Source organism: Sphingopyxis sp. QXT-31, assembly GCF_001984035.1.
Taxonomy (GTDB): Bacteria; Pseudomonadota; Alphaproteobacteria; order Sphingomonadales; family Sphingomonadaceae; genus Sphingopyxis.
Genome location: NZ_CP019449.1, coordinates 1116706 through 2028770 on the forward strand (window position 1 = coordinate 1116706; position 912065 = coordinate 2028770).

Annotated in this window: 849 protein-coding genes, 8 tRNA genes and 4 pseudogenes (2 of these 861 only partly in view); 401 read left to right on the plus strand and 460 right to left on the minus strand. The window is 66.4% G+C overall.

Annotated features, from left to right (window positions below):
- The 5 genes from rfbG to gmd all read right to left on the minus strand — a co-directional run.
- Positions 1-974, minus strand: partial view of a CDP-glucose 4,6-dehydratase gene (gene rfbG, locus BWQ93_RS05480; RefSeq protein ID WP_077029631.1) — the 5' portion only. The gene continues 139 nt to the left of window position 1, outside the view; the window shows 974 of its 1113 coding nt (coding positions 1-974); it begins with the start codon at positions 972-974; the stop codon falls past the left edge of the window.
- A gap of 8 nt (positions 975-982) precedes the next feature.
- Positions 983-1768 (minus strand): glucose-1-phosphate cytidylyltransferase, encoded by a 786-nt coding sequence (gene rfbF, locus BWQ93_RS05485; protein WP_077029632.1) that lies wholly within the window; start codon positions 1766-1768, stop codon positions 983-985.
- A gap of 120 nt (positions 1769-1888) precedes the next feature.
- Positions 1889-3352 (minus strand): protein adenylyltransferase SelO, encoded by a 1464-nt coding sequence (locus BWQ93_RS05490; protein WP_077029633.1) that lies wholly within the window; start codon positions 3350-3352, stop codon positions 1889-1891.
- Between the two features lie 43 nt (positions 3353-3395).
- A complete protein-coding gene (gene fcl / locus BWQ93_RS05495; RefSeq protein ID WP_077029634.1) occupies positions 3396-4337 on the minus strand; it encodes a GDP-L-fucose synthase in 942 nt (313 codons plus the stop codon).
- Positions 4330-5382 carry a GDP-mannose 4,6-dehydratase gene (gmd, locus tag BWQ93_RS05500; RefSeq protein WP_077029635.1) on the minus strand — a complete coding sequence of 351 codons (1053 nt, stop codon included), beginning with the start codon at positions 5380-5382 and terminating at the stop codon, positions 4330-4332. The genes fcl and gmd overlap by 8 nt, the downstream gene beginning before the upstream one ends.
- A gap of 198 nt (positions 5383-5580) precedes the next feature.
- On the opposite strand from gmd, the gene BWQ93_RS05505 reads away from it, so the two are divergent.
- The 29 genes from BWQ93_RS05505 (at position 5581) to BWQ93_RS05645 (ending at position 36658) form a co-directional block, all read left to right on the plus strand.
- On the plus strand, positions 5581-6576 hold the full coding sequence (locus tag BWQ93_RS05505; protein WP_077032226.1) for an SDR family NAD(P)-dependent oxidoreductase: 996 nt from the start codon (positions 5581-5583) through the stop codon (positions 6574-6576).
- Between the two features lie 33 nt (positions 6577-6609).
- Entirely contained in the window at positions 6610-7878 is a 1269-nt protein-coding gene (locus BWQ93_RS05510; protein ID WP_077029636.1) for a nucleotide sugar dehydrogenase, read from the plus strand.
- 70 nt (positions 7879-7948) lie between these two features.
- On the plus strand, positions 7949-9358 hold the full coding sequence (locus BWQ93_RS05515) for an O-antigen ligase family protein (RefSeq protein ID WP_083720633.1): 1410 nt from the start codon (positions 7949-7951) through the stop codon (positions 9356-9358).
- Positions 9359-9462: 104 nt separating this feature from the next.
- Positions 9463-10176: a polysaccharide biosynthesis/export family protein gene (locus tag BWQ93_RS05520; RefSeq protein WP_077029638.1), complete on the plus strand. Its 714-nt coding sequence runs from the start codon at positions 9463-9465 to the stop codon at positions 10174-10176.
- 53 nt (positions 10177-10229) lie between these two features.
- Positions 10230-12428 (plus strand): GumC family protein, encoded by a 2199-nt coding sequence (locus tag BWQ93_RS05525; protein ID WP_198040472.1) that lies wholly within the window; start codon positions 10230-10232, stop codon positions 12426-12428.
- 73 nt (positions 12429-12501) lie between these two features.
- Positions 12502-13674 (plus strand): hypothetical protein, encoded by a 1173-nt coding sequence (locus tag BWQ93_RS05530; protein WP_077029640.1) that lies wholly within the window; start codon positions 12502-12504, stop codon positions 13672-13674.
- The gene (locus tag BWQ93_RS05535) at positions 13674-14534 is read left to right on the plus strand and encodes an FkbM family methyltransferase (protein ID WP_077029641.1); all 861 of its coding nucleotides are present in this window, start codon (positions 13674-13676) and stop codon (positions 14532-14534) included. Before BWQ93_RS05530 ends, BWQ93_RS05535 begins: the two co-directional genes overlap by 1 nt.
- Positions 14535-14538: 4 nt before the next feature.
- Positions 14539-15660 (plus strand): glycosyltransferase, encoded by a 1122-nt coding sequence (locus BWQ93_RS05540; protein WP_077029642.1) that lies wholly within the window; start codon positions 14539-14541, stop codon positions 15658-15660.
- The gene (locus tag BWQ93_RS05545) at positions 15657-16673 is read left to right on the plus strand and encodes a CgeB family protein (protein WP_077029643.1); all 1017 of its coding nucleotides are present in this window, start codon (positions 15657-15659) and stop codon (positions 16671-16673) included. Before BWQ93_RS05540 ends, BWQ93_RS05545 begins: the two co-directional genes overlap by 4 nt.
- Entirely contained in the window at positions 16670-17719 is a 1050-nt protein-coding gene (locus tag BWQ93_RS05550) for a glycosyltransferase family 4 protein (protein WP_077029644.1), read from the plus strand. Before BWQ93_RS05545 ends, BWQ93_RS05550 begins: the two co-directional genes overlap by 4 nt.
- Positions 17716-18690, plus strand: coding sequence for an acyltransferase family protein (locus BWQ93_RS05555; protein WP_077029645.1), 975 nt, complete (start codon positions 17716-17718; stop codon positions 18688-18690). The genes BWQ93_RS05550 and BWQ93_RS05555 overlap by 4 nt, the downstream gene beginning before the upstream one ends.
- A 94-nt stretch (positions 18691-18784) precedes the next feature.
- Positions 18785-20188, plus strand: a complete 1404-nt coding sequence (locus BWQ93_RS05560; protein ID WP_077029646.1) for a hypothetical protein — start codon at positions 18785-18787, stop codon at positions 20186-20188.
- Positions 20185-21279, plus strand: a complete 1095-nt coding sequence (locus tag BWQ93_RS05565; protein ID WP_077029647.1) for a glycosyltransferase — start codon at positions 20185-20187, stop codon at positions 21277-21279. Before BWQ93_RS05560 ends, BWQ93_RS05565 begins: the two co-directional genes overlap by 4 nt.
- A 14-nt stretch (positions 21280-21293) precedes the next feature.
- Entirely contained in the window at positions 21294-22067 is a 774-nt protein-coding gene (locus BWQ93_RS05570) for a glycosyltransferase family 2 protein (protein WP_077029648.1), read from the plus strand.
- On the plus strand, positions 22067-23002 hold the full coding sequence (locus BWQ93_RS05575; protein ID WP_077029649.1) for a UDP-glucose 4-epimerase family protein: 936 nt from the start codon (positions 22067-22069) through the stop codon (positions 23000-23002). Before BWQ93_RS05570 ends, BWQ93_RS05575 begins: the two co-directional genes overlap by 1 nt.
- The gene (locus tag BWQ93_RS05580; RefSeq protein WP_077029650.1) at positions 22999-23985 is read left to right on the plus strand and encodes a hypothetical protein; all 987 of its coding nucleotides are present in this window, start codon (positions 22999-23001) and stop codon (positions 23983-23985) included. The genes BWQ93_RS05575 and BWQ93_RS05580 overlap by 4 nt, the downstream gene beginning before the upstream one ends.
- Positions 23986-24057: 72 nt before the next feature.
- A complete protein-coding gene (locus tag BWQ93_RS05585; protein ID WP_077029651.1) occupies positions 24058-25119 on the plus strand; it encodes a Gfo/Idh/MocA family protein in 1062 nt (353 codons plus the stop codon).
- Positions 25119-25682: an acyltransferase gene (locus tag BWQ93_RS05590; RefSeq protein ID WP_077029652.1), complete on the plus strand. Its 564-nt coding sequence runs from the start codon at positions 25119-25121 to the stop codon at positions 25680-25682. The genes BWQ93_RS05585 and BWQ93_RS05590 overlap by 1 nt, the downstream gene beginning before the upstream one ends.
- Entirely contained in the window at positions 25679-26794 is a 1116-nt protein-coding gene (locus tag BWQ93_RS05595) for a DegT/DnrJ/EryC1/StrS family aminotransferase (protein ID WP_077029653.1), read from the plus strand. Before BWQ93_RS05590 ends, BWQ93_RS05595 begins: the two co-directional genes overlap by 4 nt.
- An 11-nt stretch (positions 26795-26805) precedes the next feature.
- Positions 26806-27498: an acyltransferase gene (locus BWQ93_RS05600; RefSeq protein ID WP_083720637.1), complete on the plus strand. Its 693-nt coding sequence runs from the start codon at positions 26806-26808 to the stop codon at positions 27496-27498.
- Positions 27495-28085 (plus strand): acyltransferase, encoded by a 591-nt coding sequence (locus tag BWQ93_RS05605; RefSeq protein ID WP_077029655.1) that lies wholly within the window; start codon positions 27495-27497, stop codon positions 28083-28085. Before BWQ93_RS05600 ends, BWQ93_RS05605 begins: the two co-directional genes overlap by 4 nt.
- Positions 28086-28090: 5 nt before the next feature.
- Positions 28091-29917 carry an asparagine synthase (glutamine-hydrolyzing) gene (gene asnB, locus BWQ93_RS05610; protein ID WP_077029656.1) on the plus strand — a complete coding sequence of 609 codons (1827 nt, stop codon included), beginning with the start codon at positions 28091-28093 and terminating at the stop codon, positions 29915-29917.
- A gap of 71 nt (positions 29918-29988) precedes the next feature.
- The gene (locus BWQ93_RS05615; RefSeq protein ID WP_077029657.1) at positions 29989-31281 is read left to right on the plus strand and encodes an oligosaccharide flippase family protein; all 1293 of its coding nucleotides are present in this window, start codon (positions 29989-29991) and stop codon (positions 31279-31281) included.
- Positions 31278-31886: an imidazole glycerol phosphate synthase subunit HisH gene (hisH, locus tag BWQ93_RS05620; protein WP_077029658.1), complete on the plus strand. Its 609-nt coding sequence runs from the start codon at positions 31278-31280 to the stop codon at positions 31884-31886. The genes BWQ93_RS05615 and hisH overlap by 4 nt, the downstream gene beginning before the upstream one ends.
- A 2-nt stretch (positions 31887-31888) precedes the next feature.
- Positions 31889-32719 carry a sulfotransferase family protein gene (locus tag BWQ93_RS05625; protein ID WP_077029659.1) on the plus strand — a complete coding sequence of 277 codons (831 nt, stop codon included), beginning with the start codon at positions 31889-31891 and terminating at the stop codon, positions 32717-32719.
- Complete coding sequence (locus BWQ93_RS05630; RefSeq protein WP_198040473.1) at positions 32707-33498, plus strand: HisA/HisF-related TIM barrel protein; 792 nt, start codon at positions 32707-32709, stop codon at positions 33496-33498. Before BWQ93_RS05625 ends, BWQ93_RS05630 begins: the two co-directional genes overlap by 13 nt.
- A 10-nt stretch (positions 33499-33508) precedes the next feature.
- Positions 33509-34666: an N-acetyl sugar amidotransferase gene (locus tag BWQ93_RS05635; RefSeq protein ID WP_198040474.1), complete on the plus strand. Its 1158-nt coding sequence runs from the start codon at positions 33509-33511 to the stop codon at positions 34664-34666.
- Positions 34667-34670: 4 nt separating this feature from the next.
- Positions 34671-35795, plus strand: coding sequence for a glycosyltransferase (locus BWQ93_RS05640; protein WP_077029661.1), 1125 nt, complete (start codon positions 34671-34673; stop codon positions 35793-35795).
- Positions 35792-36658: an FkbM family methyltransferase gene (locus tag BWQ93_RS05645; protein WP_083720640.1), complete on the plus strand. Its 867-nt coding sequence runs from the start codon at positions 35792-35794 to the stop codon at positions 36656-36658. The genes BWQ93_RS05640 and BWQ93_RS05645 overlap by 4 nt, the downstream gene beginning before the upstream one ends.
- Before the next feature lie 2 nt (positions 36659-36660).
- Here BWQ93_RS05645 and BWQ93_RS05650 read toward each other — a convergent pair whose 3' ends face one another.
- From BWQ93_RS05650 to BWQ93_RS05660, 3 genes are all read right to left on the minus strand, one after another.
- Positions 36661-37446 (minus strand): class I SAM-dependent methyltransferase, encoded by a 786-nt coding sequence (locus BWQ93_RS05650; RefSeq protein ID WP_198040475.1) that lies wholly within the window; start codon positions 37444-37446, stop codon positions 36661-36663.
- 77 nt (positions 37447-37523) lie between these two features.
- The gene (locus BWQ93_RS05655) at positions 37524-39488 is read right to left on the minus strand and encodes a polysaccharide biosynthesis protein (protein WP_077029664.1); all 1965 of its coding nucleotides are present in this window, start codon (positions 39486-39488) and stop codon (positions 37524-37526) included.
- Positions 39485-40291 carry a metallophosphoesterase family protein gene (locus tag BWQ93_RS05660; RefSeq protein ID WP_232314750.1) on the minus strand — a complete coding sequence of 269 codons (807 nt, stop codon included), beginning with the start codon at positions 40289-40291 and terminating at the stop codon, positions 39485-39487. The genes BWQ93_RS05655 and BWQ93_RS05660 overlap by 4 nt, the downstream gene beginning before the upstream one ends.
- Positions 40292-40489: 198 nt before the next feature.
- Between BWQ93_RS05660 and wecB the strand changes: the two genes are divergently transcribed.
- From wecB to BWQ93_RS05710, 10 genes are all read left to right on the plus strand, one after another.
- Positions 40490-41605, plus strand: a complete 1116-nt coding sequence (gene wecB, locus BWQ93_RS05665) for a non-hydrolyzing UDP-N-acetylglucosamine 2-epimerase (RefSeq protein WP_077029665.1) — start codon at positions 40490-40492, stop codon at positions 41603-41605.
- Positions 41595-42890 (plus strand): UDP-N-acetyl-D-mannosamine dehydrogenase, encoded by a 1296-nt coding sequence (gene wecC, locus BWQ93_RS05670; protein WP_077032229.1) that lies wholly within the window; start codon positions 41595-41597, stop codon positions 42888-42890. Before wecB ends, wecC begins: the two co-directional genes overlap by 11 nt.
- 231 nt (positions 42891-43121) lie before the next feature.
- Positions 43122-43688, plus strand: a complete 567-nt coding sequence (gene hslV / locus BWQ93_RS05675) for an ATP-dependent protease subunit HslV (protein ID WP_077029666.1) — start codon at positions 43122-43124, stop codon at positions 43686-43688.
- A 5-nt stretch (positions 43689-43693) separates the two neighbouring features.
- A complete protein-coding gene (gene hslU / locus BWQ93_RS05680) occupies positions 43694-44995 on the plus strand; it encodes an ATP-dependent protease ATPase subunit HslU (RefSeq protein ID WP_077029667.1) in 1302 nt (433 codons plus the stop codon).
- 142 nt (positions 44996-45137) lie between these two features.
- A complete protein-coding gene (locus tag BWQ93_RS05685; protein WP_077029668.1) occupies positions 45138-45983 on the plus strand; it encodes a helix-turn-helix domain-containing protein in 846 nt (281 codons plus the stop codon).
- Between the two features lie 109 nt (positions 45984-46092).
- On the plus strand, positions 46093-47070 hold the full coding sequence (locus BWQ93_RS05690) for a tetratricopeptide repeat protein (RefSeq protein ID WP_156878152.1): 978 nt from the start codon (positions 46093-46095) through the stop codon (positions 47068-47070).
- Positions 47024-48022: a tRNA lysidine(34) synthetase TilS gene (gene tilS, locus BWQ93_RS05695; RefSeq protein ID WP_083720644.1), complete on the plus strand. Its 999-nt coding sequence runs from the start codon at positions 47024-47026 to the stop codon at positions 48020-48022. The genes BWQ93_RS05690 and tilS overlap by 47 nt, the downstream gene beginning before the upstream one ends.
- A gap of 94 nt (positions 48023-48116) precedes the next feature.
- Complete coding sequence (ftsH, locus tag BWQ93_RS05700; protein ID WP_077029669.1) at positions 48117-50060, plus strand: ATP-dependent zinc metalloprotease FtsH; 1944 nt, start codon at positions 48117-48119, stop codon at positions 50058-50060.
- 23 nt (positions 50061-50083) lie between these two features.
- A complete protein-coding gene (locus BWQ93_RS05705; RefSeq protein WP_077029670.1) occupies positions 50084-50575 on the plus strand; it encodes a hypothetical protein in 492 nt (163 codons plus the stop codon).
- A 10-nt stretch (positions 50576-50585) separates the two neighbouring features.
- Positions 50586-51191 (plus strand): DUF3800 domain-containing protein, encoded by a 606-nt coding sequence (locus BWQ93_RS05710; protein ID WP_077029671.1) that lies wholly within the window; start codon positions 50586-50588, stop codon positions 51189-51191.
- A 69-nt stretch (positions 51192-51260) separates the two neighbouring features.
- On the opposite strand, the gene rpoZ is transcribed toward BWQ93_RS05710, so the two are convergent.
- On the minus strand, positions 51261-51605 hold the full coding sequence (rpoZ, locus tag BWQ93_RS05715; protein ID WP_058808280.1) for a DNA-directed RNA polymerase subunit omega: 345 nt from the start codon (positions 51603-51605) through the stop codon (positions 51261-51263).
- 97 nt (positions 51606-51702) lie between these two features.
- Between rpoZ and BWQ93_RS05720 the strand changes: the two genes are divergently transcribed.
- Positions 51703-52953: a phospholipase D-like domain-containing protein gene (locus BWQ93_RS05720; protein ID WP_232314751.1), complete on the plus strand. Its 1251-nt coding sequence runs from the start codon at positions 51703-51705 to the stop codon at positions 52951-52953.
- Positions 52954-52956: 3 nt separating this feature from the next.
- Here the strand turns inward: BWQ93_RS05720 and BWQ93_RS05725 are convergent, their stop codons facing one another.
- Entirely contained in the window at positions 52957-53595 is a 639-nt protein-coding gene (locus tag BWQ93_RS05725) for a class I SAM-dependent methyltransferase (protein ID WP_156878153.1), read from the minus strand.
- A 189-nt stretch (positions 53596-53784) separates the two neighbouring features.
- Here BWQ93_RS05725 and BWQ93_RS05730 point away from each other — a divergent pair, with 189 nt between their 5' ends.
- Positions 53785-55095 (plus strand): MFS transporter, encoded by a 1311-nt coding sequence (locus BWQ93_RS05730; protein ID WP_077029672.1) that lies wholly within the window; start codon positions 53785-53787, stop codon positions 55093-55095.
- Positions 55096-55131: 36 nt separating this feature from the next.
- On the opposite strand, the gene BWQ93_RS05735 is transcribed toward BWQ93_RS05730, so the two are convergent.
- Positions 55132-57453: a CDC48 family AAA ATPase gene (locus BWQ93_RS05735; RefSeq protein WP_156878154.1), complete on the minus strand. Its 2322-nt coding sequence runs from the start codon at positions 57451-57453 to the stop codon at positions 55132-55134.
- Positions 57454-57591: 138 nt separating this feature from the next.
- Between BWQ93_RS05735 and BWQ93_RS05740 the strand changes: the two genes are divergently transcribed.
- Entirely contained in the window at positions 57592-58470 is an 879-nt protein-coding gene (locus tag BWQ93_RS05740; protein WP_077029674.1) for a LysR substrate-binding domain-containing protein, read from the plus strand.
- A 7-nt stretch (positions 58471-58477) separates the two neighbouring features.
- Here the strand turns inward: BWQ93_RS05740 and BWQ93_RS05745 are convergent.
- Positions 58478-58552 (minus strand) — tRNA-Thr (locus BWQ93_RS05745).
- Positions 58553-58668: 116 nt separating this feature from the next.
- Here BWQ93_RS05745 and BWQ93_RS21360 point away from each other — a divergent pair.
- On the plus strand, positions 58669-58797 hold the full coding sequence (locus tag BWQ93_RS21360; protein WP_257787759.1) for a hypothetical protein: 129 nt from the start codon (positions 58669-58671) through the stop codon (positions 58795-58797).
- Here the strand turns inward: BWQ93_RS21360 and BWQ93_RS05750 are convergent.
- Positions 58787-59101 carry a DUF1905 domain-containing protein gene (locus BWQ93_RS05750; RefSeq protein WP_058808285.1) on the minus strand — a complete coding sequence of 105 codons (315 nt, stop codon included), beginning with the start codon at positions 59099-59101 and terminating at the stop codon, positions 58787-58789. The genes BWQ93_RS21360 and BWQ93_RS05750 overlap by 11 nt on opposite strands.
- Before the next feature lie 104 nt (positions 59102-59205).
- A complete protein-coding gene (locus BWQ93_RS05755; RefSeq protein ID WP_077029675.1) occupies positions 59206-60222 on the minus strand; it encodes a peptidylprolyl isomerase in 1017 nt (338 codons plus the stop codon).
- A 75-nt stretch (positions 60223-60297) separates the two neighbouring features.
- Between BWQ93_RS05755 and BWQ93_RS05760 the strand changes: the two genes are divergently transcribed.
- Positions 60298-60388: transfer RNA gene (locus BWQ93_RS05760), tRNA-Ser, on the plus strand.
- Positions 60389-60553: 165 nt separating this feature from the next.
- The gene (locus tag BWQ93_RS05765) at positions 60554-61996 is read left to right on the plus strand and encodes a tyrosine-type recombinase/integrase (RefSeq protein WP_077029676.1); all 1443 of its coding nucleotides are present in this window, start codon (positions 60554-60556) and stop codon (positions 61994-61996) included.
- Here BWQ93_RS05765 and BWQ93_RS05770 read toward each other — a convergent pair.
- The 11 genes from BWQ93_RS05770 to BWQ93_RS05820 form a co-directional block, all read right to left on the minus strand.
- Positions 61993-62472 (minus strand): hypothetical protein, encoded by a 480-nt coding sequence (locus BWQ93_RS05770; protein WP_156878155.1) that lies wholly within the window; start codon positions 62470-62472, stop codon positions 61993-61995. The two genes, BWQ93_RS05765 and BWQ93_RS05770, sit on opposite strands and share 4 nt — an antisense overlap.
- A gap of 37 nt (positions 62473-62509) precedes the next feature.
- The gene (locus tag BWQ93_RS05775) at positions 62510-62758 is read right to left on the minus strand and encodes a helix-turn-helix transcriptional regulator (protein ID WP_083720648.1); all 249 of its coding nucleotides are present in this window, start codon (positions 62756-62758) and stop codon (positions 62510-62512) included.
- Between the two features lie 73 nt (positions 62759-62831).
- The gene (locus BWQ93_RS05780; RefSeq protein WP_077029678.1) at positions 62832-63107 is read right to left on the minus strand and encodes a hypothetical protein; all 276 of its coding nucleotides are present in this window, start codon (positions 63105-63107) and stop codon (positions 62832-62834) included.
- Positions 63104-63316, minus strand: a complete 213-nt coding sequence (locus tag BWQ93_RS05785; protein WP_156878156.1) for a hypothetical protein — start codon at positions 63314-63316, stop codon at positions 63104-63106. Before BWQ93_RS05785 ends, BWQ93_RS05780 begins: the two co-directional genes overlap by 4 nt.
- A gap of 201 nt (positions 63317-63517) precedes the next feature.
- Positions 63518-63772 carry a hypothetical protein gene (locus tag BWQ93_RS05795; RefSeq protein ID WP_077029681.1) on the minus strand — a complete coding sequence of 85 codons (255 nt, stop codon included), beginning with the start codon at positions 63770-63772 and terminating at the stop codon, positions 63518-63520.
- Complete coding sequence (locus tag BWQ93_RS05800; protein WP_077029682.1) at positions 63769-64092, minus strand: hypothetical protein; 324 nt, start codon at positions 64090-64092, stop codon at positions 63769-63771. Before BWQ93_RS05800 ends, BWQ93_RS05795 begins: the two co-directional genes overlap by 4 nt.
- A complete protein-coding gene (locus BWQ93_RS21365) occupies positions 64089-64211 on the minus strand; it encodes a hypothetical protein (protein ID WP_257787760.1) in 123 nt (40 codons plus the stop codon). Before BWQ93_RS21365 ends, BWQ93_RS05800 begins: the two co-directional genes overlap by 4 nt.
- Entirely contained in the window at positions 64208-64432 is a 225-nt protein-coding gene (locus BWQ93_RS05805; protein ID WP_077029683.1) for a hypothetical protein, read from the minus strand. The genes BWQ93_RS21365 and BWQ93_RS05805 overlap by 4 nt, the downstream gene beginning before the upstream one ends.
- The gene (locus BWQ93_RS05810; RefSeq protein ID WP_077029684.1) at positions 64429-64905 is read right to left on the minus strand and encodes a hypothetical protein; all 477 of its coding nucleotides are present in this window, start codon (positions 64903-64905) and stop codon (positions 64429-64431) included. Before BWQ93_RS05810 ends, BWQ93_RS05805 begins: the two co-directional genes overlap by 4 nt.
- The gene (locus BWQ93_RS05815) at positions 64905-66149 is read right to left on the minus strand and encodes a helicase HerA domain-containing protein (protein WP_077029685.1); all 1245 of its coding nucleotides are present in this window, start codon (positions 66147-66149) and stop codon (positions 64905-64907) included. The genes BWQ93_RS05810 and BWQ93_RS05815 overlap by 1 nt, the downstream gene beginning before the upstream one ends.
- Positions 66146-67297 carry a DUF6551 family protein gene (locus tag BWQ93_RS05820; RefSeq protein ID WP_083720650.1) on the minus strand — a complete coding sequence of 384 codons (1152 nt, stop codon included), beginning with the start codon at positions 67295-67297 and terminating at the stop codon, positions 66146-66148. Before BWQ93_RS05820 ends, BWQ93_RS05815 begins: the two co-directional genes overlap by 4 nt.
- 192 nt (positions 67298-67489) lie before the next feature.
- Here BWQ93_RS05820 and BWQ93_RS05825 point away from each other — a divergent pair, with 192 nt between their 5' ends.
- Entirely contained in the window at positions 67490-68245 is a 756-nt protein-coding gene (locus BWQ93_RS05825; protein ID WP_077029687.1) for a MerR family transcriptional regulator, read from the plus strand.
- Positions 68246-68331: 86 nt separating this feature from the next.
- On the opposite strand, the gene BWQ93_RS05830 is transcribed toward BWQ93_RS05825, so the two are convergent.
- Complete coding sequence (locus BWQ93_RS05830; protein ID WP_156878157.1) at positions 68332-68784, minus strand: hypothetical protein; 453 nt, start codon at positions 68782-68784, stop codon at positions 68332-68334.
- A gap of 110 nt (positions 68785-68894) precedes the next feature.
- On the opposite strand from BWQ93_RS05830, the gene BWQ93_RS05835 reads away from it, so the two are divergent.
- The 36 genes from BWQ93_RS05835 to BWQ93_RS06010 all read left to right on the plus strand — a co-directional run bounded on the left by BWQ93_RS05835 (position 68895) and on the right by BWQ93_RS06010 (position 100075).
- A complete protein-coding gene (locus tag BWQ93_RS05835; protein ID WP_077029689.1) occupies positions 68895-69107 on the plus strand; it encodes a hypothetical protein in 213 nt (70 codons plus the stop codon).
- Between the two features lie 5 nt (positions 69108-69112).
- Entirely contained in the window at positions 69113-70111 is a 999-nt protein-coding gene (locus BWQ93_RS05840) for a CHC2 zinc finger domain-containing protein (protein ID WP_077029690.1), read from the plus strand.
- Positions 70108-71637 carry a YfjI family protein gene (locus BWQ93_RS05845; RefSeq protein WP_083720652.1) on the plus strand — a complete coding sequence of 510 codons (1530 nt, stop codon included), beginning with the start codon at positions 70108-70110 and terminating at the stop codon, positions 71635-71637. The genes BWQ93_RS05840 and BWQ93_RS05845 overlap by 4 nt, the downstream gene beginning before the upstream one ends.
- Positions 71630-72211 (plus strand): hypothetical protein, encoded by a 582-nt coding sequence (locus BWQ93_RS20745; RefSeq protein ID WP_156878158.1) that lies wholly within the window; start codon positions 71630-71632, stop codon positions 72209-72211. The genes BWQ93_RS05845 and BWQ93_RS20745 overlap by 8 nt, the downstream gene beginning before the upstream one ends.
- Before the next feature lie 355 nt (positions 72212-72566).
- Positions 72567-73052, plus strand: a complete 486-nt coding sequence (locus tag BWQ93_RS05855; protein WP_156878159.1) for a hypothetical protein — start codon at positions 72567-72569, stop codon at positions 73050-73052.
- 212 nt (positions 73053-73264) lie between these two features.
- A complete protein-coding gene (locus BWQ93_RS20750) occupies positions 73265-73435 on the plus strand; it encodes a hypothetical protein (RefSeq protein WP_156878160.1) in 171 nt (56 codons plus the stop codon).
- Positions 73428-73733 carry an HNH endonuclease signature motif containing protein gene (locus BWQ93_RS05860; protein WP_077029693.1) on the plus strand — a complete coding sequence of 102 codons (306 nt, stop codon included), beginning with the start codon at positions 73428-73430 and terminating at the stop codon, positions 73731-73733. Before BWQ93_RS20750 ends, BWQ93_RS05860 begins: the two co-directional genes overlap by 8 nt.
- Positions 73730-73909, plus strand: a complete 180-nt coding sequence (locus BWQ93_RS05865; protein WP_077029694.1) for a hypothetical protein — start codon at positions 73730-73732, stop codon at positions 73907-73909. Before BWQ93_RS05860 ends, BWQ93_RS05865 begins: the two co-directional genes overlap by 4 nt.
- Positions 73906-74193: a hypothetical protein gene (locus BWQ93_RS05870; RefSeq protein ID WP_077029695.1), complete on the plus strand. Its 288-nt coding sequence runs from the start codon at positions 73906-73908 to the stop codon at positions 74191-74193. The genes BWQ93_RS05865 and BWQ93_RS05870 overlap by 4 nt, the downstream gene beginning before the upstream one ends.
- A 152-nt stretch (positions 74194-74345) precedes the next feature.
- Positions 74346-74792, plus strand: a complete 447-nt coding sequence (locus BWQ93_RS05875; RefSeq protein ID WP_077029696.1) for a P27 family phage terminase small subunit — start codon at positions 74346-74348, stop codon at positions 74790-74792.
- Positions 74785-76596 (plus strand): terminase large subunit, encoded by a 1812-nt coding sequence (locus tag BWQ93_RS05880; protein WP_077029697.1) that lies wholly within the window; start codon positions 74785-74787, stop codon positions 76594-76596. Before BWQ93_RS05875 ends, BWQ93_RS05880 begins: the two co-directional genes overlap by 8 nt.
- A gap of 12 nt (positions 76597-76608) precedes the next feature.
- A complete protein-coding gene (locus tag BWQ93_RS05885) occupies positions 76609-77898 on the plus strand; it encodes a phage portal protein (RefSeq protein WP_083720654.1) in 1290 nt (429 codons plus the stop codon).
- Complete coding sequence (locus BWQ93_RS05890; protein ID WP_198040476.1) at positions 77888-78769, plus strand: head maturation protease, ClpP-related; 882 nt, start codon at positions 77888-77890, stop codon at positions 78767-78769. Before BWQ93_RS05885 ends, BWQ93_RS05890 begins: the two co-directional genes overlap by 11 nt.
- A 14-nt stretch (positions 78770-78783) precedes the next feature.
- Positions 78784-80055 carry a phage major capsid protein gene (locus BWQ93_RS05895; RefSeq protein WP_077029698.1) on the plus strand — a complete coding sequence of 424 codons (1272 nt, stop codon included), beginning with the start codon at positions 78784-78786 and terminating at the stop codon, positions 80053-80055.
- Between the two features lie 56 nt (positions 80056-80111).
- Positions 80112-80354: a hypothetical protein gene (locus BWQ93_RS05900; protein ID WP_077029699.1), complete on the plus strand. Its 243-nt coding sequence runs from the start codon at positions 80112-80114 to the stop codon at positions 80352-80354.
- Positions 80355-80413: 59 nt separating this feature from the next.
- Positions 80414-80944 (plus strand): head-tail connector protein, encoded by a 531-nt coding sequence (locus tag BWQ93_RS05905; protein ID WP_077029700.1) that lies wholly within the window; start codon positions 80414-80416, stop codon positions 80942-80944.
- A complete protein-coding gene (locus BWQ93_RS05910; protein ID WP_077029701.1) occupies positions 80941-81312 on the plus strand; it encodes a phage head completion protein in 372 nt (123 codons plus the stop codon). Before BWQ93_RS05905 ends, BWQ93_RS05910 begins: the two co-directional genes overlap by 4 nt.
- A 26-nt stretch (positions 81313-81338) precedes the next feature.
- On the plus strand, positions 81339-81848 hold the full coding sequence (locus BWQ93_RS05915) for an HK97 gp10 family phage protein (RefSeq protein ID WP_232314752.1): 510 nt from the start codon (positions 81339-81341) through the stop codon (positions 81846-81848).
- Positions 81845-82246 carry a hypothetical protein gene (locus BWQ93_RS05920; RefSeq protein ID WP_077029703.1) on the plus strand — a complete coding sequence of 134 codons (402 nt, stop codon included), beginning with the start codon at positions 81845-81847 and terminating at the stop codon, positions 82244-82246. Before BWQ93_RS05915 ends, BWQ93_RS05920 begins: the two co-directional genes overlap by 4 nt.
- A 134-nt stretch (positions 82247-82380) precedes the next feature.
- Complete coding sequence (locus BWQ93_RS05925) at positions 82381-82701, plus strand: hypothetical protein (protein WP_077029704.1); 321 nt, start codon at positions 82381-82383, stop codon at positions 82699-82701.
- Positions 82702-82768: 67 nt separating this feature from the next.
- Positions 82769-83218, plus strand: a complete 450-nt coding sequence (locus tag BWQ93_RS05930) for a hypothetical protein (protein WP_077029705.1) — start codon at positions 82769-82771, stop codon at positions 83216-83218.
- A gap of 110 nt (positions 83219-83328) precedes the next feature.
- On the plus strand, positions 83329-83769 hold the full coding sequence (locus BWQ93_RS05935) for a hypothetical protein (protein WP_077029706.1): 441 nt from the start codon (positions 83329-83331) through the stop codon (positions 83767-83769).
- A 14-nt stretch (positions 83770-83783) separates the two neighbouring features.
- The gene (locus BWQ93_RS05940) at positions 83784-84197 is read left to right on the plus strand and encodes a hypothetical protein (RefSeq protein ID WP_232314753.1); all 414 of its coding nucleotides are present in this window, start codon (positions 83784-83786) and stop codon (positions 84195-84197) included.
- Positions 84198-84245: 48 nt separating this feature from the next.
- Complete coding sequence (locus BWQ93_RS05945) at positions 84246-84878, plus strand: hypothetical protein (protein WP_077029708.1); 633 nt, start codon at positions 84246-84248, stop codon at positions 84876-84878.
- Positions 84879-84963: 85 nt separating this feature from the next.
- Positions 84964-90381: a hypothetical protein gene (locus tag BWQ93_RS05950; protein WP_077029709.1), complete on the plus strand. Its 5418-nt coding sequence runs from the start codon at positions 84964-84966 to the stop codon at positions 90379-90381.
- Entirely contained in the window at positions 90378-92903 is a 2526-nt protein-coding gene (locus BWQ93_RS05955) for a hypothetical protein (protein WP_077029710.1), read from the plus strand. Before BWQ93_RS05950 ends, BWQ93_RS05955 begins: the two co-directional genes overlap by 4 nt.
- The gene (locus BWQ93_RS05960) at positions 92900-93445 is read left to right on the plus strand and encodes a hypothetical protein (RefSeq protein WP_077029711.1); all 546 of its coding nucleotides are present in this window, start codon (positions 92900-92902) and stop codon (positions 93443-93445) included. The genes BWQ93_RS05955 and BWQ93_RS05960 overlap by 4 nt, the downstream gene beginning before the upstream one ends.
- The gene (locus BWQ93_RS05965; RefSeq protein WP_156878162.1) at positions 93436-95289 is read left to right on the plus strand and encodes a hypothetical protein; all 1854 of its coding nucleotides are present in this window, start codon (positions 93436-93438) and stop codon (positions 95287-95289) included. Before BWQ93_RS05960 ends, BWQ93_RS05965 begins: the two co-directional genes overlap by 10 nt.
- A gap of 17 nt (positions 95290-95306) precedes the next feature.
- Entirely contained in the window at positions 95307-96341 is a 1035-nt protein-coding gene (locus BWQ93_RS05970) for a hypothetical protein (protein ID WP_077029713.1), read from the plus strand.
- A complete protein-coding gene (locus BWQ93_RS05975) occupies positions 96338-96790 on the plus strand; it encodes a hypothetical protein (protein ID WP_077029714.1) in 453 nt (150 codons plus the stop codon). Before BWQ93_RS05970 ends, BWQ93_RS05975 begins: the two co-directional genes overlap by 4 nt.
- On the plus strand, positions 96787-97338 hold the full coding sequence (locus BWQ93_RS05980) for a glycoside hydrolase family 108 protein (protein WP_077029715.1): 552 nt from the start codon (positions 96787-96789) through the stop codon (positions 97336-97338). The genes BWQ93_RS05975 and BWQ93_RS05980 overlap by 4 nt, the downstream gene beginning before the upstream one ends.
- On the plus strand, positions 97335-97739 hold the full coding sequence (locus BWQ93_RS05985; RefSeq protein WP_077029716.1) for a hypothetical protein: 405 nt from the start codon (positions 97335-97337) through the stop codon (positions 97737-97739). The genes BWQ93_RS05980 and BWQ93_RS05985 overlap by 4 nt, the downstream gene beginning before the upstream one ends.
- Entirely contained in the window at positions 97736-97936 is a 201-nt protein-coding gene (locus BWQ93_RS05990; protein WP_198040477.1) for a hypothetical protein, read from the plus strand. The genes BWQ93_RS05985 and BWQ93_RS05990 overlap by 4 nt, the downstream gene beginning before the upstream one ends.
- A gap of 1 nt (position 97937) precedes the next feature.
- Positions 97938-98378 (plus strand): hypothetical protein, encoded by a 441-nt coding sequence (locus tag BWQ93_RS20755; protein WP_156878163.1) that lies wholly within the window; start codon positions 97938-97940, stop codon positions 98376-98378.
- Between the two features lie 279 nt (positions 98379-98657).
- Positions 98658-99446 (plus strand): hypothetical protein, encoded by a 789-nt coding sequence (locus BWQ93_RS06005; protein WP_077029720.1) that lies wholly within the window; start codon positions 98658-98660, stop codon positions 99444-99446.
- Positions 99446-100075: a hypothetical protein gene (locus tag BWQ93_RS06010; RefSeq protein ID WP_077029721.1), complete on the plus strand. Its 630-nt coding sequence runs from the start codon at positions 99446-99448 to the stop codon at positions 100073-100075. Before BWQ93_RS06005 ends, BWQ93_RS06010 begins: the two co-directional genes overlap by 1 nt.
- Positions 100076-100832: 757 nt before the next feature.
- Here BWQ93_RS06010 and BWQ93_RS21090 read toward each other — a convergent pair.
- On the minus strand, positions 100833-101003 hold the full coding sequence (locus BWQ93_RS21090; protein WP_198040478.1) for a hypothetical protein: 171 nt from the start codon (positions 101001-101003) through the stop codon (positions 100833-100835).
- A gap of 340 nt (positions 101004-101343) precedes the next feature.
- Between BWQ93_RS21090 and BWQ93_RS06020 the strand changes: the two genes are divergently transcribed.
- On the plus strand, positions 101344-101595 hold the full coding sequence (locus tag BWQ93_RS06020) for a Mom family adenine methylcarbamoylation protein (RefSeq protein ID WP_198040479.1): 252 nt from the start codon (positions 101344-101346) through the stop codon (positions 101593-101595).
- Here the strand turns inward: BWQ93_RS06020 and BWQ93_RS06025 are convergent.
- The 6 genes from BWQ93_RS06025 to BWQ93_RS06055 all read right to left on the minus strand — a co-directional run bounded on the left by BWQ93_RS06025 (position 101576) and on the right by BWQ93_RS06055 (position 109747).
- The gene (locus tag BWQ93_RS06025) at positions 101576-101794 is read right to left on the minus strand and encodes a hypothetical protein (protein ID WP_077029723.1); all 219 of its coding nucleotides are present in this window, start codon (positions 101792-101794) and stop codon (positions 101576-101578) included. The two genes, BWQ93_RS06020 and BWQ93_RS06025, sit on opposite strands and share 20 nt — an antisense overlap.
- 186 nt (positions 101795-101980) lie before the next feature.
- On the minus strand, positions 101981-102592 hold the full coding sequence (locus BWQ93_RS06030) for a helix-turn-helix transcriptional regulator (RefSeq protein ID WP_077029724.1): 612 nt from the start codon (positions 102590-102592) through the stop codon (positions 101981-101983).
- A gap of 840 nt (positions 102593-103432) precedes the next feature.
- A complete protein-coding gene (locus tag BWQ93_RS06040) occupies positions 103433-103816 on the minus strand; it encodes an HIRAN domain-containing protein (RefSeq protein WP_232314754.1) in 384 nt (127 codons plus the stop codon).
- A 166-nt stretch (positions 103817-103982) separates the two neighbouring features.
- Positions 103983-105398, minus strand: coding sequence for an efflux transporter outer membrane subunit (locus BWQ93_RS06045; RefSeq protein WP_077029726.1), 1416 nt, complete (start codon positions 105396-105398; stop codon positions 103983-103985).
- A complete protein-coding gene (locus tag BWQ93_RS06050; RefSeq protein WP_077029727.1) occupies positions 105395-108589 on the minus strand; it encodes an efflux RND transporter permease subunit in 3195 nt (1064 codons plus the stop codon). The genes BWQ93_RS06045 and BWQ93_RS06050 overlap by 4 nt, the downstream gene beginning before the upstream one ends.
- A 6-nt stretch (positions 108590-108595) precedes the next feature.
- Positions 108596-109747: an efflux RND transporter periplasmic adaptor subunit gene (locus BWQ93_RS06055; protein WP_232314755.1), complete on the minus strand. Its 1152-nt coding sequence runs from the start codon at positions 109745-109747 to the stop codon at positions 108596-108598.
- 253 nt (positions 109748-110000) lie between these two features.
- On the opposite strand from BWQ93_RS06055, the gene BWQ93_RS06060 reads away from it, so the two are divergent.
- The 4 genes from BWQ93_RS06060 to BWQ93_RS06075 all read left to right on the plus strand — a co-directional run bounded on the left by BWQ93_RS06060 (position 110001) and on the right by BWQ93_RS06075 (position 117384).
- Complete coding sequence (locus BWQ93_RS06060) at positions 110001-113213, plus strand: autotransporter outer membrane beta-barrel domain-containing protein (protein WP_077029728.1); 3213 nt, start codon at positions 110001-110003, stop codon at positions 113211-113213.
- Between the two features lie 157 nt (positions 113214-113370).
- Positions 113371-114009 (plus strand): sigma-70 family RNA polymerase sigma factor, encoded by a 639-nt coding sequence (locus BWQ93_RS06065; protein ID WP_335694639.1) that lies wholly within the window; start codon positions 113371-113373, stop codon positions 114007-114009.
- Position 114010: 1 nt separating this feature from the next.
- Positions 114011-114934, plus strand: a complete 924-nt coding sequence (locus BWQ93_RS06070; protein WP_077029730.1) for a FecR family protein — start codon at positions 114011-114013, stop codon at positions 114932-114934.
- A gap of 2 nt (positions 114935-114936) precedes the next feature.
- Positions 114937-117384, plus strand: coding sequence for a TonB-dependent receptor domain-containing protein (locus tag BWQ93_RS06075; RefSeq protein WP_077029731.1), 2448 nt, complete (start codon positions 114937-114939; stop codon positions 117382-117384).
- A gap of 227 nt (positions 117385-117611) precedes the next feature.
- Here BWQ93_RS06075 and BWQ93_RS06080 read toward each other — a convergent pair whose 3' ends face one another.
- The 19 genes from BWQ93_RS06080 to BWQ93_RS06170 all read right to left on the minus strand — a co-directional run bounded on the left by BWQ93_RS06080 (position 117612) and on the right by BWQ93_RS06170 (position 133891).
- Positions 117612-118751 (minus strand): acyl-CoA dehydrogenase family protein, encoded by a 1140-nt coding sequence (locus tag BWQ93_RS06080; RefSeq protein ID WP_077029732.1) that lies wholly within the window; start codon positions 118749-118751, stop codon positions 117612-117614.
- A 111-nt stretch (positions 118752-118862) separates the two neighbouring features.
- Positions 118863-120056, minus strand: a complete 1194-nt coding sequence (locus BWQ93_RS06085; RefSeq protein WP_077029733.1) for an acyl-CoA dehydrogenase family protein — start codon at positions 120054-120056, stop codon at positions 118863-118865.
- Positions 120057-120247: 191 nt separating this feature from the next.
- Positions 120248-120865, minus strand: a complete 618-nt coding sequence (locus BWQ93_RS06090; protein ID WP_083720664.1) for a phage tail protein — start codon at positions 120863-120865, stop codon at positions 120248-120250.
- A gap of 27 nt (positions 120866-120892) precedes the next feature.
- The gene (locus BWQ93_RS06095; protein WP_083720666.1) at positions 120893-121525 is read right to left on the minus strand and encodes a phage tail protein; all 633 of its coding nucleotides are present in this window, start codon (positions 121523-121525) and stop codon (positions 120893-120895) included.
- 34 nt (positions 121526-121559) lie between these two features.
- Complete coding sequence (locus tag BWQ93_RS06100) at positions 121560-122159, minus strand: phage tail protein (protein WP_083720668.1); 600 nt, start codon at positions 122157-122159, stop codon at positions 121560-121562.
- A gap of 85 nt (positions 122160-122244) precedes the next feature.
- Positions 122245-123144 carry a PAS domain-containing protein gene (locus BWQ93_RS06105; RefSeq protein WP_077029736.1) on the minus strand — a complete coding sequence of 300 codons (900 nt, stop codon included), beginning with the start codon at positions 123142-123144 and terminating at the stop codon, positions 122245-122247.
- A gap of 69 nt (positions 123145-123213) precedes the next feature.
- Complete coding sequence (locus tag BWQ93_RS06110) at positions 123214-124839, minus strand: TadG family pilus assembly protein (protein ID WP_077029737.1); 1626 nt, start codon at positions 124837-124839, stop codon at positions 123214-123216.
- Positions 124839-125294, minus strand: coding sequence for a TadE/TadG family type IV pilus assembly protein (locus BWQ93_RS06115; protein ID WP_083720670.1), 456 nt, complete (start codon positions 125292-125294; stop codon positions 124839-124841). Before BWQ93_RS06115 ends, BWQ93_RS06110 begins: the two co-directional genes overlap by 1 nt.
- Positions 125295-125576: 282 nt before the next feature.
- Entirely contained in the window at positions 125577-126200 is a 624-nt protein-coding gene (locus tag BWQ93_RS06120) for a phage tail protein (RefSeq protein WP_198040481.1), read from the minus strand.
- A 47-nt stretch (positions 126201-126247) separates the two neighbouring features.
- Positions 126248-126850, minus strand: a complete 603-nt coding sequence (locus tag BWQ93_RS06125; RefSeq protein WP_232314756.1) for a phage tail protein — start codon at positions 126848-126850, stop codon at positions 126248-126250.
- A gap of 48 nt (positions 126851-126898) precedes the next feature.
- Positions 126899-127516 carry a phage tail protein gene (locus BWQ93_RS06130; RefSeq protein WP_232314757.1) on the minus strand — a complete coding sequence of 206 codons (618 nt, stop codon included), beginning with the start codon at positions 127514-127516 and terminating at the stop codon, positions 126899-126901.
- A 139-nt stretch (positions 127517-127655) separates the two neighbouring features.
- Positions 127656-128282 carry a phage tail protein gene (locus BWQ93_RS06135; RefSeq protein ID WP_077029738.1) on the minus strand — a complete coding sequence of 209 codons (627 nt, stop codon included), beginning with the start codon at positions 128280-128282 and terminating at the stop codon, positions 127656-127658.
- A 44-nt stretch (positions 128283-128326) separates the two neighbouring features.
- The gene (locus BWQ93_RS06140; RefSeq protein WP_198040482.1) at positions 128327-128932 is read right to left on the minus strand and encodes a phage tail protein; all 606 of its coding nucleotides are present in this window, start codon (positions 128930-128932) and stop codon (positions 128327-128329) included.
- 52 nt (positions 128933-128984) lie between these two features.
- Positions 128985-129590, minus strand: coding sequence for a phage tail protein (locus tag BWQ93_RS06145; protein ID WP_198040483.1), 606 nt, complete (start codon positions 129588-129590; stop codon positions 128985-128987).
- Positions 129591-129698: 108 nt separating this feature from the next.
- Positions 129699-130322, minus strand: a complete 624-nt coding sequence (locus tag BWQ93_RS06150) for a phage tail protein (protein WP_232314758.1) — start codon at positions 130320-130322, stop codon at positions 129699-129701.
- 47 nt (positions 130323-130369) lie between these two features.
- Complete coding sequence (locus BWQ93_RS06155; protein WP_198040484.1) at positions 130370-130990, minus strand: phage tail protein; 621 nt, start codon at positions 130988-130990, stop codon at positions 130370-130372.
- Positions 130991-131043: 53 nt separating this feature from the next.
- Positions 131044-131658 carry a phage tail protein gene (locus BWQ93_RS06160; protein WP_198040485.1) on the minus strand — a complete coding sequence of 205 codons (615 nt, stop codon included), beginning with the start codon at positions 131656-131658 and terminating at the stop codon, positions 131044-131046.
- Positions 131659-131756: 98 nt separating this feature from the next.
- Positions 131757-132638, minus strand: a complete 882-nt coding sequence (gene yghU / locus BWQ93_RS06165; RefSeq protein ID WP_077029741.1) for a glutathione-dependent disulfide-bond oxidoreductase — start codon at positions 132636-132638, stop codon at positions 131757-131759.
- Positions 132639-132712: 74 nt separating this feature from the next.
- Positions 132713-133891 carry a CaiB/BaiF CoA transferase family protein gene (locus tag BWQ93_RS06170; RefSeq protein ID WP_077029742.1) on the minus strand — a complete coding sequence of 393 codons (1179 nt, stop codon included), beginning with the start codon at positions 133889-133891 and terminating at the stop codon, positions 132713-132715.
- Positions 133892-134029: 138 nt separating this feature from the next.
- Between BWQ93_RS06170 and BWQ93_RS06175 the strand changes: the two genes are divergently transcribed.
- The 9 genes from BWQ93_RS06175 to virB11 all read left to right on the plus strand — a co-directional run bounded on the left by BWQ93_RS06175 (position 134030) and on the right by virB11 (position 145262).
- Positions 134030-137287, plus strand: a complete 3258-nt coding sequence (locus BWQ93_RS06175) for an amidohydrolase family protein (RefSeq protein WP_077029743.1) — start codon at positions 134030-134032, stop codon at positions 137285-137287.
- A 158-nt stretch (positions 137288-137445) separates the two neighbouring features.
- Entirely contained in the window at positions 137446-137775 is a 330-nt protein-coding gene (locus BWQ93_RS06180; RefSeq protein WP_443029373.1) for a TrbC/VirB2 family protein, read from the plus strand.
- Between the two features lie 10 nt (positions 137776-137785).
- On the plus strand, positions 137786-138070 hold the full coding sequence (locus tag BWQ93_RS06185; RefSeq protein ID WP_077029745.1) for a type IV secretion system protein VirB3: 285 nt from the start codon (positions 137786-137788) through the stop codon (positions 138068-138070).
- The gene (locus BWQ93_RS06190; protein WP_083721134.1) at positions 138043-140421 is read left to right on the plus strand and encodes a VirB4 family type IV secretion/conjugal transfer ATPase; all 2379 of its coding nucleotides are present in this window, start codon (positions 138043-138045) and stop codon (positions 140419-140421) included. The genes BWQ93_RS06185 and BWQ93_RS06190 overlap by 28 nt, the downstream gene beginning before the upstream one ends.
- On the plus strand, positions 140418-141653 hold the full coding sequence (locus BWQ93_RS06195) for a type IV secretion system protein (RefSeq protein WP_077029747.1): 1236 nt from the start codon (positions 140418-140420) through the stop codon (positions 141651-141653). The genes BWQ93_RS06190 and BWQ93_RS06195 overlap by 4 nt, the downstream gene beginning before the upstream one ends.
- A 12-nt stretch (positions 141654-141665) precedes the next feature.
- Positions 141666-142499 carry a virB8 family protein gene (locus BWQ93_RS06200; RefSeq protein ID WP_232314760.1) on the plus strand — a complete coding sequence of 278 codons (834 nt, stop codon included), beginning with the start codon at positions 141666-141668 and terminating at the stop codon, positions 142497-142499.
- Entirely contained in the window at positions 142496-143194 is a 699-nt protein-coding gene (locus BWQ93_RS06205) for a TrbG/VirB9 family P-type conjugative transfer protein (protein ID WP_077029749.1), read from the plus strand. The genes BWQ93_RS06200 and BWQ93_RS06205 overlap by 4 nt, the downstream gene beginning before the upstream one ends.
- Complete coding sequence (locus BWQ93_RS06210) at positions 143191-144261, plus strand: TrbI/VirB10 family protein (protein WP_232314761.1); 1071 nt, start codon at positions 143191-143193, stop codon at positions 144259-144261. The genes BWQ93_RS06205 and BWQ93_RS06210 overlap by 4 nt, the downstream gene beginning before the upstream one ends.
- Positions 144261-145262, plus strand: a complete 1002-nt coding sequence (gene virB11 / locus BWQ93_RS06215; RefSeq protein WP_077029751.1) for a P-type DNA transfer ATPase VirB11 — start codon at positions 144261-144263, stop codon at positions 145260-145262. Before BWQ93_RS06210 ends, virB11 begins: the two co-directional genes overlap by 1 nt.
- A 77-nt stretch (positions 145263-145339) precedes the next feature.
- Here the strand turns inward: virB11 and BWQ93_RS06220 are convergent, their stop codons facing one another.
- Positions 145340-146311, minus strand: coding sequence for a right-handed parallel beta-helix repeat-containing protein (locus BWQ93_RS06220; RefSeq protein ID WP_077029752.1), 972 nt, complete (start codon positions 146309-146311; stop codon positions 145340-145342).
- 345 nt (positions 146312-146656) lie between these two features.
- Here BWQ93_RS06220 and BWQ93_RS06225 point away from each other — a divergent pair.
- Both BWQ93_RS06225 and hspQ read left to right on the plus strand, forming a co-directional pair.
- Positions 146657-146746: transfer RNA gene (locus BWQ93_RS06225), tRNA-Ser, on the plus strand.
- A 109-nt stretch (positions 146747-146855) separates the two neighbouring features.
- Entirely contained in the window at positions 146856-147239 is a 384-nt protein-coding gene (gene hspQ, locus BWQ93_RS06230; protein WP_077029753.1) for a heat shock protein HspQ, read from the plus strand.
- Positions 147240-147249: 10 nt separating this feature from the next.
- Here the strand turns inward: hspQ and BWQ93_RS06235 are convergent, their stop codons facing one another.
- Positions 147250-148134, minus strand: a complete 885-nt coding sequence (locus tag BWQ93_RS06235; protein WP_077029754.1) for an ABC transporter permease — start codon at positions 148132-148134, stop codon at positions 147250-147252.
- Positions 148135-148243: 109 nt separating this feature from the next.
- Between BWQ93_RS06235 and BWQ93_RS06240 the strand changes: the two genes are divergently transcribed.
- Positions 148244-148948: a GcrA family cell cycle regulator gene (locus tag BWQ93_RS06240; protein WP_077029755.1), complete on the plus strand. Its 705-nt coding sequence runs from the start codon at positions 148244-148246 to the stop codon at positions 148946-148948.
- Between the two features lie 9 nt (positions 148949-148957).
- Positions 148958-149356, plus strand: a complete 399-nt coding sequence (locus BWQ93_RS06245; protein ID WP_077029756.1) for a PaaI family thioesterase — start codon at positions 148958-148960, stop codon at positions 149354-149356.
- A 65-nt stretch (positions 149357-149421) separates the two neighbouring features.
- Here BWQ93_RS06245 and BWQ93_RS06250 read toward each other — a convergent pair whose 3' ends face one another.
- Entirely contained in the window at positions 149422-150258 is an 837-nt protein-coding gene (locus tag BWQ93_RS06250; protein ID WP_077029757.1) for an outer membrane protein, read from the minus strand.
- A 167-nt stretch (positions 150259-150425) separates the two neighbouring features.
- On the opposite strand from BWQ93_RS06250, the gene parE reads away from it, so the two are divergent.
- Genes parE through BWQ93_RS06270 form a run of 4 tightly spaced genes read left to right on the plus strand, consistent with a single transcriptional unit; the run spans position 150426 to position 154910 of the window.
- Positions 150426-152405 carry a DNA topoisomerase IV subunit B gene (gene parE, locus BWQ93_RS06255; RefSeq protein WP_077029758.1) on the plus strand — a complete coding sequence of 660 codons (1980 nt, stop codon included), beginning with the start codon at positions 150426-150428 and terminating at the stop codon, positions 152403-152405.
- Between the two features lie 56 nt (positions 152406-152461).
- Entirely contained in the window at positions 152462-153013 is a 552-nt protein-coding gene (locus tag BWQ93_RS06260; protein WP_077029759.1) for an RNA polymerase sigma factor, read from the plus strand.
- Positions 153010-153600 carry a hypothetical protein gene (locus BWQ93_RS06265; RefSeq protein WP_077029760.1) on the plus strand — a complete coding sequence of 197 codons (591 nt, stop codon included), beginning with the start codon at positions 153010-153012 and terminating at the stop codon, positions 153598-153600. The genes BWQ93_RS06260 and BWQ93_RS06265 overlap by 4 nt, the downstream gene beginning before the upstream one ends.
- Complete coding sequence (locus BWQ93_RS06270) at positions 153597-154910, plus strand: serine hydrolase (RefSeq protein WP_077029761.1); 1314 nt, start codon at positions 153597-153599, stop codon at positions 154908-154910. The genes BWQ93_RS06265 and BWQ93_RS06270 overlap by 4 nt, the downstream gene beginning before the upstream one ends.
- A gap of 3 nt (positions 154911-154913) precedes the next feature.
- Here the strand turns inward: BWQ93_RS06270 and BWQ93_RS06275 are convergent, their stop codons facing one another.
- From BWQ93_RS06275 to uvrC, 7 genes are read right to left on the minus strand one after another with little or no spacing between them, the layout of a single operon-like run.
- Positions 154914-155705 (minus strand): LysR substrate-binding domain-containing protein, encoded by a 792-nt coding sequence (locus BWQ93_RS06275; protein ID WP_077029762.1) that lies wholly within the window; start codon positions 155703-155705, stop codon positions 154914-154916.
- Positions 155702-156103, minus strand: coding sequence for a Co2+/Mg2+ efflux protein ApaG (gene apaG / locus BWQ93_RS06280; RefSeq protein ID WP_077029763.1), 402 nt, complete (start codon positions 156101-156103; stop codon positions 155702-155704). The genes BWQ93_RS06275 and apaG overlap by 4 nt, the downstream gene beginning before the upstream one ends.
- Positions 156104-156120: 17 nt before the next feature.
- The gene (locus BWQ93_RS06285) at positions 156121-157326 is read right to left on the minus strand and encodes a trans-sulfuration enzyme family protein (protein WP_077029764.1); all 1206 of its coding nucleotides are present in this window, start codon (positions 157324-157326) and stop codon (positions 156121-156123) included.
- 16 nt (positions 157327-157342) lie between these two features.
- Positions 157343-158389, minus strand: coding sequence for a 3-isopropylmalate dehydrogenase (gene leuB / locus BWQ93_RS06290; RefSeq protein WP_077029765.1), 1047 nt, complete (start codon positions 158387-158389; stop codon positions 157343-157345).
- A 48-nt stretch (positions 158390-158437) separates the two neighbouring features.
- On the minus strand, positions 158438-159175 hold the full coding sequence (gene recO / locus BWQ93_RS06295) for a DNA repair protein RecO (protein ID WP_077029766.1): 738 nt from the start codon (positions 159173-159175) through the stop codon (positions 158438-158440).
- Positions 159163-159555, minus strand: a complete 393-nt coding sequence (locus BWQ93_RS06300; RefSeq protein ID WP_077029767.1) for a PaaI family thioesterase — start codon at positions 159553-159555, stop codon at positions 159163-159165. The genes recO and BWQ93_RS06300 overlap by 13 nt, the downstream gene beginning before the upstream one ends.
- Positions 159556-159568: 13 nt before the next feature.
- Positions 159569-161503 (minus strand): excinuclease ABC subunit UvrC, encoded by a 1935-nt coding sequence (uvrC, locus tag BWQ93_RS06305; RefSeq protein WP_077029768.1) that lies wholly within the window; start codon positions 161501-161503, stop codon positions 159569-159571.
- Positions 161504-161575: 72 nt separating this feature from the next.
- Here uvrC and BWQ93_RS06310 point away from each other — a divergent pair, with 72 nt between their 5' ends.
- Together BWQ93_RS06310 and BWQ93_RS06315 are read left to right on the plus strand one after the other, a co-directional pair.
- The gene (locus tag BWQ93_RS06310; protein ID WP_077029769.1) at positions 161576-162295 is read left to right on the plus strand and encodes an SDR family oxidoreductase; all 720 of its coding nucleotides are present in this window, start codon (positions 161576-161578) and stop codon (positions 162293-162295) included.
- A gap of 13 nt (positions 162296-162308) precedes the next feature.
- Positions 162309-162950: a glutathione S-transferase family protein gene (locus BWQ93_RS06315; protein ID WP_077029770.1), complete on the plus strand. Its 642-nt coding sequence runs from the start codon at positions 162309-162311 to the stop codon at positions 162948-162950.
- Here the strand turns inward: BWQ93_RS06315 and BWQ93_RS06320 are convergent.
- The 9 genes from BWQ93_RS06320 to BWQ93_RS06360 all read right to left on the minus strand — a co-directional run bounded on the left by BWQ93_RS06320 (position 162947) and on the right by BWQ93_RS06360 (position 171164).
- The gene (locus BWQ93_RS06320; RefSeq protein ID WP_198040486.1) at positions 162947-163489 is read right to left on the minus strand and encodes a F0F1 ATP synthase subunit B family protein; all 543 of its coding nucleotides are present in this window, start codon (positions 163487-163489) and stop codon (positions 162947-162949) included. The genes BWQ93_RS06315 and BWQ93_RS06320 overlap by 4 nt on opposite strands.
- Positions 163482-163982, minus strand: coding sequence for a F0F1 ATP synthase subunit B family protein (locus BWQ93_RS06325; protein ID WP_077029771.1), 501 nt, complete (start codon positions 163980-163982; stop codon positions 163482-163484). Before BWQ93_RS06325 ends, BWQ93_RS06320 begins: the two co-directional genes overlap by 8 nt.
- A gap of 80 nt (positions 163983-164062) precedes the next feature.
- Positions 164063-164290, minus strand: a complete 228-nt coding sequence (locus BWQ93_RS06330; RefSeq protein WP_058810054.1) for a F0F1 ATP synthase subunit C — start codon at positions 164288-164290, stop codon at positions 164063-164065.
- Between the two features lie 42 nt (positions 164291-164332).
- Positions 164333-165118 carry a F0F1 ATP synthase subunit A gene (locus tag BWQ93_RS06335; RefSeq protein WP_077029772.1) on the minus strand — a complete coding sequence of 262 codons (786 nt, stop codon included), beginning with the start codon at positions 165116-165118 and terminating at the stop codon, positions 164333-164335.
- 68 nt (positions 165119-165186) lie between these two features.
- A complete protein-coding gene (locus BWQ93_RS06340) occupies positions 165187-165507 on the minus strand; it encodes an AtpZ/AtpI family protein (protein ID WP_077029773.1) in 321 nt (106 codons plus the stop codon).
- A 392-nt stretch (positions 165508-165899) separates the two neighbouring features.
- Positions 165900-166853, minus strand: coding sequence for a hypothetical protein (locus BWQ93_RS06345; protein ID WP_077029774.1), 954 nt, complete (start codon positions 166851-166853; stop codon positions 165900-165902).
- A gap of 517 nt (positions 166854-167370) precedes the next feature.
- Positions 167371-167769, minus strand: coding sequence for a YdbL family protein (locus BWQ93_RS06350; protein WP_077032249.1), 399 nt, complete (start codon positions 167767-167769; stop codon positions 167371-167373).
- 15 nt (positions 167770-167784) lie between these two features.
- On the minus strand, positions 167785-167952 hold the full coding sequence (locus BWQ93_RS06355) for a YnbE family lipoprotein (protein ID WP_231736400.1): 168 nt from the start codon (positions 167950-167952) through the stop codon (positions 167785-167787).
- Positions 167953-167996: 44 nt separating this feature from the next.
- Positions 167997-171164, minus strand: coding sequence for a YdbH domain-containing protein (locus BWQ93_RS06360; RefSeq protein ID WP_077029775.1), 3168 nt, complete (start codon positions 171162-171164; stop codon positions 167997-167999).
- 156 nt (positions 171165-171320) lie between these two features.
- Here BWQ93_RS06360 and radC point away from each other — a divergent pair, with 156 nt between their 5' ends.
- A complete protein-coding gene (gene radC, locus BWQ93_RS06365; RefSeq protein WP_077029776.1) occupies positions 171321-172001 on the plus strand; it encodes a RadC family protein in 681 nt (226 codons plus the stop codon).
- Between the two features lie 280 nt (positions 172002-172281).
- Here the strand turns inward: radC and BWQ93_RS06370 are convergent, their stop codons facing one another.
- Positions 172282-172839 carry a hypothetical protein gene (locus tag BWQ93_RS06370; protein ID WP_077029777.1) on the minus strand — a complete coding sequence of 186 codons (558 nt, stop codon included), beginning with the start codon at positions 172837-172839 and terminating at the stop codon, positions 172282-172284.
- Between the two features lie 195 nt (positions 172840-173034).
- On the opposite strand from BWQ93_RS06370, the gene purB reads away from it, so the two are divergent.
- The 8 genes from purB (at position 173035) to BWQ93_RS06410 (ending at position 181002) form a co-directional block, all read left to right on the plus strand.
- Positions 173035-174348 (plus strand): adenylosuccinate lyase, encoded by a 1314-nt coding sequence (gene purB, locus BWQ93_RS06375; protein ID WP_077029778.1) that lies wholly within the window; start codon positions 173035-173037, stop codon positions 174346-174348.
- 232 nt (positions 174349-174580) lie between these two features.
- A complete protein-coding gene (locus tag BWQ93_RS06380; protein ID WP_077029779.1) occupies positions 174581-174943 on the plus strand; it encodes a LapA family protein in 363 nt (120 codons plus the stop codon).
- Positions 174940-175614, plus strand: coding sequence for an orotidine-5'-phosphate decarboxylase (gene pyrF / locus BWQ93_RS06385; RefSeq protein WP_077029780.1), 675 nt, complete (start codon positions 174940-174942; stop codon positions 175612-175614). The genes BWQ93_RS06380 and pyrF overlap by 4 nt, the downstream gene beginning before the upstream one ends.
- A gap of 115 nt (positions 175615-175729) precedes the next feature.
- Entirely contained in the window at positions 175730-176362 is a 633-nt protein-coding gene (locus tag BWQ93_RS06390) for a phosphoribosylanthranilate isomerase (RefSeq protein ID WP_077029781.1), read from the plus strand.
- 101 nt (positions 176363-176463) lie between these two features.
- The gene (gene trpB / locus BWQ93_RS06395) at positions 176464-177705 is read left to right on the plus strand and encodes a tryptophan synthase subunit beta (RefSeq protein WP_077032251.1); all 1242 of its coding nucleotides are present in this window, start codon (positions 176464-176466) and stop codon (positions 177703-177705) included.
- A 181-nt stretch (positions 177706-177886) separates the two neighbouring features.
- Positions 177887-178678, plus strand: coding sequence for a tryptophan synthase subunit alpha (trpA, locus tag BWQ93_RS06400; RefSeq protein WP_077029782.1), 792 nt, complete (start codon positions 177887-177889; stop codon positions 178676-178678).
- Positions 178675-179526, plus strand: a complete 852-nt coding sequence (gene accD, locus BWQ93_RS06405) for an acetyl-CoA carboxylase, carboxyltransferase subunit beta (RefSeq protein WP_077029783.1) — start codon at positions 178675-178677, stop codon at positions 179524-179526. Before trpA ends, accD begins: the two co-directional genes overlap by 4 nt.
- A 135-nt stretch (positions 179527-179661) precedes the next feature.
- A complete protein-coding gene (locus BWQ93_RS06410; RefSeq protein ID WP_077029784.1) occupies positions 179662-181002 on the plus strand; it encodes a bifunctional folylpolyglutamate synthase/dihydrofolate synthase in 1341 nt (446 codons plus the stop codon).
- 232 nt (positions 181003-181234) lie between these two features.
- Here the strand turns inward: BWQ93_RS06410 and BWQ93_RS06415 are convergent, their stop codons facing one another.
- The gene (locus tag BWQ93_RS06415) at positions 181235-182791 is read right to left on the minus strand and encodes an AmpG family muropeptide MFS transporter (RefSeq protein WP_077029785.1); all 1557 of its coding nucleotides are present in this window, start codon (positions 182789-182791) and stop codon (positions 181235-181237) included.
- Between the two features lie 358 nt (positions 182792-183149).
- Positions 183150-183587, minus strand: a complete 438-nt coding sequence (locus BWQ93_RS06420; protein ID WP_077029786.1) for a response regulator — start codon at positions 183585-183587, stop codon at positions 183150-183152.
- Positions 183588-183742: 155 nt separating this feature from the next.
- Between BWQ93_RS06420 and BWQ93_RS06425 the strand changes: the two genes are divergently transcribed.
- Both BWQ93_RS06425 and rsmD read left to right on the plus strand, forming a co-directional pair.
- The gene (locus tag BWQ93_RS06425; protein WP_077029787.1) at positions 183743-184600 is read left to right on the plus strand and encodes a pseudouridine synthase; all 858 of its coding nucleotides are present in this window, start codon (positions 183743-183745) and stop codon (positions 184598-184600) included.
- On the plus strand, positions 184600-185142 hold the full coding sequence (gene rsmD, locus BWQ93_RS06430) for a 16S rRNA (guanine(966)-N(2))-methyltransferase RsmD (protein ID WP_077029788.1): 543 nt from the start codon (positions 184600-184602) through the stop codon (positions 185140-185142). Before BWQ93_RS06425 ends, rsmD begins: the two co-directional genes overlap by 1 nt.
- Positions 185143-185276: 134 nt before the next feature.
- Here the strand turns inward: rsmD and BWQ93_RS06435 are convergent, their stop codons facing one another.
- On the minus strand, positions 185277-186539 hold the full coding sequence (locus BWQ93_RS06435) for an MFS transporter (RefSeq protein ID WP_077029789.1): 1263 nt from the start codon (positions 186537-186539) through the stop codon (positions 185277-185279).
- 466 nt (positions 186540-187005) lie between these two features.
- Between BWQ93_RS06435 and BWQ93_RS06440 the strand changes: the two genes are divergently transcribed.
- The 7 genes from BWQ93_RS06440 (at position 187006) to BWQ93_RS06465 (ending at position 192758) form a co-directional block, all read left to right on the plus strand.
- Positions 187006-187212, plus strand: a complete 207-nt coding sequence (locus tag BWQ93_RS06440; RefSeq protein WP_077029790.1) for a cold-shock protein — start codon at positions 187006-187008, stop codon at positions 187210-187212.
- 3 nt (positions 187213-187215) lie between these two features.
- The gene (infA, locus tag BWQ93_RS06445) at positions 187216-187470 is read left to right on the plus strand and encodes a translation initiation factor IF-1 (RefSeq protein WP_077029791.1); all 255 of its coding nucleotides are present in this window, start codon (positions 187216-187218) and stop codon (positions 187468-187470) included.
- A 35-nt stretch (positions 187471-187505) separates the two neighbouring features.
- Entirely contained in the window at positions 187506-187649 is a 144-nt protein-coding gene (locus BWQ93_RS20760; protein ID WP_156878164.1) for a hypothetical protein, read from the plus strand.
- 53 nt (positions 187650-187702) lie between these two features.
- Positions 187703-187906, plus strand: coding sequence for a hypothetical protein (locus tag BWQ93_RS06450; protein ID WP_077029792.1), 204 nt, complete (start codon positions 187703-187705; stop codon positions 187904-187906).
- Between the two features lie 65 nt (positions 187907-187971).
- Positions 187972-190281, plus strand: a complete 2310-nt coding sequence (locus BWQ93_RS06455; protein ID WP_077029793.1) for an ATP-dependent helicase — start codon at positions 187972-187974, stop codon at positions 190279-190281.
- A 320-nt stretch (positions 190282-190601) separates the two neighbouring features.
- Positions 190602-191516: a DUF4349 domain-containing protein gene (locus BWQ93_RS06460; RefSeq protein ID WP_077029794.1), complete on the plus strand. Its 915-nt coding sequence runs from the start codon at positions 190602-190604 to the stop codon at positions 191514-191516.
- Between the two features lie 78 nt (positions 191517-191594).
- Positions 191595-192758: an acyl-CoA dehydrogenase family protein gene (locus BWQ93_RS06465; protein WP_077029795.1), complete on the plus strand. Its 1164-nt coding sequence runs from the start codon at positions 191595-191597 to the stop codon at positions 192756-192758.
- A gap of 46 nt (positions 192759-192804) precedes the next feature.
- Here the strand turns inward: BWQ93_RS06465 and BWQ93_RS20765 are convergent, their stop codons facing one another.
- Both BWQ93_RS20765 and BWQ93_RS06470 read right to left on the minus strand, forming a co-directional pair.
- Positions 192805-193098, minus strand: coding sequence for a hypothetical protein (locus tag BWQ93_RS20765; protein ID WP_156878165.1), 294 nt, complete (start codon positions 193096-193098; stop codon positions 192805-192807).
- A 212-nt stretch (positions 193099-193310) separates the two neighbouring features.
- Positions 193311-193386 (minus strand) — tRNA-Ala (locus BWQ93_RS06470).
- Between the two features lie 87 nt (positions 193387-193473).
- On the opposite strand from BWQ93_RS06470, the gene BWQ93_RS06475 reads away from it, so the two are divergent.
- Complete coding sequence (locus BWQ93_RS06475) at positions 193474-194490, plus strand: NADP-dependent oxidoreductase (RefSeq protein WP_077029796.1); 1017 nt, start codon at positions 193474-193476, stop codon at positions 194488-194490.
- Between the two features lie 161 nt (positions 194491-194651).
- Here the strand turns inward: BWQ93_RS06475 and BWQ93_RS06480 are convergent, their stop codons facing one another.
- On the minus strand, positions 194652-196052 hold the full coding sequence (locus BWQ93_RS06480; protein WP_077029797.1) for a DEAD/DEAH box helicase: 1401 nt from the start codon (positions 196050-196052) through the stop codon (positions 194652-194654).
- Positions 196053-196165: 113 nt separating this feature from the next.
- A complete protein-coding gene (locus BWQ93_RS06485) occupies positions 196166-196687 on the minus strand; it encodes a hypothetical protein (protein WP_156878166.1) in 522 nt (173 codons plus the stop codon).
- Between the two features lie 194 nt (positions 196688-196881).
- Between BWQ93_RS06485 and BWQ93_RS06490 the strand changes: the two genes are divergently transcribed.
- Complete coding sequence (locus BWQ93_RS06490; protein ID WP_077029798.1) at positions 196882-198306, plus strand: FAD-binding oxidoreductase; 1425 nt, start codon at positions 196882-196884, stop codon at positions 198304-198306.
- A gap of 173 nt (positions 198307-198479) precedes the next feature.
- On the opposite strand, the gene BWQ93_RS06495 is transcribed toward BWQ93_RS06490, so the two are convergent.
- The 4 genes from BWQ93_RS06495 to hisI form a co-directional block, all read right to left on the minus strand.
- A complete protein-coding gene (locus BWQ93_RS06495; RefSeq protein ID WP_077029799.1) occupies positions 198480-200282 on the minus strand; it encodes an acyl-CoA dehydrogenase C-terminal domain-containing protein in 1803 nt (600 codons plus the stop codon).
- Positions 200283-200350: 68 nt separating this feature from the next.
- Positions 200351-200782, minus strand: coding sequence for a MerR family transcriptional regulator (locus tag BWQ93_RS06500; protein WP_077029800.1), 432 nt, complete (start codon positions 200780-200782; stop codon positions 200351-200353).
- 65 nt (positions 200783-200847) lie between these two features.
- Positions 200848-201372 carry a hypothetical protein gene (locus BWQ93_RS06505; RefSeq protein ID WP_077029801.1) on the minus strand — a complete coding sequence of 175 codons (525 nt, stop codon included), beginning with the start codon at positions 201370-201372 and terminating at the stop codon, positions 200848-200850.
- Positions 201359-201739, minus strand: coding sequence for a phosphoribosyl-AMP cyclohydrolase (gene hisI, locus BWQ93_RS06510; protein ID WP_077029802.1), 381 nt, complete (start codon positions 201737-201739; stop codon positions 201359-201361). Before hisI ends, BWQ93_RS06505 begins: the two co-directional genes overlap by 14 nt.
- 121 nt (positions 201740-201860) lie before the next feature.
- On the opposite strand from hisI, the gene purF reads away from it, so the two are divergent.
- From purF to BWQ93_RS06525, 3 genes are all read left to right on the plus strand, one after another.
- Entirely contained in the window at positions 201861-203318 is a 1458-nt protein-coding gene (gene purF / locus BWQ93_RS06515) for an amidophosphoribosyltransferase (RefSeq protein WP_077029803.1), read from the plus strand.
- Between the two features lie 4 nt (positions 203319-203322).
- On the plus strand, positions 203323-204057 hold the full coding sequence (locus BWQ93_RS06520; protein ID WP_077029804.1) for an SDR family NAD(P)-dependent oxidoreductase: 735 nt from the start codon (positions 203323-203325) through the stop codon (positions 204055-204057).
- A 62-nt stretch (positions 204058-204119) separates the two neighbouring features.
- Positions 204120-204515 (plus strand): hypothetical protein, encoded by a 396-nt coding sequence (locus BWQ93_RS06525; RefSeq protein ID WP_077029805.1) that lies wholly within the window; start codon positions 204120-204122, stop codon positions 204513-204515.
- 164 nt (positions 204516-204679) lie between these two features.
- On the opposite strand, the gene BWQ93_RS06530 is transcribed toward BWQ93_RS06525, so the two are convergent.
- From BWQ93_RS06530 to BWQ93_RS06555, 6 genes are all read right to left on the minus strand, one after another.
- Positions 204680-205849, minus strand: coding sequence for a serine hydrolase domain-containing protein (locus BWQ93_RS06530; RefSeq protein WP_077029806.1), 1170 nt, complete (start codon positions 205847-205849; stop codon positions 204680-204682).
- 23 nt (positions 205850-205872) lie between these two features.
- Positions 205873-207153, minus strand: a complete 1281-nt coding sequence (locus BWQ93_RS06535; protein WP_077032253.1) for an SAM-dependent methyltransferase — start codon at positions 207151-207153, stop codon at positions 205873-205875.
- Between the two features lie 66 nt (positions 207154-207219).
- A complete protein-coding gene (locus BWQ93_RS06540) occupies positions 207220-208596 on the minus strand; it encodes a cryptochrome/photolyase family protein (protein WP_077029807.1) in 1377 nt (458 codons plus the stop codon).
- Positions 208593-209543 (minus strand): metal-dependent hydrolase, encoded by a 951-nt coding sequence (locus tag BWQ93_RS06545; RefSeq protein ID WP_077029808.1) that lies wholly within the window; start codon positions 209541-209543, stop codon positions 208593-208595. The genes BWQ93_RS06540 and BWQ93_RS06545 overlap by 4 nt, the downstream gene beginning before the upstream one ends.
- Positions 209544-209851: 308 nt before the next feature.
- A complete protein-coding gene (locus BWQ93_RS06550) occupies positions 209852-210889 on the minus strand; it encodes a 2-oxoacid:ferredoxin oxidoreductase subunit beta (protein WP_077029809.1) in 1038 nt (345 codons plus the stop codon).
- Positions 210890-210922: 33 nt separating this feature from the next.
- Positions 210923-212785 carry a 2-oxoacid:acceptor oxidoreductase subunit alpha gene (locus tag BWQ93_RS06555; RefSeq protein ID WP_077029810.1) on the minus strand — a complete coding sequence of 621 codons (1863 nt, stop codon included), beginning with the start codon at positions 212783-212785 and terminating at the stop codon, positions 210923-210925.
- A 186-nt stretch (positions 212786-212971) separates the two neighbouring features.
- Here BWQ93_RS06555 and BWQ93_RS06560 point away from each other — a divergent pair, with 186 nt between their 5' ends.
- Positions 212972-213919, plus strand: coding sequence for an alpha/beta hydrolase (locus BWQ93_RS06560; RefSeq protein ID WP_077029811.1), 948 nt, complete (start codon positions 212972-212974; stop codon positions 213917-213919).
- A complete protein-coding gene (locus BWQ93_RS06565; protein ID WP_077029812.1) occupies positions 213916-214392 on the plus strand; it encodes an RNA pyrophosphohydrolase in 477 nt (158 codons plus the stop codon). The genes BWQ93_RS06560 and BWQ93_RS06565 overlap by 4 nt, the downstream gene beginning before the upstream one ends.
- On the opposite strand, the gene BWQ93_RS06570 is transcribed toward BWQ93_RS06565, so the two are convergent.
- Positions 214353-215042, minus strand: a complete 690-nt coding sequence (locus BWQ93_RS06570) for a uracil-DNA glycosylase (protein WP_077029813.1) — start codon at positions 215040-215042, stop codon at positions 214353-214355. The two genes, BWQ93_RS06565 and BWQ93_RS06570, sit on opposite strands and share 40 nt — an antisense overlap.
- Before the next feature lie 23 nt (positions 215043-215065).
- Here BWQ93_RS06570 and folK point away from each other — a divergent pair, with 23 nt between their 5' ends.
- The 4 genes from folK (at position 215066) to BWQ93_RS06590 (ending at position 219070) form a co-directional block, all read left to right on the plus strand.
- Positions 215066-215587, plus strand: a complete 522-nt coding sequence (folK, locus tag BWQ93_RS06575; RefSeq protein WP_077029814.1) for a 2-amino-4-hydroxy-6-hydroxymethyldihydropteridine diphosphokinase — start codon at positions 215066-215068, stop codon at positions 215585-215587.
- A 42-nt stretch (positions 215588-215629) separates the two neighbouring features.
- A tRNA-Lys gene (locus BWQ93_RS06580) sits at positions 215630-215705 on the plus strand.
- Between the two features lie 283 nt (positions 215706-215988).
- Positions 215989-217710, plus strand: coding sequence for a type I secretion system permease/ATPase (locus BWQ93_RS06585; protein ID WP_198040487.1), 1722 nt, complete (start codon positions 215989-215991; stop codon positions 217708-217710).
- Between the two features lie 7 nt (positions 217711-217717).
- Positions 217718-219070 (plus strand): HlyD family type I secretion periplasmic adaptor subunit, encoded by a 1353-nt coding sequence (locus tag BWQ93_RS06590; RefSeq protein ID WP_083720685.1) that lies wholly within the window; start codon positions 217718-217720, stop codon positions 219068-219070.
- Between the two features lie 10 nt (positions 219071-219080).
- Here the strand turns inward: BWQ93_RS06590 and kdsB are convergent, their stop codons facing one another.
- The 10 genes from kdsB to BWQ93_RS06640 form a co-directional block, all read right to left on the minus strand.
- On the minus strand, positions 219081-219872 hold the full coding sequence (gene kdsB, locus BWQ93_RS06595; RefSeq protein ID WP_083720687.1) for a 3-deoxy-manno-octulosonate cytidylyltransferase: 792 nt from the start codon (positions 219870-219872) through the stop codon (positions 219081-219083).
- Entirely contained in the window at positions 219869-220867 is a 999-nt protein-coding gene (locus BWQ93_RS06600; RefSeq protein ID WP_077029816.1) for a KpsF/GutQ family sugar-phosphate isomerase, read from the minus strand. The genes kdsB and BWQ93_RS06600 overlap by 4 nt, the downstream gene beginning before the upstream one ends.
- A gap of 13 nt (positions 220868-220880) precedes the next feature.
- The gene (locus tag BWQ93_RS06605) at positions 220881-223826 is read right to left on the minus strand and encodes a M10 family metallopeptidase C-terminal domain-containing protein (RefSeq protein ID WP_077029817.1); all 2946 of its coding nucleotides are present in this window, start codon (positions 223824-223826) and stop codon (positions 220881-220883) included.
- 55 nt (positions 223827-223881) lie between these two features.
- Entirely contained in the window at positions 223882-227988 is a 4107-nt protein-coding gene (locus BWQ93_RS06610) for a hypothetical protein (protein ID WP_198040488.1), read from the minus strand.
- 65 nt (positions 227989-228053) lie between these two features.
- Complete coding sequence (locus BWQ93_RS06615) at positions 228054-230996, minus strand: calcium-binding protein (RefSeq protein ID WP_077029819.1); 2943 nt, start codon at positions 230994-230996, stop codon at positions 228054-228056.
- A 32-nt stretch (positions 230997-231028) separates the two neighbouring features.
- The gene (locus BWQ93_RS06620) at positions 231029-231877 is read right to left on the minus strand and encodes an FkbM family methyltransferase (protein ID WP_077029820.1); all 849 of its coding nucleotides are present in this window, start codon (positions 231875-231877) and stop codon (positions 231029-231031) included.
- Positions 231878-231921: 44 nt separating this feature from the next.
- Positions 231922-233538, minus strand: coding sequence for a capsular polysaccharide export protein, LipB/KpsS family (locus tag BWQ93_RS06625; protein WP_083720691.1), 1617 nt, complete (start codon positions 233536-233538; stop codon positions 231922-231924).
- 10 nt (positions 233539-233548) lie between these two features.
- The gene (locus BWQ93_RS06630) at positions 233549-234667 is read right to left on the minus strand and encodes a polysaccharide biosynthesis/export family protein (RefSeq protein WP_077029821.1); all 1119 of its coding nucleotides are present in this window, start codon (positions 234665-234667) and stop codon (positions 233549-233551) included.
- Between the two features lie 5 nt (positions 234668-234672).
- Positions 234673-235992 (minus strand): glycosyltransferase family 4 protein, encoded by a 1320-nt coding sequence (locus tag BWQ93_RS06635; protein ID WP_077029822.1) that lies wholly within the window; start codon positions 235990-235992, stop codon positions 234673-234675.
- Positions 235993-236043: 51 nt separating this feature from the next.
- A complete protein-coding gene (locus tag BWQ93_RS06640) occupies positions 236044-237129 on the minus strand; it encodes a glycosyltransferase family 4 protein (RefSeq protein WP_077029823.1) in 1086 nt (361 codons plus the stop codon).
- 46 nt (positions 237130-237175) lie between these two features.
- On the opposite strand from BWQ93_RS06640, the gene BWQ93_RS06645 reads away from it, so the two are divergent.
- On the plus strand, positions 237176-237826 hold the full coding sequence (locus BWQ93_RS06645) for an ABC transporter ATP-binding protein (protein WP_077029824.1): 651 nt from the start codon (positions 237176-237178) through the stop codon (positions 237824-237826).
- Between the two features lie 11 nt (positions 237827-237837).
- Here the strand turns inward: BWQ93_RS06645 and BWQ93_RS06650 are convergent, their stop codons facing one another.
- The 7 genes from BWQ93_RS06650 to BWQ93_RS06680 form a co-directional block, all read right to left on the minus strand.
- Positions 237838-239010, minus strand: coding sequence for a hypothetical protein (locus tag BWQ93_RS06650; protein WP_077029825.1), 1173 nt, complete (start codon positions 239008-239010; stop codon positions 237838-237840).
- Entirely contained in the window at positions 239007-239807 is an 801-nt protein-coding gene (locus BWQ93_RS06655) for an ABC transporter permease (RefSeq protein ID WP_077029826.1), read from the minus strand. The genes BWQ93_RS06650 and BWQ93_RS06655 overlap by 4 nt, the downstream gene beginning before the upstream one ends.
- On the minus strand, positions 239804-240967 hold the full coding sequence (locus tag BWQ93_RS06660) for a glycosyltransferase family 4 protein (RefSeq protein ID WP_077029827.1): 1164 nt from the start codon (positions 240965-240967) through the stop codon (positions 239804-239806). Before BWQ93_RS06660 ends, BWQ93_RS06655 begins: the two co-directional genes overlap by 4 nt.
- Positions 240968-240974: 7 nt before the next feature.
- Positions 240975-242237: a capsule biosynthesis protein gene (locus BWQ93_RS06665; protein ID WP_083720695.1), complete on the minus strand. Its 1263-nt coding sequence runs from the start codon at positions 242235-242237 to the stop codon at positions 240975-240977.
- Between the two features lie 72 nt (positions 242238-242309).
- Positions 242310-243167 carry a 3-deoxy-8-phosphooctulonate synthase gene (kdsA, locus tag BWQ93_RS06670; protein WP_077029828.1) on the minus strand — a complete coding sequence of 286 codons (858 nt, stop codon included), beginning with the start codon at positions 243165-243167 and terminating at the stop codon, positions 242310-242312.
- A gap of 1 nt (position 243168) precedes the next feature.
- Positions 243169-243573, minus strand: coding sequence for a hypothetical protein (locus BWQ93_RS06675; RefSeq protein WP_077029829.1), 405 nt, complete (start codon positions 243571-243573; stop codon positions 243169-243171).
- 74 nt (positions 243574-243647) lie between these two features.
- Entirely contained in the window at positions 243648-244547 is a 900-nt protein-coding gene (locus BWQ93_RS06680) for a hydroxymethylglutaryl-CoA lyase (RefSeq protein WP_443029362.1), read from the minus strand.
- A gap of 136 nt (positions 244548-244683) precedes the next feature.
- Between BWQ93_RS06680 and BWQ93_RS06685 the strand changes: the two genes are divergently transcribed.
- Positions 244684-245847 (plus strand): CaiB/BaiF CoA transferase family protein, encoded by a 1164-nt coding sequence (locus tag BWQ93_RS06685; protein WP_077029830.1) that lies wholly within the window; start codon positions 244684-244686, stop codon positions 245845-245847.
- A 167-nt stretch (positions 245848-246014) separates the two neighbouring features.
- On the opposite strand, the gene BWQ93_RS06690 is transcribed toward BWQ93_RS06685, so the two are convergent.
- From BWQ93_RS06690 to BWQ93_RS06700, 3 genes are read right to left on the minus strand one after another with little or no spacing between them, the layout of a single operon-like run.
- Complete coding sequence (locus BWQ93_RS06690; protein ID WP_198040489.1) at positions 246015-246746, minus strand: hypothetical protein; 732 nt, start codon at positions 246744-246746, stop codon at positions 246015-246017.
- 58 nt (positions 246747-246804) lie between these two features.
- Entirely contained in the window at positions 246805-247530 is a 726-nt protein-coding gene (locus tag BWQ93_RS06695) for a glutathione binding-like protein (protein ID WP_077029831.1), read from the minus strand.
- Positions 247530-248036, minus strand: coding sequence for a DUF3237 domain-containing protein (locus BWQ93_RS06700; protein ID WP_198040490.1), 507 nt, complete (start codon positions 248034-248036; stop codon positions 247530-247532). Before BWQ93_RS06700 ends, BWQ93_RS06695 begins: the two co-directional genes overlap by 1 nt.
- Before the next feature lie 123 nt (positions 248037-248159).
- Here BWQ93_RS06700 and BWQ93_RS06705 point away from each other — a divergent pair, with 123 nt between their 5' ends.
- The 6 genes from BWQ93_RS06705 to BWQ93_RS06730 all read left to right on the plus strand — a co-directional run bounded on the left by BWQ93_RS06705 (position 248160) and on the right by BWQ93_RS06730 (position 254497).
- The gene (locus BWQ93_RS06705; protein WP_077029833.1) at positions 248160-250532 is read left to right on the plus strand and encodes a TonB-dependent receptor; all 2373 of its coding nucleotides are present in this window, start codon (positions 248160-248162) and stop codon (positions 250530-250532) included.
- A 309-nt stretch (positions 250533-250841) separates the two neighbouring features.
- Entirely contained in the window at positions 250842-252131 is a 1290-nt protein-coding gene (locus BWQ93_RS06710; protein WP_077029834.1) for a spinster family MFS transporter, read from the plus strand.
- 14 nt (positions 252132-252145) lie between these two features.
- The gene (locus BWQ93_RS06715; RefSeq protein ID WP_077029835.1) at positions 252146-252541 is read left to right on the plus strand and encodes a nuclear transport factor 2 family protein; all 396 of its coding nucleotides are present in this window, start codon (positions 252146-252148) and stop codon (positions 252539-252541) included.
- A 9-nt stretch (positions 252542-252550) separates the two neighbouring features.
- Positions 252551-253198, plus strand: a complete 648-nt coding sequence (locus tag BWQ93_RS06720; RefSeq protein WP_077029836.1) for a carboxymuconolactone decarboxylase family protein — start codon at positions 252551-252553, stop codon at positions 253196-253198.
- Positions 253199-253270: 72 nt separating this feature from the next.
- Positions 253271-253879 (plus strand): glutathione S-transferase family protein, encoded by a 609-nt coding sequence (locus BWQ93_RS06725; protein ID WP_077029837.1) that lies wholly within the window; start codon positions 253271-253273, stop codon positions 253877-253879.
- Positions 253880-253903: 24 nt separating this feature from the next.
- Positions 253904-254497 carry a VOC family protein gene (locus BWQ93_RS06730; RefSeq protein WP_077029838.1) on the plus strand — a complete coding sequence of 198 codons (594 nt, stop codon included), beginning with the start codon at positions 253904-253906 and terminating at the stop codon, positions 254495-254497.
- A 58-nt stretch (positions 254498-254555) separates the two neighbouring features.
- Here BWQ93_RS06730 and BWQ93_RS06735 read toward each other — a convergent pair whose 3' ends face one another.
- On the minus strand, positions 254556-254945 hold the full coding sequence (locus tag BWQ93_RS06735) for a hypothetical protein (protein ID WP_156878170.1): 390 nt from the start codon (positions 254943-254945) through the stop codon (positions 254556-254558).
- Positions 254946-254956: 11 nt separating this feature from the next.
- Entirely contained in the window at positions 254957-256519 is a 1563-nt protein-coding gene (locus BWQ93_RS06740; protein WP_077029840.1) for a long-chain-fatty-acid--CoA ligase, read from the minus strand.
- Between BWQ93_RS06740 and BWQ93_RS06745 the strand changes: the two genes are divergently transcribed.
- The gene (locus BWQ93_RS06745) at positions 256484-257656 is read left to right on the plus strand and encodes a 5-methyltetrahydropteroyltriglutamate--homocysteine methyltransferase (protein ID WP_443029363.1); all 1173 of its coding nucleotides are present in this window, start codon (positions 256484-256486) and stop codon (positions 257654-257656) included. The genes BWQ93_RS06740 and BWQ93_RS06745 overlap by 36 nt on opposite strands.
- A gap of 81 nt (positions 257657-257737) precedes the next feature.
- Here BWQ93_RS06745 and BWQ93_RS06750 read toward each other — a convergent pair whose 3' ends face one another.
- From BWQ93_RS06750 to BWQ93_RS06775, 6 genes are read right to left on the minus strand one after another with little or no spacing between them, the layout of a single operon-like run.
- A complete protein-coding gene (locus BWQ93_RS06750; protein ID WP_077029842.1) occupies positions 257738-258430 on the minus strand; it encodes an alpha/beta fold hydrolase in 693 nt (230 codons plus the stop codon).
- Positions 258430-259350, minus strand: coding sequence for an NAD(P)-dependent oxidoreductase (locus tag BWQ93_RS06755; protein WP_077029843.1), 921 nt, complete (start codon positions 259348-259350; stop codon positions 258430-258432). Before BWQ93_RS06755 ends, BWQ93_RS06750 begins: the two co-directional genes overlap by 1 nt.
- On the minus strand, positions 259347-260645 hold the full coding sequence (gene eno / locus BWQ93_RS06760; protein ID WP_077029844.1) for a phosphopyruvate hydratase: 1299 nt from the start codon (positions 260643-260645) through the stop codon (positions 259347-259349). Before eno ends, BWQ93_RS06755 begins: the two co-directional genes overlap by 4 nt.
- Before the next feature lies 1 nt (position 260646).
- Positions 260647-261618, minus strand: coding sequence for a phosphotransferase family protein (locus BWQ93_RS06765; RefSeq protein ID WP_077029845.1), 972 nt, complete (start codon positions 261616-261618; stop codon positions 260647-260649).
- A 1-nt stretch (position 261619) separates the two neighbouring features.
- Positions 261620-262747 (minus strand): alpha/beta hydrolase, encoded by a 1128-nt coding sequence (locus tag BWQ93_RS06770; protein ID WP_077029846.1) that lies wholly within the window; start codon positions 262745-262747, stop codon positions 261620-261622.
- 25 nt (positions 262748-262772) lie between these two features.
- Positions 262773-264407 (minus strand): long-chain-fatty-acid--CoA ligase, encoded by a 1635-nt coding sequence (locus BWQ93_RS06775; RefSeq protein WP_077029847.1) that lies wholly within the window; start codon positions 264405-264407, stop codon positions 262773-262775.
- Positions 264408-264549: 142 nt separating this feature from the next.
- Between BWQ93_RS06775 and BWQ93_RS06780 the strand changes: the two genes are divergently transcribed.
- Positions 264550-265008, plus strand: a complete 459-nt coding sequence (locus BWQ93_RS06780; protein WP_077029848.1) for a MarR family winged helix-turn-helix transcriptional regulator — start codon at positions 264550-264552, stop codon at positions 265006-265008.
- Here the strand turns inward: BWQ93_RS06780 and BWQ93_RS06785 are convergent.
- The gene (locus BWQ93_RS06785; RefSeq protein WP_077029849.1) at positions 265005-265580 is read right to left on the minus strand and encodes an NADPH-dependent FMN reductase; all 576 of its coding nucleotides are present in this window, start codon (positions 265578-265580) and stop codon (positions 265005-265007) included. The two genes, BWQ93_RS06780 and BWQ93_RS06785, sit on opposite strands and share 4 nt — an antisense overlap.
- A 50-nt stretch (positions 265581-265630) precedes the next feature.
- Positions 265631-266137 carry a MarR family winged helix-turn-helix transcriptional regulator gene (locus tag BWQ93_RS06790; RefSeq protein ID WP_077029850.1) on the minus strand — a complete coding sequence of 169 codons (507 nt, stop codon included), beginning with the start codon at positions 266135-266137 and terminating at the stop codon, positions 265631-265633.
- Positions 266138-266308: 171 nt separating this feature from the next.
- Between BWQ93_RS06790 and leuD the strand changes: the two genes are divergently transcribed.
- The gene (gene leuD / locus BWQ93_RS06795) at positions 266309-266893 is read left to right on the plus strand and encodes a 3-isopropylmalate dehydratase small subunit (RefSeq protein ID WP_077029851.1); all 585 of its coding nucleotides are present in this window, start codon (positions 266309-266311) and stop codon (positions 266891-266893) included.
- On the opposite strand, the gene leuC is transcribed toward leuD, so the two are convergent.
- Positions 266890-268320, minus strand: coding sequence for a 3-isopropylmalate dehydratase large subunit (leuC, locus tag BWQ93_RS06800; protein WP_077032260.1), 1431 nt, complete (start codon positions 268318-268320; stop codon positions 266890-266892). The two genes, leuD and leuC, sit on opposite strands and share 4 nt — an antisense overlap.
- Positions 268321-268398: 78 nt before the next feature.
- The gene (locus tag BWQ93_RS06805) at positions 268399-269016 is read right to left on the minus strand and encodes a cation transporter (RefSeq protein WP_077029852.1); all 618 of its coding nucleotides are present in this window, start codon (positions 269014-269016) and stop codon (positions 268399-268401) included.
- A gap of 69 nt (positions 269017-269085) precedes the next feature.
- On the opposite strand from BWQ93_RS06805, the gene BWQ93_RS06810 reads away from it, so the two are divergent.
- Together BWQ93_RS06810 and BWQ93_RS06815 are read left to right on the plus strand one after the other, a co-directional pair.
- Positions 269086-269499, plus strand: a complete 414-nt coding sequence (locus BWQ93_RS06810) for a MerR family transcriptional regulator (protein WP_077029853.1) — start codon at positions 269086-269088, stop codon at positions 269497-269499.
- Positions 269496-269834 (plus strand): YnfA family protein, encoded by a 339-nt coding sequence (locus BWQ93_RS06815; RefSeq protein WP_077029854.1) that lies wholly within the window; start codon positions 269496-269498, stop codon positions 269832-269834. Before BWQ93_RS06810 ends, BWQ93_RS06815 begins: the two co-directional genes overlap by 4 nt.
- Here BWQ93_RS06815 and BWQ93_RS06820 read toward each other — a convergent pair.
- The gene (locus tag BWQ93_RS06820; protein WP_077029855.1) at positions 269831-271360 is read right to left on the minus strand and encodes an acyl-CoA synthetase; all 1530 of its coding nucleotides are present in this window, start codon (positions 271358-271360) and stop codon (positions 269831-269833) included. The genes BWQ93_RS06815 and BWQ93_RS06820 overlap by 4 nt on opposite strands.
- Before the next feature lie 111 nt (positions 271361-271471).
- On the opposite strand from BWQ93_RS06820, the gene BWQ93_RS06825 reads away from it, so the two are divergent.
- From BWQ93_RS06825 to BWQ93_RS06845, 5 genes are read left to right on the plus strand one after another with little or no spacing between them, the layout of a single operon-like run.
- Positions 271472-271780 carry a hypothetical protein gene (locus BWQ93_RS06825; RefSeq protein ID WP_077029856.1) on the plus strand — a complete coding sequence of 103 codons (309 nt, stop codon included), beginning with the start codon at positions 271472-271474 and terminating at the stop codon, positions 271778-271780.
- Between the two features lie 5 nt (positions 271781-271785).
- Positions 271786-273291, plus strand: coding sequence for a class I adenylate-forming enzyme family protein (locus tag BWQ93_RS06830; RefSeq protein WP_077029857.1), 1506 nt, complete (start codon positions 271786-271788; stop codon positions 273289-273291).
- Between the two features lie 9 nt (positions 273292-273300).
- Complete coding sequence (locus BWQ93_RS06835; protein WP_077029858.1) at positions 273301-274284, plus strand: enoyl-CoA hydratase/isomerase family protein; 984 nt, start codon at positions 273301-273303, stop codon at positions 274282-274284.
- Entirely contained in the window at positions 274281-275246 is a 966-nt protein-coding gene (locus BWQ93_RS06840; RefSeq protein ID WP_077029859.1) for a CoA transferase, read from the plus strand. Before BWQ93_RS06835 ends, BWQ93_RS06840 begins: the two co-directional genes overlap by 4 nt.
- The gene (locus tag BWQ93_RS06845) at positions 275243-276562 is read left to right on the plus strand and encodes an amidohydrolase family protein (RefSeq protein ID WP_083720708.1); all 1320 of its coding nucleotides are present in this window, start codon (positions 275243-275245) and stop codon (positions 276560-276562) included. Before BWQ93_RS06840 ends, BWQ93_RS06845 begins: the two co-directional genes overlap by 4 nt.
- Before the next feature lie 248 nt (positions 276563-276810).
- Here the strand turns inward: BWQ93_RS06845 and BWQ93_RS06850 are convergent, their stop codons facing one another.
- Both BWQ93_RS06850 and BWQ93_RS06855 read right to left on the minus strand, forming a co-directional pair.
- Positions 276811-277995 (minus strand): thiolase family protein, encoded by a 1185-nt coding sequence (locus tag BWQ93_RS06850; RefSeq protein ID WP_077029860.1) that lies wholly within the window; start codon positions 277993-277995, stop codon positions 276811-276813.
- Positions 277992-278396, minus strand: a complete 405-nt coding sequence (locus tag BWQ93_RS06855; RefSeq protein ID WP_077029861.1) for a Zn-ribbon domain-containing OB-fold protein — start codon at positions 278394-278396, stop codon at positions 277992-277994. The genes BWQ93_RS06850 and BWQ93_RS06855 overlap by 4 nt, the downstream gene beginning before the upstream one ends.
- A gap of 104 nt (positions 278397-278500) precedes the next feature.
- Here BWQ93_RS06855 and BWQ93_RS06860 point away from each other — a divergent pair, with 104 nt between their 5' ends.
- Genes BWQ93_RS06860 through BWQ93_RS06880 form a run of 5 tightly spaced genes read left to right on the plus strand, consistent with a single transcriptional unit; the run spans position 278501 to position 284988 of the window.
- A complete protein-coding gene (locus BWQ93_RS06860; RefSeq protein WP_077029862.1) occupies positions 278501-279814 on the plus strand; it encodes an amidohydrolase family protein in 1314 nt (437 codons plus the stop codon).
- Positions 279815-279825: 11 nt separating this feature from the next.
- Positions 279826-281106, plus strand: a complete 1281-nt coding sequence (locus BWQ93_RS06865; RefSeq protein ID WP_077029863.1) for a cytochrome P450 — start codon at positions 279826-279828, stop codon at positions 281104-281106.
- Positions 281107-281116: 10 nt separating this feature from the next.
- Positions 281117-282592, plus strand: a complete 1476-nt coding sequence (locus BWQ93_RS06870) for an aldehyde dehydrogenase family protein (RefSeq protein WP_077029864.1) — start codon at positions 281117-281119, stop codon at positions 282590-282592.
- 12 nt (positions 282593-282604) lie between these two features.
- Complete coding sequence (locus BWQ93_RS06875; RefSeq protein ID WP_198040491.1) at positions 282605-283837, plus strand: CaiB/BaiF CoA transferase family protein; 1233 nt, start codon at positions 282605-282607, stop codon at positions 283835-283837.
- A gap of 11 nt (positions 283838-283848) precedes the next feature.
- Positions 283849-284988 (plus strand): Gfo/Idh/MocA family protein, encoded by a 1140-nt coding sequence (locus BWQ93_RS06880; RefSeq protein WP_077029865.1) that lies wholly within the window; start codon positions 283849-283851, stop codon positions 284986-284988.
- 99 nt (positions 284989-285087) lie between these two features.
- On the opposite strand, the gene BWQ93_RS06885 is transcribed toward BWQ93_RS06880, so the two are convergent.
- Genes BWQ93_RS06885 through BWQ93_RS06905 form a run of 5 tightly spaced genes read right to left on the minus strand, consistent with a single transcriptional unit; the run spans position 285088 to position 289595 of the window.
- Positions 285088-286257: a thiolase family protein gene (locus tag BWQ93_RS06885; protein ID WP_077029866.1), complete on the minus strand. Its 1170-nt coding sequence runs from the start codon at positions 286255-286257 to the stop codon at positions 285088-285090.
- Entirely contained in the window at positions 286254-286649 is a 396-nt protein-coding gene (locus BWQ93_RS06890) for a Zn-ribbon domain-containing OB-fold protein (RefSeq protein ID WP_077029867.1), read from the minus strand. The genes BWQ93_RS06885 and BWQ93_RS06890 overlap by 4 nt, the downstream gene beginning before the upstream one ends.
- A gap of 10 nt (positions 286650-286659) precedes the next feature.
- On the minus strand, positions 286660-287409 hold the full coding sequence (locus BWQ93_RS06895) for an SDR family NAD(P)-dependent oxidoreductase (RefSeq protein ID WP_077029868.1): 750 nt from the start codon (positions 287407-287409) through the stop codon (positions 286660-286662).
- Positions 287396-288811 (minus strand): MFS transporter, encoded by a 1416-nt coding sequence (locus tag BWQ93_RS06900; RefSeq protein WP_077029869.1) that lies wholly within the window; start codon positions 288809-288811, stop codon positions 287396-287398. The genes BWQ93_RS06895 and BWQ93_RS06900 overlap by 14 nt, the downstream gene beginning before the upstream one ends.
- Position 288812: 1 nt before the next feature.
- Positions 288813-289595 (minus strand): SDR family oxidoreductase, encoded by a 783-nt coding sequence (locus BWQ93_RS06905; RefSeq protein WP_077029870.1) that lies wholly within the window; start codon positions 289593-289595, stop codon positions 288813-288815.
- Positions 289596-289711: 116 nt separating this feature from the next.
- Between BWQ93_RS06905 and BWQ93_RS06910 the strand changes: the two genes are divergently transcribed.
- Complete coding sequence (locus BWQ93_RS06910) at positions 289712-290365, plus strand: TetR family transcriptional regulator (protein ID WP_077029871.1); 654 nt, start codon at positions 289712-289714, stop codon at positions 290363-290365.
- 187 nt (positions 290366-290552) lie between these two features.
- On the opposite strand, the gene BWQ93_RS06915 is transcribed toward BWQ93_RS06910, so the two are convergent.
- The 7 genes from BWQ93_RS06915 to BWQ93_RS06945 form a co-directional block, all read right to left on the minus strand.
- A complete protein-coding gene (locus BWQ93_RS06915) occupies positions 290553-291380 on the minus strand; it encodes a coniferyl-alcohol dehydrogenase (RefSeq protein WP_077029872.1) in 828 nt (275 codons plus the stop codon).
- Positions 291381-291401: 21 nt separating this feature from the next.
- Positions 291402-292775 (minus strand): phosphotransferase family protein, encoded by a 1374-nt coding sequence (locus BWQ93_RS06920; protein WP_077029873.1) that lies wholly within the window; start codon positions 292773-292775, stop codon positions 291402-291404.
- Positions 292772-294973 carry a CaiB/BaiF CoA-transferase family protein gene (locus tag BWQ93_RS06925; protein ID WP_077029874.1) on the minus strand — a complete coding sequence of 734 codons (2202 nt, stop codon included), beginning with the start codon at positions 294971-294973 and terminating at the stop codon, positions 292772-292774. The genes BWQ93_RS06920 and BWQ93_RS06925 overlap by 4 nt, the downstream gene beginning before the upstream one ends.
- A 4-nt stretch (positions 294974-294977) precedes the next feature.
- On the minus strand, positions 294978-295403 hold the full coding sequence (locus tag BWQ93_RS06930; protein ID WP_077029875.1) for a Zn-ribbon domain-containing OB-fold protein: 426 nt from the start codon (positions 295401-295403) through the stop codon (positions 294978-294980).
- A 5-nt stretch (positions 295404-295408) separates the two neighbouring features.
- The gene (locus BWQ93_RS06935) at positions 295409-296626 is read right to left on the minus strand and encodes a thiolase C-terminal domain-containing protein (protein WP_077029876.1); all 1218 of its coding nucleotides are present in this window, start codon (positions 296624-296626) and stop codon (positions 295409-295411) included.
- A gap of 67 nt (positions 296627-296693) precedes the next feature.
- Positions 296694-297920: an alpha/beta fold hydrolase gene (locus tag BWQ93_RS06940; RefSeq protein ID WP_077029877.1), complete on the minus strand. Its 1227-nt coding sequence runs from the start codon at positions 297918-297920 to the stop codon at positions 296694-296696.
- Positions 297917-298621: a FadR/GntR family transcriptional regulator gene (locus BWQ93_RS06945; protein ID WP_077029878.1), complete on the minus strand. Its 705-nt coding sequence runs from the start codon at positions 298619-298621 to the stop codon at positions 297917-297919. Before BWQ93_RS06945 ends, BWQ93_RS06940 begins: the two co-directional genes overlap by 4 nt.
- Before the next feature lie 119 nt (positions 298622-298740).
- Between BWQ93_RS06945 and BWQ93_RS06950 the strand changes: the two genes are divergently transcribed.
- Entirely contained in the window at positions 298741-299856 is a 1116-nt protein-coding gene (locus BWQ93_RS06950) for an amidohydrolase family protein (protein WP_077029879.1), read from the plus strand.
- Positions 299857-300004: 148 nt separating this feature from the next.
- Here the strand turns inward: BWQ93_RS06950 and BWQ93_RS06955 are convergent, their stop codons facing one another.
- The 10 genes from BWQ93_RS06955 to BWQ93_RS07000 all read right to left on the minus strand — a co-directional run bounded on the left by BWQ93_RS06955 (position 300005) and on the right by BWQ93_RS07000 (position 311463).
- Positions 300005-301255: an MFS transporter gene (locus tag BWQ93_RS06955; RefSeq protein WP_077029880.1), complete on the minus strand. Its 1251-nt coding sequence runs from the start codon at positions 301253-301255 to the stop codon at positions 300005-300007.
- Positions 301256-301367: 112 nt separating this feature from the next.
- A complete protein-coding gene (locus BWQ93_RS06960) occupies positions 301368-303782 on the minus strand; it encodes a TonB-dependent receptor (RefSeq protein WP_077029881.1) in 2415 nt (804 codons plus the stop codon).
- Positions 303783-303901: 119 nt separating this feature from the next.
- Positions 303902-304921 (minus strand): DUF2889 domain-containing protein, encoded by a 1020-nt coding sequence (locus BWQ93_RS06965; protein ID WP_077029882.1) that lies wholly within the window; start codon positions 304919-304921, stop codon positions 303902-303904.
- A gap of 10 nt (positions 304922-304931) precedes the next feature.
- Positions 304932-305726, minus strand: coding sequence for an SDR family oxidoreductase (locus BWQ93_RS06970; protein WP_077029883.1), 795 nt, complete (start codon positions 305724-305726; stop codon positions 304932-304934).
- 24 nt (positions 305727-305750) lie between these two features.
- Positions 305751-306545, minus strand: coding sequence for an SDR family oxidoreductase (locus BWQ93_RS06975; protein ID WP_077029884.1), 795 nt, complete (start codon positions 306543-306545; stop codon positions 305751-305753).
- Between the two features lies 1 nt (position 306546).
- Positions 306547-307368 (minus strand): SDR family NAD(P)-dependent oxidoreductase, encoded by an 822-nt coding sequence (locus BWQ93_RS06980; RefSeq protein WP_077029885.1) that lies wholly within the window; start codon positions 307366-307368, stop codon positions 306547-306549.
- Positions 307365-308438, minus strand: a complete 1074-nt coding sequence (locus BWQ93_RS06985) for a hypothetical protein (protein WP_077029886.1) — start codon at positions 308436-308438, stop codon at positions 307365-307367. The genes BWQ93_RS06980 and BWQ93_RS06985 overlap by 4 nt, the downstream gene beginning before the upstream one ends.
- Positions 308439-308441: 3 nt before the next feature.
- The gene (locus tag BWQ93_RS06990; RefSeq protein WP_077029887.1) at positions 308442-309938 is read right to left on the minus strand and encodes a class I adenylate-forming enzyme family protein; all 1497 of its coding nucleotides are present in this window, start codon (positions 309936-309938) and stop codon (positions 308442-308444) included.
- Positions 309938-310702 carry an SDR family NAD(P)-dependent oxidoreductase gene (locus BWQ93_RS06995; RefSeq protein ID WP_077029888.1) on the minus strand — a complete coding sequence of 255 codons (765 nt, stop codon included), beginning with the start codon at positions 310700-310702 and terminating at the stop codon, positions 309938-309940. The genes BWQ93_RS06990 and BWQ93_RS06995 overlap by 1 nt, the downstream gene beginning before the upstream one ends.
- Positions 310699-311463: an SDR family NAD(P)-dependent oxidoreductase gene (locus tag BWQ93_RS07000; protein ID WP_077029889.1), complete on the minus strand. Its 765-nt coding sequence runs from the start codon at positions 311461-311463 to the stop codon at positions 310699-310701. Before BWQ93_RS07000 ends, BWQ93_RS06995 begins: the two co-directional genes overlap by 4 nt.
- A gap of 84 nt (positions 311464-311547) precedes the next feature.
- Between BWQ93_RS07000 and BWQ93_RS07005 the strand changes: the two genes are divergently transcribed.
- From BWQ93_RS07005 to BWQ93_RS07025, 5 genes are read left to right on the plus strand one after another with little or no spacing between them, the layout of a single operon-like run.
- Complete coding sequence (locus tag BWQ93_RS07005; RefSeq protein ID WP_077029890.1) at positions 311548-312327, plus strand: enoyl-CoA hydratase/isomerase family protein; 780 nt, start codon at positions 311548-311550, stop codon at positions 312325-312327.
- A 1-nt stretch (position 312328) separates the two neighbouring features.
- Positions 312329-313240: an SDR family oxidoreductase gene (locus BWQ93_RS07010; RefSeq protein ID WP_077029891.1), complete on the plus strand. Its 912-nt coding sequence runs from the start codon at positions 312329-312331 to the stop codon at positions 313238-313240.
- On the plus strand, positions 313237-313992 hold the full coding sequence (locus tag BWQ93_RS07015) for an enoyl-CoA hydratase/isomerase family protein (RefSeq protein ID WP_077029892.1): 756 nt from the start codon (positions 313237-313239) through the stop codon (positions 313990-313992). Before BWQ93_RS07010 ends, BWQ93_RS07015 begins: the two co-directional genes overlap by 4 nt.
- Positions 313992-315143 carry an acyl-CoA dehydrogenase family protein gene (locus BWQ93_RS07020; protein ID WP_077029893.1) on the plus strand — a complete coding sequence of 384 codons (1152 nt, stop codon included), beginning with the start codon at positions 313992-313994 and terminating at the stop codon, positions 315141-315143. Before BWQ93_RS07015 ends, BWQ93_RS07020 begins: the two co-directional genes overlap by 1 nt.
- Before the next feature lie 4 nt (positions 315144-315147).
- Positions 315148-316074 (plus strand): acyl-CoA dehydrogenase family protein, encoded by a 927-nt coding sequence (locus BWQ93_RS07025; RefSeq protein WP_077029894.1) that lies wholly within the window; start codon positions 315148-315150, stop codon positions 316072-316074.
- A gap of 7 nt (positions 316075-316081) precedes the next feature.
- On the opposite strand, the gene BWQ93_RS07030 is transcribed toward BWQ93_RS07025, so the two are convergent.
- Positions 316082-316642 carry a TetR/AcrR family transcriptional regulator gene (locus tag BWQ93_RS07030; RefSeq protein WP_077029895.1) on the minus strand — a complete coding sequence of 187 codons (561 nt, stop codon included), beginning with the start codon at positions 316640-316642 and terminating at the stop codon, positions 316082-316084.
- 62 nt (positions 316643-316704) lie between these two features.
- Here BWQ93_RS07030 and BWQ93_RS07035 point away from each other — a divergent pair, with 62 nt between their 5' ends.
- Genes BWQ93_RS07035 through BWQ93_RS07045 form a run of 3 tightly spaced genes read left to right on the plus strand, consistent with a single transcriptional unit; the run spans position 316705 to position 320195 of the window.
- Complete coding sequence (locus BWQ93_RS07035) at positions 316705-317895, plus strand: cytochrome P450 (RefSeq protein WP_077029896.1); 1191 nt, start codon at positions 316705-316707, stop codon at positions 317893-317895.
- A 24-nt stretch (positions 317896-317919) separates the two neighbouring features.
- The gene (locus BWQ93_RS07040; RefSeq protein ID WP_077029897.1) at positions 317920-319404 is read left to right on the plus strand and encodes an aldehyde dehydrogenase family protein; all 1485 of its coding nucleotides are present in this window, start codon (positions 317920-317922) and stop codon (positions 319402-319404) included.
- Between the two features lie 2 nt (positions 319405-319406).
- On the plus strand, positions 319407-320195 hold the full coding sequence (locus BWQ93_RS07045) for an SDR family oxidoreductase (RefSeq protein WP_077029898.1): 789 nt from the start codon (positions 319407-319409) through the stop codon (positions 320193-320195).
- Between the two features lie 123 nt (positions 320196-320318).
- Here BWQ93_RS07045 and BWQ93_RS07050 read toward each other — a convergent pair whose 3' ends face one another.
- The 5 genes from BWQ93_RS07050 to BWQ93_RS07070 all read right to left on the minus strand — a co-directional run bounded on the left by BWQ93_RS07050 (position 320319) and on the right by BWQ93_RS07070 (position 324931).
- Positions 320319-321824 (minus strand): AMP-binding protein, encoded by a 1506-nt coding sequence (locus tag BWQ93_RS07050; protein ID WP_083720725.1) that lies wholly within the window; start codon positions 321822-321824, stop codon positions 320319-320321.
- Positions 321821-322591, minus strand: a complete 771-nt coding sequence (locus tag BWQ93_RS07055; protein ID WP_077029899.1) for a FadR/GntR family transcriptional regulator — start codon at positions 322589-322591, stop codon at positions 321821-321823. Before BWQ93_RS07055 ends, BWQ93_RS07050 begins: the two co-directional genes overlap by 4 nt.
- 108 nt (positions 322592-322699) lie before the next feature.
- The gene (locus BWQ93_RS07060; protein ID WP_077029900.1) at positions 322700-323560 is read right to left on the minus strand and encodes an SDR family NAD(P)-dependent oxidoreductase; all 861 of its coding nucleotides are present in this window, start codon (positions 323558-323560) and stop codon (positions 322700-322702) included.
- On the minus strand, positions 323553-324053 hold the full coding sequence (locus BWQ93_RS07065) for an SDR family oxidoreductase (RefSeq protein WP_198040492.1): 501 nt from the start codon (positions 324051-324053) through the stop codon (positions 323553-323555). Before BWQ93_RS07065 ends, BWQ93_RS07060 begins: the two co-directional genes overlap by 8 nt.
- Positions 324050-324931 carry an SDR family oxidoreductase gene (locus tag BWQ93_RS07070; RefSeq protein WP_077029902.1) on the minus strand — a complete coding sequence of 294 codons (882 nt, stop codon included), beginning with the start codon at positions 324929-324931 and terminating at the stop codon, positions 324050-324052. The genes BWQ93_RS07065 and BWQ93_RS07070 overlap by 4 nt, the downstream gene beginning before the upstream one ends.
- Before the next feature lie 81 nt (positions 324932-325012).
- Here BWQ93_RS07070 and BWQ93_RS07075 point away from each other — a divergent pair, with 81 nt between their 5' ends.
- The 6 genes from BWQ93_RS07075 to BWQ93_RS07100 all read left to right on the plus strand — a co-directional run bounded on the left by BWQ93_RS07075 (position 325013) and on the right by BWQ93_RS07100 (position 329976).
- A complete protein-coding gene (locus tag BWQ93_RS07075; protein ID WP_077029903.1) occupies positions 325013-325873 on the plus strand; it encodes an SMP-30/gluconolactonase/LRE family protein in 861 nt (286 codons plus the stop codon).
- Positions 325866-326288, plus strand: a complete 423-nt coding sequence (locus tag BWQ93_RS07080) for a nuclear transport factor 2 family protein (RefSeq protein ID WP_077029904.1) — start codon at positions 325866-325868, stop codon at positions 326286-326288. Before BWQ93_RS07075 ends, BWQ93_RS07080 begins: the two co-directional genes overlap by 8 nt.
- Positions 326289-326329: 41 nt before the next feature.
- The gene (locus tag BWQ93_RS07085; protein ID WP_077029905.1) at positions 326330-326788 is read left to right on the plus strand and encodes a MarR family winged helix-turn-helix transcriptional regulator; all 459 of its coding nucleotides are present in this window, start codon (positions 326330-326332) and stop codon (positions 326786-326788) included.
- Positions 326785-327852: a phosphotransferase family protein gene (locus BWQ93_RS07090; RefSeq protein ID WP_077029906.1), complete on the plus strand. Its 1068-nt coding sequence runs from the start codon at positions 326785-326787 to the stop codon at positions 327850-327852. The genes BWQ93_RS07085 and BWQ93_RS07090 overlap by 4 nt, the downstream gene beginning before the upstream one ends.
- Positions 327853-327952: 100 nt before the next feature.
- Positions 327953-329233 carry an acyl-CoA dehydrogenase family protein gene (locus BWQ93_RS07095; RefSeq protein WP_077029907.1) on the plus strand — a complete coding sequence of 427 codons (1281 nt, stop codon included), beginning with the start codon at positions 327953-327955 and terminating at the stop codon, positions 329231-329233.
- The gene (locus BWQ93_RS07100; protein WP_077029908.1) at positions 329230-329976 is read left to right on the plus strand and encodes an SDR family NAD(P)-dependent oxidoreductase; all 747 of its coding nucleotides are present in this window, start codon (positions 329230-329232) and stop codon (positions 329974-329976) included. The genes BWQ93_RS07095 and BWQ93_RS07100 overlap by 4 nt, the downstream gene beginning before the upstream one ends.
- A gap of 1 nt (position 329977) precedes the next feature.
- On the opposite strand, the gene BWQ93_RS07105 is transcribed toward BWQ93_RS07100, so the two are convergent.
- The gene (locus BWQ93_RS07105) at positions 329978-330958 is read right to left on the minus strand and encodes an NAD(P)H-dependent flavin oxidoreductase (RefSeq protein ID WP_077029909.1); all 981 of its coding nucleotides are present in this window, start codon (positions 330956-330958) and stop codon (positions 329978-329980) included.
- A 67-nt stretch (positions 330959-331025) separates the two neighbouring features.
- Here BWQ93_RS07105 and BWQ93_RS07110 point away from each other — a divergent pair, with 67 nt between their 5' ends.
- Entirely contained in the window at positions 331026-332015 is a 990-nt protein-coding gene (locus BWQ93_RS07110) for an NADPH:quinone oxidoreductase family protein (protein WP_077029910.1), read from the plus strand.
- On the opposite strand, the gene BWQ93_RS07115 is transcribed toward BWQ93_RS07110, so the two are convergent.
- Genes BWQ93_RS07115 through BWQ93_RS07135 form a run of 5 tightly spaced genes read right to left on the minus strand, consistent with a single transcriptional unit; the run spans position 332012 to position 337572 of the window.
- Positions 332012-333001 carry an NAD(P)H-dependent flavin oxidoreductase gene (locus tag BWQ93_RS07115; RefSeq protein WP_232314762.1) on the minus strand — a complete coding sequence of 330 codons (990 nt, stop codon included), beginning with the start codon at positions 332999-333001 and terminating at the stop codon, positions 332012-332014. The two genes, BWQ93_RS07110 and BWQ93_RS07115, sit on opposite strands and share 4 nt — an antisense overlap.
- Entirely contained in the window at positions 332947-334005 is a 1059-nt protein-coding gene (locus tag BWQ93_RS07120; protein WP_077029912.1) for a DUF7065 domain-containing protein, read from the minus strand. Before BWQ93_RS07120 ends, BWQ93_RS07115 begins: the two co-directional genes overlap by 55 nt.
- Positions 334002-335372: a wax ester/triacylglycerol synthase domain-containing protein gene (locus BWQ93_RS07125; protein WP_077029913.1), complete on the minus strand. Its 1371-nt coding sequence runs from the start codon at positions 335370-335372 to the stop codon at positions 334002-334004. Before BWQ93_RS07125 ends, BWQ93_RS07120 begins: the two co-directional genes overlap by 4 nt.
- Before the next feature lie 3 nt (positions 335373-335375).
- Positions 335376-336359: an acyl-CoA dehydrogenase gene (locus tag BWQ93_RS07130; RefSeq protein WP_077029914.1), complete on the minus strand. Its 984-nt coding sequence runs from the start codon at positions 336357-336359 to the stop codon at positions 335376-335378.
- Between the two features lies 1 nt (position 336360).
- Positions 336361-337572: an acyl-CoA dehydrogenase family protein gene (locus BWQ93_RS07135; RefSeq protein WP_077029915.1), complete on the minus strand. Its 1212-nt coding sequence runs from the start codon at positions 337570-337572 to the stop codon at positions 336361-336363.
- A gap of 95 nt (positions 337573-337667) precedes the next feature.
- On the opposite strand from BWQ93_RS07135, the gene BWQ93_RS07140 reads away from it, so the two are divergent.
- Positions 337668-338456: an acyl-CoA thioesterase domain-containing protein gene (locus BWQ93_RS07140; RefSeq protein ID WP_077029916.1), complete on the plus strand. Its 789-nt coding sequence runs from the start codon at positions 337668-337670 to the stop codon at positions 338454-338456.
- A 133-nt stretch (positions 338457-338589) separates the two neighbouring features.
- Here BWQ93_RS07140 and BWQ93_RS07145 read toward each other — a convergent pair whose 3' ends face one another.
- The 3 genes from BWQ93_RS07145 to BWQ93_RS07155 all read right to left on the minus strand — a co-directional run bounded on the left by BWQ93_RS07145 (position 338590) and on the right by BWQ93_RS07155 (position 341619).
- Positions 338590-339387 (minus strand): enoyl-CoA hydratase/isomerase family protein, encoded by a 798-nt coding sequence (locus BWQ93_RS07145; protein WP_077029917.1) that lies wholly within the window; start codon positions 339385-339387, stop codon positions 338590-338592.
- Positions 339380-340177, minus strand: a complete 798-nt coding sequence (locus tag BWQ93_RS07150) for an enoyl-CoA hydratase-related protein (RefSeq protein WP_077029918.1) — start codon at positions 340175-340177, stop codon at positions 339380-339382. The genes BWQ93_RS07145 and BWQ93_RS07150 overlap by 8 nt, the downstream gene beginning before the upstream one ends.
- A gap of 155 nt (positions 340178-340332) precedes the next feature.
- Positions 340333-341619: an FAS1-like dehydratase domain-containing protein gene (locus BWQ93_RS07155; RefSeq protein ID WP_077029919.1), complete on the minus strand. Its 1287-nt coding sequence runs from the start codon at positions 341617-341619 to the stop codon at positions 340333-340335.
- 74 nt (positions 341620-341693) lie between these two features.
- Here BWQ93_RS07155 and BWQ93_RS07160 point away from each other — a divergent pair, with 74 nt between their 5' ends.
- Complete coding sequence (locus BWQ93_RS07160; RefSeq protein ID WP_077029920.1) at positions 341694-343181, plus strand: class I adenylate-forming enzyme family protein; 1488 nt, start codon at positions 341694-341696, stop codon at positions 343179-343181.
- A gap of 120 nt (positions 343182-343301) precedes the next feature.
- On the opposite strand, the gene BWQ93_RS07165 is transcribed toward BWQ93_RS07160, so the two are convergent.
- Entirely contained in the window at positions 343302-344525 is a 1224-nt protein-coding gene (locus tag BWQ93_RS07165; RefSeq protein ID WP_077029921.1) for an acyl-CoA dehydrogenase family protein, read from the minus strand.
- Position 344526: 1 nt separating this feature from the next.
- Positions 344527-345618, minus strand: a complete 1092-nt coding sequence (locus BWQ93_RS07170) for an acyl-CoA dehydrogenase family protein (RefSeq protein WP_077029922.1) — start codon at positions 345616-345618, stop codon at positions 344527-344529.
- Between the two features lie 91 nt (positions 345619-345709).
- Between BWQ93_RS07170 and BWQ93_RS07175 the strand changes: the two genes are divergently transcribed.
- From BWQ93_RS07175 to BWQ93_RS07195, 5 genes are all read left to right on the plus strand, one after another.
- Positions 345710-346510, plus strand: a complete 801-nt coding sequence (locus BWQ93_RS07175) for an enoyl-CoA hydratase/isomerase family protein (RefSeq protein WP_077029923.1) — start codon at positions 345710-345712, stop codon at positions 346508-346510.
- Positions 346511-346594: 84 nt separating this feature from the next.
- Positions 346595-347689, plus strand: a complete 1095-nt coding sequence (locus BWQ93_RS07180; protein WP_077029924.1) for an acyl-CoA dehydrogenase family protein — start codon at positions 346595-346597, stop codon at positions 347687-347689.
- Positions 347686-348891, plus strand: a complete 1206-nt coding sequence (locus BWQ93_RS07185) for an acyl-CoA dehydrogenase family protein (RefSeq protein WP_077029925.1) — start codon at positions 347686-347688, stop codon at positions 348889-348891. Before BWQ93_RS07180 ends, BWQ93_RS07185 begins: the two co-directional genes overlap by 4 nt.
- 12 nt (positions 348892-348903) lie before the next feature.
- Positions 348904-349686, plus strand: coding sequence for an SDR family oxidoreductase (locus BWQ93_RS07190; protein WP_077029926.1), 783 nt, complete (start codon positions 348904-348906; stop codon positions 349684-349686).
- 24 nt (positions 349687-349710) lie between these two features.
- Positions 349711-350961: an acetyl-CoA C-acetyltransferase gene (locus BWQ93_RS07195; protein ID WP_077029927.1), complete on the plus strand. Its 1251-nt coding sequence runs from the start codon at positions 349711-349713 to the stop codon at positions 350959-350961.
- A gap of 38 nt (positions 350962-350999) precedes the next feature.
- Here the strand turns inward: BWQ93_RS07195 and BWQ93_RS07200 are convergent, their stop codons facing one another.
- Positions 351000-352370: an alkaline phosphatase PhoX gene (locus BWQ93_RS07200; protein WP_077029928.1), complete on the minus strand. Its 1371-nt coding sequence runs from the start codon at positions 352368-352370 to the stop codon at positions 351000-351002.
- A gap of 231 nt (positions 352371-352601) precedes the next feature.
- Here BWQ93_RS07200 and BWQ93_RS07205 point away from each other — a divergent pair, with 231 nt between their 5' ends.
- The 3 genes from BWQ93_RS07205 to BWQ93_RS07215 are packed head-to-tail and all read left to right on the plus strand — an operon-like array spanning position 352602 to position 355373.
- Positions 352602-353732 (plus strand): CaiB/BaiF CoA transferase family protein, encoded by a 1131-nt coding sequence (locus BWQ93_RS07205; protein ID WP_077032264.1) that lies wholly within the window; start codon positions 352602-352604, stop codon positions 353730-353732.
- 55 nt (positions 353733-353787) lie between these two features.
- A complete protein-coding gene (locus BWQ93_RS07210) occupies positions 353788-354591 on the plus strand; it encodes a crotonase/enoyl-CoA hydratase family protein (protein ID WP_077029929.1) in 804 nt (267 codons plus the stop codon).
- 2 nt (positions 354592-354593) lie between these two features.
- Positions 354594-355373 carry a tyrosine-protein phosphatase gene (locus tag BWQ93_RS07215; RefSeq protein WP_077029930.1) on the plus strand — a complete coding sequence of 260 codons (780 nt, stop codon included), beginning with the start codon at positions 354594-354596 and terminating at the stop codon, positions 355371-355373.
- A 132-nt stretch (positions 355374-355505) separates the two neighbouring features.
- On the opposite strand, the gene BWQ93_RS07220 is transcribed toward BWQ93_RS07215, so the two are convergent.
- The 8 genes from BWQ93_RS07220 to BWQ93_RS07255 form a co-directional block, all read right to left on the minus strand.
- Positions 355506-356828 carry a Xaa-Pro dipeptidase gene (locus tag BWQ93_RS07220; protein ID WP_077029931.1) on the minus strand — a complete coding sequence of 441 codons (1323 nt, stop codon included), beginning with the start codon at positions 356826-356828 and terminating at the stop codon, positions 355506-355508.
- Between the two features lie 54 nt (positions 356829-356882).
- On the minus strand, positions 356883-357620 hold the full coding sequence (locus BWQ93_RS07225) for a sulfotransferase family protein (RefSeq protein ID WP_077029932.1): 738 nt from the start codon (positions 357618-357620) through the stop codon (positions 356883-356885).
- Positions 357621-357623: 3 nt separating this feature from the next.
- Positions 357624-358538 carry an aminotransferase class IV gene (locus BWQ93_RS07230; RefSeq protein ID WP_077029933.1) on the minus strand — a complete coding sequence of 305 codons (915 nt, stop codon included), beginning with the start codon at positions 358536-358538 and terminating at the stop codon, positions 357624-357626.
- Between the two features lie 38 nt (positions 358539-358576).
- A complete protein-coding gene (locus BWQ93_RS07235; RefSeq protein WP_077029934.1) occupies positions 358577-358957 on the minus strand; it encodes a hypothetical protein in 381 nt (126 codons plus the stop codon).
- 56 nt (positions 358958-359013) lie between these two features.
- Positions 359014-359643 carry a phosphatase PAP2 family protein gene (locus BWQ93_RS07240; RefSeq protein WP_077029935.1) on the minus strand — a complete coding sequence of 210 codons (630 nt, stop codon included), beginning with the start codon at positions 359641-359643 and terminating at the stop codon, positions 359014-359016.
- Positions 359644-359768: 125 nt separating this feature from the next.
- Positions 359769-361166, minus strand: a complete 1398-nt coding sequence (lpdA, locus tag BWQ93_RS07245; protein ID WP_077029936.1) for a dihydrolipoyl dehydrogenase — start codon at positions 361164-361166, stop codon at positions 359769-359771.
- Between the two features lie 51 nt (positions 361167-361217).
- A complete protein-coding gene (locus tag BWQ93_RS07250) occupies positions 361218-361517 on the minus strand; it encodes a hypothetical protein (protein ID WP_156878171.1) in 300 nt (99 codons plus the stop codon).
- Positions 361518-361523: 6 nt separating this feature from the next.
- The gene (locus BWQ93_RS07255; RefSeq protein WP_077029938.1) at positions 361524-362843 is read right to left on the minus strand and encodes a pyruvate dehydrogenase complex dihydrolipoamide acetyltransferase; all 1320 of its coding nucleotides are present in this window, start codon (positions 362841-362843) and stop codon (positions 361524-361526) included.
- A gap of 184 nt (positions 362844-363027) precedes the next feature.
- On the opposite strand from BWQ93_RS07255, the gene BWQ93_RS07260 reads away from it, so the two are divergent.
- On the plus strand, positions 363028-363483 hold the full coding sequence (locus tag BWQ93_RS07260; protein ID WP_077029939.1) for a universal stress protein: 456 nt from the start codon (positions 363028-363030) through the stop codon (positions 363481-363483).
- A 1-nt stretch (position 363484) separates the two neighbouring features.
- Here BWQ93_RS07260 and BWQ93_RS07265 read toward each other — a convergent pair whose 3' ends face one another.
- On the minus strand, positions 363485-363877 hold the full coding sequence (locus BWQ93_RS07265) for a hypothetical protein (RefSeq protein WP_077029940.1): 393 nt from the start codon (positions 363875-363877) through the stop codon (positions 363485-363487).
- A gap of 120 nt (positions 363878-363997) precedes the next feature.
- On the opposite strand from BWQ93_RS07265, the gene BWQ93_RS07270 reads away from it, so the two are divergent.
- Positions 363998-364780, plus strand: a complete 783-nt coding sequence (locus BWQ93_RS07270; RefSeq protein WP_077029941.1) for a helix-turn-helix domain-containing protein — start codon at positions 363998-364000, stop codon at positions 364778-364780.
- Positions 364781-364904: 124 nt separating this feature from the next.
- Here BWQ93_RS07270 and BWQ93_RS07275 read toward each other — a convergent pair whose 3' ends face one another.
- From BWQ93_RS07275 to phaR, 5 genes are all read right to left on the minus strand, one after another.
- Positions 364905-367208, minus strand: coding sequence for a ribonuclease R family protein (locus BWQ93_RS07275; protein WP_077029942.1), 2304 nt, complete (start codon positions 367206-367208; stop codon positions 364905-364907).
- A 48-nt stretch (positions 367209-367256) separates the two neighbouring features.
- On the minus strand, positions 367257-367982 hold the full coding sequence (locus BWQ93_RS07280) for a hypothetical protein (RefSeq protein ID WP_156878172.1): 726 nt from the start codon (positions 367980-367982) through the stop codon (positions 367257-367259).
- Between the two features lie 200 nt (positions 367983-368182).
- The gene (locus BWQ93_RS07285) at positions 368183-368791 is read right to left on the minus strand and encodes a DUF805 domain-containing protein (RefSeq protein ID WP_077029943.1); all 609 of its coding nucleotides are present in this window, start codon (positions 368789-368791) and stop codon (positions 368183-368185) included.
- Positions 368791-370317 carry a proline--tRNA ligase gene (proS, locus tag BWQ93_RS07290; protein ID WP_077029944.1) on the minus strand — a complete coding sequence of 509 codons (1527 nt, stop codon included), beginning with the start codon at positions 370315-370317 and terminating at the stop codon, positions 368791-368793. Before proS ends, BWQ93_RS07285 begins: the two co-directional genes overlap by 1 nt.
- A 42-nt stretch (positions 370318-370359) precedes the next feature.
- Positions 370360-370899 (minus strand): polyhydroxyalkanoate synthesis repressor PhaR, encoded by a 540-nt coding sequence (gene phaR / locus BWQ93_RS07295; protein ID WP_077029945.1) that lies wholly within the window; start codon positions 370897-370899, stop codon positions 370360-370362.
- Positions 370900-371396: 497 nt separating this feature from the next.
- Between phaR and BWQ93_RS07300 the strand changes: the two genes are divergently transcribed.
- Positions 371397-374432 (plus strand): TonB-dependent receptor domain-containing protein, encoded by a 3036-nt coding sequence (locus tag BWQ93_RS07300; protein ID WP_077029946.1) that lies wholly within the window; start codon positions 371397-371399, stop codon positions 374430-374432.
- Positions 374433-374531: 99 nt separating this feature from the next.
- Here the strand turns inward: BWQ93_RS07300 and alr are convergent, their stop codons facing one another.
- Both alr and BWQ93_RS07310 read right to left on the minus strand, forming a co-directional pair.
- A complete protein-coding gene (gene alr, locus BWQ93_RS07305; protein WP_077029947.1) occupies positions 374532-375578 on the minus strand; it encodes an alanine racemase in 1047 nt (348 codons plus the stop codon).
- A 43-nt stretch (positions 375579-375621) separates the two neighbouring features.
- Positions 375622-377259 (minus strand): MFS transporter, encoded by a 1638-nt coding sequence (locus BWQ93_RS07310; protein WP_077029948.1) that lies wholly within the window; start codon positions 377257-377259, stop codon positions 375622-375624.
- A gap of 195 nt (positions 377260-377454) precedes the next feature.
- Between BWQ93_RS07310 and BWQ93_RS07315 the strand changes: the two genes are divergently transcribed.
- Complete coding sequence (locus tag BWQ93_RS07315) at positions 377455-378222, plus strand: cyclase family protein (protein ID WP_077029949.1); 768 nt, start codon at positions 377455-377457, stop codon at positions 378220-378222.
- A gap of 201 nt (positions 378223-378423) precedes the next feature.
- Here the strand turns inward: BWQ93_RS07315 and BWQ93_RS07320 are convergent, their stop codons facing one another.
- Positions 378424-378831 (minus strand): MAPEG family protein, encoded by a 408-nt coding sequence (locus BWQ93_RS07320; protein WP_077029950.1) that lies wholly within the window; start codon positions 378829-378831, stop codon positions 378424-378426.
- A gap of 117 nt (positions 378832-378948) precedes the next feature.
- On the opposite strand from BWQ93_RS07320, the pseudogene BWQ93_RS07325 reads away from it, so the two are divergent.
- Positions 378949-380321 (plus strand): annotated as a pseudogene (locus tag BWQ93_RS07325) (peptide MFS transporter).
- On the opposite strand, the gene BWQ93_RS07330 reads toward BWQ93_RS07325, so the two are convergent.
- From BWQ93_RS07330 to BWQ93_RS07380, 11 genes are all read right to left on the minus strand, one after another.
- The gene (locus BWQ93_RS07330; protein WP_077029951.1) at positions 380318-380689 is read right to left on the minus strand and encodes a tRNA-binding protein; all 372 of its coding nucleotides are present in this window, start codon (positions 380687-380689) and stop codon (positions 380318-380320) included. The pseudogene BWQ93_RS07325 and the gene BWQ93_RS07330 overlap by 4 nt on opposite strands.
- 156 nt (positions 380690-380845) lie before the next feature.
- Positions 380846-382852 (minus strand): acetyl-CoA carboxylase biotin carboxylase subunit, encoded by a 2007-nt coding sequence (locus BWQ93_RS07335; protein ID WP_077029952.1) that lies wholly within the window; start codon positions 382850-382852, stop codon positions 380846-380848.
- 114 nt (positions 382853-382966) lie between these two features.
- Positions 382967-383359 (minus strand): lysozyme inhibitor LprI family protein, encoded by a 393-nt coding sequence (locus tag BWQ93_RS07340; protein ID WP_077029953.1) that lies wholly within the window; start codon positions 383357-383359, stop codon positions 382967-382969.
- Positions 383356-383598 carry a hypothetical protein gene (locus tag BWQ93_RS07345; protein ID WP_077029954.1) on the minus strand — a complete coding sequence of 81 codons (243 nt, stop codon included), beginning with the start codon at positions 383596-383598 and terminating at the stop codon, positions 383356-383358. Before BWQ93_RS07345 ends, BWQ93_RS07340 begins: the two co-directional genes overlap by 4 nt.
- Positions 383598-384590 (minus strand): biotin synthase BioB, encoded by a 993-nt coding sequence (gene bioB / locus BWQ93_RS07350; protein WP_077029955.1) that lies wholly within the window; start codon positions 384588-384590, stop codon positions 383598-383600. Before bioB ends, BWQ93_RS07345 begins: the two co-directional genes overlap by 1 nt.
- Positions 384591-384675: 85 nt before the next feature.
- Positions 384676-385179: a hypothetical protein gene (locus BWQ93_RS07355; RefSeq protein ID WP_156878173.1), complete on the minus strand. Its 504-nt coding sequence runs from the start codon at positions 385177-385179 to the stop codon at positions 384676-384678.
- Positions 385180-385292: 113 nt separating this feature from the next.
- Positions 385293-387440 carry a methylmalonyl-CoA mutase gene (gene scpA, locus BWQ93_RS07360; RefSeq protein ID WP_077029957.1) on the minus strand — a complete coding sequence of 716 codons (2148 nt, stop codon included), beginning with the start codon at positions 387438-387440 and terminating at the stop codon, positions 385293-385295.
- Positions 387441-387451: 11 nt separating this feature from the next.
- The gene (locus BWQ93_RS07365; protein ID WP_077029958.1) at positions 387452-388066 is read right to left on the minus strand and encodes a glutathione S-transferase family protein; all 615 of its coding nucleotides are present in this window, start codon (positions 388064-388066) and stop codon (positions 387452-387454) included.
- The gene (gene mce / locus BWQ93_RS07370; RefSeq protein ID WP_077029959.1) at positions 388066-388506 is read right to left on the minus strand and encodes a methylmalonyl-CoA epimerase; all 441 of its coding nucleotides are present in this window, start codon (positions 388504-388506) and stop codon (positions 388066-388068) included. Before mce ends, BWQ93_RS07365 begins: the two co-directional genes overlap by 1 nt.
- Entirely contained in the window at positions 388503-388763 is a 261-nt protein-coding gene (locus tag BWQ93_RS07375; RefSeq protein WP_077029960.1) for a hypothetical protein, read from the minus strand. The genes mce and BWQ93_RS07375 overlap by 4 nt, the downstream gene beginning before the upstream one ends.
- Before the next feature lie 30 nt (positions 388764-388793).
- Positions 388794-390326 (minus strand): acyl-CoA carboxylase subunit beta, encoded by a 1533-nt coding sequence (locus tag BWQ93_RS07380; RefSeq protein ID WP_077029961.1) that lies wholly within the window; start codon positions 390324-390326, stop codon positions 388794-388796.
- Between the two features lie 261 nt (positions 390327-390587).
- Here BWQ93_RS07380 and BWQ93_RS07385 point away from each other — a divergent pair, with 261 nt between their 5' ends.
- The gene (locus tag BWQ93_RS07385; protein ID WP_077029962.1) at positions 390588-391997 is read left to right on the plus strand and encodes a helix-turn-helix domain-containing protein; all 1410 of its coding nucleotides are present in this window, start codon (positions 390588-390590) and stop codon (positions 391995-391997) included.
- Positions 391998-392110: 113 nt separating this feature from the next.
- Here BWQ93_RS07385 and BWQ93_RS07390 read toward each other — a convergent pair whose 3' ends face one another.
- Positions 392111-393004: a LysR family transcriptional regulator gene (locus BWQ93_RS07390; RefSeq protein WP_077029963.1), complete on the minus strand. Its 894-nt coding sequence runs from the start codon at positions 393002-393004 to the stop codon at positions 392111-392113.
- A 114-nt stretch (positions 393005-393118) separates the two neighbouring features.
- Between BWQ93_RS07390 and BWQ93_RS07395 the strand changes: the two genes are divergently transcribed.
- Positions 393119-393904 carry an SDR family NAD(P)-dependent oxidoreductase gene (locus BWQ93_RS07395; RefSeq protein ID WP_077029964.1) on the plus strand — a complete coding sequence of 262 codons (786 nt, stop codon included), beginning with the start codon at positions 393119-393121 and terminating at the stop codon, positions 393902-393904.
- Between the two features lie 129 nt (positions 393905-394033).
- Here the strand turns inward: BWQ93_RS07395 and BWQ93_RS07400 are convergent, their stop codons facing one another.
- The 3 genes from BWQ93_RS07400 to pgi form a co-directional block, all read right to left on the minus strand.
- The gene (locus BWQ93_RS07400; protein WP_077029965.1) at positions 394034-395050 is read right to left on the minus strand and encodes an NAD-dependent epimerase/dehydratase family protein; all 1017 of its coding nucleotides are present in this window, start codon (positions 395048-395050) and stop codon (positions 394034-394036) included.
- 62 nt (positions 395051-395112) lie between these two features.
- Entirely contained in the window at positions 395113-396459 is a 1347-nt protein-coding gene (gene gor / locus BWQ93_RS07405; protein ID WP_077029966.1) for a glutathione-disulfide reductase, read from the minus strand.
- A 105-nt stretch (positions 396460-396564) separates the two neighbouring features.
- Positions 396565-398070: a glucose-6-phosphate isomerase gene (gene pgi / locus BWQ93_RS07410; RefSeq protein WP_077029967.1), complete on the minus strand. Its 1506-nt coding sequence runs from the start codon at positions 398068-398070 to the stop codon at positions 396565-396567.
- 194 nt (positions 398071-398264) lie between these two features.
- On the opposite strand from pgi, the gene lepB (BWQ93_RS07415) reads away from it, so the two are divergent.
- The 4 genes from lepB (BWQ93_RS07415) to BWQ93_RS07430 are packed head-to-tail and all read left to right on the plus strand — an operon-like array spanning position 398265 to position 401130.
- The gene (lepB, locus tag BWQ93_RS07415) at positions 398265-399119 is read left to right on the plus strand and encodes a signal peptidase I (protein ID WP_077032266.1); all 855 of its coding nucleotides are present in this window, start codon (positions 398265-398267) and stop codon (positions 399117-399119) included.
- Positions 399116-399799 carry a ribonuclease III gene (rnc, locus tag BWQ93_RS07420; RefSeq protein ID WP_077029968.1) on the plus strand — a complete coding sequence of 228 codons (684 nt, stop codon included), beginning with the start codon at positions 399116-399118 and terminating at the stop codon, positions 399797-399799. Before lepB (BWQ93_RS07415) ends, rnc begins: the two co-directional genes overlap by 4 nt.
- Positions 399796-400689 (plus strand): GTPase Era, encoded by an 894-nt coding sequence (era, locus tag BWQ93_RS07425; protein WP_077029969.1) that lies wholly within the window; start codon positions 399796-399798, stop codon positions 400687-400689. The genes rnc and era overlap by 4 nt, the downstream gene beginning before the upstream one ends.
- A 12-nt stretch (positions 400690-400701) precedes the next feature.
- Positions 400702-401130, plus strand: coding sequence for a hypothetical protein (locus BWQ93_RS07430; RefSeq protein ID WP_077029970.1), 429 nt, complete (start codon positions 400702-400704; stop codon positions 401128-401130).
- 4 nt (positions 401131-401134) lie between these two features.
- Here the strand turns inward: BWQ93_RS07430 and BWQ93_RS07435 are convergent, their stop codons facing one another.
- Positions 401135-402253 (minus strand): lipase family protein, encoded by a 1119-nt coding sequence (locus BWQ93_RS07435; protein WP_077029971.1) that lies wholly within the window; start codon positions 402251-402253, stop codon positions 401135-401137.
- Between the two features lie 224 nt (positions 402254-402477).
- Between BWQ93_RS07435 and BWQ93_RS07440 the strand changes: the two genes are divergently transcribed.
- Positions 402478-403509, plus strand: a complete 1032-nt coding sequence (locus BWQ93_RS07440) for a lipocalin-like domain-containing protein (RefSeq protein ID WP_077029972.1) — start codon at positions 402478-402480, stop codon at positions 403507-403509.
- Positions 403510-403640: 131 nt separating this feature from the next.
- On the opposite strand, the gene topA is transcribed toward BWQ93_RS07440, so the two are convergent.
- From topA to plsY, 6 genes are all read right to left on the minus strand, one after another.
- Positions 403641-406193 (minus strand): type I DNA topoisomerase, encoded by a 2553-nt coding sequence (topA, locus tag BWQ93_RS07445; RefSeq protein WP_077029973.1) that lies wholly within the window; start codon positions 406191-406193, stop codon positions 403641-403643.
- 65 nt (positions 406194-406258) lie between these two features.
- The gene (locus tag BWQ93_RS07450; RefSeq protein ID WP_156878174.1) at positions 406259-406930 is read right to left on the minus strand and encodes a hypothetical protein; all 672 of its coding nucleotides are present in this window, start codon (positions 406928-406930) and stop codon (positions 406259-406261) included.
- A gap of 86 nt (positions 406931-407016) precedes the next feature.
- A complete protein-coding gene (locus tag BWQ93_RS07455; protein ID WP_077029975.1) occupies positions 407017-408009 on the minus strand; it encodes a hypothetical protein in 993 nt (330 codons plus the stop codon).
- A gap of 120 nt (positions 408010-408129) precedes the next feature.
- A complete protein-coding gene (locus BWQ93_RS07460) occupies positions 408130-409746 on the minus strand; it encodes a vWA domain-containing protein (RefSeq protein WP_232314764.1) in 1617 nt (538 codons plus the stop codon).
- 112 nt (positions 409747-409858) lie between these two features.
- Entirely contained in the window at positions 409859-410941 is a 1083-nt protein-coding gene (gene dprA, locus BWQ93_RS07465; RefSeq protein WP_077029976.1) for a DNA-processing protein DprA, read from the minus strand.
- On the minus strand, positions 410938-411540 hold the full coding sequence (gene plsY, locus BWQ93_RS07470; protein ID WP_077029977.1) for a glycerol-3-phosphate 1-O-acyltransferase PlsY: 603 nt from the start codon (positions 411538-411540) through the stop codon (positions 410938-410940). Before plsY ends, dprA begins: the two co-directional genes overlap by 4 nt.
- Before the next feature lie 116 nt (positions 411541-411656).
- On the opposite strand from plsY, the gene murI reads away from it, so the two are divergent.
- The 5 genes from murI (at position 411657) to BWQ93_RS07490 (ending at position 416041) form a co-directional block, all read left to right on the plus strand.
- Complete coding sequence (gene murI / locus BWQ93_RS07475) at positions 411657-412463, plus strand: glutamate racemase (RefSeq protein WP_077029978.1); 807 nt, start codon at positions 411657-411659, stop codon at positions 412461-412463.
- A 241-nt stretch (positions 412464-412704) separates the two neighbouring features.
- A complete protein-coding gene (hemA, locus tag BWQ93_RS07480) occupies positions 412705-413919 on the plus strand; it encodes a 5-aminolevulinate synthase (protein WP_077029979.1) in 1215 nt (404 codons plus the stop codon).
- Complete coding sequence (locus tag BWQ93_RS07485) at positions 413916-414605, plus strand: nitroreductase (protein WP_077029980.1); 690 nt, start codon at positions 413916-413918, stop codon at positions 414603-414605. The genes hemA and BWQ93_RS07485 overlap by 4 nt, the downstream gene beginning before the upstream one ends.
- 7 nt (positions 414606-414612) lie before the next feature.
- A complete protein-coding gene (locus tag BWQ93_RS20775) occupies positions 414613-414762 on the plus strand; it encodes a hypothetical protein (RefSeq protein ID WP_156878175.1) in 150 nt (49 codons plus the stop codon).
- Positions 414763-414802: 40 nt separating this feature from the next.
- Positions 414803-416041 (plus strand): YceI family protein, encoded by a 1239-nt coding sequence (locus BWQ93_RS07490; protein WP_077029981.1) that lies wholly within the window; start codon positions 414803-414805, stop codon positions 416039-416041.
- Between the two features lie 18 nt (positions 416042-416059).
- Here the strand turns inward: BWQ93_RS07490 and BWQ93_RS07495 are convergent, their stop codons facing one another.
- The 4 genes from BWQ93_RS07495 to BWQ93_RS07510 all read right to left on the minus strand — a co-directional run bounded on the left by BWQ93_RS07495 (position 416060) and on the right by BWQ93_RS07510 (position 419610).
- A complete protein-coding gene (locus tag BWQ93_RS07495) occupies positions 416060-416719 on the minus strand; it encodes a class I SAM-dependent methyltransferase (RefSeq protein ID WP_077029982.1) in 660 nt (219 codons plus the stop codon).
- A gap of 3 nt (positions 416720-416722) precedes the next feature.
- Positions 416723-417940, minus strand: a complete 1218-nt coding sequence (locus tag BWQ93_RS07500; protein WP_083720731.1) for a DUF3419 family protein — start codon at positions 417938-417940, stop codon at positions 416723-416725.
- A gap of 192 nt (positions 417941-418132) precedes the next feature.
- The gene (locus tag BWQ93_RS07505) at positions 418133-418579 is read right to left on the minus strand and encodes a hypothetical protein (RefSeq protein ID WP_077029983.1); all 447 of its coding nucleotides are present in this window, start codon (positions 418577-418579) and stop codon (positions 418133-418135) included.
- A gap of 38 nt (positions 418580-418617) precedes the next feature.
- Positions 418618-419610 (minus strand): threonine ammonia-lyase, encoded by a 993-nt coding sequence (locus BWQ93_RS07510; protein WP_077029984.1) that lies wholly within the window; start codon positions 419608-419610, stop codon positions 418618-418620.
- A 67-nt stretch (positions 419611-419677) separates the two neighbouring features.
- Between BWQ93_RS07510 and BWQ93_RS07515 the strand changes: the two genes are divergently transcribed.
- The 5 genes from BWQ93_RS07515 to BWQ93_RS07535 all read left to right on the plus strand — a co-directional run bounded on the left by BWQ93_RS07515 (position 419678) and on the right by BWQ93_RS07535 (position 424524).
- Entirely contained in the window at positions 419678-420886 is a 1209-nt protein-coding gene (locus BWQ93_RS07515; RefSeq protein ID WP_077029985.1) for a saccharopine dehydrogenase family protein, read from the plus strand.
- A 97-nt stretch (positions 420887-420983) separates the two neighbouring features.
- Entirely contained in the window at positions 420984-422069 is a 1086-nt protein-coding gene (locus BWQ93_RS07520) for an alpha/beta fold hydrolase (protein WP_077029986.1), read from the plus strand.
- Positions 422070-422071: 2 nt separating this feature from the next.
- Positions 422072-422422, plus strand: a complete 351-nt coding sequence (locus tag BWQ93_RS07525; RefSeq protein WP_198040493.1) for a DMT family protein — start codon at positions 422072-422074, stop codon at positions 422420-422422.
- 43 nt (positions 422423-422465) lie between these two features.
- Positions 422466-423638 (plus strand): carboxynorspermidine decarboxylase, encoded by a 1173-nt coding sequence (locus BWQ93_RS07530; protein ID WP_077029988.1) that lies wholly within the window; start codon positions 422466-422468, stop codon positions 423636-423638.
- A gap of 55 nt (positions 423639-423693) precedes the next feature.
- Positions 423694-424524, plus strand: coding sequence for a hypothetical protein (locus BWQ93_RS07535; protein WP_077029989.1), 831 nt, complete (start codon positions 423694-423696; stop codon positions 424522-424524).
- On the opposite strand, the gene BWQ93_RS07540 is transcribed toward BWQ93_RS07535, so the two are convergent.
- Positions 424521-426173 carry an FAD-dependent oxidoreductase gene (locus BWQ93_RS07540; protein ID WP_077029990.1) on the minus strand — a complete coding sequence of 551 codons (1653 nt, stop codon included), beginning with the start codon at positions 426171-426173 and terminating at the stop codon, positions 424521-424523. The two genes, BWQ93_RS07535 and BWQ93_RS07540, sit on opposite strands and share 4 nt — an antisense overlap.
- A 243-nt stretch (positions 426174-426416) precedes the next feature.
- Between BWQ93_RS07540 and BWQ93_RS07545 the strand changes: the two genes are divergently transcribed.
- Positions 426417-427610, plus strand: coding sequence for a type III PLP-dependent enzyme (locus BWQ93_RS07545; protein ID WP_077029991.1), 1194 nt, complete (start codon positions 426417-426419; stop codon positions 427608-427610).
- A 78-nt stretch (positions 427611-427688) separates the two neighbouring features.
- On the opposite strand, the gene BWQ93_RS07550 is transcribed toward BWQ93_RS07545, so the two are convergent.
- Complete coding sequence (locus BWQ93_RS07550) at positions 427689-429992, minus strand: calcium-binding protein (protein WP_077029992.1); 2304 nt, start codon at positions 429990-429992, stop codon at positions 427689-427691.
- Positions 429993-430154: 162 nt separating this feature from the next.
- Here BWQ93_RS07550 and BWQ93_RS07555 point away from each other — a divergent pair, with 162 nt between their 5' ends.
- Positions 430155-431486 (plus strand): MFS transporter, encoded by a 1332-nt coding sequence (locus BWQ93_RS07555; protein WP_077029993.1) that lies wholly within the window; start codon positions 430155-430157, stop codon positions 431484-431486.
- Here the strand turns inward: BWQ93_RS07555 and BWQ93_RS07560 are convergent.
- Entirely contained in the window at positions 431483-433660 is a 2178-nt protein-coding gene (locus BWQ93_RS07560) for a calcium-binding protein (RefSeq protein WP_077029994.1), read from the minus strand. The two genes, BWQ93_RS07555 and BWQ93_RS07560, sit on opposite strands and share 4 nt — an antisense overlap.
- 219 nt (positions 433661-433879) lie before the next feature.
- Positions 433880-434776 (minus strand): hypothetical protein, encoded by an 897-nt coding sequence (locus tag BWQ93_RS07565; protein ID WP_077029995.1) that lies wholly within the window; start codon positions 434774-434776, stop codon positions 433880-433882.
- A gap of 217 nt (positions 434777-434993) precedes the next feature.
- On the opposite strand from BWQ93_RS07565, the gene BWQ93_RS07570 reads away from it, so the two are divergent.
- The 3 genes from BWQ93_RS07570 (at position 434994) to BWQ93_RS07580 (ending at position 437095) form a co-directional block, all read left to right on the plus strand.
- On the plus strand, positions 434994-436148 hold the full coding sequence (locus tag BWQ93_RS07570) for a CaiB/BaiF CoA transferase family protein (protein ID WP_077029996.1): 1155 nt from the start codon (positions 434994-434996) through the stop codon (positions 436146-436148).
- A gap of 64 nt (positions 436149-436212) precedes the next feature.
- Positions 436213-436644 carry an MAPEG family protein gene (locus BWQ93_RS07575; protein ID WP_077029997.1) on the plus strand — a complete coding sequence of 144 codons (432 nt, stop codon included), beginning with the start codon at positions 436213-436215 and terminating at the stop codon, positions 436642-436644.
- Positions 436645-436660: 16 nt separating this feature from the next.
- Entirely contained in the window at positions 436661-437095 is a 435-nt protein-coding gene (locus BWQ93_RS07580; RefSeq protein ID WP_077029998.1) for an MAPEG family protein, read from the plus strand.
- A 135-nt stretch (positions 437096-437230) separates the two neighbouring features.
- Here BWQ93_RS07580 and BWQ93_RS07585 read toward each other — a convergent pair whose 3' ends face one another.
- The 8 genes from BWQ93_RS07585 to BWQ93_RS07620 all read right to left on the minus strand — a co-directional run bounded on the left by BWQ93_RS07585 (position 437231) and on the right by BWQ93_RS07620 (position 447115).
- Positions 437231-438430 (minus strand): class I SAM-dependent RNA methyltransferase, encoded by a 1200-nt coding sequence (locus tag BWQ93_RS07585; RefSeq protein ID WP_077029999.1) that lies wholly within the window; start codon positions 438428-438430, stop codon positions 437231-437233.
- Position 438431: 1 nt separating this feature from the next.
- Positions 438432-439805 (minus strand): NAD(P)H-hydrate epimerase, encoded by a 1374-nt coding sequence (locus BWQ93_RS07590; protein ID WP_077030000.1) that lies wholly within the window; start codon positions 439803-439805, stop codon positions 438432-438434.
- Between the two features lie 137 nt (positions 439806-439942).
- Complete coding sequence (locus BWQ93_RS07595; RefSeq protein ID WP_198040494.1) at positions 439943-440332, minus strand: hypothetical protein; 390 nt, start codon at positions 440330-440332, stop codon at positions 439943-439945.
- Entirely contained in the window at positions 440329-442182 is a 1854-nt protein-coding gene (gene ilvD / locus BWQ93_RS07600; protein ID WP_077030001.1) for a dihydroxy-acid dehydratase, read from the minus strand. The genes BWQ93_RS07595 and ilvD overlap by 4 nt, the downstream gene beginning before the upstream one ends.
- A 59-nt stretch (positions 442183-442241) precedes the next feature.
- Positions 442242-442973, minus strand: coding sequence for an N-formylglutamate amidohydrolase (locus tag BWQ93_RS07605; RefSeq protein ID WP_077030002.1), 732 nt, complete (start codon positions 442971-442973; stop codon positions 442242-442244).
- Entirely contained in the window at positions 442970-443818 is an 849-nt protein-coding gene (locus BWQ93_RS07610) for a 4-(cytidine 5'-diphospho)-2-C-methyl-D-erythritol kinase (protein WP_077030003.1), read from the minus strand. The genes BWQ93_RS07605 and BWQ93_RS07610 overlap by 4 nt, the downstream gene beginning before the upstream one ends.
- Positions 443815-445431: a tetratricopeptide repeat protein gene (locus BWQ93_RS07615; protein ID WP_232314765.1), complete on the minus strand. Its 1617-nt coding sequence runs from the start codon at positions 445429-445431 to the stop codon at positions 443815-443817. Before BWQ93_RS07615 ends, BWQ93_RS07610 begins: the two co-directional genes overlap by 4 nt.
- Before the next feature lie 28 nt (positions 445432-445459).
- Positions 445460-447115: an electron transfer flavoprotein-ubiquinone oxidoreductase gene (locus tag BWQ93_RS07620; RefSeq protein ID WP_077030004.1), complete on the minus strand. Its 1656-nt coding sequence runs from the start codon at positions 447113-447115 to the stop codon at positions 445460-445462.
- A 139-nt stretch (positions 447116-447254) separates the two neighbouring features.
- On the opposite strand from BWQ93_RS07620, the gene BWQ93_RS07625 reads away from it, so the two are divergent.
- The 4 genes from BWQ93_RS07625 (at position 447255) to BWQ93_RS07640 (ending at position 451583) form a co-directional block, all read left to right on the plus strand.
- Positions 447255-448022, plus strand: coding sequence for a uracil-DNA glycosylase family protein (locus tag BWQ93_RS07625; RefSeq protein WP_232314766.1), 768 nt, complete (start codon positions 447255-447257; stop codon positions 448020-448022).
- Positions 448023-448025: 3 nt separating this feature from the next.
- Positions 448026-449771, plus strand: coding sequence for a lytic transglycosylase domain-containing protein (locus tag BWQ93_RS07630; RefSeq protein WP_077030006.1), 1746 nt, complete (start codon positions 448026-448028; stop codon positions 449769-449771).
- Between the two features lie 4 nt (positions 449772-449775).
- On the plus strand, positions 449776-450300 hold the full coding sequence (moaB, locus tag BWQ93_RS07635) for a molybdenum cofactor biosynthesis protein B (RefSeq protein WP_077030007.1): 525 nt from the start codon (positions 449776-449778) through the stop codon (positions 450298-450300).
- A gap of 194 nt (positions 450301-450494) precedes the next feature.
- Entirely contained in the window at positions 450495-451583 is a 1089-nt protein-coding gene (locus BWQ93_RS07640) for a PA0069 family radical SAM protein (RefSeq protein WP_198040495.1), read from the plus strand.
- 112 nt (positions 451584-451695) lie between these two features.
- On the opposite strand, the gene BWQ93_RS07645 is transcribed toward BWQ93_RS07640, so the two are convergent.
- Both BWQ93_RS07645 and dnaE read right to left on the minus strand, forming a co-directional pair.
- On the minus strand, positions 451696-453300 hold the full coding sequence (locus BWQ93_RS07645; RefSeq protein WP_077030008.1) for a long-chain fatty acid--CoA ligase: 1605 nt from the start codon (positions 453298-453300) through the stop codon (positions 451696-451698).
- A 60-nt stretch (positions 453301-453360) separates the two neighbouring features.
- Positions 453361-456852: a DNA polymerase III subunit alpha gene (gene dnaE / locus BWQ93_RS07650; RefSeq protein ID WP_077030009.1), complete on the minus strand. Its 3492-nt coding sequence runs from the start codon at positions 456850-456852 to the stop codon at positions 453361-453363.
- 139 nt (positions 456853-456991) lie between these two features.
- Between dnaE and BWQ93_RS07655 the strand changes: the two genes are divergently transcribed.
- Positions 456992-457606, plus strand: coding sequence for a Yip1 family protein (locus tag BWQ93_RS07655; protein WP_077032272.1), 615 nt, complete (start codon positions 456992-456994; stop codon positions 457604-457606).
- 189 nt (positions 457607-457795) lie between these two features.
- Here the strand turns inward: BWQ93_RS07655 and BWQ93_RS07660 are convergent, their stop codons facing one another.
- The 7 genes from BWQ93_RS07660 to tpiA all read right to left on the minus strand — a co-directional run bounded on the left by BWQ93_RS07660 (position 457796) and on the right by tpiA (position 464465).
- Positions 457796-458272 (minus strand): glutathione peroxidase, encoded by a 477-nt coding sequence (locus tag BWQ93_RS07660; protein ID WP_077030010.1) that lies wholly within the window; start codon positions 458270-458272, stop codon positions 457796-457798.
- 31 nt (positions 458273-458303) lie between these two features.
- Entirely contained in the window at positions 458304-458978 is a 675-nt protein-coding gene (locus BWQ93_RS07665) for an ABC transporter ATP-binding protein (RefSeq protein ID WP_077030011.1), read from the minus strand.
- Positions 458971-460221, minus strand: a complete 1251-nt coding sequence (locus BWQ93_RS07670; RefSeq protein ID WP_077030012.1) for a lipoprotein-releasing ABC transporter permease subunit — start codon at positions 460219-460221, stop codon at positions 458971-458973. Before BWQ93_RS07670 ends, BWQ93_RS07665 begins: the two co-directional genes overlap by 8 nt.
- A gap of 339 nt (positions 460222-460560) precedes the next feature.
- Positions 460561-461247, minus strand: coding sequence for a Crp/Fnr family transcriptional regulator (locus BWQ93_RS07675; protein WP_077030013.1), 687 nt, complete (start codon positions 461245-461247; stop codon positions 460561-460563).
- A gap of 32 nt (positions 461248-461279) precedes the next feature.
- Positions 461280-462911, minus strand: a complete 1632-nt coding sequence (locus tag BWQ93_RS07680) for a CTP synthase (RefSeq protein ID WP_077030014.1) — start codon at positions 462909-462911, stop codon at positions 461280-461282.
- A gap of 120 nt (positions 462912-463031) precedes the next feature.
- A complete protein-coding gene (gene secG / locus BWQ93_RS07685; protein ID WP_077030015.1) occupies positions 463032-463481 on the minus strand; it encodes a preprotein translocase subunit SecG in 450 nt (149 codons plus the stop codon).
- Between the two features lie 237 nt (positions 463482-463718).
- A complete protein-coding gene (gene tpiA / locus BWQ93_RS07690; RefSeq protein ID WP_077030016.1) occupies positions 463719-464465 on the minus strand; it encodes a triose-phosphate isomerase in 747 nt (248 codons plus the stop codon).
- Positions 464466-464620: 155 nt separating this feature from the next.
- On the opposite strand from tpiA, the gene BWQ93_RS07695 reads away from it, so the two are divergent.
- The 7 genes from BWQ93_RS07695 (at position 464621) to trpC (ending at position 472530) form a co-directional block, all read left to right on the plus strand.
- Positions 464621-466561 (plus strand): peptidylprolyl isomerase, encoded by a 1941-nt coding sequence (locus tag BWQ93_RS07695; RefSeq protein ID WP_077030017.1) that lies wholly within the window; start codon positions 464621-464623, stop codon positions 466559-466561.
- A 1-nt stretch (position 466562) separates the two neighbouring features.
- Complete coding sequence (locus BWQ93_RS07700; protein WP_077030018.1) at positions 466563-468080, plus strand: anthranilate synthase component I family protein; 1518 nt, start codon at positions 466563-466565, stop codon at positions 468078-468080.
- A complete protein-coding gene (locus tag BWQ93_RS07705; RefSeq protein WP_077030019.1) occupies positions 468077-468865 on the plus strand; it encodes a phosphodiester glycosidase family protein in 789 nt (262 codons plus the stop codon). Before BWQ93_RS07700 ends, BWQ93_RS07705 begins: the two co-directional genes overlap by 4 nt.
- A 9-nt stretch (positions 468866-468874) precedes the next feature.
- Complete coding sequence (locus BWQ93_RS07710) at positions 468875-469936, plus strand: alpha/beta fold hydrolase (RefSeq protein ID WP_077030020.1); 1062 nt, start codon at positions 468875-468877, stop codon at positions 469934-469936.
- Between the two features lie 220 nt (positions 469937-470156).
- Positions 470157-470747: an anthranilate synthase component II gene (locus BWQ93_RS07715; protein ID WP_077030021.1), complete on the plus strand. Its 591-nt coding sequence runs from the start codon at positions 470157-470159 to the stop codon at positions 470745-470747.
- A complete protein-coding gene (gene trpD / locus BWQ93_RS07720) occupies positions 470744-471742 on the plus strand; it encodes an anthranilate phosphoribosyltransferase (RefSeq protein WP_077030022.1) in 999 nt (332 codons plus the stop codon). The genes BWQ93_RS07715 and trpD overlap by 4 nt, the downstream gene beginning before the upstream one ends.
- Complete coding sequence (gene trpC, locus BWQ93_RS07725; protein ID WP_077030023.1) at positions 471739-472530, plus strand: indole-3-glycerol phosphate synthase TrpC; 792 nt, start codon at positions 471739-471741, stop codon at positions 472528-472530. The genes trpD and trpC overlap by 4 nt, the downstream gene beginning before the upstream one ends.
- Positions 472531-472574: 44 nt before the next feature.
- Here trpC and BWQ93_RS07730 read toward each other — a convergent pair whose 3' ends face one another.
- On the minus strand, positions 472575-473591 hold the full coding sequence (locus BWQ93_RS07730; protein WP_077030024.1) for an alpha/beta hydrolase: 1017 nt from the start codon (positions 473589-473591) through the stop codon (positions 472575-472577).
- A 197-nt stretch (positions 473592-473788) separates the two neighbouring features.
- Here BWQ93_RS07730 and moaC point away from each other — a divergent pair, with 197 nt between their 5' ends.
- From moaC to lexA, 3 genes are all read left to right on the plus strand, one after another.
- The gene (gene moaC, locus BWQ93_RS07735; RefSeq protein WP_077030025.1) at positions 473789-474262 is read left to right on the plus strand and encodes a cyclic pyranopterin monophosphate synthase MoaC; all 474 of its coding nucleotides are present in this window, start codon (positions 473789-473791) and stop codon (positions 474260-474262) included.
- Positions 474259-475449: a molybdopterin molybdotransferase MoeA gene (locus BWQ93_RS07740; protein ID WP_077030026.1), complete on the plus strand. Its 1191-nt coding sequence runs from the start codon at positions 474259-474261 to the stop codon at positions 475447-475449. Before moaC ends, BWQ93_RS07740 begins: the two co-directional genes overlap by 4 nt.
- Before the next feature lie 65 nt (positions 475450-475514).
- Complete coding sequence (gene lexA, locus BWQ93_RS07745; RefSeq protein ID WP_077030027.1) at positions 475515-476198, plus strand: transcriptional repressor LexA; 684 nt, start codon at positions 475515-475517, stop codon at positions 476196-476198.
- Here the strand turns inward: lexA and BWQ93_RS07750 are convergent.
- The gene (locus tag BWQ93_RS07750; RefSeq protein ID WP_077030028.1) at positions 476152-478299 is read right to left on the minus strand and encodes a ComEC/Rec2 family competence protein; all 2148 of its coding nucleotides are present in this window, start codon (positions 478297-478299) and stop codon (positions 476152-476154) included. The genes lexA and BWQ93_RS07750 overlap by 47 nt on opposite strands.
- 70 nt (positions 478300-478369) lie before the next feature.
- On the opposite strand from BWQ93_RS07750, the gene gltX reads away from it, so the two are divergent.
- Both gltX and BWQ93_RS07760 read left to right on the plus strand, forming a co-directional pair.
- Complete coding sequence (gene gltX, locus BWQ93_RS07755) at positions 478370-479824, plus strand: glutamate--tRNA ligase (protein WP_077030029.1); 1455 nt, start codon at positions 478370-478372, stop codon at positions 479822-479824.
- A gap of 38 nt (positions 479825-479862) precedes the next feature.
- The gene (locus BWQ93_RS07760) at positions 479863-481146 is read left to right on the plus strand and encodes a citrate synthase (RefSeq protein ID WP_077030030.1); all 1284 of its coding nucleotides are present in this window, start codon (positions 479863-479865) and stop codon (positions 481144-481146) included.
- A gap of 58 nt (positions 481147-481204) precedes the next feature.
- Here the strand turns inward: BWQ93_RS07760 and BWQ93_RS07765 are convergent, their stop codons facing one another.
- Genes BWQ93_RS07765 through BWQ93_RS07775 form a run of 3 tightly spaced genes read right to left on the minus strand, consistent with a single transcriptional unit; the run spans position 481205 to position 484824 of the window.
- The gene (locus BWQ93_RS07765) at positions 481205-482587 is read right to left on the minus strand and encodes a sensor histidine kinase (RefSeq protein WP_077030031.1); all 1383 of its coding nucleotides are present in this window, start codon (positions 482585-482587) and stop codon (positions 481205-481207) included.
- On the minus strand, positions 482584-483552 hold the full coding sequence (locus BWQ93_RS07770) for a hypothetical protein (protein ID WP_077030032.1): 969 nt from the start codon (positions 483550-483552) through the stop codon (positions 482584-482586). The genes BWQ93_RS07765 and BWQ93_RS07770 overlap by 4 nt, the downstream gene beginning before the upstream one ends.
- Before the next feature lie 60 nt (positions 483553-483612).
- Positions 483613-484824, minus strand: a complete 1212-nt coding sequence (locus tag BWQ93_RS07775; protein WP_077030033.1) for a hypothetical protein — start codon at positions 484822-484824, stop codon at positions 483613-483615.
- A gap of 110 nt (positions 484825-484934) precedes the next feature.
- On the opposite strand from BWQ93_RS07775, the gene BWQ93_RS07780 reads away from it, so the two are divergent.
- From BWQ93_RS07780 to BWQ93_RS07795, 4 genes are all read left to right on the plus strand, one after another.
- Positions 484935-485642, plus strand: coding sequence for an SDR family NAD(P)-dependent oxidoreductase (locus tag BWQ93_RS07780; RefSeq protein ID WP_077030034.1), 708 nt, complete (start codon positions 484935-484937; stop codon positions 485640-485642).
- 82 nt (positions 485643-485724) lie between these two features.
- Positions 485725-488451 carry a DNA gyrase subunit A gene (gyrA, locus tag BWQ93_RS07785; protein WP_077030035.1) on the plus strand — a complete coding sequence of 909 codons (2727 nt, stop codon included), beginning with the start codon at positions 485725-485727 and terminating at the stop codon, positions 488449-488451.
- The gene (locus BWQ93_RS07790) at positions 488448-488756 is read left to right on the plus strand and encodes a DUF952 domain-containing protein (RefSeq protein WP_077030036.1); all 309 of its coding nucleotides are present in this window, start codon (positions 488448-488450) and stop codon (positions 488754-488756) included. The genes gyrA and BWQ93_RS07790 overlap by 4 nt, the downstream gene beginning before the upstream one ends.
- A 98-nt stretch (positions 488757-488854) precedes the next feature.
- On the plus strand, positions 488855-490930 hold the full coding sequence (locus BWQ93_RS07795; RefSeq protein WP_077030037.1) for an amidohydrolase family protein: 2076 nt from the start codon (positions 488855-488857) through the stop codon (positions 490928-490930).
- Between the two features lie 25 nt (positions 490931-490955).
- Here BWQ93_RS07795 and BWQ93_RS07800 read toward each other — a convergent pair whose 3' ends face one another.
- On the minus strand, positions 490956-491366 hold the full coding sequence (locus BWQ93_RS07800; RefSeq protein ID WP_077030038.1) for a PRC-barrel domain-containing protein: 411 nt from the start codon (positions 491364-491366) through the stop codon (positions 490956-490958).
- Positions 491367-491500: 134 nt separating this feature from the next.
- Between BWQ93_RS07800 and BWQ93_RS07805 the strand changes: the two genes are divergently transcribed.
- Entirely contained in the window at positions 491501-492064 is a 564-nt protein-coding gene (locus tag BWQ93_RS07805) for a type 1 glutamine amidotransferase domain-containing protein (protein WP_077030039.1), read from the plus strand.
- A gap of 41 nt (positions 492065-492105) precedes the next feature.
- On the opposite strand, the gene BWQ93_RS07810 is transcribed toward BWQ93_RS07805, so the two are convergent.
- Both BWQ93_RS07810 and BWQ93_RS07815 read right to left on the minus strand, forming a co-directional pair.
- Positions 492106-492666 (minus strand): peroxiredoxin, encoded by a 561-nt coding sequence (locus BWQ93_RS07810; RefSeq protein ID WP_077030040.1) that lies wholly within the window; start codon positions 492664-492666, stop codon positions 492106-492108.
- A gap of 129 nt (positions 492667-492795) precedes the next feature.
- Entirely contained in the window at positions 492796-493167 is a 372-nt protein-coding gene (locus BWQ93_RS07815; protein ID WP_077030041.1) for a glycine zipper 2TM domain-containing protein, read from the minus strand.
- A gap of 166 nt (positions 493168-493333) precedes the next feature.
- Between BWQ93_RS07815 and BWQ93_RS07820 the strand changes: the two genes are divergently transcribed.
- Both BWQ93_RS07820 and BWQ93_RS07825 read left to right on the plus strand, forming a co-directional pair.
- On the plus strand, positions 493334-494179 hold the full coding sequence (locus BWQ93_RS07820) for a TauD/TfdA dioxygenase family protein (RefSeq protein WP_077030042.1): 846 nt from the start codon (positions 493334-493336) through the stop codon (positions 494177-494179).
- A 249-nt stretch (positions 494180-494428) separates the two neighbouring features.
- Positions 494429-494878 (plus strand): host attachment family protein, encoded by a 450-nt coding sequence (locus tag BWQ93_RS07825; protein WP_077030043.1) that lies wholly within the window; start codon positions 494429-494431, stop codon positions 494876-494878.
- Here BWQ93_RS07825 and BWQ93_RS07830 read toward each other — a convergent pair.
- Positions 494875-495555 (minus strand): lysoplasmalogenase, encoded by a 681-nt coding sequence (locus BWQ93_RS07830; protein ID WP_077030044.1) that lies wholly within the window; start codon positions 495553-495555, stop codon positions 494875-494877. The two genes, BWQ93_RS07825 and BWQ93_RS07830, sit on opposite strands and share 4 nt — an antisense overlap.
- Positions 495556-495617: 62 nt before the next feature.
- Here BWQ93_RS07830 and trmFO point away from each other — a divergent pair, with 62 nt between their 5' ends.
- Positions 495618-496979 carry a methylenetetrahydrofolate--tRNA-(uracil(54)-C(5))-methyltransferase (FADH(2)-oxidizing) TrmFO gene (trmFO, locus tag BWQ93_RS07835; RefSeq protein WP_077030045.1) on the plus strand — a complete coding sequence of 454 codons (1362 nt, stop codon included), beginning with the start codon at positions 495618-495620 and terminating at the stop codon, positions 496977-496979.
- Here the strand turns inward: trmFO and BWQ93_RS07840 are convergent.
- Entirely contained in the window at positions 496976-497443 is a 468-nt protein-coding gene (locus BWQ93_RS07840; protein WP_077030046.1) for an EF-hand domain-containing protein, read from the minus strand. The two genes, trmFO and BWQ93_RS07840, sit on opposite strands and share 4 nt — an antisense overlap.
- Positions 497444-497580: 137 nt before the next feature.
- Between BWQ93_RS07840 and BWQ93_RS07845 the strand changes: the two genes are divergently transcribed.
- Positions 497581-498486, plus strand: a complete 906-nt coding sequence (locus BWQ93_RS07845; RefSeq protein WP_077030047.1) for a hydrogen peroxide-inducible genes activator — start codon at positions 497581-497583, stop codon at positions 498484-498486.
- Positions 498487-498671: 185 nt separating this feature from the next.
- Here BWQ93_RS07845 and BWQ93_RS07850 read toward each other — a convergent pair whose 3' ends face one another.
- From BWQ93_RS07850 to pgsA, 3 genes are read right to left on the minus strand one after another with little or no spacing between them, the layout of a single operon-like run.
- Positions 498672-499112: a molybdenum cofactor biosynthesis protein MoaE gene (locus BWQ93_RS07850; protein WP_077030048.1), complete on the minus strand. Its 441-nt coding sequence runs from the start codon at positions 499110-499112 to the stop codon at positions 498672-498674.
- The gene (locus BWQ93_RS07855; protein WP_198040496.1) at positions 499109-499363 is read right to left on the minus strand and encodes a MoaD/ThiS family protein; all 255 of its coding nucleotides are present in this window, start codon (positions 499361-499363) and stop codon (positions 499109-499111) included. Before BWQ93_RS07855 ends, BWQ93_RS07850 begins: the two co-directional genes overlap by 4 nt.
- 7 nt (positions 499364-499370) lie before the next feature.
- The gene (gene pgsA / locus BWQ93_RS07860; RefSeq protein ID WP_077030049.1) at positions 499371-499943 is read right to left on the minus strand and encodes a CDP-diacylglycerol--glycerol-3-phosphate 3-phosphatidyltransferase; all 573 of its coding nucleotides are present in this window, start codon (positions 499941-499943) and stop codon (positions 499371-499373) included.
- A gap of 133 nt (positions 499944-500076) precedes the next feature.
- Here pgsA and BWQ93_RS07865 point away from each other — a divergent pair, with 133 nt between their 5' ends.
- Positions 500077-501417 (plus strand): MFS transporter, encoded by a 1341-nt coding sequence (locus BWQ93_RS07865; RefSeq protein WP_077030050.1) that lies wholly within the window; start codon positions 500077-500079, stop codon positions 501415-501417.
- A 181-nt stretch (positions 501418-501598) separates the two neighbouring features.
- On the opposite strand, the gene BWQ93_RS07870 is transcribed toward BWQ93_RS07865, so the two are convergent.
- The 3 genes from BWQ93_RS07870 to nadC all read right to left on the minus strand — a co-directional run bounded on the left by BWQ93_RS07870 (position 501599) and on the right by nadC (position 503489).
- On the minus strand, positions 501599-501832 hold the full coding sequence (locus tag BWQ93_RS07870; protein WP_077030051.1) for a hypothetical protein: 234 nt from the start codon (positions 501830-501832) through the stop codon (positions 501599-501601).
- Between the two features lie 105 nt (positions 501833-501937).
- Positions 501938-502657 (minus strand): ribonuclease T2 family protein, encoded by a 720-nt coding sequence (locus BWQ93_RS07875; protein ID WP_077030052.1) that lies wholly within the window; start codon positions 502655-502657, stop codon positions 501938-501940.
- A complete protein-coding gene (gene nadC / locus BWQ93_RS07880) occupies positions 502644-503489 on the minus strand; it encodes a carboxylating nicotinate-nucleotide diphosphorylase (protein WP_077030053.1) in 846 nt (281 codons plus the stop codon). Before nadC ends, BWQ93_RS07875 begins: the two co-directional genes overlap by 14 nt.
- A 104-nt stretch (positions 503490-503593) precedes the next feature.
- Here nadC and BWQ93_RS07885 point away from each other — a divergent pair, with 104 nt between their 5' ends.
- Complete coding sequence (locus BWQ93_RS07885) at positions 503594-504718, plus strand: NAD(P)H-dependent flavin oxidoreductase (RefSeq protein WP_077030054.1); 1125 nt, start codon at positions 503594-503596, stop codon at positions 504716-504718.
- A 194-nt stretch (positions 504719-504912) separates the two neighbouring features.
- Here BWQ93_RS07885 and BWQ93_RS07890 read toward each other — a convergent pair whose 3' ends face one another.
- Positions 504913-505362 (minus strand): peptidylprolyl isomerase, encoded by a 450-nt coding sequence (locus BWQ93_RS07890; protein WP_077030055.1) that lies wholly within the window; start codon positions 505360-505362, stop codon positions 504913-504915.
- 154 nt (positions 505363-505516) lie between these two features.
- On the opposite strand from BWQ93_RS07890, the gene mgtE reads away from it, so the two are divergent.
- Together mgtE and BWQ93_RS07900 are read left to right on the plus strand one after the other, a co-directional pair.
- Positions 505517-506941, plus strand: a complete 1425-nt coding sequence (mgtE, locus tag BWQ93_RS07895; RefSeq protein WP_077030056.1) for a magnesium transporter — start codon at positions 505517-505519, stop codon at positions 506939-506941.
- Positions 506942-507197: 256 nt separating this feature from the next.
- Complete coding sequence (locus BWQ93_RS07900) at positions 507198-507293, plus strand: entericidin A/B family lipoprotein (protein WP_443029374.1); 96 nt, start codon at positions 507198-507200, stop codon at positions 507291-507293.
- Positions 507294-507305: 12 nt separating this feature from the next.
- On the opposite strand, the gene tatC is transcribed toward BWQ93_RS07900, so the two are convergent.
- From tatC to BWQ93_RS07945, 9 genes are all read right to left on the minus strand, one after another.
- Positions 507306-508112 carry a twin-arginine translocase subunit TatC gene (tatC, locus tag BWQ93_RS07905; protein ID WP_077030058.1) on the minus strand — a complete coding sequence of 269 codons (807 nt, stop codon included), beginning with the start codon at positions 508110-508112 and terminating at the stop codon, positions 507306-507308.
- Positions 508109-508486, minus strand: a complete 378-nt coding sequence (gene tatB / locus BWQ93_RS07910) for a Sec-independent protein translocase protein TatB (protein ID WP_077030059.1) — start codon at positions 508484-508486, stop codon at positions 508109-508111. Before tatB ends, tatC begins: the two co-directional genes overlap by 4 nt.
- A 31-nt stretch (positions 508487-508517) precedes the next feature.
- Positions 508518-508748 (minus strand): twin-arginine translocase TatA/TatE family subunit, encoded by a 231-nt coding sequence (locus BWQ93_RS07915; RefSeq protein WP_083720740.1) that lies wholly within the window; start codon positions 508746-508748, stop codon positions 508518-508520.
- Positions 508749-508817: 69 nt separating this feature from the next.
- Entirely contained in the window at positions 508818-509411 is a 594-nt protein-coding gene (gene scpB, locus BWQ93_RS07920) for an SMC-Scp complex subunit ScpB (protein ID WP_077030060.1), read from the minus strand.
- Positions 509408-510193 (minus strand): segregation and condensation protein A, encoded by a 786-nt coding sequence (locus BWQ93_RS07925; RefSeq protein WP_077030061.1) that lies wholly within the window; start codon positions 510191-510193, stop codon positions 509408-509410. The genes scpB and BWQ93_RS07925 overlap by 4 nt, the downstream gene beginning before the upstream one ends.
- A 16-nt stretch (positions 510194-510209) precedes the next feature.
- Positions 510210-511217, minus strand: coding sequence for a beta-N-acetylhexosaminidase (gene nagZ / locus BWQ93_RS07930; RefSeq protein ID WP_077030062.1), 1008 nt, complete (start codon positions 511215-511217; stop codon positions 510210-510212).
- A 105-nt stretch (positions 511218-511322) separates the two neighbouring features.
- On the minus strand, positions 511323-512102 hold the full coding sequence (locus BWQ93_RS07935; protein WP_077030063.1) for an SPOR domain-containing protein: 780 nt from the start codon (positions 512100-512102) through the stop codon (positions 511323-511325).
- On the minus strand, positions 512102-513829 hold the full coding sequence (argS, locus tag BWQ93_RS07940) for an arginine--tRNA ligase (protein ID WP_077030064.1): 1728 nt from the start codon (positions 513827-513829) through the stop codon (positions 512102-512104). Before argS ends, BWQ93_RS07935 begins: the two co-directional genes overlap by 1 nt.
- 138 nt (positions 513830-513967) lie before the next feature.
- Positions 513968-514579: a hypothetical protein gene (locus BWQ93_RS07945; RefSeq protein WP_443029367.1), complete on the minus strand. Its 612-nt coding sequence runs from the start codon at positions 514577-514579 to the stop codon at positions 513968-513970.
- A gap of 207 nt (positions 514580-514786) precedes the next feature.
- Between BWQ93_RS07945 and ispH the strand changes: the two genes are divergently transcribed.
- The 3 genes from ispH to rnhA are packed head-to-tail and all read left to right on the plus strand — an operon-like array spanning position 514787 to position 517193.
- The gene (gene ispH, locus BWQ93_RS07950) at positions 514787-515773 is read left to right on the plus strand and encodes a 4-hydroxy-3-methylbut-2-enyl diphosphate reductase (protein WP_077030066.1); all 987 of its coding nucleotides are present in this window, start codon (positions 514787-514789) and stop codon (positions 515771-515773) included.
- Complete coding sequence (gene thrB, locus BWQ93_RS07955; protein ID WP_077030067.1) at positions 515773-516735, plus strand: homoserine kinase; 963 nt, start codon at positions 515773-515775, stop codon at positions 516733-516735. Before ispH ends, thrB begins: the two co-directional genes overlap by 1 nt.
- On the plus strand, positions 516732-517193 hold the full coding sequence (gene rnhA / locus BWQ93_RS07960) for a ribonuclease HI (RefSeq protein ID WP_077030068.1): 462 nt from the start codon (positions 516732-516734) through the stop codon (positions 517191-517193). The genes thrB and rnhA overlap by 4 nt, the downstream gene beginning before the upstream one ends.
- 18 nt (positions 517194-517211) lie before the next feature.
- Here the strand turns inward: rnhA and BWQ93_RS07965 are convergent, their stop codons facing one another.
- Positions 517212-517388, minus strand: coding sequence for a YegP family protein (locus tag BWQ93_RS07965; RefSeq protein WP_077030069.1), 177 nt, complete (start codon positions 517386-517388; stop codon positions 517212-517214).
- 88 nt (positions 517389-517476) lie between these two features.
- Entirely contained in the window at positions 517477-518607 is a 1131-nt protein-coding gene (locus BWQ93_RS07970) for an NAD(P)/FAD-dependent oxidoreductase (protein WP_077030070.1), read from the minus strand.
- Positions 518608-518701: 94 nt separating this feature from the next.
- Between BWQ93_RS07970 and BWQ93_RS07975 the strand changes: the two genes are divergently transcribed.
- The 7 genes from BWQ93_RS07975 to BWQ93_RS08005 all read left to right on the plus strand — a co-directional run bounded on the left by BWQ93_RS07975 (position 518702) and on the right by BWQ93_RS08005 (position 525775).
- On the plus strand, positions 518702-519190 hold the full coding sequence (locus BWQ93_RS07975) for an A24 family peptidase (protein ID WP_077030071.1): 489 nt from the start codon (positions 518702-518704) through the stop codon (positions 519188-519190).
- A 47-nt stretch (positions 519191-519237) separates the two neighbouring features.
- Positions 519238-520272 carry a Flp pilus assembly protein CpaB gene (cpaB, locus tag BWQ93_RS07980; protein ID WP_077030072.1) on the plus strand — a complete coding sequence of 345 codons (1035 nt, stop codon included), beginning with the start codon at positions 519238-519240 and terminating at the stop codon, positions 520270-520272.
- A 1-nt stretch (position 520273) separates the two neighbouring features.
- Positions 520274-521749 carry a type II and III secretion system protein family protein gene (locus BWQ93_RS07985; protein WP_077030073.1) on the plus strand — a complete coding sequence of 492 codons (1476 nt, stop codon included), beginning with the start codon at positions 520274-520276 and terminating at the stop codon, positions 521747-521749.
- A gap of 25 nt (positions 521750-521774) precedes the next feature.
- Positions 521775-522419 (plus strand): CpaD family pilus assembly protein, encoded by a 645-nt coding sequence (locus BWQ93_RS07990; protein WP_077030074.1) that lies wholly within the window; start codon positions 521775-521777, stop codon positions 522417-522419.
- Entirely contained in the window at positions 522416-523684 is a 1269-nt protein-coding gene (locus BWQ93_RS07995) for a pilus assembly protein CpaE (RefSeq protein ID WP_077030075.1), read from the plus strand. The genes BWQ93_RS07990 and BWQ93_RS07995 overlap by 4 nt, the downstream gene beginning before the upstream one ends.
- Positions 523685-523749: 65 nt before the next feature.
- Positions 523750-524721: a type II secretion system F family protein gene (locus BWQ93_RS08000; protein ID WP_077030076.1), complete on the plus strand. Its 972-nt coding sequence runs from the start codon at positions 523750-523752 to the stop codon at positions 524719-524721.
- A gap of 13 nt (positions 524722-524734) precedes the next feature.
- Positions 524735-525775 (plus strand): type II secretion system F family protein, encoded by a 1041-nt coding sequence (locus BWQ93_RS08005; protein WP_083720742.1) that lies wholly within the window; start codon positions 524735-524737, stop codon positions 525773-525775.
- A gap of 69 nt (positions 525776-525844) precedes the next feature.
- Here BWQ93_RS08005 and BWQ93_RS08010 read toward each other — a convergent pair whose 3' ends face one another.
- Positions 525845-526846 (minus strand): fumarylacetoacetate hydrolase family protein, encoded by a 1002-nt coding sequence (locus BWQ93_RS08010; protein WP_077032275.1) that lies wholly within the window; start codon positions 526844-526846, stop codon positions 525845-525847.
- A gap of 52 nt (positions 526847-526898) precedes the next feature.
- Positions 526899-527324, minus strand: a complete 426-nt coding sequence (locus BWQ93_RS08015; protein WP_077032276.1) for a hypothetical protein — start codon at positions 527322-527324, stop codon at positions 526899-526901.
- Positions 527325-527472: 148 nt separating this feature from the next.
- Between BWQ93_RS08015 and BWQ93_RS08020 the strand changes: the two genes are divergently transcribed.
- The 5 genes from BWQ93_RS08020 (at position 527473) to BWQ93_RS08040 (ending at position 533361) form a co-directional block, all read left to right on the plus strand.
- Positions 527473-528708, plus strand: coding sequence for an ATP-binding protein (locus BWQ93_RS08020; RefSeq protein ID WP_077030077.1), 1236 nt, complete (start codon positions 527473-527475; stop codon positions 528706-528708).
- A 122-nt stretch (positions 528709-528830) separates the two neighbouring features.
- Positions 528831-529463 carry a 50S ribosomal protein L25/general stress protein Ctc gene (locus tag BWQ93_RS08025; protein ID WP_077030078.1) on the plus strand — a complete coding sequence of 211 codons (633 nt, stop codon included), beginning with the start codon at positions 528831-528833 and terminating at the stop codon, positions 529461-529463.
- A 70-nt stretch (positions 529464-529533) separates the two neighbouring features.
- Positions 529534-530103 carry an aminoacyl-tRNA hydrolase gene (pth, locus tag BWQ93_RS08030; protein ID WP_077030079.1) on the plus strand — a complete coding sequence of 190 codons (570 nt, stop codon included), beginning with the start codon at positions 529534-529536 and terminating at the stop codon, positions 530101-530103.
- A 217-nt stretch (positions 530104-530320) separates the two neighbouring features.
- Positions 530321-531313 carry an SDR family oxidoreductase gene (locus tag BWQ93_RS08035; protein WP_077030080.1) on the plus strand — a complete coding sequence of 331 codons (993 nt, stop codon included), beginning with the start codon at positions 530321-530323 and terminating at the stop codon, positions 531311-531313.
- 182 nt (positions 531314-531495) lie between these two features.
- The gene (locus BWQ93_RS08040) at positions 531496-533361 is read left to right on the plus strand and encodes a PhoX family protein (protein WP_077030081.1); all 1866 of its coding nucleotides are present in this window, start codon (positions 531496-531498) and stop codon (positions 533359-533361) included.
- A 44-nt stretch (positions 533362-533405) separates the two neighbouring features.
- On the opposite strand, the gene BWQ93_RS08045 is transcribed toward BWQ93_RS08040, so the two are convergent.
- Positions 533406-534557 (minus strand): serine hydrolase domain-containing protein, encoded by a 1152-nt coding sequence (locus tag BWQ93_RS08045; protein WP_077030082.1) that lies wholly within the window; start codon positions 534555-534557, stop codon positions 533406-533408.
- Positions 534558-534632: 75 nt separating this feature from the next.
- Entirely contained in the window at positions 534633-535235 is a 603-nt protein-coding gene (locus tag BWQ93_RS08050; protein WP_083720744.1) for a CAP domain-containing protein, read from the minus strand.
- A gap of 182 nt (positions 535236-535417) precedes the next feature.
- Here BWQ93_RS08050 and ychF point away from each other — a divergent pair, with 182 nt between their 5' ends.
- Both ychF and BWQ93_RS20780 read left to right on the plus strand, forming a co-directional pair.
- The gene (ychF, locus tag BWQ93_RS08055; RefSeq protein ID WP_077030084.1) at positions 535418-536515 is read left to right on the plus strand and encodes a redox-regulated ATPase YchF; all 1098 of its coding nucleotides are present in this window, start codon (positions 535418-535420) and stop codon (positions 536513-536515) included.
- 448 nt (positions 536516-536963) lie between these two features.
- Positions 536964-537041, plus strand: a pseudogene (locus tag BWQ93_RS20780).
- Positions 537042-537086: 45 nt separating this feature from the next.
- On the opposite strand, the gene BWQ93_RS08060 reads toward BWQ93_RS20780, so the two are convergent.
- The 3 genes from BWQ93_RS08060 to BWQ93_RS08065 form a co-directional block, all read right to left on the minus strand.
- Positions 537087-537521: a DUF4304 domain-containing protein gene (locus tag BWQ93_RS08060; protein WP_077030085.1), complete on the minus strand. Its 435-nt coding sequence runs from the start codon at positions 537519-537521 to the stop codon at positions 537087-537089.
- A 158-nt stretch (positions 537522-537679) separates the two neighbouring features.
- Positions 537680-538003 (minus strand): hypothetical protein, encoded by a 324-nt coding sequence (locus tag BWQ93_RS20785; protein ID WP_156878177.1) that lies wholly within the window; start codon positions 538001-538003, stop codon positions 537680-537682.
- A 306-nt stretch (positions 538004-538309) separates the two neighbouring features.
- Positions 538310-538711, minus strand: coding sequence for a MerR family transcriptional regulator (locus BWQ93_RS08065; RefSeq protein ID WP_077030086.1), 402 nt, complete (start codon positions 538709-538711; stop codon positions 538310-538312).
- Positions 538712-538743: 32 nt separating this feature from the next.
- On the opposite strand from BWQ93_RS08065, the pseudogene BWQ93_RS08070 reads away from it, so the two are divergent.
- From BWQ93_RS08070 to BWQ93_RS08080, 3 genes and pseudogenes are all read left to right on the plus strand, one after another.
- Positions 538744-539490: pseudogene (locus BWQ93_RS08070) on the plus strand (MauE/DoxX family redox-associated membrane protein).
- A 111-nt stretch (positions 539491-539601) separates the two neighbouring features.
- Positions 539602-541167, plus strand: coding sequence for an alkaline phosphatase D family protein (locus BWQ93_RS08075; protein WP_077030087.1), 1566 nt, complete (start codon positions 539602-539604; stop codon positions 541165-541167).
- A gap of 2 nt (positions 541168-541169) precedes the next feature.
- Entirely contained in the window at positions 541170-541862 is a 693-nt protein-coding gene (locus tag BWQ93_RS08080; protein ID WP_077030088.1) for an aspartate/glutamate racemase family protein, read from the plus strand.
- Between the two features lie 46 nt (positions 541863-541908).
- Here BWQ93_RS08080 and BWQ93_RS08085 read toward each other — a convergent pair whose 3' ends face one another.
- Complete coding sequence (locus BWQ93_RS08085) at positions 541909-542643, minus strand: DUF3800 domain-containing protein (RefSeq protein ID WP_077030089.1); 735 nt, start codon at positions 542641-542643, stop codon at positions 541909-541911.
- Positions 542644-542667: 24 nt separating this feature from the next.
- Positions 542668-544485, minus strand: coding sequence for a DNA mismatch repair endonuclease MutL (mutL, locus tag BWQ93_RS08090; protein ID WP_077030090.1), 1818 nt, complete (start codon positions 544483-544485; stop codon positions 542668-542670).
- Positions 544486-544670: 185 nt separating this feature from the next.
- Between mutL and BWQ93_RS08095 the strand changes: the two genes are divergently transcribed.
- The 7 genes from BWQ93_RS08095 (at position 544671) to BWQ93_RS08130 (ending at position 552287) form a co-directional block, all read left to right on the plus strand.
- Positions 544671-545717, plus strand: coding sequence for a rod shape-determining protein (locus tag BWQ93_RS08095; protein WP_077030091.1), 1047 nt, complete (start codon positions 544671-544673; stop codon positions 545715-545717).
- Positions 545718-545736: 19 nt separating this feature from the next.
- A complete protein-coding gene (mreC, locus tag BWQ93_RS08100) occupies positions 545737-546648 on the plus strand; it encodes a rod shape-determining protein MreC (protein ID WP_077030092.1) in 912 nt (303 codons plus the stop codon).
- Positions 546645-547169 (plus strand): rod shape-determining protein MreD, encoded by a 525-nt coding sequence (locus BWQ93_RS08105; protein WP_077030093.1) that lies wholly within the window; start codon positions 546645-546647, stop codon positions 547167-547169. Before mreC ends, BWQ93_RS08105 begins: the two co-directional genes overlap by 4 nt.
- A 55-nt stretch (positions 547170-547224) precedes the next feature.
- Positions 547225-549093, plus strand: a complete 1869-nt coding sequence (gene mrdA / locus BWQ93_RS08110) for a penicillin-binding protein 2 (protein ID WP_232314767.1) — start codon at positions 547225-547227, stop codon at positions 549091-549093.
- Complete coding sequence (gene rodA, locus BWQ93_RS08115; RefSeq protein ID WP_077030095.1) at positions 549090-550196, plus strand: rod shape-determining protein RodA; 1107 nt, start codon at positions 549090-549092, stop codon at positions 550194-550196. The genes mrdA and rodA overlap by 4 nt, the downstream gene beginning before the upstream one ends.
- Positions 550197-550318: 122 nt before the next feature.
- A tRNA-Lys gene (locus tag BWQ93_RS08120) sits at positions 550319-550394 on the plus strand.
- Positions 550395-551459: 1065 nt separating this feature from the next.
- Complete coding sequence (locus BWQ93_RS08130; RefSeq protein ID WP_156878178.1) at positions 551460-552287, plus strand: hypothetical protein; 828 nt, start codon at positions 551460-551462, stop codon at positions 552285-552287.
- A gap of 174 nt (positions 552288-552461) precedes the next feature.
- On the opposite strand, the gene BWQ93_RS08135 is transcribed toward BWQ93_RS08130, so the two are convergent.
- Positions 552462-552773: a hypothetical protein gene (locus tag BWQ93_RS08135; protein ID WP_077030098.1), complete on the minus strand. Its 312-nt coding sequence runs from the start codon at positions 552771-552773 to the stop codon at positions 552462-552464.
- A gap of 518 nt (positions 552774-553291) precedes the next feature.
- On the opposite strand from BWQ93_RS08135, the gene BWQ93_RS08140 reads away from it, so the two are divergent.
- Together BWQ93_RS08140 and BWQ93_RS08145 are read left to right on the plus strand one after the other, a co-directional pair.
- Entirely contained in the window at positions 553292-553570 is a 279-nt protein-coding gene (locus BWQ93_RS08140) for a UvrB/UvrC motif-containing protein (RefSeq protein WP_077030099.1), read from the plus strand.
- Entirely contained in the window at positions 553570-553815 is a 246-nt protein-coding gene (locus tag BWQ93_RS08145) for a DUF3253 domain-containing protein (protein WP_077030100.1), read from the plus strand. The genes BWQ93_RS08140 and BWQ93_RS08145 overlap by 1 nt, the downstream gene beginning before the upstream one ends.
- Before the next feature lie 271 nt (positions 553816-554086).
- Here BWQ93_RS08145 and BWQ93_RS08150 read toward each other — a convergent pair whose 3' ends face one another.
- From BWQ93_RS08150 to BWQ93_RS08160, 3 genes are all read right to left on the minus strand, one after another.
- Positions 554087-554887, minus strand: coding sequence for a DUF1206 domain-containing protein (locus BWQ93_RS08150; protein ID WP_077030101.1), 801 nt, complete (start codon positions 554885-554887; stop codon positions 554087-554089).
- Between the two features lie 535 nt (positions 554888-555422).
- Positions 555423-559412: a beta strand repeat-containing protein gene (locus BWQ93_RS08155; protein ID WP_156878179.1), complete on the minus strand. Its 3990-nt coding sequence runs from the start codon at positions 559410-559412 to the stop codon at positions 555423-555425.
- 428 nt (positions 559413-559840) lie between these two features.
- Positions 559841-560224 (minus strand): baeRF12 domain-containing protein, encoded by a 384-nt coding sequence (locus tag BWQ93_RS08160; RefSeq protein WP_077030103.1) that lies wholly within the window; start codon positions 560222-560224, stop codon positions 559841-559843.
- A gap of 120 nt (positions 560225-560344) precedes the next feature.
- Here BWQ93_RS08160 and BWQ93_RS21495 point away from each other — a divergent pair.
- Together BWQ93_RS21495 and BWQ93_RS21500 are read left to right on the plus strand one after the other, a co-directional pair.
- A pseudogene (locus BWQ93_RS21495) lies at positions 560345-561100 on the plus strand (efflux RND transporter permease subunit); the annotation flags it as partial.
- Between the two features lie 239 nt (positions 561101-561339).
- Positions 561340-561603 carry an efflux RND transporter permease subunit gene (locus BWQ93_RS21500; protein ID WP_443029375.1) on the plus strand — a complete coding sequence of 88 codons (264 nt, stop codon included), beginning with the start codon at positions 561340-561342 and terminating at the stop codon, positions 561601-561603.
- Between the two features lie 158 nt (positions 561604-561761).
- Here BWQ93_RS21500 and BWQ93_RS08170 read toward each other — a convergent pair whose 3' ends face one another.
- The 3 genes from BWQ93_RS08170 to rtcR form a co-directional block, all read right to left on the minus strand.
- A complete protein-coding gene (locus tag BWQ93_RS08170) occupies positions 561762-562436 on the minus strand; it encodes a thioredoxin family protein (protein WP_156878180.1) in 675 nt (224 codons plus the stop codon).
- 19 nt (positions 562437-562455) lie between these two features.
- Positions 562456-564552: a protein-disulfide reductase DsbD family protein gene (locus BWQ93_RS08175; protein ID WP_232314768.1), complete on the minus strand. Its 2097-nt coding sequence runs from the start codon at positions 564550-564552 to the stop codon at positions 562456-562458.
- 486 nt (positions 564553-565038) lie between these two features.
- Positions 565039-566628: an RNA repair transcriptional activator RtcR gene (gene rtcR, locus BWQ93_RS08185; protein ID WP_077030106.1), complete on the minus strand. Its 1590-nt coding sequence runs from the start codon at positions 566626-566628 to the stop codon at positions 565039-565041.
- Between the two features lie 305 nt (positions 566629-566933).
- On the opposite strand from rtcR, the gene BWQ93_RS08190 reads away from it, so the two are divergent.
- From BWQ93_RS08190 to rtcA, 4 genes are read left to right on the plus strand one after another with little or no spacing between them, the layout of a single operon-like run.
- Positions 566934-568160: an RtcB family protein gene (locus tag BWQ93_RS08190; protein WP_077030107.1), complete on the plus strand. Its 1227-nt coding sequence runs from the start codon at positions 566934-566936 to the stop codon at positions 568158-568160.
- 31 nt (positions 568161-568191) lie between these two features.
- Positions 568192-568608, plus strand: coding sequence for a hypothetical protein (locus BWQ93_RS21095; RefSeq protein ID WP_077030108.1), 417 nt, complete (start codon positions 568192-568194; stop codon positions 568606-568608).
- Positions 568605-569387 carry a nucleotidyltransferase domain-containing protein gene (locus tag BWQ93_RS08200; protein WP_077030109.1) on the plus strand — a complete coding sequence of 261 codons (783 nt, stop codon included), beginning with the start codon at positions 568605-568607 and terminating at the stop codon, positions 569385-569387. Before BWQ93_RS21095 ends, BWQ93_RS08200 begins: the two co-directional genes overlap by 4 nt.
- The gene (gene rtcA, locus BWQ93_RS08205) at positions 569384-570400 is read left to right on the plus strand and encodes an RNA 3'-terminal phosphate cyclase (RefSeq protein WP_077030110.1); all 1017 of its coding nucleotides are present in this window, start codon (positions 569384-569386) and stop codon (positions 570398-570400) included. The genes BWQ93_RS08200 and rtcA overlap by 4 nt, the downstream gene beginning before the upstream one ends.
- A gap of 12 nt (positions 570401-570412) precedes the next feature.
- On the opposite strand, the gene BWQ93_RS08210 is transcribed toward rtcA, so the two are convergent.
- The 4 genes from BWQ93_RS08210 to BWQ93_RS08225 form a co-directional block, all read right to left on the minus strand.
- Positions 570413-572047 carry an arylsulfatase gene (locus BWQ93_RS08210; RefSeq protein WP_077030111.1) on the minus strand — a complete coding sequence of 545 codons (1635 nt, stop codon included), beginning with the start codon at positions 572045-572047 and terminating at the stop codon, positions 570413-570415.
- Between the two features lie 120 nt (positions 572048-572167).
- On the minus strand, positions 572168-573121 hold the full coding sequence (locus tag BWQ93_RS08215) for a TauD/TfdA dioxygenase family protein (protein ID WP_077030112.1): 954 nt from the start codon (positions 573119-573121) through the stop codon (positions 572168-572170).
- A gap of 36 nt (positions 573122-573157) precedes the next feature.
- Complete coding sequence (locus BWQ93_RS08220; RefSeq protein ID WP_077030113.1) at positions 573158-574507, minus strand: MFS transporter; 1350 nt, start codon at positions 574505-574507, stop codon at positions 573158-573160.
- Positions 574504-576933, minus strand: coding sequence for a TonB-dependent receptor (locus BWQ93_RS08225; RefSeq protein ID WP_077030114.1), 2430 nt, complete (start codon positions 576931-576933; stop codon positions 574504-574506). Before BWQ93_RS08225 ends, BWQ93_RS08220 begins: the two co-directional genes overlap by 4 nt.
- Before the next feature lie 1021 nt (positions 576934-577954).
- On the opposite strand from BWQ93_RS08225, the gene BWQ93_RS08235 reads away from it, so the two are divergent.
- On the plus strand, positions 577955-580216 hold the full coding sequence (locus BWQ93_RS08235; protein WP_077030116.1) for a sensor histidine kinase: 2262 nt from the start codon (positions 577955-577957) through the stop codon (positions 580214-580216).
- Here the strand turns inward: BWQ93_RS08235 and BWQ93_RS08240 are convergent.
- On the minus strand, positions 580202-580819 hold the full coding sequence (locus tag BWQ93_RS08240) for a response regulator (protein WP_077030117.1): 618 nt from the start codon (positions 580817-580819) through the stop codon (positions 580202-580204). The two genes, BWQ93_RS08235 and BWQ93_RS08240, sit on opposite strands and share 15 nt — an antisense overlap.
- Positions 580820-581038: 219 nt before the next feature.
- On the opposite strand from BWQ93_RS08240, the gene BWQ93_RS08245 reads away from it, so the two are divergent.
- A complete protein-coding gene (locus tag BWQ93_RS08245) occupies positions 581039-582388 on the plus strand; it encodes an alpha/beta hydrolase family protein (protein WP_198040497.1) in 1350 nt (449 codons plus the stop codon).
- Here the strand turns inward: BWQ93_RS08245 and BWQ93_RS08250 are convergent.
- The gene (locus BWQ93_RS08250; RefSeq protein WP_083720749.1) at positions 582346-583365 is read right to left on the minus strand and encodes an XdhC family protein; all 1020 of its coding nucleotides are present in this window, start codon (positions 583363-583365) and stop codon (positions 582346-582348) included. The two genes, BWQ93_RS08245 and BWQ93_RS08250, sit on opposite strands and share 43 nt — an antisense overlap.
- Positions 583366-583425: 60 nt before the next feature.
- On the opposite strand from BWQ93_RS08250, the gene BWQ93_RS21100 reads away from it, so the two are divergent.
- On the plus strand, positions 583426-584001 hold the full coding sequence (locus BWQ93_RS21100; RefSeq protein ID WP_077030119.1) for a nucleotidyltransferase family protein: 576 nt from the start codon (positions 583426-583428) through the stop codon (positions 583999-584001).
- A 25-nt stretch (positions 584002-584026) separates the two neighbouring features.
- Here the strand turns inward: BWQ93_RS21100 and paoC are convergent, their stop codons facing one another.
- The 10 genes from paoC to BWQ93_RS08305 all read right to left on the minus strand — a co-directional run bounded on the left by paoC (position 584027) and on the right by BWQ93_RS08305 (position 592045).
- Positions 584027-586234: an aldehyde oxidoreductase molybdenum-binding subunit PaoC gene (gene paoC / locus BWQ93_RS08260; protein ID WP_077030120.1), complete on the minus strand. Its 2208-nt coding sequence runs from the start codon at positions 586232-586234 to the stop codon at positions 584027-584029.
- A gap of 3 nt (positions 586235-586237) precedes the next feature.
- Positions 586238-587188 (minus strand): FAD binding domain-containing protein, encoded by a 951-nt coding sequence (locus BWQ93_RS08265; protein WP_077030121.1) that lies wholly within the window; start codon positions 587186-587188, stop codon positions 586238-586240.
- Positions 587185-587829 (minus strand): aldehyde dehydrogenase iron-sulfur subunit PaoA, encoded by a 645-nt coding sequence (paoA, locus tag BWQ93_RS08270; protein ID WP_077030122.1) that lies wholly within the window; start codon positions 587827-587829, stop codon positions 587185-587187. The genes BWQ93_RS08265 and paoA overlap by 4 nt, the downstream gene beginning before the upstream one ends.
- A 176-nt stretch (positions 587830-588005) precedes the next feature.
- Positions 588006-588653 (minus strand): DUF1109 domain-containing protein, encoded by a 648-nt coding sequence (locus BWQ93_RS08275; protein WP_077030123.1) that lies wholly within the window; start codon positions 588651-588653, stop codon positions 588006-588008.
- Between the two features lies 1 nt (position 588654).
- The gene (locus tag BWQ93_RS08280) at positions 588655-589176 is read right to left on the minus strand and encodes a sigma-70 family RNA polymerase sigma factor (RefSeq protein ID WP_077030124.1); all 522 of its coding nucleotides are present in this window, start codon (positions 589174-589176) and stop codon (positions 588655-588657) included.
- Positions 589173-589631: a DoxX family protein gene (locus BWQ93_RS08285; protein WP_077030125.1), complete on the minus strand. Its 459-nt coding sequence runs from the start codon at positions 589629-589631 to the stop codon at positions 589173-589175. The genes BWQ93_RS08280 and BWQ93_RS08285 overlap by 4 nt, the downstream gene beginning before the upstream one ends.
- Before the next feature lie 3 nt (positions 589632-589634).
- Positions 589635-590333, minus strand: coding sequence for an HvfC/BufC N-terminal domain-containing protein (locus BWQ93_RS08290; protein ID WP_077030126.1), 699 nt, complete (start codon positions 590331-590333; stop codon positions 589635-589637).
- Positions 590326-591192 (minus strand): MNIO family bufferin maturase, encoded by an 867-nt coding sequence (gene bufB, locus BWQ93_RS08295; RefSeq protein WP_077030127.1) that lies wholly within the window; start codon positions 591190-591192, stop codon positions 590326-590328. Before bufB (BWQ93_RS08295) ends, BWQ93_RS08290 begins: the two co-directional genes overlap by 8 nt.
- A 12-nt stretch (positions 591193-591204) precedes the next feature.
- Complete coding sequence (locus BWQ93_RS08300) at positions 591205-591501, minus strand: BufA1 family periplasmic bufferin-type metallophore (RefSeq protein WP_077030128.1); 297 nt, start codon at positions 591499-591501, stop codon at positions 591205-591207.
- 82 nt (positions 591502-591583) lie between these two features.
- On the minus strand, positions 591584-592045 hold the full coding sequence (locus tag BWQ93_RS08305; protein ID WP_198040498.1) for an Lrp/AsnC family transcriptional regulator: 462 nt from the start codon (positions 592043-592045) through the stop codon (positions 591584-591586).
- Between the two features lie 130 nt (positions 592046-592175).
- On the opposite strand from BWQ93_RS08305, the gene BWQ93_RS08310 reads away from it, so the two are divergent.
- Both BWQ93_RS08310 and BWQ93_RS08315 read left to right on the plus strand, forming a co-directional pair.
- On the plus strand, positions 592176-593234 hold the full coding sequence (locus BWQ93_RS08310; RefSeq protein ID WP_077030129.1) for a Leu/Phe/Val dehydrogenase: 1059 nt from the start codon (positions 592176-592178) through the stop codon (positions 593232-593234).
- Positions 593231-593461, plus strand: a complete 231-nt coding sequence (locus tag BWQ93_RS08315; protein ID WP_077030130.1) for a hypothetical protein — start codon at positions 593231-593233, stop codon at positions 593459-593461. The genes BWQ93_RS08310 and BWQ93_RS08315 overlap by 4 nt, the downstream gene beginning before the upstream one ends.
- A gap of 3 nt (positions 593462-593464) precedes the next feature.
- Here the strand turns inward: BWQ93_RS08315 and BWQ93_RS08320 are convergent, their stop codons facing one another.
- Genes BWQ93_RS08320 through BWQ93_RS08330 form a run of 3 tightly spaced genes read right to left on the minus strand, consistent with a single transcriptional unit; the run spans position 593465 to position 596077 of the window.
- On the minus strand, positions 593465-593881 hold the full coding sequence (locus tag BWQ93_RS08320) for an acyl-CoA thioesterase (RefSeq protein WP_077030131.1): 417 nt from the start codon (positions 593879-593881) through the stop codon (positions 593465-593467).
- Positions 593878-594555, minus strand: a complete 678-nt coding sequence (locus BWQ93_RS08325; protein WP_077030132.1) for an alpha/beta fold hydrolase — start codon at positions 594553-594555, stop codon at positions 593878-593880. The genes BWQ93_RS08320 and BWQ93_RS08325 overlap by 4 nt, the downstream gene beginning before the upstream one ends.
- 25 nt (positions 594556-594580) lie before the next feature.
- A complete protein-coding gene (locus BWQ93_RS08330; protein ID WP_077030133.1) occupies positions 594581-596077 on the minus strand; it encodes a 4-hydroxyphenylacetate 3-hydroxylase family protein in 1497 nt (498 codons plus the stop codon).
- A gap of 101 nt (positions 596078-596178) precedes the next feature.
- Between BWQ93_RS08330 and BWQ93_RS08335 the strand changes: the two genes are divergently transcribed.
- Positions 596179-597168 carry an AraC family transcriptional regulator gene (locus tag BWQ93_RS08335; RefSeq protein ID WP_077030134.1) on the plus strand — a complete coding sequence of 330 codons (990 nt, stop codon included), beginning with the start codon at positions 596179-596181 and terminating at the stop codon, positions 597166-597168.
- Positions 597169-597335: 167 nt separating this feature from the next.
- Here the strand turns inward: BWQ93_RS08335 and BWQ93_RS08340 are convergent, their stop codons facing one another.
- Together BWQ93_RS08340 and BWQ93_RS08345 are read right to left on the minus strand one after the other, a co-directional pair.
- On the minus strand, positions 597336-598343 hold the full coding sequence (locus BWQ93_RS08340) for a cupin-like domain-containing protein (protein ID WP_077030135.1): 1008 nt from the start codon (positions 598341-598343) through the stop codon (positions 597336-597338).
- A gap of 168 nt (positions 598344-598511) precedes the next feature.
- Positions 598512-601055: a family 20 glycosylhydrolase gene (locus BWQ93_RS08345; protein WP_083720751.1), complete on the minus strand. Its 2544-nt coding sequence runs from the start codon at positions 601053-601055 to the stop codon at positions 598512-598514.
- Between the two features lie 146 nt (positions 601056-601201).
- Here BWQ93_RS08345 and BWQ93_RS08350 point away from each other — a divergent pair, with 146 nt between their 5' ends.
- On the plus strand, positions 601202-602221 hold the full coding sequence (locus BWQ93_RS08350) for a glycosyl hydrolase family 18 protein (RefSeq protein ID WP_198040499.1): 1020 nt from the start codon (positions 601202-601204) through the stop codon (positions 602219-602221).
- 100 nt (positions 602222-602321) lie between these two features.
- A complete protein-coding gene (locus BWQ93_RS08355; protein WP_077030138.1) occupies positions 602322-603059 on the plus strand; it encodes a GntR family transcriptional regulator in 738 nt (245 codons plus the stop codon).
- Here the strand turns inward: BWQ93_RS08355 and BWQ93_RS08360 are convergent.
- The 4 genes from BWQ93_RS08360 to BWQ93_RS08375 form a co-directional block, all read right to left on the minus strand.
- Positions 603056-604531: a tryptophan halogenase family protein gene (locus BWQ93_RS08360; RefSeq protein ID WP_077030139.1), complete on the minus strand. Its 1476-nt coding sequence runs from the start codon at positions 604529-604531 to the stop codon at positions 603056-603058. The two genes, BWQ93_RS08355 and BWQ93_RS08360, sit on opposite strands and share 4 nt — an antisense overlap.
- Complete coding sequence (locus BWQ93_RS08365; RefSeq protein WP_077030140.1) at positions 604528-605985, minus strand: tryptophan 7-halogenase; 1458 nt, start codon at positions 605983-605985, stop codon at positions 604528-604530. Before BWQ93_RS08365 ends, BWQ93_RS08360 begins: the two co-directional genes overlap by 4 nt.
- Entirely contained in the window at positions 605982-607490 is a 1509-nt protein-coding gene (locus BWQ93_RS08370; RefSeq protein ID WP_077030141.1) for a tryptophan halogenase family protein, read from the minus strand. Before BWQ93_RS08370 ends, BWQ93_RS08365 begins: the two co-directional genes overlap by 4 nt.
- Positions 607491-607555: 65 nt before the next feature.
- Positions 607556-610723 carry a TonB-dependent receptor gene (locus BWQ93_RS08375; protein ID WP_198040501.1) on the minus strand — a complete coding sequence of 1056 codons (3168 nt, stop codon included), beginning with the start codon at positions 610721-610723 and terminating at the stop codon, positions 607556-607558.
- 216 nt (positions 610724-610939) lie between these two features.
- On the opposite strand from BWQ93_RS08375, the gene BWQ93_RS08380 reads away from it, so the two are divergent.
- From BWQ93_RS08380 to nagE, 5 genes are all read left to right on the plus strand, one after another.
- Positions 610940-612016 (plus strand): acyltransferase family protein, encoded by a 1077-nt coding sequence (locus BWQ93_RS08380; protein WP_077030143.1) that lies wholly within the window; start codon positions 610940-610942, stop codon positions 612014-612016.
- A 101-nt stretch (positions 612017-612117) separates the two neighbouring features.
- The gene (locus tag BWQ93_RS08385; protein WP_077030144.1) at positions 612118-613155 is read left to right on the plus strand and encodes an SIS domain-containing protein; all 1038 of its coding nucleotides are present in this window, start codon (positions 612118-612120) and stop codon (positions 613153-613155) included.
- Positions 613152-614318: an N-acetylglucosamine-6-phosphate deacetylase gene (nagA, locus tag BWQ93_RS08390; RefSeq protein WP_077030145.1), complete on the plus strand. Its 1167-nt coding sequence runs from the start codon at positions 613152-613154 to the stop codon at positions 614316-614318. Before BWQ93_RS08385 ends, nagA begins: the two co-directional genes overlap by 4 nt.
- A 17-nt stretch (positions 614319-614335) precedes the next feature.
- Entirely contained in the window at positions 614336-616825 is a 2490-nt protein-coding gene (gene ptsP / locus BWQ93_RS08395; RefSeq protein ID WP_077030146.1) for a phosphoenolpyruvate--protein phosphotransferase, read from the plus strand.
- Entirely contained in the window at positions 616822-618495 is a 1674-nt protein-coding gene (nagE, locus tag BWQ93_RS08400; RefSeq protein WP_077030147.1) for an N-acetylglucosamine-specific PTS transporter subunit IIBC, read from the plus strand. Before ptsP (BWQ93_RS08395) ends, nagE begins: the two co-directional genes overlap by 4 nt.
- Before the next feature lie 74 nt (positions 618496-618569).
- On the opposite strand, the gene BWQ93_RS08405 is transcribed toward nagE, so the two are convergent.
- Positions 618570-619427: a glycoside hydrolase family 16 protein gene (locus BWQ93_RS08405; RefSeq protein WP_077030148.1), complete on the minus strand. Its 858-nt coding sequence runs from the start codon at positions 619425-619427 to the stop codon at positions 618570-618572.
- A gap of 83 nt (positions 619428-619510) precedes the next feature.
- Between BWQ93_RS08405 and BWQ93_RS08410 the strand changes: the two genes are divergently transcribed.
- Positions 619511-620017 (plus strand): hypothetical protein, encoded by a 507-nt coding sequence (locus BWQ93_RS08410; protein ID WP_198040502.1) that lies wholly within the window; start codon positions 619511-619513, stop codon positions 620015-620017.
- Positions 620018-620239: 222 nt separating this feature from the next.
- Entirely contained in the window at positions 620240-622897 is a 2658-nt protein-coding gene (locus BWQ93_RS08415) for a TonB-dependent receptor (RefSeq protein ID WP_077030150.1), read from the plus strand.
- A gap of 404 nt (positions 622898-623301) precedes the next feature.
- Here BWQ93_RS08415 and BWQ93_RS08420 read toward each other — a convergent pair whose 3' ends face one another.
- Positions 623302-624408 (minus strand): hypothetical protein, encoded by a 1107-nt coding sequence (locus tag BWQ93_RS08420; RefSeq protein ID WP_156878183.1) that lies wholly within the window; start codon positions 624406-624408, stop codon positions 623302-623304.
- Positions 624409-624422: 14 nt separating this feature from the next.
- On the opposite strand from BWQ93_RS08420, the gene BWQ93_RS08425 reads away from it, so the two are divergent.
- The gene (locus BWQ93_RS08425) at positions 624423-624809 is read left to right on the plus strand and encodes a hypothetical protein (protein ID WP_077030152.1); all 387 of its coding nucleotides are present in this window, start codon (positions 624423-624425) and stop codon (positions 624807-624809) included.
- 100 nt (positions 624810-624909) lie between these two features.
- Here the strand turns inward: BWQ93_RS08425 and BWQ93_RS08430 are convergent, their stop codons facing one another.
- Entirely contained in the window at positions 624910-625668 is a 759-nt protein-coding gene (locus BWQ93_RS08430) for an AraC family transcriptional regulator (RefSeq protein ID WP_077030153.1), read from the minus strand.
- Positions 625669-625840: 172 nt separating this feature from the next.
- On the opposite strand from BWQ93_RS08430, the gene BWQ93_RS08435 reads away from it, so the two are divergent.
- From BWQ93_RS08435 to BWQ93_RS08445, 3 genes are read left to right on the plus strand one after another with little or no spacing between them, the layout of a single operon-like run.
- Positions 625841-626803 (plus strand): alpha/beta hydrolase, encoded by a 963-nt coding sequence (locus BWQ93_RS08435; RefSeq protein ID WP_077030154.1) that lies wholly within the window; start codon positions 625841-625843, stop codon positions 626801-626803.
- On the plus strand, positions 626787-627359 hold the full coding sequence (locus BWQ93_RS08440) for an FMN-binding negative transcriptional regulator (protein ID WP_077030155.1): 573 nt from the start codon (positions 626787-626789) through the stop codon (positions 627357-627359). Before BWQ93_RS08435 ends, BWQ93_RS08440 begins: the two co-directional genes overlap by 17 nt.
- A complete protein-coding gene (locus BWQ93_RS08445) occupies positions 627356-628360 on the plus strand; it encodes a histone deacetylase family protein (protein ID WP_077030156.1) in 1005 nt (334 codons plus the stop codon). Before BWQ93_RS08440 ends, BWQ93_RS08445 begins: the two co-directional genes overlap by 4 nt.
- Before the next feature lie 162 nt (positions 628361-628522).
- On the opposite strand, the gene BWQ93_RS08450 is transcribed toward BWQ93_RS08445, so the two are convergent.
- Complete coding sequence (locus BWQ93_RS08450; RefSeq protein ID WP_077030157.1) at positions 628523-630730, minus strand: TonB-dependent receptor; 2208 nt, start codon at positions 630728-630730, stop codon at positions 628523-628525.
- Positions 630731-630968: 238 nt separating this feature from the next.
- On the opposite strand from BWQ93_RS08450, the gene BWQ93_RS08455 reads away from it, so the two are divergent.
- A complete protein-coding gene (locus BWQ93_RS08455) occupies positions 630969-633128 on the plus strand; it encodes a S9 family peptidase (protein ID WP_077030158.1) in 2160 nt (719 codons plus the stop codon).
- A gap of 61 nt (positions 633129-633189) precedes the next feature.
- Positions 633190-635001, plus strand: a complete 1812-nt coding sequence (locus BWQ93_RS08460) for an arylsulfatase (RefSeq protein ID WP_077030159.1) — start codon at positions 633190-633192, stop codon at positions 634999-635001.
- Here BWQ93_RS08460 and BWQ93_RS08465 read toward each other — a convergent pair.
- Positions 634987-635598 carry a TetR/AcrR family transcriptional regulator gene (locus tag BWQ93_RS08465; protein ID WP_232314769.1) on the minus strand — a complete coding sequence of 204 codons (612 nt, stop codon included), beginning with the start codon at positions 635596-635598 and terminating at the stop codon, positions 634987-634989. The two genes, BWQ93_RS08460 and BWQ93_RS08465, sit on opposite strands and share 15 nt — an antisense overlap.
- Positions 635599-635732: 134 nt before the next feature.
- On the opposite strand from BWQ93_RS08465, the gene BWQ93_RS08470 reads away from it, so the two are divergent.
- The gene (locus BWQ93_RS08470) at positions 635733-637367 is read left to right on the plus strand and encodes a sulfatase-like hydrolase/transferase (protein ID WP_077030161.1); all 1635 of its coding nucleotides are present in this window, start codon (positions 635733-635735) and stop codon (positions 637365-637367) included.
- Positions 637368-637461: 94 nt separating this feature from the next.
- On the opposite strand, the gene BWQ93_RS08475 is transcribed toward BWQ93_RS08470, so the two are convergent.
- Both BWQ93_RS08475 and BWQ93_RS08480 read right to left on the minus strand, forming a co-directional pair.
- Positions 637462-638397 (minus strand): winged helix-turn-helix transcriptional regulator, encoded by a 936-nt coding sequence (locus BWQ93_RS08475; RefSeq protein ID WP_077030162.1) that lies wholly within the window; start codon positions 638395-638397, stop codon positions 637462-637464.
- Positions 638398-638513: 116 nt separating this feature from the next.
- The gene (locus BWQ93_RS08480) at positions 638514-640814 is read right to left on the minus strand and encodes a TonB-dependent receptor (RefSeq protein ID WP_077030163.1); all 2301 of its coding nucleotides are present in this window, start codon (positions 640812-640814) and stop codon (positions 638514-638516) included.
- 115 nt (positions 640815-640929) lie between these two features.
- Here BWQ93_RS08480 and BWQ93_RS08485 point away from each other — a divergent pair, with 115 nt between their 5' ends.
- From BWQ93_RS08485 to BWQ93_RS08510, 6 genes are read left to right on the plus strand one after another with little or no spacing between them, the layout of a single operon-like run.
- Positions 640930-641898, plus strand: a complete 969-nt coding sequence (locus BWQ93_RS08485; RefSeq protein WP_083720757.1) for an NAD(P)H-dependent flavin oxidoreductase — start codon at positions 640930-640932, stop codon at positions 641896-641898.
- The gene (locus BWQ93_RS08490) at positions 641895-643391 is read left to right on the plus strand and encodes a carotenoid oxygenase family protein (RefSeq protein ID WP_077030164.1); all 1497 of its coding nucleotides are present in this window, start codon (positions 641895-641897) and stop codon (positions 643389-643391) included. The genes BWQ93_RS08485 and BWQ93_RS08490 overlap by 4 nt, the downstream gene beginning before the upstream one ends.
- 1 nt (position 643392) lies before the next feature.
- Positions 643393-645084 carry a class I adenylate-forming enzyme family protein gene (locus BWQ93_RS08495; RefSeq protein ID WP_077030165.1) on the plus strand — a complete coding sequence of 564 codons (1692 nt, stop codon included), beginning with the start codon at positions 643393-643395 and terminating at the stop codon, positions 645082-645084.
- A gap of 1 nt (position 645085) precedes the next feature.
- Entirely contained in the window at positions 645086-646315 is a 1230-nt protein-coding gene (locus BWQ93_RS08500; protein ID WP_077030166.1) for an acetyl-CoA acetyltransferase, read from the plus strand.
- A 1-nt stretch (position 646316) separates the two neighbouring features.
- On the plus strand, positions 646317-647471 hold the full coding sequence (locus BWQ93_RS08505) for an acetyl-CoA C-acyltransferase (protein WP_077030167.1): 1155 nt from the start codon (positions 646317-646319) through the stop codon (positions 647469-647471).
- Positions 647377-648111, plus strand: coding sequence for a DUF7010 family protein (locus BWQ93_RS08510; protein WP_077030168.1), 735 nt, complete (start codon positions 647377-647379; stop codon positions 648109-648111). The genes BWQ93_RS08505 and BWQ93_RS08510 overlap by 95 nt, the downstream gene beginning before the upstream one ends.
- Positions 648112-648114: 3 nt before the next feature.
- Here BWQ93_RS08510 and BWQ93_RS08515 read toward each other — a convergent pair whose 3' ends face one another.
- The 21 genes from BWQ93_RS08515 to coxB all read right to left on the minus strand — a co-directional run bounded on the left by BWQ93_RS08515 (position 648115) and on the right by coxB (position 672570).
- Complete coding sequence (locus BWQ93_RS08515; RefSeq protein ID WP_077030169.1) at positions 648115-649413, minus strand: sugar MFS transporter; 1299 nt, start codon at positions 649411-649413, stop codon at positions 648115-648117.
- 40 nt (positions 649414-649453) lie between these two features.
- Positions 649454-651919, minus strand: coding sequence for a glycoside hydrolase family 3 protein (locus BWQ93_RS08520; protein ID WP_232314770.1), 2466 nt, complete (start codon positions 651917-651919; stop codon positions 649454-649456).
- Between the two features lie 110 nt (positions 651920-652029).
- Positions 652030-653220 (minus strand): MFS transporter, encoded by a 1191-nt coding sequence (locus BWQ93_RS08525; RefSeq protein ID WP_077030171.1) that lies wholly within the window; start codon positions 653218-653220, stop codon positions 652030-652032.
- Positions 653213-654283 (minus strand): LacI family DNA-binding transcriptional regulator, encoded by a 1071-nt coding sequence (locus BWQ93_RS08530; RefSeq protein ID WP_077030172.1) that lies wholly within the window; start codon positions 654281-654283, stop codon positions 653213-653215. Before BWQ93_RS08530 ends, BWQ93_RS08525 begins: the two co-directional genes overlap by 8 nt.
- Positions 654283-655218 carry a glycoside hydrolase family 16 protein gene (locus BWQ93_RS08535; RefSeq protein ID WP_077030173.1) on the minus strand — a complete coding sequence of 312 codons (936 nt, stop codon included), beginning with the start codon at positions 655216-655218 and terminating at the stop codon, positions 654283-654285. The genes BWQ93_RS08530 and BWQ93_RS08535 overlap by 1 nt, the downstream gene beginning before the upstream one ends.
- Positions 655215-656711 (minus strand): tryptophan halogenase family protein, encoded by a 1497-nt coding sequence (locus BWQ93_RS08540; RefSeq protein WP_077030174.1) that lies wholly within the window; start codon positions 656709-656711, stop codon positions 655215-655217. The genes BWQ93_RS08535 and BWQ93_RS08540 overlap by 4 nt, the downstream gene beginning before the upstream one ends.
- Complete coding sequence (locus BWQ93_RS08545) at positions 656708-657739, minus strand: cupin-like domain-containing protein (protein WP_077030175.1); 1032 nt, start codon at positions 657737-657739, stop codon at positions 656708-656710. Before BWQ93_RS08545 ends, BWQ93_RS08540 begins: the two co-directional genes overlap by 4 nt.
- Positions 657732-658451 carry a SapC family protein gene (locus BWQ93_RS08550; RefSeq protein ID WP_077030176.1) on the minus strand — a complete coding sequence of 240 codons (720 nt, stop codon included), beginning with the start codon at positions 658449-658451 and terminating at the stop codon, positions 657732-657734. Before BWQ93_RS08550 ends, BWQ93_RS08545 begins: the two co-directional genes overlap by 8 nt.
- A 10-nt stretch (positions 658452-658461) precedes the next feature.
- Positions 658462-659982 (minus strand): tryptophan halogenase family protein, encoded by a 1521-nt coding sequence (locus BWQ93_RS08555; protein ID WP_077030177.1) that lies wholly within the window; start codon positions 659980-659982, stop codon positions 658462-658464.
- Between the two features lie 104 nt (positions 659983-660086).
- Positions 660087-663101 carry a TonB-dependent receptor gene (locus BWQ93_RS08560; protein ID WP_077030178.1) on the minus strand — a complete coding sequence of 1005 codons (3015 nt, stop codon included), beginning with the start codon at positions 663099-663101 and terminating at the stop codon, positions 660087-660089.
- Positions 663102-663284: 183 nt separating this feature from the next.
- Positions 663285-663656 carry a PRC-barrel domain-containing protein gene (locus tag BWQ93_RS08565; protein WP_077030179.1) on the minus strand — a complete coding sequence of 124 codons (372 nt, stop codon included), beginning with the start codon at positions 663654-663656 and terminating at the stop codon, positions 663285-663287.
- A gap of 131 nt (positions 663657-663787) precedes the next feature.
- Positions 663788-664666: a class I SAM-dependent methyltransferase gene (locus BWQ93_RS08570; RefSeq protein WP_077032280.1), complete on the minus strand. Its 879-nt coding sequence runs from the start codon at positions 664664-664666 to the stop codon at positions 663788-663790.
- A gap of 4 nt (positions 664667-664670) precedes the next feature.
- The gene (thrC, locus tag BWQ93_RS08575; protein WP_077030180.1) at positions 664671-666068 is read right to left on the minus strand and encodes a threonine synthase; all 1398 of its coding nucleotides are present in this window, start codon (positions 666066-666068) and stop codon (positions 664671-664673) included.
- A 26-nt stretch (positions 666069-666094) separates the two neighbouring features.
- Positions 666095-666751: an SURF1 family protein gene (locus BWQ93_RS08580; protein WP_077030181.1), complete on the minus strand. Its 657-nt coding sequence runs from the start codon at positions 666749-666751 to the stop codon at positions 666095-666097.
- Positions 666744-667130 carry a DUF983 domain-containing protein gene (locus tag BWQ93_RS08585; protein ID WP_077030182.1) on the minus strand — a complete coding sequence of 129 codons (387 nt, stop codon included), beginning with the start codon at positions 667128-667130 and terminating at the stop codon, positions 666744-666746. The genes BWQ93_RS08580 and BWQ93_RS08585 overlap by 8 nt, the downstream gene beginning before the upstream one ends.
- Positions 667131-668006 (minus strand): cytochrome c oxidase subunit 3, encoded by an 876-nt coding sequence (locus BWQ93_RS08590; RefSeq protein ID WP_077030183.1) that lies wholly within the window; start codon positions 668004-668006, stop codon positions 667131-667133.
- A gap of 83 nt (positions 668007-668089) precedes the next feature.
- The gene (locus tag BWQ93_RS08595; RefSeq protein WP_077030184.1) at positions 668090-668650 is read right to left on the minus strand and encodes a cytochrome c oxidase assembly protein; all 561 of its coding nucleotides are present in this window, start codon (positions 668648-668650) and stop codon (positions 668090-668092) included.
- Complete coding sequence (locus BWQ93_RS21105; RefSeq protein ID WP_198040503.1) at positions 668647-668805, minus strand: hypothetical protein; 159 nt, start codon at positions 668803-668805, stop codon at positions 668647-668649. Before BWQ93_RS21105 ends, BWQ93_RS08595 begins: the two co-directional genes overlap by 4 nt.
- Entirely contained in the window at positions 668802-669713 is a 912-nt protein-coding gene (locus BWQ93_RS08600; protein WP_077030185.1) for a heme o synthase, read from the minus strand. Before BWQ93_RS08600 ends, BWQ93_RS21105 begins: the two co-directional genes overlap by 4 nt.
- A gap of 59 nt (positions 669714-669772) precedes the next feature.
- Positions 669773-671443, minus strand: a complete 1671-nt coding sequence (gene ctaD / locus BWQ93_RS08605) for a cytochrome c oxidase subunit I (RefSeq protein ID WP_058806818.1) — start codon at positions 671441-671443, stop codon at positions 669773-669775.
- A gap of 17 nt (positions 671444-671460) precedes the next feature.
- The gene (gene coxB, locus BWQ93_RS08610; protein ID WP_077030186.1) at positions 671461-672570 is read right to left on the minus strand and encodes a cytochrome c oxidase subunit II; all 1110 of its coding nucleotides are present in this window, start codon (positions 672568-672570) and stop codon (positions 671461-671463) included.
- Between the two features lie 230 nt (positions 672571-672800).
- Between coxB and pyrE the strand changes: the two genes are divergently transcribed.
- From pyrE to BWQ93_RS08640, 6 genes are read left to right on the plus strand one after another with little or no spacing between them, the layout of a single operon-like run.
- Entirely contained in the window at positions 672801-673382 is a 582-nt protein-coding gene (gene pyrE / locus BWQ93_RS08615; RefSeq protein WP_077030187.1) for an orotate phosphoribosyltransferase, read from the plus strand.
- Entirely contained in the window at positions 673379-674125 is a 747-nt protein-coding gene (locus tag BWQ93_RS08620; protein ID WP_077030188.1) for a pyridoxine 5'-phosphate synthase, read from the plus strand. The genes pyrE and BWQ93_RS08620 overlap by 4 nt, the downstream gene beginning before the upstream one ends.
- A 23-nt stretch (positions 674126-674148) precedes the next feature.
- A complete protein-coding gene (locus BWQ93_RS08625) occupies positions 674149-674355 on the plus strand; it encodes a hypothetical protein (protein ID WP_077030189.1) in 207 nt (68 codons plus the stop codon).
- Complete coding sequence (acpS, locus tag BWQ93_RS08630; RefSeq protein WP_077030190.1) at positions 674352-674753, plus strand: holo-ACP synthase; 402 nt, start codon at positions 674352-674354, stop codon at positions 674751-674753. The genes BWQ93_RS08625 and acpS overlap by 4 nt, the downstream gene beginning before the upstream one ends.
- A 1-nt stretch (position 674754) precedes the next feature.
- Entirely contained in the window at positions 674755-675588 is an 834-nt protein-coding gene (gene lepB / locus BWQ93_RS08635) for a signal peptidase I (protein ID WP_077030191.1), read from the plus strand.
- A gap of 18 nt (positions 675589-675606) precedes the next feature.
- On the plus strand, positions 675607-676698 hold the full coding sequence (locus tag BWQ93_RS08640; protein ID WP_077030192.1) for an AI-2E family transporter: 1092 nt from the start codon (positions 675607-675609) through the stop codon (positions 676696-676698).
- Between the two features lie 321 nt (positions 676699-677019).
- Here the strand turns inward: BWQ93_RS08640 and BWQ93_RS08645 are convergent, their stop codons facing one another.
- The 4 genes from BWQ93_RS08645 to BWQ93_RS08660 all read right to left on the minus strand — a co-directional run bounded on the left by BWQ93_RS08645 (position 677020) and on the right by BWQ93_RS08660 (position 680974).
- Positions 677020-677562 carry an FKBP-type peptidyl-prolyl cis-trans isomerase gene (locus BWQ93_RS08645; RefSeq protein ID WP_077030193.1) on the minus strand — a complete coding sequence of 181 codons (543 nt, stop codon included), beginning with the start codon at positions 677560-677562 and terminating at the stop codon, positions 677020-677022.
- Positions 677563-677946: 384 nt separating this feature from the next.
- A complete protein-coding gene (gene rpsU, locus BWQ93_RS08650) occupies positions 677947-678153 on the minus strand; it encodes a 30S ribosomal protein S21 (RefSeq protein ID WP_037510267.1) in 207 nt (68 codons plus the stop codon).
- Positions 678154-678336: 183 nt separating this feature from the next.
- A complete protein-coding gene (locus BWQ93_RS08655) occupies positions 678337-678909 on the minus strand; it encodes a hypothetical protein (protein WP_232314772.1) in 573 nt (190 codons plus the stop codon).
- 52 nt (positions 678910-678961) lie between these two features.
- Positions 678962-680974: a YadA family autotransporter adhesin gene (locus BWQ93_RS08660; protein WP_198040504.1), complete on the minus strand. Its 2013-nt coding sequence runs from the start codon at positions 680972-680974 to the stop codon at positions 678962-678964.
- Between the two features lie 319 nt (positions 680975-681293).
- Here BWQ93_RS08660 and BWQ93_RS08665 point away from each other — a divergent pair, with 319 nt between their 5' ends.
- From BWQ93_RS08665 to BWQ93_RS08680, 4 genes are all read left to right on the plus strand, one after another.
- Positions 681294-682058 carry a class II aldolase/adducin family protein gene (locus BWQ93_RS08665; RefSeq protein WP_054729410.1) on the plus strand — a complete coding sequence of 255 codons (765 nt, stop codon included), beginning with the start codon at positions 681294-681296 and terminating at the stop codon, positions 682056-682058.
- A gap of 129 nt (positions 682059-682187) precedes the next feature.
- Positions 682188-682733 (plus strand): (2Fe-2S)-binding protein, encoded by a 546-nt coding sequence (locus BWQ93_RS08670; RefSeq protein ID WP_077030196.1) that lies wholly within the window; start codon positions 682188-682190, stop codon positions 682731-682733.
- 136 nt (positions 682734-682869) lie between these two features.
- On the plus strand, positions 682870-683853 hold the full coding sequence (locus tag BWQ93_RS08675; RefSeq protein ID WP_077030197.1) for an RcnB family protein: 984 nt from the start codon (positions 682870-682872) through the stop codon (positions 683851-683853).
- Between the two features lie 120 nt (positions 683854-683973).
- The gene (locus BWQ93_RS08680; RefSeq protein WP_077030198.1) at positions 683974-685245 is read left to right on the plus strand and encodes a metal-dependent hydrolase family protein; all 1272 of its coding nucleotides are present in this window, start codon (positions 683974-683976) and stop codon (positions 685243-685245) included.
- Between the two features lie 245 nt (positions 685246-685490).
- Here the strand turns inward: BWQ93_RS08680 and BWQ93_RS08685 are convergent, their stop codons facing one another.
- On the minus strand, positions 685491-688100 hold the full coding sequence (locus tag BWQ93_RS08685; RefSeq protein WP_232314773.1) for an EAL domain-containing protein: 2610 nt from the start codon (positions 688098-688100) through the stop codon (positions 685491-685493).
- 180 nt (positions 688101-688280) lie between these two features.
- Here BWQ93_RS08685 and BWQ93_RS08690 point away from each other — a divergent pair, with 180 nt between their 5' ends.
- Positions 688281-689321 (plus strand): fatty acid desaturase family protein, encoded by a 1041-nt coding sequence (locus BWQ93_RS08690; RefSeq protein WP_077030200.1) that lies wholly within the window; start codon positions 688281-688283, stop codon positions 689319-689321.
- Here the strand turns inward: BWQ93_RS08690 and BWQ93_RS08695 are convergent.
- The 9 genes from BWQ93_RS08695 to BWQ93_RS08735 all read right to left on the minus strand — a co-directional run bounded on the left by BWQ93_RS08695 (position 689318) and on the right by BWQ93_RS08735 (position 695647).
- Complete coding sequence (locus tag BWQ93_RS08695; RefSeq protein ID WP_077030201.1) at positions 689318-690088, minus strand: HvfC/BufC family peptide modification chaperone; 771 nt, start codon at positions 690086-690088, stop codon at positions 689318-689320. The two genes, BWQ93_RS08690 and BWQ93_RS08695, sit on opposite strands and share 4 nt — an antisense overlap.
- On the minus strand, positions 690081-690926 hold the full coding sequence (gene bufB, locus BWQ93_RS08700) for an MNIO family bufferin maturase (RefSeq protein WP_198040505.1): 846 nt from the start codon (positions 690924-690926) through the stop codon (positions 690081-690083). Before bufB (BWQ93_RS08700) ends, BWQ93_RS08695 begins: the two co-directional genes overlap by 8 nt.
- A 56-nt stretch (positions 690927-690982) precedes the next feature.
- Positions 690983-691288 carry a hypothetical protein gene (locus tag BWQ93_RS08705; protein WP_077030202.1) on the minus strand — a complete coding sequence of 102 codons (306 nt, stop codon included), beginning with the start codon at positions 691286-691288 and terminating at the stop codon, positions 690983-690985.
- Between the two features lie 190 nt (positions 691289-691478).
- A complete protein-coding gene (gene bufA2 / locus BWQ93_RS08710; protein WP_077032282.1) occupies positions 691479-691763 on the minus strand; it encodes a BufA2 family periplasmic bufferin-type metallophore in 285 nt (94 codons plus the stop codon).
- A gap of 73 nt (positions 691764-691836) precedes the next feature.
- Positions 691837-692322 carry an asparaginase domain-containing protein gene (locus tag BWQ93_RS08715; protein WP_077032283.1) on the minus strand — a complete coding sequence of 162 codons (486 nt, stop codon included), beginning with the start codon at positions 692320-692322 and terminating at the stop codon, positions 691837-691839.
- A complete protein-coding gene (locus BWQ93_RS08720) occupies positions 692319-692813 on the minus strand; it encodes a DUF3291 domain-containing protein (RefSeq protein WP_077030203.1) in 495 nt (164 codons plus the stop codon). Before BWQ93_RS08720 ends, BWQ93_RS08715 begins: the two co-directional genes overlap by 4 nt.
- 112 nt (positions 692814-692925) lie before the next feature.
- On the minus strand, positions 692926-694527 hold the full coding sequence (locus BWQ93_RS08725) for a lysine--tRNA ligase (protein WP_077032284.1): 1602 nt from the start codon (positions 694525-694527) through the stop codon (positions 692926-692928).
- A gap of 73 nt (positions 694528-694600) precedes the next feature.
- The gene (locus BWQ93_RS08730) at positions 694601-695137 is read right to left on the minus strand and encodes a DUF4199 domain-containing protein (RefSeq protein ID WP_077030204.1); all 537 of its coding nucleotides are present in this window, start codon (positions 695135-695137) and stop codon (positions 694601-694603) included.
- Between the two features lie 99 nt (positions 695138-695236).
- A complete protein-coding gene (locus BWQ93_RS08735) occupies positions 695237-695647 on the minus strand; it encodes a response regulator transcription factor (protein WP_077030205.1) in 411 nt (136 codons plus the stop codon).
- A 97-nt stretch (positions 695648-695744) separates the two neighbouring features.
- Here BWQ93_RS08735 and BWQ93_RS08740 point away from each other — a divergent pair, with 97 nt between their 5' ends.
- The 3 genes from BWQ93_RS08740 (at position 695745) to BWQ93_RS08750 (ending at position 699857) form a co-directional block, all read left to right on the plus strand.
- Complete coding sequence (locus tag BWQ93_RS08740) at positions 695745-696116, plus strand: PilZ domain-containing protein (protein ID WP_077030206.1); 372 nt, start codon at positions 695745-695747, stop codon at positions 696114-696116.
- A 420-nt stretch (positions 696117-696536) separates the two neighbouring features.
- Positions 696537-699254, plus strand: a complete 2718-nt coding sequence (locus BWQ93_RS08745; protein WP_077030207.1) for an ATP-dependent DNA helicase — start codon at positions 696537-696539, stop codon at positions 699252-699254.
- A gap of 57 nt (positions 699255-699311) precedes the next feature.
- A complete protein-coding gene (locus BWQ93_RS08750; RefSeq protein ID WP_077032285.1) occupies positions 699312-699857 on the plus strand; it encodes a SixA phosphatase family protein in 546 nt (181 codons plus the stop codon).
- Between the two features lie 139 nt (positions 699858-699996).
- On the opposite strand, the gene BWQ93_RS08755 is transcribed toward BWQ93_RS08750, so the two are convergent.
- The 5 genes from BWQ93_RS08755 to rpmF form a co-directional block, all read right to left on the minus strand.
- Complete coding sequence (locus tag BWQ93_RS08755) at positions 699997-700389, minus strand: MerR family transcriptional regulator (RefSeq protein ID WP_077030208.1); 393 nt, start codon at positions 700387-700389, stop codon at positions 699997-699999.
- 3 nt (positions 700390-700392) lie between these two features.
- Entirely contained in the window at positions 700393-700686 is a 294-nt protein-coding gene (locus BWQ93_RS08760; protein WP_077030209.1) for an integration host factor subunit alpha, read from the minus strand.
- A gap of 148 nt (positions 700687-700834) precedes the next feature.
- On the minus strand, positions 700835-701800 hold the full coding sequence (locus BWQ93_RS08765) for a beta-ketoacyl-ACP synthase III (protein ID WP_077030210.1): 966 nt from the start codon (positions 701798-701800) through the stop codon (positions 700835-700837).
- The gene (gene plsX, locus BWQ93_RS08770) at positions 701797-702831 is read right to left on the minus strand and encodes a phosphate acyltransferase PlsX (RefSeq protein ID WP_077030211.1); all 1035 of its coding nucleotides are present in this window, start codon (positions 702829-702831) and stop codon (positions 701797-701799) included. The genes BWQ93_RS08765 and plsX overlap by 4 nt, the downstream gene beginning before the upstream one ends.
- 22 nt (positions 702832-702853) lie before the next feature.
- Positions 702854-703033 carry a 50S ribosomal protein L32 gene (gene rpmF / locus BWQ93_RS08775; protein WP_056348227.1) on the minus strand — a complete coding sequence of 60 codons (180 nt, stop codon included), beginning with the start codon at positions 703031-703033 and terminating at the stop codon, positions 702854-702856.
- A gap of 299 nt (positions 703034-703332) precedes the next feature.
- Between rpmF and BWQ93_RS08780 the strand changes: the two genes are divergently transcribed.
- A complete protein-coding gene (locus tag BWQ93_RS08780) occupies positions 703333-703767 on the plus strand; it encodes an MAPEG family protein (protein WP_077030212.1) in 435 nt (144 codons plus the stop codon).
- 6 nt (positions 703768-703773) lie between these two features.
- Here the strand turns inward: BWQ93_RS08780 and BWQ93_RS08785 are convergent, their stop codons facing one another.
- The 4 genes from BWQ93_RS08785 to ygfZ form a co-directional block, all read right to left on the minus strand.
- The gene (locus tag BWQ93_RS08785; protein ID WP_077030213.1) at positions 703774-704439 is read right to left on the minus strand and encodes an MBL fold metallo-hydrolase; all 666 of its coding nucleotides are present in this window, start codon (positions 704437-704439) and stop codon (positions 703774-703776) included.
- Positions 704440-704631: 192 nt separating this feature from the next.
- Entirely contained in the window at positions 704632-705183 is a 552-nt protein-coding gene (locus BWQ93_RS08790) for a retropepsin-like aspartic protease family protein (RefSeq protein WP_077030214.1), read from the minus strand.
- Positions 705184-705228: 45 nt separating this feature from the next.
- On the minus strand, positions 705229-705819 hold the full coding sequence (locus BWQ93_RS08795; protein WP_077030215.1) for a hypothetical protein: 591 nt from the start codon (positions 705817-705819) through the stop codon (positions 705229-705231).
- Positions 705820-705851: 32 nt separating this feature from the next.
- Positions 705852-706577, minus strand: coding sequence for a CAF17-like 4Fe-4S cluster assembly/insertion protein YgfZ (ygfZ, locus tag BWQ93_RS08800; RefSeq protein ID WP_077030216.1), 726 nt, complete (start codon positions 706575-706577; stop codon positions 705852-705854).
- Between the two features lie 67 nt (positions 706578-706644).
- Between ygfZ and pyrC the strand changes: the two genes are divergently transcribed.
- Positions 706645-707664: a dihydroorotase gene (gene pyrC, locus BWQ93_RS08805; RefSeq protein ID WP_077030217.1), complete on the plus strand. Its 1020-nt coding sequence runs from the start codon at positions 706645-706647 to the stop codon at positions 707662-707664.
- On the opposite strand, the gene rarD is transcribed toward pyrC, so the two are convergent.
- Positions 707661-708578 (minus strand): EamA family transporter RarD, encoded by a 918-nt coding sequence (gene rarD, locus BWQ93_RS08810; protein ID WP_077030218.1) that lies wholly within the window; start codon positions 708576-708578, stop codon positions 707661-707663. The two genes, pyrC and rarD, sit on opposite strands and share 4 nt — an antisense overlap.
- Positions 708579-708598: 20 nt before the next feature.
- Positions 708599-708820 (minus strand): hypothetical protein, encoded by a 222-nt coding sequence (locus BWQ93_RS08815; RefSeq protein ID WP_077030219.1) that lies wholly within the window; start codon positions 708818-708820, stop codon positions 708599-708601.
- Between the two features lie 194 nt (positions 708821-709014).
- On the opposite strand from BWQ93_RS08815, the gene BWQ93_RS08820 reads away from it, so the two are divergent.
- The gene (locus tag BWQ93_RS08820; RefSeq protein WP_077030220.1) at positions 709015-709413 is read left to right on the plus strand and encodes a glycine zipper 2TM domain-containing protein; all 399 of its coding nucleotides are present in this window, start codon (positions 709015-709017) and stop codon (positions 709411-709413) included.
- A 254-nt stretch (positions 709414-709667) separates the two neighbouring features.
- Here the strand turns inward: BWQ93_RS08820 and BWQ93_RS08825 are convergent, their stop codons facing one another.
- On the minus strand, positions 709668-710012 hold the full coding sequence (locus BWQ93_RS08825; protein ID WP_077030221.1) for an arsenate reductase family protein: 345 nt from the start codon (positions 710010-710012) through the stop codon (positions 709668-709670).
- A 167-nt stretch (positions 710013-710179) separates the two neighbouring features.
- Between BWQ93_RS08825 and BWQ93_RS08830 the strand changes: the two genes are divergently transcribed.
- The gene (locus BWQ93_RS08830) at positions 710180-710929 is read left to right on the plus strand and encodes a murein L,D-transpeptidase catalytic domain family protein (RefSeq protein ID WP_232314774.1); all 750 of its coding nucleotides are present in this window, start codon (positions 710180-710182) and stop codon (positions 710927-710929) included.
- A 187-nt stretch (positions 710930-711116) separates the two neighbouring features.
- Here BWQ93_RS08830 and BWQ93_RS08835 read toward each other — a convergent pair whose 3' ends face one another.
- From BWQ93_RS08835 to BWQ93_RS08850, 4 genes are all read right to left on the minus strand, one after another.
- Positions 711117-712448: a L,D-transpeptidase family protein gene (locus tag BWQ93_RS08835; protein ID WP_077030223.1), complete on the minus strand. Its 1332-nt coding sequence runs from the start codon at positions 712446-712448 to the stop codon at positions 711117-711119.
- Between the two features lie 96 nt (positions 712449-712544).
- Entirely contained in the window at positions 712545-713906 is a 1362-nt protein-coding gene (accC, locus tag BWQ93_RS08840) for an acetyl-CoA carboxylase biotin carboxylase subunit (protein ID WP_077030224.1), read from the minus strand.
- A 7-nt stretch (positions 713907-713913) separates the two neighbouring features.
- Entirely contained in the window at positions 713914-714402 is a 489-nt protein-coding gene (gene accB, locus BWQ93_RS08845; protein WP_077030225.1) for an acetyl-CoA carboxylase biotin carboxyl carrier protein, read from the minus strand.
- 69 nt (positions 714403-714471) lie between these two features.
- Positions 714472-714912, minus strand: coding sequence for a type II 3-dehydroquinate dehydratase (locus tag BWQ93_RS08850; RefSeq protein WP_077030226.1), 441 nt, complete (start codon positions 714910-714912; stop codon positions 714472-714474).
- An 80-nt stretch (positions 714913-714992) separates the two neighbouring features.
- Between BWQ93_RS08850 and thiS the strand changes: the two genes are divergently transcribed.
- The 5 genes from thiS (at position 714993) to BWQ93_RS08875 (ending at position 717756) form a co-directional block, all read left to right on the plus strand.
- On the plus strand, positions 714993-715196 hold the full coding sequence (gene thiS / locus BWQ93_RS21460; protein WP_077030227.1) for a sulfur carrier protein ThiS: 204 nt from the start codon (positions 714993-714995) through the stop codon (positions 715194-715196).
- Entirely contained in the window at positions 715193-715963 is a 771-nt protein-coding gene (locus BWQ93_RS08860) for a bifunctional sulfur carrier protein/thiazole synthase protein (protein ID WP_077030228.1), read from the plus strand. Before thiS ends, BWQ93_RS08860 begins: the two co-directional genes overlap by 4 nt.
- Positions 715964-715995: 32 nt before the next feature.
- Positions 715996-716562, plus strand: coding sequence for a nucleotidyltransferase family protein (locus BWQ93_RS08865; protein WP_232314775.1), 567 nt, complete (start codon positions 715996-715998; stop codon positions 716560-716562).
- 29 nt (positions 716563-716591) lie between these two features.
- On the plus strand, positions 716592-717437 hold the full coding sequence (locus BWQ93_RS08870; RefSeq protein WP_077030230.1) for an amidohydrolase family protein: 846 nt from the start codon (positions 716592-716594) through the stop codon (positions 717435-717437).
- 136 nt (positions 717438-717573) lie between these two features.
- Complete coding sequence (locus BWQ93_RS08875) at positions 717574-717756, plus strand: CsbD family protein (RefSeq protein WP_077030231.1); 183 nt, start codon at positions 717574-717576, stop codon at positions 717754-717756.
- A 94-nt stretch (positions 717757-717850) separates the two neighbouring features.
- On the opposite strand, the gene BWQ93_RS08880 is transcribed toward BWQ93_RS08875, so the two are convergent.
- The 4 genes from BWQ93_RS08880 to recF form a co-directional block, all read right to left on the minus strand.
- A complete protein-coding gene (locus BWQ93_RS08880) occupies positions 717851-718597 on the minus strand; it encodes a hypothetical protein (RefSeq protein WP_083720763.1) in 747 nt (248 codons plus the stop codon).
- 86 nt (positions 718598-718683) lie between these two features.
- Entirely contained in the window at positions 718684-719127 is a 444-nt protein-coding gene (locus BWQ93_RS08885) for a DUF1330 domain-containing protein (protein WP_077030232.1), read from the minus strand.
- A complete protein-coding gene (locus BWQ93_RS08890; RefSeq protein ID WP_077030233.1) occupies positions 719124-719675 on the minus strand; it encodes a GNAT family N-acetyltransferase in 552 nt (183 codons plus the stop codon). Before BWQ93_RS08890 ends, BWQ93_RS08885 begins: the two co-directional genes overlap by 4 nt.
- Before the next feature lie 70 nt (positions 719676-719745).
- Positions 719746-720855, minus strand: coding sequence for a DNA replication/repair protein RecF (recF, locus tag BWQ93_RS08895; RefSeq protein WP_077030234.1), 1110 nt, complete (start codon positions 720853-720855; stop codon positions 719746-719748).
- 305 nt (positions 720856-721160) lie between these two features.
- Between recF and BWQ93_RS21370 the strand changes: the two genes are divergently transcribed.
- On the plus strand, positions 721161-721289 hold the full coding sequence (locus BWQ93_RS21370; protein WP_257787762.1) for a hypothetical protein: 129 nt from the start codon (positions 721161-721163) through the stop codon (positions 721287-721289).
- Between the two features lie 61 nt (positions 721290-721350).
- Positions 721351-721530: a PspC domain-containing protein gene (locus tag BWQ93_RS08900; protein ID WP_077030235.1), complete on the plus strand. Its 180-nt coding sequence runs from the start codon at positions 721351-721353 to the stop codon at positions 721528-721530.
- Positions 721531-721628: 98 nt separating this feature from the next.
- On the opposite strand, the gene BWQ93_RS08905 is transcribed toward BWQ93_RS08900, so the two are convergent.
- The 5 genes from BWQ93_RS08905 to BWQ93_RS08925 form a co-directional block, all read right to left on the minus strand.
- Positions 721629-722354, minus strand: coding sequence for a hypothetical protein (locus BWQ93_RS08905; RefSeq protein ID WP_077030236.1), 726 nt, complete (start codon positions 722352-722354; stop codon positions 721629-721631).
- Positions 722355-722875: 521 nt separating this feature from the next.
- Positions 722876-727156, minus strand: coding sequence for a DNA-directed RNA polymerase subunit beta' (gene rpoC / locus BWQ93_RS08910; protein ID WP_077030237.1), 4281 nt, complete (start codon positions 727154-727156; stop codon positions 722876-722878).
- Positions 727157-727209: 53 nt separating this feature from the next.
- A complete protein-coding gene (rpoB, locus tag BWQ93_RS08915) occupies positions 727210-731388 on the minus strand; it encodes a DNA-directed RNA polymerase subunit beta (RefSeq protein WP_077030238.1) in 4179 nt (1392 codons plus the stop codon).
- A 445-nt stretch (positions 731389-731833) separates the two neighbouring features.
- Positions 731834-733042, minus strand: a complete 1209-nt coding sequence (locus tag BWQ93_RS08920) for an acyl-CoA dehydrogenase family protein (protein ID WP_077030239.1) — start codon at positions 733040-733042, stop codon at positions 731834-731836.
- Positions 733043-733219: 177 nt separating this feature from the next.
- A complete protein-coding gene (locus tag BWQ93_RS08925) occupies positions 733220-734032 on the minus strand; it encodes a flagellin N-terminal helical domain-containing protein (protein ID WP_077030240.1) in 813 nt (270 codons plus the stop codon).
- 240 nt (positions 734033-734272) lie between these two features.
- Here BWQ93_RS08925 and fliE point away from each other — a divergent pair, with 240 nt between their 5' ends.
- The 17 genes from fliE to BWQ93_RS09010 all read left to right on the plus strand — a co-directional run bounded on the left by fliE (position 734273) and on the right by BWQ93_RS09010 (position 748271).
- Positions 734273-734614 carry a flagellar hook-basal body complex protein FliE gene (fliE, locus tag BWQ93_RS08930; protein ID WP_077032287.1) on the plus strand — a complete coding sequence of 114 codons (342 nt, stop codon included), beginning with the start codon at positions 734273-734275 and terminating at the stop codon, positions 734612-734614.
- 4 nt (positions 734615-734618) lie between these two features.
- Positions 734619-736274 (plus strand): flagellar basal-body MS-ring/collar protein FliF, encoded by a 1656-nt coding sequence (gene fliF / locus BWQ93_RS08935; protein ID WP_077030241.1) that lies wholly within the window; start codon positions 734619-734621, stop codon positions 736272-736274.
- Positions 736267-737301 carry a flagellar motor switch protein FliG gene (locus BWQ93_RS08940; protein ID WP_077030242.1) on the plus strand — a complete coding sequence of 345 codons (1035 nt, stop codon included), beginning with the start codon at positions 736267-736269 and terminating at the stop codon, positions 737299-737301. Before fliF ends, BWQ93_RS08940 begins: the two co-directional genes overlap by 8 nt.
- A complete protein-coding gene (locus BWQ93_RS08945; RefSeq protein WP_077030243.1) occupies positions 737294-737893 on the plus strand; it encodes a FliH/SctL family protein in 600 nt (199 codons plus the stop codon). Before BWQ93_RS08940 ends, BWQ93_RS08945 begins: the two co-directional genes overlap by 8 nt.
- Entirely contained in the window at positions 737890-739221 is a 1332-nt protein-coding gene (locus BWQ93_RS08950; RefSeq protein WP_077030244.1) for a FliI/YscN family ATPase, read from the plus strand. Before BWQ93_RS08945 ends, BWQ93_RS08950 begins: the two co-directional genes overlap by 4 nt.
- Complete coding sequence (locus tag BWQ93_RS08955) at positions 739218-739658, plus strand: hypothetical protein (RefSeq protein ID WP_077030245.1); 441 nt, start codon at positions 739218-739220, stop codon at positions 739656-739658. Before BWQ93_RS08950 ends, BWQ93_RS08955 begins: the two co-directional genes overlap by 4 nt.
- Positions 739655-741133, plus strand: a complete 1479-nt coding sequence (locus BWQ93_RS21375) for a flagellar hook-length control protein FliK (protein ID WP_077030246.1) — start codon at positions 739655-739657, stop codon at positions 741131-741133. Before BWQ93_RS08955 ends, BWQ93_RS21375 begins: the two co-directional genes overlap by 4 nt.
- Before the next feature lie 13 nt (positions 741134-741146).
- Positions 741147-741758, plus strand: coding sequence for a flagellar basal body-associated FliL family protein (locus tag BWQ93_RS08965; protein WP_077030247.1), 612 nt, complete (start codon positions 741147-741149; stop codon positions 741756-741758).
- A complete protein-coding gene (locus BWQ93_RS08970; RefSeq protein ID WP_077030248.1) occupies positions 741755-742684 on the plus strand; it encodes a FliM/FliN family flagellar motor switch protein in 930 nt (309 codons plus the stop codon). Before BWQ93_RS08965 ends, BWQ93_RS08970 begins: the two co-directional genes overlap by 4 nt.
- Positions 742677-743009 carry a flagellar motor switch protein FliN gene (gene fliN, locus BWQ93_RS08975; protein WP_058808055.1) on the plus strand — a complete coding sequence of 111 codons (333 nt, stop codon included), beginning with the start codon at positions 742677-742679 and terminating at the stop codon, positions 743007-743009. Before BWQ93_RS08970 ends, fliN begins: the two co-directional genes overlap by 8 nt.
- A complete protein-coding gene (locus BWQ93_RS08980) occupies positions 743009-743293 on the plus strand; it encodes a flagellar biosynthetic protein FliO (protein WP_056349463.1) in 285 nt (94 codons plus the stop codon). Before fliN ends, BWQ93_RS08980 begins: the two co-directional genes overlap by 1 nt.
- The gene (gene fliP / locus BWQ93_RS08985) at positions 743283-744050 is read left to right on the plus strand and encodes a flagellar type III secretion system pore protein FliP (protein WP_077030249.1); all 768 of its coding nucleotides are present in this window, start codon (positions 743283-743285) and stop codon (positions 744048-744050) included. Before BWQ93_RS08980 ends, fliP begins: the two co-directional genes overlap by 11 nt.
- Before the next feature lie 4 nt (positions 744051-744054).
- Positions 744055-744324: a flagellar biosynthetic protein FliQ gene (locus BWQ93_RS08990; protein ID WP_058808057.1), complete on the plus strand. Its 270-nt coding sequence runs from the start codon at positions 744055-744057 to the stop codon at positions 744322-744324.
- Between the two features lie 213 nt (positions 744325-744537).
- Positions 744538-745317, plus strand: a complete 780-nt coding sequence (gene fliR, locus BWQ93_RS08995) for a flagellar biosynthetic protein FliR (protein ID WP_077030250.1) — start codon at positions 744538-744540, stop codon at positions 745315-745317.
- A gap of 3 nt (positions 745318-745320) precedes the next feature.
- The gene (gene flhB, locus BWQ93_RS09000) at positions 745321-746460 is read left to right on the plus strand and encodes a flagellar type III secretion system protein FlhB (RefSeq protein ID WP_077030251.1); all 1140 of its coding nucleotides are present in this window, start codon (positions 745321-745323) and stop codon (positions 746458-746460) included.
- A 44-nt stretch (positions 746461-746504) separates the two neighbouring features.
- The gene (fliD, locus tag BWQ93_RS09005; protein ID WP_083720765.1) at positions 746505-747869 is read left to right on the plus strand and encodes a flagellar filament capping protein FliD; all 1365 of its coding nucleotides are present in this window, start codon (positions 746505-746507) and stop codon (positions 747867-747869) included.
- Positions 747870-747881: 12 nt separating this feature from the next.
- Positions 747882-748271: a flagellar export chaperone FliS gene (locus tag BWQ93_RS09010; protein ID WP_083720767.1), complete on the plus strand. Its 390-nt coding sequence runs from the start codon at positions 747882-747884 to the stop codon at positions 748269-748271.
- A gap of 260 nt (positions 748272-748531) precedes the next feature.
- Here BWQ93_RS09010 and BWQ93_RS09015 read toward each other — a convergent pair whose 3' ends face one another.
- The 14 genes from BWQ93_RS09015 to BWQ93_RS09080 form a co-directional block, all read right to left on the minus strand.
- On the minus strand, positions 748532-749596 hold the full coding sequence (locus tag BWQ93_RS09015) for a sigma-54 interaction domain-containing protein (protein ID WP_077030253.1): 1065 nt from the start codon (positions 749594-749596) through the stop codon (positions 748532-748534).
- A gap of 194 nt (positions 749597-749790) precedes the next feature.
- On the minus strand, positions 749791-750648 hold the full coding sequence (locus tag BWQ93_RS09020) for a flagellar motor protein MotB (protein WP_077030254.1): 858 nt from the start codon (positions 750646-750648) through the stop codon (positions 749791-749793).
- Complete coding sequence (gene motA / locus BWQ93_RS09025; RefSeq protein WP_077032289.1) at positions 750649-751512, minus strand: flagellar motor stator protein MotA; 864 nt, start codon at positions 751510-751512, stop codon at positions 750649-750651.
- A 275-nt stretch (positions 751513-751787) separates the two neighbouring features.
- Complete coding sequence (locus BWQ93_RS09030; RefSeq protein ID WP_077030255.1) at positions 751788-752615, minus strand: flagellin; 828 nt, start codon at positions 752613-752615, stop codon at positions 751788-751790.
- Positions 752616-752630: 15 nt separating this feature from the next.
- Positions 752631-753956 carry a flagellar hook-associated protein FlgK gene (flgK, locus tag BWQ93_RS09035; protein ID WP_077030256.1) on the minus strand — a complete coding sequence of 442 codons (1326 nt, stop codon included), beginning with the start codon at positions 753954-753956 and terminating at the stop codon, positions 752631-752633.
- Positions 753953-754270, minus strand: a complete 318-nt coding sequence (locus BWQ93_RS09040) for a rod-binding protein (RefSeq protein ID WP_083720769.1) — start codon at positions 754268-754270, stop codon at positions 753953-753955. Before BWQ93_RS09040 ends, flgK begins: the two co-directional genes overlap by 4 nt.
- Entirely contained in the window at positions 754267-755376 is a 1110-nt protein-coding gene (locus tag BWQ93_RS09045) for a flagellar basal body P-ring protein FlgI (RefSeq protein ID WP_077030257.1), read from the minus strand. The genes BWQ93_RS09040 and BWQ93_RS09045 overlap by 4 nt, the downstream gene beginning before the upstream one ends.
- A 21-nt stretch (positions 755377-755397) precedes the next feature.
- Positions 755398-756075 carry a flagellar basal body L-ring protein FlgH gene (locus BWQ93_RS09050; RefSeq protein WP_077030258.1) on the minus strand — a complete coding sequence of 226 codons (678 nt, stop codon included), beginning with the start codon at positions 756073-756075 and terminating at the stop codon, positions 755398-755400.
- Positions 756056-756844 carry a flagellar basal-body rod protein FlgG gene (gene flgG / locus BWQ93_RS09055; protein WP_077030259.1) on the minus strand — a complete coding sequence of 263 codons (789 nt, stop codon included), beginning with the start codon at positions 756842-756844 and terminating at the stop codon, positions 756056-756058. The genes BWQ93_RS09050 and flgG overlap by 20 nt, the downstream gene beginning before the upstream one ends.
- 12 nt (positions 756845-756856) lie before the next feature.
- Positions 756857-757600 (minus strand): flagellar basal body rod protein FlgF, encoded by a 744-nt coding sequence (locus tag BWQ93_RS09060; protein ID WP_077030260.1) that lies wholly within the window; start codon positions 757598-757600, stop codon positions 756857-756859.
- Positions 757601-757635: 35 nt separating this feature from the next.
- Positions 757636-758463 (minus strand): flagellar hook-basal body complex protein, encoded by an 828-nt coding sequence (locus BWQ93_RS09065; RefSeq protein WP_077030261.1) that lies wholly within the window; start codon positions 758461-758463, stop codon positions 757636-757638.
- Positions 758464-758473: 10 nt separating this feature from the next.
- Positions 758474-758779 (minus strand): flagellar hook assembly protein FlgD, encoded by a 306-nt coding sequence (locus BWQ93_RS09070; protein WP_077030262.1) that lies wholly within the window; start codon positions 758777-758779, stop codon positions 758474-758476.
- 1 nt (position 758780) lies between these two features.
- Positions 758781-759185: a flagellar basal body rod protein FlgC gene (flgC, locus tag BWQ93_RS09075; RefSeq protein ID WP_077030263.1), complete on the minus strand. Its 405-nt coding sequence runs from the start codon at positions 759183-759185 to the stop codon at positions 758781-758783.
- A gap of 2 nt (positions 759186-759187) precedes the next feature.
- Positions 759188-759526, minus strand: coding sequence for a flagellar basal body rod protein FlgB (locus BWQ93_RS09080; protein ID WP_077030264.1), 339 nt, complete (start codon positions 759524-759526; stop codon positions 759188-759190).
- A gap of 274 nt (positions 759527-759800) precedes the next feature.
- Here BWQ93_RS09080 and BWQ93_RS09085 point away from each other — a divergent pair, with 274 nt between their 5' ends.
- From BWQ93_RS09085 to BWQ93_RS09110, 6 genes are all read left to right on the plus strand, one after another.
- Positions 759801-760307 (plus strand): flagella basal body P-ring formation protein FlgA, encoded by a 507-nt coding sequence (locus BWQ93_RS09085; protein WP_077030265.1) that lies wholly within the window; start codon positions 759801-759803, stop codon positions 760305-760307.
- A 201-nt stretch (positions 760308-760508) separates the two neighbouring features.
- Positions 760509-760814, plus strand: a complete 306-nt coding sequence (gene flgM, locus BWQ93_RS09090) for a flagellar biosynthesis anti-sigma factor FlgM (RefSeq protein WP_077030266.1) — start codon at positions 760509-760511, stop codon at positions 760812-760814.
- Positions 760811-761116 (plus strand): hypothetical protein, encoded by a 306-nt coding sequence (locus BWQ93_RS09095; RefSeq protein WP_077030267.1) that lies wholly within the window; start codon positions 760811-760813, stop codon positions 761114-761116. The genes flgM and BWQ93_RS09095 overlap by 4 nt, the downstream gene beginning before the upstream one ends.
- Positions 761117-761197: 81 nt before the next feature.
- Positions 761198-762022 carry a transglycosylase SLT domain-containing protein gene (locus BWQ93_RS09100; RefSeq protein WP_077030268.1) on the plus strand — a complete coding sequence of 275 codons (825 nt, stop codon included), beginning with the start codon at positions 761198-761200 and terminating at the stop codon, positions 762020-762022.
- On the plus strand, positions 762019-764139 hold the full coding sequence (gene flhA / locus BWQ93_RS09105; RefSeq protein ID WP_077030269.1) for a flagellar biosynthesis protein FlhA: 2121 nt from the start codon (positions 762019-762021) through the stop codon (positions 764137-764139). Before BWQ93_RS09100 ends, flhA begins: the two co-directional genes overlap by 4 nt.
- On the plus strand, positions 764129-764863 hold the full coding sequence (locus BWQ93_RS09110; protein ID WP_077030270.1) for a sigma-70 family RNA polymerase sigma factor: 735 nt from the start codon (positions 764129-764131) through the stop codon (positions 764861-764863). Before flhA ends, BWQ93_RS09110 begins: the two co-directional genes overlap by 11 nt.
- Positions 764864-765019: 156 nt before the next feature.
- On the opposite strand, the gene BWQ93_RS09115 is transcribed toward BWQ93_RS09110, so the two are convergent.
- The 24 genes from BWQ93_RS09115 to BWQ93_RS09230 form a co-directional block, all read right to left on the minus strand.
- On the minus strand, positions 765020-765511 hold the full coding sequence (locus BWQ93_RS09115) for a winged helix DNA-binding protein (protein WP_077030271.1): 492 nt from the start codon (positions 765509-765511) through the stop codon (positions 765020-765022).
- Between the two features lie 24 nt (positions 765512-765535).
- Positions 765536-765955, minus strand: a complete 420-nt coding sequence (locus BWQ93_RS09120) for a hypothetical protein (RefSeq protein WP_077030272.1) — start codon at positions 765953-765955, stop codon at positions 765536-765538.
- 27 nt (positions 765956-765982) lie between these two features.
- A complete protein-coding gene (locus tag BWQ93_RS09125; RefSeq protein ID WP_077030273.1) occupies positions 765983-766348 on the minus strand; it encodes a hypothetical protein in 366 nt (121 codons plus the stop codon).
- Positions 766349-766407: 59 nt separating this feature from the next.
- Positions 766408-766902, minus strand: coding sequence for a response regulator transcription factor (locus tag BWQ93_RS09130; RefSeq protein ID WP_077030274.1), 495 nt, complete (start codon positions 766900-766902; stop codon positions 766408-766410).
- Between the two features lie 168 nt (positions 766903-767070).
- Positions 767071-768033, minus strand: coding sequence for an ROK family protein (locus BWQ93_RS09135; protein ID WP_077030275.1), 963 nt, complete (start codon positions 768031-768033; stop codon positions 767071-767073).
- Entirely contained in the window at positions 768033-768740 is a 708-nt protein-coding gene (locus BWQ93_RS09140; RefSeq protein ID WP_077030276.1) for a FadR/GntR family transcriptional regulator, read from the minus strand. Before BWQ93_RS09140 ends, BWQ93_RS09135 begins: the two co-directional genes overlap by 1 nt.
- Positions 768737-769492, minus strand: a complete 756-nt coding sequence (locus BWQ93_RS09145) for a helix-turn-helix transcriptional regulator (RefSeq protein WP_156878188.1) — start codon at positions 769490-769492, stop codon at positions 768737-768739. The genes BWQ93_RS09140 and BWQ93_RS09145 overlap by 4 nt, the downstream gene beginning before the upstream one ends.
- Before the next feature lie 51 nt (positions 769493-769543).
- A complete protein-coding gene (locus BWQ93_RS09150) occupies positions 769544-770842 on the minus strand; it encodes an MFS transporter (protein WP_077030277.1) in 1299 nt (432 codons plus the stop codon).
- Complete coding sequence (locus BWQ93_RS09155) at positions 770842-772245, minus strand: FAD-binding oxidoreductase (RefSeq protein ID WP_077030278.1); 1404 nt, start codon at positions 772243-772245, stop codon at positions 770842-770844. Before BWQ93_RS09155 ends, BWQ93_RS09150 begins: the two co-directional genes overlap by 1 nt.
- 2 nt (positions 772246-772247) lie before the next feature.
- Complete coding sequence (locus tag BWQ93_RS09160; protein WP_156878189.1) at positions 772248-774380, minus strand: TonB-dependent receptor; 2133 nt, start codon at positions 774378-774380, stop codon at positions 772248-772250.
- Between the two features lie 122 nt (positions 774381-774502).
- Complete coding sequence (locus tag BWQ93_RS09165) at positions 774503-775276, minus strand: SDR family NAD(P)-dependent oxidoreductase (protein WP_077030279.1); 774 nt, start codon at positions 775274-775276, stop codon at positions 774503-774505.
- A 4-nt stretch (positions 775277-775280) separates the two neighbouring features.
- Positions 775281-776768 carry a carboxylesterase/lipase family protein gene (locus BWQ93_RS09170; RefSeq protein ID WP_077030280.1) on the minus strand — a complete coding sequence of 496 codons (1488 nt, stop codon included), beginning with the start codon at positions 776766-776768 and terminating at the stop codon, positions 775281-775283.
- 67 nt (positions 776769-776835) lie between these two features.
- Entirely contained in the window at positions 776836-777744 is a 909-nt protein-coding gene (locus BWQ93_RS09175; protein ID WP_077030281.1) for an SDR family NAD(P)-dependent oxidoreductase, read from the minus strand.
- Positions 777745-777834: 90 nt separating this feature from the next.
- Positions 777835-778509 (minus strand): TetR/AcrR family transcriptional regulator, encoded by a 675-nt coding sequence (locus BWQ93_RS09180; protein WP_232314776.1) that lies wholly within the window; start codon positions 778507-778509, stop codon positions 777835-777837.
- Positions 778510-778561: 52 nt separating this feature from the next.
- Positions 778562-780142 (minus strand): AMP-binding protein, encoded by a 1581-nt coding sequence (locus tag BWQ93_RS09185; protein ID WP_077030283.1) that lies wholly within the window; start codon positions 780140-780142, stop codon positions 778562-778564.
- Positions 780139-781764 (minus strand): carboxylesterase/lipase family protein, encoded by a 1626-nt coding sequence (locus BWQ93_RS09190; RefSeq protein WP_077030284.1) that lies wholly within the window; start codon positions 781762-781764, stop codon positions 780139-780141. The genes BWQ93_RS09185 and BWQ93_RS09190 overlap by 4 nt, the downstream gene beginning before the upstream one ends.
- Complete coding sequence (locus BWQ93_RS09195; protein WP_077030285.1) at positions 781761-783059, minus strand: spinster family MFS transporter; 1299 nt, start codon at positions 783057-783059, stop codon at positions 781761-781763. Before BWQ93_RS09195 ends, BWQ93_RS09190 begins: the two co-directional genes overlap by 4 nt.
- 3 nt (positions 783060-783062) lie before the next feature.
- Positions 783063-785354: a TonB-dependent receptor gene (locus BWQ93_RS09200; RefSeq protein ID WP_232314777.1), complete on the minus strand. Its 2292-nt coding sequence runs from the start codon at positions 785352-785354 to the stop codon at positions 783063-783065.
- 238 nt (positions 785355-785592) lie between these two features.
- The gene (locus BWQ93_RS09205; RefSeq protein WP_077030287.1) at positions 785593-787305 is read right to left on the minus strand and encodes a cation acetate symporter; all 1713 of its coding nucleotides are present in this window, start codon (positions 787303-787305) and stop codon (positions 785593-785595) included.
- The gene (locus BWQ93_RS09210) at positions 787302-787637 is read right to left on the minus strand and encodes a DUF485 domain-containing protein (RefSeq protein ID WP_232314778.1); all 336 of its coding nucleotides are present in this window, start codon (positions 787635-787637) and stop codon (positions 787302-787304) included. Before BWQ93_RS09210 ends, BWQ93_RS09205 begins: the two co-directional genes overlap by 4 nt.
- A 59-nt stretch (positions 787638-787696) precedes the next feature.
- Complete coding sequence (locus BWQ93_RS09215) at positions 787697-789019, minus strand: mannitol dehydrogenase family protein (RefSeq protein WP_077030288.1); 1323 nt, start codon at positions 789017-789019, stop codon at positions 787697-787699.
- The gene (gene uxaC, locus BWQ93_RS09220) at positions 789016-790428 is read right to left on the minus strand and encodes a glucuronate isomerase (RefSeq protein WP_077030289.1); all 1413 of its coding nucleotides are present in this window, start codon (positions 790426-790428) and stop codon (positions 789016-789018) included. The genes BWQ93_RS09215 and uxaC overlap by 4 nt, the downstream gene beginning before the upstream one ends.
- Entirely contained in the window at positions 790425-791741 is a 1317-nt protein-coding gene (locus BWQ93_RS09225) for an MFS transporter (RefSeq protein ID WP_077030290.1), read from the minus strand. The genes uxaC and BWQ93_RS09225 overlap by 4 nt, the downstream gene beginning before the upstream one ends.
- A gap of 23 nt (positions 791742-791764) precedes the next feature.
- Positions 791765-792559, minus strand: coding sequence for a 2-keto-4-pentenoate hydratase (locus tag BWQ93_RS09230; RefSeq protein WP_335694881.1), 795 nt, complete (start codon positions 792557-792559; stop codon positions 791765-791767).
- A 147-nt stretch (positions 792560-792706) separates the two neighbouring features.
- Between BWQ93_RS09230 and BWQ93_RS09235 the strand changes: the two genes are divergently transcribed.
- Both BWQ93_RS09235 and BWQ93_RS09240 read left to right on the plus strand, forming a co-directional pair.
- Positions 792707-793759 carry a LacI family DNA-binding transcriptional regulator gene (locus BWQ93_RS09235; protein WP_077030291.1) on the plus strand — a complete coding sequence of 351 codons (1053 nt, stop codon included), beginning with the start codon at positions 792707-792709 and terminating at the stop codon, positions 793757-793759.
- Entirely contained in the window at positions 793756-795276 is a 1521-nt protein-coding gene (locus BWQ93_RS09240; RefSeq protein ID WP_083720775.1) for a UxaA family hydrolase, read from the plus strand. Before BWQ93_RS09235 ends, BWQ93_RS09240 begins: the two co-directional genes overlap by 4 nt.
- Here BWQ93_RS09240 and BWQ93_RS09245 read toward each other — a convergent pair.
- Entirely contained in the window at positions 795273-796883 is a 1611-nt protein-coding gene (locus tag BWQ93_RS09245; protein WP_077030292.1) for a family 43 glycosylhydrolase, read from the minus strand. The genes BWQ93_RS09240 and BWQ93_RS09245 overlap by 4 nt on opposite strands.
- 73 nt (positions 796884-796956) lie before the next feature.
- The gene (locus BWQ93_RS09250) at positions 796957-799791 is read right to left on the minus strand and encodes a TonB-dependent receptor (protein ID WP_077030293.1); all 2835 of its coding nucleotides are present in this window, start codon (positions 799789-799791) and stop codon (positions 796957-796959) included.
- 311 nt (positions 799792-800102) lie between these two features.
- Here BWQ93_RS09250 and BWQ93_RS09255 point away from each other — a divergent pair, with 311 nt between their 5' ends.
- From BWQ93_RS09255 to BWQ93_RS09265, 3 genes are read left to right on the plus strand one after another with little or no spacing between them, the layout of a single operon-like run.
- On the plus strand, positions 800103-801428 hold the full coding sequence (locus tag BWQ93_RS09255; protein ID WP_077032296.1) for a pectate lyase family protein: 1326 nt from the start codon (positions 800103-800105) through the stop codon (positions 801426-801428).
- Positions 801425-801820, plus strand: coding sequence for a cupin domain-containing protein (locus BWQ93_RS09260; RefSeq protein WP_077030294.1), 396 nt, complete (start codon positions 801425-801427; stop codon positions 801818-801820). Before BWQ93_RS09255 ends, BWQ93_RS09260 begins: the two co-directional genes overlap by 4 nt.
- A gap of 4 nt (positions 801821-801824) precedes the next feature.
- On the plus strand, positions 801825-802805 hold the full coding sequence (locus BWQ93_RS09265) for an alpha/beta hydrolase (RefSeq protein WP_077030295.1): 981 nt from the start codon (positions 801825-801827) through the stop codon (positions 802803-802805).
- A 108-nt stretch (positions 802806-802913) separates the two neighbouring features.
- On the opposite strand, the gene BWQ93_RS09270 is transcribed toward BWQ93_RS09265, so the two are convergent.
- The 4 genes from BWQ93_RS09270 to kduI all read right to left on the minus strand — a co-directional run bounded on the left by BWQ93_RS09270 (position 802914) and on the right by kduI (position 807131).
- A complete protein-coding gene (locus BWQ93_RS09270) occupies positions 802914-804422 on the minus strand; it encodes a carboxylesterase/lipase family protein (protein ID WP_077032297.1) in 1509 nt (502 codons plus the stop codon).
- A complete protein-coding gene (locus tag BWQ93_RS09275; protein WP_077030296.1) occupies positions 804409-805422 on the minus strand; it encodes a sugar kinase in 1014 nt (337 codons plus the stop codon). The genes BWQ93_RS09270 and BWQ93_RS09275 overlap by 14 nt, the downstream gene beginning before the upstream one ends.
- A gap of 111 nt (positions 805423-805533) precedes the next feature.
- Positions 805534-806289, minus strand: coding sequence for a 2-dehydro-3-deoxy-D-gluconate 5-dehydrogenase KduD (kduD, locus tag BWQ93_RS09280; protein WP_077030297.1), 756 nt, complete (start codon positions 806287-806289; stop codon positions 805534-805536).
- The gene (kduI, locus tag BWQ93_RS09285; RefSeq protein ID WP_077030298.1) at positions 806289-807131 is read right to left on the minus strand and encodes a 5-dehydro-4-deoxy-D-glucuronate isomerase; all 843 of its coding nucleotides are present in this window, start codon (positions 807129-807131) and stop codon (positions 806289-806291) included. Before kduI ends, kduD begins: the two co-directional genes overlap by 1 nt.
- A gap of 157 nt (positions 807132-807288) precedes the next feature.
- Between kduI and BWQ93_RS09290 the strand changes: the two genes are divergently transcribed.
- On the plus strand, positions 807289-808455 hold the full coding sequence (locus tag BWQ93_RS09290) for an iron-containing alcohol dehydrogenase (RefSeq protein WP_083720779.1): 1167 nt from the start codon (positions 807289-807291) through the stop codon (positions 808453-808455).
- Here the strand turns inward: BWQ93_RS09290 and BWQ93_RS09295 are convergent.
- The 9 genes from BWQ93_RS09295 to BWQ93_RS09335 all read right to left on the minus strand — a co-directional run bounded on the left by BWQ93_RS09295 (position 808452) and on the right by BWQ93_RS09335 (position 824009).
- A complete protein-coding gene (locus BWQ93_RS09295) occupies positions 808452-809363 on the minus strand; it encodes an aldo/keto reductase (protein WP_077030299.1) in 912 nt (303 codons plus the stop codon). The two genes, BWQ93_RS09290 and BWQ93_RS09295, sit on opposite strands and share 4 nt — an antisense overlap.
- A gap of 68 nt (positions 809364-809431) precedes the next feature.
- Positions 809432-810217, minus strand: coding sequence for a 2-keto-4-pentenoate hydratase (locus BWQ93_RS09300; protein ID WP_335694887.1), 786 nt, complete (start codon positions 810215-810217; stop codon positions 809432-809434).
- On the minus strand, positions 810214-811884 hold the full coding sequence (locus tag BWQ93_RS09305) for a hypothetical protein (protein ID WP_156878190.1): 1671 nt from the start codon (positions 811882-811884) through the stop codon (positions 810214-810216). The genes BWQ93_RS09300 and BWQ93_RS09305 overlap by 4 nt, the downstream gene beginning before the upstream one ends.
- Positions 811885-811960: 76 nt before the next feature.
- Positions 811961-814567: a TonB-dependent receptor gene (locus tag BWQ93_RS09310; protein WP_083720782.1), complete on the minus strand. Its 2607-nt coding sequence runs from the start codon at positions 814565-814567 to the stop codon at positions 811961-811963.
- A gap of 167 nt (positions 814568-814734) precedes the next feature.
- The gene (locus BWQ93_RS09315; RefSeq protein ID WP_077030301.1) at positions 814735-815934 is read right to left on the minus strand and encodes an alginate lyase family protein; all 1200 of its coding nucleotides are present in this window, start codon (positions 815932-815934) and stop codon (positions 814735-814737) included.
- Between the two features lie 8 nt (positions 815935-815942).
- Complete coding sequence (locus tag BWQ93_RS09320) at positions 815943-817202, minus strand: alginate lyase family protein (RefSeq protein ID WP_156878191.1); 1260 nt, start codon at positions 817200-817202, stop codon at positions 815943-815945.
- On the minus strand, positions 817199-820096 hold the full coding sequence (locus tag BWQ93_RS09325; protein ID WP_083720784.1) for a TonB-dependent receptor: 2898 nt from the start codon (positions 820094-820096) through the stop codon (positions 817199-817201). Before BWQ93_RS09325 ends, BWQ93_RS09320 begins: the two co-directional genes overlap by 4 nt.
- A 323-nt stretch (positions 820097-820419) precedes the next feature.
- Complete coding sequence (locus BWQ93_RS09330; RefSeq protein ID WP_077030303.1) at positions 820420-821574, minus strand: glycoside hydrolase family 88/105 protein; 1155 nt, start codon at positions 821572-821574, stop codon at positions 820420-820422.
- Positions 821565-824009 carry a glycoside hydrolase family 3 protein gene (locus BWQ93_RS09335; protein WP_083721159.1) on the minus strand — a complete coding sequence of 815 codons (2445 nt, stop codon included), beginning with the start codon at positions 824007-824009 and terminating at the stop codon, positions 821565-821567. The genes BWQ93_RS09330 and BWQ93_RS09335 overlap by 10 nt, the downstream gene beginning before the upstream one ends.
- A 143-nt stretch (positions 824010-824152) precedes the next feature.
- On the opposite strand from BWQ93_RS09335, the gene manD reads away from it, so the two are divergent.
- From manD to BWQ93_RS09360, 5 genes are read left to right on the plus strand one after another with little or no spacing between them, the layout of a single operon-like run.
- Complete coding sequence (manD, locus tag BWQ93_RS09340) at positions 824153-825364, plus strand: D-mannonate dehydratase ManD (protein WP_077030305.1); 1212 nt, start codon at positions 824153-824155, stop codon at positions 825362-825364.
- Positions 825352-826257, plus strand: coding sequence for a DUF4861 family protein (locus BWQ93_RS09345; protein WP_232314779.1), 906 nt, complete (start codon positions 825352-825354; stop codon positions 826255-826257). The genes manD and BWQ93_RS09345 overlap by 13 nt, the downstream gene beginning before the upstream one ends.
- 34 nt (positions 826258-826291) lie before the next feature.
- Entirely contained in the window at positions 826292-827020 is a 729-nt protein-coding gene (locus BWQ93_RS09350) for a FadR/GntR family transcriptional regulator (protein WP_077032303.1), read from the plus strand.
- Between the two features lie 44 nt (positions 827021-827064).
- Complete coding sequence (fdhD, locus tag BWQ93_RS09355; protein WP_077030306.1) at positions 827065-827871, plus strand: formate dehydrogenase accessory sulfurtransferase FdhD; 807 nt, start codon at positions 827065-827067, stop codon at positions 827869-827871.
- Positions 827868-828392 carry a molybdenum cofactor guanylyltransferase gene (locus BWQ93_RS09360; RefSeq protein ID WP_077030307.1) on the plus strand — a complete coding sequence of 175 codons (525 nt, stop codon included), beginning with the start codon at positions 827868-827870 and terminating at the stop codon, positions 828390-828392. The genes fdhD and BWQ93_RS09360 overlap by 4 nt, the downstream gene beginning before the upstream one ends.
- Here the strand turns inward: BWQ93_RS09360 and BWQ93_RS09365 are convergent.
- The 13 genes from BWQ93_RS09365 to BWQ93_RS09425 are packed head-to-tail and all read right to left on the minus strand — an operon-like array spanning position 828387 to position 844005.
- The gene (locus BWQ93_RS09365; RefSeq protein WP_077030308.1) at positions 828387-829037 is read right to left on the minus strand and encodes a DUF1345 domain-containing protein; all 651 of its coding nucleotides are present in this window, start codon (positions 829035-829037) and stop codon (positions 828387-828389) included. The two genes, BWQ93_RS09360 and BWQ93_RS09365, sit on opposite strands and share 6 nt — an antisense overlap.
- The gene (locus BWQ93_RS09370; protein WP_077030309.1) at positions 829024-831303 is read right to left on the minus strand and encodes an FdhF/YdeP family oxidoreductase; all 2280 of its coding nucleotides are present in this window, start codon (positions 831301-831303) and stop codon (positions 829024-829026) included. Before BWQ93_RS09370 ends, BWQ93_RS09365 begins: the two co-directional genes overlap by 14 nt.
- A 35-nt stretch (positions 831304-831338) precedes the next feature.
- Positions 831339-832970 carry an ArnT family glycosyltransferase gene (locus tag BWQ93_RS09375; RefSeq protein WP_077030310.1) on the minus strand — a complete coding sequence of 544 codons (1632 nt, stop codon included), beginning with the start codon at positions 832968-832970 and terminating at the stop codon, positions 831339-831341.
- A 1-nt stretch (position 832971) separates the two neighbouring features.
- The gene (locus tag BWQ93_RS09380; protein ID WP_077030311.1) at positions 832972-833886 is read right to left on the minus strand and encodes a class I SAM-dependent methyltransferase; all 915 of its coding nucleotides are present in this window, start codon (positions 833884-833886) and stop codon (positions 832972-832974) included.
- Complete coding sequence (locus BWQ93_RS09385; RefSeq protein WP_232314780.1) at positions 833883-834305, minus strand: GtrA family protein; 423 nt, start codon at positions 834303-834305, stop codon at positions 833883-833885. Before BWQ93_RS09385 ends, BWQ93_RS09380 begins: the two co-directional genes overlap by 4 nt.
- Complete coding sequence (locus tag BWQ93_RS09390; RefSeq protein ID WP_077030312.1) at positions 834302-836134, minus strand: thiamine pyrophosphate-binding protein; 1833 nt, start codon at positions 836132-836134, stop codon at positions 834302-834304. The genes BWQ93_RS09385 and BWQ93_RS09390 overlap by 4 nt, the downstream gene beginning before the upstream one ends.
- Entirely contained in the window at positions 836122-837150 is a 1029-nt protein-coding gene (locus BWQ93_RS09395; protein WP_077030313.1) for an NAD-dependent epimerase/dehydratase family protein, read from the minus strand. The genes BWQ93_RS09390 and BWQ93_RS09395 overlap by 13 nt, the downstream gene beginning before the upstream one ends.
- Positions 837147-838451 carry a hypothetical protein gene (locus BWQ93_RS09400; protein WP_077030314.1) on the minus strand — a complete coding sequence of 435 codons (1305 nt, stop codon included), beginning with the start codon at positions 838449-838451 and terminating at the stop codon, positions 837147-837149. Before BWQ93_RS09400 ends, BWQ93_RS09395 begins: the two co-directional genes overlap by 4 nt.
- Positions 838448-839431 carry a glycosyltransferase family 2 protein gene (locus BWQ93_RS09405; RefSeq protein ID WP_077030315.1) on the minus strand — a complete coding sequence of 328 codons (984 nt, stop codon included), beginning with the start codon at positions 839429-839431 and terminating at the stop codon, positions 838448-838450. Before BWQ93_RS09405 ends, BWQ93_RS09400 begins: the two co-directional genes overlap by 4 nt.
- Positions 839428-840522 (minus strand): capsule biosynthesis protein, encoded by a 1095-nt coding sequence (locus BWQ93_RS09410; protein WP_077030316.1) that lies wholly within the window; start codon positions 840520-840522, stop codon positions 839428-839430. The genes BWQ93_RS09405 and BWQ93_RS09410 overlap by 4 nt, the downstream gene beginning before the upstream one ends.
- Positions 840519-842369: an SLBB domain-containing protein gene (locus BWQ93_RS09415; protein ID WP_083720785.1), complete on the minus strand. Its 1851-nt coding sequence runs from the start codon at positions 842367-842369 to the stop codon at positions 840519-840521. The genes BWQ93_RS09410 and BWQ93_RS09415 overlap by 4 nt, the downstream gene beginning before the upstream one ends.
- Positions 842366-843193, minus strand: coding sequence for an inositol monophosphatase family protein (locus tag BWQ93_RS09420; protein WP_083720787.1), 828 nt, complete (start codon positions 843191-843193; stop codon positions 842366-842368). Before BWQ93_RS09420 ends, BWQ93_RS09415 begins: the two co-directional genes overlap by 4 nt.
- A 5-nt stretch (positions 843194-843198) precedes the next feature.
- Positions 843199-844005: an aldolase/citrate lyase family protein gene (locus BWQ93_RS09425; RefSeq protein WP_232314781.1), complete on the minus strand. Its 807-nt coding sequence runs from the start codon at positions 844003-844005 to the stop codon at positions 843199-843201.
- Positions 844006-844152: 147 nt separating this feature from the next.
- Here BWQ93_RS09425 and BWQ93_RS09430 point away from each other — a divergent pair, with 147 nt between their 5' ends.
- From BWQ93_RS09430 to BWQ93_RS09445, 4 genes are read left to right on the plus strand one after another with little or no spacing between them, the layout of a single operon-like run.
- Positions 844153-844848, plus strand: coding sequence for a M23 family metallopeptidase (locus tag BWQ93_RS09430; RefSeq protein ID WP_232314782.1), 696 nt, complete (start codon positions 844153-844155; stop codon positions 844846-844848).
- Between the two features lie 3 nt (positions 844849-844851).
- Positions 844852-845364 carry an RNA polymerase sigma factor gene (locus BWQ93_RS09435; RefSeq protein WP_077030320.1) on the plus strand — a complete coding sequence of 171 codons (513 nt, stop codon included), beginning with the start codon at positions 844852-844854 and terminating at the stop codon, positions 845362-845364.
- 51 nt (positions 845365-845415) lie between these two features.
- Positions 845416-845607 carry a DUF4880 domain-containing protein gene (locus BWQ93_RS09440; RefSeq protein ID WP_077030321.1) on the plus strand — a complete coding sequence of 64 codons (192 nt, stop codon included), beginning with the start codon at positions 845416-845418 and terminating at the stop codon, positions 845605-845607.
- Positions 845604-846707 carry a DNA alkylation repair protein gene (locus BWQ93_RS09445; RefSeq protein WP_077030322.1) on the plus strand — a complete coding sequence of 368 codons (1104 nt, stop codon included), beginning with the start codon at positions 845604-845606 and terminating at the stop codon, positions 846705-846707. The genes BWQ93_RS09440 and BWQ93_RS09445 overlap by 4 nt, the downstream gene beginning before the upstream one ends.
- A gap of 27 nt (positions 846708-846734) precedes the next feature.
- Here the strand turns inward: BWQ93_RS09445 and BWQ93_RS09450 are convergent, their stop codons facing one another.
- Positions 846735-848012: an SPOR domain-containing protein gene (locus BWQ93_RS09450; RefSeq protein WP_156878192.1), complete on the minus strand. Its 1278-nt coding sequence runs from the start codon at positions 848010-848012 to the stop codon at positions 846735-846737.
- Between the two features lie 269 nt (positions 848013-848281).
- On the opposite strand from BWQ93_RS09450, the gene BWQ93_RS09455 reads away from it, so the two are divergent.
- Genes BWQ93_RS09455 through BWQ93_RS09465 form a run of 3 tightly spaced genes read left to right on the plus strand, consistent with a single transcriptional unit; the run spans position 848282 to position 851063 of the window.
- Positions 848282-849004 carry a ParA family protein gene (locus tag BWQ93_RS09455; RefSeq protein WP_077030324.1) on the plus strand — a complete coding sequence of 241 codons (723 nt, stop codon included), beginning with the start codon at positions 848282-848284 and terminating at the stop codon, positions 849002-849004.
- Positions 849005-849018: 14 nt separating this feature from the next.
- Complete coding sequence (locus tag BWQ93_RS09460) at positions 849019-849678, plus strand: hypothetical protein (protein ID WP_077032306.1); 660 nt, start codon at positions 849019-849021, stop codon at positions 849676-849678.
- Between the two features lie 20 nt (positions 849679-849698).
- Positions 849699-851063, plus strand: a complete 1365-nt coding sequence (locus BWQ93_RS09465) for an SPOR domain-containing protein (protein ID WP_077030325.1) — start codon at positions 849699-849701, stop codon at positions 851061-851063.
- A gap of 88 nt (positions 851064-851151) precedes the next feature.
- On the opposite strand, the gene BWQ93_RS09470 is transcribed toward BWQ93_RS09465, so the two are convergent.
- Genes BWQ93_RS09470 through BWQ93_RS09490 form a run of 5 tightly spaced genes read right to left on the minus strand, consistent with a single transcriptional unit; the run spans position 851152 to position 855225 of the window.
- Complete coding sequence (locus tag BWQ93_RS09470; protein WP_077030326.1) at positions 851152-852129, minus strand: copper resistance protein B; 978 nt, start codon at positions 852127-852129, stop codon at positions 851152-851154.
- Positions 852126-853910, minus strand: a complete 1785-nt coding sequence (locus tag BWQ93_RS09475) for a copper resistance system multicopper oxidase (RefSeq protein ID WP_077030327.1) — start codon at positions 853908-853910, stop codon at positions 852126-852128. The genes BWQ93_RS09470 and BWQ93_RS09475 overlap by 4 nt, the downstream gene beginning before the upstream one ends.
- Before the next feature lie 57 nt (positions 853911-853967).
- Positions 853968-854531 carry an RNA polymerase sigma factor gene (locus BWQ93_RS09480; protein WP_077030328.1) on the minus strand — a complete coding sequence of 188 codons (564 nt, stop codon included), beginning with the start codon at positions 854529-854531 and terminating at the stop codon, positions 853968-853970.
- Positions 854528-854959 carry a periplasmic heavy metal sensor gene (locus BWQ93_RS09485; protein ID WP_077030329.1) on the minus strand — a complete coding sequence of 144 codons (432 nt, stop codon included), beginning with the start codon at positions 854957-854959 and terminating at the stop codon, positions 854528-854530. The genes BWQ93_RS09480 and BWQ93_RS09485 overlap by 4 nt, the downstream gene beginning before the upstream one ends.
- Positions 854959-855225, minus strand: coding sequence for a hypothetical protein (locus BWQ93_RS09490; RefSeq protein WP_077030330.1), 267 nt, complete (start codon positions 855223-855225; stop codon positions 854959-854961). The genes BWQ93_RS09485 and BWQ93_RS09490 overlap by 1 nt, the downstream gene beginning before the upstream one ends.
- 248 nt (positions 855226-855473) lie before the next feature.
- On the opposite strand from BWQ93_RS09490, the gene BWQ93_RS09495 reads away from it, so the two are divergent.
- The 4 genes from BWQ93_RS09495 to BWQ93_RS09510 all read left to right on the plus strand — a co-directional run bounded on the left by BWQ93_RS09495 (position 855474) and on the right by BWQ93_RS09510 (position 858292).
- Positions 855474-855743 (plus strand): copper resistance protein CopC, encoded by a 270-nt coding sequence (locus tag BWQ93_RS09495; protein WP_232314783.1) that lies wholly within the window; start codon positions 855474-855476, stop codon positions 855741-855743.
- A gap of 56 nt (positions 855744-855799) precedes the next feature.
- Positions 855800-856657 carry a copper homeostasis membrane protein CopD gene (gene copD / locus BWQ93_RS09500; RefSeq protein WP_232314784.1) on the plus strand — a complete coding sequence of 286 codons (858 nt, stop codon included), beginning with the start codon at positions 855800-855802 and terminating at the stop codon, positions 856655-856657.
- A 118-nt stretch (positions 856658-856775) separates the two neighbouring features.
- Positions 856776-856851 (plus strand) — tRNA-Thr (locus BWQ93_RS09505).
- 196 nt (positions 856852-857047) lie between these two features.
- Positions 857048-858292, plus strand: a complete 1245-nt coding sequence (locus BWQ93_RS09510; protein WP_077030331.1) for a tyrosine-type recombinase/integrase — start codon at positions 857048-857050, stop codon at positions 858290-858292.
- Between the two features lie 72 nt (positions 858293-858364).
- On the opposite strand, the gene BWQ93_RS09515 is transcribed toward BWQ93_RS09510, so the two are convergent.
- Both BWQ93_RS09515 and BWQ93_RS09520 read right to left on the minus strand, forming a co-directional pair.
- A complete protein-coding gene (locus tag BWQ93_RS09515; protein WP_077030332.1) occupies positions 858365-859465 on the minus strand; it encodes a hypothetical protein in 1101 nt (366 codons plus the stop codon).
- A gap of 78 nt (positions 859466-859543) precedes the next feature.
- On the minus strand, positions 859544-860125 hold the full coding sequence (locus BWQ93_RS09520) for a TetR/AcrR family transcriptional regulator (protein ID WP_077030333.1): 582 nt from the start codon (positions 860123-860125) through the stop codon (positions 859544-859546).
- A 330-nt stretch (positions 860126-860455) separates the two neighbouring features.
- Between BWQ93_RS09520 and BWQ93_RS09525 the strand changes: the two genes are divergently transcribed.
- The 6 genes from BWQ93_RS09525 (at position 860456) to BWQ93_RS09550 (ending at position 867538) form a co-directional block, all read left to right on the plus strand.
- The gene (locus BWQ93_RS09525; protein WP_198040508.1) at positions 860456-861187 is read left to right on the plus strand and encodes a hypothetical protein; all 732 of its coding nucleotides are present in this window, start codon (positions 860456-860458) and stop codon (positions 861185-861187) included.
- A 97-nt stretch (positions 861188-861284) separates the two neighbouring features.
- Positions 861285-861452, plus strand: a complete 168-nt coding sequence (locus BWQ93_RS09530) for a helix-turn-helix domain-containing protein (RefSeq protein ID WP_077030335.1) — start codon at positions 861285-861287, stop codon at positions 861450-861452.
- 7 nt (positions 861453-861459) lie between these two features.
- Positions 861460-861945 (plus strand): helix-turn-helix domain-containing protein, encoded by a 486-nt coding sequence (locus tag BWQ93_RS20790; RefSeq protein WP_156878194.1) that lies wholly within the window; start codon positions 861460-861462, stop codon positions 861943-861945.
- Positions 861942-863069 (plus strand): tyrosine-type recombinase/integrase, encoded by a 1128-nt coding sequence (locus BWQ93_RS09540; RefSeq protein WP_077030337.1) that lies wholly within the window; start codon positions 861942-861944, stop codon positions 863067-863069. Before BWQ93_RS20790 ends, BWQ93_RS09540 begins: the two co-directional genes overlap by 4 nt.
- 25 nt (positions 863070-863094) lie before the next feature.
- Entirely contained in the window at positions 863095-864915 is a 1821-nt protein-coding gene (locus tag BWQ93_RS09545) for a site-specific DNA-methyltransferase (protein WP_077030338.1), read from the plus strand.
- A gap of 1 nt (position 864916) precedes the next feature.
- On the plus strand, positions 864917-867538 hold the full coding sequence (locus BWQ93_RS09550; protein WP_077030339.1) for a DEAD/DEAH box helicase: 2622 nt from the start codon (positions 864917-864919) through the stop codon (positions 867536-867538).
- A 261-nt stretch (positions 867539-867799) separates the two neighbouring features.
- Here BWQ93_RS09550 and BWQ93_RS09555 read toward each other — a convergent pair whose 3' ends face one another.
- The 4 genes from BWQ93_RS09555 to BWQ93_RS09570 form a co-directional block, all read right to left on the minus strand.
- Positions 867800-868093, minus strand: a complete 294-nt coding sequence (locus BWQ93_RS09555; protein ID WP_077030340.1) for a M48 metallopeptidase family protein — start codon at positions 868091-868093, stop codon at positions 867800-867802.
- Positions 868093-868530 carry a hypothetical protein gene (locus BWQ93_RS09560; protein ID WP_077030341.1) on the minus strand — a complete coding sequence of 146 codons (438 nt, stop codon included), beginning with the start codon at positions 868528-868530 and terminating at the stop codon, positions 868093-868095. The genes BWQ93_RS09555 and BWQ93_RS09560 overlap by 1 nt, the downstream gene beginning before the upstream one ends.
- A 59-nt stretch (positions 868531-868589) precedes the next feature.
- Positions 868590-869822, minus strand: coding sequence for a tyrosine-type recombinase/integrase (locus tag BWQ93_RS09565; protein ID WP_077030342.1), 1233 nt, complete (start codon positions 869820-869822; stop codon positions 868590-868592).
- Positions 869823-869999: 177 nt separating this feature from the next.
- Positions 870000-870086, minus strand: a tRNA-Leu gene (locus BWQ93_RS09570).
- Between the two features lie 197 nt (positions 870087-870283).
- On the opposite strand from BWQ93_RS09570, the gene BWQ93_RS09575 reads away from it, so the two are divergent.
- From BWQ93_RS09575 to BWQ93_RS09615, 9 genes are all read left to right on the plus strand, one after another.
- Positions 870284-871222, plus strand: coding sequence for a complex I NDUFA9 subunit family protein (locus tag BWQ93_RS09575; RefSeq protein WP_077032307.1), 939 nt, complete (start codon positions 870284-870286; stop codon positions 871220-871222).
- Positions 871223-871298: 76 nt separating this feature from the next.
- The gene (locus BWQ93_RS09580) at positions 871299-872186 is read left to right on the plus strand and encodes a hypothetical protein (protein WP_077030343.1); all 888 of its coding nucleotides are present in this window, start codon (positions 871299-871301) and stop codon (positions 872184-872186) included.
- Positions 872187-872293: 107 nt separating this feature from the next.
- On the plus strand, positions 872294-873100 hold the full coding sequence (locus tag BWQ93_RS09585; RefSeq protein WP_077030344.1) for an undecaprenyl-diphosphate phosphatase: 807 nt from the start codon (positions 872294-872296) through the stop codon (positions 873098-873100).
- A gap of 159 nt (positions 873101-873259) precedes the next feature.
- Positions 873260-874702, plus strand: a complete 1443-nt coding sequence (locus tag BWQ93_RS09590; protein ID WP_077030345.1) for an NAD(P)-dependent oxidoreductase — start codon at positions 873260-873262, stop codon at positions 874700-874702.
- A gap of 106 nt (positions 874703-874808) precedes the next feature.
- Positions 874809-875573 (plus strand): hypothetical protein, encoded by a 765-nt coding sequence (locus tag BWQ93_RS09595; protein ID WP_156878195.1) that lies wholly within the window; start codon positions 874809-874811, stop codon positions 875571-875573.
- Between the two features lie 2 nt (positions 875574-875575).
- Complete coding sequence (locus BWQ93_RS09600; protein WP_232314785.1) at positions 875576-876712, plus strand: DUF2059 domain-containing protein; 1137 nt, start codon at positions 875576-875578, stop codon at positions 876710-876712.
- Between the two features lie 32 nt (positions 876713-876744).
- The gene (gene gltB / locus BWQ93_RS09605; RefSeq protein WP_077030348.1) at positions 876745-881274 is read left to right on the plus strand and encodes a glutamate synthase large subunit; all 4530 of its coding nucleotides are present in this window, start codon (positions 876745-876747) and stop codon (positions 881272-881274) included.
- 270 nt (positions 881275-881544) lie between these two features.
- Positions 881545-881970: a hypothetical protein gene (locus BWQ93_RS09610; RefSeq protein WP_077030349.1), complete on the plus strand. Its 426-nt coding sequence runs from the start codon at positions 881545-881547 to the stop codon at positions 881968-881970.
- Positions 881971-882040: 70 nt separating this feature from the next.
- A complete protein-coding gene (locus BWQ93_RS09615) occupies positions 882041-882712 on the plus strand; it encodes a glutathione S-transferase family protein (protein ID WP_058807465.1) in 672 nt (223 codons plus the stop codon).
- 117 nt (positions 882713-882829) lie between these two features.
- On the opposite strand, the gene BWQ93_RS09620 is transcribed toward BWQ93_RS09615, so the two are convergent.
- Both BWQ93_RS09620 and ubiG read right to left on the minus strand, forming a co-directional pair.
- Positions 882830-883423, minus strand: a complete 594-nt coding sequence (locus BWQ93_RS09620) for a YdeI/OmpD-associated family protein (RefSeq protein WP_077030350.1) — start codon at positions 883421-883423, stop codon at positions 882830-882832.
- Entirely contained in the window at positions 883420-884235 is an 816-nt protein-coding gene (gene ubiG / locus BWQ93_RS09625) for a bifunctional 2-polyprenyl-6-hydroxyphenol methylase/3-demethylubiquinol 3-O-methyltransferase UbiG (RefSeq protein ID WP_077030351.1), read from the minus strand. Before ubiG ends, BWQ93_RS09620 begins: the two co-directional genes overlap by 4 nt.
- Before the next feature lie 158 nt (positions 884236-884393).
- Here ubiG and BWQ93_RS09630 point away from each other — a divergent pair, with 158 nt between their 5' ends.
- Complete coding sequence (locus tag BWQ93_RS09630; protein WP_077030352.1) at positions 884394-885641, plus strand: aspartate kinase; 1248 nt, start codon at positions 884394-884396, stop codon at positions 885639-885641.
- Between the two features lie 20 nt (positions 885642-885661).
- Here BWQ93_RS09630 and BWQ93_RS09635 read toward each other — a convergent pair whose 3' ends face one another.
- From BWQ93_RS09635 to BWQ93_RS09660, 6 genes are all read right to left on the minus strand, one after another.
- Positions 885662-886156: a YdeI/OmpD-associated family protein gene (locus BWQ93_RS09635; protein WP_077030353.1), complete on the minus strand. Its 495-nt coding sequence runs from the start codon at positions 886154-886156 to the stop codon at positions 885662-885664.
- A gap of 19 nt (positions 886157-886175) precedes the next feature.
- Entirely contained in the window at positions 886176-886430 is a 255-nt protein-coding gene (locus tag BWQ93_RS21110) for a hypothetical protein (protein ID WP_077030354.1), read from the minus strand.
- 15 nt (positions 886431-886445) lie between these two features.
- The gene (locus BWQ93_RS21115; RefSeq protein ID WP_077030355.1) at positions 886446-886766 is read right to left on the minus strand and encodes a septation protein IspZ; all 321 of its coding nucleotides are present in this window, start codon (positions 886764-886766) and stop codon (positions 886446-886448) included.
- A 129-nt stretch (positions 886767-886895) separates the two neighbouring features.
- Positions 886896-888017, minus strand: coding sequence for an HlyD family secretion protein (locus BWQ93_RS09650; RefSeq protein WP_077030356.1), 1122 nt, complete (start codon positions 888015-888017; stop codon positions 886896-886898).
- The gene (locus BWQ93_RS09655) at positions 888014-888430 is read right to left on the minus strand and encodes a PaaI family thioesterase (RefSeq protein WP_077030357.1); all 417 of its coding nucleotides are present in this window, start codon (positions 888428-888430) and stop codon (positions 888014-888016) included. Before BWQ93_RS09655 ends, BWQ93_RS09650 begins: the two co-directional genes overlap by 4 nt.
- Positions 888427-889020, minus strand: coding sequence for a TetR/AcrR family transcriptional regulator (locus BWQ93_RS09660; protein WP_077030358.1), 594 nt, complete (start codon positions 889018-889020; stop codon positions 888427-888429). The genes BWQ93_RS09655 and BWQ93_RS09660 overlap by 4 nt, the downstream gene beginning before the upstream one ends.
- 55 nt (positions 889021-889075) lie before the next feature.
- Between BWQ93_RS09660 and BWQ93_RS09665 the strand changes: the two genes are divergently transcribed.
- Both BWQ93_RS09665 and BWQ93_RS09670 read left to right on the plus strand, forming a co-directional pair.
- Positions 889076-890689: a DHA2 family efflux MFS transporter permease subunit gene (locus tag BWQ93_RS09665; RefSeq protein WP_232314786.1), complete on the plus strand. Its 1614-nt coding sequence runs from the start codon at positions 889076-889078 to the stop codon at positions 890687-890689.
- 227 nt (positions 890690-890916) lie between these two features.
- A complete protein-coding gene (locus BWQ93_RS09670; protein WP_077030360.1) occupies positions 890917-891342 on the plus strand; it encodes a hypothetical protein in 426 nt (141 codons plus the stop codon).
- 104 nt (positions 891343-891446) lie between these two features.
- Here the strand turns inward: BWQ93_RS09670 and katG are convergent, their stop codons facing one another.
- Positions 891447-893639, minus strand: a complete 2193-nt coding sequence (gene katG, locus BWQ93_RS09675) for a catalase/peroxidase HPI (protein ID WP_077030361.1) — start codon at positions 893637-893639, stop codon at positions 891447-891449.
- Positions 893640-894001: 362 nt separating this feature from the next.
- Between katG and BWQ93_RS20800 the strand changes: the two genes are divergently transcribed.
- Positions 894002-894151 carry a hypothetical protein gene (locus BWQ93_RS20800; RefSeq protein ID WP_156878196.1) on the plus strand — a complete coding sequence of 50 codons (150 nt, stop codon included), beginning with the start codon at positions 894002-894004 and terminating at the stop codon, positions 894149-894151.
- A 72-nt stretch (positions 894152-894223) separates the two neighbouring features.
- On the opposite strand, the gene BWQ93_RS09680 is transcribed toward BWQ93_RS20800, so the two are convergent.
- Both BWQ93_RS09680 and BWQ93_RS09685 read right to left on the minus strand, forming a co-directional pair.
- Positions 894224-896776, minus strand: coding sequence for a TonB-dependent receptor (locus tag BWQ93_RS09680; protein WP_077030362.1), 2553 nt, complete (start codon positions 896774-896776; stop codon positions 894224-894226).
- Between the two features lie 103 nt (positions 896777-896879).
- Positions 896880-897050, minus strand: a complete 171-nt coding sequence (locus BWQ93_RS09685; protein WP_077030363.1) for a YezD family protein — start codon at positions 897048-897050, stop codon at positions 896880-896882.
- Between the two features lie 192 nt (positions 897051-897242).
- Here BWQ93_RS09685 and BWQ93_RS09690 point away from each other — a divergent pair, with 192 nt between their 5' ends.
- The 6 genes from BWQ93_RS09690 (at position 897243) to BWQ93_RS09715 (ending at position 905253) form a co-directional block, all read left to right on the plus strand.
- Positions 897243-898247 carry an NAD(P)H-dependent flavin oxidoreductase gene (locus BWQ93_RS09690; protein ID WP_077030364.1) on the plus strand — a complete coding sequence of 335 codons (1005 nt, stop codon included), beginning with the start codon at positions 897243-897245 and terminating at the stop codon, positions 898245-898247.
- Positions 898248-898280: 33 nt separating this feature from the next.
- Complete coding sequence (locus tag BWQ93_RS09695) at positions 898281-899069, plus strand: hypothetical protein (protein ID WP_232314787.1); 789 nt, start codon at positions 898281-898283, stop codon at positions 899067-899069.
- A 66-nt stretch (positions 899070-899135) separates the two neighbouring features.
- The gene (ptsP, locus tag BWQ93_RS09700; RefSeq protein WP_077030365.1) at positions 899136-901430 is read left to right on the plus strand and encodes a phosphoenolpyruvate--protein phosphotransferase; all 2295 of its coding nucleotides are present in this window, start codon (positions 899136-899138) and stop codon (positions 901428-901430) included.
- A 70-nt stretch (positions 901431-901500) separates the two neighbouring features.
- Positions 901501-903156 carry a hypothetical protein gene (locus BWQ93_RS09705; RefSeq protein ID WP_077030366.1) on the plus strand — a complete coding sequence of 552 codons (1656 nt, stop codon included), beginning with the start codon at positions 901501-901503 and terminating at the stop codon, positions 903154-903156.
- A complete protein-coding gene (locus tag BWQ93_RS09710) occupies positions 903153-904292 on the plus strand; it encodes a glycosyltransferase family 4 protein (protein ID WP_077030367.1) in 1140 nt (379 codons plus the stop codon). Before BWQ93_RS09705 ends, BWQ93_RS09710 begins: the two co-directional genes overlap by 4 nt.
- 70 nt (positions 904293-904362) lie before the next feature.
- Positions 904363-905253 (plus strand): class I SAM-dependent methyltransferase, encoded by an 891-nt coding sequence (locus BWQ93_RS09715; RefSeq protein WP_077030368.1) that lies wholly within the window; start codon positions 904363-904365, stop codon positions 905251-905253.
- A 68-nt stretch (positions 905254-905321) separates the two neighbouring features.
- On the opposite strand, the gene BWQ93_RS09720 is transcribed toward BWQ93_RS09715, so the two are convergent.
- From BWQ93_RS09720 to BWQ93_RS09730, 3 genes are read right to left on the minus strand one after another with little or no spacing between them, the layout of a single operon-like run.
- Positions 905322-906176 (minus strand): class I SAM-dependent methyltransferase, encoded by an 855-nt coding sequence (locus tag BWQ93_RS09720; protein WP_077030369.1) that lies wholly within the window; start codon positions 906174-906176, stop codon positions 905322-905324.
- A gap of 10 nt (positions 906177-906186) precedes the next feature.
- Positions 906187-906588, minus strand: coding sequence for a GtrA family protein (locus BWQ93_RS09725; protein ID WP_077030370.1), 402 nt, complete (start codon positions 906586-906588; stop codon positions 906187-906189).
- Positions 906585-907808, minus strand: a complete 1224-nt coding sequence (locus BWQ93_RS09730; RefSeq protein ID WP_077030371.1) for a glycosyltransferase family 2 protein — start codon at positions 907806-907808, stop codon at positions 906585-906587. Before BWQ93_RS09730 ends, BWQ93_RS09725 begins: the two co-directional genes overlap by 4 nt.
- 135 nt (positions 907809-907943) lie before the next feature.
- Here BWQ93_RS09730 and BWQ93_RS09735 point away from each other — a divergent pair, with 135 nt between their 5' ends.
- A complete protein-coding gene (locus tag BWQ93_RS09735; protein WP_077032308.1) occupies positions 907944-908354 on the plus strand; it encodes a GFA family protein in 411 nt (136 codons plus the stop codon).
- Positions 908355-908538: 184 nt separating this feature from the next.
- Here the strand turns inward: BWQ93_RS09735 and BWQ93_RS09740 are convergent, their stop codons facing one another.
- The 3 genes from BWQ93_RS09740 to BWQ93_RS09750 all read right to left on the minus strand — a co-directional run.
- A complete protein-coding gene (locus BWQ93_RS09740; protein ID WP_077030372.1) occupies positions 908539-909933 on the minus strand; it encodes a serine hydrolase domain-containing protein in 1395 nt (464 codons plus the stop codon).
- 38 nt (positions 909934-909971) lie between these two features.
- On the minus strand, positions 909972-910715 hold the full coding sequence (locus BWQ93_RS09745) for a hypothetical protein (RefSeq protein ID WP_077030373.1): 744 nt from the start codon (positions 910713-910715) through the stop codon (positions 909972-909974).
- 489 nt (positions 910716-911204) lie between these two features.
- Positions 911205-912065 carry the 3' portion of a replication-associated recombination protein A gene (locus tag BWQ93_RS09750; RefSeq protein WP_083720791.1) on the minus strand. The gene runs 459 nt beyond the window's last position, so the window shows 861 of its 1320 coding nt (coding positions 460-1320); the start codon falls outside the window, past its right edge; it ends in the stop codon at positions 911205-911207.

A 912065-nucleotide genomic window follows, 5' to 3' on the forward strand; every position in this document is an offset into this window, starting at 1 on the left:
AAGTCGAGCGTCGGTGCCCATTCGAGCTTGTGATAGGCCTTGTCGATCGACAGGCCGAGCAGGCCGGCCTCATGCACCGCGCCTGCCTCGGCGGCATTCACCCATTCGCCGGGCCAGTGCTTCAAAAATTCGGTGACCAGCCGTTCGACCGAGCCATTGGCCTCGACCCACGGGCCGAAGTTGAAGGCTTCGGTGACGTCGGTGGGCGATTTGACCCGCGCGGTCGTGACTGCGCCGCCGAGCAGCGCGCCGAGCCAGAGATAGCCGCTCAGCGATTCGAGCACATGCTGCCACGGCCGCGTCGCGCGCGGGTTGCGGATGCGGATCGCCTCGCCCTGCGACAGGCTGCGCACGCAGTCGGGGACAATGCGGTCGACCGACCAGTCGCCGCCGCCGATGACGTTGCCCGCGCGCACCGTCGCCATCTTTACCGGGCTGTCCGGCGCCGAGAAGAAGCTGCGGCGATAGCTGTGGGCCGCGATCTCGGCGGCGCCCTTCGACGCGCTGTACGTGTCGTGCCCGCCCATCGGGTCGTCTTCGCGGTAACCCGATAGGATTTCGCGATTCTCGTAGCATTTGTCCGAAGTGACGCACACGGCGACTGCGGGCCGCCCGGCGCGGCGCAGCGCATCGAGGACATGCACCGTGCCCATGACGTTGGTCGCCATCGTCTCGACCGGATTGTCGTAGCTGTAGCGAACCAGCGCCTGCGCCGCGAGGTGCAGGACATAGTCGGGCTTGTGCGCCGCAACGACGTCATTCACCGCATCGGCGTCGCGCACGTCGCCGACGATATGCGTCAGTCGGTCGGCGAGGCCGATGCTGTCGAAATGCGTCGGGCCGTCATCGACCTTGTGCGAGAAACCGACGACATTGGCACCGAGCGTGAGCAGCCATTCGGCCAGCCACGATCCCTTGAAGCCGGTGTGGCCGGTAAGCAGCACGGTCTTGCCGCGGTAGGCGTCGCCGAACATCGCGCTGCTTACCACTTTTTCCAGGGCGCCTGCCCTTCGGCCCACAGCTCGTTGAGCAGCGAATATTCGCGCGGCGTGTCCATCGGCTGCCAGAAACCGTTATGTTCGAACATCATCAGCTCGCGGTCGGCGGCGAGGCGTTCCATGGGCTCGCGCTCGAGGATCAGCTCCTCGCGGTCGTCGAGATAATCGTCGACGAAATTGCGGTTGAAGACGAAGAAACCACCGTTGATATGGCCGCCCGACACCTGCGGTTTCTCGTTGAAGCTCGCGACGACGCCGCCTTCGGTGCCGAGCTCGCCGAAGCGGCCCGGAGGATAGACGCCGGTCAGCGTCGCGGTCTTGCCATGGCCCTTGTGGAAATCGACCAGCGCGGTGATGTCGATGTCGCCGACGCCGTCGCCATAGGTCGCGCAGAAATGCTCGACCCCGTCGAGGTACCGCGCGCCGCGGCGGATGCGCGCGCCGGTCATCGCGTCCTCACCGGTTTCGGCGAGCGTGACCTTCCAGTCCTCGGTCTGGTGCTTGTGGAATTGCAGCCGGTCCTCGCCGCGCTTCGACAGGTCGACGGTGACGTCGGACGACTGGTTCGCATAGTTGAGAAAGAAGTCGCGGATGATGTCGCCCTTATAGCCTAAGAGCAGGACGAAGTCGGTGATGCCGTGCGCGGCATAGATTTTCATGATGTGCCAAACGATGGGCTTGTCGCCGATCGGCACCATCGGCTTGGGCAAGGTTTCGGAGACTTCGCGGAGGCGGGTCCCGCGACCGCCGCAGAGAATCAAGGCTTTCATAAGGGTGAGCTCATTCCGTTCTGTTGGGTCAGGATGCGGCGGAATCGATTGGGCTTTTCAGTGCCCGCTCGGTAGCCGCAAAGCCAAGACGCTGCAACGCGCTTGAGCCCGTAAAGCGCCTCAAGTGCCGCAATAAGTGACATAGGGCGCGGCGGCGTCGGGGCCGGGGCCCGCATAATCCGCCCATTCGGGGCGCTCGGCATAAGGGTTGCGGACGACGTCGAGCAGCGCCTCGAACGGCGCGAGATCGCTCGCCTCGGCCGCCGCCAATGCTGCCTCGACGTGATGGTTACGCGGGATGTAGCGCGGGTTCACGCGGTCCATCGTCGCGGCGCGCTCTACCGGATGGATATCCTCGCGTTCCAGCTGCGCCCACCAGTCGGCGATCCACGGCGCCATCGCCTCGGGCTCGGGAAGCAGCGCCTGCAACGCGTTCGCCTCGCCGCGCAGCAGCTGCGCCAGCGCACGGAAGAATCCGGTGAAATCGACATTGTGGGTTTCGAGTTCGCGGAACAGCGCGTCGATCAGCGCCGCGTCGTTCTCGTGCGCGCTCGCGAGGCCGAGCTTGGCGCGCATCCTTGCGAACCAGTGGCTACGGAAGCGGTCGGGGATCGCGTCGACGAGCGCCTTGGCGGCCTCGACATCGGCTGGATCGACGGCATGGATCGCCGGGAGCAAGGCCTCGGCGAAGCGCGCCATGTTCCAGTGCAGGATCTGCGGCTGGCGGCCATAGGCATAGCGGCCGTTGGCGTCGATCGAGCTGAACACCGTCGAGGCCGAGAAACGGTCCATGAAGGCGCAGGGGCCGTAATCGATCGTCTCGCCGCTGATCGCGACATTGTCGGTGTTCATCACCCCGTGAATGAACCCCACGCCGAGCCAGTGCGCGACGAGGTCGCACTGCAACCCGATCACACGGTCGAGCAGCGCAAGATGCGGGTTCGGCGCCGCGGCGAGGTCGGGCAAATGGCGGCGGACGCTATAGTCTGACAGCTGGATCACATGCTCGGCGCCGAAATGCGCGGCGAAGAACTGAAAGGTGCCGACGCGGATATGGCTCGCTGCGATGCGCGTGAGCACCGCGCCGGGGTGCGCGCGCTCGCGCTGGACGCGGTCGCCGGTCGCGACGGCCGCCAGCGAGCGCGTCGTCGGCACGCCCATCGCCGCCATCGCTTCGGACACCAGATATTCGCGCAGCACCGGGCCGATCGCCGCCTTGCCGTCGCCGTTGCGCGAGAAGGGCGTCGGACCCGACCCCTTGAGCTGGACGTCGAAGCGCGCGCCGCCGGGCGTTACGATTTCGCCGAGCAACAGCGCGCGACCGTCGCCGAGCTGCGACGAGAAATGGCCGAACTGATGGCCGGCATAGGCGAAGGCGAGCGGGTCGGCGCCGGTCGGCAGCGCTTCGCCGGAGAAGAGCCGCGCGAGCGTCGCGTCGTCGGCGCCTTTGGTTTCGAGACCGAGCTTTTCGGCGAGCTTGTGGTTGAAAGCGAGCAGCTTGGGCGCCGAGGGCGTCGCGGCTTCGGCGGGCGCATAAAAACCCTCCATGTCGCGGTGGAAGCTGTTGTCGAAGGCGATATCCATAAGCGCCTTTGTCGATCCTGCGTCCGGCGATTGCAAGCGCGCGTCAGGCGTGATGCGCGAGGAACCAGTCGTAAGTCGCGGCGATCCCATCGCGCAGCTCGATCTTCGGCGACCAGCCCATAGCGGCGAGCTTGGCGTTCGACATCAGCTTGCGCGGGGTGCCGTCGGGCTTTGACGTATCCAGTTCGATATCCACATCGGCACCGACGACCTCGATCACGAGCCGTGCGAGATCGGCGATCGCGATATCGCTGCCCGACCCGACGTTGACATGACTCGCGTCCGAATAGGCCTTCATCAGGAAGACGCAGGCGTCGGCGCAGTCGTCGACGTGGAGGAATTCGCGCATCGGGGTGCCGCTGCCCCAGAGCGTCATCGTGGTCGCGCCCGAGACCTTGGCTTGATGCGCCTTGCGGATCAGCGCGGGCAGGACGTGGCTGGAGTTCAGGTCGAAATTGTCGCCGGGTCCATAGAGGTTGGTCGGCATCGCCGAGATATAGTCGGCGCCATATTGGCGGCGATAGCTTTGCGCGAGCTTGATCCCCGCGATCTTGGCAATCGCATACCATTCGTTGGTCTGCTCGAGCGGGCCGGTGAGCAGGGCCTCTTCGACGATCGGTTGCTCGGCGAATTTCGGATAGATGCACGACGAGCCGAGGAAACAGAGTTTCGCGACATCGGCGCGGTGCGCGGCGTCGATGACATTCGTTTCGATCACGAGGTTCTGGTAAAGAAAATCGGCCGGGAAACCGTCGTTGGCGAGGATGCCGCCGACCTTCGCCGCGGCGAGGAACACCGCATCGGGCTTTTCGCGCGCGGTCCATTCGCGCACCGCCGCCTGGTCGAGCAGGTCGAGCGTGTCGCGCCCCGCGGTCAGGACTTCGCAATTCTCGTCAGCGAGCCGGCGCACGAGCGCGCTGCCCACCATGCCGCGGTGCCCCGCGACCCAGACGCGCTTGCCCGCGAGCGAAAAAGCCTCAGCCATGCGCGGGGGTCGTGCCGGCCTTGTACGCCGCGAGGTCGGCGGCGACCATTTCGCGGCAGAGTTCGCGTACCGACGTCTCGTGGCGCCAGCCGAGCTTCTGATGCGCCTTCGATGGGTCGCCGATCAGCAGGTCGACCTCGGTCGGGCGGAAATAGCGCGGGTCGACCTCGACGAGGCATTTGCCGCTGGTCTTGCACCAGCCCTTCTCGTCGACGCCCTCGCCCTTCCATTCGAGCGCGACGCCGACATCCTCGAACGCCCATTCGACGAAATCGCGCACCGGCGTGGTCTCGCCGGTCGCGAGGACATAATCGTCGGGCTCGTCCTGCTGCATCATCATCCACATGCCGCGGACATATTCGGCGGCGTGGCCCCAGTCGCGCTTCGCGTCGAGATTGCCTAGATAGAGCCGGTCCTGCTGCCCGAGGCTGATCGCCGCGGCGGCGCGGGTGATCTTGCGCGTGACGAAAGTTTCGCCGCGCAGCGGGCTTTCATGGTTGAAGAGGATGCCGTTCGACGCGTGCATGCCATAGGCTTCGCGGTAATTGACAACGATCCAATAGGCGTAGAGTTTTGCCGCCGCATAGGGACTGCGCGGATAGAAGGGCGTGGTCTCGCGCTGCGGCACTTCCTGGACGAGGCCGTAGAGCTCCGAGGTCGAGGCCTGATAGAAACGGCACGTCTTTTCCATGCCGAGGATGCGGATGGCTTCCAACAGGCGCAGCGTGCCGATCGCGTCGCTGTTCGCGGTATATTCGGGGGTTTCGAAGCTCACCTGCACATGGCTCTGCGCAGCGAGATTGTAGATTTCGGTCGGCCGTGTTTCCTGCACGATCCGGATCAGGTTGGTGCTGTCGGTCAGGTCGCCATAATGAAGGTGCAGCCGGGCATTTTCGACATGCGGGTCCTGATAGATATCCTCAATCCGTCCGGTGTTGAAGGACGAAGAGCGGCGCTTCAGCCCGTGGACGACATAGCCCTTTTCGAGCAGCAAGCGCGCGAGATAGGCGCCGTCCTGCCCGGTGATCCCGGTGATGAGGACCAACTCCTTGTCCGGACAAGGAGTTGGTCCTCATTCTTTGGGGGAGATGCCGATATCGGCTTATTGTCGTTTTGCAGCGGCCTCCCCTTCCCGCGGCGCGCGCGCGAAGTCAACCGGCTGTTCACCGGGACCCATGAAACTTCGCCCTTGTTGCAATGCACCAGCATGGCTATCGCGGCGCTCGGCAACAGGAGACAGGGTTTGACCGTGCTCATCACCGGCGCCGCCGGCTTCATCGGTTTCCACCTCGCCCGGCGCCTGATGGGCGAAGGCCTGCCGGTGGTCGGCATCGATATCGTAAACGATTATTACGACCCGGCGCTGAAACGCGCGCGGTTGGCCAAGCTTTCCGAAGAATATGGCGATCTCTTCACCTTCCGCCAGGTCGATTTCGCCGATGCGCATGCGCTCGACGAGGCGCTGATCGACCTGAAATTTACCGATATCGCGCATCTCGGCGCGCAGGCCGGCGTACGTTATTCGATCGACAACCCGCGTGCTTATGTGCATTCGAACCTCGTCGGCCATCTCAACCTGCTCGAAGTCGCGCGCGAGCGCGGCGTGCCGATGGTCTATGCCTCCTCCTCGTCGGTCTACGGCGGCAACAAGACTTTGCCCTTCCGCGTCGAGGACCGCGTCGACCACCCGATGTCGCTCTATGCCGCGACCAAGAAGTCCGACGAACTGATGAGCGAGACTTACGCCCATCTCTACCGCATCCCGCTCACGGGCCTGCGCTTCTTCACCGTCTATGGCCCGTGGGGCCGCCCCGACATGGCCATGTGGATTTTTACCAAGGCCATCTTCGAGGGCACGCCGATCCAGGTGTTCAACGCCGGGGCGATGCGCCGCGACTTCACCTATATCGACGATATCGTCGCGGGCGTCGCGGCGTGCATCGCCAATCCGCCGCCCGACGATGGCGAAATCAAGGCGGGCGGCAGCGTCGCGCCGCACCGGCTCTACAATATCGGCAACAATCGCTCCGAGGAACTGACGCGGATGATCGCGCTGATCGAGGAGGCCTGCGGGCGCGAAGCGGTCAAGGAAATCGCGCCGCTGCAGCCCGGCGACGTGCCCGAAACCTATGCCGACATCAGCGCGATTTCGGGCGACCTGGGTTATGAGCCGACGACGCCGATCGACGTCGGCATCCCCAATTTCGTCGCTTGGTACCGCGACTATCACGGGCTCTGAGCCCTGCCCTCTCCCCCAAGGAAATCTCATAATATGAAGATCGTCGTCGTCGGGCTGGGTTATGTCGGATTGCCGCTCGCAGTCCAGCTCGCGAAACATTTCGAGACGATCGGGCTCGACAGCAACGCCGCGCGCATCGCCGAGCTGAAGGACGGGCACGACCGCACCGGCGAGGTCGATGGTCCTGCGCTGGTCGCCTCGACGCTGGCGCTGACCAGCGACGCCGACGATTGCGGCGGCGCGGACCTCTATATCGTCACCGTGCCGACCCCGATCGACGCCGACAACCGTCCCGACCTGACACCCGTGCGCAGCGCGACGCGCACCGTCGCGGCGCTGCTCGACCCAGCGACGACGCCGACGATCGTCTATGAAAGCACTGTCTACCCCGGCGTGACCGAGGATATCTGCGGGCCGATGATCGAGGAATTGTCGGGCCTCACGCGCGGCCGCGACTTCTTCCTCGGCTATTCGCCCGAGCGCATCAACCCAGGCGACCGTCAGCACACGGTCGACAAGATCATGAAGGTGCTGGCGGGCGAGAATGAGCAGATCACCGAATTGCTCGCGACCGTCTATGGCAAGGTCACGAGCGGCGGGGTGTTCCGCGCCCGCTCGATCCGCGCCGCCGAGGCCGCGAAGGTGATCGAGAACGCGCAGCGCGACATCAACATCGCCTTCATGAACGAGGTCACCAAGATATTCTCGGCGCTCGACATCTCGGTGTGGGACGTGCTCGACGCCGCGCGCACCAAGTGGAATTTCCTGCCCTTCGAGCCCGGGCTCGTCGGCGGCCACTGCATCGGGGTCGATCCCTATTATCTCAGCCACCGCGCGCAGGAGCTCGGCATCGACCCGCAGGTCGTGCTGGCAGGGCGTGCGATCAACGACGGCATGGCCGAATGGATGGCGAGCGAGGTCGACCGCGCGCTCGGCAAGGCCGAAGCCGATATCCTGATCCTGGGACTGACCTTCAAGGAAAATGTCCCCGACCTGCGCAACAGCAAGGTCATCGACCTAGTCGAGGCGCTGCGTGGCCGCGGTCACCGTGTGGCGGTGCACGATCCGCACGCCGATCCGGCCGAGGCGAAGCACGAATATGGGCTCGACCTGGCGCCGATGCCCGATGCGCCCGCCTATGACTGCATCGTCGGCGCGGTCCGCCACGAAAGCTTCCGCGCGCTCGAATTCACCGAGCTTGCGGCGATGCTGCGCCCGGGCGGGCTGGTCGCCGACCTCAAGCGCATGTGGAACAGCGAGCGCGACGTAGCCGTTACAGCGCCGCGTTACTGGTCGATTTGACCCCTGAGGGGGTGGCGCTCGCCGCATTTCCTGCCTAAAGCCGCGAGCAACGATAATAATGGAAGTCTGAATGTCTCGTTCCCGGGAGTCCCTGTTCGATCGCTGGTCCCTGGCGGTTTTCCTGATTGCAATCCTCTTGTTCGGCGGCTCGGCGCGGGTCGATGGCGTCGGGCTGGTGATCGTGCGCACGCTCGCGATCATCGCCATCGCGATCACCCTCCCCGGCTGGTGGGACGAAAGCCGGCGCGAACGCCTGTATAACCGCTATCGCCCGCTGCTGCTCCTGCTCGGCGCGACCGCGGCGTGGATGCTCGTCCAGCTCATCCCACTGCCCGCCGGGCTGTGGTCGGCGCTGCCGGGGCATGGCGAACTCGCGACGCGGATGACCGCCGCGGGGGTCGAGATCGGCTGGCGCCCGCTGGCGTTGTCGCCGGGCCGTGCAATCCATAGCTTGCTTGACATGCTGGTACCGCTGGCGGTCGTTTTGCTCGTCGGCCGCACCTCGGATTCGAGCCTGCGCGAGCTGCCGCTGCGACTGCTGGCTTTCCTTGCGGTTGCGGCTGTCTTCGGCGTGCTGCAGCTGCTCGGCGGCGAAGGCGCACCCTATTTCCACCGCATTACCAATATTGGCGCTGCGGTCGGCTTCTTTGCCAACCGCAACCACCATGCGGTGTTCCTCGCGCTCTATTGGCCGCTGCTTCTGTGGTTCCTCCACGGTCGCAACGACCGGGCGGGCAGTCATGCGGCGACGCTGCTCGGGGTGCTTGGCGGGGTCGCGGTGATGCTGGCGATCATGGCGACCGGATCGCGCGCCGGCCTTGCCATCGGCGGCGCGAGCTTCCTCGCGACCAGCCTGCTGCTCTACCGCTCGCGCGGTGCAGCGGTCGGCACCGCATCGGCGGGCAATATCGTGCGGCTGACCCTGCTCGCGTCGATCGTCGGCACGCTCGCCGGGGCGATCGCGATGCTGATCTTCGGCGCCGGGTTCATGGACCGGCTCGACCAGGGCGATGTGATGGCCGACCTGCGCCTCGCGGTGCTGCCGACGCTCAACGCGATGATCTGGCACTATGCGCCCCTTGGCGGCGGTTTCGGCAGCTTCGAGGCCGCGTACAAGATCGCCGAGCCCGTGAACCTGTTGTCGCTGCAATATCTGAACCATGCGCATAACGACTATCTGGAGCTGCTGATCGACGGCGGCCTGCCCGCGCTCGGGCTGCTGGTCGGCTGGGGCTTCGTCGTATGGAAGGCCGCGCGGCGCGGGTGGTCCGACGAGCAGGCGGCGGCGACCGATCGCGTCGGAATCATCGCTTCGCTGATGATGCTTGCGATCTTCGCCGCGGCCAGCCTCGTCGACTATCCGCTGCGCACGCCCGCCCTGGCCGCGATGGCGACGCTGGCGACGGTGCTGCTCTATCGCCGCCCCGACATTGCCACGACTCGCCGCAAGGGGCAGCGCAGCGTGGCGGGGTTTCACTAAGGCTGCGCCACGAGGGCGACGGTATTGATTTTGCGGTTTCCTTTGCCGGGCGGGCGGGCTAGTCCCTCGCAGGCAGCGGGCATTAAAAAAGGGAAGATGTTTCGGTGAACTTTCGTTTGGCTATCGCCAGCCTGACCGCTGCCTGCCTGCTGGCCGGCTGTGGCGGCCGCGCCCCGCAACTCACGAGCACGCCGACGCTCCAGGTCACCGAAGGCAATGCGCTTCCCGCCCCCTCGGGCGCCGATCTGGTCGGGGAGACGCGTCCCTATTTGATCGGCCCGTTCGACCGGCTGAGCGTCGATGTCTATGGCGTGCCGGACCTCAGCAAGCAGGTGCAGGCCGATGCCTCGGGCAAGATCCAGCTGCCGCTGGTCGGCGAGATCCAGGCATCGAACCAGACCACCGCGCAGCTCGCCGAAGCGATCGAAGCCCGTCTCACGCGTTTCGTCCGCCGTCCCGACGTCAGCGTCAATGTGACCGAATCGGTCAGCCAGGTGCTGACCGTCGACGGCCAGGTGATGCAGCCGGGCCTCTATCCCGTGGTCGGCAAGATGTCGCTGATGCGCGCGGTCGCGCTCGCCAAGGGCACGACCGAATTTGCGAAGCTCGACGACGTCGTGATCTTCCGCACGGTGGGCGGCCAGCGGATGGCCGCGCTTTATAATCTGAAACAGATCCGTACGGGCGTGTACGACGATCCCGAGGTCTTCGCCAACGACGTCGTCGTGGTCGGCGATTCGCCCGCCCGCCGCCTGTTCAAGGACATTTTGGCGACGACCCCGCTGCTGGTGTCGCCCCTCGTCGCTCTCATCCGATAGATTTTCAGGAAGTTCGAACGCGCCCCATGACCGACGCAACTCAACAGTCCCCGATGTTGGCCGTTCCAGCGAGCCAGACCGTCGACGCCGATTCCGGTCGGCAGTCCGGCGGCTTCGCGACGGCGATGCCGTGGATCCTGCAATATTGGCGCGTCGCGCTGCGCTGGAAATGGGTGATCATCGGCACGATCATCGCCTGCCTGGTTGCGGGCGCCGTCTATACGATGCTCGCCGAGCGCATTTATACAGCGACCGCCCGGATCGAGATTTCGCGCACCGAGTCCAAGGTTCTCGGCAACATGACCGGTGTCGAGGCCGAGCGCGGCGGCCGCGTCGAACAGGAATTCTACCAGACGCAATATAACCTGCTGCGCGCACGCTCGCAGGCCGAGCGCGTCGCGAAGAGCCTGAACCTCGCGCGCGATCCCGCCTATCTGGCTGCGTTCGGCGGCAAGGCGCCGCCGTCGTCGCTGCGCGTGATGTCGAAAGCCGAACTCGACGCCGCGACCCGCAGCGTCGCGGGCCGCCTGAGCAGCGCGGTCCAGATCAAGCCGGTCGTCGGATCGGCCCTCGTCGACATCTCGGTATCGACCCCCGACCCCGAGCTTTCGGCGAAAGTCGCCAACAGCTGGGCAGAGAATTTCATCTCGGCCAACCTCGAGCGCCGCTATGATTCGGCCTCCTATGCCCGCCGCTTCCTCGAGGAGCAGCTCGCGCTGACCAAGGCCAAGATGGAAGAGGCCGAGCGCGACATGATGAGCTATGCCGAACGGCAGGGCATCCTCACCATCGCGCAGTCGGACAGCAGCGATCCCAAGGCGCCAAGCGTCGAGCGCTCGATCACCGCGACCGACCTCGTCGCGCTCAACGACGCGCTCAACAAGGCGACCATCGAGCGCATCGCAGCCGAGAGCGCGCTTGGCGCGGCCACCGGCCAGGCATCGGCCACCGCCGGCGGCAGCCCCAGCGTGTCGAACCTGCGCCAGCGGAAGTCGGACCTGCAGGCCGAATATGCCAAGCTGATGGTCATCTTCCAGCCCGACTATCCCCCTGCGCAGGCGCTCGATCGCCAGATCAAGGAAATCGACCGCGCGATCGCCAACGAGCAGAGCCAGGTCGGCGGGTCGAGCGTCGCGGCGGCGCGCGCCGCCTATAACGCCGCGCTGTCGCGCGAGCAGGAACTGCGCTCGCGCGTCGGTGGCACGCGGACCGACCTGGTCGACGAACGCCGCCGCAGCGTCCAGTACGGCATCCTGCAGCGCGAGGTCGATACCAACCGCGAACTCTATGACGGCCTGCTCCAGCGCTACAAGGAGGTCGGCATCGCCGGCGGCGTCGGCACCAACAATGTCGCGATCGTCGATCGTGCGCTGCGCCCCGGCGGTCCGTCGAGCCCCAAGCTGATGAACAATATGTTCACTTCGCTCCTGATTGGCCTCGCGCTCGCCGCGCTGCTGACCGTCATCCTGGCGCAGATCGACACCACGGTCCGCGACCCAGCGGAGGCGCAGGAAGTCACCGACCTGCCGCTGCTCGGGGTCATTCCCGACACCGACAATGAACTGGCGATCGAGGAGGTGCGCGACCGCAAGTCGTCGCAGTCCGAAGCCTATCTGTCGGTGCAGACCGCGCTGCGCTTCTCGACCACGCAAGGCGTCCCGCGCTCGCTCATGTGCACTTCGACGCGCAAGGGCGAGGGCAAGTCGACCTCCTCCTATGCGCTGGCGCTGTCGCTCCACCGCATCGGGCGCACAGCGATCGTCGTCGACTGCGACCTCCGCTCGCCGTCGGTGCACCGCCTGGCGGGCGTGGCCAACGGCGCGGGGACCAGCAACTTCCTCTCGGGCAACAACGACATCATGTCGATGGTCCGCCACGACGAGTCCGACGCCCTGCCCTTCATCACCGCAGGCCCTATGCCGCCCAACGCCGCCGAACTGCTGTCGAGCGACCGCATCGCCGACCTGATCGCCGCACTGTCGCAGCATTATCAGCACGTCGTGCTGGACGCCCCGCCGGTCCTGGGCCTCGCCGATTCGCCGCTGCTCGCAAGCAAGGTCGACGGAGTCGTCTATTGCGTCGAGGCCGAAGGCGCGCGCACCAACGCGATCCGCTACTCGCTCGCGCGTCTGCGTGCCGCCGGGGCGACCCTGCTGGGCGTCGTGCTGACCAAGTTCGACGAGAAGCGCGCCTATTATGGCTATGGATATGAATATGGCTATGGCTATGCCGACGCGCAGCCGGGCGAGTAAGGCCGCAGTCGGAGGCAGGACGATCGGCAGGGCGGGGGCACGGCAGGGACCGCGGCTTCCGGCTCGCGGGCTCATGATCTACGGCGCCGCGATGTTCCTGTTGTGGCTGCTCGTCACGCTCTTTTCGGCGTCGTCGATCATGGCGGTGTACAATCCTGCCCGCGCGGTGTCGCTGAACCCTTTCAACGCCAGCGCCAAGGCGCAGCTGGCGAATGACCTGGTCTATGTCACCGGCGACAAGCGCCAGATCGGCGCGGCGGCGGTGCTGGCGCGCGAGGCGCTGGATGGCAATGCGACCATCGCCTCGGCCTATCGCATGATCGGGCTCGACAATGCCAGCCGCGGCAAGCCGGTGAAGCCCGCAATCATGGCCGCGACCTATCTGACGCGCCGCGACCATGTCGCCAATCTCTGGCTGATCGAGGATGCGGTAAAGCGCGGGCGGATCGACCTGGCGATGACCGACGTTGACGCCTCGCTGCGCAGCTCGCGGCGGAGCCAGGCGTTGCTGTTCCCGATCCTCGGCAAGGCGATGCTGGAGCCCGACATGCGGCCCCAATTCGTCCGCCTGTTTCGCGCCAACCCTGACTGGCTGCCCAATTTCCTGGGCTATTATATCGGCTCGAAGCAGAAGGCCGCGCCATTGGCGCAGGTGATCCTGCCGATCCGCAAGGATCTGCCGCCCAGTTATGCCGAGCTCGACCAGACGCTGATCGGGATGATGGTGAACCAGCAGGATTTCGACGCCGCGCGTAATTACGCCCGTGCGATCGACAGCAAGGCCGACGGCGACCGCCAGCTGATGCACAATGCCCGCTTCGAGGAGGAAGGCCCCTTCCCGCCCATCGACTGGCACCTTATCCGCGAATCGGCTTATGGCTCCGACATCGAAAAGGGCGCGAAGGGCAATCGCCTGATCGTCGTTTCGGACGAAGAGCGGCCGAACGTCGTTGCGCGCCAGCTGATCCAGCTGACGCCCGGCACTTATCGACTGAGCGCGCAGGGGCGGCTCGTCACCAGCAACGACGACGCGTCGGCGGTGTGGACGATCGCCTGCGCCGAAAAGGGCGGCACCGGCGTGCTCGCCAGCGTCAAGTTCGAACGTGGCGCGGCGCCCTCGGCCGCCGATTTCACGATCACCGGCCCGTGCCGCAACTATTGGGTCAGCCTGACCGCCGCCGCCGGCTTCGGCTCGACGTCGTTCCAGGCCGAGTTCCGGCAAGTCCTGCTGCAGCCGGTCGCCTGATGGGCGGCTTCTCGCCCGCGCGGCTCGTCCGCTATGCGATGGCGCATCCGATCGGCGAGCGGCAGCGGCTGCGCACCTTGGCGCGTATTGCGCGCTGGCAGCTCAGCGCGCGGCTGGTCGGCGGACCGCGCGTCCACGACTGGGTCGGCGGTAGTCGGCTGGTGGTCGAGCGCGGCATGACCGGCGCGACGGGCAATGTCTATTTCGGGCTGCACGAATTTGCCGATATGGGCTTCGTATTGCACATGCTGCGCGCGGGCGACCTGTTCGTCGATATCGGCGCCAATATCGGCAGCTTCACCATCCTCGCGGCGAAAGTCGCGGGGGCCGAAGTGATCGCCTTCGAGCCCGACACGAACACGGTGGCGACGCTCGAGCGCAATATCGCGGCGAACGACGTCGCGCCGCGCGTCGCGGTGAACACGAGCGCGCTCGGCGACCGCGAGCAGGAATTATGGTTCACCAGCGGCATGGACACGATCAACCATGTCGCCGACGCCGACACGCCGGGCGCGGTACGCGTCCATGGCACGACGCTCGACACGGTGCTGGCGGGGCGCGTGCCGCTACTGATCAAGATCGACGTCGAGGGGCACGAGCCCGCGGTCGTCGCCGGCGCGCAGAAGACGCTCGCCTCTCCCGAGCTTAAGGCGGTCGAGGTCGAGACGGTGACGCAGGATATCGCCGACATGCTTGCGGGCCATGGTTTCGTGCAGCGGCACTACGATCCCTTCACGCGGCGGCTGGCGCAGGCACCGGTGCATTCGGCGAACAACAGCCTCTATATCCGCGACGAGGCCTTTGTCGCGGAACGGTTGCAGGGCGCCGCACCGGTCGATGTCTACGGGATCGCCGTCTAGGATCATGAAGATCCTCTATATTCAATATGCCAATCCGGGGGGCTTTCCCGCCGCGATGCGCGCGGGGCGGCTGTGGCGCGCCGCGGGGCACGAAGTGCGCTATCTGGGGGTGGCGTTCGGGGCCGGCGATCCGCTGGCGGTCGCGGGCGATCTGGCCGACAGCTGCGACTGGGTCCCGTTCGGCAGGCTGACGCCGGTGCGCTTCGCGGCGCGCGCGATCGGGCTGGTCCGCCAATGGAAGCCCGACTGGCTTTATATCGCCGACGCGACGGCGGCGCTCACCTGCGTCCCCCTGCGCGCGCTGCATCGCGGCGGCATCGTCTATCACGAGCATGATTCGCCCGATCGCGGCACATCGCTGCGCACGCAAATGGAATGGAAGGCGCGCAACGCGATGGCACGCCGCGCCGCGGCGACGGTGCTGCCGAACGGTGACCGCGCCGCGCTGCTCGCCGCCGAGGCCGGGCTGGCCGAGGCGCCGATCACCGCATGGAACACGCCGTGCCGCGACGAAGTCGGTCCGCCGCGTGCCGCCGCCGGGAACGGTCCCGTGCGTGTGGTCTATGCCGGATCGATCAATATCCAGCGCGTCCCGCTGGCGCTGATCGACGCGCTTGCCGCCGTGCCCAATATCGAGTTGACGCTGATCGGGTACGAGACCGTGTCGTCACGCGGCCACAACGACCGGCTGCTCGCTCACGCCGCCGAGCGGAGCTGCGCCGAGCGGCTGAAAATCTGCGATGCGATGGCCTATCACGACCTGTTGCTGGCGCTGCGCGACTATGACGCGACCTTTGCGGCGCTGCCGCAGGACGCGAGCGACGTGAATTTGCGCCACATGGCGGGGGCGTCGAACAAGACTTTCGACGCGATCGGCCAGGGGCAGGCGCTGATCGTCGGTCCGGGCCCCGACTGGCGCCAGATGTTCGTCGAGCCCGGCTTCGCGGTCGCCTGCGACCCCACCGACGCCGCGTCGATCGCCGAGGCTTTCCGCCGTTTGGGCGCCGACCGCGACGCGGTGCGCGCGATGGGCGAAAGCGCGCGCCAGCGCATGCTCGCGGACTGGGCCTATGAGGAACAGTTCCGCCCGGTCATGCAGCTTATGGGCGCCGAGGGCGAGCGATGAAGATATTGACCCCCGTCAGCGGCAATTACTGGGCCGTGCCCGATTGTTATTATCGCGGGATGGTCAAGGCCGGTGCCGACGTCGTCACCTATGATGTCGGCGAGGCTCCGGTGTCGCTGGTCGGCCGCATCGCGCGCCGAATCCGACGCGCGCTGGGTTCGGAGGCGGCGCAGCAGTTGCTGTCGGCGGTCGACGCGGCCAAGCCCGACGTGCTGATCGTCTTCAAGGGGGTCGATTACTCCCCTGCCCTGCTGCGCCAGATCGCGGCGCGCGGGGTAAAGCTGGTCAATTATTGCTCGGATCACCCGTTCCGCTTTTTCCTCGCGGGCGCGGGCAATGCCAATGTGCGCGACAGCATTTCGGCCTATGACCTTTATGCGACCTACAGCGGCCCGATCGCGCGCGAATTAGCGGAGGGCTATCCGGGGCTGGGTGTCGCGGTGATCCCCTTCGGCCATGCGGTCGACGACGACCTCTACGCCGAGCTGGCGACCGAGGCCGAGGTGCTACGCGGCTGCTTCAACGCCAATCCCGACGAAGAGCGCGCAGCGGCGATCCGCCTGCTGACCGAGAATGGCGTCGCGATGGACGTCTATGGCTGGGGCTGGGAGAAATTCGTGAAGCCGGGCCCGATGCTTGGCATCTATCCTGTCGAGCGCGACATCGCCATGCTGCGCATCCTGCGGCGCTATCGTTTCCAGCTCAACATGTTCCGCCCGCACAACGACGGGTCGCACAATCTGCGGACCTTCGAGGTGCCCGCGGTCGGCGGCATATCGCTCGCGCCCGACAGCCCTGAGCACCGCAAATTCTTCGTCGACGGGCGCGAAGCCTTCTATTTCGCCGATCCCGACGAGATGCTGGCGAAAGCCAAGGCGCTGCTTGCGATGCCGACGGCCGAGGCCGATGGCATCCGCACCGCAGCGCGGCAGCGTGTCCTGGATATCAGGTCGCATTTCGACGATCGCGCGGTCAGCCTGCTCGCCGAGATCGGGAAGCTGGCCGGGCGATGAAAATCCTCCTGCTTCTCAACGAGGATTATCAGGCAGCGAGCGGGATCGCGCAGTATAATCGCAACGTCGCCGATGCCCTGCGCGGGATCGGGGCCGACATGCGGATCGTCTGCCGCGGACAGGTCGGCGTCGCGGCGATCGACAAGGCGGCGTTCGGGACGAAGGCGCTGTTCCATTGCTTGGTCTGGCGCCCCGACCTGATCTTCGTCGGGCATATCAATCTCGTGCCGCTGGTCATCGGCGTCGCCCAGCGGTTGTCGATCCCCGTGGTCCTGCCCGCGCACGGCATCGAGGTGTGGGACAAGCCCGGCCTGTCGCGCTTCCGCGCGACCGAGCAAGTGACGGAGATTTGGCCGGTGAGCCGCACGACGCAGGAGCGGATGCGCAGCTGGCTGCCTGACGTCCCGATGCACATCATCCACAATTGCGTCGAGCTGGCGGATTTTACCCCCGGGCCCAAGCCCGACTATCTGGTCGAGCGCTATGGGCTGGCGGGCAAGCGGGTGGTGATGACGCTCGCGCGCCTGCCGGGCTGGGATCGCCACAAGGGGGTCGACGAGATGATCCAGGCGATGGCGGATTTGCGTGAAAGCCAGCCCGACCTGCGCTATCTGGTCGCCGGCGAAGGCCCCGACAAGCCGCGGCTGATCGATCTGGCCGAACAACTGGGTGTCGCAGATACGGTCATTTTCGCAGGCTTCATCGACCGCGCCGAAAAGCTCGACCATTATCGCCTCGCCGACGCCTTCGCGATGCCCAGTCGCGGCGAGGGTTTCGGCATCGTGTTCCTCGAATCGCTGGCGTGCGGGGTTCCCGTGATGGGGAGCACCCTCGACGGCGGGCGCGACGCGCTGCTCGACGGGAAGCTCGGCCTGCTCGTCGATCCCGGCGACCGCGCCGCCGTCGCCGCGGGGGTCGAGGCGACGCTGACCGCCAAGGCGCCGCCGCGCGCTTCGCTCGATATCTATGAATATGGTTTTTTTGCTAAGGAGATCGAGCGGGCGATGCGGGCGGTCATCGCGGGCGCGGGTTTGGGGCGACGATGACGGACGGCGCGGCGACAGGGGAAAGCAGGCCATCGCCGCCGCGCGCGGCGTGGGTCGATCGCGCCAAGGGCTATGGCATCATTCTGGTCGTCATCGGCCATGTCAGCATCGTCGACCGGCTCGTCCTCGACATATTGATCTTTCACATGCCGCTCTTCTTCTTCCTGTCGGGGGTCACCTTCAAACCCTTCGCGGGCCGCGAGCGCGCGCTGGCCAAGGCTCGGTCGATGCTGCTGCCCTATGTCGCCTTCGGCCTGTTCGTGACGGCGTGCCTCCTCGCGGCCAATCTGGCTTTCGGCATGGGACTCGTCATTCCGGGGCCGCTGCATTTCCTGCTCGGCGGCAATCTGCTCGTCGGGGCCTTCGGGACCTTTTGGTTCCCCACTGCCCTGCTTGCCACCTTACTGCTGCTCAATCTGCTGGTCCGGACGCCGGTCCGGTGGCAGGCGGTCGCGCTGGCCGCCATGGTCGGCGGCGCGTTCCTGTTCGGCGATGCGGTTGCCTATAATCCTTATGGCTTGCTGACCGTCGCCATGGCCCTGCCTTTCGCGGCGGCGGGCTATCACGTCGGCCTCCACCGCTCGCTGGGCGCGAACTGGAAGACGGCGCTGCTGCTGATGCTGGCGCTCGCCGCCTTTTTCCTGTTGGCGCCGGATATCGGGCGGGTCGAGTATAAATATATGCGTTACGGGCCGTTTCCGGCATCGATCGCCGCCGCCGCCGCCGCGATCTTCGTCACCTGCTGCGTCTCGGCGCTGCGGGTACCCGGTGTCGCTGCGATCGGGCGCGCTTCGCTGACGATCATGTACACCCATCTCCTTCTTTTCACCCTGCTTCAGTCGGTGACGAGCTGGCCGGTGATCGTGGTGATCGCGGTCTTGGCTGGCTTCGCACTGCACCGGCTCTTCGAACGGTTCGCACCGACGCGGCGCATCTTCCTCGGCGCGCGCAGCGAAGGCGCGGCACGATGAACGGCGCGCCAGTTCCGGTCAGCGCCGTGCCGTGGCCCGCTATACCGGATGTGGCGCTCGACAGCCCGCGCTCGGCAGGGCAATAGGGCGGCGCATGCTTTTCGAAACCGCAGAATCCACGATCTTGTTCTGGCTGGTGGTCGGCGCCATCGCCATGGTCGCCGTGCTGGTGCACACGATCCGCTCGCCGAAAGGCACGCTCGGTTTCCCGATGGCGATGATGTTCGCGCTCGCGGTCATGCACATCGCCGCGGGGGTCCACCTGATCCCCGGCTATTTCCACCAGTACGACCCCTATCTCAACGCGATCGGCTATACGCGCGATTCGGTGGCGAAGGGGCTGCAGGCATCGACCATCGGCTTCGTCATGATGGCGCTCGGCATCTGGCTGACCAGCTATTTGAGCGACTATCGCAAGGTCGAGTTCGACATGCAGCGGGTGCCGGTCGAATTTCTCCGGCTTGCGCAGAAGATCGTGCTGCTGATCGGCCTCGTCTTCTTTTTCGGCATCACCTTCGTCCCGTCGATCGCACAGATCCCGACGATCGGCGCGGTGATCGTCAGCGGCAAGAATCTGCTCGTCATCGGGCTCTGCCTGTCGATCCTGCGGCGCGTGTGGCTGAAGGAAGGCATGCGAATGTGGCAGATCGCCGCGATCGCGATCACCATCCCCATCGCCAACCTGCTCGGCAACGCGATCCTCGCCGACGCGCTGTCGGCGATCATCATCATCGCCTGTTTCTGGCTGGCGATCGTCGGACAGCGCTTTGGTGTCGGGCGGATCGTCGGGGCTATCGTGCTCTCGGGCTATGTCTTCCTCTTCCTGTCGACCAACTACCTCCTCGTCCGCGGCCAGTTCCGCGACGTGGTATGGGAACCGACCTCGACGCTGTCGGAGCGCGTCGACGGACTCGTCGATGCGATCAGCCAGTTCGGGCCGCTGTCGAGCGACGATCAGAAGCAGCTTTATGTGCTCGATTCGCGCCTCAACCAGAGTATCTTCACCGGCATGGCGATCGAGAAGTTCGAAGCGCAGCCCGACACTTATGAAGATGGCGGCACGCTGCTCGCGGGGCTTTTCGCATTCGTGCCGCGCGCGATCTGGACGAACAAGCCGGTGCGCGGCGGCTCGGCCTTCGTGCGCGAACATACGGGCTATCAGGCGAGCGAGGAAACGACCTTCGGCATCGGGCCCTTCTTCGAATATTACGCCAATTTCGGGATGTTCGGCGTGATCTTCTTCTCGTTCCTGATGGGCATGTTCATCCGCTATCTCGACCTGCGCGCCTTTCGTGCGCTCGCCGACGGGCGGATGAGCGAGGCGATCCCGCTGATGTCGGGGCTCGTCGCGCTGATCCAGCCACTGGCCAATGCGAGCAGCCTTTTTTCGACCTTCTACGCGTCGCTGATCGTTGGCTTCATCATGGTGAAGTTCATGGAGCGCTACCTGGACATCCAGCTCTTTACCGAGGACAAGCGCCGGTCGCAGAAAGCATGACCCGGCTGCTCCTGACGAACCCCAGTTTCCAGCTCGAACATGGCGGCCCCGCCTATTCGGTTGGGCGGCTGGCGGGCGCACTCGGGGCGCTCGGGCACGACGTTACCGTCTGGGCGGCCGACGGCAGCGCCGAGCGCGTGCGCGCGATGGACCCGAGCGGATCGGTCAAGGTCGCGACTGGCACGATCGGCGAAGTGCTGACAGGCGCGCGCTGGGACGTCGTCCATGACAACGGTCTGTGGCTGCCCTATGGCGCCGCGCTCGCGCGCCATTGCCGGGCCGAGGGCATCCCGCGGCTGCTGAGCGTCAGGGGCATGATGCAGCCCTGGGCGTGGAACCACCGCCGCTGGAAAAAGCGTATCGCCTGGGCGCTCTACCAAAAGCGCGGGGTCGAGAGCGCGGCACGGCTGCACGCGACCGCCGACGACGAGGTCGGCAAGATCCGCGAGCGCTATCCCGCGCGGCGCCCGCTGCTGGTCGCCAACGGCATCGATATTCCGGACATGGCGGCGCGGACGCCCAAGCCGGATGGTGAGATGCGCACTGCGTTATTTCTCGGCCGTATCCACCCGGTGAAGGGACTGGCGATGCTGGTCGACGCCTGGGCGCAGCTGCGCCCCGCGGGCTGGCGGCTGCAACTCGTCGGCCCTGACGAGGACGGCTTCCGCGCCCAGCTCGAGGCGCAGATCGCGGCAGCCGGGCTCGAAGACAGCATAGCCATTGCCGGACCTGCGAGCGGCGACGCCAAGCGCGCCTTCTACGATGCGTCGTCGCTGTTTCTGTTGCCGAGCTATACCGAGAATTTCGGCATTTCGGCCGCCGAGGCGCTGGCGCACGGCCTGCCGGTGATTACGACAACGGGCACGCCCTGGCAGGTGCTCGAGACCGATGGCTGCGGCTGGTGGGTCGCGCCCGAAACGGCAGCGATCGCGGGCGCGCTGGCGGCGGCGACCGCCCTGCCCGACGCGCGGCTGGTCGCCATGGGTGCGACGGGGCGAGCATGGGTTGCCGACAATCTGCACTGGCCCGCCATTGCCAAGCAGTTTGCCGATGCCTATGCGGACGCGATAGCCAGCCCGTCGCCGGCTTAATCGGGGGATTCTCGGTGGTTGATCCGAGCGTAAGTTTTTCGATCGTCACCGTCTGCTTCAATCCCGGCGAAACGATCGAGGCGTGCCTGCGCTCGGTCGCCGATCAGGGCTATCCGAACATCGAGCATATCGTGATCGACGGCGCCTCGCCCGACGGCACCGCCGAGCGCATCGGCAAGCTCGAATGGTTCGAGGGCATCCTCGTCTCCGAGCCCGACAAAGGCATTTACGACGCGATGAACAAGGGTGCCCTCCGCGCCACCGGCGACTATGTCGGTTTCCTCAATGCCGACGACTGGCTGGCCGACCCCGACGCGATCGCGCGCCTCGCCGAAGCCGCGGCCGAGCACCCCGGCGCCGACGCGGTGCAGGGCGACGTCGTGATCGTCGATCCCGCCAAGCCCAAGCGCCGGCGCCATTATTCGGGCGCCGGAAACTGGCGCCGGCGGCTCAGCTGGGGCCAGATGCCGCCGCACCCCGGCTTCTACATGCGCACCGAATTGTTCCGCGAGATGGGCGGTTTCGCGACCGATTACCGTATCGCCGCCGATTACGACCTGATGCTGCGCTTCTTCTGCACCGGCGAACGAAGCGCCGTGCATGTACCCGCACCCGTCGTCACCATGGCAACCGGTGGCGTGTCGAACCAGGGGCTACAAAGCCGCAAGATCATCAACCGCGAGATCGGAGTCGCGTGCAAGCGCAACGGCGTGAAGACCAATCCGCTGATGATCTGGTCGAAATATCTGACCAAGGTCTTCCAATATATGCCGCGCCGGACGGCCTGATGGCCGGGATCACCCTCGTCACCGGGGCGAACGGCTTCGTGGGAGCCGAGATCGTCGGCCAACTGCGCGCGCAGGGCGCTGCGGTGCGGCTTGCCGTGCGGTCGTCCACGGGCGCGGCCGACGAGGTGGTAGTGGGCGGCATCGGTGCCGAAACCGACTGGTCGGCCGCCTTGGTTGGCATCGATCGCGTGATGCACTGCGCGGCACGCGTGCACCAGATGGACGACCGCGCCGCGGACCCGCTCGCCGCCTTCCGCGCCGTCAACCGCGACGGTACGGCAACGCTTGCGCAGCAGGCGGCGGAAGCGGGCGTCAAACGCCTCATCTTTCTGAGTTCGATCAAGGTCAATGGCGAGACCACCAAGGACCGCGCGCCCTTCACCGCCGAAGATGCGCCCGACCCGCGGGACCCCTATGGCATATCCAAGTGGGAAGCCGAGCAGGCGCTGCATGCCATCGCCGCCAAGACAGGTCTCGAAGTCGCGATCATCCGCCCGCCCTTGGTCTACGGTCCCGGCGTGCGCGCCAATTTTGCCCGCATGGTATCGTGGGTGGCGCGCGGGCACCCCCTGCCCTTCGGGCTCTGCGGCAACCAGCGCAGCCTGGTTTCGGTCACGAACCTCGCGTCGTTGGCAATCGAAGCGAGCAAGCATCCCGAAGCCGCGGGAGCGACCTTGCTCGCCAGCGACGGCGAGACGGTGAGCGTGCGCGACCTGCTTTCGCGCATCGGCGTCGCCTTCGGCCGCCCCGCGCGGCTCCTCCCCGTTCCGCCTGCCCTGCTCCGGCTCACGGGCAGCCTGACCGGCCAGCGCGCCGCGATCGACCGCCTCTGCGACCCGCTGGTTATTGACGGCGAGCCCGCGCGCCGCCTGCTCGGTTGGCATCCGCCGGTCACGATGGCCGAGACGCTTGCTGCCATGGCGGCTGCGCGATGATCGACACCGGCCTCGCGCTCATTGCGATCTGCCTGATCGCGACGATCATGCTGCTCAGCCTCTATATCGTCTGGGCGAGGAAGGGGATGGTCGATACCCCGAACGAGCGCAGCGCGCATGTCGAGGCGACGCCGACGGGCGGCGGAATCGTCTTCCTGTCGGTCTGGGCAGCAACCCTCGCGGCGGCGGCGCTGCTTATCCCCGGGCAGGCGAGCGGCGCGCTCGCGCTTGGCCCCGCGGTGATCTGCCTGATGTGGCTCGGCTGGCTCGACGACCGCACCCCGCTGCCGACGGGCATCCGCTTCGCAGTGCAGTTCGGCTGCGCGGGACTGTTCCTGCTGCTCTGGCCCTGGCCGGCACTGCCCGAAGGCTGGACGGTGCCGCTGGTCATCGTCGCTTTTCTCTATCTCGTCTATTCGGCGAATATCACCAATTTCATGGACGGGATCGACGGGATCGTCGCGCTCCAGATACTCGGCTTCGTCGCGGGGGCGCTGCTGATCCTGCCGGCGAATGCGCTGACCTTGCCGGTCATGCTGATCGGCGCTGCCGTGCTGGCCTTCCTGCTGTTCAACCGCCCGCCTGCCAAGCTGTTCATGGGCGATAGCGGCAGCGCGCCGCTAGGGCTGTTCGTCGCAGCGGTAACGCTGGCGGTAGCGGCGGTGAACTGGCGCTACGGGCTGGCGCTGTTGCTGTTGCAGGGCGTTTTCCTCTCGGACAGCGCGGTGACGCTGCTGCGCCGGGCGCTGCGCTGGCAGAATGTTACGCAGGCGCATAGCGAGCATGCCTATCAGCACGCCAAGCGCCGCTGGGGGCATGCGCGGGTCACCTATGCGCTATTCGCCGTCACCGCGCTGGTGCAGATGCCGGTTGCCTACGCCGTCGCGCACGGCCACCTGCCCTTCTGGCCTGCCGCGGTCGACTTCGCGCTGCTCGGCCTCGCTGCCCTCCTCTTCCGCGCCGGGACCGCGCGCACCGATTGATCTTTGCCGGAAGCTTGTCCATAGACGCAGCCTTCGCCCGGGGGGCGTCCGCAACAGGATGATGAAGACCTTATGAGCGTTGTTATTCAGCCGATTACGGGCCGCCGCCAGCGGTACGCGCTGGTCGGGTGCGGCCGCATCTCGGCCAATCATTTCGCGGCGCTCGATGCGCATGGCAACCAAGTCGAGATCGTCGACGTCTGCGACATCGACCCCGCCGCGCTGGCGAAGGCGGCTGAGCGTACGGGTGCCCGCGGTCACGCCTCGCTGACGGAGATGCTGAAGACCACCGACGCCGACGCCGTGATCGTCACGACGCCGAGCGGGCTCCACCCTGCGCAGGTGATCGAAATCGCCGAATCGGGCCGCCACGTCATTTCGGAAAAGCCGATGGCGACGCGCTGGCGCGACGGGCTGCGCATGGTCGAGGCGTGTGACAAGGCCGGCGTCCAGCTGTTCATCGTCAAGCAGAACCGCCGCAACGCGACGCTACAACTGCTCAAGAACGCGGTCAGCAGCGGGCGTTTCGGGCGCATCTATATGGTCGCGGTCAATGTCTTCTGGACGCGGCCGCAGGATTATTACGACAGCGCCGCGTGGCGCGGGACGTGGGAGTTCGACGGCGGCGCGCTGATGAATCAGGCGAGCCATTATGTCGACCTGCTCGACTGGCTCGGCGGCCCGATCGAAAGCCTGCACGCCTATACCGCGACGCTCGCGCGCAATATCGAGGTCGAGGATACCGCGGTGATCAACGTGCGCTGGCGTTCGGGCGCGCTCGGCTCGATGAACGTCACGATGCTCACCTATCCCAAGAATCTCGAAGGCTCGATCACCATCCTCGGCGAAAAGGGCAGCGTGAAGGTCGGCGGCGTCGCGCTCAACAAGATCGAGAATTGGGAGTTCGAGACGCCGCACGCCGACGACGAACTGGTCGCCTCGGCGTCCTACGACACCGGCTCGGTCTATGGCTTCGGGCACCAGCTCTATTACGATAATGTCATTGGCACGCTGGCGGGCGACTGCGCGGCCGCGACCGACGGGCGCGAGGGGCTGCGCAGCCTCGAGGTGCTGATCGCTTCCTATCTCTCGGCGCGCGACGGAAAGCGCGTGTCGCTGCCGCTGGACTATTGATGGCTGCCAAGGTTCATGAGACCGCGATCGTCGATGCCGGCGCCGAGATAGGCGACGGCACCGCGATCTGGCACTGGGTGCATGTCTGCGGCACCGCGCGCATCGGTGAGCGCTGCTCGCTCGGCCAGAATGTCTATGTCGGCAATGACGTCACCATCGGCAACAATGTCCGCATCCAGAATGGCGTGTCGGTCTATGACGCGGTGACGCTCGAGGACGATGTCTTCTGCGGTCCGGCGATGGTGTTCACCAATGTCTACAACCCGCGCTCGGCGGTGCCGCGCAAGGACGAATATCGCGAGACAATCGTACGCAAGGGCGCGACTTTGGGTGCAAACTGCACCATCGTGTGCGGCGTGACGATCGGTGAATATGGCTTCGTCGGCGCGGGATCGGTGATCAACCGCGACATGAAGCCTTATGCGCTGATGGTCGGTGTGCCCGCGCGGCAGATCGGCTGGATGTGCGAATGCGGCGTTCGGCTCGAAGGCACGGGCGCCGTCACCTGCACCGCGTGCAGCAAAGAATATCAGATAACAGACGAGGAATGTTCTCCCCGATGAGCGACGTGATCGAATTCAACGACCTCAAGGCGCAATATCGCGCGGTGAAGACCTCGGTCGACGCGCGTATCCAGGCGGTGCTCGACCATGGCCAATACATCATGGGGCCCGAGGTTGCCGAGCTCGAAGAAAAGCTCGTCGCCTACACCGGCGCGAAGCATTGCATCGGCGTCGCGTCGGGGACCGAGGCGCTGCTGATCGCGCTGATGGCGCTCGATATCGGCCCGGGCGACGAGGTGATCACGACCTCGGCCACTTTCGTGGCGACAGTCGAGGTGATCGCGCTGGTCGGCGCGACCCCGGTATTCGTCGACATCGATCCCGCGACCTCGACCATCGATCCGCAGGCGGTCAAAACCGCCATCAGCGACAAGACGCGCGCGATTATCCCCGTCTCGCTCTATGGTCAGTGCGCCGACATGGACGCGATCAACGCCATCGCGGCGCCGCAGAATATCGCCGTGATCGAGGATGGCGCGCAGAGCTTCGGCTCGACCTACAAGGGCCGCCGTAGCGGCAGCACCAGCGCGATCGGCTGCACCAGCTTCTTCCCTGCCAAGCCGCTCGGCTGCTACGGCGACGGCGGCGCGATCTTCACCGACGACGCCGCCCTCGCGCAGGCGTGCCGCGAAATCCGCATCCATGGCCAGTCGCGCCGATTCCACCACACGCGCGTCGGGGTCGGCGGACGGCTCGACACGATCCAGGCGGCGGTGCTGCTGGCAAAGCTCGAGATTTTCGACGAAGAGATCGCGCGGCGCCAAGCGCTCGGCGCGCGCTATCTGGAGGCGTTTGCGGGGCACAATGCGCTCGAACTGCCGATGATCGCTGACGACCGGACGAGCGTATGGGGCTATTTTGCGCTGAAATCTTGCAACCGCGCCGCGATCCTCGACGCGCTGAAGGCCGCGGGCGTACCGAGCGGTGTGCATTACCCCGAACCGATGCACGTTCAGCCCGCTTATAAGGACAATTGCCGCGTCGCGGGCAGCATGGCCGAGACCGATCGCTGGTCGGAGCAGGTGTTCAGCCTGCCGATGCATGCCTATCTCACCGACGAAGCGCAGGACCGCATCATCGCCGCGGTGCTGGCGGGGGCCGGCGCGGCCTGAGGCACGCTGGCATGAGCCGCCTCCTCAACATGCAGATGAGCTGGCCCGCTACGGCGGTCGACCGGCTGCGTCGGCTGTTCGAGGCGCGCTTCCACCGGCTGACCGGGAAACGCTTCTTCGTCGATACCGCGCAGACGCAGGTCGATATCCATTTCCGCATGTGGTTCTGGCAACGCATCATGCGCCGCAATGCCGACGCCTATTGGCCGGCGCATCCGTCGACGCGCGTGCGCGGCGGGCACTTCGTGGTGATCGGGCCCGAGACCTCGCCGGGCTGGAGCGTCGGCTGCGACATCGACGGCCGCGGCGGCATCTATATCGGCGATTACACCCAGATCGCTCCGACCGTACGGATGCATTCGGTGCCCGAGGGGCAGGACGCGCCCAAAGCGCCCGAGGATTTCTCGATTTTCATCGGAAAATACAGCCTGCTGACGATGAACGTGACCGTCGAAGCGGGCGTGACGCTCGGCGATTTCACCATTGTCGGCGCGAACAGCGTCGTCACCGACAGCTTCCCCGAGGGTCATTGCGTCATCGCGGGCAATCCGGCGCGGCTGATCAAGCGGCTCGATCCCGCGGCCTGCGAGCATTGGCAGCGCGAGACCCCCTATGTCGGCTATACGCCGCTGTCCGAGATCGCGAAGCTGCGCGGCACCGCGATCGATCCGGTGCTTTTCGACCGCATCTGGGGCGCCGTATGAGTCGCGCGGTCCCGTGGCGAATCCGCTTCGCGCAGCATGTGGTCGGCATCAACGGCGCGGCCTATTGGCCGATGCATCCCGACAGTCAGCTCGCCTATCCCAACCGCGTGCTGCTCGGCCGCGATAGCTGGCCGGGGATCGAGCCGCGCTGCTATGTGAGTGCGAATATGGGGATCGTCATCGGCGACGGGGTGCGGATCGGGCGCGAGGTCGGGCTGATCTCGGGCGATCATGATCCCACGAAGCTCACTCGCTATCTGCAGGTCGATCCGCAAGTCATTGGCGATCATTGCATCATCGAGGATGGCTGTACGATCCTGCCCGGGGTCGAACTCGCCGATTTCTGCATCGTCACGCGCGGTAGCGTGGTGACGCGATCTTGCCTTCAGCCGCGCTCGATCCTGTCGGGCAATCCGGCGAAGGTCGTCGGCACGCACGACCGCCCTGCCCCTCCGATCCCCACGGATGCGAAGCACGGCTATATCCCCGCGGCCGATTTCGACGCCTTCGCGCGCCGCAACCTGCGCCACCAATATCTCGGCCGCTTCGGCGCCGCCTTTACGTCATCCTCGCCGACGGGTAGCTGATCGCCATGTGCGGGTGGGGAATCCTGGTCAATCGCGACGGGCGACCGGTGGAGCGCGCCACGCTGCAGGCGATGGCGAACGCGGTTGCGCATCGCGGCCCCGACGCCGAGGGGATCGTCGAGCTCGGCGCGGTCGGGCTGGCACACCGGCGCCTTGCGGTGATCGACGTCAACGACCGCTCGAACCAGCCGATGCGCAGCGGCGACAATTGGCTGCAGTTCAACGGCGCCATCTATAATTTCCGCGAGTTGCGCACCGAACTGGAGGCGCTGGGGCACGTATTCCACACCAGGTCCGATACCGAGGTGCTGCTCCACGCGCTCGACCAATGGTGGGTTGAAGCGCTACCGCGGCTGCAGGGAATGTTCTCCTTCTGCTTCTACGACGGTCGGCGCAAAAAACTGCTTCTCGCGCGCGACCGTTTCGGGATCAAGCCGCTCTGCTATCATTTGTCGGACCGCGTCTTCATTGCGGGGTCGGAGGCGAAACAGTTGCTCGCGACCGGTCTCGTCGGTTCGGCGCCCGATCATTCGGTGCTTCGCACCTTCCTCGAGTATGGCCGGCTCAACCTCGACGAGCGCAGCTTCTTCGCCGACATCAAGGCGCTCGCGCCGGGCGAATTCGCGATCCACGACCTCGCGGGTGGCCAGTTCCTCAAGATGCGCTGGTACGACCTCGCGATCCATGTCGAGCCGCAGGACATCGGCTATGGCGAGGCGTGCGAGCGGCTGCGCGCGCTGTTCGACGACGCCGTCCGCTCGCACCATGTCGCCAACGTCCCCGTGGGCGCCAGCCTGTCGGGCGGGATCGACAGCTCGTCGATCGTCGCGGCGAGCGCGCCGGTCGTCGGCGATCCGGGCGATTTCCCGCTCTTCACCATCTATCACGCCGACGAGCGCCACGACGAGCGCGGCTATGCGACGCAGGTCGCGAAGCGCTTTGGCTTCCGCCATGTCGAGGTGCCCGTTTCGCTGCTCGACTATTACACCCCCGAATGGCTCGAAAGCTTCGCCTGGTCGCAGGACCAGCCGCTTCCCGGCGGCAGCCACTTCAACGAACATGCGCTGTTCAAGGCGGCGCATGAAGCGGGCGTGACCGTGATGCTCGACGGCCAGGGCGCCGACGAATATTTCGGCGGCTATGGCGAATTCTGGCTCGCGGCGCAGCGCGCGGCGCTCAAGTGCGGCGATATCGCCGAGGTCGGCCGCAACCTGCGCGGCCGCGGGCTGACCAACGCCGAATCGCTGACGCTGACGACGCGCAAGATGGTTGCGGCGCTGTTGCGGCGCGAGAGCGACATCTCGCCGCTGATGGCGGGGCTGTGGCGCGGCAGAGGCGCCGCGCGCCACGCCTATGCTTTGCCCAAGGATTTCCAAGCCCTGTCGTTCGACGAACTGGCGCGGTCGAGCATCCCCTATCAGCTCCATTCGCAAGATCGCAACGCGATGCAGTTCGGCATCGAATCGCGCGTGCCTTTCCTCGATCACCGGCTGGTCGAGTTCGTCTGTGGCTTGCCGACCGACTATCTGGTCGGGCGGGGGTGGCAGAAGCGCATCTTCCGCGACGCGATGGGCGAATTGCCCGACGCGATCCGCTGGCGCCGCGGCAAGATCGGCTTTTCGTCGCCCGACGCCGAGTTCGGCGTGCAATATCCCGAGCGCCTCGCGGCGATGCTGGAAGACGCCACCGCGACGCTCGCGCCGCTGCTCGACACCGCCGAACTCGGCGCGCGGCTCGGCCGTTACCGGCTCGAGCCGACGCGTTACGACCCGGCGATATTTCGCTTGATCAGCCTTGCGGCGTGGGTCAGGCGGTTCGCAGTTTCGCTGTAACCCCCGGGCGGCCGCCGCGGCCGCCGCCGAAGAAGATGATTGGCGCGAATTTGCTGGCCCGACTGTTCCACTTGCGACGTTCGTCCTTCCTGCGCAGCGCGGCGACGCTGTCGAGCGGGCAGTTCGTCGCGACCGCGATCAGCTTCGGCTTCGCGCCAATCCTCAGCCGCCTTTATGCGCCGCAGGATTATGGCGTGCTCGCAACCTATATGTCGATCGCGGTCATCCTGTCGGCGCTCGCCAACCTCCAGATGGCGCGCGCCTTGGTCGCCGAGGCCGACGAGGAACAGGCGTATGCGCTGCTCGGTCTCAGCCTGCTTCTCGCCTTCGCCTTTTCCGCACTGACGCTTGCGGGGGTGCTGCTCTTGCGCGCCGGCGGCGTCCAGGGGCTCGACGATCTGGGCATCTGGCTCCTCCTCCTCCCCGCCACCGTGCTCGCCTCGGGCACCGGGGCGGCGCTGCTGGGCTGGGCAAACCGCCACCACCGCTACCTTCTGATGAGCGGTTATCAGATCCTCAACGTGCTCGTCTCGTCGGGCGGCGCGCTCCTGCTCGCCTGGGGCGGCTATGGCGCGCGCGGGCTGATGCTCGGCTATTTCCTCGGCCAGCTCGCCGCCTTCCTGTGGGTGTGGATCGGCAATCGCGACGCGGTCGCGGGGCTGCGCGGGATAAGCTGGGCGCGGATGCGCGCGGCGGGCCTCGCGCATCGCAATTATGCGCTGTGGACCACGCCGACGTCGATGATCGAGCAGGTTTCGTCGGCCTCGCCGGTGCTCGTGCTGTCGCTGTGGGGCAATATGCTGGCGATCGTGGGCCATTATAACCGCGCGCGCGGCCTGCTCATGCTGCCCGTCGGCATCCTGGGCGGCGCGATCGGCCAGGTCTTCTTCCGCCGCGGCGCGCAGGACATGGCGCGCGACGGTCATTGCCGCCCCATATTCTGGAAGCTCGTCGTTGGGATGACCGCGATCAGCGTGCCGACCTTTGTCCTGCTCGCATTGATCGCGCCGCAATTGTTCGTCTTCGTGCTCGGGCCACAGTGGAGCGAGGCCGGGCGTATCGCAGGCATCCTGGCGCCGGTGATGGCGCTCCAGCTGATCGTCATGCCCGCGTCGAAAGTGCTCTGGCTCTATCACCGCCAGCGGCTCGATTTCTTCCTGTCGATCCTGTTCGCTGTAGTGACGACCGTAGCGGTCGCATCGGTCGCCTTTATGGGCTCCGCGCCCGAGATCGCGATCGACGTATTTGCGGGCGCGCAGATATTGTTATACCTCGCCTATCTTGGCAGCAGCATCCTGATCGTCGAGCGCGATCACCGAAGCAGACGGGGGCAGTCCGCGGAAGCGGCAGCGGTGAAACCATGATCACCATCGTCGATTATGATGCGGGCAACCCGCGCTCGATCATCAACATGCTCCAATATCTGGGGCATCGCGCCGAGCTGACCGGCGATCCCGACAAGGTTGCCAAGGCCGAGCGGCTGATCCTGCCCGGGGTCGGCAAGTTCGACTGGGGCATGCAGCGGCTGCACGACAATGGGCTGTCGGCGCCGCTCGACGAAGCGGTCAAGCGGGGAGTACCGGTGCTCGGCATCTGCCTCGGCGCGCAATTGCTGACGCGCGGCAGCGAAGAGGGCGCGCTCCCCGGCTTCGGTTGGGTCCCCGCGACGACAGTAGCCTTCGACCGCAGCCGTCTCGACGCGCGGCTCAAAGTGCCGCATATCGGCTGGGCCGACACCGGCTGGAATGCCGGTCACCGCATGGCGGTTGAGACGACCGAGGCGCGCTACTATTACGTCCACAGCTTTCATATCGCATGCGACGATCCCAAGACCGAGTTGTGCAGCACAGTCCACGGCTATCGCTTCACCGCGGGGGTCGAGCAGGACAATGTCTTCGGGGTACAGTTCCACCCCGAAAAAAGCCTTTCCTTCGGTATGGCGGTGCTCAGCCGCTATGCGGCGCTCTGACCATGACTCCGGCGCTCCCCAACCTGGTCGTTATCGGCGCCATGAAATGCGGCACGACCAGCCTCAACGACTATCTCGACCTGCACCCCGACGTGCATATGGCGGTCGACAAGGAGATCAATTTCTTCTCGGGGGAGAATGCCCACCGCTCGCTCGACTGGTATACGGCGCAGTTCGACGGGACGAAGGCGGTGCGCGGCGAGGCGTCGCAGAATTACACCAAGAGCCACCATCCCTTCTACAAGGGCGCGGCCGAGCGGATGGCGGCAATCATCCCCGAGGCGAAGCTGATCTACCTCGTGCGCGATCCGATCGAACGCTATCGCTCGCACATAGTGGAAAATTACGTCGGCGAGACGGTGCAGGAGGATATCGCCTGGAACCTCGCCAATGATCACCAGTTCCAGACCGGCAAATATGCCTGGCAGCTACGTTTCTTCCTCGACCATTTCCCGATCGAACAGGTTCTGGTGGTCGATAGCGACGAGCTCAACCGCGCGCGGCACGACACGATGAACGCCATCTTCGCCTTCCTCGGGCTCGATGCGGTCGCCGACGAAAAGGCCTTTGCCTTCAAGTCGAACACCAATGCGACGAACGGCGTCCCCAATCGCTGGCGGATGGCGCTGCCTTACCGCGCGGCGCGCAAGCTCGCGCCCTTCGATCTCGACGCACAGCTCAGCCGGCCGGCGGTCGCCAAGGTGCTGTTCCCCGGCCTCGAAAAGCCCGAGCTGAGCGACGAGCAGATCGACGACCTGCGCAACCGCTACGCCCCCGACGTCGCGCAGCTGCGCGCGCTGACGGGCCAAGCCTTCGCGAAATGGCAGGTTTGAGCCGCATGCGCCGTATCCGCGTGATCCCCGTGCTGACCATCGACCGCGAGCGCCGGTTGGTCAAGACCGTCGCCTTCGGCAAACGCACTTATATCGGCGACCCGATCAACGCGGTGCGCATCTTCAACACCAAGATGGTCGACGAGATATTGCTGCTCGACATCGACGCCAGCGTCGACGGCCGCGGGCCGAGCTTCGAGGCGATCGGCGATATCGTCGAGGAGGCCTTCCTGCCGATGGGTTATGGCGGGGGGATTCGCAGCGTCGATGACGCCGCACAGTTGTTCCGGCTCGGTCTCGAAAAGGTCGTGCTGTCGAGCGAGGCGCTCGCCAATCCGGGGCTGGTGACCGCCATCGCCGAGCGGTTCGGCGCGCAGGCGGTCGCGGTGTCGCTGCCTTATGCGAAGAAATTGCTTGGCGGGCAGCAGGTGCTGACGAAGAGCGGCAAGAGCAAGACCGGTCACGCCCCGGTCGAGGCGGCGAAGGCGATGGTCGCCGCGGGCGCGGGCGAGATCATCCTCTATAGCATCGATCGCGACGGCAAATGGTCGGGCTACGATCTCGCCACGGTGACCGCAGTGGCCGAGGCGATCGACGTGCCCGTGGTCGCGTGCGGCGGCGCGGCGGGGCTCGGCGATTTCCTGCCCGCGGTCCAAAGCGGCGCCTCGGCGGTGGCGGCATCGAGCCTGTTCGTCTATCGCGCACAGAATCAGGGCGTTCTCATCTCCTACCCCGACGAGGCCGACCTCAAAGAACAGCTCTTCCAGAAGCTCAACTGAACGGGACATCGTGACCGAAGCCACCTCTCCCCTGCCCACCTCCTCGACGCGCGTCTGCACGCGCACCGTCATGGACGGCAGCGATCCCGACATTGTCTTCGACGAAGAAGGCGTCTCGAACCATTGGCACGAATATCAGGCGCTGATGGCGACGCAGCCGGACGCCGGGCAGAAGAAGGCGCGGCTCGAGAAGTTGCTCGCCGACATCAAGGCCGACGGCGCGGGCAAGGACTATGACTGCGTCATCGGCCTCTCGGGCGGAGTCGACAGCAGTTATGTCACCTGGCTCGCGAAGCAATGGGACCTCCGCCCGCTGATCGTCCATTTCGACAATGGCTGGAACAACGAGCTCGCGGTCCGCAACATCGAGAATATCTGCAAGAAGCTGGGCTTCGAGCTCCACACCTTCGTGATGGACTGGGAGGAGTTCCGCGACCTCCAGCGGTCCTATTTCAAGGCCTCGGTGGTCGATCTCGAGGTTCCCACCGACCATATGATCTCGGGCGCGCTCTATCGCCTCGCGGCGCAACACAAGCTGAAATATATGCTCTCGGGTCTCAATTTCGCGACCGAATCGGTGATGCCGCCGTCGTGGAACTATGCGAAGTTCGATCTCGAAAATATTCGCAATATTCATAAAAAATTCGGCACCAAGCCGCTGAAGAAGCTCCCTGCGCTCGGCGTCTGGCAAAAGGCCTGGTACCAGTTGATTCGCGGCATACATTCGGAGGCGGTGCTCGACCTGATCGATTACAACAAGGCCGAGGCGAAGGCGCTGCTGATCCGCGAGCTCGACTGGGTCGATTATGGCGGCAAACATTATGAATCGCTCTTCACCCGCTTCTATCAGGGCTACATCCTCCCGCGGAAATTCGGGGTCGACAAGCGCAAGGCGCATCTGTCGAACCTGATCCTGTCGGGCCAGATGACGCGCGACGAGGCGCTGCGCGAACTGCAGCAGCCGACCTATGACGAGGTGCTGCAGGAGCGCGACAAGGCCTATGTGCGCAAGAAGCTCGGTTTCACCGAGAGCGAGTTCGAGGCGGTGTTGAACCTGCCCAACCAACGGCACGAGGTCTACGGCACCGACAAGACGCAGCGCGAACGCTATTTCCGGATCGTCGGTGCGCTGGGCAAGGCGATGCGCGCCGTCGGCCTGAAACGCTAGGCCGATGCCCGCCCCCGACCTGCTCGGCGCCCCGCTGCGGATCCTGCTGCTCTCGCCGCAACCCTGGACCGGGCTGCAGGTGTCGAAGCATCATTATGCCCGCGAACTCGCGGCGCTCGGCCATGACGTCATGTTCGCCAACCCGCCAACCGGCGATGGCGCGATCCGCCTGACGCCGAGTGACACCGCGAACATCACCCTGCTCGACCATCCGCGCATGCCGCTGGCGCGCGCCAAATATCGCGCCAAGCCGCTGTTCATCGCCGCCGCGCGTTTCCGTGCCCGCGCGATCCGGAAGCTCGCGGGCGCGATCGACCTGCTCTGGGATTTCGACAATGCGCGGCAGTTCGCCGACCATCGGCCGTTCGGCGCGTCGGCGTCGATCCTGCACGTCGTCGATCGCCTCGATCCCGGCGACGATATGCACCGCCATGCCAACCTGATCCTGGGCATCGACGCCTCGATTGTCGGCGACATCGCGCCGGAGGGGCGGCCGAGCCATGTCGTCGGTCATGGCCTGTCGCCGCTATTCGCCGAAGCCGCGCGTGCGCGCCTGGCGACGCCGCGCATTCGCGCCGCCGAGGAAAAGGTCCGGATCGGCTTCATCGGCAACCTTGCCCAGCCCGCGATGGACCGCGCCCGCGTCGCCGCGCTCGTCGCCGCGCATCCCGACTGCATCTTCCGTTTCATCGGCCCGGTGCAGGGCGAGACGTCCGAAATCCGCGCCTGGGTCGATGGGCTCACGGCGCAGCCCAATGTCGAAATGGCGGGCCTGCTCACCGGCGACGCGCTGATCGCCGAGACCGCCGACGTCGATATCTGGCTATTACCCTATGACCTCGCGCGCGATCGCAATCGCGGGGTCAATTCACACAAATTGCTCGAATATTTCGCGCTCGGCGGTGAAGTCGTGAGCAGCGCGATCGCCGCGCAGGCCGGTGCCCCGGGCATCTTCATGGCCGCACCGGGCGCGCCCGACGAACTGGCCGCAAAGCTCGACGCGGCGATTGCCGTGGTGCGTGAAGGGCGCGATACCGGCTGGCGTGCGCGCGCCGAACTCGCGCTCGGCAACAGCTATCGCGCCAATCTCGACCGCATCGCCGCGCATCTGAAGGACAGCAGGACATGAGCATGGAAATCAGCGCGAACAGCCGGCTCGCCAACCGCATCCTGCGCAGGCTGGGCCAGTTTGCGCGGATCAACCGTAACGTCGCCGCCGACGTCGGCGGCACGCGCGTCGCGGTGCCGGTGTCGGCGGGGCTGATGGCCGAACTCACCGAGCCCTGGATGCTCGCGCTGCTGCGCCAGCTGATGGCCCTCAGCCCCGGGACCTTCGTCGACGTCGGCGTCAATCTGGGCCAGACCCTGATCAAGACGAAGGCGATCGATCCCGCGCGCCGCTATGTCGGGTTCGAGCCTAATCCCGTGTGCGTCCATTATGTCGAGGAGCTGCTGGCCGCCAATGGCTGGCCGAACTGCCAGATCGTGCCCGCGGGGCTGGGTGCCAGCAGCGGTATCGTGACGCTCGAACTCTATAACGGGCGCAGCGGCGACAGCTCGGCGTCGATCGTCGAGGGTTTCCGCCCCGGCGAGGCGGTAAGCTTTCGCAAGACTGTCGCGATCCTGGGCGCCGCCGACCTGCCCGACGACCTGCTCGCGCCGCCAGTCGGCGTGATCAAGATCGACGTCGAGGGCGCCGAGGCCGACGTCATCGACGCGCTGGCGCCGGTGATCGTGCGGGACCGTCCGCTGATCACGATGGAAATCCTGCCCTGCTACGACGACAGCCGCAACGACCGCATCGCGCGGCAGGCGCGGATCGAGGCCCGGCTCGCCGCGGCCGATTATCGCATATTGCGCGTGCTCCACGCCGGACAGGGTGGCGGCTTCGCCTTCGAGCCGCTCGAGACGATCGGCATCCACGGCGATCTCGCGCTCTGCGAATATGTCATGTGCCCCGCCGAGCGCGTCGCCGAACTGACGGCGGGCTAGGCTCAAAGCCGCTTCGGCAGCAGCCCCAGCTTGCGCCGCAGGCTCCGCTTAAGCACCTCGCGGCGGCCCAGCGTCATCACCGTGATCGGCGCATCGAACATCGTGCGTTCGGCGAGCGCCGCCTTGCCGAGCCGCGGATTGCCCGGCAGCATCGCGCGATAGCGTGCGGCGGCGGCGGGCCGCGCGACGAACAGCTTGTACGGGGTGATCAGGAAGGGTTGCAGCCGCTCGCGCGCCTCGGTCAGGACATGGATGGCGGCAACCGACACATCGGGCCAGCCGATGCCGAAAAAATCGTGGATCACCGTCACGCCGTCGTCGGCGAGCACTGCATCGGCGAGCCTCAGGTCGCTGGATACGGTGCGATAATCGTGCCCGCCATCGACGCTGATCATCCGCAACATCCCGATCCGTTCGCGCATCGCTTCGGGGGTGATTGTCGTCGAATCGACCTTCCACACCTCGCTCTCGTCGAGCGCAATGCCCAGCTTGGTCCGATTGTCGAAAAAGGCCCGGTCGCGCCCAGCATGGATCCCGGTGTTGAGCCCGTCGTCCTCGAACAGGTCGATCGCGAGCGCACGCTCGCCCGCCTGTCGCAGCAGCGCGAGGATGAAGAAGAGCTTGCCGTGGTGCACGCCGATCTCGGCGAGATTGCCCTTGATCCCCTGTTCGACCTGCCAGCGGCCGACCGCGTCGATCGCTATCGCCTCGACCTGCCCGAAATAGCCGGGCACGGCCTCGATCTGACGGTCGAGGTAGAGATCGAGGGCTTCGAATACGGCGGCCAAGGCGCGCTCCATGCTGGGGTGATCGGTGGGGCGGCGCTATCGCAGCTATCGCGGCCGCACAACCGCGGCGCGGGCGATCAGCCAGCGAGCGGCGCCTGCGCGGGAACGCTTTCCTGATTCACCTCTTCGGGCGGACGGAATTCGGGGACCAGTTCGTGCAGGATCGTCAGGCATTCGTCGGCAAGGCCGTGATCCATCGCGCCCCGCAGCGCGTCGAGCTTCGCCGTCAGGTCCTGCCATTCGAGCATCGCCTCGCGCGCCTGCATGATGCGGCTGTGCCCCGTCGGCTTGGGATCGTCGCCGATCAGCAGCTCTTCGTAGAGCTTCTCGCCCTGGCGCAGACCGACCTCGGCGATCTCGATATCGCCGTCGGGATGGTCCTCGTCGCGCACGGTGAGCCCCGACAGATTGATCATCGTGCGCGCGAGCTCGATGATCCGCACCGGCTTGCCCATGTCGAGTACGAACACCTCGCCGCCTTTTGCCATTGCACCTGCCTGAATGACGAGCTGCGCGGCTTCGGGGATGGTCATGAAGAAGCGCGTGACGTCGCGGTGGGTGACCGTCACCGGACCACCATTCTTGATCTGCTCGCGGAACAGCGGGACCACCGAACCGCTCGATCCCAGCACATTGCCGAAGCGCACCATTGCGAAGATCGTCTTGCTGCCACGCCCCGCAAGGCCCTGCAGCACCAGTTCGCACACGCGCTTCGACGCGCCCATGACGTTGGTGGGGCGCACCGCCTTGTCGGTGCTGATCAGCACGAAGTTGGTGACCCCGACGCGGTCGGCCTCGCTCGCCATGAACAGGGTGCCGCAGACATTGTTGCCGATGCCAGCGATCGGATTGGCCTCGACCAACGGCACATGCTTGTAGGCGGCGGCGTGGAAAATCGTGTCGGGCTGCCAGCGCGCGAGCAGGCGGCGCACGGTCGGCTGGTCGGTGACATTGGCCAGTTCCTCGATCAGCTCGGGCTGCTGCCCCTCGGGCAGCGCGGCGATCGCCGCCTGCAGCTCCTGCCCGATCGCATAGAGGCCAAATTCGGACGATTCGACGAGAATCAGCTTGTGCGGCCGCATCGTGACGATCTGGCGCGTGAGCTCGCTGCCGATCGAGCCGCCGGCGCCGCTGACCATCACCGTTTTGCCGACGATCGTCCGGCCCAGCAGCAGTTGGTTCGGCGGCACCGGATCGCGGCCGAGCAGATCCTCGATCTGCACGTCGCGCAGGTCGCTGACCGACACCTGTTCGTCGATGATCTGGCGCATGTCGGGCAGCATGCGCACGCGGATCGGCCAGTCTTCGAGCGATTTCATCACCCGCCGGCGTTTCGAGCGCGTGACGTGCGGCAGCGCGAGCAGCACGTCGGTGACGCCATATGTGTCGACAAGCCAAGGCAGTTTGGGGCGCGAATAGATCGGCACGCCGTCGATGAGCTCGCCCTCGATCTTGCGATCGTCGTCGATGAAGCCGACGAGGCGTATCGACGGATCGTTGCGCAGCGCCATCGCCAGCCGCTGCCCCGCCTCGCCCGCACCGTAAATCAGCGCGATCGACGCCTGCTGGATGTCGCGCCGCTTGAGCAAGTCGACGACGGCGTAACGCGCGACGATACGGACCATCGCCAGGAACAGCAGGAAGACGATCGGCTGGATCACCGAAAGCGTACGCGGCACACCCTCCATACCGATCAGCCCGATGATCACGATGATCGGGATCGCGTATAGCGCGACCGAGTAACCAAGCCCGACCATGGTGCGGCCGCCCGAAAAACGCAGGATCGAGCTGTAGGTACCGCGGATCAGGAAGATCGGCAGCCAGCTCGACAGCGCGATCACCGCGGCCAGCCCGACCTCGGGCTCGAAGATCACCCAGCGCCCGACCCGCAGCGAGAAGGCGACGAGCACCGCCGCGACGCAGAGCATCGCGTCGGCGACGATCAGGATCGCGCGCTTTTCGCTGCGCCCCAGCGCGACGAGCGACGCCAATGTCGCAAGAATGCGCTCTTCGATCGCCCCCCAGGCCTGCGCCAGGATCATGCAGCGATGCCCTGCCCGGTCTTGAGGAAGCGCCGCGAACTGCCCTCGATCACCACTGCGGTCAGCATGCCGCTGCGATAGGCGCCGGTGTCGATGCCGATGCGGTTGACCCGGCAGTCGACGTCGGGGGTAATGGTGTGGCCGTGTACGACCATCACGCCATGGTCCCGATTGTCGTCGAGAAATTCGTCGCGGATCCAGCGCAGGTCGTGCGCCGCCTGCTGCTCCAGCGGGCGCCCGGGAAAAATGCCCGCATGGACAAAAAGATAGTCGCCGATCTGCACATAATCCACCATCGAGCGGAACAAACGAACATGCGAAGCCGGTATGCCGGCGTGTATTTTGGCGACCAAGGCCTCTCTATCGCCGAAAATCGACGTGTCTTCAAGCCCATAGCTTTGCAGGGCCTGTTCCCCGCCATAGCGTATCCACCCCGGCAGCTGCGAATGCGCGCCGTCGAGGATTTCGAGCAGCGCCTCTTCGTGATTGCCCATCAAGAGGTGCATCTCGTCGACGCCCTTCGGCACGGTCAAGAGCCGCTCGACGACCTGTGCCGATTGCGGGCCGCGATCGATAAGGTCGCCGAGCATGACGAGGTGCACGCACTCGGCGCGATCGCGCGCGCTTTCGTCGGCGATGCGTTCGAGTAGCGCGTCGAGCAGGTCGAGCCGCCCATGGACGTCGCCGATCGCATAAACGCGTGTGCCCAAGGGCACCTGCGGCCAGTTATCGGCCACGGGCTCGGCATCCGCCTTGCGGCTGAAAAGTCTTTTTAACATCATCTTACCGAATGAAACTGACACCCCACCCCAATGCCGGTCTGTCGCCGCAGCCCCGCTACAACGCACAAACCGCCCCCGGGATGCATATCCCGTGCATTTACCGGCATCCCCCGCAATGACAAGGATCACAGCTGCGGCAGTTTCGCCACGAAGTTAAGCGGATAACAACCAAAATCGACTAGGAGACACGCCCATGACCCGCCGAGACAAGAGCTCCCGATGAAAGTGATGACGGTGTTCGGGACGCGTCCCGAAGCGATCAAGATGTTCCCCGTCGTGCACGCGCTGCAACACCAGCCGGGCCTCGATGTGCGTGTCTGCGTAACCGCGCAGCACCGCGAGATGCTCGACCAGGTGCTCGAAATCGCGCGGATTACGCCCGATATCGACCTTGACGTCATGCAGGCGAACCAGACGCTCGACGCGCTGCTAGCGCGGCTGGTGGAGGGGCTTGGCGAGACCTTCGACGCCGAGAAGCCCGACCGCATCCTCGTCCATGGCGATACGCTGACGACGATGGCGGCCACGCTCTCGGCCTATTTCCGCAAGATCCCGGTCGGCCATGTCGAGGCGGGGCTGCGCAGCGGCAATATCTATCATCCCTGGCCCGAGGAGGTGAACCGCAGGGTCACCGGCGCGGTCGCCGACCAGCATTTCGCGCCGACCGAGACCGCGGCGAAGGCGTTGCGGGCGGAAAATGTACCGGCGGCGAACATCCACATCACCGGCAACACGGTGATCGACGCGTTGCTCGCCACCAAGGCGCGGATCGATGAGGAACCCGCGCTCGCCTCCGGGCTCGATCCTTTGCTCGCGCGCTTCGCCGGCCAGCGCATCGTCGCCGTCACCTCGCACCGCCGCGAGAATTTCGGCGACGGCATGAAGGCCATCGCCGACGCCATCGCCGCGATCGCCGCGCGGTCGGATGTCGCGGTGATCTTCCCGGTTCATCCCAACCCGCACGTTCGCGCCGCGATGGAGCCGATCCTTGGATCTCTCTCGAATGTCGCGTTGATCGATCCGCTCGACTATCCGCATTTCGTCCGACTGCTCGCGTCGAGCGAGTTGGTGCTCACCGACAGTGGTGGGGTTCAGGAAGAAGCGCCCTCGCTCGGCAAGCCGGTGCTGGTGATGCGCGAGACGACCGAGCGGCCCGAGGGCATCGAGGCGGGCACCGCGCGGCTCGTGGGTACGAACAGGGACCGCATCGTTTCCGAAATTTTCAGCCTTTTGGACGATGAAGGCGCCTATGCCGCCATGGCGCGCGCCCACAATCCCTTCGGCGACGGCACGGCTGGCACCCAGATTGCGGAGATTGTCGCGCGTGCCCGTTGATATCGAACAGAAAGTCACCGTCGTCGGCCTGGGCTATATCGGCCTACCGACCGCCGCGCTGATCGCCCGCTCGGGCTGCAAGGTCACCGGCATCGACGTCAGCGCGCATGTCGTCGAGACCGTCAACAACGGCAAGGTGCATATTGAGGAAGTCGACCTCGACGGCTTGGTCCAGGGCGTCGTGTCGCGCGGGGCGCTCGTCGCCTCGACGGTGATGGTCGCCGCCGACACCTTCGTCATCGCGGTGCCGACCCCGCACGACGAGGAGCATCGCCCCGACATTTCCTATGTCCTCGACGCCGCACGCGCGATCGCCAAGGTGCTCGAACCGGGCAATCTGGTGATCCTCGAATCGACCTCGCCGGTCGGCACGACCGAGAAGGTCGCCGAACTGCTCGCCGCCGAGCGCCCCGACCTCAAGGTCCCGGGCCGCTGCGCGGGCACCCCCGACATCTTCCTCGCTTATTGTCCCGAGCGCGTCTTGCCGGGCCGCATCCTCGTCGAGCTGGTCGACAACGACCGCTGCATCGGCGGCATCACCCCGCGCTGCGCGCGCCGGGCGATGACCTTCTACCGCCAGTTCGTGCGCGGCGCCTGCGTCACCACGACCGCGCGCGCCGCCGAAATGGTCAAGCTGGTCGAGAACAGCTACCGCGACGTCAACATCGCCTTCGCCAACGAGCTGTCCATGATCGCCGACAAGATGGGGGTCGATGTGTGGGACGTGATCCGCCTCGCCAACCTCCACCCGCGCGTCAACATCCTGCAGCCGGGCCCCGGCGTCGGTGGCCATTGCATCGCGGTCGATCCCTGGTTCCTCGTCCATGGCGCGCCCGACGAGAGCCGGTTGATACGCACCGCGCGTGAGGTCAATCTGTCGAAGACCGCGCATGTCATCGCCGCGACCGCCGCGCTCGTCGCAGGCCATCCGCAGGCGAAGGTCGGCGTGCTGGGCCTCGCCTTCAAACCCAATATCGACGATTTCCGCGAAAGCCCCGCGGTCGAGGTCGCCGCGGCGCTCGCGCGCCAGTTCGGCAAGCGCATCCGCATCGTCGAGCCCTTCGCGCGGGGCCTGCCGATGGAATTCGCGGGCAGCGGGGCGGAACTGGTCGAGCTCGACGATGCGCTGGCCGAATGCGACGTGATGGTGGTGCTCGTCGATCACGATGTGTTCAAGTCGGTCCCGCTCGAGGAGCGCAGCGGCAAGATCGTCTACGACACGCGCGGCCTGTGGCCGGACCAGGGCTGGCCGGCGGCGCCGAGCGCACCGCGGGCAGTGGCTTAAGTAGCTTCCTTCTCCCTTGATGGGAGAAGGATACGAAGCCTTGCCGCGGAGCGGCTTGGCGAAGTTGGATGAGGGTGATGGTGGGTCCATGCACCGCGCGCTTCAGGCAGAGCCCGCACCCCCACCGCTGCGACTTACGAACAAGTTCGTAAGTCTCGCTGCCTCCCCCATCGAGGGGGAGGGAATGCCCTCCCCTTGCGCGCCTCGCCTGACTCTCCCATATCGCGCCGCATGACCGATCCTCATGCGCATAGTGCCTCGCCTTGGCACGGAACCACCATCCTCTCCGCCCGCAGCGCCGACAAGGTCGTCATCATCGGCGACGGCCAGGTGTCGATGGGGCAGACGGTGATGAAGCCCAACGCTCGCAAGGTGCGCCGCCTGCACGACGGCAGCGTCATCGGCGGCTTCGCCGGCGCGACCGCCGACGCCTTCACCCTGTTCGAGCGGCTCGAGGGCAAGCTCGAGCGACATAACGGCCAGTTGCTGCGCGCCGCGGTCGAGCTCGCCAAGGATTGGCGCACCGACAAATATCTGCGCAACCTGGAAGCGATGATGATCGTCGCCGACAAGGAGGTGACGCTTGTCATCACCGGCAACGGCGACGTGCTCGAGCCCAAGGGCGGCATCGCCGCGATCGGGTCGGGCGGCAATTTTGCGCTGTCGGCGGCACGCGCGCTGGTCGATTACGAAAAGGATCCCGAAATCCTCGCGCGCAAGGCGATGGAGGTCGCGGCGGATATCTGCGTCTACACCAACGACCAGTTCACCTCCGAAATCATTGAAACCCAGGTCTGATCCCCATGAACGATACACTGACTCCGAAGGCGATCGTCGCCGCGCTCGACACGCATATCATCGGACAGGATGCGGCCAAGCGCGCGGTCGCGGTGGCACTGCGCAATCGCTGGCGCCGCCAGCAACTGCCCGCGGAACTCCGCGACGAGGTCAGCCCCAAGAATATCCTGATGATCGGCCCCACCGGCTGCGGCAAGACCGAGATTTCGCGCCGCCTGGCCAAGCTCGCCGATGCGCCCTTCATCAAGGTCGAGGCGACCAAATTTACCGAGGTCGGCTATGTCGGCCGCGACGTCGAACAGATTGCACGCGACCTGGTCGAGGAAGCCGTGCGCCTGGAGAAAGAACGCCGCCGCGATGCGGTGCGCGTTGCAGCGGAAGATGCGGCGATGGAACGGCTGCTCGACGCACTGACCGGCAAGGGCGCGAGCGAGGCGACGCGCCAGAGCTTTCGCCAGCGCATCCGCGAGGGCCATCTCGACGACAGCGAGGTCGAGGTCGAGGTCTCCGACGCGCCGTCGATGCCGTTCGACCTGCCCGGCCAGCCCGGGCAGATGAACATGATCAACCTCTCCGACATGCTCGGGAAGGCGATGGGCGGGCTGCCCAAGAAGCGCCGCAAGATGAAGGTCATCGACGCCGCGACGCGTCTGATCGAGGAGGAGCAGGACAAGCGGCTCGACCAGGACGATGTCGCGCGCGTCGCGCTCGCCGATGCCGAGGCGAACGGCATCGTCTTTCTCGACGAGATCGACAAGATCGCGGTCAGCGACGTGCGCGGCGGTTCGGTGAGCCGCGAGGGCGTCCAGCGCGACCTGCTGCCGCTGATCGAGGGCACGACCGTCGCGACCAAATATGGCCCGATGAAGACCGACCATATCCTGTTCATCGCGTCGGGCGCCTTCCATGTAGCGAAACCCAGCGACCTGCTCCCCGAACTGCAGGGGCGCCTGCCGATCCGCGTCGAGCTGGGCGCTTTGACCGAAGCGGATTTCGTGCGCATCCTGAGCGAGACCAAGGCCGGCCTGCCCGAACAATATGCCGCTTTGCTCGGCACCGAGGGGGTCACGCTGACCTTTAAGCCCGATGCGATCGCGCGCGTCGCCAAGCTCGCCGCCGAGGTCAACGAGAAGGTCGAGAATATCGGCGCGCGGCGGCTCCAGACGATCATGGAGCGGCTGGTCGAGGAGGTCAGCTTCACCGCCGAGGATATCGGCGGCACATCGCTCGACATCGACGCTGCTTACGTCGATCGCCAGTTGGCGGACATCGTCGGCGACACCGACCTCAGCAAATATGTGCTCTGACCCCGCGGCGCTCCGGCTGGCCTAATTGCCGTCCTTTTCAGCCGTTCGTTTACCGAACTTCATTTGACTTTGGCGCGTCGTCGGTGCGATGAACGGCGCGCACGGTCGAACCGGGTTGCACACGGCCGGCACGGAGACACTAATGGCAGACGAGGAGGCCCCGGAGCAGGGCGAACTGGCGATCACGCGCACGGGCGACCGGCTGCGACTGGCGCGCGAGGCCGCCGGGCTGTCGCTTGCCGACGTCGCCACGCGCACGCGGATCACCCAGCGCCACCTCGAAGCGATCGAGAAGTCCGATTTCTCCGGCCTGCCGGGCCGCACCTATGTCACCGGTTTTGCGCGCGCCTATGCCCGCGCGGTCGACCTGCCAGAGGCCGAGATCGGCACCTCCGTGCGCCGCGAACTCGAAGAAGAAGAATATGGCCGGCCGTCGTATGAGGCCTATGAGCCCACCGATCCCGCACGGCTGCCGACCGCGCGGCTGACCTGGACGCTCGTCATCGTCGCACTCGTGCTGGTGTCGGCCTATGGCGTGTGGCGCTTCCTGTCGGTCGAGCCCGACGAGGCGCTGATCGCGGCGCAGAACCGCGCTGCCGAGGAATCCGAAGCTCCCTCCGCAGCCGCCGCGCCTGCCGCCAAGGCCACAACCAAGGCCGGCGCGGTTCCCGCGGATGCGCCGGTGGTGCTCACGGGCCTGTCCGAAGTTTGGATCGGGTTCGACGACGCGACGGGCAAGACCGAGAATTGGCGGACGCTCGACGCCGGCGAGACCTATGAGGTGCCCGCCGGATATGTCCAGCAGTTCACGCTGCGGACCAGCATCCCGCAGGCGCTGAAGGTCACCGTCGGCGGCCGCGACATCGGCGCGATCGGTCCCGCCGATACGCTCGTCAAGAATATCTCGCTGAAGCCCGCCGACTTGGTCGCGCGCGCCGACGGCGCGGGCGCTGCGCAGACGCTGCCCTCGATACCGGCCAAGCGCTGACCTCGACAGACCGAAAGGTCGCCGCGCCGATTGGATTTGCGCAAATGCCCCCGTGCGCGTTATGGATCGCGCGATGGTTAACTGGGTGGGGGCCGAAAGGCAGATGAACATGCGTCACTTTACACTCCTGGGCACCGCGGCGATGGCGCTCGCGGTTTCGATCCCGGGCGCGGCGACGGCGCAGGACGACACGATCGGCAAGCGCGTCGACCGGCTCGAAAAGGAAATGCGCGCGGTACAGCGCTCCGTCTTCCCGGGCGGCAGCCCGACCTTCTTCGAAGGCGAGATCGCGCCCGACAACACGCCGGGCGAACGCTCGCGCGCCGGCGCCAATGCCCCGGTGATCGATCTGACCGCGCGCGTCGATGCACTCGAAAGCCAACTCCAGACGTTGACCGGCCAGACCGAGCAGAATGCCTTTCAGCTGCGCGAACTCGAAAAGCAATTCACCGCCTATAAGGCCGAGATGGAAAAGCGTCTCGCCGCCCCGCCCGCGGTGACCGAAACGGTGACCCCGGCAAGCCTGCCGGTGACGCCCGTCGCCAAGCCGCCCGCCACCCCGACCGCATCGACGACCAAGTCCGCGACGACGACTCCCGCCGCCGCGCCGACGAAAAAGCCGGCGGCTACGCCCGCTGCGTCGGCATCCAGCGCGGCGCGGCTCGCGCTGGTCAAGAAGGTCGAAATCCCTGCAACGGGAAACGAGGTCGATGACGGCTACAACTATGGCTACCGCCTGTGGGAGGCGAAGCTCTATCCCGAAGCGCAGACGCAACTGAAGGACGTAGTTGCCAAATGGCCGAACCATCGGCTTGCGAGCTTTGCGCAGAACCTGCTCGGCCGCGCCTATCTCGACGAGGGGAAGCCCAGCCTTGCTGCGGTGGCTTTCTATAATAATTACAAGCAGAACCCCGGCGGCGCTCGCGCACCGCATAGCCTAATGTACATGGGCGTCGCGCTCGACAAGCTCGGCCGCAAGGATGCCGCGTGCAAGGCCTTCGCCGAACTCGAAGAAACCTATGGCGACAAGGCGCCGCAGGATGTCCGTACCGATGCAACCGCCGCAAAAGCAAAAGCAGGCTGCTGAGGCCGACGCGCCGCACCGGCTCGCACGCCAGTTGGAGGCGCTGGTCGGGCCGGGCTGGCAGCAGCGCAATTACGGCGTCGCGGTCTCGGGCGGCCCCGACTCCATGGCGCTGCTCTGGCTGACGGCCAGCCTGCTCCCCGGACAGGTCAAGGCCGCAACGGTCGATCACAGCCTGCGCCAAGGTTCGGCCGAGGAAGCGCGCATGGTCGCGGGTTTCTGCGCCCGCGAGCGCATTCCGCACGTCACGCTGACCCCGCCGACGCCGATCAAGGGTTCGCTGCAGGCGGCGGCGCGCGCCGAGCGCTATCGCCTGCTCGAAGAGTGGCGCGCCGACGAGGGGCTGGCGCATATCCTGACCGCGCACCACGCCGACGACCAGCTCGAGACGATCGTCATGCGCCTCAACCGCAGTAGCGGCGTCGGCGGGCTCGCCGCGATCCGGGCGAAGAACGGCTTCATCCTGCGCCCGTTGCTCCACTGGCGCCGCGACGAGCTGGTGCGGCTCGCGCTCGACGAGGATCTACCCTTCGTCGACGATCCGTCGAACGCCGACGGCCGTTTCGACCGGGCGCGGCTGCGCCATGCGCTGACCTCGCAGACCCTGCTAGACGTCGAGGCCGCGGCGCGTTCGGCCGACTGGCTCGCCGAGGCCGACGAGGCGATCGACTGGGCGGTCGAACGGCTGATCGCCGGCTGGCCCGACGCATCGGACATCGCGGTGATCCGCGACGAAGGCTATCCCCCCGAGATTTTCCGCCGCGTCGTGACCCAGCGCCTCCGCGCCAACGCCGCGGGGCTGCCGCTGCGCGGCGCCTCGCTCGACGGGGTGGTCAAGGCGATGAAGGATGGGCGCCGCGCGATGGTCGGCGCGCTGCTGATTGACGCCGTTCCGGGCCTCGAAGGCACGATCTGGCGCATTTCCGCGGCGCCGCGCCGGAAAGCCGGCAAATAAGGCCGAAAGGCTCAAAGGCTCATTGTCATTTAACGCGATTATCCTATCTTGGCGGGGTACAAGCGCGACGCGCGCTACTTTTGGAAAGATTCCGATGCAGGACGACAAGGAACCGCAGGGCAACCCCTGGATGAAGAGCGTGATGATCTGGAGCGGCATCCTGCTCGCCATGCTCCTCGTCGCGTCGATGTTCGGCGGGGCGTCGCAGCCCGCGGGCAACACGCTCACCTATTCGGAATTCCGCCAGAAGATCGCGGACGGCAGCGTCAAGGAGGTCGTGCTGACCGAGGAACGCGCGACCGGCACGCTGTCGAACGGCGACCGCTTTACCGCCAATTTGGTCCGCGATCCCGAGATGCTCAAGCTGCTCAACGAAAAGGGCGTCAAATATGACGGCAAGCCGGCCGATACCGGCAATATCTGGGTCTATCTGCTGATCCAGTCGCTCCCCTTCCTGCTGATCCTCGGCATCGCCTTTTTCGTCTTTCGCCAGGTGCAGAAGAACAATGGTTCGGGCGCGATGGGCTTCGGCAAGTCGCGCGCCAAGATGCTCACCGAAAAGCAGGGCCGCGTGACCTTCGACGACGTCGCCGGCATCGACGAAGCGCGCGAGGAGCTCGAGGAGATCGTCGAGTTCCTGAAGGACCCGACCAAATTCTCGAAGCTCGGCGGCCAGATCCCGAAGGGCGCGTTGCTCGTCGGCTCGCCTGGCACTGGCAAGACGCTGCTCGCCCGCGCGATCGCGGGTGAGGCGGGCGTGCCCTTCTTCACCATCTCGGGCTCGGACTTCGTCGAGATGTTCGTCGGCGTGGGTGCATCGCGCGTCCGCGACATGTTCGAACAGGCCAAGCGCAACGCCCCGTGCATCGTCTTCATCGACGAAATCGACGCCGTGGGCCGCCACCGCGGCGCCGGGCTCGGCAACGGCAATGACGAGCGCGAACAGACGCTCAACCAGCTGCTCGTCGAGATGGACGGCTTCGAGGCCAATGAAGGCATCATCATCGTGGCGGCGACCAACCGCCCCGACGTGCTCGACCCCGCGCTGCTGCGTCCGGGCCGCTTCGACCGCCAGGTCGTCGTGCCGCGCCCCGACATCGAGGGTCGCCAGAAGATCCTCGAGGTGCACACGCGCAAGAAGCCGCTCGCGCCCGACGTCGATCTCCGCCGGATCGCGCGCGGCACGCCGGGCTTCTCGGGCGCCGATCTTGCGAACCTCGCCAATGAAGCTGCCTTGCTGGCTGCACGCAAGGGCAAGCGCCTGATCGCGTCGGGCGAGTTCGAGGAAGCCAAGGACAAGGTCATGATGGGCGCCGAGCGCCGATCGATGGTGATGACCGAGGACGAAAAGAAGGCGACCGCCTATCACGAGGCGGGCCACGCGCTCGTGTCGCTCCACGTCGAGCACAACGACCCGTTGCACAAGGTGACGATCATCCCGCGCGGCCGCGCGCTGGGCGTGACATGGAACCTGCCCGAGCGCGACCGCTATTCGCACAATATGAAGCAGATGAAGGCGCGCCTTGCGCTCTGCTTCGGCGGGCGCATTGCCGAGCAGCTGATCTATGGCAAGGACGAGCTCAACACCGGCGCGTCGAACGACATCCAGCAGGCGACCGACATGGCGCGTTCGATGGTCATGGAATATGGCATGTCGGAGAAGCTCGGCTGGCTGCGCTACCGCGACAATCAGGACGAGGTATTCCTCGGCCACAGCGTGTCGCGCGCGCAGAATATGTCCGAAGAGACCGCCAAGCTGATCGACGCCGAAGTCCGCCGCCTCGTTGAAGAAGGCGAGAAGGTCGCACGCAAGGTGCTCACTGACAATATCGACGAGCTCCACCTGCTCGCCGCGGCGCTGCTCGAATACGAAACGCTGTCGGGCGAGGAAGCGAAGCGCGCGATCAAGGGCGAGGATATCGGCCGCGAGGACGATGCCGGCAAGCGCGGCACCCCCGTCTCGGGCCACGCCGGCGGCCTGCCGCAGATCAAGCGCAAACCGCGCCCCTTCGGCGATCCCAACCCGCAAGGCGCCTGATCCGGCGCCTTGGGGGAGGAGCGATGAAGCGCCTGAAATTCAGCCTGCCCCGCTTCGGGCTCGGCGTCGCGGCAATGTTTGCGCTCGCCAGCCCGGCGCAGGCGTTACAGCGCATGGAATTCTCGCAGAAGGTCGATCTGGAAAAGGTCGAGATCGGCCCCGGCGGAAAGCGCGACATCAGCTTTGCCGAGCCCGAGGTGGTGATCCCCGGCGACCGACTGCGCTATCGCCTCCAGATGGAGAACCGCACCGCCGAGCCCGCAGCCAGCCTTAGCTTCGTCAACCCGATCCCGCGCGAGATCCGCTTTGTCGGCACCGAGGATCTCGACGGCTTTGCCGTGTCGGTCGATGGCGGCGTGAGCTTCGGCGCGCTCGACGAGCTTCGCGTTACCTTTCCGGATGCCGCACCGCGTGCGGCGACGCGCGAGGATGTCACCCACGTCCAATGGACGCTCGCCGAGCCGCTTGCCCCCGGCGCGGCCAAGACCGTGACCTTCTTCGGCGCCATCCGCTGAGCATCCGGCGATGACTATCTATTGCGACGAATCGGGCGGGCTCAATGCCGGCGCGATGACCTTCGCCGCGGTGATGCTCACGCCCCAGGCCGCGACCGATATCCACGCCCGCTTCCGTTCGGTGACAGGCCTGCGCGGCGAGCTCAAGGGCAGCCGCATCAGCATAGTCGAGCGCGCCTATCTGCTCGAACTGGTCGATCGCGCCGGCGGCCGCGCCTGGGTCGCGGTGGCGCATCGCGATCGACTGGCGCAGGGCCCCGGCGGCACGCTGCCGAGCGACCTCGCGCTTTATGGCGCGCTGCTCAATTCGGCCGTCGGGCATTGGCTGCCCGAAACCGGCGGCGAGTGCACCGACGTCGTCATCGACGACGGCCGCTACGATCCCAAGATCTTGAGCCACGTCCGCGAGGAAATCCAGGCCGGCCTTGGCAATTGGGGCCGCGCCTCGCTCGCCGACAGCAAGCGCAGCGACGGGGTGCAGATCGCCGACGTGATCGCGAACAGCCTGTTCAACATCGCGGTGGAATCACCCCGCGCGCATCGCATCGGGCGGATCATCGAGCCGATGCTGGCGTCGAAGGCGATAAGGGTGGCGGAGTTGACGAGCGTTCCCTGAAAGCCGATCGTCCAACAAAAAAGGGCCGCGGTTTCCCGCAGCCCTCTCTGGTGATTTCGCTGAAGCGACTTATTCGAAGTCGCTGCCGCCGCCCGCAGGGCTGCGCGGCGGCGCGGCGGCGGTGAGGCGGAGCGCCTCCGCCGAGCGCGCGATCGAGCTGATTTCGTCGGGCGTATCGTCGTCGTCGACGACGACCTTCTGCAGCGAGCCGACGAGCGTTTCGGACAGGTCCTTCGGACGCACCGTCTGCTCGGCAATCTCGCGCAGCGCGACGACGGGGTTCTTGTCGCGGTCGCGGTCGATGGTCAGCTCCGAACCGCCCGAGATTTCGCGGGCGCGGTGCGCCGAGAGCAGAACCAGGTCGAAACGGTTGGGGACTTTGTCGACGCAATCTTCGACGGTAACGCGGGCCATAGATATTCCTTGATCGAGGAGAGGCCGGCCCAAGGGGGCTGGCGGCAAGCGCTGCGCGCTAGCAGGCGGGCCCACGAATGTCAACGAAACCGGACGCATGGCCCTGCCCTCGCCCTTGCCCGCCGCGTCGGCCCGCGCCTATGGTGAGCGCATGACCGCCGAACCCGCGTCCGCCTGCGAAGCCCATACGATCGAGGCGGATGTCGCGGGCCACCGGCTCGAGGTGATCGTCGACGGCGACGAGAGGCTCACGCGCCTGCTCGCGCTGCTGAACGGCGCGATCCGTAGCATCGACATGATCATGTACATCTTCGAGCACGACGCGGCGGGTTCGCGCGTGCTCGATGCGATGACCGCCGCAGCGAAGCGCGGCGTGCGCGTGCGCGCGGTGATCGACAGTTTCGGATCGGGCGATGTCTCGGACAGCGTTTTCACGCCGCTGCGCGAAGCCGGGGGCAGTGTCACCTTCTTCTCGCGCCACTGGCGGTCGAGCTACCTCATCCGCAACCATCAGAAATTGCTGCTGATCGACGAACATGTTGCGATCACCGGCGGCTTCAACATCGCCGAGCCCTATCTCAGCACCCAGCTGTCGAAATGCTGGTTCGACCTCGGCGTATTCGTCCGCGGGCCGTCGGTTGCACGCATGGTGCAATGGTTCGAGGAGATCCACGACTATACGGTGAACAACGACGGCAAGCTGCTCATGCTCCGCCGCCTGATCCGCGAATGGCCAGTCGATATCGGGCCGATCAGCTGGCTCGTCGGCGGGCCGACGCAGCGATTGTCGCCTTGGGCGCGCGCGGTGCGCGCCGATCTCGACAAGGCGCGCCAGCTCGACATGGCGATGGCCTACTTCTCGCCCGGTCAAGGCATGCTCCGCCGCCTCGGCCGCGTGGCGAAGCGCTGCCGCGCGCGCTTCGTGATGGCGGCGAAGTCGGACAATCCCGCGACGATCGGCGCCTCGCGGCTGCTCTACGGCTATCTGCTGCGCAAAAAATCGACGATCTGGGAATATCGGCCGTGCCGGTTGCACATGAAGCTGATCGTCGTCGACGATGTCGTTTACGTCGGCACCGCCAACTTCGACATGCGCAGCCTGTTCATGAACGTCGAGGTTATGCTGCGCGTCGCCGACCCGGGTTTTGCGCAGCAAATGCGCGAATTCATCGCCGGTCTGCAGCCCGACTGCGACGTCATCACCGCCGAAGAACATAAGAAGCGCGGCACCTGGCTGACGCGGTTGCGCTGGACGCTGGCGTGGTTCGTCGTCGGTGTTGCCGATTACACGGTATCGCGGCGGCTCAATTTCGGATTGGGCGAGATCGACCCGGAGACCGAAGTCTAGACCTCAGTCCTTCCAGCCCCAGAAGAGGAAGCAGGGCGGGACGTTCACCCACTCGAACGCATTGTCGATGCGGTTGAAATGCGCCGCGAGGAAGTCGCGCGCGCGGGCGCGGAACTGATAGACGAGGAAGGCGCCGCCGGGACGCAGCACGCGGTGCGTTGCCGCGGCGATCGCGGGGCCGACGCCCGCGGGCAGCGTCGAGAATGGCAGGCCCGACAGCACATAATCGGCATGATCGAAACCGTGCGCGTGGACGATGGCCTCGACGTCGGCGGCCGAGCCGTGTACCGCGATGAAGCGGCTGTCGCGGATGTCTTTCCGCAGATAGTCGATGAAATCCTCGTTGGTGTCGATCGCGATCAAGGTCGCATCGCCCGCCATCCGTTCGAGCACCGGGCGGCAGAAGGTGCCGACGCCAGGGCCATATTCGACGAACAGCTTGGTGTTCTTCCAGTCGACGGGTTTCAGCATGTGGCGGATCAGCGTCGGCGACGACGGCACGATCGACCCCACCATCACCGGATGCTTGATGAAGCCCTTCACGAACATGCCCCACGGCCCGAAAAAGCGCTTTGCACGGTCGCGGATCCGCTTGGTCAGCGCGGCCTTCTGTTCTTGGGCGTGCGCCCGGGGATTGGACATGATGGCTTTCGCGTTGTTGCGTGTGACAAAGGCGTGGCAAAAAGCCGCGCGCGACGCAAGGAAAGACTATGCTTGACAATGGGCCGCGGCGTTCCGCGTCTGGACAGGCGGGCCAGCGCGTGTAGGGGATTGGGCACGATCGATCCGCACACGCGGAAGCCAGCCAAAGTCAAATGGGGGGAGAGCGACATGTCGACGATCAGCCGCTCGATCCCCGCCGACCGCATGGCGGTGCTCTTCGCGGTGATGCTCGTCGCCGCCGCTGGCAATACCGCGATGCAGTCGATCCTGCCCGCGATTGGCGCCAAGCTGCACATCCCCGACGTCTGGGTCAGCCTAGCCTTCAGCTGGTCGGCGCTGCTCTGGGTGCTCACCGCGCCGCACTGGGCGCGCCAGTCGGACAAGCGCGGGCGCAAGGCGCTGATGGCGCTCGGCGTAATCGGTTTCATGTCGTCGATGGCGCTCTGCGGTCTTGTGCTTTGGGCGGGCCTGACCGGCTGGCTCGCGGCGGGCGTGACCTTCATCCTCTTCGCGTTGTTCCGCAGCCTCTACGGCGGACTCGGCTCGGCTGCGCCGCCCGCGGTGCAGGCCTATGTCGCCTCGCGCACCGATCCCGAGGAGCGGACGCAGGCGCTGTCGCTAGTCTCCTCGTCCTTCGGGCTCGGCACGGTGATCGGCCCCGCGATCGCGCCCTTCTTCATTCTCCCCATCGTCGGTCTTGCCGGGCCGTTGCTCGTTTTTGCGCTGATTGGTCTGACGGTCCTGATCGCCCTGCGTTGGCGGCTGCCCGACGACGTCCCGCGGTTCGCGGCGCGGGGCAATATCGCCTCCTATCCGACCACGGGCGGCTCCCCCGAGACGGCGACCGACGAGACTGAAGACGAGATCGTCGATCCCGCATCCGCCGCGTCGCCGCCGCTTCGCTGGACTGACCCGCGCGTGCGCCCTTGGCTGCTCGCGGGGCTGTTCGGCGGGCAGGCGCAGGCCATGATGCTGGGCGTCATCGGTTTCCTGATCCTCGACCGGCTGCAGCTACGCCTGCGTCCCGACGAGGGCGCGGCGATGACCGGCATCGTGCTGATGGCGGGCGCCTTCGCGACCCTGCTCTCGCAATGGGGGCTGATCCCGCTGCTCAAGATGTCGCCGCGCACCGCGGTGCTCGTCGGCGCCGCGCTCGGCGGGATCGGCACGATCACGACGGGCCTGTCGTTCGACCTCCACGGTATCATCATAGGATTCGCCCTCGCCTCCTTGGGCTTCGGCCTTTTCCGCCCAGGCTTTACCGCCGGGTCGTCGCTCGCCGTTCCGCGCCGCGACCAGGGCGCGGTCGCGGGCATGACCGCGTCGATCAACGGCGCGGCCTATATCGTCTCGCCCGCCGCCGGCGTGCTGCTCTACAACTGGCACCCGAGCGTTGCCTATGGCCTGATGGCGGGCTTTTGCGGCTGGCTGGTCCTGTGGGGCTGGAAGGCGCTCCGGCTGGAAGCCGGTATCAACTGATCGTCATCCCGGCGAAGGCCGGGATGACGTGACAGATTAGTCTTTCGGATCCTCGTGCTTCCGCTCACGCACGGGCTTGAGCATGCCCGGCGCGAAGAAGCCGATCGGGTCGACGCTCATCGCCGCCTGCTTGATCTCGCCCTGGATCTTTTCATAATCCTTCTCCATCGCCTCGGTGACCGAGGCGCGGGTGTCCTTCAGCGCGGTGTCGAAGTCCGCCATCGTCACCGTCTCGGCGCCCATCGAGCGCTTGAGCGCGGCAAGCCCGGCGCGGCGCGTCAGATCCTCCAGATCGGCCCCGGTGAAGCGATCCGACTTCTCGGCGAGAACGCCCAAGTTCACATCCTCGTCGAGCGGCATCTTTCCGGTCTGAATCTCCAGGATACGCTTGCGTCCCTCGGCATTGGGCACCGACACATAGATCAGCTCGTCGAGCCGCCCCGGGCGCAGCAGTGCGGGATCGATCAGATTGGGCCGGTTGGTAGCGCCGATCACGACGACCGATTGCATCTCCTCGATCCCGTCCATCTCGGCGAGGATCGTGTTGACGACGCGCTCGGTCACCTGCGGCTCGCCCGACGTCCCGCTGCCGCGCGCGGGGACCAGGCTGTCGAGCTCGTCGATGAAGATGATCGTCGGTGCCACCGCGCGCGCGCGCTGGAACAGCCGCGCGATCTGCTGCTCGCTCTCGCCATACCATTTCGACAGCAGGTCCGACGACTTGATCGAGATGAAATTCGCGTCGGATTCGCGAGCCGCCGCCTTGGCGAGCAGGGTCTTGCCCGTGCCCGGCGGGCCATAGAGCAGGAAGCCTTTCGCGGCCCGGATGCCGAGCCGCCGGAACGCCTCGGGGTATTTGAGCGGCAGCTCGATTCCCTCGATTAGCTTCTCGCGCGCGGCGTCGAGCCCGCCGATGTCGCTCCAGCGCGTCTTCGGCGCCTGCACCATCACCTCGCGCATCGCCGAGGGCTGCACGCGCTTCAGCGCATTGTTGAAATCCTCGCGCGTGACGCGCAGTTCCTCGAGCACCTCGGGCGGAATCGTCCCTTCCTCGAGGTTCAACTTGGGCATGATCCGCCGCACCGCCTCGATTGCGGCCTCGCGCGTCAGTGCCGCCATGTCGGCACCGACGAAGCCAAAGGTCGTGCGCGACAGCTCGTCCAGATCGACATTCTCGCCCAGCGGCATGCCTCGCGTGTGGATGCCCAATATCTCGCGACGTCCCTTTTCGTCGGGGACGCCGATCACGATCTCGCGGTCGAAGCGGCCCGGACGCCGCAGTGCCTCGTCGATCGCATCGGGACGGTTGGTCGCGGCAATGACCACCAGATTGGTGCGCGGCTCCAGCCCGTCCATCAGCGTCAGCAATTGCGCGACGAGACGTTTTTCGGCCTCGCCGGTCACCTGCCCGCGCTTGGGCGCGATCGAATCGATCTCGTCGATGAACAGGATCGACGGCGCGGCCTTGGTGGCCTGCTCGAACACCTCGCGCAGTCGTTTTTCGGACTCGCCATAGGCGCTGCCCATGATCTCGGGCCCGTTGATCAGGAAGAATTGCGCGTCGCTCTCATTGGCGACCGCGCGCGCCAGCCGCGTCTTGCCGGTGCCCGGCGGGCCGTGCAGCAGCACCCCGCGCGGCGGATCGACACCCAGGCGGCGGAACAGCTCGGGATAGCGCAAGGGCAATTCGACCATCTCGCGCAGCTGGTCGATCGTCTCGCCCAGCCCGCCTAGGTCGTCGTAGGTAACGTCGGTGCGCCGCGCGTCCTGCGGCTCCTGAAATTCGGGGAGCAGCTCGATCTCGGTATTCTCGTCGATGAAGACGACGCCCTTGGGGCTCGCGGACACGACGAGCAGGCGTACTTCGGCGAGCGCATAGGCCGGGGCGTTGAGCATCTGGCGCAGCTGCGGCGGCATGTCGCCCGCCGAGACGCGCTGCTGCCCCGCGGTCGCGACGGTGTCGCCCGCGACCAGAGGTCGCCCGAAAAAGCTGCGCTTGAGCGCATTGGCCGAGCCCTGCAGCCGCAGATTTTCTTGCGCGGGCGCGAACACCACGCGCGTTGCGGGGCGCGTCTCGACGCGGCTCAGAGCGACCATATCGCCCGCGCCCGCCCCTGCATTCGCGCGCTGCAGGCCGTCGAGGCGGATGACGTCGAGGCCTTCATCTTCGGCATAGGGCAGCACGACGCGCGACGCGGTGTCGCGCTTGCCGCTGATCTGGACGATATCCCCTTCGGTCACGCCGAGTTCGGCCATCGCTGCGCGCGGGATACGCGCGATGCCGCCGCCGCTTTCCTCCGCGCGGGCGTTCGCCACCTGCAGTTTGACCTGTTTTTCTTTTGCCGCTGCGTCGGCCAAGGCGTGTCTCCCGCAAAATTGGACAGAACAGGGAAGATAGGGCGCCGGTTCCGCCATTGCGACCCCCAGCTTATGACGCAGTGCACAAAAGCCTTGGCAGGGTGCGCGCTGTCATGTCATCATCGCGGTCGAACGATCATGCCACGCCTTCCTCCCCTCAGCAGCATGGAGGCCTTTCTCGAGGTCGCCCGTCACGGTACGGTCAAGGCCGCGGCGATCGAGCTGGGCCTGTCGATGCCCGCGCTGTCGCGGCGCATCCAGACGCTCGAACATGCTGTCGGCCGCCCGCTCTTCGACCGCCATCATCACGGGTTGCGGCTGACCGAGGCGGGGCGCGCGCTGCAGGAGCAGCTGTCGCCGATCCTCGATGATCTGCGCGGCGTCATCGCGCAGGCAGGCAGCCCCGACGCGTCGCTGCGCCTCCACCTCAACGTGCTGCCGCTCTTCGCGCAGCAGCGGCTCTTCCCGCGCTTGCCCGAACTTCGTCAGAAACATCCCGAACTGCATATCGATATCGAGACCATGTCGCACGCCGAGGCGCGGCTGGGCGAAGGGATCGACGCGGCGATCGCGCTCGCGCGCTCGATCGACCCCGCGCTTTATGCGGCGCGCCTCGACCAGGACAAGGTCTTCCCTATCGCCGCCCGCACACTCACCGACGGCGACCGTCCATTGCGCGTCCCCGAACAGCTCCAGCGCGCGACGATCCTGCTCCACCGCGAAATGCCCGAAACCTTCGGCGAATGGCGCAAAGCGATCGGCATGCCCTATCTCGAGCCCGCGGGAATCGACTATTTCGATTCGGGTCCGCTGATGCTCGAGGCCGCGGCGCAGGGGATCGGGGTCGCCTTCATGCACGGCCATCATTTCGACGACGCGCACGACCCGCGGCTCGTCCGCCTGTTCGATTTCGACGTCGACAGCCCGTACAGCTACTGGTTCGTCTGCCGCCCCCGCGCGCTGCGCCAGCCGGCGGTCAAGCTGTTCCACGACTGGCTGCTGGGCGCCAAGATCTGAAGAATGATGGTGCTGCTGGACAGGATTGAACTGTCGACCTCGTCATTACCAATGACGCGCTCTACCACTGAGCTACAGCAGCAACCAGGCGCCCGCGAACGCATGTCTGCGGGGCAGGCGCGGCCTATGGCGGGACGCCTTGCGCCTGTCAAGCGGCCAGGCTTGACGCCGGACAGATTTCGCAGGCAAGGATCGGGCGTGAACAAGAGCCCCTCTCCCACCGAACTGGAGCGCCAGCAGCGGCTGGCCGAAGCGCTGCGGGAAAATCTGCGCAAGAGAAAGGCACAGGCGCGCGAGGCGCGGGCCGAAACCCCGCCTAAAGACTGACGGTCACCGTCACGTCATCGCCCTCGGCGATCCCCTCGGCCTTGCGCACCGCGGCCTTGACCGGCAGCAACCAGCCGCCGCTTTCCTTGTGCGGAAAGACCGACGTCTGCCAGACGGTATCCCCGATCGTCACCGTCACCCGCGCCGACCCGAATCCCCCGCGCTTGTCGAGCCACTGCCCCGACATCGCGGCAAAGCGGATCCCGTCGGCCGCTTCGCCCGCGATGGTCAGGAAGAACCACGCCGCGGGCGCCGTCGCCGACTGCCAGCGCCACAGCACCGTGGTGGTGGTGAAGGATTCCATTGGACGACCCTACGCCGTTCGCATCGAGCGAAGTCGAGATGCCCATCGGCTAGGCGCTACGTCTCGGTGTCTTGACTGCGCTCGACACGAACGGGAACGACACGTCATTTTGACACCGCCCGCACCGGTACGGGGATATTGCAGACATCTGCCCCACCTGCGGGCGTTATGAAGAAGGGATCGCGCCGGTTCGCGCGGGCGTCTGCGTATTTTGTGAAGCTTTCGCTTTCGGTCGACAGATATTCAAACTTCGGCTGGCTCGGCGCGGGCAGGTCGGTCGCGAGGCGGATCGATTTGATCGGTACGCGCTCCTCGGCCTTTTCATAGAAGCCCAGCGCCCCGGTCCCGCGCGGCAGGCTCGACAGATGCTCGATCCCGGCGATCACGCGGCCCACGACCGCGATATTGCGGTCGAGGTGGCGCGGCGCGTGGCCGATGACGGTATAGAGCTCAGCGCCGTTGCCGGTATCGGGTGACAGGTTTCGACCTACCCCGAGCATGCCGTAACAATGGACGGGCCACCAGACTTGATCCAAGCCATATCCCGAGGTGGCAACCGGCCAGCCGGAATAGAAATCGACCCACTGCGTATATGCGTCGCGACTATGCCAGTCGGGATAGGGGTCGGGTTCGACCCGCTGCAACGGAATCTCCGAAGTCTGCCGCGACTGACGTTTTGCATCGCGCTCCGCGTTGCGGGCCTGCCATTCGGAAAGGCCGGACGTATAATCAGCCTCCGGCACCACCGCCACCCCCCCGGGCAGCGGCTTTTTCTCGGTCGCATCGCCCCATTGCACGACATAATTGTCCTGCACGCGGTTGATGCTTGCCCCGTCCCACCAATGCGCCGCGGCGAGCTTGCGGATATTGCCGATCCAGCCCTGGCTGAACGGCGCAGGCATCAGCTGGATCACGACGCGGCGCGGTGGCGCCTTCTTCTTCGCCTTGCCGGCGGGCGCAAGGTCCATAACGAGCAAGTCCGAAGCCGGAATCTCCACCCAGTCGCTCGCGGGCGCCGCAGCGGCGATCTCGCCCGGCGAGAGCGGCGGCGACGCCTCCTGCGCGGCGACGGGAAGGGAAAAAGCGAAGGCCGCGGCTGCGGCGAGGAGGCGATGCTTCATGGCGCAATGTCTGCCACGCCCATGCCGCTTGCGAAAGCCCCGCCAAGCGATTAGGGCGCCCCTTCCAGTGCATGCGGAGCGGTGGCCGAGTGGTCGAAGGCGCTCGCCTGGAAAGTGAGTATACGTCAAAAGCGTATCGAGGGTTCGAATCCCTCCCGCTCCGCCAACATACCATGCGCCAGCGTTCTTATTCGTTCACTACCCCTTGCATTTCCGCCATTTCTGCTTATCAGTGTGGCGGACGATGTTCACGTCTGTTCGCAGTCGTTCACCGTCTCACATGGTATATCGCATGGTATGGCCTTGCGATTTTATGGTATGGAGAACGAGGGTGCTCACCGACGCCAAAATCAAAGCCGCGAAGCCCGCCGACCGGGATTACAAGCTCGCCGATTCCGGCCAGCTTTTTTTGCACGTCACGACGGCCGGCGGTCGCCACTGGCGCATGAATTATTCGTTCGGGAAGAACGCCGCGGGCAAGCCCGCGCAGAAGACGTTGACCTTCGGCTCCTACCCTGCCCTCACGCTGGTTGATGCCCGCGCGCGCCGGGACGAGGCGAAGGCGCTGCTGCGCGAGGGCCGCGACCCTGCTGTCGAGCGGCGCGTCGCGACGGCCGCGAAGGCGACGGCCGGAAAGAACACGTTCGAGATCGTCGCCGAGCAATGGTTCGAGTTGAAGTCGGGCTGGTCGGTGAAGAAGTTCCGGGCATGGCGCGCCGCGCATGGCGGCAAGTGGCACGAGCGCGACGCCGCGAACTGGATCGAGCGCCCCCAGGCGGGCTGGTCTGTCGTCCACTCGGGCGACGTGCTTAAGTCGCTCGACAACGACGTCTTCCCCTCGATCGGCGACCTCCCCATCGGCGAGATCGAAAGCCCGAAGGTGCTGGAGGTGCTCAACGCGATCGTGCAGCGCGGCGCGATCGAGACCGCGCACCGCGTCTGTCAGCGCATCGGTGACGTGTATGTCTATGCCATCCCTGCCGGGCTCGCGAAGGCGAACCCGGCCGCGAGCATGGGCAAGGCGCTGCCGAAGGTGCCGCGCTCGAAGAAGCAACCCTCGATCATCGACCGCATCCGCGAGCATGAGGACCAGATCAAGGTCGTCCGCCAGATGCTCCGCGATTGCGACGACGAGCGCTGCCGCGCCTCGACGAAATTCGCCCTGCGCCTGCTGGCGCTGACGGCCGTGCGCCCGAACGAAATTCAGAACGCCGAATGGTCGGAGTTCGAGGATCTGGACGGCCCGGCGCCGCTGTGGCGCATCCCCGCCTCGCGTATGAAGGGCGACCTCGACCGCAAGGCCGATGAGGACGGCGACCATCTGGTGCCGCTGTCGACGCAGGCGGTCGAGCTGGTGCAGACGTTGCGGATGTTGACCGGGAATTATCGGCTCATGTTCCCCAGCGAGCGCCACCCTCACCGCCCTATCTCCGAGAACACCCTGCGCGCGCTGCTGATCCGCGCTGGCTACTATCAACGCCACGTCCCGCACGGTTTCCGCGCGGCGTTCAGCACCATCATGAACGAGCGGCCGGACAAGCAGGAAGGCGACCGCGCCGTCATCGACCTGATGCTGGCGCACGTCCCGAAAGACAAGGTCGAGGGCGCATACAACCGCGCTTCCTATATGCCGCGGCGCCGCGAGATCGCGCAGGCATGGGCCGACATCATCACCGAGGGGCTGGAAGCGCCGGCCGAGCATATCGGCAAGCCTATTCGCTGGGCGGACACCTCGCCGAAAGCACCGCGGAAGACGCTGGAGCGCGTAGGCTAGGTCGCCTTGCCGGCCTTTTCGTCGCGACGCTCTCGCATTTCGGCGAGATAGTCCTCATACCGGCGCCAGCTTTGGTTGGCTGGCTCGATGACCATCCCATTCGAGTGTAGAACCGTCTTGCTGCTGGTCGAATCGTCGTTGACGCCGTCGACGGTGACCGGGACAACGAACCCCTCCGCAGTCAGCGCCCAGGCGATAACCGGTGTCTGCCAAGGACTGTCGTCTTCGTCGCCCGCGTCGCCGATCATGCCGACCAAGAAGGTGTTCGGCTCGGCCGCCACCATATGAACGGGGGTTTCCATTATCTTGTCGCGCACATAGCTGCGGATTTCACATGAGGTATCGTCGGCCAGTTCGACCGAATGGACAAAGCCCTTATGTCCGGTCGGCTGGAACGTCACCTCGCGGGGCGGGCCGATTCTTGTAATGGCCGAAACAGGCCGCGCATTGCCCTGAATGTCGTCAAAAAATCGCATTGGTTCCTCCTCGCGTAGAATGCACAGTTGACGCTCATCAGACGCGTTCGGCCAGCACTTTTTCGCGCCACGTTTTGACTTCGCGCTCGCTCCAGCGCGTCGCGGCGCCGCCCGGCTTGCACGACTGCGGGAACTTGCCCTCGCGCATAAGGCGGTAAATCATCGTCTTCTTGATGCCCGCCAGTTCGATCACGGCCGCGAGCGGCAACAGCCGATCATCAAAGCCGTAGTCGACGGCAAAGGGCTCCTGCGGCGGCCGGGCGGCGCCTTTGGGGTTGGTCTTCATATCTTCTCCAGTTTGGCGAGGGTTTCGCGGATCGAGCCGCTCCCGCCGCAAAGTCCGCAAATCCGCAAAGCGCTCAACATTCATCGGCGCCGACAGCCGAGCGCCAGGCCCCAGCACCGCCGGCTTTTGCGTCGTCGACACAGCCGGTAGCCTCGTCAGGATCGGGCAACGCCGCGACCGCCTGTTCGGCCGCCCAACAAAGCACCCGGTCGAGGTCGTGCAGCTCGAGCACGGCGCCACCGAGCGCCAATTTCATCTCTCCCGGCGGCGCGCCGCGGCATTCGAGCGCGACGTTGAACTGCCACTCGTGCAGCAGCTCGGCGATCGGTCGCAAGGGTTTCGCGCTCATCGCACGCGTCTCCGGCCGACGCCGATCGCGTGCCGTAGCTTCTTGCTGTCGGCGAACATCGCTTCGAGTTCCTGAAATGCCCGGTCTGTGGGGCCGGATGCGATTGCATGGGCGAGATCGGAAACGGAGATGACGTCCACGCCGGGGCTGTCTTCGATTCCGCGCGAACGGCATTCTTCGCGAAGGTCGTCGCTGTCGATGTCGCTCAAGTCTACCTCGACCTCTATTCGCTTTCTCATTTCGGCGCTCTCCCGTCGCGACAATACCCGCAGCGCCCGTTGACGAGGCGCGGCATGTCCTCGCCGCATTGTTGGCACTCGCCAGACACGCCAGCGGGCACCGTCGCGCGCGCAGCGCGTAGGCTATGTGCGAGGTGCTGATCGGCGAGCGTCGTCGCCATGTCGACGTCATCAGCCATGCGACACGACCCGCGCGACTTCCTGCGCGATCAAATAGGAACTGTCGGGATAGAGCGCGACGAGCCGCCGCGCTTCACTTTCAGCCTCGTCGAACGTCGCGTGCGGCCGGGTAAGGTTGGCGCCGTCGATCTTGTGCAGACGGTACGGGCCGGGCGCGCGGATGGTGTCGCTCACGTTGTTCTCCTGTTGAGCGGTGGGGATGTCGGACTTGCTTTCGAGGAGATCGTCTTTTTCGTCCTCGGTCATGGTCGTTGCCCTTTCAGGCGCGCCGGAAAGACCGGCGCCCAGACAATCGCCTTGCGGCCGCTCGCGTTTGGCCGGCGCTGTCCGCTGTCGCGAACCTTGCCGAGCCTCGACAGCTCGGTGAGCCGCGGCCGGATCGACAGGATCGACAAGCCGAGCTTCCCGGCGACCTCGTCCGCCGTCAGCCCGTTCGAGCACTCGACTACCGCCAGCGCACGAGCGCGCAGCAGCGGCGCGGTCGATGCGACGTGCTCCGCCGCAGCTCGGGAAGTGTCCCGATCGCGAGCGCCTGGCTGGTGCGGATAATTGAACAGGTCGGTCATAGCCCGCCCCGGACGAGCGCCGGCTCCGGCGCCGCGCACCCGTCGACCAGCGCTGCCTCCGCACCGACGAAGATCAGCGTCGTGACGAAGATGAAGTGCGATCGACGGCGCGCGCTCATGCCGCGGGCCTCGGCCCGGTGTCGTCGCCGACCAGCAGCGCACGAAACTCATTCCAGAGGCGCACGACCTCCAGCGATAGGGAAAGGCGCGCGGCGCGCTCCTCGGGCGTGTCCCAGTCGGGCGCGCATTCGGCGTACATTCGATTGAGCCGGATGGCGGCGGCGTCAAATGCCGCCCACGCGACCTCGGCGGGCGAATTGCTGGCAGCGACATGGATCATGCGAAGGCCTCCTCGGGCTTAGATGCTGTCATGGCGCGCTCACGCGCTTCCAGCTGCTCGGGGCTGAGAAACCGCAGGTAGTTCCTCGCCCCTCCCCGCTTCATGCCGAGCGCTTCGTCGATGACGGAGTAGCGGTCGCCAGCGACCAGCATGTCGATGCCGAGGCGGCGGCGGTGCAGGAGCCGCTCCGACTCCTCGGGCGAAACCCCCGCGATACGATCGCCGAGCCGCTTCTTCGCCTGCGTGAAGGTGCATCCGTAGGGGTGGAACTTGTCGCGGCCGCAGGGACATTTTGGAAGTGTGCCCTGCAACTTCATGATCGCGATGAAGGGCTCGGTCTGACGGCGCACGGTTTCGGTGCTCAGTCCGGTGACGGCGCAGAGATCGCGGAGGCTTTCGATCGACGGGAGAAGTTCGACCATCAAAGCGAGCGTCTCGGGAGGAACTGCCGAAGAGATGCGTTCCATCTTCATCACCCTACCCTCTGGAATGGGATGACGACCTCGTCGGCGTCCTCGCCCTCGCCGTCATCGGCCAGCAAGAGCGCCTGCATGTCCTCGGGCCGCAAGGTAGGCAGCGGCGTGATGCCCTTCTCAGGCCCAGCCTTGCCCTGCGTCATGCAGGGGCCGACCGTCACCATCACCGGCCGGCGCGCGACGGCGGGGCCGAGGCCGAGGAAGGTGCCGCGCTCGAGGTTGCGGACCCGCTCGCCGTCGGGGCGCTGCAACCCGAGCAGATCGCAAGCACGGTTGATGTCGATGTCGAGGAAGGTCCGGCCTAGGAGGAAGTTGCTCGCCTCAGCCGCGACATTCTTGTGAAGCTTCGACAGGCGCTGCGTCGCGATGATGCCTGCGAGGCCACGTTTACGGCCGCGACACATGAGGTTCTGCATCGCCTGCAAGCTGGCTTTCCGGATGTCACGGTCCTCGCCGTTGTCGCCGGTCGGCGCAAATAGATGCGCCTCGTCGACGGCCACGATGGCCGGGTGCCAATGCTCGGCCGGCGCGTCGAACAACCCGCCGAGGAAGGCCGCGACCGCATCCATCTGCCCGTCGATGTCGAGCCCGTCGAGATTGACGACGACCGAGCCGCGCAGTTGGCGAACCTTGCCCGCGATATTCGACAGCCGAGACGGTTTATGCACAGCCGCGTCGATGACGGTATGGCCGAACGCCCCGCCGAAGCCGACGAAGTCGCCCTCCGGGTCGATGATGACCTGCTGCACGATGCCGGCGCATTCTTCGAGGATGCGGCGCAGAAGGTGCGTCTTGCCGCTCCCGCTGTTGCCCTGAATGAGCAAACGGGTTGTCAGCAGTTCTTCCAGATCGACGAACGCCTTGCCGTCAATCCGCTCGCCAATTTCGAGCGCGTTGTCACCGACCGGCTCGACCGGCGCGGTAAAAGCGGCCTGAGCCTGCTCGGGTGAAGTCAGCCGCGGCCCCGCTGGGGGGGATGAGGGGGGCGAGAGCCGCGGCTGACCCGGCGCGGGGGCGACGCGCCGAACGGGTTCGATATAGCGCGCCTCGGCGGCACGCTCGGCGGCGTCAGGCGAAAGGTGCTCGGGCAACCCTTCCTCTTTCCGCCACCAGATGATGTTGTTGACCGAGGTGTCGCATCCGTCTGCGATTTCGCGGTCGGTTTGCCCAGCTTCGTGCAAGGCGCGGGCGAGCGCCTTTTGCACGTCGCCGAACGGAGAGCCGGAGCGGTTCAGCATCATTCAGCCTCCGCCTCGGCGTAGGCCTCTTCCATCGCCTTGAGCATGGAGTCGATGCGGTCCTGCCCGCTTTCGACGCCCTCGGTCGCTTCCTTCCAGCCGGGAATGCCGACCTCGGAAAGAACACTGGTCATCAGATCGGCATCGATCGGCCGCTCGTCCTTTTCCCGGCTCTGGATGAAGATGCAGAGGCCTGTGAAGATGGCACCGCCGCCGACCAGAACCATGCCGTCGAATGCCTGCGCGATCATGGTCAACGCCCGCGTGGCAATTTCCTTGCCCTGCGAGACCAGCGCCTTCTTGATCGCCTGGGTGAAGATGACCTCGCCCGGCTGCCAATACTGCCACGCCTGATTGCGGCCGACGACCAACCCCGCCTCCGTAACCACGCTGTTGATCGCGATGGCCTTCGCGTCGCCAGCGGCGACGGCAGCGTGGAAGTCGTCCAGCGTGGACATCGCGCGGCGGCTGCGATTGGCCTGAACAAACAGCTCGGCTTCCTGCTGCGGGTCGTCGAAGTCGAAAACAACCACGGGCAGGTCGCGGATGTCGCCGCGAAGGGCGGCGCCCTCTTTGCGGTGCTGGCCGTCGATGACATATAGCTCGCCGTTGCGGCGCGAGACGATCAGGGGCAAGCAAAGGCGCCAGTCCCAATTTTCGGCGATCGTGCGAATCAGTTTCTTGGATGCTCCGCCCTCGATCGAGCGCTGGTAGCTGTCGTCGACTTTCAATTGGTCAATCTGCGCGAACTGCGGAGCGGGCGGCGAGCCGATCATCGGCTTGATGCGCAGCGGCTTGTCTGTTTCGCGCTTCGCTGCGCGGGACACTTGAAACTCTTCGGCCTTGCGCTCCCGGCGCGCCTCGATCGACTTGGTGAGGTCGTCAACGACCGCGTTGTCAGGGCCGGCCGCGGCAGCAAGCTTCGCGGGCATTCCCTTAGGATGGCAGGCGTAGACTTGGCCGTTCAGATCAAATACGGCGAAGCCGAGCTCGACGATTGTGGCGCCATCGGCGGCGTCGATGGTGAAGCTGCCGTTCTCAGCGACATCCGGCGAGAACATGCTCTCGACAACCCAGCCAGGAAGCTCCTTCCCAACGGCGTTGATCCAAATTTTTGATGGGGCATTAATTGATTTAACGTCGGCAGCCATGAGCCTACCTCCTGCTAGAGTGACACCAGCGTCTTCGGCCCGGAAGCGATCTGCTGATTTCGTCTAGCTATTGGAAATTTATCATGTCGTCAACGAGTTCTTGATAAATTTCCAATATCCGCCGAAAGGGGCTGCACCCTTTACAAAGGGGTTAAACCCCTTTAAAGAGAGTGGCACCCCTTTGGAGGCCTTATGTCACGATACAAAATCTCTGGTGCCACCGTGCCAACTGGCCCGTTCACTCGCGGCAAGGTGGCTCGCTTTACCGGCTTGCAGGACGAGGTTTTGTCGCACTGGACAAAGGAAGGGCTTCTGGTCCCGATTAATGATGCCAGTGGACCCGGCAGGCCCAAAGAGTTTGACCAGCTCGAAGTCCAAAAAGCGGCCGTGCTTAAGCAGATGCGAGAATTTGGGTGCGGAATAGACGCACTAAAATGGTTTGCCTCTATCGTTGACAGGGCGCGAGTGATTGCAGCGGAATCGCCCCTGTTCCCCCTTCACCGAATATGGGAGCTGGCGCACGTCCGAAGATCTACCGATCAGTTTTTGGAGGGAAAGCGTGTTCGCGTGTGGGACAGGGTCGACGGAGATCTTGTCGATGTGCCGGCCCAGTCTCTAGAAGAAATTGCCCTCCACCACTTAAACCCAGGCGGCGGTGTAGAGGCAGAGGCGGCAGAAGTAGCGGCGGCCGTCGACATAGTTAAAAAATATCCGACATCTCTAGACTTTCAAGCGATGCTAGTCGGCCCGGCCTTTACTGAAAATTACATCCTCGATCGGAGGACAAACGGGATTTTCCTGATGTGGCCGACGCCAAAAGGGTGGGAGCTCTACGAAGATTCGGACACGAACATGAGCGGTCTTATGAAGCCGCCGCTTGCAGGGATCATGATTTACGTCACTCGTGTCATGCGTGATCTGTGGATGATCGACGATGTGCTTCTCTGAGATTGTTGGTCATGCCGACTTGCCAGTCGAGGGCGCCAGTGGCTGCGGCTGCCGCCGGCGTCACTGCGCCGTCACGATGTCGAAACTCATTTGGTGGCAGCGCGAACTGCAGTCTCTTCTTCGCGATCCGCCTCGGCTTTCGGATGCGCGCTGGAAAGCGTGGAATGAAGATCGTCAGGAAGCTGAAGAATCTGTGATACGACTTCGGCGAGGTATCGCGCCCTCTTGTCGTACCGCTTCGGAGCATCGGGCAGCGCCTCAAGGATTGCCCGTTCTAATCGTTCCACCGACGCCGTTGGGCTCAAACGTCCATGAGCTTCGCCCAAGAAAAACTCAGGCAGGGTAATCCCCTGAACCTCGATCACGCTTCTGAGGTTGCCAACACTAGGCTCGCTGCCGTTCTTCAAGTTAGTGAAGAACGACGTGTTGACCCCCGCGTCACTGGCCCACTGATTGTTCGAGTAGCCGTCGGGACGAGGCAGACTCATCAAGCGATCATAGATTTCGCGCGCGCGCCTGGCTGATTCTTCACGTTTCAAATTCGATCTCCATCCGTTGGAAATATCCCATAGACTTCGAAATGTTACCATTTGATAAATTTCCAACGATTTTGATTGCGATCATTGGATATTAATCATAGGTCGGAGGGATGCAGACACCCCTCGAAAAGAGCCTCCTGGCTGAAGTCGAAGCCTTTCTTGAGCGGACGGAGGTTGCCCCATCGAGGCTTGGTCTCGACGCGCTGAACGACGGCGCGGTCGTAAGCCAGCTTCGCGCCGGAACGCGTTCGCTCTCTTTGAAAAATGCTGACCGTCTCCTCGCTTATATGCGGGACTATCGCGCGCCCTCCGAGAAGGGCTGACTGCGATGCATCGCACCGAGCGTCGATCAATCTCTGCTGCCGACTTAAACTACGCCGCCGAGTTTCGGCGGCGCGTCGACGAGCTCAAAGCCAGTGTGCTCATGTCGGGCGTCGTCGGTCGCGCGACCGCGCTCAAGCGCTCGGGCCGCGAGTATAAGGGCCTCTGCCCGTTCCACGGTGAGAACTCGCCCAGCTTCTTCGTGAACGACGCGAAGGGATTCGGGCACTGCTTCGGCTGCGGGTGGCACGGCGACCAGATCAAGTTCGTCATGGAGCGCGAAGGCTGCGGCTTTCGTGAGGCGTATCAGCGGCTCGCCAATGATGATCTGCCGACATGGTCGCCGGCCGAGCGCCAGAAAGCAGCAGCCGAAGACCGGCTCGATGACCTCGAAAAGGAGGAGTGGGCGCGCAAGTTCTTCAAGGCCTCGGCGCCGGTCGCCGAGACGCCGGGCAGGATATATCTGCGGGCGCGCGGCGTCACGATTGAGCCCCCGCCGTTCGTCCGCTTCGGCATGGTGCCGTCGTGGCGCGATAAGGAAACCGGTGAATGGGGCCGCAACCGCCCTGCCCTTGTTTGCGGGGCGCAGGACGGCACCGGCGCCGTGGTCGGCATCCAGCGGATATTCTTCAAGAACGACGACCCTGCGCTCGGCAAGAAGGATTGCAAGCTGAGCCTCGGCTCGATCCGCGGCTCGGCTCTCCGCCTGGGCGAGGCCGAGCCCGTCATCATCATGGCCGAGGGGCCGGAAGATGGCTTGTCGATCATGCAGGAGGGGCCGGGACACCCGGTCTGGGTGCCGTTCGGCACGAGTATGATGCCCTCGGTTCAACTGCCGCCGATCGTTCGCAAGGTCATCATCGCCGAACAGAACAACACGGCCGGTCGCATCGCCGCCGCCAAGGCGGCTATCGCGCTTTCGGATCTCGGGCTTGAGGTTGCCAGTGCTCGACCGGGCGACCAGTTCGACGACTGGAACGACCAGCTGCGCGCGGTGACGGCATGAGCGGGCGCTTCAACGACCAGTTCGCAGATGCGGCGCCCACCGTCGTGCAACCGCTCGACATCATGGGCGACAAGGGCAACCAGGCCGAATATCCGGTTGAGGCGCTTGGGCCGGTGCTGGCGGCGGCGGTCGCCGCAGGAGTAGATGCTACATTCGTGCCGGTGTCGATCGCTGCGCAGTGCTGCCTCGCAGCGATCTCGCTCGCCGGGCAGGGTCACTTCGACGTCGAGCTGCCAACCGGACAGAGGCGGCCGACGTCGCTCAGCCTCGTTACCATCGCCGAGAGCGGCGACCGCAAATCGGCCTGCGACGACTACATGATGGCTCCGGTCTGGGCTTTTCAGGAAAAGCTCGAGGATGATTTTCAGGCCCGGAAGGCGAACACGCTGATCGAGCAGTCGGCGTGGGACGAAGCGAAGAAACAAGCGACGCAAACTCACAAGAAGGGTGGCCAAGCCGCCCTTGCGCAGGCCTACCGCGATCTCGGCCCGCGTCCAGAGGGTCCGCCCGACCCGACTATCGTGATGCGCAGCGGAACAACGCAGGCGCTGGTCAAGCGGTATATCAGCGGTCGCCCGTCGATGGGCCTCATGTCCGACGAGGGCGGGTCGTGGCTCGGCGGCTACGGCATGACTCCCGATAATCAGCTTCTGACCATATCGCTGCTGAGCGACTTCTGGGACGGTAGGGCGGTGCAGATCAACACGGTCGGCGAGGGCTTCACAGCGCTCAAGGGGCGCCGGCTCGCCTTCCACCTCATGATTCAGCCGTTCCTCGCCGGTCGCCTCCTCGGCAACGCCGAGGCGCAGGGGCAAGGGTTCTTGAGCCGCCTCCTCGTCGCGGCTCCCGAGAGCAAAGCCGGATCGAGGTTCGTCGATCCTGACCGTCGCCAAAGCCCGGAGCATCGCGCGGCGATCGGGACTTTCCGCGAACGGCTCAGCACGATCATTTCTGCGCCATTGCCCATGGTCGACGACACGCCGGTCTTGAAGCCCGAGCCCGTCATCTTTTCCGATCAGGCGAAAGCTATGTGGTGGGCGTTCTACAATGCGCTTGAAGCGCGCCTCGGCCCCGAGGGCGACCTCAAGGAGGTGAAAGGCTTCGTCGGCAAGCTGCCGGAGCAAGCTGCGCGGCTTGCAGTCAATCTCGCAGCCTTCGAGCAAGGCGCTCGCCTGCGCGAGCTGGACGCGCCGACGCTGGCGCGCGGTATCCAGCTCGCCGAGTTTTATCTGTCCGAAGCCGTGAGGCTATTCGGGAAGCCCAGCACCGACCCGCTCATGGCAGACGCTCAACTCCTCTCAGACTGGCTGCGCGAAAAATGGACCGAGAACCTGATCTCCGCGAAGGCAATCGCGCAGTTCGGCCCGAGCCGACTTCGCCGCGGGGGAGACCATATCGCCGCCCTGATCGATGTCCTCGTACGTCACGAACATCTCTCGGACCAGCTGCCCGGCGGCGGCATGGTAAGCGGCGCCAAGGTCCGTAAGGCTTGGCGCCTGCAGATGCGCGAGGCCCGCAATGGCTAGCGCATTCGATCCCTCGGCGTTCATCGCCGCCGAAGCGTCGCGGCCGGTAGCGATCGGTAGCGATGATTTCTCGATGTTGCGCGCAGCGTCGAAACCCGCAGAAATCCGCGCCATTCCGGCCGTCCCGTGCAAGACGGTAGCGAAAGTAGCAACTGTAGCAGGCCCCAGCGCCGAAAATGAACTTTCCGATGCTGTCGTAAAGTTGCCGTGGGATGGCTATCTTCTGCCCTGGTCGGGATCGCCCTGCCCGTCATTCATCCGCCCAGAGATATTCGACGAGATCACGAACGAGGCCGTCGCCGTCTCGCGCCGCTGGGGCGCTCAGGCGATTGAGGCCGGCTGGTCGACGATTGATCTATTCGGCTGCTGGCGTCATCCGCAGTACCGCCGCGTCGACTGCAACGGTCTCGTGGCGTCGATTGTCGGGCTGCTCACGCCAGTGCGGGTGACGGCGCTGTCGCCGACACGCGCCGATCTCACCGATCATCTCGGCAATGTCATGCGGTTTTATCGTCGGCCGATGCCGTTCGCTGTCCATCTCTGGGAGGCATATGCCATGCCAGCAGGCCCGTAAGAGTAGCAATGAGGTTGCTACTCTTCGCTACACCGGCGCGCTTTGATGCCCTTCCATCTACTCCCGCAACTGAGGAGTGGAATGAATATCCTATTGTTTTCTCTATATTTTCAGAGGTTTTAACATGACGATGAGGGGCGATCTTCGAAGTGTAGCGCAGGGGGCCGCTACAGTTGCTACACTTGCTACTCTCCCGCACTCGCGCTGGTGCATCCTCTCGACCAGCGGCGGCCGCACCCTGCCCCTCGCCCGGTCACTCGACGCCGCCGGGCTCGATGCCTGGGCGCCGGTGCGCACCCTCCGCCGTCCGATGCCGGGGCAGCGCCGCGCGCGCTACCTCGGCCTGCGGCCCCGCATGAGGGAGATCGACTATGCCATCTTGCCGGGCTTCGTCTTCGTCGGCGCCGAGCACCTCGACGACCTCGCGCGTATCGCCCTCGACGACGCGCTGCTGCATCCGCCCTTCTCGGTCTTCCAGATGGCGGGGCGGGTGCCGTTGATCGGCAGCGCAAGCCTAGACGGGCTGCGCGAGGAGGAGGCCGACGCCGCGGTCGCCATTCAAGCCCAGCGGGACGCCGAGACGCGAGCGCAGGCCCAGCGCGCGCGGGCCGAGCAGATGCGCACCGATCGGGCACGGCGCACGGCACTGCGCCGCGAGCGCCGCGACTTCGAGCAAGGTGCGAGGGTGGCGGTGCTCGACATGCCGTCGATGGCGGGGATGATCGGCAGCGTGGAGAGTTCGTCCGGCACGAAGGCGACGATCCATTTCGGCGGTTCGCTGACGATGGAAATAGAGGCTTGGCAGGTGATTCCCGCTCCGCTATTGGACGGGCACGCCTGACGGCGTCGCTGCTCAAGCAGCAGGCGGGGATAGACGATCTTGGTCACCATGCCATTGCGCTCCCCGACCAAACGCAGGAAGCCTGTGCTTCCGGCGCTGTGCAACGCAATTCAGGAATGCGAAGACCCAGGACCAATCAGGTCACGGCACGTCTAGCCCGGCCCGAGGGAGCCGTGAACGGAATCCCTCGCCCCTTCTCGACGGGAGCAGCCATGCCCCAGCCCGACATCGTCGCCCTGCTGCAGGACATCGCGCGCGACGTTCACGACGCGGCGTTCGACTTCATGGAGCCAGCACGCGACCGGCGCGACGCCGAGGGCCGCATCGCCCGCATCGAGGATCTGGCAGCACGCCTGCGATCGACAGTGCGCGGGCATGGGTGAACGCCTCCGAGGTCGGGCCGGGCAGAAGGCTCGAGCCCGCCGCCTCGCCCGCACCGATGGCTTATGCGAACGCTGCCTCGACCGCGGCATCGTGCGCCTGGCTGACGAGGTCAACCACAAGGTGCCGCTCGATCATGGCGGCGAGGACGTCGACGAGAACACCGAGAACCTGTGCAAGCCGTGTCACCTTGGGGTCACCGCAGAGCAGTTCGGACATGCCGCCCCGATCAAGGGGCGAGGCATAGGACGCGACGGCCGGCCGACCAGCCCCGACCATCCTTGGAACAGGAGCGGATGATGAACATCGAAGCCACCCTATCGGCCCGCCAGCGCTTCTGGACGAAGCCCGCGCTCATGGTCGCAGCCGTCACCTGCGCGCTGGTCGAGTACGTCTCGCCCGGTGCCGCTGCCGTGCTCGGTGACTACGCTGCCAAGATTATAGGTCGGTACGGCTTCAAGTTCGAGGTGCAATGATGCTGACTGTCCTGCAGGTCCACGAGGCCGCCACCCTGATCCACGACCGCGAGCGCCTGACGATCGCCCTCGCCCAGCCGGGCGCCGGCCTGCGGGGCGTAGGACCGTTCAGCGACGCGTGGCTCGTCGAGGCCATCGCACCCGTCTATCGCGCCACGCTCGTTGCCCGCCTTGGGGAGATCGACACGAAGCTGCGCGCCCTCGGCGTCGACCCTGCCAGTGCGCCCGACGTCGACCAGTCGCCTTGGGATGCAATGACGCGACCGCACGTCGACGCCAGCTGACACGAGGGGCGGCGATCCCAATGGATCGACCGCCACCCCCCGGTCAAAAGGGTGGGAGGGCGCCAAAGGGGACACCCGGCGGCCCATGCACACGCAGCGAGACCAATTTTCAGGTAAAAAGTTCGGGGCATCCCCGAAGGGGATGACGTGTCATGAGCCTCACCGCGATCGAGGGAACTGGCGCAATCGTGCCGGAACCCGACTGGACCCTGCTACTAACTGACGATCTGGAGCGCGCCGCCGCTTCCGAGCATTGGCGGCGCATCACGACCGAGCTTAAGGACCGCGAGTTGCTCGCCCCGGCGAACGCTCACGCCATCCAGCGCCTCGTCATCGCCTATCTCGTCTTCGATCGCGCCGCGCGCGAGGTCGCCGAGAACGGCGCGGTCATGAAGCCGAAGCGCGGCAACCCGAAAGCCATCGCCCGCCTGTCCCCGTACTTCACCGCCATGCGCGAGGCCGGGTCTGACGCTGATCGGCAAGAGCAGGAGCTTGGCATTGCTCCGCGTCGTCGCTCTGGCGCGGGCAAGGTCGCGAAGCGGACTGTCCGCCGCACCGGTGCCGACGCCTATCTGAAGAACCGCGGCGGCGGTGCCTAACCGCTTCCTCGCCGATCCCGACCCGACGACCGCCTGGGCGAAAGCTGCCGTCGACGGGAAGCTGTTCGTTGTCGGCGATCTGGTTCGGTACGCTGCCGAGCGTCATCTGCGCGACATCCGCGACGGCGAGGCTCGCGGCATCTATTGGCGGCCGGAGGAAGCCGCCCACTTTCTGAACTTCCTCCCCTCGGTGTTTCAGGTCACCGACGGCCCCGCGGCCGGAGAACCGTTCCACCCGTTGGAGTGGCATACATTCGCCGGCGGTAGCCTGTTCGGCTGGCGCACCGCGACCAATCGCTGGCGATTTCGCACCGGCTGGCTCGAAACCGGCAAGGGACAGGCAAAATCGCCGTTCATGGGCGCGATCGGCGTCTACATCATGGGCTGGTGCGACATCGCCCGCGCGCAGTGCTACGCCATCGGCGAGGACAAGGCGACCGCGAACGTCCTCTTTCGCGACGCGGTCGCAATGTGCCGGGCGGACATCCCCGGCGGTGACGAGGGGGAAAGCCTCGAAGGTCTCGGCGAGGTCGTCATCCGCGGCGAGCTGGAGAACGCGTGGAAGATCGAGCACCCGGATAGCGGGTCATTCTTCCAGCCTATCGCCAGCGGCGAATCTCAGTCGGGGCCTCGCCCCTCCTATGTTGCCGGCGACGAGATCCACGAGCTTAAATCGGAATCGGCTCTGCTGACGTGGAAAGCGGCGATCGACAAGGTGGCGGGCAATGCACTGATGCTGCTCGGGACCAACACGCCCGGCACGACGCAGCACGTCGGCACCAGCTACTCGAATATGTACCAGTCGATCGTGAAGGGCGAGGCGCGCGATGATACGGCGTTCGCGTTCATCGCTCGCATCGACAAGGCCGACCGCGAGACCGTCTTCGAGAATGAAAAGTGCTGGCCGAAGTCGCTTCCGGCGCTCGGCGAGACCTTTCCGATCGAGAACATCCGCGAGACCGTCAATTCAGCGCGGTTGCGCCCGTCGACGAAGTCGAGCGTCAAGCGCCTGTATTTCGGCATCGACACCGCCGCGGCGGACTTCTGGATAAGCGAGGAAAAATGGTCTGCGGTGCAGGGCGCGGTCGACAGCCGCGCGATGATCGGCCGCAAATGCTGGCTGTCCCTCGACCTCGCGCAGAAGAACGATCTTACCGCCCTCTCGGCAGCGTGGGAGTTGCCCGAGTTGCTCGCGGTCAAGACGTGGTACTGGACCGCGAAAGAGGGGCTTGAGGAGCGCGCCGACGCCGACAAGGCGCCGTACCTTGACTGGGTCGAAGACAAATATCTCACCGCGACGCCCGGCGCGACGATCGATTACACCTTCGTCGCGCAGCAGGTCGCCGAGATGGACGCCGAGCACGATATTCAGGCGCTTTTCGTCGACTCCGCGTTTCTGTCGGCCTTCACCGACGCCTGCGACGAAGTTGGGCTCGAGTACTGGATTTACGAGGGGCCGGGCAAGCCTGAGGGGCGCGGCCTCAAGATCATCCGCCACGCGCAGGGCCAGAAGATCAATTTCGAGGAGCGGCAAATCTGTATGCCGCACTCGATCACCCGCACCGAGGACCGCATTCTAGAGGGTCGCGTGCTGATTGACGCCTCGCCGGTCACCTACAGTTGCGCGGCGAACGCGGTTGTCGAGGCCGACGGCCTCGGAAACCGCATGTTCAACAAGAAGCGCTCCCGCGGCCGGATCGACGGCATGGTGACGGTCGCGATGGTCATTGGCGGCGCGACCGCCAACGAGAAGCCGAAGAAGAAGTCGGTCTACGCCACCCGCGGCGTCATCCGCATCAAGTGACGAGGAGGCGGAATGGGCATTTTCACACGCTTCCTCGACTCAGTCGGCATCATGTCGGGCGAGCCCGCCGCTGCTGCCGTTCGCCAGCCCCCGGTGTCAGGCCCGATCTTGGCCTATGAAACCTACGATCTGAACGACCCCAGGCTGCTCGAACTGATGCGCGAGGGCCGTACCGGCGTGTCCGGCATCGCCGTCAACGACCGAAAGGCCCTGCGCAACAGCACCTTCTTCCGCGCCGTCTGGCTCCAGTCGGCCTCAATGGGAATGTTGCCGGTCCACCTGCGCCGCCGCACCGGTGACAAGGTCGAAAAAGCGACCGATCACCCGCTTTTCAACGTCCTGCACAAGAAGCCGAACGACTTTCAGACGGCCAGCCGCTTCAAGGCCTATATGCAGATGTGCGCCCTGCTCGACGGCGGCGCCTATGCCCTGAAAATCCGCTCGCGCGGCCATGTACGCCAGCTGATCCCGCTTGAACGCGGGTCGTGTAAGCCACGCCTAACCGATACGTGGGGTCTCGTTTTCGACTATCAGCCGAAAAAGGGCGGGTCGCGCGTCCTCATGGCCGATGACGTGTTTCATTTCGGCTCCCCGCTCACGCTCGACGGCCTGAACGGCCTCGGCCTTCTCGACGTTGCTGCCGACACCCTCGGCCTCGCCATTCGGGCGCAGCAGGCGGCGTCGCGGCTGCTCGTCAACGGCACGATCGCGCGCGGCGCGCTCGAAACCGATGAGACGCTCGGCGCCGAGGCAATCGAGAACCTGAAAGCGAGCCTCCGCGAGGATTATGCCGGCGTCGGCGCGACCGACGACTGGCTCATTCTTGAGGAGGGGCTGAAAGCGAAGCTGTTCGCAGGATCTGCGCGCGATTCCCAGCTCGTCGAACTGATGAAGCGCGAGGCCGAGGAAGTCGCCCGGTTTACCGGCGTGCCCCGCCCCCTGCTGATGTTCGACGAGACCAGCTGGGGCAGCGGCATCGAGCAGCTCGGCCTATTCTTCGTGACCTACTGCCTGATGCCGTGGTTCGTCATCTGGGAAGAGGCAATCTGGACGTGGCTCCTGACGCCGCAAGAGCAGCTGACGATGTACGCCAAATACAACGAGGGCGCGCTGCTTCGCGGCTCGCTGAAAGACCAGGCGGAGTTTCTGAAAGCCGCGCTCGGGCCGAACGTCGGTTATCTCACCCAGAATGAGGCCCGCGACATGCAGGACCGCAACCCGATCGACGGCGGCGACGAACTGCCGCGCCCCGGCACGACCGCACACAGCATCATGCAAGAGGAACAGGCCGATGCAGCATAATGGCTTGCTCGCGGTGCGCGCTACGGCGCGCCCGCCCGAGATCAAGGGCGTCGGCGACGGCGCCGGCTGGAAGTTCGAGACGACCGCACTGGCGGACGACTTCAAGCATTTTGAGGTCCGCGCCGAGGCATCCGATCATCCGACCATCTCGATCTTCGACTATATCGGCGACGACGGCGAAGGCGGCGGCGTGACCGCCAAGCGGATTGCCGCAGCCCTCCGCGCCTGCGCTGGCAAGCCGATCACCGTCGAGATCAATTCGCCGGGCGGCAACTATTTCGAGGGCGTTGCCATCTACAATCTGTTGCGCCGCCACGACGCGGCGGTCGACGTCGAAATTCTCGGAATTGCCGCCTCGGCGGCGTCGGTCATCGCCATGGCCGGCGACACGATCGCGGTCGCGCACAATTCCGAGATCATGATTCACGAGGCCCGCGGCCTGTTCTTCGGCACGAAGTCCGAGATGGCCGATGCAATGGAGACGCTCGGCCATATCGACCGATCGATGGTGGAGACCTATGCCCACCGATCGGGCCGCCCCGTCGACGACTTCGAGACGATGATCGCGGGTAAGGACGTCTATTTTCGCGGGCAGGAGGCCATCGACGCTGGTCTGGCCGACTTGCTCATGGACCGCGAGGCCGAAATGCCCGTCTATGTCGTGGCAGAGACCAATCTGCCCACCGACAAGGCCTCGCTCGACCGCTTTCTCGCGAAGCACGACATGCCGCGCTCGGCGCGCCGTGAACTGTTCCGCGCGATTGGCACGCACAACGCTGCCGACCCTGCCACGCCGCGCGCTGGCGAAGCCGAGCCCGCTTTCGAGGTCACCGACGACCACGAACGCCGGCTCCAAGCCCTGTTGTCCTAAAAGGAACATCCATCATGAACGCTATGACCACCCTGCGCGGCACCGCCGCGACGGGCCGGGGCCTCCTCGCCGTGCGCGCCGAAGCCCAGCCCAAAAAGCCCGCCACCCTCGATGACGTGCTCGTCACCTTCGAGGCCTTCAAGAAGCAGAACGACGCCGCGATCGACGAGATCAAGGCCGGCAAGACCGACGTCCTGACGACCGAGGCCCTCGACAAGATCAACGCTGCGATCGACGAGGTCACCGCGGCGGTCGACGAGCAGGCGAAGATCATCGCCGCGGCCAAACTCGGCAACGGCGCTGTCATCGGCGACATCGAGGCGGACGCCGAATATACCGCCGGCTTCAAGGCCTTCATGCGCCGCGGCGAGAAGGGCATTGCCGACTTCGAGGCGGCAATGTCGAAGGGCACCGACGCCGACGGCGGTCTGCTCGCGCCGATCGAGTGGGACCGCACCATTGGCGACAAGCTCAAGAAGATCAGTCCGATGCGCCGCGAAAGCCGCGTCATCACGATCTCGGTCGCGGGCTTCAAGAAGCTGTTCAACGACCGCGCTGTCGGTTCGGGCTGGGTCGGTGAAACCGCCTCGCGCCCGGCGACCAGCACGCCGCAGATCGGCTCCGTCGATTTTACCCCCGGCGAGCTCTATGCCAACCCTGCGATCTCGCAGGGTCTGCTCGACGATGCCGCGGTCGATCTCGAACAGTGGCTCGGCGGCGAGGTCGACACCGAGTTTGCGCGTCAGGAGGGCATCGCTTTCCTGTCGGGTGACGGGACGAACAAGCCGCATGGCATCCTCACCTATGTGACCGGCGCGGCGAACGCGGCGCGTCACCCGTGGGGCGCCATCCCGGTCGTCAATAGCGGGCACGCTACGACCATCCCGAGCGGCGACGCGCTGATCGACTTCATGATGGACCTGCCGTCCGAGTTTGAAGCGAATGCGAAGCTGTTCCTCAAGCGGGACTCGCTTCGTGCGCTTCGCAAGCTCAAGGACGGCCAGGGCAACTATCTGTGGCAGCCGTCGTATGTCGCCGGCACGCCGTCGACGCTCAACGCCGCGCCCGTCGTCGAAATGCCCGATATGCCGAGCATCGCCGCGGGTAACATCGCTGCGCTCTATGGCGACATGGAGGCGACCTATCTGGTCGTCGATCGCGTCGGCATCCGCGTCCTGCGCGACCCGTTCACCAACAAGCCCTTCGTGCATTTCTACACGACCAAGCGCGTTGGCGGCGGCGTCCACAACCCCGAACCGATGCGCGCGCTCAAGATCAGCGCGTAACCCGTGCGGCCGGGCTTCGTGCCCGGCCCACTCCCCCCGCCATCAGGAGAAAAACGATGGACAAGCAGACCCCCAGCAAAGGCAACGGCGTCCCCGCCGCCACGAAGATCGATCCCTCGGGCGCGCCCGTGCAGATCGTCCCCGACGTCGATCTCGACCATCCGGCAGTCGACGCCGACCCGCGCGCCAACACGACCGCGGATCAGAACCGCATCGACTTCAACGACCCGACGCTGACGGGCTCGGAAGCGGTCGAGAAGAACCTCGCCGCGCAGAAGGGCGAGAAGAAGGCCGACTGACGCGGCCGGCGCTGGCGCGATGACCGCCAGCGCCACCCCGCTAACCGATGAGGTGACCTATGGCGGAACCCATTTCGACGGCCGAGGGCAAAAAGCACCTCCGCGTCGAATCCACCGCCGATGACACGCTCATCGCGGACAAAATCATTGCCGCGCGCGAATGGGTCGAGGATTATACGGGCCTCGTGCTGACGCGCCGAGAGGTGACCGAGGCGATCGACAGCTTCTCGGCTCAAACTCGCCTCCGCGCTTGGCCGGTTGCCGATGAGCCGATCAGCATAGTCTATCGCGACTTCGTCGGAGCCGAGCAGACCATCGCCGACGCCGTGCTGCGGCCGCAGACGCGTCCCGCCCGTATCTATCCCGCACTTGGCGCCGTGTGGCCGAACTGTCGCACGATTAGCGGCCCCGCCGCAGTGACCTTCACGGCGGGCTATGCGACCGCAGCCGACGTGCCGCAGGCGCTCAAGCAGGCGATGCTCGTCATGCTCACGGCGTTTTATGACGACCGCCCAGGCGGGGAGATGTTCGCCGCCGCCGAGCGCAGCGCGAAGGCGCTGTGCCGTCGCTACAAGCGGCGCGTGCTGTGAAAGACACCCGCTCGCTCGCGAGCCGCCTCAAAGATCGCATCCGCATCGAGCGCCCCGTCACCGCGTCCGGCTTCAAGGGCGCAGGCTCGGGCTCGTGGGAGACCGTGCAGGACGACGTGTCCGCCGAGATCGAGGACGTATTGCCGAGCCGCGACGAGCGGCTCAGCAGCGGCCTGAACATTGCCACCCGCAGGGCGCGCGTGCGCCTGCGTTATCGCACCGACATCAAGGCCGACATGCGCTTTGTCGACATCACCGACGGCACCGACGGCCGCATCATGCAGATCATCGGCGGCCCGGCGAAGCTCGGCCGCGAGGCCGTAGAGTTTATGGTCGAGGATTACAGCACCGCTGGCAGCGGGGCCTAATGGTCACCGTCCGGGGTGGGGGAGCGGTGCGCCGCTTCCTGACCAACATTCCCGAGCAAATGGACGGCGTCCTGCGCGGCGCCGCGCGCGCAGGCGGCAAGGTCGTCGCTGATGAGATCAAGGACACGACGCCCTCCGAGGAGGTTCGAGACAATATCCGCATTCGGACAAAGGCCGAGAGCGATCATATTCGAGTGAGGATCGACGTGAAGGACCGCTGGGCGCGGTCGCTCGGCATCTGGCTCGAATATGGCACCGACCCGCACTTTATCAGCGTCGACGAAAGCCAGCGCGGCGGACGCAGCGTGGGCCGCATAAACACCCTCGCCAAGGATAGCGACAAGGGGCACTCGCTGCTGATCGGCGGCAATTTCGTGGGCTCGACGGTCTTTCACCCGGGCGCGCGCCCGCACCCCGCCTTTCGCCCCGCGCTCGATCGGAAAGAGGCCGAGGCCGTCGCCGCGGCGCAGGCCTACATCAACACCCGCGTCTCGCGCGCGGGCATCAAGCGCGAGCCCGCCGGAGGTGACGAATGACGACTGGTGTCGACATCGTCGGTGCGCTGCTGCTCGCCGATACGGGGCTGCTCGCCCGCGTCCCTGTCGATAGCATCAAAGCGGCGAAGCTGCCCGACGGTATCACCCTCCCCGCGCTTCTCGTGCGCCTCGTCAGCCAAGTCTCGCGCCAGACGCTCACGCGGCAGGCGAAGACGCGGAGGATCGACCGGGTGTCGGTGACGGTGCGCGCCGCGAGCTACGAGGAGCAGACCGAGATCATCGCCCTTGTCCAGAATTGCTGCGCGGGCGTGACCGCCGCCGGGATCGCAGGCGGCGAGCGCGTCGCAGTCCTCGACGCCGGCCAAGGCCCCGATCTGCTCGGCCCCGGCGACAGCTTCGAGCAGGCTCAAGATTTCCGCGTCAGTTACGACGCTTAGACCTTCCGCAAGGGCTGCAGCCCCCATGGACCCCCGATAGCTCAGGACAGAGCGCTTTGAGGCGAGAGCCAACAGAAGACGGCCACCGGGTGAAAGTCCCGGCTCGGGGAGCGCAACTACCACAGGAGACCATCATGACCGACAGCCCCAAGAAACGCGCCTTCATTATCGCCTCGTTCAACGACAATGGCACCGGCGAGAGCTTCACCGCAGGCGAGACGCCCCTGATCGATGCAGGCGCCTACGGCAATTATGAGGCGGCCGGCCTCGTTGGCACGCCGCCCGTCGCCAGCAAGCCCGCGAAGGCGAAGGCGGCACCCAAGAAGGCCGCGAAGCCGAAGGCCAAGCCCGCCGCCCGGACCCCTTCCCCCGCGCCTGCGCCGACCCCGGCGCCTGCGCCCGTCACCGCTCCCGAGCCCGTCGCCGACGCGGCCGACGGCGGCGCTGACGCCTGACATTCTGTCCGATCCCCGGACTGAATAACCGCCGGCCCGCCCGGCTTTGCCATCATGGAGATATGACATGGCTTCTTCGACTGCTGCGGGCACGACGCTCGCTATCTCTGCCGGCGTTCCGGCCACCCAGGACGGCACCGGCTACGCCGCGCTGACCTACACCGTCATCGGCGGCATCGACAAAATCGGTGCGATCGGCGCGACGACCAACAAGGTCGAGTTCCAGCCGCTCAACGGCCCGAAAGAAAAGCACAAGGGCTCGACCGATTACGGCTCGCTCGGCCCGACGATGGCGCACGACAAGGCCGACGCCGGCCAAATCCTGCTGCGCACCGCGTCGGCGCCGACCAACCATGCCCTCTATGCCTTCTGCGCGACCTATCCCAATGGCGACAAGCGCTACTGGCAGGCGCGCGTGTTCGGCTATCCCGAGAGCATCGACGGCGCCGACAGCGTCATCATGGCAGCGCCGACCGTCGAGATCGTTTCGGCGATCATCAAGGTCGACGCGGCCTAACCGCTTCCACCCCCATTCCGGCTCTGAGCCGGATAACAGGCATCGGCCTCCGCTCGCCGACCTCGCGGTCGAGCGGGGGTCGGTGCGCCCACAACCGCGAGGATAATCTCATGACCAATGCAGTTTTTGACATCAGCACCGAGGCGGTCGTCGATACCGCCACCCTCCACGTCAAGAATGCGGCCGGCGAACATCTCTATGCCGACACCGATCGCAAACTTCCTGTCCAGATCGAAGTCTGGGGACCGGGCAGCGACGCCTACGGCGTCGTCGAGGCCCGCCAGACCGCCCGCGCTGTGAAGCGCATTCAGGAAAACGAGGGCAAGCTGCCGACGCCGAACTATGAGGACACGCTGCGCGAGTCCGCAGAGGATCTGGCGACGCTGACGCGCCGCTTCGTCAACTTCGCCTATCCCGCAGCCGGCGACGCCACCGGACCCGAGCTGTTCGCCGCGGTCTATCGTGATCCGAAACTCGGCTTCATCGCGAAGCAGGTGCAGGCCGCGGTGAAAGACTGGGGAAAGTTCAAGGCCGCATCCGCGACGGGCTGACGCTCTACGTTCGGATGATGGGATGGCTTCACGCCGTCCCAAAGCCCCCTGAGGGGTCCAAGCGAGCGACGGCGACCGAGCAGAACCGGCTCAGCCGTTACGAACAGCAGAAGAAAGACGGCCTCGAACCCCGGATGCCGCCGAACCCAATGCCGCACTTCATCGCCTGGCTGGTTGAGATCGGCATGGTCGAGGGGGGCGGCATGGGGCCGGCGCCTCTCAGTTGGCGCGAAATTGCCGAGTGGCAGCGCAGCGTCAATGTCCGGCTATCCCCGTGGGAGGCGCGGCTTATGCGCCATCTGTCTGCCGCCTACGTCGGCGAGAAGGCCAAGGCCGAGAGCGAAAACTACCCGGCGCCGTGGCGCTCCGAGGTGACGCAGCGCGAGCGTGACATCGAGGAAGCGAGGCTGCGGTCGGTGTTGGGTTGATCTGGAGCGCGGTGCGCGCGTATCTACCTCCGCTCAAGGGGATTCGATATGCGCGCACTCGCTCTCGCTCTGGCTCTCGTTTCAACGCCCGCGCTGGCGGATGAGCGCCGGGTCGTCCCGATTGGCGACGTCCTCGATTCGCTCTCTCTTGACCAGCGCGACAACGTCCGGCTCGCAAAGCTATCTGCGCCGATCAATCGCAAGATTTATTTGGTCGAGCGCCTGAGCCTGCCCTCTGGCACCGAATTGGAATGGCAAAGTTCCCGAGGGGCATTTTGCTCCGAAAGCCGAGGGCACTTCGACAGCGACGGCATAGAATCGGGCCTCTGCCTCGCCGATCGCGACGGCGACGGCCGGATGGAAACAGCCTCGGGCTATGGAATTGTTCGCCCAGTCCAGCTGAAAGAGCCCGCGCCTTTTACCACGCGCGTCGGCACGGTTTTTTCGCCGAGCGACGTCATCAAGCGCATCGTGTATCTGGGCGGGACATCAACCGAGGCCCGGTTTAGTTACCGCGAGTTCACCCGAGAGGGGCTTGCAAGGCCGGCGTTCACCGAAGACCTCACGGTGCCGCTGCAGAGCTTCCCGGTGCAGATGACCCTTAAGGGGGTTGCCTTCACAATCCACGGGCAGAGCAGCGCCGGGCTCGACGTCACCGTGCCGGATCGACTGCCGAGCTAGCCGCGAGCGCTTTCGGACGCGCTCACCCTTCCCTGAAACATCTATGCCCCGCTTCTGCGGGGCTTTTACCGTGAGGAGGCCACGCATGGACGACGGCACGCCTTCTCTTGAGGTCGGCTTCGAGATCGACACCAGCAACTCCTATCAGGCGCTTCTGGAGTTGCAGCGCGTTATGGATTCGACCGAGGTTAAGGTCGTCAACGACGCGGCCTCGATCGAGCGCGCAACCCGCGGCATGATCGACCTCACCGGCGCGACCGCCTCGATCACCAGTTTCGGCAACGCCGCGACCAAGGAACTGCAAGCTATCCGCCGAGAGCGTGACGCTGCCGAGCGCGGCGGTGAGGGTGTGTCTCGCCAGCTTGAGAAAGACATCGCCAATTTCGGCAAGACCCGAGCGGAGATCCGTGCGACCAAGATCGAAACGGCCGCGCTGCGCGCCGAGCAGGCCGGGCTCACAGAGCTTGCGGGGCGTCTGCGTGCGCAGCAGGAAGCGCTCGCTGCCGCCCATGCCGGCGCAGCGGCAATGGCCGCCAGCGAGGCGCAGGCGCTCCGCGATGCCGCTTTTGCTCATCAGATGTTCGAGGCGCGAGCCCGCGAGGGCGCCGCGGCTCTCCGCGAGATGGAGGCGGCCGCCGAGGCCGAGCGCCGCGCCCTCGACGCGACTGCAATCCGCGAGGCGGCTTGGGCGCACCAGATGTTTGAAGCCCATGCCCGCGCGGGCGCGCAAGCCATGCGCGAAGCTGAAGCCGCGGCGATGGCACAGCAACGCGCGCTCGTGGAAGCCAATCGCGAGACTGAACAGTCCGCCCGACGGGCCGCCGCTGCCGAGGCAGCACAGGCCGCTTCGGTCAATTCGCTTCGCGCTGCGGTCGATCCTCTTGCCGGTGCCCAGCAGCGGCTCAGCCGTGAACTGGAAAACGCTGTTCGCCTCTACCGTGCCGGTGCGATCGGGATGGATGAGTACGAGGCGAGCACGCAGACCCTCGGCGCTCGAATCGAAATGGTGCGGCAGGCGCAGGCCCGCCAAGCGGCGGGTATGGACGACGCCACCGACGGCGCGCGGCTGCGAGCGAACGACCTCACGAACATCATGTTCCAGCTGCAAGACATCTTCGTCAGTCTCGCATCGGGGCAGAACCCCTTCGTTGTACTCATTCAGCAGGGCGCACAGCTTGGCGGCATCATGGCGCAGACGGGGATGTCGGCGGCCGCAATGGCGCAGGCCATTTTCGGCCTGTTCGTAGTCACGACACCGACCGCTGCCGCCGTTGCGGCGCTGGCCGCCGCCGACGCGCAGCTTGCCGCCGCGCAGGCCGCGGCGACCGCGAGTGGAACGACCGCGGCGATCAGCGCCGCCGAGCTTGCCGTCGCCACTGAGGTTGCTGCGGCCGCCGCCACCGCCGACGCAAATGCGCAGCGCGCGCTCGCCGTCGCGCAAGCCGCCGTGGCCGGGTCCGCCGCTGCCGACGCGGCTGCAATTGCCGCACTCGCCGCTGCGCAGGCGGCCGCAACTATCACTGCCGCCGAGATGACCGCGGCCGAGGCCGCAGTCGCGACCGCGACGACTGCCGCCGCTGGCGCGTCCGAACTGGCGACCGCCGCCGCCTCCCAGCTCGCCGCGGCGCAGGCCGCTGCTGCCGCCGCTGGCAACGCCGCGGCAGCTTCGGCGACACGCGCCCTTGCCCCCTGGCTCCGCGTCCTCGGCCCCTTCGCTCTCGCTCTCGGCGCCGCCGCCGCAGCGATCAAAGTGCTCCAGAGCAATGCGAACGAAGGCCGCGACATGGAGGCCTACGCCAAGTCCCTCGGCCTCACCGCGAAAGAGGTCCGCAACCTCGATGACGTGACGATCACCTTCGGAGATACTGCGAAGGCTGTTTTTCAGGTCGCCGGTCGCGCGATCTGGGACAACATCGGCCCAGCTGTCACCCGCGTCTGGACCGTCATGAAAGAATGGACCGCGTGGATTTTCAGCGGCGTCAAAGCGGCCGTGAACTTCATGATCGGCGGGTTCGTCGGCGCCTACACCATCATCACCGAGAACTGGAGCAAGTTCCCCGCGGTCATCGGCGACGTCTTCTACAGCGCCGTGAATAATGCGATCGGCGCGATCAATGCGCTGATTGAAAAGGCGGTCTCGGGGGTCAACGGCTCCATCGACACAGCCAACGGCATCCTTGCCAAGGCTGGGCTCGAGTTGCCCCAGCTCACCGCGCCCCAGATCGAGGAACTGAACAACCAATATAAGGGCGCCGCCGAGAAGTTCGGCAAGACCGTCACCGACACCATGGGCAAGGCTATGGGGGTCGACTACATCGGCAACGCTGGCGCCGCGGTCTTCGGCCAGGCAGAAAAGAATGCGCGCAGCCGGCTCTACGAGCAGGCGCTGGAAGCTGGCTATCTCGATCCCGAGGCGGGGAACAAGGGCCGCACGCCTTCAGACCGTCTCGCCCGCGAGGCCGAGGCCACCGAGGCGCAGATCCGCAATCTCTATGCACTGGCGGCCGCCTATCGGGTCTCCGGCGCCGAGGCCCTGATCGCCGAGGCCCGTGTCAAAGCCGAGAGCGAAGCGATCAAGAAGCGCGGCGACGTCGAGGCCATGGTCAACCGGCAGATTCGGCTCGCCATCGCGCAACGCATCAAAGACGCCGCCGAGAGCACCGCCGCCATGCGCGAGCAGGCCACCATCCAGTCGGAGGTGAACGCTCGGGTTGCTGCCGGCAACCTCACCTCCGAGCGCGCCGCGGAGATCGTCAGGGAGCGGATTGCTGATCTTCCCTTGCTTGCCGCTGCGCAGGCCGCGCAGCAGCGCGGCCTCGCCGCCGAGGCGTCCGCTGCGATGAAAGCCCTCGCCGACCAGCAGGCCATTCGCGAGGACATGCGCAAGGCCGAAGAAGAAGCTCGGTTCAATGCGTCCATTGCGGACGGTGCCGATCGCCTTGCGATGCTCCGCGAGGAGTTGCGGCTCGTCGGCGCGACGAACGAGGAGCGGGTCCGCGCGTTGGCGCTGCTCAAAGCGACGCAGGAAGCCGAGACCTATGCCGATCCGGTGAAGCGCGAGGCCTATATCGCACAGCAGATGGCGATTGCTGAGGCCTCGCTCGCAGTCGAGCGCGAGGCTGACGCGCTTCGTCGCCTGCGTGAGGAGTTTGATTATCTGACAGACGCTGCCCGTGAGGCCGGCGACTCCATTGCAAGGGCCTTCGGCGGTGTGGGCGATTCGATCGCCGACGTGATTGACGTCCTCACCGAATATCAGCGTCGCCAGAACGAAATCGATGAGGCGCGCAAAGCGGCGGGGAACAACCAAGCCCGGCAGCGCCTGCTCGACAAGCAGACCCGCGCCGTTGAGCTCCAGTCCTACACCGCACTCGCAGGCGCGGCGAAGACGTTTTTCAAGCAGGGCAGCGACGGTTACAAGGCGATGGCGGCGGCTGAAAAGGCCTTCGCCCTCGTCCAGCTCGCAAACACTGCGGTCAACGTGGCGGCCGGCGCCGCAAAGATTTTCGCCAGCCTCGGTCCCTTCGCCTTCCCCGTCGTAGCGGCGATGCTCGGCGTGATGGCGGCGCTCGGTTTCTCGAAGGGTGGCGGCGCCGGATCGCAGCCGCAGACCAACGAGGGCACCGGCACGGTGCTCGGTGACAGCGAGGCCAAGAGCGAGAGCATCAAGCGCTCGATCGACGCGCTCCGCGAGATCGACACGCTCATGCTCAACTATTCGCGTCAGATGGCCGGGTCGCTCCGCACGATCGAGGACAACATTCAGGGCTTCGCCAGCCTGCTTGTCCGCAATGCCGACGGCATCAATGCGAACATGGGCGTCAAGGAAGGGTTCAAGAGCAACGCCGGCACTACGCTCGCCGGAATCGGCTTCCTGCTGGGCGGCGCGCTCGGCGCGGGCATCGGCGCGCTGCTGACCAAAATCCCGATCGTCGGCAGCATCCTCAAGGGCCTGTTCGGCACGAAAACGACCGTCGTCGGCAGCGGTCTGTTCGGTGGGTCGCAGTCGCTGGAGGACATCCTCGCGGGCGGCTTCGACGCTCAATATTACAGCGACATCAAGAAGAAGAAGAAGTTCTTCGGCATCTCGGCGGGCACGTCCTATTCGACGCAATACAGCTCGGCCGACCCGCTGCTCGAAAATCAGTTCACGCTCATTCTGCGGGAGTTCAACAACGCCATTCTCGCGGCCGCCGGCCCCCTCGGGGCGGCGACCGCCGAGATACAGCAGCGCCTCAACGGCTTCGTGCTCAACATCGGCAAGATCGACCTAAAGGGCCTCACCGGCGAGCAGATCGATGAGAAGCTGAACGCTGTCTTCGGCGCCGCCGCCGACGACATGGCGCGCGCAGCCTTCCCCTTTATCGATCAGTTCCAGAAGGCGGGCGAAGGCGCGTTCGAGACGCTGGTGCGGGTCGCCTCGACGATCGAGGCAGTCACCGCCTCGCTCGACATGCTCGGCCAGGGCGCCACCGACTTGAGCATCGCGGTAAAGCTGGGGCTCGCCGACCAGTTTGACAGCGTTTCGGACTTCACCAACGCGATCGACGCTTACTTCGGCGCCTTCTACACGAAGGAGGAACAGGCCGCCGCGCGCATGGCGCAGATGACGCAGGTTTTCGAGAGCCTCGGCCTCACCCTGCCCACCTCGCTCGCTGCATTCCGCCAGCTCGTCGAGGCGCAAGACCTCAACACCGAGGCGGGTCGCGCTGCCTATGCCACCTTGCTCAAGCTCGCCCCGGCCTTCGCCGATCTGCAAGCCGCTATGGAGGGCGCCAAGTCGGCGGCGGACATCGCGAGCGAGCGTCAGGATCTGCAACGCCAGCTTCTCGAACTGCGCGGCGACACCGCGGCGCTCCGCGCGCTGCAACTCGCGAAGCTCGATCCGAGCAACCGCGCGCTGCAAGAGCAAATCTGGGCCGTTCAGGATGCCCAGGCGGCCGCCAAGGCCGCCGATGAACTGCGCAAGGCGTGGCAGTCGGTCGGCGACAGCATCATGGACGAGGTGCGCCGCATTCGGGGCCTCACCGACGCCAACGGCGGGGGTGGCTTCGCTTCGTTGCTCGCGCAGTTCAACGCCGCCAACGCGGCCGCACGCGGCGGCGATATGGACGCGGCCAAAAGCCTGCCCCAGCTTTCGCAGGCCCTTCTCGCCGCGGCGGCCGACGCTGCAACGAGCCGTCAGGAACTGGACCGCGTGCGCGCGCAGACCGCTGCGGCCCTTGAGGCGACGTTCGGGCTGGTCAATGGCCTTGCCGGCAATCCGACATCGAACGCGGCGCTGCTCAACGCGGGCGCTGCGTCGCAGGCGCCCGGTGCCGCCAATGACAACGCGGCTGCAGACAGCGTCGACGAACTGCGTGCTGAGACCGTTCAGCTTCGCGCCGACCTCACAGCGGCGCTCGCGACGATCGCCGCCAACACCGGCGCGATCAAGCGCAAGCTCGACGACGTTACAGCTCAAAGCGGAGGCGACGCGGTCTCGACGGTGGCGGCTGCGTGAGGGTCGTTCCAGAAGGTGGCGAGGCGATCGACCTCGGCACCGTCGAGACAACGCCGACGATCGGGATTGTCGACTATAGCCGCCGCGTAACCGACGACTTCGGCGTTACGACGGTTGTTCGGCGCGGCTTCTCGCGGCGCATGTCGGTGCGCCTCGCCCTGCCCTCCGACACCGTCGACGAGGTGCGGCGCACTTTCGAGGCCGTGCGCGCGCAGCCCGCGCAATGGATTGCGAGCGACGATTTCGCGTGGCTGAACTTCGAGGGCTTCTACAAAGACTTCGAGATCGACCTCGCCCTGCCCCCACTCAGCTTCTGCACGCTGACGGTCGAGGGGCTGGCCGAAACCGAGACCGTTCCCGACACCGGCGAGGAGGCCGCGCCAGATGGCGGCATTTCATCGCTGCTGCTCGTGCAGCCCGTCGACATCGGCGAGGCCGAGCTCGTCGCCAGTGATGTCGCCGAGGACGACTATGCCGCATGGTCCGCGGGCAACGTCTACACGGCCGGCGCGCGCGTGCTGCGGGCTCCCTCGCACCGGATTTATGAGAGCGCGGCCGACGGCAACACTGGCAATGACCCGACCGGCGCCTCGGGACTGTGGATCGATGTCGGCCCGACCAATCGATGGGCGATGTTCGACCAGGCGCTCGGCACGTCGACCGCGCGCGATGACGGTTTTGCCGTCACGCTCGCCGCTGGGCCGATCGAGGCGGTGGCGCTGCTCGATGTCGTCGGCGCGACGGTGCGCGTGCAGACGACCGGCTATGACCAGACGCAGCCCGTTGTCGAGGGCGCTATCGTCTTCCTCGACCTCCCCGCGGTCGACGAGGACGTCATCGTCACCATCGCCGGCACGGGCGAGACCAGCGTCGGCACCCTGCTCGTGGGGCATATCGCGACCCTCGGCCGCACCGGGGATTCGCCGACTGCCGGCATCACCGATTACAGCCGCAAGGAGACCGACGACTTCGGCGAGGTAACCCTCGTTGAGCGCGCCTTCGCGAAGCGCATGAGCGCGCGCGCGATCATCAGCACCTCGGCGGTCGACCTCGTTGCAAACCGCATTGCTGCGGTGCGCGCCCGGCCCTCGCTCTGGATTGCCGACACCTCTTTCGACAGCCTGATTGTCTACGGCTTTTTCAAAGACTTCTCGATCGAGGTCGGCGAGAATGTCAGCGTCCTATCGCTTTCGGTCGAGGGCCTGTCCAAGGCCGCGCCGCTCGCCTCGCCCGACGACGCCACCGAGCCGCCGACCAGCAACGGAGCCCTGCCGCCTTCGCCTATCTCCGAGGGGCACCTCTGGTTCGATCCGAACGACGGGCAGCATGGCTATCGGCAGGACGGCACGACGCTCACCGATGGTGGCTTCCCGGTCACCGACGGGGGCGAGCCGATCGGCTGCTCGGGCTGGGTCAGCATTCGCGACGGCGAGGCATCCCGCGCGGGCGAGCTCGCCGACGCCGCGATCGACGATCTCTATGCGCTTGGCGAAGACGGCATTCTAACGGGCACGGAAAAGCGTCAGGCGCTAATCCCGCGTTCGGCCTCGCTGGAGTCCGCCTATACCGCCCTCGTCGCCGCGGCGGCGACTGTGGGCGTTTCCTCGACGGCGGCGGCCGCCGCGCGCACCGACTGGATAAGCTGGCGCGATAGTCTCGTGCCCGCGTGGAACGACGCCGAGACCGACACGTCTGTCGACCGGGTTATCTACCGAACGAAACTGGAGGCATACGATGCCGCGCTCGAAAATCTTGCGCGCGCGGTCACCGAGGCCGCCTCGATCGAGCTGACGCTCGCGCCGAACGTCGTCACGATCCGCGCGACCGCGGCCGGCACTCCCTATGACGACGAGCTGCCCGTGACCTTTGTCCCCGCGCTCCTTTCGGGGACGACCAACCGAAACGCCGGCGCGACTTGGTCGATGACCCTTTCGCCGACACTGGCGGGGACGCAGGACACGACCAGCAACACCGCATCGGAGGGCGCGGTGACGATCACTACGGCGACCGGCGACGGCTCCATCACCGTGAGCGCGGAGGGCAAGACTGCGACGGCACGCCTCGTCGTGCAGCGCGACGCAGCGCCGCCGCCGACCGAGGCGCCTGGGGGCGGGGTCACCCTGTCGACCAGCACCGTTTACGGCGCCGTGACGCTCACGACGTTCCCCGCGGACCCGCCCGAAATCAAGACGATCCGCAGCGCCTCGTCGGGCGATGTCGAGTTCGTCGGCAGCTGGGAGTATGGCGGCAATAATCGTGTTCTCGCGGGCAAGCTCGTCTACCGCGTCGCAGGCTCAGGCGGGGCGTGGAACGATGTCGCTGCCCAGACGACCGGCTCGGCGAGCGGGCGCACCTATGAGGATTACGGCGAGACCTTCGAGGTCTGGAACGGCATCTGGCAGCAGATCGTCACCATCACCCTGACCGCGTCGACCGATTATGAATGGGGCACGATGCTCCGCCGCGCAGGCTCCAGCGCCAGCGTCACCCCGTTCGGCATGTCGCAGGCGAAGCAGCCGTGACGCGCTGGGGCATCTTTGACGACGGCGTGCTGAAAGCGACCGTCCTCCATCCTACCGAGCCGACCGGTGCCGACATCGGTCTCGATCTCACAGGCTGCAGCGTCGTCGCGCTGGAGCGCGCGCCTGACCCGCGTTTCGAGACGGCCTCGCCGTCGACGGGCGCGATCGAGAGCGACGCGATGCGCGCGGCCGAGGCCTTCGCCGCGCAGGTTGACGAGATATTCGAGGAGCGCGCTCTGGCGCTCGCCGTCCCCGAGATGAAGCAGCGGATGCACCGGCGAAAGGAAGCCGAGGCCCGCGCGCTGCTGGTCGACCCCGAGGCGGAAACGCCCATGCTGTCCGCCGAGGCTGCGCAGACAGGGCAAACCGTCGCCGAGATAGCTGCGGCGGTGCTCGCAAAGGTCGAGGCGGCGATTGCTGTCGACGCCGATCGGGAAGCCGCGCGCCGAGGTGCCAAGCTTGCCGTGCGCGCGGCGGCCGATGCCGCCGCGATGCAGATCATCACCAACGATTTCAGAGACGAGGTGTCGCTATGGACTTGAGGACGCTTGCCACTCCCTCCACGGCGGCGCGGGCATCTGTCCGGCTGATCGGGCAAGGTCCGGCGCCGGCCTATGCAGGCTACGAGGTGTCGCTCGGCGACATCGACATGAAGCTCTCGGCAGCGCTGTCACTCAGCGGCTATTCGACCAAGGAAACTTGGCCTGAACTGGCCGCGGTGACCGGGACGCCGAACGCTTGGGCGATCGTCCCGCTGCACGCCGGGACGCATACCGACCCTGTTACCGGCGCCACGGTGCAAAACACCGGCGTTTATAAGTGGAACGTCACTCCTCCGGGCTGGAAGCGCATGTTCGACACGCAGGCGCTCGCGGCCGAGCTGGTTCTCGCCGAGATCGATGCGACGTTGAGCGATGCCGGCTTTCTGCTGGTCGCCGCCGACCTCGCGCTCGGCGTCACCTCGAAAATCGGCACCGTCTCGACGAACATCGCCGCGATTACCGCCGTTGCTGCCAATGCCGCGAACATCAACACACTCGCCCCGATCGCTGCCGCAATCTCGACCTTGGCGGGCATCTCGGTTGCTGTCTCGACGGCCGCGACGAATGCTGACGCGATCGTGGACGTCGCCACCGACCTCAACCTCGGCGCTTCGTCGCTCATCTTGCAAGCGATCGACGCCGCAACGGCGGCGATAGCTGCCGCAGCGACCGTGGGGCTCGAAACCGGCAACCAGAACGTGAGGGCGGCGCTTGGCGGCAGCGCCGAGGGCAAAAAGGTCCGGCGCGCAGTGATGCGCTACGACGTTCACGCGAAAGCGGTCATCTCGAATCGCCTTCTCACCGAAATGCAGAATGCCGGGCGGCTTCTCTGGGACGTCATCGGCCATAGCGACCCGGCAGGGTCCGGCGTCGTCTCCGCGGGGTCGGGGCGCAAGCCGTCGTCGGGCATCTCCGGCTCGGACCCGCGCCACCTCGAGTTTCTTTTGCAGCAAGGCTACGATCCCGGCTACCGCGTCATCAACCGCGCGGTGAGCGCGCGCAAGAGCCCCGCGATGGCGGCGCTCACCGGCTCGATCCCGATCCTCGTCACGCTCGCCAGCGGAACGACGCTGCCCGCCAGCGGCGCCGTGGCGCTGAGCCTCGTCACCCCGGGAACGCACGGCCCCTCGGAGATGCGAGGCACCGGGTACGACGTCTACGAGGGCTATATCGGGACGCAGCGCTGCCGCCTGATCAACACCGGCACCGCGATCAACACCGTCGCGGTGCCGATCTACACCCTCGAACAGGTCGGCGGCACCGCGCCGATCACCGTCAATCCCTATACGCATTTCATCCTCGCGCCCGATCCGATCGACTATGCGCAGCAGATCCTTTTCGCGACGCGCAACGATCCGCTCGTGGCGACCTCTTATTTCATGGTCGACGCGATGGTGACCGCGCGCCGCCCCGGCGCGCCGGTGCCCTTCATCTTCGGGACGTGGAACTGGGGCGATGGCACCGAGGACATGCTCTACCCCGGCGGCGTACCCACGCCCTCGGCCGGCTTGAGCCGGGTGCTCACGGAAAACGCCCGGATGCAGGACAAATATGGCCGGCGCTTCTTCGACTGGCGCGCCTGCTTCCGCGGCGATGCGCCCTATGACGGCACCGTCTACCCTTCGATCTGGCAGTTCACCGGTATCGATAAGAACCAGGCGGCGAACGACTATGTCACGCCCGGCGACTGGATCACGAACGGGCGCCTGCCGAAGTTCTGGTTCGGCCCCGGCAAGGGCGGGAGCGACCTGCAGCACACGAACGAGGACACGAAGTTCTACCGCATGAAATACTTCCTCGAAATCATCGCGAAGCCCTTGGGCGTGCTGGAGTACGCGGCATGACACAGAAGAAAGCTGTAATGCTCGGCACCGCCGACACGACGCTCTATGATGGCAGCTTCGAGATTTTCGACGCCGAGATCATCCGCAAGAGCAGCGTCTTCTCGTTCATCCCGCGGCACCCGGTCTATGGCCTGACGGCGCCCCCGTCGAACGGCTCGCAGATCCAGAACGCGGCTTGGCGAAACCTCGCCGAGCTCGCCGGGGTGAGCGAGGCCGCAGCGCGCTATAGTACCTGCCTCATGGGCACAGACGTCGGGCCGACGAAAATGAAGCTCGAGCTTACGCCGAGCGGCCTGCACGGCATCACGAGCCAGACCGTCGCGACGAACCAGACCTATTGCGAGATTCAGGCTCCGGATGCCGGCAAGCAGTACGTGCTCGATAATTCGCTCGCAGGTGTCACCGATCCCTCGACGGCGGTAGCGGGCAATCAAGAAGGTCAGCATCGTTGGGGACTGGTCTACATCGGCAAGATGACGCGGATGTACCGCACCGACAGCAGCAAAGTCGGCAACACCGCCTCAATCGTGATGTTCGGGTCGTCTTCCTATGCGCAAGGCAACATGCGCGGCGATGGCAACATCGTGAACTATGGCCTCGTCAGCCACGAAAACACTGGCATGTCGACCATCTCGTCGTCGCTGGTCGGCAATCTGAACGATCCGCCGACGCCCTACGCCGTCGACGTGCCCCAGCTGCGCTGGATGGTGACGCGCGGGTGGAATGGCGGCAAGCCGCCTGCCATCTCGAACTTCAAGCTGGGCGTGGGTTTCGGCCATGCCTGGGGGCAGACCGGCGCGAACTTCCTCAACGCGGCTCAGTCGCACGAGGTGTGCGAAATGCACGTCATCGACCTCTCGATCTTCAACGACTATGGGGCCGCCCGCGCAATGCAATCCGGCCTCGGCTCGACCGGCTATGACAAGAGCCACGAATACGGCGACATCTTCCGCGTTCGCGGTGACGTGCAGTCTGCCTTCAAGCGCATCAAAGCGCCCGGCGGCTATATGTACGGCAGCACCCCGCCGACCGCGCCGGCGACGATCCCGTGACCCTCGCCGAGATCGCGCCCTATGCTGGCGCCGTCGTCACCTTCATCGCGACATGGGGCTGGCAAGCCTACGTCCATCGCGAGACCCGCCAAGAACGCCGCGAGACCAAGGCGGCTGAGGTCGAGCAGCATCGCGATGAGCTGACCTTCCAGCTGCTCCGCGCGGCAAAGGACGAGGTTGCCGAGGCACGGAAGGACGCCAAGGAAGCGCGCGAAGAAATGAACGCGCTCCGAGCCATCGAAGAGCATTTCTATCACTTCGAGCAGGCGCTCAATCATCTGGAAGCCGTCCTCACCGCGGACGGCCCGGAAGCGCGCGCTGTCGCCGAGAAAAACGCGACCGCCTTCCTCGCCCGCATGCGCCGCCTTCAGCAGGCCAAGGGCAACATCCAACAGGAAATTCAGGTGATCGAGAGCGCTCACCGACTGGACGAAAGGGACGGCGAATGACGATCGACGAAATGATCGACGGTATCCTCGATCGCGAGGGCCGCTATGTGAACCACCCGAGCGACCCCGGCGGCGCAACGAACTGGGGCATCACTCAGCGCGTTGCGCGCGCGAACGGCTATCAGGGCGATATGCGGACGCTGCCGAAGGCAACGGCCCGCGAAATCTATCGCCGCGAATATATCGAGAAGCCGGGCTTCCTGCCGATCGCCGAGATCGACCCGCTGGTCGCCGAGGAAGTCATCGACAGCGGCGTGAACGCCGGACAAGCGCGCGCCGGGCTCTGGTTTCAGCAGGCGCTGAACGTGCTCAACCGGCGCGGGCAGGACTATGCCGACATCGGCGAGGATGGCAAAGTCGGCAAGCAATCGATCGCTGCATTTCAGGCGCTGCGCCGCAAGCGCGGTGAGCAGGGTGCCCGACGCCTTATGCTCCGCGCGCTCAACGGCCTCCAGTTCGCCCACTATTTCAATCTCGCCAAGGGCGGCACGAAGTTCGAAGACTTCATGGTCGGCTGGGTCGACAGCCGGGTCGGAGCGATCGGATGACCTTTCTCGAATATCTCGATCGCGTGGGCGAGCGTCGGCAGGCTCGCGCGCTCAAGCGCGTTGCCATCCTTCCGAACGACTTTCGCGGCTGGCTCGGCTTCGGCCTGTTCTTGCAATCGACGATGCTCTTCCTGCTGATTGCGGCGGTGCCGAGCTTGCGGGAAAGCCAAGGCTTCCTGACGCTCGCATCGGCGGTCATCGTGACGGGGTGGATCGGCGGCGCCGCGGCGTTCGCCTATGCTGCCGGCAAGCGTGACGCCGAGCAGCAAGAACAGACCCGACAGGCGCTCGATCTTGCGAGCAGTGCCATTGCGAACAACGCAGGCGGCGAAGCGGGCGCGGCGCGCCAAGTCGCCGACGCGGCGGACGCGGAAGCCGAAGCTATCGAGGCTCGGCGTTGATGCCCCGCTACTTCACCCGCCCCCGCGCCCAAGGATGGGTAGGCGACGACCTCTACGACGACGAGCGCAAATCATTGCGTCCTGATCTCACTGTTGACGAGCACGTCGCGACCGACACCGGCCTTCTGGACGCTGGCGGCAATACCGTCATGCGCGCTCCGAACCCTGTCGGTTTTGGCCGCGACGAGGAGTGGTGAAATGATGTTCCTAATCGCCAAGCTCGGCGGATGGCTCTCGGGCAAACTGCTCGGCGAGCTCGGTGGCCGCATTACGGAAAACCGCGCCGACGCCATTTCGGCATGGCTGCTTGCTCTCGTCGGCCTGCTGATCCTCGGCGGCGCGCTGTACCTTGGCGTTAACGCGATCCGCAACGACGCGCGAAACGATCTGCTTCGCGACCAGGCGGAAGAGCGGCGGGCAGCTCTCGAAGCGCAAAGGATTCGCGAAAGCGCCGCGGCTGCCGCGCGCGCCGGGGAACTGGCGGCCGGTGCTGCCGCCGACGCCGAACAGCAAAAGGAGCTGACCGATGCAACGAAAGACCTTCCTGATTCTCGCCCTTCCGATCGCGCTCGCCGCCGCGTCTGTGTCGAGCTGCAGCAGCAAGATCGGGCCGCCGGTCGACCTCCGCGTCCCTGCTGACACCTTCGACCGCCCTGACCGGCCACAGATGACCGCTGAGGCACTGGAGAGCGCAGAGGCGGGCGAAAGGGTGCAGGACGCCCGCGACGCATGGGGAAAGGCTCTGGCCCGTCAGCTTGACGCCGCCTGCCGCCTGCTGGCGGCGAGCGGGGTTGTCGGGCTTAATCCCTGCCGACCGGCGAAGGCCGAGTGGGAATGATGGGCGTGGCTGCGCACGGTAAGGATTTCACAAAGCCCCCGCATTAGGCTATCACCCCTCGCTGTTGGGAAGGGCAGAACGTGGACGTCATCGGACCTCGCCAGATTGAGCTCAAAGTCCACGGCCTCACCAAAGAGGATCACGGGCGCGTCCTCGCGCGCACGTTCGCCACCAAGCTTACGCAACTGGTGGCCGCCTTAGAGGCCGCGGACACGCTCGCAAACGGCGACGCGACGCACGACTATATTCTCGCAAATATGCATATGTCCGAACCGACGGCATTACTGCGGGAAGTGCCGATCAAACCTGATTTTGACGGCGTGTCAGCCATCCCAACCTTCAACGACGCAATCGACGGCATTAAGGTCCAAGACTCGCGCGTTGTCCGGCTGGCGCCTGTCGTTCAAAAGGTGAGCCGCCTAACCGCCGGGGCAGAAAGCCGGTTCGGTTTCGCCGAAGTGCGCACAGATGCGGTCGTTACCCGCATCGACGACTTCCTGCGTAAAAGGGCTAATGCTGCTCGGAAAAGCGCGCGCGGGGCTTGGTACGATGGCGTGTCGATGGGTTCCTTCGATGGCATCCTGGACTATGTCGATCTTCGCGGGTCGCTCCCGCAAATCAAACTCACACTCTCCGCTGGTGGCAAAGAAATCGACTGCGTTTGTAGCCGAGAGGACATCGACGCTCTCGGCGACGCCCTGCATAGCCGCGTAAGAGTGCATGGCCGGGCCATATATTCCTCCACTGCGCCGCTCCCTCTTCGTGTCGAAGTCTCTTCGATTGAGCCCATAAAAAAGGACGGCGACCTAACCCGTTGGCGCGGCGCTTTTCGACCGTTCACAATTGAAGCATGGGACGGTGACGCCTGATGCTCGACAATCTGTTCTGGGATTCTTGCCTGTTCATTCGCTACGTCACGAACGACGTAGAAGCTCCCCATTTCGCTGACATTGCCCGTTTCGTGGACGAAGCGAAGGCGAACAAGCGTAAGATATTCTATTCGACGATTTCGCTGGCGGAGTTCCGTCAGGAGTATTTCGACAACAGCCAGTTCGGCTCGATCCGAGATTTTTTCGACGACATGGGGTCGGCCTGCATACCGATAGAGCCCAGCCCCAACGTGCTGATCGGGGTCAGCGAATTGCGAAGCGCCAAGTCAACGAATCCGGGTGACCCGAAAGGCAAAGGGCGGGTCATCGCCACGCCCGATGCTATCGTGATGATGTCCGCGCTTTATGCTCGCGACGCGCTGGGTGTCGCAGATATTGTGCTGCATTCGACGGACGAGGGTAAAGGCAAAGGCTGGGCCGGGAAGACCGTGCCTATCATCGGTTTCGAGGCGTGGTACCCGGAGGCAACCCGGACAGATCGGGTGAAGGAAGTATGCTCTCTCGCTAGGGAAAAGCCGATCCACCCGGTGCCGGATATGTTCGTAGGCAACGTCGTAAATGTCGCTTTTGACGCAAAGCGAGCAAATGGCGAGCAACCCACGGCCTGAGAGAAGCGCCTGATTAGCGACTGGCGGGCGCGACCCTCGCGAGAGGCCCGACGCCGCGCCCTACGGGAATACTGCGAAATCACCGCCGCCCCAGCACCTGCAATACCTGCCACCCGTACCGTCCCATCGTCGCCAGGCGCTCGTCAAAGCGCTTGGGGTCGTCGTCGGTGCAAACAGGTCAGGCTCGTCCTTGGGGGATGAAGGCCTGACCTGCTCGCGGTCCGTGAGGTCGTTCGGACCAGCGGAGTGGGACCGCCGTTGAAATGATAGCTCCCCGAGCCGTTGTTGCAAAGGCGACAGTGGGCGCGTCCGCTAATTCAAAGCCGGACCGCGCCCTATTTCGACCTAGTGGACCGAAAGTCTCGTCAGGAGCTCGGGAGCCTCCTGCAGGTGTTCCAGAACCGCTGTCCAGAACGCAACCTCATCCTTAGCGTTGCGCTCTTGCGACCAGCCGATTTGACGCTCGACCATTTCTTCGGCCTTCTCAGCATGGCGTTGCCGAAGGCTGCTCGCACAGCTCGCAACAGTGTGCTTACCAAAAGAGAGCATGCCAGTTCTCCCCTCTACGGATACCCCTCCGCGAGTCTCAAATATCAAAAACTGCTCTTTTGAAAAAGACCAACTTCCCGGCGGCGTGGCGTCGTTAACTTTAGAGGCGTATGAAATTATCTCCGGTCGCCCGGATCCCCACGAAAAGGGCGGCCAGGCCGGGGCGAAAGGTTGGTCCCCACCGTCCCGGCCACCTTGAGCGGGAGCGCTAGTCGAGCACCTCAGCGCCGTCCGCAGGCGTCTTGGTCACCGTAACGATTACAGGCTCATCCACGACGGCCGCAGGAGGCTCGAAAGACTGCTCTTCTCGGTCCCGCTCGGCCGCCGCGCAGCCCGTTGCTGCAATCAGAACCAGCGCGGCCACTGTCGTGCGCCTCATGATGTTCTCCCCACAAGAATCAATCTGTTAGCGAAATGAAGCTTGGACCATTCCGTCCGCGGAAGCTATTCGGAAGCGCGGCCTATGGTCGTGGTCGGCGCAAGTCGGCGAGCGGGCAACCGGGCTGACGTACCCAGAGGCGGCGCGGTTGCCCGCTATTCGGCATCGCCAGGATCGAGCGGCCTCTGCCCTCAACATATATCAATGCAAATTCTGCGACCGACCGCTAGGAAGTCACCAACGACTCGGTCTGCCCGCCGTCAAATGCGACCCGAGACGAACGGCAGATGTAGGGGGCGATGTCGATTGCGAACATCGTTTGGAGCGGCGCAGGGGGGACTTGCGCCGCTCCTTTTTTGCCTTCTTCTGGGAGCTTGATGGCGAGTTCTATCACAACTCGCTGGCGACCAACGGCAAGAAGGTCGGGCCGCGCGCGGCGCATCTGCGGGCGAATATCGAGCGCGCCACGCGCCACGAGCTGCGCCAGTTCCGATACCTCCGATTCCTCAAGCCGCGGTTCGCGAAAGGGTGCCGCCATCCGCAGCGGCCCTTCCCCAAACCCGACTATGCGGTCAGGAAGGAAGGAGCCTGATATAATCCCGCATGGCGACAAAGCCCGGATTGAGGCGCTCTACCGCGCGCGCCGCATCGCCTTCGTTTTCGGCCGCGATCATTGTGACGTGGCCGAGCCTCTCGGGTTCGGTCGCCACCTCCTGCCCCCGATAGTTCCGGAGCCAATCAGCCACGAGATCGCGTTCGACGTAAGGCACAGAGAAAGATTTTTTGGCCATGCGGCGATTATAGGAGCGCGCATGAAATTGACCAGTTGCAGTTTCCGCTGAGCAGCGGCAGCAGCGGCGTGCGGCCCGTCGATTGGACGAGCCCCCGACCAGGGGGTGCGAGGACGGCGTGACCCCGTCGGGCCGCTCCACAACATCAAAGGCGGCGGGTCTCCAGACCTCGCCGCCTTTTGTGTTTCAGACCTCCTCGGCGGCCGCGAGCATGCCCAGTAGATAGGCCTTCACCTCTTTGGCATTCTCAAAGCCGCCGGCCTGCACGAAGCGGCCCTGAATGCCGAAAATGTCGTTCAGCGCCGCGACGAACTGGCCTACCGCCACGGCGCCCCAGCCCTTGCCGGCGATCTGGCCGATCCAATTGGTGAGGCTTTCCGCGTCCACCATGTCGGTGAGCGGGACATAGTAGCGCTCGGTTCTCCCCATGATCTCGTTACCATCCCCGTCCCGGTCGACGACATCTTCGCGGCTGTCGAGGTCGAGGGTGAGGCTATCGGCGCTGAACCTCCACCGCCCCCACGTTCGACCGTCGGCCAACTTCCGGCTTTCCTCCCACAAGTCGAAAAGCTGACCGGGGCTGTAGATCGGGTCGTCACCGGCTTCGACGTCGGGCCGGGCTTCGGGATGGTCGACGAGGTAGAGTACAGCCATCGCCGTGCGCGGCTCGATCGCCTTCTCGCCGCGCTCCATCATTCCGATGAATTGCGGCGTCATGCCGAGGCCCCTCGCCAGTGCGGCTTGGCGCAGGTTCATCGCCTTGCGCAGCGCCCTTAGGTCGTCTCCTTGCATCATCATCGCATCGCCTCTATCTTGCACCCTATCCCGCCCCGGAGGCTAGACCGGGGCGGGGGCTTCTAGGCTTGGATTGTGAAGCTAAAGGTCACTTTCCAAACCCGGAGCCGGATCGAGAATGACATTCTCTTTCCTTTCAGGTTGTCGGCGGGATCAGGTGAGTTCCCTCTCCGTCCGACAAAAATGGTTATACAAACTCAGTTGCTATCTGTCCAGCAGAAAAGCAACTGAGTTTGTTTTTTGGGGGTGATATGAAGCTTGCTCTCGTATTGCTAGCGGCGGCCACGCAGCCCCTCCCGACTAGCGAATCTGCGACTGTCTTCGCTATGACTTCCAACGACGGCGAGGCCTTCGTCTGCGCCGATTTGATTGAAGCTCAGCAGATAAATGAATGGCAAGCACGACAATGGATACTGGGATTCTGGAGCGGGCTTAACGTAGCTTTCGGAGTATCAGGCGTAGCCCCCGATGACGTAGGAAAATCTACGACACCCAGTGGCATTGTGGGTGAAGTAAAAGCGCTCTGCTCCCGCCAGCCCTCACAGCCCTTACCCCAGGCAGTTCGAGACGTCTATTTGCGCATGCGCAATTCCGGTCTGTAGCTGAGCATTACAGGCCTCGCCCGACGATCACTTGGGCTACTTCCATTCCTTTGCTTGTCAGTTCCGTGAACGCATCGTCAGTTACCCCGGTGTATCGCTCGATCAGCCCGAAGGCCTGCAGTGCGTTATCGGTGCGCTTAAACGGCAACGACTGCCCAGCGTGAGCGAGTTCGCACAGCCGGCGTTTCTTAGGCCCGCTTAGCCGCTCAGCCAGGTAAGTTGGGTCAAACATGCTCTGTCCTCAATCTGGACATTCGTCATCCGGCCACCAATCCCGATAGGGCTGGCGACCGGCCGCGGTCGTAGGCGGCAGCGTCGGAGCCTCGCCGTTGAAGGCGATGCGGACGAAGGCCCCATACTCATTCAAACCTTGGAAGATCGCCCACACGTCACCGCGGCTTTGCTGCAAACCGACGAACGGCGCACGCCCGGCTGGGAGATAGCCCAGTTGCACGCCCTCGGGCGAATCGATGGCGATGGCGTTCGGGTCGGCCGGGTTTTTCGGCTCCGCGCGAAGTTCGACCTTGTCGCCGGGCACGAGCAACTCGGCTGCGAAGCGCCTTGTCGGCACGCGCGCATTGGGGAAGTTGAGGGCCCGGATCGGCAACGTGATCTGCGTCAGCATATGCGCTATTTAGTGCCGCAAGCCGTCCCCTGCATTATCGAAATGCCGGGGTGGATTTTTATTTTATGGTATAATTTATGGTATACCATAATCCTGTCGAAATAAACCGATGCTTTTTCAAGGTCTAAGGCGCTTGATGCAATGGCCTCCCGCTCCGCCATTTACCTCAGTCTGCGGACACCCCGTCGTCGCCCAGCGACCGGTACAGCGTGATCCGGTTGCGCACTGCCGCCAATTCCACCGCAATTTCGCTGCGTCGCGCGCTGTAGAGGCTGCGCTGGGCGTCGAGGCTCGACAGGAAGCTGTCGACGCCGCCGCGGTAGCGCGCGTCGGTCAGGCGCGCGGTGTCGGCGGCGGCTTCGGTGTTCGCATTGGCAGCGCGAAGGCGCTCGCCGAGCGTGCCTTGGTCGGCGAGCGCGTCGGCGACTTCGCGGAAGGCGGTCTGGATCGCGCGTTCATAGGCGGCGAGCGCGGCGTCGCGTTGCGCTTCGCTGACCGCCACGCCCGCGCGGCGCCCGCCGGCGTCGAAGATCGGCAGGCTGGCGTCGGCGCCCGCGGTGAGGCGGAAGGCGTCGCCGGTGAACAGCGAGCCCAGCGCATCGCTCGCGAAGCCGAGCAGCCCGGTCAGCGAGATCGTCGGGAACAGCCTCGCGCGCGCGACGCCGATATCGGCATTGGCGGCGCGGAGCAGATATTCGGCCTCGACCACGTCGGGACGGCGGAGCAGGATGTCCGAACTGGTCCCGGCGGGCAGCGTCGCTATCGAGGCGCTGACGTCGTCGAGGCTCGCGGGCAGCAGCGCCCGGTCATAGTCCGCGCCGACGAGAAGGCGGATCAGATTCTCGTCCTGCGCCACCGCCGCGGTCTGCAGCGCGAGGTCGCCCTCGGCGGTCGCGAGTACCTGTTCGGCCTGGCGGAGATCGGTGCGTGGCGCGACCCCGCCCTCGAGCCGAGCGCGGGTGAGCGTGACGCTGCGCCGCGCGCTTTCCGCCGTGTCGCGCGCTATCGCGAGCAGTTCGCGGTCGGCGGCATGGTTCGCCCAGGCTTCGGCGAGGTCGGCGATCAGCGCCAGGCGCACCGTGCGCGCGGCAGCTTCGGTCGCGAAGGCGCGGTCGCGCTCGGCGGCGGTCGCGTTGGCGAGCCGCCCGAACAGGTCGAGCTCGAACGCCGAAACGCCGGCCTGTAAGGCATAGCTCTGGCGGCCACCGGAACCGGTCGTGCCGACCGTGCCGCCGTTGCTGACGCCGCCGTCGGTATAGTCGGCCGAGCCGCTGACCCCGATAGCGGGGAATTGCGCCGAGCGCGTGACGCGCACCTGCGCGCGGGCGGCTGCGATATTGGCGGCGGCGATACGCAGGTCGCGGTTGTTGGTAAGCGCCTGGCCGATCAATTGCTGCAGCCGCGGGTCACGGAACAATTCGTGCAGCGTCACGCGCGGCAGCGCCGCTTCGCTCTGCGCAAGATAAGCGTCGCCGACGGGCCACGATACCGGCGCCGGCACCGCCGGCTGCACATATTTGGGCGCGAGCGAGCAGGCGCCGAGCGCGAGCGTCGCGGCGCCGAGAATCAGCGCGCGCCTCATGCCGTCGCCACCTTGCCGCCGCGGCGACGGCCCAGCCACTCGCGCGCCGCCTTCACCCCGTCGCGCACGCCGCGCCGCACGAGCACGAAGAAGAGCGGAATGAAGAAGATCGCGAGGAAGGCCGCGGTCAGCATGCCGCCGATCACCGAGGTGCCGATCGCGACGCGGCTGTTCGCCCCTGCCCCCGTCGCGATCGCGAGCGGCAGCACGCCGAAGATGAAGGCGAAGCTGGTCATCAGGATCGGGCGCAGGCGGATGCGCGCGGCCTCGACCGCGGCCTCGATCACGCGCTTGCCCTTACGCTCTTCCTGCTCGGCGAATTCGATCATCAGGATCGCGTTCTTGGCGGCGAGCCCCATCGTCGTGAGCAGCCCGATCTGGAGATAGACGTCATTCTCCAGCCCGCGCAGGTTCACCGCGACCACCGCGCCGATCAGCCCGAGCGGGATGACGAGCAGCACCGCGAAGGGGATCGACCAGCTCTCGTAGAGTGCGGCAAGGCACAGAAAGACCACGAGCAAGGAGATGGCGTAGAGGAAGGGCGCCTGCCCCGACGACAGCCGCTCCTGATAGGAGGAGCCCGACCAGGCGACGCTGGTCCCGGGTATCTCGCCCGCCATCCGCTCCATCTCGTCCATCGCCTCGCCCGAGCTGGTGCCCGCCGCGGGCTGGCCCGAGATTTCGAACGCGGGCACGCCCTGGAAGCGCGAACTGCTGCTCGGCGTGGTCGACCAGCCGATTTTCGAGAAGGCCGAGAACGGCGACATCTCGCCGTCGTTCGAGCGCACATACCATTGGCTGAGGTCCTCGGGCTTGGCGCGATAGGGCGCGTCGCCCTGGACATAGACACGCTTGACGCGCCCGTCGTCGATGAAGTCGTTGACGTAACGCCCGCCCCAGGCGGTCGCGAGCGTGCTGTTCACATCGCTGTTCGTAAGGCCGTAGGCGGTCAGACGCTGCGTATCGATATCGATCTTGAGCGTCGCGACGTCGGGCAGGTCGGACAGCCGCACCGAGGTCAGCTTGGGATTGGCATTCGCCATCGCCAGCAGGCGCTCGCGCGCCTCGACGAATTGCTCGCGGCTCATCCCGCTGCGGTTCTGGAACTGCATCGTGAAGCCCGACGAGTCACCCAGACCGCGCACCGCGCCCGGCACCAGCGCGAAGATCTGGGCATCGCGGAGGCCGCTCAGCGCCGCCCGCGCCCGCTCGGCGATGGCGTCGGCGGTATTTTCCTTGCCCGGGCGGTCGTCCCAATGGACGAGGTTGACGAAGCCCTGCCCCGTATTCTGCCCCGCCGCGGCGCCGCCACCGCCGCCCGCGATCAGGAACAGCGCGCCGGTGTTCGCCTTTTCCTGCGTGAGCATATATTTTTCGATCTCGTCGCGTACCTGCAGCGTTCGTTCTTGGGTCGCGCCCGCGGGCAAACGGAATTGGACCTGGACGCGCCCCTGGTCCTCGCCCGGCAGGAAGCCGCCGGGCAGCCGTAGGAACAGGAAGACGAGCGCGACGAGCAGCACCGCATAAATGCCAAGGAACAGCCATTTGCGGTCGACTACCTGGGTCACGCTGCCGACATAGCGCTCGACCAACGAATCGAAGCGTGTGTTGAAGCCGTTTTTGGCGCGCTCGAACACCGCGCGCGCGCGCGGGAAGCGCCCGCCCGCGGTGGCGGCTTCGCCATGGTCCTTCGGCTTGAGCAGGGTCGAGGTCAGCGCGGGGCTCAGGATCAGCGCGACGAGCACCGAGAGCATCATCGCCGAGATGATCGTGACCGAAAACTGCCGGTAGATGACCCCGGTCGACCCGCCGAAGAAGGCCATGGGGAGGAACACCGCCGCCAGCACCAGCGCGATCGCGATCAGCGCGACCTGCAGCTCCTGCATCGACTGGATCGTCGCCTCGCGCGCCGACATGCCGGGATTTTCTTCCATCAGGCGCTCGACATTCTCGACCACAACAATCGCGTCGTCGACGAGCAGGCCGATCGCCAGCGTCAGCCCGAACAAAGTCAGCGTGTTGATGCTGAACCCCAGCATATAGAAGATGGCGAAGGTCCCGAGCAGCACCACCGGCACCGCGATCGCCGGGATCAGCACCGCGCGCCAGCTCTGCAGGAAGACGAACATGACGAGGATCACGAGCAGGATCGCCTCGAACAGCGATTTCTGCACCTCGCTCACCGACAGCTTGATGAACTCGGTCGAATCGTTGGCATAGCTGTAGGTCAGGCCGTCGGGGAAATCGGCCGCGAGCTCCTCCATCCGCGCCTTGACCCGCTCGGCCGTTTCGAGCGCGTCCGATCCCGGCGACAGCGAGATCGACATGCCAGCGCCCGGATGACCGTTGATCCGGCTGACCACGGCATAGCTTTCGGCACCGATCTCGACGCGCGCGACGTCCTTGATCCGCACCGTAGACCCGTCGGGCAGCGTCTTGAGCACGATATTCTCGAACTCGGGCACGGTCTGCAGCCGCGACTGCGCGGTCACCGTCGCGTTGAGCATCTGGCCCGCGGACGACGGCAGTCCCCCGACCTCGCCTGCCGCGACCTCGCTGTTCTGCGCGGTGACCGCCGCGATCACGTCGCTCGGCATCAACGACACCGCCGCCAGCCGCTGCGGGTTGAGCCAGATGCGCATCGCGTGCGGCGCGCCGAAGATGTTGACGTCGCCGACGCCCTCGACGCGCGACAGCGGATCCTGGATGTTCGACGTCATATAGTCGGACACGTCCTGGTTCACGCGCGTGTCGGTCTCGTCATAGACGCCGACCAGCAGCAACGTGTCCGAATTCGACTTGGTGACGCGCACCCCCTGCTGCTGCACCTGCTGCGGCAGGCGCGACAGCGCGGCCTGGATCTTGTTCTGGACCTGCACCTGCGCGATGTCGGGATCGGTGCCCTTGGCAAAGATCGCGGTGATGCTCGCCTGCCCGCGCGAGCTGGACTGCGAGCTGAAATAGAGCAGGCCGTCGATCCCGGTCAGCTGCTGTTCGAGCACTTGGGTGACGCTGTTCTCGATCGTCTCGGCCGAGGCGCCGGGATAGCTGGCGCGAACGTTGACCTGCGCCGGTGCGATGTCGGGATATTGCTCGATCGGCAGCATATAGAGCGCGCCGACCCCGCCCAGCATGACGATGATCGACAGCACCCAGGCGAAGATCGGACGGTCGATGAACAGGCGTGACATGGGCGGTCAGTCGCCCTTCTTCGCTTGCCCGCCCGCCGCGCCGCCACCCTTTGGCGCGCCGACCCGCTGCGCGCTCGACGCCGCGACGGGGCGGATATCCTGTCCCTGGCGCAGATTGCCGAGCCCCTGCGTGATCACGCGGTCGCCCGCCTTGAGCCCGTCGGAGACGACCCAGAAGGCGCCGAGCGTGCGGTCGGCCTTCACCTTGCGGCGCATCGCCTTGTTGTCCTTGCCGACGAGGTAGACGAAGGCCGAGCCGTCGAAATCGCGCTGGATCGCCGCCTGCGGCACGCGGAAGGCGTTCTGCTCGATCGCCTGGTCGAACACCGCTTTCACGAACATCCCGGGCAGCAAGGTGCCCTGCGGGTTCGGGAAGCGCGCGCGTAGCGCGATCGTGCCGGTCTCTTCGTTCACCACGGCTTCGGAAAACTCGATCGTACCGGTAAGGCCATAGGCGCTGCCGTCCTCGAGCAGCAGCCGCACATTGGCGCCGCCGGGCAGCACGCCCCCGCTCGCGATCGACTGGCGCAGCGTCGTCAACTCGGCGCTCGACTGCTGCATGTCGACATAGATGGGGTCGGTGCGCTGGATCACCGCCAGCGCGTCGGCCTGGTTCGCGTTCACCAACGCGCCCGCGGTGAACAGGGTGCGGCCGATGCGCCCGCTGATCGGCGCGCTGATCGTGGTGAAGCGCAAATTGATCCGTGCGGTTTCGAGCGCCGCGGCATTCTGCGCGACGACGGCATTGGCGACGCGCGCCTGCGCCGCGGCGTCGGTGTAATCCTGCTTCGCGATCGCCTCCATCTCGGCGAGCGGCCTGAAGCGGTCGGCGCGCGTCTTCGCGGCCTCGGCGCTGGCGCGCGCGCTAGACAGGTTTGCCGACGCCTGGTCGACCGCGGCGCGGTAGAGGCTGGCGTCGATCTGGAACAGCGGCTGTCCCGCGCGGACATAGCTGCCCTGCTCGAACAGGCGGCGCAGGATGATGCCGTTGACCTGCGGTCGCACTTCACTGGTCTCGAAAGCGACGGTGCGGCCGCCGAGCTCGATCGGCACCGGAACCGCGCCGGGCTGGACCACGACATATCCGACCTCGGGTGCCGGGCGCCCGCCCTTGCTGTCGTCGCCCGCCGAACAGGCGGCGAGCGTAGCCAATGCCATGGAGACAGCGCCGAGCCGCAGCATCGACCGCCCATATTTTTGCATTCGAAGGACCTTTTCGGGCTTGGGGACAGCCTGTTTCGCCGCTCATTCAGCAAATTGAGCCGCCGCGCGCAATGGCTTGGTTGCGATTGCGACAAGTTGCGACACTTTTCCTGCCGTGGTCCGCGTTATTTTTCCAAGGCCGCGCCCGGTCCGCTCCGTCAAGCCATTGTCGCGGGAGCTGTCCCGCCCCGATTTCAAGAGGAACTCAATGCGCAAGACCCTGCTCGCGTCGACCTGCCTGGTGGCAGTCATGGCCACCCCCGCCTTTGCCGAAACCGTGATCGGTAATGCGCTTACCACGCCGATCCGTTCCTCGACCGTCAACGGCGGCACCACCCCCGACGACTCCCGCCTCGCGGCCTCGGGCTCGATCAAGCCGACTTCGGGCACCGCGGTGACCATCGACAGCAATCACAAGTTCGTCAACGAAGGCACGATCCAGATCACCAATGCCGACGGATCGAAGGGCATCGTCGCCAATGCCGGCGTGACGAGCAACATCACCAACACCGCCAGCGGCAAGATCATCATCGACGAAAGCTATGCGCCGACCGACATCGACAACGACGGCGACATCGACGGTGCCTTCGCGATTGGCAACAACCGCGTCGGCATCGAGACCCTCGGCGCCTTCACCGGCAATGTCGTCAACTCGGGCGCGATCACGGTCGAGGGGAATAATTCGGCGGGCATCCGTCTAGGCGGCGCGCTGACCGGTAATTTCACCAATGACGGCACGATCTCGGTACTCGGCGACCGTGCGCTCGGCGTCGGGATCCAGGACGTCACCGGCAATGTCCGCCTCGCGGGCACGATCGCCGCGACCGGCCTCGACGCGACCGCGGCGCGGCTCAGCGGCAACATCACCGGCTCGCTCGTCGTACAGGGCAATCTGACCTCGACCGGCTATCGCTTCACCACCCCGCCGGCGGATCCGTCGAAGCTCGACGCCGACGACCTGCTCAACGGCGGCCCAGCGCTGTCGATCGAGGGCAACGTCACCGGCGGCGTCATCTTCGCCATCCCCCCGAAGGACAGCAGCACCACCGACAATGACGAGGACAAGGACGGCATCGAGGACGCCAAGGAAGGCTCGGCGGTCGTCCGCTCCTTCGGTTCGGCCCCTGCGGTGCGCATCGGCGCGGCCGGGCGCGACGTCACCATCGGCGCGGTCCCCGGCACCGGTACCGGCTTCGGCGTGATCGTCGACGGCACGATCCTCGGCAACGGCCTCTATGCGGGCAAGAACGCCACGGCGATGCAAATCGGCGGCCTCGGCGGCAATGTGAATATCGCCGGCGGCGTTGCGATCGGCAGCGCCGGCCTCGTCAGCGCCATCTCGAACGGCGCCTCGGCGACCGCGATCCAGGTCGGCGCGGGCACAACGCTCGGCGAAATCCGCAATGCCGGCAAGATCGACGCACAGGGCGGCAACGCCGCGACCGCGATCACCACCGGCATCGTCGTCGAGGCCGGCAGCAATGTCGGGCTGATCCGCAACAGTGGCACCATCGCTGCGAAGGCGGCGGGCGACAACGGCACCGCGCGCGGTATCGTCGACCTGTCTGGCACCGTCGGGACGATCGAGAACAGCGGCACCATTTCGGCGACCGGCGCGCTCGGCACCTCCGACCGCAACATCGCGATCGACCTGTCGAGCAACCTCGGCGGCGCCTCGGTCAAGCAGACCGCGGTTGCGTCGGGCATCGCTGCCCCCGCGATCATCGGCGACGTGCGCTTCGGCGTCGGCAACGACCTCATCGACATCGCCGACGGCTCGATGAAGGGCGACGCCTTCTTCGGCACCGGCAACAACACGCTCGCGCTGTCGGGCGACGGCACCTTCGACGGCACCGCAACCTTCGGCGGCGGCAACGACATCATGACCCTCGCCGGAACCTCGAAATTCGGCGGCGTCGCCGATTTCGGCGGCGGCAGCGACTCGCTGACCATCGGCGGCACCGCGATGTTCTCGGGCCGCCTCGCCAATTCACAGGGCCTGGCGGTCGCGGTCAGTGGCGGCACCTTCGACGTCGTCGGCGCGGCGACGATCTCGTCGCTCGCCGTCACCAACAAGGGCGTGCTCGGCGTGACGCTCGACGGCGGCAACACCGGTACCGCGATCCAGGTGACGGGCAACGCCAGCTTCGGCGCCGAATCGAAGCTCGCGCTGCGTCTCACCAGCCTCGACGATGCCGAGGGCCAGCATGTCGTGCTAACAGCCGGTACGCTGACCGGCGCGAATAACCTCACCGCCACCTCGACGCTGCTACCCTTCCTCTACAAGGGCACGCTGACCTCGAACGCCACCCAGCTGATCGTCGATGTGTCGCGCAAGACCACGACCGAACTCGGCCTCAACCGCTCGGAAGGCGGCGCCTTCAACGCGGTGATCGACGCGCTGTCGGCGGACGAGGATATCGAACAGGTCTTCCTCGACATCACCGACGGCGGCCAGTTCAAGGCCCAGCTGGGCCAGATGCTGCCCGAGCATGAGGGCGGCGTGTTCGAAACCGTAACCTCCGGCTCGCGTGCCTTGGCCCGCTACCTGAACGACCCCAACGCGCCGTTCCAGGACCAGGGCAAATGGGGTTACTGGATCAACCAGGCGGTCTGGGGCACGTCGAAGAGCGTCGGCGACACGGCGGGCTACGACGTCACCGGCTGGGGCGTCGCGCTCGGCGCCGAGATCAAGACCGATCTTGGCAATTTCGGCGGCTCGGTCGGCTTCCTCAGCGGCAAGGACGGCAACAAGGCGAACGCCAACGAAGTGTCGTCGAGCCAGTTCGAGGGCGCGCTCCACTGGCGCCTTCGCTCGAACGGCATCCTCGCCAGCGCGCGCGTCTCGGGCGCCCCGGTCAGCTTCAAGGGCACGCGCCTGTTCCAGGCCGAAGCCGGTGCCGACGACATCAACGAGACGATGCGCGCCAAGTGGGACGGCACCCTGTGGTCGGCCGCTGGCTCGGTTGCCTATGACACGCGTCTCGGCGGCATCTCGTTCCGCCCGGCGGTAGCGGTCGACTATTACAAGCTGCAGGAAGACGGCTACACCGAAACCGGCGGCGGCGACGCCCTCGACCTCACCGTGCTGAGCCGCGACAGCGACGAACTCGCGGTGTCGGGCACCGTCGCGCTCGGCCTCGATTTCGGCGGCCAAGACGAATATGACGGCTGGACGCGCTTCGAGATCGAGGGCGGCCGCCGCCAGATCGTCGGCGGCTCGCTCGGCACGACGACCGCGTCGTTCAAGGACGGCACCCCCTTCACTCTCACCCCTGATGATCGCACGAGCGGCTGGGTCGGCCGCATCCGCGGGATCGCCGGCAACTCTGCATTCCAGGTTGGGGGCGAACTCTCCGCGGAAGAACAGCAAAGCCATGTGGCTTGGGCTTTCCGTGCGAGCCTCAAGGTCGGTCTCTAAGCCCCCGGGTCCGACCTTGTCCCGGCAAGGGGGAAGCACCCACCCCACCCTCCGCTTCCCCCTTGCCCTTCTATTTGACGAACGAACGAGGATCATGATTGCCGCCACCGCCCCCTTCCCTCTTCACCGCGAGCATCGTTTCCATGCGGGAGAGGTCATGCCGCGGTTGCGCGCCGCGCTGGGGGCGCTATATGACGGCCCCGCCAGGGGGACGTGGGGCACCAGCCAGGCAGGTGCCGAAAAGCAGCAGATGGCGTTCCGAATCAATCGATCCATGACAGAGGCGACCGACGCACCGCAGCCCATGCAGGGCATCGAGGGGGTATTGCTCGCCAACCGCGCGCGCATCATCCGCTTCCTCGAGGTGCGCGGTGCGGGCCCGGGCGCCGAGGACCTGTTCCAGGACCTGTGGATGCGGCTCACCGATCGCCGCACCGGGCCGATCGCCGACCCGCTCTCCTATGTCATGCGCGCCGCGAACAATCTGATGCTCGACCGCTATCGCTCGGCGCGCCAGAGCGAGCTGCGCGACAAGGCGTGGGGCGAAAATGCCGCCACCGAAGCGCCTTCGGCCGAAACCGCGCTGATCTCGCGGCAGCAACTCGAGCAGGTCGAGGCGGCGATCGAGGCGACCGGCACGCGCCCCGCGCGCATCTTCCGCCGCTTCCGCGTCGACGGTATCGCGCAGCGCGACATCGCCGCCGAACAGGGCGTGAGCCTCAGCACGGTCGAGGCCGACCTGCGCAAGGTCTATGCCGCGCTCGCCGCGATCAGGAGGCAGTTCGATGCAACCTGACATGACCGCCATCGAAGCGCGCGCGATCGACTGGGTCATCGCCCAGCGCGATCCCGCTTTCGCCGACTGGTACGCTTTCGCCGACTGGCTGGCCGAGGACCCGGCGCACGCCGCGGCCTATGACGCCGTCGCGCTGCTCGACGCCGACCTCGACGCGCTTCCCGCCCGGCCCGCGGCGCCCGTCGCGGCCAACGACGAAGCGCCCCGCGTGCGTCCGTCGCGCCGCGCCTGGTTCGGCGGGGCGATCGCCGCCGCCCTCGTCGCCGCGATCACCGTCCCCAATATCGGCCTGTTCGGCGACCCGAATCGAATCCAGACGGCGCCGGGCGAGCACCGCACGCTCGAACTCGCCGACGGGTCGCGGATCGAGATCAACGGCGGCTCGGTCGTGACCCTCGACGAGGAACGCCCACGCTTTGCCAAGCTGGAGAGCGGCGAAGCGATGTTCCATGTCGTCCACCGCGAATCGGATCCCTTCGTGGTCGAGACGGGCGGCGCGCGGCTCGTCGATCTCGGCACCGCCTTCAACGTCGTGCGCCGCGACCGCGCGACCAGCGTCGCGGTGTCCGAAGGCATCGTGGTCTACAACCCGCACCGCGACAATGTGCGCATGGTCGCGGGCGAAGGCATCGAGGCGCGCGACGGCGAGAAGAGCGCACCCAAGGTACGCAAGATCGACAGCGCGACGATCGGCGGCTGGCGCAGCGGCCAGCTGGTCTATGCCGACACGCCCTTGTCCGTGGTCGCGGGCGACCTCCGGCGCACTGCGGGAATCGCGGTCAGCGTATCGCCCGAAGCCGCGGACCTCCCCTTCCGCGGCGCGCTCGTGATCGGCGCAGACAAGGGCCGTGCCATCACAGACCTCGCCGCGCTCTCCGGTACCCGCGCCGAGCGGCGCGGCGACGGCTGGGTTCTCACGCGCTGACGATGCGGCGCAGCCTGCCCCTCGCCGCCGCGATCGCGATGCTCGCCGTCCCTGCCGTGGCGCAGGCCGCGGAAGAACGCGCGTTCGACGTGCCCAAGGGAAATTTGTCGACCAGCCTGCCTTTGCTTAGCCGCCAGGGCGGCGTCAGCATCAGCGTCGCCGACGCCGGCCTCTGGGGCAACCGCGTCAAGAAGGTGCGCGGGCGGATGAGCATCGAAGAGGCGATCCACCGCATGCTCGCGGGCTCCGACGCGCGCGCCGTGCGCGTCAGCGCGACCAGCTGGCGCATCGAACGCCGCCCGCCGCCGCCCAAGGTCGCGCGACGCGCCACCTCGCCGCCAAAACAGCCGCCGCCCCGAGCGCGGGCACCCGACAATCTCGTCGCCGGGCCCGATGACGAGATCATCGTCACCGCCTCGAAGACCGATCTGCCCTACGCAAGCTTTGCGGGCGTCGCCACCGTGCTGGATGGCGGCGATTTGGCGTTCGGCGGCGAGCGCGGGATGGAATCGATCCTGTCGCGCATGGCGACCGTCTCCTCGACCCACCTGGGTTCGGGGCGCAACAAGCTGTTCATCCGCGGCATCGCCGATTCCAGCTTCACCGGCCCGACTCAATCGACCGTCGGCCAATATCTCGGCGACATCCGGCTCAGCTACAATGCGCCCGACCCGGACCTCCGCCTCTATGACATCCAGAATGTCGAGGTCCTCGAAGGGCCGCAGGGCACACTCTACGGCGCCGGTTCGCTCGGCGGCATCATCCGCGCGGTCCCCAACGCCCCCGATCCCTATCGCCAGACGGTTCAGGCGATCGCCGGCGTGTCGGTGACCCAGCATGGCGACCCCGGCGGCGACCTCGGTGCGATCGTCAACCTGCCCGTCGGCGACGGCGGCCATGCGCTGCGCCTCGTCGGCTATATGCTCAGCGACGGCGGCTATATCGACAATCCGATGCTGGGCCAGAACGACGTCAACCGCGTCGACGTCCGCGGCGGTCGCGGCACCTTTCGCTTCGACGCGGGCAATGACTGGACGATCGATCTCGGCGGCGTCTACCAGACGATCGCTTCGCGCGACGCGCAATATGCCGACAAGAATGCGCCGCCGCTGATCCGCAATTCGAACGTCGAGCAAAATGCCAAGGCCAAATACGGCCTCGGGACCATCGTCGTGATGAAGGAGTGGGACGGGCTGTTCTTCCAGTCGTCGAACGCCTTCGTCAGCCACCGGCTGTTCGAACGCTTCGACGCCAGCAAGCCGAACGATCCGCCGCGCATCCTCGACCAACGCAACGCGACGCGGATGTTCGTCAGCGAGACGCGGCTGTCGCGCCCGTTCGACGACGGGCTCGGCTGGGTGGTCGGGGTCAGCCTGCTCGACAACCGCACGCGCCAGAGCCGCGAAATCGGCGACGCCTTCGTCCAGATGCCGCTCACCGGCGTATCGAACCGGATCACCGAAGTGACAGGCTATGGCGAGGCGACGGTCGAGCTGATGCCGAACCTGATCGCAGCGGGCGGCCTCCGGCTCTCGCACGCGCGCCTCGACGGTGCGGGGCGCGACGTTCCGCTCGACGTCGCTTTCGCGGGCCGCGCCGAGACCGCGCACCGGTCCGAAACCGACCTCCTGCCCTCGGCCTCGCTGCTCGCTACGCCGATGCGCGACGTGACGCTCTACGTCCGCTATCAGGAGGGTTTCCGCCCAGGCGGCCTCGCGGTCGACAATAATTTCGTCCGCCGCTTCCGCAACGACCAGGTCCAGACGCTCGAAACCGGGGTGCGCTTCGGCGAGAAGGGCTGGACGCCGTTTGACGCCAGCCTGTCGATATCGCATAGCCGCTGGCGCGATATCCAGGCCGATTTCATCGACACGAACGGCTTCCCGACCACCGCCAATATCGGCGACGGGCGGATCACCAGCGTCACCGGCGCCTTTGCGGTGCGTCCGATCCCCGAGCTGTCGTTCGAGCTGGGCGGCGTGTACAATCACAGCCGCGTGACCGAGCTTTTCTCGACCGAATTGCGCACAATCGCGGTGCGCGCCGCGGCGGCGGGCGGCGATGTCGGGATTACCATCCCGCAGGAACAATTGCTCGAGCGCCTCGGCCAGATTCCGAATGTCGCAAAATATGCGGTGCGCGGCTCGTTCAACTATGCCGCGCCGATGGGCGACGAGGATCTGCGCGTGAACGGCTGGGCGAATTATGTCGGCCCGTCCCGGCTCGGTATCGGTCCGATCCTCGGCGAGGGCCAGGGCAAATATGTCGACACCGGCCTCGCGATGCGTCTCGGCAACCATCGCCGCGGCCTGTCGCTGACGCTGACCAACCTCTTCGACGCCAAGGGCAACCGCTTCGCCCTCGGCACGCCCTTCGTCGAGGGCAGCGCGGGGTATCTGACCCCGCTGCGCCCGCGGACGCTCCGGATCGCGATCGACTTGTCGTATTGACGGGTGGCTTAGGGCCGCTTCGGGGTGGGGAGCGGACGTTCCGAATGCTCCCTGCGGCGTAGCCGTGGGGAGGGGGACCACCCGCAGGGTGATGGAGGAGTCGGTGCCATAAGCGTCAGCGTTGGAGGCCTCCACCCCTCCACCATGCTTCGCATGTTCCCCCTCCCCATCGCTGCGCGACAGGGAGAATAAGATGTCCGCTCCGCCCGAAACCTGCCCTCAGCCACCTATTCCGCCAAAGTCAGCGCCTCGTAGCGCTCCATATGATAATCGGCGCTGCCGAACTGGCCCTCTATCATCGTCGCGCGCTTGAAATAATGGCCGATCGCCAGCTCCTGCGTGATGCCGATGCCGCCGTGCGTCTGGATCGCGTTCTGGCCAACGAAGTTCGCGCCGCGCGCGACCTTGTACTTCGCCGCCGACACCGCGGCCTTGCGCTCGTCGGCGGGGAGGCCCAGCTTCAGCGTCCCCATGATCGTCATCGAGCGCGCCTGCTCGACCTCCATGAACATGTCGACCATACGGTGCTGCAGCACCTGGAACTTCGCGATCGGTACGCCGAACTGCTTGCGCTGTTGCGTATAGTCCAGCGTGCCTTCGTGCAGCTTCTGCATCACGCCGGTGGCTTCCGCGCACACCGCGATGGTCGCCTCGTCGACGATCTGTTCGATCAGCGCCAGCCCTTCGCCCTCGCCGCCCAGCAGCGCGTCGGCGGGGATGGCGACATTCTCGAAATAGATTTCCGACGCGCGGCTGCCGTCGACGGTCGGATAGTCGCGGCGAACGATGCCCGGCAGGTTCGCGTCGATCAGGAACAAGGACACGCCCTCGCGGTCGCGCTGGCCGCCGCCGGTGCGCGCGGTGACGAGCAGGTGCGTCGCCCAAGGTGCGGCATAGACCACGCTCTTGTGACCATTGAGCACATAGCCCGCGCCATCCTTCTTCGCGCTGGTGCGCAGATTGGCGAGGTCGTAGCGGCCCTGCGGTTCGGCGTAAGCGAAGGCAACGATGACCTTGCCCGCGATGATCTCGGGGATGAATTTGTCGGCCTGCGCGCCGCCGACGGCCTTGAGCGCGCCGCCCGCGATGACTACGGTGGGCAGGTACGGCTCGATGCCGAGCACTTTGCCGAGTTCCTCCATGATGATCGCATTTTCCAGAGCGCCGCCGCCGAGGCCACCATGCTCTTCCGAAAAGGCCGCGCCGAGCATGCCCAGTTCTTGCGCCAGCGCGGTCCAGATCGCGGGATCGCGGCCCTCGTCGCTCGCGATGAACTTCTGGCGCGTCTCGAAATCATAGGTGTCGCCGAGGAAGCGGGCCAGCGTGTCGCGGATCATGTCCTGCGTTTCGGTGTAGGTGAAATCCATTGTCGTTATCCTCGATTTCATCGTCAACCCGGCGGAAGCCGGGATCTCACCGCTGCGTCATGGCGCGAGGTCGAGATCCCGGCCTCCGCCGGGATGACGTCAATTATGTGATCAGAGCCCCAAAACCATCTTCGCGATGATGTTGCGCTGGATCTCGTTCGACCCGCCGTAAATCGTCGTCTTGCGGACGTTGAAATAGGTCGGCGCCGCGCGGTGCGCATAATCGGGCCCGATCGGATGCTCGTTGTCGCCCTCGCCGAAACCGCGGAAATAGGGCGCGCCATAATGGCCCACCGCTTCTAGCGTCAGTTCGGTCAGCCGCTGCTGGATTTCCGATCCCTTGATCTTGAGCAGGCTCGATTCCGGCCCCGGTCCGCGGCCCGCATTGGGCCCCGCCAGGCTGCGCAGCTCGGTAAATTCGAGCGCCGTGAGATCGACCTCGAGCTCGGCGATCTTGCGCTTGAAGAAGGCGTTCTGGATCAGCGGCTTGTCGCCGTCGAGTTCGGTACGCGCGATCGCCTTGACCTTCTCGACGCCGCGCTTCGACGCAGCGACGCCGGCGATGCCGGTGCGCTCGTGCGCGAGCAGGAACTTGGCGCAGGTCCAGCCCTTATTCTCTTCGTAGACGCGCTGCGACTGCGGGACGCGAACATCCTCCAGCCACACTTCGTTGACTTCATGCTCGCCGCCCAGCGTGATGATCGGGCGCACGGTGATGCCGGGCGACTTCATGTCGATGAGGAGGAAGCTGATGCCTTCCTGCTGCTTGGCGTCCTTGTCGGTGCGGACGAGGAAAAAGCCCCAGTCGGCGTGCTGCGCCATCGTCGTCCAGGTCTTCTGGCCGTTGACGATATAGTCGTCGCCGTCGGGAACCGCCGTCGTGCGCAGGCTGGCGAGATCCGATCCCGCGCCGGGTTCCGAATAGCCCTGGCACCACCAATCCTCGCCCGACAGGATGCGGGGGAGGAAATAGGCCTTCTGCTCGGGGGTACCGAAAGTGTAGATCACCGGGCCGACCATCGCGAGGCCGAAGGGCATCAGCCGGATGCAGTCGGCGCGCGCGGTTTCCTCGGAGAAGATGAAGCGCTGCGTCGGGGTCCAGCCGGTGCCGCCATATTCGACCGGCCATGCGGGAGCGACCCAGCCCTTCTTGTAGAGCACCTTGTGCCACGCCAGGAAATCTTCCTTGGACAGCTCTTCCCCCTCATCCTGCTTGCCGCGCAATTCTTCGGGGTAGTTTTCGGCGATGAAGTTCCGGACTTCCTGCTGGAAGGCCAGGTCTTCGGGGCTGAACTCCATGTCCATTCTGATTCTCCCAAGGGCTGTGCCCGGTTTATAGGACCGGTTCACGCTTACGTAAAGGTAAGTTGTATTTTGCTACGCGATATGCGGCAACTTCGCCAACTTCGAAGGACTTGTCCAGATGCGCACGAAGGCGCCGCGGCGCAAAGCCGGGCGCGGTATTATCCTGCGTTGATATGCGGACTTCCGGCGCGCTATTGCGTCGGCAGCGGCGGTGCACCGCGATAGGCGATGCACCAGCGCAGCGCGACGAAAGGTTCGCGGGTTGCGATCGGCGCCGACTTACCCTCGGGCGCCACGACGACCGTCGAGGCTTCCATCTCGAAACCCGCGGGCGGGTCATAGCCCTCGATGAAGCTGTCGCTCGCCGATATGCCGATCGCGTTGCCGTTGGCGGTGGTCCGGTTCGCCGCGCCGGTGCTGGTCTGGATTCCGCCGCGGTGGGCGTGCGGCGGCAGGTTGGTTTCGGCGAGCTTCAAGCTCTCGTGGCCTAGCTTCTGTCCAGGCGCCACCGGCAGCAGCCCCGGCCCCACGCCATTGCCGACCGCCGCGCGGCTGCGCAGGTCGGGCAGCTGGAACACCCGGTTGTCGCCGCCATAGGTCGTCCCGATAGCGTTGTAGAGCGCCAGATTGTCGCGGATCACCAGCTCCCTGCCGTCGGCTTCGTAATAGTCCATCGGGCAATATGGGAAAGACACGAGCATCAGCTGCCCCGCCGAAGGCGAAACCTGCGCCGCAGCCGGCGCCGTCGACAGACATGCCAACCCGTATAGCGCAAGCGACATCCGCAAATTCATGGCCCTGCCCCGCATATTCCTGCCCCTATTCCTCGTTCGCCGTCAGTTGCGCGGCGGAAACACGCCCCAGGCCGCGATACAAAAGCGGTTCACGGTGAAGGGCGACTGGTTCGACACCGGATCGCTGCCGCCGGTCTTCTGGATTGCCACCGTGTCGGGATGCAGATTGCCATCGAAGGCGATCGTCGTCGAATATTGCGGCCCGCTCGTCTTGCCGAAGGCGTTGCGGAAGGGACGCGGTGTGTCGCTGTCGCCGTCGACCGAGCGGATCAACGCCTTGTGGCTGTGCGTCGCCAGCTGGTCGATCGTCAGCACCTGGTTTTCGGCGCCACCGGTGCCGCCCAGCGGCAGGTTGGCGAGTATCGGTCCCCACCCCGCTCCCACGGCGATCCGCCCGCGCAGATCGGGGATCGCGAAGGTCGTGACCCCATCGCCGCCATAGGTCTTGTCGATGAGCGAGAAGAGCTGCGAATAGGATGTCTTTTGCAGCAGGCGCCCGTCGGCCTCCAGCCAGCGCGCCGGACAGGGCCCCGCCATCTCGATCAGCTGCCCGATATAATAATGCTCGATAGGATCGGGCGGCGGAAGCTGCGCCATCGCGGGCATTGCCGCCACGGCCGCCCCGGTCCCGATCGACGCCAGCATCGCCGCCTTGCCGTAACGCATGTTCTTCATTCCCCCGATGCTCCCGCCATCACCATGCCGCGCATCAGCCCGGTGACGCCCCGTTCGGGAGGATGCAATATTGGATACCCAGCCCGGGCGAGCGCCGTTCGAACGGCTTTCCGTCGCCGCTGTTCACGAACGCCAGTGTTTCGCGGTTCATCAGATTCGCCGCCGGCAAGCCGCCCGCGACATATTTATTCGCCTGCGTCGTCGCAAAGATCGCGCCGAGCGCGCGATAGGCGTTACCGGCCCCGCTGGTTGTGCGGATCAGCGCGGTATGCTCGTGGCGCGGCATCTGATTTTCGGTCAGCGCCACCATATCGCTGCCGCCCTTTTCGCCCTGCGCGCGCGTCGTGCGCCCCTCGGCGCTACCCGCCCCCATCGACGTCCGGCCGCGCATGTCTGGCAACGCAAAGGTCGTGACGCCGTCGCCGCCATAGGCCTTGCCGATGGTTGTGAAGAGGTCCGGATAGTCGGCAATCTTCAGCAGCTGACCTTCGGCCGGCAGCGTTCCACCCGGACAGAATTTATAGGCGAATTTGACCAGTTCACCGCGATACTGCGCCGATGCCGACGGCGCCGCCGCAATCGCACCGCAAACCAGCACGACGCCAATACCACGCCGCACCCTTGTCCGGATCATCCGCAATCCCCCGATAGCCCTTCTGCAACCTTAAGGGAAAGCTTCTTGAAGTCAAAAGCTTAGCGATGAATTGAGTGGGCCCGATTTATGCCCGGCGGAGGGTCACCAGCACCACCGCCCCTTCGCTCGCATAGGCGCTGCGCCGCTCGACGATCGACAGCGTCACCGGCACGGCAGCGCCGTCGCGCGCGACCAGCTCCGACTCGATCCGCGCCGGCACGCCGGTCCGGAAAAGCTCTTCCAGTGCCTCGGCGAAAGCCTGGCGCCGCGCGAGCGCAAGCAGCGCCGAAAAGCGTACGCGCCGGATCGCCTCGTCGCCGACGCCGATCGTCGCCAGCAGCGCGTTATTGGCGTGCTCGATCGCTTCGCGCACCGAGATGCAGGCATGGCCGATGCCGCCGTCGACCTCGATCGCGCGAATCGCCGCGCCGCGCGCGTCGTCGCGTTCGCGCGCCGCCATCGCTTCGCTGACGTCGCGCAGCACGATCGCCCCGCCGATCGGCAACGGAATCAGGTCGGCATGCAGCCACTGCCCCGGACGCAGCAGCGACGGCAGGTCGCCCGAAAAACGCTCGCGGTGATCGATCATGCGCAGAATATGGTGGAAGACCAGGCTGGTCTCGATCGCGGGCAGCGCGGCGACCAGCGGCTGGCCGACCAGCGCCGCGGCGTTCGCCTCGAGCATGTCGCCCGCGGCGGGGTTGATCGCGACGATCCGACGCTGCCGGTCGACGAGAATCAGGCTGTCGCGAATCGATTCAAGCAACAGCGCCTGCGATTCGCGCAGCCTTGCCGCGGACGAGTCCGCTGCCTCTGCACCCGCCCCACCCAGCCGACGATAATCGTCGAGCGAGATGAGAACATGCGCGTCCTTGCCGTGATGTGTCACCACCACGGGCCGCCGCGCCGCGTGCTGCCTCCAGTTCGCAAAACCGCGGATGAAATCCGCCGCCGATACGCGTTCGGGTGAGCGATCCAACTCCATATTGTCCTCCGGACCGATGCCGTCTCTCGTATTTTGGGACGCGCGGGGGCGCCTTCGCTCCGGACCGGATCAACCCACCAGCCGCGCCTGGCCGCAGCGCAACGCGTTGACGCGGGCGTCGGCCTGCCCGACATGGAGGCCGAGCACAGCCGTCACTTGCTCTAGCACGCCGTCGAGCACCGGCGCAGCGGTGGCGACGGTCTGGGCCACAAGAGTCTTCAAGGCCCCGAGATTCAACCCGATTCCCAGCACCGATCCCGTCAGTTCCATGCGGTCCGACAGCGACTTCGCGGCGCCCGCCACCAACCCCGTGCTCGACACTGTCTTGACCGTGCCGTCGGCAATGTCGTCCCGCGAAAAGGCGACGGGTTTCTCCTCCAGATCGGACAGGAAAAGTTCGGCCTCGGCATCGACGCTGGCGAGCGGCAGCTTCAGCAGTCGCGCCTTCCCGGGATCGAGCGCGCGCCCCATGTCGCGGAAGTCGCTGTCGCTGACGCTGCCGATCGCAAGCATCGCGGGCGAGGTCGTCACCGCAAGCTTCACCGCCTCGTCGCTACCCTTGCTGCAGTCGATGTCCGAAATGCGTGCGGCGGCCGACCCGAGCTCGGCGAGCACCGGAATCTCGACCGTCGCGACCGGGGTCGCCACCTTCGTATCGACGCGCAGCCGCACCTGCGCGGTGCGGACGACGACCTCATTGTCGTCCGTGACTGCGATCAGCGGCGAATTGGCCGGCGGCTCGCCGATGATCAGCCCCACCTTGATATGCGACCCGCCGGGCAGGCCGCTGACCAGGTCGAGGTCGACCTGGCGATCGGCCGAAGCGGTCACCAGCATCGCGCGCATCAGGCTGAGCAGGTTGACGCGCACCGGGTTCGCGGGATCGACGCGTGCGCTCGCGTGGCGCGGGCCGAGGTCGATCACCGAGGCCGGGATCAAGGTCGTCGGGTCCGCGCGTGCCGCCATATGCTCGACCACCGACGCGGCGCTGCCGTCGGAAGCTGCGGCAAGCGCCGAGAGTACCTGCGGCATGGTCACCTCGCTGTTCAGCGTCTGGCCGAAGGTCAGCGCCTCGACCCCGATCTCGGTGCGCAGCGCTTCCGAAAAGGCGAGCAGGTCGACGTCGGCGCTCGCCAGCGCGTTGTAATCCATCACCGAAAGGCCCAATTCGCTGCCCGTCAGCGCCGACAGGATCGCGTTGGGGACGCCGCCGTTGACCGCCGCGACACGCGAGCCGAGCGAAAAGGCCGCATAGCCGCGCCGCGCACCCGTAGCGCTCGCGCTGATCACATTGCTGTTGCGCCCGGTGATGAGGCGCCCGAAGAACAGGGGATGCGAGCGTGTCAGCACGATGCGCACCGCATTTGGCGACGACCCGCCCTCGGTGAAGCGCTGTTCGGCGGCGATGCCGGCGTCGGGGGCGTAGCTGCCGCGGGTGATCGAGGCGATGACTATGCCGCAGTCGCAGTTGGCGGCGATGATGCGTTCCGCCGCTGCGCGTTCCTCGCCGGGCTTGGCGGCGGCGGCCATCGCGGCAGCATCGGCGATCCCCTGCAGCTTGCGACGGTCGAGGTGCAGCGCGCCGATATCGACCGCCAGCGCCGCAGCGCCGATCAGCATCGTCAGCCCGAAGGCGGCGGCGATGCTGATCGCTCCGCGCGTATCGCGATGCAGCGAAGAGAGCAGCGCGCGCATCAGTCGGCCGGCAGTTCGAAGGTCGCGCTGGCGCGGATCTCGTCGCCGGGCGAGGGCACGAGCGAATTGCGCAGCAGGCTGGTTTCCGGAACCCGGTAGGTCAGATCGACCGTGATCGCGTCGCTTGTTTCGGAGACCGCCACGTCGCGGAGTTCGGTGCGATAGCCCCCGACGCCGTGCATGCTGCGGTCGATCGCGCGCACCGCCACCGCGCGGCGGTCGGCGGCGTCGAGCCCGGTGATCGCGGCGCGCGCGCCGTCGTTCGCCGCCTGCTGCACGCTGTGCGCGAGCATGAAATATTGGCCGTAGATCAGGATGCCGAGCAGCAGCATCAGGAACAGCGGCAGCAGCAGCGCGGTCTCGATCATCGCAGTGCCGCGCGCGTTGCGCCGAAAGACGGCAGCAAGGCGGCGGAGGTGGGCCGCACACGGGATATGGCGAACGATCCAGGTCATGCCGGGATCGTGGCATGCGGGGCGTGAAAGCCGTCGCTGTCTTCCGATGCGACGATTCTACGCAAAATGCGCAAAATGGGGGGAAGGTCTGGCTCGCCTAAAGGCCGGAAAACCGGGGCGATCTGCGAACCGAACGCTAGCAGGTTAACGAAGCCCGAAGCGTTGCCATGCGGAAATTACGTCAAATACGGCTTCCTGTCTGGGCGCGAGCAACAAAAAGGGCCGCGCTGACGGGCAGTGCGGCCTTCCTTGCGCGGCGAGTCCGCCGCCGCTGGCGAGCGCTCAGTTCCGCGACGGGAAAATCCCTTCGGTGGCGATGCACCAGTTCACCGTCAGATAGGGCGGCCGGTTCGAGATCGGCTGCGAGCCGCCGGTCGGCGCGATCTGGACCATCGTGCGGTCCATCAGATTGCCCGCAGGGTCGGGCGGCGGCGCGATGAAGCTGTTGTTCGACGACACGCCGAGCGCATTGCCGTTCGCGGTCGTGCTGTTGGCGTTGGCATTGGCGGTCTGGATACCGCCGCGATGGTCGTGCTTGGGCAGGTTGGTAGGAAGCAGCGTCACCGTCTCGCTGCCGCCGACCTGGCCGAGGACATAGGGCGACAGCCCGGGGCCGCTGCCCTGGTTGATCGCGACGCGTCCGCGCAGGTCGGGCAGCGCGAAGGTCGTCTGGCCATTGCCGCCATAGGTGGTGCCGAGGATCGAGAAGAGCGCTGTGTTCTGCGCGATCGCCAGTATCTGGCCGCTCGCGCTCGCCCAGCCGCGCGGGCAAAAGTTGAAACCGGTCTGCATCATCTGCCCGATATAGGGTTCGATCTGCGCGCTGGCCGGCGTCGCCACGGTCAACGCCGACGTGCCGAGCAGCGCCGCCGCCGAGAATTTCCCCATTGCCCCCATGCGTGTCATATCCCGTCTCCAACTCTATCCTGTTTCGTCCGCGCAGCGCCAAAGGGTCAGTTGCGCGACGGGAAAACCCCTTGCAGCGCGATGCAATAGCGATTGACGAGGAACGGCGACATGTTCGCCACGGGATCGGACCCGCCCGTTTTCTGCACCGCCAGCGTCGCGGCGTTCAGCGCGCCATCGAACTGGATCACGTTCGAATATTGGAAATCGCTCGTCACTGCGAAGGAGTTCCGGAAAGGTATGGTCGTCGCGGCGTTCGCGTTGACCGTCTGGAACACCGCCTCGTGCGTGTGCGACGCCAGTTGATTGATCGTCAGCGTCTGGCTTTCGACGCCTGCCTGCTGACCGATGCTATAGGGTGGAAGCCCGGGCCCCTGACCTTGGTTAAGCACCATCCGCCCGCGCAAATCGGGCAGCGCGAAAGTCGTCTGGCCGTTGCCGCCGTAAAAGGTCCCGAGTAGCGAGAAGAGGGCCGTATTCTGAGCGATCGATAAAAGCTGCCCGTTGGTCTCAATCCAGCCGCGCGGGCAAAAATTATTGCCGACCTCGATCATCTGGCCCAAATAATAATCCTGTGCCGTGGCCGATCCCGCGGTTGCCAGCGCGCCTAAAGCGATCCCCGCCGTCATCGCTGTTTTCAAATGCCGCATCGTAAAACTCCCCTCAAAGCCCCATTGGCCGCCCCAGCGGCGACGCCGTCAGTTGCGCGACGGGAAAATCCCTTCGGTCAGGACACAGAAACGAATGGCCAGATAGGGCGGCAGATGGTTGTAGGGCGTGTTGTTGCCGGTGTTGCGGATGATCACCGTTTCACGGTTCATCAGCTGCGCATTGGGCGCGGTGCCGTTCACATATTTGTTCGCGGGCGTGGTCGGAAAGATGTTGCGGAAGGCACCGCCGTTGTTCCCCGCAGCGCTGGTCGTGCGGACCAGCCCCGTATGCTCGTGCCGCGGCATCTGGTTTTCGGTCAACGTCGTCGTCTCGGTGCCGCCCGCCTCGCCTTGGGTGCGATTGGTCAGCCCCGGTCCTTGACCCAGATGCATCGAATAACGCCCAGCCATGTTGGGCAATGCAAAGGTCGTCTGGCCGTCACCGCCGTACGTCGTCCCATAGAGCGAGAAGAGTGCGGTGTTCTGCGCGATCGACAAGAGCTGGCCATTGGCTTCCGCCGATCCGCGCGGGCAGAAATTGCCGCCGAACTTCATGACCTCGCCAAGGTAGGTGAACTGCGCTTGCGCGGTACCCGGCAGCGCGAGCACGCCTACGAGAACCGCCGCCGCGGACATATAGAAATGCGATTTACGCGCGATAGCCATCGCTCAGCCCCCCACCTCGATAACCCGGGCAAAAGGCTAACCGAAATTTAACCAGAGTCAATGGCGGGACGCCAGCGGAGCGGGATGCACCCCGCTGGCGTCCCTTTCCTTGGCGCGGCCAGCGAACCGGCCGCGACGATCAGTTGCGTGGCGGGAAGATTCCCTGCGTGGCGATGCACCATTTCATCACCAGATAGGGCGGCTGGTTCGGCACCGGGATCGAATTGCCGGTCGTCTGAACCAGGATGCTGCCCGGGTCCATCAGGTTCCCTGCGGGATCGGGCGGCGGCGCCGCATAGCCGGGGTTCACCGGCACCGCGAGCGAATTGCCGTTCGCCGCCGTCTGATTGGCATCGACATTGGCAGTCTGTGCGCCGACGCGATGATTGTGCGGCGCCATATTCAGGATGGTCAGCGTCGTCGTCTCGGTGCCGGTGACCTCACCGAGGACATAAGGCGACAGCCCCGGGCCCTGCCCGGTATGCACCGCCGCACGGCCACGCAGATCGGGCAATTGGAATGTCGTTGTGCCGTTGCCGCCATAGGTCGTGCCGAGCAGCGAGAAAAGTGCCGTATTCGACTGGATCGCCAAGATCTGCCCCGCCGCCTGGGTGTAGCCGCGCGGGCAGAAGGTGAAGCCGACCTGCATGAACTGCCCAATATAGGGCTGGAGCCCGTCCGCCGATGCCGGTGCCGCATAGCCCAATGTGCTGCCCCCGAGCGCCAACGCCAGGGTAAATTTCCGAAGATTGCCAGTGCGTTTCATATCCGCCTCCGATGTCTGAATGTGGTGATGTCGCTGCGCGCGCATCAATTGCGAGACGGGAAGACCCCGAACTGCGCGATGCAATAGCGAGTGACCAGGAACGGCGACATATTGGGCACGACCACCCCGTCGGTTCCGCTCTTCTGCACAGCGAGCGTCGTGGCTTCGAGGTTGCCGTCGAAAGCCTGCGTGCCGCTGACATATTGATTGTCGGTGGTCACGCCGAAGCTGTTACGGAACACGATGCGCTGGTTGCCCGCGCCGGTCACCGTCTGGATCACGCCCGGATGGCTGTGGGCCGGCAGGTTGGCGATCGTATGCGACACATTTTCCTGCCCGCCGACCTGGCCCTGCGTATAGTTTTGCAGGCCCGGTCCCTGCCCGTCGCCGATCAGCATGCGCCCGCGCAGATCGGGCACCTGGAAGGTCGTCACGCCATTGCCGCCATAGGTGGTGCCGACCAGCGAGAAAAACGCCTGGTTCTGGGCGATCGGCAGCACCTGCCCGTTCGCCTCGAGGAAGTTCCGCGGGCAATAGGTAGCGCCGGTTTCGATCACCTGGCCGATATAATAATCCTGAGCCGTCGCGGGCACGGTGCCCACGAAAGCCAATGTGCTGGCCGCTGCCAACATCGAAGTCTTGTACCGCATTGTCATAACCCCTTGAAATGTGAGCGCGCCTTCAAAAGCGGCGCGGCGAGCCTCAATTCTGTGGCGGGAAAATGCCCTCGAGCGCGACGCAATAACGAATGGTCAGCGTCGGCGGCAGATGGCTATAGGGCTCTCCGTTACCGGCGCTGTTGATCAGGATGCTCTCGCGGTTCATCAGCTGGGCGTTCGGCGCGCTGTTAGCATATTTGGCCGCGGGCGTCGTGCCGAGCTTGTTGCCGACGGGGGTGGTGGCATTCGCGGCCGCGCTGGTCGTGCGCACCAGCGCGACATGCTCGTGACGCGGCATGGTCGCGATCGTCTGGGTATTGCTCTCGGTGCCGCCGATTTGGCCCAGCGGGCGTGCGCTCAGACCGTTGCCGGTGCCGGTGTGGATCGACATGCGGCTCTGCAGGTTCGGCAGGCCAAAGGTGGTGACCCCGTCGCCGCCGAAGGTCGTACCATACAGCGTGTAGAGCGGAGTATATTGCGCGATCGACAGCAACTGACCGTCGGCCTCGTCGGTGCCGGCAGGACAGAAATTATAGGGAACCTTCAGGATTTCTCCGATATAATTGTCCTGGGCGTTCGCCACCGAGGCGCCCCCCAGCGTTCCAGCGATGGCTGCCGCCGTCGCCAAGAGATATGATTTGCGCAACATCGTCATTCCGCCTCCTCCTAGAAAATCACATATGCCAAGTGCCGCCGGAAATGGCGGCACCGATCGACCCGTTCATTCTTTTTGGGCCCCGTACAGCGGGCCGGTAAGTCAGTTGCGCGCCGGGAAGACCCCCTGCAGCGCGATACAATGCAACATCGTCAGATAGGGCGGCCGGTTGGTAACCGGCAACGAGCTGCCGGTAACGCCGACCTGCACCATGGTGCGGTCCATCAGATTGCCCGACGGGTCGGTGCCCGACAGGAAGCTGTTGTTCGACGACACCCCCAGCGCGTTGCCGTTCGCAGTGGCCGAATTCGCCGACGCGTTCGCGGTCTGGACCCCGCCGCGGTGGTCATGCTTCGCCAGGTTGGCGACGGTCAGCGTCGTCGTGGATGCTCCCGCCTCCTCGCCGATCACATAGGGGCTCAGCCCCGGTCCCGACCCATAATAGTTCATCGCGCGGCCCGACAGGTTCGGAAGCGCAAAGGTCGTCTGACCGTTGCCGCCATAATTGGTGCCGAGCAACGAAAAAAGCGCCGTATTCTGTGAGATCGGCAGCAATTGGCCCTGTGCCGACGCCCAGCCGCGCGGGCAGAAATTGCCGGGTAACAGGATGATCTCGCCGATATAGGGGTCCGCCGCATCCGCGTGCGCCGGCGCGCTGTACGCCAGCGCGCTCCCGCTCGCGATTAACCCCATGGTGAAGGTCCTGATTGCCGCCCTGCCCGTCATGCCCGCCTCCGATTTCCATATGTCGTTCGATATCCCGTCGGTCCGCGTCAATTGCGCGACGGATAGATGCCCTGAAGCGCGATGCAGTAGTTCGTCACGAGAAAGGGCGCCATGTTCGGGAACGGCACCCCGCTGGTGCCCGTCTGCTGCACCGCCATCGTGTCGGGGTGCAGATTGCCGTCGAAGGTCGCTGGCCCGCTCGGCGGCGGCGTCTTATATTGATTGTCCGGCGTCACCGCGAAAGCGTTGCGAAACGGCTTGTTGTCGTTCGTATTGGCATTGGCCGTCTGGAACACGGCCTCGTGCGAGTGCGCCGGAAGATTCGCATTGGTCAGCGTCACCGTCTGCTGACCGCCGACCTGCCCGACGTTGAAAAACTCGCCGCCGGTCAACTGACCATAGCCGACGACCATGCGGCCGCGAATATCGGGCAATTGGAAGGTCGTCACGCCATTGCCGCCGTAGGTGGTACCGATCAGCGAGAAGAGCGCCGTATTCTGCTGGATCGACAGGATTTGCCCGGCCGCCAAAGCGAAGCCGCGCGGGCAGAACGGCACTCCGGTCTCGATTATCTGGCTGATGAAGAACTGCTGCGCCATCGCCGGCGACGCGGCGGCGATTGCCATCCCCGATGCGGCGGCAAGCGCCAGAGGTTTCAGATGCCGCATTGTCAAACTCCCCTATCTGCCCCTGGTCCCGCCCCGCGGTGCCGCGTCGCCGCCTAGTTCTGCGACGGGAAAATCCCTGCATTCACGACGCAAAAGGTTACCGCCAGCGTCGGCGGCCGGTGATCCCACGGCTGGTCGCCGCCGGTGTTGCGGATGATCAGCGTCTCGCGGTTGATCAATTGCGCATAGGGCGCGGTGCCGCTGACATATTTGTTCGCGGGCGTGGTGCCAAACAGATTGCGGAAGGCCGCTTTCGAATCGCCGACGGCAGAGGTCGTGCGCACCAGCGCCGTATGTTCGTGCCGCGGCATGTTCGCGATCGTCATCAGATTGGTTTCGGTGCCGGCCCTTTCGCCGATGACGCGGCTTGTCAGCCCCGGGCCCTGTCCTTGGCCCATCGAGGTGCGTCCGCGCAGGTCTGGAAGAGCGAAGGTAGTTACACCATCACCGCCGTAAGTGGTGCCATAGAGCGTGTAGAGCGTGCTTTCCTGTGCGATGCTGAGCAGGCTGCCGTCGGCGCGGAGCGTCCCGATCGGACAGAAATTGCCGCCGAGCTTCAATATCTGGCCGAGATAATTATCCTGCGCTGCTGCGGGGGAAGTCAGGCTCGCGCAGCTGATAGCTACCGCCGACGCCGATATGAATATTGAACTGCGCAACACAGTCATGCCCCCCATCCCGCTGCCCCAAGACGCGCGACGCTAACGGAAAAATCGCCAAAGTCAAAGTCGCCCAGGCAAATAAATCATGGGGTTGCGTTTTGAGCTCAGCGTTCGTCGGCAGGCGCGAGCTTGTCTTGCGTGCGCAGGTCGAAGTCGCTCGCGTCGTGGCGTTCGTGAAGCTGGCTCGCGGGATCGCCCATCACGCGGTTGACCATGCGCCCGCGCTTGACTGCAGGGCGCGCCGCGATCTGATCGGTCCAACGCTGGACATTCTTGTAATCCTGCACCTGCAGGAATTCGCCCGCGTCATAGACCAGCCCCTTGGCGAGCGCGCCGTACCAGGGCCAGATCGCCATGTCGGCGATTGTATAATCGGTGCCCGCGATATATTCGCTCTCCGCGAGCCGCCGGTCGAGCACATCGAGTTGGCGCTTCACCTCCATGGCATAGCGATTGATCGGATACTCCATCTTATAGGGCGCATAGGCGTAAAAATGCCCGAAGCCGCCGCCGAGGAAGGGCGCGCTGCCCATTTGCCACATCAGCCACGACAGGGTTTCAGCGCGCGCGGCGGTTTCGGTCGGCAGGAAGGCGCCGAATTTCTCGGCGAGATGGATCAGGATCGCCCCCGATTCAAAGATGCGGATCGGCTCGGCGCCGCTGCGGTCGACCATCACCGGGATCTTGCTGTTCGGATTGATCGCGACATAGCCGCTCGAGAATTGGTCGCCCTCGCCGATGTTGATCAGCCAGGCGTCATATTCGGCGCCGCCGTGCCCCGCGGCGAGCAGTTCCTCGAGCATCACGGTGACCTTCACGCCATTGGGCGTGCCGAGCGAATAAAGCTGGAGCGGATGCTTGCCGACCGGCAGCTCCTTGTCGTGCGTCGGCCCCGCGATCGGCCGGTTGATGTTCGCGAAACGCCCGCCGCTTTCCTTGTCCCAGGTCCAGACCTTCGGCGGAACATAGTCGGTGGCGTCGCTCATCGGGAACTCCTGCGTCAGATTGTGTACTGGCCGGTATTTAATCGCGCGAGGCGGCGGCGTCCAGTCGAGCAGCGTCAAATAATGTTTTGCGCGCGCAAAGCCCCAATGGCTTCGGCGTCGTAACCGAGCTCCGCGAGAATCGCGTCGCTATGCTCGCCGACATAGGGCGCGCGCAGCGGTGCAGCCTTGCCGCTCGCCGAAAGGGTGATCGGCGTGCGCACCACGGGCGCCGGACCGAAGCCGCCCGGATACTCCATCGGATCGACCAGCCCAGTCGCGGCGACCTGTGGATGCGCGAGTGCCTCCGCTGGCTTCAGCACCGGCCCCGCTGGAACCTTGGCTGCACCGAGTTCGTCGAGCGCCTGATGATTCGTCCGCGCCGCGCACCATTCGGCCATCACGGCGCTGAGTTCCGCGCCATGCCCGCCCCGCGAAGTATCATTGGCGAAACGCGGATCGTCGGCGAGGTCGGGCCGCCCGACCAGCCGCGCCCAGCGCGCGAAGATCGGATTGCCGACGACCTGCGTCATGATCCAGCCGTCCTGTGTCGCGAAGATGTCGGTCGGCGCCGAGCTGAAGGCGCGGTTGCCCATCATGCCGCGGTCGATGCCGTTCAGCGCATGGTCGATCGTCAGTCCGTTGGTGATCGCGAGCGCGGTGCCGAGCAGCGAGCCCGACACGCGCTGGCCGACGCCGGTCACCTCGCGCTCGCGCAGCGCCAGCATCACTCCGAAGGCGCAGTGCAACGCGGTGGTGAAATCGACATAATTGACCTGCGCGCGCGCCGGTTCGCCGTCCTTGCCGCCGATATAGACCGCGCCGGACATCGCCTGCCCGACCGCGTCGAAACCGACATGCTGCGCGAGCGGTCCTTCGATCCCGAATGCAGATGCGGTCACGAGAATGACGCGCGGGTTGAGTTCCGACAGCGTCGGGTAATCTAGGCCGAGCTTCACCAGCGCGCCGTCGGGCATATTGGCGATCACCACGTCGGCGCTCGCGATCAGCTTGCGCACGATCGCGCGGCCCTCGTCGCTCCCAGGCTTCAGCGTCAGGCAACGCTTGTTCCGATTCATCTGCAGGAACATCGCACCCGAGCCGTCCTCGGCGACGGGCACCGAAAAGCGGTCCTCGTTTCCGCCAGGCGCCTCGATGCGGATCACGTCAGCGCCATAATCGGCGAGCAGCGCGCCCACATAGGGCCCGGCGATATAGCGCCCGAAATCGAGTACACGGATGCCCTTCAGCGGCATATAGCCTCCCCCTCCATATTGTGGCCTCCGGCTAGCAGTCACTGGTCGAGGCGGCCAGCGCCTTCATCGAAACCCCGGCCTTGCACTCCGCGCCCAAAGCCATATGGTCGCATCATAATTTCAACAGGGGAAACTAAAATGGCGCGCTTCGCTCTCGCCCTGGCCATGTCGCTGGCCTGCTCGACTTCGGTCTTCGCTCAAACCGCTCCGGCGCCCGCTGCATCCGGCGCTGAGGAGAAGAAAGCAGAGAAGTGGGACGTCAACGCGCCGCCCGGCATGACGACGCGCAAGGTCAACATCGCGGTCGACGAGGGCAGCTGGATGAACGTCGACGTCGCGCCCGACGGGCGGACGATCGCTTTCGACCTGCTCGGCGACATCTATACGATGCCGATCGAGGGCGGCACGCCGACGCGCATCGCCGAGGGGCTCGCCTATGAGCATCAGCCGCGCTTCTCGCCCGACGGCAGCCGCATCGCCTTTGTCTCCGACCGCGGCGGCGGCGACAATATTTGGCTGATGAACCGCGACGGCAGCAACAAGGTCCAGCTGTCGAAGGAGGATTTCCGCCTGCTCAACCAGCCGAGCTGGTCGCCCGACGGCCAATTCATCGTCGCCAAGAAGCATTTCACTACGGGCCGCTCGCTCGGCACCGGCGAGGTGTGGATGTACCATGTCTCGGGCGGCGCGGGAGTGCCTTTGGTCAAGAAACCCAACGAACGCCACCAGAAGGAGCTCGGCGAGCCGATCTTCGCCCCCGACGGCAAGAGCGTCTATTTCACGCGCAACGTCACCCCCGGCCCGATCTTCGAATATGCGCAGGACAGCAACAGCGACCTGTTCCACATCGAGCGCTACGACCTCGATGACGGCGAGACGAGCACGGCGGCCTCGGGCGCGGGCGGCGCGGTACGCCCGACCCCTTCGCCCGACGGCAAGAAGCTCGCCTATGTCCGCCGCGAGGGCACGCAGTCAAAGCTCTATGTGAAGGACCTCGCCTCGGGGCAGGAGCGCAAAGTCTATGATGCGCTCGACCAGGATGTGCAGGAAACCTGGGCGGTGACCGGCGTCTATCCGAACATGGCGTGGACGCCCGACGGCAAGGGTCTGGTCTTCTGGGCGGGCGGCAAGCTACGCCGCGTCGGCGCCGCCGGCGGCGAAGCGCGGGTGATCCCGTTCAGCATCGCCGACGACCGCGTGATCGTCGATGCGGCACATCCGACGGTCGAGGTCGCCCCCGACAGCTTCACGACCAAGATGCCGCGCTGGTCCGAAGTCTCGCCCGACGGCCGCACCGTGGTGTTCGAAACGCTCGGCAAGCTCTGGACTAAGCCCGCGAGGGGCGGCACCGCGCGGCGGCTGACCGCGGCGAAGGACGATGCGATGGAGGCCTGGCCGAGCTGGTCGCGCGACGGCAGGTCGATCGTCTTCGTGCGCTGGACCGACAGCGGCCTTGGCGAAATCCATGTCAGCCCCGCCGCGGGCGGCGCGTCGCGCAAGGTGACGAGCGTTCCGGGCCATTATGCCGAACCGCGCTTCTCGCCCGATGGTAAGACGATCGCCTTCGAGCGCCGCGGCAGCGGCGGGCTGACGTCGGCCAAATGGAGCGAGGATCCGGGCGTCTATCGCGTTGCTGCCGCAGGCGGCGCGCCCGAGCGCGTCAGCTCCGATGGCGCCAAGCCGCAGTTCGGTGCCGACAATGACCGCCTGTTCATGGTCGCCGCCGCCGATGGCAAGAGCCAGCTGGTCAGCACCGGACTCCACGGTCAGGACAAGCGCGTCCACGCCAGCGGCGAACTGGTCAGCGATTACGAGATTTCGCCCGACGGCCGCACGCTGGCCTTCCGCCAGAATTACGACGCCTATGTCACTCCGCTGATGCCCGGTGGGCAGGACGTCTCGCTCGGCACCAAGAGCGCCGCGCTGCCCGTCACGCGCGTCAGCGGCAGCGGTGCCGATTATATGCACTGGTCGAACGGCGGATCGAAACTCCACTGGAGCCGCGGTGCGACCTTGTTCAGCGCCGACCTCGCGAGCCTGTTCTTCAACGCCCCGGCGGACGAAAAGGCGCCGAAATTCGCGCCGCCGACCGACGGCGTCTCGCTCGCGATGACGCAGGCCGTGGCGAAGCCCAAGGGCACCGTGGTGATCACCGGCGCGCGCATCGTCACCATGGCCGACAAGGCCGGCGGCATCATCGACAATGGCGCGATCGTGATCGAGGGCGACCGCATCACCGCCGTCGGTCCGCTCGCCGCGATCAGCGTGCCCGCGGGCGCGATCACCGTCGACGCGGCGGGCAAGACGATCGTCCCGGGCTTCGTCGATGCGCATGCGCATGGCGCGCACGGCGACGACGAACTGGTGCCGCAGCAGAACTGGTCGGAGATCGTCAATCTCGCGATGGGCACGACTACGAGCCACAACCCCTCGTCGCGCGCGTCGGAGATTTTCCCTTCGTCCGAGATGCAGCGCGCCGGGCTGATCCTCGCGCCGCGCATCTTCTCGACCGGCGAGATCATCTACGGCGCAAAGGCGGCGGGGGTCTATGCCGAGATCAACAGCTATGAAGACGCGCTCGCGCACGTCCGTCGGCTGAAGGCGCAGGGCGCGCACAGCGTCAAGAACTACAACCAGCCGCGCCGTGAACAGCGCCAGATGGTGGTCAAGGCGGCTCAGGCCGAGGGGATGGAGGTCGTGCCCGAGGGTGGCTCGCTCTACACGATGGACCTGACGCTGATCCAGGACGGCAATTCGACCGTCGAACACAATATCCCGCTCCATACCTTCTACAAGGATCTGGTGCAGCTGTGGGGGCAGACGACGGTCGATTATACGCCGACGCTGGTCGTCACCTATGGCGGCCCGGCGGGCGATCCCTATTGGCGCGCGCACACCAATGTGTGGGAGCATCCGATCCTGACCAAACATATCCCGCCGACCGATCTCGCCGCGCAGAACAAGCGCCGCGTCATCGCGCCCGAGGGCGATTATGTCGACGACGATTCGGCACGCGAGGCGTTGAAGATCGCCGAGGCGGGCCGCAACGTCTCGATCGGCGCGCACGGCCAGCAATCGGGGCTCGGCGCGCATTGGGAGATTTGGTCTTTTGTCAGGGGCGGGTGGAGCAATATCGACGCGCTTCGCGCCGCGACGATCATGCCCGCGCAATCGCTGGGCTATGCCAGGGATATCGGCTCGCTCGAGCCGGGCAAGCTCGCCGACCTGCTGATTCTCGATGCCGACCCGACGGTCGAGATTCGCAACACCGAAAAAATCCACCGCGTGATGCTCGGCGGGCGGCTCTACGACCCGCTGACGATGAACGAGGTCGACACCGGCAACCGCAAGCGTGCGCCCTATGGTTGGGAAAACGACCTGCCCTCGGGCAAATGATTGTTAGGGTATGCGGCGGGGATTCGACGCCCCGCCGCGCTCCCGTTATGAAACGACGAACCGTTGTGGTGAACGGCGCATCACCCTTGCGCCGCTAAGCCCTTTGCCTATAGACATTTAGGCTTGGGGAGTGCTGAGGCCAGCGGGTCGGGGGGAATATTTTGCGTAGTTTGAAAGCCAGAGTGTCGGCGATTGCGGCTTCGATGGCAGGCCTGTTCCACGCGGCGAACGCCTATGCCGCAACCGTGCTGCCCGACCCCGAGGGTTCGGGCGCGATCGTCAACGCCGTACGCTGGCTGCAGGGCACCTTGCTGGGAACCGTTGCGACCGTCGTTGCGATCATCGCGGTTGCCTCGGTCGGTTTCCTGATGCTCACCGGGCGGATCAACTGGCGCTATGGCGCCACCGTGATCCTCGGCTGCTTCATCCTCTTCGGCGCCGCCAGCATCGTCGCGGGCATCCAGTCGGCTTCGGGAAGCGGGCTCTAGGAGCGCCGCCATGAGCGATCTCGACCGCGATCCCCTGTTTGTGGCGCTGACGCGGCCGCAGATGTTCGCGGGCGTCACCTACAGCTTCTTCGTGATCAATGCGATCGTCGCGACGGAGCTGTTCCTCATCTTTCGCTCGCCTTGGGCGCTGATCGGCGCGGTCTTCGTCCATATGGCCGGCGCACTGCTCTGCCTGCGCGAGCCGCGCTTCTTCGACATCTGGCTGACCAAGGTCAGCCGCTGTCCGCGCGTCAAGAATTTCAAGACCTGGCAGTGCAACTCCTATCGTCCCTGAAACCCCGCCCGGCGGCGAGTGACGGCGAGGTGCCGGCGGGCAAGCATCTGCCCTATGCCCGGCACGCCGACGATCACACGATCGAGACGCGCGACGGCCTGCTGATGCAGGTCATCCGCCTGCGCGGCATATTGTTCGAGACCGCCGACAGCGACGAGCTCAATTACCGCAAGCTGCTGCGCGACGCGATGCTGCAGGCGATCGGATCGTCGCGCTATGCGCTCTATCACCATGTCGTGCGGCGCGAGGCGCGCGTCACCCTCGATGGCGAGTTCGGCGACGATTTTTCGGCGGGGCTCGACGAACGCTGGCAGGCGCGGCTTGCGACCAAGCAGCTCTATTACAACGACCTCTACCTCACCCTCGTCCGTCGCCCCGCGCCGGGGCGCATGGGGCTGCTCGATCGGCTGTCGGGCTGGCTCGGCTCGACTGGGCAGGATTATCGCGCCACCGTGACGCAGGAACTGCGGCTGCTCGACACCGCGCGCGAGGCGCTGATGGCGCAGCTCGGCAGCTACCAGCCCGAACTGCTCGGCCTTTACGACAGCGACCAGGGGCTCTGCTCCGAACCGCTCGAATTCTTCGCCCAGCTCTATTCGGGCGAGCCGCGCCGCCTGCTCGCGCCGCATCAGGATGCCGGCGAGTATCTGCCCGACCGCCGGATCAGTTTCGGCGCCGAGACGATCGAGCTTGGGCCTGCGGGCGATGCGGGGCGCCGCTTCGTCGGCATGGTGGCGATCAAGGATTATCCAGCGTCGACCGCGACGGGCATGTTCGACGAACTGCTGCGCCTGCCGTTCGAGATGGTGATGACGCAGAGCTTTGCCTTCGTCGACCGCCAGCCCGCGCTCGGCAAGATGAACCTCGCGCTGCGCCGGATGCGATCGACCGAGGATGAGGCGCTGAGCCTGCGCGACCAGCTGTCGCGCGCCAAGGACGATGTCGCCGCAGGCCGCGCCGCCTTTGGCGAGCACCATATGACGATCGCGGTGCACGGCGCGAGCGAGGCCGAGGTCAGCGCGAATATCGCCGACGTCCAGGCGTCACTCGCCGAACTCGGCATCATCTCGGTGCGCGAGGATATCGCGCTGGAGCCGACTTTCTGGTCGCAGTTCCCCGGCAATTTCAAATATATCGTGCGCCGCGGCATGGTCTCCTCGGCCAATTTCGCGGGGCTCGCCAGCGGGCATAATTTCGCGGCAGGCCGCGCCGACGGTAATGTCTGGGGCAAGGCGGTCACGGTGTTCGAGACCACCGCCGCGGGTCCCTATTATTTCAACTTCCACCAGGGCGATCTCGGCAACTTCACCGTCATCGGCCCGTCGGGGTCGGGCAAGACCGTCGTCGTCAACTTCCTGCTCGCGCAGGCGCGTCGCTTCGATCCGCGGATCATCTTTTTCGACAAGGATCGCGGCGCCGAATTGTTCATTCGCGCGATCGGCGGGCGTTACGACCAGCTCCGTCCGGGTGTCGCAAGCGGGCTCAACCCGCTCCAGCTCGACGACACGCCGGTCAATCGCCAGTTCCTGATCGACTGGCTCGCGCAGCTCGTCGGCGGCGCGAGTATCGAGGAAATGGCGCAGATCAAGGATGCGGTCGACGCGAGCTATGCGCAGCCGCCCGCGCACCGCCGCCTGCGCCACGTCGCCGAGCTGTTCCGCGGCGGCCACCGCCCGCGCGCCGACGACATGTGGTCGCGGCTGCGCCCCTGGTGGGGCGACGGCGAGCGCGCCTGGCTCTTTGACAATGTCGAGGATCTGACCGACATGGAGAGTGCCACCATCGGCTTCGACATGACGGTCATCCTCGACGATGCCGCGATGCGCACCCCGGCGATGATGTACCTCTTCCACCGCGTCGAGGAGCGGCTGACCGGCGAGGAGACGATCATCGTCGTCGACGAGGGCTGGAAGGCGCTCGACGACGACGTCTTCGTGCGCCGGATCAAGGATTGGGAAAAGACGATCCGCAAGCGCAACGGCATCGTCGGTTTCGCGACGCAGAGCGCGCAGGACGCGCTCGAGAGCAAGATCGCGAGCGCGCTGATCGAACAGGTCGCGACGCAGATCTTCATGGCGAACCCCAAGGCGCGCGCCGCCGACTATATGGACGGCTTCGGCCTGACCGAGCATGAGTATCAGCTGATCCGCACGCTGCCCGACGACGCGCATTGCTTCCTCGTCAAGCATGGCAACGACAGCGTCGTCGTGCGGCTGAACCTGACCGGCGAGCGCGACCTGCTCACCATTCTCTCAGGCCGCGAGCGAACCGTGCGGCTGCTCGACCAGATCCGCGAGACTGCGGGCGACGATCCGGGCGTCTGGATGTCGCGCCTGCTGGCGGTCGCATGACCTTCGCGCTCGCCCCCTGCCCCGTCCCCTCGTCGGCCGACAGCTTCATCGGCGGCACGCTCGCGGCGATCGAATGCCAGGCGCAGACGATCGGCAACGCGGGCTATCTGGCGCTATCGGGACCGGGATCGGGCATCGCCGCCTTCCTGACCGCGATGCTGACGATCTTCGTCGCGCTGATCGGCTATCGCATGTTCGCGGGGCGCGGCCCCGACCTCGGCGGCGGGCTGTTGATCTTCGCCAAGATCGGCATCGTCGTCGCGCTGGCGACCAGCTGGCCCTCGTTCCGCACCATGATCTACGACGTCGCGATCGATACGCCGTCACAGATCGGCGCGACCGTCGGTAGCGCCGCCTCGCTCGCGGGTAGCGATCTTTCGCTGGCGGCGCGCCTCTCCGAAACCGACCGTGCCTATCGCACGCTCACCGCCTGGGGCGTCGGCAGCGAACCCAACCGCGCCGGCGTGTCGGACAGCGAGGGCATCGAGCCCGACACGACCTATGAGACCAAGGCGCTCGGAGCTGCGCGCATGGGTTTCCTGACCGGCGCGCTCGGCAGCGTCGCGCTCACGCGGCTGGCCGCTGGCATCCTGCTTGCGCTCGGGCCGTTGTTCTTCGCCTTCCTGCTGTTCGACGCAACGCGCGGCATTTTTGGCGGCTGGCTTCGCGGGCTGATCGGGTTGACGCTCGGCACCACCGCGAGCTCGCTCGTGCTCGCGGTCGAGACCGCGATCGTCCAGCCGCGTATCGTCACGCTGATCAACCTCCGCGCCTCGGGCTATTCGATCCAGGGGTCGGCGACCGAGTTGCTCGCGCTGTCGATCGTCTTCGCCTTCGTCGCGCTCGCGATCCTCTGCGTCTCTTTCTATGTCGCCGCGGGGCTTCACCTGCCGCAGTGGCAGTGGGCGCAAAATTATCTGCCCGCTTCGATGCGTGGCAGTGGCAGCGCCGACCGTGGTGCTCCCACGCAGCCCGCCGACCGCAACGATCCGCGCTCCCGCGCGGCGGTTATCGTCGATGCAGTGGAAGCAATGCAGCGCCGTGAGGCCTCTACCGGACCAAGCCGCGGCGGCGGCAACGACCGCGCGCGCGCCGTCGCCAGCGCCGCTTCGGGAACCGCCGCGAGCCGCGACGCTCAGCGCGCCTCCACCGACACCGGCGGCGATGGCCCGGCGCGCCGCCGCACCACGAGCCGCGTCTCGACCAGCGGCAACCGGCGGGACACACGCTAGATGAAACAGGATATGAAACAGACCCGCGAAGACTATCTGCAGGCCGCCGAAAGCTGGGGCGCCGACCGTCATGCCGAGCTGAGCAAATCGCGGCGCACCGCATGGATCGTCGCGTCCGTCGCCGCAGCGATCGCGCTGTGCGAGGCGCTGGCGCTCGTTTTCCTCACACCGCTCAAGACGGTCGAGCCCTATACATTGCTCGTCGATCGCCACACGGGCTATGTTCAGGCGCTCAATCCGCTGGCGCCCGCGAAAGTGAGCGGCGATACCGCGCTGACGCAGAGCTTCCTGGTACAGTACGTCATCGCGCGCGAGAATTACGACGTCGATTCGGTTCAGAACGACTATCGCAAGGTCGCGCTCTGGTCCGCCGATCGCGCACGCAGCGACTATCTGACGCTGATGCAGTCGGGCAGCGCGGCCAGCCCGTTGGTCAAGTATCCGCGCGGGACGGTGGTCGAAACGCAGGTGAAGAGCGTGTCGCCGGTCAGCGCCAATGTCGCGCTGATCCGCTTCGACACGCGCCGCCGCGACGCGACCGGCGACTGGCAGCCGGCGCAAAGCTGGGTCGCCACGATCCGCTACCGCTACACCGGCGAGCCGATGAAACAGGAGGACCGGGTGTTCAACCCGCTCGGCTTCCAAGTGCTGCGCTATCGCCGCGATCCCGAAATGCTGCCCGCCGCGGCACCCGCGGCGGCTGCGCCAGTCACCCCCGTTGCTACGACCGGTGCCGCTCCGGTCGGGGCCGACGGCCAACCGCTTCCGCAGCCACCCTCGTCGATCCGCACGCGCCGCGGCGACACGGTCAAGGTGCTGCCCGACGGGACGCAGGTCACGTTGTGATCCGTTCGGCCGCCCTTTTTGCCACAGCTTTGCTGGCGCTGCCCGCGATCGCCCAGGTCGATCCGGTGCCGATCGGCCTCGACGCGTCGATCCAGGCGGTGAGCTATGCCGAGGGCAAGGTCGTGCGCCTGAGCGCGACGCCGGGCTATCAGCTGACGGTCGAGATTTCGGCCGACGAGACGATCGAGAATATCGCGCTCGGCGACAGCAGTGCCTGGCATGTTGCCCCCAGCCGCCGCGGCGACCGCATCTTCATCAAGCCGCTGCAATATGGCATCACCACCAACATGACCGTGGTGACGGGCACGCGGACCTATTTGTTCGAGCTGGTGCCGTCGCGCGGCGGCGGGGCGGGCGACGCGCAGATCGTTCGCTTCGTCTATCCCGAACCGACGCCGGTCTCGACCCCGCCCGACGAGCAGCGCATCGACCAGGGGCTCTACAAGCTGACCGGCACGCGCGAACTCTTCCCCGCGGCGATCAGCGAGGACGGCCAGCGCACCTTCATGCAGTGGGACGCCGCTGCGACGCTGCCCGCGGTCTACACCGTCGACGAACTCGGCCAGGAAAAGCTGGTCGACGCGATGATGCGCGACGGCATCCTCACCATCGACGAGGTCGTCCCGCGCCTCGTCTTCCGGCTCGACGGCAAGCTCGCGCGCGCCGTCCGCCGCAGCCAGGCGCGCCCCAAATGACCGATACGACCGCTCCCGAAATGCCCGCTGCGGCGCCCGACAACGCCCCGGTCGTCCGCCGTCCGCGCCAAGGCCTGCCGACGCCGCTGCTCGTCGGCTTCGCGCTGCTGGCAGCGGTGCTGCTGTTTGTGATTCTCGAGGGACGCCGCGAAAACGCCGAAGCGCCTGCCGTGGCTGGCAGACAGGTTGCGATGATTTCGGCACCGCCGCCGCTGGCGCTGCCCGATTATCCGCAGCCGCCAGAGCTGCTCCCCGCGCCGTTCGTCGGGAACCCGGGCGCCGTGCCGCCCCGTTCGCCGCCTCCGCCGCCGCAGATCGTTTATATGCCGCAGCCCGCGCCGATGGGACCGCCCCCCGGCTATGAGACGCCGCCCGCGCCGCCGCGCGCGATCGGCGGCGGGTCGGTCCTCGTCTATGACGGCGCCGGCGGCACGGCAGCCGCTGGATCGCAGGGCAGCGATGGCGACGGCGCGCAGCAACGCGGCGCCGGTCCCGCCGAAGCGGGCCGCGTCCGCGCCGGGGTACTCGCCAATCGCGGCACCACGGTCGTCCAGGGCTCGCTGATCCCGGCAGTGCTCGAAACCCCGCTCGACAGTTCGCGCCCCGGTTTCTCACGCGCTGTCGTCTCGCGCGACGTGCGCGGTTTCGACGGCAGCCGCATTCTCATCCCGCGCGGCAGCCGGCTGATCGGCGAATATCGCTCCGAAGCGACGCAGGGCCAGAAGCGCGCCTTCATCACCTGGACGCGGCTGATCCGCCCCGATGGCGCGACGATCCAGCTCAATTCGCCCTCGGGCGACCCGCTCGGCCGCGGCGGGCTGAAGGCCAAGGTCAACAGCCATTTCTTCTCGCGTTTCGGCGAGGCGATCCTGCAGTCGGTGCTCGACATCGGCGTCAATGCCGCGGCGAGCGCGACCAATTCGCCGGTCGTAATTCTGCCCGGCGGCACCGGCGCGCAGCGCCCGCAGCCAACCAACATCGCCCCGACGCTGAAGGTCGCGCAGGGCACCAGCATCTCGGTCTTCGTGGCGCGCGACCTCGACTTCTCGGGGGTCGAGCGCCGCTGATGGGCCATGTCGCGGCCCTGCCGGACGACCGCGTCTTTTTTCGCAGCTATCTCGCGCCGCTGGCGCCGCTGCTCGCGCGCGACGATGTCACCGACATCTATGTGAATCGCCCGGGCGAAGCCTGGGCCGAATCGCTGACCGGCAAGATCGAGACGCACGATCTGCCCGCGCTTACCGAGGTCCTGCTCGAACGCCTCGCGCGCCAGATCGCTGCGCTCTCGCACCAAGGGATCAGCCGCGAGCATCCCCTGCTGTCGGCGACCATGCCCGACGGCGCGCGTGTCCAGATCGTCGCACCGCCCGCGACGCGCGGTGGCATGATACTCGCGATCCGCAAACATGTGTCGCCCGACCTGCGGCTCGACGATTATGCCGACAGCGGTGCTTTCGCGGGGACCAAAGCCGGGCGCATCGGCGACAAGGACGATCTCGACCGGCGGCTGCACGAACTCCTCGACGCGGGCGAAATCCCCGCGCTGCTCCGCACCGCGGTCCAGCACCGCAAGAATGTCCTGATCTCGGGCGGCACCTCGTCGGGCAAGACGACGTTCCTCAACGCGCTGCTACGCGAAGTGCCCGAGCGCGAGCGGCTGATCCTGATCGAGGATACGCCCGAAATTACCATCCACCATCCGAACGCCGTCGGCCTGCTCGCGGCGCGAAGCGCGCTGGGCGAGACACACACCAGCGCGGAAGATCTGCTCAGCGCCTCGCTGCGCCTGCGCCCCGACCGCATCATTCTCGGCGAATTGCGCGGGGTCGAGGCCTTCTCGTTCCTGCGTGCGGTGAACAGCGGCCATCCGGGTTCGATGACGACGATCCACGCCGACAGCCCCGAACGCGCGATCGAACAGCTGACCCTGCTCGTGCTCCAGGCGGGCAGCCAGCTCGCGCGCGCCGACGTGCATCATTATGTGCACTCGACGGTCGACGTCTTCGTCCAGCTCGGCCGCAGCGGCGGCAAACGGCATATCAGCGAAGTGAAATTGCGCGAGGGCTGACCCCGCGCACCATGCTAAAAAGAAAAAGGGCGCCCGGCTTGGCCGGACGCCCCTGTTCAGCGAGCGGTCGCGCTGGTCTACTGCTTGGTCGCCGTCGACGTAAAGCTGCCGTTGGTGTTGTTCGCCACCACGACATTGTCGCCGAAGCTGACCAGAATGCCACCGGTCAGCGAGCGCAGGCCATTGCCGTTCTGCGTGACCGTGTTGCCGCTGGCGTTGATCGTCGCCAGCGCGTCTTCCGCCATCACGCCGGTGCTGCCGTTGCCGCTGACGACCGAGTCGACGAGCGTGACGTTGACCGTGCCGCCGCCTGGCACCGAGCGGGCATAGACACCGATCTGGTTGTCGGTGATCTCGCTGCTCGCGATCGTGCCCTTGACGCTCGATCCGGTGGCGCTGGTGTCGATGCGGATGCCGCCGCGGTTGTTATCGGTGATCCGGCTGTTGGCGATCAGCACCGTCGCGGCCACATTCGTCGCCGGCTGCACCAATATGCCGCCCGTCACCCCCGTCGCAGCGCCATTGCCGGTCAGGGTCACATTATCGACGACCAGCGTCGCGCCGGTGGTAGCCGTCGGCAGGAACGAAATCGCAAAACCGCCACCACCTGTGAATCCACGTATCGTCGAGTTGCGGATGTGCAGGCTCGCGCCGTTGGTAAACCGGACGCCGCTGAGAGCGCCCGAAATGCCCTGAAGATCGAACCCGCTCAGCACCACTACGACATCGGTGCCGTTGACGTTGATCCCGTTGGTCGCGGCGACAAGCACGCCGTTGGTCACATTGTCGCAAATCAGCGATATCGACTTCGTGATCGTCACCGCACCAAAGCCGCCGGGATCGATGCAGTTAATCTCGCCCCCGGCTGCGGTCTTCGAGATAGCGCCAGCAAAGGTCTTGCACGGAGCGGTACGGCTGCACGGATTGGCATCGTCGCCGACGCCCGAAATCCAGGTGCGCGTCGCCTGCGCCGAAGCGGGCGTCGCCAGCGGAAGTGCAAGCATCGCCACGGAGGCGGCCATCAGGCCACGAAACATATTTCTGGTCATAAATATTCCCCCATCATGCCCTGCTCGCGTATCAGCCGGCGGCCGGGCGGCAGGGGCACAGTCCCACTCAATACCGTCGATCGTGGCGGGAATGCGCGCTTCGAGCCTGTCGGACGTGCTCCCGCCGGACGCGGGGATTCGCCGGCTCCCCACGAAGCCGGGCCCTCCTGACCGCTTCATGGCAGTATTGGCCATGGCTAGCAAGTGCTTAACCATCGCGCATTTGCTGCAGGAACGAAGACTATCCAATTATATTCATTGATTCTTCTGGCCAAATTAAAGTTTGCGATGCGCACGGGGGTTGCCATATCGAAATGCCGCCGCTAGGGGCGTCTGCCTCAGCGAGGAGAGTTGGCTGAGTGGTCGAAAGCGTCGCACTCGAAATGCGAAGTGCCGGCAACGGTACCGAGGGTTCGAATCCCTCACTCTCCTCCATTTTTCCGCCGACCATGATCATGTCGCCCCGCCTGCGGGGGCGGCCATGGCCGGCGCGATGCGCGACATATCCACTTGAATCGCTGCAGGATCGTCATAGATTCATCATATGACGTTCAAATCTCTCTCCGAGTCCGCATTGGACACCGGCGGCACCAGTCCGCCGCTGATCGGCAGCGCAACCTTTGCGCCCGGCGATATCGTGCGCCACCGCATGTTCGATTTCCGCGGCGTCGTGTTCGACATCGACCCCGTCTTCGCGAACAGCGACGAATGGTATGAAGCGATTCCCGAAGGCATGCGACCGTCGAAGGAGCAGCCCTTCTACCACCTGCTCGCCGAGAATGAGGATTCGTCCTATATCGCCTATGTCAGTCAGCAGAATCTGGTCGCCGACGGCGAACGCGGGCCGGTCGAGCATCCGCAGATCGAGGCGATGTTCGACGGGATCGAGCGCGGGCGCTATCGCCTCCGCGCGATCCATCGCCACTGAGGCCGGCGGGTCAGGCCTTCAGCTTCCAGCCCGACGCGAGCAGGCGATAGGTTAAAAGCCCCAGCACCAGATTTACGCCGACGAGCACGAGGATCGCGGTCAGGATCGGGTTCGCGATTGTCGAATCGACCGTGCCGATGAAGCCGTAGCGAAAGCCCATGATCGCATAATAGACGGGATTGGCATGCGCGATGCCTTGGAACATCGGCGCCAGCCGGTCGATCGCGTAGAAAGTGCCCGACAAGAGTGCGAGCGGCGTCACGACGAAATTTGTCACTGCTGCGGCGTGGTCGAACTTTTCCGCCCAGACCGAGGTGATCAGCCCGAGAAAGCCGAGCATCGCGGCGCCGAGGATGCCAAACACTGCGACCGCCCATAAATGGTCGGGCATCACATGCACGCCGGGCCAGAGCAGCATCGCGAGCCATAGCGCGAAGCCGACGAGGATCGCCCGCGTCACCGCGGCACCGATCAGCGCGATGATGAGTTCGCCCACCGCGAGCGGCGGCATCAGATAGTCGACGATCGTCCCCTGGATCTTGCCGACGAGCAGCGAGAAGGAACTGTTCGCGAAGCTGTTCTGCAGCATCGCCATCATGATCAGCCCCGGCGCGACGAAATCGGCGAAGGGTACGCCGATGACCGTGCGCCCCGCCCCGCCGAGCGCGACGGTGAAAATGACGAGGAAAAGGAGCGTCGTGATCGCCGGCGCCCAGATAGTTTGGAGCTGCACCTTGAAAAAGCGGCGCACCTCCTTGACATATAGGGCCTGCATGCCCGGCACGTTGAGTGTCCGGATATGCGGCACGCCGGGTTCCGCAAAGGGCGGAGTCGCGGCGAAATCACCCGAGGAAACGCGCGAGTCGCGGCGTGAAATTTGGGGCTGGTCGTTCATGGCGTTCTCGCCTATCGCCTCCCCGACTTTCCCGCAAGCTGGCCGGCGACGCGAGGGTCCGATGGGACCGGCGACCGACCCGCCACGCGGAATGATAAGGATTTGAAGCATGTCTTGGACCGACGAGCGCATCGAGAGCCTGCGCAGCATGTGGGAAAAGGGGCTGACCGCCAGCCAGATCGCCGACGAACTCGGCGGGGTAAGCCGCAATGCGGTAATCGGCAAGGCGCACCGCCTGGGTCTGAAGTCGCGCCCTTCGCCCGTGAAGGCGACCGAAAAGGCCAAGCCCGCGGTGAAGGCGGCCGCGCCCGCCGCGCCGCGTCCCGCGACGCCGCCGCCCGCGCCGCGCGCCGCTGCGCCGGTGACGGCACGCCCCGTCGCTCCCGTGCGTCCCGAACCGGGCCCGGCGCCTGCGCCGATCGACGACGACGACGATGACGCCATCGACGCCGAGACCGCGCCGCGCAAGCCCGACGCGCCGCGCATCGTCTCGATCGGCCCCGGCGGCTTCATCCGCCAGGGTCCCGGCGACCAGCAGGCGCCGATCCCCCCGGCGCCTCCCCGCCGCCTGGTGCCCGCGAAGCCGAGCCCCGAGATCGCCGGCAAGACCAGCCTGCTCGACCTCAACGACCGCATCTGCCGCTGGCCGATGGGGCATCCGGGCGAGCCAGACTTCCACTTCTGCGGCGTCGCGGTGAACCCCGGCTTTCCCTATTGCGTGGAGCATTGCGGGCGCGCTTATCAGGCGCAACTGCCGCGCGGCACGCGCCGCCCGCCTCCGCCCCCGCCCTTCGGAGGCCCGCGGGTCCGCTAAGGGCGTCCGTTGCGGTCGTTCGATCAGGATTTCGCCTTCGCGCAGGCGCTCGGCCTCAAGATGGTCGAGCGCGGCGATGGCCGCTGCACGATGGCGATCGACATCAATGCGGCGCAGCATTTCAGCCCGCAGCATGCCGCGCATGGCGGCGTCGCCTATAGCCTCGCGGATTCGGCGATGGGCGGCGCGCTCACCAGCCTGCTGCCCGACGACCGCTGGTGCGCGACGCTGGAGGTCAAGTTCAACTATCACGTCCGCGTCACCGAGGGCGTGCTGACCTGCGAAGCCGCGGTGGTGCACAGCGGCAAGCGCATCGCCAATGTCGAGGCACGCCTCTATCAGCACGGCAAGCTCGTCAGCAGCGCCAACGGCCATTTCGCGATCTTCGCGGCGCCCGCCAGCGCCTGACGCGAGAAAGGCGCCGAACCGCTTGCCGGTCCGGCGCCTCCTCAATCTCCCGCGGTTTGCCAACCTCAGAAGCGGAAGTTCAAGCTCGCGCGCACGCTGTGCGTCCGGAAATGGTCGTCGCTGCGCTTGATGTCGGTCCCCGGCCCGTTCTGCAGGAAGGGGTTCGTCGGACCCGCGGTTCCCGCGCCGACGTTGACGACGAAGTCGTCGTCCTGGATGTCGGTGTAGAGATATTCCAGGCCGAGCGAGATATTGCTGGTCAGCATCGCCTCCGCACCGCCGCCCGCGACATAGCCCCAGCCGTTGGTGCGACCGTTATCGGCAAAGCTGTTGGCGGTGTTGGTCGTCGAAAAGCGATTGTCGAGCTTGGCATAGGCGCCGCCGCCGGTCGCGTAGAAGAGGACGCCGCCGCCAGGGGTATAGCCCGCACGTAGGCGCGCATTGGCTTGATAGTCGGCCGAGCGCGAAAAGCGATAAGCCGCGGGTGTCGTCGAGAAGCCCGAAACCTCGTCGCGCGCTTCGCTACGTCCCCCCTCGATCACCGCGCCAAGGACGAAGTTGCCCATGCGCTTGTCGTAGCCGAGCTTGCCGAAATATTCGAAGCCGTCCTTGTCGTTGCGGCAATTGACGTTCGCGGTCCCGGTCGGGGACCCGCCGCAGAAGCCCGGCGAAAAGGCGTCGGTGCCGCCCGCCGTATTGACCGTCTCGCCGTATGTGCCATCCTGGTTGGTATCGAATACGAAGGTTTCGCGCCCGTCGTTGGGCTGGACGGTGTATCCACCCGTCACACCGACGTACGGACCGTTGAAATCTTGCGACGTATCGCGGCTACCCTGGGCTAGCGCGGGCGAGGCGAGCGCCATGGCGGCCGCAGACGCGGCGAGGAGAGAGAAGGTTTTCATTTTTTACTCCACTTTTTGAGGACTTTGCAGTCCGCGGAGTAACCTTCCCAGATGCATGAAGTTCCGCGAGGTTCAGAAAACGGGACGAACCGAATGGGAGAGGGGGCGGCGGAAAGGGTTGCAGACCGCCCTTGCCAGCCCCCTTGGCTGCCTCTTATAGCCTGACCATGAGTCACGATTTGTTCGACGGCAGCAAGCCCGCCACCGAAAGCTACAACGCCTCGCAGATCGAGGTGCTCGAAGGGCTCGAACCCGTGCGTCGCCGCCCCGGCATGTATATCGGCGGCACCGACGAGCGCGCGCTGCACCACCTCGCCGCCGAGATCATCGACAACAGCATGGACGAGGCGGTCGCCGGCCATGCGACTCGCATCGAGATCAGCCTCGACGTCGGCAACCGGCTGACCGTGGTCGACAATGGCCGCGGCATGCCCGTCGACCCGCACCCCAAATTCCCCGGCAAGTCGGCGCTCGAGGTCATCATGACGATGCTCCATTCGGGCGGCAAGTTCGAGGGCAAGGCCTATGCGACGTCGGGCGGCCTGCACGGCGTCGGGGTCAGCGTCGTCAACGCGTTATCGACCGAGACCGTGGTCGAGGTCGCGCGCACCAAGACGCTCTATCGCCAGCGCTTTTCGCGCGGCACCCCGCTGGGCAAGCTTGAGGAACTCGGCCCGACGCCGAACCGCCGCGGCACCAGCGTGTCCTTCGTTCCCGATCCCGAAATCTTCGGCGACCATGGTCGCTTCAAGCCGCAGCGCCTCTACCGGATGGCGCGCTCGAAGGCCTATCTCTTCGCCGGAGTCGAGATTCGCTGGAAATGCGCCGCCGAACTGATCGGCGACGACACCCCGACCGAGGCGGTGTTCCAGTTCCCCGGCGGCCTCGCCGATCATCTCAAGGAACAGATCGGCACGCGCGAATGCGCGACCGCCGAGCCCTTCATCGGGCGGCAGGAATTTCCCGATGGGCAGGGCCGCGCCGAATGGGCGATCGCCTGGCCGCTCTGGTCCGACGGCTCGTACAGCTGGTATTGCAATACGATCCCGACCCCGGCGGGCGGGACGCATGAGGCGGGCCTCCGCGCCGCGCTGACCAAGGGGCTGCGCGGCTTCGGCGAACTGATCGGCCAGAAGAAGGCGGCGCAGATCACCGCCGAGGACGTGTTCAACGGCGGCGAGATGATGCTCTCGATCTTCATTCGCGATCCGCAGTTCCAGAGCCAGACCAAGGACCGGCTGTCGAGCCCCGAGGCCGCGCGCTTCGTCGAGAACGCCGTGCGCGACCATTTCGACCATTTCCTGTCGGATAATATGGACCGCGGCCGTGCGCTGCTCGGCCTGATCCTAGACCGCATGGACGAGCGGCTGAAGCGCAAGGCCGAGCGCGAGGTCAAGCGCAAGACCGCGACCAGCGGGCGCAAGCTGCGCCTGCCCGGCAAGCTCACCGACTGCGCCAACGACGGCCCCGAGGGCACCGAGATCTTCATCGTCGAAGGCGACAGCGCGGGCGGCAGCGCCAAGCAGGCGCGCGACCGGAAGACGCAGGCGATCCTGCCGATCCGCGGAAAGATCCTGAATGTCGCGAGCGCCAGCAACGACAAGATCCGCGCCAACACCGAAATCGCCGATCTCGCGCTCGCGCTCGGCTGCGGCATGCGCAAGGATTGCGATGCAGATCGTCTGCGTTACGAGAAGATCGTGATCATGACCGACGCCGACGTCGATGGCGCGCATATCGCGACCCTGCTGATGACCTTCTTCTTTCAAGAGATGCCCGACATCGTGCGGCGCGGCCATGTCTATCTGGCGCAGCCGCCGCTTTATCGGCTGACCGCGGGCAGCACCTCGGCCTATGCGCGCGACGACGCGCACCGTGCCGAACTGGAAGCCACAGTCTTCAAGGGCAAAAAGGTCGAGGTCGGGCGCTTCAAGGGGCTGGGGGAGATGAACCCGAACCAGCTCAAGGAAACGACGATGGATCCCGCGACGCGCTCGATGCTGCGCGTCACGCTGCCGCAGGAATATGAGGAGCGGCATCTGGTCAAGGACCTCGTCGATCGGCTGATGGGCAAGCATCCCGAGCATCGTTTCCAGTTCATCCAGGCCAATGCCGCGAGCCTCGACGAGGCGGCGATCGACGCCTGACGAAAAATATTTCGCGCCGCCCGTCAGAAACAAGTTCCGCGTCCGACTAAAGGGATATGCGGCACGAAATTCTGGAGACCCGGGTGACCGAAAGCGAGCAAGACCGGCATTTTTCGGAAGCGATGGCGCGGTTCGGCGGCGCGCTCGCGCGCCTTGCCCGCGCCTATGAGGACGATGCCGACTTGCGCCGCGACCTTGAGCAGGACTTGCAGGTCGCGTTGTGGCAGAGCTTCGCCGGCTTCGACGGACGCTGCTCGCTCAGCACCTGGGTGTGGCGCGTCGCGCATAACCGCGCGACTTCGCATATGCTTGCGCGGAAGCGCCACGCGCGGCGGAACTGGTCGAGCATCGAGGATCTCGGTATCGCCGACGATGCCCCCTCGCCGCTCGACGCCGCCGAAAGCGGGCAGGCCATGGCGCGGATCCTGGCGATCATCGACCGGCTCGATCCGCCCGACCGGCAGATATTGTTGCTCTACTTGGAAGGCGTCGCGGGCGCAGAAATCGCGGAGGTGACAGGCGTCTCGGCCGATGTCGCCGCCGCCAAGATCTCGCGTTTCAAGACCATGCTGACGCGCCGCTTCGCTGCGGCGGGAGAAATATCATGACCGATTTCACCGACGAGACGCGCCTGCGCGCGCTGTGGCAGGATGGCGGGGCGGCGCTCGCCCCCGTGCCGCTCGACGAGATCAAGCGCCGTGCCAAGGGCTTCGGCGACGCGATCCGCCGGCGCAACCGGCGCGAATATGGGGCCGCTGCAATCGTGGTGGCGATTTTCGCGCTCTACACCATCGTCCTGCCCGAACTCCTCCTCAAACTCGGAAGCTTGCTCGTCATCGCCGGCGCATTCATCGTCATGTGGCAGCTGTCGCGCCGCACCTCGCGGACCGATCCCGACGCCGAGGCGCAGGATGTCCGCGGCTATTATCGCGCGCGGCTGGTCCGCGAGGCGCATATGCTCGCGCGCATCGGCCGCTGGTATCTCGCGCCCTTCGTGCCCGGCCTGCTGGTATTTCTCGCGGGGCTCGCCAAGGCGACCGATTTGCGCAGCCCGGTCAGCTTCGTGTTGCTGGTCGCTTTTCAATTATCGGTGTTCGGCGGCATCTGGTGGCTCAACCGCCGGGCGGCCGCGATGCTCCGCGCGCAGATCGACCGGATCGACCGCGCCTGTTCCCCCCAAGGAGACCTGACATGAAACCCCTGCTCGCCTCGCTTTTGGCCGCGTCGATGATCACCTTGCCCGGCACCGCCGCGCTTGCCCAGCAAGCGCCGGACGCGGTCAATGCGGCCAACACGGCCTTCGATCGCCGCGCCGCGCAGCTCGTCGGCCTGCTCGCGGGGCGCGTCGCCTTCGCCGATTATTTCGACCCGTCGTTCCAGGCCGCGCTGCCCGAGGCGCAGTTCAAGGCGATCAACGCCAGCCTGATCGCGCAATATGGCCAGCCGGTCGCGGTCGACCGCGCAACCTCGGCCGACGGGCGGGCGGGCATTGTGCTGCTGCGCTTCGAGAAGGGCGTGGGCACCGTGGCGCTCGAGGTCGGGCAAGGCGCCGATGCGCGCGTCACCGGGCTCCGCCTCACCGGCTTCGAGATGGCGAACGACGGCTTCGACAAGGTCGCTGCCGAAATAGCCGCGCTACCCGGCAGCAGCGGCTTCCTCGTTGCCCTGATCGACGGCAAGGCGATCAAGCCGCTCGCGAGCGCCAATGCCGACCGGCAGTTCGCGATCGGATCGACCTTCAAACTCTACATCCTCGACGAACTCGCGGCGCAGGTCGCGGCGGGGCAGCGCCAATGGTCCGACGTCGTGCCGCTGAGCCACGCCAGTTTCTCGTCGGCGGGGACCGCGAACTGGCCCAAGGACACGCCCGTCACGCTGCAGACCCTCGCCAACTGGATGATCTCGGTGAGCGACAATGGCGCCACGGACACGCTGCTCCATCTGCTGGGTCGCGAGAAAATCGAGGCGCGGATGCGCGGCACGGGACACGGCGATCCGTCGCGCAATGTCCCCTTCCTGACCACGGTCGACGCCTTCGCGCTCAAGGGCAATAATTTCGCTGCCGAGCGCGAGGCCTTCATTGCAGGAGACGACAAGGCACAGCGGAAGCTGATAGAGGCGAACAAGGATCGCCTGACCTTGTCCAACGTCGACGGCGTCAGCTTCAGCGGCGGCCCGCGCTTCATCGACAGCCTCGAATGGTTCGCGAGCCCGAACGACATCGCGCGCGCCTTCATCGACCTGCGCGAGCGCAAGTCCGACACCGCGATGTCGGCGATGGCGATCAACAACGGCGTCGGTCCCGGTGCCGCGAAGGGCTGGTCCTATCTCGGCTACAAGGGCGGATCCGAACTCGGCGTGCTGTCGATGAGCCTGCTCGGCCAGCGCGCGGCCGACGGCAAATGGTATGTCGTGACCATGAGCTGGAACAATGCGGAGGCCGCGGTCTCGACCGAGAAGATGGTCGGCTTGGTCACGCGATTGCTTGCGCTGGCCGCGAGATAGCGGTCAGGCGGTCAGCGCCGCGACCAGCGCCTTGACCTTCGCCTGCCGCCATTGCGGTGTTGGCGCGACGAGCCAGTAGCCGCGGCGCACCTCGAAGGCGTCGCGCACGACACGCACCCGGCCCGAAGCGATATCGGCCTCGGCGAGCATCGCAGGGACGTTCGCCTGTCCCAACCCGTTCGCTGCCGCGTCGATCGCGAGGCCGGCATCACCCAACCGTAGCGCGGGCTCGCCTTCCTCGACCGGGCAGCCCGGCCAGGCGATGCGCGTCTCGCTCTCGCTGCCGGGGCCCGCGACGGTTACCATTTTCGCCTCGGCGAGCGCGATGCCCTCATGCTCGCCCGCGCCGTCGGTCCAGAAGATCGCGAGGTCGAGATTGGCCTCGGTGAAATCGATGCCGGCATCGGCAGACACGAGCGTGAAGCGCACATCGGGCGCTTGCTGGCTGTAGCGCGCGAGCCGCGGCGCGAGCCATTTGGCGGTCAGGTCGCGCGGGGCGGCGATCGTCAACGACTGCGACGACTGCCCCGCCTGCATCGCGCGCACCGATTCCTCGAACTGCAGAAAGCCCTGGCGCAGTGCATCGAGCCCAGCATTGGCCTCGCCGGTGAGTTCCAGTCCCTTCGGGGTGCGACGGAACAGGACGACGCCCAGCATATCCTCGAGCGCACGGATTTGCTGCCCGACCGCTGCGGGGGTGACCGCCAGTTCGTCGGCGGCGCGGGTGAAGCTCAGATGGCGGGCGGCTGCGTCGAACACGCGCAGCGCGTTGAGCGGCAAATGGGTACGTTTCATGAGGCGGTCGCTGGCATCTTCAGGAGGAAATGCGGGATGGCCACGAGCATGTGCGAGCCGTCGGCCGCCTCCATATCGTAGCTGCCGATCATCGAGCCTTCGGGAGTTGGCAGCGGGCAGCCCGAGACATAGTCGAAGGCACCGCCGGGCTGGATCAGCGGCTGTTCGCCGACGACGCCCTCGCCCTCGACCTCGCTGACCTGGCCGTGGCCATCGACGATGCGCCAGTGGCGGTTGATCAGCTGGACCGCGCCGTCGCCATGATTTTCGATGCGCACATGATAGGCCCAGAACCAGCGCCCCAGCGACGGGTGCGACTGTTCGGGCAGATAGCTGACAGCGACGCGCACCGTGACCGACCCGGTCGTCTCGGCATAAGGGAAGAAGGAGTCGATCATCACGGCCGCAAAGTCGCCTAAAGCCCGACCTTGGTCAATGCCTGGTCCAGGTCGGCGATCAGGTCGCGCGGGTCCTCGAGCCCGATGTTGATCCGCAGCATGCCCTCGACCACGCCCATGTCGGCGCGGGCCTCGGCGCTGACGCTGTAATGAGTGGTCGAGGCGGGGTGGCAGCAGAGGCTGCGCGCGTCGCCGATATTGTTGCTGATATCGACCAGCTCGAGCGCGTTGAGCATCGCCATCGCCTGCTTGCGATCTTCGAGGATGAAGGAGAAGATCGGACCGCACGCCTCCATCTGGCTCATTGCCAGATTATGCTGCGGATGGCTGGCGAGACCGGGATGCAGGATTTTCGGCACGCGCTTTTCGACGAACTTGCCCACCGCCAGCGCATTTTCGGACTGGCGCTTGGCGCGAAGGTCCAGCGTTTCGAGGCCCTTGAGCACCACCCAAGCGTTGAACGGCGCGAGGTTCGGCCCGGTGTTGCGCTGGAACGGCAGCAGTATGTCGTTGATGAACTTCTCGGTCCCGCATACCGCGCCGGCGAGCACGCGGCCCTGCCCTTCCATCAGCTTGGTCGCAGAGTAAGCGACGACGTCGGCGCCGAAATCCATCGGCCGCTGCAGCACGCTGGTGGCGAAGGCGTTGTCGACAACGCTCGTAATGTCGTGCGCCTTTGCAAGCGCGCAGACATGCTTCATGTCGACGATGTCCATCGTCGGATTGGCGGGGGTTTCGAAGAAGAAGACCTTGGTGTTCGGCTTGATCGCCTTTTCCCAGGCGTCGTTGTCGCGGCCATCGACCACGGTCGTCTCGATCCCGAAGCGCGGGCAGAGATGGTCGACCAGCCAGCGGCACGACCCAAACGCCGCTTTCGCCGCGACGATATGGTCGCCCGCCGACAGCTGGCAGAGCAGCGCCGTGGTCATCGCCGCCATGCCCGTCGCCTGCGCGCGGCATGCCTCGGCGCCCTCCATCAGCGCGACGCGCTCCTCGAGCATGGCCACCGTCGGGTTCTGCAGCCGCGAATAGGTCATGCCCTGCTCGTCGCCGGCAAAGCGCGCCGCGACGGTCTCGGCATCGTCATAGGTATAGCCCGAGGTCAGGAAGAGCGCTTCGGACGTCTCGCCATGCTCGCTGCGCCAGGTGCCGCCGCGCACCGCCTGCGTCGCGGGGTGCCAGTTGCGCGTCGTGTTGCGATCTAAACCCGTGGTCTTCTTCATCTCGTCTATCCGTACTCTAGTTCGTCAGAGCTGCAACGACCGCATCGCCGAGCGCGACCGTGCCCATATTACCGCCGAGGTCGGCGCCGCGGCAGCCGTCGGCGAGGACTTTCGCGACCGCCGCCTCGATCCGCGCCGCGCTCGCCTCGTCGCCGCCCGAATGGCGGAGCAGCATCGCGAGCGACAGGATCATCGCCAGCGGATTGGCGACGCCCTCGCCCGCGATATCGGGCGCGCTGCCATGGATCGGCTCGTAGAGGCCGCGGCGGCCTTCGCCAAGCGAGGCCGAGGCGAGCAGACCGATCGAGCCGACGCACATCGACGCCTGGTCGGAAAGGATGTCGCCGAAGAGGTTGCCGGTGACCACGACGTCGAACTGGCCGGGATTGCGCACCAGCTGCATCGCGGCATTGTCGACATACATGTGGCTGAGTTCGACGTCGGGATAGTCGGCCGCGACCTCGATCACGACATCGCGCCACAGCTGCGAGGTTTCAAGCACATTGGCCTTGTCGACCGAGCAAAGCTTGCCGCGGCGGCCTTGTGCAGCCTTGAACGCAACATGCGCGATGCGGCGCACCTCGCTTTCGCTGTACGACATGATGTCATAGCCCTCGCGCTCGCCGCTCGCGGTGGTGCGCGTGCCCTTTTCGCCGAAATAGACGTCGCCGTTGAGTTCGCGGACGATCAGCAGATCGATCGCCGAGGCGACCTCGGGACGGAGGGCCGAGCTGTTTTCGAGCCCGGCGAACAGCTTGGCGGGGCGCAGATTGGCGAAGAGCCCGAGTTCGGAGCGCAGTCCGAGAATCGCCTGTTCGGGGCGCAGGTTACGCTCGACATTGTCGAAACGAGGGTCGCCGACCGCGCCGAACAGCAGCGCATCGGCGGCTTTCGCCTTGGCGAGCGTTTCTGCCGGGAGCGGGTGGCCGGTGGCTTCATAGGCCGCGCCGCCGACGAGCGCGCGGTCGAGCGTGACCGGAAGCGCAAGCGCGGCGAGGACCTTCTCCGCCTCCGCCATGATCTCCGGGCCGATACCGTCGCCAGCCAACAGCAGGATATTCAATGCGTCGCCCTTTCGTGTCTCGCGAGCCGCTTAGACAGCGAAGGGCCGCTACGCAACCGCCCTGCCCAGCCGATCGATCAGCCGCGAACGGACTTCGAGCAGTTCGCGGTTGCGCCCCTCGAGCAGGTCGCGATCGAGGAAATGGCCGGTGATCGCCAGCCCGTCGAGCACATCGCCCATCGTCGCGGCGGGTCCGGCGCCGCGCAGGAAGGTCGGCAGGCGCAGCAGTCGCGCCTCATAACCACCCGCCGCGGCGACGCTCACCGCCCCGCCCGACTTCGGACTGACGAACGCCAGATGATCGCGCGATCCCGTCGCCACGCATTCGTCGAGGTCGAGCCCGAACCCCAGTTCGGCGAGCAGCAGGAGCTCGTAGCGCGCCAGCGCCGCCGCCCATTGCCGCGCCGACGGTGCCACCCCGATCGCATCGAGCAGCCCCGACAGCGCTTCATATAGTGCCGGATAGCGCTGGCTCTCGGGCAGGACCGCGGCGGTCACGCTGGTCACCCAGTTGATCGCCGCCGAGGCCAAGGGCTCGGCAAGCAACGGAGCGCGGCTTGCCAGCAACTCCGCCGTCGCCCCCGCGAGCTGTTCCTCGGTCCGCGCGCGCAGTTCGAGCGCCACCAGATTGCCCGGCATCAATATCGGCCGCAGCCGCCGCGACCGCCCGCCGCGCACATAGCCCGCAACCAGCCCCGCCTCGCGGGTCAGTGCGCGCACGATCGCGCCATGCTCGCCATGCGCGCGCACCGCACAGACGATCGCTTCGGCGCTCAGGCTGGCCAAAGCACCAGCTGCGTCTGCGTCACCAGCGCGACATCGGCGCCCTCCTCGGTCCGGATGCGCGTCTGCCACACCGACACGCGCGTGCCGATCTTGACCGGCGTCGCTTCGCCAACCAGCACCGACCCGACCGGCCCGCCGCCGAGGAAATTGGTCTTGCTCTCGATCGTCGTCGTGCCGCTGGCCCCTTCGGGCAGCGTCAGATACGCCCCCACCGCGCCAAGACAGTCGGCAAAAGCCATGATCGCGCCGCCATGGACAATGTTCCCCGCAGTGCAGATTTCCGCGCGCACCGTCAGTTTTCCGGCAACGCGCTCCTTCGTCCCTTCGTGGATCGTCACCCCCAAAGTGCCCGCCAGCGGCATCATTGACCCGAAATCCATCGTCCCGCTCTCCTCACCGTCCCGCATGGTAGAAATCATGCACCGCCTGCGCCACCGCCGCGCTCACCCCCGGCGCCTTCTGCAAGTCCTCGAGGCTCGCCCCGCGCACCGCGCGCGCGGTGCCGAAATGCATCAGCAGCGCTTTCTTACGCGACGGGCCGATGCCCGGCACCTCGTCGAGCGGCGAGCTTCCCATTGCCTTGGCGCGCTTCTGGCGGTGCGCGCCGATGGCGAAGCGGTGCGCCTCGTCGCGGAGCCGCTGGATGTAGAACAACACGGCGTTGTTCGGCGGCAGCGTGAATTCGCGGCCGTCGGGGTGGTAGAAGGTCTCGCGCCCGGCGTTGCGGTCAGGGCCCTTGGCGACGCCGACGAAGGTCAGGTCGTCGATCCCCAGTTCGGCGAACACGCCGGCGACCGCCGACACCTGCCCCTTGCCGCCGTCGATCAGCACCAGATCGGGCCATTCGCCCTTGGTCCGCTCGGGATCCTCCTCGATCGCGCGGGCGAAGCGACGCTGGAACACCTCCCGCATCATCGCGAAGTCGTCGCCCGGCTGGGTTTCGCTGCGCTTGATGTTGAACTTGCGATAGGCGCCCTTGATCCAGCCGTCGGGTCCAGCGACGACCATTGCGCCGAGCGCGTTGGTGCCCTGGATATGACTGTTGTCGTAGATTTCGATGCGCTGCGGCGGGTTGTCGAGGTCGAACAGGTCGGCGAGTTCGCGACCGAGCTTCGCTTGGCTGCTGCTCTCGGCGAGGCGGCGGTCGAGTTCCTCGCCGGCGTTGCGCACCGCCTGTTCGAGCAGGCGGCGGCGGTTGCCGCGCTGCGGCACGCTGATCTCGATCTTCCGCTCGGCGACCGCACCCAGGGCTTCGGCGAGCAGGGAGCATTCGGCGGGCTCGCGGTCGACGAGGATGGTTTTCGGGGGCGGCACGCCTTCGTAGAATTGCATCAGGAAGCTCGCCATCACTTCTTCTTCGGGCACCCCCGACACATGCGCCGGAAAGAAGCTGCGGTGCCCCCAATTCTGCCCGCCGCGGATGAAGAAGCCCGCGATGCAGAGCTGGCCGCCCTTCGCGGCGAGCGCGAAGACGTCGGCGTCGCCGAGGCCGTCGGCGTGCACCGACTGGCTGCCCTGAATGAAGGTCAGCGACTTCAGCCGGTCGCGCAGCACCGCGGCCTGCTCGTAATCCATCGCCTCGGCGGCCTTGGTCATCGCGGCGCCGAGCCGCTTCTGCACCCCGGTCGAACGGCCTTCGAGAAAGTCCTGCGCATCGCCGACGAGCGCCGCATAATCCTCCTTCGAGATGCGTTCGACGCACGGGGCGCTGCAGCGCTTGATCTGGTAGAGCAGGCACGGCCGCGAGCGGTTGGCGAAGAAGCTGTCGGTGCAGCTCCTGAGCAGGAAGGTCTTTTGCAGCGCGTTGAGCGTGCGTGTCACCGATCCGGCGCTGGCGAAGGGGCCGTAATAGCGGCCCTTGGCGCGGCGCGCGCCGCGGTGCTTCTGGACCCGCGGAAAGTCGTGATCCATCCGGAGCAGGATGAAGGGAAAGCTTTTGTCGTCGCGCAGCAGGACGTTGTACGGCGGGCGGTAGCGCTTGATCAGCTGCGCCTCGAGCAGCAGCGCCTCGGCCTCGCTCGTGGTGGTGACGATCTCCATCGCCCGCGTCTGCGACACCATGCGCTGCAGCCGCTGCGGCAGGCGGGCCACCTGGGTATAGTTGGTAACGCGGTTCTTGAGCGCGCGCGCCTTGCCCACATACAGCACGTCGCCGCGGGCATCGAGCATGCGGTAGACGCCGGGGCGCGTCGGGAGCTTCTTGACGACGTTGCGGATCGCCTCTGCACCGCGTTCGAGATCGGGCTTGTCGCCCTCCTCGCCGCTGCCGCGGACTACGTAAGTCGCTTTCTCTTCGTTGAATCGTTCGGGGGCGTTCGGGCGGACCATGATTTTGCATGTAGGCGAGGACGATGTCAGCCGCCATAGTGCGGCGGGTAAAACCACCATGGGAGGGGTCGCATGGATATTCGTGGCAAGACGGCACTGGTTACCGGCGGCAGCGACGGGATCGGCCGGGAGATTGCGCTGCAACTGCAGGGGCTGGGCGCCGATGTGATCGTCACCGGGCGCTCGCCGGAGAAATTGCAGGCGATGGCTGCACTGGGGTTCGGGACGATCGTCGGCGATCTGTCGGGACCCGCTGGGATCGACGCGGTGGTCGAGGGCGTCGCGGGCAAGCCGCTGGCGCTGCTGGTCAACAATGCTGGGGTCGGCAGCGATTATGAGCTGGACGATGTGTCTTCGCTGGCGAGTGCGGCGGCATGCATCGACACCAATTTTTGTGCGCCGATCGCCGTGATCACCCGGTTGCTACCGCAGCTCAAGGCCCAAGGCGATGCAATGATCGTCAACGTCACCTCGGGGCTGGCGATCGCGCCGCGGGCCGGGGGGCCGATCTATTGCGCCACGAAGGCGGCGCTGCGCAGCTACACCCAGGCTATCCGCTACCAGCTGAAGGACAGCGGGGTGAAGGTGATGGAGGCGCTGCCGCCGCTGGTGGCGACAAACATGACCGCGGGGCGCGGCGGCAAGATGATGAGCGCGGCCGACTGCGCCGCGGAAATCGTCGCCGGGATCAAGGCGAACCGCGCCGAGGTGGCGGTCGGGCAGACCAAGATCTTGCGGCTGGTCCACAGCATCTCGCCGGCGCTCGCCCGGCGGATCATGATCAAATATTGAGGGAAAGCCGAGGATGATCATCGTTTACGGCGAGGGCCGCGGGTTCCGGGTGCTGTGGCTGATGGAGGAGATGGGGCTGGCCTACCGGATGCGGCCGGTCGATCTGCTGGGCGGGATCGAGAAGGACACCGAGTTTCTGGCGGTCAATCCCGCCGGGTTCATTCCGGCAATCGTCGACGGCGAGACGGTGATGGTCGAGTCGATCGCCATCCTGCAGTATTTGCTCGCCCGACATGGGCCGGGCCCTTTGGCACTGGGGCCGGAGGACCCGCATTTTCCGGCCTATCTGCAATTCCTGCATATGGGCGAAGCGGGACTGGCGGGGCCGGTCAATGCGATCGTCGCGACCGATATCCTGGCGCCGGAGGACGACAAGGCGAACTGGACCGTGGGCTGGGCCCGGAGCATTTTCGAGAGCCGGCTGGGCCTCGTCAGCCGCCAGTTGGCGAAGACGCCTTATGTCGCCGGGGACAGCTTCACCGCGGCCGATATTTCGGTGACCTATGCGCTGCAATTTGCGCAGCGGACGATCGGTTATGCGCTCGGCGAGACCGAACTCGCCTATATCGCCCGGACCACCAGCCGCCCGGCCTATGGTCGCGCGATGGACGCTTGTCCGGCGACCAAGGCCTGGGTGGCGAGCCTAAACCTTTAGCCTTTCGCGACGCCGGCGATCGCCTGATCGACGAGCGCCTTGTCGGCAGCCGCGTCGTGCTTGTCGGCGATCAGCCGCGCGGCGGCCTCGGTCGCGGCCTTGGCGGCGGCGGCGCGGACTTCGCTGAGTGCAGTGGCTTCGGCTGCGGCGATACGGTCCTCGGCCATCTGCTTGCGGCGCGCGATCAGCGCGGTGGCGTCGGCCTTGGCCTTGGCGACGAGCGCCTCGGCCTCGGCATCGGCGCGGGCGCGCATCTCGTCGGCTTCCTTCGCCGCGTCGGCGAGCTTCGCCTCATATTCGGCCTTCAGCGATTCGGCATCGAGCCGCAGCGCTTCGGCTTCCTTGAGCTGCTTCGAAATCTCGGCAATCTTGTTGTCGAGCATGCCGGTGATGGCCGCCGGCACCTTCTTCCAGATCAGGATGCCGATGAAGACGAGCATCGCGAGCGACACATAGACGGTCGCGTCCATGCCGAACGCCTTGGGCGTGGCGTGCGCTTCGCCGGCGGCTTCCGCCATGAGGATCACGAAATTAGCCATGGAGCACCGCCTTCACCGCCGATTTGGCGTCCGCTGCCGCGACCTTCACGCCCGACAGCTTGGCGACCAGCTCGCTGGCGGCTTCGGCCGCGACCGATTCGATCTCCGCCATCGCCGACGAGCGCGCCGCCGAAACATCGGCTTCGGCCGCAGCCAGCTTTTCGCCGAGCTCGGCATCGACCTTGGCGAGGCGCTTTTCGGCGTCCTTCGCGGCCTTGTCCTTGGCGTCGGCGACCGCCTTTTGCGCAGCGGCGCGGCTGGCGTCGCCCTGCTGGCGATAGCTTTCGTCGAGCGTATCGGCGGCGGCATGCGCCGCCTTCGCCGCCGCCAGATCGTCGGCAACCTTGCGGTCGCGCGCGTCCACCGTCGCTTCGATCTTGGGCAGCATGCCGCGGCCGATCACGACATAAATGCCGGCGAACACGACCAGCAGCCAGAAGAGCTGCGAGGCAAGATACCAATTGTCAGCGGTGAGCTGGGCTATCTGGGGCATGGAAGGCGGACCTTGAAAACTTGGAAAACCTGCAGCGAAGCCGATCCCGCCGGGACCGGCCTCGCCAAATCATCGTCGGATCAGACGACGAAGAGCAGGATCATCGCAACGACGAACGCCAGCAGGCCGAGAAGTTCGGCTGCGGCGAAGCCGATGAACAGGCGGCCCTGCTGGCCGTCGGCGGCGGCGGGGTTGCGCAGCGCGCTTTCGAGGAAGCTGCCGAACACATTACCCACGCCGATGGCGGCCATGCCGGCACCGATGGCGGCGAGACCTGCACCGATCAGCTTTGCTGCTTCTGCTTCCATTGTCATAACTCCTTGGTGGTATCGTTTGAAAATAAACGGAACTTAGTGAAGATTGACCGCGTCGTTGATGTACAGCGAGGTCAACAGGGCGAAAACATAGGCCTGGATGCCGGCGACGAGCAGCTCGAGCGCGCTGATGCCGATCATCAGGGTGAAGCTGAGCAGCGACACGACCGAGCCGATGATGGCGTTCTCGGCATTGAAGCCGTTGATTACGAAGCCCGACAGCACTTTCAGGAGCACGTGACCCGCGGTCATCGCGACGAAGAGCCGCAGCCCGAGGCTGAACGGACGGATCATGAACGAGATGAACTCGATCACCGCGATGAAGGGGATCATCGGCAGCGGCGTGCCGTGCGGCACGAAGAGCGAGAAGAAGTGGAGTCCGTGGCGCCAGAAGCCGACGACGAGCACGATCGAGAAGGAAAGCAGCGCGAGCACGCCGGTGATCGCGATGTGGCTGGTCACGGTGAAGGGATGGAGCCCCAGCACGCCCAGCGGCAACATGCCGAGCAGGTTGCAGAAGAGGATGAACATGAAGAGCGAGAAGACATAGGGCGTATATTTGCGGCCTTCGGTGCCGATATTCGCCATCATCATGTTCGAGATGAAGCCGGTGAAGCCCTCGACCGCAGCCTGCCAGCGGCCGGGGACGAGCTGGCGGCGCATGCCGCCCCACATGAAGAGACCGAGGACGACCGCCGCGATCACCATCCACAGCGCGCTGTTGGTGAACAACACTTCGTGCCCGCCGAGGTTGAAACCGCCGCCGAGCGGGGTCACCTCGAACTGGTGCATCGGGTCGATCTTGCCGGATTCCGCCGCCACTCTTCACTCCACGCGCATTGCGGGGCGGCGCATCGGGCCGTCCCGCGAAGAATATCGTTACTGCCCAGCTATTTGCGGGGCGGTGTTGTCAGGCGAATGATGTTCCGGAACGCCACGACGATCCCCAGGAACAGCATCACCAACAGACCCCAGGGCGACGTGCCGGCGAACCGATCGATCAGCCAGCCGAACAGCCCGCCACCGATCAATCCGCCCAGCAGTTCGGCCAGAACGCGGTTGCCGAGCCGGTAATTGGCGTCGGATTCCGGTCCGGCGTTCACCGCGGTCCGTTTCGCCTCTGCGGCTTCGGCCCGGTCCAATCGCTCTTCGAGCGAGACCAGGCGCGAATCCTCCGAGCCAAGTTCCGGATCGCTGCCGTTCCCCGTCATTCTCGCCATCCTCCTGAAACAGAGTGGGATTTCCCCGATTCTGCCTGCGAAAAAAGGCCCGAAAAATCGGGGGACCCCTAAGGCGCGGTCCGTTTAGGAATGACGCCCCATTAAGTCAATGCTTGTGCGCGGGTGCACAAAAATGGGGGTGTTTGTCCTTTTGATGTGGGTGCGCGATCGGGGCGATGGTTTTGGGGTCGGGAGCGGACGTGATAATCCTCGCTGCGGCGAAGCCGTGGGGAGGGGGACCGCCCGCAGGGTGGTGGTGGAGGGGCCGACGCCTTAAACGTCGGTTCGAGGCCGCGGCCCCTCCACCATGCTTCGCATGGTCCCCCCTCCCCATCGCTTCGCGACAGGGAGGATCATCACGGCCGCTCGCGCCCGGTCGAACCTCACTCCTTTTGCGTCTTTGCGGCTTTGCGCGAAACCTCTTCCTCCCCGGCCGCCACGTCGTTCGCGGGCTCGGGAAAGCCGAAGAAGGCGCGGCGGGCGATCTCGCCGGCCTCGCGAAACGGCGCGATTTCGGCATTGCGGACGTCTTCATACGCCTCCACCTCGTCGGGATCGAGGGTGCGTTCGTAGTCGGGGTCGCCGAACTGGCCCTCTTCGTCGCCGAAGAAATTGTCGGCGGGCGGGAAATTGGTGCGCAGCTCGTTCTTCTCCTCGTCGTGCCAGACGGTCATCGCCTCGGCCTCTTCCTCGGGGGTCGCGGGCGGCGGCGGCGCGATATCGGAATCGGCGGAAAACCGCGGAACTTCATTCGCGATCGGGGTGTCGCGCCACAGGCTCGCGAGCGGGTTCGCACGGTTGTCGCGGCCCGCGAGCCAAAGCGCGAAAGCGGCGGACCGGCCTTCGGCGCCTTCGCCCTCGGGATTTATGTCGAAGAGCGTCAGGAAACCGGGCCAATCGCCGGCGACGATCTGCACAAGCATCTCCTCGCCGGCCTCCGCGCGGGTCTCGACCATGCGATCGAGCCGCGCGAGCATCGCGAGGCCGAGGCGCGGGTCGCTGCGCTGGCGGCGGACGAAGCTCTTTCCCTCCTCGCGCATGATGGTGCTCATTTCATCATAGCCCCAGATCGCGCGGTCGAGCAGTTCGTCGGCGAGCCGCTGGCGCGCGAGCAGGATCGCGGCGCCCCAGCCGATACGAAAGGCCGCGCCCTCGGGCCGCTGGCGCAGCTGGTACGCAGCGCCAGGCGACATATGGATGTGCATGCAGGCGATCTTGACCGAGCCGGTCTCGGCCAGATGTTCGAGAAACTGCCGCTGCAACGCGGGGGTCCAGTGGTAGCTGCCAGGCGCGGGTAACTCGGCGGGGTTGGGGACCGGATTGTCGAGGCTTTCCATCGAGTCGTTCCTTTTGGTAAGGCGAAACTGACATAATGAACCATATAGGTACATTTTAGGAAAGAGGCTTTTTGGGCGGGGTGGGCCTATTTGTCGGGCGGGGGTTTTTAGGGCGCGGGGTGTCCGGATTTTTCGCGCAGAGGCGCAGAGGACGCAGAGATGTAGCGCCATCGCCTCTGCGGTCTCTGCGCCTCTCCGCGCATTCCACTGGGGGTTTGGCGGGTATCGGACGGGAGCGGCGTCCAGATCCTCCCCACGCGAAGCGATGGGGAGGTGGCAGCCCGAAGGGCTGACGGAGGGGTCTACGCCGTCAGACGTCAGTGCAAGGCCAGACCCCTCCACCACCGCTTCGCGGCGGTCCCCCTCCCCATGGCTGCGCCAAGGGGAGGATCTTTAGGTCCGCTCCCCACCCCAAAGCCGACAGCGCCCCCTGCCCCCTCGCCCAATAAAAATGCCGCCGCGTTTAGGGGCGCGGCGGCATGGGGTGCCCGGGGGCACCTTGCGTTTCAATGTAGCCTTACGGGCAGCGCGAGTCGCGAACCGGCGGGCTGGCGTCGCGGGTTTTCCAGCTGCGGTCGGGGGCCATATATTTCTCGCCCGGCCGGGTCTTGGCGATCAGGTTGCAGCCGGTGACGAAGGCGAATTGCTCGACCGTGCTGCCCGCAGGGGCGCCGCTGGTGTAAGCGGCCTTGCGCTTGATGTTGATGTCGTCGACGATCGCGCGCACCGCGGGCGTCGGGCTGGAGGCATAGCCGAGATAGCCGTCGGGCTGTTCGCCGACCTGGCCCGCGGCACGGGCGGCCTCATAAGCGGGGTCGCGCTGCGCCATCGCCGAAGGCACCATCAGCGCCACGGCGGCGGTCGCGGCAACGGCGGCCATCGCAAGTCCGGTGGGTTTCCAAATCTTGGTCATCATCTCATTCATTCCCTGTCAGAATATCGAGCTATTCTGTTCGATCAGCTTCTTGGCGTCGCCATCAAGCCTGTACACGATTTCCTGCTTGATGTTGATGTTGAGGTTGATCTCGATCGGTTTGTCGGGGGTTTCGATCTGAACGCAGCCCGCAAGGCCCGCGACCGCGATCGTCAATCCCGCCAAGCGACCGCCGATGGCCAGCCTCCTCGCTAATCTTTCTTGTCTCTTCATTGCACGGGCTCGCTTGCTGGAGGCTGAACGGTGGGTTGGTTGTTCGCGGCGGCGGCCTCGGCATCCTGCTGGGCCTGGATCAGCGCGCCGAGATTCTGTTCGATATAGACGGTTGGATCATAAAGCCCCTTCGCCGAGGTGATCAACTGGCGGAAGGGCGCCTGGATCTTGACGTTGAAGACGAAGGGCAGCTTGGCGACCTGGCGGGTGATGAAATTCTGCGTCGCGCCCTCGCCCTGGCCGATTCCCCCGAAGCGGATGTCGGTGACCATCTCGCCGTCGAGGTCGCCGTTGAGGACGATGGTGAGGTCGTCATATTTGAGGCTGCGGAGCGCGCCGAAGGCAAAATTGGCCATAGCGCCGAGATCGTGGTTCGAGAGCTCGCCGACATAGGCGAGCGTGCCGCCGCCCGCCCGCGCGTCGATGCGGCCGTTCACGATGCGGCCGCCGAGGCCGCCGAATTCCACGGGCAAAGTGCCGTCGAACTTGCCGGTCGCGTTGATATTGTCGAAGCCGAAATTCTGCAAGAAAATCGCGGCGTCGACCCCGACGAGGTCGAAGGTCAGGCGGCGCGGCTGGTCAGCGTTGAAGTTGAGCGTCGTCGGGTGGAGCTCGAGCCGCCCGCCGGCGAAGGGCCAGCTGCCACCCTGGATACGGACGCGGTTGTCGCCGAGCAGCTGATATTCGATCTCGCCGCCGGTCACGGGGATGCCGGGGTTGACCTCGGCGAGGCTGATTTTCTGGTTCGGCGCGGACTTGAGGCCGATGAGGTCGTCGAAGACGAGCGTCGTCGTCGCGCCGGTGACGGGGCCGAAGGCGGCGGCGAGGTTGCTGTTCGCGGTGGCGAAGGTGCCGCGGCTGGTGACGCCGGCGGGCGACCAGTCGATGCGGCCGTCGCCGACGACCGAGCCTTGGACATTGGCGACGATGCCGAGCGCGAGACGGGTGAGCTGGTCGGGCTGGAAATTATCGTTGAAGCGGAGCTCGGGGATTTTGAGGTCGGCGTGGCCGGTGCCGGTTGCGAGCGTATGACGGATCACGGTGTCGAGGACGTGGGTGCCGGTGGTGCGTTCGGCGAAGGCGGCGGTGGCGTCGATGACGCCGTCCTTGAAGCGGAGATTGGCGGCGTTGGCGATGAGGGGGGCGAAGCGGGCTTCGGGCTCGGCATCGGTGAGCAGGAGCGAACCGTCGAGGCCGAGGGTGCCGCCCGCGAAGGTCCATTTGCCGCCGATTTCGCTCATGTTCAGCGGGACCGCGCCGATCTTGCCCGCGGCGCCGGTGAGGTCGCCGGCCATGCCCTGGGCGGTGGCGCGGCCGGTTAGGCGCTGGGCGCTGAAGCGGGTGGCGGATTCGCCCTCGCCGAGGCGGACGTCGGCGAGTGCGAGGCTCCAGCGGAGGGTGGCGAGGTCGAGGTCGCCTGCGCCCGAGGCGAAGGCGAAGGGCGACGAACCGCTGGTGCCGCGAAGGCCAATGCGCGGGATGCGGATCTGGCCCTTGAGGCCGCCTGCCCCCGCGGCGAGCAGCAGCTGGCCCGCGCGGCTGCAGAGGTCGAGCGACGGCGCGGCGAGGCGGAAGCCGCTGATCGTGAGGCGATCGGCGGCGACGCGGCTGCACCCGCCCGCGAGGGTGAGCGTGCCGGTCGCGGAGAGCGCGCCGTCCAAGGGGATGCGCAGGCGTTCGACGCGGCCGTCGGCTATCGGCCCGCTGAGCTCGGCGGTGGTGGCGAAGCGCATCGCGCCGCCCTGCCCGCCCGAGAAGCGCACCGGGAGCAAGGCGAGCCGCGCACCACCGGCTTCATAGGGCTCGAGCCGCGCGAGGCCCGAGAGCGTGCCGTCGGCGCGGCGGTCGAGGGTGAGCGTGCCTTCGGGGAGCCCGCCGCCGCCGAAGGCCCAGCCGCCCTGGATGGTGAAAGCGGGCGCCGCGGCGGCATAAAGATACGCGATGCGGCTGTCGCTGTTGCCGGTGAGGCGCGCGCCGCTTTCGGCGACGAGGTCGGGGGCGATGAGCTCGATGCGCGCGGTATCGCCCTCGCCCGCGAGCGCAAAATCGGCCTTGCCGCCGACGTCGGCGAGCATCGCGGCGACGGCGGTTGAGGCTTTGCCGGCGAGCGGACCGATGGGGGTGCCGTCGAGGTTTTTGGCGCTGGCGGCGATGCTCTGGCGAAGGCGGGTGCTGGCGGCGGCGCGGGCGAAGGTCAGCGTGCCGGCGAGGCTGGGCGCGGCCTTGCCGACTTCGCCCCTGGCGTCGAGGTCGACGCGGCTCGCGGCGAAGTCGGGGCCGGCGAGGCGCAAGGCTTCGCCGTCGAAGGTCAGCGCGGTCTTCGTCGCATTGCCCTTGAAGGTCGCGAGCAAGGCGACGCGCTCGGCGCGCATCGGGCCGGCGGCGAGCGCGGTGAGCGCGGCGTCGGCCTTGCCGTCCCAGCTGGTGAGGTCCTCGCCGAGCACGACGTCGAGCGCGACCTGCGGCGATGTGGCGGTGACGCCGCCGTCGGCGCAGGCAAGCGAACGGCCGCGGAGCGGGCCGACCAGGCGAGGCTTGAGGCTGCTGATGGTAACCGGGCCGTAGAAGCTGAGGTCGCTGCCGGTGCAGCCCGCGGCGGCGACGCGCGGGGCGACGAGCGCGAGCGTGCCGGCGAAATTGCGTTGGAGATGGCCGCGGCCGCTGAGCGCCGCGCCGATATCGCCCCACGGCGTCTCAACGCGCGCGCGGGCGTCGGTGAGTGTCGCCGACAGGTCGGGCAGCGCGAAGGGATCGGTGCTGGTCGGATCGCGGAACTTGTCGAGCGCGCCGAGCGAGAGGCGCCCGTCCTGAAAGCGCCCGTAGAGGCGCACGCCGTCGGCGGTGATCGACGAGACATAGGGCCCGCCCCAGCCGTAGCCGAGCGCGATTTCGACGGTGCGCGCGGTGAGATCGGGGCGTTTGGGGTCGCCGATCACGACGTTCGAGATGCGTTCGGTGCGAAAACCGATCTGGTCGATCGTGTAGGTCGCGGGGACGCCGAGCTCGTCGAGCTTCTCGCGCACGAATTCATCGGCGATCGGCTCGCGCGCCAGCCAGAGGACGCCTACGAGCACGACGAGCGAGCCCGCGGTCAGCCAGCGCTTCTTGACGCGGCGGCGGCGGCGCGGCGCTGGCTGGATATCGCTGTCGGCGGCGTCAGTCATCGCGCGGTCGTTCGTTCCTTATGCGCCCCGACGGGTTCGCCCTGTGCTGCGAGATAACGCCGAAATGGCGCAATTGGCTCCGAAAGACAGGACGTTGCCATCGCCTCGAATCCTTATGGCCGTTGAGTGCGCCCCACAAGCTGCTATTCGGGCTGCATGGGGGATGAACCGGATCACAAGGGGCATCGCGCGCGGTTGCGCGCCCGGCTGCTCGACAGCGGCGGCGAAGCGCTCGCCGACTATGAGCTGGTTGAATATCTGCTCGCGCTGGCGATCCCGCGGCGCGACACCAAGCCGCTGGCGAAGGCGCTGCTGAAGGAGTTCGGGTCGCTAGCGAAACTGCTGGCCGCCGATCCCGATGCGCTGCGCCGCGTCGAAGGGCTGAGCGAAGGCGCGATCGCGGCGCTGAAGATCGTGCAGGCGGCGAATCTGCGCATGCTGAAGGGTGAGCTCGCCGACCGTCCTTTGCTGTCGAGCTGGGACGCGCTGCTCGATTATCTGCGCGTCGACATGGGGTCGCAGGACATCGAGCGCGTGCGCGTGCTCTACCTCAATGCGCGCAACATGCTGATCCGCGACGAACTGGCGAGCGAGGGGTCGATCGACCAGTCGGCGATCTATGTGCGCGAAGTGGTGAAGCGCGCGCTCGAGCTCGGCGCGTCGGCGATCATCCTGGTCCACAACCACCCGAGCGGCAGCCCCGAACCGAGCCGCCAGGACATCGCGATCACCCGCGAGATCGCCGCGGCGGCGGGCAAGCTGGGGATCGTGCTGCATGACCACATCGTGGTCGGCGGGAGCGACTATCGCAGTATGCGCGGGATGGGGCTGTTGTAGGTTGGGGCAGTTTTGGGGTGGTTAGCGGACGTTCTTAATCCTCCCTGCGGCGAAGCCGTGGGGGGGGGGACCGCCCGCAGGGTGGTGGAGGGGCGGAGGCCTTGAGCGTCGGTTCAAGGCCGCCGCCCCTCCACTATGCTTCGCATTGTCCCCCTCCCCATCGCTTCGCGACAGGGAGGATTATTGGCGTCGCGTTTCGCCTAACTCCGTCGATCCCCTCCCCCATACGCGATGAAGCCGCCGGATTTCTCCGACGGCTTCACCACCCAGTCAGGGGCGCTTACGCGCCTTTCGACAGGAAAGCGGTCAGCTCTTCCTTGCTGACGGTGCCGTTCTTGTCGGCATCGGCAGCGCCATAGGCCTGGCCAATCCACGTCTTCACCTCGGCCGATTCGACGTCGACCGTCGGTTCGCTCGCCGAACGGAGCTTCTTCATCCAAGTGCCGAATTCGACCTCGCTGAGTTCGGCGCTCGAGTCAGCATCGTAGGTCGGGAACTCAGTGTTCACGATCTGCGCGACCTGCGTCGGCGTGGCGGCGGTGCCGCTGGGCGCGGCCTGCTGCGCCGTCGTGGCTTCACCAGCCGGGGGAGCGGGCTCGGCAGCGGCCGGCGGGGTCGTCGCAGCGTCGGGCGCGGGGGCCGGGGTCGGCTGCGCCGCGTCGGGCATCGGGGCTGGAGCCGGCTGTGCGGCGTCGGGCGCCGGAGTCGGCTGCGTATTCTCTGCCGCCGGTTCCGACGGCTGGCTCGCCGGCGGGGTCGTGGTGTCGACGGGCTGGTTCTGCGCCAGCGCGGGGAAACTGATGGCGGCAGCGCCGATCAAAAGCATGGTCTTCAACATGGTAGTTCTCCTGTTGTCACAGCGACGCTTCGCCTTGCGCGCCGCTTACCTGAAGGGGCATGGGAACAACTTTGGTCGAAATATGAAAGTTGCATATCTGTCGCGATTGGCGGCGCGGCTCGTCCCTGCTAGGGCGCGGCCCGTCGCGTAATCGCGCCGATTCCGCGACAGATTACACTTAGAGGAAGGAAAACCATGGTTCCGCGTTACGCCCGGCCCGAGATGACCGCGATCTGGGCGGCCGAGAACCGCTTCCGCATCTGGTTCGAGATCGAAGCCCATGCGACCGACGCGCTCGCCGAACTGGGCGTGGTGCCCAAGGATGCGGCGAAAGCGCTGTGGGACTGGTGGGCGACGGAGCCCGTCATCGACGTCGCGGCGATCGACGCGATCGAGGCGGTAACGAAGCACGACGTCATCGCCTTCCTGACCTGGGTCGCCGAGAATGTCGGCGAGCAGGCGCGCTTCATGCACCAGGGGATGACGTCGAGCGATGTGCTCGACACCTGCCTGGCGGTGCAGCTGACGCAGGCGGCGGATATCTTGCTCGCCGACCTCGACGCATTGCTCGCGGCGATCAGGAAGCGCGCGTACGAGCACAAGCTGACCCCGACGATCGGGCGCAGCCATGGCATCCATGCCGAGCCGGTGACCTTCGGGCTCAAGATGGCCGAAGCCTACGCCGAATTCGACCGCTGCAAGGCGCGGCTGGTCGCGGCGCGCGCCGATATCGCGACCTGCGCGATTTCGGGCGCGGTCGGGACCTTCGCCAATATCGACCCGCGCGTCGAGGAACATGTCGCGGCGAAGCTGGGCCTGGCGGTCGAGCCGGTGTCGACGCAGGTGATCCCGCGCGACCGGCACGCGATGTTCTTTGCGACTTTGGGCGTGATCGCGAGCTCGATCGAGCGGCTCGCGGTGGAAGTGCGCCATCTGCAGCGCACCGAGGTGCTGGAGGCCGAGGAATATTTCTCGCCGGGGCAGAAGGGCTCGTCGGCGATGCCGCACAAGCGCAATCCAGTGCTGACCGAGAATCTGACCGGGCTTGCGCGCATGGTGCGCAGCGCCGCGATCCCGGCGATGGAGAATGTCGCTTTGTGGCACGAGCGCGACATCAGCCACTCGTCGGTCGAGCGCTTCATCGGGCCCGACGCAACGATCACGCTCGACTTCGCGCTGGCGCGGCTGACCGGGGTGGTCGACAAATTGCTCGTCTACCCCGAGCGGATGCAGAAGAATCTCGACCGCATGGGCGGGCTGGTGCACTCGCAGCGCGTGCTGCTGGCGCTGACACAGGCCGGCGCTAGCCGCGAGGAAAGCTATGGGCTGGTCCAGCGCAACGCGATGAAGGTGTGGGAGAGCGACGGGACTTTGTCGCTGCTCGAACTGCTGAAGGGCGATGCCGAGGTGACGGCGCGGCTATCGGCCGAGGAGCTGACGGCGCTGTTCGACCTGGAATATCATCTGAAGCATGTCGACACGATTTTTGCGCGGGTGTTTGGGGAATAGAGGAAAGATCCTCCCTGTGGCGAAGCCATGGGGAGGTGGTAGCGCGCAGCGCTGACGGAGGGGCGATGACGACAGGCGTCGGTGCAAGGCCAGACCCCTCCACCACCGCTTCGCGGCGGTCCCCCTCCCCAACGCTTCGCGATGGGGAGGATCAAAAGCCCCGCTCCCACTGGAATCGCGCGCCGAACTCGCCTAGGCTCCGGCCAAGTCGCCAACAACGGGAGCAAGCCGCGTGGGAATTGTTCGGACGGTCATCTGGGTGCTGCTCACCGCGGTGCTGGTCATCTTTGCGATGGCGAACTGGATTCCGATCACCGTCACCATCTGGCCGGGGTCGGTGCTCGATACCAAGCTGCCGGTGCTGATCCTCGCCGCCTTCCTGATCGGCAGCGTGCCCTTGTGGATCGCGCTGCGCGCCGCGCGCTGGTCGCTGAAGCGTCGGCTCGACCATAGCGAGCGCCAGCTCGCCGATCTGCGCGCGATGGCGAACCGGTCGGCCGAGACGCCCCCGGTCGCGGCGCTCGAGCCCGCACCTGCGCCGGTGAACGACGTTCCCTCCGCCCCGACCGATCTCTTCAAGACGGAAAAGCCATGACCTCGCCGCTCTATCTCGCCATCGACACCACGCATCTGGATGCCGCGCTGACGCTGGTCCAGAAGGTGCGCCGCCATGTCGGCGGGCTGAAGCTGGGGCTCGAATTCTTCTGCGCCAACGGGCATCACGGGGTGCACGAGATGGCGAAGTTCGGGCTGCCGATCTTCCTCGACCTGAAGCTGCACGACATTCCGAACACCGTCGCGAAGGCGATCCAGGCGCTGCGCCCCCTCGAGCCCGCGATCCTGACCGTGCACGCCGCGGGCGGGCGCGCGATGCTGGAGGAAGCGAAGGCGGCGGCGGGCACGCATACCAAGGTGATCGCGGTGACGGTGCTGACCAGCCTCGACGCGCCGGATCTGGAAGATATCGGCGTCGGTGGCAGCCCGCACGACCAGGTCGTCCGCCTTGCCGCGCTGGCGCGCGAATCGGGCTGCGACGGGATCGTGTGTTCGGGGCAGGAAGTGAAGGCGGCGCGCAAGGCATGGCCCGGCGGCTTCTTCGTCGTCCCCGGGGTCCGCCCCGCGAACGGCAAGGTCGGCGACCAGAAGCGCGTCGTCACGCCCGCGCAGGCGATGGGCGACGGCGCGTCGATCCTGGTCGTCGGGCGGCCGATCAGCCAGTCGGCCGACCCCGACCTAGCGGCGCGCGAGATCGAGGCGACGCTTTAGGCTTCCCACCCCCTCTTCCCGTTGGTGTCGAGCGCAGTCGAGACACGTCGAGGCAGGGCGTTCCCAAGCGTGTCTCGACTTCGCTCGACACGAACGGATGCTGGATAGTTTGCATATGCCCCCTCTCGTCAAAATCTGCGGCCTCAAGACCAAGGCCGAAATCGACGCCGCGATCGCGCATGGCGCGACGCATATCGGGCTCAACCATTATGCGCCGAGCCCGCGCTATGTCGACCTGAACACCGCCGCGGAACTCCGGAAATATGCGGGCGAGCGGGTCAAGGTCGCGCTGCTGCTGGTCAATGCCGGGCCCGAGGTCACCGGTGCGGCGTGGAGCGCGGTGCGGCCCGACATCATCCAGTTCCACGGCAATGAGACGCCCGAGTGGATCAATGCGGTCAAGGCGAACACGAAGACCGAGGCGTGGAAGGCGGTCGGCCTCAAGGACGCGGGGACGCTGACGCGCTCGCTGCAATATGAGGGCGTCGTCGACCGGCTGCTCTACGACGCACCGGCGCAGGCGATGCCGGGGGGCACGGGCACGCGCTTCGACTGGTCGCTGCTGGTCGGGCACCGGCATCGCATCGACTGGGGTATCGCGGGGGGGCTCAACGCGGCGAATGTGTGCGAGGCGATCGCTGCAACGCAGGCGCCACTGGTCGACGTATCGTCGGGGGTCGAAAGCGCGCCCGGCGTCAAGGATGTGGACAAGATCGCGGCTTTCCTTAAAGCGGTTGCCGCATGTTGACGCATTTCGCCTCCGTCGTGCGCATCGGGAAACGATGGCGCTGATCGCTTGAGACCCGGTCTCTTTGCGAGCGCCACATTCTTGAACCGATGGAGACGACCATGACTGCTTCCCAGACCTTGCCCAACAGCCTGCGCACCGGCCCCGACGACCGCGGCCATTTCGGCCAGTTCGGCGGCCGCTATGTCGCCGAGACGCTGATGCCGCTGATCCTCGACCTCGAGCGCGAATATCGCGCCGCGCAGGCCGACCCGGCGTTCAAGGCCGAATTCGACGACCTGCTGAAAAATTATGTGGGGCGCCCGAGCCCGCTGTGGCTGGCGCAGCGGCTGACCGATCATCTGCGCGAGAGCGCCAGCGAAGGCTTCGGGGCGAAGATTTACCTCAAGCGCGAAGACCTGAACCACACCGGCGCGCACAAGATCAACAATTGCATCGGCCAGATCCTGCTCGCGAAGCGGATGGGCAAGACGAAGATTATCGCCGAGACCGGCGCGGGGCAGCATGGCGTCGCGACCGCGACCGTCGCGGCGCTGTTCGGCCTGCCTTGCACGATCTTCATGGGCGCGGTCGACGTCGCGCGGCAGCAGCCCAATGTGTTCCGCATGAAATTGCTGGGCGCCGAGGTGGTCCCGGTCGAGAGCGGTGCGAAGACGCTGAAGGATGCGATGAACGAAGCGCTGCGCCATTGGGTCGCGAACGTCCACGACACCTTCTACATCATCGGCACGGTGGCGGGACCGCACCCCTATCCCGAGCTCGTCCGCGACTTCCAGTCGGTGATCGGCGACGAGGCGAAGGCGCAGATCCTGGAGGCCGAGGGCCGCCTGCCCGATATGCTGATCGCGCCCGTGGGCGGCGGGTCGAACGCGATCGGGCTGTTCCATCCGTTTTTGGACGACGCGGACGTCGAGATCGTGGGCGTGGAAGCCGCGGGCGAAGGGCTGGAAGGCAAGCACGCCGCGAGCCTCGCGGGCGGGCGCCCGGGCATTTTGCATGGCAACAAGACCTATCTGCTGCAGGACGCCGACGGGCAGATCACCGAGGCGCACAGCATTTCGGCGGGGCTCGACTACCCGGGCATCGGGCCCGAGCATAGCTGGCTGCACGATATCGGGCGCGTGCGCTATGAGCCGGTGACCGACGCCGAGGCGCTGGCGAGTTTCCAGAAGCTCACCAAGCTGGAGGGGATCATCCCGGCTCTGGAATCGGCGCATGCGATCGCGGCGGCCGAACGGATCGCGCCGACGCTGGGCAAGGACAAGATCATCATCGTCAATTGCTCGGGGCGCGGGGACAAGGATATCTTTACCGTGGCTGAGGCTTTGGGGGTGAAATTGTGAGCGGATTCGATTGGCGGCAGTTTTGGATCAACCTCGCCTGTATTTACGGCACCTATGCGCTTGTCGCCTTCGCGTTCGCCTGGTTTGGCGATTCATCGGTTCATAACGCTGTCGTCTGGGCTGCGATTTGCTCACCTCTTTTAATAGGTGCCGCGATGGGGTCTTCACGAAAGTCCGCTAAATGACCCGTTTCGCCGCCGCCTTTGCCAAGCCGCGCACCGCGCTCGTCGCCTTTATCACCGCGGGCGACGGCGATACCGACGCGAACCTCGACGCGCTGGTCGCGGGGGGTGCGGATGTGATCGAGCTGGGGATGCCCTTTACCGATCCGATGGCCGATGGGCCCGCGATCCAGCAGGCCAATTTGCGCAGCCTGGCCAAGGGGACGACGACCGCCGATATCTTTGCGATCGCCGCCGCCTTCCGTGCGCGGCATGCCGAGGTGCCGCTGGTGCTGATGGGCTATGCCAATCCGATGACGATCCGGGGCGGCGACTGGTTCGCTGCCGAATGTGCGAAGGCCGGGGTCGATGGGGTGATCTGCGTCGACATTCCCGCCGAGGAGGACCCCGAGTTGGGACCCGCGCTGCGCGCCGCCGAGATTGCGCCGATCCGCCTCGCCACCCCGACGACCGACCCGGCGCGCTTGCCCGCCGTGCTCGATGGCGCGGGCGGCTTCCTTTATTATGTGTCGGTGGCGGGCATCACCGGCCAGCAGCAGGCCGCGCAGGCGAGCATCGACGAAGCGGTCGCCCGCCTAAAGGGTGCGACCAACCTGCCCGTTGCGGTCGGCTTCGGGGTGCGTACCCCCGAGCAGGCGGCGCAGATCGCGAAGGTCGCCGATGGCGTCGTCGTCGGATCGGCCTTCATCGACATCATCGCCGAGCATGGCGACGCGGCCGCGCCGCACGTCGAGGCCTTCACCCGTTCGCTCGCCGATGCTATCCACGGCGCAAAGGAGATCGCCGCATGAGCTGGCTCGAACGCGTCCGCAACGCCCTGCCCTTCGCGGCGAAGCGCGACACTGCCGACAACCTCTGGCACAAGTGCCGCGAATGCCAGCAGATGGTGTTCGTCAAGGAATGGCAGGATAATCTGAACGTCTGTCCGCGCTGCGACCATCATGATCGTATCGGCGCGAGCGAGCGCTTCCTGCAATTGTTCGACGGCGGGCTGCACGAAGTGCTCGCGTCGCCCGCGGCGCCTGAGGATCCGCTGAAGTTCCGCGACACCAAGAAATATGTCGATCGCATCAAGGCGGCGCGCGCCCAGACCGGCGACCGCGACGCGTACCAGAACGCCTTCGGGCGCATCGGGGGGCATCCGGCGGTGATCGGCGTACAGGATTTCGCCTTCATGGGCGGGTCGATGGGCGTCGCGGTCGGCGAGGCCTTTGTCGCCGGGGTCGAGGAAGCGATCCGACGCGGTTGTCCTTATATCGCGATCACCGCAGCGGGCGGCGCGCGCATGCAGGAGGGCACGCTGTCGCTGATGCAGATGCCGCGCGCGACGGTCGCGTTGGCGCGGCTGCGGCGGGCAGGCCTGCCCTATATCGTGCTGCTGACCGACCCGACGACGGGCGGGGTCACCGCGAGCTATGCGATGCTCGGCGATATCCAGATCAGCGAGCCCAAGGCGCTGATCGGCTTTGCCGGGCAGCGCGTGATCGAGAACACGATCCGCGAGAAATTGCCCGAAGGGTTCCAGCGCGCCGAATATCTGCTCGATCATGGGATGATCGATATGGTGGTGCACCGGAAGGAACTGCCCGCGACGCTGGGGCGGCTGATCGGGTATCTGGCGCCCGAGAAGGCGGCTTAGGCCCAAGACGCGCCCTTTATTACCGTTCGTGCTGAGCCTGTCGAAGCACCGTTTTTCTTCCGAAGGTGCGAGAAGGAAGAACGGCCCTTCGACAAGCTCAGGGCGAACGGTGTTTGGATTGGCTGAGCCACCCCTATGCCCGACCACGCTTTTAGCTCCGATCCCGCCGTGCAGGCGCAGCTCGACCGGCTCGCGGCGCTGTCGCCGGGGCGCGATGTGCTGGGGCTCGAGCGGATCGCCGAGCTTTGCGCGCGGCTGGGCAATCCGCAGGACAAACTGCCGCGGACCTTCCATGTCGCGGGGACCAACGGCAAGGGATCGACCTGCGCCTATCTGCGCGCGATCCTCGAGGCGCAGGGGCGGCGGGTGCATAGCTATACCAGCCCGCACCTGGTGCGCTTCAACGAGCGAATCCGGATCGCGGGAACGCTGATCGAAGATAGCGCGCTGGCGGCGTTGCTTGCCGAGGTGCTCGATGTCGCGGAGGGCCTGCAGGCGAGCTTTTTCGAGATCACCACCGCGGCGGCCTTTCTCGCCTTTGCGCGCCATCCGGCGGACGATTGTATCGTCGAGGTCGGGCTCGGCGGGCGGCTCGATGCGACGAATATCATTCCGGCGCCCGCGGTGTGCGGCATCGCCTCGCTCGGGATCGATCATGAAGCGTTCCTGCTCGCGCCCGAAGCCGGGACGCCCGATGATCCGGCGGTGCGTATCGCGTGGGAGAAAGCGGGGATTTTCAAGCCGGGGGCGGCGCTGGCGACCTTGCGCTATCCCGAGCCGCTGATGGACATCACCGGCGAGCGCGCCGCGGCCGTCGGTGGGACGATCTTTGCCGAAGGGCGTGACTGGAGCGTCTCGGCGGCGGACGGCGGCTTCCACTGGACATCGAGCTTCGGGTCGATCGAAACGCTGCTGGCTACCCGGATGCCCGGCGCGCACCAGCAGCGCAACGCGGGGCTGGCGATCGCGATGCTGAATGTCGCGCCGCATCCGCGGCCGGGCGAGGCCGAGGTCGCGGCGGGGGTGGCGGCGGCTTTCTGGCCGGGGCGGATGCAGCGGCTGGGCGACGGGCCGCTGACGCGGTTGCTGCCCGCGGATAGCGCGGTGTGGCTCGACGGCGGGCATAATCCCGACGCGGGGGCGGCGCTGGCGCGCGCGCTGGAAGGCAAGGCGCCGCTGCACATCGTCTGCGGGCTGCTGCGCAACAAGGATGCGATGGGCTTCCTGCGGCCCTTCGCAGATAGAATTGCATCCTTCCAGGCGGTGCCGATCCCGGGGCACGAGCATCATGATCCCAAGGATTTGTGCCATTGGGTGCAGGACGGGCTTGGGATTATCGATGCGCAGCCGTGCGACGATGTCGAAGCGGCGCTATGTCATATCGCGGCGCATCGCCCGCCGGGCGAGGTGCTGATCTGTGGGTCGCTGTATCTGGCGGGGGTGGTGCTGGGGGCGAATGGCGAGGTGCCGGTTTAAGGGCGGTTTTGGGGTGGGGAGCGGACGTAAAGCCCTCTCCCCTTCAGGGGAGAGGATAGCGCAGCTTGCTCCGACAGGAGCTAGCGAAGCTTGGAGAGGCGTGCTTGGACGCCTCTGGCGGTCGGAAACCCCTCTCAACTCCGGCTAGGCAGCAGGCTGCCAAGCCTGCGTGTCTCTCCCCTCAAGGGGAGAGAGCATAACCCTGCGAACGACCGCAACTGCCCGAAAGCTGTCACACCGCCTTCGGCGCCGGGCCCTTCCACGCCAGCAGCGCGCCGGCGAGTAGGGCGGCGAGCGAGGCGTACATGATGCCCGACGCAAGCTCGAGCTGATTGGCGAGCAACACGCCGACGACCCCCGCGACGACCAGCGCGAAGCCGGCGATGCGCGCTATGCCGACGGGTGTGCGCAGCTTTGTTTCGTCGATCGCGGTGCTCTGGCGGATCGATTGCACGACATAGCCCTTGCGCCACATCATCCACAGCAGGATCATGCCCGGGATCGCGGCGACGACCGTCAGCCCCCAGAAGGCGGTCCAGCCGAGCTTCTCCGCGGCATAGCCCGCGGGGCCGGCCATGAAGGTCCGCCCGATCACCGCCACCGACGAGAGCAGCGCGAACTGGGTCGCGGTATAGGCGATGTTCGCCAGGCCCGAGAGATAGACCGCTACGACGGTCAGGCCGATGCCGCTGGTGATATTCTCGGTAACGATCGCCGCGACGAGCATCCAGTAACTGTTGCCGGCGATCGACAGCGCCATGAACATGAGGTTCGAGAACATCATCAAGAGGACCGAGACGAGCAGCGCGCGGCCCATGCCGAGCCACAGCACGAACGGCCCGCCCAGCGCCGAGCCGATGATGAGCGCGGCGAAGCCCCAGATTTTGTTCGCGGTGATATAATCGAGGTCGGCGAATTTGAGATCGACGATCATCGGGCCAAGCATCGCCTGTCCCATGGCGTCGCCGACCTTGTAGACGAGGATGAACAGCAGGATCATCAGCGCGCCGTCGCGGGTCAGGAACTCGCGAAACGGATTGACGACGGTTTCGACGAGCCATTGCCCGGGCTTCATGCCCGACGCGTCGCTGAACCGGTCGACGAACTTGCCCTCGCCGGCCCAGAAGGCGCCGAGCACCGCGGGGAGTACGCAGAGCGTGGTGAGCGCGTAAGCCATCGCCCAGCCGAGCCCCAGCCCTTCCTGCGAAGCGAAATAGATCGTCCCGGCGCCGGCGATCAGATTGCCGGTGCGATAGCCGAACTGGTTGGTGGCGGTGCCGTGGGCGAATTCGTCTTCTTCGAGGATCTCGATGCGATAGGCATCGATGACGATGTCCTGCGTCGCCGAGAAAAAGGCCGTCATGACCGCCCAGAAGAGGAACCAGCCATAATCGCCCGGCTGCGGGTTGCTAGCGCCCATCTGCCAGATCGAGATCACGAGGAAGAACTGGACGAAGAACAGCCAGCTGCGCCGCTGGCCGAGCGCCCTGGTCAGGACGGGCAAGGGAATCTTGTCGACCAAGGGGGCCCACAGGAATTTGATCGTGTAGGGAATGCCGACCATCACCGCGAAACCGATGGTCGTCGGGGTGAAGCCGACCTTCGCCAGCCAGAAGGTCATGGTGGCGGCGATCAGCGTGAAGGGGAAGCCGCTCGAAATGCCGAGGAGGAAAGCGACCGCGGGATTCTTGCGCAGATAGGGCCGGAACGCCGGGACCGCGAGCGCGACGACGACCAGCCCCGCGAGGATGCCGGCGAAAATGAGAAAACGGATAAAATCGACCGACATGTGGCGCTCCCCGCGGACCGCTAGCGAGCGGTTCTGTGCGTGGCGCCAAGGCCTAATGGCTTGGGGTCAAATTGGAAGCGGGTATTTGGCGTGGCGGGTCGCCGGCGAGGCGAGGCGCGGCCGATCAATCGTCCGCTTTGGGGTGGGGAGCGGACCTAAAGATCCTCCCCACGCAAAGCGATGGGGAGGGGGACCGCCGCGAAGCAGTGGTGGAGGGGTCGCGGCGCAGCGCTGACTTTTGACGTCGCAGACCCCTCCGTCAGCCCTGCGGGCTGCCACCTCCCCATCGCTGCGCGTGGGGAGGATCTTAGCGGCAGCTAAAGCCCGATACCGGCCATTGGCGTTACGCGTAGCGGGGCTACGCTGCCTCGGGGCGCCAGTAGGTGGTGAGGCCGCTGACCTTGCGCGGGGCTTCGTTCTTGCACGTCATCGCCTCGAGCGCCTTCAGCGCGGCGACCAGCGCCGAGGCGCTGTGCGGCTTGTTGAGGCAGGCGAGCGCGATGTCGGACGCATCCTCGGGGCACTGGCCGGTGACGAGCAGCACTGCGATGCCGCGGTCGCGCGCGAGGCGGGCGACTTCGCGGCCGGTCATGTCGCCGGCAAGGCCGAGGTCGAGGACGAGCGCGTCGAGCGGTTCGGTCGCCATCAGCGCGACCGCGGCCTCGCCCGAATCGACCGAAGCGACGACGGTGTAACCGCTGTGTTTCAGCGTCCGCTCGTTATCGAACGCGACCAGCGGGTCATCCTCGATGACCAGCAGCCGCTTGATGCACGACGGGCGGGACGCGAACAGCATGACTACTCCCTTTAACGATGCCATGACTCGCTCCGCTTCGTCCCGCAAGATTGCTTGTGCTTGCCATCGACGAAGTGATGCATTTCCGGCTATGAGCGTGATCACAGAGCAACACTCTTGCCCCGAATAACGACAAGAAAGTCACAACCGTTCCCATGAAATCGCCTCGCCCTCCCCGATCCGGCGCCCGACCGGCGCGGCCCGCCGACGACAAGCCCGACGCGCCGCGCGGGCGCCGTGCCGCGCGCGGCGCCGCGCCGCCGCGTAAAGCCCCCACCGAAGCCGAGCGCGAGGACGGGCCGCAGCGCATCGCCAAGCTGCTCGCGCGCGCCGGGGTCGGATCGCGCCGCGACGTCGAAAGGATGATCGAGGAAGGCCGCATCGCGCTCAACGGCGCGGTCATCGTTCAGCCCGCGCCGCTGCTGACCTCGCTCGACGGGCTGACGGTCGACGGCAATCCGGTGGCCAAGCCGGTATCGACGCGGCTCTATCGGTTCCACAAGCCCGCGGGCTGCATCACCGCGGCGCGCGATCCCAAGGGGCGCAAGACGATCTATGACCTGCTGCCCAAGGGGCTGCCGCGGCTGATGCCTGTCGGGCGGCTCGACTATAATACCGAGGGTCTGCTGCTGCTGACCAACGACGGCGAATTCAAGCGCCAGCTCGAACTGCCCGCGAGCGGGGTCGAGCGCACCTATCGCGCGCGGGCGTTCGGCGACATCAGCCAGGCGCAGCTCGAGGAGCTAGCCATGGGGATCGAGATCGACGGCGTGCGTTACGGCAAGATCGACGCCAATCTGGAGCGCCGCACCGGGCGCAACCAGTGGGTCGAGATGACGCTGACCGAGGGCAAGAACCGCGAAGTGCGCAAGGTGCTCGAACATTTCGGGCTGCAGGTCAGCCGGTTGATCCGCACGCGCTATGGCGAGTTTACGCTGGCGGGGCTCGAGATGGGCGACGTCGATGTCGTGCCGCGCGACGAATTGTTCAAATTCCGGCGGCATCTCGGCTGATGCGCGTGATTTCGGGCGCGTGGCGCGGGCGGAAACTGCTGGCGCCGAGGAACGACGCGACGCGGCCGACCGCCGATAGGACGCGCGAAACTTTGTTCTCGATGCTGACGAGCCGGCTCGGGAGCTTCGAGGGGCTTTATGTCGCGGACCTTTTCGCGGGATCGGGGGCGCTGGGGATCGAGGCGCTGTCGCGCGGGGCTGAGCATTGCCTGTTCGGCGAGCAGGACCGCGAGGCGATCGACGCGCTGAAGGCGAATCTCGCGACCTTAGGCGCCGCAGCGCGCGCCGACGTGCGCGCGGGATCGGTGCTGAGCTTGGGACCGGCGAAGCGGAGCTATGACTTGCTGCTGTTCGATGCGCCCTATGGCACGGGCGCGGCGAGCGTGGCGCTCGACAAGCTCAATCGGCTGGGCTGGGTCGCGGCAGACAGCTGGATCTCGATCGAGACCGGCGAAAAGGAGGTCGTCGAGGTCGCGGGATTTATGATCGACGCCGAACGCAAGGTCGGCAAGGCCAAGCTGACGTTGCTGCGGGCGGCTTGATCCTCCCCGTCGCGGAGCGATGGGGAGGTGGCAGCGCGAAGCGCTGACGGAGGGGCGTTGGCGCGACGCTGCGGCCCCTCCACCACTCGCTGCGCGAGCGGTCCCCCTCCCCACGGCTTCGCCGCAGGGAGGATTTAGGCCCTGCCCCGCACCATCAGCAGCCCGAGCCAGCTGACCACGCCCGCCAGCGCGAGGTAGAGGCCGACCGCCGCGGTGCCGCGCCAATCGCCGAGCGCCTGCGCGACGATCGGGGCGGCGGCGCCGCCGAGGATGCCGCCGGCGTTGAAGGTCATCGATGCGCCGGTGTAGCGCACTTCCACCGGGAAGAGCCCTGTCAACCAGGCGCCGAGCGGGCCGTAGACGAGGCCCATCACGAACAGCGCCGAGGCGAGGCCGGCGAAGACCAGCCCCCAGCTTTGCGAGGCGAGCGCGGGGCCGAAGGTGAAGCCGATCAGGATCGTCGCGCCGCAGCCCCAGATGAGCACCTTGTGCGGGCTCGCGGCGTCGCTCCAGTAGCCCGCGAAGACGATGCCGCCCGCCATGAACAGGATCGCACCGAGCTGAATCAGCAGGAACTGCTCCTTGGGATAGCCGAGCGTCGTGGTGCCGTGCGCGAGCGCGAAGCTGGTCGAGAGGTAGAAGATCGCGAAGCAAGCGACGACCGCGAAGGTGCCCGCGAGCGTGGGGAGCAGGTGGCGTTTGAAGAGCTCGCCGATGGGGACGCTGACCGGGCGGTCGGCCTCGAGCGCTGCGGCGAAATCGGGGGTCTCACCGATCTTGAGCCGCACCCAGAGACCCAGGCCGACGAGCACCGCCGAGAGCAGGAAGGGAATGCGCCAGCCCCAGGCGGCGAAATCGCTGTCGCTCAGCCACAGGCCGAGCAGCAGGAAGAGGCCGTTGGCGGCGATGAAGCCGACCGGCGCGCCGAGCTGGGGCACCATACCGAAGCGCGCGCGCCAGCCTGGCGGGGCGTTCTCGACCGCGAGCAGCGCCGCGCCGCCCCACTCGCCGCCGAGTCCGAAGCCCTGGCCGAAGCGCAGGATGCAGAGCAGGAGCGGCGCGACCCAGCCGACCATCGCATAGGTCGGCAGGAAGGCGATGAGCAAGGTCGACACGCCCATCAGCATCAGCGAGGCGACGAGCGTCGATTTGCGCCCGATGCGATCGCCATAATGACCGAAGACGATCGCGCCGACGGGGCGCGCGAAAAAGGCGAGCCCAAAGCTCATGAAGCTGAGCATCAATTGCGCCGAGGGCGATTCGGAGGGGAAGAAGAGCGGGCCGAAGACGAGCGCGGCGGCGGTGCCGTAGATGTAGAAATCGTAGAACTCGACTGCGGTGCCGACGAGGCTGGCGGTCAGGATGCGCCGGTGCTGCCGATAGGGTTCCAGGTTCATGGCGGTTTGCTCTGCCCCTTGTTGTCGGGAGGGCTTTGAACGCGGAATGGGAGGGGAGCAAGGGGGATGCTGGGTGTTCGGTTCGGGGTGGGGAGCAGACGTTGATTTCCCCTCTCGCAGGCGGGAGGGGTTGGGGGTGGGCAGCACCGGTGCAGATGCCCACCCCGCTGCGACCAGGGCGCAAGCGCCCAAGTCTCGCTGCCTCTCCCGCCTGCGGGAGGGGACATTAGTTCAATCCCTCGACGCCCGCTTCCGCCCGATACGCGCTATTCCCCACCCCTCTCAACCCCACGACTCCTCTAAATCCTTGACTTTCTGTCGCCCACCCCTTATTTCGGTCCTCGCTAACGTCGCCTGCGACGGAAATTTGATACCCTTTCGGGGGCTGATACTTCCCTTCCCACGCTACCAGCTCCGCCGGTGCTTTTGCCGGTGGATTCCCTGTTTTCGTGAAAGGAAACACCCCATGCCGATCGGCACCGTCAAATTTTTCAACTCCGACAAGGGTTATGGCTTCATCTCGAATGAAGATGGCTCGGGCGACGCGTTCGTCCACATCACTGCCGTCGAACGCGCCGGAATGGGCTCGCTCGACAAGGACCAGCGCGTCTCGTACGAGCTGGAAACCGGCAAGAATGGCAAGACCTCGGCCGTGAACCTCCAGTCGGCCTGATTATTGGCCAAAGAAGAAATCCTCACCTTCGATGGTGTGATCGATGAAATCCTGCCCGACGCGCGTTTTCGCGTCGTGCTGGAAAATGGTCACCGCATCATCGCCTATACCGCCGGCCGGATGCGACGCTTTCGCATCCGGTCGGTCGTCGGCGATGCCGTGCGGATCGAAATGACCGCTTATGACCTCAGCAAGGGCCGGCTCGTCTATCGCGAGCGTGGCAATGCCCCGGTCACCGGACAGCGCCAGCGGCGCTGATCCCAAAAACCATAAATAACAGAAAATTGGATACCATGTTTCAGAACAACTCTATCTTTCCCGCCCTGCCGGCGCTGCCGCTGGCGGGCAAGGCGATGATGGTCAAGCCGACCGTCCGCCGGCGCCCGACGCTGTCGCGGCGCGAACTTCGGCGCCTGATCGCCGACATGATCGACTGATCGACCGGTCGCCCCCTGCGGGCGATCATCATACACAACACAGGAGAGCGTCCGTGTCGGCCACCAGTGACTTCTACCGCTTGCAAGCCGAAAAATGCGCCGGCGATGCGGATTCGTCCGCCCTCCCCGAAGTCCGCGCGCGCAATATGCGCGCTGCGGCCGCCTGGCAGTCGATGGCCGACAAGCTGGTGCTGACCGAAACCACGCGGGCCAAGGCGGTCGCGCGCAAGGAAGCCGAAGCCCGCGCCGCCGAGTAGGCAGCGCGTCGGCATTCGTCGCGCCGCGCTGGACAGCGCGCGCGCCGTTCCCTAATCGTTCGCGCGTGAACGACCTCCCCGCCTCCCCCGACCCGACCCGCACCGACCCGTCGGACCCGCCTTATCTGACCGGCCTGAACGGGCCGCAGCGGCAGGCGGTGCTGACCACCGAGGGCCCGGTGCTGATGCTCGCGGGCGCCGGCACCGGCAAGACCGCGGCGCTGACCGCGCGGCTGGCGCATATCATCGCGACGCGGCGCGCCTGGCCGTCCGAAATCTTGGCGGTGACCTTCACCAACAAGGCGGCGCGCGAGATGCGCGAGCGCATCGGGCGGATGATCGGCGACGCGGTCGAGGGAATGCCGTGGCTCGGCACCTTCCACAGCATCGCGGCAAAAATGCTGCGGCGGCACGCCGAACTCGTTGGGCTGCAGAGCAATTTCACGATCCTCGACACCGACGATCAGCTTCGCGTGCTGAAGCAGCTGATCCAGGCCGAGGGGCTCGACGAGAAGCGCTGGCCGGCACGGCAGCTCGCGGGGCTGATCGACAAATGGAAGAACCGCGGGCTCGTGCCCGGCGACCTCGATGCCGCGGACAAGGATGCCTATGCCGACGGCAAGGGGCAGCATTTTTACGCGCTATACCAGGCGCGGCTGAAGACGCTGAATGCCTGCGATTTCGGCGACCTGCTGCTGCACATGCTGGTGATATTGAAGACACACCGCGACGTGCTCGAGCAATATCAGGCGCGCTTCAAATATATCCTGGTCGACGAATATCAGGACACCAACGCCAGCCAATATCTGTGGCTTAGGCTGCTGGCGCAAGCGCGCAAGAATATCTGCTGCGTCGGCGACGACGACCAGTCGATCTATTCGTGGCGCGGCGCCGAGGTGGCGAACATCCTGCGCTTCGAGAAGGATTTTCCGGGCGCGACGGTGATCCGGCTCGAACAGAATTACCGCTCGACGCCGCAGATCCTGGCCGCGGCGTCGGCGCTGATCGCGCAGAATTCGGGCCGGCTGGGCAAGACGCTGTGGACCGAGCTCGAACCGGGCGACAAATTGCGCGTCGTCGGGGTGTGGGACGGGCCCGAGGAGGCACGGCGGATCGGCGAGGAGCTGGAAACGCTGCAGCATCGGCGGGTGTCGCTCGACCGCACCGCGATCCTGGTGCGCGCGCAGTTCCAGACGCGCGAGTTCGAGGACCGCTTCATCGCGATCGGCATGCCGTACCGCATCGTCGGCGGTTACCGCTTCTACGAGCGCGCCGAAATCCGCGATGCGCTGGCCTATCTGCGGCTGGTGCAGTCGAACGCCGACGACCTCGCCTTCGAGCGGATCGTCAATGTGCCCAAGCGCGGGCTGGGCGACAAGGCGATCGCGCGAATCCATCAGTTCGCGCGCGCCGAGCGGCTGCCGCTGCTCAATGCCGCGGCGCGGATTACCGAGACCGACGAGTTGACCCCACAGGCGCGGCGCCAGCTTGCGAATTTCGTCGCGCAAATGCGCGGCTGGGCGGCGAAGGCGGGCGAGCTGTCTCATCCCGAGCTGACGCAGCTGATCCTCGACGAATCGGGCTATACCGCTATGCTGCAGGCCGACCGCAGCGCCGAGGCCGCGGGACGGCTCGAGAATCTGTCCGAACTCGTGCGCGCGATGGAGGAATATGAGTCGCTCGAAGCGTTCCTCGAGCATGTCAGCCTGGTCATGGACCGCGACCAGAACGACGACACCGAAACGGTGACGATCATGACGATCCACGCGGCGAAAGGCCTGGAGTTCGACCATGTCTTCCTCGCGGGTTGGGAGGACGGGGTGTTTCCCTCGCAGCGTTCGATGGACGAGGGTGGCACCGCGAGCCTAGAAGAAGAACGCCGCCTCGCCTATGTCGCGATCACCCGGGCGCGCGAGCGCGCGAGCATCTATCACGCCGCGAACCGGCGCATCTACGGCCAGTGGATGAGCAGCATCCCGAGCCGCTTCATCGCCGAGATCCCGCCCGAGCATGTCGACATGGAGAATAGTTTCGGCGGCGGGCAGAGCCTGTGGCGCGCGAACTGGTCGGCGCAGGGCGATCCCTTCGCGCATGTCGCCGAGCGGCAACCGGCGCGAACGATGACGCGTGGGCCGGCATGGCAGCGCGCGGTCGCGGCGTCGTCGACGGTGACGCATGCCCCGGCGCCGAGCGAGCGCGGGCCGGCGGCGTCGGTCGGCGCCAAGCCGCGCTCCGACCTCGCGATCGGGATGCGCGTGTTTCACGAGAAATTCGGTTATGGCGAGATCGCCGACATCGACGGCAACAAGCTGGAGGTCGAGTTCGAGCAGGCCGGGAGCAAAAGGGTGCTCGACAGTTTTGTGAAGGCGGGCTGAGGGGCTGGGCTGGTAGCCTGATTCCTTATGTGATCCCGGCGAAAGCCGGGGCCCAGGCAGCTAGCTCGGCCTTCCTCTCATGGACCCCGGCTTTCGCCGGGGAACATAAATCCCCGACTGTCACCTTCGTCACCCCGGGCTCGACCCGGGGTCCCGCTTTGCCCCCGTCGAGTAGCGAGAGCCCGGGGTGAAGACTAGGAAACGGCCGCTAACGCCCGAAATCCGTCCCCAATCCCCGCCCCACAATCCCTATTGTCAACCAGATTAGTTATGATACTCCATCACGCGCGGCCACGAGTCGCGTTTTGGGAGAATCTTACATGAAAAAGAAGCTCTTAGCGGGCGCGATGGCGCTCGCCCTGGTCGGCTGCGGTCAAAAGCAGGCTGACGAATCCGCTGCCTCTTCCTCCCCCACCGCCGACACCGCAGCCGAAAGTGTCGAGGGCGCCGCCACCCCCGCGGCGCGCTCGACCGACGAAGAGGTGCCGGGCGTATCGATCTCTTCCGCCCCCGGGGTCGCTTTCGATTACAGTTACTCCTTCCGGCTCGACGACGGCCTGATCTCGACAGTCCAGCAGGAGCATGCCGAGGCGTGCGAGATTTTGGGCACCGCGCGTTGCCGCATCGTCGACGTGCGTTATCAGCTCAACGACGAGAAGCGCGTCGAGGCGCAGACGCAGTTCGCGCTCGATCCGGGCATCGCGCGGCGTTTCGGCGCCGATGCGATCGCCAGCGTCGAAAAGGCCGAGGGCGTGCTCGCCGACGCGAGCGTTGCGGGCGAGGATGTCGGCAGCCAGATCGCGGCGTCGCAGGTGCGGAGCGCCGGCGCCACGGCCGAGGTCGAGCGGCTCGAGGCGCGGCTGAAAGCGGGCGGGCTCGACAAGAATGAGCGCGCCGAGATCCTGGCGCAGATTTCGTCGCTGAAGGGCGAGCTGACCGACCAGCGCGCGTCGCGCAAGGCGGGCGAGGCGCGGATCGCGACGACAAGCGTGGTGTTCAACTATGTCGGCAGCGGCGGGTTGCCGGGCATCGGGCACAGGAACCCATTCGCCGACGCGGGCGAGACATTGATGTTCAGCGGCGGGACCGCGCTCTTCGTGCTGACGCTGGGCGCCGCGGTGCTGCCCTGGGCGCTGCTCGTCGGGTTGCTGGTGCTCGTGTGGCGCAGCAATGCGGTGATTGCGCTCCGCCGCCGGCTGGGCGGCAAGCCCGCGCCCGAGACCCCGGGGAGCTGACGAAGCACCGGCGTCGCTTGCAAAGGTCCCTTGCCGCGTTATGGCAACCCCAAATACACGGCAAGGGACAGGACGACGATGAGCAATCCGGGAATGGACGCCGATATCTACGAAGCCTTTATCGAGCAGTTGCAGCGTTATGTGCGCGAGCGGCTGATCCCCGCGGAGGATCAGCTCGAGGAACTCGGGCGCGTTCCCGACGACATTCTTGCGGAAATGAAGGACATGGGGTTGTTCGGCATCACCATGGCGCCCGAATATGGCGGCGCGGGGATGAACACGAGCCAGTATGTCAATTTCATCAAGGAAATCGCTTATGCATCACCCGCTTACCGCTCGATCCTGTCGATCAACATCGGCATGGTGTGCAAGTCGATCACGGGCTTCGGGACCGAGGCGCAGAAGGCCGAATGGCTGCCCAAGCTGGCGACCGGGACCATCGCCGCCTTCGGGCTGACCGAGCCCGACAGCGGGTCGGACAGCGCCGCGATGAAGACGCGCGCGGTGCGCGACGGCAACGGCTATGTGCTCAATGGCACCAAGCGCTACATCACCAACGCGCCCTTCGCCGACGTCATCCTGGTGATGGCGCGCACCAATGCCGAGGCCTTGCCCAAGAACGCCCATGTCAGCGCCTTTCTGGTGCCGCGCGACGCGCCGGGTGTGTCGATCGGCAAGCCCGACGGCAAGATGGGCCAGGCAGGCTCGCAGATCGCCGACGTGATCCTGGAGGATGTGCATGTCGATGGCGATGCGTTGCTTGGCGGCGAGGAGGGCATCGGCTTCCGCGCGGCGATGCAGAGCCTCGACAACGGGCGGTTGTCGGTCGCGGCGGCGAGCGTCGGTTACGCCAAGCGGATGCTCGACGCGGGGCTGCAATATGCCATGGAGCGTAAGGCGTTCGGCGAGCCGATCGCCAATTTCCAGCTGATCCAGGCGATGCTCGCCGACAGCAAGGCCGAAATCTATGCCGCCGAATGCATGCTGACCGACGCCTGCGCGCGCGCCGACCGCGGCGAAAAGATCATCGTCGAGGCCGCCGCGACCAAGATGTTCGCGAGCGAAATGTGCGGGCGCGTCGCCGACCGCGTGGTGCAGATCCACGGCGGCGCGGGTTATCTCAAGGAATATCTCGCCGAGCGCTTCTATCGCGACTGCCGCATTTACCGCATTTATGAAGGGACGACGCAGATCCAGCAGCTAGTCATCGCGAAGAATATGATTCGGGATTATGCGGGGTAGATGACCGACGACCATAATAAAAAATACACCCTTCCAGAAATTCATGTCAGGGGGATTCTATCGCGTCGTTCCAGATTTTCTCCAGAATCTCGTTATATTCGCATTTAGAATAATAAGTATGGAGATTTTCTGCGGCATTCTTCGCGGCCTCTTCATTGCGTCCTCTAGCGACTTTCTCCCAATCCACGCGGTCATTTAGCGAGATTTCTCCGCATTGAGTTCGAGACGGAACGAGCACATATCCTTCGCTGTCCGGTCCGGGCCATATAGCGGAAACAAAAATGCAAGCTGCTATACCGGATACAAAAGCGGCGATAATTTTGGTTTGAATGAGTTTCACCGTTTTCTCCTATCCTGTCGCACGCCGACCGAGAATATAGGGGTACAGCAAAGCCGAATGTGCCGAAGAAGTTTCACTAAATGCTATATCGCGACTGCCGCATTTACCGCATTTATGAAGAGACGACGCAGATCCAGCAGCTAGTCATCGCGAAGAACATGATTCGGGATTATCCGGGCTAAGCGGTTCGGTATGTGGGGAAAAAGGGTCGCTGGTGGAGCCGAGGGGAATCGAACCCCTGACCTCTGCAGTGCGATTGCAGCGCTCTCCCATCTGAGCTACGGCCCCGCGACCGGGCGCTCTTAACCGCGCGGGATCGCACTGACAATATGATTTCTGACGATCGGACGACCGACATAGAGTGAGGGGGATAGGATGGCGCGAGCGTGGCACCTGACCAGCCGGCCGGCGGGCCTGCCAGCGATGGACAATTTTGCGCTGCGCGAAATCCCCGACGCGCCGCTCCAGCCCGACCAGCTGCGTGTGAAGAACCTGTGGCTGTCGGTCGACCCTTATATGCGCGGACGGATGAACGACGCGAAAAGCTATGCGGCGAGCTTCCAGATCGACCAGCCGATGACCGGCGGCGCGATCGGCGAGGTGGTCGAGAGCCGCATGGAGGGCTTTGCGCCCGGCGACCTGATCCTGCACATGGGCGGCTGGCGCGACGGCGGGGTGATCGGCCTCGACATGTCGCCGAACAAGCTGCCGCGCGCGGCGCTCGATGCGGGCATGTCGCCGCAGACCTTTCTCCACAATATGGGGCTGACCGGCGGGACGGCGTGGATCGGGCTGCTGCGCGTCGCGGCGGCGAAGCCCGGCGACACGGTGTTCGTGTCGGCGGCGGCGGGCGCGGTCGGATCGGCGGTGGTGCAGATCGCCAAGGCGCGCGAGATGACCGTGATCGGCTCGGCGGGCGGCGCCGACAAATGCGCCTGGGTCGACGATCTGGGCGCCGATGCGGTGATCGACTACAAGGCGGGGCCGGTCTTGCCGCAGCTGGCGGCGGCGCTCGAGACGCTCGGCAAGCCGGGGATCGACGTCTATTTCGACAATGTCGGCGGCGAGCATCTCGACGCGGCTTTTGCGGTGGCGAACGACTTCGCGCGCTTCGCGATCTGCGGGATGATCGACGTCTATAACGACGGCAAGGCACAGGAGATGAAATATATCATCCGCACCATCCCCGCGCGCATCCGCATGGAAGGTTTCATCTACACCGACCAGTTCTTCGACTGCATGGAGGAATTCTACGCCGACATGGGCGGGCTGATCGCCAGCGGCGCGGTGACGATGCGCGAGACGGTACACGAGGGGCTGGAAGCAACGCCCGAGGCGTTCCTCGGGCTGTTTGCGGGGGCGAATATGGGGAAGATGCTGGTTCGGGTTTGACTTGGATTCATCCGCTTCGACCCGACTCTGACCCTTCAACCCGCTTGTGTCGAGCGAAGTCGAGACACACCGAAGCGGCGCGCGCCTTCACGTGTCTCGACTTCGCTCGACACAAACGGAAATAGAGGATTGCGCAAGGCGGCATTCGCCGCCCGCCTTGCTCAGCTACCGAAACCGAACTGCAAAAAATCCGGCATCGGGCCGTTCCAGCCGTCGTCGGGGCCGTCGTCGTCCTGCTGGCGCGGCTTCGGCGGAGCGGGCTTTCGGTCTTCGGCCTTGCGAGCGGGCTTCGGTGCCGGCTTTTCGGCGGCGGGTTCCGAGCGGGGCGCTTCGGCGCGTTTCGGTTCGGCGGCGGGCTTGGCACGGCCGCGGCCTCCGCGTTCGGAGCGCTCGCGGCGCGGTTCGCGGTCTTCGCGCGGTTCGGCCTTCGCCGCGTGCGCGTCGGCCTTATCCGTGCCGTGGATCGGAATGGTATAGCCCGTCAGCTTCTGGATATTGTCGATCGCCTCGTCGTCCGAGGGGGTAACGAGCGTGAACGCCCGCCCCTTTGCGCCCGCGCGGCCGGTGCGGCCGATGCGGTGGACATAGTCGTCGGGGTGCCAGGGGGCGTCGAAGTTGAAGACGTGGCTGACACCCTTCACGTCGAGGCCGCGCGCGGCGACGTCGGAGGCGACGAGGATGTTGATGACGCCGGTCTTGAAACGGTCGAGTTCGGCGGTGCGGCTCGACTGGTCCATGTCGCCCTGGATCTCGCCCGCCTTATAACCTTCGCGCTGCAGCACCTTTGCCAGCTCGCGCACCGTCGTTTTGCGGTTGCAGAAGACGATCGCGGTGTGGACCTTTTCGGATTCGATCAGGCTGCGCAGCGTGTCGCGCTTGCCGCGTTCGCTGGTCTTGACCAGGAACTGCTCGATATTCTCGTTGCGGCTCGCGGGGCGCGCGACCTCGATCGTCTTGGGGTTCGAGAGGAACTTGTCTGCCAGCTTCTTGATCGGCGGCGGCATCGTCGCGGAAAACAAAAGCGTCTGGCGATTCGCGGGCAGCTTGGTGCAGATATTCTCGATGTCGGGGATGAAGCCCATGTCGAGCATGCGGTCGGCCTCGTCGATGACGAGAAGGTTGCAGCCGGTGAGCAGGATCTTGCCGCGCTCGAACAGGTCCATCAGGCGGCCTGGGGTCGCGATGAGCACATCGACGCCCTTTTCGAGCGCCTTGACCTGATCGCCCATCTGGACGCCGCCGATGAGCAGCGCCATCGAGAGCTTGTGATATTTGCCGTATTTCTCGAAATTCTCGGCGACCTGCGCCGCGAGTTCGCGCGTCGGTGCGAGGATCAGCGAGCGCGGCATGCGCGCGCGGGCGCGGCCCTGGGCGAGGATGTCGATCATCGGCAGCACGAAGGATGCGGTCTTGCCCGTCCCCGTCTGGGCGATGCCGATGATGTCGCGCATCATCAGCACCGAGGGGATCACGCCCGCCTGGATCGGGGTCGGGGTGTCATAGCCCGACTCGTCGATCGCGCGCATAAGTTCGTCGGAGAGGCCGAGGTCGGCAAATTTCATAGGGTCATCTTGTCCGGAAAGGTGGAGCGTGCGGCCGCCCACGCTGGCCGATGCTGCGGCGCCCTTGCGGAACTAAGCGTGGAAAGTCAAGGAAAGCCGGTCGAAAACCGCGATTAATCGTCGCCGCGCACCGCAATGAGCAGGCGGAACTTGTCGACCTCGCATTTGGTGCCGCTGCGCGCGTGGATTTCGTCGCGATCCTCGCAGAGCTTTCCGTCCTTGTTGCCCTTCATGTAGAAGCCTGCATAGAAATCGAGCGCGCGGCAGCCGCGATTGAGCTGGGCGCGGAGGCGCTCCTTCTGCCGCGTGATCAGTTCGATGCTGTCGCGCTGGACCGCCTGCATGCCGACGATGTTGCGCATCGCGACGCATTTTGGGGCCTTGGTCTCTTTCCAGACGATCGGCGCCTGCTGGCGCGGGCGCGGTGCCTCGCTGCGGCTGGCGGCGAAATTGTTGAGCTGGCTGCGCTGCGCGGGGACGCGGATGATCAGCTGCTGTTCGATGACGACCTGAAAGACGGGCGTGTCGGGGCTTTCGGGCATTGGCACCATCGCGGCGATCGGTTCGGGCGCGGCGGCGGGCATTTCGGCATCGGCCGCCGGGGCCGAGGCGGCGAGCAACAGGGCGGCGACCATCACCACGGCCGGTGGGTCGCCCCTATGGCGCGTCGACGATCAGCGAAATCCACCCGAAGCTCCCAAATCCAAACCGCTGGACGTGCAAGCCCCGCTCGTCCATTGGCTCCCCCAATAGCGCGGATGATTGAACAGCAAATGAACTGTTGTCGACCCATTTTGACGAAGCGTCACCTCGCCGGGGGTGACGCGCGATGACCGCGGCGCCGTCGGAGGCGCTGCTGGGCCGGCTCGCGGCACTGCTGGGACCCAAGGGGTTTACCCAGGATGCGGACGTCCTCGCCCCCTGGCTCACCGACTGGCGCGGGCGCTATCATGGGCGCGCTTCCGCGATGCTGTCGCCGGCGAGCACCGAGGAAGTGGCGGCGGTGGTGCGGCTCTGCGCCGAAGAAGGCGCGGCGATCGTGCCGCAGGGCGGCAACAGCGGCATGGTTGGCGGCGCAACCCCCGATGCGAGCGGCGCGCAGCTGTTGCTCAGCACAAGGCGGCTGAACCGGGTACGGAGCATCGATACCGAGGCGCGGATCGCGGTCGCCGAGGCTGGGGTGATCCTGCAGAATTTCCACGAGGCGGCGCTGGCCGAGGGGCTACGCTTTCCGCTGACTTTGGGCGGCAAGGGGTCGGCGACGATCGGCGGGCTGGTGTCGACCAACGCCGGCGGCACGCAGGTGCTGCGCCACGGGACGATGCGGACGCTGGTCGCGGGGATCGAGGCGGTGCTGCCCGACGGCAGCGTCTTCGACGGGCTGGCGCCGCTCAAGAAGGACAATCGCGGCTACGACCTGCGCCACCTGTTTTGCGGCGCCGAGGGCACGCTGGGGATCGTTACCGCCGCGTCGCTGCACCTGATCCCTACCGCCGAGGCGCGCGCGACGGCGTGGATCGGGCTCGGATCGCCCGACGAAGCGCTGGGTCTGCTGCGCGCGCTCGACGCGGCGATCGGGTCGCCGTTGGAAGGCTTCGAGATCGTGCCGCAGCCGTGCCTCGACGCGGTGCTGCGCCATATTCCGCAGACGCGGCATCCGCTGGGTGCCGACCAGCCCTGGTATGCGCTGGTCGAGCTGGCGGGCGATGCGGGGGATGAATTGGGGGCGCGGCTGGAGACGGCGCTGGGCGCCGCGCATGCGCGGGGGCTGATCGCCGATGCGGTGATCGCGCGGAGCGAGCGCGAGAGCGAGGATTTCTGGCGGCTGCGCGATTCGATTTCGGAAGCCGAGCGCGCCGAAGGGCCCGCGATCCAGCACGACGTCAGCGTGCCGGTGGCGGCGATGCCGCGCTTCATTGCGGAGAATCCGGCGCGGTTGGCGGCCGCCTTTCCCGGCATCCGCGCGCTGTCCTTTGGGCATCTCGGCGACGGTAATATCCATCATCATGTCCAGCCGCCGGCGGGGGTGGACGGGGCGGCGTGGCTGACCGAGCATGGCGAGGACGCGAGCCGGATTGTCTATAAGCATGTGATCGAGCTCGGCGGATCAATCTCGGCCGAGCATGGCATCGGGCAGATGAAACGCGACGTCTTTGCGGCGCTCGACAGCCCGGCGCGGCTCGCGGTGCTGCGCGGGGTGAAGGTGGGGCTGGATCCCAAGGGTTTGTTCAATCCGGGGAAATTGTTGGGTTAGAGGCGGTATCGGGCGATCGCTGCCGTTCCCCAGCCTTGTCATTCCCGCGGAAGCGGGAACCTAGTGTGGGGTAAGCCGACGCACGCCCTGGGTCCCGCTTTCGCGGGGATGACAAACAAGAAGTGGCCGCTCCCCACCCCCAAGCGGTCATCGATCCGATCGGTCGGTCTCCCTCACGCCGCGTGGAACTGCTCCGGGGTCAGCGCCATCATCGCCTCGCTGCCCGCCTCGATCTTGCGGCGGAGCGCGCCGGCGTCGGGCATGAAGCGTTCGGCGAAATGGCGCGCGGTGACCAGCTTGGCCTCCATGAAGGCCTTGTCGCCGCGGCCTTCGGCGAGCGCCTTCTGCGCCGCCTCGGCCATCATCAGCCACATCGAACCGAGCGCGACGATGCCCATGATGTGCATATAGTGATGCGCGCCGGCACCGACATTGTTGGGGTTCGCCATGCCGTTCGCCATGAACCACATCGTCGCGGCCTTGAGCTCGCCATTGGCCTTTTCGAGCCGCTCCGCAAAATCCTCGAGTTCGGGCACGCCCTTGGCGCGCGCGCATTCGCCGTCGACCACCGCGAACAGCGCCTGCACCGCACGCCCGCCGTTCTGCGCGAGCTTGCGCCCGACGAGGTCCATCGCCTGAACGCCGTTCGCGCCCTCGTAGATCATGGTGATACGGGCGTCGCGGACATACTGCGACATGCCTTGCTCTTCGATATAGCCGTGGCCGCCGAAGACCTGCTGCGCGTTGGTCGCGACGTCATAGCCCTTATCGGTGCCATAGCCCTTGATCACGGGGGTGAGCAGGCTGACGAGGTCGTCGGCACGCTGGCGTTCCTCCTCGGTCTCGGCGACGTGCGCGAGGTCGACCTGGAGCGCGCCCCACAGGCAGAGCGCGCGAAGGCCCTCGACGGTCGCCTTGGCGTCCATCAGCATGCGGCGGACGTCGGGGTGGACGAAGAGCGGGTCGGCCTTTTCCTGCGGGTCGGCGGGGCCGGTGAGCGCGCGGCCCTGGCGGCGGTCCTGCGCATATTGCACGGCGTTCTGGAAGGCGATGTCGGCCTGACCGAGCCCCTGGATGCCGACGCCGAGGCGCGCGGCGTTCATCATCACGAACATCGCGGCAAGGCCCTTATTCTCCTCGCCGACCATCCAGCCCTTCGCGCCGTCGTAGTTCATCACGCAGGTCGAATTGGCGTGGATGCCCATCTTGTGCTCGATCGAGCCGCATTGCAGCGTATTGCGCTCGCCGAGTGTGCCGTCTTCGTTCACGAGATATTTGGGCACGATGAAGAGCGAGATGCCCTTGACGCTGTCGGGAGCGTCGGGGGTCTTCGCGAGCACGAGGTGGACGATATTTTCCGTGAGGTCGTGCTCGCCCGACGAGATGAAGATCTTGGTGCCGGTGACCGCATAGCTGCCGTCGCCGTTCGGCACCGCGCGGGTGCGGATGAGGCCGAGGTCGGTGCCGCAATGCGGCTCGGTCAGGTTCATCGTGCCGCCCCATTCGCCCGAGATCATCTTCGGGACATAGACCGCCTTCTGTTCGTCGCTGCCCTTGACGAGGATCGCGGCGACCGCGGCCTGGGTCAGGCCGGGGTACATCGAGAAGGCCTGGTTCGCGGCCATGCGATATTCCTCGACCGGGAAACCGACGACGTGCGGCAGCGCCTGGCCGCCGAACTCCTCGGGCGCAGTGAGCAGGGTCCAGCCCGCGTCGCAATAGGCCTTGTACGCTTCCTTGAAGCCCTTTGGCGTAGTGACGCTGCCGTCGTCGTGGCGCGTGCAGCCTTCCTGGTCGCCTGAATAGTTGATCGGGAAGAGCACTTCCTCGCAGAATTTGCCGGCCTCGGTCAGCACCGCCTCGACGAGGTCGGGGCTGGCGTTGGCGAAGCCCGGGAGATTCGAATAGCGCTCGATCCCGAGCACGTCGTTGATCAGGAACAGCGAGTCTTGAACGGGGGCGCGATAGACGGGCATGCGACATCTTTCCGAAAAATCAGGGGTTGGCGATGGGTCTCGCCCGGGGAGTCATTATTGGCGAAAAATCAGTTCGCGGTTTGGCGCGCGTCGACCTTTTTGACCATGTCGATGAAACGCGCCAGTTCGTCGACGGCGCTGTCGATATCATCGCGCTGGCGCTGGAGCAACGCGATGCGCTCCTGGCATTTCTCGATCGTCACCTGGCGCTGGGTCTTGCGCCCGTCGCCGACGTCGTAGAGGTCGATCATCTCGCGGATATCGGCGAGGCTGAAGCCGGTGCGCTTGGCGCGCAGAATCCAGGCGAGCCGGGCGCGGTCACGCTTCGAGTAGATGCGCGACAATCCCTTGCGCGACGGGCTGATCAGCCCCTCGTCCTCGTAGAAACGCAGCGCGCGGGCGGTCACCCCGAATTCGGACGACAGATCGGTGATGCTGAACTGTTCGCGTCCGAGATGGTCGGGGGTGTCGATATGGGCGTGGCCGTATTCGTCGGTCATCGCGCGAGTCTAGTTTCCGTTGACGTGAACGTCAAGGCTGGCCGGTGTCGGAAAAAGGCCGCGGATCAGGTGTCGCAGGGCCTTGTCATATTGCCGTCATCACCCTTCATCTGCAAGCCTTTTGCGTCGGCCTCAGACCAGCTGGCGCGCGGCAGGCGCAGCCCCGACAGCGAGGCGCGCGCGGGGCAAAGATTGTCGCATTGCGATGGCAGGCTGCCGGGCAGGCGCAGTTCGTCCTCTTCCTCGCGCACCAGCGCGCTGCACCCCTCGGCGCCCGCGAAATCGAGCCGCCAGCCGTCGCCGTCGCGCGTCACCTTGCCCTGCGCCTCGCAGGTTAGGCCGGGGCCATAGGCGGCGGTGAGCGCGAAGCGCCAGCGCCCGGCGCCGTCGGGGACGACGCACATCGCGTCGCGGCCGATATCGTGGCGGCGCTCATAGGCGCCGGTTAGGTCGGCGGCCTCGGGGCGCACCACGCCGCGCTCGCGCGCCGCCATCTCGAGCGGGTTGTCGGCATCGCCCTGCCCCGCCTCGGGCGCCGGACGGCTGCAGGCGGCGAGCAGCAGGAGGAGAGCGAGGCTAGCCCTGCGCATCGTCGTCGAGGAACGTCAAAGATCCGTCGGCCTCGACGCGGCGGTAGAAGCAGGAGCGGCGCCCGGTGTGGCACGCCGGACCCGCGGGGGTCACGCGCAGCAGCAGCGCGTCCTGATCGCAATCGACGCGCATCTCGACCATCGTCAGCCCATTGCCCGAGGTTTCGCCCTTGCGCCACAGGGCCCCGCGCGAACGCGACCAGAAATGCGCCTGCCCCGTTTCCTGCGTCAGGCGGATCGCGTCGGCGTTCATATGCGCGACCATCAGCAGCGCGCCGGTCGCGGCATCGGTGACGATCGCGGTCACCAGCCCGGCGGCGTCGAAGCGCGGGTCGAAGCGGTCGATGCTGTCGCGGATATCGGTCATTGGGCGCGCTTTAGAGCAGGTCACGGGCCGCTGTCACGCAAGAGTCCAAATTGGGGGGGCGACATTTGCGATTCCCCTCACTATATGCGCCGCAGTCACTGCCCCGCACAGCTGGACAAAAATGCTCACCACACACCCGTTTGACGACGACAAGCTCCGCGAGGAGTGCGGCGTCTTTGGTATCCACGGCGCCGAGAGCGCCGCCGCGGTGGTCGCGCTGGGCCTCCACGCGCTCCAGCATCGCGGCCAGGAGGCGGCGGGCATCACGGCCTTCGACGGCAAGGAGTTCCATACACACCGTGCGATGGGGCATGTCGCGGGCAATTTCGACCGCGACGACATCATGCGCCAGCTTGCGGGCGCGTCGGCGGTCGGCCATGTGCGTTATTCGACGACGGGCGAGACCGCGCTGCGCAACGTCCAGCCGCTCTATGCCGACCTCTCGACCGGCGGTTTCGCGGTCGCGCACAACGGCAATATTTCGAACGCCACGGCGCTGAAGAAGATCCTCGTCCGCCGCGGCTCGATCTTCCAGTCGACCAGCGATACCGAGGTGATCATCCACTTGGTCGCGACGTCGAACTATCGCACCCTGCTCGACCGTTTCATCGACGCGCTGAAGCAGGTCGAAGGCGCTTATTCGCTGATTTGCCTGACCGCCGAGGGCATGATCGGCTGCCGTGACCCGCTGGGCATCCGCCCGCTGGTGATCGGCAAGCTCAACGACGCCTATATCTTCGCCTCCGAAACCGTCGCGCTCGACGTCGTCGGCGCCGATTTCGTGCGCTCGGTCGAGCCCGGCGAGCTGGTGATCGTGCGCGACGGCCAGCTGACCTCGCACCACCCTTTTGCCCAGCGCCCCGCGCGCCCGTGCATCTTCGAATATGTCTATTTTTCGCGCCCCGATTCGATCGTCGACGGGACGAGCGTCTATTCGGTGCGCAAGGCGATCGGCGCCGAACTGGCGCGCGAGAACGGCGTCGAGGCCGACCTGGTCATCCCGGTTCCCGATTCGGGCACCCCGGCGGCGATCGGCTATGCGCAGGAATCGGGCATTCCGTTCGAGCTGGGCATCATCCGCTCGCATTATGTCGGGCGCACCTTCATCCAGCCGGGCGACAAGGTTCGCCACCTGGGCGTCAAGCTGAAGCACAATGCCAACCGCGCGCTGATCGCGGGCAAGCGCATCGTGCTGATCGACGATTCGATCGTGCGCGGCACGACGAGCCTGAAGATCGTGCAGATGATGCGCGATGCGGGCGCCGCCGAAGTGCATATGCGCATCGCGAGCCCCCCGACGCAGCACAGCTGCTTCTATGGCGTGGACACCCCCGAGCGCGCCAAGCTGCTCGCGGCGCAGATGACGGTCGGGCAGATGGCGAATTTCATCAACGCCGACAGCCTTGCCTTCCTGACGATCGACGGCCTGTATCGCGCGCTGGGCGAGGCCGAACGCAGCGACCGCACGCCGCAATATTGCGATGCCTGCTTTACCGGCGACTATCCGACCACGCTCACCGATTTCGACGAGCATGGGCTGGAAGATCAATTTTCGCTGCTTGCCGAACGGGTTGTCTGACATCATGACTATCAAGTCTGAAGAACTGGCGGGGCAGGTCGCGCTCGTCACCGGGGCGAGCCGCGGCATCGGCGAGGCGATCGCCGAGGCGCTGGCGGCGCGCGGCGCGCATGTCGTGATCACCGCGCGCACCGCGGGCGGGCTCGAGGAACTCGAGGACCGCATCCACGCAGCCGGCGGCAGCGCGACGATCGCGCCGCTCGACCTGACCGACGGCGACAGCATCGCGCGGCTGGCGAGCGCGATGGCCGAACGCTGGCAGAAGCTCGACATGCTGGTTCTGAACGCCGCGATGCTCGGTACGCTGACCCCGGTCGCGGCGATCGACGGCAAGGAATTCAACAAGCTGCTGACGCTGAACCTGATCGCGCAGCAGGCGCTGATCGCCAATTTCGACCCGCTGCTGCGCCGCGCCGGAAGCGGGCGGCTGGTCGCGCTGTCGACCGGCGTCGCGCGCGAGCCGCGCGCCTATTGGGGCGCTTATGCCGCATCGAAGGCGGCGTTCGAGACGCTGGTGACGAGCTATGGCGCCGAAATGCGCAATATTTCGGGGGTGCGCACCGCGATTCTCGACCCGGGCGGCACGCGGACCCAGATGCGTGCGCGCGCCTATCCGGGCGAGGATCCGCAGAGCATCAAGGAACCCGCAGCGGTCGGCGCCTTCGTCGCCAAGCTGATGGTCGAGGGTTTCGACAGCACCGCCTATCACGCGCTGCCCAAGGTGATGGCGGACGCTTAACGCGATCTTTGCTTTCCTGCCCTAGGACGTCCGCCAATGCGGATTTTCATAAGGGCGTTTCCATGACCCAGGGTCTTGTTCGGTCGATCATCGCGGCGGTCGTCGGCATCGTCGTCGCCTTCGGCCTCGTCTATCTGTTCCAGATCGCGGGCAACAACCTGTCGCCCGCCGAGTACGACCTCGAAACCGGCGAGATATTGATCCCGCTCGGCTCGACGATCGCGCTGGTCATCGGCTGGTTCGTCGGCACTTTCGCGGGCAGCTGGCTCGCGATGCGCGTGTCGGGCGGCAACGGCGCGGGCTGGCTCGTCGCGGGCGCGGTGATCGGCGCGGCGATCTACCGCGCGATCACCCTCGCCGACGCCTGGTGGATCATGGCGCTGGCGGTGCTGCTGCCCGCCGCGGCCGCGTGGATCGCGCAGCGCGCGACGGGAATGGCGGAGCCGGTGGCGGCCTGAGACATCATCAATGCTCTCTCCCTTTCAGGGGAGAGATACACAGGCTTGGCAGCTTTCTGCCTAGCCTGTGTTGAGAGGGGCATGGATGCATCCCCCTCTCCAAGCTTCGCTAGCTCCTGCCGGAGCAAGCTGTGCTATCCTCTCCCTGAAGGGGAGAGGGCAAACTATTTCGTTTCCTTGTCCACCGCCGCCTGCACCGCCTTGTAAAAGGCTTCGCGCGCGGCGCCGACGCCTTCGGGGTCGGTCGCGGTGGGCCAGTTGCCGTTCGACGCGATGACGAGCCTCCGCTTCGGGTCGATGAAGATCCCCTGCCCGAAAATGCCCTGCGCGGCGTAGCTGCCGTCGTCGTTGGTCCACCATTGATAGCCGTAGCCGCGGCCCGGCTGGTCGATGCCCGCCTGTTTGACGGTCGCCGCGGCGATCCAGTCGTCGGGCAGCACCTTCTGACCGCCCGCGACGCCGCCGTTCAGCATGAACTGGCCGAAGCGCGCATAATCCTTGAGGCTGGCCGAGACGCAGCAGCCGCTGATCTCGTGCCCCGTCGCGCCGAGCATCCACACCGCGTCCTGCTCCATGCCGAAGGGTTTCCAGATCTTCTCCGACAGATAGGCCGACAGCGTCTTGCCCGTCGCGCTCGACACGAGGACGCCGATGAGGTTGGTCTCGCCGGTCTTGTACACCCATTTCGACCCCGCGGGCGCTTCGCGCGGCAGGGTCTTCATGTAACTGACGGTGATGTCCTCGCCCGCGACGGGTTTTTGCAGGTTGAACAGCGCGACGTCGGACTTGGGATCGGTATAATCCTCGTTCCACTTGACCCCCGAGGTCATGGTGAGCAGCTGCTTCACCGAGACATCGTCATAAGCCGAGCCCTTGAGACCGGGGATATAGGTGGTGACCTTGTCGTCGAGGCTCTTGATATAGCCGTCCTTGACCGCGGCGCCGACGAGGGTCGAGGTGAAGCTCTTGGCCACCGAGAAGCTGGTCCAGCGGCCCGACGCCGCATAGCCGAGCGCATATTTTTCGACGCGGATCTTGCCGTCCTGGACGATGATCAGCCCGGCGTTGCGCTGTTTCGCCATATAGGCGTCGACATCCTGCCCGACGTCGAGCGGCTTGCCCTCGGGCAGCGGATAGACGGTACCGCCCGCCGCGACCGTGTTGACGACGACCTTGGGCACCGTCTCCATCGTGCGGAAGGCGGCGTCGCGTTGGTCCTGGGTCCAGAAGAGCACGTTCAGATCCTTTGGCAGAGTGTCGGTCTTTGCAGGTTCGGGGGACGAGCATCCCGCCGCCGCCGCGCACAGCAGCGCCGCCGCCAGAAATCTTCGCATGTCTGTCCTCCCCTGTTCTGCTTTCAGGCCGTTTTTTCGAGCGTGACCTGCGCAACGTCGATGCCGCCGCCGCGAAAGCCGCCCTCGCAATATTGCAGATAATAGCGCCAGAGGCGCACGAAACGCTCGTCGAAACCGGGCGGCAGGCGCCCCTCGCCTACCGCCTTGTCGAAGCGTTCGCGCCACAGGCGCAGCGTCTCGGCATAGTCGCGCCCGAAGCGCTGGACATTGCGCCACACGAGCCCGCGTTCCTCAGCCAGGGCGCGAAAGCGGCTTTCGGAGATCAGGCAGCCGCCGGGGAAGATATAGGCCTGGATGAAGTCGCTGCTCGCAGCGTAGCGCTCGAACAGCGCGTCGTCGATGAGGATATACTGGATCGCGGCCTTGCCGCCGGGGCGGAGCAGCCGCGCGATCGCGTCGAGATAGGCGGGCCAATATTCCTGCCCCACCGCCTCGACCATCTCGACGCTGGCGATGGCGTCATAGGGCCCCTGAGCGTCGCGATAGTCGCAAAGCTCGACGCGGCTGCGCGCCGACAGGTCGACCGCGGCGAGGCGCGCGTCGGCGATCTCAGCCTGCGCGGGCGAGAGGGTGATGCCGGTGTAGAGCACGTCGTGACGCTCGACCGCGCGTTCGGCGAGCGCACCCCAGCCGCAGCCGATTTCGAGCATCCGGCTGCCCGAGCGGAGGTCGAGGCGGTCGAGGATCATGTCGAGCTTTTCGACCTGCGCCTCCTCGAGCGACTGCGCGGGATCGGCGAAGAGCGCGCTCGAATAATTCATGCCGTCGTCGAGCCACAGGCGGTAGAAGTCGTTGCCGAGGTCGTAATGCGCGTGGATGTTGCGCTTCGCACCGCTGCGGCTGTTGCGGTTGAGGAAATGCGCGGCGCGGTTGACCCAGCGCCAGGGCCCGCGCGAGCGCGCCGCGTTGCCCAGTGTCTCGCCGTTACGCATGAACAGGTCGAAGAGCGGCACCGGGTCGGGCGACGACCATTCGCCCTTGTCCCACGCGCGGTACCAGCCGACCGAGCCCGACAGCGCGAGCCGCACCAGCGCCGCCCAGCTGTGCAGATGGACGACCGCAGTCGGCCCGCGGCCGCGGCCGCCGAGGATACGGATGCTGCCGTCGGGCAGATGCCCCTCGAGTGTGCCATGGTCGAGCCCGGCATCGATCTGGTCGAGCCGGCGGTGAAAAAAGGCCGCCGGCGCGCGCGCCATCAATGCCGCGGCCAGCCCGCCCGACCGGAAGGCCCGGTCCGCCTGAAGCAGCGCTCCCCCGCGCTTCCGCCTTACATGCGTGTTCATAAGCATCTTGTTGCGCAAGCGAGGTTAAAGCGCAATCCGCCATATGCCGTCATCGGCGTCCTCGCGTTAGCGCTTGATCCCGGCATAGGCCGCGAGCGCGCGTTCGCGTGCCTCGCGGTGGCCGATGCGTTTCTCGGGATAGGCGGCAGGGCGCGCGCCGTGGGCGTCGGGGTCGTGGATGGCGGCGTCGCTCAAATCCGCGAGTTCGGGGACCCACGCGCGGATATAGGCCGCCGCGTCGAATTTCTCCGACTGGGTGAGCGGCGCCATGATGCGCGGAAACATGTTCGAATCGACCCCGGTGCCCGCGGTCCATTGCCAGTTGACGCTATTGTTGCCGTAGTCGGCGTCGACGAGCGTGTCCCAGAACCATTGCTCGCCCTGTCGCCAGTCGATCAGCAGATGCTTGATCAGGAAGCTGGCGGCGATCATGCGGACGCGGTTGTGCATCCAGCCGGTCGTCCAGAGCTGGCGCATGCCGGCATCGACGATGGGATAGCCGGTGCGGCCCTGTTGCCAGGCCTTGAGGTCTTCGTCGGCGGATTTGCCGGCGCGCCAGTCGAAGTTGGCGAAAGTGTCGCGGGCGTTGCGGGCGCCATAGTCAGGGAATTGCAGGATGACATTCTGGGCATAGTCGCGCCACGCGACCTCGCTCAGGAAAACGTCGGTGTTTCCGGAAGCCTGGGCGATGCGGTGCCAGATATAGGCCGGCGACACTTCGCCGAAGTGGAGGTGGGGGGAGAGGCGCGAGCTGCCTTCTTCGGATGGCAGGTTGCGGCGGCGGTCGTAATCGCCGGCTTCGTCGATGAAATCGGCGACGCGGGTGCGGGCGCCTTCCTCGCCGGGGGCCCATTCCTTGGCGAAGCCGGTGGCCCAGTCGGGTTTGGTCGGACGCAGGTTCCAGTCGGTCAGCTTGTCCGAGGCGGGCCACTTCGGCGGCGCCGCGATGTCGCGCGGGCGGTTGGTCGTCGGCGGGGGCGGCATGCGCTCCTTGAGCGCGCGCCAGAATGGGGTGTAGATTTTGTATAACCCGCCGGTGCCGGTGGTGACCGATCCCGGCGGGGCGAGATAATTGCCGTCGTGGCAGATCAGGTCGAGGTGCTTGGCGACGGCGCGTTCGGCGTTGCGCCACCAGGGTTCGTAATGGCGCAGGCAATGGACCTGCCCTGCTCCCGTTTCCTCCGCGATCTGAGCGAGTTGTTCATCGCACTTGCCGCGGCGTAGAATCAGGCGCGAGCCTTTTTCGCGCAAGGCGGCGTCGAGGCTGGCGAGGCTGTGGTGGAGCCACCAACGTGACGCACCGCCCATCTTGCGATGCTTTGGGGTCTCGTCGTCGAGGATATAGACGGGGATCACCGGCCCCGCCGACGCGGCGGCAAGCAGCGCCGCCTGGTCCGAGAGGCGGAGGTCGCGGCGGAACCAGACGATTGCGGGGGCGGTCAGGGCTTGGACTCCGGTTTGGGTTCGACGATCACCTCAAACTGCCCGCGGCTGAGCGGGTTCCCGAAACGCTGGTCGGAGAGGATCAGCCGGCCCTTGGGGTCGAATCTGGCGACGGGCATGCGCGACCAGAAGAGGAAGGCCTGCGCGACGGGGCTGGTCGCCACCATCGGCGCGACGCGCGGGTCGTTTATGCCGATGGGCGTGCCGCTGATGTCGACATCGCCGCCCGATCCGAGGTCGAAGCTGGCGCTGCCGTAGCGGTCGCCGGTGCGCCAGAAGACGTCGCGTTTCCAGAATTGCAGCGGCGGCGGGCTGGCGACGACGAGCGCGTCAGGGTGGCCGCCCCCGCGGAGCACCGCGGCGATCTCGCGCTCGGCGGTGCCGGTGATCGCGCCGTTGAAGAGGATATAGGCGCAGACCGCGGTGAAGCCGAGCCAGGCGGGTCGTGTCCAGGCGGCGACCTTGGCGCGCTCGCGGCGCAGCGAGAGCCAGATCGACAGGCCGAGCGCGATCCAGATCCACAGGTCGATGATGAAGATGCTGTCGCCGTAGAACCAGCGATGGCTGAACGGTTCGAGCAGGCGGATGCCATAATTGTTGAGCCAGTCGAGCGCAGGGTGGCTGAGGCAACCGATATAGGCGAGCGCGAGCAGCCAGCCCTTGTGGATGGGCAGGCGGTTTTCGGGGCGTTTGCCGCGTTTCGTCTGCCAATTGTCGAAGGCGATCATCGCGGCCCAGAGCAGGATCGGGAGCAGGATGAGCGCGATCGGCCCGTGGGTGATGCCGCGGCGCATCGAGAGCGAGAGCTGGCCGTAGACGGTGCAGGCGGCGTCGATATCGGGGATGTTCGCCGCGATGACCAGCGTCGGCATCGCGAGCCCGGTCTTCTTCTTGAGCCCCATCTGGCCGAGCACGGCACCGACGAGACTGTGGGTTAGGTTGTCCATTGTACCTCAATCTCTTGTCGGACAATGACTCGCACACAGCCACAAAGTCACAAAGGGGTTATTGTAGGGAAAATCGCCCTCGAATTATCGTCATGCTGAACTCGTTTCAGCATCCATGGCCCGAGTTCGGATTTTACGCTGCGCCGAAGGAATCGGCAGGCCATGGATCCTGAAACGAGTTCAGGATGACGATGCTATAGGCGCCGCATTTTCGCAGAACCTGACCAGTCGAGCGCCCCTCGGGCCAGTTCTTCGACATCTGTCGTCAAACCGGTCCCCTTTTTGGCTTCGGGGCCTTATGCGCGACGCTAAAGCTCCGGTCCGCCCTCGGTTACCGTCCAAGTCTGGCCTTTCTTGAGCAGGCTCTGGAGGTCGGCTTTCTTGCCTTCGGAAGCCGCCTTGTTCTGGCGCCAGACGTCGGCTTCGAAGGTCGGGCGGGGGTCGTCGTAGAGGACGCCCAAGGCCATCGGGAATTCGCCGAAGCGCATTTCGACGAGCATGTGCGCGACGCTGCGGTTGGTGATGTCGTGAACGATCACCCCGGCCGACTGCCAGTCGCCGTCGATAACGTCGACGACCTTGAGGTGCAATTGCTCGCTGTCGAGCGCGATGCCCTTGGTGCCCTTGGCGAAGAGCATGGGTTCGCCGTTCTCGAGCCAGAGCTGGCGGTCCTCGGCGCCCTTGGGGGCGGCGAAATCCTCGAACACGTCCTTGTTGTAGACGATGCAGTTCTGGAAGATCTCGATGAACGCCGCGCCCTTGTGGGCGTGGGCCGCTTTCAGCACCTCGGGCAGCTTTTTCGACACGTCGAAGCCGCGTGCGACGAAGCGGGCGCCGGCGCCGAGCGCGAAGGCGGCAGGCTGTGCGGGGCGGTCGACCGAACCATAGGGGGTCGAGGGGCTGGAGGTGCCAACGCGGCTGGTCGGCGAATATTGGCCCTTGGTCAGCCCGTAGATCTCGTTGTTGAACAGCATGATCTGGCAATCGAGATTGCGCCTGAGCAAATGCATACTGTGGTTGCCGCCGATCGACAGGCCGTCGCCGTCGCCGGTGACGATCCAGATGTCGAGGTTGGGGTTGGCGAGCTTCAGCCCCGTCGCGAAGGCCGGCGCGCGGCCGTGAATCGTGTGGAAGCCATAGGTTTCCATATAGTAAGGGAAGCGCGACGAGCAGCCGATACCGCTGATAAATACGGTGTTCTCGGGCGCCGTGCCGATTTCGGGCATGGTTCGCTGCACCGCCTTCAGGATCGCATAGTCGCCGCAGCCGGGGCACCAGCGGACTTCCTGATCGGTTTCCCAATCCTTGAGCGTCGTCTGGCGCGCGATGGTGGTCATCTCGTTCATGGTGTTTCCTCTCGGGGCAACAACGCTTCCGCGTCAGCCCAGCGCTCCTTCGATGGCGGCTTCGATTTCGGCGATGGTGAAGGGCTGGCCCGACACCTTGTTCAACGGTTTCGCGTCGACCAGATACTGGTCGCGCAGCACGGTCTTCAACTGGCCGGTGTTCATTTCGGGCACGATCACCTTGTCATAGCTCTTCAAGAGGTCGCCGAGATTGGCGGGCAGCGGCCAGATGTGGCGGATGTGGATATGGCTGACGTCCCTGCCCTCGGCACGCTTGCGGCGCACCGCCTGGTGGATCGGGCCGAAGGTCGAGCCCCAGCCGACCACCGCGAGCTTGTCGCCCTCGGCGCCGAGTTCGACGACCTGGTCGGGGACCTTGACGCCGTCGACCTTGGCCTTGCGGATGTCGGTCATCGCCTGGTGGTTCGACGCCTCGTAATTGATGTGGCCGGTGCCGACTTCCTTCTCGATCCCGCCGATGCGGTGGAGCAGGCCGGGGGTGCCGGGCTTGACCCACGGGCGCTTGAGCTTTTCGTCGCGGCCGTAGGGCTTGAAGCCATCTTCGGGGACTTCGGTGAGGAATTCGACGGGGAAGGCTTCGTAGGTGTCGAGGTCGGGCACGGCCCAAGGCTCGGCGGCGTTGGCGATATAGCCGTCGGTGAGCAGAATCACCGGGGTCATGTACTGGACCGCGATGCGCACCGCCTCGATCGCGCATTCGAAGGCGTCGCCGGGCGAGCGCGCCGAGATGACGGGCATCGGGGCGTCGCCGTTGCGGCCGTAGACCGCCTGATAGAGGTCCGACTGCTCGGTCTTGGTGGGCAGGCCGGTCGAGGGGCCGCCGCGCTGCGAATTGACGATGACGAGCGGCAGTTCGGTCATGATCGCGAGGCCCATCGCCTCGCCCTTCAAGGCGATGCCGGGGCCCGACGACGAGGTGACGCCGAGCGAGCCGCCGTAGCTGGCGCCGATCGCGGAACAAATGGCGGCGATCTCGTCCTCGGCCTGGAAGGTCGTGACGTCATATTCCTTGAGCCGCGACAGGTGATGCAGGATCGCCGACGCCGGGGTGATCGGATAGCCGCCGAAGAACATCGGCAGCTTCGCGAGTTGCGCGCCCGCGACGAGGCCGAGCGCGATGCCCTCGGCGCCGGTCAGCGTGCGGTAGAGGCCGGGCGCGACGGGCGCGGGATCGACATGATGCTGTTTGAGCGGGCCCGCGAGCTCGGCGGTCTCGCCATAGGCGTGGCCGGCGTTGAGCGCGGCGACGTTGGCGGCGGCGAGGTTCGGGTCCTTGGCGAATTTCGCCTGAAGCCAGTCGATCAGCGGCTGGCGGTCGCGGTCGAACATCCAGAGCGAAAGCCCTAGCGTCCACATATTCTTGCAGCGCAGCGCGTCCTTGGTGCCGAGCCCGAAGGGCTTGACGGCATCGAGGGTCAGCTGGCTGATATTGAGCTTCAAGAGTTGCCATTTGGCGAGGCTGCCGTCGTCGAGCGGGTTGGCGGCATATTTCGCCTTGGCAAGGTTGCGGTCGTTGAACTCGCCCTCGTCGGCAATGATCAGCCCGCCCTGCTTCAGCTGCGGGACGTTGGTCTTGAGCGCCGCGGGGTTCATCGCGACGAGCACGTCGGGCGCGTCGCCCGCGGTCTCGATCGCCGAGGAACCGAAATTGATCTGGAAGGCCGAGACGCCGAACAGCGTGCCCTGCGGCGCGCGGATTTCGGCCGGGAAATCGGGGAAGGTCGCGAAGTCGTTGCCCGCGAGCGCCGACGAAAGAGTGAACTGACCGCCGGTCAGCTGCATCCCGTCGCCGCTATCACCTGCAAATCGAACCACCACTGCGTCGGAAAGGGGGGACTGCCGCTCGCCGGGCTTGTCCTCTACCGCTGTCGCCATTTTTTCTGTCTGCCTTTGAATCTTGCGAACCTGTGACATCGGCCTAGGCCTCTACGGCACGGGCCGCAATTCAGAAAAAATTGTGCGCCGCAAAGCGAATGGCCGGGGTCGGTTTCGATTCGCGATTGAATTTGCGCCGCCGATGCCGAATAGCTTTGACCAAAGATCGACGAGGGAGAGACTGAGATGACCGACGGCCCCACCCATTATACGCGCCCCGATGTCGCGGGCTTCCTCACCTTCCTGAACGCGCAGGAAGGGCCGAAGATGGAGGAGCTGCCGCCCGAGGGCGCGCGCGAGATGTTCCGGGTGATGACGCAGATGGCCGACAGCCCGCGCGGCGAGGTCGCCAAGGTCGAGGATCGCACGATCCCGGGGCCGGCGGGCGACATTCCCGTGCGGCTCTATGACACGCGCCCCGATCGCGAGGCCGGGCCGGTGCTCGTCTTCTATCATGGCGGCGGCTGGGTGATCGGCGATCTCGACACGCACGACGGCTGGTGCGCCGAGGCGGCGCGGCAGCTCGACATGCCGGTGGTCGCGGTCGATTACCGGCTGGCGCCCGAACACCCCTTCCCCGCCGCGCCCGAGGATTGCGAGGCGGCGACGCGCTGGGTCGCCGACAATATCCCCTGCACGGGGCTGGTGCTCGCGGGCGAGAGCGCGGGGGGCAACCTCACCATCGCGACCGCGCTGACGCTGCGCGACAGGCCAGCGTCGAAGCCGGTGCTGGCGATCCATCCCATCTATCCCGCGGTGACCACGCACGACGACTGGCAGAGTTATCGCGATTTCGGCGAAGGCCATCTGCTGACGCAGGGCAGCATGACCTGGTTCGGCAATCATTATGCCGCCGACCCCGCCGACTATCGCGCCTCGCCGCTCGATTTTCCGGCGGAAGGCCTGCCGCCGACGGTGCTGGTGACCGCAGGGCTCGACCCACTGCGCGACCAGGGGCGCGCCTATGCGGCGAAACTGGTCGCGGCGGGGGTGACGACGGTGTACCGCGAGGGCGCGGGCACGATCCACGGCTATATCAACCTGTCGCAGGCTATCCCGAGCGCGAAGGAGGATATCCGGGGGGCGCTTACGCAGTTGAAGGCGCTGGTGGCAGAGGCTACCGCCGCGGCATGATCGATCACAGCAAACTTCCCTATCGCCCCTGCGCGGGCGTGATGCTCGCCAATCGCGATGGGCGCATCTTCGTCGGCCAACGGCTCGATACGACCAGCGAGGCGTGGCAGATGCCGCAGGGCGGGATCGACCCCGGCGAGGATGCCGAGATGGCGGCGATCCGCGAGCTCGGCGAGGAAACCGGGGTGCACGGCGGGCTGGTCGAGATCATCGCGCGCAGCAAGGAAGAATATTTCTACGACCTGCCCGACCATCTGATCGGCAAGATGTGGGGCGGCAAATATCGCGGCCAGCGCCAGCACTGGTTCCTGATGCGCTTCATGGGCGCGGACAGCGACGTCAATATCCACACCAGCCACCAGGAGTTTCGCGCCTGGAAATGGGCCGAGCTGAACGAGATCGAGAAACTGATCGTGCCGTTCAAGCGCGCGCTCTACCGCGGACTGGTCGAGGAATTCGGGCCGCTGGTCTGATCCTTCAGCGCGAGTGCGGCGCGGAACACGTCGGCGAACATATCGGGCGTGAGCCTCCCGGTGTTCGTGTTGTAGCGCGAGCAATGATAGCTGTCGACGAGGCGGCGGCCGTCGGGCAGCCGGTGCACGGCGCCGTGCGCGAAGGGAAAGGCCGCGAGGCGACCGCCCGCGGCGCGCACCGCGGCGTCGTGCGCGATCTTGCCGAGTGCGATCACCACGCGGACGTTGGGGAGCGCGGCCATCTGCGCTTCGAAATAGGGGCGGCACTGGACGATCTCGGCGGGCGTCGGCTTGTTCTGCGGCGGCAGGCATTTGACGCTGTTGACGATGATCGCGCCGTCGAGCGTCAGGCCGTCGTCGATGCGGGCGTCATAGCGCCCCTTGCTGAGCCCGAATTCGGCCAGCGTCGCGAAGAGCAGGGCGCCGGCATAGTCGCCGGTGAAGGGCCGCCCGGTGCGGTTCGCGCCATGCTTGCCCGGCGCGAGTCCCGCGAGCGCGAGCCAGCCGCCGGGGTCGCCGAAGGCATAGACGGGGGCGTTCCACCAATCGGGATATTCGGCGCGGCAGGCTTCGCGAAACGCGACGAGCCGCGGGCAGCGCGGGCAATCGCGCCGCGGCTCGGTGCCGGGCAAGGGGCTGTCAATCTGCACCGCGCTGGGTTAGGCGCAGGCACATGTCTGGCGCAACACCCCTGCCCCTTTATGCCATCGGCCTCGGCTCGAACCGCCGCCATGCGCGTTTCGGCGATCCGCGCGGCGTGTTGATGGCTGCGCTCGCCGCGCTCGAAAGCGACGATATCGAGCCCATCGATGTCAGCCCGATCGTCGCGAGCGAGCCCATCGGTCCTTCGCGGCGGCGCTATGCGAATGCGGTCGCGCTCGTCGCCTCACCGCTGAGCCCGCCCGAGATGCTGGAGCGGCTGAAGGGAATCGAACCCTCGTTCGGGAGCCGCATCGGCCAACGCTGGGGGGCGCGCACGCTCGACCTCGACATCTTACTCTGGTCGGGCGGGACGTGGAGCGACGGCAATCTCACCGTCCCCCATCCCGCGATGACCGAGCGCGCCTTCGTGCTCGGCCCTCTACGCGCGGTCGCACCTGGCTGGCGCCACCCGCTCTCGGGCCTCACGGTCCGCCAGCTCGCCGCGCGGCTGGTGCGGGCAAAGCCGGTTGACCGCCACGCATCGGCGCACTAGGGCGGCGGCTCACTTCGCGGCGGCCCATGTGGCGCCGCGTCGGGGCCCTTAGCTCAGTCGGTAGAGCAACTGACTTTTAATCAGTAGGTCGCTGGTTCGAACCCAGCAGGGCTCACCACCTTTCATCCTTCCAAATATCGCACCCACTAACCTGCATCAATGCACGCCCCGTCGCCGCGCAATATGCAGGCAGGACGACCCACGGGGGAGAGTCGTCTCCTTTCAGACAAACTGGCGGCCTTTCGAGGTCGCCATTTTTGTATCGCGCGAACCGTCCGCAAATATCGGCGGACTATTCGCGCGAAACGGGACACCGCCCTCCCCCGCTTCCGATTGCGCTTTCGGGCGCTTCGCCCTATCACGCCGCTGAAAGCGTGGAGTTTGTTCGTTCGATGGTTCGGATGCGGTTACCCAGGAATTCCGAACTGGCCGATGCGCTGCGCTCGCTCCGCGGGCCATTGTTGGTTGTCGGCGGGCTGAGCGCTTTCATCAACATCCTCGCGCTCGCCAGCTCGATCTTCCTGATGATGGTCTATGACCGCGTGCTGCCGAGCGGCAGCGGGGCGACTCTGTTCGGGCTGTTCGTGCTGTTCGGGCTCGCCTTCGTCTTTCACGGCGTGCTCGACGTATCGCGCGCGCAGATGCTCGTCGATATCGGCCGCGCCTTCGGCGACCGGCTGTCGCCGCGTGTCGAGCAACTGCAGTGGCAGTTCGCGATCGCCCCGCCCGCGGGCAAGCCGCGCCCGACGCAGGACCTCGACCAGATCCGCGGCTTCATGTCGGGCACCGGCCCCGCCGCCTTCATCGACCTGCCGTGGGTGATTTTCTTCCTGGCCGTGCTGTTCCTGCTGCACCCGTGGCTCGGCATCGCGACGCTGGCGGGCATCCTCGTGCTCGCGCTGCTGACATGGCACACCGAGCGGTCGGTCGCCAAGAATATGGCCCGGCTCGAACCGCTGCGTTACGCGCGCGGGCAGGACCAGGAAATGAGCTTCCAGAATGCCGCTGCGCTCAAGGGCCTCGGCATGACCGGGACGCTGTCGGCGCGGCTGCGGGCGAGCGACGGCGCGTTCCAGGACGAGAGCAATAGGATCAGCCGCATCGTCGCGCGCGCGGGCGGCACGGGACGCATCTTCCGCATCTTCCTGCAGTCGGCGGTGCTCAGCGTCGGCGCGCTGCTGGTGATCGACGGCAAGGCGTCGGGCGGGATCATCTTTGCGAGCTCGATCCTGGCGGGCCGCGCGCTCGCGCCGATCGACCAGGCGATCGCACAGTGGCGCGGCTTCGTCGCGATGCGGCAGAGCTGGGTCCGGCTCGACGAGATGCTCGCCAATAATGCGGTCAAGAACGAGAAGCCGGTGCGGCTGCCGCGTCCGGCGAAGCAGATGCAGGTCGACCGGCTGACGCTGGTCCCCGCGGGCAGCGACCGGATCGCGGTCGCCGATATCGCCTTCGAGGCGCAGGCGGGCGACGTCATCGGCATCATCGGGCCGAGTGGATCGGGCAAATCGTCGCTGCTGCGCGGGCTTGCCGGGGTGTGGCCGCCGGTGCGTGGCGGCATCCGTCTCGACGGCGCGGCGCTCGACCAATGGGATGCCGACGAGCTGGGCAGCTACCTCGGCTATTTGCCGCAGGAAGTCGGGCTGTTGTCGGGCAGCGTCGCGGCGAACATCGGGCGCTTCTCGCCCACTGCTGGATCGGACGCCATCCTGGCGGCGGCGCAGCAGGCGGGGGTGCACGAGCTGATCGTGTCGCTGCCCGGCGGGTACGAGACCGAGATCGGGTCGGGCGGGCACAACCTGTCGGCGGGGCAGCGCCAGCGCGTCGCGCTTGCGCGTGCGCTCTATGGCGACCCGTTCGTGCTGCTGCTCGACGAGCCCAATTCGAACCTCGACCCCGAGGGCGAAGCGGCGCTGGCGGGCGCGATCAAGCGCGCGCAGGCGCGCGGCGCGATCACGCTGATCGTCACGCACCAGACGCGCATCCTGAGCTCGACGAACAAGCTGCTGGTGCTGCGCGACGGCAAGGTCGCGGCTTGGGGACCGCGCGACAAGGTGCTCGCCGCGCTGGCGCAGAACGCCAAGCAGGCGCCGCGCGACGGCGGACTGAAGGCGGTCAACTGAGCCCGTCATGACCGACGCCGCCGACCAGCCCATGGGGACACCTGCTCCCGCGCCGACGGCCGATGCCGCGGCGCCCGATGTCGCGGCCGCGCTGCGGACGCGCATGCGGCGTGCCTTGTGGCTGATGGCGGGGATCGTCACGGCGCTGCTCGCTATATCGACCATCGTCCAGATCGACGGCGCGGTGGTCGGCAGCGGCCAGCTGTCGGTGCAGTCGCGGGTCAAGACGATCTCGCACCCGACCGGCGGCATATTGTCGCGCCTGCTGGTCCGCGACGGCGACCGCGTGCGCGAGAATGACGTGATCATGGAATTCGCGACCGACGTGTCGGGGCCGAGCTCGGAGCTCAGCAACCAGTCGCTCGGCCAGCTGCTCGCGCGGCAGGCGCGGCTCGACGCCGAGCGGTCGGGCAGTTCGCAGCTGCGCTGGCCCGCGGGCTTTCCGCCGCCCGCCGACGCCGAATCGCAGACCGCGCTGGCGCAGGAGCGGCGGCTGCTGCAGCTCCGCGCGACGGAGATGGTGAGCAACCGCCGCCTGCTCGACGAGCGGATCTCGCAATTCAACCAGCTCAATCAGAGCTACCGCGTGCAGATCGATTCGGCGCGGCGCCAGCTCGAGATCATCCAGCCCGAGCTCGCCGGGCTGCGCGCGCTCTACGAAAAGCGGCTGGTGACCGTGAACCGGCTCAACCAGCTCGAGCGGCAGGCGGTCGAGCTGGAAGGATCGATCGGCGCGCTCGAGGCGAATATCGCGCAGACCAACGCGCGCATTTCCGAGGTGCGCGAGCAGAAATTGACGATCGAGCAGTCGCGCCGCGCCGAAGCGGGCGCCGAACTGGCGCAGGTCGCGGCGGCGATCGCCGACCAGCGCATCCGCATCGCCGACGCCGACGACCGCTTCGCGCGGTCGGTGGTGCGCGCGCCGGCGTCGGGGGTGATCGAGAAACTGGGTTTCACGACGATCGGCAGCGCGGTGCCGGGCGGCCAGCCGATCGCGCAGGTCGTGCCCGACAAGGACGCGCTGATCGTCGAAGCGAGCGTGCGTCCTTCGGACATCGACCAGTTGAAGGTCGGGCAGCCGGCGCGGGTGATGTTCCCGACCCTGGAGCAGAATGTGACGCCCGAACTGGCGGGCAAACTCGTCTATCTCGCCGCCGACGCGTCGGACGACGGCAAGGGCGGACCGCCCTATTTCCGCATCCGCGTCGAACTGTCGCCGACGGCGGTTAAGCTGCCGATCCAGCGCCAGCTGCGCGCCGGGCTGCCCGCCGAAGTGTTCCTGCGCACCGGCAGCCGGTCGCTGATGTCCTATCTTCTGAAACCCCTGCTCGACCAGATCAACCACGCCTTCCGGCAGTGACCCGCCGCGATCAGGGCGCGCCGCGCTCGCGCAGCAACGCCTCGACCTTCGCGATGTCGGCGGGGTAGTTGACGTCGCCATAGCCGCCGACTGCCGGCTCGACTTCCACCAGCGCGATCGGCTGGCCGTTTTCGAGGAAACGCAGTTGCTCGAGGCTTTCGGCGGTCTCAAGCGGACCGGGCGGCCATGCGGCATAACGGCCGAGCGCCGCGGGCTCATAGGCGTAGAGGCCGACGTGCAGCCGCCACTCGGTCTCCGGCCCCCAGGGAATGGGGGAGCGCGAGAAATAGAGCGCGTTGGTGGCGCGGTCGGCGACGGTGAACACCCCGGAGGGGCGTCCCGCGGCGATCTCGGAAACGAGATGCGCACGCATGGCGGGCGAGCAGCGCATGAAGGGGGTAAGGACCGCGCCCGCGCCGCTGCGCCAGGCGGCGACCAGCGCCTCCACATGTGTGCGTGCGATCGCGGGGGAGTCGCCCTGCCAGTCGATCACGAGCGCGGGCGGCGCGTCGAGCGCGGCCACCGCTTCGGCGCAGCGTTCGGTGCCGTTGCGTGCCGTGGTGGCGGTCATGATGCAGCGCGCGCCGAAACTTGCGGCGACATCGGCGATCGCCGCGGCGTCGGTCGCGATCACGACATCGGCGAGGTCGCTCAGCGCGTTCGCCGCGCGCCAGCTATGCTCGATCAGCGGGCGCGCGACGCCGTCGGCGCCACGGAGCGGCGCGAGCAATTTTCCGGGGAAGCGTTCCGAGGTGAAGCGCGCCGGGATGACGATCACTATGTCGCGGGCGGCGGCGCTCACTTGTCGGGGTGGCCCGCCTGCAACATATCCTGGATGTTGAGTAGGCCGACAAGGGTGCGGCCGTCGGTGCCGACGACGGGGAGCACCGCGATGCGATGGCCGCGCATGATCGCGAAGGCGTCGTGCTGGTCGGCATCGTCGCTTACCTTGACGGGATCGGCGGTCATGAGGCCCGACGCGCGTGTCTCGGTGCCGCCCAGGAAATGGCGGCGGATATCGCCGTCGGTGACGATGCCGAGCAGGTTTTGTTCACCATCGATGACGACGCAGGCGCCGGCGCCGGTGCGCGACGCCTCGGCGATGACCCGTTCGACCGGCGCGTCGGGTCCGACCGTCGGCAGATGCTTGCCGGTCAGCATCAGTTCGCGCACCGAGCGGAAGCGGCGGCCGATGCGGCCCGCGGGGTGCAGGCGCGCGAACTGGTTGCGGCTGAAGGCGATCTCGCGCGCGACGAGCATCGTCAGCGCGTCGCCGACCGCGATGCTCGAAATCGTCGAGGAGAAGGGCGCGATGCCGAAGTCGCACGCGGTGTCGACCGCAGGGATCGCGATGACATGGTCGCACGAAGCGGGGACGACCTCGTCGGGCACTGCGGTGATCGCGACGGTCGCGGCGCCGATCGAGCGCGCGTGGCGCGTGACGTAGAGCAATTCGCTCGACGCGCCCGATATGGTGATCGCGATGACGATGTCGTCGGCGCGCACCATGCCGAGGTCGCCGTGCAGCGCGTCGGCGCCGTGCATGAAGGTCGCCGCGACATCGCGCGCGGCGAGGCTCGCCGCGATCTTGCGCGCGGCGATGCCCGACTTGCCGATGCCGGTCAGGATCACGCGGCCGCGGCAGTCGGCGATGCGGATCGCCAGCTTGAGCAGCCCGTCGTCGAGGCTGGCGAGTAATTGCTCGAGCGCGTCGATGTGCGAGCGCAGCACCTTCTTTGCCGGCGTCAGCATGTCGTGCGGATCGGCCGCACCGTCGAGGGCCACATTGTTCGGCATCGTCAGGGAGAAACTAGGCAAAGCCGAAATTGTTGCCGGTCTGATAATGGAACATCCAGTGATCGGGGTTCCAGTCGAGCGCCGCCCCCGGCGCGTCGCGCATGGCATCGGCCAGTTCGATGGCCGCGCTCTTCGCGGTATCGCCGAAGCTCTCGGTCTTGGGCGTCGTCGCCGTCAGGATGAAGTCGCCCTGCGCCAGCTGGCTCATCGTGACGTTGTGGAGCACGATGAAGTCGCCGTTGCCGAGGTTGATCGCGCCATTGGCGCCGACCTGGCTGAAGCCCGCCTGCACCGCGGCGAAATTCGCGAAGCCGAAGGCCGACAGGTCGATCTTGTCGGTGCCGCGCGCAAAATCGCCGATCACGTCACCGCCGGTGCCGCGCTCGAAGACGAAAGTATCGGCCCCGCCTTCGCCGAACAGCACGTCGTTTCCGGCCTTGCCGTTGAGCTTGTCGTCGCCCGCGCCGCCGAGCAGATAATTGCCGATGGCATTGCCCGTCAGCTGGTTCGCGAGTTCGTTGCCGACGCCGAAGGGGGTATTGCCTTCGAGCACGAGATTTTCGGTGTGGGCGTAGAGATAATAGCCTGCGCCGTTGATGTTGGCGTAGACGGTGTCGGTGCCGCCGCCCGAAGCTTCGAAGGTGAGGTCATCGGGGGTATCGACATAGTAGCTGTCGTTGCCGGGCCCGCCGTCGATCAGGTCGTAATCGCCGAGGCCGCTGTTGGCGTAGAGCATATCGTCGCCGGTCCCGCCGACCAATATGTCGGTGTGGAAACCCGCGCCGCCGATCAGCGTGTCATCTTCTTCCTCGCCATAGAGCGCGTCGGCATCGGCGCCGCCATCGAGCATGTCGCCGCCGCCGCCGCCGACCAGATAGTCGATCCCGGCGTCGCCGAACAGCTGGTCGACCCCACTTTCGCCGAAGAGATTGTCGACACCCGCACCGCCGCGAATGACGTCGTGCCCCAAGCCGCCGATCATCAGGTTCGATCCGGCATTGCCGGTCAGCACGTTATTGAGATCGTTGCCGACGCCAAAAATGTCGCCCGCGCCGTCCGCAAGCGTGAGGTTCTCGATATGGGCGTAGAGATAATAGCCGACCGAGGCGGTCACCGTATCGACGCCGCTGTTGAGCAGTTCGAACGTCAGATCGTCCTGCCGTTCGACGATATAATTGTCGTCACCCGACCCGCCATAGAGGAGGTCTGCGCTGGCTCCGCCGGTCAGCGTATCGTTGCCATTGCCGCCGATGAGCGTATCGACGCCGGTACCGCCGATCAGTTGGTCATTGCCCCATCCGCCATCGAGGCGCGATCCGAGCAGGATGTTGCCGCTGGCGGGCGTGCGGGCGTTGGCCGTCACATTGAGCGTATAAGAGCTTCCGGCGAACACGCTGGCCGGGCCGGCGTCGGAAAAGGTCGAAACACGGATATAATAGGTCTGCGTGGCCGGATTTTGCGGAAGCGTGAAAGTCAGGAAGCTGTCGTAGATATTTGCCGATCCCGGATCGAGGCCGCCATCGCCATCGTCGTTGCTGGCGAGTACATTGCCTTGGCTGTCCAGCAATTCGATAATCGAATCCATCCGGAAGCTGTTGTCGATGTCGATGGTGACGGTCGACGGACCCGACACGTTCGCCACGCTGAACCGATAGTGATCGGCGCCGCCGCTGCCCTCGGCCTGGATAGAAACCGAATAGTTGGATCCCGACCCACGGAAAAGACCGTCGAGGCTATAGGCTGTAGCGCGCGAAGAGATGATCGCGGTGGCCGTCTTGACGAAGAGTTGAGTCCCGTTCGCGATATCGCGGCCGTTGATCGCCGTCAGGATGTCGTCACCATTGCCGCCGATCGCATTTTCGATCGACACCAGCGTATCGGTCCCGTCGCCGGTCGAGGTCCCAGCCTGCAGATTGACCGTCACACCCGCCGTCATATGCGAATAGACGATCGTATCCCAGCCATCGCCCCCGTTCAGGTTGTTGTTCGCGCTGTTACCGACGATACGGTCGTTGCCGCTGCCGCCGATCGCATTTTCGATCACAGCGCCATTGGCGATGGTGAAGCCGCCGAGCACACCGCCATTGCGCGACACGAAACCGCCCCCGCCCTCTTCGTTGCGCAGCGTCGCTGCGCGCAGGTCTATGATTGCATTGGCCTGACTACCCTGTGCCGAGATGGTGTCGGTACCGCCGACGTCCCAGATCGTCACCCAGCCTGTGCCGGCCTGGTTGAGGGTGGGCATGGTGTAAGTCGTGTTGCCCGAACCGGTCGTCGTGTTCGCGCCGTAAAGATATTGCACCGCGGCGATGTCGAAGGCGCCCGGCCCCATCTGCCAGCCATAATTGGCCGATGGCGAGCGGCCGACATCCTCATAGCCGTCATTGTAGGTCATCGTCGTGAAGATGCCCTGGTTGAGCCCGAAGGGACCGGTCTCGAAGGCGTCGTTCAGGCCCGGGAAGCTGTCGTCGCCCGGTTCGTCGGCGTGCGGGTGCAAGAGGCCGATGCCATGGCCGAGTTCGTGGACGAAGGTCAGGAAACTGAGCCCGCCGGGCTGGTTGCTGGCGGCGGTGAAATAGGAAATCGTCGTGTTGAACTCGCCGACCATGTCGCCGGTCGTCGGCAGGGTGTGCTGGCCCAGCACGCCGTCCGGCAAGGTGGTGCTCAGCCGCCCGACGAAGTCGTAACCGGCACGGCTGCCCGTTCCGTCATAGGCGACCGTGGCCGCCTGGAACTGGATGTTGGCGACCGCCGACCAGCTGGCGAGCGCTGCGGCATAGGCGCTGGCGGCGCCATTGGCGGCCCAGGCTGCACCGCCGTTCAGACCGGTATCGCCGGGATTGCCCTGCAGCGCGTAAATGACCGTGGTGCCGGGGCGAAAGGCGACGCCGTAGACGAGCGTGTCGATGAAGACATTGCCGCTTTCGCCGACGGTCTGGAGGCGGGAGGGAAGAACCATGGTCGATCCTGTCAGCTAAAAGCAAGAATTGGTGCCGGTATGCCGCAAGTCATCGTCATAACCAAGTGAGATGGTCGAAAGACGAACCGACGCGTGAGGAAGCGAAACCGTCTGCGAAATCCGGCCCGCTCTGCGGCGAGACGAAATCATGATCCTGCATTGCCGCGAGTTTCGGCACTGCAGGCGGGATCGGGGTCAGGATGAAGTCGTCGACCGTCAACTCGCTCATCGTCACGTTATGGAGGACGATCAGGTTTCCGCCGCCGAGATCGATCGCACCGTCGGCCCCCACTTGGCGGAAGTTCATCCGCAAGGATTCGAAGATCGCCGTGGCGCCGGGGTTGTTCGAGGCAGCATAGGCCGACAGGTCGATCCGGTCCGAGCCGCGCTGGAAGTCCCCGATGACGTCGGCGCCGTTGTTGCGTCCGAAAACAAAGATGTCGGCACCGGCCTCGCCGAACAGCACATCGTTTCCGCCCATGCCGCTGAGCGTGTCGTTGCCGCCGCCGCCGAGCAGATAATTGTTCGCGGCATTGCCCGTGATCCGGTTGTCGAGCGCATTGCCGACGCCGAAGGGGGTATTGCCCTCGAGCACCAGATTTTCGGTGTTGGCGTAAAGATAATAGCCGGCGCCGGCGATATTGGCATAGACGGTGTCGGTTCCGCCGCCGACCGCCTCGAAGGTCAGATCGTCGGGCGTGTCGACATAATAATGGTCGTCGCCGGCGCCGCCGTCCATCAAATCATAGTCGCCGAGACCCGAATTGCCGCGCAAGATGTCGCTGCCGGCGCCGCCGACGAGAATGTCGGTGACGAAGCCGGCACCGCCGATCAGCGTATCGTCGCCATCCTCACCATAGAGCGAGTCGGCATCGGCGCCGCCGTCGAGGATGTCGTTGCCGATCCCGCCGACCAGATAATCGATCCCCGCGTCGCCGAACAGATGATCGGCGCCGCTTTCGCCGAACAGGCTGTCGACCCCGCCGCCGCCGCGCAGCACATCCTCGCCCCCGCCGCCGAGCAGCAGGTTCGATCCCTCGTTGCCGTCGATCATGTTGCCGAGCGCGTTGCCGACGCCGAACAGGTCGCCGGCGCCCGCCGCGAGTTCGAGATGCTCGACATTCGCGAACAGATAATGGCTCGCCGACGCGATGACGCTGTCGACGCCCTCGTCGGCATTTTCGAAGATCAGGTCGGCACTGTCGTCGACGCGGTAGCTGTCGTTGTTCTGCCCGCCGTACATGCGGTCGGCGCCGATGCCGCCGTCGATCGCATCGCTGCCGAGCCCGCCGGTGAGGATGTCGTTGCCCGCGTCGCCGACGATGTTGTCCGACCCGCCGCGGCCGTCGATGATGTCGTCGCCTTCGCCGCCGTAGAGATCGTTGGAGACATTGTCGCCGGTGATCGCGTCGGCGAAGCGGCTGCCGATCGCATTTTCGATCGAATTCAGGACATCGACATTGTTCGCGAAATCGGTGCCGTAGTTCGACAGGAGCGAGATGGTGACTGCGCTCGCGGCGTCGTCGTAGCTGACGGTGTCGATCCCGGTGCCGCCGAACAGGCTGTTGCGTCCGGCACCGCCGGCGAGCAGGTCGTTGCCTGCCCCGCCCTCGACATAGTCGTTGCCCGCACCGCTGCGCAGTTCGTCGTCGCCGTCGCCGCCGTAGAACTGGTCGCGGAAACCCGAGCCGATCAGGACGTCGCGCGCCGTGCCGCCGAAGATGGGCAGGCTCGATTCGCCGGCCTGGCCGGCCAGATTGACCATATTGCCCGCATTGGGGAGGATCAGGCCGGTGATGACCTCGATATTGCGGATGGTGCCGGTGAACAGCGTCACGCCGGTCGCGGTCGCGAGGTCGGCGATGTCGAGGGTGACGCCCGCGGTGGCATTGGCGAGGTTGAGGAACAGGCTGTCGATCCCCTCGCCGCCGTCGACGGTGTCGCCGCGCCCCGCCGACAGCACGTCGTCGCCGCCCTCGCCGTACAGCGCATCGCGGAAGGTATCGGTGATCGCGGGGTCATAATCCTCGCCCGCGGCGAAGATGGAGTCGCTCCCGTCGCCGCCGCGCAACGTGTCGGCACCCGACCCGCCCAGCAGCCTGTCGCCCCCGTCTCCGCCGACGAGCAGGTCGTTGCCGTCGCGGCCGTCGAGGGTGAGCCCGGAGAAGGGGGAGATCACGGCGCTTGAAATGCCCGTGATCTGGTCGTTGCCCTGGCTGCCGATGATCGTGCTGAGCCCGGTGATCGAGCGGAGCGTGCCGGTGCCATTGGCGACCGTCCCACCCGTCGTCAGCGGTCGGAAATCGATGCGCACGCCTGACGCGGAGCCCTGGAGATTGAGGCTGAGCGTGTTTTCGCCGCCGGCGCCGCCGTCGACGCTGTCATTGAAACCGGCCCAGAACAGCTCGGCCCCGGGGCCGCCGATCAGCGTATCGGCCTCGGCCAGCGTGTCGAGATTCTCGAAGCCGTTGTAGAGATGCGACGCCATGAGCGCGCTGGTGCCGGTCGAGGTCAGCGTATCGGCACCTGCACCGCCCACGAGCGTGTCGTGCCCGCCCCGGCCCAACAGCGTGTCGTCGCCGTCGCCGCCATCGAGAAAGTCGTTGCCGATGCCGCCCATCAGACGATCGTTGCCGAGCCCGCCCGACAGCATGCCGCCGGCGTTGTTGCCGCTTATGATATTCGCCAGTTCGTTCCCGATGCCGTCGAGCCTGCTGTTACCGATCAGCACCAGATTCTCGATCCCTGCACCGAGGGTGTAGGTGATGCTGGCCTCGACGGTATCGAAGCCCGCGCTATCGATCACCTGGTCGCCCTCGCGGTCGACGATATAGACGTCGTCGCCGCTGCCGCCGATCATCACGTCGATGCCGGCGCCGCCATCGAGCCGGTCGTTGCCCGCCCCGCCCTCGATCCGGTCATCGCCCCCGCCGCCGGCGAGCCGGTTGTTCCCGGCGTTGCCGAGGATGAGGTTCGCGAGCTCGTTGCCCGACAGCGCGAGCGGCGTGGTCGCGGCAAGGTCGGCGGCGGCGATGGTTTCGACCGCCGAACCGGCGCCCAGGTGGAAATCGACCGTAGCGTTGACGCGGTCGTTGCCCTGGAAGGCGCGCTCGGTCACCGTGTCGCCGAGATGGTCGACCAGATAGACATCGTCGCCCTTGCCCCCGTCGAGCGCATCGGCGCCCGTGGTGCCGTTCACGATATTGTCGCGCACGCTGAGGTCGACCAAGGTTACCTGTCCCGATTGGGGATCGCGATAGACCATATGCTTGCCATCGGGGCTGATGTGCAGTTGTGCCCCGCGCGTTCCGATCCCGAAGTTCCAGTCGGTCATATCAACCTGGAATCGGTCGATTTCGGTAAAGTTGGTCGTTTCCAGCGCAACGATTTCGCCGGTCGCCATGGAGTGATAGTAGAGGATTGCGCCGCTGGGATCGAAAGCGAGCGCATCGATCTCGCCGGCTACACTGACCATGCGCAATCCATCGACCGTTAGATCGAAAATATTGATCATGCGATATGAATTGGGCTGCGCAATCAGCCCGCGAGCCTCGCTGATCGCCTGAATGCCGTTGTTGAAGCCCTCGCGTATTGCGTCGAACTGATAATTGTCATCCCACGCCACGAACCGGTTCGCCACGCTATCGTAAACGGCCAGCGGACCATCGCTGGTCCCCCCGGCGGCGGCGAGGACATAGCGTCCGGATTCGGTAAGATATGAGCCGCCGCCAGAGAGAGGTAGCGGCAACGACGTGAAGGTCCCGGTCGCGAAATCGAGCGAATAGGCGCCGGCGTCTCCTGAAGCGGACCTTTGCCCCACCGTCACGATCGCGTGCGTCCCGTCGGTCGTCTCGATATCGAAGGCCGGCGCCCCGCCGGGCACGGCGAAATTCGTTACGGCACCGGTGACCGTCGAGACGCGGTGCACCGTGGTGCCATTCTCCTGGAGCACGAGTATGAATGCGCCGTCCTCGGAAACGCTCATCGCTCCCAGGCTGCCCGTGACCAACCAGTTCTGGACCTGGTTACCGGTCGCCGCGTCGAACGCGTATATGCGCCTGCCGCTCGCGACATAGACGACCGAACCGTCGGGGCTGAACGCGATGTCCGAGGCCCCGCTCACCACCAACTGGGTCAGCTCCACGCTATCGTCTGCTGCCATGTCTTCGCTCCCCACCATGCGGTCGCCCGCATTGCCCTGTCCTCAAAATGCCTGTCCGCGCCGGCTCAGGCGAAACCCAGATGGTCGCCGGCCCGATAGTGCGGCATCCAATGATCGGGCAGCCAGTCGAGCGCCGGGCCTCCCGCGTCGGCCGCCGACGCCTCGGCGAATTTCGCCGCTTCCGCGAGATCCTCGATCTTCGGCGCCGAGGCCGTCAGGATGAAATCGCCCTGCGTCAGCTGGCTCATCGTGACATTGTGGAGGACGACGAAGTCGCCGTTGCCGAGGTTGATCGCGCCATTGACGCCGACCTGGCTGAAGCCCGCCTGGACCGCGGCGAAATTCGCGAAGCCGAACGCCGACAGGTCGATCTTGTCGGTGCCTCGCGCAAAATCGCCGATCACGTCGCCGCCGGTGCCGCGCTCGAAGACGAAGCTGTCCGCCCCGCCCTCGCCGAAGAGCACGTCATTGCCCGCCTTGCCGTTGAGCATATCGTTGCCAGCCCCTCCGAGCAGATAATTGCCGATCGCATTGCCGGTCAGGCGGTTATCGAGCTCGTTGCCGACGCCGAAGGGGGTATTGCCCTCCAGCACGAGATTTTCGGTGTGGGCGTAGAGATAATAGCCCGCGCCGTCGATATTGGCATAGACCGTATCGGTGCCGCCATTCGCGGCCTCGAAGGTGAGGTCCGCAGGGGTATCGACATAATAGGCGTCGTTGCCCGAGCCGCCGTCCATCCGGTCGTAGTCGCCGAGCCCCGAATTGCCGCGAAGAATGTCGTTGCCCGCGCCGCCGACGAGGATGTCGGTGACGAAATCGCGATGATCGAGCGGCCGATTCGCGCCGGTGATCGGGTCGCGAATATATTCACGGTCCGCGATCAATTCGTCGTCGCCGTCGCCGCCATAGACCGCGTCGGCGCCCGATCCGCCGCGAAGGAAGTCGTTGCCGCTGCCGCCGACGATATAGTCGACGCCATAACCGCCTTCGATACGATCGTCGCCATCTTCGCCGAACAGGCTGTCGTTGCCCTCGTCGCCGAAAAGCTGGTCGTTGCCGCCCCCGCCGATCAGGAGATTATCGCCGGCATTTCCGGTGATGACGTTGGCCAGCGCGTTACCGACGCCGAAAAGATCCTGATAGCTCTGGATGAGCTCGAGATTTTCGACCTCTTCGGGAAGATAATAGCTGATCCACGACTTGACGCTGTCGATGCCGCCGCCGGTGAATTCGAAGATCATGTCGGCGGTGTCGGCGATCATGTAGCGGTCGTTGCCGCCGCCGCCATAGAGACGGTCGGTGCCGCCTTTGCCGTCGAGTTCGTTCGCACCGTCGTTGCCGACGATCAGATTGTCGCCGTCATTGCCCCAGCCATATGTCCCGGTCAGGACGTATAGTTCCTCGATATGGGGGCGCAGAAAGTGGAAATCGGCGGTCGAATAGACGCGGTCATAGCCCTCGTCCGCGAATTCCACGACGCGGTCCCATTCGTCGTCGACGCGGTACACGTCGTCGCCCGTGCCGCCGACCAGCCGGTCGCCGAAATAGGTGCTGCCGACCGCGTTGGTCCCGCCATCCAGCAGATCGTTTCCGGCCCCGCCGTAAAGCAGATCGTCGCCGGCGCCGCCCCGCAGTTCGTCGTTGCCGATGCTGCCGACGAGCGTGTTGTCCGCCGCGGTGCCCGTATCGGCGGCCGCGCCGGCCAGCAGGATCGACGACGCGCCGATTGCGGCATCGACGGTGAAGACGAGCTCGTTGTTGCCGGACGTCGCGCGAACCGTCGTGCGGCCGTTCGACACCGAAAAGCCGAGCGTCACCGATCCGAGCGCGCGCAGGTCGATGCGATCGACGCCGACCTCGAACCCTTCGATGACGTCGCTCGATCCCGCGGTCGAATCAGCAAAATCCAGGTACAGGAATGTATCCGCGCCGCCCCCGCCGCGCAGCGTGTCGGCCCCCGCGCCGCCCGCGATGACGTCGTTGCCGGCTCCGCCCTGCACAAGCTGGTTGCCGCGGCCGGCGAGGATGATGTCGGCCTGGTCCCCGCCCGTCACCGATCCCGTGTGGGTCCCCGCCGTTCCGACATAGGTGTTGAAGCCGTTGTTGAGCAGGACGTCACCGACGTGGGTTCCATTGTCGCGGATCACATCGTCCCAGATGCTCAGTTCCCACGCGCCGTCCCAGCGGCTCGACGCGCTGGTTTCCACGCGGTTGTAGCCGGCCTCGAAGTAGAGACGCCCCTCGATCGTTCCATTGTTTTCGACGTGCAGCGCCGACGAATAGCCGTTAAACATCCGGATCGCGTCGTCGGCGACGATCCGGCCGTTGTTGATCACCGTCCCGAACCAGTTGATATTGTCGGAGTTCGGGCGGAGCGCCAGCCCGATCGAGGCGATCGGCCCGCCGCTGGAGGCCTCGATCAGGCCGTCGTTCACGATCGTCGATGCCCCGATTACCGAAGCACCGGCAAATGCCGACTGATAGATAGCTGCGGCACCGAGCGGAAAGGAATCGACGGTGAGGTTGCCAATCGCCCGAATGGTGCCGGTGTTCCAGATATAGCCCGAATCGCGAATGCCATAGGCTTCGCCAGCGTCCGCGATGACCTCGATCAAGCCATGGTTTTCGACCGAATAGCCCGTCACGCCGATCGAGACATTTTCGGTCATCGAGCTATCGCGGTACCGGATGGTGCCCTCGTTGTAGATGCGCCCTTGCGATGCGATGGCGTAACCGAACTCGTTCGTCGCCGCGGTGCGAAGACCCTCGACCGTTCCGAAATTGGTGAAGCTCGACATGTCGCCGATGCGGATCAGCCAGTCGAGGCGCGGATTGTCCTCGGCGTGACGGATGGTGCCGAAATTGACGATGGGCGCCTTGCCCTCGATCTCGCCGGTCCGGGCCTGGCCGCTGTCGACATAGATTTGCGCGACGATCAACTCGTCGCCCGCCGCGACCGTGAACGGGTTCTTAAGCGTCAGTCTTTCGGAGTAGCGCGTCGTCGCCATCAGTAATTTACCTCAAAAGCAGTCGTCGGCGATCACCGCCGGAACACCAGCATGTGATCGATATTGTGCGGCATCGCGAAAATGTCCTCGCGGCCGATCGGGCGGATGCCGTCGATCGGGTGCACGATCTCGAGCGAGAAGCCGTAGGCGAGGACCTCGTCGAGGAAACCGCGCGGGTCGTCGTAGCGCTGGACGGTGAATTCCATGAAGATCGTCAGCGGGCGCTTCTGCTTCAGGATGCCGGTCATGCCGTGCCAGACCTGCTGCTCGAAACCCTCGACGTCGATCTTGATGAACTCGGCGGCGAGCGCATGCTCGATCGTGTCGAGGCGGCGCACCGGCACCACGGTTTCGGAGGTCGTGTTGCCCGACCGTCCGGCTCCCGGCAGCAGGATGCGGCCGCCGCCGGGCGAGCTGTCCTGCACCTCGAGCCGCAGTTCGGACTCGCCCGCGCCGAGCGCGAGGCGGTGGAGATCGGTGAAGCCCGCGAAGCCGTTCACCTGCAGGCTCTTGTCGAGCAGCCCCGCCAGCCGCGGATTGGGCTCGAACGACAGGACGCGCCCCTCGGGCCCGGTGAGGTCGGCGAGGAGCAATGTGAAATAGCCGAGGTTTGCGCCGACATCGAGCACGACCGAGCCGCGCCTTACGCTGCGCAGCATCGCCTCGGTCACCCACATTTCCCAGAAGCCGTCCATCATCAGATGGCTGGCGATGCCGATGTCGCGCGTATCGACGAACATCTTGTAGCGCCCGAGCACGCGGCACAGCGCATCATGGTCGCCCAGATAGTGCGAGCGGCAGAGCCCGCGAATATCGGCTTCGTTGTCGGAACGCGGGTAGCTCAGCAGCCGCCAGATGTCATAATATTCGGCCGCGACCATAAACCCCTCTTATCTCGATCTTTATCGAGTAATAACTGTTGATACTAGTGCGAATTGTTCCAGTTTCGTGGCATTGCGACGAGCCGTGCGAGCATGCTTCGCAGCGCCGAGCGCGGCGGAGCGTCGGCGAGCGCATCGAGCAGATGTTCGGGCGAACAGGGCAGTCCGCGGTGCGGATCGACATAGAGCGGATAGAGGATCAGCGTCGCGGCGACCAGCTGCGCGAGCGTCAGCTGCCGCGCACGCCGCTCGAAGCGCAGGCTGTCGAGTGTGAGGCCCCAGCCGGCGTAGAAGGGGCGGCCGTGGACGAAGACCTGCTTGCCGCGGAGCAGCGCCTCGAAACCGAGCAAGGACGAGCGGACATGGACGATATCGACCTGTTCGAGCAGGTCGCTGGTGTCGCCGTCGGTCACGATCATGTCGACGTTTGCGGCGATGCCCGGCTCGCGCCACTCGCCGCGGCGAAGCCCGGCGACGACGTCCGGGTGCGGCTTGTAGACGATCGCGGCGCGGGGGTTTTCGGAGCGGACCATCGCGGCGATCGCGGCGAAGTCCATCGGTCCGCCGCCCGCGGTGATCGAGAGATCGTCGGCGACCTGCCCGGCGATCAATATCCTGGGCTGACCATCCGGGAGCCTGACCGGCGCGCCCCGCAGATTATATTTGGTGGCGCCGCGCGCGCGGATCGTGGTGATCAGGGCGGCGGCGCGCTCGAGCAGCCGGTCGTCGAAATCGGCGTGCTGCAGCAGATGCTCGAGATCGCTCGGGCGGTCGGGGTCGTAATAGATGCCGCGCCGGTCGACTATGATCGAGCAGGGCTGGACGAGCGCGGCGCCGAGCCCCGCCGAGCGAATGAAGCCATCCTCGATGCGGGACACGCATTCGGGGCCATAAGCCGCCTCCAGCGCGGGAAGATCGGCGCGCGAGGGCCAGGCGGCGACGGCTCCGGCGCCCTCAGTCGGGCGCGACCGGAAGGCGGCGTCGGGCGATCCGGTCAGGAACTGGCGAATGCGGCGGCGTTTCCAGCGCGACATGCCGAACAGCGCGTCGATGCCGCGCGTCCGCTCGACCGTGGTTCGCCAGAGCGTGAGATAGGCGAGCAGGTGGCCGAGCGGCCATGGGCTGCCGTCATAGGGCGAACGGGCGTGGTAGTCGCGGCAGAGAGCGGTGATCACCCGCTGCGCGTACCCCTCTACCGGTTGCTGCGATCCGTCGGCTTCGACCTGGACCAGCGGCTTTCCGCCGAGCGCCGCGAGCGTGGCGAAGGGGTCGCCGGTGTCGTCGCAATAGACGCGGGTCGCGCGATCGAGCAGCGGCCAGGGATCGGCCCGGCCATCGAAGCGGATCGCCGCGGCATCCGATGGTTGGGGGCCGACGAGCAGGATCGGAGCCCCTCCCCTGGCTGCTTCCATCAGGCGCGGCAGCCGCGCGGCATCGGTGCAGGCTACGGCGACCAGCGGATCGTCGTGCTTCTCCAGCCATGCCCGAATATCCGGCGGCAGCGGCTGCCAGAAATAGCCGCCGATGCGTCCTTCGACGATCGCCGCGATGGCAGCGTCGACTTCCTCGGCGGAGGGCATCGGACGGCCGGGCGCCTCTTGCCGCAGCAGTCCCTTGTGAAAGCGATGCAGCGGGATCGGCAGGAAGGATGGCGCGGACATCGCTCGCCGGTCAGCGCGTGAGCACGTCGACGGTCACTATCGGGGAAGTCAGCTGGTTGAGCATCTGCACCAGCTTGGCGAATTGCGCCGAGCGGGCGTTGGCGATCAGCACGACGTCGTCGTCCTGCATGCGGAAGCGGCTGGCGATGAAATAGCTGCGCGGATCGAGCAGGTTGAGCCGGTAGATGGTCGGAACCGCGGTCATCGTGCCGCCGACATCCTTGTCGACATAGCGGAAGACGAAGACCCCGGTCGCGTCGGCCTGGTTGTCGATCGGCCCCCCGGCGCGGGCGAGGCCCTCGACCAGCGAAACCGGCGTGTCGGCGAGCGGCACCTCGGCCACGTCGCGCGCGGCGCCAATGACCGAGAAGCTCTGCTGGCGTTTGAGGAGCTGGACGACGTCGCCCGGCATCAGCCGGACGTTGGCGGCGTCGCCGGCGCGGATCTGGTCGAGCGGCATTTCCTGGCTGTCGCCCGCGCGCGCCAGCCGCACGATCAGGTTCGATTGCTGCTCCGACGGGCCGCCTGCCGCGGCGACGACGTCGAGCACGCGCTCACCCGCCGCGGTGATCGCGATGCGGCCCGGCGCCTTGACCTCGCCCCCGACGGTGATCGAGCGCATCGGTCCCGACGCGACGCGGACGAGCACGTCGGCGCGCTGCGACAGGCCGCGCAGGCGCTCGCGGATTTCGGTCGCGACCCCCTGCGGCGTGCGGCCGAGGACGTCGATCGGGCCGACATAGGGAATGGCGACATAGCCGTCGGCGGGGACGCTGATCGTCGGCAGCGCGGCGCCCGCGGCCGACACCGCGGGATCCTTCGCATCGCCGCCGTCGATCGCGCCGAACAGCCTGTAACCGACCTCGAACACCACGATCTCGAGATTGTCGCCGACCAATATCTGTTCGCTGCTCGTCGTGCCGTCGGTGAAGGACCAGGCGGCGGACGGCGCGATCGGCGTATCCTCCTCGCTCCAGCCGCTTTCGTTGAGATCGACGAGGTCGAGCGCGCGGCCGTCGGCGAGCGCGGCGGGTTTGGTCACCTGCCCGATCGTCGGCGAGGCCGAGGGCAGCATCGAACAGCCGCCGAGCGTCGCCGCGAGCAGCGCACCGATCGCAGCCGACCGCATCCGCGTCACCGGCGGCGCCCCGCGAGCAGGCTGTCGTAGAGGGTCGTCAGCCGGTCCTGATAGGTCGCCATCGAGAAATTCGCCGCCTGCGCGATGCCGCGGCCGAACAGGTCGGCGCGCAGCTCGGGTTCGTTTTCGATCCGGCGCAGCGCCGCGGCGATCTGCTGCACGTCATAGGGGTCGACGAGCAGCGCCGCCGAGCCGGCGACTTCGGGCATCGAACTGGTGTTCGCGGTGATCACGGGCGTCCCCAAGGTCATGGCTTCGAGGATCGGTAGCCCGAAACCTTCGTAGAGAGAAGGGAAAGCCACGCCCTTCGCGCCGCGCACGAGCAGCATGAGGAGGCGCCGCGGCAGATAGTCGATACGGCGGATATTCTTGAAGATCGTCTTCATCGGCCGCGTCTCGTCGCGCTGGATCAGCGACAGTTCGACATCGGCGCCCCACGCGCGGCGGCCGAGGATGACGAGCGGCGCCTTCACCCCCGAGGCGAGATAGGCCTCGATCAGGCGGCCGACATTCTTCTTGGGCTCGATCGCGCCGAAGAAGAGGAAATAATCCTGGAAATCGAGGCGGAAGATGCTCCTCACCGCCTGCGCGATATCGGCCTCGTCGCCGCTCGCGAGGCTCAGGCTCTGCGCCGACGGCTTGATCGCCTGATAGGTGTTGGTGATCTTGCCCTCGGCCTCGGGGAAGAAGTCGACGATATCGGCGCGGCTGGCTTCCGACACGGTGACGATATGATCGCCCTTGCGGATGCAGGCGCGCATCAGCTTGTGGTAGATCTTCTTGTTGTCGAGGCTGGCGTAGGGCAGCTTCAGCGGCACCAGATCGTGCATCGTATAGATGTTTTGCGCGCCGGCGACCTTGATCGGCCAGGGATAGGTCCAGTGCATGACATCGGGCCGCTCGGGCAAGGCGACAGTCGTGAAGGTCCCGAAACGGCGAAAATTGCGCATCGCCTGGTCGAACAGGTCGGACACGGTGAACAGCCGGTCGAAATCGGGCAGGCGGTGCGCGAAGGGGCGCGTTTCCTGTTTTCCGTGCAGGTCGACGAGCCGCGCCTTGCGCGCCTTGACGGTCCAGCTGAGCTCGCGGCCCCAGCCGAAACTCCACGAGCGCGGCGCCTTCGACTGATATTCGGCGCCGAGCGCTTCGAAAAAATTGACGTTACGCAATACTCTGCGGAACGGCGTTCGCAGACCGTAGAGGCCGTCGAGCTGATGCCCCGCATTCTGGATCGCATGCGCCAGCGACATCGAATAGGTCGCGACGCCGGTGCCGAACGGCAGCGCCAGATTAAAACCATCGATTCCGACCCGCATTTTTCCTCCGGCTTCATTCGGCGGAGTGGATCGTCGATTCGAAATTCCGCTTTAATCGAGACCACCTAGCTGGAGAAACTGGTCGTAGGCAAGGCGCAAGCGCCGCGCGAAAGCGGCGTCGCCGTAGCGGTGGAAGCGGGATGGAAGGTCGCGTTTCGGCGTGGCGGGCGCATCGGCGGTTCGGCGGATCGCATCGGCGATGGCGCCGACATCGAACGGGTCGACGAGCAGCGCGGCATCGCCCAGAATCTCGCGCGATACCGACGAATTGGAGGCGATGGCGGGGACGCCCGCGAGCAGCGCCTCGACCGGCGGCAGGCCGAAGCCTTCGGCGAGCGAGGGCATCAGCAGCGCGCGGCTGTTGGCGATGAGCGGCGCCAGGGCGGCGTCCTCGAGCCAGGGCAGCCGAATAATATTGGGGTGCGCGAGTTCGCGCGCGAAGGCAGCGCGCTCGGCGCGGTCCGGCCAATGGCCTTCGGGGCCCGCGACGACAAGAGCCAGCCCGGTATCGGAACCGCGCCAGGCTTCGACCGCGCGCAGGACATTCTTGCGCGGTTCGACGGTGCCGAGCAGGAGGACATAGCGTCCGGGCTCCAGCCCCGCGGGCAAGGGTCCCTCGCCCGCCGGTCGCACGACCGGCTGCCAGGTGCAGACCGCGCGCCGCGGATCGATGCCGGTGGCGGCGATCAGCGCGTCGCGCGTGACCTCCGACACGCAGGTGAAGCAGGCGCCCTTCGCGGCGAGCGCGGCGAGCAGACGGCGGAAGCGGCGCCGCGGGATCGCCGAATATTGGGGCTGGTCGATCGGGATCAGGTCGTGGATCGTCACGACGTTGAGCGAATCCCCGGCCCACAGCGGCATCGGGTGCGACCAGTGGAAAATGTCGGCGGGGTGGCTCAGCGCGACGCTGCGCTGTCGCCCGGTCAGCGTGAACCATTTCTGCGCATCGGCAAAGCGGCGCGGCCCGACCCGCGTGACCGCCGCGCCCGGCTCGGCGCTGTCCGTCAGCAACTCCGGCGGCGCGAACAGGTCGGGGCTGCTCTCGATGCATCGGCGCAGCGCATCGCGGTAGCGGCGGATGCCGGTCCCCTGCCCCCAGCCGACGCTGCGCTTGTCAAGGGCGACGCGAGGCGTCATCTAGGGCCGAACGCGGGCCGCCGGCCCATCATATGAGCCTGTATCGATGATCGTCTTCAACCGGGTTTCCAAATCCTATGCGACCCGAAACGGGCGCCATCACGTCCTCGATAACGTCAGTTTCACGATCGAAAAAGGCCAATCGGTCGGGGTGTGCGGGCATAATGGCGCGGGCAAGTCGACGCTGCTGCGCCTGATCGCGGGGGTCGAACAGCCGAGCAACGGCACGATCCGGCGCGACATGTCGGTGTCGTGGCCGCTCGGTCTCTCGAGCAGTTTCCAGAGCAGTCTGAGCGGCGCCGACAATGCGCGCTTCGTCGCGCGCGTCTATGGACGTCCGGTCGAGGAAGTGCTCGATTTCGTCGAGGATTTTGCCGAGCTCGGCAATTATCTGCGCATGCCGCTGCGCACCTATTCGGCGGGGATGATGGCGCGGCTGGCGTTCGCGGTGTCGCTCGCCATCTCGTTCGACTGCTATCTGATCGACGAGATCACCGCGGTCGGCGACGAGCGTTTTCAGGACCGCTGCCGCGAGGCGCTGCTCCAGCGCAAACAGGAGCGCAGCCTGTTCATGGTGTCGCACGACCCCGCGACGCTGCGCGAATATTGCGACCGCGGCATGGCAGTCCAGGGCGGCCAGGTCTTGCAGTTCGACACCGTCGAAGAGGCGATCGCGAGCCATTTCGCACACGCCTGACGCATCTTGGCCTAGGCGCGGTGCTCGCGGACGCCCGCGGTGACGATCATGAAAAAGGCATAGAGCAGGAGCGCGCCGAGCAGGATCGTCGCCAGGGTACGGAAAGGCTTGGGATAGACGGGCTTTTCGGGCGCGGTCGGGCGGACCACGGGGAGCACGAACAATTGCTCTTTCTCGACGCGTTCGTTCGCCGCCTGCAACGCGAGGCGCGACGCTTCGTAGCGCTTGGCGGCGAGTTCCTGCTTCAGCCCGAGTTCCTCATATTCGCCGAGCCGCTGCGACACCGCGCCGGGGGCGCCGGTCAGGCGGCCGCGGTTGCGCGCGGCGGCGGCTTCGAGGCTGCTGACATAGCCCTGCATCGCCACGACCTGCGGGCTCGACGGGCTGAGGTAGCGGCGCATGTCGGCGAGGCGCGCACGCTGGCGGTCGAGTTCGGCCTGCTGCGCGAAACCCTGTTCCTGCGCGCCCTTGCCGCTGCTCTTCGGGTCGATGTCGCCGCTGCGGTTGCGGAACTGCGACATCGCGGCCTGCGCGCCCTCCAGTTCGCCGGCCGCCTGGCCGAATTCGTCGCGCGCGATGGTGATCGTATTGTCGAACAGGCGGCGGTTGAGCTCGTTGATCCGCGCCTCGCCCAGCTTGATCACCGCATTGCCGATGGTGCGTGCATCGTCGGGGCGAAAGGCGGTGACGGTCACACGGGTGATGCCGGTGTCGCTGTCGAGACTGATCTGCACCTTGTCGCGATAATATTCGACCAGTTCCTCCATCGTCGTGTCCGACGGCGACAGCCGCGCGACGAAATCGGCCTCGGGCCGGCGGAACACCGCGGCGAGGTCGATCTTTTCGGACTTGAGCGCGCGGATCGCCTCGGGCGAGCGGAGATATTCGATCAGGATATAGCTCGCCTTGGCGCTCGGATCGAGCACCGGCGCGACGCCGAGGAGCTGGCCGAAACCGTTGGTTTCGGTGCGCGGGGCGTCGAGGCCGCGGATGACGAACTGCGCCTCGGAGCGATATTGCGGCGCCGCGATCAGGAAGAGGTAGATCGCCGAGACGAGCACGGGCACGACGACGATCCAGAACAAGGCGCTGCGGACGATGCGGCGCGGCCAGTCGCGTCTCCGCGGCGCGCGCGCGTCCTCCGCCTCGCCGGCCGTTTCGGTGGTCATGCTGGTACTGGTCATTGCAATTCGATCCTGGGCCGGACGAATCTGATGGCGGCATAACCCACCAACATCAATAGCGCCGAGCAGACGATGGGATAGGCGATGTCGAGACGGTCGGAGGCGAAGTCGCGGAACTGGCCCTCCCGCAGCAACTCGAAGATATGGACGGTGGGCACCCAGACGGCGACGCGCTGCACATTTTCGGGCAGCCAGGCGAGCAAGTAGAAGGCGCCCGAAATGGGGAGCGTCAGATAGAGCAAGGGATGGATCAGCCGCCCGACGAACGAGCTTTCGTGCGAGGCCGCCATGATGATCATCGCGAGCCCGAAGCAGAACCAGCTCATCAGGATGAGCGCGAAGATGACGAGCAAGGGATCGTGGATCGGTTCGGCGAGCCCCAGATATTGCGCGGCAAAAAGCAGGAAGAAGAGCACCGCCCCGGTGCTCACCATTTCGAGCAGCGAGCGCGCGAGCAGCATGTCAAACAAGGTGACCGGGCGATGGTAGAGCAAGGGCCGGTTCGCCTCGAGCAAGGTCTCGGCGCGCGACAGCACCGAGCGGAACATGATGAACAAGATATAGCCGCCGAGCGCGAAGGGCACCGGCTGGACATTGCCGCTGATCGGCAGCGTATAGTTGCCGTGGAGCGCGGCGACGGCGACCGCGAGCAGCACCGGCTCCATGAAGATCCAGAGAAAGCCGAGGTTCTCGCGCCCGAAGCGCGTGTGGAGCTCGCGGATCACGAGCGCGCCGATCACCCGCCGCCGCGTGTCGAGGCGCTGGAGCAAGGCGTCGGTGTCGGCAGTTCGGGTCAAAGCTGGTCCAGAAAGTCGGTGAGCCGCGAAAAATGATCGTCCCAGCTGGCCGGGCGCCAGGCGCGCGCCGCCCGGACATGATGCTCCCTTAGCGGGGAATCGGGCGCGGCAAAATCCCGAACCGCAGCGCTCCATCCCTTGGCGTCGAGCGGGTGGAGAAACAGCGGCGCGTCGCCGCCGACCTCGCGGTGCGCGGGGATGTCGCTGGCGATTACCGGGCAGCCGAGCCCCAGCGCCTCGGCTACGGGAAGGTCGAAACCCTCGGCGAAGGAGGGCGCGAGCAGCGCGCGGGCGCCGCGCATCAGCGCGTGGAGCGCGGCGTCGCTGGGGGTCTCGAGCTCGACGAGCACGTCGCGGAGCGCGGGCGAGCGGTCGATCATCGCGAGGATATGGCCGTTCTCCCAGCCACGCCGCCCCGCAATGACCAGATGCGGCGCCGCGGCACCCGCGTGCCGCGCCATGTCGCGCCACATCTTGAGCAAAAGCAGATGGTTCTTGCGCGGCTCGATCGTGCCGACGACGAGGAAATAGGGATGGTCGGCGGCGGCGGCGGGCGCTGCGGCCCCGCCGTCGCGCAGCGTCGAGCCGAAGGGCAGCTTGACGATCGGCGGCACCGGCGCGTCGCCGCAGAAGCGCGCGACGGCGCCCGCGGTGCAGTCCGAATTGACCAGCAGGCCGTCGGCCATCGTGGTCGCTGCGGCGATGCGCGCGCGGTTGGCGGAGCTATGTTTGGCGAGCGCATATTCGGGATATTCGACCGGGATCAGGTCGTGGACGAAATAGACGATCTTGCCGTCGCAAGCGTCGGCGCGGCGGCGCCACTGCGCGATGGCGCGCGCACCGGGGTGCGAGACGGTCAGGAAGCGCGCGCCGGCCCTGCGCCGTGAGGGTACGGGGCGAAGATGGCGCAGCACGCCGAGCGCCGACGCTGCGCCCGCGCGCCCGCTCCAGCGGCGCTGCTGCGCGTTCATCAGGCCGGTCACCGCGGGGCGCGACAGCGACACCCAGCCCGCGGGCGCCACATAGGCCTCGAACGTCAGGTCGAGGTCGTCCTGCGCGAGCAGGAAGGCCAGATATTCATGCTCGACCCTGTCGATGCCGGTCGGCGCGGGCAGATGGCCGCGCCGGACGAGCCGGGTGACGTCGAAAACAAGCCGCACGCGCGAATCAGGCGCCGGCGCGCGGGGCGGCGCCGAGCAGCCGGCGGACCGCCCCCGCGACGAGCATCTCGAGCGCGCGCGGGTGGTGGAAACCGCCGTTGACGAGCGCGGTCGCGCGCATCGCGCGGCACATCGTCTCGAAATTGCCGGGATCGACGGGCGGCGGCTGGGTCCAGAAACGGTCGAGGCCGCAACCGGCGGTGACGCCGGGGATATCGTAGACCGCGCGGCCGAGGCAGAAGACCGGGCAGCCCTCGGCGAGTGCGAGCGGTCCAACGGTGCTGTTGATCGTCACCACGCCCGCGGCGCGCCGTAGCAATGGCGCGAGATCGTAGCGCTCGACGAACTGAACGCGGCCCGCGAGCCCGTAGCGCGCCGCGCGCCGCACGACCCACCCGCCCCAGCCGTCGAGATCGGGGTCGAAGGGGTGCATCTTGACGAGCAGCGCGCTGTCTTGCGGCGCGTGCACGGCGAAGCTGTGGAAGACGCAGTCGATCGCGCTCGCCATGTCTGGGAAGTCCGAATGCGAGTCGATCTGATGATCGCCGTCGAGCTGCATCGGGAAGAGAAAGAAGCGGCGGTCGGCGAGCGCGGCCACGGCGGCATGGCCCGCCGCATTTTCGCGGCCGCGCCGCAGCCGGCGCCGGATCCACGCCCACATCTCGCTGACCGGCGTGTTGCGACGATGCGAGCGATAGCGCGGGTAGAAGGGGATCGTCAGCGTTTGTGCGACATAGTAGCTCACCGCCTCGACGACGCGGCGGCGAACGTTGCCGGGGACGGGTTCGACCGGCGCATCCTCGTGCGTCGCGGCTATCTGGCGGAGCTGCTCGATATCGCGCGGCAGCGCCGACCAATAGTTGGTCCCGCCTTCCTCGAACGAGACGAAGTCGGGGCGGAGCATGCCTTCCTCGACAACGAACACGCGGATGCCGCGCGCGCGGCAGAGCACGATCGCGTGGCGGTGGAGCGGGCGGTTATCGCCGAACAGGATGACGTCGGTGACGTCGCGCGTCGCTAGCCAGGCGTCGAACCAGGCCGGAAAGGCCGCGAGATCGCCCCGAAAGCCGGTGGCGCCCGGACCGCGCCAGTCCCACACGTCGCCTCCGTTGAAATTGATCCGCGAGGTGCGATGCCCCTCGGCGCGGAGCGCCATGGCCAGCATGCGGAAAAAGGGTCCGGGCAGCCCCTGCAGGAACAGGAAATGCCGCTGCGACCAGGTTCCGGTCGCGGTCAGGGAGGCATCGGCATATTGGCTCATCTGGAGCATGGCAGACCCGAAATATTCCGAAAAGAGAACAGCCGCCGAAGCCCAGCCAAAGTAAAACCCCTTAAATCGGCGCTAGATTAGGCGGGCATCGAGGTCAAGCATTTGGCCCTCGCGTACCAGACGGTGCAGCGCGACGCATTGTTCGACGAGCGCCGGCAGATGGTGAAGCGGCATCGAGGTCGCGGGATCCGACGACGCCGATGCGGGATCGGGGTGCACCTCGATGAACAGCCCGTCGCAGCCTGCCGCGACCGCGGCGCGCGCGAGCAGCGGCGAAAATTGCGGCTGACCGCCCGACATGGCGCCCTGCGACGAGGGCAGCTGGACCGTGTGCGCCGCATCGAACGCCACCGCGACGCCGGGCGCGCGCATGATCGCGAGGTTGCGCATGTCGGCGACGATATTCTGGTAGCCGAAGATATTGCCGCGCTCGCAGGCGATCGTCGGCACCGGAGCCAGCCCGGCGCGGGCCCGCGCGCGCTCGATCTTGGCGACGACCTGCGCCATGTCGGCGCCCGCCATGAACTGCCCCTTCTTGACGAGCAGCGGCTTGCCGGTGACCGCCGCGGCCTCGATCAGCGCGGTCTGGCGCGAAAGCAAGGCGGGGATCTGGAGGATATCGACCGCCGCCGCGGCCTCGGCGGCGTCGGGCGTTTCGTGGATGTCGGTGAGCACGGACAAGCCGGTGCGCGCGCGGATCGCCGCCAACTGCGCGAGCCCGTTCGTCCACCCCGGCCCGCGGTAGGATTCGCCCGAGCTGCGATTGGCCTTGAGCGCCGAGGCCTTGAAGATCGTCGCGATGCCGAAGCGGTCGCGGATCGCGGCGAGCGTGTCGGCGATCTCGTCCATGATCGCCGCTTCCTCGACGACGCAGGGGCCGGCAATCAGGAAGAAGTTGTCGGTCAGGGACGTGAGTGGGTCGCCGGTCATGTCAGTCGCGGCAGATGCGCGGCATGGCAACGCGGCCGTCCTCGACGGTGGCGCGGCAGCCGAAGGGGCTGGCCGTCGCCTGGCAGACGCCGGCGACCTTCTGCCCCGGTTGCAGGATGCGCGACGCCCGGTCGTTGGGGACGAGGCAGTCGCCCGCGCAGTCGCCGCCGCCGGCGCACGCCTTGCCCGCATCGGCGTAGCAGTCGAAGCGGGCATCGGGCTGCGCCTTGCCGCCGGCGGCGCGCTTGCCGTCGGGCGGGCATAGCGCGGCGGCGCTCGCCGGGGTCTGCGCCTGTGCGGCCGCGGCCATGGCATCGGCCCTGTCGACGCCCTGGCAGCCGGCAAGCAGCAGTGCGAGCGGCGCCGCGAACGCGGGAAAGCGGTGGATAATCAAGCGTCGACCCATGGTGGCTTGGTAAACTGTATGGCGCGAGCATACAACGACGGCCTCGCCCAAATTATCTTGGGCTGTGACCTTCGCTACGGGAAAGCCGGCGCGCGGCTTACCATCGCGGGCAAGGGCCGCCCCATCACGCCGGTGAACCAGCTCGCGGCCTCGACGATCGCGGGCAGGTCGAGCCCGGTCGAGACCCCGCCGCGTTCGAGCATATAGACCACATCCTCGGTCGGGACATTGCCCGCGGCGCCGGGGGCAAAAGGGCAGCCGCCGAGGCCGCCGAGCGAGGCGTCGACCGTGGCCGCGCCCTCGGCGACCGCGGCCCAGACATTGGCGAGGCCGCTGCCCCGCGTGTTGTGGAAATGGACGCGGACCGGGAGGCCGGCGACGGCTTCGCGCACGCGGCCGACCATTTCGGATACCTGCGAGGGCACGCCGACGCCGATGGTGTCGGCGAGCGCGATCTCGCGCGGCTGTGCGGCCGCGGCGCGCTTCGCCATCTCGACGACTCGGTCGATCGCGACCTTGCCCTCGAAGGGGCAGCCGAAGGCGGTGGCGATGGTGATCTGGCCGCTGCGGCCCGCTTCCTTCGCGAGGCCGACGATCTCGATCGCGGCGGCGAGCGATTCGTCCGAGCTCTGACCCTGGTTGCGGATGCCAAAGGTGTCGCTGGTGACGCACACCGCGCCGAGTTCGTCGATGCGGCCGGTCGCGAGCGCGCGTTCGGCGCCGCGGCGGTTGAGGACGAGGCCGATATAGGTCACATCGCCGCGAACCGGTAGCTGGACCACCAATTGCTCGGCGTCGGCGAGTTGCGGGACCTTCTTGGGATTGACGAAGCTGGTCACCTCGATGCGGCGCGCCCCATAGTCGATCGCGCGCTCGACCAGCGCGAGCTTGTCGACGGTCGAGACCGCAAGCGCTTCATTCTGCAAGCCGTCGCGCGGGCCGACTTCGACGATTTCGATGCTGCTCTGCTTCACGATATTGCCTATCTTGACCCGCGTCCGAGATTGGAGTTGCCAATTACATAGCATTCTAAGTATATCATGGCCACAGGGATGAGGAGGACCGCGGGCGGTCCCTTCCTAGGCGAACTATGGGCCCGAAGGGAATGATATGACGGAAGCGAACAGCGCGGGCGCGCTGGAGGGGTTGAAGGTCGTCGAGATGGGGCAGCTGATCGCGGGCCCCTTTTGCGGCCAGCTGCTCGGCGACATGGGCGCCGAGATCGTCAAGCTCGAGCCGCCGGGCGGCGGCGACCAGATGCGCCACTGGGGCCAGGGCGACAAGCCCAGCTGGTGGCGCGTGATCGCGCGCAACAAATATTCGGTCGCGGTCAACCTGCGCAGCGAAGAGGGCCAGGCGCTGGCGCGCGAACTGATCGCCAAGGCCGACATACTCATCGAGAATTTCCGGCCGGGCACGCTCGAGAAATGGAACCTCGATCCCAAGGAATTGCGCAAGACCAACCCCGGGCTGATCGTCGTACGCGTGTCGGGCTATGGCCAGACCGGCCCCTATTCGTCGCGCGCGGGGTTCGGCGGGATCGGAGAGGCGATGGGCGGGTGGCGCGGCATCGTCGGTTATCCCGAGCGGCCGCCCGCGCGCATGGGAGTGTCGATCGGAGACACGCTCGCCGCGACATACGGCTGTCTGGGCGCGCTCGCTGCGCTGCACCATCGCAGCAAGACCGGCGAAGGCCAGATCGTCGATTCGGCGCTGTACGAGGCGGTGCTGCAGGTGATGGAATCGACGGTGTCGGACTATTCGGCGAGCGGGGTGAAGCGCCGGCGCACCGGATCGACGCTGCCCGCGATCGCACCGTCGAACGTCTATCCGTGCGAGGACGGCGAATATCTGATCGGCGCGAACCAGGACGGCGTCTTCGCGCGGCTGGCGGCGGCGATGGGGCGGCCCGAGCTGGCGAACGACGAACGCTATGCGACGCACCGCGCGCGCGGGGCGCGGCAGGAGGAACTCGACGCGCTGATCGGCGAATGGACGAAGACGCTGACGATCGCGGAGCTGGAAGCCAAAATGCTGGAGGCCGCGGTGCCCGCGGGGCGCGTCTACGACGCCGAGGACATGCTCGCCGACCCGCATTTCGCGGCGCGCGAGGCGCTGGTGACGGTGGCGGATGCCGAGCTGGGCGAAGTCACGATGCAGGGGGTATTTCCCAAGCTGTCGGAAACGCCGGGGAGCGTAAGGCGCCCTGCCCCGCTGGTCGTCGGGCAGGATGGCGCCGAGGTGCTGAAACGGTGGCTCGGTCGCGAGGGGTGAGAGTGACGGGTTTGGGGTGGATTTGAGACCGTCCTCCATTTCCGTTTGTGTCGAGCGTAGTCGAGACATGCGAAGGCACGCGCTCCCCAAGGGTGTCTCGACTTCGCTCGACACAAACGGGATCTATATGTTGGCTTGACCGCTACCACCCCAGACCCGCCGCGGACCTAAACCCGCCCTGCCCAGTCGAGGCTCTCCGGATAGAAGCGCTCCAGCACCCCCCCGCACTCGCCGACGACATAGCCGATGACCTCGCGCGGCAGTTCGCTCTTCCACGCGTCGGCGTCGCCCGTCCGATAATGCGAGGCGTCGTCGGTTTCGCCCGCGCGGCGTCCGGCGAGCTTTTCGAAGGCGAAGTCGGCCTGGTCGGGCCAGACCAGCGCGTCGCCCGCAGGGCCCAGCGCGGCGCGTAAGAAATCGGTCAGCCGGTCGAGACCTTCCTCGATCCGCAGCGTGTCGATCGCGGGGTCGTCATAATCCCAGTGGCGCATCGCATGGAGCGGACCGGGGGTTTCCGGGTAGAATTCCTCAGAATTGCAGAATTGAGCGGTCAGCAGCATGCCCGTTTCGCGATCGGCGGCCAGCAGCCGCGCGCGCTGCGCGGCGAGCAGCGGCCAGCCGTCGATGCTGTGGCTGGTCCGGTGCGAATGATAGGCCGACAGGACGACGCTGAGCGGATTGCGGATCAGATGCAGCGCCGGGCCTGTACCCTGCCCCCGCACCGCAGCATATTGCGCATTGGTCAGGCAGCAGAGGTCGTAACCCGCCGCGGGCGGCCGCGCCGAGCCGAGGTGCGAGGTGAAGAAGCCGAGCGCGCTTCGCTTGCTGAGCTCGGCAAGGAAGGCGACGAGCGCGCTCGACGCGCATTTATGGTGGGTGAAGAAGGCGATCATCGTCACCCTCTTTCCAGATTTCGCCGGGCAAGCCTAGCGGGGCGCCGACCCGCCTCGCGCGAGCCTAATGCCGCTTCACTGCCGCGCGGTTGGCGTCGCCGAACATGTTCGACCATTCCCTGTCGTCGAGCTTCTGGTGGCGGCCGATATATTTGGCGGGCGGCTTCAGATCGTCGCGTGCCATTGCTCGGGCGACCGCGGGGCGCGTGCGGATGCGTTCGAACCAGCCGTGCATCGCGGGCCAGTCGTCGAGCCCCATGCCCATGACGAAGGCCGAGGCGCGGCCGGGCCAGATCGCCATGTCGGCGATGCTATACTCGTCGCCCGCGACATAGGGCGCTTTTTCGAGCCGATTCTCGAGGACGGCGAGCAGGCGATTTAATTCGTTGGCGTAGCGCGCGGTCGCATAATCCTGTCCCGCGGGGGCGTAGCGGAGGAAATGGCTCGCCTGCCCGCCCATCGGGCCAAGCCCGGCGACCTGCCAGGTCAGCCACGACAGCGCCGATGCGCGCGCCGCGCCCGAGGGCGCAAGGAAACGCCCGCTCTTTTCGGCAAGATATTGCAGGATCGCTCCCGATTCGAAGACGGCCACCGGATCGCCGCCCCAGGCCGGCGCATGATCGACGATCGCGGGCAGCTTGTGGTCGGGATTGATGCGGCCGAATTCGGGGGTGAGCTGGTCACCCTCGAAAATATCATAGGGGATGACGCGATAGGCGGCGCCGATCTCTTCGAGCATGATCGCGATCTTCTGCCCGTTCGGCGTCGCCGAATAATGGAGGTCGATCATCAGAGAATCTCGTGGATCTGGTGGCGGACGCCGAAATCGGTGCGCTCGCCGACGCCGACCGCGAGCAGGCCGTTCAGCCAGCCATATTTCTCGCTCGCGGTTTCGAACACCGGGGCGATTCGCAGATAGTAAAGTGACGGATCCACCGGCGGCGCGGCGGGGTCGGCGAAGGATGCGCGCACCGCGTCGGAGACGACGCTGCGGCCATTGTAGGTCAGGTAGATGAGCGCGCCGTCGTCGGTCTGCCACACGGCGCGCGCGTCGAAGGTGCCGACCGCCTCGCCCGACACGAGCCGCCCGGCGCGCGACCAGTTGCCGCCGCCGGGAAGAACGATGCCGTTGATTCGCGGTCCGAAAAATCGTCCGCCGGTCACATAGCCGACGCGCTGGTCGCCGAAGGGCGAAGCGCCGATGCCGAAGATGCCGCCCCCGACCTCGAACTCCACCGTGCACAGATGACGGCTCGCCAATGGCGCCGCGGCGCCCGATGCATTTTCCCGTCCCACGCTTTCGACTCCTGCTTGTGAGGCTCTGGACAAGCATAAAACAATTAGTATACTAAGGGTCAATCAGATTGACGGACCGGAGTGCATTTCCGGCACCGTCGGCAACATACCAATGGGAGGGTCATGATGAATATTCGCAACCATATTCTACTGTCGGGCGCCGCGTCGATCGCGATGCTGGGGCTCGCCGCGCCGGCGATGGCGCAGGATAGCGCCGCCCCCGCCGACACCGGCGAAACCGCCGACGATGCGGGCACCGACGAGATCATCGTCACCGCACGTTTCCGCAACGAAACGCTGCAGGACGTGCCGCAGGCGATCTCGGCCTTCGGCGAGGAGCAGCTGACCAACATCGCAGCGCGCGACATCACCGACCTCGCGCCCTCGACCCCCAACATCAGCATCCAGCCGGTCGCGACCTTCTCGAACTCGGCGGCGATCTTCATCCGCGGGCTCGGTGCGCAGGGCATCGAATCGACCGAGGAAAGCCCGGTCGGCGTGTCGATCGACGGCGTCTATGTGACGCGCCCGGTCGCGACGATGCTCGACACCTTCGACCTCGACCGCATCGAAGTGCTGCGCGGCCCGCAGGGCACGTCGTTCGGCAAGAACTCGCTGGCGGGCGGTATCGCCGCCTATACCAAGAACCCGGGCCGCGACTGGGGTGTGCAGGCCGAGGTCACCGTCGGCAATTTCGGGCGCATGGACGCGCGCGCCGCGGTCGATATGCCGCTGATCCAGGATACGCTGGCGGTGCGGCTGGTGCTGAACAAGGAAACTTATGACGGCTATTTCACCAACCGCGTGAACGGCAAGAAGATCGGCGGGCAGGACCGGCTGACGCTGCGCGGCACGGTGGTGTTCACCCCGACCGACAATCTGGACATCAACCTGAAGGCCTTCCTCGTCCGCGACCGGTCGAGCGCGCCCGGCGGCGACGCCGCGCCGAACCGCAATCAGCTCTTGTGGCAGGTCTTCCGCTTCGAAGAGCCGAACGACGGCGCCTATACGATCGGCCGCGATTTCCCTGCCGATCACGACACCGACCAGCTGGGGCTGATCAGCAACATCGGGCTCGACATGGGGTCGTGGGAGATGAAGTCGGTCACCGGCTATATCGAGACCGACGATTTCAACGACAGCGACTTCGACCAGTCGGAGATCTTCTTCTTCCCGACCTTCCGCCTGCAGTCGCACCGCCAGTTCAGCCAGGAACTGCGCCTGCAGTCCGATTTCTCCGACCGCACCGATGCGCTGTCGCGGCTGAACCTGGTCTTCGGCGGCTATTTCCTGAAGCAGAGCTTCGAGCTGGCGCAGGCCTTCCCGACGCTGCCCGTGCTGCTGGCGCCCGCGCTCAATTTCGGCAGCCAGGATTTCGTCACGCAGGACAACACGGCAAAAGCGCTCTTCGCGCAGGCAATCTATGGCATCACCGATCGCCTCAACATCACGCTGGGCGTGCGGCAGAGCTGGGAATCGAAGGATTATTTCCGCGATCCGACCGGCGTGCTGATAAGCCCCTCGCGCTTCTCGTCGCGGTCGGCGGTGCGCTCGCTCGCCGAGATGGAGGCGATCGCCAACGCCAATTTCGCTGCGGGCAAGGCGTTCAAGCTCGGCTACGACCGCGACCGCACGACCTTCAAGGCCGGGATCGACTATCGCCTGACCGACGATCTAATGGTCTATGCCGGGTTCAGCCAGGGCTATAAGGGCGGCGGCTTTGGCGCACGCTCCGCGACGACGACGACCGCGGGGCCGACCGAGGATAATACCGCCGACCTCTACGAGTTGGGCTTCAAGGGCGACTTCTTCGACAATCTGCTGCGGCTGAACGTCACGGGCTTCGTAACCAAGTTCAAGCAGCTCGAATTCGGCGTCTTCTTCCCCAACCCCAATGTCGCTTCGGGGCAGGAAACCGCGCAGCTCAACATCGGCGCGGCGACCACCAAGGGGCTGGAGTTCGAAGCGACGCTGAAGCCGACGCAGGATTTCCGCCTGTCGGCGAACGTCGGCTATCTCGACGCGAAATATACCGACTTCTGCGCCGACATCGACGGCCCGTCGGCCTTCGCGACCCCGCCGACCTCGACCTGTGGCGACGTGACCTTGCTGCCGAACGGCACCTATCTGGTCGATATCGACCATACGGGCAAGAAGCTGGTCCGCGCGCCCAAGTGGCAGACCAATCTCTCGGCCGACTACAGCATCCCGCTGGGCAGCGCCGGGACGATCAACCTGCGCGCGGCGATGACCTATCGCAGCACCTATTTCTCGAGCGTCGCCAACGATCTGGCGGGCAAGACCGGCGACTTCACGCTGGTCGACGGATCGATCAGCTGGCAGAGCGAGGACGAACGCTTCCGCGTGATGCTGTGGGGCAAGAATCTGACCGACAAGACCTATGTCGCCGCGCTGACCCCGACCGCGAACTTCTTCACCCAGCGCTTCTACAACGCGCCGCGGACTTTCGGCCTGACGCTCGGCGCGAGCTTCTGAACCGAAGGACGCGCGGCGCGCGACTTAGGCGTCCGAGTCCCACGGACGACAGCCCCCTGCCCCGATCGGCAGGGGGCTTTTGTTTGGAGTATATCCCCCTCCCTAAAAGGGAGGGGTTAGGGGTGGGTCGCGAGCACAGCGAGCAAGAGGCAGAGCGCCGCCTTCGGCGGCCACCCACCCCCAGCCCCTCCCTTGCAGGGAGGGGAGTGCACACGTACCGCTATCCCGCCACCGTAAAGCGCGTTGACAGATAAACTTAAATATCTAAGTATTTTTCCACCGAGAAGACTCATGCGTCCGGGGAGAGACATGACCGAGGCCACCACCCTCCAAGGCGCCGCGGCGCCCGATACGGGGCTGACGCTGCGCCGCAACGTCGCGCTGGCGATGCTGTTCGTGGTCGGCACGATCAATTTCATCGACCGCCAGCTGCTCTCGATGCTGATCGAGCCGATCCGCGCCGATATCGCGCTCAGCGACACCCAGTTCGGGCTACTCACCGGCCTCGCCTTCGCGCTCTTCTATGCGGGCATGGGCGTACCCGTCGCGATCCTCGCCGACCGCTGGAACCGCGTGAAGCTGGTCGGTATCGCGTGCATCGTGTGGAGCGGCTTCACCGCCGCTTGCGGGATGGTGTCCAATTTCTGGCAGCTCGCCTTGATGCGCTTCGGCGTCGGCGCGGGCGAAGCCGGCGGCACCGCGCCGTCGGTGTCGGTGCTCGCCGACTATTATCCGCCCGAGCGGCGCCCGATCGTGATGGCACTGTTCACCTGCAACGGGCCGTTCGGGGTGTTCGTCGGCGCCGCTTTCGGCGCCTGGGCAGCGTCGACGATCGGCTGGCGCAATGCCTTCCTGTTGATCGGCGCGGTCGGCATCGTCGTCGGGCCGCTGCTGATATGGCTGGTGCGCGAGCCCGCGCGCGGGCAGATGGACAAGGGCGCAAGCGACGAGGCCGTGCCTTTCAGCCGCGCGCTGGCGCTGTTCGGCGAGAGGCGTTCGCTGATGCTGGTCCTGCCCGCGACCGCCTTTGCCGCCTTCGTGAGCTATGGCATGCTCAACTGGATCCCCGCCTATCTGATGCGCGTGCAGGGCATGCCGCTCGCCGCGATGGGGACGTGGTTCGCCCCCGTCGCGGGGATTACCTTCGCCGCGGGTACGCTGGGCGGCGGCTGGCTGGTGGCGCGGATGGCGCGCAAATCGCCGCGCGCCTATGGGCTGGTCCCGGCGATCGCAACCGCGATCCTGATTCCGTCGCTGATCGCCGCGCTGACGATCGACGGCTGGCCCGCGGTGCTGGCGCTGATGGTCGTGCCGCTGACCGCCTGCACCTTCTATATCGCGCCGTCGCTGGCGCTCGTCCAGAATCTGACCCCGCCGCGCGCGCGCGCCACCGCGACCTCGATCCTGATGCTGATGTTCAACATCATCGGGCTGGGTTTCGGACCGCTGTTCGTCGGTTTCGTGAGCGATGCGCTGAAGCCCGACTATGGTATCGACAGCCTGCGCTGGGGATTGATGGCGCTGATGCCCTTTGCGCTCGCGGCATGCGCGGTACAGCTGGCGATGATGCGCCACCTGGAGAAAGATTTCGCGGCCTGAAAAGGGAGATCAATATGAGCGAGCTGGACGAAATCCGCGCGATGGCGACGCGCTTCTTCGACGCGATCGAGGCGGGCGACATCGAGACGATGCGGGACAGCTTCGCCCCCGGTGCCGAGATCTGGCACAACACCGACGAGCTGATCGTGACGCGCGACCAGACCGCGGCGACGCTGACCGGCATGGTCGCGCGGATCGGCGCGCGCGAATATGCCGACCGCCGGCTGACGGTCTTTCCGGGCGGTTTCGTGCAGCAACATGTCCTGAAAGGCGTCCGCACCCACGACGGCGGCGCGGTGCGCCTGCCCTGCGCGATCGTCTGCAAGGTCGAAGGCGGCAGGATCACGCGCCTCGACGAATATTTCGACAGCGAGCATGTCGCCGAGTTCCGCAAATTCGCCAACGCCTGAGGAGTATTTATGCCCGTTTTGCGCCAGGTTCCCCGGTCCGAAGTCACCGACGAGACCGTGCTCACCTACTACAACCGCCTGTTCGGCGACCGCGATCCCGTCGCCGAACCGGGCACCGCGACCGGCACCCCCGGCGACTGGTGGACGGTGTTCGCGCTGTCGCCCGACATCTTCGAACATGCGGTCAAGGGCTTCGCGGTGTACCGCAATCCCGCGCGGACGATCGACCCGATCCTGCGCGAGCTCGGCCAGACGCGCGCGGGATGGGTCAAGGGCAGCCAGTTCGTCTTTTCACAGCACTGCAAGTCGCTCCGCGGTCTCGGCGCCAGCGAGGAGAAAATCGCATCGATCGCGCACTGGCAGGTCGCCGATTGTTACGACGAGCAGGAGCGAGCGGTGCTTGCCTATGCCGATTGCCTGGCGCAGGCGGGCGGGCGCGTGCCGCTCGAGGTCTTCGACAAATTGAGGACCTTCTGGAACGACGAGCAGATCTTCGAATTCACCTACATCACCTGCCTGTACGACATGCACGCGGTGATCACGCGCGCGCTGCGCATGGAATATGATGCGCGCGAGGACCCGATCGTCGAGATCGCGGCACCCGAAGGCTTCACGGCGGCCGACTTCCTGAGCGCGCCGCGGCCCGCGGGTGGATGAGCGCCGGCGCGATAATCGTCAATCTACTTGACGATTATCGCGAAATCGGCTATGCGGAAGAGAGAGGACAATATGAAATTCTATAACAGCGTCGGTCCGAACCCGCGCGTCGTGAAGCTGTTCATGGCCGAAAAGGGTATCGAGCTCCCCGAGGTCGACGTCGACCTGCGCGGCGGCGAGAACCGGCGGGCGCCCTATAATGTCGAGGTCAATCCCGCCGGACAGACGCCGGCGCTCGAACTCGACGACGGGTCGGTCCTCACCGAGATCACCGCGATCTGCGAATATCTGGACGAGAAATTCCCCGCGACGCCGCTGATCGGCACCACCGCCGAGGAGCGCGCGGCGACGCGGATGTGGACGCGGCGCATCGACCTCAAGATCTGCGAACCGCTGACCAACGGTTTCCGCTTTGCCGAGGGGCTGCCGCTGTTCGAGCCGCGGCTGCGTTGTTTGCCCGAGGCGGCGGCGGGGCTCAAGGCGACCGCGCAGGACGGCGTGCGCTGGCTTGATCCGCTGATCGCGGGGCGCGAGTTCGTCGCGGGCGAGCGACTGACGCTCGCCGACCTGATGCTCTTCGCCTTCCTCGATTTCGGCATTTCAGTCGGCCAGCCGATCGATCCCGCCGCGACCAATGTCATCGCCTGGTACGAGCGGATGAAGGCGCGTCCGACGAACTGAATGGAAACCATAAGGAGACGGATCATGGCTGCAGCGAATAGCGAGTTCGAATTTCTGGGGGTCAACCACCTAGCGCTGGTGTGCAAGGACATGGCCAAGACGGTCGAATTTTATCGCGACATATTGGGCATGCCGCTGACCAAGACGATCGACCTGCCCGGTGGGCGCGGCCAGCATTTCTTCTTCGACATCGGCAATGGCGACAGCCTGGCCTTTTTCTGGTTCCCAGAGGCGCCCGAGGCGGTGCCCGGCATTTCGGCGCCGGCGCACCTGCCGACGCAGGGCAGCTTCGTGTCGGCGCACGGATCGATGAACCACATCGCGATCAACGTACGCGCCGACAAGTTCGACGATTATTACAACCGGCTGGTCGAGAAGGGCATCGCGGTCTCGAAAATCCTGAACCACGACGACAGCCCGATGCAGTCGACCGACGAATTGCACCCCGGGGTGTTCGTGCGCTCGGTCTATTTCTTCGACCCCGACGGCGTGTGCCTGGAATTCGCGGCGTGGACCAAGGTGTTCGACAACAGCGACGTGGCGCACGATCCGATCCGCGCAGACGGCACCAAGGCGGAAGGCCTGATCACCGGTCGGACGCCGGTGCCGGCGGAATAACAGCTCCTCCTCAAGGAACTCCTCTTGGCCCGGCGTGCGAGCGCCGGGCCGTTTTTTTTCAGCGGGCAACGGCCTCGTAGCTGATCCGCACCCCCAAGACGGTTTCGTCCTGGTCGAAGATGCGCGATTTCGCGGCGTAGCGGACATGCAACTGGTCGGGCGCCACCCATTTCATCTCGGCCCATGGACCGCCCCAATCACCCAAGGCCGCCGCGCCATGATCGTCGTCGGCGCGAAAGGCATTGCCGCCGCCGGACGGCTGTTCGCCGGCATCGACGATCGAAATCTGAGTCGAGAATCCGGTCGTCGCGCCGCAATCGCGCTGAAACATCACCGCACTACGCGAACCGTCGGGCGCATCCACGCGGCTGACGACCTCGTTACCGCAACCTTCGGCGCAGCCGCCCAAAAAGACGACCACCAACGCGAGCGGCACCGATCTCCACACGGTCGGGCTCCCTAACCGACCGCCCTGCCCTTGCCCTCCCAATAGGGCGCGCGCAGTTCGCGGCGGAGGACCTTGCCCGAGGGGTTGCGCGGCAATGCGTCGATGAAGTCGATGCTCTTGGGCGCCTTGTAGGCGGCGATGCGTTCGCGCGCCCAGGCGATGACCGCGGCGGGATCGGGTGCGCCGTCGGCGCCGGCGACGATCAGCGCCTTCACCGACTCGCCCCATTTGTCGTCGGGCACGCCGATCACCGCGACGTCGGCGACGCCGGGGCAGCCCATGATCGCACTCTCGACCTCGGCCGGATAGACATTCTCGCCGCCCGACACGATCATGTCCTTGATCCGGTCGTGGACGAAATAGAAACCGTCGGCGTCGCGATAGCCGACGTCGCCGGTGTGGAGCCAGCCGCCCGCGAGCGTTTCTTCGGTCGCGGGGCCGCGGTTCCAATAACCCTTCATCACGATGCCGCCGCGGATCGCGATCTCGCCGATCTCGCCGTCGCCGAGTTCGTTACCATCGCCGTCGAGGATCGCGAGGTCGACGTTTGGCCAGGGCTTGCCGCACGAGGTGAGCTTGCCGGGAATATCGTGCGCGCTGGGCGAGAGATAGGAGCCGCCGCCCGCGGATTCGGTCATGCCGTAGAATTGGACGAAGTCGCAGCCGAAGGCGCTGCGCGCGCGGCGCAGCACGTCCTCGGCGATCGGCGAGGCGCCATAGGCGATCGACTTCAGCGCGGGATAGCGGCCGGCGGTCGCCGAGGACTGCATCAGCATCATCTGGATCATCGCGGGGGCGAGGAAGGCGTGGGCGACACGCTCGTGGCGGAGCAGCTGGATCGCGTCGTTGGGCGTGAAATCCTTGACGAGCAGCAGGCGGCCGCCCTGCGCTAGCCCCGAGAAGCTGACGTTGGTGCCCGCGACGTGGAAGAGCGGCATGACGATGATCACCGTCTCGTCCTCGCCATAGGCGAAGCCGTCGACCTCGGTCGCGGCCTCGAGGAAGCTGCGGTAGTTGCGATGCGTCAGCACGACGCCCTTGGGAAGGCCGGTCGTGCCGCTCGTGTAGAGCTGCAGCACATCGTCGGCGAGGTCGGGGCCGGGCAGCGCGGCGTCGGAGGCGGTGCCGAGCCATTCGTCGAAGGGGGTGAACTGCGGATGTGCGCCATAGAGCGCGACGAGGCGCGGCGGGTTGGCGAGGCCGGCGACCGCGGCGAGCGCGCAGTCGAAGAAATCCTCGCCGACGAAGAGATATTTGGGCGCCGCATCGCCGACAATGAAGCCGACCTCGGCAGGCACAAGGCGGTTGTTGATCGGCGCGAAGCAGGCGCGTGCGAGCGCGGTGCCGAAGAAGAGCGGGTACCAGGCGTCGTGGTTCTTGGTGAGCGCCGAGACGCGGTCGCCGGGCTGGATGCCTGCTGCGATCAGGGCGTTGGCGACGCGGTTCGACCGGCGGTCGAGATCGGCAAAACTCGTTTCGCGCTCGCCATATTTGACCGCGATCGCATCGCCGCGGGCGCGGGCCTGCGCGCCCGGGATATGGGCCAGGGTCCGGATGGCATCCAGATCGATCATTTCGCTCTCCCTCGGTTCATTTTTCTTGAATTAGATAGAATACTAAGCAAATACTGGCCAGCCCAAAAATCGAGAGGATTGGCCTTGTTTGACCACCCCATATTGCCGACAACGATCGTCGGAAGCTACCCCCAGCCCGACTGGCTGATCGACCGCGAACGGTTGAAGGCGAGCCTGCCGCCGCGGGTGCGCGCCGAGACCTTGTGGCGCATCCCCGAACCCTGGCTGGCCGACGCGCAGGAGGCCGCGACGCTGATGGCGATCCGCGACCAGGAAGAGCTGGGCATCGACATCGTCGGCGACGGCGAGATGCGCCGCGAAAGCTATTCGAACCGGCTGGCGACCGCGCTGTCGGGGATCGATACCGAGAAGCATGGCACCGCGATCGACCGCACCGGCAACGCCAATCCGGTGCCGCTCGTGTCGGGTCCGATCCGGCGGGTGGCGCCGATTGAGGCGCAGGATGCCGCCTTCCTGCGGCGCCATTCGACCAGGCCGGTGAAGCTCACGTTGCCCGGCCCCTTCACGATGACGCAGCAGGCCGAGAATGGCTATTATCCCGACGCGCGGTCGCTCGCGATGGATTATGCCGACGCGGTCAATGCCGAGGTGAAGGATCTGTTCGCGGCGGGGGTCGATGTCGTCCAGCTCGACGAACCCTATCTGCAGGCGCGCGCCGCCGAGGCCAATGCCTATGCGATCGAGTCGATCAACCGCGCGCTCGACGGCGTCGGCGGGACGACCGCGCTGCATATCTGCTTCGGCTATGCGATGGTGCACCATGGCGCGGGCGCGACCGGGCCGAAGCCCAAGGCCTATGACTTCCTGGCCGAGCTCGAGGCATCGGCGATCGACGTGATCTCGGTCGAGGCGGCGCAGCCTGGGCTCGACCCGTCGATCCTCGCCGAGCTGCCGACCAAGACGATCATGTACGGCGTGCTCGACCTGTCGATCCCCGAGGTGGAGACGCCCGAGGTGGTCGCGGGACGCATCCGCGAAGCGCTGCGTTATGTCGACGCCGAACGGCTGTGGATCGCGCCCGATTGCGGAATGAAGTACCACAGCCGCGAGCATAGCCAGGCCAAGCTGAAGGCGATGGTCGATGGCGCGGCGCTGATGCGGGGGGAGCTGAAGTAGGCGACAATGATGTTCCCGGCGAAAGCCGGGGTCCAGTCGACGCTTGCATGGCCCCCGGCTATCGCCGGGGAACACAAAGCATCAGGCGTCGACAAAACTGGTCAGCAACGGCACCACAACCTCCGGCGCCTCGATGGTCGGGAGATGCCCGACCCCCGCGATGACTTCGAGCCTCGCGCCGGGGATCGCGTCCAAAATCTCGTCATGATGCGCGCGGCTGGTGATGCCGTCCTTTTCGCCCCAGATCAGCAGCGTCGGAACCGTAATCTCGCCGATTCGGGGGCGGCTGTCGATGCGCGCCATGATCGCGCGCTGCTGGGCGAGGAAGGTCTCGGCGCCGGTTTCGGCGGCCATCCGGCGCGCGATACCGAGCAGGCGTTCGTCGTTCCGCTTTTCCTCGGGGAAGAGGATCGGGATGCGCTCCTCGACGACCTGATCGAAATTGCCGCTCTCGACGAGGTCGATATAGCCCTGCCGCCGCGCGGTCTGCGCGGGGCCGTCGGCGGAGGCGAGCGTCGAGATCAGCGCGAGTTTCGCGACGCGCTCGGGCGCGCGGCGCATGACCTCGAACGCGATGAAGCCGCCCATGGCGTGGGCGACTAGGGCGAATTTGGATGGAGCGTTGTCGAGGAGGCGCTGGGCGAAGCCTTCGATCGTGTCGTCGCTCTGGTTATCGGCGACGATGATGTCGCGGTCGGGCCAGGCGTCGAGCAGCGGCTGCCAGACGGCATCAGTGAGGAGCTGGCCGGTGATGAGTACGATGGGAAGCGACATTAGATCACCTGATGCAGGAGCGGTTCGCCGGCGTCGAGGCGGCGGCAGTTTTCGTGCGCGACGGTCAGGCTGCGCACAAGCGTTTCGGGGGTGAGCCAGGCGATGTGTGGGGCGAGCACGGCGTTGGGCAGGCCCAGCAGCGGATTGCCGCGCGGCAGAGGTTCTTCTGCAAAGACATCGAGGCCGGCGCCGCGGAGATGGCCGATGGTCAGCGCTTCGACCAGCCTGGCCTCGTCGACCAGTTCGCCGCGCGCGGTGTTCACCAGCACCGCGCCCTTCTTCATCGCGAAGGGATCGACGCTGGCGCGCGTCTCGTCGGTGAGCGGGATGTGCAGCGAGACGATGTCGCTGGTTGCGAGCAGGTCGCCGAGCGGCAGATATTCATAGGGCACGTTGCGCTTGCTGCGCGCGGTGTAGACGATCTTCGCGCCGAGCGCCGCCAGCGCGGGGGCAAGCAGCAGCGCCGAATTGCCGAAGCCGACGAGGCCGATGGTGCGCCCGCCGATCTCGCCGACCTGATCGAGTTCGGAGGGGTCGGCGGTCCAGCCCTGCCCGGCGCGGGTGCGCGCGTCGAAAAAGCAGGTGCGGCGGAGCACCGCCATCATCAGCGACAGCGCCATTTCGGCGACCGCCTGGCTGTTGGTGCCGGGCATGTTGCACACCGCAACGCCGTGATCGCGGGCGGCGTCGAGCGCGATGGTGTTCACCCCGACGCCGAGCTTCTGGATCAGCTTCAAATTGGGTGCGGAGGCGATGAACTCGGGGGTGACCGGGGTCAGGACATGGAGCAATGCGGTGATGTCGGGCGCGACCGCGTCGAGCGGCGCGGCTTCGTCGACATGCGTCACGACGCCCGGTCCGAAGATCGTATCGACCGCCTCGCGAAAGCCAGGGCTGGGGCGTGCGTGAAGGACGATCATGCCGCGACCGCGCCGATGCTGCCAGCAAAGGCCGAGAAGCCGGCGAACACCGCGTCGGGGCCCATCGCTTCCTCGATGCGCAGCATCTCGTTCCATTTCGCCATGCGCTCGGAACGGGTGAAGCTGCCGACCTTGAGTTGGCCGGCGTTCCAGCCGGTCGCGAGATGCGCGATGGTGACGTCCTCGCTCTCACCCGAGCGCGCCGAGACGATCGCGCCCCAGCCGCGTGCGACGGCGGCGTCGAGCGCGGCCTTGGCCTCGGTGACAGTGCCGACCTGGTTGACCTTGATCAGCGCGGCGTTGCACACCCCCGCGTCGTCGGCACGGGCGACGCGATCGGCATTGGTGACGAGCACATCGTCGCCGATGATCTGGACGCGGTCGCCGATCGCGGCGGTGACCGCAGCCATCGCGGTCCAGTCGTCCTGCCCGGCGGGGTCCTCGATCGACAGGATCGGATAGCGACCCGCCCATTCGATGATGCGCGCGGCCATCGCTTCGCTCGTCAGCCGGCCGTCGTCGAGCGCGAGGCTGTAGCCCGAGGCGTCGCCGAGTTCGTTGGCGGCGATATCGAGCGAGATGAAGACATCCTCGCCGGCGCGATGGCCGCTCGCCTCGATCGCCTTGGTCAGCGTGTCGAGGGCATCCTCGTTCGACGCGAAATTGGGCCACCAGCCGCCCTCGTCGGCGACGCCCGACAACGGCCCTTTCGCTTCCATGAGCTTGCCGGCGGCGCGGTAGACATCGTCGGTGATCTCGAGCGCGCGGCGGAAGCTTCCCGCGATGGGGCACATGATCATGAAGTCCTGCACGTCGGTGCGCCGCCCGGCGTGCGCGCCGCCGCCGAAAATCTGGATTTCGGGGAGCGGGATGCGGACTTTCTTGTCGCCTGCGAGATAGCGCCACAAGGGCAGCCGCGCATCGGCGGCGGCGGCGTGAAGCACCGCCATCGAAACCGCGACGACGGCGTTTGCGCCGAGGCGTGCCTTGTTGGGAGTGTTGTCGAGCGCGCAGAGTGCGGCGTCGACCGCAGCCTGATCCCGCGCGTCCATGCCGGTGATCGCCGACGCGATTTCGGACCCGATTCCCGCGACGGCGCGGTTGACGCCATAGCCGCCGAAGGCGGTGCCGCCATCGCGCAGGTCGATCGCCTCATGCGCGCCGCGCGAGGCGCCCGCGGGGGCGATGGCGCGGCCGGCGGCGCCCGAGGCCAGCGTGACTTCGGCCTCGACCGTGGGGCGGCCGCGCGAATCCCAGAGCTGGCGGCCGGTGACGGAGGCGATGGGCGATGGCATTCTAGGTCCTTTTCCAGCTGGCGACGAGCGCTTCGATGGCGCGCGGCGCGCGGATCAGCGCGCGAGCCTGATCGCGGACGATATTCTTGTGTTCGGGGTCGGTGAGATAGGGCGCGGGCGACTTGCCCTCGACGCGCGCGAGGAGCAGCGCGGCGGTGAGCTTGCCCGCGCGGAGCAGCAGGGCTTCGGCATCCTCCCAATCGATGCCCGCGCGGTAAGCGGCGACCAGCGCCGCAGCGGCTTCATTCATCCGCGCATCGCCCGACCAGACCACCTTGAGCAAAAGATGCGTGGTGCAGAAGGCCAGGTCGAACGCGGGATCGCCATAAACCGCGCATTCGGCGTCGAGGAAGACCGGGCCGTCGGCGCTGATGAGGATATTCTTGGGGCTGACGTCGCCGTGGACGAGCGCGATCTTGCGCCCCGACAAATCCTCGGCGAGCGCGGTGAGAGCGGGCGCGAGTTCGACGTCATGCTGCGCAACATAAAGCAGGAAGGGATCGACGCGCAGCGCGCGGAACATGTCGTCGTTGGGGAAGTCGGCGCGGTCGCCGTCGTTATAGGCGGTGGCGGCGTGGACCGCGGCGATGCCCTTCCCCACCTGCGCAGCAAAACCGGCGTCGACGCGGCCCGCCATCAACTCGTCCTTCCACACCGGGCAACCGGGGAGGAAGCGCATCGCAAAGGAATGGCCCGGCAGCTCGGCGAGCACCTCGGGCGCGATGTGGGGATCGACGCCGCGGGCGCGGCGCAGCCAGCGCACCTCGCTGGTCCCGCGCTCGACGGGGGCAAGCCATTCGGCGGCGACGCGCAGTTGCGGTAGCGGGCGCTTGACGACGATCGGGCCGGCCGGGCCGTCGACCTTCCACACGTCGCACGACACGCCGCCGGTCAGCGGCTGAAGGACAACCTCGTCCTCCCCCGCCAGCCCGGCGCCGCGCAGCGCGTCGATGATGTCGGCGTCGGCCGTCACGTCACAGCTTCTCCCGGATCCATGCACCGACGAGGTCGGCGGCGTCCTGCCGTTCCTTGATCGAATCCTCGAAATAATGCGCGCCGGGGATCAGTTCGATCTTTTTGTCGGTCGAGCCAAGGAAATCGAAGATCTTGCGCGCGTCGCTGGGGAACACGCCGGTGTCGGCAAGGCCCTGCACCACCAGCGCCGGGGTGTCGTGCTTCGCAAGGTGCGGCCGGCCCTGGCACGGCGAGGTTTCGAGGCTCCACATGTTGAGCCAGGTCTTGAGCGTGTTGGCGCGGCCGATGCTGGGGGTGCGGTTGGCGATCGCGGGGTCGCCGCGATAGCACCAGTTGGGCTTGCGCTCCGACGGGTCGATCGCGGGATCGACGCAGCGGATGTCGCCCCAGCAGCGGAACAGCGGGAAGATGCGGTCGGGAATGCCCGCCGCGTTGAGCCGTACGAGCTCGGCCTTGGCCCAGTCGGTGATGCGCTGGTTGCGGGCGCGCTGGCCGGCGCGATATCTGGCGATGAAGGCGTCCGAATAGGGCGGGCCGTTGTCGGGGTTGAAGGGGTCGAGTTCGGGGTCGGTGAGCGTCGGGTCATTCTCGTCGATCACCGAGGCGTCCATCCAGTCGGTGAGGACTTCCGGGCGGCCCTGATGCGCGTTGAAGCTGATGTAAAGGTCGCCCTTGATGAGCTGTGCGAGCGCGTCCTGCCCCACCGAGGGCAGCCGGTCGGTGAGCGTCGGCGCGATGGCTTCGGCCTGATAGGCGCCCATCAGCGAACCGCCGCCCGAATTGCCGAGGATGACGATCGCTTCGACCCCGGCCTCTTCCTTCAGCCATTTCATGCCGACACCGATGTCGAGCACCGCATGTTCGAGCAGGAACTGGTCCTCGAAGCCGCGATAGCGCGTGTTCCAGCCGAGGAAGCCGAAGCCCTGCCGCGCAAAGTAAGGGGCGATATAATGTTCGGAGAAATCGACGTTGTAGTGGGTGGCGATGATCGCGACCTTCGGCCGCTTGCCCGCCTCGGTCCAATAGATGCCCTGGCACGGGTGGCCGCCCGCCTGGATGCGCGGCGCGGTCGGCGGTGCGCGGCCGATGAAGGTCGCGTCGAGGCCCTCGATGCCGTTGGGGTCCATTGATCTCTCCTGTTTTAGGGTTGTACTAGCGGGTGACCTCGAAGGGCAATTTATAGCCCTCCAGCCCTGCGCGGATCGCCTTTTTGTCGATCTTGCCGGTCGGGCCGAGCGGGATGTCGTCGACGAAGAGCACGTCGTCGGGCATCCACCATTTGGCGATCTTGCCGTCGAGATAGGCGGTCAGGTCGCCGGCGTCCGCGCTCGCGCCGGGCTTCAATTGGCAGAGCAGGATCGGGCGCTCGTCCCATTTGGGGTGCGACACGCCGACGACCGCGGCGTTGGCGACCGCTTCGTGCCCCATGGCGATATTCTCGATCTCGATCGAGCTGATCCATTCGCCGCCCGACTTGACGACATCCTTGGCGCGGTCGGTGATCTGCATATAGCCCTCGCCGTCGATCGTGCTGACGTCGCCGGTGTCGAAAAAGCCCTCGGCATCGAGCACATCGCCTCCCTCTCCGCCGAAATAAGCGCCGGCAATCGTCGGGCCCTTGATCATCAGCCGGCCGGGAGTCTTGCCGTCGTGCGGCAGCCGGTTGCCGGCGTCATCGACGAGCTTCATCTCAAGCCCGCAGAGCAGGCGGCCCTGCTTGAGCTTATACGCCATCTGCTCGGACTTAGACTTTGCCGCGACCGACGCGTTAGGAACCGACACGGTGCCGAGCGGCGAGGTTTCGGTCATGCCCCAGCCTTGGATGACGTCGACGCCATAATCGTCGCGGAAGGTGCGGATGATCGATTCGGGGCAGGCCGAACCGCCGATGGTGACGCGTTCGAGCGTGGTGAAGCGTTTGCCATTTTCCTGCATATATTGGAGCAGCATCTGCCACACGGTCGGGACGGCGGCGGAGTAAGTGACGCCCTCCTGCTCGATCAGGTTGTAAATCGATTCGCCGTCCATCCGCTGCCCCGGCAGCACCAGCTTCGCACCGACCGTGGGCGCCGAATAGACGACGCCCCACGCATTGGCGTGGTACATCGGGACGACGAGCAGCACGGTATCGCGCGCCGAGAGGCCGAGCGCGTCGCGCTGGAGCGTCATCAGCGCGTGGATATAGTTGGAGCGGTGCGAATAGAGCACGCCCTTGGGATTGCCGGTGGTGCCGCTGGTGTAGCAGAGGCCGCAGGCGGCATTTTCGTCGAAACCACCCCAGACATAGTCGGCGGGCTGGCCGGCGATCCAGTCGTCGAAGGCGATGGCAGGAAAGCTGGTTTTCGGCAGCGAGGCGGCGTCGCAGAAGAAGATCACCTTCTCTATGCTCGGCACCTGCGGCAGCAATTCTTCGACGAGTTCGGCGGTCGCGGGGTCGGCTATCAGCAAGCGGTCGCTGGCGTGTTTCGCGATATAGGCGATCTGTTCGAGAAAGAGTCGCGGGTTGAGCGTGTGGAGCACGGCGCCCATGCCCGCGGCGCCATACCAGGCCGACAGGTGGCGCGCGCTGTTCCAGCCCATCGTCGCGACGCGGTCGCCCGGCTGGACGCCTTCGGCGGCGAGCGCGTTCGAGACGCGCTTGGCATCGGCGTGGATGGCGGCATAGGTCGAGCGGGTGACGCGGCCCTTGGCATCGCGCGACACGATTTCGCGGCCGCCGTGCCAGTTTGCGGCATGATCGAGGATGCGATCGACCGTCAGCGGCACATCCTGCATCAATCCCATCATGGTCCCGCGATCCTCCGTCCCAGCTTGCCAGAAAGATAGTATACTAAGCATTTTGGCATTGCAATGCCGCTTCGCCTTGCGCCGCCCCTGCCCTTCTTCTAGCGTCGGATCGGGCAAAACAGGGAATTTCCAGCTGCATATCATGCGCACCAACCAGTTGATCATCGCGCTTTTCCAACGCTTCTGCTGGCTCGACGAGGGGCTGCAGGCGCGGCTGCACGACCGCGGCTGGCCCGACGTCAACCGCCCGCAATCGATGGTGATGACCAATATCGTCAGCGGCGTGGTGCGCCCGTCGGACATCGCGCGCAACCTCGGCGTGTCGCGGCAAGCCATCCACAGCACGATCAACCAGATGGTCGCGCTGGGCATCGTCCAGCTGGAGACCGACCCCAGCGACCGGCGGCACATGATCGTGTCGCTGACCAAAACGGGCGCGCGGATGCGCAAGGATGCGCAGCGCGCGATGGACGCGCTGACCGCGCAGATCGCCGCGGTGCTGGGGCAGGACAAGTTCGACGCCTTGCTCGCCGCGCTCGAAGCCGACTGGGGCGACAATATCGAGCGCGCGGCGCCGCCGGCGAAGAAGAAGTCGGCCTAGGCCGTCAGCGCCTTTGCCACCGCGACCAGCCGCGCGGCGGTCATGTCGACGAGCGAGGCGGGGAGCGCGTCCTTGAGCTGGCCGTCCTCGTCGAACGCCGCATGCGCGCTGGGTACGAGCACCTGGTCGGGGATCACGAGCATCTGCACGGTGCCGAGGATCTGGCGGAGGTGCGCGAGGCCGCGGATGCCGCCGAAGGGGCTGATCGACGCGCCCATGATCGCCGCCGCCTTGCCGCGAAAGGCGCTGAGCGCGACGAGCCCCTCGTCGCCGGTGGGGCGCGAGGCCCAGTCGATGGCGTTCTTGAGCAGCGCCGGGATCGAGCCATTATATTCGGGCGACACCAAAAGCAGCCCGTCCTGCGCGACGAGCGTCGCCTTGAGCTTCAGCGCGTCGGCGGGAAAGGCGTTCGCTTCGAGCGCGGCGGTGTAGATCGGCAGGTCGAGCGTGGCGAGGTCGACGAGCGTCACCTCGGCGCCATGCGCTTCCAGTCGCGCCGCCGCGAGCGCGCCCAGCGCCCGGTTGAACGACCCGTCGCGCGTGCTGCCGACGATTACCGCAATCTTCGTCATGATCCCTCCCGAAGCGAATGGTTAGAATGCTAACCGATACGCCGGAACGATCAAGCCTTGACGTCGGAGAGTACCGAAAGATTGCGCGTCTCATCGGCGAGATTACCGATCACGCGGCGCATCAGCCCCTGCAGCAACTCGACCTCCTCGTCGCTCATCCCGCGCGTCGCGATCTCGTGAATCTCGGCATTCATCGGCGCCAGGACGAGCTCGAGCTTCTTCGCGTGCGGGGTGAGGAAGATGAAGGTCTTGCGGCGGTCGTCGCTGGTCTTCTTGCGCGTGATGAAGCCCGCCTTTTCGAGGCCCTTGAGCGCCACCACCGTGGTGGGTTCGCGCATGCCCACGCGTTCGCTGAGCTCGCGCTGGGTGATGCCGTCCTCGCGCCACAACTGGCGCAGAAAGCGCCACGGGCCCGCCGAGACATCGTGCGTCAGCGTGCGGCGTTCGAGCAGCCGCGAAAAGGAACGGAAGACCACGCGCGCGAGATAGCCGATACTGTTTTCGGGATCGGTGTAATATTCGGCGGGATGCCGAAAGCTCTCTTTGGTCTTGGCCAATGCACTGCTCCCCTGTGGCCGATTGGGCGGCCTTGTGTCCTCAATTCTTAGAGGCCCCGGATTCGGGCGGCAACCACTATCGTCGCCGCGGCGGCCGGAGCCGTTCGATTGAGTGGACAAAATGACTTTGCATCATTACTTAGATTACTAAGTTAAAGCAAGGAGGATCGGGTGCGGAAGTTCGAACGGGTGCCCGGGGTCGCGGTATCGCTGCCGCTGGCCAATGTCGATACCGACATGATCATCCCCGCGCGCTTCATGAAGGCGCTGACCCGCGAAGGGCTCGGTCGGCATCTGTTCGAGGAACTGCGCCGCGCGCCCGATGGCAGCGAGCGCGCCGATTTCGTGCTGAACCGGCCAGCGGGACGCGCGGCGCAGATATTGATCGCCGACCGCAATTTCGGCTGCGGCTCGTCGCGCGAACATGCGGTGTGGGCGCTCGCCGATTTCGGCATCCGCTGCGTGATCGCGCCGAGCTTCGGCGACATCTTCGCGGGCAATGCGCGCAAGAACGGACTGCTGCTGATCCGCTTGCCCGACGAGCTTTGCACAAGCCTGGCGCGCGAGATCGAGCTGGCGCAGCATGCGCCGGTCGAGATCGACCTGGAAGCGCAGGAAATCCGGCTGGCATCGGGCGAGGTAGTGGCGTTCGCGATCGACGCGGGCGACCGGCGGGTGCTGATGGAGGGGCTCGACGATATCGGGCGGACGCTGCGGCATGCGGACGCGATCGCGCGGTTCGAGAGGGCGGCCTAGCCCAGCATCTCGGGCGCAGCGATTGCGCCCGCAACGGCGCTGGCGGCGGCTAGCGCGGGGCTCATCAGATGCGTACGGCCGCCGCGGCCCTGGCGGTTCTCGAAATTGCGGTTCGAGGTCGAGGCGCAGCGCTCGCCCGGGGCGAGCCGGTCGGGGTTCATGCCGACGCAGAGCGAGCAGCCGGGTTCGCGCCAGTCGAAGCCTGCCGCGCGGAAGATCGTATCGAGCCCCTCGGCCTCGGCCTGCTGCTTGACGAGCCCCGAGCCCGGCACGACCATCGCGCGGACATGCGGCGCGACTTTGCGCCCGCGCGCGACGGTCGCCGCAATGCGCAGATCTTCGATCCGGCTGTTGGTGCAGCTGCCGATGAAGACGCGGTCGAGACGTACGCCGGCGATGGGCTCGCCTGGGCTGAGGTCCATATAGGCGAGCGCGCGATAGGCGCTTTCGCGCGCATCGGGATCGTCCAGCGCCGCAGGGTCGGGGACAAGCTCGCCGATACCGACGACCTGCGACGGGTTGGTGCCCCAGCTGACCATCGGACCGACATCGGTCGCATCGATGTGAAGGTCGCGGTCGAAGGCGGCGTCGGCGTCGCTGGCGAGCCTCTGCCAGCGGGCGACCGCCCTGCCCCATGCATCCCCCCGCGGCGCCGACGGGCGTCCTTCCAGATAGGCAAAAGTCGTTTCGTCGGGCGCGACAAGCCCGGCGCGCGCGCCCATCTCGATGCTGAGGTTGCAGAGCGTCATCCGCGCCTCCATCGACAGCGCACGCACCGCGGATCCGGCATATTCGATGACATGGCCGGTCGCGCCATCGACGCCGACGCGCCGCAGCAGGTGTAGCGCGAGATCCTTGGCCGAGACGTGCGGCGCCAGCGCGCTGTCGACGATGACCCGCATGTTGCGCGACTTGCGCTGGCGGATCGTCTGCGTCGCGAGCACATGCTCGACCTCGCTGGTGCCGATCCCGAAAGCGAGCGCGCCGAAGGCGCCGTGGGTAGAGGTATGGCTGTCGCCGCAGACGATCGTCATCCCCGGCAGCGAGCGCCCCTGCTCGGGGCCGACGACATGGACGATGCCGTTTCGGGCATCGCCCATCGCGAAGCGCGCGATGCCGAAGCGGTCGGCATTGGCTTCGAGCGCCGCAAGCTGCGCGCGCGCCTCGGGATCGGCGACCGCCGCGACGCCCGCCGCCTGCCCCTGGGTCGGGACATTATGGTCGGAGAGCGCGAGCGCGCGTTCGGGACGGCGTACCGTTCGCCCCGCCGCCGCAATCCCCGCGAAGGCCTGCGGCGAGGTGACCTCGTGCAGCAGGTGCAGGTCGATGTAGAGGATCGATTCGCCATCGTCGTCGGCGACGACATGTGCGTCCCAGATCCTGTCGTAGAGCGTGCGCGGTCGTCCGCTCGCGTCCTGATCCCGCAACTCTTTGCCGCCTTCGTACAATAGTTAGAATACTAACCATTATAGCCTGAACTCGAAACCGCAAGGGTTTTACGCCCATCAGGCGGTGGAGAGTTCGGCGCGCGCTTGTCGGAAGACCTCGAGGCTGCCCCAAATGGCGAGCCCCGCCATGATGCCTGCGACGACAAGGTCGGGCCAGCCGCGCCCCGTGCCGAACACGCCGAGTGCCGCGGCGAGCACGGCCAGGTTGCCGATCGCGTCGTTGCGCGAGCAGATCCACACCGAGCGCATGTTCGCGTCGCCGGTGCGCCACCGATAGAGCATGACCGCGACCGCGACATTGGCGGCGAGTGCCGCGGCGCCGACGACGCCCATCGTCTCGGCATGCGGCGCGGTGCCGTTCATGAAACCCCAGAGCGTCGCGCCGAGCACGCCAAGCCCGAAGGCGAGCATCGTCGCGGCCTTGAACAAGGCGGCGCGAGCGCGCCACGCCAGCGCCATGCCCGCGACGCCGAGGCTGATCGCATAATTGGCCGCGTCGCCGAGGAAGTCGAGCGCGTCGGCTTGCAACGCACGCGAGTCAGCGGCAACACCTGCGGCGATCTCGACCGCGAACATGCCCGCGTTGACGATGAGCGCGATCCAGAGGACGCGCCTCCATCTGGGATCATTGAGCGCGGTCTTGCCGCTCTTACCGGCGCAGCATTGGTCGGCCATGTGCCGAATCTCCTTGGGGTTTCGAGTCGACCGCCTATATGCACCCTGTAGCAACTACAGGGTCAAGGCATGAAAATCGGCGAACTCGCGCGGGCGACCGGCGCCAATATCGAGACGATCCGCTATTATGAGCGCATCGGGCTGCTGCCCGAGCCGCATCGTACCGCGGCCAATTACCGCAGCTATGGCGAGGCGCATCGCTCACGGCTGGCCTTCGTGCGCCATTCGCGCGACCTGGGCTTCACGATCGAGGAAATCCGCTCGTTGCTCGACCTGTCGGACCATCCCGAGCGCGATTGCGGCGAGGCCGACCGGATCGCGACGGGGCATCTGGAGCAGGTCGAGGCGAAGATCTCACAGCTCGAAGCTTTGCGCGACGAACTGGCGCGGATCGTCGGGCGTTGCCGCGGTGGGCTGGCGGGCGACTGCCGCGTGATCGAGGCGCTGGGCGACCATCATCTGTGCGAAGGCACCCACGCATGAGTGCGCCGCTGGCGACGATCGGCTGGTATATCCTCGCGGCGCTGGGCGAAATCGCGGGCTGCTTCGCCTTCTGGGCTGTGCTGCGGCTCGACAAATCGCCCTGGTGGCTGGTGCCGGGCGCGCTCGCGCTCGCCTTTTTCGCCTATGCGCTGACGCGGGTCGAGGCCGAGGCGGCGGGGCGCGCCTTCGCGGCCTATGGCGGGGTCTATATCATTGCCTCGCTGTTGTGGCTGAAGATGGTCGAGGGCGTATCACCCGACCGCTGGGACCTGCTCGGCGGGCTGATCTGCCTCGGCGGCGCGGCGCTGATCCTGTGGGGACCCGGAAGAAATTAGGGCCAATAGCGTTTGCGCACGGCCTGCTTGTACAGCTTGCCCGTATCATGGCGCGGCAGTGCGGGGTCGAAGTCGACCGAACGTGGGCATTTGATCGGGCTGAGATGTTCGCGGCAATGGGCGATCAACCGCGCCGCGAGGTCGGGGCCGGCGGCGTTCCAGTCGTTCGGCTGGACCACCGCCTTGACCTCCTCGCCCATCTCGGCGTGCGGGACGCCGATCACCGCGACGTCGACGACCTCGGGATGCTGGATGAGGAGGTTCTCGGCCTCCTGCGGATAGATGTTCACCCCGCCCGAGATGATCATGAAGCTCTTGCGGTCGGTCAGGTAGAGATAGCCGTCGGCATCGACATGGCCGATGTCGCCAAGCGTGCTCCAGCCGGGATGCCGCGGGTGGCGCGCGTCGCGGGTCTTGGCGGGGTCGTTGAGATACTGAAAATCCCAGCCGCCCTCGAAATAAACGAGCCCGTCGACGTTCGGGCCGACTTCTTCGCCATCCTCGCCGCAGATATGGAGCGTCCCCCAGTCGGCGCGGCCGACCGAACCGGGGTGTGCGAGCCACTCCTCGGGGGTGATGAAGGTCGAGCCATTGCCTTCCGATCCGCCATAATATTCATAGACGATCGGCCCGAGCCATTCGATCATCCGGCGCTTGACCTCGACCGGGCATGGAGCGGCGGCGTGGACGATCTTTTGAAGCGACGAAATGTCGTAGCGTGCGCGGACCTCGTCGGGGAGCGCGAGCAGGCGGATGAACATCGTCGGCACCATCTGCATGAAGGTGACGCGGTGCTTCTCGATCAGGCGCAGCACCTCCTCGGCGTCGAACTTCTCCATGATGACCACGGTCGCGCCGAGGCGATGCGCCGACATGCCGTAAGCGAGCGGCGCGGTGTGGTAGAGCGGCGCGGGCGACAGAAGGACACTGTCCGAGCCGATGCCGTAGCGCGCCGCCATGCGCTCGGCGAGCATATGCGGGGCGTCGGCGGGCTCGCCCGAGAGCGGCAGGCGGATGCCCTTCGGGCGCCCGGTGGTGCCCGAGGAATAGACGAGGTGATAGCCCGCCGATTCGTCGGCGATCCGCGCCGCGGGATGATTCGTCAGGGCGGCCTGCCAGGAGGGCGCGAGACCGGTGCCGAGGTCGAAGATATGCGCGATGTCGGGGATCAGGTCGGCGCGGGCCGCGACCAATGCCGCCGCGGCGGGGACATCGGCGTGGGTGACGAGCAGTTTCGAGCCGCTGTCGTTCAGGATATAGGCGGCTTCGTCAGGCGTCAGCTGGCTCGAGATCGGGCAGAGATAGAGGCCGGCGCGCTGCGCGGCCCAATAGATCTCGAAATATTCGCGGACATTCTTCAGCCAGACCGCGACCGTATCGCCACGCTCGATGCCGAGCGCGCGGAACAATTGCGCGCCGCGATTTGCGACGGCTTCGAGTTCGACGTAACTTGTCGCCGCGCCATCGGCCGCCATGACGATCGCCGGGCGGCCGGGCGTCGCCGCCGCAAAATGCCGTGGGTGCATGGCTCTCCCTTTGCTCTTTCAAGTTATATAACTACGTTTACTTTCTATGTCGATTGACATATTGGCGGAGCAAAGGCGACAGACGGGCGCCACGGGAAAGGATCGAGGGACATGGAACTTAAGCCGGGTTCGCGCTGGAAATCCGCGGTATGCGACGCGCAGCTTGTGGTCGTGCGGCCGCCGAGCGTCGCCGGCGAATTGCAGTGCGGCGGGGCGCCGGTGCTGCCGATCGACGATGCGGCCGCGCCGAGCGGCGACGTCAGCGCCGATTTCGCCGAGGGCGTGATGATCGGCAAGCGCTACACCGACGAGGCGAGCGGGATCGAGGTGCTCGGCGCCAAGGCGGGCAAGGGATCGCTCGCGTTCAACGGCACCCCGATGACGATCAAGGGCGCGAAGCCGCTTCCCGCCTCGGACTGACGGACATGCGCACGCCGCTGCTCCTCGACATTGCCGCCGACGCCTGTTTCGACCGCATGGCGGTCGGCGGGCGCGCGGACGGCCTCGATTTCGCCGCCTATCGCGCGCGCGCCAGCCGGGTGGCGGCGTGGCTGGCGGGCAAGGGCAGGGCGAACACCGCCTTCCTGGGCATGAACGGCGACGCCCTGCCCGTGCTGCTGTTCGCGAGCGGGATGGCGGGCACGCCTTTTGTGCCGCTCAACTATCGGCTGGCCGACGCCGAGCTGAACAAGCTCGTCGCACGCACCGCGCCGACGGTGCTGATTGCCGACGACGAAATGCTCGCGCGCATCGCGCCGATCGACGGCGTCGAGCTGGTCGCGCGCAGCGCCTTCGAGGCCAAATTCCTGCGCGGAGAGGTGCCCGAGCCGGTGCTGCTCGACGAGGCCGAGAATGACATCGCCGTGCTGCTGTTCACCAGCGGCACGACGGGCGAGCCCAAGGCGGCGGTGCTGCGGCATGGCAACCTCACCTCCTATGTGATGTCGACGGTCGAGTTCCTCGGCGCCGACGAGGACGAGGCGGCGCTGGTGAGCGTGCCGAGTTACCATATCGCGGGGATTTCGGCGATTTTGACCGCGGCCTATGGCGGGCGGCGGCTCGTCTATCTGCCCGCCTTCACCGCCGAGGATTGGGTCGCGACCGCGGCGCGCGAGGGGATCACCCATGCGATGGTCGTGCCCACGATGCTGGGCCGCATCCTCGACGCGATGGCGGCGACGGGAGAAACCCTCCCTGCCCTGCGCGCGCTCTCCTATGGCGGCGGCAAGATGCCCGAGCCGGTAATCGCGCGCGCGCTGGGCATGTTGCCGCACGTCGCCTTCGTCAACGCCTATGGGCTGACCGAGACGAGCTCGACGATCGCGCTGCTCGGGGCCGAGGACCATCGCGCGGCCTTTGCCTCCGACGATCCCGTCGTGCGGCGGCGCATCGCGTCGGTGGGGCAACCGCTGCCGAGCCTCGAGCTCGAGATACGGCGCGACGACGGCAGTTGCTGCGACGTCGGCGAGCATGGCGAGATCCATGTCCGCGGCGAGCAGGTGTCGGGCGAATATCTGCACAAGAAGGCGATCGCCGACGACGGCTGGTTCGCGACCAACGATGCGGGGTGGCTCGACGCGGGCGGCTATCTGTTCGTCGAGGGGCGGCTCGACGATGTGATCGTGCGCGGGGGCGAGAATATTTCGCCTGGCGAGATCGAGGATTTGCTGCGCAGCTTCGATGATATCGCCGACTGCGCGGTGCTGGGCATCCCCTGCGAAAAATGGGGCGAGAAGGTCGTCGCGGTGATCGTGTCGCGATCGGGCGCGCCCGATACCGCAGCGATGGCGGCAACGATCAAGGCGAAGCTGCGTTCGACAAAGACCCCGGAACAATGGTTTGTGCGCGATGAGCTTCCTTACAACGAGACCGGAAAGCTGCTGCGCCGTGTCCTCAAGGCCGAACTGGCGGAAGAGGTTTGCGCCGGGTAGGACGGCGCGATGACGACGTCCGACCATCTGGGAGCTGACCGCCTGTCCGCGCCGGGCGGCGAGCCGGTGCTGGTGGTCGATGCGGCGCGCTGGGTGCGACCGAAGGTGGCGATCCAGGCGGTGGTGATCGGGGTCGATCGCGAAGGCGTGCTGCCGGCGGTCCTGATCGACGATTTCGACCTGTTGGTAACGGCCGCGATCGGCGCGCCGCGGCCGTGGGTCTCGCTCGGCAGTTTCGAGCAGGTCGAGGCACTGGCCGATGCGGTGCGGGCAAACCCCAACGCAGCGACGATCGCCGCGCAATTGCTGCGGCTGGCCGCGAGGATGCCGCTCGCCGATGCGTTGACCGCCGAATCCTTTGCTTATTCGTCGCTGCTCGGTGGGGCGGAATTTGCGCGCTGGCTGGAGGCGGCGAGGATCGACGATGGTCCGCAGGCGCCCGATGATCTGGTGGCGATCGCGCGCGACGGCGACCGGCTGACGCTGACGCTCGACGATCCCGCCAATCACAATGCGATGACCGCGTTGATGCGCGACGCGCTGTACGAGGCGCTGGCCAACGCGCTCGACGATCCGAGCCGGCCCGACGTGCTGCTGCGCGGTGCGGGAAAATGTTTCTCGACCGGCGGCGACCTGCCCGAATTCGGCAGTGCGCACGATCTTGCCGAGGCGCATCTAGTGCGGACGCTGCACAGCTGCGCGCGCGCGCTCGATGCGTTGGGCGAACGGGCGACGGTGCGGCTGCACGGCGCCTGCGTCGGATCGGGAATCGAGGTCGCGGCGGCGGCGCACCACCGCATCGCGGCGCCCGATGCCTGGTTCCAGCTGCCCGAACTCGGCATGGGGCTGATCCCCGGCGCGGGTGGGACCGCGACCGTCGCGCGCGCTATCGGGCGGCATCGCACCTTGTGGATGCTGCTGTGGGGCAAGCGGATCGGCGCAAAGCAGGCGCTCGATTGGGGGCTGGTGCACAGCATCGAGGGCAGCGCGTGACGGCGCTGCTTGAGGCGGTGGCAGCGGCGGGCGAGCGGCTGGTCGCGGCGTCGGGCGGGCGCATCGCCTTCGACCCGCGCCGCGCGCTATCGCGGAACGACGATCTGACGCTCGCCGAACCGGGCGAGTGGTCGCCGAACCGCCATTGCCGGATGGTGAAGTGCCGCGATGGGTGGATGGCGGTCTCGATGGCGCGCCCAGAGGATTTCGAACTGGTTCCGGCATGGACCGGCGCAGCGCTAGATGAAGAGCCGTGGCCGGCGATCCTGGGCAGTGCCGAGGCGCGGTCGGCGGAGGAGATGGTGACGGCCGCGGCGGAGCTGCATCTGCCGGTGGCGCGCTTCGGTGAGGCAGAGCCGCTGGCGGTGTCGGAGCTTTCCGCATGCGCGCCGTGCGACGGGATCGTGATCGACCTGTCGGCGCTGTGGGCTGGTCCCTATTGCGGTGCGCTGCTCGCCGAGGCGGGGCATGCGGTGGTCAAGGTCGAAAGCGACGAGCGGCCCGACCCGACGCGGCTGCATACACCCCAATTGGATGCGCGGCTGAATGGCGGCAAAAGGCAGGTTACGGTCGATATCGACGGGGCCGAAATGCTGGCAATGATCGAGGAGGCGCGGGTTCTGATCACCTCCGCGCGGCCGTATGCGCTGGCGCGGCTGGGGCTCGATGAAGACCGGCTGTTCAGCATCAATCCCGACCTGTTGTGGGTCGCGATCACCGCGCACGGCTGGACCGGCGACGCCGGGATGCGCGTCGGGTTCGGCGACGATTGCGCGGCGGCTGGCGGACTGGTCCGGTGGGAGGAGGATCGACCGCAGTTTGTGGGCGATGCGCTCGCCGACCCGCTGACCGGGCTGACGGCGGCGACGCTGGCGCTTGAGGCGCTGGCGGGACAGCAAGGCGGGGTGATCGACGTTTCGCTTGCACGGACGGCGGCGACTTTCGCACAAGCGATGGCGTGAGCGACGGTTTCGACCTGATTATCCGCGATGCGCGCGGGGCCGATGGCAAGCCGCTGGCGGTCGGCGTGCGCGACGGGCGCATTGCGGCGATGGGCGCAGCAGTGGTGGGGCATGGACCCGAATTCGATGCGCGCGGGCTGACGCTCGGCGGCGGGCTGCACGATCATCATCTGCATCTCCTGGCGACGGCGGCGCGGATGGAGTCGGTCGACCTGAGCGATTGCAGGCGCGTCGATGCCGTGATCGCCAAGCTGCGTGCCGCTGCGCCGGGAGCATGGGTGCGCGCGATCGGTTATGATGAGCGCGTCGCGGGATTGCCCGACCGCGCGAAGCTCGACGACTGGCTGCCCGACCGGCCCCTGCGGGTGCAGGACCGGACGGGAGGCTATTGGCTGCTCAACAGCGCGGGGCTGGCGCAGCTCGGCAAAGGCCCCTTCCCCGCCTGTGTCGAGCTTGGCCCCGAGGGGCGGCCGAATGGACGTATCTGGCGCGGCGACGCCTGGCTGCGCGAGCGGATCGGCGGGGGGCCGCCCTCGCTCGCGGCGCTGGGCACGAAATTCGCCGAGTGGGGCGTAACCGCGGTTACCGATGCCGGCGCCTCGAACGGCGCGGCCGAGGCGGCGCTGCTGGCGCGGGCGATGCCGCAGCGGCTGGTGATGATGGGGACCGAGGCTTTGCCGGCCGGCGATGGTTATGCGCTGGGGCCGGTGAAGCTGCTGCTCGACGAGAATGATCTGCCGCCGGTCGAGGCGGTGGCGGAGCGGATCGCGGCGGCACGCGCGCGGGGTCGCAATGTCGCGGCGCATTGCGTGACGCTCGGCGAGCTGGTCTTCTATCTGGAAGCGCTGGCGGTCGCGGGCGGCGCCAAGCCTAGCGACCGGATCGAACATGGCGGGGTGATCACGGCGAGCCTGATCGGCGATATCGCGGCGACCGGGCTGACGGTGGTGACGCAGCCGAATTTCATCCACGATCGCGGCGATCGCTATCGCGCGCAGATGGACGCCGATGCATTGGACGACCTGTATAGGCTCGGCTCGCTGATGCGCGGCGGGGTGCGAGTGCTCGGGGGATCGGATGCGCCCTATGGCGATGCGAATCCGTGGGTGGCGCTGCGCGCGGCGACCGACCGCCGGACGCGGGGCGGCGATGTGATCGGCGGCGGCGAAGCGGTCGGGCGGTCGGAGGCGCTGGCACTGTATCAGGGGCCGCTAGCGGTCGGGGGGCCGGCGGACCTCATCCTGTACGACTGGCCCGAGGACGCTGGGGCGCTAGGTGCGGTGGCATTGACACTGATCGGCGGCGAGATCGTTTGACAGGGCTAGGATTGGTGGGCGCAATAGAAAATACGGAAGCGGCAAACACGACCCATATAGCATCGTCATCCTGAACTTGTTTCAGGATCCATGGTCTGCCGCATCCTTCTGCGCAGCGTACAATTCTAACTCAGGCCATGGATGCTGAAACAAGTTCAGCATGACGAGAATGATAAGTTAGCGCCCTACCCCGCTTTGGCACTTTCCTCGACATGCTGGTTGCCGCTCCGTCTCCCGATAGGCTTTCTTCAATCCCGCACCAGCAACATCGCCCCTGCCAGCGGGCCACCCGAGGTCGAGGTGGCGCAGATTTGCGGGTCGCCCTTGACCTGCCGCGCCCCCGCCCGGCCCCAGAGCTGGGTGCAGGCTTCGTGGACGGCGCCATAGGCGTGGAGGCGGCCGCCCGACATCGCGCCGCCGCCCGTGTTGACTGGGAGTTCGCCGTCCAATGCGATGCGGTGGCCGCCGTCGATGAAGTCCTTGGCGCCATAGCGCTCGCAGAAGCCGAAATTTTCGAGCCAGTTGATCGTGTGGAAGCTGAAGCCGTCGTAGAGCTGGGCGATATCGACGTCGGCGGGCTTGAGGTCGGTGCGGCTCCACATCATTTTGGCCACCTTGGGCTGTGCCTGGGTGTCGAGTTCGGCAAGCTGGGTCCAGCTGTTGCGGTAGCGCATCGACGATCCGATCGCCTCGATGCGGATCGGCGGATTTTTGAGGGTGCGCGCGACGTCCATGCGCGAGACGATGATCGCCGCGGCACCGTCGATGGGGACGTCGCAGTCGTAGAGGCGCAGCGGGGTCGCGATCAGCGGCGAGGCGAGATAATCGTCGATGCTGATCGGGGTCTTGTAGATCGCCTTGGGATTGAGCGCGGCGTTCCGGCGCTGGTTGACCGCGACCTGGCCCACCTGGTCGGGGCGAATGCCGCTCTTGTGGACATAGAGGTTGAAGAAAAGCGCCTGCTGGAGCGCGGCGGCATAGGTGTAATAGGGGGCGTACCCGGAAAAGGGGCCCGCCTGTCGCTGGCCCTCGCGAAGCAAGCTGTTGGCATAGGCCGTCTTGCGCGCAGTTGCCTCGCACATGGTGCGGAAGATGAGGACGTTGCGGCAGAGGCCCGCGGCGATGGCGCCGATCGCGTTGAACACCGCGCCATATTGACCGGGTGCCTCGCCGCCGCCGCCGTACCAGCCGACCTCGAGCCGCAGCGCGTCCTGCAAGGCCGCGCAGCCGACCGGCGAGAAGCCCGAGCCGTCGGCGCGCTCGCCGGGCCAGGTCGCGATGCCGTCGATGTCGGCGCGGGTCAGGCCGGCGTCGGCGATGGCTTCGAGCGCGGCGTCGACGGTCAGCGCGAGAGCAGACTTGGTGGCGCCGCGCGAAACGTCGGATAGGCCGACGCCGGTAATCGCGGTGTCCTTTTCGGCGAAGCGCGTCATGCGGTCACTGGGCGAAAGAGCGGGACCCAGAGGTCTTCGGTCTGTTCGAAGACCACTTCGACCTCCATGTTGAAATCGACCTTGTCGGCGTCGCATCCGACGATGTTGCAGGGAATGCGGACATCGTCCTGCTCCGCGATCGCGACGAGCGCCAGGACGTAAGGCTCGGAAAGTTCAGGCACCCACGCCTTGTGGTTGATGGTGAAGGTCACCACCCTGCCCCGCCCCGACACCGCCCGCGGCGCGACGTCGCGGCTCTCGCAGCGCGGGCAGAAGGGCACCGGCGGATGGACGAAATATTCGCAAGCGGCGCAGCGGTGGATCGCGAGCTTGCCCTCGCGGCCCCAGGTCCAATAGGCTTCGTTGTCGCGGTCGATCGCGGGCAATGTTCGGGCGACCATCTCTCTCTCCCACTTATTTAACTATGTCATAAACCAAGAGTTGACACATCGTCAATTTTTGCGATGATGAGGGCAACAACAAACCATCTGAGAGGAGAGTCGCCATGCAGATGGACGACATGGTGATCATCAGCGTCGACGATCATGCGGTCGAACCGCCCGAGGCCTTCATCCGTCATTATCCCGAGGGGAAGAAGGACCGCGCCCCGCGCATCGTCAACGAGAATGGCAAGGACATCTGGTCGTGGAACGGCCAGCGTTTCCCGACCATCGGCCTGAACGCCGTGGTCGGCCGTCCGCGCAGCGAATATGGGATGGAGCCGAGCGCCTTCGCGCAGCTCCGCCCCGGCACCTATGACCCCAAGCTGCGCGTCGACGACATGAACGCCAATGGCGTGCTCGCCTCGCTCAACTTTCCGACAATGCCGAGCTTTGCCGGCGGCACCTTCGTGTCGATGGCGCAGAAGGACCCCGAGGAGGCGTTGCTCGCGTGCCGCGCGTGGAACGACTGGCATGTGCAGGAATGGTGCGCGACCGCGCCGGGACGCTTCATCCCGATGTGCCTGATCCCGATGTGGAACATGGACGACACGCTGGCCGAACTGAAGCGGATGAGCGACCTTGGCGTCCATGCCGTCAGCTTCTCCGACAACCCGTCGAACATCGGCCTGCCGAGCATCCATAATGAATATTGGGAGCCCTTCTGGAAAGCCTGTTCAGATTACAAGATGGTGATCAACTGCCATATCGGCACTGGCGCGCGGGCGATGCACCCCTCGCCCGAAAGCCCAATCGACGCGTGGATCACCGCGATGCCGATCTCGATCGCCAATTCGGCGGCCGACTGGACCTTCGCGAAATTCTGGCAGCGCTATCCCGACCTCCGCATGGCATTGAGCGAAGGCGGCATCGGCTGGATCCCCTATTTCCTCGAGCGCGCCGATTTCACGCACGAGCATCATCACGAATGGACCTTCACCGACTTCAACGGCGAACGCCCGTCGGACCTGTTCAAGCGGCACATCATCTGCTGCTTCATCGACGACCAGTTTGGGGTGAAGAATCTCGACTATATGAACACCGACATGGTCGCCTATGAATGCGATTATCCGCATTCGGACACGGTGTGGCCCAATGTTCCGGAATATCTGTGGGCATCGGTCAACGGGCTCGACAAGGCCATCATCGACAAGATCACCCATCTCAACGTCATGCGCGAATATAGCTTCGATGCCTTCGCGCTGAACGGCGGGCGCGAGAATTGCACCGTCGGCCACCTGCGCAAGCTGGGCAAGGATGTCGACGTCAGCCCGCGGCACAATCTGGGCGGGCTCAAGACCGACAGTATGGACGCGATCGGTCAGGCGCGGCGTCCGGTGACCTCGGGCGACATCGAACGCATGTTCGCCTCGGCCTGAACGGAGGACCTATGACCGAGACGACGCTCTCTCGCTGTCCGATCGCGCATGCCCCGGCGGATGCTCCGCCGGTGCCCGCGCATGTGCCGGCCGACCGGGTGCTCGATACGCGCTTTGCACAGGGCATGATCGCAAACGACCTGCCCGATCCCTATCTGCCCGCCGACGTGATGCGCGATCCCGAAGTGCCGCGCATCCTCTACTATCCCTGGCCGACGAGCGGTCGCCAGCATGGCGCTTGGACGGTGTCGCATTATGAGGACATCCGCCGCGTTTACGAGGACAACGACCTCTTCTCGACCGAGGGCGCGGCGCAGTTTCAGGCGCTGGCGGGCGAGACCTTCCCGTCGATCCCGCTCGGCATCGATCCGCCCGACCATGGCCGCTATCGCCGTTTCCTGAACCCCTGGTTCACGCCCGTGGCGATGAACGCGATGGAGCCCAATATCCGCGCGATCGTTACCGAGATGATCGACGCGGTGGTCAAGGATGGCGAGGTCGACATCGCCTATGACTTCGGGCGCATCTATCCGGTCCGGGTGTTCCTGAACCTGATGGGTTTTCCTTTCAGCATGTTCGACCAGTTTCTCGAATGGGAATATGCGATCCTGCACAACCCCGACATCGGCGCCAAGGCCGAGGCGGTGAAGGGCATTCTCGCGTACTTGCGCGGTTTCATCGCCGAGAAGCAGGCGAACCCCGACGAGACGCTTGGCAGCTATATCGCCAATGGCCAGATGGACGGCCAGCCGCTGACCGCCGACGAGACGATCGGCATGACCTGGTTCCTGTGGCTCGGCGGGCTCGACACCGTCGCCTCGACGATCAGCCAGATGTTCCGACGCATGGCGCTCGACACCGAACTCCAGGCGCGCATCCGCGCCAATCCGGAAATCATCAACAGCGCGGTCGAGGAATTCTTGCGCGTCCAGCCGCTGGTCAACAGCGGGCGGCGGATCAAGAAGGATTTCACCTGGCACGGCGTCGAGCTGAAGGAAGGCGACTGGATCGCCTGCATCAACAGTTCGGGCAATTTCGACGAGAAGCAGTTCGCTTGCCCGCGCGACTTCGACCCCGAGCGCAAGAACAACCGCCATTTTACGCTGATCGGCGGGGTCCATATCTGCCTCGGCGCGCATCTGGCGCGGCGCGAGCTGCGCGTGCTGCTGCAGGAATTCCTGTCGCGCGTGCCGCCCTTCACGATCAAGGAAGGCGCCGATACCACCGTGATCCCGGGCCTGCTGTCGATCCGCAACCTGCCGATCGTCTGGGACGCAAAAGCCGTTTCATAAGGACAAAAATATGGCTTTCTTGAAATATGACGACGCCATTTATGTCGGCGGCGAATGGGAGAAGACCGACCAGCGCGAGGCGGTGATCAACCCCGCCGACGAGAGCCTGCTGATCGAGGCCCCGGTCGGCAGCGCGGCGCAAGTGGACGCGGCGATCGGCGCGGCGCGCACCGCGTTCGACAAGGGCGACTGGCCGCACCTGCCCGTCGCCGAGCGGCAGGCCGTGCTGACGCGCTTCCTGAACGCGCTAGACGCGCGCAAGGGCGAGATCGTCGACATGATCGTCGCCGAGGCGGGCGCGACGCGGATGCTCGCCGAATTCCTGCAGTACGGCATCCCGATGAAGCATGCGCGGCGGACGGTCGAGGTCGCCTCGCGCCCCGCGGTCTCGTCGCTGCCGGTCGAGCTGACTCCCAATGCGCTGGGCCGCACGACGCTGGGCACCGGAGTGGTGAGCCGCGAACCGGTCGGGGTCGTCGCGGCGATCTCGCCGTACAACTTCCCCTTCTTCCTCAACATCGGCAAGGTGATCCCGGCGCTGGCGGTCGGCTGCACCGTGGTGCTCAAGCCCTCGCCCTATACGCCGATGCAGGCGCTGATCCTCGGCGAGATCGCCGACGAGGTCGGGCTGCCCAAGGGCGTGCTGAGCATCGTCACCGGTGATATCGAGACGGGAAAGCTGCTCACCACCGACCCCCGCGTCGACTTGGTCCACTTCACCGGGTCGGACAAGGTCGGATCGATGATCCAGGCGCAGGCCGCACCGACGCTGAAGCGTATCGTGATGGAACTCGGCGGCAAGTCGGCGCTGATCGTGCGCGCCGACGCCGATATCGCGAAGGCCGCGGCGGCGGGGATCATGGGCTTTACGACGCACGGCGGCCAGGGCTGCGCGCTCACCACGCGCCACCTCGTCCACAACAGCGTCCGCCCGCAGTTCGTCGAGGCGATGAAGGCGATGCTCGGGCATCTGAAGATCGGCAATCCTATTGACCCCAGTGTCAATTATGGCCCGCTGATCCGCGAAGTCGCGCGCAAACGCACCGAGGATTATGTCGCGATCGCGCAGGACGAGGGCGCGACGCTCGTGGCGGGCGGCAAGCGGCCCGCGGGGCTCGACAAGGGCTATTATTACGAGCCGACCCTGTTCGACAATGTCAGGAACGACAGCCGCATCGCGCAGGAAGAGGTGTTCGGGCCGATCGGCGCGGTCATCGGCTTCGACGACGATGCCGAGGCCATCGCGATGGCGAACGACAGCGATTTCGGCCTGTCGGGCGCCATATACTCGGCCGATGCGGGCGAAGCCTATCGCATGGCGCTCAAGATCCGCACCGGCGGGGTGTCGATAAACGGCGGTGCGGGCACGATGCAGTCGGACGCGCCCTTCGGCGGCATCAAGCGCTCGGGCTATGGCCGCGAATATGGCGAGGATGGCCTCAACGAATTCACCTATCAAAAGGTGATCAGTTTCCACGCCGAATAGGGAGAGACGGCGATGACAAAGGTCATGGAGGGCATTCGCGTCCTCGAAGTCGCGCAATTCACCTTCGTTCCCGCGGCGGGCGGGGTGATGACCGACTGGGGCGCCGATGTGATCAAGATCGAGCATCCGGTGCGCGGCGACGCGCAGCGCGGTATCCAGATGCTACAGCGGCTCGCGGTGAATCCGCAGCGCTCGTCGCTGATGCAGCATCCGAACCGGGGGAAACGCAGCGTCGGGATCGACATCTCGACCGAGGAAGGGCGCGAGCTACTCTATGAGATCGCGAAGACGGCCGACGTCTTCCTGACCAACTACCTGCCCTCGGCGCGGCAGAAACTAAAGATCGACATCGAGCATATCCGCGCGGCAAACCCCGACATCATCTATGTTCGCGGCAGTGCGTTCGGCGACAAGGGGCCCGAGCGCGACAAGGGCGGGTTCGACAGCACGGCATACTGGGCGCGCGGCGGGTCGGCGGTGCTGGTGACGCCGAAGGAGCTCGATGGGCCGCTGACGCAGCCTGGCCCGGCCTATGGCGACACGATCGGGGGGATGAATATCGCGGGCGGCATCGCCGCGGCGCTGTTCCACCGCGAACGTACCGGCGAGGCGACCGAGGTCGATGTGTCGCTGCTGTCGTCGGGCATCTGGGCGACCGCCTGTTCGGTCGACGTCGCGATGGAATTGGGCAAGGATCCGTTCGAGAATCTGATGCCCGGTGGCGGGCAATCGGTGGGCACCAACCCCTTTATGGGCGTGTTCAAGACGGCGGACGGCAAGTTCATCAACCTGACCGTGCTGTCACCCGGCCCCTATATCGACGATGTGTTCGGGCATCTCGGCATCGCCGAGGCGGCGCAGGACGAACGTTTCTCGACTGCCGAGGCGATCATGGCGAATGCGGCGGAGGCCTATCCTTTGGTCAAGGCTGCGATCGCGGCGCAGCCCTATGCCTATTGGATCGAGCATCTCAAGACGATGAAGGGGCAATGGGCCGCCTATCAGTCGGTGCACGATGTTGCGAGCGACGAGCAGGTGCTGGCGAACGACCTGATCTTCGAGGTCGAGTCTGCGGACGGCGGGGCGCCGATCCGGCTGGTCGCGAACCCGGTGCAGTTCAACCATGCGGGGGTCGAGAACACGCGCGCGCCCGAGGCGTCGGAGCATACCGAATTGTTCCTGATGGAACTGGGGCTCGAATGGGACCGGATCGAGGATCTCAAAAACAAGAAGGCGATCGCCTGAGAGCGGCGGCGATGGCCCCTCCCCTTCGCGTCGGCATCATCAGCGCCGCTTGGGGCGCGAAGGCGCATCTGCCCGCGTGGCGCAGCCTCGACGGAATCGAGGTGACCGCGATCTGCACCTCACGGCCCGCGACGGCGGCGAAGGCGGCGGAGGATTTCCAGGTGGCGCGGGCCTTCCACGACTTCCGCGCGATGGCCGCCGATCCCGAGATCGACATCGTCGATTGCGGCACGCGGCCGCCGCTGCGTTTCGCCATGGTGATGGCGGCGCTTGGCGCGAGCAAGCATGTCTATAACGGCATTCCCTTTGCCAAGGATCTGAACGACGCGCGGGCGATGACCGATGCCTGGCGCGCGGCCGGGACGGTCGCGGTGGTCGACGCCTTCATGCAGGCCGTGCCCGCGATGGTGCAGATGAAGGCGATGATCGATACCGGCTGGCTCGGCGAGGTCTTCGGCGCCGATGTCGCGTTCGAGGTGCCTTTGTTCAGCGCCGCGCAGACCAATGTCCCCGGCTATGTCTGGTTCGCCGATCCCGCGAACGGCGCGAGCGCGGGACGCAATCTGGGGAGCCATATGCTGCACCTGCTGGTGCATTTTTTCGGGCCGGTGGCGGCGGTGACGGCGGACCAGTCGTTGGCGCTGAAGGCGTGGCCTTTGGACGGCGAAATCATCCGTCCAGGGGTGCCCGACCGGGCGTCGATGTTGCTGCGCCACGCCTCGGGCCTGCCGACGCGGCTGGAGGCGAATTGGTGCAAGATCGGCGGCGACGGGTTCCGCTTTTCGGTGTGGGGATCGAAGGGACGGCTCGAAGCGCGCGCGCCGGTGTTTCCGATGGCGCACGATACGCGGCTGTTCGGGACGAGGGATGAGGCGCTGGGGAGCGCGGCGATCGAGGCGATCGCGATCGGGCCCGAGTATCTGTCGGTGCCGGGGTGCCATGCGGTCGCCGATCGGCCCGAGACGGGGCTGCTGGCGCTGGCGTCGATCTTTGCCAAGACGCGCGATGCGATCGGTGGCGTGGGAATAGCGGCGCCGGATTTTGCGCAAGCTCTGCATGTTCATGAGGTCGTAGAGGCGGCGGTGCTGGCGAGCGACGAGCGGCGGTGGGTCGATATCCCCGCGGCAAACGTACAAACCCATTCGCCCTGAGCTTGTCGAAGGGCCGTTCTTTCTTTTCGACGTCGGAAGAAGGAAGAACGGTGCTTCGACAAGCTCAGCACGAACGGAAATTTGTATCGATAGCGATGATCAATCCCGCCGCAGCAGCATCGAACCCGCGATAAAGCCGCCGCCCATGCCGCACGCACCGACCTTGGCCCCATCGACCTGACGCCCGCCGGCCTGCCCCCAGAGCTGGGTGCAAACTTCATGCAACAGACCGAAACCATGCAACCGCCCGCCCGACAATTGCCCGCCGCCCGTGTTCACCGGGAAGCGTCCGCCGGGGCCGATATTGCCCTCGGCGATAAAGTCCTTCGCCTCGCCATGGCCGCAGAAGCCCATGGCTTCGAGCCAATAGGGCACGAAGATGCTGAAACCGTCGTAGAGGCCGAGAACATCGACGTCGGCGGGCTTCAGGTCGGTGCGCGTCCACATGTCGGCGGCCGCGTCGTGCGCGCCCATCGTGGTGAGGTCGGGGCGCTGGTCCCAGCTCTCCTGCGAGCCGAGCGCGGCGCCCATCGCCGCGATCGTCAGCGGCGCCTGGGCGCAATCCTTCGCGGCGTCGGCGGCGGAAACGATCACCACGCAGGCGCCGTCGATCGGCACGTCGCAGTCGAACAGCCCGAGCGGCGACGAGATCGTGCGGGCGCCAAGATAATCCTCCATAGTCAGCGGGGTACGCATCACCGCCGATGGATTTTGCTGCGCAAACGCGCGCTGGCCGGTCGCGACCAAGCCGAGATGTTCGCGTGTCATACCGAACTCGTGGAAATAGCGCTGCGCCATCCAGCCGGCCCAGTTCGACGCCGACATCGCCTTGGCGGGGACAAGGTAGCTGTACCATCCGCCGAGCCGCGCGCGGCCCGCGCCGGGGATGCTCGCGCGCTGCGTCGCGGTCTGCGACGAGCTTTCGGTGAGCGCACGAAAGCACAGGACATGCCGCGCCTGCCCCGTCGCGACCGCCATGGCAGCCACCTGGATGGGCGCCATCTGCGACGGGCCGTCGGGGACCGCGCTGTGCCAGCGCGTCTTGAGGCCGAGCGCATTGCGCACCTCGCCGGTGCCGAGCGGCGACATGCCCGGCGAATTGTCGGCCTTGCCCGGATAGGTCGAAATGCCGTCGATATCGCCCTTGGTCAGCCCCGCACAGTCGAGCGCGCGCCGCGCGGCCTCGGCAAGGTGGATCATCGCTGGACGGTTCGTCTTGCGACCGATGTCGGACATGCCGACGCCGGTGATGGCGGCTGCGAGGGTCATTGCGCAGGCTCCCACTGCGGGAACCAGACGTCGTCGATGTTGAAGAAGCCGACCTTCAACTTCTGGCCGATGGCGATGCTTTCGGGATCGGCATTCACCACCTCGGCGGTGACGCGGACGCCGGACGCGCCATCGATGTCGACCACCGCGAGCGCGAAGGGCACCGGCATATCGGGCATCCAGGGCTGATGGTTGACGGTGAAAGTGTAGACCGTTCCGGTGCCGGGAACGGGTTTGAACTCGACCGCTTCGGACCAGCATTTCGGGCAGACGAGCTGCGGCGGGTGGATCGCGTGCTGGCAGTCACCGCAGAAGGCGATCAACAGCTTGTTCTTAGCGCCGCCGGTCCAGAAGGCGGTATTCTCGGGGGTGAGTTCGGGGAGCGGTCTCATAGTCTCGCAATCATATCTGGAGCGTGGCGCCGCCGCTGACGCGGATCGTTTCACCGGTGATAAAGCTGGCCGATGTTGAGACGAGCCACAGCATCGCCTCGACGATGTCGCGTTCCTCGCCTTCGCGCTGGAGGATCTGCATCGCCATCACATGATCGACCACCGGCTGCGGCAGTTCCGCGCGGACCGTGTCGGTGAAGATCAGTCCGGGTGCGATGGCGTTGACCCGGATGCCATCGGGCGCGAGCTCATTCGCGAAAGAGACTGTCAGGCCGCGCACCGCGAGCTTGGACACGCCATAGGCCTTTTGCGCGCCATAGGCGGCCATCGAGGAGATGTTGACGATCGACGCCCCCGCGCGCGCCGCCATGAAGGGCCGCGCCGACAGCGTGCAATAGATGACGCCCCAGATGTTGACGTCGAACATGCGCCGCGTGCGCGCGGTGCCGAGCGTGCCGATAAACTCGTTGGCTTCAGCCGAGTGGATGCCGGCGTTGTTGATCAATATGTCGATGCCGCCGTGGCGCGCGGCGATGTCGGCCATGACGCGCTCGACTTCGGGTTCGTCGGCGACATCGAGGCAGATCGCTTCGGCGCCATGGCCGATCTCCGCGGCCGCCGCCTTTGCCGCATCTTCGTCGAGATCGAGTTGGACCAGTTGCGCACCGCGCGCTGCAAGTGCATGGCCGAAGGCCTTGCCGAAGCCGCGCCCGCCGCCGGTGACGACAGCGATCTTGCCGGTCAAGTCATCCGACACCATGGTCTTGCTCCTTTGCCGGTGCGGGTGCCTTTGGCAACGCGAGCGCGGTCAGCACCGCGGCGGTGCACAGCGCGGCGATCACGGCGACGGTGATGTCGTAGGCAAACGGCGATGGGTAGCTTTCCTCGCCGCGGCGGACGATGTCGGCCGCCAGCAACGTCGTCACCATCTGTGCGCCGATGCCCATGAAGAGCTGACGGATGACGGTGAGCAGCCCCGAGATTTCGCTGATCCGCTCGGGCGGCGAGGCCTGCGCGATGATCGTCGGCGCGACCGAGAAGAGCATCGTGGTGCCGAAGCTGATGATGATGAGCTGCACTACGACCTTGGGAAAGCTGTCGACGTCCATCACGAACCACAGCAACCAGCCGGCGACGGTGACGAAACCGCCCGCGATCAACGCGAAACGCCCACCGCCGCGCGCCGCGAGCCAGCCGCCGAGCGGGCCGGCGAAGACCGAGCTGAGGTTCGAGGGCAGCTTGGCGATGCCCGCGAGCGTCGCGGTGAAGCCGAGGCCGGCGAGCGTCCACAGCGGCGCCTGCATCAGCAGCGAGAAGAAGACGGTGATCTGGAGCGCGCTCATCGCGACGAGCGCGGTCACCGCGCTGCCGATCGCGATGGTGCGGTCGGAGAAGCTGCGCACCGCGATCAGCGGGTTCGGGCTCGCGAGGCTGGCGCGCCACCACCAGAGGGTGAGCAGCAGCCCTGCGCCCAGCGCGGCGAGCGGCAGCGGCGCGGCCCAGCCCCAGTCCTTGCCCATCGTGAAATAGACGAGCACCAGCGCGACGCCGGGCGCGAAGGCGAGCCCCGAGAGCCAGTCGACGGGTTCGGAGGCGGGCTGGCGCGGCGAGCGCGGAAGCAGGCCACCGATCGCGGCCGCCGAGACCGCGCACAGGCCCGCACTGGCGAAGAACACCCCGTGCCAGCTGAAATTATCGACGATCATGCCGCCGGCGACGAGCCCCGCCGCGGTACCGATCGACGCGCCCGAGATCATCAGCCCGATCGCCATCGGGGCGCGTTCCTTGCCCGCGTTCTCGTGCACGAGCCCGATGCAGAGCGGCAGGATCGCCCCGGTGACGCCCTGCATCAGGCGGCCCGCGAGCAGCACGGGGAAGTTGGTCGACAGCGCGCTGATCAGCGACCCGACCGCGCCGACGATCAGCACGGCGACGAGCACCTGCCGCCGCCCGAACAGGTCGCCGAGGCGGCCGACGATCGCAGCGATCGCGGCGCCGACGATGAGGTAACCCGTGATCAGCCAGCCGACCATCGCGGGGTTGCCGAAATCCTCGATCAGCTTCTTGAGCGCCGCGAGGATCATCGCGGTTTCGAACGAGCCGGTGACCTCGGCGATCCAGAGCGCGCCGATGATGAGGGGAAGGTTGCGGCGGTCGGTCACGCTAGCTCGCGACGGCCTTCGCCCCTTCGGGCAGGCCGACCTGCGCGGCGCGGACCTCGATCAGATCGACGCCGATGTCGGCGGGCAGGCCGATGACCGAGAGCAACGCCTTGGCCATCGATTCGGGGGTCGCCCCCTCGCCGGTCATCGACGCGTGGCCGGTCTCGACGATCTTCTTGTAGAAGGCGGCGACGGTTTCCTGCGACCAGGCCTTGCCGCCCGAGCCGCCCTTGACCGAACCCGAGCGAAGGACGGTGACGCGGATGTCGTCGCTGCGCAGTTCGTCGCGCAGGCCGTGGCAGAGCGTTTCGACCGCCGCCTTGGTCGCGGCGTAGAGCGCGAGCATCGGGAAGGGCATGTTCACCGATTCGCTGCTGATCGCGATGATCTGGCCCTTGCTGGCGCGCAGATGCGGGATCGCGGCGCGGACCAGCCACGAGACGCCGAGGATGTTGATGTCGACATGGTTGCGGATCATCGCGTCGCTGCCGGTCTCGAAAGCGAAGGGATGATAGACCGCGGCGTTGGCGACGACGACGTCGATGCGGCCGAAATGCGCCGCGGTCTGCGCGACGGCGGCGTTCACCGCGTCCGATGAGGCGACGTCGCAGGCCACCGGGAGCACGGCATCGCCAAATTCGGCGGCGAGCGTATCGAACTCATCGGAAGGGCGCGCGAGGCACGCGACCTTCACTCCCGATGCGACGAGCGCGGCGACGAAATGCCGCCCCATGCCCTTCGATGCGCCGGTCACGACGGCGACCTTGCCGGCTAGCCTCTCCATCCCATGTCCCCTGATTTTCGTGTTTTAGGTTTCATTTTTGACGATACGTCAATTTTTTGCCATATCGCAACCCCGCTGTTAGGATAGCGGGCGAATATCGGGGCAGGATCACCTATTTGGCGCAGGCACAGTCCATCATCGCGGCAGAAGCGCCGCCCGAGCGCAAGCTGGGCGCGAAGGGGCAACGCACGCGGCAGCAATTGATCGACGCGACGGTCGACCTGCTCGAGACGCACGGGCTGCGCGACGTGTCGGTGGTCGACGTCGCGCGCGCGGCGCAGACCTCGCCCGCGACCTTCTATGTCTATTTCAAGGGGGTGCCCGAGGTGGTGCTGGCGGCGCTTGAGCATGCGAGCCAGACCACTCCCGAGCTCGAAGCAATCGTCGCGCGCGACTGGCTGGCGCCGGGGGCCGACGCGGCCGCGGCGGCGTTCGTCGAGGAATATACCGGCATCTGGAATCGCAACCGGACGATCTTCGTCGTGCGTAACCTCGCCGCCGAGGAAGGCGACACGCGCTTCTACGAGGCGCGGATGACGCAGGCGCGGCCGATGATGGATGCGATCAGCCGGCAGGTCGAGCGCGCACAGGCCGCGGGGCGCACCCCGGCGCATCTGTCGCCGCGGTCGTGCGCGGGCACCGTGCTGATGATCCTCGAGCGCCTGTCGGCGATCGGACCGATGAGCAGTCACAGCGACGGCGTCGGTTACGCGGACCTCAAGGCGGCGGCGGCGCATAGTATCGCGATGATGCTGGGGGCGCGGGGGTAGTCCGTTATCCTTCTCCCTTGATGGGAGAAGGATACGGAGCCTTGCGCCTTTGGCGCTAGGCGAAGTTGGATGAGGGTGATGGTGCGTCATGGCATCGTCGTGTCAGGCCGAAACCACACCCCCACCGCTGCGACTAGGCAGCAAGCTGCCAAGTCTCGCTGCCTCCCCCATCCAGGGGGAGGAAACATCACGCCCCCGTCGCCTCGGCGATCATCTTCTGGATGTCGAGTACGCCCGTCGCGAGGCCGCCCGCGAGGCCGGCGTCGACCGGAAGGCACACGCCGCTGATGAAGCTCGCGGCGTCGCTGTTGAGCAGGATCAGCGGCAGCGCCTGCTCCTCGGCGGTCGAATAGCGGCCTTTGGCCTTGGCGAAGGCACCAAGCACCGCGTCACCCGCCACCTTGCGGAACTCGCCGAGCATCGGGGTGTCGATCGGGCTGGGCATGGTGCAGTTGATGCGGATGTCGCGGCCGATCAGGTCGGGCGCGCGGACCTGGGTCCAGGTGTTGATGGCTTCCTTGGCGAGACTGTAGGGATCGCCGACCTCGCCCGCGCGATCCAGATACCATTGGCGCGCCTCAGCGAAATCCTCGATCGCGATGAACTCGCGGAGCAGCGGCTGGCGCGTGAGCCATTTCATGCCGCCGAGCGACGAGACCGAGACGATCGCGGCGCCGGGGTTGAGATGCGGGACCCAGCCTTCGGTCCAGGCGCGAATGCCGAGGAAGTTGACCGTGACGACATCCTCGCCGGGGAAGGTCTGCGGCAGGCCGGAGACGTTGAACACGGCGTCGATCTTGCCGCCGATGCTGGCGATGCCCGCGGCGATGGCGTCGGGGTTTTTGAGATCGACCTCGGTAAAGCTCGCAAGGTTCACCGGCGAGGGCTTGATGTCGGCGCCGTGCACTTCGGCGCCGAGGTCGACGAGCGCGCGGGCGCAGGCCTCGCCGGTGCCCGAGAAGCAGCCCATGACGACGACGCGCTTGCCCTTATAGCTTAGAATATCCTTCGACATGGTCCTCTACCCTTCCTGATCTTATTGTAATGGTGCGAATTTGGTGTCGGCGAGGCCGCCCATCGCATCGGCCATCAGCGCCGCCTCGCGCGTTTCGTGCGCGTTGCAGAGGATGATCGCGGCATCGGTGGCGATGCGGCCGCCGGCGACGGCGTCGCGGAAGGCGGTCCAGGCGGTGCGATAGTCGGCGAACTCCAGCGCGAGCGCGGTTTCGATCTCGGCTTTTTCGGCGGCGTAGAAGCCGGGTTCGAAGCGCTCGATCGCCCTCCACCATTTGATGAGGCGCGCCATGCCCTTGGCCTTCACGGCCGCTTGTTGATCCGACAGGCGCGGGACGATGGTGTCGCGGATATCGTCGAGCGCGATCGCGAAGCTACGATCGTGCGCGCCGAGCGGGGCGTCGGGCAGCGCGACGGGCGGCAAGGCGATGCCCGCGGCGTCGGCGAGCGCGTGCGAGAGGACGCGGCGATGGATCGTCGAATAGACGAGGTTCATGCCGAGATTGGGCGGCGGCGGCGTGTCGGGATCGTCGTAGCGCGAGCGGCGCGCGAAGCTCGTCTGGAAGAGCAGGCGCCAGTAGATGAGGCGCGGCAGGTCGACCTTGTGCCCGCCCGCAGCCTCATAGGCGGCAAAGGCCTGCGGCAGCGGCACGAAACCCTGGAAGAGCATGCGGATCGCGAGCATCGCAAGATCGGCCATCGGGTCGCCATAATGGACGAGCTCCCAGTCGAGCAGCGCGGTGACGCGGTCGTCGTCGTAGAGGAAATTTCCGGGGCCGGCGTCGCCATGGACGATGACCGGTGCGGGCATGTTCGCGGGGACATTGGCTTCGAGCCAGTCGAGCGACAGGTGGATCAGCGGGTCCCAACCCTTGCCGCCGTTGCCCGCGCGCAGCTCGGCGATGCGGCGGCGGACCAAGGTCTCGGCGGGTTCGACCGGGCCCATGCCCTCGACGGGATTCGCCGCGACGTCGATGCGGTGGAGCGCGGCGAGCTGGCTCATGAAGTCGGCTGCGAGCGTGTCGCGCTGGGCGGTGTCGGCGATGCCGCCGAAGCGGTCGTTGCCGGAGATCATGCCGCAGACGAGCGCGCGCTGGTCGGGGACCGAAGCGTAGAACGGCGCGACGCGGACTCCGGCGTGGGCCAGCGGGCCCGAAAGCGCGCGGAGGACCGCGGCTTCGCGGTGGAAAGCAGCGTCGTCGCCCGCCCCGGCCTTGTGCACGTCGTAATTCATATAGGCGCTGGCGGCGCGGCCGTCGGGCCATAGGAGATCGAGCTCGGCACCCTCGCGCGAGGCGCCGCCGCCGCCGCGTGGGCGGACCGCGGTCACGCGCGCGCCGCTGGCGCTTTCGACCGCGGTGGCCAGTCCGTTGGGGAGGAGGTCGTGCGGATTCATCCGACGATCTTTGCCTCGCGAAAGGCGGCGACTTCTTCGGCCGAATAGCCGATTTCACGCAGGATCTCGTCGCTATGCTCGCCGACGGCGGGGCAGCAGCGTTTGAACACGACCGGGGTATCGCCGAAATTCCAGAAGGCGCCGGGCTGTTCGACGATGCCGTAGAGCGGCTGCGGCAGGACCGAGATCAGGTTCAGTTCGCGGTTGAGCGGATCGTCGAAGAAGCGGTGCATCGCATTTTCGAAATTGACGACGTCGCAGGGCACGCCAGCGGCTTCGAGCGCCGCGGTCAGTTCGTCGGCCTTGTTGCCCTTGGCGGCGTCGGCGAAACCATCCTCGTCGCTGCCCATCGCTTCGCGCATCGCGGCCTGCTGGCCGGATTTGAGCGCCGCGACCGCGACCCAACCGTCGATGCATTCGAAAATGCGGTGGTAGGGCGAAAAGCCGGTCTGATCGCTCGTCAGGTGATAGGTTTCGGTGAGTTTGCCATCGGCGTCGATCAGCCGCTCGCCCTGCGTGAAGGCGGCCATGCCGAGCAGCGAGGTCTGCGTCGTGTAACCACGCCCCGTGGTGCGCTTGGCGTAGAGCGAGGCCATCAGCTCGACGAGGCAGCTTTGCGCGGTCGCGACGTCCATCGTGCCGGGGCGATTGAAGACGGGGCGATTGCCCTCGCCCGCGTTCTCGAACTCCCAGCCGGCGATCGCGTTGAAGATCGAGTCATAGCCCGGCCAATTGCCGCGCGCGCCGCGCTGGCCATAGGCGCTCGAGTAATTGAACGCGATGTCGGGGTTGTATTGGCGGATGCCCTCTTCGCTGAGGCCGAGCTTCGCTGCGCCCTTGAAGCGCATATTGTGATGGACGAGTTCGGCCCATTTCAGGAGCCGTCCGAGGATTGGCTGCGCCTCGGGCCGGGTCAGGTCGAGCGCGAGGCTGCGCTTGCTGCGCGCCGCGGCCTGATAATAGCGGTGCATGAAACGGATGCGGTCGCCGGTCAGCGCTTCGACCTTGATGACGTTGGCGCCCATGTCGCCCATCATCGACGGCCCCATCGGACCGGCGAGGAACATGCCGAGATCGAGGACGCGGACACCTTCGAGCACTTCGGCAGGGGCGGTGCCGGAGGCCGGTGCCGCTTTGGCGGGCCAAGCGGTATCGCCACCTTCGCCGAGGCGCGGGGCCGGGCGGCCCTGCGGGAGGTCGGCGTCGCTGTGGAAGGGCGTGTTGGGCTGGCGCGTCTGGCCGAGATCGGGGTCGTCGACTTCGATGACGTAGCGGTTGGCAACGGCATCGTCGTGGCGGAGCACCTCGCCCATCGGGAAGGCGGGTTCGGCGGCGATGTCGGCGGCGCGAAGATCGGCAAGCCAGTTTTCGAGCGGGCGGAGTTTGAAGGCCGCGGCCTGTCCGGTCTCGGTCTCGAGGTCGACCTCGGTCTCGGCCATGACGTCCCACATCGTCGGCATGGTGGCGTAGTCGAACTGGCGGGTCGGATCCATGATCTGGAGCCAGTCGCCGCCCGCGCATTGGAAGAGCTGCTGCGCGATCGGGCGCGGGCCGAGCGGATAGGTGACCGGGTCAGGCATCGGCCCCTCGCTGTTGCGCGCCCAGACCAGCGGGAGCGTCGCGAGAAAGCCCTGGAAGATCGAGGTGTGGGCGGCGCCGCCCTGCCCCGTCTGGAGACGCATCACGAGCCGCGCGAGCAGCCCTGCGGCGGCGAGGTGCGCGGCGGACCAGCTGCCTTGGCGGTAGCGATAGGCGATCGGGCCCGCGCGGTGGCCGTCATTCTCGTACATCGCGCCGACGCGCGCGGCGACGAGCAGTTCGTCGTCGCTGCGCTCGACATCGGGATGGTTCGCGGGTGAGCCGGTGATCGCGGTGACGACGAGATGCGGATGGTGCGCGGCGAGGGTCGCGTCGTCGAGGCCGAGCGCTTTGGCGCGCGACGGAGTGAATTGGTGAAGCAAGGCGTCGGCGCCGGCGAGGCGCTGATTCAGGGTCGCCAGCCCCTCGGGCGTGTCGAGATCGAGGACGACACTCTTTTTGCCGCGGTTCCAGTTGGCGAAGGGCGCGGTGCCACGCGCGGGGTCCCCGCCCGGGCGTTCGACCTTCAGAACCTCGGCGCCGAGTTCGGACAGCATCAGACCGGCGACCTGAACCGCCATCCCCTGCCCGATCTCGACGATGCGAAGGTCGCCCAGCATCGCGTCAGGCCTTGAAGTTGGGGAGGACCCAGCCGTCCTGGATCGGGGTCCAGTCGACGCTGACCTTCATCCCGATATGGACGTCCTCGGCATCGCAGCCCGACACATTGGCGTTGAGGCGCGTGCCCGGGGCGCCGTCGAGGTCGACAACGACGGGGACATAGACATAATCCTCGCCATTTTTCGGGTTCTTGTTGCAGATCGCGAAGCTGAAGATCGTCGCTGTGCCGGGCAACGTCGGCCAGTTCTTGGCGCGGCTGCCGCATTCGGGGCAGATCGCGGTCGGCGGCATGCGGAAATGCCCGCACTCGCCGCACTGGCAGGCGGTGAGCCTGCCCTCCTTCGCCGCCTGCCAGAAGGGCTCGGTGTCGGGGTTGGTGGTGATGCGGATCTGGTCGCCGGGAAGCGCGCGGGCGGGGCCATAGGTCATGTCGGTCAGTCCTTGCGCAGGATGAGGCTGGAGACGGGGAGCGACGCCGGGCCGCCCGAGACGAGCGCAAATTCGGCGTCCTTGACCTGATTGATCGCGGTGCCGCGCACCTGTTCGACCCCCTCGACGATGTGCGTCATGCCGATGATATAGGCTTCGTTGAGGTTGCCGCCGTGGGTGTTCACCGGCACGCCGCCATTGACGCCCTTGCCCGTCGCGGGATCGTAGCGCAGCTTGCCGGAGAGGACATAGTCATTGCCCTCGCCTTTCTCGCAAAAGCCATAATCCTCAAGCTGCATCAGCACCATCGGACTGAAATGATCGTAGATCAGCGCGACGTCCATGTCCTTCGCGGTCAGCCCCGACTGCGCCCAGACGCGGTCGGCGGTAAATTTATGGCCCGAACTCGCGAAATGCGGGTCGGGCATGCCCATCCAGGCGAAGGCGCGGCCCCATTCGCGCTGGCCACCATGCGCCGCGGCGTGGACGACCGCGGGTTTGTGGCGGCAGTCTTTCGCACGGTCCATCGTCGTCGTGATCACCGCGACCGCGCCGTCGGTCTCGAGGCAGAAGTCGAGGCGGCGCAGCGGATCGGCGAGCATCACCGAGGCGTCATATTGTTCCTTGGTCAGCGGCTCCTTGCGCACCGCCTTGGGGCGGTTGTGGGTGTTGGCGCGGGTCGCCATCACGACCTCGCCGAAGGCGTCCTGCGTTGTGCCGTAAAGGTGCATGTGGCGGCGCGCGAGCACCGACATCAGATGGCCGGGGCCGACGAGGCCCGAGGGCTGCAAGAAACTATTCTCGGGATTGGGCGCCGCGGCGCCGAAGACGACGCCGAGGCGATGCTGCGGCAATTGCTGCAGCGCCATCAGCGTGACGGTGTAGGTGCAATCCTCGTTCATCAGCCCCGCGGTGGCGAGGCCGATCGCGCCGGGGCAGCCGCCGCCGCCGCTGGTCAGAGTCGCCGACCAACTGATGTGCGGCATGCCGAGCGTTTCCATCAGGCTGGCCGTGTCGAACTTGTCGAGATAACCGGCGCCCGCGGTCGAATAATAGGAAAAGCCGTCGATCTGCTTGTGGCTGATCCCCGCGTCGGCGCAGGCGTTCATGATCGCCTCGGCCGCCATGTCGTTGATCGTCCGCGGCCAGCTTTTGCCGCGGACATAATAGTCGGTCGCCCCGACGCCGACGATCGCGCATTTGTCCTGATTGACCCAGGCCATGCTTCTCTCCCGATTCCCAGTTATCTAACTAGGTTGGATATGATGCCTAGGCCACTTTGTCCAGCGGTCAAGCAAAATGGAGTTTGCGATATTTGCCGCGGAAGTAGAGCAAGGGGTCACGGCGCGGCTCGAAAATCGCCTTCAGCACCCGCCCGACGAGAATGAAATGGTCGCCGCCGTCGTGCACCGCGTCGCGCGAACATTCGAAGCTTGAGAGCGAGCCGGTGAGCACCGGGGTGCCATATTCGCCGATCTCCCACGGGGTGACGCCAAAGCGATCCTCGCCCTTGCCCGCGAAGCGGTTCGAGGTCGGCTGCTGGCCGATCTGGAGGACATTGACCGCAAAGCGCTCGGCGTCGCGCAGATAGGGGGCGCTGCCGGCGTTGTTGGCGATGCAAACGAGCAATAGCGGCGGATCGAGCGAGACCGAGGTGAAGCTGTTCGCGGTGAGCCCGACGGGGGTGCCGTCGGGGCAGATCGCGGTGACGACAGTGACCCCGGTCGCGAAGCAGCCCAATGCGTCGCGGAAGGTGCGCGCGTCGCTGCCCGCTCGAAATTCGGGCGAGCCGCGCGGGGCGCGGCGTTCGAGAAAATCGATGAGGTAGCCGCCGAGCGCGTCGGCGCGGTCGTCGGTGACGACGAGCGCGCTATTCTCGACCTCGACGAGCTCGCCGTCGGGGAGCTGCGCGACGAAGGCAGCCGCGTCGGCTTTGGTGACGAGCTCGCTGATCGCGCCGCGGACATAGAGCGTCGGCAACGCGATTTTCGCGGCAACACCGTCGAGGCGGTCGGCCATCGCCGAAGTGTCGAGCGTGTCGAACAGGCGCACGTCCCATTGCGCCTGACCCGGCGCGAGCGTGGCGGCTTCGCGGATGCGTTCGCCGACGCGCTTGGCGAGCACAGGGTCGACGTGAACCGGCGAATCGACGAGGACGAGGCCCGAGGCGAGCACCGCGGCATCGCGTTCGAGCGCCGCGCTGGCGATCCAGCCGCCGAGCGTCGAGGCGACGACGACGGGGCGCGTGCCCATCTGCGCCAACACCGCGCGCAGGTCCTCGACCAGCGCCTCGAAATCGTAACGCGCGTCCTCGGGCCATTCGCTGCCGCCGTGACCGCGCAGGTCGAGGCTGATCACCCGACGCCCGGCTTTTTCGAGTGCGGACGCGACGCCCGACCAGACGGCGCGGGTTTGGCCGGCCCCGTGGAGCAGCAGCACCGCGGGATCGTTTTCTGCGCCGAGCACCTCGGCCTCGAGCCGGACGCCCGCGAAACCCCGATATTCGACGATGCTCATGCCTGCTTCTTCTCCTCAATGCCGCCCAGGTGCAGCCATAAGTCGAACTGGTCCGACCGGCGGCGCATCATCAGCCGGGCGATGTCGGCATCGCCGTCGATGATCGCCTGGCACAGGCTGCGCTGCATCGCGCGGGTGCGCGCGCGCCGGTCGGGATCGGCGTAGAGGTCGCTGCCGCGTTCGTCGAGACCGAAGCTGTATCCGATTTCGAGGATCAGCTCGACCACCGGATTGCCGCTCATGCCCGAGATGAGGCGCGCCATCTCGACTTCGGCGGCGATCAGCTCGCGCGGGGTGTCGCGCGCGTCGATGGTGGCGATAAAGGCTTGCAGCGCCTCGACATCGGTCGCGCTACGGTGGCGCGCAGCGGCAACCGCGGCTTCTTCGGAAACCGGGCGGGTGACCTGGATGACATGGCCGAGGTGTGCGCCCTTCATACGCATGAAGCGCGCGAGCGACTGGATCGCGTCGCGCGCGTCGGGGCGCTCGGCATAATAGCCGCCCTGCGCGCCGCGGCGGATGCTGATGAGGCGGTCGCGCTCGACGAGCTTGGCTGCCTGGCGCAGCGTTGGGCGGCTGACCCCGAAGCGGGCGAGGAGGTCGTCCTCTGCGCCGAGGTGGGTGCCTGGGTCCGCGGCGAGGCTGAGATTGGCGAGGTTCCGCGCGGTGCGGGTAGCGAGGGTCTCGGTTGCGATGGCCATAACAGGTATCTGTTTAAGCCTCATACGGCGCAATGTCTATCCCATGCAGCGCTTGACTTATATAACTAGGTATCTTTTAATCGTGCAAAGACCGATAGCGAGTCGCGAGGAGACTGCCGATGAAACCCTTTGTGTTCAGCGCCGACAGCCACATCATGGAACCGTCGGACATCTTCCTCAATGGCCTGCCCGCCTCGCTCAAGGACCATGCGATCCACGCGCGAATGGAGGGCGAATATCTGGTCACCGGGACCAAGGACAAGATCATCTATCGCCTGCGCGTCGGGCAGCATCGCGAGAAGCAGCTCGGCGATGCGCAGCGGCGTGGTATCCGCGAGATCGCGGGACGGCTCGAGGATATGGAGCTGGAGGGGATCGACAGCGAAATCTGTTTCCCGTCGCTGGGCTTGTGGCTCTATTGCCTCGACAGCCCCGATGCCGAGGCGGCGTCGGCGCGGCTGTACAACGACTGGAACGACAGTTTCCTCGGCGGGCACCCGAACCGTTTCGTGCGCTGCGGCATGCTGCCGGTGCTCGATTTTTCGAACACGCTGGCCGAGCTCGATTATCTGGCATCGAAGGGTTTTACCGCGGCGATGCTGCCCGCGGTGACACCGCCGGGGCTGCCGAAGTACAACAATGAAGCTTGGGATCCGGTGTTCGCCAAGGGCGCGGCGCTGGGGGTGGTGTTCGTGATGCACACCGGCACCGGGCTCGAAAGTGTGATCGTCGAGCGCGGGCCGGGCGCGGGGATCATCAACTACACCAACCAGATGAACGACGCGCAGCACAGCGCGATGTACCTGACCGCGGGCGGCGTGCTCGACCGCAATCCGGGCGCGAAGGTCGCGTTTATCGAGAGCGGCGCGAGCTGGCTCGTCGCGCTCGCCGAGCGGATGGACGAGGTGTCCGTCGCGCACGCGAATTTCGTGTTTCCCAAGCTGTCGCGCTCGCCGAGCCAGATCGTCGACGACCAGATCTGGGCGAGCTTCCAGCACGACCGCGCCTGCATCGCGTCGGCCGCCGCGGGGCTGCCGGGGGCGAAGAATGTGATGTGGGGGTCGGACTATCCGCACGCCGAGGGCACCTTCCCGATCAGCCGCCGCATCGTCGACGAGCTGTTCGAGGGGATGGAGGTTAGCGATGAGGTGCGGCGGAATATCCTGGGGCTGAACGCCGCGCGGCTGTTCGGGCTGGAGCCCAGGGTTGCGACGAGCGCAAAGGTGGCGGCTTAGTCACCGTCGATCCTCCCCACGCGAAGCGATGGGGAGGTGGCAGCGCGAAGCGCTGACGGAGGGGTAATGGCGCTGGCGTCGAAACCCCTCCACCACGCCCTACGGGCGCGGTCCCCCTCCCCAACGCTTCGCGATGGTGAGGATCTTTTTACTCCACCAGCGGCTTCGCGGTCCGCCCCGCCATGATCGCGGCAATCCCGCCGACCAGCAAGCATCCCGACAGGATCGCCAGCGACGGCTGCAGCGAGAGATCGCCATAGCCCGGCGTGAAGGCCTTGCTGAGATAGCCCGCGACGGTGCCGCCCAGCCCGACCCCCGCCAGCCCGATGAACATGTTGATCGTCGCCGACATCATCGCGCGCATCTGCACCGGCACCTGCGCGAAGCAGAGTGCGATGATCGGGCCGAGGTGCAGCGTCATCATAAACTTAACCACGACGAAGCAGGCGAGCGCAACATAGGCGTTCCCGGCGAGCGCGAAACCGACGCCGAAGGGGAAGCTGACGAGCAGGCCGATGCCGGCGAACCAGCCGTTGAAGCGCGGGTCGGCCTTGCCATAACGATCGCTGACCCAGCCCGCGACGAGATTGCCGATGACGAGCCCCGCGGCCATCGCGCCGCCGAGCCAGAAGCCGGTCTCGGTCTTGTCCATGCCGTGCACGCGCTGGAAGAAGGAGGCGCCCCACAGGATGAAGGCGAAGCCGGTGAGAGGGACCATGCAGAGCAGCAGGCCGACCCAGCGAAGCGAGGTGCTGGCGCCCATGGTGCGGAGGACTTCGCCGAGGCTGGTCTGCGGCGGGGCCACCGGTTCGACGACGCCGCGGCGGCGAGGTTCGGCGGCGAGCAGATAGACGAGCAGACCGACGGCAATGCCCGGTAGGCCGACGATCAGGAAGACGGTGCGCCAGTCGTACCATTGCGACAACCAGCCCGCGAGCGCGAGCCCGCCCGACAGGCCGACCGCATTAGCGGCGAGCATCACCGAGATGATCGTCGTGCGGCGGTCCTTGGGGAAGATGTCGGTGAGCAAGGACATGCCCGCGGGGCCCGCCCCCGCCTCGGCCGCGGCGAGGCCGATGCGCGCGAGCAGCATCTGCCAGAAGCTGTGCGCGAAGGCCGAGAGCGCGGTCGCGGCGCTCCAGATCGAGACGCAGACGGCGATGACCAGACGGCGGTCGCCACGGTCGGCGTAGCGCGCGATCGGAAAGGCCGCGAGCGCGTAGAAGGCGGCGAAGGCGATACCGGTGAGCAGCCCGAGCTGGCCGTCGTCGAGCCCGAGCTCGACCTTGATGTCGTCCTGGAACAAGGTGAAGACCTGGCGGTCGACGTAGCTGAGGACCGCGACGACGACGAGCAGGCCCAGCGTCAGACCGCGGCGGCTCGAGATTTCCGAAGACATGTCATTCCTTTCGCGGGGGGATACGAAGGCAAAAAAGGCGGGGCCGGAAAAAAAGAGGGGAGGTCCGGCAAGCCGTCCCTCCCCCAATGCTCCTAGGAGCGCCCTGTGGTCCTCAGAATTTGAAAGTCCCCGTCACGCCGTAGCTGCGCGGTTCGTTGTACGAGGTGCCGACGTAGATGTTGCTCAGCAAAAGCGTGTATTGCTGTTCCTGGTCGTTGGTCAGGTTCTTGCCCCACAGCGCCAGCTCGAAATTGCGCTCGGGCCCGAAGCTGACCGCGACGCGGGCGTTGAGGATGCCGAGCGAGCCCGAATTCTTCACCGCTGCCAGCTGCGCGGCCTGCGCCGGGGTGAGGCCAAGGCCGCCGATGCCGGTTGACGTGTAAAGGCTCGTCGGTGCCTCCAGCTGCGGCATCTTGCCCTGCCAGGCATAGACGACATTGGCGTCGAGCCCGACGCTGCCGAGGTCCTTCTTGAGGTTGGCGCCCACCGAGAATTGCTTCTTGACGATGCCGACGAACGCATAATCGGATTTGTCGACCGGGACGATGACCTGGCTGCCGAAAGCGCCCGAGACGCCCTTGCCCTCGTAACGCGTATATTTGGGATCGGTCAGCGCGCCGTTCGCGAACACCGTGAAGCCGTCGACGACCTCAAACGAGGCATCGACTTCGCCGCCCCAGGTTTCGGTGTCGGCATTCTCGATCACCGTCTGGCTCTGGCCGTTGGGGGCGAGCACCGGACTGCGCTGTGCGCCCTTCACGACATTGTGATAGCCGGCGACGTTGAACCGGGCACGGCCATCGAGGAACGTCGTCTTGATGCCGACTTCCTGTTCATAGACGATTTCGGGCTGCGACGGGATCGAGTCGGCGAGCGTTAACGTGCGCAGCTGCAACGCGCCCGAGCGATACCCCTTGCTGTGCTTGGCGTAGAGCAGCACGTCTTCGGTCACGTCATAATCGATGCCGGCGGTGTAGGAGAGATTGGTGAAATCCTCCTTGTTGGTGCGCAGGCACGGGATCGCCGTGGCAAAGGGGCTGCACCGCACGAAAACGTCGGTATTGTTCGCGACGTCGCCGGACTGCGTGGTCACGCCCTTGTCGTCGATCGAATAGCGCAGGCCGCCGGTGACGCGAAGCGCGTCGGTCAGCTTGTAGTTGAGCTGGGCATACATGCCGTAGCTGTTGTTATCGAGCGTACCGCTGAAATTCGACCAGTTGGTGGCACCGACGAATTGCGGCGGGACGGTCGGGCCCGCGGTGAAGGTGGCGGCGAACAGGTTGGAGCGCGACTGATCGAAACCGGTCTCGCGGAAGTAGGTGAGACCCGCGGCAAAGTTCAGCCGGTCGTCGAAGCCGGTGCCCGTCACCTGCAGTTCGGACGAATATTGCTTCAGGTCCTGCGTGCCTTCGGTGAAGTGTGCGGCGAAGCTGGAGCCGTCGAGATCGACGAGATTTTCGCTCTGGATGCCGCGATAGCCGTTGATCCAGCGCACCTGCCCGAAGCTGGTGTCGAGGATGAACTTGGCCGAATAGGTCTGGGTGCGGGTGTCGTTGAAGATGCCGCGCGGATCGGCGCCGACGACGGCCGACGGCGGCGTGATCGCTACGCGGTTCGCGTTCCCGTCGAACTGCGCGCGGTCGGTCGCGGCGATGCCGTCGACGATCGGCTTGGCGGCGCCGAAGTTGGGCGGCGCGTTGAAGAAGAGATTCTGGCGCGCCGGACCGTCGATGAAGGTGTCGTACCATTCGCCCGACAGGATCAGTTCGAAGGTATCGGTGGGCTTCCAGCCCAGCTTGACGCGGCCGTTCCACGTCTCGCGGCCTTCATATTTGCGGCCGGTATCGACGTCGGTCTTGTAACCGTCGCGCTTCTGATAATAAAGCGCGCCGCGGATCGCGAGTTCGTCGCTGAAGCCGAGGTTGATCGCGCCTTGGAAGGTCCGTTCGTCGAAGCGGCCGTAGGTGGCGCTGAGCTTGCCCGAATATTCGCCGTAGCGCGGATTGGCAGTCTGGATCAGCACCGCGCCCGCCGACGTGTTGCGGCCGAACAGGGTGCCCTGAGGCCCCTTGAGCACCTGAACGCTTTCGACATCGACGAGCTCGGTATTGAGGCCATAAGCGCGCGCGATGTACAATTCGTCGAGATAGGTGCCGACCGACGGTTCGAGCGTCGCGATATTGTCGTTCTGGATTTGCCCGCGCATGGCAAAGGTCAGCGCGGTCGGATTGTTGCCGGCGCCGCGGATGTTGAAGCCGGGGGTGAAGGTCGCGATTTCGTCGACCTTGTTGATGCCCTGTTCCGTCAGTTTCTCGCCGCTGAAGGCGGTAATCGCGATCGGCGTATCCTGGATGTTCGCGTCCTGTTTGGTGACGCCGATAACGACGATCGCATCGTCGTCATATTGAGTCTCATCCTCGGCCGGGGCAGCATCCTGCGCATAGGCGGGGACCGACGACAGCGCCAACGCCGCCATCGACGCGGCGACGAGCAAGCGGGCCGAATCGCGCTTTTGCTTGAAATTCATGGTCAACATCCTCCCCACGAGGCTTCCTGGCGTCCTCGCTTGGTCAGTTATATAACTAAGTCTAACACGTCAGACAAGTGGATTGCGGCAATTTGTCACAATACGCTACGGAAACGGTGTCAGTCGTGGTTTTCGGGCAACATTGCTGCGAGCGCCGGAACGTCGGCGAGCGCGCGCAGCACGTCGTTGAGATGGGTGCAGCCGATCGTCCCGACGAGCGTGTCGAGCACCGCCTGACGAAAGGTGCCGACGTCCTGCCCGACCATGCGCGCGGCTTTCATCGACGCGCCGGGGCATTCGCGGAAAGGCAGGATCAAGGGCAGCGCTTGGAGCGCGAGCAAGGTGCCGCTCGCCTCGTCGATCTCAGCATAGACGCGATATTCGTGGATCGCGGTGCGCGTGCCCTCGGGGTTTGGGCCGCTGTCCTGAAAGCCCGCGTCGACCTTGAGTACCCCCTCGGCGCGCCAGAGGTCGATGCGGCGCGCGCGGCGCGCCATCGGGCGGCCCTCCTGCACCGGCAGCTCGTGCCAGCCGACGAGGTCATCGGGGTTGACGAGCGGGCCGACTTCGGTCGCCGACTGGTCGCCATGGTCGACATCGCCCTCTTCCGATAGCGAACTGCCCCCTTCGGTGAAGCCGGTGCAGATATTGACCATCCGGCCTTTGTTGCCCGCGCCCAATTTCTCACGGTTGGCGCGCATCCGCTCGTGCCAGTCGGGGACCCAGCGCGACCAGATCCAACCGGCGACGAGGCTGGCGCCGGCAAAATCGTCGAGCAGCTGGAACAGGGGCGTGCCGCGGAGGTCGCCGAGCGTCGCCGCCAGCGCCTGGCGGCTCGCGCCCCCTGCCCGCACCCCGACCATCTCCTGCGCGCGCGCATGGTGCGGCGCGACGTCGATCTCCATGATCTCGCGGATCGGCGAAGTGCGGATGCGGAACTCGCCGCTGGCGAGCGCGTCGGGTTTGCCCTCGAACGTCGTCAGCAGGTCGCGCACGCGCCCCGACATGATCCACGGCTGGCCGAAGCCGTCGGGCCAGTCGGAATCGATCGAGCTGGTGCGGCGGATCGATCCCGGGCGGCGGAGCGGCGCGGGGCCCGCCGACTGGCGCGCGAAGGGGAATTGCTGGGGTGCGTTCAAGTCATCGATCCTATTTGGGGGGCATGCGGATGGCGCCGTCGAGACGTAAGGTCTGACCATTGAAATAGCCGTTGCGCGCGAGTTCGAGCACGAGACTGCCGAATTCGTGCGGGTGGCCGAGGCGTTTGGGGAAAGGCACCGAGGCGGCAAGCCCTTCGAAGATCGCGGGCGCCTTGTCCTTCACCGCGAGCATCGGCGGGGTCGCGAAGATGCCGGGCATGATCGAATTGACGCGGATGCCGAGGTCCATCAGGTCGCGCGCCATCGGCAGCACGAGACCGTTCACGCCGGCCTTCAAGGAGCCGTAGCCCACCTGCCCGATCTGCGCGTCCTGCGCCGCCGCCGAGGCGGTGAGCACGATCGCGCCGCGTTCGCCGTCCTCGTTCAGCGGATCGGCATTGGCCATACCGAGTGCGGCGAGCGAGGCGAGACGATAGCTGGCGATAAGGATGCCCTGCGCCGAGAAGGCATAATCCTCGGTCGCGTAGCGGACGTAACCGCCGCTGGTCTTGTCGAAGCGGACGGTCTTGCCGCCCTTCGAGATTTGCGCGCAGTGGACGAGGATGCGTTCCTGACCATGCGCGGCGCGGGCGGCCTCGTAGCCCGCCACGACGCTGTCCTCGCTGGTGATGTCGACCTTGCAGAAGACCCCGCCGATCGCGTCGGCGACCGCCTTGCCGCCCTCTTCGTTGACGTCGAAGATCGCGACCTTCACCCCCTCGGCTGCCAGCGCCTCGGCGCTCGCGCGGCCGAGGCCCGAGGCGCCGCCGGTGACCACTGCCGCAATGTCACTTCCCAGTTTCATGTCTCTTCCTTCGATTGCTAATCGTTACTGCAGAACTTCGAGATTGCCACCATCGATCACGAGCACCTGCCCGGTGATGAAGCCGGCGCGGTCGGAGCAGAGGAAGGCCGCCGCCGCGGCCATATCCTCAGGCGTACCCATGCGCGGGATCGGGTAATGGCTGGTACGCTCAGTAATATGTTCGTCGTATGTCTGGCCCTGCGCCTCGGCGATCTTCGTGAAGACCTCCTTGAACTGCGGCGTTGCGATCGCGCCGGTGCCGAGCGTGTTGACGGTGATGCCCATCGGTCCGAGTTCGGCCGAGATCGTCTTCGACAGCGCGAGCGCGCCGACGCGGTAGGTGTTCTGCGCCGCGCGCGCGAGCTTGCGGTGCGGCGCCTTCACCGAATTGGTGCCGATGGTGAGGATGCGGCCCCAGCCCTGCTTTTGCATATGCGGTACGACCGCCTGCACCGCCCAGCGGAAGGCCATGACATTGTTGGTGTTCGCGGCGGCGAAGGTGTCGTCGTCGACCTCGAGAAAACTGCCCTTGGGGCCCGAATCGACGTTGAAGATCAATATGTCGGGCGGCGCGAAAGCATCGGTCGCGGCCTTGACAGCCTGCCCTATGCCGTCCTTGGTCGTGCAGTCGGCGGAGATGCCGATCGCCTGCCCGCCCGCCGCCTGCACCTCGGCAACCGCAGCATCGATCGTTGCCTGGGTGCGCGCGGCGATGACGGTCTTGCAGCCTTCGCGCGCGAATTCATGCGCGCAGCCGAGGCCGATGCCCTTCGAGCCGCCGAAGACGAGCGCGACCTTCTCCTTGATCCCGAGGTCCATGTCAGGGGGCCTTTCCGTGCTGGAGCTTGAGCCGGTCCTGCAAAATGTCGTTGCGCCCCGGCGAGGCCGCGACGGTCGAGCCGCCGTCCATCTTGATCGTCGTCCCGGTGATATAGTCCGAGCGCGCCGAAGCGAGGAACAGCGCGGCGTGCGCGATATCGGCAGGGGTGCCCGCGCGGCCGACGGGCACGGTCGCGCCATAGGCGGCGAGGCCTTCGTCACCGAGCACGGCTTTCGCCCGGTCGCTGGCGACGAGACCGGGGTTGATCGCGTTGACGGTGATCCCCTCGCCGACGACGTCGCCTGCCGCAGCGCGGATGAAGGCGTCGAGCGCGGCCTTCGCCATGCCATAAGCCGTCATATTGGGCACGACGTTGAAGGTACCGTTGATCGAGCCGATCGCGATGAAGCGACCGCCATCGCGCGCCCGCGCCAGATGCGGCCGCGCGGCGTCGAGCAGCCACCAGGCCGCCTTGGCGATGCTCGCGAAGCCCGCTTCGAGCCTTTCGTCGTCGACATGGCCGAGCCCGCCATGCGGGATGTCGGCGGCGGCGTGGACGATGATATCGACCCCGCCGAACGCTTCGGTCGTCGCCGCGACGAGCGCACGGCAATCGGCGTGATTCGCTATGTCGGCGGCAAAACATTCGGCGATACCGCCGGCCTTCTCGATCCCGGCCTTCACATCCTCGGCGTAGGAGATGGTACGCGCGCCGAGCATCACCTCGGCACCGGCTGCGGCGAAGGCCTCGGCGATGCCGCGCCCGACGCCCTTGCCGCCGCCGGTAACGATCACCGATTTTCCGGTGAAGCTCTCGCTCATGCGCTTTCTCCTTTAGCGGTCGCGGCACCGAACTGGCGCGGCGGGAAGAGCGGGATGTCCATCTGGGTGAGCACGCCGGGCGGCGCGGCATGGACGAAGGGGATCGCGTTGACCGCGATCGTCGGCGTCGCCGAGGTACCGCGCGGGCGGTGCAGTTCCTCGCTGACCTCGGGCGCGCCTTCGACGAAGATCTTGTGCGTGACGCCCGCGCCTTTCGCGAGCGCGGGGCGCTCCCATTCGGGCGCGGCGGCGTGGTGGAGCCGCAAGATCTTTTCATAACGGATCATCGGCCGGCCGAGGCAATGCGCGGTGACGCGCCAGCGCGTCGCAGCGGTGCGTCCCGCCGGCACGGTACCGAAGGCGGCGGTGTCGATCGGATAATCGACCGCGATCGAGTCCCAATGCTGTTCGATGCGATCGACCGTCAGGCCGAGAAAGTCGGCGATGCCGCGCAGCGTGGCGATATGCCAGGACGCACCGACCTGGCTGGTGAACATCGGCGGCTGCACTGCAGGGTCGCCGTTGAAGCCATACATCAGCAGCGAGTCGGTGCCGCCATAGCCCTGCACGTCGGACATCTCGACGATGCGCACGCTATCGAGCCGCGCGATCGTCGAGAGGATCGCGAACAGCTGTTGCCCGAAAGCGAAGCCGGGTTCCTCGCCGGTGAGCAGGAAGCTCGACCCGCCGCGTTCGCACGCCGCGACGATGGGCGCGACATGGCGCGGGTCGCCATGCGCGGGGTATTGCAGGTCGAAATGCGAGATGCTGACGACGTCGGTCCCGGCTTCGAGGAAGGGCAGGATTTCGGCGGTCGCCTCGTCGTCGCGGCCGACGGTGCTGGCAAAATAGACGAGGCAGTCGGCGCCGAGCGCGAGCAGTTCGGCACTGTCGGAGGTCGCGACGACGCCGGTGGGAGCGGTTCCCGCGATCTCGCCCGCGTCGCGGCCGCGCTTGTCGTCGCGCGAGACGTGGAGGCCCACGAGTTCGAGCGCGGGGTCGCCGATGATCTGAAGCAATCCCTGCTTGCCGAGATAGCCCATGCCCCAAGCGATGACGCGGATCGCCATGACCTATCCTTCCGCAAACAGCGCGCGCAGCCCCGGCGCCGAGGGTTTCATCGACGGGGTGCGCGGGAAGTCGGGGACGAAGCGGATATGGACCGGGACCTGATAGGCGATCAGCCGGCCCTTGAGCCACGCCTTGAGATCGTCGGTGGCGGGAGCGGGGGCGCCGTCCTTGAGGATGATCGCGGCGGCGGGGACGGCGCCGAGACGCTCGTCGGGGACGCCGACGACGGCGGCCTCGCGGATCGCGGGATGATCGTTCAGCGCGGTCACGACATCGTCGGGATGGATCTTGAAGCCGCCACGGATGATCGCATTGTCGGCGCGGCCCTTGACGAAGAGAAAGCGGTCCGCGTCGAGCACGGCGCGGTCGGTGGTGCGCAGCCATGCGAGATCGTTGCCGAGTTGCTGCCCCTTGATCTCGAGCAGGCCTTCTTCGCCATGCGACAGGATCGCGCCGGTTTCGGGATCGACGATACGCGCCTCGATATCGGCATGGACGCGGCCGACCGCGCCGCGCTTTTCGGGCCAGAGTTTGCGGAAGTCGTCGATCGTCCAGCCGGCGATCGCGCCGGCAAACTCGGTCGCGCCGTAATTGCTGCAGATCGGGATGCCGTATTTCGCCATGAAGGCGTCGACGAGGTCGGGCGCGAGCGGCGCAGTGCCGGTGATCAGCGACTTGAGGCTGGCGAGGTCGGCGGGATCGACGTCGGCGTCGAGCAGCATACGCACCGCCGAGGGCACGGCCGAGGCGACCGCGGGGCGGTTGCGGCGCACCGCCGCCACCCAGGCCTCGACGCCGAATTTTTCAAGCAGCGCGATCCGCCGCCCCGCCGCGAGCGCGCCGATGCAGCCGTAGATGCCACCGATATGGGTGAGCGGATTGACCACCATCGTGCAGCCCGAATTGAGCCGCGGCGGATCGTCGAAACTGCGCCCGCGCTCATATTTGGTGAAGCCGCGGAAGCTGGCGTCGAAAGCATCGCGGCTCAAGGGCACACGCTTGGGCGTGCCGGTGGTGCCGCTGGTGAGCATCTCGATCGCGACGCCGGGCGAGGTCTGGATCCGGGTGCGAACTTCGCCTTGCACGACGCGGACACCGTCTAGAAAAGGGTCGATTTCGATCACCGCCGAACCGGCACGGGCGAGCGCCTCGGCGAGACCCGGGCGTGCAAGGTCGGTGGCGTCGGCGATGATCGCGGGCAGGCCCAGCGTCTCGACATCGGCGAAGAGTTTGGCGTCGGGGAGGACCGGGTTGAGCGTGACGAGGCAGCGGTCGGTCGAAAGCACCGCGACGATCGCCGCAACATGGCCGGGGCGGTTGCGCAGCATCACCCCGACGCGGGCGTCCTCGGGCAGGCCCATCGTATCGAGCGCCGCCTCGATCGCGCGGACATTCTCGGCGATCTGGCGCCAGCTGTAGTCGGCGCCGCCGAAATCGATCTGCGTCCGGTCGGGATCGAGCGCCATGATCGCGCGCAATTTTTCGGTCATCAGCGCCATCAGAGCGCGAGGCCTCCGCTCGCCTCGATGACCTGCCCGGTGACCCAGCGCGCATCGTCGCCGAGCAGCATCATCACCGCGCCCGCGATATCCTCGGGCTCTCCGAGACGTCCCATCGGGGTGTGCTTCGCGGTGGCCTCGTCCCAGCCGGGCTGGTCGCGCAGCGCGGCGATGAAATCGGTGGCGACTGCACCGGGGGCGATGCAGTTGCATGTGATGCGGCGCTTCGCCACGGCGAGCGCGGTAGAGAAGGTCAGGCTCTGGATCGCCCGCTTGGTCATCGCATAGCTCGCCGCGAAAGGCTGGCCGACCTTGCCCGACATCGAGCCGATGTTGACGATCCTCCCGCCGTCGCGCAGCCGCGGCAGCGCGGCCTGCGTCACGAAATGCGGGCCCTTCACATTGACCGCGAACAGTTCGTCGAACAGATCCTCGCCCGCGCCCTTGAGCGTGCCGTCGCGGCCGCCGCGGCCGACCCCGGCGTTGTTGATCAGGATATCGAGATTGGGCGTGCCGCCGAATTCGCGGTCGCAGGCGGTGAACATCGCCTCGATCCCCGACAGCGACGAAACGTCGGCCTGGACCGGAAAGGCTTTGCCGCCTGCGGTCTCGATCTCGGCCACGAGCGCGTCGACCGCTTCCCTGCTGCTGGCATAGTTGATCGCGACATGCGCGCCTGCCTGCGCCAGCCGCCGCACGATCGCAGCACCGATGCCGCGCGAGCCGCCGGTGACGAGCGCGGTCTTTCCAGTCAGATCGCTCACAGGAACAGCCCTCCGCTCGCTTCGACGATCTGGCCGGTGACCCAATGCGCCTCGTCGCGGCAGAGCATCATCACCGCGCCCGCGATGTCCTCGGGCACGCCTAGGCGCTTCATCGGAGTGAGCTTCGACGTCGCTTCGGCCCAGCCGGGCTTTTCGGACAGCGTCTTGTTGAATTCGGTATCGACCGCGCCGGGAGCGACGAGATTGCAGGTAATCCCGCGCGGACCGACGACGACCGCGGTGGACATCGTCAGGCTCTGCAGCGCGCGCTTCGTCGCGGCATAGGCGGCGAAGGGCGGCAGCGCCGAGCGCCCGCCGAGCGAGCCGATGTTGACGATGCGGCCATTGTCGCGGAGGCGGTCGAGGCAGAGCTGGGTAATGAAATGCGGCGCCTTCTGGTTCACCGCGATCATGCGGTCGAACAGGTCCTCGCTGCACTTTTTGAGGCTGCCGGTGTCGCCCTCGCCGCCGACCCCCGCGTTGTTGACGAGGATGTCGAGATTGGGGGTGCCGCCGAAGGCCGCGTCGCAGGCGGCGAGCATCGATGTGATGCCGGCCATGGTGCCGACGTCGGCCTGCACGGCAAAGGCCTGGCCACCATCGGCGATGATCTCGGCAACGAGCGCGTCGGCGGCATCCTTACTGCCCGCATAGTTCACCGCGACATGCGCCCCGGCCCCGCCGAGTCGCCGCGCGATCGCCGCGCCGATGCCGCGCGATGCGCCGGTGACGAGCGCGGTCTTTCCGCTGAGCTCCGCCATTCTTGCTCTCCCCTAGTGTTTCGACATAATTGACTTAGTTATACAAGTCGTGCAAGCCCTGCCGAAAAGAAAATGGGAGTGGAGATGGCCGACCTGATCCAGAGCGAGCGCGACGGCGCGTTGCATATCCTGACATTGAACCGGCCCGACCGGCACAATGCGATGGACGACGAAATGGCGTCGCTGTTCCAGAGATTGCTCGGCGAGGCGCTCGAAGAGACCGAGACCAGCACGATCCTGATCCGCGCCAACGGCAAGAGCTTCTGTTCGGGGCGCGACACCAATGTGCTTGGCCACCGCGCGCGCGACGAGAGCGATTTCCACTTCATCCGCCGGCACCAGGAAGGGCGGCTGCGGATGCAGGAATCGACCAAGCCGATCATCGCGGCCCTCAAGGGCGGCGCGATCGGCGGCGGGTGCGAGCTGGCGCTCGCGGCCGATATCCGCATCAGCGATACGACGCTGAAGCTGGCACTCCCCGAGATCCTCTATGGCGTGCTGCCCGACACCGGCGGCACGCAGATGATGACGGCGCTGATCGGGCCGTCGCGGACCAAATATATGGTGATGTCGGGGCAGAAGATCGACGCCGCCACCGCGCTCGAATGGGGCGCGGTCGACTTCGTCGTCGCGCCCGAGGAGCTCGACGCGAAGGCGCTCGAGATCGCGCGCGACATCGCGGCGCGGCCGCCGATAAACCTCGCGCTGGCAAAGGAGATGATCAATCTGATGCACGGCCCGACCATCCGCACCGGCACCCGCGCCGAGCTCTACGCGCAGAGCTACCTCTTCAAGACCGACGATTATCAGGAAGCCCGCGCCGCGATCCGCGAGAAGCGCGCGCCGAGCTACAAGGGGAAATAAGATGGCGCTCCCTCCCCCTCCGCCCTTGGGCGCCAAGGCGCTGCCCGACGGCACTTACGCGGGACAGGTGGTCGCGGTCACCGGCGGCGGCACCGGGCTCGGCAAGGGCATGGCGGTCGAGTTCGCGCGGCTCGGCGCGAAGGTCGCGGTGCTGAGCCGCAAGCCCGACCATCTCGCCGCCGGCATCGCCGCGATCGAGGCGGTCGGCGCCGAAGTGATCGCGGTCGCCTGCGACGTGCGCGATCCCGATGCGATCGCGCGAGCCTTCGACGAGATCGAGGCCAAGCTGGGGCCGGTCGACGTCCTCATCAACAATGCCGCGGGCAATTTCCCGGCGCCCGCCGAGGAGATGACCCCGAACGGCTTTCGCACCGTCGTCGATATCGTGCTCAACGGCACCTATAATTGCAGCCGCGAGTTTGCGGTGCGGCGGCTGGCGGCGGGGTTGCCGGGCGCGATCCTCAATATCGGCGCGACGTACAGCTGGACCGGCGGGCCGGGCACCTCGCATTCGGCGGCGGCGAAGGCAGGTGTCACCAACCTCACGCAGAGCCTAGCGGTCGAATGGGCGCCCGATGGCATCCGCGTCAATTGCATCGCACCGGGGCGCTTCCCGCACGACGATCTGCCCGCGCATATGACGCGCCATCGCGAGGGCGAGCGCGGCGACAATACGATCCCCGGGATGCGCGTCGGCGAAGTGCGCGAACTGGGCTGGGCGGCGACCTTCCTGTGCTCGCCCTATGCGACCTATATCAGCGGGCATACGTTGGTGGTCGATGCCGCCAACTGGCTGCGCCGGTCGCTGGTGATGCCCGAGTTCGTGCCGATCCGCGAGCAGTTCGGCAAGCGCGCGATGGAAAGCGGAAGTGCGCGCGAGGCGATCGCGAAGACGCGCGGAGACGGCGCATGAGCGCGCCGCTGGTCCTGCGCGAGGACAAGGACGGCATCTGCACGCTGACGCTCAACCGGCCCGACAAGCGCAATGCGATCAGCCGCGAGCTGTTCCGTGAATTTCGCACGCACATCCGCGATATCGAGGAGGGCGTCGGCGATGCCGGGCTGGTGGTGATCACCGGCGCGGGCGAGCATTTCTGCGCCGGCCACGACCTCAAATCGCCGCCGCACGCCGATGCGCTCGGCTGGCTGCGGCAGGAGATGCTGATCGTCGAGCGGCTGACCAAATTGCGCCAGCCGGTGATCGCGAAGGTCCGGGGCACCTGTTACACCGGCGGGCTCGAACTCGCGCTCGCGGCCGATTTCATCGTCTGCGGCACGAGCGCGCGCTTTGCCGATACGCATGGGAAATGGGGACTGGTTCCCGGATGGGGATTGTCGCAGCGGCTGCCGCGGCGGGTCGGGCAGGCGAAGGCGCTCGAGATGATGCTGACCTGCCAGCCCTATGCGGGCGAGGATGCGGTCGCGATGGGGCTCGCGAACTATTGCGTCGCCGACGAGCTGCTCGACGCCAAGGTCGCCGAAATGGCCTCGCTGATCCTCGGCAACAGCCGCCACAGCAATGCCGAGAACAAAAGGCTGATCTACGACACCGACGGTATGGGAATCGCGGCGGGGTTGAATCACGAGCTCATGCGCAACGCCGGTTTTGATCCGGCGATGCGCAAGAAGGGCGAGCCGATCGCGGCTGCCAAAAAGGCGGGCTGATGGACATCGGATTTTCGCCCGAGGAAACGCGCTTCCGCGAAGAGTGCCGCGACTGGCTGCACGCCAGTGTGCCCACTGAAAAGCGCCCGCTCGATGCGGCCGACGCGATCGGCTTCGACAAGGCGTGGCAGCGGCGGCTGTTCGACGCCGGCTGGGCGGGGATCAACTGGCCGTCCAAATATGGCGGGCGCGGGCTGTCGATCGTGCAACAGGTCATCTGGCTCGAGGAATATGCAGCAGCGCATGCGCCGTGGATCGGGGCGAATTTCGTCGGGATCAACCATGGCGGCCCGACGCTGATCCTGAACGCGAGCGAGGAACAGAAAGCCTATCACCTGCCGCGCATCCTGAAGGGCGAGGCGATCTGGTGCCAGGGCTTTTCGGAACCCGGCGCAGGATCGGACCTTGCCGGGATCAAGACGCGCGGGCGGATCGAGGGCGAGGAACTCGTCATCAACGGGTCGAAGATCTGGACGAGCTTCGCGCATGTCGCCGACTGGCAGGAACTTGTCCTGCGGACCGAGGAAGGATCGCTGCGGCACAAGGGGCTGAGCTGGGTCATCTGCGACATGCACGCGCCGGGGATCACCGTACGGCCGATCAGGAAGATGTCGGGGCAGACCGAGTTCGCCGAGGTCTTCTACGACGATGTGCGCATTCCGCTCGCCAAGGTCGTCGGCGGGCTCGGCAATGGGTGGAAGGTTGCGATGTCGACCTTGAGCTTCGAGCGCGGCACGGGCTTTATCGCCGACCAGGTCAAGCAGAGCCAGGAGATCGAGGAACTGATCGCCGCGGCGCGCGCCAACGGCATGATCAAGGACGACCGGATCGCCGATAGCCTCGCGCAGCTGCGCGCCGAGGTCGCGGCGGTGCGCGCGATGACCTATCGCAACATTTCGGAGGTCTTGCGCACCGACCAGCCGGGGCCCGAGGCGTCGGTGATCCGGCTCTTCACCTCCGAACTCGGGCAGCGGCTCGAACGCATCGCGGTGCTGCTGATGGGCGAGGCCATCATCGACTTCGCCTATGGCGACGATAACCCGGTCGGCGATTATCTGCGCGGATTCGCGGCGACTATCGCGGGCGGCACGGCGCAGATTCAGCGCGACATCATCGGCGAGCGACTGCTCGGCCTGCCCAAGTCGAGGTGACATCATGGACCTGACACCCAATGACGAGCAGATCGCCTTCCAGACCGCGACCGCCGACTGGTGCCGCGACAATATGGCGCTGGAGGGCGCACGGGCCCGGCCCGACGGGCTCTGGGCCGAACTGGAGGCGATGGGGTGGATGGCCTTGACCGCACCCGGGATGGACCTCGATCATGCGACCGAGGCGCTCGTGTTCGCCGAACTGGGGCGCTTCCTTGCGCCGATCGGGCTGCTCTCTACCGCGGTGGCGAACCGCTGGTTCCCCCATGTTGCCGAGGGCAAGGTCGCGCTGGCGCTGACCGCGCGCGAGCCCGAGCCGCTCCGCGTGCTCGATCCGGCGGGGTCGGGCGCGGTGCTGATGGGCGAGCCGGGCGGCCTGCGGCTGTTCGATCTGCCGGACGCCTTCACCGACCAGCGCGGCGCGCTGCACAAGACGCCGCACACGCCGACAATCGACCTGTCGACGCTGCAGAGCCGCCACGAATGGACGAGCTCGCTATGGACCGAGGACGACCCCGCCCCTCCCCTTCACCTGCAGCTTTTGAGCGCAGCCTACGCCGTCGGCTGCGCCGATGCGTCGCGCGATATGGCGGCCGATTACGCCAAGCTGCGCGAGCAGTTCGATCGCCCCATCGGCTGGTTTCAGGCATTGAAGCATATCTGTTCGGACATGGCGGTGCGCGCGGCGGCGGCGCGGTCGCAGCTCTATTATGCGGCCTGCGCGCTCGGCGAAAATGCTGCGGATGCGGCTTTCCATGTCGCCGCAGCAAAACGGCTCGCTGACCAGGCGGCGCTCGACAATGGTCGCGCCAATATCCAGGTCCATGGCGGCATCGGCATGACCGACGAAGCGGCGGCGCACCTGCCGCTGAAACGCGCGCATCTGCTCCAGTTCATTGCGCCCGCGGCGCGTGAAACCTTGCTGGCCTGATACGATGTCAGTCGTCGACGATGGCTTGGAACTCGCGTTCGAGCCATTGCCGCAGCCGCGGCTCGACGCGCCCTGCGAATTCGGCGAGCGGGAGCTGGTCGCGATAGGCGAAGAAGCCGAGCGAGACCATCATGAAGCGCGCCGCCTTCACATCGGCGCTCGCGCCGCCGAACCAGTGTTTGAGCGGCTCAAACACCCGGTCGCGGAGCAGTCTTTGAGCAATCGCGCGCGCCTCGCGATCCGACGCGGCGCTGAACATCATAGGCAGCGGGCTGACGCGGTCGTCCTCGTCGGCGAAGCGCGCGACGATCATCTTTCCGAACTGGTCCTTGGGCAGGTCGGTCATCAGCCGCGGGTCGAGCGCCGCGTCGAGCGCCGCCTCGAACAATTTGAGCTTGCCGCCGAAATAGCGGCTGACCAGCGACGGGTTCACCCCCGCCAGCGCGGTGATGTCGCGAACCCCCGCCTCGGCAAACCCCTTCGCGGCGAAGACTTGCTGCGCAGCAAAAAGAATTGCTGCGCGGGTGCGGTCGGCGTCGCGGGCCGGTGCTTCGATCGTCGTTTGCATAAACTCTCCCCGTTGACTCACTATGTAAACCATCGTTTACTTACGTCAATGGGAGAGACAAGATGACCGAGTCGCAGGCTGCGGAGCGCACGCCCGTCTATGAATTCGACTATATCGCCGACCCCGGCGTGCTCGCCGATTGCCACGATCGTTACTGGGAGCTGAAGGAGACCGCGCCGCCGGTGTTCTGGACCAGCGCGCATGGCGGCCACTGGGTGTGCAACACCGGCGCGACGGTGCAGCATGTGGTGCGGCATCCCGAGCTTTTCTCGAGCCGTTATCTGTCGATCCCGCCCAGCCCCGACCAGCCCAAGATGATCCCCGAGATGCTCGATCCGCCCGAGCATCGGCCGTATCGCCAGATGCTGCGCCCCTTTTTCGAATCCAAGGCGATCGAGCCGCTCGACGGGCGCATCGCGGCGTGGACCGACCAGTTGCTGGACGGCGTCGTGGACAAAGGCGAGTGCGATTTCGTCGAGGCGATCGGGTCGCGCCTGCCCGTCGCAGTGTTCATGGAATTGTTCGGCTTCCCGATGGAGAAGTTCGAGGAATTTCGCGGCCTCGTGACCGGCTTTTTCCATTCGCAGGCGAGCAACGAGAACCGCAACCAGCTCGCGCAGGCGATCGTCGGCAACCTCGCCGAATTGATCCAGCAGCGCATGGCCGAGCCAAAAGACGACATGATCTCCAAGATCATCGCGGGCGAAGTCGACGGGCGCAAGCTCACCTTCGAGGAGCTGATGTCGATCGGCTTCCTGATGTTCCTCGCCGGGCTCGACACGGTGACCAATGCGATGAGCTTCGGCATGCGCCACCTCGCGCACGACGAAACGCTCCGCCAGCGCGCGATCGACGATCCCGCGGTGATCCCGAACATGGTCGAGGAATTGCTGCGCCGCTACGCCTTTGTCGCCACGCCGCGCTATGTGACGCAGGATACCGAACTGGGCGGCGCACAGCTGCGCGCGGGCGACTGCATCCTCGCGCCGCTGCCGCTCGTCGGCTGGGACGAGACGCTGACCGAGGACCCGAAGACGGTTTCGGTCGAAAGGCAATTCTATCGCCACGCGGCGTTCGGATCGGGCATCCACACCTGCCTTGGCCTGCATCTCGCGCGCATGGAACTGATCATCTTCTACCGCGCCTGGTTCGGCCGCATCGGCCATTTCCGCCAGGTCACCAAGGGCGACGAGACGTGCCGCGGCGGCAGCGTGATGGCGCTCGAACATCTGCATCTGGCGTGGGACGCCTGAAAACTTTCATTGGGAGATAGAGACATGGCAAGCGCAGCACCCGCAGTGCATCTGCATCTGGGGCACGAACAACGGTCGAGCGGCAGCGGCGGCACGCACCCGCACCTCCACCCCGTCAGCCAGCAGACGCAGGCCGACATCCCGCTCGCGGGCGCGAAAGAGGTCGAGGAAGCGGTGGCCAAGGCCGTCGCGGTGCAGGAGAGCTGGCGCCGGACCGCGCCCGAGGTGCGGCGCGACATCTTGAACCGGCTCGCCGACCTGCTCGAAGCGAACAAGGCCGAGCTGGCCCGCATGGCCGCGCTCGACGGCGGCACGACGTTGATGGTCGGCGAGCGCGGGGTCGATACCGCGGTGGGCTGGACGCGCTATTATGCCGGCTGGTGCGACAAGATGTCGGGCGAGCTGATCTCGACCTTCGATACGCGCGGCGAGCTCAGCTACACCGTGCCCGAGCCGATCGGTATCGTCGGCATCATCATCACCTGGAACGGGCCGCTGATCTCGCTGGGCATGAAGGTTGCGGCGGCGCTGGCGGCAGGCAATTGCGTGATCTGCAAGCCCGCCGAAATCACCCCCTTCGCGCCCGAGATGTTCGCGCGGCTTTGCAAGGAGGCGGGGGTGCCCGACGGCGTGCTGTCGATCTTCCCGGGCACCGGCGAGGCGGGCGACGCGATCGTGCGGCACAAGAAGATCCGCAAGATCAGCTTCACCGGCGGGCCGATCACCGCGCGCAAGATCCTGACCGCCTGCGCGGAGGAGATCAAGCCGAGCGTCATGGAACTCGGTGGCAAGTCGGCGAGCCTCGTCTTCCCCGATTGCGACATTCAGGCCGCGGCCGAGCGCGCCGTCTTCTGGACCGTTGGCTGCCTGTCGGGACAGGGCTGCGCCCTTCCCACCCGCCAGCTGGTCCACGCCAGCGTCTATGACGATTTTGTCGCACGGCTCAAAGCGATCATCGGCCAGTTCAAGGTCGGCGATCCGATGGACCCCACGGTCGCGGTCGGGCCGGTGATCAACAAGGCGGCGGTCGACCGCATCCTCGGCATGTTCGAGCGCGCGAAAGCCGACGGCGCGGCGAAGTTCGAGCTGGGCGGCGGGCGCTGCGGCGGCGATCTCGCCGACGGCAATTTCATCGAGCCGACCTTGATCGTCGATGCCGATCCGGATCATGAGATCAGTCAGGTCGAAATTTTCGGCCCGGCGGTGGTGGTGATGAAATTCGAGACCGAGGAAGAGGCGATCGCGATCGCCAACAACAGCGAATATGGCCTCGCGGCGATGATCCAGTCGAACGATTTGCAGCGCGTGCACCGGATTTCCGAGCGGCTGAACGCCGGCGGCGTCTATGTCAACGGCGGCTTCCAGATCAATCCGTACACGCCGTTCGGCGGCATCGGCATCTCGGGCTTCGGCAAGGAAGGCGGCAAGGCGGGGATCGACGAATTCCTGCACTACAAAACCGTCACCATCGGCGTTGGCGCCCCGATCTTCCCGAAGCAGGAGGCCTGACCATGGCCGATTTCACCAACGACCAGTTCCGCCTCGACGGCAAGGTCGCGATCGTCACCGGCGCGGGCGGCCGCGGCAACAGCATCGGCCGCGCCTATGCGGTCGGCCTCGCCAATGCGGGAGCGAGCGTCGTCGTCGCCGACCTCAACAAGGAGGGCGCCGAGCGCGTCGCGGGCGAGATCGAGGCCGCAGGCGGCAAGGCGCTGGCGGTGCAGGTCGATATCGCCGACGAGGCTTCGGTCGCGGCGATGATGGAGGCGACCAACGCGGCGTTCGGCGGGCTCGACATTCTGGTGAACAATGCGGCGCTGATGGTCGAAGCCGTCGGCACGCCGGCGATCCAGACGAGCATCGCCGATTTCGACAAGCTGATGCGCGTCAACCTGACCGGGGCGCTGATCTGTTCGAAGGCGGCGGTGCCGCTATTCCAGGCGCGCGGCGGCGGCAAGATCGTCAACCAGCTATCGGCGGGCGGCTTTCCGGCGCAAACGACCTACGGGATCAGCAAGGTCGCGCTGCTCGGGCTGACGACGACGCTCGCGACCGAGCTGGGGCGGATGAACGTCAACGTCAATGCGATCGCGCCGGGGATGACGATGTCCGACGCGGGCAAGGCGCTGACCCCCGACGAAAGCCCCTTCGTGCAGGCCGCGATGGCGCGCGTGGTCAAGCAACCGCGCGGTGAGCCGCAGGATCTGGTGGGCGCGTTGCTGCTGCTGTGTTCGCCCGCGGGCGACTGGATCACCGGTCAGGCGCTGAACGTCGATGGCGGCTTCATCATGCGGAATTGATCTTCGGCACCAACATCCGCTTGTGCTGAGCTTGTCGAAGCACCGTTCTTGTTTTTGACGGTAGAAGAAAAGAACGGCCCTTCGACAAGCTCAGGGCGAACGGGATGGAGGTCTGTAAATATTTCAGGCCGTCCGCCGCAACTCGTGCTTCAGCACCTTGCCCGAGGCGTTGCGCGGCAATTCGGTGAAAAGGCTCAACCGCTCGGGCGTCTTCTGCTTCGCGATGCCCGCCGCGAAGAAATGATCCCGCACCGCGTCCAGCGTCAGCGTCGCGCCCGGCGCCAGCACGACGCAGGCGCGCACGACCTCACCCATGCGTTCGTCCTTGGCCGCGACCACCGCAACATCGGCGACCGCCGGATGGCTTAGCAGCACCGCCTCGACCTCCTTCGACGAGATATTCTCGCCACCGCGGATGATGATGTCCTTCTTGCGGTCGGTGATCAGGAGGTAGCCGCCTTCGTCGAGCCGGCCGATGTCGCCGGTGCGGTACCAGCCGCCGGGCAGGAAGGCCGCCTCGTTCAGCGACGCGTCGAGATAGCCCATGAACAACTCGGGGCCGCGAGTGCAGATTTCGCCGTCTTCGCCGGGCGGCACATCATTGCCGTCGTCGTCGACGAAGCGCATCTCCGAGCCGATAATCGCGCGGCCCTCGGTATGGAGCTGCTTGTCGAGCGGGTCGTCGACGACGCCCGAGGTAACGGTCGGATGCTCGCTCGATCCGTAGCAATGATAGACGGCTAGACCTTGCGCCTGACAGCGCTCGATCAGCGACGGCGGCACCGGCGCCGCACCAACGAGATATTGGCGGAGCGAGCTCAGGTCGTGGCCCTGCGCATCGGCGGCAGCGATCATGCCCGAGAGGTGGAAGGGCGTGCCCGACGAGGAGGTGATGCGGTGGCGATCGACCAGCTCGGCCGCGAGCGCCGCGTCCCACTGGTCCATCAACACCAGCGGCACGCCCTGCGTCAGAAAACGGTACATCGACAGCGCGCCCGCGACATGGCCCGGCGGCCAGGGCGAGATCACCGCGTCGTCGTCGCTGCCGGCACGCATCAGCCGCATCGTTTCCATCTCGGCGAGGAAGCCGTGCGCCGAGTGCATCACGCCCTTGGGGTCGGCTGTGGTGCCCGAGGTATAGACGAGCAGGGCTAGGTCGGTTGCGTCGACCGGCACGGCGTCGGCGATCGGGCCCTCGGCTTCGAGCGCGGCGAAATCGGGGCCGGTCGCGATATGGCGTTCGAGTGAGGGAAGGTCGCCGCAATCGGCCACGACCTCGGCATAGTCGACATTCCGGAACCGGTCCGGCGTAAAAAGCCATTTCGCCTTCGACTGGCGCAGGATGAAGCCGAGCTCCTTGGCGCCATAGATGGTGACGATAGGCAGCAGCACCGCGCCCGCCTGCGCCGCGGCGACCGCGACGACGAGCCATTCGCGCCAATTGGGGAGCATGCAGGCGACGATATCGCCGCGCGCGATGCCTTGCGCGGTCATGCGCGTGCCCATGCGGCGCCCCGCCGCAACGACTTCTCCGAGCGTGGTTTCGACCGCGTTGCTGTCCGACGCGACGGTCAGGCCGGCGTGCGGTGCGCGCGCCGCCGCGGCGATCATCGCTTCGGCGAAATTCATCCGTGCAGGGAGTCGACGGTCCGCTCGCCCTCGCCGCGCGCCGCCCAGGTCTCGTTGGCGTTGCGAAGGTGCAGGCGCCAGTGCGACACCGCGCCTTCGACGTCACCTGCCTCGATCAGCGTTACCAGCTTCTCGAAGGATTTGAAGCCGGCGCGCAGGCTCTTATACTTATCCTCGGTCGTGCGTGGATGGCGCCGCTGATAGTCGTTCTGGTGATGGCGGCCGAGGTTGAGCAGCATCCGGTTCATGAAACTCAGCGTCTTGTTCCCGGTCGCCTCGACCAATGTCTGGTGAAAAGGCGATACATTGTCGACGAACTCGGCATAGGCTTCGGCCTTCAGCATCGCGTCGAGGTCGGCCAGCACCTGCTTGAGCTTGGCAAAGCCCGGCGTCTGCCCCTTGGCGGTCGCCAGCCAGCGCACGACGGTGGGCTCGATCGCGAGGCGCGCCGCATAGAGGTCGGCGATCGTCGTCCCCTGCGCCTCGAGCACATAGCCCGCGTAGCGCGAGACGAGTTCGGTCGAGGGCTGGTGCACGCGCGCGCCGCTGCGCGAGCCGCGCACAACGCTGATCAGATTTTCGGCCTCGAGAATACGAAACGCCTCGCGCAGCGTCGGGCGCGAGATGCCGAGCGTGGTCATCAGTGTGCCCTCGGGAGGCAGCGAGTCGCCTTCGGTCAGTTCGCCGCGGATGATCTGCGCCCGAATCTGGTCGGCGACCAGTTCCGACGTCTTCGGCACCCGGATGCGCGCGCTGCCATTTTCCATATTCACCAATCCTGCCCCTGCTCCGGCCACTCTATAATTGACCGTTACTCAAGCCGCGTCTGTAGGGCTTTTGTCGGGGGGCCGCAATGTCGCAGCCATTTCCTCGGTTTAGGCCCCAAATGCCAGTCCTTCGTTGAGCGTCCATTTGCCGTCGCGCCCGCGCACCCAGCCCGAAGCGCCCCAGGTGCCGCCGTCGACGGGCAGCAGCACGCCAGTGATATAGCTCGCCATCGCGCTCGACAGAAAGACCGCGGCGTCGCCGCATTCCATATCGATCCCTTCGCGGCCGAGCGGGATCAGGCGGTTCATCGCGTCGATCGTTTCGGGGCTGTGTTTTTTCCAGGTCGCAGGATCCACCGGGCCGGCGCGATTGCCCTGGTTGCCGGGGGTGACCGTGTGATCGGGGGCGATGCAGTTGACGCGGATGCCATGCTCCGAAAGCTCGACCGCCATCGATTTGGTGAAGCTGAGCATGCCCGCCTTGCACGCGGAGTAGACGGCGAAATTGGGCGCGGCACGGCTCGCCTCGATGCTCGCGACATTGACGATCGAGCCGCCGCGATTTCCGGCGATCATATGCCGCGCGGCGGCTTGGGTCGCGATCAGCATCGACATCAGGTTCATGTCGATATGCTTACGCATGCTGCGCTCGCTCTGCTCGAGAAAGGGGCGCGCCGAGACGCCGCCGGCATTGTTGGCGAGGATGTCGAGGCGGCCATATTCGGCGGCAGCGGTGTCGATCGCGGCGCGGAGGGCATCGCTGTCCATGACGTCGCCTTGGATCGCGAGCGCTTTGCGCCCAGTCGCATTCACCCGGTCCGCGACTTCCTCGGCGCGTTCGGGAAAGATGTCGTATATCGCGACATCGGCGCCCGCTTCGGCAAGCCGGATCGCGATGGCACGGCCGATGCCACCCCCGCCGCCGGTGACGAAGGCCGCCTGCCCGTCGAGGCGAATCCGGTCAGTCATCGAGGGCGATCCCGATGACCGCGCCGGTGACATAAGCGGCATAGTCGCTCGCGAGATAGGCCGCGAGATTGCCGAGCGTGTCGCCGGTCTCGCTCGTCAGGATGGCGTTCACGCGGATACCGTCACGCGCCCATTCGACGCCCAAGGTCTTCGTGAGGTTGCCGAGCGCGCCCGCGGCGGCCGCCTGATCGGCGCCGAGCGCCTGTTCGGGGGCACCGACGAAGAGCACCGCCCCGCCCTGTCCGCGCGCGCGGCACGCAGCGGCAAAATCCTTGGCGCCGAGGAAACGGCGGTCGAGACCGGCATCGAGACTGGCGCGCCATTCGGTGTGGGTGAGTTCGTGGGCGGGCTTAACCTCGGACGGCGGGGCGACATGAACCCAGATATCGGCCTCGCCCTCGACGAGCATGGCGCCCGCCGCTTCGAGTGCCGCCGCGATCGCCGGACCGTCGCCCTCGATCGCCACGCGTTTGCCCGCCAGCCAGCCGTTCATTTCCATCCCCAGGGTCCATCCACCCGTTCGCGCGGCGGGACATAGTCGGGCATCATCAGCGAACGGCGCAGGCTCTCGCCGCCGTCCTGCACGATCACCTGCCCGGTCATGGCGCCGAACAGCGGGGTGCAGGTCATCGCCGAGAGCCAGCCGAATTCCCAGATGCTGCCGGTGCGGCCCGCGGGGATCATCGCCTGCAAGGGCTCGACGCCTTCTTCGCGGCGGCCCGAGACCGAGCCTTCGTGCGGGAAGAAACCCGCAGCGATCGCGTTGACGCGGACGCCGTGCGGCGCCCAGTCGGCCGCCATCTTGCGTGTCATCGTCGCCTGCGCGGTCTTGGCGGCGGCGCTGTGCGCGTCGCCGGGAAAGCCGGTCCAGATATATTGCGCGCTGTTGTTGATGATTGCTCCGCCCTTGCCGGCAGCGATGCGGCGCCGGGCATATTCGGTCGAGCAGAGGAAGGTGCCGTCGATCGCGATGCGCGTCACGGCGTTCCAGGCGTTGGGCGAGATATCCTCGGCCAGCACCGGGAAATTGGCGCCGGCATTGTTGGCGAGCAGGCCGATAGGGCCGAGCGCCGCTTCCGCCTCGTCGAAGGCGGCGGTGACGGCTTCGGGGAGCCGCACGTCGCAGCTGATCGCATGGGTGCGCACGCCGAGCGCCGCGATCTGCGCCGCGCCTTCCTGCGCGCGCTCGAGGCTGCGGCCCATGACCGCGACGTCGGCGCCGCCCTGCGCAAAGGCCTTGGCCATGGCGAGCCCCATGCCCGAGCCGCCGCCGGTGACGAGCACCACCTGCCCCGCGAAGATGTCCGCCGGATAGGGCGGCGCGTCGAACGGCGGCGGCGTCGCCACGATATGATGGGCTGGTACTGGCATCGTCTCTCCCTGTGCGCAGGGTTGCGCCCGGACCCGGCGCGTGTCAAGACATGACTAACTAGGTTATATAGGAGAGGCGCTTTGGAGATCGTTGCGGAGGACCTCGCCTTTCCCGAGGGGCCGGTGGTGATGGCCGACGGATCGGTGATTGTCGTCGAACTCGCCGGCGGGCGTATCACGCGCTGCTGGAACGGGCGCAAGGAGACGGTCTGCGAGATCGGCGGCGGGCCGAACGGCGCGGCGATCGGCCCCGACGGCGCGCTCTATGTTTGCAACAACGGCGGGCTCGACCTCGCCAAATTCCAGAATGCGCGCGGGCCGGGGCACGAGGGGCGGATCGAGCGCGTCGATCTGGCGACCGGGCGGTTCGAGCGGCTGTACGACGCGTGCGACGGCGTGGCGCTCGAGGCCCCGAACGACATCGTCTTCGACGCCGACGGCCTGATGTGGTTCACCGACCTGGGCAAGAGCCACGACGGCATCCGCACCGCGAGCGGATTGTTCGCGGCGGCGCCCGACGGATCGGCGATGACCGCGATCAACCGCCACGCGATCTCGTACAATGGCGTCGGCCTGTCGCCCGACGGGCGGCATGTCTATGTCGCTGACACGCATCAGGCGCGGCTGTGGCGATACGACCGGCGCGTCGAGGAACAGAAGCCGGCGTGGGTCGCGACCGCGCCGGGCGCCGTAGGCTTCGATAGCCTAGCAGTGACCGCGGCGGGGAATATATGCGTCGCGACGCTCTACGAAGGCGGCATCTCGACGATCACGCGCGCGGGCACGGTGACCAAGTTCGAAATCCCGGGCGAGCGCTATGTCACGAATATCGCCTTTGGCGGCGCGGACATGCGCGACGCGTGGATCACCCTGTCGACGACGGGCCGGCTGGTGAAGACGCGCTGGGACGAGCCCGGACTGGAGCTTCACTATAATGGCTGACCTGGCACACGACCGCGACGCGATCCGCGACCTGCTCGCGCGCTATACCTACAATGGCGACCGCGGGCGCCTTGCCGAGATGACCGCCTGTTTCGCCGCGGACGGCATACTCGAATATCTGGGCAAGGCGCCGCAAGGGCCGACGGCGATCGCGGCGGCGCTGTCGTCTGGCACGCGCGATGCACGGCTGACCTTCATCCGCCACCATATCACCAACCCGCTGATCGCGGTCGACGGCGATTCTGCCACCGCGCGCAGCTATTTCACCGTGCACAGCAATTTCGGACCCGACCATAGCGGGACCTATGACGACCGGCTGGTGCGCACTGCAGAAGGCTGGCGCTTTGCGCACCGCCGGGTGCGGATCGACTGGCAGGCGGAAGGCTCGCTGTTCGAGAGAATGACGTCGCGCTGATCAATATTGACACTAAAGTGTCAATTGGACATCAAAGTGCCATGTCCGAGCGCTTCCCCGATTTCGAACGATTCGCCGACGAGGTTGCGCGCCTCCGCGGACGCATGCGCGCGCTGTTCGCCGAGACGCGCGCGGAAAGCGGGCTTCCCGAGATGGAGCTGATGGTGCTGACCGCGGTGGTCAATGCCGCCACGCCGCCGACCGTCGCGCAGATCGGGCGCAGCCTGGGGCATCCGCGGCAGGTGGTGCAACGCGCGGCAAACCGGCTGGCCGAACTGAAGCTGGTCGAATTGACCGACAATCCCGAACACAAGCGCGCGTCGCTGATCGTCGCGACCAAAGCCGGCCATGCGCTGAAGGCGGCAGATCACAAGCGGGCGCAGGCCGTGACGAAAGCGGTGCTGGCGCGGATCGACAGCAAGGATTTCGCGAAAGCCGCGAAACGGATGCACGCCATCCGCACCGAAATCGAAGCCTATTTGCGGGAGCGCGAAGGATGAGCGACGATGTGGCAGCCTTGGCGAACCGCGATCGGCTGACGGCGTGGCTCGACGCCCATATTCCGGCACTCGGCGACGGCCCGCTGGCGATCGCGAAAATCCACGGCGGCACATCGAACGTCATCCTGTCGCTGAACCGCGGCCGCCAGACGCTGATCCTGCGCCGCCCGCCGGCGGTGCCGCCGCCGGGCAGCGAGAAGAGCGTGCTGCGCGAGGCGCGGGTGCTCACCGCGCTCAATGGCACCGACGTGCCGCACCCCGTCTGCCACGGCAGCTGCGCCGACGCGCAAGTCATCGGCGCGCCCTTCTACGTCATGGAATTGGTCGCGGGCTGGCCCGCCGACCTCAGCGACGGCAAGATCCACGACCGGCCACCCTTCGACAAACCGCCGCATGCGCGCGAAGTGCCCTTCGCGATGGTCGACGGGCTGATCGCGCTCGCCAATGTCGACTATAAGGCGGTGGGGCTGGAGGATTTCGGGCGGCCCGACAATTTCCTCGAGCGCCAGGTCGATCGCTGGGAAGGCCAGATCCGGAGCTACAAGCAGCTTTATGATTTCGAGTGGCGCGAGCTGCCCGGCTATGCGCTGGCGCGCGACTGGCTGCGCGCGAACCGGCCCAGTGATTTCCGTCCCGGCATCATCCATGGCGATGTCGGCACGCCCAACGCGCTCTTCGCCTTCGACCCGCCGTGCCGCCTCACCGCGCTGATCGACTGGGAGCTGTCGACGATCGCCGACCCGCTGCTCGACGTCGCCTGGTTCTGCAACGGCATCCGCGACGAACGCTTCCCGGGGCATATTCCCGAAAAATCGCTCTACAATGTCATGGACTGGCCGACGCGGCAGGAATTGATGGCGCATTATGCCGCGGGCACCGGTCGCGACATGGCGAGCTTCGACTATTATCTCATCCTCGCGATGTTCAAGGGCGGCTGCATCCTTGAGTACAAGGTCGCGCAGGCTGCAAAGGGTATCTTGAGCGCCGAGACCGGGCGCTTTTTCGACCGGCTGGTGCGCGGCAATTTCGCTGAGGCCGAGAAATTGATCCGGCTGATCGGGTGATCTTCCCTTTCCGTCATCCCGGCGAAGGCCGGGATCTCGACGGCGATGGGAGACAGATAGGGAGAGATCCCGGCCTTCGCCGGGATGACGAGGAGCAGACATGATCGATTTCCGCATCGAACCCGAGTTGCAGGCCAAACTCGACTGGATGGCGAAGTTCGTCCGCGAGGAGTGCGAGCCGATGGACCTGCTCTTCCCCGGGCATGGCGCGCCCTATGACGTCGCAAACAAGGAATCGCGGGCGTATATGGCGCCGCTGCAGGCGCAGGTGAAGGCGCAGGAACTGTGGGGCTGCCACCTCGACAAGGAGCTCGGCGGACCGGGCTATGGCCAGCTGACCCTCGCGCTGATGAACGAAATCCTTGGACGCAGCTATTGGGCGCCGACCGTGTTCGGCACCGCCGCGCCCGACACGGGTAACAGCGAAATCCTCGCGATGTTCGGGACCGAGGCGCAGAAGGCCCAATATCTGCAGCCTCTGATGGACGGGACGATCGTATCGACCTTCTCGATGACCGAGCCGCAGGCGGGCGCCGACCCCAAGGAATTCACCTGCCGCGCATGGCGCGACGGCGACGCGTGGGTGATCGAGGGCGAGAAATGGTTCTCGTCGAACGCGCGCTATGCCGCGTTCCTCATTGTGATGGTGGTGACCAATCCCGAGAACCCGCCGCACGGGCGGATGTCGATGCTGATCGTGCCTACCGACACCCCGGGGGTCGAATTCGTCCGCCACTCGCAGACGATGGGCGACAGCAAGGGCGAGAACGACGGCACCCACGCCTATATCCGCTACAACAAGGTGCGCGTGCCCCTGGACGCGATGCTCGGCGGACCCGGCGAGGGCTTCAAGGTTGCGCAGGCGCGGCTCGGCGGCGGGCGCGTGCACCATGCGATGCGCACCGTCGGCAAATGCCAGCGCGCGATCGACATGATGCTCGAACGCGCGGTGTCGCGCCGCACGCAGGGCAAACAGCTCAGCGAGCATCAGTTCGTGCAGGGGGCGATCGCCGATTCGATCATCGAGCTCGAACAGTTCCGCCTGCTCGTGCTCAAGACTGCGTGGATCATCGACAACGAGCCGCACGGGGCCGCGCGCACTTATATCGCGATGTGCAAGGTGCAGATGGCGAAGGTCTATCACGACATCGTCCAGCGCGCGATCCAGCTGCACGGCAGCCTCGGCATGACGCTCGAACTGCCGCTCGCCGACATGTGGATGGGGTTGCCCGCAATGGCGCTGGCCGACGGGCCGACCGAAGTGCACAAGATACAGGTCGCGAAAGCCTATCTCAAAAATGCGACGCCCGCGCCGGGGCTGTTCCCGAGCGAGCATATCCCGACCCGGCTCGTCGCGATCAAAGAGAGGAACGCCGCATGACCCCCGATCCGCTGTTCGATTTCACCGGCAAGGTGGCGCTCGTCACCGGTGGCTCGCGCGGGCTCGGCTATCGCATGGTGAAAGCGCTCGCCGAGCGCGGTGCCGATGTGATCATTGCCAGCCGCAAGCTGGAGAATTGCGAGAGCGTGGCGGAGGAATGCCGCGCGCTCGGGCGCAAGGCGATGGCCTATGGCGTGCATTGCGGGCGCTGGGCCGAGATCGACGGGCTGATCGAGGCGGCTTATGCGGAGTTCGGACGCGTCGACATCCTGATCAACAACGCCGGCATGTCGCCCGCCTGCCCCAGCCACGAGATGCCCGAAAACCTGTTCGATTCGGTGCTCAATCTGAACTTCAAGGGGCCGTTTCGCCTCGCGAGCCAGGTCGCGCACCGGATGAGCGAAGGCGATGGAGGGTGCATCATCAACATCAGCTCGTCGGGGGCATTGATGGCGTTGCCGATGGTGATTCCCTATGGATCGGCGAAAGCGGCGCTCAACGCGATGAGCGTGTCGCTGAGCCGCGAATATGCGCCCAAGGTGCGCGTGAACACGATCAGTCCGGGGCCGTTCCTGACCGACATCGCCGAAGCATGGGACCCGAAGAAGCGCGAGACGCAGCCGGTGGCGCTCGGGCGCCCGGGGCGGCCTGAGGAGATCGTGACCGCCGCGCTGATGCTGGCGAGTCCGGCGTCGTCCTACACCACCGGCGCGCTGGTCCGCGTCGATGGCGGACAGCAATAGCTCAGGTGCGGAAACCCGCCAGCCTTTGGTCGAGGATCGCCTCGGCCTCCGAAATGATCCGGTCGATCAGTTCCTGACAGGTCGGGATATCGTGGATCAGTCCCTGGATCATGCCCGCCCAGAAGACGCCCTTGCTGAGGTCACCGGTCTGGAGCAGTTCGCGGCCCGCGGTGCCCGCGACCAGTTCCTGCACGTCACCGAACTTGGCGTCGGGCAGCGCGAGACGGCGAACGACTTCCTCGCTGACCGGACTCTTGCCGACGCGCGCGGTGTTCTTGAAGTTGCGGAAGATCAGAAAGCTGCCGCGCTCGTCATTGTCGAGATAAGCCTGCTTCACATTATCGTGGACCGGCGCTTCCTTCGTGGCGCAGAAGCGCGTGCCCATGTTGATGCCCTCGGCGCCGAGGCTGAGCGCCGCGACCAGCCCGCGGCCGTCGCCGAAGCCGCCCGAGGCGAGCATCGGAATCCTGACCTTGTCGGCCGCCGCCGGGATCAGGATCAGGCCGGGGATATCGTCCTCGCCGGGGTGCCCCGCGCATTCGAAACCGTCGATCGAGATGATGTCGCAGCCGGCCTTTTCGGCCGAGAGCGCGTGGCGCACTGCGGTGCATTTGTGGAGGATAGTCACCCCATGCGGCTTCACCCGCGCCCAAATCTCGCGCACCGCCGGCGTGCCCGCGGTTTCCATGATCTTGACCCCACTCTCGACCACAGCGTCGGCATAGGCGTTGTAATCGGGCGCGTTGATCGTCGGAAAGACCGTCAGATTGACCCCGAACGGCCTGTCGGTCATCGACCGGCAGCGCTCGATTTCGTCGCGCAGCGCCTGCGGGCTCGGCCGGGTCAATGCGGTGATGATGCCGAGGCCGCCGGCGTTCGATACCGCGCTCGCCATATCGGCGGTGCCCACCGCCTGCATTCCGCCCTGGACAATCGGATGCTCGATGCCCAGCATTTCGGTGATCCGCGTCTTGAAACCCATCTGCCCATCCTCCAATACTTATATAACTTGGTTATACTTCTAGGCATGCAAAAACAAGAGGTGTCCGATGACCGCTCCCCTGCTTCGCGCCGTTCGCGCAGACGAACTGGGTCCGCCCGAAAACTATGTCCTCGTCGAGCATGATCCGGGTCCGCCGTCGCCCACTCAAGTGAGGATTTCTATCAGGGCGGCGGGGATCAGCTTCGTCGATGTGCTCACCGCGGGCGGCGGCTATCAGGTGAAGCCGCCGGTGCCCTTCATTCCGGGCAGCGAATGCGCGGGGGTGGTCGAGGCGGTCGGGACCGAGGTTTCGGGATTGAAGGTCGGCGACAAGGTCATCGCGAGCGGCTGGGGCGGCATGTTCGCCGAGGCGGCGAACCTGCCCGCGCGCGTCGTGCGCCGGATGCCCGAAGCGCTGTCGTTCGAGGAAGCGGCGGTGTTCCCGGTGAGCTATGCGACGGCGTGGCACGCACTGGTCGATCGCGGGCAGCTGAAGGCGGGTGAGACACTGCTGGTGCTCGGCGCGGGCGGGGCGACGGGTTATGCGGCGGTGCAGATCGGCAAGCTGCTCGGCGCGCGGGTGATCGGTTCGGCGTCGGACGAGGCCAAGCGCACGCTGGCGGTCGCGGGCGGCGCCGATGCGGTGGTCGATGCGCGCGGCGACGACTGGCGCGAGGCGGTGAAAGCGGCGAACGATGGCAAGGGTGTCGACGTCGTCTTCGATCCCGTCGGCGGCGACGCGACCGATCCGGCGTTTCGCTCGCTGGCGTGGAACGGGCGGCATCTCGTGATCGGCTTTCCGGCCGGGATGACCGCACTCAAGACCAATCTGCCGCTCTTGAAGGGTGCGAGCCTGATCGGCGTCGATGTGCGGCAGTTCGGGATTTTCGAGCCCGAGAAGAGCGAAGCCAACCGCGACCACGTGTTCGCGCTGGCGGGCGAAGGGAAGCTGCGGCCAGCGGTGGCGCGGACCTATCCGTTGGAAGAATTTCGCGCGGCGATGACCGATGCGGCGGCGGGTAAAAGCGCGGGCAGGATCGTGCTGGTGATCGGCTAGGCCCAGCCGGCTTCGATTGCGGTCAGGCGGGCACGCCAGTCGGGTCCGGGCGGCAACGCCTCGAACTCGGCCTTCAGCCGCGCCACCAGCGCCGCCACCGGCTCGACCGCGTCGATCAGCCCGACGCTCTGCCCCGCGCTCCAGATATCGCGCCAGGGCATCACGCCCTCGGGCATCGGCGAGCGGACATTGGGCAATGCTTTCGCGTCAAGCCCGACCGCCTCGATCGACTGGCGCATCCAGTGCGCGGGCACGCCGTTCATCGCCGCCGAGGCGACGATATCGTCGGCGCCCACTGTCGGAATCATCGTCCGATGCCCCTCGACCACGCCGCTTTCGGGCGTGGCGATGAAACGCGTGCCCATGCAGGCGATATCGCCGCCGAGCGCCAGCGCCGCCGCGATGCCATGCGCGTCGGCGATACCGCCGGCGACGATCAGCAGCCCGCCAAACATCCCCCGCACCGCGGGAACGAAGGCCATGGGGGTCAGGAACCCCGTATGCCCGCCCGCCCCGGCGCAGGTCAGCATCAGCCCGTCGGCGCCCGCCGCGATCGCCTTTTCGGCGTGCTTCATCGTGGTGACGTCGTGGACGACGCGCCCGCCCCAGCCATGGACGCGCTCGACCAGCGCCGACGGATCGCCGAGGCTCGAAAGGACGAGCGGGACGCGGTAGCGTTCGAGCAGCGCGAGCCGGTCGGCACCCGCGGGGTCGCTGCCCCAGCGCGCGGGCATGTTGACGATCGGCGGCGCCCCGCCCGTGTCGGCGAGAGCCGTCAAATAATCCTCGAACAGTTCGAAGGGGGTGATCGTCCCGCCCTGCCAGCCGCCGATCACGCCAGCGTGGCAGCAGGCGGTCGCGAGCGGCACCGACGAGGCAAAGCTCATCGGCGCGCACATCAGGGGAAGCGTCAGCCGGTCGAACATCGCGGTCAGGCGGTCGCCTTCAACGCGTCCAGCACGCGAACGAAATGGACGGGGTTCCACACATCCTGATCCTCGCCCCATCCGATGCCGCCGTCAATGTCCCAGCGCATCAGCTGGTTCACGCCGTACCCCGCCTCGCTCATCGTGCTGACGGTGAAGCCTTCGCTCTTCATCTCGCGGCCATGCTCGTCGACGAGTTCGACCTGCATATGCGTGCTCCAGCCGGTCTGCGGGCTACGGAAGACGCGCATGCGTGACTTGGCCGCGTCGAGGCTGCCGAATTGGCCATCGCGGCGGATCCAGCCGGCGTTCATCGGCGACCAGCCGTCGGCGTCGCCGTCCTGCACGCGTGCGAAGCCGAGAAAGCCTGTGCCGTCGCGGCGGTGGCCGAAGATATATTGGATGCGCCCGCGGCCGCGCTCGCGCTCGATCTCGCGCCAGCGCGCGCCGCCGGGGTGCTTCACGCGCTCCATGTCATTGGCATAGACTTTGGGGCTCGCCGCATAGGGGCCGCCGCGCGGCCCCCAGGTGCGGTCGCGCACGCCGATGCCGTCGATGCGGATGCGTTCGCCGCGCAAAGTCATCAAGCCCTCGACATGGCCGAGCTGATCGTAATGCGGGGTCGCCATAAAGGGGGGCTTGCCCGGCGGGAAGCGGTGCGGTTGGTGGAGGCCGGTGTGGGTGAAGTCGAGCGCGAAACCCCGCGACGGATCCTCATATTGCAGGTGATATTTCATGCCCGGCTCGAGCATCTTGAGGCTGTAGCCGCCGCCGTTCCTGTCGCCGGGAAAAATGATGTCGGTCAGGTCGGGCGCGTCGGGCATCGGCGCTTCCTCGACCTTGCGGTAATAGGCCATGCGCGCCTGGTCATAGCCCTCATCGTCCCATGCGAAGATGCGCCAGGTGATCGCCTTACGGTTCGGATAATAGGGCGCGTGGATCCAGCAGCCGATCTTGCGTTCGGGGATGTTGAACGACCACCAATTGGTCTCGGTCTCGTAAGGATCGTCGGAGAGTTGGTGGTAGCGATCATCCTCGGGTTTGAAAGCGAGGTCTTCGGTCATGCGATACTCTCCAGTTCGTCGAGCGCGGCGGTGAACAGCGCGGCGATGCGGGCGACGTCGGCGACCTTCGCGGCATCGGCGATCACGCCCATGTCGAGATAGTCGCCGCTTCGCCGCGAAGTGATGTTGAGGAAACGGCCCGAGCCGATGATCGGCACCGGATAATTGTGGCGCTGGGCAAAGCCCGCGTAGCTGCGCGGTTCGGCGGGGCCGGGGACGTTCGACAGCGTCAGGTTGCCGGGGATCAGGCGCTTGCCGCCCGCAAGGCGATCGGCGAAGGCAGCGCGGCGGTCGCGCGCGCCATAAGGCTTTTCGGCGGCGTCGAGAAGGGCTTCGTCGTGCGGCGTGCGGCGCATCTCGGCCGCCATCGACGCCTGGATCGCGCGCAGCCGCTCGACGGGGTCGGCGAGATGCGTCGCGAGATGCGGGTGGAGCGCGACGATGCGGTTGCCGAAATCGCCATGTTCGGGGCGGCGGTACGAGCGCGCCGAATTGACGACGAGCGGCGCGTCGGGAAGGTCGCCGGTCTCGAGCAGATAGTTGCGCAGCGCGGTGCTCGCGAGCGCGAGGAAAATGTCGTTGATCGTCGCATCGAGTGCCTTGCCCACCGCCTTCACCCGCGCGAGCGGCAGGCTGATCGTCGCATAGCGGCGTTCGGCCGAGGTCGGCCCCGAGAGCGCGAAATCGGGAGTCGGTTCGCGGTCGCCCTTATGCGCTTCGAGCGCGCCGAGCGCTTCCTTGCGGCGTGTCGACTGCTCGGCGCGGAGGTCGGCTTCGGCTGCGAAACGCGCATCGGCCTTTTCGCGCCACTTCTCGGGCTCGGGCAGCCGCGCGTCGGCGAAGCGCGCGGTCACGGGCGGCGCGGCGTCGCTGAGCAGGCGCATCACCGTCTGGAACCCGATGCCGTCGGCGACGCTGTGGTGCATCTTCAGGTAAAGCGCGCTGCCGCCCTCGGTGAGCCGCTCGAAGACATGCACGGCGAAGGGCGGGCCCGACAGGTTGAGGCGGCGCATGTTGAGCCTCGCGACCGCGGCGTAGAGATCGGCTTCGACCCACGCGCCTTCATGCGGTTCGACCGCGATCAAGGTTTCGAGGTCGGCATTGGCGATATCGGCCCAGACGTCGCTGTCATAACCGTCGGGCGCCTCGTGCAGCCGCACGAGCAGCGGCGTCGCGGGGAGCCGGTCGGCGAACTGGCGGCGGAGCGAAGCGGCGAGTTCGGCGTGCCGATCCTCGGGCACGTCGAGCAGGATGAGCGCACCGACGTGCATCGGCGACGCATCGGTCTCTGACAGGATCATGAAATGATCGTCGGGGCGCAGGCGGCGGACGCCCGGCGCGAGCCGCAACGGGTCGGCTGCGTTCACCGCCTACCAGCCGGCCAATGTTGCGGCGCGGGCGCGGTGCTCGGCGGGGCTGCCGAGCCAGGCGCGGTCGGCCATCGCGCGGCGGAACCAGTAGTTGAGGCCATATTCCCACGTATAGCCGATGCCGCCATGCGCGGCGACGGCGGCGCGGGTGGTCTGGATATAGGTGTCGCACAGATGCGCCTTCGCCATCGCCGCGGCGCGCGGGGCGTCGGGAAGCTCGGCGTCCCAGGCATAGGCGGCGTACCAGACCAGCGCGCGCGCGGGCTCGACGGCGAGCGCCATATGCGCGAGCTGGTGCTTGAGCGCCTGGAAGCGTCCGATCGGCTGGCCGAACTGCTCGCGCTCCTTGGCGTAGGCGACGCTCATGTCGGTGACCTTCTGCGCGCCGCCGAGCGCGTCGGCGGCGACGAGGACGAGCGCGGCGTCGGCGAGGCGCGCGGTCATCGGGTCGGTGGCGGCGAAGAGGGTTTCGCCGGCATCGTCGGGAGTGGAGACCTTGGACATCGGGCGGGTTCGGTCGGCGGCCTTCACGGGTTCGATGGTGACGTCGGCGGCAGGGACGAGGCGGACGCCCTTCGCGCGGTCGACGATCAGGAACAGGTCGGCGGCGCGTGCGCTGGGGGCATAGTCGCTGCCGCCGTGGAGCAGCGTCGCGACCTGCGCGCCGCTTGCCAGCGCCTCGGCATCGCCCTTGCCACTCGCGACCACCGCCGCGACCGCCAGCAATTGCCCGATTAGCGGCCCCGCGGCGGCTGCCTCGCCCGCGACCTCGCACACGAGCGCGGCATCTAGCAGCCCCATGCCGCTATCGGGTGCCAGCATCCCGCCGAGGCCGAGCGCCATCAGCGCATGCCAGCTGGCGCGGTCGAAATCTTCGTCGCCGTCGGCGAAGGCGTGGATACGCTCGATCGGCCAGCTGTCGGCGAGGGTGCCGCGCACCGCATCCTGGATCGCCTTCTGCTCTTCGGTCAGATGGAAATGCACCTCAGCGCTCCCCGCTCATCGCAAGGTCGCGCGGCAGGCCGAGGCCGCGTTCGCCGATGATGTTGCGCTGGATGTTCGACGCGCCGCCGGCGATCGAATTGCCGAGGCTGCCCATGATCTGGTCGAGCCATTTTTCGGGCCCGCGCGGCCCGCGATTGCTGCGCCCGCCCGCGCCCGCGGGCTCGAGGAAGCCATGCTCGCCGATCAGTTCCTGCGCGAGCAACGCCATTTCGTGGCCGATTTCGGTGAGCAGCAATTTCATCATCAGCGCGACCGGACCGGGGTCCTCGCCTGCGGCGGCGCAGCTGAAGATACGATAGCTCGAATAGCGGTGCGACAGGACCGAGCCCTCGATCTGCGTCAGCTTGTCGCGGACGATCGGGTCGTCGATGCGGCCGACCTCCTTGGCAAGATCGACCAGCTTGGCGAACTGCTTGCCGAGCCCGTCGGCACCGCCGATGCTTGCGCGTTCGTGCTTGAGCGTCGTGCGGCTGACGGTCCAGCCCTGCCCGCGCTCGCCGACCTGCCAGCTCACCGGCGTTTCGGCGTTGTCGAAGAAGAATTCGCAGAAGGTGTGGTCGCCCTCCTCGCCGGTCATCTGGCGGATCGGGCGGCGGGTGACGCCGGGCTGGTCGAGGTCGATCAGCAGATAGGTGATGCCGTCGTGCTTGGGCGCGTCGGGTTCGGTGCGCACGAGCATGAACATGTGGGTCGATTGCATGCCCTGCGAGGTCCAGATCTTCTGGCCGTTGATGATCCATTTTTTGCCATCGGCGGAGAGTTCGCCCTTGGTGCGCACGCTCGCGAGGTCGCTGCCCGATCCCGGCTCCGAATAGCCCTGCCCCCAGATATAGTCGCCCTCGACGGTCTTGCGGATGAAAAGCTCTTTCTGCTCTTCGGTCCCCTTTTCGAGCAGGGTGGGCACGGTCATGTTCATGCCGTTGCCGCCGACCTCCATCGGCGCGCGCGCGCGGGCGAATTCCTCGCGGATCACCTGCGCCTTGATGACATCGACGGGCTGCTCGGAGCCGCCATAGATTTTCGGGATCGCGCGATAGAGATAGCCCTCGCCGGTCGCGAGCGCGCGGAAGGTGCGGATGAAGGCTTTCAGCTCGGCGCCGCGCGTGTCCGAGGGCGGCGGCCAGTGTAGCGACAGGAAGGCGCGGACTTCCGCGCGAAAGGCTTCGGCGGCCGCGCCATAGCTCAGGTCCATCGCTCGCTCTCCCTAAACGTCGGCGAATCTATGCTTGAGTTATATAACTACGTCAACCATGTTGTGCGGCGAGCAATGCATGATAAGGGGCGCCGATGACCGATAGCACCGATCCCATCCCGCATTATTTCGTCTCCACCGCCGAGGGTTTCGACCCGACGGGCCTGTCGCGCAACCCCTGGTTCGCCGATGCGGTCGCGGGCGGGCCGGTTTCGGCGCTGTTCGGGCATATGATCGAGCAGGCGGGGTTCGAGCCGGGGTTCGAGATCTGCCGCGTGACGATCGACATATTGGGCGTCGTGCCGCGGGCGTTGCTTGTGCCGCGTCTTGTGCCGGTGCGGCAGGGACGGCAGGCACAGTTGCACCGCATCGAGTTGTTCGCGGACGCGAAGATCGTGGCGCAGGCGCATGTGCTGCTGGCGCGCCAGATCGACACGCCAGCGTTCGACCCGCCGCAGCCGCATCCGGCGGCCGAGGACGTGCCCGAGGACAATTTCCTGATCGGCGCGAGCATGGCGGGGGCGATCCGGACGCGGCCGATCATGGGCCGGGTGCGCGAGCCGGGGCGCGGGGTGGCGTGGATGTGCATGAACGGCGAGGTGGTGGCGGGCGTGCCGGCGTCGCCCTTCGTCAAGGCGTGCCTGTTCGCCGATTTCGGCAATGGCGTCGGCAGCGCGACGCACGCGCATGAGTGGAGCTATGCCAATCTCGACATCTCGGTCCAGTTCTTCCGCATGCCGCGCGGCGAATGGTTTTTGCTCGACTGTCATACCGAGGGCGCGGGCAACGGGCATGCGGTGGCACAGAGCGTGTTTGCCGATGCCGACGGGGTCTATGCCAAGGGGACGCAGACCATATTCGTCGGGCCGGGGCAGCCTCGGTAGAAGGCCAGGTCTTACTCAGAACCCGTTCGTGCTGAGCTTGTCGAAGCACCGTCCTTTTCTTCCTCCACGTCTGAAAGAAAGGACGGCCCTTCGACAAGCTCAGGGCAAACGGCGGTTCGGAAGTTGAGGCGCGCTATTCGCCTCGGAACTGGGGCGCGCGTTTCTCGGTCACCGCCGCCAATCCCTCGCGGTGGTCCTGGCTACCCAGCAGCAGCGCCTGATTGGGCAGGTTCGCCTGCCATTCGGCCTCCATGCTGCTTTCGAGCGCGCGCTGAATCGATTGCTTGACCGTCGCATAGCCGAGCGGCGCCGACGCTGCGAGTTCGCGCGCCAGTTGCATGCCGCGGTCCGCAAGGTCGTCCTTTGCGACCACTTCGCTGACCAGCCCGATGCTCAGCGCTTCGTCGGCGCGCACCTGCTTGCCGCGCAGGCACATCTCCATTGCGCGGCCGAGGCCGACGATGCGGGGCAAGAGGAAGGTGCCGCCGAGCGGGGGCATGATGCCGAGCTTGATCCAGCTTTCCTGGAACATCGCGCTGTCGGCGGCGATGCGGAAGTCGCAGGCGAGCGCGAGTTCGCACCCCACCGTCACCGCCGCGCCCTGCACCAGCGTGAGCGTCGGTTTGGGGCAACGGTAGATGGCACGCGCGGCGCCCTGGAAATTGGCGTAGACGGTGTCCTTGATCTCGCTCGCCGCCATGCCGGTCAGCCGCTGCAGGAAGGCGAAATCGGCGCCGACCGAGAAATGCTTGCCTTCGGCGGCGAAGAGGATCGCGCGGACGTCGCGGTCGTTGGACAGCGCAGCAAAGGCATCGCGGATCTCGCCGAGCATCTCGGGCGAGGAGGCGTTGCCGATATCGGCGCGCGCAACGACGACCGCCGCGATGCCGCCGTCGTGGCGGTCGATGCGGATATGCTGGAGATCAGCCATCGGGGTTTTCGGCCTTTTTCTTTTCGCGCCAGATCATCGCAGTCGCGCTGGTCGAGAGGGTCATGTTGAGCGCCTCGGCGTCGAGCGCGGCCTCGAACGCCCAATCCTCGGCATTGTTGAGGTTCGCCTTCATATAGCGATAGCCCATGCGCGGCCCGTCGGCGAGGCGGCGCGCCGCCTTCATCGTCTCGTCGCGCAGCACATTGTCGTCGAACAGACGCGTGTAGAGCCCCTTGGCGAAGGCCTCCTCGCCCGACAATTTCTCGCCGAGAAGGAAGAGTTCGCGCGCGACGCCGGTGCCGACGATCTTGGTCCAGAACCAGGTCGATCCGAAATCGCCCCCCGCGCCGATGCGGTCGAAGGCGGTGAGGAAGCTCGCGCTTTTCGCGGCGAAGCGCAGGTCGCACGCGCCCGCGATGCCGATGCCCGCGCCCGCGACGGGGCCGTTGACCATCGCGATCGTCGGCTTGGGCATTTCGTGGAGCAGGCGCGAGGTTTCCATAAAGGTGCGGAGGCGCACATGGCCCTGTTCGGTGCGGCTGCCGACGTCGGCATTCGCCGGCACGACCGCCTTGTCGGCGCCGCCTTCCTTGAGGTCGCCGCCGGCGCAAAAGCCCCTGCCCGCGCCTGTGATCACGAGGCAGCCGACCGACGAATCGCGCGCCGCGTCGGCGCAGGCATCGGCGAGCGGCGCCATGATCGAACTGGTCAGCGCGTTCAATCGGTCGGGCCGGTTGAGGGTGATGGTGCGGACGCCTTCGGCGTCGTCGATCAGGATTTCGTCGCTCATAATTCCTCCCCGCTTGCGGGGAGGGGGACCGTCCCCGCACTTGCGGGGATGGTGGAGGGGGCTCTCGGCATCAACCGCCGGCGCCTTGCCTCCAACCCCCTCCGTCAGCGCTGCGCGCTGCCACCTCCCCACTAGTGGGGAGGATCGGGTTTTCGTCAATCCCCGCCGAGTTCGCGGTGGCGGGCTAGCATCGCCACCGCCTTCTCCGCCAGTTCCTCAGGCACCGCCGGATAGAGCGGCAGCGGCCGCGTCTTGCTCGGCAGCGCGATCGTCGCGGTCGCGCGCACCGTTTCCTCGTCGCGCTGATTGGTGAATTTCACCGCGACGTCGACCAGGCTCTGCCCGCCTTCCTGCCGCTTCGCAAGCACTTCGCCGGTGACGCGCTGGACGTCGCCCATATAGTTGAACTTGCGGATCTCGTCGTGGATGTGGGTGATGACGGCGTCGTCGCCCGCCCAGTCGCTGAGATATTGCCACAGGTAATTTTCGCGCATGACCCCATAGTCATAGGCCATCGGATTGCCGATCGCCTGCGCCCACAGCGGGTCCCAGTGCAGCCGCTGCGCGACGTCGGGGATGCCATGCTCGTTCTTCACATAGAAGGCGGGGATGCGCTGGCGATTCTTGTGCGCGAGGCGGTTCGCGGTCGGCGCATAGGGGACGAAGCCGTAACCGCCCGCGTGGAAGCAGATGACGTCGGTGACGGTCAGCGGGCCCTTCGCCTGCAAGCCGACCGAATCGCCCTTCTCGACACTTTCGAACCAGCGCTTCTCGGCGCCCTGGACATGTTCCTTGGCGTAGATGTCCTCGATCGCCTGCATTTCCTCGTCGGTGTAGCTGGCGGGCTGGATCGCCGAATATTTGCCCTTTTTCACCGCGGTCTTGCGCTCGGTGAGCACGCGCAGGATGCGGTAGACCGCGACGACCTCGCCGCGCTGGTTGATCTTCACGTCGCGGCGTACGCCGATGACCGAACGGCCGGCGAATTCGGACTGCTTGACCTCGACGCTCTCGTCGCCGTTGAAGCTGTAGATCGTGTCGCCCGGAAAGATCGGGCGGTAGAAGTCCCATTGCGACCCCGACACGAAGACGTGGACGCCCTTGAACAGGGACTTTTTCAGCGCCTTGATCTCGTCGGGGACGGGATCGCTTTTCATCGGCTTGTTGATGATGCCCGCCATCATGCCGGGCGCGATCACGCTGCCCCAGCGCGTCTTCTTCGCATAGTTGGGATCGGTGTAGAGCGGCTTGTCGTCACCCATGCCGTGCGCGAAGTTGCGGATATTATCCTCGGTCGCGGTGGTGATATATTCGCGGGTCTTGGCAGCTTGGTCGAATCCCAGGAGCTTGCGCTGCCGTTCGATATCGTCGTCGGTAATCTCGTAGGCGACGGCCTTTTGCCACTCATCGCTCTCTTTGATGTCGGTTTTCGCCTCGGCCATCTTTATCTCCCTTGTCACCAGTTATATAACTAGGTAATACATCCTCAAGAGTGACGCAAGGGGATTAAGCCGCAATGGAAGTTCGCCGCATCAGCGATGCCCTGAAGGTGCGCGCCACGCACCAGAGTGACGACATCGCGCATGACGATATCCGGCGGCAGATCACCTTCGCCGAATGGGATCGCGAGGCCGACGAGGTCGGCGGCGGGCTCGCGGCGGCGGGGCTGGTTCCAGGCGACCGGGTGTTCCTGCCGATCAGCAATGCGCATGCGGTCGAGATGGCGATCGCGGTGTTCGCGGTGTTCCGCGCCGGCGGCATCGCCTGCCCGATCAGCCCGCGGCTGAGCCCGCGCGAGGTCGCCGATTATGCGGCCCTATGCGAGCCGCGCTTCTGCATTACCGACGCCCCTGATCTGGTCGCGGCGCTCGAGCTTGCGGGCAGCTGGCACGTCGCCGAGATGCCGCGCGACATCGCCGCGCTGCCCGATCAGTCGAAGCTCGACCCCGAGGCCGATGCCGAGATTCTCGGTACCTCGGGCACCACGGGCAAGATCAAAGGGGTCGTGGTGTCGCACCCCGACCTGATGACCGGGGTCACCGGTTATAATATGGACCGGTCGCGCTCGACGCTGAACGCGCTGCCGCTGACCGGGTCGGGGGGCAATATCGGCATCGTGATGCTGCCCGCGCGCGGCGGCGCGACCGCGATCACCCAGCAGAAATTCGATCCCAAGGGCTTTCTGGAGCTGGCGCGCGAAAAGCGGCCGAACCTCGTCTACCTGGTGCCCTCGATGCTGCGGCTGGTGCTCGATCATCCCGAGGTCGGCGATTACGACATGGACGGGGTCAAATATCTGATGACCGGCACCGCGCCGCTGCCGCATGATTCGGTGAAGCGCGCGTCGGACCTGTGGCCGCACCTGCGCATCCGCAACAGTTACGGCATGTCCGAGGGCGGGGTCGGCATCGGCACCTCGAGCCAGGAACAGGTGCTGAAACCCGGCTGCGTCGGCAAGATGCCAGCGCATATGCAGTTGCGCGATGAGGCGGGGCATATCGTGACCGAGGCGGGCGTGGTCGGCGAGATCTATGGCTGGCAGAAGCATGCGCGCCGCTATTGGAACGACCCCGAGGCGACCGCGACGAGCTTCAAGGGCGGCTGGACCAAGACCGGCGACCTAGGTTTCGTCGACGAGGACGGCGACCTGATCATGGCGGGACGCTCGAAGGAGCTGATCATCCGCGGCGGCTACAACATCACCCCGCTAGAGATCGAGACGGTGCTGCACCTGCATCCCGCGGTGCAGCAGGCAGCGGTGGTCGGCGTGCCGCACGAGGTGCTGGGCGAGGATATCGCCGCGGCGGTGACGCTGCGCCCCGGCTGCGGCGAAGCGAGCGCGGACGACATCATCGCCTTTTGCAAGGCGCATCTGGGCGACAACAAGGTGCCGCGGACCTTGGTCGTGCTCGACCATATGCCGCTGAACCCGAACGGGAAGATCTTGAAGAAGGATCTGGCGGGGCCGCTGGCGAAGGCGGCGGAAGCGCGGCGGGCGGCTTGAGCCCCCTAAAAATCTGAAAAACCGTTTGCCCTGAGCTTGTCGAAGGGCCGTTCTTTCCTTCGACGTCGAAACGAAGAACGGTGCTTCGACAAGCTCGGCACGAACGGTTTTGGGTAGAATCTAAGCTTTCAACGTCTCGAACGGCACATCCTTGTCCATGCGGACCTCGCCGGGCATGCCGAGCACGCGTTCGGCAATCTGGTTGCGCAGCACCTCGTCGGCGCCGCCGGCGATGCGCATCACGGTCGAATAGATATAGTCGTACTGGACGTCGCCCGTTTGCGTGTCCCCCGCCTCGGGCGCTATCCCTGTGAGCCCGCGGAGTTCGAGCGCGAGGCCGTTGGTCTTCTGATAGCGCCCGGCGTAGGCGAGCTTGACCATGCCTGCGAGCGCACCCGGGTTCTCGCCCTTCGACACCATTGTCCGGAGGCGCGCCTGGAAGAAGCGTTCGCCCTGCTCTTCGGCCAGCGCCTCGGCGAGCTGCTGGCGGATCGCGCGGTCGTCGAGCATCGTGCCGCCATGGCCGTCGGGGGTTGACGCGGCATAATCGATCAGCGGCTCGACCCCGCTGCGGTGCGCGCCCGAGCCGAGCCGTTCGCCCATCAGCACGGTCATGCAGCAGGCCCAGCCCTCGCCCTCGGCGCCGAGGCGATTTGCGTCGGGGATGCGGACGTCGGTGAGGAAGGTCTCGTTGAACTCGCTGGCGCCCGAAATCTGTCGGATCGGGCGCGTCTCGATCCCCGGCGTCTTCATATCGACGACGAAGAAGGTCAGCCCCTTGTGCTTGGGCAGCGTCGGATCGGTGCGCACGACGAGGATGCCCCAGTCGGTGAGATGTGCCCAGCTCGACCAGACTTTCTGGCCGTTGACGATCCAGTCGCCCGAGCCGTCGCCCGCGCACACCGCCTTGGTGCGCAGCGCCGCGAGGTCGGAGCCCGCCGAAGGTTCGGAGAAGAGCTGGCACCAGGTGATGTCGCCCTTCAGCGTCGCCTCGATGAAGCGCGCCTTTTGCGCGTCGCTGCCGTGCTTGGCGATCACGGGTAGCGCCATGCCGGTGCCGATCGAGGTGAAGGGCCCCTTGGGAAGGTGATATTTGCCCTCCTCCTCGGCGAAGATCACCGCTTCGGGCACCGATAGCCCGCGCCCACCGAGCGCCTTCGGGAAAGTCAGCCCCGACCAGCCGCCGGCATAAAGCTCGCGCATCCAGGCGCGGCCGCGATCGGCTTCCTCGGTGTCGGGGATCTTCTCGCCGGGCGTGAGCACATGCGCGGGGGCGTGGGCGGCGAGCCAGGCGCGGGCTTCGGCGCGGAAAGCCGCTTCCTGCGGGCTGTCGTTGAAATCCATCTTACGCCGCCTTCCCTTGTGAGCCGGGCTGCGCGTTCAGCAAGCGATCGGCCCAAAAGCCGCGATTGCCGAGATGCACCGCGAGCATCCGCTCGCGCCGGTAATAGAAATGGCAGTTCGCCTCGAAGGTGTAGCCGATACCGCCGTGGACCTGCAGATTCTCGCGCGCCGCCAGCTCAAGGCATTTGATGCCCGAAAGCCGCGCCGCTGCTGCAGCGGCGGGGAGATCGTCGGGCGAGGATTCGGCCGCCCAGCCGCCATAGTACGCGTTTGATCTTGCTAGCTCGGTCGCCACCGCGACATCGGCGAGCTTGTGCTTGATCGCCTGATAACCCGCGAGCGGGCGCCCGAACATCTGGCGCTCCATCGCATAGTCGCGCGCCATGTGGAGGCAGGCTTCGGCAGCCCCCGCGGCCTCGAACGCCGCCTGCACCGCGGCCTGGTCGATCAGCCGGTCGAGCTTGCCTGCCCCCGGCATCGGCTCGGCGACGGCATCGGCGAAGTCGAGGCGGTAATGGGCGCGGAGCTGGTCGAAGCTGTCGAGCTTGTTGCGGGTCACGCCGGGCTGGTCGAGTTCGACGAGCGCGAAGCTGCCGCCCGCGACGAGCACCACCGCGACGTCCGCGACGCCCGCATCGGCCACGGGCGATTTGCTGCCATTGAGCTTGCCGCCCGCCATCTTCGCACCAGTCGCGAACACCGGTCCCGGCCCTTCGGCATAAGCGAAGGTCGCCACTGCCTCGCCGCTCGCGAGCCTGGGCAGCCATGCCGCTTTCTGCGCGTCGCTGCCCGCGAGCCGGATCGCCTCGGCCCCAAGGATGATCGAGCTCATGAACGGCACCGCGGCGTTGGCGGCGCCGAGCGCGTCCATGATGACGCCGAGGTCGAGCGCGCCGAGGCCGAGTCCGCCATGCTCCTCGGGGATCGCGGCGCCGAGGAAACCCATTTCGGCGAGCGCGCGCCACAGCGGCTCGTCCCATTCGGCGCCCGAATCGATCAGGCTGCGCAGCCGGTCGAAGGACGAGAGGTCCGACAAAAGCGCCCGGGCTTGCTCGCCGAGCATTTTCTGTTCATCGCTAAGGTCGAAATTCATCGCAGGCCTTGCCCCTCCATATGGGTCTGTGTCATAGCGAGTTGTATAACTAGGTCAACCATGACAAGTGCGCGGAGAGGAAGCACCCATCATGCAATATGAAACCATCCTGGTCGATGTCGCCGATCATGTCGCGACGATCACGATCAACCGCCCCGAGGCGATGAATAGCTTCACCAAGCGGATGATGGACGAATTCGAGCATCTGTGGAAGTGGATCGGGCGCGAGGACGATGTGCATTGCTGCGTGCTGCGCGCCGCGCCGGGCAAGGCCTGGTGCACCGGGGTCGACGTCAAGGAATCGCAGAAGGAGGGCGGCACCGTCGTCGACCTCGCCAACATCTGGCACTGCGAGGACCCCGGCAATTATCTCGGCCCCAAGTCGATGAAATGCTGGAAGCCGGTGATCGCCGCGGTGCACGGCATGGCCGCCGGCGGCGCCTTCTACTGGCTCAACGAGAGCGACATCATCATCTGTTCGGAGGAGGCGACCTTCTTCGACCCGCATGTCACTTACGGGATGACGAGTGCGCTCGAGCCGATCGGCATGACCTATCATATGCCGCTGCACGACGTGCTGCGCATGGTGCTGCTCGGCAATGACGAGCGGATCGGCGCGGGCACCGCGCTGCGCATCGGGCTGGTCAGCGAGATCGTGACGCTCGAGGACCTGTGGCCGCGCGCCGCCGAACTCGCCGCGACGATCGCCGCCAAGCCGCCCGCCGCGACCGCGGGGTCGGTCAAGGCGATCTGGGAATCGCTCGACCTCCCCCGCTCGGTCGCGCTGCAACAGGGGCTCAAATATTGCCAGATCGGCAATCCGGTCGGGGTGCCGCAGGTCGACCGCACCGCGCTGATGGCCGACAAGGCCAAGAAATTCACGGTGCGATAGCCGTAGCGGCAACTACCGCTTGACGTTTACGTCAACGTCCGGTTGGATGAGCTCAACATATAAAGGGTGAGGACTCGAACGCGCATGTCGATTCTGTACGACGAGGGCCAGCAAGCGATCGCGACCGAATCGCGGCGTGTGCTCGAAGCCCGGGTGAACAAGGACGAGCTGCTGCCGCTGCTCGAAGTCACCGGGAAATATCATGACGGTTTCTGGAACACAGCGAAGGAACAGGGCTGGACCGCCCTCGCCCTCCCCGAAGCCTATGGCGGGCTCGATCTCGGGCTCGTCGAGCTCGGGCTGATCGCTCATCAGGCGGGGCGGAGCCTGAGCGGCGCGCCCTTCCTCACCGGCAGCTTCGGCGCCGCCAAGGCGATCGAGCTTTACGGCAGCGACGAGCAGAAGGCCAAATACCTCCCCGGCCTCGCGAGCGGCGAGACGATTGGCGCGGTCGCATTTGCGTCGGGTTCGAATGCCCTGCCCACCCTTCCAAGTGTGACGCTCACCGACAATCGCCTCGACGGGACGTCGACCGGCGTTGCGGGCGGGCTCGCCGCGGATATCGCGGTCGTCTACGCCAATGGGCCCGGCATGCCGGTGCTGGTTGTCGCCGACCTGACGAACGTCGCGCGCAATGCGATCGACAGCTTCGACAACAGCCGCCTCTATGCCGACCTTGGTTTCGCCGGCACGCCTGCCGAGACGCTGGTCGTCGGCGGCGCGGCGCGCGACGCGGCGCTGCATGTGCTTGCGCTGCAGGCGGTGATCACCGCGCACGAACAGACCGGCGGCGCCGAGGCGATGATGGAGATAGCGCGCGACTATGCGGTCACCCGCCGCGCCTTCGGGCAGGTTATCGGCGCCTTCCAGTCGATCAAGCACCGCATCGCCGAACTTTATGGTTTCGTCGAACTGGCGCGCGCCAACTGCATCCACGCTGCCTCGCGCGAGGGCCAGGCCGACTTCGTCACCGCCGCCGCCGCCGCGCGCATCTCGGCGACCGAGGCCTATGACAGTGCGTCGCGCGACTGCGTGCAGATCCACGGCGGCATGGGCGTGACGTGGGAGTTGGGGCTCCACCTCCACACCCGCCGCGCCCGCAGCCTCGCGATCGAACAGGGCAATCTGCTGTTCTGGGAAGATGTTCTCGTCGACCGCCTGACCGGAGAAGCAGCATGAGCGATCTCGACGCCTATCGGACCAAGGCCGCGGCCTGGCTGGAATCGATGGTCCCGACCTATGGCAAGGAGGCGCGCAAGGGCCTGAGCGTCGAGGAAGACCTGGCCATCGCGCGCCAATATCAGCGTGCCAAGTTCGACGCGGGTTATGCCGGCATCAACTGGCCGACCGAATATGGCGGCCAAGGGCTCGGTCATCTCGAAAAGGTCACCTTTGACGGCGAGGAAATGAAGCACGGTTTCCCGAGCTTCTATTTCGGCATCTCGCTCGGCATGCCGATCCCGGTGCTGATGCAGTTCGGCAGCGACAAGGAATTCGTCAAGGAGCGCGTCTTGAAGGCGCTGAAGGGCGAGGAAATCTGGTGCCAGCTCTTCTCCGAACCCTCGGGCGGTTCGGACCTTGCCGGCCTGCGCACCAAGGCCGAGGCCGACGGCAATGGCTGGAGGATCAACGGGCAGAAGATCTGGACCAGCTGGGCGCAGTACAGCGATTACGGCGTCATCGTCGTGCGCACCGACCCCAATGTGCCCAAGCACAAGGGGCTCACTTACTTCTGGGTCGACATGAAAGCGCCGGGGGTCACCGTGCGCCCGATCAAGCTCGTCGGCGGCGACAGCCACGTCAACGAGGTGTTCTTCGACGATGTGAAGATCAGCGACGACCATCGCATGTCGCCCGTCGGCGGCGGCTTCGCGGTTGCGATCGCGACATTGATGATCGAGCGCTATGTCGCGACCGACAGCGCCGGGTTCGGCCCGCACCTCGACCTGTTCGTCGATCTCGCGAAAGACACCGAACTCAACGGCAAGCCCGCGATCGAGGACGGGCGTATCCGCCAGCAGATCGCGCGCAACTATGCGATGCGGAGTGGCCTGCAGTCGATCACCGCGCGTGCGATGGCAATGATGCAGGCTGGCATGGTGCCGGGTCCCGAAGGCTCGCTCAACAAGCTCGTCGCGGTGCGCTCGCGCCAGAAACTGTCCGAACTCGCGATCGATCTCCAGGGGTCGGGCGGCTTCGCTTATGACGACCATGCCTCGCAGAAGGAGAATTGGACGTCGAGCTGGATCAACGCTCCCACTGGCCGCATCGCCGGGGGATCGGACGAGACCTTGCTCAACACCATCGCCGAAAAGATCCTCGGCCTGCCGCAGGACCATCGCCCCGACAAGGGCGTGCCGTTCAACCAGATCCCGGCCTGAGGAGGCGCGCGCATGAAGATCGACAGCACTATCGCAGCCGTCGTCACCGGCGGGGCCTCGGGCCTCGGCCGCGCGACCGCCGAGGCGCTCGCCGCGTCCGGGGTGAAGGTCGCGATCTTCGACATCAACGATACGCTCGGTGAAGAGGTCGCGGCGGCGATCGGCGGGCGCTTCGTGCATGTCGACATCACCGACGAGCAATCGGTGCTCGATGGCTATGCCACCGCGCGCGCCGCACATGGTCAGGAGCGCGTCTGCGTCCATTGCGCGATGACCTCGCGCCGCGGCAAGACGCTCGCTTTCGACAAGGCGAGCGGGACGTTCCGCCGCACCCCGACCGAGGATTATGCCTATGGGGTCGCGGGCATATTGACCGCGAGCTATCGCATCGCCTCGATCGCGGCCGAGGGCATGGCGACCTTGCCCGAACTCGAGGACGGCGAGCGCGGCGCGATCATCCTGACCGCCTCGGTCGCGGCGCAGGACGCGCAGATCGGCCAGGTCATCTATGGATCGGCCAAGGCGGGCGTGAACGGGCTGGTGCTGCCGATGGCGCGCGACCTGATGGACCTCGGCATCCGCGTCAATTCGATCATGCCGGGCGTGTTCAGCACGCCGCTGGTCGCGGGCCTGCCCGAACCGGTGCTCGCCAGCCTCGGCGCCTCGGTCCCCTTCCCCAAGCGGCTCGGCAAGGCCGAGGAATATGCCAGCCTTGCGATGGAGATGGTTCGCAACAGCTATTTCAACGGCCAGGCCGTCCGGTTGGACGGCGCGATCCGTATGGCTCCCCGCTAAATCCCTTCTGAAAGGAACCCAGTCATGCCTGAAGCCTATATCATCGACGCCGTCCGCACCCCGCGTGGGATCGGCAAGCCCGGCAAGGGCGCGCTCTCGCACCTCCACCCGCAGCATCTCGCCGCGACGGTGCTCAAGGCGATCAAGGAACGCAACAATCTCGACACCGCGACCGTCGACGACATCGTCTGGTCGACCTCGACGCAAAAGGGCAAGCAGGGCGGCGACCTCGGTCGCATGGCCGCGCTCGCTGCGGGTTACGACACCAAGGCCTCGGGCACGACGCTCGACCGTTTCTGCGGCGGCGGCATCAGCAGCGTCAACTTCGCCGCCGCGTCGGTGATGTCGGGCATGGAAGATTGCGTCATCGCCGGCGGCACCGAAATGATGAGCTACACCGCGCAGATCGGCGCCGAGGAAGCCAATGCCGGTTTGAAGCCGCTCGGCATGGGGTCGGGCAACACCGCGCTCGACGCGATCCACCCGCAGTCGCACCAGGGCGTGTGCGGCGACGCGATCGCCGCGCGCGAAGGCATCAGCCGCGAGGCGGTCGATGCGCTCGCGCTGGTCAGCCAGCAGCGCGCCGACCGCGCGATCAAGGAAGGCCGCTTCGCGAAGTCGGTCGTCCCCGTCTATAACGAGGACGGCAGCGTCGCGCTCGACCGCGAGGAATTCCCGCGCCCCGAGACCACCGCCGAAGGCCTCGCCGGGCTGAAGGCGAGCTTCGGCGCGCTCGCCGATTTCGACCTCGGCGGCGGGGTGACCTTCAAAAAGCAAATCCAGCGCCGCTATCCCGACCTCGAATGGGAAGGCGTGCATCACGCGGGCAACTCGTCGGGGGTCGTCGATGGCGCCGCCGCGCTGCTGCTCACCTCGAAAGATTATGCCGATAAGCATGACCTGAAGCCCCGCGCGCGCATCGTCGCTTATGCGAACCAGGGCGACGACCCGACGCTGATGCTCAACGCCCCGGTTCCGGCGGCGAAGAAGGTGCTCGAAAAGGCCGGGCTGACCACCGACGACATCGACGTCTGGGAAATCAACGAAGCCTTTGCCGTGGTTGCCGAGAAGTTCATCCGCGACCTCGACCTCGACCGCGAGAAGGTGAACATCAACGGCGGCGCGATGGCGCTGGGTCACCCGATCGGCGCCACCGGCTCGATCCTGATCGGCACGGCGCTCGACGAACTCGAGCGTTCGGGCGGTCGCTACGGCCTCGTCACCATGTGCGCCGCGGGCGGCATGGCGCCGGCGATCATCATCGAACGCATCTGAGGCAGGTCTCCCCTCCCGCTTGCGGGAGGGGAACTGGCCTAGAACGGCCCGCGGACCGCGATCGTCCGCGCGGGATTGTAAAGGTTCAGGAACATCGTCTTGCCGTCGGGCGCGAAGCAGACGCCCGACACCTTGGTCGCCGCGCTCACCCGCGCGAAGGGATAGACCTTCCCCTCCGGCGTCACGCCGCGCAGCCAGTTGTCGGGGCGGCTGCCGCGGCGGTCCTCGCAGACCATCAAATCGCCATTCGGCGCGACGCTCAAATTGTCGCCGAAGCTGAAATGCTGAGGGTCGGTCGTTTCGACGAACAATTGCAACTGTCCCGGCTGCGCAGCCTCGGCGGCCGCGCCTTCGGCGGGCGACGGGCGATAGCGCATGATCTGTCCGCGCCGCGCCGGGCCGCCCGAGGTGCAGGTGAAGTAAATTTCGCCGTCGCCGCTGTGGACACCCTCGCCGCGCGCGAAGATCGTGGCGCCGGCCCTGGCGCCGCGCTTCCGCAGATCGTCCTTGGGGCTTTCGACCTCATCGAGGTCGATCCAGCGCACATCGTGCCAGCCGCCGGTCGCCAGCACCGGCCGCGTCCAGTTGCGCGTGTCGGCGAGCGCAGAGTCGACCAGCGCCAGCGCCTGCAGCCGCCCACCCTTGTGAAGCTGCTCCGGCACCGCGGGCAGGAAGCGATAGAAGAGGCTGTCCTGCCGGTCCTCGGTCATATAGATCGCGCCGCTCGCGGGATCGACGACCGCGGCTTCATGGTTGAAGCGCCCCATCGCCTTGATCGGCGCGGCGCTGACCAAGCGGCCGGGCGCCACCGGGATTTCGAAGACCCAGCCATGGTCTTCGCTATGCCCTTTGCCGGCGCGCGAGACGTCTTCCTCGCAGCTGAGCCAGGTGCCCCACGGGGTGATGCCGCCCGAGCAATTGTAGATGGTGCCGACGAGCGAAAGATATTGCTCCTCGACGGCGAGGCTCGCGGGATCGAGGATGATCGTCGAGACGCCGCCGGGCAAAGCCTCCCCGCTGCCGCCGCGGTAGCAGTCGAACGCCGCCGCGTCGCCGCTGGTGCCGACGGGGCAGGCGCCATGCTTCAATTCGTCGGTGCCGAGCTCGTGGTTGCGCATCAGGCAGAGACGCCCGTCGGGCAAGGTCGTGCAACCCATGCCGTCGGCGCTGTTCGGCACCTGCCGCCCGTCGCTCATCAGCTGGCCATATTGCGAGACGATCTTGTACGAAAAGCCTTTCGGCAGATCGAGCAGGCCCGTGGGGTCGGGGACCGGTGCGCCGAAGCGGCTGGCGTCGGCGAGCATCGCGGCGGAGACGTGACGGCTGTGGAGCGCGAGGCCGGCGAAGGCGGTGGCGATCAGCCCCTTGGCGAAGCCGCGGCGATCGGGTGCGATGGATGCCCGTTCCATGGCTGCCCGATAAGGGCATGAAGTGACAGGCGGGCTGCGAAAGTCTGACAGTTCGGCGACATTTTGAAGTTCGCTGGCACATTAGTGCAACATTCGACGCCGCGGGATTAGAACGCCCCGACACGCCATCCCGGCGGCAAAGAAATCCTTTCGTCCCTAAGGGTTCCTTGGCTCTTGCACTGCCCGTTTCGCGTCGGCATGGCCGAAGGAACAAAATGGGAGAAGAACGACATGGCAGGTCCGCTTCAGGGTATCCGCATCATCGAATTCGCCGGCATCGGTCCCGGCCCCTTCTGCGGCATGATGCTCGCCGATCACGGCGCCGAGGTCATCCGCATCGACCGCCCCGGCGGCTTCATGGACCCGCGCGATCCCTTGTCGCGCAATCGCACCTCGATCGCGCTCGACATGAAGAACCCAGAAGCCGTCCAGATCGCGCGCGACCTGTGCAAAAGCGCCGACGGCATCATCGAGGGCTATCGCCCCGGCGTGATGGAGCGGCTGGGGCTCGGGCCCGACGTGCTGCTCGGCGACAATCCCAAGCTGGTATACGGCCGCATGACCGGCTGGGGCCAATATGGTCCCTATGCGCAGGCGGCGGGGCACGACATCAACTATATCTCGCTGTCGGGGGTGCTCCACACCGTCGGGCTCGCGGGGCAGAAGCCCGTGCCGCCGGTCAATTATGTCGGCGACTTCGGCGGCGGCGGCATGATGCTGGCGTTCGGTATGTCGAGCGCCTTGCTCCATGCGGCGAAGACGGGTCAGGGCCAGGTGATCGATTGTGCGATGACCGACGGATCGGCGCTGCTTGCCGGCATGAGCTGGTGGTTCCACGGTGCCGGCATGATCAAAGACGAGGCGGGGGTGAACCGCCTCGACGGCGGCGCGCCCTATTACGACACCTATACCTGCAGCGACGGCAAGTTCATCTCGATCGGGTCGATCGAACCGCAATTCTATGCGCTGCTGCGTGCCAAGACCGGGCTCGACGCCGACCCCGCCTTCGACCTGCAGGACGACCAGGAGAATTGGCCCGCCAAGAAGGCGAAGGTCGCCGCGCTGTTCGCGACCAAGACCCGCGATGAATGGTGCGCGCTGATGGAGATGACCGACGTCTGCTTCGCGCCCGTGCTGTCGCTGAGCGAAGCGCCGCACCATCCGCACAATGTCGAGCGCGAGACCTTCGTCACCGTCGCGGGCGTCCCGCATCCCGCCCCCGCGCCGCGCTATTCGGCGACGGTCAACGACATGCCGCGCGCCGCCCCGGTTCCGGGCAGCGACGGGGACGCGGTGCTCGCGGGGCTCGGTTACGACACGGACAAGATTGCGGCGCTACGCAGCGGCGGCGCGGTGCGCTGAACTTGCACGCGGCGGCCGCGAGGCGTAGCCTGCGGCCGCCGATAAGGAGAAGAATATGGGCGAATTTCTGAGCGTCGAGCGGCGCGGCAAGATCGCGATCCTGACGATGATCAAGCCCGAGAGCATGAATGCGATCGGCACGCACGCGGACTGCGACGACATCATCGACACGATGCGCGCGCTGGGGGCTGACCGCGGCGTGAGTGCGATCATCCTGACCGGCAGCGGCAAGGCGTTCAGCGCCGGCGGCAATTTGAAAGGCATGCAGGACCGGCAGGGCATCGGGGTGCTGGACCAGCCCGATTCCACCCGCGCCAATTACCGCCGCGGCGTGCAGGCGGTGATCCGCGCGCTGATGGACTGCGAAGTGCCGATGATCGCGGCGGTCAACGGCCATGCGATTGGGCTCGGCGCCGACCTCGCCTGTACCTGCGATATTCGCATCGCCGCGGAGAGCGCCAAATTTGCGTGCAGCTTCATCAAGGTCGGGATCGTTCCGGGCGACGGCGGTGCCTGGCTGCTGCAGAAGATTCTCGGCTATCCGCGCGCCGCCGAACTCTTTCTGACCGGCGACCGTTTCGACGCGGCGCAGGCGAAGGAATATGGGCTGGTCACCGAAGTCGTGCCCGATGAGGAACTGCTCGACCGCGCCATCGCGATCGCCGAGCGCATCGTATGCAATCCGCCGCGGGCGCTGCGGCTTACCAAGCGACTGCTCCGCGAGGCGCAACATAGCCGGATGAGCGACATCCTCGAGCTGAGCGCTGCCTATCAGGCAATCGTTCACGAAACCGCCGACAACCGCGAGGCGATCAACGCTTTCGTCGAGAAACGCCCCCCCGTTTTTACAGGAGACTGACCATGCTCGCCGAGCGCGTCCTGCCGCTGTCCGGCATCCACAATTTCCGCGATTACGGCGGTTACGACGTCGAGGGCGGCGGGCGCCTGCGCGACGGCATGCTGTGGCGCTCGGCGCATCATGTCGAAGCGAGCGACGACGATCTGGCAGCCATCGATGCACTGGGGATCGAGACGGTAATCGACCTGCGCGGCGACGACGAGCGCGAGGTGCATCCGTGTCGGCGCAGCGATAATTTCAGCGCGCGCGTGCTGTTCGCCGGCGGGGTGACCGCGGGGCTGGCGCCGCATCTGCAGGCCGCGGGCGGCGCGATCGACGCCGCGACGGCGCGCGAGCGGATGATCGACACCTATGCCGGCATGCCGTACCGCCCCGCGCTGGTCGCGACGCTGCGGCTCTATCTGTCGGCGCTGGCCGAATATGACGCGCCGAGCCTGGTCCACTGCGTCGCAGGCAAGGACCGCACGGGGTTCGCGGTGGCGATCGTCCACCGGCTGCTCGGGGTCCATGAGGACGATCTGATGCAGGATTATCTGCTCACCAACAGCGCGGGCAAGATCGACGAGCGCATCGCGCAGGGCGCGGCGCATATCCGCGCGCGTTATGGCGCCGAGATCCAGGAAGATGCGATCCGCGCGCTGATGTCGGTCAACCCCGCCTTCCTCGAGGCCGCGCTGGCGACGGTGCGCCGCGACCATGGCGATGTCGCGACCTATGCCGAAACGGTGCTGAACCTGACGCCCGAGATGCATGAGGCGATGGTGGACCGGTTGGTGGTTTGAACAACCGCAAGCCCCCAGGATAATCCGTTCGCCCTGAGCTTGTCGAAGGGCCGTTCTTCCTTCCGACCACGGAAGAAGGAAGGACGGTGCTTCGACAAGCTCAGCACGAACGGATGGTGGGTTCGGCGCTAGTTAGCTGCCCTTCACCAGCACCCCGCCCTTGACCACCGCATCGACGCTTTCGAGCTCGCGCACATCGGCTAGCGGGTCGCCGCCAACCGCTATGATGTCGGCGTAACGGCCGACCGCGATCGCGCCGACATCCTTTTCGCGCGCCAGCGCCTGCGCGGCGTTGCGCGTCGCGGCCTGGATCGCCTCCAGCGGGGTCATGCCGTACTGGACCATCACCTTGAACTGGCCGCCGACGAGGCCGTGTGGCATCACCCCCGCGTCGCTGCCGAAGACCATGCGCACGCCGGCCTTGTGCGCCTTGCGGAAATTGTCGCGCTGGATCTGGGCGATCTCGCGGTCCTTGCGGAGATTGTCCTCGAGCACGCCGTTCTTCGCGCCCTCGGACTGGGTGTAGTCGGTGTTGAAGATGTCCATCGAGAACCACACCGGACGCTTGCGCGCGACGGCCATGCGGATGCCCTCGTCATCGACGAGGCTGGCGTGTTCGATCGTGTCGATGCCCGCGGCGATCGCGGCGCGGATGCCCGAGGCGCCGTGCGCGTGCGCCGCGACCTGCAGCCCCCATTGATGCGCCTCGTCGGCGATCGCGCGCAGTTCGTTTTCGGGCACCTGAAGCTGGCCGGGCTCGGTGTTGCGCGAAAAGACACCGCCGGTCGCGCAGACCTTGATCACCTCGGCGCCATATTTGCGCTGGCGGCGGACCTGGTAGCGGAGCTCATCGGGGGTGTCGCCGATGCCTTCCTTCTTGGCGTCTTCCTTCTCGAAGCTCGGCGGGAAGAAGGTCGAATCGCAATGCCCGCCCGTGGCGCCGAGCGCATAACCCGCGCCGATGATCCGCGGTCCGACCGCATAACCGGCGTCGATAGCCTGCTTGAGACCGATGTCGTTGCGTTCGGACGAGCCGACATTGCGGATCGTCGTAAAGCCGGCACCCAGCATATCGCCCGCATTCTTGACCGCGGTCATGCCCCAGAAGCTGTCGGTATATTCGAGGCCGTTATAGCCGCCGATGTCGGCGGGGCCGTCGATATGGACGTGCATGTCGATGAGGCCGGGCAAGAGCGTCTTGTCGCCGAGGTCGATATGCTTGACGTCGCTGCCCCAGCGCACGGTGCGTGCGTCGGCGATGCTCGTGATGCGCCCGTCGGGACCGACGAAGATCGCGGGATAGTCGACCGTCTTGCCGGTCAGCACATCGATGTAGCGCGCGGCGGTGATGACGCTGTTGCCGCCGTCCTGCGCCTGTACCGACGTCGCCAGAAGCGCCGCCGAGCCGAGCGCGATTCCCCGCAGAAAACTGCCGAACTTCATTCGCGATTGCATGATCTCTCCGCCCTGTTGCTGATGCCCGGTAACTGGATGGCAAATCAGGACTTATTAGGACAGCGGAATCTTGTGCTGCGCCAGATAGTCGTAGTCGGGACGGCACGCATCGGCGACGCCCTGCCCCTGCGCATCGAGTTCGGGCAGCGGCTTGTCGGGCGCGCCGAAGCCGGTGCTGGTCATCACCGCGTCGTACCAGTGCGATGCCCAGATGCCGTCGGTGGCGCGCAGCCCGGCCTCCCAGCGCAGCATCGCGGGGTCCCAGGCGATACCGAGCGCGGCGCAGAGTTTGGCAAGCATCGCAGGCGGATCGCGGAGGATGTCGGCGCTGTCGATCACCGGCGGGGCGTGGCCGAGCCGGTCGGCTTCGCGATCGAAGAACTCGACCTGCTTGTCGGTGCCGAGATGGTCGGGACGCACCGCGACGCGCTTGGCGGCATAGCTTGCGACGACGCGCGCGGGGTCGCGGATCAGGAAGGCGTGGCGGAGGCCGGGCAGATCGTGGTGCCCGATCGGTCCGACCATATGGTGCGCCATATGCTTCTGGTACCAGATCGGCGTGCCCGCGGGGTTGGGACCGGTCATGGCTGCCGCGACGCCGGACCAGTCGCAGTCCATCGAGGCCATCACCGCGTCCATCATCGGCTGCGGGTCGCCGGTTTCTTTGAGATAGGCGCCGTAGAAGGGCTCGTCGCTGACATGGGTGTCGGCGCGGGCGCCGAAGCTGCGCATCATCGCGGTCGACAGGTTGCGCGGACCCGACCACATGGCGATGCGGATGCAGCCGGGCATGCGTCAGGCCTGACCCGAAATATCGCGCTCGATCAGTGCCTTGTACAGTCCTTGCAATCGCTCGACCATCGGTCCCCTGCCCTCGGTCAGCTTGCGCCCGTCGATGGTGTGCGCGGGGACCACGCCCGCGAAGGTGCCGGTCACGAACGCCTCGTCGGCGCCATAGACGTCGGTGAGCGAGAAATTCTTTTCGAACACCGGGATGCCATTCTCGCGGCAGAGGCGGATGACGTTGGCGCGGGTGATGCCGCCGAGGCAATAGTCGCCGCTCGACGTCCACACCTCGCCCTTGCGCACGATGAAGAAATGGGTCGAGTTGCAGGTGGCGACGAAGCCGTGCGGGTCGAGCATCAATCCTTCGTCGGCGCCCGCCTGCGCCGCCTGGATGCAGGCGGTGATGCAGTTCAACTTGCTGTGCGAATTGAGCTTCTGGTCCTGTACCGCGGGGTCGCCGCGGCGGACATGGACGGTGAAGAGCGTCAGCCCCTTTTCGACCGTCGCGGGCAGCGGGTCCTTATGCTCGGCGATGATGACGATCGTCGCGGGCGAGATGACGACGCGCGGGTCCTGGTACGGCGTCGAGCGGATTCCGCGCGTGACCATCAGGCGGATATGGCATCCGGTCATCTGGTTGCCCGCAATCGTATCGTAAAGCCGCTGGATCAGCGCTTCGCGCGAAATCCCGATGTCCATCGCGATCGCCTTGGCGCCCTCGAACAGGCGATCCAGATGCTGGTCGAGGAACGCCATCCGCCCCTTGTGGACGCGGATGCCTTCCCACACGCCATCGCCGAGCATGAAGCCGCTGTCGAACACCGACACGGTCGCCTCGGCGCGCGGCACCAGCGTGCCGTTGACGTTGATCAGGATCGCGTCGTTGCGCGGGTCGGGGACGAAATCGTGGGTGCCTTGCGCCATGCGGCGACACTAGCCACCGCGGCGCGCCTGTCGAGGGGTCAGACGCCCTTGCGCCCGAAACCGCCGGGGCGCGGGGCCGGACGATCAAGGTCGGCTTCGACCGGCGGCGCGGTTTCGCGGCGGCTCATATAGCTGGCAAAAGCGGCGTCGGCGTCGAAACCCTCGGTCGGCCGGTCGTCGCCGATGTCGATGCCGGCGCCCGGCACGCGGTTAGAGCCCGAGGCGACGCGGATCATCTTGACCAGCGGGCCGATGAGGAAAAGCAGCCCGATGACCGACAGGCCGAGCACGGTCGGGCCGAGCCCGATGCCGGCGATCCCCTGCATCGATCCGCCGCCGACCCCGGCGAAATGCCAGAGCAGAAACCCGATATAGACAACAGGGATCAGCGCGAGGAGCCAGCCGAAAAAAGCGCGCATGCGAAAACCTCTTCCTTGTGCGAAGAGGGACTTAGCAGGCGGCGGTTAGGATTTTCTTATCCGGCAGGCGTTTCGCGCCGCGCATAGACGGCGCCGAGCAAGGCGAAGGCGGCGCCGAGCATCGTGCCGCCGACGATGTCGCTCGCCCAATGCACGCCGAGCATCATGCGCGAGACGCCGTTGAGGACGATCATCACCCCCGCGAGGCTCCACGCCGCACGGCGCCAGCGCGGCGGCACCAGCCAGGCCAGCATGAGATAGACCACCGCGGCGCTGGTCGCATGGCCGCTGGGGTATGAAAAGCTCGTCTGGTGGTCGAGGTGCGGGATGAGGTCGGGGCGCGAGACGCCGAAGCCGAGCTTGAGCAGGCTCGACGCCAGGTTCGAAAGCAGCGAAGCCCCCGCCAGCGCTACCGCGCAGCGCGGCCCGCACCAGTGCCAGACGAGCGCCGACAGCGCGATGACGATGATCCAGCGCGGAATGCCGCCGCCGATCCAGCTCACGCCCTGCATTAAGGCGATGAACAGCGGATCGCTCTTGCCGACCTGGAGCACGAGGCCGGTCGAGATGCGCAGGTCCATCGCCTGCGTCCAGCCCGCCACGACCGCGAAGCCGAGCAGGATGACGCCGACGAGCAATATGGCGGCGGCGATCAGGAAGCGGGTGTGGCGGGTGGTGAAATTCAAAATGATCCTCCCTGTGGCGGAGCTATGGGGAGGTGGCGGCCCCGCATGGGCCGACGGAGGGGCCTCTCCACCACCCTGCGGGTGGTCCCCTTCCCCATCGCTGCGCGACGGGGAGGATCGGAATGTCAGATGTGCAAAGGCCGTCCGAAGGCCGCCAGCACGCCCTCGTGCATCGTTTCGCTGAGCGTCGGGTGCGGGAAAACGGTGCCGATGAAATCATCCTCGACCAGCTCGGCGGTCTTGCCGATCGTATAGCCCTGGATCAGCTCGGTGACCTCGGCGCCGATCATATGCGCGCCGAGCAGTTCGCCGGTCTTGGCGTCGAACACGGTCTTGGTGAAACCCTCGGCCTCGCCCAGCGCGATCGCCTTGCCGTTGCCGATGAAGGGGAAGGTGCCGGCCTTGACCTCGTAACCCAGCTCCTTGGCCTTCGCTTCGGTCAGCCCGACGCTGGCGATCTGCGGGCGGCAATAGGTGCAGCCGGGGATGTTGCGCGGGTCCATGGCGTGCGGATGATGGCCCGCGATCGCTTCGACCGAGATCACCGATTCGTGCATCGCCTTGTGCGCGAGCCACGGCGGCGCGGTGACGTCGCCGATCGCCCAGATACCGGGGACGTTGGTGCGGCACATCGCATCGGTGTCGATATGGCCCTTGGTCGTCTTCACGCTCAATGCTTCGAGGCCGATATTCTCGGTGTTCGGGACGATGCCGATCGCGACGATCGCATGGCTGAATTCGGCCGATTCGACCTTGCCGTCCTTGCCCTTGATCTTCGCCGAGACCCCGGTCGCGGTCGCCTTCAGTTCCTCGACCCCGGCGCCGGTATGGATCGTCATGCCCTGCTTCTTGAGCTGCTTTTCGAGGAACGCCGAGACATCGGCATCCTCGACGGGGACCAGCCGGTCGAGCATCTCGACCACGGTCACTTCGGCGCCCATGTCGCTGTAGAAGCTAGCGAATTCGATGCCGATCGCGCCCGATCCGATAACGAGCAATTTCTTGGGCATTTCGGGCGGGACGAGCGCGTGGCGATAGGTCCAGATGCGCTTGCCGTCGGCGGGCGCGAAAGGCAGGTCGCGCGCGCGCGCGCCGGTCGCGACGATGATGTTCTTGGCGGTGAGGGTCTCGGTCCCCTTCTCGCCCTTTACTTCCAGCTTGCCCGGCGCCGTCAGCTTGCCCTCGCCCATATGGACGGTGATCTTGTGCTTCTTCATCAGGAAGGCGACGCCCTGGCTCAGCTGCTTGGCGACCCCGCGGCTGCGCTTCACGACGGCGTCGATGTCGGCGCTGATCTGTTGCGCGATCAGACCGTAATCGCCGGCATGCTGCATATAATGATAGATTTCGGCCGAGCGCAGCAGCGCCTTGGTCGGGATGCAGCCCCAGTTGAGGCAGATGCCGCCGAGATTCTCGCGCTCGACGATCGCGGTCTTGAGCCCGAGCTGCGCCGCACGGATCGCCGCGACATAGCCGCCGGGGCCCGAACCGAGGACGATGAGGTCGTAATTGGTGTCAGCCATTATGGGCTCCTTCAAAAGCCCCTCTCCCCTTGCGGGAGAGGGGTTGGACTATCAGCTCGGCCGCGGCCGAAAAATCGTTCGACCCGTGCGCCACAGGCCATAAGCAGTCAGGACATACAGCGGCCAGATGGCGATGCCGGTCGCGAGCCATCCAAGGAATCCAACTCCCGCTTGCAGCACAAAAACAGCCATCGCCAAGGCCCCGCAAACTGCACTGAGGAAGATGACGATGCCCACGAAACGGAACCAGCGCCGACTGTTTTCACTATAGCCCGTCGCCGCCGCGAAATAGCATATGATCATCACTGCCACTGAAAGCAGGATCAGTAACGATAGCCCCGCTTTCAGCATCTTGGCTTACGCCACCAGCCCCAGCGGGCTTTCCACCAGTTCCTTGAAGGTCTTCATCAGCAGCGCGCCATCCGCACCGTCGATCGCGCGGTGGTCGAAGCTGCCGGTGGCCGACATGACCGTCGCAATGGCAAGCGCGTCGTCGACGACATAGGGGCGCTTCTCGCCCGCGCCGATCGCCATGATCATCGCCTGCGGCGGGTTGATCACCGCGGTGAACTGCTTGATCCCCATCATGCCCATGTTCGAGATCGAGGCGGTGCCGCCCTGATATTCGCTGGGCTGGAGCTTGCCTTCCTTCGCCTTCGCCGCGAGTTCGGCCATTTCGGTCGAGATTTTCGACATCGACTTGCCGCCCGCGTCGACGATGATCGGGGTGATCAGGCCGCCGGGGATGCTCACCGCGACCGAGATGTCGGCGCGGCTGTATTTGCGCATCACGTCGCCGCCGAAGCTGACATTGCACGACGGCACGCGCTCGAGCGCGATCGCAAGCGCCTTGATCAGCATGTCGTTGACGCTGAGCTTGACCCCGCGGCCTTCGAGGCTGGCGTTGAGCTCGCCGCGGAGCTTCAGGAGCGCGTCGAGGCGGATGTCGACGGTGAGGTAGATGTGCGGCGATTCCTGCATCGACTGGCTGAGGCGGCGCGCGATCGTCTTGCGCATGCCGCTGAGCTTTTCGTCCTCGTGCGGGATGCCGAAATCGGGGATGCCACCCGCGGCGGCCGGAGCCTGTGCCGCGGCGGGCGCGGCGGCAGGAGCGGCTGCGGCGGGCGCTGCGGCCGCGGCGGGTGCGGCCGCGCCGGCAGGGGCGCCGTCGAGGTCGTCCTTAACGATGCGGCCGCCGGGGCCGGTTCCCTTGATGGTCGAGAGGTCGATGCCGCGTTCGGCGGCGAGGCGCTTGGCGAGCGGGCTGGCCTTGATGCGCTCGCCCGACGCGGCGGGCGCGGCGGTGGGTGCCGGAGCCGGGGCGGCTGCGGGCACGGGTGCCGGAGCGGGTTCGGCGGCCTTGGGCGCCTCTTCCTTCGCAGCCGGGGCCGGTGCAGCAGCCGCGGGCGCCGCCTTTGCCGCGCTCGCATCTTCGCCCTCGCCCGCGATCGTCGCGATCACGGTGCCGACCTTCACCCCGTCGGTGCCCTCGGCGACCAGGATCGAGGCGATCACGCCTTCGTCGATCGCTTCGAACTCCATCGTCGCCTTGTCGGTCTCGATCTCGGCGAGCAGGTCGCCCGACTTCACCGTGTCGCCCTCCTTGACCAGCCATTTGGCGAGCGTCCCTTCCTCCATCGTCGGCGAAAGGGCGGGCATTTTGAGTTCGATCGGCATCGTTGGACGTGTCCCTGTCAGTCTTGCAGGCCTGGCCTGCCGCTACGGATTACCCCCTCGTCATAAGACCATCGTTCGTCAACGTCCATCGGGGCAAACTTGCGTTTCATACGAATGTGACGCACTCTCCCCTCGCAAAAAGCATAGCGGGGCCCTCCCGCAAATGCTCAGCGGGGGTCGGGGCATGCGTACGTATCTGGTCGTGATCGACGACAGCCCGGAAGCGAGCCTGGCGCTGCGTTTCGCGGCGCGGCGCGCGGCGCGCACGGGCGGCGGGGTCGCGGTGCTGGCGATCATCCCGCCACAGGATTTCGTGGCGTTCGGCGGCGTGCAGGCGACGATCGAGGCCGAGGCGCGCGAACATGCCGAGGCTCTGGTGTCGGCGGCGGCGGATACGGTGCAGCAGGAAGCCAATGTCACGCCGCAGGTCATGGTCCGTCAGGGCAAGCCCGCTGAGGTTGTGTGCCAAGTGATCGCCGAGAATGACGAGATCGCCGCGCTGGTGCTGGCGACGGCGGCGAGCGGCGCGCCGGGGCCGCTGGTCGCGCATTTCACCGGACAGGATGCGGGCACGCTCCCCTGTCCGGTGATGCTGGTGCCGGGCGGGATCGACGTCGCCCGATTGGATGCGCTAAGCTAGGTCAGACGAGCAGCGCGCGGCCGTCCACCGCCGCGCCCTTCCATTCGAGCGCGGCAAAGACGAAGACTCCGACCGCCTGCGCGATCACGACCGCGATGCCGAGACCGGTCATCGTGCCGGAAAAGGCAGCGACGACGCCCAGGCTGGCAGCGACCCAGCCGATATTGCCGACCGCGATCAGCTTGACGAGCGCGGCATTGGGGACCGCCTGCGCCGCGGCGATGAGCATCAGCAAGCCCGCGGCAAGGCAGATCCAGCCGCCGATGGCGACGACCTGCTCGGGAAGCCCGAGCAGCGAAGCCGCGGGCGCCGCGGCGAACAGGCCGACGAGGAACACGCCGGTGGCGGTGACGGCATCGAGGACGAGAATGGTCTTGAGATTGCGGATCGACATGTGGGTTCTCCTTTCGAACCCGGTCCAGATATGCCGCGAATCGACGCGGGTCGATTACGCCGGAGGTAATGGAAATATCGAAGGCCGAGGTATAGCTCCTGCCGATAAAGGAGACAGACGATGCAGGTAGCACCCTTGGGCGAGCAGCTTCGCGAATGGCGGACGCGCCGGCGGATGAGCCAGATGGACCTCGCGCTCGACATCGAGATTTCGACGCGCCACCTGAGCTTTATCGAGACGGGTCGTTCGAAGCCGAGCGCGGCGATGCTGCAGCGGATCGCCGACTGCCTCGAGGTGCCGCACCGCGCGCGCAACGCGCTGCTGCTCGCCGCGGGCTACGCCCCCAATTATCAGGAGCGCGCGCTCGACAGCCCCGAAATGGCGGGGATGAAGACGATCGTCGAGCATGTGCTGAAGGGGCACGAACCCTATCCCGCGCTCGCGGTCGACCGCCACTGGAACATGATAGCGGCCAACGACGCGATCGCGATCCTGGTCGAGCAGGTGTCGCCCGAATTGCTGGTGCCGCCGGTCAATGTGCTGCGCCTCGCGCTCCATCCCGACGGGCTGGCGCCGCAGATCGTCAATTACGCGATGTGGCGCGCACATATCCTCCACCGGCTCGACCTGCAGATCGAGGCGAGCGCCGATGCGGGGCTGATGGCGCTGCGCGAGGAGATCGCGGGATATCCGGGGCCGGCGAACGACATCGGGCACGGGGCGGTGAGTAGCATCGCGGTGCCGCTGCTGCTCGACACGATCGCGGGGCGTATTTCGTTCGTGTCGACGGTGACGATCTTCGGGACGCCGGTGGATATCACGCTGTCGGAGCTGGCGATCGAGGCGTTTTTTCCGGCGGATGCCGAGAGTGCGGCGTTGTTGCAGAAACTGGCGGCGAAATGATCTCCCCTCCCTGCAAGGGAGGGATCGGGGGTGGGTCAGCGACATTAAAGGTAAAGGCTGACGTCCGCTCGGCTCGCTACGTTCGCACCCACCCCTAACCCTCCCTCGCAGGGAGGGGAACTGGCTACCGCTTCCGCCCCTTGTGCTTGATATTCGCCGGCCGGCCGCGCTTGCCGACCACATGCTTGCCGGCCTTGTCCTTACGCGTCCCGTCGCGCCGCGGCGGGTTGCTCCGAAAGCCGCCCTCGGGCGCATCGGGCAGTTCGAACCGCAAAGCGCCGCTCACCGGGTTCGCCTCCATCAGCCGCAGGTCGAGCCGCTGGCCGACGGTAAAGCTCACCCGCCCATGCTCGCTGTCGAGCGTGCGCGCCGCCTCGTCGTAGAAGAAGCGCTCGCTGCCCAGCGTTGACACCGGCACCAGCCCGTCGCCGCCCAATCCATCGACCGTCGCAAAGAAGCCGAAGGGCTGCACCCCCGTGATCCGCGCCTGGACGATCTCGCCGGTCTTGTTGGCGAGATAGGCGGCGACATAGCGGTCGATCGTCTCGCGCTCGGCCTCCATCGCGCGGCGTTCGAGCGCGCTGATCGCCTCGCCGATGCGCGACAGCCCCTTGGCATCGGCCTCGCCGAGCCCGGTCCGCGCGGGCAGGTCCTTGGGCTTGCCGGGGACTTCGAGCTTGTAGCTGTCGACGAGCGCGCGATGGACGATCAGGTCGGCGTAGCGGCGGATCGGCGAGGTGAAATGCGCGTAGCTGCCGAGCGCGAGGCCGAAATGCCCCGAGTTCGCGGGTCCGTAATAGGCCTGCGTCTGGCTGCGCAGGATCGCCTGCATGATTTCGGGCAGGCGGTCGTCCTGCGAAAAGCCGTCGATCAGCCGGTTGAACACCGCGGGGGTGATCACCTGTCCCAGCGCGAAGCTCTGCTCGAAGGTTTCGAGATAGTCCTTGAGGCTGACGAGCTTTTCGCGGCTCGGCGGCTCGTGGATGCGGTACATCACCGGCGATTTCTTGGCCTCGAGCGCCTTTGCCGCCGCGACATTCGCCGCGATCATATAATCCTCGATCAGCCGCATCGAATCGAGCCGGTCGCGCACGCGAATCTCGGCGATGCCGCCCGCCTCGTCGAGGATCACCTGCCGCTCGGGCAGGTCGAGGTCGAGCGGCGCACGCGCGGCGCGCGCCTTGGCAAGCAGCGCCCAGCAGGCCCAGAGATTCTTGAGCGAAGGCAGCACGTCGGCGTCCCACTCGTCGCGCGCTTCATCGGCGTCATAGGCCACCTGCGCTTGCTCATAAGCGATGTTTGCGCGCAGCCGCACCAGCGCGCGGGTGAAACGCCATGACGTCACCTTGCCATGCTTGTCGATGACGAGGTGGCACGCCATCGCGGCGCGGTCCTCTCCGGCTTTGAGCGAGCAAACGCCGGCGGACAGCGTCTCGGGCAGCATCGGGACGACGCGGTCGGGGAAATAGACGCTGTTGCCGCGCCGCCGCGCCTCGCGGTCGAGTTCGCCGTCGGGGCGAACATAATAACTCACGTCGGCGATCGCGACGATCGCCTTGAAACCGCCTTTGTTGGCCGCATCGTCGTCGGGGATTGCCCAGACGGCGTCGTCATGGTCGCGCGCGTCGATCGGGTCGATCGCGACGATCGGGAGGTCGCGCAGGTCCTCGCGCCCCGGGGGAGTGAGGGGCAGTTTCGCCGCACGCTCGGCCTCGGCGACCGTCTCGGCGCCGAAGACATGCGGGATTTCGTGGCGCGCGATCGCGATCATGCTGAGCGCCCTCGGCGCAAAGGGGTCGCCGATGCGCTCGATCACCTTGGCCTTGGTCGCGGGGCCGCGCCCCGTCAGTTCGGCGCGCACGAGGTCGCCGATGCCGGCGTCGGCCATGTCGGCGACCGCGAAGTCAAAGCGCGCGCGCTTGTCGGCGGGGCGCAGCCAGGTCATCGCCTTGCCGCCGGGGCCGACGTCGTGGACGAGCACGCCGATGACGAGCTCGGCGCTCGTCTGCAATCGCTTCATCGGATGCGCGACATGGCCGCCGCCGCGCTCTTCCGTGCGCGCGAGCACGCGGTCGCCGACGCCGAGCGCGCCTTTCCGCCCCTGCTCCATCACGCGCAGCCGCGGCGGCGGGCCCGCGCCTTCCCAGCGGTCGGGCACCGCCCAGACATTGCTGCCCTCGATCGCCGCCACGCGCAGCACGGTGACGCGCGGCAGCCCGCCATGTTTGTGGAAGGCGCGGCCCGGCGCCATGTCGACGAGCCCCTCGTCGGTCATGTCCTTGAGCAGCGCCTTCAGCGCGACCTTGTCGGCGCCATGGAGGCCGAAATGCTTGGCGATCTCGCGCTTGCCGACCGCATCACTGCTGTCGGCGATGAAGCGCATGATCTGGTCGCGTGTCGGAAGTCCGGCCTGGATTTTGCGTGGCATGATCCGCTGATAGGGGGCAACGCGCGGCGCGTCACCCCCATCTGCCGATCAATAATAGGGCTGGATGTCGATCACGCGGCCCGAGGCGTCGGCGGTGCAGACCGAGCGATAGCTGCCGGTCGCCATCGTGTAGACATGGCTTCCGCGCTGCTCGCGCTGGCTGACCACGACGCTGCTACCCCACGGCGCATTCTGAAATTCGTCGGCCCGGCGAGCGCATGCCGTGCGCCCCCCGTCGGTGCCGCCGCGCGCATAGGGGCGGTTTGCCATGCGGCGGTTTGCCGCTTCGGTCTCGCCCGCCATATAGCCGTTATGATAGCCTTCGCTGTCGTGACGGTCGTACTGACCGCCGTAGAGGCCGTCGTTGTAACCGCGCGAATATTCGCTGTCGTGATCGGCGCCGCCATGGTCGTCGCCGTGCTTTTTCTTGTGGCTGGCGAGTGCCGCGATCAGCCCGACGACCGCCACCGCGCCGACCGCCGCGGCGGCGTTCCCGCCGCCTTTGCCGCAATCGCCGGCGTCGGCCTTGTCGATGCTGGCGTAGCGCCCCTGGCTGACGACGACGCGCACGCAGGTGTCGCCGTTCCACCAATATTGGCCACCATTCTTGAACGTCTCCATCTTGTAGCCGCGGCTTTGCATCTCGCTCTCGGCCCCCGGCGCACGCGCGCCCACGAGGTCGGAGAGGCTACCGGGAGTTTTGGCGTAAGCGGGCGCCATACCGGTCCCGATCATCGAAGCAGCCGCCAAGGCCGCGATCGTCCGTCGCATCATGATCTTTCCCCTGTCAGCGCGCGCGGCGCACGACCCCACCGCTACGCAATGCGCGGGACCTTCTTCGGCCGAGTCCCTGAGCGCGCAGCATAGCGGAAAAGCGCTCCGCAAAGAACGACATTCAGGGTTAGGGCGCGGCTGACCACGCCGTCGACAACGCGAAAGCGGCCCCGGGAAGCCGCGCAATCCCTCGGCTGCCGTCAGTCCTGCCCCGCGCTTGGCGGAGCGCCGAACCGGTTGGCGCCGGCCGTCCCCGGAAGTGCCAGAAGAATGATCACGGCGAGGACGCACGCGAGATATACGATGTTATTGAAGAACAGCAGCAGGAAGAGCGAAAAGTCGGGTGGAGCGCCCGTTTCGGTTCCGCGGCCGAAATCGTCGAACAGCGGCCGCATCGTCGCCAGGCCGATCGCCAGAAAAGGCAGCGGCAACAATATCCACCAGCCGCGCCGGTCGCTGTCGTGCAGCCGCCGCACGGCCGCGGCGGCGATCAGCAGGAAAGCGATCGACAGGACGAAGACCATGCCGCCGATCAGAATATCCATGTCGGGCAGCACATCGGGGTGATGCCCGCGAATCTCGACCGAATAATGCCCCGGCCCGCTTGTCACGGTTACATCCTCGGGATGCTCGCGCGCCACGCGAGCCGCGCCTTCCGCCATCTGATCGAAGGCGGGCTGCATCGCGAACATCATCGCGACCGCCACCAGCAGGCCATTGACGCCGGCGAACATCCAGAAGGGGGCCACCGCCATACGTCCGCCGAAACGGAAGATTCCGGAATATCCCTCCCGGAGTGCCGCCAGCATCAATAGGTCCGCCCCACCAGCACGCGTTCGACCGCGGGCTCGCCGGTGAAGAAGCACGCACCGTCGGCCGGGGCGGCATCGAGCGGGGTGTTGCGCATCGTCAGCTTGAGTGCCTTCAACTGCTCCACGATCTTGTCGAGCGCGGCGCCGGTCGGGCGCGCCCATTGCACTTCGGCCCAGCCGACGAATTTGTCGTCGCCGGCGAAATGCGCTTTTAGATCGGTGACATCGCGGACGATGTTCGCATCGAGCCGCGCTTTGGCTTCGGCGTAGAGGCCGGTCTGGATATCTTCGAGGATCGCCACCGCGCTCGCGACGAAATCGCCCTTGGCCACGAACGCGGTGTCGAGCTTGCCGCTCTCCTGATAGAGACGGTCGCGGCGGATCACTGCGACATTGCCGCCCGCGACGTCGCGCGGGCCTACCTCGACGATGACCGGCGCGCCCTTCTTGACCCAGCCCCAGCGCTTGGTTTGCGCCTTGGCGCCGCTGGTGTCGAGCAGCACGCGCACGGGCTCGCGGAAGGCGTCGAGCGCCTTGAGGCTCGCTTCGAGGTCGCGGCAATAATCGAGGATCGCGTGGTCTTCGTCATTGTCGCGCAGCATCGGCACGATGACGATCTGGTGCGGCGCGATGCGCGGCGGACAGCGCAGACCGTCGTCGTCGCCGTGCGTCATGATCACCCCGCCGATCATCCGCGTCGAGGTGCCCCAGCTCGTCGTATGGCAGAGGCTGTGGCCGCCGTCCTTGTCCTGGTAGCGGATATTCGCTGCCTCGGCGAAACCGGTGCCGAGATAATGCGAGGTGCCCGCCTGGAGCGCCTTGCCGTCCTGCATCATCGCCTCGATCGAATAGGTCGCGACCGCGCCCGGGAAACGCTCGTTCTCGGGCTTCTCGCCCGCGACCACGGGCATCGCGAGCACATCCTCCGCGAAGGCGCGGTACATTTCGAGCGCGCGCAGCGTCTCGGCCATCGCGTCGGCCTTGTCGGCGTGCGCCGTATGGCCCTCCTGCCACAGGAATTCGCTTGTGCGCAGGAACATGCGCGTGCGCATTTCCCAACGCACGACATTGGCCCATTGGTTGACCTTCAGCGGCAGGTCGCGCCAGCTCTGCACCCAGCGGCTCATCGCATTGCCGATCACCGTCTCCGACGTCGGCCGGACGATCAGCGGCTCCTCGAGCTTCGCCTCGGGATCGGGGACGAGCTTGCCCTTCGCATCCTGAATCAGCCGGTGGTGCGTGACGACCGCCATTTCCTTGGCGAAACCATCGACATGGTCGGCCTCCTTCTCGAAGAAGCTCAAGGGGATGAAGAGCGGGAAATAGGCGTTCTGCACGCCGGCGTCCTTGATCGCGGCGTCCATGACCTTCTGGATGCGCTCCCAAATGCCGTATCCCCAAGGCTTGATCACCATGCAGCCGCGCACCCCCGATTCCTCGGCGAGGTCGGCCTCGGCAATGACATCTTGATACCAGGCCGCGAAGTCGGCCTGACGGGTTACGCTGAGCGCATGCTTGATCATCGGTCCTGATTTCTCAACTGGGGGGCGGGAGAGCGGCCCCGATTATTTCTTGTTGGCGAGCTCAGCCTTGAGGTCGGCGATTTCGGCCTTGAGCGCCGCGATCTCGGCGTCCTTGGCCTTGGTTGAACCCGCGCCTGGGATGAAGGCGCTGGTCGCCTGCTGGAACATCTCGAGGTTGCGGCGCGTCAGCTCGGCAAGCGGGTTCGAACCGAGCGCGCCTTCGAGCGCGGCGCGCACGTCCTGCTGGTTCTTGCGGAAGGTCGCCATCGACGCCTCGAGATATTGCGGCACCATCGACTGCATCTTGTCGCCATACATACCGATCAGCTGGCGCAGGAAATTGACGGGCAGCAGCGTCTCGCCGCGCGTTTCCTCGTCCATGATGATCTGCGTCAGCACATTATGCGTGATGTCCTCGCCGCTCTTGGCGTCGACGACACGGAAATCGCGACCGTCGCGGACCATCGTGCCCAGATCCTCGAGCGTGATGTAGCAGCTGCGCTCCGTATCGTAGAGGCGCCGGTTCGCATATTTCTTGATCGTAACCGTGTCGCCGTCGGCCGGCGCCTTGGACTTCGCCATGTGCTGCTGCTCCCTGACCCATGACAAAGGCGACCCCGCCGCGTCGGGCTTGAACGTTGAAAAGCGGCAATAGCATCAATCTATGATGCGTCGCAACATGAAGCCGGCACGGAGGTGCGTGAGCCAGCGATTCGCCTCGCTCTCGGCGCCAGACGATCGGCGCGACGGTTCGCGCCGACAAATTTTTCACGTGACGGCAGGACGGCGCGACGAGTCGAGTGGCGCAATATAGTTTCAACTGAAACATTGGATGCGACATAATTGCCGCCCCGTTCGCATCACGGCACGGCCTTTGTGTCACCGTCTCACAACCTTGTTATTTTGGCCGAATTACAGCGCGAGTCCGCCAACTGTTGCGAAAATGACACAATGTCATGCCGATGGCGCACAGCCGTCAGAAAATTGCCACAGGGGGCTTGTGCCACTTTCGTTTTCGGTCTTTCTTGGGTGCAATCCGTTCATCTCTATTTTTGAACGGACAACCGGGGAGTTACCAAATGAATAAGTCGCACCTGCTTATGGGTGCTGCTGCCTTTGCAGTGGCCATTTCCGTGAGCCAACCTGTTTTCGCTCAAGACACACCCGCCGCCACCGCCGATTGCGTCGACGCCGATGAAGATGGCGTCTGCGACAGCGAAGCGACGTCCGGCCAGGGCTCCGACATCGTCGTGACCGGATCGCGCATCCGTCGCGACGAATATAACGCGATCGAGCCGATCACCGTCGTCACCGCCGAAGAAATCACGCAGTCGGGCTTCAACAGCGCGACCGACGCGCTGCAGAGCGCCGAAGTCACCGCCGGCGCCGGTCAGATCAACAACTTCTATGGCGGCTTCGTCACCGCCGGCGGCACCGGCGCGAACACGCTGGGCCTTCGCAACCTGGGCCCAGCGCGTACGCTGGTCCTGCTGAACGGCCGCCGCATCGCCCCCGCGGGTACCCGCGGCAACGTCCTGGCGGCCGACCTTAACGTGCTGCCGACCGCCATCGTCGAGCGTATCGAAGTCCTGAAGGCCGGCGCTTCGTCGGTTTACGGTTCGGACGCGGTCGCCGGCGTCGTCAACATCATCACCGACAACAAGGTGCGCGGCCTGACGATCGACGCGCAGGTCAACGTTCCCGAAGTGGGTGCCGGCGTCGACAAGCGCATCGCCGCGACCTTCGGTTTCGACACCGACCGCCTGAACGTCATCGGATCGATCGAAGTCCGCAAACGCAACGCGCTGCGCCTCGACGACCGCGGCTTCACCAGCTGTCCGATCCCCGGCTTCCGCACGGGACCGGATGCCGAATTCGGCTCGGACGATCCGTTCCCGCTCGGCGATCCGCGCAACTGCTTCACCATCGACAACGGCGGCGTGACCATCAACACGCTCGGCACGCCGACCCGCACCGGCATCGGCCGCACCAGCGGCGTGCTCGGCAACTTCAACCGCTTCGTGCCCGCACCGGGCCAGGGTGGCGGTTCGCTTCCGGGCTATCTGGGCGTCGGCACCTATGACCGCGACAGCTTCGATCCGGAAAGCCAGAAGGAAGAGCTGATCACGCCGGTGAAGACCTACACGGGCTTCCTCGCCGCGACCTATGACGTCGGCGGGCTCGGCAACGCCGAAGTCTATGGCGAACTCCTCGCGACCCGTCGCCAGTCGTCCTCGCTGCTGTATCGCCAGCTTTCGCTCGACTATCTCCAGGGCAGCCCGCTGCTTCCGGTCGAACTGCGCGACGGCGTCTTTGCCGCTCCCACCAACACGACGAGCGGCCGCAACATCGCGGCGCGCGCGTTCATCGGCTTCGGTCTGACCGACTCCTCGCAGGAAGTCGATTATGTTCGCGCAGGCGGCGGTATTCGCGGCGACTTCGTGTTCGACGGCTGGCGCTACGACGCCTATGCCGGCAAGTCGTGGACCGACGGCACCTATGAGATCGAATCGTTCTTGATCGATCGCGTGGCGGCTTCGACCAACGTGGTGCAGAACCCCAATGGTACGTTCAGCTGCGCCGCAGCGGCGACCTTTGCAAACTGCGTCGCGGCGCCTGCGCTCAGCGCGGACGTTGTCGGCGGCAACCTGCCGCAGGCATGGCGCGACTATATCCTGCAGAACACGATCGGCACGACCAAGTTCCGCGAATCGACCTTCACGGCGTCGATCGACGGTCCGCTGTTCAAGATGCCGGGCGGCGACGTGCAGCTGGCAATCGGCGTGGAATATCGCAAGCAGCGGATCGACGACACGCCCGATCCGAACTCGATCAGCGGCAACCTGCTCGGCCTGACTGCCGGTACGCCCACGCGCGGTACGGACAACGTCAAGGAAGCCTTCGCGGAAGTCTTCGTCCCGATCCTGTCGGATCGTCCTTTCTTCCACAACCTGAACCTCAACGCGTCGATCCGTTACACCGACTATGCGTCCTATGGTTCGGACTACACCTACAAGATTGCGGGTGAGTGGGAGTTCTTCGAAGGCTTCGGTATCCGCGGCAGCTATGGCACCTCCTATCGTGCCCCGGCGCTCGCCGAGCAGTTCCTGGGCGCCACCAGCGGCTTCATCGGCGCGGCGAACGATCCTTGCGATGCGGACAACTTCCCGCGGGCCAATGGTCAGCCGAACCCGGGTGCCTACACCCCGGCACAGCAGCAGCGCGCTGCCAACTGCGCCGCGGTCGGCATCAACGTCGCGACGTTCCAGCAGAACAACGGCATCACGTCGTTCACCCGCGGCGGTGCCGAAACCGGCCTGTCGGCTGAAACCTCGCGCAACTGGTCGGTCGGTGCGGTCATCCAGCCGCGTCTTCCGGGAACCACGACGTTCGCCTTTGCCGTCGATTATTTCGACATCAAGGTCACCAACGGCGTTTCGGCGCTCAGCGGCACGACGATCCTCAATCGTTGCTACAACGATGTCGACTTCGACCCGAACGGCGGTTTCTGCCGCTTCGTTCAGCGTGACGCCAACCAGATCCTGACCGTCACCAGCGGCTTCGTGAACCTGGCCGAGGACGTCGTGAAGGGTTATGAAGCGTCGCTGCGCTTCGGCACCGACCTGTTCGGCGGCCGCCTGCTGCTCAACGCGAACGTGACCAAGTACACCGAACAGTCGGACCGGACCTTCCCCGAGGAAATCCTGCTCGACGCGAACGGTACGCTGAACGTTCCGGATTGGGTCGGTTCGGGCGACCTGACCTATCGCAAGGGCCCGGTGACGTTCCGTTACGGCGTGACCTGGTTCGACGGCAGCAGCGGCACGGCCGAGTACAACCAGACCAGCCGTACGACGGGTGTGGTGAACCAGGCCAACGTGGACATCCTGAACGATTTCTACGTGATCGAAACGCCCGCCTATTTCCTCCACAACGCGTCGTTTCAGTTCGACGTGAACGAAAAGCTGGAGATCACGATGGGCGTCCGCAACCTGTTCGACAAGGATCCGCCGAAGGTGACCGTCTATTACACGACCATCGGCAACGCGCCGTTGTACTCGGGTTACGACTATACCGGTCGCCAGTATTTCGTGAACGCGACCTTCAAGATCTGATAGGACCTCGATCCAAAAAGGAAGGGCCCCGGGAAACCGGGGTCCTTTTTTCATGCGCTCATGTCGGCGGCCGTTACGGGTTCCGGACGGCGAGCTTTCCTATTGCCAGACGCGCTTGAAACGCGCGCCTAGGCCGGTCAGCAGCTCATATTGCGACAGACCCGAACGCGCCGCGACCTCGGGCAGGTCGTAGCCCAGCGTCAGCCAGTCGCCCTCGCAAATCGCAAGGTCACCCGCGTCGAAGGCGGTGAGGTCCATCGACACGCGCCCGGCGACGGGCAAATAGCGCCCCTTCCAGCTCGCAAAGCCGACCCCGCCCGACTGGCAGCGGAGATAGCCGTCGGCATAGCCGATATTGGCGACCGCGATCCACGCGCGGTCCTTTGCCGTCCATGTCGCGCCATAACCGACGCTATCGCCCGCTTCGACGGTGCGGACCTGCAGCACGCGCGCTTCGGGAAAGACGACCTGCCGCAGCTGCCCCGCTGCCTCGCCGCGCGGCACGCCGCCGTAGAGCGCGAGCCCGGGGCGGGTGAGATCGAAAGCATAGTCGGCGCCCAGGCAGATGCCCGCGCTGTTGGCGAGGCTGTAGCGCCGCGCCGGGATCGCTTCGCGGAGCGCGCGGAAAGTCGCGAGCTGCTGCGCATTTTGATCGCTATCCTCGTCGGCCGAGGCGAGATGGCTGAGCAGCGTCTCGATCGCGAGCCCGTTGAGCGCCCCGCCCATCACCTCGGCGACGGTCAGCCCCAACCGGTTCATGCCGGTGTCGACCATCACGTCACACGGCCGCCCTTCCCCGGCTTCGCGCCAGCGCGCGACCTGCTCGGCGCTGTTGAGGACCGGCCGCGCGGGCAATGTGCGCGCCGCGACCATGTCGCTCGCGCCGACGCCGTGGAGTACTGACAGCGACGCGCCGGGCGCCAGCGGCATCAACGCCGCCGCCTCGGCCCAGGTCGCGACGAAGAAGTCGCGGCAACCCGCCGCCGTCAGATGGCGCATCACCGCGCGCGCGCCGAGGCCATAGCCGTCGGCCTTGAGCGCCGCGCCGGTCGCCGCGCCGCCGCTCGCCTTCGCGAGCCAGCGCCAGTTGGCGACGAGCGCCGCGCTGTCGAGGCGAAGGCGAAGCGGGGCGGCGATATCGATCATCCCCCGCCCCTAGCTGCGAAAAACGGCAGCGCCAATGGGGCGATCAGGCCGACGGCGCCGCGGCGTCCTTCTCCCACTGCCCCGGTACCGGATCCTTGAGCATGAAGGCGCTGACGAGGAAAGCCACGAGCACCACGACCCAAGTGTACCAGAGCCCGGCATAGGCATCGCCGGTCTTGGCGATGATGAAGCTCGCGATCAGCGGCAGGAAGCCGCCGAAATAGCCGGTGCCGAGGTGATAGGGGATCGACAGCGACGAATAGCGCACATGCGGCGGGAACATCTCGGACAGCAAAGCTGCGACGGGGCCGTAGGTGAAGCCCGACAGCGCACTGAGCCCGAGGAGGGCGGCGATAATCACCGCGAGGCCGAGCGGGCCCGGTATTTGCTTTTCGAAATCATAGCCCATCGCCTCGAGCGCGGGTTTGAGCACCGCGGGGTCCTCGCCCGCGACCTCGCGCCCGCCGATCGTCACCTTGACGCTGTCGAAGCCGCTGCCGCTGCCGACGATGCTGTAAGGCACGCCGAGCTTGGTGAGCTCGCCGAGCGTCTTGCCGCACGCGGTTTCCTGGACCTGCGCGAAGGGGTCGTAATCGCAGAGCGAGCCGGTGACGACGACGGGTGCCTTTTCGGCGGCGGCGGTGAGCGCGGGGTTGCCGACGCTGCCCATCAGCCAGAAGAGCGGGAAGAGCAGCACCAGCGTCGCGGCATAGCCCCAGACGATCGGCTTCTTGCGCCCGATCTTGTCGGAGATATGTCCGGCCCACAGGAAAAAGCCCATGCCGAGCGCAGCCGAGAAGCCGACGATAATCTCGGCCGCCGTATCGTCGACCTTCATCGGCCCCTTGAGGAACGACAGGCCCGAGAACATCGCGGTGTACCAGATCACGGTGAGCCCCGCGGCGATGCCGAACAGCGCGACGAAGATGCGCCGCGGGTTGCCGGGATAGGTGAAGCTTTCTTTGAGCGGGTTCTTCGCGAGCTCGCCCTCGGCCTTCATTGCCTGGAACACCGGGCTTTCGGAGAGCTTGAGCCGCATCCACAGCGAGATGGCGAGCAGGATCAGCGAGAGCAGGAAAGGCACGCGCCAGCCCCAGCTTTCCCACACCGCGTCGGACATCAGCGCCTTGCAGCCGAGCACGACGATGAGGCTCAAAACGAAACCGCCGACGACGCTCGCCTGGATGAAGCTGGTATAGAAGCCGCGCTTGTCGGGGGGCGAATGCTCGGCGACGTAAACCGCAGCGCCGCCATATTCGCCGCCGAGCGCGAGCCCCTGGAGCACGCGGAGCAGGATCACGATGATCGGCGCGACGATGCCGATCGTCGCCGCCGAGGGGATCATGCCGACGCCGGCGGTCGCGATGCCCATCAAAGTGACGGTGACGAGAAAGGTATATTTGCGCCCGAGCCGGTCGCCGAGGAAACCGAAGAGCACCGCGCCGAGCGGGCGGAAGCCGAAACCGACCGCGAACCCCGCCCACACGAGCAGGATTTCGAGCGTCGCATTGTCGCTGGGGAAAAAGGCCTTGCCGATGATCGCCGCGAGCGTGCCGTAGATGAAAAAATCATACCATTCGAAGATCGTCCCCGCCGACGAAGCGGCGATGACCATGCGAATGTCCTTCGCGGTCGGCTGATAGGCGGCGCCATGGTCGGCGGCCGCGGCTACATCGGTCATAAACTCTCCCTTTGGCCCTTTCGGCCCACCCCCTTCCCGTTCGCATCGAGCGAAGTCGAGATGCCCCGAAGGCAAGCACGACCGATGGGTGTCTCGACTTCGCTCGACACGAACGGGTTTGGGCCGGTGTAGCTGTCCGCTCGCACCGCGCAAGCCTTCTTGGCGTAGCATCATTCCGGTGGCAGACTGCACCTTATGCAGTTCATCGACCTCTCGATCCCGATCACCAATGACGTCGTTTCCGACCCGCCGGTGATGCGCCCGAAGATCACCTATATGACCCACGAAAATACGTGGCAGCAGATCGCGATGTTCTTCCCCGGCCTGACGCAGGAAGACCTGCCCGACGGCGAGGGCTGGGCGGTCGAGAGCCTGACGCTGAGCACGCACAACGGCACGCATATGGACGCGCCCTGGCATTTCCACTCGACCACCGATCGCGGCGCGACCCCGGCGCCGAGCATCGACGAGGCGCCGCTCGACCTCTTCTTCCGGCCGGGGGTCAAGCTCGATTTCTCGGATCGCCCCGCGGGGCATGTTGTGACCGCCGCGGAGGTGGAGGCCGAACTCGCGCGGATCGGCCACACGCTCCAGCCGTATGAAATCGTGCTCGTCCAGTCGGGCGCGATATACGGCACCGACAATTTTACCGACCAAGGCTGCGGCATGGGTGAGGAAGCGACGCTGTACCTCACGGAGCGCGGCGTTCAGGTCGTCGGCACCGACGCGTGGAGCTGGGACGCGCCGTTCAGCCACACCGCCAGGCGCTGGGCCGAGACGCGCGATCCCAAGATCATCTGGGAAGGCCATAAGGCGGGGCGCATCCAGCCCTATTACCAGATCGAAAAGCTCACCAACCTCGCCGCGCTGCCGCCGACGGGATGGACGTTGAGCTGCTTCCCGGTGAAGATCGAACGCGCGAGCGCGGGGTGGATCCGGGCGGTGGCGTTAGTGGATAGCTGAATAGTGAATGGCGGTGTTCGGGTGAGAGCGGACGTTCCCGTTCCTCCCCGGAACGGGGAGCGGGACTGCCCGAAGGGTGGTGGAGGGGCCGGGACGGTGCGTCATGGCGAGAGGTTTCGCTCCCTCCGTCAGCCCTGCGGGCTGCCACTTCCCCGTTCCGGGGAGCCACTATCTATGCCCGCTCCCCACCCCAAACCCGCGCTACAAGTTCACCGTCGCTAGCATCCACAATATCCACCCACCCAGCACCAGCAGGCTGGCGAAGGTCGCGAGCACGCCGAGCTGGCGCCCCAGCGGCGCCTTTCCCGGCGGCGACGGGGTGTGGAGCCCCACGATATGCGCGACGCGGCCGATCAGGAAGATCGCGCCGATCGCCATCAGCGCGAGATGATTGGCGCGCGCGCTTTCGAGCAGGCCGAGCAGGATGATGATGATCGGCGCATATTCGGCGAGATTGCCATGGCTGCGGCTCGCGGCGATCAGCTTGGCGTCGCCATGGTCGCCGAACGCCGCCTTCAGCCGCAACCGCTGGCGCACGGTCAGGATCGCCGTGAACAGCAGGAGCAGCGCGCAGACGGCGCCGACAAACGCGGTAACCGGTAAAGTCATATCCTTGTTCCCCCAATCCGCCCGCAGCCTAACCCGTCGTTCCTCGATTGCCACTGGCAAGTTGCACTCGGGCGATTATCGTCGCGACATAAGAAAATGTCCGGGGAGCGACATCAAATGACCATCGCCGAGGCGACGCCCGATTTCGAGGCGGACCGCAACGACCGCGCCTTTCTGGGGCATCCCAAGGGGCTCGGCTATCTCGCCTTCGTCGAGGGGTGCGAGCGCTTTTCCTATTATTCGATGCAGACCCTGCTCGTGCTCTACATGGTCAAATATCTGCTCCTGCCCGAGAATGCGGCGGGCGTGATCGGCCTGTCGGCGCTGCGCGACTGGTACGGCGGGATCGACGGCCAGCCGCTCGCGTCGAAAATCTTCGGCGACTATACCTCGCTCGTCTACCTCACCCCGATCGCGGGCGGCTTCATCGCCGACCGCTGGCTCGGGCGGCGCGCGACCTTATCCTCGGCGGCATCTTCATGGCGGTCGGGCATTTCCTGATGGCGTTCGAGAGCGCCTTCCTGTTCGCGCTACTCGCGCTGATCGTCGGCGTCGGGCTGTTCAAGGGCAATATCGCGAGCCAGGTCGGCGAGCTTTACGGCGCGAACGACCTCCGCCGCGCGATGGCGTTCCAGATCTTCTATATCGCGATCAACGTCAGCCTGATCGTCGCGCCGCTGATTTCGGGAACACTGGGCGAGAAGGTCGGCTGGCACTGGGGCTTCGGCACCGCGGGCGTGGTGATGGTCGCGGGGCTGATCCTGTACATCTACGCCAAACCCTGGCTGCCCGCCGAAAGCCGCGCGGAGCGCGCCGAAAAGGCGGCGGCGCCCAAGGAACCGCTAACCCGCGACGACTGGACGCGCATCATCGCCTTGCTCATCCTCGTCCCCGTCCTCGCGGTCGCACTGCTCACCAACCAGGAAATCTTCAACGCCTACCTGATCTGGGCCGACCAGCATTTCCAGCTGACCTTCTTCGGCACGACCCTGCCCACCAGCTACATGATCACCATCGACGCCGCGGCGAGCTTCGGCATGCTCGTCGCGGTCGCGGCCTTCTACGTCTGGTACGGCAAGCGCTTCAGGGAGCCGGACGAGCTCGGCAAGATGATCATCGGCAGCTTCTTCACCATCGCGGGCGGGCTGTGCCTCGTCATGGCGGCGGCGACGCAGGGCGACGGCAAGATCGGGCTGTTCTGGCCGCTGATGTTCCACCTGTTCAACAGCATCGGCTTCGCGCACATCCTGCCGGTCAGCCTGGCCCTGTTCACCAAGGTCGCGCCGCGCGCGCTCAACGCGACGGTGGTCGGCATCTATTATCTCGCCTTCTTCGGCGCGAACAAGATCGTCGGCGAGGTCGGCGGCTGGTACTCGTCGATGCCGACGACCAGCTTCTGGCTGTTCCATGTCGCGACGGCGGTGGTCGGACTGGTCGCCTTCATCCTGTTCAAGCTGCTGCTGGGGCGGCGGCTGGTCGCGGCCGCCTAGAAGAGCCGCGAACCGTTCGGCACCGCACGGTCGGGGGAGAAGAGGACGACGGCGCTTTCGTCGTCGGCGAAGCCCAAAGTCAGCACCTCGGACATGAACTTGCCGATCTGGCGCGGCGGGAAATTGACCACCGCGGCAACCTGCCGTCCGGGCAGCTCTTCGAGCTTATACCGATCGACGATCTGCGCGCTGCTCTTCTTCACCCCGATCGCGGGACCGAAGTCGATCCGGAGCTTGAAGGCGGGTTTGCGCGCTTCGGGAAAGGGTTCGGCCTCGACGATGGTGCCGATGCGGATATCGACCTTGAGGAAATCGTCGAAGGCGATTTCGGGCGCCGCGCCCGCGTCGGTGTCGTGATTGACGTGCATTCTAAAACTCCGTCGTCCCCGAAAAAGGGGTGCCAGCCCTTTCGCCCCTTATCTTCGTGCCTTTGTGCCTTTGTGTGAGAACTCTTATGATCTTGCACAAAGGCACAAAGAAGGAAAATGCTGGATTCCCGCCTTCGCGGGAATGACGAAGTTGGATTACTCCATCTCCAATATCACCGCATCGACCGCCAGGCTGTCGCCCTGCGCCGCGTTGACGGTCTTCACCGTCCCCGATTTCTCGGCGCGCAGGATATTCTCCATCTTCATCGCCTCGACCGTCGCGAGCGGCTGGCCGGCTTCGACCTTGTCGCCCTCGCCGACGTGCAGCGCCACCAGCAGCCCCGGCATCGGACAGATGAGGAATTTCGACAGGTCGGGCGGCACCTTCTCGATCATGTGCGAGGCCAGCGGCGCGACGTGCCAAGGCAGCACGCGGACCTCGTGAATGCGCCCGCGGGTCGTCATCTTCCAGCCGGTGCGCGTCTTGGCGACCTTCACCGCCAGTTCGCTGTCGTCGATCTCGGCCACCACCAGCCGGTCGCCCGGCGTATATTCCAGCGCGATGTCGATGGCATCGCCCTCGACCTTGATATGCTTGCCGCCGACCTTGACCTTGTGCGGCGTACCGTCGATCGTCACCTGCCATTTGGCGGGCGGATCGAGCCGGTCGCCGAGCTGGCCGTCGGTGCGCCGCGCGCGGTCGGCCTCGGCGCTGGCCATGAAGCCCGCGATCGCGGCGAGCGCGCGCATCACATCGGCGTCGGTCCCGGCGCCGTGGAAGCCTTCGGGATATTCCTCGGCGATGAAGCCGGTGGTGAGCTCGCCCGAGCGGAAGCGCGGGTGCTGCATGATCGCCGACAGGAAGTCGATATTGTGGCCGAGCCCTTCGAGCTCGAAGCGGTCGAGCGCCGCGACCTGCAAGTCGGCGGCTTCGTCGCGCGTCGCGCCCCAGGTGATCAGCTTGGCGATCATCGGGTCGTAGAAGATCGACACCTCACCCCCTTCCTCGACCCCCGCATCGACCCGCACGCCGTCGTCGCCGCGCTCGTCGCCCTCCCACGCCGGCACCGGGGTGCGATAGCGCACGAGCCGCCCGGTCGAGGGCAGGAAGCCGCGGTACGGATCCTCGGCATAAACGCGGTTCTCGATCGCCCAGCCGTCGAGCTTGACGTCCTCCTGTTTGAGCTCGAGCTTCTCTCCGGCAGCGACGCGGATCATCTGTTCGACCAGGTCGATGCCGGTGATCGCCTCGGTCACCGGATGCTCGACCTGGAGCCGCGTGTTCATTTCGAGGAAATAGAAGCTCTCGCCCGTCGGGTCGGCGCCCGACACGATCAGTTCGACCGTGCCCGCGCTGTAATAGCCGACCGCCTTGGCGAGCGCGACGCACTGCTCGCCCATCGCCTTGCGTATCTTGGGCGTGACGAAGGGCGACGGCGCTTCCTCGACCACCTTCTGGTGGCGGCGCTGGATGCTGCACTCGCGCTCGTTGAGGTAGAGTATGTTGCCATGCTGGTCGCCGAGAATCTGGATTTCGATATGACGCGGGTTGAGGATGAACTTCTCGATGAACACGCGGTCGTCGCCGAAGCTGTTGAGCCCCTCGCGCTTGGTCGCCTCAAACCCCTCGCGGACGTCCTGCTCGCTATAGGCGAGGCGCATGCCCTTGCCGCCGCCGCCGGCCGAGGCCTTCATCATCACCGGATAGCCGATCTCGTCCGCGATGCGCACCGCATGCTCGGTATCCTCGATCTCGCCGACGAAACCGGGGACGACGTTGACGCCAGCTTCCATCGCGAGCTTCTTCGACTCGATCTTGTCGCCCATTGCGGCGATCGCGTTCACCGGGGGGCCGATGAAGGCGATATTTTCCTTCGCCAGCGCTTCCGCAAAGCTGGTGCGTTCGGACAGGAAGCCATAGCCCGGATGCACCGCCTCGGCGCCCGTTTCCTTGCAGGCCGCGATGATCTTGTCGGCGATCAGATAGGATTCCGCCGCGGGCGACGCGCCGATATGTACCGCCTCGTCGGCCATCTGGACGAAAGGCGCGCGCGCGTCGGCGTCCGAATAGACGGCGACGGTCGCGATGCCAATGCGGCGCGCGGTCTTGATGACGCGGCAGGCGATTTCGCCGCGGTTGGCGATCAGGATTTTCTTGAACATGACGGCTCCTTCAAGCCGTCACCCCGGCGAAGGCCGGGGTCTCAGGCGAGGTGGGGTTGAGGTTGATAGGGTGGGATCCCGGCCTACGCCGGGATGACGAAGAAAATTTGGTCATCATTGTTCGTCGGCCAGCTCTTTCAGCTCCGCCGTCCGTTCCTTGGTCAGCCGCGCCATGCAGCCGCTGTGCAGCATCGGCGCCATGCTGCCGCCGCGCGCGGCGAAGCTTTCGGAGAGGCAGTGCTGGTCGCGATAGGTCAGCCAGGCGCGCTGCGCCGCGAGCAAAGTCTCATAATGCGTCGGCTGGCTGTCGTAGCTGCGGTCGATATCCTTGTCGCGCGCCTTCAGCGCCGCGACGGTCAGCTTGTACTGCGCGTTGAGCGCGGCGTCGGCGGCGTCATAATCCTTGCCCGCGCAGAAGTTCATCTCGACCTGATATTGCGGGTTGTCGCAGTCGACCTCGGGCTCCTGCGCCGCGGCGGCGAGCAGCATCAACGACATCAGCATCATTCGCCCGTCTCCTCCGCCGCCGGCTCAACCCGATAGATTTTCGACACCTGCCGCGCCCACACGAGCATCAGCGCCAGCGCGCCGATCCACAGCATATTCTCGGCCCACAAGGGCGACGCCGTTCCGCCCTCGGTGCCCATCCGCACCCCCTGCATCCGGTTCGCCGCATAGCCGCACGCGCAGGACGCGGGCAGCAACAGCACCGAAGTCAACAGGGCAAGGAGCGGCTTGCGGGTCACTATTCGGCCGCTTCCATCCGCATCGGTTCTTCGCTCACCATCGGCACGATGCCGAGCTTCGCGAACAAGGCCGCATCGGCGCTGTCCCCGCGGTTGCCGGTCGTCAGCAATTTGTCGCCGGTGAAGATGCTGTTCGCGCCCGCCATGAAGCAGAGCGCCTGCGTCGCCTCCGACATGCTCTCGCGCCCCGCCGACAGCCGCACCATGCTCCGCGGCATGGTGATCCGCGCCACCGCAACGGTGCGGACGAACTCGATGTCGTCGATCTTGGCCAGCGGCGTATCCGCCAGCATGTCGCCAAGCACCGTGCCCTTCACCGGCACCAGCGCGTTGATCGGCACGCTCCCCGGATGTTCGGGCAGGGTCGCGAGCGCGTAAATAAATCCGACGCGGTCGGCGCGTGTCTCGCCCATGCCCACGATGCCGCCGCTGCACACGTTGATCCCGGCGCTGCGCACTTCCTCCAGCGTGTCGAGCCGCTCCTGAAACGTCCGCGTCGTGATGATATTGCCGTAATTTTCCGGCGAGGTGTCGATATTGTGATTGTAATAGTCGAGCCCCGCCACGGCGAGCGTCTGCGCCTGCTCCTTGCTGAGCATGCCGAGCGTCATGCAGGTTTCCATGCCCATCTGGCGGACGCCCTCGATCATCTCGACGATCGCGGGCATGTCGCGGTCCTTGGGGTTGCGCCAGGCGGCGCCCATGCAGAAACGCTGCGAGCCCGCATCCTTCGCCTGCGCCGCCGCCTGCAGCACCGCGCGCACGTCCATCAGCTTGGTCGCCTTCAGCCCGCTGTCGGCGTGCTTCGACTGCGAGCAATAGCCGCAATCCTCGACGCAGCCGCCGGTCTTGATCGACAGAAGGGTGCACAGCTGAACTTCGCCGCGCGCGTGATGGCGGCGATGCACCCCCTGCGCCTCCCACATCAGTTCGTCGAACGGCAGGTCGAACAGCTCGGCGATTTCCTCGCGGGTCCAGTCGGTACGGGTCATCGATATTCTTTCAGCGGAGGGAGAGACAGGCGTGCCGGCCGAAAGGCCGCCGAAGCGGCGCCTTCGTCCGGCGGTTTTTCTTTCGTCAGGCGCCGACGCGATAGGTCAGCGCGAGTTGGCGGGCCGGAACGGTCGGCCCGAAATAGTAGGAGACGCTGTGCTTCTTGCCGTCCATCGACCATTCCCAGCGCATGCCGCCGTCATAGACGACGCGCACCGGGCGCAGGCCCAGTTCCTTGCGCAGCCCCTTTTCGACCGCGTCGGCGACGGTTTCGCGGCCACTTTCTTCCGCGCTCAATGCGGCGTCGAAATCGCACTGGCCGGGTTCTGTACGGGTGATGACCGTGCGCGCCGAGCGCCAGCGATCGTCGTCGGCCTTTTCATAACCGAAGCTGCTCTTCGACAGATTATAGTCGAAGCGCTTGGGGTTCGGGAAAATCGACAGGCACAGGTCGTCGAATTCGGCGACCGCCGCTTCGAGACCGGTCACGCCCAGCCCGCCCGGTTGTTCGAGCGCCGCATTCGCGGGGCCGACGGCCGCGAGCGGCACGGCTGCCAATGCCGTTGCGACGAGAAATTGCCTTTTCATATCAAGCCTCCTCCATCACCGTCTGCCGGAAACCAGGTGGCGCGCCGGCATCGCGCCGAGAAGAATATCTTGCGGCGGAATCGCCCCGCCCGCAACGATGTTGAACGCGCGGGTCAAGCGGCATCCTCCAGCGGCGGCATATTGTGGCCGAGCAGGCGCAGCACGTCGGCCGCGCACTCGACGACATTCGATCCGGGGCCGTAAATTCCCTGCACCCCGGCGTCGCGCAGATAGTCGTAATCCTGCGGCGGGATGACGCCCCCCGCGATCACCTTGATGTCGTTGCGGCCGGCTTCGCGCAGCTTGCCGATCAGTTCGGGGATCAGCGTCTTGTGCCCCGCGGCGAGACTCGACGCGCCAACGACGTCGACTTGCGCTTCGAGCGCCAGCACAACGGTTTCGTCGGGCGTCTGGAATAAGGGCCCCGAGACGACGTCGAAACCCATGTCGCCGAAGGCCGAGGCGATAATGTTGGCGCCGCGGTCGTGGCCGTCCTGCCCCATCTTGGCGACGAGCAATTTGGGTTTGCGCCCCATGCGGCGTTCGACCGCGGCGACGCCGTCGAGCACCTGCTGCCAGCGTGCATCGCCCTCATAGGGCGCGGCATAGACGCCCTTCACCGGGGTCGGTTGGGTGCCGTAACGGTCGAAGCTTTCCTCCATCGCCGACGAAATTTCGCCGAGCGTCGCGCGGGCCCGCGCGGCTTCCACCGCATGGGCCAGGAGGTTGTTCTCGATCGACTGCTCGCCCGCCGCGGCATCGCGCAGCGCCTTCAGCGCCGCCTGGCACGCGGCTTCGTCGCGGCCCGCTTTGGTCTTGTTGATCCGCGCGATCTGGCCCTCGCGCACCTTGGCGTTATCGACCTCGAGCGTTTCGAGCAGGTCCTCGTCCTTCAGCCGATATTTGTTCACCCCGACGATCACATCGTCGCCCCGATCGACGCGCGCCTGCCGCGCGGCGGCGGCGGTCTCGATCATCGCCTTGGGCCAGCCCGCCGCGACCGCCTTCGCCATCCCGCCTTCGGACTGGACACGGTCGATGATCTCCTGCGCCTTGTCGACCAGTTCCTGCGTCAGCGCCTCGACATAATAGCTGCCGCCGAGCGGATCGACGACCTTGGTCATCCCCGTCTCTTCCTGGATGACGATCTGGGTATTGCGCGCGATGCGGGCGGAAAAATCGGTCGGCAGCGCGATCGCTTCGTCGAGCGCGTTGGTGTGCAGGCTCTGCGTCCCGCCCAGCATCGCCGCCATCGCCTCGATCGTCGTGCGCATCACATTGTTATACGGGTCCTGTTCGGTCAGCGAGACGCCCGACGTCTGGCAATGCGTGCGCAGCATCTTCGACCGCTCGTCCTGCGCGCCCAGGGTGGTCATCGCGCGGTGCCACAGCACCCGCGCCGCGCGCAGCTTGGCGATTTCCATGAAGAAATTCATGCCGATCGCAAAAAAGAAGCTCAGCCGCCCGGCGAATTTGTCGATGTCGAGCCCCGACGCCACGCCATATTTCACATATTCCATGCCGTCGGCGATGGTGAAGGCCAATTCCTGCACCTGCGTCGCGCCGGCTTCCTGCATATGATAGCCGCTGATCGAGATGCTGTTGAACTTCGGCATCTCGCGGCTGGTGTAGCCGAAGATGTCCGAGATGATCCGCATGCTAGGCTCGGGCGGATAGATATAGGTGTTGCGGACCATGAACTCCTTGAGGATGTCGTTCTGGATCGTCCCGTCGAGCAGCTTGCGATCGACCCCCTGCTCCTCGCCCGCGACGATGAAGAAGGCGAGGATCGGGATCACCGCGCCGTTCATCGTCATCGACACCGACATCTGGTCGAGCGGGATGCCGTCGAACAGGATCTTCATATCCTCGACGCTGTCGATCGCGACCCCGGCCTTGCCGACGTCGCCGACGACGCGCGGATGGTCGCTGTCATAACCGCGGTGCGTCGCGAGATCGAAGGCGACCGACAGCCCCTTCTGCCCCGCGGCAAGGTTGCGGCGATAGAAGGCGTTCGATTCCTCGGCGGTCGAGAAACCCGCATATTGCCGGATCGTCCACGGCCGCCCCGCATACATCGACGCCCGCACCCCGCGCGTGAACGGCGCGAAGCCGGGCAGGCCGGGGTCGGCGGTCACGTCATCGGCCGTGTAGAGCGGCTTCACGTCGATCCCCTCGGCGGTGTGCCAGGTGAGGTCCTTGCCCTTCACTTCCTTGGCAGCGGCGGCGGCCCATTGGTCGAGGGTGGGTTTGTCGGTCATGGTCTTTGCTTTCAGGCCTGCGCGCTGGGCCGGGCCGACATGCGGTCGTGCCAGGCGCGCAGATGGACGAGGTCTTCGGGGAGCGGGATGCCGATGAAGGCGGCGAAATCGACGGTGGCGAGCAGCAGGATATCGGCCATGCTGAACGCCTCGCCCGCCAGCCAGGGCGAATTGGCGAGCGCCGCATCGCACATCGCAAAAGCGTCGAGCGCGCGCGGGCGGTTGGTCTCGCCATAGTCGGGAAAGCGCTGGATCGGCAGGCGCGCGGTAAAGGGATGGGTGTGCACCCAGACCTTGCCGATCGGCTCCATCAGCACCAGCTCGATACGGCGGATCCACATTTCGATCGCCCCGATCTCGGCCGGGGTCGTGCCGAACAGCGGCGCGCCCGGATGCAGCGCCTCGAGATAACGGCAGATCGCCACGCTCTCGGTCAGCACCGATCCGTCGTCGAGCTTGAGCGCCGGCGTCTGGCCGCGCGGATTGATTGCGAGAAAGGCCGGCGCCTTATGCTCGCCGGCGACGATTGAGATCGTCTCGCTCGGCAGGTCGATGCCCTTCTCCGCCGCGAAGATGCGGACGCGGCGCGGATTGGGCGCGGGATTGGGGCTGTCGTAGAAGATCATCAGTGACCGCCCTTCGGCGTCTCCATGATCTCGGTCAGCACGCCGCCCATGTCCTTGGGGTGCAGGAAGAAGATCAGGGTCCCGTGCGCGCCGATCCGCGGCTCGCCGAGCACGCGCTTGCCCATGCCCTCGAACGCGGCCTTGGCGGCATGGATGTCGGGCACCTCGTAGCACATATGATGCTGGCCTCCTGCGGGGTTCTTCTGCAGGAAACCCGCGATCGATTCATTGCCCGGCAATGGCTCGATCAGCTCGATCTGTGTGCCGTTCAGCGCGCCATCGGCGCCGGGCGTATCGACGAAGCACACTTTGACGCCCTGCTCGGGCAGGTCGAAGGGGTCGTGGATCTTCGTCGCGCCCATCACGTCGCGGTAGAAGACGATGCTGTCGGCGATCGACGGCGTCGCGACGCCGATATGGTTCAAACGTCCCAGTTTCATAAGGCTCTCGATATCCATCCAAATGTAATCGCGATCCCGATCGCGACGAAAACCAGCGCGAGCGCCGCGATGGCCTGCGCGCCATGCACCGCGAACGCAAAGCCCGCCGGATTGGCCTCGCGCGTGAGCCCGCGGCCCATGCCGCGGTCGATCACGCCCGTCTGCCCCCAGTGGCGCGCCATCATCCACGCGCTGCGCGCGACGACCCACGCTCCGAGCGTCCAGCAAACCGATATCGCGGCCCAGAGAAATTCCATCGCCTTCGCCTCAGCAGCCCGAACCCTCACTCACAGCGGAATATTGTCGTGCTTCTTCCACGGGTTTTCGAGCTGCTTGTTCCGCAGCTTGCGCAAGCCCACCGCGATCCGCTTGCGCGTCGAGTGCGGGTAGATCACCTCGTCGATATACCCCCGCGACGCCGCGACGAACGGATTGGCGAAGCGGTCTTCATATTCCTTCGTCCGCTCGGCGATCTTTTCGGGGTCGCCGATGTCCTTGCGGAAGATGATCTCGACCGCGCCCTTCGCGCCCATCACCGCGATCTCGGCGGTCGGCCAGGCATAGTTCAGATCGCCGCGGAGATGCTTCGACGCCATCACGTCGTAGGCGCCGCCATAGGCCTTGCGCGTGATCACCGTGATCTTGGGCACCGTCGCCTCGGCATAGGCGAAGAGCAGTTTCGCGCCATGCTTGATGATGCCGTTATATTCCTGCGCGGTGCCGGGCAGGAAGCCGGGGACATCGACGAAGGTGACGATCGGGATCTCGAACGCGTCGCAGAAGCGCACGAAACGCGCCGCCTTCTTCGAAGAGTTGATGTCGAGCACGCCCGCGAGCACCAGCGGCTGGTTCGCGACAATGCCGATCGTCCGCCCCTCGATGCGCCCGAAACCGCAGATGATATTGCCCGCATGCGCCGGCTGCACCTCGAAGAAGTCGCCCTCGTCGACGGTCTTCCGGATCAGCTCGTGCATGTCGTACGGCTGGTTCGCATTGGGAGGGATCAGCGTGTCGAGGCTGTCCTCGGCGCGGTCGTAAGGATCGCTCGTCGGGCGCACCGGCACCCCGCTGCGGTTGTTTTCGGGCAGATAATCGAAGAAATCGCGCGCCGCGAGCAAGGTCTCGATGTCGTTCTCGAACGCATTATCGGCGACCGAGCTCTTCGTCGTGTGGGTGATCGCGCCGCCGAGCTGCTCCTGCGTCACCACCTCGTTGGTGACCGTCTTGACCACGTCAGGGCCGGTCACGAACATATACGAACTGTCCTTCACCATGAAAATGAAGTCGGTCATCGCGGGGCTGTAAACCGCGCCGCCCGCGCAGGGGCCCATGATCAGGCTGATCTGCGGCACCACGCCCGAGGCGAGCACGTTGCGCTGGAACACCTCGGCATAGCCGCCCAAGGAGGCGACGCCCTCCTGGATACGCGCGCCGCCGCTGTCGTTGAGGCCGATGACCGGCGCGCCGACCTGCATCGCCTTGTCCATGATCTTGCAGATCTTTTCGGCGTGGCGCTTCGACAGCGCGCCGCCGAAGACGGTAAAATCCTGGCTGAAGACATAGACGAGGCGGCCATTGATCGTGCCGCTGCCGGTAACGACGCCATCGCCCGGGATCTTCTGGTCCTGCATGCCGAAATCGACGCAGTCATGCTCGACATAGGCATCGAGCTCTTCGAACGACCCCTCATCGAGTAGCACGTCGAGCCGCTCGCGCGCGGTCAGCTTGCCCTTCGCATGCTGCGCCTCGATGCGCTTTTCCCCACCGCCCAAGCGGGCGGCTGCGCGGCGGGCTTCCATTTCGGCGATATTGGCGGACATGCGGCTCTCCGGTTTTCTGGAGCATGCCGTCTGCGCCGCGACGCGTCCGGATGCAAATGCGAATTTGCAAAGTTGCAAAGTCCGAGTTTGCAAAGTACAAAAGTCTCTCCCCTTGCGGGAGAGAAAGACTTGGCTTGGCAGCTTGCTGCCTAGCAAGGCTTGTGAGGGTCGACATCCACACCCTCACCAACTTCGGCTAGCCGGCTTCGCCGCCAAGCCTTCGTATCCTCTCCCCCAAGGGGAGAGGGAGAGGAGCGCGCCATGACCCCCACCCGCCTCTATGCCGGACGCCAACTTCGCGGGCTTCGCGAAAGCCGCGCGATCCGTCAGGCCGACTTCGCGGCGCAGCTCGGCATTTCGGCCTCCTACCTAAGCCAGATCGAGCATGACGACCGGCCGCTGACGCCTGCCCTCCTCGACCGGCTGCAGAAGCTGTTCCCGCTAGAATGGGAGGAGGTCGCCGCCGACGCGGGCGACCGCCGCGCCGGGGCGCTGCGCGAAGCCGCCGCCGACCCGCTCTTCGCCGCCTCCCCCTTGCCCCCCGAACAACTTGAGCGCGCGGCGTTCCAGCAGCCGCAGCTCGCCGACCAGTTCGTCGCGCTCCACGCCGCCTATCGCCGCGCGGGGCAGCGGCTGCAGATCATCGACGAAGCGCTGACCGGTGGCACTGCCGAGGGCAGCCGCCTGCCGTGGGAGGAAGTGCGCGACTGGTTCCACGATGCGGGAAACTATGTCGACAGCATCGACCGCGCCGCCGAGGCGCTGGCGGGGCAGCTGCGCGGCAAGGACCCCTCGCCCGCAATCGAGACGATCGAGCGGCGGCTGCGCGACGCGCTCGGCATCTCGATCGTCTACAACCAGACGCAGGCGCTGCGCGATTATGACGCGACGATGCGCCACCTGGTGATCGACCCGTCGCAGCCCGCCGAGAGCCGCCGCTTCCAGCTCGCGCACCAGCTCGCGGCGCTCGCGCTCGCGAACGAGATCGCCGCAGTGGTCGAGGCCAGTCCGCTGCGCACGGCGGCGGCGCGGCAATTGCTCCACGTCGGGCTCGCCAATTACGCCGCGGGCGCGGTGCTGATGCCCTATGCCCCGTTCCGCGCCAGCGCGCGCGCGATGCGCCACGATATCGACCGGCTGCGCATGGATTATGGCGTGAGTTTCGAACAGGCGTGCCACCGCCTTTCGACGCTCCAGCGCCCCGGCGCGCGCGGCATCCCGATGTTCTTCTGCCGCGTCGACATGGCGGGCAACATCACCAAGCGCCACAGCGCGACGCGGCTGCAATTCGCGCGCTTCGGGGGCGCCTGCCCGCTGTGGATCGTGCACGAGGCGGCGGCGATCCCCGACCGCATCCTCTTCCAACTCGCCGAGACCCCCGATGGCGTGCGCTATGTGTCGATGGCGAAGGGGCTGGTCAAACCGTCGGGCAGCTACGCCCGTAGCCCGCGCCGCTATGCCGTCGCTTTGGGGTGCGAGGCGCAATATGCCGCCGACTTCGTCTATGCCGACGGGGTCGACGTCGGTGCGCCGCAGGCGGCGACGCGCATCGGATCGTCATGCCGCATCTGCCCGCGCGACGATTGCGACCAGCGCGCCTTCCCGCCAAGCGACCGCCCGATCCTCGTCGATCCCGACCGCCGCGACGTCGTGCCCTACCGCATCGGCTAGGCACATCCCCCAAAACCGTTCGCCCTGAGCTTGTCGAAGGGCCGTTCTTTCTTTCGATCGCGCCAAAGAAAAGGACGGTGCTTCGACAAGCTCAGCACGAACGGGATTAGGAGCTAGCCGGCGATCACCAGTTCCTCATCGAGGAAATCGAGAAAGGCGCGGATGCGCGCGGCGGCGCGGTCTTCGGGCGCGTAAAGCGCATGGATGTCCTCGCCGTCGCCGGGGTGATAGTCGGCGAGCAGTTCGACGAGCCGCCCGGCCGCGAGGTCGGCGGCGACGTGGAAATGGCCGTGCCGCGAAATGCCCCCGCCTGCGACCGCCATCTGGCGCACGAGGTCGCCCGAATTGCCGAAAAAGCTGCCGGGCACCGGGCGATGGACGATCCGGCCGCCAAGGCGGAACGGCCAGCTGTCGATCGAGCGGCGGAAGCTGAAGCGCAGGCAATCGTGCGCGTCGAGATCGTCGGGGGTCTGCGGCGTCCCGCGCCGCGCGAGATAGGCGGGGCTGGCGACGAGGACCATGCGGCTGTGGCCCAGCTTCTTCGCGCGCAGGCTGGTGTCGCGCAGCGGGCCAATGCGGATCGCGATGTCGGCGCGCTCCTCGACCAGATCGACGATCGTGTCGGAGAGCGCGAGGTCGAGAACGATCTCGGGATAGAGCGCCGTGAATTTCGGCAGGATGGGCAGCAGCGGCACGCCGATCGACGGCGACGCATTGACGCGGAGCAGCCCGCGCGGCCCCTGTTTCTCGCGCCCGAGCCCCGCCTCGACCGTTTCGATTTCGGCGAGCAGCACGCTCATCCGGTCGCGATAGGCGCTACCCTCGGCGGTCAGCGCGAGCGAGCGCGTCGTGCGGCGGAACAGGATCGTGCCGAGCCGCGCCTCGAGCCGCGCGATGCTGCGGCTGACCGCCGACGGGGTCAAGCGCAACACCTTGGCCGCTGCCGCGAAGCTGCCGCCGCTCGCCACTGCAAGGAAAGTCTCGATATCGCCGAACCTGTTGTCCATCGCTATTCCTGATTTGGAATCACTTCTGAAATGATAAGCGACATTCTAATCAACAATGGGCGCATGCGCTATATCCCGGTTCATCGACAGGACTTCCATCCAAGGAGACGCATCATGGACCTTAAACTCAACGGCAAGACCGCCCTCGTCACCGGATCGACCGCCGGCATAGGCTTCGCCATCGCCAAACGCCTCGCCGAAGAGGGAGTCGATGTCGTCATCAGCGGCCGCAACCAGGCGAAGCTCGACGAAGCCGCCGCCGAGCTGGCGCAGTCGGGGACGATCCGCGCGGTGCTGGCCGACCCCGCGACCGCCGAGGGTGCCGCGACGCTGATCGCCGGGGTTCCCGCGGTCGACATCCTCGTCAACAACCTCGGCATCTACGAAGCCAAACCCTTCGCCGAGATCAGCGACGCCGACTGGCACCATATCTTCGAGGTCAATGTGGTGAGCGGCGCGCGGCTGTCGCGGCACTATTTCCCGAAGATGCTCGAAAAGAACTGGGGCCGCGTGATCTTCATCGCGAGCGAGAGCGGGCTGCTGCCCCCGGCCGAGATGATCCATTACGGCATGACCAAGACCGCGCAGCTCACGATCGCGCGCGGGCTCGCCGAACAGACCAAGGGCACGGGCGTAACGGTCAATTCGGTGCTGCCGGGGCCGACGCGCTCGGAAGGCATCGTCGATTTCATCCGGTCGGTGGTGTCGAACCCCGACGCGCCCGAAGCCGAGCGCGAAAAGACCTTCTTCGACGAACTGCGCCCGCTATCGCTGATCCGCCGCCTGATCGAGGCCGACGAGATCGGCGCGATCACGGCCTTCCTCGCGAGCCCGCTGGCCGCGGCGACCAACGGCGCCGCGATCCGCGCGGAGGGCGGAATGGTGCCGACGATTGCCTAAGCCTCTCCCCTCCCGCAAGCGGGAGGGGTCGGGGGTGGGCAAGCACCGTTGCAGTGCCCACCCCGCTGGGACTAGGAAACAAGTTTCCAAGTCTCACTGCCCCTCCCGCCTGCGGGAGGGGTTGGCGCGCTAGACCTTCACAATGCCCCGTTCGATCAAACTATGCGCCGTCGCGAGGATCGCTTCCTCGGGCGGGCGCATCGTCCAGCCGAGGCGCGCCATCGCATGACTGCTGTCGCCGCCGCGGACATTGCCGAGTTCGGCGACCACCTGCTTGAGTTCGGGCCGGAAGATCGCGAGCGCCTTGAGTAGCCAGTCGGGCATCTTCTTCGTCGGCACCTTGCGCGCCTGTTCGCCCAGATTGGCCTTCAGGATATTCGCGACGTCGATGAATTTCAGGAACGGCCCCGAGCAGACGAAACGCTCGTCCTTGACCCCCTCGGCGGTCAGCGCGCGATAATGCATGTCGGCTACGTCGCGTACGTCGATGATGCCGAAACCGACGTCGGGGCACATCGGCACCTTGCCTTCGAGCAGCTGCTTCACGACCTCGATCGAGGTCGACAGATCGTCGCTGAGCAACGGCCCGAACACCGCCGCGGGATTGACCGAAGCGAATTCGATATCACCGCCCTCGGCCGCGACCCAGTCGCGCGCGGCGCGCTCGGCGGCGGTCTTCGAGCGCGGGTAGGGCATGACCTCGGGGTTGGCGAGGTTGGTCCAGTCGGCTTCGTTGTAGAGATCGCGGCCCTTGCCATGGCCATAAGCGATGGCGGCCATCGACGAGGTGAGGACGAAGCGCTTGATGTCGGCGGCGCGCGCGAAACGAAGCGCGCGGAGCGCCCCTTCGCGGGCCGGGATCACCAGATCGTCGGCATGTTTGGGCACGTCGAGCGGAAAGGGCGAGGCGACGTGCGCAACGTGCGAACAACCCGCGATGGCCTCGGCCCAGCCGGCGTCATGCTCGAGGTCGGCGGCGAAGAAGTTCAGCTTGCTGTCGTCGACCTTGAGCCAGCCGCGCACCTCGGCCTCGCGCCCCAGGCTGCGCACCGTTGTGTGCACGTGCCAGCCATTCTCGATCAGCTGCCGGATGAGGAAGCCCGCGATATAGCCGCTGCCCCCGGTGACCAAAACCGTGCCCGCCATGCGCTGCTCCCCTCTCTTGTTATGGAGGGGAAGTTAGCGCATTTGCGTTGCAGGCCGAAACCTTATTTCAGCAGCACCAGTTCCTCGGCCATGCTCGGGTGCAGCGCGACCGTCGCGTCGAAATCGGCCTTGGTCAGCCCCGCCTTCACCGCGATCGCCGCGGCCTGCAGGATTTCCGGCGCGTCGGGGCCGATCATGTGCAGCCCGACGACCTGGTCGGTCGCGGCGTTGACGATCATCTTGTACAGCGCGCGCTCGTTGCGACCGGCGAGGACGTTCTTCATCGCGCGGAAATCGCTGGTGTAGACGCGGATGCTGCCCAGCTTGTTGCGCGCCTCGGCCTCGGTCATGCCGACCGCGCCGATCGGCGGGTGGCTGAACACCGCGCTCGGGACATTCTTGTAGTCGACCACGGTCGGCTTGCCGCCGAACACCGAGTCGGCGAAGGCCTGCCCCTCGCGGATGGCGACCGGGGTCAGCTGGATGCGGTTGGTGACGTCGCCGACGGCGTAGATGCTGGGGACCGACGACTGATTGGTCTCGTCTACCTTGATCGCGCCATGCTCGTCGAGTTCGACCCCAACGTCTTCGAGCCCGATGCCCTTGGTGTTCGGCGTGCGCCCCGCGGCGACCAGCACCGCGTCGGCCTGGATTGGGTCGCAACCTTCGAGCATCACGGTCAGCGTGCCGTCATCGTTCTTCGTGATCGACTGGAAGGGCGCGTTGAACTTGAACTCGATGCCCTTGGTCATCGAAATCTGCAGCAGGCGGTCGCGGATCTGCTCGTCGTAGCCGCGCAGGATCGTGTCGCCGCGGTTGACGATCGTTACCTTGCTGCCGAATTCGTTGAAGATGCCCGCGAATTCGTTGGCGATATAGCCGCCTCCCGCGATCACGACGCGCTTGGGCAAAGTTTCGAGGTGAAAGACCTCGTTCGAGGTGATCGCATGTTCGCTGCCCGGAAATTCGGGGACGTGCGGCCAGCCGCCGGTCGCGACCAGGATGCGCTCGGCGGTCAGTTCGGTCCCGTCGGCGAGCCGCACCTTCTGCGGCCCGGCGATCGTCGCGCGCGTTTTGAACACCTCGACCTTGTGGTTGCCCAAAGTCTGGCCATAGAGACCTTCGAGCCGGTCGACCTCGGCGAGGACATTGTCGCGCAGCACGTCCCAGTTGAAGCTGCACTCGGGCACGTCCCAGCCGAACTTGCGCGCGTCGTGGAGATCCTCGGCGAAATGGGCGCCATAGACGAGCAGTTTCTTGGGCACGCAGCCGCGGATGACGCAGGTGCCGCCGACCCGATACTCCTCTGCCACCGCGACGCGCGCGCCGTGCGAGGCCGCGATGCGCGACGCGCGCACGCCGCCCGACCCGGCGCCGATGACGAAGAGATCATAGTCGAAATCGCTCATGAAGAACCCCTGAATATGTGGGCTGCTGTTCGCAGCGGCCGCCTATGTGGTTACGCCGCGGCGGCTTGCCAATCGAATTTTGCGGTCAGGTACAGCGAGCAGGTCTCACTCGCCGAGCGCAGCCGCCATCAGCGCCTGCGTCGCGGCGTCGAACTCGACCGTGCCTTCGGCGAGCCCCTTGGCCATTTCCTTGCCCAGCTCGACCCCGAACTGGTCGAAGGGGTTGATGCCGAGCAGCACCGCATTGGCGAAGACGCGGTGCTCGTAGAAGGCGATCAGCGCGCCGAGGCTGCGCGGGGTGACCTGATCGAGCAGGATCGTGGTCGACGGCCGGTCGCCGGGATAATGGCGCGCGCCGTCCTCGCTCGCCCGCCCCGCCATCAGCGCCGCGCCCTGCGCGATGCAGTTCGCGACCAGCGTCTCGTGATGCGCCTCGTCGAGCAGATGGTCGGGCTCGCGCGCGACGACGAATTCGACCGGCGTCAGATGCGTACCCTGATGGAGTAACTGGAACACCGCATGCTGCGCATCCGTCCCCACCCCACCCCAGGTGATCGCCGCGCTCGCCCGGCCGAGCGGCTTGCCGTCCAGCGTCACCGACTTGCCGTTCGATTCCATCTCGAGCTGTTGGAGGTAGGCGGGCAACAGCCGCAGCCTTTCGTCATAAGCAAAGACCGCGCGCGTCTGGCAGCCGAGGCGGTTGGTGTAGAGCTGGTCGGCGAAGGCCGCGAGCAAGGCGACATTGTCGGCGCCGTCGGCCAGCCGGAAATGCCGGTCCATCTCCGCCGCGCCTTCGAGCATGTCGGCGAAGGCGTCCCAGCCGAGCGCGAGCGCGGCGGGAAAGCCGATCGACGACCAGAGCGAATAGCGTCCGCCCACACTCTCGGCGAAGGGCAGGATGCGCGTCTCGTCGACGCCCCATTCCATCGCGCGTTCGGGCATCGCGGTCAGCGCGATCACGCGGCCATAGGGGTCGGGCACCCCCGCTTCTTCGAGCCATTGCAGCGCCGAGGCGGCATTGAGCAAAGTCTCGGTCGTGGTGAAGGTCTTCGACGCCACCGCGACCAGCGTGCAGGCGGGGTCGAACTTCGCAAAGGCTTCGGCGAGCGCCGCGCCGTCGACGTTCGACACCACCGCGACGTCGTAGCGCGAGCCGTGACGGCCGAGCGCGTCGACGAGCAGGTCGGGGCCCAGCGCCGAGCCGCCGATGCCGATGTGGAGCAGGTGGCGGATCTCGCCGAACGCGCCGGCCTCGATCGCGTCGATCAGCATCCGCATGCGCTGGTGGAAAGCCTGCGCACGGTGGACCGATTCGGGCGCACCGTCGCCGCGTTCGGCGCTATGTTCGGCGGCGCGGCCCTCAGTCGGATTGGCGATGCCGCCCGCGAACAAGGTCTTGCGGCGGCCCACAAAATCCTGCGCCTCGGCAAGGTCCGACAGGATGCCGATTGCCGCGGTATCGAGGTGCGTCTTGGCGAAATCGAAGCGGATGTCGGCGACACTCCGCACCAGCGCCTGCAGCCGCGCATCGGGATCGGCGGCGATAAGGCCGGCCAGCGTCTGCGGCTGCCAGTCGGCGAGCGCCTGCCAGGCTTGGTCGGCGGTGGTCATGTCGGAGCTCCCTTGCAGACGGATCAGGCGGCTTTCTCTAGGCGCGCCGCCGCGCGCGCGCCAGTGCGATCCACCGATATTTGCTTGCGCGCAGACCTATTCACCGCCAAATGCGCGCCATGACCGATGCCAGCCTGACCGCCGATACGCCGCCCCCCGCCGGCCCCGCGACGCCCGCCCCTGCACCCGCTCCGATGAGTGCCAAGGAAGAGGCGATCGACACCGTGCGCTTCCTCGCCTGGCTGGCAATCGCGGTGATCGTCTTTCGCAGCTTTTTCCTATCGCCTTTCAACATTCCGTCGGAATCGATGCAGCCGCGGCTGCTGATCGGCGACTATCTGCTCGTCAACAAAATGGCCTATGGCTATTCGAAATACAGCCTGCCTTTCAGCGTGCCGCTGATCCCCGGGCGGATTTTCGCCAAGACCCCCGAACGCGGCGACGTCGTCGTGTTCAAGGCGCCGCCGGTCAACGACAACGACTATATCAAGCGTGTGATCGGCCTGCCCGGCGACACGGTGCAGGTGATCGACGGCATCGTGTGGCTCAACGGCAAGTCGCTGCCGCGCGAGGCGATGCCCGATCTGGTGATTCCGGTGACGCTGAACATGCTCGAAGCCGCGCGCGACGAATATCGCAAGAACGGCCTGCCGGTGCCGCAGGACGGCGACCTGCGCCCCTGTTTCCAGCTCCAGTTCGAAACGACCGGCGCTGACGGCGCGCGCATGTGCCGCTATCCGCAGTATAAGGAAACGCTGCCGAACGGCAAAAGCTATGCGATCCTCGACATCACGACGATCCCGCAGGACGATACCACGCTGAAGACCGTGCCGGAGGGGCATTTGTTCCTGATGGGCGACAACCGCGACCGCAGCGCCGACAGCCGTTTCCCCGCGCAGGAAGGCGCCGGCATCGGCCTTGTCCCCGAGGAGAACCTCGTCGGCAAGGCGCTGGTCGGCATGTTCTCGACCGACGGCTCGGCAAGCTGGATCAACCCGATCAGCTGGTTCACCGCGGCGCGCTGGGAACGCATCGGGGATGGCTTTTGAGCGAGCGGCCGTCCGCCGATACGATCGCAGCCCTCACCGGCGCCGCCCCGCACGACCTCGCCCTCTATCATGAGGCGCTGACCCACGGCAGCAGCGGCGTCGGCGATTACCAGCGGCTCGAATTCCTCGGCGACCGCGTGCTGGGGCTGGTCATCGCGTCCGAACTTTTCCGCCGCTTCCCCAAGGCTGCCGAGGGCGAGCTTTCGTCGCGGCTGCACGCGCTCGCCTCGGGCGAGACCTGCGCGAAGATCGCCCAGGGTCTCGACCTCAACGCTTATGTCCGCTTCGGCGTCCAGGCGATCGGCGACGGCGGGCGCTACAGCGACAATATCGCCGCCGACGTGCTCGAGGCGCTGATCGGCGCTTTGTGGCTCGACCTCGGCGAAGACGCCGCGCGGACCTTCATCGTCGCCAGATGGGGCGAGATGATCGACGGCCAGGTCGCGGCGCCCAAGCATCCCAAGGCGGCGCTGCAGGAATGGGCGGCGGCAAAGGGCCGCAAGCCCCCCGAATATCGCCTGATCCGCCGCGATGGTCCCGACCATGCGCCGCGCTTCCACGTCGGCGTGACCGTCGGCAAGCTCGCCGAGGCCGAGGGCGAAGGCGCATCGAAGCAGGCGGCCGAAAAGGCGGCCGCAGCGGCGCTGCTCGACATCGTGACACAGGAAGAAAAGAAATGACCCAGCGCTGCGGTTTCGTGGCCGTCGTCGGCGCGCCCAATGCGGGCAAGTCGACCCTCGTCAACGCGCTTGTCGGCCAGAAGGTCGCGATCGTCAGCCCCAAGGCGCAGACCACGCGCACCCGGCTGATGGGCGTTGCGATGGAGGGCGACGTGCAGATCGTACTGATCGACACGCCGGGCATCTTCGCCCCCACCCGCCGCCTCGACCGCGCGATGGTCGCGGCGGCGTGGAACAGCCTCGATCAGGCCGAGGCGATCCTCGTGATGGTCGATGCCGCCGCGAAACTGACAGGGCGCGTCGAGCGCGTGCTCGAAGGCGTCGCGAATCGGCCCGAGAAGAAATATCTGGTACTGAACAAGGTCGACCTGACCAAGAAGGACAAGCTCCTCACGATCGCGACCGAGCTCAACGCGCGGCTCGCCTTCGACGAAACCTTCTTCATCGCGGCGAGCAGCGGCGACGGCGTGCCCGAACTCAAGGCGCATCTTGCCACGCTGATGCCCGAAGGGCCATGGCATTTCCCCGAGGACGAGGTCAGCGACGCGCCCGAGCGTATGCTGGCGGCCGAAATCACGCGCGAGCAGCTCTATCGCCAGCTCCACGAAGAACTGCCCTATCAGTCGACCGTCGAGACCGAGAAGTTCACCAACCGCAAGGACGGCAGCGCCGAAATCCACCAGCAGATCCTGGTCGCGCGCGACAACCAGCGCGCGATCATCCTCGGCCACAAGGGCGAGCGGATCAAGGAAATCGGCAGCCGCGCCCGCGCCGAGCTGAGCGAATTGCTCGGCCGCAAGGTCCATCTGTTCCTGCATGTCAAGGTCAAGGCGAACTGGGACGAAGACCGCGGCGTGTACCGCGACATGGGGCTCGACTGGGTCGATTGAGGAAAGAAGAATATGCACCGGCCGCCATCGATCATCTGGTTCGAACGCCTTTTCTGGGCGTCCATGATTGTCGGGCTAATCTCGACCGCTTTTGCCTGGGCCGACATGCAGTCCACGCTTGAAAAATCGGGCTCGCCGTTCGGCATGACCAGCGTGGCCGTGACGCTGGCCGTCTTCCTGGCGATACCCGTCGCCTTTTGGTACGCGATAGCCCGACGCGGCAGCAATGTCGTTCGTTGGATATATGTGATCTGGATGGGATTCGGCGTCATCATGACGCTGCTTTCACTCTTCGATCCGCAGAATGTGAACGGCATCGCCTTGGGCATTTCGCTGATCTCGACCGCCCTGAGCGCGGCATCGATCGCCTGCCTGTTCCGCGGCGACGCGGTCGCATGGCTGACTGGCAAGGCGCCGGTCGACCCCGGCATCTTCAGCTAGGCCGCTAGATCCGCCGGCAATCGTCGGGCGGCGCCTGGCCGTCGAAGCGCGCGCCGATCCAGCCTATCGTCTCGCTCGCGCTGTCCTTTGCGCTGGCGCCATGATCGCCGGTCATATCGATCCAGCGCACGCGCGTCCGCCCGCGGCACACCGACTTGGCGAATTTGCGCGTCACCGCGGGCGCGATGATCGTGTCCTTGCTGCTCTGCGCGATCAGCAGCGGACCGGGAACGCGCGCGGCATCGACGCTGTTCGCGCGGGCAAAGCCTCCCCACGGGTCGATCCTGGCAATATCCTTGTTCTTCGTCGCGCGCACGATGGTCAGCACGCCCAGGATCGTCCCGAGCTTCGGCTTCTTTTCCAGGCTGATGCAATTATTCTCTGCCAGCCGGCGGATGATCCCCTGGTTCGTGCGGTTGGCGACACCGTCCATCGAATAGCCATAGAGCGTCGACCAGCTGTGCAGCGTGAACGAAAGCAGCAGCGCGCGCGCATTCTTGTCGCTGCCATCGCGCAGATTGGCCGCCAGATCGGTGGGCGGAGCGGCCGCCGCGGTGCCGACGAGCCGAAGGTCCGGCGCATAGTTCCGCGCCTGAAGCGCGGTCCACAAGGCTGCATGGCCACCCTGCGATTCGCCCCAAACGGCGAAGTCGTTCCCTGCCGCCGCGCCGGAAATCGCGCGCGCCGCGCGGACCGCGTCGAGCACCGAATTGGCGGTATCCGCGCCGACGAGGAACGGGTGCATCGTCGGGCTGGCGAGGCCGATATAGTCGGGCGCGACCACGACATAGCCCTGTCGCACGGCATCCATGCCCACCGAAGCGGCAAAGAAGTTCGGGCTGAGCGACGGCGCGCATTTCTCGGCCACGCCCCAGGCGCCGTGCGTCCAAGCGATCACGCGGCGCGGGCGCGGCGGCACCGCCTCGCGCGGCGCGGCGACGATGCCGGTGACGCGCAGCCGTTCACCTTTCGAGTTGGAGGTCCAATATTGCACCCGCCACGCCTGCACGCCCGGCGGCGTATCGGTCATCGGATCGGCGGCGATCAGGCTGCCCGCCTGTTGCGCCTGGGCCGCCGGCGGCGCGGCGATGGCAAGGGCCAGCAGAAGCAGCAAATGGCGCATCGGACACCTCCCTGTTGGTCGCATGATAGCATGGCCCGGGCGCGGCGGATATGACGGGCGCGCACGGGCTTCGAGCCAATATCGAGCGCTCGATATTGCCATTATGGCAGCATTATTCGGCTTCCATCGAATAAAGCATAATATATTTGTACCGCGCTCAAATAATCGCCTGACTTGTCATAAAGTCATGATAGTCTCCCTGCCATTCAAGGGGGAGACAAGACATGACGCCGAAAGATTCCGGACCCGTTCCCGTGCCGCCGTCCGAAGTGCTGATCAAGCTGCCGCAGGACCAATATTGCCACGCCGAGGCGCCGACCGAATGGTGGTGGCACACCGGCACGCTGGTCGCCGGCGACCGCGTCTTCGGTTTCGAGATCAACGCCGCGAGCTTCGCCCCCGCCGCCTTCACCGAGGTGATGCTGACCGACGTCGCGAACCAGCTGCACTATCAGAAGACCGCGCCGCAGACGCCCGGCGAATGGGCCGAGACCGACCCGAGCAAGGACTGGTACGTCAAGCTCGGCAATCCCGAGCTCGAGCATGACTGGATCTGGATGACCGCGCCGCAGGCCGACCCGAGCAACATGACGGTGAAGGCGCAACTGCAGGACGAGGCGACGGGGACGATCATCCTCTTCGACCTCGTTTTGGCGCAGGCGGGCCCGCCGCTGATCGTCTGGGGCACCGGCTGCAACCCGACCCCGCCCAACGACGGCGGATCGGTCACCGCGAACAATTATTATTACAGCTTCACCCGGCTGCAGGCCTCGGGCGCGATCGCGATCGGCGACGAGGTTTTCGAGGTCACGGGCCAGACGTGGATGGACCATGAATATGGGCTGTTCGGATCGTCGAAGCAGCCAGTGCTCTGGTATCTGCAGGACATGCAGCTTGATAACGGCGTGCATATCTCGCACTATATGACGCTGACCGGGGACAATCCGCCGCAGGCGGGGCAGTCCTATCCGTCGAACGCGACGATTCAGTTTCCCGACGGCACGACCTATTTTGTGCAGGACTGCACGATGACGCCGGGCACGCGCACTTGGACCGCGCCGAACGGGCAGGTATTTTTCCTCGATTTCCAGGTCGATATCCCCGATTTCGGCGCATCGATCGCGGTGAAGACCCCGGTCGATGACCAGGCATTCCTGGCCTATACCAGCTATGTCTACGAGGGGCTTGCGACCGCGAGCGGGACGTTCGACGGCCAGCAGGTCAGCGGGACGGCGTGGAACGAGCAGCGGCCTTAGAACGCCGGACCGATTGAGCCAGTAACCCTCACCCTTCCCACCGGCTTTGCCGGCGGGCCCCTTCCCTCTCCCGCCGGAAGGGTGAGAGTAAACAAACGCCGGTCGATGGAATGCCGTCGCATTCCACAAGCCTATTCCTTCGCAGCAGCCTTCTCGGCAGCCGGCTTCTTCGCCGCCGGCTTCTTTGCCGCGGCCTTCTTGGGCGCCGCCTTCTTCTTACCCTTCGCCGGCCCCTTCGCCGCACGCGCATCGATCAGCGCGATCGCCTCCTCGAGCGTCAGCGCCGCCGGCTCCATCGACTTGGGCAGGGTCGCATTCGTCGTGCCGTCGGTCACATACGGACCGAAGCGCCCTTCCATCAGCTTCATCTCGCCGCCGCTCGTCGGGTGCGGGCCGAAGGTGTTTAGCGGCTCGGCCTTCGCCCGCGCGCCGCGCCCGCCGCCGTTCGCGGCCTCGGCGATGCGCACCACCGCGGCGTTCATGCCGATGTCGAAGATCTCGGCGGTGCCCGTCAGCTTGGCATATTTGCCGTCGTGGAGCAGGTACGGACCGTAGCGCCCCAGCCCCGCCATGATGGCCTTGCCGCTCTCGGGATGCACGCCGACCTCGCGCGGCAGACTGAGCAGCCTGAGCGCATAGTCGAGGTCGAAATCATCGCCCGGGATATCCTTGGGGATCGACGAACGTTTCGCCTCCTTGCCCTCGCCGAGCTGGATATAGGGCCCGAAGCGCCCGCTGCGCTTGGTCACTTCCAGCCCGCTTTCGGGGTCGGTGCCCATCGCCTCGGGCCCGGTGTCGCCGCCGTCGCTGCCGCCCGGCTGCGCGAATTTGCGGGTGAACTTGCAGTCGGGATAGTTGCTGCACGCGATGAACGGCCCGAACTTGCCGCCGCGCAGCGCCAGCTTGCCGGTGCCGCAATTGGGGCAGAGCCGCGGATCGCTGCCGTCGCCCTTGTCGGGGAAAAGATAGGGGCCGAGGAATTCGTCGAGCGCCGCGGTTATTTCCGACGGCTTCTGCTCCATCACCTCGCCGGTGCGCGGCTTGAAGTCGCGCCAGAAGCGCTCGAGTACCGCCTGCCACTGCGCGCGGCCGCCCGACACATCGTCGAGCTCTTCCTCAAGCCCCGCGGTGAAATCGTAACCGACGTAACGTTCGAAGAAGCGTTCGAGGAACGCCGTCAGCAGCCGTCCGCTCTCCTCGGGGATGAAGCGGTTCTTCTCAACCGTCACATAGGCGCGGTCCTTCAGGACCTGCAGGATCGAGGCATAGGTCGACGGGCGCCCGATGCCGAGCTCCTCCATCTTCTTGACGAGGCTCGCTTCCGAATAGCGCGGCGGCGGCTGGGTTTCGTGGCGTTCGACCTCGACCCCGGTCTTGGCGGGGGCGTCGCCCTTCGCCATCGCGGGGAGCAGGCGCGCGTCCTCGTCCTCCGCATCGTCGCGGCCCTCGTCGTAGAGCGCGAGAAAGCCCGGGAATTTCACCACCTGCCCGGTCGCGCGCAGCACCGTCTTGCCGGTGCCGTCGCTCAGATCGATGCTGGTGCGTTCGAGCCGCGCCGAGGCCATCTGGCTCGCCATCGCGCGCTTCCAGATCAGCTCGTAGAGCCGGCCATGGTCGCCGCTGCCGGCCTTGTCCTTCGAAAAATCGGTCGGGCGGATCGCCTCATGCGCTTCCTGCGCATTCTTCGCCTTGGTCTGATATTGCCGCGGCTGGTCGGGGACATAACCGCCGTCGTAGCGCGTCGCGATGGCCTTGCGCGCGGCGCTGATCGCGCTGTGATCCATCTGGACGCCGTCGGTCCGCATATAGGTGATCGCGCCGTCCTCGTAGAGGCTCTGCGCGATGCGCATCGTGTGGCTCGCCGAGAAACCGAGCTTGCGCGCCGCCTCCTGCTGGAGCGTCGAGGTCGTGAAGGGCGGCGGGGGGTTACGCGTCAGCGGCTTGGTCTCGACCGTATCGACGGCGAAGTGGCCGGCCTTGACGTCGGCCTCGGCGGCGCGTGCATCGGCCTCGGTGCCGATCGACAGCCGTTCGATCTTGTCGCCTTTCCAACGGGAAAGCCGCGCGTTGAAAGGCGTGCCGGACATCTCGAACAGGCCGGTGACCGACCAATATTGCTGTGCGACAAAGGCTTCGATCTCGCGCTCGCGCTCGACGATCAGCCGCAGCGACACCGACTGGACGCGCCCCGCCGACTTGGCGCCGGGCAGCTTGCGCCACAGCACCGGCGACAGCGTGAAACCGACCAGATAGTCGAGTGCGCGGCGCGCGCGATAGGCGTCGATCAGATCGTCGTCGAGCGCGCGCGGATGCGCCATCGCATCGGTCACCGCCTGCTTGGTGATCGCGTTGAAGGTGACCCGGTCGACGACCTGCGGCAGCGCCTTTTTCTGGCGCAGCAGTTCCTGGACATGCCAGCTGATCGCCTCGCCCTCGCGATCGGGGTCGGTCGCGAGGATCAGACGGTCGGCGGTCTTCGCCGCGTCCGAAATTTCCTTCAGCCGCTTCGCCTTGTCGGGATAGAGCTGCCACTGCATCGCAAAGCCGTCGTCGGGATCGACCGACCCGTCCTTCGGCGGCAAGTCCCGAACGTGACCATAGGATGCCAACACTTTGAAATCACGGCCGAGATATTTCTCGATCGTTTTCGCCTTGGCGGGCGATTCGACAATGACCAACTGCATGAAAAACGGGTTCCCCGAAAACTCTTACGTACGTACGCGCGAGGGTGGCGGCGTGGCGCGCCGCGTCAACCGAAAATTTTTCGCATCCGGTCCTCTTCTCCGCCGAGCATCATATAGGCGGTTGCCGCCGCGGATACACCCAGCAACCATCCCGCCTGCGATGCAGCGTTCATCGCCAGGCTCACCGGCCAATCCATCCGGCCGCCATTCTCGAGGAGATAGCCCACGGCCAGCAGCGGCGCCGCCTGCACCGCAAAGGCCGTGACCGCGACCAGGGTGATGCTCAGCCAGCTCTGTTCGGTCAGATCCCAGCTTGCCCGCATCGCCTCCGACGCGGACATGTCACGGTGGAACAGCGCCGGTGCGGCAAGATACCAGCGCCCGGTCAGGAACAGGCCGGGCAGCACGAGGACGAGCAGCCCGAAGAAGATGCCCAGCCCCGCGATGATGCTGATCCCGAACAGCGACGCGATGCGCCAGCGGCGCGGGCCGGGTAGCACAAAGCCGCCGCGTTCCAAGAGGGCGATCGTCACGCACGCCTGCAGGAACAGCATGAAGAAGATGTAGACCACATAATAGAGCAGCGCGGCCTCGCCAAGGAGGCCGAGCGCCAGATCATAGCCCACGCCGACGGCCGTCGCGGCGACATAGACCATCGCCAGCACGCGCGCGTTCGCCCTCATCGCCGCGACCGTCTCGCGCAATATCGGCCCGACCAGACTTGCGTCGAATTGCACTTCGCCACCCCTGTTGCTTCGCCCGCGCAACGGTGGCGGCGGCCGGGCGATCCCGTCAAGCGGGATTTCGCCCGGCCGTCATCGGCTTAGCGCAAGGGCGCCAGCCGACCGATCAGCATCTCGCTCGTCAGGCTCGCCGCCTTGGCCGCGCCTTCCTCATAATTGCCGGGCTTGGCGGTGAAGGCGAATTTGCGAGTCTTGCCGAACCTCAGCCCGCCGAAGCCAAGCACCGCGGCGACCCCGCCCGCGACATTGGCGCCCGCCTGCAGCGCCTTGTCGCCGCCGCTCGACGCGTCGCTCTTCTCGACGAACTCGCCCTCGACCGCGACCGGCGCATTGACGGTGATCACCGATTGCTTGCCATTCGGCGCGATCAGCGTGGCACGCGAATAATCCGCACTCACGGAAAGCGCGCTGTTGACCTGCAGCCCGCCGAAGCTGAACGCGCCGGGGCGCTTCTGCTGCGAAAAGTCGATGAGGTAGACGACATTGACCACCCCGACATTGGCCGCCTTGGCATAGTTGGTGAGCGCCATGCTCGCCTGCCCGGCCTGCATATTCATGCCCATGCTGCTGAGCCCCGATCCCATGAAGTCACCGGGGATCATCAGCAGCGAAGGCAAGGCCGTCGGCTTGTAATAGGTCGCCTTGCCCTTGCTCCCCTTTTCGAGCGCGATGTTGATGTCGAGAGGCATGTCCTGCGATTTGGTCTTCGCCATGGTCGCATGCGCGAACAAATCGCCTGGCGCCTGCACGCTGTAGCCGCTCGTGGTCAGCTGCGACACGAAGTCCGCATATGCCGCGTCGGTGACCGCCTGCATCATTTCGGGCGTGACCCCGACGAGTTCGCTCTTTGCCTTGGTGGTCCCGCCGAATGCGCCCATCAACCCGCCGCTGGCCGCGGTGCGATCGATCGATTCGAAGATGAAGCCGACGTTGAACGAGCCGATCGCGACGTTGGTGACGCCCTTCGCATTGGCCGGCCCGGCGATCTTCACCGGTTCCTTTTCCTTGGCGATGACGGGGACGGGCTGGAGCAGCATCGCGCCGATGGCGATGGCTGACAGCAATTTTTTCATGGGTCTTCCTCCGGCTCTCGACCGACAGACCCACTAGCCGGCAAGAGAGCGATACGAGGCGACCCGTGGCCCCTGCATCGGGCAGATGCAGGGGCATGTCAATGGGTTGGTAACCGAGTGTTATCCCTGATCCTGCCAGCGGAAGTCCGCGGGGAGCACGCATTTGCCCGCGTCATATTTGCCGACGCTGCGGATCACCTCATTGTCGTCGGGCTCGATGCGGCGCCCGCTGATCTGGCTGTCGACAACGCGGCGGACCAGCGCGTCGAGGCGCGTGACGAGGTAGCAGTCGATCGCGGGCGGCGCGTGCGGGTTGCCGACCCCGCTGTCGTCGGTGAGGAACAGATAGCGCGACTGGGTCGCCGCAGCCATCGCACGCATCGCATATTCGGCCTCGTCGGCGACCCCCGAGGCGGCGACCGGCGTGATATGGATGCGCTTGGCGCGCGCCGCCTCCGCCGCCTGCCAGGTGCGCCCAAACAGATCGCCGTGCGGCGGCGCGTCGGCGACGAGCAGCATCGATTTCACCGCATCGGGGCGCCATTCCTGCGCCACCGCGCGGATCAGCGCCTGGTCCATCGCCTCGGGATAGTCGCCGCCGCCGGTCGCATATTGCGCCGCGAGCGCCCCCTGCGCGCGCCCGATGTCGCGGTCGAAGGTCACGGTGCGCGTGACATATTCGTCGCCGAGGTCGCGGTAGAAGACAAAGCCGACGCGGATGTCGAGATTTCGGTGCTTGGCGGTAATCGACGAAATGATCGACCGCATCTCGGCCTGCAGAAAGCGGATCTCGTCGCCCATGCTGCCCGTCGTGTCGACGACGAGCATCAGGTCGAGCTTGGTCGCTTTCGTCGCGAGCTGGTTCGCAGTGAGCCCCACCGTCTGCCCACCCGGCGCGTCGACGACGAGCAAGGGCCGCGCCGTCGCGATCGCCCGCCCCGCCTTGGTCGCCGACACGGTGACGCGCTCGCTCAGCCGGTCGAGGCCGGGGAAGAAGACCGCGCTGCCGTCGGCCTGCGTCGCCATGGTGATGCTGTTGCCGTCGCTGCACGTCAGCTTCACATCGGCGAAGGGCACCGGCTGGCCGTTGCGGTCGCTGACCTTGACCGTCACCACGCGCGTCGTGTCGACCCTCGGCAGCGCGCGGATATCCTGGCCCAGATTGGTGCGATTGACATAGGCCGCATAGAGCTCGGGGTTGAGCAAATCGTCATGCTCGCCCGCGGTGAGGATGCCCGATTGCGGCTGCGTCTGCGGATAGGGGCGCGGCGGCATACGGCGGTCGATATAGTCGGTTGAGGAGCCCGGGATTGGCGAGGCCGCGGGCGCGGCCGCCCGCCCCGCTTCACCGCGCGCCGACCCGGTGACGACGACAGATTCGGCGTCCGCAGCGCCGAAATAACTCGGCGGGGGCGGTGCCATCGGCGGTGGCGGAGGTGGTGGGGGCGGCGGCGGAGGTAGCGCTTCGATAGCATAAGCATCCGACGCATCGGCCACCACCGATTCCTCGCGAACGGCCCCGGACCGCAAGCGCTTCTCGCCTTTCGCCTTGCCATAACCATTGTTCTGTTGCTGGCGGACCTGTTGCTCGGCGTCGAGGCGCGGCAGCGGATCGGCGTTGCGGCAGAAACTCTGCATAGGCGTCCGCGCCGCCGCGATGGTCAGCGGCGTCGGCGCCAGCCCCGTCGCCAGCACCGCGAGCATCGTCGTTCCGGTCATAAATCGGCTGCGCATCATCAAACTCCCCGGCCATGTGATACAATATCATCAGACTCACCCTCGGCCGCTGAACCGTGGCTGAACCGCGATAAGCCGTGAATTGCTTTGGGGTTGGCCGCTATGCGCGGCGTCACAGGAGCGAAATACGTGCGCCCGCGTGGCGCTCGATCCGCCCCGCCAGCTCCATTTCGAGCAGCACCAGCTGCACCGTCGCGGCGGCGCAGCCCGACTGGCGCACGATCTCGTCGACCGCCACCGGGGTCGGCCCGAGCAGCCCGGCGATCCGGCCGCGCTCGCCCTCTCCCGCATCGGCTACGGCCGGTACGGGGGCAAAGCCCTGCGCAGGCTCGCGCACCATGCGCCGGTCGATCGGCCCCAGCGCCTCCAGCACATCGTCGAGCGTCTGGATCAAAGTCGCGCCCTCGCGGATCAGCAGGTTGCAGCCCTGCGCGCGCGGATCGAGCGGCGAGCCCGGCACCGCCATCACCTCGCGCCCATAATCGCCCGCGCGGCGCGCGGTGATCAGCGAGCCCGACTTGGGCGCCGCCTCGATCACCAGGGTTCCATGCGACAACCCCGCGATGATGCGGTTGCGCGCGGGGAAATGCCGCGCCAGCGGCTCGGTGCCCGGAGGCTGCTCGGCGACAAGCAGCTGATCGGCGCCAATCTTTTCCTGAAGCCCAGCATTTTCGGGCGGAAAGGCGATATCGATCCCGCTGCCGATCACCGCCGCGGTCGCGCCGCCGAGCGCGCCGATATGCGCCGCGGTATCGACCCCGCGCGCGAGCCCGCTGACGACGGTCACCCCCTGCCCCGCCAGCTCGGCGCCCATCTGCCGCGCGAAGCGGCACGCGACGGCGGAGGCGTTGCGCGCGCCGACGATCGCGACGCACGGCCGCTGGAGCATCGCCGTATCGCCGCGCACGATCAGCACCGGCGGGGCGCCCTCGACCTCGCGCAGCAGCGGCGAATAATCGACATCGTCGCTGAAGACATGCCGCGCGCCGAGTTCGGCGACGCGCTCGATCTCGCGAGCCGCAACCTCCACAGGCGCGGCCCGCAGCTTGCCGCCGCCGCGCCCTGCAAGGTCGGGCAGCGCCGCGAGCGCGGCTTCGCCCGAACCGAAGCGCATCATCAGCTGGTGCCAGCTGACCGGGCCGACGTGCGGCGTGCGGATCAGCCGCAACCGCGCCAGCCGCTCGGCGTCACTCATACGGCTTCTTTTTTGGCGCCGACGCGCGGTTCGATCCCGGCGCGCAGCCGCGCGATATTCTCGCGGTGGCGCCACAGCACGATCACCGCGAGCCCCGCGAGTCCGATCGCATAGACCTGATGGCCCATCAGCAGCGCCGCGACCGGCGCCGCGACCGCCCCCATCATCCCGCCGAGCGACGAGATGCGCAGGACGAGTACCGTGCCGATCCACACCAAGGCGAAGATCAAGCCGATCGGCCAGGCGAGCGCGAGCGACAGGCCGAGCAGGGTCGCGACGCCCTTGCCGCCCTTGAACTTCAGCCAGACCGGGTAGCAATGGCCGATCATCGCCGCCGCACCCGCAATCATCGCGCCGTCGTCTCCGGTGTCGGGAAAGAAATGCCGCGCGAGCAGCACCGCGACCGCGCCCTTCGCGCCGTCGAGGATCAAGGTCGCCGCGGCGAGCCCCTTGCGTCCGGTGCGCAGGACATTGGTCGCGCCGATATTGCCCGACCCGATCTGGCGCAGGTCGCCCGCGCCGAACGCCCGCGTCAGGATCACCCCGAACGGGATTGAGCCGAGCAGATAGCCCGCGGCGATCAGCAAAAAGATGGTCATGACGCTCCCTGCTCCCTTTGTTTCCTTTTGGCGGGATTGGCGAAAGCAATCAACGGATTCGGCGATGGTTACAGTCAATATGGACTGGAAGCGTTGCCCCCTGCTAGGGCCGCGCCATGCCCTCGCCCGCACCCGACGCCCCCATCCTCTTCTTCGACTCCGGCCTCGGCGGGCTCACCGTGCTCGGCCCGACCCGCGCGCTGCTGCCCACCGCACCGATCGTCTATGCCGCCGATTATGCCGGGCTGCCCTATGGCCAGAAGAGCGAGGCCGAACTCGCCGCGCGCGTCCCCGCGCTGCTCGGGCGGCTCGTCGAGCGCTACCAGCCGCGGCTCGCGGTGATCGCGTGCAACACCGCCTCGACGATCGCGCTCGCCCATGTCCGCGCCGCGCTCGACCTGCCGATCGTCGGCACAGTACCCGCGATCAAGCCCGCTGCCGAGCTCACGAAGACCGGCGTGATCGGGGTGCTCGGCACCGAAGCGACGGTACGCCAGCCCTATGTCGACGACCTGTCGGCGCGTTTCGCCGCGGGCAAGACGGTGCTGCGCCACGGCAGTCCGGGCCTCGTCACCGGCGCCGAGGCGAAGCTGCGCGGCGAAGCGGTCGATCCCGCGGTGATAGCGCGCGCTATCGCGGGGCTGCGCGACCAGCCCGGCGGCGACAAGCTCGACGTCATCGTCCTCGCCTGCACCCATTTCCCGCTGCTCGCCGACGAGTTGCAGGCCGAGATCGGCCCCGACGTCCGCCTGATCGACGGCGCCGAAGGCATCGCGCGCCGCATCGCCCATCTCACCGACGGCCAGCCCTGGCCCACCGCCGCGGCACCGGGCATCGCGGTGTTCACGCGCAGCGACGACCGCCCGCCGCCGCCCTTGTCGGCGCTCGCCCCCTATGGCCTCGACCGGATCGAGCTGATCTAACTCGGACACCCCATCCCGTTCGTGTCGAGCGAAGTCGAGACACCTCGAGGCCTAACGCCCTGCCGATGGGCATCTCGACTTCGCTCGATGCGAACGGCTTGGAAGGGCCATTGCGGCCACAAATTGCGAATCGTTCGCACTGGCTTTCGGCGCCGTCCGGCGTTATTGGCCCGCATGTTAATAGCCGCCCGGAGGGAGCGGCCCAATGGCCTGGACTGGCACCTGACTGCGGGGCTGAGACGTGAACTATAACGATATTTTTGCACGCGCCATCGACCGGCTGCACGAGGAAGGGCGCTACCGCGTCTTCATCGACATCCTCCGCAACAAGGGCGCCTTCCCCAACGCACGCTGCTTCGCCGGCCACAATGGGCCGAAGCCGATCACCGTCTGGTGCTCGAACGACTATCTCGCCATGGGCCAGCATCCCAAGGTCATCGCCGCGATGGAAGAAGCCTTGCACGACGTCGGCGCGGGTTCGGGCGGCACGCGCAACATCGGCGGCAACACCCATTATCACATCGACCTCGAGCATGAACTCGCCGACCTGCACGGCAAGGACGGCGCACTGCTCTTCACCTCGGGCTATATTTCGAACGAGGCGACGCTCGGCACGCTCGGCAAGCTGCTTCCGAACTGCATCATCTATTCGGACGAATTGAACCACGCCTCGATGATCGCGGGCATCCGCAACTCGGGCTGCGAAAAGCGCGTGTGGCGCCACAACGACCTCGACCATCTCGAGGAACTGCTCGCCGCCGACGATCCCGAGGCCGCCAAGCTGATCGCCTTCGAAAGCGTCTATTCGATGGACGGCGACGTCGCGCCGATCCACGCGATCTGCGACCTCGCCGAAAAATATAACGCGCTGACCTATTGCGACGAAGTCCATGCCGTCGGCATGTACGGCCCGCGCGGCGGCGGCATCACCGACCGCGACGAGGCCGCCGACCGCGTTACCATTATCGAGGGCACGCTCGGCAAGGCGTTCGGCGTGATGGGCGGCTATATCGCCGCCGACAAGAATATCATCGACGTGATCCGCAGCTATGCCCCCGGCTTCATCTTCACGACCAGCCTGTCGCCGGTACTCGTCGCGGGCGTGCTCGCCAGCGTGCGCCACCTGAAAGCGTCGAGCGTCGAGCGCGAGGCGCAGCAGGCTGCGGCGGCTTACCTCAAAGCGAGCTTCCGCGACGCGGGGCTGCCGGTGATGGATTCGACCACGCACATCGTCCCGCTGATGGTCGGCGACCCGGTGCGCGCGAAAAAGATCAGCGACATATTGCTCGCCGAATATGGCGTCTATGTGCAGCCGATCAATTTCCCGACCGTGCCGCGGGGCACCGAACGCCTGCGCTTCACCCCGGGTCCGGCGCATGACGAGGCGATGATGCGCGAGCTGACGCAGGCGCTCGCCGAAATCTGGGACCGTCTCGAGCTGCGCAAGGCCGCGTGAGCGCCGCACCGGGGTTCGATGAGGTCGTCCGGGGACGCCGCTCCATCCGCGGCTTCCTCGACAAGCCCGTCCCCAAAGCGCTGATCGCCGAGATTCTCGAGGTCGCGATGCGCGCGCCCTCGTCGTTCAACAACCAGTGCTGGAATTTCTCGGTCGTCACCGGCACCGCGCTCGACGCGATCCGCCGCGGCAATACCGAAGGCATTCTCGCGGGCAAGCCCGACAGCCGCGAGTTCCGCCGCTTCGACGGCATCGCCGACGACCATCGCGCGCGACAGATCGAGATCGCCAAGCAGCTTTTCGGCGCGATGGGTATCGCGCGCGACGACAAGGATGCGCGGCAGGATTGGGTGCTGCGCGGTTTCCGCCAGTTCGACGCGCCGGTCAGCATCGTCGTCACCTATGACCGCGTGCTGCTCGGCAGCGACATTGCGCCCTTCGACTGCGGCGCGGTGACCAACGCGCTGGTCAACGCCGCCTGGTCGCGCGGATTGGGCTGCGTGATCAACAGCCAGGGCATCATGCAGTCGCCGGTGGTGCGCGAACATGCGCACATCCCCGACGACCAAGTGATCATGATCTGCGTCGCGATGGGCTGGCCCGCCGACGATTTCCCCGCCAATGCGGTGGTGTCGAACCGCAAGAGCGTCGCCGACGCCGTGCGCTTCGTCGGCTTCGACGACTGAGGCCCGCGTGCCGTTCGACCTGCTCGAAGCACTGGGCATGGTGGGCGAAGCGGCGACCGAAATCCCCGACCTGCGCAAGCGGCGCAACCGGATCGGCTGCTTCATCGGCTTCGCGCTCCTGCTGATTTTAATTGCGGCGCTATACTGGTGGTCGTGATAGCGGTGGGGCAATCACCCTCCCCCGGACAAGAGAACACATGACCGCTCAGCGCTATAGCAGCACCGCCATCGCCCTCCACTGGCTGCTCGCGCTGCTCCTCGCCTTCCAGATTTCGCTCGGCTGGGCGCTCGAGGGCAATAACGGTCCGGAATTGTTCGCGCGCTTTCAGCTCCACAAGTCAATCGGCATCGCGATCCTGCTGCTGAGCCTCGCGCGGCTCGCGGTGCGGCTGTTCACGCCGCGCCCGCCGGCGTCCGAAGGCCCCGCATGGACGCGCGCGCTCGCGAGCACCGTCCACTGGCTCTTCTACGCCGTGATGATCCTCGGCCCGATCACCGGCTGGCTGATCGTCTCGACCGCAAAGGTGCAGGTGCCCACCCTGATCTTCGGCGTTATCCCCTGGCCGCATCTGCCCGTCGGACATGGCTGGCACGATCCCGCCGAGTCGATCCACGGCGCAATGGCGTGGCTCGCGATCGGGCTGTTCCTGCTTCATATCGCGGGTGCACTCCGCCACCAGTGGCTGCTCGGCAAGCCCGAGCTCCAGCGCATGATCCCCTTTGCGAAGGGCAAGGCGGTCGGCGCGGCGATCGGTGCGCTGGCGCTGGTCTTCGCCGCGATGGTTGCCGCCAAGCTGGTCTATCCCGACAAGCCGCGCGTGGCCGCCGAACGGGCAGAGGAGCCGGTCTCTGCTGCCCCCACCGCGGCGCCGGCGGCCGAAGAAGCGAAAACCGAGGAAGCCGAAGAAGCCGAGCCCGAGGAAACCGCCCAGCCGCTCGCCGACTGGAGCGTCGGATCGGGCGGCCGCCTCGGCTTCACGGCGCGCTGGAACGGCGAGGCGGTCGCGGGACGCTTCGGCCGCTGGGACGCCGACATCAAGTTCAGCCCCGACGATCTCGCCAAATCGCGGATCAAGGTAACCGTCGACCTCGCCTCGGCCGACACCGGCGACGGGCAGCGCGACGATTCGCTGAAAGGGAGCGATTTCTTCGACAGCGGCGCGCATCCGAAGGCGATCTACACCGCGCGCGACATCCGCCACCTCGGCGGCGACCGCTACGAAGCGCGCGGCACGCTCGACCTGCGCGGCGTCGAGAGGCCCGCGACCCTGCGCTTCACCCTGACCATCGACGGCGACCGCGCGCGCGTATCGGGAAGCACGCGCATCGACCGCACCGCCTTCGGCGTCGGCCAGGGCGAATGGGCGGCAACCGATGCCATTGCGGCGGGGGTCGACATCGCCTTTTCGTTCGGCGCGACGCGCCCCGCGAACTGAGCGCGGCGCGGGCGCCGTTCAGCGGCGCGGCCCCTTGTCGATGCGCAGCGACCAGGCATAGCCGCGGTAAAGGCGCACCAGCGTCACGCGCCCGCCGACGTCGCTCGCGATCTCGCGCGCCGCCTCGGGCAGCATCGCGCGCGGCGCGACGTGGAAGCGCCCCAGCCAGCCGAACAGCCCGGCGCGGAACCAGGCGGGCATTCCCTCCTGCTGCCCGAAATCGACGATATGCAGCGAGCCATTGCTGCCCAGCCGCTGCGCCGCCTCGCGCATCGCGCCCTGCCAGTCGGGGATCATCGACAGCGTATAGCTCTGGAATATCCGGTCGAACCCCGCGACGCGGAACAGCGCGTCGGGGTCGAACGCCGTCGCATCGCCCCGCGCCACGGTGATTCGCCGCGTCAGCCCGGCGCGCGCGATCGCCGTGCGCGCGCTTTTCAGCATTTCCTCCGAAATATCGATGCCATAGAAGCGCCCGCCCGGCCAGCAGCGCGCCGCCGCGATCAGGTTGCGCCCGGTGCCGCAGCCGACCTCGAGCACGTGGCCGCCCACCGGCGGCTGCAATTCGTCGATCAGCCGGTCGCGCCCCAGCAGATAGTATTTGCGCGTCAAATCATAGATATGCCGCTGGCCGCGATAGACATCGTCCATCAGCGCGGCATGGCCCTCTCCGGCCATGGCTCAGTGCTTCAGGATATAGAGATGCACCCCGCCGTAGATCGCCGAGCGGTCGCGCCGCGTATAGCCTAGCGATTCTTCGGCGCGATACTCCCAGCGACCGAGCAGCGTATCGGGCAGCCGCCCCAGCAGCAGACTCGGCTCGGCGGCGGTGCGGAACAGCACGCGCGCGCCCGGCCGCGCGGTGCGCGTGGCCTCGGTCCAAAGCGCAAGCAATTGCAGGTTGGTCATCCAGTCCTGCGCGTCGAGGAAGACATAGCGATCGAAGCTGGCGTCGTCGGCCTCGAACAACATGTCGGTCATATTGGCGTGGAGCATCGTCACGCGTTCGGCGCGCGCCTTGACCGCGTCGTAGTTCGCGGCCTGCAGATAGGGCGGCAACGGCGCCTCGACGCCGCGGCCATAGCCGCGCCCGAAGGCCTGCCACGCGAAATAATTATCCTTGAGGTCGAAATCGCAGCACAGCTTCTCGAGCCGCGCGCGCAGCACGTCGGCCATCGGCTTGCCGCCCGCGAGCGCGTCGTACTGCGCGGGCGGGATACCCAGCCCGAACAGCGACGAGCGCTGGTCGGTGACCCAGCGCACGAACTTCCTGTCGAAGAAGGGCGCGAATTTCGTCTCGAAGATATGCCGCTGCTCGTCGATATCGCGCGCCTCGAGCAAGGCGCGCGGGTCGGCCTTCATCGTCCGCGCCAGCAGATGCGCGACCCCGATGAAATTGCCGAGCAGCCCGCGCTTGTAGAGTCCCGTCGCAAAGCCGTTGATGCGCCGCCGCCCGATCAGGTCGCGCCCTTCCCAATAGCGGCGGCTGATCTCGTCGAGATGTGGGCGGACGTGGGCCCGATACGCCCCGACATTCTCACGGCTGTCGGCGTCGGCGAAGAAGCGGCGGAAGCTGTTGTAATCTGGAAGGCGCTGCGCCGCGACGCGCTTCAGAGACCCAAGCGCCACATGCGCGGTGTTGAGGTCGACCGCGACGATCTCGGCGGGGTCGGCGGTGAGGTAGGAAAAGACGTTGCAGCCGCCGCTCGCGATTGTCGCGATGCGATTGCCGGGCTGGATATCCAGCGCCTCCATGTCGACCACCGGGTCTTCCCAGATCTGCGCATAGACGAGCCCGCGAAAGGCGAGCGCGAAGGCGCGGTCGAGCAGGCGTTGCTTCTGCTCGGCGTCTTCGCGGACGACGGCGGCGACGATCTTTCGGTTGGGCTGGCTGGCCATGAACGGTCTCCCGGAGCGAGGTGGATCCGGGACCGCGCATGACAGCAATTCTTGCGATTCACGCGACGCTTCGGTGACAAAGCCGCGACAGGGGTGAAAAATGTACAACGTCATCCCGGCGAAGGCCGGGATCTCACCGTCGCGTCATCTCGCACGGTCGAGATCCCGGCCTTCGCCGGGATGACGATCAGCTCAATCCTTACAATAACCCTCGCCGTCCTTGACGATCAGGCATTCCTTCTTGCCCGCGAGATATTTGAGGCCCGTCTCGTCGCCGCTCCCGCGGCGCAGGCTCAGTTCCTCGGCGCCGCGCTTGAACTTGATGCCATGTTCGCTGTCGGTGCCCTCGTAGGTACCCTTGGTGCTGTCGTCGGTCCCCGCCTGAATTTCCAGCTTATATTTGCCGGGCTCGCCGGGAGTGATGATGGCGTACATGCCCTCGACCCCGATCCATTTGCCCGCCCAGCTTGCGAAGCGGTGCGGCGCGGTCGCGGGATCGGCTTCGCCCTCGGTCGCCTCGGGCGGCACCGTCTCGTCGACCACCTCGGTGGTCTCGGTCGGCGCGGGCGCTTCGGCCTTTTCGCAGCCGCTCAGCACCACCAGCGCCGCGGCGCCCATCAGGAACATGCTCTTCTGCATCGACTTTCTCCTTCGCGGTCTCAACGCACCAAGGCCGATTAGTATCCGGCCAAAATTTCGGCATATTTCTGCGGGTCGACATTGCCGCCCGACAAGGTGACGAGCGTGGCCTTCACCGGCGTGACCTTGCCCGCGAGCAGCGCCGCGAGCGCCGCCGCCCCGCCCGGCTCGACGACGAGGTGCAATTTCTCGAACGCGACACGCATCGCGTGGCGCACCTCCTCGCGCGTCACCACCACGCCGCGCACGCCGCGCGCCTGCAGCACCGCGAAGTTGATCGGCCAGGTGTGCGGGGTCTGGAGCGCGTCGCATTCGCTGGGATAGGCGAGGTCCTCGACCGACTGGATTTCGCCGGCCTCCAGCGACCGCGTCACATCGTCCCAGCCCTCTGGCTCGACCGCGACGATCTCGGCATTCGGCAGCGCGAGCGCGAGCCCCGCCGACAGCCCACCGCCACCGCAGCAGGCGACGACCTTGTCGAAGCCGACGCCTTCGCGCGCGCGGAGCTGTTCCTCGGCCTCGATCCCAGCGGTCCCCTGCCCCTCGATGATCCACGGATCGCCATAGGCGTGCACCAGCGTCCCGCCGCGCTCCTCGAGCAATTTCGCCGCGACGGCATCGCGCGATTCGGTGACGCGGTCGTAGAGCACGACCTCGGCGCCCAGCTTGCGCGTCGCGGCGAGCTTCATCGCGGGCGCGTTGCCCGGCATCACGATCGTCGCCTTGATTCCCAGCTTCTTCGCCGCCCAGGCGACCCCCTGCGCATGATTGCCGCTCGACACGCCGACGACCCCTGCCGCCGCCTGTTCGGGGGTCAGGTCGGTCAGCCGGTGCCACGCGCCGCGGATCTTGAATGCGCCGACGGGCTGCAGGCATTCGGCCTTGCACCAGACGGTCGTGCCGTCGATCTCGAGCGGCAGCAGCGGGGTCGGCGGCAACAATGCAGCGACTTTCGCCGCCGCGCGTTCGACGCCCGCAAGAGTCGGTGCGCGTGTCGGATTGAGTAGGGGTTCGGGGCTTTGCTGTGTCATGGCTTCGTCCTATAGGGCGCGGCATAGAGAGCAAGCCGCATAGGTTCGCGGACAGGAGATTTTCACGATGAGCAAGGTTCTGGTGATCGGCGCAGGCGGCGTCGGTTCGGTCGCGGTGCACAAGATGGCGATGAACCCCGACATCTTTCCCGACATCACGCTGGCGAGCCGCCGCAAGTTCAAATGCGACGCGATCGCCGAGTCGGTGAAGACCCGCACCGGGGTCACGATCCAGACCGCCGAGGTCGACGCCGACCATATCGACGCGACCGCGGCGCTGATCCGCTCGATCGGCGCGACGCACGTCGTGAACCTTGCGCTGCCCTATCAGGACCTGACGATCATGGAGGCGTGCCTGTCGACCGGCGCCAATTACATGGACACCGCGAATTACGAGCCGCGCGACGAGGCGAAGTTCGAATATCACTGGCAATGGGCCTATCAGGACCGCTTCAAGGATGGGGGGCTGATGGCTTTACTCGGCTCGGGCTTCGACCCCGGAGTGACCAGCGTCTTCACCACCTGGCTCAAGAAGCATCATTTCGACCGCATCGACACGCTCGATATTCTCGACTGCAACGGCGGCGATCACGGCCAGCATTTCGCGACCAACTTCAACCCCGAGATCAACATCCGCGAAGTGACCGCGGTCGCGCGCCACTGGGAAAATGGCGACTGGGTCGAAACCCCGCCGATGTCGGTGAAGCAGAAGTTCGACTTCGAGGCGGTCGGCGAAAAGACGATGTACCTCATGTATCATGAGGAGATCGAAAGCCTCAAAACCCACATCCCCGAGATCAAACGCATCCGTTTCTGGATGACCTTCGGCGAGGCCTATATCACCCACCTCACCGTGCTGCAGAATGTCGGCATGACGCGGATCGACCCGGTGATCTATGAGGGCCGCGAGATCGTCCCGCTGCAGTTCCTGAAAGCCGTGCTGCCCGAACCGTCGAGCCTCGGCGAAACCACCAAGGGCAAGACCAACATCGGCGTCATCGCCACCGGCCTCGGCAAGGACGGCCAGGAAAAGACGCTCTATCTCTACAATATCTGCGACCATGAGGACGCCTATTCCGAGACCGGCAACCAGGCGGTCAGCTACACCACCGGCGTGCCCGCGATGATCGGCGCGGCGATGATGGTGACCGGCACATGGACCGGCACCGGCGTGTTCAACATGGAGCAGTTCGACCCCGATCCCTTCATGGACATGCTGAACAACCACGGCCTGCCGTGGCAGGTGAAGGAACTCGCGGGTCCGCTGGATTTCTGAGTCCATTCCCTTTTTCGTCATTCCCGCGAAGGCGCGAACCCGGTAGCCACGGCGTACCGGGTTCCCGCCCGCGCGGGATGACGAAGGGTCGTTTTTCATGAAGTTCCGTATCGCCGCCTTTGCGCTGCTCGCCATTCTCACCACCCCCGCTGCCGCGCAAACCGAAGACCCCTACGCCCCTGCACGCGCGATCGTCGCCGACATCGGCCAGATCGTCACCCCGAACGGCGTGCAGGAAACCTTCGAGGTCACGCTCGGCGGCGCGCGGCAAGTCGTGAACGTCCGCGGCGCCGACCGCGACAATCCGATCCTCGTTTTCGTCCACGGCGGCCCCGGTGCGGTCGAAATGCCCTTCGCCTGGGCCTTCCAGCGCCCTTGGGAGGATGTCTTCACCGTCGTGCAATACGATCAGCGCGGCGCGGGGCGGAGCTATCCGCTGAACGATCCCGCGACACTCGCGCCGACGATGACCCCCGACCGCTACCGCGACGATGCGATCGAACTCATCGATCTGCTGCAGAAGCGCTACGGCAAGAAAAAGGTCGTGCTGATGGGGCACAGCTGGGGCTCGATCGTCGGCCTGTCGGTCGCGGTGAAGCGCCCCGACCTGCTCTACGCCTATGTCGGGGTCGGCCAGGGCATCGATTTCCGCGAGGGCGAAAAGGCCGGCATGGCCTGGGCGCGCGCCAAGGCGGTCGCGGCCGGAAACGGCGAGGCCGTCGCCGAGATCGACGCGCTCGCGCCCTATCCCGCGGGCGACTTCACGATCGAAAAGGCCGACGGCTGGCGCAAATATGCGATCCCCTACGGCTCGCTGATCTACAACAAGCCCGACCTCACATATTATTTCCAGACCCCGCGCCTCTCGCCCGAATATGGGCCCGCCGACGTGAAGGCATGGGGCAAGGGCAGCGCCTTTTCGGTCACGACGCTCTGGCCGCGGCTCGCCGACGTCAGCTTCAAGCCCGTGCGCAAGCTGGACGTTCCTCTGATCTTCCTGCTCGGACGGCACGACTATACCGTGCCTTCGCTGGTGGCCGCCGACTGGTTCGCGCAGGTCGAGGCGCCGTCCAAAAAACTCGTTTGGCTCGAACATTCGGCGCATATGCCGATGGTCGAGGAGCCCGGGCATTTCTTCGCCGCGCTGCTCCGCGACGTTCTGCCGCTGACCGAGGAAAAATGACGATGACGCCCTATATCTTGCCGATCTTCCTGCTCGTCATCTCGAACATCTTCATGACCTTTGCCTGGTACGGCCACCTCGGCGACGTCTCGCGCCCGATGTGGCTGGCGATCCTGCTCGCCTGGGGCATCGCCTTCTTCGAATATTGCCTTGCGGTGCCCGCAAACCGCATGGGCCACGGCGTCTATTCGACCGCCGAACTCAAGACGATGCAGGAGGTAATCACGCTGATCGTCTTCGCGGGCTTCGCGGTCTTCTGGCTCGGCGAGAAACTGACGCTCAACCATCTCGTCGGCTTCCTGCTGATCGCGGGCGGCGCCTTCTTCATCTTCAAGGGGCCGATTGCGGCCTAGCGCCCCCTTCCTTCCGCCCCCCAAAGCCCCTACATGCGCGGCCATGGAAACCAGAGCCGGCGATCCCGGGGCCTTTGCCCATTTCGACCTCAACCGCGTCCCCTCGCCCGCGTTCGTCGTCGATGCGGCGAAGGTCCGCGCGAACCTCGGCGTGCTGCGCCATATCGGCGACGCGTCGGGTGCGCGCGTGCTCGCGGCTCTCAAGGCCTTTTCGATGTGGTCGCTGGGTTCGACCGTCACCGATTATCTCGACGGCGTCTGCGCCTCGGGGCTCTATGAGGCGAAGCTCGGGCGCGAGGAATATGGCGGCGAGGTCGCAACCTATTGCGCCGGATACAAAGCCGATGATCTGCCCGAGATCGCGAAGCTCTCCGACCATCTGATCTTCAACTCGCCCGGCCAGATCGCGCGTTTCCGCCCCCTGCTCGACGAACTCCGCGCCGCGGGCGAGAGCTTCGACATCGGCCTACGCATCAACCCGCAGCACAGCGAGGGCGAGGTTCCCAAATACGACCCCGCCGCGCCGTGCAGCCGCCTCGGCTTCCCGGTGAGCCAGCTCACCCCCGAGCATATGGCGGGCGTCGACGGCATCCATATGCATGTGCTGTGCGAACAGGATTTTCCGCCGCTCGCGCGCACATGGGCCGCGGTCGAACCGAAGCTCGCGCCTTACATAGACCAGCTCAAATGGCTCAACTTCGGCGGCGGCCACCATGTCACGCGCGCCGATTATCAGGTGGACGACCTGATCGCCTTCTTGAAGAACGTCCGCGAAACCACGGGCTGCGACGTCATGATCGAGCCCGGCGAAGCGGTCGCGCTCGACGCGGGCATCCTCGTTGGGGAAGTGCTCGACCTGTTCGACAACGGCATGCCGATCGGCATTACCGACATCAGCGCGACCTGCCACATGCCCGACGTGATCGAGGCACCCTATCGCCCCGCTATGCTGGGCGAGGAGAGCGAGGGCGCGGTCACCCGCCTCGGCGGCCCCTCGTGCCTCGCTGGCGACGTGATCGGCGACTACCGCCTGCCCGGCGGCGCAAGCATCGGGCAGCGCTTCGCCTTCCTCGACCAGGCGCATTATTCGATGGTCAAGACCAACACCTTCAACGGCGTCCCGCTGCCCTCAATCTGGCTGTGGGACAGCGAGAGCGATGCGCTTACCCTAGTCCGCGAATTCGGTTACGAGGATTTCAAGACGCGGCTGTCCTGAGGAGAGGCCGGGCGCAAGGGGGAATGCGTTGCTCGATCTGACCAGCCGACGCCAAATGGCCGGGAACATGCTGGTCGGCATGGCGCTGCTCTGGCTGTTCTACGACTTCACCAATTACAGCGGCCTGTTCCGGATCATCAGCAATCTCCAGAAGGACCAGATGGGGAGCTATTACCCCATGCTGTCGCTGATCCCCTATGCGCTCATCTTGGGGGCCGGTTTCCACTTCACCGAACCGCCCGAGCCCGCGAATCCCGCGCCCGACTGGGACAAGTTCGACACGTGGGAGGATGCACGCCTTGCCAGTCTGGCCAAACGCGTTCCCTGGTTCTCGCGCGTCGCGCCGCTCGCGGTCATCGCCGCGGTCGCGGCGTGGGGCTGGACCTTTACCCAGCCCGCAACGCTACCGGCACCCGTCAGCGTCGCCAGCCTTGCCTCGGCGCGCGATCTGCCACGCGGGACCTATGTCGAACTCGACGCCGCCCCGCTTCCCGAAATGGCGGTCGAGCTGCAGAAGGCCGATCGCAACGGCGGACAAGTCGATCTCTACGTCCCTGCCGCGACCGCCGCGAACGAGCGCAGCATCGCCTTCTTCATGCATCTTTACCCGCGCGAGACCGAGAGCCGGCAAGCGATGGAAGCCTGGGCCGCGCGCGGCAAGATCCGCGGGACGCTGAACGGATCGCTCGACGGCGAGGCGCTCGACTATCTCCGCCGCGCCGGGGCGCCGGTGGCGGCGACGCATTATACCGTCGATATCCGCACCACCACCCCGCGCGAGCGCTTTCGCACGGTCGCGATTATGCTGACGCTGATCGCGCTCGTGGTCGGCATCATCTGGTTCCGCCTGTCGCGCGAATTCCGCCGTCTGCTCGCCGAGCGCTAGCTTCCGGCGATCTCCGCCAGCGCCTGGTGGATGTCGCTGACCACCACCGACCCTTCGCCCACCGACGAGGCGACGCGCTTGACCGATCCCTTGCGCACGTCGCCGATCGCATAGATGCGCGGCCAGCTCGTCTCGTAACGGCTCGGCATGCGGTCGAGCGACCAGCCCGCCTTGACCAGCTCCATCGGCGCGATGTCGGTGCCCGTCTTCACGAAGCCCTTCTCGTCGCAGACCATTTCCTTGGGCAGCCAGTGCGTGTTCGGTGTCGCACCGAGGAAAAGGAACAGGAAACCGCAGTCGCAATGCCCTTCCTCGCCCGTGTCGCGGCAGCGATAGGTGAGCCCCGCCAGCCGGTCCTCGCCGTGCAGCGCGACGACGTCGGTCGACCCCATGATCTCGATATTCGGATGCTCCTCCAGCCGTTTGACAAGATATTCGGACATCGTCTCGCGCAGGCTTTTGCGGCGGAAGATGACGTAAACCTTCTTCGCCACGCTCGCGAGATAGATGGCGCCCTGCCCCGCCGAATTGCCCGCGCCGACGATCGTCACCTCGGCATTGCCGCAGAGCTGCGCCTCCATCGGGGTCGCGCCATAATAGATGCCGCGTCCCTCATAGGCCTCGATCCCCTCGATCGGCAGCCGCATATATTGCGCCCCGCTAGCGACCACGACCGCGCGGCTGCGCAGCTTGCGCCCGTCGGCGAGATGCAGACAGTATGCGTCGCCGTCGCGCCCGATCTCGGCCGCGCGCACCGGCGCGACGATCCGCGCGCCGAATTTCTGCGCCTGCACCGTCGCGCGCCGCGCCAGCTCGTTGCCCGAAATGCCCGTCGGGAAGCCCAGATAATTCTCGATCTTCGACGAGGTCCCCGCCTGCCCGCCCGGCGCGAGCGAATCGAGCGCGATCACGGTCAGCCCCTCCGACGCCGCATAGACCGCCGCGGCGAGCCCACCCGGCCCGCTACCGACGACGAGCACGTCGGCGGTCGCGCCGTCGGGCAGCAGGTCGAGCCCCATCGCCTGCGCCAGCTCCTCGGGGGTCGGCTGCACCAGCACGTCGGTCGCGCCGAGGATCACCGCGGGCAGTTGATCCTCGCTCAGCCCGCGCTCGGCCATCAGATGGCCTGCGACCGGGCCGTCGGCGGGGTCGAACCAGCGGTGTCCGACGCCGTGCTTCATCAGCAGGTCGCGCAGCGCATAGACGCTGCGGTCAATCCCCGCGCCGAGCACGATGATCGCCGAAAAGCCGCGCGTGTTGCCGAACTCGCGCCGCGCCGCGAACACGCGGACGAAGATGTCGGAGAAATGGCTGTTGCCCGCGATCAGCCGCTGGAAGCTCTCGTGCGGGATGCGCAGGATGTCGCCGTCGGCGCCCATCTCGACCCGCGACAAATGCCGCTGGCCGGTTAGGATCGACAGGTCGCCCGCGAACTGCCCGCGCTCCATCCACCCCACGCGAAGGCTGCCCTCGTCGGTCTGCACGAAGATATCTGTGTGCCCCGACAATGTGACGATACAGTCGGGCGCCATCGTCCCTTCGGCGAGGATCAGGTCGCCCTCGGCATGCGATTCGACCGTGCCGAACGCGATCAACTCTTCCAGTTCGGCGTCGGAAAAGGTGTGATTCACATCGGGCGGCGGGTTCATGGGCCATGGTCCTTGTCGCGGGAGAAGGCGCGAGCAATACCCAAAAACGGGGGCTTTGTCCCCCGGTTACCGCGCGTCAGGCCCGTTTCGGCGCGACTGTTACCGATGCGTTACAAAATTGCGCGATAGGGTCTTTACAGGGGGGACCCCCCTGCATATATCGCGCTCCGCTGCCCCAGGGGGACTTCCAATAACCGCAAGGCAGCCTTGGATGTTTAACGTTATATTTGGGGGTCCCTTGAGTTGCACCAGCATCATAGCGCCCACGGGCTGATTCAGGCACTTTCGCCGGTCGAACCTGTTACGCTTGTCCGCCCGCACGCCGCGGCGCGCGCAGCGCGTTTCTTTATCGAGCGATTTCCCGGCACGACCATGTACGCGGTCAAGGCGAATCCGTCGCCCGACCTGCTGCGCGTGCTGTGGGATTCGGGTGTCACGCATTATGACGTCGCCTCGATCGCCGAGGTCCGCCTCGTCGCGCGCACCCTGCCGAAGGCGGTGCTGTGCTTCATGCATCCGGTGAAGGCCGAGGAAGCGATTTCCGAAGCCTATTGGAAGCATGGCGTGCGCACCTTCTCGCTCGACACGATGGACGAGCTCGAGAAGATCGTCCGTGCGACCGAGGGTGCGCAGGACCTGAACCTGCTCGTGCGCCTGCGCGTCTCGTCGGATCACTCGAAGCTCAGCCTTGCCGCCAAGTTCGGCGCCGAGCCCGAGGATGTCGCCGAACTGCTGATGGCGACCCGTCAGGCCAGCGACGCGCTCGGCATCTGCTTCCACGTCGGCAGCCAGGCGATGACCCCGCATGCCTATGCGCAGGCGATGGAGCGCGTCCGCGCGGCGATCGTCGCGGCGGCGGTGACGGTTGACATCATCGATGTCGGCGGCGGCTTCCCCTCGTCCTACCCGGGCATGGAGCCCCCGCCGCTCGGCGCCTATTTCGACACGATCCACCGGACGTTCGAGAGCCTGCCGATCAGCTATTCGGCCGAGCTGTGGTGCGAACCCGGCCGCGCGCTCGCCGCCGAGTATAGCAGCCTGATCGTCCGCGTCGAAAAGCGCCGCGGCGACGAGCTTTACATCAACGACGGCGCATACGGCGCGTTGTTCGATGCGGCGCACGTCGGCTGGCGCTTCCCGGTGACGCTGCTCCGCGAGCCCGAGAGCGACGCCGAGATGACCGCGTTCAGCTTCTACGGCCCGACCTGCGACGACCTCGACCATATGGCCGGCCCCTTCTACCTCCCCGCGGACGTGAAGGCCGGCGATTTCATTGAGATCGGCATGCTCGGCGCCTATGGCTGCGCGATGCGCACCAAGTTCAACGGTTTCGGCGCGGACGAGACCCATGTCGTCAGCGACGAACCGATGGTGAGCCTCTACACGGGCGAAGCCGAACCCGAACGCCGCAGCGCGACGGTGACGAAGCTGTTCTGAGAAGGGCGGCAACAGAATAGGAAAAGGGCCGGCTGCTGCGAAGCGACCGGCCCTTTTCTTTGCCTTGGAGGCGGTCGCCTAGAGGATGAAGTCCCCGGCGGTCAGCGCGCTCATCGTCACGCCGTGTAGCACGATGAAATCGCCGTTGCCGAGATTGATCGCCCCGTCGTTGCCGACCTGGCTGAATCCCGCCTGCAGCGCCGCAAAGCTGGTCAAACCGAAGGCCGCGAGGTCGATCTTGTCGGTGCCGCTCAGGAAATCGCCGATCACGTCGCCGCCGGTGCCGCGCTCGAACAGGAAGATGTCCGCGCCGTCCTGCCCGAACAGCACGTCATTGCCGCCCTTGCCGTTCAATATGTCGTTGCCCGCGCCGCCGAGCAGCGTGTTGACCGACGCGTTGCCGGTCAGGCGATTGTCGAGCTCATTGCCGACCCCGAAAGCCGTCGTGCCGCGCAGCTCGAGATTTTCGACATTGGCATAGAGATAGACCCCGGCATTGGGCAGGTTGATCTCGGCGATCACCGTATCGGTACCGCCGCCCACGGCCTCGAAGGTCAGGTCGTCGCCGGTGTCGACATAATAGACGTCGTCGCCCGCGCCGCCGTCCATCAGGTCATAGTCGTGGAGCCCCGAATTGCCGAGCAGCTGGTCGTTGCCCGCGCCGCCGACCAGAATGTCGGTGTCGAAGGTCGCGCCGCCGTCGAGCAGGTCGTCGCCGTCCTCGCCATAGAGTTCGTCGGCATCCTCGCCGCCATAGAGTTTGTCGTGGCCGATACCGCCCGCGAGATAATCGACGCCGATCTGACCATAGAGCGTGTCGTTGCCCGCCTCGCCGAACAGGCTGTCGCGCGCATGGTCGGGGTGGCCGGTCCGCGACCCGCCGCCATAGATGATGTCGTTTCCGCCGCCGCCGATCAGCAGGTTCTGCGAATTGTTTCCCGTCAGGATGTTGTCCGACGCGTTGCCGACCAGCCAGCTGGTCCCCGCATCCTCGACGATCACGCCATTTTCGACATTGGCGTACATATAGTGAAAGCCGCGCGTGATGACGGTGTCATTGCCCTCGCCCGGATTCTCGAAATAGAGCGTGCGGTGGATATTGTCGCTGAACGCGGTCAGATAATAGGTGTCGTCGCCGGTGCCGCCAAGGAAGCGGTCCTGCCCGAGCCCGCCCTGGAAGACGTCGTTGCCCGCCCCGCCGACGAACAGGTCGTTGTCGTCGTTGCCGAAGAACTGGTCGTTGCCGCCGAAGCCGTAGATCGTCGAATCGCCGACGCGCGTCGAGACGAGGATATTGTCGCCCTCGTCGCCGTTGAGGTTGCCGCCGCGGGTATCGAGGATGATGAAGGACAGGAAGCTGTCGATCCCGAAGGCCGCGATGCGGCCGTCGCCCAGCGAGACGAGCGATGTCTGGCCGCCAGGGATCGTCGGCGTCAGCAGCGAGCCCGACCGCGGCGTGCCGTCGTCGTCGAACCAGCGGAACCCGGCGCCCGAACCGTTGTAGTATGAGATGATGAAGCTGTCGTCGGGCAGGACGGTGATATTGGGCGCGCCGCCGCCAGGCTCTTCGTTGACCAGGAACTGCCCGCCGACCGGATTGCCCGCCGAATTGAAGATGCGCGCATAGGAGGACACCCCGCCGCCGGGGCCGCCGTCGACTTCCCAGACGACGACATAATTGCCCGAGCTCAAAGTTTCGACATGCGGGCGCCCCGCCGAACCGGCGCTGTCCGACTGGACGAGGAACTCACTCCCGATCCGCTGCCCGGCCAGCGTCATCATCTGCCCGCGCACGTCGCCGGTCGCTTCGTCCCACCAGCTGATGAACAGATTGTCGCCGTTGGTCGCGACCCGCGCGTCGAACTGGCGCCCGGCGGTCGTGGTGTTGACGATGATCGGATTGCCCGCGACGCCGTTGGCGCCGACGATGCGCAGCGCGATATTCTGGACGTCGGCCCCGTCGTTGATCGAATAGACCACCACATGGCCGCCGCCCGGCAGCGCCTCGAACCCCGCCGCGAGATTGGTCAGCGGCAGGATGTCGTTCGCGACGGTGATCGGTGCGCCGATCGGCTGCGCATTGGCGTCGAAGTGCCGCATGCTCAGCACGTCGGCGTTGTTGACGACCTGACGATAGAGCAAGGTGAAACCGCCGTTGGCGTTGGGCTCGAGCCCATAGACCTGTTGCGAGTTGCCCGAACCGCCGTCGATCGGCCCGCTCGCGGTGCTGCGGCCGAAGCGGTCGAAAATGGCATATTGCATGCCTCCATTGCCGTTGCCCGACCAGATCACCATGAAATTGCCGTTGGCGAGCTGTAAGGTCGACGGAAAACCGGCCGCGCTACCGACCCCGGTGTTGAATTTCCAGATATCCAGCGCCATCGCGCAACTCCCCCGACCCGTCCCGGCACGATGCTAACCGAAAGAAGGACCGGCTGGAAGCGCGATCTGCGTGCGATGACAGGGACTTGGCGGTGCCGACCGCTATCGCTGCGACAGCTTCGCGCTGGCGCTTCCTGTTTGCCGCGCTAGATTGCGCGGCCCATGCGCGCCTTCCACCATCTCCTCGCCAACAACCTCGTCGCCAACATCGTCAATTTTACGGTGTGGTTCGCGCTGACCTTCTGGATATTTCTCGAAACGCGGTCGGTGTTCGCGACGGGGATGATCGCGGGCATCTATATGGTGCTCACCGCATCACTCGCGATCTGGTTCGGCAGCCTCGTCGACCATCATCGCAAGCGCAGCGTCATGATCGTCTCGAGCATCGCCTCGCTCGCGTTCTATGGCGTGGCGCTCGCCGCCTATGCGCTTATCCCCGCCGTGCGCACCGCCGATACTGCGGGGTCCGCGCTCTGGCTATTCGTCCTCTTGACGATGCTCGGCGCGATCGCGGGCAATATCCGCAACATCGCGCTGCCGACGATCGTCACTTTGCTGATCCCCGCGGACCGGCGCGACAAGGCGAACGGGCTCGTCGGCATGGTCACCGGGGTCGGTTTCCTGACCACCTCGGCGATCAGCGGCTTCCTCGTCGCGTGGGGCGGCATGGTCGCGACTTTGGGTTTCGCGATGATCCTTTCGCTGGCGGCGGCGGTGCATCTGCTCTTTGTCCACGTCGATGAGCCGCGCCCGTCGGCCGACACCGATACGCCGCGCCAGGTCGATCTTGCCGGCACGATCCGGCTCGTCGCGGGCATTTCGGGGTTGTTCGCGCTCATCTTCTTCTCGGCGTTCAACAACCTGCTCGGCGGAGTGTTCATGGCGCTGATGGACGCCTACGGCCTGTCGCTGATGCCCGTCGAGCATTGGGGGCTGCTGTGGGCGTTCGTTTCGTGCGCCTTCATCCTCAGCGGCGCGCTGATCGCACGCACCGGGCTCGGCGCCAATCCGGTGCGCACCTTGTTGCTGGTCAATTTCATCGTCTGGTCGGTCGCGGCCGTGTTCACGATCCAGTCGTCGATCCCGCTGCTCGCGATCGGCTGCTTCATCTGGCTCTTCCTCGGTCCCTATGCCGAGGCAGCCGAGCATACGACGCTGCAGAAGGTCGTTCCCTTCGAGCGGCAGGGCCGCGTCTTCGGCTTCGCGCAGGCGGTCGAGCAGGCCGCTGCGCCGGTCACCGCCTTCGTAATCGCGCCGCTGACGCAGTTCGTCTTCGTGCCGCTGATGACCGATGGCGCGGGCGCCGACGCGATCGGCGACTGGTACGGCCGCGGTGCCGAGCGCGGCATCGCGATCGTCTTCACGCTGACCGGCGTGCTCGGCGTGGTCGCGACGATCCTGGCGTTCCGCTCGCGCGCCTATCGCCAGATTTCCGCCATTTATGCCGCACGCAGCGACGAGCCGAACCCGCCGCCGGCCGAGGCCACCGCCTAACGGATGAAGTCCCCGGCGGCCAGCGCGCTCATCGTCACGCCGTGCAGCACGACGAAGTCGCCGTTGCCCAGATTGATCGCCCCGTCGTTGCCGACCTGGCTGAAGCCGGCCTGCAACGCCGCAAAGCTGGTGAAACCGAAGGCCGCGAGGTTGATCTTGTCGGTGCCGAGCAGGAAATCGCCGATCACGTCGCCGCCGGTCCCGCGCTCGAACAGGAAGGTGTCGGCCCCGGCCTGCCCGAACAATATGTCGTTGCCGCCCTTGCCGTTCAACAGGTCGTTGCCCGCGCCGCCGAGCAACGTGTTGACCGAGGCATTGCCGGTCAGGCGATTGTCGAGTTCGTTGCCGACGCCGAACGCCGTCGTGCCGCGCAGCTCGAGATTTTCGACATTGGCGTAGAGATAGACCCCGGCATTGGGCAGGTTGATCTCGGCAATCACCGTATCGGTGCCGCCGCCGGCCGCCTCGAAGGTCAGGTCGTCGCCGGTGTCGACATAATAGACGTCGTCGCCCGCCCCGCCGTCCATCAGATCATAGTCGTGCAGCCCCGAATTGCCGAACAGCTGGTCGTTGCCCGCGCCGCCGACGAGGATGTCGGTGTCGAAGGTCGCGCCACCGTCGAGCAGGTCGTCGCCGTCCTCGCCATATATCTCGTCGGCATCCTCGCCGCCGTACAGCTTGTCGTTGCCGGTACCGCCCGCGAGATAATCGACGCCGATCTGGCCATAGAGCGTGTCGTTGCCGGCCTCGCCGAACAGGCTGTCGCGCGCATGGTCGGGATGCCCTACGCGCGTCCCGCCGCCATAGATGGTGTCGTTGCCGCCGCCGCCGATGAGGAGGTTCTGCGAATCGTTGCCGGTCAGGACATTGTCGGAATCATTGCCGACCAGGGATATCGTTCCCGCATCCTGGACGATTATGCCATTCTCGACATTGGCGTACATATAGCCGCCATAAGTATAGACGGTGTCGTTCCCTTCGCCGGGGTTCTCGAAATAGAGCGTGCTGTGGGGGCCATTGCTGAAAGCGCTGAGATAATAGACGTCGTCGCCGGGACCGCCATAAAAGCGGTCGTTCCCACCGTAGCGACCCCGGTCGATCCCGCCCTGAAAAACGTCGTTGCCCGCCCCGCCGATGAACAGGTCGTCGTCGTCGTTGCCGAAAAACTGGTCGTTGCCGCCAAAGCCATAGATGGTCGAATCGCCGGCGCGCGGGGAAACGAGGATATTGTCGCGCTCGTCGCCGTTCAGATTACCGCCGCGCGTGTCGAGAATGATAAATTGCATACGGTCGTCGACGCCGAAGGCCGCGATCCGACCGTCGCTGAATTGAACCAGCGAGATTTGATGCCCGGGGAAACCGTACACGGCCAGCGAATCCGAGAGCGGATCACCCTCGGCGTCGAACCAGCGAAAGCGGGCTCCGCCCTCGCCGGCATAGGATATGATGAAACTATCGTCTTCCAGGATGGTGACATTCGGTGCTTTGGCACCGTTTCCGTCATTCACGGCGAACTCGCTGCCGATGGGATTGCCGTCGGGTCCGAATAAGCGTGCACGCGCCAAATAGCCGCCGAAGTTGGTTCCCCCATCGACTTCCCAAACGACGATATAATTGCCGTTCGCAAAGGCTTCCACATACGGGAGCCCCGCCAGGCCGTCGCCATCGGTGGAAACGAGAAACTCGGTCCCGATCCGCTGTCCGGCCAGCGTCATCATCTGGCCCCGGACATCGCCGGTTTCCCGGTCCCACCAGGTGATGAATAGATTGCCGCCATTGGTCGCAATGCGCGCATCGATCTGATTCCCCGCCGTCGCAGTGTTGACGATGATCGGATTGCCCGGCACGCTGTTTGCGCTCACCAAGCGCAGTGCGATATTCGCATCACCCGCGGTATCCGTCGAATAGACCACCGCATAGCGGCCGCCCGGCAGCGCCTCGAGCGTCGCGCTGCGGTTGCCGCGCAGGCCGAAATCGTTCGCGATACGAATATCCGGACCGATCGGTTGCAGCGCCGCATCGAAGTGGCGCATGTTCAGCACTTCGTCATTGCCGACGACCCCGGACGAGAGCACCGAAAACGACCCATTGGCGCGGAATTCGATATCGAAGATAGCGCCGGTAACGGCGATCGTGCCGCTCGAAACCGTGCGCCCGAGTGGATCGAAGATCATGTAATAGCCGCTGAAGACGACGAAAACATTTCCGTCGGCAAGCTTATGGCTCGAGGGATACCCCCCCCCCGCGCGGGCCGACGGGAGGGCTGAAATTCCAGTAATCAAACGGCACGCCGCGACTCCCCGTCACAGTTTCGCTTTCGACCTCCTAATCGAAAGCGAAGATGGCGGGAAGCGCGATCTGCGTGCGATGACAGCGACTTGGCGGCGTAGCGCCTAGCGCTTCACCTTCGCCTTCACCTCCAGTTCGGCGATGCGACGTTCCAGATAGGCGCGGTCGTCGCTCGACGGCGTCGCGCGAGCATACGCCGCGTCGAGCCGCGTCAGGTCGCCCGCCTCGACGCGCACCTGCGCTTGCGCGGTCGTGCTGAGGCCGCTGGTGCGCAGCGCGCTGTCGACATTGGCGAGGCGCGTCCTGTTGTCGAGCACCACCGGATTGCTGCCGTAACTGGTATCGCCGACGCGCGCGTCGAGCGCATCCAGCCGCGCGTCGAGGTCGTCGCGCTCTCGCTCGCTGATCCCGTCGCGGGCATAGGTCGCTTCCGCGGTGATCAGCGCGGCATAATCGGTCTTGAGCCGCGTGCCCGCGGTGCGCGTCAGCCGGCGCGCGCTCACCTGCGCATCGACGCGGCGGGTGAATTCGGCCTTGCCGTCGGCGACGGATAGCGTGTCGGGCTCGCGCGTGTCGGCATAGCCGCCCTCGGACAGCGCCTGCGTCAGCGTGCCATAGCGGTCGCCGAGCTCGGTCCGCTCGGCGGTCGTGAAGCGACCGTCGGCGCCATAGCGCGTCTCGAGCGCGACCAGTTCGTCATATTCGGCCTTCATCCGCGCTCCACTCTTCTGGGTGAGCGTTCCCGCGCTGACATCGCCGTCGATCCGCGTATGGAACTGCGTGCGGTTCGTGTTGAGCGGCTTGCGGCCCACGGCCCATTGCCCCTCGATCGACGTCGAGGTGCCGAGGCGGTCGCCGAAGAGCGAACCCAATATGTCGCCGACGCGCAGCTTCTGCTTTTCGGTCGATGGCTGCGCGGTGTCGCTCTGCGCGAGCGCCGGGCTGGCAGAAAGCAGCAGCGCGCCGAAGGCCAGTGCCGCGACGTTGTTGGTCCTGATCATGGGAAGATCTCCTTTTCATCCTCCCAACGCCGCAAACGTGGCCCGGTTGCACCCGCAGTCGGCCGTAACCGCGCCGCCGTCGCGCGGCGCCGAAACGTCCGGCGTCCACGCGCGGCGGCGCCGATGTTTTGCGGTCGGGCCAATCGCCTCTTCCGTTTCACTTCGCAATCATTCTATCTTCACCGGACGAGTTGCAGAGGAGAAACGCGGCGTGAGCATGTTGGAAGGCATCCGGATCATCGACCTGACCACGGTCATCTTCGGCCCCTATGCGACACAGATGCTCGCCGATCTCGGCGCCGAAGTGATCAAGGTCGAGGCCCCCGGCCTTGGCGACATCTCGCGCTATCTTGGCAACGGCATTCCCGATCCGACGATGGGGTCGGTCCATCTGACGGTCAATCGCGGCAAACGCTCGATCGCGCTCGACCTCAAGCAAGCGGAGGACGCCGCGGTGCTGCGCGAACTGATCGCGACCGCCGACGTCTTTTTCCACAATGTCCGCGGCAAGGCGATCGCGCGATTGGGTTTCGACTATGAGGGCTGCCGGGCGATCAAGCCCGACATTATCTATGTCCACGGCACCGGCTTCGGCCAGGACGGGCCGTACGCGGATCTGCAGGCCTATGACGACGTCATCCAGGCCGCGACGGGCACCACCAGTCTGCTGCCGCGCGTCGACGGCGACCCGCGCCCGCGCTATTTGCCCTCGCTGATCGCCGACAAGGTCGCGGGCCAATATGGCGCGCAGGCGATCCTCGCGGCGCTGATCCACAAATTGCGCACCGGCGAGGGGCAGGCGGTCGAGGTGTCGATGTTCGAATGCTTTACCAGCTTCATGATGGTCGAGCATCTGCGCGACGACACGCTCGACCCGCCGATCGGTCCCGCGGGCTATCCGCGCCAGCTCGACCCGACGCGCCAGCCCTTTCCGACCAGCGACGGCTATCTGGCGATCGTGCCCTATACCGCCGAATCGACCGCGCGGCTGCTTGGCCTGCTCGGCTGCCCCGAACTGCTCGCGACGCCCGAATTCGAGGCGGCGAAGGCGAAGCTGCAGCATATGCCGCTGGTCTACACCGCGATCGCCGAGCGCACCCCGGCGCGCTCGAGCGCCGAATGGCTCGCACTCTTCGCCGAGAACGATATTCCGGCGATGTCGGTGCGCGACCTGCAGGACATCCGCGAGGACCCGCATTTGACCGAAACCGGCTTCTTCCGCCACCGCGTGCATCCCGACGTCGGCGGCTATTACGAGATGCAGCCGCCGGTCAAATATGGCGCCGTGCCGGAGCGCGACATCGGCTTCGCGCCCCGGATAGGCGCCGACGGCGACGCAATCCGCGCCGAGCTGGCGGCGCGGCACGGGTGAATTTGGGCAATTGCATATCGGCGCGCGATCCCTAGCATCGCGGCCAAACAAGAGGGGGGAGCAGATGACGCCGAACATCCTCGCACCGGGCGCGGTGCTCGCACTGTGGACATTGATCATGTTGAGCTGGGCGGGTGTCGCCCGCTTCCGGGCATTCGCGAAAGCGGGCATCGACCTCAAGGCGGCAGCGCCCGGCGGCCGCGGCGTCGATCTGGAGGGCGTGCTGCCGCCGCTCACCAACTGGAAGTCGCACAATTATACGCATTTGTGCGAGCAGCCGACGATCTTCTACGCGGTGATCCTGATCCTGCACGGCGCCGGGGGCTACCCGGCCTATGTCGTCTGGCTGGCCTGGGCCTATGCGGTGCTGCGCATCGTCCACAGCTTCTGGCAGTCGACCGTGAACCGCATCCCGGTGCGCTTCGCCATTTTCGCGGCCGCGACCCTGTGCCTGTTTGTGCTCGCGCTGCTCGCGGTGATCGCAACTCTGGGTTGAAGGGGGAGAGAAGAAGATGGAAACCAACGCTATTCTGGGACCGGTCGCGACGCTCGCGCTCTGGTCGATGGTGATGTGGGTGTGGATGTACGCGACGCGCATCCCCGCGATGAGCCGCGCCAAGATCGACGCCGCCAAGATGGTGGGCGGCACCGGCAAGAATCTCGACGAGGTGCTGCCGCCCGAGGTTCAGTGGAAGGCGCACAACTACAACCATCTGATGGAGCAACCGACGGTCTTCTACGCGGTCGCGCTGGCGCTCGCGGTCGGCGGCATGGGCGGCGGGCTCAACACGCAGATCGCCTGGGCCTATGTGGGCCTGCGCATCCTGCACAGCCTGGTCCAGGTGACGGTAAACCGCGTGATGTGGCGCTTCGCGATCTTCGCGCTGGCCAGCCTCGCGCTGCTCGCGCTGTGCGTGCATGCCTTCATGGGCTTCGTGCTGCATTGAGCCAGCTTTTCCCCTCCCTTCTAGGGAGGGGCAGCGAGACTTGGCAGCTTGCTGCCTAGTTGCAGCGAGGGTGTGTATGCAGCCTTGCGCCTTCGGCGCTACCCACCCCTAACCCCTCCCTTTCAGGGAGGGGAATTACCGACTGAACCGTCCCGCCAGCTCGACATGCGTCGACCAGCGGAACTGCCCGACCGGCTGCACCCAGTCGAGCCGATAGCCGCCCGCGACCAGCGTCTTCGCGTCGCGCGCGAAGCTCGCGGGGTTGCAGCTGACATAGGCGATGGCGGGCACGCTCGACGCCGCGAGCTCCTTGACCTGCTCCTCGGCACCCGCACGCGGCGGATCGAGGATCACCGCGCCGAAACGATCGAGCTCCTTGGGCACCAGCGGCCGCCGGAAGAGGTCGCGATGCTCGGTCGCGACCAGCGCCCGCGCGCGGTTCGCCGCGCCGGTCAGCGCCGCGACCACATCGCGCGCGCCCTCGGCGGCATAGACTTTGCGCCCGGCCTGCACCGACAGCGCAAAGGTGCCGACGCCGGCGAACAGGTCGGCCACTGCCGGCGCATCGCCGATCGCCTTCGTCACCGCATCGACCAGCGCCTCCTGCCCCACGACCGTCGGCTGCAGAAACGCAAAGACCGGCACCTCGACCGCGATCCCGCCGAAGCGTACCGTCGGCGGGTCGGGCTGCCACAGGGTCTCGGGCCCGCCGCCCTGGTCGATGACAAAGCGCGCGAGCCGGTTCGCCCCGGCGAAATCCTGCAGCGCCATCGCCGCATCGAGCCCCTCGGCCTTCACGCCTTCGAGCACCAGTTCGACGCCCTGGTCGAGCATTTGCAGCTTGACCTTCACCGGCCGCCGCTGCGGCGCGATCAGCGCCAGCAATTCGCGCACCGGCTCGACCAGCGCGAAGAGCTCGGGCAGCAACAGCGGGCACATCCGCATGTCGACGATCTGGTTGCTCTGCGCCGCGTTGAAACCAAGCGCGACCTGCCTGCCGGTGCGCAACGCGGTCAGCGCCGCGCGGCGGCGGCTATGCGGCGGCGACAGCAGCGCGGGCAATACCTCCGCCGCTTCGACATCCTGCCCTGCCAGTCCGCCCACCACCCGGTCGCGCACATAATCGGCGAGCGCATCTTCGGCGACGTGCTGCAACTGGCACCCGCCGCATTTGCCGAAATGGCGGCACAGCGGCTCGGCGCGGTTCGGGCCGGGGATCAGGATACCGTCGGGGCGCACGCGGTCACCGGGTACCGCACCCGCGACATGGCGGCCGTCCTCGGTGACGCCTTCGCCGCGCGCGGCGATGCGGGTAATCAGGGCGGTTTCGCTCACATCAGTCTTTCAGCAGGTCGTCGGCCACGAGATCGTCCGCGACAAGGCCGCGCCCGATAGCCCGAGCGCGCGCAATATGCCAGCCCACCGCAGCCACCGCCGCATCGAAGGCATCGCCGCCGCGCGCCAGCATCGCGCCGCACGCCCCCGCGAGAACATCGCCGGTCCCCGCGGTCGCGAGCCAGGGGCTGCCCGGCCAGGCCGCGACGACGCGGCCATCGGGCGCGGCGATGACGGTGTCGGCGCCCTTGTAGATGACGACCGCGCCGGCTTCGGCGGCGGCGGCCTTGGCGCGCCCGATCTTGCTGCCTCCCAGCCCCGGGAAGGCCTTGGCGAACTCGCCCTCGTGCGGGGTCAGGATTGCGGGCACCGCCCCGCCAAGCGCCCGCAGGCGCGGCAGGGCCGAAGCGATGGCGGCCGCATCGAGCACCAGCGGCTTGCCACTGTCGAGCGCCGCAGCGACATCGCGATTGAGCGCGTCGGCCACGGGATAGCCCGGCCCGGCGACCACCGCGCCAACTCGAGCATCATCCAGCCGTTCTTCGAAACGCGTGCCATCTTCGGCGATGATCGCATCGAAAGGCGCATCCGCCGCCCCGCTGAGCACCACATAACCCGCCCCGCTGCGCAGCGCCGCCGCCGCGGTCAGCCGCGCCGCACCCGGCATCGGCCCCGCGCGAACCAGCACCATCCCGCGATTGAACTTGTGCGCGGTGGCGGCCGGCGCCGCGAGCACCGGCTTCGTTGCCGTCCGCACCGCCCGCTCCGCCGCGATCCCGATCAGCGCTAACAGCACACGCCCGCAATGCGCCGCAGCGGGCAGCAACACATGCGCAGGCTTGAGCGCCCCCAGCGCGAGCGTCACATCGGCGGGCAGCGGCGGGGTCCAGTCGTGCCCCCCATCGCCATCGACCCCGCTCGGCACATCGACCGCGAGCACCCGCCGCCCCGCGAAGCGCCGCAATAGCGCCGCCAGATCGTTGCCAATGGGGCGCGTCAGCCCGACCCCGAACAGCGCATCGACGACCAGCGGCGCCGGCGCGGTCTCCGGCGTCAGCGCCTCGACCGGCCCGTCCCACCGCGCCCGCGCCGCGCGCGCCAGGTCGGTCGCGGGCTCGGCGAGCGCCGCGAGGCGCACCTCCGCCCCGCGCCCTGCGAGCAAGCGCGCCGCGACATAACCGTCGCCACCATTGTTCCCGGGCCCGCACAGGATCAGCACCGGACCGCCCGCCGCCATCCGCCAAGCGGTGTCGGCCACCGCGGCCCCCGCGCGGTCCATCAGCTCGGCGAGCGAGATCCCCGACGCCGCACAAGCCGCCTCGGCCGCACGCATCGCGGCGGTGGTCAGGATCAGGGCGTCGGCGGGAACGGGCATGGGGTTGTGGTAGCAGGATGCACAAAAAAGTCGCCCCACAACACTCCGTCATTGCGAGCGTAGCGAAGCAATCCAGAGCGGGTTTACGCTACCCCGGATTGCCGCGTCGCCTTCGGCTCCTCGCAATGACGATGTTGTTAATCCACCCCGCCAGTATCCGCCGGCAAGCGGTAGCGGTCATTCCCGATCGCCACCTCGATCACGCCCTCGTCGACGATCGACACATTCGCGACCTCGGCGCCGTCGGCGGAAATCACCCCGCGCCCCTCGGTGGTGATCTGCAGCCGGCGATAGCCCACGTCGCTGCGCCCGACGACCAGCACCGCGCCGTCGGCGCCGCTGATCTCCTGAACCGTGCAGGTGCGGTCGAACAGCTTCGCGCCCTCGAGCGCGCAGTCGATGCGGCCGTCGTTCGCGGCATCGCGCGACTGTTTCGCTTCGGCCTCGGCCAGCTTCGCATTGTCCGGCGCGCGGTCGCAGGCCGCAAGCAGCAACAGCGGCAGAACCGCCAGTCCGATGATCCTCAACCCTTGGCCCCCTTCAGCTGCGACAGGTCGCGCACCGCGCCCCGCGCGGCGCTCGTCGTCATCGCGGCATAGGCCTGAAGTGCTACCGAAACCTTGCGCGGCCGCGGCTTCGCGGGTTGCCAGCCCGCCGCGTCCATCGCGGCGCGACGCTCGGCCAGCACGCTGTCGGCAACCGCGAGGGTGATCGTGCGCGCCGGAATGTCGATGTTGATCAGGTCGCCATTCTCGACCAGTCCGATCGTTCCGCCCTCGGCCGCCTCGGGCGAGACATGGCCGATCGACAGCCCCGAGGTGCCGCCGGAGAAGCGGCCGTCGGTGACCAGCGCGCAGGCGGCGCCCAGCCCCTTCGACTTAAGGTAGCTCGTCGGATAGAGCATTTCCTGCATGCCCGGCCCGCCTTTCGGCCCTTCGTAGCGGATGACGATGACGTCGCCCGCGACGACCTGCCCGGTCAGGATGCCCGCGACCGCGGCGTCCTGGCTCTCGTAGACCTTCGCGGGGCCCGAGAATTTGAGGATGCTCTCGTCGACCCCCGCAGTCTTCACGATGCACCCGTCGAGCGCGACATTGCCCGACAGCACCGCGAGCCCGCCATCCTGGCTGAATGCGTGGCTTGCCGAGCGGATCACCCCCGCTTCGCGATCGAGGTCGAGCTCGTTCCAGCGCCGGTCCTGGCTGAACGCGGTCTGCGTCGGCACGCCGCCGGGCGCGGCCATGAAGAATTTCTGCACCTCGGGATCGTTGGTGCGCGATATGTCCCATTTGTTGAGCGCATCGCCCAAGGTCGCGCTGTGCACCGTCGGCAGATGTGCGTGGATCAGCCCCGCGCGCTCGAGCTGGCCGAGGATGGCCATGATCCCACCGGCGCGGTGGACATCCTCCATATGCACGTCGCTCTTCGCCGGCGCGACCTTCGACAGGCACGGCACGCGGCGCGACAGCCGGTCGATGTCCTCCATCGTGAAATCGACCCCGGCTTCGAAGGCGGCGGCGAGCAGGTGCAGCACGGTATTGGTCGACCCACCCATCGCGATGTCGAGGCTCATCGCATTTTCGAACGCCTCGAAGGTCGCGATATTGCGCGGCAGAACGCTCTGGTCGTCCTCCTCATAATGGCGGCGGCACATGTCGACGACGAGGCGCCCGGCGTTCAGGAACAAAGCCTTGCGATCGGCGTGCGTCGCGAGCGTCGAGCCATTGCCCGGCAGCGACAGTCCGAGCGCCTCGGTCAGGCAGTTCATCGAATTGGCGGTGAACATGCCCGAACACGACCCGCAGGTCGGGCACGCCGCCTGCTCGATCGCGGTGACCTCTTCGTCGGTATATTTCTCGTCGGCGGCGGCAACCATCGCATCCACGAGATCCAGCGCGACAATCTTGCCCTTCAGCACGACCTTGCCCGCCTCCATCGGCCCGCCCGACACGAACACGACCGGGATGTTGATGCGCAGCGCCGCCATCAGCATGCCCGGCGTGATCTTGTCGCAGTTCGAGATGCACACCATCGCGTCGGCGCAATGGGCGTTGACCATATATTCGACGCTGTCGGCGATCAGGTCGCGGCTCGGCAGGCTGTAGAGCATGCCATCGTGCCCCATCGCGATCCCATCGTCGACCGCGATGGTGTTGAATTCCTTGGCGACCCCGCCATGCGCCTCGATCTCGCGCGCGACCATCTGGCCGAGGTCCTTCAAATGAACGTGCCCGGGCACGAACTGGGTGAAGCTGTTGACCACCGCGATGATCGGTTTGCCGAAATCGCCGTCCTTCATCCCCGTCGCCCGCCACAGCCCGCGCGCGCCGGCCTGGTTGCGGCCATGGGTGGTGGTGCGCGAACGATATGAAGGCATTTTGAGCAATCCTGATAATAATATTTCAAAATTTGACGAAGAAACGCGCCTCTACACGCCTATCCTGCGATATACAATGAAAGTTTGCTGCACATGCGAGCAAGCCGCTCGGCGAACAACCCCTGCCCCGCGCCATCGCGCACCAAATCCTGCCGCATCTCTATCCCGACATAAGGAACGCCATTCGCCTCGGCATGGCGGTTCATCGTCGCGTTGAGCAGTTTGCCCGAATAGGGAAGCTGGTCGCCGACGATCAGCCCTTCCGTCGCCAGCGCCGCGATGGCGGGCGCCGCGAGCCGTTCATCCTCGTTGTAGAGCACCCCGACCTGCCACGGCCGCGCCTGTTCGGGATCGCTCGCAAGCGAAGGCGTGAAGCTGTGCAGCGACAGGATCATCGCCGGCCTGGCTGCCGCGATCGTCGCCGCGATATGCGCATGATAGGGCCGGAAAAAGCGCGCCATCCGCGCCTCGCGCCCGGCCTGATCGAGCGCGTTGCCGGGGATCGCGTGACCGTCGCTCGCAATGGGGACAGCGCCCGGCGCATCCTCGTCGCGGTTGCAGTCGACGACCAGCCGCGACACCCCGCCCAGGATCGCCGCGTCGACCGCCCCCGCCTCGATCAGTAGCGCCGCCACCTCGGCGACGCCGATGTCGATCGCGATATGTTCGTTGAGCAGCGCCGGGTCGATGCCGAGGTCGATGTCGGCGGGCACATGGTTCGACGCATGATCGCCGATCAGCAGCACCCCGCCCGCGCGCGGCATCCCGAGCGCGGTCCACGCCTCGCTCATCGCAGCGTTCCCGCCATCTGCCACCAGTGCGGGTGACTCTCCGCCAGTTTCACCGACGCCGCGTCGCGCTCGGCGAGCGCGTCGAACAAGGCGAAGCAGGTCGCCCCCGACCCCGACATGCGCGCGAGCCACGGGCTCAGCGCCCCGAGTTCGGTGAGCACATCGACGATCGCCGGGCATTGCGCTATCGCCACGCGCTGCAAATCGTTGCGCGCGGCAAACAGCTGCGCGCGCCCCGCCGGGTCGCCATAGAGCGCACCGCGGTCGATCCCGTCCCAAGCGGCGAACACCGGCCCGGTCGCGACGGGCTGGCGCGGATTGACCAGCAGCACCGGCGTCCCGCCGAGCCGCAATTCGGGTACCGGCGACAATAACTCGCCGACCCCGACGCCCAGGCAGGTTTGGCTAGTCACGCACGCCGCGACATCGGCGCCCAGCGGTGCGACCGCGCGCGCCAGCGTCGTATCGCCCAACTCGGGCAAGAAATTTGTCCGCACCAGCCGCGCCATCGCCGCGGCATCGGCCGACCCGCCGCCGATCCCCGCCGCCACGGGCAACCGCTTGATCAGCCTGACCGCCAGCGACGGCACGCGATCCGCGCCATAACGCTCGCGCAGCAAGGTCACCGCGCGCAGCACCAGATTGTCCGCACCGGCGCTCAGCCCCTCGGCGAATTCACCGTCGATCGCCAGCGCATCGGCCTCCGCCACCCGCGCCTCGATCGTGTCGCCATGATCGACGAAGGCGAACAACGTCTCGATCTCGTGATAGCCATCGGCCCGCCGCGCGCGGACGTGGAGCGCAAGGTTGATCTTCGCCCAGCCCGTCTCGGCCAGCACGGTCATGGCGCGGTCGTCGCGGGGGTCAGCCCGTCGCGCAATTTCGCCTCGATCCGCGTCGCCATATCGGCCTCGGCGAGCAGCGCCGCGGCGCGCCATGTGTAGCGCGCCTGGAAATGCCGCCCCGTCGCCCAATAGGCGTCGCCCAGATGCTCGACGATCACCGCATTGGCCGGGTCGCCCGCCTGCGCCTTTTCGAGCAGGGGCACAGCTTCGCCGGGCTTGCCGGTCAGGAAATAGGCCCAGCCGAGCGAATCGGTGATCGCCGCGCTCTGCGGGTCCTGCGCCCACGCCGCCTCGATCTGTTCGAGCGACTTGTCGACATTCTTGCGCCGCTCGATCGAAGAATAACCGACGAAATTCAGCACGTTCGGATCATTGGGCCGCAGCATAATCGCCTTGTCGAGCAACGGTTCGGCCGCGTCCCAGTCGCCCGCCTGCAACAGCAGTTCGGCGCGCGCGATCAGCAGGCTGCCGCGCAGCGCCTTGTCATTCTCGTCGTCGCCGAGATCGGCTTCGAGCGCGGCATAGGCGCGTTCGGCGGCCGCCGCGTCGCCGCCGCGCCGCGCGACGTCGGCGTAGCGCACCAGCAGGCTGCGCGACCCCGGCTCGCGCGCGATGGCGCGTTCGGCGAGGTTCACCGCCGCGGGATAGCCGCCCTTGTCGGCGACCAGCTCGGCATAGCGCATCGCCAGCACCGGCGGCGGATCGCGAAATTCGGCGAGCGTGCCGAGCGCGTCATCGGTCTGCCCGTTGCCCGAGAGCGCCTCAAGCAGCGCGCCGCGCACCTGCCAGTCGTTCGGCTCGAGCCAGAAGGCGACGCGCGCAAAGAGCAGCGGCACCTTGGGATTGCTGTTCGGCGTCCGCGCAAAACCGTCGGCGAGCAGCCCCAGCCAATGCGCCACCCCGCCGCGCGGGCCAGTGACGAGCTGGTCGGGCAGCAACAGCACCGGATCCTCGCGCGCCCCCGCCGCGAGCGCGATCCGCCCGCGCAGCCGCTCGGCCGCCGCGCCCTCGCCCGCCTTCGCCAGCGCAGCGGCGACGCGCATCGCGACGAGCTGGCTCGTGCGATCGGTCAATATTACCTTGTCGGCGAGCGCCGCCGCCTCGGCGGGGCGCTTGGCACCGAGCTGGACCAGCGCCGCCTCCAGCTGGAACGCCGGTTGCGGCGGCCCACGATCGCCGGCGCTCAGCAAATGCCGTTCGGGCGCCGCCTCGCGCGCGCCAACCGCGATCCAGCTGCTGAGCGGCGGCCCGACGAGCCGCGCGATCGCATCGCCGCCGGTCTTGTCCGACCGCCCAGCAACATAGGCCTGCGCGCCCTTCCAGTCGGCGCGGCGCAACGCATCCGCGACGAGCACCAGCTGCGCGTCAAATCGCCGGTCGCCCGCCTGCCACAGCAGGAAGGCCGCGCTCCGCGCCGCGGCGAAGTCACCCGCCTCGATCGCCTGTTCGAGCATCCGCCCGCCCAGCCCCGGCAGCTCGGGCACCGCGCTCGCGACCGTCGTCAAGGCGGCCAGCGCCATCTGCGGATCGCCCGCGTCTTCGGCCAGCCGCGCCTTCGCGAGCGCACCCAGAACCGCGTCTCCGCCATCGGCGGCCTGCGCGGTCAGCGGCATCAGCGCCGCCGCCGCGAGCAGGCCCAGCTTACATGTTCGGATAATTGGGGCCTCCGCCGCCTTCGGGGGTGACCCAGTTGATATTCTGGGTCGGGTCCTTGATGTCGCACGTCTTGCAATGCACGCAATTTTGCGCGTTGATCACGAATTTGGGATCGCCGACGTCCTGCCCGACGATCTCATAGACCCCCGCGGGGCAATAACGCTGCGCGGGCTCGTCGTACATCGGCAGGTTATACTCGACCGGGATCGACGGGTCCTTGAGCTGCAGGTGGACCGGCTGGTCCTCCTCATGGTTGGTGTTCGAGATGAACACCGACGACAGGCGATCGAAGGTCAGCACCCCGTCGGGCTTCGGATAATCGGGCTTGGGCATCATGTCCGCGCGGTACAGCGTCGTGTTGTCGGGATGATGCTTCATCGTGAAGGGCATTTTGATCTTCAGCGTCTCGGCCCACATCGTGATCCCCGACAGAATCGTGCCGAAAAAATCGCCCCATTTCTCGACCAGCGGCAGCACATTGCGCACGACGCTGAGTTCCTTTTTCACCCAGCTGTCGTCATAGGCATCCTGATAGGCGGTGAGCGTGTCGCTGCTCCGCCCCGCGCTCACCGCGGCAAAGGCCGCCTCAGCCGCCATCATGCCCGATTTCATCGCGGTATGCGTGCCTTTAATCCGCGGCACGTTGAGAAAACCGGCGCTGTCGCCGATCAGCGCGCCGCCCGGGAAGGCGAGCTTCGGCACCGACTGATAGCCGCCGTCGCTGATCGCGCGCGCGCCGTACGACACGCGCTTGCCGCCCTTCAGGATCTTCGCGATCTCGGGGTGCGTCTTCCACTTCTGCATTTCCTGGAAGGGCGAGGTGTGCGGATTGCGATAGTTAAGCCATGTCACGAAGCCGAGCGCAACCTGCCCGTTCGCCTGATGATAGAGGAACCCGCCGCCGTTCGAATTTTCGTCGAGCGGCCAGCCCTGCGTGTGGATCACGCGGCCCTCGGCGTGGTTCTCCGCCTTGATGTCCCAAAGCTCCTTGACGCCGAGCCCATAGACCTGCGGCTCGCAATCACTGTCCAATGCGAATTGCGGCTTCAGTATCTTGGTCAGATGTCCGCGCACGCCCTCGCCGAAGAAAGTGTATTTCGCGTGCAGCTCGAGCCCCGGCTGGTAGTCGGGCTTGTGGCTCCCGTCGCGCGCGACGCCCATGTCGCCGGTCGCGACGCCCTTCACCGAGCCGTCGTCATTGTAAAGGATCTCGGCCGCCGGGAACCCAGCGAAAATCTCGACCCCCAGCCCCTCAGCCTGTTCGGCGAGCCAACGGCAGAGGTTACCGAGGCTGCCGGTGTAGGTGCCCTTGTTATGCATGAAGCCCGGCGTGATGAAATGCGGGACGCCGACCTTCTTGGTCTTGGTCAGCACCCAATGCTGGTTGTCGTTCACCGGCACCTCGGCCATCGGGCAGCCTTGCTCGCGCCAGTCGGGCAACAGTTCGTCGAGCGACTTGGGATCGATCACCGCCCCCGACAGGATATGCGCGCCGACCTCGGACCCTTTTTCCAGGATACAGACCGACAATTCGCTGCCCGCTTCGTTCGCGAGCTGCTTGAGGCGGATCGCCGCCGAAAGCCCCGCCGGACCCGCGCCGACGATGACCACGTCATAGGGCATCGATTCCCGTTCGCTCACCGCAAATACCTTTCTGCCGTCCCTGCGCGGACATTCATCGTGCCCTGCGCTCATTCTGTCACGAAATGCGATGCCCGCCAATTGACGCGTCCGTCAACTGCCTGTTTGAAACAAATCGATGGGTGGGCAAAACTCTGCGTTGCTGGCGCAAAGCTATCACGACTGGTGGTCGTTGGCGGGCGTCGATGCATTGGTGGGCGAGACGCCGGCCGGCTGGCTCGCTGCGCCTCCAGCAAACGACCCTGCCCCCACGCGCCCTAAAACGGTGATCGCCGCCGGACCCGAGCAGGTCCCGCTTCCAGCCGCGCTCCAGCGCCAGCAGGTGGCGGAAGCACCCGTCGCCAAAGGCCCGGTCGAACTCCCCACCGAGTGGAGCGCCTTCCAAAGCTGGCTCGCCGAACATCCGGGCGTCCCCGGCAGCCAGTGGGACGCGCGCCGCGTCCTTCCCGCCGGCGAGCCCGGCGCGCCGCTGATGCTGCTCACCGCCTGGCCCGAGATCGACGACCAGCGCGACGGCCAACTCTTCACCGGCCCCGCGGGCAAACTGCTCGACGCGATGCTCGCCGCGATCGGCACGACGCGCGCGCAATGCTATCTCGCCAGCCTCGCCGTCACCCGACCGCCCGGCGGACGCTGCGACGAGACGGCCGCGGCCGATCTGGACCGGCTGCTCTGGCACCACCTCCGCCTCGCGCGCCCCGGCCGCCTGCTTCTCATCGGCGGCGACATCACGCGCATGGCGACAAAAATCGCGCTGGCAGACGCGCGCGGAAGGTTACTCCATATTAACCAAGATGGCGGCAAGGTGGAGGCGGTGGCAATCGCGCATCCTGCGATGCTGCTGACCCGGCCGGCCCAGAAAGCGGCCGCCTGGGATAGTCTCAAACTGTTCAACCGGGGACGTTGACAGATGAAAACGATCACGGCTCTCGCCGCCGCCTTCCTGTTTTCCGCCGCCAGCCCGGCGATCGCTGCCGACGCGGGCGATCCGATGACCATGGCGCCACAAACGGTGCCGGGCGTGCTCTCGCCCAAGCAGAAGCAGCTCTATTCGCAAGTGGTCAGCGCGATCCGCGGCCAGCGTTGGGCGGAAGCGCGCGCGCTCCTCGACGGCGCCGAAAACGGCCCGCTCAGTGATTTCCTGCGCGCCGAGCTGCTCGTCGCGCCGAACAGTCCCAAGGCCGAAGTCGCCGACATCATGCCGATCCTGGCGCGCTCGCCCAACCTTCCGCAGGCCGAGCAGCTCGGCCGCCTAGCGGCGAAGCGCGGCGCGACCGATATCCCCGCGCTCCCCTATCAGACGCGGCTCAGCTGGGCGGGCAGCGCCCCGCGCCGCGTCGGCGCCGACAGCGTCAGCGACCCCTTCGCGAACGGCCTCGCCAGCAGCATCCCCGAGCGCATCAAGAACGACGACCCCGCCGGCGCCGAGGCCCTGCTCAACGCGGTGATCGACAAGCTCAGCCCCCAGGCGCGCGCCGAATGGCAGCAGAAGGTCGCCTGGTCCTATTATATTGAGAATGACGACGCGAACGCGCTGCGCCTGGCGCTCGCCTGCACCCAGAACGGCGGCGCCTGGGCGACGCAGGGTGCGTGGACGCAGGGCCTCGCCGCTTGGCGCCTGCGCGATTATCGCACCGCGCTGACCGCCTTCGACCGCGTCGCCAAGGAAGCGCCCGATAGCGAACTGCGCGCCGCGGCCCACTATTGGGCATCGCGCGCCGCGATGGCCGCGGGCGAGCCCGCCTCGGTCCAGCCGCGCCTTCGCGCCGCCGCCGCCAACGAGGAAACCTTCTACGGCCTGCTCGCCGCCGAGACGCTCGGCGACGGCGTCGTGCGCCAGCAGACCGCCCGCCCCGACCGCAGCGCCTGGCGCGCGCTCGAGGAACAGCCCAATGTCCGCGCCGCGATCGCGCTCGCCGAGATCGGCGAGGAGCAATATGCCGGCGAGGCGCTCCGCCATCAGGCACGCATCGGCAACGCGAGCCAGCACGAGCAGCTGATCGCTATCGCCAATGCGTTGAGCCTGCCCGAGACGCAGCTCTGGCTCGCGCACAACACGCCGCAGGGGCGCAAGCTCGCGGCCTCGACGCGCTATCCCCAGCCGAAATGGGAGCCCAATGGCGGTTGGCGCGTCGATCCCGCGCTCGTCTTTGCCCACACCCTCCAGGAATCGCGCTTCCAGCGCGCTGCGGTCAGCGGCGCGGGCGCGATGGGGCTGATGCAGGTGCGCCCCGGTACCGCGCGCGACCTCGCGCGCTGGAACGGCGACGCGAGCGGCCCCGGCGACCTAAAGACCCCCGCGGTCAACATGGATTTCGGCCAGCGCTACCTCGAATATCTCAGCCGCGACGGCTCGACCGGCGGCCAGCTGCCCAAGGTCATCGCCGCCTATAACGCCGGCCCCGCGCCGATCGCACGCTGGCAGACCGAGGTCCGCGACGGCGGCGATCCCCTGCTCTACATCGAATCGATCCCTTATTGGGAAACGCGCGGCTATGTCGGCATCGTGCTGCGCAACTACTGGATGTACGAAGCGCAGCAGGGCAAGCCCTCGGTCAGCCGAGCCGCGCTGGCGCAGGGCAAATGGCCGCGCTTCCCCGACAGCAAGGACCGGGTGCGGCTGAGCTACGCGCCGGGCCTGACCAACGCCGACTAGGGCGATGCCGATCGACGAAAACCTGGAATTCAAACCGGTCCGCATCGCGGTCCTGACCATTTCGGACAGCCGCAGTGCAGCCGACGACAAATCGGGCGATACGCTCGTCGAACTGCTCACCGCCGCGGGCCATATCCTCGCCGACCGCGCGATCATCCGCGACGAAAAATCGCTGATCGTCTCGCGCCTCCACAACTGGATCGACGACCCCGCGGTCGACGTCGCGATCACCACCGGCGGCACCGGCGTCACCGGCCGCGACGTCACGCCCGAGGCGCTGCACGCGCTCGACGGCAAGCACATCCCCGGCTTCGGCGAACTCTTCCGCTGGTTGAGCTACCAGACGATCGGCACCTCGACGATCCAGTCGCGCGCCTGCGCGGTGGTCGCGCGCGGCACCTATATCTTCGCGCTCCCCGGCTCGACGGGAGCGGTCAAGGACGCGTGGAACGGCATCTTGTCGACCCAGCTGGACTCTCGGCACAAGCCCTGCAACTTCGTCGACCTCATCCCGCGGTTGACCGAGTAACACCCATATCGTCATCCCCGCGGAAGCGGGGATCCAGCTTATTCCTTCTTCGTGCCTTTGCGCCTTTGCGTGAGATTTTTTCTGGTTTCACGCAAAGGCGCAAAGGCACGAAGAAGCGAACCGATGCCCGCTTCGCGGGAACGACAACCACAAATGTTCTTCCTTTGTTCTAAACAAGGCGATATCCTCCACCCGTGGAATCGCCCAAACCCCTTCCCCCCATCGCCGGCCGCGGCGCGCCGACCAATCTTCGCCCGACGCGCACCGGCTCGCTCGGCCGCGAGGCCGACGGCGACTGGCTCGACGAATCCGAAACGATCGACGGCGCCGCGCCGCGGCTGCGCACCACGGTCACCGTCGAGCACCCCAAGACGATCATTTCGCGCAACGCCTCGCCCGACATCGGCTTCGACCGCTCGATCAACCCCTATCGCGGCTGCGAGCATGGCTGCATCTATTGCTTCGCGCGCCCGACCCACGCCTTCCACGACCTCTCGCCCGGGCTCGATTTCGAGAGCAGGCTCTTCGCCAAGCCCGACGCCGCGACGCTGCTGCGCGCCGAGCTCGCCAAGCGCAATTACAAGGCCGCGCCACTGGCGATCGGCACCAACACCGACGGCTACCAGCCGATCGAGCGCGAATGGGGCATCACCCGCGGCGTGATCGAGGTGCTGGCCGAGACCAGACACCCGCTGATCGTCACCACCAAGTCCGACCGCATCCTCCGCGACATCGACCTCTTGAGCCGGATGGCGAAGGACGGCCTCGTCGGCGTCGCGGTCTCGGTCACCAGCCTCGATCCCGCCCTCGCGCGCACGCTCGAACCGCGCGCCCCGCATCCGCGCCGCCGCCTCGCCGCGATCCGCGCGCTCATCGACGCCGGCGTGCCGACGCAAGTCAATATCTCGCCGATCATCCCCGCGATCACCGATCATGAGATTGAGGCCATTATGAAAGCGGCCGCCGAGGCCGGCGCGATCCGGGCGTCTTACATCCTCATGCGCCTGCCGTTCGAGGTCGCGCCTTTGTTCCGCGCCTGGCTCGCCGCTCACTACCCCGACCGCGCCGACAAGGTCATGCACATGGTCCAGGACATCCGCGGCGGCCGCGACAACGACCCCAATTTCTTCACCCGCATGAAGGGCCACGGCGTCTGGGCGCAGCTCATCCGCACCCGCGTCAAACGCGCCGCGCGCGCGCATGGCATGGACGGAAGCTTCCCCCCGATCCGCAGCGACCTGTTCCGCCCGCCCGAACGCGAGGGGCAGATGGAGCTGTTTTGAAACTTACTCCAAATCCGTTCGTGCTGAGCCTGTCGAAGCACCGTTCTTTCTTGTGACGTTCGCAGAAAAGGACGGCCCTTCGACAAGCTCAGGGCAAACGGGATTTAGGGATTCACGCCCCCACCAGCGACTTCAGCTTATAGTCCTTGTAATCGTCGCGGATTTGGCGCTTCAATATCTTGCCCGTCGCGGTGTGCGGCAGTTCGTCGACGAAGACCACCTCGTCGGGCAGCCACCATTTGGCGACCTTGTCCTTGAGATAATCGACGATCACCGCCTCGCTCGTCTCGGCGCCCGGCTTCTTGACGATCAGCAGGATCGGGCGTTCGTCCCATTTGGGATGATAGACCCCGACGGCGGCCGCTTCCTGCACCCCCGGCGCGCCGACCGCGGCGTTTTCGAGCTCGATCGACGAAATCCATTCGCCGCCCGACTTGATCACGTCCTTCGCGCGGTCGGTGATCTGCATGACTCCGTCGGGGTGGATCACCGCGACGTCGCCGGTGTCGAACCAGCCGTCGTCGTCCGAGGCATCCTCATCGGCGCGGAAATAGCGCTGGATGATCCACGGCCCGCGGATCTGCAGCCGCCCGCTCGTTTCGCCATCGCGCGGCAGCAGCGCGCCGTGGTCGTCGACCGTGCGCAGCTCGACGCCGAAGGGCGGGCAGCCCTGCTTGGCGACATTGTCGACCTTCTCGTCGAAGCTCATCGCGTCCCAGTTCCACGGCCGCTTGCCCATCGTCCCGATCGGCGAGGTCTCGGTCATGCCCCAGGCGTGCGCGACCTCGATATCGTCGCGCATGAAGCGCTCGATCATCGCGCGCGGGCATGCCGAACCGCCGATGATGACGCGCTTCAGCTTGCCGTAACCGATGCCCGCCTGATCCATATGCGCGAACATCGCGATCCACACCGTTGGAACCCCCGCGCTGTGCGTCACGCCCTCGGCGTGGATCAGGTCGCAGAGAATTTGCGCATCGTTGCTCGCCGAAAAGACCAGCTTCGCCCCCACCGTCGCCGCGGCGAAGGGGATGCCCCAGCTGTTGGCGTGGAACATCGGCACGATCGGCAGCACGACGCTGCGGTTCGACATGTCGAACACGTCGGGCTGGATCTCGGTGGTCGCGGGGATGACGTTCGAGCGATGCTCGTAGAGCACGCCCTTGGGATTGCCCGTCGTCCCGCTGGTGTAGCAGAGGCCCACCGGATCGCGCTCGTCGAGCGCCACCCACTGGAAGCTGCCGTCCTCAGCATCGATGAGGTCGCGGTAGGAGAGATAGCCGTCCTGCGTCGGCGCATCGAACAGGATGAAATGCTCGACCGTCGGCAATTGCGGGCGTAGCCGCTCGACGATCGGCAGGAACATCGCGTCGAAGAACAGCACCCGGTCCTCGGCATGGTTGATGATGTAGACGAGCTGCTCGTCGAACAGCCGCGGGTTCACCGTATGCAGCACGCCGCCCATGCCCGCACTGCCGTACCAGCTGACGAGGTGATGGCCATGGTTCATCGCCAGCGTCGCGATGCGGTCGCCCTTGGTCAACCCCAGCCGCGTCATCGCCGCGGCGAAGCGCCGCGCGTCCTTGCCCACCTCGCCCCAGGTCGAGCGCGTCATGCTGCCGTCGGCCCAGCGCGACACGATCTCGCGCCCGCCATGCTCGCGCGCGGCGTGGTCGATCAGGCTGGTGACGAGTAACGGCTGACCCTGCATTCCCATTTCGGCATCCTCTTTGTGGTTTTGCCTTGGATAAGGCCGAGGATGCGATGGGCGCAAGCGCTATCCGCGCACGCGGAAATCCTTGGGCGCCGCGAGCGACAGCTTGGGCTCCACCAGCCCAGCGACCAGTTCGAGCCGCGCGACGAGATCAGGGTCGAGCGCGAAGCGGCGGCCGAGATTGATGCGGATGTCGCGCCCGGTATCGGGATCGGCCGTGGTGACGATGATCGCCCCGCGCGCATCGTCGCGCCGCTCGGCCAGCCGTGCCAGCTCGGTCACCGCCTCGGCCGCCTCGATCCGGCATTCGAGCTGCAGCGCCGCGGTCGCCGCGATGTCGGCAAGCGGCTGCGCGCCGCGCACCGTGACGCGCGGCGTCTCCTCGCCCTCGAGCAGGTCGAGCTCGACCGACAGCATCGCGCAGCCGCCGAAACCCGCGAGCGTTTCCAGGACCTTGCCCGCGCCCTCGTCGAAGCAGCTCGACTGGAACTGCCCACTGCGGTCCGACAGGGTCAAATTGAGGAAGCGGTTGCCGCGCTGCGACACGCGCGGGCGCGCGCTTTCGACCATCGCCGCCATCATCATCGGGATGCGCGTCCCCGGGCTCATCGCCACATTGGCGCAGATATCGCCATAGCTGCGCGCGCCGCGCGCGGCGACGATCGCCTCATATTGCTCGACCGGATGCGCCGAGAAATAGAAGCCGAAGGCCTCCTTCTCGCGCGTCATCCGTTCACCCAGCGTCCAGGGCTCGGCCGCGGGCAATTGCAGCGCGGGCGCGAGGTCCACGTCGCCGCCGAACAGCCCGCCCTGTCCCGTCGAGCGCTCGTGTGCCGAATTGTTCGCGCAGGCGAGCAGCGCCTCGGCCCCCGCATAAGCGCGCGGCCGCTCCGGCTCGACGGGGTCGAAAGCCCCCGCCCCCGCCAACGCCTCGATCTGCCGCCGGTTGAGCTGCTTCGGATCGATCCGCCCGGCAAAATCGTCGAGGCTCGCAAAATCGCCATGCGCGCGGCGCTCGGCGACCAGCGCCTCCATTGCCTTCTCGCCGACGCCCTTTAATGCGCCGAGCGCATAGCGCACCGCCAGCTCGCCATCGGCCTCGCCGACCGAGAAATCGGCCTCGCTGTCGTTGATCGACGGCGGCGCGATGCCGACGTTCAGGCGGCGCATGTCGTCGATGAAGATCGAGAGTTTGTCGGTCTGATGGCTGTCGAACGACATCGATGCCGCGAAGAATTCGTGCGGATGGTGCGCCTTCAGCCACGCCGTCTGGTACGACAGCAGCGCATAGGCGGCGGCATGGCTCTTGTTGAAGCCGTAGCCCGCGAATTTGTCGATCAAGTCGAACAGCTCGTTCGCGGCCTTCGCGTCGATGCCGTTGTGCTCGCCGCAGCCCTTGACGAAGGTGTCGCGCTGCGCGTCCATCTCCGCCTGCACCTTCTTGCCCATCGCGCGGCGCAGCAGGTCGGCGCCGCCGAGGCTGTAGCCGGCCAGGATCTGCGCAGCCTGCATCACCTGTTCCTGATAGACGAAGATGCCGTATGTTTCGGCAAGGATGCCCTCGAGCAGGGGATGCGGATAGGCGATCGGCTCGCGCCCGTTCTTGCGCGCGCCGAACAGCGGAATATTGTCCATCGGCCCCGGACGATAGAGCGCGACGAGCGCGATGATGTCGCCGAAATTGGTCGGTTTCACCGCCGACAGCGTGCGTCGCATGCCTTCGGATTCCAGCTGAAACACCCCGACCGTCTCGCCGCGCTGGAGCAGCTCGTAGACCGCCGTGTCGTCCCAGGCGAGCGCGTCGAGATCGACGTCGATCCCGCGCAGCGCGAGCAATCGCCGCGCTTCCTTCAGCACCGACAGCGTCTTGAGGCCTAGGAAGTCGAATTTCACCAGCCCCGCGCTCTCGACATATTTCATGTCGAACTGCGTCACCGGCATGTCCGAGCGCGGGTCGCGATAGAGCGGGACGAGCTGGTCGAGCGGCCGGTCGCCGATCACCACGCCCGCGGCGTGGGTCGAGCTGTGCCGCGGCAGGCCCTCCAGCTGGCGCGCCATATCGAACAGCCGCCGCACCCCGTCGTCCTGCTTATATTCGGTCATCAGCTCGGACACGCCGTTCAGCGCGCGGTCGAGCGTCCACGGGTCGGTCGGATGGTTGGGCACCAGCTTCGCGAGCCGGTCGACCTGGCCATAGCTCATCTGCAGCACGCGGCCGGTGTCCTTGAGCACCGCGCGCGCCTTCAGCTTACCGAAGGTGATGATCTGCGCGACGGTGTCGCGGCCGTATTTCTCCTGGACGTAGCGGATCACCTCGCCGCGCCGCGTTTCGCAAAAGTCGATGTCGAAGTCGGGCATCGACACGCGCTCGGGGTTGAGGAAGCGCTCGAAGAGCAAGCCAAGCTTGAGGGGATCGAGGTCGGTAATCGTCAGCGCCCAGGCGACGACGCTGCCCGCGCCCGACCCGCGCCCCGGCCCGACCGGGATATCGTGCGTCTTCGCCCATTTGATGAAGTCGGCGACGATCAGGAAATAGCCGGGAAAGCCCATCTGGACGATGACCCCGACCTCGAAATCGAGCCGCTCGACATAGGCCTGGCGGTCCTCGGCCGACAGATCGGGGATCAACGCGAGTCGCGCTTCCAGCCCCGCGCGCGCGTCGGCGGCGAGCTGCGCCGCCTCGCCCTCGCGGTCGCCCGCAAGGCTCGGCAGGATCGGCGCGCGCTTCGGCGCCATATAGGCGCAGCGCTGCGCGATCACGACGCTGTTGCGGATCGCCTCCGGCAGGTCCGAGAAGGCATCCTCCATCGCCTCGGCGGGCTTCAGCCACGCCTCGGGGCTCGACACGCGCCGGTCCTCGCTCTCGACATAGGCCGATTGCGCGATGCACAGCATCGCATCGTGCGCAGCGTGGAACTGCGGCTCGACGAAGGACGCCGGGTTGGTCGCGACCAGCGGCAAAGCGCGCGCATAGGCCATTTCGACCAGCGCCTTTTCGGCCGCCTTCTCCCCCGCATCACCGCGCCGCGACAATTCGATATAGAGCCGCTCGCCGAACAGCGCTTCCAGCTGCTCGACATAATCCTCCGCCGCCGACTGCTGCTCGCCCGCCAGCAGCCGGACCAGCGCGCCCTCGCCGCCGCCGGTCAGGCAGATCAGCCCGTCGGTCCGCCCCGCGAGCGACGCCAGGGTGACATGCGGGTCCTGCTCGACCGGCCGCCCGAGATGCGCCGCCGAAACCAGCGCGCACAGATTGTCGTACCCTTTTTCATGCTGCGCATAGAGCGCGATCCAGTCGATCTGCGGCGCGCCATTGGCAAGCCGCGGCCCTGGCCGCGCGACGCTGAGGAACACCCCGACGATCGGCTGGACGCCCGCGGCCTGGCACGCCTCGCCGAACGCCATCGCGCCATAGAGCCCGTTGCGGTCGCAGATCGCGATCGCCGGAAAGCCGCGCTCGCGCGCCGCCTTGGCAATCGCCTTGGGGTCGATCGCCCCTTCGAGCATGGTGTAGCTGGAAAAGACGCGGAGCGGGACAAAGGGGCTGTAGGCCATCGGATGACGCTACCGTGACAACCGCGATTCGGCCATGCTCAATCGCGCGCGCCGCGCCCGCCGATATGGCCTTTTCATTGCATCCGCGGACAATCCATGCCCCAATCGCCGCCATCGAAGCAGCAAGGGGAAAGTGACCATGAGCAACGGTTCCGCCAGCCTGATCGCACGAGCCAAAGCCATGATCTTGCAGCCTAAAAGCGAGTGGCAGATCGTTGCGACCGAACCCGACTCGGCGCAGGGCATCTTCATGCGCTACGTCGTCCCCCTCGCCGCCATCGGCCCGATCGCCGGTTTCATCGGCATGCAGGTCTTCGGAATCCAGCTGTTCGGGGTCAGCTTCAAGCCCAGCCTGATGGCGGGCCTCACGCAGGCGATCGTCGGCTATCTGCTCGCACTCGTCTCGGTGGGGGTGGTCACCTTCATCATCGACGCGCTCGCGCCGTCGTTCGGCGGCACCTCAGACCGTACGCAGGCGATGAAGCTCGCGGCATATGCCGGGACCGCGGGCTATCTCGGCGGCATCTTCGGCATCGTCCCCGCCATCGCGGCGCTGGGTCTGCTCGCCAGCCTCTACGGCCTCTACCTGCTCTATCTGGGCGTCACCCCGGTGATGAAGGTGCCGCAGGACCGCGCGGTGGTCTTCGTGCTCATCCTCATCGTCGCGGCGATCGCCGCCTATTTCGTGATCGGCCTGATCACCGCCGCGATCACCGGCCCGATGATGGCGCCGCCGGCGGTGACGGTAGGTTAGCGGCGGCGCTGCGCTCCAAAGCCCTCTCCCCTTCAGGGGAGAGGATAGCGCAGCTTGCTCCGTCAGGAGCTAGCGGAGCTTGGAGAGGGGCCTAGCCGCTGGCGGTCGCAAACCCCTCTCAACTCCGGCTAGGCAGTAAGCTGCCAAGCTTCTGTATCTCTCCCCTGAAGGGGAAAGAGCAGAAGCCCCCTACCCCAGCAATTCCTCGATCTCTTTCCGCAGCTGCTCGGGCTTGGTCGTGGGTGCGTGGCGCGAGACGGTCTTGCCGTTGCGGTCGACCAGGAATTTGGTGAAGTTCCATTTGATCCCGCTGCCGAGCAGCCCGGTCTTTTCCTTCTTCAGATGCTTGAAGATCGGATCGGCATCGTCGCCATTGACGTCGATCTTCGCCATCAGCGGGAAGGACACGTCATAGGTCAGCGAGCAGAAGTTCGCGATTTCCTCGGCATTGCCCGGCTCCTGCGCGCCGAACTGGTTGCAGGGGAAAGCCAATATCTCCAGCCCGCGATCCTTGTAGTCGCGGTAGAGTTCCTCCAGCCCCTCATATTGCGGGGTAAAGCCGCATTTCGACGCGGTGTTGACGATCAGCAGCACCTTGCCCTTGTAGTCGGCGAGCGACTGCGTGCCGCCGCCCGGCAGTTTCGCCGAAAGATCGTAAAGTGCCATATTCGTCTCCCCAGATGCCGATTGCCCGAACCTACGCCTCGACGCGCCCTTCGTGCAAGCGCATCACGCGGTCCATCCGCGCCGCCAGCCGCTCATTGTGCGTCGCGACCAGCGCCGCCGAGCCATGGTCGCGCACCAGCGCGACGAACTGGTCGAACACGCGGTCCGCCGTCGCCTCGTCGAGATTGCCCGTGGGCTCGTCGGCGAGCACGAGCAGCGGCCGGTTCGCCAGCGCGCGCGCCACCGCGACGCGCTGCTGCTCGCCGCCCGACAGCTTGCTCGGCTTGTGGTGCAGCCGCTCGCCCAGCCCCAGCCGCGTCAGCAATTCCGCCGCGCGTTCCTCGGCCTCGGCCTGGCCCGTGCCGCGGATCAGCTGCGGCAGCACGACATTCTCGACCGCGTTGAAATCGGGCAGCAGATGGTGGAACTGATAGACGAAGCCGATCTTCTCGCGCCGCGTCGCGGTCCGCGCATCCTGGTCGAAGTGCGTCACATCCTCGCCGTCGATCATGATCTTGCCGCCGAAGCCGCCCTCGAGCAGACCCACCGCCTGCAACAACGTCGACTTTCCCGACCCCGAGGGCCCGAGCAACGCGACGATCTCGCCCGGGCGCAGCCGCGCATCGACCCCGCGCAGCACGTCGATCCGCGCCCCGCCCTGCTCGAAATGCCGGGTCAACCCGACCAGTTGCAGCACGTCATTCATAGCGCAGCACCTGCACGGGGTCGGTATTGGCTGCCTTGAAGGCGGGATAGAGCGTCGCGAGGAAGCTGAAGACGATGGTCATCACGACCACCACGCCGATCTCGACCGGATTGGGCTTCGAAGGCAGTTCGGTCAGGAAGCGCACCGACGGATCCCACAGATTCTGCCCGGTCAGATAGCCGATCCCCGCCAGGATGCCTTTGCGGAAGAACAGCAGGGTAAAGCCCAGAATCAGCCCGACGATCGTCCCCCCGACGCCGATCGACACACCGATCGCTACGAAGATGCGCAACACCGAATTGCGCGTCGCGCCCATCGTGCGGATGATCGCGATGTCGCGCGTCTTGGCGCGCACCAGCATGATCAGCGACGACACGATGTTGAACGCCGCGACCAGGATGATCAGCGACAGGATCACGAACAGCGCGACGCGCTCGACCGACAGCGCCTCGAACAGGCTGCTGTTCATCGACCGCCAGTCGGAGACCACCGCCTGCGCCGAAAGCTTCTGTGCCAACGGATCGAGTATCTCTCCGACCTTGTCGGCATCCTCGGTCTGCACCTTGATCAGCCCGATCTGGTCGCCGGTGAGCAAAAGCAGCTGCGCATCGGCCATCGGCATGATGATATAGGTCTTGTCGAAGTCATAGACCCCGATCTCGAAGATCGCGCCGACGCGGTAGCTGATCTCGCGCGGCACCGTGCCGAAGGGCGTCGAGCGCCCCGCGGGGTTGATGATCGTGATCTGCGAACCGACCGTGGCGCCCAGGTTGCGCGCCAGTTCGGAGCCCAGCGCGACCTCGCCCGACCCGTCGGTCAGCCGCGCGAGGCTGCCCGCCTTGACTTCGCCCTTCAGGATATTGTTGTTGCGGATGTCGGCGACCAGCATGCCGCGCACCGCCACCCCCTCGACCCGGCCGTTGAAGGTGGTCAGCAGCGGCTGCTCGACGATCGGAGTCGCCTCGGTCACCCCCGGCGTCGCGCGCACTTCCTTTAGCACGTCGCGCCAGTTGTCGATGCGCCCGCCGAAGCCCTGCACCACCGCATGGCCGTTGAGTCCGACGATCTTGTCGAACAGCTCGCCGCGCACCCCGTTCACGACGCTCATCACGATAACCAGCGCGGCGACCCCCAGCATCACCGCAGTGAAGCTGAACGCCGCGGCGACGAAGATGAAACCCTCGCCGCGATGCGGAAGCAGATAGCGTTTGAAGATGGTGCGCTCGTACGGACGCAAGATCATGAGCGGGTCGGTCCCTCGGACCGGCGGGAAATCGCGGTCATAGCGCCGCTTTAGGGGGGCGCCCCCGCGCTGGCAATGGGTGCGATCGCCGCGACCCTCTTGCGAAAGACTCGCAAAATCTGTTGCCCATGTGCCACAGGCGCCTGCAAAAGCATCGCATGCTAACCGCCAGAGGGTGACAAGCCGTCTGCGGGGGCCTAGCCCAATGACTTCTGGATCACGCGGCTAAAGGCCCGGTTCCGGGGAGTGTGGACGCTTCGCCTCGTCCACGCAAAAGGGGGATGGCGGTAGTTCGTCACAGGCGCCCGGGTCTCTCCAGAGGCCCGGGCGTTGTGATTCCTACCCCTCGCTCTCGCTGATATCCTCGAGCATCTCGGTGTCGAGCACGCGCACCCGCCCCTGTTCGAGCGAGATGACCCCCGATTCCTCCCAGCTTTTCAGCTGGCGGTTGATATGCTCGCGGCTCATCCCGGCAAAATTGCCGAGCTCGGTCTGGCTGAGTTCGACTCGGTGCGACGTGTCGGGGCTGTCCTTGCGAATCAGCCGCTTGAGGTACCGCGCAAGCCGCGGGCCCGAGGCATAGGCGCGGTCGCTCTCGATCGTCTGATCGGCAGTGCGCAGCCGCCGCGCGAGCTGCTGCATCAGCGACCAGGCGAATTCGGGGTGGCTGGTGACGAAATCGCGCAGCGCATTGCGCCCGAGTTGCAGGCCGCCGCCCGCGCTCGTCGCGGTCACCGACGCCGTGCGCTCACCGCCGTCGAGCAAGGCGATCTCGCCCAGCACCGCGCCGGGCTCGGCATAAGCGAGCACGATCTCGCGCCCGCCCGCGGTCAGCATCGACACGCGCGCGGTGCCGCTGGTCAGGATCAGCAGGCTGTCGCCCGGGTCGCCCTGGCAGAGCAATTCCTTGCCCTTGCCGAATTGGATCTGCACCGCGCGCCCCGCGATATCGGCCCAGTCCTGGACCGTCAGGCCGGAAAATATGCTGTCGGGGCCCTGCAACTCGGCGAGTTTCGCGTGATCCATAAGCCCCGGTTTCCCCTGTTAAAGCGTGACGCTCACACCAGCCGGCTGTGCTTCACCGCCGCCTCGATGAAACCCGCGAACAACGGATGCGGGTCGAAGGGCTTCGACTTGAGCTCCGGATGGAATTGCACGCCAATGAACCACGGATGGTCCGGTCTTTCAACGATTTCGGGCAGCATGCCGTCGGGCGACATGCCCGAGAAGACCAGCCCACCCGATTCAAGCCGGTCGCGGTACGCGCCGTTGACCTCGTAGCGATGGCGATGGCGCTCGCTGATCTCGTTCGCGCCGTAAACCGCCGCGACATGGCTGTTCGGCGAGAGTTTCGCCTCATAGGCGCCCAGCCGCATCGTCCCGCCGAGGTCGGTGTCGGCGCCGCGCTGCTGCAGCCCCTCGGCGCTCATCCATTCGGTGATCATGCCCACGACCGGCTCGTCGGTCTTGCCGAATTCGGTGCTCGACGCGTCCGCAATCCCGCTGGTGTTCCGCGCCCCCTCGATGCACGCCATCTGCATGCCGAGGCAGATGCCGAAGAAGGGCACATTACGCTCGCGCGCGAAGCGCACGCTCGAAATCTTGCCCTCGGACCCGCGCTCGCCGAAGCCGCCGGGGACGAGGATGCCGTGCAGCGGCTCGAGCTTCTCAGCTAGATTGCCGTCTTCCTCGAACATCTCGGCGTCGAGCCAGCGGATGTTGACCTTGACCCGGTTCGCCATGCCGCCGTGCACCAGCGCTTCGTTCAGGCTCTTATAGGCATCGGGCAGCGAGACATATTTGCCGACGACGCCGATCGTGACCTCGCCCTCGGGATGCTGCTTGCGGTCCATGATGTCGTACCAGCGCGACAGGTCGGGCTCGGGCGCGTCGTGGATGCCGAAGGCGCGCAGCACTTCGCCGTCGAGCCCCTCGCCATGATATTGCACCGGCACCGAATAGATCGAATCGGCGTCGAGCGCGGGAATCACCGCTTCCTTCCGCACGTTGCAGAATTGCGCGATCTTCGCGCGCTCGCCCTCGGGCAGCGGCTTTTCGCAGCGGCAGAGCAGGATATCGGGCTGGACGCCGAGCGAGGCGAGTTCACGCACACTATGCTGCGTCGGCTTGGTCTTCAGCTCGCCCGCGGCGGCGATATACGGCACCAGCGTGACATGCACCGACAGCGTTTTGTCGCGCCCCTCTTCGTTGCGCAGCTGGCGGATCGCCTCGATGAACGGCAGCGATTCGATATCGCCGACGGTGCCGCCGATCTCGCACAGCACGAAGTCGAGATCGTCGATGTCGGTGCGCGCAAAGGCCTTGATCGCGTCGGTGACGTGCGGGACGACCTGCACCGTCGCGCCGAGGTAATCGCCGCGGCGTTCCTTGGTGATGATCTGCTGATAGATGCGGCCCGAGGTGACGTTATCGCTCTGCCGCGCCGCGACGCCGGTGAAGCGCTCATAATGGCCGAGGTCGAGGTCGGTCTCCGCCCCGTCGTCGGTCACATAGACCTCGCCGTGCTGATAGGGCGACATCGTGCCCGGATCGACGTTGAGATAGGGATCGAACTTCCGGATGCGGACGCGATAGCCACGCGCTTGCAGCAAGGCGGCGAGGCTAGCCGCCATCAAACCTTTGCCAAGCGAGGAGACCACGCCGCCGGTGATAAAAATGAACCGCGCCATGGGAGGAAAGACTTACTCAACAGGAGGGGGACGGCGCAAGCCGTCGAATCGCGCGACGCGGAAATAATTCCGCCGCCTGCGAATGCGAGGAGCGGGAGGAGCGCCGTGCGGCGGCGCCGCTTATTTCTTGGCGGGAGCCGGCGCCTCGGCCGGCGGCGCGCCTGCGGCCGCCGCGGCGGCGAGCGGATCGTCGCTCGGCAGCGCCTGCGGCGCGCCGGTCGCGGGAGCGCCCGTTGCCGGGGCCTGCGCCGGACCGGTCAGCGGCGAAGCGCCGCCCGCAGCCGGAGTGGCCTGGCCGGCCTTCGACAGCGAGGTGTCGATCGTCGAACCGCCCGAACCGCGCACCGACGCCATCGCCGCGAGGATGATCGACAGCGCGACGAACGTAGTGGCAAGCACGGTGGTGGCGCGCGTCATAAAATCGGCCGCGCCGCGCGCCGAAAGCAAACCCGCGGGGCTGCCGCCGACGCCAAGCCCGCCGCCTTCCGACTTCTGCATCAGGATGACCCCGATCATCGCGGCGGCGACGACGGCCTGAAGGACGAGCAGGAAGGTGAAGAGGTTCGACATCGATGGTTCCCGGAAAATTCATGGGGCCGCACCGCGGCCGGTCTGGCGGTGCACATAGAGAGGGCGGGCGATTTCTTCAACCCGCCAAGGATGGCGCGTCACCGCCCCCTCGAAACGACCAGCCCGATGCGCCACCCTTTTGTCCGTTCGTGTCGAGCGAAGTCGAGACACGCGACCGCATGCGCTGCCCAAGCGTATCTCGACTTCGCTCGATACGAACGGGGTTGGGAGCTGCCCTTAAAGCCCTGCCCCCGCCGCCACGATCGGCAGGAACTTCGCCGCGGTCAGGCTCGCGCCGCCGACCAGCGCGCCGTCGACATCGCCCGCATCCAGCAGCTCAGCGGCATTCTCGCCATTGACCGACCCGCCATAGAGCAGGCGCACCGTTTCCGCCCCCGCGCCGATCCGTTCGGCCAGCGCCGCGCGGATCGCGCCGTGCATCGCCGCCACATCTTCGACCGTCGGCACCAGCCCGGTCCCGATCGCCCAGATCGGCTCATAGGCGATCGCCAGCCGCGCGGGGTCGAAGTCCTCCGGCAACGATTCGCGCACCTGCGCCAGCACATAGGAGATCGCGTCGCCCGACTCGCGCACCGCGCGCGGCTCGCCGACGCACAGGATCACGTCCAGCCCCGCCGCCAGCGCCGCCTCGGCCTTGGCCTTCACGTCGGCATCGCGCTCGCCGCACCCTTCGCGCCGCTCGCTATGCCCGACGATCACCAGCGCCGCGCCGGCATCGAGCAGCATCGCAGCAGACACCGATCCGGTATAGGCGCCCGACGCCACGGCGTGGCAGTCCTGTCCGCCGATCGCGGCATCGGGCAGCGCCGCCGCCATCGCGCCGATCAGCGTGAAGGGCGGGCAGATCGCGACGTCGACCGCCGGATGTTCGCCCGCCGCGGCGAAGATCGCCTGCGCTTCGGCCACCGCGTCCGACAGCCCGTTCATCTTCCAGTTGCCGACCACATATTTGCGCCGCGCCATCTTCGCTCCCCTCCAATATCGATACCTGTCGCCGCCCTAGCGGCGCGCGGGCGCCAGTGGCAAGCCGCCTTTCCCGCCTTGATGCCTTCGCCCGTCCCGCCTAAAGCCGCACCGAACCGCGCGTCCGCGCGCCCGCTCGAAAGAATGCCCGCTCGATGATTACCGCGATCCGCAGCCTCTTTTCCTCCACCTTTGGCAAGATTTTCGCCCTCGCCTTCATCGGCCTCATCGGCGTGCTCTTTGCGCTCAGCGACGTCGGCAACACGGGTTTCGGCGGCGGCATGGGCGATACGACCGTCGCCGACGTCGGCGACGAACAGATCGGCCTCGCCGAACTACGCCAAAGCATCAACCAGGCCTATGACCGCGCGCGCCAGCAGCAGCCGGGCCTGACGCGCGAGGCCTTTATCGAGGAGGGCGGCTTCGATCTCGTGCTCGACGACGTGATCCAGGGCGCGGCCTTCCGCCAGTTCGCGCGCGACCTCGGCTTCGGGGTCAGCAAAAGGCTCGTCGACGGCCAGATCGCCGACTCCTTTGCGGGCGTCTCGGGCAGCTTCGACCAGGCGCGCTATAACGCCTATCTGCGCGAGAGCGGGACCAGCGAGGCGCAGCTTCGCCGCCAGATCGAAACGGTGCTGATGATGCAGCAGCTAGCGCTGCCTGCGGGCACCACGCCGCGCACCGGCAGTGCCATGGCCTTCCCCTATGCCGCGCTCCTTGTCGAGGAACGCCGCGGCCAGGCGACCTTCATCCCCGCCAGCAGCTTCGCCCCGTCGAACGATCCGGGCGACGCGGTGCTGCAGCAATATCTCAAGGACAATCGCTCGCGCTTCAGCATCCCCGAGCGCCGGATCCTGCAATATGCAGTGTTCGACCGCACTGTCGCGCCCGTCCCCGCGGTGACCGACAAGGAAATCGCCGACCTCTACAAGGCGAACGCCGCGCGCTTCGCCGCCAGCGAGACGCGCCGCTTCATGCAGGTGATCGCCCCCGACCAGGCTGCGGCCAATGCGATCGCCGCGAAGGTCCGCGGCGGCACCGCGCTCGCCGCCGCGGCGCAGGCCGCCGGGCTCACCGCCGCGCCGTCGGGCGACGTCACCCAGACCGCCTATTCGGGGCTGACCAACGCCGCCGCCGCCAAGGCCGCCTTCGCCGCCAAGCGCGGCGATGTGCTCGGCCCGACGCAGACCGACCTCGGCTGGTCGGTGGCGCAGGTCGATGCGATCACCACCACCGCGGCGAAGACGCTCGAACAGGCGACCCCCGAAATCCGCGCCCAGCTCGAAAAGAACAAGGCCGAAGAGGCGCTGATCACCTATTACAACGCCGTCCAGGACGCCGCGAACGGCGGCGTGTCGATCGAGGAGATCGCTGGCGACCGCAAGCTGACGCTCGTCGAGACTCCCGCGATCCTGCCCAGCGGCCGCGCCCCGGCGCAGCCGACCTATACGCTGCCTGCCGACCTCGCACCGATGATGGCGCAGGCCTTCCAGGGCGCCAGCGAGGGCGAGACGCATCTCGCGCAGCTGGTCGAGAACGAGAAATTCGCGGTCTATGCGGTGAAATCCATCGTCGCCTCGGCGCCCCCGCCCTTCGCGCAGATCCGCGGCGAGCTGCTCGCCGACTGGAAACTGGCACAGGGCCAGAAGATCGCGCGCGACAAGGCGCGCGGCATCGTCAAGGCGGTCGAGGGGAAGGCGAGCTTCGCCGACGCCGTGCGCGCCGCCGGGCCGCAGGTCGGCGCCATCCAGACGATCGGCGGGCGCCGCGGCGAACTCGGCCGGGGTGGCGAGCGCGTTCCCCCCGAGCTCGCCCTGCTCTTCTCGATGGCGCCGAACACGGTCAAGACGCTCGAAATCCCCGGCAACCGCGGCTGGATGGTGCTCCAGCTCGGCGAGGTGAAGCGCCCCGACGCCAAGGAGGTCGATCCGCGGCTCGTGACCGGCCTCTCGCAATCGCTGTCGCAGCAGTTCGGCCCCGAACTCGCCGAACAGCTGATCGCCGAGGCCAAGCGCCGCGTCGGGGTGAAGATCAACCAGAAGCTCGTGAAACAGCTGCGCGACGAACTGACCGGCAAAACCCCGGTCGCGCAATAGGGTGGCGCTCGAAGGCAGGGCTGCGGCGCTCACGGCGCTGGCGCGCGGCGACGGCGCGGTCGTCTGGCAGCGCCTGATCGCCGACGTCGAGACCCCGGTCTCGGCGGCGCTCAAGCTGATCGAGCCGGGTCGCGGCGACTGGGTACTCGAATCCGTCGAAAGCGGCGAGACGCGCGGACGCTACAGCCTGCTCGGGCTCGACCCCGACCTGATGTTCGAGGTGCGCGGCGATACCGCACGGATCAACCGCGACTGGCGGCACGACCGCACGACCTTCGAGCCCGTCGCCGCCCCGGCGCTTCAGGCGCTGCGCGACCTCGTCGCCGAATGCCGTTTCGACGTGCCCGCGTCGCTGCCCAAAGCGCTCGCGACGCTCGTCGGCTTCTTCGCTTATGAGACCATCGGCCTCGTCGAGCGCATCCCGCGCGCGCCGGGCGCAGGGCTCGGCCTGCCCGACATGGTGTTCGTGCGCCCGACGGTGATCCTCGTCTTCGACCGCCTCGCCGACGAGCTCTTCCTGATCGCCCCGATCTGGCCCGACGCCAACGGCGCGATCGACCGGATGATCGACGCCGCGCAGGAGAAGCTCGACGCCATCGCCGCGCGCCTCGCGAGCGCCAACCCGCATGCGGCGCGGGCGACCACGCTGACCGACCCCACCGCCATCACCGCCAATCCCGCGATCACCCCGCAGCATTTCGCCTCGATGGTCGCGACCGCAAAGGACTATATCGCCGCGGGCGACATCTTCCAGGTCGTGCTGTCGCAGCGCTTCTCGACACCCTTCGACCTGCCGCCCTTCGACCTCTATCGCGCGCTCCGCCGCGTGAACCCCTCGCCCTTCCTCTATTTCCTCGACCTGCCCGGCTTCGCGCTGATCGGCTCGTCGCCCGAGATACTGGTGCGCGTGCGCGACGGCGAGATCACGATCCGCCCGATCGCGGGCACACGCCCGCGCGGCCGCACCGGCGCCGAGGATGTCGAGAACCGCGACAGCCTGCTCGCCGACCCCAAGGAACGCGCCGAGCATCTGATGCTGCTCGACCTCGGCCGCAACGACGTCGGCCGCGCCGCCGTCGGTGGCAGCGTCGTGGTGACCGACAGCTACACCGTCGAATATTACAGCCACGTCATGCACATCGTCTCGAACGTCATCGGCCGCATCGCCCCCGACAAGGACGCGATCGACGCGCTGTTCGCGGGCTTCCCCGCGGGCACCGTCAGCGGCGCCCCGAAAGTGCGCGCCTGTCAGATCATCGCCGAACTGGAAGCCGATGCGCGCGGGCCCTATGCCGGCGGCGTCGGCTATTTCGCCCCCGACGGCAATATGGACAGCTGCATCGTGCTCAGGACCGCGATCGTCAAGGACGGCGAAATGCACGTTCAGGCGGGCGCCGGCATCGTCGCCGACAGCGACCCCGCCTACGAACAGCGCGAATGCGAGGCCAAGGCCGGTGCGCTCTTCGCCGCCGCGCGCGAAGCGGTTCGCCTCGCGGGAACCCCCGGCTACGGCCAGTGAAGCGGCTCGCGGCGCTCGTGCTGGGCGCCGCGCTGGTTGCCGGAGCCTGGTTCGCACTCCGCAACGGCGACCGACCCGCCGCGCCCGCGGAGCCGCCCAAGCCCTCGGCCTGCAAGCCCGTCACCTTCGACGGCAAGCGCTTCACCGAGTGCATCGCCGTGCCCGGTCAGCACCGCATATCGACGAAAATCACCGGCAAGAACGGCGTCATCTACCGCGGCTTCGCGGGCCTCGCCGAGGATGTCGATGCAGCGACCGTCGCCTTTGCGGTCAACGGCGGCATGTACGACACCGGCAGCGAACCGATCGGCTATTATGCCGAGAACGGCCAGCGCCTCTATCCGCTCAACACCCGCGACGGCGGCGGCAATTTCTACTTGAAGCCCAACGGCGTGTTCTTCGGCGAGCCCGAAGGCGGCTGGCGGGTGATGATCAGCGACGATTTCGCCGCCAAAATTGCAGAACGTCCCACCTTCGGTACCCAGTCGGGCCCGATGCTGCTCATCGGCGGCAAGCTTAACCCCCAGATTTCGCCCAGCGGCACTTCGCTCAAGCTCCGCAACGCGGTCGGCGTCGACCCGCAAGGCCGCGCGCATTTCGTCATCTCCGACGAACCCGTGTCCTTCGGCACCCTCGCCGCACTGATGCGCGACCATGCCAAGACAAGCGACGCGCTGTTCCTCGACGGCACCGTCTCGGCGCTCTGGGATCCGGCAAGCGGCCGCATGGACGGCCGCTACCCGCTCGGCCCGCTGATCCTTGTCACTCATCGCTCCCCGGACTAGCCTCGCCCCATGCTGAAATATATCGCCCACCTCGCCCTGCTCCTCGCAGCCGCCACTCCCGCTCACGCCCAGGTCGAAAGCGCCACCGAAGCCGACGCGATCCTCAAGGATTTCACCTTCGCCACCGGCGAGAAATTACCCGAGCTCAAACTCCACTACACCACGCTCGGCACGCCGCAGCGCGACAAGGCGGGCAATGTCACCAACGCGGTGATGATCCTCCACGGCACCGGCGGCACCGGGAAGCAATTCTTCCAGCCGCAATTCGCCAACGAGCTCTACGGCCCCGGCCAGCCGCTCGACACGTCGAAATATTACCTCATCCTGCCCGACAATATCGGCCACGGCGGCTCGTCAAAGCCCAGCGACGGGCTGCGCATGAAATTCCCGAAATATGACTATGCCGACATGGTCGCCGCGCAGCATCACCTGCTCACCAAGAAGCTGGGGGTGAACAAGCTAAAGCTCATCCTCGGCACCTCGATGGGCTGCATGCACGCCTTCGTCTGGGGCGAGGCCTACCCCGGCTTCGCCGAGCGCCTCGCGCCCTTCGCCTGCCTGCCGGTCGAGATTGCGGGGCAGAACCGGATGTGGCGCACGCTGTCGATCGACGCGATCAAGGCCGATCAGACGTGGAACGACGGCAATTACAGCCAGCCCCCCACCGCGGGCCTGCGCACCGCGGCCTCGCTCAGCATGATCGCGGGCGCCAATCCCTACGCGCTGCAGGCACAATATCCGACCCGCGAAGCCGCCGAAAAATACAAGGATGAGGCCTTCGCGCGGATTTATGGCCGCAATGACGCCAACGACACGATCTACCAGCTCGAAAGCTCGCGCACCTACAATCCCTGGGCGGACCTCGAAAAGATCGCCGTCCCCGTGCTCTGGATCAACAGCGCCGACGATTTCATCAATCCGCCGCTCTATGGCATCACCGAAAAAGCCGCCCCGCGCATGAAGCGCGCGAAGTTCATCCTCATCCCCGCGAGCCCCGAGACCAAGGGTCACAGCACGCACACCTGGGCGAAATTCTGGAAGGACGACCTCGCGAAACTGATGGCGGAGTAGCTGCTAATCCTCCCTGTGGCGAAGCCATGGGGAGGGGGACCGCCCGAAGGGTGGTGGGGGGGCGGCCATGGTAGCGCCAAAGCCCCTCCGTCAGCGCTTCGCGCTGCCACCTTCCCATCGCTTCGCGACAGGGAGGATCAAAGGCCCCCAACCCCTGCTCCCCGCCGCAATACGACTTATTGCTTCACTCGCGCGGCTTCCCGCATTACGGCCCCACCCCATGATCCTCGTCATCGACAATTACGACAGCTTCACCTTCAACCTCGTTCATTATCTGATCGAGCTGGGCGCCGACGTCCGCGTCGAACGCAACGACGCGCTGACCGCCACAGAGGCGCTCGCGACCGGGGCCGAGGCGATCCTCATCTCGCCCGGCCCCTGCACCCCCAATGAGGCGGGGATCAGCCTCGACCTCGTCGCCGCCTGCGCCGATGCCGCGCGGCCGCTGCTCGGTGTGTGCCTCGGCCACCAGGCGATCGGCCAGCATTTCGGCGGCACCGTCCAGCGCGGCCATCTGATGCACGGCAAGACCTCGCCCGTCTGCCACGACGGCAGCGGGCTGTTCGCCGGCCTGCCTTCGCCGCTGACCGCGACGCGCTACCACAGCCTCGAGGTCGTCGACATTCCGCCGAGCCTGCTGATCAACGCGACCAGCGACGACGGCGCGGTGATGGGTTTCCGCCACGCCGACCTCCCGATCCACGGCGTCCAGTTCCACCCCGAAAGCATCGCCACCGAACATGGCCATGCGATGCTCGCGAACTTCATGGCGAGCGCGGGCCTGCCGGTACAAGAACGCCAGGCGGCATGAGCCGCTTCGGCCCCTTCCCCGATCCTGCGCAATTGCTGGATCATGACGAGGCAGCACATGCCTTTGCGACGATGCTCGACGGCGGCGGCAGCGACGACGATGTCGCGGGCTTCCTGACCGCGCTCTCCGACCGCGGCGAGACGATGGTCGAGATCGCCGCCGCGGCGCAGGCGATGCGCGACCGGCTGATCGCGATCAAGGCGCCCGCGGGCGCGATCGACGTCTGCGGCACCGGCGGCGACGGCCATCATACATTGAACGTCTCGACCGCGGTCGCGATTGTCGTGGCGGCGTGCGAAGTTCCCGTCGCAAAGCACGGAAATCGCGCCGCTTCGTCCAAATCGGGCGCCGCCGACACGCTCGAAGCGCTCGGCCTCGACATGGACCGCGCCGACCGCATGGCCGAAGCGCAGCTCGCCGACCTCGGCATCAGCTTCCTTTTCGCCGGCACGCGCCACCCGGCGATGAAGCGCATCATGCCGATCCGCCGCGCGATCGGCCGCCGCACCATCTTCAACCTGATGGGCCCGCTCGCCAACCCCGCGCGCGTTACGCGCCAGCTCGTCGGCATCGCGCGCCCCGCCTATGTCGCGGTCTATGCCGAGGCGCTGCACCGGCTCGGCACCGAGCATTCGCGCGTGATTTCGGGCGACGAAGGCCTCGACGAACTGTCGCTCGCGGGCGGCAACGAGGTCGCGGTGGTGACCCCCGGGGGTGTCGTCATGCAGCGCAGCCACGCCGCCGACGCCGGCCTGCCGACGCGCCCGCTCGCAGACCTGCGCGGCGGCGACGCCGAATTCAACGCCAAGGCCCTCCGCGCGCTGCTCCAGGGCGAGCGCGGCGCCTATCGCGACGCGGTGCTCTACAACGCCGCCGAAGCCCTCCTCGTCGCGGGTGCGGTCGAAACGCGCGCCGAGGGCGCCGAGGAAGCCGCCGAAGCCATCGACAAGGGCCTGGCCAACACGTTGCTCGACTGCTGGATCGCGTACAAATGAATAAGCTCACCCAAATCCTTACAACCAAGGCCGAAGAAGTCGCCGAACGCCGCCAGTCGCGCAGCATCGCCGATCTCGACGCGATCGACGCCGGCCCCGTGCGCGGTTTCCACAAGGCGTTGCAGGCGAAAATCGACGCGGGCAAATTCGCGCTGATCGCCGAAATCAAGAAAGCTTCGCCCTCCAAGGGACTGATTCGCGACGATTTCAACCCCGCCGATCACGCCCGCGCCTACGAAGCCGGCGGCGCCGCCTGCCTGTCGGTCCTCACCGACGCGCCTTATTTTCAGGGCCATGAAGAATATCTGATCGCCGCGCGCACGGCCTGCAACCTGCCCGTGCTGCGCAAGGATTTCATGATCGACCCCTGGCAGGTGGCCGAAGCGCGCGCGATCGGCGCCGACGCGATCCTGATCATCGTCGCCGCGCTCGAAGACGGCACCATGCGCGAGATCGAAGCCGCGGCGTTCGAGCGCGGCATGGACGTCCTCGTCGAAGTCCACGACGAAGCCGAACTCGATCGCGCACTGAACCAGCTTCAGTCGCGCCTGATCGGCGTCAACAACCGCGACCTCAAGACCTTCGAAACCGACCTCGCGGTCACCGAACGCCTCGCGAAACTGGTTCCCGCCGGCACCTTGCTCGTCGGCGAAAGCGGCATCGCCACCCACGCCGACTGCCAGCGCCTGTCGGCGAGCGGCGTGAAAACCTTCCTCGTCGGCGAAAGCCTGATGCGGCAGGCCGACGTGACCGCAGCGACGAAGGCGTTGCTGCAGGACCGCAGCTGATTAGGGCGGTCAGCCGGCAGTCAGCCTCCGGCGCAGATCCCGCATCAAAACATCCCGAGGCTATGCAGCCATTGCTCGACCTGCCCTGGCCATTCGGTGGTGATCGGATCGGCGGTCGGCCGCATCCCGAAGGCGTGACCGCCCTTCGCGTACAGACGCATATCGACCGGCACCCCCGCGTCGTTCAGGGCCAGCGCATAGGCCATCGCCTGCCGGATATCGTCGACGGGATCGTCCATGGCGTGGATGATCAACGTCGGCGGCGCCTTCGCGCTGATCTCGACCCATGGTTGTAGTTCCAGGCTGTTCCCCCCCTTGCTGTTATCCAGCATGCGCGCGGTATAGGCGATGATGGCAAAGTCGGGCCGCGGGGATTGGCCGTCTGCCGCGTCGGCCGGCGGATAGGTGCGCTCCTCGGTGTTGCTCATATTCGCCGCGAGATACGCGCCAGCCGAAAAACCGATGACGCCGATCTTGTTCGGCTCGACGCCGTAGGTCGCGGCCCGCTCCCGCAACAGCCCCATCGCGCGCTGGGCGTCTTCCAGACCCAGGAGGATCTTCGGTCGCTGCTGTTTCCCCTTTTCCTTCGGCCACACTTGCGGCGTCCGGTATTTCAGCAGGGCGCAGGTCATACCCTGCCGAACGACCCACTCGCAAATCTCGGTGCCTTCCAGATCGGTCGCCACTGCGTGGAATCCGCCGCCTGGCAACACCAGCATCGTCGTGCCTCTATTGCGCCCTTTCGGCCGATAGATCGTCATCGTCGGCCGCGTGACATAGCTGGCCCAATGCCACGGCCTGCCGCCGACCAGGGGGGAGCCATTGCCGGTTGCTTCGGGATGATCGCCGGTATCCGGCTTTGCGAGCGGGACGTGCGCAGGCCATAGCGGCACCTGTATGCCGTCGGCTGTCGGTTGCCACACGCCCTCCTTTTCGACTTTCGGAATGTCGATCCTGGCGGGCACCCCGCCGGTCTTGCCCGCCTGCGCACCAGCCGGTCCGGTCAGACAGCTCGCAATCAGGAGCGAGGGAATGACGAAGCGCAAGCGTGACAAACTCATCTCCTGTTTCGAAAGGCGCAAACCGCTGGTCGCACGGTCGAGACTATCCTCGTTGCGGATGCCCGGGCAACGGCCGTCTGCGATTTCTCCACAAGCATGTGGGTCCAATAGTGTGGATGAAGGCGAGGAGGTTGCCGCGGGGCCACGTGCATCCATTCCCCTTGCCTTTCGCTCCCCGCCTTGCTTCGCTCCCCGGCATGACGCTCAAACCGACTCATCTCGACGACAGCGGCGCCGCGCATATGGTCGATGTCGGCGCCAAGCCCGCGACGCAGCGCCGCGCCGTCGCCGCCGGGCGCATCACCATGTCGCCCGAAGCGCTCGAAGCGATCCGCAGCGGCAACGCGCCCAAGGGCGACGTCCTCTCGACCGCGCGTATCGCGGGCATCATGGCCGCCAAGCGCACGTCGGACCTCATCCCGCTCTGCCACCCGCTCGCGCTGAGCAAGGTCGGCGTCGGCTTCGAATGGCTGGGCGACGGGATCGCGGTCACTGCCACCGCCGCGACCACCGGTCCCACCGGGGTCGAGATGGAGGCGCTCACCGCCGCCTCGGTCGCTTTGCTCACGCTCTACGACATGGCCAAGGCGCTCGATCGTGCGATGGTGATCGGCGACATCCGCCTGCTCGAAAAAAGCGGCGGCCGCTCGGGCAACTGGTCCGCAGCATGAGCAAGCTGCTCCCGGTCGAGGAAGCCCAAGCGCGCCTGCTCGCGCTTCGCGCGCCGCTCGCACCGGAAAAAGTCGCTTTTTCCGAAGCGCTTGGCCGCTATCTTTCAGAAGACGTCGTCGCGCGACGCGACCAGCCCGCCGCGCCGCTCTCGGCGATGGACGGTTATGCGATCCGCCACGCCGACCTGCCCGGCCCCTGGGCCGTCGCCGGGGAAGTCGCCGCAGGCGCCATCGCCGCCGCGCCGCTCGGGCCCGGCGAAGCGGTGCGCATCTTCACCGGCGCGCCGCTGCCCGAGGGCGCCGATACCATCCTCATCCAGGAAGATGTCGCGGTCCAGGGCACCACGCTGACGCTGACGGACCCCGGCCCGACGCTCTCCGGCCAGCATGTCCGCGACCGCGCGAGCGATTTTGCCAACGGCGCGACGCTCGTCGCCGCGGGCAGCCGCCTGACCCCCGGTGCGATCGCCGCCGCGATCATGGGCGGCGGAGCACAGCTTGTCGTCGGGGGCCGCCCGCGCGTCGCGATCCTCACCACCGGCGACGAACTGGTCCAGCCGGGCCGCGCGCTCGCCCCCGGCCAGATCCCCGACAGCAACGGCACGATGCTCGGCGCGATGCTCACTGCCGAGCCCGCAGTCGTCGGCCTGCCGCTCCACATCCGCGACGACCGCGATACTTTATCCAAGGTTCTGAAGGATTTGGCGCGACGTCACGACGTCATCGTCACCATCGGCGGCGCCTCGGTCGGCGACCACGACCATGTCCGCGGCGCGCTCGACGATGCCGGCGGCACGCTCGATTTCTGGAAGATCGCGATGCGCCCCGGCAAGCCGCTGATCGCCGGAACGCTCGGCGACGCGCTGCTGCTCGGCCTGCCGGGCAACCCGTCGTCGGCCTTCGTCACCGCGACGCTCTTCCTGATCCCGCTCGTCCGCCATCTCGCGGGCGCCGCCGCGCCGCTCCCCGATATCCGCCACGCGCCGCTGCTCGCCGCCCTCGGCCCCGGGGGCAAGCGTCGCGACTATCTGCGCGCGCGGCTCCAGGACGGCGGCCTCGCGGTCTTCGAAAGTCAGGACAGCGGCCGCACTTTCCCGCTCGCTGCCGCGACCGCGCTCGTCCTGCGCGAGATCGACGCCGCACCGCGCGCCGCCGGAAACATGGCCGCCTATATCGACATCGCTTGACAAGTTCGCATCTGTTCCATTATCGTTCTCCTTATGTCCGAAACCGGCATCATGGAGAACGCCCGATGTTGACCGCCAAGCAGCATGAACTGCTCCACTTCATCCAGCAAAAGCTCGACGCGAGTGGCATCTCGCCCTCGTTCGAGGAGATGAAGGAAGCGCTGGGTCTCAAGTCCAAGTCGGGAATTCACCGCCTCATCAGCGCATTGGAGGAGCGCGGTTTCCTGCGCCGGCTCCCCAATCGTGCCCGCGCACTGGAAGTGGTCAAGCTTCCCGAAGGTGGCAAGGCTCCTGTGCGGGGCGATAGCGACAATGTCGTGCCCCTGCGCAAGCCCGCCCCCGCCATACGCCCGATCGCCGCAAACGACATCGTCGAGGTCCCGCTGCACGGCAAGATCGCCGCCGGCGTGCCGATCGAGGCGTTCGAAGAGCATAATAATCTCGCTGTCCCCGCCGCGCTGCTCGGCGCGGGCGAACATTATGCGCTCGAGGTCTCGGGCGACTCGATGGTCGAGGCGGGCATCTTCGACGGCGACTATGCGCTGATCCAGAAGGTCAGCACCGCGCGCGAGGGCGACATCGTCGTCGCGCTCGTCGACGGACAGGACGCGACGCTCAAATATTTCCGCCGCGAGGGCAAGATGATCCGCCTCGACCCCGCGAACAGCGCCTATGAGCCGCAGCGCTACGAGGCCGAGCGCGTCATGGTGCAGGGGAAATTGTCGGGATTGCTTCGTCGTTACCACTGACCTGCGGCGGGCGGCGCCACGGATGTTCGTCGCCCGCACGTAGACTGGCCGCTGCGCGCGGCGGTTCGCCCAGATAAAGCGCGAGCCCGCCGGTCTGCCCCAGACTGTCGCGGTCGATCGTCAGCCAGCGCCCGACGCATTCGCGCGGCAGCCAGCGATCGCTGATCACGACATCGGCCGCCGCGCACGCCGCGGCCATCTCGCTCCCCTCGATCCGGTCGCGCCCGCGCGCCGCGAGGATCGTCCGCCCACGCTGCGTCCAGCGGCAGAAGTCGCGGTTGCATATCACATGGTCGAGCTCGGCGAGCGCCCCCAGCGGCGCGTCGATCCCCGCCGCCTCGGCCACCGAATCGCGCACATAATCGCCCGCGCGGTCACGCAGCAGCGCATAGCTGCCATCGGGAAGCGCCGCCGCGACATGCTTGCCGTCGCTCGTCACCAGCAGGTCGGGGCGCGGCTGGACGAAGAGCACCGCCATGCCCGCGAGCAACGGCACCGCGCCCCAGCGCCGCCAGCCGGTCTGCCACAACAGCAGCCACAGCCCCCCAAACACCGCGAGCCCGAAGCCCCAGGGCGGAAACACCGGCAGCGTCGCGACCGCCCCCGGTGCATCGGCGACGCTGTGCGCCAGCCAGATCAGCAGCTTCAGCGCCTGCTCGGCTACCCACCAGAAGGGCGCACCGAGCCCCACAGCGTCGAACAGCAAGGCCAGCGCCTCGGCGGGCATGATCACGAAAGTGGTCAGCGGGATCGCGACGACATTGGCGAGCGCGCCGTAAAGTCCCGCCTTGTGGAAGTGGAACAGCGCGATCGGCGCCAGCGCGACCTCGACCACCAGCCCGGTGATCACCAGCCCCACGATCCCGCGCCCCAGCCGCCGCGGCCAGCCCTCCTCGCGCCGCGCCATGAACCGCTGCATCCAGCGCCCCTCGTGCAGCGCGACGATCGCAGTGATCGCCGCGAAGCTCAGCTGGAAGCTCGGCCCCGCCAGCGCCTCGGGCCGCCACAGCAGCACGATCAGCGCCCCCGCCGCGACCAGCCGCAAGGTCAGCGCCTCACGCCCGAGCAGGATCGCCACCAGCACCAGCAGCGCCGCGATAAACGAACGCAAGGTCGGCACCTCGGCTCCCGCGAGCAAGGTATAACCGCCCCCCACCAACGCCGCGCAGGCAGCAGCGAGCGGCAGCAAATAACCGCCGAGCGCGAGCCGACGGCTCAAGCCCAACAGCCGCATCGCGAGCAGCATCGCAAATGTGACCACGGCCGTCACATGCAGCCCGCTGATCGACAGCAGATGCGCGAGCCCGCTCCGTCGCATCGCTTCCTCGTCGGCGGGGTCGATCGCGCCGCGGTCGCCCGCGACCAGCGCCGCGGCGATGCCGCCCGGCGATCCGTCGATCTGCTTATGGATATGGCTGCTCAGCCGCGCGCGCAGCGTCTGCTCGCCCTGTCCCGCCCCCGGCGCACGGCGTATCTCGCCCATCACGGTTCCTACCGCGCCCAGCCGATCGAACCAGGCGCGCTGGGCAAAATCATAGCCGCCGGGCAGGCTCGCCGCCGGCGGCGGCATCAGCCGCACGCGCAGCCCGACCGCCTCGCCCGGCGCGATCCCGTCGCCTTGCACCCCGTCGGCGGTCAGCCGCACCCGCGGCGGCAGGTCGGGGCGGCCGTGCGGACGCAGGATCAGCCGCACCTGGCCCTTCGCCGGTAGCGGCTCGACACTCTCGACCACCCCTGAAAATTGCGTCACCACGGGCGCCGCGAGCACCGGCGCTTCGACCCACAGCGCGCGGCCCCAGATCAGCAGCATCCCCGCCGCCGCGACCGCGCTGCCGAGGACCAGCATCCGCCCCGCGCGCCGCTGCCACCCGGCGAGCAGTCCGACGAGCGCCAGCGCCGCAAGCGCCAGCAACAGCCCGATCCAGTGCATTTTTGTCGGCAAGGCGAACCAGGCCGCGATCCCCGCTCCCAGCATGACCGGCAGCCACAGCGCGATCCGCTCGCGCTCGGCGTCGAGCCGCGCCTCGATGCTTTCGGACAGCCGCCGCATCGCCGCCGCGACCGCCGGACCAATGGGCGTTTGAAGCGGCCTTGTCGCCATGCTAGGGGCACCCCCGAACCCCGCCCCCGGACCTTCGCCGGGACCGGCAAAGTGAGTGAAAGAGGCCGTGGTGGCAACCGAAAATCAAGCAATTCCATCCGAAGCGACCGGCGCCGACGTGGTCACGCGCTTCGCCCCGTCGCCCACGGGTTTCCTGCATATCGGCGGCGCGCGCACCGCGCTGTTCAACTGGCTGTTCGCGCGCCACCATGGCGGCAAGTTCCTGCTGCGCATCGAGGATACCGACCGCGCGCGTTCGACCGACACCGCCATCGACGCGATCCTCGACGGCATGCAGTGGCTCGACCTCGATTGGGACGGCGAGACCGTGTTCCAGTTCGCGCGCGCCGACCGCCACGCCGAAGTCGCGCACGAACTGCTCGCCAAGGGCGCCGCCTATCACTGCTACCTGACGCAGGACGAACTCGCCGCGATGCGCGCCGAGGCGCAGGAAAAGCGCCTGCCCTTCCGCGTCCGCAGCCCGTGGCGCGATCGCGACGACGGCGACCCGTCGGTCCCGCACGTCGTGCGCCTGCGCGCGCCGCAGGACGGTGCCGAAACGATCCACGACAAGGTGCAGGGCGAGGTCACCGTCCAGAACGCCGAGCTCGACGACTTCGTCCTGCTGCGCAGCGACGGCACGCCAACCTATATGCTGAGCGTGGTCGTCGACGACAACGACATGGGCGTCACCCACGTGATCCGCGGCGACGACCATCTCAACAACGCCTTCCGTCAATTGGCCCTCATCGACGCGATGGGCTGGCGGCGCCCGGTCTATGCGCACGTCCCGCTGATCCACGGCGCCGACGGCGCCAAATTGTCGAAGCGCCACGGCGCGCTCGGGGTCGAGGCCTATCGCGACGAAATGGGCTATCTGCCCGAGGCGGTGAACAATTATCTCCTCCGCCTCGGCTGGGGGCATGGCGACGACGAGATCATCAGCCGCGAACAGGCGACCGAGTGGTTCGACTTGGACCATGTCGGCCGCTCGCCCTCGCGCTTCGATTTCAAGAAGCTCGAAAATCTTAACGGCCATTATCTCCGCGAAGCCGACGACACCCGCCTCGCCGCGCTCGTCGCGCCGATGACGGGGAAGCTTCTCGGCCGCGACCTGACCGCCGCCGAGCAGGATCTTCTGGCGCAGGCGATGCCCGCGCTCAAGCCGCGCGCCAAGACGCTGCACGAGATCGCCGACGGTGCGACCTTCCTCTTCGTCCCCGAACCGCTGGCGATGGACGACAAGGCCGCGGCGGTGCTAAGGGACACGCCGGAGGGGATGCTCGCATCGATCGCCGATCGTTTGCGCGCGCTGCCGACATGGTCGCAAGAATTGGTGGAGGCCGCGGTTCGCGAGGAAAGCGAAGCGGCCGGCGTCGGGCTGGGGAAACTGGCCCAGCCGCTGCGGGCGGCCCTTACCGGGCGCACCGTATCGCCGGGTATTTTCGACGTGCTTCTGCTGCTGGGCCGCGATGCCAGCCTGGCGCGACTTGACGCAGCGCACAATAATCCGGCAGGGGCGTAGCCACCGCAACTCTCCCGCCGCAAGATCAGGGGAATGACATGACCGAAACTGCGAAAATCACCCTGGGCGACACGACCGTCGACAATCCGGTGCTCAAAGGCACCGTCGGCCCCGACGTCGTCGATATCCGCAAATTTTACGCCCAGACCGGCGCCTTCACCTACGACCCCGGCTTCACCTCGACGGCGAGCTGCGAATCGGAGATCACCTATATCGACGGCGACGAGGGCGTCCTCCTCCACCGCGGTTACCCGATCGGCGAGCTGGCCGAACATTCGAGCTTCATGGAGGTCTGCTACCTCCTCCTCAACGGCGAACTGCCGAGCGCCGACGAACTCGCCGACTTCGACAATACAATCACCCGCCACACGATGCTGCACGAGCAGCTCGCGACCTTCTACCGCGGCTTCCGCCGCGACGCGCATCCGATGGCGGTGATGTGCGGCGTCGTCGGCGCGCTCAGCGCCTTCTACCATGACTCGACCGAGATCCACGATCCGCGCCAGCGCATGATCGCCAGCCACCGGCTGATCGCGAAGATGCCGACGATCGCGGCAATGGCGTATAAATATTCGGTCGGCCAGCCCTTCGTCTATCCGCGCAACGACCTCTCCTACACCGGCAATTTCCTGCGCATGACCTTCGGCGTGCCGGCCGAGGAATATGTTGTGAACCCCGTGGTCGAGCGCGCGCTCGACCGCATCTTCATCCTCCACGCCGATCACGAGCAGAATGCGTCGACCTCGACCGTCCGCCTCGCGGGCTCGTCGGGCGCCAATCCCTTCGCGTGCATCGCCGCGGGCATCGCCTGCCTGTGGGGTCCCGCGCACGGGGGAGCCAACGAAGCCGCGCTCAACATGCTGCGCGAAATCGGCCGTCCCGAACGCATCCCCGAATATATCGCGCGCGCCAAGGACAAGGACGATCCGTTCCGCCTGATGGGCTTCGGCCACCGCGTGTACAAGAATTACGACCCGCGCGCGACGGTAATGCAGAAGACCGTGCGCGAGGTGTTCGAAGCGCTCAAGGTCAACGACCCGGTGTTCGAGGTCGCGCTGCAGCTCGAGGAAATGGCGCTGAACGACCCCTATTTCGTCGAGAAGAAGCTGTTCCCGAACGTCGATTTCTATTCGGGCGTGATCCTGTCGGCGATCGGCTTCCCGACGACGATGTTCACCGCGCTCTTCGCCCTCGCCCGCACCGTCGGCTGGGTCGCGCAGTGGAACGAGATGATCTCCGACCCCGCGCAGAAGATCGGCCGACCGCGCCAGCTCTATACGGGCCCGACGCAGCGCGCCTATGTGCCGGTGGACAAGCGCTAAACGCTAGTTGCACGGGAATTTCGAACGGCGGTGCAGGAAACTGCGCCGCCGTTTCGATTCAGGTGTCGCGCGCCGGCAAGCTCAGCGTAAACCGCGCCCCCTGACCCGGCGCGCTGTCCACCGTCAGGTCGCCCTCCATCGCCCGCGCCAGCCGCCGCGCGATATAGAGGCCCAGCCCCGATCCGCCGCTGTCGGTGCGGCCCAGCCGCTCGAATTTCTCGAACACCACCGCCTGCTGCGCGGCATCGATCCCCTGCCCCTGGTCGGCGACGGTGACCGTCGCGCGGTCGCCATCGCGGTCGAGGCGGATCCAGATCATCGAATCCTCGGGCGAATAGCGGATCGCATTGCCGAGCAGATTGAGCAGCACCTGCAACACGCGGCGGAACTCGCCCGTCGCGGGCATCTTGTCGTCGACCGGCGGCGCGTCGATGCGGATGCCCTTTTCCTCGGCCTTCATCCCGAGCAGGCCCACCGCGCGCCGCGCGAGGTCGCCGAGGTCGATCTCGTCGCGCGCCGCCTTGAACCCGGGCCGCTCGATATTCTGGAGGTCGGCCAAATCGTCGACCAGCCCCAACAGGTGCCGCCCGGCATGCGCGATATCGCCGGCGTAGCGCGCATAATCGGCGCGGATCGGTCCGTCGAACTGGCCCGAGATCGTCTCGGCGGTTGCGGTGATACGTGCCAGCGGGCCGCGCAACGCACCGTCGATCCGCCGCCCAAAGGCGGGATCGGACAGCGGCAGCGAGCCGAAGGCGGGATCGGTAAGGGCCGCAGGGGCCGACGTCGGCTGGGGCGCGTCGTCGGGCAGCACGGTGCCGCGAAAGCCCGTGAAGCCCCCGGTCGCGTCGAACAGGGGCTCAGCGGCCAGCGTCATCGCCATCCGCCCGCCCTTGCCGTCGTCGGTGCGCACCAGCTGCCCGGCGAAGCGCGCCTGCCGCGCCAGCGCGCGCAGCACCGCAAAATGCCCATCGGCGTCGGGCTGCAATTCGAAAAGCTCGGACAGCGACCGCCCCTCCCACTCGGCCGGGACGGGGTCGGCCTCGGCGCCGGCGATCAGCGCGATCAACCGCAGCTGGACGTCGCTTTCCCACATCCACGCGCGCGGCGAAACCGCCGCGGCCTCGGTCACCGGCGGAATCTGCGACTGCATCACCGGCCGCGTGCGCCAGTCGCTGATCTCCAGCGTCGCACCCTCGGCATCGGGCAGGATGCGCACCAGCGCATGGATGTCGCTATGGTCGTCGGCCGCGATCAAAGGCCGGCTGATCTCGCGCTGCAACCGTTGCGCCAGCGCGACGAGCCGCGCCAAATTGGGCAGCGCCAGCGGCCTGCCTTCGCCGCCGCCCGCGCGCTGCTGCAGCCGCAGCAACGGCGCGTCGCCGCTGACGAGGTTGCCGCCGCGGTCGATGCGGCCGCGAATGACGCGCTCCGCCATCATGCCGCGCCTTCCGTTTCGCCGAACCGCGCCGCGCGCGCCTGCAATGCCGCGGTATAATCGTCGGGCGCGGCGCTCGCGACGGCGCGCCCCGGCAGCATCACCAGCGATCCCTCGAGCGACACCAGCGCCGCCTGGTCGCGCAGCAACGGCGCGAGCATCGGCGCCAGCTGCGCGGGTTCGGCGGTTATCAGTGCCAGCGCCATCGCGTCGTAGCGATATTTGTGCGTCGCCGCGGCAAGCGCGATGAAGCTCGCCCAGTCATGGCGCGCAATCGCCGCCGCCGCGCTGTCGGCGAGCGTTCCTGCGTCCGACAGTGCCGCATGATAATCGGCCGCGGCGCGGTCGATCCCGCGTTCGGGGCGGTGCTGCGCCAGCGCGCCGCGCACGGCTTCGCCCAGCCGCGCGGCTTCCGCACTATCCTTGCCCGCCTGGACCAAAGCCCAGGCCGCGATGTCGAGCAGCAGCGCGCGAAGCAGGTCGAGGTCCATATCGTCGATCGCGATGCGCGGGTGCCCCAGCGCGTCGAAACGCCGCCGGTCGGCGATCTGCAACGCCAGATAGGCGCGGTCGATCGCCGACGGCGGATCTTCGGCTGCAACCGGTACGTCGATCGCGGCGTCGGAGGAGATCACGCGCGGCGGCGGCGCCTCGCCGACGTCCTGCACCGGCTGGTTCCGCCAGCGATGCTCCTCGGCGCGCGCGAAGCACAGGCTCGAAAGCTGAGCCGCACCAGGAAGGCCCTGCGCCGCCCAATCGTCCCACAAGGCGCGCGAATCGACCGCGCCGCCCAGCAGGCGGGCGACGCTCTCGACCAGCCGCCGCGCGATCCCGAGGACCAGCGCGCGCTGCTCCTCGGACAATCGCGTCGCCGCGGGCGCGGCGAGGAAAGCCGCGCTTTCCTTCAGGCGCGCCGACAGCGCCGGATTCACCGACGCCAGCTGCGAAAAGAGAGGGGTCTCAGCCATCTTCACTCGCGCATAGCAGCTTGGCGTTAATGCCGACTAAACCTTGATCGCGGCGATTGGTCAGCCCTCGGGCCGCCGCGCGAGGCGCACCCACAGCAATATCTGGAACAGCGCGAGCAGCGGCAAGATCGCGAACATCAGGGGCGCGAAGCCGAAAATCAGCGCCGGGGCCAACATCATCCACGCCTGGTCGGCGTCGGGCAGCAGCCAGTGGAAACGCCGCCGTTCGCCTGAATCCTCGTACAGCCAGCGTGCGAGCAGGATCGCCGCGGCCAGGCACGGGGCCAGCGCCGCCTCCGAAAAGGGCGGCATGTCGTGACGTACGCCGCCGAGCGCGACGAGCCACGGAAAGAGCGCGAGCAGCAGCCAGGCGAAGCTGCGGATCAGGTGGCGCACCCGGTCCTGCGTCGCGCTTTCGGCGCGGAACGCCGCGACGAAGCGCATCGCCGCGAGGCCGAAGCCGCCGAGGATCGCGACCAGCGCCCCCGCCGCGGCCAGCCCGTTCGCCGCCAGCGCCGCGACCGCGATCCACAGCAGGCCGGTGACATAGGGCAGGTAGCGCGCGGTCGCCGACGACTTCACCAGCAACGGGCCCAAGAGCCGCACCACGGGCATCATGATCGCCGACCGACCGAGCCCCATGCCGCCATATTCGACGCGCTGCAGGCTCGATTGCTCGATCAGCGCCGCGGTCGGGCGATCGATGACGATCGCGATCTCGCCCTGCTCGAACAGCGCGGGCTCGCAATAGAGCCGCCGCGCGCCCGCCTGCACCGCCATGCGCAGCAAGGTCAGGATCATGTCCCACTCGCCCGGCATCTCGGCGAGTTCGCGCACCATATGGTCCGAAATGCTGGCGAGCCCGCCCCAGCGGCGTGTCGCGTCGATGCGCTCGAAACCCTGCGTCAGCACCGTATCACCGGTGACCAGGATCGCGGGCGATCCCGGCTTGGCGATCGCCGCATAGTGCGTGCCTCCCGCACGTAGCCCGTCGGCAACGAGGATGATCCGGTCGTCGCCCTCGACCAGCGCCAGCAGGTCGCTCGCCTCGCGCACCGCGGTCACCTTCATGCCGCGGCGGCGAATACGGTCGCAGGTCGCGATAAGGTCGGCGGGCACCGCAGCGACCGCGACAGCAATATGCGTGACACCGGCATCGGCGAGCCGCGCCGCCTGCCGCTCGATCAGCGTTTCGCCCGCGACGGTGACGAGCGCGCGCAGCCCTCCGTCGGGCACATGCTCACTCGCGCCGATCAGCGCGATCAGGGCCATTGGCGGACGCGAGATTGAATATGGATCACAGCCTGTCCCTCTTATGGCGTCGCCGACGATTGGCAAGCCTGCCTTGCCGCGACGGCGAGGTCGATGATAGAGGGCCGGACATGAGCAATAGCAGGTCGGTCGTGGTCATTGGCGCTTCCGGCGGGATCGGCGGCGCTTTGCGCGATGCGCTGGCGCGTGCGCGGCGCCATGACGTCATCTTTGGATTTGGCCGGTCGCTCGCCGCGCCGATGACCCTCGATATTACCGAGGAGGCATCGGTGGCCGCCTCCGCCGCGCTGGTCCGCAACAGCGGCGCCGTTCCGCAGATGGTGTTCGTCGCGAGCGGCGTGCTTCACGATAGCCGGCATGGTCCAGAAAAAAAGCTGGACGACATCGATCCGGGTTGGATGGCGCATAATTTTGCCGTGAACGCGATCGGCCCTGCGCTGGTGGCGAAGCATTTTCTGCCGATCATGCCGCGCTCGGGACGAACCGTCCTTGCGATCCTGTCGGCGCGGGTCGGCAGCATCGGCGACAATCGATCGGGCGGCTGGCACAGCTACCGCGCGTCGAAGGCGGCGCTCCACCAACTGGTCCGCACGCTTTCCATCGCCGAGGCACGGCGCAATCCCGAGGCGCTGGTGATCGCGCTTCATCCGGGCACCGTGGATACCGGCTTGTCGGCGCCGTTTCAGCGATCGCTTCCGGCCGGCCAGCTCACCAGCCCGGCCGACGCCGCCGCGCATCTGCTGCGCGTGATCGACCAGCTGACGCCGCCGCAAACCGGCCGAATTTTTGCATGGGACGGAAGCGAAATTATCCCCTGAAAAGCGCGCGAAACACTGGCATTGCCGGGCGCCTTGGGCTAGACGAAACCCACCTCCCGAAAAGCAGAAAAAAGGCCGGGTCTTGACCGAAGAAAATACGCCTACGCCGACGCCCGACGACGGCATTTCGCCGATCAACATCGTCGACGAGATGAAGACGTCCTACCTCGATTACGCGATGAGCGTGATCGTCAGCCGCGCGCTCCCCGACGTGCGCGACGGCCTGAAGCCGGTGCACCGCCGCATCCTCTATTCGGCCTATGAAAGCGGTTATGTCGCCGGCAAGCCCTATCGCAAATCGGCGCGCATCGTCGGCGACGTCATGGGTAAATATCACCCGCACGGCGACAGTTCGATCTACGACGCGCTCGCCCGCATGACGCAGGACTGGTCGATGAGCGTCCCGCTGATCGACGGCCAGGGCAATTTCGGTTCGATGGATCCCGATCCGCCGGCGGCGATGCGCTACACCGAATCGCGCCTCGCCAAGGTCGCGATCACCCTGCTCGACGACCTCGACAAGGATACCGTCGATTTCCAGCCGAACTATGACGGGTCGGAAAGCGAACCGACCGTCCTGCCCGCGCGCTATCCCAATCTGATCGTCAATGGCGCCGGCGGCATCGCGGTCGGCATGGCGACCAACATCCCGCCGCATAACCTCGGCGAAATCATCGACGCGACCCTTGCGATGATCGATCGCCAGCTCGCGGGCGGAGAAGCGCTGACGCTCGAGGAACTGATGGCGATCGTCCCCGGTCCCGACTTCCCGACCGGCGCAATGATGCTGGGCCAGGGCGGTGCGCGCAATGCCTATTCGACCGGCCGCGGTTCGATCATGATGCGTTCGACGCATGTGATCGAGGAAGGCAGGAACGACCGCCAATCGATTGTTCTGACGTCGATTCCCTTCCAGGTCGGCAAGTCCGGCCTGGTCGAGAAGATCGCCGAGGCGGCGCGCGACAAGCGCATCGAGGGCGTCGCCGACATCCGCGACGAAACCAACCGCGAGGGCGTGCGCGTCGTGATCGAGCTGAAGCGCGATGCGACCGCCGACGTCGTGCTCAACCAGCTCTGGCGCCACACGCCGGCACAGTCGAGCTTCCCCGCGAACATGCTCGCGATCCGCGGCGGCCGCCCCGAGATGATGGGGCTGAAGGACATTCTTTCGGCCTTCATCGAGTTCCGCGAAGAGGTCATCACCCGCCGCTGCAAATATCAGCTCGGCAAGGCGCGCGACCGCGCGCATATCTTGCTCGGCCTCGTCGTCGCGGTCAGCAATCTCGACGAAGTCGTCCGCATCATTCGCGGCTCGAACTCGCCCGCCGCCGCGCGCGAAGCGCTGCTCGCACGCGAATGGCCGATCGGCGAGATTGCGCCCTATATCCGTCTCGTCGAGGCGATCGAGGGCGAGGCCGAGGAAGGCACCTCCTACCGCCTGTCCGAAGTCCAGGTGAAGGCGATCCTCGACCTCCGCCTCCACCGCCTCACCGCGCTCGGCCGCGACGAAATCGGCAAGGAACTCGGGGAGTTGGCGGCCGAGATCGAGGAACTGCTTTCGATCCTCGCCGACCGCGTCAAACTCTATGGCGTGATGCGCGAGGAACTCGTCGCGGTGCGCGACGAGTTCGCCAAGCCGCGCCGCACGATCGTCGCCCCCGCCGCCGACGGCATCGACGACGAGGATCTGATCGAGCGCGAGGAGATGGTCGTGACCGTCACTCTCGACGGCTATATCAAGCGCACGCCGCTCGAGACCTTCCGCGCCCAGCGCCGCGGCGGCAAGGGCCGCGCGGGCATGGCGACCAAGGACGAGGATGTCGTCACCAATTTGTTCGTCACCTCGACGCACACGCCGGTGCTCTTCTTCTCGACCGCGGGCAAGGTCTATCGCATGAAGGTGTGGCGCCTGCCGGAGGGCGGACCCGCGACGCGCGGCCGCCCGATGATCAACCTGCTGCCGCTCGCGACCGGCGAGACGATCTCGACAGTGCTCCCGCTGCCCGAGGACGAGGGCGAATGGGGCGCGCTGCACGTCATGTTTGCAACCGCAAAGGGCAATGTGCGTCGTAACAGCATGGACGCCTTCACCAGCATTCGCACGGCCGGCAAGATCGCGATGAAGTTCGAGGGCGAGGACGAAGACGACCGGCTGATCGGGGTCGCCTTGCTCGACGAAGGCGACGATGTCCTGCTCGCGACGCGCCAGGGCAAGGCGATCCGCTTCGCAGGCAACGAGGTGCGCGAATTCCAGAGCCGCGATTCGACCGGCGTGCGCGGTATGCGGCTTGCGGGCGGCGACGAGGTGATCTCGCTCTCGATCCTGCACAAGGTCGGCACGACCAGCGAAGAGCGCGAGGCTTATCTCCGTGCCGCGCCGTGGAAGGACAATGAGAACGAACCGACGCTGCCCGCCGAGCGGATGGCCGAACTCGCGGCACGCGAGGAGTTCATCCTCACCGTCTGCGCCAATGGCTATGGCAAGCTGTCCTCGGCCTATGAATATCGCCGCACCGGCCGCGGCGGCCAGGGGATCACCAACATCGACAATATCGCGCGCAACGGCCCCGTCGTCGCGAGCTTCCCCGCTACGAAGGTGCACCAGCTGATGCTCGTCACCGACCAGGCGAAGCTCATCCGCATGGGCCTCGATTCGATGCGCGTCATCGGCCGCGGCTCAGCGGGCGTGCGGCTGTTCGACGTCGCCAACGACGAGCATGTCGTCTCGGCGGCGCTGATCGAGGACAGCGACGAGGATGAGGGCGAAGATGCGCCCGAAACCCCGGTGACCGAGGCGCCGTCGGAATGACGGCGCCCACGGCCTTCAAGGTGCTCACCGCACAGCAATGGGCCGATTTCGAACGCGAACGCGTGTTCCGCGGCGCCCCGGTGGATATCGCCGACGGCTATATCCACCTCTCGACCGCCGAACAGCTCGAGGCGACGATCGCCAAATATTTCGCGGGCCATAACGGGCTGATGATCGCCGAGATCGACCTCGCCTGCCTCGGCGACAGCGTCCGCTGGGAACCTGCGCGCGGCGGCGACCTCTTCCCGCACATCTACGCCGAGCTGCCGATGCACGCGGTGATCGGGTTGCAGAAGCGCGACTGAGCGGTTTTCATCGACGCGCGTCCGCCGCCCGTCGCATCTTGCTTCGTGCGCCGAAATTCTCCATCCATTGTCGCGCTTTACCGCGCACAGGGGAGAATATGATGCGCCTGCTTTTGACCGCCGCCCTGCTGGCCTCGACCACCACGCTTCCCGCTTTCGCGCATGACGCGGCCCCCGCCCCCGCGGCGGCGTCGAAGCCCGTTCCCAAGGAAGAATTGCTCAAGCCCCCCGCCGACGCGGCGCATTATGTCGTCGTTTCGGAAGCCGGCAAGCATGGCGACCAGTGGCGCTGGCAGCTTGCCGACGGCCGCACCGCCTATCGCTGGTCGCAGGAACTGCGCGGCTGGATCACCGAGATGGACCAGGTCACCAGCTTCGCCCCCGACGGCACGGTCGCCGCGACCACGGTGCGCGGCGTCACCATCGCGGGCGACGCCGCCGAGGAGTATCGCGTCACCGACGGCCGCGCGACGTGGAAGACCGCGAACGACAGCGGCGAGGCGCCCGCCGGGGGCTGGTATATCCCCGCGGGCGGCGTCGGCATCGCGGGCGCGCCGCTGATCGACGCGCTCGCCGCGGCGGGCGACGCCGGGCTTTCCTTCCTGCCCAGCGGCAAGGGCCGCCTGACGCTCGCGGGCACGCAGACCATCCAGGGGCCGAACGGCCCCAAGACCGTCCAGCTCGCCTTCATGCACGGTATCCTCCCCTCGCCGCTCCCCGTCTGGCTCGACGAGCAGAAGCGCTATTTCGCCGACATCAGCTATATCTCGACGATCCCCGCAGGCTATGAGGGCGCGCTCAAGCAGCTCCGCAACGCGCAGGAAGCCGCGACCGCCGAGGCCGTCGCCGGCGTTGCCAAACGCTTCCTCACCCCCGCCGCCAAGGCCCCGGTGCTGTTCGACAATGTCCAGCTGTTCGACGCCGACAAGGGCGAATTCCTCACCGCCCGCGCCGTGCTGGCAGCGGACGGCAAGATCGCCGCGATCGGCGCCGCGGGCTCGCTCAAGGCCCCCGCGGGCGGGCGCGTCATCGACGGCAAGGGCAAGACGCTCGTCCCCGGCATCTGGGACAGCCACCTCCACATCGGCGACGACTGGGACGTGCTGTCGAACATGGCGAACGGCATCACCAGCTTCCGCAGCCCCGGCACCACCTTCGACCGCGCGGTCGAGGCGACGAAGCGCCGCGCCGACGGCAGCCTGCTGATGGGCGAACCCTTCATCTCGGTCATCATCGACCGGAAGGACCCGCTGGCCGCGCAGGGCGCCGAGGTCGTCAGCAGCGCCGACGAAGCCGTCGCCGCGGTCCGCCGCGTCAAGGATGCGGGCCTCTGGGGCGTCAAATTCTACACCTCGATGAACCCCGCGTGGATCGCCCCCGCCGCCGCCGAGGCGCACCGGCTCGGCCTCCACGTCCACGGCCATGTCCCCGCCACGATGAAGCCCAGCGAGGCGGTCGCCGCGGGCTATGACGAGCTCACCCACCTCAATTTCGTCGTCATGGAATCGATGCCGCGCGAGGTGATCGACAAGGCGAACACGCGCCAGCGAATGGAGGGGCCTGCGCGCTTCTTCAAGGACGTCGACCTCGACGCGCCGCTGATGAAGGGCTTCGTTGCCGACCTCGCCGCGAAAAAGACCATCGTCGACCCGACGATCGTCATCTTCGAAGGCATGCTAACGCAGGACGGCGGCAAGCCCCACCCCGCCTACGCCCCCTATATGGGCATCGTCTCGCCCGTCATCGAACGGTCCGCGTTTACATCCGGCGGCTATCCGCTGGTCGAGGGTTATACGCGCGACGATTACCGCAAGAGCTATGCGAAATTGGTCGACCTTGTCGGCCGCCTGCACAAGGCGGGCGTGCCGATCGTGGCGGGCACCGACGGCTGGGGGATCGAGCTGATCCGCGAGCTCGAAATCTACAAACAGGCGGGCTTCACCCCCGCCGAGGCGATCCAGAGCGCCACCATCCTCCCCGCCCGCGTGGTCGGCGCCGACAAACGCACTGGCTCGATTGCGGTGGGCAAGGAGGCCGATATGGTGCTGGTAGACGGCGACGCATCGACCGACCTCGGCGCGCTGCGGCGTGTGGTGACGGTGGTCAGCGACGGCTATGTGATGGATGCCGATGAGTTGCGCAAGGCGGCGGGATATAGCGGGCGGCCGAAGTAATCCGCGCCAGCGCTTGCGGCGACGTTCAGCCTGCCAATCCGCCGGTCGGATGGACCGCTGCGGCCCCGCCAAGCGTCAAATCCTCGCGCTCGACCTGATAATAGCTGGCGACGCGGTCGGCATAGGCCTGGTCGAAGATCGGCGGATTGGCGGCCCAGCTCGGGCCACCTTCCAACACGCGCCGGTCGATCGTGACGACATAGGCGTCGGACGTCGGTTCGAATGCCAGTAGCGAGAACGGCAGCGGATAATAGGCCTTTCCCATGCCTAGAAACCCACCGATCGACAGGATCGCATAGGCGGTCTGCCCGGTCCGCTTGTTGATCATATAGGCGTATACCGATCCCAGCTTGTCGCCATCGCGCGTCTTGACGGGCATGACATCGACCTTGTTCGATTGAATCAACAGCTGGGTGGGTTCGATTTTTTCGGCCATGGGAGCTCCTCTTCCTCCCCAAAACATCCGAATATGCGGCTGGTTCCGGCTGAGGCGAGAATAGCGCGCGAGGAAGCGAAGCAACGACGAAGGCCGCCGCGCATTGATCCGGAAACAGACAAGGAGTTTCCGACATGCCAGACAGCAAGCCCCTAGCAACGCGCCGCATCCTGATCATGGCCACCGACGGATTCGAGCAATCCGAACTCGAAGTCCCGCTGCGTCGGCTCGATGGGGCGGGCGCCGATGTCGATGTCGCGTCGCTCGAAATGGGTGACATCACCGGATGGGACGAGGACGACTGGGGCGACGAGATCGACGTCGATCTCAAAATTGCCGATGCGAAGGCGTCCGATTACGACGCGCTCGTCCTTCCCGGCGGCCAGATCAACCCCGATCTTCTGCGCGTGGAGGAGAGCGCAGTCGCGCTCATCCGGGATTTTGCCGAAGCCGGGAAGCCGATCGCCGCCATCTGTCACGCGCCCTGGCTGCTAGTCGAAGCCGGCCTCGCGAAGGGACGGCGAATGACCAGCTACAAGTCGATCCGCATCGACGTAGCGAACGCCGGTGCCGAGGTCGTCGATGAGGAGGTGGTCGTCGATGGAAACATCATAACGAGCCGCTGTCCGGACGATCTGCCCGCCTTCTGCGACGCCATTATCGAAGCCGTGACCGAGGCAGCCGTTCCGGCGGAATGACCTTTACCCAGATCCAGCCGTGAAGAGGGGGCGGGCGATGATCAGCGCCGTCTCCCCTTCCACGCGCGTACCGCTGCCATTGTCTTCTCGACATGCGCCTGCGGCTTGTTGTCGGTATAGGCCAGCAAAATCTTGCCGTCGGGGGCGATTAAGTACGACGTGCGGCTCGAGAGCATCGACCCGTCGGGACGCTGCATCGTCGCGTCATACTGCGCTGCGACCTTGGCGCCCGGGTCGGCCGCCACAGCGAATTTGTCGCGGCATTCGGAGCGCGAGAATTCGGCGACGCGGTCGATATTGCCCGCGGTCACCCCGATCACGCGCGCGCCGAGCTGGTTGAACTTGCCATTCGCCTCGGCAAACAGATTCGCTTCGACCGTACAGCCGGGGGTGAAGGCGGCGGGGAAGAAATAGAGCACAACCGGACCACCCCGCAGCGTCGCCTTCAGCGACAGACTGAATTCCTTGCCACCCTGCGCGGCCTTCAGCGTAAAATCGGGCGCCTTGGCCCCCTGCTGCAGCGCGGCGCCCAACGGCGCAGGCAGCACGACCAGCGACAGGCCAAGGCTGAGCGGCAAGGCGAATTTCATCAGGGCTTTCATCGGGCGACCTCCACGACCGGCGGAACCGGACGCCGCCGTGGACAGTCTAGCCGATATTCGCCCGCGTGCCGCAAAAAATCGTCGCACGGCGGCGGCGCTCCAAAGCGGAGCGCCGCCGCCCGCGCAATCTCAGCAGCGACGCCCGCCGCGATCGATCTCGCGCCCGATCAGCGCGCCCGCCGCGCCGCCGATGATCGTCCCCGGCAGCCGGTCGCCATAGCGATCGACCTCGCGGCCGAGTAGCGCGCCTGCGGCGCCGCCGACGATCAGGCCGGTCGTGCCGCTGCCGCGGCGGCAATTATAGCGGCGCTCGCGATAGTCGCGGCGATAATCCCGGCGGTAATCACGCCGATAGTCGCGGCGATAATCGCTGTAGCGGTCGTGGTCGCGGTAATAGCCATGGCGGTGGTGCCGGTCGCGGGCATCGGCCTCGACCGGCAGCGCCGCCACGGCGCTGGCGCCGATCAATGCGGTCAAAGCCAGTTTCTTGAGCAGAAACATTTCTCTTCTCCAGTTTCGCCCCCTCGCGGTCAGAGTAGGAAATGAAAGATGGCGCCTCGCTGAATTGTGCCCGCCCCCAAGCGCCCGGCGCCTCGCTTCGGCGAGCTTTCGGGGCGCCCTGCCGCGCCCGATTGACGCCGCGCGGCAACAGGCGCAGCATCGCGCCATGACCCTGACCATCGTCCCCAGCGGCCAATCATGCGGCGCCCGCGTCACCGGCGTCGACCTGACCCAGCCGCTCGACCCCGCCACCGTCGCCGAAATCCGCGCCGCCTGGCTCGACCATCATGTCCTCGCCTTTTCGGGCCAAGAGATGAGCGACGACGATCTCGAGCGCTTCACCGGCTATTTCGGCGGTTTCGGCGACGATCCCTTCATTAAGCCGATCCCCGGCCGCCAGCATGTCATCGCCGTCCGCCGCCGCCACGACGAGACCGCGCCGCTCTTTGCTGAAAACTGGCACAGCGACTGGAGCTTCCAGGCCCGCCCACCTGCGGGCACCTGCCTGCTCGGCATCACCATCCCGCCGGTCGGCGGCGACACCGAATTTTCGAACCAGCACGCCGCGCTCGATGCGATGCCCAATGCTCTGCGCGCCAAGATCGAGGGCAAACAGGCGATCCACAGCGCGCGCGCGGGCTATGCCCCCTCGGGCATGTATGGTGCGAACGACAAGAACCGCAGCATGGACATTGTCTCGGGCGAGGAAGCACTCGATACCCAGCTCCACCCGATCATCCGCAAGCACCCCGAGACCGGCCGCGAGGGGCTGTTCGGCTGCGCGGGCTATATCATCGGCATCGACGGCATGGACGATGCCGAGGCGATCCCGCTGATCGTCGAGCTGCTCCACTGGCAGGGCCGCGAGGAATTCCGCTACACCCACAAATGGGAGCCCGACATGCTGATCCTGTGGGACAACCGCTCGGTCCTCCACCGCGCGACCGGTGGTTATGACGGGTACGACCGCCTGCTCCACCGCACGACGATCGCGGCTTGGGACGGGGGCTGAGAGACGAATGGCTGCGTTGGGGTGGAAAGCCGCACTCTAAATCTCGTCATGCTGAACTCGTTTCAGCATCCATGGCCTGAACTCTCGTCCGACGCTGCGCCGAAGAAAACGGCAGACCATGGATCCTGAAACAAGTTCAGGATGAGCTACCCTCCCCAACCCGACCAACCGCCCCCTCCATCCGACACCCCGCCGAAACCCGCACCGCGCCCGCGCGTTTCCCCTTCAACCGAAGAAGGAGAAACACCCATGCCGCTCCCCCACGACACGCTCGTCCTCGTCGCCGACGGCCGCAAGGCGCTGTTCTTGCGCAACGAAGGCGACAAGCAGCAGATCGACCTGCGCACCGCGGCGCATGAGGAGCGCGAGGATCGCAAGAACAGCGACATCAAGACCGCCCCCTCGGGCCAGTCCTATGCCCCCGCGGGCACGGGGCTGTCGGGCGGGACGATGGGCGAGCCCGACTTCCACCAGCTCGAGGAAGACCGCTTCGCCAAGGACGTCAGCGCAAAGATCAACGCGATGGCACTCGCGGGCGAATTCGACGACCTCGTCGTCGTCGCCCCCGCGCGCACGATGGGAGAGCTCCGCCAGCATTGGCACAAGGAGACCCAGCGCCGCATCGCCGGCGAGCATGTCAAGGAAATGACCGCGCGCCCGATCGGCGACATCGAGGCCTTATTGATTGGCGAAGCCTAGGCCGCGGCGTCCCGGCTGCGCGCTTCTGCGGATAGGGTGCTCACCACCCCCCAGGCGATCAGCGCCTGTCCGCCGAAATAGAGCGGCCAGACCAGCCACATCGTGACGTCCTTGCTCAGCACGCCGCCCTCGCCCGCGAAGATGAACAGATCGCTAGCGAGGAACAGCATTGCGCCGATCCCGGTGCGATAGCGCGGAAAGCGGCTGGTCCATGCCGCCGCGGCCATCGCGGCGACGAACAGGGAATAGACGGCGGCATGCCACCAGCCCGGCTGCGGGCTCAGCATCCCCCACACGATGACAAGCGTGGCGGGCATGGCGATCCAGCCGAGTAGCCGCTGCGACGACGCCAGCTGCGGCCGCCGGTTCATCAGATAGAGCGCAATCGCGATTAGATGCCCGATCACGAAAGCCACCGCGCCCTTTTCGAGCCCTATGGCGTCGAGCAGATAATCGCCAAGCGCCCCGAACCCCAGTGCCGCCGCAATCAGCCAGCCGTCGCGCCCACGCGCGTTCGCTGCGGCCCAGAGCGCCAGGAAACCCACGCCCGTCGTCTTCCACGCCCAGATCGCGGGCCCGCCGAGCCGCAGGAACACCGCGACGAAAAAGCTGATCCCGCCGGCCAGCGCCAGCCACCACAGCCACCGCGCCCGATCCCAGCCCTTTGTCCCGCTCATCCCGCGCCCCTTTGCATCTTCGCTCCAAGGCGCCTACTGCGCGGCGGACCAACGGCAAGTCAATGATTAGGGCAAAAGTGGCGCACGACATTCACATCATCGGCGGCGGCCTCGCCGGCTCCGAAGCCGCCTGGCAGCTCGCCGAGGCGGGCTATCGCGTCCGCCTGTCCGAGATGCGCGGCGGCGGCGACATGACCCCGGCGCATCAGGGCGACACGCTCGCCGAGATGGTCTGCTCGAACAGCTTCCGCAGCGACGACGGCGACAGCAACGCCGTCGGCCTCCTCCACCGTGAGATGCGCAGCCTCGGCTCGATCATCATGCGCGAGGCCGACGCCACCAAGGTTCCTGCCGGTTCGGCGCTCGCAGTCGACCGCGACCTCTTTTCGGGCGGGGTCACCCGCGCGCTCGAAAACCACCCGAACATCAGCATCGTCCGCGAACGCATCGACACGCTGCCCGCCGAAGGCCTCACTATCGTCGCGACCGGTCCGCTCACCGCCGCATCGCTGGCCGACAGCATCGGCAGCGCAACCGGCAAGGACGCCCTCGCCTTCTTCGATGCCATCGCCCCCATCGTCTACCGCGACAGCATAGACATGGACGTCGCCTGGATGGCGAGCCGCTGGGACAAGGTCGGCCCGATCGGCGACGGCAAGGACTATATCAACTGCCCGATGGACAAGGACCAATATCACGCCTTCGTCCAGGGGCTCGTCGACGGCGACAAGACCGAATTCAAGGAGTGGGAGACGAACACCCCCTATTTCGAAGGCTGCATGCCGATCGAAGTCATGGCCGAACGCGGCCCCGAAACGCTCCGCTTCGGCCCGATGAAGGGCGTCGGCCTCGACAATCCGCGCACCGGACGCTGGCCCTATGCCGTCGTCCAGCTGCGCCAGGACAATGCGCTCGGCACTTTGTGGAACATGGTCGGCTTCCAGACCAAGCTCAAGCACGCCGCCCAAGTCGAGCTGTTCCGCACCATTCCCGGGCTCGAAAAGGCCGAATTCGCGCGCCTCGGCGGCCTCCACCGCAACAGCTTCATCCGCTCGCCCGAACTGCTCGACGGCCAGCTCCGCCTCAAATCGGCGCCGCATATCCGCTTTGCCGGTCAGATCACCGGCTGTGAGGGCTATGTCGAGAGCGCCGCGATCGGCCTCGTCGCCGCGCGCTTCGCCGCCGCCGAGCTCGGCGGCCGCACCCTGCCCCCGCCGCCGCTCGAGACCGCGCTCGGCGCGCTGCTCGGCCATATCACCGGCGGGGCCGACGCGACGAGCTACCAGCCGATGAACGTCAATTTCGGCCTCTTCCCGCCGCTTGCCGAGGATGTGCTCAAGAAGGACCGCAAGCTGGGCTATACGCAGCGCGCGGGGACGAAGCTGGCGGAATGGATGAAGCTCGCCGAGGGCGTCTTAGCCTAGCATTTGCACTTCGCGACCACCGCCCTTTTCAGCGCCGTCGTCGCGAACTCCGCGCGGCTGAGCCCGCCCGACTTGTCCTTGTCCGCCCCCGCGAAGCGCTCGCCCGTCGCCCCGGCCCATTCCTCGAAGGTCAGCAGGTTGTTGCCGTCCTTGTCGAGCTTGCGGAACGCTGCGGTGCGCGTCGACATCATCTCGATCCGGCTTACCACCTCGTTGCGGTCGCGGTCGTAGCGGTTGAAGCGCCGTTCCTCGCGCGAGGCCTCCTTCGCCGCGGGCAAGGCGGGCGGCGCGGGCCCGCGCTTCGGCGCGCCCGCCGCCGCGACGGGAATCGGTCCGGGGTCAGGCGGAGCTTCGGGCAGCACCGCCTCCTCGGCAAGCTGCGTCTGCCCCTTCCACAGGAACACGCCGCCGGTGAGCAGCAGCACGCCGGCCACACCCCCGATCAGGAACCGCGAAACCGCCATCGCCACGCCCTCCGCCCGAATTGCGCAGGCCTATCATGGACATGACCTGTCCGGCAACCGGATGCACCGCACATCGGACCGATCAAATAATCGAACGACTTGTTCAAATTCGCGTGCGTCATAGCTATATCCGATCAATGCAAAATTACCTGCCCTCGCTCAAACAGATGCAATATCTCGTGGCGCTGCACGAGCATGGCCATTTCGGCCGCGCCGCCGACGCGTGCAACGTCACCCAGTCGACGCTGTCGGCGGGCATCCGCGAGCTTGAGACCCTGCTTGGCCAGACGCTCGTCGAACGCACGCGCCGCGTTGTGCGCTTCACCACGCTCGGCAATGCGATCGTCGCCAAGGCGCACCGCGTGCTGCGCGAGGCCGAGGAACTCGCCGACATGGCCGCCGCCGCCGCCGCGCCGCTCGTCGGCGAGCTGCGCATGAGCGTCATCCCGACGATCGCCCCCTTCCTGCTCCCGAACATGCTGCGGCTGCTGCGCAAGACCCGCCCCGCACTCAAGCTGTTCCTGCGCGAAGAACCGAGCGCGCAGGCGTGCGAGTCGCTCCACCACGGCGCCGTCGACTGCGTTCTCCTCGCGCTCCCCTATGCCTGCGGCGACGTCGAGGCCGAGGCGCTCTTCGACGACGCCTTGTTCGTCGCCTTCCCCGGCGACCAATCGGAAAACCTCCCCGCGATGGTCAGCGCCGACCAGATCGACCCCGCGCAGATGCTGATGCTCGAGGACGGCCATTGCCTGAAGGACCACGCCCTCGCCGCGTGCAACCGGCCGGAACTGCGCGCCGGCGCGCGTATGATGGGCACCTCGCTCCACACGCTCGTCCAGATGGTCGACAACGGCCTCGGCATCACGATGCTGCCGCAAATGGCGATCGAGGCGGGCATTCTCGACCACACTGACATCGACACCCGTCCGCTCGATTCGGACCACGACTGGCGCACGATCGCGCTGGTCTGGCGCAAGGGCAGCCCGCGCGCCGACGAGTTCCGGATGCTCGCGGATATTTTCCGGCAGCATAGGGCGGCCTGAGTGCCCCTCTCCCTTGATGGGGGAGGCAGCGAGACTTACGAACTTGTTCGTTAGTCGCAGCGGTGGGGGTGCGGTTTCGACCCGAGGCGACCGTGCAGGAGCACACCGTCACCCTCATCCAACTCCGCCTAGGCCGCTCTGCGGCTAAGGCTCCATATCCTTCTCCCATCAAGGGAGAAGGAGCATCATCCCCACCTTTCAGAGCGCTTGTGATCCCCCTCGCGCTGCTCGACCCAAGCCGCGCGTCCATCGCTGAAACTCTCGCGCTTCCACAGCATCACATCGGTCTTCAGCCGGTCGATCAGGAACTCGACCGCCGCCAGCGCCTCGGCCCGGTGCGCGCTGCTCGCGAGCACCAGCACGATCGTCTCGCCCGGCGCCATGCCTCCGACCCGGTGAATCAGCGTCAACGCCCCCAGGCTCCACCGCGCCCCGGCCTCGCCCGCTAGTGCCTCCAGTCCGCTCGCCGTCAGCACCGGATGATGATCGAGAAACAGCTCTGTCAGCCCGTCGTCGCCGCGCACCCGCCCGACGAAGCTCGCGCTCGCGCCATACCCGCCCACATCATGCGCCGCATATTCGACCGCGACGTCGATCGCCTCCGCCTGGACCGCGACCCGGATCATCCGCCCGTCACCGGCGGGAACAGCGCGACCTCGCCGCTCCGCGGCACCACCGCGCCCGGTCCCGCCATATGCCCGTCGACCGCCGCGCGGATCCGCATCGGCTCGGCAAAGGCGCGCGCGCCGGCCTCGTCGCGGGCTGCGAGCCACAGGATCAGGTCGGTGACCGTGCGCACGTCGTCGGGCAGCGCTATCGACTCCTCGCCGGTGCCCATCCGCTCGCGCACCCAGGCGAAATAGCTAAGTTTCAGCATCGCGCGCTCAATCCATATGCTTCAGGCCGACGCGCAAATAATCCCAGCCGGTGATCAAGGTCAGCACCGCCGCGCCCCACAAGGAGGCGAGCCCCACCGTCTTGATCCAGACCATCGCAGGCAAAGCCCCCGCCAGGATCAGCGCGCCGAAGGCGACGAGCTGGAAGGTGGTTTTCCATTTCGCGAGCTGGGTCACCGGCATCGACACCTGCAGGCTCGCGAGGAACTCGCGCAGCCCCGACACGATGATCTCGCGCAGCAGGATCATCAGCGCGGCGATCACATGATAACCGTCGATGTCGCGCGTGAATACGAGCAGCAGGATCACCGCTGCGATCATAATCTTGTCGGCGATCGGATCGAGGAAGGCGCCCAGCCGCGACACGATCCCGCGCGAGCGTGCAACATAGCCGTCAAAATAATCGGTAATGCCCATCAGGCAGTAGAGGATGAAGGCGAGCGCATAGTCGATCGCCAGCGGCTGGTGCGATCCCTCGCGGACGCCCGGCCACAGCAGGAACAGCAATATGGGAACCGCCAAAATGCGCGACAAAGTCAGGACGTTCGGAAGGCTGAGCATGACCCCTGTTTCCCGCTTGCGCGGCCTTTAGGCTTTGACCCTGCCCGCCCTAGCCGATAAGCCCGCCGGGCGACAACCATATTGCCGGGGGACATAGGATGCTCGCGCGATTTTTAACGGGATGGAACCACGCATGACCGGCTCTTTTGCGCTGTTGAAGCAACGCCGGTTCCTGCCCCTCTTCGTTACCCAGCTGCTCGGCGCGTTCAACGACAATCTGTTCAAGAACGCGATGGTGCTGTTCGTCGTCTATGGCGTGTTCAACGACGAAGCCTCCGAAACCATGTTCAGCGCGGTCGCTACCGGCCTGTTCATCCTGCCCTTTTTCCTGCTTTCGGCGCTCGCGGGACAACTCGCCGACACGCGCGACAAAGCGCGGATCATCCGCATCGTCAAATTCTGCGAGATTTTGATCATGCTCGTCGGCGGCCTCGGGCTGGTGCTCGCCTGGATGGGCTTCGCGGTTCATCTGCTCGCCATCCCGCTGATGATGCTCGCTTTGTTCGCAATGGGCATCCACTCGACCTTCTTCGGCCCGATCAAATATGCGATCCTGCCGCAGCATCTGAAGAGCGACGAGGTGCTCGCGGGCACGGGACTGGTCGAGGCCGGCACCTATATCGCGATCCTCGCGGGCACGATCCTCGCGGGAGTGATCGAGGTCGAATGGGCCGCGCTCGGCGTCGTGCTCGTAGCCGCGCTCGGCTACTGGACGGGCCGCAAGGTGCCGCCCGCGCCGCCCGAGCATGAGGAACATGGCATCGACTGGCACATCGTCCGCTCGTCGATCACGCTGGTGCGCGGCACGATGCACATTCCGCGCCTCTATCTCGCGATCCTCTCGATCAGCTTCTTCTGGACGATCGGCGCGGTGCTGTTCATCCAGTTCCCGCCGCTGGTGAAGAATATCCTCCACGCCGACAAGAGCGTCGCCAGCCTGTTCCTCGCGATCTTCTCGATCGGGATCGCGATCGGCTCGGTCGCGGTGAACCGCCTGCTCAAGGGCCAGGTCTCGGCGCGTTACAGCCCTGCCAGCGTCATCGTCATGGGTGTCTTCGTACTCGCCTTTTATTGGGTGTGCCGCAATTGGGAGCATGATCCCTCCGGCGTCATGTACGGCATCGACGGCTTCCTGAACCACGCCGACGTCATCCCGCTGCTCGGCGCGCTGCTCGGCATCGCGATCAGCGGCGGCATGTTCGTCGTCCCGCTCTACGCCTTCCTCACCACCACCGTGCCCAAAGACCAGACCGCACGCACCGTCGCGGCGAACAATATCGTCAATTCGGGCGCAATGGTCGCGGGCTCGTTACTTGCGATCGGCCTCGGCCTTATCGGCGTCGGTGTCGTCGACCAGCTGCTGATGAGCGCGGTTATGTGCCTCGTCTCTGCGTGGCTGGCGGTGAAGCTGCACAAGGCCTGCGACGATGGGCCGGCGAAGGCGGGCGACGGAGACGAAGGGGTGCGGGTTTAAATATCCTCCCCATCGCGAAGCGTTGGGGAGGGGGACCGCCGCGGCAGGCGGTGGTGGAGGGGTATGACGTCGCTTTCCACGCGACGGTGAAACCCCTCCGTCAGCGCTTCGCGCTGCCACCTCCCCATCGCTTCGCGTGGGGAGGATCTTCGCGGCAGCTACTGCTGCCCGCGGCCGGACATCACATCAAAAACACCATCGTCGCCGTGAAGAACATCAGGAAACTCTGGACGAACAGCTTCAGGTCCGATCCCCTGAAGACCTTCACCGGCTCGCGGTGCTGGCGGATCGCGTGGCGCAGCGCGCCTTCCCAGTCGGCGGGCGCGCTCATGCGCGCGATGACCAGCTGGCGCTGACCATGATCGCGGATGCGGTCGCGGATATCGATGCGGAGCTCGGAGTCGAAATCTTCCATGCCCCGCAAGCTACGCCTGCGTTAACGAGTCGATAAGGTTAAAAAATCGTTAACGCGTGGGCCGCCAGCGCGCGTCCCGCCGCGGGACGCCGCGCGCCGTAAGCGTTAACGCGGCATCGCCCGCACGCGCACCACCCTCTTGTCCGCCAGTCCGCGCTGGAATGACGCGCAGCGCCGCGGTTTCATCCGCGGTCCCAGACAGAAGCGGACCTCTTTCAGCCACCCCTTGTCGTCGGCCGATACCGCCAGCATTTCGGGTCTTATCCCCTTGTTGACCGCAACGAACGCCGCGCGGATCGATCCCGCCGTCTGCGGTTTCGCCGCGAGCTTGCCCATGTCGGGAAAGCGCACCGCGCCGAACAGGATCGACGCCGATTTGAAATAGGCCGCGGGGTTCGGGCTCATGCACGTCCCATGCTTGGCCCATTCGTGCTGCAGCAACTGCGCCGAGGGCGTCATGCACAGATGCTGCTTCAGCACCGGTTGCGGCACGATCTTCGCCGGGCGGCACCATTGCGGATAGCCGGGGTTTGCCGCCTCGGGCCACAGCCCGTGCAGCACCCAGCCGAAACGCCCGTTCTCGCCCGAACATTGGAAGCGGTCGCGCTTATCCTTCTTATCGCGCACCCCCGCGCAATGCTGCGGCGACCAACTGAGGCTCAGCAGATAACCCGCGGTCGCCGGCGTGCGCACCGGCTCGCCGCGCCGCGGCTGCTCGATCCGCGGGACCGGCGCGCGATCTGGCGCCTTGCACGCCAAGGCCTGCGCCTGCGCGGCGGTAGGGGCGAGCGCGAGCAGCGCCGCGGCGGCGCTAGGCCAGCGCAAAATCGAGCCCGATGTCGGCCGCGGGTGCCGACTGCGTCAGCCGCCCGACCGACACATAGGTCACCCCCGTCGCGCCGATCGCGCCGATCGTGTCGAGCCGCACCCCGCCCGACGCCTCGGTGGGCACGCGCCCTCCGACGATCGCCACCGATTCGCGCAATTCGCCGAGGTCCATATTGTCGAGCAGCAGATGCGTCGCGCCCGCCGACAGCGCGGGTTCGACCTGGTCGACGCGGTCGACCTCGACGATGATGTTCGCGACTCCTGCGGCGACCGCGCGGCGCACCGCTTCCTCCACCGATCCCGCGACCGCGACATGATTGTCCTTGATCATCGCCGCATCCCACAGCCCCATGCGATGGTTCGTCGCGCCGCCCATCCGCGTCGCATATTTCTCGAGCACCCGCAGCCCCGGGATCGTCTTGCGCGTGTCGAGCAGGGTCGCGTTTCCGCCCAGCGCATCGACATATTCGCGCGTCAGCGTCGCGATCCCCGTCAGATGCTGCACCGTGTTCAGCGCCGAGCGCTCGGCGGTCAGCATCGCGCGGGCATTGCCCGACAAGCGCATCAGGTCGGTCCCGGCGGGCACCCGCTCGCCTTCGCCGACCAGTATCTCGATCGCCATGGCCGGATCGAGCGCACGGAAGAAGGCCTCGGCGATCGGCAGCCCCGCGACGGTGATCGCATCGCGGCTGTCCATCACCCCCTCGAAGCGCGCGTCGGCGGGGATCACTGCCATCGAGGTGACGTCGCCCCCCGACCCCAGATCCTCGGAAAAAGTGTTGCGGACGAAGGCGTCCAGGTCGAAACCGGTCAGGGAAAAATCGCTCATGCCGCCCGCGATAATGGGCTCCCCAAGCAAATCAACTTGACGTTTACGTAAACTAGCGCTGACATGCTCGACACAGGTGAAGATAGAAAAGATCGGAGAGGTTAATGCTGTCCCCCATTTGCGCGATGCTCGGCATCGAATTCCCGCTCCTCGCCTTCTCGCACTGCCGCGACGTCGTCGTCGCGGTGTCGAAGGCCGGCGGCATGGGCGTCTTCGGCGCCGCCGGCATTCCGCCCGAGCGGCTCGAGGAAGAACTGGCGTGGATCGACCAGCATATCGGCGGCAAACCCTATGGCGTCGATCTGATCGTCCCCAACAGCTTCGCGGGCAAGGGCGAGGAAAAGGCCGCGCGCCCCGCAATCCCCGACGAGCATAAGGCCTTCGTCGCCGATCTCCTTGAAAAACATGGCGTCGACGCGGGCAGCGTCGGCGGCGTCAGCTCCAGCCTCGGCGACAATATGAGCGACGCCGGCGCCGCCGCGCTTCTGGAAGTAGCCTTCCGCCACCCGATCGGGCTGATCGCCAACGCGCTCGGTGTGCCGCCGCCGCTGATGCTCGAACTCGGCAAGCGCAACGACGTGCCGGTGGCCGCGCTCGTCGGCACGCGCGACCATGCGCTGGCGCAGGTCCGCGCCGGGGTCGATATCCTGGTGGTCGCGGGCGGCGAGGCGGGCGGCCATTGCGGCGAAGTCGCTACGATGGTGCTCGTGCCCGAGGTCGCCGCCGCGGTCGAAGCTGTGGGCGCCACGACCCCGATCCTCGCCGCGGGCGGCATCGTCACCGGGCGCCAGATGGCGGCGGCGATGGCGATGGGCGCGCACGGCGCTTGGACCGGCTCGGTGTGGCTGACCACGGCCGAGGCCGAGACCAACCCGGTGGTGAAGGAAAAGATGCTCGCCGCCTCGTCGCGCGACACGGTGCGCTCGAAGAGCCGTACCGGCAAACCCTCGCGCCAGCTCCGCTCGCCGTGGACCGACGCCTGGGAAGCCGAAGGTGCGCCCAAGCCGCTGCCGATGCCGCTCCAGTCGCTGGTCAGCGAACCCGCGCTGCGCCAGGTCGACAAGCTCTCCGAAGGCGGCCACGAGGGCGCAAAACACCTCGCGACCTACTGGGTCGGCCAGGGCGTCGGGCTGATGAACGAGGCGATGGGCGCCGGGCAGGTCGTCCAGGCGTTCAAGGAGGACTGGGTCGCCGCCTGCGAACGGCTGAACGGCTTTATCGGGGATTGATTCACAAAAAACCTCCCCCTTGATGGGGGAGGCAGCGAGACTTGGCAGCTTGCTGCCTAGTCGCAGCGGAGGGGGTGCGCTCTCGGCCCGAAGCGGCGGCGCAAGGATGTACCGTCACCCCCCATCCAACTTCGCGTAATCGCTTCGCGATAAGGCTGCGTATCCTTCCTCCATCAAGGGGGAAGGAGCGCCAATCAGGCCACCGTCGCCTTGACGATCTTGCCCGGCTCGCGCGGCGGCTCGCCCTTGGGCAGCGCGTCGACATTTTCCATGCCCTCGATCACTTCGCCCCACACGGTGTACTGCTTGTCAAGGAAGCGCGCGTCGTCGAAGCAGATGAAGAACTGGCTGTTCGCGCTGTTCGGGTTCTGCGACCGCGCCATCGAGCACACGCCGCGGACGTGCGGTTCGGCGTTGAATTCCTGCGGCAGGTCGGGAAGCTTGCTGCCGCCCATGCCGGTGCCTGTCGGATCGCCGCCCTGCGCCATGAAACCCGGGATCACGCGGTGGAAAACGACGCCGTCGTAAAAGCCTTCCTTGGCGAGGTCGGTGATGCGCTCGACGTGCAGCGGCGCCAGATCGGGACGCAGGCGGATGACGACGTCGCCGGTCGACAGTGACAGGGTGAGGGTCTGTTCGGTCATGAAAAGCTCCTGAAAAAGGGATTGGCGGTCCCATAGCCGCGCGGCGCGCCAATGCCACGCAGAAATTGCGCAGCCCGCCCGCGCGGCGTTGCCTTATGCCGGGCGCGGGCCTAGGGGGAGGCAGAGACACCGCACAGCCAGGGAGGACCGCGCGATGGACAAACGCGAAGATTCCCTGCCGACCGAAGACGTGCTGGTCGAGACCCCCGAGACCGAACTCGACGAGGACGACCGGCTGAAGCCCGAATTCGTCCGCGACGTCATCGAACTCGCCGAGGCCGGCGAAGGCGAGGCCGCGCGCGAGCGCATCGGCCGCCTGCACCCCGCCGACATCGCCGACCTGTTCGAACTCGCGCGCGCCGACGAACGCCCGATGCTCGCCGCAGTCATCGGCGACCTGCTTTCCGCCGACGTGCTTGCGGAAATGAACGACTATGTACGCGAGGAGCTGATCGACCTGCTCGCGCCCGAGCAGGTGGCCGAACTCGCCTCCGAACTCGATACCGACGACGCCGTCGCGATCATCGAGGACATGGAGGAGGACGAGCAGCAGGCCGTCCTCGAGGCGATGGAGCCCGAGGATCGCGCCGCGATCGAGGACGCGCTCTCCTTCCCCGAGGAAACCGCCGGCCGCCTGATGCAGCGCGAGTTCGTCGCGGTGCCCGAACATGTCACCGTCGGCGACGTCATCGATCGGCTGCGCGAAGACACCGACCTGACCAGCGATTTCTGGGAAATCTTCGTCGTCGACCCGAAACATCGGCCGGTCGGCACCTGCCAGCTCAGCTGGATCCTGCGTACCCCGCGCGACATCGCCATCGGCGACGTGATGAAGCGCGAACAGACGCTGATCCCGGTCGACATGGATCAGGAAGAGGTCGCGCTGCGCTTCCAGAAATATGCGCTGATCTCGGCCGCGGTGGTCGACAAGGCCGGACGCCTCGTCGGCATGATCACCGTCGACGACGTCGTGCACATCATCCAGGAAGAGGCCGGCGAGGACATCCTGCGCCTGTCGGGCGCCGGCGACGGCGACATCAACGAACCGATCCGCGACACCTATGTGGCGCGCGTGCGCTGGCTCGTCGCCAACCTAGGCACTGCGCTCGTCGCCTCGTCGATCGTCGGCTTTTTCGGCGGTGCGATCGAACATATGGTCGCGCTAGCCGCGTTGATGCCGATCGTCGCGGGGGTCGGCGGCAATGCAGGCACGCAAACCCTGGCGGTCACCGTTCGCGCGCTCGCGATGAACCAGCTCACCGATTCGAACAGCTGGCGCGCGATCTTCCGCGAAATGAAGATCGCCTTGCTCAACGGCGGCACGATCGCGGCGATCGCCGGGGCCGCGACCGCATTGTGGTTCGGTAATCCCCTGCTCGGCGGCGTCATCGCCGCGGCGATGGTCGTCAACATCTTCGTCGCTGGGGTCGCGGGGGTCGCGATCCCGCTTCTGCTCGACCGGCTCGACCAGGATCCGGCGGTCGCGAGCTCGATTTTCGTGACGATGACGACGGATTCGATGGGATTTTTGGCGTTCCTCGGCCTCGCGGTCGCCAGTGGGCTCACATTGTTGGGCTGACAACGCGCTGGAATCGCTGACGATTCGAGAAAAACGAAAAAATTTTCATCCTCCGAACTTTTTTTTGGAACTTATCCCCAGACTCAGCGGTTTCCCATATGAGCAGCGGTCATCGCCCCCCCGCAGCGCTGCTCAGCAACATTGGCCCGGCGCGTATTCCCTCCCCCCCCCTCGAAGCGTGCCGGGCCATTTTGCATCTGGTCCCAAAACAAGGTGAAGAACGATGTCGAGTTTTCGCGTGATCATTCTGGCGTTGATGGCAAGCTTTCTGGTCGCTGGCTGCAACACCGTAAAGGGTGCCGGCCGCGATATCGAATCGGTCGGCAAAGCAGGCGAAGACGCGATCGACTGATCGCTTCCTAGCTCAGGCCTCTTCGAGAGGCTCGACAGGCGCCGCTTCGGCGCCTGTTTTGCGTCGGCGCTGCGTGAACCAGATCGCGAAGATCGACAGCTCGTAAAGCAGGATCAGCGGCACCGCGAGCAGGAACTGGCTCAGGATATCGGGCGGCGTCGCGACCGCGGCGATCGCGAAGGCGGCGACGATCATGTAGCGCCGCGCCGACACCAGCTGCTGGCGCGTGACGATCCCCGAGCGCTCGAGCAACATCAGCAGGATCGGCAGCAGGAAACAGATGCCGAACGCCATGATAAACTGCATGATGAAGCTGAGGTAATTCGCGACTGAGGGCAGCGCCTCCTGCTGGATACCGCCGAGGTCGCCCTGGAAGCCGAGCAGGAATTTGAGCGCTACCGGCACCGTCACGAAATAGGCGAGGCAGGCGCCCGCAGTGAACAGCACGGGAGTCGCGAAGATGAAAGGCAGCAGCGCACGCTTTTCGTTGCGATAGAGGCCCGGCGCGACGAATTTCCACAGTTGGTTGGCGATCACCGGAAAGGCGATCATCGTCGCTGCGAACAGCGCGACTTTGATCTGGACGAAAAAGGCCTCGAACAGCTGGGTATAGATAATCTTGCCCTGCCCCGCCGCGACGAGCGGCTGGACGAGGATGCGGAAGATATCCTCGGCAAAATAGAGACAGACGCCGAACGCCACCGCGACCGCGACCAGCGACTTGAGCAGCCGCGAGCGCAGTTCGATCAGATGGTCGAGCAGCGGCATCTTGCCGCCGGCGCCATCCTCTTCGGCGGTCACGGGACCCTCGGCGCTCATGGCAGCGGCCCGTCCTTCGGCGGCACCGTGTGCGTTTCGGGAGTCGCCGCGGCTTCGGGCGCGGTGGCGCCTTCGTTCTTCACCGGTTCGGGAGGCGCCTTGGCGATCGAGACCGCGGGCGGCGTGTCGTCGTCGATGCGCGGGAACTCGCGCATGATCGCCTCGTTCTGCGACCGCCATTGCTTCTCGAGTTCCTCGAGCTCGGCCTCGCGCATCATCGTGTCGAGGCCGGCGCGAAAGTGGCGTGCCATGCCCTTCGCCTTGCCCATCCACTTACCGACGAAGCGCATCGCTTTCGGCAGGTCCTTGGGGCCGATGACGACCAAGGCCACCACCACCACGAGCAGCAACTCGGTGGGCGCTACATCGAACATCTAGCTTGGCTTCCCCGCAGGCGGAACGCGGTCAGAGCGTATCGCGGTCGGCGGTCGGGGTCGGCGACGGCGCGGCGTCGGGCGCGCGCTGGCCTTCGAGATGCTTGGGCGCGGGCGGCGTATCGTCTTCCGACATGCCCTTCTTGAAGCTCTTGATGCCCTTGGCGACGTCGCCCATCATGTCCGAAAAACGGCCCTTGCCGAACAGCAGCAGGACCAGAATCCCGACGATCAGCCAGTGCCAGATGCTCAAACCACCCATCTCAAATCTCCTTGAGCCGCCCATATAAGGGCAAGCCCTGCCGAATGCACGTTGCGAATGAAAAAAGCGTCAGGCTTCTTCGCCGTCCTTGACCAGGTCCAGCTCGCCCATCGCCTCTTCGAGCGCGAGATCGACCGGGTCGAGCAGGCCTGCGGCGCGCAGATCCTCGATACCCGGCAAATCCTTGCGGCTGCTAAGCCCGAAATGCTGCAAAAATGCGTCGGTGGTCTTATAGATCAGCGGCCGCCCCGGAACCTCGCGGCGCCCCGCGGGCGCGATCCATTCGGCCTCCATCAGCACGTCGAGCGTACCCTTCGAGGTCTGGACGCCGCGGATCGCCTCGATCTCGGCGCGGCTGACCGGCTCGTGATAGGCGACAATGGCCAGCACCTCGGACGCCGCGCGCGACAGCTTGCGCGGATCGTCGCGCTCGCGGCGCAGCAGGTGCGCGAGGTCGGCGGGGGTCTGGAAATGCCAGTGCCCGCCGCGCTCGACCAACTCGATCCCGCTCCCCGCGTGGCGCGCCGCGATCGCCTGGATGACCGCCTTGACCTCGGCAACCGGGATTTCCTCGGCAAAGCGCGCCGCGATCTGCCGCGCGTCGAGCGGCTCGTCGCTGGCGAACAGCATCGCCTCTATCGCGCGTTCGCGGTCGTCGATCATGGCGCTTCTTGTCCCATTTGGGCAGCCCTCAGATAAAGCGGTTCGAACGCGGCCTCCTGCTTGAGGTCGACGCGCCCCTGCCGCGCGAGTTCGAGCGCGGCGACGAAGCTGGACGCGATCGCCGAGCGGCGCAAGGGGCCGTCATAGTCGGTCGGCAGGAAATCGGCGAGTTCGGCCCAGTCGAGCTTGATCCCGATCAGCCGTTCGAGATGATGCAGCGCCGCGTCGAGGGTGATCACGGGGCGCCGCGCGACCATATGCACGACCGGCTCGGTGCGCGCCTTCACCTGGCCATAGGCCGACAGCAGGTCGTACAGGCTGGCGTCCCAGCGCCGCAGCTTGACGTCGCGCAGCCCCTCGGGCTTCGGGCGCAGGAAGACGTCGCGCCCGACGCGGTCGCGCGCGAGCAGCCGCGCCGCCGCCTCGCGCATCGCGGCAAGCCGCTGCAACCGCAGTTGGAGGCGCAGCGCGAGTTCGTCGGGCGAGGGTTCCTCGAGCGGGTCCTTGGGCAGCAGCAGCGCCGATTTGAGGTAAGCGAGCCACGCCGCCATCACCAGATAATCGGCCGCGACCTCCAGCTTCGCACGCATTTCCGAAATGAAGCCCAGATATTGCTCGACCAGCTGAAGGATCGAAATCTGCCGGAGGTCGACCTTCTGGCTGCGCGCCAGCGTCAGCAGCAGATCGAGCGGGCCTTCCCAGCTGTCGAGGGAGAGTTGCAGCGCATCCTCGCGCTCGCCCGCCGCCGGTGCCACATCATAGTCGAGCGGCAGTTCCTCCATTCGGGTCAGGCCCCCATCACGCCAAAGCTAGCAGCGCGTCGCGCTGGTCGACGAGCAGCGCGAACTGGCGCGCGTCGTGCGTCCCCGCGATGCGGTCCATCGCCCCTTCGAGCCGGGCGCGCGAGATCGTACTGATCGGGTCGAGGCTGTTCGCGATGCCAACCATGTCGTCCATCTTGCCCCAGCAATTGAGTGCGATGTCGCAGCCCGCTGCGACCGCCGAGGCGGCGCGCGACGGCACGTCGCCCGACAGCGCCTCCATGTCGAGGTCGTCGCTCATCAGCAGCCCATGGAACCCGATGCGCTGGCGGATCACGCTGTCGATCACCAGCGGCGACAGAGTCGCGGGGCGGTCGGGGTCCCAGGCGGTGAAGACGACGTGGCAGGTCATCGCCATCGCCGCGTCGCGCAGCGCCGCGAATGGGGCCAAGTCGGTCTGGAGGTCGCGGTCGAGCGCGTGGACGACGGGCAATTCCTTGTGCGAATCGAGCAAGGCGCGGCCGTGGCCGGGGATATGTTTGACGATGCCGACGACGCCGCCGTCCTGCAGCCCGTTCAGGATCGCGCGGCCGAGCGCCGCGACGCGCATCGGCTCGCTGCCGAGCGCGCGGTCGCCGATCACGTCGCTCGCGCCGGGCTGGCGCACGTCGAGCAAGGGCAGGCAATCGACCGTGATCCCGACCTCGGACAGCATCGACGCGAGCGCCATCGCGTTCAGCCGCGCCGCCTCGATCGCACTGGCGGGCGCGCGCTCATAAAGCGCGTCGAACGCCGCGCCGCTCGGGAAATCGGGCCATTCGGGCGCCTTCATCCGCGCGACCCGCCCGCCCTCCTGATCGATCAGGATCGGCAGATTGTCGCGCCCGTCCAAGTCGCGCAGGCTGTCGGTCAGCCGACGCAACTGCTCGCGATTTTCGACATTGCGGCCGAAAATGATGTAGCCCGCGGGATCGCTGTCGCGAAAGAAGGCGCGCTCGTCGTCGCTGAGGGTCAAGCCCGAAAGGCCGAAGATGGCGGGTATCATACGTCAATCTCCACCGGCCGCCGCCCCCTCGAGCGGCCACCAATGCTGGAATGATGGCATGACAAGGTCAGCGAACCAATGACCGCTGCGACGGGGCGAGCCGTTTCAGCGGACGACGACGCAATTTTCACCGGCAACGCGCAATTTCCCGCACAGGCTCTGCGCGTTGGCGGTCGTTCCCGCCACCGCGCGGAGGCGATAGACCTTGCCGCTGTCGACCGTCGCCGGCGACACCGATTTGCTCAGCCCCGACAGATAGGCGAAGCGCTTGGTCAGGTTGATCCACGCCTTTGCCGCGGCTTCCTCGCTGCTGAACGCGCCGAGCTGGATCATCGCCGACCCCGCCGGGGCAGGGGCAGCCTTGATTGCCGCCTCGGCGGTCTTGACCGAGGTCGCGACCGGCTTGCCCTTGTCCGCGGGCGCGGTTTTCGCGGCCGCCGCCTTGGCCGCAGCGGCCTTGTCGGCTTCGGCCTTTTTCGCGGCCTTGGCCGCGGCCTCGCGCTCGGCGGGGGTCGCCGCCGGTTCCTCGGGCATGCGCGTCGGATCGACCTTGCCCGCGGGCAGCACGCCTTCGCTCGCGGCGAAGCTCGCGTCGCCCTCGCCTTCGAAGGTCTTGGCGGCGTCATTCTTGGGCGCGACCTTATAGTCGCCTTCCTGCGCCGCGATCAGTTCGCCCTGCCCGCGCGCGCCGCCATTCTGGATCCACCAGAGGCCGCCGAGCACCGCGCCGATCAGGACAAGGCCGCCGAGCACCATCACGAGCAGCCGGGTCGGCGAAACCTCGCCGTCATCCTCATATTCGTCGGCGGCTTCGAGCCAGGGCAGCCGATCCTCGTCGCCCAGCCCCAGTCCGGCGTCCGTCGCGGCGTCCTTGTCTTCGGCCATCAAAGCATCTCCTCGAGCGCTTCCACCCCCATCAAGTGGAGCCCATTCCGGATGGTCTGCCCGATTCCATCGGCCAAATAAAGGCGAGTCGCAGTCAATTCGGGGTCACCGGCGATAATGACGCGAAGCTCGGGCCGGTCGTTGCCCATATTCCACCAGGCGTGGAAGGCGGCGGCGACCTCGCCCAGATAGAAAGCAATGCGGTGCGGTTCGCGCGCCGACGCCGCCGATTCGACGATTCGCGGGAATTGCGCGAGCAATTTGACCAGCGCCAACTCATGTTCTTCCAGCCGCGCGGGGTTCGGTGCGGCCGCAGCGATCCCCGCATCGGCGAGCTTGCGCTTCAGGGACGCGATCCGTGCGTGGGCATATTGCACGTAAAAGACAGGATTGTCGCGCGACGCCTCGACCACCTTGGCGAAGTCGAAATCCATCTGGGCGTCGGCCTTGCGCGTCAGCATGGTGAAGCGCACGGCATCTTTGCCGACCTCCTCGACGATGTCGGCAAGCGTGACGAAATTGCCCGCGCGTTTCGACATCTTGAACGGCTCGCCGTTCTTGAGCAGCCGCACCATCTGGACCAATTTGACGTCGAACTTCTTCTTGCCCTCGGTCAGCGCCGCGACTGCGGCCTTGATGCGCTTGACGGTGCCGGCATGATCGGCGCCCCAGATGTCGATCAGCTCGTCGGCGTCCTGGCTCTTCTGGAAATGATAGGCCAGATCAGCGCCGAAATAGGTCCAGCTGCCGTCGGACTTCTTGATCGGCCGGTCCTGGTCGTCGCCGAATTTGGTCGAGCGGAACAAAGGCAGCTCGACCGGTTCCCAATCCTCGGGGGTCTCGCCCTTCGGCGCTTCGAGCACGCCGTCATAGACCAGGTCCCGCGCACGCAGCCATGCCTCGGCATCGGCGGGCTTGCCGGCGGCCTGCAATTCGGCCTCGGACGAGAAGAGATCGTGATGGATGCCCAGCTTCGCAAGGTCGGCCCGGATCATGTCCATCATCGCGCTGACCGCCTCGGCACGGAACAGGCCGAGCCACGCGCTTTCGGTCGCATCGACGAAGCGGTCGCCATATTCGGTGGCGAGCTTCTGCGAAACCGGGATCAGATAGTCGCCGGGATAGAGCCCCTCGGGGATGGCGCCGATATCCTCGCCCAGCGCCTCGCGATAGCGCAGGTGCACCGAGCGCGCGAGGACATCCACCTGCGCGCCGGCGTCGTTGACATAATATTCGCGAATCACCTTGTGCCCGGCATATTCGAGCAGCGCGGCGAGCGCGTCGCCGACGACCGCGCCGCGACAATGGCCGACGTGCATCGGCCCCGTCGGATTCGCCGAGACATATTCGACATTGACGGTGCGCCCCGCACCCATCGCCGAGCGGCCGTAATCGCCCGCATCGGCATGGATCAGCGCCAGTTCGGCGCGCCAGCTGTCGTCGGCGAGGCGCAGGTTGATGAAGCCGGGTCCGGCGACGCTCGTCTCGGTCACTTCGTCGAGCGCGCCGAGTTCGGCCGCGAGCAGGTCGGCGAGCGCGCGCGGGTTCATGCCCGCAGGCTTCGACAGCACCATCGCGGCGTTGGTCGCGACGTCGCCATGCGACGCGTCGCGCGGCGGCTCGACGCTGATCGATCCGCGGTCGAGACCGGCGGGGATCGCTCCCTTCGCGGCAAGGGCGTCGAGGGCGGTGCCGATATGGTCGGTGAAACGGCTGAACAGGGTCACGGGCTTGGGCCTATCTTTGATCGAGCTGCTGGCGCGCGCCCTATAACAGCTTGGGCAACGCGAAAAGCCCTGCGTCGCCCGGTGGCGCCGCAGGGTAAAGCGAGAAGCGAACGGCGCGCGTCGCGCATCGCCGCATGATTATCGTCGGACGTTATATTCGAGCTGTTCCTGCGTCAGCTGGAAGCCGACGAGCAGTTCGAAGCTGGCGCGCTGCACCGCGGCGCGCACTTCGGGGACGCTCAGCGGGTCGATCGCGGCGTCCTGGTCGCCGGCTTTGCGCTTGCGCGTGATGCGTTCCATGATGTCGGCGGGCAAGGTCGCAGCGGCGCGGTCAACGTAGGCCGACGCTTGGCCGCGGCCCGAACCGCGGACCTGGCCGTCGGCGAAGGTCACGGTGACATTGCCGAGCCGCTTGGCAACGACGGCGGTGCCGCCCTGAACCACGGTCGAGAAATAGGGTATGGTGACCGAGCGTGCCGGGCCGGCGTCGCGGCGCGTCGCGACGACGTCGAAGCTCGCGAGCTGATAGACCTTCTCGCCGCTGTCGTTGCACTGTGGGCTCAGGTTGGTGATCGTCGCCACCACGTCGATCGCCGCTGCGTCGCGGCTGGTCGCCGGGTCGAACAGGGTGATGTCGCCCGTATGCATCGGCACCGCGACCGCGGGGCACGCCGAGCGCGTCGCGGTAATGCCGACGCCGCCCGACAAGTCGATCTCGTTGTCCTTGGCGCAGCCCACCACCGTCGCCATGGCCGCCGTGCCGCAAAGGACGGCGAAAAACTTGAGAGGCGGGGACGAAATGCGGTTCATAGAGGCAGGCTTTCCAACTGGGCCGGAGCGACGAGGACGAACGATCCCTGCTCCATGCGCGCCGCTTCTTATCGGGGGGATGAACGGGGCGCAACAATGCGAAGTTGCTTTACCGCATGGCGGCGGCTGCGCTAGAGCGCGCGCAAGATGAATACACCCCGATCTTTGGCCCCCGCGACGGCGCGCGGAGGGGCGGAACTCAAGGTTTTGATCGCGGCGCCACGCGGTTTCTGCGCCGGCGTCGATCGCGCGATCAGCATCGTCGAGCTGGCGATCGAGCGCTATGGCGCGCCGGTCTATGTGCGTCACGAGATCGTCCACAACCGCTATGTCGTCGATACGTTGAAGGCAAAAGGCGCGATTTTCGTCGAATCGCTCGATCAGGTACCCGATGGCGTGCCGGTGGTTTTCAGCGCACATGGCGTGCCCAAGGCGGTCCCGGCCAAGGCCGCCGCGCGCGGGCTGGACTATATCGACGCGACCTGCCCGTTGGTTTCGAAAGTGCACCGCCAAGCCGAACGCGCGCACGAGGCCGGGCGGCACATCATCTTCGTCGGGCACGCCGGCCACCCCGAAGTCGTCGGAACGCTGGGCCAATTGCCGAAGGGCGCGATGACCCTCGTCGAATCGGTCGACGACGTCGCCGCGCTGGTGCCGGCGGACCCCGAAAGACTGTCCTTCCTGACCCAGACGACGCTGTCAGTCGATGATACCCGCGACATCATCGCGGCGCTGAAGCACCGCTTTCCGGCGATCGCCGGGCCGCGCGGCGAGGATATCTGCTACGCGACATCGAATCGTCAGGAAGCGGTGAAGGCGATCGCCGGTCGCTGCGACCGGATGATCGTGATCGGGGCACCCAATAGTTCGAACAGCCTGCGTCTGGTCGAGGCCGCCGAGCGGCTGGGCACGCCGGCGCATCTCGTCCAGCGTGGCACCGACGTCGACCCGGCGTGGCTGACCGATATCGGCACCTTAGGCATCACCGCGGGCGCCAGTGCGCCGGAGACGCTGGTGCGCGAAGTGATCGATGCGGTCGCTGCACAGCGGTCAATAGACGAGGAGATCGTCGTCATCGCCGAGGAAAATATGGTATTCAAGCTGCCGCGCGGCTTCGAACCCGCAGCTGCCTGATGGCCGTCTATACCGAAGTCGATCCCGACGACCTGGCTGCGCTCGTCGCCCGTTACAACATCGGGACCGTGGTGTCGTGCAAGGGCATCGCCGAGGGGGTCGAAAACAGCAATTTCCTTCTCGAAACCAGCGGCGGGCGTTTCATCCTGACACTTTACGAAAAGCGCGTGAGCGTCGGCGACCTGCCCTTTTTCGTCGATCTGCTCGCACATCTGGCGGCGAGCGGCTGCGCCGTCCCCGCGATGATCCGCGACCGCGGCGGCGAGGCGATCCAGCAGATCGCGGGCCGCGCCGCGTGCATCATCCAGTTCCTGCCGGGCATTTCGCTGACCAAACCGACCGCTGGCCAGTGCCGGTCGGCGGGCGCCGCACTCGGCGGCATGCACCGCGCGCTGGCGGACTATCCGGGCGGGCGCGAGAACAGCATGGGGCACCGCCACTGGCGCGCCATGGCCGAAGCGACGGGCGATCTCGACGCGGTGCGTCCGGGGCTCGCCGATGTGGTCGCCGCCGAACTCGACTATCTCGACACCCATTGGCCGACGAACCTGCCCGCGCATGTCGTCCACGCCGACCTCTTCCCCGACAATGTATTGATGCTCGGCGAAAAGGTGACGGGCCTCATCGACTTCTATTTCGCCGCCTCCGACTATCGCGCCTATGACGTCGCGGTCACCCACGCCTCTTGGGCTTTCTCCAGCGATGGAAAAAGCTGCGACCGCGACCGCGCCCGCGCGCTGATGGCGGGCTATGCGAGCGAAATCGCGCTGAGCGATGCGGAACGCGAGGCGCTGCCGCTGCTGGCGCGCGGTTGCTCGCTGCGCTTCCTGCTGACGCGCGCGCACGACTGGATCCACACACCCGCGGATGCGCTGGTGACACGCAAGGACCCCACGCCCTTCCTCGAACGACTGCACCGTTACCAGGCCCCCGACGCCGCCGACCTGTTCGCCGCCGCATGAGCGAGGGCAAGACGGTGATCGTCGCGACCGACGGCGCGTGCAAGGGCAATCCGGGTCCCGGCGGCTGGGGCGCGGTGCTGCGCTGGGGCGACGTCGTGAAAACGCTTTCCGGCGGCGAGCCCGATACGACGAACAACCGTATGGAAATGATGGCCGCGATCGAGGCGCTGTCGGCGCTGAAACGTCGCTGCAAGGTCGAGCTGTCGACCGACAGCGTCTATGTCCGCGACGGGATCACGAAATGGGTGTTCGGCTGGCAGAAGAACGGCTGGAAGACCGCGGCGAAGAAACCGGTGGCCAACGCCGACCTGTGGCAACGGCTGGTCGCCGAGGCGAAGCGCCACGATATCGAGTGGCTGTGGGTCAAGGGCCACGCCGGCCATCCCGATAACGAAATGGCCGACAAGCTCGCCAGCGACGCCGCGCTGGAATTCATGCGAAAGGCGCGGGCGCGCTGAGCGCCCGCGCGCGATCGCTCATTCGGCTTCGCGCGTCTCGGCGCCGGGACCGTTTTTCTTGATCGATTCGATGGCGTTCACCGCGGACGCCTTGCTCGAATAGCCCTCGGTCCAGAACATCGTTTCGCTGTTATATTTGAAATAGGCGACATATTCGCCGGCCTTGTTCTGCTTGATCTCGAAATAATGGGCCATGGATACCTCCAAACATCAGGCCGCCGGTCCGTGCGGCTAACCCATGTTAGACCGCCCGCCACGTCGCGCAAGCAGGTCGATGGGGGGATCAGGCGAAGCGCGACGGCGCGTAGACGACAGGATCGATCGCCGCGATGGCCCCGGAAGGCACGGGCGCGCCGAGCTGCGCCGCCGCCAGGGCCGCTATCGCCGGCGCGGTCTGGATGCCGAATCCGCCCTGCCCCGCGCACCAGAAGAAATCGGGCACCGCCCGATCGGGACCGAATACCGGCAGCCGGTCGGGCGCGAAGCTGCGTAGCCCCGCCCATTTGCGCTCGACCGCGGCGACCGGCCAGTCGACCACCGATTGCAGCCGGTCGATCGCGAGCGCGACGTCGATCTCCTCGGGCGCGGCGTCGCAGGGATCGCTCAGCGTCTCGTCGTGCGGGCTCAGCCAGATACGGCCCTGACTCTCGCCCTTGAAATAGAAGGAGCCGCCGATGTGCCCGATCAAAGGCAGCGCGGCGGGGGTTGGAACGCCCAGCCGGACCTGCGCCAGCGTGCGGCGATAGGGCTGGATGCCGACCGGCCCCGCACCGCACGCGACCGCGATTTCGTCGGCCCAGGCGCCGGCGGCGTTGACGATAACCGCGGCGCGGATCGCCCCCTGCGCCGTTTCGACCGTCCATCCATCGCCCGTGCGCCGCGCGCTCGCCAGCGACGTCCGCACGGCAAGCCGCGCGCCGGCACGCTTTGCCGCGCGCAGATAGGCTGTGTGTAAAAGGCCTACGTCGATGTCGCGGCACGACGGCTCATAAGCGCCTTCGCTCCATTCGGGCCGCAACCCGTCGACCCGGCCGACGAGCTCGGCTGGGGAAAGGCGCGACACTTCGACCCCTTGCGCCGCGAATTCACGCACGAAGGCGTCGATCGCCGTTGCCTCGTCGCGGCGTCCGATCATCAGCGCTGTCCGAGGCAGCAGGAACGGGCGATCCGAAAAGCCCGGCTCGGGTTGCGCCAATGCGTCGAACGAGGCGGCGGTCAGTGGCTGCACGCCGACACCGCCATAGCTTTCCTGCCAGAAGGCGGCCGAGCGCCCGGTGGCGTGATAGCCGGGCATGTCCTCGCCCTCGATCATCAACACCGCGCGGTGCGGCGCGAGCGCGGCGGCGAGGCTCGCCCCCGCGATGCCCGCGCCGACGATCAGCACATCGATGTCCGAAGGGGGAGCGGAGGCCATCACCCGCGCATATCGGCTGGCGGCCGGATTGCAAGCCGGGCGCCGCCGAACATGGTTACCATTTGGTAAGTCATGATCTCTAGGGACGGGGGTCATGACCAGCCACCTTCCCCAGCTGCTCCTGATGATGCTCGCGGCGATCCTGATGATCTGCTCGGCGATCAGCGACCTGCGCTGGCGCGAGATTTCCAACGGCCTCAACGGCCTTATCGCGGTCTTTGCTATCCCCTTTTGGTATTTTGCCGGCTGGTCGCTGTGGCCCCATGCCACGATCGTGGTCGGGGTTGCGCTCGCGGCCTTCGCCTTTTTCCTGCTGCTCTATGCGCTCGGCGGGATGGGCGGCGGCGACGTGAAGAACGTCTTTGCCATATTTTTGTGGGTGCCTACGCCGATCGCGACGCAGGCGCTGATGGTGATGGCGCTGGCTGGTGCCGCGGTGTCCGCGGCAATGCTGGTGCACCAGATCGTAAAGCGCCCGAAGGACAAGCCGGAGGTACCCTATGGGGTCGCCATCGCGGCTGCAGGCCTTTGGGCGCTTCACCAACAATATCTTAACCAGTTTCAGGTTATCGGGTCGAGTTGAGGGCAAGCACCGCCGCGTCTGGCGAGTGCAGGAGGCGAAAAATCGTCATGGATACGCGAAAGATTATGCTGATCGTCGGCGCACTGGTCATTGCGATCGGGGCGGCGTTCGGGGTCAACCAGATGATGCGCGGCGCATCGGCTCCGCAGGCACGCGCTGCCGCGGCCCCGGAAGCCCAGGGTCCGATGATCCTGGTCGCCACGCGCCAGCTGCCGGTCGGGACGATCATCGGCCCCGACAGCTTCCGCTTCCAGCCCTGGCCGAAGGAACTGGTCGAGAAGGCCTATTTCCTGAAGGAAAAGACCGACACCAACAGCCTGGTCGGCACGGTCGTGCGCTATCCGATCACTGCGGGGCAGCCGCTCACGCAGGGCGCGCTCGTTCATCCCGACGATCGCGGCTTCCTCGCCGCGGCGCTCGGCCCCGGCATGCGGGCCGTGACCGTCAAGGTCAGCCAGGAACAGGGTGTCGCCGGCTTCGTCTTCCCGGGCGACCGCGTCGACGTCGTGCTGGCGCAGGAGATCGAGGTCAAGGAAGGCGGCAGCTATCCCGACGACCAACTCTATACCGCCGAGACGATCGTCAACAATGTCCGGGTTCTCGCGACCGACCAGCGTTATGACGCCGAGGACGAGACGGGCAAGACGCCGGTTCGCACCTTCGGCTCGGTGACGCTGGAAGCCACGCCCGAGATCGCAGAGAAGATCGCGGTCGCGCAGAGCATGGGTAAGCTGTCGCTCGCGCTGCGCCCGCTGGCCGACAGCGCGGGCGATCTCGATGCCGCCATCGCCTCGGGTGCGGTAAACGTTCCGACCAAGGGCGGCACTGCCGCTGAAAAGAAGATGATGGCCGAAGCCGCGGGGCGGCCGACCTCGGGCCGCGGCTCGGCCACGACGGGCGGTGACGTATCGCGCTTCTGGGTTCCGGTCAGCGGCCGCGTATCGCAGCCGAAGCCGCAGCAGAATGTCTATGGAGGGGCACCGATGCCCATGGGCGGCGCCGCACCGGCGGCCCCGCGCGGTCCAGTCGTACGTGTCACGCGCGGCGGCCAGGTGACCGAAGTTCCGGTTGGGGGTAAGTAAGATGAACAGCAAAGCCAATTTCAAGGCAGCGGCGCTGGCCCGCACCCTGGCCATCGGCCTGGTCGCGGCGACCCTGGTGTCCGCCCCCGCCCAGCAGGCTTCGGCACAGGCGGTCCAGAATGCGAGCAGCAACGTCGACCTGTCGGTCGGACGCGGGCGGCTGATCAGCCTGCCCGCGGCGATGACCGACGTCTTCGTCGCCGACGACAAGGTCGCCGACGTTCAGGTCCGCTCGAGCCGGCAGCTCTACATCTTCGGCAAGACGCCGGGCGAGACGAGCATCTATGCCACCGATGCCAGCGGCCGCGTCGTCTATTCGACGGTCGCCCGCGTCGGCAACAACATCGAGACCATCGACCAGATGCTCGCGCTCGCGATGCCCGATGCCAAGGTTTCGGCGAACACGATGAACGGCTTCGTGCTGCTGACCGGTACGGTCCAGTCGCCCGACGACGCCGCCGAGGCCGAACGCCTGGTGCAGGCCTTTGTCGGCGACCAGACCAAGGTGCTGTCGCGCCTCCGCACCGCGACGCCGCTGCAGGTCAATCTGCAGGTCCGCATCGCCGAAGTGAATCGCTCGCTGGTCAAGGAAATCAGCGGCAACGTCCTGACGCGCGATACCGACGGGCCGTTGGGCAACGGCTTCCTGGGCGGTGTTTTCGGTGGCCGTACCGCAGGGACGATCACAAGCAGCAACGGCACGACGACCTATAATATCACCACCCCTTCCGGGACGCGGAGCCTGGCCGGCGCCGGTCGCCTGTTCGGCCTCGACCTCATCGCGTCGCTCGACGCAGGCGAGCGCTCGGGCTTGGTCGCGACGCTGGCGCAGCCCAATCTGACCGCGATTTCGGGCGAAACCGCCGACTTCCTCGCGGGCGGCGAATTCCCGGTCCCGATCCCGGGCAATTTCGCGGGCACGACGATCGAATATCGCAAATATGGCGTCAGCCTGGCCTATACGCCGACGGTGCTGTCGAACGGCCGCATCAGCCTGCGTGTCCGCCCCGAAGTGTCCGAACTCTCGACCGAAGGCGCCATCGAACTCGACGGTTTCCAGGTGCCCGCGCTGACCGTGCGCCGCGCGGAGACCACCGTCGAACTCGGCTCGGGCGAAAGCTTCATGATCGCCGGGCTGATGAACAACCGGTCGATCGGCGCGATCGACAAGATGCCTGGGTTGGGCGATGTGCCGCTGCTCGGCCTGCTGTTCAAGTCGGACAGCTTCCGCCGCGGCGAAACCGAGCTGGTGATCGTCGTAACGCCCTATCTGGTCCAGCCGGTTTCGGCGAACGAGATCAAGCTGCCGACCGACGCCTTCCAGGATTCGAACGACCTTTCGCGCCTGCTGCTCGGTCAGACGACCAACGGCGTGACCGGCGGCGACCGCCCCAAGCCGCGGCTGGAGACGTCGCCCGCCGATGCCGACCGCCTGCGCGGCGGCGCGGAAGTGTCGCCGGGTTTCAGCATCAAGTGACGCGCTGGTTTTCAGGAGCAAGTTTATGAAGAAGATCGCAACTTGGACCGTCCTGGCGCTGGCGACGACGATCGCCGGCTGCACCGGCACCGCCCACACCAACGCCAGCCTCGATTCGGTCCACCAGCCGCTGGTGCGCAACTCGATTTACCAGTTCGACGTCGCGACGAGCGGCGGCGAGCTGCCCCCGAGCGAACAGGGCCGCCTGCAGGGCTGGCTCGACGCGATGGGCGTGCGTTACGGCGACCGCATCGCGGTCGAGGATCCCTCGCCCTATGGCTCGGGCAACGCACAGGCGACGATCCGTTCGATGGTCGAACGCCGCGGCCTGCTGCTCAGCGACGCGCTGCCGGTCACCACCGGCGCCGTGCCAGAGGGCAGCGTCCGCGTCGTCGTGACGCGCGCCTCGGCGCATGTACCGGGCTGCCCCGACTGGGCGAGCAAATCGTCGATCAATTTCACCAATTCGACCTCGTCCAACTATGGCTGCGCGACGAACAGCAATCTCGCCGCAATGGTCGCCGACCCCAACGATTTGATCAAGGGATCGAGCGACGCAGGCTACGACCCCAGCACCGCGACGCGCGCGATCAAGACCTATCGCGAAAAACCGCCGACGGGCGCGGGCGCGCTCAAGCAGAACTCGACCAGTGAAGGAGGCAGCCAGTGAACGCGCCTTTCAAAGCAGCCGGGCTGCGCGAACCGTTTAACGCCTTCGTGTGCGACGACGACACGCTGGAACTGATCCGCGCCGCGGCCAACGACATGGGCTGGCCGATCGAGAAGTGCAACAAGGGCGGGCTGCGCAACGCGGTCCAGTCGCTGTCGGTCTCGGCGAGCCCGAACATCCTGTTCGTCGACATGTCCGAATCGGGCGACCCGATCAACGACATCAACGCGCTCGCGGAAGTTTGCGAGCCCGGCACGGTGGTGATCGCCGCCGGCCAGGTCAACGACGTGCGCCTGTATCGCGACCTCCTGTCGAGCGGGATCCAGGACTATCTGCTCAAGCCGCTGTCGCTCGACCAGGTCCGCGAATCGCTGACCATGGCGCAGGCGATGCTGTCGGCGCCCAAGCATGCCGACATGGTCGATGACAAGCCGCATCACATGATGGCGGTGGTCGGCGTGCGCGGCGGCGTCGGCGCGTCGCTGGTATCGACCTCGCTCGCCTGGGCGATGAGCGAACAGGCCGGCCGCCAGACCGCGCTGCTCGACCTCGACGTGCATTTCGGCACCGGCGCGCTGACGCTCGACCTCGAGCCCGGCCGCGGGCTGATCGACGCGATCGACAATCCCAGCCGCATCGACGGGCTGTTCATCGAGCGCGCGATGGTGCGCGCATCGGACAAGCTCAGCCTGCTGTCGGCCGAGGCGCCGATCCACCAGCCGGTGCTGACCGACGGTTCGGCCTTCTTCCAGCTCGAGGAAGAACTACGCAACGCGTTCGAGATGACAATCGTCGACATCCCGCGCCACGTGCTGATCCCCTTCCCGCACCTGGTGTCGGAAGCGGGGACGATCCTGCTGGTCAGCGACGTGACGCTCGCCTCGGCGCGCGATACGATCCGCATCCTGTCGTGGTTCAAGCAGAATGTTCCCGGCGCGCGCGTGATTCTGGTGGCGAACAAGTTCCAGAATGCGGTCGGCGAATTGTCGCGCAAGGAATTCGAATCCTCGATCGAACGCCCCATCGACATCACCATCCCGTTCGACCCCAAGCTGGTCAGCCAGTCGGCCAAGCTCGGCAAATCCTATGCCGAGATCTGCAAGGGCACCAAGGCGAGCCAGGTGTGGAACGGACTGATGCGCCTGATCCTCGACGGCGCCGACGCCGAAGAGGAAGCGCCGAAGCCCGAAGCCAAGGCCAAGTCGGGCGGCTCGCTGCTCGGCAAGATCGGCGGCATCGGCGGCGTGATACTGAAAAAGAAATAAGCGTGACTGCGGCCGGCTAGTCCGGTCGCCGCCAGCCATGGACTAGAAGCGGACGAAATCGCATCATGGATCTGTCAGTCATCCTCATCATCGGCGGCGCCTTCCTGGCCTTCACGATGCTCGTGATCCTGCTCGGCGGCCCGTCGATCGGCAAGGCGAAATCGCGGCGTCTCGCGATGGTCAAGGACCGGCATGCCGCTTCGACCGAAGCGGTCGTCGCTGCGCAGATGCGCAAGACGATCCAAGCGTCGAGCAGCAAGGGCGGGACGAACCTGTCGAGCCTGATGCCGCGCCGCGAAGAGATGGAAAAGCGGCTGCGGCGCACCGGCAAGACCTGGACCGTCAGCCAGTATATGATGGCGTCGATGCTGATCTTCGTGGTTGCGGCGAGCCTGCTGATCGCGATCCGCAGCCCCCTGTTGCTCGCCGCGATGGTCGGCGCCTTCGTGGCGATCGGCCTGCCCTATTTCGTCGTCGGCAGCCTGATCAAGAAGCGCGTTGCCAAGTTCAACACGCGCTTTCCCGACGCGATCGACCTGCTCGTTCGCGGCCTGAAATCGGGCCTTCCGGTGACCGAGACCTTCCAGGTCGTCAGCCAGGAACTTCCCGGCCCGGTCGGCGAGGAATTCAAGGGCGTGGTCGAACGCATCCGCATCGGCAACACGATGGAAGCCGCGCTCCAGGAATCGGCCGAGATGCTAGGCACACCCGAGTTCCAGTTCTTTTGCATCACCATTGCGATCCAGCGCGAAACGGGCGGCAACCTGGCGGAAACGCTGGCTAACCTGTCGGACGTGCTGCGCAAGCGCGCGCAGATGAAGCTCAAGATCCGCGCCATGTCGTCGGAAGCGAAGGCATCGGCGTATATCGTCGGCGCGCTGCCCTTCTTCGTCTTCGGTATCGTCTGGATGATGAACCCCGAATATCTTCAGGGCTTCTTCGTCGAAGAACGTCTGATCATCACCGGGCTGGGCGGGCTCGTCTGGATGAGCATCGGCGCGTTCATCATGTCGCGCATGATCAGCTTCGAAATCTGACGGGAGCAGACAAATGAACAGCACTCTGCTCCTCAACGCCTTCACCGGGGCCACCAGCGGCCCGAAACTGATGGGCATCGACGTCGTCTGGGTCGGCACCGTGCTCGCCGCGGTCGGCGTCGGCGCGGTCCTCGTCGCGCTCTATGGCGCGCTGACCGTCCGCGACCCGATGGCGAAGCGCGTGAAAGCGCTCAACGAACGCCGCGAACAGTTGAAGGCCGGCATCACCGCCTCGACCGCGAAGCGCCGTGCCAAGCTGGTCCGCAAGAACCAGACCGCCGACAAGATGCGCACCTTCCTGGGCAAGCTGCAGGTGCTGCAGGAAGACCAGATCAAGGACGTCCAGCAGAAGCTGGCGCAGGCGGGCATCCGCTCGAAGGATCTCGCGGTCGCGGTGATCTTTGGTCGCCTGATCATGCCGATCTTGCTCGGCGGGCTTGCCGCCTTCCTGATCTATGGCCTCGACATGTGGCCCGACATGACCCCGTTCAAGCGCGCCGGCGCCCTGATGACGGCGCTGATCCTCGGATACAAGGCCCCCGACCTGTTTGTGCAGAACAAGCGGACCAAGCGTACCGATGCGGTCCGCAAGGGCCTGCCCGACGCGCTCGACCTGCTGGTCATCTGCGCCGAAGCTGGCCTGACCGTCGACGCCGCGTTCAGCCGCGTCGCGAAGGAATTAGGCCGGGCGTATCCGGAACTGGGCGAAGAATTCGCGCTCACCTCGATCGAACTCGGCTTCCTCACCGAACGTCGGCAGGCGTTCGAGAACCTCGCCTATCGTGTCAATCTGGACTCGGTGAAGGGTGTGGTCACGACCATGATCCAGACCGAGAAATACGGCACGCCGCTCGCCAGCGCGCTGCGCGTGCTGTCGGCCGAATTCCGCAACGAACGTATGATGCGCGCCGAGGAAAAGGCGGCGCGCCTGCCTGCGATCATGACCGTGCCGCTGATCCTGTTCATCCTGCCGGTGCTGTTCATCGTGATCCTGGGTCCGGCGGCCTGCTCGCTTAAGGACGCGCTTGGCGGCGCAATGAGCGGCGGCGGCTGATCGCCGGGACAGCAAGAGCGACACCGGAACGACAAGGGGGAGCCGCCAAGCGGCTCCCCTTTTCTTTGGTCAGCCGACCGTTTGCTCGATCGCCCCGAAGATGCTGTGGTGCCGATCGTCGTCCATCCAGATGCGCACCGTGTCGCCCTTTTGCATGAAGGGTGTTTTCGGTTCACCCTCCAGGATCGTCTCGACGGTGCGCACCTCGGCGAGGCAGCAATAGCCGAGGCCGCCCTGCGCGATCGGCTTGCCCGGACCGCCGTCGGCGTCGCGGTTCGACACCGTCCCCGACCCGATGATCGTCCCCGCACCCAGATCGCGCGTCTTGGCGGCATGCGCTATCAGCGCCCCGAAATCGAAGGTCATATCGACCCCGGCATCGGCGCGGCCGAGCGCCTGGCCGTTGAGGTCGACCGAGAGCGTGCCGTGCAGCTTGCCGTCCTTCCACCGATCGCCGAGCGCGTCGGGGGTGACGAAAACCGGCGACATCGCGCTCGACGGCTTCGACTGGAAGAAACCGAAGCCCTTGGCGAGTTCGGCGGGGATCAGGCCGCGCAGCGAAACGTCGTTGGTCAGGCCGACGAGCAGGATATGGTCGCGCGCTGCGACCGGATCGATGCCCGCGGGTACGTCGCCGGTCACCACCACGACCTCGGCCTCCATGTCGCAGCCCCAGGCGGGGTCGCCGAGCGGGATCGGGTCGCGCGGCGCGAGGAAGGCGTCGCTGCCGCCCTGGTACATCAGCGGATCGTGCCAGAAGCTGTCGGGCATTTCGGCGCCGCGCGCCTGTCGCACCAGCGCGACATGATTCACATAGGCGCTGCCGTCGGCCCATTGATAGGCGCGCGGCAGCGGCGACGCCGCCTCGCGCTCGTGGAAGCGCTCCTTCGGGATCGCGTCATGGTTGAGGTCCTCGGCCAGCGCCGCGAGGCGCGGCGCGGCATAAGCCCAATTATCGAGCGCCGCCTGCAGCGTCGGGACGATCTGTCCGGCGTCGGCATACCAGGCGAGGTCGTCCGAAACGACGACAAGCCGGCCGTCGCGGCCACCTTTAAGCGAGGCTAATTTCACATCTGTCCCTTTGTCTGCGATGCCGCGCATCGCCTGATTGGGGGAGCGATGATCAGCGCGGCATCTGGATCGAAGCGAAACAGGTAAAGCCGCTCTGCCCCGCCTGCAAGCGCCGGATATATTGCAGATACGCCTGCGACTGGTTGTAGCTGGTGCCGGGCAGCGTCTGGCCGCGGAAGGCGCGCTTCACTTCTTCGCCGGTGAACGGCCTCGGCGAGCCCGGAAAGGCGCCCTGCGTTCCGGCGGCGACGAGATTGCCCTTGGGGTCGATATATTTGCCCGCGCCCGATACGTCGGGGACCGGAATCTGGCAATTCATCACCGACACGGCGGTCTGCGCAAAGGCCGGACGGATCGTCAACGCCGCCGATACGCCGACGGCGCCGAGCATCAACGCGCGGCGGCGCGTCGGCACGGCCTCGATGCCATCGGCGGTTTCGGGCGCCCCCGCGCCGGCCGGCTGATCCTGTTCTTTCATGCCCGGCGCATAAACCACCAAAAGCCCAAGGAAAAGCAAAAGACCGCGCGCGCCGCCGCGCTTCCCGTTTCGGGACATCCGCATCGAAAGCGTTAATCCCGGTAAAGCCGCTTGCGCGCTCTCCCCGCTCATGCGAGGCGGAGCGCCGATGTTCGACCGACTCTCCAGCCTCGTCGTAGCGTTGACCCTGGTCGCCATCGCGGCGATTTTCGCGATGCTCGCCGGCGGCGACGCGCTGACGATCGCGATCCTGGCGGTCGCGGGCATCGCTGCGATATTGGTCGTCCATGGCGCGGCGCCCGATACGACCGCAGGAGCTCGCGGCGAGGCCCCTGCCGAGCCTCTGCCCGCATTGCCCGGATCGCTGCTGCGCCATCCCGATTTCGCGCGCTGGGCCGACCAGGAGCGCGAGCCGCTGATCGGCACCGACGACCATATCGTCACCATCGCCAACGACGCCGCGATCCGGCTGCTGGGACGCCATATCGTCGGCGCCGACATCCGCACCGCGATCCGCCACCCCGGCGCGGTCGACGCGCTGGCGGCAGCGGGGAGCCCCGACACGCTGCAGGAAATCCACCTCGCCGACTTTCCGCGTCCGGGGCATCGCTGGACGATGCATATCGCCGCGCTATCGGGGGGCGAGCGCATTATCTTTCTCTCCGACCGCTCGGCGATCGACGCCGCCGACCGGATGCGGTCGGACTTCGTCGCCAACGCCAGCCACGAACTGCGCACGCCGCTCGCCGCGATCCTCGGCTATGTCGAGACGCTGCAGGACATGAACGACGAGGGCGATGGCGCGACGCGGCACCGGTTCCTGTCGATCATCGAGCGCGAGGCGCGGCGGATGCAGCAGTTGGTGATCGACCTGCTCTCGATTTCGCGCGTCGAGGCCGACCGTTTTCGCCGCCCGACGACCCCGGTCGACCTGACCGCGATCGTGCGCACCACCATCGCCCAGCTCAAGGACAGCGACCATCCGCGCGCCAAGGATGTGGTCGCGGGCTTCGACGCCACCCCGCTGCCGATACTCGGCGACGAGGCGCAACTCGGGCAGCTGGCGCACAATATCATCTCGAACGCGATGAAATATGGCCGTGCGGACACCCCGGTGACCGTCGAGCTGCTGCGTGAAGGCCATCGCGGACGGCTGGCGGTGCGCGACGAGGGCGAAGGCATTGCGCCCGACCATCTGCCGCGGCTGACCGAGCGCTTCTACCGCGTCGACGAGGCGCGGAGCCGCTCGGTGGGTGGCACGGGCCTGGGTCTCGCGATCGTCAAGCACATCAGCGAGCGGCATCAGGGCCAGCTCGATATCGAGAGCGAGGTCGGCAAGGGCACGCGTGTATCGGTGACCTTCCCGCTGGCCGGCGAAGCCTAAGCCGCGCACGCCTGCGCGCCGCGCTTGCATTTCCGCCGCTTCCCCGCTAAGGGCCCGCGCTTCCGTCCATGGTCATCCCTGGAGGCGTGGCGGAACTGTGTAACCGTACTCGGAGAAATATTATGAGCGATCAGCTGACGCTGACGGCCGAGACGCGCGAACGCGGAGGCAAGGGAGCCTCGCGTGACCTGCGTCGCAATGGCCGCGTCCCCGCCGTCGTCTATGGCGGCAAGGAAGAACCCCTGATGATCCACGTCGAAGAAAAGCTGCTGATGAAGCAGCTGATGTCGGGTCACTTCATGAACTCGGTCGTGATGATCGACGTCGGCGGCAAGCAGATCCGCACGCTGCCCAAGGACGTCGCCTTCCACCCGGTCAAGGATCGCCCGATCCACGCCGACTTCCTGCGCATCACCAAGGATGCCAAGGTTACCGTCGCGGTCCCGGTGGTGTTCATCAACGAAGAAGCCTCGCCGGGCCTGAAGCGCGGCGGTGTGCTGAACATCGTTCGCCACGAGCTGGAACTGGTCTGCGACGCGGACAAGATGCCCGACGACATCCAGATCGACGTGACCGGCTATGATGTCGGCGATTCGATCCACATCAGCGCCGTCACCCTGCCCAAGGGTGTCGAAAGCGCGATCACCGATCGCGATTTCACCATTGCGACGATCGTCGCCCCGTCGGCGCTGAAGTCGAGCGAAGGCGACACCACCGTCGATGGCGGCGAAGCCGCCGAAGGCGACGACGCCTAAACCCGTTCGGACGGCCCCTTCCCGCAGCGGGAAGGGGCCTCCCACGATTGGCCCCGAGAAAGGCAGCGCCATGCAGCTCTGGGTCGGCCTGGGCAATCCCGGGCCCCAATATGCGATGCATCGGCACAATGTCGGCTTCATGGCCGCCGACGTCATCGCCGACGTGCACGGCTTTCCCGCCCCGGCGAAGAAATTCCAGGGCTGGCTGCAGGACGGCCGTATCGGGCGCCACCGCGTCCTGATCCTAAAACCCGGCACCTTCATGAACGAAAGCGGCCGCAGCGTGCGCGCCGCGCTCGATTTCTATAAATTGACCCCGCAGGACGTGACCGTCTTCTACGACGAGCTCGATCTCGCCCCGATGAAGATCAAGGTGAAGCAGGGCGGCGGTGCGGCGGGCCACAACGGTATCCGCAGCATGATCCAGCATATCGGCGACGATTTCCGCCGCGTGCGCATCGGCATCGGCCACCCTGGGCACAAGGACCGCGTCACGGGCCATGTGCTCGGCAATTATCACAAGAGCGAGATGGAGCCGCTCGTCGACCTGCTCGGCGCGATCGCGGCCGAGGCGGCGTGGCTCGCCGACGGCGACGATGCGCGCTTCGTGAGCGATGTGGCGCTGCGGCTGCAGGGGTAATCCGGGCGCGGCCGATCCCGGAACGACATTCATTGCATCGTCATCCTGAACTTGTTTCAGGATCCATGATCTGCCGTTTCCTTCGGCGCAGCGTCAAACGAGGGTTCGGGCCATGGATGCTGAAACGAGTTCAGCATGACGAGATTCCGAAGTCTGTTCGTAGATTTGGCACCCTCCGCGCTTTGATGCATGATGGCTCCCGAAAGGAGCTTCACCCATGCCCCATGCTTCCCCCAATCGCCGCCAGTTGCTCGCGGGCGCCGCTGCGCTCACCGCGGCCGCCCCTGCCCTGCTGCGCGCCGTCGAGCCGCTCGCGCCCGATGCGCTGAAGGGCCGCACGGTGCTGATCACCGGCGCGTCGAGCGGCTTCGGTCGCGTCGGCGCCTTGCTCTATGCCAAGCATGGCGCGAAGGTGATCGCGACGATGCGCAAACTGCCACGGCCCGAGGCCGAAAGCCTCGTCGCCGAGGCGGCGAAGGACAAGCTCGACCTACATGTCGTCGAGATCGACGTGACCGACGACGCGTCGGTCGCGCGCGGCACCGCCGAAGCGGTGCAGTTTGCGGGCGGACGCATCGACACTTTGGTCAACAATGCCGGCATCGGCATCACCGGGCCGGTCGAGGTGCAGGACATGGAGGCGACGCGGCTCATCTTCGAGACCAATGTGCTGGGCATCCAGCGCATGCTGCGCGCGCTGTTGCCGCAAATGCGCGCGGCAAAAAGCGGGCAAATCTTCAACATCAGCTCGCAATTGGGCCGCGTGATCGTGCCCGGCGGCGGTCATTATTCGGCGACCAAATTCGCGGTCGAGGCGCTGTCCGAGCAGCTCGCCTACGAGTTGGTGCCGCACGGCATCGACGTGACCGTCATCCAGCCGGGCGGCTATCCGACCAGGGTCTGGGTCAATCGCAACGCCTATACCCGCGCCTTGCGCGACCGCAGCGACGCCGAGCTGCTCAAGGCCTATGAGCCCTTCACCCGCGGCATGGGGACCGAGGACGGCAGCGGACGCAGCGCCGACCCCGCCGACGTGCCGCGCGCGATCGCCAAGATCATGACGATGCCCGCGGGCAAACGCCCGCTGCGCCGCGCGGTCCATCCGGGCAACAAACCGCAGGAGGCGATCAACAAGGTCGCGGCCGAGGTCCAACTCGCCTGGCTCGGCGGATCGCCGCTGGGACCGCTGATCAAGGCCGTGCACGACTGAGGCTGCCTGCCGTTCGACAAGAGGATTGACGGTCGCCTCACCGGGCGACTGTCAAAACTCTGTCATCAAAATCGTTCGTTTTCGAAACCTTGCAGCCATCGGGCTGACACCTCCCCCTGTCATCGGGGCCATCTCACCGGGACGACTCCCAGTCCCGGGGCTCAACCGAACAGGGGTACTGCATGTCACATCTTACCGACCAAGCCCGCGCGCCCTATCGCCGCGCGACCGACGACCTCGACGGCCCGAACAGCCTCGAGGCGATCGTCGCCGCCAACCCCTCGCGCCGGTCGATGCTGACCAACGGCCTGTTCGGCCTGTCGATGCTGCCGCTCCTCGCCGCCTGCGACAGCGACGGCGCACCGGTCGTGACCGTGCCGCCGACGCCCACCCCGACGCCGACACCGACGGGCACGGCGCCGAGCTTCGCGGTCAATTTCACCTCGGTCGCCGCCAACCGCAACGACACCGTCACCGTACCGGCGGGTTATACCGTCGATGTGCTGCTGAAGGCCGGCGATTCGGTGGAGAGCGGCACACCCTATTCGGGCAGCTTCCCCGCAAGCCCGGCGGTTTCCGAGAAATGGGCCGGCGGCAATCATGATGGCATGGAATATTTCGCTTTCCCGGGCGTCGACGCGAACAACCGCGGCCTACTGGCGCTGAATTTCGAATATCCCGATTTCAACATCCTGATGGCCGGCAACTACGACCCGGCGACCGCCAGCGCCGACCAGAAGGCGATCGCCCTGTCGGCGGTCGGCATCGGCGTCGTCGAGATTTCGAAGGGCAGCGACGGCAAATGGTCGGTGCAGTCCGGCTCGACCTATAATCGCCGCTACACGGGCAACAGCGCCTATCGCGCGGGCGGCCCCGCCGCGGGCCTGTTGTCGGGCAGCATCAAGGGCATGCTGAACAATTGCGCCAGCGGCCGCACCCCGTGGGACACCTACCTGACCTGCGAAGAGACGACCGACAACTATCTCGACCCGACGAAACCCGCGAACGACTATGGCTGGGTCGTCGAAATCGATCCGCTGCGCGAACTCGCCGCGCCGACCAAGCGCACCGCGATGGGCCGCTTCAGCCACGAGAACGTCGCCTTCATGGCGAACGCCGACCGCCGCGTCGCCTTCTACATGGGCGACGACAGCACCCCGGGCTGCATCTACAAGTTCATTCCCGATCGCGCCTACAGCGCCACCAACCGCGCCGCGAACACCGACCTGCTCGATTACGGCACGCTCTATGTCGCACGCTTCAACGCCGACGGCACGGGTGAGTGGCGCGCGCTGGTCGTCGGGCAGAACGGCCTGACCGCGGGCGCGTCCGACCCCGGCAACATCAGCCAGAGCGCGACGCCCCCGGCGCCGACGATCGTCAACTTCAACAACCAGGCCGACGTGCTGATCAATTGCGCCTCGGCGGCGCGCGTTGCCGGCGGCACCGTGATGGATCGTCCCGAGTGGATCACGGTCGCACCCGACAACAAGGCGGTGTTCGTCACGCTGACCAACAACAGCAGCCGCCGCGTCACCGACCCCGCCAACCCGCGTGTCACCAACCGTCACGGGCATATCCTGAAGTTCCGCGAGGAAGGCGATTCGCCGCTGGCCACCAAGTTCAGCTGGGAAATCTTCCTGCTGGCGGGAGACCCGGCCTGGGCGTCGGGCGGGTCGAACCTGACCGGCAACATCAACGGCGACACCTTCTCCAGCCCCGACGGCCTGCGCATCGATCCGCAGGGCCGCCTGTGGGTGCAGACCGACCACAGCGTTCCCGGCACCTCGGGCGCCTCGGGCGTCAGCATCGAGGATACGGTCGGCCAGAATGCGATGTTCTACCTCGACCAGGCGACCAAGCAGTCGAAACGCTTCTTGGTCGGTCCGGTCGGGTGCGAGATCACCGGCCTCGCCTACACCCCCGACCTGCGCACCTTCTTCGTCAATATCCAGCATCCGACGGGCAACTGGCCGGTCGCGGGCGAGCAGCCGCGCTCGTCGACGATCGTGGTGCGCCGCACCGACAACCAGCCGGTGGGCAACTGATCAGCGCGCCGCCCGCTCCCAAACGCCGGGAGCGGGCGACCGCCTCAGACGAATTTCATATCGCCGAAGATCCAGCGCCACGGCGTCCCCGTTTCGCCGAGAATGTCGCGCACGATCATCGGAAAGGCCGCCTCGGCGCGCACGTCGTTCGACATGATCAGCACGCAGCGTTGACCCTTTTCGACGCAGACGAGCGTGTTGCCGGTCGAGTCATTGTGCCCGCCGCGGAAGAAAGCGGGGCCCTGCGGCCCGCTATAGGTGATCAGCCCGACGCTCGCCGCCAGCCCCTTGTGCTGCCGCGCCGCGGGCACGTCGCCCGCCAGCGTTGGGAATTGTCCGGCCGAACGGATCGGCAGGCCCGGGCGCCACAGTTCGCCGCGTGCCTTTTTCGACAAACCCTCCCCCGACACCAGCGCCGCCGCGAAATTGGCAAGGTCGGTGATCGTCGTGTCCATCGATCCCGCCATGCGCACGCGGCCGCGCTCGTCATGCGCCTCGACGCTGCCGTCGAGCGTCCAGCCGTCGGCGTAGTTCGCCGCGAAGTCGGGGCGCCAGACGAGGCTGGAGTTCGGCATCCTCAGCGGATCGAAGACCAGCCGCTGAACTTGTTGCCCGGTGTCGAGCCCCAGTCCCTTGTCGAGCCCGAACTGCAGCAGCATGATCCCCTCGCCCGAATAGCCGTAGCGGCTGCCCGGATCGAAGTGGAAGCGCAATTTCTGGTCGGGTTCGAGAAAGTGGAAGTTCGCGAAACCCGTGCTGTGGTTGAGGACATGCCGCGGCGTCACCGCGCGCCAGCGCTCATCGCCGGCAAGGTCGCCCCAATTGCCGTAGGCGTCGAGATTGCCATAGTCGGGAAGCGGCTTGTCGAGCATCGCCGCGATCGGCTTGTCGAGGTCGACCTTGCCCTCGTCGGCCAGCCGCAGCACCGTATAGGCGAAGACCGCCTTGGTCAGCGAGGCGCCGTACATGATCGTCTGCGGGGTCAACGGCTCGCCTTTGGCGTTCCGCTCGCCAAAGCTCTGGACCGAGACGACCTTACCCTTGTCGATCACCGCGATGGCGAGGCCGCGCGCGCCGGTCGCGGTCATCGCCTGCTTCGCGGTCTTCGCGACCGCGGCCTGGTCGGCGACGGGTTTCGCCTCGGCGGTGACGGCCATCAACAACGGCAGGGCCAAAGCCAGTTTTGCACGGCGCATCGCTATCTCCCCGAAATCAGGACGATTCCACTGCTATGACGAAACAATACAGCCCGCAAGCCGCGTCGTCGCCGGTCAGGGTTTGCGCTTCGGTGGCGGCGGGGCCGAACCGTCGGGGGTCTGCGACATCATGATGACGCACATGGTGCGGTGGACCTTGTGCGATCCGCAGGCGACGCCGGCATAGCGATGCTCGGCGCGGAGCAGGCTGTGGCGGTGCCCGCGGTCGGGCACGCCGTCGTCGATCAGCAGCTGGTGGATCACGCCTGCCGGGGTGTGATGGCCATAAGTGATGACCTCGTTGACATAGGGACCGCCGCCCCGCGCGGTCGCGCGCTCGCCCGGGCCGCGGCCGCCGGTATAGTGGCCGACCGCGCCCGAACGCGACTGCGCCGCGACATGGTCGGCCGCCGCGCGTTCGAGCACCGCGCCGCGTTCGAGCGAGGCGAGCGGCTTCGCCGGACGCAGGTCGCGGATCGCCTCGTCGACCGCCGCGACGCCCTCGCGGGTCATGATGTCGATCTCGTCGCGGTCGCGCCCGATCAGCAGCTTGCCCTCGAAGCGCGGGCGATAAGTCCGCAACACATCGGCATAGCCCGAAGGATCGCCGCGGAAGCGATTGAGTTCGGCAAGAACGTCGGTCTCGAAATCGCCCGGCGCGAGGGCAGCGGAGCTCACGGCTCCGCCAGCCAGAAGCGCCGCTGCTGCGGGCCATCGGAAGTATCTCGTCATTGCAGAGGCGATAAAGGCGCAACGCTGAACATCGCGCAACCATTATCGGCGAGACTGGCGCACGGGCCCACTAAGCGCTAGGGGCGCGGGCAACGACCGGCGCGACGCCGGATCCTCATGGAGTTTTTATGGGTTTCAAATGCGGCATCGTCGGACTCCCGAACGTGGGCAAGTCCACCCTGTTCAACGCGCTGACCGAGACCGCGGCGGCGCAGGCGGCGAACTATCCCTTCTGCACGATCGAGCCGAACATCGGTAACGTCGCGGTGCCCGACGACCGGCTGGAGAAGCTCGCGGCGATCGCGAGCAGCAAGAAGATCATCGCGACGCAGCTCGCCTTCGTCGATATCGCGGGGCTCGTGCGCGGCGCGTCGAAGGGAGAGGGTCTGGGCAACCAGTTCCTCGGCAATATCCGCGAGGTCGACGCGATCGTGCATGTGCTGCGCTGTTTCGAGGATGACGACATCCAGCATGTCGAGAACAGGGTCGACCCCGTCGCCGACGCCGAGACGGTCGAGACCGAGCTGCTGCTCGCCGACCTCGAAAGCCTCGAGAAGCGCGTGCCGGCGCTGGCCAAGAAAGCCGCGCAGGGCGACAAGGAATCGAAGGTCGCCGCGAGCGTGCTCGGGCAGGCGCTCGACCTGCTGCGCGACGGCAAGCCCGCGCGGCTGACTGACCCCCGCGACGAGGAAGAAGCCCGCGCGCTGCGCAATGCGCAGCTGCTGACCAGCAAGCCCGTCCTCTACGTCTGCAACGTCGACGAGGGCAGCGCCGCCAACGGCAACGCCTTCTCCGAAAAGGTCTTTGCCAAGGCGGCGGCCGAGGGCGCGCAGGCGGTGGTCGTCTCCGCCGCGATCGAGAGCGAGCTGGTGACGATGGACATGGCCGACCGGCTCGAATTCCTCGAAGAAATGGGCCTCCACGAAACCGGCCTCGCGCGCGTCATCCGCGCGGGGTACGAGTTGCTGCACCTGATCACCTTCTTCACCGTCGGCCCGCAGGAAGCGCGCGCCTGGACCGTCCACACCGGCGCCACCGCGCCCGAGGCCGCGGGCGAGATCCACAGCGATTTCCAGAAGGGCTTCATCCGCGCCGAGACGATCGCCTATGACGATTATGTCACGCTGGGCGGCGAAGCAAAGGCGCGCGAAGCGGGCAAGCTGCGCGCCGAGGGCAAGGCCTATGTCGTGCACGACGGCGACGTGATGCATTTCCTGCATAGTTGAGTCGTCTTCGCCGCCCGCGAAGCCGGTCGGGGCTTAAAGCCACAAAAGCCCCGTATGGGGAGATGCGCATTGTGCCCTTTGTGGCCTTAAGGCGACATCGAATACGCATGCGCGCGTCGAAATGTCTTCCTTGTCGCTTTAAGCACGGGGCGGACCTTCAGCGCGTTCAAGACGATTTCAATGAGCCAGTGATGTGCCGCCATATCGAAAGAAGGTCGCGCGATATTCCAAAGTTCAGTAAAGTTCAGCCTCGTGCGGCACCGATTTGAACGTCGCGATATGCTGATTACTTGCGGTGCGCATCGCGTTTTTATCCACCAGATGAAAGAGCCGGATGAAGGCTGGCACAGCCGGATAATTTAGGAAAGGCTTATTTTGAAGGCTATGTCGGCTTTGGGGTGGGAAGCGGACGCTGGATGACCGATCAAATGATAGCTATGAGAATGCCGCCAGCGTGACGGAATTGGTAGACGTATCGCTACAGCGATCTCGGCAACGGGTGGGGTTCGATCCCCTGCCGCTGGCATTTCCGAATTGGGGTGGGAAGCTGCCACCCGACAACCTATTCGGATTAGCGAAAATCCTTTCCTTCGATTGTCACGGGGACCTGTTGCAGACGGTGCCAGAAATCGTCGCCTTGAAGCTCCGATACAACATCTAGAGCAATTGAATCGGCCGACTGAACGGCAAAGTCGAACCACCGGTTGTTAGAACCCGGTTTCGCTCCAAGCCTTACAGTGGCAATCAGTTGAGTGGCTTTGACTTTCTCCGGTGCAACCGTGTGTTTGATCGGCCTGTGCCACTCCACGCCGTCGCGCGACGCTAGCCCCGCGTGCACAAAGAAGCGGTCGTCCGAAGAATCTCGTTTGAAATAGAACTGAAGGCATTCCACTGTGTCACCCATATATCGATAAAAATCAGGAAACGAACCGCGAAATCCAATTGATCGTAAGTGCGGAATCGCAAGCCGCTTTAGTGAAGCTTTCATGTCAGACCTGCGGCTCATTTCCACTCCTATCGGAATCGGGGGTAGCGTAGGATTACACCTAAATTGAGGCTCAAAGCCGTCAAGTGCTCTGACCTCATGAACGTCCGCAATCGGTCGTTAGCGGTCATTCGATCCAGGTTGACAGCGAACGGCGGAAATGGGGTGGGAAGCGGACGCTAACTCGCGGGATTGATTTCCGGTCCAAGCTCCTCGTCCGCCACGTTCCATTCGAAAACTCGACCTGTATCCTCTTCCACTGCAAACCATCCCATCAATACGCTGCCGCATATCTCTTCATGGCAGTATCCGTTGACACGAGCTATCCGGAAACCGGGCGGATTAAAGCTATCAACTACTCCATCGCAACCAGCGATATTCTTTTCTTCAAAATCGCGGTTGGCCACTAGAGATGCCTTGAGAAGATCGCATGCTTTGGCGTCCGCAGATATATCGAAGGAAGCTTCGGCTTTGACAGAAGCGGCTTGTTCATCTTCTGGCATGCCGCAGCTGAGCAAGCCCAATGCCAAGATGATGATTGACGGAATTTGCGGCTTCTACATCCTCGCAAATTAGACAAAATTGCTACGTCTGCAATCGGTCGCTTCCTGACATTCGATCCAGATCAGCGGCGACCGGCTGAAATGGGGTGGGGACCGGACATATCTCACTTTCTTGTCATCCCCGCGAAAGCGGGGACCCAGAGCGTCCGTAGGCTGACCCCGCACTGGGTTCCCGCTTTCGCGGGAATGACACAGGTAAGAATGGGTCCGGCCGCAACCGCCCGCGGACCGTCATTGCGGGGCGGGCTACGGCTCGAACGCCGCCAAGATCGGGCACGGCCCCTTGTCGCTCGCCGCGCAGATGTCGGCTAAGCGCGCCAACGCGGCGCGGGTTTCGGTCATGGCCGCGATCTTTGTATCGAGCGCATCGATCCGCTGGCGCGCGAGGTGGCGCACCTGGACGCGGTCGTCGCCCGCCTCGAGCGCGAGCAGTTCGCCGATCTCGTCGAGCGTGAAGCCGGCGCCCTGCGCCGCGCGGATGAACTTCAGGCGGCGAAGGTCGTCTTCGTCGTAGCGGCGGATGCCGCCGCCCCAGCCGTCGCCGCCGCTGCGCGCGGGCGTCGAAAGCAGGCCGCGACGCTGGTAATAGCGGATCGTCTCGACCCCGACGCCGCCCGCGACGGCCAGTTTTCCGATGGTGAACTGCATCGCTTGACTCCGTACCATGGTACGGATGCCATATGGGGCGCATGAAAAAGCAAGCAACCCTCCACCGCATGGTCATGCCCGGCCACACCTGCCCCTATGGCCTCAAGGCCCGCCACCTGCTGAAGCGCAAAGGCTATGCGGTCGACGACCGTTGGCTCACGACGCGCGAGGAGACCGACGCGTTCAAGGCCGAGCATGGCGTCAAGACCACGCCGTAAACCTTCATCGACGGCGTGCGCATCGGCGGCTACGACGACCTCCGCCGCCATTTCGGCCTCGCGGTGCGCGATCCCGACGCGGTGAGCTACCGCCCGGTGATCGCGCTGTTCGCGATGACCGCGCTGATGGCGCTCGCGGCGAGCCATGCCGCGTTCGGCGACGCGCTCACGCTGCGCGCGGCCGAATGGTTCGTCTCGTTCAGCATGATCGTGCTCGCATTGCTCAAGCTGCAGGATATCGAGAGCTTCTCGACGATGTTCCTGAACTACGACCTGTTCGCGAAACGCTGGGTCCCCTATGGCCGCATCTATCCCTTTGCCGAGGGGGTCGCGGGGGTGCTGATGACCGCGCATGCGCTGCCCTGGCTGTCGATCCCGGTATCGCTGTTCATCGGTTCGATCGGCGCGGCGTCGGTGTTCAAGGCGGTCTATATCGAGCGGCGCGAGCTCAAATGCGCGTGCGTCGGAGGCAGCAGCAAGGTGCCGCTGGGTTTCGTCTCGCTGACCGAGAATCTGGCGATGGTCGGCATGGCGCTGTGGATGCTGGCGATGCTGGTCTGAGGCCATCCGCCCGGCCGGGTGCAACCCCATTGTCACGATCCGGGCACATGGGATTTCGCGTGCCGCTGGGCTATGCCCGGCGCAACGAATCATCAGACGATGGGAACTGCCATGTATAATCGCCGCTCGTTTCTGGCCGGGGCGACGCTCGCCGGGCTGGCCGCCCCCGCCATCGTTCGCGCGCAGGGGCTGTTTCGCGACTTTCCGTTCAGCCTGGGCGTCGCGGCGGGCGATCCCGCGAGCGACGGTTTCGTCATCTGGACGCGCCTCGCGCCCGAGCCGATGGAGCGCCACGGCGGCATGCCGCTGGTCAACGTCCCGGTCGACTGGGAGGTCGCGAGCGACACCGGCTTTCGCGACGTCGTGGCGAAGGGCACCGAGCTGGCGCGCCCCGAACTGGCGCACAGCGTCCATGTCGAGGTCGCGGGGCTGCTGCCCGACCGGCCCTATTTCTACCGCTTCACCGCGGGCGGCGAGCGCAGCCTGCGCGGTCGCGCGCGCACCCTGCCCGCCCCCGGCGCCAAGGTCGATGCGCTGAAATTCGGCGTCGCGGGCTGCCAGCATTATGAATCGGGCTTCTATGGCGCCTATCGCCACATGGCGCGCGAAGACCTGGCCTTCGTTTATCATTATGGCGATTTCATCTATGAATATCGGCAGGATTATCTGTTCGACAGCGGGCTGCCGATCCGCCCGGTGCGCCAATATGCGCAGCGTGCGCTGATCGACGTCAACGACTTCCGCCTCGCCTATGCGCAGACCCTGCTCGACATCGACCAGCAGGCGGTGCGTTCGGTCCACGCGCATCTGTCGAGCTTCGACGATCACGAGATTCGCAACAATTGGGTCGGCGAATATGACAATTGGAAAATGGGGCTCGACGGCAACGACCCCGACGCGCTGTCGCCCGCCGAGTTCATGCTGAAGAAGCAGGGCGCGATGCAGGCGTGGTACGAACACATGCCGGTGCGCAAGGCGCTGCTCCCGCGCGGCGGCATGGTCGCGGCGAACCGCGAGTTTCGATATGGCGACCTGATGGCGATGCAAGTGCTCGACACGCGCCAATATCGCAGCGACCAGCCGTGCGGCGACGGCTTCAAGCCGATCTGCCCCGACGTGATGGCCAGGGACGCGCAGGTGCTGGGCAAGGCGCAGGAGGAATGGCTGGCGCGCAATCTGGCGAAGGGCGGCGCGCAGTGGAACGCGCTGGCGCAGCAGGTGACGATGATGTCGCTCGACCGCCGCCGCAAGCCCGACGAACCGCAGAAAATCGTGAATATCGACAGCTGGGCGGGCTATGCGGCGCCGCGCGAGCGCATATTGTCGCGGATGGCGGGGCTCAAGAATTGCGTCGTGCTCACCGGTGACGAGCATCAGAATTTCTGCGGCGACCTGATCCTGAAGGACAAGGTCGTCGGCGCCGAATTCGTCGCGACCTCGATCAGCAGCAACGGCGACGGCAGCGACAAGCGCAACGGCACCGACGACTGGCTGAAGCTCAACCCCGAGCTCAAATTCGCCAACGACCAGCGCGGCTATGTCGTGTGCGAAGTCGGCCGCGAGGCGTGGCAGTCGCATTTCATGGTCGTCGACAAGGTGACCACGCCGACCAACACGCTGTCGAAGCGCGCGACCGGCGTCGTCGAGAATGGCGTCGCCGGGATCAAGATGGCCTGACGATGAAGATGATCGGGATGATCGGCGGCATGAGTTGGGAAAGCTCGGCCGAATATTACCGCCTCATCAACCGCGACGTGCGCGGGCGGCTCGGGCCGACCGCGTCGGCGCGCTGCCTGCTCTGGTCGTTCGACTTTTCGGAGATCGAGCGGCTGCAGAATGCGGGCGACTGGAACGCACTGACCGCGATGATGATCGACGCCGCGCGGCGGCTCGAGGCGGGCGGCGCCGAGCTGCTGATCATCTGCACCAACACGATGCATCTGATGGCCGACGCGGTGCAGGCCGCGGTGTCGGTACCGCTGCTGCACATCGCCGACGTCGCCGCCGACCGTCTGCACGCCGCGGGCATCGAAAAGGCCGGGCTGCTCGGCACCGCCTTCACGATGGAGAAGGATTTCTACCGCGACCGGCTGGCCGCGCGACATGGGCTGTCGGTGGTCGTCCCGGGCGCCGAGGACCGCGCGGTCGCGCACCGGATCATCTATGACGAGCTGGTCGCGGGCGTCGTGACCGAGGCGTCGCGCGACGCCTATCGCGCGATCATCGCGCGGCTGGTCGACGCTGGCGCAGAGGCGATCATCCTCGGCTGCACCGAGATCATGCTGCTGGTGCAGCCCGAGGACAGCCCGGTGCCGCTGTTCGACACGACGACGTTGCACGCGACGGCGGCGGTGGAGATGGTGATCGGCTGAGGGTCAACTTGATCGGGAAACGTCGGCTGCGACTTATTTCTGGCCCTCACTCCATCTGCCGGGTTGGGCGCATTCCATCGAACCGACACGTGTTTAGTTCCCAAAACTTCGCGTGCGGCAAATCTGGGAAAATCGAGCCGAAGCGAGGAGCGAATTTAGTCGCTGCGGAACGCTCGGTTCGGATAAAACCGGCTATTGAATGTGCGATGAAATCTGCAATCTCCAGCCCCGGCTCTTCCGCCGTCTTGTCCAGCAATGCCCAACTAACCGGCATCGATATGCCATCCATCGAAAGCCGCTGAGTTGATAGTTGTGCCTCGTAGGATGGACGTAAACGTGCGTTGTCTTCGATGATGAGACATAGACCATGCGATGGGCGACCACCCATGACTGCCGCCATGAGTTGTCCAACCAAATTTAGCGCGATCCCAAAAACCGGTTTGTGAGGGAATTCGCCCATCTCGAAAATCGTTTGATCCGTGATTGCAACCCCGGCGCGGTAGAAGGTTTCCTGCTCAAAGAACCTTCGAACCGGATAATCCCGCTTTCTGCCCAGCCTCATATTTCGCATATGCATTTGACGATCGCGATGGCCTGTTACCTGCTCTCGAACATCTAGCCAAGCTTGCCGCAGCGCAGGAAGGTCACGACCGCGAACCATACAGCACCCCAGAACAAATGTCGGATTACCGGGATCTTTCAGTGTTTCATCACCAGATTCGTCGAAGAACGCTATGACTTCGTCATCACCATAAAATGATTTCCGAAACCCCACTTCCATACAGCAGCCCCCGCCCTTCAAATCTCACTTCCGCCCGAACAGTTTCTCGACATCATCCATCGCGAGCTTGACCCAAGTCGGGCGGCCGTGGTTGCACTGGCCCGAATGCGGGGTGACCTCCATCTGGCGGAGCAGCGCGTTCATCTCGGTGACGCTGAGCGTGCGGCCCGCGCGGACCGAGCCGTGGCACGCCATCGTCGCGGCGACGAGTTCGAGCTTTTCATTGAGCCCGAGCGCGGCGTCGTAGCCCGCGAGGTCGTCGGCGATGTCGGTGACCAGCTTGGTGCAGTCGATCGCGCCGAGCATCGCCGGGGTCGCGCGGACCATCACCGCGGCGGGGCCGAAGCGTTCGAGTTCGACCCCGAGCGCGGCGAGCTGCGGCGCGGCGGCTTCGAGCCGGTCGCACGCGGGTTCGTCGAGCTCGACGACCTCGGGGAGCAGCAGGCCCTGCGACGGGACCGCGCGGCCCGCCAAGCCGTGGCGCAATTGTTCGAGCACCAGCCGTTCGTGCGCGGCGTGCTGGTCGACGATGACGAGCCCGTCCTCGGCCTCGGCAACGATGTAGGTGCGCGCGATCTGGCCGCGCGCGATGCCGAGCGGGTGATGCTCGGCCACCGGCACCGGGGCGGCGGCGACCTCGGCGCGGCCCGCCAGCGGCGCGGGCGAAGCGAAGGGGACGAGCCGGTCGTAGACGCGCGCGACTTCGGGCGACGGCGGCGCGATGTCGGCGCCGAACAGATGCACCGCGGGCTCGCCGCGCGGCGCGGCGCCGAAGAGGAAGCCGGTCGCCGGCGCGGGCGCCACCGGCTCCTGCTGCCAGGCGGCGAGCGCCGCCTCGGCGGGGCGCTGGACGCTGCGGAAGCCATGTTCGTCGAGCGCGCGGCGGAGCCCGCCGACGATCATGCCGCGGACGAGCTGCGGGTCGCGGAAGCGCACCTCGGTCTTCGCGGGGTGCACGTTCACGTCGACCTCGCTCGCGGGCACGTCGAGGAACAATGCGACGACGGGATGGCGGTCGCGCGCGAGCAAATCGGCATAGGCGCCGCGAAGCGCGCCGACGAGCAGCCGGTCCTTCACCGGGCGGCCGTTGACGAAGAGATATTGATGGTCGGAGACGCCGCGATTGTAGGTCGGCAGGCTGATCACACCGCCGAGATGCACCTCGCCCCGGTCGAGATCGACCCCGATGCTGTTCGCGGCGAGGTCGCGACTGGTCAGCGCCGCGACGCGCGCGAGCCGGTCCTGCCCGCCCTGGACGTCGAGCACGCGGCGCCCGTCATGCTCCATGGTGAAGCCGACGTCGGGGTTCACCATCGCGAGGCGTTTCACGACGTCGAGGCAGGCGGCATATTCGCTGCGCCCGCTGCGCAGGAATTTGCGGCGCGCGGGGATGCGCGCGAAGAGGTCCTCGACCAGCACGCGCGTGCCCTTGGCGAGCGCCGCGGGTCCCTCGGCGACGAGCGCGCCGTTGTCGACGACCCGCTTCCAGCCGTCGGCGCCGGGCATGCGGCTCTCGATCGTGAGCCGCGCGACGCTGGCGATCGAGGGCAGCGCCTCGCCGCGGAAACCGAGCGTGGTGACCTGCTCGATTGCGTCGTCGGGCAGCTTCGACGTGGCATGGCGTTCGAGCGCCAGCGCCATGTCGCCGGGGGTCATTCCCGACCCGTCGTCCTCGACCTCGATTCGCGCGATGCCGCCGTCGGCGATTCGTACCGAAATGCGCGTCGAACCCGCGTCTATGGCGTTTTCAACCAGTTCCTTGAGCGCCGCAGCCGGTCTTTCGACCACTTCACCGGCTGCGATCCGATTTACGAGCGTTTCCGGCAGGCGGCGTATTGACATAATCCCTTCCCTAGCGCAGTCGGACGCAATTCGCGACCCACCCGAACAGCCTGATCATTTTGTCCAGCCGCCCCCCATGGACAGGCCGGAATCTCCCCCTGATTGGTCCTGCCCCCGGACGGGAACGCGTCGGCAAACTCGGCGACGGGGCGCTCCGTTCGCAAGGCAGACAGGAATGACGATCGATGTCCTTTTTCTCGCGGTGGTTTAAGTTCAATTCCCAAGACATGGCGATCGACCTGGGCACCGCCAATACGGTGGTCTATGTCCGCGGCAAGGGCATCGTGCTCAACGAACCCTCGGTCGTCGCGATGGAGACGCTGAACGGCCATCGCCGCGTGAAGGCGGTCGGTGACGACGCCAAGCTGATGATGGGCAAGACCCCCGACAGCATCGAGGCGATCCGCCCCCTGCGCGACGGCGTCATCGCCGACATCGACATCGCCGAGGAGATGATCAAGCATTTCATCACCAAGGTGCACGGTGGCAAGCCCAACGCGTTCCGCAGTCCCGAGATCGTGATCTGCGTCCCCAGTGGCTCGACCAGCGTCGAGCGCCGCGCGATCCGCGACGCCGCGTCGAACGCTGGCGCCAGCGAAGTGTGGCTGATCGAGGAACCGATGGCCGCCGCGATCGGCGCCGACATGCCGGTGACCGAACCGATCGGGTCGATGGTCGTCGACATCGGCGGCGGCACCACCGAAGTCGCGGTGCTCTCGCTCCGCGGTCTCGCCTACACCACCTCGGTCCGCGCCGGCGGCGACAAGATGGACGAGGCGATCGTCTCCTATGTCCGCCGCCACCACAATCTGCTGATCGGCGAAACCACCGCCGAGCGGATCAAGAAAGATTTCGGCATCGCGCGCATTCCCGCCGACGGCGTCGGGATGACGATCCACATCAAGGGCCGCGACCTCGTCAACGGCGTGCCCAAGGAAATCTCGATCAACCAGGCGCAGATCGCCGAGGCGCTGTCGGAGCCGATCGGCACGATCGTCGAGGGCGTGCGCATCGCGCTCGAGAATACGGCGCCCGAACTCGCCGCCGACATCGTCGACCAAGGCATCGTCCTGACCGGCGGCGGCGCGCTGATCGCCGAGCTCGACGAGCTGCTGAAAGACGCGACGGGGCTGCCCGTCACGGTGGCCGACGATCCGCTGACCTGCGTCGCGATCGGCACCGGCCGCGCGATGGAAGACCCCGCCTTCCGCGGCGTGCTCCAGCAAGCCTGATATCGGATAGCAACGCTTTATGGTCCGCCCGGCAGCTCGGCGTCCGGGGCAATCCCGAAAGGCCCAGACGAGCCTGTTCGTCGCCTATGTCATTGCGGTGACCGGGGCGGTGACGGGCCTGTTGCTGGCGATCCTGTCGGTTGCCGACCCCGTGGGTTTCGCGGCGCTGCGCGTCGCGAGCCATGAGGTCACCGCGCCCGTCGCGCGCGGCACCCGTTCGGTCATCGGCTCGATCTCGGGCATCGACGATGCGGTGTCGGCCTATGTGAGCGCGGGATCGCAGAACAGCCGGTTGCGCGCCGAACTCGCCGACGCGCGCCGCCAGCTGGTCGCGACGAGCGCGCTGCAGGAAGAGAACCGCCAGCTCAAGACGCTGCTGAAGTTGCAGGAAGCCGACAAGACCGGGGTCGCCAACGGCTATCTGCTCACCTCGACATCGACCAGCAGCAAGCGCATCGCGCTGCTCAGCATCGGGCGCAATGTCGGGGTGGCGGCGGGACAGCCAGTGCGCGGCGCCGACGGGCTGATCGGTCGCGTGCTGTCGAGCGGCCCTTCGGTGTCGCAGGTGCTGCTGCTGACCGACGTCGACAATATCGTACCGATCCGCCGCGCGCGCGACGGCCTGCCCGCGCTCGCCTATGGCCGCGGCAACGGCGACCTCGACATCCGCACGCTCAACATCGCGAACAACCCGTTCAAGCCGGGCGACATCATGGTCACCTCGGGCACCGGCGGGCTCTATCCGCCCAATGTGCCGGTGGCGATCATCGTGCGCCGGACGAGCGAGGGCGCGCTCGCACGCCCGCTCGCCGATCCGGCCAAGGTCGATGCGGTGTCGGTGCTGCGTCCCTATACGCCCGACAATATCGAGGCGCAGGCCGCGCACCCGGCCGCACCGGCTGCGGCGCCCGCGCCCAAGACCGCGCCATGAACCGCGCCGCCGCGCCCTTGCAGCGCGAACCCGCGTCGCGGTGGCGCATGCAGGCCGTACCCGTCGCGACGGTGATGTTCGCCTCGGCGCTGCCGCTGATGCTACCGATGGTCGCAAGCTCGCCGGTGTTGCCGCCGCTCGGGCTGCTGCTGTTCCTCTGCTGGCAATTGCTGCGGCTCGAGATGTGGCCGGTGTGGATCGGCCTGCCGCTCGGCCTGTGGGACGATCTGTTCAGCGGCGCGCCGATCGGCACCGCGGTCGGCCTGTGGACGCTCGCGACGATCGCGATCCATTATTTCTCGCAGCGCGTCTATTGGCGCGGCTTCATCCACGACTGGGGCGTCGCGGCGCTGCTGGTCGCCGCGATCCAGGCGCTCGCCGCGCTGATCGCGCATCCCGACGCGCATATGGGCCGCGTGCTCGGCCTCGTCGCGCCGCAAATCGTCATCTCGGCGCTGCTCGTCCCGCTCTTCCTTCGCCTGACCGGCAAGTTTGACAATTTCCGCCTGAAACGCCGATAGTTCACGCCCAATGTTTGGTAAGAAAAGCCCACCGATCACCGAAGCCTGGAGGGGCATGACCTTCACGCGCCGCGCGATGCTGGTCGGAGGCGGACAGATGGTCATCGGCGGCGCGCTCGCGGCGCGCATGGCCTATATATCGATCATCGACAACGACCATTATGTCCTTGAATCGGAAAGCAATCGTGTCAATTTGACCTTGGTCCCGCCGCGCCGCGGCTGGATCGTCGACCGGCGCGGCAAGGCGCTGGCGAACAACCGCGTGAGCCTGCGCATCGACCTGATCCCCGACCGGCTCCACGACAAGGAACTGGTGCTGAGGCAGCTCCGCACATTGCTGCGGCTCGACGGCGACGCGATGGAGCGGATCAACCGCGACCTGAAAGCGGCGTCGGGTTTCCAACCGGTCGCGGTCGCCGAGGATCTGTCCGAGGCCGATTATGCGTCGATCCTCGTCCGCCTGCCCGACCTGCCCGGCGTCGCGCCGCAGCGCGGCTTTGCGCGCAATTATCCGACGGGCGCCGCTGTCGGGCATCTGATCGGCTATGTCGGCGCGCCGACCGCCGAGGAATATCAGGCGGCGAACAAGGACCCGCTCTACATCACCCCCGGCTTTCGCGTCGGCAAGGACGGGCTGGAGAAATACTTCCAGCCGATGTTGCGCGGCGAGCCCGGCGCCAAGCGCGTCGAGGTCACCGCGCGCGGCAAGGTGGTGCGCGAGCTCGACACCACCGAGGACAAGCAGGGCAAGACCGTCCACCTGACGATCGACGCCGATTTGCAGGAATATATCGCGCGGCGTATGGGGCGCGAATCGGGCGCCGCGGTGGTCATCGACTGCGACAATGGCGACATCCTGTCCTTCGTTTCTATGCCCAGCTTCGACCCGAACAGCTTTTCGGACGGGATCAGCAATTCGGAATATAGCTGGCTGCGCGCCGACGACCACCAGCCGCTTATCAACAAGGCGACCCGCGGCCTCTATCCGCCCGGATCGACGCTGAAGCCGATGGCGGCGATCGCCGCGGTCGAACATGGCGTCGACCCCAGCGAGCGCCACACCTGCATCGGCGGCTATCGCCTCGGCAGCCGCTTCTTCCGCTGCCTCGGCACACACGGCAGCGTGGACATGGCGACCGCGATCATGAAGAGCTGCAACAGCTATTTCTACTGGCTCGCGCACCGCCTGGGCTATGACGCCTTCGCTCCCACGGCGAAGATGCTTGGGCTCGGCGAGGAATTCCAGCTCGCGGGCAGCAACCAGCGCTACGGCACCATCCCCGACAGCGCGTGGAAGATGCGCAAATACGACCAGGCCTGGTCGGCGTCGGATTCGCTGAACGCGATCATCGGCCAAGGCTATGTCAGCGTGAACCCGCTGCAGCTCGCGGTGATGGCGGCGCGGATCGCGTCGGGGCGCAAACTCTATCCGCGCCTCGTCAACCGCCAGTTCCGCAACGATCCCCTGCCCTATTCGGCCGACGCCCTTGCGGTCGCGCGCCACGGCATGGACCTCGTCGTCAACGGCCCGGGCGGGACCGCGGGGCGCAGCCGCCTGCCGCTCGACGGCATCGCGATGGCGGGCAAGACCGGCACCGCGCAGGTGCGGGGGCTCAACACCGGCAACGGCAAGAGCGGGTCGTGGCGGTTCCGCGACCACGGCCTGTTCGTCTGCTTCGCGCCGGTCGACAAACCCAAATATGCCGCGGGCATCGTGATCGAGCACGGTATGGGCGGCAGCCGCGCCGCGGCGCCGGTGGCGAAGGACTTCATGACCTTCCTCTACGACCGCGAAAAGGCGATGGAGGCGCTCGAGACGTTCGAGGCCGGCTGGGGCGGGACGATCAAGGAGCGCATGGACCGCGACTATATGGCGTGGAAGACGGGCGCGTCGAGCGACCCCGATCCGGAGATCCCGCAATGATCCCGGTCCCAGCCGCCGTCCAGCGCGTCCCGTGGAAGCTGATTGCGATCCTCTCGGGCATTACCGGTTTCGGGCTGCTCGTCCTCTATTCGGCCGCAGGCGGCAATTGGTCGCCCTGGGCGCTGCAACAGGGCGTGCGCTTCCTCGTCTTCCTGACCGTCGCGCTCGTCATCGGGCGCTTCAACATCAAGATTTTCGAGGATTTCGCCTATCTCGGCTATATCGGCATATTGATCTTGCTGATCGCGGTCGAACTGCTGGGCTTCGTCGGCGGGGGCAGCCAGCGCTGGCTCAACCTGGGGTTCATGAACCTCCAGCCCTCCGAGCTGATGAAGGTCGCGATCGTGCTCGCGCTCGCGCGCTTCTATACCCAGCTCCCCCCGGGCAGCACGCGAACCTGGACCGCGCTGTGGCCCGCGCTGGTGATGATCGGCTTTCCCGCGGCGCTGGTGATGCTCCAGCCCGACCTCGGCACTGCGCTCGCGATCTGCATCGGCGGGGTGATCGTGATGTTCTGCGCCGGCCTGCCCTTCTGGTGGTTCGGCAGCACCGCCGCGGCGGGCGTCGCCGCGCTGCCGATCCTCTTCTCCTTCCTCCACGACTATCAGCAGAAACGCGTGCTGATCTTCCTCGACCCCGAAAGCGATCCCTTGGGCGCGGGCTATCATATCAGCCAGTCGAAGATCGCGATCGGATCGGGCGGCATCGGCGGCAAGGGCTTCCTCAACGGGTCGCAGAGCCACCTCGATTACCTGCCCGAGGGGCATACCGACTTCATCTTCGCCACCATGGCCGAGGAATGGGGGCTAATCGGAGGGCTGGTGCTGCTCGGGCTCTTCTTCCTGCTGCTGCGCTGGTCGACGCGCGTGGCGCTGAATGCGCGCACGCGCTTCGGCCAGCTAGCCGCCGCGGGGCTGACGATGACGATCTTTTTCTACATCGCGATCAACCTGATGATGGTGATGGGGCTCGCGCCGGTGGTCGGCATCCCGCTGCCGCTCTTCTCCTATGGCGGGTCGTCGATGCTGACGATCATGACCTGCGTCGGCATTGTGCTGGCGATCGAGAATGACACGAAAAAGGCCGGCGGACGGTTCCGCTGAAAAAATAGTCGGCAAAAACGCGCACGGGCCATTGCCATCCCCGCAAGGCCATGATAGCGGGCCGCTCGCTTCGCAGCAAAGGGGACTTCCCCCGGCCTTCGAAGCCCGCCGGAAACGGCAGTGGACGCATAGCTCAGTTGGTAGAGCAGCTGACTCTTAATCAGCGGGTCCTAGGTTCGAGCCCTAGTGCGTCCACCATTTCCTTCAAAGACTTAGCGGCCAATCTTGAGCGATTTATAAACTGCTGCTGATAACGTGTAAGCACCGGGTAAGCACGCAATGGGCGGCGGAAGTCGAGTTTAATCAAACATTATCGGTAGCTTACGCCAATTCTCGCCGCCGACTTGCGGGCCGAAATGTCACGGCGCGGTCAGTTTTTTTGATGTGTCTTCCCCATCGCTTCATCGCTTGGCGCTTCTCCTCCTGATACGGGTAGCATTGGTACACTCCAACAATGCCGCTCTTCGTCCCGGAGAGATGACTGAGAACGGACTCGATGATTTCCGTCCGGATCTGCAAGGCTTGCATTCCTGTTGCCACGGTCCGACGAATATCGTGAATCCGCCAAGGCGCCAAAACGGCGCCCTCCTCCCCCGACGACCTCATTTTTCTAACGATCATGGCGTCCCATTTCTCTTTAGCTTTCGAGAATGCACTCAGGCGCGTCCCGGAGCTCGACTGAAACACCAAACCATGTGACGGCCAATCTTTCCCAAGGGCGACGGCGTCGAGCAGCGCGATTGTGGCCCCCGACGCAAGGTGGTTTCGGTCGAACCAGACCGAACTATATCGATCCGATGACCGAGGATTACGTGGATTTCTGGGAGCTTGTAAAGACCAATCCGAACTGCAGCGGTCTGGAAATTGGAGCGGGTAGCGGGAATCGGCTTTGAGCGTACCTTGATTTTAGCGAACGCCTGACCTGCGGAAAACCGTGGCTCACAGGGCAATTCGATTCCTGTTTTCCGCGCCGAACCACCTTCACGACGTATGAGGGCAGCAGCAGCATTCCTACCGCCAATCGGCGGCCGCGGCGCTATGACCGCAAACGACCGATGACGGTCGTTGGCCGCACTTAACTCGCGGTGCGAAAGCAGTCGTAAATTGGCACTTAGGTGTTGAGCCGTCATGGGACGATCGACAGAATCGTCGGTAGCTTGACGGAGCTAACGATTCGGCCCCGAATGATGTATCAAGCTAAATAGGCCTATCGGCCAGCCATCGGTTTACTAGGCTGTCATAGCCACGAAGTGGGAGCCTCCAGTGCGGCCAAAGATTGCGATAGGCATCACGACCTATGTGGATATTTCCGGTAGGGAATTTGGCGCAGCAATCTATCAGGCGCATGAAGAAACTTCCAAGCGCCTCACACCGAACAAAATTCGAATATGGTCGGCAAAACATGACGTCGGAACGGCATATGATTTCGGCTCATTATGGCTCACCGTTATGCCCTTTGAAAAGCGGGAAGGAAAAGGACCCGACAAGGGCAAGCTCATAGAAAAGGGCGAGTTTCATGTTGGTGCGGAGTGGAGCCGCACGGGCTCTCTTGCAGGCCGCGGCAGGGTAGATTTTCGACCGGAGATTGATCGTTCGCTGTGCGACACGCTTTCGATAGAGTTTAACTATGATCCGAAAATTGATTGGTCTGTTTTGTTCGAGCGTATCGTGGATGTTTGTAAGCCTGCGTACGGGATGCTGCACCTCTTTACAGAATTAGAATTGTCTCGTTCTGAGGGAAAGGATCGCTTCGAACGCTTCGACGGACCGCTTGTAGGGGAAGGTTCGTTTACTAGTTGGAAGACTTCTGAGGGCCATTGGAGAAGCCCCGACAAGTGGCAATTGGCTGAACGCCGATACTATCGATTTTTGCCGCAGCTTTCGTGGGCTAACTATTTTGGATCAGAGTTCGACGGCGAGGTTGATGCCATGCGCCGCAAAACCGGTGCAGGCGGCATCCAAAGAAATGAGGATGGGCGCTTTCTGCGGATCACCGATGCAATTTCCGATGTTATCGACCGCCAGGAATTTTTCGACACCGAGCGAGAGAAACTTAAGTCGTGTTTTGCTGACGGATTTTTTCGCTGGTAATTCAAGCTGAGAACTGCGTAGCCGTGAATGTTTTATCCGCTGTCGAACATTAAGGCGCCGACGAATGTCGGGTTTGCCAGATTTGTGTGCAAAAGCGGCCATTCAGCTTCCACCCCATTTCGGACGTTCGCCAGGATCGGGCGTGAACGTCTGAAATGGGGTGGCAAGCGGACGTCAGTCCGTGACTACCGCTTCCCCAATGAAGCGCCCCTCCCACAGGTAAAATTTACGCGCTCGACGCATTGTCTCCGCACCTTCGGAAGAAAGAAAGACGAAGCCCACTTGCCGCTTCGTTCCCGGCTCTAACGGGCGATCGGCCAATTGCAGTCGGGCATCCCACCCTCCCTTGCTGGTCCGCTTTTCAGTGAAGCAGGGACAACCATAGCCGGGCTGGATGGCAGTTGATCTGCCGCCATCATCGGGTGGATAAATGAGCACCTCGGCGATCAGATCGGGCGCCCTCGTTTGCCAAGGTTCGATTGTCATGATCTGGAGTGTATGCGGCCGTCCGCCAGTGTCCGCAATCGGTCGTTTCCAGACATTGGCGCTGAGGTCTCCGAAGGTCCGCTAACAGCCGATTCCCGCGACCGCCGAGCATCTCCAAGACCAAAATGGCCAATAAAATAAGCTGATTATAATGGCTTATGCAGCCATGGAGGTAGCAGGAATCTAAATAAGCCGGTAAATATTTGATCTGTTTGTAATATGGTAAGATGCTTCTTAGATATGCCCCCAAAGATGCCCCCTGCGCGCCGCGAGTGGCGACGGCTTCGATGATCCTCCTATCGCCGCGCGCTGCACCTTCCTTGGCAATTGGCTGCGATTGGCCGGTTGGAGACTGTCTGCTTTTAGGTATCAAATAAAGAGAGAGGACGTTTCGTGCGAAGGCTGGGCAGTTGAACCCGGTCAAGTCCGCGTCGAATTTTGCCCGGCAGTTCCGCCCCCGGCGCCATTCTTGGCATTTGGCGTGCTGCCAAAACCTTTTCGCCGTGCGTTGAGCCCTTATGAGCGAAACGATTCAGTCCCTGCAGAAGAAAATGGAAGCGGCCGCCGAAGCTCTGGACTTCGAGGAAGCCAAACGATGCCGCGACAAGATCAGCCTGATGCGCGACGGCGCGTCGGCCGCTGCAGCCGAGGAGGCGGATTTTTCCGGACTGACACGCCAGCAGCCCGGGGCGATGGGTCTTGGCACCAGCCGGCAAAAGATGAAGCCCTCTCCCGGTTGGCGACCGCCACCCACCCCCGATCCCATGACAACCGGTCGTAGCAAGCGGCGCAAATAGTGCCAGAAAACGCCCAGAATGCGATCTTGGCCCTACTCGCCGATCGATCGGCTGACGCATCGATCTGCCCGAGCGAGGTCGCACGCGCGATCTCGACCGACGACGATTGGCGCGCATCGATGCCGACAGTACACACGGCGATCGACGCCCTGCTTCAGGAAGGAATTATCCAGTTGAGCTGGAAGGGCCGATGCCTCGAGAAGCGAACCGGGCCTTACCGGATCAGCCGCCTGCGCCGCTGCTAGGCACGTCGGGGCAGGCGAGCGGGACGTCCGAAGCTACTCGGCAAAGGCGGCATTCTCGGCGAGCGCTTCGATAATTGCATCGCAGAATGCCGGCAGATCCTCGGGGCTCCGGCTCGTTATGATGTTACCGTCGATTTGCCTCCTCGGCTGCCAGAACGGCGAGCGCGAGGCGCACGCCATCGCGCTGTCCGCGCGCGTAATCCTCGCTCAAATATCGTCTCCCGCCACCGTCGCCCTATTGGCTCGCCTGCTCTTTGCCTGGCTCGTCAGTCTAGCGTGATCCGCGCATAAGGCGGCGCACGACATCTTCATTGCGGATCCGGCGCCAGCGCGCCTCGACGAAGCTGTGGACGCCGAACATAAAGAGGCCCGCGGCGACGAGGATATAAAGCTCCTTGTTCTCGGTCAGCGCCGATAGCGCATCGCCCAAGCCCTTCACTTCGCCCGCCGAGCCGAACCAGCCCGCCTTGACGAGCGAAAAGCCGATAACGCCGAATACCACCGCGCGCGCCGCTAGACCGGCCCGGCCAACAGGCACCGCCCACGCCGAAGCGCCGGGTTCGAGATCGCGCATGAACTCGGTAGTCCAGGCCTTCATCGCTTGATGCGCCGCGGCGGCGATGAAGGCCGCTCCGATGAGGCCCAACAGGGTCGCACCAAGCGGCAGGTCGAGCAGCATGCCGGCTGCCTCCTTCTCGCGCTCGCCGTTGCCGCCCGCGGTCTCGCCCGACGCGAGCCGGATCGCCGCCCAGGCAAGCAGGAAATGCGCGATGCCGCTCGCGGCGTAGCCGGTACGGATCGCGAGTCCTTTCGGCTCGCTCCCTTTACCCTCGCTATCAAGCGCTGCGCCATAAAGCCGATAGGCGCCGTAGAGCGCGAGGCCGGCGCCGAGAAGCAGCAGGAGGACCGATCCCGCAGGCATGTCGCGTACCGACCGGAAGACGCCTTGCGGGCTTGCGTCCGACGCGCCCGCACCGGTCATCGCAAACACCGCCAGCAGGCAATAGACGACGCCGCGCGCGCACCAACCGACCCGCGCGAAGGTTTCGAGTTGCCGAAGTCTGTTCATCATGCCTGCTCCCGTTGATCGTTATCGAGCGAACGCCCCGACGAGGTGCTTGTTCCGGTCGCCACTCGCCCCAAGCGATGAACCGAACCATGGAGAACCCAGCGGATTATTCGGGCGCGGACACACAGCGGGAGAGCCAAAAGCGATGAGGGAAATCGAAAAAAGCCCGAAGCTGGAAGCCGATTTCCGTCTGCCGATTTTGGCCTAGCAGGCTACGCGTAGCTCGGCCGCTAGGCACCCTAGCGCCAGCTCCCGCGCAGTTGCTCGAATGCAAATCGCTGCGCCTCGCCAGCTTTGCGGATAACCGCATCGCCGCCGGGGCGCCTCGCGATATTCCCCCGAGATTAGGATCGCCTGCGCTTCGCGAGCAAGCACGGGCCGAGGCATCATAGGTGTCGATCGCCGCGAACACCCAACCGCCACCGTGCGTACCGGCCAGGATCAAGATAAGAGTTCAATTCAACGCGACTTCAAAAAGGCGGGTGCCGCAAGCCAGGCTCGCGGCACCCGAAGAAAGAGCTTTGCAGTTGCGCTCGCTCTAGAACTTGATGCGGATACCTGCGCGGCCACCGGCACCCTCGCGATCACGCAGGCCATTGTTGCTGCCGAACGAGCGCGTATAGTGGCCCTCGAAGAAGCCGCTGACGCCTTCGCTCTGGGCGATGGTGACGCCGACGATCGCTTCGCCATAATCGTCGATGCGATTGTTGGTGAAGGCCAAGGTCTGGCCGCCGCCGGTGAAGATCACCCGGTCTTTGCCCTTGAATTCGCGGACATAGTTGCCGCCGGCGTAGAGGGCGACTTCCGAACCGCTGAGGTTGAACGACCCGCCGATGCGGCCGCCGAAGCGCCCGCGCAGGCCTTCGTCCTCGTCGAAGCCGATCGTCGTTCCGAGCGGGGTCAGATCGTCGAAGTCGTTCTTGACGTAGGAGATGCTCGCGGCGGGTTCGACGAAGAAGCTGTCATTGCCGAAGCGAAAGCCCGCTTCGCCGCGCGCGCCATAGACGCTGCCGTTCAGATCCTGTTGAAAGCCCGCCCCGCTAACCTTGGTATCGGCCCAGATATAGTCATATTTGCCGAGCGCGTTGACGAAGAAGTTACCCGCCGAATAGCTGCCATAGGCGCCGCCGTTGACGACGTCGAAGCGCAGCCGGTCGGCCGAGCCCGCGAAGTTCATCGACGAGGTCAGATAGCCGCCGGTGACGCCGAAGGCGAAGCCGCCGGGCTCGCCGCTACCGCCGCTCACGTCAAAACCGAGCTGACCGCCGAAATAGTCCTGCTGATATCCGGTGTTGGTCAGGCCCGACTGGCCGAACGCGTTGAAACTGCGCTGGCCCTCGCGCTTCTCGACAGAGCCGTGGATCTGGATCCATGTCCGTCCGGCGACGTCGCCACCGCCCTGCGTCCACAGGGCATCGCGGCGAGCACGCAGCTGCGCAGACACGACGTCGGCCGATTTGAGCCACAGGCTGCGCACCCCTTCCGAATAATTGATCGTGCGGAATGCGGCATCGCTGGGAGCGGCGGTGAGGAAGAAGGTTCCGTCGGCCGCATTATTCTGGATTTCAAAACGCACGAAGCCCAGATTCTGCGACCCGCCTGCCAGATCGAAGGCGTCCGCCGCCGATCCGATCCCGGCGCGGACCACTACCGTGCCTGGGTTGAACACCGGCGTGCTGCCAGCGGCTTGGTTGAGCACGACGATGGTGTTGCCGCTCGCCAAGCCGCCTACGATCAGCTGATCGGCGACAGTGGTCGTGCCAGTCAGAATATCGAGACCCAGTGTGCCGTTCGCGCCGGCATAGGTGCCCGGCAAGGTGAGCGTGTCACCCGCGCGCCCGTTGCGCAGATCGATCGTGCCGCTGTTGGCCAGGCTTTCGAGGCCGGTGAAGGTGGGGGTAACGACGGCGGTCGCTCCGCTGCCGATGAGGATCGTTCCGCTGTTGGCGAACACGTCGATGCCGCCCCCGAAATCGGGATTGACCCCGACGGTGAAGATGCCGCTGTTGTCCACGCGGTCGGCGCCGGCGGTCAGCCGGATATCCGAGCTGAGATTGCCGCTGTTGTTGATGACGATCGGACCGCCCGTCGCCAGCACCGCAAAGCCATTGGCATTGTTGGCGATCGTCCCGGCATTGTTGAGCGTGCTGCCATTGACCGACGACAGAACAATCGAATTGCCGTTCGCTGCGGTGACATTGCCGTTCGCCGCGAGCGATACGGTCGCATTGTCGCCGCCCGTGACGACAAGCGCATCACCGCCCGCGCCAAGGCTTTGCACCCGTCCGTTGACGGTCGCCGCCGCATCGCCGGTAGCGGTCACGACGACGGTGTCGACCATGGCCCCACTCGACGAGGCGTTGTTGACGATCACATTGGCATTGCCGTTGGTGGCCAAGGCGGTGACCGCCGATGCGTTGCCGCCGAATTCGGCCGTGCCGGTGGTGATCGCCGACCCCGACACCGTCACATTGGTGTTGGCGCCGCTGGCAAAGATCGCCGCGCGGGCAGCGCCTGTGTCATCGGCGAGGGTGGCGAGGGTGGAAACGTTGTTGGCGGAAACCGACACGCCGCCGGTGTCGGAAACGGCGAAGATGCCGCTGCCGCCGCGCCCGCTGGCCACGACATTTCCGGTGGTGAACACGCTGACTTCGCCGCTGTCGGACGAACCGAAGATCGCGGTCGATGCCTGGCCGGTCGAGGTTGCGTTCGCGCCGCGGATGACGACATTGCCGCCGGTCGATGTGGCGCTGACCCCGTTGGTCAGGGTACCGCCGGCGGTGACGCTGGTGAAGCCGATGTCGGCACCGCCCGCGCCCGCGACGGCGCTGATGCCGTCGGCGGCAAAGCCGGTCGTGGTGACGCCAAGCGTATCGACGGTCACTGAGCCGTTATTGGCGATCGCCGAAACACCGTCCGAATTGTCGCCGCCGGTTGCGATATTACCTGTCGAAACGATGACATTGCCGCCGCCGCTTTCGGCCGTCACGCCATTGGCGCGGCCGCCGGTGGTGACGATGTCGCCGGTGGTGAAGATGACGTCACCGGTTGCGGCGCTTGCGTCGACCCCCGCGGCGCTAAGACCGGCGGTCGAAACATTACGCGTGGTGACGGCAACGTCGCCGGTCCCCGAAGCGCGCGCGACGACCGCGGTGGAATTGGGCAGGAAGAAGAAGTCGCTGCCCGCCGTGCCGGTGGTGGTGACGTCGCGCGCGATGACAGTGACGTTGGAATCGGTGCCGCCGATCGCCCGCACGCCGCCCGACAATTGCCCGGTGGTGCGAACGTCGTTGACATTGACCACAACCGGTCCGGCGGTGCTCGCGACATCCACGGCGTTGCTGTTGCCACCCGCGGTGCTGATCGTGCCGCCGTTGGTGACGGTGACGCCGCCGGGACCGGTGGCAAAGATGCCGCGGCTGTTCGCGCCTTGGGTCGTGATATTGCCGGTGACGTTGACGGCGGCGGCGCCGGTGCCCGCAATGGCGCGGACACCGTCGGCGGTTGCGCCGGCGGTGCTGATGCTGTCGCCGTTGACCGTCGCGGTCGCCGATGCCTGTGGCCCGAAGAACAGGACCGCGGCGGGGATCAGCACGCCATTGGCATTGTCGCCGGTGGTGCTGATCGACGTGAAATTGACGTTCGCGCCGGTGACTCCGGTGGCGACGATGCCGTCGGCATTGGCGCCGGTGGTGGTGATCGTGCCGCCGTCGACGGTAACGGTGCCGGCGGAGGTGACGTTGATCGCATCGGCGTTGAGGCCGGAGGTTCCGATCGTGCCCGAAGTTACCGACAGCCCACCAGTGCCGTTGATAGCGCGAATGCCGACTGCGTCGGCGCCGCTGGTGGTGATGTTGTCCGAATCGATCGCGATCGTGCCGGTGCCGCCGGTCTGGGCGAGAATGCCGATAGAGCCGGGGTTCAGGAACCCGGCGCTGCCGCCCTCAGTGATGATCGTGCCTGATGTGATGTCGATGTTGCCAAAATCGCTATTGGCGTCGATCGCGGTCGCCGCGGTGCCTGCGGTCCGGATGCTGTTCGACTGGACCCGAATGTCACCGATATCGGTGCTGGCGCTGATTCCGCCGGCGCCGTCACCAAATGTGCGGATCGCATTGGTGTCGACCGAGACATTGCCTTCCGACGAACTCGCGACAACGCCGATCGCATTGTCTCCGGTCGTCAGGATGCGATCCAAAGTGACCGAGATCGGATCGACATTGTTCGAGATCAGCGCGCCGAAGCCGCCGTCCGAATCGGTGGTGATGAGCGTGTTGGTGCCGCCATCGACGGTCAGGGCGCTGTCGCCGACCGCGAGAATACCGATGTTGAAAGTGCCGCTGGTGTCGATGCGGACGCCGTCCTGAAGCACGATCGTCAGATCCGACGGCGGCACGATATAGGTGACGCCATTGTTATACGGGTTGCCGTCGGGACTGCAGGTTACCGTTCCCGCGGTCGCGGGGGCTGCGCCGCACTCGTCCTGGGCCGTGGCCGTGCCGGGCATCGCCAGCAGGAGCATGGCCATCGGGCCGCCGAGAATCGATCCGGCGAGGAAGCGCGCACGCGAGATATCGCGCCCGGAATCCGGGCGGCAAACGTAGGTAACCATGTATGAATTTTCCTTGATGGAGCCGGCACTGTGACGAATGTGCAGCCCCAGATACGTTTGCCGGCGGGAGATGGGTGCATTCGGACTGGAAAATTCGACCTCAGCTCATCGCATTTTTCATTTTAAAACAATTGTATGCCCAAGCATGCCCGCTCATCAGCGCGGATTTTGCCATTTCCGGTCCACAATATTCTAAGCAACGAACAGCAGGTTTTAGCCCAGCCGCCCGCGCCGACCGAGAGAAACCGGGTGCGCGCCAAGCATCCCGGCCGCGCCCCGTATCCGTGTCGAGCCGGTTCCATCTAGGCGGGTGTCCCTATCTCACCGAAAAGCGCGTGGGGAACCTAGGCGGCAGCGATCGATCTCAGAATGTCGTCGGTTGATTGCCCCGTGAGCGTTTTGGACAGCTCTCCCAACAACCGCTCCTCAAGCTCCTTATGGTATAGTTTGCGCATCTCGCCGAGGGTGCTGGGATCCGCAATCACGATAAGCGACTTGATCCCGTTCGACAGGACGGCGGCGTTGAGCGCCGCCGCGACGGAAGCGGCATGGCCCGCCTCTTCATTCTGGCGCGGCGTGTCGCCCTGTCCGGCATTATGTGCAGCTTCATCGCGCGTCGGGAGATCGACAGCCTTCAAGGCTGGCTGATGTTCGGTTCCGCTGTTCCGGAACAGCTGAAACTGGGCGCCATCGGCAACGGCGACATGGGATCCGGGCGGAAGTTGCATGATTGTCTCCAATGGAAATGGCCGCGATCGGGGTGCGGGCGGCTTCAGGATACGCGGGAGGCACGCCGGGGTTGCGCAGAGCCTGATCCGAGGAAGCCGAAGGCCGAACTCGTCAGGGAAATGCAGGCCGCGGTCGCGGAGATTCCGGGCAATAATTACGAGTTCACCCAGCCGATCCAGATGCGGTTCAACGAGCTCCTCTCGGGGGTTAGCGCCGATGTCGCGGTGAAGGTCTTTGGTGACGATCTCGATACCTTGCTCGACGTGGGCAATGCGATCGAGGAGGTCGCGGCCGGGATCGAAGGCGCGCAGGACGTCAGCGTCGAACAGGTCACCGGCTTGCCGATGCTGCAGATCACGCCCGACCGCGCCGCGCTCGCGCGCTTCGACCTCAATGTGAACGACGTCCAGCAGGCCGTCGCCGTCTTGATCGGCCGGGTCCAGGCGGGGCAGATGTTCGAGGGCGATCGCCGCTTCCCGATCACCGTCCGCCTGCCCGAGACTATCCGCGAACGGGTGGACGAGATCGGGCGGCTCCGCATCCCGCTGCCGGGAAGCGGGCCCTCTGTCGATCCGGCGACGGGCATGGCGATGGACGCGGGCCTGCGCGGCATTGTCCCGCTCGCCGACGTCGCCAAGGTCGAGGTTGCGATCGGCCCGAACCAGATCAGCCGCGAGGACGGAAAGCGCCGCGTCGTGGTGACCGCCAACGTCCGCGGCCGCGATCTCGGCTCCTTCATCGAAGAGCTGCAGGCCAAGGTTGGTTCCGAGGTCGAGGTGCCGGCCGGCTACTGGATCGCCCATGGCGGCACGTTCGAGCAGCTGATCTCGGCGGCAAAGCGGCTCCAGCTTGCGGTGCCTGCGGCGTTGCTGCTGATCTTCGCGCTGCTCTACCTGCTGTTCCGCTCGGGCAAGGATGCCGCGGTGGTGTTCTCACGGGGTACCGCTGGCACTCACCGGGGGCGTCGCCGCGCTTTTCCTCCGCGGAATGCCGCTGTCGATCTCGGCCGGGGTGGGCTTTATCGCGCTCTCCGGGGTCGCGGTGCTCTACGGCGTGGTCATGCTAAGCTTTCATCAAACAGCTCCGCGAAAGCGGGGCCGATCTCGAAGAAGCGATCCGCGAAGGCGCCCTCACCCGCTTCAGGCCCGTACTGATGATCGCGCTCGTCGCGAGCCTCGGTTTCGTGCCGATGGCGTTCAACCTCGGCGCCGGCGCCGAGGTCCAACGTCCGCTCGCCACGGTCGTCATCGGCGGGATCGTCTCCTCGGCCATCCTGACCCTGCTCGCGCTGCCGGCGCTCTATCGCATGGTCCATGGCCGCGCGAACAAACAGGAGGCGCCTCCGCCCGCAGAAACGCCAGAGCCCTCGCCAGCCTGAACTTATGCCCCGCGCGCTGGCGCGCGGGGCATTCCCCAATTGACGGCGACCAAGGGATGACTACCCGAACCATCGCCCCACCGGGACCGACAACCCGAAGGCTTTTGCTCGCCCCGCCCTGACCATATGGGTCTCAGGCAGAGCGATGGAACGAATGATCAGCTTTTAGCCGCGGCCGCGTCACGCTCGTCATATTTGATCGAACAGCCGTAGGGCTGGGCAAAGGCCGTGGTCACGGGCTTGCCAGCCGCGTGCTCGTCGAGCGCGGCGCGGACATAATTTTTGGCGTCTGCAAGGTCCTCGACCTTGTTCGTGGGCTTGTCGTCGATACCGCCGGCATAGATGATGCGGCCCTCGCCATCGATCACGCGCATGTCGGGCGTGGTCTTCGCGCCATAGGCGCGGCCAGTCGCACCGGTGGGGTCGAGCAACAGGTGCGTAAAGCCGGCGTCGAAGCGCTGCTTCCAGTTCTTCGCACTCTCGCCCTCGACGAAGCCCTGCTCGCCGGGCGCCGAGGAAATGATCGTCAGCCACACGACGCCGTCTGCAACGGCTTCTTTCTGCAGCTTCTGCATCGCGCCGCTATAATGCTTTTTGACATAGGGGCAGCCTTCGTTTGACCATTCGAGAACCACCGTCTTACCCCGGAAATCGGCGAGCGAGATTTGCTGCCCTTCCGCATTGGCGAGCGTGAAGGCGGGAGCCGCCTGCCCGCCAGCCGCATCGGCGGCCTTCTTCGCGGGCGCCTGATCCTTCGCTTGCTCGGCGGGCTGGCCGCATCCGGCGAGCAGCAGCGCCGATGCCGCGGCGATGGTGAGCATGGAATATTTCATGGATGATCTCCTCTCCGTTTTACATTGGCTTGGGGCTTGCGGCCGCCCGCTTCAGCGCATCGGCAACGATGCCGGGCGTCAGCAGTTGCGGCAAAATTTCGGGCGCGTCCTTGCCCGGCGCATAGACGAGGTAAAGCGGAACGCCCGATCGGCCGAAGCGCTCCAATTCCCGCGCGATCACATCGTCGCGGCGCGTCCAGTCCGCCACCATGTAGACCGTGCCGGTTTCGGCCAGCAGCGCGCGTGTTCCGTCGTTCGAAAGTGCTGCACGTTCATTCACCTTGCAGGTGACGCACCAATCGGCGGTAAAATTTACGAACACGACCTTGCCTTGCGCCCTCGCGGCAGCGACGGCGTCGGCCGACCAAGGCTGGTCCGTCGTCGCCGAACCCGAACCGGGGGCCGCATCGGGGGGCAGCATCGCGGCAGAGCCGGCGGCGGCGATAGCCGCCATCAGGGCGAGTACGGAGCCGATGGTCGAGGCGAGCATACGGCGCCCCGACAGCCGTCCGACCTGCCGCCAGCCCCACAGCGTGAGCGCGAACGCGAGCAGAAGCCCGGCCGCAAGGATGAGCGCGAGTGCGGCGCTGCTCGTCTGACGCGCGAATACCCAGACCAGCCACAGCGCGGCGCCATACATCGGAAAAGCAAGGACCGACTTCAGGCGGCTCATCCACGGCCCGGGTTTCGGAAACCGCCGCAGCAGCGCCGGCGAGAGGCTGATCAGGAGATAGGGCAGCGCCAGGCCCAGTCCGAGCATCGCGAAGATCAGGAGTGCCATGGGTGCTGGCATCAGCAGCGCGGCACCCAGCGCAAACGCCATGAAGGGCGCGGTACAAGGGGCCGCGACAACTACGGCGAGCACGCCGGTGAAGAAGGCCCCGGCCCAACCGGGAAGCCGTGTCAGCCGACTGCCGGCCCCGCTGCCCGGCATCACGACTTCGAACACGCCGGAGAGATTGAGGCCGACCGCCAGCATCAGAAGCGCCAGCGCTGCCGTCACCGTGGGGTTTTGCAAATGGAAACCCCAACCCGCTGCCTCGCCGGCGGACCGGAGGGCGAGCAATATAGCGGCGAGAAGGACGAAGGTCGCGAGCACGCCGAGCAGGAAGGCAAGGCCGTCGCGGCGCGCGTCGCCCGGCGCGTGCGCCGTGGCCGCGAGCGAGGCAGCCTTCATCGCGAGGATCGGGAAGACGCACGGCATCAGATTGAGGATCAGCCCGCCGACCAACGCGAACAGTGCAGCCTGCGCGAAAAGGAGCATGGTCGTCCCGCCCGTTGCCGCGGCCGCAGCCGAAGGGGCGGCGGTGACGGTCCAGGCCCCGCGTGAGGTCGACAGGACGCCCCCGACAGGCTTCGAAAGACCCGCGGCAGCGATGACGCCCCCGGCCTTCATACGAACTTCCAGTCCATCCCCGGTCCATGTGGCTTGCTGTGGAGCGGGATGCTCGACGACGCCGCCGTCGAACGGGAAGAAATAGGCACTGTCGGCAGCCGCTGGCTTCAGCACGGCGCCGCGAACCGACAATATGAGCTCGCCGCCCTCGCGAAATATGCGGGCTTCGAGATCGCCCGTGCGCGGCGCGGCTGCGACAACGCGTTCGATCGCGGCGCCCTCCTGCGCGTTCAGCGGTGGGCCTGCATCGCGGATCGCCAGATCGAGCGTCGCAACGCGCTCGTCGGGAACGCACATATCCTCGCTGCACACCATCGAAAGAACGGTGACGCGGATCGGCAGGGTCGATCCCGGCTTTGCCGATGCCGGTATTTCGATCGGCACAGGAAGATAGACCTGCCGCGAATAGCCGTAGTTCATCAGCCCCTTGATCGGCTGCCGCTCGGGGATCGGCCACAATATCGGTCCCGCCGAAGCACCCGGGGGCAGCGACCAGGCCAGTTCGGTTGCGCCGCCCGAATCGCCGGGGTTGCGCCAATAGGTATGCCAGCCGGGCTTGATGTCCTGGCGCACCGCAACGATCGCGGTCGAGCCCGGCGCCGCCCATTGGTGCATGGCGACGAGCGACACTTCGATATTTTCCGAGCGCATCGTCTGCGCCGAAGCGGGCGCGGCCGCCATGGCCGCGAGATACAGCGCCGAGAACAAGACGAGGATCAAGCGAATCATAGAGCGAACCGGCCGATCAATTAGTTCCGAGCGCCGCCTCCCCGTCATGCGGCGTTCCCGACATGATCACTAGAATGTCGCAACTTTATGGCAAGGACGGCGGGACACGCCTCTACAAGCGACTTGAACGCCGACGAGCCGGCGCGCGGGTTGGGATAATGAAGATGGTCGCCTGGCAGGTCGCGGGTGCACCGGTCGCATATGCGGTTCGGTGCTCCTCCTTGTCGATGATGGGGACATGCAACGCGGCATCAATCTCGACGAATTTGGCCGATTGCTGGCGATCGCTTAGCGCGAGGACCACGGCATGAGGTTGCGAATTTGCCCATATCCCTCGGTGGAGGGGTGGAATGATCGTCGATTGCCCGAAGCCAGTTTCAGCCTGGCGGGTTTCTGACCGCGGCGTCGCTCATATCGAGGAAGGTCGCCGACACCCCAGGGGCCCGCGTCAAACGCCCGGTCTCTTTTTTGCGCGCATCAGACCGCGACGATTGCGCGCAGATCGAGGTCGAAGCGCGCCAGATATTTGCGCAGCCGGTCGGCGTCGTTGGTCGACTTGCGCTGTTCGCGCGAGGCCGTGAATAATTTTCGTCCCGCCGCGGACAGGCTCCCGCTGCTGCGGCACACCGCGACCGTGTACGCGAGTTGAACACGGTCGAAGGGATCGATCCGCGCGAGCGCCTCGCCGGACAGCAGCCGGCCGAGCAGATCCTCCTCGCCCCTCGCGCCCGACCAGAGCGCGCGGAGCCGCGACATCTCGAGCGCGACGGCATCGGCGTCGATGCGCCCTGCGGGGCTCAGCGTCGCCATACGCGTCACGCTGGCGGCGAGGTCGCGGAAATTGCCGTGCCACAGCGCATCGCCGCCCTCGGCATAGCGCAGATAGCGTTCGCGCGCTTCCTTGTTGAAGGTGACACGCGTGCCTTCGCGCTCGGCGAAGCGCTCGAGCTCGAAATCGAGGTTGGGGGCGATATCCTCGCGGCGCTGCGCCAGCCCTGGCAGGCTGAAGGTCCAGAGGTTGAGCCGCGCGAACAGATCCTCGCGGAACCGCCCCGCCGCGACTTCGCCGACGAGGTCGCGGTTGGTGCCGGCGATCAGCTGGAAATTGCTCGCTGCATCCTTGTCCGCACCCACAGGCAGGAATCGCCCGTCCTCGATCGCACGCAGGATCATCGCCTGCTCGTCGAGCCCGAGTTCGCCGATCTCGTCGAGGAAGAGTAGCCCCTTGTCCGCGGTCCGCAGCAGGCCCGGCCGGTCCTGGATCGCGCCGGTGAACGCGCCCTTGTGGTGGCCGAACAGCGCCGACATCGCGCTGTCGCCTTTCAGCGTCGCGCAATTGACCTCGACGAAGGCCCCGCCGATCTGGTGGCGCAATTTCTTGAGCTCGTAGATCTTGCGGGCGAGCTGGCTCTTGCCCGCCCCCGTCGGCCCCATCAGCAGGATCGGCGCGCGGCTGCGCACCGCGACCTGCTCGATCTCCTCGATCATCCGGTTGAAGGCCGGGTTGCGCGTTTCTATCCCGCTCTTGAGGAAGCTGGCGCTCTCGGCGCTCGCCTCGGCGAAGCGCGTCGCGATGCTGTCGTAGCGCGAAAGGTCGAGGTCGATGGCATTCCATGTCCCCACCGGCTGCGGCGCGCCGCGCTGCGGCTGCGTCTGGAGCAGCCGCCCCGGCAAATAGCGCGCCTCGGTGAGCAGGAAGAGACAGATTTGCGCCACGTGCGTGCCCGTCGTGATGTGGACGAGATAATCCTGCGCATCGGGATCGAACGGAAAGTCGCGCGCGAAGTCGAGCAGCTTGCCGTATACCTCCTCGAAATCCCACGCGTCTTCGAAATCGAGCACATGCGGCACGACTTCGGTTTCGGGCGAAACGTCGCGAATATCGTCCATGACGAACTCGGCGAGGCGGCGGTGGTAGCTTCCGTGGAGCAGGATGAAGCGGTCGACGCGCAGATCCTCCTGCATGCAGATGCTGACCGACGGACGCCACTTGTTCCAGCGCGACGGGCCGAATTTGGCGGCGTCGAGCGTCGACCCGAGGAATCCGATGACGGTAAGAGGCTTCATGCGAGAGCTTATACATTCGTATAATGTACGCGACAACAGGATATGATCGTTAGGCCGCATTGAAGCGAGACCGCTCGCCCCTTATAATAAAAATTGTTATAAAACAATATATTATAAACTTTATGTAGTCCATTCCGCCATTTGGCACGCCTCCTGCTTAGCTATCGGCGTCGGGATCACGTCACCCGGCGACGAGGAGCGAAGGGGCGGCTGGAATGGGCCGGCCGCCCCAAAGACCCCAGAGATTTCGGGAGGGCTCGCCATCGCGGCGTCCTTGCCCCAAGGAAAAGAAGAGGAGGTCCGTCATGACCGAGACGAGCTATGAAGTCATGAACGTCGAGGGCGGACGCCCGGTCAAGATGTGGACGCGCGGCGTTCCCGTCGAGGACATGGCGCGTGCACAGCTGACCAAGGCGGCGAAAATGCCGTTCGTGTTCAAGCATGTCGCGGCGATGCCCGACGTCCATGTCGGCATCGGCGCCACCGTCGGATCGGTGATCCCGACCAGGGGCGCCGTGATCCCGGCCGCGGTCGGGGTCGACATCGGCTGCGGCATGATGGCCGCGCGCACCACGCTGATGGCGCACGACCTGCCCGACAATCTGGAGGGCATCCGCAGCGCGATCGAGGCAGCGGTGCCGCACGGTCGTTCGGTCGGGCGCTCCAAGCGCGACAGCGGCTCGTGGGGCGATCCCCCGCAGGCCATCGTCGACGCCTGGGCGACGCTCGCCGAGCGCTTCGGACGCATCGTCGCCAAGCACCCGCGGCTGAAGAACACCAACAACCTGACGCATCTGGGGACGCTCGGAACGGGAAACCATTTCATCGAGCTGTGCCTCGATACCGAGGCGCGGGTGTGGGTGATGCTGCATTCGGGTTCGCGCGGCGTCGGCAACGCGATCGGCACCTACTTCATCGAACTGGCGAAGAAGGACATGCGCAAGTGGTTCATCAACCTGCCCGACGAAGATCTGGCGTACTTCCCGGAAGGGACCGACCATTTCGACGATTATGTCGAGGCGGTGGGTTGGGCGCAGGACTTTGCCGCGCTGAACCGGCGCATGATGATGGCGAATGTCATCGCCGCGCTCCGGCGCCAGATCGCCAAGCCCTTCGAGGCCGAGGCCGAAGCGGTGAACTGCCATCACAATTATGTGACGCGCGAGAACCATTTCGGCGAGAATGTGCTCGTCATCCGCAAGGGGGCGGTGCGCGCGGCGAAGGGCACGATGGGGATCATCCCGGGTTCGATGGGCGCGAAATCGTTCATCGTGCGCGGGCTGGGCAACGCCGAAAGCTTCGATAGCTGCAGCCATGGCGCGGGCCGCGTCATGAGCCGCACCGCGGCGAAGAAGCTCGTCACCCTCGACGAGCATATCGCCGACACCGCGGGCGTCGAATGCCGCAAGGACGAAGGCGTCATCGACGAGACCCCGAAGGCGTACAAGCCGATCGAGGCGGTGATGGCGGCGCAGGCCGACCTCGTCGAGATCGTCCATACGCTCAAGCAGGTGGTGTGCGTGAAGGGGTGACCCCCTTCACGCCGCCATCCGGGGAAAGGCCGTGAACAAGATCCTGTGCTGCGGCGCCTGCGAGGCGCGCCTGACGTCCGCGCTGGCACTCGTGTCGAGCAAGGCGCCCGGCGTCGTTGCGCCCGAGCAGGAGCCCGGCAAGCCGCTTATCGCGCGCGGGATCGCCTTCAAGAGCTGGGAACCGATCGAACGGTCCTTTGGCAACGTTCCGTCGCTGCTCGAATTCGTCCCGCAATATTGGCTGAACCCGGACGATCTGACCGACGCCGTGCGAATAACGCGCAACAGGGACCGGCTGGGCGGATGCTGCGGGATTGGCGGCTTGGGCGGTCCCAATCAGATATGCCGGTGCGGCGCCGAAGTCGGCACGCTACGCACCGATTGCTGGACACCGCATTTGTTCGTCCCCGATCCGGCGAACACGAACTGGATAGAAGAAGAAGTATGAGTATCGAACCCGCCATCCGGCCCGAAATCGAAACCCGCCTGTCCGCCGTCGAGGCGGAGGATGGCGTGCGCCTGTTGCTCGCGATCGAATCGGGATCGCGCGCGTGGGGATTCCCCTCGCCCGACAGCGATTATGACGTACGCATTCTCTATGTCCGGCCGCGCCGCGACTATCTGGCGCTGAGCCCAGTGCGCGACGTGATCGAGCGAGTGATCGTCGACGAGATCGACCTCAACGGCTGGGACATCCGCAAGGCGCTGGGGCTGATGCTGCGCAACAATTCGGTGCTGTCCGAATGGATCGAATCGCCGATCCAGTATCGCGACGCGCACCCGGTCATTGCGCGCATGGCGGAGCTCAAGGATCGGCATTTCGATCCCAACGGCTTTGCGCTGCATTATGCCAAGCTCGGCCGGACGTCGGTCACGCGGTGGCTGCAGGCTGCGCATGAGGTTTCGGTAAAGCGCTATTTTTATGCGCTGCGCCCCGCGCTCGCGATCCGCGTGTTGCGGCGCGACCCGTCGCGCCGGCCGCCGATGCAGTTGCAGCAGTTGATGGCCGAGGCGGATTTACCGCCGTCGGCCGGCGAAGAGATCGAGCGGCTCGTCGCACTGAAAGCGAATACACGCGAGGCGGGACCAATCGCGCGCGCGCCCGAGATCGACGCGCTGATCGCCGACGAACTGGGACGCGCGGGCGAAGTGCCGGCGCGTCCGCCGAGCGAGGCGTTTGCCGCCGAGGCGAACGACCTGTTTCTGGATTTGGTAGAAGACACATGATCATCATCGACGGATCGGAAGGCGAAGGCGGGGGGCAGGTGCTGCGCTATGCCTGTGCGCTGGCGCTGCTGACCGGTCAGCCCTTCACGATCACCAACATTCGCGGCGGGCGCGAGAAGCCGGGACTCATGCGGCAGCATGTCACCGCGATCGAGGCCGCGTGCGTGATCGGCGGCGCCGAATGCAGCGGGCTCGCGGTCGGATCGAACAGCATCGGCTTCCGCCCCGGGCGCGTGACGCCGGGCGATTATCATTTCGCGGTCGGCACTGCGGGAAGCACGGGGCTCGTCCTCCAGACGATCCTCGTGCCGCTGATGTCCGCCGACGCACCCTCCCATCTGGTGATCGAGGGCGGGACGCACGCGATGGCGGCGCCGCCGTTCGAATTCATCGAGCGCACGTTGCTGCCCGTGATCAACCGCATGGGTCCGACCGTGTCGGCGCGGCTGGTCCGCCACGGCTTTTTCCCGCGCGGCGGCGGGCGGATCGAGGTCGATATCGTGCCGGCGGCGCTCAAGCCGATCGAATGTATCGAGCGCGGCGCCGTCGGCGCTGTGGAGGCGACGGCGGTCGTCGCCGGCATCCCTTTCGACGTGGCGCAGCGCGAGCTAAAAGCGGCGCGAAAGATACTGGCCGACTGGCCGGAGGAGGCGTTCGTCACGCGCCATCTACCCGCCGACCAGGGTCCGGGCAATGCGCTGCTGGTCGAGGCGCGCTTCGACCATGTCACCGAGATCGTCTCGGCCTTCGGCAAGCTGGGCATCCCCGCCGAGCGGCTGGCGACGACGGCGGCGCGGCGCATGGCAGGCTATGTCGCGTCGTCCGCCTTTGCCGGGCCGTATCTGCAGGATCAGTTGCTACTGCCGATGGCGATCGCGGGGGGCGGCGCCTTCACCTCGGTCAAGCTCAGCGAGCACAGCACGACCGCGATGGCGCTGATCGAGCGCTTCACCGGCCGCCGATTCCGTGTGTCCGCTACGGGCGACGCCAATCTGGTCGAAGTGATCGCCTGACCAGCGGCCGCCTCAGGGGCGATAAGGTATCGCGTCGGGCAGGGTCACGCCGACCTCGCGCGCGTAGCGATCCCACGCCGCGGCTAAGGCATCGCGGCGCGCGGGCTCGGCGAGCGAGAGGTCGCGCGTCTCGCCGGGATCGCGCGCGAGGTCGAACAGCCGCCATTGCCCGTCGCCGATGTCGGTGAGCTTCCAGTCGCCCTGCCGCCACGCGCGCGAGCCGAAAAGCTCGGCGCCGAAACCGTCGCGCGCGCGATAGACGCGCGCGGCCGGGTTGCGGAGCCAGGCCAGCCAGGAGCGGCCGGTGATCGGCTTGACCGCCCTGCCCCCGACATCGGTCGCCGCAGCGTCCACACCCGCAAGGCCGAGCAAGGTCGGCGCGACGTCGGCGACCGACAGGAACTGCGTCTCGGCCCCTTCGCGCCGCGGGATGCCTTCGCCGCTGATGAAGGCGACCGCGCGCGTGCCGCCTTCGCTCTGATAGCCCTTGGCCAGCCATGACGGCGCGGTCGCGGCCTGTGCCCAGCCGGCGCCATAGGTGATATATGAGCTGGCCGCGCCGCGGTTGGTGTACGCGTTGTCGGCGCCCTTGATCCGCGCGGCGAGCATTTCGGCGCCGGTGGTTTCGATATCGAGCGCCTCGGCACCATTGTCGGCGAGGAAGAGGATAACGGTCTTGTCTAGTTCGCCCGACGCGCGCAGCGCTTCGACGATGCGGCCGACATTCCGGTCCATGCGATCCACCATCGCGGCATAGATTTCCATGTTGCGCGCGGCAGTGCGCTGCTGGTCGGCGGTCAAAGAGTCCCAGCTTCCGTCGCGGTTGCGCGGGGTGTGCGGGACGACGCCGGGCGCGAGGATGCCAAGCTCGCGCTGGCGGGCGAGGCGGCGCTCGCGCAGTGCGTCGAAACCGTCGTCGTAGCGCCCCTCGTAGCGCGCGATGTCCTCGGGATGCGCCTGCAGCGGCCAGTGCGGCGCGGTGAAGGCGAGATAGGCGAAGAAGGGCTGCTGTGCCCCCTCCGCTTCGCGCTCGCCCAGGAAGTCGATCAACCGCGTCGCGAAATAGTCGCTCGAATAGAAATCCGTGGGCAGCTCGGTCAGCAGATTGCCTTGCTCAGTGTAGGTAGCCGTGGTGCCGACGTCGGTACCGAAATGATTGTGCCCGCCCTGCAGCAAAGCGAAGCTGCGCTGGAAGCCGCGCGCATGCGGGTCCTGCTCGGGGGTCAGGCCGAGGTGCCATTTGCCCGAGAAGAGCGTGGCGTAACCACCCGCCGTCAGCCGCTCGGCAAGCGTCGCGACGTCGGCGCGCAAATAGCCCTCATAGCCCGGCTTGTCCTTCTGGTTCGGGCGGATCATCTCGGCCATCGTGCCGAGGCCCGCGACATGATTGTCGGTGCCCGACAGCAGCATCGAGCGCGTCGGCGAACAGGTCGGCGCGGTATGAAAACCCGCGAGGCGCACGCCCGCGAGCGCCAGCTTGTCGAGATGCGGCGTATTTATCTCGCCCCCGAAGGCGCCGAGGTCCGAATAGCCTAGGTCGTCGGCGACGATGACCAGGAAATTGGGCCGCTTGTCCTTCGCCTGCGCGGGCACGGCGGCGATCAGCAGAAGGAGGAGCAGCGAGGCGAGAGGCTTCATTCGGGACATCCTGTCATCAAAGGGGCGGCGCGCCGCGGGCGAATGGAACCCGGGCGCGCCGCAGTCGGGACCGGCGCAGTCAGAGGAAGGGAGGTCGGAGGCCGGTCCGGGGCTGGTCAGGTGCGCAGGTCAGGCGGGTTCGTACTGAACCGCCTTTTCCTGCCGCACGGTCTTGCTGCGGCGGCCGTCGATCGCGACGGGCGCCTCGCCGTGGATCGTCGCGCGGCGCAGCGTCCGGCGCTGGAGACCGAAGTCGGCGGTCGCGCGGTGCTGCGTCGCCTGATTGTCCCAGATCGCGACGTCGCCTTCCTTCCAGCGCCAGCGCACGACATTTTCGGGCTTGGTGATATGCTCCTGCAGCGTCTGGAACAGCCGCGCGCTGTCGACCTGGTTCAGCCCGACGAACTGCTTGACGAAATGGCCGAGGAGCAGACTGCGCTGGCCGCTGACCGGATGGACGCGGACAACCGGATGCTCGGTCTCGTACACCGTCGAGGCGAAGACATTGCGGTGCTCCTTGATCCGCCTGGCCGCGCTTTCGGCGTCGGGCGCGGACTGCAGGATCGAGGCGTAATCGTAGAGGTTGGTGTGCGTCGCCCAGAGATTGTTCACGAGCTGGCGCAGCACCTCGGGCAGGCCCTCATAGGCGGTCTCGCCATTCGCCCATTGCGTATCGCCGCCCGCTTCGGGAATGGTGATCGCGCGCAGGATCGACGCCTTGGGATAGGCGTCGACGAAGGTCACGTCGGTGTGCCAGCTCGACGCCGCATAGCCTTCGCGGCTGTCGAGCTCGAGCAGGTAGCGCGATCCTTCCGCGACGGGCACCGTCGGGTGCGCAACCGGATCGCCGAGCAGCGCGGCGAAATCCTCATGCTCCTTGTCGGTCAGATGCTGCTGATCGCGGAAGAAGAGCACCTTGTGCCGCACCAGCGCGGCCTCGATCGCCTGCACCACCGGTGCCGGCAGGTCGCCCGACAATTCGATGCCATGGACGATCGCGCCGATCGTGCCGGTGACCGGGGTGATGTCGAGCGGGATATTCCTGTCGCGGGCATTGGCATAGCTGTTGTGAAGGTCGGTCATGTCAGTCTCCTTTGGGGTTATGGTTGGCGGCGGGGGTTATTCGGCGAAGGCGTAATCGGGCGGTCCCGGATCGAGCTGTCGGCGAATTTCGGCGTGCGCCGCCTCGTCGAGCGGGAAGCGCGCGATGAGGGCGGCGGACAAGGCGTGGGCGATGGCGGGGCCAAGCCCGAAGACGAGGAGGAGCCCTTTCAGCGCCTCGGGGCTGTTGACGCCCTTCGGGTCGAAACCGAGCCAGGCGACAAGCGGCAGCGCGATCCCGACCGCGACTGCGGTGGCGGTCTTTCCGGCGAGGCTGAACACCGAATAATAGAGCCCGGTGCGGTCCTCGCCGCTGTCGAGGCGGTGCTTGTCGGCGACGTCGGCGACGATCGCTCGGAGCATGAGATTTCCCGATCCCTGCGCCAAGCCCTGCGCCAGCGTCAGCGCGAGGAGTAGCCCGAAGGTGTCGGGGGTGACGAGCAACAGCGACAGGTTGATCGCGACCTGCACCAGCTCGCCCGCGACCGCGGTGCGATGCTTGCCATAGCGGCGCCCGATCTTGAGCCAGATCGGCCCGGCGAAGACACCGAAGACGAACTGGAAGAGGAAAAGCCCGCCGGCCCATTCGGGGCGGCCCATGTAGAAGGTCACGAAAAAGACGATCAATGAGCCGCGAATGGTCTGCGCCAGCGTCACCGCGAAATCGGAAGCAAGGACGCGGAGCAGCAGCGGCTCGCCGGCGATCGCACGGAAGACTTCACGCAGGCTCGGCTTGCTCGCGGGGAGCAGCGGCAGCGGCGGTTCCTTGAGCGCGGTCAGCGTCAGGACCAGCGCGGGCACGATCGTCACCAGCACCAGCCCGCCCATCAGCGTCAGTTGCAGCCGCCCGTCGCCGGGGCGCAGCTGGTCGGCGATGGTCGGCAGTACCAGAGTGAGCAGCAGCGCCGCCGCGGCCACAACTTGCTGATAGGTCGCGATGCGCGTGCGCTCGTGATAGTCGCCCGACACCTCGCCCGACCACGCCTGGAACGGGATCTGCACCGCGGTCCAGCCGAGATAGAGGAAAAAGAGCACCACCCCAAGCGACAGCGGCGTCACTCCGAAGGGCGGGAAAAAGAGGAAGATCGCGGCGACGGCGAAGATCACCCCGCCCGCCGCAATCCACGGCTTGCGCCGGCCGTGGCGGCTGCGCGTCGCGTCGCTGAGCGATCCCATAAGCGGGTCGGCGATCGCGTCCCACAGCCGCCCGAGCAGGAAGATCACGCCGATGACGGTCAGCGACAGGCCATAATCGCGCGCATAGATGGCGGGCAGGTAAACGCCGAGCGGCAGCCCCGCGGCGGCGAGCGGGACGGCGACCGCCGAAAAGCGGATCAGCTGGCCCGAAGTGGCGGGCGCCGCGCTCACAGCTTGGTCCTCAGCGTGACGCCAAGCGTCCGCGGCTCGCCGATCAACGCGGTGACAATACCCGTCACGGCGGGTGACAGCGTCTGGAAATAATCCTTGTCGAGCAGGTTTCGCGCCCAGATCGACAGATCGAACAGGCCATCGTCGGTCTTAATGCCAATGCGCGCATTGGCGAGACCATAGGCGGGAACGTCGGCGTAAATGCTGTTGCTCGACGAGGTATTGAACGACGAGCGGTGCGAATAGTCGCCATGGGCATAGACCGACAGGTCGCGCCCGCCGAGCGCGCCGAGCGGTGCCGACACGTCGCCGCCGAGCGTATAGGTGAATTTCGGCACACCCGGCAGCTGCTCGCCGGTCAGGTCCTGCACCGCGACCGTGCCCGGAACCTGCCGTTCGGGCGCCTGCGGCGCATTGGGATAATCGCTGTAGGTCGTGTCGGCATAGGCGACCGAGGCATAGAAGCTTGCCCGCTCGCTCGGCGCGAAGCTCAGATCGCCCTCGACGCCGCGCGAGCGTACGCCGGGGATGTTCGCGATATATTGGCGGACGTTCACCGTACTCGCGATCTGCTCGGTGATCGCGGTCTGATAGTCGCTGATCTCGGTCCAAAAGCCCGCGACATTCAGCGTGACCCGCCGGTCCAGCCACTGCGACTTGATGCCGAGTTCATAGCTGTCGACCTTTTCCGGCGCCACATCGGGCAGAATCCCCGCGGGCAGGTTGGTGAGGTTGAGCCCCCCCGACTTGTTGCCCCGCGAATAGGTTGCATAGGCGAGCGCGTCGTCGCTGAACTGCCATGAGAGCGTCGCGAGCCCCGACAGGCTGTCGTCGCTGAAGCGCGTCGAATAGCTGGTCACCGGGTTGAACTGCGCGCGCACCGCCGCAGCCTGCGCCGCGAGCGCGGGCGTCAGGGTCGACAGGTCGATGCCCGCGACGTGGACCTGGTTGAACGACCCGCTCTTCTTCTCATGCGTGTAGCGCAGCCCCGCGGTGAGCGTCAGCCGGTCGGCGAATTTCCAGTCGAGCTGCCCGAACAAGGCATAGCTTCTGGTGCGCGGGTCCGATGTCGAATTGGCCTCGAACCCGTCGAGCGCGGCCTGCCACGCCGCGAGCGGGATCGGCGAGGCCGGCGGCCGATTCCACAGCGCCGCGGCCGGGCCATAGGCGCTCTTGCCGTAACCGCGGATCACCTGCCAGAAATAATAGGCGCCAACGACATAATCGACCGGCCCGCCACTGTCCGACGCGAGGCGGATTTCCTGGGTGAACTGGCGCTGGCGGTTCGCCTGCTGCGCCTTGGTCACGATCGGCAAGGCTGTCGAATCGCCGTCGTTCGCGGGGTTCCAGTCCCACCAGCGATAGGCGGTGATCGAGGTCAGCTTGGCGCCGCCGAGGGTCCAGTCGATCTGCCCCGACACGCCATAACCGTCCATGTTCGACTGATAATGACCGTCGGCCTCCCCGCGCCGCGCGAAGGGATCGATCGTCGGGAACGAGTAAGTGGGAAAGCGCGCGGCGCGCTGGGCAAAATTGTTCGGGATGACCGCGCCATTGGCATAGGTGCCGAAATAGTCGGCGAAGATGTTGAGGACGTGGTTCTGCTTCTGGCGCGAGAAATCCCCGATGATGCGAAACTCCAGATCGGCAGACGGTGTGAAGAGCAATTGCCCGCGCACGCTCCAGTTCGAATAATCCTGCGCGCGCTCGTTCTGCGTCACATTGTAGAGGAAACCGCGCCGCTCAGTGACCGCACCGCTCATCCGCACCGCGATCAGATCGTCGACGAGCCCCGCCGAGGCCGATCCGCGCAACTGGTAATAGCCATAGTCGCCGACGCTCGCCTCGCCCGAAAATTCGGGGTCGAAGCTTGGTTTGTGCGAGGTGATGTTGATCGCGCCCGACGTGGTGTTCTTGCCGAACAAGGTCCCCTGCGGTCCGCGCAGCACCTCGATCTGCTGCAGATCGACCAGGTCGAACTGCGTCTGCCCGACGCGGCCGTAATAGACATTGTCGATATAGAAACCGACGCCATTCTCCAGCCCGTCGTTGGTCAGCGCGACATTGCTGCCGAGCCCGCGGATGTTGATGTTGGTGTTGCGCGGGTTGAAGCTGAATACCTGCAGGCTTGGCACGATTTGCTGAATCTGGGTCAGCGTATAATTGCCAGTCGCCTCCAGCGTTTCGGCCCCGACCACCGACAGCGCGATCGGCACGTCCTGCGCGCTTTCGTCGCGGCGACGCGCCGACACGATGATTTCGGAGCCGTCATAGCCGTCGCCGGCGGCCTCTGCCGCGGAGGCAGCCTCCGCGGTGGCGGCCGCATCGACGGCAACCGCTTCCGTAGCCCAGGCGGGCGCTGCCGGAACCAGCAGCGCCGCGCCGAGCAAAAGCTTCAAACGATGATCGGGAGAGAATTTCGACATTATGATATTTCCCCGGGCCGCAGCGCAGCCCCTTTTTTGATGTGATGGATGGTGGCGCGGGGCGCCGCGCCGGACCGGGCTGCCGCCGGCTCGCGGCCCCACAGCGCTCGGGCGGCGCTGCGCAGGGACGCGGGATAGCGGGCCAGATCCGACAGGTCGGACTGGGTCAATATGGGCATGGTTCACCTGCCGCCGGCGCGCAGGCACCGGACGCAAAGCCGCATTGCGCCCTCGCGAAAGGGAGGCGCGGCCAGGATGAAAAGAGAGTGCCGCCGCGCGGAGGGGAAGCGGTCGTCCGCTATCCCGCGCGCGGGTCCGGCTATGGTCTAGACGCTGCTGTTACACATGCGCATCGCAATACCCCTACAGGGGGAACGCAATGCCTGGCGCTGTCGCCCGAGCATCACGCGCTTTAGCCGTTGGTAACGCGGAGCAAGCTGCTTCCCGATCAAAAGCCGCGGGTCGAGAAAAGGCGGGAGAGCCTGCCACCCGGTCCGACCGTTCCGAATGACAAACTCAACTTAAAAGATTGATATTTGATTCGTCAACCGTGGCCCGGCGTTTCTGCGATGAAGAAAATCTTTCGCAAGGCGAGTTGAGCCTATGGCCATCGCCGCCTGCGTCAGGTGACGAGGCCGGCGCAACCCCGGGGATCGTGCCGGCCTCTAACCACCAGAACCGGAACAGATCGGGTCGCTAGATCGGAAAGCGGTTCGGGAGGCTATGCAGGCGCCGTCCCCGGCGCAGCGCAACACCAGCGCGCCCCCACCCGCTCGGCGTTGTTTCGGCCTGATATTTCGCGCGCGGGCGGCGCGTCTACCCAATGTTTATTGGGGTGGCGCGGCGACGCGGCGTGCGCCAGCAGCACGCATCCCGGTCGCGCAACGAGACCCCGCGCGACGGGGCAGCGGCGGCGGCGGAGAGGGGGCCGTCCGTCGCCGCGACCAAGGTCGCCGACCTATGGCCTTATTTTCCAGATGAAAATTGACATTGCCCGGCGGTCACGCGACAGATTGCTTAGATGTCGCAGTACCATCGGCTCGTTCTATTCTGGTTCGCCCTGCTGGCCCTGTTGCTGGCCGCATTCGCGCCTCCCGCGGCCGCTGCTGATATCCCGGTCGTCGAACTCAAATCGGGGCGGGACGCCCCCGCGCTCGCGCCCTATGTCCGCTACATCATCGACGGTGCCGATCCGCTGAAGACCGCCCCTGCCGATCTGCTCGCGGGGCCGCTCCAGCGCGTCACCGGATCGACAATTCATTTCGGCCCGCCGGGGCGCAAGACGGTGGTCGCAGTACGCGTGCGCAACGGCGGCGACAGTCAGGGCAGCTGGATATTCACCACTGGCCGCGGATCGCTCGCTTATTTCCGCCTCTACGAAGTCGCGAACGGCGATCTCGACCTGCTGGTCGATGGCTCAAACCCCGGCGCTGCCGAGGAGAATCTCCGGACCTACCAGGCGTTCAGCACCGAATTCGTGCTCGATCCGGGGCAGGAGAAATTGCTGCTGATCGATTTCCTGTCCGAAAACTCGACATACCTCCCCCTCAAGATCAACAGCTACGGCACCTTCTTCAAGGAGCGGCGGTCGAACATCGCGATGGTGTCGGGGGTCGTGTTCGGCGTGGTCGTGCTGATCCTGCTCAATTTCCTCTTCTTCTCGATCACCGGGCACCGCGAGTTCGTCTGGCTGGCGGTGGCGCAGGCGTTCTTCGCGCTGAACACCGTCCATTCGGAAGGCTATATCACCATATTCTTCCTCGCCGACCAGCCGCTCACCGGGGTAGCGGTCGAGGATGTCTTCAAATGCGGGTTCGCCGCCGCGATGGCGCAATTCGGGCGCAGCTTCATCGACACGCGCACTCATTTTCCGCGGCGCGACATCGCATTGCGCGTGCTGATCGGCGCCGCGCTGCTGATCATGGCGCTCCAGCCCGCGCTGTCGCTCTATCCGCCCGCGATGCGCCACACGCTGCACATCGGCGGCTGGCTCGTCGCGATCGGCGGCGCGCTGTTCCTGCCCTTTGTCGGCTTTGCAGCGATGCAGCAGCTCGGGCGCCAGCTGTGGCCGCTGTTCGTCGGCTGGGGCAGCCTCGCGCTCTTCATCCTCTATTCGGCGATCGCTTCGATGGGGGTGTTCGCCTGGCTGCCGATCAACTGGCATCTCGCGGGACCCGTCGGGCTGTTCGAATCGATCATGGTTACGCTGGCGCTCGGCCTCAACCTCAAGAAGATCCAGCACGACAAGCTGGTGGCCGACGGCAATTATGCGCGTTCGATGGCCGAACGCGTCGAAATTAGCGAGCGCGCCGCGCGGCTTGCCGAGGAAAAGGCTTTCGCGCTCGAAACGGTGAACAGCCAGAACGCCCTGCTCCATGCCTCGGGCCACGACAGCCGCCAAGTCATTCTCGCGCTCAACAGCGCGATCGACGTGCTGAAGCGCGGCGACGACAGGGGTGCGAACGCCGACCTCACCGCGATGCTGCAAAGCTCGGCGAATTACCTGGGCGAGATCGTTTCGACCACCATCTCGGGCGCGAATATCGCGGGCAGCGACGCCGACTTCATCGCGCTCGGCGCCTTCGACGCGCGTGCGCTGGTCGAACCGCTGCAGATGATGTTCAAGGCGCCCTTCGCGGGCAAGACGCTGACGCTCGCGACGCAGGTCGAGGGCGCGATCATGATCGTCTCCGACAAGCCGCTCCTGATGCGCGCGCTCGCGAACCTGCTCGGCAACGCCTATCAATATACCGAGCGCGGCGGCGCGCGGGTGACGGTCGAGCGGCGCGGCGAAAAGGCGGTGATCGGCATCGCGGACACCGGCCGCGGCATGGAGCCCAAGATCGTCGCCGCGCTGAACGAGGGCCATGCGACGCGGCTGCGCGCCGACGAGGGGGTCGAGGGCACCGGATCGGGCTTTCGCGCGGCAAGGCGGCTGGTCGAGACGCTGTCGGGCACGCTGACCATCACCGCATCGTCGGACGCGGGGACGGTCGTCGAAATCGCCCTGCCCGCGGCCTTCGCCGGCGTCACGCCGTGCACCGTCGAGGAACTGCAGGCGGGCGCACCGCAATGGCGCATCCTCGATTTCGACCAGCGCGCCGCCTTCGACGCCGCCATCGCCGCCGCGGACGGGACCAACGCACGGCTTGCCGCGCTGACCTATGACGACAGCAGCGTCACCCGCGGGCGCCTGGGCGAGATCGCCATGATGGCGATCATCAAGCCGCCGTGCCGCGAAATGCTGCGGCACCCGGCACTCGCAGAGTCAAAGCAGCCCTAGCTCCTGCGCGCGCTCGACGATCTTGCGGTTGTTCGCGACGTCGAGCTTGCGGCGCAATTCGGCGATGTGAAATGACACCGTCGGCTGCGCGATCGCCAGCCGATAGGCGATTTCCTTGTTGCTCTCGCCCTGCGCCAGATAGTGGAGGATCGCCATCTGGCGCGATGACAGCGCGACCGGCGGCTGCTGAAACTTGCCCAGCGCCTCGCGCATGTGCGCCGATACGAAGATGTCGCCCGCCAGCGCCGCGTCGCACGCCGCGACGATCTGGTCGGGCGGGTCGGCCTTGCTGACCACGGCGCGCGCGCCGAGCTTTAGCGCATAGTCGATTTCGCCCGGGACGGTCTCGCCGGTCAGGATGATCACGGTCATGTCGCGCGACCCGATAATCTCGGCGAGCACGTTGATCCCGCGCACGTCGGGCAGGTTGAGGTCGAGGATGACGAGGTCGACCGGCTGCGACTGGACGAAGGCATTGACCATCGCGCCGCGGTCGAGGGTGCCGACGACGGCATAGCGGTCGAGCCCGGTGAAGAGCAGCTTGATCCCGCTGCGGGTGATCGCATGATCGTCGACGATCAGGATATTATGCTTGGCCGTCATCACAGCATCCCCGTTCCCCGACAGCGAATGCCCGACAAGATCACGTCGCCGCAACCCGAATATTCTTGGGTGATCGATGCGGGGGCGACCGCCGGGCAGCGACGCTGCGTCAATGGGCAAACGGATGGCGAAGTCAACGGCCTTGCCACCACGCACGTGTGTTACTATATTAATACACAAGGAGCCGGCAGCCTGCCGGCCGAGCTACGGACACAGACCATGCCGCACGACCGCCTCCCCTCCATGCTCCGCGCCTGCATCACCGCCGTCTCGCTCGTCGCCGCATCGGGCGCGGCGTACGCCGCCGAGGGCAGCGAATGCCATGTCGGCAGCTACAAGCTGACGGACGGGCGGATCGTCGACATCGCCCCGCTCGAAGGCGACCGGCTGCGCTGGCGCAGCTTCGACGGCGCGGTCGGCGAACTGAAGCCGGGGCCGGACGGCGGCTGGCAGAGCCTCTACGGCTGGACCGGTCGCCCCGACGGCATCGACGTCGACCTCGGTGCATGCGGCGCGGGCAAGATCCGATTTGCCGGGTCGGAAGGGCAGCGGCTGGCGTTCGACGAAACCACGGCAGATTTCACGGGACGCGACGGCGTGACGCTGAAGGGGCGGCTCGTCATGCCCGAGGGTACGGGCAAGGTACCTGTGGTAGTGCTCGTCCACGGCGCCGAGCGCGACGCGGCGCTACGCTTCAATTTCCTCCAGCGCCTCTTCCCCGCGGCCGGCATCGGCGTCTTCGTCTACGACAAGCGCGGCACCGGCACCTCGGGCGGGGTCTATACGCAGGATTTCGACCTGCTTGCCGACGACGCGATCGCCGCGATGGCCACCGCGCGCAAGCTCGCCGGGACACGCGCGGGGCGCGTCGGCTATCAGGGCGCCAGCCAGGGCGGCTGGGTCGCGCCGCTTGCAGCCAACCGCGCGCCCGCCGACTTCGTGATCGTCAGCTTCGGCCTCGCGGTCAGCATCCTCGACGAAGATCTCCAGCAGATGGAGATGGAGCTGACCGACAAGGGCTATCCGCCCGAGATCATCGCCAAGGCGCAGGAGATCGCGCGCGCGGCGGGCGAGATTTTCGCGAGCAATTTCAAGGGCGGCTACGCCGAATTCGACGCGGTGCGCGCCAAATATCGCGGCGAGAGCTGGTACAAGGACGTCCACGGCCACATCACCTGGCTGCTGCTGCCGCACGAGGAAGCGGCGATGCGCGCCGAGGGCCCCAAATATGACTGGGGCACGCCCTTTCGCTACGACCCGATGGCGACGCTGACCGCGAACAGGACCGCGCAGCTCTGGGTGCTCGGTGGGCGCGACTATCAGGCGCCGGCGAAGGAGACGAGCCGCCGCCTCGGCACGCTCATCGACGCGGGCAAGCCCTTCACCCTCGCCGTCTATCCCGGGGCCGAGCATGGCATCACCCTGTTCGAGACCGCGCCCGACGGCACCCGCGTCTCGACGCGTTTCGCCGAGGGCTATTTCGCGATGATGCGCGACTTCATCAAGCACGGCTCGATCGACGCCGCCTATGGCGACGCGGCGATCCGCCGCGCCGGAGCCGGCGACTGATATGCCGACGTGTCGGCATGCATTTCGGCTGTTGCAGGGTTCGACACGCCGACGATCGCGGCATAGTCCTGCACGATCTGCGCCAGCGCCGACAGCGCGAGTGTCACGGGGTCGCGCGCGGCGGGGATAAGGCCAACCGACGTCCGCAGCCGCTGGCACAGGCGATCGGGGACGCCCGCGGCGCGCAGCGCGTCGAGCCGCATCGCTTGCGTCCGGCGGCTGCCGATGGCACCGACATAGAAGGCGTCGAGGCCGAGCGCGTAGGGCAGGAGGTCTTCCTCCCAGTCGCGGTCGTGAAACACCGACAGGATCGCCGTCCAGGGGTCGGCGGTCAGGGATTGCGGGACGGCGCGCGTCGCCAGATGGGTGGTGTCGAAGCCGTCGGCGCCAAGATCCGTCAGAAGGCCCCGGTCGGGAGAAATGACCGACACCGCCGCACCGAAGGCACGCGCCAGCCGCGCCAGCGCCGTCAGTTCCTCGCCCTGCCCCATAGCGACGATCCGCAGCACGGGATGATAGCGGAGGCAAAAATCGCCGTTCTGCCAGCCCGTGGCATCGACCGGCGCGCCCGAAGCCACGCCATCGGCCGACAGCCGCAGGCCGGCCGCCTCACGCCGGTCGAGCCGCGCCAGCGCATCAGCGATCGCGTGGCGGTCGGGGTGCGGGTTGAAGAGCAGGTCGATCCCGCTGCCGCACGGCAGGCGGATGTCGAGATAGGGCGATCCCGCGCCGAAACGCACCAGCCGCGCGCGCGCCTCCGCGAGCGTCTCGATCGCCTCGGCCACCACTGCCGCCTCGATACAACCGCCCGAGAAGGAGCCAAGGTAGCGGCCGTCTGCAGCGACGGCCATCTGCGCCCCGATCGCGCGCGGCGCGGTGCCCTCGATTCCGGTCAGGGTTACAAGGATCGTCCCGATCCCTTCCTCGATCCGGGCCAGGGCAAAGCGCAAAATATCGGCGGGGGTGGTTGCTATCATGCGGCTTTTGCCGCGAGTAGGATCCTGGCGCCGGGCGCGCCCGTCACGAAGGGAGCCGATTTGATCGATGCGCGCGACATCGCCGCCATCCTGCTCGCGGCCGGCGGATCACGGCGCTTTGGCGCCGACGACAAATTGCTGGCCCCGCTTGGCGGCGAGCCGCTGGCGCTGCATGCCGCGCGGTGCGTAGTCGAATTGGCGCCCGGGCGTCGGATCGCGGTGTGCCGCGACGGCGACGGGCCATTGGCGCGGCGGCTTTCCGCGCTCGATTTCGAGATCGTCGTCAATCCGGACCCCGAAGCAGGATTATCGCAGTCGCTGGCGCGCGGCATTGCCCAGGCGGCGCGCGGCACCGAGGCCGCTGCATTGGTCTGCCTTGCCGACATGCCCTTCGTCGGCGTCGCCCATTTGCGCAGCCTGCTCGCGCGTTTCGATGCGGCCGACGCGCCCGCGGTCGCATCGACCGACGGGGCAGCACGCATGCCACCGGCGCTGTTCGCCCGCTCCCTGTTCGCTGCCCTGCAGGAAGCGAGAGGCGACCGCGGCGCCAGGACACTGCTCGCCGATGCGGTGCTCGTCGAGGCCGGTGACGGGGAGCTGGCCGATATCGACCGGCCCGAGGACCTTGAAGGCTGACGCGACGCGGCCCGTCCGGTTGGCGTCATGCGATATCCGGCAATTCGCCGAGCAGCTTGTCGAGCGTGATCGGATAGTTGCGCACGCGCGCGCCCGTCGCGTTGTAGACCGCATTGGCGACCGCCGCGGCGACGCCGCAGATGCCGAGCTCGCCGACGCCCTTGGCCTTCATCGGCGACGTCGTCGGATCGGTCTCGTCGAGGAAGATCACCTCTTGGTGCGGGATGTCGGCATGGACGGGCACCTCGTACCCGGCAAGGTCGTGGTTGACGAAGAAGCCGAAGCGCTTGTCGACCGCGAGTTCCTCCATCAGAGCGGCGCCCGCGCCCATCGTCATCGCGCCGATCACCTGGCTGCGCGCCGCCTTGGGATTGAGTATGCGCCCCGCCGCACAGACCGCCAGCATACGGCGAACGCGGATCTCGCCGGTCATCGCATCGACCCCGACCTCGACATAATGCGCGCCGAAGGTCGACTGCTGATAGGTCTTTTCGAGGTCGCCATATTCCATCTTGTCTTCGGCGACGAGTTCGCCGGTCGCCGCCGCTTCACCGAGCGCCGCGCTGCGTCCACCCGACCGCACCTTGCCGTCGGCGAACTGGGCATCGGCGGGGTTCATGCCCAGCTTCTGCGCTACCGCTTCGCGCAGCTTGACGCAGGCGGCGTAGACCCCCGCGGTCGAGCTGTTCGCACCCCATTGCCCGCCCGAGCCCGCCGACACCGGAAACGCCGAATCGCCGAGCTTCACCACCACCTTGTCGAGCGGCAGGCCCATCATTTCGGCGGCGGTCTGCGCGATGATCGTATAGGTGCCGGTGCCGATGTCGGTCATGTCGGTCTCGACCGTAACCACGCCCGACCTGTCCAGCCGCACGCGCGCGGCGGAAGGTCCGTTGATATTGTTGCGGAAAGCCGCGGCGACCCCCATGCCGACCAGCCAGCGCCCGTCGCGTATCTGCGCGGGTTTCGCGCTGCGCTTGGCCCAGCCGAATTTGTCGGCGCCGATCTGCAGGCATTCGTTGAGCTGGCGTTGCGAAAAGCGGCGCTCGGGCTTTTCGGGATCGACCTGCGTGTCGTTGAGGATGCGCAGCGCCACCGGGTCCATGTTCAGCTTCTCGGCCAGCTCGTCGACCGCGATTTCGAGCGCCATCAACCCCGGTGCCTCGCCCGGCGCGCGCATCGCATTGCCCTCGGGCAGGTCGAGCACCGCGAGACGCATCGCGGTCATGCGGTTTTCGCCAGCGTAGAGCAGGCGCGTCTGTCCGACTGCGGTTTCGGGACCGCCGCCGGGAAGGTCGCCCGACCAGCTTTCATGCCCGATCGCGGTGATCTTGCCCTCGGCGGTCGCGCCGAGGCGAATGCGCTGGATCGTCGCGGGGCGGTGCGGGGTGTTGTTGAACATGAAGGCGCGCGGCAGCGCGACCTTGACCGGGCGTTTCACCGCCCTGGCGCCGAGCGCGGCGAGCACGGCGTCGGCGCGGATGAACAATTTGCCGCCGAAACCCCCACCGACATAGGGCGAGTCGAGCCGGACATTTTCCTTGGGGATGCCCAAGGTTTTCGCCATGTCGCCAACCGACCAGGCGATCATCTGGTTGGAGGTCCACAGGGTGAGCTTGTCGCCCTCCCACGCCGCGATCGACGCATGCGGTTCCATCATCGCATGCGCGTGGTCGGGGGTGAAGTAGCGCGCATCGACCTGCACCGGCGCACCGGCGAAGGCGCCCGCGAAATTGCCGACCGCGGAATCGGCCTCGGTCCCGAACACCGGGGCCGGCTTGATCGCGCCGTCGAGGGATTTGGACAGGTCGAAATTGCCCTTGCCGCGCGCATATTCGACGCGGACCAGCGCCGCGGCGGCACGCGCCTGTTCAAAGGTCTCGGCGACGACGAGCGCGATCGCCTGATGATAATGATCGACCGCGGGTCCGCCGAGCAATTTGGCGGTGTTGAAATCGCCCTTGCCGAGCTTGCCGGCGTTCGCGGCGGTGACGATCGCGAGCACCCCGGGCGCGGCCTCGGCGTCCTTGAGGTTCATCGACGCGATCCGCCCCTTGGCGATCGCTGCGCCGACGACATAGCCATAGGCCTGGTTCGCGGCGACGTCGTGCCGCTCATAGGCATAGGGAGCGGTGCCCGTCGTCTTGAGCGGCCCGTCGATGCGGTTGGTGGGCTTGCCGACGACCTTGAGCTGGTCGATCGGATTGGTCGTGGCGGGGGTATCGAATTTCATGGTTCAGCCCCTCGCCTCTGCCAGCACCCCGGCGAGCGTTCGCTCGACCAGCGGCAGCTTGTACGCATTTTCATGCGTGGTCTTCGCGCCCGCGAGCAGCCCGGCGGCCACCGCTTTCGCACCGCGCGGAAGGTCGGCCTCGGCCGCCTCGACGCGCCACGGCTGGTAACCGACCCCGCCGAGCGCGACGCGCCCTGTCCCATCCTTCTGCACGATCGCGCCGACCGAGATCAGCGCGAAGGCGTAGGACGCCCGGTCGCGCACTTTGCGATAGATATGCGTGCCGCCGACCGGTTTCGGCAGCGTCACCGCGGTGATCAACTCGCCCGGCGCGAGTATTGTTTCGAGATGCGGCGTGCTGCCCGGCGCGCGATAGAAACCGGACAGCGGGATCGCGCGCGCCTTGCCCGCGGCATCGACGGTCTCGACCACCGCGTCGAGCGCGCGCATCGCGACCGCCATGTCGCTGGGATGCGTCGCGATGCAGGCTTCGCTGGCGCCGACGACCGCGTGCAGCCGGTTGAAGCCGCCGATCGCAGCGCAGCCGCTGCCGGGCTTGCGCTTGTTGCACGGCTGGTTGGTGTCGTAGAAATAGGGACAGCGCGTGCGCTGGAGCAGATTGCCCGCCGTCGTCGCCTTGTTGCGCAGCTGGCCCGAAGCGCCCGCGACGAGCGCGCGCGACAGCAGGCCATAGTCGCGGCGCACCCGCGCGTCGCTGGCGAGATCGGTGTTGCGCACCATCGCGCCGATGCGCAGCCCGCCGTCACCGGTCTTCTCGATCTTGTCGAGCGACAGGCGGCTGACGTCGATCAGATGCGTCGGCGTCTCGATCTCCAGCTTCATCAGATCGAGCAAATTGGTGCCGCCGGCGATGAAGCGCGCACCGGGCGCGCGGGCGAAGGCGGCGGTGGCGGCGGCGGGCGTCGCGACGCGCTCATAGGTGAAGCTCTTCATGCCTTCGCCCCTGCGACATCGACGATCGCGTCGATGATGTTCGAATAGGCGCCGCAGCGGCAGATATTGCCGCTCATCCGCTCGCGCAGTTCGGCCGGCGTCACCTTCGGTTTGGCGGTCAGATCGGCGGAGACATGGCTCGGGATGCCTGCCTTGATCTCGTCCAGCACCGCGACCGCCGAACAGATCTGGCCCGGCGTGCAATAGCCGCATTGATAGCCGTCATGGACGACGAACGCCTCCTGCATCGCATGCATCTTGTCGGGGGTGCCGAGCCCTTCGATCGTCGTGATGCTCTCGCCCTCGTGCATCACCGCGAGCGTCAGGCAGCTGTTGATCCGCCGTCCGTCGACGATCACCGTGCAGGCGCCGCATTGGCCATGGTCACAGCCCTTCTTCGTCCCGGTGAGCTTCAGATTTTCGCGTAGCGCGTCGAGCAGCGACACGCGGGTATCGAGTTCGAGTTCATGCTCCTTGCCGTTGACGCTGAACGCCACCTTGGCGGTCGGCGGCGTCGCAGGCGCAGGCGCAGGCGCCGCTGCGACCGCCGCCCCGGTGGGTACAAGCGCCACCGTCGCCACCGACGCCGCGCCACCGATCACGCCACGCCGCGACAATTCGAACTCTTCGGGAGTCTGCACCGCGTTCCTCCATTTCTGAATCTGTCGCCAACGGGTACGCGCACCCGCAGGAAAGTCAGGCAGTCAATGCCGCGCGGTGATTATCGGTTGCCGCTTCGGCCCAGAAAATCCGGATTCGATTACGGTGGTTACCATATCGGCGCGCGGGGGAACAGCGGCGCGCGCCAATTTTCCTCCTACCAGCGGAGCAGTGGGGTGAGGAACAATCGGCCGGCGATTGCGGACAGGATCACCGCAAGGCCGTGCCACAGCGCGATGTGGATCAGTCCGTCGTCGGCGCAGTGCAATGCGACGATCGTCGCCCCCGCCGCGCCGGCGGCGAGCCCGATGACCCAGCCCGCGCGCGCGGGCGAGGTCGGCGCGCCCGCCTTGAGCCAGGCGAAGAGAGCGGCGCCGACGCCGAGGCCCGAAAGCGCGCCCTGAAGCAGGCAGCGCAGGCCATAGCCATGGCGCATCGCCTCCATCGCGGCGTGGCTGTCGCCGATGCCCACGACGAGCGCCGCGAGCGGCAGCGACAGCGCGGCGAGCCCCGCCCAGCGCCAGCCGCTATAGTCGCGCCCGACACCCGGCAGGCCCATGCGCAGCGCGCTCCACGTCGCGGCAAGGCCGGTCGCTCCGATCAGCCAGAAAGCGAGCATCGAGAGCGGCGGCATGCCGCCGGGGGCAAGGTCGTGGCGCGTGCCATAGAGCCACAGCAGCATGCCAGCGCCCCCCAGCCATCCCGCCGCGACCCACAAGGACCCGCGCGCGATCCGCCGGGGGCGCACCGGGGTGAGCTCGCCCGCGAGGCCCTCGATCAGATCGTCGATCGATGCGTCCTTCATGTCATTCGCTTTCAATCAGTTCGGCGAGCTTCTTGAGCCCGCGATGGATATTCACTTTGACCAGCGACTCGCTCTGCCCGCAGATGCGCGACGCCTCGGCGATCGACGTGCCCTCGATCTTGACGAGCGTGATCGCTTGCGCCTGTTTCGGCGGCAGCAGCGCCATCAGATGTTCGATGCTGAGCCGCGCGTGCACCGCCTCGTCCTCGGCGCCGACCGCCGCGTCATTGTCGCCGAGTTCGGCCTCGTCGCGCTGGCGGCGGAGCGCGTCGATCCAGCGATAGCGCGCGATCGCCGCGAGCCAGGGCAGGAAGGCGCGGGTCGAATCCCAGGTCGCGAGCTTGCGGTGCATCGACACGAGCGTTTCCTGCACCAGGTCATCGATCTGGTGCGGCGCGATGCGGCGCGCGAAATAACGCTCGAGCCATTTGCGGCAGTCGCCGAGCAATGTGCGATAGGCGGCACGATCCCCGCGCTGCGACGCGGCCATCAGCCGCGCCAGCGAGGGTTCGTCGATGCTCATTTCGCGCGCACTCGCGCGATCAGGGCATCGAGCGAAAAGAGCCCGCCGCCGCGCACGATTAGGATCGCCGCCATCGCTGTCCACAGCGAGTGCACCGGCCACCAGGCGTCGGGAAAGACGAAGATCTGGATGACCAGCGTCATCACCAGCAACGCCCCCGCCGAGAAGCGCGTCGCGAGGCCGAAGAAGAGGAGCAGCGGGAAGAAATGTTCAGCAAAGGTCGTCAGCGGCACCGCGATGACGGGATCGAGCGGCAAGCCCGAAAATTCGCTGCGGAAGAGGTCATATTGCGACGGGTCGATCCGGAGGAAGCTGCCTTCGACGACCTTGGTCTGGCCCGAGCGCCAGAAAACGCCCGCGAGCGCGACGCGGAGCAGGAACAGCGCGAGACCCTCGCTCAGGCGCGATGCGGCGATGGTGACGCCGCGATCGTAGAATCCGACAATCCGGTTCATGTCTCAAACCTTTTCAAAAGCCCCTGCGTCGATCAATCCCGCGATCGCGGCACCACCGTCGGGATGGTCTTCGGCCAGGTCGGCGATCAGGTTACCGAGCGTGAAAATATTGTCTGCGCGGGCGAGGAGCGCGGCCTGGGCGGCGCCGATCGCGAAGAGCCGGACCTCGGCATCGGGGCGCGTGATCAGCAGCGCCGCGGTGCCCGCCGCGAAGGCCGGATCGACGAGCGGCGCGGCGTCGCTGGCCAATGCCAGCGCGCGCGCCGCGGGATGGCGGCGGACGCGAAGCGCGAGCAGCGCCGCCTCGTCGCAGCCCGCCAGGTCGGCGAGCGCCAGCGCGGGCGCCTCGGCGGCGTGATAGCTTTCGAGCCAGAGCCATTCGACGCGCGCAAGATCAGCGGCGCGCGGGTCGACGAGCCAGTCGGGGAAGCCGGCGCCGATGTCGGTCAGCGACCGCCCCTGCGCCCCGCCCTGCTCGACGAAAGCGCGCGACAGAAGGTTGAACTCGGCCTCGCCCAGATGGCCGCGGGTGCGCGGGAAGCTCTCTTCGAGCGCGACGAGCCGCGCGTGCGAGATGGTGTTGGCGTGGACGCGCAGGCCGCGCAGCACGGCATTGTGATCGCCCGCGAACAGGCCGGGCGGGAGATGGCCGGGGCCGTGCAGCAAGGTCGCCGCGATGGCCGCCTGGCCCTGCTCAAGCATCGACGGGCTCGGCGAGCAGCAACACGTCGGCGGTCGCCGCCTCGGCGCATAAGGTGGCGTAATCGGGAACATCGGTGTCCCACTCGACGAGCACCGGCTTGGGGCCAGCGCGTTCGAGGAAGCCCGCGAGCAATTGCCAGCAGCTCGGCCGGACCGGCGAGCCATGGTCGTCGATCGCGATCGTGCCGCCCATGTCGTCGTCCTTCACGGCGTGGCCCGCGACATGGATCTCGCCAACCAGCGCGGGGTCGAAAGCGCCCAACCATGGCACCGGATCGAGGCCGAGATTGAAGGCCGACACCTCGACATTGTTGATGTCGAGCAGCAGGCCGCAGCCGCTGCGGCGGCAAAGCGTATGGAGGAAATCCACCTCGTCCCGGTCGCCCTCGGCATAGGCCAGATAGCGCGACGGGTTCTCGATCAGGATCGTGCGGCCTAGGCGATCCTGCACCCGGGCGACCTGCGCCGCGAAATGATCCAGCGCCTCATGCGTATAGGGAATGGGCAGCAGGTCGGGGAATTTGTCGTGCGGGCCGTTGCTCCAGCTGAGATGGTCCGAGACCATCGCGGGCGCGTAGCGTTCGCAGAGCGCCGCCAGCGCTTCGAGCTCGCCCATGTCGACGCCCGCCGCCGAGCCGAGCGACAGCCCGACCGAATGGAAGCTGAGCGGCAGGTGCTCGGCGATCGCGGTCAGCCAGCGATGCGGTGGCCCGCCCGCGCCGAAGTAATTTTGGGGGTGCACTTCAACCCAGGCGGGCGCCGTGCCCCGCTCCGCCGCTGCGAGCACATCGGCATAGTGCCGGGATTTGAGCCCTATGCCGGCACGCGGCGGCAGCGAGTGGAGCGGGGACGCGGACATGGTCGCCGGCGATCAGCCCTTCTTGGGAACCGGCTTGGCATTGCCCTTGTGCGCGGTGAGCGTGCCGCCCATCTTGACGCAGGTGCCGGCCTTGACGTGCTTCCAGGCATTGCCCTGGTAATCGACGGTCGAGGTGCCGGCGCAGCTGGTGCCCGGGCCCGCGGCGCAGTCGTTCTTGCCCTTCAGCGAAACGCCGTAGCATTTCTCCTTGGCGCCCTCGGCGGCGACGGCGGTGCCGCCCATCGCGGCGCCGGCGGCCATGGCGAGAACCGCCGAAGCGGCGAGCGAAAGTTTCAGCGTGTTGGTCATCTTAATCTCCCTTGGAAAATGGGCGATGCGGGGGATGGCATCGTCCCATGTTCGCGGTCACCGCGCTGTTGGTTACGCCGGGTTATCCGATCGGCAGCGCCGTCGTGCTCTTGATCTCCGATAGCGCGATCGCCGAGTTGATTTCCTGGACACCCGGCAGCCGCGACAATTTTTCGAAGAAGAGTTTTTCATAGGCTTCGACATTGGCCGCGACGATGCGCAGCAGGAAATCGACCGTGCCCATCAGCACATGACATTCGATCACTTCGGGGATGTCGGCGATCGCCGCCTCGAAATCGGCGAGGTGCGCGCGGCCGTGCGCCGACAGCTTGACCTGCGCGAAGACCTGCGCGCTGAGTCCGACCTTGCGGCGGTCGACGAGCGCGACGCGCTTGCGGATCACCCCCGCCTGTTCGAGCGCCGCGACGCGGCGCCAGCAGGGCGATTGCGAGAGCCCGACGCGCTCGGCGAGCTCGGCGGTCGAAATATCCGCATTCTCCTGCAGGATCTCCAATATCGCCTTCTCATGCCGGTCGAGCTGCATAAAAATCCCTCTGATGGCCTGATTTCGGAACAGACTTACCAATTATTCTCGCGATTGGGAAGCAATAGGACCAGATATTCCCGCAAATTTGCGTCATTTTCCGCGCACCAATTTCGACGGAGCCTGATCGATGCCGCATCGCGACCCACCCCAATTGCCGCACGAGGCGGTCCACCTGTTCCACGACGACCAGACGGGCCTCCGCGCAGTGGTCGCGATCCATTCGACCGCGCTCGGCCCGGCGATCGGCGGGTGCCGCGTCCAGCGCTACGCGAGCGAGAGCGACGCGACGCACGACGCGCTGCGGCTGTCGGAGGCGATGACGTACAAAAATTCCCTCACCGGCCTGCCGTTCGGCGGCGGCAAGGCGGTGATCATGCTGCCTGAAGATGGCGTGCCCGACCGCGCGGCGCTGTTCGAGGCCTTCGGGCGCTGCGTCCAGTCGCTAGGCGGGCGCTTTATCACTGCCGAGGATGCGGGGAGCGGGGTCGCCGACATGCAGTCGGCGGCGCGCGCGACGCGCTTCGTCGCGGGGCTGCCGCAGCAGGCGAGCGGGCTCGGCGGCGATCCCTCGCCCTGGACCGCAAGCGGGGTGTTCCAGGCGATGTGCGCCGCGGTGACCGCGCGCGGCGGCTGGCTCGATGGCGCCGTGGTCGGCGTGCAGGGGCTGGGCAATGTCGGCATGGCGCTGGCGGGGCTGCTCCACGGCGCGGGCGCTAAACTGCTGGTGAGCGATGTGGACGAGGCTCGCGTCGCCGATGCGGTGACGCGCTTCGACGCCGAGCGCGTCGCGCCCGACAAGATCGTCACCGCGCCGATGGATATCTTCGCGCCCTGCGCGCTCGGCGGCGCGATCGACGCGGTCACGGTGAACCGGCTGCAGGCGCGGATCGTCTGCGGCGGGGCGAACAATCAGCTCGCGCATCCGTCGCTCGGCGCCGAACTGGCCCGGCGCGGCATCTTCTATGCCCCCGACTATCTGGTGAACGCCGGCGGGATCATCGCGGTCTGCGCCGAATATCAGAGCGGCGACGTCGGCGCGGTCGAGGCGGCGGTGGCCGAGATCGGCCCGCGGCTGGTCGAGGTCATGCGCGACGCCGATCTGCACGGCGGCACCCCGGGGGAGGTCGCCGACCGCCGCGCGCGGCAGCTGGTCGCCGAGGGCTGGTCGCGGCGGCGCGCGGCATGAGCGGCGGTGCGCTGCACCTCAAGAGCGGGGGCGAGCTCGCGGGCGCGCTGCGCATTCTCAACCTCTTCGCGCAGCGCGGGCTCGCGCCGCGCTCGGTCGCGCTGACGCTGGCCGACGGCGGCTACGAGCTGGCAATCGACGCAAGCGAAGCCGACCCGCGCATGGTCGCGATCGTGCGCGAAAAGATCGCGGTGATGCCGTTGGGGGTCGAGTTCCGCGCGGGCTGACGGCTACGGCAGGATCAGGCTGTCCAGCCGGTCACGGATCGCCGGCGCCAGCATGCCTTCGGCCGCAACGACGATGCTGTCGGCGCAGCCGATGCAGCGGCCTTCGACGAACAGCCCCTGCCCGATGGTGACCGACCGCTCGCCGACGCGTACGATGCCGGTGGCGACGTCGATCGTGCCGGGATAACGCGCCTGGCCGAGGAAGGCGGTATCGACATTGGCGATCACCAACGTCGGGCCTTCCGCGCGCGGCACCAGTCCGCGGAGCTCGGCGAGCAGTTCGTAGCGCGCTTCCTCGTAGAATTGCCCCGTCGCGACATTGTTGAGGTGGCGGAACATGTCCACGTCGGCGAAGCGGATCGGCACCGGCTTGTGCAAAGGATAGCTTGCGGCTTCGAGGCGCGCTGGTGTGGGTTTCATGGCTCGATCCTTTCGCGCCAGCGCAGCAGCATCGCGTGGGTCATGTCCCGCGCCTCGCGCTGGGGCACATGACCGCAGTCGGGGATCATCGCGAGCATTGCGTCGGGGATGGCGCGTGCCATCTCGCGCGAGCGGTCGGGCGCGACGATCGCGTCCTGCGATCCGGCGAGAACGAGCGTGGGCACCGCGATCTTGGGCAAGAGGTCGCAGCGGTCGGTGCGCGTGGCGGTCGCCGCCTGTTGCTCGGCGAAGCGCTCGGCGCCGCAGCGCAAGATCATCGCGTGGGTGTCGGCGAGCAGCGCGGCGTCGGCGCGGCTGCTGCGCGAGAGCATCGCGCGGGCGAGGCGGTCGGCGAGCGCGGGGAAGTCGGTCTGCGCCTGTTCGATCGCGGTCCGGCGCCCGGCTTTCGCTTCCTCGCTGTCGGCGGTGCAGGCGGTGCTGAGCAGGGCGAGGCCCGCGAGCCGCTCGGGCGCGAGGGCCGCCATCGCGAGCGCGACATAGCCGCCCATCGAATGGCCCACGAGCGCGAAGCGATCGGGCAGTTCGGCGAGGATCGCCGCCGCCATCGCGTCGACCGTCGCGCCGCGTGGCACGACGATGCGGTCGACGGGCATGCCCGCCCAACTCGCTTCGTCGGTGGCGATGCCGCAAATCGCGATGACCGGAATGTCCACGCCCTCTCCTCTCGCGGCGATGCTGCTATTCCTCGGCGATTCCCGCAAGGTCGCGCGCGAGGCTCTTCTTCTTCTCGACCTGCATGCCTCGCAATATCTGGATACGCTGCGCCTGCGGCGATCCCGCGCCGTGCATCGACTCGGTCAGATACCCGACGGCGTTGCGGCCGAGGGTCATATTCTCGATCAGGCGCAGGATGCGCTGGCGATATTCGACCGGGACATTGTGCTTGCCCTTCATATATTTCTCGAGGATCGGGCCGATTTGCTCGTTCTTGAAGTCGGCGTCGGAGGGCATCGTCACCATGATGCCGCCCGCGAGATCCTGTGCGAGGCGCGAAATCTCGTAGGGGAAGCGCGTGACATTGTGCTTGCACACATTGGCGAGCATCGCGTCGTTCATATAGATGCCCGACGGCAGCGGCTTCGCCTCGTGGCTCGAGGCGATGGCGGAGGAATAGATGGTCTCGTTGAGATGCGTCATCTCGACGAGCTTGTCCTTGATGTGGCTCGCCGCCTCAGCGCCGTTGTAATCGGCGACCTGCGCCGCAGCGCCGACCATCACGTCGCCGAGCCCGGTTTTGCACACATAAGAGGCGCGATGATAAGCGGTGAAGCGCGCGACCATGTCCTGCGCATACTCATATTCGCCGTCCATCAGCACATGGTCGTGCGGGATGAAGACATTGTCGAAGACGACGAGCACCTCCTGCCCGCCGAAGCGCGCATTGCCCTGATCGATGTCGCCCGCCTCCATCGCGCGCGTGTCGCACGACTGGCGGCCGTAGATATAGGTGATGCCGGTGGCGTCGCCGGGGACGAGGCCGACGATCGCGAAATCGCGGTCGGCCTCGCCCATGTTCATCGTCGGCATGACGCAGATCCAGTGCGAGTTCAGCCCGCCGGTCATATGCGCCTTGGCGCCGGTGACATAGACGCCCGCCTCGGTGCGCCTCACGACGTGCAGGAACATGTCGGGGTCGGCCTGTTCGTGCGGACGTTTCGAGCGGTCGCCCTTGGGATCGGTCATACCCGCACCGATGATGATGTTCGCGCGCTGGGCGTGCGCCATGAAGTCGAGGTAGCGCCGGTGGTAGGGCGTGCCGTGCTTCGCATCGATGTCGAAGGTGATCGAATGGAGTACGCTGATCGTGTCGAGCCCGGCGCAGCGCTGGAAGCAGGTGCCGGTGAGCTGGCCCATCTTGCGCTGCATGCGGTTCTTCATGACCAGGTCCTGCGGCGACCCGACGATGTGGAGGAAGCGGTTCACCGGCGCGTCGATGAGGTCGCTGTGCGCGGTCGCGAGTTCGGGATCGGCGAGCGCGAGGTCGTAGGTCATCTTGAGCGCGTTGATCGAGGGGCGGATGATCGGATGGTCGACGGGTTCCTCGACGCGCTCGCCGAAGAGCCAGACCTCGACCCCGCGGTTCCGCAGCGAGGCGACATAATCGTCGCCGGTGACGATGGGGCGGAAGCGCGACCAGCGGTCGGCGGCGGATTCCTCGCGGGGGTGGATGGGCATGGGCAGTCTCCCGATATGTCTATCTTTACGCCTATCGTGGATGGGGGGCGGTAAAACAGGGCATGACAGGCGAGGAAAACTCACCATAATGCGCAAGCATCATGGCGACGATCGACGGCTATTATTTCTGGGTGTGCACCAAAGGCGCCGAGCGCAGGGGCAAGCGCATCGGCGCGCTGGTCGCGGGGACGGGACTGGACCCCCGGGATTTTACGCGGCCGGGGTGGCGCGGGTCCGCCGAGGCGATGGCGCGGCTGGTGCGCAACGTCTGGGCGAGCCTGGACGACGAATATATGGGCTATACCGCGCGGCGGGTGCGGCCGGGGAGCTTTGCCTTTGCGTGCGAGCTGGCGCTGGAGGGAGCGAGCGTCGCCGACGGGCTGGCGCGCGCGGCGCGTTTCTACAACCTGCTGGGCGCGGGGATCGGCACCGGGGTGCGATCGGTGCCCGCGGGGCTGGAGATCGAGGTGCGCTTCGAGCGGCCCGCGCTCGACCCCGACCATTATTTCGCCGAATTCTGGATGATCATCTGGCACCGCCTCGCCTGCTGGCTGGCGGGGGAGACGATCTCGCTGCTGTCGGCCGAGTTCGATTATCCGCGGCCGGATGCCTATTTCGAGGAGTTCAAATATCTCTTTCCGTGCCGCCACCGCTTCGACGGCGAGCGCCGCCGGATCGTGATGGACGCGCATGCGCTGCACGCGCCGGTGCGGCGCACCGCGGCGGAACTGGAAGCGATGCTGGCGGCGGCGCCGCTCGACATCATGACCATCCCCGCGAGCGACGCGAGCGTCGCGCGGCAAGTCCGGCAATTTCTGACGCGCGGACCCGATTTGACCCTGGACGAGCTGGCGCATGCGACCGGGCTGTCGCCGCATAAGCTACGGCGATTGCTCCGCGAAGAGGGCACCACGTTGGCGACGATCCGCGAGAATGTGCGGCGCGACAAGGCGATGCGGCTGCTGACGCGCGGCAATGCGACGGTCGAGGCGATCGCCGAGACGCTGGGCTATGCCGAGGCACGGAGCTTCACGCGCGCGTTCCGGCAGTGGACGGGGAAGTCGCCTTCGGCGTGGCGGGCGGGGGGATGAGGTTTGGGGGTGGAGCCGACTCCTCTTCTCCCCTCCCGCAGGCGGGAGGGGCAGCGAGACTTGCGAGCTTGCTCGTTAGTCGCAGCGGGGTGGGCCATGGCAACGTCGCTGCCCACCCCCGACCCCTCCCGCCTGCGGGAGGGGAGATCAGCATCTTCGCCCGAGAACTAGCTCCCCCCTCCCCTACACATGCCGATGACATAGTCGACGATCATCCGGTCGCGCTGGGAGGACGGCGGGCCGAGGACGCCTTGGGCGTGCGCGGGCAGATGGTCGACCGCGCCCTTGGCGCCCTCGCCGAAGACATAATGGTCGAACCAGGTGCGCCACGCCTCGCGCTCGGCGTCGGGCAGTTCGCGGATCGAGTGCATCGCGAGCATGAGTGCCGCGAAAGGGAAACGGTCGGCGCGCTGGCCGAACCAGTAGTTGACCAGCACGTTGAGCGCGCCGGTGCTGCGCACATGGTGCCACCACATCGGCGGCATGAACAGCGCGTCGCCGGGGGCGAGGTCGGCGACCAGCTTGTGGCGCGCGGCCTCGGCGTAGAGCGGATAGCGCGCGTGATCGGGGTGGTCGGGGTCGACCATGCTGGTCGGCTGGCCCGCGATGGTGCGTTCGACGGGGCCGACATAGAGATTCGAAATCTGCTCGGGCGGAAAGAGCGAGAAGCGGCGGCGGCCCGCGACGACGACCGCGATGTTCGAGGCCATGTCGTAATGCGGCGCGATGCGGCTGGCGTTGCCGACCCAGATGCGCGGGGGCACGCCGGTGTCGATCGGCAGCGGGTTTTCGGCGGCGAAGCTCGCGACGCTGTCGGCGGTCGGGACCGATCCGGCGTAGAGCGTCGCGGGCGCGGGGTCGGCGGCGAGCGCGAGCAGCCGTTCGACGAGCGCCCGCATCGGCATCGTCTCACTGCGGAAATTCACCCCGCGCATGTCGTCCGTGTAGAAATAGCGGCCGCCGGTCTCGGGCGGGCCGACGAGAACGGTCAGCGGCTTGCCATTGTCGCGCGCGGCTAGATAGCTCGCGATGGCTGCGTCGCCCTGCGCTGCGGCGGCGGCGGCGGGCCAGCGGGCGGCGAGGCCGCGGACGACGAAGGGGCGCTCGGCGGCGGCGACCGATTTGGCGATGGCGGCGGGGTTGCCGTCCTTTTCCTCGACCGTCTGTTCCGTCACGCGCTCATGCCTCAAATGATATACCCGGCCTACCTACACCGTTCGCCCTGAGCTTGTCGAAGGGCCGTTCTTTCCTGGCCGCAAGAGAAGGACGGTGCTTCGACAAGCTCAGCACGAACGGACGATGGGAGCGGTTTCCAAGTCAGGCCGCACGTTTGGAACGATCGCTTACTTCGCCGCTTCGACCCGCACGGTGCGGCTGGCGCGTTTGCCGTCGGCGGAGCGGGTGCGGAGGTCGACCGGGCCCGTGACCGCCACGGGGCCGGCGTAACGCGTCCAGGTGCCGCCTGTGGGACGATATTCGATCGCGGTGCCGGGGAATTCGCTGTTCGCTTCGAGCTTGCCGTTCGCGATGCGCGCGCCCGGCGGAGCGACGCGGTAGGCGACGCCCATCGCGTCGAGCAACGGGAATTGGGCCGCGACGCGGCCCGCGAAATCCGACCAGCCCGCGGCGAGCTTCGCGGCGTCGACGCGGCTGTCGTTCCATTGGTAGCTGGCGCCCGCCTGGTACGCGGGAGTCCAGGGCGCGGCGCTCCAGCCGCGTTCGGCGAGCGCGAGCAGGCGCGGGAAGAGCATATAATCGACCTGCGCGTCGGTGCGGATCGTCTCGCTCCAGAGCTGCGCCTGCACCCCCGCGACGCGGTGGCCGGGCTCGAGCAAGGGCTTGTCCTCGATCGGCTGGCCCTCTGCTCGCGTGTTGCGGATCGTCGCGGCATTGGCGGGGAGGTTGTCGGGCATGAAGCCGAACACCTGATGGACGTCGACCCCGCGCGAGGCCCAGTCGTAGCCGCCCTCGTCGGGATGCGGCGCGTAAGGCATGTCGAAATAGCCGAGGTCGGGGATCGAGAGCACGGTCAACCAGCCGCGGTTCATCTGGTCGTGCGCCTCGCGGATCGCGCCCGTGTGGAGCACGCCCCAGATGTTGGTCTGGACGTCTTTCGGCATGTTCGCGGTCTGGGTATGCCCCATGCCGTCGCTCCAGCCACCGGCGCGCAGGCCCTTGGCGGCGAGGCTCGCGGTGACGCGTTCGATGAAGCGCGGGGTGAGTTCGCCGGATTTGCCGCCGTTTTCGGCGATCATCGCCTTGCAGGCGGGCGAGTTCACCCAGGCGCCCGCGGTCTCGTCGGCGCCGAGGTGGAAGGTTTTCAGCGGCACGCCGGCCTGCCGGTGCATGTCGGCGAGGGCGTCGACCACCGTATCGACGAAACGATAGGTCGCCGGCAGGCAGACGTTGAGCGTGTTGTCGTCGTAGTTCTGGATGCTGCGATATTGGGTGGTGTCGGCGGGGTCGATCAGGCGATAGGCGTCGGCCTCCGCCTTCTTGCCCGCGGCGGTGAGGCGCGCGTGGCGGAGTTCCATCGCCTTGATCGCGGCGCGGCTGTGGCCGGGCATGTCGATCGACGGGATGACCTCGATCTGGCGCGCCGCGGCGGCTTTCACGATCGCGACATAGTCGGCGGTGGTGAGATAGCCGTTCACCCCGCTGGTGCCGTCGGGGCCGGCGCCGAGCTGCGGCAGGATGCAGGTCTGCTCCGACGGGTCGTGGCAGCGTTTCGAGCCGATCTCGGCGAGTTCGGGGAGCGCGGGGATCTCGATGCGCCAGCCCTCGTCCTCAGCGAGGTGGAGGTGGAGCTTGTTGAGCTTGTACGCGGCCATCGCCTCGACGAGCTTCAATATCTGGTCGCGGCCGTGGAAGTTGCGGCCGAGATCGAGGTGGAGGCCGCGATAGGGATAAAGCGGCGCGTCCTCGACGTGGAGCGGGGTCACCCTGCCCTTTTCGAACGCCGCCTGCTGCGCGAGCGAGCGGAGCGCGTTGTTCGCCCCGGCAAGGTCTTTCGCGGCGATGGTCACGCCCTTGGCGGCGACGTCGAGCGTATAGCCCTCGGGTGCGAGCGAGGCAGCGCCGATGCGGATCGTGAGCGGGAGCTTGCCGGTGTCGGCGACGCCTGCGTTGGCCAGCGCGGCGATGGCGGGGGCGAGCGCGGTGCGGTCGGCACCTTCGACGGTGAGCGCGACGCCGGCGGTGAGGTCGACGGGCCGGCCCTTGGTCTGCGTGGCCTTGGCGGGCGCGGGGAGGATGACGACGCCGGTCGCGGCCGCGGCCGGGCGTGCGGCCTGAAGGTCGAAGGCGCGCTCGGCGGTGAGCCAGCGCGTCTTGTCGGCGTCGCTCTTGACCGCGAGCTTCGCCTCGTCGGTCATCGGCGCGACGAAGGGCAGGATTTCGAGCCCGGTGTCGGGGTCGATGACCGGGCGCGTCGCGGCGATGGTGCGCGCCTGCAGCCCATCGGCGACGAGATAGGCGTTTGGCATGCCGAACGCCTTCGAGAAGTTCGAGCCGACACCCCAGAGTTTGATCTCGTGCCTGGCGCCGGGTTTGAGGGTGACGCCGGGTTTGAGAATGAGCTGCTGGAGGTCGCCGTTGATGAGCTTGTGGTCGAAGATGTCGCTTTCGACCCTGGGCAGGCGGTTGACGAAGCTGAAGTAGAGCGAGAAGCGGCCGAGGTCGGCAGGGATGGTGTCGGGCACGGTCAGCGTGATCGTGGCGAGGAAGCAGCCGTCGATGCCCGCGGGGCAATCGGGGCCGTTGTCGACCATCGTCAGACGGTAGCCGAGCGTGTCGGCGAAGCGGTCGAGCGCGGCCTGTGCAGGGGCCTGTGCGGCACAGGCGGGGACCGCGGCCAGCAGTGCCGCCGCCATCGCCGTGATGGTCATCGCCCTGGCCCTACCCCGCATCGTCATTCTCCGCTCGACAATTTGTATCTGATTTGTCATGTCATACGCCGATGGTCAACGCCTTTCCCATCGGGCGGTTTCGAAAGGAAAATGGCAGGGTGAACAGAAAATCGGCGTTTCGGTGCATGCTCGCTTCGATAATTGGTTTTACATTGATCCTATCGGTCGTCCCGGCTTCGGCGCAGGATCGCAAACCCGTCATGGTCGGCTATCTCGCGGCGTTCAAGGGGCTGGAGCTGTCGATCGATCGCACCGACCTGACCGCTTACACGCATTACAACCTGTCCTTCGCCAATCCCGACGCCGAGGGGGTGTTCGTGCGCGATGGGGTGATGACGTGCATGGGCGGCGCCGACGGCGCGAACATGAGCGTCGCGGCGGTGCGGGCGTCGATCGCGCGGCTGCAGGCGGCGGGGGGCAAGGTGCTGCTGTCGACCGCGGGCGGGGTGATCCCCGGATGCTCGGGCGACTGGGCGGCGCTGCTGGCGCCCGCGCGGCGCGATGCCACCGTGGCGGCGCTGGTCGAGCTCGCGGAGACGCTCGGGCTCGACGGGATCGATATCGATATCGAGGGCGGGCTGCTGACCGAGATCGACCAGGCGGGCGATTATGTGCCGTTCATCGCGGCGCTGTCGAAGGAATTGAAGGCGCGCGGCAAGCTGTTGACCTGCGCTACCGCCTCCTATGAGGGCGGGATGATTCCAGTCGGGTCGATCGCTTATTTCGACCTGATCAATGTGATGTCCTACGACGCGATCGGGCCGAGCTGGGGGCAGTGGGGCGACGAGCATTCGACTTATAGGATGGCCGAGCGCGACCTGGATTTGTGGCTGGGGCGCGGGGTGGCGCGCGAGCGGCTGGTGCTGGGGGTGCCCTTTTACGGCTATGGCTTCGGCGGCGAAACGGCGAATTGGTCCTATCGCGACCTGATCGCGGCGCGCGGCGTGGATGCTACCAAAGCCGATGTGATCGGCGAGCGCCGGGCCGGGGGTCGCTATATCACGCACAATAGCCCCGCGACGATCGAGGCCAAGGCGCGGCTCGCGGCGGAAAAGGCGGGCGGCGTGATGGTGTGGGAATTGTCGCAGGACAGCCCCGACCATGCGCTGACCAGCGCGATCCGGCGGGGCATTTCGCGCGAATAGATCGCAACAAGGTTGACGCGAGCATACCAATGCAACACATGGGGCGGAGGCGCTGGTCCTATCGGGCGGCGCAATGGGCCAACCGGGTGGAGCATCGTCCTTGTCGCTGATCGAACATGTGGGTCCGCTCCACAAGGAGGACCCCACCCCGCTCTACCTGCAATTGCAGAAAATCCTGCGCGACGCGATCGAGGGGCAGGTCATCAAGGCCGACGAGGCGATCCCGACCGAGCGCGACCTGGCCGAGGAATTCGACGTGTCGCGCATCACGGTGCGCAAGGCGATCGACGGGCTGGTCGGCGACGGGCTGGTCGCACGGCGGCGCGGCGCGGGGACCTTCGTGACGCGGCCGCGCGTCGAGAAGAGCTTCTCGAAGCTCACCTCCTTCTCGGAGGACATGATCTCGCGCGGGCGCAAGCCCTACAGCAAATGGGTGAGCAAGACCGCTGGCACGGTGACCCCCGAGGAGGCGCTGTCGCTGGGGCTGTCGCCGGGGTCGCTGGTCTATCGTTTCCACCGCATCCGCTATGCCGACGACACGTCGATGGCGCTCGAATATGCGACGATCCCGGCGTACTGCCTGCCGTCGGTCGAGGCGGTGGGCAATTCGCTCTATGAGGCGCTGGAGGCCGCGGGGCATCTGCCGGTGCGCGCGCTGCAGCGGCTGCGCGCGATCGCCTTTTCGCCCGAGCAGGCCGAGGTGCTGGGGATCGAGCCGGGGATGCCGGGGCTGTTCATCGAACGGCGCGGCTTTTTGTCGGACGGGCGGACGGCGGAATATACGCAGAGCTATTATCGCGGCGATGCATACGATGTCGTCGCCGAACTGAACGGCTAGCCCAAGCTTCTGAGGAAATCGGCGTGCGGGGGCAGTTCGGCGAGCTGCTCGGCGACGCGCGTGCGCAGGATCGCTAGGCGTTTCGCGAGTTCGTCGGCGGGGAGCGTGTCGGCGATGGGGTGGTGGCTTTGGGGCTGAACGCCCTGTCCTGTCAGCACCGCGTACCAGTTGGTGGGGCCGAAGAGGTCGCCGGGTTCGAACAGGATGTTGCCGGTGGCGCGGAACGCCGCGATGCGCTCGGCGAGGCTGTCGGGCATGCCCGCGGCGGCGAGGTCGCGCCAGAAGGGCGTGTCGGTGCGGTTGGCGGTGGCGTAGTGCGCGATCACGAAGTCGCGGATCGTCGCATATTCGTGGAGCGCGTCGCGGTTGAAGCGGCTCACGACGTTCGGGTCGATGGCGTCGCGCGGGAATAGCGACAGCAGGCGGATGATCGTCGTCTGGATGAGGTGGATCGAGGTCGATTCGAGCGGCTCGAGGAAGCCGCCCGCGAGACCGATCGCGACGCAGTTGCGGTTCCAGATCGCCTTGCGGTGGCCCGCGACGAAGCGCAGGCGGTTGGCATCGGCGAGGGGTTCGCCGGGGAGACGGCTGCGGAGCAGGCTTTCGGCCTCGTCGTGGGCGAGGTGCGTGCTCGAATAGACATAGCCGTTGCCGTCGCGGTGCTGGAGCGGGATGGACCACTGCCACCCCGCCTCGCGCGCGGTCGAGACGGTGTAGGGCATCGGATCGCCGGTGCGCGCGCAGGGCATGGCGACCGCGCTGTCGCAGGGGAGCCAGTGCTGCCATGAGGTGTAGCCGGTCCGGAGCGCACCCTCGATCAGGAGGCCGCGGAAGCCCGAGCAGTCGATGAAGAAATCGCCCTCGATGGTGCGGCCGTCGTCGAGGTTGAGCGCGCTTATGTGGCCGTCTTCGCTGCGCAATTGGACGTCGGCGACCTTGCCCTCGATGCGCGTGACGCCCTTCGCCTCGGCATAGGCGCGGAGATATCGGGCGTAGGCGGCGGCGTCGAACTGGACCGCGTGGTGGACGGGGCCGTGGCGCGTCGCGGGGGCGAAGCGGCCGGCGCGCGCGGCCATGGTTTCGAGGTTGTAGGGCTCGTGGTCCGCATCGCCGCCCTCGGCGAGATGGCGGAGCCAGTGGTGGTGGAAATGGATGCCCGCCATCTCGATCCCGAGATAGCCGAAGGGGTGGAAATAGCTGTGCCCCACCCCGCTCCAGCCCTCGAACTGGATGCCGAGCTTGATCGTGCCGTGCGTCGCGCGGAGGAAATCGGCGGTGTCGATACGCAGGAAGCGGTTGAATTCGTGGATCGGCGGCACGGTCGCCTCACCGACCCCGACGGTGCCGATCGCTTCGCTTTCGACGAGGGTGATCTGATGCGTCTGCGGCGAGAGCGCGCGGCCGAAGGCGGCGGCGGTCATCCAGCCCGCGCTGCCCCCGCCGACGATGACGATGCGGCGGATGGCGGTCATGCGCGCAGCCGCCCGAGCGCGTCGGCGTGGCTCTCCATCGCGCGGACATCGGTCGCGACGGCGCGGAGCTGGCGCTGGAATTCGGCCATTAGCGCCTGATCCGCGACGCGTAGCGCCTGCGGATCGAAGCCGCGCGGGACGATGCCGTGGCCGGCCATGACGAGCGCCCAGCCGTCCTCGACATGCGCCTCGTGGTTGAAATGGGCGAACATGCCGCGCGCGGCGAAGAGGTCGATCTTGGCGGCGAGTTCGGGCGAGATCGGTGCGGTGCTGGCGTCGGTCCAGAAGGGCTCGCTGCGGGCATTGAGGTGGAAATGCTGCGCGGTGAAATCGCGCACGCGGCTCCAGGTGCCGGCGATTTCTTCGTTGTAGATATCGGCCTCGGGCATGTCCGCGGCGTCGAGCGGCCAGAGCAGGACGAGCTGGGCGATCGACAGCTGGAGGAGGAGCAGTTCGGCGCCGTCGAGCGGCGGCGCGCTGCCCGCGGCGCGGCCGAGCGCGACGGCGTTGCCGGTCCAGAGGCGCGCGCGCGCGGCCGCGGCGACCGGTTCGAGCACCGCTTCGAGCTTCTGCCCGGTGAGCGCGGCGAGCATCGCGGGGGCGTCGGCGTCGGCGAGGTGGCGGCTGTCGTAATGGAATTCGAGCGCGGTACGGTCGGCGAGCGGAACCAGCGTAAGCCAGCCCGCGGTATGCGCGGCGACGCGGCTGTAGAGCGGCAACGGGCCGAAGGGCGGCGCCGAGGCGCGGAGGAGCCGGTCGCACCAAGGGCGGCCGGACGTGATGGCGCCGGGGTCGAGCGCGGCGATCAGCGCGCCGTCGGTGTCGACGAAGAGGTCGGCGGCCAGAGTTTCGCCGTCGATATCGAGCGCGGTAATGCGGCCGTTCTCGACCTGCGGGGTCGCGTTCGCGGCGGCGAGGATCCGCACCCCTGTCCTTTCGCAGCCCGCGCGGAGCAGCGCGGCGTAACCCGCGGCGTCGAGGTGCCAGCCCGCCTTGACCGCCTGCCGCGTCGCGGGCTTGTCGGGCGCGCCGGTGCGGCCTTCCTTGGCGGCGGCGGCGGCGAGGCTGAAATCCTCGAGCGCGACGCGCAGCCCCGCGGCGCGCGCGCGGCTCCAATGCTGGACGAAGGGCAGGTCGGCGTAGGCGCTGCCCGCGTCGCCATAAGCGTGGATGAAAGCGCCGTCGCCGCCCGACCAGCCCGCGAATTGCTGGCCCATGTTGAGCGTCGCGGCGGCGTTAGCCGTGAGCGCCTTATCGTCGATGCCGAGCAGGCGGTGAAAGGTCGCCAAATCAGGCGGCGCGACGAGCGCGCTGTGCGGCGCAGGGACTTCGCCGGTGTCGACCCAGACGACTTCGACGCCGAGCCGGGCGTAAGCGCGCGCGATCGCGAGCGCCGCCATCGGCGCGGCGATGCCGCCGCCGTGGACGACGACCTGCTGGACCGCGCGGCTCATGGGGCGGGCGCCGGGCAATAATGCGCGACGAAATCGGCGTGGAGCGGCGCCGAGGCCGCGCCGCGCGCGATCGTCGCGTGGAGCCCCGCGAGCCGCTCGGCCAGCTGGTCGTCCGGGAGCATGTCGGCGAGGCGGTCGGCGGCTTCGGGGACGACCCCCTGTCCCACGAACACCGCCTGCCAGCTGGGCGGGCCGAACAGGCCGTCGCGATAGGCCTGGACATGCGCGCGGTGGCGGAAGCGGTCGATCTTGCCCGCGAGGCTGTCGGGGACGTCCATCGTCGTCACGCGCTCCCACAAGGGCGCGTCGGCGTCGTTGGCGATATAGTGGAGGATCAGGAAGTCGCGGATGCGGTCATATTCGACGTCCATCACGCGGTTGAACTCGGCGGGCAGCGCGGGATCGATGGCGGGACCGGGCGGCAGCAGCGTCAGCATGTGCATGATCGCCATCTGCACGAGATAGATGCTGGTCGATTCGAGCGGTTCGAGGAAACCGCCCGCGAGCCCCATGCCGACGACATTATGCGCCCAGGCCTTTTCGCGCTTGCCCGCCTTGAAGCGCAGAACGCGCGGTTCGGCGAGCGCCTCGCCGTCGAGGTTGGCGAGCAACGTGGCGGCGGCCTCGTCGTCCGAAATGTCGGCGCTGGAATAGACATAGCCGTTGCCGGTGCGGTGCTGGAGCGGGATGCGCCATTGCCAGCCCGCGGGGCGGCGCGTCGAGCGGGTGTAGGGGGTGAAGTCGGGCGAGCGCACCGAGGGCACCGCCTGCGCGCTGTCGCACGGCAGCCAGCGCGACCAGTCCTCGAGCGCGACGCCGAGCGTCTGCCCCATCAGCAGCGAGCGGAAACCCGAGCAGTCGACGAACATGTCGCCCGCGACTTTCGTGCCCGAGGCGAGCGTTACCGCGGCGATGTTGCCGGTCTGGCCGTCGCGCTCGACATCGACGATGCGCCCCTCGACACGCTCGATCCCGCGCGCCTCGGCCCAGCGGCGGAGGTAGCGTGCGTAGAGGAAGGCATCGAGGTGATAGGCGTAGGCGAAGGCGTTGCGCACGTCGTTCGCGTCGCCATTGGGCAGCATGAAACGGTTCTGCAGCGCCGCGACGATCGGGAAACAATAGTCGAAGAGCGGCGCGGCCTGCCCCGCGTTGTGCGCGCGTACCCAGTAGCTGAAGAAGTCGGCCTCGCCGATCGGGCGGCCGAAGGTGCCGAAGGGGTGGACATAGCGGTCGCCCTGCCGCCCCCAGTTGACGAATTCGATGCCGAGCTTGAAACTGGCCTGCGTCGCCTGCATGAACTCGACTTCGTCGAGCCCGAGGAAGTCGTTGAAATCCTTCATCTGCGGCAGCGTCGCTTCGCCAACGCCGACGGTGCCGATCTCCTCGGATTCGACGAGGCGCACGCGGTAGAGCGCGGGATCGAGCTTGGCGGCGCAGGCGGCGGCGCACATCCAGCCGGCGGTCCCGCCGCCGACGATGATCAGGTTGAAAGGCCCCTCGTCCATCGCCTCACATTAACGCTACGCGAGACCGGCGCCACCCCGAAGAGTGGCGCCGGTTCCCCCGTTTTTTAGAAGGTCAGGCGCGCGCCAAGCTGGTAGCGGCGGTCGTTCTTGAACCAGGCGTTGCGCTTGAGCAGCCCGGTCGAGTCGACCTGCTGGAACAGCACGGTGTCGGTGCCTAGCAAATTGGTCGCCTCGAGCACGAACTCGACATTCTTCGTCGCGCGGAGGCGGAAGGAGGCGTCGAGATAGCCCGTGCCCTTTTGCCAGATCGGCAGGCCGACGCAGCAGTCGATCGCGGTGACGAGATATTTCGAGCGCCAGTTATAGGCGACGCGCGCCGACACCTGGCCCTTTTCGTACATGCCGACGATATTGTAGCTGTGCTTCGAAATGCCCTCGAGCGCGTTCGGCTTGACCGTGCTGTTCTCGTAAGTGAGGCCGCCGCCCGCGGTACCGCCCGCGGTCTCGTTGGTCAGATTGACCGTGTCGATCCCCTTGTTCTTGACGTAGGTATAGTTGGCCTGGACGCCGAAACCGTCGAGCGGCGCGGGCAGGAAATCGAAGAAGGTCTGGAAGGCGAATTCGGCGCCGTAGATTTCCGCGCCGTCGCCGTTGACCGGGCGGTTGACGCGGACATCCTCGGTCACGCCATTGTTCGTGACTTCCAGGTTGAACTGGCCCGCCTGGATATAATCGTAGAATTTCTTGTAGAAACCCGTCGCGGTGAACGAACTCGAGGCGCCGAAATAATATTCGAGCGTCAGGTCGAACTGGTCCGCCGTCATCGGCTTCAGCCCCGGATTGCCCGACTGGCCGGTATATTGCCAGTCATAGGCGATCGCCTCGCCCGCCGCGTTGCGCGTGACATTGGGGTCGGAGAAGTCGTTGAGGTTGGGCGACAGGCGGTTGATCGTCAGGAAGTTGCGCAGCAGCCCGAAGTCGGGACGCGACATCGCCCGCGAATAGGCGAAGCGCGACACCAGCTTTTCCGACAGGTCGAACTTGATGTTGAAGCTGGGCAGCGCGTGGAAATGATTGACCTTGGTCGTATCGCCCACCGTCGCGCCATTGTTGAACGCAATCTCGGCCGGCGTCACGACGCAGCCCGCGGTCGCGGTGGGACGGCCGTCGACGACCGCGCGGTCGCAGGTGAGCTGGGTCGGCGTGAAGGGCGTCGCGAAGGTCGTCGCGCCCTCGGTATCGTCGCGCGTCCAGATCAGCCGGACGCCGATATTGCCCGAGATGCCGACACCGCCGATGCTGAGGCCGTCATTGCCGCCGAACTTGGCCATCGCATAGGTCGAAACGGTGCGCTCGCTGACGCGGTGGACCTCGCTCGGGAAATAGCAGCCATAGGCCTGTTCAATCGTCTCGGCGCCGCGGTAACCCGCGCCCGAGCATACCGGGAAATAGTCGCCGACGCCGATCGACGGCCGGCCAAGCGTCGCCGCGAGCGATTCGCGGTTGGCGAGCAGATCCATGTTGAAGAAGGCGAAGGCGTGGTGGTTGATCTGGTTGCCCGCGAAGAAATCGCCGCCGAAGCTGTGGATGCCGTTGCTGCCCGGCGCATAGACCGGGCGGTCGATGTTGAAATAGGGCGCCTGCGTATAGGTCCAGGTGTTCGAGATATTCGCCCAGTTGTACGCGCCCCAGCGCACCGTCTGGTCGCGGTCGGCGTAGCGCGCGCCGACCTTGATCGCGTCGAGCCAGCCCGAATCGACCTCATATTCGACGTCGGCGCGCAGCGCGATCTCCTGGCCGTCGCTGTCCTCGGTATGGTCGGTGACCGCGTAGTAGAAATAATTGTTCGGATTGGTCAGCCCGCCATTGGCGAGGTTGATGTTGTCGGCGGTCGTCGGCTGGAATTCGAGCCGCGGATATTTGCCGGTCAGGTCGACATAGGTGTTGGCGAAGGTGCGCGCGGTGACCGACGCGTTGTAATTGCTGACGCTGGCGTCGACATATTGGCCGTCGAGCGTGACGCGCAGATTGTCGGTCATGTCCCAGCGGAACTTGAGCCCGAAATCTTGGGTGATCTGCTTGTTCTTGAGCGCGTTGGCGGCGGTGTCGACTTGCGGCGCGCGCTGCGGGTTGGTGCAGCCTTCCCACGCGTAGCAGCGGTTGAAGAAGGCCTCGCCATCCTCGTTCACGCCGAGGCCGAGATTGTCGTTGCCTTCGCCCACATAGGGACGCGGCGCCGACCACCAGCCCGAGAGAAAATTGCCCTCGTCGTCGAAGGCGAAGGGCGCGGTACCCTGCAGCGGGTTCACCAGCGTCGGGTCGGTGACGACATAGTCGCTGGGCTGGCCGTAGATGCTGAACGCGCTCGAATAGATCGCATGCTCGCGCCAGCTGTTGTTATATTGCGAGCGCAGATACTGGGCGGTGAGTTCCATGTCGCCATCGAGCGAGCGCCACTGGAAGGCCGCCGAAATGCCGTAGCGTTTGCGGTCATACTCGTTGTCGCGCATGTAGATGCCGCTGGGGATATATTGCTTGCCGGGGCCGAATACGCCGTCGAAGATCGCCATGCGGTCGAACTGGATGCCCTGGCTCGCGGTCTTCGAATGCGCATAGGCGCCGTTGAGCATCAGCCCGATCTCGCCGATCCCGGTTTCCCAGCGATCCGAGACGATGCCCGAGATTTCGGGCGTCGATTTCTTGGCGATGTCGCCATAGGTGTTCTTGACCGAGATCGAGATCAGGCGGCCGTCCTGGTCGAAGGGGACGCGGGTGCGAAGGTTCACCGTGCCCGCGATGCCGCCCTCGATCATGTCGGCGGTCTGGTTCTTGTAGGTGTCGATGCCGCCGAGGAGTTCGGGCGAGATGTCCTGCCACGACAGGCCGCGCGACGAGTTGGCGCTGAAGGTGTCGCGGCCGTTGAATTCGGAACGGACCTGGCTGAGGCCGCGGACGATGACGCCCGAGGGTTCGGCGGAGAAGTGCGAAGTGTCGTCGGTGCCCGCGAAGCGGACGACGGTGATGCCGGGAACGCGCTGCAGCGCTTCGGCGACCGATTTGTCGGGGAAGGAGCCGATGTCCTCGGCGGTGATCGAATCGACGACGGTGTCGGCGTTGCGCTTGCGGTTCTGAGCCGATTCGAGGTTGGCGCGGATGCCGGTGACGACGATGTCGTCGGGATTCTCGTCGGTCGAATCGGCGGGCACCTCCTGCGCCGCGGCGGGCAGCGAGATCACCCCGGCGAGCGCGGCGAGGCAGATTCCCTGCAGCAATTTGCTGCGATTTCCGGCGGTTCTTGCAGGCCCATCAACCATTTTTTATCCCCCACTCGGTCTTTTGCCGATTGCCTTCCCAACAATCTTTATAAGACCAATTGCCTCATTGGACTATTACCAATAGACTACAAATCCGAAGCCCTGTCCATTGCAAAAATGTGGCAGTGCGCGGAAAACCGCCGCGGGGTTGCGGCCAGACGGGGAGGATGCGCGATGCGCCTGATTTCGCTCGACGTGTTGCGCGGGCTGACCGTGGCGGGGATGATCCTCGTCAACTCGGCGGCGGGCATGAAATATGGCGCCGAGGCCGATGTCGCGCCGATCCTGCTGCACGTCAGCTGGGACGGGCTGACGCTCGCCGACCTGGTTTTCCCTGGATTCCTGACGATGGTCGGGATCGCCATCCCTTTCTCGCTGCGCCCCGGGGGCGATCCGCAAACGGCGCGGATATTGACGCGCGCGGGCCGGCTGCTGCTGCTCGGCTTCCTCTTGAGCAACCTCTATTGGTTCCAGAGCTTTGCGTCGGGCGAGTGGCGGTTGTTCGGGGTGCTGCAACGAATCGGGCTGGTCTATGCGGCGTGCGCACTGCTGTTCCTGAGCTGCGGGCCGCGGGTGCGGATCGGGCTGATCGTGGCGATCCTCGCGCTTTACTGGCCGCTCGCGCTGCTGCCTTCGCTCGACGGGCTCGCGACCGATATCTGGGTGCGCGGGCATAATTTCATCGCGTCGGTCGACCGCGTGCTGCTCGGCACGCACCTCTATGTGCAGGGGCCCGAGGGTTATGATCCCGAGGGGATTTTGGGGACGCTGCCGGCGATCGCACAGGGGCTGATCGGGGTCGCGATCGGCGAGCTCTTGATCCGCCGTCAGGGCGCCGCGACGCGGCAGCTGGCGATGGCGGGCGCGGCGATGCTGGCGGTCGGCGGCGCGTGGAGCCTCGCCTTCCCGATCGTCAAGGACATCTGGTCGAGCAGCTTCGTACTGGTCACCAGCGGAGTCACGGTGCTGGCGCTGGCGGCGCTGCACCATCTGCTCGACCGCGAGGGGCGGAAATCGGGGATCGCCGCGACCGCGATGCTGGCGTTTGGGGCCAATGCCATTGCCGCTTACACGCTGCACCAGGTGACCGCGGGCATGGTGACGTGGGACCTGTTCCTGACCCCCTTTCGCGCGACGCGCGAGGCGCTCGGCGATCCGCTCGCGTCGCTGATTCCGGTGCTTTTCTACATGATCTTCATCTGGGCGGCGATGGAATGGCTGCGGCGGAAACGCTGGTTCATCAAAATCTGACCGCTGGGCGAAGATACCTCTTGATGAGACATGTATAACATATATAGTACCAATACAGGGGCAGACAAACCGCCCCGACCGATCGGGAGTCGAACGAGACGATGACGCGGCATAGCGCGATAGAGGTTCCCACGACGCTGATGGCGGCCGAAGCCGGTCAGGCCGCTGCCGCGGTCACGGCGATGCTGGCCGCCAATGCTGAGGCTTTCGCGACGATCGGCGCGCGGCTGCGCGCCTCCCCGCCCGCGGCGGTCGTCACCTGCGCACGCGGGTCGTCGGACCATGCCGCGACCTATGCCAAATATCTGGTCGAGACGATGACCGGCACGCCGACCGCCTCGGCGGCGCTGTCGGTCGCCTCGCTCTACGACGCGCCGACGCTGGCCGGCGACCGGCTGTGCCTCGCGATTTCGCAGTCGGGCAAGAGCCCCGATCTGCTCGCCGCGGTCGAGGCGCAGAAGAAGGCCGGCGCTTTCGTGGTCGCGCTGCTCAATGCCGAGGATGCGCCGCTCTGCGCGCTCGCCGACGTGGTAATCGCGTTGAAGGCCAGTCCCGAGAAATCGGTCGCGGCGACCAAAAGCTACATCTCTTCGCTCGCGGCGATCGCGGCGCTCGTCGCGGCCTGGGCCGAAGATGACGCGCTCGGCGAGGCGCTGAGCGCCCTACCCGGCCAGCTGGCCACGGCCTTTGCGCTCGACTGGTCTGCGGCGATCCCCGCCTTTGCCGACGCACAGAACCTGTTCGTGCTGGGGCGCGGCTATGGGTATGGGGTCGCGCAGGAAGCGGCGCTGAAATTCAAGGAAACCTCGTCGCTGCACGCCGAAAGCTTCAGCGCCGCCGAGGTGCGCCACGGGCCGATGGCGATCGTCGGCGATGCGTTTCACGTGCTGGCCTTCGGGGGCAGCGACCGCGCGGCAGAGAGCGTGCGCGAGGCCGCGGCGGAATTTCGCGGGCGCGGCGCGACGGTGCTGCTCGCCGATCCGGCAGGGGGCGACCTGCCCGCCCTTGCCGCGCATCCGGCGATCGAGCCGATCCTGCTGATCCAAAGCTTTTACCGCATGGCGAGCGGGCTGGCGCTCGCGCGCGGCCGCAACCCCGACTCGCCCCCGCACCTCAACAAGGTTACCGAGACGATATGATGTTTCGCTTTCACAACGGCCGGGTCGCACTGCCGGGCGGCGTCGTCGGCGCGGCGGACATCGCCGTGGCCGACGGCGCCATCGCTGCCGTCCGGACCGAGGAAACCGGTGGCGCCGATCGCGTGATCGATCTGGGGGGCGGCTGGCTGCTCCCGGGCTTCGTCGACACGCAGGTAAACGGCGGCGGCGGCATATTGTTCAACGACCATGTCGACGTCGAATCGATCGCCGCGATCGGCGAGGCGCATGCGCGTTTCGGCACCACCGCCTTCCTGCCGACCTTGATCAGCGACACCGCCGAGCAGATCGCATCGGCGCTGGCGGCGGTCGACGCGGCGATCGAGGCCGGCGTCCCCGGCGTCGTCGGCATCCATATCGAGGGGCCGTTCATCAACGAGGTGAAGCGCGGCATCCACGAGGCGCACCGCATCCGCAAGCTCGATGACGCGATGCTGACATTGCTGACCGCGCCGCGGCGCGGCAAGGTAATGCTGACGCTGGCGCCCGAGCTTTGCGATGCCGAGGATATCGCGACTTTGGTGCGGCACGGCGTGATCGTCAGCGCGGGGCATAGCGATGCGACCTATGACGAGGCGCAGCGTGCGATTGCCGCGGGCCTGAGCGGCTTCACCCATTTGTTCAACGCGATGTCGCCGCTGCACCACCGTAATCCCGGCGCGGTTGGCGCGGCGTTCGATTCGGATGCCTATTGCGGGCTGATCGTCGACAACGTCCACCTCCATCCTGCCATCGTGCGGCTCGCCGTGAAGGCCAAGGGGCTCACACGCGTCATGCTGGTCACCGACGCGATGCCGAGCGTCGGCACCGACGACGGCGAATTCACGCTGCAGGGCAAGCGCATCGCGGTGAAAGACGGCGTCTGTTTCTTCGAGGACGGCACGCTGGCGGGCACGCATCTCGACATGGCGTCGGCGCTACGCAAGACCGTCGAGGTCACCGGGCTGGCGGCCGAGGACGCCGCGATCATGGCGAGCGCGACGCCCGCCGCCTTCCTGGCGCTGTCGGACAGCCATGGCGCGATCGCGCCGGGGCGCCGCGCCGATTTCATATGGCTCGACAGCAAGCTCGCCCCGCGCGAGACATGGATCGGCGGCGTGCCCATCCGCGATACCGCACCGTCCTTCGTCCAGGCCGCTCAATAACATAAGGGATAAAGCCGATGAGCCTGATCATCACCTCGCCGCTCAGGGGTTGGGCGTCGGCGCTCGATCAGGTTCCCGATCCGGTGTTTGCGCAGCGGATGATGGGCGACGGGGTCGCGATCGAGCCGCTGGGCGACACCGTCGTCGCGCCGTGCGACGGCGAAGTGACGACGCTCCACGATTCGGGCCATGCCGTCGCCTTGCGCAGCCCCGAGGGCGCCGAACTGCTGATCCATATCGGGCTCGATACCGTGACGCTGAAGGGCAAGGGGTTCGAGCCGCTGGTCAAGGCGGGCGACCGCGTGGCGCGCGGCGATCCGCTGATCCGCTTCGACATGGACGCGGTCGCGCTCGCGGCACCGAGCCTGATCACCCCGGTGATCGTGACCAATGCCGAGGCCTTCACCATCGTGAAGCGCACGATCGATGCCGCGGTCGGCGCCTGCGAAGCGCTGATGACGCTCGCGCCGGTCGTGGCCGACGCGCGGCGGCGCTCGGACGACGGCACGCTGGTCGAGCAGGCGGTGACGCTGTCGCTGCCGCACGGCATCCATGCGCGCCCGGCGGCGCGGATCGGCGAGGCGGCGCGCGGGTTCGAAGCCGACGTGCATCTGTTGTTTGGCGAGAAGCGCGGCGATGCGCGCAGCACCGTCGCGCTTCTCGCGCTCGGGACGCGTTTCGGCGACGAAGTGACGGTGCAGGCGCGCGGGGACGATGCCGAGGCGGCGCTCGCGGCGATCGTGGCGCTGCTGGGCAGCGATATGGGCGAAGGCGCGCCTGTTGCCCCTGCCCCGGCCGCGGCGCCGGCGGCGGCGCTGGCCGAAGGACAGATCGGCGGGGTGATCGCGGCGCCGGGGCTGGCGATGGGCCCAGCGGCACGGCTGCAGCGCGCCGAGATCGCGGTCGCGCGCGAGGGTACAGGGGCGGTCGAGGAACGCGCGGCACTGATCGCGGCGCGCAACGAGGTGCGCGGCCGGATCGCTGCCCGCGCCGAAAGCGCGGGCGGGAGCGTCGCGGCGGTGATGGCGGCGCATCTGGCCTTGCTCGACGATCCCGAACTGCTGGCAGGCGCCGAAAGGCGTATCGCCGAGGGCGCGAGCGCGGGGTTCGCGTGGCGCGGCGCGGTGCACGACCAGATCGACGCGCTGCGCGCGACGGGCAATGCGCATCTGATCGAACGGATCGACGATCTGGTCGATATCGAGCGGCAGTTGCTGCTGGCACTGAGCGGCGTGCCTGCCGAGGCCGATGCGATCCGGGCGGGGTCTATTCTGGTCGCCGACGATCTGCTGCCGTCGCAGCTGGTGACGCTGGCGGCGAGCGGGCTGGCCGGGGTCGCGCTGGTGTGCGGCGGGCCGACCTCGCATGTCGCGATCCTGTGCGCGGGCATGGGATTGCCCGCGCTGGTCGCGATGGGCGAGGCACTGGATGGCGTGGCCGACGGCGCGACGCTGCTGCTCGATGCCGAGGCGGGACATGTGACGGTCGATCCCGATGCCGAGGCGGCGACGATTTTTGCGGCGCGGGTCGCGGCGCGCGATGCGCGGCGCGCGGCGGCGCAGGCGGCGGCGGCCGATGCGTGCCACAGCGCCGACGGGACGCGGATCGAGGTCTTCGCCAATATCGGCACCGTCGAGAACGCCGTGCTCGCCGCGGCGCAGGGCGCCGAGGGATCGGGGCTGGTGCGCAGCGAATTCCTGTTCCTGGGCCGCGACAGCGCGCCGTCGGAGGAGGAGCAGCTCGCGGCCTATCAGGGCATCGCCGACGCGCTGGCGGGCAAGCCGGTGATCGTCCGCCTGCTCGACATCGGCGGCGACAAGCCCGCGGCCTATATCCCTTTCGCAGCCGAGGAGAATCCGGCGCTGGGGCAACGCGGCATTCGCGTCGGGCTGGCGCATCCGGGCCTGCTCGAGACGCAGCTCCGCGCGATATTGCGCGTGCAGCCGGTGGGCCAGTGCAGGATCATGGTGCCGATGGTCGCGAGCGTCGCTGAACTCGTCGCGGTGCGCGCGACGGTCGAAAGGCTCCGTAGCGAGACCGGGATCGCCGAGGCGGTCGCGGTCGGCGCGATGGTCGAGACGCCCGCGGCGGCGATGACCGCCGACCTGCTCGCCGCCGAGGCCGATTTCCTGTCGATCGGGACCAACGATCTGACCCAATATGTGCTGGCGATGGACCGCGGCAATCCGGCGGTCGCCGCCGGGGTCGACGCGCTGCACCCTGCCGTCTTGCGGATGATCGGCGAGACGTGCCGGCTCGCGGCGACGCGCGGGACCTGGGTCGGCGTGTGCGGCGGGCTCGCGTCCGACCCCGCGGCGCTGCCGATCCTGGTCGGGCTGGGGGTGACCGAGATTTCGGCGGTGCCGGGCTTCGTCGCCGAGGCGAAGGCGATCGTCCGCGGCGTGACGATCGAGGCGGCGCGCGGCCATGCGGCGCGCGCGCTGGCCTGCACGTCGGCGGCGGAAGTCCGCGCGCTGGCGCGGCAATTTGGGGGAGTGGCGGCATGAGGAAGATACTCGAAACGCTGCAGCCGCTGGGCCGCGCGCTGATGCTGCCGATCGCGGTGCTGCCGATCGCGGGCCTGCTGCTCCGCATTGGCCAGCCCGATCTGCTCGACATCGCCTTCGTCTCGGCGGCGGGCGGCGCGATCTTCGAAAATCTGGGCATCTTGTTCGCGATCGGGGTCGCGGTGGGTTTTGCGCGCGACGGCAATGGCGCCGCGGCGCTCGCGGGGGTCGTGTGCTACCTCGTGACGACGACGGGCGCGCAGACCTTCCTCGCCGCGCCGCCCGATGTGGGCGCGGGACTACCCGAGGCGGCGGCGGCGCTGGCGGCGAAGAATTGGGCGCTGACGCAGATCGATAAGCTCGAGGTGCCGATCGGCATCTTGTCGGGGCTGATCGGGGGCAATTTCTACAACCGCTTCGCGACGATCGCGCTGCCCGAATATCTCGCCTTCTTCGGCGGGCGGCGCTTCGTGCCGATCGCCGCGGGGGTCGCCGGGCTGCTGCTCGCGGCGGCGATCGGCTATGGCTATGCGCATATTAGCGGGGCGATCGACGCGGCGAGCCGCACGGTGGTCGAGAGCGGCGGGACCGGGCTGTTCGTATACGGCGTGCTCAACCGGCTGCTGATCGTCACCGGGCTGCACCATATCATCAACAATGCCGCGTGGTTCGTGGTCGGCGATTTTGCGGGCGCGACGGGCGATCTCAGGCGCTTCTTCGCGGGCGATCCCGATGCCGGCGCCTTCATGTCGGGTTTTTTCCCGGTGATGATGTTCGGCCTGCCCGCGGCGTGCCTCGCCATGTATCACGAAGCGCGGCCCGAGCGGAAGAAGGCGGTGGGCGGCATGCTCTTCTCCCTCGCCTTCACCAGCTTCCTGACCGGGGTGACCGAGCCGATCGAGTTCAGCTTCATGTTCGTCGCGCCGCTGCTTTACGGCATCCACGCGCTGCTGACGGGGGCGTCGATGGCGCTGATGAACGCGCTCGACGTCAAGCTGGGTTTCGGTTTCTCGGCGGGGCTGTTCGATTATGTGCTGAACTTCAGCCTGGCGAAAAATCCGCTGATGCTGCTGCCGATCGGCGCCGCTTATGCGGGCATCTATTACGGGCTGTTCCGCTTCTTCATCCGCCGCTTCAACCTCGCGACCCCAGGGCGCGAGACGGGCGACGTCGCCGAGGCCGCGACAGCCTCGCCGGGGAGCGCGCGCGGCGAGGCCTTTGTCGCGGCGCTCGGGGGCCCAAGCAATCTGGCGAGCGTCGATGCGTGCACGACGCGGCTGCGGCTGATCGTCGCCGACCAGGGCAAGATCGACGAGGGCGCGCTGACCGCGCTCGGCGCGCGCGGGATCATCCGGCCGTCGGCGAACGCCGCGCAGGTGGTGCTGGGGCCGGTCGCCGACCTGGTCGCCGAGGAAATCCGCGGTGCGCTGGCGGGGGGCGGCAAGGCAGTCGCGGTCGTCGCGGCGCCGGTCGTGGCGACCGAGGCCGCACTGCCCGATGCCATCGTCGCGGCGCTCGGCGGGCAAGCCAATGTGCGGAGCGCGCAGGCGCTCGGCGGCCGAGCGCGGGCGGAAGTCGCCGATCCGGCGCTGGTCGACGAAGCCGCGCTCGCGGCGGTCAGCCGCGGCGTCGCACGGCCGGGCGCCGATGTGCTGCATATCCTGATTTAGTTCCCGCCTCGTCTTCCCAGAGGTCGCGGAAGCGGCGGCGCGGCTCGAAATGGACTAGAGCCGCGCCGCCGCGCTCATTCGGGAGTGGCGGCGGGCGCCGCGCCCCGGACCGCCTGGCGGTAGACGCGGACATGCTCGATCTCGAAGGTCGCTGGGAAGATCGCATCGTCGACTTCGCCGCCCATCGCGCCGCCGACCGCGAGGTTGAGCAGCAGATAATGCGGCTGGTCGAAGGGCCATTGTTCGGCGCCCGTGCCGGCGTTGGCGTAGCGGTGATAGGGCTTGCCGTCGACCGCGAAGCGGATCTCGCGCGGGGTCCAGAGCAATTGATAATCGTGGAACGCGGTGCAGGCGGTCTGGATCCGCGTCTTGCCGCCGTTGCCGAAGCTGCCCGCGGTCGAGCGGTTGTGGATCGTGCCGAAGATATCGCCGGGGGTCTGGCCGACATGCTCCATGATGTCGATCTCGCCGCCGTCGGGCCACGGCGCAGTGGCGCCGAGGGTCCAGATCGCGGGCCAGCTGCCCTTGCCGCACGGCAGCTTGGCGCGGACCTCGATCAGGCCGTAAGTGAATTCGGCCTTGCCCTTGGTGATGAGGCGCGCGGAGGTGTAGCCCTGCCCGCCGTGGTCGGCGCGGGCGGCGAGCGTTTCGCGGCGCGCGGTGATGATCAGGCGGCCGCCTTCCACCCGCGCGTTTTCGGGGCGGTCGGCGGCATAATATTGCAGCTCCTTATTGTACCAGCCCATCTTGTTGGCGTGGGTGTCCCAGACCCATTTGGCGGGGTCGGGCGGCCCGTCGGTGTCGAATTCGTCGGCCCAGACGAGCTCGTAGCCGCCGGCGCCTGTCCGCTCCTTAGCCGGCTCCTGCGCCGAGGCCGGCGCGGTCGCGAGCGCGGCGATGAGGCCGATGTTGGCGAAAGTGCCACGCAGCATAAGCTTTCCCCTCGACAATTGGTATTAGATTGATATCCTACTTGTAAGCATAAGATCATGCGATTGCCAAGGGGAGAATGGCGATGTCGATGCTGCGTGAAGCCCTGTTTTCCACGATGATCGCGCTCGCGGCGGTACCCGCGGCGGCGCAGGAGGCCGCCGAAGCGCCGCCGATGCTCAACACGCCGACCGCGGGGTGGAATGTCTATGGCCCCGGCCAGACGCACAAGGCGCGCAAGGACGGCGCGGTGCAAGGCGGCAGCGCGATGCGCGTCGCGATCGCCGCGGAGCCCGAAAACGCGTGGGACATCGGCGCGTCGGTGCCGATCGACAAAGCGATCGCCAAAGGCGACAAGTTGATCCTCGCTTTCTGGGTGCGCAGCGCCGAGGGCGGGACGCTGGGCGCCGCGATCCAGCAGAATAGCGCGCCCTATGCCCCGATCGTCGCCGGACGGGTCGACGTCGGACCCGAATGGAAGCTGGTGCATATCAAGGGCATCGCGGCCGCCGAGCACGCCGCGGGTGCGGCGAATGTCGCGCTGACGTTGGGCGATGCGGCGCGGATGATCGACCTGGGCCGGCCTTCGTGATGAAGGCCGAATAGGCCCTTCGCGCGCCGCCGGAGAATTGCTTAGTGCACCAACTACCATTTCAATACCAAAATGGGTCAGAACAGCGCCGAAGCGACAGGAAAATGCGTCAGGACGCCGCATGAGCGCCCTCAATACGTAGTCAATCGATGGAATTGGTATTTTTAGTATGATACCAATAAAAACCATGGATAGACCAAAAGAGGGAGAATGACTGTGGCCATGTCCAACAAATTTCTGGCGACCGCGAGCGTGCTCGCGAGCATCGCCTGCACCGCCCCCGCCTTTGCGCAGGAGGCCGCGCCGACCGAGGGCGAGGAGATCGTCGTCACCGGCTATCGCGGCTCGCTGAGCCAGTCGATCGACGCCAAGCGCGACCTGTCGGTGATCGCCGATGTGGTCAGCGCCGAGGATATCGGCAAATTCCCCGACAAGAATGTCGCCGAAGCGCTGCAGCGCGTCCCCGGCATCGTCGTCAACCGCGAGTTCGGCGAGGGCGAGCGCGTGTCGCTGCGCGGCACCGCGCCGAACCTGACCAAGACCCTGCTCAACGGCCATAGCGTCGCGACCGCCGACTGGTTCATCCTCGACCAGGTCGCCTCGACGCGCAGCTTCAACTACCTCACGCTGCCCGCCGAGATCGTCGGCCGATTGGAGGTCTACAAGAGCCCGCAGGCCGATGTCGAGGAAGGCGGCGTCGGCGGCACGATCAACGTCCTGACGCGCAACCCGCTCGACCTCGATCCCTTCACCGTGTCGGTATCGGCGCAGGCGGCCTATTCGGATCTGTCGGACAAGCTGGATCCGCAGCTGTCGGGCCTGGTGAGCTGGAAGAACGCCGACGAGACCTTCGGCGTGCTGGTCGGCGCGATCTATCAGAAGCGGCGCACGCGCCGCGACGGGATCGAGCTGTTCGGCTATCGCTCCTTTGCCGTCGGCAACGGGCAGAATGCGCTGGTCCCGACCTTGATCGGCTCGACGATGTTCGAGCAGGAGCGCGAGCGCTACGGCGCCAATATCGGCATCCAGTTCCGTCCGTCGGACGAGCTGGAGATCAACATCACCGGGCTCTATTCGCGCTTCAACGCCGATAACTTCAACCAGAATTATATCGCCTGGGGCGAGCAGGCGCTGGCCGGTGGCGGCACGATCACCGGCGCGGTGGTCGAAGACGGGGTCGCGGTCGCGGGCAATATCGCCTCGCTGAACGGCGGCACCGCGGGCTTCGGCACCGTTTACGACGCGATCGACCGCAAGGCGGTGGCGAAGACCGTATCGGCCGATTTCGACCTGACGTATCGCCCGACCGACGGCCTGTCGGTGCATCTGAAGGCCGGCTGGACCAAGGCGAACGGCGATACGAGCAACGAGAATTTCATCGAATTCGCGGGGCCCGGCGCCTTCAGCTACGATCTGCGCAGCGGGACGCCCGAGGTGCAGTTCGCGCGCCCCGACCCGCTGAACCCGCTGGGCATCCGCCCCGATTTTGCGCGCATCCAGTCGGTGACCAACGACGACGAGGAGAAATATGTCTACCTCGACCTCGAGAAGGAGGTCGAATGGGGGCCGCTGACCGCGCTGAAATTCGGGGTCAAATATACCGACCATGACCGCGTCGCCGACCGCTTCGCGACCAACGGCGGGGTGTTCACCCCGGGCCTGCGCTGCAACGGCGTTCCCTGCACCTCGGCCGATTTCGCGACAGGCGGCGGCATGCCCGGCGACTTCCTCAACGGCATCGCCGCGCCGGGGTCGCTCACCGACTATTGGCGCGTCGATCCCGACAAGCTGCGCGCCATTTACGCCGCGCAGACCGCGCCGGGCACCGACCGCTTTCTGGTCCCGGGCAACAGCTACGCGATCAACGAAAAGGCCTATGGCGGCTATGGCCTCGCCAAGTTCGGCGGCGAGGGCTGGCGCGGCAATGTCGGCGTGCGCGTGATCCGCACCGACCAGCGCTCCGACGGCTTCATCATCGGCGGCGCCAACCCCGAGTTCACCAATCCGTTCGGCGGCTTCACCCCGTCGACCGCGAAGCGCTCGTATACCGACGTGCTGCCGAGCGCGAACCTGTCGGTCGACCTGTCGGACCAGGTCGTGCTGCGCTTCGGTGCGGGCAAGACGGTGACGCGGCCGGACTTCGTCGACATCACCCCGGGCGTCGATTTGAACGGCACGCTGCTGACCGGGCGCGGCGGCGATCCGAACCTCGATCCCTATCGCGCCAACCAGTACGACCTGTCGGTCGAATGGTATCCCGATCGCGAGACGATCGTCGCGCTGGCGCTGTTCTACAAGGATATCCAGTCGTATATCGTCAACACGACCTCGGTCGAGGTGCTGCCGGGCGTGTTCGTGCCGGGGTCGCAGCCCGCGGGCTGCGTCGCGGCGGGGGGCGGCAATCCCAATCTGTTCAACTGCCCCTATCAGATCAACCGGCGCAGCAACGGCGCGGGCGGGCGCAATCAGGGTTTCGAATTCCAGGCGTCGCGCCCGATCTGGGGCGGCTTCGGCGCGGTGGTGAACTATACCTACTCCGACGCCAAGGCGAACAACGGCGACCCGATCCCGGGCAATTCGAAGCATTCGCTCAACCTGACCGGCTATTACGAGACCGACCTGGTCAGCGCGCGGCTGTCGTACAACTACCGGTCGAAATTCTTCATCGACATCGACCGGGCGGCGCCGCTGAACCAGGCCGCGCTGTCGTCGCTCGACGCGTCGGTCAGCTTCAACCTGACCGACCAGATCGCGCTGACCGCCGACGCGGTGAACCTGACCAACGAGTCGATCGAGCAATATTCGGGCACCCCGGCGCGCCCCCGCGCGATCTATGACAATGGCCGCCAATTCTACTTCGGCGTGCGCGCGAAGTTCTGATCCACCCCCAAGCGTGGTCGCAGGAGGCCCGCCGCGGTCCGGGGAAACCGGGGTTGCGGCGGGTTTTCTTTTGGGGCGGTTTTGGGGCGGGATTTAGGCCATTCCCCCTCCCTTCTAGGGAGGGATTAGGGGTGGGTAGCGAGCGTAGCGAGCAAGAGGTAGAGCGCCCGCCTTTTCGGCGGCGAACCCACCCCCAGCCCCTCCCTTGCAGGGAAGGGAGGCAAATGACAGCTAACGCCCGTCAGCGGTCAACACATCCGCATCGGTAGCGAATGGCTGAAATGGAGTGGTGAGCGGACATTGCCGAGGCCCCTGACGTGCAGCCATGAGCAGACGGCCCCTTGGAAGGTATCACCGTCAGCCCATATTTGCGACGTCGTATCATTCGCTAACGCGCCATCCAACTAGCGGCTGCTCTCAATATTCAGGTCCCTCTTGATGGCGCGCCGAATTCGATCGCGTTGGGCGCTGGAGTAGTTGTAAGGCGGGACGGAGTAGGCGGCTTTCAGAAAGGCCAAGTCCCACCGAGTCAGCGACAGCGGCGTGTCATCGCCGATCTTACTGTTCATCACGCGGAGAATCGTTGGCGCGTTACTTCGGGACAGTCGATGAGGGTAGATAGTGGTGAAGGAACGCATCGCGGCATAGTCCGCGATCTGCATGGTGGTGAGACCGACCAGTCCCTTCTGTTCGATCAAGATCATTGAGCCCATCGCCACCGGACGGTATAGGGCGAGAACCCGCGGCGATACACCATCGAAGCTTATCGACGTGATGCCATTTGAGTCAGGCTCCAACGTGTTGCCGCGTCGATCCAGCTTCTGCCTGACATGCCATGCGGTGACGGGACCGTCCTCCTTGACGATCTCAACCGGCCGACCATCATAGTCTCGGAACAGGACCGGATGCTTCTTCTTCAGAAGCTCGAGCATCTCGTGTTTGTCAGGGACCACGACGATGCGAAGATTCGGGGGGCAGCCGTCTTCCCCTACTTCAATATTGGCCGCCGCCGCGACTGCGCGGATACGTGCGGCGATCCTCAAATTCTGCGCTGGGGAAAGACCGATGACGCCCGGACAGACCTTTTCGAAGCGTGTCATCGGGCTGTCCCACCCTTCGGTGGACAAGGCGCGGACGAACTCCTGGATCTGTTCGCGCTGTTTCTCTTGTTGCTCGCGATCGCCGATGACCAAGATCTCGCTTGGGCTTTTCAGTGGGGCCGGATCTTGTGCCGAGGCCGATGCCCCGGTTAGGGCGAAAGCGAGCAGACAAGGAAGCCTCACGTCTATTTTCCTCTCAACATGGTTGGAAAGAAATTCAGCGCAATCCTCCTCGCGGTCAAGCCGCAAACCGCTCGGATTGCCGATCGCGTCTTGAAATGCCCCGACCAAATGCTTCCGAACGAATGTCCGGTTTCGGTCGTTTCCTGCCGTTCGATCGTATCCGAGCGCCGATGAAGGGCAGGAGGCTTCCATCACGTGCGCGGGCGCATTAGTGATGGTCGTCGCCAAGGGAGGGACGCAGCATGAAATGGTCGCCGATCATCGCAGGTATCCTGACGCTCGCCACGCCCGGGTCGGCGATAGCGAAGGACCTCGACCTCGCGAGTGAATGCGTGCGGGTCCATCAGGTCTACCCTCGCCTGATGTTGGCATCGATGATGGAGGGCGACGTCAATTGCGGCGACCCCGACAGCGGCGAGTTCATCAGTTGCTATGCCGGCGAAACCCCGGCGGAGAAGGTAGCGCGGGAACGGCGCCTTGCGATCCGTCAGCATCAGGAGGCGGGTTACAAGGTCGCGAGCGAGGCGTGCGACGCATGGGAAGCCAGCAAGGCCGACGGCGATGCGGAAACGCTGCGCAAGGCGCTCGCCGACGCCCGGGCGACGGATAGCTGGCGGCCCGAACCGTAATCCGAGCCGCGGGCTCTCTCCGCCGTCCGACTTGCGGGCGGTTCCCATCCCGCAAGCAGCGAGATTCCCGGAACTTCGGCAAACACCGGGAACCCGGCCTTCAGGGTTTCAGATACTGGCTCGGCGGCACGCCGAAGGCGCGGCGAAACATCGCGGCGAAGCCGCTGGGGCTGTCGTAGCCGACCTCGTAGGTCACCTGGGTGATCGAGGCGCCCGCGGCGAGCATCGACAGCGCCTCCATCAGCCGCACCTGCTGGCGCCACACCGCGAGGCCCATGCCCGTTTCCTGCTTGAAGCTGCGCGTGAAGGTGCGGCGGCCCATCGCGGCGAACCCCGCCCAATCGTCGATGTCGCGCGGGTCCGATGGGTCGGCGAGGATCGCGTTGCAGACGCGCAGCAGCCGCGGATCGGCGGGCATCGACACCTGATAAGGGGCGTTGGGCATAAGCTCGATCTCGTCGAGGAGCAGCCCGATGATCCGTCCCTCGCGCCCCGCGACGTCGTAGAGCGGCGGGAAATCGCACGCCTCGAGGATCAGCGCCTTCAGGAGGTTCGAGACCTCGAACACGCGGCACTGCTTGCCGCGCTCGCCGGGCTCGCTGGGGAGGTAAAGGGTGCGCAGCGAGACGGGGCCGCGGCACGCGACCTCGTGCTTCATGCCCGCGGGCAGCCACACCGCGCGCTGCGGCGGGATGACGAAGCTGGTTTCGGGGGTGCGCACCGACATCACGCCCGACGAGGCATAGAGGATCTGGACATGCTCGTGGCTGTGCATCGGGTCGACGAAGCCCGCGGGATATTCGTCCTGGAGCGCGATCACGGGGCGATCGAAGGAAAGGACGTCGACACTGTGCTTCATGGCCCGAACTCCACAAATATTGCGCGATGCCATATTACAGGCCCAGAGCGTATCTGAACAGGCGTGATCGGGGCAATGGCCTGTGCGGCGTGGTGATTGGCCCGAACTGGCGATAGAAGCGAGGACACAAAAGCTATCAAAGGCAAAAGACTATTCGGGAAGGAATGCCAATATGTCGAAGGACTTGGACGCCATGCAGGACGATATGGTCGACCCCGAGATCCGCCGCTTCGTCGATGCGATCAACGCGGCCTATGCCGAGCATGGCGTACCGGGGGCAGACATGGCGACCCGGCGCAATATAGCGGAGCGGGTGCGCCAATCATGGCGCGAGGCTGGCCCGATCATGGCCGAAAGCCGCAACATCGCGGTGGACGGCATAAGGCTGCGGCTGCACCGCCCGGTGGCGGACGGCGCGCTACCGGTGATGCTCTATCTCCATGGCGGCGGCTGGACTTTGTTCAGCATCGACACGCACGACCGGCTGATGCGCGAATATGCGGCGCGCGCCGGGATCGCGGTGGTCGGTATCGACTACAGCCTGTCGCCCGAGCATAAATTCCCGGTGGCGCTGGAGCAATGTTCGGCGGTGCTCGACTGGATCGTCGCCCATGCCGAGGCTTTGGGGATCGATGCGGAGCGCGTGCTGATCGGCGGAGATTCCGCGGGAGCGAACCTGTCGGTCGCGACGTGCCTGCTGCGGCGCGACCAGGGCAAGGCGCTCCCCGCGGGGATGGTGCTCAATTACGGCGCCTTTGCACCCGATCACCTGCCGAGCTATGCCCGCTATGGCGAGGGCTTTTCGCTCGAGGTCGAGGAGATGGATATCTTCTGGGACAATTATGTCGACGGTCCGGCGCAGCTGAACGACCCGCTGGTGGCGCCGCTGCATGCCGATCTGGCGGGGCTGCCGCCTGCGTTCGTCGCGATCGCCGAGTGCGACATCTTGGCCGACTGCAACGATGCGTTCGCGGCGAAGCTATCCGGCGCGGGGGTGCCGGTGCGCACCGAGACTTATGCCGGGGCGACGCACAGCTTCCTCGAGGCGATGTCGATTTCCTCGCTCGCGCGGCGGGCGCTCGATGAGCAGGCGGCGTGGATCGGCGAGACGGTCGGGCATGGCCGGGCGCTTTGAGCCGCGCCACGCGGGCGATCCCGCGCGGCTGATCGCCGCGTATCCGCTCGGCTGGCTGGTGTCCGCGAGTTTCAACGCGAGCCCCCTGCCCCTGCTCGCCGAAACCGGCGCCGACGGCGCGATCGTGTCGCTGTTCGGGCATTGCGCGCGGAACAACCCGCTCGTGGCCGATTTTCGGACCGATCCCAGGGGGCTGATCCTGTTCAACGGACCGCGCGGCTATGTCTCGCCGTCGCTGCTGTCGAAGCCCGACTGGGCGCCGACTTGGAATTATGCGGTGCTGCGCTACCGCGTCGAGGTCGAGCTGGTCGAAGGTGAGACGCGCGAGGCGATCGAGCGGCTGGTCGATGCAATGGAGCATGGCAACTGGTCGACCGAGCGGGTCGGGCCGCGCTATGAGACGATGCTGACGCATATCGTCGCGTTCCGGGCGCATGTCCGGTCCGCCGAGCCGGCGTATAAGCTGGGGCAGGACGAGAGCGCCGAAGGCTTTGCCGAGATCGTCGCCGGGCATCCCAACCGGGTGCTGGCCGAATGGATGGAGGGACAGAGGTGAAGCTTTTCTTCGACGAGCGGCAGGCCGAGCATGCGCCCGAGCGCGAGCTGCACAATGGCGAGTTCGTGCCCTATGCCGAGACTGTCGAGCGGCCGCGGTCGATCGTCGGCGCGCTCGACGACTGGCAGCCGGTGCGCGATTTCGGGATGGAGCCGCTGCGCGCGGTGCACGACGCCGACTATCTGGCATTCCTCGAACGCGCGTACGACGGCTGGGTCGCCGCGGGGCGCAGCGGCGATGCGATCGGCTACAGCTTTCCGGTGGTGCGGCGGCGGGCGCTGAAATTCGCGCGGATCGATGCCGAGATCGGGCTCTACAGCTTCGACGCCTCGACCCCGATCGCGGCGGGGACCTGGACCTCGGCCTATTGGTCGGCGCAATGCGCGCTGACCGCGCTCGAGCGGCTGACCGCGGGCGACAAGCATAGCTTCGCGCTGTGCCGGCCGCCGGGGCATCACGCCGGGCGCGACTATATGGGCGGCTATTGCTACCTAAACAACGCGGCGATCGCGGCGCGCCGTGCGCAGGCGCTCGGACTGGGGCCGGTCGCGATCCTCGACATCGACTATCACCACGGCAACGGGACGCAGGACATCTTCTACGACGATGCGAGCGTCTTCTTCGCGTCGATCCATGCCGATCCGGCGACCGACTACCCCTTCTATTGGGGCCACGCCGACGAGCGCGGCGAGGGGGCGGGCGAAGAGGCGACGCTGAACCTGCCGCTGCCGCGCGGGACCGATGGGGCGGCGTACCGGCCGGCGCTGGATAGGGCGCTGGCGGCGATTTCGGATTGGGGCGCGAAATGCCTGATCGTCTCGTTCGGGGCCGACACGCACAGCAGCGATCCGATCTCGAACTTCTTGCTCGAGCGGCCCGATTATGTCGAGATCGCGGGGGCGATATCGGGGCTTGGGCTGCCGACTTTGATCGTGATGGAGGGCGGTTATGCCGTCGGCGACCTGGGGGCGAACGTCGCGGCGTTTCTGTCGGGGTTTTAAAATACGATCCTCCCCACGCGCAGCGGTGGGGAGGTGGCAGCCTGCAAGGCTGACGGAGGGGTCGACGCCGTCAGGCGTCGGCGCAACCTTTCGACACCTCCACCACGCCCTCCGGGCGCGGTCCCCCTCCCCAACGCTTCGCGATGGGGAGGATCTTGCACCTCAATTCAGGCTGAACCGCAGCGTTGCGCCCAAGGTACGCGGGCGGGTGACCGAGCCGGCGAAGGAGAAGGGCGCGTTCAGGATGCCGTACTGGTTGAACAGATTCTTCGCGAACAGCCCGAGTTCGACCCGCTCGGCGACGGTCACCGAGGCGTTGAGATCGACGATGTGATAGTCACCCTTCTCGAGCGCCGCGCCGAACGCCACCGGCGCCGCCGACATATAGCGGTGCGCGATGCCGAAACGCGGCTTCATCGGCGCGTCGGGGAAATTGAGGTCGATGCTGTTCGCGAGGATCCAGTCCGACGCCCCCGGCAGTTGCGTGCCCTTCGCATAGCCGCCACCCGGCGCGAAGCTGTCGGGCAGGAGCGACGACAGCCGCGCGTCGTTGTAGGTGACGTTCGAGGCAAAGGTCAGATTGCGCGTCGGACGCAGCGTCAGGCTGATCTCGACCCCGTCGACGTCGGCGCCGCCGCCGTTCACGGTATAGGCGTTGAAGGTGGTCGGGGTGAACAGGCGCGCCTGGACATTGTCCCAGTCGATGTGGAAGGCGGTGACGTCGACGCTGAGCGTCTTGTCGATCAGGTCGAAGCGCGTGCCGACTTCGAAGTTCTTGGTCGTGTCGCTTTCGAAAGTCAGCGGCAAACCGGGCACCGCTCCCGAATAGACGTTGATCCCGCCGATGCGGAAACCCTCCGAATAGAGCGCATAGACCATGACGTCGTCGTTGGGCTTGTACGTCAGCGAGACCTTCGGGATGAAATCCGAATCCTTGCTGGTCCCCGGCGCGAAATCGAAGGGCGGGATCAGGTTGGCGTTGGGCAGATATTGCAGGCGCGGGCTCGAGCGATATTCGAACAGGCGCCCGCCGACGGTCAGCGTCAGCGCGTCGACGATGTCGAACGAGGCTTCGCCGAACACCGCCTTTTCGGTGACGCGGTTGCTGCTGACGGTGCGCGTCGCGAGATCGCCTGGGGCGAGCGTGTCGCCCGACTGACCGCCGAACAGCCCCGGATTGGCGTCGATATAATCCCCGATCCCCTCGATGAAGGTGCCGTCGGTGTTGGCCGAGCGCAGGCGGGTGTAATTGGCGCCGATCAGCCAGCGGAAGCGGCCGGTGTCGGGCGACGCGAGCCGCAGTTCGCCATATTCGGTCTTCGACTTGCCGTTGCTGCTCGCGAGTTCGGGGGTGCCGGTGCGCGGGTCGTTGCCGCCGAAGATCGAGTTGTCGAAGGCGAGATTGGCCTTTTTCTCGGTATAGCTGCCGATCGCGGTCAGCGTCGCGAAGCCGAGGCCCTGTTCGAGCTTCAGGCTGTGGAGCATGAAGCTGGTGTCCTGGAATTCGGCGACGTTGGTGGCGCGGTCGAAGGTTTTCGGCGGGCCGAAGATCACATAGGTCTGATCGTCGAGATCATATTCCTGGTACATGCTGAGCGCCGAAATCGTCGTCGTCTCGGTCGGGGTGAAGACGATCGAGCCGCGCAGGCCGCGGACGCGCAGATCGTTGCTGCCGTCCTCGCCGAGCAGGGTGTTGTCGAGATAGCCGGCGTCGACACGCTGGAGCGCGACGAGGCGCACCGCGAGCTTGTCGGTGGCGATCGGCAGGTTGACCATCGCCTTGACGCCGTAATTCACCTCGCCCGCGCGCTTGGTCGAGGAGAGATTGCCCTCGAACCCCGCGTCGAAGCCGCCGGGGTCGGCCTCGTTCACCACATAGTTGATCGCGCCGCCGAGCGAGGAGGAGCCGAAGAGCGTGCCCTGCGGTCCGCGCAGCACCTCGACGCGGTTGACGTCGAAGCTGTCGACGTCGGGGATGACGAGCGGAAAGCCGGGCTCGATCAGCGGGACCTGGTTGAGATAATAGCCGGTCGTCGCCTGGTTAGCCTCGTGATAGGTGGTCGAGGCGATGCCGCGGATCACGACTTCGGAGACGCCCGGCTGGTAATCGTTGAACACCACGCCGGGGACGCGGGTGATATAGTCGGAGAGGCTCTGCGCGTTGAGCTTCTGCAGCGTCGCCTCGCTGACCGCCGACACCGAGCCGGGGACGTCGCGCACCGACTGTTCGCGCTTGGCGGCGGTGACGACGATCTCGCTGTCGTCGGTCGGCGCGGCGGCCGCCTCCTGCGCCATCGCCGACGATGCCTGGCCGAGTGCCAGCGCCGAAATCCCCCACCATGCGACCCGCTTTACCGATGCAATGGACATGCTTGCCTCCCTGATTGCGACTGCGATGCAATTCCGACATTGAAGCTATCAGGTTCAAACGGCGTGTCGGCGAGGGTCGGGCCATAATCGCGTCCTATCGGGCCAGCGCCGCGCGACGCGCTGCGGGGGCGGCGCAGGCGATTTGCCCGAACGCTGGATTGGCGGGCCTGATCGGCGCAGTAAGCCAGAGGCCAAGCCATAGACTGGATGCCGGTGACGATCGGACGGGAGGAAAGATATGCGCGGTTTGGACGGGGCGACGCGGCGGCAGTTCCTGGCCGGCACGGCGTCGCTCGCGCTGCTCGCGCACGCGCCCGGCTCGGCCAAGGCGACCGCACGCTGGCCCGCGGTCAAGCCGCCGGTCTCGCCGCGGATTTCGCATGTCATCGAGCAACTCGGTCGCACGCGCGACGATGCTTATTCGTGGATGAAGTTCCTGCCGGCAGAGGGCGAACGCACGCGGACCAACCTGCCCGCGCCGGTCGCGAAGATGCTGGGCGACGAAAATGCCTATGCCGAGGCGGTGCTGGCACCCGTGCGCGGCGTGCAGGATGAGCTGGTCGCGGCGATGCTCGCGCGCTCGGCGGGCGCCGTCGCCGCGCCGGCGATCGTCCGCGGCGGCTGGGCCTATTCGTCGGCGCTCCCCGAGGGCGCGGTGCATGCGGTGTACAGCCGGCGCAAGGGCGACGGCCCGATCGAGACCCTGGTCGACGAAGCCAAACGCGCCGCGGGCCAGCCCTATTATCGCAGCACCGGGCACCAGCCGAGTCCCGACCAGCGCTGGTTCGCCTGGGCCGAGGACGTCATCGGCAACGACCGCCACCGCATCTGTATCCGCGACAACGACAGCGGCGAAATCCGCACGCTCGTCGAAAAGGACGCCTATGGTTATGGCGGGCTGGTCTTTGCGCCCTCGTCGCAGTGGCTGTTCTGGATCTGGCGCGACGCGCTTAACCGGCCGACGCGGCTCTATCGCACGTCGCTCGACGGCCAGACCACGGCGCTGGTTTATGAGGAGAAGGACCCCGCGATCTTCATGGGGGTCAAGCGCACCGCCGCCGACGGCTTTGTCGCGTTGACCTTGTCGGGACCGGAGACCGCCGAGGTGCGGCTGGTCGCGGCGGGCGACGAGAGCGGCGAACCGCGCGTCGTGTGGCCGCGCAAGTCGGGCGTGCGCTACGAGATCGACGAGTGGGACGGCGGCCTGATCGCGGCGACCGATGCGGACGGTGCCTTCGACATGAAATTGCTGAAGCTCGATCCGAAAAGTTTCGAGACGGTGGCGACCTTGGTGCCGCACCGGTCGGGGGTGCCGATATTGCAGGTGCAGCCCTTCGCGGCGGCGCTGGTGCGGCTCGAGCGCGTCGAGGGGTTGCACCAGCTTGTGGTCCAGCGCGCCGACGGGAGCGCGGACAAGATCGCGTTCGACGATCCCGCTTATGCGATCGAGCTGCCCGCCGAGCAGGATTATGCCGCGCCCGCGGTGCTGATCGTCCATGAATCGCCCAAATCGCCGCGGCGCTGGATTTCGGTCGATCTGAAGAGCGGCACGCAGACGGTCGTGCAGGAGCAGGCGGTCGCGGGTTTCGACCCCGACGATTATGTCGTCGAGCGGCTGATGGCGCCGGCGCCCGACGGCGAGACGGTGCCGATCACCCTGCTCTCGCGGCGCGGGGCGCCCAAGGACGGCAAGGCGCCGCTGCTGCAATATGGCTATGGCGCCTATGGCATAAACAGCGACCCGCTCTTCTCGATCCCAGCGCTGGCGCTGGTCGACAAGGGGTGGCGATACGCGATCGCGCATGTGCGCGGCGGGTCCGAGAAGGGCCGGCGCTGGTTTCTCGGCGGGCGGAAATTCACCAAGCGCAACAGCTTCACCGACTTCGTCGCCTGCGCCGAATATCTGGCGAATGAGCGTTATACCGCCAAGGGCAAGGTCGTCGCCTACGGCCTGTCTGCGGGGGGGCTCCTGGTCGGGGCGAGCATGAATATCGCGCCGAGCCTGTGGGGCGGCGTGATCGCCAAGGTGCCGTTCGTCGACATGCTCAATACGATGAGCGACGCCGCGCATCCGCTGGTGCCGCTGTTCCGCCCCGACTGGGGCGACCCGCTCGCCGAGGAACGCGCGTACGACTATATCGCCTCGATCTCCCCCTATGAGAATGTGCGCGCGGCGCCCTACCCGCCTTTGCTGTGCACCGCGGGGCTGAAGGACGACCGCGTGTCCTATTGGGAGCCCGCGAAGCTGGTCGCCGAGGTACGGCACAAGTCGACGAGCGGCAATCCGGCGCTACTGCTGACCGACATGGACAGCGGGCATCAGGGCAGCGGCGATTTGAAGAGCGAATATCGCGAATATGCGCTGTTCTGGGCCTTTGCGATGCGCTGCGTGGGTTAGCGTTGCGTAACCCCATCTATTGGCATAGCATGTGCCAATAGATGGGGGGAGGATTCGCGCGATGAAGAGGCTTGGAACGAGCGCGTTGGCGGCGGCCTTGTTGCTGGCGCCCGCGCAGGCGGCGCCCCCGCCCCCGAACGCCGCGGCGAAGCGCCCGAACGTCGTCATCCTGCTTGCCGACGACTGGGGCTTCAGCGACGTCGGGGCGTTCGGCGCCGAGTTCGCGACGCCCAACATCGACGCGCTCGCCTATGCGGGGATGCGCTTTTCGAATTTCCATGTCGCGGGCAGTTGTTCGCCGACACGCGCGATGCTGCAGACGGGAGTGATGAACCACCGCAACGGGCTGGGCAACATGCCCGAGACGATCCCCGACGCGCACCGCGGCAAGCCGGGGTACGACACGGTGATGAACCACCGCGTGGTGACGATCGCCGAGCTGTTCGGCGCGGCGGGCTATCGCACATATCTGACCGGCAAATGGCATCTGGGGAGCGATGCCACGCGGTTGCCCGAGGCGCGCGGTTACGACCGTGCCTTCAGTCTGGCCGACGCCGGCGCCGACAATTTCGAGCAGCGCCCGATCGAGGGCATGTACGACACCGCCGCCTGGACCGAGAACGGCCGGCCATCAACGCTGCCCAAGGACTTCTATTCCTCGACCTTCGTCGTCCAGAAGATGATCGACTATATCGACGCCGACCGCGCGAGCGGGAAGCCCTTCCTGGCATCGACCAACTTCCTGGCGAACCATATCCCGATCCAGGCGCCCGACAGCGACATCGCGCGCTATTCGGCGATGTATCAGGATGGCTGGACCAGGTTGCGCGAAGCGCGGGCGAAGCGCGCCGCCGCACTGGGGATCGTGCCCGCGGGCGCGCCGATGGTCACGATGGCGACGACCCCCGACTGGGCGAAGCAGAGCGAAGAGGAGCGCGCCGCGGCGGTGCGGGTGATGCAGGCCTATGCCGGCATGGCGACCGCGATGGACCGCGAGGTCGGGCGGCTGATCGCGCATCTGAAAGCCACCGGGCAGTATGAGAATACGATCTTCGTCTTCCTGTCGGACAATGGCGCCGAGCCGACCGATCCGTTCCACAGCCTGCGCAACCGGCTGTTCCTGGACATGCAATATGATCTGTCGACCGCCAATATCGGGCGGCGCGGCAGTTTCGGCGCGATCGGGCCGGGCTGGGCGAGCGCGGGGGCCTCGCCTTTGTCGGGCTACAAGTTCAGCGCGGCCGAAGGCGGGCTGCGCGTGCCGCTGATCGTGACGTGGCCGGGGAACAAGACCATTCGCGCCGGGGCGGTGAACGGCGGGCTGGCGCATGTCACCGACATCCTGCCAACGCTGGCCGAACTGGCGGGGGTCGCTGATCATGGCGGCAGTTGGAAGGGCAAAGCGGTCGAGCCGGTGACCGGGCGCAGCCTGGTGCCGATGCTGGGCGGTACGGCGGGGAGCGTGCATGGCGACGATCCGCTGGGTTATGAGCTGTCGGGCAACAGCGCGCTGTTCCGCGGCGATTACAAGCTGGTGCGCAACCTGGCGCCGACGGGCGACGGGAAGTGGCGGCTCTACGACCTGAAGAGCGATCCGGGCGAGACCAAGGACCTGTCGGGGACAGAGCCCGCGCGCTTCGAGGCGATGATGGCCGACTACCGCGCCTATGCGAAGGACAATGGCGTGCTCGACATGCCCGCGGGCTACACCGCCGACGAGCAGATCAACCAATATGCGTGGGAACAGCAGGGCAAGAAGCGCGCGATCAAGGCCGGGCTGTGGCTGGGCGGCGGGATCGCGGTGCTGGCGGGACTGATCTGGGGCTGGCGGCGCCGGCGGCGTGCGCTGCGTGCGGCGTCAGGCGGGGTCTGAGACCGCCGCCATCAGCGTTTCGACCATATGCGCGGTGACACGGCCCGCTTCCTCGGCGGTCAGACCCTGGTCGTGGCGGAGCGCGCGCCAGGTCTGGAACGACAGCGCGGCGCACAGCCCCTCGACGCTGAGCTTGTCGAGGCGCACCGCGTCGGGGAGCAGGCGCAGCGCATAGTCGCGCTCGAGCGCGACGACCTGGCCGTACTGCCCCATCAGGAAGGGCGACTGGTAGCGCTTGATGTTCGCGGCGAGGCGGAAGGGCAGCATCGTCTCGAACACGCGGATGCGGCGCCCGACGAGATCGCGGACATCGTCGCGCCAGTCGAGCCCGGCGTAGGGTGCGTTGGCGATCGGCAGCACGCGCGCCGCGATCGTCGCGGACATCTCGCGGTAGAGCGTGTCCATGTCGTCGAACTGGCGGAAGACGGTACGCAGGCCGACGCCCGCTTCCTCGGCGACGCGCGCCGCGCTGGGGGTCAGGTCGCCGCGGTCGATGAGGTCGAGCATCGCGGCGACGATGCGCGCGCGGCTCGACCGGCTGCGCTCGCGGCGACCATCGACGCGCGGCTGCTCCGGCTCCTGCTTCTTCGAGTCCACCCTTGCTCCCATCAGACGTCGCTGGCCCGGTTTGGCGCCGGGGTCAATGGCAGCATGCCCCTTGCGCATGCACCGATATAATGACACGTATCGTGCCATTATATCGGTGGCAATGGCCAAATGGGTGGGGATTGATGAAAAAGCGCTGGATCGTTTCGGGCGTCATCGCCCTGCTGGGGGCGGGGGGCTATTGGACCTATGAGGCGAACAAGTTCCGCCTGCCCGGTCTGCTGCAGGACTGGCGCGACCCGGTGCAGCCGAACCGGCCGGTGGCTTGGGCTGCCGGTCCCGCCGCGACGCCGACGGGCGAGCGGCGGCCGAATATCATCCTGATCGTCGCCGATGACCTTGGCATCAACGACATCAGCCTGAACGGCGGCGGGGTCGCGGGCGGGATCGTCAAGACGCCGAACATCGACGCGCTCGCGCGGCAGGGCATGAACTTCACCACCGCCTATGCCGCCAACGCGACCTGCTCGCCGTCGCGCGCGGCGATGATGACGGGGCGCTATGCGACGCGTTTCGGCTTCGAATATACCGCGGTGCCGGTGCAGTTCTCGGAGAATATGGCGCATGGCGACGGCGTCGGGCCGCTGAAGGCGGTCTTTCACAAGGAGCTGATCACCCCCGACATCCCCGACTATCCCGACATGGGCGTGCCCGCGAGCGAAGTGACCATCGCCGAAGCGGTGAAAGCCGCGGGCTACCATACGCTGCACATCGGCAAATGGCATCTCGGTGAAGCGCCGAAGCTGCAACCGCACGCGCAGGGCTTCGACGAGAGCCTGGCGGTGCTGGGCGGCGCGGCGATGTTCCTGCCCGAGGACGACCCGGATACCGTGAACGCCAAGCTGCCGTGGGACCCGATCGACCGCTTCCTGTGGGCCAATTTGCGCCATGCGGTGACCTTCAACGGCGGCGAACGTTTCCATCCCAAGGGGCATATGACCGACTATTTCGCCGATCAGGCGATCGCGGCGATCGAGGCGAACAAGAACCGGCCCTTCTTCCTATACCTCGCCTTCAACGCGCCGCACACGCCGCTGCAGGCGACCAAGGAGGATTATGCGAAGCTGCCCCAGATCAAGGATCACAAGACGCGCGTCTATGGCGCGATGATCGCGCAGCTCGACCGGCGGATCGGCGACATCATGGCGAAGCTTAAGGCCGCGGGGATCGACGATAATACGCTGGTCATCTTCACCAGCGACAATGGCGGCGCCTGGTACACGGGCATCGCCGACCACAACAAGCCGTACCGCGGGTGGAAGGCGACCTTCTTCGAGGGCGGCATCCGCACCCCCTTCTTCATGCGCTGGCCGGCGAAGATCGCGCCCGGATCGGCGCGCGCCGACATGACCGGGCATATCGACATCTTCTCGACCATCGCGGCGGCGGCGGGTGCGGCGCTGCCGACGGGGCGAACGGTCGACAGCGAGGATATCTTGGCGGGGCCTGCGAAGCGCGCAGCCCTGTTCTGGCGCTCCGGCGATTATCGCGCGGTGCGCGCGGGCGACTGGAAGCTGCAAGTTACCAAAAGGCCCGAAAAGGCCCGGCTCTACAATCTCGCGGCCGACCCGACCGAGCAATATGATCTCGCCGCCGCCGAGCCTGCGCGCGTTGCGGCGATGATGGCGATGCTCGATGCGCAGAACAAGGGCATGGCGAAACCGATCTGGCCGGGGCTGATCGAGGCGCCGGTGCGCATCGACGTGCCGACGAACGCACCGTGGCAGGACGGGCAGGAGTATATCTACTGGACGAATTGAGGTCTTATGATCGTCATCCCGGCGAAGGCCGGGATCTCGACCGTGCATCGAGACGCCACGGCGAGATCCCGGCCTTCGCCGGGATGACGGGGCTTCAAATGCCCTCGCCCACCGTCTCGATCGTAAACCCGCTGTTGGCCAGTTGCAGTTCGTCGCTGCAATGGCTGCACGCGGCGATCATGCGGAGGTCGTGGCCGCAGGGGCTGTGCGTCAGCAGCAGCGGCGGGCCGCGTTCGTCGGCGAACCAGCGGTCGCCCCATTGCAGCAATGCGAGCAGCACCGGGTAGAGATCGCGGCCCTTGGCGGTCAGGCGATATTCGACGCGGTCGGCGTGCGCCGAATAGGGGATGGTCTTCAAGATGCCCTGCCGCACCAGCCGTTCGAGCCGGCCGGTCAGGATGTTGGTCGCCATCAGCGTGTCGCGCTGAATATCGTCGAAGCGGTTGATGCTCGTGAACATCGCGCGGACGACGAGCGTCGCCCAGCGGTCGCCGAACAGCTCGATCATCGTGTCGACCAGCGGGCGCCCGCCGGGGCGGCGCACGTCGCCGTTGAAGCGGCGGCGCTCGTAATGCGGGATCACCTGCGCGAGGCCGGGGCCTTCGCGCCAGGCGACGTCGCGCGGGTCGATTTCGGCATGGCAATGTGCGCACACCGGTACCGGCTCGGTCGCGTGGCCGCAGGTCGAGTGGTGCAGGCGGACCTGGAAATCGCGCTCGGCGGCCTCCCACTTATGCTGCCAGCGCAGCATCATCAGCGCGTTGGGGAACTGGTCGCGGCCCTTCTGGGTCAGCACATAATGGAAGCCGCGGCCGCCCGTCCTGGCCTTCTTGGCGAGGCAATCCTCGTCGACCAGCTTCTTGAGCCGGCCGTTGACCACCGAGCGCGCGAGACCCGTGCGGGCGACGAACTCGTCGAAGCTGTGCGTGCCGAGGAACGCCTGTTCCATGATCAGCAGCACCGGCACGTCGCCGACCACGTCGAGTGCGCGCCAGATTGAACAGGCCCTGATCGTGCGGTCGTGTTTCAAAGGCGCGCCATTCCTTGCTTCACCCCGCCCCTAACGCGGCGGTCCGGCGACGACAAGGCGCATGGGTCGGGAGAGGGAGCGGTGCCCGCGCCCCCTCTTCCCTGGGGAGAGCCGCCTCAAAAGCGCCCCGTCAGCTGCACCGCGATGGTGCGCGGGCGATCGACGATGCCGTTATAGGCGTTGCCCGCGTTGCGCGTGATCGTCGTCGCGAGCGGCATCGAGCTCGCGGTCTGCAGGATGCGCTGGTTGGTGAGGTTGCGGCCGATCAGCGCGATTTCCCATTTATTATCGATCTCGGCGAGCGCGAGGCGGGCGCCGAGCTTGGCATAGCTGTCCTGCCGCGTCCGCGGGTCGAGGTTCGCCGCGGCGATATAGGCCGAGGAGAAATCGACGTTGAAGTTGAACGCGACCTTCATGCCCGAGGTCACCGGGGTCGAATAATCGACGTTGAGATTGCCCGACCATTTGGGGGTCAGCGCGTTGCGCTTGCCGGTATAGTCGCAGAAACCGTTCGCGCCCGGTGTCTGGAGATAGAAGCACTGGCCGTCGGTGAAATTGGTGAATTCGAAGTCGAGATAGGCGATCGCGCCGCTGAGCGTGAGCCCCTCGGTCAGCGCGGCGCGGAAGTCGGCCTCGATCCCCTGCGTCTTTGCCGCGGCGGCGTTGCGGACGTTGAAGTTCAGCGTGCCGTCGAAGATGTTGACCTGCAGGTCCTTGTATTTGGTGCGGTAGGCCGAGATGTTGAAGGCGAAGTCGCGGCCCTTGTATTTGAGCCCCGCCTCGAAATTGTCGGCGCTCTCGTCCTGGAACTCGAACGCGCCGGGCTTGGCGACGGTGGTCGACCCCGGCAGCGAGTTCGAGCGGATGTCGAAGCCGCCGGCCTTGGTTCCCTTGGCGTAGGAGGCGTAGACCATCAAATCGTCGGTCACGTCATACTGGGCGTTGACCATCGGGTTGAAGCTGTCCTCGCTGAGCTTGCCCGAAACGCTGTGCGCCTCGATATTGAGCGCGCGGAACACCGCGGCGACGACCGCCGCGGGGGCGGTGCTGAGCGGGCCCTGGACGATCGCGAGGGTGCGGCTGCCCTTCTTCTTCTCATGGTTGAAGCGCGCGCCCGCGGTGATGCGGAAGCGGTCGCTGAGCGAGAGCTGGCCCTGTGCGAAGACCGAGATCAGGTCCGAGGTCTGGCTGTAGTCGCGGTCGTTGCGCGTGTCGCCGAGCGCGTTGAATGGCGGGCCCAGCGCGAGGAAGGTCGGGTTGAACAGGGTGAAGTCCTGCACGTCGAGCTTGGCATTCTGGTAATAGACGCCGCCGATATAGTCGAAGGTCTCGCCGCCCGGCGAGGCGAAGCGCAGTTCCTGGCTGAACTGGCGGTAATCCTCGCGTAAATTGGTGCCGTCGAGGAAGCTGATGCCCGAGAAATCGACGTCGACGATCTCGCGCGTCTTGTAGTCGAGCAGCGACGAGATCGAGGTCAAAGTATGGTCGCCGAGTTCGAGGTCGGCGTTCAAGGTCGCGCCGAACACCTTGTTGCGGCTTTGATAGCCGTTGTCGGCGCGGACGTAATCGGGGGTCGTATCCACGAAGAACGGCCCCTGGAAGACCGTGTTGTAATTGCCGACCGCGCCGAACACGTCGCGCGGCTGGCCCTTCGCCTCGAAGTCGGCATATTCGAGCTTCAATTCGACTGCGAGCGGCCCGCCCCGGTCGAACTCGACCTTGCCGCGGACATATTTCTCGTCGACATTGGGCTCGTTGCGGTCGAGCTTGGTGTTGTAGAAATAGCCGTCCATCGAGCGGTAATAGCCGACGACGCGCGCCTCGACACCGTCGCTCAAGGGCCCCGACAGCACGCCGTTGAGCTGGAATTCCTTATGGTTGAATTCGTAGAGGCCCGAGACCGAGCCTTCGAATTCATCCGTCGGGCTGCGCGTGGTGATGTTGACCGCGCCGGCGATGGCATTCTTGCCGAACAGGGTGGGCTGCGGTCCGCGCAGCACCTCGACGCGTTCCATGTCGATCAGCGGCAGGCGCGAGAGCTGGTCGCGGCCGTAATAGACACCGTCGACGAACATCGCGACCGACTGTTCGAACCCCTTGTTGTCGCCCGAGGCGATGCCGCGGATCGCGATGCGGTTGGCGATCGCGGTCTGGGTGATCTTGAGGTTCGGGACCGCCGACGAAATCTGTTCGAGGTTGGTTTGGCCGTAATTTTCGATCTGCTTGCCGCTGACCGCCGAGATCGAGATCGGCACGTCGGACAGGCCCTCGGCGCGCTTCTGCGCGGTGACGATGATTTCCTCGAGCCCGCCATTGTCCTCCGTCGCTTCGGAAGCGGGCGCGCTGTCCTGCGCAAAGGCGATTGCAGGGCTGGCGAGCGCCGATGCAGCGAGCAGCGCGACGAAATGCTTCTTCATGATAGTCTCCCTCCCACCATCGTCGGTTCGACCCCCGCGATGTTTTTCTGGCCTTGCGACTCTTACCGTCTTTAAGTATCGTTATGCAAGTCAGATAATGTGAAGAGGATCGAGAGTGCCGAAAAGCGGCCTGCCACCAGCGTTGACGCGCAATTTGCGCCTGCCCGCGATCGCCGCGCCGATGTTCCTCGTCTCGGGCCCCGAGATGGTGATTGCAGCATCCCGTTCAGGCGTGATCGGCAGCTTCCCGGCGCCCAATGCGCGCACCTCGGCGGACCTCGAGGATTGGGTGGGCCGGATCGACGCGGCGCTGTCGAACGATCCCGATGCGGCGGCGTGGGCGGTCAACCTCGTGGTGCATCCGTCGAACAGCCGCCTGCCCGAAGACCTCGCCTGCGTCGTGCGCCACAAGGTGCCGCTGGTGATCACCGCGCTCGGCAGCCCGGCGCGGGTGGTCGAGGAAATCCACAGCTATGGCGGACTCGTCTTCGCCGACGTCAATTCGGTGGGGTTTGCGCGCAAGGCCGCCGCCGCCGGAGTCGACGGGCTCATACTCGTCGCCGCGGGCGCGGGCGGGCACACCGGCGCCACCGCGGGTTTCGCCTTCGTCGAGGAGGTGCGGCAGTTCTGGGACGGGCCGCTGGTGCTCGGCGGCGCGATCTCGACCGGGCACGCGGTGCGCGCGGCGGAGATATTGGGCGCCGACCTCGCCTATCTCGGCACCTCGCTGATCGCCTGCGCCGAGAGCATGGCGGTGCCCGGCTATAAAGACATGGTCGTCGCCGCGGGCGCCGAGGATATCGTGCCGTCGAAGGGGATTACCGGGGTGACCGCCAACTGGCTGAAATCGAGCCTGATCGCCGCGGGCTACGACCCCGCGAACATGCCCGAGGACAAGCGCCCGAACTTCTCCGACGCGCAGGACGATGCCAAGGCGTGGAAGAATGTCTGGTCCGCCGGGCAAGGTGTCGGCGCGGTGCGCGGCGTCGAACCCATCGCGACCATCGTCGATCGCCTCGTTTCCGAATATGATGCCGCCGCCGCAAGGCCGCGCTTTGCTGCCGCCGAAGGAGTCCCCGCATGACCGCCGAGCTCGTCGATACGATCCAGACCACGATCCAGCCGAACGACCACCCCTATATGAAGGACGCGTGGCGCCCGACCTATAATGAGTGGAACGCGATCTTCGCCAATGGCGATGTCGAGGTGATCGGGACGATCCCGACCGATATCGACGGCGTCTATGTGCGCACCGGCGAGAACCAGATCCACGAGCCGATCGGGCGTTATCATCCCTTCGACGGCGACGGGTTCATCCATGCGATCTCGTTCAAGGATGGCCGCGCGAGCTATCGCAGCCGCTTTGTACGCACCAAGGGGTTCGAGGCCGAGAAGGAAGCCGGGCGCTCGCTGTGGGCGGGGCTGATGGAGCCGCCGCACAAGTCGACGCGCCACGGCTGGGGGGCGCAGGAATGGCTGAAGGATTCCTCCTCGACCGACGTCGCGATCCACGCGGGCAAGATCATCTCGACCTTCTATCAATGTGGCGAGGCCTATCGGCTCAACCCCTTCACGCTCGAACAGTTCGGCACCGAAAGCTGGGTGCCGCTCGACGGCATTTCGGCGCATTGCAAGGTCGACCTCGCGACCGGCGAGCTGATGTTCTTCAACTATTCGAAGCACGCGCCTTTCATGCATTATGGCGTCGTCGGAGCGGACAACAAGCTCAAGCATTATATCCCCGTCCCGCTCACCGGGCCGCGGCTGCCGCACGACATGGCCTTCACGAAGAATTACACGATCCTCAACGACATGCCGCTCTACTGGAATGCGGAATTGCTCGAGCGGAACCTGCACGTCGTGCAGTTCCACCCCGACGAAAAGACGCGCTTTGCGATCATTCCGCGCCACGGCCAGCCCGAAGACATTCGCTGGTTCGAGGCGGAGCCGACCTACACGCTTCACTGGCTCAACGCGTGGGAGGAAGGCGACGAGATCATCCTCGACGGCTATTATCAGGAAGAGCCGATGCCGAAATCCTATCCGAACGCGCCCGAGGGGCTCGAGCGGATGATGGCCTATCTCGACCAGGGGTTGCTCAAGCCGCGGCTCCACCGCTGGCGCTTCAATTTGAAGACCGGCGAGACGGTCGAGGAGCGGCTCGATGACCGCGATCTCGAGTTCGGGATGTTCAACCACCGCTATGCGGGCAAGCCGTACCGCTACGCCTATAGCGCGATTCCCGAGCCCGGCTGGTTCCTGTTCCGCGGGCTGGTGAAGCACGACCTGGATGCGCGGACGAGCGAAAGCTACGAGTTCGGCCCCGGCCGCTTCGGCAGCGAGGCGCCCTTCGCGCCGCGGATCGATGCGAAGGACGAGGATGACGGCTATCTCGTCTCCTTCATCGCCGACCTCGAAACCGATACGTCCGAATGCGTGCTGATCGACGCCAAGAATATCGCGGCGGGGCCGGTGTGCCGGATCATCCTGCCCGAACGCATCTGCTCGGGCACGCACACGGTGTGGGCTAGCGGCGACGATATCGGCATGGGCGAAAACAGCGTGCTGGCCGCCTGACATGATCGTCGCGGGAGAGGATAAACGGCGGCGACATCGGGAGAGTGGCTGGTGGGGCGACGAGACCTTCGCCGACCTGTTCGCGGCTAATGCGGCAGCGCATCCCGAACGGCTCGCGCTGGTCGATGCGCCGAACCGCGACGACTTCGCGTTCGGCGAGCCGCAGCGGCTGAGCTATGCCGAACTCGCGGCGGAGATCGACCGGCTTGCGGGCGCGCTCGTCGAGGCGGGGATCGGCAAGGACGATGTGCTGCTCGTCCAGCTTCCCAACATCAGCGAGTTCGTGGCACTCTATTTCGCGGCGGCGAAGATCGGCGCGATCGTGAGCCCGGCGGCGGTGCAATATCGTAGCCATGAGCTGAAAGGCATGATCGGGGTGGTCGCGCCCAAGGCCTTCGTCTGTGCGACGACGGTGAAAGGATGCGACCATGTCGGGTTGGCGGCGCCGCTGCTCGATGGCATCGCGCTGATGACCTTCGGCCCCGGTGCCCCCGCAGGCGCACTCGACCTCTCGACCGCCACCGGCGATGCCGACGCGCTGGCCGCGCATGTCGCGGCAAACCCGGTCGATGCCGACGATATCTTCACGATCTGCTGGACCTCGGGCACCACCGGCGTGCCGAAAGGCGTGCCGCGCAGCCACAATCACTGGATCGCGGTTGCTGCTGCGGGTTATGAGGCGATGAAGGTCGGGCCGGGCGATGTGCTGCTCAACCCCTTCCCGCTCATCAATATGGCGAGCATCGGCGGGATCACCATGTGCTGGCTGACGAGCGCGGGGACGATGGTGCTGCACCACCCCTTCGATCCCGGCATCTACCTCAAGCAGATCGCGACCGAGCGGCCGAGCCTGACGATCGCGCCGCCCGCGGTGCTCAACATGCTGCTCCAGAATGAGGCATTGCTCGCCTCGGTCGATCTCTCCAGCCTGCGCGTCATCGCCTCGGGCTCGGCGCCGCTCGCGCCCGCGATGGTGCGCGGTTTCCAGGAAAAGCTCGGCATCATCATCGTCAACGTCTTCGGGTCGAACGAGGGGATGAGCTTCATCACCGGCGAAGGCGACATGCCCGACCCCGACAAGCGCGCGAGCCTGTTTCCGCGGCGCGGCACCTATCGGCGCCCCTATGGCGAAGGCCGCGCGCCCAATATCGAGAGCCGGCTCGTTCCGCCCGGCGGCGGCGATCCGATCGAGGCCGATGGCGTGTCGGGCGAACTCCAGATCCGCGGCCCGACCCTGTTCGAAGGCTATCACAGCGCCCCGGAGCGCACCGCCGAGGCCTTCACCGAAGACGGCTGGTTCCGCACCGGCGACCTGTTCGAGATCGCCGAGGGCGGCGACTTCTACCGCTTCGTCGGGCGCTGCAAGGACCTGATCATCCGCGGCGGGGTGAACATCTCGCCCGAGGAAATCGACCAGCTGCTCGGCGGCCACCCGCTGCTCGCCGAGGCATGCGTCTTCTCGCTCCCCGACCCGACGATGGGCGAGCGCATCGGCCTCGCCTATGTGCCCCGCGGCGCCGACGATGTCGGGATCGGCGAGGTCGCCGACTATCTGCGCGGCCATGATCTCGCAGTGTTCAAACTGCCCGAACGGCTGTTCCGCTTCGACGCGCTGCCGCGCAACGTGACCAACAAGGTAATGCGCAGCGAAGTCCGCGACATGGCGCTCGCCACTCTCGAAAAGGAAGCCTGACATGGCAAAGGACGTCTTCATCCTCGGCGGCGCGCAGACCGACTTCTCGCGCAACCTCGAACGCGAGGGCGGCGGCCTGTTCGAACTGTTCCGCGACGTCGCCGAAGCGGCGTTCGTCGCGACGGGCATCGAGCCCAAAGAGGTCGAGACCGCGCATGTCGGCAATTTCGTCGGCGAGCTTTTCGCGGGCCAGGGCCAGCTCGGCGGCTTCTTCGGCCACGTCCACCCCGACCTCGCGGGCATCCCCGCATCGCGCCACGAGGCCGCCTGTGCGTCGGGCAGCATCGCGATCCTCGCCGCCGCCGCCGAGATTGAGGCCGAACGCTATGGCCTCGCGCTCGTGCTCGGCATCGAGTTGATGCGCAACGTCCCCGGCCAGCGCGCCGCCGAATATCTCGGCGCCGCCGCCTGGGCCGGCCGCGAGGCGCAGGAGGCGCGCTATCTGTGGCCGTGGATGTTTGCACGCGTCGCCGAGGAATATGAAGAACGCTTCGGACTCGACCGCGCGCATTTGCGCGGCATTTCGGCCAATAATTTCGCCAATGCGAAGCGCAATCCCAACTCGCAGACGCGCGGCTGGGCGGTGACCGACGATCATCTCGGCGAGAATGACGAGGTCAATCCGCTGATCGAGGGCTCGCTTCGCAAGTCCGACTGCGGGCAGGTCACCGACGGGGCCGCCGCGATCTTCCTCGCCTCGCGCGAAGTCGCCGAAGCCTATGCGAATCGCCGCGGGATTCCGCTGGAGAGCATTCCGCGCATCAAGGGCTGGGGCCACGCCACTGCCCCCCTGCTCTATTCGACCAAGGTCGCCAACAGCCGCGGCGGCGACTATGTCTTCCCCAGCGTACGCAAGGCGATGATGGACGCGCTGCGCCGCGCCGAGATGCCCGACATCTATGCCTGCGACGGGGTCGAGGTGCACGATTGTTTCTCGATCACCGAATATATGGCGATCGACCATTTCGGGATCACCAAGCCCGGCGAAAGCTGGCGCGCGGTCGAGGATGGGACGATTGCGCTCGGCGGCAAGCTGCCGGTCAATCCGTCGGGCGGACTGATCGGGCTCGGCCATCCGGTGGGTGCGACGGGCGTGCGGATGCTGCTCGACGGCTGGCGGCAGGTCACGGGCAACGCCGGCGACTATCAGGTCGAGGGCGCGCGCAATTTCGCGACCTTCAACGTCGGTGGCAGCGCGACGACCGCGGTCAGCTTCGTCGTCGGCACCTGATTTGACCGACGTCTTTCTCTACGACGCGGTGCGCACGCCGCGCGGCAAGGCGCGACCCGACGGCGGGCTGGCGGCGCTGAGCCCGCAGGAACTGGTGCGACAGCAGGCCGCAGCGCTGACGGCGCGTTGCGGTGCGTTCGAACCCGAGGCGCTGATCCTCGGCTGCGTCACGCAGAGCGGGACGCAGGGCGGGCATATCGCGATGCTGGCGAAGCTGCACGCCGGGCTGCCCGACGCCTGCGCGGCGCACAGCCTCAACAATTATTGCGCCTCGGGGCTGTCGGCGATCGGCCAGGCGGTGGCGAAGGTCGCGAGCGGCGAGATCGGCGTCGCGCTGGCCGGCGGGGTCGAGTCGATGAGTTCGGCGCCGTTCCTCGGTGACCGCGCGGGCTTCTACACCAACGATGAGATGCCGCCGCGCACGCGTTTCGTGCCGCCGGTGCTCGCCGCCGACCGGCTGGCGCATGCCGAGGGCATCACGCGCGCCGAACTCGACGCGGTCGCGCTCGCGTCGCAGCAAAAAGCAGCGGCGGCGGAGGGTGACGCGGCGCTACAAGCCTCGCGCATCGCCACCGGCGCGCTGACCGGCGAGGAATGCATCAGGCCGCAGCCGACCGCGGAATCGCTCGCCGCCGCGCCCGCGGCGTTCGGCGAATTGCAGGCGAAATATGCAGGCGCGCTCGAGGGCGCGACGTTCGAGCCCTTGCACGCCGTCGCGCACGCGCCGCCGATCTGCGACGGCGCGGGGCTGGCGCTGGTCGGAGACGAAGGGCTCGGACTCAGGCCGCGGGCGCGCGTCGTCGCCTTCGCCGAGAGCGGCGGCGATCCGGCGGCGTCGCTGACCGCGGGCTTCGCCGCGATGGACAAGATGCTCGCGCGGTCCGGGCTGACGCTCGCCGACATCGACCGGATCGAGTTCATGGAGGCGTTCGCGGTCACCATCGCCAAATTCCTGCGCGATCGGGGCGCCGATCCGGCGCGGGTCAACGTCGGCGGCGGGCACCTCGCCAAGGGGCATCCGATGGGCGCGAGCGGCGCGATCCTGACCTCGTCGCTGCTCGATGCGCTCGACGCCGGCGGCGGGCGCTACGGGCTGGTCGTGCTCACCGGCGCGATGGGGGTCGGCGCGGCGATGCTGGTCGAGCGGCTCGGCTGATTTCCGGCTGGACAGGCGCGCGGCGGGCCCGCACAAGCCGCCAGGGAACCCGGCACAGGAGGCGGTCATCGATATCGAACAGGCACAGGCAGAATTTCGTGCAGCTTATCAGGGCGGCGCGCCCGGCGTTTTCGCGTCGGGGCTGGCGTGGCTCGCCGCCGACGCGGCCTGGTATGTCTGGGGCGGCTTCTATGCCTTTGTCACGCTCTTCGTCGGCGGCATGCTGATCATGCCGCTGGCGCTGCTGATCGCGCGGCTGTTTCGTGCGCCCAAGGTCAGCAAGGGCAATCCGCTGACCTTCCTGGGGTTCGAGGCGGTGCTGCCGCTGTTCGCGGGGCTCCTGATCGCCTGGGGGCTGATGCCGGTGTCGGAGAATTTCGCCTTTGCCGCCTTCGCGCTTGTCATCGGCGCACGTTACCTGAGCTTTGCGACGATGCACGGCGAGCGACTCTATTGGGCGCTCGGCGCGGTGCTGTTCGCGATCGGCACCGCCTTTGCGATCAAGGCCGACCTGCTGCCCGTGCACGTCACGCTGGTGGTGGGCAGCGCCGAGCTGTTGTTCGCGGCGCTGCTTTTCACGCGGTGGAACGCATCGATCGCGCAAGCATCGGCCGGGGCCGGCCGCGCGAGCATCGCCTGAGCGTCAGGCGGTCGCCCGGCGCGCGGCCCACAGGCCGAAGCCCGCGATGATCGCGTAGCAGACGAGCGGGACGATCAACGCCAGGCGGAGGTCGATATCGGCGACCAGTCCGAACAGGAAAGGCACGATCGCACCCCCGATGATCGCGGTGCACAAGATGCCCGACGCCTGCGGAGTGCGTTCTCCGAGCCCTTCGGTCCCGAGGCTGAAGATCGTCGGGAACATCAGCGAGTTGCAGAAGCCGACGAGGATCAGCGCCCAGCCCGACAGCGCGCCGGTGGTCACCGCCGACAGGATGATGAGCGAAATCGCCCCCGCCGCGAAGGTCGCGAGCACGCGCCCGGGCTTGGCGAGCCGCAGGATGAAACCGCCGAGGATGCGGCCGATCAGCGCGCCGAGCCAATAGATGGCGACCAGCTTGCCCGCGGCCTGGAGCCCCAGCCCCATCACGCTCTGGTCGCCGAGATAGGCGATGAGGTTCGAGCCGATCGCGACTTCGGCGCCGACATAGACGAAGATGGACAGCGCGCCGAGTTGGACGCGGCGGTTGGAGGTCAAAAGGCCCCACGTGCCCTCGAGCTTCATGGCGTCGGCCTTGGCGTGGTCGAGCGCCGAGCGGTTGAACCAGAAGATCGCGGCGATGACGAGCATCAGGATGCCGAGCCACATATATGCGGTACCGATCGAGGCGCCTTCGGCGACGCGATAGGCCTGGATCTGTGCATCGGTCGAAGTTTCGGGGTCGAGCGGAGTCGAATCGCCGAGGAGGAAGGTCGCGCCGCCATAGACCATCAGGAAGACGCCGACCGAATTGAATGCCTGCGCAAAGGTTAGCCGGCTATGCGAGGTCTTGGCCGGCCCGAGCGTGGTGATGACGGGGTTCATCGCCACCTGCAGCACGGTGATCCCCGCGCCGATACAGAAGAGCGCGGCGAGGAAACCGGGGTATGACGCCGCGGCCGACGCCGGGATGAACAGGAACGAGGCCGCCGCAACGATCATGAAGCCGAGCACGAAGGTGCGGATATAGCCGAGCTTTGACATGATGATCCCGGCGGGAATCGAAAAGGCACCATAGGCGATGAAGAACGCCATCTGGACGAGGTTCGCCTGCGCATGGGTGAGGTGGAACATCGACTTGAACTTGCCGACGAGCAGGTCGTTGATGTTGGTCACCCCGCCGAGCAGGAAAAACACCGCAAAGGCGAGGACCAGCACCACCAGCGTGCTGCCGCCGCCCCTCCCCGGCTGATCGGCCGCGTTCGAATCCGCACCCGTCGCAACGTTCGGCGCCAATGCCATGTCTCTCTCCCCGACCTTTGTTATTTATGGTGTTGTGTCGTCATTTTGCTTTGGGCGGGCAAGGCAGATTCTCGCCGACCGCCTGCACATTCGTATGCAGCAGCGTGGCGGCGAAGCCCTTGTCGGCGGTGACGCTGAGCGCATAGTCGAGCTTCTGGAGGTTCGCGCCCGCGTCGGCGAAGCAGCGGAGCGGGATGCGGAACGAGCTCACCTGTCCCGTCGGCGCCGCCTTGACCCAGTCGGAGACGTCGAACGCCTGCCCGCCGAGCGCGACGGTCACCGGGCCGGTGCCGAGCGCGTCGACGCGCCATTCGACGCGCAACGCGAAGCTGTTGTTGAGCTGGCGCGAAAGGTCGGCATAGGGCCCCGAGAGGTGGAAGGACGCGGGGCCGGTCCAGACGAAGCTCTTGCCGTCCTCCTGCGCCTTCACGTCGACCGAGCGCGCGGCGATCAGTCCGCCGGGGCTGGCGACCGGCGCCGATTCAACCGGGCGCGCGCCACCCGCGTCGGTGACCGTGAGCGCCCACGGGGAACGCGCGCGGCCGCCGGCGAAATAGGTCTCGACGTTGAGCGCGGCGGCGACGTCGATGCCGAGGTCCTCGGACAGCGGGCCGACAGGCTTGCTCTCGCCATATTTGAGGCCGTAGCCGGTCGCGAAGAGCGGCTTTTCGACCGGCGAACGCGCATCAGCGGGCCAGGCGAAGGGGAGCGTGCCGGTGAAAGGCCGCGCGGTCTTGCCGTCCTTGCCTGCGATAAGGACGTCGGCGACGCCCGCGCCTTGCGAGCCGGGCAGCCAGCCCGCGACGAAGGCGTCGGCGGCGTTGATCTCGGGGCTGGTGAACATCGGGCGGCCCGAAAGGAAGAGCGCGACCACCGGGATGCCCGCTGCCTTCAATTTCTTGAGCGTAGCCAGGTCGGTGGCGTCATTGGGCTGGTAGTCGAGCGTCGGGACGTCGCCCTGGAATTCGGCGTAAGGCGCCTCGCCGAAGACGACGATCGCGACATCGGGCTTTTCCTTATAGGCGCCGCCGTCGGACAGCGTCGCCACACCGCCCGCGTCGCGCACCGCCTTGTCGAGGCCTTCCCAGATCGTCTGGCCGTTGGGGAAGTCGCCGCGCACGACGTCGGTGCCCTGCCAGCTGATCGTCCAGCCGCCCGCTTGCATCGCCATATTGTCGGCGCCGGGGCCGGTGACGAGCACGCGTGCGCCGGGCTTGATCGGCAACAGGCTGCCGTTGTTCTTCAGGAGAACCAGCGACTTGGCGACCGCTTCGCGCGCGACGGCGAGATGTTCGGGGGTACCGAGCGCCTTAACCGTGCTCCGATCGACATGGCCCTCGGGGAAGAGGCCGAGCTTGTATTTCACGCGCAAGATGCGGCGGACGGCATCGTCGAGGCGCGCCTGCGAAATGGTGCCGTCCTTCGCCTGTTTCACCGTGGTTTCGTAGAGGCCCTTCCAGCTGTCGGGCGCCATGAACATGTCGAGCCCGGCGTTGATCGACTGGGCGCAGTCGGTGACGCTGCATCCCGCGACCTGGCCATGGCCGTTCCAGTCGCCGACGACGAAGCCCTCGAAACCCATCTTCTGTTTGAGCGCGTCGGTGAGCAGTCCCTTGTTGCCGTGGTGCTTGACGCCCTGCCAGCTCGAGAAGCTGGCCATAACGGTCAGCGCGCCGGCGTCGATCGCGGCGGGGTAGCCCATCGCGTGCTTGGCGATGAGCTCCTCCTCGTCGATCTTGGCATCGCCCTGGTCCTTGCCCTCGAAGGTGCCGCCGTCGGCGAGGAAATGCTTGGCCGTCGCGGCGACATGCGCGGGGCCGACGCTCTTGCCCGAAGCGAGCGGCCCCTGCAGGCCGATCACCATGGCTTTGGCATAGTCGGCGATCAGCTTGGGATCGGCGGCATAGCCCTCGTAGCTGCGGCCCCAGCGCAGATCCTGCGGCACCGCGAGCGTCGGGGCGAAGGTCCATTCGATCCCGCTGCCCGCGATCTCGGCCGCGGTCACCGCACCGATGCGCTGGATCAGTTCGGGATCACGCGCGGCGCCGAGGCCGATATTGTGCGGGAAGAGCGTCGCGCCGGGGACATTGTTGTGGCCGTGGACAGCGTCGACGCCGAAGATGATCGGGATCGCGATGCCGTTCGCCTGCGGCTTCATCGAGACTGCGCGGAATTCGCCGACGAGCTTTGCCCAGTCGGCGGCGCTTGAGCGTTCGTTACCGTTCGGGCCGCTGTTGCCTCCCGCAAGGATCGAGCCGAGCGGGTAAGTCTCAAGGTCCTTGGGCGTGATCGTGCTGATGTCGCCCTGGATCAGCTGGCCGACCTTCTGCTCGACCGTCATCTTCTTCAGAAGCGTGTCGATGCGCTTTTCGGTCGCGGCGTCGGTGATCGCTGCGGGGCTCTTTGCGGCGGGCCAGAGGTCGGGATGGACGCTTGCGGCACCGGTGTCGGCGGGCTGCGCCACCACCATCGTGGCGGTTCCCGCCAGCAAGAATGCCGTCGTCATGGCAAGTGCGGAACGCCGCATCGTCTCTCCCATCCCTCTATGTGAACGTTATCAAATGCCCCTCTCGCATAGCAGACAAAGGAAAGCAAGCCGCTATTCGGGATAGGATTTCAGCGAAGCCGCGGCATCGTCGCGAGGAGCAGCACGGCAACGCTCGCGAGGCCCGCGAGCAGCAGGAACAGCGCGTCGAAGCCGAAGCCCGGGACGAGCGAGATGGTGAGCCAGGGCATGATCAGCGACGGCACGGTGTTGGTGAGGTTGAACAGGCCGAGGTCGCGCGCGCGATGCTCGGGGCGCCGCAGGATGCGCAGCGTCTGGCCGCTGTGCAGCGAGAGGAAGATCGTCGCGGCAATGCCGAAGACGACATAGCTCGCCTTCGCCGCGAACAGCGTTTCCGAAACCGCCATCGCGGCCAGACCGAGGGTCAGGATCGCCGCGCAGATCACCAGCGGCAGGATCGGGCGCCCGCTGCGGTCGGCCCAGCGCCCGGTGAGCAGCGCGAGCGGCACCGCGACGGTGAGGACGAGGCTGAACAATTGCGCGGTTTCGTTGTCGGTGATCGCGGCATCGATCGAGCGGAACCAGAAGAAGAGATAGGCGAAAAGCGCCGCCTCGGCGATCTGGACGAGCAGCCGCGCGAACCACATGCGCATGACGGTCGCGGCCGGCCGCGCCGGCGCGTCGCCCGGCTGCGCGTTGCTGGGAACCAGGAGCTCGGGAAAGGGACGCGGGCGGCCGAACAGCAGCACGGGCAGTACCGCGCCCGCGACGAGCAGACCGACGAGCGCCAGCCGGCCGTCGGCGTCGGCTAGGCCGGGGATCGTCACGAAAGCGCAGGCCACCGCACCGAGCGCGGGCGAGAAAGCAAGTAGGCCGCCAAGCAGGCCTTTCTGATGGTCGGGCACGAGGTCGCCGCCCCAGGCCGACAAGGGCCCCAGCATCATGTTGAGCGCGAGCTGCCAGCCGATGATGATCGCAATCAGGGTCGGCACATCCTGTGCCAGCGGCACCGCGAGGAGCAGCGCGATCGTCAGGATCAGCCCGGCGACGATCCAGCTGCGCCGGTTTTGGGTGCGGTCGCTGAGCCAGCCGAAAAGGACGCCGCCGGCGCTGGCGGCGATCGCGCCGAAGAAGGTGACGTAGCCCAGCGCCTGAATGTCGTTCGTCCCCGCGAGCGCGGTCACGCGAACGGGGAGCAGGATCGTCAGGAAGGGCACATAGGCGATCGCGCCGCCCGCCGCGGCGAGCGCGTAGAGCAGCAGGAAGCGGATCGACTGGCGGGGCTGGGGCGCCTCAACCATTCGGGACGAGGGGGCCGGCGGGCGCCGCGGTCGAGCCGCGCTCAATCAGGCTGCCCTCGACCACCGTCGGTTCGGTTGGGCGCGGGGCGCCGCGCTGCGCCGCGATGATCAGCTCGACCGCGCGCGATACCGTCGCGGCGATCGGCTGGTCGACCGCGGTGAGCCCCGGCGGGGTGAAGCGGACGATCGGGGTGTTATCGAAGCTGACCAGCGACAGGTCGCGCGGCACGTCGAGGCCGCGGTCCTGCGCCACCGCCAGCGTCGCGAGCGACATCTGGTCGTTGCTGGCGATGATGGCCGTCGGCGGATTTTCGAGCCCGAGCAATTGCTGCGCCGCGACCGCGCCCGATGCGGCGCTGAAATCGCCCTCGGCGAGCAGGTCGTCGGTCGGCAAGCCCGCCGCCGCCATTTCGGCGCGCCAGCCGTCGATGCGCCAGTGGCTGAGGTCATATTCGACCGAGCCCGAGATGAAGCCGATGCGCGTGTGGCCGAGGTCGATCAGGTGCCGCGTCGCGCGCGCCGCCGAGCCCTCGTCGTCCATCGTCAGCGCGATGCCGGCGTCGCCGCCGTGCGAGCCGATCCGCGCAAAGGGGATGCGCTGGCCGTGGAGCAGATCGACGATCAGCGGATTGTCCGAGTGCGGCGGGGTCAGGATCACCCCGTCGGGCTGGAGCGCAGCGATGATCGCGCGCAGTTCGCGCTCGACATGGTCGTTGTGCGTGTCGACCAGCTCGAAGATCATCCGGTAACCGAGCTCGGCGCATTTGAGCATGCCGCCGAACAGCATCTGGTCGACCCAGTCGGTGCCCTCGCGCGCGTGCCAGTCGGCGATCGTGCGTTCGCGGTCGTTGATCGCGAGGATGAGGTAGGAGCGCGAGCCGCTCATCCGCTGCGCCGCGATCGAGGGAACGTAACCCAGCTTGTCGATCGAAGCCTGGACGCGTTCCTTCATTTCGGGGCGGACATTGGGCTCGTCGTTGATGACGCGGCTCACCGTCTGCAGCGACACGCCCGCGTCGGCCGCCACATGCTTGATCGTCACCGACTGCCGCCGACGTCCCATTATTTCGCCTGGTCCCCACTCGCCGAACAGGCGGCCCTGCTAGCGGCATCTTCGCCGCATTGCCAGACGCGAACCCAGTCGATCTCGAAGGTTTTGGGATAGCCGCGGCCATCGACGCCCTTTTCGGTGCGGCTCTCGGCGAGCCCGCCGCCGACCGCGAGGTTGAGCAGCAGATGGAAGGGGCGATCGAAGGGGGCGTTGGGGCTCTCTGAACCGGTGGTGCTCCAGTCGCCTGCGCGCTGAGTCGCATAAACCTTGCCGTCGATCGTCCAGCTGATCCGGCCGGCTTCCCAGACGATGCCGAAGACATGGAAATCGTCGATCGGCGCGGGCAGCACCGTCTCGTCGCCCTTATGCTTGTTCGCGGGCCATTGCCCGCCCGAATGGAGCGTGCCGAGGATGCGGTTCTCGATCCCGCCGGGGCATTCCTTGCATTTGGCACCGAGGTTCACCGCCTCGAGGATGTCGATCTCGCCCGAGGCGGCCCAGGTGCCGTAATGATGATCCTCGGGCAGCATCCAGATCGCGGGCCAGGTCCCCTGCCCCTGCGGCAGCTTGGCGCGCACCTCGATCTTACCATAGGTCCACGCCGCCTTGCCACGGGTGACCAGGCGGGCGGAGCTGTAATCCTTGGTCGCGCGGGCATTGGCCTTGGCGGGGTCGCCGCGCTGCGCCAGCGGGAAGGCGGGGCCGCTGGACGTCTCCTTGCGCGCGGTGATGATCAGCCTGCCGTCCTTGACCGCGGCATTGTCCTTGCGGTCGGTGTAGCATTGGCGCTCGTTGTTGCCGCCACCCCAGCAATCGACATCGAAATCCCATTTGCTGCGGTCGATCTCGGTGCCGTCGAAGTCGTCGGACCAGACGAGCGTCCAGCCGTCGGACGCCGCCGCGGGAGTCGCAGCCGCCGCGAGCAGCAGGGCGAGCGCGATCCTCATGCGGCTTGCGACACGTCGGCGCCGCAATAGCGTGCGACATAGGCATGGTGGTCGGGGAGCTTGGCGACCGTATCGGCGACCTGCTGGCGGATCATGCCGAGCAGCCGGTCGAGTTCGTCGTCGCTGAGCTTGGTCGCGACCGGGTGATAGCTTTGCGGCTCGATCCCCTGCCCCATCATCACCTGCACCCAGCTGTTCTCGGCGAACAGCTCCTCATTCTTGCGGAAGACGCGGCCGGTTTCGCGGAACAGCTCGATCTTCTGCGCGAGGCTGTCGGGGATTTCCATGTCGGCGCACTGACGCCAGAAAGCGCTGTCGCGGCGGTTGGTGGCCTTATAGTGGAGGATCAGGAAGTCGCGGATCTGCAGATTGTCCTGCAGCTGCTGTTCCTCATATTCGGCGATGTCACGCACGCTGGGGCGGCCGAGCGGCAGCATGCGGATGAAGCGCAGCACGCTGCGCTGGATCAGGTGGATGCTGGTGGACTCCAGCGGCTCCATGAAGCCCCCCGACAGCCCGACCGCGACGCAGTTGCGCATCCATTGGCGGCGACGGATGCCGGTGGTGAAGCGCAGGAAATTAGGCTCGGTCAGCACTTCGCCCTCGACATTGCCGAGCAGCCGCTCGAGCGCCTCGTCGCGGCCGAGATAGCGGCTGCAATAGACGAGGCCGTTGCCGGTGCGGTGCTGGAGCGGGATGCGCCATTGCCAGCCCGCATCGTGCGCCATCGCGCGCGTATAGGGGACGGGCGGACGCACATTGGGCGTCTGGAGCGCGATCGCGCTGTCGCACGGCAACCAGTGCGTCCAGTCGTCGAAGCCCGCGTGCAAGGCGCCCTCGATCAAGAGCGCGCGGAAACCGGTGCAGTCGAGGAAGAGATCGCCCTCGATCCGGCGCTCGCCGTCGAGGATCAGCGCGGCGATGTCGCCGCTTTCCGGGTCGAGCTCGACATGGCCGATCTTGCCCTCGACGCGGACGGTGCCGTCGCCCTCGGCCATCTGGCGGAGGAAACGCGCGTAGAGGCCCGAATCGAGCTGATAGGCGTAGTTGGTGCCGTCGTTGGGCAAGTGGGCGAACTTGCCCGCCATCGCGGCGACCAGCTCCATGCAATAATCGTCGTAGCTCTGCTCATGGCCCCTGGTGCGCCCGTGCAGCCAGAAATGCTGGAAGCCCGCCGACCAGTGATCCTTGCCGGTGAGGCCGAAGCTGTGGAAATAGCGGTGCCCCTCTTCCTTCCAGTTGTCGAAGAGGATACCGAGCTTGAAGGTCGCCTGCGTCGCACGCATGAAATCGGCCTCGTTGATGCCGAGCAGCCGGTTGAAATTGACGAGCGGCGGGATGGTGCTTTCGCCGACGCCGATCGTGCCGATCGCTTCCGATTCCACCAGCGTCACGCTGACGGCGCGGCCCATGGTGCGCGCGATCGCCGCGGCGGCCATCCAGCCGGCGGTGCCGCCGCCCGCAATCACGATACGCTGGATCGGCTGGGTCATCGGCTGAGCGTCCTCAAGAGGAAAGCGCGGAGGCGTCCGGCGCTTTCGGGGGTGAGCGGGGCGAGGACGCTGCGCGCGGCCTCGGGGATATGGTCGGTGACGCTGCCGTCGTTCTCGAACACATAATGGTCGAAGAGGGCGCGCCAGATTACCTTGTCCGCGTCGGGCAGGTCGCGGATCGCGAGGATCGCGTGGTTGAGCGCGTCCTGCGGCTGGCCGAGGAAGGCCGGGGTGTCGCGCCACCAGTAATTGACGAGGATGTTGAAGGGATCGAGCCCCTCGACATGGTGCCACCACATCGACGGGATGAAGAGCGCGTCGCCGGGTTCGAGCTCGGCGACCTGCGCCGCCGCCATCGCTTCGGCGAAGCGCGGGAAAGCGGCGAGGTCGGGGGCGTCGAAATCGACCATGGAGACCGCGCGGCCCGCGGGGGTGTTGTCGATCGGGCCGAGGTAGAGGTTCTTATACTGGTCGGGCGGGAAGAGCGTGAAGCGGCGGCGGCCGGCGGCGCAGCAGGCGAGATTGTCGGGGAAGTCGTTGTGCGCAGCGATGCGCGTCTTCGTGCCGATCCAGATGCTCTTCAGCGGATTGCGGGCGCCGAGGTCCAGCGGGTTCGCCGCGTCGAGCCCGTCGAAATGCGCCGGGATGTCGATCGAGGCGAGATAGACGGTGCGGTCCTCGCCGCGCTCCTCGGCGGTGTCGATCCCCGCGAAGATGTCGGGGAGCTTGCCGGTACCGGTGCGGAAATTCATCGCCATGTCGGCGTCGTAGAAGAGCCGCCCGTCGTGCCCCGGCGCGCCGATCGACACGGTGAAAGGCCGGTCGCGCGCATGGTCGAGCAGATGCTGCCGCGCCCCGCGGGCCGAGTTCTTGCCCGCCTGCACCAGCGGCCAGTCGGCGACGAGGCCGCGGAGGATAAAGGGCTCGCGCGCGCCCGAGAGCAACGCGTCGAGCCCTCCCCCCTTATCGAGCACGCGCTCGGCCACCTTGGCGAGCCGCGGATAGATGGCGCCGTCGCGCTCAGCCATGGCTGAGCTTCGCGTTGCGGCGATCGACGAGCCCGGCGAGCTGCGACAGCGAGGCGAGCGCCATGAACATCGGCATCAAATGGCCGTCGGCGTGGAGCTTGCCGAGCGTGCTGGCGTCCAGGGCACGGAGCTTCGCCTCGTCGATGATGTGGAAACCGACGAGCGAATTGACCGAGCCGTCGTCGAGCGTGACCTCGAGCGTGAAGGGTTCGAGCAGGTCGTGGTCGGCGAGCGCGGCGAAAAAGGCGGGGCTCGCGCGATACCCCTCGTCGAGCGCGCCGAGCTTTTCGGCGATATCCTCCAGATAAGGGGTCGCCTGTCCGTCGGCGTCGAACAGGCGGATGCCCTCGCCGCCTGCGGCGATGCGCGGATGACCCAAGTCGATATGCACCTGCCCGGGCCCGTCGCCGCTCGCCGGGCGGCCGACGAGGAAGGGCTGGATCGCGATCGACAGCGGGCGATAACGCGCGTCCCAGTGCTCGCCGTCGAGGAAGAGATTTTCGCCATTCTCGAACCCGAAGAGCGCGACCGCGATGAACGGGTCCTGCGGATTGTCGCGGCGGAAGAGGATCGGATAATGCGCCTGCACCTGGCGGAATTCGCTCGGCACCGTCAGCGTCGCCATCACCGCGTCGCCGCGCGCCGCGCCCGCGCGCGGATCGATGCGCAGCTCGCGATGGGCGTTGGTGTCGAGGGCGGCATGCTGGGTCATTTATCGTCCTTCATTCGGCGGCGGTCGCCGCGGCCGCGCCGAGCGCGTCGAGATAATCGCGGTTAGTGGGGAGCGCCGAAACGAGCGCGCGCGCTCGCTTCTGCTGTTCGGCGAGCGCCGCGACGGCGCGGTCGCTGGGCGCGAGGCCCGGCGGCGGGGCAAAGCCCATGCCGTAGAGGATGTACTGGTGGCTCTCGGCCGAGAAAATCTCGTCGACCTGCGGGAAGTCCCAGACCGAAGGCGGCTGGTCCTGCCACAGGGTGAGCATCGCGGCGAGGGTCGCCGGGATATGCTGGGGATCGCGCTGCGCGCGCCAATAGGGCTCGGGGCGGCGGCTCAGCACATAGTGGAGCTTGAGGAAGTCGACGATGCGGTTCCAGCGATAGCGGAAGAGCGCGTTGAAGCGCTGCGCGTGGATCGGCAGCACCGCCGCGCTGGCGGGGAAATTGTCGACGAGGGCGTTCAGCGACAGTTCGATCATCACGATCGCCGAGGCCTCGAGCGGTTCGATGAAGCCCGCGGAGAGGCCGACCGCGAGGCAATTGCCCTGCCAGAAGCGCGCGCGGTGGCCGGTGGGGAAGCCGAGGCGGCGGACGGGCACCTCGGGGGCGTGCGGCAGCTGCTCGGCGATATAGGCGCGGAGCACCGCCTCGGCCTCGTCGTCGGAGAGGAAGCGGCTGGCGTAGACGCAGCCGATGCCGCGGCGGGTGGGCAGCGCGATGTCCCAGATCCAGCCGGCGCGGTGCGCGGTCGAGACGGTCTGCGATGCGATGGCGCTGTCAGGATCGGTCGGCACCTGCGCCGCGAGCGCGCGGTCGTTGAAGAGCGTGTCGCTGCGGTCGATCCATTCGACGCCGAGCTCGCCGCCGATCAGCAGCGCGGCGTGGCCGGTGCAGTCGAGGAAGAGGTCGCCCGCGACTTCGCCATGCTCGCGGGTGACGACCGCGGCGATCAGGTCGCCCTCGCCGCGCCGGACGCCGGTGACGTGATCGGCGACATGGCGGACGCCGAGGCGCTGCTTCGCATGCGCCATCAGCAGTGCTGCAAACTTTCCGGCATCCAAGTGGTACGCGTAATTGGCGGCGCCCTGGTAGCCGGGCATCGCGCGCTGGCGCGGCGCCAAGTCGTGGTGGCACACCGCCGCCTGCGCGGTCATCGCGGCGGCGAAGCTCTGCCCCGGCTCACCCGCCTGCCACGCCGCGAGCAGCTCGCGCGTCGCCAGCGGCGGCGGCGGGGTGAAGGGGTGGAGATAGCGGTCGTCGTCCGCGCCGCTCACCCAGCGGTCGAAGCGCGACCCCTGTTTGAACGAGCCATCGCAGGCGGCGAGGAATTCGCCCTCGTCGATTCCGATCGCGGCAAGCGCCGCGCGCATCGTCGGCCAGGTCCCCTCGCCCACCCCGATCGTCGGGATGTCGGGCGCCTCGATCAGCGTCACCGAAAGCGCGGGCCGCGCCGCGGCGATGCGCGCCGCCGCCAGCCAGCCGGCGGTGCCGCCGCCGACGATGACCACCCTCTCCATCTCGCTCGTCATTGGGAACGTTCCTACGCGTTTCGCTGCGGCGCGTCACGCAAAAGAGCCGCGCCCCGGATGGAAGCGCGGCTCTCTCGCCAGGAAGCCTGCGGGACTGGCCCGCCTTAGAAGTTGAACCGGACGCCCGCCGCGTAGCGGGCGAATCCCGGCGACGCGAAGGCGACATTGTTTTTGCTCCGCAGGTGCCCGCGGCGATTTTCGCCGGTGAGGTTAATCGCCTCGACGAAGCCCGTGAGGCCCGGCATGAATTCGTAGCTCGCACTGGCATCGATCTGCCAATATTCCTCGACATAGAAGGGGTTGGGACCCGTTCCGGCGAGGAATTTGTCGCGCCAGTTCCACGCGACGCGCGCCTGCAGCCCGTTCTTGTCGTAATAGGCGACCGCGTTGGCGCTGTCCGAGAGGCCAGTGAGCGCGAACTGCGCCACGGTCGACGGCTTGGTATTGTCGTATTTCGCGTCGCCGCGGACGATCGTGTAGTTCAGCAGGACGCCGAAACCCGTGTCCCAGAAGCTGTGCTGGAGCGCGAATTCGAAGCCGTGGATCTTCGCCGACTGGTCGCTGTTGATCGGCGTCGCGATCTCGAAATTGAGCAAAGGATCGTCGGGCGTGCTGAAGATGATGCCGTCGCGCAAGCCATTGGCATCCTCGACCGGCAGGCCGGTGTTCGGATCGAGCCGCACCTGCACCGTGTTCGGATAGTTGCGGATGATGAAGTCGCGGATCTGCTGCGCGGTGGCATTGGCGCCGAGCGACGCGAGCGCGGCGTTATAGCGCGGACCGAAGGCCGGGGTCCGCAGCCCGAAGGCGTCGGAGTCGATGCGCGTCGACGACAGGAAGTTCGACACGCGCTTGTGGAAGAAGCCCGCCGAGATGTAGCTTTCGCGTCCGTAATACCACTCCGCCGACAGGTCGATATTCTTCGACTTGTAGGGGAGCAGGCCAGGGTTGCCCTGGCTGCCGCCGCCGCCGCCGATGCGGAACAGCGAGTCGATGGTGCGTCCGCCCTGCAGGCTGGCATAGTCGGCGCGGGTGATCGTGTGGCTGTACGAGGCGCGCAGCTTCACATCCTCGATCGGCTCGATGTCGAAGTCGATCGCCGGCAGCCAGTGATCATAATCGCCCTTGAAGCGGGTGAAGTCCGAGTTGGGACCATAGATGACGTTGAACTCGTTCGCCGCGACCCAGCTGGTCCCCGTGGGGATCGGCACCAGCGCCGAGGAGTCGACGATCGTATGTTCGTAGCGGACGCCCGCGGTCAGATGCGCTTCGCCCGCGCCGACGTCGAACTTGGTCGCGACCTGGAGATACGGCGACAGTGTCTTTTCGGTCAGGCGGCGGTCGACGGTGTAATTGGCGAGGCAAGTGCCCGGCTGTGCGCTGCCCGTCGCGGGATCGCTGCAGACTTCGTACAGATCCTCGATCAGGTCGGCCATGCGTTCGAAGTTGAACGTATAGAAGCTGGGGATGATGCCCGACGCCCCGTTCACGCCGCTGAACTTGTCGGGCAGCGTCTGGAGCTGGAAGATGTCGTCGGGGATATCCGACGGCGGCCCGGCGCCGCCCCAGGTATCGTTCTGGATGAAGCCATAGGCCGAGCGCACCTTGTTCTCGATGTACGAGACGCCGAAATCGATGCTGTCGAGGAAGGCGCCGTCGTGATCGTAGCGGCCCTTCAATTGGACCTGGTCGATCGTGTCTTTGAAATAGGCGTTGCGGAAGGCGTTGCCCGTCGAGCGGATCAGCCCCGCGTTCAGCGGGTCGATGCCGGGGTGCATGTTGTAGGAGATCACCGGCAGGTCGGAGTCGAAGTCGATCCGCTGGTTGGCGACGCCGAAGATCGCGTTGCCGACCGACACGCTGGTGCCATATTTGTTCGTCGGCTTGGACTCGGCGGTCGAGTGATGGAAGTCGAGCTCCATCGTCATGCCGCCGGGCGCCTCCCAGGTGAGGTTGCCGCCGAGCGACTTGTTCTCGGTGCGGTTCGCGACGAGCGAGCCGCTGTACGAGAGATCCTTGTTCTCGCCGGCGCCAAAGGCTTCGGAATAGAAGATCGGGCCCGCAACGGGACCGTCGGTCCAGCTGCTCGACGTATTGTTGTGGTTGAACCACACGCCGACATTGCTGTTCCGCACTTCGACGGTGTTGCGCGAATAGGTGTAGTCGATCGTCGCGGTGAGCGAGTCGATCGGGCGGAATTGCAGCACCGCCTGGCCGTTGATGCGCTCGCGGTTGATGTCGTTGAGGTCGTAGGACGCGTTCTGCGGCACCTGGTAGACGTCGGTCGCGTCGGGGCGGTTGGTGATCTGCGCGAAGCGCGGATCGGCGGGGTTCTGGGTCAGCGAACCCCAGTTGTTCTCGTTGCCGAGATAGCCGTCGCGCCAGCCGACGTTCGCGATGTTCACGCTCGCCTTGCGCTTCTGCCACGCGCCCGCGATCATGATGCCGATACGGTCGTCGGCGAAGGTGGTCGACAATATGCCCGAGACTTCGGGGGTGATCGGATTGCCCTCGTTGCGCGACGTGTCGTAGACGCCCTTGACCGAGAGGCTGCCCGACAGGCCGGGCTTGTCGAGCGGGCGCGGGGTCTTGATGTTGATCGACGAACCGATGCCGCCCGAGGGGATGGCGGCACGGCCGGTCTTGTACACCTCGACCGACGCGATGCCCTCGGACGCCAGGTTGGCGAAGTCGAACGAACGCGACGAGGGCGCGCTGGCGCCGTCGCCGAGCGACGAAGTCGGCATCGCGCGGCCGTTCAGCGTGACGAGGTTGAATTCGGGGCCGAAGCCGCGAACGGTGACGAAGCTGCCTTCGCCGTTCGAGCGGTCGATCGACACGCCCGAGATGCGCTGGAGCGATTCGGCGAGGTTGGTGTCGGGGAACTTGCCCATGTCTTCGGACGAGATCGCATCGACGACGCCTTGGCCTTCGCGCTTGATATCGGCCGAAGCGGCCAAGCTGGCGCGGATGCCGGTGACGACGATTTCGTCGCCGTCGGCCGTGCCTTCCGCTGGCGGCGCGTCCTGTGCCATAGCGACCTGCGCCATGCCCACCAGCGCTAACGCCGAAGTACCAGCCAGAATTTTGGCGAGCCGAAGCTTGTGCGGAGCCTGCATCCCTATCCCTCCCGTTTAACCGCTCGTTTTTCGGCGGCATTTCTTCAATGTGAACGTTATCTAAATGAGAACGTTCTCATTGTCAACGCGGGTCGCATTGCATTCCTATGCAATCCGGAGAGGCTTGGCGAGGCGCGGTGTGGCGCGGGCGGACGGATCGTCTCCGCCCGCCCGGCACCATGGTCAGAGCATCGGGTAGCTGAGACCGTAATAGCCGTACACGGTCCGGCCATATTCGTCGGTATATTCGGGGGTGTCGTCGACGCCGTAGCGCGGCGCGCCGGTCACCTGTTCCTTGCTGATGTCGACGACATAGCCGCCCTTGGCGGTGTCGTAGGACAACATGTCCCAGGGAATCGGATAATGATCGCTGCCGAGACCGAAAAGACCGCCGAACTGGAGCACGGCATAGTCGGCCTTGCCCGAATATTTGTCGATCATGACATTGGCGATGGTGCCGAGCTTTTCGTCCTGCGGGTTATAGACCGCGGTTCCCTCGACCTTGTCGGAGGATATGAGGCGATTGGTTTCGCTGCGTTCGAGCGTGTCGGCCATGATGCGTCTCCTTGTGGGCGGAGGCGGATCGCGGACGAGAGGGAGTCGGTCCGCGCCGCCCCCTGCTCCAAGCAACGACGCGCGCGGAGCGGAGTTGCTCCGCTCACCGCAAAGGATCGTCCGTTGGAAGCTCAGCGGCTCCAGCGCGCGAAGATCGCGGTCGGCAGCAGCAGCCCCCTTGCCTCTTCGCGCACCGCGAGTTCGCCGCATTCGACCTTGCCGGGCAGGTCGGCGAAGAGCTGGTTCAAGAGTTCGCCGATCGCCAACGCCGACATGCGCACCGCATAGACGGTGAGGAAGAGCGCTCGGCTGTCGGCGTCGAGCAATTGGCGGCAGTCGGCGAGCAGCGGCGCGAGGCCCTCCTCGAGCTGCCAGCGTTCGTTGTTGGGGCCGCGGCCGAATTTGGGCGGGTCGAGCAGGATGGCGTCATAGCGCTTCTCGCGCCGCACCTCGCGCGCGGTGAACTTGCCGGCGTCGTCGACGATCCAGCGCACCGGCTTGTCGGCCATGCCGGCGAGCGCCGCATTCTCGCGCGCCTGCGACACCGACTTCTTCGAGGCGTCGACATGGGTGACCGAGGCGCCCGCGGCGGCGAGCGCCTGGCTGCCGACCCCGGTGTAGCCGAAGAGGTTGAGGAAGGCGGGGTCCTGCTTGTCCGCGATCTGCGCGCGCAGCCAGTCCCACACCGGCGCCATGTCGGGGAAGAAGCCGAGGTGGCGGAACGGCGTGCAGCTCGCGGTGAAGCGCGTCTCGCGCCAGCCGAGCGGCCAGCCCTCCTGCGGTACCGGCTTGCTGTAATACCAGCGGCCGCCGCCGTCGTCGTCCGACGCCGGGACAAACTCGCCGTCGGCGGCGTCCCATTCGCCCTGCGGCAGCGCGGGCGCCCACATCGCCTGCGGCTCGGGGCGGATGAAGCGGAAGCGGCCATAGCGTTCGAGCTTGCGCCCGCCCCCGCTGTCGACCAGCCCATAATCGTCCCACGCCTCGCCGACGAGGGTGACGAGGGGCAAGAGCTCAGCCACGCGCGGCTTCTGCGAGGATGAAGGCCTTGACCGCGTCATAGTCGCCGGGGAGCTTGGTGTAGCGTTCCTCGCGGTCGAAGAGGTTGCCGAGGCGCGCGGGCAGCGCCGGGCGGACGCCGGTCGCGCGCTCGACCGCCTCGCGGAACTTGGCGGGGTGCGCGGTCGCGAGGGTGACCACCGGAACGTCGGCGTCGATATCGAGCTGGCGCGCCGCGGCCAGGCCGACCGCGCTGTGCGGATCGATCACCTGCCCGCCCTTTTCCTGCGCCCAGCGCAAGGCCAGCGCCATGCTGTCGCCGTCGATGCTCGCGCTGGAGAACAGCCCGCGCGCGCCGCCGAGCATATCGGCGGGGATGCTCATCGCGCGCTTTTGGTCGAATTCGCCCATCATGCCGGTGATCGCGGCGCCGTCGCGGCCCGACAGGTCGAAGAGCAGGCGTTCGAAATTGCTGCTGACCTGGATGTCCATGCTGGGGGTCGCGGTCGGGGTGACCGTGCCCGCGCTATAGTCGCCGCTGGTCAAAGCGCGGTGGAGGATGTCGTTGACGTTGGTCGCGACGACGAGGCGGGCGATCGGCAGGCCCATGCGCGACGCGACATAGCCCGCGAAGACGTCGCCGAAATTTCCTGTCGGGACCGAGAAGGCGACCGGGCGGTCGGGGGCGCCGAGGCGAACCGCCGCGTAGAAATAATAGACCACCTGCGCCATCAGCCGCGCCCAGTTGATGCTGTTCACCGCCGACAGCGTGACCTGGCTTCGCGCTTCCGCGTCGCCGAACAGCCGCTTCACCATCGCCTGCGCATCGTCGAAGCTGCCGACGATCGCGATATTATGAACGTTGGGGGCGAGCACGGTGGTCATCTGGCGGCGCTGGACGTCGCTGACGCGGCCCTCGGGGTGGAGCATGAAGATCTGGATATGCTCGCGCCCCGCAACCGCCTCGATCGCCGCCGAGCCGGTGTCGCCCGAGGTCGCGCCGACGATCGTGATGTCGGTGTCGCCGCCGGCCAGAAACTTCTCGAACAACTGGCCGAGCAGTTGCAGCGCGACGTCCTTGAACGCCAGCGTCGGACCGTGGAAGAGTTCGAGCAACCAGTGGCGGTGGTCGAGCTGGACGAGCGGGGTCACCGCGTCGTGGCTGAAACGGCCGTAAGCCGCCTTGCACAGCTCGCGCAGTTCGTCCTCGGAGAGCACGCCCGCGACGAAGGGCGCCATTACGCGCACCGCGGTTTCGACATAGTCGAGCCCCGCGAAGGCGCGGATCTCGTCCTGACTCAGCACCGGCCACTTCGCGGGCACATAGAGGCCGCCGTCGTCGGCGAGCCCCGCGAGCGTGGCGGCGCGAAAGTCGAGGGTCGGCGCGGAGCCGCGCGTGCTGATATAGTCCATGGCGCCCCGCGCCTAGCCGCGTCCGGTCAAGGCCGCAAGCGGCGGCGCACGGCGATGACGTAGATGACGAGCGCAGCGATCGCAAAGAAGAACCATTGCCCGGCATAAGCGAGATGATTGTTCGGCGTATCGGCCGCCGAGGGCACCGCGCTCGCCCGCAGGCCGGGCGCCGGCACGTCGGCGACGAGCAAGGCGCGCGCAGGCATCGCCCTGCCGGTCAGCCGCTCGATCATCGTCGGCTGCTCGGGGCCGGGAACGATCGTCCCCTGCACGATGCCGCCCTTCCATGCCGGCGCCTTTCCGTCCGGCATGAAGTTGTCGGCGGTGCCCATGTCGATCAGCACCCCGGGCCCCTCGGCGCCGGTGCGGCAGTCGGCGATCATGCGGATGCCGCTCTTGCCCGCGCGGTCGGTGCCGCCGCGCTGGTCCCAGCGCACGGGTTCGAGGCAGGTCACGCCGCTCTTGCGATAGAGCATCGCGTCGGGGACCGGCGGCAGTTCGGGATAGGTCACCAGCGAGGACATCGCCATGTTCCGCTGGTAGAGCGCGATCAGCGCTTCCTTCTCGCCCTTGCGCTGCCACTGCCAGACGCCGAGCGCGATCATCGTCGCGACCGCGGCGAGCACCATAATCGTCGGGATCACCGGCCAGCGGCGCGGCGCGGGTGCGGGGTCGTCAGTCATCGCGCTTCTTTCCTTCGGCCGCCTCGCGCTGGTGCTCGCTGGCGAGCAACGCCGCCTTGGCGACGCGCAGGCCATAGATCACCGCGACGAACGTCAGCGGCACCCATAGCACCACATGCACCCAGAAGGGCGGGTTGAGCAAATTGTCGAGCGTCAGCGCAGCCGCGATCAGCAGCGTGCCGATGATCATCGTCAAGAAGGCCGCGGGGCCGTCCCCGACATTGTAGCGGCCGGTGTCGAGGCCGCACGACGGGCAGCGCTCACGGAACTTCGCGGGCCACTCGAACAGCCCCGGCGCGCCGCATTCGGGGCAGAGGGCAAAAAGGGCAGCGCACCAGACCGGCGGCTGCCCCTTTTGGCTTTGGCCTGGTGCCGCCACTTAGTGCGCGGCGACCGGCGCGCCCCAGCCGCCCCAGACATAGACGATGATGAAGAGGAACAGCCACACCACGTCGACGAAGTGCCAGTACCAGGCCGCGGCTTCGAAGCCGAAATGCTGGGTCGGGGTGAAGTGGCCCTTGTAGGTACGCGCCAGGCAGACGATCAGGAAGATCGTGCCGACGAGCACGTGGAAGCCGTGGAAGCCGGTCGCCATGTAGAAGGCCGAGCTGTAGTTGCTCTCGCCGAACGGGAACGGCGCATGGGCATATTCATAGGCCTGGATCATCGAGAAGACCGCGCCCAGGATGATCGTCGCCCACAGGCCCTTTTTCAGGCCGTCGCGGTCGCCGTGGATCAGCGCGTGGTGCGCCCAGGTGATGGTCGTGCCCGAGCAGAGCAGGATCAGCGTGTTGAGCAGCGGCAGCGAGAAGGCGTCGATGACTTCGATACCCTTCGGCGGCCACATGGTGATCGTCGCGGCGCCGTCCTGGCCGAACAGCGAGGTCACGCCGTCAGCGGTGACTTCGATCGGCACCGGGAAGAGCGAGAAGTCGAACCAGGCCCAGAACCAGCCGACGAAGAACATGACTTCCGACGCGATGAACAGGATCATGCCGTAGCGCAGGTGGAGCTGGACGACCGGGGTGTGGTCGCCGGCATGCGCTTCGTTGATGACGTCCGACCACCAGCTGAAGAAGGTCGCGATCACGCCCATGAAGCCGAGGCCGAGGACCCATTTGCCGGCGGCGCCGAAATGATCCTCGTGCATATACATCACGAGGCCGAAGAACATCACCAGCGCAGCGAACGAGCCGATCAGCGGCCAGACGCTGGGGTTTACGAGGTGATAGTCATGATGTTTGGCACCGGACATGGCGTGTTTCCCGTTTTTAGCAGCCCCAGCATCGCGATTCCCCATCGCCCGCCGGTCTTGTTAAGACTCTGTCGATGGCGGCCTTAGCTCGCCTTTTTGCCCTCGTCTACAGGATGGAAGGTGTAGCTGAGGGTGATTTCCTGGATGTCGCGCGCGTCGGGATCGTCCATGATCGCAGGATCGACGAAGAACAGCACCGGCATGCGGATCTGCTGCCCGGGCTCGAGCTTTTGCTCGGTGAAGCAGAAGCACTGGATCTTGGTGAAATATTTGCCCGCCTGCGTCGGGGTGACGTTGAAGCTGGCGGTGCCGGTGACGGCATGCGCGGACTGATTCTCCGCAATGAAGATCGCCATGTCGCGCGCACCGACGCTGACCGTGTCGGTCGGATGCTCGGGCTGGAATTTCCACGGGAGGCCGGGCGAGACATTGGCGTCGAAGCGGATCGACATGGTGTTGCTGAGTATCCGCGGCGTCGCCGCGGCGGCGACGGGGTCGTAGCGCTGCGTCGTGCCGCCGAAGCCCGTCACGCGGCAGAAGAGATCGTAGAGCGGCACCGCGGCGAACCCCAGGCCGACCATCGAGAGCGCGAGCAGGCCCGCGAGGCTGGCGGTCTTCGCATTGGGGGATAGGCGCGCGATCACTGGAAGATCTGCATCTTGGCGATGGTGATCGCGAAGAACAGCACCGCGAGCCCGATCAGCAACACGCCCATCAGGTTCGCGCGGCTGCGCTGGCGGCGGCGATATTCGGCCTCGTCGAAGGGCTGCGGGGCGTCGGGTTTTTCGAGATCGGTCATAGCGGCCACCAATGGTCGGCGACGACGGCGCCGAAGAGGATGAAGAGATAGGCGATCGAGAAGGCGAAGAGGCGCTTTTCCGGGCGCATCATATCGCCCTCGCGCGTCGTGCGCGTGCCGACCTGGACTGACAGCGCGACGAATACCGCCGACAGCACGACCGCGGTCCAGCCGTAGAGCCCGCCGGTGTAACCGAGCGCCCAAGGCGCGATCGCGCCGATCGCCATGATGACCGCGTAGAAGAGAATCTGGCGCCGCGTCGAGGTCTCGCCCGCAACCACCGGCATCATCGGGATGCCCGCCGCAGCATAGTCCGAGCGCACGAACAGCGCGAGCGCCCAGAAATGCGGCGGGGTCCACAGGAAGATCAGCAGGAACAGCATGATCGGCAGCGGCGCGACGCTGCCCGTCGCGGCGACCCAGCCGATCAGCGGCGGAAAGGCCCCCGCCGCGCCGCCGATGACGATGTTCTGCGGCGTCCGGGGTTTCAGCCACATGGTGTAGACGAAGACGTAAAAGAGGATCGAGACGGCGAGCAGCAAGGTCGCCTGCCAGTTCGACGCGAAGAGCATCAGGAACAGCGAGAAAGCCGCGAGCCCGACGCCGAACTGCAGCGCGGTCTGCGGGTCGAGGCGGCCGGCGGGCAGCGGGCGCCCGGCGGTGCGCTTCATCTTGGCGTCCAGCCCCGCCTCATACCATTGGTTGAGCGCGCCCGAGGCCCCTGCCCCCAGCGCGATCGCGAGGATCGAAGAGAAAGCGAGCACCGGATGCACTTCGCCCGGCGCCGCCAGCAGCCCGCACAGCGCGGTGAACACCACCAGCGACATCACGCGCGGCTTGGTCAGCGCGAACAGGTCGCGCCAGTCGGCGGGAAGCGCCGTTTCGCCGTGGGTCAGGCTCTGCGCCATGTCTACTCCGGCCGGACGGGCAAAGCCCCCTGCCGGATGTCAGCAGGGGGCGATACCGATCAGGCGATACGCGGCAGTTCGTTGAACTGGTGGAACGGCGGCGGGCTCGGCAACGTCCATTCGAGCGTCGTCGCGCCTTCGCCCCACGGATTGTCGGCGGCCTTCTTGCCCGCGAACAGGGCCCAGCCGATATTCAGGAAGAAGAAGATCATGCCGACGCCCATGATCACATAGCCCCACGACGAAACGAGGTGCCAATAGGCATAGGCCTCCGCATAGTCGGGGTAGCGGCGCGGCATGCCCTGCTGGCCCAGGAAGTGCTGGGGGAAGAACAGGACGTTCACGCCGATGAAGAAGACCCAGAAGTGCAGCTGTCCGAGGAACTCGTTGTACATCCGGCCCGACATCTTCGGGAACCAGTAATAGAAGCCGGCGAAGAGCGAGAAGACCGCGCCCAGCGACAGCACGTAGTGGAAATGCGCGACGACATAATAGGTGTCGTGGAACGCGGTGTCGGCGCCCGCATTGGCGAGCACGACGCCGGTCACGCCGCCGACGGTGAACATGAAGATAAAGCCCATCGCCCAGACCATCGGGGTCTTGAAGCTGATCGAGCCGCCCCACATCGTCGCGATCCAGCTGAAAATCTTGATGCCCGTGGGGACCGCGATGACCATCGTCGCCGCGGTGAAGTACATCTTGAGGTTGACGCTCATACCGACGGTGAACATGTGGTGCGCCCACACGATGAAGCCGACGACGCCGATCGCGACCATGGCGTACGCCATGCCGAGATAGCCGAACACTGGCTTGCGGCTGAAGGTCGAGATGATCTGGCTGACGATGCCGAAGCCCGGCAGGATCATGATGTACACTTCGGGGTGGCCGAAGAACCAGAAGAGATGCTGGTAGAGCACCGGATCGCCGCCGCCCGTGGCATCGTAGAAGGTCGTGCCGAAATTGCGGTCGGTGAGCAGCATGGTGATCGCCGCGGCGAGCACCGGCAGCGCGAGCAGCAACAGGAAGGCGGTGACCAGGATCGACCACACGAACAGCGGCATCTTGTGCAGGGTCATGCCCGGCGCGCGCATGTTGAAGATGGTCGTGATGAAGTTGACCGCGCCGAGGATCGACGCCGCACCCGCGAGGTGAAGCGAGAAGATCGCCATGTCGACCGCGGGCCCTGCCGAGCCGCTGGTCGACAGCGGGGCATAGACCGTCCAGCCGGTGCCCGCGCCGAGCCCGCTGCCACCGGGGACGAAGCTCGACCCCAGAAGCATCACGAAGGCGACGAAGGTCAGCCAGAAGGAAACGTTGTTCATGCGCGGGAAGGCCATGTCGGGCGCGCCGATCATCAGCGGCACGAACCAGTTGCCGAAACCGCCGATCATCGCGGGCATGACCATGAAGAAGACCATGATCAGGCCGTGCGCGGTGATCAGCACGTTCCACAGATGCTTGCCCTGCACCTCGCCCGCGGCGGGGTCGAGGAAGGCGGCCCAGCCCTGGAGATACTGGATGCCCGGATGCGCCAGTTCGAGGCGCATCATGCCCGAGATCGCACCGCCGACGATGCCAGCAACGATCGCGAAGATCAGGTAGAGGGTGCCGATGTCCTTGTGGTTCGTGGACATGAACCAGCGGACGAAGAAGCCCGGCGTGTCGTGATCATGGTCGTCATGGGCATGATCATGACCATGCGCGGGTGCAGTTGCTGCGATATCGGTCATCTGTCGGACCCCTTAGATTATTTCTTGGCGGCCGGGGCAGCGGCGGGAGCCGCAGCCGGCGCTGCTTCGGTCGTGGCGGGCGCGGCGGTCGGAGCCGCGGCGGGCGTGGCAGCCGGCGCAGCGGCGGCAGGAGCCGGTGCGGCCGCGGCGGGCTTGGGCTTCGGATCGCCGCCCTTCGAGCGGACCCAGGCTTCCCACTTGTCGACGGGCAGCACTTCGACCGCGATCGGCATATAGCCGTGGTCGACGCCGCAAAGCTCCGAGCACTGGCCGTAATAGACGCCCACCTTGTTCGCGGTGAAGGTCGTCTCGTTGGCGCGGCCGGGGACCGCGTCCATCTTGGTCCAGAAGGCGGGGACCGCGAAGCTGTGGATCACGTCGGCGCCGGTGATGATCAGCTTCACCTCGCGCCCGACGGGGACGACCATGCGGTTGTCGACGGCGAGGTGATAGGGCTCGCCCGCGGCCTTCGCCTGTTCCTCGGTCAGGATCTTCGACACATATTCGGGGATATTCTCGTCGGGATAGGCATAGCCCCAATACCATTGATAGCCCGTGACCTTGATCGTCAGCGCTTCCTTCGACGGCGGTTCGTACTGCGCCGCGAGCAGGCGGATCGACGGCACCGCGATGACCGCGAGGATCAGCACCGGGATCGCGGTCCAGATGATTTCGATAAAGGTGTTGTGCGTGGTCTTCGACGGCACGGGGTTCGCCTTGGCGCGGTAGCGCGCGACGACCCAGAGCAGCAGGCCGAGGACGAAGAGCGTGATCACGGTGATCACCGGCAGCAGGATGATGTGGTTGAACCAATAGGCCTGCTCGCCGATCGGGCTGACCTGCGGCTGGAAATCGATCCCCGCGTCGATCGGCTGGCCGACGCCCGGAGTCGGCTTCATCGGCACATAGGTCGCGTCGCCCGTGGGCGCGGCGGCATCGGTCGTCGCCGCGGCCGGAGCCTGGGCCGTCGCGGCGGGCGTGGCCGGAGCCGGAGTCGCCGTGGTCGCCGCGACCGGGGCCGTGGCGGGTGCCGCCGCCGGCGCTGCCGCCTGGCCTGCGCCAGCCGCGCCGAGCGACAAAGCCGCCGCGATTAATGCCGCGATTACAGGGGTTTTCAAGCTCTTCATAAGGATAGTGCCGCCCGTTGCCTGTTGTTCTTTTACCGCCCAACCCATAGAAAAAACGGCCGGACATGCGTCGCGGCAGCCGTTCTGCGGGCTGAATCTTGCGGGCGCTATAGACCCGCTTGCCGCTTGCCTCAAGCATCTCTAACACTATTTTGCAGCGCGAGAAAAACCGCCGCTTTCACCCTGCCGGCCATCGCGGACGGCGCTCATGAAAAAAGACCGATTCTCCCATGACCGACGAAGAAATCCTGGCCGAATTCCGCGCCGCCGACGCGCTGCTGCAGGGGCATTTTCTGCTCTCCTCGGGTCGCCACAGCGAATATTACCTCCAGTGCGCGCGCGTGCTGATGGACACCGAGCGTGCCGGGCGCCTCGCCATCGCGCTCGCCGCCAAGCTGCCGCGCGAGCTTCGCCAAGCGATCGACATTGTCGTCTCGCCCGCGATGGGCGGCGTCATCATCGGCCACGAAATGGGCCGCGCACTCGGCAAACCCGCGATCTTCGTCGAGCGCCCGACGGGCACCTTCGAGCTGCGCCGCGGCTTCACGATTCCTCAGGGCGCGAAAGTGCTGATGGTCGAGGACGTCGTGACCACCGGCCTCTCGTCGCGCGAGGCGATGGCGTGCGTCGCCGAAACCGGCGGCGAAGTGATCGCCGAGGCCGCGCTCGTCGACCGCTCGGCGGGGAGCGTTGATCTCGGCGTTCCGTTCTACCCGCTCGTCGCGATCAACTTCCCGACCTATGCCGAGGACGAACTGCCGCCCGAACTCGCCAAGACCAAGGCGGTGAAGCCCGGGAGCCGCGCGAATTGAACGCCGAACGTTCCGCAGGGCGACTCCGCCTCGGGGTCAATATCGACCATGTCGCGACGATCCGCAACGCGCGCGGCGGCGAGCATCCCGATCCCGTGCGCGCGGCCGAGATCGTTGCGGCGGTCGGCGGCGACGGCATCACCGCGCATCTGCGCGAGGACCGGCGGCACATCCGCGACGACGACCTGGCGCGCATCCAGGCGGCGACCGACCTGCCGCTCAATCTCGAGATGGCGGCGACCGACGAGATGCTGGAGATTGCGCTGCGCCATATGCCGCACGCGGCGTGCATCGTCCCCGAGAAGCGCGAGGAGCGCACGACCGAGGGCGGGCTCGACGCCGCGGGGCAGCATAATCACCTCGCCCCCATCGTCGCGCGCCTGTCCGACGCGGGCATCCGCGTCAGCCTGTTCATCGAACCCGACCCGCGCCAGATCGAGGCCGCGATGCGGCTGCGCGCGCCCGTCGTCGAGTTCCACACCGGCCGCTATGCGCATGTCGAGGGCGAGGAACGCGCCGCCGAACTCCGCCGTATCGCCGACGCCGCGGCGCTCGCGTGGAAGAATGGCATCGAGCCGCACGCGGGGCATGGCCTGACCTATGACAATGTCGTGCCGATCGCGGCGATCCCGCAGCTCGCCGAGCTCAACATCGGCCATTATCTGATCGGCGAGGCGATCTTCACGGGACTCGACACCGCGGTGCGCCGGATGCGCGACCTGATGGACGAGGCGCGCGGGTGAGTTCGGCCGGACATACGCTTCTGATGATGTCGGGCGTGCTGAAGATCGGGGGCACGCTGTTGTGCGCGCTGCTGCTGGCGAAAGTCGGATGGGATTGGGCAAGCGGTCGCCAGGCGGAGATCCCGCCGGTCCTTCTCGTCGCGATCCCGGCAACTCTCGCCGCGCAGCTCGTCACCTGGGTCGCCTGGCGTTACGTCACGCGCCGCGAAACCGGAGATGGCGGCGCATGATCATCGGCCTCGGCTCCGACCTCTGCAATATCGAGCGCATCCAGAATTCGCTCGACCGTTTCGGCGAGCGCTTCGAGAAGCGCGTCTTCACCGAGGTCGAGCGCGCCAAGGCGGCGCGGCGGCCGTTCACGCGCGCGGGCACCTATGCCAAGCGCTTCGCGGCGAAGGAGGCCTTCTCCAAGGCCGTGGGCACGGGTTTCAAGCGCGGCGTGTTCATGAAAGACATCGGCGTCGTCAACGCCCCCTCGGGCGCGCCGACGCTGGCGCTGACGGGGGGCGCCGCCGAACGGCTCGCCACGATGATCCCCGCGGGGCACAAAGCGCATATCCATCTGACGCTGACCGACGACCATCCCTGGGCGCAGGCTTTCGTCATCATAGAGGCAATCAAGGACTGACATGGCGAAGACCAAGGACAAGGGCGAGGAAAGCTGGGGCAAGTTTATCCGCGACATCGCGGTGATCCTGCTGCTAGTGCTCGGCATCCACAGCTGCGCGGCGAAGCCTTTCTATATCCCGTCCGATTCGATGATGCCGGTGCTGCTGAGCGGCGACCGACTGCTGGTCAGCAAATATCCTTATGGCTGGTCCTATGCCTCGGTGAGCTTCCACCTCGCGCCTAAAATGGCGGGGCGTATCTTCGCAATGCTGCCCGAGCGCGGCGATATCGTCGTGCTCGAGCATCCGGTCGACCGCACCGACTATATCAAGCGCGTGATCGGCCTGCCCGGCGACACGATAGAGATGCGCGACGGCGCGCTGGTGCTGAACGGCACGCCGGTGAAGCGCGAAGTGCAGCCGATGATGGCGATCCCCGTCGATGCCAACACCCCCTCGTTCGACAGCAGCCTGAAAAGCCTCGTCCGTATCGACGCGCAGGGCCGCGAGATGCTCGAACTGCCGATCTACCGCGAGACGCTGCCCGGCGGCGCGTCCTACGACACGATCGACATGGGCGATTATGAGGTCGATCATTTCGGGCCGTACAAGGTGCCCGCGGGGCATTTGTTCCTGATGGGCGACAACCGCGACGGCAGCGCCGACAGCCGCGTCGCGGTCAGCCGCAAGGGGTTGGGCGGCGGCGTCCCCTTCGATGCGATCGCGGGGCGCGCCGAGTTCGTGACTTTCTCGACCGACGGCACCGCCGAATGGTACAACCCCATCAGCTGGTTCACCGCGCTGCGTTCGGGCCGCGCGGGAACCGATCTGACGCCGGAACGTAAGGGCAGCTAGCACAGGGGAGCAAAGCGCATGGCGGAGACCGACGCAAAAGCAAAGGTCAAGGCCTCCGCCGACGAGCCCGGCCCGACTGAAATACGCAGCTACGCCGTTCGCACCGAATTGACAAAGGCCGGGGTCTGGCTCGGCCTCGCTCTGCTCATCGGCGCGTGCATCGTTCTGATCCAGCCGATCCTCCTGATCTTCGCGGGCATCGTCGTCGCGGCGATGCTCGACGGCGGCACGCGGCTGCTCGGGCGCGTCCTGCCGATCGCGCGCGGCTGGCGGCTGCTGATCGTCTGCCTGCTGCTCGTCGCCTTCCTGGCCTGGACAATGCTGTTCGCGGGCTCGCAAATCGCCGACCAGGTCGCGACCTTCCAGCGCGTCGTGATGGCGCAGATCGAACGGTTGGCAACCTGGGCGAGCGAGCATGGCATGGGCAATTTCCAGCTCGACGCCAAGACGATCTCCGACAATCTGGCGGGCACCGTCGGGCGCGTCACCGCGGCGGTAGGCTCGGTCGTCGGCGCGCTGACCAGCGCGGTGATGATCGTCGTGCTCGGCATCTTCATCGCGATCGAGCCCCGGCTCTACGAGCGCGGGGTCGCGTGGATGCTGCCGATGAAGAGCCGCGAGAATTTCTACATCACCACCGCGCGCATGGGCTTCACCCTGCGCCGGCTGATGGCGGGTCGCCTGCTCGGCATGGCGGTCGAGGGTGTCGGCACCTGGCTCGCCTGCCTCGCCTTCGGGGTACCGATGGCGGCGCTGATGGGGCTGCTGACCGGGCTGCTCGCCTTCATCCCCAATATCGGCGCGATCGTATCAGGGGTGTTACTGATACTCGTCGGCTTTTCGGCGGGGACCGATACCGGGATCGCCGCGATCGTCATCTATCTCGTCGTCCAGACGGTCGACGGCTATCTGATCGTGCCGATGGTGGCAAAGCGCACCGTCGACCTCGCCCCCGCGCTGGTTCTCGGCGCGCAGATATTGCTCGGTGCGCTGCTCGGGGTCATGGGCCTCGCGCTCGCCGACCCGATCGTCGCGATGATCAAGGTCGCGCTCGAGCGCGAGGCCGAGCGCAACGCGGGCGCTGGGGGTAAGGCGAAGCCCGGCGCATAGTCGACTATATCGCGACGTCGGGTTGCGGGCGGTTGCTGCCGTTCGCAGGGTTATGCTCTCTCCCCTTGAGGGGAGAGATACGCAGGCTTGGCAGCCTGCTGCCTAGCCGGAGTTGAGAGGGGTTTCCGACCGCCAGAGGCGTCCAAGCACCCCTCTCCAAGCTTCGCTAGCTCCTGACGGAGCAAGCTGCGCTATCCTCTCCCCTCAAGGGGAGAGGGCTTTACGGCAGCTTCCCACCCCAAGGCCGCCATAAACCCTTGCGCCACAAAAAAGACCGGCGCCGGAGGCCCGGCGCCGTCTTCATGAAATCGTCGATAGGCCTCAGGGCTGCGGCGGGACCTCGCCCGGCGGCGGGGCGCCCGGACCACCGGGAGCGCCGCCCTGCATCTGCTGCATCATCTGTTGCTGCTGCATCATCTGCTGCTGCATCGCGCGGACTTCGGCCTCGGTGCGGAAATCGAGCAGTTCGACCTCGAAATTCAGCGTGCTGTTCGCGGGGATTGGCCCGGTCGCCTTGTCGCCGTAACCGAGCGCGGGCGGGATGGTGATCTTGTACTTGCCGCCCTTCTTCATGCGGACGAGCGCCTGCGAGAAACCGGGGACGACCTGCGACACCTGCATCGGCGCCTGTTCGTTGGCGTCGAAGACGGTGCCGTCGTCGAGCTTGCCCTGATATTTGACGAGCACGACGTCGGCCTTGGTCGGGCTGAGGCCGGTGCCTTCCTTGACGACTTCGAAGCCGATGCGCGGGGTCGATTTGACCGCAAAGCCGATCGCGACCGCGATCAGCGCGGCGACGCCGAACCACATCAGCCACAACCCGCCCTTGCTCACCGGACGCAATGGAACCGTCGTCACGCTCATCGTCTGATCCTTCCCCTGCCCCCCAAGGAGCAAAAATGTTGCGCCCGCCTATAGGCGTGGCGGCAAGGGGCGGTCCAGAGGGAAGTTCGCGGGGGTGATGGAGCGGTGAGTGGGTCTGGGGTGGAAACAAGACGATCCTCCCCACTTGTGGGGAGGTGGCAGCGCGAAGCGCTGACGGAGGGGGGTGGCGTCCTCAAGCGGCGCTTCAGGCCGATAGCCCCCTCCACCACCCGCTTCGCGGGCGGTCCCCCTCCCCGCAAGCGGCGGGATCTTCATGTGGCGTGCCGCCCGAAACCAGCCTCCCCCTCGCCGGAAACGAAAAAGGGCGCCGCGTTGCCGCAGCGCCCCTTTCACGATCAGGATCCCGAACGGGAGTGACGGGTCTTACTTGATCCCGTCGCGCTCCATCCGCTTGCGCTCCATCTTGCGGGCGCGGCGGACGGCGGCGGCGTGTTCGCGCGCGCGCTTTTCGCTCGGCTTCTCGTAGTGACGGCGCAGCTTCATCTCGCGATACACGCCCTCACGCTGCAGCTTCTTCTTGAGCGCGCGAAGGGCCTGGTCGACATTATTGTCGCGAACGATGATCTGCATAAACTGTCTCGACTCCTGTTCGTCAAAACGACCCTGACCGGGAGCTATCCGGTTCGCCATGGGTCGCCGATATTCGGGCAATAAAAAGAGCGCCGCGAACCCGCGACGTTCCGATGGAGCGCCACTAAAGGGATTCGCGGCCAAATGCAAGCCCCTGCGCGCCCGCAGGGGCCGAAAACATGGCTATTGGTTGCCGCGGCGCCGCGTGTCGGGCACCTCGGGGCCCGCGGCCGGTTGTTGCGTGGCGAGCGGCATCGGCGAGATCGCGACGCCGAACAACCGCCATTTGCCGTTGTACCACTGGAATTCGAAGTCGAAAGCGACCGCGGTCGGGCGCAGCCCGAAGCTGCCGCGCACGCGCAGCACATTGCCCTGCCCCACCTGCGGCGCGCCATTGTAGACCGGCGCGAGCAGCAGGCTGTTCGACAGGTCGACGCGATTGTCGCGCAGCGAGGCGAAGATCTGCGCCAGCCGCGACGGATCGTTGGCGATCTGGAACGCCGGCGAGCTGATATCGCGCAGCACCGAATAATTGCCCGACTGGTTGGCGTGGTCGATCGCAGTGATCGTCGACCAGATCAGCTTGGCGAGCTCGAGGTCGCCCGGCACGGGCATCGCCGCAACGGGCGGCGGCGCGGCGGCCCCCGTCTGCGCCTGCGCCGGTGAGGCGATCGCCAGCAGCGCGGCGGACAAAGAAAAAGCGGCCGCTTTCGCGCCGCGTCTCGAAGGGATGATGCTGTCCATAAAATCCATCATGAAAGGGCGATGCTCCCTTGGCAAGGAAGCATCGCCCGATTTCATCAAAGGCTTACCAGACGACCTGGAAGCCGCCGCGTGCGCCGATCTCGCCCGAGTCGAAGCCCGCGCCGACGCCGGCCGAGAAGGTGGCCTTCTCGCTGATCCGCGCGGTCATCGCGACCGAGCCGGCGGTGCGGTCGTTGTAATAGCCGATGCCGCCCGACAGGCCGAACTTCGCGTCGGCGGGCAGCGACGGGGTTTCCATCGACAGCGCCAGCGCGACGCCCTCGTTGGCGAGGCGCGCCTGGCGGCGGTTCTCGTCCGACTGCGCGAACAGCGTGCCGATCTGGCTCGTATGCTGCGCGGTCAGCGTCTGCAGCGCCGAGACATTGGCGTTGGTCGCGGCGAGTGCCGAGGCCGTTGCCAGGCTCGCGACCGTCGGGCCCGCGCCCAGCGTGCCCGACGCATCGACGGTGGCGACGCTGATCGTCCCCGTCTGCGCGGCGGTGCTGGCGGCGATGTCGCCGACCGACACGCTGCTACCGGCGCCGCCTAGGCGGACCTGGTTGGCGCGGGTCGTGGTGGCGCCGAAGCCGATCGCGGTCGAATTGTCGAACGCCGCGACCGAATTCTTGCCGACCGCGGTCGACTGGATGCCGGTCGCCTGCGCTTGGTGGCCAGCCGCGAGGCTGAGGTTACCCGAAGCGACAGCCTGCCAGCCGAACGCCTGCGCGCCGCGACCCGAAGCAACCGATTCGGCGCCCACGGCGGTCGAATGGAAGCCCGAGGCGTTGGCGAGCTGGCCGACGGCGACGGCATCCTCGTCGGTCGCGCTGGCGCTCTGCCCGATCGCGGTCGAGGTCGTGCCAGTTGCGACCGAATCGCTGCCATAGGCCGCGCTCTGCGCCACGGCCGTTGCGCCCACGCCCGTCGCCACGCCGCGATTGCCGGTTGCCGAGGCGCCTTCGCCGATGGCGATCGCCTGATCGGCCGCATTGGCGATCCGGCCGATGGCGACGCCGCCGGCGGCTGCCGTGGCATTGGTGCCCACCGCCGTGGCGTCGACGGCAGCCGTCGCAAAGTTACCGACCGCCGTCGCATTGTCGCCCGTGGCGCTGGAGCTCTTGCCGACCGCGGTCGACTGAATGCCGGTGGCGCTCGCCTGATGGCCGAGCGCGGTGCTGAGGTTGCCGGTCGCCGACGATTGCCAGCCGAAGGCCTGCGCACCGCGGCCCGAGGCGACCGCTTCGCCGCCGACGGCGGTCGAGTGGAAGCCGCTTGCCGTGGCGTTATCACCGATTGCGACCGCGTCTTCGTCGGTGGCGGTCGACAGGTTGCCGATGGCCGTGCTGGTCGTACCACTGGCCAACGCTAAAGCACCGACTGCCGTCGAGTTGGCGCCGCTTGCCAGAGCGGCGGTCCCGGCTGCCAGGGCGTTGTCGGCGCTGGCCGTCGAGGAAACGCCGATAGCGACACCGTTTGCCGCCGAGACCGTGTTGAAGGCACCGAGCGCGGCGCCGAACGCACCATCCGCCGTCACCGTATTATTGTTACCAACGGCGGTCGCCCCGGTTGCCCCGGCCTCCACCTGGCTTCCCGTCCCAAGCGCGGTGCTGAAACCCGCTGCCGCGATCACCGGCCGCGACGCCACGCCCCCGCTGCCGAGCGCGGTCGACGAGCGGCCGCTGGCAACCGCCGCGTCACCGACGGCAACCGCGTGCGTGTTCGATGCCTGGCTTTGCACGCCAACGGCAATGGCGCGCGTATCGGTCGCGTTCGCCAGATAGCCGAGCGCCGTGGAGGATGCGCCCGATGCGGTCGCCGTCGAGCCGACCGCGGTCGATCCGCTGGCATTGGACTGCGCATTGGCGCCGACCGCGGTCGAATTATTGCCCTGGACCAGCGTGTTCGGACCGCAGGCGAGCTGCGAGTCGTTCGACGAGATCGCGCCGCCGTCGGTATCGCCGGCATCGGCGACGCCATTGTTGTTGGTGTCGAGAATACACTCGGCCGCCTGCGCAGGCGTAGCCGAAAAGGCCGAATAGGCCGCCAACGCCATTACCGACGCGGACAGTTTCACCATGGTACGCATTGTTTCTCACTCCCCAAAAACACGAGCAGCGGAATGGCCGCACCGTGCAATTCGATGCGCTGCAACCAGCATGAGGGGATGGCCGGGTCGGACCACACGCACACATCCAGGCGGACATCATCGTCTCTTTCGGACGAATGGAAGCCCCGCAGCTCGACCCTGATTCGAAGCCTGACCGTTAACGCCAGGTCCGTCAACGTTTTATCGCTTTTGTTAACCAGTTGGCCGCAGCCGCCCGCGGGATTGTGCACGCGCCCCCCGCTGTGGCATAGGTGGCACAACGAAACCGACTGCGAAGAGGATAAGGCGAATGGCGACCCAGCTGAAGCGCAACAGCAAATATAGCGAAGCCGAATGGACGGCGCGGCAGGAACTGGCCGCCTGCTACCGCATCTTCGCGATGATGGGCTGGGACGAGATGATCTTCAACCATATCACGGTGAAGCTGGAGGATCAGGAAGGGGCCTTTCTGATCAACCCCTATGGCATGCATTTCAGCGAGGTAACCGCGTCGAGTCTGATCAAGATCGACATCGACGGCAACAAGCTGGACGAGGACAATCCCTGGCACGTCAACAAGGCGGGCTTTGTCCAGCACAGCCTGTTCCACCGCGTCTTGCCCGATGCGCATGCGATCATCCACACGCACACCACCGCGACGATGGCGGTGTGCGGGCTCGAGGGCGGGCTGCAGCCGACCAATTTCTATGCCTGCAACTTCATGGGCCAGCTCGCCTATCACGACTTCGAGGGCGTGACGGTGCGCGAGGAAGAAGGCGAACGGCTGGTCGAGCATCTGGGCAACAAGCGCATCCTGATGCTGCGCAACCACGGCCCCGTGGTGATGGGCAAGTCGCTCTCCGACGCCTTCATCAAATATTGGGCGCTGCAGCGCGCGTGCGAGATCCAGCTCGCGACGATGAGCATGGGCAAGCCGATCCTGGTCGATGAAGAGGTGATCAAGGTCCACCAGCGCGACCTGTATATGGCGGCGATCCCAGGCCAGTCGGGCAAGGCCGAATTCGATGCGATGGTTCGCAAGGTCGACAAGATCGACACGAGTTGGCGTGACTAATCGGACTTCCTTCGGGGATAGGGCGACGTTGATAAATAGGGACAGTCCCTATTTGATCGGGCGCGCCGGTTGCCATTCGAAGCAACATTGGGAATTAAATAGGGACTGTCCCTATTTATCGGTCCTTGCATGACGCGCTTTTCGGTCAACGACCGCCCGATCGAATATCGGATGGATCCCGAAACGCCCCTCCTGTGGGCGCTGCGCGATGCGTCGAACCTGACCGGCACCAAATATGGCTGCGGCACCGGCGACTGCGGCGCGTGCACCGTCGATATCGACGGCGAGGCGATCCGCAGTTGCCTGGTCACGATTGCCGAATGCGAGGGCCGCTTCGTCACCACGATCGAGGGGCTGACGCGCGACCGCAGCCACCCGGTGCAGCAGGCGTGGGTGGCAGAGCAAGTGCCGCAATGCGGTTTCTGTCAGTCGGGAATGATCATGGCCGCGGCCGCCTTGCTGCGCACCAACAGCAACCCCAGCGATGCCGAGATCGACGCGGCGATGACCAACATCTGCCGCTGCGGCACTTATCCGCGCATCCGCGGGGCGATCAAGCGCGCCGGGCGCGTGCTGCGCGGCGAGGAGCGCATCGCCGCCGCGCCGCCGCCGGGCATCCGGCCGCAGGATGCCGCGGGGGCGGTGCCCGCGATGCGCGCGCCGCCGGAACGCTGAACGCCCTCGCCCGTTCATCTAGCTGAACCACAGGCAACAGCGCGGTCAGCGATGACTCATCTTGCCACCCGTAAATATCGGTTCATCTTCCCGGTCGGCCGTCCGCCGCCCAAGGGAAACCGAGGAGTAAGGCAAGATGAAGAAGTTTATCGGAGGACTGCTGATCGCCGCAACCATGCTGACCCCGGTTGCGCCGGTGTTCGCGCAGGCGCGCGAAGGCCAGCAACTGGCACAGCGCGGCGACGGTGATCGCGGCAATCGCGGTGGCAACCGCGGCAGCACCAACCGTGGCGGGGGTGGCGACCGTGGTCAGCGCCCGCAGGCGCAACGTCCGCAGCAGCCGCAGGTGCAGCGCCAGCAGGTGCAGCGTCAGCGCGATGCCGCACCGCGCCCGCAACAGGCACCGCAGCGCCGCGACTGGTCGCTAAACCGCGACCGCGGCAACGCGCAGGTGCAGCGTCAGCAGGTCCAGCGCCAGCAGTGGCAGGGCCAGCGCCAGCAGGCGCAGCGTCAGGGCGGCAACGTCTATGATCGCAATCGCAACGGTCAGATCGACCGCCGCTGGGACCGCAACCGCAATGGTCAGGTCGATCGGCGCTATGACCGTAACGACAACAACCGCGTCGACCGGCGTTACGACCGCAATCGCAACGGCGACCTCGACCGCCGCTGGGATCGCAACAACAACAATCGCATCGACCAGCGCGATCCCCGCTATGACCGCAATCGCGATGGCCAGATCGACCGGCGTTACGACCGCAACGACAACAATCGCGTCGACCGCCGCTATCGCGACAACGACCGGCGGAACAACTGGAACCGCGAATGGCGCGGCGACCGTCGCTACGACTGGCGCAGCTACCGCGACCGGAACCGGAGCTATTACCGCCTGCCGCGCTATTACAATCCGTATCGCAACCGCGGCTACACGCGCTTCAGCATCGGCTTCACCTTGGGCTCGCTGTTCTACAGCCAGCGCTACTGGATCAACGATCCCTGGTACTACCGCCTGCCGCCCGCCGACGGGGGGTATCGCTGGGTACGCTATTACAACGACGCGCTGCTCGTCGACACCTACAGCGGCGAAGTGGTCGACGTGATCCACGATTTCTTCTGGTAATATTCCTTTCGGTTATCAGACGACAAACTGAGGGGCCGGTTCGACCGGCCCCTCTTCTTATGCGCTTGCCCTCCCCCGCCCGGCGCGCCACCATGGCTTTACAAAGCAGGGGAAAATCGGATGCGTAAACTCGGACTCGTCGCCTCGGCGACGCTCGCGCTCATGAGCAGCGCGGCTTATGCCAAGACCAGTGTCATCTACGCCGGACGCGTCATAACCGACGCCGACAAGCCCGCGCTCGGCGCGTCGACCGTCACCGTCACCGACGACCGCATCGTGTCGATCGCCCAGGGCCGCGCGCCCGCGCCGGCCGGTGCCGAGATCGTCGACCTCGGCGACAAGACGCTGCTCCCCGGCCTCATCGACCTCCACGTCCACCTGACCGGCGATCCCGGCGGCGATTATCGCAGCGAGGCGGTCGATCCCGACGAATGGGGCGTCGTCGTGGGGGTCAAGAACGCCGGGATAACGCTGCGCGCGGGGTTCACAACGGTGCGCGAGGCGGGGTCGGGGCAATATAGCGCCTTTTCGCTCCGCCGCGGTACCGCGAACGGCTTCATCCAAGGGCCGCGCATCATTGCCGCGGGCCCGGCGCTGTCGATCGTCGGCGGGCATGGCGACGTCACCGGCTTTCGCGAGGATGTCCATGGCGTGCTCGATTATGGCTATACTTGCACCGGCGCGACCGAATGCGCCGAAAAGGTGCGTAAGGCCTCGCGCGCTGGCGCCGACATCATCAAGATCACCGCGACCGGCGGCGTGCTGTCGCAGCAGGGCCGCGGGCTCGAGGGGCATTTCAGCAAGGCCGAACTCGACAGCATCGCGGCCACTGCGCATTCGCTCGGCCTCAAGGTGATGGCGCACGCCCATGGCGCGCGCGGGATCGAGGATGCCGCGGCGGCGGGGATCGACACGATCGACCATGCCACTTTCGCCGACGACGCGGCGCTGAAGGTGATGAAGGCCAAAGGCACCTATCTGGTCCCGACGCTGATGGCGTTCGAGGGGATCAAGGAACGGCTGGGCAAGGGCATCTATACCCCGACGGTCGAGGCGAAGGTCCGCATGACGATGGGCAGCGTCGGCAAGGCCGTGACCCGCGCCAAGGCGCTGGGCGTCCCCGTCGCCTTCGGCACCGACGCCGGGGTGTTCGAGCACGGCCAAAACGGCGGCGAATTCGCGCTGCTGGTCGCCAACGGGCTGACCCCCCGCGAGGCGCTGGCCAGCGCGACGACGGTGGCCGCAAAGGCGCTGTCGATGGAAGGCGAGATCGGCCGCATCGCGCCGGGGATGTCGGCGGACATGATCGCGGTTTCGGGCGATCCGCTGGCCGACGTGCGCGTGCTGGAAAAGGTCGACTGGGTGATGGCGCGCGGGCGGATTGCGGATTGAGGCGAAGGCTGGTTACGGGCGATTGCGGACGTTCGCAGGGTTATACTCTCTCCCCTTGAGGGGAGAGATACGCAGGCTTGGCAGCTTGCTGCCTAGCCGGAGTTGAGAGGGGTTTCCGACCGCCAGCGTCCAAGCACCCCTCTCCAAGCGTCGCTAGCTCCTGACGGAGCAAGCTGCGCTATCCTCTCCCCTCAAGGGGAGAGGGCTTTACGGCAGCTTCCCACCCCAAAGCCGCCGCTTGTTGCCTACGCCGCCCGGTCGATCCGCGCCCGCACCGGCGCCGGGGCCACATTGCCGATGAGCGCCGCGATCTCGACCGCCTGTGCGAATTGCACCCCGACGCGGTTCTGCTCGGACCAGCGCGCCTGGGCATCGACGATCAGGTCGGGGCCGAATTCGAGGCGGAAACTGGTGCCCTCGGGGACGTTCCACAGCCCCTCGATCAGCGCGCCGCGCGTCGAGACGTTGCGGATGATTGCCTCGTAGCGATATCCGCCGCTTTCGACATGGATCGTGCGGAAGGTCAGCCGGCGCGGCTCGCGCGCGCTCTTGTAGCCCTCGGCCGACACACGACCGCCGCCGCTGCGGATAAGGTCGAGCGCATCGGTCAGCGCCATCGGCTTGCCATAGATATAGCCCTGGACATGGCTGCAACCCAGCCCGCGGATCAGCTCGAGATCGTCGTGCGTCTCGACCCCCTCGGCCGTGGTTTCCATCTTGAGCGCCGCGGCGAGGCCGACGATCGACGAGATGATCGCGGCGTTCATGCTGCTCGGGTCCGCGGCGCCGCGCACGAAACTCTGGTCGATCTTGATCTTGTCGAACGGCGCCTTTTTCAGATAGCCGAGCGCCGAATAGCCGGTGCCGAAATCGTCGAGCGCGAGCCGCACGCCGGTGCGTTTCAGCCGCTGGAACATCTCGAGATTTTCAGGGCTTTCGTCGAGGAAGATGCCTTCGGTGATCTCGAGCTCGAGCTGCTCGGGGCGGATGCCCGCCGCCGAGACCGCACCCATGATCGTCGCGGGCAATTTCTCGTTCGCGAACTGGCGCGGCGAGACGTTGACCGCGACGCGGTAGTCGGGGCCCAGCTTGACGATCGCATCGCAGGCCGAGCGGATGATCCATTCGCCGATCGGGACGATCAGGTTCGATTCCTCGGCTATGGGTATGAATTTCGACGGGCTGATCATCTCGGCGTTGCCACGCTGCCAGCGGATCAGCGCTTCGAACCCCGACACGCGCTCGCTCGCGACGTCGACGATCGGCTGGTAGACGAGGCGCAGCTCGTCCTTCGCCAGCGCGTCGCGCAACGCATCCTCGATCGCCTTCCTTTCGCTCGCCTGGTCGTGCATCGCGTCGGCGTAGAAGCGATAGACACCGCGCCCCGCATCCTTCGCGGCATAGAGCGCGAGGTCGGCGTTGCGCACCAGCGCCGACGAGGGCACCCCCGCACCTTCGGACACCGAGATGCCGATCGACGAACCGACGCGCACCTGCTCGCCCTCGATCGCGAAGGGCTTGGCGAGGCTGAGGATGATCGAGTTGGCGATATTGGCCAGCTTGTCGGGCTGGGTGATCTGCGGCAGCACGATCTGGAACTCGTCGCCGCCGAGGCGCCCGACCTGCCCCTTGTCGCCGATGATCTGGGTCAGCCGCGCCGCGACCTGCTGGAGCAATTGGTCGCCGACGGGGTGGCCGAGCGTATCGTTCACCGCCTTGAAGCGGTCGAGATCCATCAGCAGCAGCGCGCAGGGTTGCGGCTGGCCGATATGATTGCGCAATGCGCGTTCGAGCAGGTCGGTGATGTGGAGGCGGTTGGCGAGCCCGGTGAGCACGTCGTAGCGCGCGAGCTGGTTGATCTCGCGCTCGGACTTCTTCTTTTCGGTGAGATCGGTGCCCGACCCGCGAAACCCCTGGAAATTGCCGAGCTCGTTGCTGATCGGATGGCCCGAGATCGACCACCAGCGCTCCTCGCCCTGCACCGCCGCCTGCACAGTCAGCTCCTTGAAAGGCGTGCGCGACGACAGGCTGAACCCGAGCGTGCGCTCCTCGCTCTCGTCGTTTCCGATGCGCTTCCTGATGATGTCAGTGAAGGGTTTGCCGATCAGGCTGCTCGCCGAACGGCCGAGCTTCGCCGCGACGGTCTGCGAGATATAGACGAGCTGGCCGTGGCGGTCGGTTTCCCAGAACCAGCCGCGCCCCGCGCGTTCGAAGTCGCGCACCAGGTTGAGCGCGCGTTGCTGCTCGCTCGCCGCCTTCCGCTTGGCACGCCGGGTGCGGTTCTGGTGACGGACGTCCTCGCGCACCATCACGATCAGCAGCAGCAGGAAGATCATCGCCGCGAGGGCGAAGGGCACCGACGCCTTGCCGATCGCTCCGCCGAGCGCGGTGGCGCCCGCGAAGGTGAAGAAGGCGGGGCGCGCGATCGCGACGGCCGACGCCGCAACAAGCACCGTTCCTACCCGAATCGCCGAGAACGCATCGACATAAGGGCCACCCCCCATCCCTCCGCCATTCACGAACATCGCCACGCTGGTGAGCATGGTGCCGAGCGCGATCAGCCCCATCACCGTGGTGCACCACAGCCCGATTCGTTCGGGGAGTCCGCGATGCGGCGACCGCGACAATTGGCCGATCACGGTGAGGACGAGGTCGCAGCCGATACCGAGCCCGAGCACCAGCCATTGCGACGGCCGGTCGAAAAAGCCCGGAAGTCCGGGGAAAAAGGCGCAGGCGAAATAGACGAGGACGCGGCTGACGAGGACATAATGCCACAGCTGTGCGACGCGCGTCAGGCGCGTCACAAACTCCGGTGAGTCGAACAGCGATTCGTCAGGCGACGTTTCGCTGGCCACCGGCCTCACTATGGCCCGCTTTAATCCCAATCCCGCTGTTCCCGTAAGTGTCGGTCCTATTGGCGATTTCTGTGCCAGAAAGGGGTTTCCAAAACCTTATGCCGGGGCCGCGTAGCGCCACGTAGTTGCTTCATAATGGGAGGGATTGGGTTTTCCTTCGCAACGGACTATAGTCGCGCCATGCCTGCCGTACGCCTTCTGCCGCCGACCCGGTTTTTCAGTCGCGACGAATGGGGCGCGATCACGCGTGTGTCGCCGTGGCGCGGCATCTGGCTGGTCGCGCACGGCTGGATCGTCAGCATTGCTGTGGTCGGGATGGCGGCGTGGCTCGCGAATCCGCTCGCCTGGCTCGCCGCGATCATCCTCGTCGGCGGGCGGCAGCTGGGTTTCGCGATATTGATGCACGACGCTGCGCACGGAGCACTGCACCCCAATCGCAAGCTCAACAATTTCCTCGGCGACTGGCTGACCGGCGCGGCGGTGGGCTCGGACCTCATCGCCTATCGCACCTATCATCTGCAGCATCACAAATTCACGCAGCAGGCGGAGGATCCGGACCTCTTGCTGTCGAAACCCTTCCCCACGACCCGCGCGAGCCTTTGGCGCAAGGTGCTGCGCGACCTGACCGGGCAGACCTTCTTCAAGCAGCGCGTCGCGCAATTCGGGCTGGCGATCATCGGACTGAAGGCAATGCTGCGCGGCGAAAAGGCCGAGAAAGGCCGTGCGAGCACGCGCGCCGGCACGCCGTTCAACAAGCAGTCCGACGACGGCGTCACCGCGCCCGCGGTCGACGCGGCGGGCGCGATGGCGGTGACGCGCGCGGTCGGGCGTTTCCTGGCGGTGCAGGCGGTTCTGCTGGCGCTGTCGCTGCTGCTCTATGGCTGGACGCCCTATCTGCTGTGGCTCGCGGGGCTCGCGACGACCTTCCAGCTCTACCTGCGCATCCGCAACATCGCCGAACATGCGTGCACCACGACGGGCAGCGACGATCCCTTCAGCCATGCCCGCACGACGCGCGCCGGCTGGATCGCGCGCGCGACGGTGGCGCCCTATTGGGTCAATTATCACGCCGAGCATCATCTGTTCATGGGGGTGCCCTGTTACCGGCTGCCCGCGGTGCACGCCGCGCTGGGCCGGGCAGGCAAGCATGAGGCGATGACGATCGCGCCCGATTATATGGTCGTGTTGCAGCAGGTGACGTCGCGGCCGGCGGCGGCTTAGTCGGCCAGCACCAGCAGTTCGTCGGCAAGCCAGCGGCCGAGCCACGCCGCGAGCGCTTCCATCGCCGCCGCCTCCCCTTCGCCCTCGATCAGCGCCGCGCTGAGGTCGGTGAAGCTGGCGCCGCCGGCGAGTAGCGCCAGCGCGCCGGCCTCGTCGGCCAAGAGGCTACGGAAGCGCGACTGCGTGCCGTCGCGCCATATCAGCAAGGTGGCGGCGTCGGTCAGGGCCTCGACCTCGGGCGGCTCTTCTTCGGCGTCGAGGCTGCTCCATAGCGCCGCGACATTGTGGCGGACGGGCAGCAGGGTCGCCGAGGGGTGCAGCTTCAGCCGCCGTTCGATCCACGCATCGCCGAGTTCACCCACCGCGGCGGCATCGAGCGGCGCGGTGTCGGCGGCGTCAAAGGCGTGACGCAGCGCCCAATCGAGCGCCGCCAGCTCGGTGAGTTCGCCATCGTCGGGATAATGCCGCGCCATAAACGCAGGAAATCGCTCGCCATAATAGCGCAGGTTGCGCGTCCCCGAGGGATGAGCATCGACATAGGCCTCGGCCAGATTGTCGAACTGCTCGTCGCCGACATAGGCGTGGAGCCGCTCATAATGGTCGGCGAGCACGCCGGTCAGGCTCGAGCGGTAATTGTTGCGGTAGATGGCGAGCCTTTTCGCCGCGCCGACGCGATTGTCGTCGACGATCAGCGCCTCGGCGCCCGCATCATTGGCGATGACACCCGCGAGGAACCGCGCCTGCATATCGCGCAGCGCCTCAGCCATGCACCGGCTCCAGCACCGGCGCCGCAAGCGCGCGCGCGCGATCGAGTTCGGCGATCACCTCGGCGAGCGGCGGGATATGGTCGTCGCGCTCGATCATCGTCGCGACGGGGCCGAGCATTCGAACCGCGTCGCCATAGAGGTCCCACACCGCGTCGCAGACGTCGGCGTCGTGCGTGTCGATGACATAATCGCCCATGTCGCTGTGTCCCGCGAGGTGGATTTGCTGGATGCGGTCGGCGGGGAGACCGGCGAGATAATCCTCCGGGTCGAAGCCGTGGTTGCGCGCGCTGACATAGACATTGTTGACGTCGAGCAGCAGCAGGCAGTCGGCGCGCTCCGCCATTTCGGCGAGGAAGTCCCATTCGCTGCGATCCGACGAGCGGAAGGCGACGTAGCTCGACGGATTCTCGATCAGGATGCGGCGGCCGAGGATATCCTGCACGCGGCCGATGTTGTCCACGACGCAGTCGAGCGCGGGGGCGTCATAGGGGAGCGGCAGCAGGTCGTGGGTGTTGTGCGCGTTGATCCCGGTCCAGCAAAGATGGTCCGAAATCCACAGCGGCTCAACTCTATCCGCCAGCGCCTTGAGATCGCGCAGATAATCGCGATCGAGCGGTTCGGCCGATCCGATCGACAGCGACACCCCATGCATCACCACCGGATAGTCGGCGCGAATCGCATCGAGCATCGCCAGCGGCTTGCCGCCATCGACCATGTAATTTTCGGAGATGATCTCCAGCCAGTCGACTGGCTGGGGTTGGCCAAGGAACTCGGCATAATGTTCGGGGCGCAGGCCCAGGCCGAAGCCCGGCGACGGCGCGGTCTTGCTGTGCATCATCGGCTCCGTCGGTGGTGCGGCAGGCCCGGATTAGCCGGGCCTGCCCACTACCCTTGTCAGACGACGATCTTGCCGCCGTCGCTGAGGCACTTGCCCGCGGCGAGCTTTTTCCAGCCCTTGCCCTTGCAGGTGTTCGCGCCCTTGCAGCTGTTGCCGGCCGAGCCGCAGCCCGACGCGCCGCCGCACGAGCTGGCGTCGGTCTTGCAATCCGACGCGCCCTTGCAGCTGTTGACGCCGGCGCATTTGACTTCGTCGGCGGCGCCGATGGTCTTCGACTTCGGCGCTTCGCCGGCGAGCGCGGCGCTCGACAGCGCGAGCGCGGTGGCCGAGGCGGCGATCAGGCCGGCCAGTTTGTTGGTCATGAGTTTACCCTTCCCTTCGGTTGTCCAATCAAGGTGGGGCAGCGACTCGCCGCCCCCCGGTCCTATTCACACGACCCGGTAGGATAGTGGCATGATCTCGGTCACAGGAGAATGCGTTTTTCGGCGCACCGACGAACCCGCCCCGCGGGGTGCACGGGACGGGTTCCGGTCGATACCTGCCGCGGGGGGATTAGCCGATATCGCCGATGACGCCGCCGTCGCTCAGGCATTTGGCAGCAGGCATCGCCTTGAAGCCATGGCCCTTGCAGCCGTTCTGGCCCTTGCATTCATTCGCCGTCGTCTTGCAGTCGGCAGTGCCCTTGCAGCTGTTGACGCCGTAACAATGGACGTTGTCCTTCGCGCCAATGGCCTTGCCCGAACTGCCCGCCGGAGCATCGGCGGCGAGGGCGGCCCCGGTGAGCGCGAGCGCGGTGGCGGAAACGGCGATCAGGCCGGCGAGTTTGCTGTTGGTCATGGCTTCGTCCTCCATAGAAATGGCACGAGCCCGGTGGCCCGCCCATTGGCTATTCGGGGGCGCGGCGAAAAGGTTACCCTGCGCCCGTAACGAAGCGTCCGGCCTCGCGGTCCTTTTCGGTGGTCGCGGGATCGAAGATCATGCCGTTCATCGCGACATAGACGCCGGGCGGCAAAGTCTGCGCTGCGGCGAGCGCGAAGCCGACGTTGAATTCGGCGTCGCTCGCGCGCACCGACGCGGGCTGCATCGCGCCGGTCATCACGATCGTCTTGCCTGCGATCCCCGCGAGCACGCGCCCGGTGACCACCATCGTGTCGGTGCCGTGGGTGACGAGGATGCGCGTCGCATCGCTCGCGGCGACCGCGGCGCGGATCGCCTCGCGGTCGGCATCGCCCAGTTCCAGACTGTCCTTCCGCATCAGCTGGGTAACGCGGTGCGGGACATGGACGTTGTTCTCGCGCAGCATGTCGGGGATCGCCGCGGGGCCGATCTGGAATTCGCTGAGCGCGTCGAAATAGACCTTGTCGATCGTGCCGCCGGTGGTGAAGATTTCGATCACGCGCATTCGTCCTCGATGGGAAGCGCCGGCGTGCCGTCGGGCGCGGCGAAGGGGCGCTTGAAGGTGAAGGCCTCGGCGCTCGGGCCGTTCGCTTCGAGCAGCGCGATGCGCGCCATGCCCTCGGCGACGGTCGGGCGATGGCCGGCCGGAACCCACCAGAGCGCCTGATAGGTGGCCATATGGTCGAACCATTCCTTGCGGCGCTTCATGATCGTCAGGTGATCGGGGGTGCGATAGACATAGGCGGCGAGCGCATCGATATCGCGCCACACCGACATGTTCGCGATCAACTGCGGGTCGTCGGTGACGGGCACGTCGGTCGCATTATTGCCCTCGCCCGTCAGCCGCCAGATGAAGCCGTCGGCGGCTTCGGCAACGGCATTCACATGGTCGAGCGCGTCCATGAAGTCGCGGTTGGCGACATGGTCGGGCGGCAGGCGAAAGCGGCCGATGTTGATCTGCGCGAGTTGGAAGGCGGGTTCTGCGTTCATTTCGCCACTCTCCTTTTTCCGTTCGTGTCGAGCGAAGTCGAGACACGCTTGGGAAGCGCCTGCCTTCCGGGTGTCTCGACTTCGCTCGACACCAACGGATTCTATCTTTGTGTCAGCTGAGCGCCTCGGCAATCAGCCGCCGCGTATTGTCGATGCCGAACAAGGCGATGAAGCTGCCCATGCGCGGCCCGGCGCTCGACCCGAGCAAAGTCTCGTAGAGCGCCTTGAACCAGTCGCGCAGGTTTTCAAAGCCATAGGCTTCGTTCTTGCCGATCTCGTAAACGATATTCTGAATGTCGTCGGCCGAGGCGTCGGCGGGCAGCCCCGCCAGCCTGGCATCGAGCTCGGCCAGCGCCGCGCGCTCGCCGCCCGCCGGCTTGCGGCGATTGAGCGTCGGCGCGACATAGTCGCGGTTATACGCCATCGCATTGTCTATCAGGCCGTCGAGCTCGGGATAGCTTTTTGCGTTCGCGCCCTCGACATATTGGCCGAGGTAGCGCCAGATCTGCTCCTTCGACGCGTCGGCGCCCATCACGCCGACGAGGTTGAGCAGCAGCCCGAAGGTCACCGGCAGTTCGGCCGACGGCATCGCCTCGCCGCGCGCGACATGGACGTGATGCACGGGGTTGCCGAGCTTCTTGTCGGGCTCCTGCGCTGGATAATTGCCGCGCATCTGGAGATATTCGTCGACCGCCTTGGGGATCACGCCGATGTGGAGCTGCTTCGCCGCCTTGGGCTCGCGATAGGCGAAAAAGGCGAGGCTTTCCTCGCTGCCGTACGACAGCCACTGCTCGAGGCTCAGGCCGTTGCCCTTCGACTTCGAAATCTTCTCGCCCTTTTCGTCGAGGAACATTTCGTAGATCAGCCCCTCGGGCTTTTGCCCGCCGAGCGCGCGCGCGATCTTGCCCGACTGGACGCCGCTGTCGGTCAAATCCTTGCCGTACATCTCGTAGTCGACGCCCAAGGCGACCCAGCGCATCGCCCAGTCGACCTTCCACTGCAGCTTGGCGCCGCCGCCGAGGATGCTGTGGGTGATCGTCTGACCCGCGTCCTCGAACGATACGAGCCCCTTGTCGGCGTCGACCACCGTTACCGGCACCTGGAGCACGATGCCCGATGTCGGGCTGACCGGCAGGATCGGCGAATAGGTCGCGGCGCGCTCGGCGCGCAGCGTCGGCAGCATGATGTCGAGAATATCCTGATTATGACGCAGGACATTCTTCAGCGCCTCGTCGAAGGCGCCCGACTTGTAGCGCTCGGTCGAGCTGACGAACTCGTAATCGAAGCCGAACCGGTCGAGAAACTCGCGCAGCATCGCATTGTTGTGATGCGCAAAACTTTCATACTTCCCGAACGGGTCGGGGATAGCGGTGAGCGGCTTGCCGAGATGCGCGGCGAGCATCTCCTTTTGCGGCACATTGTCGGGAACCTTGCGCAGCCCGTCCATGTCGTCGCTGAACGCGACGAGGCGCGTCGGCGCGCCGCCGGTCAGCGTCTCATAGGCGCGGCGCACCATCGTCGTGCGCAGCACTTCGTTGAAAGTGCCGATATGCGGCAGGCCCGAGGGGCCATAGCCGGTCTCGAACAGCACGGGATCGCCGCCGGGCTTGCCCTGCGGATAGCGTTTCACCAGCTTGCGCGCTTCCTCGAACGGCCAGGCCTTGGACGTTTGCGCGGGTTCGCGCAGGGCGGGGTCAAGATGCAAGTCGGTCATGGCGCGCGCCATAGCGGCAAGAAACAAGGATGGGAAGAAGAGCGGACGCGTGCCGCTCCTCTTCCCTTCCGAGTTACCCGCGCGGCTGCACCGCCGGCATGAAGCTGCTCTTGCGCAGCAGCGCCGCCGCGATCAGCGATACCAGCAGCCCGACGGGCAGGATTTCGGTGAAGGTCAGCGCCATGCGGAACAGCGGGTTCTTGTACTGCTCGGCCATGGCGTTCATCTCGGCTGAGAATTTTGCGATCTCCGCCGCCGGTTTGCCCGCGGCGCGCATATCCTCGACCATGCTCGCCATATATTCGGCCATGAAGGTCCCGCCGGTCTGCCACATATAGACCTCCCAGCTCAGCACATAGAAGAGCGAGGCGACGCCCGCGATGCCGAGCCCGACGCCGAACGCCTTGCCGAAACCGATCACCCCGCCGAGGTTGACGTCGCGGTAGCGCTTCACCCCGACGAACACGAAGATCATCGCGGCCAGCATCGACAGATAGCCGGCGACCATGCCCAGCGCGCCATGATCGGCGACGAAGGTGATGCTGATGAACATGCCGATGATGACGATGACGCCCGCGATGGCGCCGTAGACTGCGATTATCCTGCCCATGATCCCGTCTCCCCTGTTGGTGGATGCCATGCAGGGTGGCCCCGGACAACGGCCGAAATCCATCGCCCAAACGGGTGATTTGGCGGTTATCGCCCGATTTTACGGCAGGATGTCGAGCGAGCGGGCTTTCTGGATCGCCTGCGTGCGGCTCGCGACCTCGAGCTTTTCATAGACGCGCGCGACATGCGTCTTGACCGTGTTGGGCGAAATGTCGAGCCGGCGCGCGATTACCTTGTTGGCGTGGCCCGCGGCGAGCATGCCCAGCACCTCGCATTCGCGCGGACTGATCCCGAGCGCGGCGATCGCCGCCTCGTTGCGGACGAAGGCGGTGCGCGGCCGCGCTGTCAGCCGGTTGCCGACCCAGATGCCGAGCGCGACGCAGAGCAGCGCGATGCACACCACATAAAATTCGGTCGACCAGCGATGGACGACATGTTTGTAGTTCAGCCATTCGAGCAGGAAGGCCGCCGCCGCGAGCGCGATGCCATAGAGGATGATCGGACGGGCCATGGCGGAGATAGACCATCGGCTGCGGTCGCTTGCAACCTCGCGCCACCGCGCACTCATGATTACCGGATTATTTACCATCTTTGCTTAGCTTCGGCGCATGACCAGCACCGTTTTCCCCCGCCCGCGCCAACACAAGCGCACTCCTGTCTCGCTCGACGTGACCGTCAACGGCGTGCTCAACGTCGTCGAGGGCCGCATCACCGACCTGTCGGAGGGCGGCGCACGCATCGAGGGCGGCGTGATCATGCCGGTGCGCTCGCGCTGCGAGGTCCATTATGGCGGCCAGACCGTCTATGCGATCGTGATGTGGGCCGAGGTCGACCGCATGGGGGTGCGCTTCCCCTATGAGCTCGTCGACGGCCCGCTGTACAACGCGCTCGAACGCGCGCGAGGCGCCTGGTCCAGCGAGCCGGCACAGATCTTCCGCAGCATGCGCCCGGCAACCTTCGGACGCCGCGGGCTGAGCTGAGCGGCGGGGTTCGGGCGGAAGCAGCCCTTCCTAATCCTCCCTGCGGCGTAGCCGTGGGGAGGGGGACCGCCCGTAGGGTGGTGGAGGGGCCACCCAGGTTCCAGGCCGCCGCCCCTCCACCAAGCTTCGCATGGTCCCCCTCCCCATCGCTTCGCGACAGGGAGAATTATTATGTCCGCTCACCCCAAAACCGCCGCCCTCAAAAAAGGTCTTTCCTAATAAATCCGGCTATGCGAGCGTCGATCTCGACTCTTCCGCTCGGCGAATATAGCGGTCTCCGAGGCCTCCATTCGGGAGGCGCACAGGGCTGAACTTTCCTGAACTTTGGAATGGGGCAAGGCCAGCCCCCACCCCAAAGCCAGCACTAGCCCCACGCCCCCCACCCTTGCCGCGTTCCTCTTTTGTCCCTAATCTGCGGCGATGCTCGCTCCCCTGCCCCTTTCCGCGATCCACGCGAGCCATGTCGGCATCTGGCTGGCGGACGCCGAGGGCCGCGCGCGGCGGGTCGATCGCGGGGCGGCGATCGCGGCGGTCGCGGGGACGCCGCATATCTTCCTCAATGCGCCGCTGACCGGCGACCGGCTGGGCTATCCCGAACTGTCGGGGCTCGACCTGTTGGAGCTTTTCGCTTTCCTGTTTCCCGCGCGCTTCGCGGTGCCGACACCGGCGGGGCTGGCGGCGGCGCTGGAGCTCGAGGCGCCGCAACGCGAGGACGATGTCGCGGCCTTTCTGCCGCTGGCGGCGGCCGCGATGCTCGGCGGCCTCGACGACCCCGCCTGGCCCGAGCGCGAGGGCGCGTGGCACGGGATACAGGCGCTGGCGCGGCAGCGCTGGCCGTGGGCGCCACTGGTCCAGTCGCGGCTGTCGGTGCCCGACAAGGACGAGCGCTGGCTGTTCACGCGCCTGCCCGACTGGGAAGAAGCGCCGCCGCGTCCGCAGCCGCGGCAGGTGAATGTGAACGCCGACGATGTCAGCGCAAGGCTCGACCGGCTGACCGGCGACGGCGCCGAGCGCCGCAGCGGGCAACAGGATTATGCGCGCGCCGCCGCGGGAATCTTCGCCGCGCGCGAACGCAGGGATGCACCCCAGATGCTCGTCGCCGAGGCCGGTACGGGGATCGGCAAGACGCTCGGCTATCTCGCCCCCGCCAAGCAGTGGATCGATCAGTCGGCGGGCGCGGTGTGCATCTCGACCTTCACCAAGGCGCTGCAGCGGCAATTGGCGCGCGAGACCGAGCGGCTCTATCCCGACGCCGCGACGCACCGCGAGAAGGTGGTCGTGCGCAAGGGACGCGAAAATTACCTCTGCCTGCTCAACCTCGAGGATGCGCTGCAGGGCGGCTTTTCGGGGCGCGCGGCGGTGCTGGCGCAGCTCGTCGCGCGCTGGGCCGCCTATAGCCGCGACGGCGACATGGTCGGGGGCGACCTGCCCGGCTGGCTGCCCGCCTTGTTCCGCCGCAACGGCACCACCGCGCTGACCGACCGGCGCGGCGAATGCATCTATGCGGGGTGCCCGCATTTCCGCAAATGCTTCATCGAACGCTCGGCGCGGGCCGCCGGGCAGGCCGACATCGTCATCGCCAACCACGCGCTGACGATGGTGCAGGCGGCGCGCCCGCGGGATTGCGGGGCGCCCGCGACGCGGCTGATCTTCGACGAGGGGCATCATCTGTGGGACGCCGCCGATTCGATGTTCGCTGCGGCGCTGACCGGGCAGGAGGCGATCGAGATTCGCCGCTGGGTGCTGGGCCCCGAGGGCAAGTCGCGCGGCCGCCGCCGCGGGCTGGCCGCGCGGCTCGCCGATGTCGCGAGCTATGACGAGGCGGGCGACAAGGCGATCCAGGCGGCGATCCAGGCGGCGGGCGAGCTGCCCGGAGACGGCTGGCTCGGCCGGCTCGCCGAGAATGCGCCCTGGGGCGCGGTCGAGTGCCTGCTCGCCGCGGTGCGCGGACAGGTCTATGCGCGCGGCGTCGATGCCAAGGGCGACAGCGGCTATGGTCTCGAAACCGAGCTCGCCGATCCCGACGCCGACCTCGTCGCCGCCGCCGCGAGCGCGAGCGACGCGGTCGAGGCGCTGCTGCGCCCGCTGATGGCGCTCGGCAAGCGCCTCGACGCGCTGATCGAGGATCCGCCCGACTGGCTCGACGGCCAGGCGCGCGCGCGCGTCGACGGCGCGCGGCACAGCTTGGGCAACCGCATCGATACTCTCGGCGCGTGGCTGTCGCTGCTCGGGCGCGTCGGCGGCCCCGCCGATCCCGATTTCGTCGACTGGCTCGCGGTGAACCGTATCGATGGGCGCGAGGTCGATTGCGGGCTGCACCGCCACTGGCTCGACCCGGCCAAGCCGATCGCCGACATCGTCTATCGCCCCGCGCACGGCGTGCTCGTCACGTCGGCGACCTTGCGCGGGTCGAACGACTGGCACGACGCCGACATCCGCACCGGCGCGCGGCATATGGACGGCGGGGTCCAGCATTTCGCGGTGCCGAGCCCGTTCGACTATGCGCGCCAGTCGGAGGTGATCATCGTCACCGACATCGCGCGCGGCGACCTGCCCGCGCTCGCGGGCGCCTACAGCCGGCTGATCGAGGCGTCGGGCGGCGGCGCGCTCGGGCTGTTCAGCGCGATCAGGCGGCTGCGTATCGTCCATGCGCGCATCGCCGATCGGCTGGCGCGCGCGGGGCTGCCGCTGTTTGCGCAGCATGTCGATCCGCTCGACACCGGCACGCTCGTCGACATCTTTCGCGCCGACCCGCACGCCTCGCTGCTCGGCACCGATGCGCTGCGCGACGGAGTCGACGTCCCCGGCGACTCGCTGCGGCTGGTGGTGATGGAGGGCGTGCCCTGGCCGCGCCCGACGATCCTCCATGCTGCGCGCCGGGCGGCGCAGGGCGGCGCGCGCTACGACGATATGGTGATCCGCGGGCGCATCGCGCAGGCGTTCGGGCGGCTGATCCGGCGCAGCGACGATTATGGGCAGTTCGTGATGCTGTCGCCGAGCTTCCCTTCAAGGCTGCTCTCCGCCTTCCCGCCCGGCACCCCGATCCGCCGCCTGCCGCTCGACGAGGCGGTCAATCATGTCGCCGCCGCCAATGTCGAAAGAAGAAAAACCGCCTTTCGCGCCTTTTCACCGTCATAAGATTGCGGCACAAGGCCCCGGACCGAGGGGATGACGCGGCAAGCGCGGGGAGCGATTTTGAAGACTTTGACCATCCTGCGCCACGCCAAATCGGGCTGGGACGTGCAGGTCGAGCGCGATTTCGACCGTCCGATCAACGCCCGCGGCAAACGCGGCGCCGACCTGATCGGGCAATATCTGAAGCGCCAGGGTTTCCCGGTCGACCGCATCATCGCCTCGCCCGCGGTGCGCGTGACCGAGACGCTCGATATCTTCCAGCCCGCGGCGAACCTCGACGCGGTCGAGCCGCATTGGGACCGGCGCATCTACCTTGCCTCGGCGGCGACGCTGATCGACACGATCCGCGACACCGGCCGCGACGCCCAGCATCTGCTGATCGCGGGGCATAATCCGGGGCTGGAGGATCTGATCCTCGAGCTGGTGCCCGAAAGCGACGACGATGAGTTCCGCGCCGCGGTCGAGAAAAAATTGCCGACATCGGCGATGGCGCGGCTGGAGATCGACATCGCCGACTGGCACGACCTCGATGTGAGGCAGGCGCGGATCGTGGATTTCATCCGCCCGCGCGACCTGGACCCGACGCTGGGTCCGGCGATGGATTGAAGTCAATCCTCCCTGTCCCGCAGGCATGGGGAGGTGGCAGCGCGAAGCGCTGACGGAGGCAATTTCGCTAGGTTGTCGCCCCTCCACCACCGCTTCGCGGCGGTCCCCCTCCCCATCGCTTCGCGACAGGGAGGATTATTCAGATCAGCACCCCGATCGCCTTCGCCAGCCGCTGGCGCAGTTCGATGAGGTCGGCGACCGGCACGCCCGATTTGCCCGTCGGCGCCGCCTGCGGGTCGAGTTCCTCGCGCGTCAGCGGGGCGCGGGGTGCCGCCTCTTCCTTGCCGGTGAGCGCCTTGCGCGCGCCTTCGACGGTGAAGCCCTTCACATGCAGCAGCTCGTGGATCTTCTCCGCGAGCGCAACATCCTCGGCGCGGTAATAGCGGCGGCGGCCGGAGCGCTGCAGCGGCTTCAGCTCGGGGAAGCGCGTTTCCCAATAGCGGAGCACGTGGGTGGGCACGCCGATGCGGTTCGCCAGCTCGCCGATCGCGAGCATGGCGCCGTCGGCCTTGCCGCCGTCATCTACATCCATGCTTTATCCGCCCGCGACGCGGCCGCGCATCGATTGGCTGGCGCGAAAGGTCATCACCCGCCGCGGCAGGATCGGAACCTCGATGCCGGTCTTGGGATTGCGGCCGATGCGCTGCGCCTTGTCGCGCAGCACAAAGGTTCCGAAGCCCGAAATCTTCACATTCTGCCCCTCGGCGAGCGCGTCGGACATATGGTCGAGGATCGATTCGACGATGCTCGCCGACTCGTTGCGCGACAATCCGATCTGATGATTGATCCGCGCTGCGATATCTGCGCGGGTGAGCGTGCCTGCTGCCATCCTAGTCCCTCCCCTGACGAAGCAAATGCCCGATGGGGTCCCGCCGGTCCCCCACCGTCGCGAGTCCCACCGCGCCTATGTAACAAAAGCGAATTAATCCGCCAAACTGAAACGGATGGAGCGAGGAGTTAAAGCGGCGAGCGCTTGATCAGACGCGCAGGACCGCAGCGCCCCAGGTGAAGCCGCCGCCCATCGCCTCGAGCACGACCAGATCGCCGCGCTTGATGCGCCCGTCGCGCACCGCGAGGTCGAGCGCCAAGGGAACGGAAGCCGCCGACGTATTGGCGTGCTGGTCGACGGTGAGCACGACGCGTTCGGCGGGCAGGCCCAGCTTCTTCGCGGTCGCGTCGATGATCCGCTTGTTCGCCTGGTGCGGGACGACCCAGTCGATCTGGTCGGCGCTGAGCCCGACATCGGCCATCACCTCGCCGAGCACCGAGGCGAGGTTGGTCACCGCGTGGCGGAACACTTCGCGGCCATGCATGCGGACATGGCCGACGGTGCCGGTGGTTGAGGGGCCGCCGTCGACATAGAGCATGTCGCAATATTTGCCCTCGGCATGGAGCCGGGTCGCGAGGATGCCCTGATCGTCGTCGACATCCTTCGCCGACAGCACCACCGCGCCCGCGCCGTCGCCGAAGAGGACGCAGGTCGTGCGGTCCTCCCAGTCGAGGATGCGACTGAAGGTCTCGCTGCCGATCACCAGCGCATGCTTGGCCGCGCCGGTGCGCAGCATCGAGTCGGCGACCGACACCGCGTAGAGGAAGCCCGAGCAGACCGCCGCGACGTCGAAGGCGATACAGTCGGGCGCGCCGAGGATCGCCTGCACCTTGGTGGCGCTGGCGGGGAAGGTGTTGTCGGGGGTGGCGGTGGCGACGATGATCAGGCCGATGTCGGCGGGCTCGAGTCCGGCGGCAGCGAGCGCCTGCTTCGCGGCATCGGCGCCGAGCGTCGCGGTCGTCTCGTCGGGCTCGGCGATGTGGCGGAAGCGGATGCCGGTGCGCTCGACGATCCATTCGTCGCTGGTGTCGACGCGCTCCGCGAGTTCGGCGTTCGAGACGCGCGTGCGCGGCAGCGCCGAGCCGGTGCCGGCGAGAATCGCGCGCAGGGTCATGCGCCGGTGTCCCGGCGGAAATTGGCGAGATCCTCGGTCACCTGGCGCGTGATATCCTTTTCGACCAGTTCGGCGCAGACATGGACGGCGTTGGCGACACCCTTGTCGTTGGCGCTGCCGTGGCTCTTGAGCACCACGCCGTTGAGCCCGAGGAACACCGCGCCATTATGATTGTTGGGGTCGAGATGGTGGCGCAGCAGCTCGGTCGCGGGGCGCGAGATCAGGAAGCCGATCTTCGAGCGCACCGACGAGGTGAAGGCGCGGCGCAGGACGTCGGTGACGAAGCGCGCGGTGCCTTCGATGGTCTTCAGCGCGATATTGCCCGAAAAGCCGTCGTGGACGATGACGTCGACCTCGCCGCGCGACAATTTGTCGCCTTCGATGAAGCCGGTGAATTCCATCGGCAGATGCGTCGCGGCGCGCAGCAGCGCGGCGGCGTCGCGAATTTCGTCTGTGCCCTTGAGCTCTTCGGTGCCGATGTTGAGCAGCGCGACGCGCGGGCGTTCGAGCCCCATGACGGTGCGCGCATAGGCGGCGCCCATCACCGCGAATTGCGTGAGGTTGTTGGCGTCGCACTCGGTGTTGGCGCCGAGGTCGAGCATCACGACATCATTGTCGCCGAGCGAGGGCAGCAGCGCCGCGAGCGCGGGCCGGTCGATGCCCGGCATCGTGCGCAGCGCGAGCTTCGCCATCGCCATCAGCGCGCCGGTGTTGCCCGCCGACAGCGCGCCGCCGGCATCGCCGCGTTTCACCGCGTCGATCGCGAGCCCCATCGAGGTGGTCTTCGCCTTGCGGATCGCCTGACTCGGCTTGTCCTCGCCGGTCACCACGCCATCGGTGTGGATGATGTCCGACGCGGCGCGCAGGTTCGGGTGGTTTTCCAGCGCAGCCTTGATCTGCACCTCGTCGCCGACGAGGAGGAAACGCAGGCCGTCGTGCTGGTGACGCGCCATCGCGGCGCCGGCGAGCATCACGCGCACGCCGACGTCACCGCCCATCGCATCGATCGCGATTCGCGGTGTGAGGCTCATCCGAACGCTTTCCGCTTGGGGCTTAGGCGCCGACCGAGACGACTTCGCGGCCGTTGTAGTGGCCGCAGGCGTTGCAGAGGTTGTGCGGGCGCTTGAGCTCGCCGCAGTTCGGGCATTCCTGATAGGCTTCGACCTTCAGGCTGTCGTGGCTGCGACGCATGCCGCGCTTCGAGGGCGAGGTTTTTCGCTTGGGGACGGCCATAATATTTCCTGCATATTTAGACGTTTATACGAATCGGCTACCCGGATTTGTCGCCCCCGTCGCCGGGAATGACTGGCCCGCCCGCCGTGCCGAAGCCCGTCCTGCCTTGAAATGACAAGAAAATCTTCTGCCGGAGGGTGCCTCAACGCCAGATGGTGTCGGGTGCCGGATCGGGCGGGGCTATAGCGTTTTTGCCCGCAAAGGCAAGCCCCGAGCACGGCTTGCCGCACGCACGCGGGAATGCCACATGTCGGCCACCGCGCGCTTCATGCCGCGGCCGACGATATGGGGGAAGCGAGATGACGATATTGCCGATCAGCCTGACGATCGCCGCGGGGGCGGCGCTGCTCAACCTGTGGCTTTCGATGCGCGTCGGGCGCGTCCGCGGACAGGAGAAGGTGTCGATCGGCGACGGCGGCAACGACCGGGTGATCCGCCGCATGCGCGCGCACAGCAATTTCGTCGAGAACACCGCCTTCGTGCTGATCCTGCTGGCGCTCGTCGAACTGGGGGTCGGATCGTCGACTTGGCTGTGGGCGGTCGGCGCGCTCTATCTGGTCGGGCGCATCCTGCACGCGCTGGGCATGGACGGGATGATGTGGGGCCGCATGGTCGGCACGACGATCACGATGGTAACCCAGCTTGGCCTCGCCGGATTCGCTTTGTTCACCGTTTATTCGGCGCCGACCAATATCACCTCTACGGTGACCGAGACGGTGGTCATCGACAAGTAGAGAGGGTCAAGCGCCCATCGCCATGTCGCTGACATAGGGGTTGGTGCGCCGTTCCTGGCCGAATTTGCTGTGCGGGCCGTGGCCCGGCAGGAACACCGTGTCGTCGCCGAGCGGCCACAATTTCTGCGTGATCGAATCGAGCAACTGCTGGTGGTTGCCGCGCGGGAAATCGGTGCGGCCGATCGAGCCCTGGAACAGCACGTCGCCGACGATCGCGAGCTTCGAGGGCTCGTGATGGAAGACGACATGCCCCGGCGTGTGGCCGGGGCAGTGGATGACGTCGATGCTGAGGTTGCCGACGGTCACCTTGTCGCCGTCGACCAGCCAGCGGTCGGGCTCGAAGGGCTCGCCCTCCATGCCGAAGCGCTCGCCCGCGGTCGCAAGGCCCTCGATCCAGAAGCGGTCGTCCTCGTGCGGCCCCTCGATCGGCACGCCAAGCTCCTTCGCGAGCACGCCCGCCATGCCGCAATGGTCCATATGCCCGTGGGTGACGAGGATCTTCTCGACCTCGACCCCGGTCTGGCGCACCGCCTCGCGCAGCTTGTCGAGGTCGCCGCCGGGATCGACGAAGGCGGCCTTGTTGGTCTCGGTGCACCCCAGCAGGGTGCAGTTCTGCTGAAAGGCGGTGACGGGCACGATCGCGGCGCGCAGCGGCGGATTGGGAGCGTTCATGGGCCGGATGTGGGGAAAAGTGGGCGGATTGGCAAGGGTGGAGAGGCGTAGGGCGCGCGTGAGATCAATGGGCCGACCTATGAATCCCGTTCGTGTCGAGCAAAGTCGAGACACGCTTGGGAAGCGCCAGCCGTCAGGGTGTCTCGACTTCGCTCGACACGAACGGAAATATAGGTTGGCGCCGACCGCGCCTCAGCGCAGCGTCATCGTGTCGCCCTCGACATTCACCGCGTCGAGCTTGGCGAGATAGCTTTGCCCCAAGAGCGAGACGCCCATGTCGGCGTCGACCACCGCGGCCTCGACGCGGCGCACCTCGATGCCGTCGATATCGACGCTGTCGAGGACGACGCGGCGCATCGGGACGTCTCCGCCGGCGGTGCGCGCGGTGCCCGCGACGGGCAGGCTGTCGACGTCGATCCCGATCGCCTCGGCATCGCGGCGGGTCAGCGCGACGACCGAGGCGCCGCTGTCGACCATCATGCGGATGTTGGTGCCGTCGACATTGGCGTCGGCGTAGAAATGCGAATCGCCCGCACGGCCGAGCCGGACCTCGCCCGACGAGGCGACACGCGCGTCGTCCGACGACCAGCCGCCGCCCCCGCGCTCGCCCCAGCCGCCGTCGTCCTTCGGTTTCGCGGCGGCGATCTCGGGGCGCTGCGGGTCGGTCGTGCGAATCGCCACCCCGGCCAAGCCGACCGATATCGCCGCGATGCCCGCGACCAGCAGGATGAAACGCCCCAGCATCGCGCTATTCTCGCCGCATATCCTTGGTTTTGCGTTAAGCGCGGGTCAGGATCGCCCTGCCCCCGGCTGCTCGATGAAGGCACGCCAGCCCGGCGCCTCCTCGCGCATATTGAAAACGATCCGCGCGCAGGCATAGCGGCCCGGCGCGTTGTCGGCCTCGCGCGCGGTCGCGGGCCAGGGGCCGTCGCCGTTGCCGCCTGCAGACCAGCAGACGAGCGCCTCGGCCTCCTCCCCCGCCTCGATCGCCGCGCGTTCGCCGGCGTCGAGCGACGCGGGCGCGCTCCAGCCGAGGATGCGCTGGTGGGTGAAGCCTTGCGCAAAGAGCGCGTGCCGGAACGGGCCTTTCGGATCGGCGAGCAGGCCGCGGACGCGCGCGCGGTCGGCGGCGGCGAGCCACTGGCCGCCGAGCATCGGCCCCCAGCGCGCCTCGTCGCGCGATCGCAGCGCCGCGACGAGTTCGGCGGCCGCCGCCTCGAACCGCGGCGTCCACACCGAATCACTGGCCAGCGGCGCGAGCGGCGACGCGGGCGACGCCGCCTCCGGCTCGACGGGCAACAGCGAGGCCGGCGCCGCATGGGCGGGCGCGGCCAGGGCGAAAGCAGCGACGAGCGCCGACGATATCAGCTTCGCAGGCATGGCGGCCAGCCTAGCAGCAAAGCCCGCGTCTGTCATGAGTCGACCGCGAGCCCCGCGCGCATCCATTCAGGCGCGCGGGCCGGGTCGATCGTCTCGACGCGGCGATGCTCGACCGACAGGCCGAGGTCGGGATAGGCGATCAGCTGGCGTTTTTCGTCGGCCTCGGCCAGCGGCACGACGACGAGCCGGCGGTTAACCTTTTGCCGCCAGTTCATCCGCGCGGTATTTTCCTGCCCGACGTAACAGCCCTTGGTAAAGCTGACGCCGCTCAATTCAGCAGCGTTGCATTCGAGCCACAAGGTCGCGCCGTCGCCGAGTTCGGCGCGGCCTTCGGTCACCCCGAGCGCCAGCCGGTGCGCGCGCCATGCCGCGTCGGCGCCTTCGCCCGCGTCGGCGGGCGCGAGCCAGCGCTGGCCGAGTTCCGGCAGGCGCGGGTCGACGACGCCAAGGTCGCCCTCACGCGCCCAGTGCACTGCGAGCGTCTCCTCGGGCGAGATTATGATGGCACGGCGCAGGCGATAGAGCGTGAGCCGCTTGGTCAGGTCGGCCGCGGCCGTGCGCTCGCAGTCGATGAGGACATCGTCGCCGTCGCCCCAGATCAGGAAGTCGAACAAGGCCTTGCCCTGCGCGGTGAGCAGCGCCGCCCAGACGGGCAGGTTGCCCGTGGTATCGTTGGTGACGAGCCCCTGCAGGAAGCCGCGGACGTCGTCGCCCGACAGGCGGATCAGCGCGCGGTCGTGAAGGGTTGTGTTGGGCATGCACCGACAATAGGGAGCGCGTGAACCAACTTAAAGCCCCTCCCCTTCGCGAGAGGCGGAGATTGTTATGACCGACCGCCTGACCATCCGCCGCCCCGACGACTGGCACGTCCACCTGCGCGACGGCGCGATGCTCGATCATGTGGCGAAATATACCGCGGCGCAGTTCGCGCGCGCGATCATCATGCCCAATCTGTCGCCGCCGGTGACCACTGCTGAGGAAGGTGCCGCCTATCGCGACCGCATCCGCGCCGCAGTGCCGGGCATGGATTTCACGCCGCTGATCGTCGCTTACCTGACCGATGCGAGCGACCCTGACCAGATGGCGCGCGGGCACAGCGAAGGCGTGTTCACCGCGGCGAAGCTCTATCCCGCGCACGCCACCACCGGCAGCGCGCACGGCGTCACCGACATCGCCAAGATCATGCCGGTGTTCGAGCGGATGGCCGAGATCGGAATGCCGCTGCTGATCCACGGCGAGGTCACCGACCATGACGTCGACATCTTCGACCGCGAGGAGGTGTTCATCGAACGCACGCTGAAGGGGCTGGTGCACGACCTGCCCGAATTGAAGATCGTGTTCGAGCACATCACGACCTCGGAAGCAGTCGATTTCGTCAAGGCGGCGCCCGCCAATGTCGCGGCGACGATCACTCCGCAGCATCTGCACATCAACCGCAACGCCATGCTCGTCGGCGGCATCCGGCCGCACGCCTATTGCCTGCCCGTCGCGAAGCGCGAGCAGCATCGGCTCGCGGTGCGCGCGGCGGCGGTGTCGGGCTCGCCCAAATTCTTCCTCGGCACCGACAGCGCCCCGCACGCGGCGCACACCAAGGAAGCCGCCTGCGGCTGCGCCGGCATCTTCAACGCGCCCTATGCGCTGGAGAGCTATATCGCGGTGTTCGACGAGGAAGGCGCGCTCGACAAGTTCGAGGGTTTCGCGAGCGAGCATGGCCCGAACTTCTACGGCCTGCCGCTAAACGGTGGCACAGTGACGCTGGAGCGCGGCGAGACGGTCGTCCCCGAGCGGTGCGGCGAAGTCGTGCCTTTCCATGCGGGCGAGACGCTGGGCTGGCGGCTGGTCTAAGCCGCAGGCATCATCCGCTCGGCGCGCATCTTGCGCCACATGTCGAAGCTGAACACCGCGATGCTGATCCAGATCAGCAGGAAGCAGGCGAGCTGTGCGGGCTTGAGCGGTTCGTCGAAGACGAAGAGGCTCAAGAGGAACGCGATGCTGGGCGCCAGATACTGGACGAAGCCGAGCGCGGCGTAGCTCATCTTGCGCGCCGCGGTCGCGAAGAGCAGCAGCGGCACTGCAGTGACCACGCCGCCCGCCGCGAGCAGCCAGCTGATCTCCGCGCCCGAACCGAAACCGCGCCCGTCGCCGAGCCAGATATAATAGACCGCCGCCGCCAGCGAGAGCGGCAGCAGCAGGGTCGTCTCGATCGCGAGCCCCGGCAGCGAGCCGACCGGCGCGACCTTGCGGATCAGGCCATAGGTGCCGAAGGTGAAGGCCAGCGTCAGGCTGATCCACAAAGTGTCGAGCGCGCCCGCGAGCAGGATCGCGACCCCGACCCCGGCGATCGCCACCGCCGCCGCCTGCAGCCGGCTCAATCTTTCGCCGAGGAAGATCATGCCAAGCATGACGTTGACCAGCGGGTTGAGATAATAGCCGAGGCTGGCCGCGAGCACATGGTCGGTGAAGATCGCGAAGATATAGACCAGCCAGTTGACCGCGATCAGCACCGAACTCGCGAGCAGAAGCCGCAGCGCGCGCCAGTCCTTCAGCGCGGCGAGATATTCGCCGATCTGGCGGCGGAACGCCATGATGAGGAAGCAGAGCGGCAGCGACCATACGATGCGCTGCGCCAGCACTTCGACCGGCGGCACGGTCGTGAGCAATTTGAAGAAGAGCGGGACGAAACCCCAGATCGCATAGGCGCCGAGCGCGTAGGGCAAGCCGCCCTGATCGCTCCCCGCGGGGGCCGGTGCTTGGGCCATGGTCGAAGCCGCTGCTTAGGTCAGATGATACCGCCGCCGAGCATCAGGCGGATGACGCCGATGACGATGACGACGATATTCAGGTTCCGCCCGCTCGTGCGGTCCGACATCGCGCCGAGCGCGAGGCCGACGACCGCGAAGGGGATGATCACCCAATTCGCCCAGCCGAGGAAGGGGATGAAGGCGAAAACCGCGAGAATGAGCGCGATGACGCCGATGACGAGCGAACCGATGTTGAGCATTTGCCAAGTGTCGCACGGCGCCCCGCGTCCCGCAAGTGGGCTGTTTTCCGACACTCGGTTCATCGACGATATCGCTCGCTTCGTCTTGTTGCCGGGCGTTCATGCAACGCCCGCCGCGATCGGCTCGTTTTCCCACCGTAGCGCCCGATGCCACCGTGCGGGGTCGGGACGCCGAACCAGGAAAGGACATTATAATGCGTATCATGACCAAGGGCCTGCTGGGCGCCTTCGCCGCGATCGCCGTCACTGCGACCGCTCCCGCCTATGCCGGCATCACCACCGCGCCGACCAAGAGCGAGGGCTTTTACAAGCTCGAGCAGGAAAGCGGCTTCCACAAGAAGAACAAGCGCCACCGCCATTATGCCGACCAGCGCGTCAATTCGAACACCCGCATCTGGCGCGGCGACGATGGCCGCTACCGCTGCAAGAAGGACAATGGCACCACCGGTCTGTTGATCGGCGGCGCGGTCGGCGGGCTTGCCGGTCACGAGATTGCGGGCAACGGCGACAAGCTGCTCGGCACCGTGCTCGGCGCCGCCGGCGGCGCACTGCTGGGCCGCGAGATCGACCGCGACAAATATCGCTGCCGCTAAGCGGTTGGGTTACCGTTACGGGTGCGGGTCCGAGACCCCTCCGCCCGCATACGTGATGGAGAGGGCGCCGGTCGCAAGGCCGGCGCCCTCGACTGTTATGGGGGAGAGTTTCTCGGGCGTTGGCGGGGGAAAGCCGCCTCATAAATTCCGTTTGTGTCGAGCGAAGTCGAGACACGTGGAGGCACGCGCTCCCAATTGGTGTCTCGACTTCGCTCGACACAAACGGAAATAGAGAATTGGATGCAAAACCAACCTCAAAGAATCTCGTAGACCTTTTCCATCGGCCTACACAGCCGCACGCCCTTATCCGTCTCGACGAAGGGCCGTTCGACATAGGCGGGATTCGCCGCCATCGCGGCGATAATCGCGTCCTCGTTCCACTCGGTCACGCCGCGCTCCTGCGCATCGGTGCCGCGCAGGCGGAGCGCGTCGCGGGCGCTGAGATTCGCGGCCTCGAACAGCTGGCGCAGCTTGTCCGCCTCGTACGGCTGCTTCAGATATTCGACGACGGTCAGCTCGACGCCGGGAGTTTCCTGCAGCACGGCGAGCGTCTTGCGCGAGGTGCCGCAGGCGGGGTTGTGCCAGATGGTTGCTTTCATGCCGCCGCCCTATCGCTGCAAAGGTTGCCGTGTAAACCCGCCGTTCATGGCGATTATGCCACAGTTCGCGGTATGACGAACGCATTGCGGCTTGCCTTTGCAAGCGAAGCTGCGGCTAATAGCCCCATGAGGGATCGCCAGAGGCGGCAGACGGGGTTGGGTTGCAAGTGAACAAGTTGATCGATCGACGATCGATGCTGGGTGCGGTGGCCGCCGGTGCGGGAGCCTTGGCCGCGATGCCGCTGCGCGCGCAGTCGCTGCCGGGCTGGAGTGAGCAGCCGGCACCTTTCGTCCCGCCGCCGGTCGACTATGTCGCCGTCGCCAAGGCGCAATTGGGACTGCAAGGCCGCAATATCACGCAGACCGACCGCGTCGGCATCGTCGATTTCGGCCTGCCCTCGTCGCGCCCGCGCTTTGCGCTGGTCGACATGGTCGCGGGCAAGGTCGACATGTTTCCGGTGACGCACGGCCGAGGGTCCGACCCGCAGCACGACGGCTGGCTCAAGAGCTTTTCGAACCGCGTCGGCAGCCTGGCGAGTTCGCGCGGGGCCTATCGTACGAGCGACTATTATTGGGGCGCCAACGGATCGTCGATGCGTCTCGCGGGGCTGGAGCCCGACAATTACAACGCCGACGCGCGCGCGATCGTCGTGCACGGCGCCTGGTACGCCGAGCCGTCGCTGATCGCGACGCAGGGCAAGCTTGGGCGGAGCGAGGGCTGCTTCGTCTTCGGCGAGGAATTGCTGCCGCTGATCCTCTACAAGCTAGGGCCGGGGCGGCTGCTCTTTGCCGATAAGCTCAGCCTGCCTCCGCCGGCGCCGGTACCGTTCGAGCTGCCCGGCACGCCCGCGCCGGGGACCGAGAATATGGTGCGCACGGGTGCGCAGCAGGGTGTGTTTCCGAAGACGGCGGATTGAGCCGCCTTCCCCCTTGATGGGGGAAGGATACGAAGCCTTGCGCCGTTGGCGCTAGGCGGAGTTGGATGGGGGTGATGGTACGTCATCGCGCCGCCCGCTTAAGGTCGAGAGCGCACCCCCACCGCTGCGACTAACGAGCAAGCTCGTAAGTCTCGCTGCCTCCCCCCTTGAGGGGAGGGGATACGGCTCAATTCCCGACGCTGACCCAGTCCGCCTTGCTCGCCACCGTCGGCACCACCGGCGGCGCGATCATCGTCGCGGCGGGGCGGCCGGGCTTGGCAAAGCTGGCGATCACCGGCGCGTCGCGGCCATAGATGTCGGCGAGCTTCTTCACCCCGCCCTTCTCGCCGGGTATCGCCGTCCAATAGGCGATATAAACGGGGAACGGCTTTTCGAAGCCGAAGCGCGTCGTCTCGCCGCTGGCGATCGCCTCGCCGAATTCCTCGGGGGTCTTACCCGCGAACCACACGGTCATCAGCCCGGAGAATTTCAGCGCCTTTTCGGTGCGGATGCAGCCGTGGCTGAACGCGCGGGTCGCAGAGGCGAAGGCGCCCTGCGACGGCGTGTCGTGCAGGTAGATGGCGTGCGGATTGAGCATTTCGAGCTTCATCACGCCGAGCGCATTGTTCGCGCCGGCCTTTTGAACCACCGACAGCGTCTTGCCGCTTCCCGTCCAGGTATAGCCCTGCGCGCGTGCGGCGGCGGGATTGCGCGCGATCGTCGCGCCGATTCCCTCGTTGATGATGCTGCGCGGCAGCGTCCACGTCGGGTTGACGATGACGCCGGTCGCCATCGGGTTGAGCTGCGGCGTCGCGGTCGACGGCTTGCCGACCACCGCCTTGTGCTCGCCGATCTTGACGCCATCATAGATGACGCGGGTCTGATATTCGGGGACGTTGGTGACGATATAGGTTGGGCCCAGGTCGCGCGGCATCCAGCGCCAGCGCTCCATGTTGACGCGGATCGCATTGGCGTCGGCGGTGGTCTTGGCGTTCGCAAGCGCGGCCTTCAGCGCCGCGAAATTGGCGTGCGTCGGCTCGAACCCCGCCAGCGTCTCGGGGATCGTCCCCGCGACCAGCGCCGCAGTCAGCATCGAGACGAGCGGCATGCTGTCGGCGTCGCTGTCGGTCATGAACCACTGTTTGCGCGCCGCGTTCGGCGTGCGCCCGTCGCGCAGGTGCGTTGCAAGCAGCAGGAAGCTGTCGGTCGCGACGCGGTCGAGATGCGCCTGGTCGTCGCCGATGATCGCCGCGGCGAGCCCCTCGGGATTATAATCCTTGGCGAACAGCCCCTCGGCGCCGGCGCTTTCGATCGCGCGGAGCAGCGCCTCGGCATTGGCTTTGGACCAGCTCGGTAGATTGGCCTCGGCGGCGCTTTCGATCTCGGGCGCGTCGTCGACGACCTTGTCGGGCTGGAGAACGACCGAGTCTTCCTTGACGTTGGTCTGGGCGAGCGCGGGGGAAGCCGCGAGCGCGAGCGGCAGGATCAGCGGGGCGGCGATGGGGGAGATTTTGACCATAGGCCAAGCGCTATAGTCAAAAATCCGCGGTAGTTAAAGTGATGCGGCGCACAACTCGTCGCTAGTAGCGAAGAACCGTGCGCCGCCGTCGAACGATCAGGCCGAAGCTTCCTCGTCCTGCCGCGCCAGCCATTCCTCGAGCCACTTGATCGTATAATCGCCGTTGATCACATCGGGATCGGCGAGCAGCGCCTGATGCAGCGGGATGTTGGTCTTGACCCCGCTCACCACCATTTCCTCGAGCGCGCGGCGCATGCGCATCATGCAGCTTTCGCGGCTGCGGCCATAGACGATCAGCTTGCCGATCATGCTGTCGTAATAGGGCGGGATCGAATAGCCGGCGTAGAGCCCGCTATCGACGCGCACATGCATGCCGCCCGCCGGATGATATTGCGTGACCTTGCCCGGCGAGGGCAGGAAGGTGCGCGGATCCTCGGCATTGATGCGGCATTCCATCGCATGGCCGCGGAATTCGAGATCCTCTTGCCGTACCGACAGGTCGCGGCCGTCGGCAATGCGGATCTGTTCGCGGACGAGGTCGAAGCCGGTGATCATCTCGGTCACCGGATGCTCGACCTGGATGCGCGTGTTCATCTCGATGAAGAAGAATTCGCCCGCTTCCCACAGGAACTCGATCGTGCCCGCGCCGCGATAATGCATCTTGGCCATCGCGTCGGCGCACACCTTGCCCATGCGCGCGCGTTCCTCGGCCGAGATGACCGGCGACGGGGCTTCCTCGAGCACCTTCTGGTGCCGCCGCTGGAGCGAGCAGTCGCGCTCGCCGAGATGGATGGCATTGCCCCGCCCGTCGCCGAACACCTGGAATTCGATGTGGCGCGGATTGCCGAGATATTTTTCCATATAGACGGTCGGGTCGCCGAATGCCGCGGCGGCCTCGCTTGAGGCCTGCCCCATCAGGCTTTCGAGGCTGTCTTCGTCGGGCACGACCTTCATGCCGCGCCCGCCGCCGCCCGACGCCGCCTTTATCAGCACCGGATAGCCGATCGCCTCGGCGAGCCTCTTGGTTTCTTCGCTGAACGTCACCGCGCCGGGCGAGCCGGGAACGACCGGCAGGCCCAATGCCACCGCGGTCCGCTTTGCCTCGACCTTGTCGCCCATGGTGCGGATATGCTCGGGCTTGGGTCCGACGAAGCAGATATTATGCGCCTCGATGATCTCGGCGAAACGCGCATTTTCCGACAGGAAGCCATAGCCCGGATGAATCGCGTCGGCGCCCGTCACCTCGGCGGCCGAGATGATCGCGGGGATATTGAGATAGCTGTCCTTCGCCGCGGGCGGGCCGATGCACACCGCCTGATCGGCCAGGCGGACGTGCATCGCGTCGGCATCGGCGGTCGAGTGGACCGCGACGGTCTTGATGCCCATCTCGTGGCACGCGCGGTGGATGCGCAGCGCGATCTCGCCGCGGTTAGCGATCAGAAGCTTTTCGATGCTCATGCGAGCCTCAGGCGATGGTGAACAGCGGCTGGTCATATTCGACCGGCTGGCTGTTCTCGACGTGCACGGCCTTCAGCGTGCCCGCCGCGGGCGCGGTGATCGGGTTCATCACCTTCATCGCCTCGATGATCAGGATCGTGTCGCCGGCCTTTACCGCCGAGCCGATGCTCGCGAAATTGGCGGCGCCGGGTTCGGGCGACAGATAGACGGTGCCAACCATCGGCGATTTCACCGCGTCGGCGAAACTGTCGGCGGCGGGCGCGGCCGGAGCGGCGGCGGGCGCAGCCGGAACAGGTGCGGCGGGCGCCGCGGCGACCGGCGCGGGGGCATAGGCGACCGGTGCCGCGGCGGCGGCGGGTACCTTGCGCGCGACGCGCACCTTGCGGTCGCCGTCTTCGACTTCGATCTCGGTGAGGCTGGTGTCGTCGAGCAGCTCGGCGAGCGCACGCACATAGGCCGGATCGATATTGATGCCATCGTCTTTATGGTCACCCATGATATATTTCCTGTTGCTACGGCGCTCGTATATCGGCGCGTTGACCCCTGTTTTCGATGCCGCCTCTTGTCAGAGAGACGCGGCGGCGTCCAGCGCCAGCGTATAGCTCTCTGCGCCGTGCCCCGCGAAATGCGCTACGGCCACCATGCCTATATAGCTGATATGGCGAAAGGATTCGCGCTTCATCGGGTCGGACAGATGGACCTCGATCACCGGCACCTTGATCGATTTGATCGCGTCGTGGAGCGCAACCGAGGTGTGCGTATAGCCCCCGGCATTGAGCAAAACCGCCTTCGCGCCCGCGACATAGGCCTCATGCAACCAGTCGATCAGCACGCCCTCATGGTTGGTCTGGCGGCACTCGAGCCTGAGGCCGAGCGCTTCGGCCTGCCCCTCGAGCCGCGCATGGATGTCGTTCAACGTATCATGCCCATAGATTTCGGGCTCGCGCGTGCCGAGCAGGTTGAGATTGGGGCCGGAGAGGACATAGACGGTTGGCTTGTCGGTCAATGCGCGGTCTTTCGGTTGCTAGGATAGGCGCTCCCCCTATATGGGCTGCTCGGCAAAAGGCAAAGCGAGGCGGACATCCCTTGATCTCGATCATCCTCAACGGCGACCCGCGGCAGGTGCGCGCAGGCAGCATCGCCGACCTGGTCGCGTCGCTGGGGCTGGACGTGAACAAGGTCGCGGTCGAGCGCAACCGCGCGATCGTGCCGCGCTCGACCCTCGCCGACGTCGCGCTCGCCGAGGGCGATGCGCTGGAAATCGTGCATTTCGTAGGAGGCGGTTGTTGACCGACAGTTGGAGCGTTGCCGGACGGACTTTCACCTCGCGGCTGATCGTCGGCACCGGCAAATATAAGGATTTCGAGCAGAATGCCGCCGCGGTTGACGCGTCGGGCGCCGAGATCGTCACCGTCGCGGTGCGCCGCGTCAATGTGTCGGATCCGAGCGCACCGATGCTGACCGACTTTATCGATCCCAAGAAGATCACCTATCTTCCCAACACCGCGGGCTGCTTCAACGCCGACGATGCGATCCGCACGCTGCGGCTGGCGCGCGAGGCGGGGGGCTGGGATTTGGTCAAGCTAGAGGTCCTCGGCGAGGCGAAGACGCTCTATCCGAACATGCGCGAGACGCTCGAGGCGACCGAGGTGCTTGCCAAGGAAGGCTTCCTGCCGATGGTCTATTGCGTCGATGACCCGATCGCCGCGAAACAGCTCGAAGATGCCGGTGCGGTCGCGATCATGCCCTTGGGCGCGCCGATCGGGTCGGGGCTCGGCATCCAGAACCGCGTCACGATCCGGCTGATCGTCGAGGGGGCCTCGGTGCCGGTGCTCGTCGATGCCGGCGTCGGCACCGCGAGCGACGCCGCGGTGGCGATGGAGCTCGGCTGCGACGGCGTGCTGATGAACACCGCGATCGCCGAGGCGAAGGACCCAGTGCTGATGGCGCGCGCGATGAAGCGAGCGGTCGAGGCCGGGCGCGACGCCTACCTCGCCGGCCGCATGGGGCTGCGCAAATATGCCGACCCGTCGAGCCCGCTCGCGGGGCTGATCTGACCGACGCGATACCCGCAGCCCTGGCGCGGCAATTGTCCGACCTCGTCGCGAGGCATCCTTCGATCGCATCGATCCTGCGCCGATGGGACGAGGTCGCACTGCCCGACGCCTGGCTCACGGGCAGCATCGTCGCGCAGGCGAGGTGGAACGAGCGCTTCGGCTTCGACCCGCATCACGGGATCGCCGACGCCGATATCGTCTATTTCGATGCCGGCGACCTGTCGGCCGAAGCCGAGGAGCGCACCGAGCAGCGGATCGCGGCGCTGTTTGCCGACCTGCCCGTTCGCGTCGACGTCAAGAACCAGGCGCGGGTGCATCTGTGGTACGCCGCCAAATTCGGCCATGGCATCGCGCCCTATAGCTCGGTGGCCGATGCGATCGGCACCTATCCCACGACCGCCTCGGCGATCGGATTGCGCCGGAGGACCGAACTCGAAGTCATCGCGCCTTTCGGGCTGGCCGATTTGCTGCGCCCAGTCGTGCGGGCCAATGCGGCGCAAATCACCGAAGCCTATTATGAAACGAAAACGGCGCGCTGGCGGCACCATTGGCCCGATCTCGAAATCCTGCCATGGAGCGAAGCGGCCCAGCGCCCCTAGCTCCTCCACCCGTCGATCAAGGCCTGCCCATGAAAATCGCAACCTGTCTCGCCGCCGCGCTTCTGTTTCTTCCCGCCGCCGCGACTGCCCAGCCGGTGTTCGACACCCATGTCCATCTGTGGGACGGCGAGAAGTCGCTTGGCGAATATCAGGCGCAGGTGAAGGCCGCGGGGCTCAGCACGAGCGGGCTTGGGGTGATGTGGTTCGGCGGGCCGAACCAGGCGCGCGAGGGCAATCCCGCCGATATCGCCGCGCGCAACGATGCGCTGATCGCGCTGGCGGCGAAGCACAAGGGCGTGGTGCCGATCGCGACGGTTCATCCCTATGACGGGCAGGCGGCGCTGGACGAACTGGCGCGCGTCGCGGGACGCGGGGTGCGGATGCTCAAGATCCATCCGCATACCCAGCGCTTCGACCCCGCCGACCCGCGCGTGCTGACGCTGGTCAAGCGCGCGGGCGAACTCGGCCTCATCGTCGTGATGGACAATGCCAACATCGTGCCGGGCGGCGACAGCGAGAAATTGTTCAACCTGGCGCTGGCGGCGCCGAAGACAAAGTTCGTCTTCGCGCATATGGGCGGGCTCAACTTCCGCTTCTGGAACATCCTCAAAATGGCGCGCACCGCCGAAGGGCTGTTCGGCGACAATATCTATTTCGACATTTCGGCGATGGTGACGCTCGCCGCCGACGCGCCGATCGAGGAAGAATTTATCTGGACGATGCGCAACGTCGGGATCGACCATGTCCTGCTCGCGTCGGACTATCCGCAATTCTCGTTGAAGCAGACTCTCGAAGCTTTCGAGCGGCTCGACCTGACGGCGGAGGAAAAAGCGAAGATTCGCTCCAGCAACGCCCGGGCGCTGCTGGCACCCTGAACTTAACTCAAGTTAAAAATGGCTTTGCGATGAACGGTTTGACCCGTTTTTCGGAACGTCACACCCTGTCGCGGGTTGATGCAGCAAGAGGCTCCTCCCCCCCTCTTGGGCCTCTTGCGAGAAAGGATATTTCCCCATGGGTGAACTGAAAGACAAAGCAAAAGGCATTGCGAACGAAGTCGCCGGCAACACCAAGCAGGCGATCGGCAAGGCGACCGACAACGAGCGGCTGCGCGCTGAAGGCGAGGCGCAGGAGCGCAAGGGCGAGGCCCAGAACCTGAAAGGCTCGGTCAAGGGCGCGCTCGGCGACAAGGTCTGACCCGACCCATTTCGACGAAGTCCGCTTCGTCACGCACGGAAAAGGCCCCGGATCGCTCCGGGGCCTTTTTCACGTGCGCAGCAGGGATGCAGGCTCAGCGGCCGCCCGAGGCCACCAGATCGACGTCGGTCATGCCGCCGTCGGTGCGCGCCATCACGACATAGGCGAGGTCGCCCTTAGTGCCGCCCAGCATATGCTCGCGGCCGTTGACCCGGTGGTCGCTCGAATAGCCTGCGCGTACCGCCATGGTGTGATAATAGTCGAGCACTGCCTGCAGCGACGCCGCGGTCTGGAAATTGACGACGCGGATGTTGCACTTGCCGCCCGCGATGCCCGCAGCCTCGCGCAGCGTTGCGCGCGGGTACACCTTGAACGCGGCGGGTAGGCGATCGGCCCAGGCGTTGTTGTAGGTGAACTTGGCGTCGCAGCTGCCCTTGGCCTGATCCTTGGCGAGCGCACCGATGGTGACCGGGCGCTTCGCGTCGCAGCCGTCGCAGCCGGCTTCGAAGGGCAGCGCCTTGGGCGCCGCGAGCAGCTTGCCCGCGCTCAGCGCCGCGGCAGCCTCGGCGGCGGTCGCCGCCTTGCCGCCTGCGACCGCGGGGACGCCGCCGGCGACCGGTTGGTTGCCCGGGGTCACCGCATTCTTGTTCGCCTGGCCCGCCAGCTTGGGGTCGACCATGATCTTGTCTTCGAGCGAGCCCTTGATCGCCGGATCGGCGTTGGTGAGCCCGTCGTCGAGCGGCGACAGTTCGGCCTTCGCATCGGGATTGTCCCGGCACCCCGCCAGCGGGGCCGTCGCCATCAGCAGGCCGGCGACCAGCCATTTACCGCGCAAGATCATCGCTAACACTCCCTTAACAGACCAAAGGGAATGCCCGATCCTGGTAAAGAAGGCGCGAATAAAGAGTCTTAATGGGTAACGCTTTGTTAGCCGAAAACTGTCTCGCCATGAGACGCATTCGGCGCGCAGCGAATGAGGCGCGAGGTTTCGACCGCGGCCTGACGGTGCTTCACTGCCTGCCGATAGACGGGGTCGGTGACCATTTCCATGAAGGCGCCGCTAGTCGGATATTCGGCGATGAACATCGCGTCCCAGCGCTCGCCGTCGGGGCCGATCAGCATCGCCTCCATGCTGCCGCGCCAGACGATCGCGCCGCCGACGCGCTGGAATATGGGGCCACTGTCGATGCCATAATGGCGATAGGCCTCGGCGCCCGAAAGCCCCTGCCCCGCGAGCGCGTGGCCCTCCTCGTACGTCGCCTTGTCCTTGAAGCGCACGAGGTTGAGCATGTGGATCTTCGTATCGCGCGGCAGCGCCTTGAAGGCATCGAACTGCGCGCGTTCGGGGTCGATATGGCTATCGCTACTCACAGCAGGAACTCCTTGCGCTTGATCCGCCACGCGTCGGCGCTCTGCGTCCAGGCGTCGACCGGCGCGTCCTGAAAGGGTTCGGGCAGCCGCGTCGGGCCGCTATTGGTCGCGCCGAGCCTTTTCGCCAGCGCCTGCGAGCGCGTGTTCGCGGGATCGATGCTGTGCATCAGCTCGGGCCATTTCAGGAATTCGACCGCGAAGTCGCACGCCGCGACCGCGCCCTCGAAGGCATAGCCCTTGCCGGCGAATTTCTCGCGCACGCCGTAACCGATCTCGGGCGCGGGCCAGCCGTCGGGCTCCCACGGGCCGAGCCGTCCGACCCATTCGCCGCTCGCGCGCTCGACCACCGAGAACATCGAAAAGCCGCGGATGTGCCAGGCCCCCGCGAGCGTGCACCACAGCCGCCACGCCGACGCGCGCGGCGCGGTGCCGCCGATGTAGCGCATCGTCTCTTCCTCGGCGCACATGTCGGCGAAGGCATCGAAATCCTCGGCCGCCGGGGGGCGAAGGATCAGTCGCTCGGTCACGAGCAGCGGGCCGTTGAGCATCTTGTCCTCCCCTATATGGGCGACGCTTCTGCGGCAGGACGTGGGACAGGGCAAGCGAAAGTGGGCGCGCCTACCCCGCCGCGATCCGCCCTCCCGCGATGCGGAAGCGGGTCACCGGCCCCGGCATGTCGCCAAACAGCGCCGCCTCGGTCCCGGTCAGCCACGCCTGCCCGCCCTGCCCCGCGAGGCGGGCGTAGAGCGCGGCGCGGCGCAGGGGGTCGAGGTGCGCGGCGACCTCGTCGAGCAGCAGGATCGGCCGCTGCCCGCGCAGCCGCGCGACGCAGTCGCTGTGCGCGAGGACGAGCGAGAGCAGCATTGCCTTCTGCTCGCCGGTCGAGCAGCGCGCGGCGCTGCGCCCGCTCGCGGCGTGGACGGCGGACAGGTCGTCGCGGTGCGGCCCCGCGGTCGCGCGGCCGGCGGCGGCGTCGATGCGGCGGCGCGCGGCGAAGAGCGCCTTCAACTCCCCGGCGATCCAGACCGTCTCGCGCGGCGCGCCGTCGGCGTCGACGAGGGTCAGCAGCGGGCGGGCGAAAGGCGCGTCGGGCTGCGCCGCGAGTTCGGCCGATAGCGCGGCGAGCGTCGCCTGCCGCGCCGCGTCCATCGCCGCGCCATGCTCGGCAAGCTGCGCCTCTAGGCTGGTCAGCCATTGCTGGTCGGCGCTGGCGAGATCGGCGAGCAGCTTGCCGCGCGCGCGCAGCGCCGCCTCGTAACGATTGCCGTGCTGCGCGTGGCGAGGGTCGAGCGCGAGCACCAGCCGGTCGAGGAAGCGCCGCCGGTTGCCCGCGGTCTCGACGAACAGCCGGTCCATCGCAGGGGTGAGCCACAATATCGCGAGCCAGTCGCCCAGCGCCGTCGCCGCCGCCGAGGCGCCGTTGATGCGCACGATGCGCCGTCCGGGGTGCGCGGGCTCGATCCCGGTGCCGAGCGCGACGGGCGCGAGGTCTTCGCCCGCCGTCACCTCGGCGAACACCGCGAAGCCCCCCGTCGCGCCGTCGCGCACCATGTCGGACAGCGCCGCGCGGCGCAGCCCGCGCCCCGGCGCGAGCAGCGAGATCGCCTCGAGGATATTGGTCTTGCCCGCGCCATTGTCGCCGTGCAGCGCGAGGAGCCCCGGCCCGGCGCCCATCTCCGCCGCAGCATGATTGCGAAAATCGGTGAGCGAGAGGCGCGCGATCGTCATCTGCGGCCTGCCCTAGGGGATTTGCCCGGACGAAGGAACGCAGAGTTTTCTGCGTCTGCCCTCCCCCGTCATTCCCGCCGTCACGGAGGTAACGGACAAAATTTAGCGCGACGCGGCTAACCCATGTTATAATTTTCCATTCATCGGGAATTAATCCCGATTTGGCGTACTTTTCCCGTTGAAACAAACTTTCGATTTCCAAAAATCCGCCAAAAACCGCGGCGAAGGCAAATTGGCACGCCTCCTGCATCACCATTGGCATCCACCGGATGGTCCGGTCGGAAGGTTACAGGAAGGACAAAATCATGGCTCACTTCAACGTTCACGCCGTCAAGAGCTACGCGCTCGCTGCTTTCGCTTCGGTCTATGCCTCGGTCATGCTGCTCGCGATCGTCGGCCAGAATGGTGCGCAGGTCGGTTCGCTGGTCATCTGACCGGCGGACCCCCACCACCCGCGAAACGCCGGCCCCACGGGCCGGGATGGAAAGGAAAGAAATGAAACAGGGTTTTCGCAAGAATCGTCGCGATGGCATGGTCTTCGGCGTCTGCGCCGGCATGGCCGACCGCTTCGGGATCGACGTCTTGTGGACGCGCGTCGGCTTTGTCGCGCTGACTTTGCTGGGCTTCGGCCTGCCGCTGCTGCTCTATATCACGGTCGCGATCCTCGCGCCCTAAGCAGCACCGGGCCGGGACGCCTTTCAGGCGCAGTAGCGCATCCGGCCCGCATATTCCCAAGATTGAAGGCCCGCCGGCCCAACCGGCGGGCCTTTTGCTTATGCGCCCTTCGGCAGCACGGTGAAGCTGTAGGGAATATACAGGAACACCTCATTCTCGCTCGCCTGGTTCCACACGAGATGGCGGTCGAGCCCGCTGACCGTCACACCGTAATCGGCACCGAAGGCGCTGCTGGTGCGGCGCGATTCCTCGGCGATCAGTTGCACCACCGGCCCGCGATACTGGTCGGGGTTGACGATGGTCAGCTGCATCGCGCCATTCTTCTCGACCAGCGACCGCCCGGTCGCGGGAACCGCCTTGATGAAGCCGTCGATCCGCCGCAGCGCGCTGTCGGCGGGTCCCGCGAGCTTGGTCTTGACCACCACCGCGACCTCGCTGGTGTCCGACCGGCGCCCCATGCGCAGCGGCAGCTCGCGATAATTGGCGAGCGTCACCGGGGTCAGCTCGAAACTGCCGGTGACCAGTTCGACCCCTGCGGCGTCGGCGCGGCGGATCGCCGCCTCCAGCATCGCGTGAATTTCCTGCCGCCGCACATTGGCATCGCGCGAATCCGACGTGACCAATATGTCCTGGATCGCACCGTCGGCGAGCCGCCGCAGGCCGATGACGGGCACGCTTTCCTTGAAATAGCCGTCGCCCGACCCGCGCGTCGACGACACGCGGACCTCGCCGCGGATATTGCTGCTGTCCTGCGCCACCGCGCCGCCGGCGGTCACCGCGAGCAGCAAGGTCGCGGACATCGCCCACGTCTTTCCGATTTTCATATATCCACCTCGCAACAAAAGAGTTGCGACCCGGAAATGGGATATCAGCGGGCGCCCTGCCCGGGGATGAACGACGATCTATGTCGGACAGCTTTAACCTTCGCGCGCGCGCCTGTGGTCATGTCCGCAATGGCCGCAGCTCTTGCGCGGCCATGGCGTCGACCAAGCCAGAATCCCCTTACGATTGAGGAAGGGCGAAAGTCCGCAATCCGGACAGCGAAAAGCGACCATCATGGCGCCACCGTGGCTCAGCCAGAATATTGCACCGACAGCGAACCCGTTATTGCCAAGGACAGCTCCCAGTGCGGTTATCCACAACGGAAAGGTAACAAATACCAAGAGTGTCCACATGGCGAACAAGCGTGATCTTTCATAGAGCGGCATGATGGGACAATTGCGCTTCGCCCCCTATTGCACAATGCGATTCTCGTCGCGACGCTGTCGCCAACCAAATAAAAAGCCCCGCCGGATCGCTCCGGCGGGGCTTGTTTCATTAGTCGAAGGCCTAGAGGCCGAGGATCTTACTCCTCGTCGCCACCTTCCGGACGGTCTAGCACCGCGACGTCGTCGGTGGTGAAGTCCTCGCCCTGGACCTTGCCGAGCGGATCGTCGCCGATCGCGGCTTCGGGGCCCTGCGCCAGTTCGGCGGCATGTTCCTCGGCCGCGGTCTGCGGCGCGATCAGATGCTCCTGGTTGGCGCGCATCGCCGCACGCAGCGCCGCGTCCTTCGACGAGGCGGTCACGCGGACGCGGTTCATGGCAGCGCCGGTACCCGCCGGGATCAGGCGGCCGACGATGACATTTTCCTTGAGGCCCTGCAGCGAGTCGATCTTGCCCTGTACCGACGCCTCGGTAAGGACGCGGGTCGTCTCCTGGAAGGACGCCGCCGAAACGAAGCTGCGGGTCTGCAGCGACGCCTTGGTGATGCCGAGCAGGACCGGACGGCCCTCCGCCGGCACGCCGTTCTTCGGCAGCTTGGCGTTATATTCCATCATCTCCAGATAATCGAGCTGCTCGCCCGGCAGCAACGTGGTGTCGCCGCCGTTGGTGATCTCGACCTTTTGCAGCATCTGGCGAACGATCACCTCGATGTGCTTGTCGTTGATCTTCACGCCCTGGAGTCGATAGACTTCCTGGATTTCCGCGACGAGATATTCGGCCAGCGCCTCGACGCCCATGACGTCGAGGATGTCGTGCGGGTTCGGCGAACCGCTAATCAGCGCGTCGCCGCGCTTGACCATGTCGCCTTCCTGCACTTCCAGGACCTTCGACTTGGGGATCAGATACTCGATCGGATCGCCCTCTTCCGGAACGATCGCGATCTTGCGCTTCGCCTTGTAATCCTTGACGAATTCAATGCGGCCGCTGATCTTCGCGATGACGCTGTTGTCCTTCGGAATGCGCGCTTCGAACAGCTCGGCCACCCGCGGCAGACCACCGGTGATGTCGCGCGTCTTCGACGCTTCGCGGCTGACACGCGCCAGAACGTCGCCCGCCTGCACTTCCTGACCGTCCTCGACCGACAGCATCGTGCCGACCGCGAGCAGGTAGCGCGCCGCTTCGCCCGACTGTTCGTCGAGCAGGGTCAGGCGCGGCTGCAGATCTTCCTTCTTCGACCGCCCCGCTGCACGATATTCGATCACGACGCGCTGGGCGATGCCCGTCGCTTCGTCGACCTGTTCGATCAGCGTCTTGGTGTCGGCCAGATCCTGATACTTCACGATGCCCTGCTTTTCGGTGATCAGCGGCATGGTGAACGGATCCCATTCGGCAATCCGCTCGCCCTTCTTCACCTTCTCGCCGTCCTTGAACAGGATCTGAGCACCATAGGGCAGCTTGTGCGTCGCGCGTTCGCGGCCTTCGCTGTCGATGATCGCCAGTTCGCCCGAACGCGACAGCGCCAGACGGCGGCCGCGCTGGTCGACGATCGTCGCCATGTCGCGATATTCGATCGTACCGTCCGAGATCGCTTCGGCGTTCGACTGCTCGTTGACCTGCGCCGCACCACCGATGTGGAAGGTACGCATGGTCAGCTGGGTGCCGGGTTCACCGATCGACTGCGCGGCGATGACGCCGACAGCTTCACCGATGTTCACCGGGGTCCCGCGCGCAAGGTCGCGGCCATAGCATTTGCCGCAAACACCCAGTGTCGCTTCGCAAACCAGCGGCGAGCGGATCTTGACCGACTGGACTTCGGCTTCTTCGATCCGCGCGGTCGTGGGTTCGTCGAGCAGGGTGCCGATCGGCGCGATGACATTGCCGTCCTTGTCGACGACGTCTTCGAGCGTGGTACGGCCGAGGATGCGTTCGCCCAGCGAGGCGATCGTCGAACCGCCCTGGATGATCGCCCGCATTTCCATGCCGCGTTCGGTGCCGCAATCTTCCTCGATCACGACGCAGTCCTGCGACACGTCGACCAGACGGCGGGTCAGGTAACCCGAGTTCGCCGTCTTGAGCGCCGTATCGGCCAGACCCTTACGCGCACCGTGGGTCGAGTTGAAATACTCGAGAACGGTGAGGCCTTCCTTGAAGTTCGAGATGATGGGCGTTTCGATGATCTCGCCCGACGGCTTGGCCATCAGGCCGCGCATGCCCGCGAGCTGCTTCATCTGCGCCTGCGAACCACGGGCACCCGAGTGCGCCATCATATAGATGGAGTTGATCGGGGCCAGACGGCCGTCGTCGAGCTTCGGCGTCGCGCGAATTTCGTCCATCATCGCGTTCGCGACCTTGTCGCCGCACTGCGACCAGGCATCGATGGCCTTGTTATACTTCTCCTGCTGCGTGATCAGGCCGTCCTGATACTGCTGCTCGAAGTCCTTCACGAGCGCGCGGGTCTCGTCGACCATGCCTTCCTTCGACGCCGGGATGATCATGTCGTCCTTGCCGAAGGAAATGCCGGCCTTGAACGCGTTGCGGAAGCCCAGCGCCATGATGGCGTCGGCGAACAACACGGTCTCTTTCTGGCCGGTGTGGCGATAGACCTGGTCGATCACGTCGCCGATTTCCTTCTTGGTGAGAAGGCGGTTGACGACGTCGAAGGGCACGGTGTGCGACTTCGGCAGGCATTCGCCGATCAGCATACGGCCCGGAGTGGTCTCGAACCGCTTCAGATACTCGTTGCCATTCTCGTCGGTCTGCGGAACGCGGCTCACGACCTTGGTGTGGAGCGTCACCGAACCGGTGAACAGCGCCTGGTGCACTTCGGCCATGTCGGCGAGCAGCATGCCCTCGCCCGGCTCGCCTTCGCGCTCCAGCGAGAGATAATAGAGACCGAGGACCATGTCCTGCGACGGAACGATGATCGGCTTGCCGTTCGCGGGGCTGAGGATGTTGTTGGTCGACATCATCAGCACGCGCGCTTCGAGCTGGGCTTCCAGCGACAGCGGCACGTGGACCGCCATCTGGTCACCGTCGAAGTCGGCGTTGAACGCGGCGCAGACCAGCGGGTGAAGCTGGATCGCCTTGCCCTCGATCAGAACCGGCTCGAACGCCTGGATGCCGAGGCGGTGGAGCGTCGGGGCGCGGTTCAGCAGGACCGGGTGCTCGCGAATGACTTCGTCGAGGATGTCCCAGACTTCCTTGCGTTCCTTTTCGACCCACTTCTTCGCCTGTTTCAGGGTCATCGACAGACCCTTGGCGTCGAGGCGCGCGTAGATGAACGGCTTGAACAGTTCGAGCGCCATCTTCTTCGGCAGGCCGCACTGGTGCAGTTTCAGTTCCGGACCGGTCACGATGACCGAACGGCCCGAATAGTCGACGCGCTTGCCGAGCAGGTTCTGGCGGAAGCGGCCCTGCTTGCCCTTGAGCATGTCGGACAGCGACTTCAGCGGACGCTTGTTGGCGCCCGTGATCGTGCGGCCGCGGCGGCCGTTGTCGAAAAGCGCATCGACGGCTTCCTGCAGCATGCGCTTTTCGTTGCGGACGATGATGTCCGGCGCGCGCAGCTCCATCAGGCGCTTCAAACGGTTGTTGCGGTTGATCACGCGGCGATAGAGGTCGTTCAGATCCGAGGTCGCGAAGCGGCCGCCGTCGAGCGGCACCAGCGGGCGCAGTTCGGGCGGGATGACCGGCACGACTTCGAGGATCATCCACTCGGGACGGTTGCCCGATTCGATGAACGATTCCACGACCTTGAGGCGCTTGATGATCTTCTTGGGCTTGAGCTCCGACTTGGTGGTCGCAAGCTCTTCCATCAGGTCGGTGCGTTCCTGCTCCAGATCGAGATTTTCGAGGAGCACGCGGATCGCCTCGGCACCGATGCCGGCCGAGAAGGCGTCTTCGCCATATTCGTCCTGCGCGTCGAGCAATTCGTCTTCGGTCAGCAGCTGGAACTTCTCGAGCGGGGTCAGGCCGGGCTCGAGAACGATGTACGCCTCGAAGTACAGCACGCGCTCGAGCTGCTTCAGCTGCATGTCGAGCAGCAGGCCGATGCGCGACGGCAGCGACTTCAGGAACCAGATGTGCGCGACGGGCGCGGCGAGCTCGATATGGCCCATGCGCTCGCGGCGGACCTTGGTCACCGTGACTTCGACACCGCATTTTTCGCAGACGATGCCCTTGTATTTCATGCGCTTATACTTGCCGCACAGGCATTCATAATCCTTGATCGGACCGAAGATGCGCGCGCAGAACAGGCCGTCGCGCTCGGGCTTGAACGTCCGGTAGTTGATCGTTTCGGGCTTCTTGATCTCGCCGAACGACCACGAGCGGATACGCTCGGGGCTCGCGATGCCGATCTTGATCATGTCGAAGGTTTCGGGCTTCGCGACCGGGTTCATGAAGTTGGTAAGCTGGTTCATATTCTAGCTCCATCTTCCCCTCTCGCTTAGCACGAGAGGGGTGAGGAAAAATCTTATTCGGCGGCTTCGGGAAGGGCTTCCGGACCTTCGTCGGGATCCTCTTCCGCATAGGAAGACAATTCGACGTTGAGGCCCAGCGAGCGCATTTCCTTGACGAGCACGTTGAAGCTTTCGGGAATGCCGGCCTCGAAGGTGTCGTCGCCCTTGACGATCGCTTCGTAGACCTTGGTGCGGCCGATCACGTCGTCGGACTTAACCGTCAGCATTTCCTGGAGCGTGTACGCCGCGCCATAGGCCTGGAGCGCCCAGACCTCCATTTCACCGAAGCGCTGGCCGCCGAACTGCGCCTTACCGCCCAGAGGCTGCTGGGTGACAAGCGAGTACGGCCCGATCGAACGCGCGTGGATCTTGTCGTCGACCAGGTGATGCAGCTTCAGGATATACATATATCCCACCGTCACCTTGCGGTCGAAACGGTCGCCGGTGCGGCCGTCGTAGAGATCGACCTGACCCGAGCGATCGAGACCCGCGCGTTCCAGCATCGCCGACACGTCGCCTTCGCGCGCACCGTCGAACACCGGGGTCGCGAAGGGCACGCCCACCGACAGGTTTCCGGCGAGTTCGACGACCTCTTCCGAGCTGCGCGCCTTGATTTCGTCGGCATATTCGTCGCCATAGGCCTGCAGCAGCGCTTCGCGTACCGCCTCGGGCGGGGCGCCGGCCTCGGGGTCGGGGTTCGCCATACGCCAGTCCTCGAGCGCCGCGGTGATCCGCTGGCCGAAACCGCGCGATGCCCAACCGAGGTGCGTTTCGAGAATCTGCCCGACGTTCATGCGCGACGGCACGCCCAGCGGGTTGAGCACGAAGTCGACATGCGTCCCGTCCTCGAGGAACGGCATGTCCTCGACCGGCAGGATGCGGCTGATGATGCCCTTGTTGCCGTGACGGCCGGCCATCTTGTCGCCCGACTGCAGCTTGCGCTTCACCGCGACGAAGACCTTGACCATCTTGAGCACGCCCGGTGCGAGTTCGTCGCCGCGCTGCAGCTTTTCGACGCGATCTTCGTACTTCGCGCTGATCCGCTTGATCGCGTCGTCATACTGCGCCTTGATCGCTTCCAATGCGGTCTGCGCATTGTCATCGACGACGGCGAGCTTCCACCAGTCCGAACGGTCGAGGTCGACGAGCATCTGTTCGGTGACTTCGTCGCCCTTCTTCAGGCCCTTGGGCACCGCACTGGTCGTTTGACCGATCAGCAGGTCCTTGAGGCTGGAGAAGGTCGCGCGGTTGAGGATCGCGCGCTCGTCGTCGGCGTCCTGCTTCAGGCGCTCGATTTCCTCGCGTTCGATCGCGATCGCGCGTTCGTCCTTGTCGATACCGTGGCGGTTGAAGACGCGGACTTCGACGACCGTGCCCGACACGCCCGGCGGCAGGCGGAGCGAGGTGTCGCGCACGTCGCTGGCCTTTTCGCCGAAGATCGCGCGCAGCAGCTTCTCTTCCGGCGTCATCGGCGATTCACCCTTGGGGGTGATCTTGCCGGCCAGAATATCGCCCGGGCCGACTTCGGCGCCGATGTAGACGATGCCCGCTTCGTCGAGGTTGCGGAGCGCTTCCTCGCCGACGTTCGGGATGTCGCGCGTGATGTCCTCGGGGCCAAGGCGCGTGTCGCGGGCGGTGACTTCGAATTCCTCGATGTGGATCGAGGTGAAGACGTCGTCCTTCACGATGCGTTCGGAAATGAGGATCGAGTCCTCATAATTATAGCCGTTCCACGGCATGAACGCGACGAGCACATTTTTGCCGAGCGCCAGTTCGCCGAGTTCGGTCGACGGACCGTCGGCGATGATGTCGCCGGCGCGGACGACTTCGCCCACCTTCACCAGCGGACGCTGGTTGATGCAGGTGTTCTGGTTCGACCGCTGGAACTTCTGCAGGCGATAGATGTCGACGCCCGACCTGCCGGGTTCGACCATGTCGGTCGCACGGATGACGATACGCGTCGCGTCGACCTGGTCGATGATGCCGCCGCGGCGCGCCGCGATGGCTGCACCGGAGTCGCGGGCAACGGTTTCTTCCATGCCGGTGCCGACCACGGGCGCTTCGGCCCGTAGCAGCGGCACAGCCTGACGCTGCATGTTCGAGCCCATGAGCGCGCGGTTGGCGTCATCGTTTTCCAGGAACGGGATGAGCGATGCCGCGACCGAAACCAGCTGCTTCGGCGACACGTCCATCAGCGTGATCTGATCGCGCGGGGCCATCAGGAATTCGCCCGCTTCGCGCGCCGAGATCAGCTCGTCGATGAAGCTGCCGTCGGGGTTGAGGTCGGCGTTCGCCTGGGCAACCGTGTGCTTCTGCTCTTCCATCGCCGACAGATAGACGACTTCGGTCGTGACCTTGCCGTCGATGATCTTGCGGTACGGGGTCTCGATAAAGCCGTACTTGTTCACGCGCGCAAAGGTGGCGAGCGAGTTGATCAGACCGATGTTCGGGCCTTCGGGCGTTTCGATCGGGCAGATACGGCCATAATGCGTCGGGTGAACGTCGCGGACTTCGAAGCCAGCCCTTTCACGGGTCAGCCCGCCCGGCCCGAGCGCCGACACGCGGCGCTTGTGGGTGACTTCCGACAGCGGGTTGGTCTGGTCCATGAACTGCGAGAGCTGCGACGAACCGAAGAATTCGCGCACCGCGGCGACCGCGGGCTTCGCGTTGATCAGGTCGTTCGGCATCACGGTCGACACGTCGACCGAGCTCATACGCTCTTTAACGGCGCGCTCCATGCGGAGCAGACCGACGCGATACTGGTTCTCGAGCAATTCGCCGACCGAACGCACACGGCGGTTGCCGAGGTTGTCGATATCGTCGATTTCGCCCTTGCCGTCCTTCAGGTTCACCAGTTCCTTGACGACGGCAAGGATATCCTCGCTGCGCAGCGTGGTGACCGTATCCTCGGCGTCGAGGCCGAGGCGCATGTTGAGCTTGACGCGGCCGACGGCCGACAGGTCGTAGCGCTCGGGGTCGAAGAACAGGCCGCCGAACAAAGCTTCCGCGGTTTCGCGCGTCGGCGGTTCGCCGGGGCGCATGACGCGGTAGATGTCCGAAAGCGCCTGGTCGCGGTCCTCGGCCTTGTCCGCCTTCAGCGTGTTGCGGATCCAGGGACCGGTGTTGTTGTGATCGATGTCGAGCAGCACGAGCTTGTCGATGCCCGCACCGTCGATCTTTTCGAGATTGTCGGCGGTCACTTCGTCGCCGGCTTCGATATAGATCTCGCCGGTCGACTCGTTGATCAGGTCATAGGCGCTGTAGCGGCCGAAGATTTCCTCGGTCGGGATCAGCAGCGTGTCGAGACCGTCCTTCGCCGCCTTATTGGCAAGGCGCGGGCTGATCTTGTGGCCGGCGGCAAAGACGACTTCGCCGGTCTTGGCATCCACCACATCGAAAGCGGGCTTCGCGCCGCGCCAATTCTCGACCTGGAAGGGCACGCGCCAGCCATTTTCGGCGCGCTCGAAGACGAGGCGGTCATAGAAATGGTTGAGGATTTCCTCGCCCGTCATGCCCAGCGCATAGAGCAGCGACGTCACCGGCAGCTTGCGCTTGCGGTCGATACGGACGTTGACGATGTCCTTGGCGTCGAATTCGAAGTCGAGCCACGAACCGCGGTACGGAATGACGCGCGCGGCGAACAGGAACTTGCCCGACGAGTGGGTCTTGCCGCGATCATGGTCGAAGAGCACACCCGGCGAACGGTGCATCTGCGACACGATGACGCGCTCGGTGCCATTGACGAAGAAGGTGCCGTTCTCGGTCATGAGCGGCATGTCGCCCATGTAGACGTCCTGCTCCTTGATATCGAGGACCGAGCGGGTGTCGGTCTCGCTGTCGACTTCGAACACGATCAGGCGCAGTGTGACCTTCATCGGCGCCGCATAGGTGATGCCGCGCTGACGGCATTCCTCGACGTCATACTTGGGCGCTTCGAGTTCGTAATGGACGAAGTCGAGCTCGGCAGTGCCGGCGAAATCGCGGATCGGGAAAACGCTGCGCAGCGTCTTTTCGAGGCCCGAAACATAGCCGACCGAGGGGTCGGACCGCAGGAACTGCTCATAGGATTCGCGCTGCACCTCGATGAGGTTGGGCATCTCCACCGCTTCGTGGATGTTGCCGAACAGCTTACGGATTCGCTTGCTCGCGGTTGCTTCGAGGGCCTTGCCCACCGACTTCGCCTTGGTCGCCATAAGTGATTGTCTCGCCTTGATAAATTAGATCGCGGACGCGATCGAGACGCAAAAAGGCCGCAGGCAACCGTCGCCGGTTTACCGCAGCTTCTTGACGCATCTCGAAATCCCCGCCGACCTATCCGTACAGCCTGCCGCGCAAAGTCAGGCTCTATCTCGAACGATGGGGTGTGCGGGCGATATAGGTTTCGGGTCCTATTTTGTCAACGCGGCGGGCCGGGGATATTGGCCGGCGATGTCGAATCGGGGGCCGATGACGGTTTCGGGGTGGTTTTCAAACCGTCCTCTATTTCCGTTCGTGTCGAGCGAAGTCGATACACTTGAAGGCGCGCGCCAACTCGGCGTGTCTCGACTTCGCTCGACACGAACGGGATTTATAGGTCGGCTTGACTGCTTCCGCCCGGAACCGGCAATTCCATCCCCACCCGACGGGCTGATCTGACGCTTAGGCCTGAGCATCCTTCCAGTCGCGCTTGATCTTTTTGGCGAGGCTCCATTTGTGGACTTCGGTGGGGCCGTCGTAGATGCGGAAGGCGCGGACTTCGCGGAACACCTGCTCGACGATCGTCTTGTCGGTCACGCCGGTGCCGCCCATCACCTGGACGCAGCGGTCGGCGATGCGCATTAGGGCTTCGGACACCGCGACCTTCGCCATCGAGCTTTCGGCGGTGCCGAGGTCGCCAGTGTCGAGCACTTCGGCGCACCAGCGGATCATCAGTTCGGATTGCTTGAGGTCGATGAGGTTCTCGGCGAGCATGAAGCCGACGCCCTCATGGTCGATCAGCGGCTTGCCGAAGGCGTGGCGCCAATTGGCATAGTCGGTCGCGATCTCGTGCGCGCGCTGGCAGGCGCCGTGCCAGCGCATACAGTGCGACAGGCGCGCGGGCGACAGCCGCACCTGCGCATATTTGAAGCCCTCGCCCGCTTCGCCCAGCATCTGGTCGGCCGGGACGCGGAGGTTGTCGATGATCACCGTCGCATGGCCGCCGGGCATCGAGCTGTCGATCGTGTTGGGCACATGCTCGATGCGGATCGCGGGGTCGGGCAGATCGACGAGGAACATGCACGCGCCGCCGCCCGCGGCGACATCCTCGGCCTTCGCCATGACGATGCCGACCTTCGCGCCGTCGGCGCCGGTGATGAAGCATTTGCGGCCGTTGATGACCCAGTGGTTGCCGTCCATCCGGCAGACCGTCTTCATCATCGAGGGGTCGGATCCCGCACCGCCCTCCTCCGCAGGTTCGGTCATGAAAAAGGCCGAGCGGGCGTGGCCCTGCACCAGCTGGTCGAGGAAGCGCGCCTTGAGCTCGGGGCTGCCGACCTTGCCGAGCAGATACATATTGCCCTCGTCGGGTGCGGCGGTGTTGCACGCGAGTGGGCCGAGCGGGGACAGCCCCGACTTTTGGAGGACATAGGCGGTTTCGACCTGCGTCAGATGGTCGCCGTCGGGGAGGATGTGGGGCGTGAGCACCCCCGCGGCGCGCGCTTTGGCCTTGAGCTCGTCGACCAGTTCGTCGGTCGGGGCGCCGTGATGGTCGCGGCGCGGGTCGTTCTCATAGGGGGCGACGACGGTGCGGACGAAGGCTTCGACGCGGGCGCCGATTTCGAGGGCGCGTTCCGAGACGGTCGCGGCGGCGGCTTGCTGATGGCTCATCTGTGGCTCCCCTGTCGTGTCGGGGACCCGTTGGATCATTTGGCGCGGCGGGGCAAGCGCTTCGCAAACGAAGCATCGCGCAAAAAAGGATGCCCCGGTCGTGGGGGACCGGGGCATCGCATCGGGCTACTTAAGGGACCAACCAAATATAGCCCGAACTCGGGTACTCTTCAGACCTTAGCGCAGCAGGTTCATCACGCCCTGCTGGCTCTGGTTCGCCTGGGCGAGCATCGCGGTCGATGCCTGGGCCAAGATGCCGGCGGCGGCGAGCTTCGTCGATTCCGCCGAGAAGTCGGTGTCTTCGATGCGCGACTTCGAGTCCGCCAGATTCACGACGGTCGACGTCAAATTGTCGACAGTGGCTTCGAGGCGGTTCTGCTGGGCACCCAGGTTGGCGCGTTCGGTGGCGACCGTCTGGATCGCGGTGTCGAGCGTGGCGAGCGCGCCCGACGCGCCGGCAGCGGTCGAGAAGTCGAGGCCGTCGACGCCGAGGCCGGCCGACTGCATGTCGGCAACGGTGATGTTCACGACTTCGCCGTCGTTGAGGCCGGTCTGGATGTCGAGGTCGGCGGTGCCGTCGAGCAGCGCGGTACCGTTGAAGGTGGTCCGCGTCGCAACATCGTCGATCTGCGCGATCAGCGCGGTGACTTCGGTCTGGATCGCGGTGCGGTCGTCGTCGCCCAGCGTGCCGGTCGAGGCCTGGATCGCCAGTTCACGCATACGGACGAGCATGTTCGAAATGCCGCCCATCGCGCCTTCGGCGGTTTGCGACAGCGAGATGCCGTCGTTGGCGTTGCGGACGGCCTGGTTGAGGCCACGGACGCTGGCGTCCATGCGGGTGGCGATGGCGAGGCCGGCGGCGTCGTCCTTCGCGCTGTTGATGCGCTTGCCGCTCGACAGGCGTTCCATCGCCTCCGACTGCATGCGACCCGCAACCCGCGAGTTGTTCTGGGCGCGGAGCGCGCTCACATTGGTGTTGATAACGGTCATAAGTTCCCTTTCCGGCCCCCCAAGGGCCATTCCCATGGTGTGCGGCTCGGCGAGCTTCACGATTGCAGTAACGGCGGGCGGCGGCGGGGCTTAAGCGCGCGCGTCAAAAAAACGCCGCAATGGGTTAACGCCGGCCCCGATCTGCAATCACCCCTATGTTTTTCAACGGAAAAAATTTCTGGCACGCGCTTTGCATTACTCTTTGCGTGCGGCGCGATGCCGCGGTGAGGACGGATGATTATGAGCACGATTGACCAGAGCCGGCTGCTGCAGATGCGCAGTTCGATCCTCAATCAGAACGAAGCGCTGCAGCGCGCCGCGGGCCGCGGTGGTGCGGGCGGCGTCGACGGCGCGGCGGGAACCCTCGATTTCGGATCGGCGATCTCGGCCGCGCTGCAGCAGGTCAACGCCCAGCAGTCGAAGGCGAGCGAGATCACCGAAGCCTATGAGCGCGGCGACACGCACGACATCGTCAGCGTGATGATCGAGCGCCAGAAGGCCTCGCTCGGTTTCGAGACCACGCTGCAGGTGCGCAACAAGCTGCTCTCCGCGTACCGCGACATCATGAACATACCGGTCTGATCCGATGGCCGATACCCAAATCCTGAATCCCGTCGACGCGGGCAGCGACCGCCGCCTCCCCGTTCCCGCCGCGGGCGGCCGCTTCGCGCCGATCCAGCAGGCGCTGCGCCAGCCCGCCGTCCAGCGCGCCTTGCCCGCGATCGCCACCACCGCCGCGATCGGCATCGCCGCGCTCGCCTATTTCGCGACCGCCGCGGCGCCGCAGACCCAGCTCTTCGCCGGGCTCGCCGACGCCGACAAGGCCGCGGTCGCCGAAGCGCTGACCGCGCAAGGCATCGCACACAGCATCGACGCCACCACCGGCGCGCTGACCGTCGACGCCGACAAGCTCCACGCCGCGCGCATCGCGCTCGCGGGGCAAGGCCTGCCCAAGGCGTCGGCCGACGGCAGCGAGATGATCGGCGCCTTGCCGATGGGCGCCAGCCGCGCGATCGAGGGCGAGACGCTGCGCGGTGCGCGCGAAGCCGACCTCGCCCGCACGATCGAGGCGATCGACGCGGTCAAGGGCGCGCGCGTGCATATCGCCGCCGCCGAACCCAGCCTCTTCGTTCGCGAGGACAAGCCCGCGACGGCATCGGTGATGCTGACGCTGCAGAACGGCCGCAGCCTCAGCGACGGCCAGGTGCAGGCGATCCGCTTCCTCGTCGCCTCGTCGGTGCCGGGGATGAACGCCGACCAGGTGTCGGTGATCGACCAGCGCGGCGCTTTGCTGTCGGACTCGGCGACGTCTGGCGACATGCAGGCGTTCCAGCTGCAGACGCAGATGGAGGACCGTTATCGCCGCGCGCTGGACAGCCTGCTCGGCCCGATGCTCGGCGCGGGCAATTATACCGTCGAAGTCCACGCCGACGTCGACATGTCCGAAAGCCAGGCGACGCGCGAAAGCTTTCCGGAGAACGACCGCGCGCTGACAAGCGAGATGGTCACGCGCTCGGTCAGCGGCCAGGGCGACGCGCCCGCGGTCGGCATCCCCGGCGCGCTGTCGAACCAGCCGCCGCCGGCCTCGGCGCTGAACCAGACCCCGAACGGCACCGCCCCCGGCGCTCCCGCCCCGGCGACGCAGAGCAACGAGAACGCCCAGCGCGCCTATGAGGTCGGCCGCGAGATTTCGGTCACGCATCGCCCGCAGGGCCAGCTCCGCCGCGTCTCGGTCGCGGTCGCGCTCAACCAGGGATCGAAGGCGCTGACCCGCGCCGACATCACCAAGATCGACGGCCTCGTGAAGGGCGCGGTCGGCTTCGATGCGGCGCGCGGCGACCAGGTCGCGATCAGCCAGCGCCCCTTCGCCAAGGTCGAGGACATGTCGCCCGCCTTCTACGAACAGGGCTGGTTCCTGCCGCTGGTCAAGCAGATCGGCGCGGTGCTCGTCGCGATCCTCGCCTTCTTCTTCATCGGCCGCCCGCTGATCAAGGCCGCCAAGGCCCGCGCCGCCGCGCGCGCCGAACGCGATGCCGCGCTCGAGGAATCGCTGATGGCGGCCGCCGAGGGCGGCAACCCCGCCCTCCCCCGCCCGCGCGGCCGCGAAATCACCCTCGAGATGATCGAGGCGGCGCCGAGCTACGAGGACCGCGCCAACCTCGTCCGCGCCTTCGTCCGCCAGGATTCGGCGCGCGCCGCGATCGTCGTGCGCCAGCTGATGCAGGAGGGCGCCCGTGGCTGATCTCGACACCGACCTCGGCACCTCGCCCGCGAAGGCCGCGGTCGAAGGCTCTGCCGCCGCCGCGATCCTGTTGATGCTGCTCGACGAAAGCGAAGCCGCGACGATCCTGAAGCACCTCGACCCCGCCGAAGTGCGCCAGCTGGCGAAAGGCATGTTCGACGCCGCCAACGCGACCGAAGTCCAGATCGAGCAGGCGCTCGACCGCTTCGTGACGCGCAGCCGCTCGGTCAGCGCGTTCAGCGTCGGCGCCGACACGCGCATCCGCACCGTGATCAACCAGGCGGTGGGCAACGTCCGCGCCGACAATATCCTGGCCGCCGTCGCGCCGCAGTCGAGCGCCGCGTCGCTCGAAATGCTGCGCTGGATGGACATCGACGCCATCAGTGGATTGTTGGCGAGCGAACATCCGCAGGTCGGCGCGCTGATCCTCTCGGTGCTCGTCCCCGACATCGCGGCGCGCGCGATCGAGACGCTCGACGAAGTGCTGCAGGCCGACCTGGTGCTGCGTGCGGCGCAGCTGTCGTCGGTCCCCGCCGCGGCGATCGAGGATCTGGAATCGGTGCTCGCCGCCGCCAATGTCGGCGGCCAGCGCGTTGCCAAGCAGCCGATCGGCGGCCCGAGCGATGTCGCCAAGATCATGAAGAAGATGTCGAAGTCGGCCAGCGAGCGCGCAATCCGCAACCTCAAGAAATCGGACCGCCAGCTCGCGCAGACGATCGAGGAAGAGATGTTCATCTTCGAAAATCTGCGCGATCTCGACATGAAGAGCCTGGGCACCATATTGCGCGGCGTCGATGCGTCGCAGCTTTCGATCGCGCTCAAGGGCGCCGACGACGACATGGTCGACCTCTGCCTCTCGACGATGTCGCAGCGCGCCTCGGAAACGATCCGCGACGAAATGGCCGAGATGACGATGGTCAAGCGCACCGACGTCGACGACGCGCAGAAGGCGATCATGACGATCGTCCGCCAGATGGCCGCCTCGGGCGAGATCATGATCGCGGGTGCGGGCGACGATTATGTCTGACAACAGCTTCGCCCCCACCCCGCTCGCGATGGCGATGGCACGGCAGGGCGGTTTCCGCCCGATGTCCTTCGACCCCGCGGTGCGCGAGGCCGAGGCCCAAGCCGCCGCGCATGTGCACGTCGAGGTCGAGCCCGGCGAAGACCCGTTCGAAAAGGGCCTCGCAGAAGGCCAGCGCCTCGCCGAAGCCGGGTTCGTGGTCGAGCGCGGCCAGCTGCTCGCGCTCGTCGCGGGCGCCGAGGCGCTGCAGGACGAACCCAGCGAAGAGCTTGCGCAGCTGATCGCCGAGACCGTCGAGCGGCTCGTCCGCCAGATCGTCGCCGACGCGCCGATCGACGCGGTCTGGCTCAAGGACCAGGCCGAAACCGCCGCCGCCCTCGTGTCGGAAGCCGACAAGGCGCGCACCCTGTGGGCTCACCCGCAGGACGCCGCGCTGCTGATGGACAGCGACATCCGCCTGCCCGTCGCCGCCGACGCGACGATGATGCGCGGTACCGTCCGCGTCGAGACTTCCGCTGGCTGGATCGAGCATGGCCGCGCCGTGTATCTCAATGAACTGCGCGCCGCACTGGGCCGCGAGGAAGCCAGCGCATGACGCGCCGCCTCGCCCTGTCGGCGCAGCAATTGCTCGCCCCCGTCGATATCGCCAAGGCGAGCCCGCGCCGCATCGGCACGCTCGTCGCGCACGAGGGCATCATGCTCGAAGTGTCGGGTTTCCCGCAGCCGCTGGGCAGCAACGTCCGCATCAAGTCGGCCGACAACGACTATGTCTATGGCGAGGTCGTGGGCTTCCGCGGGCACCGCAGCCTGGTCCTGCCCTTCGACATGAACAAGCCGCTGGTCACCGGCGCGCCGGTCGAGCCGCATGGCGCCAGCTCGATGGTCCCCGTCGGAAAGACCTTGCTCGGCCGGATCATGGACGCGCAGGGCAATCCGCTCGACGGGCGCCCGCCGATCAAGTCGCAATTCCTGTGGCCGCTCGCCGGGCGCAAGGTCAACCCGCTACGCCGCGGTCGCGTCACCCGCCCGCTCGACATGGGCGTGCGCGCGATCAATGGGCTGCTGACCGTCGGCGAAGGCCAGCGCGTCGCGATCATCGCGGGCTCGGGCGTCGGCAAGTCGGTGCTGATGGGCCAGATGATCGCAGGCACCGACTGCGACGTGATCGTCGTCGGGCTGATCGGCGAGCGCAGCCGCGAAGTCAGCGACTTCGTCGAAACCAAATTGCCCCCCGAAGTCCGCAAGAAATCGGTCGTCGTCGCGGTCCCCGCCGACCACCCGCCGCTGCTCCGCCTGCGCGCCGCGATGCGCGCGACCGCGATCGCCGAAGCCTTTCGCGACGAGGGCAAGAAGGTCCTCCTCCTCATCGACAGCCTGACCCGCGTCGCGCATGCGCAGCGCGAGATCGGGCTGACCCTGGGCGAGCCGCCGACGATGAAGGGCTATCCACCCTCGGTCTTCGCGCTGATCCCCTCGCTGTGCGAACGCGCCGGCATCGACAAGAAGACCGGCGGATCGGTCACCGCGCTCTACACCGTGCTCGCCGACGGCGGCGACATCGAGGATCCGGTGGTCGACAGCGCGCGTGCGATCGTCGACGGCCACATCATCCTGTCGCGGCAGATGGCCGAACAGGGCGTCTATCCCGCGATCGACGTCGCGCGCTCGCTGTCGCGCACGATGGTCGACTCGGTCGATCCCGAGCATGCCGCCGCCGCCGCGCGCTTTCGCCAGCTCTGGTCGGCGTATGAAGAGAACCGCGATCTGATGCTGATGGGCGCCTATGTCGCCGGCGGCGATCCGGTGCTCGACGAGGCGATCATGCGCCGCGCCGACCAGCTCGCTTTCGTATCGCAGGGCGCCAAGGCCCAGGTCGATTTCACCACCTCCCGCCAAACCCTAGTCGAAGGATATAGTGCATGACCTCTCGCACCGCGCGCCGCAAACGGATCATCCGCGTGCGCAGCGTCGAACATCAGATGGCGGAGGCCAATCTCGCGCGCGCCAACAGCGAGCTTGCGAATCTCGTCGAGCTCGGCAAGCGGCTCGAGGTGCTGCGCACCGACCTCGCGATGGCGAAGGGCGCGGTCGCCGGGCGCGCGCTCAACACGATCGGCGAACTCGGCATGCGGCTCGACATGGCGAAGGAAAATCTCGTCGCGCCGACGGCGGGCGCCAGCGCGCGCCGCGACCAGATGGGCGCGCTCGCCCAGCGCGCGATGGTCAAGGAAGAATCGGCGGTGCGCCTCTACGAGCGCGGCCGCAAATCGGCCGAACAGGAAAGCGAACGCCGCGCCGACGCCAACCGCCCGTTCCGCACCGGCATGCGCCTGCGCCTGATCGACGGCGGCATCGCATGATGCCTGCGCTGCCGCAGACCCAGGCGACGCCGATGCCCTCGCTGCTCGCGATGCTGACCCCGGTACAGGGCGGCGAGGCGGGCGAAGCGGGCGCGTTCGAGCAGCTTGTCGCCGCGCAGACGCGCGGGACGGCGCCGGTGGCCGCGCCGCTTGCCGTGCCCGTCGTGAAGATCGCGCCGATGGCGAGCGTCGCAGCCGCTCATGGCGCTGCGCCGATCGCGGCAACGACACTTGCCGAAGCATCGAATAGTGAACCGCAAGCCACTCCCATCCCCGTTCGTGCTGAGCTTGTCGAAGCACCGTCCTCCTCGCTGTCGACGCCACAAGAAAATACGGCCCTTCAACAAGCTCAGGGCGAACGGCTGTTGGGTACGACCGAGCTCGCACCCGTCGCCGCTCCCGCCATGCCGATCCAGTTTGCACCTGTTGCCGTATCCGCAGCAGCTCTGCCGACAGCGATTGCGCCGCAGCCCGCGCGCCCTGCCCTGCCGCTTCATGCGCCGCAGGTGGCCGTGCCGCGGAATCCCGCCCCGACCGTAGACCTCCCGGTCGAAACCGCCACGCCGGGCAAGCCCGAAGCCGCGCCCACCGACAAGGCGATCCTCGCCGCGAACGAATTGCTCGCGACGCTGGCGCAGTTCACCATTACCGCGGGCAAGCCCGCCACTGCCAAGCCCGCAATCGCCCTGCCCGCCACCGACGGCGAAGGCGCGAGCGAGGGCGAAACCCCGGTGGCCGCCGAAGCCGCCCCCGTCGCCGCGTTTCTGGCCTCGATCACCGCGCCCGCCGAAGCGCGCCCCGCCGGCAAGCCCGCCGCCGAGATGGCCCCCGCCGCCAAGCCGCGCCGCGACGACGCGCCCGCGCTGCCGGCCGCCGCGCCGAAGGCCCGCAGCGATGCGCCCGCGATGCCGATGCTCGCCGCGCTCGAATCCCCCGCCGCCAAGCCTGCTGCCGAGCCGTCGATGACGGTGCTTTTCGCCCAGCCCGCCACCGCCGCGACAACCGCGCTAGCCGCCGCCGCGCCCGTCGCGACGATCGCCGAACGGGTACTCGACCTCGGCAGCGACGACGCCTGGATCGAACAGCTCGCCGCCGACATCGCCGCGACCAAATCGGCGTCGGGCGACATCAGCTTTCGCCTGATGCCGCGCCACCTCGGCCGCCTCGACGTGTCGATGATGGTGGGCGACGAGGGCGTGTCGGTCAGGCTCGACACCCAGCACGAAGCCACCGCGACGATCGTCACCGCGGCGCAGACGCGCCTCGCCGACGATCTCCGCCAACAGGGCGTGCGCGTCGCCGAAACGCAGGTGACCTGCACCCCGAACGAGACCGGCCGCCAGTCGCAGCAGGGCCAGGGCCGCAGCGGCGCGCAGGATGCGAGCCATCTGATCGAAACCGCCGACGACCGCGCCGAAGCGCGTACCGAAACCCGTGACGAGCGCAGCGGCGAACGCCGCGGCCGCTTCGCCTAACAGGAGCCGACCGATGACCAAGGACAAGACCGAAGCCGCCGCGCCGAAGAAGGGCGGCAAGATGAAGAAGCTGTTGATGATCGCCGTCGGTGCCGCGGTGTTGATCGGCGCCGGCGCCGGCGCCGGCATGTATTTCGGCGTCGGTATGGCCAAGACTGCGCCGAAGCCCGAGGATTTCTACCCCAAGCTGGTCGTACGTAGGGAAGACGAAGAGGAACCTGCGGCCGAGGGCAAGAAAGAAGACGCCCCGCCGAAGGTCGGCACGGTGTCGGTCCCCAACGACAAGTTCAAGGTCGACCCGCGCAAATACGAGATAACCTATTATCCGATCGAGCAGAGCTTCACCACGAACCTCGCCGACGGGTCGGGTTTCCTGCAGGTCGGGATCAGCCTGTCGACCTATTATGACGGCAAGGTCATCGCGAACATCAAGCGCCAAGACGTGCCGATCCGATCGGCGGTGCTGATGGTGCTCGCCGAACAGGATCCGGCCTTGCTGTCGACCACGCACGGCAAGCAGTCGCTCCAGCGCCAGCTGACCGGCGCGATCAACGGCGTGCTGCGCGACAAGGAAGGCTTCGGCGGCATCGACAATGTCTATTTCACGAACATGGTGATCCAGTGAGCGCCAAGACCAATCCCTTCAAGACGCCGAAAGCGCCGACCGCCAAGCCCGCGACCGACGACGCGACCGCGTCACTGCTGCTGCGCAAGGCCGAGGACGGCTATGCCTTCCCCGTGCTCGACGGCGTCGCGAACCAGTTCGCGCGGAGCCTCCGCGACCTCATCCGCGCGCTCGGTGCGCCGACGGTGCAGGTCGACCGCGGGACCGCCGAGCGCATGCGCTTTGCCGACTGGTGCGCCGCGAGCGCGCCGGCGATCTTCTGGCGTTACCACGCGCCGCCGCTCAAGGGCCCGGTGCTGCTCGCCGGTGCGCGCCCGCTGATCCTCCAGCTCGTCGACATCTTCTATGGCGGCAAGGGCCAGCTCGCGAGCGAACGCGAAGAGCTGACCGACGCCGAGGACCGCTTCGCCGCGCGCCTTGGCCGCGATATCGGACTGCAGCTCGCGGCCGCCTGGGACGGCAAGATGGTCCCCGAACTCGACTGCGTCACCACCGACAGCGCCAAGCTCGCCGCGGTGCGCGCCGACGACGAACTGCTGGTCCAGCGCTTCACCCTGCGCGGCGGCGTGCTCGACGGCCGCACCATCGCCTGCGCCTATCCGGTCGCCGCGCTGCGCGGCATCGCCGACGTCGAATCGGGTCCCGACATCCGCGACGAAGCCCCCGCCGACGCCGAGTGGACCGCGACGCTGAACAGCGCATTGAAGACCGTTCGCCTGCCGGTGCGCTCGGTCTTGGCGCGTCCCGAAATTTCTTTGGTCAAACTGCTCGGTTTGGAGGTCGGCGATATCATTCCGTTAACCATTCCGCGCAATGTTCCGGTAACCGTCGCCGGTCGGCATTTCGCCGCCGGAAGCATCGGCGAAGCGAATGGAAATGCGGCCATAATGATCGAGCATATCGAAAGAGGATCCGACGATGAGTGATCTCAGCGAAGCCCCCGCGCGCGGCGAACGCCGCGGCGCCAAGGACATGGCGGCGGCGCCCAATTTCGACCTGCTCGCCGGCGTGTCGCTGCGCGTGTCGGTCGAGGTCGGATCGACCTCGATGACCCTCGCCGAACTGCTCGCCATGTCCGAAGGCAGCGTGGTCGAGCTCGACCGCGCCGCGAACGAACTGCTCGACATCTATGCCAATGGCACGCTGATCGCGCGCGGCGAGATCGTCAATGTCGACGGCCGTTACGGCATCCAGGTCGCCGAAGTCGTCGCCCCCGACCGCGGCCTCGCCGGTTTCGACCGGAGGGCCTGATGTTCGAATATATTCTGCGCCTCCTCATCCTGCTGCCGCTCGTCGGCGGCATGGCGTGGGGCAGCCTGTGGCTGTGGAAGAAGGTCCAGATGGGCACGCTCCAGCTGCCCGGGCAGGGCGCGAAGCGGACGCGCGCGATCGAGATGATCGACGTGCTGCCGCTGGGCCCCGGAACCAAGCTGACCGTCGTCGAATTCGCCGGGCAGCGCATCCTGCTCTCGGTCTCGCGCGGCGCGGTCACCCGGCTCGCCGACAACAGCCAGGGCGACTTCCATGTCGACTAAGCGAAATTGGCTGCGCGCCGCGGCGATCGCCGGCGGCGTGGCGCTGCTGATTGCGGCGCCCGCGGCTTATGCGCAGGAAGCGAGCGGGCTCGCCCGCGCGGTGAACGAGATCGGCGGCGACGGCCGCCCGCTGTCGCTGTCGCTGCAAATCCTGCTCCTGATGAGCCTGCTGACGGTGCTGCCGTCGCTGCTGCTGATGATGACCAGCTTCACGCGCATCATCATCGTGCTGTCGATCCTGCGCCACGCGCTGGGACTCCAGCAGACCCCGCCGAACCAGGTGCTCGTCGGTTTGAGCCTGTTCCTGTCGCTGTTCGTCATGGCGCCCGTGATCACCGAGGTGAACCGCGTCGCGATCGAGCCATACGGCCAGGAACAGATCGACATCGGCACCGCGGTATCGCGCTCGGGCGATGCCCTCCACGGCTTCATGCTGACTCAGACGCGCAAGTCCGACCTGATGATGTTCGCGAAGATCGCCAAGGCGCCGAGCTATGCGAGCCCGAAGGACGTTCCCTTCTCGATCCTGCTCCCCGCTTTCGTCACCAGCGAGCTCAAGACCGCGTTCCAGATCGGCTTCCTCATTTTCCTGCCCTTCCTGATCATCGACCTGATCGTCGCCTCGGCGCTGATGTCCTTGGGTATGATGATGCTGTCGCCGACGATCATATCGATGCCCTTCAAGCTGCTGCTCTTCGTCCTTGTCGACGGCTGGGCGCTCACGATGGGCTCGCTCGCCGCCTCTTTCGGGACCTAGCGACGTGGAAGCGGACTATTTCGTCGGCGTCGCGCAGCAGTCGCTGTGGATCCTCGCGCTCGCAACCGCGCCTTTGCTGATCCCGATCCTGATCGTCGGCGTGCTGCTCGGCATGGTGCAGGCGGCGACCTCGATCAACGAGCAGACCCTGACCTTCGTGCCCAAGCTGATCGTCGCCGCGATCTGCCTCGCGATCTTCGGCGGCAGCATATTGGTGCTGCTCACCGACTTCACCCGCGAAATCTTCGCGCAGATCCCGACGCTCGTCCGATGACCAGCGCCTCCCCCTTTCCCCTCCCCCTTGATGGGGGAGGCAGCGAGACTTGGCGGCGCAGCCGCCTAGTCGCAGCGGAGGGGGTGCGCTCGCGTTCTGAAGCGATGGCGCGAGGACGCGCCCTCACCCCCATCCAACTTCGCCTAGCGCCAAGGGCGCAAGGCTTCGTATCCTTCCCCCATCAAGGGGGAAGGTAAAGCCGCCCGGACAAGTATGAACCCCGCCGACATCCCCAATGTGGAGGCGATGCTGCAGCTGTGGATGCTCGGCATGATCCGCCCCGGCGCCTGCTTCCTCGCGGCGCCGGTGTTCGGCGCGGCAAACGTCCCGATCCAGCTCCGCCTCGTCATCGCGCTCGCGGTCGGCGTGCCCGCGGTCGCGGCGTCGGGCATGACATTGCCGCCCGAGGGCATCGTCTCGGTCCCCGGCTTCTTCCTGATCATCGGCGAGGTCGTCATCGGTCTCGCCATGGGCTTCGTGCTCCAGATGGGGCTCGCCGCGGCATTGCTCGCGGGCGAGGCGATCAGCAATGCGATGGGCCTCGGCTTCGCCTCGATGGTCGATCCCTTGAGCGGCTCTTCCAGTTCGGCGATCGGGCAGTTCCTCTCGATGCTGGCGACCGCGATCTTCCTTGCCGCCGACGGGCATCTGGTGCTGATTTCGATCATCGTCGACAGCTATAGCGCGCTGCCGCCCGGCAACGCCTTCCCTTCGTGGCAGACGATCGAGGGAATCATCCGTTTCGGCAGCCTGATGTTCGCCGCGGGGCTGACGATCGCCCTGCCCGTCGGTTTCGTCCTCATCCTCGTCCAGATCATCATGGGCGTGATCGGCCGCTCGGCGCCCGCGCTCAACCTCTTCGCGGTCGGCATCCCGGCGACCTTGTTGGCCGGCGTCGTGCTGCTCGGCGTCGCAACCCCGGTGATGGCCGAGGGGCTGGCGCAGATCCTCTCCGACGCGCTCGACGCCGCGCGCATGGTCGCGGGGGGCTGAGCCATGTCGGGGACGACCGAGAAGGACCAGAAAACAGAACTGCCGACGCCCAAGAAGCTCGCGGACTCCGCGCGCGAGGGCGATGTGCTCCAGTCGCGCGAGCTGGCGACGGCGCTGATGATGCTCGTCGCGGCGGGCTGGTTGGTCGCCGCGGGCGGCTGGTTCGTGCGCACCGTCGGCGAGCTCGTCTCGCGCGGGCTGACGCTCGACCGCGGCGATATCACCGATTTTTCGCCGGGCGAAGCGCTGCTCCGCAACGGCACCGAGGTGCTGCTGCCACTCGCCAGTCTCTTCGCCGCGGCGCTGCTCGCCGCCTTCGCGGGTCCCGCGCTGCTCGGCTCGATGGGCTGGCGCGGCAAGGCGCTCGGCTTCAAGGGCAATCGCATGAACCCCATGAGCGGGCTCAAGCGCATGTTCGGCATGCAGGGTGCGACCGAACTCGGCAAGGCGCTCGCCAAAGTGCTGCTGCTTGGTGCGATCGGTTACTGGCTGGTCGCCAAGAATTTGCCCGCGATCCTGCACATGGCGTCGAGCGACCTCCATTCGGCGATCGGGCTCGCGGGCCAGGCGGTGGCGCAGTCGGTGCTGGTGATGGCCGGCGGCCTCGTCGTCATCGCGCTGATCGACGTGCCGACGCAGTGGCTGCAGCGGCGCAAGCGGCTGATGATGAGCAAGCAGGAAATCAAGGAAGAGATGCGCCAGTCCGACGGCGCGCCCGAACTCAAGCAGGCGCAGCGCCAGCGCGCGCACGAGATGCTGAGCGGCTCGGCGCGCAAGGCGGTGTCGGAGGCGACGGTGATCCTGACCAACCCGACGCATTTCTCGGTCGCGCTCCGCTATCGCCCCGGCATCGACGCCGCGCCGGTGGTCGTCGCGCGCGGCCGCGGCGAGGTCGCGCTCGCGATCCGCGAGCTGGCGCGCGGCACCGACGTGCCGATCCTCGAATATCCGCAGCTCGCGCGTGCGATCTATTTCACCGCGCGCGCCGGGCGCGTCATCCCCGAGGAATTGTTCGTCGCGGTCGCGACGATCCTGGCCTTCGTCTTCCGCCTCGAACGCGCGGTCGCCGAGGGGCTGGCGCAGCCCGATATCGAGGTGCCCGAAACGCACCGCTTCGACGCGGATGGGCGCAAACAGGCTTAATCCCCCGCGCGGCCTGCCGTTAACAGCTTCGAAGGATAGCGCGCATGGTCAGTTCAATCGCCAACAGCCTCGGCTTCGGATCGGGCATCGATACCCAGCAATTGGTCAAGGACCTTGCCGCCGCGTCGCGCGAGCCCAAGGTCGAGCGGGTCAACGAGCTGTACAAGAAGAACCAGGTCAAGATCAGCGCGGTCGCGCAGGCCAAGTCCGATCTCGAGGGTTTCGCGAATTCGCTCAGCCAGATGGTCTCCGACGGCACTTTGCGCAGCACGCCGACCGTATCCGACGACAGCATACTCAGCGCCACCTCGCGCGCGGGCCTGTCGGCCGACAGCTTCGCCGCGACGATCGAAGTGACCCAGCTCGCCCGCGCGCAGACCGTCTATTCGGGCATCGTCGCCGACAAAGCGGCACCGATCGGCCAGGGCACGATGACGCTGACCGTGGGCGGCGTCGCGAAGACGATCACCATCGGCGCGACCAACGACAGCCTCGACGGGCTCGCCAATGCCATCAACGCCAGCGGCGCCGGGGTCACCGCCTCGATCGTCGCCGACGAGGGTGGGCACCGCATCATCATGAAGGGGCCGACGGGCGCCGCGAACAGCTTCACGCTCGAAACCGCGACCCCGGCCCTCGCCGGCTTCGCTTATGGCTCGGGCGGCGGCATGACGCTGGGCCAGAGCGCGACCAACGCCGAATTCACCCTCGACGGCGTCGCCTTCAGCCGCGCCTCGAACATCGTCGACGACGTCGTCCCCGGCATGTCGCTGACGCTCAAGAAAGCCGCGCCCGGCCAGCCGGTCGATATCGGCGCCAGCCGCCCGCTCGACATGATCAAGCAGACCGTCGGCGACTTCGTCGACGTGTACAACCAGCTCAAGAAGAGCCTGCAGTCGGCCTCGGCGATGTCGGGCGCGACCACGGGGCTGCGCGAGCTCGAACGCGAGCTGCAGGCGCTCGTCAGCAAAGTGCTGACCAGCCACGGCAGCATCAACAAGCTCAGCGACATCGGCATCGGTTCGACCAAGGACGGGTTGCTGTCGCTCGACAGCGCAAAGCTCGATAAGGCGCTCGCCGCCGACGCCGGCGCGGTGGAGGCGCTGTTCAATCCGCGCCGCGACGCGGCGCACACCGAGGCGACCGATCCCGGCATCGCCTTTGCGCTCGATGCGATCCGCGACAAGGCGATCGCCGCCGACGGCGTGCTCGACCGCGTGTCGAAGTCGCTGTCGGAAAAGGGCGAGACGCTGGCCGAACAGCTCGAAAAGATCGAAGAGCGCGAGGACGCCTATGAGGCCCGGCTCGAAAAGCAGTTCGGCGGGCTCGACGCCAAGCTCGCGGCCTTGAAGGCCACCCAGACCTATCTCGAACAGCAGATCGAGATGTGGAACAGCCAGAACGACTAAGGGCGACCGTCCGTGCCAGCCACCGCCTCCACCGTCCGCGCGACCGGCCTCTATCGCCGCATGCAGAGCGAAAGCCGAGCTGCGGCCGCCGACCCCGTCGAACTCGTCACCATGCTCTACGACGAGCTGGAGATCGCGGTCGGCGTGCTCGCGGCGATGGTGCGCCAGGGGCAGCGAATCTCGGCGACCGAACCCGCGCACCGCGCGCGCGCGATCCTGATCGGGCTCGACGCAGGGCTGGATCATGAGGCTGGCGGCGACGTCGCCGCGGCGCTCACGCGCGTCTATGGCAGCATGAGGCGGAAGCTCGACAAGGCCGTCGCGGCGAACGATGCCGAGGGGCTCGACGAGCTGCTGGAGGGCATCCAGACGGTGAGCAGCGCCTGGCGACAGTTGAGGTAAGCCTTCCCCTCCCTGAAAGAGAGGGACAGCGAGACTTGCCAGCTTGCTGGTTAGTTCGCAGCGAGGGTGGGTCGGCGACGCTCGCGGCCGCACGGCTCGCTTAGCTCGCACCCACCCTGACCCCTCCCTTTCAGGGAGGGGAACACAACAAAAAACGTCGGCACCGGCTCGCTCCCCTGCCCCGCGACCAAGGTGGGGACTGGTATGGGGTGGGAAGCGAACCGGTGCCGATTCAGCGGCACTGAGACGGGTGGGGACGCTCAGGCTGCCTGTTGCTGAACTCCATATTTGCGCATCTTTTCGATGAGCGTGGTGCGCTTAAGCGTCAAAAGACGCGCCGCTTCCGAAATGATGCCGTCGGCCAGGTCGAGCGCGACATGGATCTGCTCGAGCTCGATCGTCTCGATCTCGCGCTTCAGGTCGATCGGGCGGCCCGGGGCCGGCGCCTTGGCGAAGGGCATGGCGGGCGTGGTGTCTTCCGCGCTGGCTTCTGCCGCGACGAAGCCGGTGGGGATGGCCTGTCGCGGCTGAAGCGCGGCGGTGGGGTTCAAAAGGAGGACGACGTCCTCGGCGCCCAGCGTCTCGCCGCCGTGCAGCACGCTGGCGCGCTCGACGAAATTGCGGAGCTCGCGGACATTGCCCGGCCAGCGGTGCTGCATCAGCAGCGCCATCGCGGCCTCGTCATAGCGGCACTTGGCTTCGCCGGGCATCTTGCGCTGGAAATGGCGGATCAGCGCGGGGATATCCTCGACGCGGTCGGCCAGGCTGGGGACCTGGAGGACGACCACGCCGAGCCGGAAGAACAGATCTTCGCGGAACTTGCCATCGGCGATCGCGGCGCCGAGATCCTGGTGGGTGGCCGAAATGACGCGGACGTCAACGGCCTTCACATCGCTGCTGCCGACGCGGACGATCGTCCGCTCTTCGAGCACGCGGAGCAGTTTGACCTGCATGTCGAAACGCATGTCGCCGATTTCGTCGAGGAAGAGCGTGCCGCCCTCGCTCGCTTCGAAATGGCCGATGCGACGGGCATGGGCACCGGTGAAGCTGCCCTTTTCATGCCCGAAAAGTTCGGATTCGATGAGGTCGCCGGGGATCGCGCCGCAGTTGATTGCGGAGAAGGCCTTGCCCGAACGGGCGCCTTCGTCGTGGATCGCGCGGGCCACCAGTTCCTTGCCCGAGCCCGACGGGCCGCAGAGCATCACCGAGGCGTTCGAACGCGCCACGCGGCGGATCATGTCGCGCAGTCGCTGCGCGGCGGGGCTGTGCCCGATGATCAGCATTTCCAGGGCAGCCTGGTCGCTGCCGTTCCCCACCTTGGTCATTCTCGGTCTCCACCGCGCCCCCCAATTCGGCGCTTCTCGATGAGCCAAGAGATTGCGGAATCTGGTAAACAAACTGCTAACCACAGCGGCCTAACCCCTTCAAAACAAAGGGTTATTGCCAATCTGGCAGCAATGACGGCGCAACTGCGTCGTTAAGGATTTTGATGCTGCCAATCTGGCACTAATTGTTGTCGTCAATTGGCTCCGACGTCCCAGCCCAGCGTGACCGAGATGCGGCGGTTGCGCGGATCGAATCGGTCCGACGGCACATAGGGCTCGGTATCCGCCACCCCCTCGATGCGCGAAAAGCGGTCCGAACCGATGCCGCGAAAGGCGAGATATTGGCGTGCGACTTCGGCGCGTTCGACCGACAGGCGCCAATTGTTCATTCCCGTCTTGGCCGACCAAGGGCTGGCGTCGGTATGCCCGCGGATCATCACCTGGTTCGGAACCTCGGCGACGATCTTCGCGATCTCGGCGAAAAGCCGCGTCGCGTCGGGGGTCAGCTGGTTGGTGCCGACGACGAACATCGAGAAGTCGGCGTCGTCGACGATATCGATGCGCAGCCCCTCGCGCGTTTCGGTGAAACGGATATTGGGTGCCAGCCGGCGGATCTCGCTCTTCGCCTGCACCTCGCGCAGCAGCGACTTGGCGAGCTTCTGGAAATTGGCGCGCTGCATTTCGCGTCCCGACGCCTCGCGCGGGCCGCCGGTGGCGTCGCGCGGGATCGTCATCGACTTGGTGCCCGTCTGCGCCGCGCCATGCGGATATTTGTCGGCCGCCACGAGGGAATCGCCGCCGAACAGCCCGTTCGAGCCCGCGGTATCCTGTTTCGACTGGACGAGCGTCGGCGCGAAATAGTCGGCGAGCGCCTTGCGCTGCTTCTCGGTCGTCGCGCCGAGCAGCCACATCAAGAGGAAGAAGGCCATCATCGCGGTCACGAAGTCGGCGTAAGCCACCTTCCACGCGCCGCCGTGATGGCCGGCGTGCGGCGCCTCGATGACCTTCTTGACGATGATCGGGCGGAGCGGGGTATTGGGACGCGCGGCCATTTACCTGCCCCGCATGCCGTCGAACACCTCGGCGAAGCTCGGCTGGTTGTCATGGTCGACGCCCGAGCGCGCCGCCTCGATCACCAGCGGCTGCGGATGGCCATGGAGCGAGGCGATGATCAGCTGCTTGACCGTCTGATAGATGGCGGAGTCGCTTTCGATCACCGCGCGCGCGCGGCTGGCGAAGGGACCCACGAAACCATAAGCGAGCAGCACGCCGAGGAAGGTTCCGACGAGCGCCGAGCCGATCATCGCGCCGAGCACCGCCGGCGGCTGGTCGATCGAGCCCATCGTCTTCACCACGCCGAGCACCGCCGCGACGATGCCGAGCGCCGGCAGCGCATCGGCCAGGCTCTGCAGCCCGTCGGCGGGCTTGATCGCATGATGGTGGTGGTTCTTGATCGCGCTGTCCATCACCTCCTCGACCGCATGCGGGTCGAGCGTGCCCGACGACACCACGACCAGGCGCAGCGTGTCGCAGATCAGGTGGACCAGCGTCTGGTCCTTGAGCAGCTTGGGATATTGCTGGAAGATCGGCGAGCTGGCCGGATCCTCGATATGCGGTTCGACCGCGACCGGCCCCTCGGTGCGCATCATCTTCATCAGCGTCGAGACGAGCAGGATGCAGTCGAGATAGTCGGCCTTCTTGTACGTCGGCCCCTTGAACACCTTGCCGAAGCCGCCGCCGAGCGCCTTCAGCTCCTTGCCCGAATTGCCGATGATCAGCGATCCGACCGCGGCGCCGCCGATGATCAGCATTTCGTGCGGCAGCGCGTGCAGCACCGGTTCCAGATTGCCCCCGGTCAGCGCAAAGCCCCCGAAGACCAGCAGGATCAGAACGACGATGCCGATGGCGGGGAACATGCTGAACAACTCCAGTCGGGGGCTTCACCCCCCTGCAAAAAACGGGACGTCTCGATGCTTAACGGCAGCGGCGGCGAAAGATTTAGGCTCTGCCGCGAAATCGCTTGTGTGATCCCCAAAGCCCTCTCCCCTTCAGGGGAGAGGATAGCGACGCTTGCTCCGTCAGGAGCTAGCGAAGCTTGGAGAGGGCACGCGCCCTGCCCCTCTCAACTTCGGCTAGCCGGTAAACCGGCAAGCCTGCGTATCTCTCCACTGAACGGGAGAGAGCAGAGGGATCAGCTCAAAAGGTCGAAGAGCGTCTGCCGGTTGATCCGCGCGAAGGCCGCCTGCGCGGCGTCGAGCGTCAGTTTCTGCGCGTTGAGTTCGGCGATTGCGACCGACAGGTCGGTGTCCTCGACAACCGACCGTTCGTCGGCGAGCGTGATATCGCGCGCCTCGAGGCTGTCGCTGATGCGTTCGAGCCGGCCGGCGGACAGGCCCATCGCGGCGCGCGTGTCGGCGACATGCGAAATGCTGTCGCCGAGCGTCGTTAGCGCCGCACCGGTCGCGGCGGCATCGCCGGCGGCGACCGCGGCCGCAGCATCGCGCAGCCCCGTCGACAGGCTGTTGCCCCCGACCACGAAGACATCGCCCGCCGCTGGCACCGGCGCAAAGCTGATGTCGGCGTCGAAGCGGACCTGCTTGGCATTGGCGGCGAAGAGCGGCTCGCCGTTCGAATCGCGCGTCGCGGCGAAACCGTCGATCTCGTCGGCGATCGCCGACAGTTCGGCGGCGATGCTCGCGCGGTCGGCGGGGTTGGTCGTGCCGCTCGACGCGGACAGCGCCAGTTCGCGCGCACGGATTAGCAGATTGCCCACCGAACCCAGCGCGGTGTCGGCCTGCGACACCTGCGCGCTCGCGGTCTTGACGTTCGCGGCCCAGGTCGCGCTGCTCGCCTGCGCCTTGCCGATCGTCGCGATGCGGCGCGAGGCGACGGGATCGTCCGAGGCGCGGAGCAATTTCTTGCCGCCCGAAATCTGCGTCTGGATACGGTCGAGTTGGTCGGACAGCTTCGACTGGCGCGCGATCTCGCGCGTCATGCGGTTGCCAACGGCGTTGATCATCGCGGCGCCCTTTCCTTAAATCGCGCTCAGCAGCGCTTGCATGGTCTCGCGCGCGACCTGTATCGTGCGCGCGGCGGCCGAATAGGCCTGCTGGAACCGCAGCAGGTCGGCGGCTTCCTGGTCGAGGTCGACCCCGCTGACATTGTCGCGCGCCGCGGCGGCGCCATCGGCGCGGGTCGCGGCGGCGGCACCTTGCGCGCGCGCCGAGGCGGTCGCCTGCGCCTGTTCGGCGAGGCGGCCCGACCAGGCGGCTTCGGGATCGTTCGCGCCGCGCATGCCGCCGATGCTCAGCATATTGCCGTTCGTGCCGCTGGTATTGGCTGCGGCGACCTGATCGGGCGACAGCGTGGTGGCGGTCAGCGTCGCGGCGGTCGTGCCGCCGAACAGCGGCTGCCCCGCATTGCCATTGGCGTCGGTGCCCGCCTGGTGCGCGGCGTTGAGCTGGCCCGCGAACGCCGCCGCCGCGGCGTCGAGCCCGCTGCGCTGGCCCGCGACATGGTCGGCCGCCTGCGCGAGGCCCGCAAGATTGCCCGAACCCGGATCGAGCGGCGCGCCGCCGGCGGTGAAACTCAGCCGCCCGTCGGCGCCGGTGGCGACCGAGACATGGGTCACCGTCGCATTGCCGACGAGCATGTCGCCCGACGACGCCGCGCGCACGGTCACCGCACCCTTGGCGTCATAACTAGTCGTCACCGGCATCTGCGCCGAAATCTGATCGACCAGCCGGTCGCGCTCGTCGAGCAGGCTCGCCTCGTTGGTCGAGCCCGGGCGCGCCTTGCGCAGCCCGTCGTTGATCCGCTCGAGCGCGTCGAGATTGGCGTTGATCTCGCCGACCGCGGTCGCGGCCTCGCCCGAAATCCCCTCGGACATCGACGCCAGTTCCTTGGCGGTGCCCTGGAAGCCCGTCGCGATATCCTTCGCGGTCTGCAGGAATTCGGCGCGCAGCGTGCGGTTGTTCGGATCGGCGGTCAGCTTGTCGGCCGTCGTGAAAAGCTTGGTGAGGTTGGTCGAGATGCCATTGCTGTCGTCGCTCAGCGCATCTTCGGTGCGCGTCATCCACGACAGGCGCGCCATCGCGCGCTCGGCCTCGCCCGACGAGGCACGCGCGTCGTCGATCAGCCATTTGTCGACCGAGCGGGTGAGCCCGCCGATCACCACTCCGCCGGGGCTGACGTTGCGCCCGACGAGCGCGGACTCGGTGCCGCTCGCCATTTCGCTCAGCGCCAGCCGGCGGCGGGCGTAGCCCGGCGTTTGCGCGTTGGCGATATTGTCGCCGATCGTCGTCATCGCGCGCGAATAGGCCTTGAGCCCGCTCGCGCCGATGCTGAGGAGATCGCTCACTGCACGCCTCCGCCGAGGTTGGTCGGGCCGCTGCCCGTCACACCGCGGAACTGGCGCTCGACCATGTCGGCGATGCCGAACTGGCGCATCGCGGCGATGCTGTCGGCGGTCTTGGCGTCGGCCATTTCGCGGAAATTGTCGGTCGCGCTCGACCCGAAGATGTCGGAACCGAGCTTCGCCTGGCGCATCGACGCCAGCAACTGGCGCAGGATCACCGCTTCGAAGGCCTCGGCCGCCTTGCGCAGCCCGCCGTCGCCGCCGCCGGCGGCCGCGGGGGTCGGGGTCGCCGACGAGAAGGAGATGGGCGTCGTCATATGATCACCAACTCGGCTGTGAGCGCGCCGGCCTGGCTCAGCGCCTCGAGGATGGCGACGAGGTCGCCGGGGGGAACGCCCATGCGGTTGATCGCATCGACGAGTTCGGAGAGCGACGCGGTCGGCGTGACCAGCATCATCGGGCGATATTCCTCGGTTACGTCGACGTCGCTCGATTCCTCGACCGCGGTCTGGCCACGGCTGAAGGGTTCGGGCTGGACGACGCGCGGCGATTCCTTGATCGCGACGGTCAGCTTGCCCTGCGACACCGCGGCGGTGCCGACGCGCACCGCGCCGTTGATCACCACCGTGCCGGTGCGCGCGTTGACGATGACCTTCGCGGCCGCCTCGGTGCGCCGGACGCCGAGATTCTCGATCTGCGACATCAGCCGCATGCGCGCGTCGCCCCCACCCGCGGCGCGGATCGCGATGCTGGCGCCGTCGATCATCGATGCGCTGCCCGGGATGGCGGCGTTGATCGCGTCGGTCACCGCCTTGGCGTTGGTCGCGTCGAACTGATGGAGGTTGAAGGTCAAAATCTCGCTGCTGGCAAAGCCCGTATCGACCGACCGCTCGACCGTCGCGCCATTGGCGATGCGGCCGCTCGACGGCACATTGACCGTCAGCTTCGACCCGTCGGCGGCATCGACCCCGAGCCCGCCGATGACCAGATTGCCCTGCACCATCGCATAGATCTGGCCGTCGGCGCCGTAAAGCGGCGCGAGCACCAGCGTGCCGCCGCGCAGGCTCTTGGCCTTGCCGATCGCCGAGACGGTGACGTCGAGGCGCTGGCCGGGCTTGGCAAAGGGCGGCAGCTCGGCGGTGATCATCACCGCCGCGGCGTTCTTGAGCGCCGGGTTGACGCCCGCGGGAAGCGTCAGCCCGAAGCGCTGCACCGCGCCTTTCATGCCCAGCGTCGAATAGTCGAGGCTGTCGTCGCCCGTGCCCGCGAGCCCGACGACGATGCCGTAACCGGTAAGCTGGTTGGCGCGCAGGCCCTGGAACTGGCCCATGTCCTTGATGCGCTGCGCCTGCGCCGGCACCGCAAAGGCGAAGCTGGCGATCAGGAGCGCGAGGAAGGTGAGAAAGGCGTGACGCTGGCGCACTGGTTGGTCCCTTTGCGGCTGTCAGAACGGGCTGATGATCGAGAAGAATTTCTGCAGCCAGCCCTGCTGGCTGGCGCGGGCGATCTCGCCCTTCCCGGTGTAGCGAATGTGCGCATTGGCGACGCGGGTCGACAGCACGCGGTTGTCAGGGGTGACGTCGGCCGCGCGGACGAGACCCGCGATCTGGACGCGTTCGTCGCCGCGGTTGAGCGTGATGAGCTTCTCGCCCTTCACCAGCATTGTGCCGTTCGGATAGACCGCGGCGACGGTGACGGTGACTTCGCCCGACAGCATGTTCGACTGCGCGGCGTCGCCCTTGCCCTTGAACTGCGAACCGCCGCCCATCGCGACGTCGCTGGGATTGAACAGCGACAACGGACCGGTGGTCGGCGGGGTCAGGCCGAAGCTGCCGTCGCGGTTGGTGCCCGCGCTGTTGCTCTTCGCCCCGATGGTGCGCTCGACGAGCTGGATGGTCAGGATATCGCCGACCTGCCCGGCGCGCGCGCCCGAGGTGAGCGCGACATAGCTGCCCTGGAAGATCGAGCCATTGGCCGGCGGCGCCGGGGGCACCGGGTCGGGCAAGGTGACCGAAAAGGCGTCGGGCGCGATCTTGTCCTTCTTCGCCTCGACCGCGGCCGGAACCGCGAGCAGGCCGAAGAAGAGCGCGCCGGAGGCCAGCTTAGAGAGTCTGGGTCGCATTTTTCAGCATCTCGTCGGTGGCCTGGATCATCTTCGAATTGACCTCGTACGCGCGCTGGGTCTCGATCATGTCGACGAGTTCCTCGACGACATTGACGTTCGATCCCTCGAGCATCCCGCCGCGCAGCGTGCCGCGGCCTTCCTCGCCCGCAGCGCCGACCAGCGGCGCGCCCGAGGCGGCGGTCTCCACCAGGATATTGTCGCCGATCGCCTGCAGCCCCGAGGGATTGGCGAAGCGCGCGACCTCGATACGGCCGAGTTCGCTCGCCTCGGCCTGGCCGGCGATCGTCGCCGAGACGGTACCGTCGGCGCCGATCGAAATGCCGGTGGCATCCTCGGGGATCTGGATCTGCGGCTGGATAGGTTTGCCGTCGGGGGTGACGATCGTGCCGTCGGGCGAGCGGTTGAAATTGCCCGCGCGGGTATAGCCCATACGCCCGTCGGGCATCTGGATTTGGAAATAGCCCGCGCCCTCGATCGCGACGTCGAGCGCGTTGCCCGTCGTCTGCAGCGTGCCCTGCGTATCCATGCGCGAGGTGCCCGCGAGTTCGACGCCGGTGCCGAGGTTGAGCCCCGTCGCATAGCGGTTCTCCGCCGACGAGGGCGCCCCCGCCTGCGTCATGATCTGATAACCGAGCGTCTCGAAATTGGCGCGGTCGCGCTTGAAGCCCGTGGTGTTCACGTTGGCGAGGTTGTTCGCGATCACCTGCATCCGGAAGCCCTGGGCATCCAGACCGGTTCGCGCGACGTGCAGGGCACCATAGCTCATTGTCGTATCTCCTTAACGGGGCAGCGCCATCAGGTTCGCGGTCGAGCTGTCCATGTCGCGCGCGTCCTCGATGAGCTTCAATTGCGAATCCCAGGCCTTGCTGGCCTCGATCATGTCGACGAGGGCGACCGTCGCGGTGACGTTCGAGCCCTCGATTGAGCGGGTGATGACGCGCGCTTCGGGATCGTCGGGCAATATGCCGCCGCCCTTCACGCGGAAGAGGTTGTCGAGCCCCTTGACGATGTCCGACCCCGTCGTGGTCGCGAGCCGCAGCCGGTCGACCTCTTGCGGATTTTCGGGATCGCCGCCGGCGGGCACGACGAAGACGCGCCCTTCCTGGTCGATCTTGATCGAATCCGCGGGCGGGATCGTCACCGGACCCTGCGTCCCCTGCACCGGATGGCCGTCGCCCGTGGTGAGCAGCCCGCTCGGCGAGACCTGCAGGTCGCCGCGGCGGGTATAGGCTTCCTCGCCGTTCGGCGCCTGGACGACGAGCATCGCCTCGCCCGCCATCGCGATGTCGAGGTCGCGCCCCGTCGCGGTGATCGTGCCGGCGCGCATGTCGGCGCCGACGACTTCCTCCGACGCCATCGCGCGCCCGCCGAGCCCGTTGCCGTGCAGCCACAAGGACTGCGCCTCGGCCAGATCGGCGCGGAAGCCTGGGGTCTGGGCGTTGGCGAGGTTGTTCGCGATCGCCGTCTGCCGGGCCATGCTGCCCCGCATCGCGGTGAGGCTGGTATAGATGACGCGGTCCATGAGGATCCTTCCGGCAGGCGGCGGTTAGCGGATTATCAGCGCAGGCCGATGATCGTCTGGGTCAGCGCGGACGCGCCCTCGATCGCCTTGGCATTGGCCTGGAAATTGCGCTGCGCTGCGATCAGCATCACCAGTTCCTCGGTGATGTCGACGTTCGAGCGTTCGAGCGCGCCCGAGCGGATCGTGCCCATCGGGCCGTTGGTCGCGGCGTCGATCGTCGGCGGGCCGCTGTTGCCGGTCGACTGCCAATGCGCGTCGCCGACGGGGCGAAGGCCCTCCATCGCGGGGAAGGTCGCCATCGCGATCTTGCCGAGTTTCTGCGTCGACCCGTCGGCGAAGGTTGCCGAGGCGAGGCCGTCGAGGCCCACCGAGATGTTGACCAGCGCGGCGTCGGGATTGCCCGCAGCGTGCTGCGGCACGACGAAATCCTGCGTCGACGCAAGGTCGCGGCTGGTGACATTGCCGTCGGCGTCGACGGGCAGCAGCTGCAGCGTCGCGCCGGTCGAGTCGATCACGCGCCCGTCTTCGAGCGGCGTGAACGAGCCGTTGCGGGTGTAGGTGACCTGGTTGCGCGGCGGCTCGCCCTTCACGACGAACATGCCGTCGCCGATGATCGCCATATCGAACGTCTTCTCGCTCGATTCATACGACCCCTGGGTGAACTGCTGGGTGATGCCATTGAGGCGCGTGCCCTGCCCAGCGACCATCTTGGTCGTCTGGCTTGGCGAAGCGGCGAAAATGTCGCCGAACTGCGCCTTGCTGCGCTTGAAGCCGATCGAGCCGGCGTTGGCGATGTTATTCGACGTGACCGACATGTCGGTCTGCGCGGCCTTGAGGCCCGAAAGCGAAGTGTAGAAAGACATGGGACTATCCTTACTGCTGGGTGGTGTCGGTGGGGGCGGGCGTGGTCGCCGCCTTGATATCCTTGAGCAGCTGGGTCTGCGCCGTGAGCTGCTCGGAAATCTGCTGGAGCGTCGTGTTGGTCTCGGTGATCCCGGCAAGGCTCGAGAATTGCGCCATCTGCGCGACCATCTGCTGGTTATCGACCGGGTTGAACGGGTCCTGCTGGCTCAGCTGCGCGGTCATCAGGCGCAGGAAATCCTGCTGCCCCATCTGGTTCGCGGTGCCCGGCGGGTTGATCACCGGGTTATTGTTGTTGGTGATGCTGTTCACGGCCATCTTACTGTCCCATCCTGAGGGTTTCGTTGATCAGGCCCTTGGCGGTTTCCAGGACCTGGACATTGTTCTGATACTGGCGGGCGGTCTCAACCATCTCGACCAGCTCGGCGGCGCTATCGACCGCGGCTTCCCAGACATTGCCCTCGGCGTCGGCCAGCGGGTTGTTGGGGTCGTGCTTCTTGGTCGGGGTCATCTTGGTCTGGGTGACCTGGTCGACCTGCACCGTCGCGCGGCCCTGTTCGTCCATCACGGTGCGGAACACCGGCTTCATCGCGCGATAGGCGGTCGCCTCGCTGCCCGCGGTCGTCCCGGCATTGGCCAGGTTCGACGCGGTGGTGTTGAGGCGGACGAGCTGCGCCGACATCGCGCGACCGCTGATGTCGAAGACCGAGAGCGAGCCGTTCATGGTCACTCGCCCTTCAGCGCGCGGGTCAGCGTGTTGACGCGCCCCGACAGGAAAGAAAGGCTCGAGCGATAGGCGAGCGCATTTTCGGCGAACGCCGTCTGCTCGGTCGCCATTTCGACGGTGTTGCCGTCGAGCGACGACTGGACGGGCACGCGATAGGAAATCGCGCCCTGCATGTCGCCGCCCTGCTGCGCGAGGTCCAGCGCCTTCGAGAAGTCGAGGTCGCGCGCCTTGTAACCTGGCGTCGCGGCGTTGGCGATGTTCGACGCCAGCATCATCATCCGCTGGCTGCGCAGCTGAAGCGCGCTGGCGTGGATGCCAAAGAGCTTTTCGGATGCCATCACATCATTCCTTGCTTGGCGGTCCCGACCGGCACTGGCCGGCGCAGACGCGCGGAAACACCAAGGCATGATGCAATGGGCGTGCCAAACCAGCGTAACCCGCAGTTTTCGGGGCCCTGCGCGGATCAACGCCGAGAGGCCGCAGGGTGCCCGCGGGGGCCGGTCAAAAATCTGACACCGATGGCGGCGCGTCCGCCAAACCCCGCGGCAAAGCGAGACTGGCACGCATCCTGCAATCCTGCGAGCGACCATTTTGGACCGAAGGAGATGGGTCGTGAACCGCAAGATCATCATAGGCGTCGCCGCCCTTGCCGCCGCTATCCCCGCCGCATCGGCGCAGCAGGCCAGCGAGGACTGGCAGACGATCGACGTACTCACCGCGATGGTGGCGAATGCGATGGGCCGCACCGCGACCCCGATCGACCGCCGGATCAAGCTCGCGCGCTGCCCCGAACAGGCGTCGGTCACCGCGATCGACGCTAATGCGCTCGCGGTGCGCTGTCCCTCGCTCGGCTGGCGGCTGCGCGTGCCGATGAGCGGCCCGGCCGGTGCCAGCGCCGCGGGCGGCTTCGTCGCCAAGCCCGCCGCCACCGCGCCCGCCATTCGCCGCGGCGACAATGTCCGCGTGACGATCGAAACCGAAAGCTTCGCGATCAGCTATGCTGCAACCGCGACACAGGACGGCCGCGTCGGCGAGCTCATCGCGCTCAAGGGCAGCGACCCCAAATCGAGCCTCAGCGCCATCGTCACCGGCCCCGGCCGCGCGCGCCTGGCGGATTGACCTAATCACGCCCTCCCCTTCAGGGGAGGGGCTTTAGACAACAAACCCTGCCCGGGCCCGGTGGCTGTCGGTTTTCCGACGCCGCCGGGCCTTTTCTTATCTTTTTCGCAAAACGCGCCTTAATCGCCCGCCTACCCCGCCGTTAAAGCCCCTGTAAGCGCCGCGTCGATTTTCCGACGGGGCCCTGGAAAGGAGGCGCATATGACGGGAGACGGCAAGATCGGATTGCAGGTCGGCAATGTCGTGCGCCTCGGCGCCGTGCGCAAACTCACCTCCGCCACCACCGAGGAAAAACCCGCGCTGCCCGCGTCGCGTCCCATGCAGGACGTTGCGGCGAGCGCCAGCCTGATCACCCTCGCCGCCGATATCGCGAAGCAGCCGGTCCCGGTCGACCATGGCCGCGTCGCAGCCATCCGCGAGGCGATCGCGGGCGGCAGCTACCGGCTCGACCCCGCCGCCACCGCGCGCGCGATGCTGCAGTTCCATGGCCCCGGCGCCTACGCATGATGATGCAGATGGACGAGGTCCAGGCGCATCTCGACGCGCTGGTCGAGGCGCTCGACGGGCACGACGCGGGCGCGATCATCGCCGCGACCGAGGCGCTGGCGACCGCGGTGATCCTGTTCAGGGGCGCCAAGGTCCCGCCGGGCCGCGAGGAACATGCGCGGATGCTGATCGACAAGGTCCTCCGCAAGCTCGAGTCCGCAGCGATCCGCGTCAACATCCTCAGGGACTGGACGCGTCAGAGGATTGACAACGGCCATGCACTGCGCGGCACGCGGTCGCAAGGGATAGCGCTGAGCTACTAATTAGCCAAAGAAAGCCGCGCCTTTCGGGCGAATGGCACGATGATTGCTTTTGGCCTGCTGAATGCAGCGAGACCGAAAGCCATGACGACGATCAACAGCAGTGCAGCCGGCGGCGCAGCCTCCCCCGTGATGACGGCGGTGCAGGATGCGTCGGCGCGCACGGGCATCGACTTCGACTATCTGGTCGACGTCGCGCGCGTCGAAAGCGGGTTCAACCCGACCGCGCAGGCATCGACCTCGTCGGCGCGCGGCCTCTATCAGTTCACGCGCTCAACCTGGCTCGCGACGCTCGACCGCCACGGCGCCGACCACGGCCTCGGCTGGGCAGCCAATGCGATCGGCCGAGACGCCTCGGGCCGCCTCACCGTCACCGATCCGACATTGCGCCAGCAGATCATGGACCTGCGCGACGACCCCGCCGCCTCGGCCGCAATGGCCGCCGCCTTCACCTCGGACAACCGCGCCTATGTCGAAAGCCGCATCGGCCGCGCCGCCGAGCCCGTCGACCTCTATCTCGCGCATTTCCTGGGCTCGGGCGGCGCGGTCAAATTCCTGACCGCGATGGCGTCCGATCCCGACCAGCCCGGCGCGGCGATGCTACCCGACGCGGCGGCGGCCAACCGCTCGATCTTCTACGCCTCCGACGGCAGCATGCGCAGCCTGCAGGACATTCGCGAACGCTTCCGCGCCAAGCTCGACGCGGGCGGCGCCCCCGGCTTCGTGCCCGGCGCTACCACCCCGCCCGCCAACCCCGGCTGGCGCATGCAGATGGCCAGCGCCAGCGGCACCCAGGGCGGACGCCCGCCGCTCCCGATGATGGATATTCAACCGATGCCCAGGAAACTCTCGATGGGCTTCGCCGCCCAGGCCTATCAGCGCCTCGCGTCGCTCGGAGGTAGCGCATGACCGCGATTCCGAGCATGAAGCAGGCGGGCCGCTTCGCGGGCGCCGCCGCGCTGCCCGCGGGCATGCTGATCCTCGTCGCGCTGATGGTGATCCCGGTCTCGCCGCTGATCCTCGACATAAGCTTCGTCGCCAACATAATGATCAGCCTCGCGGTGCTGATGGTCGCGCTATCAGCCGCCAAGCCGCTGGATTTTTCGGCCTTCCCGACCGTCCTCCTGCTCACCACGCTGTTCCGGTTGGCGCTCAACGTCGCCTCGACGCGCGTCGTGCTCGTCCACGGGCACGAGGGCACGCATGCGGCCGGCCATGTGATCGAGGCGTTCGGCCAGGTGCTGATCGGCGGCGACTATGTCGTCGGCCTGTTCGTCTTCGTCGTGCTGATGATCATCAACATGGTCGTGATCACCAAGGGCGCGGGCCGCGTATCCGAAGTGTCGGCGCGCTTCACCCTCGACGCCCTTCCCGGCAAGCAGATGGCGATCGACGCCGATTTGAACGCCGGGCTGCTCACGCCCGACGAAGCCAAGGCGCGCCGCCAGGAAGTCGCGACCGAAGCCGATTTCTACGGCTCGATGGACGGTGCGTCGAAATTCGTGAAGGGCGACGCGGTTGCTGGCCTGCTCATCCTGTTCGTCAACATCGTCGGCGGCCTGATCCTCGGCGTGTTCAGCCATGGCCTCAGCTTCTCCGAAGCCGGCAGCACCTATGTCACGCTCGCGATCGGCGACGCGCTCGTCGCGCAGATCCCGGCGCTTCTGCTCTCGATCGCCGCCGCCGCGATCGTCACCCGCGTCACCTCGCCGATGAACCTCAGCGACCAGATCGGCAGCCAGTTCGCGGCGCCGTCGGTATGGTTTGCGGTCGGCGGGGTGCTCTTCATCCTCGGCCTCGTCCCCGCGATGCCGCAGATGCTGATCCTCCCGGCCGCGGCACTGTCGCTCGCGATGGGCTGGCAGCTCCGCAAGTCGGCCGCCGCCGCCGCGGTCGTCGCCGCCGAACCCGCTACGCCGCCCGCCGACCCGCACCTCATCGACTGGGCCGACGTCAGCGAAGGCAGCGCGTGCCAACTCGAGATCGGTTACGCGCTCGTCGCGCTGGTCGACGAACGCAAGGGCGCGCCGCTGATGGGCCGCATCACCGGCATCCGCCGCCAGCTGTCGAAGGAACTCGGCTTCGTCGTCCCCGCGGTGAAGGTCAGCGACGACCTGTCTTTGCCCGGCAACGTCTATCGCATCTCGGTCGCCGGGGTGATCATCGGCGAGGACGAGGTCTTCCCCAACGAGATGCTCGCGCTCGATTCGGGCGACCTGATCACCAAGGTCGCGGGGCGGCCGTGCAAGGATCCGACCTTCGGGCTCGACGCGCTGTGGATCCCCCGCGCGGCGCAGAACGACGCGATCGCCGCGGGCTATACCGTTGTCGATCCCGCGACCGTCGTCGCGACGCACCTCAACAACAGCATCGTCGGATCGGCGTCGGACCTGTTCGGCATCGACGACGCGCAGGCGCTGGTCGACAATTTGAAGGCGCATTATCCGCAGCTCGCGGCCAGCCTGACCCCGACCGGCTTCCCCCTCCCGCGCATCGCCAGCCTCTGCAAGACCCTGCTCATCGAACGCATCCCGCTGCGCGACTTCCGCAAGATCGCCGAGGCGATGGTCGCGATGTCGGGCCAGCAGCTCGGCGAAACCGAGCTGGTCGAGGCGGTACGCCAGCGCATCGGCGCGCTGATCGTCCAGACGATCGTGCCCAGCCGCATGCCGCTGCCCGTCGTCACCTTCACCCCCGAGATCGAGATGCTGCTCAACCAGGCGGTGCGCGCCAACCCCGGCGCCGAATGGCCGTTCGAGCATGGCTTGGCGATGAAGATCATCGACCAGGTCGGCCAGGCGGTCGAGCCCCTGCTCCTGTCCACCCGCAGCTTCGCGCTCGTCGCGTCGCCGATCTGCCGGCCCGCGCTGTCGCGGCTGGTGCGCGCGACCTTCCCCGACGTCGCGGTCATTTCCTACCTCGAGATCCCGGCGACCAAGGCGACCGAGATCGTCGCGACGATCGGCGCCGAAGTCCCCCGCCTCGAAAGCGCCGACCAGATGAAGGACCATCATCATGAGAATTGAGCCCGCCGAACAGTTCGCGCGTGCCGTCTCGCCGCAGGGCTATGGCGCCAGCGCCGAGGAACTGATCGACGAATATGCGCCGCTCGTCCGCAAGATAGCTTGGCAGGTCTTCTCGCGCGTGTCGCGCACCAGCGACCTCGACGACCTGATCCAGACCGGGCTGATCGCGCTGATCGAGGCGAGCCGCCATTATGAGGATCGCGGCTATGCCTTCGCCACCTATGCCTCGACGCGCATCCGCGGCGCGATGATCGACCAGCTGCGCCGCGAGGCCGATATCGGCCGCTCGGCGATGGTCGCGAGCAAGCGCATCGCCTCGGTCCGCGCCGCGCTCGAACAGAATCTGATGCGCGCGCCGACCACCGGCGAAATGGCCGCGGCGTTCGAGATGACTCCGGAAGAATATTTCGCGCTCGAACGCAGCGCGACCTACGGCCGCTCGACCTCGCTCGACGCGCTGGTCGACGAGGGCAGCTTCCTTTTCGCCGACGACAGCGAAGGGGCCGACGAGCGGATGGAGCAGGACGATCTTTTGGAGGCGCTGGGCGCCTGCATCGCGCGGCTGCCCGAGCGCGAGCAATTGGTGCTGCAGCTGTATTTCTTCGAAGAGCTGAACCTGCAGGAAATCGGCCTGACATTGGATGTCAGCGCGGCGCGCGTGTGCCAGATCAAGGCCGGGGCGATGGCGAAGATCGACCGGATGCTGCGCGAGGTTACGGAATGACGGCACCGTAGAAGTGGCGGCATCGGGTGGTTATAGATCACCCCTATTCCGTTGGTGTCGAGCGAAGTCGAGACACTTTGGGGAAGCGTCGGCCTTCGAGGTGTCTCGACTTCGCTCGACGCCAACGGGCTTTATGACGCAGCGTTGTCTACTACCTCAAGCCGCATACCGCTGCCGGCCGCTCCACGCCTGCCCGATTTTCTCGAAATAGCGCGTCATGCTGTCGACGCCATTGTCGGTGAGCCGCACGATCGAGCGGCGGCGGTCGCGCTCGTCGATGTAGCGTTCGGCGAGGTCGAGCTGTTCGAGCAGCGCGATCATGCGGAGCCCCGACGACAAGGGCACCCCCGCGCCGGTCGCGAGATCGCTCGCGCTCAGTTCGCGGCCGTTGGTCTTGGCCAGCATCAGGTCGAGCATCATGTCCCAGGTCGGCCCGGTCAGCTGGGCGCTGCCGAAATGCGCCTTGCGCGTGCGGCGCATCTGCAGGCTGAAGTTGAGCTGCTCGATCAGGCCCGGGACCGGCGCGTCGATACGATCCTGCTGTGACACGGCCGGCACTTGCGCGCTATGCCCCGTCGCCAGCATCTCCTGTATCTGGTCGATCCGCGATTTGATTTCCGCAATTTCAACATTCGAAAATTGCTGCATGACTTGGGACCCCTGGGGGCGCCGCTAGGCGGTCGCCCTCATGTCACCGTTCCGTTTGGCCGATCCCGCCGCGTACATGATCACGAACAGGATCGGATAGGATATATATATCGAAAGCAGCGAATAGGGGCGCGCCAATATCTCCGAAAACATCAGCTTCTGAAGATGTCCGAAAATCGCGATCAATTGCCAGCCGGTGATCCAATAGGGCCAAAATCGGTCTGTTTTGAAGGCGATATACCAGAAACTTCCCAAGACGATGAGGTCGATGACGAAGATATTGAGTTCGATATTCGTCCATTCCGGAACGGGTGACACCAATGTGGAGCAGACCGATGCGATCAGTGCCGTATACGCCGCCCAGCGTTCCAGGGGGCCGCCGCGCCTCATCGCGACGGCCACCGTGCCCAGCAAAACAGCGTAATAAATCGCAACGGCCCACATGTGGCGTATTTCTACCCTTCGCGGTTATCAGCCTGCCTTGGCCAGCGGCGCCGCTGCCACCAGGTCGTTGCTGCCTTCGTCGAGCGTCGCGCTCGCGGGCTTCACGCCGGCGCCGAACATGCGGGTGCCGAGGCCAACCTCCTTCTGGGTGACGCTGAGCGCGAGATGCGCGTCGGTGAGCAGCTGGCGAACATCGCCGGCGGCGGCGAGCGCATGCGCGACCTTGGCCATCGCTTCCTGGCCGACGATCGCCGACATGTTGGTGTCGCGGCGCACGGTGGGCAGCGTCGCGGCGAGGTTCGCGATGCGGATCATCGCCTCGTCGATCGCGTCTTCGGCCTGGTGGAGCTCGGAAGCGATCTTTTTCGCGCCGGAGAGTCGTTGGTTCAGCATTTTCTTGGTCCTTGGAAAAGGAATGCTACCGGTTCCCCCCGCCAGCATTCATTCGAACGTCAGGTCAACCGACCAAGTCCGACAAGGATCGAATAGAGAGCGGAGAATGCCAAAATCGTCACGAAGGCGATCAAGATTGGCCAGACAATCCTTTCCAACAACCCATGCCGATTGATCGGCTGGGACTTGGTCGGGAATGGCAGTCCGATGTTCAGAACCTGCCACGCCGACCTTTGCCCCGGGTCGCCTTCGTCGCCGGCGACGCCGTCCGAAAGGTAAAGCGATTGATATGTCAAAGGCTGATAAGGGGTAACATCGTCGAAGACACCGTTACGAGCCAATATAGTTGCGGCCTCCACACGATTGGAAACATTAAGCTTTTTTAAAGCGCGTCGAACGCGCTCGTCGACCGTGTGCGGCGACACGTTCATCAGCCGCGCGATTTCCTTGGAATTTTTATGCTCGAAAACATGCCGCAACGTTTCGATCTGCGCGGCCGACAGCAGGCTGAGATAATTATCGGGATCGCCTTGCACGGATCGGGAATAATACATCGGGGGTCTAAATCAAGCTGACTAACTAGGTACGACGGGTCGCACGCGCCGCAGCCGCCGCTGCGAGCGCGCGGCGACGCCGCATGCCTGTCCCGACGCTGCATAATCTGTCTTCATGCCAGTCTCCGCTCGTTGCGCCCCTATCGGCGGAAGCCGATTATTATGCTCTCAACACCGTGAATCACGAAGGGCCGCCGAACGCAAGCCCGATGTGACACCGGGTGTCCCGCCCTGATCCGCGCCCACCGCCAGCAATATCGCTCCCAGCGGTCCGGCGTCGTTCTTCAGCGCCGGCGGACGGACGATACACGATAAAGCCGTAACGTCATAATCGGCGATATACTTCATTAACCTTTCACCGGCGCGATCGGTTGCACGCGCCAGCAGGCCCGGCTGACCCAGCGTGACGCTGCCGCCAACGACGATGCGATCGGGGGACAGGGTGAGCATCAGCGCGACGAAAAGTTCTGCAAGGTCCGATGCGGCCATTTCCCATGCGGGATCGGCAGGATCGACCGTCGCCGGATCGCGGCCGAAGCGCGCGCGCAGCGCCGGGCCGCTCAATAGCCCTTCGATGCAGTCACCGTGGAAGACGCAGACGCCGGCGAAGCGATCGCCGTCGGCGCGGCGCAGGCGCAGGTGGCCGATTTCGGGGTGGAGCCGACCGATCACCGGGCGTCCGCCGACGATCACGCCGCCGCCTACCCCGGTGCCGATCGTCAGATAGACGATGGTCTTGCACCCCCGCCCCGCGCCGAGCGCGGCCTCGGCGATGCCGGCGCCGTTGACGTCGGTGTCGAGCGCGATCGGACAGGCGAAGCGCTCAGCAAAGGCGTGCACGACGCGCGCGCCGGTCCAGCCTGGCTTGGTGGTATAAAGCATCGTACCATAGTCGGCCGCCGCGGGATCGACGCGGATCGGGCCGAAGCTCGCGATGCCGATCGCCGCCAAAGGCGCCGCATCGTCCCACGCCGCCAGCCGCGCGACCGCGGCGCCCAGCGTTTCGGCGGGGTTCGTCGTCGGCAGATTATGCTGTTCGACGATGTTGAGCCCGTCGGCCAGGGTGACGATGACCTTGGTCCCGCCGAGCTCGACCCCCGCGAAGCGCCCGGCCACAGGCGCGGCGGCCATCAGCCCGCGTCCCGCAGCCGCTCGCCGATCGAATTGGCGAAATGCTGTTCCATCGCGACGCGTGCGCGCGCGGGTTCGCGTGCCGCGATCGCATCGGCAACCTCGCGGTGCAGCGCCAGCGTCTCCTCGCGCTCCTCGGTCGTGGTGCGCTGCTGCCAGGCGCGCGGGATCGCGAGCGCCATCAGCTCCTCGAACGAACGCACGATCTGGTAGAAGAGCGGATTGCCGCTCGCCGCGGCGATCGTCTGGTGAAAGGCGGTGTCGGCGGCGGTGCGCGCCGCCTCGTCATGATCGACCGCCAGCCCGTGCGCCGCGGTCAGGATCGCGCGCGCCTGCTCCTCGCTGCGGTTCAAGGCGGCGAGTTCGGCGGTGCGCAGCTCGAGCGTGCGACGGACGTCCCACACGTCGGCGAGACTGACCTGCGCGGTGTTCACCGCATGCCCCATCGACGCCGCCATCACCGACCCGTCGATCGCGCCGACGCGCGGCTTGCGCCCGTTGCCGACATCCACCAGCCGCAGCGCCGCGAGCGCGCCGAACGCCTCGCGCATCACCGGGCGGCTGACCCCCATCTGCGTCGCGAAACTCCCCTCGCCCGGCAGCGTGTCACCGACCTTCAGGTCGTTGGTGCGGATATGGTCGCGAACGAACTCCATCGCGCGCTCGACCAGCGAGCCCCCCGCCGCGGCGTCGAGCATGCCGCTCATGCCGCCACCCCAACGCGGCGCATCGCGGTCGGCGCCATGCCGAAGCGACGCGAGAAGGCGCGTGTGAAGCTGGCGTTATTGAGATAGCCGCAGCGATAGCCGATGCTCGCCACCGGCAGGTCGCTCGCCGCGAGCATCTGCCGCGCCTGGCGCAGGCGGCGCTCGCTCAGCGCCTCGGCGACAGTGCAATGATAGAGCTCGCGGAAACCGCGCGTCAGCTTGTCACGGTTGATGCCGCAGCTCTTCGCGATGTCGTCGAGGGTTAGCTTTTCGTGCCAGCGCTCGTCGACGATGCGGCGGGCCGCGGCGATGCGCGCGATGTCGCTTTCGCAAAGGCTCGGCTGGCCATCGACCGGCACCATGCGCCCGGCGGCAAGCGCCGCGAAAAACTGGCAGAGCAGCTCGATCGAGCGCGCGAGGCGCAGCGTGTCGGCCGCGGGCGCGTCGCTGTCGGGCGCGAGGATCGACTGGCCGAGCGCGCGCAGGTCCGAGGGCAGGTACCAGCGCGCGTCAGGATCGGGAAGTTCGCCGAACAGGCGGCGGCACGCGCCGCGCGACACCGCGAAGACGAGCAGATGGTCGGTCGCCGCATCTTCGAGATCGCGAAAGGCCAGCGTGCTCACCACCGGCTCCTGGATCCCCCCGAAGCCGAGGATGATCGCATCGGGCGGCAGCAGGCGGCGATCGCAGCCCCCTTCCCCGACAAAACTCGTCATCTCGTGCGAAACGATAACCGCATGCTTGGTCGCCATGGCATTTCTCCCGCGACCGCCTATAGACCTATCTTACAGCTTTGGCAAGACCTATCTGACAGGTTCCGGCGCGCGCCGCATCGCCAGCCAGAAGGCCACGAAGGACAGCGCGCTGACGATCACGCCGACGAGCGCGAGCGCCTCGGCCAGCATCGCCTCGCCGCCCATCATCGCGCTGACGCGGGTGACGATCCACGGCGCGAGCCCGAAGCCGATCAGCCCCGCGACCGCGATGAACGCGCCGATGCACAGCCCGCGCAGCTCGTTCGGGATATAGACGGTGAGCGCGACCGAGACGACCAGCCCGGTCACCGCGCCCGCCGCCGAGATGATCCCGAGCATCACCGCGACCCCGGTGACGCTGGGCATGATCGGGAACAGCGCTGCCGGCACGCCGATCCCCGCCGCGATCACCGCGCCGAACAGCAGGCCGCCGCGGCGCCCGCTCTTCTGGCCCCAGTCGGCCGACAAGCCGCCGACGATCGCTCCCACGACCCCGGTGCCGAACAGCAAGGCGCCGACCCAGCCCGAAAAATCCTGCGGCGCGAGGCCGAAATCGCGCGAGAGCACGGGCGCGATCCAGACGGTGGCGGCGACATCGGCCATCACCACCGCGACCTGCCCCGCGAACAGCGGGATCAGGAAGGCGCGGCGCGACCAGAGTTCGTTTGCGACGACTTTGAACGGCGCGTCGGGGCTCGCCTCGACCTCGCGCCGTTCGGGTTCGCGCAGGAAGAGCAGCGGCAACAGCAGCAGCGCGCTGATCGCCGCGAGCGCGACATGCGCGCTCCGCCAGGGCGCCATGCCCTCTAACCATCCCGGTCCGGCGAAATCGGTGAAGAAACCGAACAGCCACCCGGTCAGTGCAAAGCCGAGCGCGACCCCGAGCGCCTTGCCCAGATTGACGATCAGCATCGCCCGCCCCCGCTGGTCGGCGGCGCAATAATCGGCGCAAAGCGACAAAGCGGCGGTCAGCGACCCGGTCGAGCCGATGCCGGTGAGCATCCGCGCCGCGGTGAGCAGCGCGGCATTGGGCGCAAAAGCGGTGAGCAGAGTGCCGAGCGTCCACAAGATGCCGAGCCCGATCGTCAGCCTTACGCGGTTGCGGCGGTCGACGAGGATACCGACCGGGATCGAGAAGAGCACCATCGGCACTGCCGCGCCCAGCCCCTGGATCAGCGCGAGATGATCGTCGCTGAGCCCCATTTCGGCCTTGGCGCTTTCCTGGATCGTCCCAAAGCTGCCGAGCGCGGTGAACGCCACGGTGGTGACCAGCGCGAGCAGCAGCAACGGCGCCGCGGCGGCGGAAAGCCGCGTCGGCGGCGCGAGCGGTTCGGCCTGGCTCGCCATCACAGCGCGAAGATCTTGCCGGGGTTGAGCAAATTCTGCGGGTCGAAGGCGCGCTTGATCAGCCGCATCTGCCCCACCGCATCGCCCAGCTCGGCGACGAGCCACTGCTGCTTGCCGATGCCGATGCCATGCTCGCCGGTGCACGTGCCGTCCATCGCGAGCGCGCGCTCCACGAGCCGCGCGTTGATCGCCTCGACTTCCTTCATCTCTTCGGGCGCATTCGGATCGATCGAGAAGACGACGTGGAAATTGCCGTCGCCGACGTGCCCCAGGATCGTCGACGGGATCGTCGAGGCCTCGAGATCGGTATAGGTCTCCGCGATACATTCGGCGAGCCGGCTCATCGGCACGCAGACGTCGGTCGCCCATCCGATCGCGCCGGCGCGCATGTTGACTGCGGCGTAATAGGCCTCATGCCGCGCGCGCCACAGCTTGGTGCGCTCCTCGGGCCGGTTTGACCAGGCGAAGTCGCTGCCGCCATTGGCCTCGGCGAGCATCTTAACCGTCTCGACCTGTTCGGCGACATGATTGGCGCTGCCGTGGAATTCGAAGAAGAGCGTCGGCGCTTCGGGATAGTCGAGCTTCGACCAGCGGTTGACCGCCGCCATCTGTTTCTTGTCGAGGATCTCGACGCGCGCCAGCGGTACCGCGCACTGGATCGCCTGTACCACCGTATCGACCGCGCCGGGCAGGGTCGCAAAGCTGCACACCGCCGCCGAGATCGTATCGGGCACCGGATGCAGCCGCAGCGTCACCTCGGTGATGATGCCCAGCGTGCCTTCGGACCCGACATAGAGCCGCGTGAGGTCATAACCCGCCGCCGACTTGCGCGCGCGGCGCGCGGTGCGGATCACCTTGCCCTGCGGCGTCACCACCTCGAGGCTCAGCACCGCATCCTTCATCGTCCCGTAACGCACCGCGTTGGTCCCCGACGCGCGCGTCGAGGCCATGCCGCCGATCGTCGCATTGGCGCCGGGATCGATCGGGAAGAACAGCCCCTGGTCGCGCAGGTGCAGGTTGAGCTCCTCGCGCCGCACGCCCGGCTGGACGACGCAGTCGAAATCCTCGGCATGCACCGCGATCACCCGGTCCATCCGGCTCATGTCGAGCGAGATGCCACCGTGGATCGCCAACGCATTGCCCTCGATCGAGGTGCCCGCGCCGAAGGGCACGATCGGCACGTCGGCCGCCGAACAGAGCGTCACCAGCGCGACGACCTCGTCGGTGGATAACGCGAAGACCACGGCGTCGGGCAGCACGGGCGCGAAATGGCTTTCGCTGGCACCGTGCTGCCCGAGCACCGCCTGACCGCGCTCGAAGCGGTCCCCGAACCGCTGTTCGAGCGCCCCCACCAGATCGGCGGGGAGCGGCTTTCGTCCCCCCGGGTAAACCGTCCCCGCCACGGTCAGAACTTCAGGCTGGCGCGCACGCCGTAACGGCGGCGGTCGCCAGTGATGCCGAGATCCGAAGCCGGCAGGTTCGCCAGCTGGAGCGTCGTCTTGTCGATGTAGCTTTCGAAATATTCGGTGTTGAAGATGTTGTTCCCGAACAAGGCGACCTCGACCGGCCCGGTGCGGTACGCGATCGACGCATTGGTCAGCCAATAGCTGTCGAGGAAGGTCGGCGTCGTCTCGTTCAGCGTCGCGGCGAGCCGCTTGCCCTTGCCGACCAGCCCTGCGCTCAAGGTCAGATCGCTGTCGCCGCCGGTCTCGATGCGATAGTCGCTCGAAAAGCTCGCGAGCCAGTCCGGCTGAAAGGTCAGCCGGTCCGACGACAGCACGCGGTCGGTGGTCGCGGTATAGGCGTCGGTGTTGGTGAGCCGCGCGTGCATCAGCGTCAGGCTACCGCGGAGCGTCCATGCCTGCACCGGCCGCACCATCGCTTCGAGTTCGAGGCCATAGCTTTCGACGTCGCCGGTGTTGAGATCGACCGTGACCAGCCCGCCGCCGTTCGCCGGCGCGATCGAGTTCAGGCCGATATAGTCCTTGTAATCATTGTAGAAGACCGCGCCCGACAGGTTGAAGCTGGGCGCGGCATATTTGGCACCGACCTCGTACGTCCAGGCCGAGTCGCCCTGATAGGTGCGGAAGGGCGCGGTCGGGGCGTTGAAGCCGCCGCCGCGATAGCCGCGCGCGACCGAGGCATAGGTCATCAGGCCATTGTCCCATTTGCGCGTGACTGTCAGCTTCGGCTGCCATTCGTTCGACTTTATCCGCGCCTCGGGCAGCGGACCGCCGGCGCCGTTGATCAGCACCGTGCCGTTGGCGGCGCGGTTTTCGCGATCGTAGCGCAGACCCAGCGCGACTTCCCACGCGTCGGTCGGTTTCCAGAACAGGGTGCCGAACGCGGCATAGGTGTCGGCGCTCGTTCGGTTGGTCGTCGTGCGGACCAGCCCGAAGGGGATGATGTTGGTGACGTCGAGCGCGCGCGTGTTCTCGCGGCTGTAGAACAGCCCGAACAGCGACGAGAATTGGTCCGACCATTGACTGTCGAGGCGAAGCTCAACGGTTTTGGTGCGCAGCTCGTCGCTGCCGGTCGAGCGCGCGATGTTGAGCGGACCGAAATCGACGTCATTGTCCGCGGCGCGACCGCTGCGCGCATCATAGGAGCCGATCAGCGCCAGCGTCGAACCGATCGACTCGATCGGCAGCTCGAGCTTGGCGTTGACGCCGCGATAGCGGAATTTCACCCGCTGCAGCGCGTTGAACTGGATGTCGCGCGAATAGTCGCGCGGGCCGGTGACGCGGGCATAGGGCGTGTTCACGCCGTCGACCCAGTCGTAATAGCCCTTCACAGTGAAGGTCATCGCATCGCCCGGGGTGAAGCGGATCGTGCCATTGAGCGAGTCGGTGTTCAGCGGATTGGCATCCTCGTTCAGGATGACGTTGGTGAGGAACCCGTCCTGTTCGCGGTGCGCCGTGGCGACGCGGACCGCCAGCACATCCTCGATCACCGGGCCCGAAACCGAGCCGGACACCATCCAGCTGTCGTCGGGGCCGGCATAGCTGCCGTTCGCGCGCACTTCGAGGTCGTTGCCCGGCTGGCGCGTGATGACATTGATCGCGCCGCCGAGCGTATTCTTGCCGTACAGCGTACCCTGCGGCCCGCGCAGCACCTCGATCCGGTCGACGTCGACCAGCGGGTTGTTGAGATAGGCGGTGTTCGGCTGATAGATGCCGTCGATGAACAGGCCGACGCCGGGCTGCACGCTCTGCACCAGCGTGACGCCGACACCGCGGATCGAGACGAAGGCGCGGCCGCTGCCGTCGCTGTTGATGTTGAGCCCCGGCGACAGCACCGCCGCCTCGCGCACCGAATTGAAGCCGCGCGCGACCAGCGTGTCGCCGGTGATCGCTGTGACCGCGATCGGCACGTCGCTCAGCGTCTCGTCGCGCTTGCGCGCCGTGACGACGATGATGCCGTCATCCTCGCCCTCGGCAGTCGCCGCGGCGGGCGTTTCCTGCGCATGGACGGGCGCCGCGGCGAGCATGGTGGCAAGCGCGAACGACGAGGCAATGGCGAAACGATATTTGGTCATCAGGCATCTTCCCCAAAAGAGACGGTCGCGGCCGCCCTGCGGTAACCTATCTGACAGCTTTTAGACCTATATGAAAGGTCGGCGATTGTGCCGATCGGCAGAGGGATTTTGCTGGGCTTATCTCACCAACAACTATACCCACCATCGGCCAGCACGATGCTTCCCGTCATCAAACTCGCCATGTCCGACGCCAGGAACAGGATCACCGCGGCGACCTCCTCGGGCTCGCCGAGCCGCGCCTGCGGAGTGCCGTCGATCCAGCGCTTATACATCTCCCCCTCCTTGTCGGCGAAGGCATTGAGCGGGGTCGCGATATAGGTCGGCGCGACCGCATTGACGCGCACGCCGCGCGGCGCCCATTCGGCGGCGAGGCTCCTGGTCAGCTGGTGCACCGCCGCTTTCGACGCATTATAATAGCTTTGCGGCTGCGGGCGGTTGACGATGACGCCCGACATCGATCCGACGTTGACGATGCTCCCCTGCCCCGCCGCCAGCATGTGCCGCCCGAAAGCGCGCGCGCACCAGAAGCTGCCGTTGAGATTGACGTCGAGCACATTGAGCCAATGCTCGTCGGCGACATCCTCGGCCGCGGTTTCGCTGCGCGCGATTCCGGCGTTGTTGACCAGGACGTCGATCCGCCCCTCGCGCGCGAGCATCGCATCGGCGGCGGCGGTGACCGCCGCGCTGTCGGTGACGTCGAGCTGCTCGGCAGGGACGGTGTAACCCTTGGCCGCGAGCTCGGAGACCGTGCGTTCGAGTGCTGCGGCATCGCGATCGGCGATCGTCACCCGCGCCCCGGCCTCGGCGAGCGCGTCTGCAGCACAAAGGCCGATCCCTTGCGCCCCGCCCGTGACGAAGGCGGTGCGCCCATCGAGGCGCAATTTGTCGAGATACATCGGCCTACTCCGGAACGAAGGCGGCGGCTGGCATCACCGGCTCGGAAATCGCTTCGCCGCGTTCCAGCTGGTAGACCTGCCGGTCGGCGCCAAACTCGGCCCACGGCAGTGATCCATCGCGCGCAAAGCCGACCCAGATCTTATGCACCCGCTCGGAAAGATCCTGCGGCGGTGCCTCACCTGCCAACCCCTTGGGGCCCGTCGCAGTCGCCAGCGTCTTAAACACGAAAGGCAGCTCGATCCCGTGGCACGCGCCCAGCTCGCCCCCGCAAGCGGGCGAGCGCCAGTCGAACTCGTACATCCACGTCTTGCCCCGGTGCGCCGCGGCATATTGTCGCGCGGGCCAGCGGAAGACGAGGTCGTTCATTGCGTCGGTCAGCGCTTGTCCCGGCCGCACACCCTTCTGCTTGTAGCCATAAGCGAGCAACGCTCCCTTGGCGTCGGGCATCGAGCGCCCGAGCAGCCAACGCGCGAACAGCCCGCCGATCTTCCGCTTCACGCCCGTAGGCACGAAATAAAGGTTCATCTCCTCGGTATTACTGCCGATCAGCACCTCCACGTCGCTTCCCGCCCCCTTGCGCAAAGCATCGTGCGGTTTCTCTGGCAGCACATCGTCGCCGTAGACGGGGATGAAGCGGCTGATCCCATAGACCGGCTCGCGCCCATCCGCATCACGCAGGTCGATCGCCCAGGGCTTGCCGAGCTTCTCGATCGCGGCCGTCGCCGCCGCGTGCGGCACGCTACGGAACCCGTCGGCGTCGGGGCTGACCTTGAGCAGCTTGGCGAGCTTCTTCACCAGCCGCTGCGCCACCGCGACATCGCGCACCATCGCGCCATGGCCGCTCTCGACGATCGCGCGCGCGAACAGCCCCTTCGTCAGCGGCGAGGTGACGAGGTCGGCGATCGCCATCGCCCCCGCGCTCTCGCCGAAGACTGTGACATTCGCCGGATCGCCGCCGAAGGCCGCGATATTGCGCTGCACCCAGCCGAGCGCGAAGATCATGTCGCGCAGCCCCAGATTGGTCGGCACGTCCGGCACGGGCAGGAAACCGTCGATCCCCAGCCGATAGTTGATCGCGACGCAAACCACGCCCGAACGCGCGAATTCGGATCCGTCGCTGACCGGCGCATCCTTGCTGCCGACCACGAAGCCGCCGCCGTGGATGAAGACCATCACCGGCGCGGCCTTGGCGTCCTTCGGCGCCCAGACATTGACGCGCAGATAATCGCCGTCGCCGCCGTCCGAACCGCTGCCGACGAGAGGCGCGATGTCGATCGCGGGAAAGTCACGGATCACATGCGGCGCGGTCGGCCCCGGATCGACCGCATCGCGCACCCCGTCCCATGCGGCGACCGGCTGCGGCAGTTCGAAGCGCTGCGGCGGCGCGGCATACGGAATGCCGAGATAGCGGACGATGCCCCCGTCGGCGCGGCCGCGCAGTTGGCCCGCCTCGGTTCGGGCGATCGGATCGGTCGGAGTCGCGTCGGTCATGCCCCAAGGGCTATCACGCCGCGCCGCCGCCGGGCAGCGGGCGATGCTGTGCCCTTCGCCGGTTTGACTATGCCAGCGCGCGGTCGCGCGCCGCCGCAGCGCTCGCCACCTCGCGCTCGGCCTGGGTGAAGCCATAGGCGGGGATGATCGCGCCGTCGCGCTCCGTCACCTGCGGCAAAGCCTCGATCAGCCGCTGCCCCGCATCGGCGCCCGCGCCGATATACAGGCCCTGCGACAGGCCGATCTCGGCCGCCGCGAAGTGCCCCGCCCCCGCACACAGGATCGTCCGCGTCGGCGCCGCGTCGGCGACGAGCAGCAGCAGCGCGGGACTGACCAGCGCGGGATCGAGCGCCGCGAGGCTCTCGTCCGCCAGCACGCCTTCGGTCATCTGCGTCGCCGCGGTCGGCGCAAGCGCGTTGACGCATATGCCATATTTCTCGCCCTCGATCGCCAGCGTCTGCATCAGCCCGACGAGCGCCATCTTCGCCGCGCCATAATTGGCCTGGCCGAAATTGCCCCACAGCCCCGACGAGGAGGTGGTCATCACGATGCGGCCATATTGCTGGGCCCGCATGACCTCCCACACCGCCTTGCAACAGATCGCCGCGCCGACCAGGTGGACGTCGACCACCAGCCGGAAATCGTCGAGGCTCATCTTGGCGAAGCTCTTGTCGCGCAGGATGCCGGCGTTGTTGATCAATATGTCGATCCGGCCCCAGCGATCGAGCACCTCGGCCACCATCGCCGCGACCGCGGCCTCGTCGGTCACCGAACCCGCGACCGCGAGCGCGGTGCCGCCCGCCGCCGCGATCTCACGCGCCACAGCCTCGGCAGGCTCGAGCGCCAGATCGTTGACGACCACCGACGCGCCCTGGCTTGCCAGATAATGCGCATGCGCCCGGCCGAGCCCACCCCCGGCACCCGTCACGATCGCCACGCGGCCGCCTAGCGGCGAATCCGGTTCCGATGTCGTCATCCCGCAAACTCCTTCATTCACTCTCTGGTTAGTTAATGTTGATCTTGCTACGCGGGCGGCCAGGAAGCGCACGCACGCCTCCTTACCGCCTCAGGCCGGCTTGCAGATCTGCAGGAAACCCGCGGCCATGAACGAGGCCATGCGCGCCTTGATCGCTTCGAAATCCTCGGACTTGCACACGCCGCCCGACAATTTGTCGATGCGCCCGGTCCGCGCTAGCGTGACCATCAGCGCCCCGGTGACGAAATGATAGCCCCAGAAGATATCGCGCTCGGCGCAGTCGGGCAGCGCCTTCTTGAGCAGGTCGATCAGCCGCAGCACCACCGGATCGAAATGGCTGTCCATCAGATCGGCGCCCCATTCGGGGGTGTTCGCAACCAGCGCGCCAAGCGCGCCGTAATTCTTCCACCCCTCGCCGCCGTGGATATACAGGTCGAGGTCGGTGTCGAGAAAGGCGTGCAGCGCACCCTCGACCGTCGGTTTGCTGCCCGCGGCCTTCTCATAATCGTCGAGCGCCTTCATCCGCCGCTCACTCGTCACCACCGCGCGCCGCGCGAAGACCGCGTCGAACAGGCTCTTCTTGTCCTCGAAATAATAGTTCAGCAAAGTGTGGTGCACGCCGACGCGCTTCGCGACATCCTTCAGCGTCACGCCGTGCAAGCCATGCTTCGAAAAAAGATATTCGGCCTCGTCGAGCATCTGCTCGATCGTCTCGGCGCGCTGTTCGGCCTTGGTCGACCGCTTCCGCACCTTCGCCTGTTCCACCACTGGTCCCAAATCCGATCCCCGTTCTTCGCCGCCGCGCGACGATGCTCTTTCAATAGGCTCCATAGTCGTTCCTGAGCCGAATCTTATCGATTTTTCCCGTCGGCGCCAGCGGCATGGCGTCGAGCCGCACGACGGCGTCGGGGATCCACCACGGCGCCACGCGTCCACTTAGCGGCGCGAGCAATTCGGCGTCGTCGATCTCCTCGCCACCGCGCATCTCGACCAGCAGCACCGGGCGCTCGCCCCATTTGGCATCCTGCCGCCCGATGACGGCCGCCAGCGACACCTGCGGCAGCGCCCCGACCACCGCCTCGATCTCGGCGGGGTTGATCCATTCGCCACCCGATTTGATCAGATCCTTGGCGCGGCCGGTGATGATCAGATTGCCCCTGGCGTCGATCCGCGCGAGGTCGCCGGTCGGGAACCAGCCCTCGGCATCGGTCGCGGGCGCCTCCTCGCCGAAATAGCGGTCGACCACCGACGCGCCGCGCACATACAAATGCCCCTCGCCGCCGCGCTGTTCGGGCAGCGGCGTGCCGCCCGCATCGGTCAGCCGCAGGTCGACGCCGATCGCCGGCCGCCCCGAAACCGCAGCGCTGCGCAAAGGGTCGCCCGGCGGCGCGATGACGCCGAGCGGCGACAATTCGGTCATCCCCCAGCTCGTCTGCACCGTGACTCCGATCCGGCTCTCGAGCCGCGCCATCAGCGCCGGCGCCATCGGCGCCCCGCCGACGATCAGGCGCTTCAGCGACGGCAATTCGCCGCCCACTGCTTCGAGGTGCTCGACCAGCCCGAGCCACACCGTCGGCACCCCGACCCCGATCGTGACGCCCTCCGCGGCAATCAACCGCGCGAGGCTGGCCCCGTCGGCCTGCCGCCCTGGCAGCACCAGCTTGCCGCCGACCGCGGGGAGCGCGAAGGGCAGGCCCCAGGCATTGGCGTGGAACATCGGCACCACCGCCAGCACCGCATCGCGGCCGGTGAAGGCCATGACGTCCGCTTGCAAGGAGCGCAGCGTGTGGAGGAAGCTGCCACGATGGGTGTAGGTCACTCCCTTGGGCGCACCGGTTGTGCCCGAGGTGAAGCAGAGCCCGGCGGGCGCGGTCTCGGCGAAATCGCCCCACACCGCCCCACCCGGCGCATCGGCGATCAGGTCTTCGAGCGCGGCGACGGGCACACTCGCCCCACCCTCGCCCGCACCGTCGATCAGCAATATCCGCTCCATCCCCGGCGCGCGCTCGGCGATCAGCTTGGCCAGCGGCAGCAGGTCGGCGCTCGCGGCCAGGATCTTCGCCCCCGACTGCACCGCCATCGATGCGAGCTGCGGCCCGGTCAGCCGCGGGTTGAGCGTGTGGCACACCGCGCCCATGCCCATCACCGCATACCAGAGCTCGACATGCGCCGCGCTGTTCCACGCCAGCGTCGCGACGCGGTCGCCCTGTGCGATCCCGAAGCCCGCGAGCAAAGACGAGATCGCCATGCTGCGTTCGCGCAGCATCGCATAGCTGACGCGCGCCACGCTGCCATCCTCGCGCGCGCTCGCGACCTCGGCCTCGCCGTGCCAGCGTGCGGCATGGTCGAGGAAGCGGTTCAGCGTCAGCGGATAATCCTGCATGCTACCGTCGATCATGGACAATCGGCGCCTTTGGCCAGCACCGGCGAGAGGATGCCTGTGTTCCAGTTCCAGGCGATATTGCCCGCGGCGCGGCGGCGGCACATCACCGCCTCGTGCAGCCGGTACATGCCGGGCATCAGCCGCACGCCGGGGCGCGGGATATCGGCGAAGGCGAGGAAAGCGGCATCGCTGCCATAGGGCCTCCAAGCAGCCTGCCCCGCCGCCTCGGGCTTGCCCGTGCGCGCAAAGGACACCCAATAATCGCCCATGGCGGCGGCGAAGCGCTTTTCGGCCACCGTATCGGGGATCTTCGGCCAGTAGGGCGGCGTGTCGGTCGCAGTGCCAAAGACATAGGGAATTTCGGCCGCATGAAAGCCGTGCAGCCCCGCCTCGCTCGCCGCGGGATAGCCATGGTCGAAGAGGTAGAGATAGGCATTCTGCCCGAGCCCGCTCTGCTTCACCGCGAGCCGCTCCGAGGTCCAGCCGTACAGCGCATCGCGCGTCGTAGCGATCACCGCCTCGCCCAGATCCTTCGCGGGATAGAGCTTCAACCAGCCATCGGCGAGGTCACCATAGCGCTCGCGGATCGCCGCTTCATAGACCGCCGCATTGGCAGGGGCCGGCGGCGCCAGCATGCGCAGCGATCGGATCTCACCGATGTTGAACCCCGCGATCATCGGCACCGGCGCCTGTTCGCCGCGGTCGAAGCTGTCGACCAGCTGGCGCGGCAATATCTTGCCGTCGATCGTGCCCCACGGGAAATAACCCGCCTTGAGCGCGCCATCGTTCAGAGCCGTCGCGTCCATCGCGCGCAGCGCCGCGAGGTCGGCAGCGCCAAGCGCGGCGGCGACCTTCGTCCCCATCGTCTCGGCGGGAACCTCCCCATGCCGCGCCTCGCGCAGCGACGGCGTCGAGATCATATAGGCACTCTGCGCGATTGCCTTGTGGAACAGCCCGCGCGCCTTGGGCGCCGTCATCAGATACATGACGCTCAGCGCGCCCGCGGACTCGCCCGCGATGGTGACATTGCCCGCGTCGCCGCCGAACGCCCCGATATTCGCCTTCACCCATTCGAGCGCGGCGATCTGGTCGAGCAGCCCGTAATTGCCCGACACGCCGTCGGGCGATTCCTTGCTGAGTTCGGGGTGCGCCATATAACCGAGCGCGCCGAGCCGATAGTTGATCGACACGATCACCGCGCCGCGCGCCGAGAGCTTCGCGCCGTCGTACATCGGCTCGTGGCTATAGCCGTTGGTCAAAGCCCCGCCATGGATCCAGACGATCACCGGCGCATCCTTCGCACCCTCGGGCGCCCAGATGTTGAGCGTCAGGCAATCCTCGGACATCTTGGCGGGCGGGTTGGTGTAGATGCCGATCGCGGGCGGGCGCGGCTGGATGCACGCGGCGCCGAAGCTCTGCGCCTTGCGCACGCCCGGCCAGGCGGGGAGCGCCACCGGCGGCTTCCAGCGCAGCGGGCCCACGGGCGCCTCGGCGTAGGGAATGCCCTTGAACACGCTGAGCTTGCCGACCGATTTGCCTTCTACCGTCCCGGCTGGCGCCTCGACGGTCGGCGCCGCAAGCGCAGGCACTGCGATCGCCAGCCCCACCGCCGCCATCGCGCTCGCTGTCGCCTTCATGCCAAGGCCTCCTGCCGGCGGAGCCGCGCCGCGAGCCACAGGAACAGCCCGATCGCGACGATGTAGAAGGGGGTCAGCGTGTAGAGCGCCGATTGCAGCCCATGCGCCTCGCCCTGCGCGGTGAACCAGTCGCTCGCGAAGCCGACCCACGTCGGCCCCAGCCCCAGCCCGATGAAATTCATGATCAGCAGCAGCAGCGCGCCCGCCAGCACGCGCTGGTTCGGCTTCACTTCCTCCTGCACCAGCGCGACCGAGGCAGAGAGGTAGAAATAGTTGAACACCATCACCACGGTGAGCAGCGCGAGCGCCAGCGGCCACCCCGGCGCCCAGACGAAGGCGAGATAGAAGGGCATCGCGACGACCAAAGACAGCGCCGGCGCGATCGCATAACCGGTGCGCGATTTCTTGACCATCCGGTCGATCACCCGGCCAGAGACGATCATCCCGCCGCCCATGCCGATCAGCAGCACCAGCGCGTACCAGATCGCGACCTCGCCCAGCTCCATCCCCTTTTCGCGCATCAGGAACAGCACCGCAAAATTGCCGAGGCCGTAGGTCACGAACTGCGTCGCGCCGCCGCCGAGCGCGGCGAGCATCAGGATCGGGTGCGACAGGAACATGCGCACCGTCGGCCAGAAGGCCGCCTTGTCGTCCGCAGGCGCGGTCGAAACAGCCGCCGCCGCGTCGGTCGCCCCGCGCCTCGGCTCGCGCACCGTCAGCCACACGACCAGCGCTGTGACGATCCCGATCGCGCCCACCGCGATGAAGGGGATGCGCCAGCCGAATTTCTCGGCGATCGCCGCGCCGAACGCCACGCCCGCCGCCGCGCCTATCGCGGGGCCGAGGTTGAAGATGCCCAGCGCCGCGGCGCGCTTGCCCGGCGGATAGGTGTCGGTGATGATCGCATAGGAGGGCGGCACGCCCCCCGCCTCGCCGAAGCCCACGACCATGCGCGCGATCGCGAGCTGGGTATAGTTCGCGGCCATCCCGCACGCCACGGTCGCCCCGCTCCAAACCGCGCAGGCGACCGACAGCACGCCGACACGGCTCGTCCGGTCTGCGAACCAGCCGACCGGGATCGCGATGAAGCAATAGAACATCGCGAAATAGAGCCCGCTGATCAGCCCGAGCTGGCCGTCGCTAATCTGGAGCGCGTCCTGGATCGGCTTCGCCAGGATCGACAGCAGCTGCCGGTCGAGGAAGTTCAGCACATAGACGAAGCAGAGCATGCCCAGCACGAAGCCGGGCCGTGCGGCCGACCTCGTAGCGGAAGGCGGGCGCGTGTCGGTCGCCACGGCTTAGAGGCTGTAGCCGAGGCGGATGCCGAAGGTCCGCGGCCGCATCGTGCCGAAGCGGCTCACCAGAAAAGCCTCGGGGTGGATATAGGTGATCGAATGATCGTCGAAGAGATTTTCCACGTAAAGCTGCGCCGACAGATCGCCCTTTTTGAGCCCGACGCTCATATTGACGTTGCTGTACGCGTCGGTCTTGCCAAAGGTCGACAGCGGAACATTGGGCGCGCCCGGGGTGTTCGGGAAGCTGCTGTTGTAAGACCCGATATGCTGGGCATTGACCGCCAGCATCGCGTCGACGTCGGACCCGATCTTGAAATTATAGCTCATATAGGCCGACCCCTGGATCCGCGGCGCCGACAGCCGGTGCCCGAGCACCGCGCCCGAAATCGCCGCCTCGGCGGGCGAGAGCCTGGTGATCTTGCTGTCGTTATAGGCGCCGTTGAAGCCGATCGACCAGCCCGTGGCGGGAACCACCGCTACCTCGAACTCGAACCCCTTGCTCTGCGCCGCGCCGATGTTGGTCGCGAACTGCACCGAGTCCGACACGCGGTTCGCCTGCGCCTGTATGTTGCTCCAGTCGATCAGGTAGAAGGCGGTGTTGATCGACACGCGCCCGCCGAGCCAGCGGCCCTTCGCGCCAACCTCATAGCTTTTCAGGCTGTCGGAGCTTGCGCCGAAAGGAATGATGATGTCGGTATCGTCGACAAGGCTTGGCCGTCCCGCAAAAGCATTGACGATCGGGGCGCGAAAGCCGGTCGCAAAGGTGGCATAGGTGGTCAGCGTGTCGCTGGGTTTGAACGTGGCGCTCGCTTTCCACGACGGCTTCGATCCCTTGGCCTTGAGACCTGCGGCTGCCGCATACGCGGTGAAGGTCGAAGGGTCGAAGTTCACGGGAATGTTAAAAAGCGCATAGGTGTAATAGTTGAACCCAGCGGCCGTCGCCAGATAACCACCCGCCTCGGTGAAGCTCTGTGCCGAAGTTTCGCCATAACGCATGCCGCCGGTCAGCCAGAATTTATCCGAAAAACGATAGGTGAGCTCGCCAAAGCCCGCGAGTTCCTCGCTAATCGAGTGCGTATATTGCTTCTGGAAATATTTGTCGGGGAGCCCCGTAATTCCGCGCGCTGCCAAGAAATCGAGGTTGGAGCGATAGAGGAAATCGACGTCGCGGCGACGATTCAGATAGAAGCCGCCGAGCACGAACTGGAACGGCCCGTCGAGCGTCGAGGCAAGCCGCGTTTCCTGTACGAACACCTTGTCATAAGCGTCGGCGTCGAGCCCGAAGGCGATCGGCGCCCCGGGGAAGGATCCCGGCGGGAAGGTGCCCGCGAGATCGACATAGAAGCGCTGGTCGAAATCCGAATAGGTCGACGAGCTGGTGAGCTTGGCAAAGTCGAACTCATAATCGATCGTCGCGTTCGCAATCGCCTGCTTGCCGGTGAAGCGGTCGGGCTCGTCCGAGATACGCTTGTTGCGCCCCAGCGACGGGCTGGTCAGCGAGCTGTCCTTGGGATTGCTGTTCTCATAGCTGCCGAGCAGCTTGATCGACAGCCGGTCGGTGGGTTTCCACATCAGGATCAGCCGACCGCCATAATCGATCAATGTGTTCGAATTCTTCACCCCCGTCCCGACATTGTCGAGATAGCCTTCCTCGTTGCGGTAGAAGCCGACCGCGCGCACCGCGAGCTTGTCCTCGACCAGCGGCACATTGACCATTGCATTATAGCGCTGGCGAAAGCTGTCCGAGCCGGTCAGCCCGAAATCGACGAGCGCCGCGGTGTCGAAATCATTGAGGTCGGGGCTCTTCTGCAGGATGCGCATCGCGCCCGAGAGCGAGCCCGAGCCGAAGAGCGTGCCCTGCGGCCCGCGCAGGAACTCGACGCGCTCGACGTCGAACAGGTTCGGATCGACGACGGTGGTGTTGCCGATCGTCGAGACCGGCAGCTCGTCGATATAGATGGCGACCGAGCTCTGCAGATTGGCGTTATAGCCGTTGGTCGCGATGCCGCGCGCGGTGAAATTGTTGAAGTTGGCGGTCGGTTTGTTGAGCACGACGCCCGGCGTCTCGCGCCCGATACCCTCGTAACCGACGATGCCCTTTTCGGTCAGCTCTTCCTGCGAATAGGCCGAGATGCTGAGCGGCACGTCCTGGATGCGCTCGGCGCGGCGCGTCGCGGTGACGATGATCGACCCGTCGTCGTCTTCGCCCTCCGCCTGCGGCGCGGTGGTGTCCGCGTCCTGCGCCATGGCAACGGCCGGAATGGTGAACAACGCCGTCGCAGCGACGGACGCCAAGAAGATTCCCCTCATCACGCTCTCCCATATCGCGCCGATCGGATGTCGGCATCGGAGGCGTTTATGCCCGTCGTTCGGGACCGAGTCAATATTCACTCTCACGAGTGTGAATATTATGGAGAGCGGCGATTTATGGATGAAGTTTGGCAGAAATCAGCCGTGAAACGGGATCGAATGGGCGCGCGCCATCGCCGCCCGGCCGGACCGGACGCGAAAAATCTCTGCGCTGATTCGCCCTTTAGTGGTCCGAAGCCCCCGCCGCGCCGATGCCGGTTTCGGCACGCACGCGCTGCGCCGGATAACCCGCCCGGTCGACCGCCGCCCGCCCGCTCTTGTCGGCGAGCGACACGAGCCAGATCGTCAGGAACGCCGCGGTCATCGAGAAGATCGTCGGCGAGCTATACGGGAAGGGCGCGCCTTCATAGCCCAGCACCGCCTCCCAGATCGCCGGCGACAATATCGTGAGCACGAGCGCCAGCAGCACGCCGACGAAGCCGCCGACCACGACGCCGCGCGTCGTGCAGCCGCTCCACAAGAGCGACATTACCAGCACCGGGAAATTGCCCGACGCCGCGAGCGCAAAGGCCAGGCTGACCATGAAGGCGACATTCTGCTTCTCGAACGCGATGCCGAGGATGATCGCGATCAGCGCAAGCACCGGCACGGTATAGCGCGAGACCTTGAGCTCGTCGGTCGAATTGGCCTCGCCCTTTTTCACGACCGAGGCATAGATGTCGTGCGACACCGCCGACGCCCCCGACAAGGTCAGTCCAGCGACCACCGCGAGGATCGTCGCAAAGGCGACCGCGCTGACGATGCCGAGGAAGACGTCGCCGCCGATCGCCGTCGCGAGGTGGATCGCCGCCATATTGCCGCCGCCCCGCAAACTGCCGTCGGGCATCAGATAATCGGGGTTCGACGCGACGAAAGTGATCGCGCCGAAACCGATGATGAAGGTCAGGATATAGAAATAGCCGATCCAGCCCGTCGCCCACAGCACCGACTTGCGCGCCTCCTTGGCATCGGGAACGGTGAAGAAGCGCATCAAAATGTGTGGCAGGCCGGCGGTCCCGAACATCAGCGCCATGCCGAAGCTGATCGCCGACAGCGGGTCCTTGATGAAGCCGCCCGGCCCCATAATCGACAGGCCTTTGGCCGCGGCTTCGTCGGAGCTGGCCCCGCCCGCCGCCGCGATCCCGGTTTTGATCTCGACCGCCTTGGCGAACAGCGCCTCGGGCGAGAAACCGAAGTTCCACAGCACCATGAAGGCCATGAAGCTCGCGCAGCCGAGCAGCAGCACCGCCTTGATGATCTGGACCCAGGTCGTCGCGACCATCCCGCCGAAGAGGACATAACAGGTCATCAGCGCGCCCACGATCAGCACCGCATAGGTGTAGGGCAGCCCGAACAGCAATTTGATCAGCTGCCCCGCGCCGACCATCTGCGCGATCAGGTAGAAGAGCACGACCGCGAGCGTGCTGAACGCCGCGAACAGGCGCACCGGGGTCTGCGCGAAACGGAAGCTCGCGACGTCGGCGAAGGTATAACGGCCGATGTTGCGCAGCCGCTCGGCGAGCAGGAAGAGCAGGATCGGCCACCCGACGAGAAAGCCCGTCGAATAGATCAGCCCGTCATAGCCGTCGGCGAAGATCTGTGCCGAAATGCCGAGAAAAGAAGCGGCCGACATATAGTCGCCGGCGATCGCCAGCCCGTTCTGGAACCCCGTGATGCCGCCACCCGCGGTGTAGAAATCGGATGCGCTGCGCACCCGCCCCGCCGCCCAGCGCGTGATGCCGAGCGTCGCGAGCACGAAGGCGCTGAACATCAGGATCGCGGGCCAGTTCGCCGCCTGCTGCTCGGTCTGCCCGGTCAGCGCGTCGGCCGCCGCGACCGCGGGCCAGCCGAGCGCCAGCACGATCAGCGCGGTACGGGTGATCGGAAAGCGGCTCATGCGCCATAATCCTTGCGCAGCGCGTCGAGGTCGCGGTCGAACACCTTGTTCGCGCGGCGGACGTAGACGGCAGTGAGCAGGATTCCCGCGACGATCACGCCGAGCCCCAATGGAATGCCGAGCGAGGTCACCCCCGGCCACAGCGGGCGCGCGAGGATATGCGGCTCGAAGGCGATCAGCAGGATATAGCCGAAATAGATGGCGAGCATCAGGATCGTCAGCCGCCAGCCGAAGCGCGAGCGCGTCGTCACCAGCCTTTGATAACGCTCGTCAGTCTCAATCGCGTGGACGTGCCCCGCCGTCTTGTCCTGCGACCCATATTCTTGTTCCAAGGCGCCTCTCCCTGCTTTGGAACGCCTCTATGCGGGGAGCGCGCCGCAAACCCAAGCGCTTAATCGGGCAGCCATTCCGAAGCGAGCAAGCCGCCGTCGCCGAACAGCGCCTGCATCGGATCGGGGCCCGCCACCGCCGCGCGCAACCTGTCGGCGAGCGGATCGTCAATGGGGTGCGCCCCGCCGCGCAGGAAGGCGATCCACGCCTCGACCGCGGCCTCGATCGACGGACAGCGCTTCCCGCGCCGCTGGTGCCAGGCGAGCGTTTTGAGCCAGCGCTGCGGGATTTTCTGGCTGCCGTCCATCGCGATCTGGATCAGCCGGTGGTGCAACGCCGGATTGGCGAAACGTTCGAGCAAGGCATCGGCATAAGCGGACAGGTCCTGCCCCGGCGCAGCGTCGATCGTCGGCGCGGCCTCGTCGCGCATCAGCCGCTCGATCACCGGACGGATTTCGGGATCGGCGATGGCTTGATGCACGAACTCGTGCCCCTTCCCCAGCCCGATATAGGCTAGCGCCGAATGCGCGCCGTTGAGCATTCGCAGCTTCGCAGTCTCATAGGGCGCGACGTCGGTCACCAGCTCGGCGCCGACCGCCTCCCAGCGCGGGCGCGAGCCGGCGAAATCATCCTCGATCACCCATTGGCTGAAGCCCTCGGCAACCACCGCGCCCTCGTCGCGCACGCCGAGTTCGCCCTCGATCGCCGCGCGGTCGGCGTCGGTCGTCGCAGGCACGATGCGGTCGATCATCGTCGCGGGGCAGCGGCATTGGGCGTCAAACCAGCCGGCGAGCCCACCATGCTCGGCCGCCAGATAATCGCGCATCAGCCGGCGCAGCACCGCGCCATTGTTCGCCAGATTGTCGCAGCTGAGCAAAGTCAGCCCGGGTAACCCGGCCGCGTGCCGCGCCGCCAGCGCCGCGCCGACGAAGCGATAGAGGCTCGAAGACCCCTTCGCCGCGGCAAGATCGAGCGACCCGTCGGCGGCGCGCAGATAGCCCTTCTCGGTCACCGTGAAGCTGACGATCTGCGTCGCCGGCGCCGCGATGGCGTCGACCACCGCCTGCGGCTCTTCGGACGCGACGAGCACCTGCTGTACCGCGCCGATCACCCGCAAACTGCTGCCCGCCGCGCTGCGCGTCGCGACGGTGTAGAGACCGCCCTGCGGGCCCAACTGCGCCGCAACATCGCCCGAACGCAGCGACACGCCGACGATACCCCAGTCGCGCTCGCCCGCGCCCATCGCATCGTCGGTATAGACCGCCTGATGCGCACGGTGGAAGGCGCCGATGCCGATATGCACGATGCCCACGACCTGCGCAGAGCGGTCATAGGCCGGGCGCCCGACCGATGCGGGCAGAACGGTCTCGGGCGACAGTCTCACAGTCTGTACGCGGCCTTGGCAAGATGGTAGCTGAGGTCGGTCGCGAGTTCGGCCGCCTCCCATTCTTCCATCCGGTGCTCGGCGACGAGCTGCGCGAGGAAACCGCAGTCGATGCGCCGCGCGACGTCGTGCCGCGCGGGGATCGACAGGAAGGCGCGCGTGTCGTCGTTGAAACCGACGGTGTTGTAGAAGCCCGCAGTCTCGGTGACCTGGCTCCGGAACCGCCGCATGCCCTCGGGGCTGTCGTGGAACCACCAGGCGGGGCCGAGCTTCAGCGCCGGATAATGGCCCGCGAGCGGCGCGAGTTCGCGCGCGTAGCTCGTCTCGTCGAGCGTGAAGAGGATGATCGTCATCCCCTCTTCATTACCATATTTGCCGAGCAGCGGGCGCAGCGCATGGACATAGTCGGTGCTCGTCGGGATATCGGCGCCCTTGTCGCGGCCATAATGATCAAAGAGCCACGGGTTGTGGTTCCGGAACGCGCCGGGGTGGATCTGCATCACCAGCCCGTCGTCGAGGCTCAACCCCGCCATCACCGTCAGCATATGCGCGCGGAACAGCTCAGCATCGGCGGCGCTGACGGTATCGCCGGTGACGCGCGCGAACAGCGCTTCGGCCTCGGCGTCCGACAGGTCGGCGGTCGCCGCGGTCGGGTGGCCATGGTCGGTCGAGGTCGCGCCCATGCTCGCGAAAAAGGCGCGGCGGTTGCGGTGCGCGGCGAGATAGCCGTCATAGGAGAACGCATCTTCGCCCGAAAGCTCCGAAAAGCGCTTCAAATTGTCGCGAAAACCCTCGAACTCGGGATCGACCACCGGATCGGGGCGATAGGCGGTGATCACCCGCCCGCCCCATTCGCCGCTTTCATTGGCGGCGCGGATCACCGCATGATGCTCGAGCGTATCGATCGGGCTCTCGGTCGTCGCGATCACCTCGATCCGGTAGCGGTCGAACAACGCGCGCGGCCGGAAAGCGTCGGTGCTGAGCTTTTCGGTGATCAGGTCATAGTATAGATCCGACGTCGCCTCTTCGAATTGCACATCGATCCCGAACGCCTCGGCGAACACCCAATCCATCCACATCCGCGACGGCGTGCCGCGGAACAGATGGTAATGCTGCGCGAACAGCCGCCAGTTCTCGCGCGGGTCGGCATCGGGGTTGCGAATGCCAAGGGCATCGAGCGACACCCCCTGCGAATAGAGCATGCGGAACACATAATGGTCGGCGTGCAGCAGCAACTCGGCGGCATTGCCGAACGGCGCATTGCCAGCGAACCAGCTGGGGTCGGTGTGCCCGTGCGGGCTGATGATCGGAAGCGCCGCAACCTCGGCATGGAGCCGCCGCGCGATATCGCGCTGGCCCGGGTCCGACGGAAAGAGGCGATCGGGGTTCAGGGCCAGCGGACGGATCATGCGGGGCTTGCTTCGCTTTCGACGGTGACGGGCGCAAGACGCGGGCTGAGCAGGTGGATCGCCAGCACCGCGAGGAAATAAACGGTCGTGCAGGCCGCGAAAATGAGCGTGTAATTGCCATTCGTCGCATCGAGCACGAGCCCCGTCGACTTGGCCATGATCATGCCGCCGACGCCGCCGGCGAAGCCACCGAGACCGATTACCGAACCGACCGCGCGCTTGGGGAACATGTCGGGCGGGATCGAGAGGATCGTCGACGAAAAGGCCTGGTGCCCCGCGAGCGCGATGCCGATCAGCACCACCGCGAGCCACATATTCTCGAGCCCGGTGACGAACAGCAAGGGCAGGACGCAGCAGCCGGCGCCGAGCATCGTGACCTTGCGCGCGAAATTGACGCTATGGCCCTGCTGGATCAGCTTCGACGATACCCAGCCGCCAAGGATGCTGCCGACGTCCGAGAGCAGGTACATGATGATCATCGGCAGCAGCACGACCTTCAGGTCGACATCATAGGTGGCGATGAAATAGCTGGGCAGCCAGAAGAGCATCAGGAACCACACCGGATCGGTCAGGAACTTGCCGATCGCATAGGCCCACGCCTCGCGCTTGGTGACGATCGCGCTCCAGCCGAGACGCTCGATCTGTTCGGGCGGATCATGTTCGATCCACGCGAGCTCGGCCTCGCTGACCTTCCCGCTCTCGCGCGGGTTGCTGTACAGCCAGAGCCAGAGCAGCAGTAGGACGACGCCAAAAGCGCCCGTGTAGATGAAGGTCTGGCGCCAGTCGAAGCCCATCCAGACCATGAACAGCCAGATCGTCGGCGCGGTCAGGATCACCCCGATCGTCGTCGCGCTGTTGACCCAGCCGATGGCGTAGGAGCGTTCCTTTTGCGGGAACCATTCGCTCGACGCGCGCACGACCGACGGGAAATGCCCCGCCTCGCCGACACCCAGGACGACCCGCGCCGCCATAAAGGAGGCTACCGACGAGGCGAAACCATGCGCGACATGGCCGACGGTCCAGATGCTGATCGCGATGGCATAGCCTACCTTCGGCCCGAAGCGGTCGATCAGCCAGCCCATGACCAGGAAACCGAGCGCGTAGGCGGCCTGGAAGGCGGTGACGATGTTGCCATAGTCGTTCTCGCTCCACCCGAATTCGCCGGTGAGATCGGTCTTGAGCAGGCCGAGCATGGTGCGGTCGATGTAATTGACCGTGGTCGCGGCGAAGAGCAGCGCGACGATCAGCCAGCGATACCGTCCCGCCCGGGGCACCGGCGACGCCGCACCTCCGTCCGCGATTGCCTGTGCCATGTATCTCTCCCGTTTTGGCCTGATTAGCCTGTAATTGTACAGCTGACGCGGATTTTTCCGTCGAACAGCGCCTCGGCACTCTGGCCGGGGCGAATTTCGTGAACCCCGGTGATCGCGCCCGCCGAAACCCAGGTCCCGGGCGCGATCGCGATACCCCGCGCACGCAACACGCGGGTCAGGAACAGCGCCGACCCGAAGGGGCCGTCGAGCATCGCCTCCATCGTCGCCGCGCCGATCCGTTCGCCGTCGATACGGAACTCGACCGGCATCGCGATCAGGTCGGCGTCGCGCCAGCCGGCGATCGGTGGGCCGAGCACCAGCCCCTTGTTGTTGCCATAATCCGACGCGGTGACCGCAGGACCGTGCTGGTTGATGCCCGGAAAGGGCGAACTCGCGATCTCTATCCCGGTGCGCACCTCGGCGATTGCATCGCGGATCGAGACGATGTCATAGTCGCGCGTGTCGACGTCGCCGAAGCGCAGCAGCACCTCGGCCTCGGCGGCGGCGAAACCGGCGCCATAGACGGGCATCGCGGGCACGTCGCCATCGGCGGCGTCGATGATCTCGTCGGTGAAGATCGGGCCGGCGATGCGGTTGCCGCCATAGCGTGCGACGAGGTCGTCGGCGATGCGCCCGACCTTCCAGCCGCCGATCGATCGCCCGTCGAGCGCGATCGCGCTGTCCTGGATCGCATAGGCCTCGTCCAGCGCCTGCGGCATCGCGCCGGGATAGTCGGTAAGCGGTGTCTTTGCAGACCGTGCCGCCAGAAACGCCTTGGCTATGGCTTGTTGTTCGCTCGTTGCCAGCATCTTTGTCATTTCCCTCATCCGGAAATTCCTGTAAGAGACACCGGTGTCAAAAGCAAGCGAATAGCCATCAGCGCGGTTGATTTTGTTACAGCGGGCGCGCAGTAGGAAACAGGCGTGCCGGACCAACCGGGCACGCACAGGAAAAGTGAAACACGCATGGCGCCACGCACCCGGGAAAAGAGCGGCAAGCAACCGACGATCAACGACGTCGCGGCGCTGGCCGGTGTGTCGAAAAAAACGGTCAGCCGGGTCATCAACCGCTCCGAATTCATTACCGACAAGACGCGCCAGGCGGTCGAGCAGGCGATCAAGATGCTCGGCTTCGTTCCCAACCCCCAGGCGCGCGCGTTGGCATTTCGCCGCAACTTCCTGATCGCGCTGCTCCACGACAATCCCAACGCGCAGACGGTGCTCAATTTCCAGCAGGGCGTGCTCGACGCGATCAAGGACAGCGACCTCGCGCTGCTCGTCCGTCCGGTCGATCGCGGCTCGGACCGGCTGCTCGACGATGTGCGCACCTTCCTCGAAAAGCAGCGGCCGATCGGCGCGCTGCTGCTGCCGCCAATTTCGGAGAATGACGAGCTCGCCGCGCTCTGCGAGGAACTTGGTGTGCGCTACGTCCGCGTCGGTTCGGCGCCGCTCGACGACGTCCGCCACTGCGTCTCGTCGAACGACCGCGAAGTCGTCGCCGAAGCGGTCAGCAAGCTCGTCGAACTCGGCCATCGCCGCATCGGTTTCGTGCGCGGCCCGGTCGGCTTCCGTTCGGCCGCCGAGCGCGAAAAGGGCTTCCATGAGGCGTTGGCGACCGCCGGGCTGGCGCTGCCCGACGAACTCTTCGCGCCCGGCAATTATCGTTACACCGCGGGGGTCGACGCGGGCGAGGCGCTGCTTTCGCTCGCCAAGCCGCCGACCGCGATCTTCTGTTCGAACGACGAAATGGCCGCGGGCGTGATGAGCGTCGCGCATGGCAAGGGCATCGCAGTGCCGACCGAACTCTCGATCATCGGCTTCGACGACAGCCCGACCGCGACGCACATCTGGCCCGCGCTCAGCACGGTGCGCTGGCCGATCCGCGAGATGGGCGTGCACGCCGCGCGCGCGCTGGTGCCCGACTTCCTCGACATCAACACGCGCGCCACCGACGAGGAGTCGCACGTGCTGCCCTCCACCTTCGTCGAACGCCAGTCGGTCGCAGCCGCCAAGCCATGAGCGAAACGGCGGCCCTCGCCGAGGCCATGACACCGGTGACGGCGCTGCGCATCCATCCCGCGGACAATGTCGCGACCTGCCTCGCCGACATCGCGGCGGGCGAATATATCGACGTGGAAGGCCGTGGCGCCCGCCTGATCGAGGCCGTCGCGCGCGGCCATAAATTCGCCCTCGCCCCGATCGCGCGCGGCGAGCGCGTGATCAAATATGGCTTCGAGATCGGCCGCGCGACCGCCGACATCGCGGTCGGCGCGCACGTCCACAGCCACAATCTCGCGACCGCGCTCAGCGGCGGAGGCGACTATCGCTACACGGAGTATGAGGCGGTCGATACCGCGCCCGCCCCCGCCCCGCGCAGCTTCGCGGGCTATCGCCGCGCCGACGGCCGCGTCGGCACGCGCAACGAGATCTGGATCCTGCCGACCGTCGGCTGCGTCGGCAATCTCGCCGCGCGCGTCGCGCGGATCGCGGGCGAGCGCCACGCCGGACGCATCGACGGCGTCCATGCCTTCAAGCACCCCTTCGGCTGCTCGCAGCTCGGCGACGACCTCGGCCACACACGCGGGCTGCTCGCCGCGCTCGCGCAGCACCCCAACGCCGGGGGCGTGCTGATCGTCGGGCTCGGCTGCGAAAGCAACCAGCTCGCGCCGCTGCTCGAAACCATCGCGCCCGAACGCCGCAGCCATATCCGCACGGTGTCGGCGCAGGCGGTCGAGGACGATGTCGAGGCCTGCCTGGCGCTCGTCGACGAGCTGGTCGAGGCTTGCGCCGGGATCGAACGCACGCCGGTGCCGCTCTCCGAACTGACGCTGGGCGTCAAATGCGGCGGCTCGGACGGCCTCTCGGGGCTCACCGCCAATCCGCTCGTCGGGCGCATGGCCGATGCGGTCGCCGCGGCGGGCGGCAAGGCGATCCTCACCGAAATCCCCGAGATTTTCGGCGCCGAGCAGATGCTGATGGACCGCGCCGTGTCGCGCGCAGTGTTCGACGAGACGGTCCGGCTGGTGAACGACTTCAAGCAATATTTTATCCGCAACGGCGAACCCGTCAGCGAAAACCCCTCCCCCGGCAACATCGCCGGCGGCATCACCACGCTCGAGGAAAAGTCGCTCGGCGCGGTGCAAAAGGGCGGCCAGGCGCCGCTCGTCGACGTCCAGCGCTACGGAGGCGAGGCGGCGCTGCCCGGCCTCACCCTGCTCGAGGCGCCGGGCAATGACGCGGTGTCGTCGACCGCGCTGACCGCCGCGGGCGCAACGGTGATCCTGTTCACCACCGGCCGCGGAACCCCGCTCGGCTTTCCCGCACCCACGCTGAAGATCGCGTCGAACAGCGGGCTCGCTTCGCGCAAGTCGGGGTGGATCGACTTCGACGCGGGCCAAGTGCTGAACGAAGGCTTCGACGCCGCGTCGGCCGCGCTGCTCGACCTGATCGCCGCGACCGCTTCGGGCGCCGAAACGCGCGCCGAGGCGAATGAGGAACGCGAGATCGCGATCTGGAAGTCGGGCGTGACGCTTTAGGGCAAAGCCTCGAACCGGAAGTCGCGGAAGCGCGCCTCGCCCTCCCCCGCCGAATAGAGCCCCGGCCGCAGCATCAGGAAACCGCCGCGCACATTATGGTGATATCCCGACACCTCCATGCCGCGGTCGAAGCGATGCCAGGTCTTCCCGCCGTCGCCGCTGGTGTCGTAGGAGATGATATGCCGGTCGTTGGTCACGCGCATGCGCATCCGCTGCCCGTGCGGATTGGTCGGCCGAGCGCGCTCGATGCCATATTGGTGGGTGACGAAGCGCTCGCCGTCGAAGCCGAGCCCGCAATAAAGCCTGTCGTCGTAGAAGAGGATCAGCCCCGCGGTGCCGCCCGGTGCGATCTCGATATCGCATTCGAAGCGGTACGCTTGGTCGCCCGCAATCAGCAGCAAGGGCGAGGAATCCGACGGCGCCTTGCCGCGCGCCTTCAGCACCAGCGCCCCGCCCTCGACGCGCGCGCGCGCCGTCTCGTCGGGTGCGGGCTTGAAGAAATTCCATTTGGCGCCGAGCGCCAGCGTCCCGAAATCGTCGGATAGCGCCATGCCGTGCGGCCCGGCTACCGTGCCGCCCTTCGGCTTGGCGATTGGCAACGACAGATCGCCGCCCTTCATCCGGAACCAGCCATCGGCGGTCCATTCGATCGGGTCGAGCAAGGCCTGCCGCCCCAGCGTCCAATAGCCATTCTCATAGCCGTGATAGACGCTCCACCAGTCGCCCGCCGGGCCTTCGACCAAGGTCGCATGGCCGCGCGACCACCATTTTTCGCCCGCCGACTTGGTGTGGACGAGCGGGTTCGAGGGGCAATTTTCCCACGGCCCGTGGATCGATTTCGAGCGCGCCGCGATCACCATATGCCCCGTCGGCGGCCCCGCGGTGCCGCCGACCGCGGTGATCATGTAATAATAGTCGCCATGGCGCGTGATCTTCGGCCCCTCGGGCGCGAAACCCTCGACCACCCAGTCCGCCGGATAGCGCCAGGGGTCATAGACATGCTCGGGCTCGCCGATCCGCGACAGCCCGTCGTCGGACAGCCGCACGCGGTCGCCGCCCGACAGGAACAGCCAGCGCGACCCGTCCTCGCCCACCGCATGACCCGGGTCGATATGATTGGGCAGCTTCAGATCGACGGGGTCGCTCCACGGCCCCTCGATCTTGTCGGCCCAGATCACCCAGCTGGTGTTCGGCGCTTTCGTGGGAATGTAGAGGAAATAGCGCCCGTCATGCTTGCAAAGCTCGGGCGCCCAGACCGAGCCGATATTGCGGTGCAGCGCCGGCCCGATCGGGCGCCAGTTCACCAGGTCGCGCGAATGCCAGATGACCAGGCCCGGATAGCTCTCGAAGGTCGAGAAGGTCATGTAATAATCGGCGCCGTCCTTCAGGATCGACGGATCGGGATGGTCGCCCGCCATGATCGGGTTGAGGAAGCGCGCGTCGCCAAGGTCGGGGACGCGCTGCCCGTCGAAACCCCGCGCCCAGGGCGGTGCGGCTTTCGCGGGCGCGGGCGCCGCAGCCAGCGCAGCGGGTGTCGAGAACCCCGACAGCCCCGCCCCTAGCACCCCCGTTCCCGCCAGTTTCAGCAGCGCACGCCGATCCGTCACTTGTCTCTCCTCCAAAAGAAAGGCCCGGCCCCCGCAAGCGCAGGCCGGGCCTCACCGGGACTAGCTCGTCATATCAGATCTTGACGCGCGCACCGAACAGGATGGTGCGGCCGAAATGGTTGTTCTCGTAATTGCGCCGCGTGGCGGCATCGGTGAAGCGATAGCGATATTCGTCGGTCAGGTTGATGCCCTCGACCGAAATGTCGATATTCTCGGTGATCGAATAACGCAGCGACGCATCGACGTTGATCGTCGAGCCATAGCCTTCGAAGATATTGCCCGTCGCGCTGCTCGCATCGTTATAGGCGCTGCGATAGCTCATCGACACGCGTGCGCTGAACTTGCTGTCTTCATAATAGAGCGTTCCGTTGAGCGCCTTTTTCGACAGGTTGTACAGGCTGCTGCTTTGCACCAGTCCGGGGTTCGGCCCGCCCGGCACCACCGCCGGCCCGGCGACGTTGTAATCGGCGCTCGAGTCGACATAGGTGAAGTTGGCGATGCCGCCGAAGTTCGACAGGAAGCCCGGCAGGAATTTGAACGGCGCCTCCACCGAGACTTCGATGCCCTTCAGCTTCGCACCCTCGCCATTGCCGATCGACGTGATCGTCCACAGCTGGCCCTCGGGGTTGATCGAACCCGGGCTGCTCGGCGGGATCACCGACAGCGGCAGGCCGGTCGACGCAAAGGTTCCGCTCGTCGTCGTGGCGACCGGGAAGCTTGCGATATCCTTCTTGAACAGCGCGACCGAGAAGATCGACTGCGGCGCGAAATACCATTCGAAAGCAAGGTCGTACGACGTCGCGCGGAACGGATCGAGGAACGGATTGCCATAGTTGATGCGATAGTTAAACCCGTCGACCGAGCCGCCCGGGGTCAGATTGCCCAGCGTCGGCCGCGTCACGACATCGGCAACCGCGGCACGGATAATAAAGTCGTCGTGCGGGAAAAGCGCGAGATTCATCGAGGGCAGCCAGTCCTCATATTTGCGTCCGACCGTCACCGCGGTGCCGCTGTTGAGGCCCGCCGACGTCTGATCGGTGTGGACATAGCGGACGCCGGCGTTGAGCGCATAACGCAGCCCGACGAGCTCGCCCTTGGCGTCGAACTGCAGATAGCCGCCCTTCACCTCTTCGCGCACCGCGCGGTTGTTGCCCGCGTCGAGTGCGGGGGTACGGCCGTAAAGATTGGTGAAGGCCGTCGTCGCGTCCAGGTTGGCGACCAGCCATTCGGTCGTCGTGCCCGCGGGCTGGCCCGCCCGGCCGAGCGTGAACATTTCCGCCAGCGCCGGGGTGACCGGGAAGCCATAGACCGCGTTCGGACCGAAGGCCGAGCTCGGCGAGCAGGCGAGCGTGCCGAGCACGCGGTCGACGCCGCCGTTGCCGCACACCACCGTGTCGCGGGTGAAGGCGATGCTGCTGAAATCGAAGCGGCGATAGACCCCGCCCGCCTTGACCGTGAAGCCATCGGTCACGTCCCATTCGGTGCGCAGCTGCGCGGTGCGGAACTTGTTCACCACCTCCGACGGACGGTCGCGGATTTCGGCGAGCTGGAAGTTCGCGGGGTCGGTGACGCTGGTGCCGAAGGTCAGCACCGGCCGCGCCATGTCGCTATAGTCGTAGCGATAATCCTGCGCATCGCGGTCGTCGAACACGATCGTCGTTTCGAGCGGGATCGACGCGGTCGACTTCGACATGCCGCCCAGCAGGGTGAAGCGGAAGCTGTCGCTGACGTCCTGGTCCCAGGTCGCGCCGAACTGATAGAATTCGGTCTTCGCCTTGCGCAGATAATGTTCGGTGCGCACCCAGGCGTCGTCGAGCGTCGCCCAGATCAGGTTGTTGTCGCCGTCGATTTCATAATCGCTGACGTTGATAGACCGCTCGTTGCTGCGCAGCAGCACTTCGGCCCAGCGCTCGCGGCGCTGGTGCTTGAAGCTCGAATAGAGCCCGTCGAGCGAGATCTTGGTCGCGTCGGTCGGCGCGAACTGGATCGACCCGGTGATACCCAGCCTTTTCTTGTCGTGCGCGATTTCGCCGTAGCGCGGGATGCGCGGGTGGAAGGCGAGCGCGACCTCGTTGCACGCGGCGCTCGGGACATAGGTGCCGCCCGAATTGGCGGTGGTCCAGCAGGGCGTGCCGTCGACCGAGTCGAAGCGCGCCTGCGCCCAGCGCACGCTGTTGTTGCCGAGTTCGAGCGTCTTCTGGTCCGAATAGGCGGCCGACACCGCGAAGCCGAGGGTACCGGCGTCGTTCACCCAGCTGAGCAGGCCGGCGACGCGCGGGCCGACTTTTTCGGACAGGTCGTTATAGCTGCCCTGCGCCGACAGCGCGGCGGTGAAGCCGCTCTTGCCCGCGAGCGGGTTGCCGGTGTTGAGGTCGACCACGGCGCCGAGCGAGCCTTCGTCGAGCGACGCTTCGGCGGTCTTGTGGACGACGATCGAGCTGAACAGTTCGGAGGCGAAGACGTTGAAGTCGAAGGCGCGGTCGCGGTTCGCCGAAGCGCCGTCGGTCGAGGTCGCGACCGTTTCCATGCCGTTGACGCGCACGCGGGTGAATTGCGAGCCCAGGCCGCGCACGGTGATCGCGCGCCCTTCGCCGCCGTCGCGCTGGATCGTGATGCCGGGGATGCGCTGCAGCGATTCGGCGAGATTCTGGTCGGGGAATTTGGCGATGTCCTCGGCGACGATCGCGTCGACCGACGAGACCGATTCGCGCTTGACGTCGAGCGCCTTGTCGAGCGAGGCGCGGAAGCCGGTGACGACGATTTCGTCCTCGGCGGCGACCTCGTCGGCCGGCGCCGCGGCGTCGGCCGCGTCCTGCGCCCGGGCCGGCGACACCGCCAGCACCGCGAGCGAAACCCCGCACGCCAATCTCGCCAGATTGCGGACGCCCTGCATTGCGTGAATAGCCATCAATTTCCTCCCTTTGACCAGCGCCATTCGGGGTTCATTGCCGCAAATGACACCGGTTACTTTGCTTGACAAACAAAGACGCTGCGCCTGTTTGCCGAATGATTTTCGAGAGGGGTGCAATGCCGCCGCATGTCTGCGCCGGGCCATCCATTGACCTCTCCCCGTCGATATTTTCTCGTTGACCGGTTGGGGTAACCGGTGTCAGGAAGATTGAAGGATATGGGCAGAGCTGTCAATACCCCAATGAAAAGGAGAGACGGATGCTGAAAAAGCTGTGGCTTGCGGCGCTTTTGATCGCCCCGGGCCTGCCCATGGGCGGCGCGCTCGCCGCCGAGTCGGCCCCCCTCGCCTTCCCCGGCGCGGTCGGTCCCGCGGCGCATACCGTCGGCGGCCGCGGCGGCAAGATCCTGCGCGTGACGACGCTCGCGCCCGACGGTCCGGGGTCGCTCAAGGCGGCAATCGAGACCCCCGGCCCGCGCATTATCGTGTTCGAGGTCGGCGGCGTGATCGACATGGGCCGCCAGGGGCTGGAGATCAAACATCCCTTCCTGACCATCGCCGGCCAGACCGCCCCCGGCCCCGGCATCACGCTGATCCGCACCGGCATCGACGTGAAGACGCACGACGTCGTGATTCGGCACCTCCGCATCTTCACCGGGGTCGACGGCCAGCCCAAGCGCAGCGGGTGGGAGGCCGATACCTTCTCGACCGTCGCGGCGCACAATGTCATCGTCGACCATTGCACGCTGATGTGGGGCATCGACGAGAATATGTCGGCATCGGGGCCGCGCTTCACCGGCAAGAGCGTCGAGGATTGGCGCGCAGGAACCAGCCGCAACATCACCTTCTCGAACAACCTCGCCGCCGAGGGACTCGCCGATGCAAGCCATCCCAAGGGCGAACACAGCAAAGGATCGCTGATCCACGACAATGCGACGGGCATCGTCTTCTACCGCAACCTGTGGGCCCACAATGTCGAGCGCAACCCGCTGATCAAGGGCGGCGGCCAGGCGCTGATGATCAACAACCTGATCTACAATCCGCAGCACCGCGCGGTGCACTACAACCTCATGGCGCTCGAATGGGTCGGCCATGACTATGTCACCGGCCAGATCACCGCGGTCGGCAATGTCATGCGCGGCGGCAACGACACCGACGCGCGGCTGCCCTTCCTGATGCTCGGCGGCGACGGCGACCTCGAATATTATGGCAAGGACAATCTGGCGGTCGACCGCCACGGCGAGGCGCTGCCCGAATTCGGCCGTTACGGCGAGACGCGCGCGCAGTTGATCCGCGCCAAGGCGCCGCTTGCGCCGCTGGGCGGGTACAAGATCCTGCCGGTGCGCGATGTCGAAACCTCGGTGCTCGCAACCGCGGGCGCTCGGCCCTGGGCGCGCGACGCCGAGGAAATCCGCGTGCTTTTCTTCGTCGCCGAAGGGCGCGGCGAGGTGATCGACGACGAGAAAGAAGTCAGCGGATACCCCGCGGTCCAGCCAGCGGTGCGCGCCCCCTTCGTCGAGGCCGAATGGGACCTCGCGACGATGGAGCCCAAGTCGGGCCTCTATCCCGGCCAGACCGCGCCGGTGCCGCAAGAAGCGCTGTCCCCGCGCGACCGCGCGTCGCGGTCCGCCCAATGACGATGCTCCTCGCCGCACTGCTCGCCGTGGGCGCCCCCGCGATGCTCGTCATCGACGAAGCCTCCACGGTGCGCGAGGAAGCCCCGCCGCACGGCGCGATCGGGATGTCGACCGCATACCGGATCAGCGACGCCGTCCCCGCCCCGCGCAGCTTCGAATTCCGCAAGCGCGCGCTGCATGTGGGCGCGGCGATCGGTATCCACCCGATCGACCATGACGAGATTTACTACGTCCTGTCGGGCACCGGCGTCGTCCATTCGGACGGCGACGAAAAAGCGCTGAAACCGGGCAGCGCCGCCTGGCTCTACAAGGGCGCGAAGGTCGGCATCCGCCAGACCGGCGACGCGCCGCTGGTGCTGATCATCGCCTATCCGAACAAGCCGGTGGAATGACGGGATGACACTCGACCGCCGCGCCCTGCTCGCCGCCGGCCTCACGCTCCCGCTCGCAGGTGCAGCCGCGGCGCAAGCGAAAACGCCTTGGACGCGCCCCGCCGGCATCGCACCCGACGCCAGCATCCCTCTCTGGCCCGAAGGCCATCCGACCGTCCCGCCCGGCCTCGCCGAGAGCATCGTCCAGCGCAGCGACGACCCGCAGGCCAGCGACCGCGTGCTGCAGGGCATCACCCGCCCGCGCCTCGACATCTTTCGACCGGCCAAGCCCAATGGCGCTGCGGTGATCCTCGCCCCCGGCGGCGGCTACCGTTACGTCGTGATCGACAAGGAAGGTTACGAACTCGCGCGCTGGCTCAAGGACCGCGGCGTCACAGCCTATATCCTCTTCTACCGCCTGCCCGGCGACGGCTGGGCCGACCGTTCGAACGTCCCGCTCGCCGATGCGCAGCGCGCGGTGCGCTTGGTGCGCAGCCGCGCCAGCCTCGACGGCATCGACCCCGCGCGCGTCGCTTTCGGGGGCTTTTCGGCGGGCGGCCATGTCGCGACGAGCCTGCTGACGCGCTTCGATGCGCAGGTCTATGCGCCCGTTGACGCCGCCGACACGCTCTCGCCGCGCCCCGACGTCCTCGCCGCCATCTATCCGGTGGTGTCGATGGACCCGGCCATCGCGCACGCGGTCAGCCGCGAGAAATTGCTCGGCCCGGCCCCCGACGCCGCCAGCGAAGCGCTCCACTCGCCCGAACGGCAGGTGCGCGTGGACATGCCGCCACTGTTCCTGCTCCACGCCGAAGACGATGAGTCGGTCAAGGTCGAGAACAGCCTCCGCCTCCACGACGCCGCGCGCAAAATCGGCGCCCCCTGCGAAGCCCATTATTTCGCCGAGGGCGGCCACGGCTTCGGACTGATGAAGACCGCCGGGCTGCCCGTCGCGATCTGGCCCGAACTGCTCTGGAACTGGCTGGCGGCGCGGAAAATCGTCTGATCTCCATTTCCGTCATCCCGGCGAAGGCCGGGATCTCGCCCTCGCATCCTGTTCCACCGTCGAGATCCCGGCCTTCGCCGGGATGACGCATGGGAGTTGGGATCTGCTTCAGCTGCCAGGCTGGATATAGGGCACCCGCGCAAACAGCTCGCGTTCCCACGCGCGCGGATTGTCCTCGACGCGCGCATAGGCGTCGAAGATCATCGTCCGCCGCTTTTTGAGGTCATAGGGTGCCCAGCCCGGATCGCCCGTCTTTGCGAAGCGCGCGAAGGCCGCCATCATCGCCGCGCTCAACTGATGCTTGCACGTCGACTGATCGGGCCCGGTGCCGAACACCAGCGCGATATCGTCGGCATGCTTCGCGTCCATATAGTCGAGCTGGTAGACATAGGCCGGTGCCCCGGCGCGCGCGCGCGCCTCGGCTTCCTCGACCTGCCCGCGCCAGCTGCGCGCGGCGGTGACGATGCGGTGGAACAGTTCGAGCGGCTGCGCGCCCGGATAGCGCGCGCGAAACTGCGCGACGACCCAGACGGGATCGATATCGACGCGCATCTCGGGACCGATGCGGACGGCGAGATTGTCGGAAGTGAGCCCGCCCAGCTGCTTGCCGTCGGCGGCGTAGAAGGCGCGCGTCTCCATCACCGTATTGCCGAGCATCATCGGGATGCCCAGCGACTGCGGCGCAGGATCTGGCCAGAAGGGGTGACGCGTCAGATTTTTCATGTCGAGCACCGGCCCCATATAGACATTGCCGCCGATGATCGGGTCGGTCGCCGACAGCGCCGCGACGAGCTCACCGACCGGCGCGGTCGCGGGATCGACGCCCTTGCCAAGCTTGTCGAGGAATACCGCGGCGCGCTTCGCCGCGTTGAGCGGGCCCGAGGCGGTGACCTGCTGCCCGCTCATCGTGATCGCCTTGTGGAACAGCCCCGCCGCCGCGGGCATCGCCATCAGCGTCGCGATCTTCGCGCCGCCGCCCGACTGGCCGAAGACCGTGACATTGCCGGGATTGCCGCCGAAGGCCGCGATATTTCGCTGCACCCATTTGAGGGCGAGGATCAGGTCGAGCTGCCCGGCATTGCCGCTGTCGGGGAAACGCTCGGGCAGATAGAGATAGCCGAGCGCGTTGAGCCGGTGGTTCACCGTGACCACCACGACATCGCCGCGCCACGCCAGAAACGCGCCGTCGTTGAGCGGATCGGTGACGCTCCCCGACGAATAGGCGCCGCCGTGGAAATAGACCATCACCGCGCGCGGCTTCTTCGCGGCGGCGGTCGGGGTCCAGACGTTGAGGAACAGGCAGTCCTCGGACTGCGGCTGGTAGCGGTCGCCGGCTTGTGGACAGGCGGGGCCGAATTGCTCGGCAAAGGGCTGTTCGGCGCTGAGCACGGCGACCGGCGCCCGAAACCTTTCGGCTCGTGCATAGCGAATACCCGAATAGGCGGACGCCATGATCATATTGTTTCCGGACGCGCCGTGGCTTCGATAGACGCCGTCGGTTGCGGTCACGGTCGAGACGACCGCCTGCGCCCATGATGGCGCGGCATAAGCCGTCATGACCAATCCCGCCGCCCCTCCGAGCAGCCTGCGACGACCAAACGGCTCAGCGCCGGACATCGAGCCCTCCCCCATGAAACGCGTCGATATCCGCTTGGCTAAAGCGGCTCGCGTCGCCGGGCAAGCTGTGTTTGAGGCAGGTGAGCGCGAGGCCGCTGGCGGCCATCGCGCGCGCATCCCCGCCGCCGAGATGCGCGTGGAGCACCCCCGCGGCAAAGGCGTCGCCCGCGCCGATGCGGTCGACGATGCCGGTGACGTCGACCTCGTCGGTCTGGTGCGCACTCGTCCGCAGGTCGACCCGCGCCGCGATGCGGTGATGGTCGGCCGATACGGTGTGCCGCGCGGTCGAGGCGATCAGCTTGAGGCCGGGGAAAGCCGCGAAGCCCGCCTCGGCGGCTTCGCGGCGCCGGTCCTCGCCCTCGCCGCTGAACTCCTGGCCCAGCACCAGCGACAGGTCGCGGTGGTTGCCGAAGAGGATGTCGGTCAGCCCGATCAGTTCGGATAGGACCGCGCGCGGATCGCTGTCCCACGCCTCCCACAGCATTGCGCGATAATTGCCGTCGAAACTGACCGGCACGCCCAGCTGTTTCGCCGCGCGCGCCGCCGCCAGCGCGACCTCGGCCGAACGCGGCCCGAGCGCGGGGGTGATGCCCGACAGGTGGAGCAGCTTTGCGCCGCTCAGCAGCGCATCGAAATCATAATCCTCCGGCCCGGTCGCCGCAAAGCTCGACCCCGCGCGGTCGTAGACGATCTCGGACGCGCGCAGCCCCGCGCCGACGCTCAGGAAATAGAGCCCCATCCGTCCCGCATGCGACGTGACGGCGGTGCAATCGACGCCCGCGCCGCGCACCGCCGCCACTGCTCCGCGACCCAGAGCGTTGGGAGGAGCTTTGCTGACCATCGCGCAATCATGGCCGAGATGCGCGAGCCCGATCGCAACATTCGCCTCGGCGCCGCCGACGTGGAGCGCGAGCGACGGCGACTGCATCAGCAGCTCGTTCCCCGGCGCGGTCAGGCGGATCAGCAATTCGCCGAAAAAGACCAGTCTGCCTTGCGCCATCCCCAACTCCGTTGGCCCTGAGCTTGTCGAAGGGCTGTTTCTTCTTCAACGCCGCAAAAAGGAAGAACGGTGCTTCGACAAGCTCAGCACGAACGGCCTTTGGGCCTTCTGTTATCGCGCAAGCCAGCCGCCGTCGACCGCCAGGATATGGCCCTGCACATAGTCCGATGCCGAGGAAGCGAGAAACACCGCCGCCCCGCCGATATCCTTGGGATCGCCCCAGCGGCCCGCCGGGATGCGCTCCATGATCTGGCGGTTGCGCGTCTCGTCCGCCTGGAGCGCGGCGGTGTTGTTCGTCGCGATATAGCCGGGAGCGATGGCGTTGACCTGCACGCCTTTCGCCGCCCATTCGTTGGCGAGCAATTTGGTCAGCCCGCCGACCCCCGATTTCGACGCGGTATAGCTCGGCACGCGGATGCCGCCCTGAAAGGTCAGCATCGAGGCGATGTTGACGATCTTGCCGCTGCCGCGCGCGATCATGTGGCGGCCGACCGCCTGGCAGAGAAAGAAGAGCGTCTTGAGATTGGTGTCCATCACCGCGTCCCAGTCGGCCTCGGTAAAGTCGACCGCATCGGCGCGGCGGATGATGCCGGCATTGTTGACGAGGATGTCGATGCGGCCGAACTCGGCGAGCACCGCATCGACCAGCGGCTGCACCGCGCCGACGCTCGAAAGGTCTGCGGCGAAATTCTCGCCGCGCCGGCCCAGCCCGCGCACCTTGCCGACGGTCTCGTCGGCGGGCGAGCGGCCCGCGGCGGCGATGTCGGCCCCCGCCTCGGCGAGCGCGAGCGCGATGCCCTGCCCGATACCGGTGTTGGCGCCGGTGACCAGCGCCACCTTGCCCGAAAGGTCGAACGGCCCCGCCATTACGACAGCTGACAGATGTCAAGGACGTTCATGTCGGTATAATCCTGGTTCTCGCCCGCCATCGCCCAGATGAACGCGTAGGATTTCGTGCCCGCGCCCATATGGATCGACCAGGGCGGCGAGATCACCGCTTCCTCATTCTGCATCACGATGTGGCGCGTCGCTTCGCCCTCGCCCATGAAATGCATCACGCGGTCGCTATCGACATTGTCGAGCTCGAAATAGAAATAAATCTCGCTGCGGCGCTCGTGGATGTGCGGCGGCATGGTGTTCCAGACGCTGCCTTCCTTGAGCACCGTCAGGCCCATGACGAGCTGCGCGCTGTCGCACACGCCCGGAATGACCAGCTGATAGATGCTGCGCTCGTTCGATTCGGCCAGGCTGCCGCGGTCGAGCTTGTTGGCGTCGGCGATGCCGAGCTTGCGCGTCGTGAACGCCTTATGCGCCGGGCACGACGCCAGATAGTAACGCGCGCCCTCGCCCGCGAACGAAATGTCGGTCGCGCCCATCGTCACATAGAGGCAATCCTTTTTGCCGAGCGTGAAGCTCTCGCCGTCGACGGTGACGGTGCCTTCGACCGAAGAGACGTTGACGATCGCCATCTCGCGGCGCTCGAGAAACGGATGCCCCGCCGCCGAGGGCGGCTCGGTCTGCGCGGGCAGCTTGACCGGCGCCGCGCCCACCGCGACCCCGCCGATCACGAAGCGATCGGCGTGCGTGTAGTTGAGCACGCACTCGCCCTCACTGAACAGGTTTTGGATCAGGTAGCGGTCGCGCAGTTCGGCGTTCGATACCTCCTCCATCATCACCGGATGGGTGGCGTAATAGGTCTTGGAAAACATCGGGGGCATCCTCGCTGATGTTGCTGGTTGAGCGCCGTGCTAAAGTTCGTGGTAACCGGTGTCAAGATCAACATGTGCGATATGCGCAACGATCGTCGATTTGCACGCCCCCCCCGATCGAGCTAGGGTCGTGTGAAGGTCGTCCAGGAGAGGTCCATTGAGCATCGCCAGCATCGCCCTGCCGCGCATCCTGCGCATCGGCGGCGGCGCATCGAAGCAGCTGCCCGAGGTGCTGACGTCGCTCGGCCTGTCACGACCGCTCATCGTCACCGACAGCTACCTTGTCGGCAGCGGGCGCGTCGCCGAACTGACCGGCGAACTGGCCAAGGCCGGCATCGCCGCGCGCATCTTCGCCGACACCGTCCCCGACCCCACCGTCGCCTCGATCGACGCAGGCCTCGCCTTCCTCCGCGAAGCCGAGCATGACTGCGTCGTCGGTTTCGGCGGCGGCAGCCCTCTCGACAGCGCCAAGGCGCTGGCGTTGCTCGCCGAACATGGTGGCGCGATGGCCGATTACAAGGCGCCGCATGTCCAGGACGAACCCGGCCTGCCGATCATCGCGATCCCGACCACCGCCGGCACGGGGTCGGAGGCGACGCGCTTCACGATCATCACCGACGAAGTGACCGACGAGAAGATGCTCTGCCCCGGCCTCGCCTATCTGCCGGTCGCGGCGCTCGTCGATTACGAGCTGACCTTCACCAAACCCAAAAGGCTGACCGCCGACACCGGGATCGACTCGCTCGTCCATGCGATCGAGGCCTATGTGTCGAAACGCGCCAATCCGTTCAGCGACGGCATGGCGCTGCTCGCGATGCGCGCGCTCGCGCCCAACCTCCGCCGCGTCTGCACCGACCCGATGGACGCCGCCGCGCGCGAGGCGATGATGCTCGGCGCGACGCAGGCCGGGATCGCCTTCTCGAACAGCTCGGTCGCCCTCGTGCACGGGATGAGCCGCCCGATCGGCGCGCATTTCCATGTCCCGCACGGGTTGTCGAACGCGATGCTGCTGCCGGCCGTCACCGCCTGGTCTGCGCCCGCGGCGCTCCATCGCTACGGCGACTGCGCGCGCGCGATGGGCATCGCCGATGAGGCCGAGGGCGACCAGTCCGCCGTCGCGCGATTGCTCGACGAACTGGCGGCGCTGAACCGCGAGCTCGAAGTGCCCGGGCCCGCCGCCTGGGGCATCGACCCCGCGCGCTGGGAGGCGCTGGTGCCGACGATGTGCGCGCAAGCCGCCGCCTCAGGCTCGCCCGCCAACAATCCGCGTGTGCCGAACGCCGAGGAGATGGCGATGCTCTATGCGCAGGTCTGGGACGGCTAGGGCAGGTTCTCGCCCATCGACGTCTGCAGCACGTCATACCATTCGGCGCGCGCCCAGCGCGGTTTGAGCGCGTCGGCGATCTGACCGATCCGCTCGGGCTGGCGCGTGCCGACGATCGGGATCGGACGTGCGGGATGCGCCAGGATCCAGCTGCACGTCGCCGCCGCGCGCGACACGCCATGCTCCGCCGCCTTGGCATCGAGCAGCGCCGCGACCGCGCGGCCGCGTTCGTCGGCGGGATCGCCGAGCCGCCCGCCGCCCATCGGCGACCAGGCGAGAAACCCCATGCCGCGCTCCATCGCCTGGTCGAAGATGCCGTCGAACAGCGGATCGAGCGTCAGCGGCGAAAATTCGCTCTGATGGCTGACGATCGGCAACGACAGATGCGCGCCAAGCGCCGCGGTCTGCGCCGGGGTGAAATTGGACACGCCGAGCGCTCCGATCTTGCCCGCGGCGTGGGCATCCTCGATGACGCGCGCGACCTCCTGCGGGTGGGTGAGCAAGTCGGGCCGGTGCACCTGCCACAGGTCGACATGCTCGACGCCGAGCCGCGCCAGCGATGCATCGATCGCCCTCGCGAGATAGGTCGCGCTCGAATCATAGGGCGTGCCGAGGATGATCCCGCCCTTGGTTGCCAGCACCATGCGCTCGCGCAGCCCGGACGCGTCGGCAAAGACCTGCCCCAGCAATTCCTCGGCCGCGCCGAAGCGGCCTGCGGTGTCGGCGCCATAGACATCGGCGGTGTCGAACAAGGTCACGCCGGCAGCAAGCGCGGCCTCGATCCGCCCGCGGCCCGCCGCGACGCCGTTGTCGGCGAAGCGCCACATGCCCCAGGCGACGGGGAAGACGGAAAGGCCGCTCGCCCCGACGGGCAAGGTGGCGGGAACGGGGGGAAGAAGCTCGGACATTGCCCTCCCCTATAGGAGTTCGCGCCGAAATGCGCCGCCCCCAATTCAAGAATAGGTAGTCGACCGGCTCAGGCCGCGGCGATGGTGCAGCCGACGCGGATTTGCCCGTCGAACAGCGCCTCCGCGCGCTGGCCGGGACGGATGTCGTGCACCCCGGTGATCGCGCCCGCCGAGACGCATGTCCCCGGCGCGATCGCGATGCCGCGTGCGCGCAGTATGCGGATCAGGAACAGCGCCGAACCAAAGGGACCGTCGAGCATCGCCGCCATCGATGCGGCGCCAACCAGCACGCCGTCGATGCGGAATTCGACCGGCATCGCGATCAAGTCGCGCTCGCGCCAGTTGGCGATCGGCGGCCCGAGCACGAGCCCCTTGTTGTTGCCATAGTCCGATGCGGTGACCGCGGGTCCATGTCCGTTGATTTCGGCGAAGGGCGAGCTCGCGATCTCGATCCCGGTGCGCACCTCTTCGATGCAGTCGCGCACCGTTTCGATATCATGGTCCCCGTCGCCGACGTCGCCGAAGCGCAGCAGCACCTCGGCCTCTGCCGCTGCAAAACCGCCGGCGAAGACCGGCATGGTCGCGTCGTCCTCGGCAATCTCGTCGATGAAGATCGGACCCGCGATGCGGTTGTCGCCATAGGCCTGGGTCAGCTCGGGCGCGATCCGGCCGACCTTCCAGCCGCCGACCCGCCGCCCGTCGCGCGCGATGGCGACGTCCTGGATGCGATAGGCCTCGGCGAGCGTTTCGGGCATCTTGCCCGGATAGGCCGCGAGCGCCGCGCCCGTCGCACGCGCGGCGACGAAGGTACGCGCGATGCTCTCCTGTTCGCTGGCCGCCCCCATGTCGATCATCGGCGGCGCCGCGCTAATTGCCAGTCGTAGAGCGAGGGCACGGCCTCGATCGCCTGCCCGGTCGCCTCGAGATAGGGCGCGGGGTTGTACTTGACCGCGATCTTGCGGTTGGCGTGCAGTCCGACGATGCGCTCGCCCGGCCCTTCGAGCCCGCTCGAGATCGTCACCGTCGCATCGGCGGGCACCGTATCGGCCATCATCAGCCGCGCGTTCCACAGCGTATTGTACAGCCCATGTCCCGGCTTCCAGTAAGGCGCGCCGCCGCCGACCCACAGCTGGTAACCCCAGCCGCCCTTCGCCTGTTTGGGCGCGATATGCATCACGATCCGGTCGAACAGATTCTGATGGTTCGACCCGCTATGCTGGTCGATGATCGCGTCTTTCATCACCTCGGGGCGCAGGAACACCGCGCGCGTCGAGCGCGTGTTGACGCTGAGCGGGTGGATCACGGGGTTCTCGACCTTCAGATCCTTGACCAGCACATTATGCGCCGCGCCGACATGCACCGAATAATGCGCACGGCGGTCGCCGGTCGTGGTGACATTGGCGATCGTCAGGCTCGCGGCGTTGTCGGTGAGGATGCCGCTGTCCGAGCGGTCGATGATCAGGTCGCGGACCCAGCCGTCGAACACCCCGGTCATGTAGATGCCGTTATAACCCTGCTCGAGATGATGGCCGAAGGACGGCGCCTCGGGGAATTGCAGGCGGAGGTTCTGGACGCCGACGTTGGTCAGATGCTGCCATTGCGCCACGACAGCGGGCTGATCGGACCGCACGTCGTGGAGCAGCGGATCGCCCAGCGTCACCTTCTTGCCCTTGATCGCCGCGATGCGCGTCGCCTGCACCACCACCGGCCGGTTCGGCGAGGTCCAGTGGTGCGAGCCGATCGGCAGGTCGGTGTCGCCATAGAGCGATTTCAATATCGCACTCTTCGGCCCGTCGACCGAGAACCATTGCAGCTGGACGACATCGCCGACGCGCAGCTTCGACGCGTCGTCGACGGTCAGCTCGCGCGCGAACTGCTTGCCGACCGCGCCGTTCGCCAGCACGGGGTCGCGGACATCCTTGCTGCCGTCGTAGGACACCGGCCGGCTGCCCGCGGGGGCGACGAAGATCATCCCGCCGGCCCAGCTATATTCGGTGAACAGATAGTCGATATTATGCTCGGGCTCGACCTGCTGCTTCTTCTCGCGCACCAGATAGTCGCGCAGTTCGTCATAATCGGCGGTCTTGTCGATGATCTTGAGCGGCCGCGGGAACCACAGTTCGCTGCCGCCCTGCCCCGCGCCCGCGCCGTCGAGGGTGATGTCGCTGCGCGTGATGCGCAGGATTTCGGTGATCTGCGTGCGTCCCTTGGGGAAGCGCAAGGTGACCTTGCCCGCGACCTCGTTCGCGGCATCGAGCGCGCGCAGCACCGCCTGGCTGTCGTCGAGCCCGTCGTCGGGGATGGCGCCATAGGCGGTGACGTCGACGACCGTGCCCGCATCGCTCGGGATCGGCGCAAGCCCGAAGCCGTAACCGGCATAGGAGAAATCGGGCAGCGGGTTCGCCGCCATCGTGGCGCGGTCAGCCAAGATCTTCGGCAGCGGCTCCGCGTGGGCGGGCAGCGCGGCCAGCATCGACGCCGACAGGGCAAGGCAGCTGGCGCGCCGGAACGGCTTGTTCAAAATCATATCCTCATGTTCTCGGTCCCCCGGCATGGCAGGCGCCCCAGTGGACCGGCGCCGCCATGCCGCGGGGTCTTCAGAATTTCGCGCGCAGCCCGACCGAGAAGCGGCGCTCGGACAAGGCATAGCTGTTCAGCGCCACCTCGTTGACGCTATATTCGCTCGTCGCCGACTTCCTGGGCATCAGATTCTGAGCCTGCAGCGACAGGGCAAAATTCTCGGTGGTGTCGGAGCCGACCTGCGCGACGAGCTGCGAGCGCGAGCCGACGAAGCTCGGCCGCCCTTCGGAAAATTCGAACACCGCCTCGTCGCGATAATTATACGCGACGCGCGCCGAGAAGGGCCCCTTCTCGTACAGCCCGACGAGGTTGTAACTGTTTTTCGACACCGCGACGAGCGGGAAGCCCGCGGCATCCTCCGAGTCCGAATAGGTATAGTTGGCGATGATGCCGAAGCCATCGAGCGGCGACGGCAGGAAATCGAAGAATTGCTGTACGCCGACTTCGAAGCCCTTGATCCGTGCGCTCGACAGATTTTCGGGGCGCGAGAAAGTGAGCTCGCGGCCCTGCGGGTCGAGCGTCGTGTCGATACCCGTGGTCACGAAGCTGGCGATGAAATTCTTGACGTCCTTGTAGAAAAAGGCGCCCGAGATCAGCGAGCTCTTGCCCCTATAATATTCGAAGCTGATGTCGGCCTGGGTCGAGGTCGGCGGTTCGAGATTCACGTTACCGCCGGTCACCGACAGGTTGGTCGCGTTGAAGAAGGTCGAGGGCGCGAGGTCGGCGATCGACGCGCGCTGCATCGTCTGCGACGCCGACAGGCGGACGAGGAAATCGTCGGTGACGTTGAAGGCGATATTCGCGCTGGGCAGGATATTGGTATAGCGGTTCTTGTCGTTGCGCAGCGTGCTGACGGTGCCGACATTGACATAGCTGTCGACCGACAGACGCGTGCTCGCGATACGCACCCCGGCGTTCGCTTTGTAAGGAATGCCGACGATCTCGCCCTCGCCCGCCACCATCAGGTAGGCGGCGAGCGTCTTCTCGCTGAAATCATAGTCGCGCTGGAGGTTGGGCAGCAGGGTCGACAGCCCATTTGCGTTCGGATTGGGCTCGGCGGCCTGCGCGCGGGTGAAGACATAGTCGAAGGTCGGCGCGGTGCTGAGGAAGCTGCGCGGGAAGGTACCCGCGATATCGGGCAGGAAATTCGACATGTCGATCGGCTTCAGGAAAGGCTCGATCTCCGCGCGGGTCGGGGTGACCTGACTGCGGAAGGCGTTCGAGCGCGCATGGAGGTCGGTGTAGCGTGCGCCTGCCGAGATGGTGACCCCGCCCGCGGTCTCGTAGCTGACGTCGAGCTTGCCGGTCCATTCCTCGAGCAGGCCGATCAGCCGGTTGCTGCGCACGCCGTTGTTCGCGGGGTTGTAGGACGCGTAGTTTGTCGGGTCGAAGGTGCCGCCCAGCGTCAGCGACGGGATGCCGCCGCCGCGGAAATCGAAGGCGCCCGGCACCGGCGCGGTCGCCTGCAAGGTGATAATCTGGATCGTCTGGTCGATCGTGCCCTTGCTGTAATAGCCGTCGGCCTCGATCGTCAGCCCGTTGTCGCCCTCATATTTGCCGTTGAGGCCATAGAGGAAGCTTTCTGTCGGCTCGTTGCGGATCTGCCCCGCGGTGGTGACGGTGCCGTTGGCATTGCCCGCGACGACCATGCCATCCTCGACGACGCGGTTGGTGACGGGGTTGCTGCCGGTCGGCAGGCGGAAGGCGAAGAAGTCCTGGCGCCGCCCGGTCTTGAGCTTCGAATAGAGCGCGTCGGCGGTGATCGTGAACTCGGGGGTCACCTCAAACTGGATCGCGCCGTTGAGCCCGAGCCGCGAGCGATCGACGGTGAACTGCTCATATTGCAGCAGCACCGGAGTCGGGAACACCCCGCCGCCCGTTCCGGTATAAGTGCGATTCAGGAAATTGTTGCGCTCGAAGGTCTGCGTCGTCGAGGTCCGCTTCTGATATTCGCCCGCGAGCATGACGCCGATGCGGCCGTCGGCGAATTTCGTCGTCGCGAAGCCGGTGATCGCGGGCTCGAACTTGTCGCTATTCTCCGAATAGACGCCCTGCGCGCGGACCGAGATCGTCGGCTCCTTGAACGAGAGCGGCTTGGGCGTGACGAGGTTCACCGTACCGCCAAGCCCGCCCTCGGCATTGCTCGCGAGCGGCGACTTGCGCACTTCGAGGCGGCCGAACAGGCTGGACGGGACCGAGTCGAGACCCGACGAGCGGCCGAGCTGGTCGTTCTCGGGCGGCGAAAGGCGCGCCGACCAGCCCAAGAGCGTGCGCCCGTCGACCTCGACGCGGACCTGCTGCAGGCCGCGCACCGACACCGACTGGCCTTCGCCGAACACGCGGGTGATCTGGACGCCGGTGACGCGCTGCAGCGCTTCGGCGACGTTGGCGTCGGGCAGCTTGCCGACATCCTCGGCGGTGATCACGTCGACGACCTGGTCGGCCTCGCGCTTGATCTCGGCCGCCTGCTCGAGCGAGGCGCGGATGCCGCTGACGACGATCTCGTCCTCGGGCGCCGGCGCCGCGTCCTGCGCGAAGGCCGGCGCCATGGCGAGCGCCGCAAGGGACACCCCGCCCGCCAACTTTGCCAGGAAAAATGTGCCGCGCGTCGGTCCGATAGCCATGTCGTCTCTCCCACCCTCGCCGCTCGATTCCGCATCACGCGCGGCGGCCTTTTGATTTTCAGTTTCTTATACGCCGATCTTGGTAACCGGTGTCAGCATGATCGAATTTCGCATCCATCCTGTCAAGAAAAAACTTGTATGACAACCTCGAAGTTGCGGCAGTCGAATTAAACGGCTGACAAGGGACCGCTATTCGCTTCGGCCAGCCACAGGATCGGCTGGCGAACGGGGAAGTTTCGCACCACCTCGCCGGTCGCCGGATCGGCATCGAGTCGGCGCCAGAGCGCCAGCCAGTCGGCGCGGCCCAGCGCGAGGCCGGCGAAGAGCAGGCTCGGCTGGCGCACCGGGAAGCCATCCCAATACTCGATGTCGGGCGGCAGCGGCCACCGCGCCTTGTCCTCGATATAAGGCGCCATCCATGCGGCCGCCTGCCCGATCGAACCGCCGTCGGGGGTCGCCCAGGCGATGAGATCGCCCTTCCCTTCGCCGAGCAGCCACGCGGTCGCAGCGAGCACGTCGAGGTTGAAGAGCGCATAGGCATAAGGCTTGGTGCGCGCGAGTTCGAGCGGCTGGCGCCCGTCGGGCTCGATCTGGTTCGGGATGATCACCGTCTGAAGCCGCGCCCGCGCATCGGTCAGCACATCCTCGCGGCCGAGCAACGCTGCGAAAGACGCGGCTTGCAGCAACCAGCACGTCCCGTGATTATTCTTCTGGTCGCGCTCCTCGATCCCAAAGGGCGACGTCAACAGCCAGTCGAGATAGGCCGCGAACCAGCCCTCGACCCCCGCGCGGATCGCCGCATAGCCCGGCGCGCCGGCTTCGGCGAAGCATTGCGCGGCGCGCGCGACCTCGGAAATCTGCAGCGTGTCGATCACCCCGATGGCGCGGCCCTGGTTCACCCCGATGATCGCCTGCGCGTGGTTCAAATTGGGGCTCATCCGCGTCGCTGGATCGACGAACCACGCGGCCAGATGTCGCATCGCGGCGGTCGCGAAGCGATCCTCGCGCGTCAGCTTCCACGCCGCGGCAAGCATCGGCACGGTGCGCCCGAAGGCGATCAGCGCGTCGCGATGCCCGTCGAACTTGTCGGGGTTCGACCGCCCGTCGCGGCGGATATAGGGACCGTCGGGATGGGCCGGGTCGGGCCACCAATAATCGCCCTCCGAATAATAATCCCGCGGCCCCGCCGGGCTGCGCGTTGCCGGAATGGCAGCGATCGTGCGCGGTTCGTCATGGAGCAGCGCCAAGGCCCGCGGCAACACGCGCGCGCGCTCGATCGCAGCGATATCGACCCCGTCCCCGCGCGCTATCGCCGCCGCCGGCCATGCAAGCAGCGTTGCAAGAAGCAGGGAACGACGCGCGATCATGCGCTGCCCTAGCGCGCCCGGTGACGCAGCGCGAGGTCGCCCGCGACTGTGCGCGGATAGGCGCCCGGCCCCCAAGCGGCATCGGCGCGCACGAGCAGTTCGTCGAGCGCCTCGGCGGGCCAGCGCCCTTCCTTGTACGGCCAGTCGGCGGCGCGCCCGCGATAGGCGGCGACATAGTCGGTCGCGCGGCGCAGCGAGCGCCCCTTCTCCTCGGCATCGTAGAGATCGAAGCCGAGGCAGGCGGCGCTGTCGGCGACGCCATAAGCCGCGTCCAAGGCATAGAGCGAATAATGGAAGCTGCGCGTGCGCGTCAGTTCCTCGGGCAGCGCGCCCTGCGCATCGACTTGCCGCGCAAGCCGCACCTTCGGGAAGGCCGAGACGATGCGCTGCGCCACCTCGGGCCGCCGCGCGAACAGCGCGAAGCGCGCGACCTGCGCGTCGTACCACAGGCCGTGATTGTTGCGTTTGGCGCTCTCGGCCTTGCCGTTCGCGCTTTTCAGCATCCAGTCGAGATGCCGCCCGAACCAGGCTTCGAGCGCCGCGTTCTCCTCGGCCGTCAGCGCCCCCGACGGCGCGATCAGCCCGACCGCGTCGATCACCCCGATGAAGGCCGCGCCGTCGAGCACGCCCTCGGGGCGGCCGTTCGAAACGCCCGGCACCGCCTGTGCATAATCGAGCCCGGGATTCATCGCGGTCGCGGGATCGAGAAACCACGTCCGCACCACGCGCGCCGCGCCTTCGGCATAATTCGCTTCGCCGCTGTAGAAATAGGCGAGCGCCAGCGTGTCGGCGTCGCGCGCCATGCGGCTCAATGCAACGCGGTCGAAGCGGTTCGATTCGACGTCGGGATTAGTGTCGCCGTCGCGGCGCACATAGGGGCCCTTTGGGTTGGCAGGGTCGGGCCACCAGTAGCGCGCGAGGCTGACATAGTCGTGGCGGTCGCCCGACACAGGGATGCTCCGCTTGTCCATCACCGACGCGGGTTTCGCCGCCAGCGCCTTGTCGGCGCGGACGATCAAGTCGCGATAGGCGGCCGCGACGACGGGATCGCTCGCCAGGCTCGCCTTGATCGCAGTGAGTTCGTCGGGATGCAGCCCGAAGACCCGCCGCCCCTCGAACGCTGCAGCATAACCTTCTTCACCCCGGCAGGTGGCGCCGCCGTCCTCCGGGGAAAAAGCCGCCGCCGCGGATGGCATCGCGGCGGCGGCGGCGGCGGCCAGGACCAGCGGGAGGATGTGCCGGCCCGGCCTGAAACGCGCTGGGATCACAGGCGGACCCGGAACCCGAAGAAATATTGCGTGCCGCCGCGCGACACCTCGGCGATGCTGTCGTAGCTGCCCTTGTACATGATGTCGGGGGTGCCGGTGACGTTGAGCGCCTGCAGCTTGAGCTGGACATTCTTCGTCAGATCGTACTGCGCCGACAGGTTGAGATAGGTGCCGCCGCGGATCTCGCGGTTGGTACCGCCGTTGGGCTTGTAATAGCCCGAGCGGTAGCGAAGGTTCGCGCGCAGCGAGAGGCCCCATTTCTCGAACCACACCGAACCGCTCGCGGTCCATTTCGACAGCCCGATCAGATTGGCCGGATCGACATAGGCGGCGACCGGCGAAGTGTCGGGATATTCGAAATTGGCGAAGGCGCGATTGACCGACCCCTGCACCCCGAAGCCGTCGAGCGGATCGGGCAGCCAGGTGAAGGCGTGGCTCGCGGTCGCCTCGACCCCGTAGAGGTCGCGCGTCTCAAGGTCGTTCGACGGCGCGACGGGGTTGATCGTGAAGGTCTCGGTCATCGGCGCGCCGCCGTCGCGAATCGTCGTCACTGTAATATCGGTCGGGATTGGCTCGGAGCGGCCGATCACCGTCCCCTTCGCCCATTTATAATAGCCCGCGACCGACACGAGCGTGTCCTTGGACGCATAAAGCTCGAGGCTGGCGTCGATATTCCATGCGCGCAGCGGCTTGAGGTTCGGATTGCCCGTCGTCGCGTTGAAGATGATATTGTCGACGCCGATGGCATCGACCGTCGGGGTCAGGCTGATCCCCGCGCCGAAGCTTTCGATGCCCGAGCGCGCGATCGCGCGATAGGCCGCGAGACGCAGCTTGACCTCCTGCGACAGATCGAAGGCGACATTCGCGCTCGGCAGGAAATAATTATAGCTGCCCTTCGACGTGTTGGTCGACAGCGGCTGGCTCGGATCGATCGCGATCGAATAATCGTCGCCGACCGTGTCGATGGTCAGGCGGTAGGCCTGGCGAAAACCCGTCGAGCTGATGTCGGTCTTGACCCAGCGCAGCCCGACATTGCCGCTAACCGGCACGCTGCCCATGTCGGTTTCGAAATTGGCCATCGCATAAGCCGCGTAAATCCGCTCGGTGACGTCGATGTCGCTCGGGTCGCGGCCGTCGGCGGGATAGGGCAGCGCGTCATCGCTGCCGGTGAAGGTGCGGAACAGGCAGTCGTTGTCGAACGTCGCCCAGCGCGTGACGTTCGTCCCCATGCCGCGCATATAGCTGGTGGTGGTGAACGGGACGCGGCAATTCTGGTTCGCCTGCCCGATCAGTTGCGCCGGGGTCACCCCGTTGATCGCGACGAGCGTGTTGAGGTCGCTGTTGCGCGCATTGTCGTTAGTGCGGTGGTGGTCGGAGACGCGGCCGCCGATCTTCACGCTGGTGATGAAGCCGTCGAGTTCGCGCTCGGCGTCGAGGCGGGCTGCCCAGATTCGGTCCTTGCGGTCGGTGACGAAGCGGTTGCGCGCATAGACCGCGTTCGCGGCGTTGGCGAGGAACAGCCCATGGTCGGTGATGTCGAAATTGTCGAACGCGACCACCGGCACGACATCGTCCTCGACATAGGTCAAAGTATAGCCGACGCGCCGCGTCGAGCGCATGCGCGTCTGCTTCTGCGTCTCGGTGCGGTGGCTGTTCGAATAGGAGGCGTCGAAGGCGATGTTCCAGCGGTCCGGCGTCCAGATCAGGCTGACCCCGCCGCCGATATATTCCTCGTTTCGCTGGCGCGTTTCGAGCTGGTTCTCGAGGTTCGAATTGCCGCGGTAGCTCATCAGCGCATTGGCCGAATAGCCGTTGCTGCCGTTGCCGATAAGCAAGGGCTGGACCCCGCGCAGCCCCTCGGTGATCTGGAGCACATTGCGATCTTCCAGGCTCGCGCGCTTCGAATATTGGCCGTCGATCGCGATCTCGAAATCGCTCGACGGGCGCCACTGGATCGCGCTGATCAGCCCGTCGCGCACTTCGGAGGTGGTCTGGGTGCGGAAGCTGCGCGAGCTGTTCGCGAAATAGGGATCGACGATCGTCTCGTTCGCGTTGCGCGGCGCGGCGGCGAAGGTGCAATTGACGGTGTTGGTCAGACCATTGGTCGCCGCTGTATTGCACAGCTGGAAAGTGGCATTCGCGTTATAATAATCCTCCGGCGCGGTGGTATCCTGCCGCTGATAACCGATCGACACCCCGATATCGCCAAGTCCGGTCTCGAACTGGTCGGTGTAGGAGAAGTTCGCGCGATAACCGAGCCCGTCGTGCTGGTAGACGTCATTGTCCTGCGGCTGGAAATCGCCGCGAACCTCGAACTGGATCCGGCGCTTGCCGTAATCGAGCGGGCGCATCGATCGCAGCTCGATCACCCCGCCTACCCCGCCTTCGAGGAAGTCGGCGCGCTGGGTCTTGTAGACGAGCACGCCGTTGACCAGCTCGGACGGGAATTGCTGGAAGGCGACCGAGCGGTCGGGCCCCGCGGTCGACACCTCGCGCCCGTTGAAGGTCGAGAAACTGAGCGTCGGGCCGAGCCCGCGCACCGAAAGCTCGTTGGCATTGCCCTTGAAGCGGTCGGCCGAGACGCCGACGATGCGTTCGAGCGTGTCGCCGATCGAATTGTCGGGGGTCGCGCCGATCTCGTCGCTGACCAGCCCGTCGACGACGACGTCGGCGGCGCGCTTGAACTCGATCGAGCTGCGCTGCGTCGCGCGCGCGCCGGTGACGATGATCGCATCGTCGTCGGTCGCGGCCGCCGCCGCGGCGACCGGATCGACCGGCTGGCTCTCGGCTTCATCGGCAGCCGGCGCATCCTGCGCCGATGCCGGCATCGCAGCGAACAATGCGGCGGATGCCAGAAGCGCGCCGCGCGCGACCGAAAGCGACGATGACCTCATATTCCTCTCCCCTTGTGATGCCGCCGCAGAGGCGGCGCGACCCGGTTGATACCGGTGTCAAACTCAAATGTATGACAACTTACTAGTTGTCGGACAACTTGGAGTCAACTGGGGATGTCGGGAGGCAGATGGGGAGGGTGAAGAAGAAAGATGTCCGGAAGCGGGCGGTTGCGGGCGTCGATCTCCCCTCCCTGCAAGGGAGGGACCGGGGGTGGGTGGCCGCCGAAGGCGGCGCTCTGCCTCTTGCTCGCTTCGCTCGCCACCCACCCCTAACCCCTCCCTAAAAGGGAGGGGAATGGCAGCTAACCACCCTAAAACCGCCCTCAATACCGCCCGCGCTTCCGCGCCAGGTCAACCATCGCACTCCCCGCCAGCAGATACGCCCCGCTGCCGTAGAATTGTGTCTCCTTCGCCGAGACGCTGTCGGGCCGGTCGCCGACCTGCTGCACCCAGCCGAGCATGCCGTCGCCCTGCACCCCGCGCACCACCGCATTCCAGCCGCGGATCGCTGCAGGCTCATAGGCGGCGGCGTCGAGCAGCCCGGTATCGACGCCCCACGCGAATGCATAGGTGAAAAAGGCGGTCCCGCTCGTCTCGGGCGGGGTGCCCGGATCGCTGTCGAGCAGCGACGCCGGCCAATAGCCATCGGCCTTCTGCAGCGTGAGCAGCTTCGCCGCCATCTCCTTGAACAGCCCCTCATAATAGGCGCGCTTGGGGTCCTTGCGGTCCATCGTCTGGAGCATGCGGACGAGCCCCCCCATCACCCAGCCGTTGCCGCGGCTCCAGAACAATTTCCGCCCCTTGGCGTCGCGCATGTCGAAAAAGCGGCTGTCGCGAAAATAGAGCTTTGCCGCGGGATCGTAGAGATAGTCGGTGGTTGCCTTGAACTCCTCATGCGCGAAATCTGCATAGCGTTTCTCGCCGGTTGCCTTGCTCATCTGCAGCAAGGTCGGCGGCGCCATGAAGATCGCGTCGCACCAACACCACCGATCGGTGCAGTCCGATGTCCCCTTGCCGGGGGCGTGCGGAATGAACTCCAGCCCGATCGTCGGGCGATTGGCGAGGACATGGTCGAAATAGGCGCGCGCGGGCGCGATCGCGGCCTTGCCGCCGCCATTCGTCGACGCCCAGATCCACGCCTGCGCGATCAGCTGGTCGTCGGCGTGGAAAGGCTTGTCGCCGAGCTTCCAAGCCTGCTCGCGGCCGAGGTCGAGCAAGGGTTTCGCATAGGCCTTGTCGCGCTTGGCAAGCTCGGTCAGCGCGACCCAGAAGGTCGCCTGCTGCCAGTCGCGCGGGTTCTGCACGCTCTTGCGCGCCGCGGGCATCGTCGCCCAGTTCGTCCGGTTGGCAAGCTGCCAGTCGGCGACGCGCCGCGTGTCGGCGAGGATCGCCGAAGCGCGCGGCATCTGCGGTTCGGCCTCGGCGACGACGGCGGGCGTCGAGGCGAGCATCAGCGGGGCAAGCAGGGTCAGGGACATGGCACTTCCTTTGCGGGCAAAAGGGCGACGGAGGAAAGGGTGAGGCGCATCGCGCCGCTTGTCGAGAGAACCGCAGGCGCGGTGACCTGGTCGAGGCGTGCGCCCGGGAGGCAGGCGAGCGGGATGGTCAGACTTTGCCACCCCTGCCCCGCGAGCGCGGCAAGCCGCGGCGCGATGTCGAGCCGCGCGGTGCAACCGGGGCCGCAGCGCAGCTCCAGCATCGCCGCGCCCTTGGGCGCTTCGTCGATCTTGAGATCGAAGACGATTGCCAGCGGCCCCGCCTGCGACAGGTCGGCGGCATGCGCGTTGGCGATGATCAGCGTGCCGCGTGCGCGGCCCGACCAGATGATCTCGCGCGCATCCTCCTGCGCGTCGCGGTCGACCGGGCGCACCGCTATCGCGCCATTGTCGGCGGCGCCGTCGATCGCCTGCGGGCTGTCGTTGGCGGCGTCGATGAGCAAGCGGCGCGTGCCCGTCGGGCGCCCGCGTTCGAACAGGGCGCCGGTCAGCGCCTGCTCGACGACGATACCGGGATCTTCCGAGAGCGGCACGTCCGCCTTGCGGTCGGCGAGCGTCAGCCCGTAACCGAACGGATAGAGCGGCCGGTAGTCGTTATCGCCGACATTCAGCGGCGCGCCCTTGGCATCGGCGGGCCAAGAGAAGGGCAGCTTGCCCTTGAAGTCGGCCTTGCCGAAGAGGACATCGGCAACCCCGCCGCCTTCCGAACCCGGCAGCCACGCCGCGACGAAGGCATCGGCGGCGTTGATATGGCGGTTCACCCACAAGGGCCGCCCCGACAGGAACACCGCGACCACCGGCACCCCCTCGGCGCGCAGCCGCTGCAGGATCGCTAGATTGCCACGCGTGTCGTCGAAATAGAGGTCGGCGCGGTCGCCTTGGAATTCGGCATAGGGATCCTCGCCGAACACGATGACCGCGGCGTCGGGCTTGGCGCCATAGCGCCCGTCGACCGCCAGCGCCGCGGTGCCGCCCCCGGCCTTCACCGCCTCGCGCACCCCCGCGAAGATCGTGGTCGCGCCGGGGAAATGCTCGGGCTTGGTCCCCGTGCCCTGCCAGCTCAGCGTCCAGCCGCCTGATTGCTTCGCGACATCGTCGGCGCCGTCGCCCGCGACGAGGATATGCGCGCCGGCCTTCAGCGGCAGCACGCCGTCGTTCTTGAGCAGCACCAGCGACTCTTGCACCGCCTGCCGCGCCACGGCGCGATGCACCGCGGAGCCGAGCAGTTCGTAACGCCCCGCATAGGCCCGCGCCGACGGCCGCCCCGCCTCGAACAGCCCGGCGCGCAGCTTGACGCGAAGGATGCGGCGCACGGCATCGTCGAGCCGCGCCATCGGCAGCGCGCCCGACTTCGCCGCAGCCAACGTCGAGCCGTAGAGCCCCTTCCAGCTCGCGGGTGCCATATAGAGGTCGAGCCCGGCGGCGAGCGACGCGGGGCAATCGGTCGGGGTGCAGCCGGGCACCTTGGCATGCCCGTCCCAGTCGCCGACGACCAGCCCGTCGAAACCCCAGCGGCGCTTGAGTATATCGGTTAGCAAGCTGGCATTGCCGTGCATCTTGACGCCGTTCCAGCCCGAAAAGCTCGCCATCACGCTCTGCACATCGGCATCGAGCGCGGCGACATAGGCGGGCGCGTGCAGGCGGATCAGATCGGCCTCATCGACCTGCGCATCGCCGCGGTCGCGCCCGCCCGCGGTGCCGCCGTCGGCGATGAAATGCTTGGCGGTCGCGACGATATGCGGGCCCTTCAGCCAGTCGGCATCGCCGCGGCGTCCCTGCAGCCCGTGGACGAAGGCGGTCGCATAGTCGCGCACGATCGCGGGATCCTCGGCGAAGCTCTCATAGGTCCGCCCCCAGCGGTCGTCGCGCGCGACCGCGATCGTCGGCGCGAAGGTCCAGTCGAGCCCGGTAACGCGCATCTCGATCGCGGTGACCTGCCCGATCCGCTCCATCAGCGCCGGATTGCGCGCCGCGCCGAGCCCGATATTGTGCGGAAACAAGGCCGCGCCGACGATATTGTTGTGGCCGTGCACCGCATCGGCGCCCCACATCACCGGGATGCGCGGCAGGGCGCCGTTCGGGCGCATCGACGCGTCATAATAGGCATCGGCCGCGACTACCCAGTTCGACGCCGGACCGAATTCGTCGCCACCGGGCGACGAACTGCCGCCGTTGAGGATCGAGCCGAGATGATAGTCCGCGACATCCTCAGGCGTCGTGCTGCCGATATCGCCCTGGATCACCTGCCCGACCTTCTGCTCGAGCGACATCGCCGCGAGGATCGTACCGATCCGCGCCTCGATCGCAGCCTCGGGCGCAGCCGCCGTACGCGCGGGCCAGCGCGCCGGATCGGCGACGCCCGGCGCCTGCGCGCCCGCCCCCCCGCCACAGCCGACGAGGATCAATGCCCCCGCCATCACCCGCTTCACGGCTCGCCCCACTTCGCTCTCCCTCAAAATTTGTCGTACTTTTTGGCCTTGACACCGGTGACAATATCTTTCCTTTTCCAGCGAGCGTGTCAATAAGGTTGTCAGACAACTACGCCAAAAAAGGGAATGGAATGCCGAAGATCGTGTCAGCGCGGGTGATCGTTACCAGCCCGAGCCGCAATTTCGTCACGCTGAAGATCGCGTGCGACGACGGCACCACCGGCGTCGGCGACGCGACGCTCAATGGGCGCGAACTGGCGGTCGCGGCCTATCTTTCCGAGCATGTCGTCCCCTGCCTGATCGGGCGCGATGCGCATGCGATCAACGACAACTGGCACTATCTTTACAAGGGCGCCTATTGGCGGCGCGGGCCCGTCACGATGACCGCGATCGCCGCGGTCGACATGGCGCTGTGGGATATCAAGGGCAAGGTCGCGGGGCTCCCCGTCTACCAGCTGCTCGGCGGCGCAGCACGCGACGGCTGCATGGTCTATGGCCACGCCAATGGCGAGACGATCGCCGACACGATCGAGGCCGCGCTCGAATACCAGCGCCAGGGTTACAAGGCGATCCGCCTGCAATGCGGGGTCCCCGGCATGGCATCGACCTATGGCGTCAGCAAGGACCGCTATTTCTACGAACCCGCGGACGCCGCGCTGCCCAGCGAGAATCGCTGGTCCACCGAGAAATATCTTCGCGTCGTGCCCGAACTCTTCGCCGCGGCGCGCGAGGCGCTGGGCTGGGACGTCCACCTGCTCCACGACGTCCACCACCGGCTGACCCCGATCGAGGCCGGCCGGCTGGGCAAGGACCTCGAACCCTGGCGCCCCTTCTGGATCGAGGATGCGACCCCCGCCGAGGACCAGGACGCCTTCCGCCTGATCCGCCAGCACACCACCGCACCGCTCGCGGTCGGCGAGATCTTCAACAGCGTCTGGGACTGCAAGGCGCTGATCGAGAACCGGCTGATCGACTATATCCGCGCGACCGTGCTCCACGCCGGCGGCATCACCCATATGCGCCAGATCGCCTCGCTCGCCGAACTGCATCAGGTGCGCACCGGCTGCCACGGCGCGACCGACCTGTCGCCGGTGACGATGGCCGCGGCGCTGCACTTGGGGATCAGCATTCCCAATTTCGGCATCCAGGAATATATGCGTCACACGGCGGACACCGACGCGGTATTCCCGCACGCCTATTCTTTCGCCGACGGCATGCTGCATCCGGGCGATGCGCCGGGGCTGGGCATCGACATCGACGAGAGCCTCGCCGAAACTTTCCCCTATGCCCGCGCCTATCTGCCGGTGAACCGGCTCGAGGACGGGACGATGTGGAGCTGGTGATGCGCGCCGCGGTGTTAGGCCTGCTACTGATCGCCACCGGTGCCGGGGCGCAGGAAAAGGCGCCGCTGCGTCCCGCGACGGCTGAGGAGCAGATGGCGCGCGCCGCGGTCGTCATCGCCGACTATCGTTATGGCGACCTGCTCTGGGAGAATGACCGCATCGCGTTCCGCATCTATGCGCGCGCGCTCGAACAGGCCGAGCCGCCCTCCTCCTCAGGCATCGACGCATGGGGCAAGAATATACGCTGGCCGTTCATGGACCGCCAGCTGCGCACCGGCGACCAGCATGCGAACCATGGCGAGGGCATCGACTTCTATAACGTCGGCACCGGGCGCGGCACCGGCGGGCTCGGCATCTGGTACGACAACAAGCTCTGGACCTCGCGCAACTATGTCCGTCCGCAGATCCTGCGCGCAGGACCCGATGTCGCCGACTTCACCGTCGACTATGAACCCTGGCCGGTCGACACGCTGCGCACCGTCCGCGAGACGCGGCGCTTCACCCTTCCCGCCGGCACCAACTTCACCCGCCTGACCTCGACCATTTCCTCGAGCAGCGCCGAGGAAATGGTCGTCGGCATCGGCATCTCCAAACGCCCGATCAACGGCGCCCGGCTCGGCGAAATCCGGAAGGACGAAGCGCGCGCCCGGATAAGCTGGTGGGGACCCGCCGACGGCGACAAGGGCCGCATGGCCGCCGCCGTCATCGTCGATCCCACCGCTTTCGCGGGCTTCGCCGAAGACGCCGACAATTACCTCGTCCTCGTCCGCGTCACACCCGGTCGACCCTTCGTCTATTACAGCGGCGCGGCGTGGGACCGCGGCGGCGACTTCGCCACGCAGGCCGACTGGATGGCGCATGTCGCGGCGCAGCGCCCCGACTTCCGCCCCTAGCCAGTCCCTCGCCGCGATGATAACGCTGTCGGCCATGAGGGTGACGAAGGCGGCGTCGCTGGCCGATGATCTGGTCCAGCGTTTCGAACAACAGATCGAATCGGGCGAGATGGCCCCCGGCGCGCGCTTCCCGACCGAGAAGGCGATCACCGAGGCGTTCGGCGTCAGCCGCACGGTGGTGCGCGAGGCCTATTCGCGGCTCGCGGCGCGCGGGCTGCTGGTGTCGCGCCGCGGGTCGGGCGCCTATGTCGCCGACGGCGCGCGCTATCGCGCCTTCCAGATCGCCGCCGACGAATTCGGCGCGATCGAGGATGTGCTCCGCCTGCTCGAAATGCGCATGGGCTTCGAGGCGGAAATGGCCGACCTCGCGGCGCGCCGCCGGACCGAAGCGGATCTGGACGCGATCCGCGCCGCGCTCGAGGCGATGGAAAACAGCGCCAACGTCGACGAATCGGTCGTCGCCGACGCGGCGTTTCATGCGGCGATCGCCGCCGCGACGCGCAACGATTATTTCCTGCGCTTCACCCAGTTCCTCGGCGTGCGCCTCGTCCCCTCGCGCAAGCTCTATCTGCAGGGCAGCGACCGCCAGCGGCACCAGCAATATGCGCGCACGATCAACCGCGACCATCAGGCGATCTTCGATGCGATCGAGGCGGGCGACCCGGCAGCGGCGCGGCGCGCGGCGCGGCGCCATATGGAAAAATCGATCGACCGCTATCGCGCAATGCAGGACGGCCTGACGACGGATTCGACCGACGACTGACCAGCGATGCTTGCGCCCCCGCCGCAACCCCCTAAGGCGGATGCATGACTGAGGCCCCGTCCGTCCCGATGGCGATGCGCCGGCTCGGCTTCGCCGGCACCACCGACGGCCCAATCGTCCGCGACATCGCGGTCGAAGCACCGATCTCGGTCGAGGTGAACGGAATCGGCTATGCCGTGATGATGGCGACCCCCGCCGACCTCGAGGATTATGCCGCCGGCTTCGCGCTCGGCGAGGGGCTGGTGCAAAGTGCCGCGCAGATCCGCAGCATCGACGCCCACCCGATCGAGGGCGGCATCGCGCTGCGCCTCTGGTTGCCCCCCGAGCACAGCGAAAGGGCTCTCGAACGCGCGCGCAAGCGCGTGAGCGAGAGCAGTTGCGGGCTCTGCGGTATCGAGAATATCGAGGAGGTGCTTCGTCCCCTGCCCCCCGTCACCGCCCGGATCGCGACGACGCGCGACGCGATCGCGGCGGCGCTGGCGGGTCTGGCCGATCACCAGCCACTGGGCCACGCGACCGGCGCAGCGCACGCCGCCGCCTTCTGCGACCCCGACGGCAGGATCCGCCTCGTCCGCGAAGATGTCGGGCGGCACAATGCGCTCGACAAGCTCGTCGGCGCACTGGCGCGGGCGGGTGTCGATCCCGCGACGGGCTTCATCCTGCTCTCGGCGCGGTGCAGCTACGAACTGGTCGAAAAGACCGCGCGCGCGGGATGCCCGATGCTGGTCACCATCTCGGCCCCGACCAGCCTCGCCGCGGCACGCGCCGCCGCCGCCGGGCTGACCCTCGTCAGCCTCGCGCGTCCCGATTCGGCGCTGGTCGTGAACGACACACGCGGGATGATCGCATGAGCACGCTCGGCGCCGTGCTCGCCGGCGGCCGCTCCTCGCGCTTCGGATCGGACAAGGCCGAAGCGCTGCTGGAAGGGCAGAGCCTGCTTGATCACGCCATCCGCGCGCTCGCGCCGCATGTCGATACCGTCGTCGTCGCGGGACGCGCGATGCCCGGCCGGCCGATGATCGCCGACTGGCCCGCCTCCGACCTCGGCCCCATGGGCGGCATCGCGGGCGCGCTGCGCTATGCGGAAAGCCAAGGCTTCAACCAACTGCTCTGCATTTCGGTCGACTGCGTCCGCCTGCCCGAGGACCTGCGCACCCTGCTCGAACCGGGCCCCGCCTATCTCGCGAGCCAGCCGGTGATCGGGCTCTGGCCGGTGTCGCTACGCGCCGAAATCGAGGCACAGCTGACGACGAGCGACGACCGCTCGGTGCGCCGCTTCGGCAACCGCGTCGGCGCGCGCGCGGTCGCCTGCGACTTCGTGCCGCCGAACGTCAATAGCGTCGCCGATTTGGACCGGCTAACCGACCTATAACCCGCCGAGCGCGTTCACGGTGAACGCCAGGATTCCCATGTTGAAGACGAACGCCGCCAGACAATGGCCGAGCACGACGCGCCGCATATGCGCGCCCGTGACGCTGACGTCCGAGGTCTGGAAGGTCATGCCCAGCGTGAAGGCGAAATAAAGGAAGTCCCAATAATCGGGCTCATGCGTGCCGGGGACCTCGAGCCCGCCCCGGTCGCGTCCCTTCGCCTGCAGATAGAAAAGATGCGCATAGTGGAGCGTGAACATCATGTTCGCGAACAGCCAGGCGAGCGCGAGCGTCGCGACGATCAGGATCACGTCCTTCCGCCCGAGGCTGCCCGGATCGGCGATCAGCGCGCCGACGGTGAACAGGATCACCAGCGACAGCAGCGCCGAAATCGCGAGCAGTCCGGCGCGATTGGCGTCATTTTCTTGGGCGCGCCGCCGCATGGCGTCGGCATCCGACGACAGCAGCGGCACCACGGCGAGGAGAAACACGGCGGCGGCGATATCGAAGCCGAGCAGCAACGCCGTGCGCGGATCGTAACCCCACGCGCTCGCCGCGCCGGTCGCGACGATCAGCACCGCGGCAAAGATCAGGAAACGGACCGGCGCGATATGCCGCCCCGGGGCAAAGGCCCTAGGCTGCGCCATCGCTCGCCACCACGCGCACCGGGATCGACTTCGCCGCCGGGCAACCGCTGATCTTGTCATAGAAAGCCAGCGGCAACAGCGGGTTGAGTTCGGGATAATAGCCCGCGACCGACCCGCGCGACATCGGATAGTCGATGATCGTCAGCCCCTCGACGCGCCGCGCGATGCCGTCGCTGCCGATCGTTTCGAGCGTCACCTTCGCCCCTGCCGCCAGCCCGCGATCGGCGATGTCGTCGGCGTTCATGAACAGGACCATCCGGTCGCCATACACGCCGCGATAGCGATCGTTATAGCTGTAGATCGTCGTGTTGAACTGGTCGTGCGAGCGCACCGTCGCGAGCCGCAGCATCGCCGGATCGTCGACCGGCGCATTGACCGCGAGCCCCGGCAGGATGAGGAAATTGGCCTTGCCGTTCGGCGTCGCCCAGACGCGCCGCCGCGGCGGGATATCAAGGTGGAAGCCATGCGGCGCCTTGATGCGCTCGGCAAAATCTTCGTAGAGCGCCGGATAGACCGCGGCGATCTTGTCGCGGATCAGGCCATAATCCTCTATATAGCTCGCCCAGTCGACCTTGCTTTCGGGCAGCGTCGCCATCGCCATGCGGCACACAATCTCGGTCTCTGGCAGCAGATTTTCGCTCGCCGGGTCGAGCACCCCGCGCGAGGCCGTGACGTTCGACATCGAATCCTCGATCGTCACGAATTGCTCGCCCTTGGCGGTCTCGATCCGCTCCGAGCGCGCGATCACCGGCAGGATCAGCGCGTCCTTGCCGTGCACCAGATGCCCGCGATTAAGCTTGGTCGCGATGCCGACGGTCAGGTCGAGCCTGCGCATCGCATCATAGGAGCGCTCGGTGTCGGGCACCGCGCGCACGAAGTTTCCGCCAAGGCCGATGAAGACCTTCGCCGTCCCCGCGAGCATCGCCTCGACCGACTCGACCGTATGATGACCATGCTCGCGCGGCGGTTCGAAGCCGAAGACGTCGCGGACCTTGTCGAGATAGGCCTGCCCCGGTTTCTCGTCGATGCCGACGGTGCGGTCGCCCTGCACGTTCGAATGGCCGCGAATCGGCGAGATACCCGCGCCCGGCTTGCCGAAATTGCCCTTGAGGAGGAGCAGGTTGGCGATCTGCTGGACCAGCTGCGATCCCTGCTGGTGCTGGGTGATGCCCATGCCGTAACAGATGATCGTCGCCTTCGACGCGATATAGATTTCGGCGCAGCGCCGGATCTGCGCCTCGTCGATCCCCGCCGCGGCGACCAGATCGGGCCAGGCCTGCGCCTCGATATCGACCTTCAGCGCTGCGAACCCGTCGGTATGCTCATCGATGAAGTCATGATCGAGCACCGCCTCGCCTGCCGCCTCGCGCTCGAACAAGACTTTCATCATGCCCTTGAGCAGCGCCAGGTCGCCGCCGATTTTGATATGCACGAACTCGCTGGTGATTTCGGTCGAGCCGAAGGTCGCCATCTGGACGATATCCTGCGGCTCGGTGAACTGGATCAGCGCGCGTTCGGGCATCGGGTTGACCGCCACGATCGGCACCCCACGTTTGCGCGCCTCGACCAGCGGGGTCATCATCCGCGGCGCATTGGTCCCGGCGTTGTGACCGATCAGGAAAATCGCCTCGGCATGCTCGAAATCGTCGAGGATCACCGTGCCCTTGCCCACGCCGATCGAATGCGGCAGCCCGCGGCTCGTCGGTTCGTGGCACATGTTCGAACAATCGGGGAAATTGTTCGTGCCATATTCGCGCACGAAGATCGAATAGAGGAACGCCGTCTCGTTCGCGGTGCGGCCCGAGGTATAGAATTCGGCCTGGTTGGGGTCTTCGAGCGCGCGCAGATGCTTCCCGATCAGCGCGAACGCGTCTTCCCAGCTGACCGGCACATAATGGTCGGTGGCGGCATCGTAGCGCATCGGCTCGGTCAGCCGCCCCTGCATCTCGAGCCAATAGTCCGACTGTTCCATCAGCGCGGTGACGCTATGCTCGGCGAAAAAATCGCGCGTCACGCGGAACTTCGTCGCCTCATGCGCCAGCGCCTTGGCGCCATTTTCGCAGAATTCCAGCTTCTTGGTGCAGGTCGCGTCGGGGAAAGCGCAGCTCGGGCATTTAAACCCGCCGGGCTGGTTCATCGACAAGAGCGCGCGCGATCCCTTGCCGACCACGCTCTGCTCCATCAGCACTTTAGCGGTCGCTGCCGCGGCACCCCAGCCGCCGGCCGGGTGGTTGTACGGCTTATATCTTGATGTTCCGTCCGCCATGATCGGGCCAACCTAGACGATGTTGCGGCGGGTATCTATTGCGATACGGGCGCCAGCTCGATGATCTCCACCTGTGGCCCGGACCGTTCGCCTGCGGAGGGTTTCACGACAGCGCGCAGCCTTCCACGAGCGAGCAGATGGTCGTAGCGCGCGACCTCGGCGCGATAACCGAGGGGGTCGGCGCGGTAGCGCAGGTGGTTGGTGACGACCGCATAATCGGCGCGGCAGCTTTCGATGCGCGCCATGGCGACGTGACCGACATCGACGATCGCGCCGCCACCGCGCGTGCGGTCGACCTTCGAATTGCTCACGCGCCCGGCGAGCAGGTCGGGCACCTTGACGCAGCCCGCCGATCCCATCGGAAAGCGCAGCGCGAAGGGATCGGCGAGCAGGTCGAAGGCGGCGTGCTCGATCAAGATGCTGCTCCCCGGCGGCGCATGCGCGCGCAGCCACGCCGAGGCGATCTGGCGCGTATCGTGGCGACGCTCGGTCGCCTCGCTGCGCGCGGTGCCGATCATCGGCAGCAGCAGGAGCACCAGCGCAAGCGGCACAGCCGCTCCCCGCATCCGATGCGCGGGGAGAAAGTCGGCCAGTCCGCACAGCGCGCGCGCCACGGCGATGGCGACAAAGGGCAGCAACGGCACGATCCAGCGCTCCCAGCGCAGCGACTGCGCGCAGATCATCGCGAGGAACAACAGGACAAAAGGCAGGATGACGATGGTCCACCGCCGCCTATTGCCCGCGCCCCAGATCGTCCCCAGTGCGGCCAGCGACAGCCCGGCGATGCCCAGCGACGACAGCAGCGGGCCCGCGACATACCAGCCGAGATTACCGAAAAACCCCTCCCCGGTCGCGCCGGGATGCAGCGGTCGCGCCTCGCCCGACAGATTTTGCACCACCGTCGCATGGTCGAGTAGCAGATAGGGCGACACCACAACCAGCGTGAGCGCCGCCGAAACCATCAACCAAAACGGCCCCAGCCAGTCGCGGTCGCCCTCGGCGCGGCGCCCGGCCCAGGCGCAGAGCGCGGTCACGCCGACCGCCGCCGCGGGCCATTTGGTCGCGCAGGCGAGCCCCGCGCACAGTCCCGCGAAAACATAGTCGCGCCGCCGCCCGCGTTCGGCCGCCGTCAGCGCCGCCAGCGCGCCGAGCAGGATGAAGACGCTCGCCTGCACGTCGGTGCGGATGATCTGCGAATATTCGATATGCACCGGATTGACCGCCAGCACCGCGGCGGCGACCAGCCCGACCCGCGCCCCGCCCAGCCTTCTGCCCAGCCGCCAGGTCAACCAGACGCAGAGCAATCCGCAAGCGACGATCATCAACCGCACGGGCAGGAACAGGATTCCCGGGTCGGCGTAGACCGCCGCCGCCAGCGCATCGGCGTCGGCGTAGCGCCCCGTCGCAATCCCGATCCCGGCCACGCCTGCGATGACCAGCGCCAGCGAATAAAGCGTCGTCGTCCCCGGATGGCCGAACCAGCCGGGGTTCAGACTCTGCTTTTCGAGCATCTCCAGCGCGGTCGTCACGAACAGCGCTTCATCGGGGTCGTTGAGCGCCGGCAGCCCGAAACCGACGCCGCCGAGGCGCAGCACAAGCGCCGCGAGCAGGATCGCGAGCAGCGCCGCGCGTTCGAGCCAGCGCTGCCGGGAAGCGGAGAGCGCCATCTCAGTCGGCGCTGGCGAGCGTGAGCATATTGCCGAGCCGCAGACCGACTGGCCAGCGCGGCAGCGGCAGCCGGACCTCGCGCAGCCCCGCCGCCTGCAGCGCCTGCCGCCCCAGGAAGTCGACCGGAAAGACGTTGCGGCTGCGCTTGACACGCACCGTGCCATAACCCGCCTGGCGCAGCTGGCGCCCGATCGTGCGCGGATTGTAGAGCTGCGGATGCTGGAGGCAGAAGACCGGCCAGCGGCGCCCGAGCAGGCGGCGCATCACCGAGCGCTCATTGTGCGTGACGATCATCAGCACCCCGCCCTGCCGCAGCTTCGCCCGCACCGCGCGCAGCATCGGTGCGGGGTCGAGCAGATGGTCCAGCACATGCACCATCGCTGCGAGGCTGACCGAGGCGTCGGGCACCGCCGACAGGTCGGTCATGTCGGGCTGGATCGTCGTCGGCATCGCGCCGACGGCGCGGCGCAGTTCGGCATGCACCGCCCGATTGGGCTCGAACAGCCAGAAATGGCGGAAGCGCCCGCGCCGCGCCGCCTCGCGCGCCAGATGCCCGACGTCGGGGCCGATCTCCAGATAGGCGCCGCCCGCGATCACCGACGGCGCGGCATCGTCATAATAGCCGCGCTGGGTCGCGACGATCGCGCTTTCGGGGACGACCGCCATGTTCGGCAACATCGCCGAATAGAGCTCGCTCAGCTGGCGCTGGTCGAAGAAGTCGCGGTTGTAGAGCTGCTCGCAATGCGCGCAGCGATGATAGGTAAAGAAGCGCCGTTCCTGGTCGATCCCGTACCAATAGGGGTGCAGGTCGCGGAACGAACAGGCCTCTGCGCGCGGCGCGCTCGCAACTTCCTCGCGCGCGTCGTGCGACCCGCACAGCGGACAGGCGCGGTCTCTAAGGGCCGGCGCGCTCATCGCACGCCATGACCCCGAAAGGTGACGCGGCTGTGCCAGAACCAGCTGCCGACGATCAGCACGAGCGTGAAGCCGATCTGCGCGATCGCCGGCGGCACCCCGCCCAGCTCGACGAGCAGGGGCAGCGCCGCCCAGTTGGCGGCGTAATTCACGGCATAGAAGCTGGAAAAGGTCCCGAATTCGCGCAGCAGATCGCCGCGCGTGCGGAACACGCCGAGCTTGTAGGTCGTGAAGGCGAAGCAGAGGCAGACGATCTGCGCCACGCCCAGCGCGACCAGATAATGGGTGCGAAATTCGGGCACAGCCCACAAGAGCAGCGGATAGAAGGCGAGCCCGAAGGCGGTGTTGAGCGCGCCCGCCGCCAGGAAGCGCAGCGGCTTGCCCAGGCGGAGGAAACGCACCGTCATGATCTGGCTCATGCCTCGTCCATCAGCGCGATGCGCATATTCGCCGCGAGTTCCTCCCGCGGCAGGAAAGGCGACAGATCCTCGAGCGCGGGCGAGGTGATACGCCCGTCGGCATGCTGCTTCGCGCCGAGCTTGGGCGCGAAGCCGACATGCTCGTCGACCATGATCTCGCAGAAGGCCGGGCCGTCGGCGGCGAGCGTCGCCGCAATGGCATCGCCGAGTTCGGCATGGTTTGTCGCGCGGGTGTAAGCGAAGCCGAAGGCGGTCGCGATCTTCGAAAAATCGGGGAAGGTGACATTGCTCTTCGGCCCGCCGCCGACTTCCTGCCCGTTGAAGAAATTGCGCTGCGTCTGGAAGATCGAGACATAACCGCTGTTGTTGATCAGGATGACCTTCACGGGGAGATTATAGCCCGCGATCGTCTGCATTTCCTGCAGGTTCATCATGATGCTGCCGTCGCCCGCGATCGCGATCACGCGGCGCTCGCCCCTGGTCGCAGCGCAGACGCCGATGGCGGCGGGCAGGTCGTAACCCATCGTCGCGCAGCCCGAATTGGTCCACAGTCGCTGGCCATGCTTGAGCTGCGCCGCCTGGAAGCCGACGACGCAGGCGCTGCCGTTGCCGGTGACGACGATATCGTCCTCCCCCAGCTGTGCGAACAGCTCGTCCATCGCGACATAGGGATGCACCAGCACATCATGACCCCGATATTCGGGCAGCACCGCCGGGAAAGCGGCAACGCGCCCGCGCGCCCAGCCGAGCCATTCGCGCTGCGCGTCGCTCGGCCCGGCATAGGGCTGCGCCAGCAGCGCCGGGATCAGATCAGCAAGGTCCGCGGTGACCGGCATGTCGGGGACAACCGTCGGCTTCGCGAGTTCGACGGGATCGATATCGACCCAGATCTTGTACGCTTCGCGCGCGAAGCTCTTCCAGTTGTAGCTCACCTGCCGGATGTTGAGCCGGCTGCCGAGCACGAGCAGCAGGTCGGCGCTCTGCGTCACCATATTGCCGCCACGGTCGCCGACGGTGCCGGGCTTGCCGCAATTGAGCGGATGGTCGGTCCGCAGCGCGTCATGCGCGTTCCAGCCGGTGACAACGGGCACGCCCAGCCGTTCGATAAGCGTCAGGAACTCGGCATGCGCGCCACTCAGCCGCACGCCGCTGCCCGCGAACACCACGGGGCGCTCGGCTTTCGCGATGCGTTCCAATATCTCGGCCGCGACCACATCGAGGTCGGCGCGTTTCCAAGGCTCGTCGAGCTCGGCGGGGTCGAAACCAGCCAGCAAATCCTCGGGATCGATCTTCGCCGCCTGCACGTCGAGTGGAATGTCGAGCCACACGGGCCCCGGCCGGCCGTTCGTGGCGAGATACAGCGCCTTTTCCAGATGATAGCGGATCGAGCGCGGGTCGGTGACCATCGTGACATATTTGGTGATCGGCCGCACCAGTTCCTCGATGTCGAGCTCCTGGTCGCCATATTGGCGCAGCGGCAGGCCGGTGTGGCGCACCGTCGTCTCGGTTTTCACCTGCCCCGAAATCACCAGCATTCCGATCGAGTCGACATAGGCGCCATAGACGCCGGTGATCGCGTTGGTGCCGCCGGGCCCCGAAGTGACGTTGACCACCGCGACCCGGTTGGTGAGGCGGTAATAGGCCTCGGCAGCCATCGACAGCGCCTGCTCATGATGCGTGAAGGTGGTCGTCAGCGCGGGATGCGTGCCGAGCGAATGGTTCAGGTGCATCGCGCCCCCGCCGGTCAGCATAAAGACGTCGGCGATGCCGCGGTCGGCGAGATACTGGGCGACCCAGTCGGAGAGCTTGATCTGGCTCATCTTTTCCATCCATTGAAGATTGCAGTGCGGCGGATCGCCGCATCGAGGGAAATTGTCGGCGCGACGCCGAGCTGGTCGCGGACGCGCGCGGTCGAGGGGACGTAGCGGCCGGGGTTCCACCCCGCGTCCTCGCGCCCCAGCACCTCGACCCCGGGCCCGCCGAGCACGGCGGCGGTGCGGCGCGCGAGGTCGGCGATCGACACGGCTTCCTCCGACCCCATGTTCCACGTCGCGCCGCGCGGCGCACGGAGCAGCATCATCCACAGCCAGGCCGCGAGGTCGGCGGCGTAGAGATAGGAGCGCACGGCGGTCCCTGCGCTCTCGATGCGGATCGCCCGTCCCGCCATCGCGTCGCGGATGAAATTGCCCGCGGCGAAATGGATGTCGAGCGACAGCAAGGGGCCGAGCAAAGCGAAAATGCGCGACGTCACGACGTCGAGCCCGAACTGCTGGCCGTAAATCGCGCAAAGCAATTCGGCAGCGCGCTTGCCCTCGCCATAGGCCGATTTCGGATCGCGCGGATCGGGGCCGCCGGGCCACTCCTCCGCGACATGCGACACGTCCCACGGCTGCGCGCCATAAACCGCGCCCGAACTCAGGACGAGCATCCGCCCCGCCCCGCGCTCGACCGCCAGATCGAGCACCTTGCGCGTGCCGGTCACGATCGTGTCGAACATCCGCCGCGGGTCATTGGCGTTGAGATAAGCGCTGGCATCGGTCGCGGCATGGATGACATGGGTGAATCGGCCCGATGGCGCGACGAAGTCGCAGACATCGCCCGCAACGAACTGGAATCGCTCGCCTAGATGCGGCGCCTTGGCGACGAAGGCGGCGGGATCGCGGCTCAGGATCACGACCTCGGCATCGCAGTCCGAGACCGCCAAGGCTTCGAGCATCCAGCGCCCGATGAAACCGGTGCCGCCGGTCATGAATATCCGCGCGCCCTTGAGCCCCGCCCAATAAGGCGCGAGCTGACGGTCGATCGCGGCCAGGTCTTCGGCGAGCAGGTCTTCGGCGAGCGTCATGCCGGCACCAGCCCCAGCGACGGCTGCTCGCTGCGATGCGCGTGGACAACCCGCGCGATGCTGTCGAGCGACAGCGCGCCGACCATGATCACGATCAGCCCCGGCCGGATGAAATGCCCCGCGGTGAGGCCAAAGCTCGCAGTGACCGTGCGCTCGCCGAGCCAGCTCGTGCCGGTGACGTCGAGCACCGTCGCCAGCGGCCAGTCGCCGACGAGGCAGAGTAGATAGGCGCAAACGATGGCAGTGATCGGTCCCGCGCCCTTCCACTTCTCCATCAGCACGAGGAAGATCAGGAAAAGCTGGGTGTAGCCGCCCGGCGACTGCGTCACCAGATAGGCGCCGAGCAGGATTGCCGCGATGCGATGCGCGGGCAGCGCCTTGGGCTGGAGCCATGCCGCCGCCAGCGCCGCGAGCGCGAGCAGCTGGCCCGCGCGGATGACGATCGGCACCAGAAACTCGATCGTTTCGATAAGCCGCGACGGCACGAACTGCAGCAGCGGGATGTCGAGCGTACGAAACATCAGGAGCGGTGCGTAACTCGTTGAATAATTGACCTCGTTCCACACTTGCCCGCCCTGGAAGACGACCCAGTTGGCGGTGTTCGACGCCAGCTCCATCGGCGTGCCCGACCCGACAAGCGCGAGCGTGACCAGATAGAGCGCGATCGTCGCGAGCCCTGCCATCTCCAGCGTACGCCAGTCGCGCTTCAATGCGTGGGCGAACATCGGCAGCACCAGATAGGGCTTGAAATTGATCGTCACCGCCGCCGCGAACCAGCGCCACGGCTTCGACGCCGTGACCGGCCCGTGCGCGATCATGAAGAAGGCGAAGGCGACGAGGATCAGATTGCCGCGCTCGAGCGTAAACAGCATCGGCAGCCCGAGCGCGATCGCCACCGTGCGCATCGGCGCGGTGCGGCGGTCGAGGCGGCGGAAGCATATCCACGCCAGCACCACGTCGATCACGTAGAAGGCATAGATGGTCGAGCGCGCCAGCCAATCGCAATCGCGCGCGTAAAAGGAGGATTGCAGATAACAGCCCGGCAAGCTCGTCGCGTCGAGGAAGACGAAGGACAAGGGCGGATAGATGCTCCGCCACACGTCATAGATGCCGCGGTTGTTCGCCCAATAGGCGGTGTTGAACCAGTCCATGAACGTGTCGTTGGTGTCGAACACGAAGGGCTGCGGCAGGTAACCGACGTCGAGAAACACATGCAGCGTCCATCCCGCGCTTACCACGACGGCGAGCGCGAGCAGCGCTTCCGGGACCAGCGGAAGCAGATGGACGCGCGGCGCGCTCACGGGCGGCGGATCAGCGTGCGCGCCGCGGGCTGCGCGCGGTCGGCGGGGAAACCCAGCCGTTCTTCCTCGATCACCAGCGGCACGTTGCGGCTGCGCTCACCGAGCATCCGCACCTGCTCGCCGATCAGTCCGAGGAAGAGCAGCAGCACCGCGAAAAGCGCAAAGCCGAGCGCAAGCCCGAGCAGCGCCCACACCGGGCCGCCGAGCGGCCAGGCGATCGTCCCGCCGGCAAGCAGGACGAAGGCCAGAAGCCCCGCATAGACCGACAGGAACAGCGGCAGCCGCAGCAGCGACTTCGCCGACCCCGCCAGCCCCGACAGCGCGAAAGAGGCGAGCGCGGCAAAATCGTTCTTGCTCTCCCCCGCCGCGCGCTCGGGCCGGTCGAAGGGCACCAGCGCCAGCCGGAAACCGCTTTCGACCACCATGCCGCGAAAGAAGGGCTCGGGCTCGTTCCACGCCGCCAGCGTGTCGATCACCGCGCGGTCGAACAGCCCGAAACCCGTCGCGCCGGGGATCACCGGATAGTCGCCGAAGCGGCCGAGGAAGCCGTAACCCAGATGCCGCGCCAGCCGCAGCACCGGCGACGCCTTCTCGGAGCGCCGCTGCCCCAGCACGACCTCGGCTCCCGCGCGCCACTGCGCGACAAAGGCGCCGATCAGCTCGGGCGGGTCCTGGAAATCGGCGCACATGCCGATCACCGCGCGCCCCTCGGCCTGGTACAACCCATAGGTCGGCGAGCGCATCTGGCCGTAATTGCGGTTGTTGAGGATCGCCCGCACGCGCGGGTCGGCGGCGCAGAGCTCGCGCATGATCGCACGCGTCCCGTCGGTCGAGCCATTGTCGATCAGGATCACCTCGTGCCGCGCGACATGGCGTTCGGCCTCGGCATTCACCGCGGCGACGATCGCGGCGACATTCTCCGCCTCGTTGAAGCAGGGAATGACGATCGAGAGCTCGGGCGCGGGCTCCTCCGCGGTCATGCCGCACGCTTCCCGAACAGCCTGATACCCGTCGCGGGCGCATAGATTTCGGTGAACACCGCGCCCAGGATCACCAGCGCGAGCAAGGCCAGTGCGGCGATGTTGTACTTGCGGTCGGCATCGAGCCGCGGCGCTTCGAGTACCTGCACGCTCGACGCGGTCTCGCCCGCCAGCGTTTCGACCGCGACCTCTTCGGACGAGCGCGCATAAACCTCGTAGAGCGCCTGCGCGAACCGATAGTCGCGGTAGCGGTCGAGATATTCGCCCGACACTTCGCTGAGGCCCGCGACATTGGGGCCCGCCGCGCCCGCCGCCGGGGTCGCGCTGCGCGCGATCTGCGCACGGAGCGAGGCGACCTGCGACTGCACCGCCATCAGCTGCGGATTTTCGGGACCCTGGAATTTCTGCAGCGTCGTAAGCTCGACCTGCTTCGCCTGCAATTGCGCCTCCAGCCCCGCGCGCACCGACAGCGCCGAGCCGAGCTCGGCCTGCGGCTCCGCGAGCCGGTTGCGGCGGCGGAACTCGTTCAGCGCATTTTCGGTCGCGGTGACGCGGTCGGCGGCCTCGCGGAAGCGCTGCATCACCACCGCGCGCTTGCGCTCGACGCGGTCCTTGCCCAGCGCGACGATGCGGTTGCTGATCGCCTCGACATAGGCGCCGGTGAGTTTTTCGGCCTCGTCGGCGTCGCGCGTGCGCACCTCGATCTCGATCATCCCGCCGGTCAGCGAATGAACATCGACCTTGTTCGCCAGCGCGACGCGCGCGCTCCGTTCGGAGCCATAAGCGCCCGGCCCGGCGAGCTTCAGCTTCTTGATCACCGCGCCGGTGACCTCATCGCTGCGCCCGACCGCCAGATACATGTCGATCTGCTGTTTGGCGCCGCCGAACAGCGAGGCGAAGCCTTGGAGCTGCCCGCCGAGCGCGTTCATCATCGAACCCAGTCCGATGCTGTTGCTGTCCTGCGGCAGGATCTTGGCGCGCGCGACATAGGGCTGCGGAAAGACGGTGAGCACCGTGAGCACCAGCGCGGCGATCGCATAGGCGCGGCGGCGCCACCGCGGATCGGCGACCAGAACGAGGACACGGCTCATTTCGCGAGCGCCGCGACCGAGGCCGCGCCGACCAGCCCGCTGAACAGCGTCCCGGTGATGTCGCGCAGCCGCGCCCAGAACTCGCCGCGATTGGCGTCGATCGGGACATAGACCAGGTCGCCGGGCAGCGCGGGCGCGCGCAGCGCCTTCTTGCCGCCCGCCAGCACCGTGCCGTTGGCGCGCACGACGAACACCTCGCTCTTGTCGCCGATCGTCTGGATGCCGCCTGCCGAGGTGACGAAGTCGCCGACCGTGGCGCCGGGGCGATAGGCAAAGGACGCCGGGCTCGGCACCGCGCCGAACACGCCGACCGTCACCGGCCGCGCGGGCACATGGACGACATCGTTATTCTCGAGGATCAGGTCGGCGGGCAACGCCGCGGCGTCGACCGGCAGGTCGAAGACCAGCCGCCCGTCGGGCTCGCGGCGGCGCAGCTGATCGACGATATTCTCGATCAGCGCCAGATTGCCCGGCTGGACGAGCTGCGCGCGCTGGACCGAGGTTACCGGCTGCGCGGCGAGCAGCAGCTCGACATCGTCGATCGCGCGGTCGTAGCTCAGGCGCTGCTGGTGCTTGACGCTTTCGCGCGTGATCACGCTGGCATAGGGGAAAGCTTCGCTCGTGAGCCCGCCCGCCTGCGCTACGACGTCGGCCATGCGCGTGCCGGGCTGGACATAATAATGGCCGGGCTTGAGCACCTCGCCGCTCAGCGTGACGAGCACCGGCTGCTGGCGCAGCGGCCGCGCGATGCCGATGTTCGACAGCAGGCGGATGACGTCGCCGCGCTTCGCCTGGCGGCTGCCCGCCTCGGCCGCCGAAATCTCGCGCCAGCCCGCGCTGTCGGGGGCGATCGCGTTGAGCAGCATCAGCCGCCCGTCGTCGGCGACGCTGTTGACGCCGCCGGCATAGACGATTGCGTCGGTCAGCGTCTCTTGCGGAGCGAGCTCGAAGATCGCCTCGCGGTTGGCGCTGCCGATCACCGCGACCTCGGCGCCGACCGGCGCGACATGGATGACGTCGCCATTCTGCAGCATCGCGTCGCCGCGCTTGTCGCCCTTCAGCAGCAAATCATAGAGATCGAAGTCGGAGACGATCTGCCCGCTGCGGCGCAGCTGGATCGAGCGATAGCTGCCGCCCGAAGCGGGGCCACCCGCCGCGAGCACGACATTGACCAAAGTCGACAGGCTGCTCGCGGTGTAGGAGCCGGGGCGGGCCGCGAAGCCGGTGACGTAGACGGTGATGCCGTGCAGCTTCGCGACGCCGACCTCGAGATGGAAGCCGCGATACTGGCGCGACACTTCGCGCTCGATCACGCCATGGAGGTCGCCGTAGCGCACGCCGCCGACGCGGATCGCGCCGACGCGCGGCACGAAGATCCGCCCTTCGCCATCGACGACGAGGCGCAGGCCCGACGCCTGCACCGACCCGGTGAGGCCGAGCAGCAGTTCGTCGCCCGGGTTGAGGCGATAATCGGGCGGGATCGCAGTGGTCGGCGGCGCGGTGAAATCGCGCGAAGCCGGGGTCAGCAATTCGGAGCCGAAGCGGCGCAGCGGCTTGCCCGCGATGCGCGAGACCCAGGTTTCGAATTCGTTGGGGGCCGCAGCCACAGGAGCCGCGGGACGGCGCGAAGCCTCGACGGGCGCGTCCGTGAGCGCGGGCGCCTCGATCACCGCAGGTTCGACCGGCGCGATCTCGACCGGCGGCACCGCGATCTGCTCGGCCGCGCCGCGGTTCGCGGCATTGTCGATCGCGCCGCCGCCGACGGGCGGGGCGAGCTGCGCCGACACGGGGGTGAGCATGAGCAGCGCCAGGGCGCCCGCCGCAAACGGCTTCCACTTCGGCATCATCGGTCCAATATTTCCATTTCGGCCAGCCCGGCCTCGGCGCCGAGCAACAAGTCGGCGGCGGCTTGCCACAGATCGGGAGTCGCGGCGGCGAGCATGCCCTGCCCGCTGCCGCCGACGCGATACGGGCGGCCGTCCCAATGCGTCGCCTTGCCCCCGGCCTCGGTAAGGAACAAAGCGCCCGCGGCATGGTCCCACGGCAGGATGCGCTGAAACAAAGCGATATCGTCCTGCCCCAGCACCAGCCGCGGATAGCTTTCGGCGGCGCAGCGCGGCACCGGGTGAACGTCGAGCGACCCCGCGGCGGCATGGACGCGCGCGCGCCGTTCCGCGCTCATGAAATGCGTGCCGAGCGCCGCGCGTGGGGGCTCGCGCGACGCGGTGCGGGCGCGGACGGGGGCGCCGTCGCAGGTCGCGCCCTTGCCGCGCTCGGTATGGCATAGCCGCCCCGCGAGCGGATCGTAGATCCACGCGCCCAGCGGTTCGCCATCCTCGACCAGCGCCACCATCATCCCGAAGGGCGCGCGTCCCTCGGCAAAATTGGCGGTGCCGTCGAGCGGGTCGATCAGCCACACCAGTCCTTTGCCGATATCCGCGAGCAGGCCCGGATCGCGCGCCGCCGCTTCCTCGCCGACGATGCGCGCGCCGAGCCCGAGCGCGGCGAGACCATCGGCCAATCGCGCTTCGCTTTCGCGGTCGACGATCGTGACGATCTCGCCGGGGCTCTTCTCGTCGATCTCCTCGGGCGCGAGCAGGCGGAAACGCGGCATCACCACATCGCCCGCGACCTCGCGCAAGAGGAGCGAAACCTGCTCGCGAAGCGGCACCGGCGTCAGGCCGCGACCGTCAGGCGCGGACGCTTGGCGGCATTGCTGCGCTCTTCCATCATGCGGATGCGCGTCAGGTCCTCGTCGGCGATGATGCTGTAATATTCGCGCTTGTTCTGCAGCCAGGCGAGCTCAAAGGCCACAGCGTTCGCCACGCCGGCCTCAAAGCCCGCGCTCTCGACCGCGGCGCCGTCGAACACCACCTTGCGCGTCTCGAAGCGGTCGAGCCGCACGCTGCGGATTTCGCGGAGCGCATCGGCCGCCGCCACCGCGACCGACCCGCCGACGACCAGTTCGAGGTCATGGCTTGCGCAGGCCTGCGCGGCGACCAGCACCGCATCGGTGATCGCACGGTCGTTGATCGCATCGCGCGCCATCCCGCGCGACAAGGTGAAATCGACGCGCCCGAAGACGATGCCGTCGATCTCGCGCGCCAGCGGCAGCATCGCATCCAGATTCTGCAGCGTGGTCTCGGTCTCGAGGTTGAACAGCAGGTTGGTGTCGCCGCGGTCGGCGCCATAGACCTTGCGGCCGGCATCGACGAATTTCGACAGCGCATAAGGCGTCTCGACCATCGGCGCGATGATGTAATCGGCACCATAGAGCTTCGACGCGTGCAGGTCGGTCACCGCCTCGCAGCCGCCGATCTTGAGCGCGAGTTTCAGGTCGGCGCGCCAGGTCAGTTCGAGCAGGCGGAGCAGCTCGTCGGGGCGTGTGCCCTCGGCCTCGAACTCGGCCTTGACGGCGACGACCCCATAATGGTCGCGGCCTTTCTTCAGCATGTCGAGCATGCGCTTCTCGGTGGCATTCATGTGGGCGTCTCCCTTCGATGAAAAGGCTGATGTCATCGGTAAAGACGAATGAGGGGGGCCGTTCCCGCAACGATTTCGACAGAAAAATATTTCCTCCTGCCGATCCAAGGGTGGCCGCGGACGGCTCCGTCATTACAGGAAATGCCCGTGCCCCCGGCCCTTCGCCCGACCCTCGCGCTGATGCTGCTCCCGCTCTTGGGCGGCGCCTCCTATGGCGAAGGAACCGCTCTCCCCTCGGGCGAAACCAGCGGGCAGCTTATGACCGGATGGACCGCGCCCGAGCCCGTCCCCGCACCCCCGATCGTCATCCACGACCCGCGAGCCAAGCAGGCCGCCCTGAAGGGATTGATCCGCCTGTCGTCGGGTTTCGGCATGCGCACCGACCCCATCCACGGCGGGCGCCGCGCCCACGTCGGCCTCGACATTCCCGGCGGCGCGGGCACCCCGATCCTCGCCTCGGCCCCCGGCCGCGTTGCCTTTGCGGGCCCGGCCGGCGGTTACGGCTGGATGGTCGAGATCGACCATGGCGGCGGGCTCGCGACGCGCTACGCGCATCTGTCGCAAATCCTCGTCGCGCGCGGTCAGGCGGTGTCGCTGCAACAGCCGATCGCGCTGATGGGCTCGACCGGCCGCTCGACGGGCAATCACCTGCATTTCGAGGTGCGGCTGAACGGCCGCCCGACCGACCCGCTCGGCTGGTTCGGCGGCGGCAGCATCCCCGCGCCCGCGCTAGGCAGCATGACGGTGCAGGCGCCCGCCGCGCCGCACATCTCCGCCTTCGCCAGCCGCACCGCGACCATTCCCTCGACCTCCGCCCTCCCCGGCGGCGCACAGGCGCGCTGAGCAATGTCCGGCGGCACCTCGGCAGGCCTGCAGGCCCTGATGGAGCAAGAGCGCGGGCGGCTGATACGCTTTCTCGCCGCACGCGGCGCGGGCGACGAGGCCGAGGATCTGTTCCACGAGCTGTGGCAGAAGATGGGGACGCTGTCCGACCGCCCCGTCGGCGAGCCCTTGTCCTATCTGTTCCGCGCCGCCGAAAATCTGATCCGCGACATACGCCGCGCCGCCGCCAGCCGCGACCGCAGGCACCAGGACTGGCACGACCTGGCCGACGCCCCCGCCGAGCGCCCCGGCGGCGAGCGCGCGCTCGTCGCGCGCGAGCAGCTGACGGCGATCGAGGCGGCGCTTGCTGGGCTCGGCCCGCGCGTCGATGCCATTTTTCGCCGCTACCGGCTTGACGGCGTCGGTCAGGCCGATATCGCGGCGGAATGGGGGATCAGTCTGAGCTCGGTCGAAAAGGACCTGCAAAAGGCGTATCGGGCGCTCGCCGAACTAAAGGCGCGTTTCGATGCGGAATAGGCCCCACCGCTTCGTCATGGGGTAAATCCCGTCGAAACAGGGAAGTGGGGAATGCCGACGCATCCATCTGAGCTGAACGAGGCCGCCCGGCATTGGGCGATCCGCGTCGGCGAACCCGCGTTCGACGACTGGGACGCGCTGACTGCCTGGCTGGAAGCGGACCCTAAGCATCTCGCCGCCTACGAAGCCGCGATCGACGGCGCCGATTGGGCGACCGATGCGCTGAAGCCGAAGGCGCCGTGAGCGATACGGGCACCCAGCCGCTGCTCAAAGACCTGCTCGGACCGGCAGCGCTGACGGCGATTGCCGATGCCGGCACGTCGGCGTCGCCACGCTTCGACCGCACCACCTTCCTCGCCGCGGCCTCCAACGGGATCGACACGCTGTCGATCATGGAGCGCGTGCGCCATATCGCCGCCGCGCTCGTCCCCGCGCTTCCCGCCGACTATCCCGCCGCACTCGATGTCCTGCGCGCGATGGCGCCGCGGCTGTCGGGCGGGTTCCAGGCGGTCGCGATCACCGACTATGTCGCGCAGCAAGGTCTGGCCGATTTCGACGCATCATTGGCGGCGCTCGCCGACCTCACGCGCTATGGCACCGCCGAATTCGCGATCCGGCCCTTCCTCGCCGCCGACACGGAACGGACGATGGCGGCGATGCAGCGCTGGACCGCGAACGACGACGAACATGTCCGCCGCCTCGCCAGCGAAGGCTGTCGCCCGCGCCTACCCTGGGCTGCGCGCGTGCCCGCGCTCAAGGCCGACCCGACGCTCGGCGCGCCGATCCTCGAGGCGCTGAAGGCCGACCCCGCCGTCTATGTCCGCAAATCGGTCGCGAACCACCTTAACGACATCGCCAAGGACCGTCCCGACTGGCTGCTCGATCGGCTGGCGGGCTGGCCGCAGGACGACCCGGCGACCAAATGGATCGTCCGCCACGCGCTGCGCACGCTGATCAAGGCGGGCGACCCGCGCGCGCTGGCGCTTATCGGCGTGGGCCATGGCGCCGAGGTCGCGGTCGGACGCTTCGCTGTCGAGCCGGCGACGGTGCGGCTGGGCGCGCAGATCGCGATCGCCGCCGACCTCGCCTCGACATCGGCGGCAACGCAGCCGCTCGTGATCGACTATCGCATCCATTATGCCCGCGCGGGCGGCAAAACCGCCGCCAAGGTGTTCAAATGGAAGGCGCTCGATCTGGCCGCAGGCGAGACCGCCGCGCTGTCGATCCGCCAGACCATCCGCGACTTCAGCACGCGGCGCCACCATCCGGGGCGCCACCGCATCGAATTGATCGTCAACGGCGAGGCGATGGCCGAAACGGCCTTCGACCTGCTCCCGGCCTGAACGGGGCTTACTCGCCCCGCCGCGCGGTTATTTGTTGCTCATCACCACGCACGGCTGGCTTGCCGAGCCGACCGCCGCACAGAATTTATCGGCCTCGCCCTTGGTCGCGAAGTCGCCCGCCTGCAGGCGCGTGAGCTTGCCGCTCTGGACCAGATAGGGCTGGTTCGAGGCCAGCGCAGGATATTTCTTTTCGAGCGCCACCCACAAGTTCCGTGCATTGCCCTGGTTCGAGAAGGCGCCGAGCTGCGCGCGCCACTTGTCGGCGCTCGCGGTACGCACGGGTGCGGCGGCGGCGGGCGGCGCGGGCTGCGGCGCGGCCTTGACCGGCGCAGGCGCGGGTTTCGGCGGAGCGGCAGCGGGCGGCATGTCCCCGCTCTCAGGCGGCGCGGCGTAGCTGGTGCCCGGCGCGCTCGGCGTCGGGGTCGCGGCGGGAAGTTCGACCGGCTTGATCGGCTGCGACGGCGCGCGCAGCGGCTGCGACACGATCGCCTTCGCGGCATCGGTCATCGCCCCGGTCGCGGCGGCGGTCGCGTTGGCAGCAACGAGGTCTTTCGGCGGCGCGCGCTCGGGGGTGATCACCGGCGGTGGCGTATAGCTGGTACCCGGGACCGAAGCCGGCAGGCTTGCGGTCTTCACCGGCGAAGGCGCAGGCGTCGGCGCGGTCGGCGCGGCGGCGTTGACCGCGGCGAGGCGTTCGCGCTGCTCGCTCTTTTCCATCTCGGGGATCATCGCGAGCCCCGCCTGGCGCTGGTCGAGCGGGATGAGGTTGTCGAGCTGGACGAGCCGCGCAGAGGCGATGCCGAGCCCGGCGTCGCTTGCGCGCTTGGTCAGCGCATAGGCGCGCGGCCAGTCCTGCGCGGCGAGGTCGCCGTTGAAGTGCGCGGTGCCCAGCACATATTGCGCGCGCGGTTCGCCGCGCGCCGCCGAGCGAGTGATGAAGGGCATCGACTCTTCGCGGCGGTTGGCGGTGAAGAGCACGAGCCCCAGATTATCCTCGGCCTGCAGATGCCCCTGCTTCGCGGCGCGGCGGTACCAGCCCTCGGCCTGCGCCAGGTCGGCGGGAACGCCGCGGCCGAGCTTGTAGGCCTGGCCCAGGTTGAACTGCGCATCGGGGTCGCCGGCGAGCGCAATCGGGCGCCAGATCGCGACCGCGCGCTGGTAATTGCCGCCTTCCCAGGCATCGACGCCGTCCTTGACGCTGGGCGCCGGCGTCGCCGCGGCGGGCGCCGCCACCGCGGGTGCGGCAAGCATGGGTGCCGCCAGCAAAGGCGCGGCTACGGCCATGATGGTGCGGGAAAAACGCATGTAAAATCTCCACTGACGCGCGCCGCGCGCAGATACCCGACCGCGTGCGGCAGCAGTCCCCGTCCCGGCTCTAAATCTAATTGGCTAACAGCGCGTTAGCGACGCCGCCGCCAAGCCGATCTTGATCCGGAACGGGACAGACTTTGCTTAAGCCCGCGTTTACCATGCAATCCCACGATCCGTTTACCTTCTTTTTCGCATCGTTAACCCAATCTTAGGGGCCCGCATGGCATTTCGAACCCGATTGTAGTCACATCAGGGGGACAGCTGTGCGCGTTTTGGCATTGGCTTCACAAAAGGGCGGATCGGGGAAGACCACCCTGTCGGGGCATCTCGCCGTGCAGGCCCAGCTCGCCGGCGCCGGCCCGGTCGTATTGATCGACATCGACCCGCAAGGCTCGCTCGCCGATTGGTGGAACGAGCGCGAGACCGACCTTCCCGCCTTTGCGCAGACCACGGTCGCGCGTCTGGCATCCGACCTCGAAATCCTGCGCCAGCAGGGCTTCAAGCTCGCAGTCATCGACACGCCGCCGGCGATCACCATGGCGATCCAGAGCGTGATCTCGGTCGCCGAGCTGATCGTCGTCCCGACGCGCCCCTCGCCGCACGACCTTCGCGCCGTCGGCGCCACCGTCGATCTGTGCGAACGCGCCGGCAAGCCGCTGGTGTTCGTCGTCAACGGCGCAACGCCCAAAGCGAAAATCACCAGCGAAGCCGCGGTCGCGCTGTCGCAGCACGGCACCGTCGCCCCGATCACGCTCCACCACCGCACCGATTATGCCGCGTCGATGATCGACGGCCGCACGGTGATGGAGGTCGATCCCAACGGCCGCTCGGCCGAAGAGATCCGCCAGCTCTGGTCGTATATGAACGACCGGCTCGAGAAGAATTTCCGCCGCACCGTCTTTTCGTCGCCGATCCCGGCGCAGGCGGGTTATGGCACGGTGCGCCCGATGGGTGGTGGCTTCGGCCGCCGCATCGCCGGCCAGTAAGGGGGATGGAAGCCATGGGCGAACCCAAACCCCTCGCATCGCTGAGCGCCGGCTTGCTCGCCCGCAAGGGCGCCGCACGCCCCGCCATGCGCCGCCAGCCGCTCGGCAGCGGCCCCGCGCCAGTGGGCCAAGTCGGTTACGACGACCTCGGCTGGAACGACATGGGCTATGACGTCGATCCGGTGCAGTCGAGCGAACCGACGCATATGGTCGACCTGAAACCGCTGCTGGCGGGATCGGTGCCCGAGCATAATGTCGAGGCCGAACAGGCGGTCGAAGACAGCTTCGGCCACGAACTGACCGACGCGCTCGCCGCCGATTTCGAACCGGAAACGGTCGAGATTCCCGAGATCGTGCGCCAGCAGGAATCGCTGAGCGACCGCGTCGCCGCGGTCGCGCGAAAGGTCGAGGCGCGCCCCGAAAAGACGGTCGCCGAGCCCAGGACGCCGCGCGCTCCGCGCGCGCTCCGCGCTCGCGAGAAAGCCGCCTTCACGCTGCGCCTCGACGCCGAACGCCATCTGCGCCTGCGCCTCGCGAGCGCGGTGACCGGCCGCTCGTCGCAGCTGATCCTGACCGAATTGCTCGACGATTACCTGGCTTCGCTGCCCGAGATCGACGCGATGGCCAGCCGCCTGCCCGCGGCGCGGCCCGCGCGCCGGACGATGCAATCCTGAAGCCGAACGGGGGACCTTCCATGAACCGCAATCTGCTGATGAAACTGGCCGTGTCGGGCTTCGTGCTCGGCCTGACCACCACCGGCTGCAGCACGAGCAAGATGGCGAACGCGCCGTCGAACGCGCTGGGCAAGCCCGAGACCGCCGCCAAGTCGGCCGACAAGGCGCGCGTCGCGCTCGAAGCCGGCAAGACCAGCAAGGGCGTCGCACTCGCCGAAGCCGCGGTCTCCGCCAGCCCGCGCGACGGGTCGTACCGCGCGCTGCTCGGCCAGGCCTATCTGGGCGACGGCCGATTCGCTTCGGCGAGCGCCGCGCTGAGCGAGGCGATGGAGCTGGGCGTCGAGGACAGCAACACCGTCCTCGCGCTGACGCTCGCCAATATCGCGCAAGGCAAGACGAGCGACGCGATGGCGCTGCTCAACCAATATCGCGACACGCTGCCCGCCTCCGACACCGGGCTGGCGCTGGCGCTCGCCGGCGACCATGAATCGGCGATCTATGTGCTGACCGAAGCCGCGCGCGCCGAAGGCGCCAGCGCGCGTACGCGCCAGAATCTCGCGCTCGCCTATGCCCTGTCGGGCCGCTGGGCCCAGGCGCGCATCCTGGCCTCGCAGGACCTGTCGCTCGCCAAGCTCGAAGGCCGCATGGCCGAATGGTCGAAGCTCGCCCAGGAACCGAGCGCGCCGCTGCGCGTCGCCAGCCTGATCGGCGCCAAGGCGCAGGCCGACGGCGGCATGCCGGTGCGCCTCGCGCTCGCAAATTTCTCGGACGTCCAGATGGCCGCCGCACCCGAACCGGTGCAACTCGCCAGCGCCGACCCGGCGCCGGTCGATGCCTTCGCCCCGCCGCCGCCGGTCGCGAGCGAAGCCGCGATCCGCACGGTCGAACTGCCGATGCCGCAGCGCGACGCGAACGGCGTCGTCCCGGTGACCGAACTGCCCTCGCCCGCCGCCGCGCCGGTGATCCTGGCCGAGGCCAAGCCCTATCGCGCCGAACCCGCCGCGCGGCCCTTCGCGGAAGCCGCGCGCGACCTCGCGGCGAAATTCGTACCGCAGATCGCCGCCTTCGACGCCAAGAAGCCCACGGGCTGGGCGGTTCAGCTCGGTGCCTATGACACGCTGGGCATCGCCAAGGAAAAATGGGGTTCGCTCAAGAAGAAGAACGGCCAGCTCGCGTCGCTGCCTGCGTCGAGCCACGCCGCGAACGTCAAGGGCCGCACCTTCTATCGCCTGACCGTCAACGGCATCAAGAGCCAGGCCGACGCCGCGCGGCTGTGCAGCGAATTGCGCGCCGACGGCCAGCAGTGCTTCGTCCGCCAGATGGGCGGCAGCGAAAGCATCCAGTGGGCCGCCGCCGCCAAGCCGGTTCGGCTGGCTTCGCGCTAAGCAGATACGCCGCTTCTTGCGGGAGAGATGGGGCGTGGCCTGGGGGCCGCGCCCCTTTTTGTTGGGCCGCCCGAAACCGCACCACGCGTCAGAACCAGGCGCGCACCCCCGTCACCAGGCTGACGCTGCTCCTGTCCTCGCCCACGGCGCGCGCGAAGCGTGCGGTGTCGCCGAATTTGCGCGCCCATTCGACCCCGACATAGGGCGCGAATTCCCTAACGATCTCGTAGCGGAGGCGAAGGCCGAGCTCCATGGCGGAGAGGCCCGACCCGACGCCGAGCGCAGGCACATCCTGCGCCGCGACATTGAACTCGGCCATCGGCTGCAGGATCAACTGCTGCGTGATGCGCTGGTCGTAATATCCCTCGATCCGCGCGCTGACATCGCCCTTGTTTGACACGAACAGTGCACCCTCGATCTCGAACCAGTATGGCGCGAGCCCCTCGAAGCCGATCGTCGCATAGGTCCGGTCGGGCCCATGCCCCAGATCCTGTCGGACACCCGCCTGCAGGTTGAAATAGGCGTCGACCGCGCGGCTGTAGAGCAATTGCGTCTCGACGCTTTCGATCGCTTCGCCGAAATTGCCCTCGCCCTCGCTCTTCACAGTCACGCGGTTGATGTCGCCGCCGTACCAGCCCTCGGCGTCCCAGCGATAGCCGTCGCGCCCCTTGCGCGCCTGATATTCGGCGAGATTGAAGCTCAGGACGGCGGTGGTCTGCGCGCCATTCTCCAGCATCATCGCGTGGCGCGAATGCTCCATCTCGCCCTTGGGATAGAGACGGTCGGCGTACCAGTCGGCCGGGGGCGGCGGCGCGGGGGCATCGCCGGCGGGGAGATCGGTTCCGACCGCGCCGGTGGCGGTTCCCGGACTTTCCTGCGCGGGCGTACAATGCCCCATCGCGGCATGCTCGGGCGCGCAAGCCGTGTCGGGCGCCGACTTTTCGGGCATGGGCATCGGCGCGGGCTGAGCGCCACCATGCCCCCCATGCCCGCCATGCTGCGCCGCCGCGGGGACCGTGAAGGCGAAGGCCGAAAGCCCGGCGAACAGCAATGCCGCGCGCATCATGCTGCCTCCCCCTTCGGCCGCACGCTGACGACGCGCATCATGCCGGCGTGCATGTGATAGAGGAGGTGGCAGTGGAACGCCCAGTCGCCGAGCGCGTCGGCGGTGAAGTCGAAGGTCGCGATGCCGCCCGGCTGGACGATCACCGTATGCTTGCGCGGCGCGCGGTCGCCCTTGCCCGTCACCAGCTCGAAGAAATGGCCGTGCAGGTGGATCGGGTGGACCATCATCGAATCGTTGATCAGGTTCACGCGCACGCGCTCGCCCTCGATGAAGGGGATGGGCTCGTGATGATCGGACATCTTCACGCCGTCGAACGACCACATGAAGCGCTCCATATTGCCCGTCAGGTGGATGTCGAGCGAGCGGCCGGGCGCGCGGACGTCGGGGTTGCGCTCGAGCGCGACGAGGTCGCGATAGGTCAGCACCTTGTGCCCCACATCCTCCAGCCCCTGCCCCGGCTCGCCCATGCGGTCGACGGGGATGGGCGAGATCGTCTGGACGCTGGGGTCGCGCTTGACCTGCGGCGCGACGTCGAAGTCGCGCATGCTGTGGTCCATGCCGCCCGCACCATGCCCCATCGCGGCATGGTCGACGCCCGCATCGGCGGCGGACGTGCAATGCCCCATTGCGGCATGCTCGGGCGCGCAGGCCGCGTCGCCGCCGCCCGCCATGGCGCCCATGCCCATGTCCTTCATCGTCGCGAGTGGGCGCTTGCGGAGCGGCGGAACCTCGGCGGTCATGCCCGCGCGCGGCGCCAGCGTCGCGCGCGCCATGCCCGAGCGGTCGTTGACCTCGGCAATGAAGCTGTACGCGCGGTCCGCTGCGGGGGTGACGATCACGTCATAGGTTTCGGCCACCCCGATCTGGAACTCGTCGACCGGCAGCGGCACGACGTTGAGCCCGTCGGCCTGCACGATCGTCATGCCGAGCCCCGGGATGCGGACGTTGAAGATCGACATCGCCGAGGCGTTGACGATACGCAGCCGCACACGCTCACCCGGCGCGAACAGCGCGGTCCAATTGTCTTGCGGGCCATGGCCGTTGATCAGGAAGGTGTAGGTCGAGCCGTTGACGTCGGCGACGTCGGTCGGGTCCATCCGCATCTCGCCCCATTTCACGCGTTCCTTGAGCACCTGGTCCTCGCCCGCGAGCAGCCCGCGGAGCGTCTGGCGCTGCCTGTTGAAATGCCCCGGATTGACCTTGAGCTTGCGAAAGATCGCCTCGGGCGACAGGCGGCTGTGGTCCGACAGCACGATCACATGCTCGCGGTCGTAGGCGACGGGGTCGGCTTCCCTGGGGTCGATGATCAACGGGCCATAATGGCCGATCTGTTCCTGCAGCCCCGAATGGCTATGGTACCAATAGGTCCCCGCCTGCACGACGGGAAATTCATAGACGAAGGTCGAGCGCGCCTTGATGCCCGGGAAGCTGACCCCCGGCACGCCGTCCATGTGAAAGGGCAGGATCAGCCCGTGCCAGTGGATCGAGCTTTCCTCGTCGAGGTCGTTGACCACGGTCAGCCGCGCCTGCTGGCCTTCCTTCAGCCGGACGAGCGGCCCGGGGACGGTGCCGTTGATCCCGATCGCGCGGCTGACCTTGCCATCGACGCGCATCGTCTGGCGCGCGATGCGCAGCGTGATGTCCGTGCCCGACACGGTCGGCAGCTGCGACCGGAGACCGGCCGACACCGGCTGCGCCCAGGCGGGAAACCAGGCGGCGAGCGCCGCCGCGGCGCCGCCGCCCGCTGCCGCGCCAATAAAGTGCCGCCGACCGATCCGCATGATAGTCCCGTCTTCCTCTTGTATCCGAAGAGCATACGCACGCGCGGCGCGCACCCCTTACGCGTCCAGAATCGCGCGGAGTTTCGCGCGCGCACGATAGAGGCGCGTCTCGACCGTCTTTTCGCTGACGCCCAGCATCTCCGAGGTCTCGGCTTGGCTCAACTCCTCGGCCCCGCGCAATATGATCACTTCGCGCAGATTGGCCGGCAGGTCCAAAATCGCGCGTTGCACCCGCGCCAGCTCGGCGCGGTCGCTCGCCGCGACGTCGATCGCCGGGCCATCGCCCGCGACGTCATAGGCGCTTTCGAGCGGCAGCGCGCGCGCAAAAAAGGCGCGGACCTTGCGGCGGCGCGCCCAGTCGCGGCATTTGTTGAGCGCGATGCGCGAGATCCAGACGCGGAACGGCCGCGCCCCGTCGTAGCGCGCGAGCGCGGCGAAACCCGCAACGAAGCTTTCCTGCACCAGATCCATCGCCTCGCCCTCGTCGCCGACATGCGCGCGGATCAGGCGAAAGACCGGCGCCTTGTAGCGTGCCAGCAACTCGCGATACGCGTCCTGCCCGCCCGCAAGCGCGAGCGCCGCGAGCTCGCGGTCGCCAAGCTGCGCCAGCGCGGCGGTCACCTCGCATCGGCGGTCAGCGCCTTGACCACATGCTTGTCGAACAGCACCGCCTGGTCGGCATCGAGGACGCTGCGCATCGCGAACAGGTGCCGCAGCGTTTCCTTCTGCAATTCGCCCATCACCATATGCGTGTCGTCGATCGCCGCGGTGACGCGCGGGCCATAGCCATGCTCGGCCTCGATCGCCTGCGCAAGGCGGGTGTTCGCGGCGCGCATCTCGCCCTCCAGCGCCGCGCGGCGCCCCGCGAAGCGCGCCTCGATCGCCTCCAGCCTTTTTTCCTGATCCGCCGACAGCGTCAGTTCGCGGTGGAGCAGCGCGTGGAGCTCGGTCTCGCTCTGCCGCGGCGCATCGACGAGCAGCCGGCCGGCGAAGACGCCGGCAAGCGCCGCGACGAAGGCCATGAAACCGATAATCGCGACCCGGCGCATCAGCGCGCGTCCAGCAAAGTCGAGGGCGCAAGCGGGCTCGCCGAAATTAGCGGGGTGAGCGGGCTCGCAGCGACCGCATGCGGCGCGAACGCGCTGCCCGCCACCACCCCGCCGCCGAGCGAAAACAACGCTGCGACCACCATCAGCCGCCGCGTCGCCGCCATCTCGGCCTTGCGCGCCGCCAGCCCGGCGAGCACGCGGTCGTCGAGCGCGTCCAGCGCCCGCGGCAGCGCCGCGGCATTCAACTTTCGAAACGCATCGTCCATCGCCCGATCACCGGTCCTTTCACCAGCCCCATACGCGCCCGCGCGCACGACCCCTCATCCCCTTTTTCACCAACCGGGCGCGAGGGGCGCCGCCGCGCCCTGCGTATTAGCAGCACGACCCTGCGATTGGAGCCCAATATGATGAAGCCCGCCCTCGCCGTCCTTGCCGCCACGGCGCTCGCCCCGTCGTCGACCGCCGCGCTGGCGCACGCAAGGCTGATGACCTCCACCCCGCCACCAACGCCACGGTGGGCAAGGTCACGACGATCAAACTCCAATTCAGCGAAAAGCTGATCGCCGCGACCGTACGCGCCGATCTGGTGATGACCGGCATGCCAGGCATGACCGACCACCCGCCGATGAAGATCGCGATCGGCTCGGCGCTGGGCAAGGACGGCAAGTCGATGACGCTCATCCCGAAGCGCGCGCTCGCCCCCGGCACCTACAGGGTGACATGGTCGGCGGCGGGCGCCGACACCCACCGCAAGGGCAGCGACTTCGCCTTCACGGTGAAATAGGTGGTCATGGCCGGCCCGCTCATGACCGGCATCAGGTTCCTGCTCTTCGCCGACTGATGCTCGTCATGGGGCTGGCGGCCTTCCTGCTCCACGCGCTCCGTGCCGACGAGCGCGAAGATGCGGCGCTGGTCGCCGGGCTGACCGCGCCGCAGCCCTGGCTCTGCGGCCTCGCCCTGCTAGTCTCGCTCGGCGGCATGCTGGTGCTCACAGCGAACATGCTGGGCGTCGCGGTGACCGATGTCGGCTCCGACATGCCGGCCGCGATGGCTTTCGAGAGCGACGCCGGCAAGGCGTGGATCGTACGCACGTTCGCGCTGGCGGTCGCCGCGATCGCTGCGACGCGGCTCGGCCAGAGCCCGGTGGCGGCGATACGCGTTCTGGCCTTGGCGGGAGCGGTTGCGCTCGCCAGCCTCGTCTGGTCGGGCCACGCCGCCGCGACCGAGGGCCTCGCCGGCACGATCCACCGCCTCGCCGACGCGCTGCACTTCATCGCCGCGGGAATCTGGCTCGGCGCGATCGCCGCTTTCCTGATCCTGCTGCGCCCGGTGGCGGGCGACGCCGGGCAAGCACGGCTCGACCTCGCCGCGCGCAGCCTCGACCGGTTCGCGCGCGTCAGCACGCTCTGCGTGCTCACCGTGGCCGCGACCGGGCTGGTCAATCTGCAGGCGATCGTCGGGATCGGCCGGGCCGGGCAACTCCTCGAGTCCGCCTATGGCCAGCTGCTCGTCGCCAAATTACTGCTCTTCGCTGCGATGCTCGGCTTCGCCGCGCTCAACCGCTGGCGGCTGGTGCCCGCCCCGGCGCTCGTCGGCGGCGCATCGACCCGCGCGATCCGCACCAGCCTCGCGCTCGAAGCCCTCGCTGCGGCGCTGATCCTCGCGCTCGTCGCCGCGCTCGGGCAACTCGAGCCCTGAGTGGCCGCTTTCGCCATATTCGCCGATCCGGCCCATATGGCCCTCGCCCCTGGCAGCCCAAACAAATGCCAGAGGGCGCTTGTCATCATCCGGCCTCGCTGTTAGAGGCGCCGGCGTTGCCGCTTTAGCTCAGTTGGTAGAGCACATCATTCGTAATGATGGGGTCACAGGTTCGAGTCCTGTAAGCGGCACCATTTTCCTGTTCGCCAACGGCCGGGAATGGTTGCAAAAACCCCGAAAATCTGCCAAAAATTAAGTCGGAACGGTCGCCGATGTGCGCGGCTGGTCGCCGACAATCGCATGCCGCAGGGGGTATGTGTGGGGGTATTTGGCAAATGTGCCGTTTAAAATACCCCCAAATTGCCGGTGACGGATTGGGAGATACCCCCAATGGCGTTGACGGTAACCGCGATAAAAGCAGCAAAACCGAAGGCGAAACCGTATAAATTGGCCGACGAAAAGGGGCTGTCCCTTATCGTGTCGCCATCCGGGGGTATGTTGTGGCGCTGGAAATATCGCGTCGATGGCATCGGCGCCGATGGCCAGCCCAAGCGGATCGAAAAGATGCTGGCGCTGGGCGCTTATCCCGACGTCGGCTTACAGGCGGCACGCGAGCGGCGCGACGCCGCGCGCCAGCAACTCGCCAGCGGCATCGATCCGGCCGAAAAGAAACAGCGCGACAAGCGGGCTGCCAAGATTGGCGCCGCCAACACCTTTCACGCCGTGGCGACGAAATTCATCGAGAAATGCCGCCGTGACGGGCTGGCGGAAACGACATTGCGGAAACGGCAATGGACCTTGGGACTGGTCGCGCGTGCCATCGGCAATCGCCCGATCGCCGAAATCAAGCCGATCGATATTCTCGACGCGGTGCGCCCTTATGAGGCCGCGAAGAATCACGAAAAGGCGCGGCGGACACTGGAATTCGTCGGCGCCGTCTTTCGCTATGGCGTCGCAAACCAGTTGGTCGCCGCCGACCCCACGCGCGATCTGCGAGGCGCGCTGGCGTCGCGTAAGCCCAAGCATCTGGCGGCAATACTCGACCCCAAGCGCGTCGGTGAGCTGCTGCGCGCGATCGACGGTTACGAGGGTCAGGGCATCACCCATATCGCGCTGCGACTGTCGCCGCACGTATTTGTCCGGCCGGGCGAGTTGCGGAAGGCGGAATGGCGCGAAATAGACTTCGACGCGGCGGTCTGGAAAATCGACGCCGCCAAGATGAAGGGGCGGCAGGAACACGCCGTGCCGCTGTCGAAACAGGCGCTGGCGTTGCTTCGCGAAGCCCATGCGCTCACCGGCGACGGGCAGTTTGTCTTTCCGTCGGTTCGCACGCCGCGCCGCCCAATGTCCGAAAACACGATCAACGGCGCGCTTCGCCGCTTGGGCTTCACCGGCGACGAAATGACCGCGCACGGCTTTCGCGCTATGGCCAGCACCTTGCTGAACGAAAGCGGCAAGTGGCAGCCGGACGCCATCGAACGCGCGCTGGCGCACAAGGACCGCGACCAAGTGCGCGCCGCCTATCATCGCGGGGCGCATTGGGCGGAGCGCGTTGAAATGGCGCAATGGTGGAGCGATCATTTGGAAACGCTGCGGAATGGCGCCGAGATAATCCCCTTGCGCGCGGGAGCCTGAATGCACGACGGTCTATGACCGCTAACGACCGATTGCGGACCGTAAGCGGCGCTTCATCATATCCGGCACTCATTAGGACGCGCCTTGTCTGCTCATCTTGTAGAAAGCGGCCCAATCGGCAAATCGAGCGATACGCTCCCAAAACAGGCCGCGCGTGGCTGCAAAGTTATGCATGTGACTCATCCGTGGGCAGACAAAGATGTCGACAGAGGGTGATGATCGATAAGCGCGAGGCTCACCTGGCACATCCGCTGTCGTGTCTCGTTCACCCATCCCGACGAGCACCGGCACGGTGACTGCAGCAGCCTCAGGCGCAACCGCTCCTGGCGTTAGGCAACTCTGAGCTACCGCTCCTGGCGTCGTTAATGATCCCCACGGTTGGCAGACGACGCCCACTTGTCTGGCTGGGTCATGGATGTGAAAGAACCGCGCAAGGTCGACCAGGGCGATTGATTTCATTTCGGCATCATAATCGTCGGCGAAATGAAATCCCCATAGCATCGGGTGCTCGGCTACCGCTGAAGCGGCATCCCCCCCTATTGCCATCTTGCTTTTGAAGCGCTGGACGGCCCCCGCGTTCACCACAACGGGAACAGCGCCGTGAAGCAGCGTGTCGCGTGGCAGCCATGGCGCGACAATCGGTTCTGTCCCAGGGCGTACGGGTGGATGAGTATGCACCGCTGAATAGCCGAGCACTGCAATGCCATCGTAACAGTGGTAGCGTCCCTGCTGGATGATAGTCAGACAGCCTCCCATCGATTGGCCGATACCGATTTTGACCGGATCGATAATCTTTGGAAATTCCTCGACTAACGCGCCCTCGGCCAGAAGGCGCAATATTTCCGTCTCTGCCGCCATATTGGCGGCGGCCGTCGTCGTATAGTCGAGTTTTGCGGCGTCGTGGATGCTGGAGTCACCGACGCCCAGATGATCGACAGAGACGAAAATCCAGCCGCGCTGTGCGTGCCAATCCGCCTGCGCGCCGCGAACGGGACCGGGTAGATCAACCGTGTAATAACCGCGGGAATAACCACCGCCGGGTTTGGCGAAGCAAACGATAGGTGGGGATGGCATGGTTGAAGGATCGGGCAGCGTCACGGTGACGGCTATGTGCGCGTCCTCCCCAAGTTCGACAGCGGGCGTCACATCGATGTTAAATTCGATGGCTCTCATTTTCGCATTCTCCCCAACTTTGTTCGCCACACGAATCGTGTCCACAGGTGTGGACATAAGCGCATGTCGGGAGCGTGGCTAGTGGGAGCTTTCGACAACCATCTGCAGTTGTTCGGCTAACCATTGATCTGTCATGGCACCAGCATCAGCGGTTTCGGGCTCTAGGTTGAGTATGCGGCTGTACAAAAAATATCCACTACAGATCATTGATATGCGAACTGCCAGTTTCCTCGCATCAGAACCGCCCAACCAATCGGCGATTGGCTGCACAACCTGCTGTTCCATGAGGCGAAGTGCGATGGCGCGCGAAGTGGGGTCGGACGTTGCAAAGATCAGCATTTGGACGGGTTGAACGTCGGTGCCGCGTTCACGCCCAAAAAAGGCGGCGGCTCGTGCTCCGAAGGTCTCGCGAGGTCCGTCGAGAAGTGGCCCTACATTGAGTGTCTCTGCCAGCGCACGCTCGAATAGACGCTCCTTGGGTCCAAAGTAGCGTTGAATGAGGGTCGTATCGCAACCAGCCATCGCGGCAATCGCTCTCAGGCCCACGTCCCCATAACCCCGCGAGGAAAACGCGTGTTGAGCGGAGGTCAAAATGCGAGCGCGTGTTGCGTCGGCAGTAGACAGCCTTCGCCCCCCTGCGTCCTTTCCATCCACCAGCATGGAGGCCAGAATAGCCAGACAACTAGGAGATGGGAAATTGTTTCCCCTGCATCTTTACCATCCTATTGACAGGCTCATCCTAACCACATCATTCCGACCGCAACCGTCCGCTTTCCACCCCATTACAGACGTTCGGCGGTTTGGCAGCAACGACGGTAGCCACAGGTCGGACGGAGGCCCATCTGGACATAGCGAAGAATGGTGCGATGATCCGCCCATGGAAACGCTCAATAGTCGGCACGCCGAATGATACCGCTAAGCGAGGCAATTGACTTCCTAAGCCAGTGCGCACCGCACGCTTGGGTGAAGCGTATGCTGCACGCCATGTTCTTGACCGACGAACTCCAGCCGTATTTTCTGTCCGGCCGTGTGAAGTCGGAAGTTAGCGTAGGCGAGATTTTGCTCGCTTTACCGGACAAAATGCTGGAGCCCCCTTCTGCTAAGCGAGACGCTGCGGTCAGAGAAAAATTCAGCCCCGAAATTGCCGACGCCATCAAAGATAAGAATTGGACCGACACATTCGTCGAATATGATACGGAGATTGAACCAGTCGAGGGCTTTGTGTTCGCCGAACTTGGTTTTATCCACTACGGAACAATAGACTGGAACAAGGGCGATCTTATTTGCGACTATATTCCAGAACGGGGTGAAAGACCTGATCATCTTTTTCATGGCATCGAGGACATGCTTGGGACGGAATATGAACGTAATACTTCGACTGCGGAGTTTCGGGGCATGTTCCTTCCCATTGACAAGATCGAATTGCTTTTGCCGACTCACCGATTGATCCCGTCGGATCAACGGGCTTTAGGGCCGTCGCCAGAGAGGCGACCGATCGGGCGACCGCCCAAATGGGATTGGGAAGGCGCGATGGCGGCTGTCGGCGCGTCCGCAAAGGAACGCGGCCTGCTGACAGGCGAGCCGGGCACGCAAGCCAAGATTGAAGCTGCCATGTCCGAATGGTTCATCGAACAAACGGGCGACGCTCCCACTATCAGCCAAATTCGCGGACGCGCCAGCCGGTTGGTCGAAATGGTCGAAAAGTCGAAAAAGGACGATTGAGGCCTTTTAGGCCATACAGGCCGCGCGCCGTACAACTTTCTGCGAATCACGCTCCCGCATCCGCTGGCATCCCGGCGGACAATCGCTGGAGCATGAAATGGACGTCCTATTTGTATCGGTCAATGACGCCGCCAAGATTTTGAACCTGGGCCGCACGTCAATTTATCAATTGATCAACGCGGGAACGCTGGAGACCCGAAAAATGGGTCGCCGCCGCGTCATCACGACGGAATCGATCCGGCGCCTCGCCGACACCGGCCTTTGAGCGCACCATGTCGGGTAAGCGGGTCAATCCGCGCTTGGTGAAGCTACATCGGAGCTACAGCGTCGGCGAACTGGCGGCTTGTCTGGGCGTGCATAAAAACACGGTGCGCCATTGGCAGGACGAGGGCTTGGCGCCGATCGAGCGCGCCCGGCCGCTGCTGTTTCCGGGCGGCGCGGTGCGCGAATGGCTCACCAAGCGCAACGCATGTCGCAAGCGGCCCTGCCCGGCAGGAACGCTTTATTGCTTCCGGTGCCGCGAGCCGCGCCCGCCAGCGTTGGGGCTGGTCGAATATGTGCCGAGGAATTCGACGTCGGGCAGCGTGCGGGCGATCTGCGCGACGTGCGAAACGGTGATGCACCGGGGCGCGCGCCTTGCGTCGCTGGCGGCGATTCTGCCCGGCTGCGACGTCCAAATGGCGGAGGCACCAACACGATTAAAGGGCTGTTCCTCGCCCCCCTTAAATTGTGACTTGGAAAGGCAGACGATCAAATGACGAAATACAGCGCCGCGAACGAGCGGATCAAACGGGAATATTTCGCCTATCTGAAGGAAGCGAAGGGCCGCGACGACGCGACGATCGACGGCGTTGCAAAGTCGCTGGCGCGCTTTGAGGAATCGACCAAGGCGCGCGAGTTCAAGCGCTTTCACCGCGAACAAGCCAAGGCGTTCAAGGCGGCGCTGGCAAAGGCGGTCAATGTCCGCACGGGCGAGCGTATCAGCAAGGCGACAATGAATTCGACGCTGCGCGATCTGCGCGCCTTCTTTTTCTGGCTCGCTCACCTGCCCGGCTACAAATCGCATATCGCCTATGCCGACGCCGACTATTTCAACCTGTCCGACAAGGACGTCGCCGTGGCGCGGGCGAAACGCGAAAAGCGCGTACCGACGTTGGCGCAGGTCCGCCATGTTTTGTCCGCCATGCCGTCGGCAACGGTGCTGGAGCGGCGCGACCGGGCGCTGGTCGCCTTTGCCGCCTTGTCCGGGGCGCGTGTCGGCGCGCTCGCGTCGTTCCGCTTGGGCCATGTCAATCTGGCGGATGGCTATGTCGAACAGGATGCGCGCGTCGTGCGCACCAAATTCGCCAAGACCTTTCGTACTTACCTAATGCCGATCGATGACGGCGCGCTGGCGCTGTTTACCGAATGGGTTGGCGAGCTGGAGAGTGAGCATCATTGGGGGAGCGACGATCCGCTGTTCCCGGCGACGGAAATGGGGCTAGGCGAGGATGGCGGCTTTCGTCCGGCCGGGCTGTTGCGCAGCGGCTGGAGCACGACGCCGCCGATCAACGCGGTGTTCCGCCGCGCTTTCGAGGTGGCGGGCCTGCCCTATTACAACCCGCATTCGTTCCGCGACATGCTGGTGCGCCATGCCATGACGTTAAACCTGTCGCCGGAAACGATGAAATCGCTGGCTCAAAACTTGGGCCACGCCGACGTGCTGACGACGTTTACAAGCTATGGCAACGTTCCGGTGCATCGGCAGGGGGAATTGATCCGGGCGATGGGCCAAAACTCCGATGCAGGCGACGTGCTGAACGACCCCAATGTGCGGGCGCTGATCGCGGCGATTCAGGCGAAGGGAAATGGCGGCTTGCCCGGCAAGGGTGCGGGCCGCTAAGCCATCCCCAAAGGGGAGCGCGCGCGTGCCGGAACTGCAATTCAAGGGCAAGGAATTCGTCCATAATCACCATTTGACGGTGCCGTTCCGGCCGCTGGAAATCGATGCGGCCAAGGGCATCGGAGCGCCCGCGCTCGACGGCAATCTGATCATTCACGGCGACAATCTGCACGCGCTGAAGGCGTTGCTGCCGACGCACGCGGGCAAGGTAGACTGCATCTTTATCGACCCGCCCTACAACACCGGCAACGAAGGCTGGGCGTATAACGATAACGTCAATTCGCCGATGATCCGCGAATGGCTTTCGGGCAATCCCATCGGCCTGGAAGACGGGCTACGGCACGACAAATGGGCGTGCATGATGTGGCCCCGCCTAAAGTTGCTGCATGAACTGCTGGCTGAGAATGGCAGTTTCTGGATGACTTTGGACGAGAATGAGATTCAGCACGCGCGTTGTATTCTCGATGAAATCTTTGGCGCATCTAACTTTGTTGACACCGTCATTTGGCACAAGAACTACGCCCCAAAGGCGACAGTGCAGTATTTCTCATCTGACCACGATTACCTACTCGTCTACGCGAAAAAAATCGACCTTTGGCTTCCTAACTTATTAGCTCGAACAGGGGCGCAAGACGAGGTTTATCGCAATCCTGACAACGATCCTCGCGGCCGGTGGCGCCCAAACAATCTTGCTGCGAGAAATTATTACAGCAAAGGGACTTATTCAATCACGTGCCCATCGGGACGGGTTATTCCGGGTCCGCCGCAGGGGTCCTATTGGCGCGTCTCGGAAGAGAAGTTACGATCCTTAGACGCAGACAATCGAATTTGGTGGGGCGAGGACGGAAACAATGTTCCCGCTCCAAAAATCTTTCTTAGCGAGGTCCGCGAAGGGCGGGTGCCGCAGACGCTTTGGCATTGGAGCGAGGTTGGTCACACTCAGGAAGCCAAGAGGGAATTGCTGCAAATATTCTCGGATAGGGATGACGTATTCATCACTCCAAAGCCTACCCGCTTGATCGACCGAGTGCTGGCGCTGGCGGTGAGGGCAGAAGGAAATCCCGTTGTCCTAGATTCCTTTTCAGGGTCCGGCACAACGGCCCACGCGGTCCTCGCCGCCAACGCCCGCGACGGCGGCAATCGGCACTTCATTTTGGTTGAGGGCGAAGATTACGCCGACACGCTAACCGCCGAACGAGTGCGCCGCGTCATTAACGGCTACAGTTTCACGGGGACGCAGCGGGAGGAACTGCTGCGCGAGCCCCTGACCTTTTCCAAGCTCCGCAACGCTAACGCCTTGCTGGAAAAGGTGCAGGGCATCGAAACCCTCGACGGCCCCAAATATGATCGCATCAAATCGACGGTGAAGGATGGCGCACTGATCGTCACCGGCGAACGCGACGTTGCCGAAACAACGCCGGGGTTGGGCGGCGCCTTCACCTATTGCACGCTGGGCGCCCCGATCGAAATGGACGCGATCCTTTCGGGCGAAGCTTTGCCGTCACTCGACGCGATGGCGGGGCTGTTGTGGCATACCGCGACCGCGCAGCCGTTCGATCCGGCCGCGATGGCGCCCGCGCCCGATATCGGCGAGGGCGCGATGCGGCTGGGCGAATTCGCGGGGCGGACCTATTGGCTGTTCTATCGCGACGATCTGGACTGGCTGAAATCGGGCGAGGCGGCGTTGTCGCTGAGCAAGGCGCGGGCGATTGCCGCGACGACGCCGGGCAATCATCTTGTCTTTGCGCCCGCCAAATTCGTGTCGCGCGAGTTGCTCGCTCGCGAAGGGCTGGACGTCGAATATGCGCCGCTGCCGTTTGCGCTCTATCGGCTGGAAACCGCCTGACATGGCATTTCGCGAACTGGATTATCAGGCGCGGGCGTTGCGAGCGCTCGACGACTGGCTGGAACGGCTGGCGAAGGAAAAGGCCGAGGCCGACGAAATAGCGGCCCTGTTCGCAAGCAAACCGAACCTGAAGCAAATCATCCCCGACTTTGCCGCCGACGCTTGGGCGCGGCTGGCGGCGGACAAGGGGGTGCCGGGTGGACGCCCCTATGCGCCGCGCCAGTCGGGCGACGGTCGGCCGGTGCCCAATGCGACGCTGAAAGTGCCGACGGGCGGCGGCAAGACCTATCTGGCGTGCGCTGCGCTGTCGCGCATCTTTGGCCGCTATATGGCGGCGAATACGGGCATGGTGCTGTGGATCGTGCCCAATGAGGCGATCTATAGCCAGACGCTGAAGGCGCTGCGCGACCGCGACCATGCCTATCGCCAGACGCTCGACCGCGCGGCGGCGGGGCGCGTCGTCATCTTGGAAAAGGGTGACACGCTGAACCGCCAGGACGTCGCGGCGAACCTGTGCGTCATGGTGTTGATGCTGCAATCGTCTAACCGCGAAAATCAGGACAGCCTTCGCCTGTTCCGCGACCGGGGCGACGTGCATGGTTTCGTCCCCGGCGAAGGCGAGCAAGCGGCGCACAAGGCGTTGCTAGACGCAGTGCCTAATCTTTCGACCTATGATCTGGGCGACGGCATCTCGGCTTGGCCGATGGTCAAATCGAGCATGGGCAACGCGATGCGGATCATCCGGCCGGTTGTCATCATGGACGAAGGCCAGCGCGCGGTCAGTGACCTGGCCTATCGCACGCTTTATGGTTTCAACCCTTCGCTGGTGCTGGAACTGACCGCGACGCCCAAGGACGTTGCGGCGCGTGCCGCGACCCGCACGGCGCCCGCGCGCGAAGGCCGGGCCGCGAATATCCTTGTCGAGATCACCGGGCGCGAACTGGAGCGCGAGGGCATGATCAAAATGCCCATGAATGTCGCCCCTATGCCGGGCACCGAATGGCAGGCGACGCTGGCCAAGGCATGGGAGCAACTGGAGGCGCTGGACCGCACCGCGCGCGCCTATCAGGGCGATGGCGGGCGCTATATCCGGCCGATCCTGTTGATTCAGGTCGAACGCACCGGCGCGGAACAGGCTGACGCGGGCTTCATTCATGCAAACGACGCGCGCGACTGGCTGAAAGCGGTGGCGCAGCTCGACGACGACGAAATCGCGTTTAAGACCGCCGAAACCAATGATCTGGACAAGCCGGAGAACCGCGACCTGCTAAGCCCGCAATGCCGGGTTCGCGCGATCATCACCAAGGCGGCGCTGGCGGAAGGGTGGGATTGTCCCTTTGCCTATGTGCTTTGCGCGCTCGCAGCGAACGGCAACGAAGGCGCGATGACGCAGCTTGTCGGGCGCATCCTTCGCCAGCCGCACGCGACCAAGACCGGCGTGGACGCGCTCGACGAATGCTATGTGTTCGCGCACCGCGCCGACACGCGAGCGACGGTGGACGCGATCAAGCGCGGGCTTCAGGGCGACGGGCTGGGCGATCTGGCGATCGACGTGATGCTGGCATCGGGCGCCGGTGCGACAGGCGGCGCGGCGCGAACAATCTACCGGCGGCCGGAATTCAGGGCAGCCGCGATTGCCCTGCCGCAGGTGCTGTTTCTTGAGGGAGAGGGCGCGGCGCGCCCGCTGGACGCTGAGACCGATCTGTTCCCGTATGTCGATTGGGGGCTGGTCGATCTGGGCGCATTGGCGGCGACGCTGCCCAAGGATCGACCCGCTAGCGATCATCAACTTGTTCGGTTGCGCGCAGGCGATGCGGGCGTCGAATCGGAACAGGCTTCTGCGATCATCGGCGACGCCGCATTCGACGCGGCTTATGCGGTGCGTTCGATCGCCGACATTGTGCCGAACAGCTTTACCGCTTGGGGACTGATCGACGCGCTTGTCGGTAAGCTGCGGGGGCTGGGCTGGACCGACGCCGCCATCGGGCGCCACGCTTCCTTCATCATCGAAGAATTGCGCAAGTTGCTGGCTACCGAACGCGATAACCAGTCGGCGGCGCTATTCGCGGCGGGGCTGGAAAGCGGCGCGGTGCAATTTGCGTTGCGTGGCGACGACCGCGACTGGCGCGCGCCCGCCACGATCGCGACGGCGCAGGCCGAGGGCGCCCCCCAATTGACCGCATCGAATGGCGGGCCGCTGGAGCGCAGCCTGTTCCTGCCGATCTACCGGGCCGATCTGAACGACGCGGAACAAAGCGTCGCCGTCTATCTCGACCGCTATGACGCGGTGCGCTGGTGGCACCGGAACGGATCAACGCGCGGCAACTATGGCTTGCGCGGCTGGCGGCGCGGCAACGTCTATCCCGACTTCCTGATCGCGGCCGCGCGCGACGAAGCGGAGAGCGAACGCGTCGTTGTGATGGAAACCAAGGGCGAACAGCTCGCCGGGAATCACGACACCGAATATAAGCGGGCATTGCTCGCGTCCCTGACTGCCGCGTTCGGCCGGGATGCGCGCGGCGGCGCGCAACTGGACTTGGCCGAGCCGTTCACCTTTGGCGCGGCCGTCGTCATGTTCGACGATCTGGACGCCCAATTTCCGGCGCTCATTCGGGGTGGCTAGCGAAATTAATTTCGAGCGGTGGGGGTACATTTGGGGGTACGGGCACCTCTGCGTCAAAACTATTCACGCAAAGTCAATTACTTAAGTTCACAAGTCTAGTCCTGTAAGCACCACTACCTTCAGCAGAGAAATCCGGGACGTAAGGCCAAAGGGGCTTTCGCGTGGGACGTTCTTTGGGTCCTGTTTGGGTGGCTTTGGGCAGGAAGAACGGCCCGACCCACGCTATACCCCGGTCCCAACATATCCCCGAATCTCGCTCGCTTAGCGCTGGGCGTCTCGCTTTCGCCAGTTTGGTATGTGCATCGTCATTATCGCTTTGAAAAGGCGGCTATGATGCGGGTAGCGTAGGTGAAGCAATTCGTGCGCAATCACGAAGTCTCTGAACTCGGGTTCTCGGTCGGCCAGGTCCATTGCCAGCGTAATTACACCAGCCGACGAACATGATCCCCATTTGCGCCGCATGGGGTAAACCCGCACTATTCGCGGATTGACCTTCAACTTTACCGACCATCGAATAACGCGCATCTTGAGGTCGATCGCGCCGCCTTCCTGCATCACGACAGCAGCGACCGCATGATCAAGTCCACGATCCGCGTCCGGTCCTCGTCACTTAGGTCGAGAAGCGGCAGATAAAGCGCGCCGCGCAATCGCCTGCGTTCATCATCATTGAGCAAGGCGTTGGGATAGCGCGCGCGAAGCTCATCGATTAGTCCCGCGACTTGCCGCACGTCGATGTCGCCGCCAGTCAGCGCGGGGTCGTCGCGCAGCGCGATCATGACGCCGAATGCGTCGGCAGAAAGGCCGCTCGCCTTGGCCTCTGCGATCAGTGCCTCTTTTTCTGCCGCCAATGCTCCCAGCAGATCGATCGCGGCCAACCCGGTAACGTTCCGGCTTTCCATGTCCTTCAAAATGCGTTCGGCGCGGTCCTTTAGCGGCTGGAGGATCGGCGCATTGGCTTGATCTTCGTCCACTTCCTTCTGCAAGCCGCGCATTGGTTTCGCGGGTCTCCAAAAAATGGTCGAAAATCTGCTTATCGAGGTCGGTCGCCTGATCACTTTTTGTTCGACTCGGCCCGCCCGAACGGAATCACCGCCCCGCCTTCGCGCAGCCGGTCCAGATAATCGCTCCACCAAGCTGCCATTCGCACGCGCTCTTCCCAATACTGCCCGCGCGAATACGTGCCCCGGACCGCATCGCTGTCGCCATGAGCCAGCGCCCGTTCGATGGCGTCGGGCTGCCACTTACCGCTTTCGTTGAGCAGCGTCGATGCGGTCGCGCGGAAACCATGCGCGGTCGCTTCGTCCTTGCCGAACCCCATGCGGCGCAAGGCCACGTTGATGGTGTTTTCCGACATTGGACGGCGCGGGCTATAGAGCGCCGGAAAGAGGTAACCCCCGCCGCCCGTCATGGCGCGCAGCTCGCCCAGCAACGCGACCACCTGCGGCGACAATGGTACGCTATGCGCGCGCCGCGCCTTCATCTTGCCAGCCGGGATGCGCCAGACCGCCGCGTCCAAATCGAATTCCGACCATTCGGCATGGCGAAGTTCGCCCGGCCGGACGAAAACATGCGGCGTGATTTGCAGCGCCAGCCGTGTAATCGGGTTGCCGTTATAGGCATCCACCGCGCGCAGCAACTCGCCCAGCTTCCCCGGTTCCAATATGGCGGCATAGTGCCGTGCCTTCGGTGCGACCAGCGCGCCTTGGAGTAGCGCGGCCGGATCGGCCTTGCAGCGCCCGGTTGCCACCCCATAGCGAAAGACGCGGCTGGCAAAGGATCGCACCTTTTTTGCCGTTTCTTTATTGCCGCGCGCCTCCAGCCGTTTCAGCGGGGCGAGCAGCATTTGCGGATCGACATCGCTGATCGGCAAGTCGCCGACCGCCGGACGCAACAGGTCGAGAAACCAGCGCGCCTTGGCGAGCGTCGTTTCGGCGCGACCCTCGCCTACCATTTTGCCGTCGATATATTCGGCTGCAACGCTCGCGAAGGTATTGGCAGCGCTGATCCGCGCGGTCGCCTTGGCGCGCTTGCGCTCCAGCCCCGGATCGGCGCCGTCGGCAAGCGTCGCGCGGGCGGCTTCGCAAAGCTGGCGCGCCTTGGCGAGCGTCACGTCGGGCCATGCCCCCAGCGCCAGCCGCTTTTCCTTCCCCGCGAAGCGGTACTTCCAACGCCACAGCTTGGAGCCGTTGGGGAATATCTCGAGATACAGCCCCTTGGCATCGGCCTTTTTATAGGGGGTATCGCTCGCCCGAAAGGCGCTGATTTCTGCGGCCTTCAGCGACATTTGGGGGCATCACTTTTTGCGATTTGGGGGCCTTTGGGCCGATATGCCCCCAACCATGCCCCCAATTCCGACGGATTATCCAGAAACGCCATGACACACCCCGCTGCAAAGAGGGACGATTAATGGCAGATTTCTGCCGCTTTTTCAAGCACTGGGGGGCTTCGGGGAATAAGGAAATGGTGCCCAGAAGAGGACTCGAACCTCCACGACCTTGCGATCGCCAGCACCTGAAGCTGGTGCGTCTACCAATTCCGCCATCTGGGCACGGGGTAGGAGCGGGCGCTTAGCGGCGGCGTGATGAGCTTGTCAACCGCGGCGGAGGCCCCGCGGCGATTTTTCTGTCCCGGCCACGCATTTACGCGCCCGATCGCTGCCCTGCCCCCTTGCCCGGCGCGGCGCTTCGCGGCATGGGGGCGACAGGCGGCGCCGCGCCGCGACGGAATCGGACAAAGATGGGCGCCATGCAAACTCTCGACGGACAATTGATCACGGTCTTCGGCGGCGGCGGTTTTATCGGCCGCTATGTCGTGCAGCGCCTGCTCGCACGCGGCGCGCGCGTCCGCGTCGCCGAGCGCGAACCGCGCAAGGCCCTGTTCCTGAAGCCCCTCGGGGGGCTCGGCCAAACGCAGTTCGTCGCTGCCGACGTCCGCGACGCCGCCAACGTCGCGCGCGCGCTCCAGGGCAGCGACGCGGTGATCAACCTCGTCGGCAGCTTCGACGACATGGCCGCGGTGCAGGCCGATGGCGCGGGCCATGTCGCCGCCGCGGCTGCAGCGGCGGGCGTGAGCGCACTCGTCCACATCTCGGCGATCGGCGCCGACAGCGCCTCCGAATCCAAATATGGCCGCAGCAAGGGCGACGGCGAGGCTGCGGTCCGCACCGCCTTTCCGCAAGCCGCGATCGCCCGCCCCTCGATCGTCTTCGGGCGCGAGGACCAGTTCATCAACCGTTTCGCCGGCATGATCCGCATGGCGCCGGTCGTCCCGGTGATCGCGCCCGCGGCGAAGTTCCAGCCGGTCTATGTCGGCGACGTCGCCGATGCGGTGCTCGCCGCGCTGGGCGATGCCGCCGCGGGCAGGATTTTCGAACTCGGCGGGCCGCAGGTGCTGACGATGCTCGAACTCCAGCGCTGGATCGCCGATGCGACCGGCCGCAGCCCGCTGTTCGTCGAAATCCCCGACGTCGTCGGTTCGGCGCTCGCCTCCGGCCTGGGCTGGGCGCCGGGCGCGCCGATCACCAAGGACCAATGGCTGATGCTCCAGCGCGACAACATCGTCGCGCCGGACGCGGCGTCGCTCGCCGACCTCGGCATCGTGCCGACCTCGCTCGCCGCGGTCGCCGACGGCTGGCTGGTGCAATATCGCCGCCACGGCCGCTTCGCCGAGCTGACCGCGCGCTGATCGCGCCCACTGGCGCCCTGCCGAAAAGCTGCTAACCTCCCGCGCGGGGGTCGCATCTTTTCGATGCGGGGAATGCATGATGAAATTCGGGGGAACGACCGCGCTGGTCAGCGTGGCACTGATTTTGGCCGGCTGCGACAATACGCCGGCGGATTTGCATGGATTGCCGAAGGACGCCGCCGAGCGCGCGACCTTGTGCGGGCGCGCCGCGGTCGCCTATACCGCCGCGGGCGGCAGCGCCAACCCCGCCGAGGAAAAGCGGCGCCAGGACCTGCTCCAGAAGATCGTCGACGAAACCGGCTTCTTTGCCGCGACGGGGCTCGACGATGCCAAGGGCAAGGCGTTGCTCGGCGATATCGAGGCGACGCTGGCCGGCGGCAACTGGATCGGGACGCTGAACCAGTGCAAGGCCGCCTATGCGCTCGGCGATCCCGAGCCGCTGCCCAAATTGCCCGAGGCGGCGGAACGCCCCGCGGCCTGCGCCGCGGTCGCGGTGGCGGCATCGCTCGGCGAGGGCGCCAAGACGCCCGCCGACGTGCAGAAGCTGGTGATGAAGAACCCGCAATCCTCCTATTTCCTGCTCGTCGCGGCGAAGGACGGCGGCATTGCGGGGGCGCAGAACAATATGCTCAAGCATATCGAATGGGCGGTGACCTCGGGCGCGGTGGGGCCCCTAACCGACGCCTGCGTCAAGGAATATCCCAAGGCCGCGGCGAACGGCGCGGTGACCCTGCCGACGGACGAGGGCCAGGCGGTCGCCGCATGCAGCTTCAACGCCGGGCTGATGGGCGGCCTCGACGGCGACGAAGGCACGATGGCCAAGGCGGTCGCGAAGCGGATGCAGGATGGCAGCAAGATGCCCGACATCGCGCTGGCAACCAGCCCCGACAAGCTGATCCAGCAGGCGCTCGACCTCGGCCCGCCGGCCAATGTGCTGAAAGCCTGCGACGCGCGGTTCAAATAGCCGCTGGAAAAAACGCATCCGGCTGCGTAGTCGGTGACAGGACAGGGGCGCCCGGCTGATGTCGGGCGCCCTTTCGTTTCCGGTCCCCGCTCCAGTACAGGATTTTCATGACCGCCACCCATTTGCTGCACGCCCTCATCCTCGGCATCATCGAGGGGCTGACCGAATTCCTGCCGGTCTCGTCGACCGGCCATCTGATCCTCGCCGCCGAACTGCTGGGCTTCACCGGCGAAGGGTCGGCGGCGTTCAAGATCGCCATCCAACTCGGCGCGATCCTTGCGGTTCTGGTCGCCTATCGCCAGCGCTTCTGGAACGTCGCCATGGGCCTTTTGCGCCGCGACCGCGACGCGATCGCGTTCACGCGCAATATCCTGATCGGCTTCTTGCCGGCCATGCTGATCGGCGCCGTCGCTTATGAAGGGATCCGCGCGCTGCTCCAGTCCCCGACCACCGTCGCGGTCGCGCTGATTGTCGGCGGGGTCGTGATCCTCGCCATCGAACGGATGGTCAAGGTCGTGAAGGTCGAAACCGTCGAGGCCATGCCGCTGGGCACCGCCGTGGCGATCGGTGTGATGCAATGCATCGCAATGATCCCGGGGGTCAGCCGGTCGGGCGCGACGATCATGGGCGCGCTGCTGATGGGGGTCGAACGCAAGACCGCGGCCGAGTTCAGCTTCTTCCTCGCGGTACCGACGATGATGGGCGCCACCGCCTATTCGCTGTTCAAGGATCGCGACCTGCTGAGCCTCGACGACATGCAGGCGATCGGCATCGGACTGGCGGTCGCCTTCGTCGTCGCTTTGGCGGTCGTGAAGGCTTTTGTCGCGATCGTCGGCCGTTTCGGTTTCGCGCCTTTTGCTTGGTACCGAATCATTCTCGGTGCCGCCGCGCTCGTGTGGCAGGGCATGAGATAGGGCCGATATTTTACCAATTGCGAAACATAGTTGCGCGAGAGACGATTCCCTTCCGAATCACCCGTGATTTAAGGTCAGATATGCTGACCTAATCGCGATTTCGTCCGTGACAACGGGGTTTTGGCCCGCCATTCGCCTTCGCGAGAAGGGGAAAAACTCATGGCTGCAGATCGCATGCTCCGCTTCGTGGAGCGTGACCAGAATTATCCCGACAAGCGCTCGGCCGAAGAGCGCGCGCAGGATTTTCGCGAAATCGCCGAGCGCTACGCCGCGCCCGACGCCGACGAACAGGCCGCGCGCTGCTCGCAATGCGGCGTGCCCTATTGCTCGGTGCATTGTCCGCTGCACAACCATATCCCAGACTGGCTGCGGCTGACGGCGGAAGGCCGCCTCCGCGAAGCCTATGAACTGAGCAACGCGACCTCGACCATGCCCGAGATCTGCGGCCGCATCTGCCCGCAGGATCGCCTCTGCGAAGGCAATTGCGTGATCGAATTTTCGGGCCATGGCGCGGTGACGATCGGCAGCGTCGAGAAATATATCACCGACACGGCCTGGGCCGAGGGCTGGGTCGAGCCCGTCCATGTCGGCAAGCCGACGGGCCAGTCGGTCGGCATCGTCGGCGCCGGCCCCGCGGGCCTGACCGCGGCCGAATATCTCCGCGTCGCGGGGCACGAGGTCCATGTCTACGACCGCCACGACCGCGCGGGCGGGCTGCTCACTTATGGCATCCCCGGCTTCAAGCTCGAAAAGGATGTCGTGATGCGCCGCATCGAGCGGCTCGCCGACGCCGGTATCCATTTCCATCTGGGTTTCGAGGTCGGCGCCGACGCGACGCTCGACGAACTCCGCCAGAAGCATGACGCGCTGCTGATCGCGACGGGCGTCTACAAGCCGCGCGAGATCAACGTCCCCGGCAACGAAGCCGAGGGCGTCGTTGCCGCGCTCGACTATCTGATCGCCTCGAACCGCAAGGGCTTCGGCGACGAGGTCGCCGCATTCGAGGACGGCCGCCTCAACGCGATGGGCAAGCATGTCGTCGTCGTCGGCGGCGGCGACACCGCGATGGACTGCGTGCGCACCGCGGTGCGCCAGGGCGCGCGCTCGGTCAAATGCCTCTATCGCCGCGACCGCGACAATATGCCGGGCTCGCAGCGCGAGGTCGCCAATGCCGAGGAGGAAGGCGTCGAATTCGTCTGGCTCGCCGCGCCCGAAGGCTTCACCGCGACGCGCCGCGTCAAGGAAGTCGCGGTCGCCGGCATGCGCCTCGGCGCGCCCGACGCCAGCGGCCGCCGCAGCCCCGAAGCCGACCCCGCGCGCAAGTTCGACCTGCCCGCCGACATGGTGATCAAGGCGCTGGGCTTCGACCCCGAGGAACTGCCGCACCTGTTCGGCGCCCCCGACCTCAGCGTCACGCGCTGGGGCACATTGCGCGTCGATCACCAGACGATGATGACCAGCCTGCCCGGCGTCTTCGCCGCGGGCGACATCGTGCGCGGCGCCAGCCTGGTCGTCTGGGGCATCCGCGACGGCCGCGACGTCAGCGAGCAGATGGCGAAATGGCTGAAGGCCAAGGCCGCGGGCGAACGCCAGGCGGCATGATGTCCCGCGGCCGCAAAGTCGTTGCAATCGGGGCGCGATCTTTTAGCGTCGGCGCGGGGTCGCGCCTGACCGGGACGATCGTCCCGACGGACCGAAAGACGACCCCATGATGGCTGCCCCCTCCCTTGTTGCGCGAATCCTCTCCCTCGCGCTTTTGCCCTTCGCCCTGCCTGTGTCCGCCGCGGCACAACAGGGCGGGCCGGACGTCCATGACGCCCTTTTCCAAGCCTATTACGACGGCCAGGCGATGGACACGCTGCCGGAGTTCCAGGCCCGCCTCCTGCTGATCGATCACATCGGCTCGATCCTGAAAGATGATCCCGAGCTCAAGGGCTGGGCAGCCGCCGACACGGCCGATGCCATCACCGAATTCGGTACGCCCGCGCGCGCGCCCTACAAGCTGCGCCTCGCCGCCCGGCTGCGCGCCGCGATCGATCCGGCGCGGGCCAAGGCGGCAACCGATCTCGCCGCCGATCCCGCGGCGCTCAAGTCGATCGAGTGCGTCGCCCGCAGGACGAGCCGCGCTGCGTCCGAATGGGCCGCTTGCTCCGCAAACGGCGGACGCGCGTTCACGGCAGCCGAACAGGTGCTGGCGACCGAAGCCCTCGCGACCATCAATGACGTGGTGAACCACCCCGACCTCAATTCGGCCGTGATCGGCATCATGTGCCACACGCTCGATCGTTTCAGCGACCGCGTCTCGACCGACGAAATGACGCGAAAATATTCGATGACCGTCTCGCTCCTCAGCGCGGAAAAGCCCGTCGCCTGCGACCGCGCGAAGCCCCGTTATGCCGCGCTGATCGGCCATGATTCCTATCTCAAGCTTGAACCCACGCTGCTGTTCGACAGCGCCACGAAAGGCGAATGACCATGACCAAGATGAAGTTGCTCCTGCTCGCCGGCGCCGCCGTTGTCGCAGCGCCGCCCGCGCTCGCGATGCAAAAGGAAGCCCCGCAGGCCGAGATCCTCGCGACCGACGCGCCCGCCGAACTGTCGAGCGAGCAGATGGCGGCGCAGGCCAAGGCCAAGATGCAGAAGGAGATCGACGAAGCGATCAAGTTGATCGAGAAAATCTATGGCGTCGACCAACTTCCCGCGATCCCGCCCGCGCAGCTGACGCTGGCGAAAAAGACCACCGGCGCGCTGGTCCCGACGGGCAGTCTCGAAAAGATGATGGACAACCTCTACGGCAAGCTGTTCCGCGGCTTTCTGGGTGAGTTTGGCGGCGTATCCGACCTGATGCTGTCGTACAAGACCGGGGTCGAGAGCGAGAAGATCGCCGCGCTCGACGACGCGACCCGCGAAAAGATCGCCGACATCTTCGACCCGCAGCGCAAGGCGCGCGAAGAGCAGATCATGGCGAACGTCAAACCGATCATGAGCGAGGTGCTCCGCGACCTCGAGGTGCCGATGCGCGACGGCATGGCCGCCGCCTTCGCGCGCAAGTTCAGCGCCGACCAGCTCACGCAGATGAACGCCTTTTTCGCGACCCCGGCGGGCAGCGCCTATGCCAATGAATGGATGGCGCTGCAGGCCGATCCCGAGGTGATGCTGGCGATCATCCGCTCGGTGCCGCCGATGATCGACAAATGGGTCGACCGCGCCCCCGAACTGGAAGGCAAGTTCAAGGACCTGCCGAAGGAAAAGCAGCTGACCGACCTCAGCGACGCCGAGCTGACCAAGCTTGCAGGGCTGCTCCAGGTCGACGTCCAGACGCTTAAGGACCAGCGCGACCTCTACAAGTCGGTCGACGATGCGGCGATGGAGGCAACCGATGCCGCCGAAGCTGCGATCGCGGCCGGCGAGGCGAGCGATGCCGCGATGGCCGAGGGCGATTATGGCCCTTGGTACGAGCGCGAGAATTGGAGCGCCGAGGACCTCGCCAAGGTCGAGGCGATCGAGGCGGAATCGAACGAGATTTTCGGGCGCTCGATGGAGGCCCAGCAGGCCGCGATCGACAATGCGCGCAAGCGTCTCGCAAAAGAGGGCGCCTCGCCCTCCGAATAATCAAAACAAGCCACACGGCCAGGACTCCAAAAATGACCCATTATCCCACCCCCGATCACGCGCGCCTCGAATCCGAGGGCATGTACCGCCCCGACATGGAATCGGATGCCTGCGGCGTCGGCATGGTCGCCGCGACCGACGGCAAGGCCTCGCGCCGCGTCGTCGAGGCGGCGATCGAGGCGCTGCGCGCGGTCTGGCACCGCGGCGCGGTCGATGCCGACGGCAAGACCGGCGACGGGGCGGGCATCCATGTCGACCTGCCCGTCCGCTTCTTCGACGATGCGATCGCGGCATCGGGGCACAAGGTGCGCCCGAACCGCCTCGCGGTCGGCATGGTCTTCCTGCCGCGCACCGACCTCGACGCGCAGGAACATTGCCGCACGATCGTCGAGTCCGAGATCATCGACGCGGGCTATACCATCTATGGCTGGCGCCAGGTTCCCGTCGACGTCTCGGTGGTCGGCGACAAGGCGCAGCGCACGCGCCCCGAGATCGAGCAGATCATGATCGCCGGGCCGATGCCCGACGAACAGTCGCTCGCCGAGTTCGAAAAGCGCCTCTATCTCGTCCGCCGCCGGATCGAGAAAAAGGTGATCGCGGCGCAGATCGCTGACTTTTACGTGTGCAGCCTGTCGGCGCGCTCGATCATCTACAAGGGGCTGTTCCTCGCGGAGAGCCTTGCCGATTTCTATCCCGACCTTACGAACAAATTGTTCGAGAGCCGCGTCGCGATCTTCCACCAGCGCTATTCGACCAATACCTTTCCGCAATGGTGGCTGGCGCAGCCGTTCCGCACCCTCGCACACAACGGCGAGATCAACACGATCCGCGGCAACAAGAACTGGATGAAGAGCCACGAGATCAAGATGGCGGGCCTCGCCTTTGGCGAGCATTCGGAAGACATCAAGCCGGTGATCCCCGCGGGCGCGTCGGACACCGCCGCGCTCGACGCGGTGTTCGAGACGCTCTGCCGCGCCGGCCGCGACGCGCCGACCGCGAAGCTGATCCTGGTGCCCGAGGCGTGGGTCACCGACGACGACATGCCCCCGGCGCATAAGGCGATGTACTCCTACCTCGCCAGCGTCATGGAGCCGTGGGACGGCCCCGCCGCGCTCGCGATGACCGACGGCCGCTGGGCGGTCGCGGGCATGGACCGCAACGCACTCCGCCCGCTCCGCTACACGCTCACCGCCGACAATCTGCTCGTCGTCGGCTCCGAAAGCGGCATGGTTCTGCTGCCCGAGGCGAGCATCCGCAAGAAGGGCCGCCTTGGCCCCGGCCAGATGATCGCGGTCGATCTCGACGAGGGCCAGCTCTACGACGACCGCGCGATCAAGGACAAGATCGCGGGCGCGCATGATTATTCGGCGCGGGTGAAGGGCTTTCGCACCATGGCCGACCTGCCCAAGGGCGGGAAGTCGAGCCTGCCGCAATGGGAGCGTAGCGAGCTGCTCCGCCGCCAGGTCGCCGCGGGCCTGACGATGGAGGATATGGAACTCATCCTCTCGCCGATGGTCGAAGATGCCAAGGAAGCCGTCGGCTCGATGGGCGATGACACCCCGCTCGCGGTCATCTCGGACAAGCCGCGCCACGTCGCGCAATTCTTCCGTCAGAATTTCAGCCAGGTCACCAACCCGCCGATCGACAGCTTGCGCGAACGGCATGTGATGAGCCTCAAGACGCGCTTCGCGAACCTCGCGAACATCCTCGACGAAAAGGGGCAGAGCGACCATGTTCTGGTGATCGATTCACCGGTGCTGGTGGGCGACGACTGGGACCGCCTGCGCGCCTATTTCGGAGATGCCGTCGCCGACATCGACTGCACCTTCCCCACCGGCGGCGACGCATCGACGCTGCGCGAGGCGATCGCGCGCGTGCGCAAGGAAGCCGAGGATGCGGTGCGCGCCGGGCGCAGCGAATTGTTCCTCACCGACCAGAGTATCGGCGAAGGCCGCGTCGGCATGGCGATGGTGCTCGCCGCCGCCGCGGTGCACACGCATCTCGTGCGCAAGGGGCTGCGCAGCTATGCCTCGATTAACGTCCGCTCGGCCGAGGTGCTCGACACCCATGCCTTCGCGGTGCTGATCGGCGTCGGCGCGACCACCGTCCACGCTTACCTCTCCGAGGCGGCGATCGCCGACCGCTGGACGCGCGGGCTGTTCGGCGGCGAGCTGTCGCTGGCCGACTGCCTCCAGCGCTTCCGCAAGGCGATCGACGACGGGCTCTTGAAGATCCTCGCCAAGATGGGGATCGCGGTGATCTCCTCCTATCGCGGCGGCTATAATTTCGAGGCGGTGGGGTTGAGCCGCGCGCTCGTCAACGACCTCTTTCCCGGCATGCCCGCGAAGATCTCGGGCGAGGGTTATCAGTCGCTCTTCATCAACGCGACCGAGAAGCACGAAGCGGCGTTCGACAGGCGCGTCACCACCCTCCCCATCGGCGGCTTCTATCGCCAGCGCGCGGGGGGCGAGACGCACGCCTATTCGGCGCAGCTGATGCACCTGTTGCAGACCGCGGTCGCGACCGACAGCTATTCGACCTATCTGCAGTTCGCGCGCGGCGTCGCCGACCTGCCGCCAGTCTATCTGCGCGACCTGATGGAGTTCAACTATCCTGCGACCGGCGTCGCGCTCGACAGCGTCGAGGCGATCACCGAGATCCGCAAGCGCTTCGTCACCCCGGGTATGTCGCTCGGCGCGCTCTCGCCCGAGGCGCACGAAACGCTGGCGATCGCGATGAACCGCATCGGCGCCAAGGCCGTCTCCGGCGAAGGCGGCGAAGCGAGCGAACGCTATCAGCCCTACGCCAATGGCGACAACGCCAACAGCAACATCAAGCAGATCGCGTCGGGCCGCTTCGGCGTCACCGCCGAATATCTCGGCGCCTGCGACGAGATCGAGATCAAGGTCGCGCAGGGCGCCAAGCCCGGCGAAGGCGGCCAATTGCCCGGATTTAAAGTCACCGATTTCATCGCGCGGCTGCGCCACTCGACCCCCGGCGTGATGCTGATCTCGCCGCCGCCGCACCACGACATCTATTCGATCGAGGATCTGGCGCAGCTGATCTACGATCTCAAGCAGATCAATCCCAAGGCGCGCGTCTGCGTCAAGCTCGTGAGCTCGGCGGGCATCGGCACCGTCGCTGCGGGGGTGGCCAAGGCGCACGCCGACGTCATCCTCGTCTCGGGCAACACCGGCGGCACCGGCGCCTCGCCCCAGACCAGCGTCAAATATGCTGGCACGCCGTGGGAAATGGGCCTGTCCGAAGTCAATCAGGTCCTTACCCTCAACGGCCTCCGCCACCGTATTCGTCTGCGCACCGACGGCGGGCTCAAGACCGGGCGCGACATCGTGATCGCCGCGATCCTCGGCGCAGAGGAATATGGTATCGGCACACTCAGCCTCGTCGCGATGGGCTGCATCATGGTGCGCCAGTGCCACAGCAACACCTGCCCCGTCGGCGTCTGCACGCAGGACGAGAAGATGCGCGCCAAGTTCACGGGCTCGCCGGAGAAGGTCATCAACCTGATGACCTTCATCGCCGAGGAAGTGCGCGAAATCCTCGCCAAGCTCGGCTGCCGCAGCCTCGACGAGGTGATCGGCCGCACCGAGCTGCTCCGCCAGGTCAGCCGCGGCGCCGAGCATCTCGACGACCTCGATTTGAACCCGATCCTCGCCAAAGTCGATGCCCCCGACGAGCAGCGTCGTTCGCAGGGTCCGCATTTCCGCAACCCCGTGCCCGACAGCCTCGACGCGCAGATCCTGAACGACGCCAAGCCCCTATTCGAGCGCGGCGAGCGCATGCAACTCACCTACAACGTCCGCAACACCCACCGCGCCGTCGGCACCCGCCTGTCGGCCGAGGTCACCGCGCGCTTCGGCATGAAGGGCCTCGCCGACGACCATGTCCAGGTCCGCCTCCGCGGCACCGCGGGCCAGTCCTTGGGCGCCTTCCTCTGTCAGGGCATCACGCTCGAAGTCTTCGGCGACGCCAACGACTATGTCGGCAAGGGCCTGTCGGGCGGCCGCATCGTCGTGCGCCCGACGGTGTCGAGCCCGCTGGTCAGCCAGCACAACACGATCGTCGGTAACACCGTTCTCTACGGCGCGACCGCGGGCACCTTGCTCGCCGCGGGCCAGGCGGGCGAGCGCTTCGCGGTGCGCAACTCGGGCGCCCAGGTCGTGGTCGAGGGCTGCGGCGCCAACGGCCTCGAGTATATGACCGGCGGCATCGCGGTGATCCTCGGCGCGGTCGGCTCGAACTTCGGCGCGGGCATGACCGGCGGCATGGCCTTCGTGCTCGACGGCGACGCCAGCTTCGAACGCCGCGCCAATGGCGAATCGATCGTCTGGCAGCGCATCGAGAGCGCCCACTGGGAAGCCGTGCTGAAAGCGCTGGTCGAGGATCATGCGCGCGCGACGGGCAGCAAATGGTCGGCCGAAATCCTCGCCGACTGGGACCGCCGCGTCGGCGAGTTCTGGCAGGTGTGCCCGAAGGAAATGCTGTCGCGGCTGGAATACCCGCTGACCGATGCCGAAATCGCAGAGGTGGCGGCGGAATAGACCCTAAAGATCCTTCCCATCGCGCAGCCTTGGGGAGGGGGACCGCCGCCGCAGGCGGTGGTGGAGGGGTTTTACGTCGGCGTTGTTACCCCTCCGTCAGCGCTTCGCGCTGCCACCTCCCCATGGCTACGCCAAGGGGAGGATCGTCTCGCCCCGCCAGCGCGTCGCCCCGCCGCATCCCACCCTCACGTTCAGCCCAGCGAAAGCCCGCGTCCCCTAGACAAGCCAGCTTGATCGACCCCGTGTCATCGCCGCAACAAGGAAGATGCCATGCGCCGCTGGACCCTCGCAATGCTCCCCCTCCTCGCCATCGCCGCGCCGATTCCGGCGCAGGCCGCCGACGTGCGCGACGCCGCCGAGGCGCTGACCGACCCGGTCGAAAGCGACCGCATGGCGAGCACCGTCACCGCGCTCGTCGACGCGCTGATGCGCACCAATATCGGCCCGCTCGCCGAGGCGATCGCGCGCGTCGATCCCGAATCCGATGCCGCTTATATTCCGCCCGACGCCACCTTGGGCGAAGTCACCGGCACCGATCCCGACTATGGCCGCCGCCTCGGCGGCGACGTGCGCGCGACCTCTCGCATGGCGGGCCATCTTGCGACCGCCGCGGCGGCTTATGCGCCCGTGCTCAAGGAGATGGCGCGCGACATGGCGGCGCAGTGGGAGCGCGAACGCGACGCCGCGCGCCGCTGATCCACAGTCTCTCCGCCGCATCGCGCCATAGGCGTTGCGCGCGGCGCCCCGCTGCCGCTATGCCCGCCATATGTGGCAACTTTACCAATTTCCGCTCTGCCCCTTCTCGCGCAAGGTCCGCCTGCTGCTCGGTGAAAAGGGCGTCGGTTACGAACTGGTGCGCGAATCGCCGTGGGAGCGCCGCGACGAATTCGTCGACCTGAACCCCGCCGGGCGCACCCCGGTGATGGTCGACAGCGCGCGCGGCCAGGTGCTGATCGACAGCGCCGCGATCTGCGAATATTTCGAGGAGACGGTCGAGGGCAAGGCGATGATCAACGGCACCGCCGCCAATCGCGCCGAAATCCGCCGTCTCACCGCCTGGTTCGACCACGACTTCTATTATGAAGTCACCGGGCCCCTGCTGTTCGAGCGGATGCAGAAACGCATCGTCCACCGCCAGCCCCCCGACGGCGGCGCGCTGCGCGAGGCGATGAAGGCCGCGAACCAGCATCTCGACTATATCGACTACCTCATCGACCACCGCACCTGGCTCGCCGGCGCGACGATGAGCCTCGCCGACCTCGCCGCCGCGGCGCATATCTCGGTCGCCGACTATCTCGGCGGCATCGACTGGACCGGGCACGAGCAGACGAAAGGATGGTATTCGGGGCTCAAGTCGCGGCCGAGCTTTCGACCGCTGCTGGCCGAACGGATGGAAATCGTGACCCCGCCGAAATATTATGAGGACGTGGATTTTTAGCGGAGCGGACCAATCCCCCACTCCGTTCGTGCTGAGCTTGTCGAAGCATCGTTCTTCTTGTGGCGTTGAAAGAAAGTACGGCCCTTCGACAAGCTCAGGGCGAACGGGTTTGGGGGCTCAGCAGCCCTTATATTTCCAGTTGCGATCTTTGCCCTCGGCAACCTGCGCGACGATCGTCTCGATGCGCTTGGCGCGCGTTTGCTCGCGCTTCGCCTCAAGCACCCATTCGATATAGTCGCGGCGCTTGCCGGGCGAGAAGGCATCCCAATACCCCTGCGCCGCGGCATGGGCGCTCAGCGCGGCGCCGAGATCGCCCGGCAAGTCCAGCGCCGCCTTCGGCTCGGCTTTCGGCCGCTTGGGCTTGCCCTCGTCGCACAGCACCGCTGCCTTGGCGATCCATGCCGCCATCTGCTTGTCGCCGGGCAGATCGGCCAGCGTCGCGAGCCGCCCCATGCTCCCCATCGCGCCGGTGTCACGCGGCGAGCCGGTGACCTCCTCGTCGCGCCAGAAGCCGAAGGTGGCATGCTCCTTGAACGCCGCCATGCCGGCGAGATTCTGGCCGTGCAGCACGAAATGCGGCACGCCCCATTTCAGCGTCTCTTCCGCCCCCGGCGCATGCTGGTGCACCAGTTCGCGCAAATGGGTCAGGATCGGCTGCGCAAAGGGCTGCCGCGCGGCGATATAGGCATCGACGCGCGGATCGCGGCTCATCCCGGCCACCGCGCGGCGACCAGATAGTTCAGTGCCTCGCTGCCGCCGAGCTTGAATCCCTTGGCGGCCGACGGCGACAGGCCCGTGCGATCGAAAACCTCAAGTCCCGCCTCCTCGATCAGCTTCGTCAATTCCTCGGGCTTCAGAAACTGGTCCCAGTCGTGCGTGCCCCGCGGCACCGCCCCGACACGCTCGGCCGCCTCGACGAGCAACAGCTTCGACAAGGCCGTGCGGTTCGGCGTCGACAGGATCATCAGCCCGCCGGGCGCGAGCCGCGCCGCAAGTTCGCCAATAAAGGCTGCGGGGTCGGTGACATGCTCGACCACTTCCATCGAGGTAACGAGATCGAATTGCCCCTTCCCTTCCCCGCTCGTGTCGAGCGCAGTCGAGACACCCGGAAGGCCGGCGCTCGCCAGGCGTGTCTCGACTTCGCTCGACACGAACGGATTTGGGAGGTCGGCCAACTCTCCAGCGAAGTAATAAATCGCCAGCCCCTGCCCCGCCGCATGCTCACGCGCCGCCGCGATATTCTCGGGCGCCGCATCAACCCCGGTCACCGCCGCGCCCATCCGCGCCAGCGGCTCGGCGAGCAGCCCCGCGCCGCAGCCGACGTCGAGCGCGCTTTTGCCGGTGAGCGGGCGGCGTTCGCGCGTATCGCTATGCCAATGCGCATCGATCTGCCCGCGGATATAGGCCAGCCGCACCGGATTGAGCTTGTGCAGCATCGCCGAGGAGCCGTGCGGATCCCACCAGTCGGCGGCGAGCGCGCCGAAATGCGCGGCTTCGTTGGGGTTGATCGTCGCTGTGCTCATGCCCCGCGATGTGGCACTGCGGCATCATAGGTGCAAGAAATTCTATCCGCCGCATACGATGCCGGTCTTGCCTTCCCCCGCCCCCTTCCGTAACAGCCGAGCGCCGCGGAATTGCACGAATGTTGCGGCAGAAACCAGTTTCTTGAAAGCGGGGCGAGATGGCGCGGATCGTGATGAAATTCGGGGGCACGTCGATGGCGGGCACCGAACGAATTCGCACCGTGGCGAAGCTCGTCGCACGCGAAGTCGCGCAGGGCAACGAGGTCGCGGTGGTCGTCGCGGCGATGGCGGGCGAGACCGACCGCCTCGTCAATTTCTGCCGCGAGGCGAACCCGCGCTACGATCCCGCCGAATATGACGTCGTCGTCGCGGCCGGCGAACAGGTGACGTCGGGCCTGCTCGCGCTCACGCTGCAGGCCATGGGCACCCCGGCGCGCAGCTGGCTCGGCTGGCAGCTCCCGATCCGCACCGAGGAGGCCCACGCGCGCGCGCGGATCGCCGACATCGACACCGGCGCGCTCGGCGCCGCGATGGCGAAGGGCGAGGTCGCGGTCATTCCCGGCTTCCAGGGCATGATGGACGACGGCCGCGTCTCGACATTGGGCCGCGGCGGCTCGGACACCAGCGCCGTTGCCGTGGCGGCGGCGCTCAAGGCCGACCGCTGCGACATCTACACCGACGTCGACGGCGTCTACACCACCGACCCGCGCATCGTCGCGCGCGCGCGCAAGCTCGACTATGTCACCTATGAGGAAATGCTCGAACTCGCGAGCGTCGGCGCCAAGGTGCTCCAGACGCGCTCGGTCGGCCTCGCGATGAAAGAGGGTGTGCGCGTGCAGGTGCTCTCCAGCTTCGTCGAGGGCGACGAAGCGCCCAAAAAAGGCACGATGATCGTCAGCGACGAGGAAATAGAGGAACATCAGATGGAACGGCAGCTGATCACCGGCATCGCCCACGACAAGAATGAAGCGAAGATCATCGTCACCCGCGTGCCCGACAAGCCGGGCGCGGTGGCGAACATCTTCGGCCCGCTCGCCTCCGCCGGGATCAACGTCGACATGATCATCCAGAACGTCGGCCGCGAAAAGGGCGAGACCGACGTGACCTTCACCGTCCCCGGCACCGACTTGCTCCGCTCGATCGACCTGCTCGAAGGCGCGAAGGACAAGATCGGCTTCAACCGCATCATCAGCGACGACAAGATCGCCAAGATCAGCGTCGTCGGCGTCGGCATGAAGAGCCATGCGGGCGTTGCGAGCACCATGTTCCGCGCGCTCGCCGACCGCGGCATCAACATCCAGGCGATTTCGACCAGCGAGATCAAGGTCAGCGTGCTGATCGACGAGGACGAGACCGAACTCGCGGTGCGCGTGCTGCACACGGCCTACGGGCTCGACGCCGAATAAGCCCAAGGTTCCGCGGGCGTTCAGTTCCAGTCGCGCGCCAGGAACCGTTCCTTCGCGCCGCCGAGCACGGCGACGGCGCGCTCGATATTGCGCTGCCGCGCCGCGTCCGATTTCAGATTGGCGAGATAGCGCAATATCTCTTTCTGCAGGCTGGGCGATAGGCCGTCCCATCGGGCTTTGATCGACGGATCGGCGTCAAGGCGCGCCGCGAATTCTGGCAGCATGTCGTGCTGCGGACCGCCCCGATACGCCGCATCGAACACGACCGACACCGCGACCATGTCGCCCACGTCGGTGCCCGACGCCTTGCGCACCACGCCGTCGAGATAGAGATAGAAGCTGCCGTCGCCCGCCGGCATCATATTGACGCGCCGCGCCTGGTCGGGCTGGCCGTTGACTTGGACCAGCACGGGCATCGGCTTTTTCCAGCCAGCCTTGATCCGCTCCGCCCGCGCGCCGCTCACCGGCACATAGGGATTAATGCCTCTAAGCGCGATCTTCGCTCTGAAATCCATCCCCGACCCGTAGCAGCGATCAGGACGGCGTGACCACAGGCGCCGCGCCGATATCGGTCTCTTGGCGGCGCAACCGCGCCTGGCCGATGAAATGCACCACCGCGATATGGATCGCGAACAGCCCGAATTTCGAAGCCAGCGGAAACACGCCGATGAACAGCGGCCACCACTGGGTGAAGAAGAGCGCGATCACCAGGTTGAGCCCCGCGCTCGCGAACATCAGCGCCGCCCAGATCTGGCCGAAGCGGTCCATGACATCGCCGACCAGTGCCATCTGCTCGGGCAGGATTTAACGGCTGAGCCAGCCCTTGCGCAGCATCACCGTGCCGACGATCAGATAGACCACGGTCGGCTTCGCCATCACGAAGCGCGGGTCGCCGGTCAGCAAGGTCGCCGCGGCCGTGAACAGCACCGAGGCGAGGCTGATCCACTGCAGCGCCGCGGCCTGGTGCCCGCGCGCAAGCGCGTATCCGACCACCGCGACGGCGACGAGCGTACCGGCAACGACCGCGGGAACGATGCCTGCGCCCGCGGCGAGCAGGACGGCGAAGGTGATGATACCGAGCGAATCGAACAGCATCGGGCCGAGCGCATAGAGCAGTGTGCGCATGATCGTCCTTTCAGGGACTCAATGTTACCGTCGTAAACATTGCATGCGAATCGCACCCGGGTCAAGCAGAAATTTACATTGTTAACATTGGCGGGGATTAACCGCAGCCGGCGCGCGGCGAACCGAGCCTCAATTACGCAGCCGTACCTTCGCGGTCACCGACAGGCCGGGACGCAGCTGTGCCAGCGCCGCCTGCCCCGGATCGAGCCGGATTCGCACGCCGACGCGCTGGACGATCTTGGTGAAATTGCCCGACCCGGGCTCGAAGGGCAGCAGGGTGAACTCGCTCCCCGACCCCGGCGCGAGGCTGTCGACCGTGCCCGCCAGCGTCTCGCCAAGCGCATCGACATAGACTTCGGCCTTCTGTCCCGGCCGCATCGCGTGCGTCTGCGTTTCCTTGAAATTGGCGACCACATAGATCGCCCGCACCGGCACAACCGACAGCAGCCGCGTGCCCGGCTGGACGAAGTCGCCGACCTGCACCTGCCGGTTTCCGACAACCCCGGCGATCGGCGCCCGCACGACGGTATGCCCGCGGTCCTGCCTAGCGAGCGCCAGCGCCGCACGCGCCTTCAACGCCTCGGCCTCGGCCGCTTGCACCTCAGCCAGCAGCACCGGCCGCCGCGCGCGCGTCACCGCGGCCTGTTCGTAGCTCGCCCCCCAATCGGCGCGCGAGCGCCGCGCCGCCGACGCCGCGCCGACCGCAGTCGCGCGCACCTGGTCGGCGTCGCGCCGCGTCACGAAACCATCGACGAGCAAGGTGTCGTAGCGCTTGAGGTCGGCCGCCGCGCGCACCGACTCCGCATCGGCCGCGGCGATCTCCGTCCCCACCGCGCGGATCTGTGCCGCGGCGAGCCGCTCGTCGGCGCCGAGCGCGGCGAGCGCCGCCCGCGCGGTCGCGACCCCGGCATCGGCGTCGGCGACCGCCGCCTCGGCGGCCTGCAGCCGCGCATCATAATCCTCGGCGTCGATGCGCACGAGCGGATCGCCTGCCTTCACCGCCTGATTGTCGCGTACCAGCACCGCGGCGACGAGCCCGCCGACCTTGGGCGCGACGTTGCTTGAGTCCGCCTGCAGATAGGCGTTGTCGGTCGATTCCGCGGTGCGCGGCGAAGTAAGCCACCACACACCGACAGCCGCGACGGCGAGCGCGATCAGGCCCACCTTCCACGCCTTCTTCGGCAGCGCGAAGCGGCGCTTCGCAGGCGCTTCGACGGGAGCGTCGGCGGCGATCGCCGTCTGCGCGTTCATTGCTGGATCACCAACAGGGTCGAGGTCGCGGTCGCATAGAGCCGCCCCGCCGCGTCGGTGAGCTTCGCCTCGACATAGGCGACGCGGCGCCCGATCGAGATCACCCGCCCCTCGGCACGCACCTTGCCCGTCTCGCCGGTCATCGCCTTGAGGTAGCTGGTCTTGAGCTCGAGCGTCGTCATCGCCTGGTCGTCGGCGAGCTTGGTCACCACCGCGATCCCGCACGCCGAATCGAGCAAAGTCGCGGCATAGCCGCCATGCACGATTCCCATCGGATTATAATGCTGCGGCCCCGGCACGCCCTCGAACGCCGCCCAGCCGTCGCCGGCATCGACCAGCTGGAACCCCAGCGTTTCGCCGATCGGCGGGCGCCCGCCCGATGCGATCAGCCCCTGTACCTTGGCGAGCGTCATTGTGCCGCCTCCAACCCATAGCGCGCGACGATGCTGGCGTGCGTGTCGGCAAGCATCGCGTCCGACAGCGCCGCATCGCCCACCGCGCGCGCCAATGCGACCCCGCCGACGAGCTGCGCGAGCAAGGCGTGGGATTCCCCCGCGGCATCGGCGTAACCCAACGCCGCCAGCGGCCCCGCAAGCCGCGAAGCAATACCGACAACGCCCGCGCCGAAACGCTCGCGCGTCGCGGGCTCGGAGCGCGCGAAATCGCCCGACAGCGTGGGCAACGGACAGCCCCGGTCGCGGCTGTCGCGATGCGCCTGCGACAAATAGAAATCGACATAGGCGCGCAATACGCTGCGTGGATCGCCCGCCGCGTCGATCTTCGCCGACCGCGCGCGCGCATCGGCGAACATCGTCCCGATCGCCTCGCCGACCAGTGCGTCCTTGGATTGGAAATGGGCGTAGAAACCGCCGTGGGTCAGCCCCGCGCGCGCCATGATCCCCGCGACCGCGACATTGTCGGGGCCCTTGGCGCGGATCTCTTTCGCGGCTTCCTTCAGCACCCGCTCGCGGGTCGCGGCCTTATGCTCGCTCGAATAGCGCACTTGCGGTCTCCTTTATATGATGGATATAATATAAAGACTGCAGGACACAAGCCCGATGGCATCGATTCCCCTCTCCCCCGGCCAGGCGGCATCCATGCCCGACGCGCCCTTCGACCCCGCCAGCCTCACGAATGCGCGGAAATATCTGATCTTCGCGGTGATGGCGTTCGGCCAGTTCATGGCGCTGATCGACATCCAGATCGTCGCCGCGTCCTTGAACGAGGTACAGGCGGGGCTCAGCGCCGGGCCCGACGAGATCAGCTGGGTCCAGACCGCTTATCTGATGGCCGAACTCGTCATGATCCCCTTTTCCGCGTTTCTGGCTCAGGCGCTCTCGACGCGCTGGCTGTTCGCGGCGTCGGCAGGGCTGTTCACCATCGCGAGCATCCTCTGCGGACTCGCGTGGAGCATCGAATCGATGATCCTGTTCCGCGCGGTGCAGGGCTTCGTCGGCGGCGCGATGATCCCGACGGTGTTCGCGACGGGCTATATGCTGTTCGAGGGCAAGCAGCGCGCGATGATCCCCGCGATCCTCGGCATGGTGTCGGTGCTCGCGCCCACCTTGGGGCCGACGGTCGGCGGCTGGATCACCGATGCGATGGGCTGGCGCTGGGTCTTTTTCATCAACGTGCTGCCCGGCGCGATGGTGACGCTCGCGATCCTCGCGCTCGTCCGCATCGACAAGCCGAATCTGCCGATGCTTCGCCGCATCGACTGGGTCCACCTTGCTTCGATGGCGGTGTTCCTCGCGGGGCTCGAATTCGTGCTCGAGGAAGGGCCCAAGCACGACTGGTTCAGCGAGCCCGAGATCGCGATCGGCGCGTGGGTGTCGTTCGTCGCCTTCGGCCTCTTCCTCGAACGCTCGTTCCGCTCGGACGGGCCGATCGTCCGGCTCTCCCCCTTCCGCAAGCCGACCTTCGTCTTCGCCTGCATCTTCAACCTCGTAATCGGCTTCGGCCTCTACGCCAGCACCTATCTGGTGCCGATCTACCTCGGCCGCGTGCAGGGCTATAATGCGTCGGAGATCGGCACGACGGTCTTCGTCTCGGGCCTCGCGCAACTGCTCGGCGTCCCTATCGCCGCGGCGCTGTCGCAAAAGGTCGACCAGCGCATTGTGATTACCTTCGGGCTCACCCTCTTCGCGACGGGCCTCTGGATGTTCAGCTTCATGACCCCTGAATGGGGCTTCGCCGCGCTCTTCTGGCCGCAGGTCGTGCGCAGCTTTGCGATCATGCTGTGCATCGTGCCCTCGGTTGGGCTCGCGCTCGGCAATTTCGAGGGACCCGAGCTCCGCTACGCCTCGGGCCTGTTCAACCTGATGCGCAATTTGGGCGGCGCGATCGGCATCGCGCTGGTCAACACCTGGCTCGGCGACAATCTCCGCCTCCACATGCTCCGCCTATCCGAAGCGCTCGGCCGTTCGGCCGAGGCCGCGAACGAAGCCGCGGCGCAGCTCGCGAAGCACATCGGCCGCACCGTCTCCGACCCCGCGCTCGCGCAGCAGATGGCCGAGGGCACCCTTGGCCGCATCGTCGGCCGCGAGGCGCTGACCCTCGCCTTCGACGACGTCTTCCGCCTGATGGCCTATCTCTTCCTCGCCGCGCTGGTGATGGTCCCCTTCTGCAAACCCCCGCCGATCCGCGGCCCGGCGCCGAAGGACGCGCATTAGCGGCGGCACAGCCGCTTTCGGGCGGAAGCGGACAAACCGCGCTATAAAACCCGTTCGTGTCGAGCGAAGTCGAGACACGTGAAGGCCGGCGCTTTCCAAGCGTGTCTCGACTTCGCTCGACACGAACGGAAATAGAGGACCGTCCGCTAACCACCCCAAACCCGTCGCTTCACAGCTCCCCAAAAAACTTCTTTCCTAAAATATCCCGCTATGTTCCAAACTGGCAGATGGAACATACCGACTCGCCCGCCCCGCAACTCGCGGACACCTGCCTCGCCTTCGCCCCCGTCCCCGCGCAGCGGCACCGCGCCGACGGCTGGACACCCGAAACCCAGGCCAATTTCATCCGCGCGCTCGAAGCGATGGGATCGGTCGGCAAAGCCGCTCGCGCCGTCGGCATGGGCCGCGCGTCCGCCTATCGCCTCCGCGAACGCGCCGAGGCGGCAAGCTTCGCCGCCGCGTGGGACCGCGCCATATCGATGGGCCGCACGCACCAGTTCAGCATCGCAATGGACCGCGCGCTCAACGGGGTCACCACCGTACGCGTGCTGCGCGGCGGCGCGATCGACGTCAGCGGCGGCCCCGACATTGCCGTCGTCCACGCTGCGCTCCGCGAAGAGGGCATCGCTAAAGCGACAAAGGAGACATTCTGAACGCACATATGCGTATCTTTTGTCGCTTTAGGCCCCACAAAAAACCCGCCCCCGGGCCCATGTCCCCGGGGGCGGGTCCTTGCGACCCGGTCGGCGTCAGCCGATCAGGCGAGGTCGAAACGGTCGGCGTTCATCACCTTGGTCCAGGCCTTGACGAAGTCCTTCACGAATTTTTCGCCATTGTCGGACTGCGCATAGACCTCGCCGACGGCGCGGAGTTCGGCGTTGGAGCCGAAGATCAGGTCGGCGCGCGTCGCCCGCCACTTCTCGCCGCCGTCCTTGCGGTCGGTGGCGACATATTCGTCGTCGCCCTCGCCCGCGGCCTTCCAGACATTGGTCATGTCGTAGAGGTTGACGAAGAAATCGTTCGTCAGTTGGCCCGACCGCTTGGTGAAATGGCCGTGTCCGCGCTCGCCATGATTGGCGCCGAGCACGCGCAGCCCGCCGATCAGCACCGTCATCTCGGGCACCGACAGGCCGAGCAGCGAGGCGCGGTCGAGCATCATTTCCTCGACCTTCACCGCCAGCTTCTTGCTTCCGACATAGTTGCGGAAGGCGTCGGCTTCGGGCTCCATCACGGCGAAGCTGTCGGCGTCGGTCTGCTCTGCCGTTGCGTCGCCGCGGCCGCCGGTAAAGGGCACCGCGACGCTGAAGCCGGCATCCTTGATCGCCTTCTCGAGACCCACGACACCGCCGAGGACGATCGCGTCGGCCATCGACAGATTGCCGCGCAGGCCGTCGAGCGAATCGAGCACCTTGGCGAGCATCGCCGGCTCGTTGACCTCCCAATCCTTCTGCGGGGCGAGCCGGACGCGCGCGCCGTTGGCACCGCCGCGGAAATCGGACTTGCGGAAAGTGCTCGCCGAGGCCCACGCGGTCTTGATCAGCTGGCTGACGGTCAGGCCGCTACCCGCAATCGCGGCCTTCACCGCCGCGACATCGGCGTCCGACGGCATGGTGCCGGCAGGAACGGGGTCCTGCCAGATCAGGTCTTCGGCCGGCACTTCGGGGCCGAGGTAGCGGACCTTGGGACCCATGTCGCGGTGGCAGAGCTTGAACCAGGCGCGGGCGAAGGCGTCCTTGAACGCTTCATGATCGCTCCGGAACTTCTCGCTGACCGCGCGGAATTCGGGATCCATCTTCAGCGCCATGTCGGCGGTCGTCATCATCGTCGGAACCTTGACGGTCGGATCCCACGCCGCCGGGGCCATATCCTCCGGCTTCTGGTTGATCGGCTGCCACTGCTGCGCCCCGGCGGGCGAGTGCACGAGCTCATAATCATAATCGAGCAGCAGGCGGAAATAATTCTCGGACCATTCGGTCGGCGTATTGACCCACGACCCTTCGATGCCGCTGGTGACGCTGTGCTCGCCGATGCCGCCGCTCTCGTGGCTGCTGACCCAGCCGAAGCCTTGCGCCGCGAGGTCGCCGCCCGAGGGTGCGGCGCCGAGCAGCGAAGCATCGCCATTGCCATGCGCCTTGCCGAAGGTGTGGCCGCCCGCGGTCAGCGCGACGGTTTCCTCATGGTTCATCGCCATGCGCTCGAAGGTTTCCTTCATATCGCGCGCCGACAGCAGCGGATCGGGATTGCCGCCCGGACCCTCCGGATTGACGTAGATCAGCCCCATCTGGATCGCGGCCAGCGGCCCTTCGATCGCCTCGAAGCCGTTGTCCGGATCGATGCGGGTCTGCACGCCCTCATTGACCCATTTGTCTTCCGAGCCCCAATAGATGTCGCGCTCGGGCTCGAACACGTCGGCGCGGCCGCCGCCGAAGCCGAAGACGGGCCCGCCCATGCTCTCGATCGCGACGTTTCCGGTCAGGATGAACAGGTCGGCCCAGCTGATCTTGTTGCCGTATTTCTGCTTGATCGGCCACAGCAGGCGGCGCGCCTTGTCGAGGTTGCCGTTATCGGGCCAGCTGTCGAGCGGCGCGAAGCGCTGTTGCCCGCTGTTGGCGCCGCCGCGGCCGTCGGCGGTGCGATAGGTGCCCGCGGCGTGCCAAGCCATGCGGATGAAGAAGGGGCCGTAATGGCCATAGTCGGCCGGCCACCAAGGCTGGCTGTCGGTCATCAGCGCGGTAAGGTCATCCTTCAGCGCCTGATAATCAAGCGACTTGAACGCCGCGGCATAGTCGAAATCGTCGCCGAGCGGGTTCGACGACCCGTTGGGATTGAGGATTTCGGTCGCCAGCATATCGGGCCACCAATCCTTGTTGGTCCGGCCGAGCAGCGCGCGTACGCCGCCATGGTTGACCGGGCAGCCGCCGGCGGCGTCGATGGGGGTCTGGTCGTTCATGCAGTCTCTCCTCGTTGGGCTTTTTGTAGGATGAATGTGGCGCGGAGCGATGACGGGCGCGTGACGCGGTGGCGCGTGGCCACAGCAGGTACGTCGACAGGGGCAGGCCGCGAGTCGATGGGGTCATCCTTTCGCCTTGGGATGGAAAGGATAGGCCGCGCCCCTCCATCGCCATAACCGAATAAGCTGAACTCAGTCATTGAACGAACCGATTACAGGCTCAGCGGTTGCCGCAATGAAATGACGTTGGTCGCGGCGACGCCACGCCCCGGCGAAAGCCTGCCCTCACGGGGCAACGCCCTGCCCTTCCAAGGGGTTGGCCTTTCGTCACGCGCCCCCGACGTGACGCGAGGAGAGAGAAAGTGGCTAACCAGAACCCCAACGAGCAGCAGCAGCGCGACGAGGAAGAACGCCGCAAGCAGCAGCAGGAACAGCAGGGTGGCCAGGACCGCCAGCAGGGCGGCCAGCGGTCCGATCAGGATCGCGACGACGAAAACAAGCAGCAGCGCTGACGCACAGGCTGCACGAGAAAGGGGCCGCTCCGGCTGGAGCGGCCCCTTTTCTTTGCCCTCAAAAGACGGAGACTAGAAGCTGACCTTGACCGTCCCGCCCCAGGTCCTGGGATCGCCCGGCTGCCCGGCGATCAGGCCCACGTTGCCCGGTGCGACCTGCAGCGTTTCGATGTAATTCACGTCGAAGGCGTTGCGAACCCAGCCGAAGATGTCGATCCCGTCGCCGCGGAAACCGACGCGGAAGTTGGTCAGGGCATAACCCTTCACATCGGTGTAGATCGAGGGCGAGGCGTTCGAATTCCAGTGCGACCGATAATTGCCGTCGACCCCGAAATAGATTTGGCCTTCTTTGGCCAACAGATTGACTGGCAGATTTGCCTCTGCACCATAAGAAAAAGCCCATTTCGAAACGCCGGGAAGAGTGGCGCCGGAAACGTCGACGAAGGGAGGGCTCACGGAACCGGGTGTTGCCGCTGGCCCCGGCGTGCCCGTGAAGGTGCAGGGGCCTGTCACGACGATGCCGGTGCTCGAACCGCCGCTCAATTCCGGAGGCGGCGGCGCGTTGCAGAATTTGACATATTTGGCGTCGGTATAGGCGCCGTTGACATAGGCCGTGAACCGATCGCTCGGACGGATTTTGAAATCTGCCTCGATGCCCTGCGACCGGACCTTGTCGGCATTGGCGAGATAGCCGCGAACCGTGCCGAACTGGCCGCCGTTCACCGTCACCTGGAAATTCTTGATGTCGGTGCGATAAGCGGAAAGATTGAACGTCGCGAGCCGGTTCAGGAACTGCGTCTTGAGACCAATCTCGAAATGATTGACCGATTCGGGCTTCACCGTGCTGGCGCTGAGCACGGGCTGGTTATTGGTATCGAGCGGCAGGCCGTTCTGATTGATCCCGACCGTCTTGAAGCTCTTGGCGTAGGTGGCATAAGCCAGAATGTCCGGCGCGATCTTGTAGTTGATATTCAGGTCGTAGCTGAAATTCCAGTCGCTGACCGACGGCTGCGTCAGCTGCGGCTGATAGACGCCGCATTGCGCCGTCAGCACGGCATTGCCCGCGGTCGCGCTGGGTGCGCAGCTGGCGATGACCTGCCCTGCGCCGGTTGTCACCACACGCTGGTAAAAGCCTTCTTTCTTGTCGTAATTGATGCGGATACCAGGTTGAATGGTCAGCTCGGGGGTCAGCTTGTAACTGACCTGTCCATAGAGCGCCGCGCTGTCGGATTTCAGGAACTGCGTGTTGGTGGCCGTGAGGCCGTTCAGCACCTCGGGCCGGTTATAGACATTGTTCGGATCGGTCGACGGCGCCAGGCTGTAGCGCGTGGCGTCGATCCCCTGCTGCTCGGTCCCCTGCGTGTCGATGCGCTGCCGGAACGCAAAGAGTCCAGCGACGAAATCGATCTTGTCGCCTTCGTAATTATAGCGGAATTCTTGGCTATATTGATCCTGCTGCGACGGGTTTTGCGACTTGGCGACTACCGAGGCGCCGGTGAAATCGCGGTCGTTCTCGGGCTTCCAGTCCCAGAAGCGCCAGGCGGTGATCGAGGTGAGGGTACCGGGGCCGACATCCCATTTCACGCGCAGCGACGCGCCGCCAATCTTGTTGCCCGCGTTGAGGCTGGCATCGATATCGGTTAGGCGGTCGTAAACATTCCGGCTTGGCACTATATAATTGTAATTGGGATTGGCCGCCTGCAGCCGGGCGATGACCGCATCATATTGGCGGTTGAGCGCGCGCTGCGTCGTGCCGACACGCACGAAGGCGGTGCCGCAACACTCCGGATCCTGCTTGCTGTAATCGCCCGACAGCGTGATGCTGAGATCTTCGTTCGGCTGGAACAGCAATTGGCCGCGCAGGCCGAGATTGTCCTGCTCGTTGATCCAGCGATCGGTCCGCACATTGAACAGCGTGCCGCGGCGGCTGGTCGCCGCAACCGCGATGCGCGCCGCGATCTTGTCGGTGAGCGGGCCCGAGACCGCGGCCTTGGCCTGCTTGAAATTGAGATTGCCGACAGTCACCTCCGCCCGCCCCTCGAAATCGAAGGTCGGCTGGTTGGTCGTGATGTTGATCGCGCCCGCGGTGGTATTCTTGCCATAGAGCGTGCCCTGCGGCCCGCGCAGCACCTCGACCTGGTCAACGTCGAGGAAGTCGAAGGTCGCGGCGGCGACGCGCGAATTATAGACGTCGTCGACATAGATGCCGACGCCCTGCTCGAACCCGTCGCTGGTAAGGCCGTAAGGCACGCCCAGGCCGCGGATGTTGACCGACGTGTTGCGCGGGTTGGTGGTATAGACCTGCAGCGTGGGAGCGAGCTGCTGCAGCTTCACGACGTTGAAATTGCCCGTCGCCTCGATCGAATCGCCCCTGATGACCGAGATCGCGACCGGCACTTCCTGTGCCGTTTCCTGACGGCGGCGCGCGGTGACGATGATGATGTCGCCGCGGCTGACGTCGTCGTCTTCGGCCTGGGCGGCCGTTGCGGCCGTCGTCGCCGCAACGGTGGCGTCTTCCGTCGTCTCTTCGGCCGCGGCCGACGTCGCGCCGAACGCAAGAAGGAAGGAGATTGTGAGGGCCGAGGCTTGTGCACGGCGGCGTATCGATGGGTATTTCGAGGTCATGGCAATTTCCTGTTGCTTCGAAGATGCACGAAAATTGCCACATCCGGAGGTCCGGTCTGCGGCATTCTGGGGGAGGCATTCCCCCGGCTTGGGAGCCTGAAAATCAGTTGGGGTAGCGGTGGCGCTCGGTGATATCGACCTGCACCAGCTTGCCCTCGTGGACGGTCAGCTGGATCGCGCCGAAGCGCAGTTTCTCAAGCGCGTCCAGCACCGTCTGCACCGCGCGCGGCACAGCCTCGCGCTGGCCACCGGCCTGATCGGATGAAGCGGACATTGTTTCCCTTTCCCTGGTTCGATTCGGCCGCAAGCATATGCCAAGTGATTTGGTTGACAATGATTGATTTGCTTTCTGCGCCGAAAGGTTCGGTTCGTGCGCCCAAGCGAGACTTTGCCGTCCCGCAGCATTTGCAGGGCACTGGACGCTAGGGATTGCGCCCGAGTCGCTGGGCTGGCAAAGGCAGGCGCGATGACAAAAATTAACGATCTGATGGCGCGCGGAACCGCGCTTCTGGGTAGCGACTACGCGATTTTATGCGGTGCGATGAGCTGGGTTTCGGAGCGGAACCTGGTCAGCGCGATCAGCAATGCGGGCGGCTTCGGGGTGATCGCGTGCGGCGCGATGACGCCCGAATTGCTCGATGCCGAAATCGCCGCGACCAAGGCGCTCGCGGCGCGGCCCTTCGGGGTCAATCTGATCACGATGCACCCGCAATTGTTCGATCTGATCGACGTCTGTGCCAAACATGGCGTCGGCCATGTCGTGCTCGCCGGGGGCCTGCCGCCCAAGGGCAGCCTCGAGGCGATCAAGGCGTCGGGCGCCAAGGTGATCTGCTTCGCGCCGACGCTGGCGCTGGGCAAGAAGCTGATCCGCTCGGGCGTCGATGCGCTGGTGATCGAGGGCATGGAGGCCGGCGGCCATATCGGTCCGGTTTCGACCAGCGTGCTCGCGCAGGAGATATTGCCGACCCTTGCCGACGAAGTGCCGGTGCTCGTCGCCGGCGGCATCGGCCGCGGCGAGGCGATCGCCGGCTATCTCGAAATGGGCGCGTCGGGCGTCCAACTCGGCACGCGCTTCGTCTGCGCGACCGAGAGCATCGCGCACCCCAACTTCAAGAAAGCTTTCATCCGCGCCTCGGCGCGCGATGCGGTCGCCAGTGTCCAGATCGACCCGCGCCTGCCGGTCATCCCCGTCCGCGCGCTCAAGAACGCCGGGACGGAGGAATTCACCGCCAAGCAGCGCGAGGTCGCGAACCTGCTCGACGGCGGCAGCGTCGACATGATCGAGGCGCAGTTGCAGATCGAACATTATTGGGCCGGCGCGCTGCGCCGCGCGGTGATCGACGGCGACGTCGAGAACGGCTCGTTAATGGCAGGGCAATCGGTGGGTATGGTAACATCCGAAGAGTCCGTGGGGGATATTATCGCGTCACTGGTGCAACAGGCCGAAGCGGCCTTGCACGCGCGGGGTTGACGCCGCATGCTTATGCGGCTGGGGAGTGAAGCCATGAATTTGTTGCGTAAAATCATCGTCGTCGGGCTGTTTGCGAGCGTCGCCGCCTGCGCCCCCCCACCGCCGCCTCCGCCGCCTCCCCCGCCGCCGCCGCCCGCGCCGGTGGTGATCATCGTGCCGCCGCGGCCGCTGCCCCCGGGCAATGCTGCGACGACGCAGATCCTGCCCGGTCGCGGGGTCGACGGACGCTTCTATACCGCCAACACCGCCATCACCGGCGACCGCGCCTTCTGGCAGATGAAGATCGCGCTCAACGTCGCCGCCATCGGCTGCCGCGGGCTCGAGGAAGCGACGCTGGTCTCGGCCTATAACGCGATCATCAAGAACCACGGCAAGACGATCAAGGCGACCGAGAAAAGCGTGATCACGCAGCTCGGCAAGGAGAACAAGACCAGCGGCATCAAGGAGCGCGACAAGCTCTCGACCCAGCTGTTCAACTATTTCGCTCAGCCGCCCGCGCAGCGCGATTTTTGCGCCCGCGCCAACGAAGTGGCACAGCTCGTCTCAACCACCCCCGCGGCCGAGGTGGTGACGCAGGCCCCCGGTCATCTCGCGCGGCTCGACCAGCCCTTCCTCGATTTCTACGAGGCCTATGCCCGCTACCAGGTCGAGGCCGCGGCATGGGATGCAAAATATGCGCCGCCGCCGCCGATCATGACCGCCCCGGCGCCGCTGACGACGAACCCTGGCGTCCTTTATGCCCCCACGACGACGACGTCGCCGACCACGGTCTATGGCCCCGCGACGCCGACGACGACGCCCTCGCCCGCCCCGGCAGGCTGACCCGACAGGAAATATTGCATGCTCCCCTTGGCGGGGGCGTGCAGCATCTGTTAGCAGTGGCGGGACATGACCAACGCCCCGCTCCCGCCCTCGACCGCCGCCCAGTCGGCGCGCACGATCCTGACGCGGCTGCACGAGGTGATGGCTGCGCGCACGCACGCGCAGGGCAAGCTCAACCAGGTCGTCGGCATTATCGGCGAATGCCTCGATAGCGAGGTCTGCTCGATCTATCTGCTGCGCGAGGGCGCGCTCGAGCTTTTCGCGACGCGCGGGCTGAAGCAGGAGGCGGTGCACGTCACGCGGCTCGGGCTTGGCGAGGGCCTGGTGGGCATGATCGCCGAGCAGATCGAGACGCTGAACCTCGACGAGGCCGCGGCGCACCCCGACTTCTCCTATCGCCCTGAAACGGGCGAGGAATTGTTCCACAGTTTCGCCGGCGTTCCCATCATCCGCCGCGAGCGCGCGGTCGGCGTGCTCTGCGTCCAGCACGCCGAGCCGCGCCGCTACGACGATATCGAGATCGAGACGCTGCAGACCGTCGCGATGGTGCTGTCCGAACTGATCGCGAACGCCGAGCTGGTCGATACCGCCGCGCGCACCGATGCCGCCGCCGCCGACCAGTCGGCGCAGCGGCTGACGGGGCAGAAACTGGTCGACGGCATGGGATCGGGGGTTGCGGTCTATCACCAGCCGCGCATCACCATCGAACATACGGTCGCCGAGGATATCGAGGCCGAGCGCCACCGCGTCTATGCCGCCTTCGACAAGATGCGCGAGCAGATCGACCGCATGGCCAGCCAGGCCGATTTCGGCGTCGGCGGCGAGCATGACGAGGTCATCGAGACCTACAAGATGTTCGCCTATGACGAGGGCTGGTCGCGGCGCATCAACGAGGCGATCGACAGCGGCCTCACCGCCGAGGCGGCGATCGAGCGCGTCCAGCAGCGCACCCGCATGCGCATGCGCCAGATCGACGACCCGCTGCTGCGCGACCGCATGCACGATCTCGAGGATCTGTCGAACCGGCTGCTGCGCATCGTGTCGGGACAGATGGGCACCGCCGCGCAGATGGGGCTCAGGCAGGACTCGATCCTGATCGCGCGCAATCTGGGCCCAGCCGAACTGCTCGAATATGACAAGCGGCGGCTGAAGGGTGTGGTGCTCGAGGAAGGGTCATTGACCGCGCACGTGATCATCGTCGCGCGCGCGATGGGGGTCCCCGTGCTCGGCCGCGTCCGCGACGTCCGCACGTCGATCCGCGAGGGCGACCTGCTGCTGCTCGATACCAGCGCGGGTACTGTCCAAGTTCGCCCGACGCAGGCGCTGCAGGACGCGTTCGACGGCAAGCTGGTCATCTCGCAGAAGCGGCGCGCCAATCTCGCGTCGCTGCGCGACCTGCCCGCGGTCACGAAGGACGGCGTACCGATCGACCTGATGATCAATGCCGGGCTGCGCGAGGATATCGCCGCGCTCGACCTGACCGGCGCGCGCGGCATCGGACTGTTCCGCACCGAATTCCAGTTCCTGGTGTCGGCGACGCTGCCGTCGCGCGATCGCCAGCAGCGCCTCTATCGCGACGTGCTCGACGCCGCGGGCGACCGGCCGGTGATCTTTCGCACGGTCGACATCGGGGGCGACAAGGCGCTGCCCTATATGAACACCGACACCATGCTGGAGGAAAATCCGGCGATGGGCTGGCGTGCGCTGCGCCTCGCGCTCGAACGCGACGGACTGCTCAAGGTGCAGGCGCGCGCGTTGATGGAAGCCGCGGCGGGGCGGACGCTCAACGTGATGTTCCCGATGGTCTCGGAGCCGTGGGAATATGAGGCCGCGCGCGACATCTTCGTCCGCCAGCGCGCTTGGCTCGCGAGCCACAACAAGAAATTGCCCGCGGCGATCCGTTATGGCGCGATGCTCGAAGTGCCGGGGCTGGCAGAGACGCTCGACCTGATGCTGCCGCACCTCGACTTCCTGTCGATCGGCACCAACGATCTGACGCAATTTCTGTTCGCCGCCGACCGCGCGCACCCGCGGCTCGCCGAGCGCTACGACTGGCTGTCACCGACGGTGATGCGTTTCCTGTCGCGCGTGGTGAAGACCGTCGCGGGATCGAAGGTGACGCTCGGCGTCTGCGGCGAGATGGGCGGGCGCCCGCTGGAAGCCATGGCGCTGCTCGGCATCGGCATCGAACGCCTGTCGATCACCCCCGCTGGCGTTGGCCCGGTAAAGGCGATGATCCGCTCGCTCGACCTCGCCGCCCTCCGCCGCGACAGCCCGTCGATCCTCGCGCAGCCTTCGGCCAATCCCCGTGCCCAATATGAAGATTGGGCCAAGGCGCATCAGGTCGACCTTGGCGACTGAGACGCCGGTCGGCACGGGGGCGCCGACAGCGGAGTGGCCGGGGCAGCGCGCGCTAGTTGCGGGCTTTGCCATGCTGTTGCTGCTCGTCGCCATCGGCCCGCTGCTGTTCGACACCGAAACCGCGCCGGGGCTCAGCGGCTATTTCTGGCGGCGGCAGGATCTGCCCGCGCTCGTCGGGCTCGCTGCGGCGCTGCTCGCGATGCGGCGATGGGGTACGAGCGGCCCCGCCTTCACGCCGCGCTTGGCGCCATGGTGGCCGTGGCTCGCAGCCGCCCTGCTCTTCGCCTTCGCGTGGAGCGGGCATGGCTGGTTGATGCACGGCTATGACCTCAGCCGCGACGAGCAGATGGTGTTGTTCGACGCCGACATATTGGCGCGCGGCGATCTTTTTGCGCGCCTCTCCGCCGACTGGGCGGCGACGGGCGAGGCGCTCAATCGGACTTTCGTCCTGCCGGGACTGCCCGCGGACGCGTGGGTCTCGGGCTATCTACCGGTCAACGCCGCGCTGCATGCCGTCGGCGCCGCGCTGGGCGACGCCCATGCCACCGCACCGCTGCTCGCCGCCGTCGCGCTGCTCGCCCTCTGGGCCTGCGCACGCCGCCTGTGGCCTGGCGATGCGGCGCCGCAGGCCATCGCCCTCCTCTGCCTGCTGCTGTCGGCGCAGATGTTCGTCACCGCGACGACCAGCTATGCGATGACGGGGCACCTCGCACTCAACCTCCTCTGGCTCGCGCTCTTCCTGCGCGATCGCTGGTGGGCCTATGCGCTGCTGCTCCCCATCGGCTTCCTCGCGACGGGATTGCACCAGCCGATCTTCCACCCGCTATTCGTCGCGCCCTTCCTGCTGCTGCTGGCCGAACGCCGGCAGTGGCGGGTGCTGGCGCTGCTCATCGGCGGTTATGCGGCGATCGGCCTGTTCTGGCTGGGCTGGCCGGGCATGGTCGTGGCGGCAGCGGGGCCGGCGGCGACCCCGGCCGCGGTCGCAGGCGGCGCTGATTATCTAACGCGCCTGTTCGAAACGCTCGCACAGTGGGACCCCAACGGCTTCTGGCTGATGGCCCTCAACCTGCTGCGCTTCGCGGCGTGGCAGCATGTCCTACTGCTTCCGCTCGCCTTCGCCGCGATCGCCCTGCGCTGGCGCAGCGACGGAGTCGTCCGGGCGCTCGCGCTCGGCCCGATCCTTACCACCGCCGCATTGCTCATACTGCTGCCCTATCAGGGCCATGGCTGGGGCTATCGCTATCTGCACGGGACGATCGGCAATCTCTGCCTGCTCGCGGGCTATGGCTGGATCGCGCTGCGCGAGCGCGGGCTCGACCACCGGCGCCTCGTCGCCATGTCGAGCATGGCGACGCTCGCCATGCTGCTCTGGCTCGGCTGGAACGCGCATCGCTTCGCCGAGCCCTATGCCGCGCTCGACCGGCGAATCGCCGCGAGCGACGCCGATTATGTGCTGGTGGACGAACGCGCAGCCTTTGCGGCGAGCGACCTCGTCTCTAACCCGCCTTTCCTCGATCGTCGGCCGATCCGCCTCGACGGCTATCAGCTACCGCGCGGCAACTGGTCGCCGCGGCTGTGCGACGGCAAGCGCGTCGCGATCGTCGATGCGGCGACGCTAGCGCCGGTGAATGCCTTGTTCGGCCGCGCGACCCCGGCCGAAAGTCCCCGCATGGCCGAGGCGCGGGCGCGGCTCCGGGCGGCCGGCTGTGCCGAGGTGCCGCTGTGAGGGTCGCGGTCGTCTACGACTGCCTTTTCCCCTGGACGATCGGCGGCGCCGAGCGCTGGTATCGCAATCTGGCCGAGCGGCTGGCGGCGGCGGGGCATGAGGTGACCTATCTGACGCTGCGCCAGTGGGACGCGTCCAATCCGCCCAATCTGCCCGGGGTCCGGGTCGTCGCGGTCGGTCCGCGCATGGGACTTTACGCCGGCGGAAAGCGGCGCATCTGGCCGCCGCTGCGGTTCGGCATCGGCCTGTTCTGGCACCTCCTGCGCCATGGCCGACGCTACGACCGGCTGCACCTCGCCTCCTTCCCCTTCTTCTCGCTGCTCGCGGCCGCCCTGCTGCGCCCCTTCTCGGGCTACCGCATCGCGGTCGACTGGCACGAGGTGTGGACCGACGATTATTGGCGCGCCTATCTCGGCTGGCTCGGATGGCTCGGCATCGCGGTCCAGCGTCTTTGCGCGCGGGTGCCGCAAAAAGCCTATGCTTTCTCGCGCCTGCATGCCGCGCGCGCCGAAGCGATCGGCTGTCCCACACCGGTGACGATCCTGCCCGGCGAATATGCCGGGAGCGCCTATTCCGCGCACCCGGCCGCCGTCCCGCCGACGCTCGTCTATGCCGGACGCCTGATCCCCGAAAAACGCGTATCGCTGCTCGTCGACGCCTTTGCCCTGCTCGCGGCGCAGCGTCCCGAGGTGCGCCTCACCATCTTCGGCCGCGGCCCCGAACAGGCGGCGATCGAGACGCAGATCGCGCGGCGGGGGCTCGGCGAGGCGATCCGCCGCCCGGGCTTTGTCGCGGAGGCCGAGATCGAGGCCGCGATGGCCGAAGCCGCGGCGATCGTGCAGCCGTCCGAACGCGAAGGCTATGGCATGGTCGTGGTCGAGGCCGCGGCGCGCGGCGTTCCGGTCATCGTCGTCCCCGCCCCCGACAATGCCGCAACCGAACTTGTCGATCCGGGCGAGAATGGCTTCGTCGCCGCCGACGCCACCCCCGCCGCGCTCGCGGAAGCGATGGCCGCGGCGATCGACGGCGGCGACGCGCTGCGCGCCCGCACCCGCGCCTGGTTCGCCGCCAACGCCGCGCGCCTGTCGATCGCCGGCAGTACCGCGCAGATTCTGGCCGATATGGACGCCCCGTGAGGCGACAACTTAGGCAGCTGTTAACCATATCGGGGCACAAGCGTGGGCCATATCTCGCGGAAGGCCTCGCATGATCCACCGTCACCCCGTCGCCGACGTCCGGCCCTGCGCCGTGGGCGAAGGCGCGCCGTGCGACTTCGCATCGATGGGCCGTTTCACCGACAAGAGCGGCAAGGTCGGCGAGGTCAGCATCCTGCGCTGTACGCGCTGCGGGATCGGCGTCTCGATGCCGCCGCTCGCCGACGTCGCCTTCCTCTACGAAGGGCGCGAGAGCCAGGATTTCCAGCCCGACGCGCGCGGCCTGGCGCACCGGATCAAGGACATCGCCTTTCGCCGCCAGGCGCGCACGCTGCTGCGCCAGCTGCGCACCGCGCCGCAGGGCGCGCTCGATTTCGGCTGCGGCAGCGGCCAGTTCACGCGCTGCCTGGGCGAGATGCTGCCCGCATCGACAGTCACCGGCGCCGATTTTCACGCCGCGCCCCCCGCCGAACTGGCGGGCCGCGGCTATTTCCCGATCGGCGAGGCCGGCGACCATGCCGGCAAGTTCGATCTCGTGAGCGCGTTCCACGTGCTCGAGCATGACGACGATCCGCAGGCGCTGCTCGGCCGCATCGCCGCGCTGGCCGCGCCCGGCGGCACGATCGTGCTCGAAGTGCCCAATATCGACTGCGTCTGGACGCGCCTGCTCGGCCAAGCCTGGGACGCCTGGTACCTGCCCTTCCACCGCACGCATTTCTCGCGCCCGGCGCTCCGCGCGCTGGTTGAACGCGCCGGCCTGACGATCGAGCACGACCTGGACGTCTGCGTGCCCACCATGGGCCGCAGCCTCGCCAACGCCTTCGGGCGCCCCAATGCGCTGCCCTTCCTGCTCGCGGGGATCGCGCTGCATCCGCTGCAGTGGCTGGGCGAAAAATTGAGCGGCCGCCCGTCGGCGATCCGGATCATCGCGCGCAAGAAATGACAGGCCGCGGCTCAAGCCGCGACCGGTCACCTATTCCTTCTACCGATATCGTTTGCGCGGCGTCGGCGTCAGCCCTGCACGAGCGGACGCCGGCCGGTCACCAGCAGGCACGACGGCGGCGCCTCGACCGCGTCGGGGCGCACCCCTGCGGCGATCGCCTTGGCCAGCGCCGACGCGACGACGCGCGGCATCGCGGCGCTGTTCTGCAGGTCGCGCAGCTTCAAGCGGCGCTGGATCTCGATCGGGCGGCTGCGCCCGCCGGTCAGGCTGTGGAGCAGGCCGCCGGTCATGCGCGACAAGCTTTCCCAGCGCCGCGTCTCGCCGCGGTCGAGATAGCCGTCGACGCTGTCGACCGTCAGGCCGTGGCGCCCGCAAATGTCGTTCCAGTCGCTTTCCGACAGATAGTGGAAATGCGCGAGCCTTTTATCGAGTTCGGCCAGATAGGCTTCGCGCGACGCGCCGGGGATGATGCTCCCCGACAGATTGGCGCGAAAGCCCGGCCCCGGCACGGTGAACCAGAAAACCCCGCCGGGCTTGAGCAGCCGGCCGACCTCGGCGATCACGCCCTCGAGGTCGGGGATATGTTCGAGCACCGAGTTCGAGATCACATAATCGAAGCTGGCGTCGGGTTCGGGGATCGCCTGCGCGGGCACGGTGTGGATGCGTTCGTAGAAATCATATTTCGCCGCCGCCGCGGTTTCGAGCGGGTCGATGTCGATGCCGACGAGCCGCGGCGTGACCCCCGCCTCGCGGAAGAGGATGTCGGTCAGGATGCCGTCGCCGCAGCCGAGGTCGAGGCCGAGCCCTTCGGGCTCGATCGCGTCGGCGAAGCGCTGGATCTCGATGCTGCGCAGAAAGGCGGTCGCGGGCTGCGCGGGGTAGCGCGCGACGAATTCGGTCAGGAGGTCGGACGGGATCGACATATTCGGCCTTTCACAGCGAAGATTTGGCGGCGGCGCGCGGCGCGATGGCCCAGCCGCTGGTGAAAAAGTTCCAGACGAAAAGCAGCCCGGTGACCATCGGCGCGGCGAACAGCATCGGCAGCGAGCCCCAGTCGTGGATCAGCAGGAACAACAGCCACGCGATCGGCGTGTTCACGAGCTGCACCGCGGCGTAGCGCGCGAAGGCGGCCCAGCCGGGCTCGGCCGCGAAGGTGAAGAGCCGCTGGAGCGTATAGGACAGCGGGATCATCACCGCCGCGCTGATCAGCACCGCGGCGCCATAATGCACGCCGCCCGCGTCGAGCGCGATCAGCAGGACATTGTTGAACAGGACGCAGAACAGGCTGACCGCGGTGTAACGCGGCACCCGCTGTCCCGTGGCGGCCTTGGTCATGCCTCGCCGCCGGGCGCGAGCGTCGCCCGGTGCCCGTTGATGATCGCGAGCAGGAAACCGCCGAGGATGGTTTGGATCGCAACGGTCGCGCCGGTCAGCGCGAGCACGGTCGGCAGCACCGAGGTCAGCGCGTTGAACCCGGTCTGCGACCAGTAATAGACGAGCGCGGCGATCCCGCCGCCCGAACCGAGCAGCAGCAGCGCCCCGGCAATCAGCATCGTCTCGAGCGTCAGCCAGTCGGCGTAGCGGCGGATGACCGGGCGCAGCGTGCGATAGCCGCGGTTGACGCCGTGGAAATGCGTCGCGAGCGCCATGATCGCGGCGAGATGGCCGACGCTGACCAGGAACCCCGCGGCGATCGTCCAGCTCGCGCCGAACAGCGGTTCGCCGCCGACGATACCGAGCAGATGCGCCAGCGCGACGAGCAGGATCAGCGCCCCGCTGCCGACGGCGAGCATCGCCGGAACGCCGAACACCCAGGTCGGCGACAGCATCAGCAGGTAACGCAAGTGCCGCCAGCCGTCGCGCCAGGGGCGGAGGTGCGGTGCGCGGTCGCGCAGGTCGACCGACAAGGTCGCCGGAACCTGCACCACCTTCATCTTCTTGAGCGACGCCTTGATCACCATCTCGCTGGCGAATTCCATGCCCTCGCCCGCGAGGCCGAGGTCGTCGAACGCGTGCCTGCGGATCGCGCGGAGCCCGCAATGCGCATCGTTGATGCCCGATCGGAAGAAGAGGTTGAGGATGCCCGTCAGCGCCGGGTTGCCGATGTGGCGGTTCTTCCACGGCATCGCGCCGGGCGCGATCCCGCCGTCGAAGCGCGACCCCATGCAGAGGTCGTGGCCTTCGATCAGCTTGCCGATCATCGCCACGCCTTCGGTGAAATTATAGCTGCCGTCGCAGTCGCCCATCAGGATATAATCGCCGTAAGCCGCGGTGCAGCCGCCGATCAGCGCCGCGCCATAGCCGCGCCGCGCGACCGGCACGACCCGCGCGCCGAGCGATTCGGCCAGCGCCTGGCTGCCGTCGGTCGACCCGTTGTCGGCGATGACAATTTCGCCGGCCAGCCCGAAGCGTTTCTCGATCTGCGCCAGCGCGTCCTTCGCATTGGCGATGCAGTGCGGCAGGCTGATCGTCTCGTTGAGGCACGGCATGACGATCGTCACGCCGAGCGCCTGCGCCCGGTCGAAAGCCAGAACTTCGGCCCGCTGCTGATACATGGAAACTCCCCACTATCCTTGTCGATCGGGGTCTAAAGGGATGTGGTTAACAAGTGGCTAAGCGGGCAGCCGCACCGGCTGGACACGGTCCATGTTTATGTTATGTTCCCGATCCGCTTCCCGAGGAGAGAGATGATGAGCGACGCCCCCACCCGCGCCACCGGCCAATGCCATTGCGGCGCGATCCGCTATTCGATGCCGACCACCGTCGTCCATCATGCGCTGTGCAACTGCTCCGACTGCCGCCGCCACGCCGGTGCACCGATCGTCGGCTGGGCGCTGGTCGGGCAGGACGAGCTCGAAGTGACGGGCACGCCCAAGATTTACGCCTCGTCGGAACATGGCCGCCGCCATTTCTGCGGCGATTGCGGCACCGGGCTCTTCTATACCAGCGACGCGGTGTTCCCGGGCCAGATCGACGTCCAGTCGGCGACGCTCGACGACCCCGACCTGATCCCCGCGCAGGTCCAGATCCAGACCGCCGAGCGCATCCGCTGGATGGACAATCTGGCCGACCTGCCGGCGTTCGAGCGCTATCCGGGTTAGAGGAGAGGCGACGGCTTTCGGGCGGTAGCGGACAAACCGCGCTATAAAACCCGTTCGTGTCGAGCGAAGTCGAGACACGTGAAGGCCGGCGCTTTCCAAGCGTGTCTCGACTTCGCTCGACACGAACGGAAATAGAGGACCGTCCGCTAACCACCCCGAAGCCGCCAACAAAACCGCCTCGCCCCTACCGCCCGTCCGCCGCAACCACCGCCGCGACCAGCTTCGCGATGTCGAGCCGGTTCTTGTCGTCGTCATAGCCCTGGCGCACGATCACCAGCCGCCGCGAGGGAATGACGACGACATATTGACCGCGGTTGCCGAAGGCGCCGAAGGCGTCGGCGGGGATGCCCTCCGACTTGTTCAGCAGCCAGAAGCCCGCGCCATAGCCGAAGGCGCCCGCGGGCTGCGGCCCGCTCGGCGTGGTGACGAAGCGCCGCCAATTCTCGGGGGGCAGCCGCTGGCCCTGCCACATGCCGTCGTCCTGATAGAGCAACCCCAGCCGCGCGAGGTCGCGCGCGGTGGTCCAGACCTGGCTCGACAGGATATAATCGCCATCGGCATCATGCTCGGCGAAGGTGCGCGTCATGCCCAGCCGGTCGAAAAAGGCCACCGGATCGAGCGCCGGACCGCGGCGGATCATCGCCGATCTGGCATTGCGCTCGTCGAGCACCTTTTGCCGCGCCGCCTTCAGCGACTGCACCGCGAGCAAGGTGTCGTTGTTGGCATAACGATAGACGCTGCCCGGCGGGTTCAGCAGCGGCCATTGCACCGTCCACTGCCGCACCGAGGCGCCGCCCATATAGATGGCGTCGCTGCGGTTGCCCGCGGTGTCGCTGGTGAGGCCGCTCGCCATGCGCATGAGCTGTTCGGTGGTGATCGCGGCGCGCGGGTCGCCGGGCGCCTGCCACTCGGCGATCATCGCGGGCTGCGTCACGTCGATGTCGCCATCGAGCACGGCGTTGCCGATCAGCGTCGCCGCCATCGACTTGGCGACCGAAAAGGTGCGCTGCGCGGTGTGGATATCGTGGACCAGTTCGTAGTTCTCGACGACGATCTTGCCGCTCTTGACGATCAGCAATGCGCTGGTCCGGCCACCGAAACTTGCCGCATCCATCACGGCCCGTTCGTAGCGCGACGGCGCACGCGGCATCGGCGCAAGGGCTTCCGCATCGCCGAGCGGCCATGGCCGGTCGTCCAGATTGGGTCGCCCCGGGCGATAGTCGCTCCGCTCGCGTGGCACCGCGCCGATCGGCAGCGTCACGCACCCTTCGCGGCTGTCCCACTCGGCGATGCGCGGCGGCATGTCGTCGCGATAGCGCACCGAGACTAGCTTTTTCTTCTGGTCAACCTCGGCCCTGAGTATACGGACGTCGGCCTCGATCTCCGGATAGATGCCGGTGAGTTCGTCGCGCTCGATGGCGTCCAATGGCTTGCCCGCGCCGTTCCACAGCGACGAACAGGTGAAGGCGGCGCGATAGCCCGCGGCCCAGGCGCGATTGAGGTCGGCATTGGCGTCGGCGGCCTGCGCAGGAAGCGCGACCGCGGCGAGCGCCGTGCCCAGCGTCAGCCGCCCGAGCATCGCAGAAGCCTTTACCAACCAACTGTCCAATTTTCGCATCATTCGCCCTTCGGCGCCGGATATTCGACGGCTTCGCCGACCGGCTGCATCGGCTGGAAGCGCACGCCGGTGAGCAGCAGCTTGCCGTCCCTGATCTCGAGATCGAACAAACCCTGCCCGCCGCGCGGGCAGCAATTGCCGTCGCCGTCGCGCGCGACCGGAATCACCGCCATCATCTCGGCAAAGATGAACTTCGCGGGGCCGCGCAGCCAATAGCCCTTGGGCAACATCTTGCTGCCGTCGTCGTACCAGCCCTCCATATCGACCTGTCCCCAAGCCGCCTTGTCGCCCTCTCCGATGAACAGCGCATCGGCGTTGCCGCCGCCGCTGCCAGCAAGCGTACCGGTCACATGGACGAGGCTGCGCGTCCCGTCGCTGGCGACGAGGTCGGGGGTGCCGATCGATCCCGAGCTTTCGGCAAAGCCTGCGAGCGCCGCCTTGCCCGTGGCATCGCGCGCTACGATGACGACCATCCAAGCGCCCGGCCCATCGCGTGGCGCAAGCGACGCCTTTTGCCAGAGCAGCGTGCCGCCGCGCTCGGGCACTTCGATCCGTCCGCTCGCCTCGACCGCGCAGCGGCCGCCGAAATCATAGAGGCAGGTGTCGGCGATCTTCGCGATCCGGTCGGGCACGAGCGCGATCTTCTTCGCGACGTCGGCACGGCTGCATTCGGTCTCGATGCTGCCGCTGCGGCAGGAGATGACGGGGGTCGTTAGGACGGCAATCGCGAGGGTCAAAGACATGGTTGGTTCCCGGACGTGGAGCGACCCAATGGCAGATGGCTAAGGCGAAGCGGTTGGCGGCGCAAGCTTCGGTATGGCAGGTTGCGGGCGTTAGGTGTCATTTATAGCATCGTCACCCCGGACTTGATCCGGGGTCCCGCTTGGCGACGGTGAAGAGCGGGACCCCGGGTCAAGCCCGGGGTGACACAAATTGGGAAATCAACCTCTTGTGCTCCCCGGCGAAAGCCGGGGCTCAGATGGCTAGCCCGGCGCGCGCATCCTGGGCCCCGGCTTTCGCCGGGGAACGGGATAGGACGAACGTCCGCTCTCCACCCCAAAACCGCCATCGTCAAAAAAGCCTTTCCTACATTATCCGGCTATGCAAGCGTCGAACCAGGCTCTTCGAATCGGTCGATAAAGGCGGTTGCTGACGTCCTGTTCGGGGGCGCAGAGGGCTGAACTTTCCTGAACTTTGGAACAAGGCAAAGGCGGCTTCCCGCCCCGAAGCGATCACCCCCGCGCCTTGCGCTGTTCATCCCACCACGCGATGCGTTCGGCGATGCGCTTTTCGAAGCCGCGGTCGGTTGGGCGGTAGTAGGTCTGCGGCCCCATCTCTTCGGGCCAGTAATCGGCGCCCGAAAAGCCGCCCTCAGCATCATGGTCATATTCATAGCCCGCGCCATAGCCGAGTTCCTTCATCAGCTTGGTCGGGGCGTTGAGGATGTTCGCGGGCGGCGCGAGGCTGCCGGTGTCGCGCGCCGAGGCGAAGGCGGTCTTTTGCGCGACGTAGGCGGCGTTCGATTTGGGCGCGGTCGCGAGATAGAGGCACGCCTGCACGATCGCGAGTTCGCCCTCGGGCGAGCCGAGGAACTGGTAGGCGTCCTTGGCGGCGAGGCATTGCACCAGCGCCTGCGGGTCGGCGAGCCCGACGTCCTCGCTCGCGAAGCGCACGAGGCGGCGCAGCACATAGAGCGGCTCCTCGCCCGCGACGAGCATGCGCGCCATATAATAGAGCGCGGCCTGCGGATCCGAGCCGCGCAGCGCCTTGTGCAGCGCCGAAATTAGATTGTAGTGGCCGTCGCGATCCTTGTCGTAGACGGGCATGCGGCGATGGAGCAGCTGCGCCAGCGCCGCGGGATCGAGCGGCTCGGTGATGCCCGCCGCGAACAGGGTCTCGACCTGGTTGAGCAGGAAACGCCCGTCGCCGTCGGCACTCGCGGTGAGCGCCTCGCGCGCCGCATCGGTCAGCGGCAGCGGCTTGCCCACCTCGGCCTCCGCGCGATCGAGCAGGGTCGCCATCGCTTCCTCGTCGAGGCGGCGCAGCACCAGCACCTGCGCGCGGCTCAAAAGCGCCGCATTGAGCGCGAAGCT

Bases quoted from the DNA above. Each gene is read 5' to 3' on its own strand.
- rfbF (WP_077029632.1), bottom strand. From the start codon at position 1,768: ATGAAAGCCTTGATTCTCTGCGGCGGTCGCGGGACCCGCCTCCGCGAA.
- BWQ93_RS05490 (WP_077029633.1), bottom strand. From the start codon at position 3,352: ATGGATATCGCCTTCGACAACAGCTTCCACCGCGACATGGAGGGTTTT.
- fcl (WP_077029634.1), bottom strand. From the start codon at position 4,337: ATGGCTGAGGCTTTTTCGCTCGCGGGCAAGCGCGTCTGGGTCGCGGGG.
- BWQ93_RS05510 (WP_077029636.1), top strand. From the start codon at position 6,610: ATGAAGATCGTCGTCGTCGGGCTGGGTTATGTCGGATTGCCGCTCGCA.
- BWQ93_RS05515 (WP_083720633.1), top strand. From the start codon at position 7,949: ATGTCTCGTTCCCGGGAGTCCCTGTTCGATCGCTGGTCCCTGGCGGTT.
- BWQ93_RS05525 (WP_198040472.1), top strand. From the start codon at position 10,230: ATGTTGGCCGTTCCAGCGAGCCAGACCGTCGACGCCGATTCCGGTCGG.
- BWQ93_RS05530 (WP_077029640.1), top strand. From the start codon at position 12,502: ATGATCTACGGCGCCGCGATGTTCCTGTTGTGGCTGCTCGTCACGCTC.
- BWQ93_RS05535 (WP_077029641.1), top strand. From the start codon at position 13,674: ATGGGCGGCTTCTCGCCCGCGCGGCTCGTCCGCTATGCGATGGCGCAT.
- BWQ93_RS05540 (WP_077029642.1), top strand. From the start codon at position 14,539: ATGAAGATCCTCTATATTCAATATGCCAATCCGGGGGGCTTTCCCGCC.
- BWQ93_RS05545 (WP_077029643.1), top strand. From the start codon at position 15,657: ATGAAGATATTGACCCCCGTCAGCGGCAATTACTGGGCCGTGCCCGAT.
- BWQ93_RS05550 (WP_077029644.1), top strand. From the start codon at position 16,670: ATGAAAATCCTCCTGCTTCTCAACGAGGATTATCAGGCAGCGAGCGGG.
- BWQ93_RS05555 (WP_077029645.1), top strand. From the start codon at position 17,716: ATGACGGACGGCGCGGCGACAGGGGAAAGCAGGCCATCGCCGCCGCGC.
- BWQ93_RS05560 (WP_077029646.1), top strand. From the start codon at position 18,785: ATGCTTTTCGAAACCGCAGAATCCACGATCTTGTTCTGGCTGGTGGTC.
- BWQ93_RS05565 (WP_077029647.1), top strand. From the start codon at position 20,185: ATGACCCGGCTGCTCCTGACGAACCCCAGTTTCCAGCTCGAACATGGC.
- BWQ93_RS05575 (WP_077029649.1), top strand. From the start codon at position 22,067: ATGGCCGGGATCACCCTCGTCACCGGGGCGAACGGCTTCGTGGGAGCC.
- BWQ93_RS05580 (WP_077029650.1), top strand. From the start codon at position 22,999: ATGATCGACACCGGCCTCGCGCTCATTGCGATCTGCCTGATCGCGACG.
- BWQ93_RS05585 (WP_077029651.1), top strand. From the start codon at position 24,058: ATGAGCGTTGTTATTCAGCCGATTACGGGCCGCCGCCAGCGGTACGCG.
- BWQ93_RS05590 (WP_077029652.1), top strand. From the start codon at position 25,119: ATGGCTGCCAAGGTTCATGAGACCGCGATCGTCGATGCCGGCGCCGAG.
- BWQ93_RS05595 (WP_077029653.1), top strand. From the start codon at position 25,679: ATGAGCGACGTGATCGAATTCAACGACCTCAAGGCGCAATATCGCGCG.
- BWQ93_RS05600 (WP_083720637.1), top strand. From the start codon at position 26,806: ATGAGCCGCCTCCTCAACATGCAGATGAGCTGGCCCGCTACGGCGGTC.
- BWQ93_RS05605 (WP_077029655.1), top strand. From the start codon at position 27,495: ATGAGTCGCGCGGTCCCGTGGCGAATCCGCTTCGCGCAGCATGTGGTC.
- asnB (WP_077029656.1), top strand. From the start codon at position 28,091: ATGTGCGGGTGGGGAATCCTGGTCAATCGCGACGGGCGACCGGTGGAG.
- hisH (WP_077029658.1), top strand. From the start codon at position 31,278: ATGATCACCATCGTCGATTATGATGCGGGCAACCCGCGCTCGATCATC.
- BWQ93_RS05625 (WP_077029659.1), top strand. From the start codon at position 31,889: ATGACTCCGGCGCTCCCCAACCTGGTCGTTATCGGCGCCATGAAATGC.
- BWQ93_RS05630 (WP_198040473.1), top strand. From the start codon at position 32,707: ATGGCAGGTTTGAGCCGCATGCGCCGTATCCGCGTGATCCCCGTGCTG.
- BWQ93_RS05640 (WP_077029661.1), top strand. From the start codon at position 34,671: ATGCCCGCCCCCGACCTGCTCGGCGCCCCGCTGCGGATCCTGCTGCTC.
- BWQ93_RS05645 (WP_083720640.1), top strand. From the start codon at position 35,792: ATGAGCATGGAAATCAGCGCGAACAGCCGGCTCGCCAACCGCATCCTG.
- BWQ93_RS05655 (WP_077029664.1), bottom strand. From the start codon at position 39,488: ATGATCCTGGCGCAGGCCTGGGGGGCGATCGAAGAGCGCATTCTTGCG.
- wecB (WP_077029665.1), top strand. From the start codon at position 40,490: ATGAAAGTGATGACGGTGTTCGGGACGCGTCCCGAAGCGATCAAGATG.
- hslV (WP_077029666.1), top strand. From the start codon at position 43,122: ATGACCGATCCTCATGCGCATAGTGCCTCGCCTTGGCACGGAACCACC.
- hslU (WP_077029667.1), top strand. From the start codon at position 43,694: ATGAACGATACACTGACTCCGAAGGCGATCGTCGCCGCGCTCGACACG.
- BWQ93_RS05685 (WP_077029668.1), top strand. From the start codon at position 45,138: ATGGCAGACGAGGAGGCCCCGGAGCAGGGCGAACTGGCGATCACGCGC.
- BWQ93_RS05690 (WP_156878152.1), top strand. From the start codon at position 46,093: ATGCGTCACTTTACACTCCTGGGCACCGCGGCGATGGCGCTCGCGGTT.
- tilS (WP_083720644.1), top strand. From the start codon at position 47,024: ATGTCCGTACCGATGCAACCGCCGCAAAAGCAAAAGCAGGCTGCTGAG.
- ftsH (WP_077029669.1), top strand. From the start codon at position 48,117: ATGCAGGACGACAAGGAACCGCAGGGCAACCCCTGGATGAAGAGCGTG.
- BWQ93_RS05705 (WP_077029670.1), top strand. From the start codon at position 50,084: ATGAAGCGCCTGAAATTCAGCCTGCCCCGCTTCGGGCTCGGCGTCGCG.
- BWQ93_RS05710 (WP_077029671.1), top strand. From the start codon at position 50,586: ATGACTATCTATTGCGACGAATCGGGCGGGCTCAATGCCGGCGCGATG.
- rpoZ (WP_058808280.1), bottom strand. From the start codon at position 51,605: ATGGCCCGCGTTACCGTCGAAGATTGCGTCGACAAAGTCCCCAACCGT.
- BWQ93_RS05720 (WP_232314751.1), top strand. From the start codon at position 51,703: ATGGCCCTGCCCTCGCCCTTGCCCGCCGCGTCGGCCCGCGCCTATGGT.
- BWQ93_RS05725 (WP_156878153.1), bottom strand. From the start codon at position 53,595: ATGTCCAATCCCCGGGCGCACGCCCAAGAACAGAAGGCCGCGCTGACC.
- BWQ93_RS05730 (WP_077029672.1), top strand. From the start codon at position 53,785: ATGTCGACGATCAGCCGCTCGATCCCCGCCGACCGCATGGCGGTGCTC.
- BWQ93_RS05740 (WP_077029674.1), top strand. From the start codon at position 57,592: ATGCCACGCCTTCCTCCCCTCAGCAGCATGGAGGCCTTTCTCGAGGTC.
- BWQ93_RS05750 (WP_058808285.1), bottom strand. From the start codon at position 59,101: ATGGAATCCTTCACCACCACCACGGTGCTGTGGCGCTGGCAGTCGGCG.
- BWQ93_RS05755 (WP_077029675.1), bottom strand. From the start codon at position 60,222: ATGAAGCATCGCCTCCTCGCCGCAGCCGCGGCCTTCGCTTTTTCCCTT.
- BWQ93_RS05770 (WP_156878155.1), bottom strand. From the start codon at position 62,472: ATGCGATTTTTTGACGACATTCAGGGCAATGCGCGGCCTGTTTCGGCC.
- BWQ93_RS05775 (WP_083720648.1), bottom strand. From the start codon at position 62,758: ATGAAGACCAACCCCAAAGGCGCCGCCCGGCCGCCGCAGGAGCCCTTT.
- BWQ93_RS05780 (WP_077029678.1), bottom strand. From the start codon at position 63,107: ATGAGCGCGAAACCCTTGCGACCGATCGCCGAGCTGCTGCACGAGTGG.
- BWQ93_RS05795 (WP_077029681.1), bottom strand. From the start codon at position 63,772: ATGACCGAGGACGAAAAAGACGATCTCCTCGAAAGCAAGTCCGACATC.
- BWQ93_RS05800 (WP_077029682.1), bottom strand. From the start codon at position 64,092: ATGACCGACCTGTTCAATTATCCGCACCAGCCAGGCGCTCGCGATCGG.
- BWQ93_RS21365 (WP_257787760.1), bottom strand. From the start codon at position 64,211: ATGAGCGCGCGCCGTCGATCGCACTTCATCTTCGTCACGACGCTGATC.
- BWQ93_RS05805 (WP_077029683.1), bottom strand. From the start codon at position 64,432: ATGATCCATGTCGCTGCCAGCAATTCGCCCGCCGAGGTCGCGTGGGCG.
- BWQ93_RS05810 (WP_077029684.1), bottom strand. From the start codon at position 64,905: ATGAAGATGGAACGCATCTCTTCGGCAGTTCCTCCCGAGACGCTCGCT.
- BWQ93_RS05815 (WP_077029685.1), bottom strand. From the start codon at position 66,149: ATGATGCTGAACCGCTCCGGCTCTCCGTTCGGCGACGTGCAAAAGGCG.
- BWQ93_RS05820 (WP_083720650.1), bottom strand. From the start codon at position 67,297: ATGGCTGCCGACGTTAAATCAATTAATGCCCCATCAAAAATTTGGATC.
- BWQ93_RS05825 (WP_077029687.1), top strand. From the start codon at position 67,490: ATGTCACGATACAAAATCTCTGGTGCCACCGTGCCAACTGGCCCGTTC.
- BWQ93_RS05835 (WP_077029689.1), top strand. From the start codon at position 68,895: ATGCAGACACCCCTCGAAAAGAGCCTCCTGGCTGAAGTCGAAGCCTTT.
- BWQ93_RS05840 (WP_077029690.1), top strand. From the start codon at position 69,113: ATGCATCGCACCGAGCGTCGATCAATCTCTGCTGCCGACTTAAACTAC.
- BWQ93_RS05845 (WP_083720652.1), top strand. From the start codon at position 70,108: ATGAGCGGGCGCTTCAACGACCAGTTCGCAGATGCGGCGCCCACCGTC.
- BWQ93_RS20745 (WP_156878158.1), top strand. From the start codon at position 71,630: ATGGCTAGCGCATTCGATCCCTCGGCGTTCATCGCCGCCGAAGCGTCG.
- BWQ93_RS05855 (WP_156878159.1), top strand. From the start codon at position 72,567: ATGAGGGAGATCGACTATGCCATCTTGCCGGGCTTCGTCTTCGTCGGC.
- BWQ93_RS20750 (WP_156878160.1), top strand. From the start codon at position 73,265: ATGCCCCAGCCCGACATCGTCGCCCTGCTGCAGGACATCGCGCGCGAC.
- BWQ93_RS05860 (WP_077029693.1), top strand. From the start codon at position 73,428: ATGGGTGAACGCCTCCGAGGTCGGGCCGGGCAGAAGGCTCGAGCCCGC.
- BWQ93_RS05865 (WP_077029694.1), top strand. From the start codon at position 73,730: ATGATGAACATCGAAGCCACCCTATCGGCCCGCCAGCGCTTCTGGACG.
- BWQ93_RS05870 (WP_077029695.1), top strand. From the start codon at position 73,906: ATGATGCTGACTGTCCTGCAGGTCCACGAGGCCGCCACCCTGATCCAC.
- BWQ93_RS05875 (WP_077029696.1), top strand. From the start codon at position 74,346: ATGAGCCTCACCGCGATCGAGGGAACTGGCGCAATCGTGCCGGAACCC.
- BWQ93_RS05885 (WP_083720654.1), top strand. From the start codon at position 76,609: ATGGGCATTTTCACACGCTTCCTCGACTCAGTCGGCATCATGTCGGGC.
- BWQ93_RS05890 (WP_198040476.1), top strand. From the start codon at position 77,888: ATGCAGCATAATGGCTTGCTCGCGGTGCGCGCTACGGCGCGCCCGCCC.
- BWQ93_RS05895 (WP_077029698.1), top strand. From the start codon at position 78,784: ATGAACGCTATGACCACCCTGCGCGGCACCGCCGCGACGGGCCGGGGC.
- BWQ93_RS05900 (WP_077029699.1), top strand. From the start codon at position 80,112: ATGGACAAGCAGACCCCCAGCAAAGGCAACGGCGTCCCCGCCGCCACG.
- BWQ93_RS05905 (WP_077029700.1), top strand. From the start codon at position 80,414: ATGGCGGAACCCATTTCGACGGCCGAGGGCAAAAAGCACCTCCGCGTC.
- BWQ93_RS05920 (WP_077029703.1), top strand. From the start codon at position 81,845: ATGACGACTGGTGTCGACATCGTCGGTGCGCTGCTGCTCGCCGATACG.
- BWQ93_RS05925 (WP_077029704.1), top strand. From the start codon at position 82,381: ATGACCGACAGCCCCAAGAAACGCGCCTTCATTATCGCCTCGTTCAAC.
- BWQ93_RS05930 (WP_077029705.1), top strand. From the start codon at position 82,769: ATGGCTTCTTCGACTGCTGCGGGCACGACGCTCGCTATCTCTGCCGGC.
- BWQ93_RS05935 (WP_077029706.1), top strand. From the start codon at position 83,329: ATGACCAATGCAGTTTTTGACATCAGCACCGAGGCGGTCGTCGATACC.
- BWQ93_RS05940 (WP_232314753.1), top strand. From the start codon at position 83,784: ATGATGGGATGGCTTCACGCCGTCCCAAAGCCCCCTGAGGGGTCCAAG.
- BWQ93_RS05945 (WP_077029708.1), top strand. From the start codon at position 84,246: ATGCGCGCACTCGCTCTCGCTCTGGCTCTCGTTTCAACGCCCGCGCTG.
- BWQ93_RS05950 (WP_077029709.1), top strand. From the start codon at position 84,964: ATGGACGACGGCACGCCTTCTCTTGAGGTCGGCTTCGAGATCGACACC.
- BWQ93_RS05965 (WP_156878162.1), top strand. From the start codon at position 93,436: ATGGACTTGAGGACGCTTGCCACTCCCTCCACGGCGGCGCGGGCATCT.
- BWQ93_RS05970 (WP_077029713.1), top strand. From the start codon at position 95,307: ATGCTCGGCACCGCCGACACGACGCTCTATGATGGCAGCTTCGAGATT.
- BWQ93_RS05980 (WP_077029715.1), top strand. From the start codon at position 96,787: ATGACGATCGACGAAATGATCGACGGTATCCTCGATCGCGAGGGCCGC.
- BWQ93_RS05985 (WP_077029716.1), top strand. From the start codon at position 97,335: ATGACCTTTCTCGAATATCTCGATCGCGTGGGCGAGCGTCGGCAGGCT.
- BWQ93_RS20755 (WP_156878163.1), top strand. From the start codon at position 97,938: ATGATGTTCCTAATCGCCAAGCTCGGCGGATGGCTCTCGGGCAAACTG.
- BWQ93_RS06010 (WP_077029721.1), top strand. From the start codon at position 99,446: ATGCTCGACAATCTGTTCTGGGATTCTTGCCTGTTCATTCGCTACGTC.
- BWQ93_RS21090 (WP_198040478.1), bottom strand. From the start codon at position 101,003: ATGAGGCGCACGACAGTGGCCGCGCTGGTTCTGATTGCAGCAACGGGC.
- BWQ93_RS06025 (WP_077029723.1), bottom strand. From the start codon at position 101,794: ATGGCCAAAAAATCTTTCTCTGTGCCTTACGTCGAACGCGATCTCGTG.
- BWQ93_RS06030 (WP_077029724.1), bottom strand. From the start codon at position 102,592: ATGATGATGCAAGGAGACGACCTAAGGGCGCTGCGCAAGGCGATGAAC.
- BWQ93_RS06040 (WP_232314754.1), bottom strand. From the start codon at position 103,816: ATGCTGACGCAGATCACGTTGCCGATCCGGGCCCTCAACTTCCCCAAT.
- BWQ93_RS06045 (WP_077029726.1), bottom strand. From the start codon at position 105,398: ATGAGGCGCGCGCTGATTCTCGGCGCCGCGACGCTCGCGCTCGGCGCC.
- BWQ93_RS06050 (WP_077029727.1), bottom strand. From the start codon at position 108,589: ATGTCACGCCTGTTCATCGACCGTCCGATCTTCGCCTGGGTGCTGTCG.
- BWQ93_RS06055 (WP_232314755.1), bottom strand. From the start codon at position 109,747: ATGGCATTGGCTACGCTCGCCGCCTGTTCGGCGGGCGACGACAGCAAG.
- BWQ93_RS06060 (WP_077029728.1), top strand. From the start codon at position 110,001: ATGCGCAAGACCCTGCTCGCGTCGACCTGCCTGGTGGCAGTCATGGCC.
- BWQ93_RS06065 (WP_335694639.1), top strand. From the start codon at position 113,371: ATGCCGCGGTTGCGCGCCGCGCTGGGGGCGCTATATGACGGCCCCGCC.
- BWQ93_RS06070 (WP_077029730.1), top strand. From the start codon at position 114,011: ATGACCGCCATCGAAGCGCGCGCGATCGACTGGGTCATCGCCCAGCGC.
- BWQ93_RS06075 (WP_077029731.1), top strand. From the start codon at position 114,937: ATGCGGCGCAGCCTGCCCCTCGCCGCCGCGATCGCGATGCTCGCCGTC.
- BWQ93_RS06080 (WP_077029732.1), bottom strand. From the start codon at position 118,751: ATGGATTTCACCTACACCGAAACGCAGGACATGATCCGCGACACGCTG.
- BWQ93_RS06085 (WP_077029733.1), bottom strand. From the start codon at position 120,056: ATGGACATGGAGTTCAGCCCCGAAGACCTGGCCTTCCAGCAGGAAGTC.
- BWQ93_RS06090 (WP_083720664.1), bottom strand. From the start codon at position 120,865: ATGCGGGGCAGGGCCATGAATTTGCGGATGTCGCTTGCGCTATACGGG.
- BWQ93_RS06095 (WP_083720666.1), bottom strand. From the start codon at position 121,525: ATGAAGAACATGCGTTACGGCAAGGCGGCGATGCTGGCGTCGATCGGG.
- BWQ93_RS06100 (WP_083720668.1), bottom strand. From the start codon at position 122,159: ATGATCCGGACAAGGGTGCGGCGTGGTATTGGCGTCGTGCTGGTTTGC.
- BWQ93_RS06105 (WP_077029736.1), bottom strand. From the start codon at position 123,144: ATGGAGTTGGATCGCTCACCCGAACGCGTATCGGCGGCGGATTTCATC.
- BWQ93_RS06110 (WP_077029737.1), bottom strand. From the start codon at position 124,839: ATGCGCGCGCTGCTCTCTTCGCTGCATCGCGATACGCGCGGAGCGATC.
- BWQ93_RS06115 (WP_083720670.1), bottom strand. From the start codon at position 125,294: ATGACCTGGATCGTTCGCCATATCCCGTGTGCGGCCCACCTCCGCCGC.
- BWQ93_RS06120 (WP_198040481.1), bottom strand. From the start codon at position 126,200: ATGACACGCATGGGGGCAATGGGGAAATTCTCGGCGGCGGCGCTGCTC.
- BWQ93_RS06125 (WP_232314756.1), bottom strand. From the start codon at position 126,850: ATGCGGCATTTGAAAACAGCGATGACGGCGGGGATCGCTTTAGGCGCG.
- BWQ93_RS06130 (WP_232314757.1), bottom strand. From the start codon at position 127,516: ATGGCTATCGCGCGTAAATCGCATTTCTATATGTCCGCGGCGGCGGTT.
- BWQ93_RS06135 (WP_077029738.1), bottom strand. From the start codon at position 128,282: ATGAAACGCACTGGCAATCTTCGGAAATTTACCCTGGCGTTGGCGCTC.
- BWQ93_RS06140 (WP_198040482.1), bottom strand. From the start codon at position 128,932: ATGCGGTACAAGACTTCGATGTTGGCAGCGGCCAGCACATTGGCTTTC.
- BWQ93_RS06145 (WP_198040483.1), bottom strand. From the start codon at position 129,590: ATGTTGCGCAAATCATATCTCTTGGCGACGGCGGCAGCCATCGCTGGA.
- BWQ93_RS06150 (WP_232314758.1), bottom strand. From the start codon at position 130,322: ATGACGGGCAGGGCGGCAATCAGGACCTTCACCATGGGGTTAATCGCG.
- BWQ93_RS06155 (WP_198040484.1), bottom strand. From the start codon at position 130,990: ATGCGGCATCTGAAACCTCTGGCGCTTGCCGCCGCATCGGGGATGGCA.
- BWQ93_RS06160 (WP_198040485.1), bottom strand. From the start codon at position 131,658: ATGACTGTGTTGCGCAGTTCAATATTCATATCGGCGTCGGCGGTAGCT.
- yghU (WP_077029741.1), bottom strand. From the start codon at position 132,638: ATGAGCGACGCCACCGACTATGTTCCGCCGAAGGTCTGGACCTGGGAC.
- BWQ93_RS06170 (WP_077029742.1), bottom strand. From the start codon at position 133,891: ATGCCGCTGAAGGGCATCCGTGTACTCGATTTCGGGCGCTATATCGCC.
- BWQ93_RS06175 (WP_077029743.1), top strand. From the start codon at position 134,030: ATGGCGCGCTTCGCTCTCGCCCTGGCCATGTCGCTGGCCTGCTCGACT.
- BWQ93_RS06185 (WP_077029745.1), top strand. From the start codon at position 137,786: ATGAGCGATCTCGACCGCGATCCCCTGTTTGTGGCGCTGACGCGGCCG.
- BWQ93_RS06195 (WP_077029747.1), top strand. From the start codon at position 140,418: ATGACCTTCGCGCTCGCCCCCTGCCCCGTCCCCTCGTCGGCCGACAGC.
- BWQ93_RS06200 (WP_232314760.1), top strand. From the start codon at position 141,666: ATGAAACAGACCCGCGAAGACTATCTGCAGGCCGCCGAAAGCTGGGGC.
- BWQ93_RS06210 (WP_232314761.1), top strand. From the start codon at position 143,191: ATGACCGATACGACCGCTCCCGAAATGCCCGCTGCGGCGCCCGACAAC.
- virB11 (WP_077029751.1), top strand. From the start codon at position 144,261: ATGGGCCATGTCGCGGCCCTGCCGGACGACCGCGTCTTTTTTCGCAGC.
- BWQ93_RS06220 (WP_077029752.1), bottom strand. From the start codon at position 146,311: ATGACCAGAAATATGTTTCGTGGCCTGATGGCCGCCTCCGTGGCGATG.
- hspQ (WP_077029753.1), top strand. From the start codon at position 146,856: ATGACGTTCAAATCTCTCTCCGAGTCCGCATTGGACACCGGCGGCACC.
- BWQ93_RS06235 (WP_077029754.1), bottom strand. From the start codon at position 148,134: ATGAACGACCAGCCCCAAATTTCACGCCGCGACTCGCGCGTTTCCTCG.
- BWQ93_RS06240 (WP_077029755.1), top strand. From the start codon at position 148,244: ATGTCTTGGACCGACGAGCGCATCGAGAGCCTGCGCAGCATGTGGGAA.
- BWQ93_RS06250 (WP_077029757.1), bottom strand. From the start codon at position 150,258: ATGAAAACCTTCTCTCTCCTCGCCGCGTCTGCGGCCGCCATGGCGCTC.
- parE (WP_077029758.1), top strand. From the start codon at position 150,426: ATGAGTCACGATTTGTTCGACGGCAGCAAGCCCGCCACCGAAAGCTAC.
- BWQ93_RS06260 (WP_077029759.1), top strand. From the start codon at position 152,462: ATGCGGCACGAAATTCTGGAGACCCGGGTGACCGAAAGCGAGCAAGAC.
- BWQ93_RS06265 (WP_077029760.1), top strand. From the start codon at position 153,010: ATGACCGATTTCACCGACGAGACGCGCCTGCGCGCGCTGTGGCAGGAT.
- BWQ93_RS06270 (WP_077029761.1), top strand. From the start codon at position 153,597: ATGAAACCCCTGCTCGCCTCGCTTTTGGCCGCGTCGATGATCACCTTG.
- BWQ93_RS06275 (WP_077029762.1), bottom strand. From the start codon at position 155,705: ATGAAACGTACCCATTTGCCGCTCAACGCGCTGCGCGTGTTCGACGCA.
- apaG (WP_077029763.1), bottom strand. From the start codon at position 156,103: ATGATCGACTCCTTCTTCCCTTATGCCGAGACGACCGGGTCGGTCACG.
- BWQ93_RS06285 (WP_077029764.1), bottom strand. From the start codon at position 157,326: ATGAAGAAGACCACGGGTTTAGATCGCAACACGACGCGCAACTGGCAC.
- BWQ93_RS06300 (WP_077029767.1), bottom strand. From the start codon at position 159,555: ATGGATTTCGGGTCAATGATGCCGCTGGCGGGCACTTTGGGGGTGACG.
- uvrC (WP_077029768.1), bottom strand. From the start codon at position 161,503: ATGGTCCGCCCGAACGCCCCCGAACGATTCAACGAAGAGAAAGCGACT.
- BWQ93_RS06310 (WP_077029769.1), top strand. From the start codon at position 161,576: ATGGATATTCGTGGCAAGACGGCACTGGTTACCGGCGGCAGCGACGGG.
- BWQ93_RS06315 (WP_077029770.1), top strand. From the start codon at position 162,309: ATGATCATCGTTTACGGCGAGGGCCGCGGGTTCCGGGTGCTGTGGCTG.
- BWQ93_RS06320 (WP_198040486.1), bottom strand. From the start codon at position 163,489: ATGGCTAATTTCGTGATCCTCATGGCGGAAGCCGCCGGCGAAGCGCAC.
- BWQ93_RS06325 (WP_077029771.1), bottom strand. From the start codon at position 163,982: ATGCCCCAGATAGCCCAGCTCACCGCTGACAATTGGTATCTTGCCTCG.
- BWQ93_RS06330 (WP_058810054.1), bottom strand. From the start codon at position 164,290: ATGGAAGCAGAAGCAGCAAAGCTGATCGGTGCAGGTCTCGCCGCCATC.
- BWQ93_RS06340 (WP_077029773.1), bottom strand. From the start codon at position 165,507: ATGACGGGGAACGGCAGCGATCCGGAACTTGGCTCGGAGGATTCGCGC.
- BWQ93_RS06345 (WP_077029774.1), bottom strand. From the start codon at position 166,853: ATGGAAAGCCTCGACAATCCGGTCCCCAACCCCGCCGAGTTACCCGCG.
- BWQ93_RS06350 (WP_077032249.1), bottom strand. From the start codon at position 167,769: ATGATGACCAAGATTTGGAAACCCACCGGACTTGCGATGGCCGCCGTT.
- BWQ93_RS06360 (WP_077029775.1), bottom strand. From the start codon at position 171,164: ATGACTGACGCCGCCGACAGCGATATCCAGCCAGCGCCGCGCCGCCGC.
- radC (WP_077029776.1), top strand. From the start codon at position 171,321: ATGGGGGATGAACCGGATCACAAGGGGCATCGCGCGCGGTTGCGCGCC.
- BWQ93_RS06370 (WP_077029777.1), bottom strand. From the start codon at position 172,839: ATGTTGAAGACCATGCTTTTGATCGGCGCTGCCGCCATCAGTTTCCCC.
- purB (WP_077029778.1), top strand. From the start codon at position 173,035: ATGGTTCCGCGTTACGCCCGGCCCGAGATGACCGCGATCTGGGCGGCC.
- pyrF (WP_077029780.1), top strand. From the start codon at position 174,940: ATGACCTCGCCGCTCTATCTCGCCATCGACACCACGCATCTGGATGCC.
- BWQ93_RS06390 (WP_077029781.1), top strand. From the start codon at position 175,730: ATGCCCCCTCTCGTCAAAATCTGCGGCCTCAAGACCAAGGCCGAAATC.
- trpB (WP_077032251.1), top strand. From the start codon at position 176,464: ATGACTGCTTCCCAGACCTTGCCCAACAGCCTGCGCACCGGCCCCGAC.
- trpA (WP_077029782.1), top strand. From the start codon at position 177,887: ATGACCCGTTTCGCCGCCGCCTTTGCCAAGCCGCGCACCGCGCTCGTC.
- accD (WP_077029783.1), top strand. From the start codon at position 178,675: ATGAGCTGGCTCGAACGCGTCCGCAACGCCCTGCCCTTCGCGGCGAAG.
- BWQ93_RS06410 (WP_077029784.1), top strand. From the start codon at position 179,662: ATGCCCGACCACGCTTTTAGCTCCGATCCCGCCGTGCAGGCGCAGCTC.
- BWQ93_RS06415 (WP_077029785.1), bottom strand. From the start codon at position 182,791: ATGTCGGTCGATTTTATCCGTTTTCTCATTTTCGCCGGCATCCTCGCG.
- BWQ93_RS06420 (WP_077029786.1), bottom strand. From the start codon at position 183,587: ATGCTGTTCGCGTCCCGCCCGTCGTGCATCAAGCGGCTGCTGGTCATC.
- BWQ93_RS06425 (WP_077029787.1), top strand. From the start codon at position 183,743: ATGAAATCGCCTCGCCCTCCCCGATCCGGCGCCCGACCGGCGCGGCCC.
- rsmD (WP_077029788.1), top strand. From the start codon at position 184,600: ATGCGCGTGATTTCGGGCGCGTGGCGCGGGCGGAAACTGCTGGCGCCG.
- BWQ93_RS06435 (WP_077029789.1), bottom strand. From the start codon at position 186,539: ATGAACCTGGAACCCTATCGGCAGCACCGGCGCATCCTGACCGCCAGC.
- BWQ93_RS06440 (WP_077029790.1), top strand. From the start codon at position 187,006: ATGCCGATCGGCACCGTCAAATTTTTCAACTCCGACAAGGGTTATGGC.
- BWQ93_RS20760 (WP_156878164.1), top strand. From the start codon at position 187,506: ATGTTTCAGAACAACTCTATCTTTCCCGCCCTGCCGGCGCTGCCGCTG.
- BWQ93_RS06460 (WP_077029794.1), top strand. From the start codon at position 190,602: ATGAAAAAGAAGCTCTTAGCGGGCGCGATGGCGCTCGCCCTGGTCGGC.
- BWQ93_RS06465 (WP_077029795.1), top strand. From the start codon at position 191,595: ATGAGCAATCCGGGAATGGACGCCGATATCTACGAAGCCTTTATCGAG.
- BWQ93_RS06475 (WP_077029796.1), top strand. From the start codon at position 193,474: ATGGCGCGAGCGTGGCACCTGACCAGCCGGCCGGCGGGCCTGCCAGCG.
- BWQ93_RS06480 (WP_077029797.1), bottom strand. From the start codon at position 196,052: ATGAAATTTGCCGACCTCGGCCTCTCCGACGAACTTATGCGCGCGATC.
- BWQ93_RS06485 (WP_156878166.1), bottom strand. From the start codon at position 196,687: ATGGTCGCCGCCCTGTTGCTCGCCGCCTCGGCCCCGGCGGCCGATGCC.
- BWQ93_RS06490 (WP_077029798.1), top strand. From the start codon at position 196,882: ATGACCGCGGCGCCGTCGGAGGCGCTGCTGGGCCGGCTCGCGGCACTG.
- BWQ93_RS06495 (WP_077029799.1), bottom strand. From the start codon at position 200,282: ATGCCCGTCTATCGCGCCCCCGTTCAAGACTCGCTGTTCCTGATCAAC.
- BWQ93_RS06500 (WP_077029800.1), bottom strand. From the start codon at position 200,782: ATGACCGACGAATACGGCCACGCCCATATCGACACCCCCGACCATCTC.
- BWQ93_RS06505 (WP_077029801.1), bottom strand. From the start codon at position 201,372: ATGCGCAGGGCTAGCCTCGCTCTCCTCCTGCTGCTCGCCGCCTGCAGC.
- hisI (WP_077029802.1), bottom strand. From the start codon at position 201,739: ATGACCGATATCCGCGACAGCATCGACCGCTTCGACCCGCGCTTCGAC.
- purF (WP_077029803.1), top strand. From the start codon at position 201,861: ATGCTCACCACACACCCGTTTGACGACGACAAGCTCCGCGAGGAGTGC.
- BWQ93_RS06520 (WP_077029804.1), top strand. From the start codon at position 203,323: ATGACTATCAAGTCTGAAGAACTGGCGGGGCAGGTCGCGCTCGTCACC.
- BWQ93_RS06525 (WP_077029805.1), top strand. From the start codon at position 204,120: ATGACCCAGGGTCTTGTTCGGTCGATCATCGCGGCGGTCGTCGGCATC.
- BWQ93_RS06530 (WP_077029806.1), bottom strand. From the start codon at position 205,849: ATGCGAAGATTTCTGGCGGCGGCGCTGCTGTGCGCGGCGGCGGCGGGA.
- BWQ93_RS06535 (WP_077032253.1), bottom strand. From the start codon at position 207,153: ATGAACACGCATGTAAGGCGGAAGCGCGGGGGAGCGCTGCTTCAGGCG.
- BWQ93_RS06545 (WP_077029808.1), bottom strand. From the start codon at position 209,543: ATGGACAACCTAACCCACAGTCTCGTCGGTGCCGTGCTCGGCCAGATG.
- BWQ93_RS06550 (WP_077029809.1), bottom strand. From the start codon at position 210,889: ATGAACGAGATGACCACCATCGCGCGCCAGACGACGCTCAAGGATTGG.
- BWQ93_RS06555 (WP_077029810.1), bottom strand. From the start codon at position 212,785: ATGGCGACAGCGGTAGAGGACAAGCCCGGCGAGCGGCAGTCCCCCCTT.
- BWQ93_RS06560 (WP_077029811.1), top strand. From the start codon at position 212,972: ATGACCGACGGCCCCACCCATTATACGCGCCCCGATGTCGCGGGCTTC.
- BWQ93_RS06565 (WP_077029812.1), top strand. From the start codon at position 213,916: ATGATCGATCACAGCAAACTTCCCTATCGCCCCTGCGCGGGCGTGATG.
- folK (WP_077029814.1), top strand. From the start codon at position 215,066: ATGTCTGGCGCAACACCCCTGCCCCTTTATGCCATCGGCCTCGGCTCG.
- BWQ93_RS06585 (WP_198040487.1), top strand. From the start codon at position 215,989: ATGCGGTTACCCAGGAATTCCGAACTGGCCGATGCGCTGCGCTCGCTC.
- BWQ93_RS06590 (WP_083720685.1), top strand. From the start codon at position 217,718: ATGACCGACGCCGCCGACCAGCCCATGGGGACACCTGCTCCCGCGCCG.
- BWQ93_RS06600 (WP_077029816.1), bottom strand. From the start codon at position 220,867: ATGCCGAACAATGTGGCCCTCGACGGTGCGGCCGATCCGCACGACATG.
- BWQ93_RS06605 (WP_077029817.1), bottom strand. From the start codon at position 223,826: ATGGTTCTTCCCTCCCGCCTCCAGACCGTCGGCGAAAGCGGCAATGTC.
- BWQ93_RS06610 (WP_198040488.1), bottom strand. From the start codon at position 227,988: ATGGCAGCAGACGATAGCGTGGAGCTGACCCAGTTGGTGGTGAGCGGG.
- BWQ93_RS06615 (WP_077029819.1), bottom strand. From the start codon at position 230,996: ATGGCGACGACGCGCTACTCCGAAAGACTGACGCTTAAGAACCCGTTC.
- BWQ93_RS06620 (WP_077029820.1), bottom strand. From the start codon at position 231,877: ATGGTCGCGGCCGAATATTATGACATCTGGCGGCTGCTGAGCTACCCG.
- BWQ93_RS06625 (WP_083720691.1), bottom strand. From the start codon at position 233,538: ATGTCCGCGCCATCCTTCCTGCCGATCCCGCTGCATCGCTTTCACAAG.
- BWQ93_RS06630 (WP_077029821.1), bottom strand. From the start codon at position 234,667: ATGCGGTCGGCTGCGATCGGTGCGCTGCTCGCGGCGACGCTCGGCGGC.
- BWQ93_RS06635 (WP_077029822.1), bottom strand. From the start codon at position 235,992: ATGCGGGTCGGAATCGATGGTTTTAATCTGGCGCTGCCGTTCGGCACC.
- BWQ93_RS06640 (WP_077029823.1), bottom strand. From the start codon at position 237,129: ATGACGCCTCGCGTCGCCCTTGACAAGCGCAGCGTCGGCTGGGGGCAG.
- BWQ93_RS06645 (WP_077029824.1), top strand. From the start codon at position 237,176: ATGATCGTCTTCAACCGGGTTTCCAAATCCTATGCGACCCGAAACGGG.
- BWQ93_RS06650 (WP_077029825.1), bottom strand. From the start codon at position 239,010: ATGACCAGTACCAGCATGACCACCGAAACGGCCGGCGAGGCGGAGGAC.
- BWQ93_RS06665 (WP_083720695.1), bottom strand. From the start codon at position 242,237: ATGCTCCAGATGAGCCAATATGCCGATGCCTCCCTGACCGCGACCGGA.
- kdsA (WP_077029828.1), bottom strand. From the start codon at position 243,167: ATGACCGGCGACCCACTCACGTCCCTGACCGACAACTTCTTCCTGATT.
- BWQ93_RS06675 (WP_077029829.1), bottom strand. From the start codon at position 243,573: ATGGGTCGACGCTTGATTATCCACCGCTTTCCCGCGTTCGCGGCGCCG.
- BWQ93_RS06685 (WP_077029830.1), top strand. From the start codon at position 244,684: ATGACGGAAGCGAACAGCGCGGGCGCGCTGGAGGGGTTGAAGGTCGTC.
- BWQ93_RS06695 (WP_077029831.1), bottom strand. From the start codon at position 247,530: ATGATCGACCTCCATTATTCGGCGACGCCGAACGGGCAGAAGATCGCG.
- BWQ93_RS06705 (WP_077029833.1), top strand. From the start codon at position 248,160: ATGATGAATATTCGCAACCATATTCTACTGTCGGGCGCCGCGTCGATC.
- BWQ93_RS06710 (WP_077029834.1), top strand. From the start codon at position 250,842: ATGACCGAGGCCACCACCCTCCAAGGCGCCGCGGCGCCCGATACGGGG.
- BWQ93_RS06715 (WP_077029835.1), top strand. From the start codon at position 252,146: ATGAGCGAGCTGGACGAAATCCGCGCGATGGCGACGCGCTTCTTCGAC.
- BWQ93_RS06720 (WP_077029836.1), top strand. From the start codon at position 252,551: ATGCCCGTTTTGCGCCAGGTTCCCCGGTCCGAAGTCACCGACGAGACC.
- BWQ93_RS06725 (WP_077029837.1), top strand. From the start codon at position 253,271: ATGAAATTCTATAACAGCGTCGGTCCGAACCCGCGCGTCGTGAAGCTG.
- BWQ93_RS06730 (WP_077029838.1), top strand. From the start codon at position 253,904: ATGGCTGCAGCGAATAGCGAGTTCGAATTTCTGGGGGTCAACCACCTA.
- BWQ93_RS06745 (WP_443029363.1), top strand. From the start codon at position 256,484: ATGGGCCAGGGTCCGGATGGCATCCAGATCGATCATTTCGCTCTCCCT.
- BWQ93_RS06740 (WP_077029840.1), bottom strand. From the start codon at position 256,519: ATGATCGATCTGGATGCCATCCGGACCCTGGCCCATATCCCGGGCGCG.
- BWQ93_RS06750 (WP_077029842.1), bottom strand. From the start codon at position 258,430: ATGTCGCTTCCCATCGTACTCATCACCGGCCAGCTCCTCACTGATGCC.
- BWQ93_RS06755 (WP_077029843.1), bottom strand. From the start codon at position 259,350: ATGATCGTCCTTCACGCACGCCCCAGCCCTGGCTTTCGCGAGGCGGTC.
- eno (WP_077029844.1), bottom strand. From the start codon at position 260,645: ATGCCATCGCCCATCGCCTCCGTCACCGGCCGCCAGCTCTGGGATTCG.
- BWQ93_RS06770 (WP_077029846.1), bottom strand. From the start codon at position 262,747: ATGGACCCCAACGGCATCGAGGGCCTCGACGCGACCTTCATCGGCCGC.
- BWQ93_RS06775 (WP_077029847.1), bottom strand. From the start codon at position 264,407: ATGATGGGATTGATGCAGGATGTGCCGCTGACGGTCGATCGCATCCTC.
- BWQ93_RS06780 (WP_077029848.1), top strand. From the start codon at position 264,550: ATGCGCACCAACCAGTTGATCATCGCGCTTTTCCAACGCTTCTGCTGG.
- BWQ93_RS06785 (WP_077029849.1), bottom strand. From the start codon at position 265,580: ATGACGAAGATTGCGGTAATCGTCGGCAGCACGCGCGACGGGTCGTTC.
- BWQ93_RS06805 (WP_077029852.1), bottom strand. From the start codon at position 269,016: ATGGCCGACCAATGCTGCGCCGGTAAGAGCGGCAAGACCGCGCTCAAT.
- BWQ93_RS06810 (WP_077029853.1), top strand. From the start codon at position 269,086: ATGAAAATCGGCGAACTCGCGCGGGCGACCGGCGCCAATATCGAGACG.
- BWQ93_RS06815 (WP_077029854.1), top strand. From the start codon at position 269,496: ATGAGTGCGCCGCTGGCGACGATCGGCTGGTATATCCTCGCGGCGCTG.
- BWQ93_RS06820 (WP_077029855.1), bottom strand. From the start codon at position 271,360: ATGCACCCACGGCATTTTGCGGCGGCGACGCCCGGCCGCCCGGCGATC.
- BWQ93_RS06825 (WP_077029856.1), top strand. From the start codon at position 271,472: ATGGAACTTAAGCCGGGTTCGCGCTGGAAATCCGCGGTATGCGACGCG.
- BWQ93_RS06830 (WP_077029857.1), top strand. From the start codon at position 271,786: ATGCGCACGCCGCTGCTCCTCGACATTGCCGCCGACGCCTGTTTCGAC.
- BWQ93_RS06835 (WP_077029858.1), top strand. From the start codon at position 273,301: ATGACGACGTCCGACCATCTGGGAGCTGACCGCCTGTCCGCGCCGGGC.
- BWQ93_RS06850 (WP_077029860.1), bottom strand. From the start codon at position 277,995: ATGACGCGCTTCGCCGAAAAGGACACCGCGATTACCGGCGTCGGCCTA.
- BWQ93_RS06855 (WP_077029861.1), bottom strand. From the start codon at position 278,396: ATGGTCGCCCGAACATTGCCCGCGATCGACCGCGACAACGAAGCCTAT.
- BWQ93_RS06860 (WP_077029862.1), top strand. From the start codon at position 278,501: ATGCAGATGGACGACATGGTGATCATCAGCGTCGACGATCATGCGGTC.
- BWQ93_RS06865 (WP_077029863.1), top strand. From the start codon at position 279,826: ATGACCGAGACGACGCTCTCTCGCTGTCCGATCGCGCATGCCCCGGCG.
- BWQ93_RS06870 (WP_077029864.1), top strand. From the start codon at position 281,117: ATGGCTTTCTTGAAATATGACGACGCCATTTATGTCGGCGGCGAATGG.
- BWQ93_RS06875 (WP_198040491.1), top strand. From the start codon at position 282,605: ATGACAAAGGTCATGGAGGGCATTCGCGTCCTCGAAGTCGCGCAATTC.
- BWQ93_RS06880 (WP_077029865.1), top strand. From the start codon at position 283,849: ATGGCCCCTCCCCTTCGCGTCGGCATCATCAGCGCCGCTTGGGGCGCG.
- BWQ93_RS06885 (WP_077029866.1), bottom strand. From the start codon at position 286,257: ATGACCCTCGCAGCCGCCATCACCGGCGTCGGCATGTCCGACATCGGT.
- BWQ93_RS06890 (WP_077029867.1), bottom strand. From the start codon at position 286,649: ATGAGACCGCTCCCCGAACTCACCCCCGAGAATACCGCCTTCTGGACC.
- BWQ93_RS06895 (WP_077029868.1), bottom strand. From the start codon at position 287,409: ATGGTGTCGGATGACTTGACCGGCAAGATCGCTGTCGTCACCGGCGGC.
- BWQ93_RS06905 (WP_077029870.1), bottom strand. From the start codon at position 289,595: ATGGAGAGGCTAGCCGGCAAGGTCGCCGTCGTGACCGGCGCATCGAAG.
- BWQ93_RS06915 (WP_077029872.1), bottom strand. From the start codon at position 291,380: ATGTCGAAGGATATTCTAAGCTATAAGGGCAAGCGCGTCGTCGTCATG.
- BWQ93_RS06920 (WP_077029873.1), bottom strand. From the start codon at position 292,775: ATGAATCCGCACGACCTCCTCCCCAACGGACTGGCCACCGCGGTCGAA.
- BWQ93_RS06925 (WP_077029874.1), bottom strand. From the start codon at position 294,973: ATGCTGGGCGACCTTCGCATCGTCGAGATCGGGCAGGGGATGGCGGTT.
- BWQ93_RS06930 (WP_077029875.1), bottom strand. From the start codon at position 295,403: ATGACCTATGGCCCCGCCCGCGCGCTTCCCGGCGACCAGATCCGCATC.
- BWQ93_RS06935 (WP_077029876.1), bottom strand. From the start codon at position 296,626: ATGGCCTGGGTCAATCAGGACAAATGCGCGATCGTCGGCGTCGGGGCG.
- BWQ93_RS06940 (WP_077029877.1), bottom strand. From the start codon at position 297,920: ATGAGCATCGTCGAATATCGGGGTTTCGCGGGCGTCCGGCTCGAGGCC.
- BWQ93_RS06945 (WP_077029878.1), bottom strand. From the start codon at position 298,621: ATGGCCATCGCAACCGAGACCCTCGCTACCCGCACCGCGCGGAACCTC.
- BWQ93_RS06950 (WP_077029879.1), top strand. From the start codon at position 298,741: ATGAAACCCTTTGTGTTCAGCGCCGACAGCCACATCATGGAACCGTCG.
- BWQ93_RS06955 (WP_077029880.1), bottom strand. From the start codon at position 301,255: ATGTCTTCGGAAATCTCGAGCCGCCGCGGTCTGACGCTGGGCCTGCTC.
- BWQ93_RS06960 (WP_077029881.1), bottom strand. From the start codon at position 303,782: ATGAATTTCAAGCAAAAGCGCGATTCGGCCCGCTTGCTCGTCGCCGCG.
- BWQ93_RS06970 (WP_077029883.1), bottom strand. From the start codon at position 305,726: ATGAAACTGGGAAGTGACATTGCGGCAGTGGTCACCGGCGGCGCCTCG.
- BWQ93_RS06975 (WP_077029884.1), bottom strand. From the start codon at position 306,545: ATGGACCTCGGGATCAAGGAGAAGGTCGCGCTCGTCTTCGGCGGCTCG.
- BWQ93_RS06980 (WP_077029885.1), bottom strand. From the start codon at position 307,368: ATGAGCGAGAGCTTCACCGGAAAATCGGTGATCGTTACCGGCGGCGGC.
- BWQ93_RS06985 (WP_077029886.1), bottom strand. From the start codon at position 308,438: ATGGCGATCCGCGTCATCGCTTGGGGCATGGGCTATCTCGGCAAGCAG.
- BWQ93_RS06990 (WP_077029887.1), bottom strand. From the start codon at position 309,938: ATGGCGCTGATGACCGAAAAATTGCGCGCGATCATGGCGCTCGATCCC.
- BWQ93_RS07000 (WP_077029889.1), bottom strand. From the start codon at position 311,463: ATGGCGGAGCTCAGCGGAAAGACCGCGCTCGTCACCGGCGCATCGCGC.
- BWQ93_RS07005 (WP_077029890.1), top strand. From the start codon at position 311,548: ATGGCCGACCTGATCCAGAGCGAGCGCGACGGCGCGTTGCATATCCTG.
- BWQ93_RS07010 (WP_077029891.1), top strand. From the start codon at position 312,329: ATGGCGCTCCCTCCCCCTCCGCCCTTGGGCGCCAAGGCGCTGCCCGAC.
- BWQ93_RS07015 (WP_077029892.1), top strand. From the start codon at position 313,237: ATGAGCGCGCCGCTGGTCCTGCGCGAGGACAAGGACGGCATCTGCACG.
- BWQ93_RS07020 (WP_077029893.1), top strand. From the start codon at position 313,992: ATGGACATCGGATTTTCGCCCGAGGAAACGCGCTTCCGCGAAGAGTGC.
- BWQ93_RS07025 (WP_077029894.1), top strand. From the start codon at position 315,148: ATGGACCTGACACCCAATGACGAGCAGATCGCCTTCCAGACCGCGACC.
- BWQ93_RS07030 (WP_077029895.1), bottom strand. From the start codon at position 316,642: ATGCAAACGACGATCGAAGCACCGGCCCGCGACGCCGACCGCACCCGC.
- BWQ93_RS07035 (WP_077029896.1), top strand. From the start codon at position 316,705: ATGACCGAGTCGCAGGCTGCGGAGCGCACGCCCGTCTATGAATTCGAC.
- BWQ93_RS07040 (WP_077029897.1), top strand. From the start codon at position 317,920: ATGGCAAGCGCAGCACCCGCAGTGCATCTGCATCTGGGGCACGAACAA.
- BWQ93_RS07045 (WP_077029898.1), top strand. From the start codon at position 319,407: ATGGCCGATTTCACCAACGACCAGTTCCGCCTCGACGGCAAGGTCGCG.
- BWQ93_RS07050 (WP_083720725.1), bottom strand. From the start codon at position 321,824: ATGAATTTCGCCGAAGCGATGATCGCCGCGGCGGCGCGCGCACCGCAC.
- BWQ93_RS07055 (WP_077029899.1), bottom strand. From the start codon at position 322,591: ATGGAAAATGGCAGCGCGCGCATCCGGGTGCCGAAGACGTCGGAACTG.
- BWQ93_RS07060 (WP_077029900.1), bottom strand. From the start codon at position 323,560: ATGACTGACCGGATTCGCCTCGACGGGCAGGCGGCCTTCGTCACCGGC.
- BWQ93_RS07065 (WP_198040492.1), bottom strand. From the start codon at position 324,053: ATGAACGGCTGGCTGGCGGGCAAACGCGTGGCGATCGAGGGCGACGGT.
- BWQ93_RS07070 (WP_077029902.1), bottom strand. From the start codon at position 324,931: ATGCCAGTACCAGCCCATCATATCGTGGCGACGCCGCCGCCGTTCGAC.
- BWQ93_RS07080 (WP_077029904.1), top strand. From the start codon at position 325,866: ATGGCTGACCTGGCACACGACCGCGACGCGATCCGCGACCTGCTCGCG.
- BWQ93_RS07085 (WP_077029905.1), top strand. From the start codon at position 326,330: ATGTCCGAGCGCTTCCCCGATTTCGAACGATTCGCCGACGAGGTTGCG.
- BWQ93_RS07090 (WP_077029906.1), top strand. From the start codon at position 326,785: ATGAGCGACGATGTGGCAGCCTTGGCGAACCGCGATCGGCTGACGGCG.
- BWQ93_RS07095 (WP_077029907.1), top strand. From the start codon at position 327,953: ATGATCGATTTCCGCATCGAACCCGAGTTGCAGGCCAAACTCGACTGG.
- BWQ93_RS07100 (WP_077029908.1), top strand. From the start codon at position 329,230: ATGACCCCCGATCCGCTGTTCGATTTCACCGGCAAGGTGGCGCTCGTC.
- BWQ93_RS07105 (WP_077029909.1), bottom strand. From the start codon at position 330,958: ATGGGTTTCAAGACGCGGATCACCGAAATGCTGGGCATCGAGCATCCG.
- BWQ93_RS07110 (WP_077029910.1), top strand. From the start codon at position 331,026: ATGACCGCTCCCCTGCTTCGCGCCGTTCGCGCAGACGAACTGGGTCCG.
- BWQ93_RS07120 (WP_077029912.1), bottom strand. From the start codon at position 334,005: ATGACCGAAGACCTCGCTTTCAAACCCGAGGATGATCGCTACCACCAA.
- BWQ93_RS07135 (WP_077029915.1), bottom strand. From the start codon at position 337,572: ATGGACCTGAGCTATGGCGCGGCCGCCGAAGCCTTTCGCGCGGAAGTC.
- BWQ93_RS07140 (WP_077029916.1), top strand. From the start codon at position 337,668: ATGACCGATAGCACCGATCCCATCCCGCATTATTTCGTCTCCACCGCC.
- BWQ93_RS07145 (WP_077029917.1), bottom strand. From the start codon at position 339,387: ATGGCTGATCTCCAGCATATCCGCATCGACCGCCACGACGGCGGCATC.
- BWQ93_RS07150 (WP_077029918.1), bottom strand. From the start codon at position 340,177: ATGAGCGACGAAATCCTGATCGACGACGCCGAAGGCGTCCGCACCATC.
- BWQ93_RS07155 (WP_077029919.1), bottom strand. From the start codon at position 341,619: ATGGCCGAGGCGAAAACCGACATCAAAGAGAGCGATGAGTGGCAAAAG.
- BWQ93_RS07160 (WP_077029920.1), top strand. From the start codon at position 341,694: ATGGAAGTTCGCCGCATCAGCGATGCCCTGAAGGTGCGCGCCACGCAC.
- BWQ93_RS07165 (WP_077029921.1), bottom strand. From the start codon at position 344,525: ATGGATTTCAACGACAGCCCGCAGGAAGCGGCTTTCCGCGCCGAAGCC.
- BWQ93_RS07170 (WP_077029922.1), bottom strand. From the start codon at position 345,618: ATGAATTTCGACCTTAGCGATGAACAGAAAATGCTCGGCGAGCAAGCC.
- BWQ93_RS07175 (WP_077029923.1), top strand. From the start codon at position 345,710: ATGCAATATGAAACCATCCTGGTCGATGTCGCCGATCATGTCGCGACG.
- BWQ93_RS07180 (WP_077029924.1), top strand. From the start codon at position 346,595: ATGTCGATTCTGTACGACGAGGGCCAGCAAGCGATCGCGACCGAATCG.
- BWQ93_RS07185 (WP_077029925.1), top strand. From the start codon at position 347,686: ATGAGCGATCTCGACGCCTATCGGACCAAGGCCGCGGCCTGGCTGGAA.
- BWQ93_RS07190 (WP_077029926.1), top strand. From the start codon at position 348,904: ATGAAGATCGACAGCACTATCGCAGCCGTCGTCACCGGCGGGGCCTCG.
- BWQ93_RS07195 (WP_077029927.1), top strand. From the start codon at position 349,711: ATGCCTGAAGCCTATATCATCGACGCCGTCCGCACCCCGCGTGGGATC.
- BWQ93_RS07200 (WP_077029928.1), bottom strand. From the start codon at position 352,370: ATGGAACGGGCATCCATCGCACCCGATCGCCGCGGCTTCGCCAAGGGG.
- BWQ93_RS07205 (WP_077032264.1), top strand. From the start codon at position 352,602: ATGGCAGGTCCGCTTCAGGGTATCCGCATCATCGAATTCGCCGGCATC.
- BWQ93_RS07210 (WP_077029929.1), top strand. From the start codon at position 353,788: ATGGGCGAATTTCTGAGCGTCGAGCGGCGCGGCAAGATCGCGATCCTG.
- BWQ93_RS07215 (WP_077029930.1), top strand. From the start codon at position 354,594: ATGCTCGCCGAGCGCGTCCTGCCGCTGTCCGGCATCCACAATTTCCGC.
- BWQ93_RS07220 (WP_077029931.1), bottom strand. From the start codon at position 356,828: ATGCAATCGCGAATGAAGTTCGGCAGTTTTCTGCGGGGAATCGCGCTC.
- BWQ93_RS07225 (WP_077029932.1), bottom strand. From the start codon at position 357,620: ATGCCCGGCTGCATCCGCATCGCCATGTGGTCGGGTCCGCGCAACCTG.
- BWQ93_RS07230 (WP_077029933.1), bottom strand. From the start codon at position 358,538: ATGGCGCAAGGCACCCACGATTTCGTCCCCGACCCGCGCAACGACGCG.
- BWQ93_RS07235 (WP_077029934.1), bottom strand. From the start codon at position 358,957: ATGCGCGCTTTTTTCGGCTGGCTCCTCGCGCTGATCCCTGTTGTCTAT.
- lpdA (WP_077029936.1), bottom strand. From the start codon at position 361,166: ATGGCTGACACCAATTACGACCTCATCGTCCTCGGTTCGGGCCCCGGC.
- BWQ93_RS07250 (WP_156878171.1), bottom strand. From the start codon at position 361,517: ATGCTGAAAGCGGGGCTATCGTTACTGATCCTGCTTTCAGTGGCAGTG.
- BWQ93_RS07255 (WP_077029938.1), bottom strand. From the start codon at position 362,843: ATGCCGATCGAACTCAAAATGCCCGCCCTTTCGCCGACGATGGAGGAA.
- BWQ93_RS07260 (WP_077029939.1), top strand. From the start codon at position 363,028: ATGCGTACGTATCTGGTCGTGATCGACGACAGCCCGGAAGCGAGCCTG.
- BWQ93_RS07265 (WP_077029940.1), bottom strand. From the start codon at position 363,877: ATGTCGATCCGCAATCTCAAGACCATTCTCGTCCTCGATGCCGTCACC.
- BWQ93_RS07270 (WP_077029941.1), top strand. From the start codon at position 363,998: ATGCAGGTAGCACCCTTGGGCGAGCAGCTTCGCGAATGGCGGACGCGC.
- BWQ93_RS07275 (WP_077029942.1), bottom strand. From the start codon at position 367,208: ATGCCACGCAAAATCCAGGCCGGACTTCCGACACGCGACCAGATCATG.
- BWQ93_RS07280 (WP_156878172.1), bottom strand. From the start codon at position 367,982: ATGATGCGACGGACGATCGCGGCCTTGGCGGCTGCTTCGATGATCGGG.
- BWQ93_RS07285 (WP_077029943.1), bottom strand. From the start codon at position 368,791: ATGCTGGCGGCACTCCGGGAGGGATATTCCGGAATCTTCCGTTTCGGC.
- proS (WP_077029944.1), bottom strand. From the start codon at position 370,317: ATGATCAAGCATGCGCTCAGCGTAACCCGTCAGGCCGACTTCGCGGCC.
- phaR (WP_077029945.1), bottom strand. From the start codon at position 370,899: ATGGCGAAGTCCAAGGCGCCGGCCGACGGCGACACGGTTACGATCAAG.
- BWQ93_RS07300 (WP_077029946.1), top strand. From the start codon at position 371,397: ATGAATAAGTCGCACCTGCTTATGGGTGCTGCTGCCTTTGCAGTGGCC.
- alr (WP_077029947.1), bottom strand. From the start codon at position 375,578: ATGATCGATATCGCCGCCCCGCTTCGCCTTCGCCTCGACAGCGCGGCG.
- BWQ93_RS07310 (WP_077029948.1), bottom strand. From the start codon at position 377,259: ATGACCGATGTAGCCGCGGCCGCCGACCATGGCGCCGCCTATCAGCCG.
- BWQ93_RS07315 (WP_077029949.1), top strand. From the start codon at position 377,455: ATGCAGTTCATCGACCTCTCGATCCCGATCACCAATGACGTCGTTTCC.
- BWQ93_RS07320 (WP_077029950.1), bottom strand. From the start codon at position 378,831: ATGACTTTACCGGTTACCGCGTTTGTCGGCGCCGTCTGCGCGCTGCTC.
- BWQ93_RS07330 (WP_077029951.1), bottom strand. From the start codon at position 380,689: ATGCACGTCAATCACGACACCGACGCGGGCGCGGCGCCCGAAATCGCC.
- BWQ93_RS07335 (WP_077029952.1), bottom strand. From the start codon at position 382,852: ATGTTCAAGAAAATCCTGATCGCCAACCGCGGCGAAATCGCCTGCCGC.
- BWQ93_RS07340 (WP_077029953.1), bottom strand. From the start codon at position 383,359: ATGATGCTGATGTCGTTGATGCTGCTCGCCGCCGCGGCGCAGGAGCCC.
- bioB (WP_077029955.1), bottom strand. From the start codon at position 384,590: ATGACCCGTACCGACTGGACCCGCGAGGAAATCGCCGAGCTGTTCGAC.
- BWQ93_RS07355 (WP_156878173.1), bottom strand. From the start codon at position 385,179: ATGAAAAGGCAATTTCTCGTCGCAACGGCATTGGCAGCCGTGCCGCTC.
- scpA (WP_077029957.1), bottom strand. From the start codon at position 387,440: ATGACCGACAAACCCACCCTCGACCAATGGGCCGCCGCCGCTGCCAAG.
- BWQ93_RS07365 (WP_077029958.1), bottom strand. From the start codon at position 388,066: ATGATCTTCTACGACAGCCCCAATCCCGCGCCCAATCCGCGCCGCGTC.
- mce (WP_077029959.1), bottom strand. From the start codon at position 388,506: ATGAAACTGGGACGTTTGAACCATATCGGCGTCGCGACGCCGTCGATC.
- BWQ93_RS07375 (WP_077029960.1), bottom strand. From the start codon at position 388,763: ATGGAATTTCTCTGGGCCGCGATATCGGTTTGCTGGACGCTCGGAGCG.
- BWQ93_RS07380 (WP_077029961.1), bottom strand. From the start codon at position 390,326: ATGTCCGCCAATATCGCCGAAATGGAAGCCCGCCGCGCAGCCGCCCGC.
- BWQ93_RS07385 (WP_077029962.1), top strand. From the start codon at position 390,588: ATGACCCCCACCCGCCTCTATGCCGGACGCCAACTTCGCGGGCTTCGC.
- BWQ93_RS07390 (WP_077029963.1), bottom strand. From the start codon at position 393,004: ATGGACAACAGGTTCGGCGATATCGAGACTTTCCTTGCAGTGGCGAGC.
- BWQ93_RS07395 (WP_077029964.1), top strand. From the start codon at position 393,119: ATGGACCTTAAACTCAACGGCAAGACCGCCCTCGTCACCGGATCGACC.
- BWQ93_RS07400 (WP_077029965.1), bottom strand. From the start codon at position 395,050: ATGGCGGGCACGGTTTTGGTCACCGGGGGCAGCGGCTATATCGCGGGC.
- gor (WP_077029966.1), bottom strand. From the start codon at position 396,459: ATGAGCGATTTCGACTATGATCTCTTCGTCATCGGCGCCGGGTCGGGC.
- pgi (WP_077029967.1), bottom strand. From the start codon at position 398,070: ATGACCACCGCCGACCAAGCCTGGCAGGCGCTCGCCGACTGGCAGCCG.
- lepB (WP_077032266.1), top strand. From the start codon at position 398,265: ATGAGTGCCAAGGAAGAGGCGATCGACACCGTGCGCTTCCTCGCCTGG.
- era (WP_077029969.1), top strand. From the start codon at position 399,796: ATGACCCAGCGCTGCGGTTTCGTGGCCGTCGTCGGCGCGCCCAATGCG.
- BWQ93_RS07430 (WP_077029970.1), top strand. From the start codon at position 400,702: ATGCACCGGCCGCCATCGATCATCTGGTTCGAACGCCTTTTCTGGGCG.
- BWQ93_RS07435 (WP_077029971.1), bottom strand. From the start codon at position 402,253: ATGCGCCATTTGCTGCTTCTGCTGGCCCTTGCCATCGCCGCGCCGCCG.
- BWQ93_RS07440 (WP_077029972.1), top strand. From the start codon at position 402,478: ATGACGCCGAAAGATTCCGGACCCGTTCCCGTGCCGCCGTCCGAAGTG.
- topA (WP_077029973.1), bottom strand. From the start codon at position 406,193: ATGCAGTTGGTCATTGTCGAATCGCCCGCCAAGGCGAAAACGATCGAG.
- BWQ93_RS07455 (WP_077029975.1), bottom strand. From the start codon at position 408,009: ATGAAAAAATTGCTGTCAGCCATCGCCATCGGCGCGATGCTGCTCCAG.
- BWQ93_RS07460 (WP_232314764.1), bottom strand. From the start codon at position 409,746: ATGATGCGCAGCCGATTTATGACCGGAACGACGATGCTCGCGGTGCTG.
- dprA (WP_077029976.1), bottom strand. From the start codon at position 410,941: ATGAGTGACGCCGAGCGGCTGGCGCGGTTGCGGCTGATCCGCACGCCG.
- plsY (WP_077029977.1), bottom strand. From the start codon at position 411,540: ATGACCATCTTTTTGCTGATCGCCGCGGGCTATCTGCTCGGCTCAATC.
- murI (WP_077029978.1), top strand. From the start codon at position 411,657: ATGCCCTCGCCCGCACCCGACGCCCCCATCCTCTTCTTCGACTCCGGC.
- BWQ93_RS07490 (WP_077029981.1), top strand. From the start codon at position 414,803: ATGACCGCTCAGCGCTATAGCAGCACCGCCATCGCCCTCCACTGGCTG.
- BWQ93_RS07495 (WP_077029982.1), bottom strand. From the start codon at position 416,719: ATGGCCGGAGAGGGCCATGCCGCGCTGATGGACGATGTCTATCGCGGC.
- BWQ93_RS07500 (WP_083720731.1), bottom strand. From the start codon at position 417,940: ATGGCCAGCCAGCCCAACCGAAAGATCGTCGCCGCCGTCGTCCGCGAA.
- BWQ93_RS07505 (WP_077029983.1), bottom strand. From the start codon at position 418,579: ATGCAGAAGAGCATGTTCCTGATGGGCGCCGCGGCGCTGGTGGTGCTG.
- BWQ93_RS07510 (WP_077029984.1), bottom strand. From the start codon at position 419,610: ATGACACAGCAAAGCCCCGAACCCCTACTCAATCCGACACGCGCACCG.
- BWQ93_RS07515 (WP_077029985.1), top strand. From the start codon at position 419,678: ATGAGCAAGGTTCTGGTGATCGGCGCAGGCGGCGTCGGTTCGGTCGCG.
- BWQ93_RS07520 (WP_077029986.1), top strand. From the start codon at position 420,984: ATGAAGTTCCGTATCGCCGCCTTTGCGCTGCTCGCCATTCTCACCACC.
- BWQ93_RS07525 (WP_198040493.1), top strand. From the start codon at position 422,072: ATGACGCCCTATATCTTGCCGATCTTCCTGCTCGTCATCTCGAACATC.
- BWQ93_RS07530 (WP_077029988.1), top strand. From the start codon at position 422,466: ATGGAAACCAGAGCCGGCGATCCCGGGGCCTTTGCCCATTTCGACCTC.
- BWQ93_RS07535 (WP_077029989.1), top strand. From the start codon at position 423,694: ATGGCCGGGAACATGCTGGTCGGCATGGCGCTGCTCTGGCTGTTCTAC.
- BWQ93_RS07540 (WP_077029990.1), bottom strand. From the start codon at position 426,173: ATGAACCCGCCGCCCGATGTGAATCACACCTTTTCCGACGCCGAACTG.
- BWQ93_RS07550 (WP_077029992.1), bottom strand. From the start codon at position 429,992: ATGGCGCTGGATATCTGGAAATTCAACACCGGGGTCGGTAGCGCGGCC.
- BWQ93_RS07555 (WP_077029993.1), top strand. From the start codon at position 430,155: ATGCGCGCCTTCCACCATCTCCTCGCCAACAACCTCGTCGCCAACATC.
- BWQ93_RS07560 (WP_077029994.1), bottom strand. From the start codon at position 433,660: ATGATCTTCGATCCACTCGGGCGCACGGTTTCGAGCGGCACGATCGCC.
- BWQ93_RS07565 (WP_077029995.1), bottom strand. From the start codon at position 434,776: ATGATCAGGACCAACAACGTCGCGGCACTGGCCTTCGGCGCGCTGCTG.
- BWQ93_RS07570 (WP_077029996.1), top strand. From the start codon at position 434,994: ATGTTGGAAGGCATCCGGATCATCGACCTGACCACGGTCATCTTCGGC.
- BWQ93_RS07575 (WP_077029997.1), top strand. From the start codon at position 436,213: ATGACGCCGAACATCCTCGCACCGGGCGCGGTGCTCGCACTGTGGACA.
- BWQ93_RS07580 (WP_077029998.1), top strand. From the start codon at position 436,661: ATGGAAACCAACGCTATTCTGGGACCGGTCGCGACGCTCGCGCTCTGG.
- BWQ93_RS07590 (WP_077030000.1), bottom strand. From the start codon at position 439,805: ATGCCCGTTCCCGCCGACGCCCTGATCCTGACCACCGCCGCGATGCGT.
- ilvD (WP_077030001.1), bottom strand. From the start codon at position 442,182: ATGCCTTCATATCGTTCGCGCACCACCACCCATGGCCGCAACCAGGCC.
- BWQ93_RS07605 (WP_077030002.1), bottom strand. From the start codon at position 442,973: ATGAGCGAGGCGTGGACCGCGCTCGGGATGCCGCGCGCGGGCGGGGTG.
- BWQ93_RS07610 (WP_077030003.1), bottom strand. From the start codon at position 443,818: ATGACCGTGCTGGCCGAGACGGGCTGGGCGAAGATCAACCTTGCGCTC.
- BWQ93_RS07615 (WP_232314765.1), bottom strand. From the start codon at position 445,431: ATGCCGCTGACCGCGCAGGCCGCCGATGGCGGAGACGCGGTTCTGGGT.
- BWQ93_RS07630 (WP_077030006.1), top strand. From the start codon at position 448,026: ATGAAAACGATCACGGCTCTCGCCGCCGCCTTCCTGTTTTCCGCCGCC.
- moaB (WP_077030007.1), top strand. From the start codon at position 449,776: ATGCCGATCGACGAAAACCTGGAATTCAAACCGGTCCGCATCGCGGTC.
- BWQ93_RS07645 (WP_077030008.1), bottom strand. From the start codon at position 453,300: ATGGGAATGCAGGGTCAGCCGTTACTCGTCACCAGCCTGATCGACCAC.
- dnaE (WP_077030009.1), bottom strand. From the start codon at position 456,852: ATGGCCTACAGCCCCTTTGTCCCGCTCCGCGTCTTTTCCAGCTACACC.
- BWQ93_RS07655 (WP_077032272.1), top strand. From the start codon at position 456,992: ATGAGCAACGGTTCCGCCAGCCTGATCGCACGAGCCAAAGCCATGATC.
- BWQ93_RS07660 (WP_077030010.1), bottom strand. From the start codon at position 458,272: ATGGCACTTTACGATCTTTCGGCGAAACTGCCGGGCGGCGGCACGCAG.
- BWQ93_RS07665 (WP_077030011.1), bottom strand. From the start codon at position 458,978: ATGAATGACGTGCTGCAACTGGTCGGGTTGACCCGGCATTTCGAGCAG.
- BWQ93_RS07670 (WP_077030012.1), bottom strand. From the start codon at position 460,221: ATGATCTTGCGTCCGTACGAGCGCACCATCTTCAAACGCTATCTGCTT.
- BWQ93_RS07675 (WP_077030013.1), bottom strand. From the start codon at position 461,247: ATGGATCACGCGAAACTCGCCGAGTTGCAGGGCCCCGACAGCATATTT.
- BWQ93_RS07680 (WP_077030014.1), bottom strand. From the start codon at position 462,911: ATGGCGCGGTTCATTTTTATCACCGGCGGCGTGGTCTCCTCGCTTGGC.
- secG (WP_077030015.1), bottom strand. From the start codon at position 463,481: ATGTCGAACCTCTTCACCTTCCTGCTCGTCCTTCAGGCCGTCGTCGCC.
- tpiA (WP_077030016.1), bottom strand. From the start codon at position 464,465: ATGGCGCGGCGCAAATATGTGGTCGGCAACTGGAAGATGAACGGGCTG.
- BWQ93_RS07695 (WP_077030017.1), top strand. From the start codon at position 464,621: ATGATTACCGCGATCCGCAGCCTCTTTTCCTCCACCTTTGGCAAGATT.
- BWQ93_RS07710 (WP_077030020.1), top strand. From the start codon at position 468,875: ATGCTGAAATATATCGCCCACCTCGCCCTGCTCCTCGCAGCCGCCACT.
- BWQ93_RS07715 (WP_077030021.1), top strand. From the start codon at position 470,157: ATGATCCTCGTCATCGACAATTACGACAGCTTCACCTTCAACCTCGTT.
- trpD (WP_077030022.1), top strand. From the start codon at position 470,744: ATGAGCCGCTTCGGCCCCTTCCCCGATCCTGCGCAATTGCTGGATCAT.
- trpC (WP_077030023.1), top strand. From the start codon at position 471,739: ATGAATAAGCTCACCCAAATCCTTACAACCAAGGCCGAAGAAGTCGCC.
- BWQ93_RS07730 (WP_077030024.1), bottom strand. From the start codon at position 473,591: ATGAGTTTGTCACGCTTGCGCTTCGTCATTCCCTCGCTCCTGATTGCG.
- moaC (WP_077030025.1), top strand. From the start codon at position 473,789: ATGACGCTCAAACCGACTCATCTCGACGACAGCGGCGCCGCGCATATG.
- BWQ93_RS07740 (WP_077030026.1), top strand. From the start codon at position 474,259: ATGAGCAAGCTGCTCCCGGTCGAGGAAGCCCAAGCGCGCCTGCTCGCG.
- lexA (WP_077030027.1), top strand. From the start codon at position 475,515: ATGTTGACCGCCAAGCAGCATGAACTGCTCCACTTCATCCAGCAAAAG.
- BWQ93_RS07750 (WP_077030028.1), bottom strand. From the start codon at position 478,299: ATGGCGACAAGGCCGCTTCAAACGCCCATTGGTCCGGCGGTCGCGGCG.
- BWQ93_RS07760 (WP_077030030.1), top strand. From the start codon at position 479,863: ATGACCGAAACTGCGAAAATCACCCTGGGCGACACGACCGTCGACAAT.
- BWQ93_RS07765 (WP_077030031.1), bottom strand. From the start codon at position 482,587: ATGATGGCGGAGCGCGTCATTCGCGGCCGCATCGACCGCGGCGGCAAC.
- BWQ93_RS07770 (WP_077030032.1), bottom strand. From the start codon at position 483,552: ATGGCTGAGACCCCTCTCTTTTCGCAGCTGGCGTCGGTGAATCCGGCG.
- BWQ93_RS07775 (WP_077030033.1), bottom strand. From the start codon at position 484,824: ATGGCCCTGATCGCGCTGATCGGCGCGAGTGAGCATGTGCCCGACGGA.
- BWQ93_RS07780 (WP_077030034.1), top strand. From the start codon at position 484,935: ATGAGCAATAGCAGGTCGGTCGTGGTCATTGGCGCTTCCGGCGGGATC.
- BWQ93_RS07790 (WP_077030036.1), top strand. From the start codon at position 488,448: ATGACGGCGCCCACGGCCTTCAAGGTGCTCACCGCACAGCAATGGGCC.
- BWQ93_RS07795 (WP_077030037.1), top strand. From the start codon at position 488,855: ATGATGCGCCTGCTTTTGACCGCCGCCCTGCTGGCCTCGACCACCACG.
- BWQ93_RS07800 (WP_077030038.1), bottom strand. From the start codon at position 491,366: ATGGCCGAAAAAATCGAACCCACCCAGCTGTTGATTCAATCGAACAAG.
- BWQ93_RS07805 (WP_077030039.1), top strand. From the start codon at position 491,501: ATGCCAGACAGCAAGCCCCTAGCAACGCGCCGCATCCTGATCATGGCC.
- BWQ93_RS07810 (WP_077030040.1), bottom strand. From the start codon at position 492,666: ATGAAAGCCCTGATGAAATTCGCCTTGCCGCTCAGCCTTGGCCTGTCG.
- BWQ93_RS07815 (WP_077030041.1), bottom strand. From the start codon at position 493,167: ATGTTTCTGCTCAAGAAACTGGCTTTGACCGCATTGATCGGCGCCAGC.
- BWQ93_RS07820 (WP_077030042.1), top strand. From the start codon at position 493,334: ATGACCCTGACCATCGTCCCCAGCGGCCAATCATGCGGCGCCCGCGTC.
- BWQ93_RS07825 (WP_077030043.1), top strand. From the start codon at position 494,429: ATGCCGCTCCCCCACGACACGCTCGTCCTCGTCGCCGACGGCCGCAAG.
- BWQ93_RS07830 (WP_077030044.1), bottom strand. From the start codon at position 495,555: ATGAGCGGGACAAAGGGCTGGGATCGGGCGCGGTGGCTGTGGTGGCTG.
- trmFO (WP_077030045.1), top strand. From the start codon at position 495,618: ATGATTAGGGCAAAAGTGGCGCACGACATTCACATCATCGGCGGCGGC.
- BWQ93_RS07840 (WP_077030046.1), bottom strand. From the start codon at position 497,443: ATGGCGGTTTCGCGGTTCCTGATCGGGGGTGTGGCCGGCGTGCTGCTG.
- BWQ93_RS07845 (WP_077030047.1), top strand. From the start codon at position 497,581: ATGCAAAATTACCTGCCCTCGCTCAAACAGATGCAATATCTCGTGGCG.
- BWQ93_RS07850 (WP_077030048.1), bottom strand. From the start codon at position 499,112: ATGATCCGGGTCGCGGTCCAGGCGGAGGCGATCGACGTCGCGGTCGAA.
- BWQ93_RS07855 (WP_198040496.1), bottom strand. From the start codon at position 499,363: ATGCTGAAACTTAGCTATTTCGCCTGGGTGCGCGAGCGGATGGGCACC.
- pgsA (WP_077030049.1), bottom strand. From the start codon at position 499,943: ATGCTCAGCCTTCCGAACGTCCTGACTTTGTCGCGCATTTTGGCGGTT.
- BWQ93_RS07865 (WP_077030050.1), top strand. From the start codon at position 500,077: ATGACCGGCTCTTTTGCGCTGTTGAAGCAACGCCGGTTCCTGCCCCTC.
- BWQ93_RS07870 (WP_077030051.1), bottom strand. From the start codon at position 501,832: ATGGAAGATTTCGACTCCGAGCTCCGCATCGATATCCGCGACCGCATC.
- nadC (WP_077030053.1), bottom strand. From the start codon at position 503,489: ATGAGCGATTTTTCCCTGACCGGTTTCGACCTGGACGCCTTCGTCCGC.
- BWQ93_RS07885 (WP_077030054.1), top strand. From the start codon at position 503,594: ATGCTGTCCCCCATTTGCGCGATGCTCGGCATCGAATTCCCGCTCCTC.
- BWQ93_RS07890 (WP_077030055.1), bottom strand. From the start codon at position 505,362: ATGACCGAACAGACCCTCACCCTGTCACTGTCGACCGGCGACGTCGTC.
- mgtE (WP_077030056.1), top strand. From the start codon at position 505,517: ATGGACAAACGCGAAGATTCCCTGCCGACCGAAGACGTGCTGGTCGAG.
- BWQ93_RS07900 (WP_443029374.1), top strand. From the start codon at position 507,198: ATGGCAAGCTTTCTGGTCGCTGGCTGCAACACCGTAAAGGGTGCCGGC.
- tatC (WP_077030058.1), bottom strand. From the start codon at position 508,112: ATGAGCGCCGAGGGTCCCGTGACCGCCGAAGAGGATGGCGCCGGCGGC.
- tatB (WP_077030059.1), bottom strand. From the start codon at position 508,486: ATGTTCGATGTAGCGCCCACCGAGTTGCTGCTCGTGGTGGTGGTGGCC.
- BWQ93_RS07915 (WP_083720740.1), bottom strand. From the start codon at position 508,748: ATGGGTGGTTTGAGCATCTGGCACTGGCTGATCGTCGGGATTCTGGTC.
- scpB (WP_077030060.1), bottom strand. From the start codon at position 509,411: ATGATCGACGACCGCGAACGCGCGATAGAGGCGATGCTGTTCGCCAGC.
- BWQ93_RS07925 (WP_077030061.1), bottom strand. From the start codon at position 510,193: ATGGAGGAACTGCCGCTCGACTATGATGTGGCACCGGCGGCGGGCGAG.
- nagZ (WP_077030062.1), bottom strand. From the start codon at position 511,217: ATGATACCCGCCATCTTCGGCCTTTCGGGCTTGACCCTCAGCGACGAC.
- BWQ93_RS07935 (WP_077030063.1), bottom strand. From the start codon at position 512,102: ATGGCCGAAGACAAGGACGCCGCGACGGACGCCGGACTGGGGCTGGGC.
- BWQ93_RS07945 (WP_443029367.1), bottom strand. From the start codon at position 514,579: ATGGCGACGGTGGTGGGCTGCGCCAAGGACAACGAGATCGACTTGTCG.
- ispH (WP_077030066.1), top strand. From the start codon at position 514,787: ATGAATACACCCCGATCTTTGGCCCCCGCGACGGCGCGCGGAGGGGCG.
- thrB (WP_077030067.1), top strand. From the start codon at position 515,773: ATGGCCGTCTATACCGAAGTCGATCCCGACGACCTGGCTGCGCTCGTC.
- rnhA (WP_077030068.1), top strand. From the start codon at position 516,732: ATGAGCGAGGGCAAGACGGTGATCGTCGCGACCGACGGCGCGTGCAAG.
- BWQ93_RS07965 (WP_077030069.1), bottom strand. From the start codon at position 517,388: ATGGCCCATTATTTCGAGATCAAGCAGAACAAGGCCGGCGAATATGTC.
- BWQ93_RS07970 (WP_077030070.1), bottom strand. From the start codon at position 518,607: ATGGCCTCCGCTCCCCCTTCGGACATCGATGTGCTGATCGTCGGCGCG.
- BWQ93_RS07975 (WP_077030071.1), top strand. From the start codon at position 518,702: ATGACCAGCCACCTTCCCCAGCTGCTCCTGATGATGCTCGCGGCGATC.
- cpaB (WP_077030072.1), top strand. From the start codon at position 519,238: ATGGATACGCGAAAGATTATGCTGATCGTCGGCGCACTGGTCATTGCG.
- BWQ93_RS07985 (WP_077030073.1), top strand. From the start codon at position 520,274: ATGAACAGCAAAGCCAATTTCAAGGCAGCGGCGCTGGCCCGCACCCTG.
- BWQ93_RS07990 (WP_077030074.1), top strand. From the start codon at position 521,775: ATGAAGAAGATCGCAACTTGGACCGTCCTGGCGCTGGCGACGACGATC.
- BWQ93_RS08000 (WP_077030076.1), top strand. From the start codon at position 523,750: ATGGATCTGTCAGTCATCCTCATCATCGGCGGCGCCTTCCTGGCCTTC.
- BWQ93_RS08005 (WP_083720742.1), top strand. From the start codon at position 524,735: ATGAACAGCACTCTGCTCCTCAACGCCTTCACCGGGGCCACCAGCGGC.
- BWQ93_RS08015 (WP_077032276.1), bottom strand. From the start codon at position 527,324: ATGAAAGAACAGGATCAGCCGGCCGGCGCGGGGGCGCCCGAAACCGCC.
- BWQ93_RS08020 (WP_077030077.1), top strand. From the start codon at position 527,473: ATGTTCGACCGACTCTCCAGCCTCGTCGTAGCGTTGACCCTGGTCGCC.
- BWQ93_RS08025 (WP_077030078.1), top strand. From the start codon at position 528,831: ATGAGCGATCAGCTGACGCTGACGGCCGAGACGCGCGAACGCGGAGGC.
- pth (WP_077030079.1), top strand. From the start codon at position 529,534: ATGCAGCTCTGGGTCGGCCTGGGCAATCCCGGGCCCCAATATGCGATG.
- BWQ93_RS08035 (WP_077030080.1), top strand. From the start codon at position 530,321: ATGCCCCATGCTTCCCCCAATCGCCGCCAGTTGCTCGCGGGCGCCGCT.
- BWQ93_RS08040 (WP_077030081.1), top strand. From the start codon at position 531,496: ATGTCACATCTTACCGACCAAGCCCGCGCGCCCTATCGCCGCGCGACC.
- BWQ93_RS08045 (WP_077030082.1), bottom strand. From the start codon at position 534,557: ATGCGCCGTGCAAAACTGGCTTTGGCCCTGCCGTTGTTGATGGCCGTC.
- ychF (WP_077030084.1), top strand. From the start codon at position 535,418: ATGGGTTTCAAATGCGGCATCGTCGGACTCCCGAACGTGGGCAAGTCC.
- BWQ93_RS08060 (WP_077030085.1), bottom strand. From the start codon at position 537,521: ATGAGCCGCAGGTCTGACATGAAAGCTTCACTAAAGCGGCTTGCGATT.
- BWQ93_RS20785 (WP_156878177.1), bottom strand. From the start codon at position 538,003: ATGCCAGAAGATGAACAAGCCGCTTCTGTCAAAGCCGAAGCTTCCTTC.
- BWQ93_RS08065 (WP_077030086.1), bottom strand. From the start codon at position 538,711: ATGCAGTTCACCATCGGAAAACTGGCCGTCGCGGGCGGCGTCGGGGTC.
- BWQ93_RS08075 (WP_077030087.1), top strand. From the start codon at position 539,602: ATGTATAATCGCCGCTCGTTTCTGGCCGGGGCGACGCTCGCCGGGCTG.
- BWQ93_RS08080 (WP_077030088.1), top strand. From the start codon at position 541,170: ATGAAGATGATCGGGATGATCGGCGGCATGAGTTGGGAAAGCTCGGCC.
- BWQ93_RS08085 (WP_077030089.1), bottom strand. From the start codon at position 542,643: ATGGAAGTGGGGTTTCGGAAATCATTTTATGGTGATGACGAAGTCATA.
- mutL (WP_077030090.1), bottom strand. From the start codon at position 544,485: ATGTCAATACGCCGCCTGCCGGAAACGCTCGTAAATCGGATCGCAGCC.
- BWQ93_RS08095 (WP_077030091.1), top strand. From the start codon at position 544,671: ATGTCCTTTTTCTCGCGGTGGTTTAAGTTCAATTCCCAAGACATGGCG.
- mreC (WP_077030092.1), top strand. From the start codon at position 545,737: ATGGTCCGCCCGGCAGCTCGGCGTCCGGGGCAATCCCGAAAGGCCCAG.
- BWQ93_RS08105 (WP_077030093.1), top strand. From the start codon at position 546,645: ATGAACCGCGCCGCCGCGCCCTTGCAGCGCGAACCCGCGTCGCGGTGG.
- mrdA (WP_232314767.1), top strand. From the start codon at position 547,225: ATGACCTTCACGCGCCGCGCGATGCTGGTCGGAGGCGGACAGATGGTC.
- rodA (WP_077030095.1), top strand. From the start codon at position 549,090: ATGATCCCGGTCCCAGCCGCCGTCCAGCGCGTCCCGTGGAAGCTGATT.
- BWQ93_RS08135 (WP_077030098.1), bottom strand. From the start codon at position 552,773: ATGACAATCGAACCTTGGCAAACGAGGGCGCCCGATCTGATCGCCGAG.
- BWQ93_RS08140 (WP_077030099.1), top strand. From the start codon at position 553,292: ATGAGCGAAACGATTCAGTCCCTGCAGAAGAAAATGGAAGCGGCCGCC.
- BWQ93_RS08150 (WP_077030101.1), bottom strand. From the start codon at position 554,887: ATGATGAACAGACTTCGGCAACTCGAAACCTTCGCGCGGGTCGGTTGG.
- BWQ93_RS08155 (WP_156878179.1), bottom strand. From the start codon at position 559,412: ATGGCCATGCTCCTGCTGGCGATGCCCGGCACGGCCACGGCCCAGGAC.
- BWQ93_RS08160 (WP_077030103.1), bottom strand. From the start codon at position 560,224: ATGCAACTTCCGCCCGGATCCCATGTCGCCGTTGCCGATGGCGCCCAG.
- BWQ93_RS08170 (WP_156878180.1), bottom strand. From the start codon at position 562,436: ATGAAATATTCCATGCTCACCATCGCCGCGGCATCGGCGCTGCTGCTC.
- rtcR (WP_077030106.1), bottom strand. From the start codon at position 566,628: ATGAAGCCTCTTACCGTCATCGGATTCCTCGGGTCGACGCTCGACGCC.
- BWQ93_RS08190 (WP_077030107.1), top strand. From the start codon at position 566,934: ATGACCGAGACGAGCTATGAAGTCATGAACGTCGAGGGCGGACGCCCG.
- BWQ93_RS08200 (WP_077030109.1), top strand. From the start codon at position 568,605: ATGAGTATCGAACCCGCCATCCGGCCCGAAATCGAAACCCGCCTGTCC.
- rtcA (WP_077030110.1), top strand. From the start codon at position 569,384: ATGATCATCATCGACGGATCGGAAGGCGAAGGCGGGGGGCAGGTGCTG.
- BWQ93_RS08210 (WP_077030111.1), bottom strand. From the start codon at position 572,047: ATGTCCCGAATGAAGCCTCTCGCCTCGCTGCTCCTCCTTCTGCTGATC.
- BWQ93_RS08215 (WP_077030112.1), bottom strand. From the start codon at position 573,121: ATGACCGACCTTCACAACAGCTATGCCAATGCCCGCGACAGGAATATC.
- BWQ93_RS08225 (WP_077030114.1), bottom strand. From the start codon at position 576,933: ATGTCGAAATTCTCTCCCGATCATCGTTTGAAGCTTTTGCTCGGCGCG.
- BWQ93_RS08235 (WP_077030116.1), top strand. From the start codon at position 577,955: ATGTCGCAGTACCATCGGCTCGTTCTATTCTGGTTCGCCCTGCTGGCC.
- BWQ93_RS08240 (WP_077030117.1), bottom strand. From the start codon at position 580,819: ATGACGGCCAAGCATAATATCCTGATCGTCGACGATCATGCGATCACC.
- BWQ93_RS08245 (WP_198040497.1), top strand. From the start codon at position 581,039: ATGCCGCACGACCGCCTCCCCTCCATGCTCCGCGCCTGCATCACCGCC.
- BWQ93_RS08250 (WP_083720749.1), bottom strand. From the start codon at position 583,365: ATGATAGCAACCACCCCCGCCGATATTTTGCGCTTTGCCCTGGCCCGG.
- paoC (WP_077030120.1), bottom strand. From the start codon at position 586,234: ATGAAATTCGATACCCCCGCCACGACCAATCCGATCGACCAGCTCAAG.
- BWQ93_RS08265 (WP_077030121.1), bottom strand. From the start codon at position 587,188: ATGAAGAGCTTCACCTATGAGCGCGTCGCGACGCCCGCCGCCGCCACC.
- BWQ93_RS08275 (WP_077030123.1), bottom strand. From the start codon at position 588,653: ATGAAGGACGCATCGATCGACGATCTGATCGAGGGCCTCGCGGGCGAG.
- BWQ93_RS08280 (WP_077030124.1), bottom strand. From the start codon at position 589,176: ATGAGCATCGACGAACCCTCGCTGGCGCGGCTGATGGCCGCGTCGCAG.
- BWQ93_RS08285 (WP_077030125.1), bottom strand. From the start codon at position 589,631: ATGAACCGGATTGTCGGATTCTACGATCGCGGCGTCACCATCGCCGCA.
- BWQ93_RS08290 (WP_077030126.1), bottom strand. From the start codon at position 590,333: ATGCTTGAGCAGGGCCAGGCGGCCATCGCGGCGACCTTGCTGCACGGC.
- bufB (WP_077030127.1), bottom strand. From the start codon at position 591,192: ATGTCCGCGTCCCCGCTCCACTCGCTGCCGCCGCGTGCCGGCATAGGG.
- BWQ93_RS08300 (WP_077030128.1), bottom strand. From the start codon at position 591,501: ATGACCAACACGCTGAAACTTTCGCTCGCCGCTTCGGCGGTTCTCGCC.
- BWQ93_RS08305 (WP_198040498.1), bottom strand. From the start codon at position 592,045: ATGCAGCTCGACCGGCATGAGAAGGCGATATTGGAGATCCTGCAGGAG.
- BWQ93_RS08310 (WP_077030129.1), top strand. From the start codon at position 592,176: ATGCCGCATCGCGACCCACCCCAATTGCCGCACGAGGCGGTCCACCTG.
- BWQ93_RS08315 (WP_077030130.1), top strand. From the start codon at position 593,231: ATGAGCGGCGGTGCGCTGCACCTCAAGAGCGGGGGCGAGCTCGCGGGC.
- BWQ93_RS08320 (WP_077030131.1), bottom strand. From the start codon at position 593,881: ATGAAACCCACACCAGCGCGCCTCGAAGCCGCAAGCTATCCTTTGCAC.
- BWQ93_RS08330 (WP_077030133.1), bottom strand. From the start codon at position 596,077: ATGCCCATCCACCCCCGCGAGGAATCCGCCGCCGACCGCTGGTCGCGC.
- BWQ93_RS08335 (WP_077030134.1), top strand. From the start codon at position 596,179: ATGGCGACGATCGACGGCTATTATTTCTGGGTGTGCACCAAAGGCGCC.
- BWQ93_RS08345 (WP_083720751.1), bottom strand. From the start codon at position 601,055: ATGACCATCACGGCGATGGCGGCGGCACTGCTGGCCGCGGTCCCCGCC.
- BWQ93_RS08350 (WP_198040499.1), top strand. From the start codon at position 601,202: ATGCTCGCTTCGATAATTGGTTTTACATTGATCCTATCGGTCGTCCCG.
- BWQ93_RS08360 (WP_077030139.1), bottom strand. From the start codon at position 604,531: ATGACCGCCATCCGCCGCATCGTCATCGTCGGCGGGGGCAGCGCGGGC.
- BWQ93_RS08365 (WP_077030140.1), bottom strand. From the start codon at position 605,985: ATGAGCCGCGCGGTCCAGCAGGTCGTCGTCCACGGCGGCGGCATCGCC.
- BWQ93_RS08370 (WP_077030141.1), bottom strand. From the start codon at position 607,490: ATGGACGAGGGGCCTTTCAACCTGATCATCGTCGGCGGCGGGACCGCC.
- BWQ93_RS08380 (WP_077030143.1), top strand. From the start codon at position 610,940: ATGCGCCTGATTTCGCTCGACGTGTTGCGCGGGCTGACCGTGGCGGGG.
- BWQ93_RS08385 (WP_077030144.1), top strand. From the start codon at position 612,118: ATGACGCGGCATAGCGCGATAGAGGTTCCCACGACGCTGATGGCGGCC.
- nagA (WP_077030145.1), top strand. From the start codon at position 613,152: ATGATGTTTCGCTTTCACAACGGCCGGGTCGCACTGCCGGGCGGCGTC.
- ptsP (WP_077030146.1), top strand. From the start codon at position 614,336: ATGAGCCTGATCATCACCTCGCCGCTCAGGGGTTGGGCGTCGGCGCTC.
- nagE (WP_077030147.1), top strand. From the start codon at position 616,822: ATGAGGAAGATACTCGAAACGCTGCAGCCGCTGGGCCGCGCGCTGATG.
- BWQ93_RS08405 (WP_077030148.1), bottom strand. From the start codon at position 619,427: ATGCTGCGTGGCACTTTCGCCAACATCGGCCTCATCGCCGCGCTCGCG.
- BWQ93_RS08410 (WP_198040502.1), top strand. From the start codon at position 619,511: ATGTCGATGCTGCGTGAAGCCCTGTTTTCCACGATGATCGCGCTCGCG.
- BWQ93_RS08415 (WP_077030150.1), top strand. From the start codon at position 620,240: ATGTCCAACAAATTTCTGGCGACCGCGAGCGTGCTCGCGAGCATCGCC.
- BWQ93_RS08425 (WP_077030152.1), top strand. From the start codon at position 624,423: ATGAAATGGTCGCCGATCATCGCAGGTATCCTGACGCTCGCCACGCCC.
- BWQ93_RS08430 (WP_077030153.1), bottom strand. From the start codon at position 625,668: ATGAAGCACAGTGTCGACGTCCTTTCCTTCGATCGCCCCGTGATCGCG.
- BWQ93_RS08435 (WP_077030154.1), top strand. From the start codon at position 625,841: ATGTCGAAGGACTTGGACGCCATGCAGGACGATATGGTCGACCCCGAG.
- BWQ93_RS08440 (WP_077030155.1), top strand. From the start codon at position 626,787: ATGGCCGGGCGCTTTGAGCCGCGCCACGCGGGCGATCCCGCGCGGCTG.
- BWQ93_RS08450 (WP_077030157.1), bottom strand. From the start codon at position 630,730: ATGTCCATTGCATCGGTAAAGCGGGTCGCATGGTGGGGGATTTCGGCG.
- BWQ93_RS08455 (WP_077030158.1), top strand. From the start codon at position 630,969: ATGCGCGGTTTGGACGGGGCGACGCGGCGGCAGTTCCTGGCCGGCACG.
- BWQ93_RS08460 (WP_077030159.1), top strand. From the start codon at position 633,190: ATGAAGAGGCTTGGAACGAGCGCGTTGGCGGCGGCCTTGTTGCTGGCG.
- BWQ93_RS08470 (WP_077030161.1), top strand. From the start codon at position 635,733: ATGAAAAAGCGCTGGATCGTTTCGGGCGTCATCGCCCTGCTGGGGGCG.
- BWQ93_RS08480 (WP_077030163.1), bottom strand. From the start codon at position 640,814: ATGAAGAAGCATTTCGTCGCGCTGCTCGCTGCATCGGCGCTCGCCAGC.
- BWQ93_RS08490 (WP_077030164.1), top strand. From the start codon at position 641,895: ATGACCGCCGAGCTCGTCGATACGATCCAGACCACGATCCAGCCGAAC.
- BWQ93_RS08495 (WP_077030165.1), top strand. From the start codon at position 643,393: ATGATCGTCGCGGGAGAGGATAAACGGCGGCGACATCGGGAGAGTGGC.
- BWQ93_RS08500 (WP_077030166.1), top strand. From the start codon at position 645,086: ATGGCAAAGGACGTCTTCATCCTCGGCGGCGCGCAGACCGACTTCTCG.
- BWQ93_RS08510 (WP_077030168.1), top strand. From the start codon at position 647,377: ATGCGCTCGACGCCGGCGGCGGGCGCTACGGGCTGGTCGTGCTCACCG.
- BWQ93_RS08515 (WP_077030169.1), bottom strand. From the start codon at position 649,413: ATGGCATTGGCGCCGAACGTTGCGACGGGTGCGGATTCGAACGCGGCC.
- BWQ93_RS08520 (WP_232314770.1), bottom strand. From the start codon at position 651,919: ATGACGACGGCATTCTTGCTGGCGGGAACCGCCACGATGGTGGTGGCG.
- BWQ93_RS08525 (WP_077030171.1), bottom strand. From the start codon at position 653,220: ATGGTTGAGGCGCCCCAGCCCCGCCAGTCGATCCGCTTCCTGCTGCTC.
- BWQ93_RS08530 (WP_077030172.1), bottom strand. From the start codon at position 654,283: ATGGGACGTCGGCGGCAGTCGGTGACGATCAAGCATGTGGCGGCCGAC.
- BWQ93_RS08535 (WP_077030173.1), bottom strand. From the start codon at position 655,218: ATGAGGATCGCGCTCGCCCTGCTGCTCGCGGCGGCTGCGACTCCCGCG.
- BWQ93_RS08540 (WP_077030174.1), bottom strand. From the start codon at position 656,711: ATGACCCAGCCGATCCAGCGTATCGTGATTGCGGGCGGCGGCACCGCC.
- BWQ93_RS08545 (WP_077030175.1), bottom strand. From the start codon at position 657,739: ATGGCTGAGCGCGACGGCGCCATCTATCCGCGGCTCGCCAAGGTGGCC.
- BWQ93_RS08550 (WP_077030176.1), bottom strand. From the start codon at position 658,451: ATGACCCAGCATGCCGCCCTCGACACCAACGCCCATCGCGAGCTGCGC.
- BWQ93_RS08555 (WP_077030177.1), bottom strand. From the start codon at position 659,982: ATGACGAGCGAGATGGAGAGGGTGGTCATCGTCGGCGGCGGCACCGCC.
- BWQ93_RS08560 (WP_077030178.1), bottom strand. From the start codon at position 663,101: ATGCAGGCTCCGCACAAGCTTCGGCTCGCCAAAATTCTGGCTGGTACT.
- BWQ93_RS08565 (WP_077030179.1), bottom strand. From the start codon at position 663,656: ATGGCCGACACGCTCGAACGCAGCGAAACCAATCGCCTCATATCCTCC.
- thrC (WP_077030180.1), bottom strand. From the start codon at position 666,068: ATGGACTATATCAGCACGCGCGGCTCCGCGCCGACCCTCGACTTTCGC.
- BWQ93_RS08580 (WP_077030181.1), bottom strand. From the start codon at position 666,751: ATGACTGACGACCCCGCACCCGCGCCGCGCCGCTGGCCGGTGATCCCG.
- BWQ93_RS08590 (WP_077030183.1), bottom strand. From the start codon at position 668,006: ATGTCCGGTGCCAAACATCATGACTATCACCTCGTAAACCCCAGCGTC.
- BWQ93_RS21105 (WP_198040503.1), bottom strand. From the start codon at position 668,805: ATGACCGATCTCGAAAAACCCGACGCCCCGCAGCCCTTCGACGAGGCC.
- BWQ93_RS08600 (WP_077030185.1), bottom strand. From the start codon at position 669,713: ATGGCGCAGAGCCTGACCCACGGCGAAACGGCGCTTCCCGCCGACTGG.
- ctaD (WP_058806818.1), bottom strand. From the start codon at position 671,443: ATGACCGATATCGCAGCAACTGCACCCGCGCATGGTCATGATCATGCC.
- coxB (WP_077030186.1), bottom strand. From the start codon at position 672,570: ATGAAGAGCTTGAAAACCCCTGTAATCGCGGCATTAATCGCGGCGGCT.
- pyrE (WP_077030187.1), top strand. From the start codon at position 672,801: ATGACCGACGAAGAAATCCTGGCCGAATTCCGCGCCGCCGACGCGCTG.
- BWQ93_RS08625 (WP_077030189.1), top strand. From the start codon at position 674,149: ATGATGTCGGGCGTGCTGAAGATCGGGGGCACGCTGTTGTGCGCGCTG.
- acpS (WP_077030190.1), top strand. From the start codon at position 674,352: ATGATCATCGGCCTCGGCTCCGACCTCTGCAATATCGAGCGCATCCAG.
- lepB (WP_077030191.1), top strand. From the start codon at position 674,755: ATGGCGAAGACCAAGGACAAGGGCGAGGAAAGCTGGGGCAAGTTTATC.
- BWQ93_RS08640 (WP_077030192.1), top strand. From the start codon at position 675,607: ATGGCGGAGACCGACGCAAAAGCAAAGGTCAAGGCCTCCGCCGACGAG.
- BWQ93_RS08645 (WP_077030193.1), bottom strand. From the start codon at position 677,562: ATGAGCGTGACGACGGTTCCATTGCGTCCGGTGAGCAAGGGCGGGTTG.
- rpsU (WP_037510267.1), bottom strand. From the start codon at position 678,153: ATGCAGATCATCGTTCGCGACAATAATGTCGACCAGGCCCTTCGCGCG.
- BWQ93_RS08655 (WP_232314772.1), bottom strand. From the start codon at position 678,909: ATGATGGATTTTATGGACAGCATCATCCCTTCGAGACGCGGCGCGAAA.
- BWQ93_RS08660 (WP_198040504.1), bottom strand. From the start codon at position 680,974: ATGGTGAAACTGTCCGCGTCGGTAATGGCGTTGGCGGCCTATTCGGCC.
- BWQ93_RS08665 (WP_054729410.1), top strand. From the start codon at position 681,294: ATGGCGACCCAGCTGAAGCGCAACAGCAAATATAGCGAAGCCGAATGG.
- BWQ93_RS08670 (WP_077030196.1), top strand. From the start codon at position 682,188: ATGACGCGCTTTTCGGTCAACGACCGCCCGATCGAATATCGGATGGAT.
- BWQ93_RS08675 (WP_077030197.1), top strand. From the start codon at position 682,870: ATGAAGAAGTTTATCGGAGGACTGCTGATCGCCGCAACCATGCTGACC.
- BWQ93_RS08680 (WP_077030198.1), top strand. From the start codon at position 683,974: ATGCGTAAACTCGGACTCGTCGCCTCGGCGACGCTCGCGCTCATGAGC.
- BWQ93_RS08690 (WP_077030200.1), top strand. From the start codon at position 688,281: ATGCCTGCCGTACGCCTTCTGCCGCCGACCCGGTTTTTCAGTCGCGAC.
- BWQ93_RS08695 (WP_077030201.1), bottom strand. From the start codon at position 690,088: ATGGCTGAGGCGCTGCGCGATATGCAGGCGCGGTTCCTCGCGGGTGTC.
- bufB (WP_198040505.1), bottom strand. From the start codon at position 690,926: ATGATGCACAGCAAGACCGCGCCGTCGCCGGGCTTCGGCCTGGGCCTG.
- BWQ93_RS08705 (WP_077030202.1), bottom strand. From the start codon at position 691,288: ATGACCAACAAACTGGCCGGCCTGATCGCCGCCTCGGCCACCGCGCTC.
- bufA2 (WP_077032282.1), bottom strand. From the start codon at position 691,763: ATGACCAACAGCAAACTCGCCGGCCTGATCGCCGTTTCCGCCACCGCG.
- BWQ93_RS08720 (WP_077030203.1), bottom strand. From the start codon at position 692,813: ATGAACGCAGAACCCGCCTTCCAACTCGCGCAGATCAACATCGGCCGC.
- BWQ93_RS08725 (WP_077032284.1), bottom strand. From the start codon at position 694,527: ATGACCGACTTGCATCTTGACCCCGCCCTGCGCGAACCCGCGCAAACG.
- BWQ93_RS08730 (WP_077030204.1), bottom strand. From the start codon at position 695,137: ATGGGCAGGATAATCGCAGTCTACGGCGCCATCGCGGGCGTCATCGTC.
- BWQ93_RS08735 (WP_077030205.1), bottom strand. From the start codon at position 695,647: ATGGCCCGTCCGATCATCCTCTATGGCATCGCGCTCGCGGCGGCGGCC.
- BWQ93_RS08740 (WP_077030206.1), top strand. From the start codon at position 695,745: ATGACCAGCACCGTTTTCCCCCGCCCGCGCCAACACAAGCGCACTCCT.
- BWQ93_RS08745 (WP_077030207.1), top strand. From the start codon at position 696,537: ATGCTCGCTCCCCTGCCCCTTTCCGCGATCCACGCGAGCCATGTCGGC.
- BWQ93_RS08755 (WP_077030208.1), bottom strand. From the start codon at position 700,389: ATGGATGTAGATGACGGCGGCAAGGCCGACGGCGCCATGCTCGCGATC.
- BWQ93_RS08760 (WP_077030209.1), bottom strand. From the start codon at position 700,686: ATGGCAGCAGGCACGCTCACCCGCGCAGATATCGCAGCGCGGATCAAT.
- BWQ93_RS08765 (WP_077030210.1), bottom strand. From the start codon at position 701,800: ATGACCCTGCGCGCGATTCTCGCCGGCACCGGCTCGGCGCTGCCGCGC.
- plsX (WP_077030211.1), bottom strand. From the start codon at position 702,831: ATGAGCCTCACACCGCGAATCGCGATCGATGCGATGGGCGGTGACGTC.
- rpmF (WP_056348227.1), bottom strand. From the start codon at position 703,033: ATGGCCGTCCCCAAGCGAAAAACCTCGCCCTCGAAGCGCGGCATGCGT.
- BWQ93_RS08780 (WP_077030212.1), top strand. From the start codon at position 703,333: ATGACGATATTGCCGATCAGCCTGACGATCGCCGCGGGGGCGGCGCTG.
- BWQ93_RS08785 (WP_077030213.1), bottom strand. From the start codon at position 704,439: ATGAACGCTCCCAATCCGCCGCTGCGCGCCGCGATCGTGCCCGTCACC.
- BWQ93_RS08790 (WP_077030214.1), bottom strand. From the start codon at position 705,183: ATGCTGGGGCGTTTCATCCTGCTGGTCGCGGGCATCGCGGCGATATCG.
- BWQ93_RS08795 (WP_077030215.1), bottom strand. From the start codon at position 705,819: ATGCCTGCGAAGCTGATATCGTCGGCGCTCGTCGCTGCTTTCGCCCTG.
- ygfZ (WP_077030216.1), bottom strand. From the start codon at position 706,577: ATGCCCAACACAACCCTTCACGACCGCGCGCTGATCCGCCTGTCGGGC.
- pyrC (WP_077030217.1), top strand. From the start codon at position 706,645: ATGACCGACCGCCTGACCATCCGCCGCCCCGACGACTGGCACGTCCAC.
- rarD (WP_077030218.1), bottom strand. From the start codon at position 708,578: ATGGCCCAAGCACCGGCCCCCGCGGGGAGCGATCAGGGCGGCTTGCCC.
- BWQ93_RS08815 (WP_077030219.1), bottom strand. From the start codon at position 708,820: ATGCTCAACATCGGTTCGCTCGTCATCGGCGTCATCGCGCTCATTCTC.
- BWQ93_RS08820 (WP_077030220.1), top strand. From the start codon at position 709,015: ATGCGTATCATGACCAAGGGCCTGCTGGGCGCCTTCGCCGCGATCGCC.
- BWQ93_RS08825 (WP_077030221.1), bottom strand. From the start codon at position 710,012: ATGAAAGCAACCATCTGGCACAACCCCGCCTGCGGCACCTCGCGCAAG.
- BWQ93_RS08835 (WP_077030223.1), bottom strand. From the start codon at position 712,448: ATGGTCAAAATCTCCCCCATCGCCGCCCCGCTGATCCTGCCGCTCGCG.
- accC (WP_077030224.1), bottom strand. From the start codon at position 713,906: ATGAGCATCGAAAAGCTTCTGATCGCTAACCGCGGCGAGATCGCGCTG.
- accB (WP_077030225.1), bottom strand. From the start codon at position 714,402: ATGGGTGACCATAAAGACGATGGCATCAATATCGATCCGGCCTATGTG.
- BWQ93_RS08870 (WP_077030230.1), top strand. From the start codon at position 716,592: ATGAAAATCGCAACCTGTCTCGCCGCCGCGCTTCTGTTTCTTCCCGCC.
- BWQ93_RS08875 (WP_077030231.1), top strand. From the start codon at position 717,574: ATGGGTGAACTGAAAGACAAAGCAAAAGGCATTGCGAACGAAGTCGCC.
- BWQ93_RS08880 (WP_083720763.1), bottom strand. From the start codon at position 718,597: ATGATCTTGCGCGGTAAATGGCTGGTCGCCGGCCTGCTGATGGCGACG.
- BWQ93_RS08890 (WP_077030233.1), bottom strand. From the start codon at position 719,675: ATGCTCAACGGCCCGCTGCTCGTGACCGAGCGACTGATCCTTCGCCCC.
- recF (WP_077030234.1), bottom strand. From the start codon at position 720,855: ATGACGATCGCGCGCCTCTCGCTCACCGATTTTCGCAATCATGCTGCG.
- BWQ93_RS21370 (WP_257787762.1), top strand. From the start codon at position 721,161: ATGGCTCACTTCAACGTTCACGCCGTCAAGAGCTACGCGCTCGCTGCT.
- BWQ93_RS08900 (WP_077030235.1), top strand. From the start codon at position 721,351: ATGAAACAGGGTTTTCGCAAGAATCGTCGCGATGGCATGGTCTTCGGC.
- BWQ93_RS08905 (WP_077030236.1), bottom strand. From the start codon at position 722,354: ATGAAAATCGGAAAGACGTGGGCGATGTCCGCGACCTTGCTGCTCGCG.
- rpoC (WP_077030237.1), bottom strand. From the start codon at position 727,156: ATGAACCAGCTTACCAACTTCATGAACCCGGTCGCGAAGCCCGAAACC.
- rpoB (WP_077030238.1), bottom strand. From the start codon at position 731,388: ATGGCGACCAAGGCGAAGTCGGTGGGCAAGGCCCTCGAAGCAACCGCG.
- BWQ93_RS08920 (WP_077030239.1), bottom strand. From the start codon at position 733,042: ATGAGCCATCAGCAAGCCGCCGCCGCGACCGTCTCGGAACGCGCCCTC.
- BWQ93_RS08925 (WP_077030240.1), bottom strand. From the start codon at position 734,032: ATGACCGTTATCAACACCAATGTGAGCGCGCTCCGCGCCCAGAACAAC.
- fliE (WP_077032287.1), top strand. From the start codon at position 734,273: ATGAGCACGATTGACCAGAGCCGGCTGCTGCAGATGCGCAGTTCGATC.
- fliF (WP_077030241.1), top strand. From the start codon at position 734,619: ATGGCCGATACCCAAATCCTGAATCCCGTCGACGCGGGCAGCGACCGC.
- BWQ93_RS08945 (WP_077030243.1), top strand. From the start codon at position 737,294: ATGTCTGACAACAGCTTCGCCCCCACCCCGCTCGCGATGGCGATGGCA.
- BWQ93_RS08950 (WP_077030244.1), top strand. From the start codon at position 737,890: ATGACGCGCCGCCTCGCCCTGTCGGCGCAGCAATTGCTCGCCCCCGTC.
- BWQ93_RS08955 (WP_077030245.1), top strand. From the start codon at position 739,218: ATGACCTCTCGCACCGCGCGCCGCAAACGGATCATCCGCGTGCGCAGC.
- BWQ93_RS21375 (WP_077030246.1), top strand. From the start codon at position 739,655: ATGATGCCTGCGCTGCCGCAGACCCAGGCGACGCCGATGCCCTCGCTG.
- BWQ93_RS08965 (WP_077030247.1), top strand. From the start codon at position 741,147: ATGACCAAGGACAAGACCGAAGCCGCCGCGCCGAAGAAGGGCGGCAAG.
- fliN (WP_058808055.1), top strand. From the start codon at position 742,677: ATGAGTGATCTCAGCGAAGCCCCCGCGCGCGGCGAACGCCGCGGCGCC.
- BWQ93_RS08980 (WP_056349463.1), top strand. From the start codon at position 743,009: ATGTTCGAATATATTCTGCGCCTCCTCATCCTGCTGCCGCTCGTCGGC.
- fliP (WP_077030249.1), top strand. From the start codon at position 743,283: ATGTCGACTAAGCGAAATTGGCTGCGCGCCGCGGCGATCGCCGGCGGC.
- fliR (WP_077030250.1), top strand. From the start codon at position 744,538: ATGAACCCCGCCGACATCCCCAATGTGGAGGCGATGCTGCAGCTGTGG.
- flhB (WP_077030251.1), top strand. From the start codon at position 745,321: ATGTCGGGGACGACCGAGAAGGACCAGAAAACAGAACTGCCGACGCCC.
- fliD (WP_083720765.1), top strand. From the start codon at position 746,505: ATGGTCAGTTCAATCGCCAACAGCCTCGGCTTCGGATCGGGCATCGAT.
- BWQ93_RS09015 (WP_077030253.1), bottom strand. From the start codon at position 749,596: ATGACCAAGGTGGGGAACGGCAGCGACCAGGCTGCCCTGGAAATGCTG.
- BWQ93_RS09020 (WP_077030254.1), bottom strand. From the start codon at position 750,648: ATGGCCGCGCGTCCCAATACCCCGCTCCGCCCGATCATCGTCAAGAAG.
- motA (WP_077032289.1), bottom strand. From the start codon at position 751,512: ATGTTCCCCGCCATCGGCATCGTCGTTCTGATCCTGCTGGTCTTCGGG.
- BWQ93_RS09030 (WP_077030255.1), bottom strand. From the start codon at position 752,615: ATGATCAACGCCGTTGGCAACCGCATGACGCGCGAGATCGCGCGCCAG.
- BWQ93_RS09040 (WP_083720769.1), bottom strand. From the start codon at position 754,270: ATGACGACGCCCATCTCCTTCTCGTCGGCGACCCCGACCCCCGCGGCC.
- BWQ93_RS09050 (WP_077030258.1), bottom strand. From the start codon at position 756,075: ATGCGACCCAGACTCTCTAAGCTGGCCTCCGGCGCGCTCTTCTTCGGC.
- flgG (WP_077030259.1), bottom strand. From the start codon at position 756,844: ATGAGCTATGGTGCCCTGCACGTCGCGCGAACCGGTCTGGATGCCCAG.
- BWQ93_RS09060 (WP_077030260.1), bottom strand. From the start codon at position 757,600: ATGGACCGCGTCATCTATACCAGCCTCACCGCGATGCGGGGCAGCATG.
- BWQ93_RS09065 (WP_077030261.1), bottom strand. From the start codon at position 758,463: ATGTCTTTCTACACTTCGCTTTCGGGCCTCAAGGCCGCGCAGACCGAC.
- BWQ93_RS09070 (WP_077030262.1), bottom strand. From the start codon at position 758,779: ATGGCCGTGAACAGCATCACCAACAACAATAACCCGGTGATCAACCCG.
- flgC (WP_077030263.1), bottom strand. From the start codon at position 759,185: ATGAACGGCTCGCTCTCGGTCTTCGACATCAGCGGTCGCGCGATGTCG.
- BWQ93_RS09080 (WP_077030264.1), bottom strand. From the start codon at position 759,526: ATGGCATCCGAAAAGCTCTTTGGCATCCACGCCAGCGCGCTTCAGCTG.
- flgM (WP_077030266.1), top strand. From the start codon at position 760,509: ATGACGGGAGACGGCAAGATCGGATTGCAGGTCGGCAATGTCGTGCGC.
- BWQ93_RS09095 (WP_077030267.1), top strand. From the start codon at position 760,811: ATGATGATGCAGATGGACGAGGTCCAGGCGCATCTCGACGCGCTGGTC.
- BWQ93_RS09100 (WP_077030268.1), top strand. From the start codon at position 761,198: ATGACGACGATCAACAGCAGTGCAGCCGGCGGCGCAGCCTCCCCCGTG.
- flhA (WP_077030269.1), top strand. From the start codon at position 762,019: ATGACCGCGATTCCGAGCATGAAGCAGGCGGGCCGCTTCGCGGGCGCC.
- BWQ93_RS09110 (WP_077030270.1), top strand. From the start codon at position 764,129: ATGAGAATTGAGCCCGCCGAACAGTTCGCGCGTGCCGTCTCGCCGCAG.
- BWQ93_RS09115 (WP_077030271.1), bottom strand. From the start codon at position 765,511: ATGCAGCAATTTTCGAATGTTGAAATTGCGGAAATCAAATCGCGGATC.
- BWQ93_RS09120 (WP_077030272.1), bottom strand. From the start codon at position 765,955: ATGTGGGCCGTTGCGATTTATTACGCTGTTTTGCTGGGCACGGTGGCC.
- BWQ93_RS09125 (WP_077030273.1), bottom strand. From the start codon at position 766,348: ATGCTGAACCAACGACTCTCCGGCGCGAAAAAGATCGCTTCCGAGCTC.
- BWQ93_RS09130 (WP_077030274.1), bottom strand. From the start codon at position 766,902: ATGTATTATTCCCGATCCGTGCAAGGCGATCCCGATAATTATCTCAGC.
- BWQ93_RS09135 (WP_077030275.1), bottom strand. From the start codon at position 768,033: ATGGCCGCCGCGCCTGTGGCCGGGCGCTTCGCGGGGGTCGAGCTCGGC.
- BWQ93_RS09140 (WP_077030276.1), bottom strand. From the start codon at position 768,740: ATGAGCGGCATGCTCGACGCCGCGGCGGGGGGCTCGCTGGTCGAGCGC.
- BWQ93_RS09145 (WP_156878188.1), bottom strand. From the start codon at position 769,492: ATGGCGACCAAGCATGCGGTTATCGTTTCGCACGAGATGACGAGTTTT.
- BWQ93_RS09150 (WP_077030277.1), bottom strand. From the start codon at position 770,842: ATGGCGAGCCAGGCCGAACCGCTCGCGCCGCCGACGCGGCTTTCCGCC.
- BWQ93_RS09160 (WP_156878189.1), bottom strand. From the start codon at position 774,380: ATGACCAAATATCGTTTCGCCATTGCCTCGTCGTTCGCGCTTGCCACC.
- BWQ93_RS09165 (WP_077030279.1), bottom strand. From the start codon at position 775,276: ATGTATCTCGACAAATTGCGCCTCGATGGGCGCACCGCCTTCGTCACG.
- BWQ93_RS09170 (WP_077030280.1), bottom strand. From the start codon at position 776,768: ATGACCGACGCGACTCCGACCGATCCGATCGCCCGAACCGAGGCGGGC.
- BWQ93_RS09175 (WP_077030281.1), bottom strand. From the start codon at position 777,744: ATGACGACATCGGAACCGGATTCGCCGCTAGGCGGCCGCGTGGCGATC.
- BWQ93_RS09185 (WP_077030283.1), bottom strand. From the start codon at position 780,142: ATGATCGACGGTAGCATGCAGGATTATCCGCTGACGCTGAACCGCTTC.
- BWQ93_RS09190 (WP_077030284.1), bottom strand. From the start codon at position 781,764: ATGAAGGCGACAGCGAGCGCGATGGCGGCGGTGGGGCTGGCGATCGCA.
- BWQ93_RS09205 (WP_077030287.1), bottom strand. From the start codon at position 787,305: ATGAGCCGCTTTCCGATCACCCGTACCGCGCTGATCGTGCTGGCGCTC.
- uxaC (WP_077030289.1), bottom strand. From the start codon at position 790,428: ATGATCCGTCCGCTGGCCCTGAACCCCGATCGCCTCTTTCCGTCGGAC.
- BWQ93_RS09225 (WP_077030290.1), bottom strand. From the start codon at position 791,741: ATGGCACAGGCAATCGCGGACGGAGGTGCGGCGTCGCCGGTGCCCCGG.
- BWQ93_RS09230 (WP_335694881.1), bottom strand. From the start codon at position 792,559: ATGACAAAGATGCTGGCAACGAGCGAACAACAAGCCATAGCCAAGGCG.
- BWQ93_RS09235 (WP_077030291.1), top strand. From the start codon at position 792,707: ATGGCGCCACGCACCCGGGAAAAGAGCGGCAAGCAACCGACGATCAAC.
- BWQ93_RS09240 (WP_083720775.1), top strand. From the start codon at position 793,756: ATGAGCGAAACGGCGGCCCTCGCCGAGGCCATGACACCGGTGACGGCG.
- BWQ93_RS09250 (WP_077030293.1), bottom strand. From the start codon at position 799,791: ATGGCTATTCACGCAATGCAGGGCGTCCGCAATCTGGCGAGATTGGCG.
- BWQ93_RS09255 (WP_077032296.1), top strand. From the start codon at position 800,103: ATGGGCGGCGCGCTCGCCGCCGAGTCGGCCCCCCTCGCCTTCCCCGGC.
- BWQ93_RS09260 (WP_077030294.1), top strand. From the start codon at position 801,425: ATGACGATGCTCCTCGCCGCACTGCTCGCCGTGGGCGCCCCCGCGATG.
- BWQ93_RS09265 (WP_077030295.1), top strand. From the start codon at position 801,825: ATGACACTCGACCGCCGCGCCCTGCTCGCCGCCGGCCTCACGCTCCCG.
- BWQ93_RS09270 (WP_077032297.1), bottom strand. From the start codon at position 804,422: ATGTCCGGCGCTGAGCCGTTTGGTCGTCGCAGGCTGCTCGGAGGGGCG.
- BWQ93_RS09275 (WP_077030296.1), bottom strand. From the start codon at position 805,422: ATGGCGCAAGGCAGACTGGTCTTTTTCGGCGAATTGCTGATCCGCCTG.
- kduD (WP_077030297.1), bottom strand. From the start codon at position 806,289: ATGGCGGGGCCGTTCGACCTTTCGGGCAAGGTGGCGCTGGTCACCGGC.
- kduI (WP_077030298.1), bottom strand. From the start codon at position 807,131: ATGTTTTCCAAGACCTATTACGCCACCCATCCGGTGATGATGGAGGAG.
- BWQ93_RS09295 (WP_077030299.1), bottom strand. From the start codon at position 809,363: ATGTCCGAGCTTCTTCCCCCCGTTCCCGCCACCTTGCCCGTCGGGGCG.
- BWQ93_RS09300 (WP_335694887.1), bottom strand. From the start codon at position 810,217: ATGATCGACATGGGGGCGGCCAGCGAACAGGAGAGCATCGCGCGTACC.
- BWQ93_RS09310 (WP_083720782.1), bottom strand. From the start codon at position 814,567: ATGGCTATCGGACCGACGCGCGGCACATTTTTCCTGGCAAAGTTGGCG.
- BWQ93_RS09315 (WP_077030301.1), bottom strand. From the start codon at position 815,934: ATGATCGCGCGTCGTTCCCTGCTTCTTGCAACGCTGCTTGCATGGCCG.
- BWQ93_RS09325 (WP_083720784.1), bottom strand. From the start codon at position 820,096: ATGAGGTCATCGTCGCTTTCGGTCGCGCGCGGCGCGCTTCTGGCATCC.
- BWQ93_RS09330 (WP_077030303.1), bottom strand. From the start codon at position 821,574: ATGTCCCTGACCCTGCTTGCCCCGCTGATGCTCGCCTCGACGCCCGCC.
- BWQ93_RS09335 (WP_083721159.1), bottom strand. From the start codon at position 824,009: ATGGCGGGGGCATTGATCCTCGTCGGCTGTGGCGGGGGGGCGGGCGCG.
- manD (WP_077030305.1), top strand. From the start codon at position 824,153: ATGCCGAAGATCGTGTCAGCGCGGGTGATCGTTACCAGCCCGAGCCGC.
- BWQ93_RS09350 (WP_077032303.1), top strand. From the start codon at position 826,292: ATGAGGGTGACGAAGGCGGCGTCGCTGGCCGATGATCTGGTCCAGCGT.
- fdhD (WP_077030306.1), top strand. From the start codon at position 827,065: ATGACTGAGGCCCCGTCCGTCCCGATGGCGATGCGCCGGCTCGGCTTC.
- BWQ93_RS09360 (WP_077030307.1), top strand. From the start codon at position 827,868: ATGAGCACGCTCGGCGCCGTGCTCGCCGGCGGCCGCTCCTCGCGCTTC.
- BWQ93_RS09365 (WP_077030308.1), bottom strand. From the start codon at position 829,037: ATGGCGCAGCCTAGGGCCTTTGCCCCGGGGCGGCATATCGCGCCGGTC.
- BWQ93_RS09370 (WP_077030309.1), bottom strand. From the start codon at position 831,303: ATGGCGGACGGAACATCAAGATATAAGCCGTACAACCACCCGGCCGGC.
- BWQ93_RS09375 (WP_077030310.1), bottom strand. From the start codon at position 832,970: ATGGCGCTCTCCGCTTCCCGGCAGCGCTGGCTCGAACGCGCGGCGCTG.
- BWQ93_RS09380 (WP_077030311.1), bottom strand. From the start codon at position 833,886: ATGAGCGCGCCGGCCCTTAGAGACCGCGCCTGTCCGCTGTGCGGGTCG.
- BWQ93_RS09385 (WP_232314780.1), bottom strand. From the start codon at position 834,305: ATGAGCCAGATCATGACGGTGCGTTTCCTCCGCCTGGGCAAGCCGCTG.
- BWQ93_RS09390 (WP_077030312.1), bottom strand. From the start codon at position 836,134: ATGGAAAAGATGAGCCAGATCAAGCTCTCCGACTGGGTCGCCCAGTAT.
- BWQ93_RS09395 (WP_077030313.1), bottom strand. From the start codon at position 837,150: ATGACGCTCGCCGAAGACCTGCTCGCCGAAGACCTGGCCGCGATCGAC.
- BWQ93_RS09405 (WP_077030315.1), bottom strand. From the start codon at position 839,431: ATGACCGCGGAGGAGCCCGCGCCCGAGCTCTCGATCGTCATTCCCTGC.
- BWQ93_RS09410 (WP_077030316.1), bottom strand. From the start codon at position 840,522: ATGAGCCGTGTCCTCGTTCTGGTCGCCGATCCGCGGTGGCGCCGCCGC.
- BWQ93_RS09415 (WP_083720785.1), bottom strand. From the start codon at position 842,369: ATGATGCCGAAGTGGAAGCCGTTTGCGGCGGGCGCCCTGGCGCTGCTC.
- BWQ93_RS09425 (WP_232314781.1), bottom strand. From the start codon at position 844,005: ATGAATGCCACCGAGAAGCGCATGCTCGACATGCTGAAGAAAGGCCGC.
- BWQ93_RS09435 (WP_077030320.1), top strand. From the start codon at position 844,852: ATGTCCGGCGGCACCTCGGCAGGCCTGCAGGCCCTGATGGAGCAAGAG.
- BWQ93_RS09440 (WP_077030321.1), top strand. From the start codon at position 845,416: ATGCCGACGCATCCATCTGAGCTGAACGAGGCCGCCCGGCATTGGGCG.
- BWQ93_RS09450 (WP_156878192.1), bottom strand. From the start codon at position 848,012: ATGCGTTTTTCCCGCACCATCATGGCCGTAGCCGCGCCTTTGCTGGCG.
- BWQ93_RS09460 (WP_077032306.1), top strand. From the start codon at position 849,019: ATGGGCGAACCCAAACCCCTCGCATCGCTGAGCGCCGGCTTGCTCGCC.
- BWQ93_RS09465 (WP_077030325.1), top strand. From the start codon at position 849,699: ATGAACCGCAATCTGCTGATGAAACTGGCCGTGTCGGGCTTCGTGCTC.
- BWQ93_RS09470 (WP_077030326.1), bottom strand. From the start codon at position 852,129: ATGATGCGCGCGGCATTGCTGTTCGCCGGGCTTTCGGCCTTCGCCTTC.
- BWQ93_RS09475 (WP_077030327.1), bottom strand. From the start codon at position 853,910: ATGCGGATCGGTCGGCGGCACTTTATTGGCGCGGCAGCGGGCGGCGGC.
- BWQ93_RS09485 (WP_077030329.1), bottom strand. From the start codon at position 854,959: ATGCGCCGGGTCGCGATTATCGGTTTCATGGCCTTCGTCGCGGCGCTT.
- BWQ93_RS09490 (WP_077030330.1), bottom strand. From the start codon at position 855,225: ATGGACGATGCGTTTCGAAAGTTGAATGCCGCGGCGCTGCCGCGGGCG.
- copD (WP_232314784.1), top strand. From the start codon at position 855,800: ATGCTCGTCATGGGGCTGGCGGCCTTCCTGCTCCACGCGCTCCGTGCC.
- BWQ93_RS09510 (WP_077030331.1), top strand. From the start codon at position 857,048: ATGGCGTTGACGGTAACCGCGATAAAAGCAGCAAAACCGAAGGCGAAA.
- BWQ93_RS09515 (WP_077030332.1), bottom strand. From the start codon at position 859,465: ATGAGAGCCATCGAATTTAACATCGATGTGACGCCCGCTGTCGAACTT.
- BWQ93_RS09520 (WP_077030333.1), bottom strand. From the start codon at position 860,125: ATGCTGGTGGATGGAAAGGACGCAGGGGGGCGAAGGCTGTCTACTGCC.
- BWQ93_RS09530 (WP_077030335.1), top strand. From the start codon at position 861,285: ATGGACGTCCTATTTGTATCGGTCAATGACGCCGCCAAGATTTTGAAC.
- BWQ93_RS20790 (WP_156878194.1), top strand. From the start codon at position 861,460: ATGTCGGGTAAGCGGGTCAATCCGCGCTTGGTGAAGCTACATCGGAGC.
- BWQ93_RS09540 (WP_077030337.1), top strand. From the start codon at position 861,942: ATGACGAAATACAGCGCCGCGAACGAGCGGATCAAACGGGAATATTTC.
- BWQ93_RS09550 (WP_077030339.1), top strand. From the start codon at position 864,917: ATGGCATTTCGCGAACTGGATTATCAGGCGCGGGCGTTGCGAGCGCTC.
- BWQ93_RS09555 (WP_077030340.1), bottom strand. From the start codon at position 868,093: ATGCAGGAAGGCGGCGCGATCGACCTCAAGATGCGCGTTATTCGATGG.
- BWQ93_RS09560 (WP_077030341.1), bottom strand. From the start codon at position 868,530: ATGCGCGGCTTGCAGAAGGAAGTGGACGAAGATCAAGCCAATGCGCCG.
- BWQ93_RS09565 (WP_077030342.1), bottom strand. From the start codon at position 869,822: ATGTCGCTGAAGGCCGCAGAAATCAGCGCCTTTCGGGCGAGCGATACC.
- BWQ93_RS09575 (WP_077032307.1), top strand. From the start codon at position 870,284: ATGCAAACTCTCGACGGACAATTGATCACGGTCTTCGGCGGCGGCGGT.
- BWQ93_RS09580 (WP_077030343.1), top strand. From the start codon at position 871,299: ATGATGAAATTCGGGGGAACGACCGCGCTGGTCAGCGTGGCACTGATT.
- BWQ93_RS09585 (WP_077030344.1), top strand. From the start codon at position 872,294: ATGACCGCCACCCATTTGCTGCACGCCCTCATCCTCGGCATCATCGAG.
- BWQ93_RS09590 (WP_077030345.1), top strand. From the start codon at position 873,260: ATGGCTGCAGATCGCATGCTCCGCTTCGTGGAGCGTGACCAGAATTAT.
- BWQ93_RS09595 (WP_156878195.1), top strand. From the start codon at position 874,809: ATGATGGCTGCCCCCTCCCTTGTTGCGCGAATCCTCTCCCTCGCGCTT.
- BWQ93_RS09600 (WP_232314785.1), top strand. From the start codon at position 875,576: ATGACCAAGATGAAGTTGCTCCTGCTCGCCGGCGCCGCCGTTGTCGCA.
- gltB (WP_077030348.1), top strand. From the start codon at position 876,745: ATGACCCATTATCCCACCCCCGATCACGCGCGCCTCGAATCCGAGGGC.
- BWQ93_RS09610 (WP_077030349.1), top strand. From the start codon at position 881,545: ATGCGCCGCTGGACCCTCGCAATGCTCCCCCTCCTCGCCATCGCCGCG.
- BWQ93_RS09615 (WP_058807465.1), top strand. From the start codon at position 882,041: ATGTGGCAACTTTACCAATTTCCGCTCTGCCCCTTCTCGCGCAAGGTC.
- BWQ93_RS09620 (WP_077030350.1), bottom strand. From the start codon at position 883,423: ATGAGCCGCGATCCGCGCGTCGATGCCTATATCGCCGCGCGGCAGCCC.
- ubiG (WP_077030351.1), bottom strand. From the start codon at position 884,235: ATGAGCACAGCGACGATCAACCCCAACGAAGCCGCGCATTTCGGCGCG.
- BWQ93_RS09630 (WP_077030352.1), top strand. From the start codon at position 884,394: ATGGCGCGGATCGTGATGAAATTCGGGGGCACGTCGATGGCGGGCACC.
- BWQ93_RS09635 (WP_077030353.1), bottom strand. From the start codon at position 886,156: ATGGATTTCAGAGCGAAGATCGCGCTTAGAGGCATTAATCCCTATGTG.
- BWQ93_RS21110 (WP_077030354.1), bottom strand. From the start codon at position 886,430: ATGGCACTGGTCGGCGATGTCATGGACCGCTTCGGCCAGATCTGGGCG.
- BWQ93_RS21115 (WP_077030355.1), bottom strand. From the start codon at position 886,766: ATGCGCACACTGCTCTATGCGCTCGGCCCGATGCTGTTCGATTCGCTC.
- BWQ93_RS09650 (WP_077030356.1), bottom strand. From the start codon at position 888,017: ATGAACGCGCAGACGGCGATCGCCGCCGACGCTCCCGTCGAAGCGCCT.
- BWQ93_RS09655 (WP_077030357.1), bottom strand. From the start codon at position 888,430: ATGACGCTCGCCAAGGTACAGGGGCTGATCGCATCGGGCGGGCGCCCG.
- BWQ93_RS09665 (WP_232314786.1), top strand. From the start codon at position 889,076: ATGGCATCGATTCCCCTCTCCCCCGGCCAGGCGGCATCCATGCCCGAC.
- BWQ93_RS09670 (WP_077030360.1), top strand. From the start codon at position 890,917: ATGGAACATACCGACTCGCCCGCCCCGCAACTCGCGGACACCTGCCTC.
- katG (WP_077030361.1), bottom strand. From the start codon at position 893,639: ATGAACGACCAGACCCCCATCGACGCCGCCGGCGGCTGCCCGGTCAAC.
- BWQ93_RS09680 (WP_077030362.1), bottom strand. From the start codon at position 896,776: ATGACCTCGAAATACCCATCGATACGCCGCCGTGCACAAGCCTCGGCC.
- BWQ93_RS09685 (WP_077030363.1), bottom strand. From the start codon at position 897,050: ATGTCCGCTTCATCCGATCAGGCCGGTGGCCAGCGCGAGGCTGTGCCG.
- BWQ93_RS09690 (WP_077030364.1), top strand. From the start codon at position 897,243: ATGACAAAAATTAACGATCTGATGGCGCGCGGAACCGCGCTTCTGGGT.
- BWQ93_RS09695 (WP_232314787.1), top strand. From the start codon at position 898,281: ATGAATTTGTTGCGTAAAATCATCGTCGTCGGGCTGTTTGCGAGCGTC.
- ptsP (WP_077030365.1), top strand. From the start codon at position 899,136: ATGACCAACGCCCCGCTCCCGCCCTCGACCGCCGCCCAGTCGGCGCGC.
- BWQ93_RS09705 (WP_077030366.1), top strand. From the start codon at position 901,501: ATGCTGTTGCTGCTCGTCGCCATCGGCCCGCTGCTGTTCGACACCGAA.
- BWQ93_RS09715 (WP_077030368.1), top strand. From the start codon at position 904,363: ATGATCCACCGTCACCCCGTCGCCGACGTCCGGCCCTGCGCCGTGGGC.
- BWQ93_RS09720 (WP_077030369.1), bottom strand. From the start codon at position 906,176: ATGTCGATCCCGTCCGACCTCCTGACCGAATTCGTCGCGCGCTACCCC.
- BWQ93_RS09725 (WP_077030370.1), bottom strand. From the start codon at position 906,588: ATGACCAAGGCCGCCACGGGACAGCGGGTGCCGCGTTACACCGCGGTC.
- BWQ93_RS09730 (WP_077030371.1), bottom strand. From the start codon at position 907,808: ATGTATCAGCAGCGGGCCGAAGTTCTGGCTTTCGACCGGGCGCAGGCG.
- BWQ93_RS09735 (WP_077032308.1), top strand. From the start codon at position 907,944: ATGAGCGACGCCCCCACCCGCGCCACCGGCCAATGCCATTGCGGCGCG.
- BWQ93_RS09740 (WP_077030372.1), bottom strand. From the start codon at position 909,933: ATGCTCGGGCGGCTGACGCTGGGCACGGCGCTCGCCGCGGTCGCGCTT.
- BWQ93_RS09745 (WP_077030373.1), bottom strand. From the start codon at position 910,715: ATGTCTTTGACCCTCGCGATTGCCGTCCTAACGACCCCCGTCATCTCC.